Below are 922,746 nucleotides of genomic sequence, written 5' to 3' on the forward strand. Positions count from 1 at the left end.
CAAGCCATGCATATTGACCCGCATATACAATGGTTAAAGCAGATACATATAAACACGAGGAGGTAATGTCATTTCCGCAGATAGCTGTTGCAGATAATTGGGATAATTTTTTGTGTCCGCTCATTTTTTACAAATGGTATTATTCATTAGCATTTTAATAATAGCTATTAAATCTGTAGGCCATTAAAATGGTAATATAACAATTTAATTTACAACAATTTTTAATTGAATTAGCTGGGGTAAGGCTAATAGTACAATTGATTTATCCGGTAAATGTTTAAATTATTTAAGATTTCAGGCTTGCGTTTATTTATAATAAATAATGGCGAAAAAAACAACTCATGTTATTTACTGCTATATTAGCATCACTAAATTATGACAGCCATCAAGCCTAAACTAAGAACAGTTAACGTAACGAGATATGTTACACCGTTGCGTGAAGGCGGATCGTTACCGGCAATTGCTGAAGCTGACGATGATTTTTTATATGTATTAAAATTTCGAGGAGCAGGGCAGGGGCCCAAAGCTCTGATTGCGGAATTAATAGGAGGAGAAATAGCCCGCACATTGGGTTTTAAAATTCCAGAATTGGTTTTTGTCAATCTGGATGAAGCATTTGGCCGTACCGAACCAGATGAAGAAATTCAGGACCTGCTCAAATTCAGCGTTGGTTTAAACTTGGGTTTACATTATTTATCCGGAGCCATCACTTTTGATCCGACGGTTACACTTGTAGATGATTTACTCTCTTCTCAAATAGTTTGGTTAGATGCTTTGCTTACAAATGTAGACCGTACCGTTAGGAATACCAATATGCTAATCTGGCATAATGAACTGTGGTTGATAGACCATGGCGCGGCACTTTATTTTCATCATTCCATGGATAAATGGGAGGAGCAGGCAAAACGTCCTTTTATACAAATAAAAGATCATGTTTTATTATCGCATGCTTCGGAATTAGAGACGTTTGATGAGCATTTTAGAAAAATACTTAATCCACAAAGTATTTTAAATATAGTATCGCTTATACCTGATGATTGGCTTACAGAAACATCATTTGGTTCGGCTGATAAACAACGAAATATTTATGCGGATTTTTTAAATTCACGCATAGCAAACTCAAAAATTTTTGTAAAGGAGGCACAAAATGCAAGATCGTTACTTATTTGAGTATGCAGTTATACGTGTGGTGCCGAAGGTAGAACGCGAAGAATTTATGAATGTGGGGGTTATACTTTACTGTGCAAAGCATAAATATTTAAAAATGAAGTACAGTATTGATGGGAAACGATTAAGGGCTTTATCAAAAGAATTAGATATAGAAGAATTAGAGCGTAATTTATTATCCTTTAAAAGGATTTGTGAAGGAGATGCTAAAGGCGGACCTATAGCGAAATTGGATGCGCCATCACGTTTCAGATGGCTTACTGCCACACGTAGTACCGTAGTACAAACATCTAAGGTGCACCCCGGGCTTTGCGTTGATGGAGAAGATACGCTGGTCCGTTTATTTAATGAACAGGTTAAATAACTTATACTTTACACATTAAAATCGCAATTATGAAATTAAAATCCTTACTTATCCTGGTTGCAATCATAGTATCAACCGGTTGCAAAGGCCCCGGAGAAAGAAACCTTACTGAGATCCCCGTTTCGCCAATCTATGGAACATGGAAATTATCATCTGCTGTAACAATTACCAAAGGCGACAGCGTATCCACGTATCCAGTAAAAGGGCAGGAAATGATAAAGATCATAAACGGTACACATTTTTCTTTTTTCAGGCATGATGTTAAAGGAGGTGGTAGCGAGCCGATATATGATACAGGTGCAGGAACCTACCGGTTAACTGGTGATAATTATACCGAAAATTTACAGTACTGTAATTACCGCGAATGGGAGAACCATTCTTTTACTTTTAAGGTGACCTTTAAAGGTGATACTTTAATTCAAAAAGGAATAGAACGTATAGATAGCCTTAATATTAACCGTGAAATTGTAGAAACCTACGTTAAGATTAAATAGCCTTACTAAATAAAAAATTATGTCAAATCGCGATAAATTAAGATTGATTTTATCAAGTATATTTTGCTGGTTTATAGCGGTGCAATCCTTTGCCCAAAGCAATCCCAAATTTAAGGTGATCGCTTTTTATACTGCAAAAAATGACCAGGCTCACATCAGCTTTGTCCACGAGGCTAACAAATGGTTCCCTGAAATGGCCGCTAAGTATAATTTTAGTTACGATTCAACAAGTAACTGGAGCAATTTAAATGAGCAATTCTTAGCAAAATATAAGGTGGTGATATTTTTGGATACCCGTCCGGATGATCCTGCACAAAGAATGGCTTTTGAAAAATACATGAAAAACGGCGGTGGATGGATGGGTTTCCATTTTTCTGCTTTTGCGCTTACACCTTCAGACTATCCCCAAAATTGGGATTGGTACCATAACGAATTTCTGGGTTCGGGCCAATATGGCAGTAATACATGGCGACCAACATCAGCTATTTTAAGAGTGGAAGACAGGACGCATCCGGCTACTAAAAATTTACCGGAAACGTTTAAGGCCTCCCCTAATGAATGGTATCGTTGGGAAAAAGATCTTCGTAAGAATCCCGATATTAAAATTTTGGCCTCTATTGATTCAAGCAGTTTTCCTTTGGGCACAGGGCCAAAACAAAATGAGATTTGGCATAGCGGATACTACCCGGTTGTTTGGACAAACAAAAATTATAAAATGATCTATTTTAACATGGGGCATAATGATATCGATTATGAACATCATACTAATAAAGATCTTTCGCACACCTTAAATAATCCAATTGAGGATAAGCTTATAATTAATGCTTTGTTATGGCTTGGGGATGGAAAGAAACCTTAATTAAAATTGATAATTGCGATTTAACCGTATTTAATAGTCCCCCGTCATCCTTAAGCGGCTGTTTCTAACTAATTGATTGATATTGCTTTAATGCATTTGGAGATTGGTATTATAAAGTATTAGCAAAATCACAAATCATTAAATATCAATTATTTATAATTTTTTTATTACTTTTTTAAGGCAAACTTTAATAGATTTGGCATACCAAATATTATAATTTAACACCCCCGTTCCCGTTAATAACATTATGAAAAAAGGAATATTATTTACCTTCCTTGCTACGGTATCCGCAAGCGTGTTCAGTCAGAACACAGTTAAATCCAAATCACCATACTCGGCAGCTAATAAATCTGTAACAGTTTACGTAACAGAAAAAGGCTCAGATAAAAGATTGGCTAAAACCGAAACCCTCAAATTTACCGACGATCCGCAACCACCGGAAACACAGGTATCTGTATTTGTTGATCCATCAAAAAAATTCCAGACCATGTTAGGTATAGGCGGCGCTTTAACTGATGCCGTTGCCGAAACCTTTTATAAATTGCCAAAGAATAAGCAAAAGGAGCTACTAACCGCTTATTTCGATAAGGACAAAGGTATTGGTTATACCTTAGCGCGTACCAACATCCAAAGCTGCGATTTCTCAAGCGGCAGTTATAGCTACGTCTCAAATACTGATAAATCGCTAAGTACTTTTGATATCAGTCACGATAAAAAATACCGCATACCTTTTATTAAAGAAGCAATGGCCGCAGCAGGGGGTAAATTAACCATGTTCGTATCCCCATGGAGCCCGCCCGCATTTATGAAAGACAATAATGATGTATTACACGGTGGTAAGCTAAAAAGCGAATACGATCAGAGTTGGGCTAACTTTTATATAAAATTTATTAAAGCTTACGAAAAAGAGAACATACCCGTTTGGGGTTTGTCCGTCCAAAATGAACCTATGGCTACCCAAACGTGGGAATCATGTAAATATACCGCTGAGGAAGAACGGGATTTTGTAAAGAACTACCTTGGTCCAACATTGCAAAAAAGTGGTCTGGCGTCAAAGAAACTGATCGTTTGGGATCATAACCGCGATCTTTTGTATCAACGTGCGAGCACTATATTGGAAGACCCTGCTGCTGCAAAATATGTATGGGGTATCGGGTTCCACTGGTACGAAACCTGGACAGGCGCCGGTCAGAATTTCGAAAACGAACGGCTTACGCATAATGCATTCCCGAATAAAAACTTAATATTTACCGAAGGCTGCGTAGAAAAATTTGATTTTAACCGTTTACACGACTGGGCTTTAGGCGAGCGTTACGGTTTATCAATGATCAACGATTTTAATGCCGGTACCGTTGGATGGACGGATTGGAATATTCTCCTGGATGAAAAAGGTGGTCCTAACCACGTGGGTAATTACTGCTTTGCACCCGTACATGCCGACACCCGCACAGGCGAGTTGATATATACCAACTCTTATTATTATTTGGGGCATTTTTCTAAGTTTATACACCCCGGTGCAAAACGTATAGCTTGCTCTGCCAGCAGGGACAGACTTTTAAGTACTGCTTACATGAATCCGGATGGAAAGATAGCGGTAGTAGTGTTGAATCTTACTGATGATAAAATTGATTATAGTTTATGGATAAAGGGCAAAGCTGCTAAAACTACCAGTCAGCCACATTCTATTGCCACATTGGTTGTAAACTAAAAAATAAAAGACAATATATAAAAGGGAGCTCCGTGTTAACGGGGCTCTTTTGTTTTTTGGATTTATTGCAAGATATTAGCTACTCCTTAACCAATTACCAAACAATAAGCTTACAGCAATGAAACACGCCACTCGTTTTGTATGTGTAACAATGTTTTGCCTGCATGTGTTAACGTCTTTTGGTCAATCAAAGCGGCTTACTTATTGCAACCCGCTGAATTTAGATTACGGATATACTCCTTTTGAAGACTTTGCGGCTTGGGGCAAACACCGTGCTACAGCAGATCCAACCATGACCTTATTTAAAGGTAAGTACTATCTATTCTCTACCAACCAGTTTGGTTACTGGTGGAGTACAGATATGCTTAATTGGAAATTTGTATACCGTAAGTTTGTGAGGCCATATAATCAGGTAAAAGGCGATGAGCTCTGCGCTCCCGCCACGTTGGTTTTGGGCGATACACTGCTGGTAATAGGATCGACTTATAACAAGGATTTCACACTTTGGATGAGTACCGATCCTACAACCGATACCTGGAAAGCAGCTAAGGATTATTTCCAGGTGGGTGCGTGGGATCCTGGAATGTTTGCTGATGATGATGGCCGCTTATATATTTATCATGGCTCAAGTAATACCCTCCCACTTTACGGGCAGGAAATAGACAGGCACACCTTTGAGCCAATCGGTCCAAAAAAGGAATTAGTAAAACTTGACCCTGAAAAATATGGTTGGGAGCGTTTTGGCGAAAATAACGACAACGTTTTTTTGAAACCCTTTATAGAAGGTTCTTGGATGAATAAGCATGACGGAAAATATTATTTACAGTTTGGGGCACCAGGCACGGAAGGTAAAGGCTATGGCGATGGCGTTTTTATTGGAGATAAACCTTTAGGCCCCTTTATTTATCAAAAGCATAATCCATTTAGTTATAAACCGGGCGGCTTTGCTAAAGGCGCCGGACATGGTGCTACCTGGGCAGATAAATTTGGCAACTACTGGCATATATCAACCATGGTTATTGATGTGAAGAATAATTTTGAAAGGCGGATAGGTTTTTGGCCGGCAGGTTTTGATAAAGATGGCGTATTATATGCTAATACAGCTTATGGTGATTATCCGCATTATCTGGCAAATGGTAAAGAAGATCATCTGAAAAGTAATTTCACCGGATGGATGATCCTGAATTACAATAAACCCGTTCAGGTATCATCAACCCTGGGCGCATATGCTCCGAATTTTGCTGTTGATGAGGATATAAAAACTTACTGGAGCGCCAAAACCGCTAATAAAGGCGAGTGGCTGCAAACAGACCTGGGCGATATAAGTACAGTTTATGCTATTCAAATTAATTACGCCGATCAGGATGCTAAGTTTTTGGGTAAATCATTAGGGGTTTGTCATCAATATATTATTTATTCATCGCTCGATGGAAAAAAATGGAAAGTATTGGTAGATAAAAGGAATAACAAAAAGGATGTTCCGCATGATTATGTAGAGCTAAAAAGTCCTGCAAAAGCACGATACCTTAAATTAGAGAATATACATATGCCTACGGGTAAGTTCGCATTGTCTGGGTTCAGGGTATTTGGCAAGGGAACGGGTTCCCCGCCAGATACGGTCAAAAATCTTATTGTATTAAGAGGTGATAGTGAACGCCGCAATGCCTGGTTACGTTGGCGCCAAACTAATGGCGCGATAGGATATACTATTTATATGGGTATAGCCCCTGATAAATTGTACAATAACATTATGGTATATAATGCCAATGAATACTATTTTAATGGCATGGACCGGGATCTTCCTTATTATTTTCAGATAGAGGCCTTTAATGAAAATGGTATATCCAAGCGTACAGCAGTCATAAAAGTGGAATAGCAAAAGTTAAATAATAGGGTTTGGCGTAATAATTGTCAGTTTAAAAATCATAATTAATTAATAACCCGCTTGAAATTTTTAATTTAGCGCCTCAATAAATGGTATGAAGATTACATTTGATTTTGAAAAACCGCTTGAAGAGATAATGCAGCAGATAGAAAAAGTGCAGCAGGTTGAAGAAAAAAACAAGCTGGACATGTCTGCTACAATAGCCGAATTAGAGGCTAAACTTGAAACAGCAAAAAAGGAGATATATTCTAATTTAACAGGTTGGCAAAAGGTTCAGATATCCAGACATCCGGAACGCCCTTATACATTACAGTATATAGAATTAATGTGCGAGGATTTTATTGAATTGCACGGTGATAGAACTGTAGGCGACGATAAAGCTATTGTTGGCGGTTTTGGCACTATAAACGGACAAACCGCAATGTTCATCGGACACCAAAAAGGGCGAAATACAAAAGAACGGCAGTACCGTAATTTCGGTATGGCAAACCCTGAAGGATACCGTAAAGCTTTAAGGCTGATGAAAATGGCCGAGAAATTTAACAAGCCTGTTATTACCCTGATTGATACACCCGGGGCTTTTCCGGGTCTTGAAGCGGAAGAAAGAGGTCAGGGTGAAGCTATAGCACGAAATTTATTAGAGATGGCTGTGTTAAAAGTACCGGTTATCTGTGTGGTTATTGGAGAAGGCGCATCAGGCGGTGCGTTAGGTATTGGTATAGGGGATAGGGTATTAATGCTGGATAATTCCTGGTATTCTGTTATTTCGCCTGAAAATTGTTCAACTATATTATTTAAAACCTGGGAGCAAAAGGAGCGTGCAGCGGAAATGCTTAAGCTTACATCAACAGAGATGTATAAAAATAAGCTGATTGATGGAGTGATAAAAGAACCTTTGGGTGGCGCTCACCAGGATCCAATAGCTATGGCCGCTATTCTGAAGAAACAATTATTAAAAGATCTGAAAATTTTAGGTGAGCGTAATATTGACGAACTTGTTGCTGAACGTATCGAAAAGTTTTGTTCAATGGGAGTGGTATTAGCTGATACCGAATAATATTATTATATAATTCAATTATTGCAGGGCTGTCCGCGAATTTATTTCGTGAAACAGCCCTGTAAGTGTTTTATACTATTCCCTTGGTTGGGGAAGCCCACCGAATTTTGTACCATAATCCTGTAATTGAGCTTCCAGCTTTTTAGCCAGATCTGTTTGTTTGTAATTAGTTGTTAGAGATACCATACTGTTTAATATTGATAGTTCTATCTGTACATCACGTGTATTTACTGAGTGACTATCGTTCTGATAAAGTTGATAGTTGTATCGCAACTGATCAATAACATAGTCATCCACCAAATTAATTAGTTTGGTAGCCATTGCAATATCATTTACTGCATAAGCGCTCCGGGCCATATAATATTTTTTTATCGCAATATCAGATGACTGAACTCTATCAGGAATCTCCTGCTCATATTTTTTCAACGCTTTTTTTGCGAGGTCAACATATCCTTCGTTTATCAAATTGTCAGCAAGTGTTGTAAATAAACCGGTAACCAGCGGATAATATAAGGTGGAAGATGTGTTATCCAAATGCCGGGCATTTTTCATATTGCCATATTTAAACTTATTCATCATGTTGTTATACATGATCATGGTGTTGCTGTTGTCAAACTGCTGCGAAGTTGTATCCGGTTTAAATGGCATTAAACGGTAGGCAAAACCTTCGTTATACATATAGCGGTCTAATCCCAGCATATTGTCACTGCCAACGGTTACTGTAAAATAGATTGGCCGTTTCCAGTTATTATGAGCCAATATATCCATCATAGCTAAGTTATCTTTAGTTAGATACTTGCCCGGGAAGGTAAAATCCATTTGCGTTGTAATTCGGTCTTTCTGATTGGCTGCTACATAACCAGCTTTAATAACCTCTTCGGGATCGACTGTTAATTTTAAGTTTTTAGTCGGTAAATAGTTGTCGCTTTCCCCGTTCTGATAAGTTATTTTTGCCTGACTATCATCAGAGGTTATAAAATCAAAAAGTTCTTTCAGTTCTGTAGCTCCCTTTACCTTGGCATCATTAAAATATAAAACATCGCGAACGCCAGTTTTGAATTTATCGTTACTCATGGTGATTGGCAGCGGCTCCGATTCATTCATCTTTTGTTTCATTTGCCTGATGTACCAATCAGTACCTAATAAACTCAAATTCACTATTCTTACATCGGGTCTCACATTTTCAACTTCCTGCAAATACCAAAGCGGATAAGTGTCATTATCTGCATAAGTAAATAAAATAGCATTCGGTGCGCAGGAGTTAAGGTAATTGTAAGCTATATCATGCGGTGTTAACTGTGTTGAACGGTCATGGTCATCCCATTCCTGGCTGGCCATTAATACCGGAGCGGCAAGCAAACAAAATACTGTTGCTATTATTGCACCATTTTTGGCATTTATTTTTTTACTTAAAAATTCAGCTATGAATAATACCCCCAATCCTATCCATATAGCAAAGGCATAAAAAGAACCGGCATAAGCATAATCCCGTTCACGTGGCTGCAAAGGATCCTGGTTTAAGTAAAGCACAATGGCCAAACCTGTAAAGAAAAATAAAACAGTAACAACCCCTGCATCACGCTGGTTACGTTTAAAATGATATATAAGCCCAAATAGCCCTATTATCAGCGGTAAAAAGTACAGCCGATTATAGGCATCACTTTCTGTTACTGATTTGGGTAAATCTCTTTTAAAATTTAAACCGCTAAGCCAGCTGCCGTCAATCGTACTATTGGTTTGGCCGTCTACGTCATTAGCTCGCCCTGCAAAGTTCCAAAGGAAATATCGCGTATACATTTGATTTATCTGCCAACTCGCAAAAAAACCGAGGTTAGTACCCATTGTAGGCACTCCTTGTGGCCCTAAATCAGTCCAGTCGCGATAAAACTGAGGGTGCCCCGGTTTTTGGCTGAACATTCTGGGGAACAACGTATTATGGTCGTAAATAGTATTTAATTTTTTGCCTGCAACTTCGTACTTTTTTTCACCCCTTCGGTAAATAGTTGCACCCTCTTTTTGGTCTATAGGCTGCGCATCAAAAAAATTGCCATACAATAAAGGCGTATCACCATATTGATCGCGGTTAAGATAACTGTTTAAGGCAAATGCATCCTCCGGATCACTATTGTTTAAGTTAGTACCAGCTTTTGCACGTATAACAATCATCACAAATGAGCTATAACCAAATAGTATAAATGCAGTGCAAATTAAAATCCGGTTAAGGGCCACTCGTTTTTCACGTACCTTCAATACATATTCAAGCAATGCTAATACCGCAATTGCCCCAATAAAACCAACTATACCTGCACTAAAAGTTAACAATAACACAAATGCTATTGCTGAAACTATTAACAATAACATTGATGGTTTAACGGTATAATAAATACCCGCCGCCAAAGCAATAACAACCAATAAAAAGAATACTGTAGCTCCGCTGCCAAAGCCCATTCCTAATGTATTTACAAAAAACAGGTCAGAAAAAGCAGCGCCTTTAACGGTGAACTGAATAACGCCCCAAAGTATAAGGGCAACGGTTATTATTCCTAACATAAACGCCCATATGGTACCACCCGTGGTGACGTTTCTTGATCGCCTGAAATAAATTATCAGCGCAATGGCCGGAATAACCAATAAATTTAAAAGGTGTATACCAATGGAAAGGCCCATTACATAGGCAATAAATATGATCCACTTATCAGACCGGGTTTCATCAGCATGTGCTTCCCACTTCAAAATTGCCCAAAACACTATTGCGGTGCATAGTGATGATTGTGCATAAACCTCAGACTCTACAGCTGAAAACCAAAATGTATCTGAATAGGTGTAGGCGAGCGCACCCACTAAACCGGCGCCAATAATTAATATGATATTGGTAGTATTCAGATCTTCCTGAACTTTTACCAGCATTTTTTTTGCCAAAGCGGTTATTGTCCAAAACAGGAACATTATTGTAGCCCCGCTGGCCAATGCCGATGCTAAATTTGTAAAGTAGGCTACTTTATTATTATTGCCGAATGAGAGTAAAGAAAATACTTTACCTATCATAGTGAACAATGGAGCGCCTGGTTGGTGGGCAACTTCCAAACGAAATATACAAGCTATAAATTCACCGCAATCCCAAAAACTGGTTGACGGTTCGAGCGTTAAAACATAGGTTAAAGAAGCTATTGCAAAGGCAATCCAGCCAAAAATATTATTAATCTTTTTATAGTTCATGTAATTATATTGCTGTATAATCAGTTTTTTAAACAGCCGAAAATAACAAAAGTATTAAGATGTTTAACCTAAAACATTTAGGATTAACACTTTTTAACTATAGCTCATGGTGTATAATATCATTTAAAATACTTTTTTAAATTTTGCTTTTGAGTTGTGATTTTTCGTCTTATATTTGCATTCCTTTTTGGGGCGGATAACAAACTAAAGGAGATTGCCTGATAGTATAATGGTAGTACGACGGTTTTTGGTACCGTTTGTCTAGGTTCGAATCCTGGTCGGGCAACTTAAGAATTTCGGATTTCGGATTTTCAACTTTCGGATAAACCTGGTTGGGAATAAGAAATCCGAAGTTTTTTATACGTATTGATGATTACAATTTTCGGTTTTAAGGAGTCATTCCTGAAAAACAGATCTGAAATCAAAAGAGATGCCTTTACAGTTTAATACGGTTAAGTTATTTGCAGGATCAGGTTCTATTGAGCTGTCGAAAAATATTGCAGCATCGTATGGTGGTCAACTTGGGGATGTAGTGCTGTCTCGCTTTAGCGACGGTGAATTTCAGCCTCATTTTAATGAATCTATACGCGGTTGTGATGTTTTTTTAATTCAGTCGACCAATCAGCCTACAGATAATTTAATGGAATTATTAATGATGGTTGATGCTGCGCGGCGAGCTTCAGCACATTACATTATTGCGGTTATACCTTATTTTGGATTGGCCCGGCAGGACAGGAAAGATAAACCACGTGTTGCTATAGGTTCAAAATTGGTTGCCAACTTATTGGTAGCTGCCGGTATTCACCGTATAATGACCATGGATTTGCACGCGGCGCAAATACAGGCTTTTTTTGATGTACCGGTTGACCATTTGGATGCATCGGTAATATTTGTGCCTTATATAAAAAGCTTGGGGTTAGGCAACTTAACCATTGCCTCGCCGGATATGGGGGGCTCTTACCGGGCACGTGGGTTTGCCAAATTTTTTAATGCGGAAGTTGTTATTTGTGATAAACGCCGCAAACGTGCTAACGAGATTGAATCAATGACGCTCATCGGTGATGTGACCGATCAGGATATTGTATTGATAGATGATATATGCGATACCGCTGGTACACTTGCAAAAGCGGCGGGCTTGATAATGGAACGCGGAGCGCGTTCTGTGCGTGCGGTATGTACGCATGCGGTATTATCCGGCAAGGCATATGAAACTATAGAGAATTCTGTTTTGACTGAATTAATAGTTACCGATACGATACCATTAAAAAAAGAAAGCCCTAAAATTAGAGTGCTTACAACAGCAGATCTTTTTGCAAAGGCTATAGAAAATGTAAATGAGCACGGCTCAATAAGTCAGCTTTTTAAGGTTGACTAATAATAAAATGAATTAAGATAATTATGCCCTGTTGGCATGAGTATAATAAATATATAAATAAATGAAATCAATTGCTATTAGCGGTTCTCCAAGAGAGAACGTAGGGAAACGAGACGCTAAAGAACTGCGTTACCAAGGCTTAGTGCCTGCAGTGCTTTACGGTGGGTCAACCCAAACCCACTTTTCAGTGTCCGCAGCTGATTTGAGATCCGTAGTTTATACGCCGGATGTTCATTTCATCGATCTTGACATTGCGGGCGAAAAATCACAGGCGGTTATTAAGGACATTCAATTTCATCCTTTAACTGAACAGATCATCCACATCGACTTTTTATTACTTGATGAAAAGAAGCCCATTGTTATTGAGATCCCTGTTAAATTGACAGGAACTTCTCCGGGTGTAAAGGTGGGTGGTAAATTGGTGCAAAAATTACGCAAATTGCGTGTAAAAGCTTTACCAAAAGATCACCTGGATACCATTGACGTTAGCATAGAAGAATTAGAAGTAGGTAAATCTGTACGTGTTGGCGAAATTAAAATTGATAAGCTTACTATTACCAATGCTGCTGAAGATACCATTGTATCTGTAACCACTTCACGTGCTTTACGTCAGGCAGAGCAAGAAGCTGCTAAAAAATAAGCTGATATTATACTAAGTGTAATAGAGATAGCGGTGGGTTTTAAACCCATCGCTATTTTTGTATAATTGCGATCTTAAAAAGTTTTCCTTTTCAGGAATTAAGTAATATGAAGTATCTAATAGTAGGTTTAGGAAATATAGGCCCGGAGTATGCCGATACCAGGCACAATATCGGCTTTATGGTGCTTGATGAATTTGCCAGGCAGCAGGGAGCTAAGTTTTATAATATGCGGCTGGCCTACTATACCGAAGTGTCTTTTAAAAGCCGAACCCTTTATTTAATAAAACCGACAACCTATATGAATTTGAGTGGTAAAGCACTTAACCATTGGATGAAAGAGTTGAAAATACCGGTTGAGAATGTATTGGTTATTGTGGATGATTTGGCTTTACCATTAGGTACTTTAAGGTTAAAACCTAAAGGTAGTGCTGCCGGCCATAATGGACTTAAGCATATAGAAGCCACATTGGGTAATAGCAATTATGCGAGATTACGTTTTGGTATAAGTGATAACTTCCCTAAAGGAAGGCAGGTTGATTATGTGTTAAGTGGTTTTGATGATGATGAAAAACCTGAATTATCGGCATTGATAGACCGTTCTATTGAAATGATAAAAAGTTTTGCTACCATAGGTACTGAACTTACTATGACCAAGTATAACAAATAGATAATTAGCGATATGATAGTTTACGGCATTACTAATTGTAACACAGTTAAAAAAGCGCTTGACTGGCTAAAAGAAAATAACGTTCAGTATGAATTCCACGATTTTAAGAAATTAGGTATATCTTCTGAAAAGTTGGAAGAGTGGGACAAAAAAGCTGGCTACGAAAAGTTTTTAAATAAACAGGGGCTTACCTGGAAACAACTTGATGCGACTTTAAAAGAAAGTATAAAGACAAATAAAGATGCCTTACAGTTATTGCAACAAAAAACCAGCATGATCAAACGCCCTGTTATTGAGCATAACGGTAAATTATTATTTGGTTTTAATGAAGAAACATATAAAACAGAATTACTTTAATTCTGCAAAAAAGAAATAAAGTAATGTACAGTAGTAAAGATATTTAAAGCTTAATAATAAGTAACAATCGTTTTACTCACCCGGCAATTGTATAAATTATAGTATACTTGCTGTAAATAACTCAATTATAATAATATATGAAATTTAACCTGATTGCCGGCCTTACGCTGGCTGTTATGGCCGTTAGCAGTGTTAGTCAGGCACAGCAGCAGCCTGCTTCGAATTATAATTATCACGATGCATTTGCACCATTCTTTTACACTAAAAATGGAAATGAATATCGTGCCGCAGATGGCGAACCCGGGCCAAAATATTGGCAAAATCGTGCTGATTATCAATTATCTGCTCATTTAAATGATCAAACAGACGAAATAATAGGTAGCGAGGTGCTAACCTACACTAATAATAGTCCCCAAAAGCTAGATTTTTTATGGATGCAGTTGGATCAGAATCTTTTTAAAAGGGATTCGCGTGGTACCGCTATTACCCCTGTAACAGGTAGTCGTAATGGCGGCCATGGCGAGGTTTTTGACGCGGGATATAAAATAAAATCCATAAAAATAATGAGTGGTAAAAGCTCCGGCACGCCGCTTAAGTTTCTAATTACTGATACCCGTATGCAGGTATTTTTGCCAGAGGGTGTAGATGCTGAAGGCGGACAAGTGAAGCTGGGTATTGAGTATTCTTATATTGTACCCGAATACGGATCAGACCGTACCGGTATATTAAAAACCATAAATGGTAAAATATATACTATTGCGCAATGGTATCCGCGTATGTATGTTTATGACGATGTAATGGGTTGGAATGCTTTACCCTATACCGGCCCAAGTGAATTTTATTTGGAGTATGGTGATTTTGACCTAAGTATAACCGCACCTGCCAACCATATTGTTGTAGCTTCCGGAGAACTGCAAAATCCGAAGGATGTTTATACAACTGAGCAATTAAAACGGTGGGCTGAGGCTGAAAAAAGTGAAAAAACAGTAATGATACGTACTGCTGACGAAGTTACAGATGCATCTTCCCGTCCTTCAGGGAAAAAAGAGCTAACCTGGCACTTTAAAATAAAAAATGCACGTGATGTTTCGTGGGCTTCATCGGCAGCTTTTATAGTTGACGCTGCTAAGATGGATCTGCCAAGTGGTAAAAAGTCGATAGCTATATCTGCTTATCCTGTGGAAAGCAATGGTAACGACGCATGGGGGCGTTCAACTGAATATGTAAAGAAATCTATTGAATACAATTCCGCTAAATGGTTCGAATATCCTTATCCTGCCGCAACAGCCGTTGCCGGAAATGTTAATGGTATGGAATACCCGGGTATTGTTTTTTGTGGATACAGAGCCAAAAAGAGTCAGCTATGGGGAGTGAATGATCACGAATTTGGCCATACCTGGTTCCCAATGATAGTAGGTTCTAATGAGCGGTTATACGGATGGATGGATGAAGGCTTTAACACCTTTATTAATACTTTAAGTACTGCCGACTTCAATAATGGGGAATATGCGGGTAAAAAACAGGATATACACAAAATGGCTCCTGTATTTACTCGCGATGGCTTAGATCCTATATTAACTAACCCTGAAAACATGAAAGAAGCATATACAGGTATATTATTATACTACAAGCCTGGTATGGGATTAACCATGTTACGCGAGCAGATATTAGGACCAGAGCGTTTTGATTATGCCTTTAAAACTTATATCAATCGATGGGCATTTAAACACCCGACACCGGATGATTTTTTTAGAACTATGGAGAATGTATCAGGCGAAAGCTTGCAATGGTTCTGGAGAGGTTGGTTTGCCAACAACTGGAAACTTGATGTGGCCGTTAGTAATGTTAAATACGTAAATAACGATCCATCTAAAGGAGCATTGATCACTTTAGATAATTTGGGTCAAATGGCCATGCCGGTAGTTTTGGAGATCAAAACTAAAAGTGGCAAAGTCGATCGTTTGAAACTACCTGTTGAAATTTGGGAACGTAATACAAGCTTTGTTGTAAAATACCCGTCAACAGAGGAAATAGAATCGGTTACTTATGATCCTGATAAGGACTTCCCCGATATTAATTCTGACAACAATGTCTGGAAAAAGTAAACATAAAAAAACCCGGTTAATTCCGGGTTTTTTTATGTTTAATAATCCGCAACTTGTTCAAACCTTTGTGTATTTAAAAAGGTTAATAAATAAAGTAATTATTATAAGAGAAATGCATAAAACATATAGTTTCATTATTGTGGTTATGCTTATGGCATCGTATGTTAATGCACAGGATGTATTAAAGGGTACCGTTTACCAGGATAATACATCTGTTCGTTTGCCGAATGTTTTTATCAAAGACGTAAACAATAAGCAAATTACCATTACTGATAAGCGCGGCAATTTTAATATCCGTACTGCGCCGGGGCACATTCTGGTATTTAACTCACCGGGCTATGTAAATGATACGCTTTACGTAGTTGACATGATACCGAAAACGGTGATGCTTGCCTCTCAATTTATTGCATTAAGACAGGTGGATATTACCGCCTCCCGCAAGGAATTTAACCCACGTTTAGAATATCCCGAAGTGTACGAAAAGAGTAAAATATACGCTTTTTCACCATCAACATGGTTTAGTAAAGAGGGGAGGGACGCCCGCAGGCTTAAACGATATTTTAGGCGTGAAGCAGAGGAACGGCACATAGATTATGTATTTAATAAGGCTTACGTTAGTAGTATAGTGCCACTTAGAGGTAAAGAACTGGAAGATTTTATGTCGTTATACAGGCCCAGCTACTCTTTTTTGATCAGTAATGATAAGCAATCATTAGTGGCGTATATTAATGATAGTTATAAAAAATTCAAGGCTTTACCGCCCGATAAACGGAAGTTACAACCTCTGACTTCAGATAAAACTATTAACGATACTACTCTGCATAAATAATTGTAATTTATTGGTTTTTAGATTAAAAAACATTTCGTACCTTTGACGTCCCTGAAAGGAGGTATTTTTAATTTATGATCATTATTAACGTAAAAGACGGCGAATCATTAGACAGAGCATTAAAACGCTTTAAAAAGAAATTCGAAAAAACAGGTGTATTAAGAGAATTGCGCAGTCGTCAGGCTTTTGAAAAAAAATCTGTAACACGCAGGCACTTGGTAAAACACGCCATCTACAAACAAAATATGAACCAGGAAACTGTTTAATTTCTTTAATAAAGAATTTTCAGATTTTCTTGTCGCTATAAAAAAACTATTTGTACATTCATTAATTGGGTGCGCAAATAGTTTTTATGCTTACAGAGGGTTTTATAGCTTACATTAAATTTGAAAAACGGTATTCTCCGCACACCGTTTCTGCTTATCAGTCTGATCTCGAGCAATTCATTTTTTTTCTGAATTCCGCAAGCGCATCTGTGCATCCTATTTCCCACCCTTCTGAAATTACTCATCATGACATCCGTAACTGGATGGTTCATTTAATGGATAAGGATTTAACTCCCCGTTCTGTAAACCGTAAAATCGCTACGCTGAGAAAATATTTTAAGTTTTTATTACAGCAAAATATTATTCAGTTTAACCCTGCATCAAAAATAAATGCGCCAAAGGTTCCTAAGCATTTGCCTATAGTAGTAGAAGACGAAAAATTAATCAATATGCTGGACAACACCAGTATATTCGAAACAGACTTTAAAGGCCAGCGCGATAAATTGGTAATAGAGTTGTTATTTGGAACGGGCATGCGCCTTGCGGAAATAACCGGACTGAAGGAAAGTGATATCAATTTTTATGAAAACACCCTAAAGGTTTTAGGTAAACGCAACAAACAGAGGATTATACCACTAAACAAAGAACTGGTGATACTGCTAAAGAGGTATATAGTGTTAAAGAAAAGTGAAAATTTCGATAACAATTCCATAACATTAATCGTTACAAATAAAGGAACCGATACATACCCGAAGCTTATTTATTTAATAGTGCATAAATACCTTTCATATATATCAACACAAAGCAAAAAAAGCCCGCATGTGCTAAGGCATACATTTGCAACCAGCCTGTTAAATAAAGGTGCTGACTTAAATGCGATAAAAGAACTTTTGGGGCATGCCAACCTTAGTGCTACCCAAATTTATACGCACAACTCAGTTGAACGATTAAAGTCTATTTACAAACAAGCCCATCCAAAGGCATAAAAAGGAGGAAAAATGAAAATCACAGTGCAATCTATTCACTTTACTGCAGACAAAAAATTACTGGATTTTATTCAAAAGAAGGTTGACAAGCTGGAGACATTTTACGACCATATTATTAGTGGTGAAGTTTACCTCAAATTGGAAAATGTTGAGGACGAGGCAAATAAAATATCTGAGATAAAGCTTCTGCTGCCGGGTAATCAAATGTTTGCGAAAGAAAAGTGTAAAACTTTCGAAGAAGCGACTGATATTGTAGTGGAAAGTTTGCGCAAACAAATAGAAAAACATAAGCAAAAAAAATCAATAGCTGCTGAAGTAGCAAAAAAAGCGGCTATGGTTGCCACCGAAAACGATTTTTAATGATTAATGATGGGCAAATGCGAGCCCGAATCGGTAGGTTTATGACCTGCCGATTTTTTTTGGAAAAAAATTTTGTACAGGTTTAAATTTTTGTAGATTTGCAATCCCTTTCAGAGAGGTGCATAAATGTGTTCCTTTTATAAAATGGGTGGTTCTTTAAAATAAAAAAATAGCGCAATATTAATTTGCCGCCAAATTTCACATTAAGCTTTAATAGTTTAGATGAAACAGGTAACAATTTAAGCCTCCTTAGCTCAGCTGGTAGAGCGACTGACTTGTAATCAGTAGGTCATTGGTTCGATCCCGATAGGAGGCTCTGATAATTTCGAATTCCAGGCTGGATTTCGGTTATTTAATTTGAAATCTGATTTTCAGAGTTCGAAATTATCTTGGGGGGATACCAGAGCGGTCAAATGGGACGGACTGTAAATCCGTTGCTTCGGCTACGAAGGTTCGAATCCTTCTCCCCCCACTTAGGGTTACAAGTGCTGAATTCTAATTCTAAATTTATTTAGGATTTAGAATTCAGTTTTTTGGATTTTAAATTAAGCGGAAGTAGCTCAGTTGGTAGAGCGATAGCCTTCCAAGCTATAGGTCGCGAGTTCGAACCTCGTCTTCCGCTCAAGAGTATGTCGGATTTCGGATTTCGATATCGGACTTAACAGATCAGAGATATGGTGGATGCTGTATCGATGGTCAAAATCAGCCGACGTAGCTCAGGGGTAGAGCACTTCCTTGGTAAGGAAGAGGTCATGGGTTCAAATCCCATTGTTGGCTCAAGTAATAAAGTATACAATACAGTTTTTTAAATTATAAATTAACCTACAAACAAATATAAATCATGGCAAAAGAAAAATTTGACCGCAGTAAACCGCACTTAAACATCGGTACAATCGGTCACGTTGACCACGGTAAAACAACCCTTACCGCAGCTATCACTAAGGTATTAGCTGATAAAGGTTACTCAGAAGCTCGTTCATTTGATTCAATTGACTCAGCTCCTGAAGAAAAAGAGCGTGGTATTACTATTAATACAGCTCACGTAGAGTATTCAACACAAAACCGTCACTACGCACACGTTGACTGTCCTGGTCACGCGGATTATGTGAAAAACATGGTTACTGGTGCTGCTCAGATGGATGGTGCGATAATTGTTGTTGCTGCTACTGATGGTCCAATGCCTCAAACCCGCGAACACATCCTGTTAGCACGCCAGGTAGGTGTGCCTGCACTTGTTGTTTTCATGAACAAGGTTGACATGGTAGATGATCCGGAATTATTAGAATTAGTTGAAATGGAAGTTCGTGAATTATTATCATTCTACGAATTCCCTGGTGATGATATTCCTGTAATTCAAGGTTCAGCTCTTGGTGGTTTGAACAATGATCCAAAATGGGTTGAAAAAATTATGGAATTAATGGATGCGGTTGATAGCTACATTCCAATTCCTCCTCGTTTAACTGATCTTCCTTTCTTGATGCCTGTTGAGGACGTATTCTCGATCACTGGTCGTGGTACTGTTGCAACTGGTCGTATCGAGCGTGGTGTTATCAATTCAGGTGAGCCTGTTGACATCTTAGGTATGGGTGCAGAAAACTTAAAATCAACTGTTACCGGTGTGGAAATGTTCCGTAAGATCCTTGACAGAGGTGAAGCTGGTGATAACGTAGGTTTATTGTTACGTGGTATTGAGAAAACTGATATCCGTCGTGGTATGGTTATCTGCAAGCCAGGTTCAGTAACTCCTCACACCGATTTTAAAGCAGAGGTTTACGTATTATCAAAAGCAGAAGGTGGCCGTCACACTCCATTCTTCAACAAATACCGTCCGCAATTCTATTTCCGTACAACTGACGTAACCGGTGAGATATCATTGGACGAAGGTGTAGAAATGGTTATGCCTGGTGATAACGTTACCATCACTGTAAAACTGATCAACGCTATCGCAATGGAAAAAGGCTTACGTTTCGCTATCCGCGAGGGTGGTAGAACAGTAGGTGCCGGCCAGGTAACTGAAATTTTAAAATAATTTCTTATCCTTTTAAGGATAGCAAAACGGTTAATTTTTGTGTAAAGTACCGGGACTTTTGTCTCGGTACTTTATTCACAATAAAATAATACAAATTTCCTTATTAGGGGGATTTAGGATATACGGGCATAGTTCAATGGTAGAATAGAGGTCTCCAAAACCTTTGATCAGGGTTCGAATCCTTGTGCCCGTGCATAAGAATAACAAAATGGCTAGCGTAACTGAATATATAAAGGAATCATACATCGAGTTGACCCAGAAAGTAACCTGGCCAACTTGGCGCGAATTGCAAAACAGTGCTGTTTTAGTACTGATAGCAGCAATAATAATAGCTATGATCATATTTGGTATGGATCAGGTAATTGGCTATTTGCTTAATCAGTTTTATACTTCATTAGCCTAATTATACAAATAGATGAGTGATCAATTAAAATGGTATGTTGTTAGGGCTATAAGTGGTAAAGAGAAAAAGGTAAAACAATACATTGATGCAGAGGTTAACCGTTTGGGTATAAGTGCCCAGCTTCCGCAAGTATTGATCCCTACCGAAAAATATTACCAGATGCGTGACGGTAAAAAAATTGCGAAAGAACGTAATTATTTTCCGGGTTATGTATTAATTGAGGCCTCGCTTAATGGTGAGTTAGAGCACGTTATTAAAAATATTAATAGCGTTATCGGCTTTTTAGGCGATAAGGCAGGAAACGCTATTCCTCTTAGGCAGGCCGAAGTTAACCGTATTTTGGGTAAGGTTGATGAGATGAGTGCACAAAGCGAAACCATGAGCGTGCCATATTACGTTGGCGAAAATGTTAAAGTAATGGACGGTCCGTTCAATGGCTTTAGCGGTGTTATTGAAGAAGTTAACGAAGAAAAGAAAAAGTTAAAAGTTATGGTAAAGATATTCGGGCGCCGTACGCCGCTTGAATTGAATTACATGCAGGTAGAGAAAGAATAAATTCTGATAACCACGACGATATAGATGTAAAACATTTAAGCGTCAAATAAATCATAATTTATAATAATAAAAATATTAATGGGTTTGAATTAATACAGTAGTATCTCAAATCCGCAAACAATCTTAAATGTTACTTAGCTTCCACTTACTAACATTGAGTTATAATAAAGTAAATTAAAAATGGCAAAAGAAGTCGGTGCGTTAGTAAAACTACAAGTAAAAGGCGGCGCAGCAAATCCATCACCACCAATTGGCCCTGCATTGGGTGCAAAAGGTGTTAATATTATGGAGTTTTGCAAGCAGTTTAATGCACGTACCCAGGATAAACCTGGCAAAGTGTTACCTGTGGTTATTACTGTTTACGTTGACAAGTCTTTCGATTTTATCATTAAAACCCCTCCTGTTGCAATCCAGTTATTGGAAGTATCAGGTTTAAAAAGTGGTTCGGCCGAACCTAACCGTAAAAAAGTTGCCAGTGTAAACTGGGAGCAGGTTGAGAATATAGCCAAAGATAAAATGACTGATTTAAATGCGTTTACAGTTGAATCAGCCATGAAAATGGTGGCAGGTACTGCCCGCAGTATGGGGATAACCGTATCAGGTACGGCACCCTGGAATTAATTAAATTTATACAAATCAGTTTAAGACAGTGGCAAGATTAACAAAAAATCAAAAAGCGGCACTATCCAAAATTGAGGCGAACAAATCGTACTCATTACAGGATGCATCATCCCTGGTTAAAGAGCTTACCCTCACCAAGTTTGATTCATCTGTTGATATTGATGTGCGTTTAGGTGTTGACCCGCGTAAAGCCAATCAAATGGTGCGTGGTATAGCAACCTTACCTCATGGAACCGGTAAAACTGTACGTGTATTAGTGCTTTGTACTCCTGATAAGGAGCAAGAAGCCAAAGATGCAGGTGCGGATTTTGTTGGGTTGGATGATTATATTGCCAAGATTGAAGGCGGATGGACTGATGTTGATATTATCATCACTATGCCAAGTGTTATGGCTAAAGTAGGTAGGTTGGGTCGTATATTAGGCCCTCGTAACCTTATGCCTAACCCTAAATCAGGTACAGTAACCCAAGATGTGGGTAAAGCTGTAACTGAGGTAAAAGGTGGTAAGATCGATTTCAAGGTTGATAAAACCGGCATCATCCACGCATCAATAGGAAAAGCGTCTTTTTCTGCTGATAAAATTTATGAGAATGCTTTAGAAGTATTGCAAACTATCTCTAAATTAAAACCATCAGCAGCAAAGGGTACATATTTTAAGAGTATACATATCTCTTCAACAATGTCACCGGGTATTACAATTGAAACTAAATCAGTAGCGGGAATTTAATCATGAATAAAGAAGAAAAATACGACCTTGTTCTTGCCCTTACTGAACAGATGAAAGAATACGGTAATTTTTATATTACCGATACGTCTGATCTAACGGTTGCAAAGGTAAATACTATCCGTCGTCAGTGTTTCGAAAATGACATCACTATGCAGGTAGCAAAAAACAGCTTAATTAAAAAAGCTATGGAGGCTGCTGGAGGTGATTTTACTGAGATATATGATGTTTTAAAGGGTTCATCATCAATTCTTTTCTCTAAATCAGCAACTGCTCCGGCAAAGTTGATAAAGCAATTAAGGAAAAAAGGTGACAAACCAATTTTAAAAGCAGCTTATATCGATTCAGCAATTTTCATTGGCGATAACCAAATAGATGCCCTTACCAAATTAAAATCTAAGGAGCAGCTAATTGGAGAGATTATTGGCTTACTGCAATCACCGGCAAAGAACGTTGTTTCTGCATTACAATCAAGCGGAGGCAAATTAGCAGGTATTGTGAAAACATTACAAGAAAGAGGTTAACGGACACCTTAAAGTTCGATTTAAAAAAACAAAGCATTAAAGTAAAAAATAAAATAAAATGGCGGATTTAAAAGCGTTTGCTGAACAGTTGGTAAACTTAACAGTAAAAGAAGTAAACGAATTAGCTCAGATCTTAAAAGACGAGTATGGTATTGAGCCTGCTGCTGCTGCTGTTGCAGTTGCTGCTGCTCCTGCCGGTGGCGATGATGCCCCAGCTGCTGCTGCAGAACAAACAGCATTTGATGTTATCCTGAAAGAAGCAGGTGGTTCAAAATTAGCTGTAGTTAAATTAGTTAAAGATTTAACAGGTCTTGGCTTAAAAGAAGCTAAAGATTTAGTTGATGGTGCACCAAAAGAAGTTAAAGCTGGTGTAACTAAAGAAGAAGCGGAATCTCTGAAAAAGCAATTAGAAGAAGCCGGAGCAGTAGTTGAGGTTAAATAAGTTAACCCAACAACAATAGCATCAGACTCCGACCGTTTTTTGGTCGGGGTCTATTGCTGTTTATATACCCCTCAAGTTAAGTTAGGGTATCAGGAAAAATCCTTAACAGTACTATTACAGGTTTATTAATAAACTAAAAATTATAATACCTTGGCAAACAATAATAATCAAAGAGTAAACTTTGCAACCAGCAGAAAGGTACTTGATTACCCCGATTTTCTGGATGTACAGTTGCAATCTTTCCAGGAATTTTTTCAATTGGAAACCACCTCAGACAACCGCTATAAAGAAGGGTTGTTTAAAGTATTTGCCGAAAACTTTCCAATATCTGACTCAAGGAACATCTTCGTTTTAGAGTTTCTTGACTACTTTATTGATCCGCCACGTTACGATATACGCGAGTGTATTGAGCGCGGCCTCACTTACAGTGTGCCATTAAAAGCAAAACTTCGTCTGTCATGTAATGATGCAGAGCACGAAGATTTTGAAACAATTGTACAGGATGTTTATTTGGGAACTATCCCTTATATGACACCTAAAGGTACATTTGTAATTAATGGTGCCGAGCGTGTAATTGTATCACAATTACACCGTTCACCTGGTGTATTCTTTGGCCAAAGCCGCCACACCAACGGTACAAAATTATACTCAGCCCGTGTAATTCCTTTTAAAGGATCATGGATAGAGTTCGCTACTGACGTTAATAACGTGATGTATGCGTATATTGACCGTAAAAAGAAATTCCCGGTTACTACGCTGCTTCGTGCAATTGGTTATGATTCTGATAAGGATATATTAGAGTTATTTGAACTTGCTGACGAAGTTAAAGTAAGCAAATCAGGCTTAAAGAAATTTATTGGCCGTAAGCTTGCTGCAAGGGTACTTAAAAAATGGGTAGAAGATTTTGTTGACGAGGATACCGGTGAAGTGGTATCTATTGACCGTAACGAAATCATCCTTGAGCGCGAAACCGTTTTGGAAGATGACCATATCGATATGATCATTGATGCTGGTGTTAAAACCATCATTCTTAATAAGGAGGATGCTGCCACCAGCGGTGATTATACTATTATATATAATACTTTACAAAAAGATACCTCAAACTCAGAGAAAGAAGCGGTAGAGCACATTTATCGTCAGTTACGTAATGCTGAACCACCTGATGAAGAAACTGCACGTGGTATTATTGATCGTTTATTCTTCTCTGATAAAAGATACGATCTGGGAGATGTTGGTCGTTACCGCATCAACCGCAAGCTGAAGTTAAATACCTCTGAAGAAACAAAGGTATTAACCAAGCAGGATATTATAGCGATAGTTAAGTATCTGATCAAATTGATCAACTCTAAAGCTGAAGTTGATGATATTGATCACTTATCAAACCGTCGTGTGCGTACCGTGGGTGAGCAGTTATATGCTCAGTTCGGCGTAGGTTTAGCACGTATGGCCCGTACCATTCGTGAGCGTATGAACATTCGTGATAACGAGGTGTTCACACCAACCGACTTAATTAATGCACGTACCTTGTCATCAGTGATCAACTCGTTCTTCGGAACAAATCAGTTATCACAGTTCATGGATCAAACTAATCCACTGGCAGAGATTACGCACAAGCGTCGTCTGTCAGCTTTAGGGCCCGGTGGTTTATCACGTGAACGTGCCGGTTTCGAGGTTCGTGACGTACACTACACCCACTACGGCAGGTTGTGTACTATTGAAACTCCTGAGGGACCAAACATTGGTTTGATATCATCACTTTGCGTGCATGCCAAAATTAATAACCTGGGCTTTATCGAAACACCGTACAAACGTGTTGTTGATGGTAAAGTACAAATGGACGAGCCGGTTATCTACTTATCTGCTGAGGATGAGGATGGTAAAACTATCGGCCAGGCAAACGCTTATTATGATGATAAGGGTGTTTTTGCTACCCCACGTGTTAAAGCACGTTTTGAGGGTGACTTCCCGATCATTGAGCCTGAAAGACTTGATCTGATGGATATCGCTCCTAACCAAATTACTTCAATAGCGGCATCTTTAATTCCGTTTTTGGAGCATGATGATGCTAACCGTGCGTTGATGGGATCGAACATGCAGCGCCAGGCGGTGCCATTGTTACGTCCGGAAGCACCAATTGTAGGTACAGGTTTAGAGGGGCGTGTAGCAAAAGATTCACGTACACTTATTAACGCTGAAGGCGCTGGTGTTGTTGAATATGTTGACGCCAACGAAATTCGTATAAAATATGATCGCAATGAGCTTGACCGTTTATTGTCATTTGAAGGCGATTCAAAAAGTTATATTTTAACCAAATTCAAGAAAACTAACCAAAGCACTACCATTAACCTTAAGCCTATTGTTAAAAAAGGACAGAGGGTTGAAAAAGGACAGGTACTTTGCGAAGGTTACGCTACACAAAATGGTGAACTTGCTTTAGGACGTAACCTTAAAGTAGCATTCATGCCTTGGCAGGGATATAACTTTGAGGATGCGATTGTAATATCTGAGCGTGTTGTATCGCAGGATATATTTACATCACTGCACGTTGAAGAATTTGAACTTGAAGTACGTGACACCAAACGCGGCGAAGAAGAGTTAACACCGGATATTCCGAATGTTTCTGAAGAAGCTACAAAGGATCTGGATGAAGACGGTATTATTCGGGTAGGTGCGGAAGTTAAAGAAGGTGATATCCTTATCGGTAAGATCACTCCAAAAGGAGAATCTGATCCATCGCCGGAAGAGAAATTACTGCGTGCTATATTCGGTGACAAGGCAGGTGATGTTAAGGATGCATCACTAAAAACACCGCCTTCTATAAAAGGTGTGGTTATTGATACCAAATTATTTTCACGCGCTAAAAAAACTACCAAAGCCGAAGAAAAAGCACAGTTAGAAAAACTTGATGCTAAACATGACAAAGCTGTTAAGGATCTTAAAGCAAGCTTGATTGAAAAGTTATTCGAGATCGTAAATGGCAAAACATCTCAGGGTGTTTATAATGTTTACAAGGAGTTGTATATAGCTAAGGGTGTTAAATTTACTCAAAAGGTACTTACCGAACTTAACTACGAAAATATTAACCCAACCAAGTGGACAACTGATGATGATAAAAATGATCAGATAAAACTGTTGCTTCATAACTATAACATTAAAGTTAATGAGGAACTGGGTGCGTACCGTCGTGATAAGTTTGCTATAAGCGTTGGTGATGAGCTTCCATCTGGTATTGTACAGATGGCTAAGGTTTACATTGCTAAGAAACGTAAGCTTAAAGTTGGTGATAAAATGGCCGGTCGTCACGGTAATAAGGGTATTGTTGCACGTATTGTACGTGACGAGGATATGCCTTTCCTTGAAGACGGAACACCGGTTGATATAGTACTTAACCCATTGGGTGTACCATCACGTATGAACCTTGGTCAGATATATGAAACAGTATTAGGCTGGGCAGGTAAAGAACTGGGTATTAAATTCGCTACTCCTATTTTTGATGGTGCAAGCCACGATGAGGTAGAAGAGTGGGTTAAAAAGGCGAAATTACCTGAATCAGGTCGTACTTATTTGTACAATGGTTTAACCGGCGACAGATTTGACCAGCAAACTACAGTAGGTATCATATACATGCTTAAGTTAGGGCACATGGTTGATGATAAAATGCACGCCCGCTCTATAGGACCGTACTCATTAATTACACAGCAACCATTGGGTGGTAAAGCACAATTTGGTGGTCAGCGTTTTGGTGAGATGGAGGTTTGGGCACTGGAAGCATTTGGTGCATCAAACATATTGCAGGAGATACTTACCGTTAAATCGGATGATGTTATCGGCCGTGCTAAAACCTATGAGGCTATTGTTAAAGGTGAAAACCTTCCAACACCTTCTGTACCTGAATCATTCAATGTATTGGTTCATGAATTAAGAGGTTTAGGTTTAGATATCACCCTGGAATAAGTTGTAAAGTTAAAAATTGAAATGTTGAAGTTATTTGCTTTAACATTTCAATTTTAAAACCTTCCAACATTGCAACAACTTTAAAAACAAAGGAGACTATGTCTTACAAAAAGGATAATAAAATCAAAAGTAATTTCACCACAATTACTATCAGTTTAGCTTCTCCGGAATCTATATTGGAGCGCTCAAGCGGTGAAGTTTTGAAACCTGAAACCATCAACTACCGTACTTATAAGCCGGAACGTGATGGTTTATTTTGCGAACGCATTTTCGGTCCGGTAAAGGATTATGAATGCCATTGCGGTAAATACAAACGTATCCGTTATAAAGGAATAGTTTGCGACCGTTGCGGTGTTGAAGTAACCGAGAAGAAAGTGCGTCGTGAGCGTATGGGACACATTAATTTAGTAGTTCCTGTTGCTCACATCTGGTATTTCCGCTCGTTACCAAATAAAATTGGTTACCTGTTAGGTTTACCAACTAAAAGACTGGATCTTATCATTTATTATGAAAGATATGTAGTTATACAACCGGGCGTTAAAGAAGCTGACGGGATTTCTAAGATGGATTTCCTGACAGAAGAAGAATACCTGGATATTTTGGATACGCTTCCAAAAGAAAACCAATATCTGGACGATAAAGATCCGCAGAAATTTGTGGCTAAAATGGGTGCCGAAGCTTTAGAAGATCTTTTAAAGCGTTTGGATCTTGATGAATTGTCATACAACTTACGCCATCAGGCTGCTAACGAAACATCTCAGCAACGTAAAAACGAAGCTTTAAAACGCTTACAGGTTGTTGAGGCTTTCCGTGATGCCAGAAACAGAATTGAAAATAATCCGGAGTGGATGATCGTTAAGATCGTTCCGGTTATACCTCCTGAATTACGTCCGTTAGTACCATTAGAAGGTGGCCGTTTCGCCACATCCGATCTTAACGACTTATATCGTCGTGTAATTATCCGTAACAACCGTCTAAAACGTTTGATCGAGATAAAAGCACCGGAGGTTATTTTACGTAACGAAAAACGTATGCTGCAGGAAGCTGTGGATTCGTTATTCGATAACTCACGTAAAGTAAATGCTGTTAAAACAGAAGGTAACCGTGCATTAAAATCACTTTCAGATATTCTGAAAGGTAAGCAAGGCCGTTTCCGCCAGAACTTATTAGGTAAACGTGTTGATTATTCTGCACGTTCGGTAATTGTTGTTGGCCCTAACCTTAAACTGCATGAGTGCGGTTTACCAAAAGACATGGCTGCTGAACTGTTTAAACCGTTTATCATTCGTAAGATGATAGAGCGGGGTATTGTTAAAACAGTAAAATCAGCTAAAAAGATAGTTGACCGTAAAGACCCATTAGTTTGGGATATTCTGGAAAATGTATTAAAAGGTCACCCGGTATTATTAAACCGTGCACCTACGTTACACCGTTTAGGTATACAATCTTTCCAGCCTAAATTGGTAGAAGGTAAAGCTATACAATTACACCCGTTAACCTGTACCGCGTTCAACGCTGACTTTGACGGTGACCAGATGGCTGTGCACGTACCACTTGGTAATGCAGCGATTTTGGAAGCCCAGGTATTGATGCTTGCGTCACACAATATTCTTAATCCGGCTAACGGAACTCCTATTACCGTTCCTTCGCAGGATATGGTGCTTGGGTTATATTATATAACCAAAGGCCGTAAAACTGATGCAGAACGTGTAGTAAAAGGTGAAGGACTAACTTTCTATTCGGCAGAAGAAGTAATCATCGCTTATAACGAGAAAAAACTTGATCTGCATGCCTTTATTAAGGTTAAAGCATTAGTGAAAGAGAAGGATGGTAGCATAGTAAGTAAAATTATTGATACCACAGTTGGTCGTGTATTATTTAACCAGCACGTGCCGGTAGAGGTTGGATATATCAATGAATTATTGACCAAAAAATCACTCCGTGATATTATTGGCGAGATAGTTAAAATAACTGGTATGGCTCGCGCTGCCCAATTCCTTGATGATATTAAGGAATTAGGATTTAAAATGGCGTTCCAGGGTGGTTTATCATTTAACCTGAAGGATATCAATATTCCTGATGAAAAAGTTACACTGATAGAAACTGCTTCTAAACAGGTTGAAGAGGTAATGAATAACTATAACATGGGTTTCATTACCAACAACGAGCGTTATAACCAGATCATTGATATTTGGACCCGTATCAACAACCGCTTAACCGCGAATGTGATGGAGATTTTATCAACAGATAATCAGGGTTTCAACTCTGTATATATGATGCTTGATTCAGGTGCTCGTGGTTCTAAAGAGCAGATCCGTCAGCTTGCAGGTATGCGTGGTTTGATGGCTAAGCCTCAAAAATCGGGTTCAGGCGGAGAGATTATTGAAAACCCGATCCTTTCAAACTTTAAGGAAGGTCTGTCGGTATTAGAGTACTTTATATCTACCCACGGTGCACGTAAAGGTTTGGCCGATACCGCGCTAAAAACAGCGGATGCGGGTTATCTTACCCGTCGTTTACATGATGTGGCACAAGATATGATTGTAGGTGAAGTAGATTGCGGAACTTTAAGAGGTATATATACTACTGCACTTAAGGATAACGAGGATATAGTAGAGCCGTTATATGACCGTATTCTAGGTCGTACTACCCTCCACGATGTTCATGATCCTATCACCAATGAATTATTGGTTTCTGCAGGCGAGGATATTACTGAAGAGATTGCTGCAAATATCGAGAATTCGCCACTGGAAGGTATTGAAATACGTTCCGTATTAACTTGTGAAAGTAAACGTGGCGTATGTGCACTATGCTATGGCCGTAACCTTGCAAGCGGTAAACGCGTGCAAAAAGGAGAAGCTGTAGGTGTAATAGCCGCACAGTCAATTGGTGAGCCGGGTACGCAGTTAACATTACGTACATTCCACGTGGGTGGTACAGCTTCAAATATTGCTGCTGAATCGCAGATAAACGCTCGGTTCGATGGTATCATTGAGTATGAGAACGTACGTACGGTTGATTATAAAAACGAGGAAGGTGATGTACAGGTTGTGTTAGGCCGTTCCGGAGAATTCCGCATTGTTGAGCCTGGTACAAACAAAGTGATCGTTACTAATAATATTCCTTACGGTTCATATTTGTATATTAAAGATGGCAGCAAAGTAACAAAAGGTGATCGTATATGTTCATGGGATCCGTACAATGCTGTTATTATATCTGAATTTGCGGGAACAACTCAGTTTGAAGCTGTATTAGAAGGTATTACATTCCGTGAAGAATCTGACGAACAGACCGGACACCGCGAAAAGGTTATTATTGATACCAGGGATAAAACTAAAAACCCTGTTATACAAATAGTTGATTCAAAAGGAAACGTTATTAAAGGATACAATATTCCGGTAGGCGCACACATCGCAGTTGACGAAGGTGACAAGTTGCAAACCGGACAGGTTATAGCTAAAATACCTCGTTCAACAGGTAAAACGCGTGATATTACCGGTGGTTTACCGCGTGTAACAGAATTATTTGAAGCACGTAACCCATCTAACCCTGCTGTAGTAACAGAGATTGATGGTGTGGTAACCTTGGGTGGTATAAAACGTGGTAACCGCGAAATAACTATAGAATCAAGAGACGGTCAGGTTAAAAAATACCTTGTTCCTTTATCTAAACACATTCTTGTACAGGATAATGACTTTGTTAGAGCAGGTATGCCATTGTCTGATGGTTCTATCTCTCCGGCAGATATCCTTGCTATTAAAGGTCCTGCAGCTGTACAAGAGTATCTGGTAAATGGTATACAGGAAGTTTACCGTTTACAGGGTGTAAAAATAAATGATAAGCATTTTGAGGTGATTGTTCACCAAATGATGCAAAAGGTTGCTATTGAAGATGCAGGTGATACCCGTTTCTTGGAAAGAGAAGCAGTTAACAGTTGGGATTTCATGATGGAAAATGATGAGATGTTTGATAAAAAGGTAGTTACCGATCCGGGTGATTCTACTTCGTTAAAATCTGGTCAAATCATATCCTTAAGAAAACTACGGGACGAAAACTCTATTTTGAAACGTAAAGATTTGAAATTGGTTGAGGTAAGGGATGCTATAGCGGCAACTTCAAGCCCGATGTTGCAAGGTATTACCCGTGCATCGTTAGGAACCAAATCATTTATCTCTGCAGCATCATTCCAGGAAACTACCAAAGTATTGAATGAGGCTGCCATAGCAGGTAAAAAGGATAATATGCTTGGCCTTAAAGAAAACGTTATTGTTGGTCACCTTATTCCATCCGGAACAGGTTTACGTGAATATGAAAATATCCGCGTAGGTTCTCAGGAAGAGTTCGATCGTCTGATGGCGTCAAAATCTGAAGAAGTAGAAGCTTAATTAGATTTTTTTAAATACTTTTGCGGAGCCTTTTATGAAAATAAAAGGCTTCGCTATTTTTATAATTGCAGAAAATGGAAGAACAACAGGAGAATCAATTAAATATCGAGCTTTCTGAGGAAATAGCAGAAGGTACATACGCCAATCTGGCTATAATTACACACTCAAGTTCAGAATTTGTGCTTGATTTTATACGTGTTATGCCAGGAATTCCTAAGGCAAAAGTAAAATCAAGAATAATATTGACACCGGAACATGCCAAAAGATTATTATCAGCTTTGCAAGATAATATTGAAAAATTCGAAGCAGTAAACGGCCGTATAAAAATAGGTAATGAGACAAGTGGTTTTCCAATGAATTTTGGAGGAACAATGGGCCAAGCCTGATTTTACAAACATCTTTAATAGTAATTCGTTACAGGAAGAGTTATTACTGAAACGTATTAAAAATCTATAATGAGTAAAACCCTTGTTTTTGGCGCTTCGGGCCAGTTAGGTCAGTGTTTTAAAAAGATAGCGGAGGAAAAAAGTATTGATTCTTTGCTATTTCCATCAGAAGAAGAAGCTAACATATTAGATATAGGTCTGTTAGATAAACTTTTTATTAATAATAAGCCGGATTATTGTATAAATTGTGCTGCCTATACTGCAGTTGATAAAGCTGAAAGTGATGAGCAAGCTGCATATAAAGTAAACAAAACCGGAGTTGAAAACTTAAGTAAATTGTGTGATAAATATAACACAACACTTATTCATATATCTACTGATTTCGTTTTCAATGGCGACAAACCTTCGCCACTTAATGAAGAGGACGAAACGTCCCCAATTAGTGTTTACGGCCAAACCAAACTTGATGGCGAACAAATTATACCGGAGATCATAAAGCAATTTTTTATAATCAGAACAGGGTGGCTGTATTCTGAATATGGTAATAATTTCGTTAAAACCATGCTTAAACTTGGTGCAGAGCGGGATGTTTTAAAAATTATTGCCGATCAGATTGGTACGCCTACCTATGCTATGGATTTGGCTGATTGCATAATTAATATTATATCCTCCGGAGAATCGGCATATGGTATTTACCATTATAGTAATGAGGGGGTGGCGTCATGGTATGATTTTTCAAAGGCGATATTCGATATTTCGAAAACAGATGTGAAAGTATTACCAATACCTACAAGTGACTATGTTACGCCAGCAAAGCGCCCGGCATACTCCGTTATGGATAAATCCAAAGTGAAAAGAACATTTAGTATAGAAATTCCTTATTGGCGTGATAGCCTTAAGGTGTGTATTAGCAAATTGAAATAAGTATATGAAAGGAATAATATTAGCAGGTGGATCAGGTACAAGGCTTTATCCTATTACCAAGGCAATTAGCAAACAATTAATGCCTATTTATGATAAGCCAATGATCTATTATCCTTTATCGGTATTGATGCTTGCCGGTATACGCGAGGTGTTGATCATAACCACTCCTGAGGATAATCCGGGATTTGTACGTTTATTAGGTAATGGGGAGGATCTGGGTTGCAAATTTGAATATGCTATACAGGAAAAACCTAACGGGTTGGCTCAGGCTTTTGTTATAGGCGAAAAATTTATTGGAAATGATAAGGTAGCACTGATTTTAGGGGATAACATATTTTATGGATCTGGTTTTAGCCGACTTATACAAAGCTTTAATAATATTGATGGAGCGGCTATTTTTGCGTATCCGGTTGCCGATCCCGAACGTTACGGTGTGGTAGAGTTTGATGATAATTTTAAAGCTGTTTCCATAGAAGAAAAACCGTTGAAACCGAAATCAAACTATGCGGTGCCGGGTTTGTATTTTTACGACCATACAGTAGTGGAGATAGCTAAAAATATTGCTCCTTCTTCTCGTGGAGAATATGAAATTACCGATGTAAATAAGGTTTATCTGGAAAAGGGAACTTTAAATGTTGGCGTTATGGATAGGGGAACTGCCTGGTTAGATACCGGTACATTCGATTCCCTTAGCGATGCTTCAGAATTTGTTCGGGTGATTGAAAAGCGACAAACAAAAAAAATCGGTTGTATTGAAGAGGTTGCTTATTTAATGGGTTATATAAACGATGATCAACTAAAAGTGCTGGTTTCAAAGTATATAAAAAGTGGTTACGGGGCTTATTTAGAAGCGCTTCTTAATGAGTAGTATCTCTGCCAGCTAAAGCTAAAAGCTTATCGGTGAAATCTGTATCAGTAGGATTAAGCCATATGATGTCTTTATCTTTACGGAACCAGGTGAGCTGCCTTTTTGCAAAGCGACGCGTGTTTTGTTTAATAGTATCAATAGCTTTATTTAAGGTGCTTTGGTCATCTAAATAATCAAATATTTCACTATATCCTACAGTATGAAGAGCATTTAAGTGGCGATAAGGAAGCAGCGACTTCACTTCTTCTACCAAACCCTGTCTTACCATTTCATCAACACGATTGTTAATACGATCGTAGAGTAAAGCCCTTGACATATTAAGCCCCAATTTTTTTATTTTAAAAGGCCTCTGGTTGATTTGGGCAGTACGATAATACGATATTGGCTTACCCGAACTTTCATAAACCTCAATAGCTCTTATTACGCGCTGAGGGTTATTTATGTCAACTTCATTATAATATACCGGGTCAATTATTTTTAATTGCTCCTGCAGAGCGGAAAGGCCTTTTTCAGTTAACTTATTGTTTAGACGTTCGCGAATATTTTGTTCTGCTGGCGGAAGGTCATCAAAACCTTCGCAAACCGCTTTTATATATAGACCGGAACCACCTGCTAATATAACCTTATCATGAGTTTTAAAAAGTTCATTGAGTAAAAGCAGGCATCGTTTTTCAAAATCACCCACCGAAAAGGATTCTGTAACTGAATGTGAATTTATAAAATAATGTTGAGCCTCTGCCAGTTCATTTGGGGTAGGTTTAGCTGTCCCAATACACATTTCACGATAGAATTGTCTGGAATCAGCAGATACCACTACTGTATTGAAATGCTTTGCTAATTTAATGGCTGCTGCAGTTTTACCTGATGCAGTTGGCCCTGCTATTACTATCAGCGTATGTTGATCAGTTGAAGTGTTTAGCATATCATAGTTTATGATAACAGCAATATAGCCAATAAGTAATTGTAAGCCATGATAATGCTGTTAACTAACTAATAATCGTCGCCCGATTTATCATCATCTTCAAATTCGTCATCTCCGAAACCGAAATCGTCTTCATCCTCTTCGTCCTTTTTTTCTTCTTCAGGTTCATCAACTGCTTCAGATACTTCCGAGAATTCGTCCGCATCTTCGGGGTTGTAGCCCATTTCGTTTAAAAAGTCAAAATCTTCTTCTGAAGCTGCAGCTGCTACAGCCGGATTAAACACGTTTCCAAACTGTTTTGGTGGATCGCCAACGGATCTTACTACCGCAGGGTAAGTAGTGCCGGGAGTATCTTCAAGGATGATCTTCATTAACTCCACATGGAAATCAAAAGGTCTTTCGAAATTAAAGGTATAATAAAATTTTTGGTGCGGGTCATCAATAAAACTACTCAGTTTTATTTTTTCCATCAGTGATACTCCTCTGTCTATCCTTTTTTGATTAGGCAGATAAGTGATCTCCTCACCTTTCATCCATTGGTCGTTACTAATATAAAAGGATGAGGAATATTCAGGATTGTAACCTGTGGCCTGATGTATCGCCTGGTGAAGATCCAAAAATGTCTGATTAGATTTTATATCTATATCCCGTGAAACGTCGTCATAATCTTCAAAAGTAACCCGGAACCTGTATAATGCCATTTTTAGTAGATTTTGTCAAAAATAATAATGTTTTATTTAATTTGTGTCTGCAACAACTTTCAAGCCAATTTCTGTTCCTTTTATAATTGTATAGTGAATTGCTGCTTCTCTTGAGTTAGGTATTTCTCCTTCCAATATTGCTTCGCGTATTTTGTTCTTAATTATACCCACTTCGCGTCCTTCTCCTATGCCAAATAACTGCATAATGTCAGTGCCTGTTACCGGCGGCTGCCAGTTACGTATGTTATCCCGCTCCTCCACATCTTTAAGTTTTTGTTTTACCAGTTCAAAATTTTGCCGGTACTTTTTTACTTTGTATTCATTTTTTGTAGTAACGTCTGCTTTACATAACAACATTAAATCATCTATTTCATTCCCGGCCTCAAACAATAGCCGCCGTACAGCAGAATCGGTAACTATATTTTGCGATAATACAATTGGCCGCAAATGAAGCTGTACCAGCTTTTGCACCAGTTTCATCTTATCATTTAGCGGAAGCTTTAATTGGGCAAATATCTTAGGAACCATACGCGCTCCCTTATCTTCATGACCATGAAAGGTCCAGCCATGGCCAGGTTCAAAACGCTTTGTAGGCGGTTTAGCTATGTCATGTAAAATAGCGGCCCAGCGCACCCAAAGATCATTTGTATCGTCGCAAATATTATCCAACACCTGCAGTGTGTGATAAAAATTATCCTTATGTCCTTTTCCGTTGATGATATCAACCCCGTATAAAGCCGCCATCTGTGGAAATATGATATGCAGCAAGCTGGTGTCAAACAAATAATTAAATCCAATAGAAGGTTTAGATGAAAGTATGATCCTATTTAGCTCATCTGTAATACGCTCCTGAGATACAATTTTAATACGGCTTAAATTACTTTTAATTGCCAGGATAGCTTCATCATCTATCCGGAAGTTTAATTGCGTAGCAAAACGAATTGCCCTCATCATTCTTAAGGGATCATCGGAAAAAGTTTCAACCGGATTAAGCGGCGTTCGGATGAGTTTTTGCTCCATATCCTGCAAACCGTTAAAAGGATCTATTAATGCGCCAAAATTATCGGGATGCAAGGCTATAGCAAGTGCATTTATAGTGAAATCCCGGCGTTTTTGGTCGTCTTCAAGTGTGCCGTTTTCTACAATAGGTTTTCTTGAATCCGAACGATACGATTCCTTACGTGCGCCAACAAACTCTACTTCAATATCCTGATAACGGAGCATTGCAGTACCGAAATTTTTAAAAACTGCTACCTTGACATTTAGTTCTGCGCCTATAGTTTCGGCAAAAGCAATACCATTACCTAACACAACAATATCAATATCTTTTGAAGGCCTGCTCAAAAAAATATCACGTACATATCCACCAATTGCATAAACTTCAATATTTTGTTTAGCCGCAATTTTGGATATGATGTTGAATATAGGATGTTGCAGGTGTTGTTTCATAAATAACACTGATCAGCTTATCAGGAATTCGGCAAATTTAAAGATATTAAAATTTAACGGCGAATAAATTCAAAAGTGCCGTTTGGGTTAAGCCGCATTATAGTTGAGGGCTTTTTTGCTTCAGTACTATGCTGATCAATATCTACCACATAATCTACGCCATTTATAATTTCCTGGTCTATTTTAGAGAAGTACTGCGGCGAAGCGTGGCCGCTTATATTAGCAGATGTAGATACGAGCGGCTTGCGTAAACGTTGTATAAGCTGCTGGCAAAATGGATGGGAGCTTACCCTTATACCTACACTTCCGTCTGCAGCTATTAACGCGGGTGATATATTGCGCGCACCCGGCATTACCAAAGTAAGTGGATTTTCAGCGAATTCTATCAGATCGTAAGCAATATCCGGAACTTCGGTAATATAACTTTGCAGTTTATTATCGGTATCCAGCAAAATGATCATGCTCTTACTTTCTTCGCGCTGTTTTAACTGGTAAATCTTTTTTACAGCATCAGTATTTGTGGCGTCACAGCCAATACCCCAAATAGTATCAGTAGGGTATAGTATCATTCCGCCTGCCTGCACAATTTCAAGTGCTTTGTTTACTTCGTCTTTAAGTATCATTTAGCTGCAAACTTAACGCTTTTATTATTTTATATTCATCTAATAATTCCATACATTTTGGACTATCGTATAATTTGCAAGTGTTGCGCACACAGGGTTCACACGTTAATCCGCCGTACCGTATAATTGTTAGTCCTTTTTTATTGTAGGGAGCCGTATTGTTTTCATTACCTGCACCAAATAAAACTACAGTGGGCGTACCCAGGCTGTTGCTCAAATGTGCAGGTCCCGAATCAGTAGTTAAGACAGCCCTGCTTCCGGCAGTTAAGTTAACTAACTTGGCCAAGTCTGTTTTGCCGACATAATTTTCTATTCTATTATCGTAATTTAAGCCATTTATGATCTCATTAACATAAACAGCTTCCTTTTTTGAGCCTATCAAAATAAATGAAATTTCACTAAAAGCAGTCAACAAGCTATTCAGAATGCTTCGGGCTTTTAACACAGGCATCCGGCGAGAAGTTGCTTCGGAATTAAAGTTAACAACTACATGATCGGCCTTGGCTTGTAAGTTGATTAGATGCTGCAATCTTACCTCTTTGTTTGTGACCGGCTTGCCGGTGAATTGCTCCAACAGGTATAAGTATTCATCAACCCGGTGTATGCCCTGTGGTTTCTTATAAGAATGGGTAAGTAAAAAATTGCCGCCTTCTTTATTAAACCCGATACGTTGTTCTACTTTGGTAGCCCGAGCCATAACAGCCGACGACAAGGAATGCGGAAGGTTAAAAAAAACATTGTATCGTTCAGCACGAAGTGCCTTGCCAAAACGATAAACTCCGGTTAAGCCGCTGAATTCTTGTTTAGAGAAAGAATGGATTTTATTTATACCAGGGATAAATTTGCCAATACCGGTTAACTCTTTTTTTAGGATAACATCAATAATAGCATCGGGATAAGTCTGCTTTACGGCGTTGATGAAAGCGGTACTCATTACCACATCACCAAGCCAGTTCGGCAATCTTATCAATATCGTCATACTTAAGCTGATCAGTGAGCAAACAAAAGAGCAGATAATTACTAAAAACAGTAAATTATCTGCTCTTTAATAAGTAATCAATAGTTTATACCGATACGTTATTTTCGCGCAGGGCATCGTTTAACGATGTTTTTTTATCGGTTGATTCTTTACGTGTTCCAATAATCAACGCGCACGGAACCTGATATTCACCTGCCGGGAATTTCTTAGTGTAAGAGCCGGGTATTACTACCGAACGGGCAGGTACACGGCCTTTATACTCAAACGGCACACCACGTGTTACGTCAATAATTTTAGTTGATGCTGTTAAAACTACATTGGCGCCTAATACAACTTCTGATTCTACGTGTACGCCCTCAACAACAATAGCACGTGATCCAATAAAACAGTTGTCTTCGATAATTACAGGTGCAGCCTGTACTGGTTCCAAAACACCACCTATACCTACACCACCGCTTAAATGTACATTTTTACCAATTTGCGCACATGAGCCAACTGTCGCCCATGTATCAACCATTGTGCCTTCATCTACATAAGCGCCAATATTTACATAAGATGGCATCATGATAACACCCTTTGCTAAATGGGCGCCGTAACGTGCAATTGCATGTGGCACTACACGTACACCATTTTGCTTATAATCAGTTTTAAGTTTCATTTTATCGTGAAATACAAACGGCCCAACTTTAATTTCACTCATTTCTCTTATCGGGAAATATAAAATAACAGCTTTTTTTATCCAGTCATTAGTGTGCCAGCGGTTACCAATGGGCTCAGCTACACGTATCTCACCTTTATCAAGGCGGTCAATAACAGTTTCAATTGCGTTAGAGTATTCGTTGAAATTAATCAGATTCCTGTCTTCCCAGGCCTCTTCTATAAGTTTTTTCAGGTCTTGCATTAGTAAAATATAACTTTTTGGCAAATTAAAGGAATTTTAAGGAGATTTGTTTGAATTGTACCGATAGAATTATGCCTGAGAAAGAAAAACTGAGAATAGATAAATATTTGTGGGCCATACGCATATTTAAAACGCGCACACTGGCATCTGATGCTTGCAAAGCCGGGAGGGTTAAGTTAGATGGTAAAAATATTAAGCCATCGCACGAGGTGAGAATAAATGAAATATATCACATATCAAAAGGGATTGAACGCAAGGTGATAAGGGTTACAGGTTTGTTAGAGAGCCGTACCGATGCTAAAACTGCCATTAATTTTTATGAAGATAATACACCAGTCGAGCAAACGCAGGCATTTAAATCTATGTTTCATGCGCCTATATTAAAACGCGACAGGGGAGCAGGGCGCCCAACAAAACGTGACAGGCGCGAGATAGACGGATTAAAAGACGACTTTTTTGAATAAAGCGGCATTGCTGTTAAGTTGATAATTATAGTTTATTTTTGAACTTTTTAAGGCCTGTTTAGTTTCAATAGGTAATTAAAAGTTTGAAGCTGTTTAAATGAAAGAAAATTACCCTGTCACAGATAAAAAGATCGCGATAATTGGATTAGGATATGTTGGTTTGCCACTGGCTATTGAGTTTGCAAAAAAATATAAGGTTTTAGGTTTTGATACCAATACCATACGCATAACCGAACTTAGTAAAGGAGAGGACAAAACACAGGAAGCGAACATCAACGATTTGCACGAGGTATTACAACAAAGCAAGTATAACGGTCTTTCATTTTCATCAAATGTAAAAGATTTGTGTACGTGTAGTATCTTTATAGTTACCGTACCAACACCTATAGATCAGTTTAAAGCGCCCGACCTTGGGCCGCTGCTTAAAGCGTCGGAGATGCTGGGTTCAATTTTAAAGGTTGGCGATCTGGTTATATATGAATCTACCGTATATCCCGGTTGCACAGAGGAAGATTGTGTACCTGTATTGGAAAAATCATCGGGATTAAAATTTAACGTCGATTTCTTTGCGGGATATTCGCCCGAACGCATCAATCCCGGTGATAAGATCAATACACTTACTAAAATAAAAAAGGTAACCAGCGGCTCTACTCCGGCTATTGCTCAACAGGTTGATGATCTGTACACTTCAATAATTACAGCGGGTACGCATAAGGCCCCAAGTATAAAAGTTGCCGAAGCATCTAAAGCTATTGAGAATGCCCAGCGTGATGTTAATATATCATTTGTGAATGAACTGGCGCTGATATTTGACCGTATGGGAATTGATACTAACGATGTGCTGGATGCGGCCGGTACCAAATGGAATTTTTTAAAATATAAGCCCGGTTTGGTAGGGGGCCATTGTATAGGAGTAGATCCGTATTACCTGGCTCATAAAGCCGAAGCATTAGGTTATCACCCGCAGGTTATTTTATCGGGCAGGCGTGTTAACGATGTAATGGGAGAGTTTGTTGCAGGCAAGATCATTAAGTTATTGGTGGCAAAAGGGCATGATATCAATACAGCCAATGCGCTTATATTGGGAATAACATTTAAAGAAAATTGCTCTGATGTCCGTAATAGCAAAGTAGCGGATATTTATAATGAACTTAAGCAATTCGGTGTAAAAGTAGACCTCTATGATCCCTGGGCCGATGCTGAAAAAGTTAAAGAGCAGTATTTTATTGATATGATAAAAAACATAGACCAAAAGTACGATGCCATAGTTTTGGCAGTAGCTCATGCTGAATTTGCCTCATTAGACATAAAAAGTATTGTAAAAGGGGAAAGCTCTGTTATATATGATACTAAAGCATTTTTAGACCGTTCTATAGTAGATGGACGGTTATAGTTAAGGTACATGTTCTGCCGGTTAGTTGATTTTAAGTATAATTGCATACTCAAATAATATATACCGAGCTATAATAGCTTATGAAAAGAATTGCCCAAAAAGTATTTGACATAGAAATTGAATCGTTACAGCATGTTGCAGCAATGATTGACGAGCAATTTGATAGGGCTGTAACTGCTATTCTGCACGCTAAAGGTAAATTGCTGGTTTGCGGCATGGGTAAATCCGGGCATATAGGCCGGAAAATTTCCGCCACATTTACCAGTACAGGCACGCCAAGCTTTTTTATGCATCCTTCTGAAGCCTTTCATGGCGATCTGGGGATGATAAGTGCCGAGGATGTGGTTATCATTATATCCTATTCGGGCGAAACAGAAGAGGTATTAAAAGTTGTCCCTTTTTTAAAATGGAATAAGAATACGGTTATCGCCATAACCGGAAACCCTGACTCAACGCTTGCCAAAAACGCTACCTGCCATTTAAGTATCGCTATAAAACAGGAGGCTTGCCCTTTAGAGCTTGCACCAACCTCATCAACCACAGCTGCGCTGGTGATGGGTGATGCCCTTGCTGTTGCTTTAATGACAGAGCGGAACTTTAGTCCGGATGATTTTGCGCGTTTTCACCCTGGGGGTACTTTAGGTCGCAAATTATTGGTAAGGGTGAAAGATCTGATGCGTACTGATGCACTGCCATTTATTGAAGCCGATGCTTCTTTTACGCAACTAATTATTCGAATGTCTGAAGGTAAATTGGGTATGGTGATCGTAGGTAACAGTGATAAAGTTGTAGGTGTAATTACAGACGGCGACCTGCGCAGGGGGCTGGTAAAACATCCCGATATACAGCAATTACCTATAACTGCTATGATGAACAATGATCCGATTAAGGTTAACGAAGAGGAACTGGTTTATGACGCTGAATTATTAATGCTGGAACGGAAAATAACCACTTTATTGATAAAAAACACTGATGACTGTATAGTAGGAGTTTATCAGATATTCAATCAGGTTTAAAGCAGTTACAAGTAAATGAAAGCGATAATTGTTATACCCGCCCGTTTAAGATCGACCCGTTTACCAGATAAGGTGATACTGGATCTGGCCGGAAAGCCGGTTATTCAGTGGGTGTACGAAGCTTGTTTACGATCAAAACTGCATCAGGAAGTATGGATTGCTGCCGATAGCAAAAAGGTATTTGATATATGCCGTGAGTTCACTGCCAATGTAATAATGACCGACCCCGACCACCCGAGCGGTACAGACCGTATTGCTGAGGTAGCGGCCAATATTCCTTGTGACATGGTAATAAACGTACAAGGGGATGAGCCTTTTTTTGATGCTACCATAGTTGATAGGCTGATAAGCGCCCTGCAGACGGGTAGCGAAGTAATGGCAAGTGTTTGCGCCCCTATACAAACCATTGATGAACTGAATAATCCAAATTTGGTTAAGGTAGTAACCGATATTAACAATAATGCGGTTTACTTTTCACGGTTTGCTATTCCCTACGCACGCGATTGGGAGATAGAGGATGTTACTGCATACAAAAAACACATGGGCGTTTATGTGTACCGTGCCGATTTTTTGGCTGACTTTGTTAAACTGCCGGTATCTTTTTTAGAAGCTACTGAAAAACTGGAACAATTAAGAGCAATAGAGAACGGCTATAAAATAAAAATGATTGAAGTAGAAGATTTCGAAAAAGGGATAGATACGCCCGAAGATTTGGAAGCCGCAATAAAAAAATTAACAGATAATGGCACTATATAAAGATTTTATTGATAAACCCTTTTTTATCATCGGCCCCTGCGTAATGGAAAACCAGGAGCTTTTGTACACTGTAGCGGAAAAGGTAGCTGATATTAAAAGCCGGTATCCGGTGACGGTTGTATTCAAATCGTCATTTGATAAGGCTAACCGTACAAGCATAAAAGCGTATCGTGGTCCGGGTATTGAAAGGGGGATGGAAATGCTGAATAAAGTAAAAGAGCAGTTCGAGCTTGATGTTACAACGGATATTCACGAACCTTTCCAGGCTAAAATAGCTGCAGAAGTGGTTGATATATTACAGATCCCGGCATTTTTATGCCGCCAAACCGATCTGCTGGTTGCCGCCGCGCAAACCAATAAGATAGTGAACATTAAAAAGGCACAGTTCCTGTCTGGTCAGGATATGTTTTATCCTGCCCAAAAGGTAAAAGAAGCGGGGAATGACCAGGTTATTTTAACAGAGCGTGGCAATTCTTTCGGTTATAATAACCTGGTGGTAGATTTCAGGAACATTTTAGACATGAAAGAATTTGGATATCCCGTTTGTATGGATTGCACCCATTCCGTACAAAGACCTGGTGGAGCGGGCGGTAAAACTGGTGGTGATAGAAAATTTGTGCCCAATATGGCGCATGCTGCTAAAGCATTTGGTGCAAATGGTTATTTTATAGAAACACATCCTGACCCCGATCATGCTTTAAGCGACGGGCCGAATATGCTTTATCTTAGTGATCTGGAAGAATTAATAAAATCGCTTATTGCTTAATAGTCTGTTTTATTTTCGGATGTTTCCCACAATTTAAAGGCGGACTGTGCCTCGTTTCGCAATAATTGAACAAACGGCATTTTGCGTTTATTCATGGGCAGTTCCAACTCATCGTATATGAAATGATCATCGAATCCTATAGCGGCGGCATCCGCTTTGGTATTCGCGTAATATATCTTATCAATACGCGCCCAGTAAATTGCGCCCAGGCACATAGGGCATGGCTCGCAACTTGTATAAATTTCGCATCCTTCTAAATTATATGTCCCCAGTTCTTGGCATGCCAGCCTTATCGCCGAAATTTCTGCATGAGCCGTCGGGTCGTTTTGTGGTACCACTTTGTTGGCACTACGTGCCACTACCATACCCTCTTTAACTATTACGGCGCCGAAAGGGCCACCCATACCCTGCTCTACATTGTGCTGAGATAGCTCAATGGCCATGCGCATAAATTTTTCTTCTCCCTTGTTGTCCATATTAATTACAATAAAAAACCCCAACTTTTAGCTGAGGTTTTGTTTATAGCTGTTTTTGTTGATGAAGGCAGGTTATATCAACACCTCCGTTCTCTCAACAATTATTTCTTTTCTTTTGCGTAATCGTCGTTAAGCCTTTTTATAACATCTGCTGTAACGTCCAAATTAGGATCGCCATAAAGCATATTGGTATTGCCTTTTTGGAAGGTTAACACCATTTTATAGCCTTTTTCTTTTGCATAAGCCTTAGTAAACTCCACCAATTTATCGTATAATTTACTTTGTTCTGTAAACTGCTCGTTTTGTAATTGAGCGCCGGCGTTTTGCTGATATTGCTGAAACTCCTGACCTTTACGTTGCAAACGTTGTTCAGTGGTAGCACGCTGATCAGCACTTAAATTACCAGCATTTTTCTGATATTCTGCTACTTCGCGCTGAATAGCCTGCTGGCGTGAGTTTACGTCATTTTGAGCGCTTTTGCCTTTAGCCTCCAAACGTTTGTTCATATCTTTAATATACTCGTATTTGGCAATTATAGAATCCTGGTTAATAAATACGATCTCCGGTTTGGCCGATGAAGCTGCAACGGTAGCTACTGCTTTTTCGCCACCTTTATTTTGATTGCAGGCAGCAAGTCCTGCGGCAATTGACAATACTAATATTGATTTTGTAACAATTGAAATCTTCATTTTCATTCTTATTGGTCTAAAATATTTTTTTGACAAATATAAACTTTAGCTACAAGTTTCCTAACTCTTATATTGGATGTTTATTAACGTCATATTTATCCACATTGGTGTAAACATGCTTTAATTGTCCTTTAAAAATCGTATTTTTGAAGGTTACTGTTTTATTAAAATATGAGCGAAGAAAATCAGGATAAATCAAATTATTCAGCGGATAATATACAGGTTTTAGAAGGGTTAGAGGCCGTACGTAAAAGGCCTTCCATGTACATAGGAGATACAGGCGTAAAAGGCTTGCATCACTTGGTTTACGAGGTAGTTGACAACTCTATTGACGAGGCGCTTGCCGGTCACTGTGATACCATAAACGTAGTAATTCAAAAAGATAATTCTATAAAGGTATCTGATAATGGTCGTGGTATACCTACCGCTATTCATACTAAAGAAAAAAGATCGGCATTAGAGGTTGTAATGACCGTTTTACACGCCGGCGGTAAATTCGATAAAGATACCTACAAAGTATCAGGCGGTTTACACGGTGTGGGGGTAAGTTGCGTAAATGCTTTGTCAACACACCTTACTGCTTTAGTTTATCGTGAGGGTAAGATTTGGACACAAGAGTATGAACGTGGTAAGCCTTTGTTTGATGTAAAAACTATAGGTGAAACGGAAAATAGGGGTACAACCATTATTTTTAAACCAGATCCCGAAATATTTACCCTTACAACAGAATATAAGCACGAAACCCTTGCCGGTCGTTTACGCGAACTTGCATTCCTGAACAAGGGAATACGCCTTACATTAACTGATGAGCGCGAAGTAAATGAAGATGGCACTCATCCAACAGATGAATTTTTTTCAGAAGGTGGTTTGCGTGAATTTGTAAAATATTTGGATGGTACACGTTTACCTATTATTCCCGAACCAATATATGTTGATGGTAATAAACAGGGCATACCTGTTGAACTTGCTTTGCAGTATAACGATACGTATAGCGAGAATGTTCACTCGTATGTAAATAACATTAATACCATTGAGGGCGGTACGCACGTTGCAGGTTTTCGCCGTGGGCTAACCCGTACTTTAAAGGCATATGCAGACAAATCCGGTTTGCTGAAAAATGTAAAAGTAGAAATAGCCGGAGATGACTTCCGTGAAGGATTAACAGCAGTGATATCTGTTAAAGTTGCTGAGCCTCAGTTTGAGGGGCAAACCAAAACCAAGTTGGGTAACAATGAGGTTATGGGTGCTGTAGATATGGCTGTTGGTGAAATTTTAGGTAATTACCTGGAAGAGAATCCGCGCGAAGCGAAGATGATCGTTAATAAGGTGATACTTGCTGCTACCGCCCGTGCAGCTGCCCGCAAGGCACGTGAAATGGTACAGCGTAAAAGCGTAATGAGTGGTTCAGGTTTGCCCGGTAAATTATCGGATTGTGCAAACAGTGACCCGGCTTTATGTGAATTATTTCTTGTTGAGGGGGATTCGGCGGGAGGTACTGCCAAACAAGGCCGCGATCGTGAATTTCAGGCTATATTGCCGTTAAGGGGTAAGATACTTAACGTGGAAAAAGCTATGGAGCACAAGATATACGAGAACGAGGAAATAAAAAATATGTTCACGGGCCTTGGTGTTAGCATAGGTACGCCAGACGACGATAAAGCATTAAACTTAACTAAACTTCGTTATCATAAAATTGTGATAATGACGGATGCTGACGTTGACGGTTCGCACATCACTACGCTCATATTAACCTTCTTCTTCCGATATATGAAAGAATTGGTGGAGTATGGATATGTGTATATAGCGTCGCCACCTTTGTATCAGGTTAAAAAAGGAAAGGAAAGTGAGTATTGCTGGACAGATGCGCAGCGTGATATAGCAGTGCAACGCCTGAAAGGTGCCGGTAAAGAAGAAAGTGTAGGTATACAGCGTTACAAAGGTTTGGGAGAAATGAACGCCGAACAACTTTGGGATACTACTATGAATCCGGCTAACCGCACACTACGTAGGGTGAGTATTGAAAATGCCGCAGAGTGTGATCATACCTTCTCTATGTTAATGGGAGATGAAGTAGCTCCTCGCCGTGAATTTATAGAGAAGAATGCTAAGTATGCCCGTATAGATACATAAGTAATTTTGTTCAATTAGTAAAAGCCTTGCATTTTGCAGGGCTTTTTTTATAAAAAAAAATCCACATACACTTTTTAAATTATATACATAAATTTGTTATGTATATAATTATTTATATATTTATAGCCATGAACGCCAATCCATTATTAAAGGGAACTCTGCAGACCATTATTTTAAAGCTATTAGAAGATAATACAGAAATGTACGGTTACGAAATAACTCAAAAGGTTAAACAGGCATCTGCCGGGGAAATAATGCTAACTGAAGGCGCTTTATATCCTGCCCTGCATAAATTGGAGGCCGAAGGGTTTTTAGAAACATTTACGCAGGTGGTGGATAACCGCGTACGCAAATATTATCGTTTAACTGAGGAGGGCGGCAAAGAGGTTACCAGTAAATTGAAGGAAGCGCAAGGTTTTATAGAACAACTACAAACTATATTGAATTTAAAAACGGCAGCAAAATGAAACCGGACAAAAAACAACTTAAATTTTTACAGGACTATCTGCAAAGAAAATTAACTTATAGGGAAACATTTGAAGAGATCTATGATCATATTTTGTCTGCTATAGAACAATTGCCCCAGCAGATACAATTTGAAGTAGCTGTAAATAAAATACTACAAACTGATTTTGGAGGATACGATAACCTGGGTAAGGTAGAAATGGCAAGTAAAAAAGCGTTGGTTAAAGAGAGTTTTAAAAAATTCACTGTGCTTTTTACTGCTTACTTTAAATTTCCGTACGTGCTTTATACAGGTGGCTTTTTTGTACTGGTGTATTACTTAGCATCGCATGTGAAACTTGAGCCTATGCTTTTAGAAGGAATATTTGCTTTATCTATAGTTTTTCCGGGTATAGTAACATTAATAAGATTGTATTATACAGGCTACACATTTTTGTCTACAAAGAAGTCTGCCCGCGACAGGTTATTTAATAATCTTGGCGGTATCCCTGTACGAATATTTGTGCTGATTAACCTTTTTATATTTGGTACCCCATTGGGTTGGATAGCAACCGGAGCTATTGGTATATCAATTTTACTGACTTTAGCATTGGTTTATAATTTCGCCTTCTATAAACTTTATAAAGCGGAATTTAAAATGAGCATAACAACATAGCAACTGTTCAGGTAAGCAGTAAAACCTGTTTATCATAATCAATAACCGCTTTATATTTCATTAATATATCGCTTCCCAACACACCTAATACTTCGGGGTGCCCCATTTGTTCATAGGCTATATTAATTGTGGACAGGTCAAGAACGGCTACTTCAAGTTCGGGTATAAGCAGGTCGCCCAACCATATATTAGGTATAATAGCGGTAGATGATAACATTGTGTTGGTACCCAACCCGGTAGATAAACATTCACTTGCTTCTATTAAAGCATTCTCATTAGCCTGTAGCAATAAAGTATGGTCAAATGCGGTTCTTGAAGCGCCTGTATCTAATACCACTTTAAAATGTTGCTTAAAAATAACAATATCCAATAACGGATGATAACCATCATCATGAAGATCAATAATGTGCAGAGGTATTGATATGGTTGTTTTAGTCATTTAAGTAAATAGTTTTTTCCTGATTTTACTACAGATAAGAACGAACATTCAGGATAAATTAATATGGAGCTCGTGGTTTTTCAAATTTTTAGAACGGATATCCTATGGCAAGGTTAAATACCAGGTTTTCCCGACGCCATTCGCTGCTGCCAAAATCAATTTTGTTAATTACCCATCGTTGGCCTTCAGGTAAATAGGGTTTTCTTATCGGAAAAGCCAGATCTGTACGCAATACCAATACGCTGAGATCAAACCTTAAGCCTACTCCTGCATCTGCTGCGAGTTCTCCCAAAAACTTTTTAGTAAATTCTCCGCCCGGCTGGCTTGGATTAGAATTCAATAACCAGATGTTACCGGCATCAACAAACAATGCCCCTCTTACAATGCTAAATAGTTTTGGTCTGTACTCTAAGTTAGCCTCTATTTTTATATCACCTGATTCGTCCGGAAGAAAGCCGGTATCGCCGGTATTTTGCTCCGGAAGATAAGTGCCAGGCCCGATAGAACGTGCCCGGAAACCACGCAAGCTATTTGTGCCGCCAATAAAAAATTGCTGGCTATAGGGCAATACCGTTGAGTTGCCGTATGGGTAGCCAATGCCAACTAATAACCTGCTCGCTATTGAGCTGTTGGCGCCAGTTTTATGATAAAATCTTATCTCGTTCTCTAACTTTGCGAATTGATTGAACGGTGTGCCAAAAAGGCGGCGTACCTTTCCTGCAAGTGTGTCGGCACCTGTTGCTAAACCATATAAATTTGCTGATAGGCTAACTTTTCCGTTGTAGTAAAAAGTATTGGTTTTATAGGTTTCTGTGGTGTTGGTGTAAGTGTAACTATAGCTTGGCCCGAAAGTAAATTGCTTATCAATAACATGCCCAAGGGCGGGATTGTTAGAATTGCGGATACTGTCGCGGTATTCCTGACTAATATTAGTAGGACTTGTATAATTTATATTGGTTAAATTAAGCTCATTAGTTACATGCTCGTTTGATTTCCATTGATAACCGAATGAAGCGGTGAATGAATTTAAGGAATATAATTTTTGCCTGTTTACCAGGGTATAACTCAAACTCAGATTTGTACGCGGAATATATGCGTTATCAGCTTTGAGCTTAAACGGACTTAATATTATTCGTGGCCACGATAGAGTAGTTTGTATACCAGCCTGATAAACATTATAACCGCTGTTTTGTCCGGAGAATTGCACATCGGTGCTACCAAACAGAGTTACGGTTAATGCTTCGCCTCCTTTAAAGGCATTCCTGTTTTTCCAGCTCAGGTTTAACTGTGTACCCGTATAATTTGCGGAGGTAGTGCGTCCCAATATTTCTGCCTGTAACGATTTACGCTTATACTGAGTTAAAAAATAATATACATCTAACTTGTTGGAGTCAGCAGTTGATACATCCTCAAACCTGTTTTTAACATAACTGAAAGGCCCCAGATTGATAAACCTGTTCAATGAATTATTGTGAACGGTACGGCTATACACATCACCGGGATGCAGTAAAACTGTATTAGCAAAAAGGAAGGGGCTAACGGAGTGTTTGGGATCGATAATATTATACCATCTGTATGGGTAAACCTGATCTTTTTTAAGTGAAGTATCACGCAGTGAATAGGTGGGGTAAACAAATATTTTATTAATAGTATATATGTCGCCCGCTTTATCGCTGGTTGTACTCTTTACTCTTAATAACAAGTCTACATGATGATCCGCAATAGTGCTGTCAACTTTAATGATAAGATCCTCCGGAGCAAAATAGAAGAAACCCTCCTCCTTAAGATGGGAATCGATCCGGATACGTTCAGACTTAATTATGTCCAAATTATATTTATCACCAGACTTTAATAATGTTTCAGATGCTGTACCCGCAACAGCGGTATCCAAACTGCTTGTTCCGGAAGGAAAGCTCACATTTCTTATTTTGTATGATGGTCCGGGCAGTGCAGTAAATATTGCTTTTGCTGTCTTCTTTTTCCCTACTGTATCACCACTTACAGTTGCCTGAAAATAACTTTCGTTTTCCAGTCGGTTTTGCATTATTGAACTGTTTTTTTCCAAATCAACCTGGCTTATTAAAACTGGTGGTTCGCCGTACTTACTAAAGAAACGTTTTATAAAGTTGCTGCGACTTTTTGTTTTAAAATATAACCACAACTTAACCCTCAAACCTAAAATTGAAGAGTTTGGTTTTGGCCTGATCAGTGCCTGCATTTCTGAGCTTAATGCCTTGGCATCACCCTTTGAGATGCTTTTGTCTTCAATGTTAACTTTACTGCCGGTATATAACTTTTGGCCCTCGGGTAAAAATTTGGTAGTACTGCATGCGCTAAACAGCACAGTTACTAATATTAAATATATTAAACGTTTGCTCATGGGGTAGTGGTCTGGGTCTTTTCTCTGGTTTCCTTAGCTTGTTGCTGTTGCAATTCTGCCTGCTTATCTTTCTCTTTTTGTTCTTCCTTATACTTACGTCGCATCTCTTTCTCCTTAGCAGTGCGCTTACGGAATATTTCTTTGAATTTATTATAGTCAACCGTTAGCGAGAAAGCCAAACCGGTTTCTACAATTTGCCCTTGTATTACAACGTATTCGTCTTTACGATAGGCGCGAAGTTTGTAACGTCCGTCTTTACTCAGTTTATAATTTACAGATACGTTGCCCGCAATGTTTGTTGTTTTTTGCCCTTGTTGGGCGCCTTCTAAGTTAAAGTTGTTGCCAACGCTCACGGTAAGCCTATCATTCAGGAAACGCTTGGACAGGCCTACGTTAAGATCGGTACGATTAGTGGCAGTGCCCGATGAATAATCCTCGCCTGATGTAAGCCCAAAATCAACATCCACGCCCTCAATAAGATTACCTGCTAAACGGTTCAATTGGTCGGACAATAAACTGCTCACGCTGCTGCGTATTGCGCCTTGCAGCCCCGCGCTTCCGCCCTGGCTTTGCAAAGGATTATCACCAATAAAATGGCCTAACACCAATACACCCAATACTTGCTTGTTTAATTCATTCGGATCTTGCCTTACCTGCGCAAGCCTTGTTTTAACTGTGGTAAGCACCTCGCCCGATACATTATAATTATTATCTTCAGGTAAAACAATATCGAATGTAATAGCCGGCTTTAATAGTTCATTACGTAAGTTAAGCTCTACATTAAACGGAAGTTTCTGTTTGTATTGGGTTTGGTTTTGTGCATCAGGTAATTGGTCGCTCACTAAATCAATAGGAGGGACATTAGCAATGTAGATTGCAGTAAGGTCAATATTTGCGCTTGTAGGGTCTCCTGTCCATGTTATAGTACTGCCTTGCTTAAAGTTAAATTTACGGTTAACCGATGCATATGATAGGTTGTAAGAACCTTCGTTAACTGTATAAGTTCCTGTAAGGCTGGTTTTCCCACTCGGATCAATGCCACCGCTTAGGTGTGCCTCGCCTTTTAGCTGTACGATATCGCCGTTTCGCTCATCAACCACTATGGTAAAGTTGGCGTTTTTATCGATATTAACTACCGCGTTAACATCAAGGCCTGTAATATCTGATTTTTTAAGCGAATCCAATTGGCGCGCCATCAGTATCGAATCAGTTTTCGGTGCGCTCTGGTCTATAAATTCTACTACACCTTTTCTGTCCTCAATTCCGGGATCGGTAGTAGGTAATACTATCGTCAAATCCGTTTTGTCATTAACTGTAAGTGTAGCATCCACAACCGGTTTATCCATATCGCCACGTATCTTGATATTGCTGTTTAAATACAATTGGCCATAAAAAAGCTTATTGTCGGCTTTGGTAGAATTAACCACCCTGAAATTATTGGTACGGATATCCATACCGAACTTAAAGTCTGTATACGTTTTAGTGTATATGGATCCGGTAACAATGGCCTTGTTTCCTGTAGAATCAACCAGCGTAAAATCATTGAATCTGATGCCCTCATCATTAAATGTTATACTCTCTGAAGGCATGGTGAAATAAGAGTTAAGCATGGTTACATTAAATCCGGCCTTGTTAAAGTTAATGTTACCGCGTACTGCCGGTGCATCTGTGGTGCCGGTAACTTTTAACTGCCCTGTTATGTTACCGGTAGAATTATGTATGCTACCAAAGCTGAAAGCTTCTATGGTTTTCATATTCAGGTTGGTGATATTTAAGTTAAGGTCAAAGCGGCTCTCGGGGGTTGCGTAATAAATACCATTCAGATCTACCTGATTTCCGCGTCCGGTGATACTTACGTTTGCTGCATATGCATTCTTGGTTTGATTGTTTACCTTAACGGCAATATTACCTATCGTATCACCTTTAAAGCTGAAATCGTTAATATTTAAAGAAGCAGTAACCAATGGCGATGCCTGGAAATTACTAATAACCGCGTTGCCGTTAATTAAACCACCTGCCAAAAGGGTATCTTGTTGAGCTATTTTTGTAAGTGTTTCAATCCGGAAATTTTTGAAGTCAACAGTTATCGGAGAGTTAAACTCACCGGAGTTGCTGTTAACACTTAATACCTGATTGCTATTGGAAATGCTGAAGTTACGTGCAAGTATTCCTTTATTACCGAATTGTATAGTATTATCCGGATTTACTGACCACAGCGTATAATCAAGCAATAAACCGTTTTGTAGTAAACTAAACTGATACTGATCCGGCAGAGCGCTTAGTATACCTGCTAACCTGTAACGGTCTTTTTTTGCGGCGTCTCTGACCTGTAGATTAATACCTAATTTGTTGTTTTGTGCGCTGCCTGATAAACTGGTGTTTAGCAGATCTATATTTGAGGATACCTTTATTTCATCTACGGTCAAATTATAATTAAGTGCGTTATTGCCCGTATTTATGGCCAGTTTCATATTATTAACCACGTTGGTGCCGTAAACAATTTTTGGCATCGAACCATTTACAACAAGTTCGCCGCTGCTACTGTTAAAGCGTCCGTTTATCAATACCGGATCCAACTGTTTAAGATCAGGAGCAAATTGAGTAACCAGCGGTGTTTTTACAAAACGGGCATCAAATGTGAACTGTTGTGGCGAATATTTAACTGCAGGTTGTTTTTTTGTTGTGGTTGAGGCAGACAACTCAGTGTTATAATACTTATTAATAACATCCTGAAGTGCAGTACCTACTTCGGTTAATTTATATTTGCCGCTCATATGAGCATATAATACAGGTGTTTTTAATCGTAAAGAACTGCTATCTGCAGTTGCTGTTGATATTAAACTTATGGAATCCATACGTATGCGCTGATCCTTATTAACCACCAACAGGTCTGTAGCTAAAATATTGGCATTCAAATAATCCGGATCGGCGGTAGCAACATCTGCTATAACTTTGCCATGAAAGCGCATGGCGTCTTTGGTAAAATTTAACTTTTGCAGATCAACGCTATCTACCAATAAGGTAGCGTTCACTGACGGATATTTTTTGTTCATATTGGCCTTTGCATCAAGGCTAAAATGAATATTTGGATCTTTCATGCTGGCATTGGCAATATAACTTCCATTATTACCGCTTCCTTTAAGTATCAGGTTTTTATAGTTATAGCCTTTTATTTGAGCGCTGATCACATTGGCGTTAAATTTTAAATTAGCCTTTTTAGGATCGGTTCCTGTACCATTTACATCTGCAACAAGGGTAAGATTACCCACATTTTGCGGTTGTTTAGTTAAAGCGCCAACGTTTAAGTTGTTTGCTTTAATATTGGCAGAATAAGTTTCGCGTCCTTTCCCTTTGCCGCTTTTCATAGCTGCTACCAGATCAACCGCACCATAACTACTACGCAATTTCATCCTGGTGTTAAAGTTCTTCATGGTTCCTTTAAAGGTTCCTTTTAGATCCATATTCTCAGGTATACTTATATTTTCAGGTATGCTTCCTGCAGGTGCTAAACGTGCTATATCGCGGCGAATCGTTCTGAAATCATTTATGTTCAGATCAAAATAAGCCTTCTCAACATCGGGTAAGCCGCGCATGGTAGCCGATGCCTTAATGTAAGTGTTGCCAAAGCCGGATACTTCCAAATTGGGTATTTTTAAATCATCAACCCGGCCCGTTATCCGTCCGTTTATTTTTAATACGGAATTTGGCGAACTTTTAAAAGGCTCCATCTTACTCATTGTTGGCATCAGCAATAAAACGTCCTTTAAGCCTAATTTACTCCCGTTCAGATCCGCATTGATACCCAAACTACCCAAATCATTAGTAAGTGCTTCAATAGATGGGTAACTTACCTGCAGTTGTTTTTGAATTACCGATTGCGGAGTTTCCACCAGCAGATCGTTTAAATAAGCACTATTTGGTCCATAGAAAAATGCGGTATGGAATTTTTTGATCACCAAACCACTTTTTTCGCTAAATGTAAAGGAGTTTATTTTTCCGGATAAACTATCCGTATTATAAGCTATGTTTTCAGCTTCCGCATTCAGATTACGTATATCCATATGCGCAAAGTCAAGTCCACGAGGTATTGCTTTCTGTGCATTATTGTCAAATTTTACGTTGTCGTTTGTAAAGCTGATTTTCCCCAATTCGGCTGTCCAACCTTTGGTTTGAGTTGCAGACATCAGCGTGTCAATTTTTTTAACAGTTTTATCGGCCGCTTTTTTAACGGTTTCAGGCTTTGTAAATGCAAGAGCAGCTCTGGTATCATTCAATAAAATTGATTTAATACCTACATGCTGATTCTTTAGGTCCAGCTTTTCCATTTCCACCAAAAACTTGCCCAACTTAACGTTCGATGTCATTTCGCTGCTGCGATAATCCACCTTAACATCAGCCACATCAATAGTTCCAAGATCAAGGATCATATTTAATGGCGTGGTTGCGGTGTCAATAGTGGCAGCCTGATTTATTGAAGAGCCAGCAGGTGTTTGAATAATACGTGCATTTACTCCGCTTAATGTTATTTTAGGAATGGTGAACTTCATTTTATCCATATCAAAATCGGTGATACGGGTATCAAAATGACCCAGTAAAAACTTCACGTCGTTGCCCGTGGTTACGTCTTTATAGGCAACATTTATGCTATCCAGAATGATTTTTTCTACCGAGAATTTCATGGTAGATGTGGTGTCCTCAGGTTGAGGCTCTTTTTTTTGTTCACCGGCAAAGGCCTTTATTATATAATCAAAATTGAAAACACTATCAGCTCCACGGTTTACTTTAACAGTAACTCCCTGCAGGTTAATTTCATTAATTTCCACTTTATTGTTGATTAGCTTGAATAAGCTGATATCAACTTTCAATTTATCGCCAGCAATAAGAGTGTCTTTTTTCTGATCTTCAAAATACACGTCTTCTAAAACCAAAAGTTTAGGTAATCCTAAACTGATATGGCCTATCTCTACTTTGGTGTGTATCTTATTTTCTAAAAAACTTACTGCCTTATTTTTAGCAAAGTTTTGTATAGCGGGTATTTGTATTAAAATAACTACAAGCAACACTAAAAAAATGACACTTGCAATTATCCACAGTATAGTTTTAAGGGCTATTCGTCCAAATCGTTCCAATTTTATTAAGGTTAGGAGTGTTACATATATAATTACAAATTATGTGCTAAAATGTGGGGTGGCACTCAATTTTTCAACACATGTTAACCTCAAATTGTTTTTTGGTAGCTTTGTATTCTACACGATATTGTTGATACAGATTTAATATGCCTGATTTTTCGCACTTACACGTACATACCCAGTTCTCTTTACTTGATGGCGCTGCTGATATATCAAAACTATATAAAAAAGCAGCCGCCGACGGAATGAAGGCGCTGGCTATTACCGACCATGGTAATATGTTTGGCGTATTTAAGTTTGTGGCCGAGGCGGGTAAACATAACGTTAAACCTATAGTAGGCTGCGAATTTTATGTAGTGGACGATCGCCATAAAAAGCAATTTACAAAAGAGAAAAAAGATAAGCGTTACCATCAGTTGATGTTGGCAAAAAACGCCGAGGGCTATAAAAACCTGATTAAACTTTGCTCATTAGGATATATAGAAGGCCTTTACAGCAAATGGCCACGTATTGATAAGGAACTGATATTAAAATATCATAAAGGAATAATTGCTACTACCTGCTGTTTGGGGGCATCGGTACCGCAAGCGATATTACGAGATGGTGAAGCGGCTGCGGAAATAGAGTTTAAATGGTGGTTGGATCTGTTCGGGGAAGATTTTTATATAGAAATGCAACGCCATGATATTCCAGAGCAAAATACTGTTAACGCAGTATTAGCCAAGTTCGCAAAAAAATATAATGTTAAAGTAATATGCTCCAATGATTCACATTATGTGGATCAGCAAGACTCGAATGCGCATGATATTTTACTTTGCGTAAATACCGGCGACCTGCAAAGTACACCTATTGCAACCGATGAGGAAGGGGGTAAAGGTTACCGCTTTGGTTTTACTAACGACCAGTTTTATTTTAAAACTCAGGAGGAAATGGGTAAGCTGTTTCATGATATTCCTGAATCGTTAGATAATACTAATGAGATCATTGATAAGGTAGACGTACTAAAACTAAAGCGCGATATACTCCTGCCTAATTATGTTATTCCGCAGGAGTTTAAGATACACAGTGATATGACACCCGATGCAGATACCCTTAACCAATGGGAGTATCTTAAGCATCTGACTTTTTTAGGTGCAAAGGAAAGGTATAAGGATATTAGCCCCGAGGCCGAAGAGCGGATAAATTTTGAGCTTTTTACCATCCGTACCATGGGATTTGCGGGATACTTTCTCATAGTTGCCGACTTTATTAAAGCCGGCCGTAATATGGGGGTGTTCATAGGGCCGGGCCGTGGTTCGGCAGCAGGGTCGGTTGTGGCATATTGTACTGGTATCACTAATATCGATCCGCTGAAGTATAATTTGCTGTTTGAGCGTTTCCTTAATCCCGACAGAAAGTCGATGCCTGATATTGATACGGATTTTGACGACTCCGGTCGCCAAAAGGTTATCGATTATGTGGTAGATAAATATGGCAAGAACCAGGTAGCGCAGATAATTACCTATGGCTCTATGGCAGCACGTACGAGTATTCAGGACGTGGGCCGTGTATTGGATATGCCATTATCAGATGTGAACGCGCTAAAAAAACTGGTTCCTGATACTTTAGGAATAAACCTGAAAACAGCTATTGAGCAGGTAGGTGAGTTACAAGAGATCTATAAATCAAAAGACCTTAAAGGGGTAGTGCTTCGTGAGGCTGAAAAGCTGGAAGGTTCTGTACGTAATACCGGTGTGCATGCAGCAGGTATCATCATAGCGCCTTATGATCTTACAGATATTGTGCCTGTGGCAACAGCCAAAGATTCCGATCTGCTGGTTACTCAGTACGATGGTAGGGTTATTGAAGATGCCGGGGTAATTAAGATGGATTTTTTAGGACTAAAGACGCTTACCATTTTAAAGGATGCGCTCCGTCTTATTAAGCAAAATCATGGAGTAAGTATTGATATTGATTACATCCCGCTGGATGATACGCTAACTTATGAACTTTATCAGCGTGGCGATACTAACGGTACCTTCCAGTTTGAAAGTGATGGTATGCAAATGTACCTGCGCGATCTGAAGCCGGATAAATTCGAGGATCTGATAGCTATGAATGCCCTCTACCGACCGGGGCCGATAGAATATATACCCAACTTTATTAAACGTAAACATGGTCAGGAAGCTATAGTTTTCGATCTGGACGATATGGAGGAATACCTTGGTGAAACCTATGGTATTACCGTTTACCAGGAGCAGGTGATGCTGCTGTCGCAAAAATTGGCAGGATTTAGTAAGGGAGATGCCGATGTTTTGCGAAAAGCAATGGGTAAAAAGCAAATAGAGGTGCTTAATAAAATGGAGGCCCAGTTTATGGATGGGGCTATAGCCAAGGGCCACCCTAAAGATAAACTGACCAAAATATGGAACGACTGGAAAGCATTTGCTCAATACGCCTTTAATAAATCGCATTCTACCTGTTACGCCTTTGTAGCGTATCAAACGGCCTATTTAAAGGCCCATTATCCATCGGAGTATATGGCGGCGGTTTTGAACAACCAAAATAACATGGAGAAGATCACCTTCTTTATGGAGGAATGTCGCCGTATGGGGGTTGAAGTTTTAGGGCCGGATATTAATGAATCTGATATGGCTTTTGCCGTTAATAAAAAAGGGCAGGTGCGTTTTGGACTTACCGGAGTAAAAGGTGTAGGAGAAAAAGCTGTTGAAAGCATTATTGAAGAGCGTAATGCGAACGGGTCTTATCAATCTGTTTATGATTTTGCGCAACGCTCTAACACCCGTAGTGTAAACCGTAAGGCATATGAAAATTTAGTAATGGCCGGCGCTTTTGACGGATTCGGATTAAACCGTGCACAGTTTTTTGCTAAGACGGAAAATGGTGTGTTAAGTGGTGTAGAACGCTTAATAAAATACGGTAATGATTACCAAAATACACAAAACAGCTCGCAGGCATCTTTATTTGGCAGTTCGGTAGCTTCTTATATTCCAGAGCCGGCCATGCCGGAAGCCGATGAATGGGCATTAATAGAAAAACTAAAATACGAGAAAGAGGTAATAGGTATTTATTTAACCGGGCACCCACTGGATAATTACAAACTGGAATTGGAAAAATATTGTAATACCAGTATTACCGAATTAAAAAATATTCAGAAAGCACGATCAGGCGAGGGGGGCGAAGAGGTAATGAATAATTTGGCCAATTTGCGTAAACGTGGGGAGATATGTATTGGCGGCCTGGTAGCAAGTGTACAGCATAAGTTCACTAAAATGGGTAAACCCTTTGGCACTTTTGTTCTAGAGGACTATAACGAATCATACGAGTTTGCTTTTTTTGGTGAGGATTACGTAAAGTTTCGCAATATGCTGGTTGAGGGATACTTTTTGCATGTTAAAGGAAATATAGAAGAGAAATATCGTCAAAAGGATAATTGGGATATGCGGGTTACTGCTATATGCTTATTATCAGAAATGCGGGATAAGCTCACCAAATCATTAACCGTATGTTTGGACTTGAACGCTGTTAACAGCGGCTTAATGGACAATATACAGGAACTGATCAATATAAACAATGAGAAGTACCCGGTTAAGAATTGTACACTCCGTTTTATGATAAAAGACAGGGAAGATGCCATGCTTATAGAATTGCCTTCTAAAACATGCCGGGTAAATCCGAGTGATGATCTGATGGAGGAGATCGCGAGTCTTACCAATTCGCAGCCGGTATTACAGTAAGTATATTATTTATTCACATTAAAAAGCACCTTGCTGATTACAACTAATTATTAGCAATGTCAAATAGCAAGTTGTTGATAATATAATTGTCACATTGTCAGGCTGGCACTTGTGGCAAGCAATTTGATTAGTATATATTTGTACATCAAAAATTTTAAATTAATAAATCATGGCTTTAGAAATAACTGATGCAAACTTCGAAGAACTTGTTCTTAAATCAGACAAACCGGTACTTGTTGATTTTTGGGCAGAATGGTGCGGTCCATGTCGTATGGTTGGCCCCGTGGTAGAAGAAATTGCTAAAGAATACGACGGCAAAGCGGTTGTAGGAAAAGTAAACGTTGATAATAACCCCGGTATATCAATGAAGTACGGCATTCGTAACATTCCTGCCTTATTGTTTTTTAAAGGCGGCGAAATAGTTGACAAACAAATAGGCGCGGTTCCTAAGTCTGTTTTAGCAGATAAATTAGGAAAGCAATTAGCATAACTATTATGAAATAAAAAGGGAGCGATCAATGATCGCTCCCTTTTTTTGTGCTTGTTTTGTTGATTTTTTAGATCACATGCGACTGATGCTTCCGCTCCCTGACTTTGAAGTGGAAATGTTTTTTACTGAGCCTGTATAGTGCACGTCGCCTGAACCCATTACCGATGCATCAAGTTTTTCTGAAACGTTAACACGTGCATCTCCTGAGCCGGCTATACTTACAGCAGCAGTTACTGTAGTAAGGCTGTTAGCGGTATAGTCGCCTGAACCTACTACACGGATGCTTGAATTTTGCGCGCGGCCTGTTAGAGTAATATCACCAGATCCTGCTATACTACTTTCTAACTTGTTTACATCAAGTTTGCCTGTAATATCACCTGAACCCGCAAGTTTTAAAGATAATGAGGGAGCCCTTAGCCCATCTTTAAAGAAAATATCACCTGAACCTGCCAAACTAATATCTTTAACATCTTTAAGAGCTACATAGATCACCATTTTTCTGTTTTTACCCCAGTTAAAATGAGTATTATTTTTGGTGTATATTTTTAATACACCACCATCTACTTCAGTAATAATACGGTCAATAACATCTGATGGAGCCTCAACCTTAACCGATTCGCTTGATCCCTGGGTAATATAAACATCAAAAGATCCGGCTACACTAACCGCGTTAAATCCAGAAAGGTGCCTGTCCTGTGTGTCGTTTTGATTAAGTGCTGTACTTTTAACATTCCCTGCAAGGGCGAAAACGTATCCTGTAAGTGCTACCAGTACGGTAACCATTAAAATTTTTGTTAGTGATCTCATGGGTTTAATAGTTTTTGTTCAAATATCAGACGCTGTTTACCGGCTTAAAGTTGCACCCTAAACAAAATAAATTTTTCTTTTTTTATAATATCCGTTCGGGTGTTCCGCGTGTGTGTATAAGCAAAACGGAACAAGCGGAACACTCTGTATATTAATATTTTATAGAATTGCGGGGAATAATTCGTTTTACAAAGTAAAATTTAAAGTGCTGATTATCTAACTTTTAAGTTTTTAAAAAGGTGTTCCGTTTTGTTCCGCTAATTTTTAACTCAGTTGTAAAATTATTTAAGCAGTTGATTTAAGCCGGTATTAAAAGCTTAAAAGATGTTTCGGTTTCGGTTGTTTTAACTGCAATACGGCCGCCATGTGCTTTGGCTATTTCCGATGAAATATAAAGCCCTAAACCAAGTCCTTGTTGGCCGGGTTTAATTTCGCCACGCGAAAATGGTTGAAACAATTTTTTAAGAACATTTCCGGGTATTTTTTGGCCGTAATTAACTACCTTAAGTTCAAAGCCGTCACTATTAGTTACTGCCTTAACCTTAACCGGCTCGTCTTTTTTACCGTGTGTTAAGGCATTGCCAAGCAAATTTGAAAATAATTGGGCAATCCGTTTGCTGTCGCAATATACCGGATGGCTGATATCAAAATCGGCTTCGATGGTATTTTCTGGCCAAACCAATTCTAATTCAGCAATTACCTGCGAAAGTTTATCCTGTAAGGCGTTTTCGGTACTTCGCTCAAGATTGATGCCTTCTCCCAGGCGGCCGCGGGCAAAATCCAACACATTTTCTATCAGTTCATTCATCCGGAACGAAGCATCCTTAATAATGTTTGCCAGCCTTTTCATACGATCATCCAAGGGCATACGCAGCATTAATTGCGCTACATTATTAACTGCGCCAACGGGATTTCGAAGGTCGTGCCCGAGGATCGCTATGAATTGATCGCGAAGTTCAGCGGTTTGCTTTTCTTCTATCAACTCTGATTCCGAGATCTCTAATCTTTTACTTGCATCAAGATGAAAAGATAAAAGATCGGCGTAGAATTTGAACATGCCAATAATCTCACGGGAATTAACATGGGCCGGGTTGGGATCAATGGCGCAGAGCGTGCCAAAAAAACTTTTATCTTTTAAATAAATGGGAACAGAAATGTAGCTTTTGAAGCCGTATTGGGTGGGTGTATGGTGACATGCATATATTTCATCGGTGCTTACATCGTCTATTACAACAAGTTCACCCGATTGCCTTATCTCATTACAAATGGTTGTTTCCAGAATAAGTTCGCCCCCGGGCTTCAGGCCGAAGTTTATTTGATCGTGTACAGCGCAAGCCACCCACTTCTGATCTGTTACCCTGGCAATTGCAGCAAACCCCATACCTGTAGTTTTGCAAATTATCTCCAGCATGTCGGTAACAATAGGTATCTGACCAACTGCAGCTATATCAAACAAAATATTATTTGCCGTTCGTGTAATCATAAGTAAAAATATTCACTTTTAATTAAAGTTCAATATTTAAAAAAAGATTTGACCTTTCTCTGAATGATAACAGATAATATTTTTAACGGTTGTTATTTAAGCAATTTTAATCCATAAGTACACCAATATAATAATTAAAGGTGTCTACCTGTATGTTTTCTTTTGTTGCACCATCAATTTTTAGCGGGGCGAAACGCGTATGAGGTGTTATAAACTGATAATCGCCGCCGTTTACCTTTATCCTTACCGGCATGTTAAAGTTGGAAACATCAGCTATCCAGCGGTACATCAACTTTCCATTGATGGTCATAAATTCTAAGGTAGGTATGTTGCGATGTTTTAAATACTGATCAAATACCGGGGTCAGGTTTTTGCCGCTTTCTTTATTAATGTAATCAACTATCTGATCGTGTGTTACCGTTTGGTGATAAAAGGTTTTGTTTAGGCCACGTAATATGTTGCGCCATTTCTCATCATCATTTATAATGGTGCGAATCATGTTCAGCATATTGCCGCCTTTGTAATACATATCTCCCGAGCCTTCTTTATTTACGCCATATTCACCAATAATGGGCCCATCGTTTTGTATGGCCATCCGTGTGCCATGTACATATTCCTGCCCGGCTTGTTTACCCCAGATGCTTTCTATAAATAACGATTCGCTGTAATTAGTAAAGCTTTCGTGTATCCACATATCGGCAAGATCTTTAGAGGTAATATTATTGCCGAACCATTCGTGCCCGCTCTCGTGCACTATTATAAAATCCCATTTCAACCCCCAGCCCGTTCCCGACAGGTCGCGACCCAAGTAACCGTTTTCGTAGTGATTTCCATAGGCGGTACCACTTTGGTGCTCCATACCTAAATGCGGTGCTTCTATCAGTTTGTAACCATCCTCGTAAAATGGATAAGGGCCAAACCAATATTCAAAAGCCTTGATCATGGGTTTTACGTTAGCATCAAACTGCTTTTTTGCTTTGGCCACATTGTAGCTTAATGGCCAGTAATCAAGCGTAAGTTTACCTTTTTCGCCCATATAGCTATCGCTGATGTGTGCGTAATCACCAATATTAGCTTCAATATCATAGTTGTTGATAGGATTAGCCACAAACCAATCGAACCGGGTGTAGCCATCCTTTAATGGGGTAACTTTACGCAGCCTGCCGTTTGATACATCTTTTAATCCCTTGGGTACGCTTATACTGATGAAGGCACTGTCTACCTCGTCGGCTTGCTGATCTTTATTGGGCCACCATACGCTAGCTCCCATACCCTGGCAGGCAGTAGCCACCCAGGGCTTGCCTAAAGAGTCACTAGTGAATACGATGCCGCCATCCCAGGGGGCGTGTTTGGCTATAGTAGGGTTGCCTGAGTAATAAACGGTAAATTCATCTTTAGTACCTTTAGCTATACCTTTAGGAAAGTTTAAAAATACCGCGTTAAATTCACGTGTGTAAGGCAGCTCGCGGCCTTTGTAAATAACCTTTTCTACCTTCAAATTCGAAAACAGATCGAACTGTAGTTTATCAAAATTATTAACGGCAGTAAACTTGAAAAGCACGCTGCCACTGATAAATTTATTTGGGATATCGAACTTCACATCCAGGTGATAATAATTAATATCGTAGCAGGTACGAAAGGGCGAGGTTATAGAACCCCGCAACGTATCGGCGCGGGTGAAGGTTTCCTTTTTTGCGCCAAGCTGGGCATGGGATATCAAGGGAAACAATCCTAAAATAAAAAAACTTAAACTTTTTAACTTTAATTTCATATATAATTAAATGGTGATTTTATAATCTAAAACAGCTTCTCCTAATGTTGAGGGATGGGGTAAGGTGCCTACTTCAGCACATCTACATCAATATAACTATCGTTAAATACGGTTTGCGTAGCTTTTATATAATCACTTTCATCGGCCTTGTAAGGGTTCTCCACAAATTTTTGCGGGTTGCGTGCAAACAGCGGGAAAGCAGTACTTTGTACCTGTATCATAATACGGTGCCCCTTTTTAAAGGTGTGCAGCACATCCTGCAGACGGAAGTTTACATCGGTTTTTTGGTTAGCCACCATCGGGATAGCTTTTTCAAATCCCTCGCGGAAACGTGCAGGCATTATTTCGCTGCGTACCATTTGCCAGTAATTGCTTAGGATAATGTTTTTGTTAGGCATATACGGGTTGTTTGGTGTATTTGCCGGATAAACATCAATCAGCTTTACTATCCAGTCGGCATCTGTACCTGTTGTAGCCACCTTTAAGTGTGCCATAATTTCACCGCCCAGGGTAACATCATTATCCAGTACCTCGCTTTCGTAAACTAATACATCCGGTCTGCGGCCTGCAAAACGCTGATCCTCACTCATATAATTATGCGGAGTAAAACCTAAAGTAGTGGTGTTGTCCTCGGTATAAGGCACAGGTTTCATAGGATCGCTGATGTATGTTTCAGCACCTTTTTCATTAGGCTCGGTTTCGCTTAATTTGCCGTTATTGTTCAGGTACAGCTTTTGATGAGTAGCGGCAGCAGCAGGCCATTGATCAAATTTTTCCCATTCTTTTTTGCCGGTATCGTACATGTAAGCATCAGGTAATCCGGAATTCTTGTCACCGCTGCCTTTCAGGAAGTGGTTGAAAAATTTAGCCTCTATGTTTTTTTGATAAAAGGTTGCAATGCTGTCGCCAAAGTAAATATTGCTGTGCATGGTGTGCCCGGTTTCGCGCGACCAGCGGCCATGGCCAAACGGACCCATTACTATAGTATTGTAAGCATTCGGATCTTTTTTCTCAATGGTTTTGTAAATAGCCAGCGGACCGGTAAGGTCTTCTGCGTCGTACCATCCACCTACCAGCATAACAGCCGGGGTTACTTTATAATAATGTTTAGGTAAGGCACGCTTTTGCCAGAATTCATCGTAATTCGGGTGATTGATAGTTTCCTGCCAGAAAAAGTTGTCGTGATAATATTTGTCAGCATTTTTTAACGGGCCCATATCCAGCAGAAACTGGTAGCCGTCTTTTGTTCCTGGATTAATCATGCTGTTAACGTACCAGGCTTTGCTGGTAGTATCTGTTTTTTGCACGCCAAACACGGGGAAAGTGAAAAAATAACTTTCCAGAAAAGCGCCGTTATGATGGAAATCGTCAAAAAAGAAATCAGAGATGGGGGCCTGTGGAGACGATGCCTTTAAAGCCGGATGGTTTGATAATATACCCGCTGCGGAGTAAAACCCCGGATAGCTGATACCCCATTGGCCAACACGGCCGTTGTTGCCTGTTACGTTCTTTATCAACCAATCTATAGTGTCGTAAGTATCGGATGCTTCATCTACCTGGTTCTTGCCTTTTTTGTTGTCAATTTCTGGTGTCATGTTAGTCCAGGTGCCTTCGCTTTTGTAACGCCCGCGCACATCCTGGTAAACAAATATGTAACCTTCCTGCATCATATATTTTGAAGGTCCTAACAAGCGCGGATATTTTGTTTCGCCATAAGGGGCTATGCTGTAGCAGGTGCGCTGCATCATTATAGGGTATTTGTTTTTTGCCGAAGCATCTTTAGGAGTGTAAATAGATGTGAAAAGCTTTACACCATCGCGCATGGTGATGTAAACATCTTTTTTAGTAAAATGCTCGGTAACGTAATCACTTTGTGCATAGGTTACACCGGAAATTGTTAAAAACAATACAAATAAGGTAAGGAGTTTTTTCATTTTGTGCAGGTATTTAATAATGAGCCTAATTTAGTAAGTTAATTAATAATAAACTAACCGTGATAATAGTGTTACAAAGTATGCCTTCTAAATTGTCTCTGTGAGTGAAGGCTTTTTATATTTTCTGTCAATCCGTTCACATTTAATTAAATACTTATTTCCTGCCCTTTTAATAATCATTAACTTTGCCAGCTATAAAAAATACTACTATGCAATATGATGTTATCGTAATAGGTTCTGGTCCGGGTGGTTATGTGGCTGCTATACGTTGCGCCCAGTTAGGTTTAAAAACCGCCATAATTGAAAAATATAACACTTTGGGAGGTACCTGCCTTAACGTGGGATGTATCCCATCGAAGGCATTGCTGGATTCGTCCGAGCATTACCATAACGCTGCCCATGCCTTTGCCACGCATGGTATAAAATTAGATAACCTTGCCGTTGATTTCGGCCAGATGATAAAACGTAAACAGGAGGTAGTTGATGCTAATACAAGTGGTATCGCTTTTCTGATGAAGAAAAACAAGATAGATGTACACACCGGGGTAGGTTCATTTAAAGATAAAAACACCATTATTGTTAAACAGACAGATGGCGAAAAGGAAATAACCGCTAAGAGCGTGATCATCGCCACAGGCTCTAAACCCTCAAGCCTGCCTTTTCTAAAAATTGATAAGAAAAGAATTATCACTTCAACCGAGGCTTTAACTTTAAAGGAAATACCAAAACATCTTATATTGATAGGTGGCGGGGTTATTGGCCTGGAGTTAGGCTCGGTATATGCGCGTTTGGGTGCTAAGGTTTCGGTTATTGAATATATGGATTCTATTATCCCTACAATGGATAAAGGACTTGGCCGGGAGTTGCTAAAGGTGCTGAAAAAGTTGGGAATGGAATTTTACCTGGGTCATAAAGTTACTGGCGCAAGCGTAAAAGGTAAGGAGGTTACCGTAACCTTTGATACTCCTAAAGGAGAGAAACAGGAACTTAAAGGCGATTATTGCCTGGTAGCAGTTGGTCGTGTTGCTTATACTGATGAACTGGGCTTAGATAAAATAGGTATCACTGTTGAAGAACGCGGTAAAAAGATCACCGTCGATGAGCATCTGGAAACCAGTGTTAAGGGCGTTTATGCGATAGGCGATGTGATACGCGGTGCTATGCTTGCCCACAAAGCAGAGGATGAAGGGACTTTTGTAGCGGAGATACTCGCCGGACAAAAACCGCATATTAATTATAACCTGATACCCGGCGTGGTTTATACCTGGCCGGAGGTTGCATCTGTGGGTTATACCGAAGAACAGCTAAAAGAAAAGGGCGTTAAATATAAAACAGGCTCGTTCCCGTTCAAAGCGAGCGGACGCGCGCGCGCCAGCGGCGATCTTGATGGTTTTGTTAAGGTGTTGGCAGATGCTACAACCGATGAAATATTGGGCGTACACATGATTGGTCCGCGTGCGGCAGATATGATAGCCGAAGCGGTAATAGCAATGGAGTTCCGTGCGTCTGCAGAAGACGTGACCCGTGCGAGCCACGCTCACCCAACCTATACCGAAGCCATGCGCGAAGCGTGTTTGGCTGCCACGGAAAATCGGGCGATACATATTTAAGTTGCAGTAATTAATGGCGGTAGCAGTTTTGAAGTATTTCGGCTGCTACTGCTGCAGTAACTGCCACTAATTATTATATGGAAATACTCATCAACATAGCCACAGTATTCCTCACCATAGCGTTAATGGAACTGCTATCATGGGCTATGCACAAATATCTTTTTCACGGGCCGCTTTGGTTTATTCATAAAACACATCATCAGCAGCGTCACGGTTGGTTCGAGTTGAACGATCTGTTCAGTATAGGCTTTGCCGGTTTGGCTTTATGGTTGATGTGGGCAGGTCATATTAGTTTAGATTATCGCTTTTGGATAGGTACCGGCATCAGCATATACGGTATCGTCTATTTCATTTTTCACGATTGGTTTATTCATAACCGTTTTAAGGCATTCAAAAGCAATAACCGTTATCTTTCAGCTATCCGCAGGGCACATAAAATTCACCATAAATCTACAGAGAAGCATCCCTCAGAAGAGTTTGGGTTATTGGTGGTAGGGAAGAAGTGGTTTAAGGGGTAGAGTTATTATTTAGCGTTTATCAACCTTAACTGCGTTATCACTTCATTGCCCTTATAAAAGAGTTCTGCCCAAGGAGATTTTTCTACAGTAAATTCCGACTCCACCCCATCGAATGAATAGCGGCCTTTATTAGTTAATACATAAATTTTAATATGATTTACTTGAGGTATTTCCATATTAGCAGCGTTCATTTTAGGAAAATAATGTTGGGCTGAAGTAACAAATGTAATGGCTGCTTTATTTACATTTTCGTACGATTTACCGCCGATTACTCCACCCCCGCTACTATAGTACATTATTTTGAACAAATTGTTCTTTAGTTTCAATATTATTTTTAGCCCCTTTTTTGGTAATAGCCATGTAAATTAAAAGAGCAAGTATAATTACAGAAATGATAATGTAAATGGGTTTCATTAAAAAGTTGAATTGTTAGGGGTTTAAATTACTTCTTAACTCTGCCAGTTTTTCGTTTGCTTGGTTTTTTGCCTTTTCATCGCCATATTTAATGGTTAGCTCATAATATTTAATGGCATTTGGCTTATCGCCCTGCAAGCTGTAGCAGTAAGCAATATTATTCAACACGATATAATCTTGCGGATTTATTTTTTCTGCCTTTAAAAGCGGATCAAGTGCTTTATTGTAATTTTTTTCGGAGATATAACTTATCGCCAAATTAGAAAGACTTTCTACATTATCAGGATAATAATTTAAAACAGTTGCTGCAATTGCTTTTATATATTCCATATTTTGATCACCGGCATTAAATAATTGTACCACATAATTTTGAATGGTTGACAGCATAAATCCTTTCGGATCATCTAATGGTTTGTTATCTGTCCATGTCCATTTTAAGCCGGTGCTTTCTCCGTAATTTACAGTCTTTATAATCTCCTTTGTGAAATTGGCATAATCGCCAATACGTCCTAAAACATATACTTTTCCGAAACGCATATCTAATCTGTCAGGAAATTTTGCTATAGCTGTATCAATGTAATTAAAACCCTTTTGCAAATAAGTTTCGTTATGGCTACCAGATCCACCAAGGTATCCCACAATTTTACCGTCCTTATCTTTTATAGTAACAGATTTTCCTTCCGTCTCTGTTGTGGTCATGCTTAAAGCCTCTTTTAACCCTTCTTTAGCATAAAAGTTATAGAACGCCACGTAAAGTTCCGGGTCATCGGGTTTGGCTTTTTGCCATTTGTTTAAAATAGTTAAGGTTGCTTCTGTATCGTCCTTATTGATAAGCGTTTTGAATTCGCTTCTAAAATCCTGTGCAAAGGACCGGACCGATAAAAATAGTGTGATAAGTATAAGTAATTTAGGTTTCATCAGTTCCAAGGAAATTTTGTTTAATATATTAAAAACGTTTTAAAAATTCTTTTAGAACAAAAATTACGAAATTCGCCCCATTACATTTTATTTACCATGCTGCAAATCCAGGAAAATGTTTCGCTTAAGAATTTTAACACTTTTGGTATTGATGCTGATGCCCGCTATTTTGTAGAGATAAGCCATGCAGAGGAATTGACCGAGTTGTTTGCTGATCCGCAATGGCTACAAACGGAGCGGCTTGTTTTAGGCGGTGGCAGTAATATGCTGCTGGTAAATAATTTTGATGGTTTGGTTATCCGTATGAATATACGCGGTATTGAGCATCGTATTAATCACGATGAAGTGTTTGTGGAAGCAGGAGCAGGTGAAGTATGGAATGATTTGGTAAATTATTGTGTTAGCCATGGTTATGCAGGAATTGAGAACTTAAGCCTGATACCCGGCTCGGTGGGAGCCTCGCCCATACAGAATATTGGTGCATACGGGGTTGAACTGAAGGATGTATTTGAAAGTTGCGAAGCTTTTGAAATCGCTAGCGGCACTTTCCGCACTTTTGACCAAGCAGCATGCAAATTTGGTTACCGCGAAAGTGTTTTTAAAGCTGAGTTAGCAGGAAAATATATAATTGTAGCGGTAAAGTTCCGCTTATCGCTTACGCCAGATATTAATATAAAATACGGCGCAATAGAGCAGGAACTGGCTAACCGTAATATAAATAAACCCACTATTGCAGATATATCGCAGGTGGTATCACATATCAGGGTATCTAAATTGCCCGACCCATCTACCATTGGTAATGCAGGAAGCTTTTTTAAGAATCCGGTAATAACTATGGAACAATTTAAATCAGTACAGGAAAAACATCCGGATATTGTAAATTACCCTGCAGATGATGGATTGGTAAAACTTGCCGCAGGCTGGCTGATTGAACAATGCGACTGGAAGGGAAAAGTGGTTGGTCATACCGGCACCTGGAAAAATCAGGCCCTGGTACTGGTGAACCATGGGGGAGCCGATGGTGAAGAAGTGTACAGTCTTTCGTCGCAAATCATAGACAGTGTGTACACTAAATTTGGCGTTACCTTACAACGCGAAGTAAATATTATTGGTTTAAGTAATTAATTAATAGGATTTTTTAGCTCTAATAATTAATTATTGAAATTTGTTTACTCATTTGTAAATAAATCTAAATCCTTTTAAATCCTTTCTTTATTTAATTTAACTATTTGATAAATAAGCAATTAATTGGTCATTTAAAATTGATGATCATAATTGGATAATATATTCTTTGAGGTTTTATGCGAGGATGTTAGGTGTTTAGCCAAAGTTGGTATCATGTTTGCCTAGTTACTAGTATAAAACATTAACAGAATGACAAAGATTGAGTTTAACACCCTAGTACTACGTCAGGCAAGTTCATTACGGTCTTACGCCCTACACTTCACCCATGACGCAGATGATGCTAACGACCTTGTTCAGGATACAATGTTGAAAGCCATAACTTATTACAATAAGTTTAAAGAAGGTACCAATTTAAAAGGATGGTTGTATACCATTATGAAAAACACTTTCATTAACAACTATCGCCGTTTTGTTAAAATGAGCACTTTTGTTACTAAAAGTGACGAGATATCATCACCCAACCTGGTGTTCAGTTCAACTAAAAATCAGGGCGAGGCAAAATTCGTAATGGATGATATTAAAAGAGCTTTAGACAGATTACCTGAAGATTATTACGTGCCTTTTACGATGTATTTTGAAGGCCATAAATATCATGAGATAGCCGACCATTTAACCATCCCTATCGGAACTGTTAAAACCCGTATACACGTAGCGCGTAAATTGTTAAAGAAAAATTTGAAAGCTTACGATAACGGTGCTCAAAAAGCTATATACGCCGAAAACTAATATAATTAAACTCAACATATATATAAGAACCCGTTTAAAGCGGGTTTTTTTATGCGCCATTTTTTAGCTTAATATACCTATTGCCTTAAACTTCTCAAAAACGGTTTCGGTATGTGGTGCATCTGCCAATTCAGGCGTCAGGTCTTGTCCGGCCCAATGCTCATAGTGTTTTCCGTTGCGCCATAATCTGCTATCCGTTACGTCATATATCAATCCTTTATATGCAATCCAAATTTCAGGTTTGTCCTGTCCGTTTCGTAAAGCCAACTGTGAGCGGGTGTAAGTAGGTAAGGCGGTCATTCCGACAGTTTTTTTCTGTTTTTAAAATATTCAAAAAAAGCGATGTTCATTAATAACAATGTCATACTGTAAAAATGATCCTCGAACGGGATAGTTCCTATTCTGAGTCCTGTATTTTGATGATCGTTATATAACACTACAGGTATGGATGTTAAAAATCCGTTCACTAAATAAAAAGGTACCAATGAAACAACATACGCAATATAAAACTGATTCAGCCACTTTGATTTTGTAACTCCTACCAATACCAGCATAAAAAATAATAGTAATCCAAAGGTGACTACGGTATAAAGTCTGTTGTGAAATAGCAGTAACAAAACTCCTGAAAGGATTAAAATAAAGTAAGATATCAATTTACTCGCTTTATTGCTTAACCGCCATTTTATATAATAATTTAAACAGCAGTAAATAAATACACAGGCAAAGGGTACGGTTAAAAAAAACAAAATCTCCTCAACAGGTAAGTCGAATAATTTAAAACCGGTTATATATTGATCGTTAAAACTCCATACCCCCTGTTTGGTAAATAATACATCCCAAAATAAAAAAACAAATCCAGTTATGGCCATGCCGGGCCATAGGTATTTCCAGCTTTTACAAAACTGCACCCGCTTATCAAAAGATAAGATAACCGGAAAAATTACAGTTAATATATTAATAATGAGGTAAGTGTATTTCACTATAAGGCGGCTAAATGCTGATTTAGAATTTTATTTTCTGTAGGAGTACAGCGTTCAGAATCAATAAGAAATGTGATAATAGTTTTTACGAGTTCGTTATCCGCCGAACCATAATTTCTCTTATCTATCTGATGGATGATCTCCTCCCTGTCTGCCTTAAGGTTTTTATTATAACCTAAAAAATTAGGCACATTATGTTCTACAGAATAACGCATAAAGCGAATTTCTATATTGTGCGGAGCTTCTGTTATTGCCTTCTGAAAGGATTTTTCGGCATCGTTTAAATACTTTAGCTTATAATAAGGATTCCAGGTGTGTTTAGCTTTTAACGCTTCAAGCGTGCCGATGTATCCAATTATCAATGCTGATTTAATTTGCATGGAATTTAAGCTATTGTATAATGAATCTGTAGTTTTTTTACTGTCGATAGCATTCATTAACTTTTGCCTTAGAGTTGTTGGCTGCGGTTTTTGCTGAGGGTAGGCTACCATGCTTATACATAACAAACCAAAAGCAAAGGCAAAATTAAAAAGCGACCTTTTTTTTAATTTACAAACAATAAGGGATCGGTATAACTTAATATGTTGAGCGAAATTCATCATCAGATCATCTTCAATTTTTGGTGTAGTACCGCTTTAACGTAGAGGGTTAGCTTCTGCGTATCAGATACACGCACCCTTTTTTCCATAAGCACGTTTGCGGATATTTTGCTGATCTTCTTAAAAAGCTGCAGGTAATACACATAGGCTACATAAACTCCTAATTTGCTTCCGTAAGGCAAAAGTTTTATTCCTTCCAGGGCATCATCAAAATCTCTTTTAATATCCGCCTCAATAAAATTTTTGTCCTTTCTGGTAAAGTTTGTAAAATCCACTTCCGGAAAATAAGTACGCCCCCTGTCCTCGTAATCTGCCTTAATATCTCTCAAAAAATTGATCTTTTGAAACGCTGATCCTAAGCTACGTGCTTTAGGTATGAGCTGCTGATATAGCTCATTGTTGTTCTCGCAAAATACGCGCAGGCACATTAAACCTACTACTTCTGCCGAACCATATATGTACTCTTTATAACCATCAGTGTCATAGGTTGTTTGATCAAGATCCATCATCATGGAGGATAGGAAAGCGTCGATCAATTTATTTTCAATATGGTATTTATTAACCACTTGCTGAAAAGAGTGTAATACAGGATTAGTGCTTATTTTATTACTGATCGCTTTAAAGGTTTCTGTTTTGAAATCATCTATCAGTTGCCGCTGGTCATAACCATAAAAGGTATCCACTATTTCATCAGCATATCTTACAAATCCGTAAATGGCATAAACCGGGTATCTGAAACGCTTTTCGAAAGCCTTAATGCCGTTACTAAAGGAGGTACTGTATTTTTCAGTTATCAGCTTGCTGCATTCAAAGCAGGTTTCATCAAAAAGATCCATTTACCGTTTTCAATTTTACCAAAAGTACAAAATGAATATGGTATTGTTTTTTAGCTGCGTACAATGTTTACTTTTGGGCTCATGGATACTCAAAAGCATATTTTAGTAATAGGGGCTGGTTTTGCAGGATTAGCGGCTGCCTGTGTTTTGGGTAAACAAGGCTATAATGTTACCTTATTGGAAAAGAACGACCAGCCTGGTGGCCGCGCGCGCGTATGGGAAAAGGACGGTTTTAAATTTGACATGGGCCCAAGCTGGTACTGGATGCCCGATGTATTTGAAAATTTTTATGCATTATTCGGCAAAAAGCCGTCAGATTTTTATGATCTGAAACGCCTTGACCCGGGTTACCGGGTTTACTACAGTAAGCAGGATGTTTTAGATGTGCCTGCGGATTTGCAGCAACTGGAGCAATTATTTGAAAATATTGAACCGGGCAGTAGCTTAAACCTGCAAAAGTTTTTAGCCCAGGCAGCCTATAAATATAAAGTAGGTATGGGCGAATATGTTTTTCGCCCGTCGCATTCCATTACTGAATTTATTGATCTGAACCTGATACGGAAAAGTATGAGTATGCAATTACTTACCAGTATGAGTAGCCATGTGCGCAAATATTTTAAAGATCACCGGTTAGTAAAGCTGCTGGAATTCCCGGTGCTTTTTTTAGGGGCTACCCCTAAAGATACGCCTGCCATGTACAGCATGATGAATTACGCCGACCTTGCTTTAGGTACCTGGTATCCGATGGGGGGGATGAACGAGATAGTAAAAGCCATGACAAGCATTGCCGAAAATTACAGTGTTGATATTAAGTTAGAAACCGAAGTGACGAAAATAGAAGTGGCTAATGGAATAGTTAAGTTAATAAAAACGAACAACGGAGATTATACAGCTGATTTTGTAATAACGGGCGCCGATTATGAACATGCCGATCAACATCTGCTGGATAAACCGAACCGGAACTATAGTCGCAAATATTGGGATACACGTACCATGTCGCCGTCGAGTTTATTGTTCTATATCGGTACGAATAAAAAGATAGCCGGTATACAGCATCATAATTTATTTTTTGATGAAGATTTTGAACAACACGCCAGAGAGATATATAGTGAACCGCAATGGCCGTCAAAGCCGTTGTTTTATGTATGCTGTTCATCAAAAACAGATGATAGCTGCGCTCCTGAAGGATGCGAGAACCTGTTTTTTTTAATGCCCATAGCCCCCGGGTTAGAAGACAGTGAAATACTCCGCGAAAAGTATTTCAACTTAATGGTAGATCGGTTTGAGCAGGTGACAGGGGTGCAGATTAGAGATTCAATAATACTAAAGCGGAGCTACGCGCTTAACGATTTTAAAGCCGATTATCATTCCTTTAAGGGTAATGCCTATGGCCTGGCAAACACCCTGGCTCAAACAGCCTTTTTTAAACCAGCTATGCGGGCTAAACATATCAGCAATATGTTATATACCGGACAGCTAACAGTTCCGGGGCCGGGAGTGCCGCCTGCATTAATATCCGGGCAAATAGCTGCTAAGGAAGCCATGAAAATATTGGAAGGAAAGTAATGGGTTAAACCAGATACTCAAATAAAGTAGCATCCTTATTTACCTCTATTACCTCAAAACGATGGGCTTCCATTCGCTCAAGTAAAGAAGGATAATCTTCAGCGTTCTTTAATTCTATACCTACCAGCGCCGGGCCATTCTCTTTTGCGGTTTTTTTGATGAATTCGAAACGTGTGATATCATCCCCGGGGCCCAACACATTGTTTACGAAAAGCTTTAACGCACCCGGCCGCTGCGGAAAGCGAACAATAAAATAATGTTTCAAACCTTCGTAAAGCAGTGATTTTTCTTTGATCTCCGCCATGCGCTCAATATCATTGTTCCCCCCGCTTATAATGCATACCACCGTTTTGCCTTTTATTTGTTCTTTACAGGCATCAAGCGCGGTAACAGCTAATGCACCGGCGGGTTCAACTACAATGGCATCTTCGTTATAAAGTTTTAATATGGTAGTGCACACTTTACCTTCGGGAACAGTAAGCATATCATCCAGCACATCCCGACAAAGAAGAAAAGTTTTTTCGCCTACACGTTTTACAGCAGCGCCATCCACAAAGCGATCGATGTTTGCTAAAGTAACCGGTTCGCCTTTTTCAATCGCGGTAAGCATTGACGGGGCCCCCTCGGGCTCAACACCGATTAATAATATATCCGGGTTTTGTTGTTTTAAATAAGTACCTGCACCTGCAGCTAAGCCACCGCCACCTATTGGCATTATTACGGCGCCTACTTGTGGTAGGTCTTTTAATATTTCAACACCCACAGTTCCCTGTCCTTCAATAATTTGTTCATTATCAAACGGGGGGATAAATGTCATGCCGTGTGCCTCGGTATAAGCTAATGCTTCGCGCAGGCAATCATCAAAAGTATCTCCGGTTAAAATCAGTTCAACATTGCCGTTGCCAAACATTTCGGTTTGTTTAACTTTTTGCTTCGGGGTAATTTCGGGCATAAAAATAACGCCCTTAGTACCCAGTTTTTTACAGGAGAAAGCCACGCCCTGCGCATGATTACCGGCACTTGCACATACTACACCACGGCTTAACTGTTCGGGTGTAAGCCTGCATATCATATTATAGGCGCCTCTTAACTTGTAGGAACGTACAATTTGCAGATCCTCTCTTTTAAGATATATTTCACATTCATACTTTTCCGACAGGCGGGCATTATATTCTATCGGCGTATGTTTTACAACATCTTTTAACCTGGTATAGGCTGCTTCAAAATCTAAATGATCTTGTGTTACTGTATCCATTTATTAATTTTTTACCAGCCTGTAAGCCACTAAAGCTGTCAGGTCATCATCATTTATATCCAGCTTACTGTCAGCCAAGGTTAAAAAGCGCTTGTATATTTCATCCAGCTCGGTTTTTTCCAGTTTGTGTCCAAGGCGTTCTAAATGGAACTTAAGCGCATGCCTTCCACTACGCGCCGTTAGCACGATACTGGCACTCGGAAAACCCACATCCTCCGGCCGAATGATCTCATAATTTTCCCGATTTTTCAAAAATCCATCCTGATGTATACCCGAACTATGTGCAAATGCGTTGCTGCCTACAATAGCTTTGTTAGGCTGTACAGGCATGCGCATTTGTGTACTTATCATGCGGCTCATCTCATAAAAATTCCTGCTGTTTACTTGCGTATACAAATTAAGACTTTGGTGGGTTTTTAATATCATCACGACCTCCTCTATAGAAGTATTACCTGCACGTTCGCCTATGCCATTGATCGTGCCTTCAATTTGTCGTGCACCGTTTTGTAAACCCGCTATGGAGTTGGCTGTGGCTAATCCCAAATCGTTATGGCAATGTACTGATATGATAGCCTTATCAATATTTTTTACGTTCTCTTTCAGATATTTGATCTTGCTGCCATATTGATCCGGCAGGCAATAACCATTGGTGTCGGGGATGTTTACTACGGTAGCTCCGGCGGCTATTACCGCTTCTATCATCTTTGCCAGATATTCAATATCCGCACGGCCGGCATCTTCAGCGTAAAATTCTATGTCTTCTACCGATTTTTTAGCATAACTAACGGCACTCACCGCACGCTCTAATATTTCATCGCGCGTACTGTTGAATTTAAGTTTGATATGCGTATCTGAGGCGCCGATACCAGTATGTATTCGTGGTCTTTTAGCGTATTTGAGAGATTCAACCGCTACATCAATATCCATTTTATTGGCACGGGTAAGCGCGCAAACAATAGGGTCTTTTACAGCTTTTGATATTTCTACCACACTCATAAAATCACCGGGGCTGGATACCGGGAAACCAGCTTCAATAATATCAACACCCAGCGCTTCCAGTTCGCGGGCTATATCTATCTTCTCCGGAGTTGTCAGTTGGCAACCCGGTACCTGCTCGCCGTCGCGAAGCGTGGTGTCAAAAACATAAACGCGGTTGGGGTCATGTATCATAATTTCTTTCTTTTAATATCAATTATGGCTTATTGCCTGTTATTCCTTTATTGCTATAAATCTTAATCTTTTATAATCGGCATACCATTGGCCGTTCTCATTATAGTAGGGTTCCAGTAGGGCGGTAACTTCGGTAAGCATTTGCTGTTTTTCAGCTTTAGGTACGCCTATTAAATATAATGGGGCGAACATGGTTATCCATTTAGCTACTCCTTGGTCACCATCCTGCAAAGGTGTTTTACGGTCGAAATGCGCGGCATAGGTAACCCTGAAACCATGCGCTTCCAGTCGCGAAGTATACTCACTTAAAGAGGGGAAATACCAAACTTCAGTTTCGGCTTGTTTATCGTAACCATGCTGGCGTAATACCTGCCGGGTTGCTGCTATCAATTGTTTTACGTTTCCTTTACCGCCCATTTCAGCTACGAACCGACCACCGGGTTTAAGGGAATCATATACGCTTTTAATAACAGCATCAACATTTTTTATCCAATGCAGGGTGGCGTTTGAAAATACGGCATCAAACTTATCATCGAAATGAAAATTGGCACCGTCAGCCACAGAAAACTTTACATCGGGATAAGTTTTTTTGGCCTTAGCTATCATATCCGGCGATGCATCAATCCCTGTAACTATAGCTCCCTGTTCCTTTATCTGGTGAGTTAAATAGCCCGTACCGCAACCCAGATCCAGTATGCGCTCGCCTGATTTAGCGCCAAGTAATTCCAGCACATTTTCTCCGTATTGAAATACGAAGGAATGTTTATCGTCATATAATTCAGCGTTCCATTTCATTTTGACCTTGTATGATAAGTTAATCTAAGTATTCTAATATCTTTTGGCCCATTGCTTTGGTACCCAATGTTTTACTTTTATCAGTGTTGGCATCAGCAATATCTCCGGTACGATAGCCATCTTTTAATACTTTATCTATGGAGGCAGTAATTGCTTTGGCTTCATCCTGTAAACCGAAACTAATCTCCAGCATCAAAGCTACAGATAGGATAGACGCCAGGGGATTGGCCTTGTCCTGCCCGGCTATGTCATGAGCAGAACCATGTATCGGTTCAAAAAAGCCGGTGCCGTCACCAATTGACGCGGACGCCAGCATCCCCATAGAACCAGCTATCTGCGAAGCCTCATCGGTAAGGATGTCACCAAAAAGATTGGCGGTTAATACTACATCAAACTTTTTGGGGTTTTTAACCAACTGCATAGCAGCGTTATCAATAAACATGTGCTCAGTTTCCACTTCAGGATATCGTTTGGCCAATTCCTGTACTACCTCGCGCCATAAACGGGAAGCCTCCAGTACATTGGCCTTGTCTACTGAGCAGAGTTTTTTGCCCCGTACCATCGCTGCCTCAAATGCTTTTTTAGCGATACGTTCCACTTCGTAACGATGATAGATCATCAGGTCTGAAGCCGTATTACGGTCCTCACTACGTTTTTTTTCACCGAAGTAAACGTCACCTGTTAACTCACGGAAAAAAAGGATATCTGTTCCTTTTAGTATTTCCGGTTTCAGACTGGATGCATCCAATAATTCATCAAATAGCATGATAGGACGTAAATTGGCATATAAGCCCAGTTCCTTACGTATTTTTAACAGTCCCTGCTCAGGTCGTACTTTGGCAGACGGATCATTGTCATATTTGATATGCCCGATAGCACCAAACAAAATGGCGTCACTGAGCTTTGCTTTTTCTAAAGTTTCCTCAGGCAGCGGAGAGCCTGTTGCCTCAATTCCGGCATGGCCCATTAATGCCTCATCAAATGTGAAGCTATGGCCAAATTGCGTTCCTATCTTTTCCAGTACGGCCTTGCCCCAGGTTGTTACTTCCGGGCCAATACCGTCACCGGGTATTACTAATATGTGTTTTTTAATTCCCATTTAATTATTAATCATTAGTGCCGCGCACTTCGTTAAGTTTCATTATCATCAGTTGCGCATCACTTTTAATCCAGTTATCGTAATCTTCAATAGCTTTTAAGCGGTCGTTATCGTCAATGTATCCCTCTTCCACCATTTGTGTTGATTGCGCTACCGACGACCAAATGCCAATTTTTCGCGAAAAATTCGGTTGCCCACGCTTATATACCTCATTGGCTTCTAATACCTCTACATTGCTTAAACCGGCCAAAGTAAAGTATTTCGGAAGGTCTCCTGCAATGTGATTATTTATACCTGCATCAGCCCGCCACCTTAAAAAGGTAGCGTAAAACTTTTGCATGCTTGCAGGCGGTTGGGGTTTCCATTCTAATGCCTCATGATCGTAATCCAATACGGATAATATCCCACCCGGCTTTAGCATCGATTTTAATATTACAACTGCCTCCTGCGGATTGCTTAACCATTGCAGAACTCTCGCAGCTACAATCAGGTCGAATTTTTCATCCGGTTCAAATACAAACAGATCGGTATGTATCAAAGTCAGATTTTCAACTGAAGCATACGTTTGTTTGCCGCTCTCAATAAAGTAAGCCGTATTATCAATACCGGTTACATGCCCGGTTGGTCCAACCAGTTCAGCTATTCCTTTTGATATTGCACCGGTGCCACAACCTACATCCAAAACCTTCCAGCCCTTTTTAAGCAAAGGTGGTAATGTAGCATAATCAGCTTCCAGCGAGCGTTCGTCAAATAATTTGGCGGTGCCTTTGCCTTCGCGTTTTATGTGTTTGTTGATGGTTTTGGTGTTACTCATTTTTACCTTTTACCTTTCTTCAAACTCGGCTATCAGTTCTTTTTTACTTAAAATATAATCTATATCGTCATAGCCGTTGGTCATGCAAGCTTTTTTATAGGGATTAACCTCAAAGCCTTCCTGCTCGCCTGTTGCCACAATTTTAATAAACTGATCTACCAGATCTATCTCGATCACTGTGTGTGGATCTTTATCAACCGCATCGAATATCTTTTTCAGAAATCCATCACTAACCTGTACAGGCAGCAATCCGTTATTTAATGCGTTGCCTTTAAATATATCTGCGAAAAAGCTGCTAACTACAGCATCAAAGCCATAATCAGCCAGTGCCCATGCCGCATGCTCCCTACTGCTGCCACACCCGAAATTTTTGCCTGCTACCAGTATCTTGCCGCGGTAAATAGGCTCATTAAGTACAAACTCCGGTTTCGGGTTACCTTCGTTGTCATAGCGCCAGTCTCTGAACAGGTTATTGCCAAAGCCTTCGCGGGTAGTAGCCTTTAAAAATCTTGCGGGTATTATCTGGTCCGTATCAATATTCTCAATCGGCAGCGGCACCACGCTGGTTTGTATGTGTTTAAATATTTTAGTTGCCATTTTATTTTTGTTATTGATAATCAAGCTATCGCTAACTCAACAATATTTTCGTAATGTTCAACAGTAGGGAACGGGTCATAAAAGTGATGTAACAATTTCTTCCATTCCTGGTAGTCTTCTGATTTTCTGAAGCCTACTGTATGATCTGTAAGTTCTTGCCACTCCACCAACAAAATGAAGCGGCTTGTATTTTCTATACATCTTTTTAACTGATGTGAATAACAGCCTTCCATTTTTGATATAATGCCTTGTGCGATAGTAAATGTCTTTATAAAAGCATCTTCCTGGCCGGGTAGGACATTTAATACAGCTACTTCCAGTATCATTAGCTAACCAACTCTTCCTCTTTCAAAAATTCCCTTATATCCGTGATCTTTCCGGTTATTGCCGAAGCAGCGGCGGTTAACGGGCTTGCCAGAAAAGTACGACTGTTGGGCCCTTGCCTGCCTTCAAAATTCCTGTTAGATGTGGATACACAGTATTTACCTGCCGGGATTTTATCTTCGTTCATACCTAAACATGCGCTGCATCCGGGTTCGCGTAAGGGAAAACCTGCTGCTTCAAATACCTTATCCAGTCCTTCGCGTATGGCTTGTTGCTGCACCTGTTTGGAACCGGGCACTACCCAAACCGTAACATTATCAGCTTTATGTTTGCCTTTTACAAATTCGGCCACCTGGCGCAGGTCCTCGATACGGGAGTTGGTACAACTGCCAATAAATACATAATCTACCGGTTTGCCCAATAACTGCTCATCATCGTGCAGCCCCATGTAATTCAGTGCTTTTTTGTAAGAGCCCTGTTCCTTTTCTTCAAATGACAAAGTTTCGGGAACGTGCTGTGTAATACCGATACCCATCCCCGGGTTTGTTCCGTAAGTGATCATCGGTTCAATATCTTCGGCATTAAAACTTAATACTTTATCAAACTGTGCATCATCATCAGAGTAAAGTGTTTGCCAGTAGGCTACAGTTTTATCCCAATCTTCACCCTTTGGCGCAAATTCACGGCCCTTAACATAGTTAATGGTGGTTTCGTCCGGAGCGATCAAACCACAGCGAGCGCCCATTTCAATGCTCATGTTACATATGGTCATGCGGCCTTCCATGCTTAAAGAGCGGATGGTATCGCCGGCATATTCAACTGCATACCCAGTACCACCGGCAGCCGAGATCTGCGAAATAATATACAGGATGATATCTTTAGCGCCTACACCTTTTTGCAGGGTACCATTCACCTCTATCTTCATTCGTTTTGGGCGTTGCTGTAAAAGGCATTGTGTAGCCAATACCTGTTCTACCTGCGAAGTGCCTATGCCAAATGCAATGGCACCAAAGGCGCCATGTGTAGAGGTATGACTATCGCCGCAAACATAAGTGCCGCCAGGGCGGGTAATGCCCAATTCAGGGCCGATAACATGTACAATTCCCTGGAAGGGATGCCCTAATCCGTAAAGTTCTATACCAAACTCCGCGCAGTTTTTAGTGAGCATATCAACCTGGTAACGCGAAAGTTCTTCTTTTATGGGTAAGTGCTGATCCCATGTAGGGACGTTATGATCGGCGGTAGCCACCGTTTGTTTGGGTCTGAAAACCGGTAATCCTCTGGCGCGCAAACCGTCAAATGCCTGCGGGCTGGTTACTTCGTGAATAAAGTGTGTATCGATGTATAAAATATCGGGAAACCCCTCGTTGCTACTGACGACGTGCGCATCCCAAATCTTATCAAATAATGTTTGTCCCATTTTTTTTTAAGTATAAAGTCCAAAGTGGAAAGTTAAAAGTGTAAAGAAGAAACTCACGGCTAACAACTTTTACACTTTCAACCTTAAACTCACTACGCTTCTACAACCTGATTTTCAGGACGTAAACTACGAACAGTTTTACCTGCCTGCCACATTTCGCTTTCGCGCAGTTCTTTTAATTCTTCATTTAATTTTTCGCGGTAATCAGCTTTACTGTTTGAATCTATTGACTTTTGTGATTCCTTACCTGTTGCCACACTATTGTATAATTCTTCAAATACAGGTTTTGTAGCATCACGGAATTTTTTCCACCAATCCAACGCGCCGCGTTGTGCTGTAGTTGAACAGTTGGCATACATCCAGTCCATACCGTTCTCTGCAACCAGTGGCATTAAAGATTGTGTAAGCTCTTCAACGGTTTCGTTAAATGCTTCGGAAGGGGAGTGGCCATTGCTGCGTAATACATCATATTGTGCCGCAAAAACACCCTGTATGCAACCCATTAAAGTACCGCGTTCGCCAGTAAGGTCGCTGTAAACTTCTTTTTTGAAATCAGTTTCAAATAAATAGCCGCTACCTACTGCAATACCTAAAGCAATAACACGGTTCCATGCGTTGCCGGTTGCATCCTGGAAAATAGCGTAGCTTGAATTTAAACCACGGCCCTGTAAAAACATGCGGCGTAATGATGTACCCGAGCCTTTTGGTGCAACTAAGAATACGTCAACATCTGCCGGAGGGATAATGCCTGTTTGCTCATTAAACGTGATGCCAAAGCCATGAGAAAAATAAAGTGCCTTGCCAGGAGTTAAATGTTTTTTAACGGTTGGCCATAATTCAATTTGTGCCGCATCACTAAGCAGGTAACAAATAATAGTACCTTTTTCAAGTGCTTCTTCAATTTCAAAGAGAGTTTCGCCCGGTACAAAGCCATCGCTAACTGCTTTATCCCAGCTTTTTGAATTTTTTCGCTGCCCAACTATAACGTTGATGCCGTTATCTTTTTGATTTAGCGCCTGGCCTGGGCCCTGAACGCCGTAACCGATAACCGCTACGGTTTCATTAGCCAGTACTTCTTGTGCTTTTGATAGCGGGAACTCTTCGCGGGTTACTACGTTTTCTTCGCTGCCGCCGAAATTTAATTTTGCCATTTTTTATTGAAATTTGTATTATTTTAAGATATTGTTAATGTTGTTTTACAACGTTTATTTCATATTCAACCGCTTTACATGCTGAATACTTTTTGGCCCTTATTCAGATATTTGTTTTCCATCACATCCTCACCCGGTTCCAGCCTTTCAAATTCCCTTAGTTTGGAGTTAAAGCCTTCGCTATCTTTAATAATAGCAACGCGTGCGCTCCTTACAAATTCAATTAAACCATAAGGTTGCAGAATTTTTATTAAATTATCAGTTTCCTCACGGTGCCCTGTGGTTTCAAACACCGTATAGTCTTTACGTATTACCACTACACGTGCGCCGTTCTCGCGCAATAAGCGTTCTACACTTACCCGTTCAGCTATAACATCGGTGGATAACTTATATAAGGCCAGTTCCTGCCATATCACGTCCTCGTTGGTATGGAAGTATACTTTAAGCACTTCTATCTGCTTTTCAATCTGACGGGCAAGTTTGCGTACCACATCTTCGGATTCTGTGATCACAATATTGAACCTGTGAATGCTCTCAATTTCAGAAGGGGAGGTGTTCAGGCTATCAATATTAATTTTACGCCGGGTAAATATAATAGCGATACGGTTCAGCAAACCAATTTGGTTTTCGGTATAAACCGTTATGTTGTATTCCTGTTTATTATTATCCTGATCGCTCATGGCTGATGTTATTAAATTAATTTTTTTTATTTAAGCCTGATCTCACTTACACTGCAACCCTGCGGCACCATCGGGAATACATTATTCTCTTTGGTTACTATAACTTCCAGTAAGTAAGAGCCATTATGATCCAGCATTTCTTTTAAAGATCCAGCGAGGTCTGCTCTTTCGGAAATTGACTTTCCTTCTATCCCGTACCCCCTGGCTACCATTACAAAATCCGGACTTTGAATATCTACAAATGAATAGCGGCGCTCGTTAAAAAGCTCCTGCCATTGGCGTACCATTCCTAAAAAATGGTTGTTGAGAATAATGATCTTAACGTTAACACCACTTTGCATAATGGTACCTAATTCCTGTAGGGTCATTTGAAAACCGCCGTCGCCTATCACGGCAACAACAGTACGGTCCTGAGCGCCGAATTTGGCCCCGATGGCAGCCGGCAGTGCAAAGCCCATGGTACCCAAACCACCACTGGTAACGTTACTGCGGGTATTATTTAGTTTTGCGTAACGGCAAGCTACCATTTGATGCTGACCCACATCTGAAACTATTACTGTCTCGCCTTTGGTGATGTCGTTCAACTGCTTAATTACTTCGCCCATGGTCATTTCGCCGCTGGCCGGATTTAATTCATCATAAATTACAGCTTCAACTTCTTTCTGCGTGTATTCATTGAATTTATTAAGCCAATCATTATGTTTTTTTTGCTCAATAGCAGCGGTGAGCATTGGCAGGGTCTCTTTACAATCGCCCCATACCGGTACCGTTGTTTTTACATTTTTATCTATTTCGGCAGGGTCAATATCCAAATGGATAACCTTGGCCTGTTTAGCATATTTATCCAGGCGGCCGGTAACGCGGTCATCAAAACGCATGCCTATGGCAATTAACACATCGCATTCGTTAGTTAATACGTTAGGGCCATAGTTGCCATGCATACCCAGCATACCAACGTTTTGTTCGTGATCTGATGGAATGGCACCTGCACCTAATATGGTCCATGCGGCGGGTATGCCGCTTTTTTCAACAAAAGCTTTAAACTCCTGCTCGGCACTGCCCAATATTACACCCTGCCCCCAAATAATAAATGGCTTTTTAGCCTGGTTTATCAATTCGGCAGCCTGCTGAATATACTCTGTACGCACTATAGGCTTGGGCCTGTAACTACGGATATGGTTACAAGGAGTATAACCCTCGTACTTGAACTTTTGTATCTGTGCGTTTTTGGTGATATCAATTAACACAGGTCCGGGTCTGCCGCTTTTAGCGATATAGAATGCCTTGGCTATTACTTCAGGTATTTCGTTAGCATCAGTTACCTGGTAATTCCATTTAGTAACGGGGGTGGTAATGTTAATAACGTCAGTTTCCTGGAAAGCATCGGTACCTAATAAATGAGCAAATACCTGCCCGGTTATACAAACCAGTGGAGTGCTGTCGATCTGCGCATCGGCCAGTCCTGTTATCAGGTTAGTTGCGCCGGGGCCGCTGGTAGCAAACACCACACCAACCTTACCCGAAGTGCGTGCATATCCCTGCCCCGCATGGATGCCGCCTTGCTCATGCCTTACCAGTACATGATTAAGTTTGTCATTGTAATCATACAATGCATCATAAATAGGCATTATTGCTCCACCCGGGTAGCCAAAAACGGTGTCCACACCCTCAACGATCAAAGCTTCCAGTAAAGCTACCGATCCCGAAACTTCTTTGGTAAGTGGTTTTGCGTTTTCTGCAGCGGGTTCACTTATCTCCTGTGTGATTGCTTGTGTTTCCATATGCCGTCAATTTCCCTATGGGTTTAATTATTTATTTTCTTTACCAGCTGTATCCGTTTTGGAATCAGCATATACTTATAATTCATCTGTTACGCAACCTTCGGCAGCTGAGCTTACGGTTTTAGCATATTTATATAGTAATCCTTTATTGACTTTTAATGCCGGTTGTACCCATTGGGCTTTACGTGCTGCTATTTCCTCGTCAGACAGCGCCACTTTTATAGTGTTGGCCACGGCATCTATCTCAATTATGTCTTCATCTTTTACCATGGCTATAAATCCGCCGTCAAATGCCTCAGGAGTAATATGACCTACAACAAAGCCATGTGTGCCGCCGCTAAAGCGACCGTCGGTGATTAGCGCGACCGAACTACCCAGCCCCGCGCCAAATATGGCTGATGTTGGTTTCAGCATTTCGGGCATACCCGGTGCACCTTTAGGGCCTACATTGCGAATTACCACTACATCGCCTTTTTTAACGCGACCACTTTGGATACCTGCTATCAGTTCGAACTCTCCGTCAAACACACGGGCAGGACCGGTGAAACGCTCACCTTCTTTACCTGTTATTTTTGCGACACTGCCGCCCTCGGCAAGATTTCCGTAAAGTATCTGTAAGTGTCCGGTAGCTTTTATAGGATTTTCAGTAGGTCTGATAACCTTTTGGTTTTCAAATTCAAGTGAGGGTACATCAGCAAGATTTTCGGTAATGGTTTTGCCGGTAACAGTTAAACAATCGCCATGTAACCAGCCTTGTTCCAAACAATACTTCATAACCGCCGGAACACCGCCAACATTGTGAAGGTCTTCCATCATATATTTACCGCTGGGTTTCATATCGGCCAGCACCGGGATACGGTTACTTACTGCCTGAAAATCGTCCTGCGTTAATTTAACATCCACGCTTTTGGCCATTGCAATTAAGTGCAATACCGCGTTAGTTGAGCCACCTAACACCATAATCACCACAATGGCGTTCTCGAAGGCTTCGCGGGTCATGATATCTGATGGTTTAATATCTTTTTCTAAAAGTATCTTAATGGCCTTGCCAGCCGCCAAACATTCCGCTTTTTTATTTTCGCTTAATGCAGGGTTTGATGAGGAGTAAGGTAAACTCATGCCCAAAGCCTCTATAGCTGCTGCCATAGTATTAGCAGTGTAAATACCCCCGCAGGCTCCCGCGCTGGGGCAGGCATTTTTTATGATGCCCATAAAATCTACATCATCTATCTGTCCGGATATTTTTTTACCCAGAGCTTCAAAAGCTGATACGATGTTCAAATCTTCACCTTTCCAATGACCAGGCTTAATAGTTCCTCCGTATACCATAATAGACGGACGGTTCAGTCGTCCCATGGCCATTATAGAGCCGGGCATGTTTTTATCGCAACCCGGTAGGGTAATTAAACCATCATAATATTGAGCCCCGGTAACTGCCTCTATCGAGTCGGCAATTACATCGCGGCTTACTAAAGAATACCTCATCCCTTCGGTACCGTTACTCATGCCGTCGCTTACACCTATGGTATGGAATATTAAACCTACCATGTCTTCATTCCAGATGCCTTGTTTAACTAATTTAGCCAGATCATTAAGATGCATATTGCAGGTATTGCCATCGTATCCCATACTGGCTACACCTACTTGTGCCTTTTTCATATCATCATCAGTAAGACCAATTCCATATAACATCGCCTGCGCGGCGGGCTGGGTAGGATCCTGCGTTAAGGTTTTGCTGTACTTGTTTATTTCTACAGCTTTGGTAGTATCTGATGACGAGCTCATTTATTTATAATTTTCAGCTATTGATTCGGGTAAGACCCGTATTTATCCAAGTCTTATATTTGATATTTGTAAGTTAGATATAGCCTACGCGAATAACAATAGGATAAATAAAATTTATTAAAAAAATATATAATTCTTCAATTTATTAATTATAACATATAATATTCTTTATATATATATAATATTGATATTTTATTTCTATTGATTTATACCAAAGTTTAAAACGGTATTCGGTATAAATTTTATGCATGCATAATAATTAGCTGATTTTCTGCCTGAATTTGCGTTTCCTGCGAAAAAAATTGTTCAAAAATGATCAGTGAAAGTTTGTTATCGGAGTAAACATTATACATCTTTAGTTAATTAAAAAATAACATGAAAAATATTTTTACCTCACTTCTTTTGCTTGTTAGTACTACTTTTTGTTATTCCCAAAAAACTAAGCTTAAGCTTGATCTGAAAATGGACAGCGTTTACGTTTTAAATAACACGGTAGACATGACCATAGATCAGGAAATTAATGGAACTAACCAGATAGTTTCAACGAAGATATCTGCACAAACTATTCATAAAGTAGTAGCTATTAATGATACGCTATATACCCTTGAAGTAAAGTATACGGATATGAGAATGAATATGAAAATTGGAGACAAGGAGATTAAATACAGTTCAACTGATAAAGATGGTAATCCGTTTGCTATTGTTTTGGCAGCTATGCTCAATAAACCATTTACGATAATTATGAGCAACACCGGCAGAATAATTGACGTAAAGAACACCGATAATTTATTTTCTACTATGTTCGATCTACAGGCGCAGCTTACTGAAGCTCAGAAGGCGTCCATAAAAAGCCAGATGCAAAAATCTTTCGGGGAAAAAACTATTAAAGGTAATTTCCAGGAAGAATTTGTTGTGTTTCCGGAAAAGAAGATCTCATTGCACGATTCATGGCTGACGGCAATTGCTATGGAAACTTCGGGGGTATCTATAAATACACAAATAACTTATAGCTTGGAAGACATAACGCCTAATGAGTACGTTATAAATGGATCTGCAAAGATAGTATCAGGAAAAGATTCAGGATATAAAGTTTCTAATGGCTTGGAAATGCGTTTTATTAACATGGCTGGCACCATGACAGCAAAAGTTAAAATTGATAAACATACCGGATGGATAACCGAATCGACCATAACCAAACATCTGTCCGGCACCGCAGATATTAAAGACTCTCCGCAAATACCCGGCGGATTAAGCTATCCGATAACGATAGACGCCACACTAAAAGCAACGGATAAATAAAAAAATGCCCGGGTAATTTGCCCGGGCATTTTTTTATTTTATTGTTAAGTGGATCTATTTGTGTGTAATACCCTCGGCCAGTACTGTTACTTTATTGTTTAAAGCTTCAACTACACCACCGTGAATATAAAACACTTCATCCTTACCGCCACCTCTTACAGTAAGCTTGCCATCATTCAGAGTGGAGATGATAGGGGCGTGGTTATTTAACAGTTCTAAAAAACCCAAGGTACCCGGCAAGGTAACCGAGGTAACTTCGCCCTCAAATACTGTTTTATCAGGTGTTAGAATTTCTAATGTCATGTTTTAATTAGATATTAGATATTAGATATTAGATGTGAGACTTTATATAGAATGTCTTAATCCGTTTTACCTTATATCTGTTTCTTAATATATACCGAAAAAAATATGAGATTTGAATAGCAGGTATCAAATCTCATATCTAACATCTCAAATTTTAGTTATTAGCTTCAGCTAATAATTTTTTACCTTTTTCAATAGCATCCTCAATACTACCTACCAGGTTAAATGCTGCTTCCGGATATTCGTCAACTTCACCATCCATGATCATATTAAAGCCTTTTATGGTTTCTTTGATATCAACCAATACACCTTTTAAACCGGTGAATTGCTCAGCAACGTGGAATGGCTGTGAAAGGAAACGCTGTACACGGCGTGCACGGGACACTACCAGCTTATCTTCTTCAGACAATTCATCCATACCTAATATGGCAATAATATCCTGAAGTTCTTTATAGCGTTGCAGAGTTTCTTTAACGCGTTGCGCCGTATTATAATGTTCGTCACCTAAAATAGCCGGGCTAAGGATACGTGAGGTTGAATCCAAAGGATCCACCGCAGGATAGATACCTAACTCTGCAATTTTACGTGAAAGTACGGTTGTTGCATCCAAGTGGGCAAATGTAGTAGCCGGAGCGGGGTCAGTCAAGTCATCCGCAGGCACATAAACCGCCTGTACTGAGGTGATGGAACCGCGTTTTGTTGATGTGATACGTTCCTGCATAGTACCCATCTCTGTTGCCAGCGTTGGTTGATAACCTACTGCAGATGGCATACGGCCTAACAGCGCCGATACCTCTGAACCCGCCTGCGTAAAGCGGAAGATGTTATCAATAAAGAATAATATATCACGGCCTTTACCTTCTTCATCACCATCGCGGAAATATTCAGCAATAGTTAAACCGGAAAGCGCCACACGTGCACGTGCACCGGGAGGCTCGTTCATTTGTCCGAATACGAAGGTTGCTTTTGAATCTTTTAATGCTTCTGCATCTACTTTGGTCAAATCCCATCCACCTTCTTCCATGGAATGCATAAAAGCATCACCATATTTTATAATGCCTGATTCAAGCATCTCGCGCAACAGGTCATTACCTTCACGGGTACGCTCACCTACACCTGCAAATACCGATAAACCGGCGTAAGCTTTAGCTATATTATTGATCAGTTCCTGAATTAATACGGTTTTACCAACACCGGCACCACCAAACAAACCAATTTTACCGCCTTTTACATAAGGCTCTAAAAGATCGATAACTTTAATACCGGTAAACAGTACTTCAGTTTCGGTAGACAGATCCTCGAAACGGGGAGGCGTATTGTGAATGGGGTGGCCGTTAGTTTTATCCAAAGCTTCGATGCCGTCAATAGCATCACCCACTACGTTAAATACACGACCTTTAATGTTTTCGCCAACCGGCATTTTAATAGCAGCTTCGGTATCTAAAACTTTCATACCGCGCAGTAAACCATCGGTTGAGTCCATGGCGATAGCACGCACACGGTCTTCGCCTAAATGTTGTTGAACTTCTAAAATAATTTTTTGTCCGTTGTCTTTTGTGATCTCGAGCGCATCATAAATCTTAGGAAGATGTGCATCATCAGCGAAACTTACGTCAACTACCGGACCAATGATCCGTGATATTTTTCCAATGTTTGGCATATATAACCTGGTGTTTTAAAGAATTTACAATGAAACAGTTATTTTTTAATACAACGCACTATTTCAGAGGCGCAAAGTTAAGGTTTATTGCCAAATATTTAAATACTAATCGCAAGAAATTTTATGCCATTTTATACGTTACCAAAAAAACGACATTAAAAGGTCAGCACTATCTTCCCCATATGTGTGCTATTTTCCATTAACTGGTGTGCTTCAGCCGCTTGGGCTGCTGCAAATGTTTTATAAACAACTGGTTTTATTTTCCCCGAAGTTATATGGGGCCATATGTTTTCCTCTAATTTACGTGCTATAGCGGTTTTGAATACTGTACTTCGTGCGCGCAAAGTTGAGCCGGTGATAGTTAAACGCCTGCGCATTACCGCAGACATATCTACTTGCACCTGTTTACCCTTAATAGTATTGATCATAACCAATCTACCATCATCGGCAAGGCTCTGTATATTTAATGGTGTGTAATCACCGCCAACCATATCTAATATTACGTTAACTCCCCTTCCATTGGTTAACATGCTGATTAAATCTGCAAAATTCTGTTTATTGTAATTGATCGCTTTATCTGCCCCAAGGTTTTCACAAAACGCGCATTTATCATCGGTACCTGCGGTAACGTAAACCGTACAGCCGGATGCTTTTGCCATTTGTATAGCCGCTACGCCAATACCACTTGAACCGCCATGTACCAGCAAGCTCTCGCCCGGTTGGAGCTTCCCTCGGTCAAATACATTGCTCCATACGGTAAAGAAAGTTTCCGGCAAAGACGCCGCTTCCGCAAATGAAAGGTTTGGAGGTACAGGTAAACATTGCCCTTCGGGCACATTGCAAAATTCCGCATAAGCACCACCGTAAACCAGCGCGCAAACTTTATCGCCAATTTTCCACCGTTTAACTTTACTTCCCGCTGCGGTTACAATTCCTGCTAATTCAAGGCCGGGTATATCTATAGGCGCGCCTGGCGGCGGCGGATAGTTGCCTTTACGCTGAAATACATCCGGCCGGTTTATACCGGCTGCCTCTACTTTAACTAATACTTCCGTATCTGTATAATCCGGAACCGGCCGTTCTTCAAGTTGTAAAACTTTGGGATCACCGGGTTGGGTTATTACTATGGTATTCATCATTTAATTCTAACAGCTTTATAAATATTATGTTCTATATGTAATTTCTCCGCTCATTATGGCTCACGACGAATTTATTTGAGCAAAAAATAGAAGGGATTAATTTAAATGTTTATAAAATGGTTTATTTGTAATAAAAAACTTTTATGTCAATACAAACAGGCCAGCCAGCACCCCAATTTAAATTAGTATCGTCGGAACTGAAAGAGGTATCGCTTTCGGACTTTAAAGGAAGAAAAGTGGTGATCCATTTTTTCCCAATGGCTTTTACAGGTGTATGCACCACTCAACTGTGTACTATGCGCGATAATTTTGGTTATTATGAGGGTTTGAATGCCCAGATATTAGGTATTTCAGTTGACTCGCCATTTACGCTTGCTAAGTTCAAAGAAGAGAATAATTATCAGTTTCCATTATTATCAGATTTCAATAAGGAAGCGTCATCGGCTTACGGTGCTATATATGAGAAATTTGCATTCGGATTAAAGGGTGTATCAAAACGTGCAGCATTTGTTTTGGATGAGGATCAAACGGTGGTATATGCGGAGGTATTAGAAAACGCCGGCGACCTTCCTAATTTCGAAGCTATAGCTGAAAAAGTGAAGTAATTAAAAAAATATTGCAGAGATAAAAAAGAAATTCTATTTTTGCAGTCCGTTAAAAATGGTGGTTTCACTATTTAACGGAATTAATAGAATATAAAAGATGCATTTGTAGCTCAACTGGATAGAGCATCTCACTACGGATGAGAAGGTTTGGGGTTCGAATCCCTACAAGTGCACATAAATTTAAGCCTTTCCGTTTTTACAGAAAGGCTTTTAACTTTAATCACAAAGGGATGCTTAACTTAGTATTGTTTGGTCCCCCCGGCGCCGGGAAGGGAACGCAATCACAAAAACTTATTGAAAAATTCGGATTAATTCACTTATCTACAGGTGATTTACTGCGTGGTGAGATATTCGAAGGCACAGCACTTGGATTAGAAGCCAAAAAACTAATGGACGAGGGTACATTGGTTCCTGATAAGGTGGTTATTGGTATGATAAGCAATAAGCTTGATGCCAACAAAGATGCTAAAGGCTTTATTTTTGACGGTTTTCCGCGTACGGTTGCTCAGGCTGAGGCACTTGATGAATTGCTTATATCAAAAAGCTCCTCTATATCCGGTATGATAGCTCTTGAGGTTAATGACGCAGAGTTAGAGAACAGATTATTGTTAAGAGGCAAAAGCTCCGGCAGACCCGATGATGCAAATCCGGAGGTTATCCGTAAACGTATAAAAGAATATAATAATAAAACCGCCCCTGTTGCGGATTTCTACAAAAACCAAAATAAGTATACCAGCATTAATGGTATAGGTGAGGTGAATGAAATTTTTACGTCTATTTGCGACGTGATAGCGACGTGGCTAAAAAAAGCAAACTGATAACAAAAATTCAGAGTTAAGTCCGAAAGCTGGTTAAGTGTTATACTTACTATCTTTCGGACTTTCCGTCTAAATACATTCAGCTTAAATAAAGCAATATGTCCCAAGGTTCAAATTTTGTTGATTATGTAAAGATAAACTGCCGATCCGGACACGGGGGCGCTGGTTCATCGCATTTACATCGTGATAAATTCACGGCAAAAGGCGGCCCTGATGGCGGCGATGGCGGCAGGGGCGGGCACGTTATTGTAAAAGGTAATGCGCAATTATGGACCATGCTTCATCTTAAATTCAGGAAACATGTTATAGCCGGTAATGGCGATTCGGGCGGTAGTTCGTTAAGGACCGGAAAAACCGGGCGCGATGAAATATTAGAGGTGCCTTTAGGTACCATAGCCCGTAATGCAGAAACCGGTGAAATATTATTCGAGATCACTAAAGACGGGGAAACAAGAATATTGACTGAAGGTGGACGAGGAGGCCAGGGTAACTGGCATTTTAAAACGCCTACATTACAAACACCACGTTTTTCTCAGCCTGGTGAAGAGGGAAAAGAAGAGTGGAATGTGCTGGAGTTAAAAATATTAGCTGATGTTGGTTTGGTAGGTTTTCCTAATGCAGGTAAATCGACATTACTTTCAGTAGTTTCAGCGGCAAAGCCGGAAATAGCCGATTATGCATTTACTACATTGGTGCCAAACCTGGGTATTGTAGCCTATCGTGATAACCGTTCATTTGTAATGGCGGATATTCCGGGTATTATAGAAGGGGCCTCGCAAGGCAAGGGATTGGGAATACGATTTTTGCGCCATATTGAACGTAACTCTGTATTATTATTTATGATACCTGCTGATACCTCGCGTACCATCAAAGAAGAATATAGTATTTTGTTGCGGGAGTTGAATGAGTATAATGCCGAATTGATGCATAAACCAAGGGTGCTTGCCATCACTAAATCGGATATGCTGGATGAAGAACTACTACAGGAAATGAAAAAGGAAGTGCCGGCGAATGTTCCTTGTGTGTTTATATCATCAGTAGCCCAAAAAAATATAAACGAACTTAAGGATATGTTGTGGGCTGCTATTAACCAGCAGATCGGCTAACGTTTATCTTTCGCAAAAAATAATACGTAATTGTCGCTCAGTTCCTTTAACGAGAACCCTTTATATCCCGGAAAGCATTTAAGCATCACTTTGGCTCGTATACCTTCATAGTAAGACGGCATTAATATATAAATAGGGCCGCCCATATAATCTTTATGAACATACTCATCAAAATTAAACCGGATATCCTGATTAAAAGGTTTTAAGATAATAACGCGGTTATGCAGATTTTTGAATTCGGGGAAGTCTTTAGTAAATACAAAGACTGCATTGTTACTTTCTTTATCAAGTTGTTTAATGTAAGCTAAAGACGGTTCATCAATAATGCGGTTTATTTCCCTCGGATCTATCTTCTCGCTCTGTTTTTCGTCTTTTTTATGATTAATAAATAATAATCCCCCCGCTATAAGTATGGCCACGCCAGCTATCAGGAAGATCAGGTTATAAGGCTTTTTTGCTTTACGTAACATGATTTGTTATTTAATATTCAACAGCACTACTATTGTTATTCAATAACGCGCGGCCGTATTTTAACTGCAGGATTCCCTTGATAAACAAAGTATGGCTCGGTGCTTTTGGTGGCTACAGAACCACTGGTTAATACAGAATGTGATGCCATAATAACGGAGTGATTAATGATTGCGGCGCAGCCTATCCAAACCCCGTCTTCTAAAACAATATTTCCGGTTATCAGATCAAAGGTAGTTTTTTTATAATTATGACTCCCCGTTTGTAAAAAAGCCCCTTGCGAAATACAAACATTACTTCCGATGGTCACCATCACCAGGTTATCAATCCAAACGTTCTCACCTATCCATGTATTATTACTTATGGTTAACAGCCATGGGTATTTGATATTTACCCGGGGTTTAATAGTTACGTTAAAGCCAATCTTACCACCGAATAGTTTTAAAAGAGAAACTTTTAACCAATTGAATGGAAACAGACCGGTGTTAAATATCAGGTTATTTATATAATACCATAGCACACGTTTAAAGACACTTCCACCGGGATGATAGGGCTGATTATTGTATGCCGAAAGATCAGTTGGACGCATGCGGACTGTTTGATTTGCTGTTTACCCAAAAGTATAAAGCAACAGCTATGATTATGTATATAAACAGGTTAAAAATGGTGTGGTGATCTATAACCCGTTCACGATCTCTGTTCCAATATAAAGCGATAAGCATTAAACGAATGATATTAAGCAACTGGATAGTTAACAATCCTGTTATCAGGAATATGAGTTTTGATTTAAGTTTTTTTGGGTAAGCTATAACAAATGCCACGAAAAAGCTCATCACACCTAATCCTAAACAGGTATAAATTAGGCGTATTGCACCATGACCGGAAACAAGCAATTCGTATTTGTTCACAATAGCGGCAAATCCAATAAAATTTAATATGCCTGCAGATGTATTTAACAACAACCATCGCAACCAACTAATATAATTTAAATGCTGATCTAAAAAGGAATTGTAGTGATTGCCAACCGATGTAAGACCGAAGAAATAGACATTAAAATAATAGAATATTAAAAACAGACCAATAAAGGTTATAGCGAATTTTATCGCGATGTTTTGATTAAGATAACTTTTTACGTTGCTTAATAATTTCATCGATCTTTATATCAACAATTAGCCGAAACCAAAAACCTTGTAAAAAATGAAATATCATACCGGTTCTGCCATCCAGTATTCCTAACCTGAATACTACTCGGTAAATATAATACAATAGAGGCCGTATATATCTGGGCAGGCGCCACCACAATTGTTTAAGCCAGGCAGTACGCTCGTCCGGGCTGCCCCAAAAGCGGGGTTTAACGGTTTGTTCCCTTACCCCTAATATACGTTCCGTTTCTTCTATTGCGACTAAATCGCTATAACGGTTATGCTTATCAATCCAAAAGCGAATATTATTTTCTTTTAAATTTTCCTCAATCAGATGGCCATTCTTCCAGATAACAGTATTACCCCTTACCACAAATCGGTGATCCATATTTTCGTTCAGATCTGAAAAACCTTTGCCATATCTTATCATTTTAAGAAGATAGAATGGGTAATATCCGCCGTACTTTATCCACTTACCTTTAAAATAATTTTTCCGGTTAAAATAAATCCCGTCTACCTGCTGATGATCTTCGTTTTTGAATGCAGCTAATTGTTGATATAGTTCCGGCGTTACTATCTGATCAGCATCCAAACAAATTATCCAGGGAGTTTTGATATCGAAGTTATTTAAAGCGTAATCCCATTGCTTAGGATGGTTCTCAAATTTATTTTGCAGTATAGTAGCCCGGGCTTTTTCGGCTATGGCGATAGTATTATCGGAACTGTAGGAATCCAACAAAAACATTTGAGCATCAAGTCCGGCTATTGATGAAAGTAGTCGTGGCAGGTGAATCTCCTCATTATATGTTAAAACGATAAAGGAAAAATGCTGATTCAATTATTAATGATGCTCTAAATTAGGATTTTGTGCAACGATGATCTTTTTATAAAGGTCGATATATTTTTGGGCTAAATGGGTGCCTGTAAAATCTTGATATATTATTTGAGGTGCGTTCGTTCTGATGTCCTTTAATGCTGCAGCCGATTGTTTACCAATGTTATTTATGTGTTTGGCAACAGATTGCGGATTACTTTGGCATATCCAGCCAAATTTATTTTTTTTGATATATTTAGCCAATCCTACATTTTCGCTTATCAATACCGCAGTGCCTGTAGATAAACTTTCGATCACAACGTTTCCGAAATTTTCATCGTGGGAGGGGAGTACTAACAGATCTTGCTGTTGAAGGAGTTTAAATTTATCAGTATCTACAAAACCAGCCCAGGTAATATGCTCATTAACTCTAAGTATTTTAGCTTCATTTTGTAATTTATTTATATAATCCGGATTGCCATCGCCGGCAATGGTAAGGTGATAGGGGACATTAATGAGCCTTAATGCTTTAATCAATAAATCGAGTCCTTTTTTTTCTTCAATACGCGAAAGATAAAGTAGTTTTAAAATCGATGGATCGGACTCTGAATTTTCCTTAATGTTTACGTCTTCCAGTTTTACAAAATTGGGTATGGTATTTATACTTAGCGGCGAAACAAGTTTTTGTACAGCCTCGTACTCTCTGCCTGATGTGGTATGGATATGACATCTTTTTAAGAGTATTTTACCTAAAAACCGATGAATTAGCTTTTTGCTTTTAATGTTTCGATTAGTAAAAGAATAAGGGCTTAAAGTGCCGCGTGGCGATAATAAGACAGGTTTTTGTTTTAATAAAGCTATGAAACAGCTTAACAAAGAAACAAGGTTCCACCAGGCATGTATATGCACTACGTCGAAATCGTTAATGGTTTTCCATAAGAATTGTAATAAACCCGGCGAAAAATGAGTATGGTCTTTTGTTATGCGCTTAAAGTAATACACAATTACATTATCAATCTTCGTAGCTTTATTGGGGGTAACATTAAGCTCAGATGAACCATTGGCGGTGGTGGTATAAACCGTTACTGCAATCCCTGCTTTGGTTAATTCTTCTGATAAGATACTTACCGACATAGTGGGTCCTCCGTAAACTATTGCAGGCTTATAGGCAGCACTTATCTGTAATACTTTCACACCTTATTCAATATTTTATAGTACCTGAATAAATGGAAAATAATATACATGCTAATGTAACTCCAAAAAACAGAATTAATGATGAATTCAAAGCTCAGTCCGCGCCAGAATATTTGAAACAGTCCACTAAAAATAAGGGCACTTCCCAATATATACCCTCCGAATAACCTTTCGGCTCGAATAGATATCAATTGAGCTATAGCGCCGTATAAAAACAAACTGATAAATATACCAATTTGCCCGCCGGATAGGTAAGCATCAACTATAAATGCAGGCTTTGCAGATACCCGCGAATAACGACTTATTACACCTGCATCATATACGCGTTGCATTACTAACTTTTCGGTAATAGGTTTGTGGGGCCAAAATATTCGGGGAATAATTACTATAAGAGATTGTTTTAAAAGATCGGTGCCATAATAATCAATACGACTTGGGGTAGATTGGATAAATTTGGTAAACATATCTATTTCACTTAACCGGTATACTAAAAAATCCCAGTTTGTTTCCTGCTGATCATCATTTATGGTTGCATCAATGGCTATTTGCGCAGATTCATCAACGTCGACCTGACCAGACCATGCGTTTTGCCGGAAAGTATTAACATACGCGGGTAATATCCAAAAAGCAAATAACAGTAAAGGGATAAAGGTAATGGTTACTATTTTTTTATAATTTGGGTAAAGAAAAATACCCAAAACCATGATACTCACTATTATTGGCTCTTTAAAACCTGAGATTAAAAATTCATAAAAGTTGAATAGATAAAGCGCACTACAAATAAGTATGTTTACTGATTTTTTTTGAGGGATGGCAAACGCAAGCGCAAGTGTGCCCGCAATAAAACTTAACGAATTAAATTGCTCAGAAAACTGGGATAAGCCGGGTACCTTTGTAAAAATAACAGCAACAGGAAGGCTTATTATAGCCACTCTTAAAAGTAAACCTGCAATTACTCCCTTGTTTACAAAATAAGTTTTAGTTGCCGGATATTTCATGAATATTAATATACCGGTAACAAATGCGGCATGTCCCAAACTGTAATAGCGCTGGCATTGCGCTATAAGTATTAATACATCCTTATTTGAAAGATATTGAAAGCTTGACTTATGAAAATTCTCATATCCTAAAGTATTGAAAAGGTAAAAGATAGAAGTACAGCTCATGTAACCTGCGAAAATTATTTGCAATATAAATAGCGGTCGCATTAACTGTTCGCTGAAATTTCTATCATTGGGTATAGGCTTTACCCAACCATTTAAAGTGATGTAAAAGATAAAGAATGAACCCAACCACGCAATTAAATACGATAATAGAGGATCATACTTAAAGATCAGCGAAATTAACCATGGGAAATAGAGTAACAGGTATCTTTCGAGTCCTTTGTTAGGCGACATTATTTATATTGGGATATAAAATGTGAATTATTTGAAATAAGGCTGTCTTCTATTGCTTTAGCAATCCTAATGAAATTCCAGTCTTTGATTAATTGTCCTGAATTTTCTCCGTAAATACTCAAAATATTTTTTGATCGGGTTAGGCTCTGTAAATATTTAAGCAGATTATTTTCATCGCTACTTTTAAAAATGAATCCATTTAATTCGGGCTTCACTAAATCAATTGCACATCCTACTTTATCTGAAACTAATATGGCTTTATTGCATGCCATCGCTTCATTTACTGTTAAACCCCAGCTTTCCCCCGGGCCTTTAGATGGCAAACAAAAAAGATCGCATGCATGGTAAAGCGCCGGCATATTTTGCTGATTTTGGAAATTCAGGAAATGAATATTTCTATTTCCTTCAGCTTTGGCTTTTAATGAAGCTTCCAACGGCCCATTTCCTGCAAAAAGTAAATGACAATTGGGCTTATTTAATTTATGAAAGGCGTGAAGTAATAATGTAGGATCTTTTTTTTCAATAAACTTTCCGGCGAAAAGTATAAGTATATCGTTACCAGTAATATGGAGTTTAGACCTGATGTCTTGTGATTTTATTGTGTCGGTTTTATAAAATCTTTCGTTGTCTATTGCATGTGGTGCAAATATTAACTGCTCATCTTTTAGTCCATATTTTTTAAAATAAGCTTTATTATTAGTTCCGCAATAAAAAGCGTTATTGACATGTTTGTATATCCATTTTAGAAGAACTGATTTGAATATTGATTTAATGCCGGGTTTTTCATCCAGCAATGTGGAATCACCGCGGAAAAAGACGGGTAATTTGTTTTTGAAATATCGCAATACTTTTAAATGACTATAATAAGACCATCCGAAGACAAGAAGCACATCCGGACACCAATTATTAATGTCATTAATTAAATCAGGGTTTATTATACCCATAAAATTATGTGAGCCGGGTTTTCGGGAAGTGTTTTTTACCCATTTATATGGATACCCTTCTAAAACAGGAGTGTCCCATTCTACTTCTTTTTCAAAGCCAGGATCGTGTTTTTTTAAAGACGCACTCCCCCAGGTATAGAAAACTATGACCTCTATATTTTTACGGCCATGTAGTAGTTGAAATATCGGCGCATAATACTGAATAGGGTGGGTTGTAATAATGGCAAGTTTTTTCATAGTGGCTGATTAGATAATACCTGCTCAAATAATTCGCACTGAAGGCGTGACATGTTTTTTGCATCGTATTTACCTAATACTTCAGTATTGTAATTTGGTGTTGGTAAGTTCCCAAGTGCCGCATTTGCTAAGAAATCATATATATAGTCGGTAACATCTTCATTGCCGTCAAAATGATAAAGGTATTTTGCGCCATATTCGCGAAGTACAGTGTTGGCGACACTTTTAATGCCAAATACGGCAAGCAAAGGTTTGCCCGAAACCATATATGGGTAAATTTTTGAGGCGGTATATTTTGGATCGTCTGAACCTGTTATAAGCACGGCATCCGCCATTTGCAAGGTTGCCAAGGCATGGTAATAGGGCAATCTGTCGGTAATTTCAATTACATGATCTGTTATGCCAAAATCGTCTGCCAGAGGGGCTATAGTTTTAGAACCCTTTCCTGGCGGTGCATAACTTGTTCCAATAAAAAAAAGCTTTATAGAAGTGAAAACAGCAGGATTCTCTATTAACCCTTTTTTAAATGCTTTAAATACAGGAATTAATGCTTTATGCATATCACTACCACCACGGCCTATGTAAACAATGTTTTTGGAATCAGGGTGAAGTATATTTGTGAATTTATTGCTGTTTTCCGTAGATATTATACTATCAGATTCAATTGAACCAAAGGTTATTACAGCCGAAGGGATTGATGAAATAATGGGGTATCTTGTTTTTAGATCTTTGATATAATGTTCCGAAACACTAATTAAACCATCAGCACTTTTTATGGCGATAGGTTCCAGGTATTTATTTAAACGATAGGAGAACCAATATTTTGAGGGCTGCTGAGATTTGGGCTTACTGTTATAATAATCCGAATGCCAAGGGTCCTGCATATCAATTACGTACGGGATTTTGAACCTTTGCTTCCAATAAGACCCCAAAATGCAAACCGGAAACTGTGTGGTTGAAAAATAGATAAGATCAAACCGGTTACTTTTCAATAATTGGTTAACGTATCTAAAGTAAAACCATAACGAGCGTAAAGCTACACTACCCAATCCTATTTTGCTTGTCCATTTTTTGTTAAAAGCTTTTACTTTATGAATTTTTATATCAGCGGGTATACTTTTTAGTAACAGTTCATCCGTAGTTATATCAGTATACTCTGGTTTAATCATAACTACTTCTGATTCCCAGCCAAAATTCTTAAAATAAGGCAAACTTGTACGTATTCTGTGCATATCTGCAGCATTTATGGGAGGGAAATATGGCGAAATGATAAGTAATTTCTTCAATTGCGACTTCAATTTAAAATGATAATTTTTTCCACCACGTGTTTTGTTTTAATTTCTGTCGCGCTTCGGTCCAATCACACACTTCGTCTATGATGTCATAAAAACCTTGTTGAGCCTGTGGTAAATTATTTTGTTCAACCCTTTTAATTAAAGCAGGTAAATTGTCATAAAAATTTGCGGTGCGGTAGGGCGGATGTAACGACCACATTCCATCATCGGACCCTAAAAAATCTATCCGTTTTAAATTTTCCCTCCACATAAAATCACGAAACAGGTTTTCCGGCAAATCTGCATTTGGGTTCCCCTGAATTATAGCTTTTATCTGGTTACGTGTGGATGGTTTCTTTAGAGATAGTTTATGAGTTTTAAATTTAGCCTTATCTAACATAAAAATACGCGTACTCATTCCTACTAATTCGTAGGAATATCGGCCTATTTGTTTGACTATATTTTGGCCAAGCAATTTTTCATCTGCACGTGGAGGGCCCGGTAAGGGTGAGGTAACAAAATTATCAGGTTGTTCTAATAAACCGGCTGCTTCGCTTATCCATGTTTCGTTTTGGCCGCCAAGCAGCATATCTGAATCTAAATGAAAAACTAAGTTGTTTGATGCAGTAAACAAGCCAAAAAAATAAGCATAAAATGGGCCTCCCCGGAAATCTTTTTCAGGCATTTTATCTGTATCGAAAAAAAATCGGGCTACGTTTTTCTTTATTGTTTCTGAATAATCTACCGGGATGATCTTAACTTTATAATGAGGATGAATTTCGACTTTAAGAAAGTCAACAAGAAGCCCAACGTATTTATTCCATCCTTCAGCAAACCGCCCCTTTGCGGGTTTGGTCTCCACATTCAAAATTATCTCATCAACCTGTGTGCTTAATGCAGTTAACTGATGTTTTAAGATGTAGCGCGCATGCGGATAATCACCAGGAGATAAATTTATCTGTAAGGTTACCTTATTCTTCAAGTACTTTTTTTACCAAATTCAATAACTTTTTTGATTCTATTTCCCAATTATAAATTTGTGCTGCTTTAATTGCACGCTGCCTTGCAGCGATTATTTCAATGGGATTATTCAACCATTCAAAAAATAAATTGGTTTCCTTTAAATCAGGTTTTTGCGATAGTTGGAAACCGGGTTTTAAATTTTCAAATATTTCATTTTGCCCAACTGTTTTACTTGCTATAATTGGTAGCCCGGATTGTAAATATTGGAAAAACTTATTGGTAATTGTATAATTTCTACTGGGTGGGATAGTTAATTCCAAAGCTAAACCAATATCGAAAGAGGAAATTTTTTCAGCTAATTCATTTTCAAGTACCGTTTCATGAAAGTACATGTGATGCTTTTGAGATAATATGTTTTTTAAAGTATCTCTGAAAATAGAACTAACATTTCCTAACAAATGTAATTCAACTTTTTCTTTGGTGGAATTGATTAATTTAATAAAATTCTCAATCCCTCTTCCTTCTCCAACTGTTTGAGAAAACCAAAATAATTTTAACGGAGTCACAACCTCCTTCTCTTTATTAAAAAAATGATTATTGTTCGGGAAAACATTGTAAATAACTAAAGGAGGTTTGCATTTATAAACTTCTGCAAGCTTATTAGCTAAAGCATTAGAAGTTGTAGAACAATAGATACCCTTATGTAAACTGATAGATTCTATTTTTTTTAAAAGTTTTATAGGCCGATATTTTCTTGCTTGAGGTAAAAGATCTTCAGAATACCAATCTTCTATATCGAATGCGATTTTTCGGTCGTTATTTGAAAGCATCTCGCTACCTATTACGGTGGCTAATTCTTGATGCATAATGTATAAGTCGGCCGTGCTTATTGTTAATCTTTTTTTTAATCCATAAGCGTTATAGCCAAGGCAACTCTTAGTCTCAAATTTCAAATACTTTAGTATAAATACTGCTATTTTACGTATCAATCGTTGTTTAATGGATGCAAAATTAACATTACGCAGGTCGCTGTATAGTTGATAATTTATAGTAGTGCCATGTAATAGCTCAAGGTCTTCCTGATACAGATCGTTATTATAAATAGCTGTTAAAATAGAAACGTTATATCCGTTGTCCGCAAGTGCTGTAGCTTCTTTTAACACCCTGGGGTTACGACTTAAATGAGATTGTGAAACTATTAGAATGTTTTTACTCATTAATTTTGATCACAAGATTATTGTAATTTTGTGATAGATCAATTGTAGAATCTTAGCAGTTTTCCAACCGAATATTATTGCTATTTTGTTTATTAATGTACCGCCTACAATGTGATTATACCTGTACTGGGGTACAGTTTTTAATTCTTTTTTTACTATCTTATAAAGGTTATGTTCTCGACCATAACAAATATGGCAAAGATTAATTAATTGTGTAAAAACCGCTTTTTTAGCCGTATCATTATTAGTGCATTTTAAAATGTACTGTTTTTTAAGTAATGTTGATTTTACAGCACTCTCTATATCTTTTGTGTTAGTCTGAGAGGAAAGGTTATTACGACTTTTATATTTCCTATAATAATTAAGTCCTTTACTTTTTATTACCCCTTCCGAAGCTAATATCACTCTAGCAAAAAATTCACCGTCATCATCAAGTGTCAATTCCTCGTTCCATAATCCAGCAGACTGGATCAAACTCATTGGAGTTAACCATGCATTTGGCTGCACCATCGAGCCGTTTTCATCATACCCACCCCATAATTTTATCAAAAATTTAACAGGATCGGCATTAATTAAATAGGATTCTTCATATTGTGATGGTTTGCAGCTTAGGTGATCTTCTCCATCAAAAAAATGTACAGTGCTGCAAACAGCAATTTTACATGGGTTTTTTAATAATGTATTTACCTGCTCCTCGATCTTATCTAAACTCAATATGTCATCAGCGTCTAAAAACTGAACATATTCACCCTTAGCTTTGCTTAAACCAAAATTTCTTGCGGCACTTGCCCCTGTATTTTCCTGGTGAAATACATGCACTGTTTCACACTCAAAATATTTTGCTACTGTTAAAGTGTTATCTGTTGAGCCATCGTCAATAATGATTATCTCCTTGTTTCTCCAAGATTGGTCTATGGCTGATATAATTGCTTTTTGAATATACGCTGATGCATTATATGCCGGAATGATAATAGAGACCAGAGGTTGGCTATTTATTTTATTAATACTTTCCAACTTTTTGTATAATACGATTCTTTTGAGGTATCAACATAATGATGTAAAACTCCAATTTTATTTTTATTTAAATGAAAAGAAGGGTTCACAATGTATTCATCGGGATTTAATGCATTAGTGTGTTGATTGCCTATAAGCATAGCTGTTAAGGCTTGTTCAAGATAATAGGATGTTTTTTCTTTTTCTTCCAGGTTTTTTATCCAGAACTCCAGCCCATCCCAATTAACTTGGTCACTATTTAAACCAATTACACCAACATTTAGCATAGGTTTTACTTCTGCACCTGACAGTTCTTTCATTAAATTCCTTGAATACCCGTACGATTCTTCGCAGTCCACCATATGTATTGGCATGTAAGGATTTTGCAGCCATTTGATGATTGTTATAGGCTCACTCCAGAAAAGCATATCTGAATCTAAAACAAGTTTCCATTTATTGTCAGGAATAGTGTGTATATCCGTAAGTTTTTTAATGTGTGGATAAATGGCTCTTTTTTTTCGTAAATAAGGATATTTATCAATACTGATTGCTTTTTCAATATTACTTTGTATAATATCGTTAGAAATGATCTCGGCTCCAGGTAACTGTTTTTGTATTTGTCCTATTAGTTTATTATCAAAACTTCCATCATCCACTAAAATATATTTGAACGACATGGTTGTGACCTTGGTAAGCGACTGTATGCAGAATAAAGTTTGGTACAGATAGTTTTTACCTGTTAAAAAATAGATCGGTAATCCATCATTTTCAGAAATCACAGGAGGTAATTCTAATGACTTTTTTTTCATCAGGTTACGACCATTGATCATTTTTTGATAATTTAAAAATCCCCCAAAATGTTTATATTTTTTTAGCTGTGATTTTGGGTTACGATAAAAAAAATTGATCAAATCCTGATACACTGTATTACTGCTAAATGGATAGTGCTTCATACATACCACAGGCACCTTTCCACTTTATATAGTTTCCTTTATTTTTCCAGGCCTTGTAAGTAAACCACGCTTTTATTTTTCTGGGAAGTACACTTTGCGGTGGTATCTTCTTCCATGGATTAATACCGTGACTTTGCAGTAGTATAATCCATGATTTATTGGTATCATGATTTAAACGCGCAAGGTAAGGCACTTTCATACGTTCGGTAGGAATAATATGTTTTAGTTCCAGATTCGGAAAATAACCAACTTGCCAGCCCGATTTCAGTATATCAATAACTATATCATTATCCCCGCCGGAACTTAATGTAGTAGCATTGCGATCTGTAATAATATTATTCCCCCTTATTTCAATTCTGCTTATATAACGTTCTAATGCTACCGTGCGCAGAGCCATTCCAGCACCTATTGGAGATGAGTACGGAAAATGATTTTCCCATTTATTTATTATTTTTTCTTCTCCTAAATTTCTGATAGCTAAACTGCTTTCAAATTGAAAAAGCCAGACAGGGGCTGGTGATTCATATATTGGCAATGATTTACCACCAGCGGCACCTAAAAAAGGGTAACTATTAAATATTTCATAGACATTCACTAAGTAATTTTCTTCGAGAATATTGTCATCATCAACCATTATAATAATATCTCCCTTTGCAATTTTGAAGCCAGCCAAACGAGCGTAAGTAAGCCCTTGTTTATCTTCTTTTATTATGTAACGGTTAGGATGCCAACTTATGTCAATATCTGTGGTGAAATTAGTTGAAGAGTTGTTATCGACGATTATAAGCTCCCACATATGATGAGGAAACGTTTGGTCTTTAAGCGCGGCTATAGTTTGATGTATCCGATTAATGTTTGGATTATAGGTTGGTATTATTACGGTTATACGCATATACTATATTAGCAGGCTAAAATTTGGTTATAATATGAAACGGTGTTTTTGGCGAGCATTTCTTTTGTGAATCTTTCCTCAACAGTTTGTCTGGCTGCATTACCTATTTTTAATCTTAAACTTTCATTATTAACTAACTGTAGTATTTTTTTTGCCAGATCAACAGGATCTTCATTTCTAGCAAACAGACCATTTTGTCTATGAGTGATAATTTCTGACACACCACCAACATTGCATGCTATAACTGGTTTATTGTAACTCATCGCCTCAATAAAAATCAATCCGAAAGACTCATATCTTGAAGGTGCGACAAAGATATCACAATCATTGTAAGCCTGTCTTAGTTTGTCATTATCTACCTTACCACTAAAAAAAACTTTGTCCGCTATTTCATGAGAGTTATTTTCCCGGAAGTTGTTTTGATATTCTTTATTAGGATCATTGCCAATTAATTCAAATTGTACACCGGGATTTTGTTTTAAAACAACAGGGATGGCTTGCAATAATATATCTGTCCCTTTTCTATACTCTAAACGACCTACATACAGTATTTTGAGAGCAGAGGTGGGGTTGGGCGTATGGTTATTTAAACTTGACAAGTTAATGCCATGCGGTATGATTTTAAACGATTTTGAGCTTACCCTAGTAATCAGTTCTACCTCTTTTGCATGATTTTTTGCATGTGTTACTAAATACTTTGATCTTTTAATAAACGATATTTCCATTTTACCAATCATATCCATTAGTCTGGATTTGAACGGATAATGTTCATTCATCATTTGGCTAAATAACGTGCTCACTCTTACAACTATAGGAGCTTTTATTTTTATGAATGATGAAAAATAACATAACGAGAAATAACTTGAGGTTTCAATAATATCTATGCCAAAGGTTTTAATGATTTTATTAAGCACTTTAAGCGCTACTAACATGCATTTTAATTTAACTGCAAAATCGATAATTGCCCATTTTGATCTGATTAGCCTGCTTGTTAGTTTTGTAAGTGTAACCTTGTAGGTCCTTACAATGAGGTTTTCGTTAATGCTATACTCATCAAATTCCTCATTTTCATCTTCATACCGTGGCCTTATATGAATTACTATAACTTTGTGCCCGGCAGATATTAAACCCTCTGCCAAAAATAAACAGTGATTTGCAATACCACTATCAATTGTCTTACGATCCGGAAAGTATGGCGTTACTAATCCTACAGTCATTTAAGTTGGAAACTTTAAGCTCCAAAAGCACATCCTGAAAAATGTTTTTATACGAAAGGACAAACGGAGTGTATTTATATGTCTTAAATAATACCATAAATTACGCCAACCAAATGCCACATTTTTTTTCGTTCTTGCGAGATATAAACAGCAATAAATAGATTTTTGCAGACATTCATCGGGATTTTCAATTTTATTAATGCCATTATTAGTCGCTAATAATTTATAGTGGTAACTAAAAAAGGAATAGTCAAACATGAAGGAACTTAGACCGCTTTCTCCGAAATAAGTAATGTCAATATTGATGAATCTCTTTATAAACAGGTCGTTTAAAAATACTTTAAGCGTTAAATGATAGTCGGCGGCTATTTTAAATTTGAGATCATAATTACCAATTTTATCAAAAATTCGCTTATTATAAAAAACGCTTTGATGATGAATACCTCTTGATAATACTTTAGATAGAGTGTCATCTATATAATTGATCTGTGAATTTAATCCGGTTACTTTACCGTAAATCAGATCGACATTTGATTTGGATATTTCCAGATATACAGCATTTAAAACAGATGGATTATAAAATTTATCATCGCCACCCATAAAATAAAGCCATTCACCATTGGCAATAGCTATTCCTTTATTCATGGCATCATATATACCACTGTCAGGTGCAGAAATGAGTGTGGAGTTTATTAAAATATTTGCAGATTTGAAATCATCAATAATAGATAAAGTTTTATCTGTAGATGCCCCATCCATAAAAATCAGCTCATATTCATTAAATTTTTGTGAAGCTATACTATCCAAGGTTTTCTGTAGAGTATTCGCGCAATTATACGTTGGAACTATAATGGAAAAGAAAGGCATTAGTTTAAGTTTACATTTAAGGTTGAATCTGCCTGCTTTACCCAAGTATTAAATCCCAATGGATTCCAATGCGAATCACTTAAAGAAAAAAGATTGTGTGGACTTTTTTTGAATGTGTTATACAATGGAATGAATGGAAAATGTACCGTTTTTTCTATACGTTGTTGCAAATGGTTATAAGGCATCCTGTTTTCATCATATATTGATGCAGCGTTTGGCACTACCGACAAAAAGACATTCTTAAAACCGATTGACCGATAATAATTCTTAGCGGTGTTAAGGTGATCAGCAATACTATCTTTTTCTTTGTCGGATATGGGTCTGAATCCGGACTCTAAATTGCTGGTATCCACCGTAATATTAAAAAGCAGCCGCTTTCTGTCTGTACTCACCGTAACTTCTTTGGAAACTCTGCCCAGTAAATTGTAATTTAAAGATGCTTTTGCTTCCTTAAACGGTGTTGTAACTTTATTATCAAAAAGCAAAAGCTCCAGATTACGGTTGAGGTCTTTATTAAAAATAATATTGCCTAACCTGGTAAAAACAGATGGTCTGTCTTTTTGGCTTTTAGATGTAGTGAACTTGCTGTTAAAATTTAAACCGGCTTGTATTTCTTTTTTTTTCCAAATAGTTTCCCCCGTTTTTTTAAGGTCATAACCATTAAGGTTACGTTCAGCAAATTCCATTATCAGGTAATTCTGTTTAGTGCTATCTAATACTATTGGTCCGAAGGGAAATCTGCGGTCTAAAAACACCACATTGTCGAATGCCTTAAAGGCACCCGCGAGTGATTTATCAGCTAAAAAGCTGTCACCTATAATATAAAGTATCCGGTTAGTTACAGGCTTATGCTTGTTTTGCTTATATGTTGTAAAAGGTTGTAGTTTAATTTTGTATTGGGATAAAAAACTCACCCCGTAAAGATCACCATATTCCCACCTGTCCGATTTAATAAACAGAAACTCATAAATTGAGCTTTTATCACTTGATGTATTATTTAGATGGTCGAAATATTTTGCTTGTTTTATTCTGTTAATAAATGATTGATTCATGGCAGTTGTCAGCAAGGCTATGCTAAACATCAAAACCAATACACCAATTACCTTTCGTGTCAAAACTGGAAGTAAATGAATTGTGTTTCGTTAAATATGCCCAGGAAATAACATATTATACCTAATCCGCAGGTAATAATAATTTTTTTCCTTTTAGTGAATTCACTTGAGTTTCTCAAACGCCATTCGCCCATCATTAGCCCTATAATAATGATAATGCAATACCAAGCTTCTTTACTTGTCATTATAGAATTAGACGAGTAAGTAAATCGCAAAGTGGTAAATATTTTTTTAAAAATATACCAGCCATCCATAACGTTGTCTGCCCTGAAAAATATCCATGCTAGGCAAACCATATTGAAGGTAATTAGCCAATTGAAGTACGTAAGACCTTTTATTGTTAACCTGAATTTTTTCAGCAAATGGTATCCGACAATAAGGCATCCATGGATACCTCCCCAAGCAAGATATTTCCAGCTTGCTCCATGCCATAAGCCGCTTATTGCGAATACGATCAATAAATTTAAACAAGTAATGCTGAAGCTTACCCGGTTACCCCCAAGCGGGATATATAAATAATCACGAAACCAAGTAGAAAGTGATATATGCCATCTTTTCCAAAACTCAGCAATATTTTTAGACAGATAGGGCATATTGAAATTCTGCATCAAATGTATACCTAAAACCAATGCCGCCCCAATAGCCATATCGGAGTAACCACTAAAATCACAATAGATTTGGAAGGCGAAGAAATAGGTTGCCAATAACAGGTCAAATGCGGTATGGCTATGCGGATTAGCAAACACCGGGTCGACAAATAAACCCAGTCTATCGGCAATAACCACTTTTTTAAACAATCCAATTGCCATCAAGAACAATCCTGTTACGAGGTTCTTACTTATAAACTTATTTACGCGGTGCAATTGTGGCAGTATATGTTGTGGCCTTTCAATTGGGCCGGCTACCATCTGTGGGTAGAACATTACATATAGTGAGTATATCCCGAGATGTTTTTCACATTTTTGATTGCCACGATAAACCTCAATGGTATAACTCATGGCCTGAAAAGTATGGAAGGAAAGACCTAAAGGCAGAATAATGTTAAGTAAAGGAATTTGTGGTGCATGCACCGCCGATGCAAGGAAGTTTAGATTACCTACTAAAAAATTAAAATATTTATAAAAAGCCAGAACGCCTATATTAGTCACCAGACTTAAAATAAGGTAAAGTTTACGGGTTGCTCCCGTTGAATTTTGAATAAGTATACCAGCACAATAATCAACTATTATGGTGAAAAAGATGATGAGAATATAAGCCGGCTTAAAATACATATAGAAGTAACAACTCGCCGCTAATAGCCACACCCACCTGAATCTATGCGGTAATAGATAGTATGTTATGGTAACAATTAAAAAAAATACAAGAAAAAGGAGGGTATTAAACAGCAACTATGGGCGGTTAAATATTTTATGAAGTTTTCTTCTTATTTTATTCCAAAAAATAATCCTTTTCCATTCATATACCGTTCCATGAGCTTCCGGACTCCAAATTTTTTGGTGATCTTCCTCCCACTTAGCATTCATCTCCGGGTTGAAGGTTTTGGCATTGTCATGTTGGTTCGCAACAGAGAGAGGTTCTTTAATTAATTTTCGCCGATTACCTTTAACGAGTCGCAGCCATAATTCAAAATCCAATGCACAATATAGTTCCTCCCATATTGGTTGGTGTATTTTGGCACTCCAAAAGGTAGATGGTTGTATGATGCTTGGAATTTTAATAAAGTAATCAAGCACTGGTAAAAGTGTTTGTAGCGTCAGTTTTTTTGTTTCGCAATTATATCCGTAGGCATAACCGTATACAAAATCTTTTTTTGAACGCATAAATTCTTGGGCAACCTTAAAAAAAGTCCCCCTTATATAATAATCATCGCTATTAATCCATGCATAATAATCGCCCGAAGCCAAGCTGAAGCCCATATTTATGGCATTACCCTGTCCTCTGTCTTTTTCACTATGCCAATAACTTATCCATGGTGAATATTTTTCAAGGATTTCTTTGGAACCATCAGTACTATCGCCATCAATAATTATATATTCCAGATTCGGGTAGTTTTGTAACAGTACTGAGCGAATGGTTTGTTCTAAAAACTGTGCCTGGTTAAAAGAAGGCGTTACAATCGTAATTTTTGGCCAGTTAATTTTAGAATGATAGATATCAGGCGAGGTTTCTTCGGTCCATGGCCAGCCTATTTTATTATGATCATATGGAAGAAGTGGTAGTAAAGTAGAATTAACCGAAATAGTTTTTAGGGGGTATGATACCCCGAGGGCTATAAACTTATTTTTATAAGTACCTAATGAAGGTAGATACATTTTAAAAGGATAGTTTTTGTAAAGAGATTCTTTTTCTTTTTAATATTTTTAATGATTCTCTATCTCTGTTTTTAATCACATCGTCAGTAACAGTCTCTCCAATGAATCCTTCTGTATCATGTGGTATTATGATTGGGTTTTCGTCAGGAAATCTGGGAAAACTATCATGTATCATTGCATCGTCCTTTACTAAGGGATACATTATTTTAGATAAAAATTCCTGATCACAATCATATTTATTTACTAGTAGTAATTGATTAAACATTTTTTTTATGGTAAAAGTGTTTCCCTTTATTCCCCACATTCCACCCATTATATATGTGTTATGACATATATGATCTCTTATTATATGAAAGTTTTTATCAGATATTAACCATTCTTCGATCATTTTTTTCTCCCTCAATGTACAGACCGAGTCTATGTCACGTATTATAATTGCTTCTGCTTTTTTATCTTCAATTGATAGGAAACGCCACATTGAATATCTAAAATCAATTCCTCGCCCGTTCATAACAAATATTTCGCAATCATTGTTAAGTAATAATTGAATAATCTGGTCTTTCGTATCATTTGATACATAGATTCTTAACTTCCAGTCCGGAAGGTAATTCTTATAAGATTGAAGGACGTGATCTATGTTTAATAGATATCGATCATTATTGCCGTATAATGAGAAAGAAATGATTTTTGTTTTTTCACATGGATCCCTGACAATCTGATCAATGATCTTAAATCGATCTTTGCCGAATAGTATTTGTTTGAATAAATTGAATTTATTGATAAGTGTCTTAAAAGGAAATTTTAACCAAAAATAAAAATACCTTTTACCGTTTGAGTTCAAGTGAACATAGTCGATCAGGGGTTTTAGTTTATTATAATGGGAGTTGTAAGGACGTAAACAGTGTGCATCAATATATTTATTAAAAAATAAGCTGAATTTCGAGATATTCCAATTCTCTCTATCTATTCGCCTTCTTGCGTAGGGCTTCCAACCTCCTCTTTTTAAAAAAATAGTATTTTTGATCAGAGTGGACTGACATAATTGTTTAGTGAAAAAAAGTTCGTCTGTATCCCATTTTAAATTTAGTGCATATAAATTTTTTATAAATGTTTCTATTGAAACATAATCTATATTATCTAATCCAATTATTTGTTGAAAATATTTACCCTTGGCTGCGATATAACACATCGGATATCTTTGCGGGGTTTTGTAAGCATCCGATGAATAGATAATTATTTGATCATCATGATAGTTTGATATTTGTTTTTGAAAGTAGTTGTTGGATAAAGGAACCATATCGATGTCACCTATTATACAAACTTCATTCGGAAAAAAACAAGGTATAATAAAACGTATAATCTGTGCTATGAAGCCTGATGGAATATTAATAATTTCAGGAATATTGAGAATAGTTCCGTAAAGAGGATTTATATTTACATTTCCTATTACCGCAATTGTTGGTTCAATATTAAAGTTCCTCCAGGCTCTTGACGTTAGGGGCCAAAAATCATAATAGAAGGAATTATTATCTGTTGCAATTATTGAACGATCAATTTTCAAGTTCTTAGAAGTCAGATTTTGATAGGGCGTACATTCTTTTTATATCTATATTTCTATCAGAAGATCTGAGCCTGATATGATATAAAAGATTATTGTTAATGCAATCGACAGTTTGCGAGCCTATATGATATTCTATAAGGTTGTTCGTATAACTTAATCGAAGTGCATTATTATTTATCAATATTTTTTTATCATTCATGAAAACTCCAAAAGCAACATCATCAATAAGCGAATAATCTAAGTTATTTCTATTTGTTACTAAAAGTTCCACCAAGTCTTTGGATAAAAAAAAACCGGAACCGGATGCAAATGGAATTATTTTATTACACAACAGATAATTACCAATAATGCCACAGTAAAACTCTTTTTCAGATTTGTTATTTAGAAAAGCAACAATCTTCTCTAAAGATATATATGATCCAAGGTTAGTCCTGAAGATATATTTATAAGTGAAATTTTTATTTATAAAATCGAAAGCCTGTATTGTTTTTTCAAGGCAATGATAATATCCGTCTTTACATGGTAATATTAAATCTTTTCCATTAAAAATCGGTTTGTTTTTTTTAAAGACTTTTCTCCCGTTATCTGAATAAAAGATTATTAATACATCTGGATGTGCATTTAGTGCCCATGTTTGTTTAATGGCTTTTTCCAATTTTTTATATTTATTGGAGCTGGAACACATTACAAGGATAATTAACTTTACCTCCATCTAAATATATCTGTGATTAATTGTTTCACTTTAAATTGAATTGTAGGTTTTTTAACGATGTTAGAAGACGACTCTAAAATCAATTTCTCCCAATAGTTGAAATCTAAAAGATTCATCGATTTTTTTTTAATGCGGGCATCGTTGATTAGTTGTGAGATTTTATCCTTGTTATACAAATCTTCTATATTATTAAGTATTACAATAGGTAATTTTTCATAAAGTGAATTATATATCGCATAATTACCCGTTTTAATCGTAATCGCTACTCTGTCGCAATATAAAACTTCATATAACCTATGCGTATCTATGCCATTGCCAGCCGGACAAATAGTTGCTTCGTGATTTAATACTTGCTTAATAAATTCGGAATATTTTAGCAAAGGCTCATGCCAAGTAATAAATGTGTTTTTTTTGCACAAATCAGCTATCGGTAATCTGTGTGACTTATTTGTAATTACATTAAAATTTGCGTAAACAAGTTTATTAGGTTTAAAAGTTTGTTGTACTTTAATTACATCATTCAACAACTTGATTTTTTCTCTCGCATGAGGCCAAGCAACTCCATGGCCTGTTCTTTTATTTGTAAATGTGTTTTCTAACCCAATTGGAATTGAGGTTAATCTATCATTAAAAACTTCATTATTTTGACAATACCAATGTAAAATATTTTCTGGCATTTTAGATGATAACTGTATATCCACAGGGTCATCACTATTACCCGATATTAAGATTACATTATTTTTAATTTCGGCTATTTTTTTAAATTCAGACTTTAATAATTCAGTTTTACAAAAGATTATATCGCTACCATTATGTAAAGTGCCAAACTTATTTAATTGTATTAAGGACACTGGCTAATATTCTATGTAACTCATTGTGGTGTTCAATTATTCTTTCCCTATTTTCTCGTAGCCCAGCAAAAGTTCCCAGAACTGCGTGATAGTTAATTTTTTCTTTAAATGTTAAGGGCTTTTTCACAAAAAAACATTTAACCTTTTGCTTCAGAAAAGTTTTTGCTGTAATCCAATACCACCCATTTATTATTTTTTCTATCTGGCGTTCATCGTGATTTAAAATAGGATAATAACTGTTCAGCAACACATTAGTATAGCTTTGCCAGTAATGTAAGTTAAGTATATAGTTTATATTTTGCCTTTTAATTGGCACAAAATGTTTAAACAACAATTTGTCATCAGAAATGATCTTATAACCTAAAAGATAGATCATGAAACAGATCTCTACATCTTCGCCAGATATCAGCTTGTTACCTAATCTTCCCGTTGTAATTTGCCGCCAATTTTCTTTCCTTAAAGTAATAAATATACTTTTTCTATAAACCGATCCTGCTCCGTAAACCCAGTGCTCAGTTTTAGCCCATGTTTGAGGGCCGTTTACATAAGCTATTTTATGTGTTTCTACTTCGAACCAAGCAGGTTGTTCAGGCTCAAATATTCCGCATCCGCCAACTGCGCCAATTTGAGGGTCAGAGGTCATTATTTCATATGATTTTGAAATATAATCGTTATAAAGCCAGTTGTCGTCATCGCAAAAAAGCATATATTCATATTGAGCATTTTCAATTCCTTTTTCGCGCGCATAGCTTAATCCTGCAACAGGTTGCTTAATAACTCTAAATTTAACTTGCTTGCTGTATTTATTCCACTCCTGATCAGCAATTACCCCAGTATTATCAGTGGAAGCATTATCGATCACAATAATTTCCCACGGAATATGTGAGGGTACACGCTGCAAAGCCAGGTGTTTTATTGTTTGGGGTAAACGCTCGGCACTGTTGTAGCAACAAACAATTACAGATACACCTAACTGCATTACGGCTTTATAAAGGATAATAAGGTTCGTTTATCATTATTACTTAATCTGAAAGTATCTTTCAGTCTCTCATTACTTTTAATAATTTCTGCATCAACGGCAGGTTTTTCTGAAATGAGCCGTTTTATAAGGGATATAAATTCTTTAAGATCAGCACATAAATTAATGGGTTTGTCTTTAATGCTTTCTATATATTGACTGTCAGCATTATAAAATATTGCCTTGAGATTATTTTTTATAGCTTCTAAGGCTGAGTACCCCATAAAATCAGCTATTGTGAAATTTACAAAATAACCCGATTTTATATCTTCACTAAGGTCATCAATTAGAATAGCCTTTTTCGTGAATGAAATATTTGATGAAATGCCTAAATGTTGTGCAAGTGCTAAAGTTTCAAAATATAGACTTTCATTTCCTATGGGGCCGACAAACAATATATTTACTTGTGTGATTTGTTCTTGCTTTAATTGATGAAGGGCGTATAGCAAATCACCAAAGGAGTTTTTATCCTTATCTACCCGGGCGATTACATTAAGCTTAATCATTTATAAATAACTTGAATAAACGGAGGTTGCATTTTAATGCATGCCCGTAGTGAGCTATAAGTTCATTAATCTGATATCGGTTAATGCAAACTATGGTATCGCGTTCGTCATCGAAATAACTTGATGGAAAGTCATAAGTGCCATTCGTGCATTGGATAGCATTGGTAACATGCCAAAAAAAGCGATGTTTATGTTTTAATAATGCTTTTATCTGATAAAGATTATACAAACCCATTAGATGAACACTTTCATAAAAGTTATTGGTGAAAAATTTCAATAATAATACCCAGTATATAGAGCGCAACATTTTGAATGGGGCTCTTAAATGTTTAATGTTGTGTAATCTGGTTCGAACCACATTTACCTTTATTTCCTTATATATTTTATCATAATATTCCACCTTGTAATTATCCAGAATTAAAATTGTTGGCTCAATATTATTTTGACGTGCAAACACAACTAATTCATAAATTAACTTTTCTGCACCGCCTATAGTTAATAAATTACTAACTATCAATATTCGGGACTTAGGCATAAAACTTTTTAATACGATCGCAGATATATAATATGTCGCTGTTTTTCATGCCTGGATATAATGGCAAACTTAGAATGGTATTTGCTAACTTTTCAGCTATAGGAAACGCTCCTTTTTTATACCCTAAATGTTTGTAAGCGTTTTGTAAATGTGGCGGAATGGGGTAATGTATAGCAGTGTCAATACCGTTATTGTATAGGTGTTGTTGTAATTTGTCTCGTTGCTCAGTTCTGATCACGAATAAGTGATAAACATGGTCTGCCCTGGGTGCTATATCGGGCAAACGCATATCGCCAATGTTTTTTAATTGTTCGTGGTAAATATTGGCTAATGCCTTCCTTTCTATAGTCCAGGTTGCTATGTGATTTAATTTTACAGCAAGAAATGCCGCTTGTAATTCGTCGAGGCGGGAGTTTAAACCAATTACCTGATTATTGTATTTACTTTCGGAACCATAGTTGCGCAGCAGCCTGGCTTTTTCGGCAAGTATGGGATTATTTGTAGTTATAGCCCCTGCATCTCCTAATGCTCCAAGATTTTTTGTAGGATAGAAGCTTGTAGCGTTAATATCGCCAAAGCTACCTGTTAATTGGCCTTGATAAGTGCAACCATGCGCCTGGGCATTATCTTCAATTACATATAACTTATTTTTTTTTGCAATTTCCATTATGGCATCCATTTCACACGCCTGCCCATATAAATGTACGGGCATTATAGCTTTTGTTTTATTAGTAATTGAATTCCATAGTTTCTGCGGATCTAAATTGTATGTATTAATATCGGGTTCAACAGGTACAATTTTTGCCCCTGTATTTGATATGGCCAGCCACGAAGCTATAAAGGTGTTCGATGGTACAATCACTTCATCATCAGGACCAATATTTAATGTTTTTAAGGATATGGTTAAAGCGTCAAGGCCGTTTGCCACGCCAATACAATGTGCCACTTCATTATATTCAGCATATTTCTTTTCAAAGGCATCAAGTTCATTACCTAGGATATACCATTTTTTCTGATAAACCCTTTCGAAAGTCTCCATTATCTCCTTATTGATCAAATTATTTTGAGCATCAAAGGAAAAGAATGGGATAGTTAGTTTACTCAAATCAATTAAAGGATATAATTGTGGCTCCCCAGGAGTATCCTACACCAAACCCGGCCAGTAACCATTTTTCGTTTGATGCTGCTGGTTTTTCTGTTATAGCCTCATAAAGAGCTATAGGAATTGATGAAGATACTGTATTGCCAACATTAGCCATGTGGATATAAAAACTTTCAACCGGAATATCCATTTTTTTTCGTAGATGTTCCAGCATATACTTGTTTGCCTGATGTAGGATAAACTGACCGACATCTGCTTTTTTCAAATGGTTTTTAATAAGTGTGCTATCAATAAGCACCGGAACCTCTTGGGACGTAAAGGCAAATATTTCCGGCCCATCCATATGTAAATCTCCTGGCGATTGTTCGTTTCCGTAAGCATCTTTTTTGACATCCACGTTTTTTTCAGGATTTCGGAGTGCACCATTTTTAACTATCAGTTTGTCAGCTCCTTTTCCATCTGTACCCAACTCAAATTCTCCTATATAGGCAAAACCGTCGGTGCTAATCAATGTAGCGGAAGCAGCATCTCCAAAAATTGTACGGTTTCCCTTATCCTTAGCGTTTATGAATTTTGAATAGGTATCAGCAGTGAGTAATAATATGTTTTTAGCTATTCCTGCAACTATCAGCCCCTTAGCCAAACCAAGACCATAAACATATCCCGAGCATCCTAAATTAAAATCAAGAGCACCTGCTTTTACCGGGATATTCAACTTGTCTTGTATTATACAAGCTGCAGATGGTAAAAAATAATCAGGACTTTGGGTGCAGTATAAGATAAAATCGATATCCGTTGGTGCGGTATCATGCTCTTTAAATAATTTCTTTGCTGCTGCAATTGCCATATCCGACGCAAACTCATTTTCAGCAGCGATGTGTCTGGTATCAATACCTATTTTACCAGCAATTTTTTCAACCCCCCATTCTGGAAATAGTGCTGATAATTCTGAATTGTTCAATTCCTTTTGTGGCAGATAGTAGGAAACGGCTTTAATAAAGGCCTGCATTTATCTGATTATAAAGCCTCCGTCAATAACCAATGTGCTGCCTGTAACCCATTTACTCGCATCAGATAACAAATAAACGGCTCCATTTGCTACGTCTGCAGGTTCACCATAACCTAACGGATATTTCTTTTCGTCCTCCTTCATCTGCTCATCTGTAAAGGTGTCATCATCAATTAATGCAGTCCTTATCATACCCGGTGAAATATTATTAACCCGGATTTTTTGCGGTGCAAGTTCTATCGCTATTACTTTTTGGATGGCATTCATAGCCCCTTTTGAGGCACTGTACATAGAATTACCTATCGATCCTATGTAGTTACCGGCTATGGAAGATATAAATACCACCGAACCTTTTTTATTGAGCTTTTTAGCTCGCAGAAGTTTATTCACCAAAAAAGAAGGCGAAATAAAATTAGTTTGGAAGATGGCATCTAAATCAGTTTTATTTACAAATTTAAAAGGCAGTGCTTTTATTATCCCGGCAGAAAGTACCACACCATCTAAATTAGGAAGTTGCTCAACTATATCATTCAATTCCTGTTCAATCGTCAGGTCGGCTATATATTTTTTGCCGGGTATTTCCAACAGATCAAACACTTCGGACAGCCTTTGATCATTTCTACCGGTAATATAGGTTTCGGCTCCCATAGCTGATGCCGAAATAGCGATTTGTCGCCCTATGCCCGATGATGCACCTGTGACCAAAACTTTTTTGCCTTTTAATGAGAAAGGATTATTCATAATATATTAAATCTGGTATAACTAGAAGCTCAGTGGTACATTGCATTGTTGCCCATGACAAACCGACGCCAAAACCGCAGGTTATTATGCTGTTTACCCCGCTTCTTAATTTATGCGCCGTTTCTGTAACCATAGTAAGCGGAATACTAGCACTGCTGGTATTACCGAAGTTTTTTAATGAATAGGGAACTTTTTCTTCAGGTAATTTAAGCTTTTTTCTGATGCGTTCATTCATCATCATATTTGCCTGATGAAAATAAAAATGATCTACCGACTCTTTAGCTATATCAAACTTTTCCAATAACTTATTTACAGTATCCGGTGCTTTCGATATACCAAAAGAAAAAACATCCATACCATCAAGCCATAATTGAACATCGCTGCGGCAGATGCCTTGTTCAAGCTGATGTTCCTTTAAGGATTCATGTGTGATTTTGTTCCGATGACCACCTGCTGGTATTATAATTGATTTATATCCGCTGCCATCACTTGAAAGATGAAATTTCATTCCTTCGGCTCCATTACAATATTCCAATGCGGTTACTGTGCCGGCGTCGCCAAATAATGGGTAAGTGCTTTTGTCATTTTTTGAACAAGATATGGACGATACATCTCCAACGCAAAGAAGGGCTTTTTTTATCATTCCATTTTGCATGTAGCTGCCAAGTGTACTTAATCCGTAAACATATCCGGAACAACCCAATGAGATGTCAATTGTAAAACAATTTTGCGAAAGACCTAACCTGTCTTGTAATATGGGAGATGTAGCAGGTACAAGGTAGTCTGGTGATTGTGTAACTATTATTAGTCCTTCAATATCTGCCTTATCCCAATTTAATTCTTTAATCAGTTTTTCAGCCGCTGCGAAGCACAGGTCGGACATACAAGTTCCGGGTGTAATAATATGTCTTCTTTCTACTCCTGTAGTTTTAATTAACTTATCTATATCAAGAGTAGGAATGTCAACTAAATCTATATTTTCTTCTATAGTTGAGGGTACACATGCTGAAATGCCACGTATAATAACATTTTTTAAATCTAAAAATGCCATTTATACGGTCGATTTAGAAAATACTATATTGTAAATGTCTTGAATTGTTTGTGATTTTCTGATGTCGTCACCGGTTAGTCTTACTGAATAACTATCATCAACCATTGCTATTATAGAAAGTGCTGTCATAGAGCTCCATTCCTCATTTTCTTTAAATAAAGTTTCGGAGGTAAAGCCCGATGTATCAATATCATCATATTGATCTGCTAATTCGCTTATAAATTTTTCGATATCCATTGTGTGTTATATTATACTTTTTAAGAAATTGTATTTACGTAAGGCGTTCTCTTCATCTATTGTAAAATAATAATTGAGATCATCCTCGCCTATCACAGTTGAAAACATTTTGTGATAACGTAAAACCTTTTTATTTTTTTTTCTTACATCAAATACACATTTTTTGCCTTTCAATTCTTCTGCTGCAAAATCCGAAATAAAAAGATCTGATTTTATACTGAGAAATTCATCAGATCCGGGTTTTGCAAGCCAACTACCACTAGTGTATGTGTCATCATTAATATCATACAATCTAACTACTCCTGATGGTTGATGATTTTCATCCTCAAATAAAAAATAATACTCTTTCTGACTTTTTTCCCGGGTTTTGTACTCCCTTATCCATTCAACTTGTTTTTGCAAATCATCGTCTGTAGATGTGAGGTGCCGTGCCAGGTTCTTATTTGTTCGCAGATCCAATATAAAAGCGGCATCGGTTTCTTCAACCAGTCTAAAAAATAAGCCATACTTATAAACAGGGAATCGCATTATTGTGCTTTATACTCTTTAAATATGACGTAATCTCTTATATAATCACTTTCGTTATATAATTCCGAAGCCAGCACCAGACAAATAGCACCTGATGAAAAATTTGATATATCCCGCCATATCCCAGGTTTAATATGCAATCCTAAATAGGGACGATTTAACTGTACGGTTTTTTTATTGACACCGTCGTCAACAGTAATATCAAAACTGCCGCTGGCAGCTACAATAAACTGCTCCAAATTTCTATGTCCGTGGGCTGCTCTTGATTCACCACCGGGTATATCATATAAATAGTAAACCCGCTTTACAGCAAATGGTACATGGATGTTATTTTCAACGGGTGTAATATTACCTGCGCGATTGTGTATTCTGCTCAAATGAATAATATTACAATCAAAAACTGTACTTTTTGCGCTATCCATTTTTTATTCGGGTGAATTTTTCAAAATTCCGGATGTAGTCGTTTTCGTCATAATTCTGATCAGCCAATATCATCGCAAGTGAATTGGTAGAAAAGTTTTCCAATTCACGCCACATCATCTTCGGAATATATAAACCATAATACGACCGGTTTAAATGAAATCTTATTTCCTTATCTCCATCATGCAAAACCACATCAAAACTCCCGCTTAATGCAACAATAAACTCCTGTAGATTGCCATAAGCATGTCCACCGCGCCGTTCGCCCCCCGGTACGTCATATATCCAGTACGTGCGTTCAATGCTGAAAGGGATATGATTATTTTCCTCGATAAATGACAAGTTTCCCCTGTCATCTAAAAACTTGGGTAAATGTATAATTCGAGGCTCCATTAAGAATATTGAAAATCTACTTTATAATTCAGATACGGCCTTATAATACCAGGCGCAATGAAACTATTGCTTCCCGCACTCTCATTCAATACCTCGAATTTTATAAATTCCGTTATAGAAAATAATTCATATCGCTGATTTTCGCCAAAAATTATTTTAAAAGAATATTTCCCGGTGTTAAGTAAATTAGGAGGTAGTGTTCCTGTTACAGTATAGACCCCTTTTTTAGCATCATTGTTTGTGCTGATTAATACACCCTGATGAAATACTACCACATCGTCGCCATTTTTTAATTCAAAAGTGGCATCTAAATTTATATTAGGTTTATAATTATAAAAAACCAAGGTGAAATACGCCCCGGTTGATATAAAAATAGTTTCACCCGATATGGGAGTTACTTTAAAACTCTTAATGCGAATGTTATCATTACCCGGAGCTGTATCATATTTACCCTGGTGTTCAAAAACAGAAGGGAGATTATTATTTAATTGATAAAAGTTAACAGCATTCAGCTGATTACCCTGATATACTAATCGGCCATTATCTAAAACAAGCGCTCGCTTGCAAAGTGATTTTATTGCAGCCATGTTGTGGCTTACAAATAATACTGTACGACCTTCGTTTTTGGTTACATCGCCAATTTTACCTAAGCATTTTCGTTGAAATTCAGCATCGCCGACTGCTAAAACCTCATCAACAATTAATATCTCAGATTCCAGGTGGGCAGCTACCGCGAATGCAAGCCGTACATACATGCCACTACTATATCGTTTTACAGGAGTTTCAATATATCTTTCAACACCCGAAAAGTCAACTATCTCATCAAGTTTCCTTTTTATTTCGGCTTTACGCATACCCAGTATAGCCCCGTTCAAAAATATATTCTCACGACCGGTAAGTTCAGGATGGAAACCGGTGCCCACCTCCAATAAGCTTGCAACCCTTCCCCTTAAATTTATCACGCCGGTTGTAGGTGCGGTAATTCTGCTCAATATTTTTAAGAGGGTGCTTTTGCCGGCACCATTTTTACCTATTATTCCAACGGCTTCACCTTGCTCAATCTCAAAATTGATATCTTTTAAACTCCATACAACATTGCTTTCTCCCTTGCTGGTTCGATCGTTTGTTTCACCTATTTGTAAAAACGGATCTTCTTTACCGCGTACGCGTGCCCAATAACGTTCAAAATCTCTGGATATAGTGCCCGTGCCAAACGTGCCTAATTGATAAGCTTTAGAAAGATCGGTTGCTTTAACGGCTACTTTCATTTATTAATCAGCTGTTGCCAATAGCTTTTGTATATTTTGTACGTACATTTCTTCACTGAAATATTGAAGACATTTTTGCTGTAATTTTTTACGCTCAGCCGGGGTTATCGAATCAGTCAGTAATTCATCAATGCTGTTTTCCAATTCGTCAATATCATCGGGGTTAATGGCCTTACCTAATTCACCATCTTTAATGGCATCCATACTTCCATCGGCATTGCCGCATATTATACGTAAGCCGCGAGCCAATGCCTCAATAAACACAAGGCCAAATCCTTCTTTTTTACTGGGTAATACAAACAGGTCGGCCAGTAAAAAGTATTCGTTTAGTTCATCTTCAGGAATAAATCCAGTTAAAATAATCTGATTGTTTACCCCTACATCATTAACGAGGTTTGTAATACGAGTTTCTTCTTCTGCACTGTATTGTCCTGATAGGATATATTTAATTTCCGGAAATTTTTCTTTCAATCGACTAATAGCAATTATTACATTATCGTAACCTTTGAATAGCTCGTTAGAAGTTATGCGGGTTAAAGTGAAAATTACAGGCGTTGCTGGCTTTAACTTAAACTTTTTCAGAAGGTGATCAGGCTTAGTAAAATTGTCAGGTATATTAATAAACGGATCTAAAGAATTGTTTAAAACATAACATACTTTCGCATTTACTTTATGTCTGTCTATCATTTGCGTTTTTGTAAAACGGCTAACACAAGTTATTTTATCGCAATAATTTAATAGTAGCTTTTTATGAAACTGCAGGGGGTTCCAAACTTCTATGCCATGTGCCACGAGCCATATGTTACATTTAGGTTTTAGTAATTTTATTAGTAAACCCAGGCTGGCCAGGTTAATATGAGTTAAAATTACGGTGTCTTTTTTATGGATAGCTTTTATAGTTTCTATAAAAAACCTGAAGCGATTTTTACCAAACCCCGCAAAGTTTTTAGGGGCAATATATTGTTCCATCAAATTGCTTTCGTCATCGTATAACGAAATTGCTTTAAAATCGCGATCAGTGTTTTTAGCAGCGATGTTTAAGGCATGGGCAAGTGTGCGGGTCATTTTTTGTACACCACCGGTTGTACCGAAGCTTTGTAATAATAAAAGAACAATTTTGCCCTTAGCAACAGAGGCCGCTTTTTTAATTGCGATGTTTTTAGTTTTTATTTGTTCAGCTATTTCCACAGCTTCGCCTCGTAAGTCACATTGATATTATGTAACTAACTAATTATCAGTAGTATATATGATGATATAATAATTATATCAACCGGAATATGTTATAATCTGCCAACATAAGAGGCAGCTACATTAACAATTATTGAGCATCCCAAACTTTCTAATCGTAATATTAATTGTTTTTGTGAACGATAAGCTATCATTTCACCATTAATTCCTTTAAGCGGACCAGCCTTTATCCTGATTTTTTCTCCCGGTGCTAAATTTTCTTCAGTAACTTCCAGCTCTAATGAGCTTGACAACAGTAATTTAAGTTCTTCTATCTGGCTGTCAGGCATTGCTGTTATTTGCCCCGAAAAATAAATGAACCGGGCGATGCCTTTTGTCATTAGTACATCTGTCTGCTCATGATGTGGAATGTGTACAAATAAATAAGATTTTATTAGTGGTTCTTCAACCCACTTTTTACGGTCACTCCATTGCTTTAAACGACGTTGAAGCGGCAAGTAAGCTTCAATTCCTTTTTTTAATAAAGCGGTATGGGCTTTTTTTTCGGCACGTGGATGAGTGTAAACCGGATACCATTTACGGGTATCTGTATTTATTTTAACATTCATTTATAATCAAGCGCAATTACTTTTTGAACCATCTGTTAATATTCCACCATTTTTTCGCTTCATTATCTACATAATATCCTGATGCTTCATAACCACTATAATCAGAGTAATAATAATATTTTGAATTATAATCTCCCGTAAACTTGGTCGTATAATATCTGGAATGTAAAAGATCTTCCGAATAAGCGTTAAGAACTATTACCGTATTGTTTAACTGGTATTCCTGCGCTATACGCTGCGGAACAGTAGCAGCATATAACTTAGACTTTCCGGAACGTATAACAAATATATTAATATCACTTATCCTGATAAGTGGTATGGCGTCAGACACTAAGCCGATAGGTGCAGTATCAATCATGATCACGTCGTACCTTGTATTAAGTTCTTTTATTAATTCCTTCATACGGTCGTTATGCAAAAGCTCCGATGGGTTTGGCGGCACTGGGCCGGAAACTATGAAATCAAGGTTTTTTTGAGAAGAGTGTAATATGATATTGTCTATGGATGTTTGATGGGAAAGATAAGTGCTTAGGCCATTATCATTTGGTACATTAAAAGTTTTATGTAGCCTTGAGCGTCGCAGGTCAGCGGCTATTAAAATAACTTTTTTATCAATTAAAGATAAGGTACTGGATAAATTCACCGCTACAAATGATTTACCCTCGCCGGCTACCTCTGATGTAATGCATATTACTTTACTCTGTTTTTCAGATGCAATAAAATTAAGATTTGTACGTACCGAACGTACTGATTCCGCAAAAATGGATTTGGGTTTGCTTAGCGCTAAAACCTGGTTGTTGTCCTCGTCTATCGGTTCCGGGAATTTTCTTATTACACCAATTATAGGAATGTTAGTAATGCTTTCAATGGTTTCCTTATCATAGATGTAAGGATTTATCACCCGCAAAAAAATTATAATACCCAGGCCGGTAAGCAATCCGAAAATTATGGCAGAACGTTGTATATCATGCTCGTTAGGTGATATGGGCCAATAATTTGGTTGTGCAGTATCAATAATAGTTGCTCCGGGTAAAATACCCGAGCGGCTTATTTGTGCTTCAAGTTTTTTCTCGGATAAAAACGAATAAACCTTTTCATTTATTTCAAAATCACGCCTCAGGCTAATTAAATCACGTTCGGCAACTGGTAAAACAGATATCTGTTTATTAACTTCGGAAAGTTGAGCATCCAGATAACCCAAGTCTCTTTTTACATTGTTGTAGGATGCATTTAAGTTATTTAATGCATTGTTTTTTATTTGAAGTATAGACTGGTTGATGTCCTGAACGGGTTGTGAGCCGGGTGTATATGTTTTTAATAACTGGGTACGTTGTTGCAGTAAGTTATCTAAAGAAGTAATAAGTGTAGATAGTGAAGGGTCAATTTGCCCGTCGCCTGCGTTAAAATTTAAGTTTACATTATTTTTTTCTTTACTTATTTGCTGTTTAAGCTGGTCAATTGCAATAAGCTGCAAATTTAATATGGATTTTTTTGATTCCAGTTCTTTAGCCTGTGATAAAGCTGCATCTGCGGCCGAGCTAACTTCCATTAGCTTATTTTTCTGTTTAAAATCCTGGATGGATTTTTCCGATCCCTTAACCTCTGTAGACAGATACTTTAGCTGATCATCAATAAAATCAATCATTTGAGTTGCCGACTGGGTTTTACGGTTACGATCGTAAATTAAGTACTCCCTCATTATAGCATTCAACACATCCGCGGCAAATTTGGGGTTTGCGTCAGTAAGCTGTAAAGCAATAATATTTGAATTTCTTGCGGTTTCGGCAGTTTGTAAACCACCCCTCACGCGACCAATAAAATCTTCAGGACTGTTGAATTTAAATAAATAAACAGCGTCTTTATTCAAATCGCCCGGATTGTTTATATTGAAGGTAGTGGGGCCAATGTTAACGGGTTCATTAAACTGGTAATTTTTAGCTACTTCCTTACCGTTTAAGGTATAAGTAAGGTTAAATGTGCTTTTATTAACCGGCCTGAAAGTTATTATATCATGGTAAAAGTTAGTGCTGTCAAACTCAACCTTTTGTATATTAAGTGGCTTTTGCGGATAGATCTCACTCGTACGCACACGCCCTTCTATATAAAAGCTTATTTGATAGTCAAGGTCTTTTATTGCGGCCAAAATAACCGGCTGACTTTGTATTACCGAGGTTTCACTCTGTATCCGGGATGCACCCCTTTCAGAACCTGAGATAATATTTGACAGATCAGCAATTTCCGATCTTCGTTCCTCCAGTTTTAAGGTACCACCGGTAGCATATATTTTTGGTGTATACCATAAATAAACATTCGACCATATTAAAAAAACAGCAAGCGAACCAACTATCCAATACCATCGGCTGAATATTATTTTGCCGATTTTAAAATAGTCAATTTCCTGATTAGGCAGCCTCTTATGTGTTTTTTCAGTTTCTTCCATCTATAATCGGCTAAGCGTAAATATTAATACCGCTGTATTCAGAATTATTAATCCAGGCTGTATAAAAGTATTTATGTCGCGTAGTTTATCCGTCCGTACGGCTCTTTTGTTTTGGGCTATATATATAATATCACCATTTTGTAATATAGCATTTGGATCAGTAATGGAATTAATGTTGCTAAGGTCTATTTCGGTTACCTTTTTATTTGTTGCGGTGCCACGAATGATTTTTATATTCTTTTCATTAGCATTAGCCGTCAGGCCGCCTGCTTCCCCTATAATTTCGACCAAAGTAGTTCTATCTTTTAATAATGGAAAATTACCCTGCTGGTTTATTTCGCCTAAGATGGTCACTTTCAGATTAACTATTTTTAACTCAATTATAGGATTCTTAAGTAAATTTTTACGGTAAAGGTCTTCAATTTTTTTGGTCGCTTCTATACGTGTTAAACCGGCGATGGCTACGTGACCAATAACAGGCAATGCTACAGTTCCGTCGTCTTCGACCTGGAAATTCTGACCTTCGGAACCCGATCCGCCCCCGGTTCCTTTATCTGTAGGCACTTCATTAACTATGTAATTAATATCCTGCAGGTTTCTTATATGTAAAACATCCTGTGGTTTAATATGGTAACTCTCACCATCAGTAGGGGCTGATTCTACAGAAGGGTTAGGCATAGCAATATTGTTTTTTTGAAAAAGCAATTGGTTTTGCTTGTAAGAGCACGAACTATTCAACACCATTAAACTAACAATACAAAGAAAAAATATAGTTCGCATATATAAGCGGCTACCTGATGTTTTTATTAAATTATGTAGCGATTTCAAATTTACATATTTTGCCGTTAAATAATTGTATTTTCCCAAATGCATCCCGTAAAGATATCTCTAATTACTGTTTCCTACAATGCCGCAGCCACTATTGATAAATGTATCCACTCTGTTATTGATCAGGATTATAATAATATGGAATATATTATTATTGATGGAGCATCAACGGATAATACCCTTCAAATAGTGAAAAAATATCATGATCATATTAATTTGATCATATCTGAGCCTGACAAAGGTATTTATGATGCGATGAATAAAGGTATAAGTGTTGCAACCGGAGATGTTATTGGTATGCTTAACGCCGATGATTATTTTGCTACACCTACTGTTTTAAAAGAAATTGCGGGTGTATTTGCAGCTAACCATAATATTGATGCGTTATATGCAGATCTTGATTTCGTAAAGCCAAACGGAAAGGTAGTGCGTAAATGGAGATCGGGCAAGTATACTGAAGGTAAGTTTAATTATGGTTGGATGCCTCCTCACCCAACTTTTTATTGCCGTAAAAATTTATATGATAAATGGGGGAATTACAGGCTTGACATTGGAACCGCAGCAGATTATGAACTGATGCTCAGATTTATCCACGTTGGAAAAGTAACTGTTTTTTACTTAAATAAGGTGTTGATAAATATGCTGATTGGCGGAGTAAGTAACAAAAAAAGTATCGCTCTTGTTAAAGTATTGCACTTTGATATGATGGCCATGTATAAAAATGGATTAATTTTTCCTCCCATATCTTTGATTTTAAAGCGGTTAAGAAAAGTAAGGCAATTTTTTTAAATTAATGTTAATTAGGCAATAATATATATATTTGTTTTAAAATGTTGATATAACTGACCCCTGACAATTATATACAATATATGCCCGAGTATTTAAATACATATTATTTTATATACTATATTCTTATAGTAATGTTTTCAATCGCGATTACATTACTTATCATCCCGTCGATTTTACATGTTGCACGCACACGTCATTTATATGATGACGTGGGGCATTTCAGAAAACAACACGATCATGGTATTCCGCGTTTAGGTGGTGTGGCAATTTTTGTGAGTTTTACTATTACGCTTTTGCTTTTCAGTATGGTTGATAAATCCATGCCGCTAAGCTATTTATTAATAGGAAGTATACTTTTAGTGGCAATGGGAATAAAGGATGATCTTTCCGGTGTTAACTCAAGCACTAAATTTATAATACAGTTTTTTGTAGCTGCCATTTTAGTATTCCTGGGCGATATTCGTTTTACCAGTATGTATGGTGTTTTCGGTATAAATGATTTGCCATACATCCCCAGTGCTTTCTTGTCGATATTATTTATAATGCTTATTGTAAACGCGTTTAACCTGATTGATGGGATAGACGGGCTTGCGGGTACTACGTGTATTGTAGTGAATGGCGCATTTGCGGCGTTCTTTATTTATATACACCATTATGAATATGCCGCGATATCTCTTACTATATTGGGAGCCGTATGTGGCTTTTTACGTTATAACCTAACGCCTGCCAAAATATTTATGGGCGATGCCGGTTCATTGCTTATAGGCTTAATATCGGCAATTATGGCTGTTAAGTTTGTGGAGATAAACAAACAACTTTCTCCGGAGGTAAAACCCATCCTGAATACCGTGCCTGCATTAACATTCGCCATATTAATAGGACCTATATTTGATACTTTAAGGGTTTTTACGCTTCGTGTTTTTAGCGGAACTTCGCCATTTACTGCTGATAGAAATCATATTCATCATCGTATTTTAAGGCTTGGGTTCACCCACATGCAAACTACAGCCATACTTGCAGGAATTAATATCATATCAATAATAATAGCATTTTTATTAAGCGATCTTGGTAATTTTCAGCTTATTATGCTCATCCTATTAAACTCGCTTATATTTAATTGGGTAGTTACATTCAGCCTTCGCTCTAAAGAACGCGAAAAACTTGCCTTACGAAATTTGTTTTTATAACATCCCATTCGTAGGTCGGCGTATATCCTCTTTTATTACTGGCGAGCTTATTTTTACTAATTTTGCACTCTTAATATATATTAATGAGGGTTGCAATAAATGGATTTGGCCGTATCGGGCGAATCTTCTTAAGATCAATATTAGCTAAAAAAGGCATACAGGTGGTCGCGGTAAACGACCTTACCGATACGCACACACTTGCACATTTATTTAAATATGACTCCGTGCACCGTGGATTTAAAGGTGATGTAACACATGATGAGCATAACCTTTATATAAATAATGAAAGAATAAAGGTTACGAAACAAGCCGATCCCGCGTTGTTGCCCTGGGCAGAGCTGGATATTGATATAGTAGTCGAGTCAACAGGGAAATTTATTAACGCCGACGGGGCATCAAAACACCTAAATGCAGGTGCTAAGCAGGTAATCATATCTGCACCACCTGCCGAAAAAGCAATTCCAACGGTAGTCTTAGGAGTTAACGACCATTTGATCGATCTCCGGTCGCCAATATTATCTAATGCTTCATGCACTACCAATAACGTAGCAGCAATGATAAAAATACTCGACGAGAACTGGGGAATAAAAGATGGTTACATCACCACAGTACACTCCATGACAGGCGATCAAAACCTGCATGATGCACCGCATAAAGATCTGCGTCGTGCCAGAGCAGCTTCAGCTTCCATAATACCCACTACCACAGGGGCTGCAAAGGCCATTACCAATATTTTTACTCATTTGGAAGGCAAACTCGGCGGTGCGGGCATTCGTGTACCGGTACTGAACGGATCGTTAACCGATTTCACCTGCAGCCTTGTACGGCAACCAACAGTTAATGAAATCAATCTTGCTTTCAAGGTCGCTGCCGAGGGAGCGATGAAAAATATTTTGGAATACACGGAAGATCCTATTGTATCTACCGATATTTTAGATAATACCCACAGTTGTATTTTTGATGCACAACTTACCTCTATTGTAGGAGGATTGGTAAAGGTGGTTGGCTGGTATGATAACGAAGTGGGTTACTCCAGCAGACTGGCCGATCTGGTAGAAAAAATAAGCTTATTACCGGCATGATAAAATTTATTTCTACTGAAGATACATTATCTATACGGAACGAGGTTTTACGCGAAGGCAGGCTCACACTTGATGAATGCCGTTTCCCTACAGATGATGTCCCTGGAAGTTTTCATTTGGGTTATTATGTTGATGACGAGCTTGCCTGCATAGCCTCTTTTTTCCCCAAACAATATGAGGGTTACGAGGGTGAGGGCTATCAGTTGCGTGGCATGGCAACTATTGAAAGGTATCGCGCTAAAGGAATAGGTAATAAACTGGTTAATTTCGCGATAACCTATTTAAGAGAAAAAAAGGTTAATTATTTATGGTGCAATGCGCGCAAAAAGGCCATGCCATTTTATATGAGCTTAGGCTTTGAAGTGATATCGCCGGAGTTTGAACTGAATGGTGTTGGGCCGCACCATGCCATGTATGTTAAAATACAGTGAAATTTTAACTCAGGTAAACACGTTTTTAACTTTACGGTTGGCGATTAAAATAAATTTAACCAATTTGCCATCAATCATAAAAATATTCCATAATAAAGATGAAAACTATAGATCAGATAAGTTTTAACGGTAAAAAAGCACTTGTACGTGTAGATTTTAATGTACCGTTAGACGAAGATTATAATATTACAGATGATAACCGTATGACCGCGGCTTTGCCAACCATTAAAAAGATTTTGGCTGATGGTGGCGCGGTGATATTAATGTCGCACCTGGGCAGGCCTAAAGATGGCCCTACAGATAAATTTTCTCTAAAACACGTTGTTCCGCATTTGTCAGATCTGTTGGGCCAGCAGGTGGAGTTTGCCGATGACTGCATAGGCGAGCAAGCGGTAGAAAAAGCCAAAGCGCTGGAATGCGGAGAAGTGCTGTTATTAGAGAATCTTCGTTTTTACAAACAGGAGGAAAAAGGGGATAAAGATTTCGCGGAAAAGCTATCCAAATTAGGGGATATTTACGTGAACGATGCTTTTGGCACCGCGCACCGCGCACATGCTTCGACTGCGGTAATTGCTCAGTTTTTCCCGGATGCCAAATATTTCGGTTATCTGATGGCAGCAGAATTGGAAAATGCCGAAAAAATATTGAACAATGCTCCAAAACCTTTTACTGCTATAATGGGTGGTTCAAAGGTATCTGACAAGATAGAATTGATTGAAAAATTGCTGGATAAGGTAGATAACCTGATCATTGGCGGCGGTATGGCTTACACCTTTGCCAAGGCTGATGGTGGCAATATAGGCGATTCATTGGTAGAAGCTGATAAACTTGATCTGGCTATCAGCCTGAAACAAAAAGCGAAAGATAAGGGCGTTAAATTATTATTGCCGGTAGATAATGTTATTGCAGATGCATTCAGCAATGATGCTAATACCGGTGTCGCTAAAACCGGCCAGATAAAAGACGGTTGGATGGGCCTGGATATTGGTCCGGACACTGTTGAGCTTTTCAGTAAAGTAGTGGAAGAATCTAAAACTATTTTATGGAACGGCCCTATGGGTGTTTTTGAAATGGAGAAGTTTTTAGTTGGAACTAAAGCCATTGCAGAAGCAGTAGCTAAAGCAACCGAAAATGGTGCATTTTCGTTAATTGGCGGTGGTGATTCTGCAGCGGCGGTTGCCAAATTCGGCATGACAGACGAGGTTAGCTATGTATCAACAGGTGGCGGTGCCTTGCTGGAATACATGGAAGGTAAAGAATTACCCGGAGTTAAAGCTATAAACGAATAAGTTTAAACGTAACATATTTGTATCAGCCCCGAATTTTCGGGGCTTTTTTATTTTATTATGTATTTTTAATGCTTTAATACAATCCTCATGAAAAGATCTCTCCTTATTATTTTTTGTTTGGTGTTTTCCACTTTAGGCTCATTTGCCCAAAGGGGTGGCGGAGATGCTGCGTATGTAAAAGAGCACTATACCAAATATGAGTACCAGATACCTATGCGCGATGGTAAAAAGCTGTTTACTTCGGTTTATGTACCCAGGGATCAGTCTAAAAAGTATCCTATTATGATGGACCGCACCTGCTACAGCGTTGGCCCCTATGGCGCGGATAAATATAAAGGCAGTTTAGGCCCTTCACCCGAGTTTTTGCACGACGGTTACATTTTTGTTTATCAGGATGTGCGCGGCCGATGGATGAGCGAAGGGATTTATGAGGAAATGACCCCCGAACTGGAAGTACATAAAACTAATAAGGATGTGGATGAAGGCACAGATACTTATGACACCATCGACTGGCTCATTAAAAATATACCAAACAATAACGGCAAGGTAGGCGTATGGGGAATATCCTATCCGGGTTTTTATACTACCACCGCTTTGTTAAGTCGCCATCCTGCTTTGGTTGCGGCATCGCCGCAGGCACCTATTGCCGACCTTTGGCGTGATGACGGCTGGCATAATGGCGCCTTCTTTTTAGTGGCCAATTTTGGGTTTTATCCGGGCTTTACCAACCGCCAGGATGATAAGCCCACACAGCGACGGGGAGGCAGGTTTAATCCCGGTACCGATGATGGTTATGATTTCTTTATGAAGATGGGGCCGATGAAAAATACTAACGATAAGTACTATAAAGATACCATACGCTTGTGGAATGAAATGATGGATCACCCGGATTATGACCAGCATTGGAAAGACAGGAATGTATTATACCACCTGCACGATATTAAAACCGCGGTACTGGTTACCGGCGGGTGGTACGATGCAGAAGATTTATACGGCGCCATAAATACTTATAAAACTTTAAAAAAGGAAAATCCTAAAACACCAATATACTTTGCTATGGGCCCATGGGTGCATGGCGGCTGGGCACGTGGTAACGGCGACCATTTAGGAGATGTGGATTTTGGCGGCCCCACCGGCCCATGGTACCGTGAGAATATTGAATTTAATTTCTTTAGCCATTATTTAAAAGGTACACCGCTTAAGGATGATCTGGCTCCGGTAAATACTTTTGAAACCGGCACTAATGAGTGGAAAAAATATAACACCTGGCCTCCAAAAGATGCTGAGGAAAAAAATCTTTACCTGTTGCCCGGCGGCAAATTATCTTTCACCGCGCCAACCGGCGCAGCAGACAGCTATACCGAGTATGTATCTGATCCGGCTAACCCGGTGCCTTTTCTTGATCACAAGAGCATGGATATGGATCGTGAATACATGACCGCCGATCAACGCTTTTTGGACGATCGTAAGGATGTGATCAGCTTTACCAGTGATGTGCTGGATAAGGACGTGACCATAGCTGGAAATATATGGGCCAATCTAAAAGTATCAACTACAGGTACCGATGCTGATTTTATTGTGAAAGTACTGGATGTTTATCCGGATACTGCAAGCAATAACCAATACACCGGCAAAGACGTAAAAATGGCGGGGTATGAGCAGATGGTACGCAGCGAACCTATCCGCGGCAAATACCGTAATGCTTTTGATAAACCAGAACCATTTGTACCGGGCAAGATTACTCCCGTAAACTGGGAGTTGCAGGATATATTGCATACCTTTAAAAAGGGGCACCGTATCATGGTACAGGTGCAAAGTAGTATGTTCCCGCTTATTGACCGCAACCCGCAAACCTTTACCGACATTATGAAGTGCGACGAAAGCGCGTTCAAAAAAGCGACACAACGGATATATACATCAAAAACTCATCCGAGCTTTTTGAAAGTCAGGGTGATGTAATGATAGTTATTTATTCAATAAAAAAGTGTTCTGTTCCGCTTGTGCATATACAAAAAACGGAACAAGCGGAACACTCTGATTTTGAATGTTTTGCATCTTTTATGACTTTGTAAACCAAAATGCAATATTATGTAAATAATTGATAGTCAGTTGCAAGCATGTTTATGTCACTGTTCCGCTTATTCCATTCTGGAACAGCAGTTTCATCATAAAACGTAGTTTAAAAACAATACATTTTCCTGCAAAATCTTATAGTAGTAAGGAGTTGTCGTCGCCGTTGTTTTAACCGGCGGAATGAAATATTAGTTTCCCGGCTTCAGCCAAATAGATTGATATATTATATTTAAATTATAATTGTCAATATTTAATCAGTATCGCCCCTGTCACATTTCAATTACAATTCTGCTTTTTAATAACAATAAAATACTATTTTAATAACTAAAGTTATTTTCTGTTAAAAAAAATATAAATTTATAGTGCAGAAAGTTGAAATTTCATTTCAGGCATTACACTATTTAATTTTTTATATCGATTGAAAACGATTACCCGCAGAGACTTTTTAGGTAAAGGAGCCATGCTGGCAGGGGGGGCTTATCCGGCTATGTTAGCTTTGGGTATGCTGCGTGCAGCGCCTGCACATGCTTTTGATCTGGCCGGTAGTGGCAACGGAAAGCACGTAATTATTTTAGGCGGAGGCCTAACCGGTATGACCAGCGCTTATGAACTTGCCAAACTGGGCTATAAATGCACCATACTGGAAGCTCGCCAGCGCGCCGGTGGCAGGTGCTGGAGCATCCGCAATGGGGCAACCAATATAGAAGCCGGACAACCGGGCCAAACAGGTGAAACTACGCAGAAGGCAAGTTTTGATGCGGGCTTGTACTTTAACGCAGGCCCGTCGCGCATACCGCATAATCACGAACTTTCGCTGCATTACTGTAAAGAACTTGGCATACCCATACAGGTGTACAATAATGTTAACGAAGGGGCTTATTATTTTGCGGAGGGTAACGGGCCTTTATCCAATAAAAAGATACGTGTGCGGGAGATACATAATGATATTAGGGGGTATATGTCGGAGTTATTGGCTAAAAGTATTGATCACTCCGCTTTAGATACCGGCCTTACTAAAGAGGATACCGAAAAAGTAATTGAATACCTGATGGCCGAAGGTGGTCTTGATCCTGATAAGTTATATAAGGCTTCGGCGAGGCGAGGGTATACCGAATATCCGGGAGCAGGGGATAAGCCCGGTAAAATAGCTGACGCGTACAAACTGGCAGATATTATTAACTCCGGTTTGATGGATCCGGATTTTTATAATGTGGCCGAGTACACCTATGAATTACAGATGACCATGTTTCAGGCAGTTGGCGGCATGGATCAGATTGCTATTGCTCTGGAGAAAAAAGTTGCTCCAATGCTTAAAATGGGTGCAGAGGTAACACAGATAACCAATTTGCCCGAGGGGGTTAAGATAACCTATAAAGATGCCTCTGGTATGCATGAACTGCAAGGCGACTTGTGTATCTGCACGCTTCCGTTGCCTGTGCTGAGTAATATTAACCAGAATTTTTCGGGTGAGGTAAGCAGGGCTATTGATTATATCAGCTATATGCAAACCGGCAAAATAGGGATGCAATTTAAGAGGAGATTTTGGGAGGAGGACGAGCACCTGTACGGAGGTATCACCCATACCAATAATGATCTTACCCAGATATTTTATCCGTCGAACGATTATCTCAGCAAAAAGGGCACATTAATAGGCTACTATAATTTTAATGAAAAGGCAGCACGTATCGGCGATCTGAGTTTTGCGGATCGCGAGAAATTCGCACTGGAAAAGGGCAGACTTATACATCCGCAATACGACAAGGAGTTTGAAAGTGCTTTTTCTATAAGCTGGCACAAAACAAAATACAACTTGGGGGGATGGGCGGTATACACTAATGATACCCGGAAGAATCAATACCCGGTATTATTAAAACCTGAAAAACAAGTTTATTTTGCCGGTGAGCATTTAACGTATTTAAACGCATGGATGGCAGGGGCATTTGAGTCGGCACGTAGTGTAGTTACCGCTATACATGCACGCGTAACAGATCAGCGGGTAACCTATCCGGCAACAGGAGCAACAAACAAATAACTAAACTTTAAACGATATGGCAAACTCAATTAACCGCAGAAACTGGATCAGATCCAGCGCTTTAATGGCCGGTGGCGTGGCCTTCTTCTCAGGCAGTATCAGCAAATTGGCTGCTATGCCTATAGTACGCCGCATTAATAATGCAACAAGCAAACGTATAACCGACCAAACGGTAATTTTGGATGCCCCTACGCCATTAAAGGCACGATTACTTGCTAATGAAAATCCTTTTGGCCCATCGGCGGCGGCAAAAAAAGCAATTGCCGATGCAATGGATACCAGTTATCAGTACGCTTTTTCGGCTATATCGCAGCTATCCGGTAAAATTGCCGAGTATGAGGGTGAAGGGATAAGCAAAAGGAATATCTTAATGGATGCGGGTTCATCGCCCTTATTATTAGCTGCCGCTATGCACTTTAGCAAGGGCGGTAAAAATATTATTACCGGCGATCCCTCTTATGACGATCTGCCGTCGCATGCGCAGCATTTTGAAGGCAAATGGGTAAAGGTGCCACTGACAGCTGATTACAAGCTTGACCTTGATGCAATGGAAGCCAAGATAGATGATAACGCCGGATTGGTTTACATCTGTAATCCCAATAACCCAACTGCCACGGTGGTTGATACTGCTAAACTGAAGGCTTTTTGTGAACGAGTATCTAAAAAGGTACCTGTATTTGTCGATGAAGCGTATATTGATTACCTGCCCGATCCTCAGGCCACCACATTGATCAGTGCGGTAAAAGCCGGGCAAAATGTGATAGTGGCACGCACCTTTTCAAAATTATATGGTTTTGCCGGACTGCGTTGCGGTTATATAGTGGGCCAGCCTGAGTTAGTACGAGCCCTGTCTGCTTACACATCAGGTGCTTTTGCAATATCGGCTACTACCGCTGCCGCGGCGATAGCCAGCTATCAGGAAAAACCCTATATGGAGGATGCCGTAAAGAAAATGGTGGCATCAAAAGAATATTTATATAGTGTATTAAAGAAGGAGGGCTATACTTACATCCCATCCTCGGCCAACTTTGTAATGTTCCCGCTTAAAATGGACGGGGGAAAATTTGTTGGCGAGATGATGAAGCGTGGTGTTGGTGTGCGTAGCTGGAAGATGAATAACCAGGATTGGTGCCGTGTAAGCATTGGCCGCATGGACGAAATGGAAGCCTTTGCTGAAGCATTTAAACAAATATCATAAAACTAACTATTAACACCGAAAGATAATCTGATGCGTAATTTATTTTTTACCGCTTGTTTTTTATTTATTACCGGCCTTTGCAATGCCCAGCAAACAACTTTTAACCCGCGCCCGCTTACATTGGCAGAGTATAATAAAGCACTTACTTATAGTATTGCCAATCTGGATAATGACACTTATGTTAAGTTTGATAATGCCTATGTACTTGACCGGTACGAGAACCGCAAACCCTATTTTATTACAGGTAGCGATGGTCTTAAGAAACGTATAGACCTGTATAAACTGGTTGCTAAAGATGGCATGCAGGAAATTGGCCTGATGGTTTTTTACACCAACGAAACGGGTAAAAAATATCAGGCATTGGTGCCCGATTTTACTGCCCCAGCCCCTGTATGGGAAAAATACTTTCAGGATATTGATGATATTAATAAAGTGGAGAAGAATTTTATCCTGAAGTTATCGTATGTGCTTTCAAAAGAGTTAAGTTTTCAGCAATACAAGGTGCTCAACAGCGGTAAGGATATGAAAGAAGAGTCGGCTACCTATGGCAACGATATCTGTTTCCCGGGTGATGAAATGGTGACCATGGCAGGCGGTACAAAAAAGCAACTAAAAAATATTAAAGCAGGCGACCAGGTGATAACGGTTGATCCGGCTACCAACAAACCATCGGTTATAAAGGTTAAGGAGCTTACAGTACACGCTGCAAAAAATTACGCGCTTACTCAATTAGTATTAATTGCAGTGGATGAACAGGAAACTGCCGAAGGACTAAATGTTAAGCTAAATGCAAAGGTGCTTAAGGCCACGCCTAACCATCCGATGTTAACCCGGGAAGGAAACTTTAAGATAGGAGATATAGCTTTAGGTCAGCAGGTAATATGCCTGAACGATAAAACAGGTAAATACGAAACATACAGTGTGCTACAAAAACATGAATTTGCAGGCGGTATTCAGAACGTATATAATATTGTAGCTGATAGCGGCAGCACTTTGTTACTTAATGGGGTAATGGTAATGCAGAAATAGCAGTAGGTAAAGTCTAATGATATGAACAAATTAAAGCACTGTTATGATGAAGTAGCAGAAGAGTATATGGCTCGTTTTGGCGATGAACTGAACGGGAAACATCTGGACCGTATATTGCTTGCAGCTTTTGCCTCTGAAAATGGCGATAAAGGACGACTTATTGATCTTGGCTGCGGCCCCGGGCAAACAACGGCTTATCTGTATGAAAAAGGAGTTGTAGATATCATTGGTACAGACCTTTCGCCAATTATGGTAGCTAAAGCAACGCAATTACACACGCATCTTAAATTTGAAGTGGCCGATATGACTGCACTGCCCTATACCGATAGTGTATTTGGCAGTGCAATAGCTTTTTACTCTATTGTGCATTTTTACGAAGAGAAATTAAAAACTGCTTTTAAGGAAATATACCGGGTGTTAAAATCCGGGGCCGATCTGCTTTTGTCTTTTCACATTGGCGAAGAACCCATTCATTACGATAACTTTTTAGGTAAGGAGGTGGATATCGATTTTTATTTCTGGCAAACTGATAGTGTTGTTACAACAGCCAAAGAAGCTGGCTTTGCTATAGTAGATGTTATAGAAAGAAAACCCTATGAGGGTATAGAATATCCGTCTCAGCGGACTTATTTATGGCTAAGAAAAGGAAAGTAATGGTGCGTTTGGTAAATAATAGAATTTAACCAGCCTTTTGCTGATTGCCGGATTCTTGTCTTAATTCCTGTAATTGTAATTCGTATGCACGCATGCGGGCATGCAGAATATCTACTTCAGTACGCAGCATCTGTATCTCGGTAATGAGTTTGGCTGATTCAGGTTTGTTTATCTTCTTTTCTCCGGTACCTAAAATAAGCCATTCAGGAGAGTATTTTAGCTGAAAGCAAAGCTTACGGATAAGATAGTAACTGATGTCCTGTTTTTTATTAATAACCTTGCTGATAAATCCCTGGTCGACCCCAATAGCGTTAGCGAGTGCAAGCTGACCGCCATGCTCAGTAACTATAACCTTTATCCGCTTTACAACTGCATCGTCTGACATATATGCCTGCAATTATAAACATTTTTGTGATAGTTCAAAACGTTAGCGGAAATTCGTTGAAATTGCGGGTAGTTTGTTTAACTGATTATTTACAAGTTTTGCGTACATCCACATAAGTACTTGTCAAAGCGGATTTGAAAAATAAGGACGCATGGGCATCAAAATTTGCGGTATCATCCATAGTAGTATAAAAGCTACGGCTGCCTGTATTGCTTAGTCTTTGTTCAATTTCAGGATGCCGCTGCAAGTAATCTACCAGACTGGCAGCAACTATATCTCCCTGCGCTACTACTTTAATGTGCCGGGGCAGATGGGCTTTTATTTTTTCTATAAGGAGCGGGTAATGGGTACAAGCCAGTAATATGGTATCTATATCAGGTGACTGGGACATTAATTCATCAAGATAAAGTTGTACATAGTAGTCGGCGCCAGGTTTGTTGTATTCGCCGCTCTCAATAAGCGGAACCCACAGGGGGCAGGCTTGCTGGTAAACTTTAAGTTCCGGAAAAAAATGTGCTATCTCGATAGGATAGGAGTCGGATTGTACAGTTCCGGTTGTACCCAATACGCCAATCTTGTTCGATTGCGTATAGTTGCCAATTACTTCAGCTGTAGGACGTATTACACCCAATACTCTTTTATTGGCGTTTTGTACAGGCAGGTCTTGCTGTTGTATGGTACGTAATGCTTTAGCCGAGGCAGTATTGCAGGCGAGTATAACCAGCGGGCAGCCTTGCTCAAACATCCATTGCACACATTCCCATGTATATTGGTGTATGGTACTGAATGACCTGTTACCGTAAGGCGCACGGCCATTATCACCCAGATAGATATAATCATAACCAGGTAATTGTTCCATAATAGAACGAAAAACGGTAAGTCCGCCAATCCCTGAATCAAATACTCCTATTGGGTTTCCTGATGACATATTAACAAAAATAAAAAAGCGCCCTGTAATAAGGACGCTTTTTAAATAATTAAGATGATTTAAATTACTTTAAGCCTAACTTTGCTTTTACAGCTTCCAGCATATCATCACCCGGAGGCGATACGATCAAATCTGTTTGTGCTGAATTTAAAACATAGGTATAACCTTTTTCTTTAGCAACAGTAGCAATAGCTCCACGCGCTTTGTCAATTAAAGGTTTGGTTAATTCATTGCCTTTTGCTTCAACTTTTTGCTGGGCCTGAGTTTTGTAATCTTCAAAGCGTTTGCTCAGATCCTGTAGTTCATTCTCTTTAGAAGTACGTACAGCATCTGTCATGCTTGCTTTTTTATCCTGATACTCCTGGCTTTTTGTTTGCAATTCGTTGTTCATTGAAGTAAGTTCATCAATGAATGTTTTTTTGTAAGCATCAAGTTGTGTATTTAGCGTTTTAGCCTCAGGCATAAGGCTAACTAACTGATCGAAATTAATATACCCAATTTTGGTTTGCGCCTGGGCAAAGTTGCCTGCAAATAACATAACTGCTGCAAATAACGCAACTTTAAATAGTTTTTTCATTTTCCCTTTTCTGTGTTTAATAATAGTTGTCTTTATTTAATTTTTAATTTTTTAGTTGGCAAGTACCCCTGGTTTTAATCCTAAACGGGTTATTACCTCATTACTTTTATCATAGCGAGGGTTAGCATATAGCATTATCACCTCACTGTTCTTGTCAAATATCATATCCAGGTTTTCACTTTCGGCTACGGCCTGTACAGCTTTAGATACTTTATCCTGAATAGGTTTAATCAGTTCAGTACTCTTTTTCGCTAAATCGCCATCCGGCCCGAATCTTTGACGTTGCAGATCTTTTGCTGCCTTTTCCTTTTGAACTATCTCTGCTTCGCGGCGTTTACGCATGTCAGCTGTCATTAAAACCTGATCGGCCTGGTATGATTTATAAAGCCTGTCAACTTCCTGAAACTGCCCGTCAACCTCTTTTTGCCACTGATCCGACAGGGATGCCAGTTGTTTTTGCGATGACGCATACTCAGGCATATGTTTTAATATTAAATCAGAATCAACATAAGCAAAACGTTGTGCCCATGCGCCCGTGAACGCTGCAAACGTAAAAAAAATTATTAAAATTACCTTCTTCATAAATTTCTTTAAAAATTAATTAAATCCGCCGCTTAAACTTTGTGAAATTGTAAAATGGAAATGTCCTTTGTTTGCATCGGGCTGGCCCGGTATCGCATCAAAGCCGTAACCATAATCAAGTCCAAGCAAACCAAATATCGGTAAAAATATTCGTGCACCAACACCTACCGATCGTTTTACGTTAAACGGACTAAACTTATTTATATTATCCCAAACGTTACCACCTTCAGCAAAACCCAGTAAATATATAGTTGCCGACTGGCCTGTAATAACCGGGTGCCTCAACTCAAAAGTGTATTTGTTGTAGATAGCATTACCCTGGTTAGTGTTAGCATTAAGGTTGGAACCCTCCGGCACGATGGAGAAATTCTCATAACCCCTTAAGCCAATAATATCTGTACCCTGTAAAAACTGATAACTTTGCATACCGTCACCGCCCAACTTAAATCTTTCGAAGGGCGACGGGCCAACATTTTTACTATACTGACCCAAAAAGCCGAAGCGAGCCTGAGACATAAGCACTAACTTGCCTGTTATGCGAGTAAACCATTGCGCGTCAAATTTAATTTTATAGTACTCAACAAAATGGTAGCGCTCTTCGGGAGTGGCTATTTTATAATTGATGCTATTGAATAAAGAGTACGGTGGTGTACCCTGAAGTGTTAACTTAATGTTTGAACCCATTGTTGGATACAACGGAAAGTCGACAGAGTTACGGCTAAGTTCCTGTGTTAACTTAATATTGTATGATGTACCATTATTAAATAAGTAGCCTGGATAATTATCCAGATAATAATGGTCGAAGTTTAAGGAATAATTTAGCTGGAAGTAATTATCCGGCCAGTTCAATTTTTTACCCAAGGTTACTCCAATACCGTTGATGCGCAGGTTATTATAGTTAGGACTGCTTTTTGGGTAGTATTGCCCTGTGGAACTACCCTGTGTATAGGCGGATAACGCGAAATAAATAGGTTTTTTACCACCTAACCATGGCTCAGAGAAGGTGAAGGAGAAATTTTGATAAGTCCGTCCGCTTGATTGACCTCTTAAGCTTAGCTTTTGACCGTCGCCTTTGGGTAAAGGCCTGTAGGCTTTAAGGTTGAAAATATTACGTAGCGAGAAGTTGTTGAATGTTAAGCCTAACGTACCTACTAACTGTCCACCACCAAAACCACCTGAAAGTTCTATCTGATCCGAAGGTTTTTCAACTACATTGTATACCAGGTCAACCGTACCATCTGCCGGGTTTATATTAGTTGGCCTCGGGTCTATCTTCTGCTCGTCAAAATTACCTAACTGGCCTATTTCACGTGCACTTCGTATCAATAATTCCTTGTTGAATTTTTGTCCGGGTTTGGTACGTATCTCGCGGCGTACTACCTTGTCATTAGTAACATCGTTACCTTTAAGTACAACACGGTTTATAGTGTACTGCGGACCTTCGTATATTCTGATGTCAATATCAACGGTATCATTATAAATACGGGTTTGTACAGGGTTTGCATCAATAGTTAAATACCCATTGTTTAGATAAAGGGATAAAACATCGTCGTTGTTAGGTGTAGGCCCTGTTAAACGTTTATTTAGTTCCTCTTCGCTAAATACCTGGCCTTTTTCGATCTGTAGAATGCGTGTAAGCAGCTCCGATGGGTAACGTGCATTACCTGAGAATTTTATATTACCAAAGTAATATTTATGCCCCTCATACAGGTTGATCTTTACATCAACTGTATTAGCATCGTGTTTGGTAACTGTATCACTTATGATCTCAGCATCGCGATAGCCTTTGTTCTGCATTTTTTGTATCAGGGTTATCTTATCTTCCTCATACTTATCGCGTTTGAATTTTTTTGAACCGAAGATATTGTAGAATTTACGTTCACGTGTTTTTTTGAGATATTTACGCAGTTTGCTATCCGAGAAGTCCTTATTGCCTTCAAAAGTAACGCTGTTTATCATTACCTTTTTATGCTTGTTAACCGCTATATCGAGTATTACACTATTAGGATCGCCAGGGTCCTTGGTTTGTTTAATATCAACAGTAGTGTTTAGGTACCCTTTTTCCTGAAAATGTTTTTTGATAATAGCTGTTGTTGTGCTCAGTAAATTCTCGTTTACAATTTTACCGGTTTTATCGTTCAGCTTTTTAGAAACATCTTCTATTTCTCCTTTGCGTAATCCGGTAAGGTGCAGCCTTGAAAGACGGGGCCTTTCAACCACGTTTATATTGAGATAAACAGTATCCTGGCTTATTTTAGTAACGTTAAGTTGCACATCATCAAAAAGGCCCTGTTTATACAGGTCTTTTATAACATTAGCGCTTTGCTCACCCGGCAGGTTTATGGTATTGCCCACCTGTAGTTTTGATATCTGTAATAATATGTCATTGTCCAGATATTTAGCACCGGTTATGGTTACTCCACCAATAATATAATCTTTAGGATTAAGATAACTTAGGGTATCGGCAGGCGATTTTGTTAATCCAGTACGGGGCAAACCCGAAACCTGGGCTAATGCAGCGGTACTTATAACTGAGAATATAATAGCAAAAAAAACTTTATTCATTCGAATATTTTAGTGGGCTAAAAATAATTTATACAGTTGTTAATTTTTGTTAAAAGTGAAAATTTAGTTTACCTGCTCGCTTGTTTTACCAAATCTGCGTTCTCTTTTCTGATAATCAAGTATAGCTTCGTACAAGTCTTCTCGCCTAAAATCAGGCCACAGTTTAGCTGTAAAATACAATTCAGCATAGGCTATTTGCCAAAGCAGGTAATTACTGATGCGGTACTCACCACTTGTTCTGATCAACAGCTCGGGGTTAGGCATACCGCTGGTATATAAATTATCTTCAAACATTTTTTCGGTGATATCATCTGGCTGTATCTGGCCGTTTTGCACCTTAAAGGCCAGGTTTTTTGCCGCCTGTACCATCTCGTTACGTGAACTGTAGCTTAAAGCGAGTGTAAGTACCAACCCGGTATTATTGGCGGTTCTGCTGATAGCGTTGTCAAGTTCGCGATGGCATTTGCCAGGTAACATAGCCAGATCGCCGATAGCATTTAAACGCACGTTGTTTTGCATTAACTTATCAATCTCTTTATTTATAGTACTGATAAGCAGCTCCATTATCGCGGTAACTTCAAATTTAGGGCGGTTCCAGTTTTCTGCACTGAAAGTATAAAGCGTTAAATACTCAACACCAAGCTCACCTGCACCTTCCACCACATCGCGTACTGATAGTACTCCGTTATGATGGCCAAATACTCTTAATTTGCCTTTTCCTTTTGCCCAACGGCCGTTACCATCCATAATAACCGCAATGTGGCGTGGCAATTTTTGCAAATCAATCTGATCCTTATAACTCATTTTTATGGTGGTTTTAACAGCCAGCGCGTGGCCGTTAAATACTTTGCCGGTTATATTTTTTTTGTTTGGGCAAAGCTTTCAATTACTTATGCTGATTTTTTTTCAGGTGACAAAGGTAAAACTTACTTTGTATAATTTTAGTATGCAGCAAAAAGAAATAAAATACCGGTTTGCGGTATTAATAATGTGGCACTGCAGTTGTTAACTTGTTTATGGGAATTTTTATCAAAAAAAGCGCCTTAACTTTTGGCTAAGGCGCTGCAATATAAAAATTAACCTCAATATAGCTGTTTGGCTTTTAGCAGACTAATGTCTTGCTGAGCAATATCCGCTATGGCATATTGCTGCACATCGGTTATTTTCATTTCGTCGAGGGTGTTTACCAGGTTGCCGTAAACCGAGCTTTCGGCTGGTTTAATGATCATTATCATTGATTTACCTGTAGCTGCCATTACTTTTTTACGTGTTTCGGTAATTGCACGGCGTAAGCCAAATCTGCCAAAATCGGTAATCGTAGCTGCTATTAAAGGCTTGGTGGCCATCCCCAAATACCAAACTGCCTGATTGTTTTTGCCCAGACAAATGGTCATGGTGCGAGACTGTGGCACCGGCTCATTAATATCACCAACCGGCATAGCTACGTCCATTGCCTTTGGTTTGGTGAGTGTAGTTGTAAGCATAAAAAAAGTGATGAGCAAAAAGGCAAGGTCAACCATAGCGGTAAGATCAACCCGTAAATTTTGCTTTTTTGAACGCAGCTTTTTGCCGACTTTTTCGGGGGAGGTGTTTAATTCAGCCATAATATTTAGTTTTAGGTGAACATTTTATTATTTAACGAATAAAGTTAAATAATTGTTTACTAAAACAGAATATTATTTCATGCTTTATTATCAATACAAAATTATATTTTAATACATCGTATAGTCGAATTTATATTATCGCCCTTCAAAATAACATTTTTGCGTTACAAAGGTGTACGATAAGGTAAATCCGAAGAACATATAGGTGTCGTGGGGTTTAAGGTCGCCCCGTTGTGAGCCCGGTGAACCAATATTAACGCCATTGTTGCGCTCCCCTGAACGATCAGACAGTACATATGACATATAATTAGGTAGTTCTGCCTGCGTATGATAAATTCCGCTTACATCGTCAAGGTAATCTGTACGGCTATAACGATATCCCAAATCAGCAGCCACTGTCCATTTACCACCAAAATTATATTTAAAACCTGCTCCATAGGGAATAACCAGCGTGCTGTTGGAATAAGGTTTCGGCTGCCCCTCGGTTCTTAAGTTACGTAACGATATGATGGCGTTCCCATAAACTGTTCGGGGTGCAAAGGCAGTAATTCCAATACCTGCGTAAACATACGGAGTGTATTTATTACGCCCCGCATCCGGTATGAATTTTATAAAATTGAACTCCCCCAACAGACCCAATTCTTTTAACGGTGTATGAAAACTTAAATTTCTATCGCGTATTTGCTGACTGTTTGAGTTGCTATCGGCAGCGGATATTTTGCCATAGGTGTAATTTAACTTGGCAGAGATATAGCCGTTAAAGTTTCGCTTTAAAAATATCCCTGCGCTGCCACCACTCAGCTTTACAGGATTATTTGTATTCAGATCACCAATATAGCCACTACCACCCAACGCACCGCCAATTTCCCACGTTTGTGCCATTGTATCAACATAACTCAATAAAAATACGACAAGTGTAAAAATTTTTAGCATTCAAGATATATTAGTAGTTACGTGCATCAAGCCCCCATAACAACTTAGTACGCAGTGTTGACAGGTAGCTCTCATTATTTAAACGAATAAGATTAAGTGTAAAACCCGCTTTATATACCGTAAACGAAATAGACTTATCAATTACAGCTGTACGACTATCGCAAGTTACCAGGTAATTGGTACCACGACTTTCTACTTCAAAAGCCAGCGTACTGGTATCTGGCAACACTATGGGCCTTACATTTAAGTTGTGTGGAGATACGGGCGTTAAGGCGATGCTGTTTGACTGCGGAAAGATTATAGGTCCTCCACAGCTTAGCGAATAGGCTGTTGAACCCGTTGATGTTGATATAATTATGCCATCGCCCCAATAAGAGTTTAAGAATTCGCCATTTAAAGTAACATGGGTGGTTATCATGGCGGCGTCATCACGCTTGTGAATGGTGACATCATTTAGTGCAAAGTTATCGTCACCAAATATTTTTTGGTCTGAATCTATTACCAACAGTTCGCGGCAATCAAGCGTGTATTCTTTATTTACTACTGCGTGTATGGCAGCAGCTATGTCGTTTTTGTTTATACTGGCTAAAAAGCCCAGCCTGCCAAAATTTATACCTACTACAGGTACGCCGCTATCGCGGATGAGGGTTACCATATCCAGCAAGGTACCGTCGCCGCCAATAGTTAAAAATATATCTATCAGATCTTTTATGGGTTCGGTACAGTTAAGTACTTTAAAGGCAGAGGTATCAATGTTACCTTGTAAATAATCATTTAGCTGATAGTGTATATAAATGTCAACGTTGTGCTGCATCAAGCTGTCAAATACCTGCCGTATATACGGAAATACTGACGCATCATTAAACTGCCTGCCGTAAACTGCTATCCTCATGGTTTATCTGTAAGCTAATATCCAATTTATATGTAAGGTAAGTATTGATAAAATTAAATAACCGCCAAACTTTAACATCCAATTAATTTTTACGCTAAAAATAGAAAGTGTTTTTGCCTATTGCTTATTTTTAGTATTAAACAGTTAGTTTAAAAGCTCTTGCGGGGTTATTTCATTGCTGAGCAAATGGCCAAAAATATCCCATCGTTTTTCCGGTGTATTACCTCCGTTTTTTTCAACGTAACGTTTTACCAGATCCTGCCCGTAGTTATAGTTAATAACGTAGCTACGATATTTTTTTATAAAGCTGATGGACTTTTCAGCCGTTTCATTATTCATGAGGCAGTATTTTTTTAAATATGCTTTGGTTTTGCTTTCGCTCATGTTGCCATTAATAAGCGCTCGTGCGGCCTCGTTACGGGCATAGTTAAGTTTGCCCTTTATGGCAAGGGCTTTAAAATACAGATCGATGCCGGCAGTATCAAGTCCTGCCATTGGCAGTAATACGCTTTTGGTAAAATTTACCTTGTCCTTACCCGGAAAAGCCACCTCGATGCCATAATTGGCACTACCCTCGGCAATAAAAGATTGCGGACTGAATAGTGGATATAATGATACTTCTACCCAACCTTTGTCGTGATATAGATTTTTCTCCAGTAAAGTATTATAAACATGGTGGCCGGGATAACTCTCGTGACTGCCTACATCAATGGCGCGGTCAATAAATATTTTGTTATCTGTATTAATTTGTACCAGGCTTTGATATTTGCCCTTATACCAGTTATAGCCCGACCACGGTTTATCTGTAACTTCTTCCAGTTTAAAGCTTTCCGTAGATGGTAGCTTGTAATGTGCCAGTGTGCGTTTTCGTGCCTCGGCAATTGCGACTCGCATTACGGTGTCAATTTTATCTTTAGGGATCACAAATTGATCAGCCAGTTTCTGGAATCGAGCGTTAATATCGCCCTTACCCGGCAGCAGGCTATCCAACTGGTTTAACTGAGTATCAAAAAAATCTTCGGTGTACTCGGGCGCAGTCAGGCCAAACAACTCTCGGGCTTCTTCATCAAACGAGCGGTATTCGCCGGAGTATATTCTTATACGGCGGCCAAACGCGATTAACTGGTTGTACATCCAATTGGCACGAATACGGTTACTATCCACCTGTGCCGAACCGGCAACCAGTTTTATATCATTCATTAAACTGTTAACTGATGCCAGCAGGCTATCCTTTGGGAAATCCTTTAAAGGTTCTTGTTTGGGTTTTAGTGAATCGGGGCCATAGTAAGCATCCACAAAATCAGGATCGTATTGCCCAATGGTAAGCCCTAATCTCACATATTCCTCTGCCATTTGGTTGAGTTTTTTGGTCTCGGGTTTGTCAGCGTTTCTCTGACACGATAATATAAACAGAACAGTTGCAAGCAGTAAAAACAGCTTTTTCATAATAAAACAATATATATTGGTAGATGCTGCAAAGCTAACAAAACCTGCTTGCAGACGGGTAAGTGGGCTTGTTTTTAATAACCTTAGTAATAAAGCCCACTTACATTAATTATTATAATGCATAACTATAATTGATGCTGGATGTTTTATTATAGCTTCCAAACAGAACACAAACGTTATAGCAACAATATTTTTACAAACTATAAGTTTATAATATAAACACTGTTTTTTCATCATGAAAACACTGCCTGTAAGCCGATTTTGGACATTTGTGGTAAAATACTCGCGCTTATCATTTTTAATAAAATGGTTTAACCGTTAGGGTTGTGCGAGTAATATTTACAGTCATTATCTACATTTAATTAACTTAGATTTTTTTAAAATATGAAAGTAAAGTTCGTCAACTTTTTAGTTGCAGGTACTATATGTGCCGCAATAACTGCTTTTACAGCAGATTCGTTAAAAAACTCAAATTCCCCAACAGATCCGCCTGCGAAATTCATTGATCCGGCTAATATGGATCTGTCTATTAAACCGGGGGATGATTTTTTTGACTATGCTAACGGTAACTGGATAAAAGAAAATGCCATACCGGCAAAGGAAACCCGTTGGGGGAGCTTTAATATACTGAGGCAAAATAATACCGACAAATTGCTTAAACTGCTTGCTGAAGTAAGTAAAAATCCGGGGCAGCCCAAAGGCAGCCTGAAGCAACGTGTAGGCGACCTGTATGCCAGTGGTATGGACAGTCTCACAATTGAAAAGCTTGGGTACACACCTATAGTGCCTGATCTGAAACGCATTGATAATATTACCGACCTTAACGGGGTGATCAATGAATTGGTTTATGAACGTGTGAATGGTATAGGTGGGCCATTATTTGGTTTTGGAGTAGGGCAGGATTCAAAGCATGTAGATAAATATATTGTAGAATTAAGGCAAGGCGGCACCAGTTTACCTGACAGAGATTATTATTTAAAGGATGACGCACGTACAAAAAAGATACAAAGCGCCTTTAAAACATATATTACCAAACTATTTACCCTTACGGGCACCAGCGCAGATGTTGCCGATAAAAATGCGAACACTATTTTCGATATAGAAACTGCATTGGCAAAGTCGCAAATGAGCCGTGTAGCCATGCGCGATCCAAATGTTACCTATAATAAGTTCTCAGTAGCTGATTTTAGTAAAACCACTCCTCATTTGAATTGGTCAAAATTGTTACCAATGTTAAAGGTGAACGGACAGGATACTTTATTAGTAGCACAGCCTCAGTTTTTTAAAGATGTTGATGCTATGTTAACTTCTACCTCTGTCAGTGACTGGAAAACCTATTTAAAATGGAATATTTTAAGAGGCGCCGCATCAGAATTAAGCTCGCCTTTTGTTGATGCGAGCTTTGCTTACAGTAGTGTGCTTAGCGGTCAAAAGGTACAAACTCCACGTAACGAACGTATGAGCAGCCTGGTTGACAGGAGCCTGGGTGAGCTTTTAGGCCAGTTATATGTAGAAAAGTATTTTACACCTGCAGCAAAAAAATATATGGTTGGTTTGGTTAATAACTTAAAGGTAACCCTGGGCGATCGTATAAAAAGATTGGATTGGATGAGCGACGCTACAAAGGCACGTGCACTTAAAAAATTAAATGCCTTTACCGTAAAGATAGGTTATCCTGATAAATGGGAAACCTACAAAGGTGTGGTGATCAATCGTGATGATTACGAAGGTAACTTACAGCGTATAAGTAAATGGCGGTATAACTTTATGGTAAGCCGCTTAGGTAAGCCGGTTGATAAAACCCGCTGGGGAATGACACCGCCAACTGTTAACGCTTATTACAATCCTACCAATAACGAGATAGTTTTCCCTGCGGGTATACTACAGTTCCCTTTCTTTGATTTTGGTGCTGATGATGCCGTAAATTATGGAGGGATCGGTGCAGTTATCGGTCACGAAATGACCCACGGTTTTGACGATCAGGGCCGCCAATATGATGCGGACGGAACCCTGCGCGACTGGTGGACAAAAGAAGATGCCGATAAATTTAAAGTTCGTGCCGATAAAGTGGTTGCCCAGTATAATGCTTTTACTGTTTTAGATACTATACATGTTAATGGTAAGTTGACCCTTGGCGAAAACCTTGCAGATTTGGGTGGACTGAATGTTGCGTACGAAGCATTCAAAAAAACGAAAGAGGGTCAATCTAATACAAAGATAGATGGGTTTACGCCAGACCAGCGTTTCTTTTTATCATGGGCGCAGGTATGGCGCGGTTCACAAAGGCCCGAAGCTGCGGCACAGCGTATATTAACTGATCCGCACTCGCCCGAAAAATATCGTACCAACGCGCCGCTTACTAATATAGATGCATGGTATAATGCATTTAATATTAAACCCGGCGATGCCATGTACAAAAAACCTGAAGACAGGATAAAAGTGTGGTAATACGGTAGTAAAATTGATAATATTACAACAAGGCCCGCTAAAAGCGGGCCTTGTTGTTTGTAATTGATTGTTGCCTTTGTGTTTAAAAAACAACTACCAAACAAGTCAACTATCCCAACCATTTATTAAGTTTGCAGGCAAAGCAAAACGCCCTTGAATTTTTATATCACATATTTTATAATAGCAGCAGGCTTATTTGCTTTTGTGGGGATATTTACCCTTGCAGGAGTTTACGCCGAGCGTAAAATAAGCGCGTTTATCCAGAATCGGCTGGGGCCTACCGAAACCGGTAAATTTGGTACGTTGCAAACTTTTGCTGATATTTTAAAATTACTGCAAAAAGAGATCATTGTTCCGGCTGCGGCAGATAAAATACTGTTCCTGCTGGCCCCGGGTATCATATTTGTGGCGGTTTATCTGGGCTTTGCCGCGCTGCCGTGGGCTCCCGGCTTAATACCGTCAAATATTAATATTGGCCTGTATTATATCTTTGCCATTATCTCTATTGAAACTTTAGGCATATTAATGGCCGGCTGGGGTTCAAACAATAAATATTCCATATTAGGAGCTATGCGCTCCGCCGCGCAGATCATCTCTTATGAGATACCTGCCGGGTTCGCGCTAATAGCTGTTGTAATGATAGCACAAACACTTAATCTGCAGGATATAGCCTTGCAGCAGGGCATACTATCAACCGAAAAAATAAAGTTCCTGGGCCTGGCAGATGTGACATCAGCAGGAGGCATACTGGCATGGAATATATTTCAGGCACCGCATTTATTGATAGCTTTTGTTATTTACTTTATAGCTTCACTGGCGGAGAGTAATCGTGCACCCTTCGATATACCCGAAGCGGAATCCGAATTGGTGGCGGGTTTCCATACCGAATTTACCGGGCCACAGTTTGCCCTGGTTTTTTTGGCAGAGTACTCCATGATGTTTTTGGTGAGTATGGTAGGGGTAATATTATTTTTAGGTGCATGGAATACACCATTGCCAAATATAGGTTCGGTACATTTGGCTACCTGGACTACAGGGGCCGTTTGGGGCGTAATTTGGATATTGCTTAAAACCCTTGGGCTTGTTGCTGTACAAATGTGGATACGCTGGACACTACCGCGTCTCCGTGTTGACCAGTTAATGAATTTATGCTGGAAAGTGTTAACCCCGCTGGCTTTTGCCTGTATGCTCATATCCGGCGTATGGCGTTTGTGGGTGATGTAAGGCGGTAGTGAGAGTTAAAGGTTGAAAGTCAGGGTTGAAGTGTAATTGTAATATATTTTTGAAAAATTCTGAAAAATTCAGGTTCAGACAATAGTAAATGTTTAAAAACGCGATAAATGGTTTAACTACGGCATGGCGGGGGCTTACCCTCACCATAAAGCATCTTTTTACCTCAAATGCTAAGCGTGAGATAATACCAATTACCGACGACAACTATTTTAAACAACAACAAAACACTAATACCATACAGTATCCTAAACAGCAATTGCCCGTGCCCGAAGTAGGCCGGTACCAGCTGGATGTGGAGATTGATGATTGCATAGTTTGTGATCTGTGCGCTAAAATATGTCCTGTTAGTTGCATTGATATTGAGTCCATAAAATCTACAGAAGGCAGTATAGGTGAAACATCCGACGGGTCGAAGAAACTGCTATATGCCGCTAAGTTTGATATTGATATGGCCAAGTGCATGTACTGCGGGCTTTGCACCATTGTTTGCCCGACGGAGTGTATTGTAATGACCAACCAATATGACCGTACGGTGTTTGAACTGAAGGATCTGAACTACGAGTTTTCGGATATGAAGCCAGAGGATGCCGCTGAAAAACGACGCTTACTGGAGCAACAGCAAGCCGAAAAACAGGCCGCCAAATTAGCCGCGCTAAAGGCAAAGGAGGAGGGGAAATAGTATGGTGCAGGTAATGTTTTATGTGATGAGTTTTGTTACGCTCGGTTCCGCATTTATAGTCGCGGCGGGCAAAAACCTGGTGCGCAGTATATTCATGTTCTTTATTACCTTGTTTGGGCTTGCCGGTCTGTATGTACTGGCCCTTGCCGATTTTGTGGCCGTTACGCAGGTGGTTATTTATGTAGGTGGTATTTTGGTGTTGATCTTATTCGCGTTTATGCTATCGGGCAAGCAGGCACTGGCCGCGTTAGACCAGCAAAAAAGTAAATTCATCAGCCTGAAAAATTTTCCTGCCTTTATACTTGCCGGTTTATTTTTAGTGGTGATGCTTAATATAATACTTAAAGCCAATGCTCCCGGTTTACAATGGATACAGGATGCAAAGTCCGGCCATAATATTATCCCCGTTAATGAATCAATGGTGAACAACATCGGCATCAATTTAATGACGAGGTATCTGCTGCCTTTTGAAGTTATCTCGGTTTTACTGATGCTTGCGCTGGTAGGTGCGGCTCATCTGGCACGTAAGGAGGAAAAGGTATGATAACACTTACGCATTTTATGGTTGTGAGCGCGGGACTGTTTTGCATAGGGCTGTTCATCATCGTATCAAAAAAGAATGCCATTCAGGTTTTACTGGGTATTGAATTAATGCTGAACGCCGCTATACTTAATATGGTAGCCTTTAGCCGTTATGACAGGGTAAACAACGGCGGACAAATGTTCGCGCTGTTTGCGATAGTATTAGCTGCGGCAACTACGGCTGTGGCATTAGCCATTATATTAAATGTATACCGCCGCTATAAAACTATAAACCCCGATGAAATTAATCAGTTAAAAGATCAGTAATTGAATCAACCGTTATCACATACCGACGCTCAAACCGTAACGCTCGCTTTAATAGCAGTGTTGTTGCCTTTTGCTGCCTTTGTGATTAACTTTTTGGTATTGGGCAAAAGCAAAGCCACGGGATGGGTATCTACTTTGGCCATTTTAGCGAGTGCTGTACTGGGTATTACCGTTTTTTTTAAAGTGTGGGATAAGCAGGTTATGCATGTGCAGTATCTGTGGTTTACCATAGGTACTACCAAACTGTATGCGGGTGTATTGCTTAACAATCTTTCAGTGCTGCTGTTAGCACTGGTGTCCGTCATCGCGCTGCCGGTACATATTTATTCCACCGCCTATATGAACGATGATGAAGGCTACGGGCATTATTTCCGCTATCTCAGTTTCTTTTGCTTTAGTATGCTGGCTTTAGTGGTGGTTGATAATCTGATGCTTTTTTATGCATTCTGGGAGTTGGTGGGTTTTTCGTCATACCTGCTCATTGGTTTTTGGTTCACGCGCGACAGCGCCGTTATAGCCAACAAAAAAGCCTTCATTATGAACAGGATAGGGGATATAGGTTTGCTTACCGCCATTATTATCCTGTTTACACAATATCATACATTTGATATCGCCGCACTGTTCGGCAGCGACGGCCTTATTGTCCGCTCTGTTATTACTCATGGCGAATGGGTTGGCCCGGTTGGGCACATTCCTGCAGTTTGGCAATATGTTGCGTTTGGCGGGATATTTTTAGCGGTTGCGGCAAAATCGGCTCAGTTTCCGCTGCATACCTGGCTGCCAGATGCTATGGAAGGTCCAACATCCGTATCGGCACTTATACACGCGGCTACCATGGTTGCTGCCGGCGTATTTTTGTTAGGCAGGGCATATGCTTTATTTACCGAAACAGAACTTACCATATTGGCTTTTGTGGGGTGCTTTACCGCTTTTATGGCGGCAACTATAGCCCTCACCCAAAATGATCTGAAGCGTATTTTGGCTTATTCTACTATATCGCAATTAGGATTTATGGTGATGGCTATGGGCGTGGGTGCTTATGCTTCCTCACTATTTCATTTGGCAACACATGCTTTTTTTAAGTGCCTGTTGTTTTTAGTAGCCGGGATTGTTATCCACCAGGTAAAACATATTAAGGACGATAACAACCTCGACATTGACCCGCAAAATATATTGCACCTGGGCGGCTTGCGTAAAAAGCTGCCGCTTACTTTTATTGCAGCAATCATTGGCGGGCTGGCACTTATCGGCTTGCCCCTAACGTCGGGATATTTGTCAAAAGATGGTATCCTTATTCAATCTTTCGAATGGTCAGAGGGGCGCAATATATTTTTTAAACTGGTGCCCACTTTTGGATTACTTAATACCTGGCTCACGGCTTTTTATGTATCAAGGCTCATTATCAAGGTATTCTTTGGCGAATTCAGGCTGCAAAAAATGAATCCTCATATAAAAATACACATAGGTGATGGCAGTTGGCAGTATAAACTGCCGTTAATATTGCTGGCGGTTTGCTGTCTGTTCCCGCTGTTTTCGCTTAATCCGCTGTTATATGAGGATGCCTGGTTATTTCATGGCTTTTTTCAGATCAACTTCTTAGTGCGCAGCAATATGTATCACACCATTATCCCCGCTTTGGTAAACGTGCTGAGTATAGGGGTGATGTATGGCGCCTGGATGCTGTATGTAAAACGAAATACATGGTCGGTGCCGCAAACGGGTTTTTTGTTTCGTATGTCGTGCAACGAGTGGTATATCGATAAGTTTTATAACCGGGTGATTGTGAAATTTGTGCTTATATTAAGCGATACTTTATATTGGTTTGACATTAAAGTAGTTGACGGTTTGGTGAATCTGATCCAATCCATTGGTATTGCCTTTTCAAAAATGGCAGCCTGGTTTGACCACTATATCATCGACGGATTACTGAACTTATTGGCCGCTGTTGTGCAGGGTATAGGTGATTTTGCCCGGCGTTTTCAGCGTGGCAAGGTGCAATATTATCTTTACAGCATGTTGCTGGCGCTTATTGTTGTGTTTATTTTAAAAATATTGATCTGGACCTGATGAACATATTAACGCTGCTCATATTTGCTCCCATATTGTTTGGATTCATCATCCTGTTGCTGCCATCGTCATGGCGGGCAAGTTTTAAATATATTACGCTGATAGCCACATTGCTGCAGCTGGGTATAAGCATCTGGATATACCTCAACTTTAAAACCGGACCAACCAACGCGGGCATCAACTTTGTAGATGAGTTTCAATTCGTGCAAAAACTCCCTTGGATTCATCTGGATCTGGGAAGTGCGGGCAGTATGCAGATAGATTATTTTGTAGGGATAGATGGCATATCCGTTACCCTGCTGGTAATGACCTGTCTGGTTATGGTAATAGCAGCCGTTGCCTCGTGGGAAATAAAGGGTAACCTTAAAGGATTTTTCGCGCTGTTTTTGTTGCTGGATATGGCCGTTATTGGTGTGTTTTGCGCACTCGATTTCTTTTTATTTTATACCTTTTATGAACTGATGCTATTGCCGCTTTACTTCCTGATCGGGATGTGGGGAGGTGCACGCAGAGAGTATGCAGCTATAAAATTCTTTTTATATACGTTATTTGGCTCGGTGTTTATGTTGCTGGTAATGGTGGGACTTTACCTTTCGGTGAAAGACCCGGTTACGGGCAACCATACCTTTAACATGATCTATATGATGGATCAGGCCAACTACATACAAGGTTCCGTATTTTCGGTATTAAGTAACGCAACTTTGCTAGGGATGCCTGCGCGTACAGTTGGTTTTGTGGTACTGTTTATCGCTTTTGCTATAAAAGTACCGGTAGTGCCATTACACACCTGGCTGCCTGATGCCCACGTAGAGGCACCAACCCCGGTATCTATAATACTGGCAGGTGTGTTATTAAAAATAGGTGGATATGGTATTATCCGTATTTGCATGAGCTTGTTCCCGGATGTAGCCCATTCCGGCGCGTTTTGGCTTGGACTGCTCGGTGTTATCTCCATATTGTATGGTGCTTTCAATGCCCTTGCTCAGCGCGATCTTAAACGCATGATCGCCTATTCATCCGTATCGCATATGGGATTTGTTTTATTGGGACTTGCTTCGCAAACCGCAGAGGGCGTTAGCGGCGCGGTAATGCAAATGGTGAGCCACGGTTTTTTATCAACCATGTTGTTCTTTTTGGTGGGCGTGGTTTACAACCGGGTACACAACCGGGATATTTACAACTTCCGCGGCCTGGGTACACTGATGCCTAAATATACAGTGTATATAATGATAGCGTTTTTTGCATCACTCGGGTTGCCCGGGTTTTCTGCATTTATCGCAGAGGCTTTCTCACTGGCGGGGGCTTTTAAATCGCATTCTGTTAACGGGCTGCTGCCTTACTGGATGGCGGTTTGCGGCTCGGTAGGCATATTGCTTAGTGCGGCTTATTTGTTATGGACCTTACAGCGAATGTTTTTTGGCAAGATAGCTCTGAAAGGCGGCGATATATGGAAGAACGCTTTGACAGATCTTAACACCCGTGAAACGCTTACTCTCTTACCTTTAGCTTTAATGGCACTTGCGCTGGGGCTTATGCCATCCTTGGTTTTTGCCAAGATAAATGATTCCGTTTTAGCCTTAGTAGAGTTTTTGCAGATAAAATAAACACATTATTTAAAATAGTTTATGGAAACGTGCACGTTGCAGCATCATACAGGTAAACAAAAATAATGGTTATGAAAAGAATACTATTTATTGCTGCCCTGTTTATTTATGCAACAGCTACCCATGCCGACGACGGACAAAAAATCGCCTCTAAAGTTCAAAAAGTTACCGTGTTTTTAACCGGAGCGCAGATTACACGTACTGCTGCCGTTAATATCGGTTCCGGCACGTCAACGCTCATATTTGAGAATATATCGCCGGATATTGATGTACAAAGTATACAGGTAAAGGCTGCCGGTGAGTTTACTATACTGTCGGTTAAGCACGAAATGAATTACCTTAACGAACAGCTTAAACAAAAACAAGTGCAGGAGTTACAGGCACAGCAAAAAGTACTGCGTGATAAAATTGCCCTGCAAACCAGTATGCTCAATATTTATGAAGAGGAGGCAACCATGCTTACTAAAAACCAGATGATCGCGGGGCAAAGCGGCCTTGATTTGGTAAAGCTGAAACAAGCGCTCGATTTCCAGACAGAACGTCTTACTGAACTAAAAAAGAAACAACAGGCTGTAAATAATGAAATAGCCTATCTGAATACCGAACTGCAAAAATACGATAAACAAATAGCCGATATTACTAAAGGCAGTACTACCGCAACCAGCAATATATTAGTGACGGTATCTTCTAAAGCGGTGCTGCAATCTGTATTTACCTTAACATATGTGGTGGATAACGCCGGTTGGTACCCCACTTACGATATTAGGGCCAAAGATGTGAACAGCCCGGTAACTATATCTTACAAAGCTAATGTTAGCCAGCATAGCGGCGAGGAATGGAAAAACATTAAGCTCACCCTGTCAACCGGTAACCCTACGGTTAGCGGCAGCAAGCCGCAACTTACGCCCAACTTTTTGAGCCTGAATATGTATTACGCCCCACCTGCCGGTAATATAACCAAGGTTACAGGCAGGGTAGTTGACCAAAGCGATGGGAGTATGTTACCCGGCGTTACGGTTAAGGTGTTAGGTACATCTATTGGTACAGTTACTGATGCAGGCGGAAACTATTCTTTACAAGTTCCCGGTAACTCACCCACATTGGAGTACGCTTTTATAGGTTATGAAAGCACACAACGCCCCGTAACTTCTGCTGATATAGATGTAGCGCTTAAACCAAGTGCACAGCAGCTTAATGATGTAGTAGTTGTTGGGTATGAGACCAATTCTGCTTTAAGTGGTAAAGTAGCAGGGGTACAAATAAGGGGAAACAGCTCTTATTCTGTTGCCACCATTCCTGTCGCCGTAAATCAAACCGAAAACCAAACCAATGTTGAGTTTAATATAGATAACCCGTACACCATACCAAGCGACGGTAAGCAATATCTTGTAGAAATAAATGAGGTGAAAACCGACGCTACCTACCAGTATTATGTAGCCCCTAAATTGAGTAGCGATGTATTTTTAACTGCCCGGATCACGGATTGGAACAAGTATAACTTTTTATCAGGAGAGGCTAATTTGTTTTTCGAGGGAACGTTTATCGGTAAATCATTATTAGATACTCATGCTACAGCCGATACTTTAAACTTATCTTTGGGCACTGATAAGAATATTGTGGTTACCCGCACATTGCAAAAGGAAATGAACGGCAAACAATACTTTGGATCCAACAAAAAGGAAACACGCGATTGGCTGATCACCGTTAAGAACCGTAAAAATCAGCCTGTGAATTTATTGGTTGAGGATCAGGTTCCGGTTTCGCAAAGCTCGGATATTGATGTAGATGTGCAGGAAACCAGCGGAGCCGAGGTAAATAAACTTATCGGGGCCTTATCCTGGAACTTAGCCTTGCAACCGCAGGACGAAAAACAACTAAGGTTAAAATATCAGGTAAAGTACCCTAAAGATAAATCAGTTATCGTACAATAGTAAACTATGCAGTATCTGTTACCCAATATATCCAGCCAGTTAAATGATGTTTTAGGCAGTATCCCTTACTTTATGCCCGAAATTTATCTGACGATACTGTTTATATTGATACTGGTAATAGATCTGCTTTTTGGTAAAACCAGCGCCGGGCTTTGCCGTACCGTAGCTTGTGCCGGTATACTCGTTGTGATTTTTAAAGATCTGCAACAGTTTGAATTGATACTTAACGGCGGTCATTTTTTATTCAGCAATATGCTTGTACTGCATCGTAACAGCATAATCTTTAAGCTTATTGTGGATGTGCTCAGTTTTATACTGTTGCTCTATTTTGCATGGGATAATCGCCTTAAGGCGCATATAAAGGGGTTGTCTGATCTGTACACCATCGTTATTGGTTCTATACTGGGCTTACACCTTATGATAATGGGTGTTAACCTGCTTGCTGTTTACCTCGCTATCGAGATGGTATCTATAGCCTCGTATCTGCTGGTGGCTTATCGCTCAGTTAACGCCTTTAGTACAGAGGCGGGCCTAAAATATGTATTGTTCGGCGCGGCATCTTCGGCAGTAATGCTGTATGGTATATCGCTATTATATGGATTTACAGGCTCACTCAATTTGTTTGAGAATGCTGCTATTGCACAATTGGTTCGGGTTAACCCTTTAAGTGTTTCGTTTGCTTTGGCGCTGGTATTAACCGGGATAGGGTTTAAATTGTCATTTGTGCCGGTACATTTTTGGGTGCCCGATGTTTATGAAGGCGCCGCCACACCGGTAACCGCATATCTTTCTACCCTGCCAAAAATAGCTGGCTTTGCACTGCTGTTTAATTTTATAGCCCCCTTTGGTTTAAACACCGGCTGGCATGCTTTTGACTTCCGGGTGGTATTATCAGCTATAGCCATAATTACGATGATTGCCGGAAACTTTGCGGCAGTATGGCAAAACAATGTAAAGCGTATGCTGGCTTATTCAGGCATAGGGCACACAGGTTTTGCGCTTATGTCGCTGGTTACGTTTACCCAACAGGGCATGTCGGCATTAACCTATTATCTGCTGATGTATGGTTTGGCCAATATAGCTGCGCTTGCACTGGCTAATTATTTTGAAAATGCCGAGGGTATTACCGATATGCGCAAGTATAAAGGTTTGGGCTTTAAATATCCGCTGGCTTCTGTATGTTTTGTGTTAGTGCTTATCTCTTTAACGGGCATACCTGTAAGTGCAGGATTTACAGGAAAAGTATTCGTTTTTTCTGCTGTTTATAGTGTTTATCAGCAAACGCATGATGTTTGGCTAATGGCGCTTATGGCTACAGGAGCGTTAACAACCGTAGTGTCTTTATTTTATTATATTAAAATACCGTTAAATCTTTTCCTGCGCCGCTCGGAATTGCTATTGAGCGAAAACAAGCGTTCTGTTAAACTGGTAATATTATCTGTACTTATAGCAATTGGCCTTATAGTATTTGGTATTTTCCCTGATGCATTGTTAAAATTCATGTAAAACATTTTTTTTTACAATTTTGATTACAGTTTGTATAAAAAAGTATAAATTCAGCCAATTTATATGACCTGTTATTAAATTTAATGAAAAGATATATCCCCTTTTTTATCATTCTTGTAATATTACTACTTACCTTTCTGTTTCCTTCTGTTGATTTTGACAAAACTATAACCGGGCATTTTGACACCGGGGATACGGCGTGGATGCTAATGTCTACGGCATTAGTTCTCATCATGACACCCGGACTGGCATTTTTCTACGGTGGTATGGTGAATAAGAAAAATGTAATATCAACTATGCTGCAAAGCGTAGTTTGTATGGTTATTATTACAGTAATGTGGGGCATATTTGGATTTAGCCTTGCTTTCGGTGATAGTTTTCATGGCGTTATAGGTAATCCGGCAACTTTTTTTATGATGAAGGGCATGCTGGGTAATGCTACATGGAAAATGGCACCGACTATTCCGTTGTTACTATTTGCCATGTATCAGCTAAAGTTCGCTATTATAACACCTGCGCTAATTACAGGAGCCTTTGCAGAACGTATCCGCTTTAATTCTTATATTATATTCTTATGCCTGTTTTCTATATTTATATTTTCCCCGTTAGCACATTCCACCTGGCATCCTGATGGTGTATTAGCTAAATTAGGCGTGCTTGATTTTGCAGGAGGCACTGTTGTGCACATGTCTGCCGGGTGGGCGGCTTTGGCATCAGCTATTTATCTAAAAAAACGTAATGAGGCCAGCCATTCTCCGGCACGTATCACCTATGTTATTATAGGTACCGGATTGTTGTGGTTTGGCTGGTTCGGGTTTAATGCAGGTTCGGCCTTTGGTGCCAATCATTTAGCGGTAACGGCTTTAGCTACGAGTACTACAGCATCAGCGGCTGCAGGCATTACATGGATATTTTTTGACATGTTGCGCGGTCGTAAACCTTCAGCTATGGGTACCTGTATAGGCGCCGTTGTGGGATTGGTAGCTATAACCCCGGCAGCCGGCTTTGTAACGGTGCCACACTCCATGGCAATAGGTATCATATCGGCGGTTGTGAGTAATTTGGTGGTTGAGTGGCGTACACGCACTTCAATTGATGATACACTGGATGTTTTTCCATGTCATGGCGTAGGGGGCATGGTTGGTATGCTGTTAACCGGTGTATTTGCCAACCAAAACGTAAATCCTGCTAATACTACTGGGGATGGTTTATTCTTTGGGCATACGCATTTGTTCTTTATACAATTGCTGGCATTGGTAGCTACATCAATATTTTCTTTCTTTGGGTCATTACTGTTATTAAAAATTACCGATATGATATCACCTTTAAGGGTAAGCCGAGAGGATGAATTGGTTGGTTTAGATGTTACTCAGCACGGGGAAAAATTATAGAAGATAGTCTGATCGATAATTGTAATTACATAAAAAAAGGGACGTGCAATTGGTACGCCCCCTTTTTTATTATCTCGTTTCGGGTTGTTTCAGGCCTTTAATATATTTTATGGTTTCGGGTATCTGTTCCGCGTGGTTAGGACTTTCGTCCTCTATAAAATAATGTTTTATACCAATTACTTTAGCGGCCTCTAACACCTCGGGTACATTTATTTGGCCGGTCCCAAGGGCTACATCGTTAACAATTGGCGTCGCCCCGGTAAGGTCGTTGGCCACGCCTTTGCGTATATCCTTAAGGTGCATCAGTTTAAAACGATCTTTGTATTTATATAATAGTTTTGCCGGATCGGCACCTCCATGGAAGGCCCACAACATATCCAGCTCAAAAGAAACATTTTCAGGGTCCGTATTTTCGGCTATATAGTCAAACAAAGTGCCGTTGCCATATTTGCCGAACTCGTAACCATGGTTGTGGTAACAAAAAATTATGCCACTATCTTTTAATATTTTGCCTACCCGGTTAAAATCAGTAACGGCTTTTTTGGCATCGTCAATAGTAAAGGTATCACCGTGGGGAATCCAGGCTACCATAATATAATCGGAACCAAAGGTTTTAGCGAGATGTATAGCCGAGTCGGGGTTGGTAACTATTGCGTTGTAATCTATTCCGATAGAGGGCATGGTGATATGCCGTTCATCCAGCATTTTTTTAAACTCTTCGGGGCTAATATTTTTAGGGTTTGGCCCCTCCATTTCGGTTATACCCAAATTCTTTACGGTATCTAGCGTGGCAGATACGCTATTAGGAAAACTGGCACGATAGGTATATGCCTGCACACCTAAAGGTGCTTCAAAAAGTGGTTTTTGTTTCTCACTTGTGCAATCGGCCATTGCCAAAACGGCAAGTAAACATAAAGGGACTGTTAATTTTTTCATAGTTAAAATTGGTTAACGTAGTCAAAGTTAACACAATGTTTTAAATGTGAATATTAATGCATTATAATGACATTGTTAATTTAGAGATTTAATATTTAGTTATAACTTTGCGTGCTCATTACAAATCATGAGCGATCAGATTAAGCATGAATGCGGTGTGGCATTTATCCGCCTTTTAAAGCCACTTTCCTTTTATCAGAAAAAGTACGGCACCGCGCTGTACGGTTTAAACAAACTTTACCTTTTAATGGAGAAACAGCATAACCGCGGCCAGGATGGCGCAGGTGTTGCTACCATTAAACTGGATATTGAACCAGGCAAGCGTTACATTAGCAGGCACCGTTCAATGGCATCAAACGCTGTTGCTGATATATTTGAATATATCCAGAAAAAGTTTGCGGAAATACAAAAGGAAATGCCCGATAAAATGGCTGATGCCAAATGGCTTAAAGAGAACGTTAGCTTTACCGGCGAGGTTCTGCTGGGCCACCTGCGCTATGGCACACACGGCAAAAACAGTATTGAAAGCTGCCATCCGTTTTTAAGGCAAAATAACTGGATGACCCGTAACCTTGTTATTGCAGGTAACTTTAACATGACCAATGTTGACGAATTGCTGCAGCAACTTTATGATCTGGGTCAGCACCCTAAAGAGAAAGCCGATACCGTTACCGTGCTCGAGAAAATAGGGCATTTCATTGATACCGAAAATCAGGGTTTGTTTGATCAGTATAAACGCGAAGGGGTTAACGATAACATGGAGATCAGCAGAATGATAGCCAACGATATGGACCTTGGGAAGATACTGAGAAAAAGTGCAAAGAACTGGGATGGGGGTTACACCATTGCAGGAATATTAGGGCATGGTGATGCATTTGTAATGCGCGATCCGGTAGGAATACGGCCGGCGTATTATTATTATAATGATGAAATAGTGGTTGCCGCATCTGAACGCCCAGCTATCCAAACCGCCTTTAATATTCCTATGGCTGAGATCAGGGAAATTCAACCCGGTCATGCGCTTATAGTTAAAAAGAACGGGTCTATCAGCGAAGATATGTTTAGCGAGCCGTTAGAAAAAAAATCATGTTCTTTTGAGCGTATCTATTTTTCTCGTGGAAGTGATGCTGATATTTACCGCGAACGTAAACAATTGGGCCGCCTGCTTTGCCCGCAAATTTTGAATGCGGTTAATAATGATATAAAAAATACCGTATTCTCTTACATCCCCAATACTGCAGAGGTAGCTTTTTATGGCATGGTAGAGGGTGTACACAAGTATATTAAAAAATACCAGCGAGATAGGCTGCTTAACCGTGAGGATAAAATAAGTGAAGAGGAGCTGACCGAGGTGCTTTGTATGGCTCCGCGTGTAGAAAAGATAGCAATAAAGGATGTTAAACTCCGCACTTTTATTACACAGGATGCTGACCGCAGCGAGATGGTAGCTCACGTGTACGATACAACTTACGGCCTTATTAAAAACGGAACAGATACATTAGTGGTATTGGACGACTCTATTGTACGAGGTACTACTTTGAAGCAAAGTATATTAAAAATACTTGATCGCTTAGGGCCTAAGAAGGTTGTAGTAGTATCATCTGCTCCACAAATACGCTACCCGGATTGTTACGGTATAGACATGTCACGCATGGGTGAGTTTGTGGCCTTTGAAGCCGCTGTAAGTTTGCTGAAGGAAGCGGGTAAGGATAATGTTATCCTGGAGGTTTACCAAAAGTGTAAGGATAGCGCCGAGTTACCTAAAGAGGAGGTGGAGAACTACGTGAAAGCCATTTATGAATCATTTACTGATCAGGAAATATCCGACCGGATAGCTAAGATCATTACTCCAAAAAATATTAACTGTGAGGTACAGGTGATTTACCAAACGCTTGATAATTTACATAAAGCCTGCCCTAATCATACCGGCGATTGGTATTTTTCAGGTGATTTCCCGACTCCGGGCGGTAACAAGGTAGTTAACCGTGCCTTTGCCAATTGGATGGAAGGAAAGAACCAACGCGGTTATATGTAGGAATGAATCTTAATGATTTTCAGATAGATCATCTCTGATTTACGATATATTGCAAACGTTTCCGCTAAACACCAAACTGCCTTAAATGGTGGTCCAGGTGTTTGTAGAGTAATTTGTCCCATTCAACAATGGTTAATGCTCCAAAAAAGGATGTGGTTTTTTGGTGATACCTGCAGGCCCCGCAATAGCCAGACGTTTAGTAGCTGCTATCAGTTTTTCTTTTTCCAATTCAAAATCTTGTCCGTCCTCAATTTTGGCTTCTTTAAAGGTTGGCAGATTTTTTCCAATGGTGCATCATCCCTGGTTAGTTTCTTTTTAGCCATTTTGCCAAACAGTAAACCCATTAATCCGCCTTTGAGTTGTATTTCTTCGAAAGCTATTTTAACGGGCATCTGGCTATGAGCCAGCATTTGCGATACATTCATTTTTCCCCATAGTGCACGGCTGGCTGGAGTTAATCGGTTAATACGATCAATCAATTTTTTATTATCAGCTTCGTTGAAAATACTTTCCATCAGTTTATCAATTGATTAGTTAAAATTAGGAAAAAGGATTCTGAGTTAATAAAAAATGATTACAGATCAGCCGGAAGGTGCAGAGAAAATAAAATGAGTAACCAGCCTGTCTACCAGTATAAGTGACGCGATAATAAGCGCGATACCTGCAATTTCATTAAGGCGGTGTACAAACTTTACCGATATATGATCACGGAGTTTGTTGGCATAAAAAGCTTTGGTGGTATCCAGCCCGAATTGCACAATAAGTATAGTTAAAAACATAATGGCAATTTTAAGCGAACGATTGTGTACGCCAGCGTGATAAACCGTACTGGCAGCGCCGATAACTACCGTCCAATGGAAGAGCACTGTGGGGTTAAAAATGCACATTACAAAGCCCTTTAAGAAATACCCTGCATGGTTAATCTTTTTAGGTTCTATATTCTTATAATCAACATCGGCTTTTTTAAAGATGTAATAAACTCCAATTGTAAAAAGTATAATACTGCCAATTATACCTGCTATGGTTTTATCACTGTTGGTAACATCAAAGTATTGCGAACCAAATAGTATGGCTCCTACAAAAACCATATCGCTGGTTACTACACCAAGGGCAAGGGCTATACCTGCATGAAAGCCTTTTTCAATACTTGTTTTGATTAACGCGAAAAAAACGGGACCTGTTATAAACGTGAGCACTAATCCAAATCCTATTCCCGAAATAATGGCTTCTATCATTAAGTTAGGCTTATGTTTAATCCTGCTATGAGGGTAAAATCACGACTAATATGCGATTTTTATCTGTTAAACACACAAAAAGTGAAATTGTAATTTATAATTTAAAAAAATTATGGGCATAATTATAAAATTTAATTTAAGTTTAGTGCTTTAAACAAACCTGAGTAATAACCTATAAAACTAATGGAACAAAATAATTCAAAAAGTAATGGATCCGCATTATACACATTGGTAACCGTGTTTTTCTTTTGGGGCTTTTTAGCTGCCTCGAACGGAATTTTTATACCTTTTTGTAAAGCACATTTTAGCTTAACTCAATTTGAATCACAATTAATCGACTTCACTTTTTACGGTGGTTATTTTATTGGCTCATTGATACTTTATTTTGCTTCTGCAGCTTCTAAGGTTGATATACTTAACAAAATAGGTTATAAAAATGGTATTATACTCGGGTTAGTTATATCAGCAATAGGTGCGCTTATTATGGTACCCGCAATAGGTTCCGGGTCCTTCGCATTTATATTGGCTACCTTTTTCATAATAGCATTAGGTTTTTCTTTACAGCAAACGGCGGCTAATCCTTTCGTGGTTGCACTGGGCAGTCCGGAAACCGGATCACACCGCTTAAACTTTGCAGGTGGGGTTAATAACTTTGGTAGCATAATGGGGCCTGTTATTGTAAGTTTTGTGTTATTTGGTTCTGCATCGGCCGCTATACCTGCAGCTGATGTGAAAATATCCTCAGTAAATAACCTGTATTATATTTTAGCAGGCTTATTTTTAGCTGTAGCTATCTTTTTTTGGGTGTCAAAAATGCCTAAAGTTACCAGTGATGAAAAAATTGAAACCAGTAATAAAGCTAATACCCCGCTTTTCATCATCTTTATCGCATTTTTGATGATCCTGGCTTCAGGACCGCTTAGCACATCTACAGGTCTTGCCAAATCAATTTTTGTATATGCTGCATTACTCATTATCCTTTTGTCACTGGTAGGTTCTGTTTTTGCTTCGGCATCAACAAAAAACAAATCGGGCTGGGGTGCTATGCAATACCCACAGCTGGTTTATGGTATGCTTGCAATATTTACTTATGTAGGAACCGAGGTTACCATACAAAGTAATATGGGAGCTTTGCTGGAAACTAAAGATTTTGGCGGATACACTGCTTCGCAAATTGCACCGTTCATCTCTTTGTATTGGGGTAGCTTAATGATAGGCCGTTGGACAGGTGCTATCGGTGCGTTTAACCTCTCAAAATCGATGAAGTTGCTTTTAACCATTGTAGTCCCGTTTGTGGCTTTTGGTGTAGTATTACTGGTTAATGGTATAAATAGCGATGTAAGTAATCTTTATGTATACGCAGTATGTGTTGCGGTATTAGTTGTAGGGTTTATTATTGGTAATCAAAAGCCTGTACGTACGCTTGCTTTATTTGGCGTATTGGGTGTAATATTTATGGTGATAGGTTTAATGACTACCGGAATGGTAGCTATTTATGCATTCATTAGTGGTGGCTTATGCTGCTCTATTATGTGGCCGTCTATCTTCTCCCTGTCTGTTACCGGTTTGGGTAAATACACCAGCCAGGGTTCGGCATTTTTAATTATGATGATATTAGGTGGCTCTATTATTCCGCCGGTACAGGGTATCCTTGCAGATACCAGTGGTATTCACCTATCTTATATAGTGCCGGTTGTTGGCTTTGCTTACCTTGCATTTTTTGCCTGGAAAGCCGGTGCTGAATTAAAGAAACAAGGTATTGATATTGATAAAGTAGAAGCAGGCGGCGGTCACTAATTATCCCCCTGTCATTTTACTAAAAAAAGAGGTTAGTTAGCTTGGTTAACTAACCTCCTTTTATTTAAGCTCGCGATTAAAATATGGATAAGCCCTCTTTTGATACTATTTTTATGAATCTGGCCACCGATCTGGCTAAGCGGTCGCATTGTGTAAAAGCGCATGTAGGCGCGGTTTTAGCAAAGGATACCCGCATTATTTCGGTAGGGTATAACGGTCCCCCGGCGGGCACCCATAATTGTGATGAGGAATGGCCGGAATCCGGCTGTGCACGCGATTCTAAAGGCAGTTGCTCCCTTGCCTTGCACGCCGAAGAAAACGCTATACTATACGCTGTAAAAAATGGCGCCAATTTGCAGGGAGCTACGCTATACACTACACTTTCGCCATGTTTACCTTGTGCACGGCTTATTTTTTCGGCAGGTATTAAACAGGTTTATTTTGATAAATCGTATGCGGAGTATAAGGGCTTGCCCAGCGATGAGGGAGTTGATTTCCTTAACCGCTTTGGTGTGAATGCGGTTAAGGTAAATAGCTGATAATCGACTTGGCAATCACACGCAGCATCAGCTTTTCATAAAGGGTTCTATCTTACTCAGAGCAAACAATAATTGTTCTTTAGGCGTAAGATCAGTGTTGTCTAAAATAATAGCGTCCTCTGCTCGTACAAGCGGACTCTCTTCACGGGTTGTATCCTGATAATCGCGGTGAGCAAGGTTATCAAATACTTCTTCCAAAGTTATATCCGGATTTTTAGGTAAGAGTTCTTTATAGCGTCTTTCTGCACGTATCTTAGGGTCGGCGGTCATAAATAGTTTTACCTGTGCATCCGGGAAAACAACCGTACCAATATCACGCCCATCCATCACAATACTTTTTGATTTGCCTAAACGCTGTTGCTGTTTTACCATCTCTACGCGTACCTCACGTATCGCTGCAACCGTGCTTACTTTTTCGGAAACGGGCATCAGGCGTATTTCATCGGATACCTCTTCATCATTAAGTGTAATGTGTGTTTGATAATCGCGCGAGTGAAAATTAAGATGGATATTTTTAAGGGCTTGGGCAACTTGCTTATGATTTTGCATATCAATGTTGTTCCTTAAAAAGTATAAGGCTACTGCACGGTACATCGCGCCGCTGTCAACATAAATAAAGTGAAGTTCTTTTGCCAATGCTTTAGCCAGGGTGCTTTTTCCGCAGGAAGAATAGCCATCTATGGCTACTACGATATTGTTGCTCATCGGGAAACGAAGATACAAAAATGCAGTATTCTTATAACAGCTAATTTGATTTACTTTTGCTGCATGAATATTAATAAAGCCGACCTGCAAAAAGAGGTGTTATTTAAAACATCACGAAGTGGTGGTAAAGGAGGGCAAAATGTAAATAAGGTGTCAACTAAAGTAGAACTACTGTTTTTAGTAAAATCCTCAGATTTATTTACCGAAGAAGAGAAAGAACTGCTTAATGCTAAGTTGCAAAATCGTTTTAATAAGGACGGATTAGTGCAAGTGATATGTGATGAGGAGCGAAGCCAGTACCTTAATAAAGAGATAGCTTTGGAGCGCCTCATGATACTGCTTGATAATGCGCTTATTAAGCCCAAGGTGCGTAAGGTGAAAAAGGTGAGTAAAGCAGCTAAGCTGGCGCGTTTAAACAATAAAAAAATGCAGGCCACCAAAAAAGAAAGCCGTAAAAGAAATTTTGATACTAATTAAAACGGTAAAGCACAGTAGCAGAACCCCATTGGTGACGTTTGGCCATCCCTTTTACTTCCTTAGTATCAAATACAGCTGATAAGTCGAATATAAAACGACTGCCGGCATAACTTACCCCCACCTGCTGACTGAAAACAAGCGGATTTATCTCTCCGGTAACTTCCTGCGTATTAGGTTCAGGATGGCTTTTGAAAAGATTCCCCTGCACGGTAGCATCGTAAGCAACAAGGTTGATCAATGGTTTATAATAAAAAAACAATTCGCGGGGGTGTAAGGGAGCGATATTATCGTTTTTGATGGCTGTGCTTTGTGTGCTAACTGAACGGAAGAACTGGTTAAAATTACCCAGTCGTAACAAAGGCCCAATTCCGGCACCGGTAAAACCATTCCCTAAATTACCATAAGCGTTAACACTTATATCTGCCCACGCTTCACGACTTATTAATTTAGTATAATCAGCACTCAAATTTAATTCCACATCATTACGCACCTGGTATTGCCAGCCGTTAAGATTATAAAAGCCAAAAGTATCATGTATAAAGTTCTGTACAGGCTCACCACCTGCAGCCGGCCCTACTACGCCAATTTTAGCACCCAGCTTTAAACTGCTCTCATTATTGTATAACAGGTTCAATGAGGAGCCAATATACAGATACCCGGCAAATGGCCTGTCCAGGTAGTTTAAAGAGGGGATGTTGCCAGACTGCGCATTATATATTTTTTGGCCGGCTTCAAATCCGAGTACCTTGTTAAGTAAACTGGTGTTCCCATTCTTACCCACATCAAGCGCATGGCGGTAATAAATAAAAATTCCGTTAGTATAATATCTGTCTGATCCTTGTGCTAAAAACGAATCGTTATCAGCTTGTATGCCAAGTTCATCAGTATGTGATTGCGCCTGTACAGCACCTGCAATAAACAGGCATAACATCAATAATTTAATTTTCATCAGGATATTAAAAGGTTCGGCTAAAGTATAAAAAATCAGCCTTTAAATTCAATAACCTGTTTAAAATGCGTAACCAAAACTTATATATGGCCAGTAAGGAGCAAAGCCATGTGTATTAAAAATGGGGCTCACCCCGGCCCGAAAAGCGAAGCCACCATCTGCCGGCTGATACCGATACCCAAAATTTAGTGTGCCCAGGACACCGCTGTTATTTGACCGGTTATAATAATAATTGCCATTGGTATCGGTAGTATATTCGTAATTATCACCGAAAAAAGGTGTACTAACGTGGTTTTCGATATAATAGGTTGCTCCGATTCCCACCTCAAAATATTTACCATTTTTACCTAACAAATAATTAAGTACAACAGGAATAGTGAAAAGGTTATCGCCTGAATCAGCATAATAGCTGATGCCAACACGGCCCCCTAAACCATCCTGACGCTTATTAAAACGGGTGTCATAATTCAAGGAGTAAAGTGCGCCCGGCCCCAACAATTCAAAAAATACCGTCTGCGCTTTTTTGTTAACGTAAGGGTTTGGGATCGAATCAGATTGAGAAGGTGAGATCTTCTGCGCCTTTACATACGTTGCTGTAGTAAGGGCGAAAATAAGTGCAATAGGTAAAATCTTAATTGTCATAAAAATTAATTAGTAACTTATGAAGATAAACAGATTTACCTGAATACCCGATTTTATTAAATATTTATTTGCTATAGTTACGGCAACCGGAAGTATAATGCAACAAAAAAGCAGGAGTAAATTTCTCCTGCTTTGATTTATTATTTTTGTTGACGCTATTTAATTTGATTCCGGTTTAGGGGGTTCCTTTTCCCTAACAGTAAGGTCGAGTGGGTTGCTCACCTTTTCGTCAAGTAGCGCAAGATTCACCACAGCGCTCATATCAGTAACATAATGGAAATTCAGTTGCTTAATGTAATCTTCCTTAATCTCCAATATATCTTTCTGGTTGGATCTGCACAGAATAATCTCTTTTATATTGGCCCTTTTGGCAGCTAATATCTTTTCCTTAATTCCGCCAACAGGCAACACACGACCTCGCAGGGTTATTTCTCCTGTCATGGCTAAATGCGGTTTTACTTTGCGTTGTGTAAATGCCGAAACCAATGCCGTAAGCATAGTTACACCTGCAGAAGGCCCGTCTTTTGGAGTAGCGCCCGCCGGTACGTGCACATGCACATCCCACTGCTCAAATAATTTAGGATTAATGTTAAACGTGGAAGCGTGTGCCCTAAGATAAGCAAGTGCAATAGTTACCGACTCTTTCATCACATCACCCAAGCTACCTGTTAAGGTAAGTTTACCGTTGCCAGGGCTCAAGCTGGCCTCAATAAACAGGATGTCGCCGCCTACCTGTGTCCAGGCAAGGCCGGTTACTACGCCGGCGGTGTCGTTATTTTCGTAAAGATCTTTATCAAAAATAGGCGCACCTAAAATTTTCTCTACCTCTTTTTTATTCACCAAAACATTATAAGGCTCATCAAGCGCTATGTTCTTAGCTACACCGCGTATAACCGAACCTATTTTCTTTTCTAATGAGCGGACACCCGATTCGCGGGTATAGTCTTCTATTATTTTTTCAAGAACATCACTTTTAACTACCACATTTTTAGCGGTAAGTCCGTGAGCTTCGCGTTGTTTAGGTAAAAGATGCCTTTTGGCTATTTCAATTTTTTCTTCAATGGTATAGCCGTTTACTTCTATGATCTCCATACGATCAAGCAGAGCAGGCTGAATATTGTTAAGGGAGTTAGCTGTAGCAATAAACATCACGTTGGACAGATCGAAATCCATCTCGACATAATGGTCATAGAAACTATTATTTTGTTCGGGATCAAGAACCTCGAGTAAAGCGGATGACGGGTCACCCCTAAAGTCGTTACCTACCTTATCGATCTCATCAAGTATAAAAACAGGGTTGGCTGCTCCGGCCTTTTTCACAGACTGTATAATGCGCCCGGGCATGGCACCTATATACGTTTTACGATGTCCGCGAATTTCGGCCTCATCTCTTATACCTCCCAGTGCCATACGTACATATTTACGGCCCAAAGCTTTTGCTATTGATTTACCCAGTGATGTTTTACCAACACCCGGAGGGCCAACCAAACAAAGGATCGGGGCTTTCATATCGTGCTTTAGTTTAAGCACCGCCAGGTATTCAATTATGCGTTGTTTTACCTTGTCTAATCCAAAATGATCCTTGTCCAGAACTTTCTGAGCGCGTTTAAGGTCGAAGTTATCCTTAGTAAATTCATTCCATGGCAGATCAAGTAAGAGCTCTAAATAGTTTATCTGCACCGAATAATCTGCTGCCGCAGGATTAGTGCGGGCGAGTTTTTCCAGCTCCTTATTAAAATGGTTTTTTACTTCTTTAGACCATTTCTTTTTTTGCGAACGGGCACGCAGATTTTCTATCTCCAGATCAGGGGAGGTACCACCCAGTTCTTCCTGTATGGTTTTAAGCTGTTGATTTAAAAAATAATCACGCTGTTGTTTGTCAAGATCTACCCGCACCTTGGTTTGTATCTGGTTTTTAAGTTCCAGCATTTGCAGGTCGAGCGTAAGATGTCCCAAAACCATATTAATACGCTCGCGCAGGCTTGATGTTTCCAGCAACGCCTGTTTCGCAGCAGTATCAGCATTCATATTCGACGATATGAAATTAATAAGGAAGGATGTGCTTTCAATATTACGTATGGCAATGCCTGCTTCGCTCGGAATGTTAGGCGAAAGTTGAATAATATTCATGGCCATATCCTTAACGGATGATACCATCGCCTTGAATTCTTTATCCTCCTTGGATTTGGTTTCCTTAAAAGTTTCCAGTGTGGCCTTTATGTAAGGCTCTGTTTGTACTTCTTCTTTTAACAAAACACGCTTTTTACCCTGCAATATAACGGTAGTATTGCCGTCCGGCATTTGCAGCATTTTTATAATCAGTGCTACTGTACCTACTTTATACAACTGATTAAATGTAGGGTCTTCTATACTTACATCTTGTTGAGCCACTACGCCTATTAAACGACTGCCTTTGTTAGCATCGCGTATCAATTTAATCGACTTATCGCGCCCTACGGTTATAGGTATAACAACGCCAGGGAACAAAACAGTGTTACGAAGCGGCAGTATAGGTAATATATCGGGTAACTGCTCATTATTCATTTCCTCCTCATCCTCTGATGTCATCAGTGGGAAAAATTCGGAATCTTCATTTATAGCAGGTAAGGTATTTTTAAAATCAAACGGATCGTAACTCATTAATTACACAAATTTTATATAGGATATTAACGCCATATTGTCAGCAATGTAAAATAATTGCTTATTAATACAGTATAATTAATCATATTATTATATACAAATATATTGTTTCAAGACCTGTGCCAATAAAATATAATTTATATATTTCTATATTTTTCACTTACAAAAAACTGATTATTAAGTATTTATAATAAATAAAGATGTTTTTAACAAATAAGCGGATTTTATACTCGGGTGGAAAAAAAGTCAGGTGGGAATTAATAGCATTGTTGTTCTTGAAATTGGATGAATAAAATTATCGGCACATAATGATGGGTAAAACGCAAGTGGATATAAAAAAATGATTTGACATAATATTTTCTAATAATAAAAGTTAATGTAATACTATTTTGTTACACACGTTAAGTATTTAATGAGGCTGTCGGCAATTGTATCTATACTTGTTATTACTACACTCAACTCATCAGCGCAAAATGCTTATGTGAGGTTGGGCCAGCAGGCGTTTATGGACGGAAATTTTAAAACCGCGGTAACCCAGCTCGAAAAAGCATGCCTTGTTGATTCTACTAATGCCAACGCCTACTGGATGCTTGGATATTCTTACTATCATAGCGAAAACTACCGTAAATCAATTGCTGCTTATACCAAAGTTATTTACATAAACCCTGTTGATGCCTCCGCGTATTATTACAGGGCAAGGGCTAAAGAGTATTTAGGTAAGGATACTTTTTTGTCGCCTGACGAACGCGAAAAATATCTTTTAGGTGCCATATTTGATCTTACCAAGGCCATTGCTATTGATCCTTCCGAAAAGATAAAGAGCTTTCAAACACGTGGATTGGCTTATCGGGAATATGGTGTATTTAAATTAAAAGCTAATTACCATAATACCTATGATAAAACACGAGGCATTAATTCACTAAGGGCATCTATTGACGATCTGCAAAAGGTGTTGAATAATAATCCGGGCAGGGAGGATATTGCCTCACAAATTGAACTTTCAAAAGAAGCCCTTGCAACCGCAGTTGGCCATCACTAAAAAACTCCTTTTATTTTATAGTCGTTTTCGCCTATTACCTTTACATGCTGGTCTTTCTCTATAAGATAATAGGCACCGGGTATGTAGGTAAGTTTTTCGGAGGTACTGTATAAAATATTTTCGCTTTTATTATAGATATATATAGACGTTACCTTGTCGGCTATATCTTTATGGATGCTTATGCGTCTGGTTTTTAACTCCGGATATTTAGCTGTGTAAACCAGGCTATCACCCGCTTTTTGTATAGTATAACTGGCTTTCCATGCGGGTTTATTAATATCCGACTCTTTAAATAAATTCAGTTCCTGACCCCAATTAGCTATATGCACCTTTTTAGTTTCGGTATCACCATTATGTGAAACCGTTTTAATAACAGGTTGATTGAGCCGGGTAAGTCGTGCGGAGTCTGCCCTGAAATAATCCTTCAGATCAAAGTAGGCGAGGGTTGCCCCGGTTTCTTTAATTTCAGGCTTACAAGCATACCAGCCACATAAAACAAATATGCCGCAACCCAAAGCTATAATTTTAAAACAAGGTTTAAACCAATACATCACCAGTCATTTCTGCAGGGATGGGTATACCCATAATTTTAAGTATGGTAGGAGCTATGTCGCCCAGTTTACCATCTTTAACCTGCTTTACATCATTATCAATTATAATACAAGGAACCAGGTTGGTTGTATGAGCTGTATTTGGTGAGCCATCCTCATTTATCATGAAATCTGCATTGCCGTGATCAGCAATAATAATGAACGAATAGCCATGTTTCAAACCGGTTTCCACTACTGCTTTTGTACAGCTATCTGCTGTTTCGGCAGCCTTAACCACCGCACTAAAAACACCCGTATGACCAACCATATCTGTATTGGCAAAATTAAGGCAGACAAAATCAGGCCATTCAGCCTCCAACTGTGGAATAATAGCATCACGGATACCAGCAGCACTCATTTCAGGTTGCAGATCATAGGTAGCTACTTTCGGTGATGGTACCAGCAGTCGTCTTTCATCTTCAAATTCTTTCTCACGCCCTCCGGAGAAGAAAAACGTTACATGCGGATATTTTTCTGTTTCAGCAATTCGTATTTGCTTTTTGCCGGAGTATTCTAAAACCTCGCCCAATGTTTTTACCAGATCATCTTTTCTGAAAACGATCTCTACATTTTTAAAGGTTTCATCATATGAGGTCATGGTTACGTATTTAATATCCAGCGGGTGCATATCATATTCAGGGAATGGCTTTTGGGTAAGCGCTAATGATATTTCGCGGCCCCTGTCAGTACGGAAATTAAAGCAGATAACCACATCACCTTCTTTTATTACAGCAATGGGTTTACCATGGCTGTTTACCTTTACTATCGGCAATATAAATTCATCAGTAACGCCCGCCTCGTATGATTTATTGATAGATGCTATCACATCTTCGGTAGCTTCGCCGTCACCTTTAACCAGCAGATCATAAGCTTTTTTTACCCGCTCCCAACGGTTATCGCGATCCATAGCGTAGTAACGGCCAATTGCCGATGCCAGTTTAACAGGTGTTTCTTTAATATGCTCTTCCAGTTCAGTAATAAACCCCGCTCCAGAGTTAGGGTCGGTGTCGCGCCCGTCTAAAAAAGCGTGGATAAACACATTTTCTACCCCAACACTTGTAGAGGCATCGCATAAACCTTTTAAATGATTAATATGAGCGTGTACACCACCGTCAGATACCAATCCTATAAAATGCAGATCGCGTTTGTTTTGTTTTGCATAATCAAAGGCGTCCGCCAGAACTTGATTTTGAACAAATTCATTATCCCTTACCGCTTTATTTATACGGCCAAGTTCCTGGTAAACCACGCGGCCTGCACCTAAATTCATGTGTCCCACTTCAGAGTTTCCCATCTGGCCTGCTGGCAGGCCTACGGCCTCGCCCGAAGCTTCGAGTTTCGAATTTGGATACTGCTGCAGCATACCGTCAAAAAATGGAGTGTTTGCAGCTAAAATAGCGTTTGACGAATCGGTACGGCCGTATCCCCAGCCGTCAAGAATAATTAAAGCAACTTTTTTCATGTTTTCCACAATGCAAATATAAAAGCAACGTTTAAACATCATACTTTATAATACTTTATTTTTTAATGCAACTTTTTTTTAGTTTATTAGTCATATACTATGATGAAGCTAAAATATTTGCCGTTGTTGATGCTTTTATACCTTGTGCCATCTGTTAGTTTAGCAGGACCTATTGAAAAAATAGCCGAGCTGATAAAACAGGGTAATGCCCATGAACTGGCCAATTTTTTTGCGGCAAGCATTGATGTCACCATACTTGATGAAGCTAATGTTTATTCAAAAACTCAGGCTGAAATAATTCTCGAAAAGTTTTTTAAAGAAAATAAACCTTCCACAGTTAAACTGCTGCACCGTATAAATTCAAGTGCGGCCTACAATTTTGGAGTACTTATATTAACAACCGAAAAGGGTAAATACCGTGTTTCCTATACACTTAAGGAGATTGAAGGAGAAATGAAGATGATTGAACTGCGCATTGAAATTGAAAAAACCTAATTAATCATCAATTGTTCTTACTTTTGAGCACAAAAAACTAAGGTTTGGACAAGGAAATTACACACCAATTTATTCAGAATGCTTTAAAGGAAGATGTAGGCGACGGCGATCACACTTCTTTAGCTACCATTAAAGCAGGCACACAAGGCAAAGCTAAATTATTAGTAAAAGATACCGGCATACTTGCGGGCGTTGAACTGGCTAAACAAATATTAAATGTTGTAGATACAAACATTAAAATAGATGTGTTTATTACCGATGGCCAGGAAGTGAAGCCCGGTGATGTTGCTTTTATGATAGAGGGCGATGCTAGGAACATTTTAACTGCAGAGCGCCTGATACTTAATTGTATGCAACGCATGAGCGGTATAGCTACAAAAACCAATCAGATCGTAAAATTATTGAAGGGCACTAATACCCAGGTCTTAGATACACGCAAAACCACCCCCGGTATGCGTTATCTGGAAAAGTGGGCTGTAAAGATAGGCGGAGGTGTTAATCATCGGTTTGGCCTGTATGATATGATATTGATTAAAGATAATCATGTAGATTACAGCGGAGGCATACGACAGGCGATTGAAAATGCTAACCGTTACATAAATGATACAAACAAAAAGCTTGCAATTGAAATTGAGGTTAGAAACCTTGACGAATTAGAACAGGTATTGCAAACAGGCAAAGTGAATCGTATTTTGCTGGATAATTTTAATTTTAACGACCTGCGACAAGCGGTAAGTATAGTGGCAGGCAGATATATTACTGAAGCATCTGGTGGAATAACTATAGATAATATACGAGAATATGCTGATTGCGGGGTTGATTATATATCAGTAGGAGCGCTTACACATTCTGTAAAAAGCTTAGATCTCAGTTTAAAGGCTGTAAAATTATAATGAATATTCACCATACTGTAACATCAATTTAATATTATTGCAGGCAGATGATATCAATCTACTCGGTTTCAGCCCTCATTTTAGCTTATCTGTTTGGCTCCATTCCCACGGCTGTATGGATAGGGCAGGCATTTTATAATATTGATGTAAGGGAATATGGCAGCGGTAATGCCGGTGCCACCAACACATTCAGGGTGTTAGGCAAAAAGGCAGGTATACCGGTTATGTTGCTTGATATTTTAAAGGGGTGGACAGCAACCAACCTGGCTTATGTAATTGGCACCTCCACTACAGGAGCGTTTCACTCGGTAGCCTTTACAAATTATGAACTGGCATTAGGCATAGCTGCGGTAATGGGGCATTTATTCCCGGTTTTTGCTGGTTTCAGGGGGGGCAAAGGTATCGCTACACTTTTTGGAATGATATTGGCTATTAATTTACCGGCTTCTTTACTTTGTGTTTGTGTATTTATAGTTGTGTTGCTAATTAGCCGCTATGTATCATTAAGCTCAATTATGGCCGGGTTTACTTATCCTATCGGAGTAACATTCGTTTTTCCGGTGTATATTAAATCGGTCATTATTTACGGTATGTGTATATGTGTGCTTATTTTAGTAACTCATCAAAAAAATATAGAACGCTTATTAAAAGGTAAAGAGTCGAAAGTTAATTTATTTAAAAAGAAAACCGCCTGACTTACCATGAAAAAAGCATTTACACCATTTTTAGCAATTGTTATATCAATTGTAATTTACGCTTGTTCAACCGTGCCACTTACCGGCCGTTCACAATTAAGCTTAGTTAGCGACGATCAGATTAATCCCGCAGCTGCGCAAAGCTATCACGAACTTTTATCAGACCCTAAAACAACTGTTATCAATGGAACAACAGATGCCGAACGTGTAAAACGTATAGGTAATAAGTTAGCCGTTGCTATTGATAGTTACCTAAAAGCTAACGGATATAATTATGATTTTAAATGGGAATTTAATCTTATAAAAAGCCCCGAGGTTAATGCCTGGTGCATGCCCGGTGGTAAAGTAGCTGTTTATAGTGGCATATTGCCTATTACACAAACTGATGCAGGTTTAGCCACTGTAATGGGACACGAGATCGGTCATGCTATCGCTCATCATTCCGCAGAGGCGCTTTCTCAGCAATTGGCCCTGCAGGCAGGTGGCAGCGTGGTAAACGCAGCAACAGGCAGTCAATCGCAAACAACACAAGTATTAATCAATCAATTATATGGCGTAGGCGGGCAATTAGCTACTTTAAAATATTCGCGAGATAAAGAGAATGAAGCTGACCGTTTAGGCCTGACTTTTATGGCAATGGCAGGATACGACCCGCATCAAGCACTTGCCTTTTGGCAACGTATGGCAGCACAAAATGATGGTGGCAGTCCTCCTGAGTTTTTGAGCACCCACCCCTCGGATGCTACACGTATTGCTAATATTCAAAGACTGATACCTGAGGCCATGAAGTATTACAGGAAATAATAAACTACAATATATAGGTCCCGCTATAACAGCGGGATTTTTTGTTTATGAGCAAACGTAAATTTTTAACCGCCGAATGGCGCAATCTGGTAATGATAAATTACGAGGTAGATGCAGAAGTATTAAAACCTTACCTGCCAGCCGCAACAGAAATTGATCTATGGCAAGGCAAAGCCCTGGTAAGTATGGTTGGATTCTTGTTTAATAATACACGAGTTTTAGGTATTAAGTGGCCCTTACATGTAAATTTTGAAGAAGTAAATCTGCGCTTTTACGTTCGTCACTTTGATGGTAGCGTATGGAAGCGCGGCGCGGTTTTTATAAGCGAAATCGTATCTAAAAGTATAATTGCTGTTATTGCTAATACTTTATATAAAGAACATTATAGTGCTATGCCAACACGGCATTCTATCAGCAAACAGGGGGCACATCATACCAGTTTTTTATATGAATGGAAGTTTGGCGATAAATGGAATAAATTGGGGGCAACTATTCGTAACAGTCTTAAAAATATTGAAGAAGGTAGCCCGGAAGAATTTATTTTTGAGCATTACTGGGGGTATAATAGTTTAGGCGCTCATAAAACTAAGCAGTATCAGGTAGAACATATACGTTGGCAAGTGGCGGAAGTTACTGACTATGTTTTTGAGGCGGATGTGGCTGGACTGTACGGAAAAGATTTTGAGCCTTATCTTACCACGAAACCTTATTCGGTATTTTTCGCGAACGGATCACCTATAAGTGTTAGGATAGGGGATAATTTGCAACTTGCCCCAACACCTCTAAAATAGCTTTTGCTTTTAAAAGACATTCTTCATATTCCTTTGCAGCATCGGCATGGTAGGTAATTGCACTACCCACCTGAAATGATAAATACTTTCTATCAGTATTATAAAGTATGCTTCTAATTATTACGTTAAAATCAAAATCGCCATCTGGGCTAAAATAGCCAAGTGCACCGGAGTAAGCACCACGTTTGGTGCGTTCATATTGCTCCATCAATCGCATAGCGTTTATTTTGGGTGCACCTGTCATACTGCCCATAGGGAAGGTGTTTTTTATAGCATCAATACAGCTTATATCATTCCGCATTTCACACACTACGGTTGATACCATCTGATGTACCTGATTAAAACTATGAATGCCAAAAAGCTCCTCGGCTTTAACTGTTCCGGCTTTGGCGGAATGTGTAAGATCATTACGAACAAGATCAACTATCATTACATTTTCCTGTAATTCCTTAGGATGATTACGTAATTCGTTGATGATAAGTTGGTCGGTTTTTTGATTGCCATCTCTGCGCGCTGTGCCTTTTATGGGCTGAGAGATAAGTTTACCATCACGTTTAGCCAAAAAGCGCTCGGGTGAGGCACAGATAATGTAATTGCCTGCCCATTTAAAGAATGAGGAGAATGGAGTGGGGGATGATTCGTGCAAATGCAGGTATACCAATAACGGGTCCATTACCGCGTTTTCCGAAAAAAACTCCTGGCAAAAGTTGGTAACATAAATATCTCCGCGACTAATGTGTGTTTTAATTTTTTCGACAGTGTCTATATATTCTTCCTTACTAAAACGCTGTTTAAGGGAAATGGAGGGCGCACTTTTTTTTGTTGATGATAGTGGCGTGTTTTGTATGGTATCCGCAAGGTTATCAGGGCCTCCTGTAATTTCTACATTTTTACCTTTTATAGTGATAATTATTTCAGGCACAAAAAAGTAGAGATCAGGAAAGTTAAGTCTGTCGGCATTTATGGATGGTAGCTTTTCTGTTTCATACTTCAGGTCGTAACCAAAAAAACCAAACATAAATCCATGGTTTTCATAGCGAAATTTAGATAGTTGTTCAAATGCTGTTCCTGTATAAGCAGTAAGTTCTGTTTTGGCTCCTGCTGCTATAAGTACATCAAACTTGCCGTATTGGTCATTAAAGTTGTTACTATCCAGATAACAAAGCACATCATAATTATTAGCCCATTTCAAGGCTTTTTGTTTAAATGATGATATGTCGGTTACCTTAATTATCACTCAACAAAAATAGATTTCTAAAAGCAAAAGGCTCCGTTTTACAGGAGCCTTTTATAAGTTTAGCAGATGACTGGTATTTATATGCCAACCTCCTATATATTATTGCAATACCAAAGTTTGCTTCCTGTCGGGTCCTACCGATAAATATTTTACAGGTACACCAAGTTCAGCCTCTAAAAAATCAATGTAAGCTTTTAGTTTAGCAGGTATCTGGCTCAGTTCTGTAATACCGGTCAGGTCTTCGTTCCAGCCATCAATTTCCTTTAAAACAGGGTGGGCGTCTACTGAGCAAATGTCATAAGGCATATAATCTATCTGTTCGCCTAAATAATTATAATGTGTGCAGGCATAAATCTTATCAAAACCGCTTAGTACATCAGCTTTGGTCATTACCAATTGGGTAACACCGTTAAGCATAATAGCATACTTAAGGGCAGGCAGGTCTATCCAGCCGGTACGACGAGGTCTGCCTGTTGTTGCGCCGAATTCATGGCCCACCTTGCGTAATTCTTCGCCAGTCTCATCATTTAACTCCGAAGGGAAGGGGCCACTGCCTACACGTGTGCAGTAAGCTTTAAAAATGCCAATTACATCGCCTATCTGACTTGGTGCAATACCTAAGCCTGTACAAGCGCCAGCTGCAGTAGTGTTTGATGAAGTTACAAACGGATATGAACCAAAATCGATATCCAGCATAGCTCCTTGCGCGCCTTCTGCCAATACTTTTTTACCTTGTTTAATGTAATTATTCACCAGATGTTCTGAATCAACCAACGGGAATTGTTTGATGAGTTCAACGGCTTCAAAGAATGCCTCTTCACGTTCGCTGAAATCTGCTACCTCACCATAGAGCGATTGCAGCATAGAGGTATGTTTATCTACCAGTTTTTGATAGCGCTCCTTAAAATCGGGTAAGGTAATGTCGCCGATACGTAACCCATTTCGGCCGGTTTTATCCATATAAGTTGGGCCTATGCCTTTTAGAGTGGAACCGATTTTGCCATCGCCCATTTTTTTCTCAGAGGCCGCATCTAATAACTGGTGTGTAGGAAGAATTAGATGAGCCTTTTTGGCGATCATCAGGTTCTTTTTGGCTAACAGGTCGTGCCCGGCTATTTTAAGTTTATCTAACTCCTTTTTAAGGGTGATAGGGTCAATAACTACCCCGTTACCTATAAGGTTCATGGTGTTATCAAAAAATATACCCGACGGAATAGTGTTGAGTACAAACTTTTTGCCTTCAAATTCAAGCGTGTGCCCGGCATTTGGGCCGCCCTGAAAACGGGCTATCAAATCGTACCCTTTGCTTAAAACGTCAACAATTTTGCCTTTACCTTCATCGCCCCATTGGAGCCCTAATAATACGTCAACAGCCATTAATTAATATCTTTTCTTGTAATAAGTATATGCTTAAATATTGGTGGATTAAACTTTACGGTCACAAAAACCGTCGCGCAATTTGGTACAGTTGCCGTAAAGATTCAAAGAGTGGTGTTTAATATCAAATTTCAACAGATCGCCCATCATGGATTGAATTTGCTGAATACGGGGGTCGCAAAACTCGACCACCTTACCGCAATCAATACAAATGATATGATCGTGCTGTTTATAGCCATATGATTTTTCGAACTGGGCCATGTTTTTACCAAACTGATGTTTGGTAACCAAATCACATGATACCAATAATTCAAGGGTGTTATAAACCGTAGCGCGGCTTACCCGGTATTTTTTATTTTTCATGTGGATGTATAATGATTCCACATCAAAATGATCGCTTCTCGAATAGATCTCTTCAAGTATGGCAAATCGCTCAGGAGTTTTCCGGAGGCTTTTATTTTCAAGGTAGGCCTCGAAAATTTTTTTTACCAAAGCAATGGTTTCCTGTACAGGCATAATGTTAAATTAACCTTCCAAAGGTATTAATAAATTATAGAAAGTAGAACCGCGACTTAAGAATTGGCCGCAAGGTATTATTTGTATTTTAGGCCGCACTTTTTCAGTTTCCGCGCTTGTATTATGAAGCTTTTTCAATAGGTGAATCAAAACGGGTAACAGATGTGATGCCTTTTACCTGCATTATTTTTTTAATAAGGTTATCTAAGTGCTCGGTATCATTAACATATACCATTATCGATCCTTCAAAAATACCATTATCACTATCAACGGTTATGGAGCGAATGTTCACCTTAAAATCATTTGATATTACTGTTGTAAGCTTATTTATCAAGCCTACATCATCAATACCCCTTATTCTTAATCCGGTTAAAAATGCCAGTTCAAGTTGTTTCGTCCATTTAGCTTTTACAATGCGGTAGCCATAGTTAGCCATTAATTTGGCAGCATTAGGGCAGTTTGTTCGATGTATTTTTATACCATCGCTAACAGTTACAAATCCGAATACGTCATCTCCGGGTATAGGATTGCAGCAGTTGGAAAGTTTATAATCAATCTTTTGCAAATCCTCTCCAAACAGTAATACATCGCTATCTTTTGTTTTTATGCTACGAACCAGGCTTTGCAGTTGCTCATTTTCAATTTTATCCTGTGGCTTATTCTCCACTACTTTTTCGGATGTCTGATATTCTTTAAGGTCCTTCATATCAATAAGGCCCTTTGCAACATTGAAAAAGAGGTCTTGTGTCGAAGGCAACTTGAAGTAATAACTCAGCTTATGTATATTTTCGGAATTATAAGTGATCTTTAATGATTTTAACTTGCGTTCCAGAATTTCTTTTCCATCCTCGGCTATTTTGCGTTTTTCCTCTTTTAATGCCGATTTTATTTTGGCCTTCGCCTTGGCGGTCACCACAAAATTCAGCCAGTCTTCCTTTGGAGTCTGTTTACCTGAAGTTATAATTTCTACCTGGTCGCCGTTTTGTAACTTATAGCTTAATGGTACCAGTTTATGGTTAACTTTAGCGCCTATACAACTTGCGCCAACATCGGTATGTATCTCAAATGCAAAATCGAGCGCGGTGGCATCAAGTGGTAATTGTATAAGTGCGCCTTTTGGTGTAAAAATGAATATCTCATCGCTGAAAAGGTTCATCTTAAAATCGTCTACAAAATCAAGAGCGTTCATGTCGGAATTTTTGAGCATATCCCTCACTTTTTGCACCCATTGATCAAGCCCGCTGTCTGTAGTAGACTCTTTATATTTCCAGTGAGCTGCAAACCCCTTTTCAGCTATCTCGTTCATACGTTTGGTACGCAACTGCACTTCAACCCATTGCCCGCGAGGCCCCATTACCGTGGTATGTAATGATTCGTATCCATTAGCTTTTGGTGATGATATCCAATCGCGTAACCTGTCGGGGTTTGGCCTGTAAAGGTCGGTTACTATTGAGTAGGCTTTCCAGCAATCGGCTTTTTCGTTTTCAGGACTGCTATCCAATATCACCCTTATGGCAAACAAATCATACACCTCTTCAAAGGGGATCGATTTCTTTTTCATTTTGTTCCATATGGAATGTATGGATTTTGGGCGACCGAATATATCGGCATGTAAACCCTGCCCCTCTAATACTTTTCTTACCGGTTCAATAAAATCTTTTATGAATTTTTCCCGTTCGGTTTTTTTCTCATTCAGTTTACGCTTAATCAACTGGTAAGTTTCACGTTCCATGTATTTCATGGAAAGATCTTCCAATTCGGATTTAATAGCGTACAAACCCAAACGGTGAGCAAGCGGTGCATAAAGATATACGGTTTCGGAAGAAAGTTTAAGCTGCTTATCACGAGGCATAAATTCCATGGTACGCATATTGTGCAACCTATCGGCAAGCTTAATTAATATCACCCTGACATCATCCGCAAGGGTAAGCAGCATTTTTCGGAAATTTTCGGCCTGTAAGGAGCTATTGGTATCAAATACTCCGGCTATTTTCGTAAGACCGTCAATTATCTTAGCTACTTTTTTGCCAAACTCCAGTTCAATATCTTCCAGGGTAACATTGGTGTCCTCTACCACATCATGCAGTAATGCGCATACTATTGATGTTGTTCCCAAACCAATTTCTTCAGCAGCTATCTGCGCTACAGCTATAGGATGATAAATATAGGGTTCGCCGGATTTACGACGCATATCTTTATGACTTTCCAAAGCCATATCAAAAGCTTTACGTATCATGCGCTTATCACCCTTTTGCATGGTTGATTTACAGGCACGCAGTAAAGCGCGATATCTTTTTAAGATCTCGTTTTTTTCTGCTTCAAGGTCTATCACTAAATCTTTCATGTATCAGCTTTCGTACTATCAATATATCATTAACCTGCAACATTATTTATTATTGCAGGTTATTATAAAATAACCAAATAAAATGCGTTAATTTTGTATTTAAGTAAAAATATGAAAATAATTGTTTGTATACTGTTGTTTTGTTGTGCAGAGCTTGGGCTAAAAGCTCAGGATAAAACTCCCATTGCTCCAATGGTATTAGGCAAAAATGATACCACCAAAACGTACGTAACAGAAATTGGGGGTGAATTAGTGCCCTGGATCGTGATGCCCGAGGTACACATATATGATACACGTATTTTTGCAAGCGCCCAGGACAGGGCTAATTATTACCGGTTACGGTATAATGTATTAAAAGTTTTGCCCTATGCCCGTTTTGCAGGGCAGCGCTATAGGCAATTACAACGCGACCTGGCCTTGACAGGAGATAAACACGAACAAAAGAAATTAATAAAAGCCTGCGAAAAAGAAATAAAAGAACTTTTTAACTCCAAGATTAAAGACCTGACAATTAGTCAGGGGGAGGTGCTTATAAAACTTATTGACCGTGAAACTGGTAATACCAGCTTTGATATGCTTAAAGAGTTAAAAGGTGGGTTTAATGCATTTGTTATGCAATCGGTAGCCCGCGTTTTTGGTCATAATCTTAAAGAAACCTACGACCGCGATGAGCAGCGGGATATTGAAACTATCCTTAATAATGCGGGATATAATTCCACTTACAATTAATGGATCATAAAAATATCTATCAATTTAATGTTAAAAAGTTAGATGGTAGTGAAATTAATCTTTCAATTTATACTAATAAGGTTTTACTTATTGTAAATACGGCATCCGAATGCGGTTTTACCCCACAACTAAAGGATTTGGTAGCGCTAAAAAATGAGTTTAATGGGAAAGACTTTGAGATATTAGCGTTTCCGTCAAATGATTTCGGCGGGCAGGAGCCATTAGAAGGGCAGGAGATAGCTACTTTCTGCGAGAATTATGGCAATAATTTTCCGGTATTTGATAAGATAAGGGTTAGAGGTCCCTATGCCGATCCACTTTATAAATTCCTAACCAACAAAAAAGAAAATGGTAAATTGAATTCATCTCCCCGCTGGAATTTTCATAAATTTTTAATAAGCAGATCGGGCGAAGTTGTTGATTTCTTTTATCCCTTTACCAATCCAACATCATCTAAAATCAGAAAAAAGATTACCCGGCTGCTCGCTGCTGATGAATAATTATATTGTTTCTAAAATGCTTAAATTAGATATATTAGTTTTACCTGTACACCCCGACGATGCTGAACTGGGATGTGCCGGAGTTATACTTAAACATATTAAACTTGGCCATAAAGTTGGCATAGTTGATCTTACCCGAGGCGAATTAGGTACACGTGGTTCCGCTGAGATACGTGAGAAGGAAGCAGCGCATGCTGCTGAAATATTGGGGATAGCCGCCCGTGAGAATCTGGAATTGCCTGATGGCTTTTTCGAAAATACTAAACCATATCAATTAAAGGTTATTGAATCTATTCGTAAATACCAACCGGAAATTATTATAACAAATGCTTACCATGACCGTCATCCGGATCATGGTCGAGCAAGTGAGTTAGTGGAAACGAGCGCATTTTTATCAGGCTTGCGCAAGATCGAAACCAGCTATAACGGGGTTTTGCAAACTGAGTGGAGACCTAAACAAGTGCTTCATTTTATACAGGACCGATATATTGAACCCGATATTGTTGTTGACGTAACCGAATTTTGGGATACAAAAATAAAGAGTATATATGCCTACGGATCACAATTCTTTAACCCCGAATGGAAAGAAGATGAGCCACAAACCTATATTTCATCGCCTGAATTTATACAGGTAGTAGAGGCTCGCGCCCGTGAATATGGCAAAAGCATACAAGTTAAATATGCTGAAGGTTTTACATCACGTAAAATTTTAGGAGTTAATAATTTATTTGATCTGAAATAATTCTGAAAAAATAAAGGCCGCGTATTAAGCGGCCTTTATTATACTCCTACGTATTCAAAACGATTATTCTCGTTGCTGCGTTCACGTTTTAACCGATTCTCTTTAGCAAGTTTTAATAATATGCCCGATAGTTCTGATGTTTTAAAATCAGAATCGAATTTTTCCCTGCAATATTCCGCAATGGCGGAAATGGAATGCGGTGTTTTGAAATAATCACTATTAAGTAACTGGTTAAGTATCCTGGTTGCCCCTGGTTTTTTACGGCCGGGTACAAATGTGTGATTTTCCGCCCCGCCAGTTATTTTGTGGGCTCTTTTATTGAAAATTTCAGATTCTTCCGTATCCACCTTCTCATTTTCCATAATCTCGTCTAAAAGCCTGTCTATCACTCTCACTTGCACGGCTTCAGACTGGAAAGAATTAACAACTTCGGCTAGTTCAGTAAGTTGTTTTTTTAATTTTTCAATTTGTTTGTTCATTTCTAAAATAGTACCCCTTATGTAATAATTATGATTATAATTAATATATAAAGCACACAGAGTACACGCGCTTTATATAATATGTATTAGATAATAATATTGATAACCGTCAATGTGCGATTATAGTATATTATTAATAAAAAAAGCGCCTGTTCTATTTAAAACAGGCGCTTGTAGCAATATTATTACATAATTATCAGAGTATAGGTAATATTTTTTCAAGCACGTTCAATCCTTCATCAATATGTTGCTTTTCAATAATAAGTGCCGGCCTAAAACGTATACTACGTTCGCCGCATCCTAAATACATTACATTGTTTTCAAGTCCGTATTTAATAAATTTATCACGGATCTCCTTATTGGGAAGGTCAAAAGCTGTTATAAGCCCCTTACCCCGTATGTTGCTAACTATATCATTGCTCCGCGCAATTCTTTTTAATTCGTTTTGTAGATATTCACCCAATCTGCCAGCATTATCACAAAGGTGATCTTCCTCAATTATCTCTAATATTTTTGCAGAGCGAACCATATCAACCAGATTGCCACCCCAGGTGGAGTTAATACGTGATGATACATTGAAAACATTGGTTTCTATCTCATCCACTTTTTTACCAGCCAGTATACCGCATACCTGCATTTTTTTACCAAATGCAATAATATCCGGTAGAGCATTTTCACCAAAATGTTCATGACACCAAAACTTACCGCTCAAGCCTACACCTGTTTGTACCTCATCATATATCAGCATAGCTTCATTCTCATCAGCTAATTGCCGTAATTGTTCCATAAATTCAGCACGCACATGTTTATCACCCCCTTCAGAAAGTATGGGTTCAATTATTATAGCGCAAATGTCATCTGCATTTTCCTTAAAGGCCTGTTTAATTTGTTCGATAGACTTTGCCTCGCGGCTAAGCAGATCATTCATGTTGCCATCGTTAAGCGGATGTATGATCTCCGGTAGCGATACACGTGGCCAGTCAAATTTTGCAAACCATTTTGTTTTTGCAGGCAGGGTATTGGTAAGACTAAGCGTATACCCCGAGCGTCCGTGAAACGCTTTTTCGAAATGAATAACCTTAAAGCCCTTTTCAGAAGTGTGACCTTTAGCAAAGTTTTTCTGCACTTTCCAGTCCATTGCGGTTTTTAACGCGTTCTCCACAGCTAACGATCCCCCTGCAATAAAAAAGGCATGGGGCAGATAATCCGGAATACCTACGCGGTCGAAAGTTTCTACAAAACGGGCGTATTGTTCGGTATATATATCAGAATTGGATGGATTGGTTAATGCCGCAAGCATTAGGTTTTTTTTAAAGCCTTCATCATTCAGCATTTTCGGGTGATTATAACCCAATGGTACTGAAGCAAAACAAGTAAAAAAATCTAAAAGGGTACGATCGGCCCTGGAATCGTACATGTGTACGCCCTGGCTTTTCTCCATATCAAAGGTGAGGTCATAACCATCAGCTAAAACATGCTTGTTTAAAGTAGCTTTTACATTTTTGGGAGTAACATATGATTGAAACATAGGTGTATTGGGTTTCTACAAATTTAATAAAAACCCCTCAAAATCCCTAATTTAAAGGTTTTTGAACCAATTGGCAAAAAAGTAACTTTAAATTAACTAAACCTGCTTTTTGAACTGAAGTTAAGAATGGTATAAATAATTACCGATCAAAAATGCTGTTTTTTTAAAATATCCATCCATAAATATCCATATGATTTATATTATAAAAATTTATTCTTTGTTCCCATTAGTCCCCACAGTCCGCCTGTATGTATGGCCAGTATGCGGCTTCCATATTTAAAGCGGTTTTTGGCAGCTAAATCAAACAGGGCGTAAAGCATTTTCGCCGTATATACCGGTTCTATGAGTATACCTGTATCAGCCACAAAACTTTTTACAAAAGCAATAAGTTCCGGTGTGGTTTTGGCGTATCCCCCAAAATGATATTGGGTGTGTAAATGATAAGTTAGGGGTGTAGCGAGATATTGGTCTATTTCGTTTTTAATAAAGCCGCCATTTTTTAACACAGGAATACCGTTAAACTGTGTTTGTACTTTATTTTGACTAATGCCGTTGATGATGCCGGCGGCTGTTGTACCGGTGCCGCAGGCGCAAAAAATATGGTCATAAGTTTCCGGCAGTTCATCAATCAGTTCCGCGCATCCTTTTACCCCCTCAGCTGATGCGCCGCCTTCGTCAATAAAAAACGCATCACTATCGTTCGCAAAATATTTATGGAATATCGCATTTTTATCGCGGTAAGTTTCACGGTCAATAAATTGTAGTTGCATCCCGTGCAGCCGGCACAAAAACAAGCTGTCGTTATCAACTTCTTCTCCGCGTACAATACCAGTAGCTTTAAACCCAAATTTAGCTGCTGCCGCTGCAGTGGCCACCAAATGATTGGAGTATGCCCCACCAAATGTAACCAGGTGATTTTTACCTTCATCCTGGGCCTTTTTTAATACATATTTAAGTTTGCGCCATTTATTACCTGATATAACCGGGTGAATCATATCATCCCGTTTAATAAAAACCTGTAAACCTTTTTCATCAAATAGATGGTTTTTAATCTGATGAACAGGGCTGTTGACTTCAAACTTGATATCCATTATATACCAAAACCAATACCCGCATTAAAAGATTGGTATTGTGCTGCGCTATAAGATGTATAGAACCGGAAAAAACCAATATTTAACTGAAAACCCAGATCTGCCCGTACACCATTAATACTTTTCTCGTTTATAGAAATTGGATTAGTAAAAGTTTCATAAAAATCCTGACCGGCTGCGGTACTTGTTGTAATAGGATAATTACCGATTGCACCGACATTTGTTTTTGAGTTATTGTACCCTACAGCTAAAAATGGGGTAAAAACACCCAATGTTTTTGATACAATTGCCTGTGCCGTAAAGTTGTTAAAGTGTCCGTCTATATGCTGATTGCTGAAATCATTATTGGTGTTACCGGGCGCAGGTAACGCGCTATTATCTGGTTTTACATCCAAGGGTATATCTAAATTTACCCGTGTATAACCCACTGCTATTGACAAATCAAATGGGATTATACGCCCCGCAGCACCTGCAAAATCCTGTAAAATGTTGTGTTTTATGCCAAATCCGATCATAGAAACGGAACCTACATCATCACCCAGCTTTATTTTAGGAATAGTACGAAGGGTAAGATCGGTGTTATGTACAAGCCCGATAGTAAGTTGTATTTGTGGAGAAGGTATAATGGACGTTTTACCTTCAGGTAAAGTAAATTGATCTATTTTTTGATTGTTATCGTCATAAACATCCAGCACAGCCAGGTTGTTGCTGCCGCCACCAATGGTTGGAGTAGTAGTTGAACTGCCCTGTGCCAGGCGCAAATGATTGGAAAGACCGAGCTGCGTTACATCAAAACGTTTATCGGCCGATGGCACCAATGCACCTGTTGCGGTAATACGCAGATCGAACCGCAAAGTTTTTTTTGTTTTTGCCGTATTGGTCCAGCCGCTGTTCATGCCTACACCAAAGCCCTTAAAGAGTGGCTCTGCATAAGCGTTAACCAGTTTGGTGGCATCTGCCGGGCTCGATTTAATTAGCTCAGAATAGCCGTTTTGGGCACTGGCTTTAATAGCAAATGCTGATAGGGCAGTAACAGCTAAAATGGTAAAGGTTTTTTTCATTGGTTATAATTTAAAAAGAGGTAGTAAATATCGTAATAGTTTTAAATGTGTGCAGCTGCAATAATGATTTCAAAATCAATAATATGAAAAAACAACTACTTTTGCCTGATGATAGATGATACCGGAATAAACGAAAATGATGAACAGGATCTTTTTGAGCACCTGCGTGTAGTGGTTGATAAAGGCCAGTCGTTATTGCGGATAGATAAATTTTTGATGCATCGGGTGGAGAATGCATCGCGCAACCGTATACAAAATGCTATTGAGGCTGGTAATGTATTGCTTAATGATAAACCGGTAAAAGCCAGCTATAAAGTTAAACCATTTGATGTGATATCAGTAGTGTTACCACATCCGCCGCGGGATACAGAGGTTTACCCGGAAAATATACCTATTGATGTGTTTTATGAGGATAATGATGTATTGATAGTAAATAAAGCGGCCGGAATGGTGGTACACCCCGGTTATAATAACTATGCGGGCACCCTTGTTAATGCTCTGGTATATCATTTTCAGCAATTGCCAACGCTTCCGGGTAATGACGGACGCCCCGGCCTGGTACACCGCATTGATAAGGATACCTCCGGATTATTGCTCATCAGCAAGAACGAGCGTAGCATGAATTACCTGGCCAAGCAGTTTTATGATCATACCATTAATCGTAAATATCTGGCGTTGGTTTGGGGCGATATAGAGGAAGATGGCACCGTAACAGGTTATATTGGCCGGAGTTTGAATGACCGCAGGGTAATGTCGATCTACGATGATCCTGAAAGGGGTAAATGGGCTGTAACTCATTACAAAGTTTTAGAGCGTATGGGGTACGTTACACTGATAGAATGTAAATTAGAAACCGGACGTACCCACCAGATACGGGCACATATGAAGCATATTGGGCACCCTCTTTTTAGTGATACCATGTATGGCGGAGATAAAATTTTAAAAGGTACTGTATTTAGTAAATATCGGCAATTTGTTGATAATTGTTTTGAAATTATGCCCCGCCAGGCTCTGCATGCGCAATCATTAGGTTTTTTGCATCCGTCATTAAAAAAGGATATTTATTTTGAAGCACCTTTGCCTGCTGATTTTGAGGGAGTTTTAGAAAAATGGCGCAGGTACAGCAACTCCGGCCCTCAGCAGTCTGTCTGATAAATCAAAAGTTTAGCCGAATAAAAGCAATCAAAAACGGCGCGGTATCGTTATAGCAGTAATATTAATCAAAGCAAATTCGCAAATTTGCGCCTGTAAATCCGCATATATTAAATGACGCCAGTTTTTATCAATTTTAACGGAGAAATTTTACCTGCCGACAGCAAATTGCTTGATGTAGCTAATCGTGCATTTAAGTATGGAGATGGCTTATTTGAGAGTATGAGGCTTATGAAAGGGAAGTTGAAATTTGCCGAATTACATGCTGAGCGTTTACAAAAAGGTATGAGGGCGCTTAAAATTGATGGATACTCTCAAACTGATACATGGTTTTTAAAAGATAAAGTAGAAGAACTTGCACGGCGTAATAAGGTGAAGCATGGCCGTTTACGCTTAACCGTTTTTCGCGATGCGGAAGGTTTGTATACGCCCACCCAAAACAAAATGGGCTATTGTCTGGAGCTACAAGCTATTGATGAACCCAGGTATTTTTTAAATGAGCGCGGGTTGATAATGGATGTTTATACGGAGCTGCCTAAACCCATCAATTTTTTATCTAATATAAAAACGTGTAACGCCCTTATATATGTTTTAGCAGCTATCTACAAATCACAAAACCGCCTGGACGAGGTGTTTTTACTAAACCAGAACGGGTTTTTATGCGAGGCGGGTTCTGCTAATATATTTGTGTGGTATCAGAATCATTTATATACCCCCGCCCTTAATGAAGGTTGTGTAGAGGGGGTAATGCGTCAGGTAGTAATTAAGCTGGCGTTAGACAATAATATCCCTGTAACAGAGGCGCAAATAAACGCCGAAATATTGAATGAAGCCGATGAAGTATTTATTACCAATGCCAGCCGGGGCATACAATGGGTAATGGGTTATGGCGTAAAACGCTACTTCAACCGGGTAAGTAAGGGCCTTATGGATGAATTGAATAAATTGTAGATCAAAAGGAGTACTTACGCTTCCAAAACTTCGCTTTTTATAGTAGCCAGTATGCCATCCCATAAGTTAATACGTGCTTGCAGGGCGGCTTTAACAGCTTCTGCAGCTTCATGCCATTTAGTGTCATCATCACCACAAAGTTCTGCTGTCATTTCATAAGCCAGTTGAGAATGGTGATCACCATCTACTTCGATATGACGTTCCATGTAATAAACAAATATGTCGGCGCTATTCTGTTGTTGTGTATTTATTTTTTTAACCATCTCCACAAACATACCGGGTATCAGATCCTCACGACCGAATGTGAATACAGCCGCTTGTATATGGGGTTTGTTGGTAGCTATTACATCAAATGTATGTTTTACAAATTCACGGGCAGCCTGTGGCATTTCCGCACGGGCTAAAGCGCTGTATATGTCAGGTTGATGCTTTAACTGGTCAAATAAAGAATAAATAGCGCCGGTATCACAATTCGCCTGTTGCATGGCTTGCAGATATAATTCAAAATGACTGGTGCGAATGCCGTTCTGGTCGATATCACTTTCTTCACCGGTAACAATCTCATTTATTAAATAACGGGTATTGGCATTGCCTACTGGCATCCATGGCAGGGTGGTGCAGGTAAGATTTTGCTGCAATGCTTTTAATAACGACATGAAATCCCATACGGCAAATAAGTGATGCTGCATAAAAGTATGCAGATCGTTAATAGTATTTATGCTATGGTATAATTCATGCGCTATCAGTTGAGCGCGAAATGGGGTAATAGCTGTTTTAAGTTGATCTATCCGGGTACTCTTATCTTTCATTGTACAAAAACAAACGGCAAAAATAGCTTTTTGGATGTGTCGTCAGATAACTATTTCATGAAATATGAAATCCATATTACTCAGTTTTTAAGAAAGACTAACCATCTATAATCTGATTCCTCTTAAAAACTCTTCAATACCCATTCGTTTTTTACCTTCTAATTGCAAATCTGTAACGCTGATAAAGCCATCTTTTGTGGCAAACTTAAGATGAGTTTTATTATTGCTGATAAAACCGCCCGGCGATATACCCGGTTCACCGCTTTCAAAGTCCGCATTATATATCTTTAAGGTTTTATCATTTAAAATGGTATACGCAGCAGGAGATGGACTTAGGCCACGAATAAAATTATAAACTGTTTCAACCGGCTGGTTAAAGTTTATCTCACAGTGGGGTTTAAATATTTTGGGCGCGTGTTTCAATTCTGCACCCTCAGCTAATTGTGCCTGCGGATGTTCCTTATATTTGCCGCTTTCTATACTTTTAATGGTTTTCACCAACAGGCCTGCACCTTTGTGCATTAAACGGTCGTGCAATTCGCCGGCCGTTTCGCGGCCGGTTAAGGTTACTTTCTCGGTGAATAAAACATTGCCGGTATCAATATCGTGCTTTAAGAAAAAGGTGGTTACACCGCTTTCTTTTTCACCATTTATTAAAACCCAGTTAATAGGGGCAGCGCCACGGTACTGTGGTAGCAGCGAGGCGTGTAAATTAATGGTTCCGCGCTTGGGCATGTTCCAAACCACCTCGGGTAGCATCCGGAAAGCAACCACCACCTGCAGGTCTGCTTTAAGCGCTTCCAGTTGTTTTAAAAATTCAGGATCTTTTAGCTTTTCAGGTTGTAAAACTTTAATCTTATGTTCTACTGCGTATTGCTTTACAGCCGATTGACTGATCTTTTTTCCACGTCCGGCGGGTTTATCCGGAGCAGTAACTACGGCAACTACGTTACTGCCCGAGGCTATAAGGGCTTCAAGCGAAGCAACAGCAAATTGGGGTGTGCCCATGAAAATAATTCTCATTACGCTATATCAAAGTTTTTCGGTAGAAAAATAAAAAACACGATGAATTGTTTTGTTGTCTATTTATAAAGTAAATATTTACTACGGATTTTCTTGAATTCCGATAGTTCAGGTTCCCAACTCGCACGTATCTCTGTCTCTGTTTTACCATTGATAATTTGCTGCTGCAATGTTTTATTGCCGGCCAGCTTGGTAAAATAAGCGTTGAAAAAATGCGCCTTATCCGGGAAAGCCTTATAAAGCTCTAACAGCCATGCTAAATTAAGTTTTTGGCTGTCGCGAAAAATATTTGTATTGTAATTTTTAAGATCAATACCATAACAAAGCTGATCCTTCTGTGGCGGGTTCTCGCTCATCCCGGCAATACTTTCCGGTTTAAATGAATAGCTGTATTTATCTTTCAGTAAAGGATGACCTACTACCTGGAAAGGGAAAAGCGTACCCCTGCCCAAACTTAATGTGGTGCCCTCAAACAAGCATAAAGAAGGATACAGCAAAACGGATTGATTAGTATTTAAATTCGGTGACGGGTTTACCGGTAGCTTGTAGGGCATTGCATGTGTGTAGTTAGCTACTTTAATAATTTTTAACTTACATTTAATTCCATTTTTTAACCAGCCCTCGCCATTTATCATCCGGGCATATTCAGCAACCGTCATGCCGTGTACAATAGGTACTGGATGCATGCCCACAAAAGAGCGATATGCGGTATCCATCACCGGCCCGTCTACGTAAAAGCCGTTGGGGTTTGGCCTGTCCAATATCATTAGTTCAATGTTATTTTCAGCACAAGCTTCCATAACATAGTGTAATGTAGATATATAAGTATAAAATCTTGCTCCCACATCTTGCACGTCAAATACCATCAGATCAATGCCTTTCAAATCTTCAGGGGTTGGCTTATAATGCTTACCATACAACGATATAGCAGGTAAGCCTGTAACCGGATCGGTACTGTCGTTAACAGTGGAACCGTTGCTGGCATTGCCACGGAAACCATGCTCGGGGCCAAATATTTTCTTAACCTTTATACCTGCTTTCAGTAAGCTATCTACAACGAGCACAAGTTTAGGACCTATAACCGAAGTCTGATTGATAAGCATACCTACATTTCGGCCTTTTAAATAATCTATGTATAACTGAACCTGATCGGCTGCGGGTAATATAGGAAGGGTAATTTTTTTTATGGCAGTTTTATGTTCCCGCGGGGTTTGGGCCAGGTTGTCACACTCAAAAAACAGGCAGCAAATGAGGGCCAAAGGCAGGTATAGCTTTATTCTTTTCATAAATTAATGCTATTAAAGCAAATTTAAAAGCGGTATGTTTAACTCTAAAAACGCATATTTGCGAAGGTACAAAAATCATTCTGCTTTGAGTTTCGCCAGATTTATATCAAGTCGTATTACATTAAAGTCCAAGCGTACATTTTCAAAATTAATTGTACGGATAGCTATTATTGGCATAATGCTGGGGCTTGGTGTAATGATATTATCAATTGCAGTAATCAAAGGCTTTAAACAGGAGATACGCGAAAAGATACGCGGATTTGCAGGGGATATCCAAATAGTAAAATCCGATCTGAACAATTCTTATGAAAATTCCGCTTTTATTTACAATTCTTCTTTAGTTAAAAAATTAGAAACCAGTCATTTAATTACAAGTGTTGTTCCATATGCCACTAAACCGGGAATTATTAAAGCAAACGATGAGATTGAGGGGGTGGTTTTAAAGGGGGTAGATAAAAATTACAATTGGAATAATCTGAAAAGAACCTTGGTTTCGGGCAGTGTGATTGATTTTACTGATTCGGCAGCGGCTATTAAACAAATATTGATATCGCAACGTACCGCCAATCGGTTAAAGCTAAAGGTTGGCGATGATATGCTGATGTATTTTATTCAGGAACCTTTACGTAAGCGAAAATTTACTATAAAAGGAATATTCAGCGTAGGGGTGGATGAGGTAGACAAAACATTTGTAATAGGCGACCTTGATTTGATAAAACGCCTTAATGACTGGGATAAAGGTGAAATAGGTGGATATGAAGTGCGAGTTAAAAAGTTCGATCAGGTTAATGCCATAGCAGATCAAATTGATGTTAAATTACCTATATTGCTTAAATCCTATACACTTGCTGAAAATTACCCCGCAATTTTTGAATGGCTTGCCCTGCTGGATGTTAACGCGGTAGTTATGTTGGTATTAATGACGATTGTTGCCGTTATTAATATGATATCAGCCTTACTGATAATGATATTAGAACGTACTGCTATGATAGGCATATTAAAGGCCATGGGCGCCGGCAATTGGGCCATACAAAAAGTGTTTTTGTATAATGCTGCCTACCTTATAGGAGTAGGGCTATTGCTGGGAAATATTTTAGGGTTAGGATTAGGGTTTTTTCAGCAAAGCACACACTTTTTTAAACTGGATCAGGCATCCTATTATATGACTTTTGTGCCTATAAAACTTGTTTGGACAGATGTAGTTTTACTCAATATAGGTACGCTCATTATTTGTTTGCTTGTGCTTATTATACCGTCCATGCTGGTTACCCGTATTACTCCTGTCAAGGCAATCAGGTTTAAATAAATCTGTATTATAATTACCTTTGCTTTTTTGATGAGCTAAAGTTCAGCTTTAAATTTAGTCCACCTGATCCGAATCTTATTTGTTCGGAACCCAAGCCATCCAGCGGGTATTTAAAGAAAGGTTCTATAATAATTCGGTTACTCTTACCCAGCGGATAACCTACACCGAAAGCAAAATTCAAGGTCTTACCAAAGTAAAAACTGTTGAAGTTTTGGTGCGATGTTTCATCCTCCGTTTGTATAACGGCTCCTTTCGTGTTATTATAAACATAACTGTAAGTATATCTCTCATCTATAAAAGTACCCGAACTTAAACCTGCTGATATATAAGTATCATTTTTTTCGGGATTAAACTCATACTTGATATTTAAAGGTATATCTATCCCAACCAGGCTGGCATTGTAGTCTTTAAATACAGGTACAGTAACGGCGGCGGAAAATAAGCCCTGTGATTTTATAGCGGGTGCGGCGGAATACGCAAGGCTTGAATTACTTGGCGGAGCATTGTTATACCTGAAACTATTTTGAGCCAAAGCAACTCCGGTAGATAGTTTTAGATTTTTACTTAATCTTATGTCGGATGTAAAACCGGCACCGGTATTTATCTGATTATTGCTTCCTTCGGCGTAATTAAAATAAGTTGCAGCATATACGCTAAATACTACCTTTTTTTGATCTGTTTTTTGACTTTCAGCTTTTTTAATTGTTTTATCTTCATCTGAAAATAAAGATGCTACGGTTTCAGCCGATGGCTGTTTAATTATATTATTTGCGCTATCACCACTATAAGCAGTTGTAGTTGGTGAATTACTTTGCGTTTTGGGCTCCTGTGCTTTATCTTTAACAATTGCTGCATTATATTCTGGCAATAAATTAGTTACAGGTTTATTTTTAATTTGATTTGCGCCCATAACCGAACTGTCCAAAGTAGGATCTGCGCTTTTGCCTGTATTTGCAGCAACTGTTTGCAATTTGTTTATTTTGCTAATTTGTGGCTCTTGTGTAGAAGGGCTTACAAAAGATTTGTTTTGTAACAATAGTGCATTTTTATCAACAGTAACCGGAATGGCAAGAGCCATATTATCAGTTGCGTTATTATCCTTTTGCAAATGTGTGGTATCAGGTTTAACGGGTTGTTGTTTTATTACAGATTTATCAGCTATCTGTTTAACGGGTTTTTCATTATTACTCATCCACAAACCAATACCTAAAATTACCAAAAGAATGGCGGCAACGCTGCTCCAGCGAAGCCAGTTAAAGTTAGCCGGCGCTTGTTCTGCCGGAAATTTCTCGCGTAACTTTAACCATGCTTCATCAGCAGGCGGATGTTCGTAGTTATCAAACACCTCCTTGATACGATTAGTTAAATTTTTATCAAACTGATCATTCATGGCTTTGTGTTTCTGTAGTTAGTAACTGTCTTAATTTCTCTTTGGCCCTGCTTAAATAAACCCTTGATGAACTTGCCGGTAAGTTTAATATTTTACCTATCTCATCATGATTATAACCATCAATCTCATACATGTTAAATATAGTAAGCTGCATATGGGGCAGTTGCTTCATCAATTTTAAAATATCCTGAACGTTTAAATTGTCAATTACAGTGGCCCGGTTACCTACACCTATTGCATTGTCAAGATCGGTATTAGCCAAATGCTTCAGCTCTTTTCGCCTTCTGTCAATGGCCGTGTTAACCACAATGGTTCGCAGCCAGGCACGGAAAGGTTTGTCTGTATGATATGTATTTATCGCGTTAAACACTTTTATAAAGGCATCATTAACAACTTCAAGTGCATCATCAGTATTAATGCTGTAGCGGGCACTTATACCCATAGCATAGCCATAGAAGTGCTTGTAAAGCAATTCCTGGTGTTTTAAACTACCTGCTTTGCATTTACTGACAATTTCATCCTCAGTAACGCTTTGGCGTAAATGCATTAAAAATTGTTAAATCGCTTAAGTTGATACATACTCATTACGTTGCCATACAAGCAAACGTTACAAGGCTCATAAATTAATTAAAAATAAGAAAGTCCCCGAAAATACTCTATAGAAGTGTCAGGAATCTTTAGGTAGAATAAGAATAGTTTTAATTGACCTTTTTTAGATCATATTGCAAACTTAATGTATCCGAACTATTGGCAACCATCTGAAAAACACTGCTTCCGTCATAATAATATTGATAAGTGCCGCTTAAATGAGTTTTAGTGGGAGTACCTGTTGTTGGATAAGTGTCATCCTGGAAAGCTATGTATATATCGCTAATACCATAGTGCCCTTTACTTCCTGCATGAACTGTGGAAGTATCGCCCAATACCTTATAACCAACTCCGGTTTCTAAAACCAGTTGTATATTAGCTTTAACTGTATCAATCACTGTACTTCCCTGGCTCCTATGCAGAAGACGAAACTCTCCGTTAAATGTTCCTTCAGGTAAAGGTTTTAAACTACTGTTTGATGATTTTGTACAACCCATACCAAAAGCAATCAGGATGGGGAATAAATAAATTAGATTCTTTTTCATATAATAAATATTACACCTAACATTACGCAGCTAAACAGTTAATGCTACACCGAAATTATTTTTTTTTAGCTTCTTCCCAAAAAACGTCCATCTCAGCAAGATTCATATCATGGAGTTTCTTGCCGTTTTCGGCAGCCTTATCTTCCAGGTACTGGAAGCGTTTAATAAATTTTCGGTTGGTTTTTTCTAAGGCATCCTCTGGATTTATATTGATGAAACGGGCAAAATTAATCAGCGAAAATAACAGGTCACCAAATTCGTTTTCGGCTTTTTCATGATCAACTTTTTCCTCACCTATAACATTATACTCATCCTTAAATTCCTGCAGTTCTTCTTCTACCTTGGCCCAAACCTGTTCTTTATTTTCCCAATCGAAACCAACGCCTCTCGCTTTTTCCTGTATACGTGAAGCCTTGACCAAAGCAGGTAAAGATACAGGAACACCACCCAAAACTGAACGGTTTCCTTCTTTAAGTTTTATTTGCTCCCAATTACGTTTAACATCATTCTCATCGCTAACCTCGGTATCACTATAAATATGCGGATGCCTGTTTATCAACTTATCACAAATGCCGTTTAATACATCGGTAATGTTAAAATCTTCAGTCTCTGATGCTATGCGCGAATAAAAAACAAGGTGTAGCATTATATCGCCAAGTTCCTTTTTTATCTCCTGCATATCCCCGCCTAAAATAGCATCAGATAGCTCATAAGTTTCCTCGATGGTAAGATGCCTGAGGCTTTCCAGGGTTTGTTTCTTATCCCATGGGCAGTTAGTGCGCAGATCGTCCATAATGGTAAGTAAGCGTTCGAACGCGCCGGACGGAGTTGCAGCTGTTATGGGGGCAGTTATTGGCATATTTATAAGTATTTATACAAATGTGCAGATTTTAATTTGTAACCGATACCCTTGCTTTTCGTTACTGTGAGACTAAGCCAAGGGTTTAGTGGCTCTAAGCATCTCACGTTTACCGGGAGCACCGGGTACTTTTTCAACTTTCAGGCCTAAAGTTTTTATTATCCGCTTTAAATTACCTGTAATGGCATAAGTAACAAATACCCCACCGGGTTTCAAAAAAGCAAGGGTATGCGTAATCGCTTTTTCATCCCACATTTCAGGCTGGCGGGTTGATGCAAAAGCGTCAAAATAAATTACATCGTAACTTTCTGTTGTATCAAAATCAGCGAGTGGTACTGGTATAACCTCTAAATCGCAAAACGAGTTTAAAGCCACAGGTTTTGTTAGCGATAACGAATAAACAGATAAAAATTTATCCCAAACTGGCTTAGAAATGTATTGTTCGTAACCGGTGTTGCTTATCAAATTATTGTTTAATGGGTATGCCTCAATCCCCGTATAAAGCATTTTTATTTGTTTTTCCGTACAAATGTCTGTCGTCAATAAAAAGTTAAGTCCGGTGCCAAAACCAACTTCAAGTACTTTTATACTGGAGATGGAAGATAGCTGCATGTTTATAAAATGCATTAAACCAGAGTGCACGAAAACATGCTTGCTCTCTTGGAGCGCACCGTTTCGCGAATGGTAGTTTTCGCCTACTATTGAATTATAAATAGTGTTTGATCCATCTGCAGTGATAATAAGCTGCAAATGCTCCGTGTTTTTATTAATGCCCATAGTAAGGCATCAAAATTAAGAAATATAATAATGAGATGTTTGTAATTAAGCGGTCATGGCTAATAACCTGTTGAGGCGATTGCAATAATCCGGCAAAGAAATTTGTCCTTTATCATAATCAGCAACCAATTCATCTAACTGCTTAGAGATAAGCAGGCGCGATTCAGAATCCAGATTAGATTTCACAATATGCAGTTTATTGCTCAGATCTTTTGCTAAAAACAAAGGCTGTACATCAGCAGTTTGTTCTAATATTTTATTTAGTTTTTTACGTTGATTCTTATCAAATTTTAAAATAAGATAAACTATTACAGCGCCTATTACTATAAAGTAAATGCAATTGATAAGAGAGGATGTAAATAATTCGTTCATTGTTATTTGTAGTACTTTATTATTAAGTCTATTACGGAATTTTAAAACCCTAGGTTTCATGAAAATTAACTTTAACAAAATATTTTTATACAAATTTTGTTAAATAAGAGGTTAAGTATCATTAATTATATTTTTGCCTATGCTAAAAAAGTACTTCATAAAATACCCATTACTCCGTTTTGCATTATTTTTCCTGGTGTTATTAGGTGCTCTGCCCGCTTTTTCACAAACAAGCCACACCGCTAAAAAGAAGATACCTCCGCACAAATTTAAATTTTCAACTATCGTGATCGACCCCGGACATGGCGGTAAAGATCCGGGTGCGCATGGCCGGTATTCTAAAGAAAAAAATATCGCGCTTGCCATAGGTCTCAAACTCAGAAAGGCTATTAATGCCGAGATGAAAGATATTAAAGTTGTGATGACTCGTACCACCGATAAATTCATTGAATTGCATAAGCGTGCCGATATAGCTAACAATAGCAAGGCAAATCTTTTTATATCTATACATTGTAACTCAACACCTCAACGGCATGGAACCCGCCGGGGGGTACTACTATTGGTTTATGGTTATCACCGTAAAGAGGAGCAATTGGAAGCTTTGCGCGAAAATGCATCAATATATATTGAGCGTGATTATAAAAAGAAATATAATGGCTACGGGCAGGATGCTGCCGTTAATGCCATCGTGCTTGCGGCATTTACCCAACGTTACCGTAAGCAAAGTGTACAGTTTGCTAATTTATTGAATCATGAGTTTAAGGTAAATAACGGGCGGCACAGCGCAGGTGTAAAGGAGCAGGGAGTATTGGTGCTACAGCAAAGCGGAATGCCGGGTCTGCTTATTGAAACCGGTTTTGTTAATAATACAAGCGATGAGAAGTATCTGAATTCCCAAGCCGGACAAAACGAGATTGTTCGTTCTATTATGCGGGCGATAAAAAAATATAAGGCGAATTTCAGATCCTGATCGTTAACTTAGCGTAAGCTATTAACCATTCACCAATATTTATTTATTATGGAGGCAGTATCAACATCACGTCGTGATTTTTTACGCAAAAGTTCAATAGGGGCAGGTACACTTTTATTAGGTTCGGCTCTTTCGGGATGGGCATGCAATAAATCTTCAAAAAAACTTGGAATCGCATTGGTAGGTTTGGGCAATTACAGTAAAGGGCAGCTTGCACCGGCACTGCAGCATACTACCAATTGTTACTTAGCTGGCATAGTTACGGGTACACCTGCAAAAGCGGTAGAATGGTCGGCTAAGTATAATATCCCTCAAAAAAATATTTATAACTATCAAAATTTTGATGAGATAGCTGATAACCCGGCTATTGATATTATATACGTGGTATTACCTGTTTTTATGCATAAGGAATACACCATTAGAGCGGCCCGGGCAGGCAAGCACGTAATTTGTGAAAAACCCATGGCCCTTAATGCTCAGGAATGTGCTGAGATGATTTCCGCTTGTAAAAATGCTGATCGTTTACTGTCCATAGGTTACCGCCTTCATTTTGAACCCCACAATATGGAAGTGATGCGATTAGGGCAAAAAGAAGTATTAGGTAAAGTTACCGCTATTGATACTGGAAATGGTTTTGTGTATGGTGGCGATCCAAACGCCTGGCGCTTAAAAAAAGCATTGGCTGGCGGCGGCGGTTTAATGGATATGGGTATTTACGCCATACAGGGTGCACGATATACCTTAGGCCAGGAACCTGTTGCTGTTAAAGCTACACAGGAGAAAACCCGGCCGGAACTTTTTAAGGATGTTGATGAAACAGTTTTTTGGGAATTAAAATTTCCCGGAGGTGCAAAAGTTACCGGGAAATCGAGCTATAACAATAACTGGAGTTATTTACACGCGCAGGCAACTAACGGAAAATTCGCTTTGGAACCTGCTTATGGCTATGGTAGTTTGGATGGTACTATAAATGGCAAGCCCATGCAACTGCCTAATATTATACAACAGGCGGCACAAGTGGACGACTTTGCTAATTGTATAAACGCTAACAAACAAAGCAGAGTGCCAGGCGAAGAGGGCCTTAAGGATATGAAAGTTGTTGATGCCATTTACCGTAGCTTAGATAGCGGCAAGTGGGAAACTATATAGGTATTAATGTCCGAGGCGGAAAAATACACCTAAAAATAAACACCCGGAGCTGTAATTTACAGGGGAGTAATATTCAGATGTTAATTTATTGATACCGGTGCCGTAATTTGAACTGTCGTACCCCATAGCCGCGCCTATACTGCTTTTCTCCCCGTGGAAAGCAATATTTACAGCAGGTACTAACGCCATGGTGTAACCGGCTTTTACCGATTGATTTTCAATTTGCTTATCATCTACTGTAAGCGACCTTTGCGTAACAATCCCCGAACCATAATTATGAAATAGAAATGAAATTGCCGCTGTAGTAATATTAAGATATTAGTACGGATTCCCGGTTAATTGGACTTATAGCATAGGGGGAGTTCAGCAAATTAACACGATTTTATATTTGGAAGTAACATTTATAAATTATGCATCTATAAAAATTACATTATTTATAAAGATAAAGCCAATGCCTTAATTGTCATTAATCTATCACAAATAGATGTTTAAACAATTGTTTCATAAATCTGTAAATTGATTATATATCTTTGCTCAAATTTAAAATTAAAAAACATGAAAAAGCCCCTTATCATTTTAGCTGCAGCGTTGCTTATGCAAACGGCAGTATTTGCACAAAGTACCTGGAAAGCCGATAAAGCCCACTCACACGTAAAGTTTACAATTACCCACCTTGCAGTTTCTGATGTGGATGGTACTTTTACTGATTTTGATGCAAACATTGTAGCAGCAAAACCTGATTTTAGCGATGCGAAATTTAGCTTTACCGCTAATACTGCATCAGTAAATACAGAAAATGATATGCGCGACAAACATTTAAAATCAGCTGACTTTTTTGATGTGGATAAATTCCCGACAATGACATTTACCAGTACAGATATCAAACCGGCCGGCACAAACAAATATAAAGTAACCGGTAATTTAACTTTACATGGTGTAACTAAACCCGTAACACTTGATGTGCTTTACAGGGGCACTATTACTAATCCGATGACAAAGGGCCCTGATGCGGGTTTCAAAGTTACCGGTACTATAAAACGTTCTGATTTTGGTTTCGGCAGCAAATACGGTTCACCAATGTTAAGCGACGAAGTAGAGCTTAGCGCGGGTGGTGAATTCCTTAAAGCCAACTAAATAAATTAAGTATATAAAAAGAGCGCAGGATTAAATATCCCGCGCTCTTTGCGTTTATACTAGTTTAGCTGTTAATTAAATACGGTTAAATGTCATGGTTTTGCCTATAAATTTAAAATGCCAGTATCCTTTCACCTTGAGTTTGCCATCATCATTTATATATGCCGATGAGTTCCAATGACGGCCGTTTTTAGCGTCATATATCATACCGTCTTCCCATGAGTCGCTATCAGGGTCATAAACCAGTTTCTCCAAAACATTCATTCCTAAGATCTTTCTGTTACGAAGCGTAGGATCAGGGTTCTTTTTATCGCGCCATTCATCTAATTTTTTTGAATCATCGCCATCATTGAACCAAACAATTTTCGCTTTATATTCGTCATCAATACGATACACCTGCACTATAAGGTTTTTATCCTCATTTTCCCATTTACCACATATCTGATCACCCGCTCTTACCTCAGTAGATACTTTATTTGGATGGCCTGTAAATAAAAGCAAGCTTAAAACGCTTAATAAAAACTGGTTGCTCATAATAAACTCCTGAAATTAAATTGTATATAATCAATGAAACAATCATGGTGCCAGTTTGATGACATTGCCATTACATTTTGTAATTTATACAATTTTTGCTTGTAAAGGCGCTGTTTAATTTTATATCGTATAAAAATGAAAACGTTGTCGTAAATTTTTTAGGTCAATTACCCCTTATGTAGCCTGTTACAATAATGTTCTTTTTGTATTTCTTATATATTTGGCATTATAACCAAATTATATATCTAATTCCTCATGAGAAAACTACCCTTACTGTTTCCGGTATTGCTATTGTCGTTATCGGTGTCGGCCCAGCAAAAAAGCATTTATCATAAAGGTTGGATAGATTTTAACAAAAACGGAAAGATGGACGTTTTTGAGGATCCTTCACAAACTGTTGATAAACGTGTTGCTGACCTGCTTAGCCAAATGACTGTAGAAGAAAAAACTTGCCAGATGGCTACACTATATGGTTATAAGCGGGTATTGAAAGATGAGATGCCTGTACCGGGTTGGAAAAATGAGATTTGGAAAGATGGTATAGCCAATATTGATGAGGAACTGAATAACCTGGCATCGCATACCGACTACGCGGCTACGCAATATTCTTACCCGTTTAGCAAGCATGCTTCTGCCATAAACACTATTCAAAAGTGGTTTGTGGAAGAAACGCGTATGGGTATTCCTGTCGATTTTACGAATGAGGGTATACACGGCCTTAATCACGACCGTGCCACACCGTTACCCGCGCCTATAAATATCGGCAGTACCTGGGATAAGGAATTGGTGCGCGAGGCGGGACAAACTGTTGGGCGTGAAGCTAAGGCGCTGGGTTATACCAATGTTTACGCACCTATTTTAGATCCGGCACGCGATCAGCGTTGGGGACGTGTTGTAGAATGTTATGGCGAAAACCCTTTCCTGATAGCGGAATTGGGAAAACAAATGACCTTAGGTATACAGGAAGAGGGCGTGGCTTCAACCCTTAAACATTTCGCGGTATACAGCGTACCTAAAGGTGGCCGTGATGGGGGCGCCCGTACTGATCCGCATGTGGCGCCACGTGAAATGTACCAGATCTATTTATATCCATTTCGCCGGGTGATACAGGAAGCACACCCAATGGGTGTAATGAGTAGTTATAATGATTGGGACGGCGTGCCAATAACTGGTAGTTATTATTTTTTAACGGAGCTGCTTCGTCAAAAATTTGGTTTTACAGGCTATGTGGTATCAGATAGTGAAGCGGTGGAGTACATATACTCTAAACATCATGTAGCGGCTGATTATAAGGATGCAGTTCGCCAGGCGGTAGAGGCTGGTTTAAACGTGCGTACCAATTTCACCATGCCGCAAACCTTTATATTACCCTTACGCGAGGATATTAAGGAAAACCGCATATCCATGAAAGTGATAGATTCGCGGGTGGCTGATGTGTTGCGCGTTAAATTCAGACTGGGTTTGTTTGACGATCCTTATGTTAAGGATCCCAAAGCTGCAGATAAGATTGTTCACAGCGACGCTGCCTTAAAAATGAGTTTAAAAATGAACCGCGAATCGATGGTGTTATTAAAAAACGAAAATAACCTGTTGCCACTTGATAAAAATAAATTTAAAAACATACTGGTTACGGGCCCGTTAGCTGCCGATAAAAGTTATGCCACCAGCCGTTACGGCCCATCGCATAATCCGGTAACCACCGTGTTAGATGGCTTAAAAAATTACGTGGGTAATAACGCAACCGTAAGTTATGCTAAGGGTTGTAACATAGTAGATGCTACCTGGCCCGAAAGCGAAATTATTGAAACACCGCTAACTGATGCCGAACAGGCACAGATAGATTCGGCGGTTGCTAAGGCAAAATTAGCCGATGTGGTTATTGCCGTAGTTGGAGAGGATGTGGACCGTGTAGGTGAAAGCCTTTCGCGCACCGGGCTAAACTTACCTGGCCGTCAGCTAAAACTGATACAGGCTTTACAGGCAACAGGCAAGCCTGTAGTAATGGTAATGATAAACGGACAGCCACTTACGGTTAACTGGGAAAATAAATATGTACCTGCAATATTGGAAGCATGGTTTCCCGGCCCCGAGAGCGGACAGGTAATTGCCGAAACCTTATTTGGTGATAACAATCCGGGCGGCAAACTTTCTATCACCTTTCCGAAAACTACAGGACAATTGTTATATAATTTCCCATTCAAGCCCGCATCACAGTCAGATCAGGGTGGCCCGAATAGTTGGGGCAAAACACGTATTAAAGGTGCATTATATCCCTTCGGTTATGGCCTGAGTTATACTACTTTTGAGTACAGTAATCTGCAGGTGTCGCCGGAAAAGGAAAACTCTCAGGGTGATATTACAGTAACTGTTGATGTAACCAACACAGGTAAGCGTAATGGTGATGATGTTGTACAACTTTATCTTAAAGACGATGTTAGCAGCGTAACGACTTATGAATATGACCTGCGCGGATTTGAAAGGGTAAATTTAAATCCGGGAGAAAAGAAAACCGTTCACTTTACTCTTCATCCGGATGATCTGGCATTGCTGGATAAGAATATGAACTGGACAGTTGAACCCGGTACTTTTCAGGTATGGATAGGTTTATCATCACAGGATATTAAGCTTAAAAAAACCTTTACAGTAGAGTAGAAACGAAAATGCAAATTTGCAGGTAAATTAAATAGTGCGGATATTGTCACCATACACCAAATAGTTATGAGCGATACCGGCATTGTAACCCTTACACTAAGCACTGATGGCATAGCCAGCATTAGTTTTTTTCATCCAGCACAAAATTCTCTTCCGGCAGATCTGTTAAAACAGCTTACCGATAAGATAAACGAAGCCGGCAATGATGATAGAACCCGTGTTATAATTTTAAAAAGTGGCGGTGACCGCACATTTTGTGCCGGCGCCAGTTTTGACGAATTGATGCAGATAAAGGATAAGAAGGCCGGGGCGGAATTTTTTTCGGGCTTTGCCAATGTTATAAACGCCTGCCGCAAATCATCTAAAATAATAATTGCGCGCATACAAGGTAAGGCGGTTGGTGGTGGCGTGGGCCTGGCAGCAGCAGCAGATTACTGTTTGGCTACAGAATTTGCTGCCATTAAATTAAGTGAATTAGCAATTGGCATAGGCCCTTTTGTAATATCCCCGGCGGTGATACGTAAAATAGGACTATCTGCATTCTCGCAACTTACCATACGTGCAGTTGATTTTCAAACGGCGCAATGGGCCAAACAGAAAGGATTGTATAACGAAGTGTATGCAGATATTACCGCGATGGACGAAAGCCTGTACACACTTGCTCAAAAACTGGCATCTTACCATCCCCATGCATTAAGCGGGTTAAAACAAATTTTATGGGAAGGTACAGAGAACTGGGACGAACTGCTTGCTGAACGTGCCGCCATTAGTGGTGAACTGGTATTATCAGAATTTACACAACAAGCTTTAAACCGATTTTTAAAAAAATAAAAAGGAATTATCCTTCATATAATTTTAGCCTGTTGCGTAACATGGCTACCTGTTGCTGCAGGTTCTCCATTTTTTGCAAAAGGTTATCAATAACAGCAATACCCGGCTCGTTAACTTCAAGTTGAGTATGTAGCCGGGCGAGTTTTTCCAATTTTTGAATCTCCTCCAGTGGTATGCAATCAGTTTGATTTACAACGGTAACCTGTATAAGTCCGGCTTCCTGCAGATAATCTATAAAAGTGTATTCTACGTTATAATAAACGCAAAAATCGCTGACGGTTATTAAATTTTCGGTTTTCATTGGTTAAAGTTTTTATCAGGATTTAGCTAATTCTTCAAATAATTCGCGCTGTTTAGCAGTGAGGCTTGTTGGTAACTGCACGTTATAAGTAAGGTACAGATCGCCGAATTGCGTGTCCTTTTTATATAGGGGCATACCCTTCCCCTTTAGCTTTACTTTCGTGCCGTTTTGCGTACCTGCGGTAACCTTTAGTTTTACTTTACCGGTGAGCGTATCAGCTGTTATTTCGCCACCTAATACTGCTGTGTACAAATCAAGGTCTATATTATGGTAAAGGTCATTTCCGTTACGTTTAAACTGCGGATCGTCTGGTATGGCAAAGGTGATATACAAATCGCCCGCCGGCGCGCCGTTGGTACCTGGCCCACCATGCCCGGCTATTTTTATGGTTTGCCCATCCTGGATACCCGCCGGGATGGTTAACCTTATGTTTTTGCCATTTACTGTTAGAGTTTGCTTTTTTGATTCCAGCACATCGCGCAGATTAAGCTGCAATTGCGCGTTCATATCCTGCCCACGATAACGTGCAGATTGCCTGCCTGATCCTCCTGACTGGCCGCCAAACATAGATTGAAAAAATTCAGAGAAGTCTCCACCACCGCCTCCGCCAAAGTCAAACCCGCCAAAATCAGCTGAGCCTCCTGCATAGCTGCGTTGTTGCCTTTGCTGTTGCTGGCGTGCTTGCTCGTAAGCTTCGCCGTGCTCCCAGTTTTCCCCATATTTATCATATTTTTTGCGTTTTTCAGGATCGCTTAATACTTCGTTAGCCTCGTTAAGCTGCTGGAAAAGTTTGTTAGCCTCAGGGTTGTCAGGGTTAAGATCGGGGTGATGTTTACGGGCCAGCTTTCGGTAGGCATTTTTTATATCTTTCTCCGAAGCCGTTTTATCAACGCCTAAAATTTTATAGTAATCAATAAATGCCATGTTAATAAGATGTATGTTTAAATTAAACCTGTAAATTATCTCATAGTTTTAATTTGCAGTATAAAATTAATAAAATAGAAGTACCAGCTATTATACATTTCGTTTCTTAAGTTCAATAACAGTGATCTCGGGCCATATGCCCAACCTGCCTGAAAATGCCAGGAAACCAAAACCACGGTTTACATACAGGTGCCTGTTTTTTTCTTTGGCAAGGCCTGCCCAGTCCGGATAACGGTATTTTACAGGACTCCACTTAAAACCGGGTATTTCAATGCCAAACTGCATACCATGGGTATGTCCGGAAAGCGTTAAATGAATATCCGTATTTTTATTATATCGTACCTGTTCTTCCCAATGGCTTGGATCGTGTGATAGTAAAATCTTAAAGGCACTATTATCAACTCCCTGCAATGCTTTATCTAAATCGCCCACCTGTTTAAAGCCTTTTCCCCAATTTTGGATACCGATGAGTGCTATTTTTTGTCCATCTTTTTCAATGGTGACATTCTCATTAAGCAACAATCGATAACCTAACTCTGAGTGATGTTGTTTTAACTTTTCCAGGTTAGCGGCTTTTGCCTGTTCGCTGTCCCATTCAATATAATCGCCATAATCGTGGTTGCCTAATATAGAGAACTGCCCGTAGGGAGCCTTTAATTGCCCGAAACGATCAATATAAGGTTCGATTTCCCAGGCAGCATTGTTAACCAGATCGCCTGTAAATACAAATAAGTCCGATTTTTGAGCTTTTGCCAGATCAATACCCCTTTGCATCGCATCCACATTATCAAAACTACCGGAGTGAATGTCTGATAACTGTGTAATAGTAAACCCGTCAAAAGCATCAGGCAGTTCATCAAAATAAATAGTTTGCCTATGCACTTTGTAATCATATTTACCTCTCACCATAGCATATAAAAAACCGGTGAACGGAACTGCTGCTATTAATAAAGCTATTTCACTAATGAATTTTCTGCGTGCAGGGAAAAAGGGTTGGCCGGCTGGCGTGTCATTCCTCACATTATTACCAATGCCATAAACAAATCTCCCCAGGTCACCTAATGATAATATGATAATAAAAAATAGTTTGGTTATGAAAAAGGTAAGAAAAATACTCAGCATCCATTCATGAAAAGGGGTCATTCCCCTGGCAGTACTAAAACTGCCAAGCCCAAGAATAAAAACTAAAGTAAAGCCAACGGAAATTACACCATAGCCCCATAAAATGCCAAGGCGCAAGTTACGCGATTGCCAATCGGCAGTAAGGGTGCGTAAACCTCCTATTACATACCAATCCATTAAAAGCGTTATTGCCGCTATAATAAGAAATACCTTTAATAAACCACCTCTGTGCATATTTTTTACTGTAAGTCTGCAATATAAAAAAGGAAAGGTAATCGGGGTGTAAAAAGTATGGGTTAAATCATAATTCCTTATTTTAGGCGCATCAATTATAAATCAATGAAAAAAAATATTTCCACAATCGCTGTTATGTTACTGCTTTCGTCGGTTGCAATAGCACAGACAATCAAAACCGACACCGTTTTCTTTGAAGATTTTAATGAAAAAAACCTTGACCGTAGTAATTGGAATATTGAGGTTACCGGCCATACCGTAAATAATGAACAGCAGGCCTATGTGGACTCGGCAAGTACTTTATATACGACTGATGGACAGGACGAAGGGGCAAGTAACGGCATGTTGGTTATTAAAGCTTTGTACCATCCGGGTTATACCAGTAAGGAAGGAAAAACTTATGATTTTTTATCAGGCAGGATGAATACCCGTGATAAAATGATGTTTACTTATGGTAGTGCCTCTGCCAGAATGAAACTAACAGCCGGTGCAGGTTTATGGCCCGCCTTTTGGGCTCTGGGTAAAGGCAAATGGCCCGACTGCGGCGAAATTGATGTAATGGAAACCGTTGGCGATTCCTCGTGGACGAGCAATGCCTTACACGGACCGGGCTATTTTGGCAATACGCCGTTAGCCTACCGGGCATTTTTTCCAAAGGGGTTTGATGTTAGCCAGTGGCATATTTATAGCGTTGACTGGACAAAGGATAGTATTATATTTAAGGTGGATGATCGTGTGACCTATACCGTAACCCGGGCTATGGTAGAAAAATATGGCCGTTGGGCATTTGATAATCCTAAGTTTTTGATATTGAATTTTGCTTTAGGGGGTGGTTATCCTAATGGTGTTAACAAAGTCACCAAACCTTATTTCGGGCTTTCCCAATCGTCGGTTGATAAAATAAGGGCGGGGCAGGCAAAGGTTTATGTAGATTGGGTACTGGTAACTAAATAAAAAAATCCCCCTGATAGGCTCAGGGGGATTTTTTTATTATCTGGCGTGTTTTATAACCACTACTTTTTTATGGTAAACACGGTGATATACAGGGCGAGGTGCTACAACTACTCTGCGATAGTAGCTGCGATGAACAGGATGAGCTACTACTACGGTACGTGTGCGGTAATAACGATGATGTACAGGTTTGGTTACTACAATGGTTTTTTGATGAACAGGTACACCTATGTGTGCACTTACGCTAACCTGTGCTTTAGCACTTTCGAAGGCGAACACCGCTATTATTGCTATGGCGAATACTTTTAATGCTTTCATGATATTTAATTTTAATAGTTAATTATTAATTGATTTTTAATTATTTATTTCTGTAATAATGATCGTAGTGATCATGTCCTCTGTCATGACCGCGGTCATGATACCTGTTATGTCTGTGATGGCGTTCGTGATATTGAGTTGAACAGCTTGAAAGAATTACCGCGCCGAATAATACTAACGTCAACATTTTTATAGCTTGCTTATTCATAATCATCAGTTTTAATTGTTGCTTATTTTATAGGTTAAACTATGCCGGTTAGCCAAAGTTTAATTCGCAATACACCGTATCACATAATCGTTACAAAGGGTAAGTTTATACCACCAAGCCATTATCGAATAAATTTTAACTAATAGGATTATTTTCTGCCAATTCTACAACCAACCGGAATAAAAACCCGTATGTTATGACATGAAGGGCTATGTTAGTATTCCTAAGTCAATTTATTGCAAGCCATGTAAGCAATGCGGTTGTCGCCCCATTATTGCCTTGGCGGGAATAGAAGGCTATGTGGTTAAATGCCCGAAAAATAATACGCATTATACCACGGAAGCGGGTATAATTGATATTGAAGACTGGAACATACATAATACTAAACTTTACGAGGATGTGTATGAGTTGAAAATTAAGAATAACTTTAAATAGTAAGCTTTGCGGTTAAACATGCTTGTATAAACGTAGCATAAATCTCTCCTCCTAAAAATAAACTTCTATTTTTGCGGCAACAAAACGCCTTTATGGAAAGCTTATCAAAACGTAATTTCGATAGTATAATTTTTGACCTCGACGGTACCCTTTGGGACAGTACAGCTAACGTAACACTTGCATGGCAGGCAGCTATTGCAAAAGCCCCCTATATGGATGAAGAAATGACACGTGAGCGCGTGCGTTCCATCACCGGGATGACGTATGATAAAATATTTGAAACCCTTTTCCCTTATTTAACCCAGGAGCAGCGAAGCGAGGTTAAGCAGCTTTGCGCTAAAAGCGAATTGGAGATATTGCACACTAAAGGCGGCGAACTTTACCCCGGATTAGAAGACACTTTAAAATATCTGGGTAAAAAGTATAAGCTATATATAGTAAGCAACTGCCAAAGTGGTTATATCGAGGTGTTTTTAAATCTGCACAATATGCATCACCACTTTTTGGGGCACCAGTGTTTTGGCACTAAGGGAAACCCTAAGGCTGATAATATTAAAGATATTGTTAGCGACCATGGTCTGAAAAATCCTGTTTACGTAGGTGATACCATGGGCGATTATCAGGCTGCTGCAGAAGCAGGGGTGCCGTTCATATTCGCTGCTTATGGTTTTGGAAAGGTAGAAAGCGGGCAAATTGCTACTATAAATGATTTTGAAGAGCTTAAGCAATTATTATAGATAAAACCTTTTTGATAACAGTAAGTTTAGTTTTAAATACTAAACTGATATGAAGATCACTAAATATGTCCATTCATGCCTGTTGTTTGAGCAGGACGGGTATCAATTGCTTTTCGATCCCGGCAATTACACATTCGCTGATAATGCAGTGCACCCGGGATTATTTAATGAAGTTGACGCAATTATTGTCACTCACGTACATGCCGACCACCTGGATACAGGAAACCTGCAAAAAATAATTTCGAGGAGTGGCGCGGCTATTTATACCAATACACAAGTAGGAGACGAACTTGACAAGGAAGATATCCCCTATAACTTAATGGAAGAAGGTGAGTATGAATTAGGTCCGTTTAAACTAAAAGCATTTTCATTACAGCACGAGCCGTTGCTGAACAGCCCGTTACCACAAATGACCGGTTTTATTATTAATGATAAAGTATTGCATCCGGTAGATTCAATGGAGGATATGTTAACCGAACATAAAAATATAGAGTTGCTGTTGATGGTGACCATGGCGCCCTTTGCAAGTGAGGTTCAAATAGCAAACTTTGCCGAAAAGATACAACCGAAACAAATTTTCCCGGTGCATGATGGCTATGCCATGCCCGGATTTGTTAAAGCACGACAAAAAAATTACGCCAATTACTTTGCTAAAATGAATATCAGATTTAATGAATTATACGAGCCGGGGAGCTTCGTAATTATTTAACGGCCTTTAACTTCTTTATCAAAGTTCTCCATTACCAAAACCGCAGCGCCTATTAGTTCCGCATCAAAACCTAATGATGATATGAGAAGCTCTGTACCTGATGATAAACGGGGAATACAATATTTATGCAATGCCTGCTGTATAGGTGCCAGTAATATTTTACCAACCTTAGCGCCGCGGCCGCTCAAAACAATATTTGCAGGATTCATGATATGTATGAGTATAGCCAGTGCTTTACCTATCTTGTAACCCGCATCTGATAATAGTTCCAGCGCAAACTGATCGCCCTGGTTAGCTGCATCCATTAATGCATCGCCCATTAATTTGGCGTTGCCGTTATAGCTGGTTAAACTGGTCACTCTACCCTTTTTAATTCCTTCCTCGGCCTTTTCAGCAACAACCAGTAATGATGCCTCCGCTTCCAGGCACCCGCGTTTGCCGCAAGTACACAATTCACCATCGTCTGATAGCGGAATATGGCTTAGTTCACCTGCGAAACCATTATACCCCCTGAAAATTTTTCCATCAATTATCATCCCTAAACCAATGCCCCAACCCAAATTAATCACCATAACCTCTTGCTGCGATTTGGCTATGCCAAATTTTTGTTCTGCCAATGCAACAAGACTTGAGTCGTTATCAATATAAGTTGTAACACCGGTAGCCTTAGTTAAATAATTGCTCAGGCTCTGCCCTCCGGCATCAAGGTAGGTATAATTAATGCCTTCGATAGCGTTTATAAAGCCCGGCATACCAATCCCAATGCCTGTTATCTTATTTTTAGGAATGCCGCTGTTAGCAATGTAATTATTTAAGTGATCAACCAGGGTTGCCAATGCTTTGTCGTTATTATAAAGCTTTATATCAACGGTTTCCATATCGGCAACAGCGTTGTTCTGCAGATCTATCAATTGTATACGGGCTGATAGCTGATCCATAGCCACCGCGAGTATGTACATGGCTTTAGCATTTATGGCGTACATTAATGGCCGGCGGCCTCCGCTCGATGGTGCATAACCTTGCTCTACCACAAATCCTTCTTTTATCAATTCATTTACAGCTTTGGTTATTGAGGGGATACTTTTATTAAAATATAAGCTTAACCCGGCGCATGACATCGCTTTATTAAAATATAACCGCTTTACGATCATACTTTTTAACCAGCCGCTTTTAACACCACTATTTTTTATTTCCATTAAGAATACTTTATGCCTTTATATCAAAAACGGGCATTACAATTTTATAAAATTAAAAATAAAGCTGCAAAGTACAACAGTATCATTAGCTATGCTAAATAATACTGTTCCAAAAAGGAAGACAATAAAAACTTATTTTATTTCGGCAGGTTCCAATTTATGGCCTCTGAATTCAACTGGTGAGGTAGATGTGTGTTTTTTAAAAAAATTGCTGAAATAAGCAGCGTCCTCAAAACCCAGGTCATAGCATATCTCCTTTACCGATTTATCCGTATAATATAACAAACGTTTGGCCTCTAATACCAATCGCTCCTGAATAATTTGTAGAGGCGACTTATTGTTATAAAGTGAAAAAAGGTTAGCTATGGTTTTAGGCGATTTGTTTAATTCTCCCGCGTAAAACCCCACGCTATGCTGTGTGCGGTAATGATTCTCTACCAATATGTTAAACTTGCGGATAACCTGTAATTTGTCGTCAGGGAGTTTTTCTTTAGGCACGTTATGAACTCTTGCAAGGCGGGTAATTATGATAATAAGACGTTTTAACAACATGCGCAGCATATCAACCTGTATATTATCGGGCGTATTAAATTCGTCAATAAAAACATCCAGTAAAAGCAGGAGTTTCTTTTTCGTTGGTTTATCCAGGTTTACAAATATCTGGTCGCTCATGCCATAAAACAAAAACCCTACGCAGCTTACTTCCTCATCATGTTCTACGATACAATAAAACTCTCTGCTAAACTGCCAGGCTACAATATTTTCCGGATGCTCAAAGTAAAACGATTGGTTAACCATTAACGGCAATAAGGTGTCCGGCATAAGATCGTACGCTACCTCATCAATAGTAACTGTTTGTACAGGACCGGTATTCCATGCTATAGTGAGATACTTTTGTTGCCTGTCGCGGGTAAAGAACATACGGTCGAAATAGGGCTCGTTTTTTAGCAGGAGCACATCCCCACCTTTTGTATGATCAGTTACTTTAAATTTCATTTTTAAATGAGTAAGATTATAACAACAGTAAAGTTATTATAAAAGCCCAAGCGGAGTTTAATACTCCAGGTAAATTTACATTTCTGTGGGGGTAAAAATGTGAGCTGATAAGTTATCTGCTTGCAATAATGATTGAGGCTATTTAGCCTCTAAGGGCAGCGATATAAAAAATGATGCGCCCATATCCTTTCCAGGGCTTTCTGCCCAGATACTACCACTGTGCATGTCCACCAATATTTTCGCGATGGAAAGTCCAAGGCCGTTACTCGTTTCTTTTTTGGTAGGTGTGGCGCTTAAACGGGCAAATTTAGTAAACAGTCTTTTCATATCATCCTCAGTAAGTCCCTGGCCCTCATCTTTGAATTCAATTATCATGTTACCATCACGCTCAAAGGTCTTGATGTAAATTGCTGTATTTTCGTAAGCATACTTGATGGCATTGCTCAACAGGTTTTCAAATACCTCCTGCATACGGCCGCAATCCACATTAACGCATTTGTGGCATTCATGATTTAGTATGATCTGCTGGTTCTTTTCAGCTGCTATTATTAAAAGGTTATTAACTACTTTTTCAAGCAAAATGCCAATATCAGTTTGTTCAAATTGCAGTTTCATAAAACCATCTTCTATCTGCGACAGTTTTAGTAAGTCGTTAAGATTGGCTAATATCCGTTCACTTGCTATATTTATTTTACCGGCAATGGTTTTGGTATTGGGTTCTGCTGACCGTTGGCCAATCATTTTAGCGTATAAAGAGATAGCCGTTAGCGGGTTTTTAATATCATGTACCGCAATATTCGTAAGGTCTGTTTGCAGCCTTACAATATTACGTGTAGCTTGCCTCAGTTCCAGTTCGTCAATAATAATATCCGAGAGGTTCTCCAGCATTTTTATTTGCTTGTCGGTTACCACACGGGGTACGGTGTCAACTACACAAACGGTTCCTAAATGAAATCCTTCTGATGTTTTTAAAGGCGAACCCGCATAAAACCTTATCCCGCCCTTTGCGGCAACATAGGGGTTGTTTTTTAAGTCGGGCACTTCATGAGTGTCATTAAACACAAGTGTGTCTGGATTTAAAATAGCCAGTGAACACAGGCTGTCTTCGCGTTGTACTTCCCGTCCCTCCATGGCGCTTATATTCGCTTTAAAAAAAACACGGTCTTTATCTACAAATGTTACAAAAGCACTGGGGGTATCAAAAATATTAGCTGCCAGGGTAGCAATCTTATCAAAAGTTTTATCAGCGGGTGTATCCAGAATTTCATATCTGTATAATTTTCGCAGACGTTCTTCATCATCAAGCGGTATAATAGAAACCGGTTTGCAGTATGTTGGCATAGTATATTAATCAGGTAAGTTAAAACTACATATTAATTATTAATAAACCCCGCACTTTATAAATAATAAAATAATTTTTTACATAAAATAGAAGTTATTTTAATCTATACGTAATATTATAGCCATATTAGTATTATATGAACGCATGGTTTCAGTTAAAAATATTATCCCGTATATTTAAAAGTTTTTTGAACTAAAATGGACGATAATTACCAGGAATATCTAAAAAATCAAAATATATTTAAAACGCTTATTGAGCAATCCCCTTCACCTGTAGGCCTGTATCTGGGTCCAAAATTGGTTGTAAGCCTGGTTAATAAGGCCATACTAAAAGTATGGGACAAGGACGAATCAGTTTTAGGTAAAACATTCAGGGAGGCCTTGCCCGAATTGGAAGGGCAACCCTTTTTTAACATACTCGATAACGTTTATAGATCCGGAACACCTTACGATGCCTACGGGGAAAGGGTCGATCTTATGGTTCAGGGGCGTATGCAAACGTTTTACTTCAATTTTACCTATCAGCCTTTAAAAAATGATAATGGTGAGGTTTGGGGGGTATTAAATACAGCCGCCGATGTAACAGAACTCGTGCTTACCCGCCAAAAACTTAAGGAAAGTGAAGAGCGTATGCGCTTTGCGCTGGAATCTGCAGAACTGGGTACCTGGGATCTTGACCCGGTAAACGGAACAATTGTATGGGACGACAGGTGTAAGCAACTTTACGGTTTTTCAAAAGGGGATACCATTAGTTATGAGGATGTGTTAATGCATATTCACCCAAATGACAGGGAACGTATTGATAAAGCAGTTAATAAGGCGCTGATGCCTGAGAATGGCGGATTTTACTACAGCGAATTTCGTACAGTAGGCGCCGAAGATAAAATAGTAAGATGGTTGCGTTGCAAGGGTAAAGCATACTTTGATGAGAACGGAGAATGTATTCGGTTTGCAGGCACAGCCCTAAATATTACTAATGAGATTAAGGATAAAGATGAACAGGAACGATTGCTAAAATTAATAGATCATAGTTCGGATTTTGTAAGTCTTTCAGATATTGATGGCAACGTTACCTATGTAAATGCAGCCGGAAAAGAACTACTGGGCTTAGTTAACGATAATACACATCGCCCTAATGCTGACTATCTGATGCCCGATGAGCTACCCCGGCTTCAAAAAGAAATTAATAACCAACTTTTTAAAAACGGACGGTGGGAGGGTGATATCCTTTATCGTCATTTTAAAACAGGAGAAGCAATCCCGGTAAAAGGTACCAGTATGCTGTTGTATGATGCTGATAATAAGCCGCATGGCAGAGCGTCAATAGCACGAGATATGCGGCGCGAACTTGCCGATAAAAAGGCTTTGGTGGAAAGCGAGCAACTGCTGAAAAATATTACGAGTGCTGCACCTGCCGCATTATGGATGTCGGATGAAAACGGGATGATAACCTATGCAAATCAGACCTGGACAGATTGGACCGGGCAAAGTTTCGAGGATATTTTGGGTGTGGGCTGGTTGAAAAGTATAATACCCGAAGACAGGGAAAAGGCAGGCAATAAATTTTTGCATGACCTTAAGTTGCGTTTACCTTATGAGGTTGATTTCAGGATGCGGCGTAAAGATGGCGATATACGATGGTGCATAGCAACGGGCAACCCGCAATATAATAACGAAGGTGAGTTTATTGGATATATTGGCGCATGTACGGATGTTACTGAAAAAACTAAGATCGATATTGCACTACAATTGACCAATAACGAGCTTAGCGACCAGATAAGACAGTTTGAATTTGTTACCGACTTTATGCCGGTGCAATTATGGACGGCAAAAACCACAGGCGAACTTGATTATGTGAATAAGCGTACCATAGAGTTTTTTGATTTACCTGCAGAAGAAATTGTGGGGGAAAAGTGGATGTTAAACGTGCACCCGGATGATCAGGCTCCATGTATCGCTGCATGGACAGCCGCTCTGCAATCCGGCGAGCTTTACCAGTTTGAGTTTAGGTTACGCGATAAGGTTGGAGACTATAAATGGCACCTTGCACGTGCCCTGCCGTACATAAATGAAGGTGAAATAATAAAATGGTTTGGCACCAATACGGATATAGACGAACAAAAAAAGCTGGAACGTCAAAAAGATGACTTCCTGGGAATAGCCAGCCATGAATTAAAAACACCTGTTACCAGTATTAAGGCTTATGCGCAGGTATTAGGCGCTATGTTAAGTAAAGAGGGCGAAGATAAAAAGGCCGATATGGTTTTAAAAATGGATGCTCAGCTTAATCGTCTAACTAATTTAATTGGCGATCTGCTCGATGTAACCAAAATTAACTCCGGCAAAATACTATTTAATAAATCATGGTTCAATTTTAATGAGGCTGTAAAAGATACCATCTCTGATATTCAGCATACTACCAATAAGCATATTTTAGTGATGGATTTTAAAGAAACCGGCACTATTTACTCCGATAAGGAACGAATTGGGCAGGTAATAACTAACTTAGTTACAAATGCTATAAAATATTCACCACACTCTAACCGCATTATCATTAGTACCGAATTGGATAATGCCGATGTAGTGGTTTGCGTTCAGGATTTCGGGATAGGCATCCCGGACGATAAAAAAGAAAAGGTGTTTGAGCAGTTTTACCGTGTAAGTGGTACAAAGCAGCATACTTTTCCCGGTTTGGGGCTGGGACTGTACATATCGTCTGAAATAATAAGGCGCGAAGGCGGTAAAATGTGGGTAAACAGTATTGAAGGAAAAGGGTCTACTTTTTGCTTCTCGCTCCCGGTAAATGATGGCAATGTGCCAGATACGAAATAAATTATAAATTGAGTTAAACCAGTTTACAGTTTGGCTATCCAAACTGTATATATTATGAGACAAAAAAAGATAATGATAGCGGACGATGATCCGGGAATTGTGGACGCTGTGGAGATGCTGCTTGAATTTGAAGGGTACCAGGTAACCAGTACTGTTGATGGATCTACTGTTTTGGATATGAAGGAAGAATTGCCCGATCTGCTATTACTGGATATTTGGATGAGCGGTGAGGACGGCAGAGATATTTGCAAAAAATTGAAAAACGAAAAAACAACCATGAATATCCCCGTTATAATGATATCGGCCAGCCGCGACATCCAGGAATCTGCTATGGCTGCCGGAGCTGACGATTTTTTAGCAAAACCATTTGAGATGGATGAGCTATTACAAAAAATTGAAAAACTTACACTATAAACTTTAAGGCTGCCTGTCCTCGGCGTACGATTCGTTATAGTTTAATCCTGGTGTTAACCAGTATAAGAGCACTACTCTGGAATAGCGATAATTAAAAGGTGACAGTAAAAATATTATCCCCAATAAAATTCCCACATACAACCAGGGCGAATGCGAACCGGTTAATAAATAAGTGGCAACGGCAAGCGTTACCATTTCAGCAACGTTAAAAGCATAACTCACAAACATAGACACGTACCAATATCCGGGTTCGCGCTCATAGTGTAAACCACAATGCGAACAGTTTTCATGCATTTTTTGCCCGGTAAAACTATACGTACTGCTGGCAAAAATATCTCCTCTGCGGCAACGGGGGCATTTGGCTTGTATAGCTCCCTGCAAAGCAGATACATATTTAACGGGTTGGATCTTTTTACTTGTTGGCATAATAGTATTGTTTTGCAAATATACCCAAACTAATATTTAGGTAACACTGATAATTTTATAACTTGTTTAATTTACATTCCAACAATAAAATTATATGCAAAAGCCCGATAGTTTGATATTTGATATGGATGGCACCCTTTGGGACGCGGTTGATGTTTATGTGGAATCATGGAACATCATGTTCAAAAAATTAAATATACCCCGAACCGTGCGTAGGGAAGATGTTACATCGATGATAGGGAAAGATGGAAAAAAAGTGATCGCAACTATGATGCCCGATTTTAATGATCAACAGCGTACTCAAATTTATGCTGATGTTAATGAATGGCGCAGGGTGCTGATACCTCAAAAAGGTGGCAAGTTATATGAAGGTGTTATTGAGGGTTTAAGATCACTATCGCAAAAATACCCCTTGTTTATTTTAAGTAACTGCGCTACGGGCATTATTGAAAAATTTATTGACTGGGCAAAAATTAAGGAGCACATTACGGACGAACTTGCATATGGGGTAAATAATATGCCGAAACAGCATAATCTTAAATTGCTGATGGAGAAGCATGGCCTTAAAAATCCGGTATACATAGGCGATACAGCCGGTGATGCTGAGCAAAGCCGCCTGGCGGGTGTTCCTTTCGTGTTTGTGAGTTACGGCTTCGGCGATACTGATAACTATGATATTAAATTTGATGATTTTTCTTCGCTTACCAATTATTTTCTGAAGTTATAGTTGATAAAAGCGTAACTTTAATAACAAAGTTAAGTAACATGAAAAAGCGGATAATTACGATAGGGGTTTTAGTATTGGTTGCTGTTTTAATAGGTGTAATTTATTACCGGTATTATTTTGTTTTTGGCGAAGGTACCAAAGCCGGAACAATGAATTATTTTGTTAAAAAAGGATATCTTTTTAAGACTTACGAAGGCCGGCTTATACAAAGTGGGATAACTTCTCAAACGCAAGGGAATATTTCATCAAATGAATTTATGTTTTCAGTTACTGATAAGAACGTAGCAGACAAGCTTAACCACAATGCCGGAGCGATGCTTGAATTACATTACAAGGAATATTTACATACTTTACCATGGCGGGGTGTAAGTAAATTCGTTGTTGACAGTGTGATGTCTGCCAAGCCGGTTAATAATTCTGCAAGTCCATATTAAAACAACTCATCAGCTTTGCCGCTGTTGGGGGTAAGTATTTTGCTTAAGTTGTATTCCCGATTACTTTTATCGTCGCTACCTTTTATCAACCCTTTGCTAAAAAGATCGGTAAGTGTTTTTGCGGCATTCTCCTCGTGGGAATTTAAATCCGTTTCAGGCTCGTACACAGCTAATTTTAAAGCCACCTGGTGTGCGGTGGCATATTGTAATTGCGCAAGGGCATATACTACATTTTCCTGCACAGATGCATGCTTGTCATAAGTATGCGGAACATGTAGTGGCTTATATTCTTCAAGAAAAGATTCGTCCGGATTGTCCATAGTTAAACATCTTTAATATCGTCGCGTAAAGCCTTAACAGCATCGTGTGCTATTTTTAAACCACTTAAATGATCGTTAAGTAGCGCTACCACCTTTTCATCTTCCCATATAAGTTCCTTATCATCCAATGCTTTACGATAGTTCCCTTTAGCCACATCTTCACCGTATTCACAGTCTGATAAAATGGAGTGGTTATCTTTTTTGGTGAAAGTTGCCTTAACATCTATCCATGCATGATAAAATTTGCCTGATAAGGTAGTGCCGTCAGCAGGTGAACCACCTAATTGATGAACATAATCGTTAAGTTCATTTACGTAACCCCTGCTTTGGTCGGCATAACTCGCAAATATGGTTTTTAATCCCATATCATCAGTGCTATCAGCAGCTTTGTTATATCCTGCTATCCGGTCATTGTTTATCTTAATCAGATCGTTAAGGGCCGATATCTGGTGTTGTATATGTTGTAATGTTCCCATTGTTTAATTCGTTTTATATTGCTACAACAGGACCTTACAGTTAATTGTTTTTACAAAACAGAACAGAATTAAGATATTAGTTAAATAACTCCTGCTCTTCGGTATAATATGTTTTGCGCGAACCGGATTTTACCTTTATTACCACCCCTGTGGGGCTTTGCTCTTTTTTAGAGTTATGGATATTCATAAAATCTCTTACCTCGCCGCTGATAATATCGGGGTTTGATTTAATGATCTCATCACCGGCATTTTTTAATACAAAATGAATGGATTTAACCAGCGTTTTTATTTTGTATTCGGGAATTTTATTACTTATCGAAAAAGGCGAGATACCGGCATCCCATAGTATTTCATCAGCATAAGCATTTCCAATGCCGCGTATGATCTTTTGATCGAGCAAAACATTCTTTATTTCCTTTTTGGTTTTACCCAGTTTTTCAGTCAGGTAAGTTAAGCCAGCCTCATCTGCAAGTGCGTCCGGAGCATTTTTTTTGTCAGGATTAAGTGTAGGAGTTGCGATACCCTGAAAATCGGTCAATGTTAAGCCGGTATCATCAGTAAATAGCAGGTCTAAAATACTGTATTTGTTTTCGTTTTTACCCTCGTATAAAAAAAGTTTACCATGCAGCATCAAATGCAAGGACAAAATATCGCCTTTGGAAAACTTGAAAAACAGTTCCTTGCCGTCGCGGTATACTGAGGTGAGCTTTTGTCCCTTAATAGTATTTTGTAATTCGTTATGGCTTACATTTAATTTAGGAGCTTTATGTACCGTAACTTCCTTTATGGTTTTGCCGGATAATTTTTTATCCAGGTTATGGCTAAATACTTCGAGGTCAGGTAATTCTGGCATGATTTATAATTTCTTTTAAGTGCAGGTATTTATAAACGGTCTAAGTCTGAAACAACAATGTGCTAATATTTATACACTTTTCTTTAACAGTTGTTTGTTTGCAGCAATCAGTTGTATAATTTTTTTTTTAAAAAGCGAACCTATGAAAGTAAAAATTTTAAGCTCGATTGGGCTGATTATCAGCTTGTCTGTATTCACGTCTTTTTCAATATCCGAAAAGATATGATAGGGGAATGGAGAATAGACGATTCATCGATACCAAAAACCACGCAGAAAGTAATAGATAAGCTTGTTGCCGCTAACCCGGCAATTGCCGATCAGTTGGAAGATAATAAGGAAGCTATAATGGATCAGATAAAGGCTATACGCTTAAATTTAAAGGCCGACCATACGTATGAGTCGGTTACACAGCAAGGATCAACCGGTGGTAAATGGGAATTGCTGAATAACGAGCACACCATACAATTTACAAAAGCCGACGGCAGTATGCGTAAGGATAGTATATTGGAATCTGCCCCGTCGCGCTTAAAAATGATAAACGTTGATCTCAAGGATACCACATTATACGTACACCCCTGATCAATCATAATAAAAAAAACAAAAGCCATTCTGCACAAAACAGAATGGCTTTTTGCTTTTATATTAGTTAGTTTAATTACTGCTTCCTAATATAGATGAGAATTTATACTCATAAGTTTTTAGCTGGGCCGCAAGCTTATCACTAAGAGCCTGCTGATGTCCTTGTTTAGTGAATTCGGTTATACCGTTCAGTATTTGTAAGCCAATTTGAACATCACGCATATTCATATCACTTGAATTATTTTGCAACAGGTAGGCATTATAATCCAGTTGGTCAGTAATATACTTATCAATACGGTTAACTATTTTATTGCCCAGTGTAGCGTCATTTAAGCGGTACGCAATCTGTGCCATAAACATTTTACGCCCTGCAACATCTATATATGGATTCAGTTCAGGTAGCTCGTCATCACATTTATGTAACACTTTAAGCGCCAGATCCGGATGTCCTTCTCTTTCCAGGCTGCGTGCCAGATCTAAAAACGTGGTTAATAAAACCGGGTAGAACATATTAGTAGATTCATGGTCTAAATAGCGTGCATGTTTAAAGTTGCCGAATTTAAACTTATTCATGATGTTATTATACATCACCATGGTGTTGGTTTTACTTAACTGATCTTCCGCAGATAATGTGGAGTCTGGTTTAAACGGAATAAGGTGATAAGTAAAACCTTCTTTATATAAATAAGGCTGTAAGCCGATCAGGTTGCTGTTGCCTATAGTGGTAGTAAAGCAAATGGGCCTTTTCCAATGGTTATGTGCTAATATATCCAGTATAGCAAGGTTTTCCTTTGTTACATAATTGGAGGTGTATTTCCATTCCATACTTTTTGCCAGCCGGTCCTTTTGATCGGGTGTTATCACACCGTTCTTAATTACCTCTTCCGGATCAATGTCTATCTTAAAGTTTTTTGTTGGTAAATAATTTACACTTTCGCCAGCTTGATTTTGCCCTTTTGCGTTAGGGTCGTCAGATGTAATAAAATCAAAAACATCTTTAACACTTACGTAACCGGGTAGTTTAGCGTCGTTGTAATAAATAACATCACGCACACCCTCTTTATATTTATCAAAAGGCATTGTAATAGGTAAAGGAGCACTTTGGTTCATTGGCTTTTGCATCTGCCGTATATACCAGTCACCCGTAAACAGGCTAAGGTTAACAATTCGTACATCGGGGCGTATGCCCTCAACTTCCTGATCGTACCATAACGAATAAGTATCATTATCGCCATAAGTAAATAATATAGCGTTAGGCGGGCACGATATCAGGTAATTATAAGCCATATCATGTGCTGTCCATTTGGTAGAGCGGTCGTGGGCCTTCCACTCTTTACTTGCCATTAACACAGGTGCTATAAGTAAACAAACTCCTGTAGCTATAAATGCCGAAGTACGGATATTTATTTTCTTACTTAGCAGATCGGCAATAGCGATAACTGCTAAGCCAATCCATATAGCAAAGGCATAAAAGGATCCTACGTAGGAGTAGTCCCGCTCGCGTGGCTGTACAGATGGCTGATTAACATATAATACCACAGCAATACCGGTAAAAAACCATAATAAGCCTATAATAAGTGCGTCGCGTTTTTTACGGTTATACTGATATATTACCCCTATTAAACCTAATATAAAAGGTATGGCATATAAAGGAGTATAGGTAGTGCCATGTATAACGGAGTCAGGCAGATGCTTACCACCATCAAAAATTCCGCTGGTCCAGTTACCGTCAATGCCGGATGTGCTGGTTTGGCCGTCGGCGTCATTGTAACGGCCTATAAAATTCCAGAAAAAGTAGCGAACATACATTTGGTATATTTGCCAGCTTCCCATCCATCGTAAATTATCTAACATGTTTGGTGCCTGCCCTGCGGGTATTTGCAGCCATTGCCTGTAAAACTGAACGTCTTGCGGATCTGTACTGTACATACGAGGCAATAGTGTGGTATGGTCATAAACATAGTCAGGGCGTTTATCAGCTATTTCGTATTTGTCTTTTCCTTTACGATATATCGTGCTTCCTTCTTTCTGATCAATGATCTGAGCATCAAAATAAGGGCCTTTAAGTAATGGGTTTTCGCCATACTGTATACGGTTAAGGTAACCATACATAGTAAAGGCATTATCGGGGTGGGAGTTGTTAAGATCCGGATTGGCTGTAGCGCGGATAGGTATGTAGGCAAATGAGCCATAACCAAAATAAATAAAGGCTACGCATAATAATGCCAAATTAAGTACAGGCTTGTTTTTGCGAATACTATATATAATACCGAATACAATAGCCGATATCAGGATCAGCAGAAAAACAAAGGCGCCGCTGCCGAAACCCATGCCCAAAGTATTTACAAAGAACAGATCAAAATAAGCAGCAAATTTCACTGTATATCCGCGTATGCCATATTGTACCAAACCTAATATGCCAATACTTATAAAGAAAGCTATCAGTGTATTTTTAGTGGTAATATTTTTATACCTGCGAAAGTAATATACCAATGCAATAGCCGGTATGGTAAGCAGGTTAAGCAGGTGTATACCAATTGATAAGCCAATTATATAAGCAATAAATACTATCCATTTATCAGCATGTGGTTCATCAGCATGGGCTTCCCATTTTAATATAGCCCAAAAAACTACCGCAATACATAATGATGATAAAGCAAACACAATGGTTTCCACAGCCGAGAACCAAAAGGTATCGGTATAAGTAAAGGCTAATGCACCTACTAAACCTGCACCCATTATTAATATGGTTTGGGCGTTACCGAAATCTTTCTCGCGCCCGGCTATCAGTTTTTTTGCCATAGCAGTAATAGTCCAGAAAAGAAACATCACCGTTGCACCACTGGCAATAGCCGATCCCATATTAGTAAAGTAGGGCACTTTAGTATTATCACCCATAGATAATAAGGAGAACACCTTACCCAGCATGGCAAACATCGGATAGCCCGGCTGGTGCGATATCTGCAAACGGAACGCGCAGGATATAAACTCACCGCAATCCCAAAAACTAACAGAGGGTTCTAAAGTTAAAATATAGGTAGCAGAGGAGATTACGAAACAAACCCAGCCTAAAATGTTATTAATTTTTTTGTATTGCATGTATAATCTATTATTACTTTGGCGCGCCAAATATCACTATTTTTGCAAACCATTTAGTAAAAAAATGGTAGTGTTTAACAAATTTAACACAAATTAACTGTTTGGACAGTTAAGCAGCATTTTATTAACACTTGAGCTTTAATGTTACAATAAATAACACTTATTTTGTTGCGTATGCAAAAAAGTCGCGCCCGTTTATTGGGCAAAGTTATTCTGGTAGTTGGTATTATCGTATTTTTGGCACAAACAGGTTGGTCTCAATCTGTTTATTTACCTCAATCATATCAGTTCAATCAAAAACTAAACAGGACTGTTTATTCTAAAAATACTTCGCTCCACACTTCTTTAAGGCCATTTTTGCTGGATAGTACTTTAATGCCCCGTTATAGCGAGCTTATGAATTTAGGCGGTGATGAAAACAAACACCAAACCTGGGTTGGGCGTAAACTATGGGACGAACATTTGGTTGATATCAAAACCAAGGAATACACCATGTTTGCTGATTTCCTGACGGATAATTTAGCAGGCTATGATTTTAAAGATAAAGATAAACCTGCCACATTTAAACCGGTAGGCTTTGGCCTTAAAACAAAACTGGGCGTAAATACACGCGGGTTTCAATTTGGAGGAACCGTAGGTGACAAATTTTATTTTTATACCAGCGGTTACGAGAATCAGGCGGTTTTTCCATCCTACTATAACGATTATGTAAATCACATCGGGTTCGTTCCCGGCCAGGCATATGATCGCAGCTTTGGGAAACCACAGAAAGATTATTCGTACGTTACGGCTATATTGTCTTATGCCCCAATAAAACAACTTAATATCACCTTAGGGCAAGATAAAACTTTCATAGGTGATGGTTACCGCTCTTTGTTATTATCTGATTATGCAGCCAATTACCCACTATTACGTATCACTGCCAATTTAGGTAAAATACAATATATGGCCATGTGGACTTATCTTCAGGATATTATACAACCTAAGTTTGATACATTTGGCAGTAATAGGCGTAAATACGGTTTATTCCATTATCTCGACTGGAACGTAAATAACAGCCTTTCATTAGGGTTCTTTAACGCCTACATAGCACCCGAAACTGACGATCAGGGCAACCGCCGTGGTTTTGATGTTAATTTTATCAACCCGGTGTTGTTTGCAAGCGGTTTAGGGCCGTCTTCACAACCGGGAAATGCTTTAGCGGGCTTTACAGGTAAATATAAAATATTCGATAAAACGGCACTTTACGGGCAATTGCTTATAGATCATTTTAAACTGCAAAGCTTCTTTTCAGGCGATAATGCGCAAAATACCAACGGGTGGCAAATTGGTATACGCGGTGCTGATATATTTAATGTTAAGAACTTTAATTATTTATTTGAATATAATACGGTTAAACCATATACCTATTCCAGCGAGCAACCTATTAGCAGCTATACTTTTTACAGCGAGCCGTTAGGAGATCCGCTCGGTGCAAATTTTCGTGAAATAATAGGTATATTAAATTATTCGGCCGGAAGGTTTGACCTTCAGGGACAACTGAATTATGCGCGTTATGGTTTAAATACAGCCGCAAATATTGAGGGAAAAGATATTAATCAACCTTACCTTAGTACAGCAGGTAACAAAATTGGGCAAGGTATAAAAACGGATCTTTATTATGCCGAAGGCACCGTTGCTTATATCATTAATCCTAAATATAACCTTCGTTTTGAATTAAGCGGTCTTTACCGGCAGGAAAAGAATAATTTAGGTAATAAAAAATCTGCAATAATAACTTTTGGGCTACGAACCACTTTTCGCAGTTTATACCACGATTTTTAATTAATAGGCTCGTTTATTCAATTCTGTTTATCTTTGAAAATGCCCGGCATCAACCCGGCAAACTACTAATCTTTAATTATGGCTACAGAAGTTAAGTGCCCGAGCTGCGGACATGCCTTTCCTATTGAGGAGGTTATGGCCGAAGAATATAAGCAACAATTGAGAGTGCAAATGGCAGATTATAAACGCCAGAAGGAAGAGGAATTCCGTAAAAAGGAAGATGAGTTTGCCGGGCGTGAAAAACAGCAACGCGAGCAATTTGAGCAAAGGTTAGAAGGCGAAAAGAAGCAGCTGCAATTAACTCTTGAAGAAAATTTACGCAAAACCATATCGTCGGATTATGAAAATCAGTTGATTATGTTACAAACCTCAGCCCGCGATAATGAGGAGAAATTAAAGTTGGCAAGGCAAAAGGAACTGGAGTTTATGCAGCGCGAACAGCAGCTTAAGCAAAAGGAAGAAGAGATGGAACTTGCACTGCAACGCAAATTACATGAGCAGCGCAACGAACTTACCGAACAAATACGAAAACAGGAAATAGATAAACAAGCCATTAAAGAAACGGAACACCAGCTAAAGGTGAAGGAGATGGAAAAGCAGCTGGAGGATCAAAAAAAGCTGGTTGACGAAATGAAACGACGTGCCGAACAAGGTTCCATGCAGTTACAGGGTGAAGCTCAGGAGTTGATTTTGGAAGAACTGCTGCGTAACTATTTTCCGTTTGATGTAATAAGCGAAGTAGGTAAAGGAGTACGAGGTGCTGATTGTATACAAACCGTTCGTAATCAGTTCGGGCAGGAATGCGGGCGCATTATTTACGAAAGTAAACGTACCAAAGAATTTGGTTTGGACTGGATAGAAAAATTGAAAAAGGATATGCGTGCCATGGGGGTGGATGTTGCGGTAATTGTAACCCAATGCTACCCTAAAGGTATGGACTGCTTTGGCGAGCGGGATGGGGTGTGGATTTGCAGTTTTGATGAAGTTAAGGCAGTATCATATATTTTGCGCGATGGGGTGGTTAAACTTTCCAATATGACCAAAGCGCAGGATAACAAAGGTGATAAAATGCATCTGCTATATGATTACTTAACCGGTACGGAGTTTTCTGAACAATGGAAGGCTATCCGGGAAGGCTATATGAGCATGCGCCAGTCGATACAAAAAGAGCGCGATGCGATGGAACGACTTTGGAAAGCCCGTGAAAAACAACTTGAAAAGGTATTGTTGAATGCCGCGCACATAAAAGGTTCAATTGAAGGAATAGCCGGCAGCGATATGATACAGCTTAGCCTGGGCGAAGATGACGATGAACCGCTGCTTCTTGATTAGTGCTTGTTCAGGTATAAATTTAGATAATTACGTATTAATAACAGATAGTTGTATTTATACCAACCTTTATATGTAGCTTAGCCCTTATTACCCGCTCACAATTATACTTCCCGGTACTTTTTTCATCCCAATTTTAATGTATCATAATGATAAAAATATTACTGGTCGAAGATCATAATGTTGTGCGTAATGGTTTAAGATTGCTTTTAGACAAAGAAACTGATATAGAAGTTATTGAAGAGGTGAGCAATGGAGCTGATGCTCTACGATCCATCAGGGAGGGTAAAAAGCCGGATATTATTATTACTGCTGTTAATAACCCTCAAATGGATGGGTTGAATCTTATAGCAAAGGTTAAACACGCTCATCCGTTCATTAAAATCATAATCCTGTCTGCCGAAGATGACTATAAAGTTATTATCCACGCCTTTAAAGCGGGAGCAACCGGCTATATGCTTAAAACCATAAGTACTTTTGAGCTTATTTTTGGTGTAAGGCATATATTTAATAGTAACGAACGGTACTTATGCAACGATATCGCGCTTAAATTACTGGATAAGTTATTACATACTCCTGATGTTGATTTTGATGTACCGGTGGGTGATATCGAAATATCTTTACGGGAGGTGGAGATACTTTCGCTTATAGCAGATGGCTATACTAATCAGGAAATAGCTGAAAAACTTTTTACCAGTAAGCGTACAATTGAAGGTACAAGGCAGGGGTTGATCGAAAAAACTGGAACCCGCAATACCGCCGCCCTGGTTAGGTATGCAGTACTAAATAGTGTAATAAAGTAAGAATGATTAATTTATAATATTTACTTTTTCTTATAAGGTAAATTTTACGTGTTTATTCTATCTGATTACCGTATAAATACATATATCGTGTTTTTATTTTAAACGAATTTTGTATTTCAATATTTGTTGATATGAAAGCCATTCTTACACGGTCAGTAGCAAGATTTCTGGTTTTACAGGGATACAGGTATGGTAAATCTAATAACGTAAGTATTCAAAAAATGGTACTTCTGTTTGCATTACATTAACGCCGGTAAAAGCTAAGCCGCACAAATTACGTTTACATTACGGAGATACATATTATAATATGATGCATGAATTACTGCAATTTGTAGATGATAAGGGCATTCAAATATTAGTGGTTATAGATGGTGTTGATATGAAGAAATTTAAGGGAAGTATAAGTATAATATAGTTAAATGATGATACCGTATTAATGCGGATATTTTAGAGTACTAATACTATTAGTTGTATTTATTATAAACACAATTTTTGCAAAGCATAATACTATCTAAAAAAATTATATGCTAAGCAATACGGGAATTAATAAAGTAATACTTTTAGGAAAAATAACCAGCACGCCTTTTCGGAAAAGAAAAATAGGGAATGAGGATTATCTCTGCATAATACTATTAACTGAAGAAGTTATAAAAAGGAGTTCAGATAATATTGGACACAAGGAACATCACAAAATACGCATACCAGAAAAATTAATAGAGCAGGACGAAATATATTTGGAGAACGGCCAAACAGTTTATATCGAGGGTAAAACACAAACAACATCATATATTGATGAAATAAGGGTGAAAAGATACGATCTGGAAATTATAGCAAGCAAAATAGAAGTAATTGCAAACGTTGGTGCTAATGCAATACAATAGTTTTCATGAGCTAAAAAATATATAGCTGAAACATAAAAAAAGATGATCAAAGCCGGGACCACCCGGCTTGTTTTTTTGTGAAAATTAATAGCGTACCGTATATAATTAAGAATGGTACGCCCCTCAGATTGCTACCTTGCACGAAAATTCCTACTTTTATCGTTTTATCAGGATCAATTTCCTGGAAACCTTATGGCGGATATAATTACACTATCGCAACAGGCTGTACAATTACTGCAGCAGTTAATTTCCATACCATCTTTTAGTAAGGAGGAAGACCGCACAGCCGATCTCATTGAGCGGGTTTTGAAACAGCATGGTGTGGAAACACATCGCAAACTCAATAATATATGGGCATGGAATAAGTATTTTGACAATAACAAACCCACTATATTACTTAACTCCCACCATGATACGGTTAAACCTAACTCCGGTTATACCCGTGATCCTTACGATGCTAAAATTGAAGGTGATAAGTTATTTGGCCTGGGCAGTAATGATGCCGGCGGGTGTTTGGTGTCTTTAATATCCGTTTTCCTGTATTTTTACGAAAGGCCAAATTTGAATTATAATTTTTGCCTGGCCACCACGGCCGAAGAAGAAATTTCAGGTGTTAACGGACTGGAGCTGATCATACCCGAATTAGGCAAACTATCTTTCGGTATTGTAGGTGAGCCCACCCTTATGCAACTGGCCATAGCCGAACGCGGTTTAATGGTGCTTGATTGTGTTGCACACGGTAAAGCAGGACATGCAGCCCGTGAAGAAGGTGATAATGCCATTTACAAAGCAATAAAAGATATTGATTGGTTTCGCAGTTATAAATTTCTGAAAGAGTCTGAAATTTTTGGACCAATAAAAATGTCGGTTACCATTATAAATGCCGGTTCGCAGCATAATGTAGTGCCGGCCGATTGCACCTTTACTGTTGATGTGCGGGTAACGGATGCCTATCGTAATGAGGAGGTTTTAGAGATCATCCGGGAGCACGTAAGCTGCGATGTAAAACCGCGCTCTATTCGTTTAAAACCATCCTCTATTGATAAAAATCATCCTTTTGTACAGGCAGGTGTGGGTTTGGGAAGGATAACTTATGGTTCGCCAACTACTTCCGATCAGTCGCTGCTGGATATTCCGTCTATAAAAGTTGGTCCCGGCGATTCGGCGCGCTCTCATATGGCTGATGAATTTATTTATGTAAATGAGATTGCCGAAGGGATAGCATTGTATATAAATATGTTGGAAAAAATAGTTTAAATTTACCAGGTACAGTATGTTATATATCAAAAATCATCCTTTTCCGGAACTGCAAACTGAACGGCTTGTACTGCGCCAATTGCAGGATAATGACGCGTCCGAAATTTTAAGGTTAAGGACGGATGAGCAGGTGAATAAATATATTTACCGGCCAAAGGCTAAGGGTATTGATGACGCGCATAACTTTATACAACGCATTACTGAAAATACGAATAATAACATCAGTGCTTTTTGGGTGCTGACATCAAAGCACCGCCCCGGGTTTATCGGTACTATTCTATTCTGGAATATCGACAATGAAAAGGAAACCGCCGAAATAGGGTATGAACTTTTGCCCGAATATCAGGGTAAAGGTTTCATGCTGGAGGCTGCCCGGAGCGTGATCGCTTACGGCTTTAATAATATAAAATTCAAAGCTATAGAGGCGTGTACTCACGCGCAAAATGATGCTTCTATAAAATTATTGGGTAAACTCGGGTTTAAACACTTACCTGATAGCAAACCTGAAGAAAATGAAGCAGTTTTTATCTTGAATGCTGATATATAGCTAATACCCGGAGCTATATTGAACTCCGGGTATTAGAACACTATTCCGTACGGAGGCTTTTCACCGGATTTACCATTGCTGCCTTACCCGCCCTTATGCTTACAATTATCAGAGCAATAGCGATCATAATTAATCCTCCTATTAAAAACACCCACCAGCTTAGCGCCGTATGATAGGCGAAGTTTTCCAGCCACTTGTGCATTTGCCACCAAGCTATGGGTATAGCAATTACAAAAGCCAGTAATAGCAGTTTAGCAAAGTCGGCTGCTAAAAGTATAACTATCTGTTTTACTGATGCGCCCAGTACTTTGCGTACGCCAATCTCCTTTACACGTCTGTTGGTCATAAATATAACCAGTCCCAGCATACCCAGGCAACTAATGAGGATGGCTATACCTGCAGACCAGGTAAGCAACATAGATAATTGCTGGTCGGCCTTGTAAAAGTTTTCGACGGTTTTATCTAAAAACGTGTAATCAAAGTCAATGTCAGGGTAAACTGATTTCCATGACTTGGTCATTTTTTCTATAGCCTTATTCCAAGTTGCCGGGTCGGTTTGCAGCGCCACGTGCATTACGTATCCATGTTTAGGTGCCGAATAATAGATGAGAGGGGCCACTGTTGTACGTACAGAAGCCTGATTAAAATCGTGCATAATACCCACTATCGGAATTTGCCCGTTACCGAATTGCAAAAAGTGCCCTACTGCTTCCGCCGGATGATTGAACCCAATTTGTTTGGCCAGTGTTTCATTAATAAGTAACTCATTAGCCGTATCAGATGCGGTTATATTCCGCCCTGCAACCAAAGGGATATGGTATACACTCAGGTATGATGTATCCCCGTCGCGCGAGTTTACCTGTAATTTCATATCCTTGCCTTTTTCTTTATAATCTACCTCGGTAGACATCGATCCGTTGAAAGCCGGCGACTGGTTTCCCAAACTAACTGCCTGTATCTCAGGGATGGCTGCCAATTCCTGCTTCAGTACAAACTTTTTATCATTAGGGTTATTAAAATCAAATGGCACATAAAAATTAATAATGGCGCTTTTACGGAAGCCCATATTTTTAGCCTGTGCAAAATGCAACTGCTTATTAACCACCAATACGCCTATAACAAATACCTGGGCAATAATAAATTGCGAAACAATGAGCGATTTGCGCAGCCATGCACTGCCTACCGTTCCTGTAGTATTGTTTTTTAATACCGTAACAGGCCGGAAGGACGACATTATAAATGCGGGATATAATCCGGCTATAAGACTTACCAGAATAGTAAGCGCCAGTAAAAATAACCATAACGATGGCTCACTGAATAAGTAAGATGCATCCAGCCCGTCCGGAATAAATCCGCTGAAAACTTTTAGCAGTAATGGTACCAACGCAACCGAAAAAACAGCCGTTATCAGCGTAAGTAAAAAAGTCTCTGATAGGAATTGTGCTATTAATTGACCTTTGCCGCTACCAAGGGTTTTGCGTATACCTATTTCTTTACCGCGTTCTGAAGCATGGGCTGTAGATAAATTAATGAAGTTGATAGCGCCAAGCAGTAATAAAAATACAGCAAGTATGGTTAAGTTAAGAATCACCCCCGGGTTAACTGTACCACCAAAGTCGGGGTTAATGTGTATATCACCCAAGGCCTGTAATATATGTTTGGTTTTACTATCTGAGTTTTTAGCGAAGTTCTTAAAAATAGTTGCGATCTGGCTGTTTATGGTTGCAGCCCGCACATTCGGATTTAATTTAATAAGCACCTGATTAGAGGAGTTTGTGCTTCCCCACTGTTCAGTCTGGTAGTCCTTTTTTAATCTCGGCAGATAAATGGTGTTCAGCGATATAAAGCTTTTTTTCTCAAAATCGCTTTTGGCGTCAAGATCCGCTATAATACCGCTAACAGTGGTTCTTATGGTATCGTTAAAAGTAACCACCTTGCCTACCATCTGCTGTGGCGTAAGATCGGGAAAATAGGTTTTGCCCCGGCTTTCAGTTAATACTAAATTATAGGGATCTTTAAAGGCGTTTGACGGGTTGCCAGCCAACCATTGATGCGGGATGATCTTAAAATATCCCTCATCTGCAAAAACCACATCATCCTGTTTTTTAAAAAGTTTATCGGGCTTGCTGCTGCCTTCAGGAATATTGACCTTGAGGTTCCAGCTATTATAATCAAACAAAGGAGCCACAGCCTCAATTCCGCTGGAGTTTTGTTTCAGTGCTTCAGCAAGTGGTACCGGAACTCCCTGGTTTTTCCATCCGTCACCATCGGTAACCACCCGGTAAATACGATCACGACCCGGTTCAAACTTATCGAAGCTGCTATCGTATCGGATAATCATGAAAATGATAAGTGCTGCACTGATGCCGACAGAAAGTCCTAATACATTGATCAGTGTGGTAACCTTGTTCTGGCGTAAATACCTTATAGCGGTATAAAAGTAATTTTTGATCATGGCGGGATTTTTTGAGTGTTCAGTATTGCTGTGACAACTGATATGCCAATTGTTAAACTATTGAAAATGAAATAATTAATTTATATGTATGTACGAAATCGGACGGTTGATGTACGGAAATGTTATAGAGTGTTCGGATATTTGATCTTAAAACAGCGTTTACGGCGAAAGTTATAGCATTCCTATTGTATTTGCCCCGTCAAAGGCTGTCTAATCTAAATCATTTAATTTTATATTTGCAGCATGAGCAAGCTATGGCAAAAAACCACTAATGTTGATAAACTGGTAGAAAATTTTACCGTTGGCCGCGACCGCGAACTGGACAATCAGATGGCCGCTTTTGATGTATTGGGTTCGCTTGCGCATACCACTATGCTGCAATCTATCGGCTTAATGGAAAGCGATGATCTGGCACTTGTTCAAAAAGAACTAAAGTCTATTTATGCTGATATAATCAATGGCGATTTTGAAATACAGGAAGGGGTGGAGGATGTTCACTCACAGGTGGAGATGCTGCTTACCCAACGTATAGGGGATGCCGGAAAAAAAATACACAGCGGTCGTTCACGCAATGATCAGGTATTAGTTGACTTGAAATTATTTTTTCGCCATCAGCTTAAAGAAGTAGTAGAGTCTGTCCAAAAATTATTCACCCTGCTTTTGGAGTTGAGCGAGAAGCATAAAGAAGTATTATTACCCGGTTATACGCATTTGCAGGTAGCCATGCCCTCCTCATTTGGCTTATGGTTTGGAGCCTATGCCGAAAGTTTGGTTGATGACCTGGAAATGGTATTAGCCGCATGGAAGATCACGAATAAAAACCCTTTAGGCTCTGCGGCGGGTTATGGTTCATCATTCCCTCTAAACCGTACGCTGACCACACAGTTATTAGGTTTCGACAGCCTGAATTATAATGTGGTTTATGCGCAGATGGGGAGGGGGAAAACCGAGCGCATCATTGCGCAGGCTTTATCAACTATAGCGGCAACTATAGCTAAAATGGCTATGGATCAGTGCCTGTATCTGAGCCAAAACTTCGCTTTTGTAAGTTATCCCGAAAATCTTACCACGGGCAGCAGTATTATGCCGCACAAAAAAAACCCGGATGTTTGGGAAATTATGCGTGGCAAATGCAACCGCTTACAGGCTTTACCAAATGATGTAGCTATGATGACCACCAATTTGCCATCGGGCTACCATCGTGAATTGCAATTGTTAAAAGAATTGTTATTCCCGGCATTTACCGATATACAGGACTGCCTTAGCATGGCAGCCTTTATGCTGCAAAATGTTACTGTAAATACTAATATCCTGGATGACCCTAAATATTCTTATTTATTTAGTGTAGAAGAGGTAAACCGCGCGGTACTTAATGGCACACCCTTTAGAGATGCATACAAAAAAATAGGATTGGATATTGAGCAGGGCAATTTTAATCCCGACAAAAACATTAACCATACGCATGAAGGTAGCATTGGCAACCTGCTAAACGAGCAAATAAGTGCATCAATGAATAAAGTACTAATTAGTTTTGATTTTAATAAAGTAGAAGAAGCAATAGCTAAACTGGTTGGATAAATTATATGAACGGACAAAACAGAAGTGATATTTATCCCGGCCTTGAGGTTGATATTATCCTGAAAAAGGATCAGCGCAGCGGGAAACTAACGCGGGGAATTGTAAAAGACCTGCTTACCAGTTCGGCTTACCACTCGCGTGGAATAAAAGTACGCCTGGAGGATGGACAAGTGGGCCGTGTTGCTCAAATAGTTGAAGAGGACTAAATATTAAATTATCAGTAAAAAGATGCCGCCCCCTAAAAAGCCTGCAACGCACGCCTTATTTCGCCTGGATGCACACTACAGGCTATACATATCTTTACTAACAGGTGCGGTAGTGCTTTTTTTTACAAGGCATCTTAATTCTATACCGGAAGTCACTTTAATGACCTGGATAGGATTTGCCCTGAGTGCTATAATTTTGGACTGGATAAATATATTGGGTGCCCATCCGCAAGAAATAAGTAAGGTAGCCGGTCTGGAAGATTCAAGCCGCTTTTTTATATTCCTGTTTGTAATGGCGGCTTCGCTGGTAAGTTTAGTAGCTATATTATTGCTGCTAAAATCAACCAAAGGAGAACCTGAAAGTATTGTAAACGGTTATATATTATTGGCCATGGCCGCGGTAATTATATCCTGGTGGCTGGTACATACAGTGTTTACCATGCGCTATGCCCATATTTATTATACTACCGATAAGGGAAATAAAACACATAAAGGTGGTTTGGAATTTCCGGGGAATGAGAAAACTCCTGATTACATGGATTTTGTTTACTTCTCATTTGTAGTAGGAATGACCTTTCAGGTATCTGATGTAGAAATATCATCAAAGGATATCCGCAGGCTTACCTGGGCTCACGGTCTAATTTCCTTCGCATTTAATACCGCCATAGTAGCCCTCAGCATTAATGTAATATCGGGCCTGGTATCAAAATAAATTAATCCTCAATTTTAGAGTGTTTTTGCGTGTCATTCATGGTGATATAAATAACCAGTGATATCGCAATACAGATAGTAACATACCAGTAGAACCATTCGGCGTGCCCGTGCTCTTTAAATAAAAGCGCGAAATACTCTGCGGAACCACCAAATACCGAAACGGCTATGGCATACGGAAAACCAACCCCTAATGCACGTATATGAGCCGGAAAAAGCTCGGCCTTAACTACAGCGTTTATAGCCGTATAATTACTCACAATCAGCAAAGCAAGCATAATGAGGCCCATGGCCACATAAAAGCTGGTAGTATGGCTTAATACAGTCAATAATGGTACGGTGCAAAGTGTACCCAATATACCAAAAGTTTTAAGCATGGGTTTACGGCCTATCTTATCTGAAATGTATCCGTATAAGGGTTGTGCCAACATAAATATTACTAAAGTAAAAGTTGATATCAGCGTGGCTGTAGCTTTACTGAAACCACTTGTATTTACCAGAAACTTTTGCATGTAGGTAGTAAACGTATAAAAAGCCACTGTGCCGCCTAAAGTTAATCCTATCACTGTAAATACTGCTTTTGGATGTTGGGCCAGTGCCTTTAACGATCCACGCGCACGTTTTTCTTTAAGGTCTTCGTGTTTAAAGTTAGATGTTTCGTGGAGGTTGCGCCGCAGGTACATGGTGATGATGGCCAGTAAAGCTCCGATAAAGAAAGGAATTCGCCATCCCCATACATGCAATTGTTCAGGCGTAAGAAAAACGCGCTGTAACAATACCAATACACCAAGTGCTATAAGCTGACCCATTATAAGCGTTACATACTGAAAGCTGGAATAAAAACCACGTTTCTTTTTTGTAGCCATTTCACTAAGGTAGGTTGCGCTGGTACCATACTCACCGCCTACGCTGAGTCCCTGGATAATGCGGGCCAGCATAAGTAATATGGGTGCGGCAATACCAATATGGTTATAATCAGGGGTAATGGCTATAATTAACGATCCGGCGCTCATAAGTAATACCGACCAGGTAAGCGCGGCTTTACGCCCTTTTCTATCGGCAAACGTACCCATTAACCAGCCGCCAACGGGGCGCATTAAAAAGCCAATGGCAAATATACCTGCGGTATTCAGTAATTGTACGGTGGGATTTGCTGAAGGGAAAAATGCATCTGCAAAATATAGAGCAAACGCGGAGTAGACATACCAGTCGTACCACTCCACCAGATTGCCAAGAGAACCGCCCACAATTGAACGAATACGGCTGCCCGGCGTAATAGTTGAATTTAACTGGTTGACTTTTGTCATTGGCTATAACAGGTTTGTAAGGGCAAGATATAAAAATAAAAAAATTATATAGGGAGAGTTTGAGGCGATTGCTTACCAAGCAGGTGGGAAGGAATAAAAAATTAAATGATTTTTGACAGGACATAATATGTCATTTTTTGTTCTGTTCCGCTGGTGTGTATACAAAAAACGGAACAAGCGGAACACGCTGTTTTTCAGATACTTACTATTTTTTTTGTTTACTGATTTATAATCCATTTGCTTTATATGAAGTAAATAAGTATTTGATTATTAACTAACTAAAATATTTTAAAAAGTGTTCCGTTTTTTGGATAATGGAACAGCATACAGTGTACATCCTGAAAAATTCTAACATTAATATATGGTCATGTGATTTATTTGCATCAACTGCTGATCTTGAATCAAATTCCTATATTGTTGTATGTTTTTCACCGAAGACTTTTTGCATTATGTATGGAAGTTCCGCTTGTTTGATCGGACTGAATTGAAAACGGCCGATGGAGAGGAATTAGAGGTACAATCTGCAGGGTTACATAATACCCATGCCGGGCCCGATTTCCACAATGCGCGTATTCGTATTGGTGATACTACCTGGGCCGGTAACGTGGAATTGCATACATCTTCATCTGAATGGCAAAAACACGGGCATAATGTTGATAAAGCCTATGACAATGTGATATTACATGTAGTGTACAATGATGATGAGCCAGTGATATTAACGAATGGCAGGCCGTTGCCTACGCTGATATTAAAGGACCGTATCAACCCTGAACTTTTTACCCGGTATCATCAGCTTGTTTTTGGTAATCAAACTATAATTCCGTGCGAGGGCAGTATAGCTACAATTGATAAATTGACAATGCACAACTGGCTTACCCGCATATTGGTGGAGCGGCTGGAGAAACGGTCGGAATCGGTGATCGCTGCCTTGAATAAAAACCGCGGCGACTGGGAAGAAACCTTTTACCAGTTTTTAGCGGCTAATTTCGGCTTTAAAGTGAATGCGCTACCATTTGAGCTGATGGCAAAATCGCTTCCGCAAAATATACTGGCCAAACACAAAAATAACCCTTTGCAAATAGAGGCGCTCATTTTTGGGCAGGCCGGACTGTTATCGGTTGAAATAGAGGATGATTATCCGCGTGCGCTAAAACAAGAGTACGCCTTTTTAAGGAAGAAATATGGCTTAGAGCCTGTTGATGCTCATTTATGGAAGTTTATGCGGATGAGGCCTCAAAGCTTCCCAACCATAAGGCTGGCGCAGTTTGCCGGGTTGGTAGTGCAAAGCAATCATTTGTTCTCTAAAATATTGGAAGTGAAAGAGATTAAAAACCTTCGGGAAATGTTTAGTGCTATCCCGGTAAACAGCTATTGGGACGATCACTACAGATTCGATAAAACTTCGAAGCCATCAAGTAAAATAATGGGGCAGGCGTCAGTAAATACCTTATTATTAAATACTGAGGTGCTGTTTTTATTTAGCTACGGCAAGCACCTGCAAATACAGCATTATATTAGCCGCAGCTTAAAATTGCTGGAAAATATTCCGGCAGAAAAAAATAATATTACAATTGATTTTGCTAACTTAGGAGTGGAAACTGAAACCGCGTTTGAATCGCAGGCACTGCTGGAGTTAAAAAACAACTATTGCGATCATAAGAAATGCCTGCATTGCAGCGTTGGTATTAAAATATTAAAACCGTCCTGATATGTTACAACGGATCATCACCTTTTTTGAGCGCTACTCCTTCGGGGTATGTACTTACCTGGGCGAGCGCTTTAATATTTCAATCTCCAAGATCAGGCTTTTCTTTATTTACTCGTCGTTTTTGGCAGTAGGCTTTCCGCTGATATTTTACTTTTTTGCAGGCATAGTACTAGATATACGTAATTACATTAAGCGCGTGCATACCCGTGCTACCGACATGTAAAACATTTAAAAATTAAATAATCCTTTGTCCCTGTCAATAAATTGCGGGCGATGAATGCTTAAATTCAATTTTTTATTCAGTTTTTCTATCACATAGTCTGCTAGTTCCGGCGAGTAGCGCTCATCGTGCTGGTGCATAAAAAACCAAACAGATCTTAAGCCTAATTCTCTCCATTCAGCAATACGTTCTACCCATTCATCGCAGCGGATATAATCGGTAGGGTGCAGGCTGTTGCCTACAAAACGAATAAAGGCGTGCGGTGTGGGCAACATCATATGAACACAATCTCTTCTGCCGGATGCATCTGTTATTACTGCGCCAATGTTCAGCCTTTTAAACATATTAAATGCTGCTTCTCTGTACTCACTTTCAGCAAACCATGCCTTATGCCTTAATTCTACAAAAACCGGTACATCGGTAGGTAAGTGCTCTAAATAAGCGGTTAATTCCGGCAGGCTTTTAGGGTTGAAGTTATCGCTTAACTGCAAAAAAAGCGGTCCGAGTGTATCTTCAAAAGCCGCAATTCCCTCATAATAGCTGGTGGTAATATCCTCAGCGTTCTTTAAGCGCCGGATGTGGCTGATGCTTTGCGAAAACTTAGGGCAAAATTTAAATTCCGGATTTGCATCAGCCTTTTGCTTCCACTTGCTGATTGTTGACGGGCCATACACCTGGTAAAAGGTAGCATTTAACTCAATAGCATTAAAATGTTTTACGTACTCATCCAAAAAGTTGGCATCCTTAGTTTTTGGCGGATAAATTTTACCCACCCATTCTTTACGGCCCCATTTGGCACAACCTACATGTACCTTCAGTTCATCAGCGCTGTCAGCCTGTTTCAGGGTATCAATAGTGAATGAAGGCGTTGCAGGCAGGGTAAAATCTGTAACTGCTAATTCTTCGGGAGATATTCGACCAAATTCCATATTAGTGCGGGTTTTTAACAATAGAGGTAAATATGGCCAAATTTATTAAAAAATGATCGGGGGAATGATCATTTAAGTATTTCCCCGATCATTTTAGTTGCTATAAAAACATACCACCTGATGCCTCTATGCGTTGCGCGTTTATCCAACGCCCATCTTCGGAACATAAAAAGGCAATTACGCCACCTATATCGTCCGGCTGTCCGGGTCTGCCCAGGGCGGTAATTGATGAAATAAAATCGTGCATACCGGGGTGACTGTCGAATGCTCGTTTAGTAAAGTCAGTCTCTATGATTCCGGGCGCAACTAAGTTAGCCGCAATGCCGCGGCTACCCAGTTCTTTTGCCAGGTATTTAGTGAATACTTCAATAGCACCTTTCATAGATGCGTAAGCTGCATAACCGGGTGTTGCAAAACGCGTAAGCCCGGTTGACAAGTTAATAATACGGCCACCATCGGCAATTACATCCAACAACGTTTGGGTTAAAAAGTAAACGCCTTTAAAGTGTACATTAAAAAGATTATCAAAGTCTTCTTCGGTAGTTTGGGCAAACGGTGATGCGGCATCGATCCCTGCATTATTTACTAAAAAATCGAAGGTTGATCTTTCCCACTTCTCTTTAAGCAATTTTATAAGCTGTTGTTTGAAATTTGCAAAGGTGTTTACTTTTCCGGTATCCAGTTGTAAAGCTCCTGCTTTAAGTCCAAGGGCTTCTATCTCTTTCACCACAGCTTCGGCTTCCTCTTTTTTGCTGCGGTAGGTGATGATCACATCGTTACCCTTTGCCGCTAATTTTAACGCGGCGTTTTTTCCCAAACCGCGGCTGCCTCCGGTTATTAAGGCTATTTTATTTGTTGTTTCCATTTTGCTGTTTTTTAATAATGATACAAAGTTGCAGCAAAAAGGTGTCTTAAAATGGTGACTACTTCAGTTTAAATGGTGACAGTTTCAGTATTTTCAAGAATGGTAATATTATTAATGACTTAAAGCCGTCTCGTATAATTGTTCGCGATATTGTTTTGGCGTTACTCCTTCAAAACGTTTAAAGAATTTAGTGAAATTAGACGGGTCGAAAGTAAGCTTTAACGCGATCGCCTTTATCGGGATATTTTGTTGCAGCATATTTTTAGCGAGCACCATTATTTTATCCTCAAAAAACCAGCAGGGCGCTTTCCCTGTAGTGAGTTTAATGGTATTACTGAGGTGGGTAGGATGGATGTGCAAAATTTCGGCGAAATCCCGTATTTCCAGCATATCATCAACCCTGCCCTGTATTACATCATCGAGGTGCTTGTCCACTTCTTTTAAAAAGTCGGCGGTTATTTCATGTTGCCTGGCAAGTATCTTTTTGGGGATGGATGTTGGCATGTGTGTTAAAGTTGGAATTACACACAAATTAACAATTAATAATTGAGGATGATAAATACCATAGTGCAATATCCGGCTAAGCCCCGCTCCGTATCATTCCCCTAATTCGAAAGCGAGGCCGCTAAATAGCCGGATATTGTATGCACAGATAGATGTATTGTTATAAAATAATGTGTTGATCGATATTTACCTGGTAATACTAAGCATGTAGCAGGGCTGTACCTAATAAAAGCAGGCAAATCACGAAAAGCAAATACATAATTAAAATTTTCATAGTATGTGCGTTTTTGATAGTGCTAAATTCAGGAAATATGCCAACGGGGGCAACCGTGTTTTCACGGTATTTAAAGGGCGTTATAACTGTGATGAATTATTTATCAACCGGTTCTGCCTTTTTTAAAGGTTCACTATCTACGCTGATCAATTCTTTTTCTTCAGTTAAAGCCTCGGCAGGGGCGGCGGCATAATTAAGTTTACGGAAGCGCCATATTGCAAAGGCGGGTTCCTGCATACGGCCTATAAGCTTAAAAAATTTAGGAAAATTATGCACTTCATCTAAAAGTACACCGGTAACAATGCCATTATTATCCAGTATTTCACGTATGGTGTACTCCTTGTCTTTGGTTATCCATATCTCAAAGTCGCGCCTTATCTCTGTGCTTTTATCAGCATCAATTTTATCGTTTATACAAATTACTTTATCGCCCGGCCTCATAATAAATAATCAAAATTCAAAAGTAAAAATTCAACAGCAAATAATGCAGATAGTTTTAAAAGAGAAACTTGAAATGGTATATCAAACATTAATTACCGGTTGGCATGGCCACATAAAAAGTAGTGCCGTGGTTTTGTGTGCTCTCCAGCCATATGCGTCCGCCCTGCATCTCAGTAAATTCCTTACACAGTAAAAGCCCTAAACCTACCCCTTTCTCCCTTTCGGTACCGAAGGTGGATTCCGCTCTTAACGAGAACAGTTCGTTTCGTTTTTCATCTGTTATACCAATACCGTTATCGCTCACAATAAGCCAGCATTCACCATCCTTTTGCTCGGCCTTAAAGTAAATGCTGCCGCCGGGCCGGGTAAATTTAATAGCGTTATTCAGCAGGTTACGTATTACCAGTTGCAGCATGTCATTATCAGCTATTATTTTGGTATCCCAATCTAAATCGGCGGTTAGGGTGATGTTTTTTTTGAGCGCAATGGATCTGTCAAGCTCCAGGGTATTAAAAAGCGCATCCCTTAGGGTTACATAACCCAGCTTAACACTTACGCCGCCCATTTGCCCTTTAGACCACATTAATAACTTACCCAGCATATCAATAGTGCGGCGTGTTACTTTCAGCAGGTCGTCTTCCACTAATTTACGCTCTGCCGTATCCAGCTCATATTCGGTAACCAGTTCCAGGTAGTTTTGGATATTACTAAGCGGTGATCTCAGATCATGCGCTATTATGGACATTAGTTTATTACGTTCTGTATTTATGCGTTCCAGTTCCTGGTTCTGCTCTATTATTTGCTGGTTCTTTTTTTGTATAGCTTCTGCTTTTTCAGCAGATGAACGTTTCTCATAATCGTAATTACGTTTAAGGTAAGTAACGGTAAAGTAAATTACTATTACTACTACAACATAAGCCGAAGTAATATCCAAAAAACGGCCTTTTCTGTCTAAGTAAGTATCAGGGATAAGTTCGGGATGGTAATATTCTGTTAAGTGTAAACCAATCACCATCAAAAGATTAATACCTACCCATAGTTTTTTTTGTTTGCGTGGTACTACGCATATTAATAATAACGTGCTTAAACCCAATAGCATATCGGTAGGGCCAAAAGTGCCGGAGTTTAAAAAAAAGTTTACAGCAAACAGCAGGTTACCCACTATGGCAAATACCATAATGGCCATTTTCATTTTACCGTGATGGCGAGATACATAATATAGCAGTATAAAAACGCAAAAGGTAACTAAACTCGCAAATGCTACATAAGGTAAGCCGATAATCCAGTTAAAAGGAACATTATAAGCAAGAGCAAACAGGGCAACTATACAAAGTGAATGAAATATCCGGCCCTCAAGCGGAAACTCTGTAGTTGAACCTACCAGCCTTATCCAAAGCTTATTAATATTTGCTAAAAAGCTCAAAACAGATTTTTTTATTAGGGATCATCACAAGGTTACATATAATATTTAAAAGTGCTAAAACACGCTTTAAATAAACTTTTTATAAAATTTATATCATATATAATATAAAGAAAACTATAAATTTAAGTAAACCAGCGCTAAAAAAAACATAAGGTTTTTTACTTAAATTTTAAGCTGCTATCTGTCTATTTAACACCGGTTAAATTTGTTTAGGCTGGGTATTTCTCTTTTAATAAATTGCAGGAGCGCTCAATAAGTTTTTTTAGTATGTCATTGTCGATATCTTGCAGCTTTTTAATGTAAATGCAGCCCTTACCTGCTTTATATTTGCCAAATTTTGCCAGTAGATCGTTACTCTCAGTACCACCCATTATATATAAGGTTATGATATTGTTTTTGCGGGGCGAAAAACCAGCCAAGCAACTATAACCTTCATGTCCGCTGGCGTATTTGTAATTATATTTTCCAAATCCTATGATAGCCGTTCCCCACATGGTGGCAGGTTCGCCGGATGCTTCTTCCATTATATTTATCAGTTTATAACAATCGTTACATACATTTTCATCCGCAATAGTATCCAAAAAGGTTTGGGGCGTTTGCGTGGTAGGTTTGGTTTTTTGCTCGGCCATGGGGTGAGGGGTTTGGTTGATCAAATATAAAAAAATCATATTTAAAAAAAATCGCCGGGTATATGGTGTTTGGAGGATTGTACCGCTGTACTAAATTAATATCAGTTGTAATTATTTCACCAACTTTTGAGGTTTGAATTTTTATTTTTGAATTTATATGGAAATACGGAGGGCCAAACTAACTGATATACCTCAGATAATGAACATTATAAATGAGGTAGTGCCTATTATGATTGCAGCCGGTAATTTGCAATGGGATGACTATTACCCTAATGCGGAAGTTTTTAAGAACGATATATCTCTGGAGCAATTATGGGTAGCTGATATTGATGGCCGGATAGCAGGAGCTGCAGCAATTACGACAGAACAATCGCCGGAATATGCGGCCATCGGTTGGGATATTACACAAACCGCAATAGTTACACACAGGCTGGTGGTTAATCCTGAATACAGGGGGCAGGGTATAGCGGCCGCATTGTTGCAACAGGCCGAGCGGGTGGCTGTTCAAAGAAATATAAAGTTGCTGCGTATTGATACCAATACAAAAAATGAAGCCACCCAAAAGCTTTTTCCAAAAATGGGATACATTTATGCGGGGGAGATAGGTCTTGATTTTAGGCCGGGATTAAGGTTTTATTGTTATGAAAAAGAATTGACAAATGAAAATTGACATGGCCTGCCAATTTCTAAGTTGGCAGGACGAATAAGTTTTTCATATTAATTCATAAAAACACTATCTTCACTTTTCACCGGATCTCTATCACAATAATCATTTCTTAACATGAAAGAAAAAGACGAAGCATCGCGCAGGGGGTTTATCAAAAAACTGGCCACTGGGGCGGCTGCTGTAGCCGCTGGAAACAGTTTGTTAGCTGCTAATACATCAGTACAAAGCTTCCATTATCTTAAACAGCAGTATAACCAATTCGGCCCTAATGATCAGGTAAACATTGCTCTGATAGGAGGTGGGGGTATGGGTACGTCTGATACCAACACGGCATTGCAAATACCCGGTGTAAAACTGGTTGCCGTATGCGATTTGTATGATGGCCGTTTAAAAGATGCAAAAACCAAATGGGGTGCAGATATTTACACCACCAAAGTTTATAAAGAAATACTTAACCGTAAAGATATTGATGCAGTAATTGTGGCCACACCCGATCACTGGCACCAGCAAATTTCAGTTGATGCCATGCATGCCGGCAAGCATGTGTATTGTGAAAAGCCAATGGTACATTCCATAATGGAAGGCCCTGCGGTAATAAAAGCCCAGCAGGAAACCGGCAAAGTTTTTCAGGTAGGCAGCCAGGGCGTTTCCTCTTTGGGCAATGAAAAGGCCAGGGAGTTGCTTCAAAGCGGCGCTATTGGTGAATTAAACTATGCTGAGGGTTTTTGGGCACGCCGCGGAGCAGTAGAGGTTTGGCAATATCCGATCCCTGAAGATGCGTCAACCCAAACAGTAGATTGGGAAACCTATATCAGCAATACGAAAAAGCGCCCCTATGATTCTAAGCGATTTTTCCGCTGGAGAAACTACACCGACTACGGCACGGGCATGGCGGGCGATCTGTTTGTGCACCTCTTCAGTAGTTTACACTTCATTACCAACTCCATGGGGCCAAATAAAATATATGCATCAGGCGGCTTACGCTACTGGCATGATGGCCGCGAAGTACCTGACGTTTTACTGGGTACGTTCGACTATGGCAAAACCGCGATGCACCCGGCGTTTAACCTATCGTTGCGTTGTAATTTTGTGGATGGTACCAGCGGTACAACTTATCTTAAACTGGTAGGCAGCGAGGGCGCCATGGATATTACCTGGGACAGTGTAACCCTTAAACGTAATAAAATCGTGGCATCGGATGACCCCTTCTATATAGAAAAAATGAAGCAAGCCGGGCAAACAGACAGCGGTCGCAAACACATATTACCGCCTCAGGAGATCACTTACGAAGCTGAAAAAGGTTACAAAGGTGGCCCTTATGATCACATGAATAACTTTATTACCGCTATACGCAATAATGGCAAAGTTGCAGAGGATGCCATATTTGGCTACCGTGCAGCTGCACCGGCATTATTATGTAATGACAGCTATTTTAAAAATGCACCTATGTTTTGGGATCCTGAAAAGATGAAGATGGGGTAAACCTCATCCCAATCACATAACTAAAGCACTTTACGTATCCGGATAAATTTAAAAAGGCTGCACTATTTAAAGCGCAGCCTTTTTTAAATTTAACTAATTCAACTTACTGATTTAATCCGAAGGACTCCCAACCTTGTGGGGTTGTACGGGTACAGGTCATGGCCTGTGTGCCGTTCTCGCTTGATACATATTTACCGTTATTGCCTTGCAAGGTTATCTTGCCATCACTGGTAACTCCCCAGGTAAATTTTTCCCAGTCGCCCGGGCTGGTACGGTTGCAGGTAATGGGTTGTGTGCCATTCTCGCTTGATACGTATTTACCCATGCTGCGCAGATAAATTTTGCCATTGCCTGCATCAAGTACAGTAAAATGTTCCCAATCGCCATCAGTAGAGCGTGTACAGGTCATGGCCTGTGTGCCGTTCTCACCGCTTACATATTTACCGTTAAAGCCTTTAAGCGATATTACGGTTCCTATAGGCGGGTTGTTACTTGGTGGCGTGGTGCCGCCGCCTAAATTGTAATGGGTGTAGGTAGTAAAGCCTAAAAAGGTATTATCGGCTGGAGCTCCGAGCGGATCGTGAAGGTCTCTTAGCGCACCCATGTTTGAAGTTCCGTAATGGTGGTAAGCCACCTCGATACCGCCGTATACCGCGCTGTTGGTGGTGCAATAATCGCAGCTGATGTTCTGAAAAAATGAGCGGTACATAAAATCATAGCCGGCACTTATACGGTTTGACAAAGCGGTATATAATGAGTTATCGCCCTGCATAGCCGCAATTTCAGCAGCATAAGTAAAACCGGTTAAAGAATATTGATAATGCACACAATCAGTTCGGTCGCATTCCTCGGGCATTGTACCATCTGAGTGTATCATGTTGGGCATAGTGATGTTCAGCTCGTTTTCGCCATCATTAAATACATTGGCGCTGTTCAGAAAAACGCCAATAGCCATTTTTGCATATCCTGCAGATACGTTCCAGTTGTTGTTATAGTTATAACCGTCGCTGCCAAAGGTGTGGTTAATGTAATTGTTTTTTACATTGTTAAGATAGTTGCTAAAGGTATTGATATCCGCCTGCGACCAGTTAGCAGATACTCCATTTGGCTGATAATACCGGATGATCTCGGCAGCAGCCACAAAGCTCGGTGTGGTCCATGATGCCTCCAGATCTGGTTGATGAGGATTGTCGGACGCATCAATAGGAGCGTAGTTCTGGAAAGTGGATGCCCACCCATTCAGGATGAACTTACATTTATCCGACCATTGTGTATCGCCTGTTTTAGCAAAACGAAGGGCCAGCGCGTAAGCCAGTACAGCATCCTTCCTGATCTGTGATTTCGACGGGCTGGTATGACCGTTAGAACCCACATAAACAGTAGAATAAAATTGTGTTGGCATAGGGTTGTTATCAATAAAATCGATCACTTTTTGATAAGCCGCACTGCGTACAGGATCGCCGCTGTTTGCCTGGCTGCGTATCAGATCAAGATTAGCCGCAGTGTTTAACACACCCGGATGTACAAATGAGGTTACCGAGCGAGGCACAGTTGATGTTGCTGTTTCTGCATTTGTTGAAGCATCGTTAGTTACTAATGATTTTTTACATTGGGTAAAAAACAGGGCTGCAGTAAGTAACAGGATGCAACCCACCCAATAAGAAAGGTTAGTTTTCTTCATAATAAAATTTAATAGTTGGTTATAGATATAGTTAGTTCACATTTGGTGTTCTCCCGGATGAGGCGATATGCGCCAATCGGAAAAAATTGGTCATCAGCGCCTTTTGCGCCGAATTGTTAGATCAAAACTATTTAACTAAAAAGTAAGATTGTAGTGTTTTCGGCAATTTATTTACGATAACGTTTTCGCAATTGTTTGTTAAACAAGTACTTAAATTATAAAAAAGTACCCTCAGCTTACTTAAAAGATAAATAATGTTTTACTCTGGTAATTATGAGCAGTGTATTAATGACTCGAATTTTTGCTCATTGAAAATGCAATCTGCTGCTAAATATGTAAGGATTTGTATTATCATAAATCGTAAAAACAATTTGCTGTAAATAGTTATTTTTGCGGGCTATGAGTATTGCTAAAACATATTTGCCTAAAGAAGCCGAAGAGAAATGGTATAGTTACTGGTTGCAGCACAATTTCTTCAGGTCGGTACCTGACGAGCGCGAACCTTACACTATTGTTATACCGCCGCCAAATGTTACCGGGGTATTGCACATGGGGCATATGCTTAATAATACCATACAGGATGTGTTGATACGCCGGGCACGTATGCTGGGCAAAAATGCTTGCTGGGTACCAGGCACCGACCACGCCAGTATTGCTACCGAAGCCAAGGTTGTTGCTATGCTTAAAGAGCGCGGTATCAATAAAAAAGACCTGAGCCGCGAAGAATTTTTAAGTTATGCATGGGAGTGGAAAGAGAAATATGGCGGCATTATTTTAGAACAGTTAAAAAAATTAGGTGCATCGTGCGATTGGGAACGTACCAGGTTTACAATGGACGATGATATGAGCGAGGCCGTTACCGATGTTTTTATACGCTTGTATAAAAAAGGCTGGATATACCGCGGTGTGCGCATGGTTAACTGGGATCCGCAGGGGAAGACCGCTGTTAGTGATGAGGAAGTTATCCGTAAAGAAGTAAATCAAAAGTTGTATTACATACGCTATGCATTAAGTCAGGAAGATGGTCTATCCGAAAGCGGGGGAAAGGATCATCTCATTATTGCGACTACCCGGCCCGAAACTATTATGGCCGATGCGGCTATCTGTATCAATCCCAATGATGAACGTTACATACATCTACATGGCAAAAAAGTATTTATTCCTTTAATTAATCGTGAAATACCGGTAATACTGGATGATTATGTTACTATGGATTTTGGTACGGGTTGTTTGAAAGTTACTCCTGCACATGATTTAAACGACTATGAACTTGGCCAGCGCCATCATTTGCCTGTTATTGATATTTTAAATGATGATGGTACGCTTAATGAAAATGCCCAAATTTTAGTTGGTGAAGACCGTTTTGCCGCACGTAAAAAAATAGCGGTACTGCTTGAAGAGGCAGGCGCGCTGGAAAAAACTGAAGATTATACTTCGCAGGTGGGCTTTAGCGAGCGTACTAATGCCGCTATTGAACCTAAGTTGAGCATGCAATGGTTCTGCAAAATGCAGGAAATGGCCAAGCCTGCACTTGATTATGTACTTAATGGCGATGTTAAGCTAATACCTGATAAGTTTATTAATACTTACCGCCACTGGATGGAGAACGTGCGCGACTGGAACATTAGCCGCCAGTTATGGTGGGGGCAGCGTATACCGGCCTATTATTTGCCTAACGGCGAATATGTAATTGCCAAAACCATTGAAGAAGCTTTAGAGGAAGCGAAAGCTATTACTCAAAATCCGGATATTACAGCTAAAGATCTGAGGCAGGAAGACGACGTGGTTGATACCTGGTTCTCCTCATGGTTATGGCCTATCTCGGTTTTCGATGGTGTGAAAAATCCTGATAATGCCGAGATCAACTATTACTACCCCACTAATGATCTGGTAACTGCACCCGAAATATTGTTTTTTTGGGTGGCGCGTATGCTAATGGCAGGGCACGAATTGCGCGGACAAGCGCCTTTTAAAAACGTTTATCTTACCGGGATAGTGAGGGATAAACAAGGTCGTAAAATGTCTAAGTCGTTAGGTAATTCGCCCGATCCGCTTGAATTGATAGATAAATACGGAGCTGACGGGGTACGGGTAGGAATGCTGTTATGCTCACCGGCCGGTAACGACCTTATGTTTGATGAGAGTTATTGCGAACAAGGCCGTAATTTCTTTAACAAAGTATGGAACGCCTTTAAGCTGGTGAAAGGCTGGGAGGTAAACGATAAATTAAGTAATCCGAATGCGATAGCGATAGAATGGTTTGAGAGCCGTTTTAACCAGGCGTTAACAGAGATCGAGGAGAACTTTGCGCAATACCGTTTGTCGGAAGCTTTGATGGCTACCTACAAATTAGTATGGGATGATTTTTGCGCTTGGTACCTGGAAATGATTAAACCGGCTTATCAGCAGCCGATAGATAAAGAAACTTATAACCGTACTATTACCCTTTTTGAGAATATACTGAAGGTGTTACATCCGTTTATGCCTTTTATAACCGAAGAGCTTTGGCACGACGAATTGTTTGGAGAACGCACCGAAAGTGATTGCTGTATTGTGGCGCAATTGCCATTAAACGGGCAAGTAAATACCCAACTTATTAATGAGATAGGGGTAATTCAACAAATAATTGCAAATATTCGTAATGTTCGTAATAGTAAACAAATCTCTCCTAAAGAATCCTTACCCCTTGCGGTTAAAGCTACATCAGGTATTGATTATATAAAATATGAACCTATTATTAAACAATTAGGCAATATAGATTCATTTACACATACACAGGAACAGGTAGAAGGCGCTGTTAACTTTATTGGCGGTACAGATAATTTTTATATTACACTTAATATAGCGGTTGACAAAGAGGCAGAACAAAAGCGTTTAGAAAAGGAAAGGGACTATCTTACCGGCTTTTTAAAATCCGTTAATGCAAAGCTTAATAATGAACGTTTTATGGCAAATGCTAAACCGGAAATTATAGAGAATGAATTAAAAAAGCGAACAGATGCTGAGGTCAAGCTAAAAATTGTTGAAGATAACCTAAGCGGATTGGCCGATTAATTGCATTAGTATAAGGCTATTAAAAAACATATTGCGTATATTAATCCGCCATATTTATTTTTAATATATAATTAAATACAGCCTGAGTGTACTGAAGTGAATTTTTTTAATTTTTCGATTAATAAAATACTTATAAAAGACCTTTCGATTCTCGATCAGGCTCGCATACGCTTGCTTTATTATGGTTTCTCGCTGGTATTTGTGGCACTTGGAGCAATGTTCCTTAGTGTTTATTTCCAGGATTTGCCCATTATGTCGGCAACGGCAGGTGCGCTCATGATTTGCATTGCCTGCTTATTTAAATATTTAACCTATAAACCGCAATGGCGAACCATATCACATATCCTTTTGGGCATTGGTACCCTTGTAAATCTTGCCACGGTGTTTATTATAATGCAGGAGGTAAATATTATTACCATTCAGGTAATCATACTGGTTATTGTATTTAGTTTTTACATGCTCGGGCAAAGCTGGGGAATGTTTTATTCCCTGCTTAATTTACTGCCGGTTTTATTGTTTTTGGTTATGGTGTATGACCATAATTATTTTATTGATTTTAAACCTGAGAAAGCCGATCAGGGAACTATTATCATTGGTGTTTTTGCCAATTTTATGCTGATCATATTTATTCACAGCCATTTTTATACCGCATTTATACGCAATATAAAACAGCTGAAGGATACCAGCGAGGAACAGGCTGCATTGAATATAAAATTTGAAAAGGCTATAGAGAAAGCCGAGAAATCATCACAGGTACAGTCTGAATTTTTATCAACCATGTCGCATGAGATAAGAACACCATTGAATGCGGTGATAGGAATGAGCAATTTGCTGATGATGAGCAACCCCCGCCCAGATCAGGCCGAAAATCTGGATATATTAAAATTCTCTGCGAATAACCTGCTGGCCATTGTAAATGATGTGCTTGACTTTAATAAAATAGAATCGGGCAAGGTGGTTTTTGAAAAAATAAAGTTTAACCTGGTTGATCTTTTGCAGAATATTTGCGGAGGGCAAATTATTAAAGCTGAAGAAAAGGGGCTTATATTTAAGGTGGATGTTGACAGTGCTTTAAAAAGAAAAGTGATTTTCGGTGATCCAACCCGGTTAACCCAAATCATCTTTAACCTGGTAAGTAACGCTATTAAATTCACATCGCAGGGTAGTGTTTGGGTGAGGGCAACCTGCCTTGAGGATAGGCATAACACCATAACAGTGAGTTTTTCTGTTAAGGATACCGGAATAGGCATAAAAAAGGAAAATTTAGAAGGCATTTTTGAACCCTTCACTCAGGAGTCTATCACCACTACCCGTCAATATGGCGGAACAGGTTTGGGGCTGGCTATAGTAAAGCGCCTGCTGGAGTTGCAGGGCTTGCAAATGCACGTGCAAAGCAAGGTGAACGAAGGTTCAGAGTTTTCTTTTAATATAGAGTTCCCGGTATCAACGGAGGTCGCACCTGCCCCAGTTGCAAAACCCGAATTGCAGTCTGCTATTCCTGATGAGAATATGGGCGGTGGGCTGCGTGTACTTATAGCTGAAGATAACCCGGTTAACGTAATGTTGATGAAGAAGCTATTAAGTAAATGGAAAATTGTGCCAACAATTGCCGAAAATGGCGAACGTGCAGTGGAGATTATGCAGTACGGTAATTTTGATATTATTTTGATGGATCTGCAAATGCCGGTAATGAATGGTTTTGACGCCTCAATAGAAATCAGGAAAATGCCTGATCCTGCAAAGGCCAATATCCCTATTATTGCTTTAACCGCCTCCGCCCTGTTTGACATACGCGAGCAGGTACAAAACGCCGGGATGAATGATTATGTTGCCAAACCATTTAAACCTGATGAATTAATGGAAAAGATACAGAATTTGGTAGCCGCCGTTTAACTGCGTTTATCGGTATAACGGCAATTCTTTTATAAACTGATAGCTTTCCTGTTCAAAATTAATACGGCAATAATAGTGCTGCAGCCCGTTAGTTACCACTAATAAGTTTACTTTATGTACCATGTTGTAACGTGCGGCCTGGTCAAATGTGGATTGACTTATAGATACCGATGGCGCTTTACACTCCACCAATAATATTTTTTGTCCTGATGAGTTGTGAACTACAATATCCGACCGTTTGGCCATGCCGTGTAATTTAAGCCCGCCTTCCAGTTTAATAAGCGAGCGCGGATAATTTTTCTCTTGAATTAAATACTGCACAAAATGCTGCCTCACCCATTCTTCGGGGGTAAGGATGATGTTTTTTTTGCGCAGTTCATCAAAGATGCTCAGTTGCCCGTTATCATCAGTTAGTTTAAACGGATATGGCGGCAGGTTTAGCGGTTGTAGCAATTCCATTTTACATCAAAAGTAAAATTTAATATACAAAGCGGAAGCGAAAGAGCGGCCTATTTGATTTTAATACTCGCATTTAACTTTAACTTTTTACTTTTGGCTATTCCATGAATGCAACCGACATTATTAAAGATCTAAAGGGCCGCAAATTTAAACCTATTTATTTGCTGCATGGCGAAGAGCCGTATTTTATTGATCAGATAAGTAATTATATTGAGCATCATATATTAAGTGAAGCCGAAAAAAGCTTCAACCAAACCATTTTATATGGTAAGGATACTGATATTATGACGGCTATAAATGTCGCCAAGCGTTACCCCATGATGTCGGATTATCAGATTGTAATGGTAAAGGAAGCTCAGGATATGAAATGGGGCCGGGAGGATGATGACAAAAAAAATATTAACCCTGTTTTAAGTTACCTGGAGAATCCCTTATCAAGTACCATATTGGTTTTTTGCTATAAATACGGCAAGTTTGATAAGCGCAAAAAAACATATAAGGCGATAGACAAGAATGGGTTGGTATTCGAATCGGCAGCGATGTATGACAGCAAAATACCCGCATGGATAGAGAGCTTTATAACAGCCAAAAAATACCGTATTAACCAGCAGGCATGCGTTATGCTGGCAGAGTATTTAGGTAATAACCTGTCGAAAATAGCTAACGAACTGGATAAGTTAATGCTGAATATGGATCCCGGACAGGAAATAACCCTGAAAAACATACATGATAATATCGGGATAAGTAAGGAATATAATGTTTTTGAATTGCAGGCTGCATTAACTAAAAGGGATGTTTATAAAGCCAATCAAATTATTAATTACTTTGAAGCCAATCCTAAGGCAAATCCTATTGTGCTGGTATTGGGTAACCTGAATAATTTTTTCAGTAAAGTGCTGGCATATCATTATGTAAAAGACAGATCGCCACAAAACCTGGCACGTGAAATTGGAGTTAACCCTTACTTTGTAAAAGATTATGAACAAGCCGCACGGAATTATAACTGGGGTAAAACGGTACAGGTAATAAGCCTGTTACGGGAGTATGATCTGAAGAGCAAGGGAGTGGATTCCAACACCGATCACGGTGGACTTTTACGCGAGCTGATGTTTAAAATATTACACTGAAGGGAAATGCGAATTATATAGTACTTTCCACATTTTTGTTGATCTCTTTTATCACATTATCCAGTTCTGTAGCACTTTTTCGCAGCATTTTCAGCGGATGTTCAAAATGTTTATCGTTATGCAAACTGTCTTCAAGTGAATTAATTATACCCAATATATTGGCTAACGGCTTGCGTATAAGGTGGGAATTAATATACGCGATGCGGTTAAGACTTTGATTCTTTAAATTTATCTGCTCCTCATCGTGCTTTTGGCTGGTAATGTCCTGAAAGTATATGGCAACACTATCTGTCCCCGGATAGACTGTAAAGCACAACCATTTTTCCAGCGGCGATATATATTCGTCAAATTTTATGGTTTCCTTCTTTTTAAAAGAGTTATTTATTGCTTTAAATAAAGTAAGTTCCCGGTAATAGGAATGAGCCGACCATAGCTTTTTATTTAATATAGTTTCCCGTTTTAAATTAAGTATACGTTCTGCCTCTTTGTTCCAATATTTTACACGGTATTTACTGTCGAGTGTAAAAAAGCCATCAGTAATACTTTCCAATGTCTCATTTATCCTGTCCACCGCTTCCGTCAGTTTTATATCTTTAAGTTTCTGCTGGGTTATATCGTGTACAATTACCATTCGGCAAAGCCCACCCTGGTAGGTAATGGTATATGAAGTGATATTTACATGTATAATTTTACCATCTTTTTTAATATGAGTTAGCTCTTTTTTTATGGTTTGATTGTGGCGTATACGCTTTATAAGGTTCAGCATATCCTGTTGTTCATAAACAGGTCTTATATCGGCAAGAGTTATTTTATGTAAAAATTCATAACGAGTATAACCGTAATGCTTAACGGCAGCTTCGTTTACTTCTTTAAACTTAAGAGTATCTACCTCAACAATCCACATAGGATTGGGATTGTGATGAAAAAGCACATTAAAGCTAATGTCGGTATCACGTATCTGTAATTGCATAGATAGTAATTGTGTCAGAAAAGTAGCTTACGTAAGTATTGTTATAGCTGGTATTTCTAAAGTACAAATATTAACTAATATTTACATAAACAAAGTTTATTTAGGTTATATTTTCGCTAAATGACAATATTGGTAAAAAATATTTTTTAATTACATTTAAAGGCAACCTGTAAATAATTTTATCGTAATAAATAATAAACAAACCTTACATGCACTCATGAATACCTATTTAATTGTCGCTTTTGTATTATTAGGAATAACTTCTGTTTTAATATTCGGCGTACTTTTTTTCAGCATTCTTAAATACATCAAAAAAAAGTATTACCCCACCTGGAAATTCCCCGATTATGTCAGCGTAGGTTATGCTGAATATTTATATCATAAGTTCATAAAAAGAGATTTGAAATAATATCACTGATTGTAAATTTCTTATTTCCCCGGCTTTTTGCCATTTTTACAGCCATATAAAATTCACTTATAAATGAATCATTGGCTGGTAAAATCGGAACCCATAAAATATAGCTGGGAAAAATTCAATAAAGAAGGACGTACTTTTTGGGACGGTGTGCGTAATTACCAGGCACGCAATAATATGAAACTGATGAAAACCGGCGACCTTGTGTTGTATTACCACAGTAACGAGGGGAAGGCCGTAGTAGGCATTGCGCGCGTGGTTAAGGAGTTTTATCAGGACCCCACCACACCAGATCCTAACTGGGTGGTAGTTGATCTGGAGCCTGTTGAGGGCCTTAAACGCCCGGTTACGCTTGAGGAAATAAAAGCGGATGAACGTTTAAAGGACGTTGGACTGGTAAGGCAGGGCCGTTTATCGGTAATGCCGCTTAAGCCTGAGGAGTTTGACCGTATACTGGAACTTGCCGCTAATTAATCAGGATACCTAACAGCAACCTTAAAACTTTCCGTAAAAATTATTGATATCGAAATATACTGATAGCTCCTTGCCGTCGGCTGTAGTGATATTAATGATATCGTATGGTCGTTTATCTTTATACGTAAGCGCCTGGCTGCGTGTTTTATAACCCGGATAATGTTCCTTTAACCATGCATACTCTGCATCAATACCCGGTTTCTCGTGTGTTTCGGTTATAATTACAGCCGTCTCATAGGATTTGCCATCCTGCGGATGATTGGCACTAAAAACTTTTTTTGTGCTTGAACATGATGCTAAAACAAATACAGAGCAAAGTAGCAGCAGGTAAAATTTTTTCATATTGCGGTTAGGTTTATTAGTATAAATCTAACCATTTTTTATATATCAGGGAATTATTCCAGCGATAGCGAAATAAATATTTGCTGTATATATTAAAACAAAACTATTTTTTTTGAGCAGCAAAGAACAAAGCTTTAAGCTCAGTAGCGTCATCGGGTTTCATTTTGCCGCCCAGTATGAGGCGTAATTGCCTGCGTCGTAATGCACCATCGTATAATTCGGTTTCTTCGGCCGTCTCAGGTTCTATAGATGGTACGGGTATGGTACGGCCATTCTGATCTAAAGCCACAAAAGTGTAGTAGGCCTCATTACTTTTAGCACGCGTTCCGGAAGGGATATTTTCGGCATAAACATCAAGCCTAACCTCAACCGAAGTATTAAAAGCTCTCGATACTTTGGCCTCAATGGTAATTACATCGCCCAGTTTGATAGGGTGATGAAAGGAAACATTATCTACCGAGGCGGTTACCACAATACGGTTACAATGCTTTTGTGCCGATATAGCAGCTGCAATATCCATCCAGTGGAGCAAACGCCCGCCCATTAAATTATTAAGCGTGTTGGTATCATTCGGTAATACCAGTTCATTCATTATCGTGAACGATTCTTTGGGCGATTTTCCTTTCATGCTGCAAAGATAGTTTTTAAGCGTAAATTAACATCAGCCGGTGTGCTAAATACTGGTGTCGTTGCTTATTGTTTGGCGGTATTCAAAAAACTATATCCAACCAATTCTTCCCAACGGGCGCCCGGAGGGCGGTAGTATACCAATACCTGGTATTCATTTTCGGTTTCAAAATAATTGCCCTCTAAGGCTGTATCACTTGCTCTTTGGGTAGCATTATCCACCCAAACGTATTGATAGTCGTAAACACCCTGCTTTAAAAACAGGTGAGTGTAAAATCTGCCTGCAGCGTCGTATTGCATACGGCTGTTTTCATCCAGCTTATAATCATTAAACTGCCCAACAATGTATGGCGTGCCTTGTGTTTCGGGCTTGTTGGCGGCCAAAGTGAAGTAAACGTGTGCGTAATCCGCATCAACCCGAGGATCGTTGCCATCCTGGTTAATAATGAAGAATTTACCATCGTTATCATACAACAAAATGTAGTTGGGCAGGTTACGGTTTGGGTCGGTGAGCAGTACGACCGTATTGGCTGTATCACGGTAAATTTTGGAAATATGTTCCGAATTTAGCTTTAATGATCGCGTATCAAAGTGCCGGAATTCGTTACGACCAGAAAAATCATTTATGTTCACATCATTATAAACCAGTTGGTTACCACGGATGTAGGTGGGTTGGGTGTTCATGTATCCTGTTTCAGGCCGGGCATTCTGCATTACAAAAACACGGAGGTCATGATTGGGGTTTTGTACGTTAAGTCCGGTATAATCAATAGTAAGGTTAAGCTTTTGATTGGTGCGCCTAGCTGCTACGTTATTTGATGCCGTTACATTTGCGGCAACGTTTACTTTTTTGCTTACTACATATAAACGTCGGGTAAGTATCATTTTAGCCTCATCGCCATCTTCGTAAACCTTTAATATATAATTACCCGGTATTTTCGGAGCGATATTATCATTAGGTAGCTTAACTTCGTAATGAGTGTATTTTTGAAATGTGGCGGTAGAGTACCTGTAATCGAATATACGGTCGTTAGTGAAGCTTTGCAGGTATTCGGCAGGGGACAGGTTGGATGGGTTCCAGTTTGCATCGCAATGTTCAATAGTGTAATAAAAGTTGCGGCTTCCGCCGGTAAGGTCGTCAAAACCCAGCACAACCTGTTCAGTACTGTTTAGGGTAATTATCGGGAATGACGCAGGTTTATCAGTATTATAAAACACTACGCTTTTTATTTCGTGCCGGTAAACCGCATTAGTATAAGGCGTTTGCGAAAAAGCGTTAAAACAGATCAGAAATATTAAAGAAAGCAGATAAATGATTTTTTTCATTTACACAAGTATACCAAAAAAGTTGCTGACTATGCAATTTAATAGATCTGCTGCTTGCCGGTGCCTGATGTTGGTGCTAAACTAAGCTTCCAGTTCCATTATTTGCTCGGCCATGCTTTCCCACTTTTGCTGATGTTCGCCAAGTTTTAATTTTTTTAACTGGTAATTATCGTTTACCTCCTTTAAGCGTTCGGTTTGGTTATATAGCTTTTCATCGGCCAATTGCAGTTCCAGTTCCTTTATTTCTTTTTCCAACAGGGCTATTTCGTTCTCCGTTTTAGCCAGATCCTGATTCAATTTCTTTAATTGCTGAGCCTTGTTATCATTTGGTTGCTGTTTGACCGGGGTGCTTTCTTTCTTTTCTTCTTTTTTAGGCTGTGGCACAGGCGCGGTTTTGGCTTCCAGTTTGCGTTTGGCGTACCATTCATCATACTCGGCATAAGTGCCGGGGTAAACTTTTATCTTCTGATCCTCAATGAACCATATTTTGTTGGCTACGTTATCCAAGAAATACCTGTCGTGCGATACCACTATAAAAGTACCTTCATACTGTTGTAGTGCCTGGATCAGGATATTTACTGATTGCATATCCAGGTGGTTGGTTGGCTCATCCAATATCAGGAAGTTTGCATCCGCGGTAAGCGCCTTGGCTAAGGCCACACGAGATTTTTCTCCTCCTGATAGTACTTTTATTTTTTTAAACACATCATCGCCTGTAAACAGAAACGACCCTAAAATGGTACGCAGTTCGGTATCGGTATGTTTAGGCGCAAAAGCCTGTAACTCCTGTAATATCTGGTTTTCTAGATGTAAAGACTCCAGCTGATGCTGCGCAAAAAATGTAGTGCTTACGTTATGGCCTGTATTTACCTTGCCGGTATACTCCGTATCAGCGGAGGCAATGATGCGTAACAGGGTTGATTTACCCTTACCATTAGCCCCTATAAGTGCTATCTTATCACCTTTTTCAATTACGGCTTCGGCATTATCCAGTATATCAATAGCCGGGTATTTTTTGGTAATATCCTCTAAAGTTACCACATGCCTGCCAGATTGTTTAGAGAAACGGAACGCGAAATTAACCGATGGGTTATCATCGTCCACATCATCTACACGTTCCATTTTATCCAGCATCTTAATGCGCGACTGTGCCATTTTCGCTTTTGAGGCTTTGGCACGGAAACGTTCTATCAAACGCTCTTCCTGTTTTATTTTCGATTGCTGATTTTTAAATTCTCCACGTTGTATCTCTTCGCGCAAAGCCTTTTCCTCCAGATAGAAGGTGTAATTGCCCGCGTAAACGGTAAGCTTGCCCTTGCGTGATTCCACCGTACGGTTAATTACCTTATCCAGGAACCACCTGTCGTGCGATACGATGATTATAGCACCGGTAAATGCTTTCAGGTAATCTTCCAGCCATTGTATAGAGGGTAGATCCAGGTGGTTGGTAGGCTCATCCAGTAAAAGGATATCCGGAGCTTGTAAAAGTATTTTGGCCAGCATAACGCGCATGCGCCATCCACCGGAGAAGGTACTTAATTTACGTTGACAATCATCATCGCTAAACCCTAAACCTGCTAAAATTTCACGGGCCTTATATTCAATATTGTAACCATCCAGTAATTCAAACTCATGCTGTTTATCGCTTAACTTATGCAGCAGATCTTCGCTGTAATCGGTTTCCAGTTTTTTAAGCAGTGTTTCTATCTCGTCGTGCAATTGGTTCTGGCGCTCAAAAGCTTCCATAGCCACATGTACAATTGTTTTATCGGACGAGTAAGAGAGCAGATCCTGGTTAAGATAACCCATAGTAAGGTCCTTAGCCATGCTTATAGTTCCCGATGTTGGCGTGTAATCGCCTACAATGATCTTTAATAAGGTGGTTTTACCTGTACCATTGGCACCAATAAGGCCAATTTTTTCTCCGGGTTTTATATGCCAGTTGGCTTCATCATATAAGGCGCGTGCACCAATCTCAAACGTAAGGTTATTTATAGCGATCATTTGCGCGCAAAGGTACGGTTTTAACAGGAAAGGAGAAAGACCAAAGCTTAAAGGAGACGGAGTAAAGTAAAGGGTGGAATTAAAAAAATATTTGCTATCGTTTCACCCTCTTTGCCTGTTTAACTCTTAACCATTTTCATCCATCCGTGCGACATCAGCTTTTCGCCGGCAATACTTGGGTGTACGCCATCAAGTGTCCAGTAACTGCCGGGGGCGCTTTCAAGGGCTTTGTCAAAAATAGCCTGATAGGGTATAAATGGCAGATCGTATTCTTCGGCAATATCTCTGGCGGCCTTGCGGTACTTATCAAATGCCGGATACCATGCGTCAGTTACAGCTTTAACTCCTTTAACACCAAAGGGTTCACCGATGATGATCTTTACACCCGGTAACTCCTTTTTTGTACGGTCGAGCAGTTTTTTATAATCTGTAATATAAGTTTCAATAGTGCCTTTATAACCTCCGCCCAGGGTGTGCCAGTAATCATTAACGCCAATATGTATACTTAAAATGGTAGGCTTTAAGGCAATGGTATCGGTGTCCCAGCGGTCGGCGAGTTGAAACACTTTGTTGCCGCTTATACCTTTATTGTATATCTGTAAATTTTTCTCCGGGTTTTTCATTAAAAGTTCCCCGGCAGTTAATAACGGGTAGCCCGAGCCCAGCGCACTGGTGTTGTTGGGTTCGGTTTTATTTCTGTCGCGGCCCCAGTCGGTTATGGAATCTCCCTGAAAAAGAATAATATCATCTTTATTTAATTGTACCTTTTTTCCATCCTTAATGCTGTTGGTAGCTGCGTCAACAATATGCGGTATGCTGATAGCAGCCATGGTACCAATTGCAGCTTTCCTGATAAAATTACGGCGGGAATTTTGGAATATGTTTTTCATTTCTTTATAATATGCGGTTGGTGGTACTTGTGGGGTGCAACTAAATTACAATATTATTAACTATTTAAGAGCTAAAATTTAAAAACGACGTAAATTCGCGGCATGTATCAGTTATTAAAACCCCTGCTTTTTAAGTTCGATCCCGAAAAGGTACATTATTTTGTTACCCGGAATTTAAAGCGGTTTAACCGTTTACCGGGCGGGGCAGCCATAAGTAAAACTATATGGGATTTAAACGATGACAGACTGAAAAAAAATGTTTTTGGACTTGAATTTAAAAACCCTGTGGGCCTTGCAGCCGGTTTTGATAAAAATGCTGAACTCATAGCCGAAATGGGTGCTTTGGGTTTCGGATTTGTAGAAATTGGTACCGTAACGCCATTGCCGCAACCCGGCAACCCTAAACCGCGTATGTTTCGTTTGCCGGCAGATGAGGCTCTTATTAACCGAATGGGATTTAATAACTTAGGGGTTGATGTAGCGGCATCACGTATAGCAACTTACCGCAAGGGATTAAAACCCGGCGAAAAGGCATTGGTTATTGGCGGTAACATTGGTAAAAATAAAGTTACTCCAAATGAGGATGCTGTTAGCGATTATATAAAATGCTTTGACAGGTTGTTTGATGTGGTAGATTACTTTGTGGTGAACGTAAGCTCACCAAATACCCCCGGATTACGTGAGTTGCAGGGAAAGGAGCCGCTGATGCATATTTTAAACACCTTACAGCAGCGTAATTCAAAGAATAGTATAAGCAGGCCTGTTTTGTTAAAAATAGCGCCGGACCTTGCTAATGAGCAACTGAATGATATTGCCGATATTGTTAAGCAAACCGGTATAGCAGGAATAATTGCTACCAATACCACTATAAACCGTAATGGTTTAAACTCGCCATATAGGGAGGAGACTGGTGGTTTAAGCGGCAGGCCTTTAACCAATAGGTCTACTGAGGTTATTGCCTATCTGCACAAAATATCAGGCGGGGCGTTCCCGATCATCGGGGTGGGAGGCATACATTCGCCGGCAGACGCCATCGAAAAACTACAGGCGGGCGCATCATTAATACAATTATATACGGGCTTTATTTACGAGGGGCCGGGGTTGATAAGGAAAATAAATAAGGAAATACTGAATAGAAATTAAATGAGTAATACGGAAGAAACATTAAAGCAGGTTTGTAAAGACCTGAAGATAGAATTTGACAAAGATGATATGCAGGACTGGGGTATTGTTAATTCCGATCCGAAAAGGGTAGCGGAATTTATTAATTATTATAAAAATAATGAATTGGAAGACGGTGCTAAATTCCACGTTTTTGAATTGATAGTTGCCTCTTATAATGACGCAGTTTTAGCTCGCCTGGTTAAAGGAGAATTAAAAGAGGATTTTTTAGAAGTTGTTAGCAATTCGCATAATACCCCAGGGTTGAAAATTGTACGCGATTACTGGAAAGAAATATATGACAGAAAGACTTTCCCGGTAGGCAGACTGCTGTAATCTGTTTGTAAATACATTAACAAAAAAGGCATACCTGTTTTAGGTATGCCTTTAAATTTCTTTTAAAAAGACGACTTATTTGCCTGTAGCGATATCCAAAGCAGCATTATTTTTTGCTATCTGGCTATCTTTTTTCTCAGCAGAACGGCTACCTAATTCAATGTTGGTAGCTAATTTTAAAAACTGCACTTCTAAACGTGAAGTAGTTTTGTTTTTTCTATCTTTTCTTTTTAAACGAGTAACGCCCATGATCTTTTTTATTTAAATGTTTTTAACCTCGAGGTCGGGAGCGGATTCGAACCGCTGTAGGAGGTTTTGCAGACCTCTGCCTAGCCACTCGGCCACCCGACCATTTTTAAGGATTGCAAAAATAGTAATTATTTATTGGCAATCAATATTTATTTATAGCTTTTTGCAAGCGCATGTGAACAGCAAATAGCCGTAGCAATGGCCACATTTAAAGATTCCGCTCCGCCAATACGCGGTATAGTAACAGCTTTGGTAATAATTGCTTCCATATCAGGGCGTATACCATTTCCCTCGTTACCCATCAAAATAAAGCCTTCGTTGCCAAAATCAGTTTTATAAATATTCTCTCCCTCAAGTAAAGCACCAAAAACAGGCATTTTTAGTGGAGATATAAATTCTTTCAGATCGGTATAAGTAATATTTACCCGCGCTAACGAACCCATAGTAGCTTGCACAACTTTTGGGTTATAGGCATCAACCGTGTCGGTGGAGCATATAATATCAGTTATGCCAAACCAATCGGCGGTACGTATAATAGTGCCCATATTGCCGGGGTCCTGCACCCCATCTAAAACCAACGTAAATTTATTTTTAAGACTTATGTAATTTAGTAACGGCCATTGTGGTATCTTAATGGCGGCAACAGCATCGGCGGGATTTTTTAAACTGCTTATTTTTTGCAGTTCGTTTAATGAAATTTCCTGAAAGTTTATTTTTTGGGATAATTTAAGCAATTTTGCGGCAACATCAGGCGTATGATAAATGGTGTGTACCTGGTAGGCGGAATTAATAAACTCTTTTATAGATTTATAACCTTCCACCATAAATAAACTATGAACTATACGGAATTTTTTATGTTGTAATGACGTTAATAAACTGATCTGAGATTTTGAAAGCATATATTATACCGGGACGTTACCGTCTTGCAATATTAAGTATTCTTATGGTTATTATTGGTTCCGGCTGTAGTGTAACACGCGGAATAAAGGATAACCAGTCAATAGTACGCAAAATTACCATAAAAGGGATAGATGACCAATTTTCTGAAGCCGCGATAAATTACGTTGATAAAGAGCAGCAACCCAATAACTGGCTTAACCTGCAATTTTATTATTTATTCAGTAAAAAAGGTAAGCGTAACATTGGTGAGGCACCTGCCATATTAGATAGCGGACTTGTTGAGTTTTCGCGCCTGCAAATGCAAAAATATCTGCAAAGTAAGGGTTACCTTAAGGCTAAGGTGGAGGATTCTATCCGTATAAAAAAACAAAAGGCCGAACTGATATTTACCGCTACGGAAGGGCCGATGTTTCGAATAAGGAATTTTAAAGACAGTATTGCTGATAAAAAGGTGGAGGCCCTGTATAAAAAAACACGCCCCGATTTTACGCATATACATGTTGGTGGCCGTTTTGATACCGATAGTTTAGCTTATGACCGCGACGAATTTTACCAGGTAATGAAACGCAACGGTTATTATGATTTTTACAGGCAATATATAAATTACGAACCTGATTCAAGTTTTAATAACAGCATTGTTGATGTAGCCATGATTATTGATAATCCGGCGGGCAAATCCGCACACCCGGTTTACACCATCAATAACACATTGGTAACTATATCAAAAAGTAATGGGCGTACTACAGGTAAAGCCGATACACTTAAAGTAGATTCTCAATTCCGTTTTGTGGACTATAGCGGTCGTTTTAAGCCACATACGGTAACCGACTATATTTTTCTGAAGAAGGGCGATCTGTACGATGTTGATAAGCAAACATTAACAACTTCGCGCTTGTCGCAGTTAAATGTTTTCAGGAATGTTCCCAATCCTACATATGAAAAACTATCAGACAGTACCAACAGGCTAAATTCAAAAATAGATATAGTTCCGCTTAAGCAAATGTCAGACAGGGTGGAGGCGGAGTTTCTGTTTAACAGTAAAAGCTTTGGTTATAACCTGGGCAATACATTTACCAACAGGAATATTTTTAAACAAGCCGCTATACTCCAGTTAAAGCTCAATTGGAGTCTACTATTTGATAACGGTCGCGCTTCCGGGACTAAAGGCGTTCAAAATCAGGACTTTAAAGCAGGTGTTAGTTTAATATACCCGCGTATTGTATCTCCTTTTAATTTCCCGTTTTTAGGTAAGTTTGGTGTGCCACACACCACTTTTGCTACAAATTTTCAGCTTTATTATCAAAAAGATCTTGTGGAGCGGCGCAGTTTTATTAATTCTGTTACGTATGATTTTTTTGAGACCGGCAGAAAGCAACACTCAATAACTCCTTTAAATATTGAGTTTTCGAGCGGTACAATTGACCCTGATGCCCGGCGGGCCCTGCTTGACAGCGGCAGATACTCCTACGTGTATTTAATTGGGCGTACTACATTTACCGCCGGTAGCCAGTATACTTTTCAGTATAACACTATTGAACTGAATTCTTACAAAAACTTTGTTTACTTCCGCGGAACGGTGGATGTGGGTGGTAATACGCTTAATTTATTGAGTAAGGCCTTTAATACACCAAGAGATAGTTTGGGCCAGCGCACTATTTTTGGATATCCTTTTTCGCAATATGTTAAAACCGAGGTGGATTATCGGCTGTACCGGACATTAGGCGGCGAACGGCAATTTATATTCCGTTTAAACCCCGGAATAGGTGTGCCATATGGTAATAGCGATCAGCTGATATTCGAGAAGAACTTTTATGCAGGTGGTGCAAATGATATCAGGGCCTGGTTGCCTCGTACACTCGGGCCGGGGCAGTTTAACCGCGCAACAGCTTACGGGAATGATATGGAAACCCGCCGGCGATTAAAATATCTGGATCAGTTTGGTGAAATAAAAATAGTGGCTAATGCGGAATACCGGTATAAGCTGGCCGACAACTTTTTTGGCTCTAAACTGAAAGGTGCTTTTTTTGCAGATGCCGGTAACGTGTGGCGATTGAATAAGCAGGCAGAAAATCCGAACGGAGAGTTCAGGTTTAATAATCTATTACAATCAACTGCTATTGGTGTAGGGTTTGGTTTACGGTTCGATCTTAGCTTTTTTATCTTCAGGCTTGATGCAGCGTTTAAATTTAAAGACCCGCAATTCTACGGCTCAGACCAATGGGTGCTGGTTAACCACTTTGATGAATTGTTTAAGACCGGCGATTTTAAACGCGCTTATCTTAGAGCAAACAGTACAGGTGTTGATAAGGATGGCAATATACTGGGCGACAGCTATAATTTTATGCAGTTGAATTTTGGTATCGGTTTGCCTTTTTAAATGATATTACCTTCAGATACTTCATGTAAACACACCTCTTAACCCGTCAATAATGCTTTGGAAAAATGTTGGAATGCTTAAGCCGTTGTGGTAATTAAAATAAAGGAAAATACAGAAGATAATTAGCGCGATAATAATGAAGCGTTTAAATAAATAAGCCAGTAATACTAATGCAACCGGTATAATTACCAGCACCAGCCAGCTTATTTTCACCGGACTTAACTTACCATCGTGCCGGTAAATATAATAAAGTACGGAGTGTGTACCGCTATCATTTTGATGCCTTGCATACAGGAATGTTGACTTATCTAATTTATGCCGGTAAAAGGCGGTGCCTTTATCAAACGTTAGCTCTTCCGCAAAACCGTTCATGCTAAAGGTGAAAATTCCATTAACATTTTCCAGTATATTGTTAGCGGTATCTGTTGCAACAACCGCTATCTCATCTTTTGCAAAGGGGTTCTCTTTTATTACAAAATTATTTACAGATATGGTGTCTGCAAAAGCAAACATGGCCAGTAACAAAAAAGAGCAGGAAAGTAATATTTTTTTCATCAGTAATATAGACGACTATAATTAACGGATTAACCTGCAATAAAAGTAGGGTTTTTAAAATACTTATTTATTAAGTATGTAAATACTTAAATTAAGCAAGCTGGCAAAGCTTACCCATGCAAAGTAAGGTAATAACAACCAGGCGGCCAATTTACTGAACCGGCCAAACCAGGCTATATTCAAAATTATCAGTACTAAAAGTAAAATAATAATGCATAAGGCCGCAAATATTTGGTGCATACCGAAAAATACTATAGACCATGAAAAATTCAGTAACAGTTGTACAGTGTAAATAATTTTTGTAGTTAAAAAGGTGATGGTATTCTCGCGGCGCTGCCATACAATATAAGCCGCAATTGCAATAAGTATGTATATTACTGACCATACGGGAGCAAACAGCCATGAAGGTGGATTGAACGGGGGTTTTTTTAACGCATTGTACCATCCGTGAATTTCTGGACGGGTAAAAAAAGAAGCAGTAATACCTATGCTTAGTGTAATTAATAAACTAATTACAAAAGGCAGAAACTTAAACTTATTATGGTGTATATCGGTACTCATAACAGGAATTAACTTTTAATTGGCAAAATGTTTATAACCCCCTTATGTAACAATAAGTAATAAATCTAAGCAGAAATTATAATAATAACAAAAGCCGTAAAGTACTTCCGGCTTTTGTTATAAATTTAAACAAATTAATTACAAGTTGCCCCGTAATTCCTGTTCGCGTTCAATAGCTTCAAACAGCGCTTTAAAGTTACCGGCTCCGAATGATTTTGCACCTTTACGCTGAATGATCTCGAAGAATAGCGTTGGCCTGTCTTCAACCGGTTTAGTGAATATCTGCAACAAATAACCTTCATCATCACGATCTACCAATATGCCTAACTTTTTTAAAGGCTCAAGATCTTCATCAATATGGCCTACCCGTGCAGTAAGTTCATCGTAATAAGTTGTTGGTACCGTTAAAAATTCAATTCCCCGACTTTGCAGATCGGTTACGGTTTTTACTATATCACTGGTGGCCAGTGCCAGATGCTGTACACCTTCGCCTTCATAAAACTCAAGGTATTCTTCAATCTGCGATTTCTTTTTACCTTCGGCGGGTTCATTTATCGGGAATTTAACGTAACCGTTGCCGTTGCTCATTACTTTACTCATTAAAGCGGAGTATTCGGTAGATATCATTTTATCATCAAAGGTGAGAATGTTGCGGAAACCCATTATTTCCTCATAAAAATTTACCCACTGGTTCATCTTGTTCCAGTCAACATTGCCTACGCAATGGTCAACGTATAATAAACCGGTAACCGCCGGATTATAGGTGGTTTCCAGTTTTTTATATCCGGGTAAAAAAGCACCATGATAGTTTTTGCGCTCAATAAAAAGATGAACCGTTTCGCCGTATAGTTTTATGCCGCTGGTTCTAACTTCTCCATGCTCATCAGTAATAGTTTGTGGTTGCTGGTAAGGTTCCGCTCCGCGGGCGGTAGTTTGTTCAAATGCGTCGTAAGCATCATCTACCCATAGGGCCAGTACTTTTACGCCATCGCCATGTTTTTTAATATGTTCGGCAATAGGATGGTCCGAGTGCAGTGGAGTAGTTAATACCAACCGTATTTTACCCTGCTGTAATACGTACGATGCCCTGTCGCGCACGCCGGTTTCCGGGCCGGCATAAGCCAGATCCTGAAAGCCAAAGGCTGTTTTATAATAATGGGCTGCCTGCTTGGCATTACCTACATAAAATTCAACATAATCTGTACCGTTAAGCGGTAAAAAATCTGTTTTAGTGTCTTTCTTATCTATTGTTAATGTTTCCATTTTTTTCTTGTTTAAAGGTTAATTAAATAACCCAGCTTTTATGATAATTTTCGTCTTCAATATTTATAGCATCTTCGGTAAGCATCAGCGGCCTGAATGGGTCTATCATTACCGCCAGTTCATCGGTTGATTCCTTGCCGATAGATTTCTCTACCGAACCCGGATGCGGCCCGTGTGGAATACCGCCCGGGTGCAGCGTTATTTGTCCCTTTACCACGCTTTTGCGGCTCATAAAATCACCATCAACATAATAGAGTACCTCATCGCTGTCTACATTACTGTGATTGTACGGTGCTGGAATAGATAGTGGATGATAATCATACTTACGCGGTACAAACGAGCAGATCACAAAGTTATGCCCCTCAAATGTTTGATGTACCGGTGGCGGTTGGTGCAAACGGCCCGTTATGGGTTCAAAATCATGTATAGAGAAAGCCCAGGGATAATGAAATCCGTCCCAGCCAATAAAATCAAAAGGATGGGTGCCGTAGATATAAGGATAAATCAAGCCTTGTTTTTTGATGAGTACTTTAAAGTCGCCTTTTTCATCATGTGTTACAAGATTTGCAGGCCTTTTGATATCACGTTCGCAATAAGGCGAGTGCTCCATTAACTGCCCGTATTGGTTACGATAGCGTTTAGGCGTGCGGATAGGGCTAAAGCTTTCCACTATAAACAGGCGATTTGCTGTTGTGTCAAAGTCCATTTGGTAAATAGTGCCTCGTGGTATAACCAGGTAATCGCCATAGGTGAATTTTATTTGTCCGAAACCTGTTTTTAATGTGCCGGAACCTTCGTGAACAAATATTACTTCGTCTGCCTGGCTGTTTTTATAAAAGTAATCCGTCATGGAGTTGCGGGGCGCTGCCAGTGATATATGCAGATCGCTGTTTACCAGTACTGGTTTACGGCTCTCCAAGTAATCATCAGCAGGTTTTATGTTAAAGCCAATTAGGCTGGTATGCTTCAGGTGCTTTTCGCGGGCAATCTTTGGCTCAACAGAGTAAGGCTCTCCCAACTCTTTAACTATAGTAGGCGGATAGGCATGGTAAACCAATGAGTATAAACTGGAAAAACCTTCAGTTGATACCAGTTCTTCGGCATATAAGGTGCCATCCGGTTTACGAAATTGCGTATGCCGCTTAGGCGGAATGTTCCCTAATGTATGATAAATAGGCATGGTAAAATTGGTTTAAATACTGGAATGCTTTAAAGTTATGTATCAAAAACTGATAAACTTAAAGTAATTGATTATTAAACGATTGAAACAGCGGAATAGTTTTTAACGGAAAAGTAAGATAATAATATCCGGACTTGCAGCCGTTAAAAGTATGGCAGATTAATATTGCGCTAAAACAATTTTAGCAAGCACAGCATCCCTGAAAGAAGAAGCATTACTCATAGAAGTAAGGCCGAGGGAAAAATAAAACTGTTTTTGTATGCTCATAATTTGTAAACGAATATACGACAAATCAATTTAATATGCAAGCATAATATATTGACCGAGGGTTTGTATAAAATTGTTTAGTTTTGAGTCCCTTTTAAACCAAAAACAGCTTTATGAAACTAGTATCCTATAAAACCGAAGACCGGGAGCACTTAGGCATTTATGTAAACGGACACATTTATAACTTAAACTCGTGCGATAAACTTATTCCGGATAATATGAATGAGTTTTTATGGGGTGGCGATGAGTTAATGGAGCATGCCCGTAAAATAAATGACGGTATAAGTTCTGGTAAACTGACGGCTAAAGAGGAGTTGTTTTTTGAACTGATAGCACCTGTGCCGCATCCTTCATCATGCCGGGATGGATATGCTTTTCGCCAGCATGTTGCCGCTGCCCGCCGTAACCGTAAGGTGGATATGATACCCGAGTACGATCAGTATCCTATATTTTATTTTACTAACCATAATGCTATACAAGGTCCCGGTGAAATTGAATGTATGCCCGATCATTTCCAGAAGCTTGATTTTGAACTGGAGGTAGCTGTTGTACTTAACAAAAAAGGGCGTAATATTAAGGCTGCCGATGCGGATGCTTATATAGCCGGCTATATGATAATGAATGATATGAGTGCCCGCGGCTTGCAAATGGAAGAAATGAAACTTAACCTTGGCCCGGCTAAGGGTAAAGATTTTTCTACCGTTATTGGCCCATGGCTGGTAACACCCGATGAGTTGGAAAAATATAAAACTACAGCCAAGGAAGGTCATACAGGGAATGCTTACAACCTTGAAATGAAGTGTGTGGTAAATGGCAAACAGGTAAGTAAAGGCAATATGGCCGATATGGACTGGACATTTGCCGAAATAATTGAACGTTGTGCTTATGGTTGTGATGTTTTGCCGGGCGATGTAATAGGCTCCGGTACGGTAGGTACGGGCTGTTTTTTAGAACTGAATGGCACGGGACTGCTTAATGATCCAAATTATCAACCCCAATGGCTGCAGCCTAATGACCTCGTGGAGATGGAAATAACCGGGCTTGGAATGTTGGGTAACATCATAAAAAAATCAGAGAGCGATTTTTCAATTTTAGCATTGAAAAAATAATGCTATCAATAAATATAGAGAATATCTCCACCCAGGACCTGCAAAATTATTTGCACTATGCCATAGCGCCCCGCCCTATTTGCCTGGCATCAACTATTGATGGCAATGGTAGTGTTAACCTTAGCCCGTTTAGCTTTTTTAACTTATTTAGCACTAACCCCCCGATATGTGTGTTTTCGCCTGCACGCAGGGTGAGGGATAATACCACCAAGCATACGCTTGAAAACCTGCATCAGGTACCGGAATGTGTTATCAATATAGTGAATTATGATATGGTGCAGCAAGTATCCTTATCCAGTGTGGAGTATCCTGCGGGAATTAATGAGTTTATTAAATCAGGCTTAACGGAACTGCCCTCAGAAATTGTGCGCCCGCCGCGTGTGTCGGAATCACCCGTGCAATTAGAGTGTGTAGTGAATGATATTATTAATTTAGGAGAAACTCACGGTGCCGGTAACCTCGTAATAGCCGAAATTAAGGTGATTCACATTAACGAAACGGTTATGGGAGCCGACGGTAAAATAGATCAGGAAAAAATGGACCTGGTGGCGCGTTTGGGCGGCGACTGGTATTGCCGCGTTACTGCAGATAATTTATTTAAAGTAGCTAAACCTAACCGCAATATTGGTATTGGGGTTGATGCCATCCCCTACAGCATCCGTAATTCAAAAATACTTAGCGGGAATGATTTGGGTAAGTTAGGTAACGTTACGGCTTTGCCTGGTCAGGCGGATATAGATGCATACGTCCAAAATGATGACATAAAGGAACTGTTCGATGCTACGATAGGCGATAGCCAAACTCGCGAACTGCAACTGCATTTAAAAGCTAAGGAGTTACTTAACCATAATATGGTTGACGATGCCTGGAAAGTACTGTTAGCCGAATAAACTACTTTTATATCCCCAACACCTGTTTTAACTTGGCGTAACCTGTTTTACTTACCGGTATTTTAGCGCCCGATTTAAGGATAGCGATATGGCTGTCTTTTTCGTACGGATCCAACCGGGTTATTTGAGGTATGGCGATAATGTACGAACGGTGCACACGTATAAACTGGCGCGGATCCAGCGTCTTTTCAAAAAAGTTCATGGTCTTGTTTTTGAGAAAGGCACCTTCTGCGGTAATTACGCTTACATAATCATCATCAGCCTGTAAATACTCCACATCCTGAACGGCAATAATTTTAACTTTTGTGCCTGTTTTAACTACAATACGTTCGTTTTGCGCCGGTGATTGTGCTGCTGTTTCCAACAAAGTTTCGGTTTGTTTAGGAGCTGGCGTGGCAGCAGTTGCTTGTGCCAGATACTTTTCTATCGCCTTGTCAAAACGCTCTTTGCTAAAGGGTTTTAATAAATAATCAATAGCGTGGGCCTCAAAAGCTTTAATGGCATATTCATCAAAAGCGGTAGCAAAAATGACAGCTGGCGGATCCTCTACCAGTTCCAGCATTTCAAAACCGTTTATTTTTGGCATCTGAACATCCAAAAATATCAGGTCGGGTTGGTGTTGCTGAATAGCTTTAAGCCCCTCAAAGCCATCGCCGCATTCCTGTAAAACTTCTATTTGTTTAAAAGCCTGCAAGTATTCCAGTACAACCATACGGGCCAAAGGTTCATCATCAATAATTAACGCACGTATCATAACTGAGGTATTTTTATTATGGTTGTAAATATATTATCATTTGCATGAGTTTCCATCAAATCGTTACGGGCAAATATCAAATAAAGTCTGCGTTGCACCCCGCTTAAGCCAAACCCCGTGCCCTTGCGTGGCCTGGATGTTTTGGGATCATAAGGATTTTGGATCATAATAATGAGGTACTGGTCCTCAATTTCACCGCGTATGCTCACAGTTACCGCTTCAGTAGTATCATACAAGCCAAATTTAATGGCATTCTCTACCAAAGGTTGTAAAAGCATACTGGGCAGCAAGGCTTCGCCGCAATTGCCATCGCAACTTATTTCGGTTTGCAAGCGGTGTCCAAAACGTACCTTTTCAATTTCCAGATACAAGTTAAGGTGTTGTAACTCATCACTTAATGAAACAAGTAACTGATCATCCTTTTTTAAGGTACCGCGTAAAAAGTCGGATAACTGGTGTATCATTTTTCTTGCCTGGTCGGGTTTAAAACCGATAAGCGCGTTGATTGAATTAAGGCTGTTAAATAAAAAATGGGGTTGCAACTGCTGCCTTAGGTTATATAGTTCAGCATCGCGGGCCAGTTTTTCTGCTTCGGTTTTACGTTGTTCGGTTTTTTTATGATCGAGTTGTGAATAAAAAAGTGCACTTATCATGGCCATCCAGCCGATAGCCAGAAAGTCGGTAAAAAGGCGTATGGTTAATGATTGCTGTAAAAAGTTAAGGTAAACCTGCCCGAAATCAAACAAAGGCAATAACCACCTTGCAGCAGCGGTGCAACCACCTGCCAGCGCTGCGCACCATATTATTAAGTAAATATAGCTGCCCTTATCGGGCTGATAATAACGTAAGTTGTTATTAATAAGCCAGCATGCAACAGATAATAAAAGCGCGCTTAAAATGCTATCAGTTAGTGCGGTAACCCAAACAAAGCCAAAGCTGTTAATGATATAGGCCTGTAATGCAGCCCATACCACCCCGCAAATTGCAAAGGCTCCGAATAATTTTGATGGCGATAATTGTGATGAGGCCAAAATTGTTGGTTTTTATGGGTTTAGTTTTTAACGCCTAACAGCGCCGATTTATGATGCGCCCAGGCTATATACAAATCCGGGTCAGTTGCTTCATGGATATTGTAATAAAGTTCGGTGCCATCTTCGGGGGTGTTTATCGGGTTTAATTCGGCAACATCAATAAACTGCCACTTAACGGTTTGCTTTTGTACGTTAAAAAAGCTGTCCTGGTTGGCATGACCAATGTTGCTTGCTTTTTCAAACGCCTGTATTTCTGTTTCAGCCTTTATCAGTCGCAATTGTTCGTCAAACTGTGGGTTGTGGTCGCCATTGCCACTGATAACTCTGAAAACTAATTTTGCTACGTACCAATTCATAACTTAAATAACTTCGGTTTAATTAATAGCTGCGTATTTCTATTCCTGCAAATATGGATACACCCTTTATCATCAGTATTTTGTCGCTTTTTATTACCTGCGGATTTTTGATCCGTTTATCATCTACACCGGCAAACACAGCAGCCAGATCAGACACTACATGCCAGTTGGCAGGAACTATTATTTTGGTACCACCAAACACCTGTGTAATATCTATTACCACGCGGCCATTAATATCAGCCTGGGTAAAATCCAGTTCTGTACCACCAAAAATATTGGTAATATCCCCACCTCTGAAATTTTTAGAGAATATGCTTTTATTTACTCCCCCAAAAATTGCGGTTGCATCCAGATGGTCATCAGGTGAGTAAGGTGGCACCCCAGGATTAGGGTTAATTGGAGGTACATCATCATTTGGCTTTACGGTGTAATCCACTTCTGCAAAAGTAGCATTAGGTTTAGCTTGGTCGGTGTCGCCTAAATATTTATCGCCGTAATTACGCCTTAAGATGATCCATAAACCAAAGGCAATAATAAGTATAGGCCACATAATGCCACTGATATCAAAACCGGGGATCTCCCTGTCGAGCAGAAACCCTACTCCTAAAATTATAAGAATGAACCAGATGGGTTTGCGGAAATTATGTTTAGCGCCTACATACAGGCCCCATACTATAAGCCACATTGGCCAGCTAAACAGCCATGATGGAAAAAAGAAAAAATTGAACTGCTGTATAAGTAGTATACCACCTACTATAAGCAGTATTACCCCGGCCATTATTTTGCCTTTAGGTAATTTGCTTTGATGATCTATATTGTTGGACATGATTTGTTTTAATTTTATTGTTACCCCAAAACTAAGGTAACACCGCGTATATACAAATGTATAATTGGCAATATAAATAAAGTAGTCGGTAAGGGTGGGAATATTGTCGGTGAAATATCAGGGAAGTTTAAACCCCTTATATTTCCGGATTTTCCGCAGAGGGATTAATCACCTAATTGATGAAGGTCAATAAGACGAAATCTCTAAATACAAATTATACCTCCGGCTCCTGCTGACTAAGGCAATGGAAACTACCTAATCCCCAAATGATATCAGTAGAATCAATACCTACAACCTTTCTTTCCGGGAAGCAGCCTTGTAAAATTTCCAGCGCCTTATCGTCATTTTTACAGCGATAGGTGGGTACAACCACAGCCGCGTTACCAATGTAAAAATTAGCATAAGAGGCAGGCAGGCGCTGGCCGTCGTAAATAACAGGATCGGGCATAGGTAGTTCAATAATGTTCAATTGCTTGTCATTTAGCAAACGCATGGTTTTCAGCGTAGCCAAATTTTCCTGTAGTATGTGGTAGTTTTCGTCCTGCTTGTTCTCTTCTACTACGGTAACTACCGTATCGGTGTTTACAAAACGGGTAATATCATCGATGTGTCCGTCGGTATCATCTCCGATAATACCATCGCCGAGCCAAAGTACCTGTTCAACGCCGTAATATTTTTGCAGATATTCCTCTATTTGCTTCTGATTTAAATTCGGGTTGCGGTTTTTATTAAGCAAACAGGCGGTGGTAGTTAACACTGTTCCTGCTCCATTAAAGTCAACCGAGCCACCTTCCATTACAATGCCGGGGTGATACACCGGCAGATTAAAGTGCTTGCCAATTTTAGTAGGAATTACATCATCCAGATCATACGGCGGGTATTTGTCGCCCCAGGCGTTATAGCCCCAATCAACAATAGCTTTTTCTTTTGTATCGTAATTCACCAAAAAAGCCGGCCCGTGATCGCGGCACCAGGCATCATTAGTAGGGAACTCAAAAAATTCTACCTTGCTCAAATCAGCACCAACGGCTTGCAATTGTTGCTTGGCAAAAGTGGCCATTTGTTCATCCGCCACGTTTATCCTCACAATTTCGCCTTGGGTAAGCACCTTTATAAATTCGGCATACTTACTGTAGATCATATCCAGTTTGCCCGGCCATGATGCCTCCTTATGTGGCCAGCTTAACCAGGTTGCGGTATGGGGCGCCCATTCGGCAGGAAAGTGAAATTTTAAGTCAATAGTCGATGGTAGATAGTCCATAGCAAATTTTATAAAGAGTTTCTTAAAGCAGTACGCATTTTGCACAATATTTCATACTCATTGTACAACTGTTGGAAATCCGTTTCTTTTATAATGTTTCGTTTTTTTGCTATAAATAAGCAAGATACCACCTCAATAGCAGATCGTAAAGCGTAGCCTAAGAACAGTTTAAATGTTGCGTTTGTTTGTCCTGTACATCCCTCTGCAATATTTAAAACTACAGAATCCGCGGCTCTTTTTATTTGAGAAGTTAATACAAAAAGCTCATCTTTTGGGAAATTGATTTTAGCAAGATTATTTATGTCTTCTGTAAGATCTAAAGCTTTTCTCCATACCTGTAAATTTTCAAATTTAAATGGCATTTTTTAATATTATTTTACCAAAATCCTATCTTAAATTTTTATGGACTATCGACTATGGTCAATGGACTAAACTATTCATCCAAAAGCCGTTTTGTTATAGGCTGATAGCTATCTATACGGCGGTCGCGTAAAAATGGCCAGTGACTGCGGTAGTAATCGCTTTTATCCAAGTCAAGTTCAGTTACGTTTACTTCCTCATCATGGTGCGATGCCTGGTACATTACTGTACCGAATGGATTCGCCACAAATGAACCTCCCCAGAATTGAACTCCCGCCTCTTCACCGGCGCGGTTAACACTAACCACATGAACACCATTTGCCACAGCGTGTGAGCGCTGTATAGTTTGCCAGGCATTATACTGTTCGGTATTAGTTGCCTCATCCTGCGTTGTAGCCCAGCCTATAGCAGTTGGATAAAATAATATTTCGGCTCCCATTAAAGCAGTGATGCGTGCAGCTTCCGGATACCACTGATCCCAGCATATCAGCACTCCTATGGTAGCAAATTTGGTTTTGAACACCTTATATCCCATATCACCCGGGGTGAAGTAGAATTTTTCATAAAAACCCGGATCATCCGGTATGTGCATTTTGCGATATTTACCTAAATAGGAACCATCGGCATCTAAAACAGCGGTGGTGTTATGGTAAAGCCCCTGTGCACGTTTCTCAAATAATGATGCTATGATTACCACGCCCAACTCAGCCGCTACTTTTGATAAGGCGTCGGTCGACGGGCCGGGGATAGCCTCTGCCAGTTTAAAGTTGTCGTAATCTTCAGTATCGCAAAAATATAAGGAGGTAAAAAGCTCCTGCAAACAAACTATCTGCGCGCCTTTTTGCGCTGCTTCTCTAACTTTAACAATAGCTTTATCAAGGTTTTCCTGTTTATTTGCAGTGCAGGTCATTTGCACTAATCCTACTTTTACTTTACCCATAGCAGATGAAATTTTGTGCAAAATTACCGTTTTTTTATATATTATATAATTTACCCAGGGTTTTACATCGCATTATTGGCTCATTAAAATGTAATATGTTAAGGTGTGTTAAGTTATTACTATTCTCAAATCAACTAATTACTAATTTATTACCTTTGCAGCCAAATGAAAGATCTGGCCCAAACAGAGTTGGAAGAAACTGAAAAAGCGCTTAAACCTAAAACCTGGAAAGATACCGTATGGAGTATAACTAAGGTGGTGCTAAAGTTTGCGGTAACCTCTGTTTTACTGTATTTTGTTTTTCGTAAAGTTAACTTTCAGGATGTTAAATTCAGGCTGTTTCATGCCAATTACTGGTGGATGTTTGCAGCTTTACTTAGCTTTTTTGCCTCAATGGTTATCTCCTCCTGGCGTTTGCTCAGTTTTTTTAAATCTATCCACCTAAAGCTCGATCCGCGATTCAATTTTCGTTTATACCTGTTAGGCTTATTCTATAATTTTTTATTACCGGGTGGTATAGGGGGAGATGGATACAAAATATATTTGCTTAATAAAAACTATAAATTACCGGCTAAAAAAGTTTTCTGGGCCATAATGTTTGATAGGCTGAGCGGCCTGTGGGCTATTGGCCTGATAACTGTTGCACTAATATTTTTAATTCCGCAAATAGATATACATATTACCATACCACTGGGTATTTTTGTAGTGGCATCGGTCATATATTATTTTGTGGCGTATAAATTCTTCAGAGATTACACACGTTACTTTTTTGAGGCGCATCTTAAAGCTGTAGTTGTACAGAGTTTGCAATTATTGGCTATTGTATTTGTATTAGTAGGGCAAGATTTTGAAGGTAAATTTTCACCATACCTGTTATCTTTTCTAATATCTGCCTTAGCTACCATTATCCCGATAAGTATTGGTGGTGCAGGTGTACGTGAAACCGTTTTTACCTGGCTTACTAAATTTTTTCCGATGGAAAAAAGCCTTGCAGTTTTTTTACCCGGTTCATTTTATATTATCTCTCTTATTGTAGCCTTGTTTGGCATTTATTATGTGATACGCCCAAGCCGTTTACAAGAAGGTTTACCAAAAGGCGAAGTGGAAACAGAATGAATTAAAGATTAAGTCTTTACATCATTATACTATCGTGGCCGCATTTAACAACCAATAAACTTTACTAATTTTACGTTTTGTTATAAACCTGACAAAACTAAATGAGTCGATTTAATGATTTTAACAACCCGCAGGTTGCGGCGTTGCCACGCCATTTAAAGCAATTTATAGTTAATCAGCATTATGAGCATTATACGCCCATAGACCATGCTGTGTGGCGATATGTTATGCGCCAAAATTACAGTTACCTTAAAAATGTTGCTTACTATCCATATATACCAGGTTTGCAAAAGGCCGGGCTAACTATTGAAAAGATACCCGACCTGCAGGAAATGAACGATGCCCTGGCAAAAATTGGTTGGGGAGCTGTTACTGTGGATGGTTTTATACCTCCTGCTGCCTTTATGGAATACCAGGCTTACCGTGTACTGGTAATAGCTGCGGATATACGTCAGTTAAAGCACATTGAGTATACACCCGCTCCGGATATTATACATGAATCTGCCGGACATGCACCGATAATAGCCGATAAAGACTATCATGAATACCTAAGTTACTTTGGATCGATAGGAGCAAAGGCAATGTTCAGCGCGCAGGATTTTGAACTGTACGAAGCTATACGGGCCTTATCTATTTTAAAGGAAATGCCTGATGCTGATGAAGACGAGATAAAAAAGGCTGATGAACTGGTTGCCTACCGGCAGGATAACATGGGCGAACCATCCGAAATGGCCCTGTTGAGCCGCCTGCACTGGTGGACGGTGGAATACGGCCTCATAGGCACCTTAGACGATGCTAAGATATACGGCGCCGGGTTATTGTCATCAATAGGCGAAAGCACCAGTTGCATGCAGCCCGATGTTAAAAAACTCTTGTACACTATTGATTCGGTAAATTATACGTACGACATCACCAAAACACAACCCCAGCTTTTTGTAACACCAACATTCCAAAACCTGATTGATGTATTGGAGCAATTTGCTGATACTATGGCTTATCGCCGCGGAGGTTTATATGGGCTGCAAAAAGCTATAGCGAGTAAAAATACCTGTACTGCTGTTTACAGCTCAGGGTTGCAGGTTTCCGGCACGTTTGCTGATGTTATGGTTGATGACAAAGGAACCCCCGTATTTATAAAAACTGGTAGTCCAACTGCCCTTGCCGTGCGTAATAATGAAATAAAAGGACACGGTAAAAAATATCACAAGGATGGCTTTAGTTCGCCGGTTGGTAAATTAAAAGGATATGATACTCCGCTGGAGGCTTTTGGAGACGGGGAACTTAAAAAAGCCGGCATTGCTAAAGGTTGCGAAACCCTGCTTGAATTTGAAAGCGGGATAAAGGTATCCGGAAAAGTGAAGAACATACATATAGATGAAAGCCGTATTCAAATTATAAGCTTTGCCAACTGCACTGTTAAAAATAAAAAAGGCGATATATTGTTTGATCCTGCATGGGGTGTATATGATATGGCTGTAGGCGAAAGTATTATATCAGTTTATGGGGGTGCGGCTGATAGGGATGCCTATATGGAAACTGCTTATAAATCAAAAACAGTCACACATCATCCGCAATATGATTATAAAACACGGCAGTTGCATAAGCTTTATCAACAGGTGCGTAATTGCAGGCAAACTTTTAGTGGATATGCGTTTTTAGGAAATGCATGGAGATGTTTGCGTAAAGACCATAACGACGATTGGTTATGCGCGATGGAAATACTGGAAATATTGGAACATGAAAGCATCGAGCCTGAATTAACTAAGGAGATACGGTCTTTTCTGGAATACAAGGCTATCCACGAACCGGATTTAAAAAAATTGATTACTGACGGCCTTTATTTAATAAAGCACCCGGTAGATGAGAAGTTGGTGGTTTAATTACTAATATTAAATTTGCAGGTAACAATCATTATTTAACGGTAGCACGCTTAATGAATATTATTATAACAGGCGCCAGCAGCGGTGTGGGTTTCGAAGCGGTATTAGAACTGATACTATCTGGTAAGCATAAGGTAATTGCCCTGGCGCGCTCGCAAGATAAGCTGGAAAAGTTACTGGAGATAGCCAAAGGATTGAATCCTGATTGCGAAGTATATGCCATCGCTTTTGACATTATACATGATGATTACGCAGGTTTACAGCAATTCATCAACAGTAATTTTGATGACCGTGTGGATGTATTGATAAACAACGCAGGTGTTTTGATCAACAAACCCTTTACGGAGCTGTTAGAAACCGATTTTGTGGAGATGCTGCAAAGTAACTATATAGGGCATGTGCGTATTATACAAAGTCTGCTTGGCTTTATGGGCGAGGGTTCGCATATTCTTAACATCGGCAGTATGGGCGGTTTTCAGGGCAGTGCTAAATTTCCCGGGCTGGCAGCTTATTCAGCAAGTAAAGCGGCCCTGCATACGCTTACCGAGTGTTTAGCGCAGGAGCTTACCGAACAAGGTATAAAAGTGAATTGCCTGGCATTAGGTTCTGCGCAAACCGAGATGCTGGAGCGGGCCTTCCCCGGTTATGAATCGCCTGTGATGGCTTTTGAAATGGGTAAATATATTGCTGACTTTGCCATAAATGGACATCGCTTTTTTAACGGTAAAATTCTGCCGGTCGCGGTATCTACCCCTTAAAAGTTCAATTACACATCTTCAAATTCTTTATCGGTGATTGATTGTTTGCGTGTGCCTAACAATCCGAGGCTCATGATAACGCTGGTGCCCAGTATCACCACAAATAACAAACCCGACTCAATAGGCGGTATCTTAATTTCCGGCGGCAGGCTGTAGTATAACAATACACTTATCAATCCGCGAGGTATAATAACCAGTTCGGGCATTAGCGTGGCTGTTTTTAAAACCAGTTTAATGTATGCATATCTTACCAGGTAAATAATCAGCAGTATCAGCGCACCATTAGCAATGACCGACCATTTCTGCAATTCATAAAGCTGCATGCTGTAACCGAAAATTATGAAAAAGAAGGTGCGCATTAAAAAAGCACTCTCTGCGGATAACTGGAACAACTGCTTAATATCGTAAGCCAGCGTTGGATATATAAAATATTTTTTAAAAAGCGGAAAGTTGATCTGACTGGCGTTATTAAGGAACAGTCCTAAGGCCAAAACTATAATTAATGCCGATAAATGATAGCTCTGTCCTATGCAATAAACCAATATCAGTATAGAAATGATAAGGAATGATTTAATATGGTGAGTGATGCGGCCAATAAGGTATAATAAAAATAAACAGGAGCATATGGCCACCACTAAAATAATTACCAGTTCCATACCCAGATTAGCGAAAGACGATATGCCAATATGCTTGTTACTGATCATGAAATTGAACAGTACTACTGCAAGTATATCTGAAAAAGAGGACTCATAAATAATAAATTCTTTTTTCTCTTTACTGATACCCGAAGCAGATGGTATGGCAATGGCTGAACTTACCACACAAAACGGTATGGCATTTATAAAACATTTATAAATGCTTTGGCCGCTTAAATAATAAATTACCAGCGTTATTAAAACTGCGGTAACTAACATAATAAAAAAGGCCGAGAAAAAGGATTTTTTAATGATCTTGTTCTTTTTGGGAGAATATTTTAATTCCAAAGCGCCCTCAAAAACTATCAATATTAATCCCAATGTGCCTAATGCCGGCAATATGGCAGCGAAGTTAAATTTCAGCAGGTTAAAGTAATCTACTATTAGGCGGATACCTATACCTAAAAAAAGCAGTAAAATAACAGAAGGTATTTTCGTTTTACCCGCTATGAGGTCGAACAGGTAGGAGAAGATCACCAGCCCCGTCAAAATTATTAATGTAGTGTAAGTAGTCAAATTATGATTTGATTAGGGGTAACATAATCGGGCTTTTACTGCCATCAACGCAAAATATCAATAAATGTTCATCTATAAGTAATTTATATACAAAGGCGCCTACTTTTACAAAACCGTGAGACGCCATTGTGGTTACTTAATCATATTTGCAGATAAAACATAACATACATGGATCATTTATTCTCTCCGTTAAAAATAAAAAATATTGAATTTAAAAATCGCATAGTGGTGTCGCCCATGTGCGAATATTCCAGTACTGATGGTTTCGCCAACAATTGGCACCTGGTACATTTAGGCAGCCGCGCAGTTGGTGGCGCAGCGTTGATCATCACTGAGGCTACAGCGGTTTCACCCGAAGGACGTATCAGTCCGGCTGATTTAGGTATATGGAAGGATGAACATATTGACAAGCTAAAAGAGATCACTACTTTTATTGAAGAGCAAGGTGCAGTAGCGGGTGTACAACTGGCACATGCCGGCCGCAAAGCAAGCCACGCAGAACCCTGGAATGGCGGAAAGCAAATACCTACCACTGCTGAAAATGGCTGGCAAAGTGTAGCACCAAGCCCTGTTGCATTTACCGATGCTGAAGAGGCTCCGCTTGAAATGGATAAAGCCGCCATAGAAAAAGTAAAATCCGATTTTAAAGCAGCAACCATACGCGCAATAGCTGCAGGCTTTAAAGTTGTAGAACTACATGGCGCGCATGGTTATCTGATCAATGAGTTTTTATCGCCAATGAGTAACCACCGGACAGATGAGTACGGCGGGTCATTTGAGAACCGGATTCGTTTTCTGGTGGAAATTGTAGAAACCGTTAACGAAGTTTGGCCAAAGGATTATCCATTGTTCGTTCGTATATCCGCTTCAGAGTGGACTGAGGGGGGCTGGAGTATAGATGACTCTGTAAAACTGGCTAAAGTATTAAAAGATAAAGGCGTTGACCTAATAGATTGCTCGAGCGGTGGTAATGTTGCCGGAGCGCGTATCGAGGTTAAGCCGGGTTATCAGGTTCCGTTTGCCCAAGAAGTTAAAAAACAAACGGGCATGCTTACAGGTGCGGTAGGCCTTATTACAGAGCCATCGCAGGCAAATGAGATTGTACAAAACGGCCAGGCAGATATGGTTTTACTGGCGCGCGAGTTTCTGCGCGATCCTAATTTCCCGTTGCGTGCGGCGCACGCATTAGAGCATGACGTAAAATGGCCTGAACAGTATGAACGCGCTAAATGGTAATAGCTTTTTAGTACACACTTAATATTGAATATTTTATTTTAAACCAATATATCACTACATTAGTAATACTCACCAACAAAAAACAAAAACACATGAAACGTACAGCAAATGCACATTGGAACGGTACCCTTAAAGATGGTAAGGGCGAAATAACAACGCAAAGTACCACCCTTAATAAAACACAATACTCTTTTAAAACACGTTTTGAAGAAGGAGTAGGTACCAACCCCGAAGAATTGATAGCCGCCGCACATGCAGGTTGCTTTACTATGGCTGTAGGCGCCGCATTAACTCAGGCAGGTTTTACTCCAGGCGACCTCACAACCGATGCTATACTGGATCTGGATATGGCAGCGCTGGAAATAAAGGGTATACACCTGGACATGAAAGCCTCAACAATAGACGGTGTTGACGAAGCAAAATTTAAGGAAATTGCCGAAGGCGCAAAAGCCAATTGCATAGTTTCCAAAGCGTTAAGTGTACCTATTACCTTAAATGTGCAGTACGCTTAAAATATTGATAATGTTTATTTTAAATGGCGATGGCGAAAACCATCGCCATTTTTTGTTGTTCCAAAATAAACGTTCAAAATTATGACCAACCGTTCCCGAATTTCCGTTACGCTGATACTTGCCCTTGTTATTACCGGTTTCCTGATATTTATTTTCTTTTATGTAAAGCACGAATTTAATACTACCCGTACTGAGGTTAACGAAGACGTAATGGTATCACGCATTGTATCAATGGGAAAATTGGAACTGGTGAAGTACGCCATGAAGGATGTAATAGAAAAGAAGGAACTGCATACTATTTTACCGGATTCGCGGGTATTGTTTGTAGCCGTAGGGGAAGTAACCGCCTGTATAGATCTTACCAAGGTAAAAAAGGATGATATTACCCAAACAGCTGATAGCATTTGGGTAAATCTGCCCAAGCCCGAAATTTGTTACGTAAAGCTCGATCATCAAAAATCAAAGGTGTACGATGTTTCAGGCGTATGGTTTCCTGATAAAGCTAAATCAATGGTAGAGGATGTTTACCAGATAGCGGAGAAAAAAATGCTGACCACCGCGAATGAAATGAATCTCCTTGGCAAGGCACAGCAAAATGCGGGCCTGATATTCCGCCCTTTTTTAGAAAATGTTTCCGGCAAAAAGGTGGTGTTAAAGTTCAAATAAACCTTTATTGAATATAAGTTTTTGGATATATACTAATATATTTATGGCATAATATTTAAAATCCATAAATATGACCTCAAAGTTTATAAAAATTTTAACCTTAAGCGCCGCAGGAATATGGTGTTCTGTATGCGCGTTTGCCCAGCCCAGGCTACCGGAAGGTTACTTCTGGAAAAAGCTGCCTAACGGACTGGAAGTTGTTGTTATTGAGAACAGCAAAGTACCTCTTGCAACTATTGAGATAGCGGTAAAAAATGGCGCTTATACCGAAGGACCGGAGTTTAGTGGCCTTTCCCACCTTTTTGAGCACATGTTTTTTAAAGCTAACCGGGATTACCCAACTCAGGAGAAGTTTTTAAAACGTACACAGGAACTGGGTGCAATATGGAACGGAACAACGGATGTGGAAAGGGTGAATTATTTCTTCACGTTTGACCGTGACAGCCTTAAAGCAGGGTTAAATTTCATGAACTCCGCTATTCGTTTCCCGATATACCGCGAAGAGGATATGCAAAAGGAACGGCCTGTTGTTGATGGCGAATTCCAGCGTGCTGAAAGCGATCCTGGTTTTCAGTTATATTACGAAATGCAAAAGAGATTGTGGGGCGATCTGATCACCCGCAAAATGCCCATCGGGATTCACGAGGTAATTAATACCGCTACACCCGAAAAAATGATGGTCATCAAAAATAAATATTACTACCCTAATAATAGCTTATTAACTATTTGCGGAGATGTAAAGCACGAAGACGCTTTTAAAATGGCCGAGAACATCTTTGGCTCATGGCAAAGCAGCGGTTTTGATCCGCAGGTAAAATATCCTATACCTGCGTTTGAGCCACTTAAAAAGGATACGTCTTTTATAAAGGAAATGACGATAGCTCGTACTCCTTATATGCAAATATCATGGCAAGGCCCGGGTTATAATACAGATTCCGCCTCAACCATCGCAGCCGATGTATTTTCCACCATATTGGGTTTAAACTCATCGAAACTGCAGCAGGCATTGGTAGATAAGGGTCTGGCAAGTTATGCGAGTGTAAGTTACCGTACCAGCAGGTTTGTTGGCCCGGTTGATGTATTTGTAGTACCTAATCCCGCAAAAATTAAAGAGTGTTTTGATGAAACCATGCACCAGATAAGCATGTGGAAAGATGCAGATTACTACACTGACGAGCAGCTGGCTGATGCTAAGGCTATTCTTTTGCGTGATGATATACGCAGTAAAGAAAAACCATCCAGTTTGCCGAGCCAGATGAGTTATCAATGGTGCAGTACCTCGCTTGATTATTATACCGATCTGGACGATAATTACCAAAAGATTTCCCGCGGTGATATACAAAGATATCTGGATAAATATATTATCGGTAAGCCAAAAGTAGCGGGCATGGTTATCAGTCCTGAAATGAGTAAAAAATATAATGTGGCTTCATTTTTTACCGCTAAGTAATATTAAATTTTATGAAAATGAGAAAGTATACATACATACTGGGTATTGCTTTAGCAATAATAACTGCTAAGGCCGCCAATGCTCAGGACAAAGCTTATGAAACAACTGTAGACGGTGTGAAGGTGATAGTACAACCGAGCGGAAACGACATTGTAGAGATACAAACCGTAATAAAAGGCGGCGTACAAAACTATCCTGCTGACAAAGCAGGAATAGAATCGCTGGCTTTTAGCGCGCTTACCGAATGTGGCACGCTTAAGCATGATAAAAATGAGTTTAAGAACCAGTTAGATAAAGTGAGTGCAGCAGTATATGGTTATACTAATAAAAATTATGCTGTATTAAGGCTTAATTGTATAAAGGGCGACTTTGATAAAGTGTGGCCATTATACGTGGAGGCACTTACCATGCCTAAGTTTGATGCTAAGGAGTTTGCCCGTATTAAAGAAGATGCCATCAGCAATATAAAACAGGCCGACTCACAGCCGGATGCTGCTATTGATAAATATGCGGACAAAGTAGCTTTTGCAGGCAGAGATTATGCTAAAGATCCTGCAGGTACTGTAGAAACGGTGGAAAAATTAACGCCCGAGGAAACAAAGGCTTACTACCAATCTATATTAACCCGTTCACGCATGCTGATCGTGGTAGTGGCTGATCTTGACCGCAGTGAAATTGAGAGCAAAGTAAAAGCTATGCTTGACGGCATTAAACAAGGCACCCCGTTTACCCTTAAAAAATCATTCTTCAGGGTATATAAAAATTCATTCTCGTCAGAGAATCGCGATCTTGCCACAAATTATGTAGAAGGTGTAACCAGTGGCCCGTCGCCGGGCACGCCTGATTTTAATGCCTTTAATGTGGCTATGCGTATATTTGCCGACAGGCATTTCCTTGATATCCGTACCAATAATGGTTTATCTTATGCACCGCAGGCATGGTTCAGCGGAGGTTCTACTGCTTCGGCAAGGTTCTCGGTATCAACCACACAGCCCGATAAATACATTGCTGTTTTTGATAAACTAGTTGATAAAATCAAGCGTGAAGGTTTCCGTAAAGATGAAGTGGAAGATATGAAAGTTACCTATTTAACCGGCTTTTACTATAAAAACGAAACAAACAGCGCCCAGGCTTCGTCAATCGTATCAAACCAGGTGTTACATAACGACTGGAAACGCTCCCTTACTTTGGTTGATGATGTTAAAAAACTTACACCCGAGCAGGTGAGCGATGCCTTCCGTAAATATATAGGCAATATAGTTTGGGTATATCAGGGCGATACCAAAAAAGTTAACCCGTTATTATATACAAACGGTACGCTTAATAAAGGCGATAATCCTGTTAGTCACTAATAAATAGTTGATCAGTTCATGAGAGAAACTCGATCTCTCATGAACTGGTCTATTGTTCCGCTTTAGATAATACTGCTTTTCTTTTTTTCCGGTTTCGCCAAAGATCGCCCATGTGGCGTGTAGGCACGGTATCTCCCAGTAATTTACCCCAGGGCTTAAGGCCGTCAATACGATCAAATATGATCTTTAAAACCGCTATGAAAGGTATAGATAAAAACATACCCGGTAAGCCCCATAGCTGGTTTCCCAGCAAAACCACTACTATTGACATCATGGCGTTTATCTGCACTTTTGATGATACTATACGGGGTACTAATACATTATTATCAATAAACTGTATAACTATATAAGATAATATTACCCCCAATTGGGTGGAGTAACCATCTTTAGTAACCGTAGCCATTAATACCGGCAGGGCTATGGCTATAATGCCGCCTATGTAAGGCAAAAGGTTAAGCAGTGCACCTATGCAGCCTATTAAAATACCATATCTGACTCCTAACAACACAAGTGCAGTCGAGTTCATTAATGCTACTATAAGTGTTTCTATTAATAAGCCAACTATGTAGCTTTGTATAGCAATTTTAGTTTCGCTTAACACCTCGCTTACTTTTTTGGAATTTTCTTCAGCGAAAACCTCATACAGGAAATTAAGTATAAGGGTTTTATAAAAAAGCATTAAAAAAATATAAACGGGCAGTAAAAATACAATACCTAAGGTGCCAAGCACACTGCCAAGGGTTTTACCAAGCACAGACTGGCTGTTATTCAACGCGTCCTTTATCATTTGATCCTGCTTGGCTACCGCCAATCCGAAGGTTGAAGATATCCACTCTTTAATATCTGCAGTAACCGCTCCGAATTTTTCTTTTAGCATAGGCAGGGCATCACCAAACTGGATGATTTGGGTTGATAAGAAATAAAACACTATACCTACAACTATTAAAGCAACCAATAGGGATATCATAATAGAAAGCACCTTTGGTATTTTTAAACGCTGTAACCTGTTGCTTAACGGGTTTAATAATATGGCAAAAAACACTGCAAATGCCAATGGTATGAGCACATCCGCAAGTTGGGAGAGCGAATAAACAAACAATACCAGACCAAACAAAACCGCCGTACTTTGTATGTAAAATGGCTGATCTTTTATTTTTATTATTGACATATGCTTATATTTAAGACAAACAGAAAAGGAGTGAAGGCAATAATTGTTTTTGACGTATTATTATTCAGCTTAAGCAACAATAAACAATGTTTTTAACGAATAATTTGTGCAGTTTCTAATAAGTATTTTGCTGCAGCGAAATGTTTAATTTTGATCTCATTAACCCCTTCAAGGAGAAATAAGGGATTACAAAATTGTTATTGAACCACAAGATTGATAAGCCTTCCACATAGTCAGTTTTGTCAATATGCTTTTTCGGAAGTATTTCCATCTTTTCCCACTTGCCGGTATTAATATCCAGTACTGCATATAAGCCATTAATTGTGTTGCCGGATCTATTGTTCGCCACGATATATAATTTTTGTTTTTGGAAGTGGGAACCAGTTTCTAAAAGCTGTGCTGGGTAAATGTATCTTGAAGGTAAAACCTGTTGAAAATTTCTTTTGAGATTTTGATCATAACAATTAATGATATGTGCATCTTGGCCAACATACCAGCCTCCACTAATACTGCTTGATATATGATTTACTGTTGATAAGGTGACAAATAATTTGTCGTTATATTCGTCTGCATACAATATTTTTAATTTACCTGAATTTCCCATATCAGGATCGTCGATTTTTTTATTGATGGATATGTAATTTTTTTTGATCGCTTTCATGGTTTGTTTATCATAAACTTCTTTTACAAAGTCTTTTCCATTGTTTTGAAAATCAAATTTACCCACACCAAGTTCTGTATCATTATCCTGATTTTTATATATTACACTATAATAAACCACATTGCTGTTGAGCTTTGAAGGGATAAATAATATATTCTCATCCGGTCCGGCTAATTTATCAGGCTTAAATGCAACACTGACATTCAATTGTGCAGATGGCTCTTTTTTATTCGCCGGATATTTATACAGATCAATACTTGGGCCGTTAAACCAACTCAGGAACATATCACCTTTATTATTCCAAACTCCCATGTTGAAATTTCCGTTGGCAATAGCCGGTTTAAAGCTATTTACTGAATCAAGGTTTTCATCCAGATCTAATACCTCTAACCCCATAGTTTCAGTATGATCTTTAGCCATGGAGTTAAGGGTGATCAAGGCCAATGGTCCGGGTAAACCTACATGCAACTTACGTTTGATGCCGCTTTGCCTTATTAGTATTTTGAAAAAAGCTCCCTCACCCGTTGCCATTTTCGGGTAAAACATATATTCGTCTGAGGCACTGTAAATTATTTTTTCCGCTAATACTTTACCATTTTCAGGGTTAAGCATATATGCTTTATAAGTATTATTGCTTCCTCCCTTCATACCACTAAACTCAGTTGATGCTAAAGCTGCTATTTTCCCTTTAAAACGATCTGCGTCAATAATGTATCCTTTAAGAGTTGTTTTCCATTTAACCTGCATCTTATCATCAAGACCCAAAAGCTCGAAATTTTCATTATCGATATTAACTCGCAAAACATTAAGATGATCATTGAAAACAAAAGCACTACTGCCTTTAATATTTTTTACGAAATCTTCTATTAAAGGGGACTCTTGCTGTGCGGATGCCAGAAAGAAATTAGCAAACAGAATAAAGCTGATAAATAAGGTTTTTTTCATAAAATGAATTTCGGTAAAAAAAACAGATTAGTGCAAATAACTTTAATATGCCTGAGCGAATTAATTTTTATTAAAGTTCGTCACTAAAAAAGGCCTGCCGATTATGGCAAGCCCTTAAATATCGGGGAGATAAATATCTATAAAACGTTTTTCCAGCTAACCAGATCGCCTATAATGCGGTCTAACTGGTCGGCAGCAACACGCTCCTGTTTCATGGTATCGCGATGCCGTATGGTTACGGTGTTGTCCTCTAAAGTTTGATGGTCAACGGTGATACAGAAAGGAGTGCCAATAGCATCCTGGCGGCGATAGCGTTTGCCGATAGCATCCTTTTCCTCGTATTGCAGGTTAAAGTCGAGCTTTAGCTTATCCATTATTTCGCGGGCCTTTTCGGGCAGGCCATCTTTTTTAGTCAACGGAAATATGGCGGCTTTAACCGGGGCAAGACATGGGTGCAGGCGCAATACGGTACGGCTATCCTGCTTTTCTTCGGTGCTCAGGTCTTCCTCTTCATAAGCGTTAACCAGCGTAAGCAGGAACAGACGGTCTAAACCTATCGAGGTTTCAATTACGTAAGGGATGTAGTTTCCGAAAGGTTTGCCGGTTTCCGGATTAACCTCGGGATCGAAATACTGCATTTTTTTACGGGAGAATTTCTCGTGCTGGCTCAAGTCAAAATCGGTACGGCTATGTATGCCCTCTACCTCTTTAAAGCCGAAAGGGAAATCAAATTCAATGTCAAAAGCCGCATCAGCGTAGTGTGCCAGTTTGGTATGTTCGTGGTAACGGTACTTTTCTGCAGGGGTGCCTAAAGCTAAATGCCACTTAAGGCGTGTTTCCTTCCATTTATCAAACCATTCGCGCTGTGTGCCGGGGCGTACAAAATATTGCATTTCCATTTGCTCAAACTCGCGCATGCGGATTATGAACTGGCGAGCAATTACTTCGTTACGGAAAGCCTTGCCAATTTGCGCAATTCCGAAAGGGATTTTCATCCTGCCCGATTTTTGCACGTTAAGGTAGTTAACAAATATACCCTGTGCCGTTTCAGGGCGCAGGTAAACTACATCCGCATCATCGGCTACGGCGCCCATCTGGGTGCTGAACATCAGGTTAAACTGGCGCACATCCGTCCAGTTAGCGGTGCCGCTTATGGGGCATTTAATTTGGTGTTCTATAATCAACTCACGCAGGCGGGGCAGATCCTCGGCCTTTAAAGCGTTATCCATTTCAATTTGAAGTTCTTCAGCCTCGCTGGTTTTGCCTTCCTCATCGTATTTGGCTATTTTATCTTCCAGCAGTTGATCTGCGCGGTAGCGTTTCTTGCTGTCTTTATTGTCGATCATCGGATCACTGAACCCGTCAACGTGGCCGCTGGCTTTCCAGATAGTAGGGTGCATAAATATGGCAGAATCAATACCAACAATGTTATCATGCATTTGCACCATTGCTTTCCACCAATAGGTTTTAAGGTTATTCTTTAACTCCGAGCCGTTTTGCCCGTAGTCGTAAACGGCGCTTAATCCGTCATATATCTCGCTTGAAGGGAAAACAAAGCCATATTCTTTGGCATGTGATATTACGTTCTTAAAAAGTTCGTCGGTTGATTTGCTCATAATACGGCAAAGATAAGTTTTAGTCCGAAAGTGCGAAAGTGATTTTAGTTCACAGATAATAAGATAAAACAAACCTTTCGGATACCCTGTTTCCTACACTTGGTGCAGAATGATGAATTAAAAATGCAGCAATCATATTATCAGTTCAGTATTCGGCGTTCATAATTAGACATTCGTTATTGTACCATATTGTTTTCTTAAATCTCATGTCTCAAATCTCATATCTAACCTCTATTTTTACCGCATGAGTATCCGGGTAGAGGGACTAACAAAAATTTACGGGCAACAAAAAGCGGTTGATGAGATCAGTTTTTCCGCAGAACCGGGTGTACTTGGCTTTTTAGGGCCAAACGGCGCGGGTAAATCAACCACCATGAAAATGCTTACTTGTTTTATTCCGCAAACCGCGGGCACGGCTACTGTTTGTGGTTTTGATATCAGCAGGCAACCCCTGGAGGTAAAGCGCCATATTGGTTACCTGCCCGAAAGTAATCCTCTTTATACGGATATGTACGTAAAGGAAGCATTGGGTTTTGTGGCGGGCATTCACGGGTTGCAAAAGCCGCAAAAACGTATTGCTGAAGTTATAGAACAAACCGGCTTACAGCCCGAGCAGCATAAAAAAATAAATCAGCTGTCAAAAGGGTATCGCCAAAGGGTAGGACTGGCCCAGGCTATTTTACACGATCCGAAGGTGCTGATATTGGATGAGCCGACTTCCGGGCTCGATCCAAACCAATTGATAGGCATACGCCAATTGATACTTGATCTGGGTAAAACAAAAACCATTATACTATCAACCCATATCATGCAGGAGGTAGAAGCGGTGTGCGAAAGGGTGATCATTATCAATAAAGGTAAAATTGCTGCTAATGATACCCTGCAAAATATGCGTAGTAAAAATGGCGATAAAACCCTCGAAAGTATTTTTATAGCGTTAACCAATAATAATTGAACAAAACAGCATGAAGAAATTTATACTCCTTGCATTTTTATTTGCAAGCTTTATTGCAAAGGCACAGGTGGCCCCTCAAAAAGCTTTTAGTGTGGGTTTAGATCTCGGTTTCCCTTCTAATAGTATTTATAATGTGGCATTCGGGGGATACGGAAAGGCGGAAGTACCGATAGCCAATTCCTTAAGTTTAAGTGTTACTGCCGGCTATACCAGTGTTTATTTTAAAAGCTCGCTGATAGGTAGCTCAAGTTCGCAGGATCCTATCGGGATTGTACCTTTAAAGGCAGGAGCCAAGTATTTTTTTAGTCCGGGTTTTTATGCCGAAGGTGAATTAGGTACCGCTATAGAAACCAATTACGATAAGGATAAGTTATTCGCTTATTCTATAGGCCCGGGATTTATTATTCCCACGGGTAAGCATACCGGTGTTGATTTTGGTTTCAGGTACGAAAACTGGGGAAGCGGACGCATACGTCTTACGGCTTTTCGGGTGGCCTATCGTTTAGGCTGGTAAATTTTAATTATTAAATTATCATATTTAAAGCATAACGTGTTAACTATCCTAAAAAAAGAAATAACCTCATACCTCAGTTCATTGGTAGCCTATGTTACCATTTGTGTGTTTTTGTTGGTTTTAGGATTGTTTTTATGGGTTTTCCCGGATACCAGCATACTTAACTACGGCTATGCCGGGCTCGAGAGTTTGTTCAGCACGGCGCCGTATCTTTTTATGTTTCTGGTGCCTGCCATTACCATGCGCTCGCTTGCAGAAGAACGCCGCGAAGGAACTTTTGAACTACTGCTTACCCGGCCCCTTACCGACCTGCAAATAATTTTAGGTAAATACTTTGCCGGGGTGCTGGTGGTAGTGTTTGCCTTAGTGCCCACATTGGTATATTATTTTAGTGTTTATACATTAGGTACGCCCCAGGGTAATATTGATACCGGTGCAGTAATAGGTTCTTATATCGGGTTGTTTTTATTGGGCGCATCGTTTACGGCGATCGGCCTTTTTGCATCGTCCGTAAGTAAGAATCAGGTGATATCGTTTACTATCGCGGTTTTTTTGTGTTTCTTTTTTTATAGCGGGTTCGATTCGCTGAGCACTATACTATCTCTGCAGGATCTTGGCCTTTCAAGCCTGGGTATTACCGAGCATTATGATTCCGTAAGTCGTGGAGTGCTGGATACCCGCGATCTGGTGTATTTCATCATCCTGTCTACCCTTTTTATATGGCTGACGCTGTTTGTGCTGCATCGTCAGTTAAAAAAGAAATTCATTAACACGGTATTCCTGTCAACCCTGAGTTTGATGATCTCGTTAAGTGTGTTATCGAACTTTGCCTTCACCCGGTTCGATTTTACTAAGGAGAAACGCTTTACCATATCGCCCGTTAGCCGTAAGGTAATGGATAGTTTGCCCCAACCCGTAAACGTAACCGTTTATTTACAGGGCGATAATTTCCCAGGAGGAATGAAAAGGCTGCAAACATCGGTAAGGGATATGTTATCAGACCTGCAGGCATACAGTCATCATCAGCTTGATTTTGTTTTTCTGGATCCGCTTAAGGGTTTATCACAGGATGAGCAAAAGCAGGCCTTTGAAAATTTACAGGCTAAAGGTATAGAGGCGCAGAATTTAAGTGTAAAAACCGATGATGGTTTATCCCAAAAAATAATTTTCCCCTTTGCTTTGGTGGAGTACCGGGGTAAAAGCATCCCGGTAAAGCTGCTGCAAACGCAAAGCAGCGTAAACCTTTCGCCCGATGAAGTGCTGAACAATTCCATTCAAAACCTGGAATATGCCTTTACCTCGGCCATAAAAAAGATAACCAGCGGCGGCAGGCAGCAAATAGGTTTTACCGAGGGGCACGATGAGCTAAGTGATGTGCAGCTTTACGATGCCATACGTTCCCTGGCCGATGGTTACAGCGTTGGCCGTATTAACCTGAGCACCATTCCTTTTGATAGCCTGCAAAAGGTAAGTATGCTGGTTATTGCTAAACCTGAAAAACCTTTTACCGAGTTGGAGAAATTTAAGTTAGATCAGTTTATTATGCGCGGCGGGCGGGTACTTTGGGCCATTGATCAGGTTAGCGCAGAACTGGACAGTTTGCGCGGGCATGGCGGTGAGCAATTGGCCTTTAATAAACAACTGAACCTGGACGATCAGCTCTTTGGTTATGGCGTGCGTATCAATTACGACCTGATCGCTGATATCAACTGCTCTGAGATACCTGTGGCAACCGGTGATGTAGGCGGACAGCCGCAAATACAATTGCTGCACTGGCTGTTTTATCCGGTATTTATTCCTTTCTCTAAACATCCGGTGGTTAGAAACCTGGATGGTATTCGCAGCGAATTTGCCAGCACTATTGATGTGCTTGATATAAAAAATGTTAATAAAACGGTGCTGCTTACTACATCGCCGTATAATAAGAATTTAAGTTCGCCGCATATGCTTTCTTTACAGGCCTTGAATGAGGAGCCTGATCCTAAAGAATTCCAGAGCGCGCCAAAAATAACGGGAGTACTACTGGAAGGTAAATTCAAATCTGATTTTAGAAACCGCCCGGTACCCGAAGGATTAAACGGACAGGTAAAGGTTTTGCAGGAAAGTAAGCCCACTAAAATGATCGTACTGAGCGATGGCGACATTTTAAAGAACCAGGTTGATGCCGACGGATCTCCATTCCCGTTGGGTTACGACAGGTATACCCGCAAAAGCTATGGCAACAAAAACCTGTTGCTGAATATTGCTGACTACCTGGCAGACGATTCGGGCTTGATATCGCTGCGCAATAAGGAGATACAGATACGACTGCTCAACCGGGCACGCATCCGCAACGAGAAACTTTACTGGCAGTTGGTAAATAATGTTATCCCCATTGCAATAGTGTTAATATTTGCTATTTTTCAACATTATTTGCGCAGGCGAAAGTATGCTCATTAAATTTTATACTTTTGGTTGATAAACGTAAAAAAGCATCATGAGATTTATAGTTTCCACATCAACACTACTCAAGCAACTGCAGTCAGTAAGCGGCGCGCTTAGCAACAGTACCGTATTGCCTATACTGGAAAACTTTTTGTTCGAGATAAAAGACGGGAACTTAACTATTTCTGCTACCGATCTGCAAACCAGCATGACCACCTCATTGCAGGTAGAAGCAAAGGAGAACGGAAGAATTGCCATCCCGTCGCGCATATTGCTCGATACCTTAAAGTCGTTACCTGAACAGCCTGTGGCTTTTTCGGTTGATGACAAGACATTCGCTATTGAAATAAGTGCCGGCGATGGTAAATATAAACTAAGCGGCGAAAACGGCGAGGATTTTCCAAAGATACCGGTTGTTGAAAACGCGTCGTCGGTAAATTTGCCTGCATCTGTTTTAGGCGAGGCAATAAACAAAACCATATTTGCAGTGAGCAACGATGAGTTAAGGCCCGCCATGACGGGGGTTTACTGCCAGTTATCGAGCCAGTACCTTACCTTTGTAGCTACAGATGCGCATAAATTGGTGCGCTATCGTCGATTAGACGCCAAAGCAGAAAGCACCACCTCATTTATTTTACCAAAGAAAGCTTTAACGCTGCTTAAATCGGCTTTGCCTGCCGATGATGTTAATGTATCGGTAGAGTATAACAGTACCAGCGCGTTCTTCAAATTCAGCAACATTAACTTGGTTTGCCGTTTAATTGACGAGCGTTACCCTGATTATGAAGCTGTTATTCCTAAAGAAAATCCTAATAAATTAAGTATTGATAGGTTAGCATTTTTAGGTTCGCTTAGTCGTGTGGCTATTTATGCTAATAAAACTACCCATCAGGTCAGGCTGAAAATAAGCGGAAGCGAATTGAACATATCATCCGAAGATATTGACTTTGCCAACGAAGCGCATGAGCGTTTAAGCTGCCAGTACGAGGGTGAAGATCTGGAGATTGGCTTTAATGCCCGGTTCCTGATAGAGATGCTTAAAAACTTAACCTGTGAGGAAGTATCCCTGGAAATGTCGACACCTAACCGTGCCGGTTTGTTACTGCCACAAGGCGGCGATGAGAACGAGGATGTACTGATGCTGGTGATGCCGGTGATGCTGAACAGCTACGCGTAGTGATTTGTTGATCTGTTGATTTTAACAGTTGAAAATGATAGCACAAATCCGCAGTATAAATTTAGTGATAAAATAAAAAACTATAGTCCGGCATAAAAACCCGGACTTTTTTGTAGGGCCGAATAACAAATATTACACAAATTGAGTTATATAGCATCTGACCTCGTAATAGATATGAATAGTAAGCTATCCGTTTTAGTTGTATTAATACTAGCAATCGCCTTTACGTCGTGCAAAAAAAACGATGATATACCTACTACTACATTAACTACAAATCTTAATGTAATTAATGCCACTAACAATGTACTGAACTATTATATAAACGGTACTCGCATAAATACCAGTTCCAGTTTGTACCCGTTAGGGGCGTCGGGCTATATAGGCGTGCCCATAGGTGAACAAAATTACGCGTTCAAAATAAATGGTACGCCCAATGTGTTATTTGAGTTGCCTTTAGCTCTTGATACCAATAAGATTTATAGCTTATACGCGGGCAATACTGCTGATGATTCATTCTCTACTATTGATACCCTGATAGCTGACACCAATAAACTTGCTAAGGTGAGATTTGTAAATGCCTCACCTGATGCCGGCAATTTAGATGTATTAGTTGGCGATACGGTTAATTTTAAATCGCGCGCGTTTAAAAGCTCTTCAGTATTTTTACCTGTGGGTAGCGGATTGAAAAATATACGCGTGTATAAAACCGGGACTACAGTTCCGCAGATAGATACTACGCTGACCTTACTTTCGGGTAGGATATATACACTGTTTACAAAAGTGGCAATAAATGGTAACAGGAGTGTGGATATAGGCTTATTTGTTAACAGGTAACTTATTAAAAAATGATGAATAAAAATAAAAGCGGTGTAATGCTTTACCTCTGTATCATCATAGCCGGGGTATTATTTGTATCTTCATTTATATCCTGCGGTAAAGAGGGAACCAACATCGGCACAGCTAATGCTAAACTTAATATTGTTAATTTAAGTTTAGATGTGCAGCCCTTTAATTTATATACTCATTTTTTTAAGCAAAATTCCAATAACTATCGTTATCCCAATGCTTCGGGATATTTTTTGCTGAATATAGCTGACACACCTTTCCAGATACGCCCGGCTATAACAAATGGCGTTAACCAGCTGAATCTGTTAACATTGCAAACCCCGCTACAGCAACATGTTAATTATACATGGTTTGTAACTGGCCTGCGTGCTGATAGTTCGCTGGCAACCGTATTAACCGTTGATACGGGTAGTTTGCCGGCTATAGGCCGTGGTAAAATAAGATTTGTAAATGCCTCGCCGGGCTCCGTTGGGTTAAATATGACCGCTAATGATACGCTGGCCTTTTCAAAGGTAGCCTATAAACAGGTAACTGATTATATTGAAGTTACTGCCGGCAGTTACGATCTGAATTTTACTGCCACATCTGCGCCATCAACGGTACTTAAAACCTTAAAAAATGTGCCTGTGCTTGACGGGAAACTATACACTATTTATGCTTATGGTTTAACCAACCGTACTGATACGGCCGCCTTCGGGGCGAATATCATACTAAACACACTGCCCGATAAAAATTATTAACGGCAATAGCATTATCTTACTATTTTTGGCTAAAATTAAAACGCATTGGAATTACTACACAGCCTTATCGATTTTATTCTGCATATTGATAAACACCTTGCCCAAATTATAAGCGATTACAGGGGTTGGACCTACCTTATACTATTTGTTATCATATTTGCGGAAACCGGTTTTGTGGTGACGCCCTTTTTGCCAGGCGATTCCCTGTTGTTTGCAGCCGGTGCGCTTATAGCAGGCGGCCAAACCGGGCTTGATATTCACCTGCTGTGTATCATACTAATAATTGCAGCGTTTGCCGGTAATACCGTGAATTATTTGCTGGGCATTTACCTTGGCCCTAAAGTTTTTAAAGAAAAAAACAAGGTATTGAAGCTGAGCTACTACCTGCAAACCAAGGCTTTTTTTGACAAACACGGAGGCAAGGCAGTAATATTCAGCAGGTTTGTGCCTATCATACGTACTATAGCGCCGTTTGTAGCCGGGGTAGGGCGTATGCCAATTGCACGTTATAGTTTATATAATATTGTTGGTGGTGCGGCATGGATTATTTTATTCCTTTACGGCGGTTATTTGTTTGGTAATGTGCCTTTCTTTAAAAATAATTTCTCACTGGTGGCCATCATCATTATTTTGATATCATTGGTGCCGCCTGTTGTGGTTTATATCAAATCGAAAATGGCCAAAGGGAAACAACAGTCTACCCGCTAACCGGAAATATTACTCTTGCCTTTTTTCCGGTAATTGTACCGGGTGGAGTAAGCTAATGGTATATATAATTTTTATCGGCCCTGATAAAATTATGGTTGATTGGCGACAGCGTAAACTTTACCCACCCTGTACATGCTTTCCTCTGTTTGTAATTTTTTCTTTTCAGCAATACTTAAAGGCTTTTCTATCAGTTTATTCAGATCAGGCTGCCCGGCATCTACCCAGGCCGAAAACCAAAAACTGCCGATGCTTAAAACCGATTCGCGCATGCGCCTTTCCACCATGCCTTTTAATAACTTATGATAAGCCTTGCAGTACGCTATTGAATAAGTTTTCACCTGCTGGCTTCCACGCTTTTCCGTGGTGTATTTTTGCGCGTCGGTAAAACTTTTACTTAATTGTTTTTCTATCCGCAGAACGGAGTCGACACTGTTATAGGATGAGCGACAAATACGAAACGCCTCTGCCAGCGGGCTTTTGATATAGCGTGCCCTTCCGGCGTAATAATTATAACCGTTGCTGAATAACTCCGGCAGGCGGCTTTCCCAAAGCGCGTGTATGCCGGTTTGCCCGGTAAGCTGTCCGTCGTAATTTTGTGTGAGATGGAGCGGCACATGCGCATCGGCAATATAATGGCCCAGGTTGGCTGATATGGTTAAAATGGCGCTTGTATCATGCCTTTTAAAGGCATTAACAAGCCAGTAATAATTAGAGTTGATAGACCATGGAACCGTGCCATATTTATTCAGGGTATCTGATGAGTATTTGGCCGCGGCGTCCACCCATCGTTGTGGCATAACACTAAAGGGGTGTTTTCCGTAATGGTCGGCGTCAAAGTAATGGCGTGGTGCTTCGGTAGAGTCTACATACCTGCGTTTGTCTGCGCTAACGGCGTGCTCTGTTATAAACTCGATATTGCTTTTATAAAATGCAGCCATTCCTTTGGGTAGGGTAAAAACCGCTAGCCTGTTTATGCGGTAATGGGCAAAAAATCCCCACGAAGAGCAGAGGGTAATAATTACCGATCCAACAAAAAAAGCGATAAGGTTGCGTTTCATCTACCTGTAAATATGGCGAAAATGCATTTAATTTATCAACAGGTCTGTCTCTATCAGTTAAAATTTATTTAATTTGAGTTGGTTACTCACCGTAAAATTTATTTAAATGGATCGCAGAAAATTTATAGCATCTGGTTCGGTTTTGGCAGCCGGTATCAGCATTGTTCCTTCGGGTATTGTTTTTGGTAAAAATATGAATAAAGTGCGCCTGGGTTATATTGGCGTAGGGCTGCGCGGGCGCGATCATATACAGGAGGGTTTGCTGCGCGACGATGTAGAGATAGTAGCCATTTGCGACACGCAGGAGCAATCGTTAAGCGAGTGCCGCAAGCAATTTCAAAAGGCAGGTAAAAAATTACCGGCTGAATACACTGGTGGTACAGATGCTTATAAAAAGCTTCTTGATCGTAAAGATGTGGATGCGGTAATTATTGCTACACCCTGGCAGTTCCATAAGCCGCAGGCAGTTGATGCCATGCTTGCCGGTAAATATGTAGGCTGCGAGGTAATTGCGGGCTTGAGTTTGGATGATCATTGGGATATTGTTAAAACCCATGAGAAAACCAGGATGCCCTATATGACACTTGAGAACGTATGCTACCGCCGCGATGTAATGGCGGTATTAAATATGCAAAGGCAGGGCCTTTTCGGCGAAATGATCCATCTTGAGGGTGGTTACCAGCATAATTTACGTAATGTATTATTTAATGATGGTAAGCAATATTATGGTGGAGGTGTGAAATTCGGTCCGGAGGCTATAAGCGAGGCACAGTGGCGCACACAATTCAATATTGATGTTAACGCCGATATTTACCCCACCCACGGTGTAGGCCCGCTTATGCATTACGCCGACATTAATTACGGCAACAGGTTTACTAACCTGGTTTCATTCTCATCAAAAGCGCGTGGCTTAAGCGCCTATGTAGAGGAACAGGCACCGGGTAACCCTAACGCCAAAATAAATTATAAAAATGGCGACGTAATAACCACTATGATAAATTGTGCCAATGGCGAAACGGTGCTATTGTCGCATGATACCCACTTGCCCCGGCCGTACTCATTAGGTTTCAGGGTGCAGGGTACTAAGGGCTTATGGATGGATGTCAACCACTCTGTTTATATAGAAGGGCAATCTAAACGGAACGATGTGTGGGATAGCGCCACAGAGTGGCTGGCTAAGTACGATCACCCATTGTGGCAAAAATATGCATCGGTTGCAGAGGGGGCGGGGCACGGTGGTATGGACTGGTTTGTGTTTAATGCCTTTGTAGAATCGGTTAAACGTAAAACCCAAACACCAATTGACGTGTACGACTCTGTAACCATGAGCGCTATATTACCGCTTTCTCAAAAATCAATAACCGAGGGGAATATGCCTCAACAATTCCCTGATTTTACCAAAGGCAAATGGAAAGAACGCAAAAACACCTTTGCGCTTAACAGCGAATATTAATAGTTTAAGGGATATTCTACAAAAATTACTAACACTATTGCATATTAAAATTTATCACCCTATATTTGCAACCTTAAAAATAAGCAAAGAATAACAAGCTATACAATGGCAAATCATAAATCATCATTAAAAAGAATCAGGTCAAACGCTGCGAAGCGTCTGCGTAACAGGTATCAGGCTAAAACCACCAGAAACGCTATTAAGAAATTAAGAGCTTCTGCTACTAAGGCGGATGCAGCTCCTTTATTAACTAAAGTGATCTCTATGTTAGACCGTTTAGCTAAAAAGAACGTTATTCATAAAAACAAAGCTTCGAACAATAAGTCAAAGCTTACCAAGTTTGTTAACACTTTAAGCTAATAGCTTAACAAAAAATATAAAAGGGATTGTGCCAGCGGCATGATCCCTTTTTTTTGCAGTAATTTTTTAGCTTAGTACTGTGGAAAATTATGCAAGCAACATTAGTATAAAAGCCTGGGCGGAGGAAGATCGTCCGCGCGAAAAATTAATAGCGCAGGGCAGGCGCGCCCTGACAGATGCCGAACTGATGGCTATACTTATAGGCAGCGGCAGTCGTAACGAAACCGCCGTGGAACTAAGTAAGCGCATACTGCACCATTACAATAACGATCTTAATAAACTCGGCAAGGCTACTATAAGCGAGTTATGCAATTTTCGCGGGATCGGCGAAGCTAAGGCCATTGCTATTATTGCCGCGCTGGAGATAGGGCGCAGACGAGGTGAAACCGAAACTAAGGCACCCGATCAAATAAGCAGTAGCCGTGATGCTTATCAAATTATGCGTCGCCATTTGATGGATATTAACCACGAGGAATTCTGGATCATATTAATAAGCCAGTCGGCAAAGGTGCTGGCTAAAGAACTGGTAAGTAAAGGTGGCCTCAGTGGTACCGTAGCTGATCCTAAGATCATCTTCCACATGGCACTGCAACGGCAGGCCAGCAGTATTATTCTGGTACATAATCATCCATCGGGTAATTTAAAGCCCAGTCAGCAGGATCTTTCGCTCACCAAAAAAATAGCAGATGCAGGGCGATTGCTGGATATTAAAGTACTTGACCATTTGATACTTGCAGATACCGGTTACTTCAGTTTCGGCGATGAAGGGTTAATGTGAGGTGCATAGCCCGTCATCCTGGGACTTGTTTAAGGAACCTGTCATACAGGCTTTTAACCTTCCAAATGAGTTGCTGAAATAATTCAGCATGACAAAGTTTAGGGCATAAGGTTGTAACTGTTTTTTAAAACAACCCGTCAACCGGAATGTTATGATAGTAAATAAAACCACACACCATGATAACTCCACCCGAAGAACAAGATGATATGCTGCAACAGGACGACCAGCGTGGCCAAACAGACGAACAGATGAGCCAGCAGGATATCCACTCCAATGGCTTTGATGAAACTAATAACGATATAGGGGAAACTGATGAGACCCAGGAGGCAGAACGGGCTTATGATGCAGCCGAACCGGCATATACGCTTAATTTAGATGACGACGATAATACAACAGATGACGACGATTAAATGAGCGTTATTTTGTCCGTCCGTCCGGAAGTGCCATATTTTCGAACGGACGGGCATTTTTGGTTAGTGTTAACTCTTCAAATATATTGCGACAGCACCCCGGACATTATATTACGGCTTTGATTAGTAATAGTAACACTTTCTAATAATCAGCTTACCCTACCTCACCTTTCTCCTTTAACCCTTTCAGCTTTCCAAGCCAAATCCTATCTTTGCCGATTATCATTTCTGCATAATGAAGATATCTTACAATTGGCTCAAAGAATTTATTGATACCGATAAAACCCCCGAAGAACTATCCACTATATTAACCGGTACCGGCTTAGAAGTGGAAAGTCTGGAGAAGGTACAGGCTATACCCGGCGGGTTAGAGGGGCTTGTTATAGGTTACGTAACCGAATGTGTACAACATCCTAATGCCGACAGGCTTAAAGTAACCAAAGTAGATGTAGGCGGTGTGGAGCCTTTACAAATTGTTTGCGGCGCTAACAACGTAGCTGCAGGGCAAAAGGTAGTGGTAGCAACAGTAGGCACTACGGTGTACCCAACTGCAGGCGAACCTTTTAAAATAAACCGGTCGAAAATACGGGGCGAAGTATCTGAGGGGATGATATGCGCCGAGGATGAAATAGGTTTAGGAACAGATCACGCAGGTATAATGGAACTTGATGCCGATGCCGTTGTGGGTACCCCTGCAAAAAGTTATTTTAAACTGAATGATGATCATATGTACGAAATTGGGCTTACCCCAAATCGTGCTGATGCCATGTCGCATCTAGGTACAGCGAGGGATATTGCGGCTTATTTAAAATTAGAAGTTAAAAAACCTGATGTAAGCGCCTTTAAGGTGAATAACACCAGCAGCCCCATAAAAGTTATTGTAGAGAACGAGCAGGCAAGTCCACGGTATTCGGGCATAAGTATTTCGGGAATAAAGGTAGCAGACTCGCCACAGTGGTTAAAAGAGCGGTTGGCTGTTATAGGAGTACGCAGTATTAATAACGTGGTTGATGTTACAAATTATGTTTTGCATGAACTGGGGCAGCCACTGCACGCGTTTGATGCCGCTGCCATAACAGGTAACAAGGTTATCGTGAAAAATTGTGCCGAAGGTACGCTGTTCAAAACATTGGATGGTGTAGAGCGTAAATTAAGTGCCGATGACCTGATGATCTGTAATGCCGATGAACCTATGTGTATCGCAGGGGTTTTTGGTGGTATTAGTTCGGGTGTTAGCGCATCAACAACCACAATATTTTTAGAGAGCGCTTACTTCAACGCGGTTTCTGTACGTAAAACAGCTAAGCGGCATGGCTTAAAAACCGATGCTTCCTTCCGTTTCGAGCGCGGTACCGATCCGGATATGACAGTTTTTGCGCTTAAGCGCGCAGCATTGCTTATTCAACAGGTAGCTGGTGGCGAAGTATCTTCCGATATATTTGATCATTATCCCGCTCCAGTTGCGCCATTTGAGGTGGATGTTGCCTATAAAAATATCGACAGATTAATAGGCAAAGCCCTTGGTAACGATACCATAAAAGCTATAATTACTGCATTGGATATTGTCATTGTAAGCGAAACTGAAGAAGGGCTATACTTACAGGTACCTCCGTACAGGGTGGATGTAACGCGCGAAGTAGATGTGGTGGAAGAAGTATTGCGTATTTACGGATATAACAATATAGAAATACCGGTACAGATAAGGGCATCACTTAATACATCTGTGAGGCCTGAGAGGGATACTGTGCAGAACCTGATCTCGGATATATTGAGCGCGAATGGCTTTAACGAGATCATGTCTAACTCGCTTACCAAATTAAGTTACTCCAATGAACCTGATCATGCAGTTAAAATCGTAAATCCGCTAAGCAGCGATCTGGACGTAATGCGCCAGAGTATGTTGTACTCGGGCTTAGAGGCAATTGCTTATAACGTCAATAGAAAAAGTGCTGATCTTAAATTATATGAGTTCGGCAAGGTATACAGCCTGGTTAATGAGAAATATATCGAAGCACAACGTTTCTCGGTATTTGTTACAGGGGATGCTGATTCGGCACAATGGAACCAAAAGGCTGCGCCTGCAACTTTTTACCACCTTAAGGCAATTGTTGACGGTTTGCTTAAAAAACTTAACGTAACCGATTACATGGTAGAAGATACCACCGCTACAGACCTTGCCTACGGTTTGCAATACTTACGCGGAAATAAAGTGTTGGTTAACTTTGGGTCGGTTGCATCAGGAGCTCTGAAAAAGGCCGACGTGGACAAACAAGTGCTATATGCTGACTTTGATTTTGATGCGATATTAAAATTGGTTCGCAAAAATGTAATTGTTTATCAGGAGGTTTCCAAATTCCCTGCAGTAAGGCGCGACCTGAGTATGCTTATAGACCGCAGCGTTACCTTTGGGCAGTTAAAGCAAATAGCCCTTAAAACCGACAAGAAGTTATTGAAGGAAGTAGATGTGTTTGATGTATACATAGGAGATAAGTTGCCGGATGGAAAAAAATCGTATGCACTGAGTTTTATACTTCAGGATACAGAAAAAACTTTGACCGATAAGGCAATTGATGCTACTATGCAGAAATTAATTTATAATTTAGATAAAGAAGCAGGAGCAGAGATAAGGAAATAGTTTATAGGCGCGTGGTGTAGCATGAGCTATTAAAAGCCGGCAACAAACCATGCAATTAATCCAGCTCAATTAACGCATTATTAATAACAATAAATGGCCTCAGTAGCAGAGCAATTAAACAAAGTTGTAGAAAAAACAGAGCGCTTAATTGAGCTTTGCGCTGCATTGCAGGAAGAAAATGACCTGTTAAAGCTGGAAAATGAGGCTCTTAACGTAGCATTAAAAGCCAGTACCGGCAAAACAAAAGACCTGGAAGAGAAGCTTCGTGTATTGAAACTTGCGAAATCTTTTTCAGAAACAAATGAAAAAAGTGTTGATATTAAACAAAAAATTAACGACTTTGTGCAGGAAATAGATAAGTGTATTGTGTTGCTTAAAAAGTGATACAAAAAGTGAAAAGCTCAAATGGGAGAAATCTCAATAAAAATAAATATTGCTGACAGAGTTTACCCTTTAAAGGTAAACATGGAAGAAGAAGAGATAATACGAAGAGCAGCTAAGCTGATCAACGACCGTATAAAGGAGTATCAGGAAAACTATGCGGTTAGGGATAAACAGGATCTGCTTTCAATGTGTGTGCTGCATTATGCAACATCATCATTAAAAGCTGATAAAAAGGTCACGACGGAGGATACCGAAGTAGCCGAGAAGGTTTACCATTTAGATCACTTACTGAACGATTTTTTTTCGAAGTAATAAACGTTCTTTACATATAACAGAGCACATTAAGATTTAACCGCAGTTAAATTTTAAGTTTCACTATTAAAAACTTAACGCTTCAATATCTACGGATCAAAGAGGCATGCGTTGATCGTGAATTTGACGGTAACCCGTGATTCAACTAATCCGATAAGAAGTTTTTACAATACATGAAGCTTAAAAATTAGTTGCGGTTTTTTTATTATATACCTAAAAAATGGACATCATATTATACATTATTATCGGGTTGCTTGCAGGCATCCCCACCGGCATCGTTATAGGGCGTTTCCTGTTACGTAAGCTATTTAAAGATCAGGAAGTAGCCGCCCAAAACAAAGTAAAAAAGATACTTAAAGAGGCCGAGATCAATTCAGAGATCCTGAAAAAGAACAGATTGCTGGAAGCAAAAGAGAAATTTTTGCAAATGAAAGCCGAGCACGAGCAGGAGATCAATGCTAAAAACAACACTATCAATCAGCGTGAAAACGGGGTTAAACAAAAGGAACAATCGCTAAACCAGCGTTTGGAGAACATGAACCGTAAGGAGAGTGAACTGGATAATACCCGTAAAAACCTGGAACGCCAAACGGAGATCGTGTTAAAAAAACAACAGGATGTTGATCAGCTGAAAAATCAGCATGTACAACAGTTGGAGAATATTGCAGGCCTCTCTGCCGAGGAAGCAAAAAATCAGTTGGTAGAGAACCTGCGCGAGGAGGCACGCAGTAAGGCTATGGCGCAAATAAAAGATATTGTTGACGAAGCCAAGCTAACAGCCACCAAGGAGGCTAAAAAAATTGTTATACAAACCATACAGCGCACCGCTACCGAGAGCGCTATAGAGAATACAGTATCTATCTTTAATATTGAGAATGATGAGATAAAGGGCCGTATAATCGGTCGTGAAGGGCGTAACATACGTGCACTGGAAGCAGCAACTGGTATAGAAATTATCGTGGATGACACACCGGAAGCCATCATACTTTCGGGCTTTGATCCGGTTAGGCGAGAAATTGCCCGCTTGGCTATGCACCGCCTGGTTACCGATGGTCGTATACACCCTGCCCGTATAGAGGAGGTGGTTGCCAAAACCAAAAAGCAGATAGAAGAAGAAATTGTAGAGATAGGCGAGCGTACGGTTATTGATCTGGGCATTAACGGCCTGCACCCCGAGCTTATCCGTATGGTAGGCCGTATGCGTTACCGATCATCATACGGGCAAAATCTGTTGCAGCACTCGCGAGAGGTTGCAAACTTCTGTGCTACTATGGCGGCAGAGCTGGGCTTAAATGTGAAACTGGCCAAACGCGCAGGCTTACTGCACGATATTGGTAAAGTACCTGATGATAACCCGGAATTGCCTCACGCTATTTTAGGTATGCAGCTTGCTGAAAAGTATAAGGAGCATCCCGAAGTATGCAACGCTATTGGCGCCCATCATGATGAGGTAGAAATGACCTCGATGCTATCACCTATTATACAGGTTTGTGATGCCATATCAGGTGCAAGACCAGGTGCACGCCGCGAGGTAGTGGAAAGTTATATTAAACGCCTTAAAGAGCTGGAAGAGCTTGCTTTGTCTTACCCCGGAGTCGAAAAAACCTTTGCTATACAGGCAGGCCGTGAACTACGTGTAGTAGTGGAAAGTGAAAAGATAACTGATGCGCAATCAGAAGTGTTGGCGGCAGATATATCAAACCGTATACAAACAGAAATGACCTACCCGGGCCAGATAAAGGTTACCGTAATCCGGGAAACCCGCTCGGTGGCATTTGCTAAATAATAATGCTTTATACAGGCCCTCTCTTTTAAATGGGGAGGGCTTTTTTATTTTATGGCCAGATCAGGAAAAAAAGTATATAATCCCGTGTCCCCTAAAAAAGAGGATCTCCGTCCTGTTGATGTATATTTTAATCGTTTAAATGCAAGTCATCAGCAAAGTACTAACCTGCTGTTGCATTTCATAGGAGTGCCTTTAATGGTATTGGGTGCTTTAGCTATAGCCTGGGCAATACCTTTTCCGCATTTTAGCTTTATAGGTAAGTACAACGGCTATTTTAACTGGGCATCGTTCTTAATCGCTTTTTGGATTTATTACACTTTAAAGTTATCGCCCATGTTGTCGTACCTTATGCTGTTTTTAATGTTTGGCTTTAGTTATGGCGTAATGGAACTTTCTGCCATAGAACAAATAAGTGGTATTCCGCTAATTTGGATTGGTACTTTTATACTGGCTTTGGCAGCGTTGCTGCAATTCATCGGCGGTAAAACCGAAGGTAAGCCATCTTCTTTTAACGACGATAAACAACTGGTATTAATTACGCCTATTTGGGTGCTGCATTTCCTTACCAAAAAAATAGGGATACGGTATTGATTTGATTGTAAATATCTACAAATTTTTACCCAATTTTTCGAGGATGTCCTGCGGTACCTTTTCAAGATCAAGCACCAGGAATCCATCCAGACAATCTGCAAATTTAGGATCAATATTAAAGCTGATGATCTTGGCGTTAAGAGCAATATACTGACGTAACAGTACCGGCACTTTCATACTGCGTGTTTCTACTTCTGATATCAGGTTATCCAGTCCTTTAAAGGTGTCGCCGCCGGATAGCAGCACATCCGTATCTATTCGTGAAAAGTCAACCTTGAATTTTTTTCGTGGTTTTACATATTGAGCCATCTCATGATCGAAATGGTTGCGGTTAATGTAGTTTACAATAAGCGACTTTGAGAATTTAGAGAAAGAATTGCTGATACTAACCGGGCCAATTAAATAACGGTAGCGCGGGTTATCTATTAAAAACTTCAGGATACCTTTCCACAATAAAAAAAGAGGCAGGGGTTTTTGCTGATACTCTTTACGTATCCATGAACGACCTAACTCCAGGCTTTTCTTCAGCACCGGGGTAAATTGTTCTTTTAATTTAAACAACTCATTAATATAAAAACCACGCTTGCCTACGCTGTAAAATATCTCGTCGCCTAAACCTATGCGATAAGCTCCTACTATCATTTTTGCCTCAAAATCCCATATTAACAGGTGGTGATAATAAATATCGTATTCGTCCAGATCGGTAGCTTTATTGGTACCTTCGCCAACCTCGCGGAACGTAACTTCACGTAACCGGCCTATTTCGCGTATAACACAGGGTATTAACGCTGTTGGCGCAATAAATACCTCATAATTCTTTTCCGTCCATATCTTGTATTGCGCACGCAGTGGCTCCACTTCTGCAGCCAGCTTGTCCGGTGCAGTTTCAGGTGTAATGGCTTCGGGCAGTTTTTTTATTTTAAATATACTGCGTGGACTAAAAATCTTTTTTTCCTCGTCAAGGCCGGCACCTAAAGCGTAAGTTTTGGCTCTTAAATAGCTTAATACCTTGGCGCTGTTATTGTTTTCAGGGATATCTTCAACTTTAATAGGTTTGCCGATGCGTAGTTTTATGGTATGTCCCTGTTTGTTAAATAATTCCGATGGTAGCTTGGCTGTGCGTAAGGCGGGGTGTATCAGGCTTAATAAGTTAAACAATAAACCATTATTGCCATGGAAGTAGATAGGAACTACCGGCACCTTTGCTTTAGCTATTATTTTACCTACTACGGGGTGCCACATCCTGTCGGTTATCTCCTTTTTATCAATTTTAAAAGTAGATACCTCACCGGCAGGGAAAATGCCTATGGGTGTACCATTCGATAATAATTCCAGGGTGTTTTTAAGCCCGCTGATGCTGGAGGAGTGCTCTACATTCTCAAACGGGTTAACTGCTATAAAATACTCGCTAAGGTTAGGGATTTTCTTTAGCAGGAAATTAGCCATCAATTTAGAATCGGGCCGTGCCATGCAAAGTATCTTTAACAGTACCATTCCCTCGATACCACCATACGGATGATTGGCAATGGCAATAAAGCCGCCGTTAGCCGGTATATTTTTTAGCTCGCGCTCATCAAAATCTATATGAATGCCACAACCTTCTAAAATGGCGTCAACAAATTCAGGGCCTTGTTTTGGCTGCGCTTTGGCAAACAGATCGTTAACGTGGTTAATTTTCATTAACTCCATCAGCAGGGCTGCCAAACCGGGCATTTTTAGCTTATCTAATTTTGTAGCCCTGGCAAACTCTTCGGTAGTTATTATCTTCATTCTGCGTTAAAACGGAACAAATGTGTTTAAAATTATCTAACTTAACGTTATTAAACTTTGAAATGAAAGCACAGTTAAAAAATTACTTGTCGCTTACTAAAAGGGAATGGAACGGCATGGTGGTGCTTATCTTCCTTATACTCCTTATTTTAGGCGCTCCTTACATTTATCCATACTTTCACAAAGATAATACAATTAATATAAACCAATTTAATGCGGATTTAACCTTGCTCAAACAAAGCGGGTATGACACCGCGATGGCAGCTAAAAATGTACCTCATAGAGGTTTATTCAAATTCAATCCAAATGGTTTACCTGCGGTTAAATGGAAATTATTAGGCATGAGTGATAAGCAAATTGATGTTATAAAACATTACGAAGCAAAAGGCGGAAGGTTTTACAAACCCGAGGATGTCAAAAAGATATATGGGATAACCGAGGCAGACTATATACGATTGGAGCCTTATATAAACATACCTGCAACTTCAACAATGATTAATAAGGTAGTTGAACTTAATTCTGCTGATTCTGCCAGGTTAACCGATATACAGGGAATAGGGCCTGCTTTTGCCAGACAGATAATTTATTACCGCGAACGACTGGGCGGGTTTATTAATAAAGAGCAGTTAAAAGAAGTTTACGGACTTGACGAAATAAAGTATCGCGAAATAAAAGATCAGGTTAAGGTGGATGCATCGTTGATACACCGCATACCTATAAATACCATTACGTTTGATAAGTTGAGGCTGCTGCCATATTTGGATTATAAGCAAGTGAACGCTATTATTGAATATCGCGCACAGCACGGTAAGTATCATTCAATAGATGATTTAGCAGAGATAGCTATTATTGATGAAGGAATTTTACGTAAAATTGCGCCTTACTTAAGTTTTAAATGATACAAAAGCAAATTAAAGCGGCCATACGCGATATACCCGACTTTCCGAAACCCGGCATCATATTTAAGGATATTACACCCATTTTAAAAGATGCGGCATTGTGCGAAAATATTGTTAATGCTTTTATTGAAGAATTGGGCGATACACGTATTGATGCCGTAGCAGGTGTAGAGAGTCGCGGCTTTTTGTTCGGATTAACACTTGCCACCAAATTGGGCGTGCCTTTTATACCTGTGCGTAAGGCTGGCAAACTACCTCATACGGTAAAACAAAAAGTATATGAGCTTGAATACGGCACTGCAACTATTGAGTTACATACGGATGCGTTTAAACCCGGTGCGCATATACTTATACATGACGATCTGCTGGCTACCGGAGGCACTGTAATGGCAACAAGCGAACTGATAAAAGACATGGGAGGAGTGATTGCGGGCTTTAGCTTTGTTGTAGGACTGGGCTTTTTAAAAGGCCGTGAAAAGATAAGCCCCATTTGCGATAAGGTTATTATACTCGCCAATTATTGATTTTAACTTGTTTTACTAAGGTTATATTTTTAGCCTAATAAATGCTTAAAAACCCTCCTATTACTTTAATAGGAGGGTTTTTGATTTATAAAAAATGTATAATATGTTAAAACCGGCGTAGTGTGCCATAAAACTGTTTTAATTTCAGCAAATAATAATAGGTGCATACATAGCACCTATAGCTTAAAATGAGCTGGTATCATTTTAAAACCAATAATAACCCATTCGCTGAAAGATGAAAATTATTAAACATTGCATATTAACTGCCGTATTTTTTACATCATGCATTACATTATTATTAGCCCAAAGCCCGGTAAAGCAGGTGGGCAAAATAACTGCCGTTACGGTGAGTGATCAGCATATTGATATTACTACTCAAAATGCCTTTATAAAAATTATAGTTTACAGTCCATCGGTTATTAGGGTCAGGATGGACAAACAGCCGCTTGCAGCTGATTTTTCATATGCGGTAATCGCCAAACCTACCACTACAAAAGTTTCGGTTACTCAAAATAACCAGGAGATAACCCTGCTCACTGATTCATTAAAAGTTAATATTCAGAAAGATCCTTATCAGATAACTTTCAGCACTCTGGCGGGCGAGGTAATCAACCAGGATGAACCTGGTTTATCCACATCCTGGGTTAACGAAAGCGTTACCACCTATAAAAAAATGCAGGATAATGAGCACTTTATAGGTTTAGGAGAAAAAACCGGGCCGTTAGACAGGAAGGGAAATGCCTATACCAACTGGAACAGTGATGTGTATGGTTATTCTGTTGGTCAGGATCCTTTATATTCCACCATACCTTTTTACATAGGTGTACATCACGATGTTAACTACGGTATTTTTATGGATAACACTTATCAAAGTGATTTTAATTTTGGTGCAAGCAATAACCGTTTTTCTTCTTTCGGCGCTCATGGCGGCGAAATGAACTATTATTTCATCTATGATAAAAAAATAGAGGATATAATTTCATCATATACCATGTTAACCGGCAGGATGAAGATGCCGCCGCTATGGAGCCTTGGTTACCAGCAAAATCGTTATAGCTATTATCCCGAAACCGAAGTTTACCGTATAGCCCAAACCCTGCGCGAAAAGAAGATACCTGCCGATGGTATAACACTCGATATCCACTATATGGATAAATATAAAGTGTTTACCTGGGACAAGGACAGGTTCCCTGATCCAAAAGGTATGACTGCCAAATTAAAGGATATGGGCTTTAAGGTTACGCTTATTGTTGACCCGGGCATTAAAGAAGAAAAAGGTTATGAAGTTTATGATCGAGGTGTAAAAGAAAACATATTTATAAAATATCCTGACAGTACCAATTACACCGGACAGGTATGGCCGGGCTGGTGCAATTTTCCGGATTTTACTAATCCTAAAGGCCGTGCATGGTGGGGCCAAGAGTTGAAGAAATATGCTGCAGAAGGTATAAGCGGGATATGGAATGATATGAATGAATTTTCTACCTGGGGGCAAAAAGCGCCTGATAACATATTGTTCAATAACGATGGTAACACTGCTACACATTTGCAAATGCATAATGTATACGGGTTAGAAATGATACGATCAAGCTATGAAGGCTACCGTGCTGCATTGAATAACAAACGCCCGTTTGTGTTAACCCGCTCAGGCTATGCGGGTTTGCAACGATATTCGGCGATGTGGACGGGTGATAACCGGGCAGAAGACAGCCATATGCTTGCAGGTGTAAGGTTGTTAAACAGTCTTGGGTTAAGCGGAGTAGCATTTACCGGAATGGATATTGGCGGATTTACCGGCGGTGCATCGCCATCATTATACGCCCGATGGATGCAGATAGGTGCATTTAATCCGTATTTCCGCAACCACACAGGCATTAATACTAAAGCATCAGAACCGTGGGCCTACGGAGAGGAGGTGCTGGAGATCACCCGTAACTATATTAATCTTCGTTATCGTTTGTTGCCATACCTGTATTCTACCTTCTACGAGGCATCGCAAACCGGGCACCCGCTTATGCGATCACTGGCTATTGATTATACGCATGATGAAAACGTTTATAATGGCCTGTACGAAAATCAATATATGTTTGGCAGCGCATTTCTTGTATTTCCGTTTGATGGTAGCAGCGCATTCGGTAAGATATATTTCCCGGCAGGTAAATGGTATAATCTGTACAATGGAGAAGTGCAGAACGGCAGTGCTAAAAAAACTATTGATCTTACCAATGCGCAATTGCCTGTATATGTAAAGGAAAGCAGCATTATACCCATGCAATCGCAGATACAAAACACTACAGAAAAGCCTGTTGATACCTTATATCTGCACGTTTACAAAGGTGATGTAAATAACAAATTTGTTTATTACGAAGATGATGGCGAAAGCTATGCGTATGAGAATGGCGCTTTTTATAAAAGAACCATAAGCTACAATGCCGCAACAAAAACTATAACATTTGCTAAGGCGGATGGGGCATTAAAATCAAAATTCAGCAATATTAAACTGATGTTACATGGTTTTAATAACACCGAAATTAAGTTGAACGGCAAGCAAGTTAAAGTAAATGATGATTTTCAGGCATTGATGAAACCTATCTCAAGGTTTGATCCGCAGGGCTTTGCCAACCCGGTTGAGGGAGAAAAAATAAAAAGCATAGAATTAAATAACACAGCCGATCAATTCACTATTGCTTATTAGTAAATAAGTTAACGTTAAAAAAACTGCCCGCAGCATTTTTATGCTTGCGGGTTTTGTTGTTTAATAGGTTTTTTTATAAATGTGCAATGAAATTATTGTGGGATATTTAGTAATATTACGGTTAAAAGAATTGTCTTTTTTTAATTGTAAACCATATTTATTTAAAATTAACTATCTGATTCATCGGGGTAACTGATCGATGAAATAATATAGCAACTAAAGTTTTTTGTTGGGGCTACACGGTGTCCTCCTCTTATTACTTTAAGCGACAAAAAAGGATCTAAATCAGGGTGAGTTTAAGTTTAGTTATTAATTTTATAACCCTCTTATAATTATATGAAATTTGTTCTACTATTCATTTTCACAGCGTTTTTTGTTTTCCCGGGTTTTGCGGCAGAGAATACTGATAGTTTGCTTAATGAATTGAAAATGGAAATTGGCAGGAAAAATATATATGATAATGCCAAAATAGAACGGATAAAAAACTTAAAACAGCTTTATCACAACACCCCTGAAAATAATCATGATGTACAATATAATATCTGCCTGAAATTATATGATGAATATAAATCTTATCAGTACGATTCGGCTTACGTGTATGTGAATAAACTGAAGGATATAAGCAAGGCCATGAATGATAAGCCAAAGGCTTATTACAGTAAAATTAAACTCGGGTTTATTTTACTGTCGTCGGGTATGTTTAAGGAAACGTTTGATTGCATGGATAAAATAGATGTTTCCGCGCTTACAGATTCAATGAAAGTGGAATACTATTTTATTATGTATCGTTGCAATACCGATCTGGCAAAATATAATAGTGACCAGTATTTTGCGCCCGATTACACTAACGAGGGTAATAAATATATCGATTCGGCTATTCGACTAAGTAAGCCAGGCTCAGTAGATCAGATTTATTATACCGGGTTAAAACATATAAATGCTAATGATAATTATAATGGATCTTTCCAGTTAAAAAAACTTGTTTTTAATAACGCACCTATATCAATGCATATGCGTGCAATGATAAGTTGCTCTTTAGGGCAAATATATATCAACTCGGATAAGCGTAAAGAAGGGATAAATCTGCTTATAGAATCGGCCATAGCTGATATAAAATCATCAACAAAAGAAACCGTCGCACTTTTTACGCTGGCCGAGCAATTGTATAAAGATGGTAACATAAAAGATGCTTATACTTTTATACAATTGGCTAAGGCCGATGCTGATTTTTATGGCGCCAGGCAACGGAAAATTCAGATAGGTGCTATTTTGCCACTGGTAGCAGCCGAGGAACTTAACCACTCCGAAAGGGAAAAAAATAAGATAATGATGTATCTGGTTGCTATTACCGCCCTTGCCTCATTGGTGATCTTGTTTTTAATAATGATATACAAGCAACTGGATAAGCTGAAACATAAAGAAAGAATAATTGAAGAGAAGAATACCCAACTCAAGCATATTAACTATAAGCTGGTTGAAGATGGACATATAAAAGAGGAGTACATCGGGCAATTTTTCAAGATCATATCCGGATATATATTAAAGCTGGAAAAGTTAAAAATGTCAATTGATACCAAGCTTTCCATAAAAAAATATGATGATATAAAGCAGCTTGTAAATAACATCAATATCAAGGAAGAAAGGGAAGTTTTATATTACAGCTTCGACCACATCTTCCTTAAGATCTTTCCCAATTTTATCTCTGTATTCAACTCCCAGTTCGAAGAAAAGGATCAGATATGGCCGCAGGAACATGAAGTACTCAATACCGATCTGCGTATATTTGCCTTAATTAAAATGGGTATTAACGATAACGAAACCATTGCCAAAATATTGGAATATTCGGTCAATACCATTTACGTTTACCGCATGCGCATCAAAGCAAAATCCATAAATCCCGACCAGTTTGAGCAGCGTTTAATGGATATTAAAGTGGTGGATTCTGCCGAATAATAGACTGCACAGATATAGCCTTTTCTATACTTTCAAGACTAATTATGGTATTATTTTAACGTGATTAAAGCGTATCAATGTAAAAATAGTTTATATTTTTTACTTATTTATTTAAAATAACTATTTGAATTACAAGAGTTTAATATTTAAAATGTTTATATTTTTTTGTAAATTAAGTAAAACAGTAGGGATTAAAGCTCAAGACCCACATCTTTGTATAGATGAATAATAAATTTATAAGTGTAGTGCTTAATTTTGTTAACATCAAAAAGGCTTTAAAGTAGCCGATATAACCAATATACCGTTTTTAATTATTTTCTTTTTTGGTGTGCGTTGCGCACTTTGTATAAGTTCAAATAAAGCTTGCTGATTTTTGGTAAGTGTTGTTTTGTTGAGTACTAATGAGAAACCATGTTCTAAAATTATATAAAACCAATTTTTAATTAAACCACAAACTATGCAATTTAAACACTTACTCACATTATGTTTTTTTGCTTTATCCTGTCTCTTTATTGAGCCGGCATTAGCTCAAAACAAAGTAATAACAGGTAAAGTAACCGATAAGAAGGATGGTTCACCCCTTATTGGTGTATCTGTAGTTACCACGGTTGGCGGTTCAGATGGTACGGTTACCGATGTTGATGGTAATTATCGTTTATCGGTACCTGCTGCTGCTACCACCCTTACTTTCACCTACATCGGTTATGATCGCGTAACGGTGAATATTGATGGCAGAACAAGTATAAATGTATCCATGCAATCAACCAGCACAGCGTTAAATGAGGTTGTGGTTGTTGGTTACGGTAGTCAGCGAGTAAAAGATGCTACAGGTTCTGTTTCGTCATTAAATACGAAAGATTTTAATAAGGGCGTGATTTCTACACCTGAACAATTATTACAGGGACGCGTAGCTGGCGTACAGGTTACTCCGGCAAGTGGCGAGCCCGGTGCTGGCGCTTCAATTAACATACGTGGTACAAGCTCTATAAGGGCAGGTAATAACCCATTATATGTAATTGATGGTGTACCTTTAGATAATGGCGGTACTTCCGGTGGGTTTAACTCTGCAGCCGGATCATCTGCTGCCCGTAACCCACTTTCTTTCCTTAATCCGGCTGATATCGAAAATATCAGTATCTTAAAAGATGCCTCGTCCGAAGCCATTTATGGTTCACGTGGCGCTAATGGTGTTATCCTTATTACTACCAAGAAAGGCAGAAAGGGACAGGGAATTCAATTTGGTGCCAGCACCAGTATTGCCAATACAGCTAAAAGATATGATTTACTTAGCCGCGATCAGTTTTTAACTGCTGTTGCTGCCACAGGTGCTGATGCAGCCGCTGTTGATTTTGGCGCGAACACTGATTGGCAGGATGAAATTTTCAGAACCGGAGTTACTCAAAATTATAACCTTGGATTTGGCGGGGGCACTGATAAATCTAATTACCGGGCATCATTCAGTTACGATGATCAAAATGGTACGGTTAAAACAACCGGTTTAAAACGTTTAACCGGTAGGTTAAATGCTACACAAAGCTTATTTAACGACTTTATTAAATTAGATCTTAACTTTTTAGCCTCAAACGTTAAAAACAGATATGCGCTTATTACTGATAACGCGGGTTTTCAGGGTAGCTTAATTGGCGCGGCTTTACAGGCAAATCCAACCTATCCTGTTTATAATTCTGATGGTACTTATTTTTCTCCGGGTGGGTCATTCCGTAACCCGGTAGCATTATTAAACGGTATAGATGACAGGGATAACATTAACCGTTATTTAACTAATTTGACCGCTACAGTAAATTTCACCAAAAATTTATCATACAAAGCATCACTGGGATATGATTACTCGAAAGGGTTGAGAAAAACCTTTTTCGATCCGGCAGTACCTGGCTTTACTGATGCTACAGGTTACCGTAACTTTAATATCGACCCTTCAACCGGTAACGGCCGTGCGGTATATCAGAATTCAAAGTTAATGAATGTTACCGTTGAGCACACCTTAACGTATGATAAAAGGTGGAGCGATAACAGTCAATTAACTGTATTAGGTGGTTATTCTTACTATAATTATAAAAATTATGGTGTGAATGAAGTAGGTTTTGGCTTAACAAGCGCTGATAATTACGTTAAAGATATCAACTCTTTTAAAAATCATTTACCATACCCAACAGGTGATAGTACCAGAACTGAGTTACAATCGTATTTTGGACGTGTATTCTATTCTTATAAAGACCGTTATTTGGTTACAGCTACTTTACGTACTGATGGTTCATCAAAATTCGGTGCTAATAATAAATACGCTACTTTCCCGGCATTATCATTTAAATGGAAGATAATGAATGAAAGCTTTGGTCCGAAAAATACTTTTGACGATTTAAGCATTCGCCTAAATTATGGTAAAACAGGTAACCAGGAATTCCCTGCTTATTCGTCAATAGCAGTTCAGCAAACCATTTATAACAATACCACAAACGTAATTAATCCGGCCAGCCCTAACTTAAGATGGGAAACTACCGAGGCTTACGGTGCAGGTATCGACTTTGCCTTACTTAAAGGCCGTTTAAGTGGTAGTATTGACTACTTTGACAAATCAACAAAGGATCTGTTATTTTACCAGGATTATGCACAGCCTGCAGCTTTCTCACGTCGTTGGGTAAACCTGCCTGGTACGGTTAAAAACCGTGGTGTTGAATTAGGTTTAGATTACCAGGCAGTACAAGGAAACAAATTTACCTGGGAAGTTGCCTATAATATGACCCTCCTGAAAAACAAGATGACCAATTTTGGTAACGGTAACGTTATTACAGGTAACATCGACGGACAGGGCCTTTCAGGTGCTTACTCACAGGTTATTACCAATAACGAACCGTTGTTCTCCTTCAAAATAGGTACATTCTCAGGTTTTGATGCCAACGGCTTTAACAATAACCCGGGGGCTATAGACGTTGCAAAAATTTACGGCAGTGCCATACCAACCTTTACAGCTGGGTTAACAAACAACTTTAGCTACGGAAGCTTTAATGCCAGCATATTTATAAATGGTTCATCAGGCTTCTACATTTATAATAACACAGCAAATGCCTACTTCATTAAAGGTAACCTTGTGAGTGGCCGTAACGTTACACAAGAGGTAGCAAACAGCAACGAAAATCCATTAAACTCCGGCGAGGTATCAACCCGCTTCCTGGAGAAAGGTGATTTTATTCGCTTGTCAAACGTTACTTTAGGCTATACATTTACCATGCCTGCAACCAGTAAAATTAAAACCTTAAGATTGTCATTAACAGGGCAAAACTTAGCGCTAATAACCGGTTATAGTGGCCTTGATCCGGAGATCAACACAAATAAGGCAAGGAATGAAGTACCTTCAAGGGGTATCGATTATACATCATATCCAAGTGCACGTACATTCACTTTAGGTTTAAATGCAGGTTTTTAAAATAAATAATATGAAAAAATTAAATATAACATTAGCAGCTTGCAGTGTAATAGCTTTATCGCTTGCGAGTTGTACAAAATTAGACGAGAAATTATACGGCTCAAAAACGCCATACGTAGCCGGCAATGCTTCTACATCAGATCTTAACGGGGTGTATGCGCAGTTGAACGGTCAGGCTAGTCAGTCAAATACCTACGCATTACAGGAGCATTCAACTGATGAAATGATGGGCCCTACACGCGGTACCGACTGGGGTGATTTTGGTACCTGGCGTAAATTGCACACACATAGCTGGGATCCGTCGCACAATCAGGTAAATGATACCTGGGACGAATTAAATACAGGTGTTTACAGGGCTACCCAGGTGGTAAGTACTGCTACTGATAATTCGATAAAAGCCCAGGCAAGTTTCTTAAGGGCATACTTCATGTTCCAGATAGTGGATCTGTATGGTCAGGCACCTTTCCGTGATCCTGCTGCTTCGCCTGATGATATTCCGATTGTTTACAATCGCAGCGATGCTACCGACTTTATCATCAAGGATCTGGAATTTGCTGAAGCTAATTTAGCTGCACCATCCGGTGATATAGGTGTAGCCAGCAAAGCTGCAGCCGATGCGCTTTTGGCAAAGGTTTATTTGAACAAAGCGGTTTACAAAGCTGCTACAGTAGGCGGGCCTTTCACTTTTGATAAGGCTGATATGGACAAAGTGATCGAGTATGCTAATAAAGTTACCGCCATGGGCTTTACATTGGAGCCTGCAGGTAAATATTTTCAGGATTTTGCATGGGATAATACTGAGCAATCTCATGAAAACATATTCGGTATCTCAAATTCAGCAGCACGTACAGTATCAAACGCTAACACTCGCTGGAGAATGGGTTTGCATTATAATCAAACACCTGATGGCTGGAATGGCTTTACTACTCTTGCTGATTTTTATCACTCATTTGAGGATGGGGATGAGCGTAAGGGTGTTGATTATCCTGGTTTAACAGACAGGGTTGGTTTAAGAGCGGGTTTTGCTGTAGGTCAGCAATATGGCCCCGGTCATGTAGCTTTAAAACAAAGAGGTGGCCAGCCGTTAGTATTTACAGAAGATGTTAGCCTTAACTTTTCAACCGAGGCACAAGGTATAAGGGTGTTTAAATATTTCCCCCAACCATCTGCAAATAACACCGTTAATGATGATCACGCTACAAACGATTACGTAATACTACGTTATGCTGATGTTTTATTAGAGAAAGCCGAAGCTATTATGCGTGGTGGTACCGATCCGATGGGCCAAACTGCTTTACAGATAGTTAACGCCATACGTGCTCCGCGCGGTGCATCAGCGTTAGCAACTGTTGATGCAACCAGCATGCTTGCCGAACGTGGTCGTGAGTTATATTGGGAAGGTTGGAGAAGAAATGATCTGATCCGTTTCGAGAAATTTAATGACCCGGTTGATCAGCGTCCAAACGCGTCTGATAAAACACGCACATTGTATCCTATACCACAACGCGCTGTTGATACTAATCCTAATTTGAAACAAAATCCAGGGTATTAATATTTAGAAACCGGTTTTCAATTAGTTATATTTGATTTTGAAACGTAGCGAAGTAATTCGCTACGTTTGTTTTTTCCAAACCACCAGATGCCCAAAAGAATATTATTTGCTGTTTGCATTGTTGCACTTGCATGCCTTATATCTTGTAATAAAAAAAACTCCGGCTCGCTTTTTTCTCTTCAGGATAACAGCAAACTGGGAGTAAATTTTGTAAACCAGTTAAATGAGAAAAGTATAACTAACGTTTTTACGTTCCGCAATTATTATAATGGAGGCGGTGTAGCCATAGGCGATATAAATAACGATGGTTTAAATGATGTTTATCTTGTATCAAACGAAGGGGAAAATAAATTATACCTAAACAAAGGTAACTGGCAGTTTCAGGATGTTACTGCAAAGGCGGGAGTTAAGGGCACTAAATACTGGAGTACCGGTGCCACTATGGTAGATATCAACGGCGATGGCTGGCTGGATATCTATGTATGCCACAGTGGTAATATTATCGAAAAAAAAGGTAATGAACTTTTCATTAACCAACATGACGGTACCTTTAAGGAAGAAGCGGAGAAATACGGATTAACTGATAACGGACTTTCTACCCATGCCATATTTTTTGATATGGATAACGATGGCGACCTGGATTGTTTTGTGCTTAATAATTCTTTCAGGCCTATCGGCTCGTTCGATTTTAGTAAGAATTTGCGCGCCGTAGTTGACAAACTGGGTGGCGCACGTTTATATCGTAATGATGGCGGACACTTTACTAATGTAACCCTACAGGCTGGCATATTTTCCAGCGATATTGGTTTTGGACTGGGAGTTTCCGTAGCCGATGTTAACCAGGACGGATATCCGGATATTTATGTGTCAAACGATTTTTTTGAGCGGGATTATTTATATATCAATCAAAAGGACGGCACATTTAAGGAAGATATACAGGCAGAGACCGGGCACCTGAGCCTGGCCTCGATGGGGTCGGATATAGCGGATATCAATAATGATGGTAATATGGACATCTTTACCACAGAGATGCTGCCGGAGGATGATAAGCGATTGAAAAAAATGACGTCGTTTGAATCATTCGATGTGATCAAATTAAAACAGAACGACGGGTATTTCAACCAGTACATGCAAAATTGCCTGCAGCTCAATAATGGTGATGGCACTTTTTCAGAAATAGCATTTAAGGCAGGTGTAGCTGCTACCGACTGGAGCTGGGGGGCATTATTTTTTGATATGGATAACGACGGATGGAAAGATATTTTCGTATCCAATGGAATCTACAAAGACCTTACCGATCAGGATTATATTGAATTTTTGGGAAATAGGGAGAATATGGATAAGATCGCCGAAAAGAAAAAGTTTAACTATCGGGATTTTACGGATAAAATGACCTCTACGCCGTTGCCTAACTATGCTTATCTTAACAACCACGATCTCAGTTTTACCAACAAAGCGCAGGAGTTCGGGTTAGCGGAACCATCGTTCAGTAATGGTGCGGCGTATGGCGATCTGGATAATGACGGCGATAACGACCTGATAGTGAATAATGTGGATATGCCGTTGTTTATCTATAAAAACAATGCGGAAAAATTAAAGAATAACTTTATCGGAATAAAATTAAAGGGCGCACCCCTTAACCGTTTCGGCATAGGTACAACCATAAAATTGTTTTCAAAAGGTTCATCAATAGTATACTACAATCAACCTTCACGGGGATTTGAAAGTAGCGTATCTCCGAATTTACTTACCATAGGTTTAGGAAAAATAACCCTGCTGGATTCCATACAGGTTATTTGGCCCGGCGGTAAATATCAGATACTTAAAAATATTGCAGTAAACAAAACCTATATTTATAACATATTGAATGCCAGTCTGCTGTATGATTTCGCAAAAAAACCTGTTAGATCACTTTTTGTTGAAACCGAAAAAACGTTATTCGACTCGGTGCCTAAACATACCGAGAATCGTTTTGTAGACTTTGATAACGAAAAGCTGTCGTTGCAGATACTTTCTGCCGAAAACCCTTATCTGGCTAAGGGAGATATTAATAATGATGGATTGACTGACTTTTATTTCGGCGGTTCAAAAGATACTCCTGCTGCAATTTATATTCAGCAAAAGAACGGGAAGTTTAAACCGTATATCCCGGAAGACCTTAAAAAACAGGTTTATATAGAGAACGCCGGTGCTGCATTTGGCGATTTCGATGGCGATGGGGATCAGGATCTGATAATTGGAGTTGGTGGTAACGAGGATGAAGCGGGCACCGTTATTTATCACCCCCGTTTTTACGAAAATGATGGTAAAGGTAATTTGCATCGCAATGCCAAAAGAAACATTCCTGCCGCTGTAAACACTTCTGTTATCATGGCCTGCGATTATGACAAAGACGGACATTTGGATATATTTATAGGCGGCAGAAGCACACCGGGTATTTATGGAAGCTCGCCAAAATCATACGTACTACATAATGATGGCACGGGTAATTTTACCGATGTATCCGCACAGGTTTTTGGTGGTGATGTTAAATTAGGCATGGTTACCTCGGCGCAGTGGGCAGATATTGATAACAACGGTTACCCCGACCTGATTGTGGCAGGCAACTGGATGGGTATTAAAATATTCATGAACAACAAAGGTAAATTTACGCCGGATAACGCATTGGATAAATATAAAGGCTGGTGGAGCAGTTTAGCCGTGGCAGATATTAACGGCGATGGTAAACCCGATATAATAGCAGGAAACATCGGGCTTAACTCCAAGTTCCATGCATCGGCTGATGAACCCATGAAGCTGTACATTAAGGATTTGGATAACAACGGTACAGTAGAAAGCATATTATCTATGTATAATAATACCGACCATGTACCCTATGTTTTTCACATGAAACCTGATCTTGTGGCACAAATGCCTGTAATGGGAAAGAAATATCCTAAGTATGCCGACTACGCGGGCAAACCATTTAACCAGATATTCCCGGATGAGGATTTGAAAGGCGCTGAGGTGCATGAAATGAACTACCTGGCATCTGCTGTTTTTATAAATGATGGTAATAATAAGTTTACGGTTAAGCAACTACCGTTTAACGCGCAGTTATCAACAGTCAACACTACCCTTTGTGATGCTATTGATAGCAGCGGCATACCGGCGGTTATTTTGGGTGGGAATTTTTACGGCTTTAAACCCGAGGTTGGTCGTTTAGATGCGAGCTACGGACAAATTTATAAGTATTCTGATAAAGGATTTACCTATATTCCGCCATCTAAAAGTGGAATGAATTTAAGTGGTCAGATACGTTCTTCCCTCATCATAAAAAATGCCCTTGGCGAAAAATATTATATATTCGGTGTTAATGACGATAAGCTTAAAGCTTATAAACTACGTTAAGCTGCTATGCTGAAAACCAATTTATTCAGACCTGTTGTTTTTATCGCGTTAGCTACAATCGCGACTGTTACCTTTTTAAGTTCCTGCAAGCAAAAAAAAGCAGGCGAGGGAACATTTAAATTATTATCTCCGGAAAATAGTAATATCAATTTCGTTAATAAAAACGAAGCTACCGACTCCATAAACATATTGGATTACCTGTATTTTTATAATGGCGCAGGCGTTGCATCGGCAGATTTTAATAACGATGGGTTAGAGGATCTGTACTTTGTATCTAACCAGGGTGAAAATAAACTCTATCTGAATAAAGGGAACCTTAAATTCGAGGATATCACAAAAAAAGCAGGCGTAGCAGGCAATAGCAGCTGGAAAACAGGAATAACCATTGTGGATATTAATGGCGATGGTTATAAAGATATTTACGTGAGTGTTGTTGCAGATTATAAAGGCTTTAAAGGTAAAAATCAGTTATTCATAAATAATGGTAACCTCACTTTTACTGAATGCGCCGCAAAGTACGGATTGGATTTCGCTGGTTTTTCAACACAGGCCAGTTTCTTCGATTATGATAAGGACGGGGATCTGGATATGTTCCTGCTTACCTCATCAGTGCATAGTAGTGATACCTATGGCGATTCTACATTGCGTTTTAAATATAGCCATGATGCCGGGGATCACCTTTTCCGTAATGATAACGGTGTTTTTACTGATGTTACTCAAACATCAGGTATTTACGCAGCGCCTATCGGCTACGGTTTAGGCGTTAGCGTAGGCGATCTTAACAATGATGGCTGGGACGATATATACGTAAGTAATGATTTTTTTGAACAGGATTATTATTACATCAACCAACATGACGGAACTTTTAAAGAAGAGTTAAAAAGTGCGTTCGGGCATACCAGTCTTTTTTCTATGGGGAACACCTTAAGCGATGTAAACAAAGACGGACACCTGGATGTAATAAGCACCGATATGCTGCCCGAGGAAATCGCGGCCCTAAAATCAACCATTAATGATGAACCGCTTGATATTTACAATCAGGAGGTTAATGCGGGGTATTATTACCAATATTCAAAAAACTGTTTACAGCTAAATGTAGGTAATGGTAAAAAGTTTATAGATGCCGGGCTGTATGCCGGTATAGCAGCTACCGACTGGACATGGTCGCCTTTGGTGCAGGATTTTGATATGGATGGCCGAAAGGATATGTTCTTTTCCAACGGGATTAAAAAGCGACTTAATGATATGGATTACCTGAAATATCTGGGTGATCCGAATGTGATAAAAGACTTTAAAACAAGTCGTTTTTTTGACCGCGAAAAAATAAACCTGATGCCCGACGGAAAGGTGCATAATTACCTTTACCATGGCCGTGATAAACTAAAGTTTGATGATGTGTCCGATGCCAACGGCATGAACGAGGCTTCCATATCAGATGGCGCTATTGCTGTTGACCTGGATAACGATGGTGACCTTGATCTGGTTACAAATAATATGGACGAGCCGGCTTCCATCTATCAAAACTTGACGATGGAAAACGCGGGGGATAAGAAACCTGCATATCTGCAATACAGTGTAAAGTTCACCGGAGCCAATTTAGATGGCATCGGCACCAAACTTTATCTGCGTTCGCAAAAACAGGTAGATCATCAGGAGATACAAACCAGTACCGCTTTTGAGAGTAATCAGAGCAGCAGCTTACACTTTACATTTTTGCCCGGAGACAGGCCGGTTGAGTTATTGGTTGTCTGGCCGGATGATTCTTATGAAATTATTAAGAATTTCAACCTCAACAAAAAAAGCGTAATTACTTACAACAAAGCTCATGTTCAAATTGCAGCAGAAGTTTCCGGCTTAATAAGCAAGTTTATCAGTGGAAAACAACAATTTAGCAGTGTTTATGTGGATGCAAAGATACTGGCCGATCTGCATACTTATAATACCCCCGATTTTAACTATTATAATCTTTTGCCGCATACCTATTTGCCACATACCCCGGCAATAGCCGTTGCCGATGCCAATAAGGACGGTTTGGATGATATTTATGTGGGAGGTATAGCGGGTGACGAGAAGTATATTTTAGCGGGAAACAAAAGCGGAGGCTTTACCAAGATCCATGTAGAGGGTTTTGATCAGTTTAAAGATCACGGCGATACGCAAGCGGAGTGGGCAGATGTGAATAATGACGGATTGCCCGACCTCATCGTATTAAGTGCCAACCACCCGTTTATTCCACCGGGCAAACGTACACCGCCGCGTTTATATATCAACAAGGGGAATTTTAAATTCGAATACAAAGCGCTGCCTTTGGTAGACGAACTGGTATCTAAGATACTTATCTACGATTTTAACGGCGATGGTCTTAAAGATGTGTTTTTAGCCGGTAGTGTGTCTTTCCGTAATTATACTGCTCCGGCAACCTCGGTAATATTGCTTAATAAAGGCAGCGGAAATTTTAACATCGCGCCGAAAAACCAATTTAAGGCACTTACTGATATTCGCTTTATCACCAGTATTTCTGCTCCGGATATTGACCATAATGGTACACCTGATATATTGGTTACCGCCGAGTGGCAGCCCGTACAAATGTTTCTGAATAAGAATAATAAATTGGTTAAGTTTTCATCTGCGGTGTTGGATAGCGCAAAAGGTTGGTGGCAATCGGCTTTAATTGCTGATGTGGATAATGATGGCAAACCCGATCTGATCGCGGGTAACTGGGGCGAAAATAACAAGTACAATGTTACTCTCGACCAACCTGTTTATGCCTATAACGATGACCTGGATGCTGATAAAAAGAACGACCTGATTGTTTCCTATTTTTATAAGGGTAAATATTATCCCTTCCGCCCGAAGAATGATCTGGAACAGGAGTTGCCTTATATCAAAAAGAAATGGCTCACCTATAAAACAATGGCCGATAAAACTACTGAGGAAATATTTGAAGGCCAGCTTAATGAAAACGATAAGCTGACAGCTAACCAGTTCAATACTGTATTTATCAGTGATATATTGAATGCCAAAAAAAGCACGGCTTTGCCTTATTTATTTCAGCAGGCGCCTGTAATGTCTGTTTCAAAACTTGATGCGCCATCCGGCGATATATTGTTGAATGGTAACTTTTGGGGTGTGGTGCCTTACGAGGGTAAATACGATGCCATGGGGTTAGTAACCACCCGGTACGATGCTAAAACTAAAAGTTTTTCAAATCCGGAGTATTGGGTAAACCCGCTGTTGAATTTTGAGGAGATCAGTAATTTGCAAACCTGTAAAACCGCTAAGGGTCTGGTTTATGTTATGGCTACCTACGAAGGGAAATTGGTATTGGTAACTAAAAAATAGGGTAGTACACTTTGGTGATCCATTTGGTGGTATCCGGCTGAGTTAACCTGTTGGTTACCATTAATTCAAAAGGCATTGCGGGCGATACCAGCCCGTGATCCTTCAAATAGTTTTTCATCTGCACAAATGCATTATCAATGGTTTTTCTGCCACCTTTAACTTCTGTCTCCAATATATTACCGCCGGCAACCATTTTGTTGATCACCATGCCTGGTGCTGGTTTTATTGGTCCTGCAACCGGGATGGCTACCATGGTGTGGTACTCATTTTCATCGGTTTGATTTATATTTAGCATAGGCTGGTTGGTCTCCTTGCCGTTTTCATTCTTTATGTGGTTACGTAACTCATCAACCATGTTGTATATGGTTTTAGTAGTTGGGTAGGTGGTGGTAGTAACATGGGTAGCTATCATTACAGAATCTTTTACCTTTTGCAGCCTAACTTTAATGCCGTAAACATTGGTATCCGTTTGCATGAATTGTTTAAAACCGTCCATTATATCCGCTACATCATGCTGGATATCTTTTATCCGTACAAATTCCGCTATCCGTTCAAACGGATTAAGGCTGCTTTGTTTTCCGGCTTCCCAGGTTACGGTGGTCATGCCGTCGTCGGTAGCCAGATAAGTAATGCGGCTATCCAATTCAATTTTTTCACTTTTTATCAGTACAGCTATGTCGCTGTTGGTGTTTTGCTGAAGCGTATAATTTACCCCGTTAAAAGTATAGGAGTTAACGTCGCCATTTTTGTGTGCGCCGGGCCACCAGCGGGGCCACTCTTTTTTCTTTATTAAAAAATTAAATACATTTTGATCGGTAGCATAAATAGGGGTAGTGCTAACCATTCGAATGTTTTGCGGAACAATAAAGTAGATGCTTATAAAGGCGAGTAATAACAATATCAGTACAAAAATAGCGGGCCGCTTCATATAATTAAAAAAAGGTAAATGCCTGTAAAACAAAAAAAGGCCGATCGGTTTACGACCGCTAAATTAAGTATTTCAAAACGGTAAAATCAAACGTTGTTTTACGATGATATTAGCAGGAAAATTATCTATATTTAGCGTAAAACCAAACAAACCAATATAACATATTGCACGGTACCGCTATTTCGTTTTTACACTTACAGCACATTTACTGCTGGCCCGCTTAGCGTATTGGATACAAACTAATACAACAACAAAAACCGATAGTAACACCGTTCTAAACCAACTGATAGATACTAACATATGAAGAGAATACGATATACGGCGCTGTTTTTAATTTTTGCAGCCAATAACCTGATCGCTCAAAAAATAAGTCCGTGGATCATAAAGGCAGACCATATTGACCCCGCAAATTATTACGGGATAACCGTAGCCAATGGCATGATAGGTATCGTATCGTCTCCGGAACCTTTTAAGGTTAAAAATGTGGTGCTGGCCGGTGCGTATGATTTGTATGGCAGGGGCAGGGTAAGCAATTTCCTGAACAGTTTTAATCTGCTGAATATGTACCTGGAGATCGACGGACGACGTATTGGCGCCGGGGACATCAGCAATTTTAAGCAGGAGCTGGATATGCAGCACGCGGCATTTACCACCAGTTTTGATTACGGCGATAAAGCCACTATTAAATACACCTATTACTCGTTACGACAACTGCCCTTTACCGTTTTAAGTGATGTATCGGTAACCGCAAAAAAGGCTATTAATATTACTGCTGCCAGCGTTATGGAAGCGCCGGATGCCTTAAAGGATGTACAAAATTATTATAATGAGATAGACAGGCCTCATGTAACCATCAGATTGTTAACCAGTTCGGCCAAAAGTCCTACCGGGAAATTACAGCTTTGCGCGTCCACCTCGTTTTTGTTTAACGAACCGCACGGGCAGGAGCCCAGGGTGATCCATGAGATGTGGGATAACAATATGCACCTCATGAAATTCAGCCATGCCATTGCCGCAGGGCAAACCTATTCCTACGGCGTTGCGGGTTCATCCATTACTTCGGCACACCATGCCGACCCGTTGAACGAGGCGGAGCGCCTGACCATTTTCGCGTTGCTCGAGGGTAAGGACAGATTGATCCAGTTTCATAACAAGGCCTGGGATGAACTTTGGAAAAGCGATATACAAATTGGCGGCGATGAGCAGGCACAGCAGGATGTACACAGCATGCTGTATCATTTATACTCCTTTTCGAGGGCGGGTACCGCGTATTCCCCTTCGCCGATGGGGCTTTCGGGTTTAGGGTATAACGGTCACGTTTTTTGGGATACCGATATCTGGATGTTCCCGGCTATGCTGGTATTGCACCCCGAGATCGCCAGATCCATGATCGAGTATCGTTATGAAAGATTGGATGCAGCCCGTAAAAACGCGTTTTCGCACGGGTATAAGGGAGCGATGTTTCCGTGGGAGAGTGCGGACAGCGGGGTAGAAGAAACTCCGGTATGGGCACTGAGCGGGCCGTTTGAGCATCATATTAGTGCGGACGTTGCCCTTGCCGCCTGGAAATACTATTGCGTTACACAGGATAAAGACTGGCTGCGCGAAAAGGGGTGGCCTATTCTATCTGCCACTGCCGATTTCTGGGCAAGCCGGGTTGAGCGTAACGGCCCGGGGCATTTTGATATTAAAAACGTAGTAGCCGCCGATGAGTGGGCCGAAAACATTGATAATAATGCCTTTACCAACGCCGCCGCGAAAGCTAATTTGATGAACGCCACCGCCGCAGCAAATATATTAGGATTAAAACCTGATAGCGACTGGGCGGTTGTAGCGCAAAATATCCCTATTTTAAAAATGGCTAACGGGGTAACCAGCGAATTTGCCAGCTATAAGGGCGAGGGAATAAAGCAGGCTGATGTGAACCTGCTGGCCTATCCGCTTAATACCATCACCGACCCCGCGCAGATCAGGAAAGACCTGGAATATTATGAGACCCGTGTGCCGAATGAGGGCACCCCGGCCATGACACAGGCGGTATTTGCCCTGCTATACGCCCGCCTGGGCGATGGTAAAAAGGCCTATCATTTTTTCAAGGATGCCTACGAGCCCAACCTTAACCCGCCTTTCAGGGTGATTGCCGAAACCAAGGGCGGTACCAACCCTTACTTTGCTACGGGAGCGGGGGGGATTATACAAAGTATGCTGATGGGCTTTGGCGGACTGGATATTACGCCAAACGGAATAGTGCAGCTAAAAAGCGCGCTGCCCCCTAACTGGACATCGCTGAAGATTACCGGTGTGGGTGTAAATAAGGAAACCTATACCGTAAAGTGAGCGAACATATTGCGCGGCTATGCAAAAAGCAGGAGTGCAGCTTACACGGTTTCCCGAAAAATGAGATACGGTTAGGCCGGTAAAATTACAGCCTTATAATTGTTTTTGTTCGGGTGTTCCGCGTGTGTGTATACAAAAAACGGAACAAGCGGAACACGCTGATAATTAGATACTTAACATTTTATATTTTTTAGATTTTTCGTCCCTGAACTTTAAATAAACATGCTATATGCTTGATGTTTAATTAATTAAAATATTTTAAAAAGTGTTCCGCTTTTTGGGAAACGGAACAGGGGAAAGAAACTCAGGGCCACATTTCATAAGGATGTTTGCGGAAAGGGAAACCTACCTGTCATTTCGAACGATAGAGAGAAAACTTAAACGCAATTATTTATCGTATAAGATATTTCGCTACCGCTCAATATGACAAGTGGTTTTACTTGATTGATTTTAAAGTTCCCCTCGGGAGGGGGCACATTGGTTGGTGTAGTGGTAGGGTGGGATCGCTCGCTTTATTAACACACCCCCAACCCCTCTCAAGAGGGGAACGTGTTTTTATAACTCCTCTTTTTTAACATCAACTTAACACAGGTATTGCACAGGGTTTTTGTTTTAGCCGTAAATTGCGGCTTTATAAAAGCAGGGCATAGGCATAAGACTGCTTAGCTTCGTTTAACCCATTTTATTATTTCGAACCAGATCACGGAAGAAATTCCTGCTCCTGCACTTATCGCGAGCTGTATTAATGAAGGGGATTGAAATTCAAAAAAGTGAGCTATTGGTTTAACGTACAGCAATACGGCAGATAATAAGATGGTGAACCATATAACAAACCACAGCAGCTTATTTTTGTACCGGAGGGTGACTAACACGGAATAATAAAAAGACCGGTTTACCAGCGTTAAAAATATATTAGCCGCAAGCAGGCAGCTGAACACCATGGAACGGGTGAGTTGCTCGCCGAGGCCGGCGCCAACCGCATATTTGTAAATAAGCATGGTAGCGGCAGTAATTGCCAACCCCTGTATCACGCTTGTGGCCAACTCGTTCCAGTTAAAAAAGGTTGTGCTTAAAGGGCGTGGTGGCCTTAACATGGTGTTTTTTTCCATGGGTTCGTTTTCGTAAACGATGGAGCAGGTTGGCCCCATGATAAGCTCCAGGAAAATAATATGGACCGGCGAAAAAATATTCGGATAAACCCAGTTCAATGCTAAGGGAATAAATACGGTAAGTATAATGGGAATATGAATGGAGATGATATACTGGATCGCTTTTTTAAGGTTGGCATAAATACGCCTGCCCATGGCAATGGCATCAACCATTTTTGACAGATCATCCTCCAACAGGATGAGCGTGGCCGCCTCTTTAGCTATTTCGGTTCCTTTACGGCCCATGGCAATACCAATGTGCGCTGCTTTAAGCGCGGGGCCGTCATTAACGCCGTCGCCCGTCATGGCAACAATCTCGCCAACGCTTTTTAAAGCGTTGATGATCTTTAATTTCGCATCGGGGAACATGCGGCTAAAGATGTTTGTTTTCTCCACTTCCGCACGGAACCCGCTTTCCGGCTGCATTAGTAATTCATCACCGCCAATGCATTGGTCTGCGCCGCGAAAGTTGATCTCCCGGGCTATGGCTTGTGTGGTAAGTGCATTATCACCCGTCAGTATCTTTACTACTATGCCCGCCCGGTAAAAAGCTTTGAGCACGGAGGCGATATTCTTCTTCGGCGGATCATAGAAGGCAACCAGTCCGCTGAATACGAACTTCATTTCCTGCTGATTAACCGGGAAATGGTTGCCCTTAAAAAGCGTTTCGCCTACACCTAATACCCGGTAGCCCCCGGCCGAAAATTCTCGTATGGCCGCCTTAATGATCTCTTTTTCTTCTGCATTCAGATCAGATACAGCCAACAGCGCCTCCGGCGCACCTTTAGCGGCTACGATGCGGGTACCGTTATTATTTTCAAAAACGTGGGTCATCATCGGTGGTTTTCCGCTTAGGGGGTATTCATGTACCATGTGGTAATCTTCGCGTTCATCAACGGTAAAATTTTTCTGATAGCTTTCGTGTAAAGCCACCTCCATCGGATCGAAAGGAATCGGTTCACTGGCCCACATAGCGGTCCTTATCAACGCCCTGGCCGGATCATCAAGCGTGCCTCCGGCATCATAAAAACTTCCGGATAATGATACGTAAAGCTTTGTCAGGCTCATTCTGTTCTCGGTAAGTGTGCCAGTTTTATCGGTACAGATCACCGAAGCGGAACCCAATGTTTCTACAGTTTTTATCTGTTTTACCACCACGCCCATTTGCATTAACCGCCAGGCACCCAGCGCCATAAACGTAGTAAACGCGACGGGGATTTCCTCGGGCAGGATACTCATGGCCAGGGTGAGCGCTTTAGTAAGGCTGTCTAATAAATTGAGGGAATGCAGGTAATTGATCAACCAAACGATAACGAATACTATACCCCCGGCAATCACCATTTTTTTGACGAAATTATTGATTTGCAATTCCAACGGCGTTTTTTCGGTTCCGATGTTTTCCAGGCTTCTGCCTATCTGCCCTAAGCGGGTTTGGTCGCCAATGGCAGTAACCGTAGCAATAGCGAGCCCGCTTATTATCGTTGTACCCTGAAAGATCTGGTGATCGATTGAAGCAGGATCTTTGAAAACCGGAAGCGATTCACCGGTAAGCACGCTTTCGTTGACGGAGAAATCATTTGAGTGTACAATGGTGCCATCGGCCATTACTGAAGTGCCCTCTTCGATAATAAGGCTGTCGCCTACCACAAGATCTTCACTATTGATGGCTATGGCTGTCCCATTACGGATAACTTTGCATTTTGGCTGTGTAAAGTTTTTTAATTTACCAATAGTCTTTTTGCTGCGGGAGTTTTGGAAAAGAGAGATACCTGCTACAAAAATGATAGCTGTTGTTAAAAATAGCGCGTCGCCGTTTTTTCCGCTGAGCAAATAAACGCCAGCGGTTACCAGCAATAAAACAACCATCGGCTCACGGGCCAGGTCTATTAGCGCATCGCGTAAATTGCTGCTTTTTTTCGGTGATATACTATTAGATCCGTACTTTGCTCTTGCGGCGGTAACCTCTTGTTCGCTAAGGCCAGGGATATGGAAATTATTTTCCGCCATAGAGTTTGGATAAGGTGTTTTTATGTAAATAAAGCGGACCCGGTGTTTGCAGTTCTATAATGTGGTTCTGCAATGTTCTTAAACCATGGTGGCAATACCTAAACAGGAGTAATGCTAACCATCGCTGATTATAAAATTACAGCGTTGCATGCGTAACGGCAAAGGTCGTGATCATTTTTTTTAATGATCCGGATCATTAAGTGGAGGATAGCGGCCATTGATCTATACTTTCTCTCTTTTTAACATCAACTTAATACAGGTATTGCACAGGGTTTTTGTTTTAACTGTAAATTGCGGCTTTATAAAAGCAGGCACGGAGCCACGTGGAGGCCTGCATGCTGCAAATACCTGATTCAAAAATGGAAAGACGATCCGCACTGAAGAACATAGGGGGCCTGTTTTTGGTCCCTGCCTTTGCCGGGCAAACTTTACAGGCAGCTAAGAAGCCTGTTTTACGGGTAGGGCATTTAACGGATATCCACCTTAAGGATGAATTTAGCGCCCCGGCACGGTTTACCAGTTGTTTGCAGCACATGCAGCAGCAAAGCCCCCGTGTTGATTTTATACTGAACGGCGGCGATGTGGTGTTTGATATGAATAAGGAGAACCTGGGCACCATCAGCAAACAATGGCAGTTGTATAATTCGGTAATGCAGGCGCAGTGCAGCCTGCCGGTAAAATATTGCCTGGGCAACCACGATATTTGGTGGAACGAGAACGACCGGGGCGAGGCGTTATACGGCAAGGAGTTTGCCATGAATCAGCTGGGCTTGCAGTCGCCTTATTACAGTTTTATACAAAACGGCTGGAAGTTTATTTTGCTGGACAGCGTGCACCTGGATATTGACGGTACGTGGTACATCGGTAAACTGGGCGAGGCGCAGTTCAGCTGGCTGGAAAACGAACTGAACAATACGGACAAGGATATGCCCGTGCTGGTGTTGTCGCACATTCCCATACTTACGGCTGCCAACCTTATTGAGGATGATATTGTGAACAAATGGGTGATGCTGGGCGGCGATATGCATACCGATACCGCTAAGATCATCAGCCTGTTTTATAAGCACCCCAACGTAAAGCTGTGCCTTAGCGGCCATATCCACCTGCGCGAAAAACTCATCTACAACAACGTAGCCTACATTTGCAACGGCGCGGTAAGCGGCGCCTGGTGGGAAGGTAACCGCCGCGAAACGGCACCGGGCTACGGCATCATCGACCTGTATGCCGATGGCAGCTTTAGCGAGGTATATATGAATTATTGAGGAAGTCGGGAAGACGGGAAGTCCGAAAGACCGAAAGTCAGGGAAGTCCAGAAGATGGAAATGATTTTATCTCTCTAATCAGTATATTTTAATTGAACTTCCATCTTCTTCGTTTTTGAAGCGGAGCCGTTTGCTTACAAAAAAGTTTATATTTGCTTGGGGCGACTGTATGGGGCTAAATAAACCGGCACCAAACTACTGCAATACAGCATACCCATGAATTATTAATACGGGTGTATGCGGACCAACACTAAATGAGGACCCTTAAAATTTTAGTACTGATGTTGCTGGCGGGGTTTAAGTGCTTCGCGCAGCTCAACGCGCCTAATATTGGTTTTGAGGACGGTACTTTTGACCATTGGTTATGCTCCACAGGTAAAATTGATACGGCGGGTAATATTGTGGTATTCCCGGGTGTGCCTGTCCCTACCATGTATACCGTGCTTGGCCCGGGGGATGCCCGTTTAGTAGATTATTACGGAAATTTTCCGGTATTAACACCCAATGGCAGTAAGCACTCCATCCGGCTGGGGAATATTGCTCATGGCAATACAGTTCAGCGTATCTCCTACACGCTTGATGTCCCGGCGGCGGCTACAAACAGCATTATTTTTAATTACGCGGTGATTTTAGAAAACCCCGGTCATTTACCTTATCAGCAACCTAAGTTTACCTTCCGCGTTTTTGACGTTACGGATAATACCTACCTGGATTGTCCCGCGTTTGACTTTAACACCTCTAATGAGTTGCCGGGGTTTAAGGTTAAAGATGACTCCGTTTTTTATAAAGACTGGTCTACCGCCACGGTTGATCTTAAAAATTACCGGGGTAAAACCGTGCGGTTGGAGTTTACGGTGAACCACTGTCCGTTCGGGCAGCACTTTGGTTATGTTTACCTGGATGTTGACGAGAGTGTCGACTCCTCTATTAATGGCAACGCGTATTGCAACGGGCAAAATACGGTTACGCTTAGCGCTCCGGCTGGGTTTGCGTCATACACCTGGTATGGCGATGATATGGCGGTACCTATAGATACGGGCCAAAATTTGCATATTACACCCGCCCCGCCGGATGGCGCAAAATATGCGGTGCGTATAACACCTTACAACGGGCTGGGCTGTATTGATACGCTGTACACCATAGTAAATAAAATAGATAACGGGTTTAAGCTGAATGTAGCAGATACATTAAGGGCCTGCCCCGGCTCGGCTGTCGATCTCACCGCACCCGCTGTTACTGCCGGCAGCAGCGCCGGAATGAAGCTGAGTTATTATACCGATTCGCTGGCAGCACATTACCTCGCCTATCCCGACAAGGTGTACACCCCCGGCGCGTACTACATTAAGGGAACAAATGCGGAGGGTTGCACCAACATAGTAAAGGTACAGGTAGATATAGCGTTGCCTGTAATTACGGTTACCGATCCGCCGGAGGTTACCTACCCGGAAACGGTGGACCTGTCGAAAACTTTTACCCCGCAGCCCGGAATTACCTATCGCTATTACAAAAACGCCGAAGCCACATCGCCTGTGGAGGATTACACCGCCGTAGTTAGAGGCGGTACGTATTATATTGAAGGCACCACCGCTGCCGGATGCAGTGTTATTGCAGCTGTGAATGTTAAAGTGAACGTGCCGCCATTTACCATAAATGCCCCAAATGTTTTTACACCCAATAATGACGGTATAAATGACAACTTTATGGTAGGCTTAAAGGGATATTTAAGTTTTATAAGCCTGAAAATATACAACCGTTACGGCATGCTGGTGTACACTGCCAAAACATCTGCGGAATTTTGGGATGGACGGTTTAATGGGCGGCAATTGCCTGCGGGTACTTATTACTGGGTGTTTGAAGGGGTTGACGAATATTACGACAAAAAGGTAACCAGGGCTGCATCCATCACCTTATTAAGGTAGGCAACTATTAAATTATTAATGTAAATAGTTAAATTTATAGCATTAAAGGTTGAAAAGCTAAACATCATTATGAAGGTAACGGCGGTTGTTGTTGGCTATCTTATTTTTGTATTAAGCGCTGTGGCATTGTTCAGGTTTACCGGGCAAAAGCCGCATGCTCCGGCTTCGGTTGGTTTCCAGGTGGTCACAGCCGTGTACGGTATATTTTTCTCGGTGTTAAGCGGGTTTGTGTTGCAGCTTATTGCCCGGTCGGGCACCATAGGGCTAAATGTTGTGCTTGCTATGGTGATAGCGGTTTTCGCGGCGTTCTCCATGTTCAAATCCGATGGCAGCACTTGGACACAGTGGCAGGCCATTGTGTTATTTGCACCATCGTCGGTTTTAGGTGGATATGTTTATTTGAACCGGAAAAAGAAAAGTTGAGATACTTTAAATTATTTTTAACCTAATCGCTGCTCTAACTGGAACACATTGCCTTCCGGGTCCTCGCCATCGCAGAACAAAGAGTTTATTCCCTCAAAAGATTTAACCTCACGCATTTGCGCGCCATTACTTAGCAGGTTGTTTCTCACTTGTTCCAGCGCATCGGTTAAAAACACCAGTTTGGTATTGTTTTCGGTTCCGGTTTCATATGCGTTTCCGGCTTTGTGCAGGGCTATTTCCAGGCTCCCGGCGTTTAAAACCACCCATTCGCCCTTTATCTCTTCAGTCACGGCCAGTCCGAAATTAGCGGTGTAAAAGGAGGTGAGCTTATCTACATTGTGCACGAACAAAATAATTCTACTCAGGATTAATGTTGTTGAAGCTTGCATTTATTTAGTTGCTGAATGTTTAAAGGTAGTATTTAAGATGTGTTTACATATGAATGTAGCAAGTTTGATACTTGTTGCAGAATGCTGGAAATTTAATAGTTATTGTTTAATATAAACGCGGATCCTCATAGGTTTTAACTATTGAAGTATAGAATTAATCGATTGTGATTATTTGATGTAATGTCCTAAATTTAGATTTTACAATAATAAACCGAGAAAATGGAAAACGAATCGAATGATATCAGCAAATGCCCGTTTCACAACGGCGCCATGAAAAATAATGTTGGCGGCGGCGGTACCCGTAACCGCGACTGGTGGCCTAATCAGTTAAAGCTTAGCATACTTCGGCAGAACCATCCATCCTCAAACCCGATGGATAAGGACTTTAATTATGCCGAAGCTTTTAAAAGTCTTGATCTGGCAGCTGTAAAAGCAGACCTGCATGCTTTAATGACCGACTCGCAGGACTGGTGGCCTGCCGATTTTGGTCATTACGGTGGTTTATTTATCCGCATGGCCTGGCACAGCGCAGGTACTTACCGCGTAACCGATGGTCGTGGCGGCGGCGGCGCAGGTTTACAGCGTTTTGCCCCGTTAAATAGCTGGCCTGATAACGTAAGTTTGGATAAGGCGCGCAGGTTACTTTGGCCTGTCAAACAAAAATATGGCCGCAATATTTCATGGGCCGATCTGATGATCCTGACTGGAAACGTAGCGCTGGAGTCCATGGGTTTTAAAACCTTTGGCTTTGCGGGCGGACGTGAGGATGTATGGGAACCGGATGAATCAGTATACTGGGGTGCTGAAAGAACATGGTTAGGCGGTGATATCCGTTATGCGCATGGTTCCGATGGTGTTGTAGAAGGGCACGGCGTGCTGGTATCTGACGACGATGCCGATGGTGACGTTCACTCCCGTAATTTGGAGAAACCTCTTGCTGCCGTGCAGATGGGGCTGATATATGTGAACCCGGAAGGGCCCGATGGAAACCCCGACCCGATCATGGCCGCTAAGGATATCCGCGATACCTTTGGCCGTATGGCCATGAATGATGAAGAAACCGTTGCCCTGATAGCCGGTGGTCACAGTTTTGGTAAAACCCACGGTGCCGCTACTGCGGATCACGTAGGTAAGGAACCCGAAGCTGCCGGGATTGAACAGCAGGGTTTTGGCTGGAGTAACAGCTATGGCTCTGGTAAAGGCGGCGATACTATTACCAGCGGACTGGAAGTAACCTGGACAAAAACGCCTACCCAATGGAGCAATAACTTTTTTGAGAATCTGTTCGGTTTTGAATGGGAACTAACCAAAAGCCCTGGAGGCGCTCACCAATGGGTAGCCAAAAATGCCGAAGAATTTATTCCTGATGCGTTTGATGCTAATAAGAAACGCAGGCCAACCATGCTTACTACCGATCTTGCCTTAAGGTTTGATCCGGCGTACGAGAAAATATCAAGGAAGTTTTTAGAAGATCACGAAGCGTTTTCGGATGCGTTTGCACGTGCCTGGTATAAATTAACCCACCGCGATATGGGGCCGGTGGCCCGTTATCTTGGACCGGAAGTGCCGCAGGAAGAATTGCTTTGGCAGGATCCTATCCCGGCGGTTGATCATCCATTAGTTGATGATAATGATATTACAGGCTTAAAAGCGAAAGTACTGCAATCAGGTTTAAGTGTAGCTGAGTTGGTTTCTACTGCATGGGCATCGGCCTCTACCTTCCGCGGATCCGATAAACGTGGCGGCGCCAATGGTGCACGCGTTCGCCTGGCCCCGCAAAGATATTGGCGGGTGAATAATCCCGTACAACTACAAAAGACTTTAGGGGTATTGGAAGGCATCCAAACGGAATTTAACTCCGCCCGGGCAGACGGTAAAAAGATATCACTTGCAGATCTGATCGTACTGGCGGGTTGCGCGGCGGTTGAAAAAGCTGCTAATGACGCCCGCCATAGCATCACGGTACCTTTTACCCCCGGCCGTATGGATGCCTCACAGGAAAAAACCGATGTGGAATCATTTGGTTACCTGGAGCCCCTTGCAGATGGTTTCCGTAATTACCGCAAATCAAAAATGCAGGTATCTACCGAAGAATTGCTGATAGATAAGGCGCAATTACTTACACTTACCGCACCGGAATTAACTGTGCTGGTAGGGGGCATGCGGGCACTGGATACCAACTTTGACGGTTCCAAACACGGTGTTTTCACTTCGCGGCCCGGCTTGCTCACCAATGATTTTTTTGTGAATCTGCTGGATATGAATACAGCATGGAAGGCTTTAGGTGAGGACAGGGAAATTTATGAAGGCAGCGACCGTGCTACAGGACAGGTGAAATGGACCGGTACCCGTGCCGACCTGGTGTTTGGCTCAAATTCAGAATTAAGAGCCATAGCCGAGGTTTACGCGAGCGCGGATGGAGGTGATAAATTTGTGAAAGATTTTGTTGCCGCCTGGGATAAAGTAATGAATTTAGATAAGTTCGACTAAGCCCGTACAATAGCTATAAAATAAAAAGTCCCCTGAGCATTTCGCCGGGGGATTTTTTATTTATTGTTATATCGAGTAGCAGCAAAACTTACTCAACGCTCTATCCGCACAGTTTGCATGGCAGTGAGTTCTATGGTGATGTTTACCGAGCGCCCACCTTTTGGCCTTGTACGATGCGGTATGTTTTTAGGCACGGTGATCATTTGTCCCGGCTGTAATTCCAGTGTTTGCCCGTCGGTATCCAGCAATAAAGTGCCTTCTACCACCAGGAAGGTTTCGTCAGAGTTTGGGTGATAGTGCCAGTAAAAATCTTCCGTCATCACGCCCATCCTTACTACGTGATCGTTCACTTCGGATAAAGCAAAATTAGCATAATGTTCGGTTACATGTGCGGCACGTGTGCCGAGGTCAATAATGTCATTGGAAGAAAGGCTCATAGGAATAATATATGTTGGTGAACACTTACTGCTACTTGTTGTTTAAATATTAGAGTCGGCTTAATTGCCGTATCATAAATACCAAATAAGTATTAAACCACCAATAAAATGAAATTAAAAATTAGTGTAGTAATAATGATGCTTGCGTTAGGTTTTTTTTCCTGCAAGAGTAAAACCTCCGGATCTGCATAAACACAGGATGATACCACAGGAACAACAATTGCGGAAACATCAGCTGACACCGTTTCAACCGACACTGCCGCCATAATTAGGCCCGACATGATGGCAAAGCTGCAAGGCAAATGGAAAGAAACGGAATATCCCTTTCGCTGGGTAGAATTTAAAGATTCTACTGTTAAATTCACTGAAGAGGGTGTAGCAAAAAAGCCGGAATTCGAAAAATTCAAACTATCCGCAAAATGCCCTTTTGATGTGAACAATATAAAGGAGCTGAAGCCGGGAGATGTTTTTATTGTGATGGACAGAAACCAAACTTGTCAGAAAATAGACGTTAGTGATGATACGCTAACTTTTAGCGGTTTTAGTACGAATACGAATAAAGATTATGCTATAGTGTATAAAAAGGTAAGCCAATAAGCAGTTGCCGGATTTATCTGTTTTACTCCCCTGCGGTTTAAATTTTATGCTGAGATATGTTGATATTGCCAGAATATTAAATAGCTTCATCAATTGTTTATTTTTGAAGTAAAAAATTACTTGCTATGAAGCCGTTCCTGATACTATTATTTTGGCTAACCTTTACAGGCGTAATACCCTGTATAGCCCAAAAAAAGGACACCCTTAATGCCCAACAGGATTCAGTTTTGCATGCGCAGCTTAATGATCAGTTTAATCTGGTACAACGCCTCTCTGCAGAGCGCCTGGCCGATTCATTAAAAAAAGTAGAGTTAGAAAAACAGGTTGCCGGACTTACCAGTACCGACAGACTGCAGAAGGAAGCACTGATCAAAGAACTGGCTGCAATTAAGGATCGCGACTCCATACGCAGGGTACGCCAGCAGCAACAGGTAGATTCCCTGCGCCATTTTGTTAAGGGATATCCGGTGGTTCCTTTTCTTGATACCCTGTTTTACGTTTATACCCGGCAGGGGAGTTTCCTTCCGAAGGACAGGGCTGTTGCGGTAAGCAAAAGGATACATAATTTGGGCGGCACGTATGATTTTAAAGCAGATTCTGTAAAACTGGTCCCCGCTGATCAGTCAATCGATTTGTTTTATAAGGATGTTTTATTGCTTTCCGTTTCTGAACAGGATGCACTTTGGGCAGGCACCAGCCGCGATAGTCTTGCTGCAAAATATAAACGGCAAATTGTTAACGCTGTTACTGTTTATCAAAAGGAAACTAACTGGCAAACATTACTAAAACAGGGTTTACTGGCACTGCTGGTTATTGCGGTGGTTTGGCTGCTTATATACGGAATTAACCGTTTGTTTAAATTGATAGTTATACGTACTTCTACCGAGGAAGCCTGGTACAGCAGGGGTATACGTATCAAAAATTATGAATTACTGAACGCTGCAAGACAGGTACAGGTATTGCATGGTTTGTTTACCGTTATAAAATGGCTGGTGATAATACTGGTTATTTACCTGGCACTGCCGGTACTGTTCGGGATATTCCCTTTTACCCGGGATATTTCCAATCTGTTGCTTGGCTATATCATGAGCCCTTTAAAAAAGATCGCTTTAGCAGTTTGGCACTACATCCCTAACCTGATCACCATTCTTATAGTGGTGGTTATTTTCCGGTACGTACTCAAATTTATCCGTTTTATAAAAAACGAGATCAGCAGTAACCGGCTTACCATACCCGGCTTTTACGCGGATTGGGCGAATCCTACTTATCAGATAGTTAGGGTGCTGATACTGGCATTTATGCTGGTAGTGATCTTCCCTTACATGCCGGGGTCAAATTCCGGGATATTTAAAGGTGTATCGGTATTTATAGGGGTGTTGTTCACTTTTGGCTCGGCAGGTGCGCTGGGTAATGTGGTAGCGGGGCTGGTACTTACCTATATGCGTGCCTTTAAGATCGGTGACCGGGTAAAGATAGGTGAGGTTACAGGCGATATTATAGGAAAATCGTTACTGGTAACCCGCATACGCACCATTCAGAATGAGGTGATCTCGATCCCTAACTCCAACGTGATGAATAACCATACTTTAAATTACAGCAGCGAGGCGCCGCTGAACGGTTTAATAGTACACACAACGGTTACCATAGGCTACGATGTACCCTGGCGACAGGTACACCAATTGCTGATTGACGCGGCACTGGCAACAGATATGGTTGAAAAAACACCAGAACCTTATGTGCTGCAAACCAGTTTGGATGATTATTATGTAAGCTATCGTATTAACGCCTTTACCAAGGAACCGAACAGGCAGGCAAAGATCTATTCGTCGCTGCATGCCAATATTCAGGATAAATTCAATGAAGCAGGTGTAGAGATCATGTCGCCTCATTACAAGGCACTCAGAGATGGTAATCCCACCACTATACCATCAGATTACCTGCCTGAAGATTATACGGCACCCGGTTTTAATATTAAAAACAAGGAATAACATGGAGCAGCAGCTAAAGGAATTTCTTTTTAACCCCACCATAGGCAAAATAGTAACCCTGCTTGTAGGAACGGCCATTATATGGGTAATAATTAAATCGCTCCAAAAAAACCTGTTTTCAAGGATCAAAAGCAACGAGAATAGCTATAAGGCAAAAAAGCTGAGCAATTTTATCGGCTACCTGTTAACACTGGTATTAATTACGGTGATCTATAGCGATAAGCTTGGCGGCCTTACCATTGCTTTAGGGGTGGCGGGGGCCGGTATAGCCTTTGCCCTGCAAGAGGTTATTGCATCCTTTGCGGGCTGGCTGATGATCATGTTTGGTGGTTTTTACAAAACCGGAGACCGGGTACAGTTGGGCGGTATTAAAGGAGATGTGATGGATATAGGCGTTTTGCGTACCACCATAATGGAAACCGGCCAGTGGGTAGAGGGCGATCTGTATAACGGCCGCATAGTACTCATAGCTAATAGTTTTGTGTTTAAAGAGCCGGTATTTAATTATTCCGGCGATTTTCCCTTTTTGTGGGATGAGATAAAGGTACACGTACAGTATGGCAGCGATTATGACCAAGTAAGATCGATTTTACTGGCCGCAGGCAATTCCGTAGCTGGTGACCTTACAGAGCTGCTTCAGGCCAAATGGAACCAACTGCAAAACAAATATCGCCTGGAAGAGGCACAAACCGCCCCCATGGTATCGCTCGTTGCAAGTGATAGCTGTGTGGACTTTACGCTGCGTTATGTAGTGAACTATAAAAAACGCCGGTTTACCAAAACAGCATTATTTACACAAATACTAAAAGCAGTTGATAACAGCGACGGTAAGGTCCGTTTTGCATCAGCAACATTTGAATTGGTAAGCGCGCCTGAATTACAGGTAAATCTTAATAAATAGTTAATGCCCCGAAAGGCATTCGCGCTTACCCTGATCTTGCAGTTCCTTAATCATCAGCATTAACTTCCGATAGCTGATCCGGAACATTGAGTGGCGTTTTGTTACGTAGGGTGAGCAGGAAAAATACGATCATCCCGATGAGGAACCCACCTGCCGAAAACCACAGTAATCTGCCGGATGGCTTAATGATAAATATAGCCCCCACAAATTGAATTAGTATAACAGCACATAAAAAATTAACGATATGCAAGCGTTTAGCCTTGCTTACTACCAGCGCGCCGAACGGTGCACCTAACATTACTACCGGAATGCATACCAGCCAGTAGTTATATACCACCGGGGCCACATCGGCAATAATAAATTGATGTAATAAAAAACCGATAATGGCATTAGAGGCCATTAACACTACAGAGGTAGGAGTGGCCACCTTTTCGGATAAATTATATTTCATGGTGATGAAGGCAAAGGTACAGATGTCTATACCGCTGCCAAATATGGCGCTCAGTATACCACCTATAAAACCAATGGCTATCAGTTCGGCCTGCTGGTAATGGCTCAGGTCGGGGAGCTGCTCGCATATATTACGGCGGCGATAGTAGTTAACTACAAATAAAGCGATGCCAAAGCTCAGCCAAAAAGATACGAACAGCATTTTAGCGTATGCAGGCGGTGTAAAAGGGGCTATGAAATAAGTGCTGAATATAATACCTGCCGTGGCGCCAATAAAAGCCAGTGTGAGGTAGGTTTTTTCGATACGGATCTTACGGGCAATTATCCATAAGGTAGCAGCCGTCATTCCGATACTTTGGATGGCCAGGCTAAAGTTACGGGCATCGGCAGGGTGAATTTTAAAAATGAGTGTCATTACCGGGAAGGCAACGGCGCCGCCACCCTCTGCGCTTCCACCGGCAACAAATGAACCGAATATCATGGTAATGCTCATAAAAAAATAATGATAGAATAGTTTCCAGCTATTGGTGACTATCATGTATATGGTCCAGGTAATATATACCGCAATTACAGGCATTGCGAAAATTTTTAAGGTTCTTGATCTCATATTTTTTTGTGCAACTTTTAGAGGTGCAGTTTTTAGGTTGATAGTTTACTTGATTTATCAGATGATGGTATAATACCAGCAAAATACGCGTGAAATGTTAATCTGTTAATTTTTTTCTTTTATTATCTCTACTGCCCGAAATTGTTCTTCAGTGATATCTTCCAGCTTGCGTTTTTGGGTTTCAACTCCGTATAAAGTTATTGCGATGGCAGCTAATATAAGGGGTATAGCACCAACTAAGGCAGTTACAGCGATTGACGGGGGAGCAATAGCCAAAACAACTACTGCAATTACCAATACCCCACCGAATTTGCTGAACCCAGCTATAAGGCCGCTTCCGCGCGAACGTACCCTTGTTGGATAAACTTCGGCGGCATAGGCAGATAGCACAGATATTACGGAACTGATTCCCCAAATAGGGATGATGAGTAAAATATAGAGCAATACACGATGGTGTATGATGGAGTTACCTGCGAATAAAAAGCCAAGCATTGATGCCGCCGTAAGTAATGTTAACAGTATAATGGTACGTTTACTGCTCCAAAAGCCATACATCCAGGCAATAACGAAGTTTAGCGGGAAACCAATAAGCGCCGCGTTTCGTAATAACTCAAACGAGCCGGCTTCTGAAAGGCCCATGTGCTGCAGGTTGGAGGGAATCCATAATTCAAACCCAAACTGTACAAAACCGCCCCCCAGTGCCAATAGCGCCATGGTGGCGGTAATTCCAAGAAACGGTGGCCGGAAAAGATGCCGGAACTTGTCTTTAATCTTTGGATCTGTAATTGTAGATGAGATGGTTTCCTTTACGGCAACCGCGCCAAAACGTTTCATTACGTCCTGCGCTTCCTTTAACCGCCCCTGATTTAGCAGATACCGGGGGGATTCGGGTATCCATCGGTTCAACAGGATAAGTATAAACCCTGTAGGAAAACCGATAAGCCAAAGTATACGCCATGAATAATGCGGAACCAGCCACGAAGCCAGGGAACTACTGATGATGTACGCTCCGGCTATATCGCCGCCCAAAAGTACCATGAGCCAGCCACGGTGCCTGGCCGGTATGCTTTCGGCCATAAGCGTAAACATAATGGGCAGCATACCGCCAACACCCCATCCCATAATAAGGCACATAACACAGTTCATCCAAAATGAAGGCATCGATCCGCATGAACTCGTTGCGATGAACGTAATTCCCGCCATAAGTATAGAGGCCTTTCTGCCTATTTTATCTCCCATCCATCCCCATAAAAAGGAACCTAAAACTGTGCCTGTAATACCTGACAGCGGCAGCAACGCAACGGGGATGCTGGCATGAGGGTTAACAGGCGACCGCAAGCCGTATTCCCTTGCAACTCCCGGCACTACAAAGGAAAGAATGGTAGGTTTCATCACATCAAGTGTAATAGCTATGGCCATTACAATTAATAATCCAACATGAGTAAGGTTAAGTGGTACATCATCCAGCGCGCGCACTTTAAGATCGTACCCGGTATGTTCTTTTTGGGTAGATGAAGGCACGAGGCTGTAGAGGGTTATAAATAGCCCCACAACCACCAAAAGCATACCCAAATTCATGGTGGTACTCATTTTCATGCCTACGAGCCTGTAACCCATGTCAGCAGCATTTATATACATGGGTAATTGCAGGGCTACCCCAACGGCAACTGCGGTAAAACCTATCCAGAAAGCGCCCTTACTTCTGAATATCATATTGTTATTGTTAAATATATTGCTAATGAATTCCATTATTTGTTTTTAGTTTTTCCTATAATTTGATAAGTAGCGTTTATTTATGAATAAAACATCAGGTTATACCTGACCAAAAGTTATCTTATATACCGGTACACCCACGCCTTATACTAAGGTATATCCAAAGAATAAAGCTGAGCGCATTTTCGCTTGTTTGCCCCGTTAATTATAGGCATCAGGGTAAAGCCAAAATAGGTATAGTCGGAAAATAGTGGGTTACAGATAAAGCATCAGCAACCGGCCTGCGGCGGCTGTTCGGGGATGTCGTTGTTCCTGAAGATTTGGTCATCATCGGTATGCCTCATCTTCAAAGGCGTATAAGAGTAATGTAGAGTGAACTCGTATGAAGATACGTCCAGCTTAAAATAACTCAGCATGCTCAATTTATTAAATGGAACACGCTGTTTTGACTGCACAGGCGGATGTTCCATATTCTCCGCATGTATGATATTCCTGCCGGATAATTTGGTGGTTTTGTAATTGGGTACGCATAACAGGTAAATGGCGTTATGTGTCATTTTCATACCCACGTAATTGTATGCGGCATCCGCAAAACGCACCTCGCCGGATAGCATCTCATAACCAGCCCAATCACTTACCCCCGGCATACTAACCGGAAGTCGTACTTCTGTCAGATCGTTGGCCTTGTATAAACCTTTACTGGTTTGGTGATTAAAAAACCTGTCGGACTTGTAAACCAGGTACTGATGCACGGCGATATCGCCCACCATATTTAGCAGGAACGCTCCCAGCAGGAACAACGCGATCAGTTTTTTAGGTTTACGATAGGTGAGCACGCTATAAAGTTCAATTATTGAAGTGACATTTCAAAGCCTCATTAACAGATTATTTTCGGAACCCTGAAAAATACAATATATTTGGCTGTAAACCGGTCTCCGCAATAATTGTGTCTTTAACCGGTGACCTTTTGAGCATATAAACATAATTAGACATTAAAAATGGACAATAATACAAAGCCCGTAACTGACTACGTAAGTCTGATAGATAACAGCAATAACATAATTTTTAATATGACGCCGGAAGAAGCCTCGGCGGCAGTAATTTCAGGCGATGCTGCAAGGGTGCGTGCCATTGACGGGCAATTTGCCATAGTGGAAAAGGTAGGCCAGCAGGTTTTTTTGGCGCGTTCCATAGGCAGGCCCATGCGCTACTTTTTGGCTAAACAGGTAGCAGGCCCTTTGCTTATTGTTGCTGAACGTATTGATGAGATATATGAGTTTCTGAAAACCCGGGGACTGCATACACAGTTTCATCCCTCTTATACCCGTATGGTTCCAGCACATTTTGTAGTGCGGTTAGAGGTGATAGGCTGCCCGGATCCTAATCCGGTTTATACCCGTTTTTTTGAACCAAAAAGAAACGTATTAACGGATGATATTAACGAAATAGGAAAAATATATATATCGGCACTGGCGAATGAATGCCAGAAATGGCTGCGATCAATCCCGGAAGATGAACCGATAGGCGTTTTGTTTTCGGGCGGGATAGATAGCGGATCGGTTTTTCTGGTGCTTTACCACCTGATGCTTAAAATGGGCATGTCGCCGCAGCGCTTAAAGGCCTTTACCCTTTCGGTAAATAACGGTACCGATGCACAGCAGGCACACCAGTTTTTAGATAAACTGGGTTTGTCGATGTTTTTAGAAGTGATAGATGTGCCGGAATCTGATATCGACTATAAAAAAGCCATCAAGGTAATTGAAGATTATAAACCGCGCGATCTGGAATCGGCAACTATGGCGGTAGCCTTATTTAACCAGGTACGCAAACTTTATCCGGAGTGGAAATACCTGGCTGATGGCGACGGCGGTGATGAAAACCTGAAAGACTATCCGATAGAAGAGAACACCGAGCTCACTATTCGCAGCGTTTTAAATAACACCATGCTTTACCAGGAGGGCTGGGGCGTTGATAAAATTAAGCACTCGCTTACCTATTCCGGCGGGCAAAGCAGGGGGCATGTACGTTCCTATGCCCCGGCAAAAATGTTTGGGTTTAGGGGATTTAGTCCGTACGCGCTGCCAAACGTTATTGAGGTTGCCGAAGGTATTCCGTTTATCCAGTTAACCAACTGGAGCGAAGAAGCATTGTACGCGCTGAAAGGCGAGATTGTACAGCGCGGTGTAAAAGCGGTAACAGGATTTGATATGCCGGTGTTTGAAAAGCGTCGTTTTCAGATGGGGGCGATACCCGAAGATACTTTTAACCAGATGTTCCCGCTGGACGAAACCGAATACCGGGCATATTTTAATTCGCTTTATGCATGATAACAGGGAAATTGAACAATTACGGCCAGCCAGAAATGTGCTGGACCCCGATGTTCCCTATCATTTTATGCACGAACACGAACCGGACCGGGAAGGAAGAACACGAAGGGTAAATACTATTTTTTTAACGGGCAAGGAGTGTGCTTTTAAGTGCCTGATGTGCGACCTGTGGAAGAACACCTTACCCGGCACTACACCGCCCGGAAGTATTTTAAAACAGATCGATCACTCGTTGGAGCGCTTGCCTGATGCCGATGTGGTTAAGCTGTATAACAGTAGTAATTTTTTTGATCCGAAGGCTGTACCGCCATCAGACTACGCCGGGATAGTGGAAAGGCTGCGCGGCTATGAGCGGGTAATTGTAGAAAATCACCCTAAATTATCAGGAAAAGCCTGTGTGGAATTTAACAAGCAGCTTAGCGGAACGCTGGAAATAGCGATGGGCCTGGAAACCATACACCCTGATGTTTTACCGAAGCTAAATAAACAAATGACGGCCGAAGATTTCAGGAGTGCAGCCAAATTTTTAACAAGTAACGGCATTGATGTCCGTACATTTATACTGCTTAACCCACCCTATTTAAAAGGTAAAACCGAGAATGTTAACTGGGCGGTAAAAGCGGTGGAGTTCGCTTTTGAGAGCGGTGCGCAGTGTTGCTCTGTTATTGCCACCAGGGCAGGTAATGGTATTATGGATAAACTCCATTTACAGGGGCTATACACCACGCCCGGGCTGGATGATCTGGAAGAGGCTTTTGAACGGTCGCTGAACCTTAAGCGGGGGCGGGTATTTGTTGATACCTGGGAGATCGATTTCCTTTCTTCGTGTCCGCATTGCTTTGAGGCCCGCAAACAGCGGCTAAATGCCATGAATGCCAACCAAAAAAATTATCCCGAGGTTTCCTGTAGTTATTGCGACACCCATGCCTGAAACTAATCATCATTATGATATCCTGATAGCCGGTGCCGGTTTTGCCGGCTCGCTTACAGCGCTTATTTTGCATAACGCGGGTTATAAGGTGGTTTTGGTTGAAAGGGGGCAGCACCCCCGTTTCGCGATAGGGGAATCATCTACCCCGGTGGCAGATATGATACTGCGCGATCTGTCGGTAAAGCATAACCTGCCGTGGTTGCAGCATTTTTCGCGCTATGGCAGTTGGCAATTATCCCACCCGGAAATTGTGTGCGGTCTTAAACGGGGTTTTAGCTTTTTTAAACATTTTCCTTATAAGGAGTTCAGTACGGATGATAGCCATACCAATGAATTACTGGTGGCTGCCAGTACGGACAATGTCCGATCGGACACTAACTGGCTGCGTGCCGATTTTGATGCTTTTTTAGTGAACAAGGTAAAAGAGAGTGGTATTACTTATTCTGACCTGACGGAAATAACATCGGCCATAAAAACTAAGCAATGGGAGTTCAAAACCCAAAAAGAGAACGCAACCAACACCATTGAAGCGCGATTTTTTATTGACGCCACCGGAAGCGGTAATTTATTAAATAATTTATTAGGCGTAAGCTCATCAGCGAGTGATTTTCTTACCAATTCGTTCGCTGTGTTCTCTCACTTCAACAATGTTCCGGAATGGAGCGGGATATTAAAAAAAGAGGGAATTTCTACGGATGATTTTCCGTATGATCCTGATAATTCTGCCGTGCATCATGTGATGGATGATGGCTGGATGTGGGTACTTCGTTTTAATGATAAACGTACGAGTATAGGAATTGTACTTGATGGGCACAAAAACGAACAAGGGCAGTGTTCAGCGGAAGGGGTGTGGAACAGCACTATTGATAAATACCCCGCCTTAAGTCAAATGTTGGCTAATGCTACGCTTACGTCAATTCCCGGTAACATTATCCAGACACCAAGAATGCAAAGAAAAACTGAAGCCTGCTGCGGGCCGGGTTGGGCCGTGTTGCCCAATACCGCCGGATTTGTAGACCCCTTGTTTAGTCCGGGTATTGCGCACTCGCTTTGCGGAGTGGAGAAATTAACTGACCGGCTTTGTAAATTCAGGAACGATCCAAATTGGGCTGACATAAACCTGAAGGACTACGAATATTCCATTTTTGAAGAACTGAAGCTGATAGATATGCTAATTGCCGGATGCTATTTATGCATTCCGCACTTTAAGCTTTTTAACGCCTGGAGCATGCTTTACTTTGCAGCAACTATAGCTTACGAACAAGGGCGTTTAAAAGGTGAAGCACCTGAATACTTCCTTAATGCCGGAGATGTATACATTACTACAATAGTAAATAAATCTTATGCTGATCTGTTGGCTATATTAAATTCCGGCCAACCCACTACAATTGAAATTGACACTTTTACTAACCTGATACGCGAAAGAATTAAGTTGGTTAACATTGCCGGACTATTAGATCCGTCTGCTAAAAATATGTACCGGCATACAACTGCAGCGTTGTAGTTGTATGCCGGAATACTTTATCTTACTTACTTATCACCGGGTTCACCTTTAAGGCATTTTTAAAATCCTGTGTGGTTACTTTGCGGGTATTGTATTTCTGCTGATATTCCCGGTGCTGCCTGTCTGCAGGGTAATTAACCCCTTTGCCATACGGATAGTCGGGCATTTTATGAAACGGTAGCGGAGCAACTGTTTGCCCGTATGAGGTGTTCATGTCGCCGTCTTTAACCCAGCCTTCGCTGTATATCAAAAAGTCGCGTTTCCAGCCTGCGGGTAACTTAGGTAATTTCAGCGCATCAAAATCAATGGTTACCTCATCGCCACCATCGGCAATAATGTATTGGTCGTCTGCTTGTTGCAATAAGGGTAATACATCGCCATAACGGGTATAATAGCCCGTAAGGTCTCTCCATTTTTGCCCTGCGGATGTTTTGTAATAATCGAACCATTCGGGCCCGTAAGGGCCGCCTTTCCGGTACGATGCGGAGTAGCCGCGGTAAGCCAGCTTTGCTGACGTCATTGTCATAGTGCTTATTTTTACCGGCGACTTTGCGTTGCCGGTTGTGAAGAACGCATTATCCCAATAGATCTGCATATTGGTTCTTATCCGTACACGCCTGTCGTTTTTGGTAAGGAATTTTCCGGACAGATCAGCAATAACCATTTTATCCCTTCCCATCGGGAAGCCCAGATCCTGAATTACCGTTTGCCATTGCCCCTTTTTATTGATCACCTGTAATGAGGGGAAATTCACCTTATACTTATCGGTTTGGGTAAGCTCGGTGTTAATGCTGGCATCGGTAGGGAAGATCCATCCTCTTAAAAATAAATGCAGGCTATCAGTTGTGGCTTTGCTCCCCAGATCAAGAATTAGATCATGACTATCCGCCACTCCCTGAAACTTACCTAATGAGAAATTAGAAACATATTGAAAATCGTACCGGCTCAGCTTTGGTAACAGATCGTGCCCCCTGCCATCGGTAGCGGAAACCGGCAGATATTTTTCAGCAGCGGTATATAATTTCATGCCCGGATAAGGAGGCGGTACAAAACGTTCGTCGGTATAAGTATCTATCGAGTCGGGATGATCTACGGCTAACATAGATACCTTGTCAAAGAAGATGGCCTCCCAAAGTTCTTCGGTTATTTTTATGGTGTAGCGGCCGTTTTGCGGTAGTAGTTTTTCGCCCGGTATCAGCAGGTATTCCTTTGACGGGCCGGAAAATGCGTGTATGGTATCGGTGCCCTTTACGGCCAAAGGCATGCCCAACGCACTTCGCCACATCATATCTTTTATAAATTCAAACTTCTTACCGTTCCAGGTGAACAGGAACGGACATGAACCTTTTAGCTGGCCCTGTTCAAGCAAACGTTGATCGCGAGCCGGGTTTACAATAGTTTGAGGCACGCCGTTGGGCCAAATTACGCGTACTGCATCCAGCTTGTTTCTATCGCCTACGCCAAATTCGGTAACGGGGCCGGTTACCGTTTTAACCTGATACAGGTCGCCTGCTTTTAACTCTACCCTTGCACCAATACCCAGGCGGTTGTTTTTGCTGTTGCCATAGGCCAGTCCGGTAAGTTCAACCTTCATGAAATAATTTCCATTACCGCCATCATTCCTTATGAGTTGTACGCCCTTTGGCCCTGATAAAAAGATATCCTCGTCACCATCGGCATTAAAGTCTACTATTTTAATATGCCGGGCAGGCATTGTATTTTGCGGTAACTGATCGGTAACATCACTAAAGCCTTTTTTTCCGTCGTTATGAAACAGGCGAAGCCCACCACCTGCGGCATTGCTATTTACACCAGCAACCAGCAGGTCTTTATGCCCGTCGTTATCAAAGTCAAAAAAGGCCGCATCGTTTACGGTTATCCCTTTAAGCGATTTATTTAAGGCATCAAACTGATGATCAGCAACAAACCCGTGATCTGTATTTTGGAGCAGGGTAGCGTTGCCATCAGCGCTGCCTGCAATAAACAGATCGAGTAGTCCGTCGTTGTTATAATCATCGCACACCACTACTTTGCCCTTATATTTCGGGTTATTTAATCCTGCTTTTTCGGTAATATCCATAAAGCTGGCGTGCCTGTTATTGTTAAGTAATTGCAGGCTTCCGTCTTCTTTCAGGGCAATGATGTCCATATCGCCGTCAGCATCCCAATCGCCCATAGCCATATCAAGCGTGCCGCGAGGGTCGCCCTTAAGGCCCATAGCGGCTGCGTTTTCGGTAAACGTACCGTCGCCGTTATTCCTGAAGAACTTGTTGCCACCTTTAGCAGCTACGTACAAGTCAAGATCACCGTCCTGATCCAGGTCGGCAAATAACATTTTGCGGGTATCGGCCGTACTGCTCAGGCCAATATTACCATCTATTTTGTGCAGGGTGCCGTCAGCCTGGTTTTTATAAATTACTATGCCTTTTGTTGTGGCTATAAAAAGATCGAGGTAACCGTCATTATCATAATCTACAAACGCGGCATCCAGATCCTGCCCGTCAAAATCGCTGGTACTGATGTCCTTGCTTTGGGTAAACGTGCCGGATTTGGTAATAAAAAGATGCCTTTGCGAAGATGAATTCCCGTCAGAAGAAAAGCTGGTGTACACATAAAAATTTCCTTCAGCATCATAATCGGCAACGCTTAATACCGATCGTTCAGCATTTACCGGTTTTTGAAGTGCCAGGCCGGTAACGGGCGAAGCATCGGCAAATCTTATTGTTTTATAAAGACTATCGCCCGACATGCCATTGCCCTGCGTTGCAGTTACATTTGTTGTAAAATTAGAAAGCCCGGCCATTAACTCGGTAACGCTGATATCATCCTTACCGGTAGAGTAGGCCACTGTGGTTTTCATTATTTCATGAAATCGTTTTAAGTCGGTCATCGCCACCGCAGGTTTGCCGGCCTGTAATAAGGAAAGCGCTTTTTGGTAAGATACCTCCGCGATAGCTGAAAAATCGGGCGCTATTTTTTTAACGCTTTCCAGAAAATAGCGAGCCGAGTCGGTTTTGTTATTGGCAGCATAAATTTCTGCCAGTTCTAATTGCGGTACAATATTGGCCGGAGCCAAAGCAGTTACCTTTAAAAGGTATTGCTTTTTTAATTGCAAATTGCTACCAGAAATTGCAGCCAGTTTGTAGTAAGCCTGAATGTTTTTTGGATCGGCGGTGATTATTTTTTTTAGCTCGGCCAAAGCTTTTTCGATGTTGCCCGCCCTGTCATAAGCTTCCGCTAAAATAAGTTCCAGATCCGTGTTTCCCGGGCTGATCTTTAACCCCGCTTCTGCACGTTCCTGAGCCGCGGTATAATTCTTTTGCAGCAAATGCAGGCGGCATAAAATAATGTAATTGGAAACATTATCAGGGTCTATCTTTATCGCTTTAACAAAAGAAGCCTCGGCCTCATTAAGCTGATTTTTGCCGATGTACTCCAACCCCAGTTCACGGGGGCTTGCTTTTGAGTTGTCGTCAGTATCATCATTGTTTTTTTGCTTACATCCGCCAACTGAAAGCAAAATAACAGCCAACGAAATTAACAATAGATTTAAACAGGTTTTTGAGGGCAAAGCTCTTGCTTGCATAGTAGTTTGGCGGCTAATCAGTTTATAATAAACACGAAGTTAGTAATTATATGATAGCAATAAAAGCAATGTAACAAGCGGCAATTGTTGTGTTATCGCTAAAAAGACAGCATAATTTTTTTTATGGCGCCCGAGATTTTTATATTTACACTTTATACGCTATAAACCAATTTATTCCTTTTATTAAATGAGCAGAAGAAAAAGCTTATACCAGCTAATTACTACTATTGTATTTATTGGTTTGCTTGTGAGCAGCGCGCTGTTTTCCAGGCAGCACTCGTTTCAGCAAAGCGGGAATAATTCTTTACAGGAAGCATCGGCCTTGAAAAAGTACGGTTTTTACCTTACGCCCGACAATGCCGAAGCAAATATTACCTTCAGGCACACCCCACCCGAACTTGATAAAAAATTAAATAAGATAGCTCCGCAGATAGCATCAATGGGTGCGGCTGTTTCCGTAGTGGATTTTGATAACGACGGATGGAACGATCTGTATTTTACCAATAGTGGTACAGGTAGTAAAAACGCGCTTTACCGCAATTTGCATAACGGAAAATTTCAGGATGTTGCAGCAGAAGTTGGCCTGGCCGACCTTAATACTAAGGGTACAGGCAGTTCAATGGGTGCCATTTGGGGCGATTATGATAATGACGGCTTTACAGATATGTTGCTTTACAAATGGGGACAACCTGAATTGTTTCATAACATTAACGGTAAAAAATTTGAGCGTGTAACCGATAGCGGCTTGCCGGATTGGATAAACACGAATTCGGCCATCTGGTTCGATTTTAATAACGACGGATTACTTGATCTTTTTATAGGCGGATATTATAAACCGGAATTTAAGCTGAGCGAGCTGAACACCACTAAGATTATGCCCGAGAGTTTCCGTTATGCCAACAACGGCGGCCGTAACTATCTTTTGCTAAACACCGGAAACGGTAAGTTTAAGGATGTTACTGTTGAATACGGATTAACTTCTACCAAGTGGACACTTGCCGCAGGTGCCGCTGATTTTACAGGTGACGGTTACCCGGAATTGTATGTGGCCGACGATTATAATGTGGATGAATTTTACATTAACCAGGGCGGTAAAAAGTTTGTGGAAATGGGTAAACAGGCTGGTGTGGGCTTTACCCCTAAAAGCGGCATGAATACCTCTTTTGGCGATATCGGCAATGATGGTATGCTGGGTGTTTATACCACAAACATAACCGAAAAAGGAATTTTGATACAGGGCAATAATTACTGGCAGCCACAAAGCGACAAGATGGAGCAACCCAAATTTGTTAATTTAGGGCAGCTATCGGGTATTGAAAATGCAGGCTGGAGTTACGGCGCGCAGTTTGGTGATCTTAATAACGATGGGTACATGGATTTGTATGTGGCGAATGGTTTTATTTCAGGCAAAAAAAACACCTCCTATTGGTACGATTATTCAAAGGTTACGGGTGGCAACAGCAGCATTATAGGTGACGCTGATAACTGGCCGGATATGCAGGGAAAAAGCCAATCGGGATATGAGCAGAACAAGATATGGCTTAATAACAGCGACGGGTTATTTGAAGATGTATCTGATGAAACCTGCCCGCCGGCAACATATGACAGCCGTTCTGTAGTGGTAGCCGACCTGTGGAACAGGGGAGTGCTGGATGTGGTTGTGGCCAACCAGAATAATGTGCCGCTTATTTATAAAAACCATGTGGAGGGCGGTAACCACTGGGTAGATTTCGACCTGCACGGTACAGCAAGCAATGCAAGTGCCGTTGGCGCTAAAGTAGTGCTGGAATGGAATGGGAAAAAGCAGGTACAGATAGTGACTGGCGGGATAGGTTTTTCGTCGCAAAACCAACACAGGCTCCATTTTGGTATTGGTAAAAATACTAAAGTTGACCGTGTAACTATTTACTGGCCTTCGGGACGGGTTGACCATATTGAAAACCCAGGAATTGATAAACTACACCTGATTAACGAGAAAAAATAATACGCCTGATGCAAGAATCTAAAATACAATTACCGTTAAAAGCCGATACGCTATCTTTTTGGACCAAAGACTATTTTAAGTATGTACCACCTGCTTTTCTCACCCTGATACTGCTCATCGGTCAGTTAAGTTTTGGTATACTGGATACTTACCTGAATATAATTGCATCGGTATGTACAGCCATAATAGCCGAACTTATATTGGGCCGCCTGTTATTTGGGGTATGGAAAAATCCCGCCAGTGCTTATATCTCCGGCATTAGCGTAGGGATATTGATACGATCAAACATGGTGTGGCCCTATGTGGTTACCGCCCTGATCTCCATTATGTCGAAATATATACTGCGTTATAAGGGCCGCCATTTATGGAACCCGTCAAACTTCGGGGTATCGTGGATGTTGTTGATGGCTCCGCTGAGCGTGGCAGGCCTTAGTATACAATGGGGGAGTAATTTTTTGCCCTTAGCCGTAATATGGATATTGGGTTTAGTAATTGTTAACCGGGCAAAACGGCTGCATGTTACGCTTACGTATGTTATAAGCTTTGTTGTTTTAGCTTATGTACGAAGTCTTATTACAGGTGATACCTTCCTTTCGGAAGTGTCGCCGCTTACCGGGCCGATGTATCAGCTGTTTGTGTTTTTTATGATCACTGACCCGCCAACGGCCGTGTCTACTAAAAGAGGGCGGATACTGGTAGCCATATTAGTTGCAGTTGTTGAGTTTTTTTTACGGTTAGATAGCTTTATTTACGCGCCTTTTTATGCCTTGTGCCTGGTTGGGCCCTTATCAAAATTTATTGATATGAAGATGCAGGCAAAAAAGCAGGTGATAATAACACAGCCAAAAAACGCATAGAATTTATCGTATTACCTTTTCCTGTTAAAGATTGTGATACTTTGATTTTAATAAATTTACCACACATAAGTACCAACATCGCCGCTACCCAGACTGGTCGCGGCGTATTTACCTTTGTAGGTAATACTGAAGTTTTGGCGGCGCCCGTTCACGTTAACCACTATCATTACCATTTTACCGTCGGGCGTTTTAAATACCACGTTAGGTAACTTGTCCGATTTTGTGGATGCCACCCTCACCGAACCCGGTACTACAAACTTGGAAGCGTGTGCTATGGTATAATAGGCTATATTTTTGCTGAATTGATCGCCCTGTATGGTTATTGCCCCCTGGCAAATAGGGCAACCGCCATCGTTGGTGTGCGGGTCGTTATTTTGGTCGGCAGCCAGGTTCCATAGTAGCACATTTTTACTCCAGTTATTAGTAGCACCTATTATTAACCGCTCTACCGGCATACCTATGGTTGTTCCGTTGCGTTCAATTATCATCTGCTCGGTAAAATACAGGTTTTTAGCAGGGAACACCTCATGCACTTCGCTCATGGCATCAATAGTGCCGGCGTATAAATGGAAGCCACTGCCGTCAACATATTTGGCAGCTTCAGGGTCGGCCAGTATACTCATGGGGTACTCGGGCGTATCACAATTATGATCGAACAGTACAATTTTAGTTTTTATGCCCGCCGCTTTAAGAGCAGGCCCCAAGGCTGTTTTTATAAAAGTTGCCTGTTCGGGCGCGAACATTTGCATACTGGGGGTATTACGATCGTTAAGCGGTTCGTTTTGTATGGTGATGGCATCAATGGTAATTCCCTGCTGTTGCATGGCTTTAATATACTTTACAAAGTAATCCGCATAAACCTTGTAATATTCCGGCTTAAGCTGTCCGCCTTTAATGTTGTTGTTGGTTTTCATCCAGCAGGGGGCGGTCCAGGGCGAGGATAATATTTTAATATTTTTATTGATCGCCAATATCTCCTTTAAAACCGGTACCACATCATTCATATCCTGACTAAGGCTGAACTTTTTTAGTGACGGATCAGTTTCACCATCGGGCATATCATCGTAGGTAAATACGCTTTGGTTAAGATCAGACGCGCCGATGCTCAGCCTTAAATAACTCACGCCGATATTATTCCCGTCGCTTGCAAAAACATCTTTTAATAAAGCAGTACGAGCGGCGGGGCTCATGGCTTTTATGAGCATGGCGCTTCCGCCGGTAAGGGCAAAGCCAAAACCGTCTATAGTTTGAAAGGTTTTTGTATCATCAATACTGATCTGTTGACCGGTGGTTGTATTTTCTGCAAACGGGATGGTTTCCTTTTGTAGCTCAAACTCGCTTTTCCGGTTAACCGTACTTAACCATAAACTCGCGTTTTGAGCGGAAGCGGGCATGGTTAGCAAAATAGTGATTAGTGATAAAATGAAGTGTCGGAATATGGCTTTTGCGAAATACATCTGTAGTGTTTTTTTTAATTGATTAAGACAAGTATAGGTAATTACTTTTTTTATAAGGTGTACATAATTATCCAATTGGTATACACAAGGTATACTCCTATTAAATGTAATGCTATATAACATTTATATAATATAGTTCTATTTTGCTTTACCTGTAATTTATTTGTTCATAACTTCTTGATAAAATGTAATTAATATTTAACTTTGCATATCAAAGTACTTTTAAATATGACACAAGCAAATTTTTTATCCTTGAAGCCTGTATTTACTCCGGTTTTAGGCAAACGTATAATGGCAGGTGCTTTAATAGGTTTGGCGCTAACCGGCTTTTTTGTAATAGGTGCCGGCAAGGGAAATCCTGCCTGGGGAAATTATTGGCAAATAAAGCCACTGTTGTTAACGCCGAGTATAGGAGCTTTTGTGGGTATATGTTATGATATAACCGAATCTTTACGCAAATTAAATGGCTGGTTGGGCAAAGTGTTTTGGGTATTAAGCATATTGGGTTATGTAATTGGTATGTGGTTTGGCCTGATACTTGGCCTTGCCGGTACGATGTGGACCTAATTATTCGGAAATTTAAGTAATGAATGTTAATCTGAAATTAGACAACTGGCATGCAAAAGCCAAAGCCAACCGTTGGCTTCGTTATTTCACGGTGTTTAACCGTTTAGCTTTGGCAGCAGGTTTTCTGCCTGCAGGCATTGTCAAGATCATGGGGGAACGATTTGCCAGTGGTTTATCAGTTAATCATCCTATGGGGCACTATCTGGAGGCCCTTCACCTCACCGGTTATTATTATCCATTTATTGGAGTAGTGCAAATTTTAGCAGCTATTTTACTGCTTGTACCACGTACCGCTACACTTGGTGCAATAATTTATTTTCCGGTGATATTGAATATTTGTGTGCTCTCATTCGCGGTAAGGTTTGACGGATCGTTACTAACGTCGCCTTTAATGGTATTGGCAAACATGTATCTTTTATGTTGGGATTATGATAAGCTGAAATACATTTTTTTATATAAAAAAACGATTCCGCAAAGCCAACTACATGTTCAGCCTGTTTTAAATAATAAGTTCCCGGTTGCATTTTTTGCCGGAGTTGCCCTATGCATTGCTGTGTTAGTATTGGTGATTACTCATGTTTTCGATATCATGCCTCATAACAATTTAGCTGATTGCGAACTGCAATGCGGTAATAACAGATATCCGGATGCGTGCCATGTGTTTTGTAATGATATTCATAAGCGAGGGAAATCACTGGGCGAGAGCCTTAATGAATATCACAAGGCTATAAAAAGTACCACATTACACAAATAAGAGATTACCCCCCCCCGGTTCTTTTAAAGCGTACTCGTTTTGGCTACAAAAATCTACGATTAGGTTACAAACCGCAAAGCGCTTCTACAGACCTTTGATGTATTAATACTTAACGATAAAAATTATGACACATCAAAAGGATAATAAAGTATGGTTTATAACCGGTACATCCCGTGGTTTTGGACGGGTTTGGGCTGATGCAGCATTAAAACGAGGCGATAAGGTTGCTGCTACTGCACGTAATTTGGATAGCATTGCTGATCTTAAAGAAAAATATGGAGATAACGTGCTCACGTTAGAGTTGGACGTTACTAATCATAACCAGGCGAAGGCGGCTGTGGAGCAGGCACACGCGCACTTTGGCAGGCTTGACATTGTTTTTAACAATGCAGGTTACTCTTTAGTAGGTACTATTGAAGAGGCGGGTGCAGATGATGTGCGGGCGATGTATGAAACAAATATATTCGGTGCACTTGCGGTGATACAGGCTGCATTGCCATTGTTGCGGGAGCAAGGATATGGTCACATATTGGGTACATCAAGCAATCTTGGTCATGTAGTATTGCCTGTTATAGGCTATTATTGTTCCTCTAAATGGGCGTTTGAGGCAATACATGAAAGCCTTGCCGAAGAGGTTAAAGCATTTGGTATTAAGGTAACCATAATTGAACCGGGCGCCTATGCAACAGAATTTGGCAGTCAGGAATCTTTAAAATTTGCGCCGGGCCTTGATGTTTACACCGGCTTTAAAGAACAATTTTTTGAAGGGTTGAGAAATATGGAAAGGGGAGACCCTGCAGCAACGCCACAAGCGCTGTTTAAAGTAGTAGATGCGGAAAACCCGCCATTGCGCTTTAACTTGGGCAGTCATAACTTGCCATGGACGCGGGCAGCATATACAGAAAGGCTGGCATCATGGGAAGAATGGGATGCTGTATCCAGTTCGGCACAGGGAATATCAAAATAAATTCAAAATTGCTATAAGAAGCATCAATGATAACCGATATTTAAAATATATATCGGTTATCATCGTATTAATTGCTTAAACATGAAAAAGGAAGAAAATATCCCTTATAAATTTGAGTCGCTATCAGATGCTTACCGTGTTTTTGGCTTGCCTAAACCTAAACATCCGTTAATAAGCATGATCAATGGGGCTCATGATGAAATTGATATTAGCAGGTTTCCTCAAAACCATGTGTTAAGCTTTTATAAAATAGCGTATAAACCCAAATTAAGCGGAAAATTAAAGTACGGTCAAAGTTACTATGATTTTGATGAGGGCGGGTTATTATTCGCATCTCCGGGGCAGGTTATCGGTAGTAATAACAACGAGGCCAGTGTATGTTCTGAATATACCTTACTTATTCATCCGGATTTCTTTTTAGGTTACCCGTTGGCCAAAACTATTAAGCAATATGGTTTTTTCTCTTACTCCGCCAATGAGACCCTGCATCTTTCAGAAAAGGAAAAAGCAATTATCATTTCCATTTTTAAGATTATGGAGGAAGAACTAAACAGCAGGATAGATGATTTTAGCCAGGACGTTATTATTGCTCAAATTGAGTTGATGCTGAATTATGCCAACCGGTTTTATAAACGACAGTTTATTACCCGTAAAGCGGTAAATAATGATCTGCTACAAAAACTGGAAGAAGTTTTAAATGAATATTTCGATAAAGAAAAATCCTTAAACCGGGGAATTCCAACGGTGCAATACCTTGCCGAGAAGCTGAATATATCGCCAAGTTATTTAAGTGATATGCTTCGTTCGCTCACGGGGCAAAACGCTCAACAGCATATTCATCATAAATTAATAGAAAAAGCTAAGGAGAAATTATCGGTAACCGGTTTATCTGTAAGTGAAATTGCTTACGAACTTGGTTTTGAGCATCCACAATCTTTCAGCAAGTTATTTAAAACAAAAACTAATCAGTCGCCATTAGAGTTCAGGCGATCATTTAACTAATAAGAATATGCAGGATGTAAAGATGAGCTATTTGGCGTGCTGCTTTCGTAAAATCTTAACTATTCTATTATAAACGATCTCTGATACATTCCAGCTGTAACCACCGCTTGTGTTAGCAAACTGAATAACAACAGCGTCAATATCTTTATGATATCTGGCAATACTCGAGTATCCGGGCAATAATCCGGTATGTTCATAAGTATAAATTGATGAATAAATGGCTTGTTCGTTATCATTTAACAAAGAGCCATCGTTCAATGCCCTTAAAAATACACCAACATCCTGTGCGGTAGCTACCATTGAACCGGCAGGGCTTGTAAAATCATTTCGTTTTAAATCAGCGTTATAACCCACGCTGTACCCGCTCATAACATCATCAATATTCGCTTCGCTAAGTAAGCAGTAGGTGTTGTGCAGTTTAAGCAGTTTTAAAATTTCGTTCCTGATATACTCGTGATGACTATATCCCAATGTTTTATCAAGGATTTCTCCTATCAGCAAATAATTAGTGTTTGAATAACTATATTTTTTACCGGGTTCAAAATCGGCAGGCTTATCCAGCACCAATTCAAGGGTTTTTCTATTGTCTTTGGGTGGATTTTCCCAAAAATTGGGAGTGTCAGTAAAATTAGGAATTCCGCTTCTGTGGCTCACAAGCATTCTCAAGGTAATTTTATCGGCATTTTCAATTCTGCCGGCCAACTCCGGCAGGTAATCAGCGAGGGTTTTATCTAAAGACAAACGTTTATCGTTTACCAGTTTGGCAACTGCAACAGCTACGTATAACTTGCTTATGCTGGCAATTTTAAACAATGACCGTGGGTTTGCCGCAACTCTGTGCTCCCGGTTTTTCCAGCCGGCTGCATAAAATGCCGGTGGTTTGCCAGCTTCATCAACATACACAATCATCCCGTCCAGTCCGTATTTAATACCATCGTTTACTTGTTCCTGAACAGTATCAGGCAGAGGGGTTATCCACGCCCTTACCAAAACCCACGGCACAAAAAACAAAGAGCATACGCTTGCAGCAATAAAAACTATTCTGAGTATTCGTTTTGTTTGTTTTTTGGCCATGATGTGATACGGTTTTCAGGAAGGGTATTAATAAATGCTGACTAAAATTTAATTAAGAGATTGTTTAAAATCTCCGTCAAATACTCCTAATATAATAATTATTGCACAGTATGTGAGATTACTGCGCCTTTTACGGAGTGTATGTGCTGGATAAAAAAGAAAATAATACTGTTTTTAAGATAATAGGTATTATTCTTCGATCGCACAATACTGTTTTACTTTCATTTATAAAGGGTTATTTCCGTAATATCTTTTCCATTGCCTTTCCCTTTGCCAATTCATCAATCAGCTTATCCAAATAGCGAACTTTCTGCATCAGTTTATCTTCTATTTCTTCTACACGATAACCGCAAATAACCCCGGTTATTTTTGAAACATTAGCATTTAATTGTGGAGCCTGCGCAAAAAAATTTTCAAAATCAGTTTTGTCATCTATGTGCTTTTGTAAGGTCTGTTGGTTATATCCTGTCAGCCAAAATATAATTTCATCTACCTCGGCAATGGTGCGCCCTTTTTTCTCCGCTTTGTTAATATAATGCGGATAAACACTTGCAAAAGACATTTTGTATACTCTTGTATTGTCCATTTTTGTAGGCTTAATTATCAAAGTTAAATTTTTTCTAATTTAATTTTAGTTCAACAGCCCGGTTTTTTTGATCTGTCTTTTTAAATCCAGGGCCCTTTAGCTTTTTTGTGCAGACGTTGCTCATAACCTTTTACCATAGTGTAAAACCTGATGTAAAATATCAAAAAATACAAAAAATAAATCATATTGTAATAACTGTCAGGGCGTATATCCAATACTTTTGAAACTCATAAACCAATACTTTCAAAAACCTAAAATGAAAAATGATTTATCTCCGCAAGATATTGCGCAGTATCGCCAAAATGGCTTTTTAGTAATAGAGGATTTCCTATCTCCCGAAGAATTGATTTTTTGGCGTACCGCACTTGAAGAAGCTGTAGAAAAAAGGAATGGCAATAAAATGCCTGACCGCAAGGAGGTATATGGCAAAGGAGATGATGCCGATAAATCATATTACGATAATGTATTTGATCAGTTAATAAATCTTTGGCAGGACAATGAAAAAATAAAGCAAATCATGCTTGACGAACGGCTTGGAAAAATGGCCGCACAGTTAGCGGATGTTGACGGAATCCGGATATGGCATGATCAGGCCCTTATAAAAAAACCATGGGCTAATCCTACATCGTGGCATTTAGATACGCCTTATTGGTCTTTTAGCGATAAAAGGGCGTTATCCATCTGGGTGGCACTTGATGATGCAACCTATGAAAACGGCTGCCTTTTTTTTATACCCGGTTCCTATCATCAAACTACTTTTGAAAACCCGGGTATCGGCAAAAATATGGGGGCTATTTTTACCACCTATCCACAATTTAAAACGAGTAAAGCTGTAGCCGCGCCCATGAAGGCCGGTAGTTGTTCTTTTCATAATGGTCTTACAATTCATGGAGCACATGCCAACATGACTCCCGGATACAGGAGAGCGATGACTTGCGCGTACATGCCCGATGGTAACACTTATAACGGCATTCAAAATATTTTAAGTGACGAGGTTGCATCAAATATGCAAATTGGCGACCTGTTGAATAATGATGATATTAATCCTTTAATTTATAGTCAGCGAAAATAGTATTACTGTATAAATTATTTGCGAATTTCATTGACCCTTTAAATAAACCCTCATGTTTTCAAAATATAAGTACTCCATATTTATCAGCCTTTTTATCATACTTACGCCAATAATCACGTCGGCTTTGCCTGTTAATGATAAGCCCGGGCAAATAACTATCAGCAGTCCAAAAATTAATATGGTAGTTGAATACGGTAATAAGGTCAGCATTTCTTCCCTCACAGTTAACGGCCAAAAAGTTGTAAGTAATGATGATGGCATCTACACTTCCGTAATAATTGGAAAAACCACCTATTCCTCGCTGCACTTAAAGGGAAAGCCAATAATTTCAAACGCCTCCGGAATAGTAAAAGTTAACGGAATAAAATACGGTGATAAAGGATTGGTCATAACCGAAAACTGGGTATTTACCAAAACAAACGGAGGTATAAAATGGAACATAGAACGAACTTTCTCAAAAGCAGTAAAAGTGGATGAAGCCGCTATGCCGGTGATAAATTTTGATAATATTAACACCTGGGAGGGGGCCTATCAGGGATATGGTGGCCTGGCCTGGTTTTATTTATTTAACGAAAGATTGTGTACGTATGGTGTTCATACCAGAACTTCAAACTTTTGGAACAGCAAATCTGGTAACGGCTTAAGTATTACTGTTGATGCACCGGGCAAAGAGGTTGCCATGAAATACACCCGTACTAATACGGATAAGCTTGCATATACTATTGCTGTTTCTGAAAAGGAAATGCTGCCGCGAACAGATAGCGGAACAAACAGGCGCAGGTTTATAAGAAACTCTGCAAATGTTTGGGCGGCATTTAATGTGGCTGCGGGCAAAACTTCACAAAGTATAACCTTTAATTATTTTAATTATGAGGATAAATATGGACGGGGTGACCTTAAAGGGGTAAATGGCAAACAGGTAAATGCTGTATTGAGTACGATAGCCCGTATAGGGGTGATTGATTCTTTACATTATGGCGGCAATAGCTGGCATACGCCTTACGGGCCTATATGTCTGCATGAACAATATATTGGTCAACTTGGCTTGGGTATCAATGATCCGGCATATCTTAACGGATATAAAAGCTGTTTGGATTATTATCGCGACCATGCTATAAAACCCGATGGCCGGGTTTATTCGCGTTGGGCCTATACCAATGAGGATGCTATGCCCGGTAAATACAACAAAGAGGGTTTCTACGAGGCCCAGTGGGGTATTTTAATGGATTCGAACCCCGATTTTGTATCAAACGTTGCGGACCTCTATAATATGACCGGCGATAAAAACTGGGTGAAAACACACCAAAAAAGTTGCGAAAAAGCATTAAACTGGATACTTAAAAGAGACAGCAACGGAAACGGTTTGGTAGAAATGATGACCGACTCTTATACTCAAAAGAAAAGCAGCGACTGGATAGATATTATATGGGCATCTTACGAAAATGCTTTTGTAAATGCCAAATTGTACCATGCTTTGGTAAAATGGGCCGCAATTGAGCGCCAGCTTAAAAATAATACGGAAGCCGCTTATTACGAAAACTTTGCGGCCAAGTTAAAGGCAAGCTTTAATAAACCTGTAACAGAAGGTGGCTTTTGGGATGAGCAAAATAAATGCTACGTTCACTGGAGAGATAAAGACGGTTCTGTACACGGCCGCAATATGGTTACGCCGGTTAATTTTATGGCGATTGCCTATGGCATATGTGACAACTACGACCGGAAAAAAGTAATATTGGATACCATAGAGGCGCAAATGAAACAGGAAAAATTGTTCTTTTGGCCTTTAACCATGACTTCCTACGCGCCGGGCGAAGGGAGGGAATCACAGTATCCGTTCCCGGAGTATGAAAACGGCGACTTGTTCTTGTCATGGGGTTCTATCGGGGTACAAGCTTATGCGGACTATGATCCGGCTATTGCGCTTAAGTATGTAAAAAATGTACTGAAGCAGTATAGTAAAGATGGCCTGGCTTATCAGCGGTATGGCCGCCTGAAACAGGATGGTCGTGGTGATGACATCTTATCAGGCAATAGTTTATCCATAGTTGGATTATATAAATCAATATATGGCATAAACCCTTTATACAACCGTTTTTACCTGGAACCACACATTATACCGGAGCTTTCAGGTACCGAATTAAAATACTATTTCAGAGGTCAACGCCTTATAGTAGGACTTAATACGGGGGACTTTTCGGTATCAAATAATAACTTTAAGATCGTCAGCCATAAAAACTTCGGCTATTATGCCACTAAAAACCAGCTTAGTTATTTTGATGGTAACAATGAGGTGGCTTCGTTACAGATAACAACAAACCATCCCCTGGTGCTTACCATCAACAAATGGACGCAGGAAAAAATGGAATGGGAGGAAACTACAACATCGCCATCCGCTACACCGCTTAATTACCATGTGCAGCAATTAAAACCAAATACCCTGTATGCTTTTTCAGTGAACAATAAGGTTATTCAAAAATTAAAGAGTAATACCAAGGGAGAACTTACGCTGAATCATCAATTGTCCGGAACCTCGGCACATTTGAGTATTTATGATGCAGATTAAAATTCTCAGCCCCCTTTGGGGGCACGAACATCTTAAACTAAAGATGTTTCTTGATAAGATAAAAGCAGCTAATTACGACGGTATTGACACCTGGATACCCCAAGACAAAGCGGAGAAGCAAACATTGTTTGATTTTTTGCAGCAGAACGAAATGCATATTGTATCCCATCAGCACAGCGCGGAGGGCAGTACGTTCAAAAAGTTTAGACAATCGTTTATTGAGCAACTTCATATATGTGCGGAACCGGGCCCCTTACTAATAAACTCCCATACGGGCAGAGATTATTTCACACTACAGCAAAACCTTGCACTAATTGATGCTGCCCGGGATTTTTCTGAAAAAACAGGAATAATTGTAGCACACGAAACACACCGGGGGCGCTTCGGTTACGCCCCGCAAATGATAAGCCGGGCATTTAAAAAAAACAGGGATTTTTGTATAACGGCTGATTTTTCGCATTGGGTATGCGTAACGGAAAGCATGCTGGAGAATTTTCAGGATATACTTGCCGAAGCAATAACTCGTAGCAGGCACATACATGCCCGCATCGGGTTTGAAGAAGGGCCACAGGTTGCAGATCCGCGGGCACCTGAATACCAATACGCTTTGGAAAAATTTTTAGGCTGGTGGGACAGAATTATAACGGGTAACAGGGCATCTGGACATACGATAATGCCTGTTACTACAGAGTTTGGGCCATATCCTTACATGCCGGCAAATCCTTACACTAAGGTTCCTGTAGCAGACCAGTTCGAGATAAATTGTTTTATGAAAGATCTGTTACGGGCTCGTTACAATAATTCCCCGAAAGAGTAGATTTTCCCACTTTTAGTAATTTGCATTATCATTTTTGCGGTAAATTTTAGGCGATATTCCGTTCTTTTTTTTGAATAGCTTTGAAAAGTAAAAAACCGAATCAAAGCCGGTTTGATAAGCAATTTCGTTTATATTTAGAACAGTAGTTGCCAATAAGTTTTTAGCTCTTTCTAACCGAAGGTTGAGGTGATACTGGTTTGGCGATTCTCCGGTAATACGTTTAAAGGCTTTTCGGAATGATGAATATCCCATCGGCAATTCCATAGCTAATTTCTCCATATCCAAATTATCTTCAAATGATTCCTGTATAATAAATTTTGCTTTGGATATTAGTTTACCAACAGGGTCATCGTTATATTCATGGTGTTGTGATACATTATTGATTAACCCTAATATTTGCAATGTAACTCCGGCAATTTGTTGCGGATATCCAGTTAAAGATGTTTGAACAGCTTCAATCAGATTTCTAAAAAGAACCAGAATGTCTTTATTTAATCCCAGGTAAACAAACGGGTTTTTACGATCAAAAAAACCTTTATTCATTAATTGTTCTATATAAAAGCCGTTAAATCCAATCCAATATTCTTCCCATCCAACTTTTGGATCAGGTTTGTAACGGTGCAGAACCCCAGGGTATAGAAAAAAACAGGTTCCGGCTGTTACTTCAATGGGCTTTGTTATTGCAGAATCAAACATCCCTTTTCCTTTGGAAATGAAAATAATGTAATAATCATTCAGAATACGCCCCCGGTTCCAGGTTAACTGGTGGCTTGTAGGGTGCTCCTGGTTAGGATAATTGTCATTCGGCTCTATTTTTGAATAGCCTATTGTGGTAACATATATGCCCCATCGCTCTTCGACCGGAGTGACATTCAGGTATTTAAAATAATTTTTTAACATCAGGCTTGATTGGTATCCAACTTTACAGAGTTGTACCGTATCAAATTAATAAAAAATCATTATAAAAATAAATCATTATTAATACTTATGCCCGGGATAGTGGTATGTAAAACAATACGGGATATTGCGGGATATTTTACTTCAGAAAGCAAATAGCATTACTGCTTCAAATAGTGCATTTTACTTGACATCAAGCTGTTATGTTTTCGCCAAAAGCTGACTGTGCACTATGTAAAACTGTAAAGTTTAACAAACTTGTATGGTATTGATATTTAATATTTTACCCAGTTTTTTTATTTTTGATGCAATATGGCCCTTGCCAATAGCGCAATGGTGTGCCGGCCCCTGCTGATTCCACAGTTCAACAAACATGCGGGCGCCCACATCAAATTTATACCTGCTATTTGTATTACCTATCTGTAATATTTCACCGGCTACGCTTTCTCCTTCGGCCACAACAAATTTTAACGAACCATCCCCGGTTTCTACTAGAGAAAGCAGCGTAACCGGGCCATGACTTACGGACATTTCAACCGATAAACCCTTGCCCACCTTACCGTGATAAACCCGCAAGGGCTTTACCTTAATTTTACCTTGAGCAATGCGCGGGTGACAAGGCCCGTCGTGTCCCATCAATATTACATCTTCTTTATAATCCATCGCGTAATACTCGGTGAACGATCCGCCGGCACCAAAGCCATCCATGATCTTCATGGCCTGTGCGTTTTTTATCTCGTACTCCCCCGCCACCGGGATATTTTTTCCGGTTAAAATTGAATTACCTAAGATAACCGACGTTACGGTACATTCATTAGCGGCATTTCCTGTCCCTTTATGGTAGTAAGCAAGAGATCCGAGTTGGTACTTATCCACTAACTTATCAAGTGCCACGGCTGTTTGGGCAGCCCGTCGCAACTCATCCTGATGGCAATCATCCTGCACATCAAATTCGTTATGTATCTCAGCCAGTTTGGTTTCAATCTCGTCATTAGTTACTAACTCTCTCAGTCCGGTTAATTCATCAATCTCAATCACCTCCATATATCCGCCGAATATTGAACTCTGCAGTGTCAGATCTGTATAAATATCGAGCATGCCGCCGTAATAATTCCCCATAAGGCCCAAACGGTTATAGCACATTACCCGGGCTACATGTGCAGCATCAATCCATTCGTTAACCTCTGTCCACACATGCGTATCATCCGTTAACATTCCTGTTATCTGGTAGAACGGGATTTTACAACGGTTAAAAACGTTAGCGATTTCCGGTACGGTACATGAAGAACAATGGGCCAGCCATTCACCAGTCATGGCAGTTCTGTCAGTTAGTTTATTAAAACTATCATAGTCTATACTTGCAAGGGGCGAAAGATTCAATATAATAACAGGCACACCGGCTTTTCTTACGGCAGGAATAACGTTGGCAGATAAGGCATAGGTAGAAACATAGATAAAAATAAGATCGACATCTTCCCTTTTAAACACAGCGCCGGCTTCAAAAGACTTCTCCGCAACATCAACTATACCAGCATTTATTACCTCCACATCTAACGCTTCAATATTATTGCATACAACCTGGAGATAACCGTTAAGTCGCTCTTTAAGCCCTTTAAATTGAACCCAATAAGCCTGTAAGCCTATCCCGAATAAGCCCGCCTTAACCCGCTTTTTTTTATACATGTTAAAAATTTATCTGTTTTTTATCTCCTGAAATGTTTGTGAACCCTTATATGCCCATTCTAACAACTAATTATTTAATGTATATCGTTTTAATTCAAATGACATATTTTTAGCGGACTTAATTTGGTTATTAGCATTGCCCGGGAGAGGGTGAGTTTGTTTTTACTATTAACCAAAAGTATTTGAATAGTAATAGGATATAAATAGAGGATTTGATAAATGACCTGTAGATTTTGACTTTGGCTTAATGTGTTATATATCAATCATTTATTAATTTAAAATTATGTATATTAATGTTAGAATGTTAAGAAAGCAAAGTTATATTTTGATAATTCGATTATACTTTTTGATATGCAGGCTCACAATTAAAAAGGTTTTATTAGCTTTAATTTATAACGCAAAGTTTGAACTGTTAAACCAATTTTTTTATTTTTTATCAAATCCAACCCGCTGTATGATTGGCATGTAACTACTTATCTATGGTAAACTATTACAAGTATCTTCCGGTTAGTAAAGAGGACGAAAGCTGGGGCTTATCTGTATTAAACACAGGCTGCACCCATATAGAAGCAACTAATATTTACCCTTTTAAAAGTCACCCTGCACATCATAACTTTAATTGGAACAGTTGGAGAATATTACAGGAATACCAGATCATATATATCACTAATGGAAAGGGAGTGTTTGAATCGGAAAATTTTAAACAAACAGTTGTAAATGCCGGTACCGTAATTGTATTATTCCCCAACGAAAGGCATCGTTATAAGCCTGACAGCCAAACCGGATGGGATGAATATTGGGTAGGCGTACGTGGTAATGTAATTGACAATCTGCTGGATTCGGGATACCTGAAAAGAGAAAACCCCTGCCTTTACATCGGATTCAATGAAGATGTATTTAATATTTATAACTGCATTATTGAAAAAACGAAACTGGAAAGGCCGGGTTATCAACCACTCATATCAGGGGCGGTACTTCACCTTTTAGGCACCTGCCATGCTACTATTAAACAAAATGCCACCGAAAACAAAGAAGAGGAAATTATTATAAACAAAGCAAGGCTGCTGTTTCGGTCTAATATAAACAACCCCTATTCTCCTGAAAAAGCTGCTGAGGAACTAAATGTAGGATACTCCTGGTTCCGCAAATTATTTAAAAATTATACTGGTTTATCGCCCGGCCAATATTATTTACAACTTAAAATTGAAAAAGCCAAGGAGCTTTTATCTAACACGGATGCTCCTATAAAAGAGATCTCGTTTGATCTGAATTTTGATTCAAATTTTTACTTCTCTAAAATATTTAAGGAGAAAACCGGAATAAAACCTACTGATTACAGAAAAGGGAGTAAAAATATTTTATAGTATAAATCACCAATAATAGCCGATTTGTAAGGTAATGAAAGAGTTATAACTACTTCGGCGTTTAACATCTCTTATAGTGGTTTCGGCTTTCTGCTGCAGATCAAAATAAAAGCAGCAACCTCATTCTTTCGTTTTTAATCAGTTTGCCTGGCAAAACAAATTGAATTGAGGGTCCGCATTACCAACCACGGCCAAGGTTATAACCGCTTACTATATATCACCGCTTTTTGGAACTAGCCTAAATCAGGGCTGGTATTCAGCCACCTCAGATAAAACCTAAAAAAATATCAAAAAGTACAAATTAAAGGACAAAACATGTATTTAAATTTTTGTGGCATGCAATACATTTGAAGTAACAATTATATTACCGTTATCATAATAAACAGAGATTCTGATTTCTCAAATATTGGACATCTCTTTTAAAAAGTATTGTATGGTGAGAACTAAAAAGAGTGTGCTTACTAATAGCAGAATGAGCAGCGATTTCGCATTACGTATCAGCGTATATGCCGGATATGGCCTGTCATTTTCTGAACTACAGGTAAAGCATTCAAATAGTCCGTAAACAGCCCTCTAAGAGAGTAGGAGCGGGTACCTTAAGCTTAACCAAAATTTATAAAGTTTTCCAGAAAAAGTTGTGATAAACATGACCTGGGATTCCTATGACCTTTAATAAATAACCAACTAATAATTAATCAATCAATTTTATGAAAAGAAAACTTTTACTATTTAAATCGTGGAAGTACGGGGCCTTGTTAATACTTGGTCTGCTACTGTATTTCCCGCAGCAGTTACATGCCCAAAATATAATTACGGGTACTGTAAAGGACTCGGTAACCACCGAACCAATGATCGGTGTTTCAGTTTCTTTAAAGGGAACAACTATTGGTACACAAACAGATATTAATGGAAAGTTCCGCATAAATGCACCAAAAGACGGTGAACTTATTTTTCGTTATATCGGGTATAAAGAAACGCAAAGAACGGTTGGCGATAACACTGTTATTAATGTAAGCTTAGCATCAACATCACAAAGTTTAAACGAGGTAGTGGTGGTGAGTTACGGAACGCAAAGCAAGCGTGAAATAACGGGTGCTATAGGTCAGGTAAAGGCATCCGAAATAAAGGATATGCCGGTAGCTAACATCGGGCAAAAGTTGCAGGGTAAATTAGCCGGCGTGCAAATTAATCAAAACTCAGGTACGCCTGGCGCCGAAATGACCTTTCGTATCCGCGGCGCAGCATCAATTAATGCCGGCAATAATCCGCTGATCGTGATCGATGGATTCCCGTCCGAGAGTGGGCTGCAAACCCTAAGCCCTGATGAGATCGAGTCAATTTCAGTATTGAAAGATGCATCTGCCGCTGCATTATATGGTTCAAGGGCAGCAAACGGTGTTATTTTGGTTACCACTAAACAGGCCAAATTAGGTCAACGATCACTTGAGTTTAGTGCTTACACCGGCATACAGTCGGTTCCGGACCGAGGGAAGCTCGATTTGATGAATGCCGAAGAGTTTGCCCAATATAAAAAGGAGTATTATGAAGATGCCGCAAGGTATGAAGGTTATACCGGCGGTGTCCCCGAAGTGTATCAAAACCCAAGTCAGTATGCCGGCCAGTCAGGAACAAACTGGTTTGATGTTTTGCTGCGTAATGCCGTAAGCCAAAACTATAACCTGTCGTATAGTTCAGGTACGGAACACCTGAAATCGGTAGTGAATCTTAATTATAACAAGCAGGAGGGAGTGATGCTTAATTCTTATGATGAACGATTTACAGCCAGAACAAATAATATTTACACAGCATCTGACAGGTTAACGTTGGGTGCTAATCTTGAACTATCTTACGGAAACAATCAGGTGGTGCCGGGCTTAGATAACGGGCGTAATATTATCGAGAATGCCTATTTGATGGATCCCACCTTAAATTATAAAAATCCGGATGGTACATATCCCGTTTCATTTTCGCAACCGGGTATGTTCCCTAATCCCAATTATTATTTAGTGTTAACCCAAAGGATCAATAAAACCAAGGCGGCCAGAGTTATTGCAAATGGTTTTGCTGAGGTGAAACTACTTGAGGGATTAAAGTTCAAGACAAGTATAAATGTAAATACTGATAATACGATAAACCGTCAATTTACGCCTTCAACCGCGCAGGGTGGCTTGGGAAGCGCACCTCCGCAACAGCCCAGCGGAAGTTACGGAACAAGTTATTTTTTAACCTGGTTAAGTGAAAATACCCTGAACTACCAGGCAACATTGGGTGAAAAGCATAATATAGAAGCTCTGGCGGGGTATACATATCAAAAATATTCCTTCGAGAACAGTAGTATAAACGGCAGCCAATTTCCTGACGATAATATTGAGTGGATAAATGCGGCTACTACACGTATCGGAAATGTGGGTGCCAGTCAGTCATCCTTAATTTCCTATATCGGGCGGTTAAACTATAATTATGACAGAAAGTATCTGGTATCTTTTGCCTTTCGTCGCGATGGTTCTTCAAAATTCGGATCTAACAACAAATACGGGAACTTTCCATCGGTATCTTTAGGCTGGGTAGCATCTGATGAAAACTTTATTAAAAATATAAAGCCAATAAGTTTTCTTAAGATCAGAGCAAGCTATGGTAAAGTAGGTAATAATAATATTGGTGATTATACCTATCTCGCATCCGTAAATAGTAATAACTATGTTTTTGGAAACCAGGTAACACCCGGTAAGGCGCTTAACGGAATAGGTAATAACAATTTAACCTGGGAAACCACCAGCAGTTACGATATTGGTATGGACCTGGAGATGTTTAACAGCCGTATAGCATTTACCTATGACTACTACTGGAAAAAGACAGACGGTTTATTATATGGGATCGATATTCCCGTACAATCCGGGTTTTCGACTATCACATCAAATATTGGCCGGTTTGATTTCTGGGGGCATGAGTTTTCCGTAAGTTCCAAAAATTTAGTAGGAAGTTTAAAATGGAACACCAATTTTAATATTTCATTTGACCGGAATCTGGTTAAAGAATTAGGAACAAACAATGCCCCTATTGGAGGTTATAACGAATATTGGGATGATAACCGCACCGCTGTAGGGCATCCTATAGGTTTGTTTTATGGTTATATAAACGATGGCGTATATATGACCCAGGAGGAGTTTGACACCCAACCTCATGATGCTACCGCAATGGTAGGCACCGCACGGTTTAAAGACGTGAGCGGACCTAATGGTGTTCCTGATGGTGTTATTGATAGTTATGACCGCACCTTTATAGGAAATCCAAACCCTACGTTTACTTATGGTATCACTAATAGCTTTTCTTACAAGGATTTTGACTTGAGCGTAGTTATGGCGGGGTCGGTTGGTAATGATATTGCCGATGATGCATTTCAGTCCACAGAAAACCTGGATGGTGTATTTAATGTAAGAAAGGGTGTTGCCGGAAGGTGGAGATCCGTTGAAGACCCGGGTGATGGGGTATATCCAAGAACAAGAAGCGGCACCACTGCTGACTTCCGCAATTTTACAAGCCGTCAGGTTTTTAAAGCAAGCTATCTGGCAGTAAAAAATATAACCCTGGGTTATACCATACCTGTTAAAAACAATAAATATTTAAAAGGTGTAAGGGCTTATTTAAGTGCCCAAAATGCATTTATTTTCACCCAGTATCCCGGCTTAAACCCTGAGGCAGGACTGGCCGGATTAAACGGATTAAACCAGGGTCGCGATTTTACCGGGTATCCTATACCAAGAGTTATTTCGGTGGGTGTTAATGCAAGTTTTTAACTAAATAACAAAAGCAAGAAGATGAAAAAGTTATCATATATACTATTATTAACGATCGGGTTGGTTTCCTGCAAAAAGGAAGCTCTTAACCTTGTCCCGCAAACTTCATTAAGCTCTGCCTCATTCTTTAAAAATGCCGCGGAGTTCAACCAGGCTTTAGTTGGCGCATACACTAACTTAAGGGGAATCGCATTTATGGGTTTTTACATGGATGAGATGCGGTCCGACAATACGTTTTTCACTATTTATTCGGCAGACAGGGGTACTTCCACAAGTGCCGAAGCATTTGCTGAATTTATTGACAACAGTACAACCAGCCAGGAGCCCAATAGTCCGGGTAATCGTTACGGGAACGACTATTCAGGGATATCTAAAGTAAATACTGTATTATCCAGGCTGGAAAGTTCAAGTCTGGCACAGGCAGATAAAGATCAGATATCCGGCGAGGCCTATTTTCTAAGAGCTTTTTACTATTATGATCTGGTTCAACATTATGGAGGCGTTCCGTTACAGTTGGAAGAAGTAGCCGATGTAGATGGAGCATTTCTTCCGAGAAACTCTGTAGCTGAGGTTTATGACCAAATAATAACAGATCTTAATGCAGCTGTTCCTCTTCTGCCTGTTGCAAAAACATTTCCGCAAACAGGCCGTGCTACCCAGGGCGCAGCAAAAATGTTGCTTGCATATGCCTATATGTCTAAACCGGAAAAGGAATACGCCAAGGCCGAAGCTGCGTTGGTAGATATTACAAAAATGAATTACACCCTTCTGTCAGACTATGCCAGTGTGTTTGATCCGGCTAATAAAAACAATCAGGAATCCATTTTCGAGGTACAATATAAATCCGGTAATGATGGACAACAAAGTGATTTTATATGGAGGTTTATCCCAAAAACTACCAACACCGAAGCAATATTGGGCTTGCATGGCACCAATGCCCGTGGCAGCCTGTCAAGCGGCGGGTGGAATGTTCCAACCCAGGAAATGGTCGATTCTTACGAAACGGGCGACCTGCGATTGCCTGCATCAATTGGTGTGGCAGAAGGTACTGTTAATAACGAAGTTTTAACAACAACGGCTGTAAAAAGTCCGGTTGATTATACCCCGGCACCAGGCTTAAGTTACTATTACTTTATAAAAAAATACCTGCATCCGCCTTATCAGGTAGAATACAATACCGATGACAATTTTCCGGTTTTCCGCTACTCGGGTGCATTATTGCTCTTGGCAGAGTGCCTTATAGATGAAAATAAAAATGCAGAGGCTTTGCCTTACTTAAACCGGGTTAGGCAAAGAGCAGGTTTGCCTGCACTCTCACAAGCTACAAAGCTTAACGTAGCAAATGAGATGCGGCATGAGCTGGCTTTTGAAAATCATCGCTGGACAGACCTTATCCGCAACGGTATGGCGATAGATGTAATAACGGCTAAAGGGGAACGGCTAAAAGCTAAATACGGTTTTTTATTGCCGAATACCTTTTTGATAAATGAGAACAGGTTAATATATGCTATACCTTTCAGAGAAATACAGATAAACAGTAAACTTACTCAAAACCCGGGTTACTAAATCTTTTACATAAATTGATGGAGGTAATTCATCTGCTTTTAGCATAATTAAAGCGGCCTTGCGGGTATAAACCGGCAAGGCCGCTTCTTGAAAAGTAAATTGTATTATGGATATACCAATACCTTGCCTTAAATGAAAATTTGACATTTTTACTGAATTTTTTCAGCTTAAAACTGTAAGTATTTTCGTGAAAAATACTTGGCATTAGCCTTGTAATGAGTTGGCTAGTTTAATTAATTTATTGTTCAATTATTTTTTAAAGTAAAATTTAAAGGAGAAAAGGCCATAACTTTAGTTAAATTCAATAACGAAGCAAACAACTCATTAATGCCAGGCTTAAGCCGGCGTTTATACTACCAATAATTACAGTTCCATACGAAAAAAGCGGCGCATCCAAACGGAAACGCCGCATAATAAACCAACTTCAACCAATGTCAATAACCGGATTTTATGTTTTAATTGTAAATTAGCATTTAAATCATGCTTGATTTTATCATCATTAATTATTTTTAAACAGATACTTGTAATGGCTGGATATAATTGCGCGAGACTTTGTAGAAAGGGAGTCAAGCGGAACCGGTTTATCCTGAGGGCGTGATTGTTTTTGATTTATCTCTCCTAACAAGCTCCATTTGCGTGTCATTTCTGCAGGCTCCTTTGCCGGGAGATCATACCTTGTAAAATCGATCACTTTTTCTGTATTATTTGTCTTGTCTTTTAACAATGCCAAACGGAAGTCCTTATTCATAAACCAGTAAATCTCTTTATCCGCGTCGGAACCGCCAATACCGGATCCTTTTTCTACAAAGCGATAATTAAAGCTGTTGCTTTTATAATGAGCCCTCCAAAGCAGCCCAAATTCACCCTGTGTAATCATTTTAACATCAGGCCAGCGCGCCCGTATGGCTGTTAACCAGTTTTCTAATGAAGATACCTCCATAGGCAGGGAAAGCTCCCAGCAGTTGGTTACCCATGCGAAACCATTAAGTTGAAATCCTTTGTCAAAATGGATGGCAGTGGTATGCATCATTTCCTTTAATCCAGTCTCATTTCCGTAACGACCAAGTGTCTCTATCGGCCCTACACCCATTCTGCTATTAAATCCACCTTCAAAGCCTTTTCTTCTGGCGGCAAGAAAATCTACAGTCCAGCCATCCAGATTCACACAATCTATAAAATCTGTTTTATTTTGCGCGGGTTTACAAAAGTGCTCTTTAGACGTGTAATAGGGATATACTATAGAACCATCACCATCTTGATTATCGATACTGAATTGGCTCCATATATTACCCTGACATACGTGTATTCCTTCTTTTTCTGCAAGGTATTGCTGGTTTGCGGCTGACATGAAACCTGCTACTATACTTAAAGGCCGATATCCGTTGCCGACCATACTGCTTATTATCTTTAAAGCATCATGCAGGTCCTTATTAACCTGCTCAGTACTGTTATACGCGTTGGCAAAATATGCACCAGGTATAAAAGTAATATCATCACCGTATTTATAATGATATCCTACTACTAATTTTCTTATTTCCCGGTAGGCTACACTGGTATCCTGCAAAGCGAGCCAGCTAAACGACCATGTCATTTTTCCACCCGGAAAACCTTTTGCTACAGCGTTTCTGAAGGCGATTACCCTTGCCGGAGTATGTAGTGATCGTTCATCATTCCCAATGCTACGGTCTCTTGAAACCTCGATCTGATTTACTCTGATCACCGTATTAAAAGTCAGGAAGCGGTTTCCCATTAACCCGGATTCATTTTTTAATTTAGTATGCTGCCCGAGCGCACCTGAAAAAACGATTAAAAACAGCGGGAGTAATTGGAATGTTAGTCTGAATTTCATATTTAGTTTGTACGTGCGAATTATTTTTGCCATTTATTCATAACGTATTATATAACCGGGCTGGTTTATCCGGCCCGGTTATATAATAATTTACCATCCCGGATTCTGTTCTAACGTATACCCGTTATTGGCGTAAAATGCGATCTCTTTGGTAGGTAAAGGTTGCAGGTAATCTTTCGCCGGATCAAACAACCGGTTGGTTTCCGCAATCAAAAAGCCATTGGCATCTACCTTTGTTAAATAAGTCGGATCACTATAAGGCGCTCTGGTAGCCCAATCGGTTCCGGTTATTTTTATTCCTTTTATATCCTGAGGCAGCTCAGTTTCTGCTGTTTTCCAACGGCGGATATCATCATACCTGAATCCTTCCAATGCCAGTTCAACCGTACGTTCGCGACGTATCTCGTCTCTCATGTTCAGGTTATTAGCGCTTACGAAGGCGTTGGTTAGATGAGGCATATTAACCCTATCTCTTAGCTTATTGATGGACATATTCAGGTCGTTATCCGATATTGAACCTGATTTTTCATAAACGGCTTCGGCGTAATTAAGCAAAACTTCCGCGTACCGAATTAAATGTCTGTCGAAGTCGAATAAACTGGCGCTCCCCATGCGGCCCGAGTTATTAGCTATGGGGTCTTCTGACATGTATTTATAAAGGATATAACCGGTATTAAAATTACGCTGTGGTTTATCGGGCCAGTTGGCCACCTTGGTGATCGGGAAAAATACACGGTTAGTAAGGGTGCCGGGAATGATCATAGTCATGGTCATTCTCGGATCACGATCCTGGAATTCCGAAGTAAAGGTATCGTATCCTTTAAAAACAGTGCCGGGAGATGTTATCGGCAGGCCGTTTTTATCCAGGTACATATCAACCAATTTACGGGTTGGATTGTAGCCATCCTGATCATACATATAGGGCGCATCTTGTCCGTAAATGTTGCGGGCGTACCTTCGGTCCAGTATAGACTCTTTGGAGTCATCGCCGGCTTCAAGAAAAAGATACCGGTAACTTTGATCACCGCTGCCGGTATAAAGCCCGTAAACTCCGCTGTTAATTACCGCTAAGGAGGTAGCCGCGGCCTGGTCCAGATATTTATCAGCACCTGACTGGTTTCTGAATTTTTCCCAGGTACCTTCAAACAGTGCTACCCTTGAGGCCAGCGCCAGCGCTGCGCCTTTAGTTATGCGACCTATATCAGGTGCGGACAAATCAGCCTGAACAGGCAAGTCTGCTTTGGCCTCGTCCAGATCTTTTAAGATAAGATCTGCCGTTTCTGAACGGCTTGAACGCGGCGCAAATAATTCCTGATCATCAGTAGAAAGTACTTTGGTGATCAGCGGCACGCCACCATAAATTCTTAATAATCTCCAATAATACCATGCCCGGAAAAACTTCGCTTCCGCCATATATTTTTTGACTTCAGCATCAGTAGTGCCTTCGCCATGTTCCAGAATATTATTTGCCGCCCTGATGTAGCCATAGCTTGATGACCACTCGCTTGAGGTTTCGGACGGTTGTAAATTTCCGTTACTAACCGAATTCGGGTTATTGAACGCTATATCTGATTCGGTATCCTCTTCTCCGAAACCATTTAAACCATTATAAAGATTGTTGGCAGCTAATTTAAAATCGGCCGCGGTTTTCCAGAAGGTGGCATCGGTTATGCTGTCCTGTGAAACCAGATTCAGGTCCTTTTTGCAACTCGTCCACAATACTAAAACCAAACAAAGCATTGTAACTCCCTTTATTTTTAATATGTGGTGATAGGAATATCTTTTTTTCATGATGTTTCTCTTTTAAAATTTAACATTTAAACCCAGTGAGTACACTTTGTTAAAAGGATAGGTGCCTTCGTTACGATAACCATCCTCCGGGTCAAAATTTCCGCCAAGGGTTCCTTTTGATATCGTGAACAGGTCCTGACCGCTCAAGTATATCCTGGCAGATTTCATTTTAATAGCTTTGGCAATGTTTACAGGCAGGTTATACCCTAAAGTGATCACTTTAAAGCGTAGGTAAGCAACATTTTGCAAAGTAAGCGAAGATGCTCTGTAATCGTATCCGGCAACATCATCATAACCTAAACCGCCCGGCAGATATCTCGGGTATTGGGCATCCGGACGTTCCGGAGTCCAGGTTTTTCCGTAATAGTATGCTAATGTTGGCCAGTAGAAGGTATTGGGCCTGCTTATGTTTCCCTCGTAGATCACATCCCGTTTACCTACTCCCTGTAAAAATACTGACAAGTCGAACTGCTTATAACCAAGATTAATATTGGAGGAGAAGGTGTACCGTGGAGTAAGGTTGCCCAGGTATACCATATCACCCGACAGACCTTTCGTCTTATCTCCGAAAGCGGTTAACTTACCGTCACCATCTACATCTTTATACATTACATCGCCCAGGCTTATTCTTGACGGAACTCCCTGTAGCTGTTTATATGCATCCAACTGCTCCTGTGTTTTGATGATGCCATCATACACATAGCCAAAATACGAGTAGATAGGGTAGCCTTGTCTGGTTTTAACCAATCCTTCACCATAACTATCTGTATTTTTTAACTCTACCAGGTTGTTTTTACTATCACTTAACTGTAATGAAATGCTATACCTGAAATCGTTCACCTGATCTTTCCAGGTCACGGAGGTTTCAAATCCTTTGGTAACCAATTTACCCTGGTTTGTAGATGGTGGAGTGGCACCATAAGTTGCGGGCACCGCTATATTAACCAGCATATCATTATTGGTCTTGTTAAAATAGTCGAACGAGAAGTTAAGACGGGAACGCAGTACAGACACATCTATACCGATGTTTTTATTTTCAATAGTTTCCCAGGTCCTGTTGCTGGATGCCGGACTTGCGCTTGCGCCGGGTAAGCCCGCATTTGGCGATCCTAGAGGATAAGTGCCTCCAATGGATATCAGGGGTATGTAATCATAAAGTCCGAGATTGCCTATTTCCTGGTTACCCATTTTTCCGTAAGAAACTCTTAGTTTCAGTAAATCAAAGGTGTGCATCGATTTAATAAAATTCTCTTCGGATAAGTTGTAGGCAAATGCTGCAGAAGGGAATACCGCACTCCAGCGTTTCTCCGGAGCGAATTTTGAGCTGCCGTCAGCACGAGCGGTAAGATCAAGTATGTATTTGTTCTTGTACGAATAGCTTAGCCTGCCAAAATATGACCCTAAGGCCTGGTTATTTATCAGTCCTGAAAAATTGGCGTAGGCAGCTTTTGTACGATCGGCCAGGTTAAGCGTAAATATATCATTGCTGACAAAATTGTAACCGGTTATTGACTGGCCTTCATTTCTTGTTTGTTCTAATGAGGCACCACCTGTCAGGTTGATCTTGTGATCCTGCCCAAACCCTTTGTTATAATCAAAATAAACCTGATAAAGTTTATTCAGGAGCTTGTTGTTACTATAGTAGGCAGAGTTAGGATTGTTGCGGATGTCCTGAATGCCGCCGGCATAATTATAGCGGGTTATAGTCGGATTTGTGGCACTGTAATTATCGTAATCAAACCGGAAAGCGGTTTGCCCGGTTAATGTTAGCCCTGGCAATACATGATAGTCGATTTTAACATTGGTAGCAAAGCGTGAAAGGTTATCTTTACTTGTACCGCCTTGTTCCAGATATTGAGCCGGACCTTCGTAACCCTGGTATCCGTAAAATTCTCCCAGTGGATTATATACCGGCTGGTAGGGGAACTGACGCGTTACGTTAGTTAGTGCACTGCCCAGCAGTGTAGGATTCACATTTGCGAGGTTGTCGAAATTTGTACGGGTTTGGACACTGATTTTATCACTTAAATGAAAATCGTAATTCAACCTGATATTATACCTGTCGGATTTATTATCGCCGAATTTTACTATACCGTTATCGCGGTTATAGCCAACGGAAACCAGATAGTTGCTGTTGTTGCCACCGCCAGATACAGCAATGTTGTGAAGTTGTTGGGTGGAGTTTTTGTAAATAACCTTATTCCAATCGGTATAGCCATAAAACCCCGGATAATTAGTTACTCCATAATTCCATCCCTGATCCAGATCGGGAGCTGCATTCGCTTTTATTTTATCAAATACTTCCTGCGGAAAACCGTTTATTCCAACATTGCGTAACCCCTCGTCCATAAACTCGGCATACTGCAAAGTATTTTGCATTTGCCGGAGATAGGTAGGTGTTTTAACGCCAAAATTCCCGGTATACGTCACCTCCGGAGCACCGGTTTTACTGCCGCCGCGTTTGGTGGTCACCAATATTACCCCATCTGCTGCCCTGGCCCCATAAATGGCTGCTGCCGCATCTTTTAAAACGGTTACTTCCGCAATATCATTAGTATTGATGGTACTTAATATACCGATATTTCCCGGAACGCCATCTATTAACACCAATGGTGCATTTCCGTTGATGGAAGAGTACCCGCGTACCTGGAAACCATAAGTAGAACTACCAGGTTGTCCACTGGCCTTGGTAATTGTTAAGCCTGGTATAGCACCCTGTAAAGCTTCGATCGAATTATTTACAGGTCTGTTCTCAAATACATCAGATTTTACCGTTGAAATTGCTCCGGTTATAGCGCCCTTTGCCCTGGTGCCATAACCTACAACAACCACCTCATCCAGTTTGTTATCGGTTTTAACTAATTTTACTTCGATGTTCGCCCGACCGTTAACAGGCACTTTTTGGGTTTGATAACCGATATAGGAAAATGTAAGTACCGAACTGGCATCGGGTACCTCAATATGGAACACACCATTTAAATCGGTAACCGTACCCAAATTTGTTCCTTCCACACCAACGGATACGCCTATTAAGGTTTCACTGGTAATGGAATCTTTAACCACACCGGTAATATTCAACTTTTGAATAATCTTGTTGTTTTGTACAGGCATTTGCGGCCGGGGGGTAATAAGCACGGTATGGCTTTTTATGGTATATTCAAATGGCTGATCAGCAAAGCATTGATCCAGAACTTTTTTCAGATCCTGATCTTTTGCATTAACCGTTATAGGTTTTGCATTTTTAATGGTTGCATTGTTATACAAGAAATCATATTTGGTTTGTTTCCTTATTTGAGCGATCACCTCTGTTAACGAGGCATTATTTGCCTTTACCGTTACTGTTTGCGAATACACTTCGGCCTTTATCTGAAAAAAGGTAACAACAAGTAAAAAGATCGTAAGTCTCATTTTTAGAAAAAAATTAGAATATACACAGGAATCCCTCCTGAAAAGTAATTCAGTAAATTTTTTATACATTTGGTAGTTAGGTTTAAATTTAAATCTGTTAGTTAGCTTTAAGTAATTACCTGATGCAGCCCTTCGGCTGATTAAACCAGGGACGGCTCCAACGTCCTTGGTTTTTGGTAACAAGATGGTAAGTTTTGTTTTTTGCTATAGTCCTCCCTTTTTATATGAATACTTTATTTTTTGTATGGATTAGGTTAAAAAATGTCTGGTCATTATTGCGGCACTGCGCAAAATCAATTGGTTACTAAAATTTTTTTGTTGATGATGTTAAAATGAACTTTCCCTACCAGTTCAAGATTGGCAAATATTTCGGATAGGTTTGAGGAGCGTGAAAACGTACCCCCAAATTTTTCATTTTTATTAATATGGCTATAAACTACATCCACATTATACCATCTGCTCAGCATTTTCATTATGCTGGTTATATCCTCGTTATCAAATATAAAATAGCCGTTTTTCCATGAGATCACCTCATCAGTATTTACCTTGCTAATATGGATGTCCCCTTTCTTTAATGCGATATTTGCCTGTTGTCCGGGAGTTAATTTGCGGGTTTTGCCGGAAGTTAAATTCTCAACCAATACACTGCCCTGTACCAATGTAGTACTCATAGCATCATCATCTGCGTAAGCTTTTATATTAAAATGAGTGCCTAAAACTTGTATTTTCTGATTACCACTACTTACTACAAATGGCATATCCTTATTATGGGCTACTTCAAAATAAGCCTCCCCTGTTATTTCTACGTTACGTTTTGTGCCGGAAAATACTACCGGATAGGTAATGGAGGACGCCGCATTTAACCATACTTTTGTGCCATCCGAAAGGCTTAGCTGATATTGGCCGCCACGTGGTGTTGTCATGGTATTATAAGCCGGGGCGTTATCAGTATTTGGTGATGAATGACCTGATTTGGTGTAGGCTATACGCCCATCTGCCGTTTTGCTGATCTGCATGTTGTTTTGGTCCGCAAGTTTTCCATTTTTCGCATCAGTAAGCAGTATATGAGCGCCGTTAGCTAACGTTAATACTGCTTTATTACTTCCGGGGGCAACATCGTTTTTAACAACTTGTTGATCTTGCTTCTCCTGAGTTTTTTTTTCGCGGGAAAATAGAAACAAGCCGACAGACAGCAGAATTAATATAGATGCTGCAATAGAGACACGAGGCCAAACTGACCGGGGTTTAGAGGTTGGTGGTAATACCATTAAAGTTTGCCAAACTTCATCTTTCAGTTTTTCAAACTCTTCATCGTCAATTTTATGAGATGAAACCTGCCATTGTAAATACCAGTCTTCCAGTAATGAAAGTTCTTCCTCCGAAATGGTGCCGGTTTTATACTTACTCAATAAATCTTTAATGTCAATTTTTTGCATCAGTGTCTATATTGGCTATATATTAGTATAGACAGGCAAACCCAATGGGAGGGGGGTAATTTTTTTTAAAAATTAAAAATCAAAAAAAAGGAAATAAGCGGTCCGAGTTTTACCCGCAATATTTTGAGTGCATTTTTTACATGGCTTCTTACTGATTGTTCTTTTAAATCCAATCTAACGGCAATTTCTTTATAGGTAAGATTCTGCTTGCGGCTAAGTTCAAAAACCTCTCTCATCTTGGCGGGTAAATTATGTATCTCACTTTCTATAAGGAATGTTAACTGGCGTTCCCTCAGCAAATGATCCGTAACGCACGTTTTGTTGCTAATTGTATCCGCTAAAGATAACTTTGCCCTGTCTTCAACTCTTTTATGCGCGATGATATTAATAACCCTGTTGCGGGTAGAAGTGTATAAATAGTTCGACAAATTGGTTTTAGGATCCAACCACCCACGCTTACTCCATAAATGAGTAAATAGTTCTTGTACCAGGTCTTTTGCCTCGTCCTTATTCTTCAGGCGATTATATGCATGAATATATAACAACCCGAAATACCGATCGTAAATCAGCGCAAAAGCGCCTTCATCACCGGACTTCAGTAAATCCAGTAATTCCAGGTCACTTAAAGAATCGCATGCGGTTATACTATTCATTATTAAATGCAACAAGAATTCTGTTCACACGGAATCACTTCCATGGTAAACAGAATATCATTTATTATGTATATGATCCATATTCTTTTAAATATGATAATTTACGGGTTATCATATTTTATTTTCGGAATAGGGGAAAAGCATCAATGCTTATAAGTTTATAACGATTTGCAATTTTATATTTAATTGCCAAACAACCATCCCCATCTGTACCATGAAGTTTTCTTTATGCTGGAGCTTAAAGTATGTGATCAGCTTAATTTTACTGCAATTGATCCCCTTTCCGGGAAAGACAGAAGGTGTTCACCTTATAGTTGATGCTGGGACATACAACAATCGCTTTAAAAGCTTGTAAAAAAATAGTTATTTAAAAGGTTTATACTTTTGCTACAGTTCCTTTCTTAAATTCATCATGCTATTTTCAATTTCTTCTCCACAACGCGGACATATATCTGCGCGGTAGCGACCTTGGAATGAAGGGCATTTGACGTCTGCATATATTGTGAAATAGTAGTCAGTTTTTGAACGTGGTAACGCAAATAATACCATCGAAAATATTGACCGAAATGTTGGGGTATGGGGTTGATTTGCTAATTGTAGCCATATATTTTCTTAAATATTATTCCGGGCCACCTTTACCCCCGGTAAGCAACTTTACTAAGCTGTCTTTTAAATAATAAGCCCAGGCGCCCTCACAACCTTTATAGCAGGGCAGTTCGGGTACCAGCCCGATGTGTTCAAAGTTGATCCTTGTACCGGTGCCTTCCGGAACAAGATCAAAAATGATCTCCGTGTCTACCCATTCCTTTTTATTTTCCAGCCAATCTTTCCAGCAATCCGTCACCAGCCACCTTACTTTTTTGCCCGGTACCTGTTCGGTTACTCTTAACTCAATCCAGGTTTTACCAAAGGTCACCTTAAAAACATCATCCACAGTAGCAGCGCTGCCAACAAAAACAGACGACCACCAAGCCGGCACGTTATTGATTTGTTCGTATACTTCATTTGGCGAATTGCCAACCGTGAAGGTTGTTTGATAGTCCTGATTTTTCATCGTGCTTATAAATTATTAGTTTGGGTTAAAAATTCTGCACCAAACCAACTGAGGAAAGTATAGTACTCGTTCTGTAATTTCTCATTTGCTGGTGATTTCTGGTTATTCAGATGATTTTCTTCTCCATTATAACCTGTGTTTTATTTTATTAAATGATCATTCCGGCTGTCAGGTTAAAATTTGTTCCGGTAATGGCCGAGCCTTCATCGGAGGCCACGAATATCGCAGCACCGGTAAGTTCTGCAAGGGTAGTCAGTTTTCTTCGATGGGTCATGCCTTCCATCACAGCGTGGAAATCCTGGAAGCTAATGCCATGGGCTTTGCCATGGATTTCCCAAACCTCATCGATCAGGGGAGTTTCGGGCATGCCGGTAGTATTAAAGCATACCGAGCGTATACCCATTTGTCCGTATTCAACGGATATGGAGCGGCAGAGTCCTTCAATTGCTGACCATGCCGGAACCATGCCGCCTACAAAAGGCGGGCTGATACGGCTGGCATTTGGGGTATGCATCAGGATCACGCCCGAGCCTTGTTTGATCATCTCGCGAAGCGCCATACGTGAAGTGATGAAATGGGCTTTTGTGTAGATATTTATCGGCAGGGAAAAACTTTCCAGTGAAAGATCGGTAAGTGCGATACCCTGAATACCTTTTTGAGGAATACCGATCGTATTGAAAGAAATATCAATTTTTCCCTCTTTACCAATCAGGTCATGCATATGTTTTTCAACCGCCGCTTCTTCCAGTACGTCCAGAACGGCTGTTTCAACAAAACCACCGGCAGCCTTAATATCCTCGGCTATGGAAGCCAGTTTTTCCGGGGTGCGGCCTGCGATATAAACTTTTGCGCCTTGCCCGGCGTAGGCAATGGCAACTGCGCTACCCACTGCGCCGTCGCCATATATAACCGCGGTTTTATTTTCTAATCGTTTCATGAAGATCAAAAATACTGTCTAAAACATACCCTTGTGAGTTGTAATATGGACAATATGACGGGTTAATATAGACGGATTAACCTGATCAAATAAGACTAATTATTAATTTGACCGCCAATGTATCCAGTTCACCAAATACTCAGCTAAAAACATCCAGGTTCAGGTAACGGGGAAAAAATAAACCTATCTGTTCAATATTGATATAGGAAAGAGTTAACTTTCATTTTGATAAAAATGCCAAGGTATTTGGCAAATACCACAAAATAGTAGGCCCGATAAACGCAGACAATTCATGCGTTCCAAGCTAAAAAAAACATGGTCCTTTCGCAGCTTTTCTTTAACAGGCCTCTTTAGCCCAATTCCACCCACTGCCCAATACGGCTATTTATAGGGCTCTATGCGGAACTCGTAGCTGTTATTCTTGCTTACCGGGAGTTCATATTTCTTTAAGGGGCCGGGACCGCAACTTGCATTTCCGAGCCCCCTTTGCATGTAGTCCAGGCTCAAAATGGTTTCAGGCCGTCTGTCCGTGTTCAGCATAAACTGATGTTTAATGTTCCAAAGCTCCTGATCGTAAAAATGCAGGGCAGTAAAGTTCAGTTTACTGAAAGAAGATATTTTAATGCCGCTGTTACCGTCTTTAATAATCAGCCAGCGCACATCTTCGCGATTACCCATGCTCTGGCTGCGGGCATAATATTCTTCCATGCCTTTAACCGTATTTTTGTATATCCCAAAGTAGGCGGACGCTTGACGGTCCACATAGTTTTCCTGCGGCCCCCTGCCATACCATTCAACCTGCTCCATACCCGGAACAAGGGCCATCTGCAAACCTAAACGCGGAATATGATTTTCATCCTTTGTATTATCGATATTTACCTTTACATCTACCACCCCTGATGCATAAAACACATAATCTATATTAAAAGGGATCACACTTTTTTTCTGATCGCCTATGCTGGTAATCATACTGGTATTTACGGTGATGATGCCACCATCATCAGCCACTACAGGTTTCAGCGTCACCAGGCTGGTATGTACAGGCAAATCTTCGTGCGGATCGTTGTTAATGCTTCTGTACCAGTTTAATGAAAAGCCCTTTTTATTGTAGATCATCTCTTTTCCGTTTAACTTTAAGGAGGTTAGCATCCCGGTACCTGAATCAAACTGAGCAGTAATGTGCTCCCCGGTTATCTGGAACGAATTTGGCGTTTTTACAAGTTTTAGATCTCCACCATTTTCCGCAATACCGGTAAGTGGTATGCGCGGAGTAAGGGCAAACTGTTCGGACGCTACGGTAAGGCCTTTATTGCCCCATACCTTATCTTTTGCGAGGCTGAAATTGATGGTCAGAAAGTATTCTTTGCCGTCATCAAGGTGTGTATGGAAAGGGATTTTTAAATCTACTGTTTCGCCCGGTGCGGCAGTCAAAGGCGCTATAGTACCTTTCTCTACCTCTGCACCATCTTTCAATAAACTCCACGAAATACCGAACCCGTTAAGGTTTGTGAAATCGTAACTGTTTTTTATCCTGAATTCGCCGTATTTAGGATTTGCAGGCAGTATCTTGATGTACTGGTACACCTTTTTTACTTCCATCAGCTTTGGTGTTACTTTGCGGTCGGAGGTAACAATACCATTCAGACAAAAATCGCCGTCGTTAGGTTTATCGCCGAAATCGCCGCCGAAATAATAGTGATCCTGCGGTCCGCCATACTTTACAAGCCCCTGATCAACCCAATCCCATATACAGCCCCCGACAGTTCTTTTTGAATGGTTTTCGATGTAATCCCAGTACTCTGGCAGATTCCCTATAGCGTTACCCATTGAGTGTGCATATTCACATATAAAAAACGGTTTGGCAGAGTTCTCCTGATCGGTTTTTATCATACTTTCTACTGATGGGTACATGCGGGAATAAACGTCAGCTGCGCTGTTTTTTCCTTCGTAATGGATAGGCCGGGTTTTATCAGTTAGTTTGATAGCCTTATACACGGTATCGAAATTACGCCCTTGTCCGGATTCGTTACCCATGGACCAGAATATTACCGAAGGGTTATTTTTATGTTCTTCCACATTACGGAGATTCCTGTCAAGGTAAGCCGGCAGCCAGCTTGGTCTGCTGCTTATCGACTGGTTGCCGTGGCACTCGAGGTTGGCTTCGGCAACGGTATAAAGTCCAAAATAATCGAACATGGCGTACATTCTCGCATCGTTCGGGTAATGGCTGGTACGTATGGTATTGATATTATTCTGCTTCATCATCATCACATCCTGCAGCATGGACTCTATCGGAACAGCCTTGCCATAGATTGGATGCGTATCGTGCCTGTTAACACCTTTAAAAAATACGGCTTTGTTATTAATATATACCCTTTTGTTTTTAATCTCGATTTTGCGGAAACCAAATTTTGAGGTGATCACCTCTTCTACTATGCCGTTTTTATCTGTTAAGCTAAAGATAGCCGTGTATAAATCAGGATTTTCTGCCGACCATAATTGAGGCTGGTTTATAAGACCCGAAAGTTGCTGCTGCCTGTTGTGCTCACCGGTTAATGCTGCCAGCTTTTTATGAAGTTTCAGCACCTGATTTCCCTGCGGATCGAGTATAGTAACTTTCAGGTCACCTGCTTTGGATGTTTTTGCCCCCGCATTTTGAATATCGACGTTTAGTTTCAGGGTTGATTTTGAAAAATCGTCGTTATTAAAATCCGTTAAAACACAGTAATCCCTGATATGAGTTTCTGGTACGGCATAAATGGCTACATCGCGATGTATACCGCTCAGTCTGAACATATCCTGATCTTCCAGATAGCTTCCATCGCACCAGCGGTAAACTTCTACAGCTACAGTATTTTTGCCGGGTTTAACAAAGTTGGTAACATTAAATTCGGCAATATTATTTGAGCCCTCGCTGAAGCCGACCTTTTTCCCGTTCACCCAAACATACATAGCGCTGTAAACACCATCGAAACGAAGGTAAATGGCTTTTCCGTGCCAGTTTTGCGGAATGGTAAAATCCCTCCGGTATGAACCAACCGGGTTGACCTCGTGCTCGTTAGTGTAGCCTGCCTGTGGTTTTATAAAAGGAGGATCGTTTTTATAAGGATAAGTGTAATTAGTATATATGGGAGTGCCATAACCCTGCATTTCCCAATTTGAAGGAACCGGAATTTCTTTCCAGCCGGATACATCATACCCCGTTTTATAAAAATCAAGTGGGCGCTCATCAGGTTTTGCCACCCAGTGGAATTTCCACATACCGTTCAGGAGCTGATAAAGCGAAGATTTGTTGCGCTCCCATGGCTTTTTAAATGTAGCATCTTCTTTCGCCTCACTTACCGAGGCAAAAGGGATGTAGGGCACGTGGGCTTTCTCCTTATTTACGCCAAATATCCCTTCGTTTTCCCATTCCACATCGCCAACATGCTTTGGTGTTTTTATCTTGGCTGTGGATAGCACAATATGCCACCGCTGGCTTTTATCACTGGGGTCTGGCTTAAGTTGAAACAACTTGCCGCTACGGATACCCCAAACATAGCCACTTGCTTTTGACTGTATGGTATAGGTATCATCATTATTTTGAACTATTTTCCATTGTTGGTTGGTATTATCTTCGTCCTTATCCCACAAAATAGCAGCATTGCCGTCTCCGGTAGTTTTGTTGGCATTGTCGATACCCTTCAAGCTTACCGGGCTGTACATGGAGTAGTAGCCATTGCCAACGGAGGTTAATTCCCATATCTGATCTGAACTGTTTGCATCTTCTTTTAATAAAAACAAATTTGCCTCGTTATCGAATGAGCCGCGATTATCAACCGCCAAACCGTTTTCATTTATCAGTTTATAGTTTTGCCCCGTTTTAAATATCTGCGCGTTGGTAAAAAAAGAGGATAAGCATAAAAAGGCGAAAATTAAAGAAGAAAGAGGCCTGAAGGAAGATTGTTGACGATTCATAAATTGTAGAGATATTGCAAAAGCTCTGTGAAAATTCGTTTTTTTATTGGCAATGAGGTACTTAATACATTTTTCTGTTGAGGCGGGATGATTATCCCGCTGTAACCATTGTTTGGGACGCAATATAAGTTTTTGTGAACTAATTGCGTTTAGCCTATCCTGAAAACATTAGCCACAAATGCGCACCTTGCTTAAAGGTAGCTAAAAACCAAAGTCAGGTAATCAAAATCTTTTTCTGCCATAATTACAATTGGTGCATTTTCAATTGATTTGATAGGATTTTAAAACAAATCATTCGGTTTGGCATTTTAATAGCCGGAACTAAAGCCACTTTATGAAAAAGATCGCTATACTGGGCGGCGGCCCCAGTGCTTTATTTATGTTTAAACGCCTGCTTGAAAGCGGTCTGGATGAAATTTCTGTTGATATATACGAAAAGGGCAGTAAGCTGGGATGCGGAATGCCCTATAGCAAGGATGGGGCTGCCGATGAACATATTACCAATGTTTCGGGTAATGAAATTCCGGAATTGGTAAACGATGTAGCCGAATGGGTAAAGAGCGTATCAAAAGATACGCTGGATAAATATCATATTGATCCTAAGCGTTTTAACGACTATAAAGTACTACCGCGTTTACTGTTTGGCCAATACCTTTGCGAACAGTTTAGCCAATTGGTTAAACAGGCCAAAGCGCAAGGATTGGAAATAAATGTGCATTACCATACTGCGGTAATTGACATTATAGACCAGCCAGAGAAAGAACAGGTTAAGATTGTAACTGAAACGGGCGTGCAACACTATGATCGCGTAATTGTATGTACCGGGCACTTTTGGCCTAAAAAACAGGAAAGCCTTACAGCGGGGTGGTTTGATTCGCCTTACCCGCCGGAGAAGATCTCTCTAAGAGCTAATTTCCCGGTCGCTATCCGTGGTGCATCACTAACAGCCATTGATGCCGTAAGAACATTGGCACGGCATAATGGTGAATTTACGAAGGATAGCAGCGGTAAATTGAGCTACCGGTTAAATACAGATAGTCCGCATTTTCGTTTAGTGTTGCATAGTCGTAATGGCTTGTTGCCAGCTGTGCGCTTTCATTTAGAAGACTCTCACCTGGGGAAGGAAACCGTATTAAGCCCGGAAATCATCCGGCAGCAGCGCGCTGCTAATGATGGTTTTTTGCCGTTGGATTTTGTTTTTGAACAGAACTTTAAAAAAGGCGTTGCAGAACATGATCCGGCAACTTATCAACAGATCAAAGACCTGAGTATGGAAGGTTTTGTAGACCAGGTAATGGCTAACCGGGAGGAGCGTGATCCTTTTGAACTCTTAAAGGCGGAATATGCCGAAGCGGAGAGATCTATAGAAAAACGGCAGTCGGTATATTGGAAAGAACAACTTGCCATCCTGAGCTTCGCGATGAATTACCCGGCCAAATATTTTTCTGCAGAAGACAGGTTACGGTTAGAAAAAACATTAATGCCACTCATATCAGTGGTAATTGCTTTCGTGCCTCAAAGCTCGGCCAAAACCCTGATGGCGCTGCATGATGCCGGTATATTATCGCTTAAAGTAGTAGACCATGATGAGGAGCCGGAGCCTGATGAAAATGGCGGTGTGGATTATGCAGGAGTGCATTACCCTTTATTTGTAGATTCCATCGGACAGCCACATCTGGCGTTTGAAGATATTCCATTTCCGGGTTTACGCGAAGGCCATACCATAAGCCCCGCACGATTGCGTTTCCGCGACCCAAAAAATGGTCAGGAGTTGCTTGAACAGGGCAACAAACGTGTGCATCATCTGCAAAATAATTATTACCTCACCGTTCCGGGGCTGGCTATTAATGATCATTTTCAGGCGCTTGACAGCTATGAGGCATTAAATGACAGAATTTATATTATGGCGGTACCGTTCATAGGTGGTTATAATCCTGACTATTCCGGGTTAGATTTTTCCGAAGCGGCATCCAAATTAATACTGAACAGCCTGCTTGGCACGGGGATTGCAAATGGATAGTTACATCTAAAAAATAAACTTATGAAAACGATAGAAAAATCAATTGAAGTATTAAATGACCTGATCGAGATAAACAATGACCGCATAGCAGGTTTTGAAAAGGCTATTGCCGATATTAGAGATGAAAATGTTGATCTGAAAGAATTATTTCAGCAATACAGCGCGCAAAGTCGCCGTTTTAGCCAGGAATTAACGCAATTAGTTGCCAGCGAAGGTGGCGAAGCCGAAACCGGTAATAGTGCAGGTGGTACACTGCACCGCGCCTGGATAGATGTGAAATCCTTGTTCAGCAATAATGACCGGGCCAGCATCCTGAACGAAGCCGAACGCGGAGAGGATGCCATTAAAAAAGCGTATAAGCAAGCTTTAAGCGAAGGTGAGTTGAGCGTAGATGCTACTACACGGGTAAGTACACAGGCACAGGAGATCAACGCCGCACACGACCGTATTAAAGCGTTGCGTGATGCCGTAAAATAAATTATTTATTAAGAACGAGCCGCCTCAAAAGGGCGGCTTTCCTGTTTTATGGAAGAACATTTTTTATTCATGATATTACTGGGCTCCAAAGCCCCGTCGCGGAATGTTGAGCAGCACGACTTTTTTTTTGGTATTGCCCGCAACCTAAAAGAACTCGTTCCGGCAATGCGGGCCTTTTGGCCCGAAGCCGGTAAGAGCTTGCACATTGACGGCTGGCGGAAAATAACAGCAGTTGAAGGTTACCGGATTAATATTATATCAAATACAGGGGAATACGCCGGCAAACGAGTATTCTTTATCAACCTTGGCGGTTATTGTTCAGGCAGGCTCGAAGAACAGCATTACACAATGTTGACCGTACAGGATGACCGACTTTCAGCATTGTCAGCCTCCAAGCGAACCGAATTTTTCCGGACAGCTACTATCGCCAAAGTGAAGGGTGCAAACGCCCATATTGACGAAAAGTATGGTATTGATGTAGATGAAATTTATAGGGTAGACGAATTATTAAGTGAACAGGATAAGCAGGAGTGGCATATTTCCTTAAATCAGGAGCAGGGAATACAGCCTGATGAAATACATCTCGGTTATCTTCAATTACATCAACTATAAGGGCATTATACTTCAATCTTAATTAAATTCATTTATTAAGAAGGGTTGTAACCTAAATGTTTAAACTGCCGAATGGTTACGACAATATGGGAGATATAGCCATATTGCTAAAACCTGAGTACTTTTTTATTATAAAGGCTCTTGACGGTTTTCAGTATGATCAGTTTATCTTTCAGCAGGAGTTTCTTATAGCAATTGCCTAAGGTGGTTCGCCTTATTTCGTCCGGTTAAGCATTCACCTGGCGTGCCTTGTCAAAACAAGTTTGAGTTCCGATTGCCGGTTGTGAATCTTTAAAAACCATGCATATTGCAAAGCTGCTTAAATTACACCCGATGGGTAATGTTAATCCTTTATTAACTAACATTATTTCTTTTGCTTAATTATCTCTAAAAACGCGTCTCGATAAGTCTCTCCAATCGGTATGCTGACGTCCCCAATATACAAGGTATTTCCATCAATGATCCGGATTTTATCTATAGCGACAATATATGATTTATGTACCCTGTAAAATGGGGGGCTTGGTAATTGCTCTTCCATATCGCGCAGCGACTGATAAGTTATAATTCGCTGGGCTTGCGTAAAAATGGAAACATAGTTCCGTAGTCCTTCAATGAAAAGAATGTCTGTAAATGCAATCTTTAGGAATTTATTTTTGCTGTCTCCTTTCACAAATATGTATTCCGGATGCTTAACCAACGATACAGATAGCTGCTTTTCAATCAGAGTAGGCTCGCCTAATAGATGATAGGCTTTTTGAGCTGCTTTCAAAAAGCGGTCAAAAGCAATGGGTTTTAGCAGGTAATCAACGACGTCATGTTCAAAGCCGTCCAGCGCATATTCGCTATAGGCTGTTGTTAAGATCACCTTACAGTTACTGCCGCAAAGTTTTAAAAACTGGATACCCGTAAGCTCCGGCATTTGTATATCCATAAATACCAGATCAATATCCCCTTTTTGAATAATGCTGAGCGCCTCAACAGCACTGGTAGTGGTACCGGCCAGTTCCAGGTAAGGCACCTTATCCATATAGTCGGCAAGCATTTTAAGCGCGTACGCTTCATCATCAACAGCAAGGCAACGTATCATGTCCTAAATGTAAAAAAGTTCACTGTTTTATGCTACAATTGTTTTTAACGTGATGGTTAGTATCGTTTTATAGGTTTCGCCATTATCGGAAATGAGTAATTCGTGTTTTCCGGGATAAATAAGCTGCAGCCTGCGTTTGATGTTGACCAACCCTATTCCGCCGGATGCATCCTTTTGACCATGGGCAACTTTATTGCTAACCGTTAGTGTAAGGCACTGGGCTGTGAGTTGAATATGTATTTTTACGGGGCGTCGTGGTTCGTTTAATACCCCATGCTTAAAGGCATTTTCAATAAAGGGAATTAGAATAAGAGATGCTATTTTTTTGCCGGCAAAGTCGCCGCTTAATTTAAAATCGACAAAAAACTCATCCTCAAATCGCAGTTGGTATAGCTCTATATAGTTTTGCAGATAATCAATCTCCTTTTGCAAATCGAGCATACCGTTAGCGCTCTCGTTTAGCATATAACGCATTAGGTGCGAAAGCTTGATCAGGCCATTTGCCAACTGGTCTGATACCGGATAAGCCAGCGAATACATATAATTGAGCGTATTATATAAAAAATGCGGATTGATCTGCGTTTTTAAAAACAAAAGTTCGGCTTGTATTTTTTCCCGTTTTAGCTGCTCGGTCTCTTTATCTTTTTTAAAAGTATCAAGCAATGCCCATGCGAGAAAGCTAAATAGGATGGGCTGTAATGCCCGCCACCAATTATCGCTGATATAGTATAAAGCAGTTGTACCATTGTTATAATTACCATGCCCGAGCCAAGCAACATATAAAAATTCTTCAATGAAGGCTCTGCTGCCAACAAATAGTGCGTCAGCTATTATTAAGCCAACGACTAAAAAAGGAATTTTATCGGTTTTTAAGAAACGTGGATAGAGCACAAAAAAGCAAAACGTAAATTCAATGAAACTGGCTGTCAGGTTTGACCACACATACGGTATCGGGCCTCTTCGGGCAATAAGGCTATCGGCATAAATATAGAGCAGATACAACCCCCAGCACAACAGGTAATAAAAGGGCAACTTGCTTTTGGTCATGTTCAAATTTACTTATGTGGAATAAATTTATGGGTTTTATTATATCAAATAGGGTTTTGGCTATTCCAACACCTGTAAATGTAATTTTTGTTGCCAAATTCCCCGTTTAACGGTTTGGAATAATATTTCAGCCTGTTCATATCATAAAATAGCAATCTCTGGGGTAACGACATAGGTTTGTAGCATCATTATTCACAGCAATAGTATGAAAAACTCAACCGCACTTTTAATCATTTTATGTTTCCTTGCCTTTAAACCTGCGCAAGCACAAATCGTTATTTCTAAAACAGATAGTGTACACCGCCTGGTAGACACTGTTTTGCAATTTGCTAAAGACCGCTCGTTTTACCGCGGGCAGGTTAACTGGATAAGTGTAACAGACAGCGTACAAAAAAAAGCCAGTAATGCTACCAGCATTAAAGAAGCGATACCAGCAATTCAGCTACTTTTCCGGTTATTGGGAGATCATCATGGTTTTATAACGTATGGCAATACATCATACGGCTGGCACCATGGAGATGCCCCCCTGGACCGAAACCTGCATCAGGGACTGCTTAAAAAATACCGGGAAGGATATCATTTGACGCCAAAGGTGATAGAGAAAAAGTATGGTTACCTGTTACTACCGAATAATAATCCAACACATCCCGGCGATTTGGAGAAGATAGGGCAGCAGATCAGGGACTCATTGGCCTTGTTTAATGGCCATGGGTTCAAGGGAGTTATTATTGATCTGCGCTTAAACCCAGGGGGATCAATGTGGCCTATGATTGGCGGGTTAGCCGCCTTATTCGGACCGGGTAAATTGGGCGCTTTTGCCTTTCCGGAACCACAGCCTGACGAAGCCTGGGGGATCGAAAATAATAAAGTTTACGATGGTGCAGACACAACATACTCCGTTAAAAGCCGTGGTAAAGATTTATCCAGTATGAAAGTAGTGGTGCTTATAGGGCCGTACACCCGCAGTTCAGGCGAAGCCCTGGCCATATCCTTCAAAGGCCGGCCAAACACTTGGTTTATTGGTGAAAACTCCGGTGGTTATACAACCGCTAACGAATCTATTCAGTTTACCAATCAGATTGGCATCTTCATCGCAACGTCCGTAGAGGCCGATCGCAACGGAAGGATCTATCCGGACTACATAAAGCCTGATGCAGAGATCATTGGCGGCGATAATTTTGATGACCTGACAAAAGATAAAAAAATTATTGCCGCGCTTGAATGGCTTAAACATCAATAACTAATTAAAAATCACGTTATGAAAATCCAATTACTTCTATTTGCAGTTGCCGTGTTGTTTATATCCTTTAACACCAAAGCCCAAACTATTAATATAAAGGCCGTAAAAAAGTATTGGGCGCTTACTGCCCAACTTAAACAAAATAAACCGCTAACGGATAAACAATGGAATAACTTTATTAATATAGAGGGAAATAAAACTTATGCCCATTCCGAGTTTGATTCGGCCAGGCTGGCCCGGTACCGTAAAGCCATTGAAATTGTTTATATGCCTGCTAACGATTCTCTTTTAAAAGCCCGACTAAAGGCTAATGATTGGTATTGCATCTTAGCCAAGCGATATAAAGATGAAGAGCAGCAATTGAAGCAGTATCTGCTGGACACCATAGAAGGGCCGACCTATTTTAACCAGGCATACCGGTACGTCTATGAATATTTGCCAAAAAAAGACCAGCACCATGTCAAAAACTTAAAGCTGTATTACAACTGCCTTTCTAATGATGCGGTATCTTATTCCAATGGTTTGTTTTTTAGCTTACTATCGGTAATTGATAACGCCAAAACTAAACAGGGAACGCTCGAGGCACATGAATTACACCATCGGTTGAGAACAGAAAAAAATATTTACAAGCATCAGGATAAAAAAGACCTGGGCATTCTTTGGGCTGTAAGCAATATACCTAACGAGGGGATTGCTGATATGATCGATAAAACGTGGGAGAAAGTAGAAGATATAAAAGAATGGCTTATCGACCCTGCACCGGCTGCTATTAAAAGCCTGGATTCCTGCCTACAGGTGCTGGCTGGCGGTAATGACAGTTTGCAGACCGAGCGCTACTATCGTAACCTGCTCAAACGGACTACCGGCCATATGCCCGGCTTTTATATGGCGCAAATCATTGTAAAAAACGGATACAAACAGCAGATGGTAAATCAATCAGATAATCCGTTCGATTTTTTTTACCTGTACAATAAAGCTTCGGCTAAAGATCCCGGAAAGCCTTATTTATTCTCTAACGAAAGTATGGCTTATTTAAAACGTTTGGAGAAAAAATGTTATTCATCAGGACATTACTTATAATATCAAACAAAAAACGTGGACAACAGCAGGCACATTCTCCAAAGGCATTCCAGCTAATGGAATAGCGTTTATAAACATTCATTTTTGTGCCGGCAACTATTAAAATGGAAATTTTGTAGGGTATTATAATATTGATACCCAAATATTTAAATTGTGAAGTCAAATCTTATTAATCGCAGACACACATAAGTTGTAGCCCTACTTTGCTATTTAGTTGTAATGGGCGGATATAACCAATTTATTTTAGACAACGGGTATTTTATGAGTTTCTATATAATTAGCTTCTTATTAATTTAAAACTGACTTAACATTGGAATAAATAGCTTTGCGCCATAGTGATGGAAAGCTTAACGGATAAGGAATTGTTGACACAAATACGGCATGATGATCATGATGCCTTTGATATTTTATTTGACCGTTACTGGCAGCAGTTATTTAAATCGGCATGTGCCAGATTGGATGATAACGATACCGCGCAGGATATTGTGCAGGAAATATTTATAAAATTATGGCAACGCAGGGCTTCGTTAAATATTGACGGCCCACTCGAAAATTATTTACATAGTGCGGTTCGTTTAAGTGTTATAAGTCATTACCGGTCAAAAAAAGTAACGGTAGTGCAGTTAGATGATGCCTTGGAACGGATAAATTTACTCGAAGACTCAATAGGATCACTTACCGACTACCTGGAACTTGAAAAAACCTTACAACTAACGGTTGATGGCATGCCAGATATGTTAAAAAAGGTTTACCAGTTACGCAGCGAAAACCACTCGGTAAAAGCAATAGCAGTAGAGTTGGGCCTGGCGGACCAAACCGTAAAAAATTATATTACAGAAGTTTCCCGTCGTTTACGTATTACAATTGCCGAAAAATATCCCGAAAAGCATCTTACCTACATAGCATTGATAGTTGCTATGCTTCACAAATAATTAACACAAACATCATCTTAATTAAAAGTACCTGCGCGTGTTTTCAGCGACTAATTACTGAATACACTGCTAATGGATATTAATAAATTCAGGAAAATTTTAGAGCGTTACATAAAAGGGCACTCCAACGAAACAGAAACCGCCTTAATTGAAGCGTGGTACAAATCCTACTCCACCAAGGAAAGGGAACTTGATGATAATGAAGCGCAAACAATAAAGGCATCCATCCATAGTAGTGTTAAAAAAAGTATAACGCCTGCCCGTATAATTAAGCTGAATTTCTTCAGGATAGCCGCCTGTATTTTACTGGCTTCGGGTGTATCTTTTTGGGTGTGGAAGTCATCAAAACGTAATTCCAGGCAGGCAGATAATTATTATATTATAACCACCAATACCAAAGGTTTAAAAGAAGTTACCCTGCCCGATAGTTCCGTTATTTGGTTAAATGCGGCGAGCAGCTTAAAAGTTCCGGTTGCCTTTACAGGTCACCTGCGCGAGGTTTCATTGATTGAAGGAGAAGCTTTTTTCGATATAAAAAGAAATGTGGTGCACCCGTTCATCGTACACACCAAAGCGTTAAATGTACAGGTGTTAGGTACATCATTCAATATCAGGGCATATCATGATCTTAAAAAAATAGACGTATCCGTAATAACCGGTAAAGTGGGTATTACACAAAATGCAAACACCCTGGCCATGCTGCTACCCCTGCAACAGCTAACTTATAATGTTGCTGACCATAAATACGCCCAAAAATCAATAAGCCGGGATGCGGCACTGAGTTGGAAAGATGGTTACACCACCTTAAACCAGGCAGGCTTTAATGAACTGGCTGTAATAGTAAAAAATATATATGGCCTGCACATAAAAGCAGGTAACGCAAAGGTGGCTCAATACCGGTTTAGCCTGCGGTTAACACATAATTTACCTGCCGATAAAATTTTAACACTCATTAGTAAAATACATAATACGCATTTCAGAAAGGAGGGAGATGATATAGTTTTTTATTAAACAAGAAAACGGCCCTGATTAATCAGAGCCGCTATCTCTATTGCAAATTAACGGACGGCAATCCGCATTTGCGATGCTCAGTAATTTATTCACCACTACAAAGCACATACAAAAATATGAATTTCTATACACAGTTATGGAAGCAATTTATGCGGATAACGATTTTATCTTTTAGTTTATTATTAACTATAGGCCTGCTTACTGGCCATGCAACAAATGTTAATGCGCAGGATCTGCAAAAGCACATTACCATTAAATTTGGACATGAGGATCTGCGTTCAGCACTGAAACAGATCGAGAAAAAAAGCAATGTATATTTTGCTTATGATGAAACTTACCTGAATTTAAATAATGCAGCGGTTAAGCCGGCAGAATTTAATGACGAAACTATTGATATGGTATTGGGTGCCTTATTAAAAGGTACCGGCATGTATTATAAAGAGGAGGCAGGGAATATTGTATTATACAAGCCATTAACCGGGAAAGTTACCGGTAAGGTAACTGATGAAACAGGTGTGAGCCTGCCAGGGGCTACAATTAAACTGTTAGGTACAACTATAGGCGCTATTGCCGATGCAGATGGTAACTATACTTTAACTGCACCTGAAGGTACCTACACAGTTGAGGCATCATTTGTAGGTTTTAAAACGGTAGATATACCTGATGTTACCGTAACCGCCAATAAACCTGTAGTACTGAATATAAAAATAGTAGGCGGGAGTATGCTTAAACAGGTAGATGTTAGCTACGGTAAACAACGCAGCAGAGAAATAACAGGCGCTATAGCACAGGTAGATGCCCGTCCTTTACAGGAAATGCCGGTAATTCAGTTTGGGCAGCAACTACAGGGCAAGGTTGCGGGAGTAGATGTATCATTAAGCAGCGGGCAACCGGGCCGTGGTATTGCTTTCAGAATAAGAGGTGCGGCCTCATTAGCTACAGACTATCAGCCCTTGTTTGTGATTGACGGGTTGCCTATAACCGGTAGCATTAACAATATTAACCCTAATGAAATAGAATCGTTTACGGTACTTAAAGATGCATCGGCAACTTCGCTGTACGGATCAAGGGCTGCAAATGGCGTAATACTTATTACCACTAAGCATGCTAAAGCAGGCGATTCCAAGATAGAGTTCAGCAGTAATTTCGGATTACAAAAAATTCCGGGAAGCGCTGTGCCGAAAATGATGAACGGCGAACAGTGGGCTGAATATATGAATGAAAAATTTACCGATGCTAAATTATATGAGCCGCCATACAACGCCGTAGTGCCCGATGTTTATCAAAACCCGTCGCAATACGGAGAGGGTACAAACTGGTTTAAACTGTTAACCCGTACCGCTCCCATACAGAATTATAATTTGAGCGTACAATCTGCCCGCGAAAAATCATCTTCGTCGGTAATTTTAGGGTATCAGGCACAGGATGGTGTGCTCATCAACACGGGTACCAAACTTTTATCGTTACGTATAAATCAGGATTTAAGCATAGGTAAACGTAACCAGTTAAAGGTAGGATTTAACCTTGCCCCAAGTTACCGTATGGATCATAACAATCGCATTAATACCGATGGTGTAGGTGGTTTTTACGAGCGTATATTTGAGGCCAGCCCCATTAATGAGCCTTATAAGCCTGATGGCAGCTATGCGGTTGGAGCATATTCCACGGGGATGGTTGCTTATGTTAACCCGCTCGCTTTGTTTAAGGAAACTAAAGATGATTACATCACCACGCGGATATTGGGTAATGGTTACATTAATTATGAAATTGTACCGGGCTTAAGCTTAAAAACCAACGTTGGGGTTGATAAGGGTGCCGAAACCCGTAACCAGTTTTCACCATCAATTACTTTATCAACATCAGAAGCTGCTCCCGTAGCATCAAAAGGTATAAGCTCTTCGGTAGATAATTTTTCCTACACGGCGGAAAGTTACCTTAACTTCGAAAAAACGCTTTATACCAATCACCATATTGAGGCTTTAGCAGGATATTCGATACAAAAGTTCGAGTCGGTAAGCAACTCCATCAGCGGTACTGATTTTCCGAGTGATGATATTCCGTACCTAAGCGCCGCTTCAACCATATCGGCGGGTACAAGCGGAACTACCCAATACTCTTTATTATCAGCTATCGGTCGTCTTAATTATAATTACAAAGGTAAATACTTATTGCAGGGGGCTATCCGTCAGGATGGTTCATCAAGGTTCGGTACCGATCGCAAATACGGTTACTTCCCGTCGGTATCGGCCGGCTGGATCATCAGCGACGAGAATTTTATGGAACGTTTTAAACAGATAAGTTTGCTTAAAGTGCGCGGCAGTTATGGGGTAACAGGTAACAACTCATTTGGCAATTTTACCGCTATATCAACACTTTCCAAATATAATTATCTGCTTAACGGAACTCTTATACAGGGCCAAACTATTGGTAATTTGGGTAACACGGAATTGGCGTGGGAAAAAAACAAACAGTTTGATATAGGCCTTGAGTTAGGGTTGTTTAATAATCGCATCAGTCTTAATTATGATTATTATCATAAAATATCCGATGGGTTAATACAAGCCCGTCCTATACCACGGGCGTCAGGATTTGTAAATATTCAGTATAATATCGGGCAATTTGAATTCTGGGGGCATGAAATAACGGTTAATACCATCAATACTACAGGCAAATTAAAATGGAACACCAATTTTAATATTGCATTTGAACGTAACCTGATCAATAAATTAGTTGACCCGGGATATCTGCGCAGAAACAATACGGTTACTTCCGATTATTACCGTAATCAGGTTGGGCACCATTTAGGAGAATTTTATGGATTTATAAATCTGGGATTGTATAAAGATGCAGATGATCTTGCAAACTCAGCTAAATATAAAAGTACAGGTTTGTCTGACAACGGATCGTCGGATATCGGTACCTTAAAAATGAAGGATCTAAATAACGACGGAATAATTGATGACGTTAACGACCGTACATTCATAGGCGACCCAACCCCAAGCTTTACCTTCGGACTTACCAATACGTTTAACTACAAAAATTTTGACCTGAGCGTAACTATGGCCGGGCAGGTTGGCGGGCAGATACTGGCCGCTGCCAAGTGGGCCTATTTAACCAATCTTGATGGCTCAAGGGTACCTCTTGCTGCCGCATTAGACCATTGGCGTTCAGAAGAAAACCCCGGTTCAGGAGTTTATCCGCGTACTAAAACAGGTACCACAGCAATTGGACGTTCGGTAAATACCCAATGGATAGAGAACGGATCATATTTAACTGCTAAAAATATAGCTCTTGGGTACAATTTTAATTTAAATAATGCGCTGCTTTTAAAAACCATGAGGGTTTATTTTTCAGTACAGCAGGCATTTATAATAACAGGTTATACAGGAGGCGGTAATCCGGAGATAGGTATATCCGGTGCTGACGCTGTTAACGGCATTGGGGTTGATGAAAACGCGTATCCTATCCCACGTACTTTCTCTATTGGTCTTACTACAACATTTAAATAAGAATAACTTTCTAAGCAGAAAAATATGAAAAAGAAATATATATGGCTGTTTATATTAATATTAACGGCTACATCCTGTAAAAAAAGCTTTATTGATCTGGTTCCCGAAGATTCGTATGCACCCGAGACCTTTTATCAGACAGATGATCAACTGGAGCAGGCGGTGGCAGCTGCCTACGTGCCACTTAGGGATTTATTAGTAAATGATTACCACACATCAGAAATGCACTCTGATAATACCCATTATATACCTAACCCGGTTAACCGCGGTACGGCAACAGTTTACCGTGAGAATGTATCTGATTGGAACAACGACGCCAATAATGATTATGTAAATGCAGTATATTATCATTGCTATACGGGTATATCGCGTGCTAACATTGTAATTGGCCGTATACCTGACGCAAAAAAAGCTACCGATGCCGGAAAAGCAAGGGCAGATGGACAGGCAAAGTTTTTACGGGCATTAAATTATTACAAACTGGTACGTTTGTTTGGAGGAGTGCCTTTATACCTTACCGAAGTAGCAAAAGCCGAAGATGCTTTCAAAGACCGTTCAACAGTTGAGGAAGTTTATGCACAGATAATAGCTGATGCAAAAGATGCTATAAATGAACTGTTACCCCCGGCAAAATTTCCGCAAAGCGGAGAAGCTACCAAAGGTTCGGCTACTATGCTATTGGCTGATGTTTATGTAACGCTGAAAAAGTATCCGGAAGCGGAGGCGTTATTGAATACATTGCCTGCAATGGGTTATGCGTTAAATACTAATTATGCAGACGCGTTTTTGCCCGCTAATAAAAACGGTAAAGAATCTATTTTCGAGGTACAATATCAGGAGGGAACTGCTGCGGGCAGCCAGCCTAATACTTTTGTTTTTCAGTTTTTACCAAAAACAAAAACTACGGTACTTATTACCGGTAATGTGGCAAGTAATACCACAGGATCGGGATGGAATATACCATCTTTCGATTTATTGACTGCGTATGAACCTGGCGACAAACGTTTGGATGCCTCTATCGGTATTGCCGAGGGTGTTAATGATGCAAGTTTGGTGATGACGATATCAGCTATAAAAAGCCCGGTAAATTATACCCCTGCCGCCGGAAAATCGTACACACCGTTTATAAAGAAATACGTGCACGGACCTTACGCATCGGCAACAAACTCAGGCGAAGACTGGCCTATATACCGATATTCAGAAGCGCTGTTATTATTAGCGGAAGCCCAAAACGAACAGGGAAAATCGCCACTTACTGCGCTAAATGCGGTACGTAATCGTGCCGGTTTGCCAAATGTTACAGTAACTGGTCAATCCCAGCTGCGGGACATTATATTTCATGAGAGACGTGTAGAACTGGCTTTTGAAAATAAGCGCTTTAACGACCTGCAACGCTCACCTAATGGCTTATCTATTATGCAGGCCTATGCCGCAAAGGCAAAAACCATTTACACCAATTTAGAGGCAAATGCTTTTGATATTCAGGCTTATAAGTTCTTGTTTCCGATACCACTGCCCGAACGTAACTTAAACCCCGGTATGGAGCAAAATCCCGGCTATGCATTTTAATAAAATACAGGAGCGGGCGAATAAATAACGCCCGCTCTTATATAATCCTGTAACCATAAACCAGCAATGGATGCAGGAATATTACAAACAGCTAATTTATCATGATAAAAAAACAAACTTTAATAGCAAGCCTGATGCTGTTGTGCATGGGTTGCATAAACAATGCCTTTGGGCAACTGGATACTCTTCAGCGGATTGTTCCCGGTCGTACTAATAGTGCAGCACAATTAAAAAAACCTTATATAATATTAATATCGGCAGACGGGTTTCGGTGGGATTACGCACATAAATACCACGCTAAAAACTTGCTTGCTTTGGCAAAACAGGGAGTTGAAGCCGAATCTATGCTGCCCTCTTTTCCGGCATCAACACATGCCAATCATTTTACTTTAGTAAGCGGGTTATATCCGGCACACTCTGGCATAGTGGGAAATGATTTTTATGATGCTAATCGTAAGGAAAAGTTTAAGCCAAGTGATGGTACATGGTTCGGCGAAGAACCAATTTGGGTAACTGCTGAAAAACAACAGTTATTAACTGCCAGTTTTTACTGGATTGATACCCAAGCACCTGTAAAAGGGATCAGACCAACTTATTATTATAAGCCAAATAAAGGGAAAGAGATATTTGTAAAGGATAGGGTAAATGCAATAAGGAACTGGCTGAACATGCCCGAAGATAAGCGCCCGCATTTTATTGCCTGCTATTTCCCCAATGCTGACCATGCGGGGCACAAGTTTGGTCCGGAATCCGCGGAGGTTGAGGAGGCGGTTGCCTTTGTTGATGATGCTGTAGGACAAATGGTTGACGCAGTAAAAGAAACCGGATTACCAGTTAATTTCATTTTTGTATCAGACCACGGAATGACATTGATAGATCATGATCACCCTTTAGCCATTCCGGCGGTAATAGATAAAAATAAGTTTGTAGTAGTATCACAAGGTAATTATGTGTGTTTACATGCCAAGAATACTACAGATATAATGCCTTTATATGAAAAGTTAAAGGCGGAAAAGGCTGCGGGTTACCAAGTTGTACTTAAAAGGGATATGCCCGAAAACACGCATTTTAAGACCGCCGATGATAAGTATGACCGTATAGGCGATATTATGCTGATGGCAAAGTATCCGCAGATATTTACAGAGAAACCTCCGGTTGGGGCACACGGGTTTAGCCCTTATGAAGTAAAAGATAACCGTGCTACATTTTATGCATGGGGGCCTGCCTTTAAACAACACATGCAAATTGCCCCTTTTGAAAACATAGAAGTATATGATGTTATGACTCAGATTTTGGGATTAAAAGGATTGCCCAATGACGGAAAGGGAACACTTGCTAAAGAAATTTTAAAATAAAGAACACTTATCACTGAATAAATAATTTTAATAAAAAAAATGTATACAAATTCAACCAAAGGCATTTTAGCTATTGGCCTTTACGCCGGCCTTTGCCTTACAAATATTAAAACCGTACTTGCTGCTGAAGCTACGGCTGATAAAGATACTGTGCTTAATACTGCCGGACCGGCAGCTAAAGTTAAAGACGGAGATTTTACAATAGCTGTTTTACCCGACACCCAATATTACTTAGCACAGGCACAGCTTGGCGGTAATTTTGATATGTTTAAGGCGCAGATAGAATGGATACAGAAAAATCAGCAGAAAGAGAACATAGCATATGTGGCACATCTGGGAGATATTACCGAACATGGTGATAATCCGGTAACTGCACGGTCGGAATGGTACCTGGCTAAAACCGCCCTTTATGGATTGGAAAACCCGGTTAGTATTCCTTACGGACTTGCTGTAGGCAATCATGATCAATTCCCGTCTCAGTATCCGGTAAAAGGCACTACAAATAACTATAACAAATATTTTGGTGTAGAGCACTTTAAGAATCGTCCTTACTATGGTGGCCATTATGGTGATAATAACGATAGTCATTATGATCTTTTTACAGCAGGTGGGCGCGATTTTATGGTGCTTTTTTTAGAGTTTGATTCTCATAACGAAGATCAGGCCGGATTATATTCATGGGCAAACCAAATACTTAAAAAATATGCATCGCGTAAGGCTATAGTAGTTAGTCACTCTATTTTATTTTATAATCCGGTAAAAGGGTCAAATGCGGAACAAGCTCCTTTTAACGCTGAAGGCAAGGCTATTTTTGGCGCATTAAAAGATAACCCTAACTTGTTTATGATGCTAAGCGGGCACGTGGGCGACAATGGTGAAGGTTACCGCGCCGACACCGTTAATAACCATGTAATAAAAACTTTTTTATCCGATTATCAAAGCAGGCCAAATGGCGGCAACGGTTTAATGCGATTATATAAATTCTCTGTCAAAAATAATACGCTTACGGTAAAAACATTTTCCCCTTATACACGCCAGGAAGAAACAGATGGAGATAGCAAGTTTACGGTGCCGTTATTTGATTAATAAGTTTAAGCTGTATATTATGGTGATATTGACGACCTAAACCGACTATGCAATTGGCTGATATGGGATATGCAACAATAGGTTTAAAAAGCTTGTGAAAAATAGTTTTTTAAAAGTTTATACGTTTTGCTACAGTGCCTTTATTGAATTCATCATATCCATTTCAGTTTCTTCTCCACCTACCCGGGCATAGATATGTGTGGTAGCGACTTAAGAATGGCCTAAGGTTTTGTAGACCGTTTTTAAAGGCACCCTCGTTTGAAAGGGTAACGGTCGTCGCAAAAGTATGCCGGGCCATGTGGAGGGTGAGGTTTTTATGAGTATCGCAGCATTCGGCTATTTACTTGAGGTAATCGTTTACTTTCTGATTTTATCGAAATTTTGACCTCTGACTGCTCGAATGTTTTTGACTAAATCTATTCCAGTTCTACCCTCGTAGGTTGCCGAAAGCATATAATCTATAACGAACAGTTCAGGCTTAACAAGTTCGATATAAGGGCTGGTATTCGATCAGGGAATCCCGAGCCTGGCAAGCCCATGCAAAATGGGTTGCACTTAATGCTTCAACAGGAACTTTCGGGATAATTATTGATGTTTTACCTTTTTGGTATTACGTACAGTAACTCACTAAATAGCAAAGCCCGGCGCATGGCCAGGCTCTGATTCATTTTATAACGTAGGCACAAGTAGCCTTTGCCGTTTGCCCGCCCGACATACTCGCGCCAGTAAGGGAAAGTACAGTATCTATATACAATTGTCTCAACAGGTTTATATTAACTAGACTAATGACAAACGGAACGCTTACGGAAGCGGTTCTATTTTCTATCTAAAACCACATTTCATAAATGCCTCTCATTTAAAATAATATGCCCAGATTTTAGATTGTCAAAACCTCTCATCATCGATATTAAATTTATATATATCACTCTTCTTGACAATAAAATGCTTGAAGCAAGCTTCTCGAATGTTTTCTGACGCAATTTCAAAACTTTTTTCATTTGTAAAGGTTGGACCTACCATTTTCAATTCAATTCCATGATCTTGTTTGATTCCCAAATAAAAAGTTGAATTATAAAACCACTTTTGATTCTTATTTGGCAAAAGTTGTAGCAAGGTAGGCGTTTTTACAATGACCAAAATCCCTAATTTTTTAAAATCAGGGCTATAAATTATTGTGTCTATAATAATTTGAGTTTCAGACTTAGATAAAGAACCATTATTAAAAAACCCTTCTCTTACTTTTAGGAACTCAACAAATTTTTTAACTATCATCTCTTTATCGACATTATATTCAGCGTTATCTATTTTATTATTGCTAATATATAGTGCCGGAGTGTTAGAGTTTTTTTGAAAAGACATCCAACCATAAATATAACAAAAATAGAATATTCATAATGTTAGGAACAATATGAACATAAATATCCAAATTTTTATTTTCATCACTTTATTGTTTAATCCAATTTTTACCCTCCCAAATTTCAATCCCCCATCTGGCGCGAGTATGCAGCGCGGGATAAAAGTGTTTGGTACTTGTGCTCTTATCAAAGTTACAAAGTACAATTGCTCCTGATTGCTGAATTTATATTTTGTACTCATTATTGGTTTAAATATATAAACAAAGGCTTTATAGAAATTTGTCCACTAAGCATAAGGGGCACGAGTACGCCCCGCGCGCCAACGCTGCATACTCGCGCCAGTAGGGGAACTTAAGTAGCGCCACGTATCGCGCATCTGCTACGGCAATGCTTTTTTTCACTGAACTTGGCGCGGACAATTTCCTGGCCCTATATTTTTCGCCCTGCCCTTTGCGGGTTAGCCTTGAAATCTTCGTTGCGGGTATCAAAATACAAGGTGATTGCCCGTTTACAATCCTCCACCGATGGATAATCGCTATTGTGAATTACCGCTTCAGCCAATCGGATTGTTATATGCATCATTGATTGAGCTAGCCGCATCTATACCAGCACCAATAACACCTATGGTTCGAACAGTATTTGCTAAACTTTGCCCAGACAGTTTCCTGACACCTACTTACAATAGGCGAAAAACATTAGCCGTTATTAAAAAGTGTTATGATTAAAATTTTATTTCTCCGCCATTTTACCCAACCGTAATGCCAATTAGTTTCGTCCCCCCATTTAATTTGAACCCAATCTCCATGAAATTTCACAGCGTGATAAAATTCGTCCTTATCATAGAGAAGTATTTTGGCATTCTCTGAAAAGCTTGTTCTGATAGGATTACTTACAGGATTAAAATCTAATGAGAAACAACTTAATATATATTCCTGCCAGGTTTGCAATTGAAACACGGTATCTTCTATCTTAACATATTTAGCTTCTTTACTATTTTCATTTACGATAATTTTATAATATTTATCAGTTATTCCAATACAGTTAAATGCAAGTAAGTAAGTATCTGGATCTTTAGCTAAAGGCTGTACTTCTAATAAATTTTTATTTAAATCCCCTTCAAAAGCCAATGCCCTCCACACGTCTCCGGTCTTATTGTAAATCAATAAATGCTCCGATACTTTATCTCCGACAGTTGCAACAACGATTCCCTTACTGTAGGTCATGTCATAATCAGCTGCTTTTTCGTCCCTAAACTCGGCTTCCTTTTTATGATCAATAAACGCTTTTGGCATCGTTTTATTTGATGTATGTCCTGTGTTTTCGCAACCTAAGAGAAAGAAAAACAACAATAAATAAAATGATCTATATATTCTCATATATTTTTAACTAAAAAAGTGGATTAAATGGATTACTATTTGGTGTAGCTGGTGAAACACTAATTGTAGATAACTTTTGATTGCCAGGAATAAAACCTAAGTGGCCGTGATCATTATGCCCTCCCACTTTAGTTACACCGGAAATAGTGCCATTTGTACCCTGATAATTTTTGGTAAAGCCAAATAATTTTGCTGCACTATATACCGCAGTATTATTATCACCACTAAACTGTGAATCTGAAGTAGCTGTTTGACTTTGGAAGCTATTGCCATCATCGTTAATGTAACGAAAATCCGCATCTAATCCAGACCTTGTCCCATTATGTCCATGCCCGGCATGATGACCACCCCCGGCTTGCCATGGATCACTTCCATTAGATGACGATATATCTCCAAACGAAATACTAATTCCTTTAGAACTTATTTCATTAATTACACCAAATAATCCAGCTGCTGCTGCCGGTCTTAAAAAGTGATCCCCGGCTCCTGCCACTTCTGCTGGAGAAATTGATGTTCCACCAGCATCTACAACACCATATCTATTGAAACCCTTGCCACTTGCAGGAAACTGAACTAGTCCTGCATCATTTTTTTCTAAGGTAGCCACTTTATTATAGACCTTTATAGGTCCGGGAAGGCTCTGCACATAAAAGTTATCCGACTTATCATTAGTAACAACTTTTTGAATAGTATGATCTAGGTTAATATAATAGTCATCCAATGGTGCCATACCATCAGGATCAGTAAACCTAATTGGATTATCAAACCCATAATTATACTATGAGCGACTTCTCATTTTCTCCGCCAAGGGATCCACACTCGTCCACCTGGCAATAACCGGATCATAGAACCTTGCGCCGTAATCGTACTGGTTCAACTCCTCCTGAAGTTCTTTCTTATTGTAAAGATACTTATTTCCCGCGTTTTGCAAAGCATGTACGTTTAAACTAAACGGGTAATAATCATCTTCGCCCACTTTGCCGGTGGTCTGGTCAAACGTTACCCGGTTATTCCCCAGATGGTCGGTTAAAGTATATTCGTACTTGTACGTCCCGCCGGAGTTAGTGGCCCGGCCTTCCTCAGTTTGTACAAAGTCTATGCTGGTGCCATTGTATTGTATGCCGCTGATATATTCCGTAACGGTACCATTACTTAACTTGTGGAGTTTGCTCCCTGTAGCATCATAGGTATACGTTAAACTTTTGCCGGGTATGCTTGCAGGCAGGTTCAGCATATTGTAAGTGATGGCATTACCCAAGCCGTCGCTGGTAGCGTTCCCGTTCACATCATAGCCATAACTACGGAACCCGGCACCGGAATTGGTTACCGTTTGCAACTGGTTACCGGTATACGAATAAGCTAAGGATGCAGTATTTGGCGCGCTGCGGTTAAGATGGATAAAATTACCGTTCAGGTCATAGCTTATCCCGGTTTCACTAAAACCAAGGCTGCTGTTACGTCGGTAAGCCGGTTCAGCTTATCATACGCATAGGTAACATACTGGTTACCCGTATGTATGGAATTATACACCTTATAGCTTTGTTCGGCGATATTGCCGTTAAACTGCGGGGTTGCACCGTGCTGCGGGTTATTATAGTTTAACTGCTCGGCAAATAAGCTGGCCGGAAGTTATTGCTCCGGGATTATTAATGGTTTTCAGCCACCCTCTTTCATTATATGCATAACTGTATCCTGTAAAAAGCTGCTGCCGCTATTGGTGCTGTGCAGATGCTTGGCCTTAAGAAAGCTGGTAACGATACATACGACGAAAGGTTACCCCTAAACAACCGTTGAGCACCGTAATTGTTTAGACAGAAAACCCGGCTGTCAACAGGTACTTTACCGCATTCATATTTGCTACTATGGACGCTTTCTTCGCTAAAAATAAGCTGCAAGCCCTACTTAAATAGCAAAGCCCGGCACATGGTCAGGATTATATAAGTAGAATGCATGTATTTTCATACGCAACATGCGTTTGTCAAGAAAGGCACTATTTAAAATGCTGGTACCAATTCCCATTTGATTCTCTGTCAACTGTTTCTTGAGATTCAAAATCAATATTTTTCACTTTAGCTGGATAACCATGCTTACTGGGAATATTCTTAAGAATAGCATTAAGTTCTGCATCCGATTTTAATTTTTGTTTCATATCATCTGACATTACACAAATCCAAAAAACCAAATATTGAGGATCTATATCATATGCTCCATACCAATCAACCCAACTTTTTTCATCACAAACTTTCGATACAGTTACTTCTATATCTTCTTTAATTGCTAATATCTTTTGCTTTAGCGGATTTTTCTTAAAAAAACTGAACAAACTCATTTTTTAAACATTAAGGTGTTACGTATTGAGTTATTTGAACTAAATTTTTCATTAAAATTGGCTTCTCTACATTTAACCATATACTTGGAGCACGAGGGCCTGCCTGTGTAGTCCAAACTGATGCTTCGCCCGCAGCACCTTCGGCAAAACCTCTTGACAGGCTGTTCCAAATCGGATTGGAGATTGCCTAGGTAATAATGGCGATATGGCATTCATTCCACTGCCTTTAGTTGTCATTTCAAGCGTTATACCTTCGGTTTCTTTGGCAAAAGTAATTGCTGCATTAAGTGCCTCATCGCCCTTCCTCAGTTTGTACAAAGTCTATACTGCTACCATTGTATTGTATGCCGCTGATATATTCCGTAACGATACCATTGTTTAACTTACGGAGTTTGCTCCCGGTAACAAATATTTTTAATAAATCATATTAAACCGACCACAAATACGACAACGTAAATAAAAAAAGCCCCTCTAAATAATTAGAGAGGCGTTTCCAGTGATCCCGCTGGGACTCGAACACGTTTCTATAACTGATTGTTTTTCAACAACTTGTAGCCAAATTTAACTTTCAGGTAGCTACCTTGGTGCTCACCTTGCTGTAGTACAAAGTTAGTGATATATTTTTAACCAGAACTTTAAAATATTATTTTTTTGATATAATATTAGACCGTGTTTGTAAAGATTTTCCAAGCTTAACGAAATCCCTCCCCAATTTATATTGGCATCTTAGTCCGGTTCACAAGCAGAAATAAACGATATATTACACCTTGAACCACTAAGTTAAAATGTTTGCTATTTATACAGCATTTGAAGCCGATACTGAAAGTTGGAATCGTTAGCCGCAAATAGGCATATGGCGCAGAGAAGTATAGTTGAATAGCGTTCAAAGCTTTCAACTGTCTTTAATAGGTAGTGTAAACCAAAATGTGCTTCCAAAGCCCGGCTTACTTTCTGCCCATATCATACCGTGGTGACGGGTGACAATTTCATAACAAAGGTATAGCCCGATACCCAGGCCGGAAACGCTTGTATCGCTGTCATCCACGCGATAAAATCTAGAGAAAATATTAGGCAATTTTTCCTGGGAAATACCAAGGCCAAAGTCTTTCACACCAATTTTAACGTCATCCTGTTCAGTACTCACGAATATTTCAACTTTATTACTATCAGGTGAATATCGTATGGCGTTCGTCAGCAAATTAATTAGCAGTTGTTCTATTCGGTGCTCATCGCCTTTCAAGTTGCAAAACTTGACCGAAGTGTGTAAAGCCAATTGGTGTCCAGGATTCGCATTTGCAATCAGATCAATGGTATTCTTCACCACCTTGAGAATATCAAATTCCGCTTTATGAAGTTTCAGTTTACCAGCCTCGATTTTTGAAACGTCAAGAATGTCGTCAACCAATTCGGTTAGCCTTGTTACCTGATGTCGCATTTTTTGTACGAAATCCTTACTTTTTTTATCGCTTATTCGTTGTTCCAGAAGCTGTAAGTAACCATTAATACTGGTCAGTGGCGTCTTAAGTTCATGGCTGGCTAGGGCTATGAATTCGTCTTTTTTTGCGTTTATTTCCTTCAACTTCCGATAGAGCTCCTGCTCCCCGCTGATGTCACGAGCTATTTTAGATGCGCCTATGATATTTCCGTTTTTATCGATTATAGGTGAAACAGAAAGAGATATTGGCACCAAGCTCCCGTCTTTGCGCTGTCTTATAGTTTGAAAATGAGCTACTTTATTGCCTTTTCTGATCTCCCCTATAATGAAATCCTCTTCATCAATGCGCTCTTCGGGGATAATCAGGGAAATGTGACGGCCAATAGCTTCAGCCTCACTAAATCCGAACATACGGACGGCCGCTTTATTCCAACTGGTGATTATTCCGTTGAGCGTTTTACTCAGTATCGTATCATCTGAGGTGTCGACAATGGCTGCCAGCCTTGCCTGTTTTTCATCAGCCTGTTGCCTTGCGCTGATATCCCGTGCGATCTTCGAAGCACCAATAACCTTTCCTTTGCTATTAAGGACTGGCGATATCGTCAAAGAAATTGGCACCAATTGTCCGTTTTTACGTTGCCGCAAGGTTTCAAAATGGTCGACTTTTTTACCACTGGCGATCTGTCTAATGATAAACTTCTCCTCATTCAGACGATCGTCTGGGATAATAAGCGTGATATGTTGTCCTATAGCCTCCTTAGCGTCATAACCGAATAGCCTCTCCGCTGCCGGATTCCAACTGGTAATAATTCCATCAAGCGTCTTGCTTATAATAGCATCATCTGAAGACATAATAATTGCCGCCAGCATCGCTTGTTTCTCTTCCAGAATCCATAGGTCTTCACTCATAATGCAAGGTAACTATTTATACTTCTAATTGTTGTAGGAAGTTGTCCAATCATCATTATCCCGTTTAAAAAAGATAGCAATAAACCACAATACAAAGCTGATCAGTATTAATTCCTTCATGTCATATCCTCCAGGTTACTTATTCGAAACAGTTCGCGGGAAATCAATTTACAGTTCTCGCCTAATTCGTCAAGTGAACAACAAATACTTTTTATCTTTACCGGCAAATCATCTGCAGTTTCCATTAGATCTAAATGTAGCGGAATCAAGTCGTTCTTGTTACCTTTCAGCTTTTCGAACAAGCTAGTCGCGGCCTCACGGTCATCACCCAGAAAATATTGCGCATAATTAACAAAGCCCCGACCTGTCCGCAAACTTAACCATATATAAAAATGCGTTTCCATTGTCGTAACAAGCAAAGAGCCCCTGATATGCAGGAGCCCTTAAATAATGATCGATATTTAGGTTACCGGATCTCAATTTGACGGCGCACCATTTTTGCCTCCTCACGCTTGGCAATTTCTATGTTGAGTATACCATCGGTATAAAAAGCCTGAATGTCATCCGGATTGGCGCTTTCAGGCAATGTAAATGAACGAACCCATGAATGATAACTATACTCACGCTTGTTATAATTCTTTTGAGTATCGCTTGTTTCCATGTTCTGCTCAACGGAAATATTAAGCACATCACGGTCAAGGTTAAGTCTAAAATCTCCTTTTTTCAACCCTGGTGCGGCCAGTTCAACATGGTAATGATTTTCGGATTCGCTGATATTCGCCGCTGGCACCCTGCTTATAAGGCGATCATTGAAAAAAGTATCGTTAAAAATTGAATCAAATACATCATTAAAGCCTGGCAATAATGACTGGTTAAGATTGTTATTAAATTTAACTAAATTCATGATCTTTTATTTTATATAAATGAACAATAAATAATTAAACTATTGAGCAATTAACAAGGGCTGTGCCAGTGAATAAAAGCTGAAAAATTAACAGAACGGAAGTGATGTTTTTTCAGGATTGTGCCAATATTTCAGGCAACATCATTGATTGGCCTTACGCATACCTATATTTCTAAATTGATCATTTTAGCTTCAGCATACAGTTCCGATTCCTAGAATATTTTAAGGGCTTTAGATTTAAAGATGTTTATAAATAAGGCCGCCTCAGCGGCCTTATTTATAAACATCTTACTCCATTTCCGAGGCCGCGGCTTCATTTATATAATTTTCAGCCACCTGGGTCAAAAGACTGTCTGCATTCTTTTCTTCGGCCAGGGTTTCATCCAATAAGCTTTGCGCTTCGCTGAAACCTAAAGTCCCGGCCAGGGTACGCAATGTGCCATAGGAAGCAATCTCATAGTGTTCTACTTTTTGCGCCGCAGAAATAATAGCTACATCACGTACCTCAGTACCTTTATTGGTATCTGACAGTAATTCGGTTGCCTCTTTTAACAAGCCGTCCATAGCCAGACATTTTTTAGCGGCCGCTTTTTCGCCCACTGAAGCGAAAATGCTTTCCAAGCGGGTCACATGGTTCTTGGTTTCTTCCAGATGGTTGGTGATCGTTTGTTTAAGGTCTTCCGAGGTGGCGCCTTTAATCATTTTTGGCAAAGCTGAGGCCAAATGCTTCTCAGCCCAGTAAATGTCTTTTAACTCATCCACGAATAATTCTTTTAAAGCGCTTTCTGCTTCAGGTGTACGGCCAGCAGCTGCTGCGGGCGCTTTTTTGTTGTTTTTTGTAGGCATAATAGATAGATTTTAATTGTTATTAATAGCCGTTATTTGTTTGCAATTCTTATTCCATTTTAATCGCGCTGATATCGCCATTCCTTTCCATGTACACTTTTTCTATTTTGGTCATATCCTCGGTCAAGGCTGACTTGCGGATACCCTGCATGATATCCTCCCGGCAGACCAGCGCTCGTTTCATACGGTCATGATCAAATTGCCCGTCCCGGAACAAGGGGATTTTTTCTCCCTCCACCCAGCGCCCGAACCTTCCGTTATGCGCGATCAGCCAGCCGAATATTCTGTGCAGCAATACGATGGCGAAACAGCAGGCTATGACCGGTACAAAATCAGAGGCGCCTACCACGGCCCTGCTCATGATAGCGCCGAGCGAAATGCTAATGATATTATCCAGAGGTGTTCGGACTCCAAAGGAGCGCCGCCCGGAAACGCGGATGAGCACAAGCGCGATAAAGAATATGACGATTCCGCGGCTGCTCATTTGCAGCGCGTTAAGGTCCTTGCCCTCGCCAAAGACTGTATAAATTAAATTTTCCATAATAAACGGTTTGCGGCGGCGGCGTCCAGTCTTTCCAGTACCCGGAAACGCTTTCCCGCCTGGGTGTTATAATTTTCAAAAAAAGCCTCCAGCTGTGGCAGGATATTTTCCGGCAGATCGGCAAGTGTTGTTATGCCGGCAAAATGCTGCGAAACCAAAGAAATACCGATATAACGGTCGTTCCGTATTTTTTTACCATCGCGTTCGGTCTGTTCGGCGGTCAGCGCTCCGATCACTCGGCAGTCTGCCAGGCAACCGGGAAATGTCCCGTTCTCCGAAAGCACGATAATATCCAGTGGGTCGCCGTCTTCCCCTTCGGTACCTGGTATCATCCCGAAATCAAAAGGGAATACCAGTCCCTCCGGCAAGAGTTTGCTCAATTTCATGCGCCCGCTTTCGGGGTCATAGTCGAACTTCTGCCTGTAACCTTTCGGCGATTCGATCAGTACGGTGATTGTTTCCTGTTTTTTAGCGCTGCTCATCTTTCTTGTCTCTTTTTTGGTAATGCTCCGCTTTTTGCAGGTGATTGGCTTCGGCGGCATCGATGGAATGCGTTTGGGTCAGGTTTTTCTCTTCCTGCGCCAGCCGGGCCAGCCGAATGTAAAATGTATGCAACTGGTCAAGTTCCTCTTCGCTCAGGTCTTCTACATCGACCATTCGGTTGCTGGTGCCAGAATGCGAGGCGACCAGTTCATTCAGTTTCAAATGGACGGCTTTAGAATCCTTGTTTTGTGATTTCTGGATCAAAAAAACCATCAGAAAGGTCACGATGGTCGTACCCGTGTTAATGACCAGCTGCCATGTTTGGGAATATCCGCAGACCGGACCGGTTACGGTCCAAATGGCAATTGCCGTAACCGCTATAATAAAAGCGGCCGGGCTCCCTGTAGCAGCTGTTGCCCAATTGGAAATTTTTTCGAACAAATTCTTCTTCTTTTTCATGATTTCCAATTTATAACAATTGTTGCCTCACCTGTCAGCGTATACTCCAGGTGACCGCCGGCAGCAGCCTTGCCTTTAATGCTTTCATGATTACATTTCACTGTTAGCGCCGGGAGGTTGGCCTTACCCGTTTTAACGATCATCATTCGGCATTTCAGCCGCTTGTCACCGGACAGTTGAAAGCGGACCGGGCGATGCTTTTTTGCCGAAAATCCATATGTTGGGTAATCTGTGAAAATCATCAGTCCAGCTTCGGGAACCTGCATATAGTGCCGCGGTAGAATACCAAAGGCATTGCCCGCACCATATACTTCTTGCCCGACTTCACCTGACTGTTCCCAGCCATCGTGCAAGTCTTCCAGCGCAATCCAAAGGTTCTTGTCGACCTCGCCGATCTTTGGTTTTTCTTTCAGCATGGCTGCAGGCAGCATGGTCGGGTAATAATAGACCGCCCGTTCCACCAAGAACCGGATATATTCGGCGATCAAAAGCCTAAGCGAGGGCAGGATATCCTGTCCCTCCGCATGTTTCAAATAATCATGAAATGCGCAAAACACTTCCTGTTCCTCGTACACTGCCGTATACGGGGCATCGTTCAGTGGAAACAATGCGAAGAAAGACGGAAAGTTTTTGCCATAGCCATAATTGCAGTCCCAAAGCCGGACATTTTTTAAAATATTGGCTAGGCACAAATAACTCAGCTCTTTATAAACATCCTTTTTGGTGACTTTATATAAACGCAAAAACGCGCCGGCGGAAAAAGCGGTATTGTTCGCCTGATAAAATAGGTCGAAGCCCAGGCCACGCAGGCGTTGCGCCGAGCGTTCTGCTTCCGCCAGGTACTTTTTCTCCCGGGTCAGTTCCCAGGCCTGGAGCATCACGTGGGCGTATAATCCCGGCACATCCTTTTCACCGCCCTTTCCCGGCTGCGTCTCAGCTTTGACCACTTCCAGCGTGTCCACCTTATAAAATACGGGCCAGGTGTAGTCAAAATGTTTGGCTACTTTTATTGCGTAACCCAACGAATCCAGGAACAATTTTTCAGCAACTTTATCACCTTTTAACGCCAGGCGCGATAAATTCAATAGCGGATGATGCAAATACCAAGAGTCCATGACCAGCGGCTGTTTTTGCTCTTCTTCGCCCTCCATCGTATCAGCTACCTTGGGGTGCCAGCGCACAACGGTGCCCAGTTCTTCGTTATAAAAGGCCGGCAAGCCCTCTTTGATCTTTTTCATCACCTCCAGTTGAGCATCGCTCCATTCGACATAATCCAGTAAGGGGAGCAGCACAGCTAGCTGCACCATGATCTCCGGGGGCGTGGCGTAATCACTGACATAGGCATTAAAATAATGGTGTCCGTCCACCTGTGACCAGCAGCCGGGGCTGTCGATCAGGTCATGCAGTCCTTTTGCCAAGATATCCGGCCAGTGCTGGTAATGTGTTTCGGGCTTCGGCAGCACCAAATAAACCGTGGCCAGCATGTCCAGGTACTGCCGCACCATGGCGGGCTCGTCTGATGGCACTTCGTCCGAAAGGACTATATAAGCATCGCTCAGTACATATCCTTTACCTGCTTCCAAAGCCTTATTTTTTATGGTTGGCGGCAGCGCGAAGCCGATCTCGGGCCATTCCCCACCCACCGTATCACCCGCAGAAGTTTCGGTCTGCTGATTATAATCCGCCAGCGCTGTCAGGTTCTGCAAATAAAACACAGCGCCCGCCTTCGGCCGCGTCAGCTTAAAATATAGCTGCCCGGAACGGGTGCCGACTTGTTTGACCATTACCTCACCATCTGCCAGGACCTCACTATCCGGGGCACCAAGCGGGACGATGTCACGCGGCCAGTACGGGAATAATAAATCGGCGGAGGGCTTTAAAGTTGTCTTATAGTGTAAGATGGTCTGCTCATTTCCGGGCAGGTCAATTAAAATTTCATAAGCGCCGAACAGCGAACTGATCTGCAGGGTCAACTGTTTGTTTTTGGTCAATAGTTTTTTGATCACCAGGTGATCGTTCGGCGAATTGGCCAGGCGGAAGGCGATCCGGCTCTTCTCCGGCCAGGCAGCGACCAGCCATACCGAGTCTTCCAGGTTGACTATATCAAAAGCATAACCATTGGCCTCCATCGTATATAAGGGCTGCAACGCCGGGCTGTTCAGCACGGCGTTGGCGTTCAAAAGCCAGGGAGATATTGCATTCATTGTAAAATAACTTAAGGTCGCACAAAAATTAATTACTGAAAACGCAAAGTAAGACATTAACTACCTATTAATGAATATTGTTTTAATATTTCGTCATAAATTATTTAATTAATTAAAAACATAGTTTAGTACCTGTGGTTGTAAAGAAAAGTCCGAGCCTATATTTCCAGCTTTTAGCAGATCACAGAGTTATTAACCTATAAAAATAAACATTATGTTTCATCACGTAAAGGACCTACAATTCAATGCCAGGGTTTCCCGCCCTGACCCGCGTTTTGCCAATTTGCTATTGGAACAATTCGGCGGGGAAAACGGCGAACTTGCTGCTGCTATGCAGTATTTTACCCAGGCCTTCGGAGCCAAACAGCCGCACCCTGATAAATACGATATGCTGATGGATATTGCCACCGAGGAATTCAGCCACCTGGAGATCGTTGGTGCCACCATCCAGATGTTGTTAAAGGGTGTAAGCGGCGAATTAAAAGATGCGGCCGAGCAAAGCGAAATTATGGTGGCTATGAATGGCAAAGCCGAAAAGGAGAGCGTAATACATGCCGCGCTGTCGGCCAACCCGCAGTTCCCGATCATTACCGGCGGCGGGCCAACCCCGCGTAACAGCCAGGGTATTCCTTGGTGCGCCTCTTACGTCAACTCTAACGGCGATCTGACAGTTGACCTGCGCACTAACCTGGCATCCGAGTCACGGGCCAAGCTGGTCTATGAGCACCTGATGAAGTTTACCGACGACCCGTATATCCACGATACATTATCGTTCCTAATGACGCGAGAGATTACCCATTTCAAAATGTTTGAAGCGGCCTTGGACAGCATCCAGCCCAATTTCCCGCCGGGCGTATTGGCCGCCGATCCGCGGCACCTGCAACAGGTCTATAACCTATCGGACGGTACGGCCCGCGGCCCCTGGAACGAAGGCGAGATCAAAGGGATGGGTAAAGATTTTATCTATGTAGAAAATCCGTTGGCGCAGGTAAAGGAAACGGAAGGACAAACAAAACTGCTTGATGACCATAGCAAGGAATTAAAATTCACCCGAAAACAAAACAAGGAAATGAGCAAAATCAAAAGCGCAGAGGTAGACAATGCAGAGCCAAAAGGCGTAGCGCAGTGGAGCACTTATTAATGAGTAAGTAAATCATGGGCTATAGCAAGCAGCAAAGAATTGTAAAGTTTTAGGGACGCAGAGGAATGCCATTGCGAAGCCGAACTGGCGGAGATCAATAACGGCAGGAAACACGGACACACTGGGTGTAGTATATTTCCCGCAAATAGCCGTATGGGCAGAACTGCCGCCTCGTATTTCCCCATAGGCGATATTAACGAGGCGGCTTACTTTTTAACGGATGAGGCCCTCAGCCTGCGCCTAACAATGATCTGCAGGGCCTACCTTTCGTTTTCATGAGTTAATTCAAGTTTGTTAAGGCTTAGCAGCCGGTAGCCCAAAGCCCGCGAAAAGGGTAAAAATCACATGTGCCGGTACGAGTTGCAAATAATATTTATTGAAATTAAGCCCAGGCGGCAAAGCGTGCATTTTAAAGGTAGTTTTCCAGACCGCGACCGCCACCAGCCCGCTGATGCTGCCCAGCCATAAACAGGATATCCAGTCCGGTCTTAATTTTCCGCGCTGCCAAAGTTCGACGTAGACTAGCGCGAAAAGCAGACCTATACCATAATGGCCCAGTCAACCCAAAGCTTGGCTTTGTCTCTTATCCAGTTTCGGAAGGAATCGACCGGACATCTGGCCAAGCCGTTCCGGCTCACTGAAATTCTCGCCGTCGGCCAAAGAAACCAGGTAACTGAACAGGGTCATAAAACTCGTGACCGTAACACCCGAAATAATCACTTCCTTACTTTTCATCACCGTACCTCCCTAAATCCCTGGTGGCCGGGCCAGTCAGCACCCTGCCTTCAATATCATAACGCGCGCCATGGCAGGGACAATCCCAGCTTTTTTCCGCCCCGTTCCAATTAACGATACAGGCTGCGTGGGTACAGGTAGGGTTAAGGGCATGGATCGTACCGTCCTCATCACGGTAAGCCGCGACTTTCCGGCCGTCCACCTCCACTAATTTACCCTGACCGGGTTCAAGCCGTATTAATGAGTCAGTTTCATGAAAACCAAAACGGTCGGCCACAAAATGATAGGCAACGTCGCTGTTCTCTTTTACCAATTCGCTAAAACTATCGATCAGTTTCACCCGGCAGGGGTCAAACAGTCCCGCGTATTTGTTCGGCCGCTTCCTGACCAGGTCGCTAAGTAATCTTCCGGCTATGCTGCCCAGCATCATCCCGTTGCCGTTATAACCGGTCGCGCAATAGATGCCTTTCGGGGCCAGGGGCATTTTGCCTATATAGGGCAGGCCGTCTACCGGCACATAGTACTGACTAGACCAACGGTACTTCACCGAAGAAACGTTATAATATGTCCGTGTATATTTTTCCAGCTCAGCAAAAGCATTTTCCGGATCATCATGCCCCGTCTTGTGATCAAGCCCTCCAACCAGTAACAACTCCTGTCCGTCGATTACATGGCTTCGTACATAATGGTAAGGTTCCTGCGAATCATAGATCAACGCATCCGGGTATTGACCGCTTTTCAATTGGACCGCCAGCACGTAACTCCGGTAAGGAGCGCACTCAAAATTGAAAAGGTTGATATTGGGCGGCATGTGTGTTGCGTAGATGACGGCCTTTGCTTTGATAGACTGAACCGCATTTTCAGCGGTAAGCACGCCGTTTTTCAAAATAACTCCTGTGATCAGCGTATGTTCTTCAAGGGTACCCCCCGCAGCTAAATAGGCCTTTTGCAGACCCTGCAAATATTTCAGCGGCTGGAACTGCGCCTGTCCGGCCCAGGCGAGTGCCTTTTCATAAGGCACCGGAGTCGGCACTTCCGTAACATACTTGACAGGGACACCGACCTTTAAAGCACCTTCAAAAATTTCCGCTAAAAGCTTCACCTCGTCCTCGTTTTCGGCATACAGGTAACCAGTCTTTAATTCATAATCGCAATCAATTTTATAATTTTCGATGTTTGATTTGATAAGATCAAACCCTTCCCGAATGGCATCGGCAAACAATTTTGCACCCTCCGTACCAAACGCGCTCTCCGTTTCGTTATAAGTGGTATCCGCGAAAGTATTGATATGCGCACTGGTGCCGCCCGTTGTACCAAAACCAATTGTATGCGCCTCTGCTAGCAAAGTCTTTTTCCCGCTTTGCTGTAGCAGTAGTGCAGCCGTCAGGCCGGTAATTCCACCGCCGACTATAAGGCAGTCGAAAACCTCGTTTCCCACTCTGCCAGTTTGCACCGCTGTAAATAAATCTTTTTGCCAGGGTCCAACCAGTTCCCCGTCTCTTGGAATAATATTTGTTTTCATTTTGATTTCCCCAACAGTTTTTAGCCGTTCTTAGCTTGTTTAGTTTTTGTTCTTTTTTAAAACACGAATAATCCATAGTTGTTGGAAAAATATTAAAACGATAATAAATTAATTAATAATTACAAATTCACCTATTATGATATTATGAAAGCAGCCGTATTCCACAAACCAGGCGATATTCGCTATGATTCCGTTGAAGATCCGCGTCTTGAACGGGATACCGATGTTATTCTAAAAGTTACCTCGACCGCGATCTGTGGTTCAGACCTGCACATCCTGAGCGGCGGAGTACCGCAGCCTGAACCCATGGTAATGGGCCATGAATTTATGGGCATCGTCGAAGAAGTCGGTAAAGATGTTAAGAACCTGAAAAAAGGCGACCGGGTGGTCGTACCTTTTCCCATAGCGTGCGGCCATTGTTTTTTCTGCCAGCACGACGCCTCGCCCGCCTGCGAGAATTCGAACTATAAGCATTACGGGCCTAATGGCGATCTGGCCGGCCAGAAGGGGGCCGCCTTATTTGGCTATACCGACCTGTATGGCGGTTATTCCGGTGGTCAGGCCGAATATGTACGCGTACCTTATGCTGATATCAGTCCCCGCGTAGTACCCGACAACATGAGTGATGAACAGGTACTGTTCCTGACCGATATTTTCCCAACCGGCTGGTCAGCTATTGACTGGGCGAAACTCAAAGGCGGTGAGGTTGTCGCTATATTTGGTTCAGGCCCGGTAGGCCTCATGGCTCAGAAGGCTGCCTGGATCAATGGCGCCAGCCGAGTCATAGCTATCGACCCTCTGAACTATCGCCTTGAAAAAGCTAAAGCAGTCAATAAGGTGGATACGTTAAACCCGCATGAAGTTGACGTGGTAGAAGCTATACGCCAAATGACCGGCGGCCGGGGTGCCGATGTCTGCGTGGATGCCGTCGGTTTCGAACCCGAGCGTGACCTTATGGATAAAGCCAAGGCCTTGTTCAACTTCGAGATAGGCAGTATGAAAGTACTGGATATGGCCTTCAAAGCGGTAAGGAGAATGGGTACCGTTTCTATTATGGGCGTATACGGTTCCACTTATGATAACTTCCCGCTACACCGCGTTTTTGATAAGGGTATCACCCTGAAAATGGGCCAGGCACCTGTGCTGAATTATATCGATCACCTCATCGAACTGGTGAAAACCGAAAAGGTAGTGCTGAATGACATTATTACCCATACCTTACCACTGAGCCAAGTGACTCATGGTTACAAAATATTTGATAAAAAAGAAGAAGATTGTGTGAAAGTAGTACTTAAACCATGGGAATAAATGGTCAAGAGCCTCAAAAACAAAACAGGCAGCACGTCGTAGGAGGCCAAAATGAACACTGCGCCAGAAATTATCAACGCCAATGATGCAGGTTCCGGCAAATGCAGGATAAAGTCGCTTTGGTTAACGGCGGCGATAGCGATAGGAAGGGCTTTAAGTGTTCATTTTGCCCGTGAGGGCGCTGATAGTGTCAATCAGACGAAAATCCCTGGACAGAGAAAGTTGAAAAGCTCGTCGAAGTCTGGCCGATGAAATGATCCCATCCAGAACAGATTAAAACGCTATTTCAATATAATCGCGTGTATCATTTATCAAGCAGGATTACAGTTAAATTACTAACGATTATCTAAAACGTTCATCCCAATTTTGAAGCCGTATTCGTTTTTTTTATACTCTTCAAACATTTAGCATGAATTGTCCTTATAATAAAGTGCTATCAGTGAAAGACATTTACTGTGTGACCCAGATATATTTAGTATGGATAGAACTAATTACCCGGTAAACTTACTCCTGGTGGATGATCAGATAGCCAATTTAGAAGTGATCGCATCCGCACTGGATGGGCAGGGTATCAATGTGTATGTTTGCAGCGCGCCAAAACAAGCCTGGAAACAATGTGTCGATCATCAGATAACGATCGCTTTGATCGATGTGCATATGCCCGAAATAGACGGCTATGAGCTATTGGCGATGATTAAAGGACATCCTTTAACCAGCCATATCCTAGTCGTACTGATCACAGGGCGGTCTATGATGTCGAACGATATCATTAAAGGCCTCGATCTTGGTGCAGTAGACTATTTGTTTAAACCGTTAGACCTTTACATACTAAATGCAAAAGTTAAATCCCTTGTATCATTAATCCGTTATCAACTAGAGGTTGAAGAAAGCCGGGCTAATAAAGAAAATTTCCTGGCCAATATGAGCCACGAAATTCGCACTCCTTTGAATTCAATTATCGGGCTGATTTATATGTTAAGGAATACCAATCTCGATTCTGAACAAAGCGAACTACTGGGGTTAATGAATTATACCTCAACGACGTTATTGGGGATCGTGAATGATGTGCTGGAGAGCTCGAAAATCGATGCCGGAAAAATGAGGATATCGCTTGCCAAAACAAACACTCACAGCCTGATAAAAAACGTATGTGAGATGTTAGCGCCACTGGCTACGGAAAAGAGACTGGCTTTAAATTATAAAGTCGCTGATGATGTGCCTGTTGATTTGTTAGCAGATGGTTTAAGATTAAATCAGGTATTGCTTAATCTGATCAATAACGCAATTAAATTTACCGAGGCAGGGTCGGTTAACGTCAATGTCAAAAAGCTGGAAAGGCGGGGAGATCGTGTTCTTTTGTTATTCACCGTTGCCGATACAGGAATAGGCATCCCTGCCGCAGCCATCAAAAGTATTTTTGAGCGCTTTGAACAGGTAGAGGACCGGAGCTGGCAACAGTTTGGCGGAACAGGATTGGGGCTTTCTATTGTAAAAAAGATAATTGAATTAATGGCGGGGACCTTCGAAATTGATAGTAAAGTTGGACATGGTACCGAATTTAATTTCAAAATATGGTTTACGCTGGCTCAGGAGATGCCTGCAGGATTGCCGGTCAGTAAAGGCGACGCGCTTCCGGAATTTGAACAGATCCGTTTATTGCTAGTGGACGATAATATGATAAACCTCCGTTTTGTAAAAGCTATACTCGAAAAATGGAAAATTAAGGTGGATCTGGCAAAGAATGGTGAAGAAGCTTTTGAAAAGGTAAAAAATAATTGCTATGATGTTCTGCTGATGGACATTCACATGCCGGTTATGGGGGGGTACGAAACGACAAGAAAAATCAGGAGTGAATTGAAATCACCGAAAAGTTATGTTCCGGTCATTTGTTTTTCAGCCTCGATAACTGAGAATGAAAAGTTTATGGCATTAGAAGCGGGCGTCAACGATTTTATAGGAAAGCCCTTTGAGCCGGCGGATCTGCACGAAAAGATCAGTGCCTTGGTGGTGCACCGTAAGTCAGTTAACGAATCAAGTATAAATGTCGTTTGATGACACTATTTTTAAATAACACGCACTACTAAACTCGTTGTTTTCGGCGAGCTTGCAGACACCGCGCAGAATACTGCTCCATGCATTTCCAAACTTTCAACCGGCTGGCTCATATGGTCCTGATAAGCTCCAGGGGTGTTTATCAGTAGCTAATAAAATAACTGGAAGAGTTATTGAAGGAGGATTACCTTCGTGTTCGTTTCAACATGGGTAAATAAATTTATAAAAATAATATAAAGCAGGTTAAATATGAGATACCGGAAATTAGCAAATACAGTTTTAAGCCTTTCAGAGGTTACTTTTGGCGCCTGGGCGGCCGGTGGTTGGATGTGGGGCGGGACGGAACGCGGCGCCGCGGTGGAAGCGATGAGGGCCGCCTACGATCAGGGCGTTACCTCGATAGACACCGCACCCATCTACGGGCAAGGCGCCAGCGAAGAAATCGTAGGAGAAGCGATCAGGGGATTGCCGCGTGATCAGATCCAGATTCTCACCAAATATGGCATGCGCTGGGACCTTAAACAAGGAGAGTTCGGGTTCAGCAGCAAAGATAACGACGGAAAGACGATCGATATTTACAAATATGCAGGTAAGGAAAGCATCATCAAAGAGTGCGAAGACAGCCTGAAACGCCTGGGGACGGATTATATTGATCTTTACCAGATCCACTGGCCGGACACGACGACACCGATAGCAGAAACGATGGAGGCGGTATCCCGACTTATCGAACAGGGAAAAGTGAGGTTTGCTGGTGTTTGCAATTACGATGCAGCGCAAATGGCGGAGGCTGAAAAGTATATCAGCCTGGTATCAAATCAGGTCCCTTACAGTATGGTCAAACGGGATATTGAAAAAGAACTCGTTCCTTATTGCCTGGAGCACGGAAAGTCCATTTTAGCTTACAGCCCGTTGGAGCGTGGTCTATTGACCGGCAAAATGAAGCCTGGCCATCATTTCGAAGCTGGTGACCACCGCCAGGGCTTATCCTACTTTAAAGTGGAAAACCTGCAAAGGACGAATGCTTTCCTGGACCAGATCAAACCTATCGCCGATGAAAAACAACTGGCCGTCGGACAGCTGGTGATCCTGTGGACCTTGCAACAGCCGGGTATTACCATCACCCTGGTGGGTGCCAGGAACAAAGAACAGGCGATACAAAATGCAAAGGCGATAGACCAACAATTAAGCGAGGAAGAAGTAACTGCAATCACCGGTTACCTGGACCAACTGGAACTGATCGCTTAAAAAAAACAGTAAAACATAAGCTATGGAATATATAAGATTCGGTAATACAGGTATGATGGTTTCCAGGCTTTGCCTGGGAACCATGACCTATGGTATGCCCACCGAAAGATGGCCCTGGGCGCTTAACGAAGAGCAAAGCCGCCCATTATCCGGAAGGCCCTTGACCTGGGTATCAATTTTTTTGATACCGCGGACGTTTACACGGGCGGGGCCAGTGAAGAAGTGGTAGGCCGGGCGCTGAAGGATTTTGCCAAACGCGACGAAGTCGTACTGGCCACCAAAGTATTCAACCCCATGGGCCCCGGCCCGAATGATAAGGGCCTTTCGCGTAAGCATATCCTGAGCGCTATTGATGCGAGTCTTAGGCGCCTGGGTACCGACTACGTCGACCTTTACCAGATCCATCGCTGGGACTATGATACGCCGATCGAAGAAACCATGGAGGCGCTGCATGATGTGGTCAAGGCGGGCAAGGCCCGTTACATCGGCGCGTCTTCGATGTATAGCTGGCAGTTTGCCCAGGCACAATATACCGCTGACCTGAATGGCTGGACAAGATTTGTGTCCATGCAGCCGCATTATAACCTGCTCTACCGCGAGGAAGAGCGGGAGATGATTCCTTTTTGTGTAGATCAAAAGATCGCGGTAATACCCTGGTCGCCGTTGGCCCGGGGACTGCTGACCGGTAAAAGGACCAAAGAGCGCAACGAGACCGAGCGTGCAAAAACGGACGCTTTTGGTAAAAAATTATATGGAGAAGAAAAGGATTTCGACATTATCACTAGGCTCAGCGAAATAGCCGAACACAAAGGCCTGCCCGACGCGCAGGTAGCTTTAGCCTGGATGCTGAGCAAGTCGGCCATTACTGCCCCTATCATCGGCGCAAGCAAACCAGGCCACCTGGAAGATGCCGTAGCTGCCTTGTCTGTAGAATTGTCCGATGAAGAGATCCGGCAACTGGAAGAATTGTATAAGCCCCATCCGGTGCTCGGATTTGAATGAGCGGTTGCATGATGAAAAATAACCAAAACCCTCCGCTTATCCAGTTAAGCCTGGTCTCGCTGCTGATCGGCGGGCTGAGTATTGGCATGACCGAATTCCTGATGATGGGGGTGCTGCCGGATATTTCGCAGAGTCTCCACATAACGATTCCTGACGCTGGCCATCTGATATCGATCTACGCCCTTGGCGTGGTGATCGGCGCCCCGCTGATGGTTGGCCTGGCCGGTCACTATCCGCCCAGAAAAGTATTGATGGGCCTGATGCTGATGGTATTCATTTTCAACGGACTTTTTGCAGTAGCGCCCAATTATGCTTTGCTGCTTATCGCCCGTTTCTTCGCGGGCCTGCCACATGGCGCCTTTTTTGGCATGGGTGCGGTAGTTGCCAGCAGGCTGGCGGCGCCCGGAAGGGAAGCGCGTTCCGTAGCGGTGATGTTTGCCGGCTTGACTGTAGCCAATATCATCGGCGTTCCTTTAGGTACTTTCATTGGCCATAACTTAAGCTGGCGCTTGTCATTTGGCCTGATCGCGGTGTTTGCTTTGATCTCCGTTATTTGCATCCGGCTATGGATGCCCGCACTCCGACCGGCTAAAGCGTTGAGTTTTAGGAGCAGCCTGGCTATTTTCAAAAAAGCAAATCTCTGGCTGGTGATCGGTATCTCTGCCATTGGTACCGGCGGTTTCTTTTCCTGGATCAGTTATATCGCGCCGGTGATGACCCATGTGGCCGGCTTTAGCGGTAATATGGTTACCATCATTATGATCATCATCGGCCTGGGAATGGCTGCGGGTAACTTTGCCGGCGGCCGTCTGGCGGACCGGTTTTCTCCCTTGGTTACCACAGCCGTTCTGTTATCGGCAATGATTTTGGTATTGGCTGGTTTCGCGTTGATCAGCGCTTACCAGTTACCGGTGATCGTGATGACCTTTTTGACCGGAGCCATTGGCTTCGCGGTGATTGCCCCGATGCAGATCCTGATCATGCAGGTGGCTAAGGGTGCCGAAATGCTGGCCTCTTCGGTGTTGCAGGCCACTTCTAATTTTGGTAACGCCCTGGGCGCCTACTTGGGCGGACTGCCTATCGCCGCAGGGCTGAGCTATACTTCGCCGGAATATGTAGGCTGCGGCCTGGCGTTTTGCGGGCTGCTGTTTTGCGTCATACTGCTCAAGAGAAGAGGACCTGGATTGGAAAGTTCCGGCTAAACAATAGTGCCTCCGGCTTGTTGTAATTCCGTATAGAAGATCAGCCGCTATGTTAGGTAACGAAGAAGACAGGATCCGGGAGGTCCATAAATATTTATCGTTGGATTTAAGCCAGTCACCCGAGCTTCAGGACATTGTTGACCTGGCCGCCCGGTTGTGCGACAAACCCATCGCGTTGCTTACCTTCCTGGATGAACAGATCAACTGGCTAAAGATACGGTCAGGCGTAGCTGTTGAAGTAATGCCCCGAAGTACTTCCTTTTGTCAATACGCAGTACAACAAGATCAGGTACTCATTATTCCGGATGCCTCCAGGGATGCACGGTTCGACGACAATCCGCTTGTGCATGCCGATCCGAATATTCGTTTCTATGCAGGAGCACCACTTGTCTTGAACAATGGCCTCAAACTGGGCACGCTCTGCCTGTTTGATCTGAAGCCCAATGCGATCGATCCTTTACAGCAAAAGGCATTACAGACACTGGCGAGGCAAGCTGCTGCCCTCCTTGAACTGGAGCACAGTAAAGCAGAGCTGAACAAGAAAATAGAAGAGATCCAGGCAAAAAATGAAACGCTAGTAAAGATCGCTTATATGCAGTCCCATGATATCCGGCATCCGCTGACCTCGGTCATGGGGCTGATGGAACTGGTTAAAGAGAACTTGCAGGCCGTTGACGCCCAATGGCTGCGAATGATGGGCGAAGCGACCAATGCCCTCGACGACCGGATAAAGGCGATCGTGGCGGAATCTATTTCAGAAAAGGACCTGAAAGCAATGCGTTTCAATAAAATGATCGAAGAAATAGAAGATTGTGCCATACTGCTGCTGGACCAGGACGGCTATATTGAAAATTGGAATAAAGGCGCCCGGTTGCTGAAAGGTTATAACGCCGAAGAGATCATTGGTAAAAATTTCGAGGTGTTCTACACCGGGAAAGACAGGAAAGCAGGGCGGCCTGCCAAACTGATTGCCCTGGCCACCAAAAATGGCGTAGCCAAAGATGAAGGATGGCGTTTACGGAAGGACGGAACTAAATTCTGGGGGAGCATTGTAATTACCGCCATACACAACGAAAATAAGCAAGTGATCGGATTTACCAAAATGACCAGAAAACTCATGGCTACAGCAGAAGCACCAAACGTGGCTGAGGTTTGCCTCCAGTCTTGATGGCATAGCTCTAATGGCTTTTTTGTATACTATCAATCAGGGCTTTCATCTCCGCGATCTCTTTGACTTGAGCTTTAATAATACCGTCGGCCAATTTACGGACCCTGGGGTCTTTGATATGCGCGTTCTCACTGGTCATAATGGCGATGGAATGATGCGGGATCATCCCTTTCATATACTGGACATCACCGATGCCTACCTGACGGTGTACGCCAGCAAAGGCCAGAGCAAAGGCCACCATAGCGGAAAAGATAAACACAGTATTTTTCTTTTTATCCGGGTACATCATGGGCATCATTGCCAGCATCAACACGGCCATGGCCGAGATCATCATCAGGGTCATATAAAAGCGCGTCATGTTAACGTAAATATGACTGATGTCGTTCACATTGAGAAACATGATCGCATACATCAGCACGAAAGAGGTGCCCAGCGTGAGGCCCAGTTTACCGTAATTCCCTTTTTTCATCGTATATTCTCCTATATAAAATACAAGCTTTTGAAGAAATTGTTTACCACTATTGATCCAGCTACCTACACATATTGCTATAACGTACCATTGGAAAATATGTTAGGTGGCTAACGATCCGTAGCATGCCATTCAATTGAGAAAGCGGGAGCCGGATGCGGGCGGTTCTTCCAATGTGTCGCGGGCAGTCCCCAGAAACTCCGGATCTGGTAGCTGCCTGAAATCGCTATCGGGAATTTCAGCGAAGGGACAGTGGTGATGGTTAATGTGTATTCAACGTTTGAGCCGTTCCGGCTGTAGGCGCAGGAAAGGCCGCGCGGGCCGCAGCAGGCGAATAGTAAGAGCACGACCACGTTGATATAAATCTGCTTCACCCACTACAAACAATTTATGACCTACAAACAATTTATGACAGTAATTGTTAAACTGACTTTCCCTTTTGTTTATTTTTGTTTTATGGCCAACTCTGACGCAGCTGATGATCTTCCTTTTTTGCAAGCCGGCGGTGAAATGGCGGAATTGATCCGTGGGTTCAATTGGGCGGGAACCAGCCTCGGGCCACTTTCCTTATGGCCGCCAGCATTGAAGATCATCACCGCCCTGTTGCTCAGTAGTCGGTTCCCGATGCTGCTCTGCTGGGGCCCTGACTATATCCAGTTGTATAATGATGCGTTCAGACCCGTTAACGGGCGGGACAAACATCCGAAAGCGCTGGGAAGCAGCGCAAGAGAAACCTATGCGGAGATATGGGAAACGATCGGCCCGATGTTCGAAGCGGTCATGCGGGGAGAAAGTTTTGGGTTCCCGGATTTCAATGTCCGGCTGGAACGAAACGGCTACCCGGAGGATTGTTATTTCGATTTCTCCTACAGCCCTCTTACGGATGAACAGGGAATGATTCGCGGCATCCTGGTGATCTGTAAAGAAACGACCGAAAAAGTTAGGGCGATCGATGAGCAGTCCTCGCTGGCCGAAGAGATGACCGCGATGAATGAAGAACTGGCGGCTGCCAACGAAGAATATACCGCGATCAATGAGGAACTGATCGCCACGAACGAGGAGCTCCATCAACACCAGGAACAACTACGGGCATCGCTGGAATCGGTCGCGCGCAGTGAGCGCCTGTTCAAATCCATTGCCCTGAACATCCCGCGTTCGCTCATTATCGTGATCGGGCCCGACCACCGTTTCCTGACCATTGAGGGTGATCTGATGACCCGCATGGGTTATGACAGCAGGGATTACCAGGGCAAACATCCCCTCGAGGTCGGCCCGGCCGAACGGTACGAGGCATCCCGGCACTTATATGACCAGGTACTGGCCGGAGAAACCTTTTCGGTGGAACGGAAGGGAGCTACCGGCGAGGACTTTATAGTGCATTTTGTCCCGTTGAAAAATGAACGGGACGAGGTCTATGCCGGGCTGATCATCGCGCTGGACATCACGGCGATCAGGCAGGCTGAGGAAAAGAGCGCCCGGTTGGCAGCCATCGTCGAATCTTCGGCGGACGCCATTATCAGTAAAACCTTCGACAGTGTTATTACCAGCTGGAACCAGGGTGCCGAACGTATGTTTGGTTATACCGAAGCGGAGATGATCGGCGAAACGATCTATAAGCTCATTCCACCAGAACGGCATGACGAAGAACCCCGGATCCTGGCGCGGTTAAAAGATGGTCATCGGGTAGAACATTTTGATACACAGCGCCTTACAAAGGACGGGCGGCTGCTCGAGGTCTCGCTTAGCATCTCGCCGGTAAAAGACCCGCAGGGCAGGATCATTGGCTTATCCAAGATCGCGCGGGACATTACCGAACGTAAGTTGGATGAGCAGCGTAAGAATGATTTTATCGGTATGGTCAGCCACGAACTGAAAACGCCGTTGACCTCTCTTGGCGCCATTATTCAGGTCGCCGATGCTAAACTGCGCCAAAGCGAAGACACTTTCCTGGCTGGAGCCATGCAAAAGGCCATCATACAGATCAAACGGATGACCGGGATGATCAATGGTTTCTTAAATATCTCCCGCCTGGAATCCGGTAAAATACAGATCGATAAGGCCCACTTTGACCTGCAAGAACTGATCGAAGAAATGATAGCGGAAAGCGAGCTCACCATCAGTAGCCATACGATCCGCTTTCAGGGCTGCGGCGCGGTGAGGATCCTGGCTGACCGCGACAAGATGGCCTCGGTGCTGACGAACCTTATTAGTAACGCGGTCAAATATTCCCCCAAAGGTAAACTGATCGAGGTCAGTTGCGAAGTAAATGATCGATCTGTGCAGATCAGCGTGCGGGACCAGGGCATGGGTATCAAACCCAACGACCTGCCGCATGTCTTTGACCGTTATTACCGGGTCTCTACCACCCATACGCAGCATATCTCCGGTTTTGGCATTGGGCTTTACCTGAGCGCGGAGATCATCCGACATCACGGCGGGGACATCTGGGCAGAAAGCCAAAGCGGCGCGGGCTCCACCTTTTATTTTAGCCTGCCGCTCGTCGAATGATCAAGGCTAAGGCACCTTTTGATCTCAGCCAGCATAGCAGCGATATCGAAAGGCTTGCGCACAAAACCGTCGGCTTTACAGGATAGAGCGATCTGTTCAATGTCTGCCGAAGTGGAGATAATGATCACCGGTACGCCGGCCAGCCGGTGGATCAATTTGATCTCCTGGCAAAGCATTGTGCCTTCCCTGTCATTGACCCATTCGTCGAGTAGAATTAGTTCCGGCTCATAGCGGTGGAGTTCTTCCAACTGCTCTGACTTTGGGCAGCCCAGCGGTTCATAACCTTCTGACAATAACAGGTAGGAAATAATTTCCCGAATAGCCTGGTCGTCTTCAATAATCAGGATGTTTTTTCTTCTCATGCAAAAAGCTTAGTAAAAGGAGCTTACAAAGGTATAAAAAACTTCAGGCATACCTACGGACCAGCCTGACAAGTTCGCCCAGGTCGAAAGGTTTATTCAGGTACGCATCAGCCAGGCTCGTCTCAGCGAGCTCCGGCAGGCGGTTAGTGGCAGAAACGAGGACCACCGGAAAACAGCAGGTAGAAGGGTCATTTTTTAAGCTCAGGCAAAGGTCATAGCCGAAGCCATCGGCGAGCCGGTTATCCAGTAGGATGAGCGCAGGGCGTAGTTTGCGCACAAAAGCAGTGGAAACACTTTCCTGTGTGCTGATGACCCGGAAGCCTTCGCCTTCCAGGATATAGACCATCACGTCCAGGATATCTTTATCGTCTTCTAAAATCAATATTGTTTTTTCCATAATCTCACTGATAAGGTTTGATGCAGCTAAGTGAAAGGGACGGCTATTGATCAGGTATTTAGGAATCGAACTGCGTGATAAAGATAAATTAATTTTCAGCATTGTTGTGGCCATCACTTCAGGTTTTTCAAACGGAATATACCCGGGTTACCAGTTTGATGACCAAACAGGCAGGCCGTTTTTTAAAACACACTGGCCTTAGTAATTATAAGGATATTGTCATTACTATAAATTAATTTTTTTATACATTGTATTATCTTGTCCTTTGCTAATTTAAACCAGTTATCACCATGGCAAAAAAAACAGGTTCAGACGGGGATGTTATTCAGAAATACGATAAAAACGAGCAGCTTAACCTGGTAAGTTATCCTAAAGAAGGCCTCGAAAAGATCGTGAACTCATCGCTTGATATGATTTGCACCCTGGATGCCACAGGATTATTGCTCAGCGTTAACCCGGCTTCAAAAATTATTTTGGGCTACGAGCCGGAGGAACTGATAGGTAAACATATTTATACTTTTCTTTATGAGGAAGACAGGGCCGACACGCTGGCAATGGCTGCCAAAGTGTTAGAGGGAGATACGGTAACAAACTTTGAAAACCGGTATGTACGGAAGGACGGCTCGCTGGTCTATTTATTCTGGTCGGCACGGTTCGACCCTATTGAAAAAATCAGGTATGCGACGGCGCGTGACGCAACAGAAATTAAAAGTAAAGAAGCAGCATTAATTGAATCTGAAAAAAAGTATAAAAACTTATTTGAAAGCAGTCCTCTGCCCATAATTATCTGGGATTTTAACAGCCAACAGGTGATCGATTGCAACCAGCAAGCAACTCAAAAATACGGTTATACTAGAGAGGAGTTTCTCAACATATCCATATTGGATCTCAGTCCGAACGATGACCGTTCTTCATTAAAGCTTTTTGTTGAAGCTCAATCTTCGTATTTAGAACCCAATAAAAAAACTTGGCGTCACCAAAAGAAAGATGGCGAAATTATATATGTGGATATCAGTGGCCATTTAACCGATTTTGCAGGACGTGAAATCGTTATTGCTCTGTTTAACGATGTTACCGAGAGCCGGTATTTCCGTGAATTGGATACGCTGGAAAAAAATGTATTAGAAATGAATGCCGAGGGAAGTTACAATTTGAAAGTGATCATTCATACTTACCTGGTGGGTATTGAATCTCTTCATTACGGTATGTTATGTTCCATCCAGGAAAAAAGAGGAACAAGGCTTTATAATTTAGCATCGCCCAGTCTGTCCCGGGATTTCCTCGCCGAAATAGAAGGTGGCGAAGTTGGTGATCGTGCTGGCTCATGCGGCACAGCTGCATTTCTGAAAACAAAAGTTATTGTTACGGATATTCCCAATGACGTCCGGTGGAGCGGCTACCGGGAGATCGCCTCGCGTTACAACCTTAAAACTTGTTGGTCTCAGCCTATCATTGATACAAACGGCACAGTTCTGGCAACATTTGCCTGCTACTACCATGAAAATAAGGCACCCACGTTTTTGGAGGAAAACACAGTACAAAGAGCGGCGCATATTTTACGGGTAATATTAGAGAATCACTATAAATCACGGGAACTGTCCATCAGCAATGAAAGATTTGAGTATGTAACAGAAGCCACAGATGATGTTATTTGGGATTGGGACCTGGAGTCTGATGAAATTTACTATTCGGTGAACCTGGAAAAGCTATTCGGTTATAAAGGCGGGCATGTAGATGGATTGCAATTTTTTGTCAATCAAGTTCACCCGGAAGACCGGGAAAGAGTAGTGTTGTATGCCGACGATATAAGAACCGGCGATATGATCCATTGGACGGCCGAATACCGGTTCAGGAAATCCGATGGTGAATATGCTTTTGTCATCGACAAAGGTATCGTTATCCGTGATAAAAGCGGGTTGGGTACGCGAATGGTAGGAGCAATGCAGGATATTACCCAACAAAAGAAAGAGGAGTATCATTTAAAACTATTAGAGTCGGTGATCACTAATGCAAGTGACGCCGTGCTTATCACTGCAGCAACCCCCGGAAATCCTGCTGATGCGCCAGTGGTTTTCGTTAATCAATCTTTTACCCAAATGACAGGTTACAGCCAGGCGGAGATCATTGGAAAAGGGCCGGCCATTTTGCGAGGTCCCAAAACCGATCCGGCAGAGATTAATCGATTGAACGAAATGGTTAATAACTGGCAGTCCGGAGAAGTCACCCTATTAAATTATAAAAAAGATGGCGAAGAATTCTGGGTAAATATTGCTATTAATCCGGTTGCGGGACCAGGCGGTATTTTTACGCATTGGATAGGTATCCAACGGGATATTACTGATAAAAAAAATGAAGAATCGCAGACCGCGCTCATAGCTGAAATTAGCAGCCTTTTTAATGAATACGACCGACTGGATAACACACTGGTAAAAGTATTGGAAAAATTGGTTGACTTTGGAAATTTCACAACTGCGGAGGCGTGGTTGATCGGCACTGAAAAAAGAAAAATAACCCTGGCGGCAAAATATCCCAAGACGGACGAAATGCAAATTTTTTATGAGGAAAGTGCGGATGTCCATCAATTTAATAAAGGTCAGGGATTACCAGGAGCAGCATGGGAAAAAAGGGAGATTCAATATTGGGATGACATACAGGATAACGAAAGTTTCATCCGGCGGGATGCAGCCCAAAAAGCGGGCTTAAAAACTGCATATGGAATACCACTGCTTTATAATAATGAAGTCATCGGCGTCCTGGTCGTTGGACTGAATAAATCTGAAAAGAAGGCAAATAGATTTACGGCTTTTTTTGAATCTTTTAACACTCATTTTGGTGCAGAAATCAAGAGGAAACAGTTGGAGGAAGAATTAAATCAGCTGTTCAACTATGCGCCTGATATTATTTGTATCGGGGGGGCTGACGGGTTCTTTAAAAAAATTAATCCGGCAATGTCCCGGCTGCTGGGGTATTCTGAAGCGGAGTTGTTATGTACCCCATATCTTGAATTTGTTCTTGCGGAAGACCGGGAATTAAGCATGAGTGAATTAAAAAGCAGTAATCATCAATCTAATTTCTACGTAGAAAACCGCTATATTACCAAATCCGGAAAAATAAAATGGCTTTCGTGGACGGTCACTCCATCACCGGAAGAGGGATTGTTTTTCGCTGTTGCTAAAGACATTACTGATAAAAAGGAGCTTGAAGACCTGCTTCAAAAAGCGAGCCACCTGGCGAGAATCGGCAGTTGGGAGTACGACCTGGTCAAAGATATTATCTACTGGTCGGATATGACCAAAGTTATTTTTGAAGTTGATGCTGGCTTCGTGCCCGACTCTAAAACAGCTGTTGATTATTTCAAACTAGAAAAGGACCGGGATTTATTTATAAAGATGATCGGGCAAGCGGTTGATTGTGGCAGTCATTTTGATCTGGAGCTACCAATCACCACTGCGAAAGGATATGACAAATGGATCAGGGTCATTGGCGAACCGGAATTTGCTAATGAAAGATGTATAAGAGTATACGGCAGTTTTCAGGACATTACAGACAGAAAACAGGCGACCTCATCATTAGAAGCATCGGAAAAGCGCTACAGCGAGCTATTCCATCTCAGCCCGCTGCCTATGTGGGTGATAGACTACGACACGTTGCAGTTCCTGGACGTTAATATATCGGCGATCCAACATTACGGCTATACACATGCCGAGTTTTTATCCCGTAGTCTAAAAGATATCGTTGCGGCTGAAGAGGTCGAAAACCTGGAAAAGATAGTTTGGCGGGAAAATGTTACCGGACAGTCTAACTATGTTGGGCTATTTAACCACAGAAAGAAGAACGGCGAACTCATTCAGGTAGATATCGAAAGTAATGTAATAATTTACAATGGCAAGAAAGCAAAAATAGCCCTGGCAAATGATGTATCTGACCGTTTACGATATATACAGGCTATTGAGGAACAAAACAAAAAATTAATGGAAATATCCTGGATGCAGTCTCATATTATCCGTGCACCACTCGCGCGTATTATGGGGCTTATCCATTTGCTGAAGGACACGATAACTTCTGATTATGAGAAGGAAACGATTTTCAATTACATTTTAATCTCGGCTACCGAACTCGATGGTGTGATTTCTAATATCACGGACATGACGAAGGTTGTTGATCCATCGGGCAAGCCTATTTGATGTCATTCATCAATTGCAAAACGATAGCTATTTCGTTATTGATTTTTATCGCCATGCTGTCTGCCTGCTCTGCAGAAAAGCTGGATAACTGTTCGAGTTCGTTGGCCATTTTTGACAGCAGAAACAGGCCTGAGGAAACCGCTGTGCCATAAAGTTTGTGCCCGGCGGCATTCAACCCAGGTAGATCCTCTAAATCTATACATTTTTTTATTGCATCCGTTGACGCGTACAACTCCTTCTTTATTAAAATCATAGCCTCCTTGAGGATGCCTTCGTCGTTTCCCAGATAGCTTTTTAACTTATTAACATTAAAGTGAGCTGCTTCGGGATTTTCCATGATGTTTTCATAAGAATTATCCAGTTGGGTATTCAAGTCAAGCCATTTACTAAAGATGGCAATAATCGTTTCTTCAACTACGGGCTTGACTACAAAATCATCCATCCCCGCAGCCAGGCATTTTTCTTTTTCGCCTTTAACGTTACCTGCAGTTAAGGCAACTATGGGAATGTGAACATCAGTTGTAATATTCCTTATTGCTTTCGTCGCCTCGTAGCCATTCATCTCCGGCATTTGCACATCCATTAAAATTAAGGCTGGCCGATGTCGCTCACAATAATTTAAGGCCTCTAATCCGTTTTTCGCCTCTACAAGCTCCGCATTAGGTGCAAATTTTTTGATAATGGTACGGGCAAGCAGCATATTAACCATATTATCCTCTACTACCAAAACGGTAAAGCGGTCTATGGCTGTTTCATTGCCCTGGTCTACCGATAATTGCGGTTCTGCTTCTTTTCTATGCAATCGTGTAAACGCATGATAAATATCCTGCATTTTTACAGGTTTAACCAGCCGGTGGCTGACTTTCAGTTCTTCACAAGCTAGTATGATCTTACTGTCATCCGATGAACTATGCAACATAATAATGGGTTGTTCGGCAGCGGTTCCATAAAAACTTTCTCTGATCTTTTTAATGGTCTCCAACCCATCCATAAATGGCATATGATAATCCATAACGATCACATCGTATTTTTCTCCTTTAGATAACAATTGCAAGGCCTCAAATCCACTGCTGGCTTCGGCCGTGCGGATGTTTTTCAACAATAACATCTGATTGAGGATCATTCGATTGTTTTCATTATCATCTACAACCAGTACATTTTTGATCTGATCAATATTTTCCCAGTCAATAGCCTCGCCCTGCTCTGAACGTAAGGTAACATCAAAATAAAACGTACTTCCATGGTCAACGGCACTTGTTAGTTGCAGCCTGCTGCCCATCAACCCCAACAATTTGTTGGAAATGGTGAGACCCAGACCAGTCCCGCCATACTTTTTGGTCGTTGAACTGTCTTCCTGTGAAAAAGCTTCAAAAATTTTCTCTTGTTTTTCCGGCTTGATACCTATTCCGGTGTCTCTTACCGCAAAACGCATCGTTGTTTCTCCGTCCTTCGTTTTCAATGCGTCTATCTTTAGCTCGATCTCGCCTTTTTCGGTAAATTTGGAGGCATTACCTAATAAATTAACCAGAATCTGTTTAAGCCTCACTGAGTCCGCATAGATGAACCGAGGTAGATCCGGCGAAATATTCAGCAACATTTCCAGGCCTTTGGTTTGCACCTGGAAGGTGATAATATCTGTCGCCTGGCAGGCCATTTCATAGAGGTCGCATTTTTCGGCATCCAGTTCCAGCTTGCCTGCTTCTATTTTGGAAAAGTCCAGAATATCGTTAATAATGCTTAAGAGCGCATTGGCAGACTGGTTGACGATAGTTAAATATTGCTGTTGTGTTTCATTCAGTTTCGTCTTTAATACTAAATCGGTAAAGCCGATCACGCCATTCAACGGTGTACGGATTTCATGACTCATATTGGAAAGGAATTCAGATTTGGCAATGCTGGCCTGTTCTGCGCGTAGTTTTTCCGCTTTCAATTCCTCGCGCTGACGAATGATTGACGTGATATTTTGCGTAAAAATCATCATACCCCCGACACGCCCTTCAAAATCATACCATGGCCGCATTTCCCAGGTAACATACTGATCTTCCTTGTCACCCTTTAGCCGGTATCTGTCTTCTTCTTTTCTTTCAATAGCCCCGTCTAAAATCCGGAGGTGACGCGCTCGCCGTTCATCATCTATATTTTCAAACACTTCGTAGTGTGATCTGCCAATAATGTCACGGCCTTTTAAATGATAGTCCTCCAACCAGCGGTTACTGATTGCTATAAATCGCATCTCATTATCGAGCATGGCTACTGCGGCGGGCGCATGCTCTACAAATGCGCTTAACCGAGCCTTTTCCGTAACCAGCGCTTTTTCTATAATCCGTCTTTCAGTAATATCTGTTGCAATCCCCAGGTATCCGTTGATGTTATCTTCTATATCACGCATGGCCGTGACCACCAACGAAACGGTGCATCTAGAGCCGTCCTTCTTGACATAAGTCCACTCGCGCTGTTCCGACCCGTCTATTTCTGCTTTTTGGACAAAAACGCGGAAGCCTTCCACGGGGAAGCCATATTCTTCCTCGAGTTCGTGTCCGCGCCTGGTGACCTCATCCATAGAATGGATAATTGCCGGTGATTGTTTGCCTATCATTTCATTTGCGGCATAGCCCAGCAGCTTTTCGGCTCCGGAGTTAAATACATTGATCAAGCCATTAACATCGGTAGCAATTATGCTTACCTCAGAGGCCGCCTGCAGGACATCATTTAACAATTTACGTGAGCTTTCAACTTCCAACTCTGTCCGCTTCGCCTCGTCGATGTCCTGAAAGGTGCCAAATATTCTTTTGCAAGTCCCGTTTGCCATTTCGGCGTTGCCCAGTGCACGTACCCAAATTTCCCTGCCTTGCAGGTTGATGATTTGTAATTCCAAGTCCCAGGGTTTACCTTCGGACATGGCTAATGAAACTGCTTCAGTAATTTTCTTTCGGCTTTCGCCCTCCTTATAAAAATTTATAGCTGTTTCCAGTGCTGGTTCATAATCAGGTGCAACGCCGTGAATTTCTTTTGTTACTGATGTCCAGGAGATTTTTTGTGTGGATACTTCCAATTCCCAGCCGCCCACTCTTGCTACCCGGTTAGTTTGCTCCAGCGTCTCCTTGGTTTTTTTCAAGTCTTCTTCCAGAAAATATTTCTCAGTAATGTCTATCGCGTTTCCGATAATATAAGGGTTCCCATTCTGATCTTTCTCCAATACATTATTATACATCCAAATGCGATGGCTGCCATCCTTATGCAGGGTAACCATTTGTCCCTTTGCCGACCCTTCGTCTATAACCGTAGCTAAATAAGTATCTACATTTTGGTGGCGTTCTTTGGGGATGATATCAAAAAGACTCATGGCTATTATCTCATTCTTAGAATAGCCTAATATCGTTGCGCCGGCGCTGTTCACCGACAGGAAGTTTCCCTGGAGATCATGGGTACACATGAAACCCTGGGAATTTTCAAAAAAGGCGCGCGCCCTTTCCTCACTGAGCACCAATTGTAGCTCCTTTGATTTTTCTTCTGACACGTCCCTGGCTATCGCAAACAAATTCCCTGTTAAAGGCTCTGGTGTGGCTACCCATTGTAAAGTTTTATACTCGCCATTTTTTGTTTGGAAACGATGCGTGAAATTAATGGTACTATGGCCTGCAGCGAGCAATTGTAACTCGCGTTGTGTTTTTTCAATATCATCAGGATGTATCAAATCAAAAAAGGACGTGCCGAGTAATTTATCTACTTTCCAGCCCAATATTTTCACAAAAGCAGGATTAACTTTTTTGAAAAATCCATCTGTCCCGGCCACGCAGATCATATCATTGGATAGCTCAAATAAATTTTCGAATTTCTTTAATTCTGCTTTTTGACTTCGTTCCGAAATGAGGGTCATTGCCTCCCCGGCTAACAATTTCAAGGCTCGTTTTTGTTTAGCCGATAATACTTTTGGTTCATTATCGATCACACAGAGCGTCCCTAACGCATAGCCGCCGGAGGCAATGAGTGGCTGCCCGGCATAAAAGCGAATGTTGGGATTCTTGATTACTAAAGGATTTTCTTTGAACCGTTTATCCTTAGTGGCATCCTCCACCTCGAATAGTTGGGTGTCCATGATGGCGTATTGGCAAAAGGAGATATCCCGGGAGGTTTCGTCGGCCGTCAACCCTACCTTGGACTTGAACCATTGACGGTCGTGATCGATCAACGAAATTAACGCGATCGGCACATCACATATGATCGACGCCAATTCAGTAATCCGGTCAAACTCTTCTTCGCTTAAGGAATCAAGTATGGCGTAATTTTGAAGGGCATTTAGCCTTTCCTTTTCGTTGGCTGGAATCGGGAGCTTTTTCAAATTCGGAAATTAACGGTTGATTATACGAATGTAACGACAATCGGGTTCAGGAAAAAGATAAGTTTTATTTGATGAGCTTAAAATAACCTTTTCGATAGGCTGATCTTTATGGTCATGCCCTGACAAGTTCGTCGGAGTAATAATACAATTCTTATTGATAGTTTATTGTATTCATTTAGTTAAAAACTTTAATATTTAAATCTATTATTACATAATTCCTGATTCGCAGCAAACACATCGCCAGTGACTTAACAACTTATTTCTTTTCTTTGCGTACAATGATTTATGAGTTACCGTTTCCTATTTCTCTGCTTTTTTTCGTTCGCTGCGTTTGCGCAGCAGCCGACCGACATGTTGTCCAAGCTTATAAAAGCACCGGAAGATGAAAAAGTACATTTATATCAGATAATCAGCCAGGCTTATGCAATACTGCAGCCTGATTCTGCCGTGCATTTTGTCAACGAAGGTATGCGCCTGGCCGAACAACGGAATGACCGCCAAGGACAAGCGTCTTTACTGGTGACGCTAGGTGATATCAACGCGCTCCACCACCATACAGGATTGGCCCGCAGTTTTTATAATGAGGCGCTGGGCATGTACCGCCGGTTGCACGATGCTGCTGGGGTGGCTCATACCTATGACCAACTGGGCATTTTGGATGGTAACGCACAAAACTTTGGCCAGGCACTGAAATATTACCAGGACAGCAGGGACAGCATCGGGATGGTCGAAACCTACGAGGGTATGGGCAAGGATGCTGCATCAAAGGGCGAACTCGAATCAGCGCTGAGTTGGTACCTGCGCGCGCTGACCCAGTACGAACACCGTAAAAAAGAGCCGGAAGCTTATTTTATACTATTGGAAAATATAGCCAAATTGTACCAGGAAAGAGGTGACAATGCAACGGCTTTGCATTATCTGGAAGATGGGATTCGGAAAAGCCGGACGCAGCGTACACCACAAAACGAGGTGCATTTGCTGAATGACGAAGGTGAGATATTGATGGAGGAAGGTGAACAAGCCCAAGCGCTTGCCTTATACAAACAGGCGCTGTCCGAGGCCAAAAAGGGCGGACAGGCCGAGGAGCAGGCAGAAGCACTGATTGGTATCGCAGGAATTTTAAGGAAACAAGATGCCACAGCAAGTATCCGGGACCTTCAACAGGCATTAAAACTTGCTAAAACATTGAATGCCCCCAAATTGGAAGCCCGTATCTATGGAGCTCTGGCAGGTATTTACAGACAGCGAAAGAACTATGGTGAAGCCATGGATGCGCTGACCGAAAAACATCACCTTATCGACAGCCTGCTAAGCGTCGACACCGTTAAGGAAATTGCCGCACTTGACAGCAGTTATGTGCTGCTGCGTGCACGCGAGAAATCGGCAAATCTGGAACAGGTAAATGCCATTGAGAAAGCAGAAATACGTTTGGCCTTTATTATGGCAGGTGGAGGGGTTATTTTTTTACTCCTGGTATGGCTTTATCTAAGAAAGGTAAAGCGCCTGAATGCAAAACTGAAGCGCCTCAATTTTGAACTGACTAATTCCAACAGAGTAAAAGATACGTTGTTTTCAGTGATCGGCCATGATCTGAAAGGCCCTGCGGGCAGTGCAGCGCAACTCTTCGAATTGATGGAAACCGAGGATTTTACGCCTGAAGAGATGAAGGGCATGATCAGTGAGCTACGTAAGCAGACGACGGCCTCCCTTCAGTTATTGCAATCCTTATTTGAATGGGGTAAAGCACAATGCGGGGGATTAAAGTCAATCCAACGGATTTTGAGGTACATCCTGTTGTAGAGCGTTGTATTCATTTGCTCAGCCAACAGGCAGCGCAGAAGAATATCCGGCTATTATCTGATCTTCCAGAGGCGATAAAGCTGCATGCAGATGCCAATCATGTTGAATTCATCATCCGCAACTTACTATCCAATGCTATCAAATTCAGTTTTGAAGGTGGGGCAATCACTATCGGTGCGCGTAAGCTCTCTTCAGAAGAAGTATTATTGTCGGTTGAAGACCATGGTATCGGCATAAACGCAGAGCAGCAAGCGATTTTCCTGACCAGTAACCTAAAGGTTAATTTTGGCACGAAGAATGAGCAGGGAAGTGGACTTGGCTTGCTGCTAACCAGGGATTTTATCAAGGCTAATCATGGCAGGATCTGGTTAGAAAGCGAGGAAGGCAGAGGTACCACATTTTTTGTAGCGATGCCGGCAGTATAGAGAAAATCCACGCGCTTATTTAGACAACCCAATCTACCTCGTTTGTTAGCAAAAAAAACCGGTCACGATCCAGGCCGCCGCACTATTTAGTAACAAGTACTGGTGCGGCAAAGGCGGGTACTCAGCATAATGCCAAATCAATTTTAACCTCCCATGTTGAATTAGGGTTTGTATATCAAGATGTTGATTATAACAATATTTTGATATGTTATATAACTGATGGTTTTTTAAATAACTTCTAAATAAATCTACCTTTTAAGTTGCTGTTTAGGTGCTCACTAAACTGACTTTGCAATGACAGTTATCTAGAAGTAGAACGGTAAAAAATAATACGATTTTACGCTTTTTAGGTGAAGTAAGGCTTACATATTTAGATAAAATAGTAACAATGCAGATTACTTAAGTTACCAACTTTAGCTGTTCCGACTTTGTAGTTTTTAAATAGCAATTAATGAGGATCAATTAACGAGTATAATAAATGCTTAATAAATTTAACTATCTGATAATTAGATACTCGAAAGAAATTTATCGGTTAAGATAGTACAAGTTACACGAAGGTAACTATCAAATATTAAGCAAATAACACATCAAAACTAGCCTTTGACATTTAATACCAACACCTTATTTTAATTACTTATTTTTAATTAATCTAAATAAATTTATATTTGCCTCTTTAATCGCATATATGAAACTTAAATTTTTACGCTTATCATTTTTTTTACTCACCGTTTTAAGTATGAACGCATCTGCGCAGATATTGACGCAGGAAGATTCATTAGCCGCTGGTCTGATTTACAAACAGCAGGCAACGGTAATAGCCGGATATGGTGAAGCTAAATACAGCATAGATACCAAAAGAAAAAGTGCAGAAGCCAGTTTAAAAAGAGTCGTGCTGTTTTTGGGGCATAAATTCAATAATAAGATATCCCTGTTTACGGAACTGGAGGTGGAAGATGCTCTGGTAGCCAATGGCTCTAACTCTGGCATCGGTGAGATATCCATGGAGCAAGTTTTTTTGAAATTTAACCTTAACCCCAATACCTATTTAGTGGCAGGGTTGTTTTTGCCACGAATTGGTATTCTTAACGAAAATCACCTGCCCACAACATTTAACGGGGTAGACCGGCCTTTTTTAGAGGAGCAAATCATCCCTTCAACATGGCGCGAAGTCGGCGTCGGGCTATACGGACAATTTAAACAAATACAAGGGCTTAATTACAGTGTTTCATTAACTAACGGACTAAACTCAGAAGGATTCAGCAGCGCCAACGGAATTGGTGGCGGTACACAGTTAGGTCAGGCGCAAAACGGAACTAATCTGGGGTTTAATGCTGCCCTACTTTATTACGTTGGCGATTTCAGGCTTCAGGCATCAGGTTATATAGGCGGTTCTACTGCTAAAGAAAAACGTGTGGCCGACAGCCTGCAATTGAATTCAGGCGCATTTGGCAATCCGGTAAAACTGGGCGAAATTGATGCTCAATACAGTAATGCTGGTATTAGCGTTCGCGGTATCGCAACTATAGTTAATATTAAAAATGCCGATGCGATCAACCGTGCATTTGCTAATAACACCCCCGAAACGATGTATGGGGGTTATGCCGAACTTGGTTATGATCTCTTGTATCCGGCTAACAAAGGCACTAAATCTTTCATTCTATTCGGCCGCTATGAATACGTGAATTTGAATGCTCAGATCCCTTCTAACGGGTTGGAGAATAAAGCTAACGAGAAGAACTATATCGTTGGTGGTTTCACTTATAAGCCTATCAGAGGCGTGGCTATAAAGGCTGATTATGTGCGCCGTATTACGGGCGATTTCAATCAGGCGCTCATTGTAACACCATTTCCACAGCAGGTGCCTTATTTTAAAAACGACGGATTTGTGAACCTGGGCGTAGCCTATAATTTTTAAAATAATGATTAACAGAAGAAATTTTATAAAATCAGGATGTACAGCTTGTTTGTTGACCGCTGCCGGGGTATCGTTGCTGGAAGGCTGCACGGCTTCCCTGCCGTTAATTAAAGCGGATGTTGCAAAAAGCTCAGATTTAATGATCAGTCCGGATAGTTTTTTACCGGGCAAAGGCAATATGCTGGTGGTGCGCAGTAAACAGCTGGAGTGCGATATACTGCTCATTAAAAACGAAGATACTTACAAGGCCCTTTATTTGAAATGCACCCATGAGGGTGTAGGCTTAACGCCAACAGCGAACAAGATATTTTGCAGTGCACACGGAAGCGTGTTCGATCTTGATGGCAAGGTAGTAAAAGAGCCTGCACTTCGTCCGTTAAAGACTTTTAACACTCAATTCATCAATAATCAAATCATCATACATTTAACTTAATTCATATGAAAACAATTGCTACCAGGGCGCTGCTGATCGGGTTACCGCTGACCATGCTGACTTTATCATGCAAAAAGAATAACGATAATAATGCGAACGGCTTTGAATCTTTAAAAACTGATGTACTTGCGGATATATCTGCCAATGTTTGTACGAACTCTTATCAGGACCTGTATGCGAGAACGCAGGAATTATCCGATGCAGTAACGGCTTTAAATACCGCTACTAATGATGCCAATTTAGCTACTGCCCGTACCAAATGGAAAGCTATCCGTGTTACCTGGGAGCAAAGTGAGGGCTGGTTATTCGGCCCTGTTGAAGCTAACAGCATTGATCCGCGTATAGACACCTGGCCAGTTGATTTTAATGCCTTGGAAACGATATTGAAAAATAGCGATGCATTAACTGAAAGTTATGTTGATGGCTTGGATGAGTCGTTAAAAGGTTTTCACCCGATTGAATATTTATTGTGGGGACAAGCCGGTGCTAAAACCGCAGCTCAGTTTACAACCCGCGAAAAACAATATTTAGTGGCTTTAACCCAGAACTTGTTGAAACTGACCAAAGAAGTAAGAGATGTATGGACAACTGGCGGCTATCAGACACAACTGGCAAAAGCTGGCAGCGGTTCTACGGAGTTTACCAGCCAGCAGGCAGCTTACGTGCAGATCGTTACCGCTATGGCTGACATTTGCGGTGAAGTTGCCGACTCGAAACTAAAGGAACCTTTTGACGCACAGGACCCAAGCTTGGAAGAAAGCCCTTTTGCCAAGAATTCTATTATCGATTTTACCAACAACATTAATGGCATACTGGATATTTACCAGGGACGCTTCAATAGTAGTGACGGTAAAGGCCTGGAAGATCTGGTACGTGCCAACAACCTATCGTTAGACGCCGAGATCAAAAGCAAACACGCTGCGGCCATAGCAGCATTAGCAGCAATCGATGTGCCGTTTGGTCAGGCTATAACTACGCAGCAAAGTAAAATACAAAACGCTATGACCAAAATTAATGAACTGCATAGCGTGCTGGAAGACAAACTGAATGCTTACGTGCTGCAATACGTAAAATAAAAAATGAAGAAAACTACTATAGCTATTTTAGTAATTCTAACTGCGGTTATCGTTGTTCAGTTTTCTTGCCGAAAAACTGATAACATTCCTGCATCCGGAAACCCTGACAGCGAATGGTTGAGTGGAGGAAGTGAAACGGCGTTCGATCAGGGTAGCGGGTCATTCTCGCATGCTTTCAGTAGTTTGTCGGCTCACCTATTGCGCGTCCATGAGATTGGCGACGGACAATTCGGCGCTACTTTCGTATCCGCGCCTGCCCCTGTAAATCCTGGTTTGGGGCCGATATTTAACAATGTGTCTTGTAGTTCCTGCCACGTGTCCGATGGGCGCGGCAAAATACCGGGCATAGGTGAATCGGCGGCCAATATGCTTTTCCGGCTCAGCATTCCCGGAGTGGGTGAACATGGCAACCCGGTACCGGTACCGGGCTATGGCGATCAACTTCAAACCCGGTCTTTGCTTAACGTAACCCGTGAAGGTGATGTGAACATTACCTATACGGATAACACTTACTATTTTGCCGACGGGGAAGCTTACCAATTACGTACCCCTGCTTATGCCTTGACAGGGTTATATACAACCATGCCGGCGAATGTTTTGCTTTCACCGCGCGTGGCTGCGCCGGTATTTGGTCTTGGCCTGTTGGAGGCGGTAAGCGATGCCTCTATATTGGCCAGCGCAGACCCGGACGATAAAGACGGCGACGGGATAAGCGGTAAGCCAAATTATGTTTGGGACATATTAAACCAAAAAAGCGTATTGGGCCGTTTTGGTTGGAAAGCTAATCAGCCAACACTATTGCAACAAGTGGCCGCCGCTTATAATGGCGATATCGGAATTACCAATTTCTTGTTTCCCAAAGAAAGTAGCCAGGGTCAGACCCAATTCGACAGTGCACCAAATAGTAAATCGTATGAATTGGCTGACAGCTTGCTGTATAGTGTACAGTTCTATGTGCGCACTTTACAGGTACCCGTACGCCGGAATGTGACGGCACCAATGGTGGTGCAGGGCAAGGCGCTTTTCATAAAGGCTGGTTGTGACAAATGTCATAAACTGGACCTGCGCACCGATGTTGACGTCAGTTTCCCATCGGTTAGTAATCAATTGATCCATCCATTTACCGATCTGTTATTGCACGATATGGGGCCGGGCCTTGCAGATAACCGCCCGGATTTCCTGGCGAGCGGCAGTGAATGGCGTACGGCACCGCTTTGGGGTATCGGCCTTACACAAAAAGTGAATAATCATACAAACTTTTTACATGACGGCCGGGCACGCAACTTGATGGAGGCAATCATGTGGCATGGTGGCGAAGCGCTTTCGTCCAAGGTTAAAGTAAGCCATTTTACAAAAACAGAGAGAGAGGCCATTTTAGCTTATCTCAATTCCTTGTAGTTCCTAATAATAAGAAAGTGAGATTCCTTTAGTAAGAAACAGGTGTATTTCGCCTGAGCTATTTATTGATGACATGGTAAGGATATGGGTTCGCCGTGGTAGAGAACCTGTGAAATGCCCGGGTTTAGTTTAATTGATAAGGAGATTTACTGATTTGCATCTTCCGAAGACTATTTTTTGCTTTGACTGTTTTGGCTGAGTGTTCCAAAAGCATTCCCGTACTGTTAATTGCTTTTTAACCGGATCCAGGCTGATCAGCTGAAATGAAAGTTTGGTTTCATCATCAGCCGAGTATTTTCCTTTCATCGGAGAATCTACCCTAAAAACCGGCAAGGAGATGTCTCCGTTAGGTCCTTTATAAGTGTAAAACTCATTCCAGTTGCTATTGCCATGAAAGTAAGCTTTGATATTGGGGTGTAATTTGAGAAACCGCACCAATCCCCGCTGCTCTAAATCGGTCGCATGTTCACCTTTTTGTACTACGGACGCTTCCTTATAAACTTCAGCGGTCAGGTTCTCGAATTTGCTTCCTTTCCTAAATGTTCCAGGTCCGAGCGGGTCGCTGAAATGCTTGGCTTCACTTGTAGGCTGGTCATGGGTAAAGATGACAACAGGCATTGTCCGAGGCACCTTTTTTAAATTCCCGGTCATCCAGACACGCTCAGCGGAATCAGGCCAAAGGGTAATAAAAACAAAGTGTATTCCTCCGATATCGCGGCTGTAGTTAATCTTATCATTAGCATAATCATAGGTATCATTTGATAATGGTACGGCGGGATGCATCATTGCATTATAAATTTTAACCATAACCGTCGGATCTTTTTCCGGGACAAGTTTTCTTGTAAACCCTATAGCGTTCGAAATATCATGATTTCCCGGCACGAAAAGAAGCTGGGTTGCCATGCCTTTGCAGCCGTGTAGTTGCAGTCCATGTTCATAAACGCTGACAAACTGTTGCCAGGAGTCTCCGGCAGGTTGATAAGGCGGTTCCTGACGATTGGCAATATCGCCCGTTTGTATCAGGTAATCAACCGCTTTAATCAGTTCACCTGCCCCGACGCCATTATCCCGGGGAAGTCGCTCATTCACGATATTGTTCATAGCGAAGATCATGGCAGCGTTTACCCTGTAGGCCGGAACCGCGGTGTCGCCCCGGAATTTTTGCCTGGAAAGTCCGAAATGTGCATCAGAAGTGTATAGGATATGGATCGGTGCGTGTTGCTGGCCCACCGCATACGAAAAACTGAAAGCCATCCAGAGGCAAACAAATAAAAATCGTTTCATTTTAAGGATTTTCGACAAAGTACCGGAGCAATTCTGGAGACAATCTGCAAAAGACAACCGGAAAACCCTTGCAACATTAGGGTAATATTAAGCTTTCATTATCAAATCATTCAAGGTGTAAAAAATTCCAAATTCCTCCAGTTTTCGGGCGGTCTATTGTGAAAAAAAACTCGACATGAACAAACCTTTACCACCATTTTCCAGCAGCCTGTCAGAGACGCCCTGTCCTTTAATTAAAATATTACTGTCATTGCTGATCATCTGTTTTACAGCAACGGGGTATGCGCAAACAATTAAAGGTAAGGTGTTCGATGCAAAAACCGGCGAGCCATTGGTCGGCGCTACTGTAAGCCTAATTGCGGGGAACAAACCACTTTACACTACCGCCCGCTTAGACGGTTCCTTTTCATTTTACAAGCTGAAGCCTGAGCTGTACCAGCTAGCCGCTCAATTTGTGGGATATGATCCTGTGACCGGGAAAATCGTTGATCTGCGAGGGGGCGGCGACCAAACGGTCAACCTCTACTTAAACTCACAAGCAACCCAGATGAGTGAAGTTACCATAGCCGCGCAGGGAAACCACGAAAGCGACCGTGCGGTCCGCAGCCTCGAAAAAGCCGCTCCAAGCGTGCTCAATATTCTTTCAGCCAATACTATTCAGTTATTACCTGACGTTACCGTGGCCAACGCTTTACAACGCGTAAGCGGTGTCACGATCCAGCGCTCGTCGAGCGGCGAGGGTCGGTACGCCATTATTCGCGGTATGGCGCAACGATATAATAACACCCTCGTTAACGGTATCAAAATACCCAGTCCCGATGATGCTTACCGGTTTGTGCCCATGGACATTTTTCCTTCAGAAATGCTGGAGCGCCTGGAGGTGATCAAAGCACTAACACCAAACATGGAAGGCGATGCAATCGGGGGCACCATGAATCTGGTTATGAAAAGCGCACCTGACCATTTAGTGGTTAGTGCCAACCTATCTGGCGGTATGTCAAGCCTGTTTTCAGGAAACCGGCCTTTTCTAAGTTTCAAGGCATCTCCTAATAGGCAATCACCTGCTATGATACATGGAAACAGCTATTCTGCAACTTATGCAGATTTCAACAATAACGCACTTACCAGTAACAAGAATCTGAGCAGTCCGTTGAGCAGCACTGCCGGTCTGACCGTAGGGGACCGGTTTTTTAATAACAAATTAGGGGTGATCGTTTCAGCCAGCTACCAAAACATTTACCGCGGGTCTGATTCTAAACAGCTTACCCCTAACGCCCAGCCGTCCGCCATACCCTTGCCGAATTCCCCTCAGTTTTCTGATGCCTATGATCGCACTTATTCTACGCAGACGCAGCGTTTAGGGCTTCACAATAAGATAGATTATGTCATCAATGATAAGAACAAGCTGTCATTATATAACCTTTACATTCACCAGAACGAGTATACCGCCAGGGTTACGGCAGATACGCTCGGACTGGGTCTTAATTCCACCAATCTGAGTAAACAGATCACGCTCGAAAACCGGAGCCAGCTCATTCAGCAGAATATCTATAACAGTACGCTTCATGGTGATCACGTGCTGAATAATAAGCTACGGTTTAACTGGGACGGTGTTTATTCGATTGCTACGCGCCATATGCCCGACCGTACGGACTTTCAGTATGATGCTAATAAATCGCTCAATAACGCAGGGACGGTAACGGCCGAAGTTGATAATAATACCAAATTGACCCATCATTGGGAAAATAACCGTGACCGTGATTTGTCGGGTTATGGCAACTTAATTTATAACCCGACAATTGCCGGACAGACCGTAGAAATTGCCATCGGCGGATTGTACCGCAATAAAAACAGGGATGCTGATTATATCAGCTACAGTCTTACCGGTGGTAAATCGACTTTATATAACAATAATTTTGATCAGATACCTTTTACCTTTACTACGGCGTCCGATGGTATCGGCTCCAATAATCCTGACCTGAACAACAATTATTCTGTAACGGAAAAGGACAATGCCGAGTACGGGCAAATCAAGTTCAGATTATTTCAAAAACTTCAGGTACTTGGTGGCGTACGTATCGAAAACACCGCAATGACCTATGATACCAAATCACCGGCCACCGTTTCCCAACGCAGTGGAAATATCAGTTACACCGATGTTTTGCCAAGTATTCATTTAAAATATGAACTGGATGGAAAGCAAAACCTGCGCGCATCCTATTTCGCTTCCCTCAGCCGCCCCGGCTTCGGAGAGATCATACCGTATAATCGTCCAGGGGAGTATTATGATGAGATCGGAAATCCATACCTGAAGCACATTACGGCTGACAATCTGGATCTGCGTTATGAACTGTTCCCCGGAGGAGCAGACCAATTGCTGATCGGTACCTTCTTTAAGAAAATCCATAATCCGATCGAGTACTTCGTGGTACGCCAGGGAGGGCCGAGCAACCAGTTTATCAAGCCGCAGAATGATGAAAATGATGCCACCAATTACGGCGCAGAACTCGTAGCGACCAAGTTTTTTGGCACAATCGGGTTTTCAGTGAATTACACCTACACGCATTCGCGGATCACCACGCCAAAGTTAAATTACTACAATGACCCGACAGCAGGATTCCAGCAGGATTTTGTTAATCAGACCCGTCCCTTACAAGGTCAGGCTGACCATGTAGGCAACGCCTCCATTCTATACAAAAGCGCAAAGATAGGTTTGGACATGCAGTTGGCGTTCGTTTACACTGGCGAGCGCCTGGCGCAGGTATCGCCATATCTGAACCTGGATTTCTATCAGCATGCCTATGAACAACTGGATTTCTCTTTTGAAAAGAAGCTTACCAGTCATTTCTCATTCTATGGAAAAGTGAATAATATCACTAATGCGGCGGCGAAGGTCTATTTAAAATATCCACATAGTAATCTGGATGCCAAACAGCAGGAATTTTTAGGCAAGCAGGATATTGCTGCCCAGACACTGGTACAAAGTGATTTCTACAAAACCCTCTTTCTTGGCGGCATCCGCTATAAACTTTAAACATCTCAGACAATGAAAAAATATATAATCCCCGTAGTAATAGTGGTCCTATCCGCCAGTTTCTCGGGCTGTAAGAAATGGAACGGCGAGCACACTGACATTTATAATTATACTCCGCCTGCCGCAAACCCGATTAGTGACAAGGCTCCGCTTTCCTGTAGCGGAGGCAGCAGTGTTGTGCCAGTAAAGGGCACCATGCTTAGTGGTAAAACCTACAATGTGAACGATGGCTGTGATATTGTGATTAACCCGGCAGACACTTTGTTTATGCAGCCAGGAGTTACATTGAATATGGGCGCACGCAGCAGCTTGATTGTTCTTGGCACGCTGATCAGCAATGGCTCGAAAAATCAGCCTAACTGGATCACCGCTCCCGGGCTGGTGAAAAAAGACGCCCCAGGTGCGGTGACAACCGCACAGGATTCTGCATTTGCCGGTCATTGGAAAGGAATCATTGGTGGCCCTACCTGTAATTTGATGGTATTAAGATGGACACACGTGGAATACGCGGGCTATACCGAAGGCGATGCAACATCGAAACTGGCGAGCGCCGGCGCCGGCAATCAATATAGTATACTTTTCGCCAATTACAAAGGCAATTTTATTATGGAAGATTCCTGGCTGTATGGCGGCGTGGATGACCCTATCCGTATATCGGCGGGTAAGATTGCGATCTTTCGAAATACCTTTGAAAAAAACGGTGTCCACGGAGGCGATTGTCTGAACGCTAAAGGCGGAACCACGGGAACGATGGCTTATAATCTGTTTATAGGGACGGCGACAAACGGGCAAAAAGCTTCCAACAAAGGACAGGCTACGGGTGCCCCGCAAACAAATATTGTTATGTATAACAATACATTTATCAGCGGTGGCTACCGGCAGGTACAGAGCGGGCGCGGCGGTTGTATTAACTACGAGGAAGGCGCAGCCGGCATGTTTTATAATAATGTGGCAGTGAACTGTAAATATGGTTTTCGCGTTGTAGGAAGCCCGGTAGCTGATGTAGCACACTTGTCTTATGGCAATAATTTCCAGTATGCAGACTCTGTTTCCGTGGCCAACCAGTTCTATCCGACAGGGTACATCACCCAGCCACAACAGACAGATATTCCATCTATTATGACCTCTGCCAAATACCTGCCCTCAGGTTATAAACCGGGTGACATTTACGACGGTAGTGATGTTGTGCGTATTAATAACCCTATGTTCCTGAATTTTCCGCTACCCACATCGGGGCATGCGCTGTCTGATTATAATGCGGTCGGATCATTTAATTTTCACCTCCAGGCGAATTCACCGCTTATCGGAAAGGGGAATACAACTATTAAACCACTGATCGTTGTGCCGCTTGACAAGATCTACGGCCTTTCGGATGCAACCCCGCCCGGTGCTGATCTTGGTTGTTATCAACTTAATGGAACAGGTAACCAGCATTAAGCCGACTTATGAATTTGCAAAAAACGGGTAGCCCTTTCGGTTGCCCGTTTTATTTAAATCCAGTTTTTCTTCAGAATTAACTTGTATATAGCCATAGTGAAGCATCCCTTTCTCGTGCAAAATGTTTTCAGGCAGGTTTCAATCCTTTTGTCTGGATTGCCTGTTACCATGACCTTTCATAACTTGAAGCACACTTATGATGTATTCCTCGCAGCTACAGAGATGGCCGTTGCCGGAGGGAACAACAGCGAAGATATCCAAATTTTACAACTGGCTACACTTTTTCATGACACAGGCTATCTTTTTGAGTACACCGGTCATGAAGAGAAAAGTAAACTTATTGCCGCCAACTTCCTGCTCCGGGAAGATTGCCCGGAAGCGCTGATTGATGGTGTAGTAGATGCCATCGACGCCACTAAAGTGCCGCAGCAACCCCAAAATGATATCCAACGCATAATCTGCGATGCAGACCTGTTTCACCTCGCTCACCCAGATTATCCGAATTTTGCTAATTGTTTACGGAACGAATGGGCTGTGCATTTAAAAAAAGAATTTACCGATGACGAATGGCGTATAAACAATCTGAAATTCATGCAGCAACACCACTATTTTACGGAGTACGGCATACATACACTAAACACACTTAAATTACAGAACCTGCCAAATCTTTTTGTTCATCAAAATGATTGAAGGCCCGGTTTAAGATAAAAGTACCCCAGTAAATACAGGCAGATTACCCCCAAAAAGAAGCCGGCGATAACATCGGTAAACCAATGGGCGCCAAGATAAACCCGCGACAGCGGCACGATAAATACCATAAACAAAGAGATTGACCCGATACTAATGCGCAACGGGCGCTTTAATTTCTTAAGCCTGACCGTCACCAAGGCGATAAAACCAAAGAATACCGTATAGAATATAACATGGCCGCTCGGAAAACTTTGCTGATGTGTTTTCTCCAGGATCCGGACCATGGAAGGCAGGGGTCTGGGGCGGTTTACGGCCATTTTAACTCCTGTACTCACAATTCCCGATAGCGCAGTCAGCAAAACGAATAAGGCCTCCCGCCGGTATTTAAAAACGAAGAATAGCAATGCTACGGCGCCAACGATAATAGCCGAATTGGGCATATAGCCCACCCAACTAATGCAGTGCATTATTGCATCTACCGTCGGATTGCTATGCTCCTGTATTTCCTCTGAAAACTCCCGGTCAACCTTGGGTATTGGGTCAATACTAACAAAGATCGTCAACAATAAAAATCCCGCCGCGATAATCAACAGCAAAATCAACAGTGATTTTTTCTGAGTTTTAGTTGCCATTATCGGTAGGAAATGACGGTTGGTTGTCAGTACTGTTATCTTTATCCTTCTTAAAATCCAGCCCGCCGAATTTATAGGTAAATGTCAGGCCGAAAGACCGGAACGGCACCTGTCTGTAAGAGGTTCTGGTTGAATTATCAGCATAGATTGTGCTTTCTTGTTTGACATACTCATTAAAAGGATTGGTGGCGGTAAAGCCGATGCTGCCCTTTCTATTAAATATCATTTTTCGCAAGGCGAGGTTGTACAAGAAGAATGCAGGTCGTTTTCCTTGAATATTATTTTCGGGTGAATTGTAATTGCCAAAAAGTTCCGCACTAAAATCTGAATTGAATTCGTAGCTCGCATTTAAATTCATCCTGGCCCTGAAGCCATTGATATTAGGCCCACCGCTATATTTATTGACAATGGTCTGATTAGCGATGAACATGTTGGGGCGAACTGTTAATTTACTGCCAAAAGGTATCGAGCCGGAAATACTGATCCCTTCCCGTATCTCTTGGCCAATATTCAAGCGGGTATTGAGCGTTAGGTTTTTATAGGTCGAATCGCCGACAACATAGCTGGGATAAAATGTAGCAAATGATTTGATATCCTGTCCGTTGTGCCGGTAAAATATTGATATGTTAAGGTTGCCGCCTTTTTCATAGTTTTTGTTGAATCCCAGTTCAAAATTATTTCCAATCTCCGGTTTGAGGTTAGGATTTCCCATACTTGCATTTCGCGGGTCCGAAAGGTCAAGAAAGGGGTTTAAATCCTCATAGTCCGGCCTTTCAATCCGGTAGCTGTAGCTCAGTTTCAAACTGTTTTTATTTTTAAAATTGCGGGCAATGACCAAGGAAGGTGCAAAAGTATTGTATGGGGCAATGTTTATTTTGCCAACCTGCGAATAACTGGCGTTGGAAATTGTCCGCTCGTACCGCAAACCCGATTTCACATCCAGGTAGTTAAATAATTTATAGGTACCAGAAAGATAAGCAGCAACAATGTCTCTTTTATAATCTAAACTGTTTGATTGTGTAGGGCTTGGAATAAATTGCTGACTGCTGTTGTCCAAAGAGTTAACTAATGTATTGCCCGCTATGCTGTTAAAGGTTGTTTTTGCTCCTGATTCAATGATAAAATCATCATTTACCGGATAAGTGTAATCCAGTTTGACCTCGACTTCATTATCTACACCATGATTATTACTGTTGAGTCCGGAAAATGGGCGGTCTGAGTAGATAAGAGATTCCTGTTGGGTGAAAGCGGAGGTGCTCCTCCCCAGTCCGGCATTTGCCTCGATATTCAATTCCTCATCCGGTCTTTCAAATGTCTTTTTATAGGCCAGTGTCAAATCCACAGAACGCTCGTTAAAATGATTATTCCCATTGAGGAGAGAAGACAGGTCATCCGTCAGTGTACTCCCTTTGAAAGTCCTGGTTTGCTGATTGGTGGAATTGCTGTTGTCGCTGTTGAAAGCGTCATAGCCGACAGACGCGCTCACATTGTTTTTTTTATTGATGTCCCAATCTATGCTTAACCCCGTACGTATTCCATTCCTGTTAATTCGGCTGTCTCCATTCTGCAACAGATTATTGGTCGTATCTGCAAAAAAAGATGTTCTGTTGGTTCCGTTAAGGCCTTTGGTATTGAACTGATTATTCCCGCTCAAGAAGGTGCTGATGCCAAAATTTCCTTTCTTAGCACTCAAATTGATAGAACCGTTATTTCTTCTGGTTCCGGCCGATAGGTTAACATTACCGTTGAGCCCATAAATATTATTCTTTTTTAAAATGATATTGATAATCCCGGCAGTGCCTGCTGCGTCATATTTTGCACCCGGGCTACTGATCACTTCCACACTTTTAATCTGGCTCGCCGGAATAGATTGCAAGGCATCTGCAATGCTGCTGCCAAAAATAGTAGAGGGTTTGCCATTAATTAAAAAGCGCACCCCGGAACTCCCCAGGAGTTGTACATTGCCATCTATATCGACAGTCACCTGCGGAACTTTCTTCAATATGTCTGTGGCTACTCCCCCCTGCGATGTCAGGTCATTCTCAGCATTATATACAATTTTATCGATCTTATTCTGAATCACAGGTGCATTTCCGGTAATCGTTACCCCTTTCAGCGTTGTCTGACTGGGATAAAGTTTGATCACCCCTAAAACGGCGCTTCCCCCTTTCACGATTACTTGCTCAATAGCGGTACGCTGGTACCCCAGAAATTCAACCGTTACCTTATAGCTGCCATCGGGAACGTTGTCAACCTTAAAATCCCCTCTGATATCCGAACTGATACCATTGAACGGGCTTTTAGCGCCCGGTTTGTAAACACTTATGGTGGCGTAATCCACCGGTGTGCCATTGGTCGCATCAACTACTTTTCCTGATATGGTTCCCTTGCCGGCTTGCGCCATCACTTGTAGGGTTAGACCGCATAACGTGAACAGTAAACAGATTGCTTTAGTAAAAGATCGCTTCATGCGGCAAAGGTGCCACCCAATTTTGGATAAAAGTTGGAAGACGGCTATTCCAGACCAACATTTTAGTTGCAAACTATATTTTTACAGGATCGGCACAAACACACACCGATGAATAACCGCGCACTCATTTGGTGTTTTTCCAGATGCCCCAAACCGATACGGCAGTGCCCGGTCAAATAATAAAGATGAAGATAATGCGAATGGCGTGCCCATCTCCATATAAACGCCTTAATGCCGGTCTTGGCAAACAGTAGACATAACCATAGATGGTGCTAATGATAGGCGCATATCCACCAAAAACCTTAAACTTAAAAAGCCTGCATTTTCATACAGGCTTCCGAAACTTATAATTAATGATTGATCTTAATCGTTCTCTTTACCGGCTTTAATAAAAGTTCCCTTTTGGTCAAACACAACTTCCATGCCTTTGATTTCTGCTTCATAAGTGATTTTGCCGGCAGCATCGGTCACTTTCCCTGCTTCACTTACTTTTTTACCGGCGTAATGCGCTTTAATATAGGCATTGGCGGCAGTAGGGAGCGCCGAAACAGATATCGCTTCAACTTGTTCTACAAATGAGCCTGACGGGGTAAATACAACCGACATATCTTCGCCTGACTTACCGCCCCAGTTTGCTTCAAAGTTGCCGTTTTCCTTTTCCCAGGTTACTTTATAAGCCTTTGGATATTTGGTCTTGAATGCTGTGGTTACGGAAGCCGGAACCAGGCTGCTTTTCACTTTCTGCGCTTGGGCAGATGCGCCGAACAGCATCGCGGCTGCCAGCATTAACATAGCTGATATTTTTTTCATAATATTTAATTTTTAACAAGGGTAAGTACAGATTTTGATTTCTTTTGGGATAAAAGCTGTAAAAAAACTGAATTAATGGATCTTCCTGGCCAGGAAATGCTGAAGCTTAAAACTCAAAAATGCGGAGCCAATGCCGACCGCCGCACCTGCCAGCACATCGCTGGGATAGTGAACCCCGAGGTACATCCGGGAATAACCTACCGCTGACGCATAGGCAAACGAAGGCGCGATTACATACCATTTGGGAAATGCGAGGCTTAGTGATGTTGCCGTTGCAAACGCTGTCGAGGTATGGCCGGAAGGAAAGGAATAATCCGTCGGTGAGGATTTCCCATAAAAAAGTTCAGGATGGGCGACAAAGGGCCGTTGCCGATGGATCAGATTCTTCAGCAGGACAGATGACCCTTCGGCCAAAAGCACCGCACCACCGGTCTCAAAGGCCTTTATTTTCAATACCTGGTCATGTTTCGCCAGGCCAACGATGAGCATGCTGGCAGGAGTGGCCATTACAAAACCATAGTCACTGTTGGCGACCCCATGCCAGAACCCGTCAGCCGAAGCGGGAGGCCCGTTTATAGCCTGAAGCAGGCGGTTATCCAGATTCTGGGCATGGAGGTTAGTAACGAAAAGAATAAAAATTAAAATGGTTAACGTATTTTTGAGTTTTCGCATTCCCGAATGACGTGCTGAAATCTGAATTAATTTGGGAATTAAGGGCGAACCGATTACATTATATGGCAGATACCAATTTCTATAAATTAGGACGAAGCTTCCGGTATGCATTCCAGGGCTTTCATAGCGGGTTCCGCAGCCAACTGAATTTCCGCATTCAGTGCACAGCCGCAGTTGTGGTCATTATATTGGGTTTATTATGCGGGATCACTAAATACGACTGGCTCTGGATCTTGCTGAATATTGCCTTGGTGCTTTTCGGAGAATTGATAAACACCGCATTGGAAACGCTGGTTGACCTCGTCTCCCCGGATTACCATGTTCTGGCCGGCAAAGTTAAAGATATTGCGGCGGCGGCGGTTACGATATTGGCGGCCAATGCGTTGGTCAGTGCTATCATCATATTTTCCGGACCTTTTTTAAAGCTATGGGGCTAAATTTTTTTGTACAAAATTTATACAGATTCGATGCCGAGTTTTGAAACCGTTGTGAAAATACTGGTAATAGAAGATGAAGCCGGGCTGCGTGACAGTATCCGGGAGTACTTTACGGAGGGTGGGAACATTTGCGAAACCGCAAGTGATTATCCTGCTGCACAGCAAAAGATCAATGTCTACCGATATGATTGTATATTGTTGGATATCACGTTGCCGAAGGGCAACGGCCTGGATATTCTGGAGACACTGAAAGCTAACCATCATCCTGACGGTGTATTGATTATCTCGGCGAAAAATTCGCTTGATGACCGGCTTAAGGGCCTTGATCTTGGCGCGGACGACTATCTGACGAAACCCTTTCACCTTTCGGAACTGAAAGCCCGTGTTATGGCCATCGTGCGCAGGAAATCTTTTAATGGCAACCGGGAAATCATTTTTAACGAGATCACCATCGACCTGCTTGCCAAACAGGTATATGTACACCATGAGCCCGTTAAGCTCACCAAAAAGGAATATACCCTGTTACTTTACTTTATGGCAAATAAGGGAAAGGTGATTTCCAAGAACGCAATAGCTGAACATCTCTGGGGGGATGAGATCGATATCGCGGACAATTTTGACTTTATCTATTCGCATATCAAAAACCTGCGGAAGAAACTGATCGATACAGGAAGTGTCGACTATATTCAATCCACCTATGGCATGGGCTATAAATTCACAGACCATTGAAACTGCTAGACCGATATAACCGTGTGAACCTGCTGTCTACCATTTTGATGATCGTGGTCACCGGGTTTATCTATTATTTCACAATCAGCTATATCCTGACGGGGCAAGTGGACAAGGACCTGCTGGTAGAGGAAAACGAAATATTTGATTATGTCAAGCTGAACCACAGATTACCCCAGGTTTTCAAATCCGATGACCTTCACATCCAGTTTACACCAATCGGCACAAATGATACGGTTGATCGGAAATTCCTGAACACCCGGTTTTTTGACGCACGCGAGCGTGAAGAAGAAACTGGGCGCACACTTTTTACTTCGGTGACCGTGGGCGGCCGCCACTACAAGGTTGAGATCACCGAATCAACGGTAGAGACCGAGGATTTGATCCGGTTGATCTTTATCATCACACTCGGCGTAATTTTTTGCCTGCTGGTCGTCCTGTTGCTGATCAACCGGGTGCTCATGAGGAAGTTATGGGATCCTTTTAACCAGACCCTTACGCAAATCAAGCGTTTTAATCTGGCGGATCAGAATGGCATCCACCCGGTCGAAAGCAAAATTGATGAGTTTCATGACCTTAATACTGAAGTGACCGCGATGTCTCAAAGAGTTTTACATGATTATCAATCACTGAAGACCTTTACGGAAAACGCTTCCCATGAACTGATGACACCACTGGCCGTCATCATGTCCAAGCTGGATATCTTGATGCAGGTGCCGGACATGACCGACTACCAGGGGGGGCTGATGAGCGAGGTTTATGACACCGTAGGCCGTCTTAAAAAACTTAACCGTTCCATGTTGCTGCTTTCCCGGATTGAGAACAGGCTGATGCCAACGCAGGAAGAAATTGAAATCGCACTTTTTATTCGGAAGAAAACTGTGGAATTTCAGGAATTAACCGCAGAAAAAGGCCTCAAGTTAACAGAGGCGCTTGATCCTGTCAAAATTACCATCAACCGTGATCTGCTCAATATATTACTAAACAATCTGCTGGGAAATGCTATTTTGCATAACCGGCCAGAAGGTATGATTATCATTGACCTGAACCCAAACCGGCTGAGCATCAGTAATACAGGAGCTGATTCGCCGTTAAATGCCGATACTATTTTTCAGCGTTTTTACAAATCCCCGGCATCCGAAGGTACGGGGCTGGGTTTGACACTGGTCAGCCAGATTTGCGAAAATTACGGTTATGGGCTTAATTATATTTTTCAAGACGGGCTGCATACCTTTACGATAAGGTTTTCCGCCTGATCAGGCATCCAAATTTTATCCAGAATTCGTATTTAGTTTAGTGGCATGAAGCGATATTTTCTTTGTGCCTTATTGCTAGGGACGGCATTCGTCAGCCGTGCACAAACGCGTAGCCTGGATGATTTTATCCGGTCGGCCGTGTCCGGCAGCCCGCTTATTCGCGATCTGAACAACCAGATACTTGCAGCCCAATTAGACAGTATCCGCCTGAAGGCCGGTTTTAAGCCACAGGTTACCGGCAGCGCCATGGGCTTATATGCACCTGTGATCAACGGGTACGGCTATTCACCGGCCATTACCAACGGCCAGCAGTTAACCGGCTTAGTAACGGTAAACAAGCAGTTTATAGGCAGAAGTTATCTCAATGCCCAGTTGTTGAGCGTTCTCAACCAAAAAGATTCCATCCGGAATACCATCCGCCTGTCTGAACAGGACCTGCGTAAAACCGTTACCGCTCAATATATAACCGCTTACGGCAGCCAGGAACAGCAACGCTTTAACCAGGAAACCGTTGACCTGCTTTCCCGGGAAGAACAGGTGCTGCTTAAATTGACCCGAAGCAATGTCTATAAGCAAAGCGATTACCTGGCCTTTTTGGTTACGCTGAAGCAGGCACAACTTCAACTCAGCCAGGCGCGCCTCCAATATAAAGCGGATTACAGTACATTGAAATACTTGGCCGGCATTCGTGATACGATATTGGATTCACTGCGTAAACCGGATATTCTGCCTGCGTTGCTCACCGACCGTGCGCACAGTATATTCTTTAAGCAGTTTCAACTGGACAGTATCCGGATCAGCAATGCCCATCAACTGGTTGATTATAACTACAAGCCCAAGCTGCATGCTTTCGTAGATGGCGGGTATAACTCCGACCTGATGGCCGGCTATTACAAGAACTTCGGGGCCAGTGCCGGTTTCGGCCTTACTATCCCTATATACGACGGCGGTCAACGAAAGCTGGCGCACCGCAAAATCCAACTGGAAGAAGATACCCGGCAGCAATACAAGCTTTTTTTTGACCATCAGTATACGCAGCAGGTACAGCAGTTGCGCGAACAGATTAATGGTTATGATAGTTTATTAAACGAAATAAAAAGCCAGTTTAAATATTCGGAATCGCTCATTAAAGTAGATACCCAATTGATGCAGACAGGTGACCTGAAGATTGCCGACCTGATCCTGGCCATCAACGGCTATCTTTCTGTCAAGAATTTGCTAACGACCAACAGCATCGCTCAATTACAACTCATCAATCAACTTAATTATTGGAGTAAATGATCTTAACTATGCATAAACACCCCCGTATTTATCCTGCCCTGTTGCTCTGTGCCATGCTGGCCGTAAGTGCCTGCCATGGAGGCGGCAGTTCTCCTGCGGATGAAGAAAGCGCTGCGCCTGCCATCACGCCGGTTACTATCACTCATATAGAAACGGGCCCGCTGTCTGATACCATTACCTTAAATGCGACATCCACCTTTCTGCAAAAAAACTACGTTAAGGCCAATGCCATCGGTTATATTGAGCATGTAGGCATTAAACCAGGGCAATTTGTTAGCAAAGGTCAGTTGCTTTTTACGATCAAGACCAAAGAAGCGCGGAGCATCGGTAACACGATCAATGTGTTGGATACCACGTTTAAATTTTCCGGCATCAACCGTATCCGGGCTTCTTCCAACGGATATGTCGCCCAATTGAACCATCAGGTGGGAGACTACGTACAGGATGGCGAGCAACTGGCCGTTATCAGTGATCATAATAGTTTTGCCTTCTTATTGCAGGTGCCTTATGAGCTTCACCAGTTAATGGCCCACAACCAGACCCTGCAACTGACCCTGCCCGACGGTACCGGGCTAACAGGACATGTGGCCTCAGTAATGCCCAGCGTCGACACCTTATCGCAAACTCAGGGCCTGGTCATTATGGTAAACAGCAAGGAACCGTTGCCGGAAAACCTGATTGCCAAGGCGCGGATCATTAAATCTGCTAAAACCAATGCGATGATGCTGCCTAAATCTGCCGTGCTGGCGAACGAGACTCTCTCGGAATTTTGGGTGATGAAACTGATCAATGATAGCACTGCCGTAAAAACCATCGTGACCAAGGGCATCGAAACCGGTGACCGGGTAGAAATCACTTCACCTGCATTTCAACCGTCTGACCGTATTGTCGAAACCGGCAATTACGGCCTGGCCGATACCGCCAGGATAAAAATCAATCATCCATGAAAAAAACACAGGATTTTTTTGTACGTTATCAAAAGCCGGTCAGCCTCCTTTTGCTGATCCTGCTGCTGGGCGGCGGCTTCGCTTACTCGCGGCTGCAATCTTCCCTTTTTCCCGAAATCACCTTTCCCAAGATCAAGATTATTGCCGATGCGGGCCTGCAACCGGTAGACAACATGATGGTGACAATAACCAAACCTTTGGAAAACGCCGTTAAGCAAGTGCCTGATCTGGAATACGTACGGAGCACTACCAGTCGTGGCAGTTGTGAAATTTCCGCATTTATGAGCTGGAACGCGGATATCGACATCAGCCAGCAGCGCATCGAGGCCATCATTAACCAGATCAAGAACACCCTGCCGCCCGATGTTAATATAACGGTGCAGAAAATGAACCCTTCTATTCTGCCCGTAAGCGGCTATACGTTGGAAAGTCATAGCAAATCACCTATTGAGTTAAAGCAAATCGCTACCTATACCGTTAAACCCTTTCTTTCGCAGGTAGCGGGCGTATCTGACATCCGTGTTATCGGTGGTAAAAACAAGGAGTATTGGGTGGTCCTTAATATACAAAAAATGAGTGCTTTGGGCATTACCCCCGATATGGTGAGCAGCGCATTGACCCAAACTAATTTTATCAAGTCTGAAGGCTATCTTTCTGATTATAAGATGTTGTACCTGACGGTGATGAAAGCTACGGTAAGCGCCCGGGATGAGCTGGCGGAAATTGTTATTAGCAATGACCGGAAGCGGGTAGTGCAGTTAAAAGATATAGCCGATGTGCAGATCAATCCCGGCATCGAGTATACTAAGATAAACGCCAACGGGCACGAGGGCGTACTGGTCGCCGTCGTCAAACAGCCCAATGCCAACCTGGTGACCATGTCTGATGCAATGGACAAAAAGGTCATTGCATTAAAAAAGATTCTTCCGCCGGGTGTTACGATCAAACCCTATTATGTGCAGGCCGATTTTGTAAAAACAGCCATCAAAAGTGTAACCGATAGTTTATGGATCGGGTTATTACTTGCCATAGTGGTGGCCATCATTTTTTTGCGGTCGGTGAAAGCCAGCGCGACCATTCTCATCACGATACCGGTAACACTGGGATTGACACTGATCATCCTGTATGTACGTGATTATACGCTTAACATCATGACGCTCGGCGCTGTGGCAGCTTCCATCGGGCTTATTATTGACGATGCCATTGTTGTCGTTGAACAAATCCACCGCACGCACGAAGAACATCCCGACGAACCGACGACAGCCTTATTACATAAAGCTATCAGCTACCTGTTCCCGGCCATGGTCGGGTCGTCACTCAGCACGATCGTTATCTTTGTACCCTTTGTGCTCATGAGCGGCGTGGCGGGGGCATACTTTAAGGTGATGACCAGTACCATGATCATTACGCTGATATGTTCTTTCTTTGTCACCTGGATCGGCTTACCGGTGATTTACCTGCTGCTGACACGTAATAAAACAAAAAATGCTGCGCAGCAAGAGCAGGAACACCATATAAAGAAACAGCGCTGGGTTTCCTTCTTCATTCACAAACCTGTCATCAGTATCATTTTTACCTTATTGCTCATCGCCGTAGTCATATTTATCCCCGCCCGTTTAGAAAGCGGCTTTCTCCCCGATATGGACGAGGGGAGCATTGTGTTGGATTATACCTCGCCGCCGGGCACCTCATTGAACGAGACTGACCGCATGCTGCGCGAGATCGAAAAGATCATCATTAAGCATCCCGATGTGCAGGCCTATTCCCGCCGTACCGGCACACAAATGGGCTTCTTTATCACGGAACCGAATACGGGCGACTACCTTATACAATTAAAAAAGGACCATAAAGAAACCACCGAGGAGGTGACCAGTGATTTGCGCGGCCAGATCGAAGCGAGCCAGCCGGCCTTGCGTGTTGACTTTGGCCAGGTTATCGGGGATATGCTGGGGGACCTGATGACCTCAACCCAACCCATCGAAATCAAAGTATTCGGTGATAATCAGTTAACGCTGCAAAAGCTGTCAAAACAGATCGCAGAGGTAGTGACCAATGTGAAAGGAACAGCGGACGTTTTTGACGGTATAGTTGTTGCGGGGCCATCGGTAGAATTGAACCCGGATTACCGCAAGCTGGCGCAGTATAACCTGACCCCGAACGCCTTACAAACACAATTACAAAACTCGCTTGACGGCTCTTTGGCAGGGACAATTATTGAAAAGGAGCAACTATCGCCCATCCGTATGGTTTATCCCGGTAACCGTACACTTGACATCAACGGTTTAAGAAACCAACGTATTTTTCTGAACAATGGCCAGTTGCTGCCGCTTTCAGAAGTTGCTAAAATCACCATACACACCGGTGATGCGGAAATTCAGCGCGAAAACCTGCAGTCTATGGGTGTGGTAACCGCACGGCTTGACCAGGGCAGTCTGGGCAGCGTGATTCCACTTATCCAGAGAGGTATTGAGCAAAAGGTGAGCATGCCCGTTGGCTACCATGTAGAATATGGCGGAGCATACGCCGAACAGCAACAATCGTTCAAAGAACTGCTCATTATCCTTGTTACAGCCAGCCTGCTGGTATTTTGCGTTATCCTATTCCTCTTCCGTGAAATCAGTGTCGCGTTCATTATCCTCGCTATCGCGGTCCTTGGCATCAGCGGAAGTTTCCTGGCCCTTTTTCTTACCCATACACCGCTTAACGTAGGGAGTTATACCGGCCTTATCATGATCGTCGGTATCATTGGAGAAAACGCCATTTTTACATTTTGGCAATTCCGCGAGAGCGCGAAAGAAAGTTCTGTAGACGAGGCAATAGTTTACTCGATCTCCACCCGTTTACGCCCGAAGTTGATGACGGCGCTCGGCGCCATTATCGCCCTGATGCCGCTGGCATTGGGTATAGGTGCAGGTGCACAACTGCACCAGCCACTCGCGATAGCGGTGATTGGCGGATTTGTGATCGCTTTGCCATTGTTGCTGATAGTATTGCCAAGCATGCTGCGTATTGCCTACCGTCACAAAACTTTGACTGAATAAAAAAATTTGTCCAGAATTTATACAGAATGTTCATTCATATTGTTCTAAAAAAAGACCCCGATGAAAACCTTAAAAAAATTATCTATATTGTATGCCGTTCTATCCTTTTCGTTTAGTGCAGCGGCACAACAAAAGTCCGGGCTGCACATTAACCGCTCGTTTCCGATAGGCGGCGTTGGCGGATGGGACTATATTACCGTTGATGCTGAAGGCAACCGTTTATTTGTGTCCCATGCCACGCAGGTAAATATCCTCAGCACCTCAGGTGATTCCCTGGGTGTGATCAGTGCCACAAACGGTGTTCACGGTATTGCGCTGGTCAAAGCGATGGGTAAAGGTTATACCAGCAACGGCCGTGCAAACACCTGCACGGTATTCGACCTGAAAACCTACAAGACGCTGGCGACCATTCCTGTGGGCACTAATCCTGATGCGATTTTTTACGATAACTATTCCAAAAAAATATATGCTTTCAACGGACGCAGCCAGGATGCTTCGGTAATCGACCCTCAAACAGATAAAGTGGTAGCCACCATTGCCCTGGGTGGTAAGCCCGAAACAGGTGTTTCTGATGATAAGGGCCTCGTATTTGTAAATTCGGAAACCACTAATGAGGTTGTGGTGATCAATGCCAATACTTTTAAAATCGTCCACCGTTACAAACTGGAAGATGGCGAGGAGCCATCGGGATTAGCGATAGACAGAAATACTAACCGGTTATTTGTAGGCTGCGGCGGCAATCAAACACTCATCATTATGGATGCAGCTAACGGGAAGAACCTGGTAAAGTATAAAATAGGTGATTGTGACGGCGTTGGCTTTGACCCAATCTTGAAAATGATTTATACATCAAATGGCGAAGGTTCACTATCGGTGATCAAAGAGATATCTGCCAATAAATTTGAACAACTGGAAAATGTAACCACCGAGCCAAGCGCCCGGACAATAGGTGTAGACTTGGAAACACATAAGATTTATCTTCCGGCTGCACAAACGGTGGCAGTACCGGCAACAGCAGCCAATATGCATCCTAGGCCAAAACAGTTGCCTGGAACTTTCCATATTATTGAACTTGGATTCTAAGGAAATTTGTTGCAGTTTTTATAAATAAACGCCCCCTGTTTTCACGACAGTCGTTAATCCACATGAAAACAGGGGGCGTCCCACGGGCCCCGCACAGCGGGGCCGCCGGACAATATTAGCAATAAGGGGGAATTGCTCCCCCCTTATTGCAATTTAGTTATAAAATAACGCATCACTTCCCTGCGTGGCGAAATCCCGGCAGAGGTTAAAAGCAGTTTGTGCGCGTTGTTTGGCTGTGCCGTCCATAATAGACTTAAATTTCGCTTCGTCACTTTTGAAACTGCGTACATTTTGAAAATAGCCCGTAACGCTATTATAGGCACCAAATACCGTTCCGGCGGTGGTTTCCATTTGCTGGGTCTGACTGCCTAAAGCGTAAGCATAAACATTATCCACGATATTGGTATAGTGCGTAGACAGCAGCTCAGCTTTGCCTTTGGCTAAATTTTCCAAAACCTCTTTGTTGGGTGCCATGGCAATTTGTATCAGCTTTTTAACCTCGGCATCCGTAATACGCACTTTAGCCCACTGGTTAAATAAGCCCTCCAGTTCACCGCCTAAGGATTTGCTGATACCCATTAGCGTATGGGCTTGTTTCAGCCTTTCCGTTGCGGAGGCGGTATGACGTATTTTAATTGCCCCTGAATGGTTGTTCATGGCAGCGTTAAGCGTATTGTTGCAGACTATCCTGATAGGCGTAAAAGCTGCGGTAATACTCCCCAAACCATCGTGTGTAGTGGTTAAAAACAAATATTGCTCTATCCAGTCCTTAATACCAACCCGTATATAATCGGGTAGTTTGGCAGTGATAAAAATGCGCTCACCTTTGCCTAATGCCCCAGCGGTTTCATATAAAATACCATCGCCACCACCTACGATGGCATCAAAAAAGGAAAACGCATCCCGGTTTTGTACCACTTCATAATCGTTACCGACTACGCCTAAAACCTGCTCCGTATCTGCCCGGACGGTGGCAAAGAAATCCGGTACTTCAATTTCGGGGATGCCATCGGTATTGCCCCAAACGTGATTGTTGGTATCATAGGTAAACAAAGGGCGTTTTTCTACGATATAATCCAAACCGGCGTGTTGTATCGCTTCGCTACTGGTTGGATAGCGGTCTATAATCTGCCCTAACCCGTGCCAGGCTTTTTCTTTTACGCTCATAAAGCTGTCTTTGCCTGTTTTTTGATTGAAATTGATCTGATGTGCCATAATGTATAATTTAAGGTGTCCGTGTCTTTAATTGCATGATCTCTGTATTCAAAACCTTGACATTTTTGGTACTGCTCACCACTAATTCGGTTTTGGATTGCAGTTCCTGTATCGCATCATGTATGTTGCGATAAGAAGTTTTGACGGTGACTTTCACCAGTAAAAAGATTTTATCTTCCATTGTCTTAAAATTGGTAGGTGTTCATAAAATCGCTTAGTTCAAGCTGAAAACGTGCGGGGTTTTCTTTTGCCAATTGCTCGGCGTAACCTTCCCAAAAGATTTGGTTGGTCAGCTCTATAAATTGCTCGTACATAGGGATTGCTGTTTGGGGTGAAACCATAAAAGATGCTCCCGGCATAGGCCGGGAGCATACCTGTTTTAAGCATTGGGAAAAACGATATTCGCTTCGATCTCGGCCAGTTTATCATGGCAGGCGTCGAAAATAAATTGAGATACCATACGGATCAGGTTTGGCGTATTAGTCACAAACTGACGGCGTTTATCATCTTCGATAATCAACCTGCAGCCCTGATACGGGTTACTTTCCAGCTCATCATTTTCTTCTTCGAGCTTCACTTCAAAATCTTCTAAAGTCTTGATACGGGCAATCAAAGCCAGGCGCTGGATGCTCAGGCGGTGGAGGTCATTAACGGATTTTAAAGTCTGCTCTAAATTGAGCGCGAATTTTTTGGGTTCACTTACACCCGCTGCTTTGTCGGGGCCGGTTTTTTGTTCACCGGTCACTTCCCGGCTTGGGGTTTGTGATGCAGCGTCAGCGGGTTGGTTATCCACTGCAGCGGGGCTGCCGGTCTTAACTTCGGTAGTTTTGGTTGCCTCAACTTGCGGAGCTTGGGCAGGTGTTTGATCTTTAGTTTTTTCATCTTGTTTAGCTTCCTTTCCGGTCAGACTTGGGCGGTTTTCGATACGGTTAACGGTTTGGTCGTTTTTTGCTGCTGCACCTTGTACACTGTTTGCATTTTTTTCTGCTGTTTTCATTTTTAAATGATTTAAAGGGTTAAAAAATTTATTTTTTCTTTTCCTTTTTCCCCGGTGACTTTCCTTAAAAAGCTATTTTTCAAAAGAAAAAACGGTAAAAAAGAAAGTCAAAAAGGCGGTCGCAAAGCACGGGCGGGAGAACTATAAGTCCCGAAGAGTGACCGAAGCGCTGCGGAGGGCATTATGCGTTCGTACGAACGGGCTGACCGATCTTGACGCCGCTTTTGTCCGTTTTCGTTGGAAAATAGTGCCTGAAAAGCATCTGATCTTTCGGTAGTCAATTAAGGGCAGAAAGAAGGCAAGCGCAGCTTTTCCCGGCGACAGCGGGTAAACAAGTGCGGCCTGAGCAATGCGCTTAATTAGAATTGTAAACATCCTGCGCATGGCGTATGCTTTTGCAGCGCAGCGAAAATGCAATAGCGGACCTGATAGCAAAGGCTATTCAGGTCATCACTCGTCAGGATGGCCAAAATTCTTTAAGAGAAAATACCGTATGAAGTCCTGCCGGAGAAATAATCATCAGAACTAATAACATTTAGCGATTAATCATTTTTAGAATTTCTAAATTTTTTTTAGATTTGTGAAAATAATAAACAGGGATGGTCGTCATCAGTTATGGGACATTAAGGGACTTTTATGAGCAACATGCCGATGCCAGGGATGCGCTCAATAACTGGTACCGGCTGGTCACCCAGGCGGATTGGGCAAATTATCATGAGATCAAAGCCATGTTTAATACGGTTGATGCGGTAGGCAATGACCGGTTCGTCTTTGATATCCGGGGTAATCATTACCGGATCGTGGCTATGATCTTTTTTGATATCCGGACGGTTTACATCCGTTTTGTGGGCACGCACAAAGCTTATGATAAGATTGATTGCGCTACAATTTAAAAAGCGCACCATAAACTGCCTATGGAGAAAGGCGGCTTAATCAATATAACGGATCTTTTTATCAACGGGACTGATGAAAGCGATAAAAAACGAAGCCGATTACAAAGACGTAATGGCTAAAATAGACAGCCTGATGGCGAAGGGCAGCGGTAACGTTTCCCAGGAAGAGTTAAGCGAGATCAGGACCCTGGCACAAAGCGCGCAGGGTTATGAGCAATCGAAATATGTTATCGAGGCGCCTACGACTTTGGTCGGCATGATCGAGATGCGCATGTTTGAAATGAAACTGAAACAACGTGAACTGGCTCAAAAGCTCAAGGTAAGCGATGCGAAACTGTCACTCATTATGAACGGTAAGCAAAAACCGGGTATCGATTTTTTAAAAGCGGTACACAGCGAATTGCAAATTGACGCGAAATTTATTTTGGAGCACGTATAGCTCCATAGCTTGAGCCTTCACGGATACCTATAGGCGATAACCAAAACGGGCAGGGCACTTCCGCCCTGCCCGGGAAAAATAGCTATACGTGCAGCTTACTTTTCCGGGATTGCTTTTTTGCAGGCAGCTCCTCCTGCTGCTGCTCCTTCTGTTTTACACTTTTAGCCGTTTGCTGTGCCGGCTGTAATAATTCTTCCCGTTTGATCTTTTTCTGCTGGTGGTCATACAGATCGACCGTCTTGAACTGGGGATTGGCAGCGATAAAAAACTTTTTGTCGCCATCCGCGGAACCGACGGTTATCTGCTGCATATTACCCTTCTTCAGCGAATACAAGATATCTTCCTTCGTTTTCGGTTCTTCCAGTTCTTTAATTCCCTTGCCGGCGATCACCTTCTCCAGGTCGTAACCGTAGTTCTCATGAAAGTGTTTGATGCGTTTATTCCCGCTTTCCGTCAGATTTTTGTCGTCCAGCGTCAGCCAGGCCTGGTATTTCTCCCCCTCCAGGTTAAACAGTGTTTTGTGTACCGCCCGGCCTTCCATTAAATTAAAAGCTTCTTTGGCGGTAATGCCGCTGCCTTTGTTAATGTAAAAGGTCTGGTCTGCATTCTTTGCCGGATTCTCCGGGTGATTGATAGTCGCATCGTATTTATTAAAGAAATACATGTCCTGGTTATCACCTGCCTTGAAGTGCAGGGTATAGTCCACGGTTTTCTGGTTAAATTCATGCTGTGCCGAGAGGTTAAACTCCGGCGCGCGCGCTTCCAGCTGTTTGTCGAGTTCGGCATTCAGTTTTTCGCCAAAGCCGAGGTTCAGCAGGGTCTTTTTCAGGAATTCTGCATTTTGCGTATTCATTTTTTTAAAATTTATGGTTTTCAGATACCCTTGCGGGCGGTTAATTCTTACTGTTGTTTCTCAGCAGTACCGGTAGCTGATCGTCAAGCTTCACTTTGATCTTTCCGATCTTCTTGCTGAAGAGCGATTTTACGGCGTTGATGCCGCCGGCTGCGGCCTGTGCCCCGATGGAGTTGTCCATACTCATGACCTGCATGGCGGCCACGGCATTATCGGCGCTGCTGCCTGCCGCCCCTGCAAGCTCCGCCTCCGGTGCCGGGATGCCCGGCATGCCGTCGAGGCTGAACACGGTCAGGTCAGCAGGAATGATCTTTTTGCCGATGCGTATATTTCTGATGTTCAGCAACAATCGCTGGTTAGTTACCTGGCAGGCGCCATACAATAACTGTCCTTTAGGGAGCGATACGCCTTTAAGCATCACGGAGTCGGTCAGCTTCAGGCGTACGGTAGCGCCGTCCTTCACCTTTTGCTTCCCGTCAATTACTGCGGGTATAGCCCGGAAGGCTGTTTCCGCAGCCTGTTTTGCCCCTGCCCGGTTCCCGTTTGTTTCCGGATGCTGAATGGCTGCCAGTTTGGTGACCATGTCATTTAACTGTTCCATTTCCGGATCGTTGGTATTTTCCCGGTCAATGGCTTTCATCATTTTTTCCAGCCTTTTAACATCGGCACCAGGCTCCTGTACCGTGGTGGCGGCGCTGTGGTAGCCAGAAGCAGTCCGCTGATTCAGCTGCCGGTTGATCTGCGCCAGCTTTTCGCGAACCCGGGATTCGGTCTCCCCGGCGTCGGTCATCGGCATGTCCTGGCCGGCGGCGGTAGCGATCGCCGGGTCATTGGTGACCGCGGTGTTGTCAAAGCCCATCGACTGCAGGAAGGCGGGGCTTACGCCCGCTGCAGCACTTCCTGCTGAGTCGCGGCGCGCCTGCCGGTAGACATCCATTTTATCTTCAGGCTGGGTGCCTTTGAACCTGGCTTGCGGTAAGGTGGTGTTCAGCCCGGTTGCCGCCGTGGCCGTTCTCTCCCGGGAAAGATGTTTTCCGCCGCCCAGCGCCCAAAAGGCCATGGTCATAAAGGGCAGAATAAGAAGTGGAATGATGAGCCTGAATTTTCTTTCCTTCAAAAACTCAGGATTGTGTTGCGGCGCCTGGCCGCGTACCGGATCTTTTTTCATGATTTACTTTTTTTGAATTAATGAATCTGTTAACTGTGGTCTGATCTGATCGGGGGGCAATATCCCTGAAGGCATACCGATATGGGGGCTTAGGGAACTGTTGCCGAGAGCCGGTTTAACCGGGTAAAATGATCCTGACAGGCCGGCGATCAGCATGATGGATATCAAGGCAACGGCACCCCGGAGAATCCATTTCTGTTGCTGAAGCGTAAGCGCGTTGAATCGTTTATTCAGGTTCAGGGCAAGGCGACGCTGAAGGCTGAGGATCCTGCCTGCAATCAGGGCGGCCAGCCGGTCATTACCGCCCGCCGGTGCTTTTGGGGCCGTTTTTTTATTGCAGCTGTTCATGGCTGTTCCTGCTGTATGGTAGTATCCCGGTTGGCTAAGGTTTCCCATTGCTGAATCAGGAAGCCGTGCGGGTTGTTGTCCGAGCGTGAGACATTACGCAGGAAGCCCTGTGTGACCAGGCTCCTGTTGACTGTTGAGCTGGAACGGATAAGTTTCTCGGTAGCGTAGCATTTAAAGAAATACGGGTAACGGTCCATATCCAGCTGAATACTATCGACGCTGATATGCTGGCTGATATTCCCGGAGATCAGGTTATTATAATAGCCTTTTTCCTTCAGGTTGTTATACTGGTTCCTGGCGCTTTCATCCGCCAGGTAAAGCGCTTTGCCGATATTACCGTCTATTACTTTTTCATCCGGATCAAGGGTAAAGAAATAGTGATGGAACATCCGGATATGGTCGCGGGCCTCTACCGGGATATTATCCTTACGGTCTGCAGCCACCGCTTCCAGGGCCTTACCGTTGGCCAGGATATAGATATGACTTTGGGCCAGGTCTGCCGCCTGGTAACTTTTGTACAGGGCGAAGCAGGAAATGGCGGTACAGGCACCGATAAGCAGGTAGCTGAACAGCTTGATATGCCGGAAGGCGGTTTCGATATTTTTGAGATGTGTGAACATGGGTTCCTCCTTTTCTCCCCGCAGGGATTTTGATTTTTATTGATAAATTGTCGTTTATTTCGGGTCTATTTTACCCGCCTGCCGGCTGTTAACGGCTGGTTCCTGCTCGTTGAAATACGGCCTGGAAACCGCATTTTCCGACATCCCCTGGGCGGTATGGGAGCGCTGGTTGCCGAATGCATCCGCCGCCATTCCTGCGCCGCCTGAGCCTGTGGCCGCTACTGAGCTGCCGGCAGCGCCTACCATGCTGTTCACCTTTTGCAGCAAGCCATTGCCGCCACCGGCATTCACGATATAATTGGCGACATTGGGCACAGTGAAATAGCCGATAATACCGATCAGCAGGAAAATCAGGTAAGCCGTATCCGTCGCGCTGAAGAAGGTATCGCCTGACGTCTGTACTTGGGAGATGTCCAGTTTCAGCATATTCTCCTGCACCTTGCCGATGATCGCCCCGAAAATATTGGCGACGGGCAGCCACAGGAATACGTTGATATATTTGGCCAGCCAGACGGTCAGCGTGTGCTGGAAACCGTCGAAGACTGCCAGCCCGAACACAATCGGTCCTAAAATCGCCAGGATGATCAGGTAAAAGGTCCGGATGGTATTGATGCACAGCGCGGCAGCCTCATACAGCACCTGCAGGATTTCTGACATCCATTGTTTGACCGTATTTCTGAAATTATAGGAAGCCTTGGCCATGGCGAACTTCATATCATTGCCGATGCTCGAAAGCATGCCTTCACCATCTCCGGTTTTGTCGTCCGGGTGGGTATATTTATACCATTTGTCCCGGTCGCCGTCGCCGCTGTCACCGACGTACATCTGCCAGGTATCGGTTTTCTCGATCGCCTCTTCTTTGGCTTTCAGCAGGGCCGCTATCGCTGCATCTGAGTTTTGCACCATTCCGCCGGTAGCGTTCGCGGTGGGCTGGAGAATGCCGTTGATCACCGCGATGACCGTCGGGAACAGCAGGATCGCCAGGCCCAGGGCAAAGGGGCGCATCAGCGGATAAAAATCTACGGGCTCCGCGGCCGCAATCTGCCGCCATACGCGGCTGCCGATGTACCAAAGCGCGCCAAAGCCCGCTATTGCCCTGCCCGTGCCGATCAGCTGGCTGCACATCGGTAACATATCATTATACACCCCATTCAGGGTTCCCTGAAGCCCCTGGATATCACTCGCCAGGCCTTCCGCGCTGGCCAGGATGGGGGCCAGCAGTCCTGTGACCGTCAGTATAGCGGTCCATATCATTTTCGTTTTCATCATTTTGCTATTTTAGGGTTGGTCATGATTTACGCCGTAAAGCTGCTTCAATACGGCGGCATCCTGCCGGTCTTTGCTGCGCTGCAGGCTGAGGATGCTTCCCTGCCGGTTAAAGTACCGGAGGAACTGTAGCTTGTCGGTACTTTGTGCATACACGCGGTCGATTGCTGTCATGCGCTCGTGGTCGCTCATGCGCAATTTTCCCGCGGTAAGCACGCTGGTCAGTTCATTAAGATCGTCCAGGCTTTGCCGGACAAGGCGGGCATACACCTGGCTGATATAGGACAGTTCCTCCGGCCGGAAACTACCACTCTGGCTGAACCGGCGGAATGCACTTTTATATTCGGTCAGCAAACTGGCTTCCTGGGAAATTATCAGGGCCACCCGGCCATAATTCCTTACGGCGGGGTTGATCTGCAGCAGGCCGTTCAGGTAAACATCATGCAGGCTGAAGTTTCCCTTTGCCAGGGAAGCGATGGTACCGTAACCCTGCTGATAGATCTGGTAACCGGTTTTCATATCCGAAAGGATGCTTTTGAGCTGGGTCAGTTTTTCGATATTCAGCAAGAGCTGTTGCATTTCCTGTCCCTGTGCCCGGCATTTAACCGAACCGAATCCGAGGAATAGCCAAACCGCAATGCCTGAAAAAAATTGAATCTGCTTTTTCATAACTGTTTGTATTTACTGTAATCCGTGTAGTGCCTTGCCGGTATGCACGCTGTTCCGTTCCTGCTCCTGCTGGACTTTGTACAGGTAAACCTTGTCCGTAAATGCAGTAGCAAAGCTGTAGTTGTCCTCCATAGCTGTATGTATGCTGCTGATCGTTTTCAGCCGTTCTTCATCACTCCATGTTACCCGGCCATCCGTCATTATATCCTGCAGCAGGGTCATTTGCGTGTTGCAATCCCTGAGCAGGGCATTTTTTACCTGGCTGATATAGGTGCGCTCTCCCTGCTTAAGGCCATCGACCCGGTCTAATTGCGCCAGGCGGTCCAGGATATCCTGTTGCCATTGCACGATCTCGGCGACCTGCCGGTTACTCCTGATAGCGGGCCCGGCTGTTTTCAAGCTATGGTAATAGGCGTTATGCAAGCCGAATTCCTTGTATAAGGCGCCGGATATGCCGCTTAAACCCTGGCTGGCGATCGTATACCCTTGTTTGAGGTACGACGTATAGACCTGCAGGGCGGCGATCTGCTGCAGCAGGTATTTTTTCTGTGTCTTTTTCTGCGAAAACCATTCGGCGAAGGTTTGCGCCCGGCAGGTGCTCACCGGAAGGGCTGCGGCAATGAAAAAAAGGAAGGCCAGCAGCCAGGTCATTTGCAGGCTGCCGGTCTTACCGGCTGCCTGACCATGTCGGTTAGCGGATATCATATAGCTTTTTTATACTTTTTGTATCGTCCAGGTCTTTACTGCGCAGCAAGCTCAGCCGGATATTCTGGCTGTTAAACCGGCGGAGATCGTCGTAATTCCCATCCAGGCGATCGGCGGCCTTGTTGATCAATTCCAGCCGTTCCTCATCCGTCATCTGCGTTTTAAAACTGTTCACAGCCAGCAGCACCTGGTCCAGGTTCTGAACACTGGCATTGAGTATGCCCGTGTAAACCTTTTCCATCTGGCTGATCTCTTCCGGCCGGAAATGGCTGTCCTGCCGGAACAGTGCCCAGGCCTGCCGGTATTCGGCCACCAGAGCGGCCTGTTTGACGGTGATGTCTCTGATGCGCTGGTAATAAGCCACCACCGATTTGATCTGCCATAACTCCGCATAATAACCGCTGTACAATTCCCGCTGCTCATCTGACCAGCCGGAAATTTCTGTGAGCTTTAGCTTTGACAATTGGTTTTCCAGTACCTTCTGTGCATTTTGCAGCCAGATGGTCTTGTTCTGCAGGCGCTGCACTTTCAGATCGATCGCTTTGATCACCTTAGTTACGGTAAGTTTGATCACTTCCCCGACGACAAACTGCGCATTTGCCGTTTTTACCGATGACAGGCTCAGCCAAAAAACTATGACCAATGCCGCCAGCTGCTTAAAATTTTTCATAAAACCTCCCGTATCCCTGCCCGAAGCAGGAATTCTATTTTGTTTATAGTTTCGGATTATTTGATTTTCAGGTACTCGAAATCCTGAATAGTTAAGGTCTTTTTATCTGCGTTGAAATAAAGCCGTCTGCCCCATCGGGATTCAGATAGTAGCTGATAATCCGTGTCCCACGTTGCGTTCCATCTTCTGCTTTTGTATTGTTTCTGTTGTACGACACCATTTCGGATACGACGGAAGCCCACATGGTCGATAACCTTAAATACCTTAAGTTTTGCATCCAGACGCGAAATGATCAACGTGTCCTCATTTATCGCATATTTATTTCGGGATGAGTTCACATAAGTCCCTTCGATATCCGTTGCCGGATTGTTGCTGCACCCCATGAAGAGCAGGGCTAAAAGCGTGGTTAATCTGCTTACTGTTTTCATTGTTGGCTATTTGAAGTTACTGCCTGTGATTCTTCCCGGACGATGGCCGCTATACCCAGCCTGATGCTGCCGTATTTTTTGGTATAAGCCTGGACTTTTGCTTTTTCTGACGATTCCGTCGTGTAGGTCCAGTACTCCTCCCGGCTGACCTCTGTCCGGTAAACTTTGGACAGCTGGCCGTTCAGGCTGATAAATACCTCTTTATATTTCAGGTTTTCATCATTGTTCCGGTTCATGCTCATAATTAAAGCGGTTTCCTTGTCCGTGATCCCGAGCAGCTGCTGTATCTTGGGAAAGTCATTCTGATATTTCCGCTGATCGAGCAGGATCTTGCAATCGCTGTTGTTGATGATCGCCTGCTTTACGACCGGTGAACTGATGATATCCTCAATATCCTGTGTCACCACGAGGGCCTCCCCGAAATATTTACGGACCGTTTTAAACAGGTATTTGATATATTCCGCCATCCCTTCCCGCGCTATCGCTTTCCAGGCTTCCTCAATGAGGATCATTTTCCTGATCTCTTTGCCGAGCTTGCGCATTTTGGACACAAAAGTTTCCATAATGATGAGGGTGACCACGGGGAAGAGGATCGGGTGGTCCTTGATATTATCCAGTTCAAAGACGATGAACCGCCGCTGCAAAAGATCCAGGTTAGACGTGGCATTCAGCAGGTAAGCATATTCACCGCCCTTATAATAGGGTTTGAGTACAAAAAGCAGGTTATCAATATCAAAGCGCTCATCCTTTACTTTTGACTGTTTCATGGTTTCGTAGAAATCCCGGGCCAGAAAATCGTAAAAGCTGTCAAAGCAGGGAAATATCTCCGGCAGGGTTTCCAGTTTTTTATAGTAGTGGAACAGGGCGTCAGAGATCGCTATATATTCAGAACGCTGTACCCCCTCGTCTTCTTTTTTCCAAAGCGCCAGGATCATGGCTTTGATGCTTTCCTTTTTTTCGGTATCGAGGTAGTCGCCCGGCGGAATAAAAAAGGGATTGAAGCTGATCGGATTTTCCTCCGTATAGGTAAAATAATAGCCGCCGGCCAGTTCGCATAAGCCCTGGTAGCTATGTCCGACATCGACCAGCACCACATGCGCACCCTGCTCGAAATAGCTGCGCAGGAGATGGTTGGTAAAGAAGGATTTGCCGCTGCCTGACGGCCCTAAAATAAATTTATTCCGGTTAGTCGTGATGCCTTTGTTCATGGGCTCATCGCTGATGTCGACATGCACGGGCTTGCCGGATAAGCGGTCGCCGAGCCGGATACCGCAGGGACCGATACTCGAACGGTAGTTCGTTTCCAGGTTCAGAAAGCAGGTCGCCTGTTCCACGAACGTATCGAAGGTATCATTCATGGGAAAACCTGCTTCATTGCCCGGCAGTCCGGCCCACCAGATCTGCGCTGCGCCGTCCGTTTCCTGCCTGGGCCGCGCATCCATTTGCGCCAGGGAGGAGCTGACCCTGTTTTTCAGGTCTTTCAGCGCTTCAGGTTTGTCGGTCCATGCCAAAATATTAAAATGTGCTTTTACCGGCAGACGCTGCTGGCTGATCGCTTCGTTGAGAAATTCATGCGTGGCGTCGCGGCCGATGGCATTCTCGCGGGAGTAAGCGGAAAGGGATTGCAGCCTCAGTTTTTTCGCTTCCAGCTTTTTGATCGTCCGGGCGGCATCCTCTATGAAAATATACTGGTTGTAAAGATGGTTGCAGTTTAACAAGGTCCCCACGGGCGTCGCAAAGCCCGTACTGAACTTCGTTTTATCCGTGCTGTATTTATCATAGGTGATCCTCGGCCCGCATAACGCCGGCAGGTCTTCGGCATCGCTTAGGCTATAGAGCTGACAATGATCGTCCCCGATCCTGATGCCCTCCCGGAGATGGATGTCTTTCAGTACCGGCTGGTCGCCGGCACCCAGCAGAAAGCAATATTGCTCCAGGATGCCGGCGTTATTCCGGGTGCCTGTAAGTTCATCATCACCCAGGCGTGTCAGCGAGACCAGTCCGCTGTCTTCCAATACCCGGACGAACTGACCTGCGCTATCCTCAAAATCATGCCATAGCTCATCCGAAGTGGTTTGTGCAGGAACCATGCGTTTACGCATCAGGGTACTGACCGCGCTCGTATAGGGTTTAAACTGAGCCGGTCTTTTGGTCAGAAAGATGTGGCAGTGATGGTGCAGGTGCGCACGTTCGTGAAAATGCTTCTCACTGGCATGCGCTAAAAATCCTTTTATACCACCCTGTTGGTCGGTAAATGCCACTTCGTAGCGATCAGCGATGAACCAATCCTGTTTATGAAACACGCTATCCCCGGGGATCAGCTTTAAAGCTTTGATGAGCACTTCATGAAATGCATGATACTCATCATTGGACAGCGTAAATATTTCCGGGAGATTTACCTTATAGCCGATCGTCAGGTCGCCCTGCGCCGAGACCATGCAATTATGCTCTACCTTGTAGACAGGAAAAACCTGTTCTGCTTTACTGAATAATGCCATTGTTATTTTTTTAATTGGAGAAAGATCTTCCGGGTTTGAAATTTCAGGTAATGGGGCAGATAGCGTTTAGCCGTCTTTTTCATGAGTCCGTACTCACCATAGGTATGGCTGAGCCGGTAAACCTGGACAAAAAGCAGGCTGCCCGAAACGGCTACGACCATTATGCAGGCCAGTACCGGGACCCCGATGATGTACATCACGGCGAATCCCAGCAGCAGCATGACCAGGCCTGCGGCCAGATAGCCGATATACTGGGCCTTCAGCCCTTTGAATTCCACCGGCTTGTTAATTCCTTTGTTGATCCTGTAATGTGCCATGGCAGTTGTGTTAAACACCAAAGAATGATTTCAATACGGTGGCCACCACGACCAGGAAAATACAGCTGCCAAACCAGCTGGAAGCCACTTTGCCGGTATCATGCTCGCCGTCGTTCCATTTTTTGTAGACCTTAACAGCGCCCACCAGGCCGACAATGGCCCCGATGGCATACATTAGCTGTGTACCGGTGGAGAAGTAACTTTTGACCTGTGTGGTTGCCTCCTGTATGCCGGCATTACCGTCCTGTGCGTAGAGTGCTACGGTCATCAGGAGCATGGACAGCGTTACCGCCGCCCGTCGCAGGAAGTTTATGATACCTGCACCTGTTGTTGCTTTCTGTGCTTTCATGATTGTTGTTTTTTAAATGTGAACGGATCATTCCCAGACGCCCTGCAAATCAGCAGCAGAAACGGGGAAACTTAATTTATTTTGAGCGATGCGGAGTACACCGGCGAGGGTTTCCGGGAAATCGATCTCGTCGCGGAACCGCTTGTAAGAACCGATCAGGATTTTCAGCAGGCTGATAAATTCCTGCTTGTCCCCCTCATTTTCAAAGGCCGTGATCAAACTGTCCGCTTCGCTGACGAGTTCCCGGGATGGATCGGGAACGATCTCCGGGTGTCCGGCGGTCTTCTGTGCTGCGGAAGCGGGATCGTATTCATCGGGCGTCGCTTCCATGACCAGTATTTCATCATTCCCCGCCAGGGATACCCCTTTATCGGGCATCGCCTTACCCATGATATTCGGGACGGGCCGCGCCTCATTCAGGGGAAATGCGACTGTTTGCCCATTTCTTTTTAAAAATTTCAGCACTTCGGCCCGGTAATAGCGGAGGGCGATATAGAGGTAATACAGCAGAAGCGCAGTCATTACGGCAGCGAAATAGTGCTGCCAGGAAATTGAAGACAACATATAGCTTTAATTTATTCCTCGCCGCACCATGCGGCGATTCTGAAAGCAAAGGTTGGTATGCTGCCGGCAACTTTTTCACACCTGCTGTGACAGGTAGGTGTTTTTTTTGGGAAAATGCCGCTATTTGAACTGCATTCGCTGTTGTACGGGGATGTCTTTTTCAAAGCTTTCTTCGATCCGCCGGAGGAGCGCCAGCTTGAGCTTGTCGAGAAATACCGTTTTATCTTTTTTGCGGTTGGTGATATCGGTATACTTATGGTAATACGAACCAAGGTCGACCTGGAATGAGCGCTGGAAAAAATCAATGACCGGCCGGAGGGCGATATGGCCGTTGTTGAAAACGCCCAGTGCGACCAGCGCGTAGATCAGTTCCACCAGATCAGTTTTGTTAAATGTCCAGACCAGCTCGGGCTCGTTAACGGCTTCCGGAACCTGGGGAGACTCGGTGTCCAGCCGGATCAGTTCCCGGTTCAGGTAATCCTGGAACTTTTCATTCGCCATGATCTTGGAGAGTTTATAGTCGTGGGTGGTTGAATAAAGCTCATCTTCCTCAAAGTCTTCGAGTTCAATATGCACGTCAAAGTCCCCCCGCGTAAAAAAGGTATGATCCATTTCGGTAGATCCCGCCCGGTAATACTGATAAAAAGAGTGGTTATGGTCAAAAAAGCTTTTCAGCGCGGTCAGTTCCTGGTTAATATAATCCCGGAGCACATTTGCGCCGCCAAGCGGCTTATGCATCAGGAAATTATAGACATTGATAAAGTAGATATACTTGCTGTAAAAGCGCGGCTTGATCATTTTAAAGAATTCCATTTCTTCTTCCCGGCTTCCAAAGGCATAGGTGGAAATATAATTCTTGAGCTTGGTCATCGATTTTTTGCAAAGCCTGATCGATTCCTTGAGCTGTTCGGCCTGTGTGCCGCCGTGAACGATCACTTCATTCAGTTGATTTTCAAGGGCTGTATAGAGCCTTTCTGCAAAGTTTTTCATAGGTAGGTAGTTTAAGGTTTCGTTATTTTTACCCGCCGGTCCACATCGGCGAAAGCGTTAAGCACACGGTCCAGGTGCGCTCGCGTGTGGGTGGCCATGACATTCATCCTTATCCGCGCATTCTTCCGGGAAACTGCCGGGTACATGATCGGGTTGGTATATACTCCCGCTTCGAGCAATAATTTACCGGCTTCGAGGGTCTTGGGAATATGGCCGATCTTGACCGGAATCACTGCGGAAGCTGTCGTTCCCACGTCAAAACCCATGGCTGTCAGCCCGTCCTTCAGGTAAGTGATGTTTTCCCACAGGCGATCCTGCCAGACGGGTTCTTCGTCGATCAGCTCGATCGCTTTGACGATACCCAGGATGGCCGGCGTGGCGGTCGTAGAAAAGAGATGTTGCTTGGATTGATATTTCAGGTAGTTGACCAGCTCCGGCCTGGCGATCACGTAGCCGCCGATGTTGCCCAGGGCCTTACTGAATGTGCCGGTAATTATATCAACCTGATCGAACAGGCCGAACATTTCGATCACCCCGCGGCCGGTTTCGCCGACGACACCGATGCCGTGGGCATCGTCCACCACAAGGTAAGCCCCGTAGCGATGCGTCAGCTCCGCGATGCGATCCAAAAAGGCGATATCCCCATCCTGGCTATAGACACCATCAACAATGACAAACCGGGTACGGTAGGTTTCTCGGGAAGCGGCTAAAATCTGTTCCAGGTGATCCAGGTTGTTGTGCAGGAACTGCTTGGTATTCGTTTTCAGGCAACCCTCATATACGCTGGCGTGCACCGCCATATCGACGATGGCCAGGTCCTGCTGATGGAGCAGGCATTGTAAGGTCGCACTGTTGGCCGTATAGCCTGTGGTATACAGGATGGCATCAGTCTTCCCATAGAAACCTGCGATCTTTCCTTCCAGCAGCTCATGGTAAAAGAAATGACCACCTATGGCCGGCGATGCCCCGGAGCCGGTGCCATAGTCGCGGATACCATCCATGACAGCCTGCTTGATCAGGGGGTGCTGGCTGAAACCCAGGTAATCATTGGAAACGAGACAGACCGCCCGTATCGTCCCGCTTTTCTCCGGCAGGATCAGGTCCATTTCAGGACCGACGGGGCTCCGGGATTCGATCCGGTAATTGAGGTGTCCCTGCTCCTTTAAAAAGTTCAGGTACTGCTGAAACTCCGCTGCGGTGGCCAGGGCATCGCTTCCGGGGATATTTTCAAAATCCTTAAAACTGGCTTTGTTAAAATCGATATCCATAGGCTGAGGTTTAAAACCTAAACTTATTGCTCAAAAAACGTCAAAGTGGTGACATGCTGCCTATTATTTACAATTATTTAATAATTTTTTTATCTGATGACATGTCACCGGTTTTCCCGGCTCAGCTGCTGAACTTTGTACGCGACCGCGCTGAGCGGCACCATTTGGTACCGATCACTGCGAAGCTCAGTATACATGACCAGCATCGATTCACTTATCGCGTATTTATCCGGCATCACCGACCTCAGCCCGGCGTTTACCAGCAGGCTGCATGCTGTCCTAAAGCCTGAAATTTACCAGCCCCACCAGGTCTTTCAGGCGGCAGGACAGCGGGAAAACAGGCTTTGGTTTGTGCTACAGGGATTTGTTCGCGGTTATTACTTTGATCCTTCCGGCAAAGAACATACGCTGAGTTTCCACAGCGAAAATGAGCTCATTTTTTCCTATGAAGGGTTTTGGCAGGAAACCGCCGACCGCTACCTGGAGGCCCTGCAGCCCACCGGGGTATACTCGCTGAGCTACGAAGAGCTCGCGTCGCTGCTGCCACAATTCCGCGAAGCACAATTACTGAAAGAAGTGTTTGTACGCCATCAATACCAGCAGGAGCGTTTCCGGAAGCGGCTCCTTACCTGGTCAGCTGAAGAGCGGTACCGGCAAACCCGCAAACTGCAGCCGGAGCTGTTCCGCAAAGCCTCCGTGCGGCTTATTGCCACTTATCTGAACATGACCCGGGAAAACCTGAGCCGGCTGATGGCGAAGGATCTTTAAATTCCTGAAAATTACAAAAGCCGGTGATTCCTTTCCCCGGAAACGGTGATGCCGATCACCGCGGGCTTGTTCTGCCTGCCCTAATTTTACCGGTATAAACCATGAAAAAGAACCATACCGCCATCAATACCTGCGCGGCAGCCCTCATCCTGCTGTTCATCTATACGGCGTCCGCCAAACTGATCGATTTCAGATCGTTCCGGACAGCGTTATCGAGGCAGTTGCTGCCTGCAGGTTTTTCCCGCTGGCTGGCCTGGATCCTGCCGGGCGCGGAACTGCTGACCGCAGCCCTGCTGACATTTGAGCGCAGCCGTTCTACCGGCTTCGGTTTGGCCGCTGTGCTGATGTTCGCATTTACGGCATACGTCGGCCTGGCACTGACGGGAGCATACGGCCAGGTTCCCTGTTCCTGCGGCGGCGTTCTTCCCGCAATGGGCTGGGAGCTGCATTTTTGGTTTAATTGCTTCTTCCTGGCGCTGAGCTGTATCGGCCTGTGGTTACAGAGAAAGGAGGTGAACGCAATACAATAATGTTTACGCCGCTGCGCGGTCAAGGACACCAGGCAGCGGCACAGGGGAACTGAAAACCTGTCAAGAGAGTAAGTATCAAATTATCTATTTATTCATTTAAATTTTTCGTGTTTTTAATCAAAAAAGCACGCATACCATGAAAAAGTTAATCTTACCAGCATTGGCCATCGGCCTTGCTATTTCCACCAGTGCCTTCACCACTAACCGCGTTGCCGGCGCATTTTACCGTTATACCTCAAGTTCCACCGCCCAGTCTGATATTCAGAACATAAACAATTATGTTCGGGACGACAACGCCTGCGGCGGCGGTGAAGACGTGTGCGGCGTTACGTTAACTACGGATGAAGGCCTGGGGAACACCCCTGACCCTACTGAGTTCAGTGCTGAACAAAGCAACCTTTGGACTTCTCAGCAGAACGGTTCCGCTGCAGATGTGAATATCCACATGAAAAACTAAATGTAAAAGAGCCGGCAAAACCGGCTCTTTTTTACGGATTCTGTACTAAACCCCCGATATTCACCGCGTTTTGATCGATCTGCAGTAGATACCGGGGACTGTTGGGTTCCAGCGTCAGCAGGGTACCGCCCAGTTTCCGATAAATGACCTGCGCATAGTCAGGTTCCTTATTTAACCGCTTCAGGTCCATCAGCCTCACCCCCCGGAACAGCAGCTCTTTTCTTCTCTCTTGTAGTATAATTGATAGTAACTGCCCGTTATCGGTAGTTGTATACGGTATAAAAGTTCCTTTTTTCCAGCGTTGTTCCAATAAGGTATTGAGCGCCAGCAGCGCGTCGGCGTTTTTTCCGGCCCTGGCGGCACATTCCGCTTTGGTCAGCAGGATTTCGTCCGTTGCGATCCCGGTAAACAAAGCGCCGTTGGTCAGGCCGGTATAACTGCCTTTATAAGCCTGGGTACCATCCGCGTTAGCCTTAAAATATGCTGTTTTCCGCAGATCATTGCCGTTATAAGAACGGTAAAGGGCGGTGTCGATTTTGGCGCGGGACTGTGTCAGCGATGAGGGCGGCGAACTGCGGGCGTCATAGATCACCTCTGCGTTAAACTGCTGAAAAGGCGCAGTGGCCGAAACGGCAACCGTATTGTAATCGAGTAAAGTATGATAAAGGGTAAGACAGGAGTCGGCGCAGGCTCCCGCCTTCGGATAATCACGCATAGCCAGGTATACCCTCGACAGCATGCCGTAGGCAGCAGCCCTGCCCGGCAGGTACTTTGCAGCCGGCATATCAGGCAGCAAGGTCAAGGCCTGTTGCAGGTCCCCGGTGATAGACGCATACGTTTCCGCCATCGATGCACGGGGAGCTTTCGATTCGATATCGGCTGTCAGCCGGAGGGCAATGCCCAAATCGGTACCGGCGCTGGCCTGGTCATAAGCGGCGGCGAACAACTGCGCCAAGGCAAAGTGGTAGCTCGCCCGGGTAAACAGCGCTTCGCCTTTCACAGCATCTTTACGCGCCTGCCCATTGGCCGTTACCTTTGGCAGCGCGTCCAGCACAATGTTCGTATAGGCGATAGCCTGGTAAGGGGCGGTATAGTCTCCGCCGACGTCTGCCGATTTCGTCCAGCTGTAAATATCACGCTGGCGCTGGCTTAGCGAGAGATAGTCGGTATTCAACAGGTAAAAGTTATCGGCCATTACTTCCGGTGCGGAGGGATAGTCTGCATTGATAACGCTGTAGGCATTCATCAGGCCTTCCAGGTCATCGATCGTGGACGGCGTAGTGATCGACTGATCAGATTTAGCCTCCAGGTATTTTTTGCAGGAGGATAAAGGACAGATAATGCAGGCGACCATCGCGATCAGCAGGCAGTGCCGGATGTCGCTGTTCAGTTTTCTATTTTTCATGACGGTGAATTATAAAGTGGCTTTAATTCCGGCCGCATAAGTAACCGGAGGTTTAACATTATAGATGATGTCGGGGTCAAGGCCGCGCTTGTTCGCGCGCCAGAGCATGATGTTCATCTGATTGGTGTAAAAAGTAAATGTCAGGGAATGGAAGCCCAGGGGTTTGGACTTTGGTGCCCATTGATAGCTCAGTGACAGATCGGTCAGTTTAATGTTATCCGCCTTTTCCACGTTGACCTCGGCATAACGGTAAAAATTATCCCGTAAGGTGTTGTCCGGATAGACGAAGGAAGGCACATTGGTAAAAGCCTCATCACCCGGTTTCTGCCAGCGCTGGTCATACTCGCTGTAACCGATATTTTTGTTGATCAGATCACTGTAATTTACGACCGGCCTGCGGAAAAAGTAGTTGAAACGGTAAGTGATGTTCCAGGAGAGCGACCAGTTCTTCCAGTCCAGGTTATTGCGCAATGTACCGAATACCGGCGGAATTGCGGAACCGCTGATGGCCTGTTCGCTGACCGGATTTTGGGTGATGGCCTGGTAATCTTTGCTGACCTTCCCATTGACGTATCCCTGCGGGTCACCTGTCTGTGGGTCGAGGCCCGCCCAGCGGTAGCTGACAATGACGTAAGGATTGTAGCCTACCACGGGAAAGATGTAAAGGCCATCGCTGACCAGCCCCTGAGAAGCCGGCGGGTTTAAGTTTTTAGTCGTCTTATAAGAAACATAGTTAAAGAGCAATAGTGTCCGCCATTTCAGGGCACCGTCGAGATTGACGGAATTCAGTACCACGTCCACCCCGTGGGAGCGGATGCTGGCCGAATTCTCATTATAGGTGGAAAAACCCACGGTGGGATCCAGCAAGACACTGTTCATGAGGTCGGTTGAGTTCTTCTGATATACATCCACCGAGCCGCTGATCCGCCTGTTAAGCAACTCGAAGTCAATCCCTTCATTCCAGGAATGAACCTGTTCCCAGCGCAACTGGGGTACCGGCGGCGCTGCAACCCCCACAAAGGGGACATTGATCGGTGACTGGGAGGCGGTGTAGTACTGGATGCGGGTAATGGAGGTGGCATTCGGCAGCAGGTTACCACTCACGCCGTAAGACAGGCGGAGGTTCAGGGAGGGCAGCCAGCTGATATGGTAAAAGGGCTCGTCGTGGATCCGCCACAAACCGCCTGCCGACCATAAGGGCACCCACTTTTGATTGGTGGCCACACCGAAAAGGTTGGACGCGTCGCGCCGCGCGCTGGCCGAAAGCGTATAGCGGTTCTTATAGGTATAGGCCGCATTGGCAAATACCGACACGAAGCGGTTGAGGTATTGCTTATATAGCGTGCCGTCGGCCAGGTAGGTGATGCCCCCGATATTACCGTACGTTGGGTAAGTATGTGTATAGTCCACGTTGACGGAAGTAAGCGACTGCGGGTCATAGCCGTAGGTTCGGTATGAGGACGCGTCGCTGTTGCTTTCCCTGATCTCACCCCCAGCAATCGCATTTATGCGGCTGTCCGCCCAGCTGTGGTCAATGGTCAGCTGCGCACGTGCCGACTGGGTCCGCTGACTGGTGCGCGTGCCATTCAGGATGTCATTTTTAGGTACGATATAGGTAACGGTATTTCCATTGATCTGTGTAAAACGGTTGATGTAATTCCGGGTAAAAAAAGTGTTCAGGTCGTTCAATTCACGGTAATCCGACCAAGACTGCTCATATTGGTATTTGACATCGGCAGTAAGCCAGTTCGATACTTTATAGGTCGAACCGATGTTCGCCAGGAGGTCTGTCACCCCGGTTGTCCGGTCATTGCTGGCCAGCTCCTGAAGGGGGCGGTACTTCCAGTCCAGCAATTTTCCCGCGCCTGCGGTGTCCGTATAGAAGCTGCGGTAATAAATATCAACGGCGGCAGGGCTGCCGTCCGGATTGACCAGTCTTGCGTATGGAGAAATAGCGGTAGTGCCGTTCGTGATTTGTCCGTAGCCACCCGGGCTATTGGCCCGCTGGGAGGTTTTGGTCAGGATCAGGTCGGTTTGCAGCTGCCACTTTTTGGTCAGGTCGATCAGGTTGTTGGACCTGACCGTCAGGCGTTCCTGATCATTGCCTTTCAGGGTACTGCCGGTGCGGTCATAGCCGGTGGAGATCAGGTAACGTATGTTGTTTCCCGATCCCGACAGGTTGAGGTAATACTGCTGGTTTACCTGGGGGCGGTATAAATATTTCTCCATGTCACTGCGAACGTCCTGTGTTTTCAGCACGGAGAGTTGTTGGGCTGCCTGTGCGGCAGTGAGCTGGCCGGCAGCCTGTTTTTGCAGTATTTCGGCAACTTCCGGTATCGGCGGCCTCGTTCTTGCGTTAAATAAGGAATTATAAAAGCCTTTACCGTACAAATACTGCTGCAGATCCACCAGGCTGACCGATGATATCTGGTCTGCGGAGAACAGGTCGGGTTTGGGTGCGATGGTAACGTTGGCATTCAGGGAAACCTGCAGCGGCTGGTTGCGCCGGGCATGCCTGGTGGTGATGACGATCACGCCATTACCGGCGCGGGCGCCCCAGATAGAGCTTGCCGCCGCATCTTTTAGCAGTGTGATGCTCTCAATATCATTAGGGTTGATATTACTGATGTCGCCAGCATAAGGAAAGTTATCCAGCACGATAAGCGGTGCTGCATTGGCATAATTTAAGGTGTTAAGTCCCCTGACCTGTACGGTAGGCTGTGCCGGGAAATGGTTGTCGACAAGCAGGCTGCTTGTCAGGCCATTCAGCCTGCTGATCAGGTCCGGCGTGTTCCTGGAGCCGATCAGTTCCTTATCCAGGTGGTAGAAAGAGCCGGTCGCCCGTTCGCGGGGGATTTCCTGATAGCCGGTGCTGATCAGCACTTCATTCAACTGCTCGGTATAAGGCTGGAGCTCCACCAGCAGCGGCAGGCGGCTGTTCATGGATAGCGGGATGCGCAGGGTGGTATAGCCGACATGGCTGATAATAAGGGTATCCGCTGCCATTCGCATCATAATGGTAAAGCGGCCGGTACTGTCAGTCATGGAACTGGATTTACTTAAGGCAAAGCGAAGCCCGGCACCGGTTATCGGCTCATGCTGCGCCCCGCGTACTTCGCCGTAAACAGGGCGTATATTTTGCGCGGACAGGCGGGACATATCGAATAAGCCAGCCGTCAGCAAAAAAATTAAAAGGTATCTTTTCATTTGCGTTTGTTTAGGAGGGTGTATTAATCTTTTTTAAGCGGCAAGCGGATTTGTTCGCCATTCAGGATCTTGCTGATATTTGCTTCGTTAACCTGAAACTGGTCCGTAATCGCGCAGATGCGGCCGTCCGGCGCGATCCACACATAGTGGGGCAGCGTGGTATAGGCAAACAGGTTTCCGATCACCGTATCGAGGGCGACAACCGGCAGATGTTGAGGCCGTTTAATTCCGCTAAAGGTGTAGTCGATGCTGGCCTGATCGTCCCTGGTCTTTTTACAGTTGACAAGAATGATTGCCACCTTTTTCCCCAGCTTTGATGCGAGCGCGTCCAGATGGGGAAACTGCTTGAGGCAGCTGCCGCACCAGGTCGCCCAAAAATCCAGGATAACCAGCCTCCCCCGGAAGTCGGAAAGCCGCAGGGTTTTGGAGTGGTAATTAGTGACGTGCTGCACCGTTACGTCGGGCATGGTATCACCGATGGTCAGCGGTGAACGGCTTTCCCGGTTTTGTGATCTGGCCGAAAAATTAAGGCATAGCAATGCCAGGACGATGTAAATCGTTATTTTTTTCATGGAACGTTAATTTAGATGGATGAATAAAGTAGTGCGAAAATGGCAACCCGCAGGTCTAACTATTAACTGAAGCGGGTCGCCATTTTCAGGGGATCATTCGGGCGGGCAAATGACCAGCAGCCAGATCTTAGCCTTATTTCTCGCCATCATCTTTTTTGGTTAAGTGGTGGGACAATAATTCTGCTAATTCTGCCTGATGGTAGATGTTACTGATCAGGGAAGATAAGCCGGGAAGCTCCTTTTCCAGTTGCTGTGCATCAATGCCACGTGCAGTAAGTTCGCCAAGAAACCAGTCGTTCAATTCCTGTTGGAACTGTTCATACGGAACCTGGGCAAAACGGTCCATTATTTCGGTAAGGCTACCAAAACGCGGTGTTTCTGACTGTGGCTTTAATTCATCCATCATAATGACAATTCAGTTTCATTAAATGGAGTCAGCAGGAAGGGTAGTCTGAGGTATTATACTACAGGCGTGGGCTCCCAACTTATTGTTCACGGAGGCTTACCACAGCCTAGAGCACAAATAAGAAGGGAAACCCACACCTATAGCATGGGCATTCCAGCTTCTCATCTTGTGCTCAATTTGAAAGTGGTAATTTCCGTGAGCAAGACTCAAAGCGAATGCTTCAAAATTTTCGAAGTATCCGCAAAAATAATACTATGTGCTTTAAAGCACAGTTTTATTTAGCTTATTCTAATATCAAATATAAACATTTAAAAGATAAACGTCAATAGTGACGTACCAAAGGATATTATTTGATGCTTGCTTTATAACATAGATGGCAAGCCAGTACCGAAACCAGACATTCATTAATCATATCGTGAAAAGAATCGAAGAAATTCGACTTGAAAAAGGTATAGTACAGGAGGATATTGTTGAAAGAACAGGTTTTACGCAAAAGCAAGTTTGGTTAATGCTTACCGGAAAAAACAACTTTGCAATATCGCATTTAGAAGCTATTGCTAGTGCTTTAGAAGTTCATCCCAAAGAACTTTTAGATTTTAATTTTGAAATACCAAAGCACCCTCCTTTAAGGAAAGACAGACGGGCGAAGTAACAATTATTGCTCGGTTTTTGCGTAGTCGAATGCCCAGCCCACTATCTGTTCTATTGCGGTTAAGATTTCCCGCTGCCCAAGTTCAGTGCTCAGGTCAAGGTCACAAAACATCCCACCGTTAAACCGGGTGTGTAAAATGGTATAATAGATGCCGCCCACCAGTAGCGCGGCAATTGCCCGGAAATTTATTTTCGAATTACTAAAATGCTCGTCCGTGATAGCCAGCATCGACTGACCGGAACTTTCCCGGGCATTATGAATACTTTTCATCAGCGGACTGTTAGTAGAAATCTCCCATAAGATCAGCCGCTGCATTTCACGTTCGTTCAAGAAATATTTAAACTGATTTTTCAGTATCTCCGCTATTAAAGCCTGTGTGCTTTCCGGTTGCTCTTCCGCCACCATTTCCTGCAACTTCTTCGAAAAGGTTAGCCAATAATCATTTTCCACAACATAAGCCTCTATGAGATAATCGACGCTGCCAAAATATCGGTAGATCAGTTTTTTATTTACCCCGGCCTGCTTGGCGATTCGGTTTACGCCCAAGCCACTGTAGCCGTCTGCCTTCAGCACTTCCCCCACAGCTCTGATCAGCCGCTGTTTGGTCTGCTCTTTATTTTTGATATTTAGATCGAAGGCCATAACCGTTTTTACGTAATTAATGAAAACAAGTTAACTATTAAGAAACACAAAATTCACAATATTTTTAATATCCTGTTTGATCTGTTGATAGTTCTCCAAAATCATGTCCTGGTCGATCTCTCTTACCGGCGGGATAGCCTGATAGGCCATTTCTTCCTGTTGAATAGCAGCGTGGTCATTCTGGATCTCGTTATGAAAAACCTTCAGTGAAATACGTTCTGCCGGATCATCAGCTACCAGGCCTACAAATTCGCCAGAGGAAAGCGATGCAATGGTAGATGCCGGAATAGCGTGATCGAGCTGCGTAGACTTACTGACTGAGGTGTCGGTGCTGTTAATGGTCACACTTTCTTTTTGCTGGTTGATCCTGCCAAACCGCTCCGACAACTGTTTGGCGGTATCGCCCGTTACCTGCCCGCAGATCACGTTACCGACAATATTCATAATTACTTCTGCCTGGTCGCGGCCGTAGTCCTTTTTCAACTGACTGTAATCCTGTACGGCCAGTGTAACAGCCACCTTATTCGACCGGGCGGTGGCAATCAAATTGTCAATACCATTGAAATAAATGGTTGGAAATTCATCGAAGATCATACTGCACTTTTGCTGGTTTTTGCGGTTCACCAACTTGTTTATGCGGTTGATATATAGGGATAACACCGCACCATACACTTGTGATTTTTGCGGATTATTAGCCAGGCAAACAATTTTAGGTTCGTCCGGATTGTTGATGTCCAGGGAAAAGTCATTGCCGCTCAGCACATAGTAAAGATGCGGCGAGGATAGCCGTGCCAGGCTGATCTTGGCACTGGCAACCTGACCTTCGAGTTGCTCATAAGCTTCATTTTGCCAGGCCGAAACAAAGGGATTGATCAGCACCTCGATCTCGGGCTCCTGCAAGAGTACGCCAAACAATTCTTTGTAATCTACCTGGGCCAGTTCAATAACGTGCGGCAGGGTACAATATCTTCCATCCTCATATTTCTTTAAAAACCACATGATCGCGGTGATAAAATTGATGGGAGATTCCACGAAAAAATCACCTTGCTTTTTGATCCATTCCCGGTTCAGGCCCAGCATAATGGTACGGCTGGAATCAATGGCATCGGTAATATCCAGCATGGTATGCGGCTCAAGCGGGTTGGCGCGGTGCATTACCTGTTCCAGGTTAATGATGTATTGAACTGGCTCAACCCGGTAGTGATGGGCATATTTAAGCAAGTTATTGTAAACTATTTTGGTCAAATCATCATACTTAAAGTCGTAAACCAGCATGGTAAACCCTTTTTGAATATGCTGGCTGATGATATGGCGGATAATAAAGTAGGATTTCCCGGAACCGGGGCTGCCGCCAATTAGCGTTCCCCGAAACGGATTGATGATATTGATCCAACTGCTTCGGACTTTGCCCTTTAAGTTGTAGATGGCCGGCAGGTTGATGGAATATTCATTTTCGAGCAGCCTTTCTTCCTGTGGAAAGGATTCATTTTCCTTGTTGAAAATATCCTGGTTTAAAGCCAGCTTTAGCCGCCGGAACAATAAGCTTATTCCCGACAGTATTAAGATATAACCCACCGACGTTATTGTGATGTATAAAGCTGCCAATGCTAATCCCGAACTATTGAACGTCAATATTAAGCCGCTGACAAAATATAAAAATAGGCCGCTAAGGGTATAGGAAACAATAGTTCGGGTACGTATATGTTCATCTTTTTTACCCTTGCTGCCTGCTAATGACACCAGCAGTAAAATCAATACAGTAAGTTTGGCCAGCCAGGTGTTCTGGAAAAGCGCCAGCCTAGTCAAGGGCAGTAAGATATGGTTAACAATGGGCTTGGACAAACCCAATTGCCGGAAAGCCGGATAACAGCATAAATAAAAATGCAGGAGCAGGATGCCCAGACTTAACAGCCTGGTAAAATCGATGACCCTTCGCAATGCTTGTTCATTTTCACCTGTTTGCATCATAAATATTTTTAAAGTGAATGACCTTTACGTTTCTTTTTGCGTTTTCGCTGCTGCAGCCTGCCGAGCGCGGCCAGATCCTGCTGCTCTTCTTTAAACAATATATCAAATAGAGTTTGGCTCATTTCTGAACTACCGGTATGTTCCCGATTTCCATATTCCAGCCGCTCCGCACGTTTAGGCGATTTCTCCAAACTGCCTTTAACCGGTTCGTTTACAAAGCCCGCTGTCAATGCGTTGGCCGCATAATTTTTCCCCAGGTCACTTCCGTTAAAGACCGCTTTGTGCTGGTGATCCACAAAAGTTACCCCATAGATCCGGCCCTCCTCATTTTGCCTGAAAACGACATGTATATGTTTTTTCAAAAGTGCTTTTTGAAACTGTGATTTAGATACCCGGTCAGCCAGCACCTCATCGATGCTTTGACGTAAGCGATCTTTTAAAGGCCTGCGAACGACTTCATTCAGGCGAAACCGGTCCTGGAGCTTTTGTAGGGTCGGCTTTCCATAGATGCTGCTGGCTTTAACAGGTACGCCCAGCTTGTTGCCTTTTTCATCAAGCGCCCAGTACACCAGACCGTTTTTTTCAAACATCCTGGAATCCTTCGACCCGCGATCAGCTGTAATATTGTATTGATTCAACACCGCGTTGAGCTCCGGGACACTTGTAAATTTATAAGTGCCGATGACCTCGTTAACTATATTGGTCATCGACCTTTTGAGTTCAGCCTTGCCATAAACCAGTTTTTCCAGGGGCTTGATATTAAACTTTACTGCCTCAACCTGATCTTCTGCTTTTACCAGCTGATAGGTTTGCTCAATTTTCTTCCGGGCAGATTCCGATGCCCGGTTAGCCAGGTGGTGAAAGCTGATCCGCTTACCATCCGGTTCAATATTGGTGCTGACGATATGCAAATGCGCATGGCCGGCGTCATAGTGCTGATATACCAGGTACGGCTGTTTACCAAAGCCCAGTCCCTGCATGTAATCATCCGAAATCTGTTGAAGCGTGTCTTTATCCAAATTTTCACCAACCGCAAAATTCAGGGAAACATGTAAGGTGTTCACCTGTGTACGCGCGTTACGATTGATCAGGTCCGTCAGCCTTCGCATCTTATCCTGGAACGTTAAATCCGCCGGGTCCTTCAGGTAGCCTTGAGCCCATATTAATTCCGCCTTACCCGCCCGCACTTTGTGTTCATTATAATTTATCGCGCCGAGGATGCTTCTTCCCGTTTTAATTTTTGCGACCATAGTTCTGAAAAGTTTTGCATACGATCTTTAATTTGCCCGATGGCGGGATCAATCTTAGTTCCAATAACCGAAAGTAAATTTAGCCACAGCTTCTTCTCCGCATTGCCCTGTGCACTATTAATTTGACGTACCGCCTGGTTAAGGTTGGTGCCGATAGCGTTGAGTTCCCTGCGCAGTAAAGCCAGTTCTTCCAGCATCTCATCCATGGATTTATCGCGGTAGTTCACCACCACCGGCTTGCTTAATAACAAGCTTCTGGAATACTCGCTTAGTTTGTTGAACCGCGTCTTTTTAAACGCCGAATAAATGGACTGGTACTCGTCTGGCTTAAGCCTGGTGAGCAAAGTTTTGGATCTGTTTTCCTTCTGCTTTTCCATAATTCTTGTCCTCTAAAATCTGACTTCGGAAGATTTTATTCTTGGCCCCGAACTGACTCCGGAAGGGAGGGCAAGATTTCGTTTGTAATACAAACGTTTATCTTGCTGATTGCTGAAAAATGCAATCTCATCCTTTTGCAAAGCCCTCGATTCGGATTTGTTTAACATTCCTCTCTTAAAATGACTCACTGTAAAATGGGGACTGCCGGAACCTGCGTTTTACTTCCTGACGGTAGTTGTAGATCCATTCGGCAGCACATACTTTCCAGTTATAAATGGTGCCGCCCGTAGCTGTCTTCCACCCGCGATTATCATGTTCATCAAAGAATTTTTCAGCCAGTTGCGCTAAGCCTTTCTGGTCAAAATAGATCAGCAAGACATCACTGTCAGGCGGCATGGTCGTACCCAGACCATCATGAATGCTCATAGAATTATTACGGGTCCGACTGGTCTTTTTTTGTTGCCTGGGAACGGTGCGTTTTGCCTTGCGTTTCATACCATCTTCATCTGGTCGTTCAACTTATCCGAAGCCATCAGCTTCTCAATTTCTTCAGAATTGTAATAGGTAACACCACCCAATTTTTTGAAAGGAATCAGACCTTTGTCCCGGAGATATTGCAGCTTGCTTTCGGACAGCCGGAGCATTTTCTTGATTTCGAAAGCTTTGAGCCATTGATGGCCCGGCTGGCCGGATTGCTCTTTCAAAAGCTTCTTAATATCAACAATAAGCTGTTGCTTGAAGTCGATCAAATCCTGCACGGTAATCAGCTGATCACGGTGCATTTTTGGAGAGTCATGTTGGATTTCATTATAATTTGCCATAGCTTAAAATTTAGCAACAGCAAATGTGGGAAGGAGCAAAATATTTTTTTCACACCTCATGTGCGAGGTAGGTGTTTTTTATGTGGAGAATAATTGCACCGGTGTATTCAGAGGCAGTTATAGATAATAAATAGTTATCTGTTATTGGCTCTTCCCAAATTAAATTAATAAGAATGGTCAATGAAATTTTTCAAAAACATAGTTTAAAAAATACTGCTTCATTTTTTCGCATGAGGAAATGAAGCGAAAACTAACATTTCCAGTACTTTATTGAGATTGCATATGTTTGAATATCATTATGTTATGATATTTATTCCGATTTATTTTTAAAACCCTTGTCTTTTAGGCATTATTCAGCAAAATTCGCCAAAAACATTAACTTGCTAATTTACAGATACTCGACTTTCTATCTATAGGATAGATAAATATGGGTTCTTGACAGTACAAATACCTTTGAAGTTTATAGCTGATTTGAAGGGATTGGCAGATTTGCCAAAAAAATGAAATAATACGAAAAATCTTGAAAGGCCACTATTGAGGTTTTTCGAGTAATTTCGGGTGCTTGATCACACGCACCATAACATCCATAGTAATATGTTATCACAAATATACTAACCAAATAAAGCTTTTAATGGTAATATACTGGATCAATAATCTAATTACCATTTCAATATAAAAGATTTTAACAAACCTTTTGCTGTTTGAACACGCCGGTAACCCCCATACGGTATTTGACCATATCGACGCTAGCGGAGAAGTAGTCGGAAATATTTTCTACGGTTACAAGGTGTTTGAGCCCCCATTGCAATCCTGGCCTAGTTATCTGTAGACAGCCACCGAGATATTTGGCCTCCTGTTCATGGACAGGGTTAAAATAGTGCAGTCCGAACTGGGCGCACAATATAGCAGATTCTGGTGGAACGGTATGTTTACGGATGATATGGGCCAGTTCGTGCATCAGATTACTTTGCTGGCGGAAGCGGGAATGGCGGTCATTATGGATGATGATCTTTTCACCGTGAATGTTTGGAGTCCACATCGCTGAAAATTTATCGGGGTCGGTCATCCGGCTGTAGTCCGGATGATCGGTCTGATCGCCAAAGACTTCGTCGACGGTAAAAACGTCCACCTGGAGGTGTTCAGCTAGCTTAAAGGCGTCCAGTGGGTCGAATTTGGAAATACCAAGGTCTTTCCGGCAGGCTTCGGATATCCGTTCAGCCTCTGCCATAAAACCACGCGCCAGGACGGACTTACTAGGCATTGCGTTTGGATTTGGTAAAAGCCATATCAACCATGTGCACCATGGCATTAATAGTGTCGGTATCCAGTTCGCGGCTGGAGCGCAGTTGGAAGACAATCTTTTCCTTTTCGGAGATGTCCGCCGCCTCGATCTTTTCACCGGTAATAAAGGTTTCTGTGGATACGCCGAGCCAATTGCATAACCGGATAAAGGTTTCGACATCCGGCAGATTACCTTGTTCAACACGCGAGAGCGTAGCCGAGCTGATTCCTCCGATTTCCGTCGCAGTATCCCTTAACCCCTTTTTTCCGCGCCTGGATTTCAGCATACTAGCCAGCAGTTCTGAATTTAATGTGGATTCCATGTGGGTAAGTTGTTGAAAAGTTTTATAAGTAATACATTGTTACATTAATAATACAAGTATATATTTGACAAATGAAACAATGTTACGTTGATGATACAAATTTATAACACTCTGGACATATATACAAAATTTATTTAATCATGGAAAATCTGCAACAGTATTTCTTAAGGCCAGGAGACCAGTTGGTGGAGGCCATTTTTGCGACCGGGCTGACCAAACATTTTGCGGTCTACGTGGGACGCTTGTCGGATGGGCAGGAATGGATCGCAGAGAACCATCACCACACTGGTGGGGTGCGGCTGGTCACGGTGCGGGATTATGCTACCGCGGGACGCAGCCTGGTGCGCATCGACCGTTTCATGGGAACTGAACAGGAACGGCAGCAGGTTATCCTACGTGCATTGCGGTTGGCGGGGAAGTCCTATGACCTGGTGCAATATAACTGTGAACATTTCGCCACAGAGGTGACGACTGGACTGGCAGAAAGCAAACAGGTGCGGAATGTGGTCGGCGGTTTGCTGCTGATTAGTTTATGGCGCAGCGAATAATAAAAAAATATGGGATCAATCATCATTGCGCTGCTGAAGCAGGTGTTCTCCAAAGGCGTGAGCAAACTATGGGATAATAAGGATGTCGCCTGGCTATATATCCGGACGCTATTCTGGACCTACCGCACTAAGCAGATCCGCTTTTCACTAAGCTACCTTTTCCGGATCAAAATACCAGGGACAAACAGTTATCTACTGGTATTAAACCGCCGGATCGCCAACCAATTACAACCGGTCGGCGGGGTTTATAAGCGGTACGGCGACGATAAGCTATTTGAATCCTGGGGTTTTGTGCCCGATAGCCAAGCTAATGGGCTGGGCGTCGATCATACGAGTGACTGCGATCTGCGGTTCCGGGTGAAAGGGAAATACACGGTGGATGTCGTGAAATGGTTTGAAGAGGCCAAGGAACGGGAAGTGAGCGGAGAGCGGGAATTTTGCGAGGAGCTGCTAGAAACGGGTATCCTAGACCGGGAGGTGTTTAAAAGTATTCGCTATAAACATATCCGGCGTCATTCGCGGCACTTGAAATGGAGCGAATTCCACCAGTGTTACGAGGTGCTGATCTATGATGTCTATGAACTGCTGCCGTCTGATAAGCAAAGGGAAGCGCTCGTTGCACTGGCTGCGCAGCCCTTGGATCTGGCTAAAGGCTTTGCAATAGCGGAATGCGAGCAGATAGAACAATGCCGCTTTCACAGGGACGGTACGCAGTTGGCGAAGATAGGACAACACACCAAATTGATCATTAATCAAAGTTTTTAGTTATGGAAGATATATTTAAACATTATGAACTGCAGCGGGAGGAATTGCTGGCCCGCATCGCGCAGCATTTGCAGCTGGATGAGACCCGTAAGGGAAGGATGGAATCTGCTTACCGCGCGATCTCTGAATTACTGGATCAGGACCAGGGCTTTTTCAAGGATCTGGATATTGATGTATACCCGCAGGGCTCGGTACTGACAGGTACGACCGTACGCCCTTACAAAGGTTGCGAGTTTGACCTAGACATTGTCGTGCAGATCAATGCACTGTACAGCCGTTTTACGCCGGTGGAGATTTATAATGCGCTGTTGAAGAAACTGGAAGGTGACGACCGTTATAGTGACAAGCTGGAAAAAAAGAACCGCTGCGTACGCATCAATTATGCCAACGATTTCCATATGGATATCCTGCCGGGCTGCATCGTATTTTACCAGGACAAGAATGTGATCCGCATCCCCGACCGTTTGCTGCGCGACTGGGCGGTCAGCAACCCAAGGGGCTTCGGCGAGTGGTTCCTGGCCCGTGCGGCGACGATACGCCGGGAATCGGTCCTGCAAGGTTATTATAACCGGATGAAGGTGGAATTGCGCGCCCAGATCGAAGAGCTGCCGAGGGACGACTTTTACAGCAAATCGCCACTGCAGCGCGCGGTGCAGCTGGTAAAGCGGTACCGGGATATTTACTTTTCTGGGGCCAATTCAGAATATGCGACTTCCAGTATCGTACTAACGACGCTAATGGGTTTGAATTACCAGGGTGAGCCTTCGATTTACGAAACGATAGACAATGCGCTCAACCGGATCAAACTGTCCTATAACGTGGCGCAGCAAAACCGCATCCGGTTTACTGTTACCAATCCCGTGAATGCTCAGGAACATTTTACGGATAGCTGGACAACAGCACATTATGATCATTTCTACCGCTTTGTGGAAAAGTTCCACCGCGAATGGAATGCTCTGAAGGAAGGCTTTGACAAGAGCGGACAGCACTATATCGAACTGTTTGACGAGCGTGTTTATAAAGAGTCGCTGCAGGAGCAGATCAAGGTACTTTCCAAATTCTCTCAATCGCCGGTGACGCGGGCGAACGGCCTGATCATCGGCGGCAAAGCGTTTACAGATGAGGCCGGACGCATCCGTCAGGACCAGGGCTATAAAAACACGGCACATCACAATTATGGAGGATGAGGTGGTAATCGCCTGCCGGAAGAATTACCGGCTTTTCCTGTTTGTGCAGATGGAGCTGGCGCGGCAGCATTTTAGCTGGCTGAAGCTGTCGCTTAACGGGCGCATGATCAGCGGCTCCGGCGTACTGGAAGTTGGCGACCGGCGCTACCAGGTTGATCTGAATTATTCACCCTTTTTTCCGATTCGTTTTGACCGGATATTGATCAAAGGGATCTCCTATCATCCAAAGATTCATGTTTACGGAGATCTGAGCTTATGCCTTTATCACCCGGTACAGGATATGCCGCTATTCCGGACAATTCCTTTAGTGGAAATGATTCCTTGGATTAGTGAATGGTGTGTACATTATCAGGAATGGCAAAAATATGGTGTTTGGTTAGGAAAAGAAATTTCCCATTAGTACAGCATAATGATTTAAAATAATGAATAGCCGCAGGGATTTTGAGCTCATTAATTAAAATACAAGTTGCAATTGAGACGTCTCAGTTGATTTTTTATTCAGTTTTTGGGACATATATAACCATATACTATAATCAATGGCAGATCTTGATACTTGCAAAAAATCTGCAGCGTATTCCACAACTTGTTTAGTGTAATTATAACCCGTTGCGGGAATGTTAGCCATTTCCACAAACGAATAGATATGCCGGTCGACAGCCACAGTATCGAAATTTAACAGTTTAAGCGTATAATCTATCGTTTTGGGACCGAAGCCTTTTATTTCCAGTAACTTTTCACGGTTTTTCTTTTCTCCTAAAAAAACCTTGAAATCTATGCAAGAGTCTACCTCATACATAGCAGTAACCGTCAACAAATCGCGCATGCGTCGCAATTTTTCAGGATGTCTCCAGCGTATCAAGTTCTCCAGTCCGACCTGTGCAATCAATTGCTCAAAACTTTCTCTGGTGTAGTCATCTGGGTAATTGAATAGTAAGTGCTGAACTCTGGGCCTAACGATGTTCTGATAATTCAAACCAGCCTGCAGCACTATATCTGTAAAGAGTGCACCTATATGTTGATAACAGATTTGTCGGTCGATCTCAACTGTTTCAAAAGACTCCAATGTCTGTATGAAGTTCGCTAATTTTCTCGCTTCTAAAGCTATCATCATCATAGGTTATTCTGATTCAATTTTTCGCATGGCTTCGAGACGGTCAACACAATTTGGGCAAGCACCACATGGTATTTTGGATGAAGCCTGGCACGAAAATGTCGATCCGATCGCTGCACCTAATGAGACCCCAAGTTTAGCAACTTCGTATTTGGAATGATATCTAAAGGGCATATTGATCTTTACTGAACCATACTCCTTCAACATCGTTTCCATTTTATTAAAAAACTCATTGGAACAATCAATTTCCTTTGCATGGTTACTGTTAATAAATGCCGAATAGACATTAGTTAATCCCAAAGTTTGAGCAAACGTCGCCCCAATGGTCAGCAAAAGTACATTTCTGTAAGGAATATAAAGATCATCCGCTGTGATTTCGTCCTCCCATAAGTTAGCTTCCTTAATAAATCTTGAACGGGACCGAGCATAGACTGACTGAATATCAATGTATTCTATCTGTCCAACATACTTTTCGGGTAAGACCCTTTTTAACGTTTCAAATTCCGTTTCTGCACAATGCTGGCCGTAATTAATAAACAGTGGGATAAAACTGATGCCTTGTTGATCGAGCCAGTAAGCCATAGTTGTAGAATCCAAACCACCAGAAGCTAATAAAACACCGCCTTTACTATTCATATTTGATTAAAGAACTTTGGATAAAAACTTCTGCCATTATTTCGTCTAGGTCGTTCGATACTAATGTCGGCAATTCTGTTAACATGCAATTTGTTGCAATATTATAAGGATCGTAAACAATGGTAGGTATTCCTTTTGCAGCAGCCAATCCGATTTCTATCAGGGTTCCAGGATCATCGTATAAAAGTACCGCAATCAATAATTGGCATTCGTCGAGTAACTGCATATCTTTTTGAAACAATTGTTGTTTTCTGCTCTTATTGGCGTTCACCTCCATTTGCCCATGTTCGGCTACCGGGCGGCGTGGGCAGAAGTGATGATAAGTTAAGGCGTTACAGAGCCATTCGATGGGTTCGCGTTTAACAAAATCAAAATCGGGAGCGGCAATATATATTTGAACCTTTGCCCGTTGCTCCCAGGGTAACGTCACCCCCCCCATTGCTTCCAGTTCATTCAAATTCGATTGCAGTAAGCGGTCGGCTTGTGTTTTAAAATCATCCGGATAGGTCGTTTGAGCATATTCTCCTGCCATCCATGACGCCAAAACCAAGGCTTGATGGAAGGAAAGAATGTCTTTTTTGGCAATATAAGTAATATCGAATACATCACCGACGCCGATAGAGTGAGCGATAGTCCTTGTTTGGGCGCCAATGTGAGCATTTTGCGATTCCTTGAAAGAGGTTGCACGAGTACCGCCTCTATTCTCTTTCAACACCATGCGCGCGCAAAACGGGCGAAACAATTCAGCAAAAGCCTCATAACTATCTTTAAAAAAAGTTTGGAATATAGTGGAAGAGGTTGACACAAAGACGGTATCTAACGGCCGATCAATTGTTGAGAAAAATGCCAGATCATTTATGTTATTAGCTACATCAATATGCACTTTTCCCGATACCCGATTGATAAGTAACGTTTGGTCATAATTACCCGAAATAAAAAAATAATCATCAAAAGATTGTTTTAGCATCTGTAAAATCGCGGATTCATCGTAAGTGACAGTAATGGCATCCCGCAACAGGAATTCATAGCCCTGATCACCGATCTCCTTCGCTTCTTCCACTAAAAACACATAAGGCGCCCCATCAACATCTCCCAATTTAAAGATATCGGAACAGCATATACTGTTCAAAAAATCGGTAATTTGACCGTCCAAATAAGCAGGTGCAAAATAAGCAACCGAAAACGGTATATCCATAGCCCATAAAGCTCTCGCCGCGTGCATTATTCCACCTAACCGCATTTTAATCGGGTTATTTTTTGTTTTTAATGTGACGTCAACAACAATGTCACCCACTAAGCATATTCTTGCCTTTGTCATCAGATCGGAATAATATCCACCGAAACGTTTGGTGAGGGCTTTGCACGGGCGCTACTAACTACACCGCCATATGTGAATGCACTATCAAGGCACACTTTGATGTAATTAAAGCGCGTCGGAAGATATCCTATTTCCTCACCTAATGTTGTCTCTACTGCCAACCGATGCCCATTAAAGGTTACCGTCACAGCAGTTCCAACAGGTGGAACATCTCCATAGTTAATAAAATAAAAACATCGTGCGACTTCTTCTAAGCCAGCCGAAAAGGCTGTTCCACATTTGTCGACACCACTTGCTCCTCCATTTGCCTCATCGGAGTTTGTTGGTTTGCGTTTGGAATAGTCTGTAAATGATCCTGAACCTGTACTTCCCATAATCTATAATTATTGTGTAAGATATTAGTTTTGTCTTTGGCAAATCGCTGCGATATGCCTGGTAGTTAATAACCCCCGATTTCGCAAGCCAGAGTAAATTCTCGGTCTATTTGCAGCAGGCTTAAAAAAAAGTTCATGTTTAAAATAGGGATAAGCCCGAGCATCCAGCGAACAAATCAATTGACAACCCGAGACACGTAAAAGGGCGACCAAATGCTGGTCATCAAAATCCGCATGTTGAAGTTGTGCACTTACCAACAACTCTTCGGCATCAACAAGTTGGTCATCAACATGGACCGCTCGATTGGCCTTTTTAAGCTCAATGAATATTTTCAAATATTTTTTTAGTTCACCAATATATTTTGTTCCCCCAAAAACGATTTTGCCAGTTCCATTTAAAACCCATTCGTTAACAGGCTGAAACTGCCGATGATTTATAGTACCCGTGTCAAAAACAACAGCCAGGGTATTCGTATCTATAATAATACACATAGTTATACTTTTAACAGGTTAAGTTGTTCACTAATAAAAAAATCTCTGAACGAGGCAGGCTGAAATTCACTATATGTACCATCGGAATTAATATCAATTACATGTGTATGATTGCCACTGTTATCTCGTGTAAAGAAAACCACTTGCCCACTTCCGTATTGACGATCTTGTTTTGAGGCACGATGAAGCCTTAAGCGATACCTATCAATAATATAATCACTATGAGTTTCCAAAATAAATTTTTGATGGTCTGCCTGGTTGGATTTAAAAATAAATTCACCAACAGCAGCCTGCGCTCTTGGGTGCAAATGCGTTTCCGGTTGCTGGTAGATTAGCCATGTATAATCAGGGCGAGCAATGGCCTCAATAATAAGTGGCAGAATTTGTGAAACTCCGTATCCCACATTCAAAATATTTAACTTTATTTTATTAATTGAAACTTGTATCTCAAAAGCATCCTCGGATATGTTTTTTAAGTTTTTAATACTTATGCTTTCAAAAAGACCACTATCCGTCCCAAATCGATTTAAAATTTTTTTAACATCGGGACCTTCGATAATATCCCTCAATACAGATGCAGAGTGCTTTCCTTTCGGCGTAAAAATCAACGGCACCTGATTATATACCTTTTCCGGTTCAACAACAGATGGCGCAAACCAAGCTACGCGATTAAGCATATAAGGGATGGTGATTTCGTAACGCTTCGCAATTTCATGTGAAGAGCCTTTTGACTGCTCGAACATTACGACTGTTTGTAACTGCCTCAAAATAGACAAAGACGAACTTACATCCATAGTAAGCCTTTGGAAGGGACAATCTTTTAAACTATTATCAGTAATCCAATTTTTGAAGTCTTTATCATCATCTGACCATTTTTGACCGGAATCTATCAGCCGGTAACGATATTTTAAAAAAAATCCTTCAAGGGTGATCTGAAGATTAATAACCTCGTCACGATAGCTTATTTCTTTTGGTACAGGATAGCCATCTTTTTCTATTAATTTGATCTTGATAGCAGAGACCAAATCGGAATCGTCTTGTTTAGGGCCAATAAAACCGATTTCAAAATGTTCACGTTTGTCGCCGGAAGTAATAATTTCAGAAAAGCTCCCTAATACTGTTTCAGCCTCTCCGAAAATATTATACCTCCAAAACCCCTGGGAAGACATTATACCCAGTAATTTAAGTATAGATGATTTTCCAGTACTATTTTCACCAACGAAAAAGTTAACGTCCCTTAGCGGAACGAAGGTGGACTGAAAACCACGAAAATTATCGACGTAAAGTATCGGCATTTGTGACGTTTGCTATTATGAGTAGTGTTCAGGAATTTTAATTGATACTTAAAGATATAATAACAATTCTATTATTTTTTATTTTTTATTTATCTCTTGAGTTTATTGGTCAACTATTCTATATCCTAATAGGTTTTTTTTCTAATGTAATAAATTGATATTTAGAATGTAAGGGCAGATCCTGCTGCGTTACAGTTAAATCTTCAAATTGATAGCATCAACATTCCCTCCACTGCCAAACTGGTTTCAGTTATAACCTCATGTGGGGTTAAACATCTTTCTCTACTAGAGTATTTTCTACGTTGCAATGTTTTAGTCTTGCGAAATAAAGAATATATAAGCCGGCATAAATTTAATCAAAGAATTCTATGAAAACAGCCGTTTTATATCTTCGGGTAAGCACCGACGAGCAAGCCGCAAGGGAATATTCCTTGAGAAGTCAACACGAGGTTATAAATGCTTATTGTAATCTAAATAGTATTAGCATTTCAAAAGTATTCACGGAGGATTAGTCCTGCCGCCTTTACGCTGGGCCACGGATAATGGGGCAATGATCGCTTTGCCGGCCTGGGACTATCGAGACTCGGGCTCGACATACCACCTGTTCCCAACGTGGGACTTACCTTGGCAGAGTTTTGAACTTGTAATCTTTTTAGTTTTTTGCAAAATCGGATTCTTTTTTTCACCTGGAGTTGAGTTCGAACCTTCTCGCAACTTTTAAGCCAGGTTAAAATGAACTAGTAATGCTCAGTATCAGTACTAATGCAATATTACGAAACCCAAGCACAAATTAATAAATTAAAATTTTGTCGATACCTCATTATAAAAGAGGAGAAATCATCGATGGTTCCCACCCAAATTTCCAATTCGTCGTAATTTCTCAATAAACTGGTTTGAAAAAACGTCATTGTGGGGACAAAAAAACATTGCCGCTAAATAGTCAAACCTTCGGAGGCTAGATTCGAACCAGATTTTAACTGAGTGGATACTTTGATTTCTGAAACGGTTCGATACCCTAATTGACGAACAGTAAAACTATCAACAACGGATAACTGAACATTATCTACGATTAAATGCTTTTATGATTATATTATCAGCTTAGCTTTTACTGAAACATCTATGCCTCTAATCATCCATCATTTATATAATTAGATATCACATTAAACATCCCAGCATAATCAATAAGGTGTCACAAATTGTGACACCTTATTGCTCTGAAAATTTCTATTCGTAAGTCTTATAGCCAATTGTATTCCTGGGTTCATGCTTTTGCTGAACCAGTTGTTTCAAAGCCTGAAAAATGGCTTGTATATCTTCATGGTGCTGAACCAGCAGTTTTTCCTACTGTTCAAACCTTATTAAGAGGTCCTGATGCGTGGCCAGCATTACTCTGAATTTAACAAACACTTCGATGATCTTAATACTCATGGCAATCGCCTGAGGCCTTTTAATCACATTGGCCAGCATTAATATGCCATGCTCGCTTTATGTAAGGTAATTGATTATGTAAAATATCGGCATCCCGCACTAATATCTGCTTGGAAATAGCCTCTATTTTACATAATCACATTACATAATTTGATCGAAATGAATGTCAAAACGCCTTGCAGACATTGATGAAAAACGGAAGAAATGCGGCTCGTTTTAATTCAAATTTCGATACTCCAGTGGGGTTTTGCCGACACGTTTTTTAAATACGCGGGTAAAATGCTGCGGATATTTAAAGCCTAACTCGTAAGCTACCTGGTTTACGGTTTTTTCGACGTCCGATATTTTCTCTTTGGCCATATCGATCAGTTTGAACTGGATATATTCCTGCGCAGTTTTACCAGTTTCCTTTTTCACGAGGTCGCCAAAATAATTGGACGATAAGTTTAATGTATCCGCGCAGTAAGCTACAGAGGGTAAGCCGATGGTCTGCGGTTTATCGGTTGCAAAAAAGTCGTTCAGCAGGGTTTCAAACCGTTCGATAATCCCCGTGGTGATGTGTTCACGAGTCATGAATTGACGGTCGTAAAAGCGGGTACAATAATCCAGGAACAATTGGATATTAGCGACGATCAGCTTTTTACTGTGTTTATCGATACCAGCTTGTAACTCATAATCGATTTTATGCAGGCAATCCATTACGATACTTTTTTCTTTCTCTGAAAGATGCAACGCCTCATGGGATTGATAGCCAAAAAAACCGTACTCTTGAATATGCCTGCCTAATGGCGTCCCATGGATCAGATCAGGATCAAATGCTAAAACATAACCTTTGGGCTGGTAAGTTTCGCCGTTGCTGTTAACGCCTGCGACTTGTCCGGGCGCCATAAATACCAAAGTGCCTTCCTGGTAATCATAAGTGGCCCTTCCATACACCAGATCGCCGCACTTTACATCCTTTAAAAAAACAACATAAAAACCAAAATACATTTGCGAACCCTGTCTGGGGTCAGCTTTGGATAGGTCAACCACCGTGACCAGCGGATGCTTGGTTTCATTGTTATTGAAGGTATTGTACTCACTAATGGTATTGAACCGCCGCATGTTGTCCATAATCACTTGCATTTAGACATCAAATTTAGGGGTTAAATCCGTTATAACGGCTTATCTGCCAAAGCATCTGTAATAATGGTAGAAATTGCCGTAATCCGTATCCTAATTAGGCAGACAATAGGTACGACCTTTGTACTCAACGAAGGAAAAAGAAAATTATGCTAAGGATCAAATTAAATAATGGTGTGGAAATGCCCCTTTTAGGCTTCGGCGTTTTCCAGGTAACTGATCTGTCCGAATGTGAGCGCAGTGTCATCGATGCGATCTCCGCAGGCTACCGGTTAATTGATACCGCACAATCTTACCAGAATGAGCAGGCCGTGGGTAAGGCTATCAAACAAAGTGGCGTGGCGCGCGAAGAACTGTTTATTACAACCAAACTCTGGATACAAAGTAAGGGCTACGAAGGCGCAAAAAAAGCTTTTGAGCAGTCCTTAAAAAAACTCCAGCTGGATTACCTGGACCTGTACCTGATCCATCAGCCTTTTGGCGATGTCTACGGCGAGTGGCGGGCAATGGAAGAATTATACCATGAAGGTAAGATCAGGGCCATCGGCGTGAGTAACTTTCAACCCGACCGCCTGATGGATTTGATCATTCATAACGAAGTGGTGCCTGCTGTTAACCAAGTAGAAACGCACCCTTTCCATCAGCAGCATGAGGCGCAGGCCTTTATGCAGGAAAATAAGGTGCAGATCGAATCATGGGGGCCGTTCGCCGAAGGCAAAAATGGTTTGTTCAAGAATGAATTGTTAAAATCAATTGGTGAGAAATATAACAAGTCCATTGCCCAGGTGGTACTCCGCTGGCTCACGCAGCGCGGGGTGATCGCCATTCCGAAATCAGTTCGTAAAGAGCGTATGGCGGAAAACCTGAACAGCCTGGACTTTGAACTGACGGCTGATGAAATGGAAAAGATCAAAACGCTCGATACGCCGACCAGTAGCTTCTTCGATCACCGCGACCCTAAAATGGTGAAATGGTTGGGCGAAAGAAAACTGGAAAACTAAAAATAAATAGCTATGAAAAAAAGACAATTGGGAACCAGCGGCCTGGAAGTGTCCGCATTAGGGTTCGGCTGTATGGGGCTGAGCTTCGGCTATGGCCCCGCCACCGATAAAAACGAAGCCATTAAATTATTACATGCTGCGGTTGAACGTGGTGTGATGTTCTTTGATTCGGCTGAAGCCTACGGCCCGTTCGAGAACGAGGAATTATTAGGTGAAGCATTAGCTCCTTACCGCCAGCAGGTGGTCATTGCCACCAAATTTGGCTTTAAAGAAGGTAAACCAGGATTGGGCGCGGACAGTACACCAAAACGCATCCGCGAGGTGGCTGAAGCTTCTTTGAAGCGTTTGCGTACCGATGTGATCGATTTGTTTTACCAGCACCGCGTTGATCCAAATGTGCCGATGGAAGATGTTGCCGGAACCGTGAAAGACCTGATCGCCGAGGGTAAGGTTAAGCACTTTGGCCTGTCAGAAGCCGGAGTTACGGCTATTCGTCAGGCGCACTCGGTTCAGCCTGTAGCTGCCTTGCAAAGTGAGTATTCGTTGTGGTGGCGCGAACCGGAGCAGGATATTCTTCCCGTTTTAGAGGAATTGGGAATTGGTTTTGTGCCTTTCAGCCCGCTGGGCAAAGGCTTTTTGACAGGTGCTATCAATGAAAACACTCAGTTTGATCAAACAGATTTCAGGAACACCGTGCCCCGTTTTTCAGAAGAAAACCGTAAAGCTAATCAGGAATTGGTTGATCTGCTAAAGACCCTTGCCACAACAAAAAACGCTGCACCGGCACAAATCGCCCTCGCCTGGTTACTAGCCCAAAAGCCTTGGATCGTCCCAATTCCCGGAACAACGAAACTGCACCGCCTGGAAGAAAACTTAGGGGCAGCCGAAATCGAGCTGACTGGAGCAGATTTGCAACAGATCGGGCAAGCCTTGGTTGCTATCGAGATACAAGGCGACCGCTATTCAGAGCAGGCGCAAAAAATGGTCAATCGTTAATATGAACTAATCATAAAACCTAACATCATGAAAAAAGCAATCTTCATCCTGCTTTGCTGTATGGCCTGTATGCATTCAGGTTATGCACAAGCTAAACTTCCAAATTCGTCAGCAGTCACTAATTCAAAAGAAGACCAGGAAATCCTCGAACTATCGAAAAACAAATGGAACTGGATGGCCGATAAAAACACAGAGGCATTAAACGGCTTGTTTGCCGACAATTGTGTTTTCGTACACATGGGCGGAAGCTGGGGTAAAAGCCAGGAACTGAATACGATAAAAGGCGGCGGCATCTGGTATAAAAAAGCAGAGGTCTATGGCGCATCGGTAAATATCCTGGGTAATACGGCGATCTTGTTGAACGATCTTGACCTGTTGGCGGTAGTGGGCGGCAATGAAGTAACGCACGCATTCATGGTGACAGAAGTCTATGTTAAAGAGAATGGCGAATGGAAAATGGGTTCACTCACCTTTTCACAATTACTGCGTCCCGTAAAAATGAACACAACCCCGCAACAACACTGATATGAATCGTCGTGAACTTTTAAAATCAGGGGCCGCGTTGGCAAGGCAAGTTATTGCATTATGGTGCGGGCTTTAGAAAAGGCTTATAACAAAGTTGTTGATGAGAAACCATCGGAAATATCCCCATGGCTGAAAGATGCAGAACTGTTGACCTGGCTAAAAGGGCTGAAGTAGCAGTGCTTATTATGTAAAGAAAAGTCCTTGTCAAAGCCGCTTTCCTTATCGATTAGCTGTAATCGACAAGGACTTCTTTACATAATCGATTAGCTTACATAAACCGAGTTATGTATAGTTTTACATAACTCGCTAAATGCATAGGGCAGTGCCCCGCCTAAGTGCTGCCTGGATGGTATCACATTTTGTGATACCATGTCGTCCACTTCTTTTTCGGTTAACTGATACATAAAATGCTCAGGAAACCGGTCCGAGTTTCTTTTGACCTGCTGACGTAGCCGGATGGGAATAGTACCATACATTTCCGCCAGATCCCGATCCAGCATGACTTTAATACCCCGGATCAAATATATTTTTTCAGCGATCCGTTGATCATTCCGAATTTCAGGCTTCATAGCTTTTGATTGTTCAGTTTCTCTTTTAAGTTCATCATATCCATTTTCAGCTTCTTCTCCACTACGCGGGCATAGATCTGCGTGGTAGCGACTTTGGAATGGCCTAAGATTTTGCTGACGGTTTCTAAAGGCACCCCGTTTGAAAGGGTAACGGTCGTCGCAAAAGTATGCCGGGCCATATGGAAGGTGAGGTTTTTATGGATGCCGCAGCATTCGGCTATTTCCTTGAGGTAATTGTTCACCTTCTGATTGGACAGGAGCGGGAACACCGTCCCATTATACAGGGACCGTTCATTATGCCGGTACTTTTTGATGAGCTCTACGGCTTTCGGCAGCAAGGGAAGGTTAACGGGCTCAGCCGTCTTTTCCCTGGCCGTCCTGATCCATAATTCACCGTCTTCGGCTTTCACCACCTGGCCGGGTTTCAGGCTCATCAGGTCGCAGTAAGCCAGTCCGGTGTAACAGCTGAAAATAAAAAGGTCCTTGATCAGCGAAAGCCGTTCCAGGTCGAAGACCTTGCTCTCAATGGCGCGGAGCTCTGCCTCGGTAAGAAAGTCCCGGGCAACCTTTTTCATCCGGATGCGGAACGTCGCGAAAGGGTCGCGGTCTATCCACTGCATGTCCTGGGCCAGGTGCACCATTTTCTTTAACCTTTTCAGATGGACTTTGATGCCGTTATCCTTTAAGGGCTTATGATGGTCCTTCGGTTGCTGGCTCCTGAGAAAGGCGTCAAAGCCCTGGATGAAACCATGGTCAAGATCTTTGAGCAGCAGGTCATCCGCGCGGTAATGGGCAGCCACATACCTGGAAAGGTAACGCTGGGTACCGAAATAATGTCTCAGGGTTTCCCGGCTGAGGCTCTTGCCCGACGTTTCATTATGATAGGTGATCAGCCGGTTGAGCGTGTAGGTTTCATCCGTTTCCCCCAGGAACAGGCTCTTGACGGTTTTCGGGGTGATCAGTTTGCCTTTCAGCAGGAGTTCCTTATAGCAATTGCCTAAGGCCAGCCTTACTTCGTCCAGGTAAGCATTGACCCGGCGCGCCTCGTCACGGGTGCCCCGTGCCGCGCCTTTGCCGAAATCCCAGACCGAAAGGCTGATGTGCTGCTTGAGTGCGATAAACGCTTTTTCCTTGTTTACAGTAACCGCTGCATACAGCGGCGCTTTGCCATTCCTGGCTTTGTCGGATTTAATGGTAAAATAAACCCGGAACGTCTGTGAAGTTTTCATCATACATCAAATTAAGTTCAACTGCTTCATGTGCTCTGGATGAGTGTTGAGGACCCAGGGTTCGAATGCGGGCCGAATCATAACCCGCCTTTTTCAGCTAAAAAATTACAGATCAGCCACTTATTAAATTTTCGAACACCCGAAGTTAACCATCATCCGGAGGTGTTCAGTAAGGTGTTCAGAAAGCCGGCTTTAGAAAGGGTTGGAGAGGGGATAATTTATGAAAAAACCCCCTAAACAAGCAGTTTAGAGGGTTTTCGATGCGCCGTTGGGGGCGACTTTGTGATCCCGCTGGGACTCGAACCCAGGACCCCAACATTAAAAGTGTTATGCTCTACCAGCTGAGCTACGGAATCATACTTTATCCGTTTCTGTTAAAGTGGTGCAAATATAGGATTTATTGCTATTGCCTGCAAACCTATTTTTAATTAATTTTTACGGATAAAATAAGCGCTTCATTATCAGTAATTAGGGTTTATATATTCCTATAGTACCATCACCTGCTAATAAAATAAGTGAGCCCTTTTTAGCTTTCCGGCACACATTATAGGTAGTGCTGTCAATTTTATGCCAGGTTAAGCCGCCATCGGTAGTTAAGTTACTCCCCGGTGTGCCGGTAGATAGGAAAGTACCGCCGCCCAGATATTCCACACAAGACTGATACCCGGATGGTCCGGCTTGCGGTATATTGCCCTGCTGAGCCGCATGTTTTTGTGGAAGAATGTATACTACCGAATCGGTTTGTTTGTCTTTAGCGTAATTACCTCCCACAACAATAGTTTGTTTTTTGCCATACGCAACAGAAAATGCACCCCGACTTGGTTCGCCATTAGTAAGGGGTAGGGGAGTAGCTATCCAATTTAGCTTATTTACAGGGGACGACAGCATACGGCTAACGCTGCCACCCGTTACTATGGTAATTATACCGTTTACCCGCAGGCATGTCCCGCTTGCGGCAAATGCTGCTTCGTCTTTCAAAGCGACCGGCGCATCGGCAGCGGGGGCCCATGTTTCGCCGCCGTTTTTTGTTTCCAGTAATAAAAATTTATTATCGATGGGATCGCCCATAATAAAGCCATGTTTGGTGTCGGCAAAATCCATTGCATCTAAAAAATAGGCTTTATCTGTTTGTTGATATTTCAATTGCCAATTAAGGCCTCCATCGGCTGTTTTTAGGATCACGGCCGGGGTGCCCGAACTCATGATGATGGCTTCCTTGTCGGAAAATGCCTCAATGTCCCTGAAATCGCTTTTCTCAAAGCCTTTTACCTGCCGCCAGGTCCAGGTGAGTCCACCATCGTGTGTAATGCCTACGTTGCCGCCGGTACCGCTAACCCACGCTGTTTTATTATCAATAACCGAAAGCCCTCTTATGCTTACACGTTTCACCTCTTTTACAGGTGTTATGGTTTGGGCCTTTAGATGAAAGGATTTTAATAAAAATGAAACGAAAATTAATGAGGCTACTTTGAATGTACGGGAGTTAAATTTTAACATATGGTGAATATAATGGCGGTTTGTTATAGTTATCATAACTGCTGCAGATAACATTCCCGAAGTTACCTTTTGCCGCCGATTTTACAAATACCTTATTTTTTGATTTATTATAACAGCATTCGGTAAAACAATTATATTTGCATCCGCTTAAATGCCCGGATGGCGAAATTGGTAAACGTTGCGGTCTCAGAAGCCGTTGAGAATTGTCTCTTGAGAGTTCGAGTCTCTCTTCGGGCACATCTATTTAAGTTGAAAGTCTTAAGTTGATAAGCAATCCTGCTTAAAACCTTAAGACTTTCTATTTACTGAAAAGCCCGGGTGGCGAAATTGGTAGACGCACCATCTTGAGGGGGTGGCATTCGTAAGGATGTACGAGTTCGAATCTCGTTCCGGGCACTATACTTACTCAGCAACTTTAAACTGGTGCTGATAATACCACTCCACAATACAAACTCCGTCGCTCCAGCTTAATTCACCATCTGCCGCAAGCTGTGTAATTAATACCGACAAGTTGTGTAAAAAAGCACTTTTAATATCACCATCTAAGTTTTGTAAAACCCGAATGGCGCATTTAGTAATCTCCTGTGGATCTGTTTGTCCGGTACATTCATCAGCCAGTTTAAGATCAGCCAATATTTGGGGGATTCCGGCGCGTAGTATCTCTTTTAACTTATCATCTACCGTGCCCGGTATTACGGCTGCTAATACATCCGCCAAGGGCGAATCCATAAAGTTTTTTATGTTTTCGGTTATCACAACTCCCGCATGGACAGCTATTTTTAAATCCGCCGGGAAGCTATTGAAAAGTGAACGTATGGCCGACCATATTTTATTTAAGAATGATTTTAAGCTCATGGCTGTTTTTTAATTTTTAGTTGTTTTGATTTCATCTATTTCGTTTTGTAAAAGCGCTACCTGGCTTTCCAGTACTTTAAGCCGGATCTCGTTAACGCGTGTTTGGGCGTCCTGCTGCATTTTTACATCACGGATATCGTTTTTCAATTCGAAGTAGGTGGTCATTACTGATACTACTATACTGGCCGTGCTGATTATAGTAACTACTATATTTTTTATGGTGATGCCTTTTAGCTCACGGTGTTCAAAGGTGGTCATGATGGTTGCTGTTTTAAAAAAAGTGTTCGTTCCTGTTTGCGGCGTTTAGTGAGCGTGTCGCAGATCACTTTTTTTCCTGTTTGCGGATCGGTTATTTTGTTCCAAACTAAAAACTGATCGGCAGCACCTATGTAATCATGCGCATTGAGTTTGCGCATCAGGGTAGACTTTTGTAAGGCGCCGGTACCTTCGTTGTAAGCGAAGGATACCAGGGCGTCAAACTGATTCTGAGTCAACGGGACTTTAACTGAATTATTTACGGCAGTTACATACCAGCCCAGGGTATTTAACAGTAAAGCTTCGGCTTGATTCGGATGTGTTAACCGGTCGCCCGGCTTAACAGCTTTACCATCATGGTAGCGCGTAGATCCATAGCCGATGGTCCAAATCCCGGCAACATCACGGTAAGCTGTTAGCATAAGACCCTCAAACTGCTTAATTATGGCCAGCCCGTGTTCACTTATCTTCATCATTATGCGGCGGAGTTAATGGTTCATATTGTTTCACTGCAAACTGGGCAATTATGGCAATAGTGGTACCTGTTGCTATAAGTATAGTGCAAAGGTTTGCAGGTATAACCGCTATCTGGGCGAGCGAAGTACCCATACCGGCTAAACCCACACCAAATATTTGCGCCCGTTTAAAAAAAGAAGGGGTATCGCTTAAGAAGCGTTGTATCAATGTGAATTTTTTTTCCATTTTTTATTAATGTGCTAATGGTTTTACAGCACTGAGGCTATCGGCTACGTATTGTTTACGAAACTGTGTAGCAACAGCAGTTTGAATAGTCTGAAAATATACCTGGGCGTCGTCCAGCTTATCCATTGGGAGCTTGATTTTTTTTAGGTAAGGAATAACACCTTCTTGCGAGGTGCCCATTAAGGAACTTAGTTGATCGCCGGTTAGCCCGATCTGATAAACCCTTTTAGGATCAGGTTGATATTTTGAAGTATCCGGTTTTGCTTTTTCTTTTGTGGTTTGACCAAAAGTTACCGCTGCGCACGCCAATAAGGCGATCGTTAAAATTGCTTTTTTCATGATTGTTTTATTTGTGTGATTAGTGATTAATATCCCTCGAGGATAATATTACCGGTAGTTGATGCACCGGTTATAGTTATTGAAGTGTTAGAAAGAGAGGTTACTACTGTTGACGCCGGGCCATTACTGTTCATAATAGCAGGTATGTTAACAAAAGCGGTAGGGAAAGTGTAAGTTGCTGTACCGTTTAAACCTGAGCAATAAATAATTATTTTTTTATAACTGCTTCCCTGGAAAGGCTGACTAAATACAGCTGTACCGCTGCTTGAGCCACTCACCGTAGTTTGGGCTGCGCTGGATTTTATATTAGTGGCTGTAATACTACCAGACTGAACTGTATTACCTGTATTATCTATTGTGAACTTATCTGTAATAGTTCCACCTGCACTTGCAGCTGAAGATAAACCTGCTTTAAATAATATTTTAGAACCACTACCTGTAGCCTGCTCATAAGCAATAACTTGAGAAGCAATGTAACTGGAGCTTCCGCTTTGGTTAATAGTGGGCTGTATAGAGTAAGCAGATTGTGTATTATTGCTTCCGGATAAACCCGCATTAAAAGTTGCTAAATTTCCAGATAATCCAGTGCCATAGTTCCAGGTCATTAACCCATCAGTAGAGGTCGGTGATGCGTTAATGCCAAATACCCTTGACCCCCCCGTTAAGAAGCCTGCAGAGGTATTAACCCCCATTAGTATTGACCTAAAATTTCCAGTTCCCCCGCCTTCGGTGCCGATTTTTAAGATATTGCTTTCATACCTGATTGCAAAATTCTCATAGTTTGTAGTTTGGTCGGTTGTATTGTAAAGTTTGTAACCCCCTGTTGCCGTTGATGCTTGCACTAAACTACCATTTGCTGATACAGAAGCTACAACCGCACTGCTTGAATTTAAAAAGTTGAGAATATTACCAGTACTACTAGCATTTGTATTTTTTAATGTGAAAACAGGACTAGAGTCAGCAACATCTCTGTATAATACAGCTCCTGAATTGTTGAATGTTAAAAGACCATTTGCTGATGCTGTATAATTTCCTATTCCCGCACCCCTGAAAAAACCACCTGTCGTAACATATGCAACACGTGCACTATTACTATAAAACCCAACTATTTGCCCCGATGAAAGTATGCCCTGATTGATAGTTAACGCTTCAAGTCCATCAGCTACATTACGAGAAACAGATAATTGACTTGATACTGAAGTCGTTCCATCCGCAGCAATATTTATTCTTGATTGACCATTAGTACCTAATACTAAAGATTTAGCAGACAATGTACCTATAGCTAAGTCCCTACCTGAACCACCTGTATTAAATATATATGATGAAGTAGCTCTTGCCAATCCAAATAATGTTGAACCTGTATTTCCAGTTCCTGGCATTGAAAATGCTGTGTAATTACCAGATATGTCAGATACCATAAACCTAAAATCTGCAGAAACTCCGGCATTTACATTTCTCATTTCAAGCCCTGAAACACCATTAAAATCATCACTAATATTAGCTACTGGCGTTCCAATCGCTGGTGTTAATATTTTTCCACCAATGTCTAATTTAGCATAAGCAGTTGAAGTACCTATACCTATTTTACCATTAGTAGAAATATTGCTTGTAAAATAAGCAGAGCCAGTTACTTGTAATTTGTCAGTTCCATTATCTACAGTACTACCTAAAGATAAATTACCTGTTGTGTGGTCAAATTTAGCCCAAGGTGTATTTAAATTGCTTTGAAACTGAATTCCAACACCGTTATCAGCGTAAGTATTAGAGTTAATAATTGAAGAAATTGTAAGTCCATATGTATAGATATTCCTCCAACTGTTACTTGAATTTCCAAGATCAATTGTATTATTATTATTGGGTATTATATTATTTGATATGGTGCCTCCTGTTAGTTTTAGATATCTAGTGTCTGCCTTTGGGAAAAAATTAGCGACTGTTTGATAAAATGTCGTATCAGATAGTGTCGCCAAAGTAAATGTTCCTGATTTATCTGGTAAGGTAAAAATGCCATTTCCTGTAGTTGGCGAAATAGATTGTATAATTTGGCTATAAGGTCCAGCACTTAAATGGCCAAATAGTATACTTGAACGTCCATATGATGTGTAATCAGTGTTATTGTCTGCTACTACAAACCTTATGTTATTCCGCTCTGTTCTTGCTGTACCTGTTGGTCCGTAAACGTACCAATTACCACCAGATAAGGAGCTATGCCCTAAAGCATCGGTAAGTGAAATACCTGTATAATCAATTCCAGTAGTATAAGTTCCGTTAGTGTTACTAAAACCTAAAGAATTAAGTGTAGTTGTTTTACCTGATGCCGTGTAAATGCCATTGCCGTTTATTTTAAAATTAGCGGCTTGTGTAGTTGAATTTTGATTTTGAATTACGTCTCCCGCTATTTGTAGCTTATTACCGCCAATATATAATCCATCTGATTTAAAACTATAAACAGCATCATCCTCGTATGTACCACTTAACTGAACAAAACCCTGTTTATAAAAAACTAAGTCTCCATTAACCAAATTGGTATGAAAGACACCTTGAATATAACCATTTCCATAACGATAATCAAGTTTAGTATTGCCAGTTATATTTAATAAATTGCTAGAATTTAATGGTCCGCTAGCTAATAAATTACCATTTACTGTAAAATTACCTGATGTTGTTTTGTCACCTGAAAAACTTTCTGTTCCTGTTTTATGTAAAACATTTGCGTCATTAGCAGCCGTATATCCTAATGCTGTATTTACATCAGTACCTGTTAATGTAACAGCGCCCACACGAGTATTAAAAGAAGAAACACCCGCTCCGGAAGCTGCTATTGATGCATTTACATAATCTCTTGATGCTATTAGAGAAGTTGTATCAGTTAAACGTAATACATCAAAAGCATCAACAGGTGTTTCAGTTACCCTTAATTTTGTTTCAACATTAAATGCATCAAATCCATTACTTAATACCAAGTTAAAATCTCCATAACTTCCAGAACCTACTAAATACCCTGATGCTGAACTGTCGAAATTATAAAAATATAAAGGACCAACTCTCATATTAACCGGTGCATAATGGTCAACAGGACCATAAAAAGTAGAATAATTACTTGCGGTAATTCCTCCCTCTATATTAGCTGTTCCACTTATCTTAAAACTTGCATTTTGTACAGTATCAATTTGATTAGCTATTGTATTATTACTTACAATTCCACTTATTCCATTAATAGCCCTTGCTACAAATTCTGTGTTAGCACCGCTTTTTGTACTATCTCCAAGAGTTGCTGTCGGAAAAGTCGGCTTATATAAAAAATTAGCTACTCCTGTAGATTTGTTTATTGAAAACACTGTATCTTGTATAATACCTGCCCCAGTGTACCGCACAAGTTTCATATTTTTGCCTGCGCCCTCTCCCCAAGTCCAATCAGTAATATTATATGTATTATACACAATACTTCTTTCTCTGTCAGATAATAAAGACGCTATATAAACTCTTGCTGAACTTAAATAACCTTGGTCTAAAGTTCCACCAACATCAGACATCTGTAATGCTCTTGCTGATAGATTATAGGAGAATGTTTTAAACCCATCTACTGTTTGGCTAATAGCACCTTTTGTGTACAATATGCTATCACGTAGTCCGTTTATATTTTTCTGCACCCAATATCGTCTCGCGAAATTTGTCCAGTTACCGTTGCTATAGCTGTAATAGGAGGTGTCGCCGGCTGTTATCTTTTTGTACCAGGTGAAATTCGGACTTATTGCTGTCGGACTTACCGGTGGGATGTCCTGGCTGTGTGCTGCGGTAAAAATTGCCGAACACATCAATAAGACTAGTATTAATCTTTTCATAATAAAGTTAGATTTGAGTATTTTACAATAATTCGTCCGGACGGATATTCGGGCAGATCAAGACTGATCCCTGTTTGCATCGGCAGATCTCCGGATCGATTTATAATTCTTTTTATGCCAATATCCGGCCTGTCCTGTAAGTTGCCGTCTTCGTCCGTCAGTTGTACCAGGAACTCGCCGTTGCCATAATCTGTAAAGAAGTCATCCTGCCAGTTTTCTATAGTTATAGGGTTGTTGCCTCCGGCTTCAAAGTTTATAACTGAGGTTTGTGTGTAATTTATCAGCGGAATACCAGCACCCCACGCGCCTGATGTTTTTGGCCCGAACAGACTGAATGTGTTAACGTTTATATAAAAATCACCATCATTGCCGGTGCTTTGGTTTGATGGGTTGGAGGTGCCGCTTAATATCGATTTGCCATCTTGCCCGGCTGCTCCGGTATCACCTTTGTCACCTTTTGCACCTTGCGGACCTGTTTGCATCGAGAATACCTGAGCCCATGTGCCGTTACCCTTTAAATAGAAGATGCCTGTAAGAGTATCCACATAACTGTCACTATTTTTGCCTGTCTGGCTCCCCGGCAGCCCTGCTCCAAAAAGTAAGGCGCCATCGGCGGCGTTGGCTTCAGGAAGGGTATAAACCACTGCCCACTCACCGGCTATTTTTTGAGCGAATTGCCCTGTACTGGTCTTTAAGAATACATCGCCATTTTTGCCGGTATTATTTTGCGGTAACACCGAACCAAAAGCGATTGAAGCCCCTGAACTTAAATTAGTGCTAAGATATTGCAGTAACAGGCTGATGGTGAATTGGTAGTCAACCCCGTTATTAACCAAAACCGATATGTCATTAGCGCTGATGCCGGATAGTACCGGTAGTTCGTTTATCTTTTTATCTGTCGCCATTAGTTTAAAAATTCAGTGATTAATTGTGGGGTGTAATAATTATCGGCGGGGTAGTTGAAATCAGTTTTATCAATACCCCTTATACGTGGGCCAGATTGCCTGCTGCTTTTGTTTTTGCGGTTATAATGCCATGCCGGGAAATCCTCGTGATGATCTGCCAGAAATTTTTCAGTTTCGTTTGCGTAGGCATTGGCTGCACTACGATGTTGTTGTACCAACTTTACCACATCTTTTGACGATAAGGCATCTGCATTTTCGTAACGTTTTATAACAGGGCCGGTAGCGGTGTAGTGTACGGCATCCGCCTCAATAAAACGTGCAAAAGTGAAGTAAGCAAGTACCGGCTGCAGCCCTTCATATAATACCATATTGCCGTGTTCGTCCAGGTATTCACATCCGTTCAGCAGATCTTTAAAGGATTGCGGAGTTTCATCTTTTAGTGTACCGTCAGTTTCCAGATATTTTACCAGTTCGTAATAAAGTGCGTAACCTAAAAAAGGTTTAATATCCAGTTGCTGAGCTTTTTGTATAAATATGCTTATACGCTCCGGCTTTACGTTTGCTGCAATATCTTCGTATTGCTGTAATATTGCGGGTATAATTAAATTTAGCATGACGTGTCCTCCCAATCCCTTAAAGGGGAAGTTTTGTTAATATTTATTATTGTTGTTAAGTATTAGTTTGATTATCCCCTTCAGAGGCGATCAGGGGGTACACATGGCTTCGGCCTCGGCCTGTTTAAAGCCGTATGCATACATAAGCGTGGCTATTTTACTTTCGGTAGGTACGGATGATTGCAATAACTGATTGATAGCCGCTCCGGCTTTAACGCCTATTACATCGTCTGCTACATTTGCAGGTACCGGTATTATCTTCCAGTTATTTGTTGGGTTGATGTTGCTACAGTAATGGCTAAACAATTCTTCCAGCACTTCAGCAAGCTCCATCCTGTCTGGCGAGGTGTTGTCATTAAACTCCCTTATAGCTTCCTTTTTTTCGCTGCCGTTACTTAAACCTGATGCTTTTTCAGCATTGATCAGTTCTTTCGGTACCGAGAAACCTTTGATAATGCGGGCTTCAACAGATCTTTCCGTACTCTCAAAAAGTTTATCGTTGTTTTGAATGGCATAAGGCTGAAACTCCGGTTTGGCGCTCTCGTCCTCATATTCAATAACGATGATCTTTTGCGCGCTTTTTGCTCCCTGGAAAGTGCCCAGGTCTTTCTCCAGTTGCGATGGCGTGTTAATACCACTACCGATATCGGTGCTGTTGTCGGCTTCCTCGCGGCGAGATTGCATAAATAACATGGTTGATGGCAAAAAGCCTGTGGTAACCTCGCGGTTGTTAAATATTTTGATACCGGCTTCAGTCTCAAAATCCTCCCATACCGAATCTGCCTCTATCAACGGATAATCATCCACCTCCGGGTTAAAATAATACAACTGACCTTTATAGTTTTTCCAGCCTCCGGCCGTTATAACCTGTTCTTTTATGATTTGCTCATCGGGGTTATAGCTATCCAGAAAAGTGATCTTGTTGCGCATGATGTTTTTCCAGGTCTTACGACCCCAATCGCTGTATAAGGCAAACTTACCGGCTGTTTCAGGACTGTCTGTATCACCCATGCGTATATCCTCAAACTTAACGTAGTTTACCGATGATATTTTAAAGTTAGCGTTGTAGTTTACGTGTATCCCGAAACCACTGAAGAGGGCTTTATCGGTAGCTATGGCTTTTAACAATTTAGCCATGGTTAACCCCTTGCTGTTTATTACCTGTTTGCCTAAGGTTTGCTCCTCGAAACCGTTGCCGGCAATAAATTTGGCCCGCTTGTTCCAGCAATCTTTAGCGGTTGGCGATTGCGCTACCAGCTCCAGCATACGCTGCGGATAAGCGTTATCCATATCGTAATTTAATATGCCGAAGGTTTGGTTGGGCCTTACCAGTATGCGCCTTTCAATTTGCGGTAAGTAGGTTTTCATATTATTGTTTAGCTCTGGTTTTTAGATGCGATGAGGCCTGTTTGCTCATCTTTGTTGATTAGTTGCGTACCACTTATCCGTTTACGTTTGTGTTTAGGCTTTACGTCCGGCCCGTTTACGGTAGTTTCAAAAAGGGCAGCTATGTGGGGGTATTTTGCAGATACCATTCGGCTTCTTTATCAGTAACATTACCGTTGTTGTGCACTGCTGCCGAACCGGGCGCAAACTGATGATTGCCCGGCTTTAGTTTGTATTTTTTCATGTGGTGTTATTTAAGTGATGTATTTTTGAGGAGGGTAATGAATGTTATCACTCATCACTCACTACCCATCACTCAAATAAATGCTTATGCTACCAGCGCTTCAATAGCGGTAATGGTACTGGCATAAGTGGCTGTACCGCTTTCGGGTGCTATGGATACTGCACGCGGCGGATACGGTTCCTTTAGCTTATCGGGGTTGGTCAATTTTATTTTGTAACCACCATCAAGTGTTTCATCTGCGGCGTTGCGTTCCGCTTCGGTTACTATAAGTCCGTTTACCGCGCCGAATAATTCAATGGCCGAGTCGCTGTCTTTGTAGTTGTTTACCGCTATTGCGCATACTCTGCCATAGCCCATGGCCATCAGTTGTGTTTTAATATCAACAGAAAGTCCGGCTACATTAAAGTCTATTTCTTCGGTATACCGCGGGCCAACCTGTGTTTTGGCCAGCTTGCTCATACTGTTAAAGCTGTTGTTTGTTCCCTCAAATTTGTAAACCTTAGCACTGGCTACTGCGGTTAAACCGGTGATGATAAGCGGGTTTTCGGTGTCGTAAGTAAGGGTTACGTCATCCTGGTTAAAGATGTAAAGCACATCCTCAATTCCTGAAGTTACAGGTGAGCCCGTACTAAGGCTGAAACCTGCATTAATTTTGTTATAAATCGACATAAAAATTGGTTGATTAAGTTATTAATTGATTGGAAGAGCAGTTAACCGCCGATTAAGCAAGGAGCAATAACCACTCACTTAATCAGCACAATTAACCATTCGCTATGCTGATAAATAAAACAGCTCGTTAGCGAATTTGTAGTTTACGGCGGCTTTCATACGGGCCTTCATGCGTACTACGTTATCATTAGTGTAAGGCTTCATGTAAACGGTTGACAGTTCGGAGGCATCGCCAAGCAGATCAACCCCTAAGAACAGGTTTGATGAACGCGCGCCCAATATGGTATTAGCCTGCCAGTGATTCATCAGTTGCAGTGGTACACCCAGGTAATCCATTTTTTTAGGATCAGTAAAGGCGTTTAGTACGTTTACCGCTTTGTCTGCCTGTGCCTGTGCGTAAGCATAGCCTACGTGTAAAGGTATTTGCAGGTTAAAATCTTCCTGACTGCGGTCGGCGGGGTCAAGCTGTGCGTATATGCCTGTTAAAACGCCCAATACGTTGCTGGCGTTAATAAAGCTTACGGTAGCAGCAGATGCTGTGCCGCTGAAGGTTGCCGGCTTGCGGGTGTTTATTTCGTTATAGTTGCGTACCAGTTTAAGGGTGGTTGAGCCGGTAACCTGCACAAAGTACGATTGCCCTTGTATTGCAATACCCGAACCGCCGTTGGTGGTATCTTTACTGGTACCGGTTACCGCGGTAATAGTTACTACGTCACCATCGCGCAGGGCGGAGGTATCTGCTACGGTTACTACACCTAACGCGCTGATGGCCGATGCAGCCATTGATGTTGCCGGTTTGCCCAGGTCAACCTTGTACACGCCTGATGCTGCCGCTATGGTAGGCAACAAGCCTGCGAAATCGGCTGTGAAAGCGGCTTCTTTGGTAGCGCCTTTGCCCAGCCAGTACAAACGCTCGTTAGCTATTTGTATTTTGGTAAGGTAACGCTGTACCATAAAGTCCGACAGATCAACCACGCCTTCGTAATCCTGAAAAGCACCGGGTTTAAGCTGCTGGCTCTCCCATGATTGCACCAGTTTGTCCCATTGTTCCGCTGCCGTTACGGAACTCAAAAATACGGTCGGTACGGTTATAGCTTTTAAGCATATGCTTTATGGCGGGGGAACTATCACATATGGCCAGCGCATCGCGCAGGGCTCCCGATTTAAGATTGGGGATATCCTGTCCTACAACCGTTATAATAACGGCAGGCTCGTTACAGGCCAGGCAAAACAATACCTGCTCAATAGCGTAGGTTTTACCCGAGCTGGTACCACCCTGGTTTATAACCACGTGTGCATCGGTTTTAAAATTATGGTGAAAAAGGAGCGAGGTTCGCATTTATTTAAGTGCTTTATAATGAGGTATAAATAAACTGTAATAAACTTGTTACTAAAAAAGTTAATTGATTTTAACATATCAAAAGAGATTTTTTTTAAAATCTGATTAAAAAACTATATTTTTAGGTAACAAATTTATAATTAACTTTATTGATGAATTTTACTATAACATTAATTAAGAATTAAACCTATAATGATATGAAAAACAATTACATTTTAATGGTGATGGCCTTTTTAGTCGTCGGCTTTTCATCCTGTAAAAAGGATGATCCCTATGCTACGGGCCCAATTGTGGGCAAATGGTACATAAAACAACAAATTGTTACCCGGCAGCGTAATGGTACACAATATGATAATTACACTTTAACCGCTACTGATCTTAACAACGCCTATTACCAGTTTAATGAGGATAAATCCGGCTTGGTTGTATCAGGTAACAGCAGTGTTAATATTAACTGGAATATTTTGCGCAATCAGCTTACTGTTACATCACGTATCAGTTCAACATCATCGAGTTACACAGCTTACACTATAAAAACGCTAACCTCTTCAGAACTGGTAGTGGAATTACGTATTGATGAGCGCCGTGACGATGGTAACCTATATACAGATTTTTACGAAGAACATTATACACACTAACTATAACACCGGAGCGGCAGTGCACTGCCGCTCCGGTTACATTTCCACTTCACCTTCGCTGGCGGCCAGTGAAGGGCCCAGGTTAATGATCTCTACAGGCAAACTTTTGGGCACTTCTTCCGCAGGTGTGTTATTATCGGCGCGGTCGGTCCACCCCATACTTTTCAGCGCGAATATGGCCCCTGTTGCCGACTGGTAATGCAGTTTTTTTTCGTACTCAGCTTCAATGCGCAGGCGGGCACGTTTTACAACAGTTGCAAATTCACCGTTGCGCTCATAGGTTTCAAATTCCTGCCTGCTGTTAAACCCAAGCCAAAGAGCCAGGTTGCTCAGCAGGGCAGGCTCGGGTTCGCGGTCCCATACCTTTACAGGGGTTGGCGCATCATTACCTGCTTTTAACCCGGCAGGCTGCTCCAGGTGATATTCGCCTTTCAGGTAAGTAAAATATTCGTTTACACGGGCGGTGTATTCTTCCGCGTTGGTTAAAGACTGCATGACGAGTGATTATGATTAAAATGCCGATTGGCATAAAACATATTCAAAAGTACGTAATTAATTTTATAAATGCTAATATTTTTAGATATTTATTTACCAAAAAACAAAATGGAAAATATTTTCTTTTTAAATAGAAAATAATTACATTTGTATATGAGCAATGCAGTAAATAAAAATAACACCAAAAGCGGCACAGGTAAACAAGCCGCTGCCCGCGCTTATGATACCACCCCGCAGGTAAGCACAGTGCATGAGCTGATGGTGCCTTACGGCGGTTATTTTAAATCGCCTATTGCCAAGCTTGGCGCCATAAAGCAGGGGCTGCAACCCGGCTCCTTAACTGATCTGTTACAGGTTACCGGCGTTACCCAGGCTGATATTGCCCGCTGGCTTGATATTACCGAGCCCACCCTGCGCAAGCATATACAAAGTACTAAAGGGTTAAACCCCGGCCTTAGTGAGCACATTATACAGCTTTTTGAGCTTTTTGATAAGGGCCTTGATACTTTTGGCTCCCTTGAGGAGTTTAAAAGCTGGCTGCGCCATTACAACCCCGGTATTGATGCCATTCCTTTTGATATGCTTGATACCATTACGGGCATAGGTATTATAATGAGTGAGCTTATTCGTATTGATTACGGCGTTACCGCCTAAAGCACCGCCCTGTTTTGTACACTTACCGCATAGCGCAAACCAAATACGCTGCCGATCGTAATGCCTCCGGTATTGACGGGCGATGGAACTCGCGGGGGCGTTACGTTATTTATACAGGCGGCTCGCTTGCGCTGTCATGTCTCGAGAAATTAGTGCACACGGCAGGTACCTCCCTGTATGCAGGCGATTTTTCTGTCACCATATTTAACCTGCCTGCCGGACTTGCTGTAAAAGAGATAACGCAGGCCGATCTGCTGAAACATAACAGCCAATGGCAAAAGGTAATTAATTATCCGATAACACAGGCCCTGGGCGATGCCTGGTTGCAGGGCATGCAAACAGCAGTTTTAAAGGTACCATCGGCTATAATTGAGCTGGAACATAACTACCTGTTTAACCCCGCCCACCCCGATTTTGATCGCATAAAAATAGCCGCCATCAATAAATTTACTTTTGATGAACGTTTGCGTACGAAGAACTAATTGAAAGCGAGATATTAAGCGTTTGAGATTTCTCATTACTCTGCCCATTCCTAAGGAGCACTACTAAATAGCGAAGATTGTACAAAGCTTAAGATTTCTCACTACCGTTCGAAATGACATGATTTTTTGTCATCCTAAACTTGTTTCAGGATCTCACACGGCATGTTCATCACCCTGCACATGAGGTGCTGAAATAAATTCAGCATGACATTGGGGGTATTTTGTAAACATAATCCGCCTGTCATATTGCGGTGTTCAATTACCCCTCATTTTTTATTAAAATTTTTACTTTTGCCGCACTATGGCAATAAGCAATGCTACTTTAACCGATGTACCTGCACTGGCCGCGCTGGTGAACTCCGCTTACCGGGGCGAAAATTCCCGTCGCGGGTGGACAACCGAGGCTAACATGATAGACGGCCAGCGCATTGACGAGGCTACCCTTATTGACTACCTTACCGACGATCACACCTATATTTTAAAGTATACCGATACTGATGGTTACTTAACCGGTTGTGTTTACCTGCAAAAACAGGGCGATAAATTGTACCTGGGGATGCTGAGCGTATCGCCATTATTACAGGCAAAAGGTATTGGCAGGCAATTGCTGCAGGCTGGCGAACAACATGCCAAAAAGCTTAACTGTACATCGGTTTTTATGACCGTTATTGATTCCCGGCTGGAACTTATTAGTTGGTATGAGCGGCGCGGCTATCAGAAAACCGGGGAGATCATCCCCCTTATTATCCCTGAAAAATATGGAGTGCTTAAGCAGCCACTTAATATGCTGGTATTGCAAAAAAACGTTGCCGATTAACACTTTTTAACACTTCGGCAAGCAACCTTCCGGTAAAAAAGCACGTCACATAGCTACACACTACGGTTGTACTATGGAGCAGATAAACCCTCAATTAAAAAAATTTATTGTTGATTATTGCGATCGTTACAAAGTAACCCGGGTTGATCCCGACACCATTACACCACATACCAGTATTGATCTGGATCTGGATATATTTGATATCGAGATCGATCTCTTCCTGGCTGAATTTGCGCAGCATTTTAACATTGATGATTCTAAATTCAGCTGGTATAAATACGGCTATCCTACAGGCTCGGCAAGGGTGCGTATGTTAAAGCTGCTGTTCAACTACCAGCGGCCCTGGGTAAAGCGTGTAGCGGTGCGTTGCTATAAACCAAAGTTTCGCGTAAGTCATTTGCAGGATGCTTTAAATACCGGGAAGTTGATATAGCGGAAGGTCTTTTACAAGCGAGATAGCCAGCGTTCAGGATTTCTCACTATCGTTCGAAATGACATAAACTTTGTGTCATCCTGAACTTGTTTCAGGAACCCACGGGGTATGTTTATTTCCTGCACGTGAGGTGCTGAAATAAATTCAGCATGACTGGTTGGATATGTTAATACAGTTCGACTACTGCTCCTGGCCGCAGAGGCTCATTACTTTTGAGGTACCAAAAGTAACAAAAGTACTTTTCAGCAGAAAGGCTTCTTTGCCGCACAGGGCCTTTACACGGCAGGGCATACGGCACCACGGGCTGCAAAATCTTGCTCCACTACGTTCGCGCTGTGGCCATACGCTCCGGCAAGTATTGCTATGCCCTGCCTGCCCGCATAGTCATCATGTGCCGTCTGCCCTCCGTCCGAAGCTGTTCTGCTGAAGGGGAAAAGAAAAAAAGTTAAGTACTACTTACCAGGCCCGAATAAAAGCGCAGGGAAAGTCAGAGCGGGCGGGACAGGGAGTATGGCCCTCGCGGGTGGAAGCATTCGCTCTGACTAGCCTTTTCTTTTGGTTCGTTTTCTTTGTGGCAATGACAAAGAAAATTAACATCCACAGGCGTAATATCAAAACTCTATCCATTCCTAAGGAGCACTACTAAATAGCGAAGATGTACAAAGCTTAAGATTTCTCACTATCGTTCGAAATGACAGATACTACCACCTGTAATTCTGAACTTGTTTTCCCCTCCCTGTCATCCTGAACTTGTTTCAGGATCTCACAAGTAAAGCCCTGCATATGAGGTGCTGAAATAAATTCAGTATGACATAAAGGGTAGGTAACCATTGTGATTTACTGATTTTTACCCGGAATATTGTCGCAAAAAAGAATATAATACGCTGTTTTAAAAAAAAGTAATTAAAAAGTTAAACTATGGTTAACTTTTTTCTATATATTTCGTAATAATTACCAAACCTAAAAATTAAACTGATGACCCGAACCTGCAAAGCTCTTATACTTGGCGCGTGTATTGTGCTGGGCGTAACATTAATCTCTTTTTCAACCCGGCTAAGCTTTTATTATTCATGGCTAAATATTGTGATTTTCACTATAGGCGCATGTTTATTACTAACTTCTTTGATGTATGCAATAATTAAACTTGCACGCCGCCGGTACATCAGGTATTTGTAATTGAACCTGTCTGCTGTTAAACATAAGGCAGTTAAAGTTTATTAACTTTAACAATAATTTAACCATTTGTTAATTTATATAATAGCGTATTAACCTATTTAAATTTTTTTTATAAATATCACAAACCTTTTATAGCAGCTTGCGTATATATTAATAGTTAAAAAATGTTAAAAAAGTGCGGTAGATTTTGTGACGGGGAACATCAGCATAATTTTTTTTATATTTTTACAGCAATTATTCACCTATGCAAGTAAGAAGGTTTACCAATTTCTGTATTACCCTTATGTTGCTCCTGGCAGTTATGGCATCTTCATGCCAAAAAGACCAGGCGGTTAACACCGTCGACGAAAATAAAGCCGTTTTTACTGCTGATAGCGCACTTGCCTTAACCTCGCCCGAAAATTCCTTAGCCGTTAGCGGCACACTTACCCTGCAATTACACGATTCTACCTACACCTTTAACGCTGCAGAAGATTCCGTAGCCTTTGTAACCATGCGCGCCGGTAGCAGCGATTATTTTGGCATTACCGCTATTAACAAGGCACATACCATTAGTTTCGGACTAAGCTCAAAGGGCAACGCCAATGTAGATACCACCCGCAGTGTTGAGGGCAGTCAGTTGCTGTTGCGGCCCGATGAGATGCACATAAAGCAGTACACCCTAACACGTTACACCAAACCCGGTGATGCCGGCACCATTAACCTGAGCCGCTTCAGGCAGGATAGTGTACTGGCCAGCGGTACCTTTTTTACCTTTTTATCAACTGATGACAAGGCAAGCTCACCTTTTTACCGCGTACAGGGTACTTTCAATCTTAAATTAAAATAATCTTTTAAAAATATATTGCCCCGGCTGCAGCTTATACCCTTATATTTGTATAGCCAGTTATTGCCCGTCTGTTTGCGGTGTATAAATAGTTTAAGGAAGAAAAACATCAACTGTAGTTAGTATGTCTGACTTGCCTGCCATATTTTTTCAGCAATATTTTGAGGTTGGCCCGCCTATGGTGATTCTGCAGGCTAAAGCTCCGGAATTTAAAATATTGGCAGCTAACCCGGCTTTTTTAAAAATTACCGGTACTGCAATAACCCATATGGAAGGCAAAAGCCTTTGGGATGCCTTCCCGGCCAATCCGGAGGAAAGCGGCACCAGCAACCGCGATATCATTGAAGATAGCCTGCTGATGACCATAAAAACTAAAACCGCACAGGTTTTAAGAGGCGTGCGGCATGATATCCCCTTAACCGGTACTGATAAGTTTGATAAACGCTACTGGCAGTTTGCAAGTTCGCCGGTGATGGACGGGGCAGGGGAGGTAACCTCGCTTATTTATAACGTAAGCGATATTACCGAGGCCTTTTTTAATGCCAACCGGCAGGAGATAGAGCTTGCCCTTAATGAGCAGAATAACGACCAGTTGCAGCGGCAGTTTATGCGTGCGCCCATAGGCATGGTGTTTATTAACCGCGATGGGTACTCTATAGATTACATTAACCAGGCTATGCGCCGCCTGTGGAACCGTGGCCTTACCGAAAATTTAATTGGACAATCGGTATTTGAGGTAATACCCGAACTGGAGCAGCAGGGTTACCACGCTATTTTTGATGAGGTACTTGCCACCGGTAGGGCCTTTAAGGTACAGGAAACACCTCTGCAATATAAACGAACCGACAGGGTGAAAACCTTTTACCTTGATTTGAGTATTGAGCCCCTGTACGATACCTTTGATCACATTTATGGCGCGGTAGGCTTTGCGGTTGATGTAACTGATAAGGTACTGTCGCGCGGCAGGCTGCAGGCTATAATTGATGAGAAAAAACTGGTAGAGGACGAGCTGCGCCACAACGAGGAACGTTTGGTGCAGATATTGGAAACCATGGCCGAGGGGGTAGGTATTATTGATGCCAATGGTAAGTTAACCTATGCCAACCCTATGGCGCAAAAAATACTGGGCCTGCATGAAAGTGAGATACTCGGCAATAATTTTGGCGAACGCAAATGGAAGAATTTCAGAACCGACGGCTCGCCGCTGCCCGATGAGGAACACCCTATGGCGATAATGATGAAAACCGGCCAGCCCGTTTATGATCATGAGATTGCCGTACAGCCGCCGGATAGGGAACGTTTTTATATCTCTATTAATGCTGCGCCCATCCGCGATAATAAAAACAAAATAGTAGCCGGCATTGCCACCTTTATGGATGTAACCGCCCGCCGTAAAATTGTGGAGCAAAAAGATGAGTTTATAAGCGTGGCCAGCCACGAGCTTAAAACCCCGCTTACCTCGCTTAAATTAAGCATGCAGCTGCTGTCAAAGTTGTTTGATACCAACCCAACATCGCCCCAGGTAGCGGTGTTTATTGCTAAGGCCAATAATAACCTGAGCAGGCTTGTACACCTTACCGAGGATCTGATGAATATATCAAAAATAGATAACGGTAAACTCCCTCTAAAAAAAGCAAGGTTTAACCTGTTTAAACTGGCGCATGATTGCTGCGAATACCTGACCGGTGATGATGCGCATGCTGTTGTAATTGAGGGCGAACCCGGGCTGCAGGTGTATGCTGATGAACAGCGGATTGACCAGGTGATAGTTAACTTTGTGAACAACGCTGTTAAATACGCTCCTGAATCAAAAAAAATAATACTTAAGGTACAGCAGCTTGCTGATTGCGCCATGCTCTCCGTACAGGATTTTGGTATAGGTATCCCTGCAGAAAAAGTGCCTCATCTGTTTGAGCGCTATTACCGTGTTAATGAAACGGGCATCCAGTTTTCAGGATTGGGGCTGGGGCTTTACATATCCGCCGAAATTATTGAACGCCACGGCGGGCAGATAGGTGTAAACAGCGACCCCGGAAATGGCAGTACTTTTTGGTTTACGCTCCCCATAAGCTAAAGTTATTAGTAATTGACACTCTATTGTAAAAAACAGATTACCGAAAGGTTAAATCGTGCCCGGAGCTATAAAAAATGACCTATTTTTAGTACCTTTACACAAAAACAAAGGAGATTAATGAAAGTATTTATTGGAGGCCTTCCGTTAGAAGTAAGTGAGGCCGAACTAAATGCGGTTTTTGGTGATTTTGGGCCGGTTAAGTCGCTCAGGATAGTTAAAGATCGTGAAACAAAAGAGAGCAGGGGTTTTGGATTTGTTGAAATGGTGAACGAGGATGAGGCTAAAGAAGCTATTAGGTGCATGAACGGGCAAAGCTATTACGGCAAAAGAATTACTGTTAACGTAGCCGAAGACAAAGGTTTTAACGGTGGCGGTAACAGAGGTTTTGGTCGTAACTAAAATAACCCCATAAATAATTTTTCTTTTTAAAAGGCCGGGATATGTTCCGGCCTTTTTTTTATGCCTTATAAAATGGGCGAAGGTTTTTTTGAGTGACGATAAATCAGTTTTGGAAAAGAAAAATTTATACTACTATTTAATATCAAAATCAAATGCAGCGTTCCCATGCTGGGTAATAAAAAGTATAACCGTTAAGGCTAACAGGATTAAAACTAACAGAATACAAATTATTATATATTTTCTTTTCATTAAAAAAGATTTTTGTAAAGTTATTGGTTCATCACCTCAATCAAAATAATATTTTATAGTCCGATTGCTTTAATCGCACCTGTCATTTCGAACGATAGTGAGAAATCCTGAACGCTGGTGATCGGTAGTATAGGATATTTCGCTTTTTAATTAGTGCTCCTTAGGGGTGGGTAGAGTTGTATTGATATACCTGTGGATGTCACTTTCTTTTTCCGCAAAAGAAAGTAACCAAAGAAAACTCGCGGCTGTGCAATGGACTGTTAAAGTTAATGCTTAGGCAAAGCCTGTGCTTCCGCCCATTCCAAATGCCGCATTTTGTTGGTTATGTTAAGGTAGTGCTTGATTTTTAGTTTTTTTCCTTTCTCTACCCTTCAGCAGAACAGCTTCGGGTGGAGGTCTGACGGCACATATTGGCCATGCGGGCAGGCAGGGGCATAGCAATACTTGCCGAAGCATAAGGCCACAGCGCGTACGTAGTGGAGCAAGATTTTGCAGCCCGTGGTGCCGTAGGCCCTGCCGTGTAAAGGCCCTGTGCGGCAAAGAAGCCTATCTGCTGAAAAGTACTTTTGTTACTTTTGGTACCTCAAAAGTAATGGGCGTCTGCGGCCAGGAGCAGTATAGAACTGTAATAACACACCCCTGACCCCTCTCAAGAGGGGAATTACGAGTGCGAGTCATGCTGAATTTATTTCAGCATCCCACGTACAAGGCGGTAAACATACCCCGTGAGATCCTGAAACAAGTTCAAGATGACAGGAGGTATGTCATTTCGAACGGTAGTGAGAAATCCTGAACGCTATTACTCGCTCGTACAAGATATTTCGCTGTCGCTCAATATGACAAATGGATATATTTTTAATTAAAGCGTCATGCTGATGTATTTCAGCATCTCATGCGCAAGTCGATATCTCGTGGGATCCTGAAACAAGTTCAGGATGACAGGCGTTTTTGTCATTTCAAGCGGTAGTGAGAAATCCTGACCGCTGTTACTGCGCGTATAAAATATTACAAATTCAGGTAATTCATAAAAGAATCGAACCGGTCCTTAGCGTTGTTGTTATGGTCGGTGAAGTTGAAGGTAGCCTTAATATCGTACTCGTACCGTAAAAAGGTAGCTACAATATTACTGATATCCTGCTTGTTCACTTTTAGGGTAACTTCCATACGGGTGCTGTCCGGAAAGGTGCGCACGTAGGAACTGAGCACCTGTGCATTGTCAGACTCTACCACCTGTGCCATATGGGCAAGCGAATTGTTTTTATTGCTGATCTCGAGCACAATGATGCCCCCCGGTGCGGATACAGAGGTAAGTTTGGCGAAGTACTCGTTCATGGTGTTGATAGAGATAAGACCCTGGTAGTCGTGCTGGGCGTTAAGTACGGGTACTGCGCTAAGCTGCTGTTCATAAAACAAGCGTATCACATCGTAAATGTGCTGATCTTCCAGTACGTAAGGGTTAACTAATGATAGCGCCAGCGAACCTATGGGCGCGTTATAATCGGTTTCCTCTATCAGGTCGTCTTCGCTTACCAAACCTAAAAACTGCAATTCGTTAACAATGGGCAAATGGAGCAGCCTGAACTCGGCCATGCGCTCCATTACCTTCTGCACACTGTCAGACGTATGAACCGGTGGTACCGCGTTAGCTATCAACTCAAATGCCAGCATATCTATTTCTCCAATTTATCTAAAAACTGTTTTAAATACTTATTAAATTCTTCAGGTTGCTCCATCATGGGGGCGTGGCCGCATTTATCAATCCAGTGTAACTCCGAGTTAGGCATCAGCTCTTTAAACTCTACGGCAACCTCGGGCGGGGTAATTTTATCGTTACGGCCCCAAATTAAGGATACCGGCATGGTTATTTTGCGCAGTTCATCCTTCATGTTGTGCCTTATGGCCGATTTTGCCATAGCCAGTATACGTATTACCTTGGCACGATCATTAATGGTGGCAAAAACATCATCAACCAGTTCTTTTGTGGCCGTTGCCGGATCGTAAAACGTGTACTCCACTTTTTCTTTTACAAAATCATAACTCTCGCGCCGGGGGAACGATCCGCCGAAAGCATTCTCATACAAGCCCGAGCTCCCTGTTAATACCAGTGCTTTTACATAGCCCGGATGCGCCAGTACATATATTAGCCCTACATGCCCGCCAAGCGAATTGCCCAGCATGATTACATTACTTAATTTTTTATGCTTAATAAACTTATGTACATATTTGGACAGGCTGCGTACCCCGGTGGTTAATAAGGGCAGATCGTAAATGGGCAGTATGGGGATAATTACCCGGTAATTAGGGCTAAACTCCTCTATCACCTTCTCCCAGTTACTTAATGCGCCCATTAACCCGTGCAAAAGCAGCAATGTTGGGCCCTGTCCCTCATCTATGTAAGTAAAACCGTCGTCTTCTTTAAGCGCAAAATCCATATATAGTAGTGGTATGTGTGGTTTTTTGTAAATATAGCAGACCAATTTAAATGTTAGTCTGAAAAGTTGTAATTTTTAACGTTTTAAATGTATTAAAGCCAATAAAACTAACAATAATAAAAATTAAGAATTAACCCAAAAGCTGTTTCACCACTTCCGATACCGTTTTACCATCGGCCCTGCCAGCCAGTTCTTTATTGGCTACGCCCATTACACGGCCCATCTCTTTTACCGATGTTACCCCCAGGCGCTCAATAAGTTCCTGAATGTAGCCCTCTATTTCAAATTTGGTCATTTGCTGCGGCAGGTAAGGCTCTATTACATACATTTCGGCCATCTCTACCTCATAAAGGTCTTCGCGGTTTTGAGTTTTGTAGATCTCTGCCGACTCCTTACGTTGTTTAATGAGTTTTTGCAGCACTTTAATTTCGGCTTCGCTGGTGAGTTCCTCGCTTGCGCCCTTTTCGGTTTTAGCCAGTAACAAAGCCGATTTTATGGCCCTTAAGGCACGCAGCCTGTCGGGTTGTTTGCTGAGCATGGCTTGTTTAATATCCTGGTCTATTTGGGTAATTAACGACATTTTGTAGGTTGATTAATATATTGTTTGTGATGTTGTTGTATTCGGAATGTTTCATCTGCACATCTGCATATCCACTCATCCGCACTATTTTTTAAAAATGTTAGTTGCCGTAGCCTGCGCGGTAGGCATAACCGTAAGCTCGTTGATATTAACATGCGCCGGGCGCGATGCCGCAAACCAAACCGTTTCGGCAATGTCCTGCGCTACTAAAGGCTCAAACCCGTCGTACACCTTTTTGGCGCGTTCCTTATCGCCCTTAAAGCGCACTTCCGAAAACTCCGTTTCTACCGCTCCCGGATGCACCGCCGTAACACGTATGCCATGCTTAAGCATATCTATCCGCATAGCTTTGGTAAGCGCGTCAACCGCGTGTTTAGTAGCGCAATATACGTTTCCGTTGGGATAAACCTCTTTACCGGCAATTGAGCCAATATTAATAATATGGCCGGTGCCGTTATCAATCATCCAGTTGCTTACCACACGGGTTACATACAGCAGCCCCTTTACGTTGGTATCAATCATGGTGTCCCAATCCTCGTAGCTGCCGCTTTGTACCGGATCAAGCCCCTGGCTAAGCCCGGCATTGTTCACCAGCACGTCAATTTGTTTCCAGTCGGCGGGCAGGGTGTCAAGATTGCTCACTACCTGCTCACGGCTGCGCACATCAAATGATGATACCGCCACTTTAACATTATACTCCTCGTTCAACTTATCAGCAAGGCGTTCCAGCCTGTCCATACGCCGCCCCGTTAGTATTAAATTATAACCCTCGCGGGCAAAAGTATGAGCACATGCTTCGCCAATGCCGGCGGTTGCTCCCGTTATTAATGCAATTTTAGCCATAGTAGTATTAACCAATGGCAACGAAATTATGTTTTTCTATCGACTTTATTTGTCTTCCGGAGGTAAGGATATTTGGTAAACACCCCAAAAGTCATGCTGAATTTATTTCAGCATCCCATATGCAGGGCTATACTTGTGAGATCCTGAAACAAGTTCAGGATGACTGGTAGTAGTATCTGTCATTTCGAACGATAGTGAGAGATCTTAAGCTTTGTACAATATTCGCTATTTATTAGTAGTGCTCCTTAGGAATGGGCAAAGTTTTGTTGTTAAGCCTGTGGATGTTACTTTCTTTTTCCGCAAAAGAAAGTAACCAAAGAAAACTCGCGGCTGTGCAATGGGCTGTTAAAGTTAATGCTTAGGCAAAGCCTGTGCTTCCGCCCATTCCAAATGCCGCATTTATCGGTTATGTTAAGGTAGTGCTTGGTTTTTAGTTTTTTTCTTTTTTTGTCTCTCCCCTTCAGCAGAACAGCTTCGGATGGAGGACAGACGGCACATATTGGCCATGCGGGCAGGCAGGGCATAGCAATACTTGCCGGAGCGTATGGCCACAGCGCGAACGTAGTGGAGCAAGATTTTGCAGCCCGTGGTGCCGTATGTCATGCCGGGTAAAAGCCCTGTGCGGCAAAGAAGCCTATCTGCTGAAAAGTACTTTTGTTACTTTTGGTACCTCAAAAGTAATGGGCCTCTGCGGCCAGGAGCAGTAGTCGAACTGTATTAACACACCCCTGACCCCTCTCAAGAGGGGAATTACACGTGCGAGTCATGCTGAATTTATTTCAGCACCTCATGGGCAGGGCAGTATGCTGTGAGGAAAGGTTAATGATTATGCTTTTTATGGATATCCTTTACCAAACACAGCTTCTTGATCTCATCAAGCCGGATGGTAAAGGGGGCGTATTTAAGGCGGTTGCCTACCATTTCGGTAGTGTTGTCTGAATGGGCGATCACTTCCTCGGGGTTATCGCCCAAAAGCAGGCGTTTGTACATGCGGTAGTCGCCCCATTCAATATAATACACCTCGCCGGGCAGTATCTTTTTGTCGTGGATAATTTTTAACGCTACCCAGCAGCCGTTCTCCAGGTAGGGGTACATGCTGTGGCCCCAAACGGGCAGGGCGAAATCGCACTCCTCAATACCGGGGAAATTCATCCTGCCAACCGATACGGAATCATTAATATCGTTATACACCTCAACGCCGGTGGCGGTGGCGGTTATCTCATACATCGGGATGCCCTCTTCTTTACGGGTAAATACAGGTTTATCTGCAAACTTATCCGAAAATTTTCGTCCGCCCAAATATTCTCTGTATTTTTCTTTAAATATCTTTAATTTTTCAGGATCGATGTTTTGCCTGCTTTTAATGATCTCCGTAATACTACTGGCCGAATTAAAGCCCAGGGCCTCGGCCAATACCGAGTTATTGGCAAAGGCAATGCCGCGTAACTGATTATACAGGATGATAAACTCCAAGGTTTCGGGCCTTACGGTTTTTATTTTATTGGGTTTTTGGGCATCTTCCATTGTGGATAACTTTTTATTTTATTTCTGTATTTTAATAAAGAAATATCTGTATATTTGTATCATTGATTGGTGCTAAATTAATATAATTTATTCAATATCCAAATAAAATGCATACAGAACTTAAAGAAATAGCTTTAACCCCCATCCGCTACGGCTAATACGGACACCCGTCCGCTTTGTAATTCATCAAAAACAAAACTAACCTTTTATTATACAGCACAATGTACATAGCCTACAGCGCCTTGCGCACGCCCAAAAACGGCAAAGCCAAACCCATAAACAAACAACAGCAGGAGCGTTACCTTGCCTACCGGGCCACCTGCCAAAAGTACCGTACAGAAATTGACGCCATACAGCAATATATACCCGGCTGGATGCCGGAGTTTAAAACAAGTGAGGGGTAGCGCTAACTGCCCTGCCATCCTGAACTTCTTGCCATGCACATGGGATATGTTCATCACCATGCACATGGGATGCTGAAATAAATTCAGCATGACGTTAGGGAAATAACAGTGTTCAGGATTTCTCACTACCGTTCGAAATGACATAGACTGTTTGCCATCCTGAACTTGTTTCAGGATCTCACAAGGTGTTGCCATGAGCATGGGATGCCGAAATAAATTCAGCATGACAATAGGGAAATAACAGCGTTCAGGATTTCTCACTACCGTTCGAAATGACATAAACTGTCTTGTCATCCTGAACTTGTTTCAGGATCTCACGAGGTATGTTTATCACTTTGCACATGGGATGCTGAAATAAATTCAGCATGACGTTAGGGAAATAACAGCGTTCAGGATTTCTCCCTACCGTTCAAAATAACAGAAGATAATTCAAATTCACCATTACAACAAACTCACTATTCACTATTCACAAACTCACCATGAAACTATCACAAAAACTAAAAGACCAGCTTTGGTGGCTCATTATCTCGGTTGATTATGATTACAGCCGCATCAGCATTGCCGACCACGACCTTACCGACGATATGCTTACCCTTTGGCTGGAGGATAAGCACGACTTTAAAAACTCGCTCGATGAATGCCTGCAACTGGATGTGCCACACAAGTACCTCGCTAAGATCATCCGTGCCGAAAACCTGAACAGCTACGAGGGTACAAAGCTGCATCCTACCAAAAAATACGTGTATAAGGCCCGTGTACAAATAAACGAGGCCCTAACCTGGTACCGCGATGATGCCGCCGCCATTGAGCAGCAATGGGCACGCGAGGCAGTATTGCGCTCCATACTTACCCGTTTAATTGAAACAGAAACCGTTGGCGCTGCCGACCTGACCACCGCCCCCACCGAGCAATGGGCAGCCGATATCGACATCATCAGTAACGAAATTGAAGCCTGGAACGAGCAATGAGAGGGGGAAGACGGGAAGTCCGAAAGTCCGAAAGACGGGAAGTCGAAAGATATGATGTTATACTATTGACTGTATGCCAAATAGCATGTATAGCATAGGTAGATTTAATGTCTTATAGTACTCTCCGGCACCATAATCCGGCACTAATCCTCCGGCACATAACACTCACTCCGGCTATTATCTGACACTAAACACCGGCACCAATCTCCCGCACTAAACACTCACTCCGGCACTAAAATCCGGCACTAAAACCCAACCACATGAACAGTTATTTACTCACCGCACAATTACGCAGGGCGCGCAGGCGTTACCGGCTGTCGGCAGTCGCGCAGGCATTATACTACGAACTGGTAGCTATAGCCAACGACGACGCATGGCCGGATACGTTCAACTGCTCGAACGCGGAGTTGTTTAACGCCATTGGAGTTACCGAAAATACGCTGATACATGCCCGGTTGGAGCTGATACAATGCGGCCTCATCGGTTACAAAAGCAATAAAAGCAAACGCACCTTTAGCGAGTACCGGCTGTTGTTAAGCACCGCATCACCCTCAAAATTTGATGCCAAAGCTGATGCTTATCCTGCTGCTGATGTTGCTGCTGATACTGCTGACTATAATAAACTAAAACCTAAACCTAAACTAAAAAAAGAAGTAGTAGCAGTAGTGGTAAATACAGTTATTAGTTATGCTGATGCTTTACGGTTTTTTACAGCTACCCGTAACCACCATTTGCTTCGCGATAAATTTGGTTTGGATGATGACGGACTGGCCGCGTTTTTTAAAACATTTTACGACAGCAAGGTAGATTTTGGCGAGCTTGACGGTAAAACCCTTACCGATATAGGCAAAAACTTCTACTACTGGCTGCCTAAACATCTGGCGGCGCAGCCATCGGCACCAAACAAAAAAGGTTGCGTTAAAAAACAAAATAATTATCAACCCAAAACCGCACAACAACCCCTGCGTGGCGTGGCTGCGGCCATGCAGTTTGCCGAGGTGCAAATGCGCGAATAAGTAACCCCCGTTTTTTATGGATACCGATAATGTAAACACCAACCTGCCGGCTGCTGCTAACAATCCGGCGACACTTATTGCCCGTGAGCCGGGTATTGGCTGGGGCGATGTGCCCAAACGCCTTGTTTTTGAGGTAATAGTAATGAGCCTTGCCAAAGCCTTTGCCGACCTCAACATGCGCGACATCACCAAACACGACCGCGAATACATGGTTAACGAACTTACGGACAACATCATCCGCCGTTACCCCGGCATCCGCCTCAGCGAAATCCCCGATGCTATTGCCCTGGGCATAAGGGGTGAGTTCGGGGAGTATTACGGCCTCAGCGTGGTGAGTATTGAGCGGTTTATAAAGATGTACCTGCTGTCGGAGAGACGGTTACGCGCCGTAAAGGAACTGCCTGCGCCAACACCGCCGCCTGCTGCCAAGCCCGATGTGCGCACGCGTTTTATCACCGCTCGCGGTAACGCCCTCACCGCGCTGGAGCGTAAACGCGCAGGCCGAGATATTGGAGTGATGGCCACCACTGTGTACAATTTTTTGAACCAACTGCAGCTCATCAGCTTTACTGCCGATGAAAAGTACGACATGCTTACCGAGGCTACTCAACAGCTCATCAGCGAGTTACAGCTAAAACTAATGACTTCGCCGCCATACGAGCGCATTGCCCACAAACGCGACATAGCCGCCTACCGCGATGCCCTCAACGGCACCCCGCTGGATGGCCGGCTGCACCTGCTGGTGGTAAACGCCTCTAAAAAACTCGCCCTTGATGCCTGCCTCGCCGATATTTTAATGGATGAAGTTGATTTAGAGGAACTGATAAATAACAGGGAAGGGTTGTTTGAATAAAAATGCCCATCCTGCCATCCTGAACTTGTTTCCCACGCCCTGTCATTGTGAACTTGTTTTCCCCTCCCTGTCATCCTGAACTTGTTTCAGGATCTCACAGGGTATGTTTACCGCCTTGCACGTGAGGTGCTGAAATAAATTCAGCATGACTCGCACGTGTAATTCCCCTCTTGAGAGGGGTTAGGGGTGTGTTATTACAGTTCGACTACTGTTCCTGGCCGCAGAGGCCCATTACTTTTGAGGTACCAAAAGTAACAAAAGTACTTTTCAGCAGAAAGGCTTCTTTGCCGCACAGGGCCTTTACCCGGCAGGGCATACGGCACCACGGGCTGCAAAATCTTGCTCCACTTCGTTCGCGCTGTGGCCATGCTTCAGCAAGTATTGCTATGCCCTGCCTGCCCGCATGGCCAATATGTGCCGTCTGCCCTCCGTCCGAAGCTGTTCTGCTGAAGGGGAAGGAAAGAAAAAAAGGAAAAAAGTAAGTTAAGTACTATCTCAACATAACCGACAAAATGCGGCATTTGGAATGGGCGGAAGCACAGGCTTTGCCTAAGCATTAACTTTAACAGCCCATTGCACAGCCGCGAGTTTTCTTTGGTTACTTTCTTTTGCGGAAAAAGAAAGTAACATCCACAGGCTTCACAATAAACTCTGCCCATTCCTAAGGACTACTAATAAATAGCGAATATTGTACAAAGCTTAAGATTTCTCCCTACCGTTCGAAATGACAAAAACGCCCGTCATCCTGAACTTGTTTCAGGATCTCACGGGATATGTTTATCACCTTGCATATGAGGTGCTGACATAAATACCAGCATGACGTTAGCGTGGGTAAGCTTTTACTCAAACCGTAAGCTGAACATCAGTGTGCGCAGATACAACTTGCTGATGGGGGATGAATAGGGTTGATTTTCGGGCACAAGCATATTGCCGAAGGAGTTGCTCAGGGTAACCTCGGGCGATAGCTTAAAGTATTCAAAGTAAATATCGAACCCGAAACCAACCTCGTACGAGGCATAACTGCGCACGTTTTTTACCGTACGCTCGGTAAGGGCCAGGTTTTCCTCTTCTTTTTTTCGACCTATAGCGGCAGATAGCTTTACCCCGCCCAGCAGGTATGCCCGCAGGTTGCCCAACCTGTCGGATTTTAGCTTCATGGTAAACGGTACATCAACCGTAGTGGTTTGTACCTGCTTTTCGGTAGGTTCGTCGGTATTTTGATAGGTATAAGTAAGGGAGCGGTCGGCAAATACCAGCGCGGGCGTGGTGCGTACCTCCAGGTGGTCGGTAATGCGGTAGCGGGTTATAAAGCCCACGGCAAAACCGGGTAATGTTTTAGAGCTGATAGTGTTAAGCGAATCGGTTACGTAAACGTTATCCTCGGTATCAAAAAACGGATCGCGCCAATCGGGTTTCTTTACAATTTTAAAGGTACTGCCCACGTAGGAGAAGCTGAACCCAAAGCTGAGATCTTCCTGATCGGCCCCGCCACCCCATGCCGGTACTAACTGCTGTGCCCATGCAAAATTGCCGCAAGCCATTAATAGCATGATGATGATGTACCGGGTTTTTATCATTTAACGCCTGTATAGATGGAACAAATACCAAACGCCAGCGGACGGTTTTTGGTATGCTTAAAGCCTGCCTTATCCATAAGGGCCACAAAGTTTTTGCCATCCGGAAAGGCCTCTACCGATTCGGGCAGGTAGCTGTACGCCCTGGCATCTTTTGAAAAAAGCTTGCCAATACCGGGCGTAATGTAGTTAAAGTAGAATTTATATAACTGCTTTACCGGGAACACCTTAGGTTTCGAAAACTCCAGCACTACGGCCTTGCCACCCGGTTTAAGCACACGATGGATATCGGCCAGGCCGCTTTCCAGGTTCTCAAAATTGCGCACCCCATAGGCAACGGTAACGGCATCAAACTCATCCGCCCCGAAAGGCAGTTTCTCCGAGTCGCCAAGTTTTACCTCGAATTTATCGCTCAGGTTACGTTTGGTGATTTTTTGCTCCGCGATGTTCAACATCCCCTGCGAAATATCAACCCCGATTATTTTTTTTGGTTTCAGGATAGATAATGCCTCGAAAGCGAAGTCGCCGGTGCCGGTGGCCACATCCAGTATTAGCTGCGGTTTATCCTTTTTTAACTCGTTAATGGCTTTTTTACGCCAGATGATATCGATACCTAACGACATGAAGTGGTTCAGGAAATCGTACGTTTTAGAGATATTGTTGAACATATCGGCCACCTGCTCTTTTTTGGTGCCCTGCTGATGCTCATAAGGTGTTACTACTTTGCTCATGGATGGTGTTATGCCGCAAAGATAATGATTTTAACCGCACCCTAATCCCCCGGGATGGATAGAGCAACATAAACAACCCGTTATCCTGAACTTGTTTCAGGATCTCACAGGGTATGTTTATCACTATGCACATGAGTTGCTGAAATAAATTCAGCATGACCGTAAGCAGGGTAAAAAAAACATTTGTCATATTGAGCGACAGCGAAATATCTTATACAAGCGAGATAGCCAGCGTTTAAGATTTCTCACTACCGTTCGAAATGACATACCTTCTGTCATCCTGAACTTGTTTCAGGATCCCACGGGGTGATCTTGCACATGAGGTGCTGAAATAAATTCAGCATGACTGGTTGGATATGTTATTACAGTTCGACTACTGCTCCTGGCCGCAGAGGCCAATTACTTTTGAGGTACCAAAAGTAACAAAAGATCAATTCAGCAGAGAGGCTTCTTTGCCGCACGGGGCCTTTACCCGGCAGGGCATATGGCACCACGGGCTGCAAAATCTTGCTCCACTACGTTCGCGCTGTGGCCATATGCTTCAGCAAGTATTGCTATGCCCTGCCTGCCCGCGTGGCCATCATGTGCCGTCTGTCCTCCGTCCGAAGCTGTTCTGCTGAAGGGAAAAGGAAAAAAGAAAAAATCAAGCACAAGTACTACTTACCATAAACTGACAAAAAGCGCAGGGAAAGTCAGAGCGGGCGGGACAGGGAGTATGGCCCTCGCGGGTGGAAGCATTCGCTCTGACTAGCCTTTTCTTTTGGTTCGTTTTCTTTGTGGCAATGACAAAGAAAATGAACATCCACAGGCTCCACAATAAAACTCTGCCCATTCCTAAAGAGCACTAATTACAAGTGAGATAGCCATCGTTCAGGATTTCTCACTACCGTTAGAAATGACAAAACCGCCCTGTCATCCTAAACTTGTTTCAGGATCTCACACGGCATGTTCATCACCCTGCACATGAGGTGCTGAAATAAATTCAGTATGACCTTGGGGCGGACAGCGTTCAGGATTTCTCACTATCGTTCGAAATGACAAAACCGCCCTGTCATCCTGAACTTGTTTCAGGAACCCACGGGGTATGTTTATCACTATGCACATGAGGTGCTGAAATAAATTCAGCATGACCTTGGGGCGGACAGCGTTCAGGATTTCTCACTATCGTTCGAAATGACAGGCACAACCCGTCATCCTGAAATAAATTAAGCATGACTCGCACGCGTAATTCCCCTCTTGAGAGGGGCCAGGGGTGTGTTAATAGATTGATTGCTGGCTTTTTGCCTGCGCTGCATAATGGGCTACACCCGTATGTATATCTTGTTCTTATCCAATATTTTACCTACGCTCCAGCAGAGCAGCATAAAGCTGATGGCAAACAACAGCGAGCCTATCGGTCCCGGTACTATGGCCTGGTAAAAAACATCATTTATCCAACGGTAAAAGCTTTTGCCCCCTACGGTTACCATATAAAAAACAATTACCAGCAACTCCGACAGGATATAAATAGCCAGCGGATTTTTACCAACTGTGGTAAAAAACGACGTCCAGTTGGCGCCGTTCCATTTTTGTATCTCTACTACATACACCAGCGCGGCAATCAGTACCAGATCAATACCAACGGTGAGCATCACAAAAGAGCTTGTCCATAATTTTTTACCTATCGGGAAGGCCATGTTCCAGCAAAGCGCCACAAATATGAATACCGATCCCATCAACAGCAGTTTCGCTATCGATTCGTAGTTCTTCCCTTTTTCCTGTATGTATTTACCGGCAAAATAGCCGCATATTACGTTCACAATAGCAGGCAGGGTACTTAATATACCCTCGGGGTCAAAAGCCACACCCTCGCCGTGGTACAGGTGCGCATCGCCTAAAGCAAATTTATCCAGAAAAGTGCCAGCGTTGGTGAGCATGCCGTAAGGCGCATCGTGGTCGCCAAACAGGAGCAGCAGGGCCCAGTAACTAAATAACAATAATATGCTGATGATGATAATGGTTCGTTTAGATGAGATGAAGTAAATAATAAGTGAAGCAAACAGATAACACAGCCCTATGCGCTGTAAAACTCCCATTATACGGGTTTTTGCTATGGGCGATATACCCCAGCCCGCGCTGGTATGCACCACAAACGGGAACCAGTACATGAGGTAGCCCAATAAAAATATGATAGCGGCACGTTTAAATATGCGCCACACTACGGTGCCGGCAGCCAGTCCGTCGAATTTTTTCATCGAGAAACTCATGGCGTTACCTACGGCAAACAAAAAGGAGGGGAAAACAAGATCGGTAGGTGTAAACCCGAACCAGGCGGCATGTTCCAGCGGTGCAAATGCTGTGGCTCCGCTGCCCGGGGTGTTAACAATGATCATAAAGCAAATGGTCATCCCGCGAAATACATCAAGCGAAATGAATCTTTCCGATTTTGGGCTCATGCAATAATTGGCTTAATAAATTGATCAGGGGTAATAGTGTACAATATAGGGATTAAATAATTTAAATATCAAAGCCGGGCACAGTTTTTTTATAAACATCTTTTAGTTTTTAAAAAACTTTATAAAGTATTGCTAAAATGATTATTTAAAAATCTGACCTTACGAATACTTCATCTAACGGGTAATTATCCTATTTTTGAAACTGATGCTTACCATAACCAACCATACGCTTGAAAAACTTGAACTGCTTTTAAAAACAGCCGGGTACAAGGTGCGGTACGAGAAAGGTAATTTTAAAACCAACGCCTGCCTGCTGCAAAACAGCCGCGTGGTGGTGATCAACAAATTTGCCAACCTGGAGAGCCGTATTGCCGCCGTTGCCGGGCTGGCCCGTGAGCTGGATATTGATTATAAACTGCTTGATGAAAAACAGGCTGCATTTTTACACCAGATAAAACAAACCAAACTGCAGCTGTGACCATTACTTTTTTAGGAACCGGAACCTCGCAGGGCGTACCTGTAATTGCCTGCGAATGTGAAGTTTGCACCTCAACAGATGTGCATGACAAGCGCCTGCGCACCTCTGTTTTGATACAGAACGAAGATAAAACGGTAGTAATTGATTCGGGCCCCGATTTTAGGTACCAGATGCTGCGCGCCGGGGTGAAACACCTGGATGCCATTGTTTTTACGCATGAGCATAAAGACCACGTAGCCGGGATGGATGATATAAGGGCCTTTAATTTTAAACAGCAGGGGCCGGTTGATATTTATGCCGATACCCGTGTACAAAAGGCGCTGGTGCGCGAGTTCCCCTATATTTTTGATGATAAGGGTTACCCCGGCATACCGCAGATCAACCTGCATACCATTGCGCTGGAGCCTTTTGATATCGGGAGCCTGCGGTTTATCCCTATTGAGGTATTGCATTATAAGCTGCCGGTATTGGGTTTCCGCATTGGCGACTTTACTTATATTACGGATGCCAAAACGGTAACAGAAAAGGAAAAGCAAAAGATACGCGGATCGAAGATAGTGGTACTTAACGGCCTGCAGAAACAGAGCCACATTTCGCACTTTACTTTGGATGAGGCCATAGCCTTTGCGCAGGATATTGGCGCGCAAAAAACATACCTCACCCACATTAGTCACCGCCTGGGCAAACACGCTGATATATCGCCCGAACTGCCCGCCGGAATTGAACTGGCTTACGACGGGCTTACCCTCGATATATAAGATAGAGTTAAAAGATTTTCTTAATAACAAATAAATACGCTTTATTTGCATTATCTTAATAAGAATTTATCTTATTATTTTAATACTACATCTCTTAAAATGAAAACCATAGTTTATATAAGCACCGCGGTTACTTTACTTACCGATGATGTACTGCTGCACATTTTAACCGCCGCGCGCGATAATAACGCCAAACACCAGGTAACAGGCGTATTGCTTTATGCTGATGGTACATTTATACAGGCTTTAGAGGGCGAACCTGCCGATGTGGATGCCATATATGAGCTAATTGAGCAGGATAAAAAACACAGGAACATTATTAAGCTGATAGATGAGCCCCTCGCCGAAAGAAACTTTACCGACTGGAGGATGGGCTTTAGCTATATTAACAACAACGAAGCCGGAGAAATTATAGGTTACCTTAAACCCGATGATGCCCTGCCTTTAAGATCGGATGCTTATAACCCGGCGGTAAGCATCATCAAAACCTTTATCGAGAATAATAATATCCTGATAAGCGCGTAGGGGGTTAATAGAGCTCCACGTAGCTCACCCTGTCAATAGCGCCGCTAAAGGCATGCAGATGTCCCTTTTGGCGTATATCCACAATGCCCCGTATGGTCATGCTGCGGTTATTAAGTTTTACATAGTTGCCGTTATCGTACTCGAACAACCCTGTGCGTTTGCCTGCAAGCTGCAGGGGGCAGTCCTGCGAAAAGTTTACCCAAAGCGCGTGGCTGTTATTGTGCGAGGTAAACAAACTATCGTTAACCAAAGCCGAAAGGTGTTTGCCCTCGGTGTATTTACCGCTTACTTCCACATACTGCTTATCGTAAAACTTCAGGCTGTCAAGTAAATTGCTGAAACCCACTTTTTTGTAGGCAATGTTATCGTTACAATCACTGATGTACAATTTTTTACTGTTTTTACAGCCGTACAGCATTGCCGCAGCCATAAAAAAACCAAAAATTATACGTTTGCTGTTCATTACTTCAATCCCCGGGCATAAGGCCATTAAAACCAATCGGCCTCCGCGATTTAAATGTAGCAATTTACCCGCAGGCGCAACGTAACAATAGTATCATATAATACTCCGGTTGGTGTATCGCCATCGTAACAATTTACAATACCCTATTATTGGCGTAACCTTATTTGTATATTTTTGGAGCGATGAAACATCCCCTTAAAAAAATACTTAGCCTAAGCGTAATTGTTTTGCTGTGCTTAAATGCCTACAGCCAGCAATTGGTTGATACCACCCAGCAGGTGATAGCCGGGCGCAGCAACAGCGCCGCGCAACAGCAAAAGCCTTATGTCATCCTTATTTCGGCCGATGGTTTCCGGTACGATTACGCCAAAAAATACCATGCCGAAAATCTGCTGCGCCTCAGCAACGGTGGTGTAAGCGCGGCATCCATGGTGCCATCGTACCCGTCGGTTACGTTCCCCAACCATTATGCTATGGTTACGGGGCTTTATCCCTCGCACTCGGGTTTGGTGAACAATGGTTTTTACGACCGCGACCGTAAGGAGTTTTATAACATGGGTAACAAGGCCAAAGTTGCCGATGGCACCTGGTATGGCGGCACACCGCTATGGGTACTGGCCGAGCAGCAGCACATGGTATCGGCCAGTTTTTACTGGGTAGCATCAGAGGCTGCCATAAAAAACACCCGCCCAAGCTATTATTATATTTATAACGATAAGATAGACATCCATAACCGCATTGCGGCCGTGGTTAACTGGCTTAAACTACCGCCGGAGAAACGCCCGCATTTGATCACCTTTTACTTTCCGCAGGTTGACCATGCAGGGCATTTATACGGCCCGGACGCCCCCGAAACCGCGCATGAGGTGCATTATGTAGATTCGGCAGTGAATGAACTGTACAAAGCGGTTAAAACTACCGGGCTTGATGTGAACTTTGTTTTTGTGGCCGACCACGGCATGACCAAGGTTGATAAAGACCACCCCATAGGCATCCCCGCCGCTATTGATACCTCTAAATTCATTATCTCGGGCGATGGTATTTTAGTGGAACTGTACGCCAAAAACAAAAAATACATACAAAGTACTTACCGGGAACTGAAAAAGGAAGCAAAGGGTTATCAGGTTTATTTAAAGACCAATATGCCCGCCCATCTGCATTACGGCACTGCCGACGACTGGCACAACCGCTTAGGCGATATTATGCTCATCCCCGATTATCCTAAAGTGTTTAGCCTGTACAATAATAAGAGCATCCACCCCGGCTGGCACGGTTACGATCCTGCTATGGTGAAAGATATGCACGCCACATTTTTTGCCTGGGGCCCGGCTTTTAAAAAGAATATAAACATTCCGGCTTTCCCTAATGTTGATGTTTATAACATGATAAGCCGCCTGTTAGGCCTAAAAATAACCGGAAAGGTAGATGGAACTAACCACCTTGCCAACGAGATATTAAAAAATTAGAAACATGGTACACGCAAAAAAAGAGAACACCGCCTACCTGCTGGCCCGCCTGCCCATAGCGTTCAGCATGTTCGGGCACGGTTTGGTGCGCATGCCCAAACTGGCAACCTTTAGCGAACATGTGGTATCGCAGTTTGAAAAAACCATGCTGCCCGCTGCCTTAGTGGTACCCTACAGCTACGCGCTTTCGTTTTTTGAACTTGCCGTAGGTGTTTTACTGATACTTGGCCTGTTTACCCGTTTCGCCAATATTTTAGGTGTGGCGGTTATGGTGAGTTTAATATTTGGCTCGTGCCTGCTGGAGCAATGGCCCAATGTTTTTACGCAGATTGTATACGGAGCCTATTTCGCGTTATTATATTTGTATGCCGATTATGATAAATACTCGGTTGATTATTTAATATTCCGCAAAAAATAATATCCGTTAAATGAGGTTATGCCTGCTGTTACTCAGCTTTTTTATATGGCCATTTTTTAGTCGCGCGCAGGATACCCTACTGGTAAAAATGCAGGCCAACCGTTTAGCGGAGGCCACCTTTAAGGGCGATTATAACACCGTTATCGACCTTACCTATCCTAAGCTGATAGAGCTTTCGGGCGGTCGCGGCGCATTGCAAAAGCTGATCACCGAAAAGATGGCGGGTTTAAAAAAGCAGGGCATAGTTGAATTTAACGGCTCGGTAGGTTCGCCGGGTAAGTTTTTCAGGGCCGGCGATCAGCTGCATTGCCTTATTCCCGAGATGATCATCCTAAAATCGGTAACGGGCCATTATGTGGCGCACTCGTATCTTTTAGGAATTAGTAGCGATAACGGTAAAAGCTGGACCTTTTTAGATGTAGGCAACATGCCCGATAACGTTTTGCACCGCCTGCTCCCCAATTTCAACAAAGAACTCATCATCCCTGAATCTTCCAAACCGGAGTTTATACCGGATTAATACCCGTTCAGTTGGCACTCACCCCCAAAGTCATGCTGAATTTATTTCAGCACCTCACGTGCAGGGTTTTACTTGTGGGATCCTGAAACAAGTTCAGGATGACGGGGCGGTTTTGTCATTTCGAACGGTAGTGAGAAATCTTAGGCTTTGTACAATCTTCGCTATTTAGTAGTGCTCTTTAGGAATGGGCAGAGTTTTGTTATTACGCCTGTGGATGTTCATTTTCTTTGTCATTGCCACAAAGAAAACGAACCAAAAGAAAAGGCTAGTCAGAGCGAATGCTTCCACCCGCGAGGGCCATACTCCCTGTCCCGCCCGCTCTGACTTTCCCTGCGCTTTTTGTCAGTTTATGGTAAGTAGTACTTGTGCTTGATTTTTTCTTTTTTTCTTTTCCCCTTCAGCAGAACAGCTTCGGACGGAGGACAGACGGCACACGGTGGCGATGCGGGCTGCCAATGGCATAGCAATACTTGCTGAAGCATATGGCCACAGCGCGAACGAAGTAGAGCAAGATTTTGCAGCCCGTGGTGCCGTATGCCCTGCCGTGTAAAGGCCCTGTGCGGCAAAGAAGCCTATCTGCTGAAAAGTACTTTTGTTACTTTTGGTACCTCAAAAGTAATGGGCCTCTGCGGCCAGGAGCAGTAGTCGAACTGTAAAATACACCCCTGGCCCCTCTCAAGAGGGGAATTACACGTGCGAGTCATGCTGAATTTATTTCAGCATCACACATGCAAAAGCCCCTTTTCATTTTCCGCTATGGGGATTATTTCTTTTTAGCCGTTGCTACAATTACTATACCGCCAATTAATAATATACCACCCACGTATGGTGGCCATGCTACGGTGTGTTGCTTATCGGCAGATACCTGGATGGGACCGGCATCCACTACTTTTTCTTTTTTGGTATAGGTGAAACCCGTCCATATGAGCATGGCTGCGCCAATTACTATCAGTATTATTCCCAAAGTTCTGTTCATGGTAGTTTTAGTTTATAATATAAATTGTTTGATTTATAAGATAATGGTTTTTACCCCAAATTGTTTTAACGGGCAGCAAACCCGATAAACCTAAACCCGATAGCAGCGGATACCGGCCTGTGCCTAATACCTGCAGGCGTATAAGCGCATGGCGGAAAATAAAAGCACAAAAATACCACTCAATTTGCTTTACAAAACATATTTACCCGGTCAGTATTAACTATTATTAAAGCTTGAATTCATTTTCGATTTTTTTTGGCTGATCAGTTTTTATAGATTAGGTTTACGAGGATAAAACGGTTTTTTTTAAATATTCACCCCGATAAATAAAGTGCTGTAAAAAATGAATGATGAGTTGATATTGGAAACCATATCGGTTACCAAAAATTTTTTTGGCGATAAATCTTCCGGTGTTAATAACATTACCATTTTTATACCCAAGGGTAAAATTACCGCCATTGTTGGCGAAAGCGGCAGCGGTAAAACCACTCTGTTAAAGCTGCTTACGGGCACGCTACAGCCAGATTCGGGCGATGTGTTTTTTAAACAACAGCCCCTGCCGCCGCGCAGTACGGGCCTTACCGCGCAGCACGCCACCATAACTATGGTAACCCAGGATAACCACGATATGCAGATGGCGGCATCTGTTTGGGATAATGTTTGCAAAGGTTTGCCCACATCTGATGTTAACTACCAGTTGCAAAAGGCTACACAGGCCTTAAACCTGCTGGGTATTTACGACCTGCGCGAGCAGCCTTTTGGTAAGCTTAGCGGCGGCGAAAAGCAGCGCGTGGCCATTGCCAAGGCACTGATAAACCGTCCCGAGGTACTGATGCTTGACGAACCATTTAACCAGGTGGATGCTACCTACCGGGAGGGGCTGCAGCATGATATACGGCAAATTGTTAAGGAATGGGGCATTACGGTGGTGCTGGTATCGCATGATCCGGCGGAGCTGCTGTCAATGGCGGATGAGCTGATAGTGATAAAGGAGGGCGAGATAGTGGAGAATGCATCGCCCGAGGAGCTTTACCACTCGCCCAAGTTGCTGTACACCGCTAAAATGCTGGTGAGTTGTACCGAGCTAACACCCGCCGAGGCATTGGTATGTGGTATAAAAACCAAACGGGGCACGGTAGTGGTTTACGCCGAACACGTGCAAATTAAAAAAAGTATGGGCAAGGGCAAATGGCACGTAAAAAAGGTACTGTTTAAGGGCTTTTACGAAGAATTGGTGATTGAGCGCCGCGAGGTAGAATTACGGGTGATTAATTACAAGCTGCGCAAATACAAAAAGGGCAGTACCGTAAATATAAAAATTACCAAATATTACGAATTTGGTAAATGGCTGTAACAGCCGGCTTATTATATTTTAATTACACGGTTGTCTTTTCCGCGTTTGGCGGAATGGCCCGTATCAGGTTTAGGAATGTGTTTTACAATAGTTATCAGCGCGCTTGCCAATACACCTACAGCCAGCACCCCGAATTTTACAAAGGGTTTCATTACCTGTACTAAACTCTCGCCGTTTTGGCGGGTGGTTTCTGCCTTTCCGGTACCTATCTGTTTATTTTCGCGCTTTTCCATAATGCTTTGTTTGGTTTAATTCATAAGCAATAAGGGCGGCAAATTGTTTTTCAGGAGCAGCAATCGTCTGGTATCATCAGTTTATTTTTACGCTGATGAGGTTCGTGGTTATGCTTAGTGTGATGATATGAACTAAAATGCTTATAGCTGAATTTGTGTGAAAAATGCGAGAAAATCCTGCGTGCAGCAGTTGCTGTGGATGGATTTAGTTGCACTATCACCACAAAAAGAGTAACAAATATTATCGAATAAAAAGCAACGTTTTGCCAGGTATTGCCGACGCTGAAAATTTCGGCTGATAGCTGTGTAATATTGTGAAACATGTTTAATAGGTTTGGTAGATGTAAACTATTTCCGTTTTTTATACGGCTGCGAAACATTAAAGTTCAATATTAATACGTAAAACTTTTAAGAATGTTTTAAATATTCTCAAAAGTTTATCTTTTAATTAGAAATTAATGCAAAGAGCAGTAATGACGAGCTATACAGTCCGGGTTCAGGATCTCACAAGTATTGCATTGCATATGGGATGCTGAAATAACTAATGTATGACTTAAGGGAAAAAAAAGCGGCATACAAACCCGCCCTGTCATTCTGAACGATAGTGAAGAATCTTATACGTTCGAACAGCCAGCGTTCAGGATTTCTCACTATCGTTCGAAATGACAAAAACGCCCGTCATCCTGAACTTGTTTCAGGATCTCACAAGTATAGCCTTGCCCATGAGGTAAAGAAATACATTCAGCATGACTCGCACGTGTAATTCCCCTCTTGAGAGGGGCCGGGGGTGTGTTATTACAGTTCTATACTGCTCCTGGCCGCATAGGCCCATTACTTTTCTCTTGATAGAAAAGTAACAAAAGATCAATTCAGCAGAAAGGCTTCTTTGCCGCACAGGGCTTTTACCCGGCAGGGCATACGGCACCACGGGCTGCAAAATCTTGCTCCACTTCGTTCGCGCTGTGGCCTTATGCTTCGGCAAGTATTGCTATGCCCCTGCCTGCCCGCATCGCCACCGTGTGCCGTCTGCCCTCAGTCCGAAGCTGTTCTGCTGAAGGGGGGAATAAAAAAAGTTAAGTACTACTTACCAGGCCCGAATAAGAGCGCAGGGAAAGTCAGAGCGGGCGGGACAGGGAGTATGGCCCTCGCGGGTGGAAGCATTCGCTCTGACTAGCCTTTTCTTTTGGTTCGTTTTCTTTGTGGCAATGACAAAGAAAATGAACATCCACAGGCGTAACAATAAAACTCTGCCCATTCCTAAGGAGCACTACTAAATAGCGAAGATGTACAAAGCTTAAGATTTCTCACTATCGTTCGAAATGACATGATTTTTCGTCATCCTGAACTTGTTTCAGGACCCCACGAGGTATGTTTATCACTTTGCCCATGAGGTGCTGAAATAAATTCAGCATGAATGGTGGGGTGGCTTTTATCGTAAATCAACCACCTCCACACCCGGATGCGCGCTTTTATTATACGTAAAGGTAGCATCGGTAATTTTTACGTTAGGGGTAAAGCTGCGTAGTATATAGTTATAACGGCCGCCGTTCTTGTCAAATATTTGGGCGCTGTATAAGCGGTTGTGTGCTTTATCAACCATAAGGCGTACCTTAAAGTAGCTTCTGTTGGCATCCTCGGGGGTAAGGTCTATCACCTGATAAATTTTACCGCCTGCTTTTTGCTGCCCGGTGTACAGGTATTTAAAGCCATGCTCATACATGGTGAAAATCTGTGAAGGGTTAAACGCTTCGGCGCTGTTATCAGCATCGCTTAACTGCACCTCTCCGGCATCTTTAAGGTAGGTCCACTGGCTTTTACCATCACTGATGATCTCCTGGGCTACGGCTGTTTTTGATGCGGTGCCGCCTGCGTATAATACCACCCGGTATTTATTGGTTTTTGGGCGAACGATAAGCGTACCGCTCTGAGTTTGACTGATACCAGCCTGCTGATTATCTATTTTAAGCAAAAAATCTGTTTTTACAGATGAGTAGGCCTTATATTGGCGGCTAAGTTTATTTAAAATGGTTTTTGCCTGCGCATCTTTTTGTGCAAAGGCACTGGCCACGGTAGTAGCAGAAATAAGTATATAAAGCAGTATTTTTTTCATTCGTTTTGCGGGTTTGTTGGTCACCGTTAAATACATAACCATAACGGTTAGCAATAGTTTAGAGTGATTTTACATCCGTAGGTTTAATCGCGGGGTTTTTGCAGGTCTTCCAGGTGGCGCTCTAAGCTGTATTCATCCGGGAAAAGCACATCGCGCGCTTTGCTGCCCTCAAACGGTCCTACAATACCTGCCGCCTCCAGCTGATCGATGATACGCCCTGCACGGTTGTAACCCAGTTTCATTTTACGCTGAATAAGCGATGTTGACCCTTGCTGGTGCATCACAATAAGGCGCGCGGCATCCTCAAACATCGGGTCGCGGGGGCCATCATCAAAATCCTTTGAGCTGCTGGCCTCGCCTTCGCCCACATATTCAGGTAAAAGCATGGCGGTAGGATAAGCTTTTTGGCTGCCTATAAATTCCGAAACTTTTTCTACCTCAGGCGTATCTACAAAAGCGCATTGCAGGCGTATAAGATCGCTTCCGGTGGAGAGCAGCATATCACCCCGGCCGATCAACTGATCGGCACCGCCTGCATCCAGAATGGTACGTGAGTCGATTTTTGAAAGCACCCTGAATGCTAATCGCGACGGGAAGTTGGCCTTAATGGTACCCGTAATAATATTAACCGATGGCCTTTGTGTGGCAATAACCAAATGTATACCTACGGCACGCGCCAGTTGTGCAATACGGGCAATAGGCTGCTCCACTTCTTTACCGGCGGTCATCATCAGGTCGGCAAACTCATCAATCACCAGCACAATAAAGGGCAGGTAACGGTGCTTTTCGGGGTCGCTTATTTTGCGGTTAATAAATTTTTGGTTGTACTCCTTCAGGTTACGCACCTGTGCATCCTTCAGCAGATCGTACCGCTGATCCATTTCGATACACAGCGAGTTAAGCGTGTTGACCACCTTTTTGGTATCGGTGATAATGGCATCTTCCTCATCGGGTAGTTTGGCCAAAAAGTGCCTTTCAATTTTACGGAACAGGGTAAGCTCCACCTTTTTCGGGTCAACCAGTACAAACTTAAGTTCGGCAGGGTGTTTTTTATACAGCAGCGAAACCAATATGGCGTTGATACCTACTGATTTACCCTGCCCCGTAGCACCTGCTACCAGCAAGTGAGGCATCTTGGCCAGATCGGCAATAAACACCTCGTTTGATATGGTTTTACCCAGGGCAATAGGCAGATCCATTGTAGTGTTCTGATACTTTTCGGTAGCCAGAACCGACCGCATGGATACCATTTCGGGGTTCTGATTAGGTACCTCGATACCGATGGTTCCCTTACCTGGCATCGGCGCTATGATACGGATACCCAGGGCGGCCAAACTTAAGGCGATATCATCCTCCAGATTCTTGATCTTGGAGATACGCACCCCCGGCGCGGGTATAATTTCGTACAGGGTAACCGTTGGGCCAATGGTCGCTTTTATCTTATCAATCTCAATGTTGTAATGGTTAAGCGTTTCAACAATTTTGTTCTTGTTGGCTTCCAGTTCGTCGGAGTTAACCGATATTTTGTTGGAGCCGTAGTTCTCCAGCAAATCAAGCGGCGGATATTTATAGGAGGCGAGGTCCAGCTTATGGTCGTACGTGCCGAATTTATTCACCAGGTCTTTAGCCTTGTCATCGTCGCTTTTCTCAATATTCAGTTCCGGCAGGGGGCGGTTCGAGTCAATAGTAAGCGGCGGACCGCTCTCGGTTTCCGGTTCGGCTTCAGGGTCGGGCGTTAACACCAGCGGTTCATGAAAAACCGGGTTTTGTACCAGCGGCTGCTGCTTTATAGGCTCGGGCGGCACGGTTTTAACCGCGTTCTCTTTCAGCTGATTGTTACGCGGCCATTCAACCGGTTTAGAGGGTTCTTCGTCTATCAGTTCAACAGGCTCCGGCGCTACCTCATCAACTTCGGCCATGCCAGCCACTCGTTCCCTGCGCTGCGGTAATTTAAAATCGATATTATAGGCAATTATTAAAACGGTTAATGCGGCAAAGGCCAGTATACCGCCCGTGCCTGCCTCGCCAACCTGTATGGTTAAAAGTTTGTTGCTCCAATAGCCAAATTCGCCCTCTAAATAATGCGGATAATCAATAATAAACGCGTGGAAAAAACCTATGGCGACCGATATAAAAACAATACCAAAAAAGGTATAGGCCAGCATTTTACTTACCGAGTACAGCTTTACTTTGAATAGCAGGCGGAAACCGATGATAAAGAAAACAAAAACGAATAGGAACGAGGCGATACCAAACCACTCGAAAATGAACTGATTGGCCAGCAGTGCGCCGAATTTACCCAGCCAGTTATCTACCATAGGGTCTTTAACGCCGTTATCTAAAAGCTCCTTGGTGGTTTTAAACAGGTTGCCCCAGCCGCCGTTAGCTTTGGATACGTAGCTCTGATCCTGCTGCCAGGTAAACAGGTAGGAGGTAAAAGCGATGAGGAAAAAAAGCGAAAGTATCAGGAAAAACAGGCCCACAATTTTGATGAGGCGCCCGTCGCGCAGATCAAAAATCGGCCCTCTTTGGGGGCGTTCCTTAACAGGTTTTTCCTTCCCGCCTTTAACACCCGGCTTGCGCGGCTGTGTATCTTCCTTAAAACTATTTGTTCTGAACTGGTTTCCTCTGTTAGGCATCCTTGAATATTGCGCGTTTTAATGCAAATATAAAGTTATTAGATTAAACAGATATTTTTTAATTTTTTAGTAATATTGAATTAATGAATGTAGAGAAACTGGAAGAGTATATAGCGGCTGCCGACGTGGAAAACCTGAAGGCTTTATTAGCGGCTGAGCCTGAACTGGCTACCGCGAAAACCAGCCAAAATGTGTCGCCTTTAATGCTCTCCTGCTACTACCATAAACCCCAAATTACCGAGTTGCTGCTTAAATATGCCGATGATACCAATATGTTTGAGGCGGCCGCGGCAGGCAAGTTTGATACCGTAGCCCATTTACTATACACCCATCCCGATAGAATAGACGACCATGCAGAGGATGGCTTTACCGCTTTAGGCCTGGCCTGTTATTTCGGCCGGTTCGAGATCGCCCGTTTACTGGTGCTTAAAGGTGCCGATGTTAACCTGCCATCAAACAACGGCTTCAATGTTTATCCGCTGCACTCGGCAGTGGCCGGTAACCACACCGATATTGCCGAAATGCTGATAAGCAACGGTGCCAATGTTAATGTAAAGCAAACGGCGGGAGTTACGCCGCTGCACTCGGCCGCGCAAAACGGCAATACGGAATTATTGATAATGCTGCTGGAACATGGCGCGGAGGTAAACATACGAATGGAGGGCGGTAAACTGCCTGCCGACCTCGCCCGCGAAAAAGGTTTCGACGAAATTGCGGAGATACTGGTATAAGCTGCCTGCCAATTAAAGGATATAATTTTATCTTTATTTTAAAAATCACCCTAAAGTATGAGCATAAATATCATCCCTTACTGCAATTTTGAGGCGGTTTTTAAAGCATAAAGAAATGAAAAAAAATATTTGGGTCTGCGGACTTATCGGCGGCGTAATAGCTGCCTCGTGGGGCGTTTTAGGCGAAGGTGTGTTTAGCAATTTAAGCCTTAATACCAGTATGGCGCTTGGCTATGCAGCCATGGTACTGGCCTTCTCGCTCATTTTTGTAGCGGTAAAAAACTACCGGGATGATTACCACGGCGGCAGCATTAGCTTTGGCAGGGCGCTTACCATAGGGTTGCTGATAACCCTCATTGCATCTACCGTATATGTAATTATATGGATGATAGATTACAGCTACTTTATGCCCGGTTTTGCTGAAAAGTATCAGGCCCGGGCTATGGCCGAACTAAAGGCAAGCGGGGCAAGTGCCGCTGAGATAAAAAAGCAGGGCGATGAGATGGCCGCCATGATGGAAACATACAACGTGAGCCCTTTGTACAGGGTAATGTTCACCTACCTGGAGATTGTGCCGGTAGGGGTGGTAATGTCGTTGCTTGCGGCGCTTGTGCTTAAACGAAAAGATAGATCAACAGTAACCGTATAAATTATATAAACAGAACAACCCCAATATGAAAAAAGTAACAGGACTGGGCGGCGTGTTTTTTAAATGCGATGACCCTAAAGCGATGAACGAATGGTACGCCAGCAAACTGGGATTACCTACCAGCCAGTACGGAACCACTTTTGAGTGGCGGCATGGCGATGATCCGTCGAGAAAAGGATCAACCTCGTGGGCTACTTTCCCTAAGGACAGCAAATACTTCGACCCTTCGCCCAGCCCGTTCATGATCAACTACCGGGTGGCCGATCTGGCCGCGCTGGTAGAGGAACTCAAAAAGGATAACGTGGTGATTATTGATGAGATAGCGGAATATGATTACGGCAAATTCGTTCACGTGCTGGATCCGGAAGGCAACGTGGTAGAGCTTTGGGAACCGGTAGATGAAATTGACGAAGATAGTAAGGACGAATAAAAAATATTTTTTATTGAGGGGAGTAACAAAAGCATTTATATATTATCTTAATGCAGTACTTCTCTCAATCATAATTTATGAAAAAATATCTGCCCGGTTTGCTTTTGTTATTTGCTGCTGTAAACACGGCCGTTGCACAGGATTTTGACAAGCAAAAGCTGGATAGTTTGCTTGATGTACTGGCGGCCGGCAATAAATCTACAGGCAGTTTGGCCATATCAAAAAACGGGCAAATCATTTATCAGAAAGCCACCGGGTTTATTGATATAAGAGCACAAAAGCCTGCAAACGTACAAACCAAATACCGTATAGGCTCCATCAGTAAAATGTTTACCGGGGTAATGGTTTTTCAACTGATAGAAGAGGGAAAGCTATCCCTGCAAACCAAATTGAGTCAGTTTTATCCGCAGATACCTAATGCTGATAAAATTACGATAGGCAACATGCTTAACCACCATAGCGGGTTATTCAATATCACAACCGATCCGGAGTTTTTAACCTACATGGCCACTCCGCAAACCCATCAGCAAATGCTGGCTAAAATGGCTGCCCACCAGCCCGATTTTGAGCCTGGTACCCGTATGGCATACAGCAACACCAATTTTATACTGTTAGGTTATATCCTCGAGAAAATAACCGGCAAGGCATACCCCGATCTGGTTAAACAGCGGATTATTAATAAAATAGGTTTAAAAAACACTTATTACGGCGGTAAGATAAATACGGCTAATAACGAGGCGTTATCCTACAACTATAAAGGCAAATGGGACCTTATGCCCGAATCAGATATGAGCATACCCGGCGGGGCAGGGGCAATGGTGTCAACCCCGACCGATCTGGACAGGTTTATTGAAGCCCTTTTTGCAGGTAAACTAATTAGCGCTGCCAGTCTGGAGCAGATGAAAACCATTACCGATAATATAGGGATGGGGATGTTCAGCATTCCGTTTTATGAAAATAAAGGCTATGGGCACAATGGCACTATAGATGGCTTCCGCTCAACTTTGGTATATTTCCCGGATGATAAGTTAGCCGTGGCCTATATTAAAAACGGGGGTAATTACGAGCCTAATGATGTATTGATAGGCGCCTTAAGCGTATGCTTTAATAAACCTTATAACCTGCCGCAGTTTATACAAATTAACCCCGCCCAGTTAGATAAGTATATTGGAGTATACGCCAGCACACAAGTGCCTTTAAAAATTACCGTTACAAAAAATGGCGATGTATTAATGGCGCAGCCTGCAGGGCAGCCGGCATTTGTGCTGGAGCCAACCAAAACAAAACACAGGTTTGTGTTTAAAGCCGCAGGGGTTGTTATGGAGTTTAATCCGGATAACGAACAGTTTACCTTAAAACAGGGCGGCGGCGAGTTTTTATTTACTAAAGATAAATAGCACGCTGTTACTCAAATTGAAGTTCCAGCTTATCTTCGCCCGCGTCAACAATCCGGAAGATGGTTTTTTCCACAGTTTCGTGGCCGTCTTCTGTTGATTCTAAGCGGATGGTGTCATGTTCTTTATAAATATCTGTACGGGGTATCATTACGGCCCTCATGGTTTCAGGGTTGCCGTCTATTTTTATTGTTTTCATGATTATGTGTGTTAACTGATAATTCAACAATACAAAACACAATAAGTTTAGGCATATACCTTATATTATAATACCGATAAAAAACAGGAGTTTTGGGAGCAGGGATCCGGAGTTGGTTTTAATGTACTTTTTTGCGTTTCATTAAACCGCCGGTAGTATCATCCACACTTTGCTGTACAATAAAAGCGGCAGGGTCAATTTTAAGTATTTCCCTTTTTATCAGCGGAACTTCCAACCGGCTGGCAACAGTAAAAACAATGTCGCGGGTATCATTCACGTGGCCATCTTTACCATAGCCGCTTTTGCCTTGGTAAACGGTTACACCTCGCCCCAAATTCTCGGTTATGGCAACCCTTATTTTTTCGCCTTTAACCGATATTACGGTAATGCTGGTATATTGCTCCAAACCGTTTAAAATAAAATCTATCATTTTTGATGCAGCCAGGTAGGTGAGGATGGAGTACAGGCCCGATTCCACCCCCAGTAAAAAAACCGCGGCGGTAAATATGACCACATTCAGTATCAGTATAACATCGCTAACACGTACTATCTGCGTTTTTTTGCTCACCAGCAAAGCGGCTATCTCAGTGCCATCCAATACGGCGCCGCCGCGTATGGCCATCCCGATGCCCGATCCTATAAAAACACCGCCAAATACCGCGGTAAGCAGCTTGTCGTGCGTAACATCGGGGAATTGAACAAAGGCCAGGCATAACGACAGGCCGGCTATAGCCATAGAGCTTTTTACGGCGAACACCCCGCCTAATTTGCGGTAGCCCAGGTACAGGAACGGAACGTTGATAACAAATATAGATACCGATAACGGTGCCGAAGTAGTATTAGCCAGCAGCATGGATATGCCCGTAACCCCGCCATCAATAAAATGGCTCGATAGCAAAAAGCCTTTTAGCCCCATACCGGCTGCAAATACCCCCAGTATGATCAGCACTAAGTCGATAAGTAGGTTTTTTATTTTCATTGGCAGGTAGTGTAAGGGGTGTTTTACCGGCAATTAAGGTAGGAAAATGTTTTAAATAAAGCGGAAACAATGGCTAATTATAACGGCGCAGCTACCACCCGCTTTTTAAGCCCTCTTTTAATGCTGCCTGATACTTTTTAAGATCGAACGAATACAGGTACGGTGCTTTATGAGCGCCGCCTTTGCGGGTTTGTTCCAGTTTGTTAAGAATACCGAAGCCCAGTATGCGGCGCTGAAAGTTGCGCCTGTCTAGCTTTTTACCTAATATGGTTTCGTAAAGTTTTTGCAGTTCGGGCATGGTGAACTCTTTGGGCATAAGGTTATAACCAATGGGCTGATAGCTTAATTGCAGGCGCAGGGTATCCAGCGCGGTTCTGAATATCAATTCATGATCGAGCTGAAACTTTGGCAGGTCATCCAGATCGCGCCAGGTGCATATCTCCGAAAAAACATCAGGCGTGGGTATCACGTTAAAAAAATCAACCAAAGCATAGTAACCGATAGAGATGAAGCGTTGGGTGAAAAAATTATTACCTGCGGGCAGCACTTCGCTGTACATTTCGTTATGAATTTTAGAGCGGTCGGGGTCGCCAAATACGTGAAACTGCTTTAAAAAAACTTTGTCGAGTCCGGTACGCGTTGCTAAAATACGGTTAGCCGCCACCTCAATAGGCTCCTGTTTCATAACAAAGCCACCGGGCAGGTACCACGCCTCCTCATTGTTACTTTTCAACATCAGCACTTTCATCTGCCCCTCGTGAAAACCAAAAACCACACAATCAATTGATATGTGATCAAGGTACATCATGCCGGCTTCGGCTTCAAATTCTTCAAGTTGCTGTTTAGTTAACATTTATATATTCTATAAAAATACTTTGAATGTTTAATTTTAATATTTACAATTGTGTACCAATTACACCTTTAGGCTGATGTTTTAATATCCAATTATAACTATTTAGTTTAACAGTAATTTAATAAACACAAAATTAATATTGTTTATAGCCAATAGCTATATTATATAATACCCTCACATAAAATGAAAATATTTAAAAAAAATAAAGTGGTGGTTTTTGCTGCTGCAGCTTTAATGGCACTGCCTTTAAGCAAGGCGTTTGCACAAAAAGTAACGCCGGCCGATGCCAAAATGGATGCCTTTGTATCCGGGTTGATGAAAAAAATGACCGTCGACGAAAAGATAGGTCAGCTAAATCTGGTAACCGTTGGCCGTGCAACCACCGGCGCGGTGGTAAACTCTAATGTAGAGGCAGGTATTAAAAATGGTAACATAGGCGGCGTATTTGGTGTTTGGGGTACCGAGTATGTTCAAAAGATACAGGATCTGGCGGTAAAAAATTCGCGCCTGCATATACCTTTAATATTCGGGCTCGATGTTATACACGGGCATCGCACCATATTTCCTATCCCTTTAGGCATGTCGGCCACATGGGACATGGGTCTAATTCAGGAATCAGCGCAAATTGCGGCTAAGGAAGCTACCGCCGAAGGTTTGAACTGGGTGTTTTCGCCGATGGTTGATATCGCGCGCGATCCGCGTTGGGGTCGCATCTCCGAGGGTTCGGGTGAAGACCCATGGTATGGAGGGCAGGTTGCCGCGGCTATGGTAAAAGGTTATCAGGGCAGCAGCATGACCAACGCCGACGCGGTAATGGCCTGTGTAAAACACTTTGCCCTATATGGTGGCGCCGAAGCAGGCCGCGAGTACAATACGGTAGATATGAGCCGTATAAAAATGTATCAGGATTACCTGCCGCCTTACAAAGCGGCAGTAGATGCCGGCGCGGGCAGTTTCATGAGTTCGTTTAACACGGTTGATGGCATCCCGGCAACAGGCAACAAATGGTTACTGACCGATCTGCTGCGTAAGCAATGGGGCTTTAAAGGCTTTGTAGTATCAGACTATACGGCGGTTAATGAAATGAGTAACCACGGGCTGGGCGATCTGCAAACGGTATCGGCCCTGGCATTAAAAGCCGGTTTGGATATGGATATGGTAGGCGAGGGTTTTTTAAAAACACTTAAAAAATCGCTTAAAGAGGGAAAAGTTACCCAGGCCGAAATAGATATAGCTTGCCGCCGTGTACTGGAAGCTAAGTATAAACTGGGTTTGTTTAATAATCCGTACAAATCCATTGATCCGGAACGCGAGAAAACCGATGTGATGACACCTGCTAACTTACAGGCATCACGTAAAATAGCCGAACACTCCTTTGTGTTGTTAAAAAACGCAAACCAGGTATTGCCCCTGAAAAAATCGGGTACAAAAATAGCGGTAGTTGGTCCGTTAGCTGATGATAAACGCGATATGCTGGGCACATGGGTGGTAGCAGGCGAATGGGAAAAATCAGTAAGCGTGCTGGAAGGGATACACCATATAGTAGGTAACAATGGTACCGTTACTTATGCTAAGGGTTCAAATATTACCGAAGATACCATGTTCATGAACAGGCTGAACTATTTTGGCCAGCAAATGGTATCAATTGATAAGCGTTCATCTGATGATATGCTTAACGAAGCTGTTAAAAATGCAAAAGATGCCGATGTAGTAGTAGCTGTGGTAGGCGAGTCGCAAAGCATGTCGGGCGAGTCCTCAAGCCGTTCCGATATCAGCATACCCGAAAGTCAGGAACGAATGCTGAAAGCATTGGCAAAAACCGGTAAGCCTTTAGTTATCGTATTATTCAACGGAAGGCCGCTTACCCTAACCTGGGAGGATGAGCATGCCGACGCTATATTAGATGTATGGGCACCGGGCACAGAGGCGGGCAACGCCGTTGCCGAGGTGTTGTTTGGCAATTATAACCCGGCCGGTAAACTTACCGCCACCTTTCCGCGCAGCGTAGGGCAGATACCTATATATTATAATCACAAAAATACAGGCAGGCCATACAGCGGCGGGCCAACCAAATTCAAATCCAATTATCTGGATATTTCTAATGATCCGCTTTATCCGTTTGGTTACGGGCTTAGCTACACTACATTTAGCTATAGCGATGTTAAGCTGAACAAAACTAACTTAAAAGGTAACGAAACATTAACCGCAACCGTTACCGTTACCAATACAGGCAAGTACGAAGGCGAAGAAGTGGTACAGTTATATGTAAGCGATCCGGTTGCGAGTATAAGCCGATCAGTACAGGAGTTGAAAAACTTTAAAAAAATAAATTTAAAGCCCGGCGAAAAGCAGGATGTTACCTTTAATATAACTCCCGCAGATCTGAAATTTTATAACAGCCGTTTACAATATGATTGGGAACCCGGCGAATTTATAATCCGTGTAGGCACAAGTTCGGTAGATACACATATGGCAAAAGTTAACTGGTCAAAATAATTTAAGCAGTAGCGGTAAACGCTTAAATTATTTATATAAAATATACATAATAATATGCCTTGGTAAACTATCAGGGCATATTATTTTTATAAAAACTTTAATTGATAACACAGGGTAATTGCCGGGTACACTAAATTGATTTTTTGATGCATTGTACAATTAAGAAATGTTTTATTAACAATTAATTAACGTTATTGTCTTTTTGCGACCTGTTTTAGTTGCAAAAATGTTCCCTGTTTTTAAAAAAAAATCACACTTCAACTCAATTTTGCACCTCCATAAAATAAAAACCCATTTTTTTATACAAAAAAAGGGTATATAACAACTTTTTTACATTGTGATTTTTATATAAAAGATATCTTATTATTAACATGTATTTAATAAAGCATTAATAAATTATAAAAATATAGGTATAAAAAGGTTATTAAATAAATAATTCATAATTCTGTAATCTGTTCTTGTGTAACCTATACACTCTATTTATATTAGAGCATTACCAATTATAAACTTTTCTATTGAAGGAAAGTGAACAAATTTTAAAAGGAAAACTGATAGCGTTATAATGTTATCGGTATGTGCAGGCAGGAAGATTTTTTTAATTTAAAGTAGCTGTATGATAAAACTTTTACAATTTTCTCTTTTTACACACTACACATTTAATGCCAATTTTTCGGTATTGTTAACAAACATTTATTTGAGGAATGCTTTCTCACCGGCATCCGCTTATAAAACAATTTCTTTATAAACCATTAAACCAAGATCTTAAATCAAATATATTAATCAACTAAATCTCAATCTCATGTTTAAAAGTTTACTCCTTAAAGGAAGAACATTGTGCCTGCTGCTATGCTGCATGGTGTCTTCATTGGTAGTTACAGCCCAAACAAAGCACACCGGTAAGGTAATAGGCAGCGATGACAAGCTCCCTGTTGTTGGTGCTACTGTGCTTGTAAAAGGTACTACCACAGGTACACAAACAGACGTTAACGGACAGTTCAGCCTGAACGTAAGTCCCGGTGACGTTTTAGTGGTATCCTATCTGGGCTATACCTCCCAGGAAATTACCGTGGGTACAAGTAATGTTATTAACGTTACTTTACAGGCCGGTAATAACACCCTCGATGAAGTGGTGGTAACGGGCTATACCAGCCAGCGTAAAAAGGATATCTCCGGCGCGGTTGCAACGGTAGATGTAGCATCGGCAATTAAACTGCCTGCAAGTAGCTCTGACCAGTTACTACAGGGCCAGGCTTCGGGTGTTACTGTTGTTACACAAGGTTCGCCGGGTGCGGGTGCGCAAGTTCAAGTACGTGGTATTGCCAACTTTGGCAACTCCAGCCCGTTAATTGTAATTGATGGAGTACAGGGTGGTAATTTGTCAAACCTTAACCCTAACGACATTGAATCTATAAGTGTACTGAAGGATGCCGGCTCCGCGGCCATTTATGGTATAAGCGGTGGTAACGGTGTTGTTGTGGTTACAACAAAAAAAGGTAAGGCTGGTAAAACAACCTTTACTTATGATATGTACTATGGCACGCAAAGGCCTTTAGGCGGCAATCCGTTTAATACACTTAATGCCCGGGATTACGAAGCACTGGTTAAGCAGGTTGATCCGGGTAACGCTTTATTAATTAACGGCGAGTTTCAGGATTATGGTTTCCAATCAGCATCTGTTAAGGGTGTTGGCCCGGCTACTGACCCACGAGCAAATCCGGCTAATTATAAATTTGATGAATTTAACCCGGCTAATGATTATCTGATCCAAAAATTCGATAATGAAAATGGTACCGACTGGTTTCACGAGGTGTTTAAACCGGCTCCATTGCAATCACACACCATATCAGCAAGTGGCGCTAATGACAAAAATACCTATTACGCTTCTTTCGGATATCTTAATCAGCAAGGTACTTTAATTGAAACCTATTTTAAAAGGGTTCAGGCGCGTATAAACACTACGTTTAGCATTAACGATCATTTCCGTGTAGGTGAAAATGCTAATTTATTTTACACCCTTTCCCCTAACGGCCAGGGCAGTATCCCAAGCGGTAACCAAAATGAAGGTAACTCTATATCAGAGATCTATCGTATTGAACCACAAATACCTGTTTATGATATAGCCGGTAATTACGGCGGTACCTATGCAGGTCCTACTCAGTTAGGTAACGCGGTAAACCCGGTTGCTACCCAGGAAAGACAAAAATATAATATGCATAAAAACTGGACTATTGAAGGTACCGTTTTTGCAGAAGCAGATTTCCTGAAACATTTTACAGCACGTACAGCCTTTAGCGGTCACATAGAAAATCAGTATAATACTGATATTGGTTACAGACCTTATGATAGCGGTGAAGGCCATGGAGGTAACAACTCATTTACTGAATACTCACGATATCAAAATTATTATAACTGGAGTAACACAATAAATTACAATCAGATTTTTGGTAAGCATAATGTGAAATTCCTGGCTGGTTTTGAGCAGAAACAATATGGTAGCCGCGAGTTAGGTTCTACTGTGGTAAATCTTCCATCACTTGATCCGGCTTTCGTTACAATAAGCGGTGGTACTGCAACGTCTGCTCCTTACAGCACCAATTTTCAACCAACTGCATCTTTATCATACTTTGGCCGTTTAGATTATATTTATGATGATAGATATATTTTATCTGCCACAGTACGCCGTGATGGTTCATCCGTATTTGCAACAGGCAGAAACTATGGTACCTTCCCATCGGTATCTTTAGCCTGGCGTATATCTCAGGAAGAATTCCTGAAAGGTGTTAGCTGGCTTAATGATCTAAAACTACGTGGTAGTTATGGTACTTTGGGTTATCAGGGTAACGTAGGTGGTGCAAATGCATTTACATTATTTGGTTTAGATAAAGGATCATCTTTTTATGCGATTGATGGTTCATCAAACAATACCACTCAGGGCTTCTTTAACAGTTCAATAGGTAACGGTAAAACCCATTGGGAAACAGACAAAATATTGAATATAGGTTTTGATATAACTTTATTTAATAAATTAGATGTTACCGCTGAATACTACAAAAAAACCTCAGCAAATTTATTATACACACCAAGTTTACCTGCAACTGTAGGTGGTGCAAGCCCACCGGCTGTTAACGTAGGCGAAGTGCAAAACAAGGGTGTTGATATTTCAGTTAGCTATCGCGATAGAATCAGTAATGATCTGTCATTCAACCTTGGCTTAAACGTTACTACTTACAAAAACGAAATTACCAAAGCGCCATATAGCTTTACCCAGGTGGGTAGTCGTATAGGTGATATCATTAAACAAACAGTAGGGCACCCTATAGGTTCTTTCTACGGGTATGATGTTATTGGTTATTTTAAAGATGCGGCTGATGTTGCTGTCTCTCCAACCCAGGCTGACGCAGCTCCGGGTAGGTTTAAGTATAAAGACCTTGATGGCGATGGTGTTATTACCGATGCTGACCGTGATTATTTTGGTAAAGGCAGCCCTGACTTCACTTATGGCTTAAACGTAGGCCTTAACTTTAAAAAGTTTGATTTCAGTATGATATTCTACGGATCACAAGGTAACGATAACTTTAACTACGTTAAATACTGGACCAATTTCTACAGTTCATTAACCGGTAATAAAGGGAATGATCTGTTAAAGAATTCATGGTCACCAACTAATCTTAACCCTGCTACACCAATTGCCGAAGCATCAAGTAATTTTAGCACAAGCGGTGTAGTAAATTCCTATTATCTTGAAAATGGCTCGTTCCTTAAATGTAGATCAGCTCAGTTAGGCTATACATTTGGTGCTGACCAATTAAAGGCAATCGGAGTTAGCGGATTAAACGTATATATACAAGCAACCAATTTATTTACTATCACTAAGTACACTGGCTTAGATCCTGAATTGCAGGCGGTAACTGGTAACAGTACCGGTGTTGATTTTGGTAACTATCCAAGTAATGAGCGTAAATTTCTTGTAGGCGCACGTTTATCATTTTAATTAACGGACAGTAAAAAAAATAGTTATGAAAAAATTAAGTTATAAATTGATTATTCTGGGTTCCGTTGCTACCCTTGCCTTCTCAATGTCGTGCAAGAAGTTTCTGGAGAAAACACCCACAGGGAGTCTTAACACCGTGGTGTTGGCTAATAAGGCCGGGGTTGACGGCTTGCTAATAGGCGCTTATGCCCTTGTTGATGGTAACTACAATGGACAATTGGGTGATCCATGGACATCAGGTACTGATAACTGGATATACGGGAGTGTTGCCGCAGATGATGCCCATAAGGGATCTACCCCGGGTGACCAACCGGATGCCGCTGCGATAGAAGCAAGAACACCAACAGGCGTTAACGGTTACCTTGATCCGAAATGGCGTGCAATGTTCGCCGGTGTACAACGTGCCAATGATGTTCTTCGTGAAATACCGTTGGTTACAGATGGTTCATTAACTGAAGATAATATTGCACAAGCAACAGCCGAGGCTCGTTTTCTACGTGGATTTTTCCACTTCGAACTGGCTAAGATCTGGAGGAACGTTCCTTACGCTGATGAAACAATTACCTATGATAACGGTAACTACACCATAGGTAACCCAGGCCCTATATGGGACAAAATTGCTGAAGACTTTAAGGCAGCAGCAGCAGTATTACCTGCTACACAACCACAGGTTGGCCGTGCTAACAAATGGGCTGCATTAGCTTTTGAAGCAAAAGCATTATTGTTTGATCATAAATATACCGAAGCTAACGAAATCTTAAAAGATGTTATTGCTAACGGCGTAACCGCCGGCGGCGCTAAATACACTTTAGGCCATTATGCTGATAATTTTAATCCGTCAACCAAAAACGGTCCAGAGGGAGTTTTTGTAGTGCAAACTTCAATAAAGGATGGCGCGAACGGATTAAACGGTAATGCAGGTAACGTGTTAAACTTCCCTTCAGGAGGCCCTGCTACTTGCTGCGGATTTTTCCAGCCATCATTTAGCTTTGTAAATGCCTTTAAAACTGATGCGGTTACTGGTTTACCATTGGTAGATACTTATAATGATTCCGATCTTAAAAATGATCAGGGTGTTAGCGAGTCGGCTGCATTTACGCCGACTACAGCAACAGTAGATTCACGTTTAGACTGGTCAGTTGGTCGTAGGGGCATCCCTTACTTAGACTGGGGTAATCATCCGGGAAAAGCCTGGGCTCGTGACCAGGATGACGGCGGACCGTACAGCCCTATCAAAAATGTTTACTATCAGGCAGCACAAGCTACTACAAGTGATACTTACGGTGGCTGGGCAGCTAATCAGTCAACATCTAACAGCTATAACGCTATCCGTTTTGCTGATGTAATACTATGGGCTGCTGAATGTGAAGTTGAAGTTGGAAGCTTAGATCAGGCTCGTATTTATGTAAACATGATTCGTGCTCGTGCAGCTGATGCTACAGGATGGGTACATACCTATATTGATCCTAGCAAACCAACCGGTGGTTATACCAGTACTCCGGCTGCTAACTATAAAGTAGGTTTATATCCTGCCGGTTCATTTACTGATAAAGCTACTGCTCGTAAATATGTTCAATTTGAGCGCAGGTTAGAATTAGGTATGGAAGGTCATCGTTTCTTTGACTTACAACGTTGGGATGGTATAACCGGTGGCCCTATGGGTAACGGTTGGATGGCTGCTCAGATCAATTCATACTTAGATCATGAGAACCATGTACCTAACTTCCCTATATTGCTAATAAAAGGCGCTGTATTTACCGCCGGTAAAAACGAGTTGTTCCCTATACCACAGGCACAAATTGATATTACACAAGGAAATATCAAACAAAATCCTGGGTATTAATTATAACAAAGCTTAATTAAGAGGAGAAGATACCCATCTTCTCCTCTTTTTTTTATACTATATTCGTGTTTGTGTTGGTTATGAAGTCCCCCAGATATCTATTGCTTATTTTTTTACCGCTGTTTTTATTCTCCTGCAAAAGAGATACACTTTTCGAAAAAATTTCGTCGTCCCACTCTGGCATAAAATTCAATAATGAAATTGTGGAGAACGACTCCATTAATCCGCTCGATGTATTGAATATCTACAATGGTGGTGGTGTAGGTATCGGCGATTTTAATAACGACGGCTTACAAGATATTTACTTTACCGGTAACACGGTAAAAAACCGCCTTTATATAAACAAAGGCGATATGAAATTTGAAGACGTAACCGACAAAGCCGGTGTTGGCGGCCTTGGCGGTTGGGGCAGGGGCGTAGCCGTTGTAGATATTAACAACGATGGACTGCCCGATATTTATGTATGTAACACCCTTTTAAAGGATAGTGTAAAGCGGCTTAACCTACTTTATATAAACACCGGGGTTGATAAGGATGGAGTACCCCATTTTAAAGAAGAGGGGAAAGCGTATGGGTTAAATATAAATGTGTATTCAACCATGGCATCCTTCTTTGATTATGATAACGATGGCGACCTGGATATGTATCTTACAGTTAACCAGGTGGAATCAAATGATAATACCAGCTCTTTCAGGCCCATAATTAAGGACGGATCCGCCAAAAGTACAGGCAGGCTTTATCGTAATGATTATGATCCGGTTTTAAAGCACGGCGTTTATAAGGATGTTTCAAAACAGGCAGGAATACTGATTGAGGGTTATGGGCATGCTACAAGTATAGCCGACATCAACCGCGATGGCTGGAAGGATATTTATGTTACTAACGATTTTTTACCCGATAACATCCTGTACATAAATAACCACGACGGTACCTTTACCGATCGTACAAAGGAGTATTTTAAACACACGGCTACTAGCGCTATGGGGCAGGATATTCAGGATATTAATAATGATGGCCTTGCTGATGTTTTTGAGCTGGATATGGATCCGGAGGACAACTATCGGAAAAAGATGTTTATGCCCGCTACATCTGTTCAGCTCTATCAAAACTTTGATTATTACGGACATCAGTATCAGTATAACCACAACGCCTTACAACTTAACCGGGGTACACGCCTGGGACAAAACGATTCCATTGGCGCCCCTGTATTCAGTGAAGTTTCCTTTTTTAGCGGTGTGGCAGAAACCGACTGGAGCTGGACACCCCTGATCACCGATTTCGATAACGACGGTTTTCGGGATATCATCATTACAAATGGTTACCCCCGTGACGTTACCGATCATGATTTTATAAATTTCAGAAATGAATCATTCGCGGTAGCTACTAAAAAGCAGGTGCTTGATCAAATACCCGTTGTGAAAATTTCAAACTATGCCTATCGCAATAATGGTAAATTACAGTTTGAGGATGTGACAAAAAATTGGGGACTAAGTGTGCCATCTTTCTCTAATGGTGCAGCTTATGCCGACTTTGATAACGACGGCGCTATGGATGTAGTGATCAACAATATTGATGACGAGGCTATGGTGTATCGTAATACATCACGAGATAAGGATAAAAACAACAACCATTACCTGCATATTAAATTTAGGGGTGCCGCGCAAAATATAAACGGAATAGGCGCCTTTGCAGATATTTATTACAACCATGGTAAGCACCAGATGTATGAAAATACACCATATCGCGGGTATATCTCCACCATACAAAACATGGCTCATTTTGGCCTTGGCAGTGTTAATAAGGTTGATTCTGTAGTAATAGAATGGCAAAATGGTAAAAAGCAAACCATTAAAAATATTAAGGCCGATACGGTTTTAACCGTCAATATAGCTGATGCAAAAGTTAATTATAGTTTAAATAGATCCGCAATAAATACCCGGTCATTATTCACCGAAGTTACCCGCTCGGCAGGAATAGATTACATTCATCAGTCCGAAGATTTTATTGATTTTAACGTACAAAAATTACTGCCGCATAAATTGTCAGAATATACGCCGGCTATTGCCGTCGGCGATGTGGATGGTAATGGTTTTGATGATATGGTAGTGGGCGGCACAGCTAAATATCCGGCACAGCTATTTTTACAGCAGGCAAACGGCAAGTTCATACAAAAGCCTTTAACTGCTGAAACTGGCGATCAGCCGGTTAAATTTAAAGATGAAGGCCTGTTATTATTTGATGCCGATGGAGATGGCGACCTTGACCTGTACGTGGCCAGTGGCGGCTATGAGCAGGAGCCCGGATCAAAGGCCTATCAGGACAGGTTTTACGTTAACGATGGAAAAGGAGACTTTAAACTACAGCCAGATGCCCTGCCAGCCAACTTCACCAGCAAGTTATGTGTAAAGGCGGTTGATTATAACAAGGACGGCGCCCTTGATCTGTTTGTATCAGGCAGGGTGGAGCCCTGGAGCTATCCAAAACCCGTATCGAGCTTTATACTTCGTAATGATAGTAAAAACGGTAAAATTAAATTTACCGATGTAACGCCGCAGGCTGCGAAAGGGCTTGAAAATATAGGTTTGGTTTGCGATGCCACCTTCTCAGATTACAATAACGATGGCTGGCCGGATCTGATCCTGACAGGGGAGTGGATGCCGGTTACCGTATTAAAAAATGAGCATGGTACATTTAAGAATGTAACATCCAACACAGGTATTCAAAATAATTTGGGTATGTGGAACACCATCGCCGGCGGCGATTTTGACCACGACGGGGATATCGACTACATTGTAGGCAATACCGGGCTTAACACTTTTTATAAGGCGAGCGATAAATACCCGGTATACATAACCGCTAAGGATTTTGATAATAACGGAAGCTATGATGCTTTCCCTTCCTTATTTTTAAAGGATAGGGAGGGGCAAATGCAGGAGTTTCCGGCCTATACACGTGATGATATTGTTAAGCAGATGATAAGTATGCGGGTACATTTCCAAAATTATAAATCCTTCGCGGTGGCTACTATGGATTCGGTAATAACGCCCGAAATGCGCAAAGGGGCAATACGTTTAAAGGCCAATTATATGGCATCCGTATACATGCGTAATGATGGAAACGGAAAATTTACGATGATGCCTTTGCCGGCAGAAGCCCAGGTATCCCAGCTAAGTGGTATTGTGGTTGATGATTTTGACGGCGACGGTAACCTGGATGTTATACTTAACGGTAACGATTTCGGCACCGAGGTTAGCACCGGCCGTTACGATGCTTTTAACGGTTTAATGCTTAAAGGCGATGGTAAAGGCAATTTTAAACCGCTAAGTATAATGCAAAGCGGCATATACATCCCGGGTGATGGTAAGGGTTTGGTTAAACTAAGGGGAGCAAATGGCGGCTATATGCTGGCTGCTACGCAATATAAAGGCCCGGTAAAACTGTTTAAGCTTAAACGATCTGTAAATACAGTGAGCATAAAACCCGATGACATGTTTGCCACCATAAAATATAAAAACGGAAAAACAGAAAAACGTGAGTTTTATAATGGCGCGTCATTCTTGTCGCAGTCCGGAAGATTTTTTAATATTGATACTTCAATGGCTGCTGTAACCGTTACAAATAGTACGGGTCAAAGCCGGAATATACCTTTAAACTAATTTATATATTGCCGACAAATATGAGATACTTTAAGTTACTGCTTGTAGTAGTTATTGGTGTTGTGGTGGGTGGCTGTAGTCAAAATAAAAAAAGTACATTAATAAGTGATGCCGATGTACTGCACAACAATGTAGATGAACTGACACAGGTAATTATTTATGATGTTTTTACCCCCCCGGTAGCCAGCCGTATATATGGTTACGCCAATTTAGCCGCGTATGAGGCCATGCGTTACGCTGATCCTAAATACGCGTCAATTACCAATCAGTTACGCGGGTTCAAAAAAATGCCCGAACCTCAAAAAGGAAAAAAATATAATTACGCGCTCGCCGCAACTAAGGCCTTATTTACGGTAGCACATAAGGTCACCTTTTCTGTAGATACTTTAAAAAAATACGAAGACAAGGTATATGCGATGTATAAGGATAATCTGGACGATTCAACCTACGCGCGTTCAATGGCCTTTGGCGAAAAAATAGGCACCACCGTGTTGAACAGGGCTAATTTTGATAATTATATAAAAACAAGGGGCAAACCCCGCTTTTTAGGCAGTACCGACCCGGGAAAATGGCATCCAACTCCGCCCGATTATTTGGATGGGGTAGAATATTGCTGGGGTGATATGGAAACTTTTAAGGTAAACGCGATTGATTTTCCTTTGCCACCTCCTGCACCTTACAGCGATGATAAAAACAGCGAGTTTTACAAGCAAAGCCTTGATGTTTACCAGCGAAGCAAAAACATCACCAAAGAAGAGGTAGAGATAGCCAGATTTTGGGATGATAACCCCTTTGTTATACAGCATAGCGGGCACATGATGTTTGTAGATAAAAAAATAACACCCGGCGGCCACTGGATAGGTATAACCACTATAGCCTGTAAAAAAACACATGCAAATGCGGTTAAAACCGCACAGGCCTACGCCTTAACATCTATAGCTTTGTATGATGCTTTTATATGCGGATGGAAGGTAAAATATAAGTATGAATACATTAGGCCGGTAACCGTAATTAACGATAAGATAGACCACGACTGGCTGCCTATGCTGCAAACACCACCTTTTCCGGAATATCCCAGCGCGCACAGTGATATCAGTGGTGCATCGGCTGTAATTTTAACTCACCTGTTTGGCGACAACTTTGAATATCAGGATACCAGCGATTTACGCTATATTGGCATGCAACGGCATTTTAATTCGTTTTTAGAGGCTGCTAATGAAACTTCGCTAAGCAGGTACTACGGCGGCATACATTACTTAAACAGTGTGAACGTAGCTGCTGCACACGGCAGAAAAATTGGTGAATATATCTGGAACTCATTAAAATTGCAAAACTAACAACACCATAAACCAGCAGTTTATTATGAAAATGAATAGATACTTTTTATATACTTCCTGCATATTATTAGTAGTAGTATCATTATCCGTTATTACTTTGTTTAATGGCTGCCAAACCAAACCCCGCACAGTCGGTTATCAGCTAACAGGCGATACCATTACCGATGGTAAAAACCTGGTGCAGCTAAATTGTACAAAATGCCACGCCTTAGTATCGGTAAACGCCCTTACAAAAGATGTTTGGCTGGTACATACGTTGCCGGCAATGGCACATTACTTGTCCATCTCCACCTATGGTACCGATTTTTACAAAAACGAAGGCGATACCACCGGAATGTCGCTCACTAACTGGCAAATAATTGCAGCGTATTATAAAAAACTGGCGCCTGATACCCTGGCTACAATAAAACCAACGGATACACTTATCAACGACTGGGCTGGCTTTACGGTAAAAAAGGCCGCCAAGGTTAATGATATTTGCTTTACATCGCTTGTGGCAGCACAGCCCGGTACTAATAATATTTATACTGCCGATGCAGTTTCGGGTAATTTAACCGAATGGGATAACCAGCTAAAAGCCAAAAGGAATATTCAGCTGCCTTCACCTGCTGTTGATGCCAATTTTATAAAGGATTCTTCGGGAGTTAGCAGCGCTGTTATTTCTTGTATCGGCAGGCTCGACCCTATTGATTTCCCTAACGGAAGAATATTTAGCCTCGATCTGAAAAAGCAGAATGCTGAACCAAAATTACTTGATTCCGACCTGCCAAGACCGATGCAAACCATTGCTGCAGATTTTGACAAGGACGGAACAAATGAATATGTAATTTGCGGGGCAGGAGGTTTAAAGGGTGGCGTGTATCTGCTTAAAAAAGATGCTAAGGAAGATACTTACAAACAAACTACCATTGCCAACAGGGCAGGAGCCGTACAGGCTGTAACCGGCGATTTTAATAAAGACGGATGGCCCGATATAATGGTGTTATTTGGCAGTAGTAACGAGGGTTTAACATTATTCTTAAACAATCAGAAGGGAGGATTTACTTCAAAAGATCTGCTTAATTTTCCGCCGGTGTATGGCTCCACAAGTTTTCAGCTGGCTGATATCGACCATGACGGCGACCTTGATCTTATTTACACATGCGGGTACAACTTCCGCGATTCACGTATACTGAAACCATATCACGGTTTGTATATCTATAAAAACAACGGGGATTTTAAATTTGAAAAAGAGTGGTTTTACCCTATAAATGGATGTACAAAAGCCATTGCGGCCGATTTTGATAACGACGGGGATCTTGATATTGCCACCATCGCTTTTTTTGCGGATATGAAAAATAAGCCTGCCGAGGAGTTTATTTATTTTGAACAGGATAAAGCCATGCATTTTAAACCACATGCGGTACCTGTAAGCCAGTATGGCCGCTGGATGGCTATGGAAGTTACCGATCATAACCATGATGGCAAACCTGATATTATACTGGGTAACTACGCCAGCGGATTTTTATTTCAGCCGAATTTTACACCCGCCTGGGATGAGCATACGCCATTTATTGTTTTGGAGAATAATATGATGAAAAAATAATTCTTTCTCAGCTACTAAAATTAATGTTCAACAAGCACGGGGTATCTTTAAATGGCTTAATTATGAGTGTGGCGTCAGCCAGTATGCTGGCGCTGACCTTTGTAATAGGCTGTGGCGGCAACACGCAGGTAAATACTGCAAATAATGCATTGGCTGAAGGGAAGGAATTATCAGAAAAGTACTGCGTAAGCTGCCATCAATATCCCTCACCGGCATTATTAGACAAGCAAACCTGGGAAAATGGTGTGCTGCCCAATATGGCCAAACAATTGGGTATACAGCACGAAATGGGGCAGTATTACGCCGATAAACAATCAGTTATTAATGCTGCCGACTGGCAAAAAATAATCACTTTTTACAAAGCCAGCGCTCCCGAAAAGCTAAGCATCCCCGAACCGGATGCGGTTAAGGACATGGCATTATTTTCCGTTAAAACACCACCACATGTAAACCGTAAGGGTATGGTTGCCATGACCACCATGATCAAACTAAATCCCTTTGATAAACAAATTTACACGGCTGATGCAGACAACAATTTGTTTAAATGGGATAAAAACCTGAATCCGACGTTAATTAAGCAAATGCCTTCGCCGGTTACCGATGCTTTTTTTACACAAAATACCGGGGTATTTACCTGTATTGGCGTTTTACCCCCTAATGATTATTTGAAAGGGGATCTGCTGCAACTGAATTTGGATGGCAGATCAGTTAAAGCACAATCACTTACCGATAGTTTGCCGCGCCCCGTACAGATGGCCGCTGCTGATTTTAATAAAGATGGATTAACCGATTATATAGTTTGTGGCTTTGGCAATACCAAAGGCGGCCTTTATTTGGTGGAGCAACAGCCCGGCAATAAATTCATAAAGAAAATAATCAGAGCTTTACCCGGTGCCATACAAATAACTACCGGAGATTTTAACAACGATGGCTGGCCCGACCTGATGTGTTTATTTGCGCAGGCCGATGAGGGCATATGGATGTTTTTGAACGATCACAAGGGCGGATTCACCTCCCGTAACATCCTGCACTTTCCTCCGGTTTACGGCTCCAATAGTTTCCAATTGGTTGATATGAATAACGATGGTAAGAAGGACATCATTTATACCTGTGGCGATAATAACGATTACTCCACTATTCTGAAACCGTACCATGGCGTATATATTTTCACTAACACAGGCAACTGGCAATTTAAGCAAACCTACTTTTACCATATAAACGGGGCCTCCAAAGTAATGGCTGCAGATTTTGATAACGATGGTGATATGGACCTCGTTGCTATAGCTTTCTTCCCGGATTTTGTTGATCACCCAACCGAGGCGGTGAATTACTTTGACCAAACCTCTACGGGTAAATTTAAAGTACACCAGTTGCCTGTAAACAAACTGGGACGCTGGATAGCTATGGAAGTTGCCGATGTGGATGGGGATGGCGACCAGGATATCGTATTAGGTAATTTCTCGATTTATGGTGACAGGCTGAACAACCAAAAAAATTATAAGCCCGACTGGGATATGTATCAACCCATTATACTACTACAAAACAATGCTGAGAAGCAAAAAAAGTAAGCTTTTTTAAAATAGTATAACCATTTGTTAAATTAGTACAACCTAAACAAAGCTGTGGTGCTTAGTTTTACCGTTATAAATTTAACCAAATGAAATAGCCCGTGTTTGAGCTTACTGCCTTTATAGCTCAGGTTGAGTCATTATCTGAAAATTGAATTATCCTTTTATGAAAAAACTGATTTATGCTGCCGTATTAGGTTTTATTAGTAGTTCCCTTATACCCTCCGGGTTGCTGGCACAGCAAATTAAGCAAGTTAAGCTTGTTAATTTCGATCTGCAATCGTCGTCCCTGGTATCTGAATCGGGTGCAGAGCTTTCCTCTGTGAATTATCATTCGGGAATTTACTGGTTTCCGGTAAAGGTTCCCTCAACCGTACTAACCGGCCTGGTAGCTAATCATATTTATCCCTCCCCGTACCAGGGACTGAACAATATGCTGATACCAGATGCATCCGATCAGTTTAATAAAGAATATAACCTGGAGCAGTACAGCTATTTGCCAAATGAGCCAAACCCATGGAAAAAGCCTTATTGGTACCGTACCACATTTAAGGTACCCGCCGGAGATAAAGGCAAGCATTTTCAGCTCATATTTAAGGGCATAAATTACCGGGCGGCGGTATGGGTTAACGGTAAGCAAATTGCAGATTCCACCCAAATGGCGGGTATGTTTGCGGAACATAACCTTGATGTAAGCGCGGCTATAAACGCAGGCGGCGAAAATGCTTTGGTCGTAAAAATATATCCTTTAGATTATCCTGGTTATCCATCAAAAGAGCAATTGAAAGCATTAGGGCCCTTTTATCAAAATGGTGGTCCAACGGGCGATATCGGAAAAAATGTTACCATGTTATGTTCAGCGGGTTGGGATTGGATCCCTCCCGTGCGTGATCGTAACATGGGGATATGGCAACCTGTTTATTTGCGCACTACCGGCGCCGTAACTATAGGCAGACCAAAATTGATTACCGATCTGCCGAACCTGCCCGATACAAGCGTGGCTAAATTGTCGTTAAAACTTACCTTATCAAACCACGGCGCATCTGCCAATAAAGGTAAACTGATGGTAACTATTAAACCCGAAAATTTTACAGGTGCAGCGGTGCAATTTTCGCAAGCGGTGAGCATAGCGGGGAATGGTGCCAGTATGATCGACCTGGATGCGAATAAAATTGGGCAGCTAACTATAAAACAGCCGCATTTATGGTGGCCCAATAATTACGGTAAGCCAAACTTATACCGCATTCGCCTGCAATATGCTAACGGAACCATTATTGCAGATGATACCAGCTTTGTGTTTGGCATACGTACGGTAAGCTCAAAAACAGATATGGTGAACGGCTTTGCCCGTCGCAGCTTTTTTGTTAATGGTAAAAAAGTGCATTTAGTAGGCGGTGCCTGGGTGCCCGATATGATGGTTAACCGCGACTCCGTACGGTACGACTATGAGATGCACCTTTGCCGCAATGCCAATGTTAATTTGGTGCGGATATGGGGTGGGGGTGTTACCCCGCCTGACGATTTCTGGAACGCCGCTGACAGGTATGGGCAAATGGTATGGTCGGATTTTTGGATAACCGGCGATACACAGGGCGAATTTAAAGGCTCGCCCGATTGGCCGCTGGAAGGGAATGTATTTATAAACAACGTAGAGAGTACCATTTACCGCGTACGTAACCACCCAAGTTTACTGGTGTGGACAGGCGGTAACGAGGGGCATGCGCGCAAAGAATTGTATGACGCCATGCGTAACGATATTATAAATTTAGATGGCACACGTCCGTTTATACCAAGTTCATCGGGGTTTGCTAAATTGCCGGCAGGGTGGAAGGGCTCATGGCCGGATGATATGCCATCGGGTGTATACAGTGGCGGGCCTTATGAGTGGAAAGACCCTAAGGATTATTTTAAACTGGCTAACGCCGGGCGCGATTGGGTGTTTAAAGATGAAACCGGCCTGCCTTCGCAGCCGCCTTATACTACGTTGCCCAAAATAATACCCAACCTGGTATGGGATAAAAAATTGCCTTTCCCGCTTAACGATTCATGGGGATATCATGATGCTGCAACAGGTGCGGGCAAATATGATAATTACTATAAGGAAATGGTGAAACGTTACGGTCAGCCCAATACCATGGTTAACTTCTCCGATAAAATGCAGTTAATGAATGCTGTAGGCTACCGCGGCATTTTTGAGGCCGACGGACACAAACTCAACGAAACAGGCGGGGTGATGCTATGGAAACTGAACGCTGCTCTGCCAAGTGTGATATGGCAGATATATGATTGGTATCTGGAACCAAATGCAGGCTATTACGCCATGCAAAACGCTTGCGAACCCGTACATATCCAGTATAACTACGATAATTCAGGCATCGCCATTGTAAACCGTACACACCACGCTACGGGGAAGCTTACAGCAACTGCCGATGTGTTTGATATTAACAGTAAACTGATCAAATCAATAAAGGTAAATAATGTGGGTTTGGCGCAAGCCGGCACACAGGAAGTAATACAGCTGAAAGATGTGCTGAGCCGAACAGACGGGGTTAGTTTTGTTGTGTTGGATTTAAAGGATGCCGCAGGTAAAACTGTATCGCACAACGCGTACTGGCTATCGGCAACTGATGATTTTACCAGCCTGAACGGACTTAATAATACCTTACTAAACACCAAAGTATTAAAAACTGAAAAGGGCAAAAGCGAAAACAAATGGACTATGCAGTTTACAAATAATACCAATCGCATAGCGTTTTTTGTTCGCCCGCAATTAATGAAGAACGGGGAAGAGATAATGCCAAGTTATTGGACAGGTAATTACTTTACCCTTGCTCCTCATGAAAGTATAACCGTAAGCGTTACCGCGCCTGTTGCCAAACTGAGTAAGGTAAACCCGACGGTATTGTTAGAAGGTTGGAACATCAGGAAACAGGTAATAACACTACCTGCTATATAGTTAATAGTGTGATGTTAATGCAAGCCGGATATTTTATATATCCGGCTTTTTATTTTGGTTATGTGTATTATGATCAAAGATTAACGTAACCGGAGATAATGTACGAAAGTGTACGTAGGGGTGTTCGTTATCGTACACCCCCACAATAAAAAAAAGAGCTTCCGTGCTGCGGAAATAAGGATTTTGAGGATGGCACCGCCTTTGTCGTTTTAATTCTGCCCAATTAAATCTCTGAAATTAAACTTACCGTTATGATAAAAAATCTTTTCAAAACAGCATGGCGTAATATCTCACGCCAAAGATCATATACATTAATTAATATTATTGGTCTCGGTGCCGGCATATCGGTATGCCTGGTAATATTTGTTTTGATACAGTTTCATTCCGGTTTCGATAATTTCCACACCAAAAAGGACAGGATCTATCGTTTACTTACTGAATACCATCATGCTGACTCAAAAGATATTTTTTATGGTTATGGAATAGCGCGTGCGGTGCCGCGAGCTATTAAAAATGATATACCCGAGATAGAAGAGATAGTGCCTATATATCAGCAAAATGATGAGCAGATACAGGTTTTAAATGGGGATGGACAGATCGACAAAAAGTTTAAGGAAGCAAGGGGTGTGGTAGCAACTACGCCTGCTTTTTTCAAAGTGTTTGATTTTCCTTTGTTGGAAGGAGATAAGACCACCGCCCTGCGTGACCCTAATTCAGTGATATTGAGTAAGGAAACAGCCGAAAAATATTTTGGCGACTGGCATCAGGCGATGGGTAAAAGTATTAAATGGAACAACCACGATGTGCTGAAGGTAAACGGCATATTGGCAACTATTCCGAAAAATACTGATTTTCAGTTCAATGTTATTATTTCTATGGGAACCGGCCCCACGGCAGGTTTATTAAAATCTGACGATTATAATAGCACCGGTACCTATTTTGGTTGTTATGCTTTAACCAAGCCAAATGTAACCGAGGCACATTTAACAAATAGTCTTAGAGCATTTATAAAAAAACACCGCGCTCCAGAAAATCAGGATAGCGAGGTAGCACAGCCATTAAGTAAAGTTCATTTTGATACTATTGGCAATTATTCAGAAAGTTCCATATCACCGCAAATGATAAAAATGCTTTGGCTGATAGCTGTTTTTATTCTCATTATAGCGTGCGTTAATTTTGTTAATCTGGCGACGGCTCAGGCAGTTAACCGGGCAAAAGAGGTAGGCATACGTAAGGTGCTGGGTGGTAACAGGGGCCAACTGCAGGTTCAGTTTTTAACCGAAACATTTGTTATCGTATTATTATCATTAGTATTAGCCGGGGGTATCAGTATGCTGGCTATCCCTGCTGTGGGTAAAATAATGCAACTGCCTTTAACAGCCGGAATGCTTTTACAGATAAAAGTTGCTGTGTTTGTAGTGGTATTAGCTATTGTTGTTACCCTGCTGGCGGGCTTTTATCCGTCGCTGGTATTATCCGGGTTTAATCCAATAAATGCCCTTAAAAGTAAAACAGCACTTAAAGGTAATACTAAAGGTATTTCGTTACGGCACGCTTTGGTGGTTTTTCAGTTTATTATAGCGCAGGGATTAATTATCTGTACGCTTATAATAGTTAAGCAGATGAATTACTTTAATAATACCAGCATGGGTTTTGCCAAGGATGCCATCGTAAACGTACCTTTCCCGGCAGATAGTGTGGGCATCAGCAAATTGGATTACCTCAAAAAACGCATTACCGATATAAACGGAGTCCAGGAGTTAAGCCTCAGTTCAAACGTACCAGCGGGTGAAGATGCTAACTGGACGATGTTTACGTTTGAAAATGCTGTAAAGCCGGTTGATTTTTATTCTATCATTAAATTTGCGGATGCGGAATATTTGCCATCTTATAAATTACAGCTTGCGGCAGGCAGGAATTTAGCACCCTCGGATACCGTAAAAGAATTTTTGGTGAACGAGGCGGTAGTGCAAAAACTGGGAATACGCGATCCTAAAGATGTATTAAATAAACAGATAAAGCTGGGCAAGTTTGCAAAAGGAGTGATAGTGGGTGTGCTTAAGAACTATCATAACCGTTCGTTTAAAGAAGATTATGCCCCGCTGCTGCTTACTACATTTAAAAATCAGTATCAGATCACTAATATTAAATTATCGGCTTCAAACTTACCGGCATCTCTGAATGCCATAGAAAAATTGTGGAACGAGGTTTATCCTGACTATGCCTTTGAATATCAGTTTTTGGATGAACATATAGCCAACTTTTATAAACAGGAAAACCAGCTTTCAAAAATATATGAGTGTTTTGCTATAGTAGCTATTATGCTTAGTTGCCTGGGTTTGTATGGTTTAGCCTCTTTTATGGCCGTGCAAAGAATAAAAGAGGTAGGTATAAGAAAAGTTTTAGGCGCATCTGTTTCGGGGATTTTGTACCTGTTCTCTAAAGAGTTTATTGTTTTGATCGGTATCGGCTTTGTAATAGCTACCCCTATTGCCTGGTACCTCATGAGTAACTGGCTGCAGGATTACACATACCGTATTCAAATACATTGGGAGATATTCGCGGTAGCAGGCATTATTGCCATTGTTATTGCTTTGGCTACCATCAGCTTTCAGTTAATACGAGCCGCATTAACTAATCCGGTAAAAAGTTTAAGAAGTGAGTAATAAATTTATTTAGCTGATTAACAGATTGTTGTATTGCTATTATAGTTTTTTATAGTACTATGTATTGTATAGTACCATGCAATGTTTATATTTGTTTAAACAAAAGCAAAATGAAAAATAGCGTAGGTAAAAAAATACATTTAGCGGCATGTGCTTTATTAGTGTCGATAATGGCAACGTCCTGCCATTACAGAGGGCATTCAACCACCATAGTAACGGATGACGGTAACCACCGACAAAGAATTGAATACTCGGGTTATGTGGTGTTTGATAAAGAGAATAAACTAATAGATAGCATGTCGCCGGATGGATATCTTAAATTTGAACAGGACGGGCTGGAGATCGAAGCAGAAGCGGACTCAAAAGGAAATATCACCTATGAGTTTGACGATGGCGGTAAAACCAAAATTTTATCGGAAGAAGGGAAGCGATTTTTAGCAATAGCCGTTAACGAAACCGCCAAAGCCAAAGCAAAGCTGAATTCGGCTAAATAGTTTGTTCAAAAATATTAATGGATTGTAAAAAGTGAACGCCTTGGGATGCTAAGAATTTAAAGAGTTTTTTATTATTTCCAGTATCCGTTCATTTTTTACGATCCACATTCCTAATCGTTCTTCAGTAATTCCCTGTTTAAGTTTATAACTATTAACCGGGTTCGTTTCTTCAAAAATGGTTTCCATATATCTGAAATTAATATTTCCAATGGATGATAGTTCATGGGCAACTTCAACAATGTGCGTGGAAATTACAAAGAAGCAGGTTTTTACTTCTGCAAAGGCTGCTATTATAGCAAGTGAGGCATCATAGGCGTCTTTAACATTTGTACCTCTGAACAATTCATCAAAAATCACGAAAATACCTTTTGACTCATTTAATTTTTCAGCTACGTACTTTACCCTCAGCACTTCTTTATAAAAATGGCTGTGCCCCTGTTCTACATCGTCCGCTAAGTTAATAGTTGTAATTAATCCTTTAAATGCAGATGTCACCAGCCGTTTAGCAGGCACAGGAAAGCCTAATTGTGATAAATAGATGGCAATTCCGATAGATTTTAGCAGCGAGGATTTCCCCGCCATATTAGTACCGGTAACGAAACAAACGTTCCTGTCTGGGCTGAATTCAATGTCATTACTTTTAGCATCGGTAATAAATGGATGAAATAATCCTTCAATAATCAATTCCGACCGATGTTTTTCGCTAATTTCGGGAAAGGTGAAACCAAGGGCCTTACCGCTCGCACTAACCGACTGGTACACATCTAACTGGTAAGCTATATTTAACAAAACTTTTATCTTCTGAGAGGAGAGCTGCCTGAAAAACTGGTCCGCTTTGGCCATATCCTGAGCATTGCGATTACGCTTATCTATAAGTTGTTTTAGCCACGTTAATTCTTTAGGCTGGAAGGTGTTTAAAATGGTTTCACGGAATTCCTGTAATTTTTCAGGCAGATCGCCCTTTAATGCTTCAGCGTAATTTAGCAAGCTATCAAGTACTGACAGTGTACTTTCTACGCCGGTTTTAATTACATAATATTCATTATTGTTATTGAATGCATACAAGATGTTTTCTAAGAATCCGGTTATAAGCGAAAATGGCTTAGCATGATAACGTTTATTAAGATAAAATTCTACAAAGTCGTAATCGTTTCTGTTTAAACTGATTTTAATGCCGTTTGCCTCGATATATAAAAATACATCTACTCTGGCCTTTATATCAACAGGGTTAATAAGCGGGTTGTTGAATATTTCGTGCAAGGCTTCACTGCCACCAATTGTACTTGTATGGCTAAAAAGGCTATATATAGATCGGCCGGAATTGTTATTGCCAAATATTGCGAGATCATTTAGTGTTTGCCTGTCTATATCGAAATTCATAACAGTTTATGTAAGAGTTGCTTAAAGCTAAACCTCCTTTTATTATCTTTATTATAAGTAACAACACTATTCATGTAATTCATAGCAACATCCCTGCAAAGTAAGGTTGTTCGCATCAAGAAAAAGATATTGGTAATGAGGGTATTATTAAAATAATTTATAAATATCCTGTAATTGTAATTTACCAAGGCCTGCGCTTACCATGTCGGCCTTGGTAAGCACTTCAGGCGAGCCTATACCAACGGCCTTCATTCCTCCGTTTATAGCGGCTTCAATACCGGCTACGGCATCCTCAAACACAACGCAGTTTTTAGGGTCAACATGCAGCGCCTCGGCTCCTTTTAAAAACACTTCGGGATCGGGTTTGGGTTTACTTACACTATTGCCATCAATTACGGCATCAAATAGGGCCAATAATTCCAGTTTGCTTAATATAGTGGGTGTGTTTTTACTGGCAGAGCCTATAGCCGTTTTTATACCCGCATCACGGCAGCTTTGTACAAACTCGCGCGCACCCGGCAATATCTCGGCAGGGGTCATTTGGTTTATCATCTCTGTATACCAGTTGTTTTTTCGGGTAGCCAGTTCCAGTTTTTCTTCAGCGCTTTTATCAGTAATGTTTCCCCAGCCCAATATAAGGTCGAGCGAGTGCATCCGGCTCACCCCTTTTAATTGTTCGTTTTGGTGTTCGGTAAAATCAAACCCTAATTGATTTGCCAGGCGTTTCCAGGCTTTATAATGATAAACAGCGGTATCAACAATTACTCCGTCCAGATCGAAAAGGCAGGCTTTTAAATTACTCATGTTATAGTATAAGCGGTAAAGGTAGCAGTTAGCTATTTAATATGTCACCTAAAATGTTGCTGTTATTGTGGAATATTTAACTCTAAAGTCGTTATTTTTATGACGGAAATTTATAAACACGGAAGAACAAGCCAGTTAAATTATGAGAGCAATAAGCATTATTTCTATCCCGGTTACCGATCAGCAGGTAGCCAAAGAGTTTTATTTAAAAATGGGTTTCAAAATAATGGTGGAAGCACCGTTTCAGGGCGATAGCATGTGGATACAAATGACCCTGCCGGATGTGGAAACATCTATCACTCTGGTAAACTGGTTCCCTGAATTAAAAGCAGGCAGCATACGCGGCTTTGTAATTAATTGCGAAGACCTGGACGCGGATATTAAACAACTAACCGATAAGGGCATTGAAGTAGGCCCAGCCGATAAAACACCCTGGGGCCGTTTTGCTACAGTAAACGATCCGGATGGTAATGCCTGGAGCCTGCATGGCAAATAAATAAGAGCAAACTTATACTGATGCCTGTAAAATTTATTTTACGGGCATTTTCTTTTAATTAACTTGCCTTATCAATCTAATCCGCATGAAGATATTTAAGGCAGTTTTATCGGTAGTAGTAACACTGATACTTATTTGGGCGCTGCAAACAAAGTTTGGCGATCTGCCGCCCATAGGTAAATTTTTAAATCCGGCTACTGGGTTTTGGCAAAATGCAGAAAGTAAAGATACCGACCCATCAGAGGAGTTGAAACTTGATGGCCTGCAAGCCAAAGTGACCATTAAATACGATGATAATATGGTGCCGCATATTTTTGCGGAGAACGACCACGACCTGTATTACGCTCAGGGTTACGTAACGGCCCGTGCCCGCCTGTGGCAAATGGATATACAAACCCGAAGCGCATCGGGCAGGCTGTCGGAAGTTGTTGGCGATAAAGCTTTACAGGTTGACAGGTATCACCGCCGTATGGGCATGGTTTATGGCGCTGAAAACACGTTGCGCGGTATCATGAAAGATTCCGTGATGCGGGGTGTAATAAATGCTTATACCGATGGCGTTAACAGTTATATCCACAGTCTTGCACCTAAAGATTACCCGGTGGAGTTTAAGCTCCTGAATTATGCGCCGGAAGATTGGAAGCCCATCAACTGCGCGTTTTTATTAAAGCTGATGTCCGAAACATTGGCGGGTGGTTCTAATGAATTAGCCATGACCAACGTTTTGAACCGTTTTGGCGCAAAAGTGACCAACGATCTTTTTCCGGATCATTACTTTCATCAGGAGCCTATAATACCTGCAGGCACCCCCTGGAATTTTAAACCATTACCTGTGCCACAGCCACCGGCAGATTTTAAAGCTCAAATGATGGTCGGCATGAAGGTGAAAGAAAAGCAGGAAGGCATTGGCAGTAATAACTGGGCCATAAGTGGCAGTAAAACAGCTTCCGGTTATCCAATACTGGCTAATGATCCGCATCTCGATCTTACTTATCCATCCATCTGGTATCAGGTGCAAATGGCTGCGCCGGGAGTTAATGTTTATGGCGTGTCATTACCCGGTGCGCCGTGTGTAGTTATTGGCTACAATCAAAAAATAAGCTGGGGAGTGACAAATGTTGATGCTGACGTGCTCGACTGGTATCAGATAAAGTTTAAGGACAGTACAAAAAATGAATACTGGTATAATAACCAATGGAATAAGGTTACCCGACGGGTAGAAGAAATAAAAATACGGGGAGCAAAAACAGTTTACGATACCGTTTTATATACCCGTTATGGTCCGGTGGTGTATGATAATGCCCAAATGGCAAAAAAGGGCAGGAGCAATATTCCGGTAGGCAACGCTCTTAAATGGGTGGCACACCAAGAATCCGATGAGTTTAAGACATTCTACTTGTTAAACCGCGGAGAAAATTACAATGATTACCGCCAGGCATTAAAATATTTTACCGCTCCGGCACAGAATTTTGTGTTCGCTTCGGCGGATAATGATATAGCCATAACACCAAATGGTAAACTGCCGCTTAAATATAAAGATCAGGGGAAATTTATAATGGATGGCAGCGATACCGCTAACGATTGGCACGGCTGGATACCCTACGAGCAGAATCCAACAGTTAAAAATCCGCCGCGTGGGTTTGTCAGCTCGGCTAATCAATCATCTACTGATGGCAGCTACCCATATTACATTAACTGGCAATTTGCACCTTATGAGCGCGCAAAGCGTATTAACGATCGGTTGGCGGTAATGCAAAAAGCAACGGTAGATAGTATGCGTGTATTACAAACTGATACTTACAGTATACGCGCTCAGGATATCTTGCCCGCTATGCTAAGTTATATTGATGATTCTAAATTGGATGAAAACCAATCAACCGCGTTTAATATGCTTAAAAAATGGGATAAAAATTTTGCAGCTAACTCTACAGGGGCAACTGTTTTTGCATACTGGTGGAGCCGTTTTTACCAAATGACCTGGCGCGATAATTTTAACAGTAAGGATACGGTGCTGGCCTATCCGTCAACCGACAGAACGGAGGAGTTATTATTGAAAGATCCTAATTCCGTTTGGTTTGATAACAAGCGTACACCCGCGAAAGAAACCTGTGCCGATGTATTGAGTAAATCATTTAATGAAACTATAAATGAATTAGTGCGGGATCATGGAGGCCCCGGCGAAGCGTGGCAATGGGGACGGGTGAAGAAATTTGAGGTGAGCCACCTTGCTCATCTGGACGGGTTTGGTTCGGGTAATTTTGCATCCGGCGGTACAGGTTCCACTGTTAATGCGCTTACGGATGGGCACGGTCCATCATGGCGTATGGTGGTGCAATTAGGGCCCAATGTAAAAGGTTATGGCATAATACCCGGCGGGCAGTCGGGCAATCCGGGTAGCTTTTATTATGATAACATGTTACCCATATGGCAAAAAGGGCAATTAAATGAATTGCTTTTTTTACAGTCGCCCGGTCAGTCATCTACAAGAATCAGAACAACATTAACGCTTAATAAATAACGCTATGCTATTTCCCATAATTCTTTTATTAGCTTTTGTGAGCGGCTTTTTTTTACCATGGTGGGTACCCTGTTTAATGGCATTTATTGCAGCATTGTTCTTCGGCAAAACATCAGGCCAATCTTTTTGGGCGGGTTTTGCCGGTTTGGGGGTAGCCTGGCTTGCGCTGGCGTTGTTAAAAAGTTTTCCGAATGAGCATATACTGGCAACGCGGGTTGCTCACCTGTTTCATTTACCGCATTGGTTACTCTTACTTACTGTTACGGTAATAATAGGTGGTTTAGCAGGGGGGATGTCGGCGTTATCAGGCCTTTTGGTAAAACGGGTTTTTGATAAGGCATAAAATAAAGCCCGGAAATAATTCCCCGGGCTTTGTTTAAAAATTACAATACCTAAAAGCTATTCAGTCAGGTTGTTTAGTGTTGATTTTAATTGTGTAACAGCTGCAGATGTATTTGTTGCCCTGTCAAAAATATCGCTTGAAGCTACGTCCGACCCGTAAAAATTAGCATTCATGCTTTTGTTTATTGACAAGTTTGAACCATTGATACTGATACCTGCAAACAACCCCTTGCTGCGCGAGTAAGAGTAAATTTCAGCTTCCAGTTTATAGTCGGTACTTGCGGTAGAACTGCGACCCACCGGTCCTGCTGCTGCTGAAATATCTCCGCCGATGGTAAAGTCGCCGTTTTTTACTTTGGCAAGCACTCCCTTGTGCCTGAATACTAAAACCATATCTACAGATTGTACGCCTATCTGGAAACCAATGCTACCACCTGTCAGAGTGATAAATACCGGGTCGCTCCATTTGCCGTTATCCAGTTTAACCATGGCAACACCTGTTCCGCGTTTTCCGCCTATGCCAAAGCCTGCGTTAATAAGTTTAGGGATGATGATAATGCCCTGATATTCCTCTAATAATTGTTGAGGAATGCTCTCTTTCATTTTACCAAATTCTTTTAAAACGTTGGTAGCGTCATGTATCTTTTCGGTCCCTTTATCGGCAGTAGTTGCCGAAGCCAGTATGAAAAACGCACCGATAAGCAGCGGTAATCTTAATAATTTTAATGTTTTCATGATGGATGTGAGTTATGTTATTAAACGTTATAAACCCTGCAAATTATAACTGCTACCCGGAATATTTGTTTCATCTAATCCCCTGTTGCCATAATTATAACACTCTCATGTTAAACATAAAAATATCAAATCTATAAACCACTCACCATCAGCGAATACCGTTATTTTATCCGCCTAAAGTTTTTTGATTTGGATATTACGGAACCAAACATCAGCTCCATGATCCTGCAAAGCGATGTGCCCCTTTTTAAATGTGCCGAAGTCTGGCCATTCCTTAAACTTGCTGCCTGCTATCAGCTTTTTCCAGTTATCATCCCACATAGTGGTTGATAACACACGTTCGTCGTTTACTAATATATCCAGCTTGCCGTTATTAGCTATTATCTCTGTCTTGTTCCATTCGCCGGCGGGTTTAACCACATCTTTAGAGATAGATATCAGATCATAAAGATCGCCTGCGCGGTGTTTGATAAGTTTACCATCCTCGTTTTCCTTATTATCTGCAATTTGAGTTTCTGGGCCGGTATACCAAGGGTATTCATACTTAGCGGTATCCTCTTTTACATAAAACATAATGCCACTGTTACCTGCGCGTGATATTTTCCACTCCGCTTTAAAATCGAAGTTGCTGTATTCATCATCAGTTAAAATATCGCCCCCGTTTTTAGTTTGCCAGTCGGCTTTTTGTGAAGCATCTAAATGCAGTATGCCATCTTCGGCCTTCCATGCTGTGCCTGCCGAATCTTTACCGTAGGTGTGCCATCCTTTAGTGGTTTTTCCATCAAAGAGCGATACCCAGTCGTGGTTAACAGAGTCGGCGCCTGTTAAAACACTATCCTGATAATTAGCAGGTTGTTTATTTGAAGAGTTAGAGTTGCAGCCGCCTGCAATAACAGCTGCAATAATAATAAAGCTAAGTTTTCTCATTAATTGGTTGTTTATAGATTACCTTTTTTTATTTCGTTAACGGCATAAGTAGCGGCGCGTGCCGTAAGTGCCATATATAATATAGAAGGACTTTGGTTGCCCGTACTGGTCATGCAGGCACCGTCGGTTACAAACACATTCTTACAATGATGCAACTGGTTCCATTCGTTCAGTAATGATGTTTTCGGATCTTTACCCATACGCACACCACCCATTTCGTGAATATCCAGCCCCGGGGCTTGTTTATTGTTATGGGTTTGTATGTTTTTACATCCGGCTTTTTCGAGCATCTCTGAACTTTGGGTTAAAAAATCCTTTATCATGCGCTCATCGTTATCATCATATTCAACCGAGGTGACCAACAACGGAATACCCCACTGGTCCTTTTCGGTTTCGCTTAAACGAACATGATTACTTTCCTTGGGTACAGTTTCCCCCTGTAGGTACATAAATACGTGCCAGCGCCCCGGTTCTGATAAGTTATCTTTATAATCTGCACCTATTGCACCATCCTGCGGTTCGTTGGGGTGTTGATCGCGGTAGGCATTCATGAAGGTGGTGAAACCGCCAAAATAGTCGGTGTCACGCTTATGCAGGTTACGGTAATTCACCAGTATCAGGTCGGTTGGGTTACGGCCAAAGTAATATTTATCCAAATAACCGTCAATATCGGCATTAACTGAGGCACGGTAATTATGGAATGCAATGTATTTTCCCATTAAACCGTTATCATTGCCCAAACCATTAGGAAAACGGTTTGACTTGGAATTAAGTAGTATTAAGTTCGTATTTAATGCCGATGCATTCAGGAAAATTACTTTTGCAAAAAAATCAGTTACCTCTTTGGTGTTGGTATCTATTACTCTTACCCCGGTAGCTTTGCCCAGTTTTTCATCATAAATAACAGAATGCACAACCGAGAACGGCCGCACTGTTAAATTCCCGGTTTTTGCCGCCCAGGGCAGGGTAGAGCTAACTGAACTGAAATACCCGCCGAAAGGGCATCCCCTCATACACATATTACGGGCCTGGCATTTACCCCGGCCCTGCTGCAGATGTACCTCGCGAGGCTCGGTAAGGTGTGCCCAGCGGGCGTGTACCAAATGACGGTCGGTATAATTCTCTTTAAGCTTTTGTTTAATATCGGTTAATACACAGTTCATCTCAAACGGGGGTAAAAATTCACCGTCGGGCATAGCTTCCAGGCCGTCCTTACTACCGCAGATACCGATGAATTTTTCTACGTGTGAATACCACGGAGCAACATCTTTATAACCTATGGGCCAGCCTATGCCATAGCCAAAACGTTCGGGTGCGGTAAATTCAAAATCGCTCCAGCGCTGCGTGGCCCTGCCCCAGGTAAGCGATTTGCCGCCAACCTGATACCCGCGTATCCAGTCGAAAGGTTTTTCCTGTACATAAGGGTGGTCTGCATCCTTTACAAAAAAGTGATCGCAATCGTCACCAAAACCTGCTGCTTTGGTAATAAGCGGATTTTCTTTATAAAACTTCTCGCTCATACGGCCACGGTATTTAAAATCCCAGGGTGGGGTGGTGGCTGTAGGATAGTCTTTGTTATGTTCTACATTGCGGCCGCGTTCAAGCACCAGTGTTTTCAGCCCCTGTTCGCACAGTTCTTTTGCTGCCCAGCCGCCGCTTATACCCGAGCCGATAACTATGGCATCGTAAGTATTCGCGTCAGCACCGCCCGAATTGATGTTAGGTGTATTAATTGACATGAAAGTTTATAAATTGGTACGATAAAGATGCGATTTTTTATCCGGAAATGTGTGTATTTATCATACTAATATCGGGGCTGTTTCCTGTTTTTATGTAACAATTTGATGTTAAGTTTGCCATAGCCAGTGATAGCTCCGTGTTTAAGCCCGCTAATTGCCCTATGCAAAAGCCGGCGTTAAAATTATCGCCCGCACCTGTGGAAATTTTTGGCTCGGCTATAAACTCCGGTACATCTGTATAACAGCCTTTTTCATCCCATGCTAAGGATAATTTGGAGTTGTGAATGATGAGCGTATTGATCTTTAATCTGTTAAATAACTTATCACCAATTTCTTGGATGTTGTTGTCACGGCTGTCTCCAAATAGGTTGTTGTAGAGAATATTAGCCTCATTACGGTTAAGGCTGAGGGTTACTTTTCCGTAGTTGCCAAAATCTTCTATTAATTTTAATGCGGTTGTTATAGCCGCCGATTGCCGTTTAGAGCAGTCGGACAAGTCAAAGAAAAATTGCTTTGCAGGATGAACTGTGTGCCCCGTAAAAACATCTGTTAATAAACCTTGCCAAATATTATTGGAATAGTCCAGTTCACTCCAGTTAACCAGACACACCAGATCGGCGGAGCTGAATATCTCAGACAGTGTTTCAATCCCTATAGCATTTTTGATGGTTTCCCAATCGGCATGATTCAAGTCGGTCATTTGTGCCAGCATCAGCTTGCCGTCAGTAAATTCCATAGCATTAGTAAAGCCGGGATTGGTAAAGCTATATAGTTTACAATTTTTATGCATCTGCGCAAAAGCCGCGCTTATAGATGGTACCCCAAATGCCCCGACACAATTAATATTGCCGCCCATTTGTGCCATAGCGTTAGCCATTATAGGCATATTACCGCCCAGCTTTTGCATTAGTTCCTCGCTCTCCAGGCTAAAGCCCGATCCGCTTTTGTTGCTGATGTAATCGCCGAATTCTTTTATGGTATTAAAATATACGGTGGTGCCATCCGTAGTTTTGTGGTTAACTACCTTTACAATGGAGTCCACAAATCCGTCAAATCCTGCTACGATCTTTTTTTTGGCTAAAACAGGAGCCGCTTGTCGCAGGGTTTCTTTTATATATTTTAATTTACCTGGCATTAAATTCAGGCTAAATGTTCCAATTCTGAAGCGGCATCCTCGTCTAACAAAATACGTGCAGCAGGTAGATTTTGTAAAATAGAAGCCGGTACATCCGTAGAAATTTGCCCGTTTAACGCCTCATTAATGATGGATGCCTTTTTACTTCCTGAGGCTATAAGCACCGGGATTTTAGCTTCAGTTAAATGCTGGAGCCCCAGGGTTATACCCTGAGTCAATCTGGTTTCCTGCTTAAAATATTTTTGCCCTACGGTTACGGTTACCGGGTCAAGCTCCGACAGATGAGCATACAAATTAAATGGCGTGCCGGGTTCGTTTAAGCCCAGGTGCCCGTTCATTCCTATGCCTACTATCATCATATCCAATCCGCCCTTTTTAGCAATAAAATTATTAATTCGTTCACATTCAGCTTTCAGATCATCTGCCTTAGCATTAAACAAGGTGATCTGGCTGTCGTTGATATTTAATTTATTAAAGAAGTTGGTATAAAGGTAATGCTTACAGCTTCCCTCATTGGTTTCATCCATACCTACCCATTCGTCGAGCCCTATAAAGTGACATTTGTCCAACTTTATCTTACCCGCATTAGCATAGCTTATAACATGTTGCAGCATGCCGGTAGGCGATTCGCCAGATGGGAAACAAATAAGCGAATCGGGCTTGTTAACAAGCTGTTCAGCCACCAGATCGGCCGCCGCTCTTGACATTTTGTCGTAATTATTATAAATAGAAATTTTCATAATTATTTGGCGTTCAGCCACAGGTCTACAGGTTTATTAACTTTTGAAGAAAATGGCAGATTTATCTTTTTACCTTCCCCTGCTGATGCATAGGCGGCATAGATCATCTCCAGCACGGCGCGCCCGTCTTCACCGGTAACTAATGGCATTTTATCCTCACGTACGCATTCAATAAAATGCTTCAATTCATGCGGATAGCCTTGATTAAACACTTCCTCAAATATGGTGAAGGTCCAACCGGCAGTAGTATCGGCTTTTTCCATAGCATAACCGTAACCCTCGCGGCTGTAGGTAACAGCGGAATTTCCCATAAACAGATCGGCATAAATAACACCTCCTGTACCGTAAATTTCGCAACGATCATCCATGCCGCCATGTTTGGCCCAACTGTTTTCGGCTACGCAGGTAACACCGTTCTCCAGTTCTACCACCACAACCGCGTTATCCTCGCCCTTGGTGCGCCCTTTATGAAAAACGGTAGCCATAGTGGCGTAAACACTTTTAACTTTGGCGTGGCCCGTCATCCACCTAAACCAACCTAATGCATGGCAGCCCATATCCATTAACACCCCGCCGCCTGCCAGTTCAATATCATAAAACCAATCGGTATGCGGGCCCGAGTGCTTTTCTGATTGTTTAAGCATGTAAACCTCACCAACTGCGCCCTCTTTTACCAAGTGCCTTGCACGTTCGTATTTTGGCGCGAAACATAGCTCTTCTGCATACATTAGTTTTACGTTTTGCTGCTTGCAAACGGCTATCATTTCGTCAGCCTCTTCTAAGGTTACAGCAAGTGGTTTTTCAATAATAATGTGCTTACCTGCCCTGGCAGCTTTAATAGTCACTTCGGCATGTAAGTAATTCGGCAGGCAAATATCAACCACCTCACAATCGCTTGCGGCTAAAAGCTCGTCTACATCACTAAACCAGTTTGGTATGTTATATTTTTCAGCAAATGCCTTTGCTTTTTCCGGATTGCGGGCATAAACCGCCACCACTTCCGCCTCGGGTATAAAGCGGTGGTACGATTCCATGTGTACATCGGTAATAAATCCCGCTCCTAATATGGCTACTTTTGTTCTGGTCATTTTTATAAGTATTTCATTTTTTTAAGATAGTTTACCCACACCTCGTAACCGGCCTGCCTTAAATGCAAACCTTCAACTGTATATTTTTTATCCATACGGTGATTGGCATCCATAAACACGGGGCCAAGATCAATATAGGTGTAATTTAAGGCTGTTGCATTTTTCTGTAACAGATGGTTTACGAGTGGTATATGTTCTGCTTTGTCGTAATGCTGCGGAAAACCCTGTATAGCGGGATTAATGGGTAACACGCTTTGTACGTAAATTTTGGTTGCCGGGCTTTTTTGGTGTACCCGTTTAACTATTTTAAACATATTATCGGCAATAACAGAGTCAGGGATATCCTTGCCAATATCATTTATTCCTAACAGGATAAAAAGTTTATCGGGCTGCCGGTTGGTCACATCATCAAGCCGGCGCAAGGCGCCAAAAGTAATGTCGCCGCCAATACCTCGGTTAAGCACGGTGGTATCATTCAGTAGCTTTTGCCAATTGCCGCCTTCGGTAATGCTGTTACCAAAAAAAATAATGCCGCCGTGTGTCATGGGTTGCTTGCTGAAAAACTGTAGCCTGTCAACCGTGTGCTCCGGAATAAAGGGTATGGTATCATATAGATTTTGATGAGTTGGATGATCTTGCGCCACAGCAAAAAATGGTAGCAGCACAAAAAACATTAAGTACTTCATAAATTGGTTTATTGATGGAAGCTAAAAATACAATAAAATGTACGAATAGCTAAAACGGATGCAATATGATTTATTGATCCATAAAAAAGGCCTGCCGAAGCAAGCCTTTAAATTATTTAAAACGGATGTTATTTTTGTAACAGGTCTGCTTTTACAATGTCCAATATTTTTATGGATTCGGCAGTTGAAGGTGCCTCGGCATAAACGCGTAATACAGGCTCAGTCCCCGATGGACGTATCATCACCCAGCTATCATCCTCGAAAAAGAATTTAAATCCGTCCAGATCTTCAGTTTTCACCACTTTAAGGTTACCAAAGCCGGTATATTTACCTGATTTAGCGTTGCTGATGATCTGTTGTTTTAATTCTTCGGTTACGTGCAGGTCATAACGCTCTACGGCGAACTTGCCAACTACGTCATAAATTTCCTGTACCAGATCACTTAAGCTACGGCCCGTTTTGGCCATAAACTCCCATATCATTAAGCCAATCCAAATACCGTCACGTTCAGGTATGTGGCCGTTTACAGCTATACCGCCGGATTCTTCGCCACCTACCATAAACGGATTGCCGGAATTTACAATCAGATCGCAGATATATTTAAATCCTATTTTGGTTACAGTGTTATTAAGACCGTAGGCATCGCATAATTTCTGTATCTTACTGGTACATGAGAAGGTGGAGTACACCTCGCCCTTTTCGCCTTTTACCTTATACATGTAATGTATCAGCAGCAATAATATATGGTGAGAATCAACAAACGTGCCGTTAGCGTCATATAAACCAATACGGTCGGCATCACCATCGGTAACCAAACCCGATGCAATTTCGCCTTCTGATAGTTTTATCAGTTCTTCAAACTCCTGCAGGTTGCGTTGTATCGGTTCCGGTGCCTGTCCTTCAAAACCCGGGTTATGATCGCAGTGCAGAAAGGTAATATCAGGGAAAAGACGGCGCATTACATTTTGCCCTGCACCGTACATAGCATCATAAGCCCAGTTTAATCCGCTATCGCGTATGGCAGCAATATCGAAGCTTTTTTCGGCATGTTCAACATACATATCTTCCATGTTCACAAACTCTACCAAGCCATCGGTTACATAATCGGTAACCGATTTTAATTTAAGGTCTATAGTATCAGGAATTTTAGCTTCTACTTTTTCAATATCATCCGGGGTAGCCGGGCCGCCGTAATGGGCCTTTATTTTATAACCATTGTAAGCAGGTGGGTTATGGCTTGCGGTAATTATGATACCCGCCGACGCTTCTTTACGAACTGTTGCCAATGATATCATTGGTGTTGATACGAACAGATCTTCAGCACGAAATACTTTTATCCCTTCGGATGCAAGTACGCAGGTGGTGACATCTGCAAACATGGGGCCGGCAAATCGCGGATCGCTGCCAACAACTGCTGTAGGGTTATCAAAATTTTCTTTTAGCCATAGTGCTGTCGCATAAGCTACTCTTTTAACATTTTCAACGGTAAAGTCATCGGCAATAATGGCTCTCCAGCCGTCGGTTCCAAATTTTATTTTTATCATTTTAGATATAAGTGGTTTAAAATCCTATTTTTAGCGCCTCGAATATTGATACAAGAATATCAATCATTTATGGTAAACAGAAACAAATAATGAAAGTTTTAAAATTTGGCGGAACATCGGTCGGTAGTCCCGCCCGTATGCAAAAGCTGCTGGATATAATAAATCCTTCCGAAAGGCAGATCGTAGTGCTCTCGGCAGTATCCGGAACTACCAATAGTTTAGTAGAGATCAGTCAGGCATATATGGCTGATGATAAGGTAAAAGCGGCACAACTTATCTCCATATTAAAAGAAAAATATCAGGTTTTTATAGAAGAACTATTTAATAAGCCGGAGTTTTTAGCGCAAGCGCAGGGGATCATAGATCATCATTTTTGGTTGCTGAGCAATTTAGCTAATGATCTGTTTACTTCCATAGAAGAAAAAATAATTTTAGCGCAGGGTGAGTTGCTGTCAACTACGCTGTATCATATTTATTTGAAAGAAATAGATGTTCCGTCGGTTTTACTACCCGCTCTTGATTTTATGAAGACCGATGAGGATAGCGAACCAGTTGTGGAACATATTACTAATGAACTTACACCCTTGCTTGAAAAACACCCGGACAATAACCTGTTTATAACGCAGGGTTATATTTGCCGCAACGCTTTTGGCGAAATTGATAATCTGCGTCGTGGCGGTAGCGATTACACTGCCTCGTTGATAGGGGCGGGAATAAGAGCCGAAGAAGTGCAGATATGGACTGATATTGACGGCATGCACAATAACGATCCGCGGATTGTTAGTAATACCAAACCTATTGCCCAACTGTCATTTGATGAGGCTGCCGAACTGGCTTACTTTGGCGCTAAAATACTGCACCCGCAAAGTGTTTTTCCGGCACAGCGCTATAAAATACCGGTACGTTTGTTAAATACCATGGATCCGCAGGCCGCAGGTACATTGATAACCAACACCAGCGAAACCGACAAAATAAAATCTATAGCAGCAAAGGACGGTATTACTGCCATTAAGATACAAAGCAGCCGCATGTTATTGGCTCATGGTTTTTTAAGACGGGTTTTTGAAGTATTTGAACGCTATCGTACTTCAATTGATATGATCACTACATCAGAAGTAGCTGTATCATTAACTATTGACGACACTACCTATCTGGGGGAGATATCGGCGGAGCTTGCTGCGTTTGGTTCGGTTGAGGTGGATGTTAACCATACCATCGTTTGTGTTGTGGGTGATTTTGGTGCCGAAAAACACGGTTATGCCGCGCGCGTGCTGGAATCATTGAAGCATATCCCCATTCGCATGATATCATACGGTGGCAGCGACCATAATATGTCGTTACTATTAAAAACAGAAAATAAAGTAGAAGCATTAAGAAGCCTGCACAGCAGGTTGTTTTAATTAAACAAAAGCAATATGCAAAGTAGAAGGTGGCAAAGAGTTTGCTGACTTTTGAACTTTTAATTTTGACTTATTAATACAATGTTCAATAAAGATATAACAGAACGTTTTAAAGGAATAGAAACTCCTTTTTATTATTATGATACAGATGTGTTACGCAAAACGCTTGATGCCTGCCGGGATGCGTCTGTAAAGCATGGCTTTCATGTTCATTATGCCATGAAGGCCAATTTTAACCCAAAAGTAATTGACATGGTGCAGAGTTATGGCTTTGGTGCCGATTGTGTTAGCGGAAACGAGGTTAAAGCAGCTATTGAACATGGTTTTGATAAGGGTAAGGTTGTTTTTGCGGGGGTAGGCAAATCTGACAAGGAAATAAATATGGCGCTTGATGCGGATATATTTTGTTTCAATGTGGAATCTGTGCAGGAGTTGGAGATCATTAATGATCTGGCAGCTGCCAAAAATAAAACAGCCGGTATTGCTATACGCATTAATCCGAATGTTGATGCGCACACTCATCACTTTATTACTACCGGGCTCGATGAAAATAAATTTGGTATAAACACCTGGCAATTGAATGATGTTGCCGATATGCTGCGCAAATGCGCTAACCTGCATTTTTTAGGCATTCATTTTCACATCGGTTCCCAAATAACCGATATGGAGGTTTATAAAAGTCTTTGCATTCGTATTAATGAGATGCAGGACTGGTTCGAGAATCATGGCTTTCCGGTAAAAATATTAAATACCGGCGGCGGACTCGGGGTAGATTACCATCATCCGGATACCAACGGAATTGCCGATTTTGAAAGCTATTTTGAAGTGTTTAGTAAATTCCTGCATGTAAAACCCGGTCAGGAGGTGCATTTTGAATTGGGGCGTGCCTTAGTAGCACAGTCAGCTGCATTAATATCGAGAGTGTTGTATGTGAAAAACGGACTTAAACGGAATTTTTTGATACTGGACGCGGGCATGACTGAACTTATGCGGCCCATGCTTTACCAGGCATACCATGAAATAGAAAACCTGACCCGTAACGAAAGCACGGAGCAAACCATAAAATATGATGTGGTAGGGCCGATATGCGAGAGCACAGATTGTTTCAGAAAAGACGTTGATTTACCTCAATCATACCGTGGCGATTTGATAGCAGTACGTACTGCCGGTGCTTATGGCGAAGTAATGGCATCCGGTTATAACCTGCGCGACCACGCAATGTCGGTATACTCACAATAAAGCTAAATGTTATTTATGGGAATTTAATCACTAAAAAACTGCCCTGCTATTTTTATCCGTATATACTGTATACTTTCAGGATACTTGTAATTTATTGTCGGTAAAATATAGCTAAAAAGTATGATACGGTATTATGGTTTATATTGTATCTGGTGGTTTTAGCAAAGCCCTTTAGCATTTGCTTAGGGCTTTTTTGCAATATTCAACTTTTTTAAACTTCCCCTGATTATTTTTTCGTCTGATTTTGTAACATATTATTTACTCACAAACCGAGTTTATTTATGTTACGTATTTCGAGTAATATTATCTATATTTAATAATAATTATCGTTAATATTAATTAATTAAACATTTAGTGTTTAATTAAGGTGTTAAATAATAATCTATTCCTTATAATCACAACATAATGCACTATACTGAGCAAGACCGTATTAATACTGTCAATAAATACATTAAACTTGACGCCGGTATAGAAAACGACCTTGATGAAATAGTTGAGCTTATCTCTGAAATATGCGGAACCCCCGTTGCATTAATTACACTTCTTGACGATACTACACAATGGTTTAAAGCTGCTATAGGTACTGATGTTAAATGTACAGACAGAGAAGTGTCTTTTTGTAATGGCACCATTAAGCAAGACCAGGTATTGATCATCCCTGATCTTTTGCTTGATAAACAACATTGTAACAATCCTTTAGTTATTAACGAGCCCCATGTAAGGTTTTACGCAGGGGCACCCCTTATTACTAAAGAAGGGCATGCCATAGGCAGTTTGTGCGTGGTTGATATGCTGCCCCGAAATATTAACGAAAAACAAAAAAAATCACTTAAAACCTTAGCCCGGCAGGTGGTTAATCTGATGGAGTTGAACTGGAGCCTAACCACTCTTGATGAAAAGCATAAAAAAGAACAGGAACACGCTTTAACAATAAGTGAATCAGAACTGAAGCTTAAAGCTGTTTTTGATAGTACCGAAGATACTCACATATTAATTAATAAAGAATGTGAAATAATTGCTTTTAACCGCTCGGCAGAGGTGTTTATTTATAATAATTACCGCCAGCAGATCAGGGAAGGAGATAGCATTTTTGATTACACAGAACCGGCAATGTTAAGGCAGTTTAAAAAATATATTAATATTGCCTTTACCGGCAGAGCCATTAAACGCGAATGGCAGTTAATGGCAGGCACCGCGCTGGAATGCTGGAAGATAACCTCGTTTATACCGGTTAAAAACAATGATGGTGAAGTTATTGGCGTATCTTTGAACTCCGCAGACGTAACGCATCGTAAAAAGCAGGAAGAATATATTAAAATACAGAATGCAGCATTGCAGCGCATAGCTATTATACAATCGCATGAGTTGCGCAGGCCGGTTGCTTCTTTATTAGGAATAATGGATTTACTGCGGATGGAAAAAATTAACTTCAGTTATTTTGATATGATGGAAGTTACCGTTAACGAACTGGATAGAAAGATACGCGGCATTGTTAAAGATTCTGAAGATACTTTGCACAGAAATCATCTGTCAATAGTTGCTTAAAACACTCAGTTGTAACTTTTTTGAAATTTTGAATTTGCGTAATTGCCGATTATTATGCCTACCTTGCGGCCTTTAATAATTAAAATAATGCAAAAAGAAGGAACAGTAAAATTTTTCAATGAAACAAAAGGGTTTGGTTTTATTACACCTGATGGTGGTGGCCAGGACGTATTTGTTCATTCAACAGGCCTGATCGATGAGATCCGTGAAAATGATAAAGTTGAGTTTGAAGTAGAAAACGGAAGAAAAGGCTTAAACGCAGTAAACGTAAAAGTTGTTTAATATATAAATATTATTAACCATTAAGCGTACAAGGCATTCACCAGGCGGTGGATGCCTTTTTTTATCCGGATTAACCGTTGCCGCTTAGCCAGAAAATTGCCGAAGCAAATACTACCAACGCTATTAATAATGCAATCAGTGTATTCAATAAATAAAAGGTGTATATTCTTTGCTTGCTTTTTACCTCACTGTAGGGTATAAACTTATATTTAATAACTAAGAGTAATATGATAAAAATAAAAGTTATCAAATAAAACTCTTTTCTGAAATGTAACGATTGTAATTTATTCTCAATATTGTATATATCCATATAGCATAGCTGATCTCCGGGATGCCCCGGCACGTAAATGCTTTTTTAACATAATATAATGGTTATATGTTTAAGTTAATGATATTTCAAAATAGTTTAAACAGTGTGGTATATAATTTGTTACTCTAATACAAAATCATCTACTAAAAAGTAAAACATTATGAAAGATCAATCAAAAATTATAGCGGCACTTTTAGTGGGTGCTGCAGCGGGTGCTGCATTAGGTTTATTGTTAGCTCCGGAAAAAGGTGGCGAGTTAAGAGACGATATTGCTGATTATGTAAACGATCTGGTGTCGGCCGCTAAAACTAAGGCTCAGGAGACTGCCGAGAATATTAAAGAATACAGCAATAGCAAAGTTGATTCAGTTAAATCAAGATTTTCAGGAGCAGTTAGCGACGCTGATGACGCGTTAGGTGAAGCAAAAGCCAAAGCAAAAAATGCCTCTGCTGATTTAAACAGCGCGGTACAGAACGCTTAATTTATTATAAAATAAAAATCCCCCGGAATTTAAATATTCGGGGGATTTTTTTTGCCTGAATTTTTATTTAGCAGTCCAGGTATTATTGCTGGTATCTGCGTCCATAAAAATGCCTCCGTCAAGCGTTACGGATTTTATAGTTTTATTTGTTTTAATATTCACAGTAATTGCTTTTTGGTTGGTTTCCCATACGGCTGGAGTTTGGTGTAGTGTTAGGGTTGAACCATCTGCATAAGTTAAAATTACATCAAAAGGTACAGCAAACCCTCCTATATTTTGTACATTTATACCGTACCCAACCTTATTTTTAACCGGGCCTTGTACAGCAAGGTCAATATAATAATTGGTGAAGAACCAATTGTTAAAGAACCAGTTCAAATTTTTACCGGATACATTGCTCATTGAATTAAAGTAATCCCACGGAATTGGATGTTTACCATGCCATCTGTCCATGTATCCATGCAAGGCTTTTTTAAACAGATCATCTCCAAGCATATCTTTTAACGCAAGGTAGCTTAATGATGGCTTACCGTAAGCATTGTTGCCATAGCCGGCTCTTTGCTCGCTTGACGGGGTAATAATAGGCAGATCCTCCGCCGTAGCAGCGTCATGTATCCATCGGTTAACCCGGAATTGTTTGTAAAAATTAGCGGCGTTTTTCTCTCCTTTTTCAGCAATACCGATAAGGTATTCCAGGGTTGTTGCCCAACCTTCATCCATAAAGGCGTAACGACTTTCATTTATACCCATATAAAAGGGGAAGTAGGTGTGGGCTATTTCATGGTCCTGTACTAACTGGGCAAAGCCTAAATTACCAACATCGCTGTCATTAACCATCATCGGGTATTCCATATCTGCAAAACCCTGGAAAGCTGTCATTTTAGGGAAAGGGTAGGGTACACCCGGCCAGTTATTTGAGAACCACCCCAATGCGTTCCTGCTAAACTGTACCGAGCTGTGAAAATCTTTTGATTTATCTAAAAACGCTGCCTGCACACTTGCGCGTCTGTTGGTGTTTTTATCAACAATAACACTTGCTGCATCCCAAACGTAATGGTCACTTATGCCAACAGCCATATCACTGATGTCATTAGCCGTCCACACCCAGGTATTCATATCATTTTGGGCAGTTACACTTTTAGTTGCCAGGTCTTCGGTTGTAGCAATATGAATGGTGGAATCACTCGTCATTGAACGTTGCAAGCGTTTAGCATATTCCGGCTGTAAAACTTTTTCGGGATTCTGCAAGGTGCCTGTGGCCCAAACTATATAGTTTTTTGGTACGGTTACCTTTAGCGTGTAATCGTTAAAATCATTATAGAATTCCTGGGCATCAACAAAGGCTAATTGATCCCAGCCATTGTAATCGTCGTAAACAGATACCCGAGGGTAAAAATAAGCAAGGTAGTAAGTAGTAGAATCTATCATACCTTCCCGGCCACTTTGTTTTGATACCTCAAAATGCCATGTAATATCCATTTTAACAGAATCATGCGGCATTAATGGAGTAGATAACCTTACAGATTGGTTAGTGGACGAGTTTGTTTTATTGTTCCAGTTTATCTTTTTATCACCAACCATAAAATTATCTATCTGTACACCGTCAGTTAAATAATCTTCACCTGCAGTACCAGCACGTGCGGCACCCGGGCGGTGTATGTTTAATATCAATTTCATATTCAGCCTGTTGAGGGTATCGGGGCTGTTATTAATGTAGGTTATTTGCTCGGTGCCTTTTACCGTACGACCTGGTGGGGTTGCGGTAACGGAGATATTATACCGGCCGTAATTTTGCCAGTATTTTGGGCCGGGTTTTCCGTCTAAGGCTCGCGTGCCATTTTTATACGCCTGCTTAATATCACGTGGCATATACAAACTCTGTGCTTGTAGTTGCAGCAAAAACAGGCTGCATATTGCGGTTAATAGTATTGATTTTAACATCTTTAATTTTATGATTTAATAAATGTATTTGGGTAAAGCGTGCAAATTAAAAATTTAATAACTAAATAGGTTGCTATCAAAGTAAACGAATTGTTACAAAGAGTTTGGCGTGATAACTTGCCTTCCTGACATTATTTTTTTTTATTTGCTTATAGTTATTTTAGTAGGGGTATTAAATAACTCTATAAAGCCGGGCAATTTGTCCGGTTTTGTTGTTTGTAGCCAGTTATATATTAATCGGTCGTAATATATTCCTTTGCAATAAGGGCAAATAATTTATCATTCTCCTTTGCCTCGTCAAAATTTTCTATCAATAATTGCTTAACATCGGCCAGTTCTAACATTGATGCTATCATAATAAGCATCCGGAATGAAGTGATATTTACATGCTCAAGCAATTGTACATACAGCATCAGATCAAGGTCATTTAAAACGGGAATAGTTTGGTTTTCATCCAGGCAAAATTCGTCTTTAATTATTGATTTGATAGGATTACAATCGTCATTTACCGGCTTTTCATCAATTAAAGTGTAGATTTCCTCCATCCGCTCTATTTGCTTTTTTACGTCCTCACCAAATTCGTTTATAGCTAATTGTAATCCTTTAAAGGAAGCCAGAGATTTTAAATGCGCAATATTTTTATATAAAAAACATTTACCGTTATATATCCGGTGCAGATGATGTAAAAAGATATTTTTCAAAAAAACATTATCGGGCGGCGGAGGGGTCAAGGCTGTCATTTTTTCTACGTTGTTTAAATTGCTTTGGGGGAGCAAAAATTCTAAATCTATTTGAAATTATAAAAAAAGAATTGCTACGTAAATGTAAGTTTAATTATCCTGTTTATTCTATATTAATAACTTTACAACTTATTTATTTGATCATATGAAATATAAATTGGGTGATTTTGTACGCTTTGTTGACGAGAAAATGGAGGGATATGTAACCCGCATTATTGATGAACAAATGATTGGAGTTACTACTGAGGATGATTTTGAGATCCCGGTATTAGCAAGTAAAGTAACCTCTGTTCACGGGCAAAGTAAGGTAGTAGGCGACGAAGAACCTGAAGAGCTAACACACATACCTGCTGCGGAGTTTAAAGCTAATGGTGTACACGTGGCTGTTGTTAGCGATGCTAATATAGGTGCCCTGGTGCATTTATATATAATTAACCAAACATCTTACCAATTGCTTGCATCGGTAACGGCCGAGGAACAGAAGCATTATAAAGGGTTATTTGCCGGTTTGATAGAGGCAAACTCATTAGCAAAAATTCACTCCGCTAAACTATCCGATCTGCAATTATGGCCAAAATTTGAATTTCAAATATTATTTCACTCCAAGCACAATCATCCTTTAAAAAAGCCGCTTACAGTTCGTGAACAATTTAAAGCCAAAGATTTTGCAGGTGCTAAAACGCAGATTCCCTTTTTAAAACAACAGGGCTGGCTTATACAACTTGATGAACCGGAACTGATAATTGACGCCGAAAAACTAAAAGAAAGTTTTTTTAAACCAGCCGAAGAAAAACTGGAAGTAAAAAAGCCGGCTGCAGAAATAGACCTGCATATTGAAAAACTGCGCGATGATTACCAGTTTTTAACCAGTAGCGAAATCCTGAATATACAGCTATCTAACTTTAAAAATGAACTGGATGCTGCCATTGTTCACCAAATGCCTGACATTACCTTTATACATGGTACAGGCAACGGAATACTAAAACATGAATTACATAAGCGCTTAAGCAAACACCCTAAAGTGCAAACCTTTATGGATGCCCAAAAGGAGAAATTTGGTTATGGAGCAACAAAAGTAATATTGAAATAGCTGTACTAAATAAATATCCTACAGCATAAATGTTTAATTGACATATAAATTATCGGGCACGATCCGTATATTTAAAATGTATTAACCAATTAATCCATTTATGCTGAAATATATTTTAAGCGTTAGAATATTTGCTATCGCTATTTTAAGCCTCTGTTGTTCGGGCTTGGCAAACGCAGGTATCATATCATTTACTACCACTCCTAAAAGTGTATTGTTTAAACTGAATAAAGGCCTGATGCAGATAAATATATGCAGAGCTGATATTATCGAAGTGAAATACACCATATTAGATGCTTTTCAGGATAAGGAATCGCTCGTTGTAAGTAATAAATGGCCGCAATCAGTTCCATACTCCGCTATTGATGGTAAAACCGAGGTGATTATTACTACAGGCAAATTAAAGATCACCGTAAACAAGGCAACAAACGCTATAACATATGCTGATTTAAAAGGCAGGGTAATTACCGCGGAAGATAGTGCGAATAAAAGCATGACCCCGGCTACCATCGCAGGCATTGATACTTATAATTGTACTACACAATTTACCTCTCCTGCTGATGAAGCTTTATATGGTTTAGGTTGCCACCCGCTTGATTCTTTATCCATTAACTACAAGGGCCGCGATCAGGATCTGGCCATAAGATATCTTACAGGAGCTATCCCTGTTTTACTTTCGACCAAAGGTTATGGCTTAATGTGGGATAATTACTCGGCATCCAACTTTTATGGAGCCGTAGATGGTGACACCAAATTCAAATACGTATCCGAAAGCGGTAAGCAGGTAGACTACTATTTTTTTTACGGCCCCGATTTTGATCAGATCATAAATTTATATCGTACTGCTACCGGAACCGCGCCTATGTTTGGTAAATGGGCGTTCGGTTTATTTCAATCTCAGGACAGGTATTTGAGCGAGAAAGAGGTGCTATCCGTAAAGGATAATTACCGCGATAACCACATACCGGTTGATGTTATTGTTCAGGATTGGTATTACTGGGATCCTCTGCCTATCGGCTCGCATGTGATGCAGCCGCAACGCTACCCACATCCAAAACAAATGGTTGATGAACTGCATAAAGCCAATTTACACGCTATGATATCTATATGGCCGGTATTTGGCAAAGGCACACCAAACTATGATGCGTTAAAAAAAATAGGAGGATTGACCAGCATCACCTGGGATAATGTGGTTACACATACCTTTGATACTTATTACGATGCCCATAATCCGGCTGCCCGTGAATTATACTGGGATCAGGCGCGCGATAGTTTGATTAAACGAGATGGTTGGGATGCATGGTGGATAGATCAATGCGAACCGGATAACGGCTCCTTGCTTGATGAGCGTCGTAAAGCCGATTTTTATACAGGTAAGGGGATAGATTATTTTAACACTTACTCTTTAGAACATACCACAGGCGTTTACAAAGGCTGGCGCAGGGATATTCCCGGTAAAAGGGCATTCTTTTTAGTAAGACAGTCTTTTGCAGGCGAACAGCGGAATGCCTCGGTTTTATGGTCGTCAGATATAGAATGTACGTTCGCTGATTTTAAGAATCAGGTGCCGCAGGGGATAAATGCATGCGCGTCAGGTATCCCTTACTGGACATCCGACATCGGTGGTTACCATTATCACTGGACCGCTCCCGATTGGTCTAAACCTGAATTCAGGGAGTTATTTACCCGCTGGTTTCAATTCGGGGCCTTTAGCCCGATATTCCGCATACACGGTAAAGGTGAGCGCGCGTTGTTCTCTAACAACTGGGACGATAAAACCAAAGACATATTGCTGAATTTCGACAAACTGCGTTACCGTTTACTACCCTATATATATTCGCTTGCAGGCCGTGTAACTACCGAAAATTATACCATAATGCGCGCGCTTACATTCGATTTCAGGAACGACCCGAATGTTTACAATATTCCTGATCAGTATATGTTTGGCCCTGCATTTTTAGTAAATCCTGTTACAGAGCAATTATATACAGGTACTGACGCCGATAAAAAAGTAAAAACACGGGAAGTTTATTTGCCTGCTAAAACAAAGTGGTATAACTTCTGGACGGGAGAGGTAAAAAATGGTGGCCAAAAACTTGCGGTTGATGTACCAATGGATATCATGCCTTTGTATGTAAGGGCAGGATCTATTGTACCAATGGGGCCGATAATGGAATATGCTACAGAAATACCTGCTGACCTCATCGAATTACGTATATATCCCGGTGCCGATGGCGAATTCACTTACTACGAGGATGAGAATGATAACTATAACTATGAAAAAGGCATGCGGGCCACTTTTACCTTAAACTGGGATAACAGCAAAAAGCAATTGACCATATCAGATACACATGGCAGCTTCACGGGAATGTTAAAAAAATATACGTTTAATATTGTTATGGTTGATGGCATGCATGGTTCTGATACCGGAAATACTATAAAAGCAGACAAAACGGTAATTTATACAGGTAAAAAAATGACGGTGAAAATGTAGTGGGTGAAAGCGTTTTAGCTAAAGGAGATTATTAATATTAACTTTTTTACCCGGTTCATTAAAATGGGCCGGGTTTTTGTTTAACTTTTATTGCGTTTAATTTATAAAACTTATAATATGTGAAATTAATACTCTTAACAGTTAATTAAGTAAACCATTAAATAAATTAAAATGAAAAAGTTAAGTTTAATTTTGGCGATCGGAGTAGCATTTGCTATTGAATATGCCCAAGCAAAGAGTAATAATATTACGCCAATAAGCGCTTATGTGCAAGCAGGAAATGATACTATTCCAGCAAAGCCGGTTAAGAAAAAACCGACTAACCCAACAAATCCTACTTATCCAACAACGCCAACAAATCCAACTACACCAACAACGCCCACACCAGATACACCGGTGATGCCTACGGTGCCTACAACACCAACAACACCAACAACACCAAGTTATCCAACAACGCCAACAGTTCCGCCGGCACCAACAATGCCTACAACACCAACTACACCTACAACGCCGCCAAATCCGGCAGTGCCCGCAACTCCGGTGCCGCCTACATCACATCCGGTAACACCATCGCCTGTAGGTAAGCCTGCAGTACCGGCAACTGTGCCTGATAAATAAATATTAGTTGTAATATTATATAAATAACATAGCTCCGTGTTAAATATACACGGAGCTATTTTTTTAATAAGCCTTATTCCTGCTCCACAAAATTCTTTAAGCTGATACCCAATATATGATTCCAACCCTGTGAGAAACTCGAAGTCGCAAAATCCGGATGTTTCGGGAAACTATGTAACCCTGTGTGCGTAATTTTAACCAATGTTTTATCACCGTCAGGGAAAAGCTCAAAACTCACTTCCGATATGCCTTCATATCCATCATATGCCCACGTATAACTCAATTTCTTTTCATGTTCAACAGCGGTTATACGGCAGTTATGTTTGTATTTTTCACCTTCACGGCCTTGTCCAAAAAAACTGAATTCAAAGCCAACCTTAGCTTCAAAATTTTCCAGTTTAAAATACCATTGCTTCATTTTTTCGTTATCTGTAAGCGCTTCCCAAACTTTATCTACAGGAGCGTTTAAAACCCTTTCAACAATTAGTGGTTGTGTTTCCATTTTTAAATAGTTTATAGTTTTATTTATTCCTTATCCAAAAAATCTTCCAGCGCATCTAGTTTGCTATTCCAAAAACGTTTGTACTGCTCTGCCCAGTTAACTACCTGTTCTAACTTTTTCAGATTAGCCCGGCAATACCTGTCACGACCCTGTTGATTGATAACAACAAGGCCACATTCAGTTAGTATGCGTATGTGCTTGGAAACCGCAGGTCTGCTGATGTCAAAATTATCAGCCACTGCATTCAGATTCATTTGCTTACCCGACAGTAAATTTATTATTTCCCGTCGGGTAGGATCGGCAATTGCCTGGAATACATCGCGTCTTGTCATATATGTGAAACCTTTCGGTTACAAATATATAGGTAACCATACGGTTTCGCAAATGTATTTAAAAGAAATTCGGGGAAAAATTAAGGGAGGAGATAAGAGGTTCCCTCCCTTAAAGTTCACTTAAAAATTAGTCCTTAAAGTAACACCATAAGTTTTTGGGTTGCCTAAGTGGGCTGCTCCGAAATCATAAGCATAGTCTATATAATGTTTATTAGTTAGATTGCTTGCCCATATGTAGGCTTCATAACGCGAAGTACTTACCCCCAATTTGGCGTTAAAAATACTGTATGCATTTTGCTTGATCTGGTTGGCCAGGTCAAAATACTGATCGCCTAAATATTTCCACTCGCCGCGTGCAATAAGTTTAGTGTTTTCGCTGTTGGCAATGGCGTAATTGTATTGCAAGGCCAACAGAGAGGTAACATCTGGTGTATAAACCTGGTGGTTGCCCTTTAAGTTTAAAACAGCACCGTTCGAGGCAACTTGCAGATCGGTATAGCGGGCATGTGTATAACCCAAATTGTAAGCAACATCTAACCCTTTTAAAACAGTGGCGGCAAGTTCAAATTCTGCACCCTTGCTTTTTAACTTACCAGCGTTGCGCGTTACGGTGATGGCATCAGGCAAAATTAAGGTAGGTACCTGCGCATTGTTTATTGCTACGTAAAACAGTGCAAGATTAATACGTAGTTTATTGTTAAACAAGGTATTTTTTGATCCTAATTCGTAGTTGTTACTATATTCGGGCTTGTAGGAAAACAGAGGAGGCTGCGATGGATCTGATGATAATTGGCTTATGCCACCTGCTCTAAAGCCTCTGCTATAAGTTGCGTATAAATTGTTTGCTGATGACGCATGATAGGCTACACTAAATTTGGGACTTAAAGCATTAAAATTTGCAGTTGACGAGGTGTCGGGCTGGGTGGTAATAGCATCTTGTCCGTTGGGCTGAAACTCGCCTTTAATTTGTTCCTTCTTGTGTTCATGATCGTAACGTAAACCTGCTGTTATGTCCCATTGGGGGTTAATAGAATAAGTTAACTGGCCAAATGCCGCTACACCATAATTACGTTCAATATTTGTATTTATACTCGTAAAATCGGTTAGGGGAGAGCCTACCGCAGCAGCGTCATCACCAAAATAAGTACCAACCTTGCTTGGGCTGTAACGGTAAAATCCGTATAAACCGGTGGTCCATTTAATGGAAGAGGACGTAGACGCCGGCGATGAAAAACGGAACTCTTGCGTACCTACCTGTACTTTATTGTATTGATTGCCGTAGTTGTTCACTAAAGATACCGCGTCAATTGGTGAGAAATCACCATCAATAGGAGTGGTATAATAACGGTAATTATCCTGATATGAACTGCTGGAAGTGAAATTAAAGCCTTGGCCGGTATAATTAGCCGATAACGATGTATTAAGGATGTTGTCCACCATTTTGGTGGTTGCATTTTGGTTTACCACAAAAGGGGATGAGATGGCATCATCCGGACTGGGTGAAAGCGCGAACGGGCCATTGTTGCGGTTGGCGTAGTTTTTTACATTCAGGGTTAGTGAAAATTTTTGGCTGGCCAAGTACTTTAAATAATAATTTCCTAAAAAATAATGCTGCTTATCAAAGTTAGTGTTGTTAAAATCGTTATGATAGAAACCATCAAATCCTGAGTAAATTCCGGCTACGCCCAAAAATAATTTGTCTTTTATCAAAGGTGTGCTTATGCCAAAGCTATACCGCTGCTGACTATAATTACCTGTACTTACTTCAGCGAATCCGGATGTTATGTTTGAAGGTTGTTTGGTAATTACATTTATCACTCCACCCATTGCATTGCGCCCGTAAAGTGTTCCCTGTGGCCCGCGTAAAACTTCTATACGTTCAACGTCAAAAAGCTGGGGGATATAAGTATCCAGGCTGAACTGGTTAACACCGTCGACATACGTGGCAACAGCAGGATCGTACGATGTGGTAGCTACGCCTCTTATGCCTGTCACATTCCGGTTATCGCCCGGCCCGGCAGAATACAGATTTGGGACTATTGCTGTTATATCCTTAAGATTCCGCAAGTTATAGGCCTGTACTTGTTTAGCTGATAAGGTAGAAATACTAAAGGGTACTTTTTGTACATCTTCTTCCGTTTTCTGCGCGGTCACAACTACCTCATCCAACTGATTGTTGGCATCGTTTAACTTAATGCTGATATTTATGTCTTCCCCGGATATCGTCAACCTTTGATTAACAGATGCATACCCTACATTACTTACATGTAGTATATAATTCCCTGTGGGTATGTTGTTAAAATGGAAGCGCCCATCAGTACCTGTAACTGTGCTGTAATTGGTATTAAGCAAACTTACCGTAGATGAATTAACCGGGTTTGATTGTGAATTGATTATGGTGCCGGAAAGGGTAGACGTAACTTGAGAAAAAGCTTGTGAGCATACAGCCAGAAGAAACAGGAGCGGGAACAGTTTTTTCATTTATTGCAGATGGAAATTTAATTTTGATTAATCAGATAAAATAAAAGGTGAATATGATATTAATCATATTCACCGTAAGTATAAGATCAGTAGTTAATTATTTAAGAGAATATATCCAGCCAATTATCTTTTCAGCATCATCGGGTTTTAAATTAGGATGCGCAGGCATCGATACATCGCCCCAAACACCTGTACCGCCTTTTATTATTTTTTGAGTAAGGTGATCGGTTGAGGCTTTGTTATGAGGATATTTTTTTGATACATCTGTAAAAGCAGGCCCTATTGATTTTTCATCAACCTTGTGGCAAACTTTACAATCAAGCGATAGCATTAATGCTTCTCCTGCCGCATTTGCTTTTGCATTGGCCATTTCGGCACTGCTTAATTGCTGCCCTGCCATTATAGTAACAGGCTTGCCTTTAGTCTCTGCATTTTGATCGTCTTTTACGGTAACATTTACTATATAGCTACCGCCCTTTGTATAAGTATAATCTAATTTTGGCTCGGTAGTGAACTTAGTTGTACCGTCGCCTAAGCTCCAGGTATAAACTACTTTTCCTTTTTCCGGATCTTTTGCTTCAACAGCTAATGAAACTTTCAACGGAAGCGTGCCTGAAGTTTTATTGCTTGTTATGGTTCCTACTTCAGGTGCAAGATTACCACTGTTATAGTCTATACGGGCAAGTCCGGCATCCTTGTTTTTAGCGAACCACCCTGAACCGTATTCCAGAATATAAATTTTGCCATCCGGGCCGGTTTCCATATCAATTGGCGCGTTAAACTTGGTTCCGGCCATAAATGGTTCCATTTTATCCAGATCGCCATTTGGTTGTAATGTTAATACTTTTATCCATCCCCGGATCCAATCATAAAAGAAAACTTTTTTATCAAAGTAATCGGGCATGCGGGTTGCTTCCGGGTACATATCTGTATAATAAGCAGGCCCTGCCATAGCCGTTCTGCCGCCAGAACCTACCTGAGGGAATTCTTTAGATGGTCCGTAAGGATACCATATAAATGCCGGTTGCGCAGGTGGTAAGTTTTGGATACCTGTATTGTTTCGTGAATTATTTACCGGATGTTGCGGATCAAAAGCCGGGCCGGATACGCCAGTATCGTAATTGTAAGGGTGATAGGGTATATTGTTACCTATAAACAACGGCCATCCAAAAAAACCTGCTTTACGTGCCTGGTTAAATTCATCATAACCACGCGGGCCACGGGTATCCAGGCTATCGGCATTTGCATCCGGGCCAACTTCGCCCCAGTATAAAAAGCCGTTTTTCTTATCTACCGAAATGCGGTAAGGGTTTCTGTCGCCCATTACATAAATTTCCGGACGGGTTTTTGGTGTGCCGGGTTTAAACAGATTACCTTCCGGGATAGTATAAGTACCATCTGATTGTACGTTGATACGTAAAATTTTACCTCTCAGATCATTACTGTTTCCGGCAGATCTGCGGGAATCATATTGCTGATGACCCGGACGGTCATCTAAAGGCGCAAATGCATGGGTGTCATACTTGTTGTTTTTACCTTCATCAAAAGGAGTGGAGTTATCCCCGGTTGAAAGGAATAAAGTGTGATCGTTACCAAACGCTATGGAACCACCTGTATGACAGCATATTTCGCGTTGAGAATATAGTTGTAATATTACTTTCTCCGATTTATTGTCGATAGTATCGTTTACAAATGTAAATCGTGACAAGCGGTTTACGGATGTATCCGCAGGGCTATAATAAATATATACGTAGTGGTTGTCTTTAAAATCCGGATCGGCTTTAATACCTAAAACACCTTCTTCTGCATTAACACCTGGTGTATGCGTTTTCCAGTAGGCATTTAAAAAGCCTACCTGTTTTACACTTTTGGTGCTGTTCTTATAAAGCATTATTTCACCACGGCGTTGTGCTACCAATATATCCAGATTGGGTAATATGGTCATTTCTGTAGGTTCAAAAAAGGTGCCCTGTATTAATGATGTTTTTGTGAAGCGACTTTCGTCAGGAACACGTAATGTAGTACACTTACTGTAATCCAAACCATCATTATCCCCAATGGCATATTTTATACCGCCTAACAGGTGTTTTAAATAAGTGGGGTCAGAATAAGATTCGTCAGTATGTCCCATCTCGGTATAAAAAGATCTGCCGCCCTCAAAATCATGGTACCAGGCTATAGGATGATTATCGCCATTTGTACCTCCTTTATAGCTTTTTTCATCGAGTTTTATCAGCACGTGAATATCTTTACTGATATTTTTAAAGTTATACCATTCATCGGTTCTTTTCCATTCATCAGGCAGGTCTTTAGTTGAAGGGTGATCCTTATCAACAACATGCAAGGTGGCTTCCTGTATCTGTGGATGGCTGTCAAAATAGGCGCCTACCAAACGGCCATACCACGGCCAGTCGTACTCGGCATCTGAAGCAGCATGTACACCCACAAAATTACCCCCGGCTTCCATATACCTTTGCAGATCGGCCTGTTCATAATTACTTAATAAATTACCCGTAGTATTTAAAAATATTACCGCGGCGTATTTATTTAAATTTTCTTCGCTAATGCTTGTCGAGTCAGAACTGGTGTCTACATCAAAATTGTTTTCATTCCCCATCTTCATAATGGCATCTACTCCGGCGGGTATAGATTCATGGTGATATCCGGCGGTTTTGGTGAAAACTAAAACTCTTGGTTTGGATGATTTTTTAGTACAGCCAAGCACCAAAATACTAAACACAATAAGTAAGGTATATTTGTAGCGCATAAAAAAGGTTTTTTTGGATTTAATGGTCAACTATAACAACAGGGGCATTATTGTGTACACTTAACGCATTAAAGATAGTATGCATTTTATAAAATGAAGAATTTTATATGCAATATATATCCTTTTACGCAAAAAAGCCTTCAGATTTTAAACTGAAGGCTTTTTGTTGACAATGTAATCTTATAAAAATATGGGTTTGTCCAGTTTCATGGCAATACGGTAGGCGGCGTTCATTAAACCCACATGACTGTATGCCTGCGGAAAGTTACCCCATTGGCTGCCGGTATTTTCATCAACGTCCTCGCTGAATAATAACAGGTCGTTACAGTATTTCATCAGGTTCTCAAATTCACGGATGGCATCATCCAGGCGACCTACACAAGCCAGTGCTTCAACATACCAAAAAGCACATATCAAAAATGTTGTTTTAGGTTTGCCAAAATCATCAGCATATAAATACCTGTAAAATAAACCATTATCTGTTTTTAGCTCTTTCTCGAGTGCAATTAAATGGTCCTTTGCTTTTTGGGAATTTGGATCAAGGTAATTCATCATTATCAGCTGCAGCGTGCTGGCATCCAGATGTGGCACATGGGCAGCATTGGTGTAAACTTTACGCACCGGGTCATAGCAGCTTTCAATATGTGCCGCGGCACGGTCCTTTAAAGCATTGGCCCGGGCTTCCAGTTCCTTGTTATCAATGGTTATAGCCATTTTCGCGGCTGCGTTACAACCGGCCCACTGAAAAAGGTTACTGTAACAATGTATGTTGGCTATGTTCCGGAACTCCCATATTCCGGCGTCCTTTTCATCGAGCGTACGCTCTATTTTGTTAAGCAACGATTCTACCCAACGGTCGGAATCTTTTCTCTCCCTGAAAATAAATCGGTGATCAGTATAAAGAGGCAGCAGGGAAATTAATACTTGCCCGTAAATATCATTTTGGATATGCTCGTAAGCCTGATTGCCAATACGTACCGGTTTATTATCCAGGTAACCACTTAAATAATCAAGCTCTTTTTCTATGAGTTTCTTTTTACCCGTAATGCCATACAGGGGTTGATAACGAAACTCTTCTCCTTCTGAAAAAGATATGTTGGTTACGTAGTTAAAATACTGTTCCATCTCTTCGAAATGACCAATATGATTTAACGAAGTAAGCACGTAGTACGTATCACGTAACCAGCAATAGCGATAGTCCCAGTTACGTCCGCTTTGATCGTACTCCGGCAAGCTGGTTGTGCTTGCGGCAATAATAGCCCCGGTATCTTCATACTGGTGTATTTTTAAAACCAAGGCCGACCGGATCACATATTTCTGGTAAAATCCTGCAATAGCAGAGTGTTTTATCCACGTTTGCCAGTACCTTAATGTCGACCTTAAAAAACTTTCTGCGGTCGATTCTAACGCTGCCTCTAATGGATCTCCGTAGGATAGCAGCAGATATTTAGCTTCGGTAAGCTGAAAATATTGTTCGTCGACAATGTAACTAACAGGGATGCTGGTAGTGAGGCGAATGGTTTCTTCGCAACCGGCATAATCTATATGGTTGCTGCCCCGACGTAATTTTAATTTCTGCTTGCCGTAATCGCATACCGGCGCGCACTTTACCCGTATGCGTGGTTGTCCGCTTATCGGCTCAATCTTACGGATCAGCATTAACGGTCTGAAATATCTCTCGTACTGATAAAAACGGGGCGCAAAATCGGTGATTCGGTAACTGCCTCGTTCATCCGTTACTTCGGTACACAATACGTTACTGTTTTCAATATAGTATTGTTTAGAAGTATATTCACCTTCCGGGAGTATTGAAAATTCGCCGCCTCTTTCAGTATCTAATAAGCTGCCAAAAACAAATGTACTATCAAATTTTGGCCAGCACAACCATGCTACATTGGTGTTTTTATGTATGTGCGCTAAAAACGCACAGTTTCCTATAAGACCTGTAGCGTATGTATGTTTCTCCATGTTTATTTAAGTAGCGGTAAATTTTGTGTGTGTTCGCAAACTATTATATAATATCAAACACCACAAGTATTTGTTTGGATTTTTTTATGTGAAATGCATTTATCAGCAAAAAGCTAACTTAAAAACCATCATAATTTTACACTTATTTAAAAACAAATTTCGGCTATAATTGCTTATTTAATTAGCTTATTAAGCCGGGTTTGCCAATGGCATTACAGATTTACAGAAAATTTTAATAATGATGAGCGAGCAGTTATATAGGAAGAAAACAGGGCTAAATATAATTTTGTACCTTTGTTGCGCTTATATAACACAGGTGTTGTACTAACATTTATAGTTTAGCTCTCTTTTTTTGAATACGCTTTACCTGTAAGCAATAGCTGGCACATCCGGGTAACTCAGCATTATTAATACTACTTTTTATTAAAAATATTCATGCAAAAAAAATTATTCATTATTTCTAACCGATTACCATTAACAGTTGAACAAACTGAAAACGGAACTACTATAAGGCAATCATCCGGCGGACTGATATCTGCCATAACTGCTTATTTAGGTAGTGGCGGAGCAGATACTTTTAATGAAACTATTTGGGCCGGGGTTACCGATTGCAGCGAAAAAGTTTGGAATAGCGCTAATAATCTGCAGGAAAAAATGGACTATACCTATATGCCTGTGTTTATGAACAGTAAAACATATCAGTCATATTATAACGGATTTTCCAATTCATTACTATGGCCTCTTTTCCATTATTTCCCTTCTTTTGCTGAGTATAATTCTAATTATTTTGACGCATATATAAACGCAAATAAAATATTTGCAGAGTTATTAGCTAAACATATAAAAAAGGACGATGTGGTTTGGGTGCATGATTATCACCTGTTGCCGTTAGCCGGAATGCTCCGCAAAAAATTCCCTACTATAACCATTGGCTTCTTTTTACATATACCGTTCCCATCGTATGAGTTGTTCCGGGTTATTCCGAAGCAGTGGCAACGCGAAATATTATCAGGAATGTTAGGTGCAGATCTTATTGGTTTTCATACTCTCGACTACGCTTCTCACTTCCTTTCTTCAGTGGAAAAAGTTTATAAGGTTGAACGCGATGGTCAATATCTTTCATGGGAAAACAGACAGATTAAAGCCGATGCTTTTCCAATAAGTGTTGATTACCAACAGTTTAATGATGCCTATGATGAAGTAGATAATTCACAGGTGAAAAATGATTATCTGGAGTTAAAAGGTGATAAGCAGATGATATTTTCTGTAGACAGGCTTGATTATACTAAAGGGCTGCAAAGCAGGCTCAAGGGTTTCAAGAAGTTTTTAGTACAAAACCCTGAATATATTGGTAAGGTGGTTTTCGTTCTGGTAATAGTGCCATCCCGCGACTCTATAAAAAAATATGTGGAAAGGAAGCGGATGCTGGATGAGTATATAGGCAGCATGAACAGTACTATGGGCAACATTAACTGGCAACCCATAATCTACCATTATAACCACCTGTCATTTGAGGAGCTGGTTGCTTTATATACAGTTTGCGATCTTGCACTTATAACGCCGCTTCGTGATGGCATGAACCTGGTATCAAAAGAGTTTGTAGCCAGCCGTAAAGATAAAAAGGGTGTGCTTATACTCAGCGAGATGGCTGGCGCTGCCAGGGAACTCACCGAGGCGCTGCTAATTAACCCTAATGACACTACCGAAATTGCGGATATGATAAAAACCGGATTGGAGATGGGTGTGGAAGAACAGGAAGAAAGAATGATAGCTATGCAAAAGCGCGTTAGCCGATACGATGTAAACTCATGGGCGGCCGACTTTTTTGGCCAACTGAAACATGTAAAAGGCTTACAATTGCAGTTTGAGATAAAATTCCTCGATAGCTTTGCTAAAGCCCTGCTGTTGGAGAATTATTCAAAGGCGAACAAGCGTTTAATATTACTGGATTATGATGGTACCTTGGTGCCATTTTCCAAAAAACCATCATTAGCATCTCCCGGAAAGAAAATATTAGAAACATTAAAGGAGCTTTCTGAAAACCCGCTCAATGATGTGTATATCGTTAGTGGGCGTGATAGTAACACTCTGGAAACATGGTTAGGACATCTGCCCGTAGGCCTTATTGCTGAACATGGTGCTAAAATAAGACATAAAGGTGCTAACTGGGCCTCAGAAATTACCGACGAGATAAAAGACTGGATGCTGAAGATTGAAAAGATAATGGATAATTATGTATCTAAATGTCCGCATACTTTTATCGAGAAAAAAGAATTTGCTATGGCCTGGCATTACCGTAATGCCGACTTGGTGCAAGGTAGCATAAGGGCGAAAGAGCTTTATGAAGAACTTGCTGAGGTAACATCGCAATTGCCGCTTAATGTGCTTAATGGCAATAAGGTGATAGAGGTGCGTAATAAAGGTGTAAATAAGGGGAATGCTGTAGGCAAGGTTTTAAATACAGAAAGTTATGATTTTGTACTTTGTATCGGCGATGATAAAACAGACGAAGATATGTTTAAAAAGCTTGCAAATGTTAAAGAGGCCTTTACCATTAAGGTTGGTAACGAGGCCACCTTTGCAAAATACAATCTGCACTCATCATATCTTGTTCAATCCTTGTTAGAGACTATCTACTTGTATCCGCAGAAAAATATTAGTATAGATAGTTTAGAAACCCACGGGTAATAAACAACGTAAAAAAATAAGGTCTGTAATATTAATTATTACGGACCTTTTTAATTATGTAATAATTTTGGCGACTATAAAGGCTGCCGCTGCTGCTAACGCTCCTATTATAACTACTTTAACTGCACCAGTGAAAGGTTTTTGGCCGGTTACCTTGCTTTTGAAATAACCAAATACAAAAAGACATATCAGAGTTAATATACAAGAGTAATAAAGCGCTATTTGTGAGTTTTCAATAAAAAAATATGGCGATAAGGGTATAATACCTCCAGCTATATAAGAAACTCCAATAGTAATGGCACTTTGGGTCGCACGGTTAGCTACCGGTTCTTCTAAACCTAATTCAAAGCGCATCATAAAGTCCACCCATTTATCTTTATCGCGTGCCATTTCATCAGCTATTTGCTGTTGCAGCGCTTCTGATAGTCCAAAGTCGGCAAATACTTCTTTTACTTCGGCCTTTTCCTGGTCGGGTACGCGTTCTACCTCATCATATTCTCGTTTTAACTCAGCATTGTAATGGTCCACCTCGGTACGGCCCGCTAAAAAGCCTCCTAAACCCATTGCAATACTGCCGGCAACAATTTCGGCTATACCGGCGGTTACTACAAGCGTTGAGGAAGTTACTGCCCCACTCAAGCCTGCAGCCAGCGCAAATGGTACGGTTAACCCGTCAGACATCCCGATAACTATATCACGTATGGTGTCTGAACTTCTTAAGTGTTTTTCCTGGTGCATATGTGCTATAAATATACATACATAATAAACTATTTGTTGCCTGTTATGGTGTGATATGTTAATACAGAATTAAATTAATTTTAATTAAAGGAATGCTTGATCAGGTAATTGTTAAAAGGTGTTAAATCAACCAAATTTCATGCTAACTACAGAATCTGACTGTATTATTGACCTATAAAAAAGCTTACTTGTTTTTGACTTGAAGTCGCTCATTTATTTCAATAAAAAAAAGAATACGATGGACAGAAAAGAGTTTTTAAATGCGGTTGGATTAAGCGCCGCTACAATAACAGCATTAAGCTGTACGGGCTGCTCTAAAACTTCAATGGGGCCGGGCTCTGCAAATAATCCGCCAAAAGGTGTTGACTTTACACTGGATCTTTCTGAAAAAGCGAACGCCAACCTACTTGTAAACGGCGGCTTTGTGGTATCAAACAGTATTATAGTTGCACGTACTAATTCCGGTGAATACATTGCCGTGCAGCAATCCTGCACACATGCTAATTATCCGTTAACCTATGAGAGTAATAACCAACAGTTTTTTTGCAATAACCATGGTGCAACCTTTACGGAAAAAGGTATACAAACCGGAGGCCCCTATAGCCAACCTCTTAAGGTTTATAACACTACTCTTACCAATACTTCACTACGTGTTTATTCTTAATACCTAAAAAAATATGAAACAAATATTAACAATTTTAATTTTCACATTAACAATCTCTCATGTGAGCTGGCTCGGTAATTTTGAAGACGCAAAAAAGGAGGCGGTATCTACTCATAAGCATATACTTATCAATTTTTCAGGATCGGATTGGTGCGGGCCATGTATAATGCTAAGGAAGCAAATTTTAGAATCATCAACTTTTGAAAATTATGCTTCAGATAATTTAATACTGGTAAGAGCTGATTTCCCCCGGCAAAAAAAGAATAAGTTAAGCAAGGTTCAAGTAAAGTTAAATGAAGCTTTGGCTGATAAATATAATCCGGATGGCAAATTCCCTTTTACCTTATTGGTTGATGAGCATGGTGCTGTATTAAAAGAATGGGATGGGTATCCGAATGAGTCTCCGGAAAAATTTGTAGAACAAATAAACCAATACGCAGGTGCAGGCAAGTAACGATTTATTGCAAATGCCTGGGTTTTTTAAGCGGATAGTAAAATTAATGGGTAACCGTTTTGAAATTACTATTATAAGTAATGATGCAGAACAGGCGAATGAAAAAATTGATTTGGCAATAGCTGAAATAAGTCGTATTGAAAAATTGCTTACAACTTTTAATGATGATAGCCAAACTAATGAGATAAATGCCAATGCGGGTATTAGGGCTGTTAAAGTAGACAAAGAAGTTTTTGACTTGATAGACAGGGCACTGAAAATATCGGCGCTTACGCAAGGTGCTTTTGACATAACCTACGGTTCGATAGATAAAAGCTTATGGAACTTTGATGTACACATGAAGTCGCTTCCTGATGTGGAAACTGCCCGTAATTCAGTAAGATTGATAAACTATAAAAATGTGATCCTTGATGCGCAGCATACAACGGTTTATCTGAAAGAGAAGGGAATGCGAATTGGTTTTGGTGGCATAGGTAAAGGCTATGCTGCTGATAGAGCTAAGTCATTATTGCAAAAAATGGATGTACTTAGCGGCGTGGTTAACGCCGCCGGTGATCTTATAACCTGGGGAACTCAACCCAATGGGAAGCCCTGGACAGTTGCCATTGCCGACCCAGACCAACATCTTAAACCTTTTTCAACACTCAATATAAGTGATATGGCAATTGCCACATCAGGCGATTATGAAAAATATGCGATTATAAACGGTAAAAAGTATTCACATACCATTGATCCTAAAACCGGGCTACCGGTTAGTGGTATTAAAAGCGTAAGTATAATAAGCCCGAGCGCAGAATTCGCCGATGCTATGGCTACTCCCGTATTGGTTATGGGTGTCAGGGTTGGATTGGATCTGATTAATCAGTTACAACAGACTGCGTGTATTATAATTGATAGTAATAACAACGTTTACACTTCAAAAAATATAAATATCAAATAATAATATTATGAAGAAGGTTACTCTGTACTTCACCATTCTGAGTTTGTGGCTTTTGTATAGCCTGTCATCATGTAAAACGGTAAAATCTTACCAAAAAAACCGAATAAACGATACCGAAATGGAGCTTAACGCCAGGAAGACACAAAAATTCGAACAAAATTTTCAGCTATACAGAGAAGGTGCTTCCGGTGCAAATGGTGGTAAAAGTGGTGGTGGTTGTGGCTGTAATTAATCAATTAAACTATAGTTAACACCAAATCATGAGAAAAATATATTTATGTGTGGCAGCCATGTATCTGGGGATGGTGGCATCCTACGGACAAACCAAACCTGTTAAGGACTCGTCTAACTACAAATCAAAGGAACTTACTTTTGATGAGGTCAATTTCGTATCGGCTTATTATAATCAAAACGGAAATAATTCTGCGGTTACAGGTGGAATAGGTACAGAAAAGTTAAACGATTTTGCTAATACATTTGATGTACAACTTTCCAAGTACGGAAAAAACGTACGAAAGAATACCTTTTTATTTGAATTGGGTGTGGACCATTATACATCTGCATCTTCAGATAAAATAGATCCGTACAGTATCTCTTCAGCTTCAAGGCAGGACACACGTGTATATCCGTCGTTAAACTGGACCAATAGTGATGATAATTCAGGAAACGCTTTTGGTTTCACAGCATCCTATTCGCATGAGTTTGATTATCAGTCTTTCGGTGGTGGGTTCAATTTGACCAGGGTTTCAAAAAATAAAAACACCCAGTTTGATTTTAAATTGCAGGCTTTTTTAGATACCTGGAAAGTTATATTGCCTGTAGAACTCCGCCCGCCTGGCTACGGCTCCGGATCAAACCGCGATGATAATCGGCCGGTTGATTATAAGCCACGAAATTCTTTTAGTACTTCATTTTCGCTTTCGCAGGTGCTTACAACACGCATGCAGGTTCTTTTGGTTGTCGAGCCATCTTATCAACATGGGTTATTAGCAACCAAATATCAGCGCGATTATTTTACGGACGGATCAGAACGTGTGGAAAATTTGCCTGATAACCGATATAAATTGCCCATAGGATTAAGACTTAACTACTTCTTAGATGACCATTTTATTGTTAGAGCTTTTTACAGGTATTATATGGATAACTGGGGAATAAGGGCTCATACCGCTGAATTAGAGGTGCCGGTTAAACTTACATCCTTCGTATCTGTTAGTCCGTTTTACAGATACAGTACACAAAATGGTACGAGATATTTTAAACCTTACGGGCAGCACGATCCAACAGATATTTACTACACCAGTGATTATGATCTGTCGAAATTGCATAGTAATTTTATAGGTGCCAATATTCGCCTGTCTCCTCCGGGGGGTGTTTTTGGGTTGCCGCAACTAAATTCTTTTGAATTAAGATACGGGCATTATATCCGGTCAACAGGGTTAAATAGTAATATAGTTACTCTGGCGCTTAAATTTAAATAGGGATAGGGTAGGTAGATTAATAAATAATATTATCTAAATCCCCACGCTCTTTCTTCTTCTCTTATGCGAACATAAAGCATAAGGGCGTTTAACAGTGTAAATATTATCGCAGTATAATAAAGATCAAACACCATGGGGATTACAATTATCTCACAAATAACTATGAAATAATTAGGATGCTTAAATATCTTATAAGGGCCTTTTTTTATAAAATCGGCGTTAGGTACCCTTAATATTTTTGTGTTCCAGTATTTTCCCAGGGAGGCTATGGTCCACAATTTGAAAGAGATAAGTAAAATAAAAATGAACATTAATATATTATTGAAATTCCCACCGCGAAGCAAGTATTCAACTATTATGGATAGGATAAAAAGAGTGTGTAATAATATCATATACGGATAATGGGATTTTCCGTATTCTACAGCTCCATTGTCTAACGCCCATTTTTCATTCTTTTTGGCTACAACAAGCTCGGCTAACCGCAGAAATATCACGAAGCATATAAATAAGATAAAATACATTTTAGTTATTTTTCATATTAAGCAACACCATTTCGCTACTAAAACCCGGCCCCATCGCCAGCATTAACCCGTAACCATCCTCAAACCCTTCCGTCATAAATTTTTCTAATACATACAATACCGTTACGCTCGACATGTTTCCGTTATCATTCATCACTTCTCGGGTATTTTTCAGAAAATCTCCCTCTACCTTTAGTGTGTTGGTGTATGCATCTAATACCTTTTTACCACCGGGATGGAATATGAAATTTTTAATATCTTTCAAATCCAGGTTTTGTTTTTTCAGGAATGAATCAATATCTCCTTTGATGTTATCATTAATGAACGTAGGGATATCTTTAGAAAAGAGCACCTTAAAGCCCGTATCTTTAAAATCCCAACCCATTACATCTAACGAATCGTAATATAATTTACTGCTCGCGTTAACATATGTAATACCACTTTGCTGTTTATGATTATCACCCATCACAATACATGCAGCTATGCCATCTGAAAATAAACTGGACCCAATAAAATTACTTTTACTGTAGTCGCTTTTTATTAGTGTTAATGAACATAATTCAACGGCAACAAGCAATACTACAGCATCCGGGTTTGCCAATGCCAGTGTATTTGCTTTTGCCATGCCTGATACACCGCCACCACAACCTAAGCCCCATATTGGGGTACGATTAATATGCGGATTAAGTCTCAATTTATTAATGATCTGCGCATCCATACTTGGCGTTGCCAGGCCTGTTGTAGATACAAAAATAATGTCTGTGATATCAGCTTTGTTAATGCCTGCTTTAACTACGCAATCTTCAACTGCTGCAACCGAATATTCAAGCGCATTGCTTAAATAAGCGTCGTTACGTTCTTCAAAAGTATTAGGTTCTGCATAATAACTAATTGGCTTACAAAAATTACGGGTAATGATTTCGGTATTGTCAAAAGCATGTATAAGTCTGTCAACCTGCGGAAAGTTTTCAGCAAATAATGACCGAGCCTGTGCTTTTACGTCTGGTTGTTTTATTTTATAAGGCAGGTCGATTTTTGAGACTGCTGAAATATGCGGCATTATAATGTATTTGAGTGATTTATTGTAAAAGGTATAGACGATTAATTTGTTTTAATTGATGAGGTATTTATAGCTAATTGGTTTAATCATTAACCCCGCCATTTATCATGTCTGATATTATGCCCTTGCCTTCCTTTCGTTCTGCTAAAAATATGCCGACTAAATGCACTGCAATAAATGCTAAAATTAAATACATACAAAAGCCATGGACCTCTTTAACAGAATGCCTTATGGATTTAAATGGAGCTAACGCATCTTCAAAAGCTAAAAACAACCCGGTAAGTGCCATTACGGTTAATAAAATATAAAAAATGCTGTAAGTTATTTTTACACCTAATTCATGCCTTGCCGTTTCGCGATTCTTTTTCGTTACTTTAAATTGATGGTAGGCGCTTTTCATCTTGCGGATAAATTTTTGGTCGGCCACCTGAAAAGACTCAAGTATCAGCCGGAACAAAAGCAACGCGGCCAACGTATAACCAAAATAAGTATGTATGGCCCAAACGTTATCACTTAAAGTATGGGCAATTCCTCTTGCTTGCTGATCTGTAACTTCGGTGCCACTATTTGTTAGTTCGCTCGTTACAACCCCGGCAACAGATCGCTGATCAGTTATGGTGGAATTAATTAATACAGTAAGCAAAGAGCCTGTTATGACAATAGTATTGGCCCAATGCCAAAAGCGAAGCGAAGATGAATGTTTTTTGATTTGCTGTGGATGGTCAACATCCTTTCGGGGAGGAGTTATTACAGTCATAAAAAATATTGATGTGATTTATAAAAGTACTATTAAAAATTGTAGCAAAACTGTAGCACATTTTTGCAGTAACAATCATTAATAAATAGTAAATAAAATTAAATAATTCTTAAGTCCATCACTGTAATTTAATATAGCTGATAAGATAATCTATAATGAAGTTTTATCTTACTATTTTTACAGATAGGTAGCATAATAAAACACAATGGCCAACACATCACTTAATACCGCCCCTGCATTAAACGATGTATTTAACCTGGAGCTTTTTTTTGAACTCTCGCCTGATCTGTTGTGCATTGCAGGCTATGACGGTTATTTTAAAAGAATAAATCCAACGGTATCAAAAGTACTTGGTTATACTAATAAAGAATTATTTGCTAAACCCATAAGCGAATTTATATATCATGAAGATCGTGTGCTTACTGCCAAGTACCGTGATGTTCTGATCAGGAATAAGCCGTTGCTTAATTTTGAAAACAGGTACGTTACAAAAAGCGGCCAGATTGTATGGCTGTCGTGGACATCAATGCCGTTTGAGAGCGAAAAAGTAGTTTTTGCTATCGCCAAAAACATTACCCATAAGAAAATGCTGGAGGAAGATAGAGACGCCCTGCTTGCTAAATACACAAAAATCAATAATGACCTTAAACAGTTAACCTATACCACTTCACATGACCTGCGGGCGCCTGTAAATAACCTTCTTTCGGTTTTTAGCGTGATGGACGTATCTAAAATACAGGATAAAGAAACATTGTTGTTTATTGATATGCTTAAACATGCTACGGAAAATCTTAAGCAAACATTAAATAATTATATTGATGAATTGAGCGAAAAGGATATTTTGCGTATAAATACTGTGGAAATTGATCTAGAAAAATGCCTTGAATTTGTTATAGGATCGTTGCAATCATTAATACAAAACTCCAACACTATTATAAACTTCGATTTCTCTGAACAAAAAATTATTAAATTCAATAAGGCATATCTCGAAAGTATATTTCTTAACCTTATTACCAATTCTATCAAATATGCTAAACCCGGTTCATTTCCTATTATTTATATTTCTTCACGACGTATGAATGGTGTTGTTCAACTTATTGTAGAAGATGAAGGTATTGGCTTTGATATGGATAAAGTAAAGGGCCGTATATTCGGTTTAAATCAAAAATTCAGTAACAACTCCGACAGTAAGGGTATTGGCTTGTACCTGGTTTATAATTATGTAATAAGTTTAGGAGGCCATATTGAAATTGAAAGTAAGATAAACGAAGGCGCAAGGTTTATTATGTCATTTAAGGATTGAAATATTATTCCAATCCGCTTTTTATAGCAAATTTAACTAAGCCAACGGTACTCTTATTATGAGTTTTTTCCAATAAATGTTGTCGGTGGTTATCAACCGTTTTTTTACTGATAAAGAGTTTCTCAGCAATTTCTTCGCTTGTAAACTCTTTTACTATAAGGCTCAATATTTCCTTTTCTCGGATAGATAATTGGTTTAATTGCTCGTCTTGTACTTTTTGCTTATGATATTGATTGTAGATTATAGGTACAATATCTTGTGAGAAATAGGTGCCACCGCAGGTAATACGATGCATGGCTTGCAGTAATTCTGTTCGCCCGGCATTTTTAAGTATGTAACCGTCTGCTTCGGCCATAATAGCCTCTTTTACTGCAGGGGCATTATTATACATGCTTAAAATAAGTACCTGTATGTGCGGAAATTCACTTTTTACCATACGGCATAATTGTGTGCCGGTTAAAAGCGGCATGCTTATATCGGTTAAAAGAAACTGAAACTTTTGGGGTTCAGCCGCAATTAGTTCATACGCCGCCTGCCCATTATTTGCTTCGGCAATAATCTGGTATTGCTCATTGTGTGCAAGCAAACTTCGCAAGCCGTCAATTACCATTTGGTGATCATCGGCTATTATGATGTCGATTTTAGACGTTGTCATCAGGTATAATTATCTCAATTTGGGTTCCACTTAATCTCTCAGACCGGATGTTTAATATGCCATCTAGAAGATTTACGCGTGCGGTTATATTTTTCCATCCTATTCCATTGGAGTTTTTAATTTGATCAGTGTCAAACCCCACACCATTATCTTTGATAGCAATTATTAAATGGCTGTTTTTACTTATTGCCTCAATATTTATTTGTGTTGCTTTTGCATGTTTAACGATATTGCCAACTATTTCCTGCACTATACGATAGATAGATAATTGGGTTGATTTTTTAAACTGATGCTCATGTGTAGCATCGGCAACATCAAACAAAACCTTTATACCCACACCTGAATTTATTTTTTCAAACATATCTTCCAGTGCGGCAAATAAACCAAAGTTCAATTCTTCGGGTATCAGATTATGAGATATATGCCGAACTTCAGTTATAGTTTTGTCTATAAGTATAAGTGTGTTATCAATATGGTTATCCTTAGGATAGTCATGCATAAGATTAGACACATTCATTTTAACAACTGACATTAACTGACCAATGCTATCATGCAGGTCGCGTGCTATACGGATACGCTCGTTTTGTTCCCCATTAAGCAATGCTTTATTCAATTTCTGTTCTTCGGCAAACCTGTTTTTTACAATAGTGTTACGATATACTAAACCGAATATTAAGCAAAGTGCTATCAGAGTTATTATTGCGGCGTATATGATAAATCTTTTATCGCTTTCTGCCCGGTCACGTGCTACTGCCCGCAAATTCGACTGGAATTTAAGTTGCTGGTTTTCCTTTTCTTTTTTTTCAGTTTCGAATTGCAGTTGCAGATCGTACAATATCTCCGCTTTACTCGCACTAAATAAAGAATCTTTCAATTCCGCTCGTTGTTTCAAATAACTAAACGCCTGCTTAAAATCATGAGTTTTAACATCCAACTTATATAAATTCTCATAAGTATCTATCAATTTCTCAGGACTCCCACTTTTTTTGGCGTAATAAAGGGCAGAGTCCGCATAGAAGCGCGCTTTTTTAATATTCCCTAATTCCAGGTTTACATTAGCCAAATTGCCTAAAGTGCCGGCAAAAGCATAGGGGCTTGGTGCCTTTCTTAGTTGTTGTAATGCTAATAGCAGGTATTTATTAGCCCTGATAAAGTAACCCATTTTTTGATAGGTATTGCCTATATTATTATAATTTATGCCCAGCAAAAAAGGTTTGCCTTTGACGTTTTTTACATTTTTGAAATGCACATATAATGCTTTTCTGTATTCCTCATTATCATCGTAATTAATCGCCAAAACATTCATAGCCCGCCACTTTAACTCGGCTGTAGCTTTTGATGTTGATTGTAAAACATTGATGGCGACTTGAGCATATTTTTTTCCGCTCTCATAATTGCCAAAATCATGCAGGGTGTTAGAAATTACAACATAAGCATATCCCACCATAGCTGTATCTTTTACCTGCTCAAAATTTTTAACCGCTTGTAATAAATAACTAATTCCCTTTTCAAACTTATATTTTTTACCTAATTGTATACCCATATTAAAATTATTATACCCCATCCAAAGCTGGTTTTTTGAAATACGCAGATAGGACATGGAGGTATCGTACCATGGTAAGGCCTGATTTGCATCTAAAGATAACTTAGCCACAAATAGTAATCCTGCAGCACGGCCGGCATTATCAGTATTATTTTGTGCCTTTGCTTTTCGGAAAGCATAGTTAGCTAATGAGTCGATCAATGTCGGTTGCTTTAAATATTCGTTCGCTTTTTTTAAGATAGGGGTAAGCAATATACGATCTGATCCGGATTTGCCCCCATGTTGCGCACTGGCAAAAAAAGGTATAAAAATAGCCTGCAATAATATTGCCCGGTATAACCTGATCAGATTAGCAGATAACATATTGTAGATAAAGTTATTGCAGCCAATGTACAAATATTTAAACAGGCAATGCACCCCAAAAGGAACCAGCCATGATACAATTTGTCACGGCTGGGTTCTGATAAAAAATTATTGTTTTATGCGGATAATATCCTTTAAATTAGCTTTAAAGAACATATCTCCGTTTTTTGCAGCAACAAACTCCACAATTGAATTGAAGTTATTAAGATCGACGGATGGCGATTTTATGAGAAACGTGCCCAATAATGTTGACGTGTTGGTTGTAGTATTATATTTACGGATCATCCAGGTTTTGCTTATTTGTCCGCTTATATAAGTATGGTCTAACATGGCATACATGTTATTGCTATCATCGAAAGCATATTTCAGATACGAAATAACCCCGTTGGAGCTAAATAATTTTGGATCGTCGGCGCTAAATAAATTGCTGATGCCAAACCCTGCGTTAGTGATGGTTCCTGCATTCAGATCCCATTTAACAAATGAAGCGTTATTGGCTACGTTGCTGTTATCGCTTGTTTTAACAAGGTATGCATTGCCTCCATCAATAAAGGCGCCACCATCTTGTTGGCGTAAGCCGGAAAGGTCGTACTGTGAATTCACAATAGCACCTGACGCATCTATCTTAAATCCTGGCCTTATACATATTTCATTAGCAGAATTTATGAAAAAGTAATAGTAGCTTGACGACAAGCTGAAATTTTTATTCACCTCGGTTACTGTAGCGCCATCGGCAGATATTTTATAAACTGAATACGTACTTGGTGCAGCCTCATATTTAAGTACATATACATTTCCGGCTGCATCCGTTGCAACTTTTATAATCTTTTCTATTCGGCTATCGGTAGTTAATACTGATGGTGTACTATTTCCATCGGTAGATACTTTATACACTGTATTTTGCCCACTTGCTTGGTTAAGTGTGGTAAAATCAGAGTAATAGATAATATTGTTATTACGATCAAGGGTCATTGCTCCTATCTCTTTAGAGGCTGTTGCTATTTTGCTAAAATTGAGGCTGCCTGATGTAGCATTAATATAGTCCACACTTACCCCACCGGTACCGGTTGTGGTAGTAGCGGTAAATGTGGTGTTGAAACCCGCTGCTGCAACGGCGTTGGTGCCGCTTACGGTAATTATAACATTGCCAGTTACAACGTTGGCAGGCACTTCAACAGTTAGTTGGGTGGCTGTTGCAGTTTTTACTGTGGCCAGTACAACGGTGCCGCCTGTAGTAGTTGCAAAAAATACTTTATTCTCGCTTAACCGGGTATTAAATCCCGTTCCTGTTAATGTAATTAAATCGCCGGTTTTGCCGCTGGTAGGTGCCATAGCAGTAAAGGTAGGAACTATAGTTGCAGTAGGGGTAATGGTTATTGTGCCGCCCTGCGGGTCCTTATTATTTGCTGCAATGCCTTTCACAAATAAAGCCAATGTTCCCGATGGTAAATTAGTGGGTATGGTAAACTTAATTTCGGTATTGGTAACCGACGCAATTGTAACTTCAGTATCGCCGATAGTTACTTTAACATCAGTAGCTGTTGCGCCAAATCCGGTTCCGGTAATGGTAACTACATCGCCCGGTGTTGGGTTTTTGGGCGATACGTCGGTAATCTGGGCGGTTTCAGTAACCGAAGGTGTAATAACGCCACCGTCTTTTTTACAAGCTACAAGCGTGCCGACTAAAAAAAGAAACAGCAAGGTTAGTTGTTTAGATGTTTTTAATAAAGCTGATTTCATAATGTTTGATTTTATTCAAAAATCAGCCGATTAGCGGTACCTATCAATAAGGATGCATCCTCATATTTATAGGTATAAATACCTATAAAACAGTACTATCATGAATTATATATTGTTTCACCTAAGTAAAAACGGATTTTTTAAAGTGGAGTTACAGGTGACTGTACATTTCATAATAATTAAAAAGCCATATACGTATCGTATATGGCTTTAAATGCTTTTGGCGGAGAGTTAGGGATTCGAACCCCAGGACCTGTTACAGTCAACAGTTTTCAAGACTGCCGCAATCGACCACTCTGCCAACTCTCCGGGGACAAAAGTACAAATCCGGCCCGAATTGCCAAATATCATGTTAACTTTTTTTTAACTATTATTAAGTGGCTGTTAAGCAGTATATTAATATTATTTTTCTGGCGTTTTTGAGCTTTTGAAGGTATTGAAACGTGGTTTTACAATACGAATATTCCGCTTGGAAAGATCAACACTGGCATTTAATTCAAAACCTATTAGTAATATAAGCGAATTTAGGTATAGCCAAATCATCACCACAATAAGGGTTCCTATTGAGCCGTATACTTTATTATAGGACGCGAAATTGTTAGTATAGTAGGTAAAACCAATAGATGTTAATATAGCTAAAAATGTCGCCAATATTGAGCCGGGATTTATAAGTTTCCACTTTTGTTTGTGAGAGGGGCCGTAACGGTATAAAATAGCTACAGTTATAAAGAAAATAATAAGTATTATTAACCATCGTGATAACGCGATAAGGTAAAACCAAAAATGTGCTTCACTATCAAATTTTGATTGTACATACCCGATAACCCATTGCCCTGCTATCATAATAATAATGGCTATAAAAAGAGCAAAACTTATAACAATGGTAAGTATAAGCGCTATTAGTCTCCGTTTAAACCAAGTTCGTGTTTCCAGTATTAAAGATGATTTATTAAAGGATTGCATAAGGTTGTTTACACCATTGGTAGCAAAATACAATGCAGTTATAAAGCCTATTGACAATAACTTTCCGTTCTGTTTTTTAATAATATCAACTATTGTTGACTGGAATGCCAGATAGGCATTAGTGGGCATAATTAAAGCAAGCAAACGTAGTAACTCTTCCTGAAAGTTATCAATAGGAATATAAGCAATAAGCGTAAATAAAAATATAGTAGCAGGGAAAAGCGCGAGCATAAAGTTATAGGCCAACGAGGCTGCCCGGTTAGTGAGTGATGATTTCCTTATCTCTTCTAAAAAGAAAACAATTACTGTATAAAGCGGCAAAGGCCTAAAGCCCGGGATAAATACACACTTGGTCCAGTCTGTAAGGTATTGGTAAAATTTAAATCGAAGTAAAAAATGATGTAACCATTTCATTAACGCTAAAATTAGTTAAAAAAAGGTTTTACTTTATCCAAAAACTCCTGCGATGGCAGGCAGGGCCTATTGGTTTTCATATTGATAAATGCCAGCAAGGTTTCGCCAATATGTATAAGTTCCTGCTTTTGATTATATAATTCATACCTGAAATGGATCTTTACCGCAGGCATTTTTTCCATAATTACATTTATGGTAATCTCTTCATCATATAAGGCTGGTTTCAGGTATTTGCAATGCATCTCTAATACCGGCATCATTATGCCTGAAGCCTCCATTCCGCTGTAAGTAAGCCCTAAACTACGCAGCATTTCTACACGGCCAACTTCAAAAAACTCCGCGTAGTTGCCGTAATACATATAACCCATCTGGTCTGTTTCACCATAGCGTACCCTTATTTTAGTGCTGTGCTTAAACATTAGCGTTTAATATTCCTTTCATTAAGCGCCTGTTGAAATTTACGCGCATTAACCCTGTGATCGGCTTCGTTAGTGGCAAAATTATGATAGCCGGAGAAATCTTCTTTTGCGCACATATAGATATAGTCACTTTTTTTATAATTAAGTACTGCCTTAATAGCATTTACAGAGGGCATCATAATAGGGCCGGGGGGCAACCCTGTATGTAAATAAGTATTGTAAGGTGAGTTTACTATAAGATACTTGTTTAACACACGCTTTATGGTGAAATCGTTAACTGCGAAAATTACCGTAGGATCAGCTTGCAGCTTCATGCCTTTATTCAATCGGTTTAAATATAATCCTGCAATAGTGGGCATTTCGTCGTCGTGTAAAGCCTCAGCATCAACTATTGATGCCAATATTGACACCTGGGGCTGCGTCAGATTAAGTTCTTTTGCCTTTTCACGACGTTCTGGCGTCCAGAATTTTTCATAGTTAACATACATTTTTTTGAAAAACTTTTCCGGACTGGTATTCCAGTAAAACTGATAAGAATCCGGTAAAAATACCGTGTATATATTATCAGTAGTTAACCCGTATTGTTCAGCGAATCCTGTAGAATCAAGTAAACGGATAAAGTCTAACGAATCCGGTTCTAACTTTTTAGCCACAAAAGCTGCAAATTGCTCTTTCAGTCTGATATTATGGAATGATAAAGTTATGGCTTCCTGGTTTCCAGAGGCCAGCATATTTATTAGGCTGCGGTTGCTCATTCCGCTTTTAAGATGGTAACGCCCCGGCTTTACTCGGCTCATGTAGTTCATGTTTTCGGCGGCCCACCTAAAAGTTGTAGTGTCTTTAACTATTTTTTTATCTTTTATAGTTTGATATACCTGGTCAAAAGTATCACCGGTATGTATATACAGGTATTCTTCATTGTCGGTTACGTTAGGACCAAAATATCGGAGGTAATAAAACACACCCGTTGCCGCTAAGGATACAGCAATTATAACTATAAGCGCGATGATGAATTTTTTAAATACTCCTGAAGATGACTTTTTTTTATTGGTCATGATTGATATGGAAAGTTGGTAATTACCTGATATTTAGTTTTTGTAATGCTTTAAGGCCACCGGTTAAGTTAACAATATTCTGATAACCATTTGCGGTTAATATATTCTGCGCAGTTACGCTTCTGATACCTGCACTGCAAATAACGATTATCTCGCTGGTTTTGTTGTAGGCAATATGTTTAAAATTGGTCTCTAATTTAGACAGGGGTATGTTTATACCACCAATATTATAAGTATGATACTCAATTATTTCCCTTACATCCAGCAAGTTTAACTGTTCGCCATTTTGTAAACGCTGTTGTAAATTTTGAGCGCTAATTTGTAACAGGGGCATTTAAGCTTTTTCCTTGTGTAACGGTTAAGTTTATACGTGTACCTATGCTGGTTTTACTCAACGAATCAGTACGCATGGGTGATTGTCCAATTACAACCACATTTGTGGAATCGGTTATACTCCCCTGATAAATGATGGTTCCTATGGTAAGTCCTGATCCTCTTATCGCAAATTTTGCTGCATCAAGATCCAGATTTATCAGTTCAGGTATATCTACCTCGCTTGATCCCTCGCCATTTCCCAATACCAGGTCAAGCTTTGAGCCTTTTGGTAATTTGGTGCCGGGTTTAATGATCTGCCCGCCAAAACGTACTTCTAATATCCTGTCGCGTGCAATGTCTGATTGATAAGTAGTGTCACCTACCTTAAGGCCATAGTTTGATAATGTTGCTACAGCTTCGCGGTAAATATTTTGCTGGGTTATAAGATCGGGCAATGATACGTTTGGAGCCAGCTGCGTTACCATTGTTAAATAAATTGTACGATTTTCCTTAACATTAGTGCCCGCATCAGGGTCCTGTTCAACTACAGTTCCGGGCGCTTTATCCGGTACGTAAACTGAATCTATTTTATATTGAAAGCCCTGATCCTTTAATGTTGCTATGGCTCTGTCAATATTGGTGCCTTGTAATTGAGGAACTTGTATGCTCTGACCATGGCGTGTATAATAACTTAAGCTAAAAAATGCTATCAATACTACGCCTACTATAGAAACTAATACGGCTAAGATGGTGTATCTGAATTGTTTGGTTTTTAAATAAGCCCAGAGTTTATTCATATGTAGTATAAACGATATTATTGCTGTTTCAACTATCAAACATAGGTGAAAAATTTTGGATTCCGAATTTTGAATTTGGTATTTCGGAGTTTCTAAGATCAATTTAATTCAATACCATATAATAAATATAGCCTCATTTAAACAGTAATTATATTGTCCGTCATATTTAAATTTCTACTTCCGTTTTTTTAAATGCGATAAGCAAAAAAACTATATTTGGCTGCATGAAAATTAAAAACATAGCCTTGCTTGCCGGTGGATTCTCGGGTGAATACGAAGTGTCGGTTAATAGTGCTAAAAATATAGCCGCCAATCTTACCAGGGATAATTATAATGTATATACCATTCTGATAGAGAAAGATAGCTGGCATTATGAGACCACCGAAGGTAAAGTTGAAATAAATAAAAATGATTTTACCCTACCCTTACACGGAGAAGTTATAAAGTTCGATTTTGCTTTTATAACGGTGCACGGCACGCCGGGTGAGGATGGTAAACTACAAGGTTACCTTGATATATTAGGTATACCTTATAATACTTGTGATGCTACTACATCGGCTATTACCATGAACAAGGCTTACACAAAAGCGATTGTACAGGGTATACACGGATTGCATACGGCACGTTCCATACAATTACATCAGCACGATGTACATGATACGGCTACCATTGCTGCAAATCTTAAATTCCCGTTGTTTATTAAACCAAATAATGGCGGTAGTAGTGTAGGTATGAGTAAAGTGCAAAATGTTGCCGGCTTACAGGATGCAATAGACCGGGCCTTTAAAGAAGATACACAAATACTGATAGAGGAATTTATAAAGGGCCGGGAATACAGCGTGGGTTTAGCCCGTTTAAATGGTAAAGTGACTGTTTTGCCTGTCACTGAGATTATCAGCTCCAAAGAGTTTTTTGATTATGAAGCAAAATACACTCCAGGGGTAACAAATGAAGTAACACCTGCAGATCTGCCTTTTGAAAAAGTGGAAGAGATAGCTGAAATTGTTACGCAGGTATATTTGCGCCTTAATTGCCGCGGCATGGTTAGGGTTGATTTTATTTTACTGGACGATACAAAACAGTTTTATTTTATAGAGATAAATACCACACCCGGCCAATCGGCCAATAGCTTGGTACCGCAGCAAGTAAGAGCTGCCGGAATTAAACTAAGTGATTTTTATTCGGAATTAATAGAAGCGGCAATGTAATAATTCACCAGTCCAACTATATCTGGTAATGTTCAATAACATCATCCGGGATTTTTACACCTCTGCCTGTTGCCATATCAATCATAACGTAGTCAAAATAGCCATCGCAGCTAATTTTACCTGTTGCTTTATTGGTAAGCGTAAAGTTCACCCTGCACCCCTTATCGTTAATACTATCAATACCTGTTTTTACAATAAAATAATCACCCATGGTTAATGCACGTTTATAATCAACATGCGCGGTACGTACTACCCAGCCAAAACCACGTTCCATAAACTTTTCCATGGCCATGCCATAACATTTATCCATTTGTTCATAACGCGCCGCCAGTACATAATCAAAATATTTGCTGTTGTGTACATGCTGAAACATATCAATATCATCAGGTCGTACGCGTAGTTCAGTCTCAAATGTTGAGTAGGCCATAAGCAATGTATCAAAAACCAAATGTAAAAAATCAAATGCGATATTCAGGTTTTGGTTTGATATAGGTCTGTTATATAATTTTGGCTTTTTATTTTTAAATTAAATAGTTATCTTTGCGCCACAATTAATCAAATTATTTACGCTTTAATATTATTCAGGTAATGTATTTAAGTAAAGAAGCAAAGGCAGATATCTTTGCAAAACATGGTAAAGGCGCAACTGATACAGGTTCAGCCGAAGGTCAGGTAGCATTATTTACTACTCGTATTGCTCATTTAACCGAGCATTTAAAAAAGAACAGAAAAGATTTTTCAACTCAGCTATCGCTGCAAAAAATGGTTGGTAAACGTCGCGCATTGTTGGCTTACCTCTATAATAAAGATATTGAAAGATACCGTGCTATCATTAAAGCTTTACAGCTTAGGGATATCATTAAGTAACCTTTACGAGTTTTTTAAAAAAAGCCGTCCGCAAATGCAGGATGGCTTTTTTACTTTCAGAAACAATATACATACACATAAAAAACGGCGTACTCCCGAAGATGAAAAGTACGTCACAACACAAAAAAGATGAGTTACAACGCAATTAAAAAGGTTATTGATTTAGGTGACGGCCGCACCATTGAGATCGAGACCGGTAAACTGGCCAAACAGGCAGACGGTTCTGTAGTGATAAAAATGGGTGATACCATGTTATTGGCCACAGTAGTATCATCACCTGAAGCGAAAGAAGGAATAGATTTTTTACCCCTTTCTGTCGATTATCAGGAAAAGTACGCTGCCACCGGACGCATACCGGGTGGGTTTTTACGTCGTGAGGCACGATTATCAGACTATGAGGTTTTAATTTCCCGTTTAGTTGACCGTGCATTGCGTCCAATGTTCCCTGAAGATTATCATGCTGATACACAGGTGATGATCTCGCTAATTTCAGCCGATAAAGATATTATGCCTGATTGCCTTGCCGGTTTGGCGGCATCCGCGGCATTATCAGTTTCAGACATACCGTTTAACGGGCCGATATCTGAAGTACGGGTAGCTAAAATTGATGGACAGTTAGTTATCAACCCAACACTTAGCCAGTTAGAACGTGCTACGTTAGAGTTCATTGTTGCCGGTAGCGAGCATGATATTAACATGGTTGAGGGTGAGTCTAAAGAAATTCAGGAGGCTGAATTGGTTGAAGCGATAAAATTTGCCCATGCAGCTATTAAAGTGCAATGCCTTGCTCAAAAGGAATTAACTGTTGAGGTAGGGAAAACCGAAAAACGTGTTTACAGTCACGAGCACAGCAACGAAGAACTAAAAAAAGCAATTTATGCTGCTACTTATGATCAGGTTTACGCCATCGCTTCTTCTGCTTCAGCGAAAGATGAGCGCTCTGCTAAATTTAAGGAAGTTAGAGATGCTTATATTGAAACTTTAGGTGAAATAGATGACATCACTAAATCACTTGCTAAAAAATATTACCATGATGTAGAATATGATGCCATACGTAACCTTGTATTAGATGAAGGTAAACGTTTAGACGGCCGCACAACCACCCAGATACGCCCGATATGGAGCGAAGTGGGTTATTTGCCTGCAGCACACGGTTCGGCAGTATTTACACGAGGCGAAACACAATCATTAACATCAGTAACCTTAGGTGCTAAGGATGATGAGCAAATGATTGATGGTGCTTTCATCAACGGATACCAAAAATTCCTTTTACACTATAATTTCCCGGGTTTTTCTACAGGTGAGGTTCGTCCCAATCGTGGTGCCGGTCGTCGCGAAATTGGCCATGGTAACCTGGCTATGCGTTCGTTAAAACAGGTATTACCTGCAGATGATGAAAACCCTTATACTATACGTGTAGTATCTGATATCCTGGAATCTAACGGTTCTTCATCAATGGCTACGGTTTGTGCCGGTACATTGGCATTAATGGATGCGGGTGTTAAATTGAGGTCACCTGTTTCGGGTATCGCAATGGGCTTAATTACCAATGAAATGGGTACCAAATATGCTATCCTTTCAGATATTTTAGGTGATGAAGATCACTTAGGTGATATGGACTTTAAAGTAACCGGTACTGAAAATGGTATTGTAGCCTGCCAAATGGATCTGAAGATCAACGGTCTGTCATACGAAGTGTTAACAAAAGCGCTTGATCAGGCAAAAGAAGGCCGTTTACACATCCTTAACGAAATGAGCAAAACCATAGCTCAGCCACGTGAGGATTACAAACCACATGCACCGCGTATAGTTAGTATTAAGATAGATAAGGAATTTATTGGCGCGGTTATAGGGCCCGGCGGTAAAATTATTCAGGAAATGCAACGGGAAACAGGTGCAACAATTTCTATCGAAGAAAAAGATAATCAGGGTATCGTGCAGGTATTTGCTGATAATAAGGCAGCAATTGATGCCGCTTTATCACGCATACGTGCAATAGCTTCTAAACCTGAAGTTGGCGAGATATACGAAGGTAAAGTAAAATCAATAATGCCTTTTGGCGCATTTATAGAAATTATGCCGGGTAAAGATGGCTTGTTGCATATATCAGAAATTGACCATCGCAGAATTGAAACCATGGATGGAATATTCCAGATAGGTGATGAAGTGCGAGTAAAATTACTTGATGTGGATAAGCAAGGCAAATTAAAATTATCACGCAAAGCATTATTACCAAAGCCCGAAAGGACTGAAAATAAATAATTGCACAAACTAATTAATGATGCAAAACCCTCTTTATGAGGGTTTTGTTTTTTGTTTTAACTTTTTTGAAAAAAAAACAAAACAAAAGCACTTTAAGTTGTTTCTTTATTTTGAGAATAGTTGTATCCGAAAACTAAAAGCCGCTCCTTATTGTAAAAAATGACTTCTACTACTAATGATCCTTTAAGTTTTATTAATAACTCGCAAGGTATAAATGGCGGCGAGCAGGCCGACCTGATACAAAGGTTATTATATGAAATAATTAGGGTTAAAGAATTAATTGCCTATTATGATTCCATCCCCAATGGAGCCGGGCAGCTTGGCTCTTCCATCTTAAACGAGTTGGTGAGTGAGGCTTATAAATCTCTTGTTAATTACGATACGGAACTTATGCAGAAGTATTACGATTTGCTCCTTAACTGCGATTGATCTGATAGCATCAGGCTTATTGCTATCAAATTAACTCAATATCTTTTCTCGTAATTCCTGCGAAATTTCGTTAGTGACTTTTATAATATCATCAGCTATATGGCTGTTATTGGCGATAATCTTGGTGCATTGTTCACGAAAGGGTAGCAGATATTCTTTATAAGCAGGTACAACGTGGTTATGCCACTTGTAGTTAACATCTTCGTTAGAATATCCACGCTCGGCTAAGTCACGCTTTAAGCGTCGCTGAAGCGCTATGTTCTCATCTGCCTCAATAAATATAGTCATATCAAGATCGTTGGCGATCTTTTTAAAATGGAGGATAAACAGCCCTTCAACAATAATTATAGGAGCTGGCTTTATCTCCAATATTCTGGGTACAATATCGGGGTTGTTAAATGTATATTCTTTTTGGTAAACGGTTTCCCAGTTCATTAATTTGCTGATGTCGCGTTCAAACAAATCGGCATCTATTGTGGTAGGCAGATCAAAGTTATATAACTTGTTTTCTTCCTTGGTCATGTTGTGCGCAACAGGTATATAGTAATCATCCTGAGATACCAGACACACTTCATCAGGTGTAAAATGTTCTAAAAAGCATTTCAGAAAAAAGGTTTTGCCAGATCCGCTACCACCGGCTACACCAATAACATAAGGTTTATTCATTAGCAGTACCGTAACTAATATTTACACGAAAACGTTTATCAAGTGCGCCTAAGGCATCGGCTACATTTTTTGTCATTACAATAATCACGTCTTTTGTTTGTTCAGTATCAATAAAACTACCTACAACTTTTGCAAAGGCTGTACGGTTGGTCATTGGATTGGTAATCTTCATAACAGTTCCAACGGGTGCTGTACGGTGTAATATCAGCATTTTTTTAGGATCGAGCCCTGTATCGGTTATCCAGGTGGCTACACCATCTTCATTTTTTTCATAAAGGCCATATCTGTTGGGGGTAACAGCATGATCAATACTATCAGCACCATCTACATAGGTAGCGTCACGTTTGGCAATTATACTGTCAGTAGGGTGTACTACCTCAGGTGGCGCTTCTGTTACGCCAGAGCGTATACGCAACACCTGGCCGGGAGTAAGATTATTGCCGGCAAGTTTATTAATTCGTTTTATATCTTCAACAGTTGAGTTAAAACGTTTCGCAATGGAATAGAGGGTTTCACCGGCAGATACTTTATACTGTTGGGTAAGCATAGCATCATTGTTTACCACATCTGGGCTGCCTGTTGTAGTTGCAGCAGCTGGCACCGTTTTTTGAATACTTACCGGCTGTTGTGGAGCTGCAACTGTGGAATTTTTAGCGGCGGTGTCAAAAAATGGCCTCTCCGTAGGTACTTTAATAATGTGACCAATTTGAAGGCTAACATTATTATTGTATTTCATTATATCCTTAGGGCTAACATTATAACGCCGGCCTATAGAATAGTAATTGTCTTTGGGATCGAGTTTGTGAAGAATTATTTTTTTTCCGTTTGCGTTTTCAACACCAATGGAATCGACAAGTGTATTGGCATATGTAAAAACAGAAACAGAGATCAGTATAGAAGTTATCAGTAGAGTTTTTAGTTTCATCATTATGAATTATTGTACAGCAGCTTTCAGGTTTATAACCTTAACCTCGGATTTGTTTTTAATGTATACTAAATAGTTTTTATGTAATACAAACGCCTCGGGCTGTAACTTTTGTATATCTGTATTTAATAAATCATGATAAACTATATCATTACCTTTCATAACAAATAAATGTTGTTGCAGGGTTTCTTTATTAAACGCGTGCAAAGATACAATTCTATAGATATTATGGTTGAGGTAATGCATCATATTACCAACAGGTTCCACAGGTAAAAAACCTTTTATAAGGTTGCCGGGTGATGCCATTTTAGGGACAACAACACTGTTGTTTAACACTTTATCGGTATTCTCATCGTAACTTCTTAATAGTTTTCCTGTTCGTATATCCAGCAATAATAATTTTTTTGATTGTATATTAGTGCTATAAGCAACCGGCCCATTCATCGTTAAGTGATCAAAAGCTATGCTGTAATTGCTCCATAACTCTTCCTGAGTAACCATGTCAATTGCTATAATAGCTTTATGCTCCGGCCCGCTTTCATGTTTATAATAATGTAAAAGCATAACACCATTAAATACACATTCAATTCCGGCCAGCCAGCGTTCAGGTGTTTTATAATACTCAAAATTTATATCTCCGGTAGTAAGTTCAAGTGATGAAAAGCTTACTTGTTTTTCCTGTTCATTTCGTATTTCAATAGCCAAGGTATCTTTTAATTCATCAAATTCAAGATGCCAAATTGTACCCTCATAGGCTTTGTTTATAAAACTTCGTAGCATTGTCATAAAAGTGTTCAAATATGGCTAATTATATTTATAAGGCTTAACTTTATAAACAAATGCTGTTAAAGGTCTGTTAATTAAAAAAATATAAATATGGATGCAAAAAAGATAAGTTTAGAAGAAAAAAAAGTAAAACCTGTTGTTGATCATTTAAATGATTTGTTGGCCAATTACCATATTCACTATCAAAAGTTACGCGGTTGCCACTGGAATGTTAAAGGAAAAAGCTTTTTTACTTTACATGTTAAATTTGAGGAACTTTATACTGTTGCGCTTACTACTATTGATGAACTTGCAGAGCGTATATTAACATTGGGCAAACCACCTTACAGTACATTTGATGATTATATAAAAAAATCTTCTGTTAAAGAAATTGACACAATCGGACTTAAAGATACCACCATGGTTAAGGCTTTAATTGAAGATATGGCTACGCTGATTGAAATGGAACGCGAAATACTGGATATTACTGATAAGGCAGGCGACGATGGAACTAACGATATGATAAATCGCTTTATGCAGTTTAAGGAAAAGAACACATGGATGCTGCGTTCCTTTATTAACGAAGACTAAACAGTATTTAATTATTATAAAAAAACCGATGCTTTTTAAGCATCGGTTTTTTTATTTTATATAGGTGGTGTAATATGCTATAATTAAAAACGATACCCTAAAGTTAAATAACCATTATTTGTTATTTTATCAAGTTGGGCTCCCGGGCTAAGACTACCTATTTCATACGGGAAAATAGTTTTATTTCCGGTAGAATGGGTGTAGGCGGCATCCATGTAATAAGCTCCAAAACGAAGGCCTATACCGCCGCTTACAGTTTTTATATCACCACCATAATTTTTTTGAGGGTCGCCCTGTATGCCATATCCGCCACGTAGTAAAAACATGCTGTTTATTCTGGCCTCGGCACCTATATGTGCATTAATTGTTGATTGATATAAAGTTTTAATATTCATATTGTCATCGTCGGCGTAATAGCTGTCATTACTACTTAAATGAGCTGAAGAGTAATCTACATATTCAATATCCCCTGTAATAAACCCATACTTTTTAATAAATACTGCTGCACCGCCTGCAACTTTTAACGGTGTGCGTAAATTATAGTTTAAAGAGTAATTTTGTGGGCCGTACTCGTAGCTATTGCCGTTGCTTAAACGGGTATCTAAACTTTCGCTATAGGAATCATCAATATTATACCAGGTAGGCGAAGTAATTGTTGCGCCTAAACGTAAGGCTTCAACAGGTTTAAATATTACACCAAGCCTTGCGTTAAATCCACTTCCCTTAGTAACCTGATCCTGCGTAAATGCCGAATTGTAGTCCCTGTCTGTTGGTATGCTGTTTTCAAGTACCGATGCGGTGCCATCTTCATAAAAACGACTTAACGAATTATAACGGATATTAGTAAAGCTAACACCTAAACCAATATAAAACTTGTTGCTGTAGTTACCGCCAACAGCAAAATCTAAATTGGATAATCCCCCTGATCTGATGATTGAACTTTCCTGGTCAACACCTGGGTAAGCATTACTTTTGTATACCGGATTAGCCGGATCGTAAAGATCGATCAGATTATGATCGAGAGCTGCGCGTGCTAAAGTTCCCTGGCTTGTTCCAAATGAATTTGCCTGATCGGCATAATAATCATTAATTGAGCTAGTGTTATTCGTACCAAAATAATTAATGTTTTCGTAATAATTATTAGTGCGACTATAACCTCCACCATAATTTACACTTAGCCAGCCCTTGGTTCTGTCGGCCCCGCGTGGCTTATTTACCTGTTGATAAATTACAAAAGCGCCGTGATTTAAGTTGCCCGAACTCTTAGTATCAGATGACCCCTGCCCTAAAAAAGTAGAGTTAACCTTAGTGTTATTATATTCCGGTGTAATACTTAATTCAGAGCTTGTAAAAAAACCCAGGCCAGCAGGATTCCCGCTTACCGAACTTAAGTCACCGCCAACAGCCGTACCTGCGTTACCTACACCCTTTATGCGTGCGGTAGAGCCCGTTTCGCCTGTAGAGAAGCGTATTGCATCTTGTGAATATTGGGCAAAGCTGGTTTTGGTAATTGCTACTATAGCAATTACACTTAGTATATATTTTATTTTCATAAATGATAGGTTGTAAAATTATTAGGGTCTAACGGGTCTGCCGCCGCCGCCGCCACCGCTGCTCGATCCACCACCACTGCTTCTGCTACCGCCTGAATTACTAACAGGAGCTGGCGCAGAGCGTTCAACAGGAGTTGGGCGATAAACCTGTGGCTGTTCTGTACGTATAGGACGAGATGGCCGTGCGGTGCTGGTGCTGTTACCATTAGCAGTACGTACACTTGTAGCACCGTTTCTGGCTGGTCTGCCACCAGGATAATATCCAATTCCGTTTGAACGGGCGCTACCTACGTATCCAGTGCGGGCGTTGCCAAATGCATTTGCAGGGCTGCCAGTCCCTCTCGACGGACGTGGCGTGCCCGATGATGTATTATAAGCCGAATACACACCCCAGTAAGGAGAACTGCCATAACCCACACCCAGGTAGGAGTAAGGAGAGTAACCATACGGAGAATATCCGTAGCCGTATCCATAACCATAACCGTATCCAAATCCCATACCACCATAATAGCCATAAGGCGAATAACCGTAATAACCAAATGGGCTGTAACCTAAACCGATGTTTAAATTAAAACGGTTATAATATGAGTAAGGGGTGTAATCATAGAACGGGTCATAGTAGCTAAACGGAGAATAATAACTGAAACGATTAATGCGGGAAGCATAATCGTCATAATAGTAGTAATCATCATCATCGCTGTAACCATCGTTCACCTCATCATTATACACTGGTTTTGGTGCAACGTATTCTGGCTCAACGCCGGCAACAGCATTGGAGAAGTATACATCATCGTTGTCTGTTTTGTTGGATGCTACTTTGTTAACGGAGCAGGAACTCAGTGCAACGGCACCGATTAATATCATTCCTTTTAGTATATTACTTTTCATTTTCTGCAGAGTAAAAAGTTCGAGTTCAAATAAACGTATAAATTTATAAATTTGGCGGTTATTAATATTAATTATAAAGTCAAAATCTATTCCAAAATAAATATATGAGCAAAGGTGTTATTAGTAAAGACGAAGATTACTCGCAATGGTTTAACGACTTAATAATTAAATCTGACATGGCCGAGTATTCGCCCGTGCGCGGTTGCATGATTATTAAGCCGTACGGGTATTCTATATGGGAGAAAATACAGGCCACGCTCGATAAAATGTTCAAAGATACCGGGCACAGTAACGCATATTTTCCGTTGCTTATTCCTAAATCTTTCTTCTCAAAAGAGGCAAGTCACGTAGAAGGCTTTGCAAAAGAATGTGCCGTTGTAACACATTACCGTTTAAAAAACGATGGAGAGGGTAATATTATTGTGGATGAAGACGCTAAACTGGAAGAAGAATTAATTATACGCCCTACTTCTGAAACTATTATCTGGAATACTTATAGAGGCTGGATCCAATCCTACCGTGATCTGCCCATATTGGTTAATCAATGGGCCAATGTAATGCGTTGGGAAATGCGCACCCGGTTGTTTTTGCGTACCAGTGAATTTTTATGGCAGGAGGGACATACAGCTCATGCTACGGCTGATGAGGCTATTGCTGAAACCGAACAAATGCTGAACGTTTATGCCGATTTTGCCGAGAACTGGATGGCTTTGCCTGTAGTTAAAGGTCGTAAAACACCTAACGAGCGGTTTGCAGGTGCTTTAGATACCTATTGTATTGAGGCTTTAATGCAGGATGGTAAAGCGCTGCAGGCGGGTACATCACACTTTTTGGGACAGAATTTTGCCAAGGCTTTTGATGTGAAATTTACAACCAAAGATAATAAGCAGGACTATGTTTGGGCTACCTCATGGGGAGTATCAACCCGTTTAATAGGGGCATTAATTATGGCTCACTCCGATGATGCCGGATTAGTGTTGCCACCAAAATTAGCACCTATACAGGTAGTAATTGTACCTATTTATAAGCACGATGAAGAATTAGATAAAATAACCGAATTTGTTAATGCGCTTACCGGAGAATTAGGACAAAAGAATATTTCCTTTAAATTTGATAAACGTGATACCCATCGCCCGGGTGCAAAATTTGCCGAATATGAGCTTAAAGGTGTGCCTTTGCGTGTAGCCATTGGCAGCCGCGATATGCAGAACGGAACGGTAGAACTGGCCCGACGTGATACCAAAACAAAAGAAACAGTTAGCCAGGAAGGTCTTGCCGCACATATTGAAAAGTTGCTGGAAGAAATCCAAGAAAACATATATCAAAAGGCGGCCACTTTTCGTGCAGAAAATACTACAGAGGTAGATACCTACGATGAATTTAAACGTATGCTTGATGAGCAGCCGGGTTTTATAGCTGCCCATTGGGATGGTACCGCCGAAACCGAGCAAATAATAAAAGATGAAACTAAGGCAACAATACGTTGTATACCTTTGGATAATAAACAGGAAGAAGGTAAATGCATTCTGACGGGTAAACCATCAGCCCAAAGGGTGTTATTTGCAAGGGCATATTAAAAAAGAGCATAGCCATTGGCCGATAGTCCGTAGCTATGGATAATATATTTACTATGGTTCATTGGCTATCGACTATGGGCCGCGCTAAGCAAACTATGAAATTCGCAACAAAAGCTATACACGCAGGGCAGGAGCCCGATCCAACAACAGGCGCTATCATGACGCCAATATATCAAACCTCTACCTACTGGCAAAAATCGCCGGGAGATAATAAAGGGTATGAGTATTCACGGGGTACAAATCCAACACGTAAAGCATTAGAGGATTGCCTGGCTGCTTTGGAAAACGCTAAGTTTGGTCTTGCTTTTTCAAGCGGCATGGGAGCTACCGATGCTGTTATGAAACTACTTCAGCCTGGTGATGAGGTAATTACCGGCAATGATCTTTACGGCGGGTCGTACCGCATATTTACTAAGATATTTGCTAATTACGGTATCAAGTTTCATTTCCTTGACCTTTCTGACCAGAATATCATCAACTCCTATGTAAACGACAAAACCAAACTCATCTGGATTGAAACGCCAACCAACCCAACTATGCAGGTGGTGGATATTAAGGCTGTCGGTGAAATAAGTAAAGCCCATAATTTAACATTCGTGGTAGATAATACCTTTGCTTCTCCTTATTTACAGAATCCTATGGATATGGGTGCTGATATTGTGATGCATTCAGTTACCAAGTACATTGGCGGCCATAGCGATGTAGTGATGGGCGCACTGATGATGAACGATGAGGAGTTATACAAAAAACTTTGGTTTATTTATAACGCTTGCGGAGCTACCCCCGGCCCGATGGATAGCTTTTTAGTGTTAAGGGGTATTAAAACCCTGCATCTGCGTATGAAAGCCCACTGTGAGAACGGCAGGCAAATAGCGAAGTTCCTGAAAGATCACCCAAAGGTGGAAAAAATATATTGGCCCGGTTTTACAGATCATCCTAACCACGAAGTTGCCAAAAAACAAATGCGCGATTTTGGCGGAATGATATCTATAGTGCTGAAGGGTGCTGATTTGCAGGAGACCTTTCGTATAGCATCCTCATTTAAAGTATTTTCATTAGCAGAATCACTGGGAGGTGTGGAATCACTCATTAATCACCCGGTAAGCATGACTCATGGCTCTATCCCAAAAGCCGAGCGCGAAAAAGCGGGTGTGGTAGATAACCTGTTGCGTTTAAGCGTAGGGGTGGAGGATATCGAAGACTTGCTGGATGATCTGAAACAAGCCCTTTCTTAGTAGTATTAAGTAGTCCGTATTATTTCAGACAAGGTGATTCAATATTCGCCTTGTCTTGATACTAATTACCTGATATTTCATACTCAAACATGAACGACAATCTTAAAGCTTTTTTGGATAGTAAAGTTGGCCAATACAATCGTCCGGAATTTATTACAAATGATCCGGTAAGTATTCCGCACATGTTCAGCAAAAAGCAGGATATTGAGATCATGGGTTTTTGGGCAGCAACGCTCGCATGGGGGCAACGGGTAACCATTATTAATAAATGCAAAGAACTCATCGCCCTGATGGACGGCGCGCCTTATGATTTTATTATCAACCATGAAGAACCCGATCTCAAAAAACTGCTGCACTTTAAACACCGCACCTTTAACGATATAGATACGTTGTATTTTATCGCTTTTTTCAGGTATCATTATGAAAATCATGAAAGTTTGGAAGATGCGTTTGTGCCTGGCAGTGTCTTGGATGCTGAACAATCGGCCTCGCCTGCTGAAAATGCTTTAAATCATTTTCGTTCTTATTTCGTCTCCCTGCCCGATTTTCCGCACCGTACCAAAAAGCACGTTTCATCGCCTGCACAAAAATCTACCTGCAAAAGGCTGAATATGTTTTTACGCTGGATGGTACGGAAAGATGATAGTGGGGTTGATTTCGGTTTATGGGACAAATTAACCCCGGCCGATCTGATCTGCCCGTGTGACCTGCATGTAGATAGGGTGGCAAGGCGCCTGAGACTGATAACCCGTAAGCAAACCGATTGGCAAACAGCTGTAGAGCTTACCGAAAACCTTAAGCAGCTTGATCCGGCGGACCCGGTTAAATATGATTTTGCTTTATTTGGCCTTGGAATAGAGCAGCGTTGGGGGATTGAGGGTATATTGCCTGATTTTATAATTTAATATTACTCTCGCTTATAAATCAACCATCCATATAATTAATTATTGTTTATATTTAACTTAAACTACGGTGTTGAATGTATGGAAGAATACAAATTATCCAATTTTTTAGATGGCAAATCTGAACACACCCTCGCATTATTTAACCATTTTGTAAATAGTTTCAATAGCATAGGTGAAATTACGGTACACCCCGCAAAAACCATGATCGGCATAGCTAATCCGCATAAGCGTATCGCTTATATTACCAGGTTAGGAAAAGATTTTATCCATGTGGTGTTTCCATTCAAAAAACGATACGAAGATAACCTGTGTTTCCAGAAAATAGCACAAGTGCCCGGTGATGTACAATGTAACCATCATTTTCGAATGCTGACTACAGCCGATATAAATGAAGAGGTGCTGTCGTTTATGCTATTAGCATACCAGGAAGAACATTAGATATAATTACGCCTCCTCTTTAAAATATACCTTGTAATAATTCATGGCTTTATCATCGTCAAAACCTTTTTCTATCAGTTCCTTATTACCATGTATATAGATGTGGAAGTTTTTATCCAATTTTAAAACACTTTTATAAACCCGCGCTTGCTTTTTTACCGCATTAGCGGATATCTCGAAGCTGTCGGCTATTGGGGTATCAAACTCCTGCTCATACTGGTTTTTAAAGGTTTTAAAAGAAGCTATAGCATCCGGGTTACCGATCACCTCTCCGGTGAACTCATCCATATCAAAAGTGTCCTTTTCCTTAAAATATTTCATGGAGCGGTTCAGCAGGTCTATTTTGTCTGCCTTACTCATTTCAAACTCATCATCCAGTTTTTGGGTCACAAAATTTTTATAAACGCCCAGTGTGTTGTTGGTTTGGTTAAAGTTATCGTTGCGTATTTTCAATTGTAAAAATTCATCTTTCCAGTAAACGGCAGCATCATGTGCACCATTGGTTTTATCAACCACCACTACTTTATAACCGTTCTCTTTCTCAATATTAAAAATGAGCACACCTTTATCCAGTTTGTTGATGTTAATGGCATTTTCTTCATAGTCTAACCCAAAACCTCCTTGCTGCGGATAAACCTTAAGGTAAGTTTCCTTATTCTCAGATTTAAAGATACCGATAGCATCTAACTGATTGCCCTCTATCTGTACTTTTTTAAAATACGCGATATACAACTCACCCGATTTTATTTTAGGATGATTCGATACTTTGTACAGGTATTTGGCAATAAGTTCGGATGCCTCATGGAATTTACTTTTATCTTCAAATACTCTGCTCACAAAATGATGGATCTCATTCAGCTCCAGATCGCCGCTGCTATGCATCAGGTGATAAACCTCATTTGTTTTTTCGAACGGAGTTAAAAAATATTGCATTAATAGTTTAGGCATTAACTCGTCCTTTAATTCCAGCGGATAATCAGACAGCGCGTACATTTCGTTTTGCGTTGGGTTGCCCATATGATGTACCGAAATAGTATCGAGAGAAGCTTCGAAAAAAGTTACCATAATGATGCGAAGGTAGCTAATTGTGGTTTAGTGGTTAAAATATGTTTCCATAATTTATTGGTTTTAGCCTTACAGGAATATGACTTAGGAAGATTGGGACGAAATAGCGACTTTTGCCTATTCTGCAAGAAACTATGACCAATACTGAAGACACTATTGTAGCACTGGCTACACCATCCGGAACAGGTGCTATAGGCGTTATACGTCTCTCAGGCCCGGAAGCTATTACCATCGCCCAAAAGGTTTGGAAAGGAAAGGACCTTACCAAACAAGCCTCACACACGCTTCATTTGGGTCGTATAGCGGATGGCGATGTGTTGATAGATGAAGTGGTGGCTTCTTTATTTATCGCTCCGAAGTCATATACCCGTGAAAATGTGGTGGAAATATCCTGCCACGGTTCGGCGTATATTATCGAATCTATAATTAAACTTTTGATAAAAAAAGGAGCTAGGGCGGCCCAAGCGGGAGAGTTTACACTGCGGGCTTTTTTAAACGGACAGTTGGACCTGTCGCAGGCGGAGGCAGTTGCTGATCTTATAGCTTCAAATTCCAAAGCATCACAACAGGTAGCACTTCAGCAGCTAAGGGGTGGTTTTAGCAGTCAGCTAAAAACCCTGCGAGATCAATTAGTGCAGTTTGCATCTCTTATAGAGTTAGAACTTGATTTCGCCGAAGAAGATGTAGAGTTTGCCAACCGCGATCAATTAAAACAACTTATACTTACCATCACCAGAATAATAGGTAATCTTATTCAATCTTTTGAGTTAGGAAATGCCATAAAAAACGGTGTAAATACAGTAATAGCAGGCAGGCCAAATGCAGGCAAATCTACCCTGTTAAATGCCCTGCTTAACGAAGAACGGGCTATAGTAAGTCATATCCCCGGTACTACGCGCGATACTATTGAAGAAGTGCTGAACATCAATGGTATAAATTTCAGGTTGATAGACACCGCCGGGATACGCGAAGCGACTGATACCATTGAGCAGATTGGTGTGCAGCGTACTATGGAAAAGATAAGCCAATCGGCATTACTACTTTACTTATTTGATGCAGAACAGACAACGCAGGAAGAGTTAAACAACGATTTACAAAGACTGCAAAAGCCCGGTGTAAGTATACTTGTTATTGCTAATAAAGCAGACCTGTTGAGTGAACAACAATTAAATGCTTTGCCATCAGTAGATAATATGATTGTTATATCTGCAAAGGAAAATCAGCATATTGATGGGTTGAAAAACAAGATATACCATTCTGCAGTTAAAGATCAGCTAAGTGGTAACGAAACACTGATAACCAATATCCGCCATTTAGAAGCGCTCCAAAAAACCGAAGAAGCACTTACAAGAGTATTGAACGGAATGCAGGATGTTACCTCCGACTTTTTGGCGATGGACATTAAACAAGCCCTGCACTATTTGGGTGAAATAACCGGGGCGGTTACTACCGATGATCTGCTGGAAAATATATTCAGCAAGTTCTGTATCGGCAAATAATAAACATAAACAAATACTACTAACGGTGCCATTGTGTGTTCTGTTCGATTATCAGAACAGGCAAATTTGGAGCAATGCTTGATGTAGCTGTTATAAATTTCAATTATCTTGAAGAAACAGATGTTGATAGTAAGTTTAGGGTGTTGCTATTTAACTGTGGTAATAACAATATCAATTATCTGCAGCGTAACATTTATTTTTATTTTCGTACAAAAAAATATCTGATGGGATCAGTATCTGAATTCAAAGCATCCTTAACCAAGGAAAGGCCAATAAGCGAAATGTCTGTGCAGTTAAAAAGTCTTTGGTATGACGGTAAAGGCGATTGGCATCAGGCACATGCTCAGGTAGATCGGTTGAATGATCCTGAATCGGCATGGGTGCATGCCTACCTTCACCGGAAAGAAGGTGATATTTGGAACGCCGATTATTGGTATAGCAAGGCTCAGCGAATCCGACCGAACGTGTCCTTAGAAGATGAATGGGAGCAATTAGTTTTGTACTTTATTTAATTATGTAGTTATTATTAAATTGATGTTTCCTTTTTAATAAAAAAGCGGCGCTTCCAAAAAATGGAAACGCCGCATAATAAACCAACTTCAACCAATCTCAATAACCCGGGTTTTGTATTAATTGCGGATTAACATTGAGAATATCTTTACCAATAGGGAAAATCTCTGTATGGTTATCTGCATCAGGCTTTTTATCCCACCATGTGCCGGTGTTAAAAACTCCCCATCGTATAAGGTCAGTTCTGCGTCTGTTTTCCCCTATAAATTCTCGCCCCCATTCATCCAGCATTTCCTGATCGTTAAGCTGGCTTCCGTCAGGATTGTATAAGCTTGCTGATCCTTCAGGGTAATTGCGTTTTCTTACCTGATTTAATAATGCCGCCGCACCGGGTTTGTCACCTTTACGGTAAAGGCATTCGGCCAGGGTGTAGTAAATTTCCGATAACCTGATCTCTGCATAAGCTGATGTGATACGGTTAGGATCGGGGGTCGGATATATCGGGTATTTTACTAAAAATACCCCGGAGTTATGATCGGCATGGTTCATGTCCGATTCCTTGTCAGCAATGGTATTTCCTGGTTTGGTATCCAAAAACATTCCTACCTGATCGCGGATAAATAATGGGTAAGGTCCTTTATTACCTTTAACAGTATCTGTACGTGTTACACCATTAACCGTATGCGTATAGGGTAAATAACCATATAAAAACATCCCTTCCCGTTTACTATCGCCCAGATTGCGGTATTTTTTCAGTCGCAGATCATCCGGGTATTTCTGAAACTTAACAAAAGGCTTACCTAATTGAAAGTTGTATTCCACACTATCTACATCTCTTCCGGGCTGCAAAGCATACCGCGGATTTGACTGGCCAAAATCTGTAAATCCGCAATAAAGAGGCGCGGCGTCGTAGGTCATGCCCCAAAAGTACATTCCGGCATCATATTGCCAATGTGTACGGGCCAGGGTTCCCGGGAAGCCATATATTACCTCGGAATTTGGTGAAGTGTTAGTATAATCAAACGGAGCATCCCAACGGGTAGCAAGCGAATAGCTGCCATATTTACCATTGATGATATCCCTGCAGATAGTTTCACACTCGGCATATTTATCAGTACCAATATAAACTTTGGCGTTTAAATATAACCGCGCAAGCAAAGATGCTGCTCCGGCTTTTGTCCAGCGGCCTATGCTATTAGCTCCTAATTGTTCACGTGTAGGCAAACCCGGAATAGCTTCGGTAAGTTCCTTTTCAATAAAATCAAAGGTTTCCTGTGGAGTTGATTGCGGATTACCCTGAGTAGAGTTCTTTACATCGGTAATGATCTCAATATTGCGGTAAAAATCAAACGCCCGTAGATAGAACCACGCTCTGAGTGTATGCAATTCAGATTTAAAATCTGTAAGCTCTTCAGGAGTTACACTTAATTTTGAGGGATCCTGTATGCTTTCCATATCCTGAAGAGAATTTGTAGCCAATACTATACCCTGATAAAAATTTGTCCAGGCTCCGCTGGTGAAAGAATCATTTGTGGTCCAGGTGTGGTAATGCATACGTTGGTAATAACCACCATCCTGCCAATCTCCCTGGCGGTTATAAGTTCCCATTTCATCTGTACAGTCTTCGCCTGCAGCATATACATCATTACCCTGTATACTCCAGTAACCATGCTCAAACGGGCGTAAAAAATCCCTTATTACATCATCACGCCGTGTGATAAATCCTGAAGCATCCACCCGGTCATAAACATGTTCATCCAGTTTGGTACAGCTGCCGCCGGTAAGTGCTACCAACAACATACTGCTTATACATAATTTATTGTATTTCATATCTTAGAGTGTTAAAAAGTTGCCTGCAAGCCTAAAATCAGTTGCAGTGTTGACGGATAATAATTAAGAGAAGTGTTTACACCCGGTGTAAGCCCGTTTACTTGTATAAGATCCGGGTCACCGCCTGTATATTTTGTGAATGTATGCAGGTTTCTACCTGTAGCGTAAAAGCGTACCGATTTCAGATACTTATTATTTAAAGGTTGTGTATAACCTAATGATACATTATCTATTTTAACAAAAGAGCCTGATTCCAGGAAGTAGTCCGACGCAATGGATGTAGTAGAATTATTTGTAAGCTTGGAATATTTACTGCTGCTATCGTAAGCTGATTGCAGTACGTTAGCATCAGACTGGCTGGAAGGTGTGCCTATATAAAAAGCCGAAGTATTGAATATCTTATAGCCAAATGCTCCGCGTAAAAATATATTCAGATCAAAACGTTTGTAATGAAAGTTATTACCCATTGATACATTGTATTTTGGCAAACCATTTCCTACAAATTGTTTGTCATCATTTGAGGCCTGATTTGCAGGGACTATTGTGCCGTCCTTTTTATAAACCAGCAATGCGCCTGTATCGTCTACCCCGGCAGACCGAAGTGTATAAAATTCACCAATGCTATGACCTTCCTGAATGCGCTGAATGGATCCCGGAGAGCCGGGTGCTGGTAATCCGGCAACGTCTTGATATATTGCGCCTTTATAAATATCATTGGAGAATGATATGAATTTGTTGCGGTTGTATGAGAAAGTTACATTGGCATTGTACCTGAAATCTCCTTGCCTTATAATATCACCACTTAAAGCAACCTCAATTCCGTTGTTTTTCATGGTACCCACATTGGTAAATGTTTGTGATTGTGTATTAGGCGGCAAAGGAACATTATAATTCCCTAACAGATCTTTATTCGTGCGGATATAATAATCTATTGATCCGGATAATCTATCGTGAAATAAAGTGAAATCAATACCCGCGTTAAAATTAATTGCGCGTTCCCAGCTTAGATCGGGGTTAACATTTGATGAAGGTCCGTACACCTGATACTGAACTCCGTTAAACGGAAAGTATCCTGCACCGCCGTATAACAATAGCGACAGATAGTTGCCAAAATCCTGATTCCCGGTAATACCATAATCCGCCCTTAATTTAAGATCATCTACCCATGAAACATTGTCTTTAAAAAAGTTCTCTTCGGAGATGCGCCATGCACCTGATACTGCAGGGAAATCTCCCCACTTGTTATTAGCTCCGAATTTTGATGAACCCTCGTGCCGCAGGCTTGCAGTAAGAATATACCGACTGTCAAAATCGTAATTCAATCTGCCAAAAAATGCGATCAGTGTTGAACTGTTTTGTGTGGATCCAACCGCTGATTGTCCTTGTCCGGCGCCACCACCATTGTACAATCCCGAACCCAGATTGTTCCATAAATAGGCGTCAAACGGGAAATCGTAATTTTGGGCATAAAACTCTTTATAATTATATAAGGAGTAGGAGTAACCGCCTAACAGTTTGAAATGATTTCGTTTGATGTTAAGGTTATAATTGCCGGTCCATTCTAAATTTTTCTGGTCGTTTTCCTGTTGCTCCTGCGATGCAAAGTTAGTTTGCGTAGTTTTATTAGCGTGTTGTACAGATGATAAAGTAGAAGGGCTAAAGTTCATGTTACGTGCAGAACGACTTATTTCTGATATGATTACCGTAGAGCTGAGGTTATCCAGAATGTTTGCCTTTAATGACGCACTGATGTCCATTTCCTTGATGTCTGCATCTGATTTGATAAGATTGGCATTTTCGACCGGGTTATTTGAGAAGAAACCGGTATTAATGTAATTGTATCCGCCTTGATCGTTGTAAATAGGGTAGGTGGGATTTAATGTCAAAGCATTGTTAAAGTTACCTTGATCAGAATTACTTGTATACAGGTATCGGGGGGCAATGTTCAGTGTGCCTACAAATAAATTATTGTCAGTAGTATGGCTGATATTTATTCGGGCGCCATATTCTTTTTTGTGGGCACGCAGATCTATGCCATCTGCATTACGATAATCGGCTGACGCAAAATAATTTGTCTTGGCCGAACCACCGGATAATTGCAAAGTGTGTTTTTGGCTGAAGGCAGGAGAATTGGTTACCGCTTTTAACCAATCTGTTCTTGCGCCATAATCTTGTCCCTGATCGTTCTGTACACGGTTTTTAATAAAGCTCTCCGGTGAAAGATTTTGCAGGGCATTTGTAAGATAATCAAAGGCTGCATACCCGTCATAAAACATACGCGATTCGCTGGTGCCTTTTTTGGTGGTAATAATAATAACTCCGTTACTACCCCGTGTTCCGTATATGGCAGATGCTGCACCACCTTTTAAAACATCAATACTTTCAATATCATTCTGATTGATGTTATCAATATTGCCTCCGGGAACTCCGTTCACCACGTATAACGGTCCAAGCCCCGCGTTACGTGAAGATGCTCCGCGTAACTGTATGGAAGGTGAAGAGTTTGGATCACCACTTGCCGTATTAGTAATACTTAAACCGGCAACTTTACCTTGTAAAGACATTAATGGGTTATTAGCGGCAACTTGCAGGAGGTCTTTTGATGACACGTGCGTAATTGCGCTTGATACCTCACGCTTGTCCAGCGTGCCATATCCTACGCTTACTATTTCTACCTCCTTTAATGCGTTGTTAGATTGTTCAAGATTAACATCTAACACCGGGCTTTCGGTAAGCGTAACTTCTTTAGGTGCATAGCCTATAAATGAAAACGTCAGGCTTTTTGCAGTTGATGGTACACTAATGCTGTATTTACCATTTACATCAGTTGTAGTACCAACAGACATGCCTGTTACAACTATGCTTACACCTGGCATTGATGATCCGTTACCCGCATCGGTAACTTTACCGGTTATAGTTCTGTTTTGAGCCATTACGGTGTAACCAAACATCATGAAGAGTACCAAGGCACTCATTCGTAGTAATAAAAATTTATTCATAAAAATGGTTTAATTGGTTAATAAATAACTTGCCGGCAAATTTGCCGTAGTACACACTACGCGCATTAAGGCGGTGCTTTTCCACAGGTAGCCTTCCTCATTATTTAAATAGATTAAGATGTTGAACATCCTCCGGACGGTTCCCGGAGGTATTGGTTTATTTTGCAAATAAGCTTGGTTTAGCTAATTATACAAGGTAATTGAAGGGCTGTACAGGAAAATCTAAGTTGTGGAATTAGTAAATGTTTGTTTTACAGTTATTTAATAATGCCATGAAAGGTAAAAATCCAGCATATATGGCATTTAATCTGCTATTTGAATGCCCAAAATGCGCTGTTCAAAATCTTCGGCCGGGACAAGAGCTTTAGATTTTAAACGAAAACGATAAGTATAAACTGTGCTAACGGTAAATTCAAGTATTGAGGCAATCATCTCATTGTCGTTAATTCCCAAACGCATTAATGCAAATATGCGGAGTTGTGTGGTAAGCGTACCGGCTACTTTGGGTTTAAGTTGATCCTTTTCGGGCAACATGCTATTAATAGCTTCAACAAAATCAGGAAAGAGTTTTAGAAATATTCTATCGAATGTGTATAATAATTGTTGGCGTTCTTCATGGATGTCAATCTTTTCCAGCTGGCGCAGTGCTACATCAGTACTGCCTGATTTAACCTTACGCTGAACATTGTTCTTTAGTTTGTCAAGTTGCAAAATATGGCGTGAAAGTTCGCCAAAGAAAAAGCCGATATACTCCTCTTTTATTCGACCCTCTTCCCATAATTGTTTGTTTTTTTCGGCTAAAAGACGATTGTTTTCCCGAATTATCCGCTCCCCTGTCCGTACTTTTTTAAGTTGCACGAAAATAATAAAGCCAGTTAACCCTACAATTACCATAATCACTATAACTAAAGCAAGTGTGAACAATAATCGTTGCCTTTCGCGCTTTGCCATCAGGTCTCTTTTTGCAGCTACTATAGGTAGTGCGCGGGCAACCTGGTACCTTTGCATCCTGCTGCCAAATTTATTAGCTTGGTCCATTGCCTGTTGCAGAAAAAAATATGCATCATTAATTTTATTCTGCTGATATAGGGTGTTTCCCAGATCTAACATTGCCTGAGCTCTGTAGGTTGACGTCCTTATATCATTTATTGCAGCTATAGCTAACAACCTTACTTTTTCAGCACCATTCCGATAACGGCTCAGGCCTGTAACTACCATCGCTTTCTCATGTTCCGAAAGTTTACGATTCAACAACTCTTCATAATAATGGGCAGGATCATCTCCCGAAGCGGGATTTTGCTGGGCTTGTAATATTAGTTGTTCAAATGATCCGTTTGTAGTTAAGGCAATCGCAGAATCAAGATATTGAAACTTTTTTTCCATATCTTCAGGAGCATATATACGATCGGCATTGTATTTCGATAAATCAGACCATGCCCATGAATAAAGTATGTAATATGATTTTTTTAGTGACTTGTCTAATATCCGCTCGTTAATTCCCTGTAAGCAATCAAATGTCTCTTTAAACATACCGGCTGTAATAAGCGTGGTGCCTAATCTTAAACGATTTTCCGCGATTCTTCTTGGGTTATTCATTTGGATACTTAATTGTACCAAATGCCTCACATAATAAAATGTCGAGTCGAAGCGATAATCTTTAAATGCTTCGAATAGGCCCAATGTAGCTTTATAGCGTTCTTCCGGTCCTGTTGATTGACTGGCGTAAAGCTTTTGTCTGAGTTGTGAAATATGTTCCTCTTTTTGTTTGTCATATATATTTTTTCTACCAATTTCTGATCTGAGAACAGCAAGCAGGCTATCAGCAGGAGTAGGCGATGCATATATTGATAAAGGAAACAGACTGACGAATATGAATAATAAATACAATTTCATGATTCTTATTAGTAGATGTAATGCAAAGCTATCCAATTACTTTTTATTATATGCCTCACATTATTTGAAGCAGTGTGATTAATAAATTACTGTAAATTATAAACTTTTTAAAAAAATTATAAACTTTATAAAAGTATTGAAAAATATTTTACATTTGAATTTGTATGACCGTAGTAAAAAAACATGGTCTGTTAAAAACAGATATTATTAAACACCTTTATTTTAACAACAGACTATCGCTTTCACAGCTAAGTAAGTTAACTCACAGGAGTGTCCCCTTAGTTACCACCACGGTTAACGCGTTAATTAAAGAAGGTTATGTTGTAGAACATGAACTTGCCTCATCTACCGGAGGCAGGCGAGGTGCTACTTTTTTATTAAATAATTTAAAACAGCAATATATAGTTGCCGTAGCAGTTGACCAGTTAGTTACACAAATTGTTATTTATGACTTACTAAATGAGGTTAAAACTGCACCTGAAAAGGTGTCAATAACGTTATCGAACTCTATTCAGGTCATAAAAACATTTACTTCTTTTATTAAAGATTATATAAAACGGTCGGGTATTCCTTTTAATCAAATTCTTGGAGTAGGTATTGGGATGCCGGGTTTCGTGAATACAGAAAAGGGAATAAATTATTCGTTCTTTAAAAGCACAGGTGATGAACCACTTGCCAGCTATCTTACCAGGGAAATTGGAATGCCGGCATTTATTGATAATGATTCGAGCCTGATTGCTCTTGCTGAGTTAAAATTTGGTTCAGGTAAAAATCTGAAAGATGTACTGGTAGTAAATATTGGATGGGGCACAGGTTTGGGTATGATAGTTAACGGCAGTTTATTTAGAGGACATAGCGGATACGCTGGTGAATTTAGCCATATACCATTATCGCAAAGCAATAAACTATGCTCGTGCGGAAAACGGGGTTGTCTTGAGGTTGACACATCATTACTGGTTATGCTTGAACGTGCCCGCGCCGAAATGGATGCTGGTGCAAGTTCGAGCATGGAACAATATTATAAGCAGCACGGAGACCTTTCAGGAGAGCATTTTTTGCAGGCGGCCAGATCCGGTGACCCTTTAGCTGTATCAATTTTGTCTGATGCGGCCTTTTTAATTGGCAAAGGCATGTCTACATTAATTCACATCATGAATCCGAGCCATATAGTATTAAGCGGACGGGGTGCGGTTGCCGGTAAAATATTAATGGCACCTATACAACAGGCTATCAATGAATTCTGTATTCCATGGCTTGCTGAGCAAACTGAAATTCTTGTATCAGCCTTAGCTAAAGATTCTGAATTATTAGGAGCCGCAACGCTGGTAATAGAAAATTGCACTTTTAACTGATAACATTAAAAATATTCAAAAATAAACCACCATATATTTCTAAACCATTAAATTCTGACAAATGAAACAAACGTACTTAAGGTGTTTAGCCATGTTATTATTTAGCATAATAACAATGGCTGCATACGCACAACAAACAGTTACCGGTACGGTAACTGACAAATCCGGAGTGGCTATTCCCGGGGTAACTGTAGCCGAAAAGGGCACAAGTAATGGCGCTCCCACAGATGTAAACGGGAAATTCAGTATATCTGTTAAACCAGGTGCTGTTTTAACTTTTTCTTTTATCGGCTTTAAACCCAAAGAGGTAGAAGTTGGCTCACAAACAAATATAAATGTTGTTTTAGAGGCCAACGAAAATGCTCTTAACGAGGTAGTAGTAACCGCGTTGGGAATTAAACGCGAGAAAAAATCACTCGGCTATGCAGTGCAGGAGGTGAAAGGTGAAACACTTGCCAATACTAAAGAGCCAAACTTAGTAAATTCCCTTTCTGGTAAGGTTGCAGGTTTGCAAATTACGCGTTCAAGTAACGGGCCGGGAGCCTCATCGCGCATAACTTTAAGGGGTAATAATTCCTTAACCGGCGATAATCAACCTTTAATAGTGGTTGACGGTGTGCCGATGGATAACTTTATAGGTAATGAGATAAACGGTAACGGCCAAAGAAATAATGATTATTATAATCCAAGCAGAGATATGGGTAACGGTTTGGCCGATATAAATGCTGAAGACATTGAAAGTATCAGTGTGTTAAAAGGACCTTCAGCGGCAGCGCTGTATGGTTCGCGGGCTGGTAATGGTGCAATCTTGATTACCACTAAAACAGGTAAAGCGCAAAAAGGACTGGGTATAACGTTAACATCTTCTTTCGGGGTAGAGAACATTTTTGCCAGACCTAAAATGCAAACCGAATTCGGCCAGGGTGAAAGCGGCGGATACGTTAATAATTCCACCCTTACCTGGGGCGAAAGAAATGAAGGGCAAACACAAACCCGACTCGACGGATCAACCTTCCAACAAAACTTTAACGATAATATAAGTAACTATTTTCAAACCGGATTCAGTTCTAATCAGGGTATATCTTTACAACAGCAATATAAATCAACCTCGGTTTATACCTCTTACAACCGCCTTGACGATAAAAGCTATATTCCGGGTGCTAAACTTATCCGTAATAACTTAACAGCACGTACTGTAAGCAAATTTGGCACGGATGATAAATGGACTGTGGATACCAAAGTTCAATACATTAACTCTACTGCACGTAACCGCCCGCAGGCTGGTTATAATCCTAATAACTATTTTTATTATCTGCAAACGCTGCCTAATTCAATTGATGTAACTGATTACAGAAATCCGGTAGATGAGAACGGAAACATGCGCTGGTGGCATGATGGTTCGGAGTTGAATCCGTACTGGGCGGCTAAATATAACCTGAACCAGGATACACGTAACCGGTTTTTACTAAATGCATCGGTTAAATATCAATTTAATAGTTGGTTAAGCCTTGAAGGTCGTGGTGGTGCTGATATGTATAACACCAATACCGAAAGTATGCAATATGCCGGTGCGCCGGGTAATCCGGGCGGTTCATACGGGGTAAGACGCTCATCATTTACCGAAACAAATTATAGCGGTTTATTAACAGCTAAAAAAGATAACCTGCTGGGTAAATGGGGCGGTAACTTTACATTAGGTGGTAACCTCATGAATCAGCAACGTTCATTCCTGAGCACAACTGCCGGTACTTTAAATGTGCCAAATTTGTTCTCGGTTAATAATGCGGTAGGTAACCCAAGTCTTGACCAGGGTTTATTCAGACATAATATATATTCTGTATACGGTTCGGCCGGGATCAACTACGATCAATTCTTCTTCCTTGACGGAACCTTCCGTAACGATTGGAGCTCGGCCTTAAGTAAAGCCAACCGTTCTTATTTCTATCCTTCAGTAAGTACATCGTTCGTGTTCAGCGAACTGCTTAATAAGAGCGGCAGCCTGCCATCATGGATAACTTACGGAAAGATCCGCGGCTCATATGCATCTGTGGGTAATGATATGGAGCCTTATCAACTCTACAACACTTATAATATAAGCAAAGACCCTAATGGAAATACTACTGCTGGTAGAGGCGACGTTTTATATGATGAGAATGTACAAAGTGAGTTGATCAAATCATACGAAGCGGGTTTAGAGATGCGATTTTTTGATAGCCGTTTAGGATTTGACTTTGCCTTGTACAAATCAAATGCTACCCGCCAGCTGATAAACTTACCTATGGATCCGCTAAGTGGTTATACTTCACGTAAAATTAATGCTGGTGATATTCAAAATAAAGGGCTGGAGTTAATGGTTGATGGTAAAATTGTAAGGGGCAGTAACTTTAACTGGAATACCACAGTAAATTTCTCCATGAACCGTAACCTTGTTAAATCTATCTCTCCTGATGTTACCCAATATCCCTTGGGCGGTTTTGATAACATTGCTGTTGTGGCCGAGGCTGGCCAGCTTTATGGTACAATTTACGGAACTACCTTTAAAAGGGTTGATGATCCAGGCAGCCAATATAATGGCCAGTTGATACTAACTTCTGCCGGTTTACCGCAAACAGATGATTCGCAAAAAAGCAATTTAGGAAATCAACAGGCATCAAGTTTGTTAGGTATCACTAACTCATTCGGATATAAAGGGTTTAACTTCTCGTTCCTTGTTGACGGACGCTTCGGTGGTAAAATATTCTCTGCCACTTTACAAAAAATGGAAGCAGTTGGTACATCAAGTAAAACTGTTGTAAATGGCGACAGGGAAGATTTTGTTGTGGATGGCGTGGTACTTAATACTACTACAAACCAATATGAAAAAAACACTACAGCTGTTTCGCCGCAAAATTACTGGAGTGCAGTTGCAGGACATGGAAACCTGGGAATAACCGAAGCTAATATTTATGATGCTTCAAACATCAGAGTTAGAAATGTACAGTTAAGCTACGATCTGTCAAAGAATTTCCTGTCTGGTACTGGTATTCAGAGAGCTCGAGTTGGAGTATCTGTTAATAACCTTTGGTTAATAACAAGCCATATGAACGGTATGGATCCTGAATCTGTTTACGCAACCGGCAGTAATGCAACCGGTTTTGAAAGTGGTAGTGCCCCAACAACACGTACATTTTTACTTAACCTAACTATAGGTTTTTAATAAGAACTTTAAAAAGAAAATTCATTAGATATGAAATCGATATTAAAAAAATCATGTGTGGTGCTTACAGCAACAACTATAATGCTCGCATCATGCAAGAAGTTTGACGAAGTTAACAATAACCCGTTTGCAGCAAATGGCGATCAGGTTCAAACGGAATATTTTATAAATAATTCCATTATAGGCGCACAGCAGGATCCGGGCTTATCAGAGCGTATGTTTATACTGTATTGGGTTCCGGGTGGACATAGCTTACAGGATGAAGATGGTGAAACTTTTTCACAAGGCTCATTTGTTGATGATTGGGCATCTGAATATTACAGGCAATCATCACAATGGCAAAATAATGCTAATACCGCAATACAGATAGGTACAGACCAAATTGCGAAAGGTACCTCTAAGCCCTATACCAACAACCTTATACAGGTGGCGCGTATATGGAGAGCGTATTTAATGAGCGAGTTTGCCGATACTTTCGGCCCGATGCCAATTGATGCTTTCCAGGGAAAAAACCCAGAATTTAAAGATGTAAAAACAGTATATTACTATTTGTTTGATGAGTTAAAGGATGCAGCATCTCAACTGGATGTATCCGTTACTAATCCGGACCAGGTAAAAAAGGAAGATCCGGCTTACGGGTACGATTATACTAAATGGCGTAAGTATGCGAATTCATTGCGTATGCGTTTAGCGATGAGACTTTCTGAAGTTGACGCTGCCAAAGCACAGGCCGAATTTACCGATGCCGCTGCTAATCAGGATTACATTACCGACGCAGCCGATATGTTTGCTGTAAAAGAGTCTAAAGGATGGGATCCGTTAGCCAGTGTGTTCAGACGCGAATCATCATGGATGGGCTTACCTATATCGGCAACTTATAATAACCTTGCCGTAGGTTTGGGTGGTGTTAAATCTGCCGATCAGTTAGGCGCTGCTTTTCAATCGTCAATAAAACCGGCTAACTGGATGGGGCAAAGTTTCCCTGATCAGTTTGCTACCAAAACTAATGATCCTATGGCAGGCTATTGGTTTAACGGTTTGCCAAACACCATTGATCCTCGTGCTTATAAAATTTATAGTATTCCTGGTAATATTACCGATGAAAATTATCCTGGTATAAGCAATTCCTTTACCACTTTTACTGGTCCTTTAAAAGATGCGTCGGGCGCAACGGTTAAAACCATTGATGCTAAATACACCTGGAATGCTAAGGTGGATGGTAACTGGGGGGCAAAATCATCCAGAAATCAGCTTATTACAACAAACGGTTGCAAACCATTATTAAACCTTTTGTACAGAGGCGGTACAAATGAACGTGTTTTCTTTGGTCCTTGGGAAACTTACTTCCTTTTGGCAGAAGCGGCAGAGCGAGGATGGTCTACACCGGTATCAGCTAAAACCGCATATGAAACAGGAATAGCTAAAAGCTTTGAATATTTTGGTACTTCAGCTAATTTAAGCACTTATCTGGCATCTACAGATTATAACCGTGATGGTACATCAGTTAGTTGGGATAATACAACCGAACCAGCGGCTACGCATACCATGGAGTATGAAGATGGTATAAGTGGAGCATCTGGTACAGTTGCTGTTGCATATCCTAAAAATGACCTGTATAAATCAGGAACGGTTAGAAACGACCATCTTACCAAGATCATCACCCAGAAATACCTGGCTCAATTGCCTTGGTTGCCGTTAGAGGTATGGAACGATCACAGAAGACTGGGTCTGCCGTTCTTTGAAAATCCTGCTGTTGAAGATATCATGCCTGATTTGCCCGCATTAAACAGCGGTAATTACATGACAAGCAGTATCCAATTTCAGGTACAGCGTGTGAAATATCCGTCAAACTTAAGAAATAATAATACAGCAGGTTATAATGTAGCTGTATCAGCTTTAGGAGGCCCCGATGCAGTTTTAACACCATTATGGTGGGCTAAGCACTAATTATTTATAAAAGCAGTAACTTAATTAATTCTGCTTTTATTGATATTTAATATGAAAGGGAAAATCAGACTAATCTGATTTTCCCTTTTTTTATGCTTCATAATAACGTTAAGTTATTTATTGTTTTTGTTAAAGGCTTTAGCAAAACTGTCGCAAAATTTATTTCTATTAATAGCTGACTAACGTGCAGTAGTTAAAAAATAACAGTTGTCATATAAAATAATATACTTATTATAAAGTATGTTTTTAATTTATAATAATTATAAAATACGATATGTAAAGCTACAGGATTAAAACATGTTACTTTTGTAAGGGATGTATGTAAACCACTTTTGCTGTGGTTAACAGCATTTTCTCATCGAATTTTATGGTATTTGCATTTAATATGAATCCATGGATAATTTTTTAGCTGCCCGGTCTCAAATGGCCCTTTCATTGGGGTTTCACATCATATTTTCCTGTATAGGCATGGTGATGCCATTTTTTATGGCAGTATCTCATTTTATGTGGCTGCGCACAGGTAACGAGAATTACAAAAATGTGACTAAAGCGTGGAGCAAAGGGGTTGCTATCTTTTTTGCTACCGGTGCAGTATCCGGTACCGTATTATCATTTGAGTTGGGCCTGCTTTGGCCTGAATTTATGAAACATGCCGGCCCCATTTTTGGTATGCCATTTTCATTAGAAGGCACCGCTTTCTTCATTGAAGCTATTGCATTGGGTTTTTTCCTTTACGGTTGGGGCAGATTTAATAAGTGGTTTCATTGGTTTACCGGCGTAATAGTAGGCTTAAGCGGTATAATTTCCGGAATTTTAGTTGTAGCAGCTAACAGTTGGATGAACAGCCCAGCAGGGTTTGATTATGCCAACGGAAAATATACCAATATTGATCCTATTGCAGCCATGTTCAATAAGGCGTGGTTTTCACAGTCCTTACACATGACCATCGCTGCATTCGCTGCAACAGGCTTTGCAGTAGCGGGGATACACGCATTAATGATACTTCGTAAAACTAATATTGGATTTCATTCTATAGCTTTTAAAATAGCGGCTGTGTTTGCTATTATAGCCGCAGTTTTACAACCGTTAAGTGGCGATATTTCTGCCAAGTTTGTTGCTAAAACCCAACCGGCCAAATTAGCAGCTATGGAAGCTCATTTTAATACAGAAAGAAATGCCCCATTGATAATAGGAGGCATCCCTGATGAAAAGAATAAAAAAGTTGATTACGCGGTAAAGTTACCGGGTATGTTAAGCCTTATGATAAATGGCGACACAAATTCAGAAGTCAAAGGACTTGACGCTATAGTGGTAAATGATCAGCCGCCTGTTTCTGTTGTTCATTATGCTTTTCAAATTATGGTAGCACTTGGGATGCTGATGTTAGGAATAAGCTTGCTGTCCTTTATAGCCCTGTTGAGGAAAAGAGCATGGTTTAAGCAACGATGGTTTCTTAAATTGTTTGTTTTTGCAACCCCGTTAGGTTTCATTGCTGTTGAAGCCGGGTGGACAGTTACAGAAGTTGGCAGGCAACCCTGGATAATACAAGGAATAATGCGCACTGCCGATGCAGTTACACCTATGCCCGGCATTGTTTATTCCTTTTATTTATTTACCGCGGTATACGTTTCACTTGCTATTGCTGTAGTTTTTTTACTTAACCGTCAAATAAGGATGGTGCCTGAAATTTACGATATTAACACTAAATACTAACTTATATGATGTTGTATATTGTTATAGGGTTTTTATGGGTGTCTATGCTCATTTATGTATTAATGGGCGGCGCCGATTTTGGGGCCGGAATTTTGGAGCTTTTTACTTCTGAAAACAACAGGTCAAAAATAAGAACAACTACTTATAATGCTATGGGACCGATATGGGAAGCCAACCATATGTGGCTTATTATTGCCGTTGTAATACTTTTTGTTGGTTTTCCCGGAATTTATACAACAGTATCAGTATATATGCACATTCCATTAGTTATTATGCTGATGGGGATTATAGCCAGGGGAACTGCATTTACCTTTAGGCATTATGATGCAGTAAAGGACAATATGCAACAGCTTTATAACCGAATTTATGTTTATTCAAGTTTTATAACTCCATTATTTTTAGGAGTGATAGCAGGGAGTGCGGTTTCCAGGCAAATAGATACCGATGCTTCTACATTTGCCTCGGCATATATTTTGGGCTGGTTTAATTGGTTCTCGTTTTCGGTTGGATTTTTTACCGTAGCTATTTGTGGTTTTTTGGCAGCTGTATATCTTATAGGTGATGTAAAAGACTTGACAGATAAAAAGAGATACATTCGTAAAGCGAAGATGATGAATGGAGCTATGGCTTTTTGGATAATCATGATCTTTTGGTTTTCATACAAAGGAGACATTCCTCTTTTTAATTGGTTATTTGGAAACTTTATAAGCGTAGCCACTACAGTTACCGGCTTGTTATCTCTGATATTATTATGGATTGCCATCTATCGTAATAATATTAAAAGAATGCGTTTTTACGCAGGTTTCATGACCATGATGCTACTTATAGCGGTTACCTACAGTCATTACCCTAATATTATTTTACTTAAGAATGGAGCCCACCTTTCTTTATTCGGCACTAAAGGACCTGATAAAACTATAAATTCGTTAGGAATAGCACTATTGGCAGGCAGCTTGTTTATAGTTCCTTCACTTGTCTATTTAATTTACAGTACCCCGAAAAAAACAGACAGGGAAGTTCAATAGTATTGCACCCCATTATTTAACTTTTTAAGTTAAGTGAGAAATTAATTTTAAGCTGGCTATAATTCATAAGTTTCCCTATGCCATTTTTTGCCTTGTAAAAGGTGGTTTTAAGCGCGTATTATTAGAACGTTATTTAAAAACAAATTTAGTAGGTGGAAGTTTAATAGAGAATGAATAAAATTGACAGCCTATTACCCCGCTCCGTACAAATATTATTACTCTTATTTCTGGTATTCAGCGGATTATATTTTTCGGCAGGTTTTTTAGTGCCTATTGCACTTGCGGGTATAATGGCTATGCTTTTTCTCCCTTTTAGCAGGTGGATGGAAAAGAAAGGAGTTGGCAGAACGGTTGCTGCGGTGATATGTATACTTACCTTAGTATTAGCAATTGCCGTTTTTCTATTCCTGATCAGCTGGAGGATTTCTAATTTGCAGGCGAACTTTGATCAAATTGAACAGCAATTCAATAAGTATCTACTTCAGGTTCAGGAGTATATTAATAATAGTTTAGGTGTATCTAAAGAGCAGCAAGATCAGATGCTTAAAAAGAACGGATCATCTGGCGCCAGCAATGCGGCAAGTTATATGGCAGGTTTTGCCGCAGCTTTATTAAGTTCGCTTACTACGGGCATCCTGATGCTGATTTATATCTTTCTTTTTATTAGTTCCCGGAGTCATTTTAAGAAGTTTTTGCTAAAACTGGTAAAGCCCGAAAATAAAGCCAATACAATGGAAATTGTAGCTCAAACTACAGAAGTTGCGCAAAATTATGTTTCAGGCCTTGCTAAAATGATTTTTTGCCTCTGGATAATGTATAGCATAGGATTCTCTATTGTAGGAGTAAATAATGCCATATTTTTTGCCATTTTATGCGGCACGTTAGAGATCATTCCATTTGTTGGTAATATCACCGGAACCGCGCTAACTGTGTTAATGGCATTAGCACAAGGTGGTGGTGGAGGGATGGTGCTCAGTGTATTGGTTACCTATGGTTTAGTACAGTTTATACAAAGCTATATTCTACAGCCGCTTGTAGTGGGGAAAGACGTTAATGTAAATCCGCTTTTTACTATTATGGTACTTGTATTGGGGGAAGCTGTTTGGGGAATAGGCGGAATGGTTCTTTCTATACCACTTTTAGGTATGTGTAAGATTGTGTTTGACCATATAGAACCTTTGAAGCCTTATGGCTATTTAATTGGTAATGGTGACAAATCCAACGATGATAAGCCGATGACTGAGAAGATAAAGTCGTGGTTTAAACATTGATTACAGGTGCAATTTTGCTTAAAAGCCCCGATTGATTATAAAGGTTTTTTGGCTAATTATTCAATCAAAAACACCGTCATGCTTCTTGCGCCGTGGGCACCAACAACCAATGATTGCTCTATGTCGGCAGTTTTTGAAGGGCCTGCTATAAATGTTCCAAAACTATAACCTGCATGGTCTATTTTCTCGTATGCCTCATGCATATTATCTACAAGATCATTTACATTCAACACAACAACTAAGTTTTGAGAAATAAAGGGAAGTACTCTTTCACCTATAAGTTCTTCCGTTACCCATATTGCGCCATTTTCAGCAACACCAAAATGCCCTTTAATTACGGCCAGTTCAACGTTTTGCAGGGAATGAGGCAAAGCTGTATCACTTTGCAGACTTTTAAGATCCGCAAGGTCGGTCATGTTAAGTATGCGCTGATCGGTAATAGTCACTGAGCTTATGTAAGTAAATATGTCATCATTTTTGCTGGCGCATACAACTTTTCCACCAATGGTAGTTAGTGTTTTTATGAATTTATCAGTAATGCTATCATCGTCAACCTTGTTAAATTTTATTTCCGGTAAAGGGCTTAAAACTGGTTGGTTTGCACGTATTGCGGCAAGTATTTTATCTCTTTCCGTCATTATTCTTTCCGGTTTTTAGCATACCATTCTCCAAATGAAGCGTTTGGCGGCTGTGGCATATCGCGTTGTTTATACCAGGGGTTTAACTTATTATTTATAGCAAATGGGGCATATTTTAGTACCCATCTGCCAACTTTACCACCCGCATGGTAGGCAGAGGGTGATGAAAGTGTGAAACTCATCATTTTCATCGCGACTGTTTTAGATTTAGGAGTGTAGCCATTTTTTACGATTACCTGTCGCCATTTATATAACTGCTGGTGAATATCGATTTTAACAGGGCAAACATTTGAACATGATCCGCACAGGGTTGATGCAAAGGGAAGATCCGAATACTTTTCCATGTCCAGATTTGGAGTAAGTATGGAGCCTATAGGGCCTGCTATAGCGCTATGATAACTGTGACCGCCACTGCGGCGGTAAACCGGACAGGTATTCATACATGCCCCGCAACGGATGCATTTTAATGAATTACGAAAATCCTCGCGACCTAATTGTTTACTACGGCCATTGTCAACAATGATCAAATGAATTTTTTTACCGGAACGTGGTCTGCGGAAATGACTGGAATATGTGGTAATAGGCTGGCCTGTAGCGCTGCGGGTGAGCAACCGCAAAAACACACCCAAATGTTTTCTCTCGGGGATTATCTTTTCAATTCCCATGCTCGCGATATGAATATCGGCCAAATGGGCGCCCATATCTGCATTACCTTCGTTGGTACAAATCACGAATTCTCCGGTTTCGGCAACAGCAAAATTTACACCTGTTAAGGCAGCCCTGCGTGTCAGGAACGTATCGCGTAAATGCTGTCGCGCGGCTTCCGTTAATAACTGCGGATCGGCATTACCTTCAGGTGTGCCCAGGTGAACATGAAAAAGATCGCCTATTTCTTCTTTCTTTTTATGGATACAGGGCAGAACAATGTGGCTGGGCGGTTCTTTGGCTAACTGTACAATGCGCTCCCCCAGGTCAGAGTCGATAACCTCAAGCCCGTTGTTCTCCATGTATTCGTTCAAATGGCATTCTTCGGTCAGCATCGACTTGCTTTTAACCATTTTTGTGATGCCATTAGCTGTTAACAGGTCAACTACTATTTTATTATGTGCCGCAGCATCAGCCGCCCAATGAACAATAACCCCGTTCTTCTCGGCATTTTCCTCAAACTGCTGCAAATAGCCGGACAGGTTTGACAGCACATTCTCCTTTATTTTTGAAGCCGTATCGCGTAAGTATTCCCACTCCGGTAGTTGATGAGCGGCCTTATCTCTTTTTTGGCGCACCCACCAAAGTGTTTCGTCGTGCCAATCTACACGTTCTTCATCTTTGTTAAATTCAGTTGCTAATTCAGCATGATTTTTTGTGACATTCTGCATCTTTATCCGGCATTTAAAATTTCAGCTAAATGGAGTACTTTTACTTTACTGCCGCGGCGGTGTAATATCCCCTCCATATGCATCAGGCATGACATATCCACCCCGGTAATATATTCTGCTCCGTGTATTAAATGATCCGCTACCCGATCTTGCCCCATTTTTGCCGAAACCGCTTCTTCGGCAACGCAAAATGTGCCGCCAAAACCACAGCATTCATCAATGCGGTTTAACGGGACAATTTCTATCCCCTCAACCATATTTAGCAGTGTGCCCGGTTTAGAGAAAGGATCGGCCACCAGTTCGCTCATTTGTGAAAGGTGCAGACCACGTTGCCCGTGGCAGCTTTGGTGAACGCCAACCTTATGCGGAAACTTTGCCGGTAACGATTCTACTTTTAAAACATCCGTAAGGAACGAGCTTAACTCATAAACCTTATTACTGATAACTGATGCTTCCTGCGGATGCTTGCTGCTATGCAAATGTTCCTTAACGTGTAAAACACAACTGCCGGATGGTGCCACTACATAATCAAACTGTTCAAAGTTTTTAATGAATAGTTCGTTGCAGTCTCCGTTGAGGTGTTCGTATCCTGAATTTGCCATAGGCTGTCCGCAGCAAGTTTGATTTTTAGGATACTTTACATTTACACCAAGTTTTTCCAACAGTTGCAAAGTGGCAATTGCTGCCCCCGGATAAAACTGATCGACGTAACAAGGTATAAATAAGCCAATATTCATATGCTAATAGTTTGACTGGCGGAGTAATATTTTAGCTGTATAATATCATTAGGGATAGGTCTTCTATTCCATTCCTTGTGAATGGCTAATGCGGCTCCTACTGCAGTTGCCTGCGCCATTGATGCTGAAAAGACCTCAATAGAAGGGAACGCCATAGCCAGCAAATGCATATAAACACTGTTTTTGCTGAATCCGCCGTCAACAAATAAGCGTTTTACTTTTGTGCCCTTTAAAACCAATTGTGTGGAGTAGATTTGCTGGTTAACCAGATCCATTACCAACTGGTGGTAGGCATGTATGTCATTCCTGAATTCGCTTAGCTCTCTGTTATCAAATACATTATTAATCGAACTGTTTATTTCTGATTTTTCTCTGACTTTCAGATAACTGACAATTCCGGGGTCAAACTGCACATTACGATACTTAATGATATTAGTATTAAAATTGGCAGCTATGCGTTTTATTTGTTTTTCATGTTCGTAGCCCGAAAATAACCTCGAGGCCTTAACCGGTTTCCCCTGATATTGCAGATAACAAAGACAATCGTTATTTAATTGATCAACAGTTAACGGTAACTGGTTAAAAGGATTAAGGCTGATACACCATGTACCGGTTGAGATCAGGATAAAGGGCTCATGGAAATTGAAAAGATAGGGGATAAGCGCGGCAGAACTATCATGCAAACCAACCCCAACTTTGTAATTATTACCCGGAAATAAGGCAGGAATAGCCACATTTGCAGGTAAGATTGGCGCCAACTTCAGGGCGATGCCTTCGTGTTGGGTCCATTCATGATACCTGTTTTTTTCAAAATCCCAAAGCCCGGTGTGGCATCCTATACTGGTAAGATCAGAGCATGGCCTACCGGTGAATAGGTAGCTCATATACTGGGGTAAATGCAGCGCGTATTTTATCCGTTTAAACAGCTCTGGTTTTTCATGTTTTAACCGGTATAGCTGTAAACCGGAGTTTAAACTACCTAACGCAGGCGAAGCGGTTTGAAGCGTTAACTGATCTTTTCCGCCATATTGTGTATAGAATTTATTGCTGATATCTTCCGGATACTCCTTCAGGTAGTTATATAATGGCGTAAGGGGTTTACCATCATCACCTATATAAACAAAACTTGCCCCATAGGTGGAAAAATTTACCGCTTTCACTTTAAATTCGTTCATGCGGAATATTTCGCTTAATGAATCATATACTGATAACCTTAAGCTTTCAATATTTTCACAAGGAAAACCGTCCTCATCCGTTGTTTCAATAAATCTCGCCGATTTTTCGAAAACAATGTTGTAGTCTTCATCAAACAAGAATAATTTCTTGTTGGTTTTTCCCACATCAAACACCACTATTACGGGCTTACTCATATCTCTGTAATCAATAGGCTATAAACCGGTGGCAACCGTTTTTAATCCGCGTTCTTTTATTAATTGTTCTCTTACATTTATTTTTCTGAACAAACTTATAGGGTCAATTGAACCCCCCGACCGCTTACTCGCCTCAGCAACAAGCGGACGAACATCTGTACGATAGGCTTGCTGCAATATTTCCTGAGCAATGGCTACGTCATTATTTTGCTGGGCATTAACTAATGCTTGTTTATCAATTATTAAGGCCTGCGCATAAGCTATTTTTATAGCCTGTACAGATTGCAGCAGGTCTTCTATCGGGTCTTTAACATTATGCGAGGCATCTATCATCCAGCCTATATCAGTTGCGTGGGTCATTCCTCGCGCATCCATGCCCTCTACCAGTTCATTAAATATTAAAAATAGCTGATAGGGGCTGATACTGCCTACGGTAAGATCATCGTCTCCGTATTTTGAATCATTAAAATGAAAGCCCGCCAGTTTGCCTTCCATCAATAATAACGATACAATTTGCTCGATATTAGTATTGGGTAAATGATGACCCAGATCTACCAAAGTAGCAGCTTTACTGCCCAATTTACTTGATAATAGATACGATTGCCCCCAATCACCTATGGTGGTAGAGTAAAAGTTTGGCTCAAACGGTTTGTATTCTATCCATATTTTCCAATCGTCCGGAAGTTCGTTATAGATCTCCTCCAGGCTTTCTAATGTATTTTGGAAGGCTCCCCTAAAATTTAATTGCCCGGGGAAATTTGAACCATCAGCCAACCATACTGATAAGGCTTTGGAGTTGAGCTGAACTCCGTATTTGATCACCTCGATATTATGCTGAATGGCCTGCTTGCGTACTTCCTTATCTACATGATGCAATGAGCCAAATTTGTAGCTGTGTTTTTGATCGGGCTGATCCTGAAAGGTATTGGAATTTACCGCATCGAAATGCAGACCCAACTCCGACGCTAGACTTTTTATAGATGCCGCGTTATCAGGAATATCCCACGGGATATGTAAGGAGATGGAGTTGCTGGAACGGTTAAGGGCATTTATTACACCCACATCCGCTATCTTTTCTTCAAGACTACGTGGCTCTCCGCCACCGGAGAATCTGCCAAAGCGGGTGCCACCTGTGCCCAAAGCCCAGCTTGGTATGGCTACATTAAAAGCCATCAGTTTTTTTAAAACGTTATCTATATCTGCAATATCAGCTGCCAGGTGTTCAAAGTTCCGCTGATGTTTGCCGGCTAACTGATGATTGTATTCATCAATTATTTGTTTTTCTATCTGCATCTCAATTCTATTTTAGGTTGGATATTGATCCCGGTAATTGGTTAACCGGGATCAACAGTTCTATAGCTTATCGTACAAAGGCGGTTGCTACACCCCCGTCAACATTAAGCACATTCCCGGTAGATTTATTAAGCAAGCCCCCTGCAAATGCAAAGCAAGCATTAGCAATATCATCAGGTAATATTTGTTCGTTAAGTAATGTTCTTTTAGCGTAATAAGCCGGTAATTCATCAACGGTAATGCCGTATGCCTTGGCGCGCCCTTCGGCCCATCCGCCTGCCCATATATTACTGTCGCTTATTACCGCGTCAGGGTTTACTACATTTACTCTTATTTTATCGGCGCCTAATTCAACAGCATTTAACCTGCTAAGGTGTAACTGTGCAGCTTTAGCACTGCCATACCCGGCATTGTTAGGGCCGCTTACCAGCGCGTTTTTGCTTACTATGTTTATTACATCTCCGCCAATACCCTGCTTTTTCATAACAGCGGTTGCTGCCTGTGTCACAAAAAACTGTCCTTTTACTAATACGTCGTATAATAAGTCCCAGTCTTTGTCGGTGGTATCTGCAATGGTTTTAGATATGGATAAGCCCGCATTATTTACAACAATATCTACTCCGCCAAATTCAAGCGCGGCAGTATCCATTGCGCTTTGTATCTCCTGGTTGTTGGTTACATCCATTACTGCTAAGGCATAGGTATCTTTGCCATAAAGGCTATTAAATTCTTCGCCCGCTCCTGATAGTCTTTCCGAGTTCATGTCGCTTAAAACCACAACAGCGCCTTCGTCTACAAACTTTTTAGCTATGGCTTTGCCGATACCGCCAGCACTGCCCGTTACCAACGCAACACGACCTGATAGCGATTTTGGTTTAGGCATACGTTGTAACTTGGCCTCTTCCAGTAACCAATATTCAATATCAAAAGCTTCCTGTCGCGGTAAGGAAGTGTATTCTGATATGGCTTCGGCGCCTTTCATTACGTTGATGGCGTTGGTATAAAACTCAGCTGCAACACGTGCGGTTTGTTTGTTTTTAGCAAATGTGAACATGCCTACACCCGGATATAATATCACCACCGGATTGGCATCTCTTATAGCAGGGCTGTTAGCGTGTTTGCAATTGTTGTAATAATCAGCATACATTTTGCGATAAGCCTCAAATGCAGGAGTCAATCTTTCTTTCAGCCTTTTTACATCAGACAGGTCCTCATCAGGTGCAAGCTCCAACACAAGCGGGCTTATTTTGGTGCGTAAAAAGTGGTCGGGGCAGCTGGTACCCATAGGAGCAAGCCTTTCCAAATCGTTAGAGTTAATGAATTCTAAAACCCTTACATCATCGGTGAAATGCCCTATCATTTTGTTTTCTGATGAACAAAAGCCACGTAGTACAGGTGCAAGCGAAGCGGCTTGTTTTTTCCGTTCATCTGCTGCAAGGCTTTCCATTTTCTGGCCACCAAATACAGGCCCTTTTTTGCCATAATTTGCTTCCAGATAATCCGCGCATTTTTCAATTACCTCCAAAGTATTTATGTAGCTTTCGTAAGCGGTATCGCCCCAGGTAAATAAACCGTGAGAGCCTAACATAATGCCTCGTATACCGGGATTATTATCTAAACATTCCTTTAACTGCAAGCCCAGGTCAAAACCGGGGCGTTGCCAGTTAACCCAACCAATTGCACCGTTAAAAAGTTCCTGGGTTATTTTTTCTCCATCCTTTGCAGCAGCAATTGCTATGGCTGCGTCCGGATGAAGGTGGTCGATATGTTTAAATGGTAAAAAACCATGTAAAGGGGTGTCAATTGAAGGAGCCTTTGATGCCAGATCAAATATGCTGTGGTTAAAAAGTTCAACCATTTCGTCTTCATGCTCAATGCCGCGGTAAACATTTTTAAGGCTGCGCAGTCTGTCTACATACAAAGCAGCAAGTCCGCTTTTTTTAAGAGTACCAATGTCTCCGCCTGATCCTTTTATCCACATCACCTCTACGTCTTTACCTGTAAGCGGATCTTTATCAATTAATTTACATGACGTGTTGCCCCCGCCGTAGTTGGTAAGGCGCAGATCGGCACCTAACAGGTTCGAACGATAGATCAGCAATGCTACTTCATCGCCTGCTAACTCCGCTGCTTTAGCATCGTCCCATAAATAACTTACGTGTTTAAACTGTGTTGTAATAGACATTTGTATTATGTATAAATTTTAATTATTTATTTTATTGAATTACCATATCCAACTACCAATACCGAAATAATAATGGTTGCTATACCCGCTACTACTGTATAAATAGCCTTTTTGCTTACCCCTTTCCATTCATTAAGCACTAAGCCCCAAGCGTTAGCAATAAGTATGATAAAGGCCATGTGCAGTATCCAGGAGCTTGCACCATTTCCTAATTTACTTTCGCCCATTCCATAAAAAAAGAACTGCAAAAACCAGGTGATGCCTGCAAGTGCGGAAAAGAAATAGTTTTTTAACAGCGGTTTTTTTGCATCTGTATAATTGCTGAATGTTTTATTACGGGCATTTAATATCATGCACCAAATAAAATTAGTAGTAAGGCCTCCCCATAACAGCACTACGTAAGTAACATTGTTCCGAAATAAAAAGTTTCCCTGACCGGGGTGTGAAGCCTGCCATACTGCATTTGCGGTTTCGGCCATGGTTTTCCCGGCTTCTATCCCGAAATTAAAACAGGCGCTTAATACACCCGATACTATCGCTACAAAAATTCCTAACCCAAAACGGTACTCTGTGTTTTCGGCGCCAACAATATTTTTTTTTGTCAGCTCTTTTTCTTTCATGATACCGGCCTTTCCGCAAATTATAATGCCGATAACACTTATTACTATTCCCAATAGCACCATTTGGCCCCACGGATTGCTCAGCATCATGCTGAAGGTGTCTTTACCCTCTTGAGGAAAGAAGTTATAATATACAGACGGTATGATGGAGCCAAAAACAGCGCACAGCCCTAAAATAATAGTACTGCCTAACGCTACCCCTAAGTATCGTACACCTAAGCCGTAGGTAAGCCCGCCTATTCCCCATAATACGCCGAAGAAATAGGTTAATAACAAGATATGTCCGTTGGTTGCTTTTATGATCTCAGTAAAGTTTGGTATGGTAAGCCATGCAGCCAGCGGCGGAACGATCAGCCATGAAAAAATACCTCCAACTATCCAGAAACTCTCCCAGGCCCATCCTTTTACTTTTTTAAACGGGATGTAAAAACTTCCCGAAGCAAACCCACCAACAAAGTGGAATATAATGCCAAATATTGCCTGCATAATTTAGTATTGGTTTATAGATCGAATTACAAGTATATACCTAACACTTTATTTAACCATCCCCATCTGTTACCAACAGATACCAGTTAATAGCGCGGTAATTTCGCACTGGATAATTGGGATATATAAAAGTTTTTATTCAAAAACCGATTAATTATCAGGTGTATATGATTTATATAGGTAAGGATGGGTATGGTTATTTGCTAAGATAACTATATTATTGTTATCGTTATAAACCAGTATTTCTATTGTTTTATTGAATATCCGATTAAAAGGTAGGCTAAAACAATAATACATAAGTCACAATCAATGAAAATTACACTCAACAGTAAACTGCGGAAAATTACAGGCGGATTTATTTGCCTTTTTTTATTTAGTTCTTTTTATTGCTGTACCAATAATAATGCAAATGCAACAGCAGAAAAGGAAACTGAAACACCGAAAATTGTAAATATTGTCAACTTTATCCGTCTACTGGAGCCGCGTGATCCGGCAATTACCGAAGATGTTTTATACCAAACCGTTGTCAAGCAGGTAGATATCATGAAAAAATATAAGCTTGGCGGTACTTTTTTGTTGCAATACGATGCCTTAATGGATCCGCGATACCAAAAACTATTAAAATCCTTACCCCGCGATTCATTCGAAATAGGTGGCTGGTGGGAAATTCCGCAACCGCTGGTAGAAAAAGCCGGTCTTAAATGGCGTGGGCGGTACCCCTGGGACTGGCGGGCCAATATTGGTTTTTCTACAGGGTACACTCCTAAAGAGCGGGAGAAGCTTATAGATGTGTACATGGCTGATTTTAAAAATATATTCGGCTATTATCCTAAATCTGTTGGCTCATGGTTTATTGATAGTTACAGTTTAAACTATATGTATGAAAAATATCATATTGTAGCATCAAGTAATTGCAAAGATCAATATGGTACCGACGGTTACACCCTTTGGGGCGGTTACTGGAACCAGGCTTATTATCCAAGTAAGATCAATTCTTACATGCCGGCGCAGAATGCAGAAAACCAAATCCCGGTACCTATTTTCAGGATGCTGGGCAGCGATCCCATACGCCAGTATGATAATGGTTTGGGAACAACCCGCCAGGGCGTGGTTACGCTGGAGCCGGTTTATAAATTTGGCGGTGGCGATTCTACTTGGGTTAACTGGTTTTTAAAATCGTTTACAGAGGATAAAGCATTAGGATTTAATTATACACAAGCGGGGCAGGAGAACTCCTTTACCTGGGACGCTATGGCTAAAGGCTTTGAGTTACAAATGCCACTGATTGCCCGTTTAAGGGATGAACATAAGATAAAGGTGGAAACTATGGAACAATCCGGCCGATGGTTTAAGAGTAAATACAAAGTTACGCCGCCTACATCTTTTACGGTGAGTAAGGATATAGAGGGCAGCGATCTTAAAACAGCTTGGTTCAACAGTCGTTTTTACCGGGTTAATTTTATATGGGAAAACGGTAGTCTCCGCATACGCGATCTGCACTTGTTTAACGAGAATTTCCCTTCTGCTTATCATTCCAAAGTGGCTACATCAAACGAATGCGTGTTTTTTACACTCCCAGTTGTTGATGGATATATTTGGAGTAAAAGCAACGAAATAGCCGGATTAAGGTTAAAGGCTGTTATTGACGGTAAAGAAGTATTACTAAAGGGAGGCGAACCGGTTTATACCCATACCAGCCCAGGCTCCTTACATATATCATGGCCGTTAATCACTATAAAAGGTTCGGTTGAGATGGATCTGGATGAGAAAATGCTGAAGATAAAAATGGTGAGCAGTAAAAGGTATCCATGGTATTTTGATTTGACCACATCCTCGTCGGCTAAGTTGCCGTTTGATGAGATTAAAGCCAATGAGTTGGATTGCCGGTTTGAAGGAATGAATTATGTGGTTAAAGCAGATAAGGGATCCTTTTCAAAACCCGGAAATGGTGTGGTATTTAGGTTAAACCCCGAGGATAATTCAATAGTGTTTAATCTGTCGGACACCTCCACGAAATAATTTAAAAATTGCCTGGATCATTACTCTTATATGTAATATGGCTCCCATTTTTGTATGTTGCAAATCCCGTTTAATCAGGATACTACTCATAGGCTGAAAATGCTTTTATATATGTTATGATGTTATACTTATTAAAAATTAAGAATGCGGGCAAACTACTGGTTTTAACCGCCCTTTTCCTTACCTCGGTAATCTCATCGCCGGTTAATGCCCAAAGCGGGGCAATAGCCTTGCAGTGTGAGCATTTAGATGCACCGCTGGGTATTGATGCGGCACATCCCCGCTTAAACTGGCAAATGGGCGACCCTACGCAAGGTGCCAAACAAACCGCCTATCAGGTATTGGTAAGTACAGATTCTGTTCAGCTATCAAAAAATATAGCCGGGGTATGGGATTCAGGAAGAATAAGCTCTGCTAATAGCAATATTGTTTATAACGGTAAACCACTGCAGCCTTTTACCAAATACTACTGGAGTGTTAATATCTGGAACAAAGCGGGTGTAAAACTGAGTAAAAGTCGCATAGCCAGTTTTGAAACAGGTATGATGCAAATGACCAACTGGCGGGGCAACTGGATAAGCGACTATGGCAGTATTAATACTAAACCCGCGCCATATTTCCGTAAAGTGTTCAAGACATCAAAAAAAATAAAGTCGGCACGTGCTTATATCGTGGTTGCCGGGTTGTATGAATTATATATTAATGGTAATAAGGTGGGGGATCACCGGCTCGACCCGATGTACACCCGGTTCGACCGAAGAAACCTTTACGTTACCTATGACGTTACCAGCCAACTTCGCGAAGGTAAAAATGCCATCGGTGTGCTTTTGGGTAATGGCTGGTATAATATGCAATCGTTGGCGGTGTGGAATTTCGATAGAGCACCCTGGCGTAATCGCCCGGCGTTTTGTTTAGATATGCACATCACTTACGATGATGGCACATCTGAAATTGTGTCAACAGATGATAGCTGGAAAACACATAGCAGTCCCATCATTTCAAATAGTATTTATACCGGCGAACATTACGACAGTCGTTTAGATATGCCCGGCTGGAGCACTGTTGATTTTGATGATAAAAATTGGAAGGGTACCATGCTACGCTCAGCACCATCAAAAAATATAGTAAGCCAGGTAATGTACCCTATTAGAAATGTGGACGAACTGCCTGCAAAATCTATCAGGAAATTTGACGATACCACATATGTTTTTGATATCGGCCAAAATATTGCCGGGGTAACCAAAGTAAAGCTAAGAGGCGACAGCGGTACAGTAGTACGTATTAAACACGGCGAAAGGCTGTATCCTAACGGGCATGTAGATATGTCTAACATTGATGTTTACTACACACCCAAAGATAAAAGCGACCCTTTCCAAACCGATATTGTAATATTGAATGGTAAGGGTGAAGTAGAGTTTATGCCTAAGTTTAATTACAAGGGCTTTCAGTATGTAGAAATTACCAGCAGTAAACCTATCGAGCTTCATAAAGAAGATGTTACGGGATATTTTATGCATAGCGATGTGCCTGCTGTCGGCACCATCAGTTCATCAAACCCGCTGATAAACAGGCTGTGGTGGGCAACCAATAATTCCTACTTGTCTAACCTGATGGGTTATCCTACAGATTGTCCACAGCGCGAGAAAAACGGCTGGACCGGTGACGGCCACTTCGCGGTGGAAACGGGCTTATTTAATTTTGATGGTATAACCATCTATGAAAAATGGTTGGCCGATCATCGCGATGAGCAGCAGCCTAATGGCGTATTGCCGGATATTATTCCAACAGGAGGGTGGGGATATGGCAGTGCAAATGGTACCGACTGGACAAGCACCATAGCTATTATCCCATGGAATTTGTACTTGTTTTACGGCGATAGCAAACCCCTGTTCGATAATTACAAGAACATAAAATCGTATGTCGATTATGTTGACGGCATAAGTCCTTCGGGCCTTACGGTTTTTGGGCGTGGCGACTGGGTACCGGTTAAATCATCATCATCTCTGGAATACACCTCCTCCATTTATTTTTATGTTGATGCAGGTATTATGGCAAAGGCTGCTAAGCTGTTTAACAAAAAAGCCGACTATGAGCACTATACCGCATTAGCTGCAAAAATAAAAAAGGCGATAAACGATAAATACTTTAACAAGGCTACCGCCATGTACGACAAAGGTGTGCAAACTGAACTAAGCATGGCTTTGCAATGGGGTATAGTGCCCGAGGAATATAAGGCTAAAGTGGCGCAAAACCTGGCAGACCGCGTGGCTGCGGATGGCATGCACCTTGATGTGGGCGTTTTAGGCGCCAAGGCTATCTTGAATGCTTTAAGCAATAATGGTCAGGCCGAAACAGCTTATAAACTGGCTGCTCAGGATACCTATCCTTCATGGGGCTGGTGGATAGTTAACGGTGCTACCACCCTTTACGAGAACTGGAAAATTGACGCCGCCCGGGATATCTCTTTAAACCACATGATGTTTGGAGAAATAGGTGGCTGGTTCTTTAAAGGTTTGGGAGGAATATTGCCTGATGAAACCCATCCCGGCTTTAAAAATATCCTGCTTAAACCAAACTTTGTTACCGAACTGAATTATTTTACTGCAACACACAACGGGCCTTTTGGTAAAATAGTTTCTTCATGGAAAAGGTCGGGCAAAAAAGTTATTTATGATGTGGTTGTTCCGGCTAACTCTTCGGCTACCATTAGTTTTCCGAAACAGGTATCAAAAGTTACTTTAAATGGTATACAAATAAAAAATATAAGCAGGTGTAATATACCGGCAGGCAGTTATCATTTTAATATTGTTGAATAGGATATCAAAAATAATAGCTAATTATGGTAGTTAAATAATTAGGTTGTAAGTATAATGAGGAACTTTTTAAAAATATTAAAGATCGATGAGTACTCCATTACCCCTTATTATGCACAATTATATAATTCCATATTAAGAGGCATAGAAGAAAATGAAATTGATCAGAACGACGTACTGCCCTCTATAAATGATTTGAGTATTGCGTTGGATATTTCAAGAAATACTATTACCCGCGCCTATAACGATTTAAAAAAAATCGGGGTGATCTCCTCAATTCCCGGTAAGGGATATTTTATCTCCAATACCCGGGTAGATCAGCCTGTTAAAGTGTTATTGCTGTTTAACAAATTAAGCAGCCACAAAAAATTAATGTATGATGCCTTTGCCGGGTCACTTGATCAAAAAGCTTCTATAGATTTTTATATCTACAACAGTAATTTTAACTTTTTTAAAAAACTCCTGCTCGAAAAGTTAGATAAGTACGACAAATTTGTAATAGTACCCCATTTTATTGATAAAGCTGATAATGCCTTTGAGGTAATAAACGAAGTGCCAAAAAGCAAACTGATACTAATGGGTAAGCTGGTAAATGGGGTTACCGATAAATTTGGAGCTGTTTACGAAGATTTTGAAAGCGATATTTTTAACGCATTGGTTGGGTTAACCGAAAAAATTAAGCAGTACGATACCTGTAGTATTGTGTTTCCAAAACAAAGCTATTTTTCTACTGATATTTTGATCGGTTTTTTAAATTACTGCAAAACATATAATTGCGAATATGAGATCATCTCTGATCTTAAAAACGAGAAGGTACTTAAAAAAAGTTTGTATATCGTGCTTACTGAAGCAGATCTGGTTAGCCTGATAGATAAGGCAGTAAGTTCAGGCTGTAAGATAGGGGAAGATATAGGCGTGATCTCCTACAACGAAACCCCTTTAAAGCGGTTGATATTAAAAGGAATAACCACAATATCTACCGATTTTAAATTTATGGGAGAAAAAGCGGCAGAACTGGTGCTTAATAATTCTACCGAACATATAAAGGTGCCTTTCAATACCATCATACGGGAGTCGTTATAAGTTATCTGTAATTTACTATAAACATTCCCTTAGAATTGCCACACAACGGGTACAGATGGGGATAGTTTAACCACTTTATAAATTTATACTTGTTAGTATATATCCGCCTTGCCGCGGCTCTTATATAAACCTGAATATTTTTTTAATAATTTTTGAGTTGAGCTTATACCGTGAGGTTTTGGAGGTTACTTTAATAAAACACTAACCACTTCATTATATGTTTGTTACAACACGTAAAAAAGGATATGTTTATTTACTACTGATAATTATACTATCAGGTTTAAGCGCCTGTATTACAAAAAAGAAAGCCGCAGTTATTCCCGTTGCTCACATGACGCCGCTCGAAACAGGTTTCATGACTGCGCCCGATTCCATCCAAACAAGCGTTTACTGGTACTGGATATCTGATAACGTATCAAAAAGAGGCGTGATCCATGATCTGGAATCCATGAAAAAAGTGGGAATAAATCGTGCCTTTATTGGTAATATATGGCAGGATGATGTACCCGCTGGTAAGGTTAAAATATTCTCGGACGAGTGGTGGGATATATTACACGCCGCGTTAAAAAAAGCTACTGAATTAAATATAGAAATAGGCATATTTAACAGCCCGGGCTGGAGCCAGTCTGGCGGACCTTGGGTAAAGCCTGAGCAGGCTATGCGGTACCTCACCTCCTCGGAACTTAAAATTAAAGGGCCTTTCAAATTTCACGGTAAACTTGCCACCCCGGCAAAGAATTTTCAGGATGTAAAGGTGATAGCGTATCCCGTTGCGGATGACTATTTAAGTACCATAGATGTTCTTAAACCAAGTATAATTTCAACACCTGCTATAGAGGGGATTAATAAGCTTATCGATAATAATGATACTACAGGGATAATTTTTACCCAGCAGACCCATTACGCTATTGATATAAAATCAGCTAAAACATATACTGCGCGCAGTTTAGTTATTGTGCCCGCCCATAACACCATGACCCTTGAAGGGGATATACAGGTGAATAACAATGGCACCTATACTACCATAAAGCATTTTATAGTTGATAGGAGCAACAGTAACCTTAATGTGGGATTTGCTCCTTACGGTCCGGCTGCAATAGCAATCCCGGCTACCACATCAAAAAATTTCAGGGTGTTGTTTACAAAGGTATCCCAGGGTTGTGGTATTACAGAACTTAAACTATCGGGTACGCCCGTTGTAGAAGATTATATAGAAAAATCATTAGCTAAAATGTGGCAGACTCCCTTCCCATATTGGGATGCTTACCAGTGGCCTGCACAACCGGCGTTTGCAAATAATAACCTGGTTATCGACCCTTCAAAAGTTTTAGATATTTCCCAATATATGACTTCCGACGGAACCCTGACCTGGGATGTGCCACCGGGTAATTGGATGATAGAGCGCAGCGGGATGACACCTACTAACGTACAAAATGGTCCGGCATCTCCAATAGCAACAGGCTTAGAAGCGGATAAAATGAGCAAAAAACATATTACGGAACATTTCGATGCTTTTTTGGGCCAGATATTAAAACGCATACCTCCTGAAGATCGTAAAACGTGGAAGGTAACTGTTGAAGATAGTTATGAGACCGGCGGGCAGAACTGGACAGACGGACTTATTGAAAAATTTAAGCAGCATTACGGCTACGATCCAACTCCGTATATTCCGGTGCTGCAGGGCAAAGTGGTAGGAAGCGAGAATAAGTCTGATCGTTTCTTATGGGACCTGCGACGCTTTGTTGCCGACAATGTAGCATATGAGTATGTTGGAGGCTTGCGAGAGGTGAGTCATGAACACGGCTTAACCACATGGCTGGAGAATTATGGACATTGGGGATTTCCGGGTGAATTTCTGCAATACGGTAGTCAATCTGACGAAGTAGGGGGAGAGTTTTGGAGCGAAGGCAGTTTAGGTAATATCGAGAACCGGGCAGCTTCATCTGCGGCGCATATTTACGGTAAAACCAAGGTTTCGGCCGAGTCATTTACTTGTGCCGGGCTTCCTTATTACCGTTATCCGGCAATGATGAAACAACGCGCCGACCGTTTTTTTACCGAAGGCATTAATAATACTTTACTTCATGTATATGTAAGCCAGCCATATGAAGACAAAGCACCGGGCGTTAACGCTTATTTTGGCAATGATTTTAACCGGTTAAATACCTGGTTTTATGATATGGATATATTTCTGAAATACATCAAACGCTGCAATATGATGTTGCAGCAAGGTAAATACGTTGCAGATGTGGCTTATTTTATAAGTGAGGATGCCCCAAAAATGACGGGTGTACAATCTCCGGTATTGCCACAGGGATATTCATTTGATTATATAAACGGAGAGGTAATAAAAGCCAGGCTCACTGTAAAAGGTGGCAGGCTGGTATTGCCTGATGGTATGCAATACAGTATTTTGGTGTTGCCGCAATTAAAAACCATGCGTCCGGAACTTTTGCGAAAAATAAAAGAACTGGTTATGCAGGGTGCAGTAATATTAGGGCCTAAACCTGAGGTTTCTCCAAGTTTGCAGGGATACCCCGAAGCAGATGTGCAAGTGAGACAACTGGCCGATGAGCTTTGGGGGAATATAAATGGCACCACCATAAAAACCAATCATGTGGGTAAGGGTATGGTGATGAGTAACTTGCAATTGCAGGAAGCTTTGGATGCTATAAATGTTATACCTGACGCAAAAGTTACCAAAAGTGATTCCATTTTGTTTATTCACAGAGCGATAGCAGACGGTTCTGTCTATTTTATCTCCAATCAAAAGCCATCATCGGTGAAAATTTCACCGCAATTCCGGATAACAGGTAAGCAGCCTGAGTTATGGGATCCGCTTAACGGCAGCATGCGCGATCTTCCTGTTTATACACAAACGGAATTAACTACTACAGTTCCTGTAGAGCTGGCGCCATTAGAAAGTGCCTTTATCGTTTTCAGGAAAGATGCTGCCCGGGGGATACAATCAGGTAAGCAAAACTATCCTGCTCCATCCAAAGTAATTACAATTAACAGCCCCTGGGTTGTTAATTTTGACAGCAAAATGCGTGGGCCTGCTAAACCTGTAGTTTTTACAAAACTTACCGATTGGACAATCAATCCTAACGATAGTATACGTTATTATTCAGGCACTGCTGTATACCACAATAAGTTTAACATTGGTAAAGTTGCCAAAGGCCAAAGCGTAATACTTGACCTGGGCATGGCAAGGGCCATTGCTAAGGTAATTGTAAATGGGAAACCTGTTGGCGGCGTTTGGACAGCTCCCTACAAAGTTGATATAACTAACGCGGTAAAGGCAGGTGAAAATACATTGGAGGTGAAGGTGGTAAATACATGGGTTAACAGGCTTATCGGGGATAGTATCCTTCCGGAGGATCAACGAAAAACATGGACCATACATAACCCTTATAATCCACAAACCGGACTGGAGTCGTCAGGCTTAATTGGGCCCGTCAGTTTAGAACTAATAAACTATTGATCGCTGCTAATAAAAAAGCTACCGGAATATCATTGACATCCGGTAGCTTTTAGCATATAAATTATAGGCTTAAATTATTTCCAACCGCCGCCTAATGCGCGATAGAGTTCGGCAACAGCGCTTAGTTCGTCTCTTTTTATAGAAGCAAGTTCCAGTTCGCCCTGTAGTACATTGCTTTGTGCGGTTATTACCTCCAGGTAGTTAGCAATGCCATTCTTAAAAAGAAGATCAGCATTGTTGGTGGCCTTTTGTAAGGTGTTTACCCTGTTTATGGCTATTTCCTTTTGTTCCTTTAGCTTTTGGATCTTCACTAAAGCATCTGAAACTTCGCCAACAGCATTTAGAACAGATTGCCTGAAACGCAGTACCGTTTCCTCTCGCTCCACCTTTGCAACTTTATATTGGGTGCTCAATTGTTTATGTTGCAATAGTGGTTGTACAATTCCGCCTGCCACTACTCCGAATAATGATGCAGGTACATTAAACCAGTTGCTGGCCTTAAACGAGTTTACTCCGCCGCTTGCTGTAATATTTAACGATGGATACATATTAGCTCCCGCTATACCAACCCTGGCATTTGCAATGTTCAGTTGTAATTCTGAACTCCTCACATCCGGCCTGCGACTTACTATTGCTGATGGCAAGCCTGCAGGTAAATTCTCAGGTATTACAAGCTGATCAAGTATAGAGTTCCTTGTAATCGTATTTGGCAATTCACCTGTAAGTATTCGTAATGCATTTTCCTGTATACTTATGTTTTGTTCAAACTGCGGAACAAGCTGGGCTGCGGTCTGCCGTTGTGCTTCTGCTTGCTGCACAGCCAGCAATGTTACCTGCCCTGCGTCATACTGCAGACGTATAATGCGCAGCGTACTATCATTAAGCTTAACATTCCTTTCTGCAATGTTAAGTTGTTCGTCAAGCATTAAAAGATTATAGTACCCCTGTGATACACTGGCAACTATATTGGTTTGTATGGCCTTTTTCGCCTCAACTGTTTGCAAATAGGTAGCCAATGCGCTTTTGTTCTGATTACGAATCTTACCCCATATGTCAGCCTCCCAGGAAAGGGCCAGGTTGGCCGAATAATCTTCAATATGTTTTTTGCCAATATTATACTGGTTTAAACTCAAACCATTTAAGCTATTGTCTGACGGGTGGTTACTGCTTGCCGTAATGTTAAGGTTAACTTCCGGTACATAGTTCCAGTTTACCTGTTTAAATAATAGTTGCGAAGCCTCGATATTTTTAACTGCTATTTGCATATCATAATTTTTAGCTATCGCGGTATCTATTAATTGTTGTAAGGTGGCATCTGTAAAGAAATTTTTCCATTGGATGTCGGCTATACTGCTGGTGTCACCCAAGGTTGTTGCATCATTAAATGTTACGGGTAGTTCGGGTTTGGGTGTTTCCGTATTTCTGGTCACATTACAGGCGCTCAGGATAAGCAGTATAAATCCCAGGCTGTTTATATATTTTTTCATTTTTTCTAATTTATAAGTTGATACTTTTTAAGCCGATGACTACCAATGTTAGGATGTATATTCATCCTGCAATAAATTAATATGCTCACCGGTCTTATTATTTTCGTGATGTCCTTCCATCAAAACCGCTACCGGAACCCCGGTTACTTTTTCCTGCAAACTCTGGAATATCACAAACAGAACAGGTATGATAAATAAACCAAGTATTACCCCCGAAACCATTCCACCTGCAGCGCCTATACTTATAGAATGATTACCTTGAGCCGACGGACCCGTTGCAATACTCATTGGGAATAAACCAAATACAAACGCCAGGGACGTCATCACAATTGGGCGTAACCTTAACTTCGCAGCTTCTATAGCAGAAGCAACAAGTGATTGTCCTGCTTTTCGACGCTGTACTGCAAATTCTACAATAAGAATAGCGTTTTTAGCCAGCAAGCCTATTAACATGATGAGGGCAACCTGTACGTATATATTATTTTCGATCCCTGTAAAGCCTAATGCTATAAATACACCCAGTATCCCTGTAGGTATGGATAATATAACGGCTAATGGCAATATGTAACTTTCATATTGAGCGGATAGCAGAAAATATACGAAGATTAAACACATCAGGAATACAATGGTGGATTGGCCGCCTGAACTGATCTCTTCACGTGTTTGCCCGGTAAATTCATATGCAAAACCCGATGGAAGTTCGTCTTTAGCAACTTCTTTTATCGCTCGTATGGCATCACCAGAGCTATAGCCCGGCTTAGGTATAGCATTGATCTCAATGGAGTTGAACAGATTGTAGCGCGATGCCGTTTCGGAGCCGTATACTCGGTTTAATTTTACCAGCGTATTAATAGGCACCATATCTCCGGTTTTGTTTTTCACAAATACCCGATCAATAGATGCAGGGTTGGTTCTGTCGCCAATATCAGCCTGCATTATTACGCGGTAGTACTTGCCAAAGCGATTGAAATCTGATGCCTGTGCACTACCAAAGTAAGCCTGCATGGTTTGTAAGATATCTTTAACACTTACACCTAACTGGTTGGCTTTTTCATCGTCAACTTCTAATTGTAATTGCGGATAATCGGCCTTAAATGATGTGAAAGCATAAGCTATCTCCTTCTTCTGCATCAGTTTGCCAATAAAATTATTGGTCACACCACTAAATTTGTCCAGCTTGCCGCCTGTTTTATCTTGTACAATTAAATCTAATGCTTCCACATTACTAAAACCAGGTACTGTGGGGAAACTAAATACAAAAAAGGAGCCTCCTGTTACAGCGGCGAGTTTGCCTCTTAGATCATCCTGTATAGCGTTAATGTCCTTAACATCACCTCTTTCGTCATTTGGTTTTAACAATACAAAAAATATAGCCGACGATGGACTTGTAGAGTTGGTTAACAAGTTAAAACCACCAATGGCCGCAACAAATCTTACAGAGGGTAAACCGCGAGCTGCGTCCTCTGCCTGTTTCAAGATCTTTGATGTGCCATTTAACGACGTTCCGGAAGGTGTGGAAACAGAAACGGCTATAAAACCCTGATCTTCGGTAGGGATGAAACCTGATTTAGTATTGCCTATCAGAAAAACTGTTGCAACAATTACAATGGCTAATCCCGACAAACTAACCCATTTATGATTGATAAGGAATTTAAGACCGCCGATATAGCGGTTACTGATAGCGTTGAAACTGGTGTTAAAACCAGCGTAAAATTTTTCTTTAAAGCCCTTTTTACCTTCACCTTCTTTATGATTGCTCTTTAAAAACAATGCGGCAAGTGCCGGACTTAAAGTTAAGGCGTTAACAGCTGATATTAATATCGCTATGGCCATGGTAAAGGCAAACTGACGATAAAATATACCTGATGAACCGGTCATGAAGCCCACAGGTAAAAATACTGCAGCCATCACCAGCGTTATAGAAATTATGGCCCCCGTAATTTCATGCATGGCTTCGGTAGTAGCTGCCCTTGGCGCTAAGCCCTTATGTTCCATTTTGGCATGTACCGCTTCAACTACTACAATAGCATCATCCACAACGATACCGATTGCCAGCACCAATGCGAAAAGTGTAAGTAAGTTGATGGAAAAACCAAACAACTGCATAAAAAAGAACGTTCCTAAAATAGCTACCGGCACAGCTATGGCCGGTATCAACGTGGACCGGAAATCCTGAAGGAAAATAAATACTACAATAAAAACCAATATAAATGCTTCTATCAGCGTATGTTTCACTTGGGTTATTGATTCATCAAGTGCTGTTTTGGTACGATAGAAATTGTTGTATTTAATACCTGAAGGGAAATCTTTAGAAGCTTTTTCCATCAGTTTATCCACCGCTATCTGTATTTCATTAGCGTTTGAACCAGCCAATTGAATTATACCAATAGCCACACCATCGTGTCCGTTAAGGTGTGAGAAACTTGAATAGGAGTAGGTTCCTAATTCTACCCGTGCCACATCTTTTAAATGTAATACTGACCCGTCTGCATTAGCCCGAATAGCTATATTCTCATAATCTTCGGGCTTAGTAAGTTTGCCTTTATATTTAATTACGTATTCAAACGTCTCCTTACTTTGCTCTCCAAACTTACCCGGAGCAGCTTCCAGATTCTTATCCTGAATAGCTGCGCTTACTTCAGCTGGGGTAACATTGTGCGCAGCCATTTGACCGGGGTTTAACCATATCCGCATCGAATAGTCCTTCACCCCACCAAATATGGTAGCTGAGCCCACGCCAGGGATACGCTTTAACTCGGGGATAATGTTGATCTGCGCATAATTGGCAACAAAGGTCTGGTCATACTTTTTCGGATCCTCGGTATATATCCCGACGGCACCAATTAAGCTGTTTTGTTGTTTGGTGGTAGTAACGCCTTGTTGTACAACTTCGGCAGGTAGCTGGCTGGTAGCTTGTGTTACCCTGTTTTGTACGTTTACCGCAGCCTGATCGGGGTTGGTACCCTGCTTAAAGTATACAGTAATAGCTAAACTACCATCATTACTTGCGGTCGAACTCATATAACTCATGTTCTCTACACCGTTAATAGATTCCTCTAATGATGGTGCTACGGAACGCAATACAGTTTCCGCATTGGCGCCCTGATAAACAGCGGTTACCAATACCGACGGAGGGGCGATATCAGGAAACTGCTGTAAAGGCAACTTTGTAAGACTGATTATGCCCAGTATCACCAATAATATGGAGATTACTGTTGCTAATACAGGCCTTTTAATAAATATCTTAAACATTGTTGTGATTTTTTAAATGATTGGAATTAATTCTGAGCCACGTTATCCTTTGCTTTTTCCGGATGGATAACGGTACCTTCTTGTAAACGGTCAAAACCGCTCAATACAATTTGATCGCCTGTTTTTAAACCATCAGTAACCAGGTAGTTGCTGCCCACTTTACCTGCAATGGTAATAGGTTGTTTTTTTACTTTATTACTATCAGTTACAGCAAAAACAAATGTTTTGTCCTGCATTTCTACAGTTGCAGATTGCGGAACTATTAAAGCGTTTTTGTGTTGAAGTCCAATGCGGATTTTGCCTGTATTGCCTGATCGTAATAAGCCTTGAGTATTAGGAAAACTGGCTCTTAAAGTAATAGCCCCGGTGTTTTTATCAAACTGACCATCTATCATATCAATACGACCGCTTTTGGCATATTCGCTGTTATCAGCCAGAAGCAGATCAACAGGTGGCAGTTGATTTAATTTGTCTTTCAACGTTTCTCCAGGATATTGTTCTTTAAAACTTACAAAGTCCTTTTCGCCAAGTGAAAAGTACACATGTACATTATGCACGTCAGATAATTGAGTAAGTGACTCAACATCAGTAGGGGAAACCAAACTGCCTTGTTTTTTAAGTAACCGACCAATATAGCCGCTTACAGGTGCTTTGATTAATGTATACCCTAAATTTATTTTAGCGGTACTTACATTAGCTTTTGCTTGTTCAATGTTAGCTTTTGCTATTTCGTTGGTTGCTTTGGCTGTTTTAAGCTGATAGTCGGATATTACCTTGTTTTGCACAAGCGGGGTCAGCTTGTCTATCTCCAATTGGGAGTTTAACATAGCTGCCTGGGCGGCGTGCAAACTGGCAATTGCGTTATTTAGTTGAGCGCGGTAAGGTTGGTCGTTAATTTTAAATAAAGGTTCGCCAGCCGATACAAAAGCACCTTCGTCAATAAACACCTTGTCTAAAGCACCGCTTACCTGCGGGCGTATCTCCACGTTAACAGTACCTTCTATTGATGCGGGATATTCCTGGTAAGTGGTTTCGGTCCCCGATGTTACACTGGCAACAGGTAACGATGGTGGCGGCGGCGCCTGCGCCGTTTGCGGCTTGGGTGAGCAACTGAATAATGATATGGCAATAATTGCTGTTAGTATAATTTTCATGATAATAAATTTTGATTGTGAGCTAATAGGATTAAAAGTTGCCCGAAGGCTGTTAATATATATGGAGTCGGTTGTTGTTATAGTTTTATTAACGGTATTAAATTGTTTAACGTTGTTAAGTATATGGCGCATTTCAGAATGGTTTAGTGGCATATTATTCTTAATTATAGTAGTGGATATTTATAATTTAACAGCGTTAAATAATTTAACAATATTATAAATTTATTAAAAAAATTATGGTGTAATAGATCTTATTATCCCTGTGATCGCATCTTTTAACACCTGGCGGTTAATTTCATCAGATGAACCGCGGCTAAGTATATTAATAGAAACCAGACCATGTACAACAGACCAAAAGGTGTAGTATTTTGTACATATCACATCCGAATCCATATCATCTATGTTCATCAGTTCCCCAATTGCGGTACTAAACATATCCCAGGGAATTTCCGCTTCAGGTAAATCATTAACCAGTTCGCAACTGCAATTAGTAGTTACACCGAACATTCCCTGGTAAAGCTCCTTGTTTGCAAAAGCGAAGTTCCAATAAGCCAGCCACATAGCCTCTAACTGTTTTGCCGGTAAACGATGTTTGCTTTTAGCTTCCTGCAAATCTTTTGCTAAAAGTAAATAGCCCTTACGGGTAAGCTCCAGTAGTATAGCTTCTTTATTGGCAAAGTATTCATATATAATAGGTGCGGTATATTCAATAACATCAGCAATTTTCCGCATACTTAAAGCCTGCCACCCATCCTCTTTTACGATTTTAAGCGCAGCGTCCAGAATGTTGATCCTGGTTTCATCTTTTAAGCGTTGTATCCTATCCTTACTTGCCATTATTAATTACGGTATAAAATAATTTAACACCGTTAGGCAAATGTACGGTGATAAATAATAAATCATGTTCATCCTTTTGTCAGTTTTTCTTACCCATAAAAGGCGTTAATTATTTGTAACAAATGTGTTAAACACTAAAGAAAGGGTAAATTAATATAAACTTAACAATGATGTTGTGATTTATAAACATGCCAAGGCTTATTTTGCAAGTATTATGGATGCAGAAAATATGTCGGTGGTTGTAACATTAGATGGGTTTGAAAGCATATTTAAAGACAACTATACACCTTTGTATAGATATGTTAACTCCATAATAAAAGATAAGGAGCTGTCAAAAGATGTGCTTTCTGACCTTTTTCTTAATCTTTGGCAGCAAAAGAATAAGTTGCAGATAGCTAATATAAAGCCATATTTATTCAGATCGGCACGCAATGGTGCATTAAAAGCTCTTACTGCTCAAAATCAAATTTCGCAACTTCCGGACGATGCATTTAACATACCGTCAGATAGTTATAATCCTTTTGAACGATTTGTAGCAAAGCAATCAATAAAAATTGTAGACGAACTCATTAATAAATTACCCGCAAAGCGACGCGAAATGATAGAATTGCGTTTGTTGGGTCTGAAGAATTATGAGATTGCAAATGTGATGGACATTCCCGAAAAAAATGTGGAATATAATATGCGCGAAGCTATAGAACAATTAAGCCATGCTGTAAATCATAGTCAGCTTGATAAAGCCACTATTGCAAGCGGATTAATGTTGATTAACATAATCTTTACAATTTCACAATAGTTTCTTTTTGTGAAAAAGGTGGTAACCCAACTCTTCTACTTAGTTCTAATATATAAAAATCAAAATACATGATAAACAGAAGGGATTTTATAAAAAACCTGGGTCTTACAGGTGCCGCTTTAACTGCACCTTGTGCCGTAATAAATGCTTCGCCTGTTATTAGTGAAAAGCCGGGTGTCGCAAATATCACGTTAAAGGGGAGAATCCATCATAATGGCAGCGGTATAGCAGGAGTTGCCGTAACTGATGGGATGAACATCACACTTAGCGATAAAAGTGGTAATTACACACTGTTAAGTAACAAGGCTGCTGAATTTGTTTATATTTCAGTACCGGCCGGCTATGCATTTCCGCATCAAAAAGGAATAGCAGATTTTTATAAAAAGATAGATAGCAGCAAATCAACTTACAATGCCGATTTCCGGTTAGAAAAACTGGAAACCGATGACCGCAAACACAATTTTGTGGTATGGGCCGATCCGCAAATGATATCAAAAAAAGATGCCGAAGTACTGGTTACTCAGGCTGCGCCCGATCTTAAGCAACTGGTAAGTAATTATCCTGCAGGTTCATTATTCCATGCCATTGGCTGTGGCGATTTAGTTTGGGACCATTTTGAACTTATTGAAGATTATAAAAAAGCTGTTGATATTTCAGGCATACCGTTCTTTAATCTCATAGGTAATCATGATATGGATCTAGACGCCCGTACCGATGATTATTCGGCACGTACATTTAAAGATAATTACGGACCAACTTATTATTCTTTTAACCGGGGAAATGTCCACTACATATGCTTAGATGATGTTTTCTTTATAGGTACAGCTAAAAGATACATTGGTTATTTAACAGAAAATCAATTGCAATGGCTGGAGCAGGATCTGGCTAATGTTAAGCACGGGAGTACTTTGGTTGTATCTCTGCATATTCCAACCTTTACAGGTGTACAACGCCGCAATAAATTAAAGGAGGAGGAGATAGGCGGGGTTGTAGCTAATCGGGAACAGTTGTATAAGTTGCTTGCTCCATATAATGTTCATTTTATGTCAGGTCACACACATATGAATGAAAAATGGGAAAAGGATAATATGATAGAGCATGTTCATGGTACGGTATGCGGTGCCTGGTGGACAGGTCCAATTTGTACTGATGGTACACCAGAGGGTTATGCTGTTTATGAAGTGAACGGAGACCAGATTAGCTGGTATTATAAATCGACAGGGAAACCCAGAGAATATCAGTTAAAGGTTTATGAAAAAGGAAGGTTAAAAACCGCACCTGATGCCATTGTTGCAAATGTATGGAACTGGGATCCGAAATGGAAAGTAGAGTGGTATCAGGACGGTGTTTTGAAAGGTGCCATGGAACAACGCGTAGATTTTGATCCATGGGCAGTAGAATTATACGAAGGCCCCGCAATGCCTAAAAAGCATAAGTTTGTTGACCCTACTTTAACGGATCACTTATTTTTTGCAACACCTGATGCCAATGCCAAAAATATTAAGGTTGTAACTACCGACAGGTTTGGTAACACTTATAGTCAAGAATTAGCTGTTTAATACAAACAAAATTTTAAACAAAGGCCGGTATATCCGGCTTTTGTTTAAAATGGCACTTAACAAAAAGTTAATAAACAATTAACGATTTGTTTTGGTGGAAAGCAACCCTTTATACCTCTTTAAATAAAGTTAAAAGAGTGAACTGGGAACTACTGCTTAGATACATTAATAAAGAAGCCAGCAATTTTGAGGCTACTCAGGTTGAGGAATGGTTGCAACAACAGAAGGAAAATGCTTACCTGCTGGAATATCTGCAAAAGCGAAAAGATCAACTGCATCAGCCGCTGAAAGAGACTGATATTGATGAACAATGGCTGCACCTGCTCGACAGGATATTTGAAACATCGCCATTTGTAAAACCCATAAAACTATACCGTTACCTGGGCATTGCTGCAAGCTTCTTATTATTTGCAGTATTGGGCTGGATGTATGTGAAAAACAGTACATCAGGTACAAAGGCTGACTTGGTGACTTTACAGGCGCCCGTTGATACTCGCGGAAACACCTTGCTGCCCGATGGTACTCAAGTTTACATGACACCCGGCTCAAGCATTAAATACGGCGATAATTTCGGTGCCGATAAAAGAATTATTCACTTATCGGGGGAAGCATTTTTTGATGTAAAACACGATCCGAAAAAGCCATTCATCATTTATACAACTAATAACCTGCAGGTATCGGTTTTAGGCACCTCCTTTAATGTTTATTCCAGTAAAAACGGACTTCCTGCTGAAATCAAAGTGGCATCAGGCTTAGTGGGTATAACAGCCAGTCAGCACACTTATTTTTTAAAGGCGGGGCAAAAATTAACCTACCAGCCCAATAATAAAAAAACAGCTATTACAACAGTAACCTATAATGATGCTGCGGCTCTGCAGAATCAAGCACTGTTTTTTAAAGATGACAATGCCTATCAGATAGCCGAAAAATTACACCGGTGGTACAATATTGATGTAGAAGTACTACCCTCAGCAACAAAACATTCCCGTTTCAGCGGTGAAATGAAAGATGCCGGATTAGCTAACCTAATGGAAGGGCTTAAATATGCTACTGGCATTAACTATAAATTCAAAGATCAACACACTATACAATTATTCTAACAATTAAATATGAACCCGAAAATTTTACTTATCCCAAAAAGATCGTGCTTTTTCTTGTTGATGCTGTTGTTTTCAGTACAGCTTTTTGCGCAAAATAATAGTCCGGAGGGGCTGAGTTTTGATAAGAAACAACTAAGCATTTCTGCTATAGTTAACCGTTTAAAAAGCGGATACAATTACAAGGTCTCATTTGATGCTGATATAAATATGAGTAAAGTGGTGACATTGCCATCTCCAAACTTGAGCTTTGAAAAGCTCGCATTAGTATTAGAGCAGCAGGCAGGAGTAGGTTTAAAAAACATTAATGGCAACCTGGTAATTAAAAAGTTGGAGTTGGTAACAGTAAGTGGTGCCATTATATCAGGTGATGATAAGCAACCTTTGGCAAGCGTTACTATAAGAGGTCTTAACAAAAGCTTTTTAGGTTCATCAGACATAAACGGCAAGTTCTCTATACTTGTACAAAAAGGTACCGAAGTAACTTTTAATATGTTGGGTTTCGAGGTGTTACAAAGAGTATTTAATGTAAATACTGCGGGCATAACCATCACATTAAATCCTTCAAATACCGCCCTTAACGAAGTTGTGGTTACGGCATTAGGTATTAAACGCGAAGAAAAAGCATTAGGCTATGCAACTACCGTAGTTAAAGGGGAGCAACTTACTCAGGCATTATCAAATAACTGGACGGATGCCTTATCTGGCAAAGTAGCGGGTCTTAACCTCATACGCTCGAACGGTGGTCCTACAGGTTCTAACAGGATAGTATTGCGTGGAGAAAGCAACCTTACAGGTGAAAACCAGGCGCTCATTGTAGTAGATGGAGTGGTTACCAATAACGGAAGCGGCCGCACATTGGGCAGTGGAAGTAACGCTTATCTGGATAGTGAATCTCCGGTTGACTTTGGTAATAGTTTAAACGATATCAATCCTGAAGATATAGAAAGTATTACTGTATTAAAGGGGCCGGGTGCCGCAGCGTTGTATGGAGAGCGAGGCGCCAATGGTGCAATTGTTATTACTACCAAATCAGGTAAAACTAAGGATGGGAAAATTAGCATTACCATTAATTCAAATACTGCCTTAGAAAGTATTTCACGCTGGCCCGATTACCAGTATGAATACGGACAAGGCGTAGAAGGTGCTAACTATTATTCCTTCGGCGCTACGGCAGATGGGCCAAGTACGCGTAGCACCAGTTCTGCATGGGGGCCTAAATTCGATGGTCAATCTTACTTTCAATACGATCCTGTAACGCACACAGGTGGTACCGAACGTACACCATGGGTTGCATACCCTGATGCCCGCAAGAATTTTTTCCAGAACGGGGAAACTTATACAAACTCTGTTACGCTTAGTGGCGGTACCGACAAAACTTCTGCGAGGTTCTCAGCAACAAATGTTCAAAATTCCTGGATAATACCTAATACAGGATATGCACGTAATACAGTTGCTCTTGCGGTAGATCAAAAAGTCTCCAACAAACTCCATATATCAACCCGTATTAACTATACCAATAAAACCAGCGATAACTTACCGGCAACCGGCTATAATAATCAGTCTATAATGTACTGGAACATATTCTGGGAGCCTAATGCACCAAATGATTGGTTAAAAGATTATTGGCTGCCTGGACAAACTAATATTAAGCAAAGTTATCCGTTCAGCAGTTATCCTGATAACCCTTACCTGATAGCCAACGAAATGAATAACACCTTAAACCGAAACAGTTTAACGGGTAATATTCAGGCTACCTATAATTTCACAAAGGACCTGAGTTTGATGGTAAGAACATCAATGGACTTTGATTATGATCAGCGTAGTACCCAAAGACCCTATGATACTGAAAAGTTCAAAAAAGGTATGTACCGTACTCAAAGCGTTTTTTCTCAGGAAATAACAAACGACTTCTTACTACGGTATAACAAAGACATTGGCAAAGATTTCAACGTGAATTTAACCGCCGGTGGTAGTATGCTTAAAAACAATTACAATAAAGATGAACTGCGGGCCGACTCTTTATTATATCCCGGAATATTTACGCTGGCGAATAAAGCGGGTGTTTTAATAGCCCTGCCAACCAGAAGCAAATTTGATATAAATAGTTTTTATGGAGTATTAGCTGCAAGTTATAAAAGCTTCTTATTTCTGGATATTACAGGTCGTAACGACTGGAACAGTAATCTGGCCAGCCCAACGTCAACAGCCAATGTTTCTTTCTTTTATCCATCGGTAAATGGTAGCGCCATTCTTTCAGAGATGTTCAGGTTACCGAAAGCTATTTCTTATTTAAAACTACGCGGATCTATATCAGGTGTGGGTAGTGGTCGTACGGATCCTTACCTTACATCGTATACATACAATTCAGAAAGTACATTTCCCGGCGGGTTATCCAATCCAACCACATTAGCTAATATTAACCTGAAACCCCTTTATACTACCAGTTACGAAGTTGGTACAGAAGTGCGTTTCTTTGGTAACCGTTTAGGTTTTGATATAGCGTTATATAAAAGTAACACTAAGGATCAAATTCTTACAGCTATTGTTGACCGCTCATCCGGGGTAAACGCTGCGGTAATAAATGCCGGTGCGGTACAAAACAAGGGCATCGAAATATCTGCGAACGGATCACCTGTTAAAAGCAAGGATTTTAAGTGGAATATCACTACAACATTTTCATCTAACCGTAATAAAATATTATCGCTACCTGATAGCCTTACCAGTCTTACCTTACAAAAAGGACCCGGAAGCCGTGGCGCAATTATCGCCACAGTTGGGGGCAGTATGGGCGATCTGTATGGTTTAGGTTATGAGCGTTCGCCGGATGGGCAGATCATTTATGAGAACGGCTATCCTAAACTTACCACCGATATGAAATATATTGGTAACACCAGCCCTAAATGGAAGGCAAGTATTGGCAACCAGTTCAATTATAAAAACTTCGCGTTAAGTTTCCTTTTTGATGCACAGCACGGAGCTGTAGCCTATTCACTTACCGAAGCTGTATTGGTTGAACAGGGAAAAACTACTAATACATTGCCCGGGCGCTATAATGGCATAATAGGTAACGGCGTAATTCAGAATGCAGACGGTACCTACCGGCCGAATGATGTGGTAGCCCAGGATATAAGCAACTATTATAATTCACATTATGGTCGGGATAACGTAGAGGGAAGTACTTATTCAACAGATTTTGTGAAACTGAGAGAGGCCAGGATAGATTACTCGTTTAAACCTTCATTCGTCAAAAAATTAGGACTGACCCGTGCTACCATAGGTATTTATGGCAGAGACTTGCTAACCATTACCAAATGGCCGGTATTCGATCCTGAATTTGGCACCCTAAACGATAATTATATAACTCAGGGTTTTGAGTTAGGGCAGTTCCCCTCAACACGCACATTCGGGTTTAATTTAACAGTAGGTATTTAATTAAGAATAATGATTAAGATGATGAAAAAGTATTTATATCTGTTATACACAGTTTTTTTTATAGCGATTTTACCGCTTAGCTCATGCAAAAAGGACTTTGAGGAACTCGCGGTAAACCCAAATACGAGCGATAAGGCTTTGCCCGAAGCGCTTTTAGCCCCAGCTATAACTGCAATTGTAAAAGCCAATATGAGCCGTAGTCAGCGTATCACAAACGAATTGATGCAGGTTACGGTAAACATGGGCGATTCGGAGGGTAAGATATTTCGTTATGATATAAGAAACTCTGAAGCTGACTATTTATGGAACGCCTGGTATATTGAATTAACCAACTTTAACGATATATATCAGGGTGGAGTAGATAACGGTAACCAGACCTATCAGGGCATTGCACTTATTTGTCAGGCCTGGGTGTTTTCAATGCTTACCGATACGTATGGCGATGTGCCTTATTTTAACGCTAATAAAGCTAAGGATGGGTTATTCACCCCCGCGTTTGATAAACAGGAAGATATTTATAAAGACCTGTTTGCTAAACTGGAACAGGCTAATACTTTGTTAGCTGCAGGTGCAAATGTATCATCTGCAAGCGACCCTGTATACGGTGGCATTGCTGCAAAATGGCGTAAATTTGGTAATTCTTTATACCTGCGTTTGTTGTTAAGGGTGTCAGGTAAAGATGAAGCAAATTCATCTGCCAAAATAAAAGAGATTGTAGATACTAAGGCAACTACATATCCAATAATGGCAAGTAACGATGATTCAGCTATTCTGATGTGGACTGGTCAGTCACCTTATGTATCGCCGTTTGCTACACTGCGTGCTGCAGATTGGTATACACCAAAACTAACCAGTTTCTTTGTTAACAACCTGAATGAGTGGAGCGATCCGCGTATCGGTAAATGGGCCACACTATTTGAAGGTGATTATGCCGGTGTTCCGAGCGGATACGCTGTTGGCGAAATGCCTCAGGCTAAATCAACCTTGCCTACTTCGTTGCAAACCAGTGCTTTATTGGGTAATATACTTAACTATGCTGAAGTGCAATTTATATTAGCCGAAGCGGCTGCCAAGGGCTGGATTACCTCAAAACCTGCTCAAACCTATTACCAGGATGGTATAACCGCGGATATTACAATGTGGGGATATACCGTACCAACAAATTATTTTAATTACGATCTGGTAAAGTGGGACGATAGCTACAATTTGGATAAAAAAATGGAGATGATACACTTGCAAAAGTATTACTCCCTGTTTTTTACCGATCTGGAATCTTGGTTTGAATATCGCCGTACAGGGCACCCGGTATTGCCCAAAGGCGCAGGCCTAAAAAACAATGGTATAATGCCGGCACGATTAAATTACCCTGTGTATGTGCAATCTACCAATGGCGATAATTACCGGGCCGCAGTAGCATCACAAGGGCCGGATAATATTTCTACACAAGTTTGGTGGCAAAAACCATAATTATAAAGTATTAAAAATTAAAAGGTATGAAAAGGAAAATATTCTATATAGTTCTATGTTTTAGTGCGCTTTTTATGAGCGCTTGTCAAAAACATGATTTTGCTGCTGGCGAATTAAGCCCAATAATAGCCGTAAGCGATCTGCGTGATCTTTATAAAGGCAATGATGTAACCCTGACAACAGATAATATGCTTGGCGCCACAGAGATAGTTGGCATTGTAATTTCTAACCCGGATTCTGGAAATGTACCTAAGGATATGGTGATCTTACAAAATATCCGCAGACAGCTTACACGCGGTATAGCTATACCATTAGGTGCAGCAGCGGCTAACTATACTTCCGGCGATTCGCTGGTAGTTACCGTTAACGGAGCTATATTAAAAAAAGTAAATGGCACCTTACAATTAACCGGGATAACCGAAGCCAACATACAAAAAATATCATCTGGCAATTCGGTTACTGTTCAGTCGGTTTCAAGCTATTCTATTAAAAGTAACCCGGACGCTTATGAAAATACTTTGGTGCAAGTGAAAACAGCCACCGTATCTCCTGCTCCTGTTGATGGTGATACCTATGCAGGCGATAAATACCTGGTTAATGGTGCAGATAGTGTAATAATGCACACCGAGGAAACAGCCAATTACGCTACTGAACAATTACCGGCGAGCGCAACTGTTACCGGGATACTATTTGTTGGGCAGGATGAATCTGGTAATGCAAGCTTGCAAATTTGGCCGCGTTACAGTACCGATATTACGGACAAAACAGCCCCTATAGATCCTAATGGGCCTAAATTGGGCGTAGGGCCTATAATTATAACCGGATACGCCAACGATACAAAAGGCGCAGATGGTAACTATGAATATTTCCAGTTTATGGCTACTAAAACTATTGATTTTTCTAAAACTCCGGTAGCTGTGGTAACTTGTACTAACGCTGGTTCAGCAGCTCCTGATGCAGGTGATGCTCCATCAGGAGGATGGGCCGAAGGTGGTGGCAGAACCTATAAGTTTAATATTACTGAAGGAATTGTGCATAAAGGTGATATATTTTATGTGGGCGGAAGCAATAAGAGAATTGATGGTCCAAATAGTACCGATATAAGTTCCGCAAATTGGGTGCGCTCTATTCCTTATACCACAACCGATGGTGATGGTTTTGGAAGTAAAAGTTCCGGATTACTACCTAATAGTGGTAACGCTGGCGGTATTGCGGTATTTGATGGAATTAACGTTACGGAAACGTCTGTTCCGGTTGATGCAGTATTTTACGGAGGTACAAGTACAAAAACAATTTATAACGAAACAGACAATAAAGGTTATCGTATTCCGGATAATGATCATTATCACCCTATTGATCCGGCAACTTCCGCGGCGCAGCCTTTTGTATACCAGGGAACAAATACTTATGTAATTCCGCACAGTACCCCGGCAGATGCAGGAATCTTTGTTAAATTAGGTGGTAAATTTGATTCAGCAACCAAAAAATGGATAACTCCGCGTTCATATGTACACTATACATTATCCCTATCTTCGGAATTGTCTGAAATAGAGACCGGAGCAGACGTAACTGTAATACAATAATTAAATTAAGTATATCATGAAAAAGAGTTTCTTTATTTTTCTGTCGATGATCGCTTGTTTAACCGTTAGGGCGCAAATGCCCTCGGTTAAACCAACGGTTAATGGTAGTCCCGGTAATATACAGCCTTTTTTATTTTCGGTGAATACATTAACAAGCACCTCTCCATCCTGGAATTTATATTATTCCGGAAGTTACGGCGAAAGAACTGCTGCACCCTTTGGTATCGACGGAGTTGACCAACAGGTGGCATTTAAAGGCTATCTGGGAAACAGGTTTACGCTTTATGCTAATGCGTCAATAGGGATTGCACGCTCGGGCGGAGTAGCCAGTGCACAGCAGGCAGAATTATTAAGAGATTTTGTAGGTGGTAAAACAACTTTTGGTCCGCGTTTAGGGTTAGGTTTAGGGGTAAGTCACGACCTTTCAAACGTTGGTGCTGTTTTTAGTCGTATTACCGCGTCTTTTGACAGAGCATCGTGGCGTATTGGTGGCAACCTCCGTTTTGAGAAAGCCTTTTCAAGTAACCGAGATGATATTGATCTGATAACCAGTATTGGTTTTCATCATCGTATAGCAGGAAATTTCTTTGCTGGTGTAGAGGCAGTAGGTGAGGACCTGGAAGGTTTTTGGGAAGCTGATGAAGCTGAAGGCGGCGCAAAATTGTTAGTCGGACCATCTGTAAACATAACCCCCTCAAACTCCAGGTTTTCATTTTCTTTATGCGGAGGCCCGGTTTTTTATGCAACTCATAGCACGGCATATCCTTCTGAAGCTATACGCGATATCGGAACCATTGGTACACAAAACGGATTTACTCTGCGTGGTGCGGTATCGTTTAATCTTCATCAATAATGATAATTTAATGAATATTCATGTGAGGAGGTCAGCTTTTATAGCTGCATTTATTGTAATTATTAATTGGAGTAATGCAATTAGCCAAATACCCGGAAAAATAAAGGAGAGCGGCCAAATACTATTACCTAATGGTTGGAAACTTAGCCCGGCCGGGCGTTCGCTGCAACTGGGCGACCTGCCTTTAAATTTGCAGCTTAGTTCATCGGGAAAATACCTTGCAGTAACTAATAACGGGCAAAGCACGCAATCGTTACAACTTATTGATCCAAAGAACGAGAAAATACTTGATGAGAAGGAATTAGACGTTTCCTGGTATGGTTTAGCCTTTAGTCGTGATGAGAAAAGATTGTACGTTTCCGGAGGTAATCAAAATACCATATTAGATTTCGAAATAAAGAACGATAAACTAAAACGGCCCGATACCATAACTTTGGCAGCCCCCTGGCCAAAAGGAAAAGTGTGTCCAACTGGTATTACAGTTAACAAAGCAAACACTTTATTATACACAGTTACTAAAGAAGATAATAGTGTTTATATAATTGATCTTAACTCCCGCGAGATACTTAACAAAATACAATTAGCAGATATTGCTTACAGTTGTGTGCTTTCGCCTGATGAAAAGCTGTTGTATATATCTTTATGGGGTGGCAATGAGGTAGATATATTAGATACGCGGTCGCAAAGTATTATAGCGAATATAAAAACAGGTAGTCACCCAAACGAATTATTATTAAACCATAAGGGTAGCCTGTTATATGTTGCTAATGCTAATGATAATTCGGTATCAGTTATTAATACAGCTACTAATAAGGTGATAGAAACATTAGCCGCCTCATTATATCCTACTAACTTAACAGGCTCTACTACTAATGGGTTAGCGTTATCATCTGATGAAAAAACACTTTACATTGCTAATGCAGATAATAATTGTTTGGCGGTGTTTGATGTTTCAGTAATGGGGAACAGTAAAAGTATGGGTTTTATACCCGTGGGTTGGTATCCTACAAATGTGAAGGCGATAGGTGATAAAATTTTAGTTAGTAATGGCAAGGGGTTTACATCAATGGCTAATCCTGAAGGTCCGCAACCTATTTCCAAGAAGGATAATAGCGGTTATCAAACCGGGAGCTCAGCGAATAGCAGACTGCAATATATAGCCGGGCTTTTTAAGGGAACATTATCACTTATAGATGTACCAACTGCAGATCAGCTTAAATTTTATACCAGGCAGGTATATGCTAATACACCTTTTAATAACAAAAAAGTAGCATTAGCCGACGGCGAGAATGGTAATCCAATTCCGCGTAAAGCGGGTGAATTCTCACCTATAAAACATGTGTTTTATATTATAAAAGAAAATCGGACGTATGACCAGGTTTTAGGTGATATAGATAAAGGAAATGGCGACAAGTCACTTTGCATATTCGGTGAACATATTACGCCTAACCAACATGCTATAGCTAATAATTATGTTTTGCTCGATAATTTTTATGTTGATGCAGAGGTAAGTGCCGACGGGCATAATTGGAGTACAGCCGCTTATGCAACAGATGTTATAGAGAAAACGTGGCCAACCAGTTATGGTAAAAGGGGAGGTAGTACCAGTTACGAAGGGGGGAGGCATGCAACCTATCCACGCGATGGGTTTATATGGGATTACTGCAAACGTGCCGGTGTAAGCTACCGCAGTTATGGTGAGTTTGGCGAATATGATAATGCACATATTAAATCATTGGTAGGCCATATGAGTCCTCATTCTCCGGGGTTTAATCTGGACATACTTGATCAGGTAAGGGCGGATGCATGGGAGCATGATTTTGATTCGTTGTTGACCGTTAATGCCGTGCCGCAGTTAAGTACGATACGGATCTCAAATGACCACACCAGCGGGCAAAAAAAAGGTAAAATATCCCCTATGGCAGCTGTGGCTGATAATGATCTGGCCGTAGGCAGAATTATTGAACATCTGTCAAAAAGCCCTGTTTGGAAAGAATCAGTAGTGTTTATTTTAGAGGATGATGCCCAAAACGGCCCGGATCATATTGATGCACACCGATCGCCAGTATATGTAATTGGTCCTTATGTGAAACGTAATGCAGTAGTTCACAGTATGTATTCCACATCGGGTGTTTTACGTACCATTGAACTGATTTTGGGCTTGCCGCCTATGAGCCAGTATGATGCTGCAGCTATGCCTTTATACGAGTGTTTTACTAATAAAGCAGATTTGTCACCTTATCAATTAAAACCAGCTCAGGTAAATTTGAATGAACGGAATGTAGCTACAAACAGAAGCAGCAAAATATCCGAAAAGTTTGACTTAAGTAAAGAAGACGAAGCACCTGATCTGACCTTGAACGAGGTTATATGGAAATCAATAAAAGGAGAAAATGCAGTAATGCCTGCACCTAAACGCAGTGCATTTGTAATACTGGAAAAGAAAAAGAAAGATGATGATGACTAAAAACTGATCTTCTAATAATCGTTTACGTGTACTTAAATTTAGGCGGCGGATAAATTTTATCCGTCGTTTTTTTTAATAAGGGAATTTTTTCTAACACAAACGTCTCCCAAATTTTGGCTAATTCTCAGCCAAGTGTCATAAATACACTAACATTATAAAATAAATGTAAACTGAGTTGACAATATTGGTCAACTCAGTTTACATTTGCAGTGTTATTTGAAAAGGACATGAAAACGATAGACTTATCACAACCAGGCATAAATAATCTGTTCAGAAGAGCAGATGGCGATCGTCATAATATAAGCGCAACATCTAGCTACAATAAAGTATTTGGCTATAATAAGCAATCAAATACGCAGGAAGCTAATGCTCAGATTGTAAAAAAAGCCGTGAGATATGTTATTGATGCGGTTGGCGAAGGTATTAAACAAAATTTGTTGGGCTACGACATTAACATAGACTTTTTAACCTTAACGCTGCGCAGCTATTTGTATACAGGTGCAAAATCCGCAAAATATTTTGTAACGAAACACCTGCCTGCTGCATCCACTGCTAATAATAATTTATCTGAATAAAAATTTATACATCACAATTAATAAAATGAAAAAGATATTAAATAAAATATTTACTAAAGGCACTTTAATTTGGCTTTTAGTATTCACTTCTTTTACTGCTGTATATGCTCAAAGCACTACGGTAAAAGGCGTAGTAAAAGACGCTAAAACACATGAGGCGATGTCTTATGTTACGGTAGCATTTCTTAACAGTTCAATAGGTGTCAGTACCGATGCGCAGGGACGTTTCTCCTTAACCACAACTGGCAATTATAATCAAATTAATGCCTCCTTTATAGGTTATAAGTCGGTTACAAAAGATGTTGTTCCTGGTAAAGATCAAGTGATTAATATTGTCCTGACTGAAAACAGCCATACATTAAGTGAAGTTGTTATTAAATCGGGCAAAAAGAAAAAATATACCAATAAAAATAATCCTGCCGTTGAATTGATACGCCAGGTTATAGCACATAAAAGCCAAAATCAGCTCGAAAATTATAGCTACGTTGAATATAACCAGTATGAACGGATGATCTTCTCACTAAGCAATCTTTCGGATAATTTTAAAAACAAACGCATATTCAAAAACTACCAGTTTCTTTTTCGCGAGCAGGATTCAACCGCAATAGGTGGTAAAACACTGTTGCCTTTGTATATGGAAGAAAAACTTTCTGACAATTATTACCGTAAAGCTCCGTATGCTAAAAAGCAGGTTATTGAAGCGAACAAACAGGTTAAATACGACGCAAACTTCATCGATAATGAGGGATTAACAACTTACTTTAACCGCATGTACCAAGATATAAATATCTATGATAACAATGTATCGTTATTAAGTAACCAGTTATTAAGCCCTATTGCCGATCACTCGCCAGACTATTACAAGTTTTTTATAACAGACACACTTAAAGATCAGTCACCAAACCTTATTGAGTTAAGCTTTACACCACGTAACACTAACGGTTTACTGTTTGAAGGTAAAATATACATCACTATGGATGGCAATTATGCTGTTCAAAATGCAGACCTGACTGTAAACAAAAATATCAACCTTAATTTTGTAAGGCAAATGCATGCCGATCTGGCTTTTGAAAAGAATACAGACGGCAGATATCATTTAAGCCAAAGCGATCTAAAAATAGAATTTGCTATCAACAAAAAGAAGGGTGGTGGCGTATTTGGTGAACGTTTAGTTACCGTAAACAATTTTGCAGTAAACAAACCCCGTATGAGCGAAACATACGATGGTCCTCCTTTAGTATATGCTTCTAATTCACAAAGCAAAGATGATCGTTATTGGTTAAACAGCCGTCCCGACACATTGGATCAGGTTGCTGCAGATCTTTATAAAAACATTGATAGCCTGCAAACCATCCCATCGTTTAAACGCACTATGGATATAGCTACATTGGTGTTAGCCGGATACAAAAATTATGGTGCATTTGAAGTAGGCCCGGCAAATACATTTTACAGCTTTAACCCTGTAGAGGGTTTCCGTGGAAGGATAGGGGGGCGTACAACTCCTCAGCTAAGCAAACGGTATTATTTTGAAACCTATGGTGCCTACGGAACAAAGGACGAAAAATTCAAATATTTCATGAGTTCAACTTACTCGCTTAATAATAAATCCATTTATTCTTTTCCGCAAAACTATGTAAGAGCAAGTTTTCAGCACGATACAAAAATTCCTGGTCAGGAGTTGCAATTTGTGCAGGAGAGCAATTTCTTGTTGTCATTTAAACGTGGAGACAACGATGTATGGCTTTACAATGATATTTTCCGGTTAGATTATGTGCACGAATTTAGCAATCACTTTTCATACGCATTAGGGTTTAAAAAATGGAATCAAAGCCCGGCAGGTGCGTTGCAGTTTCAAAACCTGCTGCCAAACGGAACTTTAAATGATGTTAACCTCATCCATACTACCGAGCTATCCGCTCAGGTAAGATGGGCCCCTCACGAAAAGTTTTATCAGGGTAAATTGTACCGCACTCCAATACCTGACAAATATCCCATATTTACGCTAAATTACAGCCAGGGTGTTAAAGGTTTATTAGGTGGCGATTATAATTATCAAAACGTTACAGCTAATATTACCAAAAGGTTTTACCTGTCACAGTTAGGGTTTACTGATGTGTTTACCGAGGGTGGTTATATATTTGGTAAAGTACCCTTCCCGTTATTGGATATACACCACGCCAACCAAACTTATGCTTTTCAACTCCAATCCTATAACTTGATGAATTTTCAGGAGTTTGTGAGCGACCATTATGCAAGCATCACTATTGATCATAACTTTAACGGGTTCTTATTCAATCGCATACCCTTATTAAGGAAGCTTAAGTTACGTGAGATCATCGACTTTAAAAGTTTATGGGGTGGTGTAAGAACAGAGAATAACCCTGCTAACGATGCTTCTTTACTGCGTTTCCCAACTGATTTGGGAGGAGGTGCCGGTACTTACGCTTTAAGTGCAAAACCTTATATGGAAGGTAGTATTGGTGTAGGTAATATATTTAAACTAATACGTGTAGATTTGGTGAAACGTTTTACCTATCTGGACCACCCCGGTGCACCGGAGTGGGGCATCCGTACTTTAGTAAAATTTGATTTTTAATTGTAAATTCGTAAACCAGGTTGACCTTTGCCTGTTAGTTATATAGTATGGAAAGTAACAATTGCATAAGAAGTGAGGATTCAAAGCGTATTACCTGTAAACTGGTATACCTTTTAAAAAGATCCATTGATGAGTGGAGTATGAAAAAATTATGCCGCTTAAATAATCCGGACTTTAATAATGCCCATGTGCCTTTATTTATGAGCATCGGCACAACCGGGATCTCAAATAATGAGTTGGCATCTAAATTAAATATAACCAAGCAGGCGGCCAGCAAAATAGTTAAGGAGCTGGAAGCTAAGAATATGGTAAAAAGCGAAAAAAGCCCGGATGATGCAAGGGCAGTAATGCTTTACCTGACTCCGGAAGGCGAAAAGTTTTACTATCATTTAAAAGATCAGGTTGAGCATTTGGAAATGGAATATAAAAAGGTAGTAGGCACAAAAAACTACGAAACAGCAATAGATGTAATGCTGAAGCTTGTTAAGTTTCACGAAGACTATAATTGTGCAGGACAATAATAAGTGCGGCACTACGCTAAAAAAGGACCTTGTAATTTTACAAGGTCTTTTTTATTATACTTGTAATTTAATTGTGCATCAATATGGATTATAGCCTCATTTTATCCAATATAACCAAACACATTAATCTTTATAAAGAGGAAGAGGAGTATTTTATATCCTTATTGCACTATAAAAGGGTAAAGAAGAGACAGTACTTGTTAGAAGAAGGGGAGGTTAACACTAAGCTTACTTTTGTAACGCAGGGATGCCTGCGTAGTTATGCCGTTGATAAAAACGGCGGAGAACATGTATTGCAATTCGCGCCTCCAAACTGGTGGATAGTAGATATGCGCAGTTTTATTAAACAGGAACCCGCAAGGCTTAATATCGACGCTATTGAGGACAGCGAGGTGATTTATATCATGAAAACCGATATGGATGAATTACAGATACAGGTTCCTAAATTTGAACGCTTTGGTCGTATCCTTGCCCAAAATGCAATGGCCAGTTATCAGCACCGCCAAATTGATAACGTAACCCTTAGTGCAATTGAAAGATACACCAGTTTCTGTCATTTGTATCCGTCTTTAATACTTACCCTTCCGCAAAAGCAGGTTGCCTCTTATATTGGGGTCACGCCGGAATTTTTAAGCAAGATGCTTAATACGGTTGTAATTAAATGATCCGTGAAAAGCAATTTCCTAATGTAGATTAAGCGTTCGTCTTAATCTACATTAACTCTCCCTTGGCTGTGTTATCGTAATTTTGAATTATCAACAAGGAGATCAAAAAATGAAAAAAGCTATAGAAAAAATAATTCCAAGGCCTTTAAGGCCGGGTATGGTTGGCGACGGTTTTCGCGTGTATAATATGATACCCGGAGCCGGAATTTCACAACAACGTATCAGTCCGTTTTTAATGCTGGATTTTAATGCTGAATATGACTTTGGTCCTTCCGATCATTTAAGAGGGGTTGATGTTCATCCGCATAAAGGTTTTGAAACGGTTACTATTGCTTACAAAGGCAGCGTAGCGCATCATGATAGTACAGGCAATAGCGGAGTGATTAATCCTGGTGATGTTCAATGGATGACTGCCGGGGCCGGGATTTTGCATAAGGAATACCACGAACAGGAATTCTCTAAAAAAGGCGGACCGTTTGAAATGGTACAGCTTTGGGTAAATCTGCCTAAAAAAGATAAATCTACTCCTGCAAATTATCAGCCCATTACCGCTCAGCAAATGGGTAAGGTTACTTTACCGGACAAGGCAGGTATAGTAAACGTAATAGCAGGTGATTTTAATAATATTAAAGGCCCTGCGAAGACCTTTACCGCAATTAATCTATTTGATATAAAGTTGAACGAGAATGGCGAAACCAATTTTACAGTTCCTGCTCATCATAATACGGCTTTATTAGTTATAAATGGAAATGTACACATAAATGGTGAACAAGCTGATGAGCATAGCTTTGTTTTGTTTGGCAATACTGGTGAGGATATACACATAAAGGCATCAACTAATGCTGTAGTGTTATTGTTAAGCGGAGAGCCAATTAATGAGCCTATTGCAAGTTACGGCCCGTTTGTAATGAACACCCAGCAGGAAATTATGGAAGCCATACAGGAATTTCAGTCCGGTAAATATGGTGTATTAAATTAATAATAATCACATCATGAAGAAGAAGATCGCCCACATCCTATATGGGCGGGAGAAACAAATTACGAAGGAAGAAAGTGTGAGGCAGCCTCTGCCTCACATGGAATTCCGTTTTGCCAATCCCTTTATTGTGCTGCACCACATGCCCCCAAAGCAAATTGAGCCGGGGCAGAAATTAAGAATACACCCGCATCCGCATCGTGGGTTTGCGCCGGTTACTTTTATGTTACAAGGTGAAGGCTATCATAAAGACAGCGCTGGCCATAGCGAAACAATAAAGGCAGGTGATGTGCAATGGATGTTTGCCGGCAAGGGTATTTTACATAGCGAAGGCCCAACCGGAAATATACTAAGAGACGGTGGGACGCAGGAATTAATACAACTTTGGGTAAATGTGCCCGCAGCAAATAAAGGAGATGGACCAACTTACCAGTCTGTTACAAAAGAAGTACAACCTCGTGTTTTGGAGCAGGATGGGGTTGATATGCGTTTAGCAAGCGGAATATATGAGGATAAAAATGGCCCCTTGTTTACTTATACACCGGTCATTTCCATAATAGGTACAGTAAAAAAGGGCAAACAGGTGCAGTTTGCCGCTACTCCGGGTTATTGGACGTTGTTATATATAGCTAAAGGCCGGGCATGTATCAACCAGGAAAGTATTGAGCATTATAATCTTATTGTTTTTGAAAAGGATAACGAAGAGATTGTGTTAACAGCTGAAGAAGATATACAATTACTTTTCCTCTCTGCCGAGCCAATAAACGAGCCCGTTGCAGCTAAAGATAACTTTGTGATGAACACTGCTGCCGAAATTCAGCAGGCTATAGCTGATGCTGAAAGTGGTCTGTTTGGTAGCCTGGATTTTTAATGGTTTTATAAAAGCAGCACATCAATACGGTGGGCGTGTACCATGCTCAATTGCTCCGACCAGGCAAATACCGTAAACTGCCCGTCTTGCGATGCTACCAAGGCAATAGCATCATGCTGATCGTGCACAAACTGAGCTGCGGCTAAATGCCTTGTACCGCCATTTTGCGCCGGATGTATCTTAACTGCCTTTGCGCCTGCCAACGGTTCTGTAAGCATTATTTGCCCGACAGGACTGCTTTTTTCTGAACGGGTTGCCTTTACTCCAAATGCCAGCAAATTATATTGGTTAGTTATTATGGTAGCGCCGTCAACGGCGGTAAAGCCTCCAATAAGATCTATGGCTTCTAATAAGGCATCCTGCCATTCCAGCTTATTTCGTTCCTGATCGCTTTTTTGCAACAGATCAGCTATGGCTGTATAAGCCGGGGTAACGGGATACTTTATAGGATGCACTACTGATTCCTGCCACTTTACAGTATTTGGTGATACCATCAGCACTAAACCACCGCGTTTATGTATCCTCATAGATGCTGCCAGTTGTACCATTACGTTGAATGACTCTCCCATTAAAGAAGGTAGCCGCATATTGGTCAGCGAGTTGATCAATACCGGGCAGTCAGTAACACCCATGGTAACCTCGTCCAGCATTTTTATTTGGTCGCCTTGCAGTACGGCTATGTTTACAAATTTTCCAAAACCATCAACACGGCGATGTTTTATAACTAGCAAACCTGCTTCCACTACCTCCAAAACAAAGCAAATAGCCGGTATACTGTGGGTTGTGCCCCATATAAATATGTCATCACCTTCGGGCCATACGCCTAAATGAATTCCCGGTTGCTCCACAGCTGGTGCCAGTTTAATAAGATTTTGAGGTGTTAACCTTAGTTTTTCTCCAAATATTAGGGGGTTATCGGATTGTGCGGGTTGTAAAAGAGCGAGGGATATTGCGGGTGGTCTGCCTTCCTCACGGCGCAGGCTTGCCCAAAAAGCAACATCTATTACGGTTTCTATTATAGTGTTGCCCGGCGCCGACGCAAGATTGGCCCGTTGTATATTCCCTGCTGCCGATAGATGTTTTCTGAAATGCTCCTCTATAACGGGTGCCACAATTCGGGCCGGAAGATAGGTGGGTTCTGATAGCATCTTATTTATTATTTAGCAAACAATTATAGGTAATATAAGCACTTTTATCATTGCAAAATATTATTTATGACTTAATTAAGAATATTGACAATACATTTTCATACGTAATCTTAAGGTAGATTAAGTTTCTGCTTTAATGTAGATTAAGTGGTAATGGCAGGTTTATACCGATCTTTGAAGTGTTAAAAGTTAAGCAAAACACTAAATAAATATTACCAACATGGAAAATACAATAAATGGCATACATCATATAACCGCGATAGCCGGTAATGCCAAACGCAATTATGATTTTTACACCAAAGTATTAGGCTTACGCCTGGTGAAAAAAACGGTAAACTTTGACGATCCTGAAACCTATCACCTATACTATGGTGATAGACAAGGTACTCCGGGCAGCATACTTACGTTTTTCCCTTGGGAGAACATTCAAACCGGACGCAGAGGTGCACGGCAGGCTACAGAAATTGGTTATTCAGTACCTGAAAACAGCCTTGATTTTTGGTTAAACAGATTCGAAAAACATAATGTGATCTACAATAAAGTAGCCGAGAAATTTGGCGAATCTTATCTGACTTTTTTAGACCCGGATGGATTAAAACTGGAACTGATAGCATCATCAAAACCTGATAATCGTTTGCCTTGGGAAACCAACGAAGTAACAGCTGAGAATGCAACAAAAGGATTCTATAACATCACCATCACCACCAACAAACTGCAACCAACCGCTGATATTCTTACCGGTGTATTTGGTTACAGGTTATTAGAACAACATGTTAACCGGTATCGTTTCATTACCGATGCGGTTGAAAATGCAGCTATAGTTGATTTGGTAGAGGTACCCGGAGAAGTTGCCGGGCATGTAGCCGGAGGATCGGTGCACCACGTTGCTTTCAGGGTGAAAAATGAAGAAATATTAATGCATTATCGCGAAAAAATTGCCGCCTTAGGTTTACATATTACTGATAAAATAGACCGTAATTATTTTTATTCACTTTATTTTCGTGAACCGGGTGGTGTGTTGTTTGAATTAGCTACCGATAATCCCGGTTTTGATGTGGATGAACCTGTAGAAGAATTAGGAACACATTTAAAATTACCTGCACAATACGAACAGTATCGCGCAAGTTTAGAAAAAACCTTACCTCAATTAAACTGATATGTACACACATAATATTCAAATAACATCTGCGGGTGTATCACCTGCAGATGCTAAAGGTGCTATAATAATGTTGCATGGCAGGGGTGGCACTGCGGCAAATATCCTTACACTCGCTCGGGATATCAATATAAAAGATATGGCTTTATATGCTCCGCAGGCTACAAATCAAAGTTGGTATCCATATAGCTTTATGGCACCCGATAATAATAACCAGCCTGCGCTTAATTCGGCTTTGCAGGTGATTGATGCTGTTGTAAAGCAAATTAAAACCGACGGAATACCGGAGGACAAAATATATTTTATGGGTTTTTCACAAGGAGCATGTTTAACATTGGAATTTATAGCGCGTAATGCCAAACCTTACGGCGGCGCCGTAGCATTTACCGGTGGCCTTATAGGCGAGAAGTTAGACCTGATAAATTATAAGGGAGACTTTAACAATACTCCTGTTTTGATTACAACAGGCGATCCTGACCCTCATGTGCCTTTAAGCAGGGTAGAAGAAAGTGTTGCGATATTAAAAAAACTAAACGCCGATGTAAATTTAAAAGTTTATAAGGGCAGGCCGCATACCATCACTTTTGAGGAATTGGCACTGGCTGATCAATTTGTATTTTTATGAACAATAGCTTAACCATTAAACAGGTGCAAAAATGAAATACACGGATATAGAACTTATAAATAATACAGTTATCCATAATTTTGAATTATTTGTTGAGGGCTATCGGGCTTTTATTGATTATAAACAAAAAGATGATAAGCTATATTTAATACATACCGAGGTGCCTGCAGAATTACAAGGGAAGGGCGTAGCAGAGGCAATGGTAGAAAAAGCACTGATCTACCTTGAAGCAAATCATTATAAATTGGTGCCCTTATGCAGTTATGTGCAGGTGTATTTGCAACGCCATCCGGAATGGAACAGACTGCTCGCTTGATGTGCTTTTTTTCTTTCGGCATTTGTGTAAAATGTTTTACTTTGTAAAATGCCGGTGTTTATTGCGTCATTAAATTCAGGGAGTAACGGCAATTGCTATTATATTGGCAATGAGCGGGAAGCCATTTTGGTTGACGCCGGTATTTCCTGTCGCGAAACCGAGAAACGTATGGCCCGTCTCGGCTTATCCATAAAAAAGATAAAAGCTATCTTCATCTCACATGAGCATTCAGATCATATAAGGGGACTTGCTGTATTATCCAGAAAATATAGTCTGCCTGTATATGTTACCGAGGGCACTGCACGCTACTGCGGCGAAATACCTCCGGAGTTCTGTATCCAATTAAAGTCATATGCGCCTGTAAATATTGGCAGTTTACATATTACCGCTTTTCCTAAACATCACGATGCAATAGAGCCGCATAGTTTTATGATAAGTAGCGGTGAAATACGCATCGGTGTTTTTACAGATATAGGTGCGCCATGTGAACATCTTATCCGTCATTTCAATCAATGTCATGCTGCTTTTTTAGAAGCTAATTATGATGAGGAGATGCTGCGGAATGGCAGGTATCCGTTTTTCTTAAAAAGAAGAATAACCGGCGGCAAGGGGCATTTATCCAATGAACAGGCGTTGAAATTGTTTGTGGACCATCGTGCAGAATATCTTAGTCATCTGCTATTGGCCCATCTTTCAAAAGATAATAATGATCCTGAATTGGCCCTGCGCTTATTTGAACAACAGGCGGGTACAACATTGGTACGTGTTGCCTCACGCTATCAGGAAAGTGAAGTTTATTGTATCGATCCGGAAATTACCTCTGTAACCGACAAGCCTGTTATCAATCAAATTACCGGGCAGTTTCAATTTGTATTAAGCTGATACGGATGCTCGAAATTTTATATCAGGATGAATATCTGATAGCTGTTAATAAACCCCACGGTCTGCTGGTGCATCGCTCGCCTATAGCCGCTGATGCCGAAGTGTTTGCTTTACAATTGCTGCGCGATCAGATCGGAAAAAAGGTTAACCCCGTTCATCGTATAGACAGGAAAACAGCAGGAATATTACTGTTTGCCTTTGATAAGCAAATCGAAATTGCTATGCAAAAGCAGTTTATGGAAAACAAGGTGCGAAAAAAATATTTAGCTATTGTACGCGGTTATACACCCAATACCGAAGAGATTGATTACCCCCTGCGCAAAGAGAACGGTACGCTGCAGGATGCTTTTACTAGGTATAGCACACTAAAGCGGGCCGAACTTAATATACCATTGGGCCAACATCCAACCTCACGCTATTCATTGGTTGAAGCAGTGCCTGAAACAGGCCGTATGCATCAGCTGCGTAAACATTTCAGCCATATTTTTCACCCTATAATAGGCGACCGCACACACGGCTGCAATAAACAGAATAAGTTTTTTAAGGATAACTGGGATTTGGACACCATGTTGTTACATGCATCAGTATTAACTTTCAATCACCCCGTGCACGATAAACAAATAACTATTGAAGCAGCCTTGCAGCCTGAATTTAATAGAATAATGCGTTTAATGGAGTGGTAATATTAAATTAAACTATAGTATTTTTGCGCCAACCAGAAAAAGCGTTTATATATATTCTGATTTTTAAATGAAAAGAGTTGTTGTTACCGGTATGGGTGTTGTTTCCGCGACGGGAACAGATGTAAAAAGTTTTTGGAATAATATTGCAGAAGGCAAAAGTTCGGCCCGGCCTATCACACGTTTTAATCCTGAAAAATTTAAAACGCACTTTGCCGCCGAATTGAGCGGTTTTGACATGTCTCAATACCTGGATAGGAATGAGATAAAGCGCAGCGACCTTTACACCCAATATGCCTTAGTTGCAGCAGGACAAGCCATCAAAGATTCGGGTTTTGAACTGGAAAAAATGTCGCCTTTCGATATAGGGGTTATATTTGGCTCAGCACAAGGTGGTATGGAAACATTTGAACAGCAATATCGCGAATTCGCTGCCTCCGGTTTTGAACCCCATTTTAATCCTTTTTTTATACCGAAAACATTGGTAAACATGGCTTCCGGAGTCATATCCATTAAATATGGCTTTATGGGAGTTAACTTCTCTACCGCTTCGGCTTGTGCAAGTGCCAATACAGCCATAATGGATGCACTTAACTATATTCGTTTTGGAAAAGCGAAAATAATACTAACAGGCGGCTCTGATGCTCCTATAAGTGAAGCATCAATAGGAGGGTACAATTCTCTTAAAGCATTATCTACCCGTAATCACGAACCCGGAAAAGCATCCCGTCCTTTTGACGTGGAGCGCGATGGTTTTATGATGGGCGAGGGAGCAGGAGTTTTGGTTTTTGAGGAGTATGAACATGCAAAGCAACGAGGTGCTCATATTTACGCCGAAGTGGCCGGTGCAGCTATGACATCAGATGCGTATCACATTACGGCCACACACCCTGAAGGGACGGGTGCTATACAGGGCATGAAAATGGCTCTGCAAGACGCCGAATTAAATGCTTCTGACATAAGTTATATCAATGCCCATGCAACTTCAACACCCGTTGGTGATATAAGTGAAGCTAAAGCAATTAAGGCAGTTTTTAATGGCAATAACGATCTGCATATCAGTTCTACAAAATCTGTTACCGGGCATTTATTAGGTGCTGCAGGCGCAGCCGAGGCTATTGTAAGTATAAAAGCAATTACCGAGGGTGTTATACCGGCAACAATAAACACCTCGGTTATTGATCCGCAGATACCTGATGGATTGAACATAATTATAAAAGAATCTGTTAACCACAATGTGAACGCAGCATTAAGTAACACTTTTGGTTTTGGAGGCCATAACGGAATAGTTATATTTAAAAAAATATAAAGAGATAGGGTTTATGAGTAATAATGATATTATGAAAAAATTGCGTGTTGCCTTACAGCTTCGCGACGATGATATTATTGAAATATTAAAATTGGCCAATTTCCGTACTACTAAAACAGAGCTAAGCGCCATTTTCCGCAAAGACGACCACCCTAACTTTCAACCATGTAAAGACCAGTTACTGCGGAATTTTTTAAATGGATTGGTAATATACAAGCGCGGCCCTATGCCTAAAAAGGGCGAAAGTAATTAATGGCTATTGGGTTCATTTTGTATTAAGCGGTATTTTCCACTTTTTATCAGTTTTTGTTGCTGAAGGCTGAATGATTCACGCCCTCCAAAATCCTGCACCCAATAACGATTGTCTTCTGCTACGCCTACTTCTTTAAAACCGGGGTTCATCAGGTTTTTACAATGTCCCTCACTTTTAAACCATCCATCCATTACTTCTTGTATACTGTTTTGGCCGTAAGCAATATTTTCGCCGATCATAAAACTTTTATACCCTTTAAAAATATAGCCGGCAAGCACTATACGGTCTTCCATATTACGGCCATCTTTACTGGTATGATTAAAATAATGATTATCAGCCATGTCTCTGGCGTGCCCTTTGGCTGCAAGTTCTAAATAATTGTTCCAAACCAATGGTGGTACAGGTGGCATGTATGTGCTGCCACAATTGCAACCGCTTTTTCGGGTTTTATTAATGAGAGCTAAAAACTCTTGTTTAAAGTTGGTGTGGGTATCGGGTTGTATTGTATGTGCGCTTTTACTTATTAGTAAAATTAAAAGAGAAAATATTGTGGGCCAAAAATATTTCTTCATGTTGCCCTGTATGACCTCTTTTTGAAGCGGTGGTTTAAAATTAAATTTTACTTTTTATTCTGTTTAAAAAATAAAAAAAGTAATATGGCAACCGCTAAAGCGCTAAAAGCTATTATAATGATGCTATTTTTTTTGCGTCGTTCAGTTTGTAAGACTTTTTGTTGGATGCGTAAACTTTTTTTTTGTTTATAGAATCCTGTCGGTTTTTTATAGAGTCTTGTACGGCAAGTATTTTTAAGGCTTCGTCCTTTTTAATGCTGTCTTTTATAAAAATTGATCTTTTTAAGGCGATGTCCCCTTTTTTATAATCTTTCATCCTGTTATATAAAAAAGAATAATAACGCTGCACGTCTGATTCGAGCAATGGCATCTTGTTTTTGGTCGATAATCTCAGGGCTTCATTCAAATCGCGCATAGCGAGACTGTAATCCTTAATATCCATTTTTATAGCGGATAGCTTAATTAAAGACGAAATTATATTAGGTACATCATTTTGTAAACGTGATAAGTTGTTTGATTGAAGAATAAACCATTTTGCCTGAACGAATTTTTTTTGAGAATGATAGATGGTTGCCAGATTATAAAATGATGTTCTTAAACCCGTTGTATCATCATATTTACTATACATATGTAAAGCAAGCATTGTGTAATTTAATGCTTCGTTTTGGTAACGCAATTTTTGACGTTTGTCAGTAATGGTATCATATTTCATATATTCAGCAGCAATTGCCGAATAAACGGGGCCTTTTAATGAGTCATTGGTAGTAAGCTGCAGTTTCTGTTTCAAACTGTCGATATTATCAGCTGCAGAAACTGAGATAGCTGATGCTATCAGGAATATAGTAAGTAAAAGTAAATTTTTCATATGGATACAGCTCAGTATACTTGGCCATATTCAAATTACATGCCTAATTAAATTTAATATATTAATGGGGTAACTTTAATGCTAATAACCTTATCCGTAGTGCATCGCACAGCTATTTAAGCTTTTAAATAGTTTTTAACATTCCAGCAAATCCGAGGCTTAAACTAATATTCGTATTTAAAACTATACACCGGGTGCTGCTATTGTATAAATTTTGAATAATTGGATATGAAGCGTTTAAAAGAAGATGATCGGTGAGAAACAAAATTATATAACGTTATGCCAATCCCGGCACATAATATTCCGGCTAATACATCTAATACATAATGATGACTGGCATAAACTGCAGTGAACCATATACCCACCATTACAATAGCGAAAAAGATATTGATAATGCCCAACCGGTTTTTGATACCGTAGTATAACACTATTACGGGATAGGAGGAATGCAACGAAGGCATCGCTGCAAAAACATTAGATCCCTTTGCATATATCGACTTAAAAATACCAACGTTAAAGAATCTATCAAACCGGGCTAAACCGGCAGTACTGCCTTGGGTTAGCGGCTGAAAATTAAATCCATGCGATTGTATATACCATGGTGGGGCAGCAGGATACATATAATATACTATAAAACCCAGCATGTTTACTAATACAAACGTCAATGCAAAATGCAGGAACTGAGTTCTGTTTCTAAAAAATAAGTACGCAGCAAATGCCAGTGGTACCGGTATCCAGCATAAATAAAATATCCCTGCTATTACATCTACAAAACTGTTTGCTTTTAACAGCAGGTATTCATTAGGGGTTAATAATTTACCGTGATAGGATATGCCAAAAATATTTTTTTCCGCATGATATAATTCTCCTATAGCTACCTTATGATAGTAGTAATTAGGAAAGGCTTTCATATAATCAAATATGATCCAGTAGATTATAAAGATGGAAAAACCGAGAATGAATTTACGGGTTGGGGCAGAGGCGTAAAAAAGCACATTAAATATGCCCAGCAATACTAACTGATCGCTTTTAAACCCAACTAAAAAATAAGATAGAACTAAATAGGCTAATGATATTACAGATACAATAATTATGTTTTTTGTGTTGATCTGTACACCATTATTGTCAGCATCAGCCATTTTGCTTTTTAATGAAATCAGAATTAAATATTTTATCCCATAACGGTGAACTTACGCCATAACCCTTTGTAGGATCCTGGTAATGATGCAACATATGGTGCTGTTTTATTTTTTTCCAGAATTTACCTTTAAAATTAAAATGATGAATAGCGTAATGAGAAATGTCGTAAACCAAATATCCTAAGATAAATCCGGGAAAAAAGCCGAATACATAGCCCGCAGGTAGTAAAGCGTTAAACAAAAAATAGAAACCGGTAGCTAATGGAATACTCGCGGATGGAGGCATAACCAAGCGCTTGGCATCACTCGGATAATCATGATGAACACCATGAAAAATAAAATGTATACGCAATGCCCATTCTTGTTTAGGCATGTAATGAAAAACAAATCTGTGCAGTATATATTCCGTAAATGTCCACACAAAAAGCCCTCCTGCAAAAAGCCCTAAAAAAGTTAAGATACTTATGGGTTCTTTAAATAAAGCCATATAGCAGCAAACCAATATTACCGGAAGATATATAAATATGGGTACAGTATAATGTACTTTAGATAAACTCTCTAATAAGTTGCTCTTAAACATTCTCACAGATTCCTGTGAATTAGAAACATAATTCTTTTTCATAATGAATCAGGGTTTAAAACGTTCTGTAATTTCTTTTCCACTAACAGGGTCAGTTCCCCTCATCTCCACATAAACTACGTTTGGCAACCAAAAGGAGCCGCCCTCAATTTTAACAAATACTCTTTGAAGCATCATTTGCTTTTTCGCTACAATTGCGAAGATATGATATTTTCCGTCTGCTCCCTTCATCAAAGTAAGCGGAAATTTTTTGTATGACACAAACCTGATATCATACTTACCATCAGTTAACTTTTTTTGAGTAAGACCGTAAGCAAATTTACGTTGTATGTAATTTAATTCCTGTTTTTTTCCGCCTTCGGTATAACGTATCCAATAAACATGGACAGGGGTTTCCGAGTCAAGTTCGCCGGTGGCTTTGTCTGTATTTAGTTCATATATCAGGGTGTTTGTATTTGGCGGACGCTGTATATAAAACAGCCTTTTTGGATCAGGTGGCGGAACCGGAAAAACTAACGTATCTGTAAAAGTTTTTTCAGTAAAAACTGTCGCTTTAGGTTTGTGCCACTTTTCAGTTGTTACTGCTTTTGCCGGCCTAATGGTACAACATAAAACAAGCAGACACGAAAATATGAATAATTTAAATTTATGCATTTTCAGATAACGCCTTTTTGGCATCCATCAGCCTTTTAAAGGCTGTAATATTAGTTAATACCGCAAGCACCGAAATGGGTATAGTGAAAATTGACATTGTTTCAAATACATGAAATTTAATGCCAGGTACAAATAACTTATAATCGCCACCAATATATGATGAACTGATACCGCAGGCTATGGCAAAAACTCCGATGGTTACAACACGTTCGGGGCGTTGCATTAAACCACCCTTGCACTCTACGCCAAGCCCTTCAGCCCGTGCTCTTACATAACTTACCATCATGGAGCCAATAAGGGTTATAAAAGCCGCAATTGAACTTAAAAAATAATGATGCGCTACTAAATAATAGCAAATTCCTAAAAACATGATCAGTTCACTATAGCGATCAAGTACGGAATCATATAGTGCCCCAAAAACTGATTTCATGTTTCCGAGCCGTGCAACTTGTCCGTCAAGCATGTCAAATAATCCGGCAAACAAAATAAGCGCGCCTGCCCACCCTACATAAGTTAAATCTCCGCGATTACCCTTTTCTGCGCCAATAATAAAAACAGCCGCTACCCCAACGTTTAAAATAAACCCGATAGTGGTAACTGCATTTGGGGTTAATCCTATTTTTATCAGGATCTTAACAAATGGATCAATGATTTTATATATGCCCAACTGCAGGCTGATGCGTATTGATGTTGGCTGTTCCATTTAACAATAATAAATAATTTTAAACATATTAAAAATCAAACTTTATCCTTGTACGTATGCCCCATTTGGCAACATCCGGGTGGTCTAAATAATTAAATCTTCTCACTAAATCAACCCGTATAAATTTAAAAATATTTTCAATGCCCACGCTGCCTTCAATATATGGCTTGTTACCCAATGAGTAAGTGATGGGTGTGCCGGTGTCGTCTACCGGGAAACGATAGAGCGTAGGATGTATAGACGGGTTGTTCTCATCTCTCACACCCCCGTAAAGTAATTTAACCGATGCTGTTTCGCGCCACTTTAGTTTTTTTAGTAATGGGATCCTGTTAAAAAATAACCCGCCGAAATGATGGTCAATATTTACGCTCTCGAAGTGATCACTTACAAACTCAAGAAAGTTCATTAAGTTGTAAGAGTCTAACAGATAGGCGTATGTTTGGTTAGCGCGATGAATGGTTAGCAAAGGGTAGGGTACCTGCCCAAATATATTACCTGCTTCTACTGATACATCTGAGTATCCAAGACGCCTTAAATAGAATCGTTTGTCAGCTCTGAAATGCAGGTTCTGATAATTATAACTCCCGCCTAAAACATTCTTCAGCCCCGCCGTCAAATCAAGCGATAGTATTGGATACTTATTGATAATGGGAGTACGGTATAGTTTACCCTGGTAAAATTGCTCGTGTGGTGCATAACGTATCCCAAAAGATGCCTCGGTAGTGGTTAATGTACTTACAACATTTCCCAAGTTGGTTATAAAGGGTAATAAACTGCCGGCTGGCGTCTGCATCCATTTTTTTGCGCCGATGGTGTATGAAAAATGATTCTCAAATTCATGTACATAATCCAGCTTATAAATATCATTATAAAGATATTTATCGTTATTCCCTCTTTTAAATGATAGCAAAAAGTTGTCTTCCTGAACAAACTGTGCCTGTTGCCCCGGTATTTTGGTATCACGCTGAAAGCTCGCTCTTAAATAATTCTGTGGAAACCTGTATATACTTGAATTGTTAAAGGAGTAGGTGCTGCTAAAAAAATATTTCCATTTTTCGTCCTTAAATCCGTAAGCGCCATATGTTTCAAAATAAATACGTTTACTTAATTCAGGTGTTGTTCTGCCGCCCAGTCTTAGTCTGAAACCCTCTACAGGATTAAAGCTGTAAAATGTACTTGCCGGGCCAAGTTCAAACGGACCGAAACCTTTATATCCGGCAAATAAAAGTGTTACTATATCTGCTGTACGCCTAAACGAGGGCATATGCGTAAGGCTATCAATATTTTTATAAACTTTTGATTCCGCAAGCGTGAGTGTATCAAGCCTGTTTTCCCTCCAAAACTGTTCGCTTCGATGTTTTACTTCATCGGATGCTACTTCAGTATTGTTTGTATACGTAGTATCCGGACGAGGCTTATTTATAATGTAATTATCATATGTAATAGTACGAATGCCAAATAAGCCACTTTTTCCGTTTTGAGTTAACCCAAAATCAGCATATGTAGTACTTTTATTTAAGTGATACCTGCCATCAGGGTTTTGAGCGAACTCCTGATCAATATGTAGTGATTTTACAAAGTTTACATTAATATTCTTATTAACTGTTAAATTAACCGCTTCAACCGCATAATTACCATCAAGTGTTATATACATTCTTCCCTCAAAAAGTACATCGTTGGTGTTGCGGGGTGTAAAGCTTAATTCAACCAGTTTATTATTGCTGTCTGTTGCAATGGTGTCTGTAATAAAAAACTTGTATGCACTAGGTGCGGCATTTGATATAGGGCTCAAAAAATCACGTGTAAGCAACATGATGCTATTATCATAAATGTCTACCTTGGCATATAAATGTTTAAAATACTGCGTAATACCCTGATTATCTACCGCGGCGCCAAAGTTCACACTTTTCTCTCCTAATATAACTTCGCGCGTATTTTCTGGTTCTTTACGATAGTACACCTGCGATAATTTTTCATCAAGATAGATCGGAAGTAAAGATTTTCCGGGAAAAGACGTGCTGTCGCGGTTCTCGAATATGAATTTGTACTTACGAAAGAATTTTTTTTCAGATATTTTCTCTGATAAATTACTCAGGGAAAACTGCATTTTATCGTACTCTTTATATTCAACGTAATTGTAATTTTCCGGACGGTTTTTCTCACGGTGTGCTACAACCTGCCGTATCAATTCAACAGCCGGATTATCTTTATTAGTATATTTCTTTCTTTTGGCCGATGTTACATTAACCTCATTTAGTTGCGTTTCTGTAGGAACAAGTTTTACATTGATAACCTGTGTTTTTCCTGGCTCAACAGGTATTACTGCGTCTTTGTAACCAATATAGGTAACTTTTATCTGGCTGTAAGGTTTTACGGATTGTATAGTGTATTTACCGTCATTATTGCTGTTTGCGCCAATAGTACTCCCTGTAAATGCAACGGTAACAAACGGAAGTGTTTCCTTAGTTTTTGCATCAGTTACTATTCCAGTTACTACAGTATTTTGGGCAATAACTAAATTGCTTATAAAAAAAAGCAGTAAAAAGGATGATATTTTAACAATGGCCTTAAACTTCATCTAAACTTTTTATGATATATTATGCAAATACAAACTTCTTTTGCATGAAATAATTATAACTCACACCTAGGGAAATTGAAACTATTACTTTCGAGGCTATATAGCTTAGCCCGATGTAATGGGTAACAAAAAACACCCCTGCTGTTGTTAAAACAATATTGCCACCCCAAACCAAAAAATATTTTACAGCTTGCTTAGGGATGGTATTTTCTTTCCGCTTAAATACCCAATTACGTCCTAAACCAAAGTTTATTATGCCTCCGGTGAGGGTGCCTATAAGGCTTGCGGATAAATACCAAAGGTAAAAAAATTCCTTGCAGACTATTGTGGTCAAAAAGTCAAATATAGAGGCCACTATTGATGACGCCTGCGCTTTTACAAATGTTGCCATTGGCAATAAACCGATTATTTGTTAAAATTATTTGGCGATTGAAGATTTTTATTCGGCAATACCCAAAAAGTTAGATGGGTTTATGTAATCTACGTAAAAACACATCTCTTAATTTTATTGAAGAACTAATAACTGAAGGGGAAGGTTATTTGTTATTCTCTATTGTAGTACTATTTAAAATAAAAGCCGACTATTAGCAAAAACTAATAGCCAGCTTTGTATGTAAGTTGATTTTTATTCGCCAGCGAACATGTCTTCGTAGTAGTCAAGGCCGAGATGTGTGATCAGATCTTCGCCCATTAAATAACGTAAGGTGTTCTCCAGTTTAATTAACTGTTTAAATATGTCATTTTCTGCAGGTAAACCAGGTGCAGTTTGCGGTGATTTTAAATAGAATGATAACCACTCTTGTACTCCGCTCATATTTGCACGTTTAGCCATGTCGCAAAACAATGCAAGATCCAGCGCAATAGGTGCTGCTAATATCGAGTCGCGACAAAGGAAATTGATCTTGATCTGCATTTTATAACCTAACCAGCCAAATATGTCGATATTATCCCAACTCTCTTTATTATCACCGTGCGGAGGATAATAATTGATGCGTATTTTGTGATAGATATCTCCGTATAGTTCCGGGTTCTCTTCCGGACGTAAAATATCTTCCAACACGCCTAATTTTGAAACCTCCTTTGTTTTAAAGTTGTCCGGATCATCTAATACCAAACCGTCGCGGTTACCTAATATGTTTGTAGAGAACCATCCTCTAACACCTAATGAACGAGCAGCTAAGCCGGGCGCTAAAACTGTTTTCATTAAAGTTTGCCCGGTTTTAAAATCCTTACCCGCAATAGGGGTTTGTGTTTCTTTAGCCAGTTCAATTAATGCCGGAATATCTACAGTAAGGTTAGGAGCGCCGTTTGCAAACGGAATGCCTAATTTTAATGCGGCGTACGCATATATCATGCTTGGAGATATACGTTTGTCATCGTCTTTTAATGCTTGCTCAAATGCTGCAAGCGACTGGTGTATCTCTGAAGCTTCGTAATAAATTTCAGTAGAACCGCACCATACCAAAACTATCCGATCGCAATCGTTATCTTTTTTAAAGTTTTGGATATCATCCATTACAGCCTGTGCAAGCTCTAAACGTGTACCTTGTTTAACGTGGGTGCCTATTAAATTTTTTGCATAGTTTTTATCAAACGCAGCCTTCATGGGTACAATAGTTTCCAAGCCATCTTTTACTGAATTCAAAAGATCGGCTTCCAGCACTTTTGCGTTCATAGCTGCCTCGTATACGTTATCCTCATATACATCCCATCCGCCAAAAACAATATCGTTTAAGTTAGCTAATGGTACAAAATCTTTAATTTTAGGATGACGATTTTCTGTTCTTTTACCTAACCGGATGCTACCCATTTGTGTAAGTGATCCAACAGGCTGTGATATGCCCTTTTTTACGGCCTCAACGCCGGCAATTAATGTTGTAGCTACCGCACCCAAACCTGGTATCAAAATACCAAGCTTGCCTTCGGCAGGTTTAATGTTGACTTTCATTATTGTAATTTATTTTAATATTAATGAAACAGTTACACAGTGCTATCTAAGCTAGTTTAGTAATGTAGTAACGGTCTCTGTTGTTGTGTACAAATGTTGGGCTATTTAAGCCATTTATTTTCTTTATACCATTGTATAGTATCGGTTAAACCCGCTTTTAAATTATATTGCGGATAAAAACCTAATTCCGACTTTGCCCTCTCAATATCGCAATGCCAGTTAACAGCAATTAATTCGCTTATTTTCTCAAGATTTACAACAGCAGCTTTGCCCCGCAAAGAACTTATATTCCCTGCTATTGCAGCAACTATTTTTACAAAGTTTACAGGCAGATGAAACTTAATGGTTTTACTTTTTAATAAAAACTTTGTTATGTCAGCCATTTCATACCTGTCATAAAAATTACCGTCTGATATGTTATACGTACTTTTTTCAGGGGCAAATAGAGCTTTTACACTAACTACCGCTAAATCTTTAACAAATACAAAGCTAAGTTTTTGCTGAATATTGCCAATATATGGTTCAATACCTTTTGCAATCTGTTTTAAAAATATAAAAATATCGGTATCCCGCGGGCCGTAAACTGCCGTTGGTCTTAAAATAGTGTAATTCAGTTTTGTTAGTGATTTCAACTTTTCTTCAGCCAAAAGCTTGCTTTTTCCGTAAGCGGTAAAAGGCGCAGGCGCAGTATTATCAGTAATTAAACCGTTTATGCTTTTTAGTGCGCCTATAGTTGCAAGGCTGCTTATAAAAACAAATTTTTTCACTCCTGCTTCTTCAGCAGCTTTGGCCAAGTTAAAGGTATATGTAGCATTAATTAAATTATATTCACTCGCAGAGCGTGCTTTTGTGGCGCCGGCAGCATGAATAATATAATCGTATTTTTTCTCCTTAATTTCTCTTGTTAATGCCGCTATATCATTAAAAGCAGGATAGGTATATTGAATATCTAAATTTTTCAAATGCTCAATCCGGCTGCTTTTCCGTACAGCTGCATACACTTCCAGATTATTTTTTAGTGCTTCTTCAATAAGATGGTAACCTACAAATCCACTGGCACCGGTTATTAAAACCCGATCCTTCATATTTCCTTCTCGTATATCCTGTAAGTTTTATATTGGTCGCCTCCTATAGCTTCAATAGCCCGGTTTACCATGTCGTTATGTTCAAGCGTCCAGGATGCCTCGGCGTATTTTAGGCCTTTGCGTCGGTATTCTTTTATTATACTTCCGTATAAACAGGCTTCGATACCCATTTTACGGTAACCATCTATAACGCCCAGCAGCATTATTCTTATTCCGGTTATTTTCTTTTTATTAAGCAATAATTTAAAAATCCCGGTTGGTAATAATCTGCCTTTTTTTATAGTACGCAGTATCTGGTTAATATCAGGTATAGCCACTCCAAAACCAACAATTTTACCATCCTGTTCAGCAACAAGTGCAAAATCAGGATCAAGTATCATTTTCAGATCTTTGGCGGTATAATCAAACTCATCATTGGTCATCGGGAAAAAGCCCAGATTTTTATCCCATGCCTTATTATATACTTCACGTAAGGCATCCGCTTCCTGTTTAAAGTTTTTAAGGTTGATTTTGCGGATAGTAATGCCGCTGTTACGTGTTAACCTATCCTGTAATTTATCCAGTAATTGTAACGATTTGTCATTATAATTACCACCTTCCCAATACCATGCTAACAGGTCAACTTGTTTTTTTAATCCCGCATTTTCAAGCAGATCAACATAATATGCGGGGTTATAGGTCATCATTACCACAGGTGGCTTTTCAAACCCCTTTACTAATAAGCCGCAGGTTTCGTTTGTTGAAGGGTTAACAGGCCCGACAATTTTGGTGGCGCCTTTTTCTTTTACCCATTTTTCTGCTGTATCAAAAAGCAGGTTAGCTGTTTCCTGATCATTTATACAATCAAAAAAACCGAAAAAGCCGTCGCTAACGTTATTGAATTTGTTATGATTGGTATTGAAAATAGCGGCTATTCTACCTGTAATTTTTCCATCATCGTAAACTAAAAATGGTTGTAAGGAAGAATGCTTGTGAAAAGGATGTGTAGTTAACAGATCTTTTTGAGCTATAAATAATTCCGGTACATAATTAGGGTCATTCTTATACAGATCATGTGGAAAATCAATAAAAGCTGCAAGTTCTTTTTTTGATTTAACCGGAATAATTTCTTTCATTTTACAGACTTATAGTTCAATTGTAGCAACGCGAGTAAGAGGGGTAGCTTACGGGGTTTGAATTTTTTCTTTTTCTTTTATATTATCTACTCCAACCACCTTAAATGCAGCTATTAGTTTATCAACTGCCTCTTCAATTTGTGCAAATGTATGCGTGGCCATTAAAGAAAAGCGAAGTAATGATGAATCAGAAGGTACAGCCGGCGATACTACCGGGTTTACAAATACACCTGCATTTTGCAGATAATTGGTTACCTGGAATGTTTTGGCATTATCGCGTATATAAATAGGTAATATCGGACTCTCTGAAGCACCAAGGTCAAAACCTTCGTCAGTTAATAACTTAACGGCATAATTGGTGTTATCCCATAGTTTGGCAATTCGCTCAGGCTCAGCTTCAATAATATCAAGTGCGGCTAATACGCTGGCTACTGAACCAGGGGTCATGCTGGCGCTAAACATTAAAGATCGTGCCCTGTGTTTAATATAATCAATCGTATCATGGTCGCTGGCAATAAATCCGCCCAAAGAGGCAAGTGACTTACTGAAAGTGCTCATGATAAGGTCAACTTTGTCAGTTAAGTTAAAATGTGATGCAGTTCCGGAACCATTAACACCTATAACTCCCAGGCTATGCGCATCATCTACCATTATATTTGCACCGTATTTATCAGCAAGCGCTACAATTTGAGGTAACTTAACAATATCACCCTCCATGCTGAATATACCATCAACCACAACAACTTTTACCGCCTCTTCAGGTAGGATACTTAATTTACGCTCCAGATCATTCATATCATTATGAGCGTACTTAATCACTTTTGAAAACGATAACCGGCAACCATCAATTATTGAAGCGTGGTCGTATTCATCTAATATTAAATAATCATTGCGGCCTGTGATGCACGAAAGTACTCCCAGATTTACCTGAAACCCGGTACTGAATAATACGGCCGATTCCTTACCTACATATTTAGCCAGGCGGTTTTCCAGATCGATATGGATATCAAGTGTTCCGTTCAAAAATCTTGAACCTGCACAACCCGAACCATATTTATCAATAGCTTTTTTTGTGGCTTCTTTTATTTTAGGGTGATTCGTTAATCCTAAATAAGAATTCGAACCAAACATTAAAACACGCTGATTATTAATTATAACTTCAGTATCCTGGCCTGACTCTATTGGCCTGAAAAAAGGATACAGGCCCTGTGCCCTGATCATATTTGCATCCTGGAACTGAGCAATCTTCTCGTGTAATTTTTTAACCATTTATTAACACTGCTTAAATTTTTTGTAAAAATACCATGAATAAGCTTATAACTTGCATATGAAATGTAAATTTTTTCACACTGTTTTAATAAGTGTTCACATTTACTCTCAACAGGCAAATTAATTAAATTTTTATTTAATCAAGGTTACTAATTTTCAATTTGCAAAAAAAACATTAAAAATTGTAACATTATAATATCAATTATCTGCCTTGCGTAAAATTTCTGTTGTCAATTTTTTTATGTTTTATAATAACTTCATATTCGTGCTCCCCTTAATTGCTATTGAAAAATAAAGAAAACGATTTCTTTTTTGTTTTACTGTTGTCTAAAAATTTATGAAAAAAATATACTGGTTTTGTATATCTAATATATTGATTTTTTTTCCTTTTTTAATTTTTGCTCAAGCACCGTCTGATACCAGCACTGCCACAATAAGTTTAAGGCAGAGTATCGATTTCGCGTTAAGCAATCAGCCCATATTAAAACAAGCTAATATTGATGAGCAGATAAATGAAAGAGATATCCGCATAGGATTATCTGATTGGTTGCCCCAGGTAAACAGCACAAATCAATACCAGCATTATTTTCAAAGACCAGCAGTGGTAAGTACAGGCTCAGCGGGTGGTACTGGTCAGCAGTCATTGGCTATAGCGCACAATGTATCATCGTTAGGTGTACAGGCCAGTCAGGTTATTTATAATAGTGATGTATTACTGGCCTCAAAAGCGTCAAAATATTCCAGGCAGTTTTATAAAGAGAACACCGAGAGTACAAAAATTGAAGTGATAGCTGATGTAAGTAAAGCTTTTTTTGATGTGTTGTTATCTCAACGCCAGCTTGATATTATTAAGGAGGATATCGTAAGATTAAGGCGCAGCCTAAAAGATGCTTATTCACGGTATCAGGCAGGTGTGGTTGATAAAACTGATTATAAACAGGCTACAATAGCTTTAAATAACTCACTTGCAACTTTAAAACAAACCCAGGAAGCTATAAAAAGTAAGGAGGCTTATCTTAAACAGGTGATGGGGCTGAATCCGGCAAAACAAGTGGTATTGGTGTATGATTCCACCATGTTGCAGGCTAAGGCTGTAATTGATACTAACCAACTTTTAAATTATAACAACCGTATTGAGTATCGATTGCTTGAAACGCAAAAGAATCTGCAAAACCTGAATGTGAACTATTATAAATGGAACTTCCTGCCTTCTTTATCGGCAATAGGTGCATATAATCTTTCCTATTTCAGCGATAAGTTTTCCGGCTTATATCAAAATGCATATCCAACATCATATGCAGGCCTGTCATTAACCTTTCCTATTTTCCAGGGTACCAGGCGACTTCAGAATTTAAGCAAGGCACGGTTACAGATTGAACGTCTGGATCTGGATCTTATCAATACCAGAAATGCTATAAATACAGAATTTGTACAGGCGTTAGCCAGCTATAAAAGTAATTATACCAGTTGGCAGCTGATTGGCCAAAACGTTGATCTGGCAAAGGATGTTTACAAGGTGGTTGATCTGCAATATCGCGAGGGTATTAAAACCTATCTGGATGTTATTGTATCACAATCTGACCTGCGCACAGCTGAACTAAATTATTATAATGCATTATTTCAATTATTGTCAAGTAAAATTGATCTTGAAAAAGCTTTAGGAACTTTACAGGTAGAGTAATTATGGATATGAAAAACAAATATACCCTTTGTATTGCCGCTACGGCTACACTGATGTGGTCAGCATGCCACAATACACAAAAACAAGATCAGGCCCCGCCCGCTACGCCTGTAAATGTTATTACAGCTCAAAAATCTGATGCTGTTTATTATGATAATTACCAGGGCGCAGTAACTGCGTTAAATTCTGTTGAGTTACGGAGCCAGGTTGGAGGTTTTATAACCGGAATATTTTTTAAGGAGGGTGATGTGGTTACCAAGGGTACGCCATTATATGAGATTGACCGCCGCAAATATGTGGATGCTTACCAACAGGCCAAAGCTAACTTATCCAGTGCAAAAGCAAATTTGTCTAAAGCAGAAAAGGATGTTGCGCGTTACAATATGCTGCTTAAAAATGATGCCGTTGCCCGCCAAACTGTTGATCAGGCTACAGCAGCATTTGAAACTAATAAAAGCCAGGTGGAGGCTGCTCAGGCTGCTCTTTCATCAGCAGCAACAGATCTTTCCTATGCAACTATAAAGGCCCCCTTTACAGGCCGGATAGGTATATCACAAGTTAAATTGGGCTCGCAGATTACACCTGGTAGTACTTTACTGAATACCATATCAAGTGGCAATCCTATTGGGGTTGATATTGTGGTAAACGAACAGGATATAAACAGATTTTATAAAATACAGTCTAACAGTACAGATTCAACATTCAGACTCCAGCTTCCTGACGGAAGTATATATAGTAAAGGAGGTAAGTTGTTTGCTATCGACCGTGGTGTGAACGATCAAACCGGCACCATAAAAGTTAGGGTGGAATTCCCAAACAGCAACGATGTACTTAAAGATGGCATGAGCTGTGTTTTACAGGTTTTAAATGATGATTCAGGAAATCGCATTCAAATACCTTATAAAGCAGTTACTGAGCAAATGGGTGAATTTTTTGTATTTGTTGCAAAGGACACTATTGCCGAAGAGCGTAAAGTTGTTTTAGGACCTCGTATACAAAGTAATGTAATTATAACAAACGGGCTTGAAACCGGAGAGAAAGTAATTACCGAAGGCTTTCAGCGGTTACGTAATGGAGGTAAAATCACATTAGGTCCGCCACCTTCGGCGCAAGGTGCCGTCAAATAAAACACTGAAAGATTAACTGTAAGTGACAATACATATTCTTAAATACTAAGAAAGAAAACGAATGATCGCAGATACTTTTATACGCCGCCCTGTAACCGCCATTGTTATATCACTGGTTATTTTAATAGTAGGTGTTTTAGCGATAACTACGCTGCCTATTGGCCAATACCCGGAAATAACACCGCCTACGGTTCAGGTAACCGGCAATTACACAGGTGCTGATGCATTAACGGTAGAGCAAACTGTTGCAACGCCTGTAGAGGTGCAGGTAAACGGTACCCCCGGAATGACTTACCTGCAAAGTAACAGTACAAGTAACGGCCAGATGAGCATGACGGTAAACTTTGAAGTAGGTACCGATATTAACATAGCTGCTCTTGATGTTCAGAACAGGGTAGGTATTGCGCTGCCAACACTGCCACAGGAGGTACAGCGCCTGGGTATGATAGTGCGTAAACGTAACCCCAGTATATTAATGCTGGTGGCCATGTTTTCGCCAAAAGGCAGTCATGATGTAACCTTTGTTGATAATTATACCAACGTTTTTATAAAGGATGCTCTTTTACGCACAAAAGGTGTAGGAGACGTTTTTACCCGTGCGGATGATTTTAGTATGCGTATATGGCTTAAACCGGATAAGTTAGCCGCACTTAATATGACAGCGGCTGATGTTACAGCCGCATTGCAGGAACAAAACGCACAGGTTGCTGCAGGTACGGTAGGTTCCACCCCGCAAATGAAGGGGCAAACGTTTGAATATACAGTGCTGGTAAAAGGCAGGCTTACCGATCCTTCACAGTTTGAGGATATTGTAGTAAAAACTGTACCTGAAACAGGCGCCATTGTACATTTAAAAGACGTGGCCCGAGTTGAATTGGGTAAATTTAACTACGCGGGTAATTCATTTGTTGATGGGAAAAGAGCTTCATACCTTTTAATATATCAGGCACCGGGTAGTAACGCTATTGAAACTGCTGCAAATGTCACTGCTACAATGGAGCAGTTAAAAAAGACCTTTCCTGCTGATATCAATTACATAGTACCGTTTGAGTCGGTTACCGTGGTGAAAGTATCTCTTAAAGAGGTGATCGAAACACTGCTTATAGCCTTGGGGCTGGTTATTGTAGTGGTGTTTCTGTTTTTACAAAACTGGCGCACAACGCTAATTCCTGTATTAGCCATTCCGGTATCAATTGTAGGTACGTTCATATTTTTTATACCACTCCATTTTACAATAAATACACTTACGCTTTTCGGTTTTGTGTTGGCAATTGGTATTGTGGTTGATGATGCCATAGTGGTGGTTGAAGCGGTGCAGCATTATATGGATGAAAAAGGAATGTCTCCACGGGAAGCTACTGAACATGCCATGCGCGATATATCAGCACCGGTAATAGCCATTGCGTTGATATTAGCCGCTGTTTTTGTTCCGGTTGGTTTTGTACCGGGTATAGTAGGGCGTTTGTATCAGCAGTTTGCAATAACTATTGCTATATCAGTATTAATTTCCGCGTTTGTTGCACTATCACTTACCCCTGCGCTATGTACACTGTTGTTAAGGCCGCATAAGATAGACGATCATTCATCCGGTCTCAACCGTTTCTTTTATAAGTTTAATACATGGTTTGATAAGGTAACCGGCCGCTACCGTAATAGTGTCGACAGGGGAATTAAGCATTCCAAGTTTGTAGTGATTATATTAGTATGCATAGTTGTAGGAACGTTACTGTTATTTAAAGGTAAACCAACCGGTTTTATTCCTCTTGAAGATGAAGGTCGTGTATATGTAACTTACGATCTGCCCGAGGGTTCATCTACTGAAAGAACTGTTGCCGTTTTGCATGATATGATGAAAACGCTCGACAGCATACCTGCGGTAAATCATTATGCCGCTTTAGGTGGCTTAAACGCTGTTAACTTTGCAACCAAATCTAACAGCGCTACTATATTCGTACAATTAAAACCCTGGGATGAGCGTACCGATGACAAAGACAAATTACAGGGTGTAATAGCTACTATACAGAAAAAGCTTGCAAGATATAAGGAAGCCAATGTAGTAGTAATATCTCCTCCGGCTATCCCGGGTTTGGGTAACACAGGTGGTTTTTCGTTTGTATTGCAGGAAAAAGAAGCCGGCGGCGATATTAAAAACTTTGAAAAAGTGTTGCAAAATTTTACCGCCGAGGTTAATAAGCGGCCTGAAATAGCAAAAGCGTTCTCGTTTTTTACGGCGCATACACCCGCTTATCAGTTAACTATTGACCGGGAAAAGGCTAAAAAACTCGGTGTAAAAATATCAGACGTTAATAATGCGCTGCAAACTTATATGGGAAGCTCGTATGTGAATGATTTTACTATATATGGTCGTAATTTCAGGGTTGTTGAGCAGGCTGATACCAACTACAGAACGAGCATTCAAAATATTGGTCAGTATTTTGTGCGCAATTCATCAGGGAGCATGGTTCCGTTAAGCACACTAACATCATATAAGTTAATAGAAAATGCACCGCTTATATCGCATTATAACCTTTTCCGTTCTGCCGAAATAAACGGTAGTACAAATCCTGGTTATAGTAGTGGTGATGCCATAACCGCCTTAAGAGAGGTTGCCGCCAAAACATTACCGCAAGGTTACGGGTATGAATTTTCCGGCCTAAGCCGTGAAGAGCTTTTATCAGGCTCAAAAACCATATACATATTTGCTTTATCAGTTGCGTTTGTGTTTTTGTTTCTGGCAGCTTTATATGAAAGTTGGTCAGTACCGTTTTCAGTGTTATTAGCTGTGCCGTTGGGTGCGTTTGGAGCGATACTGTTTTTATCCTTCTGGCCAAAATTATCAAATAACGTTTATGCACAGATTGGTTTAATAACGCTGATAGGTTTGGCAGCTAAAAATGCCATATTAATTGTGGAATTTGCTAAGGAGCGTGTTGACAGGGGAATGGAATTAGAGAAAGCTACTTTAGAAGCCGTACGACTTAGGCTCAGGCCAATCATCATGACCTCGCTGGCATTTATATTAGGCGTAACGCCATTATTATTTGCGTCGGGTGCGGGTGCTGAAGCCAGGAAAACTATCGGCTGGACGGTATTTGGTGGAATGTTAACGGCAACGTCGTTAGCTATATTTATAGTTCCTGTGTTATTTTATATCATAACAAAGGCATCATATGGCAAAAAGAAACTTGCCGATTTGGAAGCGCATTACGTTCCTGACCCGGATCAGGATCCGGAGATATAACAAATTAAAAAGCCCCGATAGGGGCTTTTTTTATAAAAGGCCGTCTGAGATAATACTGCGGCATAGGATGCGTATAGTATTATGACTTGAAAAATGTTATTAAAGTAGTCCATTTTTACATAACGTTAATATAAATTGAACATAATCTTTACATGATTTATAATAATCAGTACAAAATTATTCAAACTGACCTTTTTTCTGTTTCGGTAAAAAAATTAACTGATTATCAGTAATTAATAAATTTTTTGTCGCTCCATCTTCAATAATAAATAGTCATTTAACAGACATATATGGGCATTTTAGTTAAAATGGCAGAGTATTTGTAATGTGGGGGATATTACAATTAATAAATTGTTTAAATAAAAACACAACGATGAAAACAACAACAAAATTAATAGCCACAGCTTTTACCGCTGTCGCTCTATTTTTCGGAACAAATGTTAAGGCGCAAAACGCCGGAGGCGATTCACAAAACAGAGTACGTTTAGGAATTGGGTTAGAAGCCGGAGTACCAACAGGTAATCTGCATGATTTTTCAAATTTTTCTTTAGGTGGTACCGCACGTTTACAATACGATATTAAAAGTAATGTATCGTTAATGCTTACCTCGGGTTACTACAATTTCTTCTCAAAAAATGCGAGTACATCTTTTGGTGGAGTAACCTATACAGCCGATCCTAAAGATCAGGGGATGGTTCCTGTAAAAGCAGGTGTTAAAATATTCTACGCACCAAGCTGGTATATAAGTGCCGAAGCAGGTGCTGGATTTGAGACCCAGTATGCAAAAGACACTAAACTTATCTTATCTCCGGGAATTGGTTATGCATCTGATTCAGGATGGGATGTAGGTGTACGTTACGAAAACTTCTCAGGTCAGGATAATAACTACGGCCTTGTAGGTTTACGTGTAGCTTACGCGTTCTTATAATCAAATAGAATATAATAACAAAAAACCCTTGCTGATTTCAGCAAGGGTTTTTTGTTTATAATATGGATTTAAAATAATAAATTATGATTTTTTAGCAGCTTCGGCTTTCTTTTTAACGGTTGTAGCAGCCTTAGCAGTTTTAGTAGCAGCCTCTTTTTTAACAGTTGCAGCGGTGGTCTTAGCTTTTTCAGTCACCGCTTTTGATTTTGCTGCTGCATTAGTTTTAACAGCAGTAGCAGCTTTTTTTGCAGTTGATGTTTCCGCTTTTGCTTTTGTAGTTATCGCCTTGGCTTTACCGGCTGCTTTTTCCTTAATTTCTTTAGCTTCCTTCTCAGCTTTAGCAGTAGTTGCTTTTGCTTTTTTCTCAGCAGTTTGTTTAGCTGTATCCGCTTTCTTAACAACAGTGTTTTTGGTTGCTGTTGCTTTTTTGGCAGTGGCTTTTTTAGTAGCGGTTACCGACTCTTTTATATCTTCAATTTTATCTTCCGCTTTATCTTTCAGGTCCTCAGCAGTATCTTTTGTGCCGTCCCAAAATTCTTCAATGGTTTCCTTGATCTTTTCAAAAAAACCTTTTTCTACAGGTTCTGATTTTCTTTTTGTCATGTTATTTCAGGTTTGTTTAGTTGTTGATTTTCAAGGTATTTAACCAACAATAATTGATATTGTTTTTTTACCAGTTGCAGCTATTCGCATTTATATACCTGGTTTAATTTAATAAGCTTATTTTTGCAGGCTATACTTGATTATGAAGATACCTAAGTTTGCTGATCTTATATTATTTGAGAATGATGATGTCATTGTTGTTAATAAGCCACCTTTCATTAGTTCGTTAGATGAACGGGAGGGAGGCGAGATCAATATTTTGCGAATGGCGAAAAATTATTGGCCCGATGCGCAAATATGTCATCGTTTAGATAAGGAAACTTCCGGCTCACTCATCATCGCTAAAACTCCAGAGGCATACCGCTCTGTATCTATGCAATTCGAACGTAGAAAAGTGAAAAAGGTGTACCATGCGGTTATTGACGGAACGCATGTATTTGATGAATTATTAATTGATCTTCCTATACTAAATGTAGGTAAAAGCAGCGTTACAATAAGCCGGCAGGAAGGCAAACGTGCCGAAACATGGTTCCAATCCTTAAAGTATTTTAAACATTATACTTTGGTTGAATGCAGACCCGTAACGGGGCGTATGCATCAGATCCGGATTCACCTGGCTACACAGCGTGCGTCTATAGCCGGAGATGAGATGTACAAGGGGCAACCGGTTTTCCTTTCAAAATTGAAACGTAAATATCACTTAGGGAAAGATCAGGAAGAACTGCCAATAATGAAGCGTTTTGCCTTACATGCATTTGAGGTGACATTCGCCCTTTTAAACGGCGAAATAATTACCATACAGGCTCCATATCCTAAGGATTTTGAAACACTGATAAAGCTTTTAGATAAGTTTGACAGCTAATAGCTAATTATTTATCAGCGTGTCTTCACGGGCTATAATATTGGCAATGCTGGTTTCTGTCAATATTTTTAGAGTAGCATCACGCACGTCAATAAAAACATCTCTGATACCACAAGTATTTTCATGTGGACATTCGTCACATCTGTGATAGAAATTTAAACTGGCACACGGCACCATGGCTATTGGCCCGTCAGTAATACGCATAATATTTACCAGAAAAATTTCTTTTGGGTCTTTATTTAGACTGTAGCCTCCACCTGCCCCCTTTTTACTGTATAAAAAGCCAGCATTGCGCAGATCAAGTAATATTTGCTCAAGGAATTTTTTTGGTATACGCTCCAGTTCTGCTATCCTGGAAATTTGCATGGGCGGTTTATCCATGTGTTTGCCCAGGAGTACCAGGGCTTTTATGGCGTATTTAGTTTTTTTAGAGAGCATTTATATTTATTATTCACAAAGTTACATAAACAAATCAATTAGTACTAATGTCACTTTGACACAAACCGGTATAAATAAGGTGCCTTATGCGCAGCCCCGCTATATTTCTTCGCGATACGCTCTAAAATTCCGAGAGCTAATATCTTCCGCTGAAATGCCGGACGAAGTAGTTTTTTGTCTAATATAGTTTCATATAAGTTTTGTAATTCACCCATTGTGAAGTTTTCTTCAAGCAGGTTAAAACCTATCAGTTTATCGTCCAGTTTTGCCCGCAATGTCTCCAATGCTTTATTAATAATTGATGTATGATCTTGTATTAGGGCTGGCATAGCATTCAGTTCATACCAATTGCAACTATCAAATAATTTATCTGGGGTGGGTGTAACCTTTGTAAAATCAACCAAAGCAAAGTAGCCGATGCTTATAAATCGCTGTAAAAGAAAATGATCTTTATCTGGTTTAGTGTCATTAGCTTCCATTATCGCCGCAAAAGGAGTGGGATCGTATCTGTTAATATCCCCGAAAACATAAAATTGCTCAAGAAATACATCGGTCAGCCCTGTTCTTTCCAATGCTACCCTCATAGCGGCTGTATCTAAATTTTCATTATTTTTTATAAATCCTCCGGGTAAGGCATAAAATTCAGTTCGGTTGTATTTCATTAACAATACCTTTAACTGTTTGTCGTGGAAGCCAAATATTACCACATCAATTGCCAGGTTAGGTATGTATCCTGCACCTGAAAACGTCGTCTCTACTTTTATTGTTTTTTTATCAGTCATTTTAACAGTCAGGCAATTAACAAAAAATTTGTTAATTCCAATATTACGAACTATTATTGTAACATAATGATACAATAAATCATCATTGTAAATTTTAAACCAATTACTCCTGAAGAAAAATGAAAAAACTAACCTTTTATTTATTAATACAAATGGCTTGTATAGCTGCATTTGCGCAAAATGGCCCGCAGATAAAAACGGTAAACGGTACTATTGAAGGGAGGGTAGAGGCATCGGGTATAAAAAGCTTTAAAGGAATACCTTTTGCGCAACCGCCGGTGGGTGAGCTGCGTTGGAAAGATCCGCAACCGGTTAAAAACTGGACCGGAGTGTTAAAGACAGACAAATTTGGCAATAATCCAATGCAAAAGAATGTTTTTGGTGATATGATGTTCAGGTCAGCGGGGATGAGTGAAGATTGTTTGTATCTGAACGTATGGACACCTGCTAAATCAGCCGGAGCAAAGGTGCCTGTGCTGGTGTATTTTTATGGTGGCGGTTTTGTGGCGGGTGACGGATCGGAGTCAAGGTATGATGGCGAAAGCATGGCCAAAAGAGGTATAGTAGCTATTACAGTAAATTACCGTTTGGGTGTTTTCGGTTTTATGGCGCATCCTGAACTGAGCGCGGAATCTCCGCATCATTCATCCGGTAACTACGGATTGTTAGATCAGAATGCCGCTTTGCGTTGGGTTCAGCAAAATATCGCAGCTTTTGGCGGCGACCCAAAAAGGGTTACTATAGCCGGGGAATCAGCGGGTTCTATTGCGGTATCCGCCCAAATGGTATCACCATTATCGAAAAATTTAATTGCAGGTGCAATAGGCGAGAGTGGTGCTATGATAAACCCTACACTTGCTCCGGTACCATTAAAAGTAGGAGAAGATAACGGTGTAAAGTTTGGTGATAAAATTGGAGCTAAAACCCTGGCTGAATTGAGGGCTATCCCCGCTAAAGAATTATTGGACGATGCCTCAAAACAAGGCACGCCGCCCATGTCAACAACCATAGATAATTATTTCCTGCCGGAAAAACCTGCAGATCTATTTGCGGAAGGCAAGCAAGCTCATGTGCCATTACTGGTAGGATGGAATTCTGCAGAGATACCTTATCAGGCTCTTATGTACGGTAATGCGCCAACGTCGGAAAATTATCTGAAACAATTAAAAATGTTTTACGGTGATAATGCAGAGGAGGTTTTAAAGTTATACCCGGGAAATTCTCAGGAAGAGATTATAAAATCAGCAACTGAATTAGCCAGCGACCGATTTATAGTTTACAGTACGTGGAAGTGGGCCGACTTGCATGCACAAACGAGTGGTGAGCCGGTTTATCGGTATATGTTCTCGAAACCACGGCCGCCAATGACCGCAAAAATGGGTAACGCTACAGCTGGCCTGGCAGGCGGGGTAACCAAAAATACAGACGCTGCTAAACCCGTTAATAAAGCTCCTGCACCAATGGTAGGTGCGGCACATGCATCGGAAATAGAATATGCTATGGGTAACTTAGCATCAAACGAAGTATACGACTGGAAACCTGAAGATTTCAAGGTGTCGGAAATAATGGAAAGCTATTTTGCCAATTTTATAAAAACAGGGAATCCTAATGGTAAGGGTTTGCCTAAATGGTCTGCAAATATCAAGGGTAGTCCGGTTAAGTTTATAAATATAAATGTAAATACTAAACTGGAAGCCGAAAGCGAACAACTTAGAAGCAGGTATCTGTTTTTAGATGGGCAGTACACCAAATAAAAATCAAACTGTTGATAAAAGCAAAAAGCCGTACCCAAAGGAACGGCTTTTTGCTTTTATTTAAATCCGTATTACTATAAATGTATTACCTCTCCGTATGCATCGGCGGCAGCTTCCATCACTGCTTCACTCATGGTAGGGTGCGGGTGTACCGACTTGATGATCTCATGACCGGTAGTTTCCAGTTTGCGTGCTGTAACCACTTCTGCTATCATTTCTGTAACATTATGGCCAAGCATGTGCGCTCCTAAAAACTCTCCGTACTTAGCATCAAATATTAGTTTTACAAAGCCCTCTTTGGCACCGGCGGCGCTGGCTTTGCCCGATGCGGAGAACGGAAACTTGCCTACTTTCAATTCGTAACCTGCTTCCTTTGCTGCTTTTTCAGTATAACCAACCGAGGCAACCTCAGGCATACAATAGGTACAGCCGGGGATATTATTATAATTTAACGGTTCCGGGTTTTGACCCGCTATTTTCTCTACACAAATTATTCCCTCGGCGGATGCCACATGCGCCAGAGCCTGGCCCTTCACTATATCGCCGATGGCATATACTCCTTCTACATTTGTCTGATAGTAATCATCAACCAGCACCTTGCCTTTATCGGTTTTAACGCCATTTTCTTCAAGACCAATGCCTTCAATATTTGTTGAAATGCCAATTGCAGATAAAACAACTTCAGCTTCCAAAACAATGTTTCCGTTAGCTGTTTTAACATTTACACGACAACCATCCCCATTAGTATCAACAGATTCAACAGTTGAACCTGTCATGATGTTTATTCCCTGCTTTTTTAATATGCGGAAAAGTCCTTTTGATATTTCCTCATCCTCAAGAGGTACAATATTATCAAGATATTCAACTACGGTTACTTTAGTGCCTATAGCATTATAAAAATACGCGAACTCGATACCTATAGCTCCCGAACCTACTACAACCATTGATTTTGGCTGTTTGGGCATAACCATAGCCTGGCGATAACCTATAATTTTTTTACCATCCTGTTTAAGGTTAGGTAACTCGCGGGAGCGGCCGCCTGTTGCCAGTATAATGCTCTTTGCGGTAAAGTCTTTTGTTGTACCATCTGCTATTTTAACTGTAACGGTGCCCTTGCTTTTTAAGCTGCCAGTACCTATAATAACATCTATCTTATTTTTTTTCATCAGGAACTGAACACCCTTGCTCATGCCATCAGCAACTCCACGGCTTCTTTTAATAACCGCTTCAAAATCAACTTCGCCGCCCTGGGTTTTTATACCATAATCAGCAGCATGATTTAAATATTCAAATACCTGCGCACTTTTTAATAATGCTTTGGTGGGTATACATCCCCAGTTAAGGCAAATTCCTCCGAGAGATTCTTTTTCAACTATAGCTGTTTTTAAGCCAAGTTGTGATGCACGAATAGCAGCCACGTAGCCGCCCGGGCCTGAACCTATAACAATTAAATCGTAGTCCATATACTTATATCTCGTTTTTAAAATTTATATGCAAAGCTAATTAAAAAGAGGAGAATTGAAGAACGCAGAATGTGGTTGTGTGCTAAGTTGTTTTGGTGTTTTTAAATAAAACATGTGCAAACGCATATTCAAAATCTCAATTATTAATGCAAATATTTCATTAAAAATTCATCAAAATTTCATTTTTAGCTGTTTTGCAGTAAAAATGTTGATAAATATATATTGTTTGTTAACACTAATTTAATATTGGAGCAAGCAGTAATATTTATATTTGTCGCAAATTTAAATCACATAACGGTTAAACTAAAAAAGCAAAACATGAGGAACTTTTTACTCATTCTTGTCTTATTCCTGGTAACAAGCTTAGGAGTACAGGCGCAAATTACAACATCTTCGGTAAGCGGAGTTGTTAAAGACAAACAAGGGGGAGTACCCGGCGCAACGGTAGTAGCCGTGCACACGCCAACTGGCACTAAATACTCAACTGTAACACAATCCGACGGTCGTTACAACATCGCTAACGTTAACGTTGGCGGCCCTTACGTAATCACCGTAAGCTTTATTGGTTACGGTACCGTAAAGCAAGAAGGTATTATGACAGTACTGGGCGAAAACAAAAAAGTTGATTTTACATTATTGGAGTCTTCAAATCAGCTTTCAGAAGTTGTGGTTAAAGGCAACAGAAGCGCCTTATTTAATAAGGATCGCTTAAACACCACCACCACACTTGATTCTTCCAGATTAGCGAGCACTCCGGTAGTGAACCGCAACATTACAGATTATTTACGTTTAACACCACAAGCACGTGTTGATTTTAACGGCGGTATATCAATTGCCGGCCAAAACAATCGTTACAACTCCATAAATATCAATGGTGCGCCTGCAAATGATGTTTTTGGTTTAGCTGCTTCAGGTACAAACGGAGGTCAGTCAAGTGTTACTCCTATCTCTGTTGATGCGATAGAGCAATTCCAGATTAATGTAACTCCTTTTGATATCAGGTACAATGGTTTTACCGGCGGTTCAATAAATGCGGTAACTAAATCAGGTACTAATACATTTCAAGGTGGCTTTTCATATTATTTCCGTAATCAGAATTTAGCAGGGAAAACTCCTACTGATAATCCTGATGTTGAACGTGTAAAATTGTCTGATTTTACCACTAAATATTACACATTAAATTTAGGCGGACCTATTGTTAAAGATAAGTTATTCTTATTCGTAACCGGTGAGATCCAAAAAAATCAGAATCCAAAACCGTTTAATTTTGCTGATTATACAGGTAACTCATCACAGGCAGACCTTCAAGGACTTTCTGATTATTTAAAAAGCGCTTATGGCTATGATGCAGGCGGTTACCTGAATAACGTAGCTACAATTGACAGGAAAGCTTTTACTGCAAAGTTAGACTGGAACATAAATGATAAAAATCATTTAACTATTTCAGATAATTACAACAATGCAAATAACATCAGTACAAGTGCAAGCTCTAAAAACGTTATCAACTTTTATAACGATGGTGTATTGTATCCTAACAAAACCAACCAGTTAACTGCTGAGTTAAAAACTACATTCAACAACAAGTATTCCAACAACTTTTTGTTTACCTATTCAAACGTTAGCGATAACCGTAACGGTTTAGGTAGTTCTTTCCCTTCAGTACAGATTTATGACGGTTCGTCACAAAATATATATTTCGGTACAGAAGCATATTCAAGTGCTAACCAGCTAAAACAAAGTATCTATAATATTATTAACGAAACTAAATATTACGCAGGTAAACACACCTTCTCTTTAATAGAGGATGGCGAGTACAATAAGTTCTACAACTTATTCATCCGTCAGGCTTATGGTTCTTATGTTTACAGCAGCCTGGCCGACTTCATGAATGATGCTGGTCCGAGAACTTACAATCACTCTTATTCTTTGGTTGATAATATAGCTGGTGACGGTTCAGCCGCTGCAGCTAAATTCAATACTTATCGTGTAGGTTTGGCCCTTCAGGATAAATACGAAGTAACTGATCGGTTTACCTTATCATTAGGTTTGCGTGCTGATTTAACCGGTTTCCCAACTAAAAGCTTTGTAGATGATTATTTCAATAATACAGCTGCATCGGTTATAAGTCAGTATTATGATCTTCAAGGTGCCCGTTCAGGTCAGCTTCCAAAATCATACATTTCATTATCTCCGCGTGTTGCGTTTAACTATGACGTCGATGGCGATAGAAACACCCAACTGCGTGGTGGTATCGGTGTATTTCAAGGACGTCTTCCAGCGGTATGGCCGGGAGGTATTTACTCAAACAGTGGTGTAATTATTGGTGGTGTTAACCCTGCTTCAACAGGAGGCCATGTTTTACTTAATGGTTCACCGCTTCCATTCCAGCCCGATGTTAACAACCAATACGTAGCTTCTGATTTTGGTCAAACTTTAAGTGTTCCATCTGGTGAGCTTGACTTAGTTGCTAAGAACTTTAAGCTTCCAAAGGTGATGAAGTTTAACCTGGCTCTTGATCAAAAATTACCTGGCGGTGTAACAGCTACTTTAGAAGGTGATTACACACGCAATATTAACCAGGTATCCTATTACAATGTAAACATTGTACCTCCAACTATCTATACAGCAGGCCCGGGTTCCCGTCCGGTTTATAATGCAACAGGTAGCCAACCGGTAAAAATTGATTTGGACCCTACAAAAGCTGGTATACAAAACCCATATAGCAGTAACGTTTATTTGTTAGCTAATGGTGGCCGTAAAGGATATGCCTACACCTTATCAGCATTATTAAACAAAAGGTTTGATAATGGGTTAAACTTAACCGCATCATATGCGTTCAACAGAGCAAAAGTTATTAATGATGTAACCAGCTCGCAAAACTCATCTCAATGGAGATATAATGAATCAGCGTATGGTAAAAATAACCTGCCTTTGTCATATTCAGATTTCGATTTCGGAAGTCGTATAACAGGTGTTATTTCTTATTCTCATAACTGGTTTAAATTTGGTGGTACTACCATTGGCTTAAACTATTACGGACAATCTGGTAACAGGTTCTCTTATGTTTACAAAAACAGTATCATCAATGATGACGGTACATCAAGCTCAAACGACTTGATCTACATTCCGAGAGCAGCAAGCGAGTTAACATTTATACCTCTTACTGTTAGCGGTACTACTTACACCCCGGCAGAACAGGCAGCAGCTTTTGATGCTTTCATCAATAACGATGCTTATTTAAGCAAACACCGTGGTGGTTTTGCACAAAGAAATGGTGGCCGTTTACCTTTCACCAATATAGTTGATCTTCACTTTGAGCAAAGATTCTTTATTAAAGCTGGCAGAACAAAACAAAACTTCGCCATTTCATTTGATGTTAACAATTTCACCAATATGCTTAACAAAAAATGGGGTAGGGTTTATTACCTGTCAAACGATAGCTATACTTTGTTAACCTCAGCAGGTTTGCAAAAAAATGGCAATTCATACACTCCAACTTATCAGTTTAATCCAACAGTTAAATCTGCTAAGGAGTCGGCTTATTCAATCGAGGATAACTCATTGTATAACTCATCTCGATGGATCGCACAGATCGGTCTGCGTTATTTCTTCCAATAATAAAAAAGGAATAGCATAAAAAAACCCGGTCAGATAATCTGACCGGGTTTTTTTATGTAAAACAATTAAAGAATTAGTTATAAATAAATTCGCCGTATTCAGAAATTACGGTTACTTGCTTCTTTTCTGATTTTTCTACTCTGCCTATTATTTTTGCGTTAACACCAAAGCTTTCCGAAATACTTATAAGTTCATCTGCAATTTCCTCAGGTACATACAATTCCATCCTATGTCCCATATTAAAAACTTTATACATTTCCTGCCACGCAGTACCCGATTCGTTGTGTATTAACTCAAACAATGGAGGGACAGGGAATAGGTTATCTTTAATAATATGTAAGCCCTCAATAAAATGCAATACCTTGGTTTGCGCTCCTCCACTGCAATGTACCATGCCATTAATCTGGCTGCGATAGCCATCGAGTATTTTTTTAATGATAGGCGCATACGTGCGTGTGGGCGACAGCACCAGTTTTCCTGCGGTAACAAATGAACCCCCGATATCAATATGATCTGTTAGGTTTTTACTGCCTGAGAAAATTAGATCCTGAGGGATGCCTTGATCATAACTTTCAGGATATTTATTAGCTACAGATTTATTAAATACGTCGTGCCTGGCCGATGTAAGTCCGTTTGAGCCCATGCCTCCGTTATATTCTTTTTCGTAAGTAGCCTGCCCGTATGAGGCAAGCCCCACAATTACGTCGCCGGGTTTTATTCTGTCGTTTGATATTACATCCTCGCGTTTCATACGGCAGGTAACCGTTGAGTCCACAATAATTGTACGTACCAGATCACCAACATCTGCAGTTTCACCACCTGTAGAATATATACCTATACCTGCTTCTCTCAGTTCTGCCAGAATTTCTTCTGTGCCATTAATTATGGCTGCTATTACTTCACCAGGTATAAGGTTTTTATTTCTGCCGATAGTTGATGACAGTAAAATATTATCAGTTGCACCTACACATAAAAGATCATCAAGGTTCATAATAATAGCATCCTGCGCAATGCCACGCCAAACGGAGATGTCGCCGGTTTCTTTCCAGTAAGTATAAGCCAGCGAAGATTTTGTGCCTGCCCCGTCAGCGTGCATAATATTACAGTACAAAGGGTCGTTATTTAGTATATCAGGCACAATTTTGCAGAATGCTTGCGGAAAAATTCCCTTATTTATGTTTTTTATTGCATTATGTACGTCATCTTTTGATGCAGATACACCTCTAAGATCATATCTTTGCGAAGAAATCATGTGCAAATATAATTAATAGTTCATAGCCGTTGATTTTTTTAGTGATGGATAACGATAGTTTTCATTACTTTGATTAATTTACTATGCCTTCGCCGCTGTGAACATATGTGTGAACTACACCCTTAAAATGAAAGAAACAATATACACCGTACGACTACTCCTAAAAAGCTCATTTGACAGAATCCGCAACGAAAATTTAAAGAAAAACGCATTACAGGCTATTCCCTTCTGGATCGCATCGATCATCACCGGCCTTTTTGCTGTATTGTATACCAAATTATTTAATGAAGCAGAGGGCTTTGCAAGTTATGTTTTTAACCACCACGGGTGGATGTTTTTTATCTTATCTCCCGCATGTTTTGTATTGGCATGGTGGATAATACATAAATTTGCCACTTATGCCCGCGGCAGCGGTATTCCGCAGGTTATGGCCGCTATTCAGATATCATCACATAAAACCAATCATATAGTTGATAAATTGTTGGGTCTGCGTATTATTATAGTTAAGGTGTTTTCCAGTTTAGTAATGGCCATTGGCGGTGCGGCAATAGGCCGTGAAGGCCCAACCATACAAATAGCCTCATCAGTATATAAAATTGTATACCAGCTATTGCCCAAGTGGTGGCCAAAGATAGCCAAGAGAAATATGATAGTTACCGGTGCTGCTGCGGGTTTAGCGGCAGCCTTCAATACTCCTTTAGGTGGAATAGTTTTCGCTATTGAGGAATTGACAAAAACACATTTCAGCTATTTTAAAACGGCTATATTTTCATCCGTAATTATAGCGGGTTTATCAGCACAGGCGTTTTTAGGCCCATATTTATATCTCGGATATCCTAAGGTTAATGATCTGTCGTCCTATATATTTTTAAGCGTAGCATTGGTTGCTTTGATATCCGGTTTGCTGGGCAGCGGCATGTCTAAAATAATATTAATTATATTTAAATGGAAGGCTAAGTTTAAATTCACCTATCACCATGTGTTTTATGTTGCAGGTTGCGCACTTATTATTGCCTTTTTAGCTTATTTTGTTAATCAGGAGATTTTGGGTTCCGGTAAAGATTTGATGCAAAAGGCGTTATTTACACCTGCTAAATATTCTTTATGGTATACCCCTCTGTTAAGGATAATAGGCCCGTTACTCTCATTTACTACCGGTGCTGCAGGTGGTATATTTGCACCAGCCTTAGGGGCAGGCGCAAGTGTAGGGTCGTTAATTGCAGGCTGGTTCCAGGTATCTGATACCAATGCTAATATGCTGATGCTGGCGGGGATGGTTGGCTTTTTAACCGGAGTAACCCGTTCACCTTTTACATCAGTAATATTGGTGCTCGAAATGACTGACCGCCATAACGTTATTTTCCATTTAATTTTAGCCGGAATGGTAGCAAGCCTTGGAGCGCTTATAATTGATAAACACTCACTATACGATCATTTAAAAGTTCAATATGTACGAGATCTGATTCTTGAAGAAGAAAAGATCAAACAAAAAGAAAATAATGAAGAGGAAATAACCACAGCAGAAACCGGTTTAAAAGAATGAAATGAAAAATTATAACACTTATATCCTTTTATTAGTTGTATTTAGTTTTGTGGTAGGAATGCCGTTGGCAAAAAACGGTGTTCCCGTAACCGATCTGGAAGTGTTTCCTGTATTGAATTTAATTAAATACCATCACACAAGTGGTGTAATGGTAAGCGTTTTATTAATCATTACTCACCTTTTAATAGTATCATTACTCTTTATAAAAAAAGGTTCAGGTTATAGGTACATGTTAATATTGCTGCCGGTAATATTTGCAGTTATATATTTGAACTACATTCTAAAAATTGGTCGGATGTCACCAATAATTATTAGCTCGCTTATACCCTTTGTTATAAGCTGGGTGTTTTGCATCAGGACATACAAACTGTCGCCCGCAATTAGTACGAAACTAAAGACCCGGTAAAAAAGGGAATAAAAAACCCCTTACTTGTTTTCCGGTAAGGGGTTTTTTGTTATCTGATAAATAACAGTTCTCTGAATTTTGGCAGCGGCCACAAAGCATCGTCAACCAGTTGTTCTAATTTATCAACGTGGTATCGTATCGGCATAAAATAGCTTTTTACGTGTTCATCATAATTAATAGCTCTTTCCCTCAAATCTTCAATAACATTAGCCTTTTTTCTTTGATCAATCATTTGCTCCACATTCAGTTTAATAAAACTAACGTGCTCAGCTATTTTATTAATAATATCCAGTTGGGTAGAGTAGGTGCTTTCCGCTAACCCAAGCTCTTTTAAACCTTTTACATTGGTTATTAATTGAGTTTGGTAAGTGATAGCAGCAGGGATAATGGTATTCATTACTAATTCTCCAATAACGCGTGCTTCTATCTGTAACTTTTTATAAAAGCTATCTAATAATATTTCGTGCCTTGCGTGCACTTCACGTTTACTGTAAACCGCTGTTTCTATAAATAATTCTTCCGCTTTTTCGCTTATCAAAGCATCCAGAGCTTTTGGCGTAGTTTTAATATTAGACAGACCTCTTCCTTCAGCTTCCTTTTCCCACTCTGCACTGTAACCATTACCCTCAAACCGTATACTTCTCGACTCCTTAATATACCTTTTAATAATTGTCATTAGGGCTACATCCTTTTTTTCACCCTTCTTTAAAAGCTTATCTACATCAATCTTGAATTTTTTAAGCTGATCTGCTACAATAAGGTTCAGGATGGTCATAGGGCTTGCCGAGTTTTCTGACGATCCCACCGCTCTGAATTCGAATTTATTACCTGTAAATGCAAAGGGCGAGGTGCGGTTTCTATCGGTATTGTCCTGCAAAATTTGTGGTATTTTAGGTATACCCTGCCAAAGCGAATTCTCCTCTTTTATTTTTTTGCTTAAACGGGATGTATCTATCTCGTCAAGTACTTCGGTTAGCTGACTTCCCAGAAATATAGAAATAATAGCCGGTGGTGCTTCATTAGCGCCAAGCCGGTGGTCATTGTTTACTGATGCTATTGAGGCCCTTAACAGATCGGCGTGTTCGTATACAGCTTTTATGGTATTCACAAAAAAAGTAAGGAACATTAAGTTATTTTTTGGCGTTTTTCCTGGTGAAAGTAAATTTTTCCCGGTATTGGTAATCATAGACCAATTATTATGTTTGCCGGAGCCGTTAATGCCAGCGTAAGGTTTTTCGTGCAGCAATACCTTAAAATTATGCCGACGGGCAACCCTGTCCATAATATCCATTAACAATTGATTATGATCAATCGCCAGGTTTATCTCTTCATACACAGGTGCGCATTCAAACTGTGAAGGGGCCACTTCGTTATGACGTGTTTTTAAAGGTATACCTAACTTTAATGCCTCAGTCTCCATATCCTGCATAAAGGCATAAACCCGCCCTGGTATCGCGCCAAAGTAATGATCTTCCAATTGCTGATTTTTGGCAGACATATGTCCAAATAATGTTCGGCCCGTTAAATACAGATCTGGCCTTGCATTAAACAATGCAATATCAACCAAAAAATATTCCTGTTCAATTCCTAATGAAGCATTAACTTTTTCAATGCTTTTATCAAAATAATGGCAAACATCAACAGCAGCTTTATCCAAAACGCTTAAAGCCTTTAATAAAGGTACCTTGTAATCAAGGGCTTCACCAGTATAGGAAACAAACACCGTAGGTATACAAAGCGTACGGCCTATAATAAAGGCAGGAGAAGATGGGTCCCACGCGGTATAACCACGAGCCTCAAAGGTGTTACGCAATCCGCCGCTTGGAAAACTTGAAGCATCAGGTTCCTGCTGTGCCAGGGCGTCTCCTGAAAATCTTTCTATAGCACTGCCATCCGCAGTTGGTTCAAAAAAGGCGTCATGTTTTTCAGCAGTACTTCCGGTTAATGGCTGAAACCAATGGGTGTAATGTGTAGCACCTTTCCCCATGGCCCACGAGCGCATGGCCGACGCAACCTGCTCCGCCAGATCGCGCGGAATAGTTTCGCCGTTATCAATGGAATTGATAATTCCGTTATAAGCTTCGCCCGAAAGATATTCTTTCATCTTAATCTTATCAAAAACATTTATGCTGAAGTAATCTGAAATCTTGTTCGACGGCGTATTAACCTCAGGTATATCGCGGTTTAATACGGTGCTTAAAGCCTGAAAGCGAATATTAGGCATGGCGTTAATAATTGGTTGATGTCAAAATTAAAAAATCATTTATAAATAGAATGGTATTTATCTTGAATAAAAAAAACTGAAATTTTATCTTTTTATTGATTGTTTTCAAAAATTAAAAGATTAATTATATTAATAGAATAAAAATTATCCGTTTATAAATAAAATTTATGTTTACAATCTATTTTAAATAGATTTCAATTACCAATTATTTATAATTTGATGAATTATTGTTAAGAATATAATAAATTTTTATTAAAAATATTATTAAAGTACTTGTATATATTAATTTATATTGATAATTTAGTAATAAATACGATAAAATTAATAGATTTTATATTCTATTTTTTATTAATATTAAAATATTAAAGTAGATTTTGTGAAAAAATGGTTAAACAGGTGTATTATAAACTCTAAATTTTAATATTTTATTAAAATTGATCGGTTTTTATAAATTTTAAACTGATCATGATGGAATAAGGTCAGTAATGCTATGAAATTATATTATAAACGAAATAAATATCCTATAAACAATAATTAATTAAACTAAATCCTTATCATGAAAAAAAAACTTTTACTATTATCTTTTTTCGCTGCATCTGCATTTGTTGTAAAGGCACAGGAAACCCCGGCCGATCCGCCATTGGAAATATCAGGTTCTGTTGATACTTACTATAAATACGATTTCTCAAAGCACAGTAATATCCCAACCAGTTTTGCTTCAGACCAAAATTCCATATCAATTGGCATGATTGATCTTGCTTTAAAGAAAAAAGTTGGTAAAGCCTCGTTTGTAGGTGAGCTGTCATTTGGCCCTCGCGGGCAATCGCAATCGTTGCCAAATGCCGACGGTAACTATGACGAAACAGTGAACAGCTATCACATCCAGAATTTATATGTCTCCTATGATGTTACCGATCAGTTTAACCTGACTGGTGGTTACATGGCTACATTTATGGGTTACGAAGTGATAAGCCCGGTAGGTAACTTTAATTATTCTACTTCTTATCTTTTCACAAACGGGCCTTTCCAGAACCCGGGTTTTAAGGCGACCTATACTTTTAGTGATAAAGCCAGCTTAATGGCCGGTATCTTTAATGATTCCTGGAATCTTTATCAGTCAGTAAGTAAGGTAAATACATTTGGTGCCCAATTGATGGTTGCTCCTGTTGAAGGTTGGACCGCTTACATCAATTTATTAACCGGTAAACTTTCAGGAACAGAGATCGATCTGACTACATCTTATCAAATTACTGATGCATTTAAACTGGGTCTAAATGCTGCAGATTTCTCCGCTGCTGATGTAGTAGGTACTGGTGGGTTTTCAGGCATAGCTTTATACCCTCAGGTAGCGGTATCTAAAGACGTTACTTTGGGTGTGCGTGGCGAATATTTTAAAACTAAAGATGGCTCTTACTTAACTTATGGTCCGCAACCGGGTAGTTCAGTTACCAGCTTTACATTTACTGCAAATATTAAAGGTGGTCCGCTAACTTTTATTCCTGAGATCAGGTTTGACAATAACAAATCTGAAAACGACGGATTTTTTAAATCAGGCGCTGTTCCTACAAAAAACGCTTCTCAATTTGTACTTGCCGCCGTATACGCGTTTTAATATTAAACAAATCATTTAAATTAGCCATCCGTAGCATACGGATGGCTATCTTTATTTTATGAGAAAAATCATTTTCAGTTTTACCTGTTTGCTGTTTGCAAATTATTGCCTTGCACAAAAAGAATTGATGCAAATGGATGAGAGTAATAAATACGTTTATTATAAAATAGTGGATAAACCCGGATTATCTATTGATACCTTATATCAAAGAGCGATATATGCGGCTGATAAACTTGGTTTACAGTATGAGAATGTTGAAAGCGATGCCGTTCATTCGGTTTTTGGAAAAGATAAGTTAATAGTTTACTCCGGTTCATCTATTATGCGTAAAGCAAGCGGCGAGATTGCCTATAAACTGGATATGGAAACTAAAGATAGCAAATACCGCTATAAAATATACGATTTCGTATTTACCCCTTATAAGCGCGACAGGTTTAATAATATGGTTGCTGAGCCAGGGATATTTATACCTATAGAAGAACTGGCGAGTAAATATGGCAAAAAGGATGCAGATGCTTACCTCGATCAACTTGGCCTTTTCTGCAAAACCACCGGCGACAAAATAAAAGTTTATATAGATAAGGCGCAGGTAATTAAAAAGCTGGAAACCACCAAAAAAGTAGATACTGATAAGTGGTAATCAATGTTACTGTCATTATTTGCCAAATATAATTCTTAATTAAAGCCATTAAACGGTATAATAATTGTATATTTATGGATAAACAAATATATATTTTGTAAAAATAAATATATTAGCAACATTTTATATTGCATAAGCGTTAAATAATAAAATTTAATTCTAAACGCTATGCTTAACACAAAATTTAATTTATACAAAGTCGAGTGGCTCGATCTTGTATTCGTCAATCGAAACAAAAATTACGGAGCTTATTACCTAAGACAGCATTATGCTTCCAATATGGTAAAAGCCATGGTAATAACTTTTATAACGGTTATTACTGCGGCAACTTTCTGGAGCCGTGTTTCCTCCGCTAACAACACAAGTATACCGCCGGATGATACAACGGTAGTTAATATTACACCTCAAATACCTCATCCACCTAAGCCGGTAAAGCCGGAGGTTGTTCCACCTAAAAGTGCTGCTCCTGCAAAACCAATTACTACAGAACGCTTTGTAACTTACCACGTCACCAATGAGCCGGTTACTGAAGAAGCTCCTGTAATAGCAGAGCTTACAGAGCAGGTAGGGACGGTTACACAAAAAGGCGACCCTGGAGCAGTAATAGATATCCCTGAGGAAGTAAATACTTCCGGTGGTGGCGGCATATCAACCCCGATAGAAGATGTGAGTGTGCATAACACCGGAACGTTAGAGATACAACCTGAACCATATGGCGGTATGGAAGCATTTGCCAAATTTTTAAGCAAGAATTTGCATTATCCTGCAATAGCTGAAGATAAAGGTGTACAAGGTAGGGTGGTACTAAGCTTTGTAATAGAAAAGGACGGGCATTTGTCAAATATAAAGGTAGACAAAGGTGCAGGCTATGGGTTTGATGAAGAAGCCCTGCGCGTATTAAAAATGGCAAAGGCCTGGAAACCGGGTATACAAAACGGACGGCCTGTTAGGGTAAGCTACGCCATACCTATTAATTTTCAGATGCCTCAATAAAACATAATATGTGAGAAAGCATAGGCGGGACGGATATATAACGGACAGAGAGATAAATCATTTATCCTCTGTCCGTTTTTTTTATGGGTTTATTTAGGGGCAATAAAACCTTTTTCCTTTCGGCTTTCCCCGCTTTTTCATAATTTTGGCCATCCTGTCAAATAAATAAAAATAAATTGGAGCACCACGAGTTAACCACCGTTGAAACCGCCAGAGATCTGGGCCTTTTACCCGAAGAATTTGAACGTATAAATGAGATATTAGGCCGCGTGCCCAACTTTACCGAATTGTCTATTTTCGCGGTAATGTGGAGCGAGCATTGTTCCTATAAAAACTCTATCACCTGGTTAAAAACCCTGCCTAAAGATGGTCCGCGTATGTTGGCCAAAGCAGGCGAGGAAAACGCCGGATTGGTTGATCTGGGCGGCGGTGTTGGTTGTGCCTTTAAAATAGAATCACATAATCACCCCTCAGCATTAGAGCCTTATCAGGGTGCTGCAACCGGGGTGGGTGGCATCAACCGCGATATTTTTACCATGGGCGCAAGACCCATCGCACAATTGAATTCCCTTCGCTTTGGCGATCTTAAACTTGATAAAACCAAATGGCTGGTAAAGGGAGTGGTAAAAGGTATTAGCCATTATGGTAATGCTTTTGGTATACCAACTGTTGGGGGCGAATTGTTTTTTGACGAATGCTATAACGTTAATCCTTTGGTTAATGCCATGTCGGCAGGTATAGTAAAGGCCGGCGAAACGGTTTCTGCAACATCTTACGGAGTAGGTAACCCGGTTTATATAGTAGGCTCCGCCACAGGTAAAGATGGTATACATGGCGCGGCTTTTGCATCAAAAGATATCACGGAAGATTCTGTAAACGATTTACCTGCCGTGCAGGTAGGTGATCCTTTTCAGGAAAAGCTGCTGCTGGAAGCTACGTTGGAGGTTATAAAAACCGGAGCGGTAATTGGCATGCAGGATATGGGTGCCGCGGGTATCATCTGTTCTAATTCTGAAATGTCTGCAAAAGGCGAACACGGTATGCGTATCGATCTGGATAAAGTACCAACCCGTCAGGCTCATATGAAACCTTACGAGATCTTGCTTTCCGAATCACAGGAGCGTATGCTTATTGTGGTACAAAAAGGGCGAGAAAAGGACGTAGAGGCTGTATTTGATAAATGGGATCTGAACTGCGCAATTATAGGCGAGGTTACTGATACACAACGCCTGGAGTATTTTATGGATGGTGTGAATGTAGCTGATGTGCCCGCCGATGATTTAGTACTTGGCGGAGGCGCACCAGTTTATGAACGTGAATATCGCGAGCCCGCTTATTTTAAGGAATATCAAAAATTTAATATAGATGATATTGCCGAGCCTGAAAATCTGGTTGAGGTAGCCGAGCATCTTATCGGTCATGTTAACATAGCATCTAAACGCTGGGTTACAGATCAATACGACTCCATGGTTGGGGTAGCTACCATGACCACCAACCGCCCTTGTGATGCCGCGGTTGTAGGTGTAAGGGATACCGATAAAGCTATTGTGTTAACGGTAGATTGTAACTCGCGGTATGTTTATGCCGATCCGCAAAAAGGTTGTGCCATAGCGGTTGCCGAGGCTGCCCGTAATATTACGTGTGCCGGTGGCGAGCCTGTTGCTATTACTAATTGCCTTAACTTCGGTAACCCATACAAACCTGAGGTTTACTGGCAGTTTGTAAGCGCTATAAAAGGGATGGGCGAGGCCTGCCGTAAGTTTGAAACCCCGGTAACAGGTGGTAACGTAAGTTTTTATAATCAATCTGCAGATGGTGGCTCTGTTTTTCCTACACCAACTATTGGTATGTTAGGAGTGATGGATGATGTATCTACACTAATGACCTCTGATTTTAAACAACCCGGTGACCTGATCTATTTAATAGGAGAGTCGGTAAATGATATCGCTTCATCACAATATCTGGCATCGTACCATAAAATATTAGCCGCACCCGCGCCGTATTTCGATCTTGACAAAGAATACGCCATGCACCAGGTGATAAAGGAACTGATAAAACATAAAGTAATACAATCTGCTCATGACGTTGCCGATGGTGGTTTATACATCACCTTAGTGGAATCAGCTTTACCAAATAGCCTGGGTTTTGACATAGAAACAGACAGTGCGGTACGTAAGGATGCATTCTTGTTCGGAGAGGCACAGGGCCGGGTAGTAGTGAGTGTTGCGCCCGATGACCAGGAACGTTTTATAGAAATGATGGCAACCAGCGAAGTTGAATTCAGCTTGTTAGGTACCGTTAACGGTATTGGTAATACTAATATCGACGAAGAGTTGTTTGGCAACATCACTGATATAAAAATGGTGCATGATAATGTGCTGAATATGATACTGGGCGACGAATAAATGCTTAGGCTGAACAAGATACATCACGTTGCTGTTATTAGTTCAGATTACGAGCGGTCCAAATATTTTTATACCGTTATATTAGGTTTAAAAATAATACGCGAAATATACCGTAAGGAAAGGCAATCATATAAGCTTGATCTGGAAGTGGGTGGCCAATATCAGATCGAGCTTTTTTCTTTTCCGGAACCTCCCAACCGGCCGTCGCGGCCTGAAGCAGCCGGATTAAGGCATCTCGCTTTTGAAGTAGATAATATTGATGACGCTGTGGCCCATATTAATAATTATGAGGTGATTACAGAACCCATCCGTATTGATGAAACCACCGGCAAGCGCTTTACTTTTTTTGCCGACCCGGATGGCCTGCCTCTTGAATTATACGAGAAATAAATTTCATAGCTTTTATTGGTTGATAGTTACTAAGGTGTGTAAAGCATTTTTGTATTGTTAATTAAGTTTGTAGATTTAAGTACTTAATAACCAAACATGAAAAAGTTACAATTATCCGGGAGTAGGCATTTTACCAGCACATTAAAAGCACTTGTTGTTTTGTGCTTCACATTTTTTTCAAGTATGACCGGGGCCTATGCCCAGGCAGAAATGAAGAAAGATCCTGATGTTATTGGCAGATGGGATATCACCATGGAAAAAGATGGTAAAAGCCAGCCATCGTGGTTAGAGGTGCAAAAATCGGGTACGCATACACTCATTGGCCGTTTTACCTATGCATTTGGTAGTGCCCGTCCAATAGCTGAAGTGAAACCTAATAGTGGTAAATTTACTTTTTCTATTCCTCCGCAATGGGAGCCGGGTAATCGTAACATGGATTTTGAGTTTGAGGTAAGCGGCGACAAGCTAACAGGCAGTATGGTTTATACCGATGGCAAAACCTATAGCTTCACCGGGGTAAGGGCACCGAAACTTATCCGTGAAAAGGAACCAGTTTGGGGCGCGCCTATAAAGCTGTTTAATGGCAAAGATACACAGGGCTGGCACACTGATGGTAAAAACCAGTGGGTTGTAGAAGATGGAATTTTAAGAAGTCTGCATTCTGGCGCTAATCTGATAACCGATAAAACTTTTAATGATTTTAAGCTGCACATTGAATTCAGGTATAAGCAAGGCAGCAATAGTGGAGTTTATTTGCGCGGCCGTTACGAGGTACAGGTAATAGACACCAAAAGCGGCGAACCGGAGCCTATTAATAATCAGTTTAGTTCCGTGTATGGTTTTTTGCCGCCTAATAAAATGATGGCCAAAGATCCCGGAGAATGGCAGTCTTACGACATTACATTAGTAGGCCGTTTAGTTACTATTGTAGCTAACGGAACCGAAGTGATTTGCAGACAGGAAATACCCGGCATAACCGGAGGAGCAATTAACAGTAATGAAGGAGAACCCGGTCCGCTATTGATACAAGGAGATCACGGACCTATTGATTACCGAAATATTATACTTACACCGGTTAAATAATTGTTTGGAAATTGTCAGTCTGAGCTTATTAGAAACTACATCATGAACTTGTTCATCAAATTCACATCGAGTCATGTCGAACCTTTCAGCGACAGACCCGTTGCACGAGTCTTCAACAAGCTCAGACTGACATCCAAAATACCAGGTGAACCAAATGTCATGGTGAGCCTGTCAAAGCGTAATCATCCGAAAAACTATGTTTAATCTGTTTTAACTTATTTCTCCACATTAACCCATTGTCCTTTTAATAAAGCATTAATATCATGGTTATACATAGCCTCGCAATATACGGCAGGTAAATAGTATCTACCTGCATAAGCTGCATTCAGCATTACGTAAAAAGTTGCTTCTTTACCCTCTGCTAAACTAAAATAGGTATTTACCCGGTCGTCTCGTATATCGCGATAATCAGATGGTGAAGATTTAAACGCTTCGTCATTATTCAGCATACGGGTATTTAATATCTCCCAACCCGATGGGAATATCTGCGTAAGCGCCATGTTGTCGTATCTGCCCCGTTTACCCGGATTCTTTATGGTTACCTGTGCCACAAAATCAGTTCCCTGCTTTAAAGTTGACGGATCTATGGGTTTACCGCCAAGCGTAAAGTAGCCAATACGCATTTGCAATATATCCGGGTCAACGTGCGATTGTATATCCTGCCCTGCTGATGGTTGCCCTTGCTGTATTAATCGTAAGTATAGTTGGTTATTGCCGGTATTTTTTACGGCAACTTTTCCGCCGTTAGCCGCCAGCGCCGATTGCCATAAATACGAACCTGAATTTACATTCCCTTTTGAACTATTAGCCTGATAACTAAACATCAGTTTATTAGCTGATTTATTTTCACCGCAGTATTTGGCAATAGCTATTAACGAATAGGCCGTAGTTTGGGTGCTATACCAACTATCCTGCGATAATCTTGCCGCTACGGTATGTAGTAATCCCGATGCCCTTTGCCGTTGCCCCAAAATAGTAAGGGTTTCCAGTATCATTGCCTCATCCCTCAAGTCGGAGCCATACGTGCCATACATTGAATTATAAGGTTTAATAGTGGTTGAAAGGCCTTTTATCATCCTTAAACCTACCTCGGGCTGCCCGGCAAGTTTGTAGGCTGCCGCCAGGCGCCAACGGGCTTCAACGCTCAGGTAACTGAACTCCCTCAGCCTGTTCATGGCACCCAATTCCGGTGAACCGGATAAAGCAAGCAGGTACAAACGGTAAGCCTGTATCAGGTCGGCTCCGTAAAAACTCCGGCTATCGGGTGCCCAGTTAAGCGCTTTTTGTTTTTGGTACCGTTTCCATCCTGCAATAAAGCCCGATGGCAGGGTGTATCCTTTAGCCTGCGCGGCCAGCATAAAGTGCCCGGCATAGTTGGTGCCCCATTCATCTGCTTCAGCATATCCCGGCCAGTAACTCATGCCGCCATCCGGTGTTCTAAAGCCGTTTAAACGATCAATCGTCAGTTTAATATTACGTTCCGATTCTGCTTTTTGTCTTTGCGACAGGTCAAGTACCTGGCCTAAATAAAGCTGCGGAAAGCCTGCTGAGGTGGTTTGCTCCACACATCCATGCGGATAGGTAATTAAATAATTCAACCTTTTTGATAAGTTTAAAGGAGGAATGCTGGCTATCTCAAGCGTTGCTTTGTTGGTGCCGTTAATACCAATTGCAGAATAAGCTGTGTTCCAGGTTTCGCCGGGTTTTAGTTCCTTTTCATAAATTTTGGTTACAGGCGGGTTAGGGTTACGCACGTTAAGTTCTACATCGTACGATGCTGTTTCGCTACCGCTTTTGGCTATTATTTTCACTTTTCCAACGCCCACAAAATCCTTCACATCCAGATCGAAGGTTACCAGTTGATCGCCGGGTTTAGTAAAGCTTACGGTTTTAGTGTTATTACCTTTCAGGTTACTGAATATATTGGATTGTACCTGTACACTTACATTTTTCACACTGTTCTCCATCGCGAAAACAGTTACCGGTAATTGTATTTTTTCCGATGGACCTAAAACGCGGGGCAGCGTTGCCAATATCATTAATGGTTTTTTAACGGTTACCGCCTTATCAGCATAACCATATGCAGCATCATGTCCGGCAATTACCATTGCTTTAACCGAGCCTACGTATTGCGGCAGGGTAAATCGTGTGGTTTGCTTTTCGCCGCTATTTAAATGGAAAGGCCCCATGAATTTAACCACCGGTTTAAAGCGGTTAATAGAAACATTTTTATTAACCCCGGCCGTACCGTCACCGCCGATGCTTAATATACGTTCCAATCCACCACCGAATGCGCCAATTACATAATCGAACAGGTCCCATGTTTTTACACCCAATGCTTCGCGGGCATAAAATGCCTCATGCGGATCAGGGGTTTTAAAGTTGGTGATGTCAAGCAGTCCTTCATCAACAATGGCAATAGTATATGTCATTTCTTTCCCCGACGCCTCTGATACAGTAATAGCTGAAGCGGTTTCCGGTCTGATCTTATCCGGCATGCTGATAACAGGTTTCAGAATCGTTTCCGGATTGTCTACCGCTAAGGGGATCGCGCCATACATGCGTATAGGCAGGTCATTAACGGTTTGTGCGTGGCGTTGTAACAGGGTAACATTCACAAAAATATTAGGTGCCATGGTTTCATCTACCTTAAAAGTGTAGCGGGTTTGCCCTTTTTTGGTGTCTATCCAGGCGGTTTTTAAAACTTTACTGCCATTCTCAAAACTTATGAGCGCACGGCCGTCTTCACCGGTAGGTATAGTAAGTGTAGCTTCTTCACCAACTTTATAATTTGTTTTGTCGGACGTAAAGGATAACATTGCTGCCTCGGTAGGGCTGCTTTCCTGTAACCTTTCCGACCAATTTGGCCAGTCGGCATAAATTATCTTTCCGGTGGAATGTCCGGTTTCCGGGTCCTTTATCCTTATTAAATATCTTCCCCAATCCGCTTTGTTAATATGCAGATTCCATTTGCCATGGCCGTTAACCAACATAACGTTTTCGGTTTTAACCAACTTGTTATACCTGTCCTGGGTAAAGTTGCTCAGTTCGTTACCTGTTTCATCCCACCACCAGCGCCATTGTATTTTGTAAAGCTCTAATTCTACATTTCTTGTACCTTGCAGCGCCCTGCCCTTGATATCTACATCGGCAATATCAATTTCATGATCTTTATCGGTAACCAGCATGCCGGACAGATCACTTCCCTGTGGTGTTTTTATACCCACGTAGCCGTTATAAACATTGTAGGGCATAGTTACCTGGTTCAAACTAAAATTACCACCTGCCTCAAAAACCTTTACTACAAAATTAGCCCTTAATCTGCCGGGAGCTTGCTTCTCTACATTAATATTGGTATTTATCGCAGCTACGCCATTTTCGTTAAGTCGTCCATCAAATACCGTTTGGGTTTGGGTATTAAATGCAAGGGTTGGGTCATCAAATACATAATTATCATACTCTTTAAAAGTTGTCTTTTGTGCCGATAAAAATGCATCAACCTTAGCCTTTAGATTTTGTGCCGCGCCGCCAAACAACCATTGTGCACTTAGCATACCATTAGCTCCGCTGCCTTTAGTAAGCTCTGTTGCGCCGCCAAAATCCAGTTTTAATTTTAAGCGGTTGGGCATAATGGTTTCCACTTTTATTTTCTTTTCGAAGGTTGCGCCGCCTACTTTTATTTTAGCCCCCCAGTTGCCGGTAGGAGAGGAGGTCTCAGTAGCTATATGGAAACTGTAAAAGCCGTCGATAGCACTTGTTTTGGTAATGCGCTTATACAACTGTCCCGTAGGGTTATACAATTCAAATTCTACAGGATGATCTGCAGGGAGGGTTTTTAATTTATCTTCGAGGATAAATGTCATATAAATAGAATCACCAGGCCGCCATACGCCACGCTCGCCATAAATAAAACCTTTAAGGCCATTTTGTACTTGCTCGCCGCCTACATTAAAACGCGACAACGGTAACGAACTGCCATGATCCAACTTTAAATATCCACGTTCGTTACCTTTTCTGGCGGTTAACAGATAAGGTTTACGTTTAATATCGAATTTGGCCATCCCGTCACCGTCCGAAGTGGTTTTATATATTACCTGTTGCTGGTAGTCCAATAACTCCAGTTCAACACCGCTCATGGGTTCGGCACTTAATATATTGGTTACTGCAACCAGCATACTATTATCATTACCACGTTTGGCAATAATCCCTATGTTCGATGCAATAATGTTACGGGTAGCCCAACGCTGTTTACTAAAATATGACTCGGTGCAAGGGTCGTTACGGTCACGCCAGTTAAATCCTTCAGGATAGTAGTTATCAAGCCGTTGCCAAAAATCATCGTCTTCGTCACTTACCATGCTGGTATTATCACCCGCGTACTCATTATCGTAATCATCATCTCCATTATTATCAACCGATTTCCCGGTACTGCAATTGTATAAGGAATATTCCTTTCGGAAACCTATAATTACCCGGTAAATAGCTCCAGGTTCGGCACGCATCAATTGGTCAACATCCAGCATAAAGCGATTCTTTTTGCGCAGATCAAGCTTTTTATCCTTATCAAGCCTGATGGTTTTTTGCAGAATGGGTTTACCCACATGCCTTAATTCGTATCCGCCGTCAAAACCGTTATTCTGGAAATACTGAGGTACGTTATTCTCATATATTTTAATAATGCTTACATCAACCGCATTAAGATTAACCGCTTCAAAAGGCATCATCAGTTTACCCGAATCGGGTAATATGACACCTTTACCCGGTATGGTTACAGCGGGCAAGCGGTTTTCGAAGAATACGCTGCCTGTATATTTCTTAGTGATCCTGGAGTCGAATATGTTTTTTACGCCCTCATTTACATATACCGAATAATTTCCCTGCAGTCGCTCAGGTGCGTAAACTTTAACCACGCTTCCGTCTATGGTGTACGCCGCGTCATTAATATCTTTAATACCGATAAGGCCGTTAAGTTCCTGACCAACCATTATCGGGTCGGAAAATTGTACTGATACATACTGATCCTGATCCTGAACAGCTATGATATCAAGCACCTTAAAATCACCAACCGCAGGTACCGTAAATTCTTCGCTGTTTTTTTTGTCAATGGCTAAACTATTGCCATCCCAACTTGCCATAAGTGGTGCCGAACTGTTGCCCCTAACAATATTATTGATAGTAAACTGATGTGTACGGTGACCTGTAGCATGCTGCCACGTTATTTTGATGGCAGACTGGTAATCAACGCTTAATATTTTTTCAATCGCGGCAGGATCTTCATCATCTGCGGTCTGGATGGTTCCGGTCATGGTCATTTTATCAGCCGATGTGTTGTTGGCTGAGCGTAAACCTGCAAAGGATATGGTGAAATCTGGTTTTACTGTTTGGAAAGCGAATTTGAAGTGCTCGTACCTACCCTCTACCTTAATAAGTTTGCTTAAGTTAAAATCCGCGTTATATTTTTTATCGGGGTCAAGTTGTTTATCAGGCCTGAATTCTATAGTGCGCTCACCAGCCCAATAAGCGGTACCTTTTATTGATGGTGAAAAATCAAATAAGCTTTTGTCTATCTCTTCGTTTTGAGCATGTGTAACCGGCACATCACCTGAAAGTTTAATGCGTATAAAGCTGGTTTTTGATATTACACCGGTAGTATAAGATTCTATATAACGGCTAAATCCGGGATCGGTAGCGTTCGTGCTATGACGTTTACGGGCAAAAAAGATAACTGCGGCAATTAATAAAAGCGAAACAGATATAATTAGCTGCCCTCTTCGAGTGCTGATAAGATTACTGAAGTAATTCATGGCAAGGTTTATTTTCTTGCCATGAATTTATAAAAACTTTACGGCATAACTGCTACCATGTTATTTTTCTGCCGCTTCATCTAAACACTTTTGAAGTACTTCGGCAAACTGCTTATCATTAGGCGGAGCAAAAATTGTATTATGTTCCCCGGGTATATCATGTACCCGCACACCTTTTAAGGCATAAGGTTTCCAACCAAGTAACTTAAAATCATCCATATAAAAGGTTTTCTTTTTAGCCCGGAACAACTCAATTTTAATGTCAACCGGTGTTAACAGATAGTTTTTTTGCGCTTTATCGCTCTTTTCATTTATTTCATTAGTATAAGCTGCAAAACCTTGTTTTTTCTTTACTTTACCCGGGAAAAGCTTTTTGAATATCCTGACAACGCGCCTTTTTAGTTCGCGGCTTTTATATTCTACTGTTCTTTTTGGATCTTCAACAAATAACACTGGTGTGTAAGCTATTTGTTTAGTAAGTGTCCATATGCTTTTGGCTACTTTTTTTACCGGAGAATCAAGTTTTTTTGTTTGGTCGGCATAAGTATCAAACATGGCAAGCATTTTAACATCTTTACCCATTGCAAGCATTTGTTTGGCCATTTCATAGGCAATTAATCCGCCAAGAGAATACCCTGCAACTGCATACGGCCCAACAGGATCATGATTGATAATTTCCTCAACATAATTGGCAGCTATATCTTCCATCACGTCCAATGGTTCATCAATCCCGTTTAACCCTTTAGCCTGTAACCCGTAAACGGGCTGATCTTCGTCCAGGTTCATGGCCAGCGCGTTAAAAAGCAATACGTTTAATCCTGCACCATGTACGATATAAAGCGGCATTTTAGTGCCTTTAGGTTTAATAGGTACCAAGGAATCCCAGGTTATAGCTTCCGCGTTTATTTCTAAACGGGCTGCCAGTTTTTCAACAGTTGCATGTTCAAAAAGCGTTGCAAGCGGTAGCCGTTTTCCCGTAACTTCCTCTAAACGCGCCATTATACGTACAGCTATTAAAGAGCGTCCTCCCAGCTCAAAAAAGTTATCATATACGCTTATCTTATCTAACGACATGATCTCTTCCCATATATCGGTTACCAGTTTTTCATTACTGGTACGTGGCGCCACATATTCATCGGTACGTATAATATGGCTGTAATCAGGTTTCGGCAAGGCTTTACGATCTATCTTACCGTTTGGTGTAGAAGGTATAATAGATAGTAGCACATAATCATCAGGTATCATGTATTCTGGTAGCACTGCCAATAACGCCGTCTGCCATTTGTCCTGCTGTTCCTTACTTACAATTCCGGTGCTTCCGGTATCAAGCACAAGGTAAGCCACCAGTCGTGGTACTCCCGGCGTGTCTTCACGGGCTATTACTACAGCCTTGCTTATTCCTTCCTGCTTTATTAAGTTATGTTCTATTTCACCTAATTCGATACGGTAACCACGTACTTTCACCTGATGATCCACACGTCCCAGATACACTATTTCACCGTCCTCCTTAAACTTACCTAAATCTCCAGTGCGATATAACGTGTCGCCGGGTATCTCAGAAAAAATATTAGGTATAAAGCGCTCGGCACTCAATTCAGGCCGGTTCAAATAACCGCGACCTACACCTTCGCCTCCAATATAAATTTCACCTATCTCGCCATTAGTTAAATTCTTCAGATTCTCATCTAATATATAAACCTGTGTATTATCCACGGGCCAGCCAATGGTAATATCCTCCGCATCCGTTACTTGTTTAATTATGGAATATATAGTGGTTTCTGTAGGGCCATACATATTCCATACCTGATTGCTTTTCGGTAAAAGTTTTTCGGCCAGATCCTTTGCCATCGCCTCCCCGCCGCAAAAAACCTTCAGCGGGTGTTTTTTTACCCAACCCATTTCCAGCATCATACGCCAGGTATATGGCGTTGCCTGAAAAATGGTTACATTATTATGCCTTAACATATCCAGCAGAGCACGCCCATCTTTTGCCATAATGGAGTCGATAAGTAATATTTCCGCGCCAACACTTAGCGGTAAATAAATATCAACACCTGCAATATCAAAACAGATGGTAGCAGTTGCCATCACTTTATCGGCTGATGTAATGCCCGGTGCCTTTTGCAGACTCAGCATTAAATTAACCATGCTGTGATGTGCAATTTGTACTCCCTTCGGTTTCCCTGTTGATCCTGAGGTATATAGTATATAGGCCAGGTCAGCCCCGGTTACCTGTACTTCCGGTTCATCAGTAGTGTAATTTTTGGTAAGGCTTAATGCGTCTTCAATTAAAATCTCAGTAGTATCAGAAGCAAAATGCCCTTTATACTTTGCAGAGGTGATGAGCACCTTTGCACCCGAATCTTCCAGCATAAACTCAATACGGTCTTTTGGATATTCAGGGTCAAGCGGGACGTAAGTAGCGCCGCTTTTTAAAATGGCTACAAGACAAATGATCATCTCGGGGCAGCGGTCAAGGGCCATGCCTATTACATCACCTTTTTGTATGCCTTTTTCAATTAAAAGTTTAGCAATACGCGTGGCGGTATCATTAAGCTCTTTATATGTTACTTTACGGTCAAAGAAACTTATGGCTATCTTATCCCGGAACTTGTTTGCGCTTTCAATAACAAGATCATGGAGAGGTTTATCCTTCGGATAATTTACGTTAGTATTGTTAAATGTTACTTCCATATTATATGCAGGGGTGGCCTATATTCTTTTGCTTATATTTTGGTAGGATTTCACTGGAGCATATTCCACCCCGTAAAATTATATATACGTATTAATTGGAATCCGGTTTATGAGGAGTGTGAATAAATTTTTTGTTTGCGCCTTTAAGTTTAAATAATAACGCAAACATGGTAAAAAACATTAAAGGCAATTTTAGTACGGCACCTAATAATTTACTGTTAAAAAACGAAGCGGGTATAGCTACCAGGATACCTATGTAACAGCAAATAGTAGCTGCCAGCCATAATTGCCACGAAGGTCCAACACCGGGCAATAATAAGGATATGAATAGCATAAATGGCATTAAACCAAGCATTAATATACGTGGTAAAATAGCAGTTTGATATATCTCGTTAAAATAATCAAAATTGCCATTTATAAATAGCTCTTTAAATCCGGTTGCTCCGTAGGTTTTTAACAAATTGAACTGTGCCGATAACCAGCGCCGCCTTTGTTTTTTAAACACCTCCGGATTACTTACCTTTTCGTCGTATATATATGCTTTGTCAGCATAGGCTACGCTCACCCTGTCGCGGGTAAGTATCAGTCCCATTTCTTTATCAAAACCGCCTACCGCGTCAATACGGTTCATCGTATGCTTAAACAACCGGTATTCCAGCGCCATACCCGACCCAATGATAGCTGCCGACAAATTGAACACCCGCTGCGCTTTGCGGAAAATATGATTATTCACTTCTTCGCTTATTGCATCTAATATAGCCACAGGTGTTTCAGTGTTTTTTGCTATACGATGGCCTTGTATTACCATATTGCCATCGTGCAGATAGTTATTTATATGATGCAGATAATCCGGGGCTGCTATGTTGTCAATATCAAAGACTACCGCTGCATCAAAATCTTCAAATGTATTCTCGATAGCTTTGTGTAATGCCTTTGATTTTGTGCTGCTTTCAAATACTACCTCAACTACCTGCAGAGGCATCTCCTTAAGGCTGGCTATGGTTTCGGGCTGCATGGAGTCGGCAATTACGCAAACGTGGTACTTGTCTTTAGGGTAATCAATGGTTAGGGCAGCTGCGGCTGAATTTAAAATGATCTCATCCTCTTTATAGGCACATATATAGATCACAAAACGGCTGTAAGCCGTTGCGGCCGGCGGTGTTTTCAGAGTGATCAACCTACCTGCAACTGAAAAAATAAATAAATACAGGCTATATATAGCCAGGTAAATAAATACCAGGTCAAATACAACTGAGAAAATAAATTTTATAAGATCCATTTATATCCTGTTTAACAATTTCTTAATACTTGTAATTTAGCTTATTCATCAATTTATAGATTAGGCAATATCATTGTTTTTTCTTGACAGGTTTACTACAACTTGTTTTAACTGACTGTATCCCAAGCTAAAAATATCAGTGATTGTGAACTTGAGGTGTTTTTGTAAAGCCCAGTATCCAAAAATTGCACCCGTAAAAAAGGTAAATATAGAAGTGATGGCTATACCATACAGGTTATGAAAAACGGCTATGCCGATGAAATCGCCCACCACATTAACACCCAGCATTAAAAACACCTTTATCATATTTAAATGTGGTTTGTTAATAATATCTAATGTTATGCCAAAAAACCTGTCAATAGGCATCAGCATTACGTAACACATAAATATCCGGAAGATATTAAGGGCTTCAGTATCGTGATATTTGGCCCCGAAAAGAAGATCTATTACCAGGCCTCCTAATATAAAAGCACCAATAGCCACAGGTAAAAGAGCAACGGTTAACATACCGGCATACTTTTTCATGATGGCGGCAACTTCAGCATCATTACCGCGGTTTACGGCTGCGCTAAGTTCCGGCATCCCGGTTGAAACACCTGCCCTCATTGGTATTTCAAAAATCTCCATTAAGCGTTGCGGTATATAATAAACAGCAACCATCTCAGTGGGAAACATTAACTTAATGATAAAAGTATCTGAACTTCTGAGCAGGTACGAACTGATAGATGTACCTACACTGAACTTACCAAAATTAGCAAGCTGTTTCATGCCTTCGCGGCTTTTATGTTTAATGGATCTGATCTTTGACCAACCGTTGAATATGGTGATCAAACTGGTTACTACATTGGTAAAAAAGTAACTATATATAGCTGTATTAAAACTTATTTCCTTTAAAAGGATAAGTGACAATATGCATACTAAAAAAACACCCTGATTAATTATCTGCAAAATAAGCAGTTTATCAAAGCGTTCTTCGGCCTGTAATATCCATAAAGCAATTGCAGACGGCAGCGTACTTATGTATATAATGCCAAACCATTTAATAGTGATAATAACATCGGAGTTGCTGCCGCTGTAAAAAATGTAGAGCAGCAGGTCAACGAGTAAAAACATAAAAGTTATTATAAACCCAACATACCAGGCCGAGCCTCCTATGTTCAATGCACGCCTTTTACCTACACCGGCATAAAATTTAATTAACGATGTTTGCACAAATCCTGTTCTGAAGGTATCGGCCAGGGTAAAGGTTAACAAAAAGAAAATATAATTACCAAACTCTGCCTTACTGAGATTGTGTGCCATTAACGATACTACAACCATACCTATTACGGGCATCGCAGCGTTTGTAGCAAGCGAAAGGGTATGTTTGTTTATCAGTTTTTTCAAAATGGAGTTTTAAAATTATAATTAGGCCTTTTGCCAGGTTTGTGTTTCAAAGTTATATTTCTTTATAACCCTTGCCGGGTTGCCCACAGCAACAGAATATGCCGGAATATCTTTTGTTACCACGCTTCCAGCACCTATTATTGCATGTTTGCCTATGGTTACACCGGCAGTTACCACACTGTTAGCGCCTATCCATACATTGTCATGAATGGTGATTTGTTTAGTATTAACTTTTTGTATTCGCGGTGGAGTGCTGATGTCTTCATAACCATGGTTTAACCCGGATAGTACAATATTTTGTGCAAGCATAACATAATCGCCTATAGTAACCGGCCCAATTATAATGTTACTTAAGCCCACTCCAACATTTCTTCCAATTAAAACATCGCCCACGCCGTTATTTATTGCCGCAAAATCCTCTACAATGCTGCGTTCTCCTAATGTAAAGTTTTTAAACGGAAATAAATCCATACGTGCATAAAAGCGCACTATTGATCCTCTGCCGCGTTTGTGTATAAAAGGGTTTACAAACCATTTCACCCATAAACGTGGGGTAGAGCGTCCCTGCTGTACAATAAGCCAGTGAACAAATTTTTTTAAACGGGGGTGCGACTTTATGGTGTTTGTTATTGACATGGGGTTTACCGTATGACTAATTTATTAACATTTTTCCGGCTTTCTCTTGCTCTTCTCTATCCAATCTAATTGTTACGTTTAATAAGGCCGTTGCAAGGTAAAATAAAATATTAGACGGATATTGTACCAATGCCTGTTGCGGGTAGTTGCCAACATTAAATACAAATATCACCAAAATCATGGCTAAACAATAAGTTTTTAGTTCCGGGTTTTTTATCAGGTAATAATGATTGATGCCCGTATACAATATTACAAACATTAACGTGCAAAATAATATTAATCCTATCCAGCCCATTTCAACTGCTACCCGTACATAACCGCTATCGGGCGGAAATTTCGCCAGGTATGAATTTGGCGCAAATCTGCGTCCCCATATTCCTACGGATCCCAATCCGCCTCCAATAGGGTGCGAGAGTATATACGGCTTTATTTTTTTTTGGTTTTCGGCACGTACATTAAAAGAAGCGTCCTCGGTTGGGTTAAATGCCGTTTGAAAGCGTTTAATGTAAGGGTTGGATGTTGGCATAATAATTACAACCCCTAATAAAAAACCGGCAACTAACACTCCGGCTATTATTTTTTTGTTGAATTTTACTATTGCCAGCATCATCATGGCGGCGGGTAAAAGTACATATGCGCCTCGTGTACCCGAATATAGCATCACCAATAAAAAAAACGGAATTGCGCAGCCAAGCAGTATCTTTTTAGTTCTGCTGATGTTCATCATCATCAGACAAATACACAATATAGCAGCAACCACCATGTTATATGAAAAGGTTACCGGATCCGGAAAAATGGCCACCTTACGCAAGTGCCCGTTAATGAACAAGAAGCTAAGCCGTAACGGATCTGAATAATACCATGTTTTTTCGAACGCCATTAAACCAAAATTTTCTTGCTGAAAACCGGAAATGGCAGCAATAAGCGCCAGTGCAAGCCAAAGCTTTATCAAAAATCTGATGTATTGTATGGTACGTACCTGATACAGGAATATGAAATACATCAGCATGATAAAACCCACCGTTCTTACTGTATAAACCCATGCCAATATCGAAGGTGATTCCGGGTTTGCGGCCTCTAAAAAATTGTATGCCAGCCAGGCCAGCACCAGGTAACTGATTGGATTTTTAAACCACTCCCAGTTACTTTCGAACTTTTGCTTAACAAAAAAGCCGAATATGAGTAAATAGGTTATACCGTCAAGTAATACACCTGTAGGCAGGTCAGGTGGTAGAAATTCTGATGCGTAGTTTAAAAGGAAAGCTACAATCATTAATATAGCTATGCCAAACTCAGGGTAAGCTATAATACCATATAATACAGGTAAGCCTATAATTAAAACCAGCAAACCTGCAACGCCAATAATACCGGCTTTAGCAGTAACCACGCTTATGAAAATTGCTGCAGGTATCAACAGCAGAATTAAATTCAGGGTTGCATATTTACCCGAAAGAACTTTTTTACGGAACCATTTAAAACTACTATTTACCTGGCTTTTAAACATGTAACTGATTCAGCTTAAAAAAATAGAATTTTTGCTGCCCAAACAAACACCCCAAAAAATGCAGCAACTATAGCAACTAACCGCGTTTTTTTTTCAAGCGGAGTTAAATTAGCATACGGGTCAATTTTACTTTTGTTAGGTTCAATCTTCATTTTAGCAGAAGTATTTTTTGGCAGGCAATAATCCTGTAATATTAGAATCGTATTACGGTCTGCCGTCTTTAAAATTGGCTTTATTTAATATCCAACCGGCAAATTTACCATTAAGGTCTTTCAGATAATCAATGTATTCCTTTTCTGATTTTTTTATGTCTTTATTGGCCTCAAAAACAGCAACTACCTTGTTAGTAAACAATAACCATTCTTTTGATTTATTGAGCGAATCAAGCGAAGGCGCTTCAATAATTATAATATCATATTTAACCTTTAATTCGTTAAACCTGCTGCGGATAAAGTTTTCATCGCTTACTTCCAGCAAGGTAACATCGCCGCCATGGTTACCCATTACGTTAGTTGAATTAGAGAATGATTCGTAATCGTCCGGATTGTTTTTAAAATAATCCTCAATATATATTTTAGGTTGGGCTGTGTTGCTGATGGTTGGATTGTTAAAATTACCATCAATCAATAATACTTTTTTATTGATCATGGAATAGGAGTAGGCCAAACTTATGGCTAAAATGGTTTTGCCTTCTGCGCCGTCTAAACTGGTGATACCTAAAACCTTCTCTCCATGTAATTCCTGATCGATCTCAAAACGTATGGAACGAATAAGTTCCTTGAACTTTTTCATCTTATCCCTATGTTCAACATCCCATAGTTTTTTAAGATCAAGTGTGCCGCTTATCACATTTAAATAACCCAGCAAAGGCAGGTTGGTTCTGCTTACCAGATCTGCAGGTTCTTTAACCGTATCATCAAAAAAGAATATGATGAACAGTATAATTACACAAAAACCAAAGCTTACAATGCCACTTAAAATTATAAGCAGCATTTTTTTGGATGGCTCTGCTGCTTCAGGAGCGGCATCTTCTACCTGGCGTAATTTTATAGAAATAGTGGATTGCAGGTTGGTTTCATTATACTTAGCCAATACATCCATATACTCTTTACTGGCTATTTCAATATCAAAATTGTACTTTTTTACAGTGGCATCAAACGGAACCAAACGATCAAACTTAGCGTTCAGGTTATTTAATGCCTGATCTATAGCTTGTACGCTGTATTTTGCAAGATCACGTGATACCTCCAAAGTCAATTTTTGTCTAACAAGGTCATCTTTAGCTACTAACGGATTGCTGATGTAATTATCTGATGTTTGATTTAACTGCAATGCAAGTTTGCTGGTCAGGGAATCTAACGATTTTTTATACCGCGGATCAAAGTTGCTTCTTACATACTTATCAGTTAGCAGGTGCAACTGATCTTGTGTTTGTACAACAGCTTGATTATATTTGTTGGTACTCGCTTCTATATATTTACGATCATTAGGGTCAAATTTATCATTTATTTTAGCCAGGGCGCCATTATACGATGCCACATCCTTTTGCGCCTGTAGTTTTTGATCTCTATAGGTCATTATCTGGTCGAATATCGATTTTGACTGTTCGTCCAGGTTAAGTACACCGTTCTTTATCTTGTAATTCTGCAGTTGCTGTGTTTTTTCGTTTAATGTATCGCGCTTAGCTTTTAACAATGCGGCCAGGAATTTTACTGCATCTGTTTCGTTTTGTTTTATGGTATGCGTATAATAATTAATAAACTCCTTGCATAACACATTTACTACAAATGCCGAAAGTTGCGGATTTTGTGATTCATAAGTAACAGTGATAAAATCACTCGATTCATCACGATAAATAGTGAGATCTTTTCTTAATTCCCTCTCATCATAATCCATTGATCTCAGCAGTTCATTTAAGCCATTTTCATCCTCATTATAATAGTCTAATGCCTCTAAATGGTTAAACTTATATGTAAATACATCTACGGCATGCTTTTTTGCAGCCTGATTCATGGTCTCAAATAGTTTGCTATGGGGTTTAAACGGAACCGGGCTGGTTAAATCATGTAAAATTAATTGGTAGGATACCTGATTAATAAGCTTTTTAAGCTTCATTATCTCTATCAGGTTGCTGAATTCATGATCTATCTGCTGGTCTTGTATTATTCCGGTAGGATCTTTATCCAGCAAATGGCGCGATTCATCAACAATACCTGTAGCAATTTGCGCACTCGATATATATTTATCCGCAAGGTTTTTCACCAAAAAAAACGATACGATAATCGTTACCAGCGGAATAATTATCAGTATGTTCTTATGCTTCCATAAAACCTTTATAAAGTTAGCGAACTCCATATCTATTTAATCTCTTCTAATTTAACACCTAAAATTTCTTCCAGGTTTGCTTTCGCCGTTAACATTGCCAGTTCTGCCTGTACTTTGTATGACCCTTGATTGTAAAGGCTGGTTAAAGCCTCATTATATATCTGAAAGGTGGTTTCGCCTTTCTCAAACGAATATTTTAACTGCTTAACCGCCGTTTCGCCGTCTAAAACGGCACTTGCACGTACACGTAATTCTGCCTGCGATTCTAAATACGCGAAATATAGTCTTTTTACCTGAGCTTCTATACTCAGCAGGTATTCCTGTTGCTGGTACTGTGCAACATTTAAACTTTCACGGGCGCTATGCACGGCCGATGGTTTAGAAAGCAACTGCCCGATATTGACAGAAATACTTAACTGATAACCGTTAAAAATAGTAGGTGTAATAAGATTGAGCGAGTTTTTGGGGCTATATATATAGGATGCTGTAAAGGCATCAAGCCATAATGCTTTTGATTGATTAAGGGCACTTTTAGCTATAGCTACCTGGCTCTGGCGAACTTTAACCTCGGGATAATTTTTTTTAGCTATGGCTATTAGTTTTTCGAGATAAGGATATGAAATATCTGAGATGAAGCTTTCCTGTGCACGTAATTCATTTCCTGAAAATAGTAGGAACAGGATAAGGCCAAATAATTTCAATTTTTTGTTCATTTTTTTTTAAACTTTTTCTTTTTGAAATAAAGCAGGTATAGTACCGATAATGATCTTCACATCCAACCAAAAGGAATATTTTTGCGCATAAAAATTATCCAGTTTTTTGCGCTCCCGTTCCGACATTTCTTCCTTTCCTCGCTTGCTTATCTGCCATAAGCCGGTTAACCCTGCCGGCCCTAAAAACCTCATAGACCATTCATTAGAGGTGAGCATTTCTGCTTCGTAAACAGGTAAAGGCCTGTTACCCACTACAGACATATCGCCTCTTAATATATTGAATAGCTGAGGTAATTCATCAAGGCTCGAATTTCGTAAAAACTGACCCAATTTTGTTATTCGAGGATCATTTTTTATTTTAACAAATGCAGCTTTTTTTCCGGTTGCCCCCTCGTCGGCATATTGATTATGCGACGATAATTGTTCAAGCAATTGGTCGGCATCTGTACGCATTGATCGGAATTTATAAAAATCAAAAACCTTGTAGCCTGTACCTACGCGTTTGCTTTTATAAAATATAGGCCCTTTTGAATCAAGCTTTATGGCGATAGCGATGATCAGGAATAAAGGGGATAAAAATAACATCATCATGCCTGATATAAATAGGTCAAGCATGCGTTTACCAAGAGGAACTTCATAAGTGATGTCAACCTCTTTAGAAAGTTCAAGCAGTTTTGGCTTGATGAGTTTGAATTTCACCAGGAAGTTAAGCCGCTCCCTGAGATCTGAGGTAGGAAAAGGGTAGGTATAAAAATCATGCAATTTCATCTGCATGGCTTTTTGCACTAAACGTTTGTCGGCCCGGGTCGATAGCATTATTACGATAAGGCCGTTCATTAAAAAATTTTCTTTTAATTTTTCAACAAGCAAAAAACATTTTTCTTCCTTATCAACTTCCACCAATATAATATCCGGAACAGAAAGGATAGACTGTTCGCCCAGATATTCTTCCAGATCTTTAAGCGTATCGTTAAAAACAATTCGGAAGTTTTCGCCCAGATCGTTAAAGATCAGATCCTTAAGTTCAAGGCCTGCATAAGCAACCCTGATATGGGCGCCTGAGTTTTCGTTCCAATCAGTTGCCGTCCGATTCATCATATATTTCCAGCGCTTTATTTATAGCTGATTTTAAGGTTGTAGGATTAAAAGGCTTATGTATATAGGCATCAACCTTAAAAGGCATGTTAGCCACCTGTTCGTCCAGGTCATAAGCTGCGGATAATAAAATAACAGGTGTGTTGCGGTAATACCCGCTTACCTTTACATTTTTAATAAATGATTGTCCGTCAAAATAGGGCATCTGCAGATCCGAAATTATTAATTGCGGCATGTTGCCGTCTTCAAGCCAGCCAAAAGCCTCAATGCCATTATTTTTAACCACTATATCGTACTCCTTTGAAAGAATAAAGTTAAGTAGCTTTAATATGCTTAAATCATCATCAACAATTAGTAACTTTTTCTTCATGCTGATTGTTATATTATATACTGCAATAAATATTATCTGTTAAAACGCTGAAAACTCTACCTGCGTAGTTCTATAATGTCAAAAGCCATTCCAAACATTAATAATGTGATTACTATGCTGAGGTAAGCGAGCGGTATTTTTATTAAAAGTAGAGTAAATTTTTAGAACCTGACTTTATTTTATGCATATTGAACTGCTATTGTTAATAAATATATAATTGTGGATTATTAATTATAGTGTTTTACGTAAAAATAGCTCATAAGTTATCATCCTTTTAAATTATATGCAAAAATACTTTATTGGAATTGATTTAGGCACCGGCAGCACTAAGGCCGTCGCGATTGACGTTACGGGTAAAATTCTCTACACCACCCAATATCATTACCCAACTAATAACCCCAACCCGGGCTATAGTGAGCAAGATCCGGAGTTGGTTTGGGAAGCCTTTATAAATGCTGTAAACGATGTTACAAATAAATTAAATTATCCGCCCACTGCTGTAAGTTTCAGCAGCGCTATGCACAGTATAGCCCCGGTAAATGAGGATGGTAAATCCCTGATGAATATGATGACCTGGGCTGATGGCAGGAGCGGTGATATTGCTGTTAATATTCTGAAGTCGGGGAAAGGGGAGGACATTTACCGCCATACCGGAACAGCTATTTACGCCATGTCGCCTTTATGCAAGATTATCTGGTTAAAACAAAACGAACCTGAGCTTTTCAATAAAGCCCGTAAATTTATTTCTATAAAAGAATATATATGGTATAAACTTTTTGGGGTATTTGAGGTGGATTACTCCATTGCTTCGGCTACAGGTTTGTTTGATATTTTAGAACTGACATGGTACAAAGCATCTCTCGAACTTGCAGGAATATCAGCTAACCAATTGTCAAATCCGGTTAATACTGATCATAAACGTAATTTAAACGCAACCAGCAATCAGTTGCCGGGCATTAGTATGAGTACCGCTTTTATCATAGGTGCCAGTGACGGTTGTTGCGCTAATTTAGGTGGCAACGCTATAGGCAACGCAGTAGCGGCGCTCACTATTGGCACAAGCGGGGCAGTAAGGGTAGGCAGTAACAGGCCGGTGTATAATTACCAAGCCATGACCTTTAACTATTTGCTTAATAAAAAAACATTTATTTGTGGCGGGGCGGTAAATAACGGTGGCGCTGCGGTCGACTGGCTGCTGAAAGACTTTTTGAAAAAAGAGCATGTTTCTACTGAAGATTACAAGCGATTATTTAAGATGGTAGACGCCGTATCTCCCGGAAGTAATGGTATGGTTTTTTTGCCATACCTGTATGGTGAAAGGGCTCCCATATGGGATACCAAAAGCTCTGGTGCTTTTATAAATATTAATGCTAAACATCAGCAGCAGCATTTTTTACGGGCAGCTTTAGAGGGTATCTGTTTTGCTCTGAATGACGTATTAAAAGCCGTGGAAGAATCATCAGAACAGGTAAAGGAAATTGTGATAAGCGGTGGATTTATATCATCGCCGGTTTGGGTACAGTTACTTGCCGATATTACGGGGAAGAAGTTAGTGTTGCTACAGTCGGAAGATTCATCAGCAATAGGGGCGATATTTTTAGCTATGGAGGCTTTAGGTGTTGATACTCAATTCATCCATTCTAAAGAAGCATCTAATCGTGATGTTATTACTCCCGATATGCATAATCATCTGTTATACAATAAGATATTTCCGGTTTATAAAAGATTATATGCCGATCTGAAATCGTCAATGCATCAGTTGAATACTATTAGCAACGAATGATAACATTGCAGTCTATCGTATCATAACCCCGGGCTTATTAATCATGGGCAATTTGATAAAATTATCATCTACTATACTTTCTGGCAGGAAGATGAATTTTTTGTCAAAAATGTCGCGGCCAATGTAGTAGCTCAACCAATATTCATTATTCAAACCAAAGGTTTGCTCGTCTATAGGCTCTATTAGTTTGTACGACTGCGGGCTGATAGCAGGAAAAGAATGTCTTAATACAGATGTTTTTACCAGTTCGCCATCTTTTTCGCCATATCCTTTTGAGGTGACCAGTACATTCTCAATAGGCTCATTTTTAAGGTTGATCAGGTAAACATACCATACTTTGCTCTCCACATTCTCGCTCTCTAATGCTACAGCTATGGCGATATCCTTTACTATGTTTTCGGGCAGGTCTTTGATCATTTTTAATGCTTTTAATTAAAACAGAGATTAGTTAATATTTTAACTGACCCTAATTATCCGCGTCTGCTATTTCTTCTTAGCAAATTTTCTGCCTGATTTTTTTGGGGCTTTTTCGGCCGCATCAGCCAAAGCTTTACATTCTTCAAAAGTTAAGGATGCCGGATCTTTATCTTTGGGTATCTTAACATTTTGTTTGCCAAATTCAATATAAGGGCCCCATCTGCCATTCAGCACCTTTACAGTAGGGTCTTCGTCAAAGGTTTTTATCAGTTTCTCGGCGTCTTTTTTGCGTTTGGCATTTATTAACTCTATGGCTTGTTCTTCAGTAACGTCAAGCGGATCTATTTCTTTAGGTAAAGATACAAAGGCTCCGTTATGGCTAATATACGGTCCGAAACGGCCAATAGCAACCTTCATTACTTTGCCCTCAAACTCACCAACCGCTTTAGGAAGTTTAAATAATTCCAGTGCTTCCTCTAAAGTTATAGTTTCTATACTCTGTCCTGTTCTCAGGCTGGCATATAATGGCTTTTCTTCATTTTCATTATCCGTATTACTTTCACCAACTTGTACAAACGGACCGTAACGGCCTATTCGTACCGATACTTTTTTGCCATTTTCGGGATGTACGCCCAATTCCCGTTCGCCTGTAGCTTTATCTGCAGTTTGTATAGTGCTTTCTACATCTTTATGAAAAGGAGCATAAAAGGTGCGGATCATCTCTGTCCAGTCCTTTAGCCCCTGGGCAATCTCATCAAATTCCTTTTCCACATTCGCGGTAAAATGGAAATCCACTATCCCGTTAAAATACTGTACCAGAAAATCGTTTACAACAGCGCCTATATCAGTAGGTGATAATTTACCCCGTTCCGCGCCAGTTGTTTCTGTTTTAGTTTCGCGGGTAATATTGCTGTTGCTTAAGGTTAACACTTCATACGCCCTTTGTTTTCCTTCTCGTTCTTCCTTAACCACATATCCGCGGTTTTGTATGGTGGAAATGGTAGGAGCATAGGTAGACGGGCGGCCAATACCCAATTCCTCTAATTTTTTTACTAAACTGGCTTCAGTGTACCTTGCAGGCGGGCGCGAAAACCTCTGAACGGCTGTCATCTCCTGCAAATCCAATAATTGCCCTTTACTTAATGGTGGCAAAATCGCATTGTCATTGTCAAGGCTGTTGTTGTCGTCCTCGTCATCATCATCTGCCGATTCCAGATAAACCTTTAAAAACCCGTCAAATTTCATCACCTCACCATTAGCGGTCAGTTCCTCTTTACGGGTAGATATGCTGATCTTAGCCACTGTTTTTTCAAACTGCGCCTCGCTCATTTGCGATGCTATGGCACGCTTCCATATCAGTTCATATAATCGCTTTTCCGAAGAATCACCCTCAATAGTGTGTTTGTCAAAATAGGTTGGCCTTATGGCTTCGTGTGCTTCCTGTGCGCCTGCGCTTTTGGTTTTATAGGTGCGCTTTTGGTAGTATTTATCTCCATAGGCAGTTACTATTTCCGCACGGGCCGCGTCTATAGCAGTATCCGACAGGTTAACCGAGTCGGTACGCATATAGGTAATATTACCGGCTTCATACAGCTTTTGTGCCACTGTCATGGTGCGTGATACAGAAAAACCCAGTTTGCGGCTGGCCTCCTGTTGTAAGGTTGACGTGGTGAAAGGTGCCGCTGGCGAACGTTTAGCTGGTTTTGTCTCTAACGACCGTATCTCAAAAATGGCTTTGATACAATCCTGCAGAAATTTTTCGGCATCTTCCTGTTTGCTGAAACGCTCTGCTAAGTCGGCCTTAAAGGAGTTTTTACCTTTATCAAATATGGCCGTTATTTTATAGGCGGCTTCTGACTGAAACTTATTGATCTCTCTTTCGCGGTCAACTATCAGACGTACCGCGACAGATTGTACACGCCCCGCAGATAATGACGGTTTTACTTTTTTCCATAACACCGGGGAAAGTTCGAAACCTACCAACCTGTCCAATACACGGCGGGCCTGTTGGGCATTTACCAGATTATAATCTATTTTCCGTGGATTTTCAATGGCGCGTAAAATAGCCGGTTTAGTGATCTCGTGGAACACAATGCGCCGGGTATTTACTTCTTTTAAACTTAATGTATCATAAAGGTGCCATGATATAGCTTCCCCCTCACGGTCCTCATCCGATGCGAGCCATACAAAGTCAGCTTCTTTGGCCAGTTTCTTTAACTCGCTAACCACCTGCTTTTTATCTGCCGGTACTTCGTATTTTTGAGAGAAATTATTGTTGATATCAATAGCATCTTCCGATTTGATAAGGTCGCGGATATGACCGTAGCTCGACTTTACGGTAAAATCTTTACCAAGGTATCCTTCTATCGTTTTGGCTTTCGCCGGTGACTCAACTATAAGTAAATTTTTGGCCATTAAGTGCTTGTTTTTTGCAAATAAAACATAAAATGCATCAGAAACGCAAATTATTTATGCGGTTTAAATATTTTGAAGCCTATAAAGCTGCAAGAATTTTTAGCGGGAAATGTTTTAACGTAAAGTATTAAATTACATTAACCGCAACAATTTGGATAAATAAATATCACTTAATGGCAGTCCCTGTTACGCAATATTTATTTAAGAATAACTCAAATTAAAAATCCGCCGCCCAGCAGATCGCTGCCTTCATAAAATACAGCTGACTGGCCCGGGGCTATACCCGATACCATGTGGTCAAAAGTTACCTTCATATGGTCGCCTATTTGTACTATCGAGCTTTCAGTGCCGGCATCCTTATACCTGATCTTAGTTACCGCACTAATTGGTTCGCTTATGCTTTCGTATTTTACAAGGTTAAGGTTACGCACCCATGCTTCTTTACGTTCCAATTCATCAGCCATGCCTAATGTTACCGTATTGGTTTCAGGTTGTATATGTGTAACAAACATGGGTTTACCCAAAGCAATGCCTAAACCTTTACGCTGCCCTATGGTATAGAACGGATATCCCTGATGTTTACCTACAACGGTGCCGTCTGTCAGTACAAAATTACCTGCACCAACACGTTCATCGAGGTCTTCCACTTTATGCCTCAGGAACGAGCGATAATCATTATCAGGCACAAAGCATATCTCGTAGCTTTCGCTTTTGCCTGCAAGTTCCAATTGCCCCATATCAACCGCCATCTGCCGTATTTCAGGTTTAGAGAAACTGCCTAACGGAAATTTGGTGCGGGCAAGGTTTTTCTGCGAAACGCCCCATAAAACGTAAGATTGATCTTTATTTTCGTCTTTTCCCTTAGATATTACATATCGTCCGTTATCCTGTAAACGGATGTTGGCATAGTGCCCGGTAGCAATAAATTCGCAGTCAAGTTTATCGGCGCGTTTTAACAAGGCTTCCCATTTAATATGGGTATTGCATAAAACACAGGGGTTAGGTGTACGCCCGGCAAGGTATTCGTCCACAAAGTTATCGATCACAAAATCGCCAAACTCGTTACGGATATCCAGTATATAATGCGGGAAACCATAACCCACAGCTAAAGCCCGGGCATCGTTAATGCTGTCCAGACTGCAGCAGCCTGTTTCTTTTGAGCTGCCGCCGGAAGAAGCGTAATCCCAGGTTTTCATGGTAAGCCCGATCACCTCATAGCCCTGCTCATGCAGCATAACTGCTGCTACTGAACTATCAACCCCACCGCTCATGGCCACTAATATTCTTCCGTGCTTACTCATATTGGCTGCAAAGATAAGGTTTTAGTGTTTATGGTTGTTGCGGCTTGGGTCAGCATAGGGTAAAATGGTAATTAATGAAAAATTTGCGTGCATGACAAGCCACAAGTTTTATACATTTACTTAACATATAAAAGTTGCAAAATCACTTTAACAAAGATATGTCTATCACCCCTAACAGCATAGCGCTAAACATTATATTAGAACAACCACCTGCCGACCTTGTATATTCACTTCAAAAAGGTGCCGGCGCGAAATATGAACCGGTGCAAGTACAGTCTTCCAAAGGCGGCAACCTTGAATTTGATTTGGTTGTTGAAATTAAAGGGAATCCTGGAACGCATGATCTGCCAGATTTTCGCGGGCCTTACGTGCAGGGGCCGGTCGGTGGCAGGTTTATTTATCTGGATATTGGCTCTTACGCAGGTGGCGGTGGTTGGAGCGGCCGCCTTAAAATACCTTTGACTGGAGTTACGTGGCAGCAAATAAATTTGGGGACCGAATTACATACCGCTGTGCCTGGCACAGGTAAAAACGGCTTGCCAAACTGTGCTACCGTTAAATCGTTTGTGGGGTGGAAGGCGAAATAATAGTTATTTTCTTATCTGTCCATTTCCCTTAATAATCCACTTGTAACTGGTAAGTTCTTCCAGCCCCATAGGTCCCCGGGCATGTAGCTTTTGGGTGCTGATACCTATCTCGGCACCTAAACCAAATTGCGCCCCATCAGTAAACGCGGTTGAGGTGTTTAAGTAAACGGCGGCCGCATCCACCCGGTTTAAAAAGGTTTCCATATTGATGGTATCCTCTGTGATAATAGCCTCACTGTGTTTGGAACTATATTTTGCGATATGATCCAGCGCCTCATCCAAACTATCAACCGTTTTTATCGCCATTTTCATGGCTAAAAATTCTGTGCCGAAATGCTCGGGCAAGGCTTCTTTTAAAAACTCACCGGAGAACAAGCCAGCTAATACCGCATGCGAATATTTATCCGCATAAATTGTCACCCCCTTTTCAATGAGGGGTTCAGCAATATGCAGCAGGTCACCCAGGCGTTTGCTGTTAATAATCAGACAGTCTAACGCATTACAAACGCTTACACGCCGTGTTTTGGCATTATCAATTATAGCAATAGCTTTTTGCAGATCGCCAGTTTCGTCGAAGTAAGTATGCACTATGCCGGCCCCCGTCTCAATTACGGGCACTTTACTGTTATCGCGCACAAAGTTGATAAGGCTCTGACTTCCGCGAGGTATCAGCACATCTATGTACCCAACAGCCTTAAGCAACGCTTCGGTAGCTTCACGTTCTGCAGGCAGCAATGTGGCCGCATGTGTGCTTACGCCATGTGCGGTTAGTACATTATGAATGATCTGGATAATAGCCTGATTTGAATATGCTGCATCGCTTCCTCCCTTTAATACACTGATATTGCCCGTTTTAAAGCATAGCGCGAACACATCAAAGGTTACATTGGGCCTGGCTTCGTATATGACGCCTACCACGCCCAGCGGTACCCGTACTTTAGAAATATGCAAACCGTTTGGCAATGTTTTTTCGGATAACACCGCACCCAACGGACTGGTTAATTCTGTCACATTTTTTATGTCATCGGCAATAGCGGCAATTCTTTCGGCGGTTAGTTTAAGCCTGTCGTATTTAGGGTCATTAATATCCATACGCTCCAGGTCTTTTTGGTTTTCATGAAGCAGGTATGGGGTCTGTGTTATGGCTTCTTTAGCCACGTCAAGTAATACCGCGTTTATCTCGGCAGGGCTGAGGTATAGACTCCTGGCTGCAGCCAGCGCATTTTCAAAATAGTTGGTATAGTCCATCATCCCTGTAAATATAAGTAATCATAATGCACCAGCGGTCGTTTGTTTTGTTTGCCCGTCCATTCTTTGGCCTTTTCCGCGCCATACTCTGCCATACCCAGGCCAATTATCTTGTTGCGGTCGTCAACAATTTTTATGATCTCTCCCTTTTTAAAATCGGCTAATATTTCTAAAATACCCACCGGCAGCAAACTGCTTGCCTTGCCCGAGGTGAGCGCCGTTTTTGCCCCGTCGTTCACCTGTACAATGCCGGTAGCAGCTGTCTCTGAATGGGCTATCCATTTCTTTTTACCCGATGCTTTTTTGGTGGGTACAAAACGGGTATGGGTTACGTTGTTGTTAAGCAGATCGGTTAATATATTATCTTTTGTGCCATTGGCGATGTGTACAGCTATACCTAACTGTGCTGTTTTTTGCGCTATGGTTGCCTTGGTAAGCATACCACCCCGCCCAAACTGTGACCGCCCTGTGCTTACAAATGCTGAAACGTCCAACCCTTCGTTAGTAACGTCTGTAATTACCGCAGAACCGGGCATCTTTGGGTCGCCGTTATAAATACCGTCAACATTGCTCAATACAATAAGGGCTTCGGCGTTCAGCATGGAGGCAATAAGCCCGGCCAGTTCATCATTATCGGTAAACATCAGCTCGGTTACCGATACCACGTCATTCTCGTTAACTACGGGAATTACACCGTGCTGTATAAGCAGTTCCAGGCAGTTACGCATGTTCAGGTAATGCAGCCTGTCCCGAAAATCTTCTTTTGTAACCAATACCTGCGAACACAGTATGTTGAATTGCTCAAAAAGGTGTGTGTAGGTATTAATAAGCTTTACCTGCCCGATAGAAGCTAATAACTGTCGTGTACCCACGGTGTCGTGCTTATCATTGACGGTGATGAGACTACGACCCGATGCTACCGCGCCCGATGATACAAGTATTACCTGTTTACCCTGCTTTTTAATGGCAGCTATCTGATCTACCAGATGCGCTATGCGTTCAGTATCGGGCAGGCCATTTGCCTTGGTAATAACATTGGAGCCGATCTTGATAATGATGCGCCGGTAATTGAAAGCCATTTTTTTAGAATTAAGATTTCAATATTAATGATTTCCTGCTAAACGCTGAACAGCACAGATCACATTAATCTACCGATTGCCTTAACATCAACGCGCCAACAGTTACATTGGTGCGGCTATCAATAATAATGGCGCCGCCGTTGGCCTTGTTCAGCTGGTAAGGGTCAAAGGCTAAAGGCTCGGCTGTTTTAATTACTATCCGCCCGATATCATTCAGCTGGAAATCCTCATCGTAATCTTTCTCCAGTGTGTTAATGTTCACCTTGTATAATATCTCTTGTATTTTGCAGCGCACTGTTTTGGTGTTGTGCTGTACCAGATAGGTGAGGGTAGTATCCAGCGGGCGGGTATCCATCCAGCACAGGTCGGCTTCTATCAGATTCGATAGTTGTGGGCGCCCCGCACTGTTTACAATAATATCACCCCGGCTAATATCAATGTTGTCCTGTAAATGCACGGTTACAGACATGCCTGCTAATACTTCCTGAGGATGCTTGTCGAAAATTTCTAATTTAGAGATAACAGAACTAAAACCGGATGGCAGCACCGTTACGCTATCTCCCACACGGAAGGCCCCGCTTGATACCCTTCCGGCATATCCACGGTAATCGTGCAGTTCATCGGTTTGCGGCCGTACTACCCATTGTACAGGTAAACGAGCATGTGCCGAAGTATCATCAATTTTAATACTCACATTTTCCAGGTGCGATAATAAGCTGTCGCCTAAATACCAGCCCATATTTATCGACGGATAAACAATGTTATCACCCTTTAATGCACTTACCGGAATAAAGGTAACGTTGTTGATATTCACCTTTGCGGCCAGTTTTTTATAATCAGCAACAATACGGTTAAACACATCTTCGCTGTAATCCACCATATCCATTTTATTAATGCATACCACTACCTGCGGAATTTGCAGCAGCGAAACCAAAAACGAATGGCGGGTGGTTTGCTCAACCACACCCTTACGGGCATCAATTAAAATAATGGCGAGCCCGGCATTGCTGGCGCCTGTAACCATGTTGCGGGTGTATTGTATATGGCCCGGAGCATCGGCTATAATGAATTTGCGTTTATCGGTCTCAAAGTATTTATAGGCCACATCAATGGTGATGCCCTGCTCGCGCTCGGCTTTAAGGCCGTCGGTTAAAATAGCCAGGTCAATACTGCCGTCGTCGTTTTTACGGTTTGATGCATGCAGGGCCTCCAGTTGGTCGGCCAGTATGGCTTCGCTGTCGTATAACAAACGACCGATCAATGTGCTTTTACCATCATCAACACTGCCTGCCGTTATAAATTTTAGTATATCCATTTCAATATGATGTCTAATTCCCTCTTGAGAGGGGTTAGGGATGTGTTTTTTCTCTTTCAATTTATTAAGTCGTTATCCTAAAAATATCCGCCTTTTTTGCGATCTTCCATAGCAGCCTCGCTCACTTTATCATCCATACGCGCACCACGTTCACTTATTTTCGAATTACTTATTTCCTCAATAATGTCATCTATCTCAAACGCGTATGACTCTACAGCAGCCGTACAGGTCATATCGCCTACAGTGCGGAAACGCACGTTGCGAGTCTCGATAATGTCCTCTGCGTCCATATTTAAAAATGGCGAAGCCGCCATCAGTTGTCCGTTTCGCGTTATGCACTCCCGCTGATGGGCAAAATAAATAGAGGGTAATTCTATCTTTTCGCGGCGGATGTAATTCCATACGTCTAACTCTGTCCAGTTACTTATCGGGAAAACGCGCACATTTTCGCCTTTGTGTATCTTTCCGTTATAAATATCCCAAAGTTCCGGACGTTGCCGTTTGGGATCCCATTGGCCAAATTCATCCCTTACAGAAAATATCCGTTCTTTAGCCCGTGCCTTTTCCTCATCTCTGCGGGCGCCGCCTATGCAGGCATCAAACTGGTTCGCGGCAATCGTATCAAGCAGGGTAACGGTTTGTAAGGCATTTCTGCTGGCGTTCTTTCCTGTCTGTTCTATTGCTTTTCCGGCGTCTATACTATCCTGCACATGGCCAATGATCAGTTTTTCGCCGATGCGTTCAATCATTTTATCGCGGTAAGCAATGGTTTCGGCAAAGTTGTGCCCGGTATCAATATGTACCAGCGGGAACGGGAACTTCCCCGGCCTGAAAGCTTTCTCGGCCAGTCTTACCAGCGTAATGGAATCTTTTCCTCCCGAAAATAATAACGCGGGCTTTTCAAATTGCCCCGCCACCTCACGCAGAATGTAGATCGCTTCTGCCTCTAATTCATCCAGATAATCTAAACGGTATTTGCTCATTCTTTTAAATCATTTAATTGTACCGCATGCAAACCACACTCTTTTTTCGATTGGTCTTCCCACCACCAGCGCCCGGCTCTGAAATCTTCGCCCGGTTGTACCGCTCTTGTGCAGGGTGCACAGCCTATGCTCGGGAAGCCTCTGTCGTGCAGTGTATTATAAGGTATATTGTATTGTTTAATGTATGCTTTAACTTCGTCAAGCGTCCAGTGATAAATAGGGTGGAACTTAATAAGCTGGTTGCCCTCGTCCCATTCCACATCACTCATAAACTGCCTGTTGGCCGACTGCTCTGCACGTATACCGGTTATCCAGCATTGGTTTCCGGCAAGCGCCCTTTTCAGGGGTTCAATTTTGCGTATGCCGCAACATTCCTTACGGTTCTCTACCGATTCATAAAAGCTGTTAGGGCCTTTGGCATTCACCATATTTTCCAATAAATGATGTTCGGGAAAATACGCATGTACAGGCTTACCATATATTTCCATGGTGCGGTTCCATACGTAATAAGTTTCGGGGAATAGCCGGCCTGTTTCCAGTGTAAATACTTTTATAGGGATATTATTCGCAAATATCATATGCGTAATTACCTGATCTTCCCAGCCAAAACTGGTCGAAAAAACTATTTCGCCCGCAAATTGCTCCGCCAGCAACTGTAAAGCTGCTATCGGATCCTTTCCTTCGGTTAATTTGCTGATATATGTAGTATCTGCCACTATATGATCTTTATTAAAAAATTAATAATGCTGCGCAGGCTGATCAGGATAACGATGAACGATACCGAGAACATGATGGCCTTTGCTGATATTTTGTTTGATATTTTTGCCGCTACCGGTGAGGCCAGCGCGCTGCCGATGATAAGCCCTGCCACAGCTTCCCAATGTGCGCCGTTAAGCATGGTGATAAAGGTGAGCGAGCTCATTAACGCTATAAAAAAGCGGGACAGCTTTACCGTGCCTAATGAAAAGCGTGGATGGCGCCCGCCTGCTATTAAGCTGGATAAAACGATGGAACCCCAGCCGCCACCTCCCACGGCATCTATAAAGCCGCCCCCCAAACCTAACAGACCTATTCTTTTTATCTTTTTTTGTGTATGTTGCTTACGGTTAAGGCGGATAGCTTTCAATAAAATTACTCCACCCAGTATAAGTGTATATAACGAAACTACAGGTTTGGTGTATTGGCTGTAATGCTCCAATGACGATAACAGGTAAGCACCGCTAACCGCGCCGATGATACCCGGAATAAGTAATAATTTAAATAGTTTCCAGTTCACGTTGCCCATGCGGTAATGCATCCATCCGGCTATGCCGTTGCTCATGATCTCGGACAGGTGAACGCCCATGCTCGCAGATGCAGGTGGTATACCCATAGACAGCGAGAATGTTGTAGATGTAACCCCGTACGACATGCCTATGGCGCCATCTATCATGGCAAAGACAAACCCTGCACCTAAAAAGTAGTAAAAAGCAGGGTTGATGGATCGCACATAAAACTGAAACTCCGGTTCTTTATACCATAGGGCCAGTATTGTGATAGAAAGAAAGGCTACAAATGTACCCCACACCAATAAGGTTAAATACTTTTTATCGGGTGGTTTGGGGCCATTTACTAATACAGCGCTAACCCGGTTAAGTTCCTTTACTTTATAAGCGAAATTACCGGAAAGGCCATTACGGATAGCATTCATTTGCTGCAGGGTAGTATCCAGTTCGGCAGGCAGGGCATCGTTTAAAACTTCTTTCAGTCTTTTAGCAATAGTAGGCGATTTACCATTGGTGGATATGGCAAGTTTAAGGTCGCCTTTTTGTACAATCGAACTCAGGTAAAAATCACAAAGCTCCGGCTTGTCGGCCACGTTGATGAGCAGCTTATGATCGTGGGCCGACTGTCGTATGTATTTATTCAGATTAGCATCGTTTGTAGCCGCTATAACCAGGTCGGCCCCGTCCAGATCGGTATCCGCGAAAGATTTTTGAACGATCCTGATATTCGGATACGTTACGGCCATTACATGTATGTCTGGTAAAAAAGCTTTTGAAATAACTTTAACTGTAGCTAACGGACTGTTTTGGAGCAGGGCGTTTAGCTTTTCGAGCCCAACGTTACCGCCGCCTACTACAACCGTTTGCAGGTTTTCCAGCTTTAAAAATACCGGGAATAATTTATTGCCCCGGCTATCTTCCGGCTGAGTTTCGGTTTTTAGCTTATTCCTGGGCAACAATGTCATAAAATTCCCTGATGGGTTGAAACAACGGATGTAACGAAACTACTTCGCCGAATACAATTAGAGCAGGAGAGGAGATGCCTTTTTCTTTAACTACCTCTACTATGGTATCTACCACGCCGATAGCTACTTTTTCATCGGCAGTACTGCCGCTTTGTATTACGGCAACAGGTAACCTGTTTTTGCCTTCGGCTTTAAAAATGTCGGTTATGGCGGCCAGTTTGTGTATGCCCATCAATACTACTACCGTAGCTTTGGTGCGTGCTGCCTGGTAAAGGTCTGCAGATACCTTGCCGTCTGATGTGGTTCCGGTAACTACCCAAAAACTTTCGCTTAAGCCCCGGTGTGTTACAGGTATGTTTTGTAAACCCGGTACGCCTATAGAACTTGAAATTCCCGGTATTACCTGAGCGGGTATGCTGTAATCGGCAGCATGGTCAAGCTCTTCATAACCGCGGCCAAATACAAACGGATCGCCACCTTTTAGCCTTACTACGTGCCCATAGTTAAGGGCGTAATCTATCATCAACTTATTAATATTCTCCTGTGAAAAAGAATGATCGCCGGAACGTTTACCTACATAAATCTTAGTAGCATGCTCTGGTGCAAAGCTTAACAGTTCCTCGTTTACCAATGCATCGTATAAAACCACATCGGCGGTTTGCAAAGCCTTTATTCCTTTTATAGTGATGAGTTCCGCATCACCCGGGCCCGCGCCAACTAAAGTAATGCGCGGTTCTTTTAAGTTATTTTTTGTTTGTGTTGCTATCATGATTGTAACACAGCCTCTCTTTTATCCTTAACTGTTTGTAAAAACTCCGAGGCCTGCTGCAAATAGGTTTTTGCAAATGCTTCGGAAGGTTCATTCTTATTTATTTGTAATACCAGATCGTTAAATGTGCCATCTATAACAAATTCTCCGGTTGCAATGTAATTGGCGTCAAACTCTCGTATAATGCCGGCCTGTGTGCTGCTGTTAACGCCTTTATCCAGTAATAGTGCTTTGGCTGCGCTAACGAAGGTGTTATAGGAATGATAAATGGCATCGGCCCATAAGCCCTTTACAAAGGCACCGTTTGCCCATCCCAGTTTCTCATCAGATTCATAGAGCAAGGTTGCCACCAGGTCTATAACCACCCCTGCACATTCGCCTACACCTATCGCGGTAGCGAAGGTTTCCTGGTGTCCCCAGTCTACAAACTCATCGTCGGTAAGGGTACTCAGGTCGGCGAGGGGTTTAAGCAATTGGTAAAAATGATCTTTGCCATGCCTGTCGTAATAATCATGGAAGGTTTCATCAGGGAGGGAATTATCTTTATAATGATCAAGCACAGCCCTTAAAACGTGTGTGGCCCTTTTTGCGGGAACTTTAATTACCCTGTCGGATGCGCGGCCAACGCCATTGCCAACCGTACCGCCGCCTAACAATACCTGTACTGAAGGTAATACCCTGCTGCCCGCTTTTAGTGAGCTGCCATGGAAACCGATATGTGCCAATCCGTGCTGTCCGCAGGAATTCATGCAACCGCTTATCTTTATTTTAATGTCGCGGTTGTAAATAAGATCTTCATATTCATTATAGATCACATCTTCCAGTACTTTGGACAGTGTCATGCTGTTAGATATCCCCAGATTGCAGGTATCCGTGCCGGGGCAGGTGGTTACATCGGCAACACTGTCGAAACCCGGTGCGGCAAGGTCTAAAACATGTAAACCTGTGTATAGGGCAGGTAATGCTTCTTTCCGAACGAATTTGAGCAATAAGCCCTGGTTTTGGGTGATGCGTATCTCATCCGCGACATAAGGTTCAATTGCCATAACCAACCGGCGTGCGGTGGCCGATGATATATCTCCCACCGGAACTTTAACGTATACCCCGTAAAACCCGGTTTGCTTTTGCTCAAACACGTTGGTAGCCAGCCATTGCTCGTAACGTAAGGGGTTATCAACTGCTGTTTCAGGATAATCCGTTTGCTGCTGTACTACAGGTTGCGGCACACGATCACGATTTACTGGCCATGTTTTTACTTTAAGAGCAATACGCTCCTCTGCAGCAAGGCGCAGTACTTCTTCTAAACCCATTTTTTGGATCAGGTATTTTAAGCGGGCCTTGTTACGGTTATTGCGCTCGCCGTGGCGGTCAAACACCCGGATGATCGCCTCTATATAAGGTATTAACTGATCCTCCGGTAAAAAGTCTTCCACCGCGCTGGCCAGTAGGGGTTGTGCTCCTAAACCGCCGCCTAATAGAACCTTAAAACCGCGTTCGCCATTTTCTTTTAGTTTGGGTATAAAACCCAGGTCGTGGATATAAGAAAAAGCTGTATCGGCATCGCTTGATGAAAAAGCGATCTTGAATTTGCGCCCCATCTCCTGGCATATCGGATTACGCAAAAAATATTCAAAAGTTGCCTGTGCGTATGGCGAAACATCAAAGGGCTCCAAAGGGTCTATTCCCGAAGAAGGGGAGGAGGTAACGTTTCTTACCGTATTTCCGCATGCTTCGCGCAGGGTAATATCGTCCTGCTCCAGTTCGGCCCATAATTGCGGTGTGCGGTCAAGGCTCACATAATGTATCTGTATATCCTGCCGGGTGGTTAAGTGCAGGTTGCTGCTGCCATACTCTTCCGCTATATCGGCTATTTTAAGCAGTTGCTTAAAGGTGACCTTGCCAAACGGTAATTTAATACGTACCATTTGCACGCCGGGCTGCCTTTGCCCGTAAACACCGCGTGCCAGCCGCAAACTCCTGAATTTCTCGTCGTGTATCTTGCCCTCGCGAAAAGCTCTTATTTTTCTTTCCAGATCAATAATATCCTGCTCTACTATGGGGTTCTCCAGCTCTGTTCTGAAGCTCTGCATATTGGTGTCGTATTAATAATGTTCTTAAAAAAAAGCCCCTTCTGTTGTTGACTGAAGAGGCTTGCATGTTTTATTAGCGCGTATTTCAGTCATAAGTTTCCTGCTTGCATACAGCAATAAATCAGGTTGTTACAATAATTTACACACATATTTTTCATGTCTACATTTTATTTACGCTTCAAATATATATATATACTATGGAATTAGTAGAATTTATTTGAAAAAGAATTACAACACCATAGAGAATCCTCTCCGCCCGGGATTAAATTATTTTTTCATGGAGTTATTTTTCATTGGTTTAACGTGTTGTCAAAACGTTCTGTCATATTGAGCGACAGCGAAATATCTTATAAAGCGAATAACCAGCGTTTACGATTTCTCACTGTAGTTCGAAATGACAAGCAGGTTTAACGCATTGTCATATTGAGCGACAGCGAAATATCTTATACAAGCGAATAACCAGCGTTTAGGATTTCTCACTATCGTTTGAAATGACAAGCAGGTTTAACGTTCTGTCATATTGAGCGACAGCGAAATATCTTAATAATGTTCAAGATTTCTCACTATCGTTCGAAATGACAAGTAGAATTCCCCGGCAGAGAGAAATTTATTGAAATCTCCCTTTTCGGGGAGACTTATAGAGGACTAAGCTGTAGTGTAACCTAATATCTTTAACACTTGCTTACTGTTTTGCTCTTCGCCAAATACCTCGAAGTTAAAGGTCTCATCGCGGTTGCGGCGTATGATCACATGCTTAGGCGATGGAAGCAGGCAATGGTGTATGCCACCATATCCGCTCAATACTTCCTGGTAGGCACCCGTGTTAAAAAAGCCCAGGTATTGTACCTTACGTGTTTTTGGCATAAATACGCTATTCATATGTGCTTCCTGGTTATAATAATCCTGTCCGTCGCAGGTAATACCGCCTAAGTTAACCCGCTCGTATTCACTATCCCAGTTATTTACCGGCAGCAGAATGTATTTTTGGTTCAGCGCCCATACATCCGGCAGATTAGTAATGAATGATCCGTCAAGCATTAGCCATTTTTCGCGGTCGTTTTGCTGTTTACGTCCCAGTACCTTATATAAGATACCCGAGGCTTCTGCAACAGTATATTTACCAAATTCAGTAATAATATCCGGTTCTTCGGTATCGTTCTCGGCACATATCTCTTTAATACGGCTTACTATCTCGTTGATCATGTATTCATAATCAAAATCGAATACCAGCGAATCTTTAAAAGGCATACCGCCGCCAATGTCTAAAGTATCCAGCGCGGGATTCACCTTTTTGAATTTGCAATAAAGCGTAACGTATTTTTCCAGCTCGTTCCAGTAATAAGGCGTATCAGATATCCCTGAGTTGATAAAGAAATGGAGGAGTTTTACCTGAAAATTAGGGTTCTTCTCTACTTTGCTATGGTAAAAATCTATCACATCCTCCATACGTACGCCCAAACGCGAAGTATAAAATTGCGAATTTGGCTGCTCTTCCGCCGCTATACGTATGCCGAGGTTGCACGGAGTGTCCATCTCTATCTCGTCATCGTACAGGTTAAATTCCTCTTTATTATCAAGCACGGGGATAATATTCTTAAACCCGTCATGCAGCATATCAATAATATATTGCTTGTACTGGAAGGTTTTAAACCCGTTACAGATAACAGTGATGTCTTTTTTCACAGCGCCTTTTTTCTCCAGCGCGTCTACCATAGGCATGTCAAAGGCCGACGATGTTTCCAGGTGGATATCATTTTTTAAAGCTTCTTCAACAATATGTTTAAAGTGCGAGCTTTTTGTGCAATAGCAGTATTTGTAACTGCCGCGGTAATTATTTTTAATGATGGCCTGCTGAAAAAGCAGCTTGGCCTGCTGTATTTTTTTACTGATAAGCGGCAGATAAGTAAAACGCAGGGGCGTGCCATACGTTTCTATCATTTCCATTAAATTAAGATCATGAAAATATAATTCATCCTCTATTATCTCGAAACCTTCCTGCGGAAAACCTACACTCAGATCAAGAAATTCCTGGTAACTCTGCATTTATTAAAATTTTGGCAAAAATGTAATTTTTAAACGGGAATATTAACAATTTGTTGGCACAAATTTATTGTTGTAATGTAATTTGTTTGATGGGAAGATAATAGGTATTGCCATTATTTTTATTCATCTTTCTTCAACTCCGGTAAATGCACCTCGGCCATCATGCAGCGGGCGCTGCCGCCACCGTTGGTTTCAATGGCATTAATATCCGCGTAAACTAACCTGCCGTATTGTTCTAACTGCATTCGCTGTTCCCCGGTTAACGACTCGTATGCGGTTTGCGACATCACGATCAGGGTTTCTCCATCTTTGTTTTTTACCTCCAGCATATTCCCTGCAAATTGATTCATTTGCTCAAAACTGATGTCGATGATTTGTTTTTCTGTTTCCTGCAAACAACGGATCACAGCATCTTTTTCTGATGTATCGTTTATCGCATCCAGACAAATTACCGAAAATCTGGAACCCATGCACATCATCACGTTGGTATGGTAAACGGGAATATCATTTTGGTCGTGCGCGTAAAAACAGACCGCTCTATATCCCGTTTGCGCGCAAAAGTCATTAAGTACTTCTTTATCCGTACGTGGGGAAAGGCAGGCGTAAGCTATTCTATGGTCCCTGTCCAGTACCATGCTGCCCGTTCCTTCTAAAAATTTACCTTCCGCCTCGTGGTGACTCAGATCTATTACATGTTCTATATAAAAATTATCCTGCAATTGGATGATGATATCTTCCCGGCGTTCCAGCCGACGGTTCTCAGCCAGCATAGGATATAGAAACACTTCGCCGTTATCATGGAAAGTTACCCAGTTGTTCGGAAAGATAGAATCCGGACTATGTGGCACCAGCGTATCATTAAACACGGTTACATCTACTCCATTTTGCCGCAGAGTATTTACAAACGCATCGAACTCGCGAAGTGCCCGCTGCTGTACCCTTTGCGGATCATCATCCATATTCTGGAACGCGTTGCTTTCCGCCGTTTGTTCGTTAAACCCGAAATCAACTGGTCTTATCATCAGTATATGCGAGGTGGCTTGCATAATGCAACATTACAGTTTTTAACCTGCAACGGCAATATGGAGGGCGTAGATTTCTGCTAAAATAAACCGTCATATTTGAGCTGATCTTATGCAGATCAATTGTTGGTTAATCGGCCTTATAATCTAAGATATCTCCGGGTTTGCAATTAAGTTCGCGGCATATAGCGTTGATCGTATCAAAACGTACTCCTTTTACTTTTCCCGTTTTGAGTAATGAAAGATTGGTCATGCTGATGCCCAGGCGCTCTGCCAGTTCTTTTAATGACATTTTATTTTTTGCCATTTCCACATCCAGATTCACGATGATAGCCATTATACAAACTCTCCGTTCTCTTTTTGTAGTTCAAAACCATATTTAAATACGTCGGCCATTATGTAAATAACAGCGCCTAATATAAGCCCTGTAAAACTTTGTTCCCAAACCATATTCATCATGTTCATATCTTTTACGCTTGTTTTTAAAATTATAGCGATACTAATGCCCAACAGAATATTTAATACCGTAAATGAGGCAAAGCATAGCGCCGTTATTTTAAGGCGACGTACATTATCATAGGTAAAAGGCATACTTTGTTTTATAGTTTCAAAAAATTTCCGCAACTGATAGATAATGCACATTACCAAAGTTTCAAAGGCGAAAAAGAAGAAATAAGCCGTAGTAATATTCCAAAAGGTATTTTGTAAATGCATACGTAAAATAGCCTGATCGGGCTGCAAGGTAATATTATCCGAATATGGGGTAAGTGATTCAAGTTTAATGGTTTCAGCTTCCAGCGGGTATTTAACCGGATGGCTGAACTCGGTAAAATCACTTGTGCAAACCTTCCACGTAAGCATGCTGAATGCAATTATGGCTAATATGATATTTACATACCAAATCACATTTAATAAAATTCTGATGGTTGTTAAAAGCCATGATGTCGTTTTCATATTTGTATCATTTTATTGATACAAATATATAAGCAATAATTATAAAACAAAAATTATTTTATGTTTTACATAAAATAATTTAATTAATAACCTTGGCTCTCATCAGTGGCATGCTCATGCAATGGAAACCACCCCGCGCTCTTGACAGTTCTGCCGATGGCATTAATATCAGGGTATCGGTAAGAGTTTGCGGCTCTAAATCGCCATTTTCGAATTTTTGCAGCAACTCGGTCACTTTAATAACAGTAAACCCCTTCTGGCGGAATGCCTCAACGGTTTTGTCATTCCTGTCATAACCTAAAACAACACCTTCTTTTACTGCAAGCAGGTTACACGAGTCTGTCCATTGTTCGCGGGCATCAAACGGAAACACGTTATTGCCCGAATAAATAAATTGTGTGGGCTCTTTGCTTTTCAGATCGTTTTGGCTGATATCATTAAGCAGATCCTCTAAAGAATCAAAAACTTTGGGTTTATGCCCCTTAGTGAATTGTACGATCTCTGGCTTATCCTTACTTTTTTTATCCGCAAAAAAAGCGATGGGTTCATCTTCGGGTTGCGCGGGCTCGGCAATAGCCAGTGAGCGCAACAAAACCCAAACGTTACGTTTTACCTGCGTAAACACGGTATCAATATGCATATAATCCCGCTTATGCGGAATTTTTACAATGGTAACCTTGTTAACCACATTATGCTCAAACAATAGTTTAATAGCCTCGTTAGCGCCGCTTACTGATGTGCGCTCGCTGCAGCCGATGATAAGGTGTTGCGGGCTTACCATCATCACATCGCCACCTTCTAAAGTAGTTTTTTCTTCATCCTCTTCTCCCGGGCGTAAAAAATGCTGAACGGTTTCTGGTATTTCGAGGATGTGTTCACGATACGGAGCAAACAACGGGTGATTAAAGAAAATATATTTTACCAGCATGGTTTCCCGTGCACGCGCCTTTTTCGCAGGCTTATTCAGCAGCATGTGGTTATTTATAGCAATGCCGATATCCCTCGAAAATATCATGTTAGGGATAGGGGCGAATATCATCTCATCATCATTCAGCGACCCGGATATAAATATCTTAGCCAGTTCAACCGGGTCGGTATCTATCAGTTGCAGTTGCAGGCGATAGGTACAGCTTTCAATGGCGCAAACCGAGGCGACCAGTTTTTTGCGGATATCAGGCTGTTCTAAAATGTCGCTGAGTAGGGTTTGTATCTCAATTACTTTTCCTGACGAATGAAAATCAGGATGATCGGGTTTAAAAAAACTGCGGTCGTTTGCCGGGTCGTTAAGCTCGTTAAGGCGACCTCTTATCTTTTCAGGATCCAGGAAATAAAGCAGTAGTTTTATATAATGGTCATATTCTTCACGACGCATCGTATCCAGATGTACGATATCCTCAAAAAGCCAGTCCTGCGCTTTTGAGGGAACTACTTTACCCAACCCACTATCCGGACTATGTATAAGCAGCACACGCAGGTCGCCAATTTCAGAAGTTACATCAAGTTTAAAATCGTCATTCTTAAGTATCATAAATAGGGGGTGTGATGAATAACAAAGCTATTATTTTTAAGTCATAAGTTAATCACCAATACTATTACAGATAATTATTATTGGCGGTTAAATACTGCCAGCATGTTTTCTAAAGCTTTTTCCGAATGCATGCGGCCGCCGTTTTCAAGCGAAATTAGTGCTGCAATTGCTGTTCTTTTACGCATACCTGTTTCATAAAAAGCTATAGCTTGTTGTAAAGTGTCCAGTTGATCGGATGTTAAACATTCGCTCAGTTCCAAAGCATCCAGCATGGCCGAGTTTGCGCCTTCTCCTGCAAAAGGCGGCATAAGATGCGCGGCATCGCCAAGCATGGTTAAATTAGGCAACGGTTCCCAGGTTTGGTTTACAGGAACACAATAAATAGGACGCGGTATAATCGGCATGGCGGCATTTTCAAATATTTCATACCATAACTGGCTCCATCCGTAATATTCTTTTTTAAACCAGTCTAACATCTGCGTGCGGTCGGTATAATTTAAGCCGCTGTTTACCGCCCAATATTCATCGGGTTTAAAACTGGCGTAAAAACCTATACCATCATCGCCCTTTTGGCCACCCAGCAGGCATTTATTATCTCCGAAGGCCATTATTTTGCCGCCTTTAAGCAACTTATAAATAAGCGGGGCTGTTTTCTCAGCATCAGGAATGTTGATCTCCAGCATAGTTATTCCCGAATAAATGGCTTTAATGTCTGTAATGTAAGGGCGAATTTTGGAGTTGGCTCCGTCTGCCCCGATAACAATATCCGCGTAAGCAACCGAACCGTTTTTAAATTTTAGCAGCCAGCCTTCATCCTGCGCATTCATCGAAATTAAACTACTGTCCCACACAACCGTTTCCGGAAGTAACGACTCTAATAATATTTTTCTTAAGGCAGCCCGGTCTATTTCCGGGTTAAAATATCCGCCCTTAGGGTCTGTATTAATTTCGGTGTCGTGGTCACTGAAAAATATTTCTGCACGTTCATTTACAACGATCTTTTTATCGGCTCCAACTTTAACATACTTTTTAAACTCATCTGTAAGGTTGGCCTTGTGCAAAGCAGCCATGCCGGATGCTTCGTGCATATCCAGTGGGGCGCCTGTCACACGGGCATCTTTATTCAGGTCTCGTTCATACACTTTTACATTTACACCTTTGAGCTGTAAAAGTCTTGCAAGGGTTAGTCCTCCCGGTCCGCCCCCTGCAATTGCTATCTGTTTGTTTTGAATAAGCATGTTAAAAAGCGGTAGTTTGTGTGTATCTTTTGCGGATAGCTTCTTCTGTTCTCGGGATAAAGTTTTCCCTCACATTAAATTCAGCTTTGGCTTGTACTTCCTCAATAAAGGGTCGCAGTTCCTTATTATAATCACGAAACGCCGCTTCAAAGTCTCCATTGTGTTTTTGTAAAGCATCCGCTAAGGCTGCCGCGCCGCTTATAGATAATGAAGCCCCCATCCCCGCAGCAGGCGAAGCACAATAACCCGCATCACCTACCAATGCTACGCGGCCCTTGGTCCACGACGGCATTTTTATCTGGCAAAATTTATCGAAATAAAAGTTTCCGCTATGTTTTATTTCCTCTAATAATTCTTCGGTCCGCCAACTTTGCCCTGCAAACTGTTGCAGAATTATGTTCTTCTGTTCTTCTGCATTACGATAATTGTTAGCGATCTCTTTTTCTGAATTAAAACAGAAAATTACATCTGTTTTGTTATTGTAAGCATTAAGCATAATGGCTTTATCGGGTACAGCAAACGCCTGCATGGTTTTTTGTTTGATCAGTAATTTATTTACAATGCTGATAGAAAAATAGGCACCTAAAAAATGCGAATACTCGCTTTCCTGTCCAAAGGATAATTTTCGTACTGCCGAATGTATGCCATCGCAGCCTATCACCAGGTCAAACGCGCGCTTCGGCCCCTTTTTAAAGGTGGTTAGTATATTGTCTTTTGTTTCGGTTAATGCGGTTATGCTGTTATCGAAAATAAACTCAACATTATTTTTTAGCTTATTAAACAGGATGTGTACAAATTTATCCCGCTCAATTTCAATATCATCATCCTGGTGTTCATCGTTCGCGCTTTTTAATGATATTGAACCTTCTGTTATATCCTGCGCATTTTTAAATTCTATCATTTCTACCTGGAGCCGGTGTGCTTGTAGCTGCTCATAAATCCCCATGCGTTTAACAATATCTACGGTTACGCCGCGAATGTCAATAGCCGCACCCGCTGTGCGGAGTTCCTTCGCTATTTCAACCACTGTTACACGGAATCCTAATTGGTTCATCCAATAAGCTGTTGAAAGCCCGGCCATGCTTGCGCCCGAGATAAGTATGTTTGTTGTTTTTGATAATTCCATTTTTTGTCTTTATTAGTTCGACAAAATTCAGGAATACGGCACGTTCAGGATTGTACAAATGCGACAAAATCGTCGCCTGTTACCATACGGGCTTTTTTGGCTTTGCGTGCAAAGGCTAACGGAGTAGTACCGCTGTAGCGTTTAAATTCACGGCTTAGGTGAGATTGATCCGTATAGCCCACTTCATGGGCCAAACCTGCAATGCTGCTATCCGGATTAAGCCATAGATGATTGCGTACCTGCTCAAAACGGATCAGGTTGGATACATCCTTAACGCTATAGCCTGATGATCGCTTAAATTTTCTTTCAAGCGTGCGCACTGTTGCATGTGCCGCTGCTGCTACTTCGCTTACCGGCAAAGTGCCTTTTGCCTTACTCATAGCATTTCCGGCTTTAAAGAGCATATTGTCCGTAGCTATGCGCGAATGTGCATTAAGGAAATATTGTTTTAACGTAGCAACTGCTTCCGCAATATTTCCGGCTTTTATGTTTTTATTCAGTATGGGCTGAAGTCCGGCAATAGGATGTTCAAATATGCGTACACCCCCTTTATCAGAAGGCAGCCCGAGCAGATCGAATACCGTCCATGGATAACACCTGACACCTATAACCTCCAAAACGTTTTGAGTATATAAAACAGCAGGCTTATTAAGTAGACCCATTAAAAATGGCGAGGGTAATTGCTGCAAACTTCCATTATATGAAATATGAAGCGAACTCCCGAAATAAAAGATGATTTCAGAATAGCCATCCGGTTGTATATCAAAGTCCGATTGCTTTTCACCACCATCTCTGCGGGTGTACCAAAAACAATTTATGGCACCCTGTAATTCTTCAGGAGATTCAAATTCTTGATGCAGCATGCCGAAAGATAAATATTTAGGTGTATAAAAAGACCGTTGCGTAAATAATTACGTTATAAAAAACAGTTTAAGAAAAATAAAGTACCTGTTCCGCTACCCAAAAAGCGGAACACTTTTTAAAATATTTTAATTAACTAATTATCAATTATATATATGGTTTATATAAAGTTAAGGGGCAATAACCGGTAAAAAAATAAAATTGTAACTATTTAATTAACAGGATGTTCCGCTTGTTCCATTTTTTGTATACACACCAGCGGAACAGAACACATAAAATGTTTTAGTAAAACTATATCCATTATATTAATTTTGCCCGATGGATTTTATTATTGAGGCCGTTGTTAAAGCCATAAAGCATTTATACGAGGCAGATGTTGCTGCTAAGGATATCAACCTGCAGGAAACGCGTAAGGAATTCGAAGGGCAGATCACGCTTGTTACTTTCCCGTTCACCCGCGTGTCGCGTAAATCGCCAGAGCAAACCGGTACCGATATCGGCGAATACCTGCTGGCAAATGTGCCGGATATCTCGGCTTTTAACGTGATCAAAGGTTTCCTTAATATATCTATCGCAGATAGCTTTTGGCTGAATAAACTACATGCCGAAATATTGTCAGATGATTTTGCCGCTGCAAAGTCAAATGGCAAAAAGGTAATGGTGGAATACTCTTCGCCTAATACCAATAAGCCTTTGCATTTGGGGCATATCCGTAACAACCTGTTAGGATATTCGGTAGCGCAGATATTAGGCGCAGCCGGATACGAAGTAATAAAAGCGAATTTAGTTAACGACAGGGGCATCCATATTTGTAAGAGTATGCTGGCCTGGCAAAAATTCGGCAATGGCGAAACTCCGGAAAGTTCCGGTTTAAAAGGCGATCACCTGGCCGGGAAATATTACGTGCTTTTTGATAAAGCGTATAAGCAACAGATCGAAGAACTAAAAGCTGCAGGACAAACCGAGGATGAAGCGAAAAAGAACGCGCCGCTGATAAAAGAGGCCCAGCAAATGCTGCAAAAATGGGAGGCCGGTGACGAAGATACCATCAGCCTTTGGAATACCATGAACGGCTGGGTTTATGATGGCTTCGCGGTTACTTACAAAACCCTGGGGGTTGATTTTGATAAATACTACTACGAGAGTAACACCTATTTATTAGGGAAGGATATAGTGGAAGAAGGATTGGCAAGCGGTGTATTCTTTAAAAAAGATGACGGTTCTGTTTGGATAGATCTTACCGAAGACGGCCTTGACCAGAAACTGGTGTTACGTGCCGATGGCACTTCTGTTTATATTACCCAGGATATTGGCACCGCTCAGCTAAAATACGACGATTATAAAATGGATGAATCCATTTATGTAGTAGGTAACGAGCAGGATTACCATTTTAAGGTATTGTTCCTGATACTGCAAAAGCTGGGTAAAAGCTGGGCCAAAGGACTATACCATTTATCTTACGGAATGGTTGACTTGCCCTCAGGTAAAATGAAATCTCGTGAGGGGACGGTAGTTGATGCTGATGATCTGATGGCAGATATGTTCAGCACCGCGAAAGAGCAAACGGAAGAGATGGGCAAAGTAGACGGTTTTACCGAAGAGGAGAAAGATAAATTATACCATACCATAGGTATGGGCGCACTAAAATATTTCCTGCTTAAGGTTGATCCTAAAAAACGCTTGTTATTTGACCCTAACGAGTCGGTTGATTTTCAGGGAAATACCGGGCCGTTTATACAATATACCCACGCGCGTATCAAATCGGTATTGGGCAAGGCTGATTATAAGCCATCTGCCAATAATAAAGTAACAACTTTAGATGGTGTAGAGCGCGATCTGCTGGTTATTCTTACTAAATATCCGCAAATGGTAACGGAAGCTGCGGCGGCACACAGCCCTGCACTGATAGCTAATTATGTATATGAACTGGCCAAGGCCTACAATAAGTTTTATCACGAAAAGTCAATTATGCAGGCTGAAGATGAAAGTTTAAAGCAATTCCGTCTGGAATTATCAGCAGCTTCGGCTAAGCTTATCAATAAAGCTATGGGTTTGTTAGGAATTGATGTGCCCGAGCGGATGTAAAACATCCGCTTTGCGGGCATTTGTTATACGCTTATCTTTTCCAATAACCTTTATGCCAGGTGTAACCATGCCTGGTGTGTTCCCAATGGCCTTTTACATAAACTCTGCCACGCGGGCGTGCATAATAGCCGTTAACATAAACATATCGGCCTCCGCGCCATCTCCATCCGCCGGGCACCCAAACTACTCTGGCACTTGGCGGAGCGGGTTGTACATAAACAGGTTCTACAGGTTGTTGCGCAACATAATAGTCGTGTGCGCATGATGACAGGGATAATAAGCCGGCTACGGCAAATACCGCTCCCAGTTTTGATAATGTTTTCATCTGTAAAAATGTATTGTTCTGCATTTATTGACAGATGAGCCCTAAAAAGGTTTAAAATTTACTCAGGCAAACTTATCCGCCACTACCAATTCTTTACTGCCCGGAGTATATTTATAAAAGCCTTTTCCGGCCTTTATCCCTAAATGGCCTGCAGTTACCATATTTACTAGTAGCGGGCATGGGGCATATTTGGGATTGCCGAAGCCTTTGTGCAATACATTCAGGATGGCAAGGCATACATCCAAACCTATAAAATCAGCTAATTGTAACGGCCCCATAGGATGTGCCATGCCCAACTTCATCACCGTATCTATCTCGTTAACTCCGGCCACACCTTCAAAAAGGCTGTATATGGCCTCATTTATCATGGGCATTAATATACGGTTGGCCACAAAGCCGGGGTAATCATTCACTTCAACAGGGGATTTACCCAGATCTGCCGACAATTGCATGATAGTTTTGGTAACTTCGTCAGTAGTGGCATAACCACGTATCACTTCTACCAGTTTCATTACCGGAACCGGGTTCATAAAGTGCATACCTATCACCTTATCCGGGCGGTTGGTTACCGCGGCAATTTCCGTAATAGATATAGAAGAGGTGTTGGATGCCAGGATAGTATCGGCTGGGCAAATACTGCTTAACTGTTTAAACAAGTCCAGTTTTATTTCGCGGTTTTCGGTAGCTGCTTCTACCACCAGGTCGGCATGTTGCGCGCCTTCCTGCAGGGCTGTATAAGTTTTAATATTAGCCAGGGTGGATGCTTTAGCTGCATCATCAATAGTACCTTTTTTTATTTGCCTGTCCAGGTTGTTGGTTATGGTTTGTAATGCCCTTTGCAGCGCATCTTCCTTAATATCTACTAATGATACCTGATACCCGTTTTGCGCGAAAGTATGGGCAATACCATTACCCATAGTTCCGGAACCTATTACTGTAATATTCTTCATGCTTATAAAGGTTATTTGGTTTTAACCCATTACGGGCAAACGCTGTAAAGTTAGCTGATATTTATTAACCGGGCGGCTTCGCCAACGGTTTGTTTATTTATGGTGGGTAGGGTAGGTATGCTGCCCAATATAGGAAACCGCGTGTATGAAGCAATATAATCCTCAGAAGCAGGCTCACTGTCACCGTTAAAAATAATCCCCTTAACGGGGATATCACGCTGTTTTAAAACATCCGCGGAAAGCAAGGTGTGGTTAATACTGCCCAAATAATTCTGCGATACCAGCACTACATCGGCATTCAATTTTTTTATCAGATCTATCATTAAAAAATGATCATTCAACGGAACCATTAGTCCGCCGGCGCCTTCTATTATTAGCGTGCTATTGGTTTGGGGCAATACAAATTTATCCTCCTCAATAATTATCCCATCCAATGCTGCAGATTTATGCGGCGAATAGGGTTGGGTTAGCCGGTAGGTTTCGGGGTGAAAATACGAGGTGGTATTAGCCACCAGCTCCCGTACCTTTAAGGAATCAGAATTATCCAGATCACCCGACTGGACCGGTTTCCAGTAGTCGGCCTTTAATTTTTCGACTATTATAGCTGATATCAGGGTTTTGCCAATCCCGGTTCCAATGCCGGTTATAAACAGTGGTTTAGTTTTCATTAATTATCTTATTTATAGTATCGCAAAGCATAGCTATTTCCTTTTCCGTATTAAAGGAATGCAGGCATATTCTTATCCTTTCCATGCCTTTTGGCACCGTAGGACTAAGTATCGGGCGAACATCCAACCCGCTTTGCTGTAATTTTTCAGCCATCTGTTTGGCCTCACTATTACTGTTTAAAATTAAACATTGTATGGCGCTATCACTTGCCGGCAGGTGGCAGGCTGCGCCGGTATTAAGCTGTTGCTTAAAAAACGCGATGTTTTTATGTAAAGTATCTATCCGTGCTTCGGCATCCTTTAAAAAAATATAAGCCATTTTGATGCTTGCCAACTGATGAAAAGATGCTGCCGTAGTATAAATGAATGAGCGTGCAAAGTTGATAAGATAATCCCTCAGTACAGTACTTCCTAAAACTATAGCACCGTGGGAGCCCAACGCTTTGCCGAATGTTACTACCCGTGCAAATACCCTGTGCTGCAAATCCAGGTGGTTAACTAAGCCCGCAGAATATAAACCCACCGCATGTGCCTCATCTACAATTAAATGCGCACCATATTTTTCTGTCAGATTAAGTATGCTTAAAATGTCCGGCGTATCGCCGTCCATAGAGTAAACGCTTTCTATCACTACATAACACACGCCCTTTGCCTGTTTCAGTTTGCCCTCCAAACTTGCCAGGTCGTTATGTTTAAAAGTGTATTTGTTAGCGAAACTTAAACGTGCGCCATCAATAATGGAGGCATGTATCAGTTCATCACATATAATGGTGTCACCTTTTTGCGGGAGGGAGGAGAACAGGCCAATATTAGCATCATAGCCCGAATTAAAAAACAAACCTGCCGGGCTCTGATGATAAGCGGCTATCTGTTGTTCCAGTTCTTCGGCATAGGTTAAATTGCCCGATAACAATCTTGACCCGGTGGAACCGTTAAAGCTTTGCGGATTCAGGGCTACTTCTTGCAGGATCTTGTTTTTCAACTCTTCGGAACGTGCAAAGCCAAGATAATCGTTAGAGGAAAAATCTATGAGGTGGTTTTGCGGTTTTAATGAACGGCGCGACCCGGCGGTTTCTCTTTCCGCCAGTTTGTTGTTCATATATTCCTCTGCTGATGCCAATATGGGTTCAAATTTCTGCTAAAATAAAAAAAGCGGCTCATGGCCGCTCTTTTTTTGATAATTAAAACAATTTACCTGGTTGGAGGAGCACCGCCACCGCCATTTTGCATTCTGGCGCGTCTTTCTTCCATTTCTTTTTGGTAAGCTTCTTGCTGCTCTGGAGTAAGTATCGCTTTGATCTTCTCGTTAGTAGCAGTCATGATCGGACGGAAAGCCGAACGGTCGCCGCCAGCATTGCGCAAGCTATCAATTTGCTTAGCCTGTGCATCATAAACCGCGGTAATTTTTGTTACCTGATCATCAGTAAGCTTCAACGAGGCCTGCATGCGCTTCACCCTGTCTGCTGTACTCATCCTACCGCCCTGCGCACGGCTTACTGCTGTAATTCCTACCAGGAAGCAGCAGATCAACATGATTTTTTTCATTTTTAATTTTTTGTTTAATTGATGTTTAGGATAAAGATACAGCGTAAAGGTTTAATAGCATCCGTGTAACTTAATTGTTGCTATTTAAATTAGCTATCGACCGCTGCATCTGCGCCATCATGCTGGTAAGGCTTTCCATGGTAGGCTCCGGAGCGGGCATTGGCAAATGGGTAGATATGTAGGCCTTGGCTTTCCATATTTCCAGAACATCCTCAGCATTAACATCATACGGGTCATATGCCGGATTGTCAGATACCAGCTTCAGCTTTTTGTTCTCTTTATATTTATTACCGGCACGTTTGTAAACCACTCCATCATTACGGGAGATAAATACATAAGTTTCGCCCGGTTTAACATCGCCCCAGTTCTCCTGATATTCACCTATTATAATAGTACCTGATTGCAGGGGCAGCATGGAGTCGCCTTTGATCTCGAAAGCACGGTAGGTGCCCTGCTTAAACATGGGGAGGTAAAACTTAGGCAGTTGCGCAACGTACTCAGGATCAGCGTAACCGTTGAGGTAGCCCGCGCTGGCTTTCATGGGTACCAGTTCGATGTTCTCATTATCGTCCTTATCAACCGAGATGCTGAGCACCCTGAGATTAGCCGGATCGCCTTTTGGCTTAGGCGCCCACTTCTCGTTTATGGTTTCGTTTATAAAATCATCAATTGATATCTCAAAAAATGATGCTATATTTTTTAGCAAATCGTATTTAGGTTCTGCGCGTTCCTCTTCATAAGCGCCTACTAAAGAGCGTTTTATGCCTATCTGATCGGCAAATTGCTGTTGTGTTAAACCCTTTTTTTTGCGAAGGAATTTAATATTTGATGAAATTTTTGACATAAAAATTTGGAATTGCTAAAATTATTAGTATTTTTATGCTCATAAAATTAGTAATTATTTTTAACCCGGCAAAATTTTTTATCAAATGAAGAGGTTTGTTTATATTATTACCGACAGGAACAGGAAGAATTTACACGTAGGTATGTGTACCGATCTGCTTAAAACCCTTAAGTTTTACAGCGATATGCCCACCTTGTTTTTTGACAGCGCGCAGCAACTTAACCGTTTGGTTTATTTTGAAGAGATCAACACCGAGGAGCAGGCTATGGAGCGTTTTAAAATGGTGAGCACTTACACCCGGCCCCAAAAAGAAAGAATGATACGCCCGGTTAACCCGGATTGGGTAGACCTTACCCCCGGACTAAACTACGAGAGCGGTGTAAGAGTAAGACCCTCCGCATTTAACGGAAGGCCTTCTATACAACCATTGCGCAGGGCGCTTACTTTTTAATAAATTTTAACGCGCCGGAGTTCATGCAAAATCTTTTGCCGCCTCTTTCGGGAGGGCCATCATCAAATACATGCCCCAGGTGCAGGCCCGTGCTTTTTTCGATCACCTCGTTGCGGGTCATCCCGAAGCTGGTGTCTTTTACAATTTCTATTTTGCCGGCATCTACCGCCTTTACGAAGCTTGGCCAGCCGGTGCCGCTATCAAACTTATCGGCCGAGCTGAATAATACATCGCCCGTGGCGGCGCTAACGTAAACTCCTTTTTGGTGATTATCCCAATAGGCGTTTTTGTAAGGCGTTTCGGTACCGCTTTCTACCATTATATGGTATTCGTTTGGCGTTAGTTCCTTTTTCCACTCCGCGGCGGGTTTGCTTTTTGGTCGCTTGGTGTCCTGCTTTTTGGTTTGCCCGTTAATATTCTGGCAACTGATGATGCCAAACAGGCTTATGATACATATAGCTAAAACTGACTTTTTCATATCGTTATTTACGTAATACCCTAATAACGTGGATTGTCATACTTTGGTCTTGATTTGCGGAGGTTTTGAAATGCCAAAGGTTCACCCTATTTAAAACCGGGTTAAAAACTTCGACTAGTAGGGGTTCTGCACTTTGGCCTGGCTCTGTTGTTAGTGTTATTCTGTTATTAATTTATCTGCTACAATTAAGACCTTATTGCGTTGATTTGTAAATCCTATCAAATAGCCTGACCGAAAGATATGGATTTTTGTAGCAGCGTTCTTTCCATTTATAACTTCCTTTTTATTAAGTAGTTCAGATTGATAAAAATCAGTTTCAGGAATTACAGGAATATCAAAAGTTTTGTTTTTCAAATGAACTTTGTAGAATCTATTTGTATTGTTTAAAATAAAATTGAATGGTGAATCTTTTATGTTAAACTTTGTAACTAATAGATAAGTTGTATCCCTATATTGGCTAACTACCAAGTAAACCCTAACATTGGTGTCTAACTTTTTATATAAGGTAAGATATGAATCGATATGTTCATCTAATTTAAGATTTACCGTTTCTGGGTAATCATAATAAACCTTTGAATTTTGGGCGTCAGCATTCTTTATTAAAAAAGAAACTAACAACAATAAGATAACAATTTTAAGGTTTGCCATATGTATTTAATGCTTCTTTAATATGTTCGGTAATAACAGCTTGAAATTAGAATTCAATTAGTCCCACCCTCACATAAGAATTCAGATATAGCAACATCTTTAAACTTGCTCCCTTTATAAATATCAATTACTTTAAACTGTAATTTATCACCATCTGGCGCGAGTATGCAGCGTGGGATAAAAGTGTTTGGTACCCGTGCCTTTATTAAAGTTACAAATTACAATTGCTCCTGATTGCTGAATTATATTTTGTACTCATTATTGGTTTAAATATATAAAAAGGCTTTATATAAATTTGTCCACTAAGCATGCGGGGCACGAGTACGCCCCGCACCAACGCTGCATACTCGCGCCAGTAGCGGGTTTTGCAACATACACTTTACTCGGGCATTTTCTCGCCTAATGCCTTGCCAATCCTTTTAATAATTTCATATTCCTCGATAGTGGTAGGCTTTACTTCGACTTTGCGAGACGTAACATAAGGCAAGCCATGATTTAGAGAAAACTGTGTACCGGCTTCTACTTTTGGGAAGCTTTGGATTTCGATCTTTGTCTGATCATTAGATATCGAGTCTAAAACGATATGGTACTTTGGAATGTACTTTAATTTTCCCCACCAATTGTAATATAGTTCAGATTCTCCTCCTGAATACCAAGCGAACCAGTTAATAAAGAAATGGTTTAGATTGTCGGATTGCGATATTTTCAGCAAGTCGCTTTCTGAGGAATTATATCCTTGAGTCATATCAAGTCCATGATACCGTTCATCAGAAAACATTCTAACAACCTCCTCTCTTACTTGAATGATTGGGTGCTTGTAAACATAAGACACTAATTTAATGTCTTTTAGCTGTTTTTTATAAACCAAATAACGTGTAGCGTAAATAACTACACAAACAATCAAAATCGCAGTTAAATATATCGTTACTCTTTTCACAAAAGCCTGTATAGGTAGTTCGTTACTTCTTTTTCTTTTCTTCTTCCTCATCTGGCGCGAGTATGCAGCGCGGCATAAAAGTGTTTGGTACCCGTGCCTTTATCAAAGTTACAAAGTACAATTGCTCCTGATTGCTCAATTTATATTTTGTACTCATTATAGGTTTAAATATATAAAAAGGCTTTATATAAATTTGTCCACTAAGCATGCGGGGCACGAGTACGCCCCGCACCTGACCAACGCTGCATACTCGCGCCAGAATGGGCAAGTATGTCGGTCAGCCTAAAGTCTCACGGTATACTTGCGAGAGAGAGGTGCCCAATCCCAGCCTTCCAAACTAATTTAGTAACTCCACAATCTGTATTAACATTAGTTTGCATTTTTTGCGAATAATAAATAATCTATAAATAAAATAAACCAACATTAATGCGATAAACCAATAAAAGTTTGGATTGGAAGTTTTAGCAATATAAATAATCCATAAGATAACGAATATATCGGGTAAATATCCAACGGTGTATTTTAGCTCTAATATGTACCTTTCTGCCTCTTTCAATATTGCTACTGAACCATAATGGCTGAGTAGCACTGCTTCTTGCCTAGGTAAATATCCATTACCACTTTCAAAGATAAACTCATGTGACTGGGCTTTTGTAACGTTATAATCCCAGCTTTCCAAAACTGCCACTATTGTTTCTGAAATTTCAGGAAAGGTATATTGTGAAAGGTCTATTTCCTTTTGAAGTTTAAAAATAATAGCAAATTGTCTCATAAAAATCACTCTCCCTACTGGTCGAAGTTCATAACTTTGCCCTATAATTTATTCAGCTTATAGCTTAACTTTATAAAAAAATAGACTTTTACTAAAATAATGATTCTTTACTGCAAGCAGTATACTTGCCTGGTTTTAGGACGAAGTTCTTTTATAGCTATATACCGTATAGTTGCAAAGGTATTTGGCTATTGATTTTGCAAGTAGCACTCCAACTAAAACGGGTATGAATAATTTAAACCCGCCAACAACGAGGCCGCAGGTAAGAAACAAGGCGGTCATTGGCGCGTGGAGGGCGGCGCTAAGCATGGCGGCCGCACCAATTAAGGCGAAATTTAGAATTATTAAATGGGTGTGAAAGTAAAAATTAAAAAATACAGCGATCAGGATGCCCAACATTGCACCTGAAACCAAACTGGGTGCAAACACACCCCCATCTCCTCCGGCCCCTAAGGTAAATGAGGCGATTAGTGGCTTTAATAATGCTAATATCAGCAATAAGCCTATCAGGCCGGCTGATATGTTTCTGCTGCTATTGACTAACTGCGGAATAGCATGATAACTATCCCCGTATAATTGTGGAAAAAAGAAAATGGATACGCCCACTATTAACGCTCCGGTATTTACCCGCAAAAAATTGTTTTTTATGGCCGCAAATCGGCTTTTAATAAAAATTACGGTTTTTGTGAAATATACGCCAAGCATTGCCGCTAATATGCTCAGCAGTAGCATGTAAGGGATAGCCTCTTTATTCCAGCCATTGATGGCGAAATTGAATAATGGTTGATTGCCAAATTGATACATACACGCCCATGAAGTTATAACGGCAATGCTGCAACTGAAAATTAGCGTCTTGGAAGCTTTACGGGAAATGGCTTCAATAGCAAACAGTAGTCCGGCTATGGGGCTGCCAAATAGGGCAGTTACTCCGGCTGCAACGCCTGCGCATACCAGTTCGGTTTTGTAAGAATTAGCTATTTCATTTTTTTTATAAGCACTTGCGCCTATGGCGGCTGTTGCTACAACTGTAGATACCTCTACACCTGTAGAACCGCCAAAAACAACCGTTAAAAAACCATTGATATAATGGGATGGGATTTTATAAAACGGGAGTTCATTCTTTCGTTTATCTAACGTTTGGAATATTTCCTTAATGCCTTTGTTCTGTTTACCCTTAAAGATATACTTACGTGTAAAATAAATACTGGTAATACCTACTGATGGCAGCACCACAAACAAAAGGCGCATATGCTTAACCTTTTCAAATAAGCCTTCCTGAAAATACGCAGTAAGTGTTTTTAAAGAAATGGCTAATAGGAATGACAGTATCCCGACGATAAGAGAGCCTATAAACAAATTAAAATAACCTTTCAGAATGATTTTTTTTCTCATGGATAAAGATGTGGAAAACGTACAAACTTAAATAAAACAAATACAATGGACTAATAGCTTTACATAAAATCACCGAACCCCATTACAAACCCGGACTGGGTTACCCACAAGCGGGGGGCACTTGCGGGAGCGGGGAGTTAAAAAGGCACAAGTAGCTTTTATGCGCAAAGCCGTACCGACATACTTGCGCCAGCCGGGGGGCGAAGTTGAAAAGCTTGCAAAAAACCTATCGGCAACGGAACCGTCGGCTTGAAAATATTGCCTGAACCCTTCTGCAATATAGTACAATGGGTTCTCCATGCTCTGAGGCCCTGGCTGAGTTTGCATATCATCCGGATCAATTTTTCTATCGGATCATCTTCAGCATAATTATACGGACTCCAACGTCTGCTTTCCTCTGCCAGTGGATCAACGCTCGTCCACCTCGCAATTACAGGGTCATAGAACCTAGCACCGTAATCGTACTACCTAAACAATAAACCTCATCACATTTTACCAACCCGGCGCAAATGTTAACCCAAATACCGGTTTTTTAATATCGGTACGGTTAAACGGAAACGCGTAATAAGGTTCCAGTACAAAGTAGCCGAAAAAGTTAACCCTTAATGATATGCCCGCGCTTAGCGACGGTACCCGGGTATAATTCGGTGTGGTTAGCTGGTTGCCGTTAGCGTCGGTCACCGGGTTGCCGTTGCCGTCTACCACAGGTTTATAGCCTAAAAATTCCGGGTCTTTCTGAAATTTTATCTGGTCGCCCTGGTTCCAGGCCAGCCCCGCGTCAAAAAACAGGTTCAGATCCGAGAACAGGAACTTTGATTTTATAACGGCCAGCTTTTCCGGCCCGGTAAATGGCAGGCGCACCTCAAAGTTAGCCACCGCAATGCGGTTACCCGAAAGTTGGTCTATAGTGAAGTTGTTGGTTGGTGATCGCTGCGCGTTATAAAATGTTTGCGATTCGTACCCGCGTATCAGGAAAGGATAGCCCACATACAGGGGATACAGACCGCTGGCATCGCCGCCGAAGCGCCCGTAGGCATACAGCCTTGCAGCGAAGGTAACAGGCGCGGTACGTACGTATTTACGCAGATCGATAGTTGGGGCGAAGAATTTATAGGTGCCAAAATCATACTCGGCTTCTAAACGGTAACGATAACCATTTAAAGGGGCCGCTATCCCAAAGTAAGAATCGTCGCCAACGAGGGCTGTATTTAAATGGTATATGGTAAAAGGTTTAAGGTCGTAACCCGTTTCATCACGAAACTGCTCGCGCGATACCTTGTGTTTCTTAAAATCAATAGGATTGCCAATATATATCAGCCCGTTATCTATCTGGTAAGGGTAATAGGTGCTGTACCTGTCAACCCGGTAGGAGTAATGTGCCGCTCCGGTACCAAACTCAGCACGCGTAGTGCGTGAAAAAGGGTAGGAGGCGATCAACTGCAGCGCGTCCTCAAAGGTGCGGATAATATCGGTATGCTCCTCATATACCGGTACCTTCTGATCGGAATAGTTAATGGATGTGGTATCAATACCATAAGTTCCGGATTGGTAGGGGATATGCGACAGTCCGATGCCAAAATTCCATCGCCCTTGCTGGTTAATGTAAAGCACCTGCCCGCCAAAGTCATACACTTCGCCGTTTACCGCAAGGCCCGCATATATTTGGTTGCGCCCTAAAATATCACTGAATACACCCTGTATACCGCTGGATAAACCCGTGCCGTATGTGCCTACAGAGGCGCCTACACCATTACTTGCCAGGTAATCCAGTTTAAATTTTGGCTTGTAGGGGATAGAGTGGATAGAATCAACCGGTAATTTTTTATAGGCCAGGTAATTGTTCAGGTTGGAATTGATAAGGTCCACACCAACCGCTTTTGGAGGAGGCAATAAGGCGGCATCGAAATTGGTGGAATCAGCGTTAACAGTAACCGGCTTAAAATCGGAAACCTTGGCGTTATAGATGGTATATTTTTGGGCGCGATAATACGAATAAACCACATCGTTATTATCCGACAGGCTCAGGGCCGGCGAATACTCGGTAATACCGCATATCCCTGTAAACAGATCGGTCATTTGCTCCACTTTCCCGGTGGCTAAGGTGTAACGGTACATATTACGGAACCCGTCGCGGTTAGACAGGAAGTACACCTGTGTACCGTCTGATGAGTATTGCGGATTCAGGTTATTCGCGCCGTTAAATACATCAATGTTTTTTATTTGCCCGGTGGCTATATCCAGTTCGGCCAAATTAAAGGTGATCTCCTGTGATAATGACTTATCGTATGTTGCCCTGTCACTGGAGAAGATGATCTTTTTACCATCCTTAGAGAAGCTTGGCTGATAGTCGGAATATTTATCGTTTGTAAGTTGTTGTACTTTTTTGGTGTCGAAATTATACATATACAGGTCGCCATAACCATTTGACAAACCCTGAAAAGCAATGTTTTTACCATCCGGCGACCACGTAAGGTTACTGAACTGTTCGGCCTTGCCCATTGATACATCATTCAGTATCTTGCCGTCCGGTACGCTTACCACAAGCATACGGTTGCGCCCTTTGTTAAATACACTAAAGGCGAAACGCTTACTATCCGGCGACCAGGCGCCCGCCGATTCTATAAAGTTAAATTCATCAATATGCGTATTGGAGACCTTGCTCGTGAGTTTGGTAATTATCCGCCCCGTTTGCGCGTCGGAGAGGTAGAGATCGATACTGAATAAGCTTTTGGAGGACAGAAAGGCAATGTATTTACCATCCGGACTTGCTGCCGGGGCAACGGTAAGGTCGCCCCCAATTTTACTGTCTATAACCTTTTTACCTACCGGTTTTTGTACTGTATCGGTAAGTAGTGGTTTATAGGTAGACTCTACCGAGTTTTTCCACAGCCGGGAAAGGGTTTTATCATCATAACCAAAAGTACGGCGTATACCATACTCCAGGCCAAAACGCGCCACATTTTTAAAGAAGGGCACTATAATGGTATCGCCATAGGTTGATCCTAAAAACGACCAGAAAGCCTCGCCATATCGGTAAGGGAAATACTTATTGCTTGTAGTAAGATCTTCAACGGTAGGGATATCATGATTCAGATAGGCGTCCCGCATCCACATAGCCGTGTACGCGTCTTTTTTACCTAAGGATAGATATTCCGCCATACCCTCTATCATCCACAACGGTAAGTTGCCTATGTTCTCAAAGTTAGAGGAATCTTTACCCAATAATAAATGGTACTGAAACGCATGCACCAACTCGTGCCCGATAACATGGCGCGTGGTTTGGTTGGTTTCCATTACGGGCATTACCACCCGGTTTTTGAGGCCCTCTGTTATACCACCGGTACCTACGCTGATATCGCCGTCAATAGCGGTTGTTTGCTGGAAATCCGGATGGTTGGCGTATAAAATAATAGGGTTGGGTTTACTAAACGTATCACGGAAAACCTGCTGGTGCAGCGTGTACCATAATTCACTCTCCTGGGCAAAACGTTTGATCATACTATCATTTTTAATGTAATAGTAGATCTCAAAATGAGGCGTTTTAAAAACCTTAAAGTCGAGTTTTTTATAGCGCACTTTGTTTTGACCGAAATATTGCGCCTTAGCCTGCTGATTACAAAGCATGGCTGTAACAATAAACAGGGCAATCAGCGGATATTTTAATAAAGCAGAGGGAGAGTAACGTTTATTCATAAAATAGGTTTTATAGAATAAGTGCTAATTTAGTTAAATGGCTGTTTAAAGCCAATGCTGTTATTTACTATTTATTTACCGGTAACTGTATCTTTATTTGCGGTACCAATCCGCTGGCGGGCACGTTCAGAGCACCTGTTGAATCAACCTGTATGCCTGTACTGTCATTTTCAGTAGTGTCGCGTTCAATAATTCGAGGCGATGGGCAATCATATTGCTTGGTGATTTTTACCCATGGCTTAGGGAAAGGCCCCCATGTATAACCTGTTTTAGGGTCGGCGTAAACTTTTTCCATAAAGCGGGCAAATATCGGCAGGGCGGTATGTGATCCCTCGCCACTTTCGGATGTAGTGAAATGCACACTGCGGTCATCATCACCTACCCAAACACCGGTTACCAGGTCCTTGGTGATACCCATATACCAGCCGTCCACATAGTCGGATGAGGTACCTGTTTTACCGCCTATCTGATTGTTTTTCTTCCACAGGCCGGGATATTCCCATAGTGCCTGCGAGGTTCCTCCCGGTTCTTCCATTCCCCCTCTGAACATGTAAAGCATCAGCCAAGCGGTTTCCTCGCTCAACACCTTTTCGGTTTTAAGCGTAAATTCCTGTAAAACATTTCCTTTTTGATCGGTGATCTTTGTTACCAGCAGCGGATCAACCTTTTCGCCTTTGTTTAAAAAAGTGCTGTATGCACGTACCATCTCATACACCGAAACATCGTTAGATCCCAATGATACCGACGGAACCGCTTTAAGCGGACTCTCGATACCTAATTTATGAGCGTACTGCACCACTTTATCCCAGCCTACGGCTTCGGTAAGTTGCGCGGTAATGGAATTTACAGATTTTCCCATAGCCCAGCGTAACGACATATCGCGGTAACTGAACCTGAAGTCGGCATTATTGGGCTGCCAAACTTCATCTTTGCCATTGTCTTTATATTTTATGGTTACAGGTTTGTCGGTAAACTTATCACACGGAGTGTAACCATTATCCAGCGCTGTTACGTAAGCGAATGGTTTAAAAGTAGAACCTGCCTGCCGTTTGGCCTGGTTTACGTGATCGTAATTAAAATATTTATGATCAATACCACCTACCCAAACTTTTATTTTACCGGTTGATGGCTCCATGGTCATCATTCCGGTGTTTAATATGCGGGTGTAGTATTTTATGGAGTCGGCACTGGAAAAGGTAGTATCCTTATCGCCATTCCAGGTAAATACCGTCATCTTTTTCTTTTTATTGAAATATTTGTTGATCTCGGTAGTATCGCCGTTATATTTCTTCTTCAATAATTTGTAGATAGGCAGACGTTGTTCTGCCTTAAGTAAAAAGTCCTTTATCTCGTTGCCTTTTGAGTCGCGCCAGGGGTTCCGGTCGCCCCAGATATTATTAAAGCGCTTTTGCAGCATCTTCATTTTTTCATCAACTGCCTCCTCAGCGTATTGCTGCATGCGGGAATCAATAGTAGTGTATATTTTCAATCCGTCTTCGTACAGATCATAGTCATTTTCTTCGCACCATTTATCCAGCCATTTTTCTACAGCACGTCTTATGTAAGAATCGCCGTGTCCACTGTTATCCACATAGCTCAGGTTAAGTCCAACAGGTTTTTTACTGCTGCTATCATACCCTGCCTTAGTGATATATCCATATTTTTGCATCTGACTTAAAACGATGTTGCGTCGTTCTACCGCCCGTTCCGGGTAATTAATAGGATTATAGGTTGATGTAGCTTTCAGCATACCAATAAGTGTGGCTGCTTCAGCAGGCGTTACTGCATCAGGAGTTTTGTCAAAATATTTTAGCGTGGCTGTTTTTATACCGAAGGAGTTATTTCCAAAAGGTACGGTATTCAAATACAGGGTAAGTATTTGATGCTTGTTATAAACATGTTCAATTTTAAAAGCGGTGAGCCACTCTTTACACTTGTAAACAACTGTACGCAATAACGGGACATGACTTATCAAGCCTTCTGATTTGCGCTTGCGTGTTTTAAATAAGTTTTTGGCAAGTTGTTGTGTAATGGTGCTTGCTCCGCGTTTATCGCCTTGCGCTGTGGAAATTACACTGGTAAAAAAAGAATAAAAATCTACCCCGTGATGGCTGTAAAAGCGTACATCTTCTGTTGCTACAAGGGCATTTATAATATTAGGTGAGATGCTTTTAAAATCGACAGGGGAGCGGTTCTCCCGGTAAAAACGACCGATGAGTTTGCCATCAGCTGTGTAAACCTCTGATGAAGTGGATAAATTCGGCGTTTTAATATCCTCCATATCCGGAGAATAACCGAACAACCAAAGAAAGTTTAATTCAATGGCGCAAAAAAAGATGATAACAAAATATATAAAGATGGTAAAATATCTTAAGTATTGGTTTCTTATCCTTCGGAACATTGGGTAAAGATGTAAAATTATGCGCCTAAATCATAACCGCTTTAACAAAATTTAACAACGTAAATTATTTAAGTAAATTTTATGTTAAGAGCTATTAAAGTAATTAATTCATGATCTAAAATAATAAAAAATAAACTTTCAATAATTTTTGAAAGTTTAATAAATAAATTATACATTTGCTTTATGGAATTAGCGGAGGCAAAACTAAAGTTTATTGAGGCATGGGGCAAACTTGGATCGGAGTGGGGGATTAACCGCACTATGGCGCAGGTACACGCTTTGCTGCTGATAACCCCCGACGCTTTAACTACTGAAGAGATAATGGAGGCACTCAGCATATCAAGAGGAAACGCTAATATGACCTTGCGCGATCTGATAGGGTGGGGATTAGTAGAAAAGCAACATCGTGCAGGCGAACGTAAGGAATATTTTTTTGCAGAGAAGGATACCTGGATGATAGCCCGCCAGGTAGCTCAGGAACGTAAAAAAAGGGAACTCGACCCGGTAGTGAAAATATTGAATGAGCTATCGGAAGTTAAGGGAGACGACAAAGACCCGGAATACAAAACGTTTAAAAAATCGGTTACCGAAATAAATAAGCTGGCTAAAAATGTGAACCGTACACTGGAAACCATGCTGAAAACCGAAGAAAATTGGTTTTGGGGATCTATTTTTAAAATATTTAAATAGCTATATTTTTTTAATTAAAACTTTCATAATTTACTGAAAATTCAATATATATAATATTAACTTAAATCAATAACATCATGAACTATTTTATTTTAACCTACGCCGTTTACCTTTTAGTTAGCATACTATTAACTATTTGGGTAGCCAGAGTTTTATTTAACAATGGCCGTATTTTTTTGGTAGATATTTTTAGCGGAAATACCCCGCTGGCCGACAGCGTGAACAAGCTGCTTGTTGTGGGCTTTTACCTGATCAATATTGGTTACATGAGTTTGGCGCTAAAGGAAACCGGAGGGATAGGGAGCATTCAAGCGGTAATTGAGGTGTTGAGTCATAAACTGGGTTTAATAATACTCATATTGGGAGGCATGCACTTTTTAAATCTCACCATATTCTTTAAGCTGAGAAATAGGACACAAAAGAGCAAGGCTGCTAATCACTAACTATAATTATATTAATCCAAATATGCCATGAAAACGCTGCACAACCATATTATTCTATACGATGCCGATTGCCCTATGTGCAAATTATATACTAATTCTCTTGTAAACAGGGGTATGCTCAATCAGGATGGAAGAGCCGCTTACCAAAATATACCGCATGCTGCCTGCCCCTTAGTGGATTGGCAACGCGCTGCAAATGAAATAGCTTTGGTAAACACGCAAACAGGAGAGGTGAGTTATGGAATAGAGAGTTTATTTAAAGTGATAGGGTATAATTATACATGGTTAAAACCCATGTTTAATTGCGTGCCTTTTTTATGGTTGGCGAAAAAATTATATGCTTTTGTTTCTTACAACAGAAGGGTAATTATTCCCGCTTCAAAGGCTGACGAGTACGCTGTTCAACCCACTTTTAGGTTAAGTTACCGTTTGGCATATCTGGTATTTACTTGGCTATTGGCAGGTGGAATACTCACTATGTATGCTAAATTATTAACAGGGTTAGTGCCTTTAGGTGATCACTTTCGGGAATATTATATATGCGGTGGGCAAATCCTTTTTCAGACGATAATTATTAACTGGTATGCTCCGCAAAAGCGATGGGAGTATCTCGGCAATATGATGACGATATCTTTTGGCGGTGCTTTGCTTTTATTACCTGCATTACTTATGGCTCAAATATTCCATTTTTCTGCTATTGCCGCAACATTTTGTTTCCTGGGTGTGGCGGGTTTAATGTTTCTGGAGCATATTCGTCGCACAAAAATATTACATTTAGGCTGGCTGTTAACACTTAGCTGGACAGTTTACCGCCTGCTGGTACTTTTACTGATCTATATCTTAAATTAACGGATATGAAATATAAAAAGATTGTATTGGCCGGCGGCAATGGCTATCTGGGAACGGTATTGGCTGCATATTACAAAGATCTGGCTGATGAGGTGATCATATTAAGCAGAAAGGCAAATCCTGCTACAGCGAATGTCAAAACCGTGGTATGGGATGGTCAAACGGAAGGGGAGTGGATTAGCGCTCTAAACGGCGCTGATATGCTTATCAACCTTTGCGGAAAAAATGTTAACTGCAGATACACACCGGAAAACCGGCAACAGATCATCAGTTCAAGAGTTGTGCCCACTGCTTTGTTGGGCGATGCAATAAACAAGATAAGTGATCCACCTGAATTGTGGATCAACGTTACCTCAGCTACCATTTACCGCCACGCGGAAGATCATGCGCAGGACGAAGCTACCGGGGAAACTGGTAACGGGTTTTCCATAGAAGTTTGCAAGAAATGGGAACAGGCATTTTTTGATGTCGATACACCTGCTACCCGTCAGGTTGCCTTACGGATGGGAATAGTTCTGGGTCGTAATGATGGGGTTTTTCCTCGGTTGCTTAATTTGGTTAAGTTGGGTATGGGCGGCATGCAGGGCGATGGCGAACAATATGTGGCCTGGATACATGAATTGGATGCAGCGCAGATTACCGAATACATTTACAGACATCGGGAGCTAAATGGTGTAATTAATTGTACGAGCCCAAATGCTGTGAAAAATAAGGAGCTGATGGGTATCATCCGCAAAGCTTACGGTGTACCTTTTGGCTTGCCCGCCCCGCAATGGTTATTGGAAATTGGCGCCCGCCTTATCGTTACAGAAACCGAACTGATTCTGAAAAGCAGATGGGTAGCTCCTAAACGGTTACTGGAGGCTGGTTATCAATTCAGGTTTCCGTTGACACAACATGCCATTCACGATATTTTAAGTACAAGAGTTTAATAACCTATCCTTTCAAATGATAATCTATGATCAAGTATAAAAAATGGCTGTTAATAATCGGTTTACCACTGCTATTCGCTTTTGTAATGCGTTTTGTATTTGGTGTAGACCGTATATCGGAATTGTATGTGGTAATGTCCATCAGTTTTTTGCTTTTGGTGCCCTTTGGTATAGGCGCCTTAACTATCTATGTATCGGATATTGAAAAGGTCAGGAAAATAAGTTACCGAGTATTTGTACCCTGGCTTCCTATCCTTGCTTTTTTTCTGCTTACTTTAACTTTTGCAATAGAAGGATGGGCGTGCTGGTTGATGATCATGCCTGTGTTTTTGGCATCTGCATCATTAGGAGGATTAACTGCCGGATATTTTAAACTCAAAAAGAAAAAAGGTGAAAGAACCTACATCTCCTTAGTGGTATTGCTCCCTTTTATCATGTCGCCAATAGAGCAATTGGTTGGCAGTATTCCGGGAAAATACGAGGCTTATACTTTTATTGATATTAAAGCCGATAAGGCGAAGATATGGCGAAACGTTACAAGGGTACGAGCCATAAAACAAGATGAAGATAAGGGCTGGCTAACCCGTACGCTGGGTTTTCCGCGGCCTGTGCGTGCCGAACTGAATTATAACGGTGTGGGCGCTTACCGTAAAGCCATTTTTGATAAGGGGTTGGTTTTTCATGAGCAGGTATTATATTATGATGATATGCGCCGTATGGTTTTTTCCATCAAAGCAAATCCCTATGAAATACCCTCAACTACTATGGATAAACATGTGGTAATAGGGGGCGATTATTTTGATGTACTTAACGGAACTTATGTATTGCAGAAACTAAATAACACCACCTTTCGCCTGCATTTGTACAGCCATTTCAAACTGACAACTACCTTTAATTTTTATGCATCGTGGTGGGCAGGGTGGATAATGAAAGATATTCAGAACAATATTTTACAAGTAATAAAAGAAAGGGCCGAAAGCAGTGGCGATAATTAAGTTGCAAACACATATAAACGCGCCATTAGAGGTGTGCTTTGATGCTTCAAGAAACATTGATCTGCATGTAAACTCTATGGAGCATAGCCGTGAAAAAGCGGTTGGTGGGGTTACTTCCGGACTGATAAATTTAAACGATTGGGTTACCTGGGAAGCAAACCATTTTGGATTAAAAATGAAGATGACAGTTAAAATAACTGAAATGAAATTTCCGGATTATTTTGTGGACGAAATGATAAAAGGCCCCTTTAAACTAATGCGGCATTCTCACTTTTTTAAAAGCGATGGTGATAGAACAATAATGAGCGATGAATTTATTTTTAAGTCTCCTTTTGGATTATTGGGTAAGCTTGTAGATGAATTATTTTTAAAGATGTATATGGAACGGTTACTTACAAAACGGAATATATTTCTTAAAACAATGGCAGAGAATAGTCTTTAAATATTAAATAAAAAACCGAGCTTCCTGATGGGTTTCTAAAATATGGATCTCATCGCCAATTTTAATAGTGCCGTTACCGCTGCTGATAAGATTTTGGCCAAAATATATCTTATTATTTTTTTGCCGGTAGGTGGCTAACGTTTTGGTTGGTTCTTTTCCTTTTTTGCGGGTTGCCTGATCAATGGTGATCATTACACACCGCGCGCAAAGTTTTACCCCATACAAATCAGTTCCTGTAATACGGATATGTTTCATACTGTCCTCCAAAAATGCTTCGCCTCCTGTGAATACCATATTGGGCCGAAACCTGTTCATTCGAACGGGGGCATCTAATTTGCTATTGAGGTCGTCCAACGAGGCTTGCCCGATGATCAGCATAGGGTAGGCATCAGCAAAAGAAGTGATATTTCCGGGTTCGGTATATTTTTGATCGGTAGGGCGTTCAGTTTCATCCGGCATATACACTAATGAACAAATTATGTTGAGTTTCTCCCGAAACCATTCATCAGCCTCATCACTTACCAATTGCGCCGTACATACATCATCCCAAATACTCACCTGTAGCTGCGTTTGTTTTACAGGTTTAAACGGAATTAAAATGGATGCCCCATTAGCCTTATATGTTACTTTTAATCCGTTTACTGTTAACTCTTGTGTAAACAGGGCCAACTGCGGATGTTCGCGCTGCGATAGAAAACGATTATTGGCATCAACCAGCATCCAGCGGCGGTCATGCTCCAATCCCCGATCGGTAACCTTAGCTTCAGTAAGGGCAATGCCGCCTAATGATTTTATGGGGTAAATATATAATCCGCTTATACGTAACATCAACAAGTATATAGGGAAGTATCAAATAAAAACACGGCATTTAATTCCGTGCTTTTATCAGTATCTATCTTATTAATCTAACCCACCATGACGGTTCGGTTTCCTCTGCTCAGGCCATTTCATAGGCTCACCCGTACGGCTGTCTGTAGGCAATACGCTCTTCTCTCGTGATGCTTTAGCAGGATCCTCGCAGGCCATGTAAACTAAAATAGCGGTCAGGATGGCATTGTTGCGCACATCATCAAAAACCACTTTGTCGTAAGTGTCACGGTTGGTATGCCATGTATAATTGCCATAAGCCCAGCTGGTTGAACTTAACGAAAACCCAGGTGCCCCTGCTGCAACAAATGAGGCGAAATCTGAACCGCCACCACCCGGGGTTCCCGGAAAATTAGTTTTGATCTGTTCGCGAATATTATCAGGAACCTGTGATAACCAGCGGCCCAGGTAGTCATGAGCATTTAAAAACCCTTGCCCCGAAATATTTACTACACGTCCGGTGCCGTTATCCTGGTTAAATAAAGCTTGCAGGTTGGCTACAATTTCCGGATGATCCTCCACAAAGGCGCGTGAACCGTTCAGTCCTTCTTCTTCACTACCCCAATGGCCCACTAAAATGGTACGCTTGGGGTTCGGGTAAACTTTTTTAAGTATTCGCATAGCCTCCATCATGGTAAGTGTACCTGTGCCATTATCCGTGGCGCCCGTTCCGCCATCCCAGGAATCGAAATGTGCGGACAGCATTACATATTCATCAGGTTTTTCGGTGCCCTTTATTTCGCCTATGATATTAAAAGTAGGAACCACTCCCAACTCTTTTGATTCGGTTTGCATAGTGATACGCGGTTTATCGCCCGATTCTGCCAAACGGAAAAGCATGCCATAATCCTCCAACGCAATATCAACAGTAGGCACCTTTTTAGTATAGGCCGCAAAAATTTTATCCACCCCAAAACCTGCCGACCAGTAATTAGTAAGTATGCCCGCGGCTCCTGCATTTTCAAGAGCGACAGGTAAGGTGCGGGTAGTGTAACCCGTATTGCTGATGCGTTTGCGCCACGCTTCGGTTTGGGCAGAACGGGCTTGCTTCATTTTATCGAATGATTCCGTGGTGGCGTATTCTTTCCAGTTATCATCCGGCCGGCCGGTAGGCTGATCCATTGATATCATTACGAATTTCCCCTTCACGGCAGGCAGCCATTTTTGAAAAGCTACAGAATCGGCCAGGTCGGGTAATACAATTACCTCAGCGGTGACCGGTTTTTTCATGGATGGGCTCCATGCCAGTTGCGTGCCCTCTAATGATTTTACACGGGGATACACCATATCAATATGCGAGATGCCGCGTTCCCAACCACGCCATTCGCCCCATTTTTCATAGCGGGCATCAATGCCCCAGTTTTTATATTTGGCTAATGCCCACTTACCTGCCTGCTCCATTTGTGGTGTACCCACCAGGCGGGGGCCAATACCATCAAACAACTCATGAGCCAGTGTTTCCAGATGTGAGTTATCGGTTTCTTCTTTTATAATATTCTCAATAACCGGATCTTTACTTTGCGCAAAGCTCCGGGTGTTATTCAAACAAAATGCGGCCAGCATAAGCAGACCAAACGTTTTTTTTATACCGAATGACGGGAATAGGGTTGGGTAGGTTTTCATAAAACGAATATAATAAATTGACATCTTTCCTGAGGTAACTGACCTCATTTTTATTATACAAACATTTTATGAAAACATACGGCAAGTATTATCCCCGGGGGCGCTTTAAATTATAAGCAACCAAAAAATTCAGATCTTCTTCTTCTATGTTTTTTGTTTGGAATTGTCTTTCATCCTTACTGAATGTTTGATTAAGCCGCGATTTAATGGTGTGAAACACCTGTAATAATATTTCCGGCATTATTTTCACTGCAATTGTTGGATAATAATTTTTTTGAATACTTGATCTTCCGGAATCACTGACCATGCTAAACTCCCAGCTATCATCCTGTTTAAAACCATGTTCTTTGGCGGCATTCATCAAATCGTACAAATACATACGGCTTTGTAGCTCTACTTGTTGGTTGTCCATGATTATTTTGATTTTTTAGCAGGCGACAGATCTGTAGATGCTGATGTTTTACCTGATTGATAAGAAGAAATTTGTTTGTTAACATTAAGGCTTGGGGCTTTCTTTTTGTCCTTAACCATTTTTTTGTCTTTACTCATGATGTTTGTTTTTTAAAAGGAATGTTAATTAACAGGTACAATACTTTAACCTTGGAATTGCCATAAGAAAATAACGACTGGCGGTTTTTTTGTATAAGACGGGTAATTGCTTAAAGGTACTGTTTCTTTATTGGATTAATACTAATGTTTCGGTTTTATATTATATCGAAATTATCCATTAGTAAAAAAATATAATGTAATGGTAAAAGTAGTTTATCCTGAATGTAAAATTTAGTTAATATACTTTATTTAAAGTGAAATGCTATATATTTTAGTTATATTGCCACCTAACCAAATATTTGGGAATGCAAAAAAAAGGAACAGTAAAATTTTTCAATGCCACAAAAGGCTTTGGATTTGTTTCACAAAGTGAAAACAGAAACGACGTTTTTGTACACTCAACTGGCCTTATTGACGAAATACGTCAAAACGATAATGTACTGTTCGATGTGGAAGAGGGCAAAAAAGGTCTTACCGCAGTAAACGTAAAAGTAATTTAATCATTATAAATTATTTAAAAGCACCTGCCCTAAAAAAGGGTAGGTGCTTTTTTATTATTGAATTTTAAACTTAATACATATAAAATATGGCAAAATCGCAAGCAACCTTCATGAAAAAACAGTTAGAGAAAAAACGTTTAAAAAAGAAAGAAGAAAAGTTACTGCGCAAACAAGAAAGAAGAGAGAACTCAACGGCAACAGGCGATAATTTACAAAGTATGATTGCTTATGTTAATGAATACGGAGAGATTGTTTCTGAAAAACCGGAAGAAAAACCTGTAAAAGACGCTGAAAAAGAAGCAAAAGAAACAGGTTCATAAATAATTATACCAATGTGCTCTCATTGGTAATTGCCCGGGTTTTGATATTCCATATCACCCCGGTATTTAAATCATATCGTATACCCCTTTTTTATTCTTATTGTACGTATGCCGTTCCCGGCCGATATAAAGCTGAAATAAACAAACGGTTAATAAATGATCTTAATTGCTCAAGTAACCCTTGCGGCTTTAAAGGTAGTTTGCTTAAATCAGTTTGATCCGCTGCTGGCGGTTCAGCAGGATGATCATACTGATGCATTTCTTCCAGTATACTTTCCCTTATAGAAGGTACACGATTTACAATGTCATCTAACTCAGTAAGATCGTTAAAAGTGGCCTGTCCATTCCTTTGTTTTTTTATAAGAATATCAAACCGGTCCTGCAAAAAAGTCCGCCTTTCAATTGGTTTATGATCTTTCATCATCTACAGTATTATAAATACGTTTTCCTCAAAACAGGTGCCATCATTTTAACTGATTGATTTATAGGTTTTTAAAATTGTTCATTGGCTTTTTATTGTGCATTAGTGATACAGGTAACTGTACGGTATCGGGCAATAAAAGGGGGGCATCAGCTATAGGTGTATCAATCAGGTATAAAGCTCAGGTTTTACCGTCCTGCGCGTCAGTAACAAAACTTAACATTTACATTACCGGCCAAAATCAGCGTATCAAATACAAAACGGTAAAAGCTGATGGCGGAAAATTAACTTAATTACCTGCCATCAGCTATGTAACTTTAAATGAGTGAATAGTCAGAAATGAGCAATCGATTACCTACTCCTGCTTAACGTTTTCTATAGGTTTAAGGATACGATTCCACCTTACTTTATTAAAGAAATTCCGGGTGCTGTCTATACTTAGCCAGGTTATCATGGCCTTGCCTACAATATGATCCTCCGGTACAAACCCCCAAAAGCGTGAATCTTCTGAGTTATGGCGATTGTCGCCCATCATCCAATAGTAATCCATTTTAAAGGTATAAGTAGCAGCTTTTTTACCGTTAACATAAATGCTGTTTCCATTACCACTAACCTCATTGTGCTCATAAGCTTCCATAGCATGGCGGTATAAAGTAAGTGTAGAATCATTAAGCGGAATAGTTAACCCTTTTTTGGGAACAAGCAGCGGGCCAAAATTATCCTCGTTCCATTTAAAACGATCGTTATGCGGAAAAACAGCTGAATCATAATATCCTTTGGGCTCAATAACCGGATTAACAGCTTTAATATTTGAATAGCCTTTAAATTCCACTAAGCTTACCGGCGGAATTATCATCTCATAGGTGTCGGGTGTGAGTTGTTGTCTTACCTCAATATGCAGGTTGTGCAGCATTTCAGGGTTCAGGTCCTGTCCGTCGGTTTGCACCACATAGGATGTTTGCGCTTCAGCAGAATTTTTAAACGGGCGACCATTAACATACACCCTTGAATCTTTTATAGTAACTATATCACCGGGTGTACCAATACAACGTTTAATATAATGCTCCCGCATGTCTACAGGTTGCGGAACCGATCCGGCCGGATAATTGAACACAACCGCGTCTCCACTTTTTACTTTACCTAAACCGGATAATCTGAAATATGGTAGTTGAATGCCGTCCCAATAGGTCTTTATTTTCATGCCGGTTACGGTTGATTCTAAAAACGGAATGGAAACAGGGGTCATGGGCATACGTGCACCGTATGATATTTTACTTACGAATAAATAATCGCCTGTTAACAAACTGCCTTCCATTGATGCGGAAGGAATGGCGTAAGCCGAAAAAAGCAATCCCCGAATAATAGTGGAAACTACTACGGCAAATAAAATAGCATCAACCCATTCACGTACTTTACTTTTTTTTGGCTTGTCAACTACAGGTTTCTTCCGGGATAAAAAGTTCCATTTCATAGCTTATTCGGTTTAAATTTAACTATCGCTGCTATTTTGGACGATAGCTTTCTTTAATTGTTACATCAACTTTTAACAATATTTTTTTAGTTTAGCCAACACATCACTACTATGCACAGACGCAACTTTATAAAATTATCAGCCACAACGCTGGCGGCCGCCACATTTAGCAAATTAACTTATGCAGCGGCAAATGCTTCACTTATTAATCTGCCCGATGAGGTATGGGCCCAAACCGATGGTGATTGGGTGAAGCTGAGCCGCAATGGTGGTTCGGTATTCACACACAACGCTGTAAGAGTTGAGGTTAAGGAAAATAAGGGTTCTCAGGGCGTATATGTAATGTCGCCGGAAGCTGCTTTACGGGGCATTCGCTTAAAGTGGAAATATAAGCCCGTAAAAAATGCCCTGATGTTAGGCGATCATTGGGAACGCTCCTATGGCGACCTTGCCTGGAAGAAGCAGCAACCTGATATTAAGAACCCATGGTATGTACTATTGCATGATGATAGTTCTACGGTATGTTTTGGGGTAAAAACAGGCTGCAATACTTTTTGCTGGTGGCAGATAAAACCAGATGCTATTGAACTTACTATGGATACACATTCGGGTGGGGTAGGTGTAAAATTGGGTCAGCGCACCCTGCATGCCGCGGATGTGGTTACCATGTTGAATAAACCGAATGAAAATGCCTTTGCAACCGATTCTCGTTTTTGCGCTTTAATGTGCGATAAGCCGCGCCTGCCTAAGCTACCGGTTTACGGAATAAACGATTGGTATTACGCCTACGGTAATAATTCATACGAATCCATAAAAAACGAGACCGCGGTAATGGCGGAACTGGTGAGCGATACTCATAACAAACCCTTTTCGGTAATTGATGATGGCTGGCAGCAACCGGATGATTTTTCGATAGCTAACGAAAAGTTTAAGGATATGCATAAAATGGCCGATGAGATAAAAGGATTGGGTATGCGACCCGGGTTGTGGACGCGTCCGCTTATAGCAAGGCTTGACGATAAAAAAAGCATGTTGGCACCAACCATCAGGGGAAGGGACGATGCAAAAGCTCCTATACTTGACCCGACGGTGCCCGAAACACTTGAAAGGGTGAAGCGCAATTTTAAACTATATAAGCAGTGGGGCTACCACATGGTGAAACACGATTACAGCACCTATGATATTTTCGGGCGGTGGGGCTTTCAAATGATGGATAGTTTTACGGTGCCGGGATGGAAATATAACGACGATACCAAAACCAATGTCGAGATCATTAATAACTTATATGCGGCCATCCGGGAGTCGGCGCAGGATATGTATGTTATTGGATGTAATACCGTTAGCCATTTATCTGCCGGATTATTTGAACTAAACCGTACCGGAGATGATACCAGCGGCAGGGAATGGCCCCGCACCAAAAAAATGGGTGTTAACACCTTAGGTTTCCGTTTGCCCCAGCACAATACTTTTTACGCTGTAGACGGTGATTGTGTGGGAATTACCAAATATGTACCCTGGGATAAAACCAAGCTTTGGCTGCAACTGCTTGCAGAAAGTGGCGCGCCTTTGTTTATATCGGCAGATAGTAAAGTTTTAGGTGCAGAACAAAAAGCAGCTGTTAAACTGGCTTTTGCACAGGCCGCGAAGAAACAGCCAACAGGCGAGCCGCTTGACTGGCTTACCAATCAATGGCCTGAAAAATGGAAATTAAATAACCGGGTGGTAACTTTTAACTGGGATTAAAAACATATTGGCATATTGGGGCAGTTTCTTATTCTTTAAAATTCTGCTTAAATTTATTCACCAATTATAATATTAAATTCCTAATGGTATGGCTTCCGTTACTTTATCTGAACAACAGATGAACGACTATAACCGTGATGGTTATTTGGTTGTTAAGAATTTTTGTAATGATGTTGAGATAGACAAGCTGTATAGCACCGCGGTTAATGATGACGCCATGCGCAAAAACGCACTTGACCTTAACGACCAAAGTGGAAAGAAAACCCGGTTGTCTTTATGGTTTACACCCGGCGATGATGTTTTTGGATATTTAACCCGAAGCCAAAGAATGATAAAGCCTGTTGGGCAATTATTAGGCGAAGGCTCTCCCGTATGCCATTTTCACTCCAAACTGATGCAAAAAGAACCAAAAGTAGGAGGTGCATGGGAGTGGCATCAGGATTATGGCTACTGGTATAAAAATCAATTTATGTTTCCAGATCAGTTAATGAGTGTGATGGTTGCCCTTACTCCGGCAAACAAGGCTAACGGATGCCTGCAGGTAATTAAGGGGTCGCATAAATTGGGCAGGGTAAATCATGGTTTTTCGGGCGAGCAGGTAGGTGCCGATATGGTAATGGTTAATAATGCATTAAAGACAATGGAATTAATTTATTGTGAATTAAATGCGGGAGACGCCTTATTCTTTCACAGTAATTTACTTCACCGTTCTGAAGCAAACCTGTCTGATCATCCCCGTTGGTCCGTTATATCGTGTTATTCTCTTCAATCCAACATCGCGTATAATGAAACTTCAACTTCATGGAAAACGGCCGTAAAAGTGGTACCTGATGAGGCTATATTGCAATGGGATGCGGGTTCGTTATCGAACAATGATTTTTTAGCTAAAGAAAATGATCCTGCATTAAAAGAAACAGGATGGGAAACTTCCTCTTAACAGAGGCCGGAATTATCTCCGTTTTTTTGAAGACTTGGCTACTTTATTATAAGTAAGTGCCAAACCTATCCAATAGTCAAAATCAACTTTATTTTGTATAGCCAGTTCATCAACAAATACATAACCCTTTGCTGTTCTGTCGCCTTGCTGCATTGGCCGGGTACCATTTTGCTCTATGGCATTATCAAATTCATCAGGGCCAATCCGGCATAATATTTCATGCTGATTTACGCATACGCACAATTTATTGTTTACCATAAAACAGATACCGCCAAACATACGCTTTTCGGTAACTTCTGCAATATCCATCAATGCTTCGCGTACTCTGTTTAAAAGCTCTTCGTTAACCGGCATACTTAATTATTTTTATCTTATTCCACGGTTATTTCATCAGCAAATATGTACGACGGATTGCCCTTGCTTTCGTGCCAGTCGGGCAACGGGCCGTATTGTTTGGCTATAACCTTAATGAAACGGGCACTGCTGTTAATATCGGCTGTAAATTCCTGTGTTTGTACGGTTAAATCGTCTACCTTAATTTTAGTGTCTACTCTGGCTGCCAGTTTATAGTTTTTACCATCATCAGATAACCAATACTCTACATATTTCGGAAAAACTATCCAGGCTCTGCTGTCCTGCACCGTGCCCAGGCTTATTTTTTTAACAGGCTTAACTTTTCCCATATCAATAATCGCTTCCAGGTCCTTCCCCTGGTAGCCCTGCCAGTTGCCCAGCCGCCAGTCGGCCTTACCGTGTATGCCGTTTATTAACGACTCATCTCCCTGCGCCGCATAATTGGGCAGATACTTGTTGGTTAAGGTAAGTTTAAGGTCATCACGGATCTTATTAAACGTCCCCGCATCAACAAAGCTGCTAACGCCATTATTCACAGCGATAGCCTTAACGGTTGTATTATCGCTTATGGTTATTGGTTTACTATAAAGTGTTGAGTTAGCGTTTGGTGTACTGCCATCAAGTGTATAATATATTTTGGCTAAGCTATCCGCACAGGCTATTTCAATATTTATAGGCTTTTTAAAAGTTTTTGATGGTGAAATAATATACGGATTAGGCACTATCAGGTCATCTGTTATAACAGAGGTTGGTTTCTCTAAACTTCTCACAAATAATTTATTGGCTAAACGGCCGCTGAATACTTCAAATGTAGCACCATTGGCAATGTCATCATAATTCAGATAAAGCTTATTGTAGGGCTTTTTATTCAGATTCATGCCCTGTAAGTAAATGTTTTGACGACTGATGGTAGCCCCAGGATTACTGATATTGATCTTTTTGCCATTTTCCAGGCTTATCAGAATAGTCTCGAACTGAGGGATACCCACCATATATTGCTGCTGCCCCGGCGAGATATTGTATAAACCCAGACAACTCATAACATACCATGCCGACATTTGTCCGCAATCCTCGTTACCCGAAAGTCCATCAGGTTTATTGCTGTATTCCTCACTTAAAATTTTGCTTACATAATACTGGGATTTATCAGGCGAGTCGGTGAAATTATATAAATAGGCAATATGATGGCTCGGTTCATTACCATGCGCGTACTGGCCTATCAATCCGGTTACATCAGCCTGCTCACGGCCGCTTAGTTTGGCACTGGTACTGAACAATTCATCGAGCATGATCTCGAATCCCAGTTTGCCGCCCATTTTTTTCTCCAGCGTTTGCACATCCTGCGGAACCAGGAATGAATATTGCCAGGCATTGCCCTCGGTATAATTATTATTGATCTCTGTTGGCTCAAACGGCGTGTACCAACCGCCATTATCGCGGGCTTGCATAAAGTTATTCTGATTATTAAAAACGTTTTTCCAGTACTGGGCACGTTTTATGTAAACTGCATAATCCTGCGGCTTGTTAAGCATTTTTGCCATTTGAGCAATGCACCAGTCATCATAAGCATATTCCAGTGTTTTTGATACTGATTCGTGCTCTACATCAGCATTTACTGCTCCGGTGTTGCGATAATTATCCAGCCCGAACTGGTTGCGGTTTACAGCGGCTTTCATGGCAGTAAAAGCCTCTTCCGCGTCAAAGCGACGAATGCCTTTTGCATAAGCGTCCACTATTACAGGTATTGAGTGATTACCTATCATACAATAGGTTTCGCTTGAAGCAAGCGGCCATATCGGCAACAGCCCGCCTTGTTCGTACATCGCTAAAAATGATTTGATGAAATCCAACGTACGTTTACGGTCGATAAGGTTAAGCAGCGGGTCTTCGGCGCGAAAGGTATCCCATAATGAAAATACGGTATAATAGTTAAAGCCCGATGCAGTGTGTATCTTTTGATCAAGCCCACGGTATTGCCCGTCGACATCGTTATAAACGTTAGGCGCCAGCATGCAATGGTAAAGTGCCGTATAAAATATGGTTTGTTTTATTTCTGAATAATCCGGTAATTTTAACTTACGCGGATTAGGGTTGCCGTAGCCATAATTGTTATAACCAGTTTGGGTTGATTGTAAGGGTACGGGTGGTGCTCCGCCTTCCACCTGTATCTTATTAAGTTCCGCGTTCCATACTTCTTTGGTCGCTTTTCTTACCTTTTTAAAATCAAAGTTTGGAACTTCTGTATCCAGGTTCTTTAATGCACCCTCGGTACTTACTGATGATATCCCCACTTTAGCCACCACATCGCCGGGGTTATCAAACTGGATATACATTTTTACATTTTTCCCCTGTACTTTGGACTGCCCTTGTTGCACCTGATCGTTTAAGGCGATGCCATAGGTTTTAAATGATTTGGAAAATTTAGCATAGAAATAAACTGATTGATCTGTAGCCCATGATCTTGATCTGCGGAAACCGCGAATTTCGTGGTCGTTCACAACTTCTATCCAGGAATCCAGCACCTCATCACGGTGCTGCAGATCAATTATGATATTGCATTTATCATTCTTAGGAAAATCATATTTATGAACGCCCACTCTTTGAGTGGCGGTCAGTTCAACCCCGATATCATATTTTTCCAGCTGAGTTTTGTAGTAACCCGGTTCGGCTTTTTCTTCTTTTTTCTTGAATGGTGATTTATAATCTTCCCGGTTTAACTTGGGTTCGCCTGTGGTAGGCATAAATAAAATGTCGCAATAATCTGCTATCCCTGTACCGCTTAAATGAGTATGTGAAAATCCGTAAACAACAGTATCGGTATAATGATAGCCTGATGAGCCGTCCCACCCCTCTAAGCGGGTATCGGGGCTTAACTGCACCATGCCAAACGGCGCAACAGCGCCGGGGTAGGTGTGTCCGTGGCCGCCGGTGCCTATAAACGGGTCAACAAATTTAGTAAGGTCTTTTTCTTTGAATTTTTGTGCCGAGGCATTTAAGGTGGTTAACAGCATAGCCGCCGCAAATACTCCGTGGAATATTGATCTCATTTACTAAGCAAATTATTTTTTTGAATAACGCAAAATACTAAGTTTAGTTATGGATACGAATAAAAGTTTGAAACTATAACAGTTTCGTCAGTCGTTTAAAGTAAAACTGTCAGCATCCTTTAAAAAGGGCAGGGCACGTCTTGCTTTTTTTATTTCGTCGTATATGATCGAAAAAGTGTATACATCTTCCTCGTCGCGTTTGTAATAAACCACGTTTCCGTTCGGATCAATACAGGTAGAGTCTCCCGAATGGTAGATCTCATTTCCATCATGGCCCACCCGGTTTACACCTATAACGTAGCTCTGATTCTCAACTGCCCGGGCAGGAATAAGCGTGCGCCAGTGTAAGGCGCGCTTTTCGGGCCAGTTAGCAACTATCATCAACAGGTCGTAATCTTCGTTAACATTACGAAGCCATACCGGGAACCGCAGATCGTAACAGATAGCGGCGCATATTTTCCAGCCTTTTAATTCTACTATAAGTTTGTCGGTACCGGCGGTATAGGTTTGGTGTTCTTTACCTAATGCAAAAAGATGGCGTTTGTCGTAGTGTTCGTAAGTGCCATCGGGTTTCATCCATATCAGCCGGTTATAATAGTGGTCGCTCTCTTTTATAATAAGGCTTCCTGTGACCACGCTATCAAAACCACTCGCGGTTTTGGCCATCCATTGCATGGTTTTTCCGCCCATATTTTCCGCCAGTTTCTCGGCGTTCATGGTAAAGCCCGTATTAAACATTTCAGGCAGGATGATCAGATTGGTTTTCTCACGTATGCCGGATAATCTTAAAGAAATATTTTGCAGATTTTTGTCAATATTCTCCCAAAACAAATATCCCTGGTATACCGTAATTTTTAAGTTATCCATAAATATATATTTTAGGTATGGTTGTACTTATACGCAAATGTTTTCTGTAAGGTTAAACTTTTATTAATTTATCAACGGCTCTATCCAGGGTTTCTTGCTTTTTAGCAAAACAAAACCTTAAAACATGTTTATCAGTACCCTTGCTATAGAAAGATGAAAGTGGAATAGAGGCAACTCCCGCTTCTTTGGTGAGCCGGATGGCAAATTCCGAATCGGTTTCCTGGCTGATATCATCATAGGTTACCGATTGAAAGTAGGAGCCTGAACAGGGTAATAACTTAAAACGAGTTTGTTCTATCCCTGCTCTGAAATCATCCCGTTTTTCCTCGAAAAATCCTGATAAGCTTAAATAGTTATTCTCGTCCTTTAAATATTCAGCGATAGCGTATTGCATAGGGGCGTTCACACAAAAAACCAAAAATTGATGGATCTTTCTGAATTCCTGCATGAGGTATGCAGGCGCCATGCAATAGCCTATCTTCCAGCCGGTGTTATGAAAGGTTTTGCCAAATGATGCTACAATAAAACTACGTTGCTGTAATTCAGGGTAACGGGCCATGCTGTGGTGTGTTTCGCCATCGTATATTAAGTGTTCGTAAACCTCGTCGCTTAATATTAATATATCCTGCTGTTTAACTAAGGAACTCAATTCATCAATATCTTCCTGGTGCAGTATGGTAGCAGTAGGGTTGTGCGGCGAGTTAAGGATGATCATTTTAGTTTTATTGTTGATCAGTCTTTTTACCATGTCCCACTCAATGCGATAATCAGGTGCTTCCAGTTCGAGCGATTTTACTACGCCGCCCATCAACCTTATGGCGGGGGCATAGCAGTCATAAGCCGGTTCAAATATGATCACCTCATCATTAGGATGTATCACTGCAGTTATAGCGGTAAAAATAGCCTGGGTGGCACCTGCTGTTATGGTAATTTCTGTTTCGGGATTATAAATGGTGCCATATAGCTTCTCGGTTTTTATAGCTATCTGTTCCCGCAGCGGCATTATGCCGGCCATAGGCGCATATTGGTTGTGCCCGTTTTTCATGGCGTTATTAACCAGTTCAATAAGTTTGGGCGAACATGGATAATCAGGAAAACCCTGTGATAAATTAATTGCACCCAATTCAGCTGCCAGTGCCGACATAGTGGTAAATATGTTAGTTCCGGTTTGGGGTAATTTGGAAACGACTGGTATCATAAAGGGGCTAAATTAACCAAAAATAGCTCAAAGGACGTTTATTGTGGAAAAATGGATAATTAATAAATTCTATTTTGCTTCAGGCAGTTTCCAAAATAGTTCGGGATTGTTGGTTTTATACCGCACTATTTTAAGACCGGTATCTTTGTTAACATTTTCTGACTCAAATGGTCCCTGCTTAAAATAATCGAGCGGGACAAGGCTCACATAGGTAATGGTTTTGTTGTTACCCTTAGTTTCATAATTGTATTCGCTTTTTAGCGGACTGTATAGGTAATAAAGGTTTTTAGCCATATAGTAATACAGGTAATTTTCTTTTACTATTTTTTGCTTATGGTTCCAGTTGGCATCGGGGTTTAATACCAAAGGCTTGTTGTTTATGATCCTGTCCCTCACTTCAGCAATACTTAACAGGGTGCCATTCTCATCAGTTACATAAGCATCGTTAGTAGGATCAACCCAAACCCATTTATTCATTTTAGGCAGATACACTACGTTAATAACATGGGAGTCATAATCTATGTTTAAACTATCCTTAGGGAAGCAGTAAACCTTACGTGCCTTAAAACCCAGCGCCTGGTAACAATCAACCATTGTAGTGGCCAGTTCTCCGCAGGATACACCTACATTTTTTTGCTTAGCTGTGGTCAATATTTCGTCGGCATTTATGAGTTTTATACCACTCTCGTGCTGTCCGTCATGCGCTACGGAATTATGCACCCAGTGCAAAATATTCAACACCTTCGATTGCTCATCGCCTTTCCCTGCTATTGAATCCAGATTAAATGCCTTTTTTAACGCCACCAGTTCGGGCGCGCTTGCCGGCTGGTAGGTAAAAGCGGGTAGTACACGGTTATCGTCAGCGTTATATTTTTCTCCCTTTTTAAGGATGTACATATAATCACCTACCGAGCGCATGCTTTCGCTTATTTTTTTAAACTCCGGCTCGTTTTTAATATTGGCAAAATCGCTGTCTTCCTGTAAATGGCTATAATTCATATAACCGTAATTTACAGCACTATCCAGGTATTCAAAAGCTTTTGCCTTGTCATTATTAAGTGAATACAAACAACTCAAATTATAATAGGCATTGGTGATATAACCTTTATACATTTTTTGGTCATTATCGTTCAGTTGCTTGTATCTGGCTACAAATTCATCAACCAGTTTTTTATCTGCCTGGGCATCACGTTTTAAATAAGCCTGATGCAGCAGGTCGCTTTGCTGATTGCCGAACTTTACAAACGGATCCTCTGTAGCTGTTTGCGCAAATAGAGAATTAACCGTAAAGAGGTATATAAGAAAAAAATATATTTTATTTTTCATTTTAGGAATGTTGCCTGTCAAATATAATATTACCTACTGTAATAATAAAGTAAATCAAACCCTTTAGTTTTCTGCTTTGGGTGCTATTAGCTACTTTAGTAAAATGAAAATTTATACGCGTTTAATTGCCGTTTGCCTGATAGCTTTATACGTTTCCTGCTCTTCGGCTAATAAAAGTAATACACCTGTTATTGGTTTTGTTGATGCTTTTGAAGACGCTACCATATCGCAGGCGCGTGTTGGATTTACTGACGCTTTAAAAGCACAGGGTTTTAGCGAGGATAAAAACAATATCAAAATAGAATACCGTAACGCCCAGGGCAGCATACCCACGCTTACGCAGATCGTAAACTACTTTGTATCTGAAAAAGTGGATGCCTTAGCTACCTGTACCACCCTTGCTACAGTAGCCGCTATACAAAAAACAAATACCATCCCCATTTTTGAGATGGTATCGCCCACTCCTGAACGTATGCAGGTTCTGGATGCCAGTGGTAAAGCCCCGGGAAATCTTTACGGTACAATGGAAGACTTGAACTACATTGATACTTCATTTGCAATCATCCCCAAACTTCTTCATCCCAAAGGTGATATTTTAACGGTTGGGATGATATACAACCAGGCGGAACCACAATCTGCAGATGCTTATGCACGTATTAAAGGCCTGGCTGATAAAATGCACATCAAACTGATCGCATTGCCTTTAAACAACTCTGCCGATGCGCAATTGGTTACACAGGCTTTGTTAGATAAAAATATCGATGCTTTCTTCGCTAACCCGGATAATACCGTTTTTGCCGCATTTGAAACTATACTGAAAAGTTGTAACGAACATAACGTACCAATATTTACCAGTGAAGCGGGTTTGGTACAACGCGGTGCAGTAGCCGCTTTTGGCGCTGATATTTACCAGTGGGGGTATCAGTCCGGTTTGCAGGCTGCACAATACCTTAAAACACATAAAACAAATGGCATAAAGCTGGAGATGGTGAAAATACGCAAGCGTGTTTATAACCCGGCCGCTGCCAAAAAATATAACATTATTGTTCCGCCGCAATTTGAAGCCGTAAAATAAATGGATTTTTACCTCACCGCCTTATTACAGGGACTTTGTTTCGCGGGGATAGCCTTTGGTATTTATATCTCCATGAAGATATTTAACATTCCGGATATTACTACGGATGGCAGTTATACTTTAGGCGGAGTAGTAACCGGCATAATGCTTACACATCATCAACCCGGATGGGTTATCCTGATAGCGGTAATATTTGCCGGCGGCATTGCGGGGGCACTTACAGGAATTATACATACCAAATTAAAAATTAACGCGCTGCTGGCAGGCATACTCGTCATGACGGCGCTTTACTCTGTTAATTTAACTATACTCGGACGTTCAAATCTGCCTTTGCTTAACTTTGGCACCATATTCAATACCGTTAATTTTATAACCAACGGCAATCAAAATTCGCTCTTAATATTAGGCGTATTTGTAACTATCCTTACTTTACTGATAGGCTATTTACTAAAAACAGATTTTGGTATAGCCATGCGTGCCACAGGTAATAGTGAACCCATGATACGCGCCCTTGGTGTGAATACCGATCGTATGAAGATCATCGGCCTGGCAATTGCCAACGCATTAACCGCCCTGAGTGGTTACCTGATAACACAATTGCAAGGTTTCGCGGATATCAGCATGGGTATAGGCATTGTAATAGTAGGCTTAGGATCGGTTATTATTGCCGAAACCATTATCAACTGGCTGCGCATAAGTTCGGTATGGTTAAGTTTGATCTTAGTAATGGCCGGCGCTGTCATCTTCCAGATGGTGCTGGCCTTTACCCTCAATATCGGTGTTGATGCAAATTTGCTTAAGCTGGTAACGGCTGTGTTTGTTTTACTTATAGTGGGCTTACCGTGTTTAACAGCTGCACGGTCATGATAGAACTGAACAACATCAGCAAAACTTTTAATAAGGGCAAACCCAACCAGGTTGTTGCTTTAGATGGAGTTACGCTTCATATTCAACAAGGAGAATTTGTAGTGATCGTAGGGTCTAACGGTTCCGGAAAGACCACTATGTTGAACATGCTTGCCGGTACAGTTTCCCCGGATTTTGGCAGTGTACTGATAGATGGCAAATATGTAACCAAACTTCCCGACTATAAACGCAGTAAATGGGTTGCCCGCATTTTTCAGAACCCGCTTACAGGTACAGCTGCCGAACTAAGCATACTGGATAATTTTCGGCTGGCCGCCCTGCGTACAAAAAACAAAGGGCTAACAGTTGGCAAAACGGAAAACTTTAAAAACCTGGTACGCGATAAAATTGCCACCCTGGGTATGGGTTTAGAGGATAAAACGGAGCAGCCTATCGGTACATTGTCCGGCGGGCAAAGGCAGGCGCTTACCCTGTTAATGAGCATTATGGATGATTGTAAAATATTATTGCTGGATGAACCAACTGCAGCACTCGACCCCCGATCAGCAGCATTGGTGATGCGTACTGCCAATGAACTGATCAAACAATATAACCTTACCGCGTTGTTGGTAACGCACAATTTAAAGGACGCCGGCAGCTACGGATCGCGCATAGTGCAGATGAGTGAAGGGCGAATATTAAAGGATATTGCTACTGAAGAGAAGTATAAATTAAAGCAAAATGACCTGTTTGAATGGTTCGGATAATTTATGGCAAAGTAATTGCATAGCTATAAGTACTATGAATAACAACAATTTTGAATATATATACGACGCTTACCAGTTAGTAAACGGCGCAAAAATAAAAGGTAAAAATCAGGACGAATTATTTGAACTGGGCGAATACGATGGTAACAAAAGAGGTTATACCCTGTATGCCTTTGAGAATGGCCTCCGATTTGACGATTTTAGTGTTATTATTTCTGAAAAGGAATTAATGAACAACTACATGATAGAAAAGGCTAAAGTTAGCCAGTCGGTAGCGGCGTAATCGTTTGCTTTTATCCTGCGATTCATAATTCAGTTAAGGGCACCAATGAGCTTAGGTGGATTTTTGCATAGTTGATTGTGTCTGCCATTGGCAGAAGATAGTGCTTTTGGTGCCTTCTTTATATTGAAAGAGCCAATAACTGATGCGCGCGTTATTGAAACATTATAATTTCTCCAATTTTTAAATCCATGAGGTAGCTCTTTTCACTTTCACTTTTATTTCGGAATGTCAGTGCAATCTGTTCAATTACCTCATTTGAGTATATAGCCTCTATAGAATCGAAATTTATTGATCGTTTACTTTCAATATTTATTAAAGACCTCCCAATTTCAAACCGACCTGATAATATTTCTCCGGTAATAATAATCATGTCTCTTGTAGTGAGCTCGAAAACTTTAATTATCCTTAAACTTATGGTCATTGGATTTTTAAGCCCTTTTTAAAACCTTCTTTTTTAACCATGCTCTTACCGGCTCGTCGTATAATTTAAGCGAGGCATAGGCCAATAGCATAAAAAATATAAAAAGCCCGATGGCTACCGGTACTACCTGTTCCGGTGCAGGCTTTTTGGTAGCTATCCACATGGTGTAAATATAAATGAACGGATAGTGCGTAATATAAATGGGGTAGGAGATTGCTCCGGAAAACTTACATAGCTTTGCCCATCGCCCGCTTATAGTTCCGCCTGCTCCCGCGGCAACAATTATCGGAAAGCCGATAATGATACAGGCAGCTTCATACAATCCATTATATTTAAACGTAGGTAAAAAGAAAAGCAGGATCAATATTAATGAACAAACTGTATAGGCCATAGGTATACGAATAAGTTTACCGGTACGGAATAGCAGTAGTCCGGCAAAGAAAGGGAACATCATACGTACGGGGGCTATCCAAAAATTGGCGAACCCCCAGCCGGTAGCCACATCGCCATGTTGCGCGGCCACAATAGTTAATACTATACCGCTAATAATTACCACTATCCATAAAACACTGCGACTCATTTTACGCCCCCAGAATGCGTAAATAATATTGGCTATATATTCCTGTAGTAAAGACCAGCAAGGTCCGTCAACAGGATGGGTTTCGCCCCAGCCGCGAATATCCATCGGGGATGGCAAAAGTGTAAACCCTATTAATGTTACGGCTATCAGCTTTAATAAACTAACCTGTGCTACTCCGGGGGTATAGGGGTCGAACCAAAAACTGATGGCTCCTATCAGTACACCTAATATCACCAGCGGATGCAGTCGCACTAATCTTATCTTAAAGTATTGCCAGGTGGTCATTTGTCCCCAGCGGTCATCATACGCATATCCCACAACAAAACCCGATAACAGGTAAAAAAAATCGACCGCCAGATAACCATGATGCATAGGATGGTTGGACATCACCGGGAAATAAGCCTCAAATAAATGGAAAATAACCACAAGTATAGCCGCGGTACCGCGCAGGCCGTCTAAAATGGGGAAATGGGGTTTCATGAATGGTTTATAATAAGGTTAAGAAGAATTAAAGATAGCTTATTACTTATTGCTGTGCAATAGGGCAGATGTGCGGATATGCAAATGTGGGATCACCCCGGCTGAATTTATTTTATGTGGTGTTGAACAAATAATTACGCAGATATATTTTTATTTTTTTTAGAAATATTTCTATTTTCGCGCTGAAAAAAATAATACAATGCTTCAAATAAACTCTATCTGTCAATCCTTTAAGCGGCCCATTGGGACGCTGCAGAAGAGTTATGCATCAGGGATACAACTCTTCTCATAGTAAGCGGAACAACACCGCAATAATTATTAAAATTTTATAAACAGACATCCACGGGAGTTATCCTTCGGATATAACTTTTGAATTATTTTATGGAAACATATTATACTATTGAGGAAAAGTATTTACAAGCAGTGGAAGAGCTGGCCTATGGTGAAACACCTAAAGCACTTAATATGCTTAATATAATAATTGCCGATGATGCTACGTATGCACGGGCGCATTATCAGTTAGGCAAAATATATTATTACGATATAAAGGATTATCAAACAGCAGGCTACCATTTTAATACCTGCATGCAGTTAGAGCCTTTGTTCCCTGATAATTACATACACTATCTGGGCTTATTGGTTTTTTTAAAAATGGAGAGTCTCGTAAATAAAGTGGCGGCTAAAGCGCTGGAAACGCCGGGCGTAAATACAGCTTCCATCCATGATATGCTTGGTTTGTATGCCGAGAAAAATAAGCAATGGCCAAAAGCCTTGCAGGCTTATAACCAGGCATATCTGGAGGTTACCGGTAAAACTCAGCGTGAAGAAATTGAGGAGAGCATTGCACGCGTAAAACAAAAAATGCAGCATGTAATAGCGTATCAGTATACACTTACCGGTTAACGATAAAAGGGATGCCTTTAATTTTAGGCATACCTTTTATTTTACAGATCTAAATAATTTATTTTTTGAATTCCGGCTTAAGCTCATCATTCATTGCTTTGCGGAATTTCATCACCTTAGGTACCGATACTCTTTGTATGTAAGGGCTGCTGCCGTGCAGGCGGTAATAATTCTGATGATATTTTTCAGCAGGGTAGAATACTTTAAAAGGTTCTACCTGGGTAACAATCTTATCGGAATAGTGTCCGCTTGCGTTTACCTTTTTTATCGTATTTTCTAAAATATTCTTTTCATTGGCATTACGGTAAAATGCTATTGATCGGTAGTCTGTACCTACATCAGGCCCCTGGCGGTTAAGTTCGGTAGGGTTATGCGCGAAAAAGAAAGCTTCGGCTAATGTGGCGTAGCTTATTACTTTAGGATTGTAATACACCTGGGTAACCTCGGCATGCCCTGTAGTGCGCGATCCCACTTCTTCGTACGTGGGGTTTTTAGTATGCCCGCCGGCATATCCAGCAACAACCTTATCCACACCTTTAAGTTCCTGTAAGGCTTCGCTCATACTCCAGAAACAACCTCCCCCAAATGTAGCCACAGCCTCATTGGCAGTTGGTTTAGGTACAGCTGCAAAACTATTGCTATTGCTGGTTTGCCCGTTGGCGCAGCCAAAAAGCAATAATACCGATGCTAAATATAATGTCAGTTTCTTCATGATCTTTTTATTATTCGTTTGTAAATAACTACGTATAAAAAGGCCTTACAGATGCACCCGGATGGTCATGCCGAGGTAAACTATTGAACTGTTTAAAGTTTAGGGAAATGGCTGTTTCCTTTTCCTAACTTATCCTTTATCTGGCGAAGTAATTTGTCAAGCCCGTTTATTTTAATTTCGTAGGCGCTGGAAAGCAGCATTCCCAGTTTACCCGCCGGAAAACCTTTTTTATACAACCATTCCAGGTAATGCACCGGCAGGTCGCATATTAATGTGCCCTTATATTTACCAAAGGGCATAGAGGTATTCACTACATCAATTAAAACACTTGGGTCTGCATATACATTTTCCACAAGGTAAAAGTAAGCAAAAAGCTATACTAATGCCCTGCCCAATTTAAATGCAATAGCAAAACCAGCTAAAGCCGCGCTAACGGCAAAAGCAGCTTTTATTTTTGCGGCGCCGTTATTTGCGGCAGGTATATACCTTACGCCGTGTTCATCAGCTACCGCAGCATGATGAACGTAACGCCCGTTTTCCGGAACGGCCAGCTTTTCAAAACGGTTTGCCAGAAAACTTAACGCTGTTTGTAATTCGCGCCCGCGCATAACAGGCCCGTGCCCTGTTGCAGCTATACGGGGTTGCAAAGCCGCAAGTTTACGCACTGATTTTGCCGCCGCAATCCAGTCGGTAGTGATATATTTAGGCGGGCCAGATAAATTCTTTTTATAACTGATAATATTAAAAAGCGATTCAGACTGGATAGTGGTAAAAGCATCACCGGCAATAAGCGTAGTATTCAGCGAAAAAAACAAGGAGATGTGGCCGGGCGTATGCCCGGGCGTGTGGATAACTTTCCATTCCGGCAATTCGGGAATGCCATCATAAAGGTCTATTTCGCGTAATTTGTCGCCAATATTTATTGGGCCGGTAGGGAAAAGAAATGAAGCTAGGCTCATTAATCCGCCACCAACAAGTATATCGGCAGGAGGATAGGCTGACCGGCCATCTAAATAAGGCATCTCCATTTTATGAACATACACCGGAACATCCCAATATTTCAATAGTTCGGGTAGTGATCCGGAATGATCGGAATGACCATGTGTAAGCACAATAGCCGAGGGTCTTGCTCCCGGCCCGAAGATCGATTCGGCCATACTGATTATTTTGCCGGCGTTACCCTTGGGGCCGCTATCAACCAATACCCAGCCTTGCGCAATGCCGCGCCTGTTAGCTATCATATATATATTTACAAATTTCAACCTCATTCCCCAAACGCCCTGCGCTACCTGGAAATATTTTATATTTTTCTTATCAGACATAATTCATTTTTGGTTAATAGCTTAACATTTTAGTAACATTAATAGTTTTTAAAACTGGTTGCATTTGTTTGCACAGGTAATTAAAAGTCATGATGGTGTATATTTACAACACCTCCCAAACACAAACCCTTACCCGTTGTTAAAAAACAAAACAATATTATGGAACAACAATTTGACGCGATACTTACCGGATCTGACAGTAAGGTAAATGGCATTGTTACGCCAAGGAATAACGGTACTTATGAGTTTAATTCGCTGGATGGTAGCTTACATTTAATTATAAGCAGGAATAGCGAAGGCGAATGGGAACGTATAGGGGGGTCAGAGCCCTACTTTTCGGGATGGATCGATGAACTGGCAGAACAGATACCCAACAATAGCAGATAATAAACAGATATGGAAAAAAGAACTATAGGAAGGTCAGACATAAGCACGTTACCCTTTGTATTAGGTGGTAACGTTTTTGGCTGGACCGCTGATGAAAAAACCTCATTTAACTTATTGGATGCTTTTGTAGATAAAGGATTTGATATGATTGATACGGCTGATGTTTATTCTTACTGGGCTCCCGGTCATAGTGGCGGCGAATCGGAAACAGTTATCGGTAACTGGTTAAAAACATCAGGTAAGCGAGATAAAATAATTCTGGCCACAAAAGTAGGCAAGCCAATGGGCGAGGGTAAAAAGGGATTGTCAAAAACGTATATCACTAAAGCGGTTGAGGCCTCCCTGAAACGACTGCAAACCGATTATATAGATCTGTATCAATCGCATGAGGATGATAAGGACACGCCTTTGGAAGAAACTATGGAGACTTTTACCTCACTGATAAAAGAGGGTAAAGTACGGGTAATAGGCGCCTCCAACTTTTCTCCGGAAAGATTAACCGCAGCTTTAAACGTTAGCAAGGAGAATGATTTTGCCCGTTACGAATGCCTGCAACCCGAATATAATTTGTACGACCGCCAGGATTATGAGCAAAAGTACGTAGCTTTATGCCGCGAGAATGATTTAGGTGTGATAACGTACTTCTCTTTAGCCAGCGGCTTTTTAACCGGTAAATACCGGTCTGAAGATGACCTTAACAAGAGTCAGCGGGGCGGTGGCATAAAAAAATATCTCGACGACAGGGGGCGTAAAATATTAGCAGCACTTGATAAGGTGTCTGGTGAGTATAATGCTACGCCTGCGCAGGTTGCATTGGCCTGGGTTATGGCCCGGCCCGGAATTACCGCTCCTATTGCAAGTGCCACCAGTATACAGCAACTAAACGATATTACTAAGGCTGCCGGGCTGAATTTAAACAGCCACGCTATTGATATGCTAACAGATGCCAGTAGTTATTAGCTTAGTAAAATAGGCAATAAAAAAACCACCCCTTGAGGTGGTTTTTTTATATAATAGAGTGGAAATTGCAATTAAAAGCGAGCGGGACGGATAACACCGGTTTGCCTTGCACTGTGGCTGTTGTTTTGAGCTACCTGGCCGCCGCCGTAACCATGGCCATGGTTAGATGGTTGGCTGTTTGCATTGCCATGTCCATCACCTCTGTTAGTTTGTGATGGTTGGCCGTTGCCATAGCCGCCAGTATTATGGTTGTTCCTGTTATCATCAGGTCTGTTATAACCACCGTTACTGTGCGATGGCTGGCCGCCATAATTACTTCTGTCTCTTACGCCGTGGCTTTGCTCATTGTTACCATAGCGGTTGCGGTTTTCGTTACCCCAGCCATTGTTGTTATAATTATGGTTGTTATGGTTGGCATAGTTATTATCTCGTCCCCAGTCGTAACGGGCGTTGCCACCATATCGTGAACGGTAAACCTCCGCGTGCAGGTAAGGGCGACGTGCGTGTACCTCATATCTGCGTGCGGTTCTCCAATCAAAATCGCGATAAGCCCCCGGCAGGTAAGCGGCTGATATCCACCGGCCACCATCAAAATAAAAATAAGCGCGACGCGGTATGCTGTAATAAGCATCTACTTCCGGCAGATAATAATAATCATCGCTGTCGTCAAATTCATCATTGTAAACTGGTACCGAAGTTTGTACCGGTACATAAACACGATGAGTAGGTATGTTTAAACCGATATGTATGGATATCTGTGCATTTGCAGTGTTATAAACCATGCCACCCATTAATATTGCTGATAATAAAGCTATCTTTTTCATTTGGTTAAAATTTATACAGTTAGGACAATAGCTGCGATAAATGGTTTAATCGGGCTAAAACAATAATACTTCAGGTGTGCGCCGGTGCGGAATAATATTATTGTTAAATTAACTCATGCAGAATATTATTGCAAGTTGATAGCGTTCAGCCGTATATATAAATGCCCGCCTTATGTAACAATTAAAACATGGTAAAACAGATTTCCCGCTTTACTGTATTATCAGTAATTTGGTTCCCGATTGATATCGTTTTTAACCATTTGAACCAACTCATAATCAGTTTATAATCGCTTAAAAAACACTAATAAGATGAAAAACAGATCAACCCCTCTATTTTCTGCTTTTATTGCAGCGGCAACGCTATTAACGTTCAGTTCCTGCAATCATGACAAGCCGGCAACTACACAAGAACCCGGTGTTACAAATGATACCGCTAAGGTTACCGCTGCGGGCTTAACTATCCCCGCAGGGTTTAACGCTACCATTATAGCCGATAATTTAGGAGGCACCCGGCATATTGCTGTAACTCCCGAAGGAAACATCTATGTTAAACTAAGTAATTTAAAAGATGGCAAAGGCATACTGTATCTGCAACAGGGCGACAGTACAGCCACTGTTAAAAGTTCATTTGGATCTTATGGCGGTACAGGTATGGCCGTTAAGAACGGTTATTTATATGCATCCTCAGATGAGGAGGTTTTTCGTTATAAACTGAACGGACAAAACGAGGTGATAAACCCCAACGCGCCCGAAAAAATTGTTACCGGCTTACTAAGCCGTAACGAGCACGAAGCAAAAGCTATCACCCTTGATAATGCAGGTAACCTGTATGTAAATATAGGTGCCTACTCTAACTCCTGCCAGGTAAAGGATAGGCAGAAAGGATCAATGGGGCAGCCCGGGTGTCCTATTTTAGATTCTGCCGGTGGTATATGGCAGTTTAAGGCCGATAAACTGAACCAAACCTACGGCGATGGTGTGCGTTATGCGACAGGTTTAAGAAACGTGGTTGGCCTGGACTGGAACACCCAGGATAATCAACTATTTGTTATGCAGCATGGCCGCGATCAGTTGCATTATCTGTTCCCTGATATGTACACCGAACAGGAATCTGCTGTTTTACCTGCGGAATGTATGTATGCGCTTAACAAAGGCGACAACGCGGGTTGGCCATATATCTATTACGATCAGCAAAAGCATAAAAAAATGATGATGCCGGAATATGGCGGCGACGGTAAAAAAGAGGGAGACAGCAAATACCTTGATCCGGTTGCGGCGTATCCCGGTCACCTTGCACCTAACGGCTTGCTGTTTTATACCGGCAGTCAATTTCCTGAAAGATACAAGAACGGCGCGTTCATTGCTTTCCACGGTTCATGGAACAGGGCACCCGAGCCACAGGCGGGTTACTTTGTAGTATTCCAGCCGTTTAAAAATGGCAAACCCGATGGCGACTGGGAAGTATTTGCAGATGGATTTTCAGGTTCGGCTGCTAACACCGCCAAAGGCAGCGCCGACCACCGCCCATGCGGACTGGCGCAAGGCCCGGATGGATCCATATACGTTACAGATGATGTAAAGGGAACTATTTATAAGATAAGCTATAAGAAGTAGGCCACTCAGGGGGAATAACTTTGGTCACGTCGAAATAAATATAATGCTGGCAACCTTTGGTGTCAATGGCATTATTGTATCTGGTCTTCACGTTACTCAAGTTTATCAGGGGAGCGGTGGAATGTCTGGGAAATTTTGACTTTGTTGATGCTGACTAAATTCACCATATGTAAAGCAAATGGGCACGTTAAAAATGAAATTAATATCTTTAGGAAGAATGCCAATCAGGGGGGGAAGTAGCTGGTTGTCGAAAGCTTGGGATTGGATGGGTGAGCATTTTTATACAGAGGTATCTGGACGATTAACGCAAGGTGGATAGGTGTAATGTCTGGACGATTTGCTGGATCAGAAATTGATTTAGGAAAGCACAACCTCGCCACATTGACAACAGGTACTGATAAAGGCGGAATTAATGCATATAAAGACGACGGTACTGAAATTTACGGTGGGCAATTAGTCGTCCCGGTGTTTGACGTCCCTGTAGGTATTGGAGCCACACATGATGTCAAAAGCGGTCAAATAGCGGGATTTTAGGAATTGGTGTTTTTGGTTATGAAAGGAATGGAAACTCAAATTTTATAGGTCTTGATATGACCAGTGGTGTGAACTTTTATTTTTTAGGAATTGAAGCCACCGCAAAAATTGGTTTTAAATGGTAAACATGAATAATATGAAAGAATTATCGTCTGACTTTCTATATTATAAATCTTTGATAGGTTTAATCGTAGGGCCAGTCCTTATAGCTGCATTTATTGGGTTTTTTTGGAAAAATAATTTTTCCGATGACGTTGTAAATATATCCTATGCCATACTGATTATTTTCACGGTAATTCAGTGGATTCGATTATCGCATTGCAGGAAAGTTTATTTAGATGGAAACAGCCTTATGTTAAAAGGTTATTTTTGGGAGAGCTCTCAATCTATCTCGGTTTCTGAAATTGAAAGTGTAAAATTTGTTTATAATTTTTCAGTAAAAAAAGAAAGAAAGTTAATCAAATTAACTTTGCCATTTAAAGATAAATCATCTTATATATATTTTTTTAGAAATTCTGATAAAACAACCTTAAATAAACTATTAGGTCAAATCGACAGACTTAAAGATAATCTAGAATAGTCAGCGAATTGCCTATTATAGATGAGTTAATTATATTGCCAATCAGGGAGGGTTTCCGTCTTTTGCAACATTGTTAAGTAACTATCCGTTACCATATGATACCCGTCCAGATAGGACAAGGATAGATCCTAGTAGACCGTTAAATGACATTACAGGCGATACTTTTGTTATTTTAATCAATGTGCTATAAGAGTAAGTATAGCGTTGGGAAAGTCAGGTGTTAATTTAAAAGGTGCAAAGCATATCACTAATCCTGGTCATAGTGCCTATAGCAATGGTAATATTGTAGGTACCACTAATTTAGCTTGGTTCTTGCGTAACAACTACTTAGGTAAGCCCGAAATTTATAATGGTACTAAAGATGATGTTCTTCAAAATGTACTAGGTCGCCAAGGTATTATTTATTTTCAAGGAATAGTAGAAGGAGGAGTAAGAAGTAATGCTAATGGGCATATGGAATTATGGGATAGAACTCATTACATGAGTAATTTTTCGCATGAGCAAATGTTCGGTAGAACAACAATTTGGTTTTGGCCTTTAAAACAAAAATGATATGAATCGCAATTTTTTAATGATTATTTTTCTTTGCTTGCTGTCTGGGAATGCCCTTTCTCAAATAACCGCAGGCTTTGTTAATTCAATGCAGGATAAAGGTTCCTCAACACCGCTTTATCCTCCTCAAGGAATATCGCAAGAACAATGATTCACATTAACTACAATACGACAAATGAAATTACACGTAATATATTTTATTCCACTTTTCTTATTGATGGGTTGTGCGATTAATAAAGATATCATTAAAAAAAGGGATTATGTATTTAAGAATGATGCTCAAAGAAAGTTAATATTGACTTTTCAAAATGACTCAGATTGCACTTTAAAAGACGTTTATACTGCTAATAATACACACAAAGAACTGGTGATACATTGTAAATATAAAACCCTTTCAAACCAGTCTGTTGTTTTATTAAATAATGATAGGGCTTATGTTGACACCTCAGGTGCTGGTTATTTCTATTTCCCTCCACTGAATAGAAATGATACTACATTGGCGGTTAAATCGAAGCAGACGTTTATTATTGGACCTAATTACCCATCCGATTACGGAAAACATGCTAAAGTTCCATTTGTGGATAGAGACACGCTAATAAACAATCGTGGCAAATTGCATTGGATTAAAAAGAACAAGAATAATAAGGTCGTTGGCTATTATGTATTTAAATAAATCGCTAATGAAAACCCTAACCTTACTTGTATTGCTTACTACGACTTTTACATCAGGAGCGCAAACGGCGAAACAAGACCCCAACCACGCCTTATAAATGAAAATACATCAAAAAATAACAACCCTAAAGTACTCTCCTCAGCCTGGCCACACAGCCGGGCTTTTTTGTGCTAAGTGGTTGCCGGGGATAGCTGTATATACGACTACCTGTATATCTGTTAAGGTGTTTGTTTATTATGCTGCAAGTTGTTTTTTTTGGGTACCTTGCTGGTAAATGTTTATAATTTCGTCTTAGCATATGATAAGCATATTGCTTGCATAGAGAATCATTATATTAGCAAAAGTTATTTTTTTAAATAATTAAGCTACAAGCTGAATACATTACAGGAAATAGGCGAACCTACTTGCGCGTACCTAACCCGCAAGTAAGTCTTTTTTTACCCTTTAGTTTGTTTAAGCCGTCGTTCAATAACTATTATTCCTTTTTCGCAAACAGGGGCAAGCGCTTTTATGTCATTATCTGTCGACTCTTTAATATAGCGCATTGCATTTGCAAAGTAAGTTTTAGCTTTCAACAATTCACCTTTGGTATTATTGGTTTTATTGAGCATTTCTACTGCGGAGTTATAATAAGTTATTATAAGTTGGTTAGGATTGTCTTTATTGAAGTTATAAACTCGCAACGCCGAACGAATTTCTCTATCGTTAGGTTTTAGTTTGTTCATTAAAGCAATAGAATCGGCGTAGTCAATAAAACCGCCGCGTTTGGTACTGTCTACATCATATTTATCAGCCACAAAACCATCTATGGTTAACGGATGTGTGGTAAATTGCCAGATGGGGTCGGCGGGTAAATGACTGTTTAAAAAGGTGGCAGGGTCTGCTAAAAAATATGCTTTTTGCAGTTTTTTAATAAATGTGTAATTGTCGCCTTTTATAGATAGGTTTCCGCAGGCCCAAAGCAGATCTATCATCTGCCATTTATTATCCAGGTACACTGCATGCCATATATGGTTGTTTTGTGTGAATTTACCTCCTGGCTCAAAACCGTAATATTTTACATAGCCTTCTATATCATATCCCGGAATTTTCAGGTAATTGCATGCCGCACCTAATAATTCGTTATAATCATAACAAAGTGCATTCCCAGACGCTAATGTTTCGGTAGTACTTAAAGGTTGTAAAGGGCCTGTTTTTAAAAACCTTTCCGTATCAAAATTGATGTGTTCAAATACCCAAAAGTAAACTAAGTTGAGTTTTTCTTTTACCGTGTTTCCCGGCTTGGTTATTTGAGGTAATAATTCCTCAAAATTCGAAGAACTTATGTTTATGGCCTTAACATAATTGAGTAGTTCGGTTTCGTTATTTGTTGTTTGTGAATGGGAGTATTTAAATAAACAAATGAAAAGAAAGGATAAAATGAAAGCTTTATTTGTCATTACTTATGATTGCAGGTTTAGCAAACAAATATAATAAAATACCAGTTGTAAGCCCAACCGTAATGTTGGTGTTACAACTTATTAAACCATCCTTTTCTCCAAAAAATAATAAGCTGTATTATGCCTATTGCCAGCATCAGTATCAGTGCGTAAATATAGCCGTGGTGCAAATACAGTTCCGGCATATTATCGCTTATTACATGGCCGTGGGTATCCTCGCGCGAAAAGTTCATGCCATAAATGCCCGCTATAAAGGTCAGCGGTATAAATATCACCGATATAATGGTCAGCACTTTCATTATCTCGTTCATGCGATTGCTCACCATGCTCAGGTACAGGTCAATTAAACTGGAGGTTACTTCTTTGTAGCTCTCTATCAGGTCCATAGCCTGTATGCAGTGGTCGTAAGCATCGCGGAGGTATACTTTTACCTCTTTTGTTATCAGCGCGTTTTCACTGCGTATCATATCGTTTATCTTATCGCGTTCGGGCCAGCAGGCACGGCGTATGGCAATAAGCATGCGTTTAAGTTGCTGTGCTTCAAACATGATTGTTTTATCCGGGCTTTTATAAAGCCTGTCCTCGGTTTGGTCTATCTGATCGCCCAGGTTACCCAGCAGCACAAAATAGTTATCTAATATGGTATCGGTAAGGGCATAAAATATATAGCCCGGCCCGGCCGTACGGATACTGCCCTTGCCGGCTTGTAACCTGGCTTCAACTACACCAAAATAATTGTAATGTCTTTCCTCAAAACTAATAATCAGGTTATCCTTCACTAAAGCGGAAAACTGGCAGTTTACCATTTCATCTTTTTTGTTGAAGTAGATGATACGGCTGGTGCCAAACACATAATCGTCGTATTCGTCAAATTTAGGGCGCTGATGGGTATTAACCACATCCTCAAGCACCAGATGATTAATGTTTAATAAGCTGCCTATACTCTCAATAAGCGCTGCATCGCCCAGGCCGTTTATCTTTATCCAGTGGGTATGCTCCGTGCATTTCTTTATCTGTTGGGTAATAGTTTTAAAATCACTACCCTCGCTTATTTGCAGATCAGTTTGGTTGAACGAAAAAACGGCAATCCTCGGTTTTACGGCATCATCAGGTATGGCTATTGTACCCGGGCTCTCACCAACTTTAATATTGCGCCATTTGTTTTTGTAACGTATACGTTTATTATAATTTGCCATTATAAATAATTAACTGCCTGTGGTCCCTGGTTAAACAGCAGATCAACAATGCTCAGGTTCTTTAAAAAGCCCGATCGTTCTTCAAAAACCTGAAAGTAAGGCTTTTGTTCAATATTTATAGGTTTTTTAGCGCTCATGGTACTGCGCAGGTCGGTTAATTGCGGATATTCCGCTTCATAGGCAGGGGTAAATTGAAGCGGCAGCTTTATTTTAAGCAGGCGCAGCAGCAGTTCAAGTAATTGCTGGTTGTAATCCAATAAATAGTTGAATTGTTTTTCATAGAAGGGGGCAAAATCGTCCTCATAATATTCAAAATAAGCCGAGCGCCGGTAACATGCCTGCAAACTCATCCAATGCAGACGCTGCCATGTAAAATCATAACTAATTTTAACATCTTTTATTTTAGTATGTGTTTTTGAACCTTTTACAACAGGAACTACCAGCGTTAATAGACCATCTGGCGAGTATATATTGGCCCGGTTGCGGTAGGTTTGTTTAGGGAAGTGTTCCTCCTTTTCAAACAGAAGGTTTGGCTTAAAATCGTTCAGTTTTGTAAAATATTCTACCGGCGGCAGATAAAACATCGGTAAAACAGCACCGTTCTCAATCATATTAATTTTTTATGTTTGTGGCAAAATTGGTTAAAATAATGTTAAAAAAGGCGGCGCTAAAGACAGGTATATTATTTTTGTACCTGATATCATTACTGCCCTTTTGGTTTTTATACCTTATTGCCGATGCGGTTTTTGTTATTTTATACTATATAGTGCGTTACAGGCGCGCAGTGGTGCAGCAAAATATCAGAAACTCTTTCCCGGAGAAAACCCCGGCCGAAAGAAGCAGAATTGAGAAACAGTATTACCGTTACCTTGCCGATCTGATGATGGAAACCATAAAAATGATCACCATTTCGGAAACATCATTACGTAAAAGAATGAAACCCACTAACCCTGAACTGGTAGATCATTATTTTAATCAGGGGCGCAGTATAATAGCCGCGGCTGGTCATTATTGTAACTGGGAGCTGGCGGCACTGGGTTTTAGTTTGTTGACAGCAGAAAAGCGAATTATTGTGTATAAACCGCTTACTAATAAAATATTTGAAGATTTTTTTAATAAGATACGCGCCCGGTTTGGGGCTACGCTGGTTGCTATGAAACAAACCCTGCGCACCATGATCACCTTAAAAAAGCAGTTAACCTTTAGTGTGCTGGTAAGCGATCAAACCCCGGTAAAACATGAGATAAATTATTTTACTGAATTTTTAAATCAGCCTACGGCGGTTTTTTTGGGAATAGAAAAGCTGGCTAAGTTAATTGATGCGGTGGTGATATTTTATAAGATAGACCGTGTTAAAAGGGGCTATTACACCTATACCCTGGTGCCTTTAGTGGAACATCCTAAACAAACGGCTGAACACGAAATTACTGAGGCACATGTAAGGTATTTAGAACAGATTATCAACGAAAAACCGCAATATTGGCTGTGGTCGCACCGCAGGTGGAAGTACACGCCGGAGGATATAAATAAATGATGCAAGCACCTAAAGCAGCCGTAGTAATATTGAACTGGAACGGCCTTAAATACCTGCGCGATTTTTTGCCATCAGTGCTTACGTCGGTATGGCCCAATCTGGAGATAGTGGTGGGCGACAATGGCTCAACAGACGGCTCCGTCGCTTTTTTGCAGAAAAATTATCCAACTATAAGGGTAATTGAGAATGGCGACAACTATGGCTTTACAGGTGGCTACAACAGGGTGCTTAAACAGGTACAGGCCGATTATTATATTCTGCTTAACTCCGATGTGGAGGTTTTCCCGGGATGGATAGCACCTGTTATTGAAATGATGGAAGCCGACACCGGTATTGCTGCGGCAGCGCCTAAAATTAAATGGTATAATAAAAAGGAATATTTTGAACACGCCGGAGCAGCAGGCGGCTTTATTGATAAGTTTGGTTACCCTTTTTGTCGCGGCCGTATATTTTATGAAATAGAAGAGGACAAGGGCCAGTATAACGAATCGGACGAAATTTTATGGGCGTCAGGCGCGGCCATGTTCATCAAAAAGAAATGCTGGGATGAAGCAGGCGGGTTCGACGATAGCTTTTTTGCCCATATGGAAGAAATAGACCTGTGCTGGCGACTGAAAAATTTGGGATACAAGATCATGTATTGCCCGCAATCAGAAGTGTACCATGTTGGCGGCGGCACACTTAATGCCGAAAATCCGTTTAAAACTTATCTTAATTTCCGTAATAATTTATTGCTGCTGAAAAATAATTTGCCTTTCTGGCGGGCGGTTTATGTTATAAGCGCACGGCTTTTCTTTATGGATGTGCTGGCTATTTTTCGCTTTTTGATGGAAGGCAAGCGCCGCGACGCATGGGCGGTAAGCCGCGCACATCAAAATTTTGTTAAAACACTGTTTGCCAAATCGAAATATAAACAGCCTGACATGGAAACTGAGGATGAGGAAGTGTCGGCCTCAAAAAGTTTAGCGGATGCTGTTAAAGCATCTGATTTTGCAATTCACCATCCAACCTATGCTATAAAAACGCCGGATGCAAAACATCAACTGTCACTAACAGGCACTTATAACCGCAGTATTGTATGGGACTTTTTTATCCGCAAAAAAACAAAGTTTACTGATCTGGATCCTCAGGATTTTCGCTGACATCCCTTACATCTACATCGCTGTCAGGCGGGAGGGTGTCTTCAACATTGGTTTCTATTTTTCCTTTGTTTTTATTGATGATCTCTTCCTGCTTATCGGTCAGTTTCAAGTGCAGGTCGCGTTGCGGAAAAGGTATCTCAATACCCTCTTTAGCGAAGGAGATATAGATATCAGAAAGTATCTGACTTTTTAATAACAGCCAGGTTGTTATATCAGCCGCCCAAAACAATAAACGGAAATCAACCGAGCTTTCATTCAAATTATGTACAAATACCAATGGTGCAGGGTCGCTCATAACGTCGTCACGGTTGCTTAACAATCCGGTAAGCACCGATTTTACTTTTTCAATATCCGACCCATAAGCTACCCCTATGATCAGTTCAATACGCCGGCTGTTATTGCTTAACGTCCAGTTAATAACATGATGCGATATCAGGTCGCCGTTAGGGATAATAACCTCAGCGCCATCATAAGTGGCAATTTTGCTGGCCCTTATCCCAATTTCCCTTATACTGCCGGAGTGGGTATCCACCTGAATGATATCGCCGATCTTTATAGGTTTTTCAAAAGCCAGTATTAAACCCGATACCAGGTTGTTTACAATGTTCTGCAAACCGAACCCGATGCCTATACCAAAGGCACTGATAATGATAGTGATCTTGTCCAACGGAAACCCGGATGCTGCTACGGCTAATAAAAAACCAACGGAGAATACGCCGAGTTTTATCAGCAGGGTAGAGGTGCGGTTCTTCTTTTTTAAAATATCCAGATCATTGCCTTGTTTGCCCGCAACATCATATAAATAACTGATGATACGTGCTGTAATGGAAGACAGCCATATCACACCGATAAATATGATGATACTTTGAAATGTGAATTGTGTACTGGTGCCGCCTAAGCTTCTTGTTTTGCTTAAAAAATTACCAATATAGTTAAAAACATAATCCTCAATGCTCAAATTTTGGGTAAGCATGATCAACCATAATATACCTGCCAGCAGGGTTAATATGCTTCTGAATTTTTTTTGCAGTAATTTAAAGTCAATAAAAGAACTGAGGTGGTTGCTGTTTTTGTTGGCTTCTAATTGTAAAAACAAGCTCTGCATTAAAATTTGCACCAGGTAGTACATTCCAAGCGCAAGCCAAAGGTTGTAAACAGCAGTAACGCCAATAATTTTTGCTAAGGTAACACGGCCAAATATGTTACATAAAAACGATGATGCCTGCAGCAATATAAACAGTTGTAATATCACTTTAGAATAAGGTAAATAATCATCCGGAGCCTTTTTTACCAGCTTGTAAAAGCGGACACTGAATATAGTAGTGGCAAGCGCGGTAACCAGTGTTATCACCCTGTCAGTAGTAGAAACTTCAACAAACAGATTGCTGAAACTGTAAATGCCTGTAAGCCAGAATAAAATATGCAGGTACTTGAAAAGCCCCGGAGGGCAGGTTTTTTTTACCAGGTAAAGTATAGCAAGAATTAAAATAGTGAAAAAAAGCTCTAAAACCACTACCGGGGGATGGTCGTAAAAATTGGGTACAATAGCGAAAATTACAATAATGGAACTTATTATCGGATAATTTGCTACATAATTAGCATGACTGAGAACTGCATCAGGTGACTCCTTTATACGGATTATCTTATGCCGGTTAACATATATCCAGCTAAAGAAAAGTGCAAGCAGTATTAAGCCTAAAATATGTATAAACGTATCGCGACTGATAAAAAAGTTGAACAATCTTTTATTCATGTTCACTGTACGGCTCAGGGCGGTTTTAAAGCTGGTTTCGGTGTCGTTGCCCAAATGCCATAAGCTGTTATCTTCGGCCGAGAGAGCTTGTATGCTAAACTCCCGTATCTTTATATCTATCTGATCTTTAAGATCTATAAGGGCTATATAAACAGCAGCTGTACGGTTTTGTAATAATCCTATTTTAAGTAAAAGTTTTTTATTAACCGTATCAAGCCGGTGGAATTTACTGTCGATAGCTATTTTTTGTATCAGAAATGTAGTACGTAAACTGCTGTCGGCCGGAACTATCCTTAAAGTGGAATCGTGTGCCATAGCCGCAAGTTCGCTCTGGTTTTGCAGTAATTTGTTATTTATATCAGACAGGCGGTTCTGCCATATATCCAGTTGGTCATCACTGCGGGTAAGTATATCCCGTATAGCGTATAAGTACCGTAACGTGCTCGAGCGGTCATTATCTATCAGTGTTTTTATTAAACCTACGCGCCGTTCAAATGATGGCAGGCGTGTGCTGATGTCGGCGGTATCAATTCCTCCTGAAATACTGGTTTTTATCTGATTAAAAGAGGAGGTATAATATTCTATTTTCTGTAACAGGTTATTAATGGAAGTATCAGATTTTTTATAATACCTCATTATCGAGTCGCGGCGCAAAATGGTCATGCGCAGCGAATCGCGTATAGATTGTTTTCTTTTGGCTGATTGTGCATACCCGCTTTCTGTTGTAAATAACGCCAGGGCTATCAATAAAAGGCAGGGTAACTTAAATAACTTATTCATCAGCAGGTAAGGGTAAAAACAATGAGGAAACACTTTTAACTAAAAAGCGTTTTAATTTTTATAATTTATTTAAGCAGCAGACTCTCAATAGCTAACCTGTACGAATGCATGCCAAAGCCTGCAATAACACCTTTACAATTTGCGGCAAGCATTGATGTATGCCTGAATTCCTCCCGCTTATAAACATTGGATATATGCACCTCTATAACCGGGGTGTTTACCGCTGCAATAGCATCGGCAATGGCTATTGAAGTATGCGTATAGGCACCTGCATTTAATACAATGCCATCATAACTAAAACCAACCTCATGTATTTTGTTGATAATTTCTCCTTCTACATTACTTTGGTAATAATTTATGGTGATGTTTGCGAAATGTTTTTGCAGCCCGGCTAAATAGCTTTCAAAATCCGAACTGCCGTAGATGGATTTTTCGCGAACGCCGAGCAGGTTTAAATTGGGCCCGTTTATAATTTGTATATTCATTTGCTCAAACTTAACTATAAAACATCAAATCTAAATGAATTGAACATGCACCCTGCAATAAAAAGTTTTAAAGCATACCTTAAACTGGAACGTTCTTTCGCCTCAAATTCCATTGAGGCTTACGGAAGAGATCTGGAGAAGCTTTTCCAGTTTGCTGCGTTGCAGGAAGATAAGCTTTCGCCTGAAAAGTTTACACTTGCGCATTTGCGCGGTTTTATCGCATGGATAAATGAGTTGGGTATGATACCGTCATCACAGGCCCGTATCCTGTCAGGTGTTAAGGCCTTTTATAAATACTTGCTGATGGAAGACCTCATAACTAATGATCCGTCAGAACTATTGGAGACACCTAAAATACAGCGCAAATTACCGGATACCCTAAGCATTAACGATATTGATAAAATGATAGGGGCGATTGACGTATCCACCCCCGAGGGTACGCGCAATAAAGCCATTATTGAGGTGCTTTACGGCTGTGGTTTGCGGGTATCGGAGCTAACAGAACTAAGGATATCAAACGTTTACCGGGAAATTGAATTTGTTAAAGTGACGGGCAAAGGGAGCAAAGAACGGTTGGTACCCATAGGCAGTGAAGCACTTAAAGCACTTAAGATTTGGTTGGAGCAGGTAAGGGTTCATATCCCCGTAAAAAGGGGGGAAGAGGACCTGGTTTTTTTAAACCGGCGTGGCACCAGGCTAAGCCGTGTGTATGTTTTTACATTGGTAAAGCAACTGGCCGAGCTTACCGGATTGAAGAAAAATGTAAGTCCGCATACCTTGCGCCATTCCTTTGCCACCCATTTGGTGGAGGGCGGGGCCGATCTGCGCGCAGTGCAGGAAATGCTGGGCCACGAAAGTATAACCACTACCGAAATTTATACCCATTTGGACAGGGAATATTTAAAAAGCACCATTATCGAATTCCATCCACGTAATTAATGTTATTTTTTTGCCTTTATCATCCGGTCGCGGCCACTCATATCTTTTCTTAACTCAATATGACTGAAGCCTTTTTGGCTTAACAGTTCAACGGTTTGTTCGCCAAAGCTTTCGTTGATCTCCAAAAACAGCATCCCCTGATCTGTTAACGTGCGCATGGCAACATCGGCAATGGCTCTGTAAAACAGCAGTGGGTCGCTGTCCGGAACAAACAGCGCGGTATGCGGTTCAAAATCATTTACGTTTTGGTGCATCAGCATTTTATCAAGCAATGTAACGTATGGCGGGTTACTTACTACAATATCAAACCGGGTCTGTTCAAATTCAGGTTGCGGGTCCAAAATATCTGCATGAATAAAATTTACCGCTGTTTCATTTATTATCGCGTTTTTTTTGGCGGTTTGCAGTGCTTGTTCAGAAATATCAAGGGCGCTTACTTGTGCAAAGGGCAAGTTCTTTTTTAAACTGATAGCAATGCAGCCACTGCCGGTACCTATGTCAATTATATTAGCATTAGCGGCCGGTTGGCTTTTCAAAATCCATTCTACCAGTTCTTCGGTTTCCGGGCGGGGTATCAAAACGGCGGGATTAACTAAAAAATCCAGACCGTAAAATTCCGTATGCCCTAAAATATATTGTACGGGTTTACCGGATTTTAATTCCTTTAAAATTAACTGTAGTTTTTCGGTATCGGTGAGTTCCTGCTCCGGGAAAGCCTTTATTTTTGCACGAGATAAACCCGTTACTTCATTGATAACCATCAGGGTAACAGCCTCGGTTTCGCGCTCATCATAAAGCGGAGTAAGCGATTGTTTAAAATCCCGGAACACATCCTTAATAGTTTTCATGCAACAAAGTAACATAAAAGCTACTTTTGCACAATGGCAGAACATGAAATATATATGCAGCGCTGTCTTGATCTGGCCGTTTCAGGCGCAGGCCATGTTAGCCCGAACCCTATGGTGGGCGCGGTGATTGTTCATGAAGGTAAAATAATAGGCGAGGGGTATCATCAAAAATATGGTGAAGCCCATGCTGAAGTGAACGCGGTTAATAAGGTGATAAACAGTTATACTAACCACCATGACCTGTTAAAGAACTCCACCATATATGTTTCCCTGGAGCCCTGTGCCCACTACGGTAAAACACCTCCTTGTGCTGATCTTATTATTAAGCATCAAATATCTAAAGTAGTTGTGGGTTGCCGGGATCCGTTTCCGCAGGTTGATGGAAAAGGGATTGAAAAATTGCAGGATGCCGGGATGGAAGTAATAGCAGGCGTATTGGAACAAGAGTGCAGGTGGTTTAACCGCCGTTTTTTTACCCGTGTACAAAAACAAAGACCATACATCATTTTAAAGTGGGCGCAATCTGCTGATGGATATTTTGCCCCGGCCGATGGCAGCCAGTATTGGTTAACCGGGCCAGAATCTAAAAATCTGGTACACCAATGGCGTGCAGAAGAAGATGCTATTTTAGTCGGTAAGAATACGGTATTGGCAGATAATCCGCAGATGAACGTAAGACATGCGGAGGGCAAATCGCCAAAGCGTGTGGTTATTGACAGGCGGTTGGAACTGAGCAGAGACTTAAATATTTACGATCAATCAATTGAAACTTTAATATTTAACGAAGTTAAAACCGATATGGAAGGAAATATCAAATTTATTGCCCTTGAGGATTTTGATCGATTTGTGCCGCAATACGTTCTTTTTCAATTGTATCTGCAGGATATACAATCGGTAATAATTGAAGGCGGTGCTTATACGCTAAACACGTTTATCGATGCCGGATTGTGGGATGAAGCACGTATTTTTACAGCCTCCGGGATTTTAAACAGCGGTTTAAAGGCTCCGGTTGTAAGTGGAGATAATGGTGGAAAGTTTAAAGTAGGGGCAGATAGCCTGCAACTATTTTATAATAAACAGTTAAGCTGATGTTATACGTTTTTTTAAGTGTTTGTTGCAGCGTTGTTGTATCGGTTTTATTAAAACTGGCACGACGGTATAGTATAGATGTTTTTCAGGCCATCACCTGGAACTATTCCATGGCTATTTTGCTTACATGGATATTTTTTAAACCGAGCATCCAAAATCTTGAGCGGGCACCATTTGCAGTATACCTGGGGTTAGGCATATTATTGCCTCTTATATTTTTGGTAATGGCAACATCTGTGCGGGTAGCCGGTATAGTGCGTACTGATGTTGCCCAAAGGCTGTCGCTGTTTATCCCCTTGCTGGCGTCATTCCTCTTATTTAACGAGCCGCTTAATACTATTAAAATAATCGGGATGGTTATTGGTTTTGCTGCTATTTTGTGTTCTATCCCCTGGCAAAAAAAAACTGCCAACCGCAAAGTGTTCAGTAACGCATGGATATATTTACTGGTTGTTTTTATTGGTTTAGGGATAATTGATATTTTGTTTAAACAGATCGCTCTTTTTAAGGACGTAGCATACACCACCTCGCTTTTTATAGTTTATATATTGGCATTTGCTATTGCCTTTACAGGCTTACTTTATCAGGTAATTACCAAAAAGGCGCGTATATTTTGGCCGCATATTATATTTGGCTGGATATTGGGCGTAGCTAATTTCGGCAATATTTTATTTTACCTTAAGGCACATAAAGCATTATCTCAAAGCCCGTCTGCTGTATTTTCCGCCATGAACATTGGAGTAATAGTTGTAGGCGCATTTGTGGGCTTATTTATATTTAATGAGCGGTTAAGTCTGTTAAATAAAATAGGTATCGGTCTGGCCATTGCAGCCATTATTGTAATTACTTACTCACAAACTTTAAATGCTGTTTGACGATACTTACCAAACCATAGCCCAGCCAACGGAGGCCATATTTCGCGACAGAGGGAGCAAGTTTCTCGCGTTTGCATATCCCGTAACTTCTGATAACGATATTAAGCCCATCGTAAATCAACTAAAAGCCGAACATCCTAAAGCGAACCATCATTGCTGGGCGATCAGACTGGGTACAGATCGTTCCGTTTTTCGCATTAACGATGACGGCGAACCATCCGGTACAGCCGGACGGCCTATATTGAATACGCTCTTATCTAAAGATATTACCAACGTGTTGGTTGTTGTGGTGCGTTATTTCGGCGGAACGCTTTTAGGTGTTCCCGGATTGATAAACGCATACAAAACTGCTACCGATATGGCCCTGCAGGAGGCAGAAGTGGTAGAAAAAACAGTGAATGATATTTATACCATTAAGTTTGAATACCCGCAAATGAATGATGTAATGCAGATAATAAAGCAGGATCAGTTACAGGTGCTGGAGCAGGTATCGGAATTGAATTGCAGCATAAAGTTCGCAGTTCGTAAAACACAGGTAGAACAGGTAATCAGCAAGTTGGAGAAGTTGCCTGGAATTAAGTTAAGCTATAATTACAGTGGATAATAGTTGGTTCCGGCAAAGTGCGGCAGGTGTTATTTCGCCGATTTTTCGTATCTTTATACTATGTTCCCAACTGTGAAAAGTACTCTAAAAAAAGACCATGAAATTGTTACCGCTTACAGCCCGTTCAGTGGTAAAAACATAAAAATTATTACCGCTGAAATAGATTTTAGAGGTAAAAAATTTGTTCCGGTAAGACAGGGTTAAAATAAAGAAACATTGTTTAAATCATCTGAAAGGGTGTTTTTGTATTTTTTATAATTATGCAGATAATTTAAACTTTTGTAATGCTTATCTGCTCTAAATAATACTCGTTATAATTACTTATTTTAGGCGCAAATGCAATCCTTTGATTTAGATAGAACCGATGTGCTCCGCATTAAAAACGCGCTGGAAGGCGATGATGCGGCCTTAGAGAAAGTACTTAGTGAGTACCATGCTTCGGAGATAGCCATTTTGTTTGAACAATTGCCGCAGGAGGCAAAGGAACGCATCATCAATATGTTGCCGGCCGGTATAGGCTCGGAGATATTGACAGAGATGACCGAGGAGGCCCATCCTGAGGAGATATTAATAAGCCTGGAGCCTGAAAAACGTTCAGAAATAATTGAGGAGCTGGATTATGACGTAGCTACCGATATTATTTCGCAACTCGAAGAACACGAGCAGAATGAGATATTAGAGGATATTGACCAGGAAAATGCCACCAGCATTCGTGCCCTGCTAAATTATGATGAGGAAACCGCCGGTGGTTTGATGAACTCCGAGATCATCAGCGTTAACATTAATCAGGATAAAAGGGGCGCGCTTGCCGAGATCATTCGCCAGTCGGAAGAGATGGAAGAGTTTTACACCATTTATGTAGTGAACGACATGAATGTGCTGCAAGGCATCCTATCCCTTAAAGATATTATAAAAGCGCGCTTTGATGTAAAAGTACGCGATCTGGTAAAATCTGATTACGTATATGTTAAAGCCGACCTCGATCAGGAAGAGGTGGCAAGGCTGATATCGCAATATAATCTGACGAGTATCCCGGTGGTGGATGATAACATGAAACTGCTTGGCCGCATTACGGTGGATGATATTATCGACGTAATGGAAGAAGAGAACACTGAGGATATATTGAAAATCTCGGGTGTGTCGGAAGATGAAGAATTGAGCGGTAACTGGAAAGACGCGGTAAAAAGCCGCTTACCCTGGCTTATCATCAATTTGGCAACCGCTTTCCTGGCGGCTTCTATTATACGTAACTTTGACGCAACGGTAAAAAGTCTGGCGGTAATTTCGGCTTATATGACCATTATTGCCGGGATGGGCGGTAATACCGCTACCCAGGCGCTCGCCGTTACTGTAAGACGTATATCCCTCAGCGATCTGAGCGACAGGCAAGCCTACAATACTGTTTTAAAGGAGTTTTTAGTGGGTATGATTAACGGTGCGGCCAACGGTATTATCGTTTTTACTGTAGCGTTTTTCTACGATGCTAACCCTACGCTGGGTTTGGTGTTGTTTTTAGCCATGACAGGTAACCTGATTGTTGCAGGAGTAACCGGTGCTTCTATCCCGCTGATTTTGAAAAGGGTAGGGATCGATCCCGCGGTTGCATCTTCCATAATTATTACAACTTTTACCGATTGTATAGGATTTTTTCTGCCATTATGGTTGGCAAGTAAGCTTTTATTATAATTTTGAACTTTCAAAAAACTGATACAGATGACCGAGATTAGATATAACTGGACACAGGAAGAAATTGCAGAGATCTACCACTCCCCATTATTAGACCTTGTTTACCGCGCGGCAACCATACACCGCGAAAATAAAGATTATTCAGAAGTACAGATAAGTTCGCTGATATCCATAAAGACAGGCGGCTGCCCTGAAGATTGCGCTTATTGCCCGCAGGCGGCACGTTATAACACAGGTGTTGACGTGCATGCTATTATGCCGAAAGAAGAGGTAATTGCTGTTGCCCAAAAAGCCAAGAACGGCGGTGCGAGCCGCCTTTGCATGGGTGCCGCGTGGCGCGAAGTACGCGATAACCGCGATTTTGACAAGGTAATAGATATGGTAAAAGCGGTAAATGAACTGGATATGGAAGTTTGCTGTACCCTGGGTATGCTTACCGAACACCAGGCGCAACGTTTGGCCGATGCAGGCTTGTATGCCTATAATCATAATTTGGATACCTCAGAAGATGATTACAAGCGCATTATTACCACCCGTACTTACGACGACCGCTTAAAAACACTGGAAAATGTACGTAAAGCTAAGATAACGGTATGCAGCGGCGGTATTATTGGTTTAGGTGAAACCGTAGCCGACCGCATATCCATGCTGAAAACGTTATCTAACCTGCCGCAGCATCCCGAATCGGTGCCTATTAATGCCCTGGTTCCTGTGAAAGGTACGCCGCTTGCCGAGCAGCCCCGTGTTTCTGTTTGGGACATGGTACGCATGATAGCCACCACCCGCATTATTATGCCGAAAACTGTAGTAAGGCTATCAGCCGGAAGAACAGAAATGAGTACTATTGAACAGGCATTTTGCTTTATGGCGGGAGCTAACTCCATATTCGCGGGCGAAAAGCTGCTAACCACACCAAATCCTTCTTTTGATGAGGACATGGCCATGTTTGAACTATTGGGTTTAACTCCACGTAAAGCCTTCAAAAACGGCAGGCCTAACGTATCAAAAGAGCTTAAGGAAATGAGCATAAATGAGGTAATATAAAATATTCTTAATGAAGCTGCTTTGGTGTTGGCGCTGTAAGATGGATGTTCCGATGCTTGATGATGATGAATTCAGAAAAGCGAAAGACCTGTACAGCGCTGATTTTAAAAAAATTAAAGAAGATAGATTTAAGCCGTTACTTAGATATTATTATGAATTAACGGGGTTTGCCGAAACAAATCCCGTTGCTATTTTACATCATAAGATAACTTTATATGGCCCGCCTTGCAAAAAATGCGGGAAGCCCTACCGCACACCAGTCGCTTCTTTTTGTGCAGCCTGTGGAAACATCAGGCCTGATGAAAATAGTTGAAGGAACCTCCTCAAACAAAACCCCGTAATATTTCTTTATACACAAAAAGAAATATTATGTCATTTGATCAATACCACGAACCTGCCGACGAACTATCCGACGAAACCAGAACCTTTGCCCGTATGATCGTATCATTAGGTGAAGAAGCCGAAGCTATTAACTGGTACGAACAACGTATATCAGTTGAAAAGAATAAAGAAGCTAAAGCCATTATGCAAAATGCCCAGCACGAGGAGTTTAAGCACTTTGGTATGGACCTGGAGTTTTTGCTTCGCCAGAAACCTAAATGGCGCGATACGCTGAAAGCCATCCTGTTTAAAGAGGGTGACATTGTAGAGCTTGGTGAAAAAGGTGAAGAAGCAACCGAATAATGATTAATTAAACGGTTAGCTCACTTTCTTCGGGTAAGGATATTTGTCTTCTGATAAACATGTATCCTAAAGCGACAATAGTAATGCCTGCTGAAACATACATGATTATTGGTATCATGCTAATAACATCCTGGTAAAACCACCCGGAAAATAAAGCGCCTAAACCTATACCTGCCTCTAAGGCTATATACATGGTAGCAACAGCTTTGCCTCGGTGACCGGGGAGGCTTAAGTCTATGGTCCAGGCGTTTACTGATGGCGAAAGAATGCCATTGGCCATGCCGTAAATTACCGCGCCTGCCATTAACCCGGTGATGGTATCAGCATAACCAACTATAAGTAAAGCGATGAATAGGATGATAAGACCTGCTTTAATTACCCTTATCCGCCCGTATTTATCAGAAACCTTGCCAGCGCTTATACGTATCAGCACTGATGCTACGGTAAACACCATGAAAAATAAACCTTTATTAGCTATGCCAAGGTGTGCGCTCCAATCGGGGATAAGGGTTAAAATTACCCCGTAAGCCGTGTATGATAAAAAAGTGATAATGGCAGCAGGCAGTACTTCCAGTGCGATAATATCCCTGCGCGATATTTTAAGTATAGCCCAACTAAAACGCTGTTTCTCTTTAAGGGTCTCTTTCATGTTCATCAATATAATGATGGACATAAGAGCAAAGGCTGATGAAGTGTAGAAAAGTACGTTAAGTGAATAAGCCAGGCGAATAGCGCTTCCTATGGCCGGCCCGACAGCGAGCCCTGTACTAAAGCAAAGTCCGTGTATTCCTAAGGCTTCTCCCCAGCGTTCGCGGGGGACTATATCGGCAACGTATGCAGAAGTAGCTGTGGGCTTAAACCCGGTAGAAAAGCCATGCAATAACCTTAAAAACAAAAATCCTGCTACCGTGCCTAAAACTGGGTAAAGAAACCCGCATATAAAACAAACTACAGAACCAACCACCATTACCGGCACACGTCCCATTGTATCGGTAAGTCTGCCGCTAAACGGGCGTGATATACCAGCTGTTAGCGTAAATAAAGCTATAATGAGGCCTTTGTATTCTCCGCCACCTAAACTACTTAAGTAACCGGGCAGCTCAGGTATCAGCATGTTAAAACTACAGGAGAATAGTAACGAACTGAGGCAAACCAAACCAAAATGAATATTTAGAATAGGGTTTGCGGGTTTTGTCATTTAAATTGCAGCTGTATGGGTTAGTGCCGCAAAGGTAAACTTTATGACGATTTTTTTAAGGTGGGATATAATTCCGCAGCGTTTTTTTGATGCACCTTATTACAGGTCATACTAACTATATTCCGTATTCTTTCGTCCAGTTCCTGCACGGCTTTTTCCATCATCATTAATTCTTCTCGTGCAGGTTTATAATTTTCATTTTTAATGATCTCCATCAACCCCATAATAGAAGCAACAGGACGGCGAAGTTCGTGAGATTGTACATAAGCTATTTTTTTCAACGATTCGTTTTGCGCTAATATTTGCTGTTCATATTGTTTTTGTTCGGTAATGTCTGTTGCATTATAGGAAACCCCAATAATATTTCTTTGCTGATCGTACTGAGGTTCAAAAATTACGTGCCACCATATCAGTTCCCCGCGGTAGTTCACTTCTCTTTCAAATTCGACGGTTTTGCCATTAAGCGCTTTTTTATAATCGGCTTTAAAGGTTTCCAAATGTTTATCTTTTAATATCTGGCAAATGTTTATCCCTATGCTCAGTGATACATAGTGCATCTTCTCAATAAAATCGGCCATGTTTTTATTGAACGCCAGTATTTCCATTTCACGGCCTAACAGTACGTGGCACGAACCCGAACTTTCAAAAAACGAACGTAGCTTCATTTCTGAACTTTTAGCCTCGAGGTATTGCTCTTTCATGATATTAAGGCTAAAATCAAATTCGGTTATCAGTACTATGCGTTTGGCCAGTACTTTTAAAAGATGTAACTGCGAATCTGATAATTGGCGGGGTTTAGTATCTAATATACACAAGCTGCCCAGGCTATGGCCGTCATGCGTGGTTAAAGGAACCCCAGCGTAAAATCTGACATGCGGGGCGTTAGTCACGGCAGGATTGTTTGCAAAGCGCTTATCCAGTAAGGCATCAGAAACAATCAGCTCTTTTGCGCTTTTTATAAGGAAAGCACAAAAAGAATCTTCCCAAATATGGCTTTCATCATCGTTATAATTAGCGCTTGTGAATTTGATGTATTTTGTATCGTGCCCCATTACAGTTATTAAAGCTGCCGGCGTATTACATATTTCAGCAACCAATTCAGCAATTTCCTGCAGTTCCTGCCGGGTGTCCATTTTCAGATTCAGGAATCTGTTAACGGCCATTAATTTATCTGTAGTACTATGAGGCATTAAATATGGACTAAAAGATACAATAATTGATTATGAGCATATTACAATAACCGTACCCAATTTGCACACCATGAAAACGCACTATGGTGATAAAAACGATATTTACTTAACTTTTAGTTATCAATCGCATATAGTTGCTGCGAAGGCAATATTGGGTAGATACTAACAGGTTTGCCTATTACATATGTATGTTATTACATACACGTATTTATACCTGATTTTAAAATAACGTATTTTTTAGTTTTACAATTGCTTTTTAATTAAGTAGCTTTAATTCATCAACCTGAAAAATCTACTTTTATGACCCTTTTTAACAGCTACGATAACCCCGATGCGGTATTAATTGAACTGCTCAAATATTTAAATAAGCCCGTACCTCCGCAAAAAGTGGTGGAAGAACTGGACATTCATCCGGATTATCCCAGTTTGCTTGCGCTTAATGATGTACTTAATAATTTTGGTGTACCTGCATCTGCTTATCGCATAACTACAGCAGAAGTAACAGATGTGCCCTGCCCGTTTATAGCACATACCCGCAAAAGCGGAGCGGAATTTATGTTGGTTAAGAAACTGGACAAGCAAAAGGTTGTCGTTTCGGATCAGCTGAACAGCAGTCGCACCTTAAGTATGGAGAAGTTTTCGGAAATATTTGATGGTATATTATTAGTACCAGATGAAGAAACCGCAAATACAGAAATTAAAACGCCTGCTTATGAGCTATCAGTTGAGGAAATGCGTTACCCGCTGGCTTTAGGCTTATTAGGTATGGTGTTTTTAATAGCTATGGTGTATTACTCCTCACTGGCCTATACGGGCGGGTGGATATTACCCCTCGCGGCCCTTTTTAAAACAGCCGGATTGGTAACCGCTGTATTGCTGCTGATACAAAGTATAGATAAGAATAATCCGTTGGTGCAAACCCTGTGTGGTGGCAGCGAAAAAGCAAACTGTAATGCCATACTTACTTCTAAAGCAGCCAAAGTGTTCAATTGGCTGAGTTGGAGTGAAGTAGGCTTTTTTTACTTTGCGGGTACCTGGCTGGCCCTTGTATTTGCGGGTAGTAATACCGCCATGCTGCAAACCCTGGCCATATTAAATATACTAAGCTTACCTTATACGGTATATTCTATTTATTACCAGGCACGTATAGCTAAACAATGGTGTGTTTTCTGCTGTGCAATACAAGCTTTACTTTGGCTTGAATTTATTCCGCTGGTGAGCTCTTTAAAACAGCCATTTAACTATTTATCAATGGAAGGCTGGGCCTCCTTACTCATATGCCTGTCCCTGCCTGTTGCCGTATGGTTATTATTAAAACCTGTACTGTTGAAGGCGCAGCAGGTTAAACAGCTTAAAAATCAGTTACGGCGCTTTAAGTATAATACCGAACTATTTAACACTTCACTTAAAGAGCAACCCAAATATGCGAATCCTGATATTGATTGGAGTATAGTATTAGGTAACGTGGAAGCCGGTAATATTATTACAATGGTGAGCAACCCTTATTGCCCGCCCTGTGCCAAAGCCCACAATGTACTTGATGAATGGCTGTCGCACAACCCGGATATGCAACTACGCATTGTATTTACTGCTAACAATAATGATGACGATATTAAAACAACCGTTAGCCGTCATCTGATGGCACTGAATGAACTGCCCGATAAAAGTAAAGTGAAACAGGCCCTGCACGACTGGTACGAACAAAAGCAGAAAAACTACGAAGCCTGGGCTAAAGTGCATCCCGTAAATTTAGACGAAACCAAATACGATAAACTGGAACGGCAAAAAGAATGGTGTACTATGGCCGAAGTAAAAGCCACGCCCACCCTGCTGGTTAACGGATACCGTTTACCGGAAGCATACCAGATAAAAGATATTAAATATATGCTGGAGTAGCAGCAATAAAGAAACTTTTGGCCAAAGTAAAGGAGCATGCACTTAAATACATGCCGCCAATATTGCCGGGGCGTGGTAACGGCAAAGTTAGTTTAATTAAATATTAATACGATGCAAAAATTTAACAAACTCAGCAGATCTGAGATGAAAAATGTAATGGGTGGATTGGTTGATCCGGGAGATAAATGTGATTCAGGTTGTGTTACCAGCAGTGATTGTACAGGAAAAAAATGTACAAGCTGCAAAAATGTTGCAAACGGTAAAACGGATAGTAATGGCAATCCGCTTTATGACAGACAATGTTCATAGTTATAGAATGATTAATTATTAAAATTGATCGTTTACAGATGATTCTGACTCTAAATATACTTGTCAGTCAGAATCATCTTAATATAATTTTTTAAGTAATGTAAGTGCTAAATTTATATGCGATCCCTTCTCTTGATTTCTTTTTTATTTTTGACTTGTACTTTTTGCTATGGGCAGCAAATAGCCGGCCGGTTTTTTGTACACGGTAATTTTTTTGGGAGCCATATAAAAACTATCACTTTTAATTATAATGACGCAGATTCCGGTCATGTGATTAAGCGATGCCCTGTGATTGATCAACACTTTACCTTTTCGGGGTCTGTGTCTGAACCTACTTTGGTTTATGTTACAGGGGATACAGCTACAAATGATGTAGACGATGTTAATTATAGTGAGTTTTTTATTGAGCCGGGAAATATTCAGATTACTTTACGGGAAGATCATTTTAAGGAAATGAAGGTTTCCGGATCTAAAACACAGGATGAGAAAAATAAATTAGAGCAAAGTAAACAAGAACTATATCATCTTCAGCGTCCATTGGATTCTTTGTTATCGGAGTATAATAAAATGCTTCGTAATATATCCTATGAAGATACCCTGAAATATAATGCTATAGCCGATAGGCGCGCAGGCTTAATAACCAAGATAAAAAAATATACGAGACAAGGTTTTGCAATAGACAGGCGGTTCATTGCATCACATCCCGCATCTTATTTAAGTCCGTATTTGTTATATCTTCAATTTCATTCGCAAAATTTAAAAATAGATTCCACTCGTTTATATTATGATAAAATCTCCCCTTTAATAAAACAAAGCTTATGGGGGCGAGAATTAGCAAGGCGCTTAGACATACTTGGCATTGGAGAACAATTTCCTGATATCAAGGGAGTAAGCACGGAAAATAAACAACTTAGCATCCCCGATCTTAAAAAAAGTGATTACACATTGGTAGTAATGTGGGCAAGTTGGTGTGTGCCGTGCCGGGAAAATGCTCCGCGTTTGATGAAATTGTTCAATAAATATCACTCTAAGGGGTTAAACATAATTGCTATAAGCGCTGATAGTTCAAAAAAGGATTGGTTGGCAGCAATAAAAGAGGATAAACTGCAGCCGTGGCAACACCTGCTTGCCGACTTACATGGAGGTATAGTACATAAGCTTGGACTTTACGGCATTCCAGCCGAAATTTTATTAAAGAACGGGGTTATAATAAATAAATATTCAGGAGCAGATAATAACAATACGGGTTTGAATTCTTTGGAGAGCAAACTGGATCAGATATTTGTTAATAATTAGTAACTAGATATATACTATATTTTTAAGAAATGTAATTTATCAACCAAAAATGAATTTTAATAAGCTCCTTTTAATCCCGCTTTTATTCCTTTTGTATTATACAAAGGCATATGCCGGTTATGTATTTGTTAAATATACTATTGAAAAAGACAGCACACTTCACTTAAAACATAGTGTAACCGATTATATGCTGGATATAGTGAGCGATAATTGGGACCATGTTGATGTAAACAGCACCAAAGGTTTAGCTATACAGAAACAAATAATTGAGAATGCACCCGGGAAGGAAACGGTGCTGATCAAATATACGTTTAACCGGAGCGGTACTTTTTTTATAACTGATATATTCGGGCATGAGATACTTTTAGATGAATCAATGGACGGTGATACCATTGATCTTAAATTAACTCGTACAAAACCGCTCGCAAAAAATTCAGCAGGAAGATCAGGTGATTATCTGAATGATTCCATAAGCTCCACCAAATTTTATGTGATAGATTATCCGGATAAATATAAATACATGGGTTTTTTTGATAGCCTGGCTTATATACATGGCGATTTGCATGCTGGCGGCGGGAATTATTCTTTTAAACAACTTGAGCATAACATTGCGCTGTATTTGTCATTGGTCAACAAAGTATATGCTGACAGGGTAAAGTTTTACCGGGATTTTATCCATAGATACAATATGCCTGCCGGGCTAAGGTATGATGCATTTAAAGAAATTCAATTCGCGTATTATAACGATCTGCTGGACCCATTGATGGAATGGGATGCTGATCTGTATAATGATTATCCACCTGCCATGCAGGACAGCTTAAAAAGTATAGGTAACGATCTTAATAACGATCACCTGTTTGCGGATATATCTTTTTATCGGTCTGTTTTGGTGTATTATTCTTATTTAAATATTGGGGGAAAGTTAACATCATTACGGGAACAGGCGGATGATGAGCACATAATTAACAGACTGAATTACGCTAACCAGGCATTAAAAGGTAAAACAAAGGGCTACTTTTTGGCTTGGTTAATGAACATAGCCAGCAATCAGAATTTAAAGGATACGTTTAATGCCCTTTATAAAAGTTATGATGGTAAAACTTCAGATGCCGGGGTAAACAAAACGGTTGAGTCGCTTAATGAAATAGTAAATGGTAATGATAATATACCGCCGCAACAAATGTTGAATATGGTTTTTGAAAATAGCGGCCATCAGCAGGTTAATTTTGACCAGGTGGTTAACAAAAATGTAATTTTAATTGATTGCTGGGCAACATGGTGCATACCCTGCCGCGAGCAAATGCCGGCCTTAAACGTTTTGGCCGAAGAATATGCGGATAGGGTTCAGTTTATTTCGCTCTCAGCGGATCAATCGGTGTCCAAATGGGATGCGTGGTTATTAAAAGACGTAAATGCCAATAAATACATTACACAATTACATGCCCCCGATGCAATTGAACATCGTTTTTTTAAATTATTACACATCAACGCTATACCCAGATATATTTTAGTTTCGCGGGAAGGTAAATTGCTAAACACCACCATGCCATTTCCATCAGAAACAGCAGCGTTTAAAAAAGAACTGGAAAAGTATTTGAAGAATTAATTTAAAGACCAATCGAATTGGTGTGGGTAAAAATTACAAGAAATTTAATTATGGTAAAATTTCCGTTAGCTGCGGTATTATGTTTCAATCTCATCTGCATTATTGCAAAACAAAGCTATTCGCAGGAGTTTGTACAAATAAATGGCAGTTGCTCTGCTCTTCAGGACGGAACAGAAATACTTTTGAGCCCTGTAGATCCGCATTATATGCCGGTTAAAGGAGTTATGTCTACGATTCTGCGAAACCACCGTTTTAACTTTAGGGCTAATGCCGGTGCAGGAGAAGGTTATCATATTTATGCGAATAAAAGGTTTACACCAATATATGTTGAGCCAGGGATACTAAATGTTGTTATTGCAGATTCCTTATTCCTTAAAGTTACCACTTCAGGCAATTCTACGCAAACTGAATATGAAAACTACTTGTTTAAGAAAGGCAATAATGCTGAAACCGGGGCGTATAATACGGCACGGTTAAACTATTTCCGTTATTTAAATTCTGAGAAGCAGAATCCGGATACGCGGAGACTTTTGAAAAGTAAAGTAGATTCGTTGACCTCTTTAAAGAAAATATCAGATAATAATTTAACGCTTACATACATACGCGAGCAGCCTGCATCTTACCTGAATACCATGCTGCTATACCAGCAAATTGATGATCTGCCCGAAGATACTGTAAGAAAAATAGTTAAAATGTTTCCTGCAAAAAATTTAAAAAACTCATGGGGACGCGAATTGCAATATTACATGGATAGTTTATTTGTAGGAGGTTCGGCGCCAGAATTTACCCAGGCAGACACAGCAGGGAGGGATGTCAATCTATCGGATTTTAAGGGTAAATATGTATTAATAGATTTTTGGGCGTCGTGGTGCTTGCCCTGTCGTGCAGATAACCCAAACGAGGTTAAAGCATATAAAAAATTTAAAGACAAAAACTTCACCATAATTGGTGTTTCGCTTGATTCTGATAAAACACGCTGGTTAAAGGCTATTAAGGAAGACGGATTACATTGGACACAGGTGTCGGATCTGAGGGAAACGTATAGTAATCAGGTTGCTAAGACTTATCATATTATGGCTGTCCCCGCTAATTTTCTTCTGGACCCACAAGGCCGCATCATTGCTAAGAACCTGCATGGAGATGAATTGGCGAAGATGCTTGATGGTATTTTTAAATAGGAATAGGAGATAAGAATTCCCCATCTGTATTATGACAACAAAATATCATTACTAATTAATAGTTAATAATATGCTATAGTGCGCATGATGTTATCAGTATCTTAAACTGATGCTTTTCTACACTGGTGTTATTTAAATGTACTTTTTACGATACAGGTACTTCTACGCTATTTTAAAATACCTGATATAGTTATTTGCACTGTTGCCTTTTAATTAACTAAATTTATAGTGTTTAATAACCACACCCCTTGGTTTAACAACCAATAGCTATAAAATAAAATCTATAAATAAGCAATAAAGAAACTTTTGGCCAAAGTAAAGGAGCATGCACTTTAAAACATGCCGCCAATATTGCCGGGGCGTGGTTACGGCAAAGTTAGTTTAATTAAATAATTAATACGATGTCAAAATTTATGAAACTCAGCAGAGCTGAGATGAAAAATGTAATGGGTGGATTAAGACCGGGTGACGGAGGAGTAACTTGTACATGGACTTGGGCTGGCGGATCAGAGTGTGCTTCAGGAACAACAGTTCAAAGTTGTTCAGATACTGTTGAGAATTGCCAAACCGGGGCAGACAATAATTGTGATAATAATGACTGTTGTACTGATGTAGACTGCCGTTAAACAAATGTGAGTTTGGCAAATAGTAGTGACTTATAAAATTGCTATAATTTTATGTAATTATTAGTAACTGTATAAGTGTTGCCGAACTCATATTTTATTAACTGTTAGGGATATAGCATATCGATTACTACAAAGTTTATTATGAAGAAATTTAAATTGATATTATTCTTGCTGATAACTTTTTTAAATAATATCACATTTGCACAAAAATCTGTGACAATTATTTTCAGATATAACCCCGATTCACTAAAAAAAGATTCATTTTATTTTCCTCTTAAAAGACCGTTTGATAATAGATCTTTTGGTCAGTATCATAATTATCCGGAAAAAATCGTTTCGGTTCGGCACCAAAATGATTTCTTTGAAACCATTTGCCATTACACCGTAAAAGACTCTTCGTGTGTGTTTTTAGGTGATGGATTTGGTTATAAAACATTTGTAATTCCGGACGACACTTTAATAGTAAATGTTAATAGTATCTCACATCCTGCAACTAAAATTAATGGGAGATATGCACGTCCATGGTTTCATAATATTAATATTGAGGGTAAGAATAAATTTACTTATATGCTTTTTGACTCGCTGGCCCATCAAGGTGGCGCACTGGGCTGGAGCGGCGATGTGAACTATAACAATACTACAGATTTATCCAGTTTTTGCAAGCTTGTGGACGAAAAGTATAAGGCAAGATTATTGTTTTTGGAAAAATACAATGATAATCATCACATAGCAAATGTATTTATAAACCTTGCTAGATCTGAAATTTATGCTGCTTTTATAAATAATCTTTTGAGGCCGCTCCTTAAAGGCATTGATTTAGAGATGTACCCTCCAAGTTATCGCGATGTTATACTAAAAGCTCGTTTTACAGATCCTTCTACATATTTCAAAACGAGTGTATATAGTTCAACTGCATATTCCCTTACCTCATCTATAGCACGTCAAAATTCCGGGGCGAAACCTTACGATAACGATGATTTGATTTCAATATACAATTTGATAAAACAAAGTTATCCTGATACGATTAAAAACCATTTGTTAACGACGCACCTTTCCAATTTTTTAGGTAATCCAAATCTGATTTACCCGGCTTTTGATTCCCTTTTAACTGACTTTAAAGTAAATTGTAAAAACAACTTATATGTTCATTTTCTTGATTCTTTATATAGCAAAAAAAAGGCTGCAGTTATCAAAAAATATACTTTAGATGATGCAATGTCATCTAAAATTATTGATATAAATGGTCAAACAGCAGAAATAAATAATCTTTTCAAATTAAAGCCGGTATTAATAATATGCTGGGCAAGTTGGTGTGTTCCCTGTATTAAAGAAATGCCATTCGAAAAAAAATTACAAAGAGAGTTTAAGGATAAAATTGATTTTATCTACCTCTCGTTTGACAAAAATAAAAGCGCTTGGGAAAATAAATCTAAAGCATTAAATATTGGATTAAGCAATTATTTATTGATACAACAATTTACATCCAATTTTGCTCATTTCTATCAATTATCCTCACTACCATATTATGTACTATATGATAAAAACGGCAATAAAATTGAAATTAAAGATTTGAGGCCATCGAATGATTCCTTTAAGGATTTATTAAAAAAATTATAATACGCTTTAAATTGCCTATGGTTACCTTGAAATTATAAATCAAACTCAATATTTCGTTTATCTTTTAAATATTCCGAACAAATGACATTCACCTATAAACATAGTGTATATTAAAAAAAAATCTGGGCGTGGTTAAGGAAAGATAATTTAATCTTAATGTCTCTATGACTAATACAATGTCAAAATACCAAATTCAGCTGAGATGAAAAATGTAATGGGTGGACTTTATAATCCTAATTGCGTTACAGATAATCCTACTGACGATTGGAGTTGCTGCAAAGGATCTTATGTAATGCACATTGGTTCAACAGACTGTCAAACAGCAAGTACAACATGTGGTACAGGAATGATCACAAATGATCCATCGCGGTGTGATGTAAACACTCTTTAAATAATTATAAATATATAACGAGATCGGTAATGTCGATCTCGTTATATAAAAGTTTTTTATGAAATACTATATACCATTTTTGCTTATCTGTTTACTATTTACATCCTGTAAGCACAGAGCACGTATAACTGTGAGTGGATATTTGGATAGTGCTGATGGTACGATAATACGTATTACAAATATAGCTAACAACATGGTATTCGATTCTGTTAAATTGAACAACAATCATTTTGTGCTAAAAACCAAACTGCCCAATTCCGGATTTTATTACCTGGATTTTGAAAGCCCGGTAATAAACAGGCAGGCATGGTCGCATTCATGCCTTTTGTATGCAGAAGATAATGCGAAGTACGTATTTTCCGCAAGCGGCCCGAATGATATTCTGTATAACCAATATAAAATCGCATCAAGCTCAACAGACCAGAAAAAAATTGATGAACTAAGGATGTTGGAGCAAGCATTAAAATATAAATTCAGGCAAAAGAAAAATAAGCTTAAAATTAACAGCCAAAATTTTTTAAACAAGAGTCAAATCAATCTTTATAAGATTTACTCTGATTCTTTAATAATTACCGACTCACTGATTATTGCTGAAGATATGCGTCTCAGGCGGTCATTTATAGCTGCAAACAAAGCAACATTTTATACACCTTATTTAATTAATCAGGCAGCTGATTTATTTGAAAATTATGATTTTTATAAAAACGTACTTGGCAATTTAAATGAGAAGATTAAAGAAAGTTCTTATACAAAAGAAGCTGAAGAACGCTTAAAAGCTGTTACCAAATTGTATAAAGGCGCAAAAGTGCCGGAAATAGCGGGACAAGATATTAAAAGGCAGGAATATCAAAACAGATTACAGTAAAAATCAGTATACACTGATCAACTTTTGGGCATCATACTGCGTGCCTTGCCGGCAGGAAAATGCAGACTTACGCCAACTTTACGATAAGTATAAAAACAAAGGTTTTAATATAGTATCAATATCTATTGATGAAAATAAGGATTATTGGAGGCAGGCATCCAGGCAAGATTCGATCCCATGGTTAAACATAGCGGAACTTACAGAACAGCAAGGTTCAAAAAATATTAAAAATTTTGCAGTTAAAATTATCCCAAGTAACTACCTGATAGACAGTAAGGGACGAATAATAGCCAAGGATGTTAGCTTTACGGATTTAAAAAAGCAAGTGTCTGAAAATATAGAGTGATGAACTTTATTATGATGTGAGGTCGCAATCAATTTTATTCCGCCATTAATTATAGATATTTATTCCTATTTTTAATGAACTATAAAAATACATATACCCTATAAATGCCTTTTCCTTTTTATAAACAACCCGATCAAATGGACTGCGGCCCCACCTGCCTGCGCATGGTGGCTAAGCATTACGGGCGCAATTTCAAAGTGCAAACCCTGCGCGAACTTTGCGAGATCAACCGCGAAGGGGTATCCCTGTTAGGTATCAGCGATGCTTCCGAAAAAATAGGTTTTCGCTCATTAGGTGCCAAATTAAGTTTAAGCGATCTTAAAGAAGCTGAACTGCCCTGCATTTTGCATTGGCGCCAAAACCATTTTGTGGTGCTTTATAAGATCAGCAATAGGAAATACTATATCGCCGATCCGGGTAAGGGGCTTGTTAAGCTGGATGAGCAGGACTTTGTACGTAGCTGGCTCGCTGATTCCGAAAATGCCGAAGGTATTGCCTTACTGTTAAGCCCAACACCCTATTTTTATGAACAGGAAGATGAAAAAGGCACGGATGTTAGCTGGGGCTTTTTGCTCCGTTACCTCATTACCTACCGTCAGTTAGTTTTACAATTGCTGTTTGGTTTGGGTATTGGTACACTGCTGCAACTGGTGGCACCGTTTCTTACACAGTCGGTGGTGGATATTGGTATTAACACACGTAACCTGAATTTTATATACATCGTTATTATAGCGCAGGCCGCGCTCATAATAGGGCGGGTAAGTGTGGATTTTATAAGATCGTGGATATTACTGCACATCAGTACCCGTATAAATATATCCATCCTTACGGATTTCCTTATCAAGCTGATGAAACTCCCCATGAGTTTCTTTGATACAAAAATGACGGGCGATATTATGCAGCGCATGAATGATCAGCGTCGTATCGAAAGTTTCTTAACAGGATCTACCCTAAGTACCTTGTTCTCTATGCTTAACCTGGTGGTATTCTCTGTAGTGCTGGCTTATTATAATGCTACCATATTTTTTGTGTATGTGGTAAGCAGTGTTTTATACCTCGGCTGGATATTCATATTCCTTAAACGCAGGCGCGAGCTTAATTATAAAAGTTTCGAGATATCATCCAAAAATCAGAGTAGTATTGTACAGTTAGTAACCGGTATGCAGGAAATAAAACTGAATAACTGTGAGCAGCAAAAAAGATGGGAGTGGGAGCACCTGCAGGCGCGGTTATTTAAGTTTCAGGTAAAGAATCTGGCACTTAGCCAGTACCAGCAGGGCGGTTCCACTTTTATTAACGAATCTACCAACTTGCTTATCACCTTTATTAGCGCCAAAGCAGTTATAGACGGGCAGCTTACTTTGGGTGGAATGATAGCCGTACAATATATTATAGGGCAGCTTAACGCCCCTATACAGCAATTTTTAGGTTTTATACAAGGCTTTCAGGATGCTAAGATAAGCTTAGAGCGTTTAAATGAGATACACCAAATGGACGATGAGGAGCCTGTTGATAAGGAATACAACCATACTTTGCCAAAAAACCTTAGCTTAAGTTTAAATAATTTAACCTTCCGCTACCCGGGTGCAGGCAATGAACCTGTGTTGCAAAATATTGATCTGCTGATACCTGAAGGTAAAACCACGGCTATTGTAGGCATGAGCGGCAGTGGTAAAACAACTATATTAAAATTGCTGCTACGATTTTACGAACCGGAAAAAGGAGATATTAAAATTGGTTCGCAATCGTTAAATAATATCAGCTTTAAAACATGGCGTGGGCATTGCGGGGTAGTTATGCAGGACGGGTTTATCTTTTCGGAATCTATAGAACGCAATATATCTGTAGGCGACGATTATCCTGACAAGGAAAAATTAAGACATGCTATTAAAGTAGCCAATATCCAGGATTTTATTGATAGTTTGCCACTGGGATTAAAAACCAAAATAGGCGCCGAAGGTAACGGGATAAGTCAGGGGCAGCGTCAGCGATTGCTGATAGCCCGGGCGGTTTATAAAGATCCGGAATATATCTTTTTTGACGAGGCTACCAATGCGTTGGATGCCAATAACGAAAGGGTGATCATGAACAATATGAAGGAGTTTTTTACCGGGCGTACAGTAGTAATTGTGGCACACCGTTTAAGTACGGTAAGTAATGCCGATAATATTATTGTGTTGGATAAAGGCCATATTATTGAGCAGGGAACCCACCAGCAGTTAACCGCCATAAAAGGCAATTACTATGAGTTAGTAAAAAATCAGTTAGAACTTGGAACCTGATTTAAGAAAATGAAAATTAATTAATTATGCCCAGTACTTATACAGAGATACATGCCGAAACCCGGCATACCGACGATGTGCAGGATATTATTACGTCTGTACCATCATGGATACTGCGTTGGGGTATCACCCTGTTTTTTTGTATTCTGATGTTATTGGTGGCTCTTTCTGCATTTATCAGATATCCGGATATTATTAAAACCCAGTTAAAAATTACATCGCCTAATGTGGCTAAACCTGTGGTGCCAAAAATAACCGGGAAGTTGGTTAAATTATTGGTAAAGAACGATCAGGAAGTTGTGGCGGATCAGCCATTGGCTTATATAGAAAGTACCGCCGATCATAGTAAGGTTTTAGCCTTACTAACTAACTTAAAAAAAGTACAAAAGCAATTGTCTCTTAATCAGCCGGTTAATAGCAATCTGTTTAATAATACAGCAAATACTCAGTTAGGCGAATTACAGGCGGCTTACCAGTCTTTCGCGCAGGCATATATCAGTTATAAGTCGACTGTAGAAGACGGTTTTTTGTTGAAAAAAAGAGCTTATCTGCAAAAAGATATTACCAGTTTAAATGAGCAGGCCGGTCAGCTTAAGGCGGAAAAATCTTTACAGCAGCAAGATCTGAAACTGGCCGAGGATGAGTACGCCATGCACCAAAAACTGGCTAAGGCCAAAGTGGAAACACCTGCCGAGCTGCGCCAGCAGGAAAGTAAATACCTTTCCAAAAAGTCGCCGTTGATACAAACCGATGCTTCGCTGATATCCGCTAACGCTAATTTATTAGCCAAACAAAAAGAGATACTGGAACTGGATAATCAGATATTGGAAGAAAAGGCGGGATTTGCACAGGCGCTAAACAGTTTAATAAGCCAGATGGAAGACTGGGAGAACAAATATATACTTAGCGCCTCGCAGGCAGGTAAAGTATCTTTCGCAGGTATTGTACAACAAAACCAGGTAGTGTCACCGGGGCAGGAGGTTTTCTATATCAATTCGGGTAATGATAAGTTTTTTGGCGAGATGACCATTCCGCAGGATAATTTGGGAAAGGTAAAGAAGGGGCAGGAGGTGCTGATCAAACTGAAAAGTTATCCGTTTGAGGAATACGGTATGTTACGTGGCCGCATCAGTTACATTGCAGATGTGCCTTATCGGGACAGTATATTTATTTCGAGGGTTGATTTCCGGTCGAACAGTCTTTCCGATCTTAAAAAGCCTGTTCATTTAAAACAGGGGATGGTGGCTAATGCCGAAATCGTAACGGAAGACGCTACCATACTGCAGCGTCTTACCCGGAATGTTACTAAAGCCATAAGCAGTAATTGATCATAACTGCTTTACAAAGGCAAAACCTGCTACACCATTGCTATAGGTGGGCATTATCAGGCTGTTTCTGACGGAGTTGTTTTTATGGAAAAGTTTGTTCCGGAACAACGGATATATTAGGTAAGCCGCCTTTGTGGATATAATGCCAAAACCTGCTCCCGCTATTACATCACTGAACCAATGGTCGCGGTTATAAACCCGTAGTATCGCCGTAGCGGTTGCAAATGAATAACCTGCCACACCATACCAAATGGATTTTTCACTGTATTCCTGTGCCATAAATTCTGCAGCGGCAAACGCATTGCCGGTGTGTCCGGACGGGAACGAGAACCTGTCAGAACCATCTGGACGTAACCGGTTGGTGGCATGTTTTAAAGAAAAAACGGTTAAACCCATTATCCCTTCGGACATGCCCAACAATATCGTTCTGTCGATAAAAGAATTTTTACCCTGTACTCCTGCAATGTTCAATCCGTAAACCATTACTACCGGCGCATACTGCAAATAATTTTCAATATGATTGTTGAAATTCGGGTGATCTTTTATCAAATCATTATAAACATTATAATCAACCTGTCTTATTCCTTTTACTTTAAAAGATAGTGCGCCATACGTTATAAAAGCCGCCGGTGGAATAAAAGAGTAAATGCTGGATTTGGAATGAGGAATGGCATCCGGAAATGCGAATATATTGGTTGAATACTGATTTACCGTATCTGATATTTGCGCATTGGCTGTAACGCTGATAATACTTAGTAAAATAAAAATGATCTTTTTCAAAGTACAGTGGGAAAGTAAATATAGTGTTGAAAACAACCGCTATTTACTAATAAATTCTGTAGAAAGTTTGAATTAACAAAATAATTGATGGGGCAGGATAGTGCGATATCATTCAAAAAAATTCTTTAATACACAAGTATCTAAATGGCTAATTACAAAAAAAAATAAATTAAAGCGTTGTTTTTCTGTTAGTTATTCGTAAATTCAAACAACCAAAATACCGACATTATGAAGTGCGTAAAACATATCCTTGCCCGTAAGGGGAGCACGGTTATCACTGTATCTGCTGATACTACCGTATTTACTGTTTTAAAACTTATGGCAGATAACAATATCGGATCTGTTGTGGTAACTAATAACGGCAAATATATGGGTTTGGTTACCGAAAGGGATTATGCACGTAAAGTGATATTAATGGGCAAACATTCAGGTGAGACCACCGTGAGCGAAATTATGAGCGACAATTGCCCTAAAATATCTCCCGATATCTCTGTTGATGAATGTATGCGTGTAATGAGTGAAAAGAATGTACGTTATTTACCAGTATTTAACAACAGCGACGATTTGTCTGGAATTATCTCTATCAATGACGTAGTTTATGAGACCATACACTCTCAAAAAGAAACTATAGAACAACTACATAGTTATATACAATCTACATGAAAAGCCATTTACACTTCAGTTTTTTCCTGATTTCTGTCCAAAAATTCTTCTATTATCTGTATGCTATACTCCTGATTCCATGTACCGTTACTGATGGCTTCTGCAGTACCTAAAAACTCGCCATGCGTACCCGGTAATATTACTAACTCACAATTTGGTATCATGCGATACATTTTTACCGCATGCTCCACACTCCCTACATCCTGAGTAGCATTTATTACCAATGCCGGAGCTTTAATTGACCGCATTTGCGCATCACTCCAATCCGTAAATCCTTTTAATAATTTAACATCTTTGTTAAACATGTTTATTAAGCCCTCTTCGCTGTTATTGGCTTTTAAATAGCCCTTTTGTAAAACCTCCGGCATATTATTTATGGTGACATGATCAAATCCTTCCCAAAATTGGGGTGGAGCGGCATCTCTTTTATAAAATGTTGAGGCCAAAATCATTTTATTGATGACATGGGGAAATCGTAAAGCAATTTCTATAAGCGTATGCCCGCCATTGCTGTATCCCAAAAAATCTGCGTTTGAAATTTTAAGGTCATTTAACAGTACCGCTATATCATCCGCATTCTGGCCGAACGACAGATCGGTCTGGCGGTCATTTGTATGCCCATGTGCTTGTAATTCCATAGCTATTATTTGCCGCGTTTTTGCCAATAGTGGAATAATACGGCCAAATGAAGTTTCTATAGTTGATCCGCCCCCATGGATCAACACCAGTGGTTTTCCTGTTCCGTAAACTTCATAATACATTTTTAATCCGTTTACTTCTGTGTATCCGTTTTTAAAATTGATGATATTTTCCATTCTATGTCGTATCAAATCCAGTTATAAATATAAAAAATATGCAGTCAGGATACTGCAAGTCATAAATAATTATAGCAGCAAACCTCCCGAAAAGCATTTTAATACCTGTACTAAACCATAGTGTACTACTATGTAAGTATAGTGTAATTACATAAAATACCTGTAGCCTAATATTGTCCTCATTAAATAAACCAATTAATAAATTATGAGGACAACTTTTTACACAAAACTAATGTGTGTGATCTTCCTTTGCATGAGCGCGGTTACAGCGTTTGCTCAGCAAAAGCAGGTTACCGGTGTAGTAACCGATCAGCAAGGGATAACCTTACCCGGTGTTACTATAGCAGTTAAAGGCACATCTGTACGGGCAGTAACAGATGTTAAGGGCAAATTTTCTATAGAGTTACCTTCCCCGCAGGGCACACTGGTATTTTCATTTATCGGTATGCAGCAGCGCGAGGTTACCGTAGGGCCGGCCCAAACCCATGTTGACGTGGTCTTACAGAACGCCATCCGCGATTTGAACGATGTGGTAGTGGTAGGTTATGGTACAACCAAAAAGAGTGATGTTACCGGCTCGGTGGGTTCCATTAAAGGGAGCGACCTTAACCGTACGCCATCAGGTAATGTTGACCAGTTACTGCAGGGTAAAATTCCGGGCGTAAGGGTTATCTCAACTTCGGGCCAGCCCGGGGCAGGGGCTACCATACGTGTAAGAGGGCTTGGTTCACGTGCGGATGCTAACGCGCTGGTGGTTATTGATGGTATTCCTTTGGGCGATGCCGGAAACATTAAACAAGTAAATCCGGATGATATTGAATCAATAGAGGTATTAAAAGACGCGTCTTCGGCAGCAATATATGGCTCCAGGGGTGCAAATGGTGTAATATTAATTACAACCAAACGCGGTAAAACCGGTCAGGCACGTATCTCCTTCAATTCTTTAACAACGGTATCTACGCTAGGCAATAAACTGGATGTTTTCCATGACCCGGTTAATGAGGCGGTAATTAGTAACGAAGCGCGGATCAATGGCGGCGTTGCACCACAGTTTGTAGGTCAGGAAATCGGCGGCACTTATTACCCGTCCGTGGCAGAATTGCGTGGTCTTGATCCCACAAAAGATCCATGGCCGTATAATACTGACTGGGCTAAACTGGTATACCGTAATCCTATATCACAGAGTTATACTTTATCTGCCGATGGCGGTACCGAAAAAACCAAGTATTCCGTTTCGGGCAATTATTATAACGAACAGGGACTTGCCATTAAAAACGGATATGAGAAATACAGCGGCCGTGTAAATCTGGAGCAAAAGCTAAAGGATAACGTTACACTGGGTGTTAACGTGATATCAACCTGGACAAAAAATTACGGGCAGGGGCTTTCAGTAGATCGCAGTATCATCTTCCCCGCTTTAAATCCGGATGGCAGCTACTTTCATATTGGCAGTAATGATTACGGCAACCCGCTTCAAATTGCCAATGAAGTATTAAATAAAAGCAAAACGCTTGATGTTTTATCTTCAGCCTATGTTAGCTGGGATATTATTAAACAGCTGAACTTTAAAACCCGTATCAGCAACGCTTACGGAAACTCTATAGGGGATAATTATCAGCCGCGTGATGCAACATCTTCCGGTTATCAGTTCCAGGGCTTAGGTACACTTAGTAACTATAACTCTAACCACCTTATAGTGGAGAATTTTTTAACCTATGATGATATCTTCGCTAAAGATCATCACCTGAATTTTGTTGCGGGTACAAGTTACGAAACCAGTACTGTGCGCACATCAAGCATACAGGGTCAGGGTTTTGTAAATGATATATTGAATGATGAGAATCTGGCGGGCGCAACCACGTATGTAGTTGCCAATAATTCAACAAAAACCGTTTTAGAATCATACTACGGTCGTTTTAACTATACCTATAAAAATCGTTACCTGTTAACATTTACAGGCAGGGTTGATGGTTCATCAAAATTTGGTGAGAATAACAAATATGCGTTTTTCCCTACCGGCGCTCTGGCGTGGAAGGTAACTGAAGAATCATTCATGAGGAATATCCCGCAGATATCTGAATTAAAAGTAAGAGCCAGTTATGGTATAGTTGGTAACCAGGGAATCTCTCCGTACCAATCACTATCCCTGTTAGGTAGTTATAAGTATTATACTGATGGTGGTTTCCAAACCGGTTACGGCCCGCCGTTCTTTAACGATGGATCGAACGTAAACGGCAAGGTGTTTAACGGCCTGGGTAATAAGAGCTTAAAATGGGAAACCACCCGTCAGCTTGATATTGGTTTAGATCTGGGCTTGTTTAATCAGCGCGTAACCTTAACTGCCGATTATTACTATAAACATACTACCGATCTGTTACGCCTAAATCAGATAGCACTATCATCAGGTTACAGCGTAATACAAATAAACGATGGTACAATTGATAATAAAGGTTTTGAACTGGGCTTTAACGCGCAGATTTTGAACGGTGGTGTTGATTGGAGTGTTGGCGGTAACTTTGGACTGAATCGTAATAAAGTACTTCAAATTGGTGGAGGTAATGATATAGAAGCTGCTCAGGGCGATATCGAAGCCATCAGGGCGCCACTTAATTATTATATAAACGGCCAGCCAGCACTTGTTTTTGTTGGTTACAAGTACGATGGTGTAATACAGGAAACGGGCGGTGTTTCATCGGTTGACGGTACCGTTCAAAAAGCAGGCGACCTGAAATATATAGCAGGTGGCCCGCTGCCTGTTGGCCAAAACGGTGAGTACATTATAGGTAACCCTAATCCAAAATTCACTTACAGCTTTAACACCGCTTTAAGATACAAAAGGTTTGACTTATCGGCGCAGTTTTATGGCGTGTACGGTAACGACGTATTCAACTTTTCCAAGTTTACCCCAAGTGCACAATTGCAACGCTGGACACCCGACAACCCGACCAACCTGTATCCGAGTGTAAACTCAACTCGTGTAAACTACTCTTCTGACTGGTACGTTGAGGATGGTTCATTCCTGCGCATACAAAATGTTAACCTGGGATACACCTTAAAATCAGGATTAATCAAAGGGATATCAAACCTTCGTATTTATTTTTCGGGAAACAACCTTTACACCTTTACCAAATTTAACCCAAGTTTTGATCCTGAGGTTCAGGAAAACGGTCAGTTTGGTGGTGGCTATCGTAAGCCAAGAGCTTATTCACTGGGCTTAAATGTTAGTTTCTAATTATTAATATCAACAAACATGAAAAAATTTAGATATATAGCGTTGGTTTTGGCCGCAACAGCCTTTACCTCCTGTAAAAAACAGCTGGAAGAAAAGCCATACGGGTTTCTTTCAACCGAGAACTTTTACCAAACCGAAGCGGATGCGAATTCGGCATTGATATATGCTTATTCCATCCTCCCGGATCTGGATTACTATTCACGTAATTTTATTACCCTAACAGAAGCACCTACCGAGGATATTGAGATAGCAGCAGGTAAAGCAGCTGACAACGTACTGCTTGATAAATTGGCGGTTACCTCGGTAAACGGTACGCTACGACCTGGCTTTCAGTTACCTTATGTGGGTATTAACCGCGCCAATCTGGTAATTACGTATGTGCCCGCTATCACTTCCATGAGCGATGCGGCAAAGAACGAAATATTGGGAGAAGCTTACACCCTGCGGGCATTGCATTATTTTAACCTGGTAAGGTTGTTTGGCGCAGTACCCATGCACCTGGAGCCTGTTGATGATCCGAGCAAAACTAATTTGCCAAAATCATCCATGAAGGATATTTATGATCAGATTATAGATGATCTGACTAAAGCCTCGGGTATGATGGATCAGGTGAGAAGACTTGGTCGTGTAAATCAGGTAGGGGCGTGGGGTTTATTGTCCAAAGTGTATCTGACATTAGCCTCAGCAAAAGCAACTGGTTCACCGGGTTACGATTTTGTAACCAATGCTGACGAAATGTATGCCAAAGCTAAGGAGTATTCAGGCATGGTAGTAAATAACCAAACCGTTTATGGCTTAGATCCTGACCTGGTTGCTATATATGATGTAAACAAGAAGTCAGGTCCGGAGCATTTATGGGATGCCTCTGCAGATCGTACAGGTACTAATGAAGGGCTATATTCAAAACTGCCAAAAATGTTTATGCCTAACCTGAATTTCAGGTTGCCAAATGGTGTATTTGTACCCGGGGGCTTTAACGAGTTTTTAACAGAGCCCGCACTTTACAATAGTTTTGATGATAATGATAAACGTAAAACTCAGCTTATTATATCAACTATATATGACGTAAACGGTGGTAATTCAGGAACCGGCCCGACTCAAAATTTGAGTATTACAGATTCTTACACCCGTCCGTTCAGTAATAAATTCAATGATTCGGGCTGGCAGGCAGGCGACCAAACCAGTTGTAATACACCTATTTTGCGTTACTCAGATGTATTATTAGTATATGCCGAAGCAAGCGGTCCTACAGCAGAGGGTTATAATGCTGTTAATGCTATCCGTAACCGTGCAGGCTTAGGAAATTTACCACCGGCTTTAACTGTGCAGCAGTTCCGCGACGCGGTATTGCAGGAAAGATCATGGGAGCTGTGCTTTGAAGGGCAGCGTTTGTTTGACTTGCGCAGAACACATAATATGGAAAATATATTGGTGAATAAATATGGTAAAACCATTACAGGTGATCCGTACTTTTTCCCAATCCCGCAATCAGAGGTTGACAGAAACCCCAATTTGAACAACTAATTAAATAAACCGACATGAAACGTATAAATTATATATTCATACTGGCTGTATTGTTTTTTACAGCATGTAAAAAAGATCCCTCAGAGGGGATACAAAGCCATGAGCGCGCCATTGAAGCGGTTACACTTGGCGAAGGGTATGTGCAGGTTGGTCCTGCTGTAGTTGACAGGCCCAACGCAACGGTTACCGTAAGGGTGCTGGTACAAAACGGAACCACCTTTAATAATGTGGTGGCCAATATACAACCCTCATATAAGGCAACAGTTAGCCCGGCATCAGGTACTGCTGTAGATTTTGCAGCCTCTGATAATAGGACTACCTATACTGTAACATCTGAAACAGGGGAAACCCGCGACTGGACAGTGATATTGCAACCATTTACGGAAGCATTATTAGGTACATTTACCATACAGGATTATACCCTGTACGGAGGTACTGGTCCTCAATATGGTGGTGGTGCGGTATTTAATCTGGCTACCAAATCCGTTTGGCCTGCAGACGGCCCCGGTGTAGAATATGATAATACACTCACCTTTACTTACACCGGAGTAACATCAGACGGTAATACACAAGGCGATATCGTTAATAATGCTGGCCCGGATGGCTTGTACGCAAACTTTGTATATAACAAAAACCCGGTTACCGATGTGAACGACAGATACAGGGTTATTCCAAAAGGTAATGGCAAGTGGCTTCACAACTACTCTGATAATACCGTTACGTTTACTTTTGCCGACGGTACTACAAAAAAATGTACGTTCGATGGTGCAGGAACGGTTGATCTGGGTAATGGTAAATCAAAAACCATTACGGATAACGCCTTTACATTTGCCCTGTCGGGAGCTGATGACTACGGGAATATTTATTCAGATTATGATAAAATAGTGAAACGTCCGTACAAATTGTGGGTGGATGTTAAAAAACAATAAAACATTATAATTCTATAGGGTGAGCAGGTGTGTTAACGTTAACACACCTGTTATAAAACTCTAAATATCCCCGGCCCTGATGGTTAATATATTAAATAATAAATCTTTAGCCGGACCCGATATGCCCGGTGTAATCAATCACAGTTCAGCATTTAAAAGCTGGCTGAAAAATTCGTCACCCATGAGAAAAACAATAGTTTCTTCCATATTTATACTGGCTTTGGCATTTGCATTTTTCGCTTGCCGAAAAACAAAAGAACCCGTTTTTTCCAATAATAACGGAAATGGTTCCACTAACGGAAATACCGAAACCCCCGTAATAACTAACACGCCGTTTAAAATGCTAAAATATTTGTATACCATATCCGGCTCAAAAACGGTAAGTGGTATTCATAACCGCGAACCAATTACTTCGCCTGCCGCGTGGACAGATCATGCCAAAAACGTTACCGGTAAATATGCCGGCCTGTGGAGCAGCGATTTTATGTTTCAGGCGGATAATATTAAAAACAGGCAGGTAATGATTGATGAGGCCGTTAATGAATTTAACAAAGGCGCCCTGGTCAACATTATGTGGCACTCCTGTAACCCGGCTTTGGGTGAACCCTGCGAGTTTGATGACAAAGGTGTAAAAAGCAAACTTACTGATGCGCAATGGACCGAATTGCTGACAGATGGTACGGAGATCAATTCTAAATGGAAACTTTTAGTAGATGAAGTGTGCGTGTATCTGCAGCAGCTTAAAGATAAAAATGTAGAAGTGTTGTGGCGCCCATATCATGAGATGAATCAGGGCGCGTTTTGGTGGGGCGGAAGACCCGGTGCTAACGGAACGCGTAAGTTATATCAGCAACTGCATGATTACATGACCAAAACCAAAGGACTTACCAACCTGATATGGGTTTGGGATGTGCAGGATTTTGGTAGCCTTGCGTCTGATGTAGATTCTTATAATCCCGGTGATGATTACTGGGATGTTGCCGCACTTGATGTTTATGATGGCAGCGGATACACCAAAACTAAGTATGACATCATGGTTAAAGCGGCGAACGGTAAACCAATAGCAATAGGTGAGTGCGATAAATTACCAACATCAGATATATTATACACACAGCCTAAATGGACATTCTTCATGAGCTGGTCGGAACTAACCTTCTCGGCAAATACCGATGCGCAGGTTAATACACTGTATAACTCAGCAAATGTAATAACGCTGGATAAGATGCCCGGATGGAAATAGAATAATAAAGTGTAATAAATTTTATCCAAAATGAAATTAATTTACAAAGCAGGTGTAGGTTTGTTGTTTTTATTGCAGCTGCGAATAGCAGCAGCGCAACAAAAGCAAAGCAGCATTACTTATAAACTGCTAAATAATAAGGTTGTTGAGTTTGAGAGATCGGAGTGGGATATTAATTTATCCGCTCCATTTTCAAACCCTTACGATCAGCAGCAAATAAGTTTAGATATGCTGCTCATCAGCCCGTCCGGCAAACCGCTGTATCTTCCCTGTTATTTTGAGGGAGGTAGTAGCGCCGCTTCTGTATGGAAGGCTCGCTTTACGCCGCAGGAGGCCGGAGAATATAGCTATCATTTTACCTTAAAAAGTAAAAACGGTGAGGCGGAGAGCGCCAGCGGTACATTTACCGCCGCGGCATCAACAAAGCAAGGCTTCTTACACAAAAACAACTTGTGGACGTTTAAATTTGATAATGGAGACCTTTTTCGGGGCATAGGCGAAAACGTAGGGTGGGAGTCGCGTTCATTCGAGAACCCTAAATGGACTTACAATTATCTGTTACCCACGCTCTCAAAAAACGGCGCGAATTTTTTCCGCACCTGGATGAGCTACTGGAATTTGCCGCTTGAGTGGCAAAAGGTACGTTCAACCAAAAGGTATAAAAACACCGATGAATATTTTAATCCTGGCGGAATTAAGCGGATGGATCAACTGGTAAATATGGCCGACTCGCTGCATTTGTATTTTATGCTCACTATGGACTGGCATGGCTTGCTTATTGAAAATGGTGGATGGAAAAGTAGCCCTTATAACGCGTTAAACGGCGGCCCTTGCAAAACACCGACTGACTTTTTTACAAACGGTGCGGCTCGGGATAGATATAAAAATAAGCTGCGTTATATAGTAGCACGCTGGGGGTATAGCCCAAATATTGCCGCTTTTGAATTTTTTAACGAGATTGATAATGCAGCATATACAGCAGCCGACAGTGTGCTGATACCTCAAGAAGCAATTACCGAATGGCATATTGAAATGAGCAGGTATTTAAAGGATATTGATCCGTACAAGCACTTAGTCACTACCAGTATATCTCATAGGGATATTATTGGTCTGAACTCCATTGCGTATATTGATTTTAATCAGAAACATATTTATAAGCATACTGAAAAAATACCCGGTATCTATCCGGATTATATACAAACTTTTGGTAAACCTTATGTGGTAGGTGAGTTTGGCTACCGGTGGGAAGATGATGATCCTAAATATGCGAAGGAGGCCGATTACGATTATAAGCGAGGATTGTGGTATGGCATGTTTAGTCCTACTCCTGTATTGCCTATGAGTTGGTGGTGGGAGTTGTTTGATGACCAAAATATGACACCTTATTTTAAGGGAGTACGTGCCATAAGCGATATGATGCTAAAGGCCGGCAACGGTAAATTTGAACAGTTGCAAATAACTGCGGGATATCTGCATAGCCAGGCTGTAAAATGCGGAGATTCATCATTTGCATACCTGTTAAATAACACTAAGCGGCAAATAAAAGCTGCTGTATCAATGGATTATAACGGTAGTAAGGATGCAGTAGTAAAAGTGTTTTATCCCTCGTCCGGTAAAACAAATGCGATAGCCAATTTTAAAATAAGCGATGGTCATATCATTATCCCCGACTTTGAATTAAATGCTGAACAGGAAGCAGTGTTAATAATTTCGTTAAAATAATGCCTTTATCTTAAGATAGTGCTGTCCAAAATAGTATAATGCTGTAAAGTAAAAATGTTGTTTCAATCTTCCTGAAATGACATTTTTACTAATACAGCACTGGTAAATGTTAAAATAGTATTAGTTTGTTGATGCCTAAATTGCTTAATTTGTTAAATCAATTATAAAAAGAGGCACATTGTATACACCCATACATGGCCTTTCCGGTTTTTAGGATCTAACTAATTAAGGCGAATATGAGATACCTGTATACTTTAATGGTTTTTGCGGGATTAGTGTTGTGCAGTACCAAAAGTAAAGCTCAGTACACTTACCAGCAAATTGATAACAGCACCGGGCTATCAAACAGTTGCATAAATTCCATCTATCAGGATTCCGATAACATAGTTTGGTTCGGCACCTGGGACGGACTAAATTATTACGATGGTAATAACATACATGTTTTTAATTATGAAAAGGCCGGTAGTAAAAGCGCAATTGCAAGTAATGTTATTTATCAGATAACCGGAGATAATAACCGTAATATATGGGTAGGAACCGTTCAGGGGCTATCGCGATTCAATAAAAACACCGGAGATTTTACCAATTATTTTTATAACAGTAAAAAGGTAGTAACCAATGGTTATACCGTATCTGTTGACAAGGATAATGATATATATGCCGCTCGCCGTAACAGTTCACAGCTTTATCATTATAACGCCCAAAAAGATACGTTCGAGACGGTAAATATTCAGGGTTTAAAAAACTTTATGCTGCTGCGTATACTGTTTGATGACAACGGTGTACTATGGTTACTAAAAGATGACGGGATTTTAGAGGCGTTCAAAAAAACTGCCGCGGGCTTTGAGGCATTAAAGCAATTTTCGTCGGTTGATAATGTTGACAATGTATTTTTTACTAATCATCAGATATTTTACGCTACTAAAACCGGAGAACTTAATCGGATAACAACCAACTTTCAAAAGCAAAAACTGTTACAACTGCCGCATGAAGTACGCTCCATGAGCTTTTTTAAACAGCACTATGTTTTCGCGTGGTCGTCAAAAGGGATAGGGGAGTACGACCAGCAATTCAAACCATCAAATACAATTGCCAGCCAGATACCTGTTCTGCAAAATGTAAGAACCACCTCGTTAATGAATGA

816 protein-coding genes, 12 tRNA genes and 3 pseudogenes (2 of these 831 cut by a window edge) are annotated in these 922,746 nt (G+C 40.9%); 406 read left to right on the forward strand and 425 right to left on the reverse strand.

Translation table 11 applies throughout. The features are described from left to right. On the reverse strand, positions 1-124 hold the 5' portion of the coding sequence (locus I5M19_RS02180) for an APC family permease (protein WP_200063582.1). 1,613 nt of this gene lie to the left of the window's left edge; the window shows 124 of its 1,737 coding nt (coding positions 1-124); its start codon is at positions 122-124; its stop codon lies off the left edge, out of view. 251 nt (positions 125-375) lie between these two features. Here I5M19_RS02180 and I5M19_RS02185 point away from each other — a divergent pair, with 251 nt between their 5' ends. The 7 genes from I5M19_RS02185 to I5M19_RS02215 all read left to right on the forward strand — a co-directional run bounded on the left by I5M19_RS02185 (position 376) and on the right by I5M19_RS02215 (position 7,534). Then, positions 376-1,170, forward strand: coding sequence for a HipA family kinase (locus I5M19_RS02185; protein WP_200063583.1), 795 nt, complete (start codon positions 376-378; stop codon positions 1,168-1,170). Beyond that, positions 1,148-1,531 (forward strand): DUF3037 domain-containing protein, encoded by a 384-nt coding sequence (locus I5M19_RS02190; RefSeq protein ID WP_200063585.1) that lies wholly within the window; start codon positions 1,148-1,150, stop codon positions 1,529-1,531. The genes I5M19_RS02185 and I5M19_RS02190 overlap by 23 nt, the downstream gene beginning before the upstream one ends. A 29-nt stretch (positions 1,532-1,560) precedes the next feature. Next, positions 1,561-2,025: a hypothetical protein gene (locus I5M19_RS02195; RefSeq protein WP_200063587.1), complete on the forward strand. Its 465-nt coding sequence runs from the start codon at positions 1,561-1,563 to the stop codon at positions 2,023-2,025. 19 nt (positions 2,026-2,044) lie between these two features. Continuing rightward, complete coding sequence (locus tag I5M19_RS02200) at positions 2,045-2,884, forward strand: ThuA domain-containing protein (protein WP_200063589.1); 840 nt, start codon at positions 2,045-2,047, stop codon at positions 2,882-2,884. A gap of 247 nt (positions 2,885-3,131) precedes the next feature. Beyond that, positions 3,132-4,592, forward strand: a complete 1,461-nt coding sequence (locus tag I5M19_RS02205) for a glycoside hydrolase family 30 protein (protein ID WP_200063591.1) — start codon at positions 3,132-3,134, stop codon at positions 4,590-4,592. A 118-nt stretch (positions 4,593-4,710) separates the two neighbouring features. Continuing rightward, positions 4,711-6,468, forward strand: a complete 1,758-nt coding sequence (locus I5M19_RS02210; RefSeq protein WP_235985746.1) for a family 43 glycosylhydrolase — start codon at positions 4,711-4,713, stop codon at positions 6,466-6,468. A gap of 103 nt (positions 6,469-6,571) precedes the next feature. Continuing rightward, a complete protein-coding gene (locus I5M19_RS02215) occupies positions 6,572-7,534 on the forward strand; it encodes an acetyl-CoA carboxylase carboxyltransferase subunit alpha (RefSeq protein WP_200063593.1) in 963 nt (320 codons plus the stop codon). A 75-nt stretch (positions 7,535-7,609) separates the two neighbouring features. Here I5M19_RS02215 and I5M19_RS02220 read toward each other — a convergent pair whose 3' ends face one another. Then, positions 7,610-10,750, reverse strand: coding sequence for a DUF2723 domain-containing protein (locus tag I5M19_RS02220; RefSeq protein ID WP_200063595.1), 3,141 nt, complete (start codon positions 10,748-10,750; stop codon positions 7,610-7,612). Between the two features lie 215 nt (positions 10,751-10,965). Here I5M19_RS02220 and I5M19_RS02225 point away from each other — a divergent pair. From I5M19_RS02225 to rfbA, 27 genes are all read left to right on the forward strand, one after another. Continuing rightward, positions 10,966-11,036, forward strand: a tRNA-Gln gene (locus tag I5M19_RS02225). A gap of 144 nt (positions 11,037-11,180) precedes the next feature. Continuing rightward, on the forward strand, positions 11,181-12,125 hold the full coding sequence (locus I5M19_RS02230; protein ID WP_200063597.1) for a ribose-phosphate pyrophosphokinase: 945 nt from the start codon (positions 11,181-11,183) through the stop codon (positions 12,123-12,125). Between the two features lie 61 nt (positions 12,126-12,186). Beyond that, positions 12,187-12,765 (forward strand): 50S ribosomal protein L25/general stress protein Ctc, encoded by a 579-nt coding sequence (locus I5M19_RS02235; protein WP_200063600.1) that lies wholly within the window; start codon positions 12,187-12,189, stop codon positions 12,763-12,765. Positions 12,766-12,872: 107 nt separating this feature from the next. Then, positions 12,873-13,433, forward strand: a complete 561-nt coding sequence (gene pth, locus I5M19_RS02240; protein ID WP_200063602.1) for an aminoacyl-tRNA hydrolase — start codon at positions 12,873-12,875, stop codon at positions 13,431-13,433. A gap of 12 nt (positions 13,434-13,445) precedes the next feature. Further along, positions 13,446-13,790, forward strand: a complete 345-nt coding sequence (locus I5M19_RS02245; RefSeq protein ID WP_200063604.1) for a Spx/MgsR family RNA polymerase-binding regulatory protein — start codon at positions 13,446-13,448, stop codon at positions 13,788-13,790. 137 nt (positions 13,791-13,927) lie between these two features. Continuing rightward, on the forward strand, positions 13,928-15,895 hold the full coding sequence (locus I5M19_RS02250) for a M1 family metallopeptidase (protein ID WP_200063606.1): 1,968 nt from the start codon (positions 13,928-13,930) through the stop codon (positions 15,893-15,895). A 112-nt stretch (positions 15,896-16,007) separates the two neighbouring features. Continuing rightward, the gene (locus tag I5M19_RS02255; protein WP_200063608.1) at positions 16,008-16,724 is read left to right on the forward strand and encodes a peptidase associated/transthyretin-like domain-containing protein; all 717 of its coding nucleotides are present in this window, start codon (positions 16,008-16,010) and stop codon (positions 16,722-16,724) included. Positions 16,725-16,798: 74 nt separating this feature from the next. Beyond that, positions 16,799-16,990 (forward strand): 30S ribosomal protein S21, encoded by a 192-nt coding sequence (gene rpsU / locus I5M19_RS02260; RefSeq protein WP_200063610.1) that lies wholly within the window; start codon positions 16,799-16,801, stop codon positions 16,988-16,990. Positions 16,991-17,055: 65 nt separating this feature from the next. Beyond that, positions 17,056-17,976, forward strand: a complete 921-nt coding sequence (locus I5M19_RS02265; RefSeq protein WP_317193207.1) for a tyrosine-type recombinase/integrase — start codon at positions 17,056-17,058, stop codon at positions 17,974-17,976. Positions 17,977-17,988: 12 nt separating this feature from the next. Continuing rightward, the gene (hpf, locus tag I5M19_RS02270; RefSeq protein ID WP_200063612.1) at positions 17,989-18,336 is read left to right on the forward strand and encodes a ribosome hibernation-promoting factor, HPF/YfiA family; all 348 of its coding nucleotides are present in this window, start codon (positions 17,989-17,991) and stop codon (positions 18,334-18,336) included. A gap of 243 nt (positions 18,337-18,579) precedes the next feature. Further along, a tRNA-Thr gene (locus I5M19_RS02275) sits at positions 18,580-18,652 on the forward strand. A gap of 75 nt (positions 18,653-18,727) precedes the next feature. Further along, positions 18,728-18,808: transfer RNA gene (locus tag I5M19_RS02280), tRNA-Tyr, on the forward strand. A gap of 77 nt (positions 18,809-18,885) precedes the next feature. Then, positions 18,886-18,958: transfer RNA gene (locus I5M19_RS02285), tRNA-Gly, on the forward strand. 83 nt (positions 18,959-19,041) lie between these two features. Beyond that, positions 19,042-19,113: transfer RNA gene (locus I5M19_RS02290), tRNA-Thr, on the forward strand. Between the two features lie 64 nt (positions 19,114-19,177). Then, a complete protein-coding gene (gene tuf, locus I5M19_RS02295; RefSeq protein WP_200063614.1) occupies positions 19,178-20,365 on the forward strand; it encodes an elongation factor Tu in 1,188 nt (395 codons plus the stop codon). A gap of 122 nt (positions 20,366-20,487) precedes the next feature. Continuing rightward, a tRNA-Trp gene (locus tag I5M19_RS02300) sits at positions 20,488-20,558 on the forward strand. A gap of 15 nt (positions 20,559-20,573) precedes the next feature. Beyond that, positions 20,574-20,768: a preprotein translocase subunit SecE gene (gene secE, locus I5M19_RS02305; protein WP_200063616.1), complete on the forward strand. Its 195-nt coding sequence runs from the start codon at positions 20,574-20,576 to the stop codon at positions 20,766-20,768. A 12-nt stretch (positions 20,769-20,780) separates the two neighbouring features. After that, the gene (nusG, locus tag I5M19_RS02310) at positions 20,781-21,323 is read left to right on the forward strand and encodes a transcription termination/antitermination protein NusG (RefSeq protein ID WP_200063619.1); all 543 of its coding nucleotides are present in this window, start codon (positions 20,781-20,783) and stop codon (positions 21,321-21,323) included. Positions 21,324-21,503: 180 nt separating this feature from the next. Further along, positions 21,504-21,944, forward strand: coding sequence for a 50S ribosomal protein L11 (rplK, locus tag I5M19_RS02315; protein WP_200063620.1), 441 nt, complete (start codon positions 21,504-21,506; stop codon positions 21,942-21,944). 28 nt (positions 21,945-21,972) lie between these two features. Then, positions 21,973-22,671, forward strand: coding sequence for a 50S ribosomal protein L1 (gene rplA, locus I5M19_RS02320; protein WP_200063623.1), 699 nt, complete (start codon positions 21,973-21,975; stop codon positions 22,669-22,671). Positions 22,672-22,673: 2 nt separating this feature from the next. Beyond that, the gene (rplJ, locus tag I5M19_RS02325) at positions 22,674-23,192 is read left to right on the forward strand and encodes a 50S ribosomal protein L10 (RefSeq protein WP_200063625.1); all 519 of its coding nucleotides are present in this window, start codon (positions 22,674-22,676) and stop codon (positions 23,190-23,192) included. Between the two features lie 58 nt (positions 23,193-23,250). Then, entirely contained in the window at positions 23,251-23,634 is a 384-nt protein-coding gene (gene rplL, locus I5M19_RS02330; RefSeq protein WP_200063627.1) for a 50S ribosomal protein L7/L12, read from the forward strand. A 150-nt stretch (positions 23,635-23,784) separates the two neighbouring features. Next, positions 23,785-27,588 carry a DNA-directed RNA polymerase subunit beta gene (gene rpoB / locus I5M19_RS02335; RefSeq protein WP_200063629.1) on the forward strand — a complete coding sequence of 1,268 codons (3,804 nt, stop codon included), beginning with the start codon at positions 23,785-23,787 and terminating at the stop codon, positions 27,586-27,588. 98 nt (positions 27,589-27,686) lie between these two features. Then, a complete protein-coding gene (gene rpoC / locus I5M19_RS02340; RefSeq protein WP_200063631.1) occupies positions 27,687-31,973 on the forward strand; it encodes a DNA-directed RNA polymerase subunit beta' in 4,287 nt (1,428 codons plus the stop codon). A 74-nt stretch (positions 31,974-32,047) separates the two neighbouring features. Beyond that, positions 32,048-32,359, forward strand: coding sequence for a DUF3467 domain-containing protein (locus I5M19_RS02345; RefSeq protein ID WP_200063633.1), 312 nt, complete (start codon positions 32,048-32,050; stop codon positions 32,357-32,359). 69 nt (positions 32,360-32,428) lie between these two features. Continuing rightward, a complete protein-coding gene (gene rfbD / locus I5M19_RS02350) occupies positions 32,429-33,283 on the forward strand; it encodes a dTDP-4-dehydrorhamnose reductase (protein ID WP_200063635.1) in 855 nt (284 codons plus the stop codon). Positions 33,284-33,287: 4 nt separating this feature from the next. Then, entirely contained in the window at positions 33,288-34,151 is an 864-nt protein-coding gene (rfbA, locus tag I5M19_RS02355) for a glucose-1-phosphate thymidylyltransferase RfbA (protein ID WP_200063637.1), read from the forward strand. On the opposite strand, the gene miaA is transcribed toward rfbA, so the two are convergent. The 6 genes from miaA to I5M19_RS02385 form a co-directional block, all read right to left on the reverse strand. Beyond that, positions 34,141-35,073, reverse strand: a complete 933-nt coding sequence (gene miaA, locus I5M19_RS02360) for a tRNA (adenosine(37)-N6)-dimethylallyltransferase MiaA (RefSeq protein ID WP_200063639.1) — start codon at positions 35,071-35,073, stop codon at positions 34,141-34,143. The two genes, rfbA and miaA, sit on opposite strands and share 11 nt — an antisense overlap. A 68-nt stretch (positions 35,074-35,141) precedes the next feature. Further along, positions 35,142-35,774, reverse strand: a complete 633-nt coding sequence (locus I5M19_RS02365) for an IS1096 element passenger TnpR family protein (RefSeq protein WP_200063641.1) — start codon at positions 35,772-35,774, stop codon at positions 35,142-35,144. Between the two features lie 36 nt (positions 35,775-35,810). Beyond that, complete coding sequence (locus I5M19_RS02370; RefSeq protein ID WP_200063643.1) at positions 35,811-37,223, reverse strand: CCA tRNA nucleotidyltransferase; 1,413 nt, start codon at positions 37,221-37,223, stop codon at positions 35,811-35,813. Between the two features lie 53 nt (positions 37,224-37,276). Further along, positions 37,277-37,843, reverse strand: coding sequence for an L-threonylcarbamoyladenylate synthase (locus I5M19_RS02375; protein ID WP_200066075.1), 567 nt, complete (start codon positions 37,841-37,843; stop codon positions 37,277-37,279). Further along, the gene (locus I5M19_RS02380; protein ID WP_200063645.1) at positions 37,836-38,825 is read right to left on the reverse strand and encodes a glycosyltransferase family 9 protein; all 990 of its coding nucleotides are present in this window, start codon (positions 38,823-38,825) and stop codon (positions 37,836-37,838) included. The genes I5M19_RS02375 and I5M19_RS02380 overlap by 8 nt, the downstream gene beginning before the upstream one ends. Before the next feature lie 85 nt (positions 38,826-38,910). Continuing rightward, positions 38,911-39,726, reverse strand: coding sequence for a 2,3,4,5-tetrahydropyridine-2,6-dicarboxylate N-succinyltransferase (locus tag I5M19_RS02385; RefSeq protein ID WP_200063647.1), 816 nt, complete (start codon positions 39,724-39,726; stop codon positions 38,911-38,913). Between the two features lie 71 nt (positions 39,727-39,797). Between I5M19_RS02385 and I5M19_RS02390 the strand changes: the two genes are divergently transcribed. The 5 genes from I5M19_RS02390 to kdsA all read left to right on the forward strand — a co-directional run bounded on the left by I5M19_RS02390 (position 39,798) and on the right by kdsA (position 44,121). Beyond that, entirely contained in the window at positions 39,798-40,190 is a 393-nt protein-coding gene (locus I5M19_RS02390) for an RNA-binding S4 domain-containing protein (RefSeq protein ID WP_200063649.1), read from the forward strand. Positions 40,191-40,287: 97 nt separating this feature from the next. Further along, entirely contained in the window at positions 40,288-41,583 is a 1,296-nt protein-coding gene (locus I5M19_RS02395) for a nucleotide sugar dehydrogenase (protein ID WP_200063652.1), read from the forward strand. An 80-nt stretch (positions 41,584-41,663) separates the two neighbouring features. After that, positions 41,664-42,599 carry a KpsF/GutQ family sugar-phosphate isomerase gene (locus I5M19_RS02400; RefSeq protein WP_200063653.1) on the forward strand — a complete coding sequence of 312 codons (936 nt, stop codon included), beginning with the start codon at positions 41,664-41,666 and terminating at the stop codon, positions 42,597-42,599. Between the two features lie 15 nt (positions 42,600-42,614). Beyond that, positions 42,615-43,355, forward strand: coding sequence for a 3-deoxy-manno-octulosonate cytidylyltransferase (gene kdsB / locus I5M19_RS02405; protein WP_200063655.1), 741 nt, complete (start codon positions 42,615-42,617; stop codon positions 43,353-43,355). Then, positions 43,342-44,121 (forward strand): 3-deoxy-8-phosphooctulonate synthase, encoded by a 780-nt coding sequence (kdsA, locus tag I5M19_RS02410; protein ID WP_200063657.1) that lies wholly within the window; start codon positions 43,342-43,344, stop codon positions 44,119-44,121. Before kdsB ends, kdsA begins: the two co-directional genes overlap by 14 nt. Here the strand turns inward: kdsA and I5M19_RS02415 are convergent. Both I5M19_RS02415 and I5M19_RS02420 read right to left on the reverse strand, forming a co-directional pair. Next, a complete protein-coding gene (locus I5M19_RS02415; protein WP_200063659.1) occupies positions 44,118-44,597 on the reverse strand; it encodes a nucleoside deaminase in 480 nt (159 codons plus the stop codon). The genes kdsA and I5M19_RS02415 overlap by 4 nt on opposite strands. Positions 44,598-44,698: 101 nt before the next feature. Beyond that, complete coding sequence (locus I5M19_RS02420) at positions 44,699-45,286, reverse strand: OmpH family outer membrane protein (RefSeq protein WP_235985747.1); 588 nt, start codon at positions 45,284-45,286, stop codon at positions 44,699-44,701. A gap of 171 nt (positions 45,287-45,457) precedes the next feature. On the opposite strand from I5M19_RS02420, the gene gyrB reads away from it, so the two are divergent. The 3 genes from gyrB (at position 45,458) to I5M19_RS02435 (ending at position 48,536) form a co-directional block, all read left to right on the forward strand. Next, positions 45,458-47,416: a DNA topoisomerase (ATP-hydrolyzing) subunit B gene (gene gyrB, locus I5M19_RS02425; RefSeq protein WP_200063663.1), complete on the forward strand. Its 1,959-nt coding sequence runs from the start codon at positions 45,458-45,460 to the stop codon at positions 47,414-47,416. A gap of 128 nt (positions 47,417-47,544) precedes the next feature. Further along, entirely contained in the window at positions 47,545-47,883 is a 339-nt protein-coding gene (locus tag I5M19_RS02430; RefSeq protein ID WP_200063665.1) for a PadR family transcriptional regulator, read from the forward strand. Then, positions 47,880-48,536, forward strand: coding sequence for a hypothetical protein (locus I5M19_RS02435; protein ID WP_200063667.1), 657 nt, complete (start codon positions 47,880-47,882; stop codon positions 48,534-48,536). The genes I5M19_RS02430 and I5M19_RS02435 overlap by 4 nt, the downstream gene beginning before the upstream one ends. Positions 48,537-48,543: 7 nt before the next feature. Here the strand turns inward: I5M19_RS02435 and I5M19_RS02440 are convergent, their stop codons facing one another. The 3 genes from I5M19_RS02440 to I5M19_RS02450 form a co-directional block, all read right to left on the reverse strand. Further along, a complete protein-coding gene (locus tag I5M19_RS02440; protein ID WP_200063669.1) occupies positions 48,544-48,975 on the reverse strand; it encodes an aspartyl protease family protein in 432 nt (143 codons plus the stop codon). A gap of 88 nt (positions 48,976-49,063) precedes the next feature. Next, the gene (tamL, locus tag I5M19_RS02445; protein WP_200063671.1) at positions 49,064-51,355 is read right to left on the reverse strand and encodes a translocation and assembly module lipoprotein TamL; all 2,292 of its coding nucleotides are present in this window, start codon (positions 51,353-51,355) and stop codon (positions 49,064-49,066) included. Further along, entirely contained in the window at positions 51,352-56,484 is a 5,133-nt protein-coding gene (locus I5M19_RS02450) for a translocation/assembly module TamB domain-containing protein (RefSeq protein WP_200063673.1), read from the reverse strand. Before I5M19_RS02450 ends, tamL (I5M19_RS02445) begins: the two co-directional genes overlap by 4 nt. A 146-nt stretch (positions 56,485-56,630) precedes the next feature. Between I5M19_RS02450 and dnaE the strand changes: the two genes are divergently transcribed. Then, positions 56,631-60,221, forward strand: coding sequence for a DNA polymerase III subunit alpha (gene dnaE, locus I5M19_RS02455; protein ID WP_200063676.1), 3,591 nt, complete (start codon positions 56,631-56,633; stop codon positions 60,219-60,221). A gap of 169 nt (positions 60,222-60,390) precedes the next feature. Beyond that, positions 60,391-60,711, forward strand: a complete 321-nt coding sequence (gene trxA, locus I5M19_RS02460; protein WP_200063678.1) for a thioredoxin — start codon at positions 60,391-60,393, stop codon at positions 60,709-60,711. 72 nt (positions 60,712-60,783) lie between these two features. Here the strand turns inward: trxA and I5M19_RS02465 are convergent, their stop codons facing one another. The 4 genes from I5M19_RS02465 to I5M19_RS02480 form a co-directional block, all read right to left on the reverse strand. Next, the gene (locus I5M19_RS02465) at positions 60,784-61,518 is read right to left on the reverse strand and encodes a head GIN domain-containing protein (RefSeq protein ID WP_200063680.1); all 735 of its coding nucleotides are present in this window, start codon (positions 61,516-61,518) and stop codon (positions 60,784-60,786) included. 298 nt (positions 61,519-61,816) lie between these two features. Then, positions 61,817-63,001, reverse strand: coding sequence for a GAF domain-containing sensor histidine kinase (locus I5M19_RS02470; RefSeq protein ID WP_200063682.1), 1,185 nt, complete (start codon positions 62,999-63,001; stop codon positions 61,817-61,819). Positions 63,002-63,107: 106 nt separating this feature from the next. Then, positions 63,108-64,772 (reverse strand): M1 family metallopeptidase, encoded by a 1,665-nt coding sequence (locus I5M19_RS02475; RefSeq protein ID WP_200063684.1) that lies wholly within the window; start codon positions 64,770-64,772, stop codon positions 63,108-63,110. Between the two features lie 68 nt (positions 64,773-64,840). Continuing rightward, entirely contained in the window at positions 64,841-66,706 is a 1,866-nt protein-coding gene (locus tag I5M19_RS02480) for a CocE/NonD family hydrolase (RefSeq protein ID WP_200063686.1), read from the reverse strand. Positions 66,707-66,915: 209 nt separating this feature from the next. On the opposite strand from I5M19_RS02480, the gene lpdA (I5M19_RS02485) reads away from it, so the two are divergent. After that, positions 66,916-68,316, forward strand: a complete 1,401-nt coding sequence (gene lpdA, locus I5M19_RS02485; RefSeq protein ID WP_200066076.1) for a dihydrolipoyl dehydrogenase — start codon at positions 66,916-66,918, stop codon at positions 68,314-68,316. A gap of 77 nt (positions 68,317-68,393) precedes the next feature. Next, positions 68,394-68,834 (forward strand): sterol desaturase family protein, encoded by a 441-nt coding sequence (locus tag I5M19_RS02490; protein WP_200063688.1) that lies wholly within the window; start codon positions 68,394-68,396, stop codon positions 68,832-68,834. Positions 68,835-68,839: 5 nt separating this feature from the next. On the opposite strand, the gene I5M19_RS02495 is transcribed toward I5M19_RS02490, so the two are convergent. Next, positions 68,840-69,160 carry a hypothetical protein gene (locus I5M19_RS02495; RefSeq protein WP_214653013.1) on the reverse strand — a complete coding sequence of 107 codons (321 nt, stop codon included), beginning with the start codon at positions 69,158-69,160 and terminating at the stop codon, positions 68,840-68,842. 103 nt (positions 69,161-69,263) lie between these two features. Continuing rightward, positions 69,264-70,166 (reverse strand): tetratricopeptide repeat protein, encoded by a 903-nt coding sequence (locus I5M19_RS02500; protein WP_200063692.1) that lies wholly within the window; start codon positions 70,164-70,166, stop codon positions 69,264-69,266. A 96-nt stretch (positions 70,167-70,262) separates the two neighbouring features. Here I5M19_RS02500 and murB point away from each other — a divergent pair, with 96 nt between their 5' ends. Next, entirely contained in the window at positions 70,263-71,291 is a 1,029-nt protein-coding gene (gene murB / locus I5M19_RS02505; protein WP_200063694.1) for a UDP-N-acetylmuramate dehydrogenase, read from the forward strand. A 249-nt stretch (positions 71,292-71,540) separates the two neighbouring features. Continuing rightward, positions 71,541-72,077 (forward strand): RNA polymerase sigma factor, encoded by a 537-nt coding sequence (locus tag I5M19_RS02510; protein WP_200063696.1) that lies wholly within the window; start codon positions 71,541-71,543, stop codon positions 72,075-72,077. A gap of 63 nt (positions 72,078-72,140) precedes the next feature. Here the strand turns inward: I5M19_RS02510 and I5M19_RS02515 are convergent, their stop codons facing one another. From I5M19_RS02515 to I5M19_RS02530, 4 genes are all read right to left on the reverse strand, one after another. Beyond that, entirely contained in the window at positions 72,141-72,377 is a 237-nt protein-coding gene (locus I5M19_RS02515; RefSeq protein ID WP_200063698.1) for a cytochrome b5 domain-containing protein, read from the reverse strand. Continuing rightward, positions 72,374-73,057: a lycopene cyclase domain-containing protein gene (locus I5M19_RS18770; protein ID WP_200063700.1), complete on the reverse strand. Its 684-nt coding sequence runs from the start codon at positions 73,055-73,057 to the stop codon at positions 72,374-72,376. The genes I5M19_RS02515 and I5M19_RS18770 overlap by 4 nt, the downstream gene beginning before the upstream one ends. Then, positions 73,057-73,494 carry a hypothetical protein gene (locus tag I5M19_RS02525; RefSeq protein WP_200063702.1) on the reverse strand — a complete coding sequence of 146 codons (438 nt, stop codon included), beginning with the start codon at positions 73,492-73,494 and terminating at the stop codon, positions 73,057-73,059. The genes I5M19_RS18770 and I5M19_RS02525 overlap by 1 nt, the downstream gene beginning before the upstream one ends. A 164-nt stretch (positions 73,495-73,658) precedes the next feature. Further along, positions 73,659-74,492, reverse strand: a complete 834-nt coding sequence (locus tag I5M19_RS02530; protein ID WP_200063704.1) for a phytoene/squalene synthase family protein — start codon at positions 74,490-74,492, stop codon at positions 73,659-73,661. A gap of 81 nt (positions 74,493-74,573) precedes the next feature. Between I5M19_RS02530 and I5M19_RS02535 the strand changes: the two genes are divergently transcribed. Beyond that, on the forward strand, positions 74,574-76,058 hold the full coding sequence (locus tag I5M19_RS02535) for a phytoene desaturase family protein (RefSeq protein WP_200063706.1): 1,485 nt from the start codon (positions 74,574-74,576) through the stop codon (positions 76,056-76,058). Between the two features lie 4 nt (positions 76,059-76,062). On the opposite strand, the gene ilvA is transcribed toward I5M19_RS02535, so the two are convergent. The 12 genes from ilvA to ilvD form a co-directional block, all read right to left on the reverse strand. Beyond that, a complete protein-coding gene (ilvA, locus tag I5M19_RS02540; protein WP_200063708.1) occupies positions 76,063-77,313 on the reverse strand; it encodes a threonine ammonia-lyase IlvA in 1,251 nt (416 codons plus the stop codon). Between the two features lie 3 nt (positions 77,314-77,316). Beyond that, positions 77,317-78,483 (reverse strand): 2-isopropylmalate synthase, encoded by a 1,167-nt coding sequence (locus I5M19_RS02545; RefSeq protein WP_200063710.1) that lies wholly within the window; start codon positions 78,481-78,483, stop codon positions 77,317-77,319. A 39-nt stretch (positions 78,484-78,522) separates the two neighbouring features. Then, positions 78,523-79,278, reverse strand: a complete 756-nt coding sequence (locus I5M19_RS02550; RefSeq protein WP_200063712.1) for a methyltransferase domain-containing protein — start codon at positions 79,276-79,278, stop codon at positions 78,523-78,525. Positions 79,279-79,297: 19 nt separating this feature from the next. Next, a complete protein-coding gene (gene leuB / locus I5M19_RS02555; RefSeq protein WP_200066077.1) occupies positions 79,298-80,371 on the reverse strand; it encodes a 3-isopropylmalate dehydrogenase in 1,074 nt (357 codons plus the stop codon). A gap of 13 nt (positions 80,372-80,384) precedes the next feature. Then, positions 80,385-81,191 carry a methyltransferase domain-containing protein gene (locus I5M19_RS02560; RefSeq protein ID WP_214653015.1) on the reverse strand — a complete coding sequence of 269 codons (807 nt, stop codon included), beginning with the start codon at positions 81,189-81,191 and terminating at the stop codon, positions 80,385-80,387. A gap of 9 nt (positions 81,192-81,200) precedes the next feature. Further along, entirely contained in the window at positions 81,201-81,788 is a 588-nt protein-coding gene (gene leuD / locus I5M19_RS02565) for a 3-isopropylmalate dehydratase small subunit (protein ID WP_200063714.1), read from the reverse strand. A 20-nt stretch (positions 81,789-81,808) separates the two neighbouring features. Next, a complete protein-coding gene (locus tag I5M19_RS02570) occupies positions 81,809-82,114 on the reverse strand; it encodes an antibiotic biosynthesis monooxygenase family protein (RefSeq protein WP_200063716.1) in 306 nt (101 codons plus the stop codon). Continuing rightward, on the reverse strand, positions 82,114-83,532 hold the full coding sequence (gene leuC / locus I5M19_RS02575) for a 3-isopropylmalate dehydratase large subunit (protein WP_200063718.1): 1,419 nt from the start codon (positions 83,530-83,532) through the stop codon (positions 82,114-82,116). The genes I5M19_RS02570 and leuC overlap by 1 nt, the downstream gene beginning before the upstream one ends. A gap of 92 nt (positions 83,533-83,624) precedes the next feature. After that, on the reverse strand, positions 83,625-84,683 hold the full coding sequence (gene ilvC / locus I5M19_RS02580; protein ID WP_200063720.1) for a ketol-acid reductoisomerase: 1,059 nt from the start codon (positions 84,681-84,683) through the stop codon (positions 83,625-83,627). 74 nt (positions 84,684-84,757) lie between these two features. Further along, positions 84,758-85,363 carry an acetolactate synthase small subunit gene (gene ilvN / locus I5M19_RS02585; RefSeq protein WP_200063722.1) on the reverse strand — a complete coding sequence of 202 codons (606 nt, stop codon included), beginning with the start codon at positions 85,361-85,363 and terminating at the stop codon, positions 84,758-84,760. 26 nt (positions 85,364-85,389) lie between these two features. Then, entirely contained in the window at positions 85,390-87,144 is a 1,755-nt protein-coding gene (ilvB, locus tag I5M19_RS02590; RefSeq protein ID WP_200063724.1) for a biosynthetic-type acetolactate synthase large subunit, read from the reverse strand. A gap of 75 nt (positions 87,145-87,219) precedes the next feature. Continuing rightward, a complete protein-coding gene (gene ilvD, locus I5M19_RS02595) occupies positions 87,220-88,929 on the reverse strand; it encodes a dihydroxy-acid dehydratase (RefSeq protein ID WP_200063726.1) in 1,710 nt (569 codons plus the stop codon). A 375-nt stretch (positions 88,930-89,304) separates the two neighbouring features. Here ilvD and I5M19_RS02600 point away from each other — a divergent pair, with 375 nt between their 5' ends. Beyond that, positions 89,305-90,228, forward strand: coding sequence for a DUF6263 family protein (locus tag I5M19_RS02600; RefSeq protein WP_200063728.1), 924 nt, complete (start codon positions 89,305-89,307; stop codon positions 90,226-90,228). Positions 90,229-90,282: 54 nt separating this feature from the next. Here I5M19_RS02600 and atpC read toward each other — a convergent pair whose 3' ends face one another. The 3 genes from atpC to I5M19_RS02615 form a co-directional block, all read right to left on the reverse strand. Next, on the reverse strand, positions 90,283-90,531 hold the full coding sequence (gene atpC / locus I5M19_RS02605) for an ATP synthase F1 subunit epsilon (protein ID WP_200063730.1): 249 nt from the start codon (positions 90,529-90,531) through the stop codon (positions 90,283-90,285). A 154-nt stretch (positions 90,532-90,685) separates the two neighbouring features. Continuing rightward, positions 90,686-92,191, reverse strand: coding sequence for a F0F1 ATP synthase subunit beta (atpD, locus tag I5M19_RS02610; protein WP_200063732.1), 1,506 nt, complete (start codon positions 92,189-92,191; stop codon positions 90,686-90,688). A gap of 155 nt (positions 92,192-92,346) precedes the next feature. Beyond that, on the reverse strand, positions 92,347-93,330 hold the full coding sequence (locus tag I5M19_RS02615) for an NAD(P)H-quinone oxidoreductase (protein WP_317193208.1): 984 nt from the start codon (positions 93,328-93,330) through the stop codon (positions 92,347-92,349). A gap of 143 nt (positions 93,331-93,473) precedes the next feature. Between I5M19_RS02615 and I5M19_RS02620 the strand changes: the two genes are divergently transcribed. The 4 genes from I5M19_RS02620 (at position 93,474) to obgE (ending at position 95,859) form a co-directional block, all read left to right on the forward strand. Continuing rightward, positions 93,474-93,935 carry a redoxin domain-containing protein gene (locus tag I5M19_RS02620; protein WP_200063734.1) on the forward strand — a complete coding sequence of 154 codons (462 nt, stop codon included), beginning with the start codon at positions 93,474-93,476 and terminating at the stop codon, positions 93,933-93,935. 99 nt (positions 93,936-94,034) lie between these two features. Next, a tRNA-Arg gene (locus I5M19_RS02625) sits at positions 94,035-94,108 on the forward strand. A 57-nt stretch (positions 94,109-94,165) separates the two neighbouring features. Next, a complete protein-coding gene (locus tag I5M19_RS02630) occupies positions 94,166-94,753 on the forward strand; it encodes an adenylate kinase (RefSeq protein WP_200063736.1) in 588 nt (195 codons plus the stop codon). 98 nt (positions 94,754-94,851) lie between these two features. Next, complete coding sequence (gene obgE, locus I5M19_RS02635) at positions 94,852-95,859, forward strand: GTPase ObgE (protein ID WP_200063737.1); 1,008 nt, start codon at positions 94,852-94,854, stop codon at positions 95,857-95,859. On the opposite strand, the gene I5M19_RS02640 is transcribed toward obgE, so the two are convergent. The 36 genes and pseudogenes from I5M19_RS02640 to I5M19_RS02820 form a co-directional block, all read right to left on the reverse strand. After that, on the reverse strand, positions 95,856-96,329 hold the full coding sequence (locus tag I5M19_RS02640; RefSeq protein ID WP_200063739.1) for an LPXTG cell wall anchor domain-containing protein: 474 nt from the start codon (positions 96,327-96,329) through the stop codon (positions 95,856-95,858). The genes obgE and I5M19_RS02640 overlap by 4 nt on opposite strands. A 35-nt stretch (positions 96,330-96,364) precedes the next feature. Continuing rightward, positions 96,365-96,916 carry a WcaF family extracellular polysaccharide biosynthesis acetyltransferase gene (locus I5M19_RS02645; protein ID WP_200063742.1) on the reverse strand — a complete coding sequence of 184 codons (552 nt, stop codon included), beginning with the start codon at positions 96,914-96,916 and terminating at the stop codon, positions 96,365-96,367. Next, a pseudogene (gene xrtY, locus I5M19_RS18850) lies at positions 96,903-98,307 on the reverse strand (exosortase Y). The gene I5M19_RS02645 and the pseudogene xrtY overlap by 14 nt, the downstream one beginning before the upstream one ends. Before the next feature lie 3 nt (positions 98,308-98,310). Further along, positions 98,311-99,477 (reverse strand): XrtY-associated glycosyltransferase XYAG1, encoded by a 1,167-nt coding sequence (locus I5M19_RS18775; protein WP_200063748.1) that lies wholly within the window; start codon positions 99,475-99,477, stop codon positions 98,311-98,313. Next, on the reverse strand, positions 99,474-100,874 hold the full coding sequence (locus I5M19_RS02665) for an exosortase Y-associated Wzy-like protein (protein ID WP_200063750.1): 1,401 nt from the start codon (positions 100,872-100,874) through the stop codon (positions 99,474-99,476). Before I5M19_RS02665 ends, I5M19_RS18775 begins: the two co-directional genes overlap by 4 nt. Further along, complete coding sequence (locus tag I5M19_RS02670; protein ID WP_200063752.1) at positions 100,874-102,055, reverse strand: glycosyltransferase family 4 protein; 1,182 nt, start codon at positions 102,053-102,055, stop codon at positions 100,874-100,876. Before I5M19_RS02670 ends, I5M19_RS02665 begins: the two co-directional genes overlap by 1 nt. Then, entirely contained in the window at positions 102,052-103,341 is a 1,290-nt protein-coding gene (locus tag I5M19_RS02675) for a glycosyltransferase (RefSeq protein WP_235985748.1), read from the reverse strand. The genes I5M19_RS02670 and I5M19_RS02675 overlap by 4 nt, the downstream gene beginning before the upstream one ends. 13 nt (positions 103,342-103,354) lie before the next feature. Beyond that, positions 103,355-104,311 (reverse strand): hypothetical protein, encoded by a 957-nt coding sequence (locus I5M19_RS02680; protein ID WP_200063754.1) that lies wholly within the window; start codon positions 104,309-104,311, stop codon positions 103,355-103,357. Beyond that, positions 104,301-105,509: a glycosyltransferase family protein gene (locus I5M19_RS02685; RefSeq protein ID WP_200063756.1), complete on the reverse strand. Its 1,209-nt coding sequence runs from the start codon at positions 105,507-105,509 to the stop codon at positions 104,301-104,303. The genes I5M19_RS02680 and I5M19_RS02685 overlap by 11 nt, the downstream gene beginning before the upstream one ends. A 9-nt stretch (positions 105,510-105,518) precedes the next feature. Beyond that, a complete protein-coding gene (locus I5M19_RS02690; protein ID WP_200063758.1) occupies positions 105,519-106,523 on the reverse strand; it encodes a glycosyltransferase family 2 protein in 1,005 nt (334 codons plus the stop codon). Next, positions 106,502-107,311 (reverse strand): hypothetical protein, encoded by an 810-nt coding sequence (locus I5M19_RS02695; RefSeq protein WP_200063760.1) that lies wholly within the window; start codon positions 107,309-107,311, stop codon positions 106,502-106,504. Before I5M19_RS02695 ends, I5M19_RS02690 begins: the two co-directional genes overlap by 22 nt. Before the next feature lie 124 nt (positions 107,312-107,435). Then, the gene (locus I5M19_RS02700; protein WP_200063762.1) at positions 107,436-108,347 is read right to left on the reverse strand and encodes a glycosyltransferase; all 912 of its coding nucleotides are present in this window, start codon (positions 108,345-108,347) and stop codon (positions 107,436-107,438) included. An 8-nt stretch (positions 108,348-108,355) separates the two neighbouring features. Beyond that, positions 108,356-109,564, reverse strand: coding sequence for a glycosyltransferase family 4 protein (locus I5M19_RS02705; protein WP_200063764.1), 1,209 nt, complete (start codon positions 109,562-109,564; stop codon positions 108,356-108,358). Next, positions 109,565-110,431, reverse strand: coding sequence for a glycosyltransferase family 2 protein (locus I5M19_RS02710; RefSeq protein WP_200063766.1), 867 nt, complete (start codon positions 110,429-110,431; stop codon positions 109,565-109,567). After that, the gene (locus I5M19_RS02715) at positions 110,431-111,546 is read right to left on the reverse strand and encodes a hypothetical protein (RefSeq protein ID WP_200063768.1); all 1,116 of its coding nucleotides are present in this window, start codon (positions 111,544-111,546) and stop codon (positions 110,431-110,433) included. Before I5M19_RS02715 ends, I5M19_RS02710 begins: the two co-directional genes overlap by 1 nt. Next, entirely contained in the window at positions 111,543-112,814 is a 1,272-nt protein-coding gene (locus tag I5M19_RS02720) for an MBOAT family O-acyltransferase (protein WP_235985750.1), read from the reverse strand. The genes I5M19_RS02715 and I5M19_RS02720 overlap by 4 nt, the downstream gene beginning before the upstream one ends. Positions 112,815-112,931: 117 nt before the next feature. Then, positions 112,932-113,855 carry a glycosyltransferase family 2 protein gene (locus tag I5M19_RS02725; RefSeq protein ID WP_200063772.1) on the reverse strand — a complete coding sequence of 308 codons (924 nt, stop codon included), beginning with the start codon at positions 113,853-113,855 and terminating at the stop codon, positions 112,932-112,934. Position 113,856: 1 nt separating this feature from the next. Further along, positions 113,857-115,416 (reverse strand): hypothetical protein, encoded by a 1,560-nt coding sequence (locus I5M19_RS02730; protein ID WP_200063773.1) that lies wholly within the window; start codon positions 115,414-115,416, stop codon positions 113,857-113,859. Positions 115,417-115,420: 4 nt separating this feature from the next. Further along, positions 115,421-116,128 carry a glycosyltransferase family protein gene (locus tag I5M19_RS02735; RefSeq protein WP_200063774.1) on the reverse strand — a complete coding sequence of 236 codons (708 nt, stop codon included), beginning with the start codon at positions 116,126-116,128 and terminating at the stop codon, positions 115,421-115,423. Further along, on the reverse strand, positions 116,119-116,979 hold the full coding sequence (locus tag I5M19_RS02740; protein WP_200063775.1) for a hypothetical protein: 861 nt from the start codon (positions 116,977-116,979) through the stop codon (positions 116,119-116,121). Before I5M19_RS02740 ends, I5M19_RS02735 begins: the two co-directional genes overlap by 10 nt. Then, complete coding sequence (locus I5M19_RS02745; RefSeq protein WP_200063776.1) at positions 116,957-117,958, reverse strand: glycosyltransferase; 1,002 nt, start codon at positions 117,956-117,958, stop codon at positions 116,957-116,959. Before I5M19_RS02745 ends, I5M19_RS02740 begins: the two co-directional genes overlap by 23 nt. Continuing rightward, complete coding sequence (locus I5M19_RS02750; protein ID WP_200063777.1) at positions 117,958-118,503, reverse strand: hypothetical protein; 546 nt, start codon at positions 118,501-118,503, stop codon at positions 117,958-117,960. Before I5M19_RS02750 ends, I5M19_RS02745 begins: the two co-directional genes overlap by 1 nt. After that, a complete protein-coding gene (locus tag I5M19_RS02755) occupies positions 118,496-119,038 on the reverse strand; it encodes a glycosyltransferase family protein (protein ID WP_200063779.1) in 543 nt (180 codons plus the stop codon). The genes I5M19_RS02750 and I5M19_RS02755 overlap by 8 nt, the downstream gene beginning before the upstream one ends. Next, on the reverse strand, positions 119,031-120,143 hold the full coding sequence (locus I5M19_RS02760; protein ID WP_235985751.1) for a DegT/DnrJ/EryC1/StrS family aminotransferase: 1,113 nt from the start codon (positions 120,141-120,143) through the stop codon (positions 119,031-119,033). Before I5M19_RS02760 ends, I5M19_RS02755 begins: the two co-directional genes overlap by 8 nt. A 1-nt stretch (position 120,144) precedes the next feature. Further along, entirely contained in the window at positions 120,145-121,149 is a 1,005-nt protein-coding gene (locus tag I5M19_RS02765; protein ID WP_200063781.1) for a ketoacyl-ACP synthase III, read from the reverse strand. Next, entirely contained in the window at positions 121,150-121,890 is a 741-nt protein-coding gene (locus I5M19_RS02770) for an SDR family NAD(P)-dependent oxidoreductase (protein WP_200063783.1), read from the reverse strand. Further along, on the reverse strand, positions 121,883-122,941 hold the full coding sequence (locus tag I5M19_RS02775; protein ID WP_200063785.1) for a 3-oxoacyl-ACP synthase III family protein: 1,059 nt from the start codon (positions 122,939-122,941) through the stop codon (positions 121,883-121,885). The genes I5M19_RS02770 and I5M19_RS02775 overlap by 8 nt, the downstream gene beginning before the upstream one ends. Further along, the gene (locus I5M19_RS02780) at positions 122,942-123,178 is read right to left on the reverse strand and encodes a hypothetical protein (RefSeq protein WP_200063788.1); all 237 of its coding nucleotides are present in this window, start codon (positions 123,176-123,178) and stop codon (positions 122,942-122,944) included. It abuts the gene before it with no gap. Positions 123,179-123,184: 6 nt separating this feature from the next. Then, on the reverse strand, positions 123,185-123,706 hold the full coding sequence (locus I5M19_RS02785) for a GNAT family N-acetyltransferase (protein WP_200063789.1): 522 nt from the start codon (positions 123,704-123,706) through the stop codon (positions 123,185-123,187). Further along, the gene (locus tag I5M19_RS02790) at positions 123,706-124,128 is read right to left on the reverse strand and encodes a sugar 3,4-ketoisomerase (protein ID WP_200063791.1); all 423 of its coding nucleotides are present in this window, start codon (positions 124,126-124,128) and stop codon (positions 123,706-123,708) included. Before I5M19_RS02790 ends, I5M19_RS02785 begins: the two co-directional genes overlap by 1 nt. Next, entirely contained in the window at positions 124,121-124,519 is a 399-nt protein-coding gene (locus I5M19_RS02795) for a sugar 3,4-ketoisomerase (RefSeq protein WP_200063793.1), read from the reverse strand. Before I5M19_RS02795 ends, I5M19_RS02790 begins: the two co-directional genes overlap by 8 nt. After that, positions 124,519-125,787: an ABC transporter ATP-binding protein gene (locus tag I5M19_RS02800; RefSeq protein ID WP_200063795.1), complete on the reverse strand. Its 1,269-nt coding sequence runs from the start codon at positions 125,785-125,787 to the stop codon at positions 124,519-124,521. The genes I5M19_RS02795 and I5M19_RS02800 overlap by 1 nt, the downstream gene beginning before the upstream one ends. Before the next feature lie 3 nt (positions 125,788-125,790). Next, positions 125,791-126,975 carry a glycosyltransferase family 4 protein gene (locus I5M19_RS18780; protein ID WP_200063798.1) on the reverse strand — a complete coding sequence of 395 codons (1,185 nt, stop codon included), beginning with the start codon at positions 126,973-126,975 and terminating at the stop codon, positions 125,791-125,793. A 92-nt stretch (positions 126,976-127,067) separates the two neighbouring features. After that, entirely contained in the window at positions 127,068-127,583 is a 516-nt protein-coding gene (locus I5M19_RS02810; protein ID WP_200063800.1) for a UpxY family transcription antiterminator, read from the reverse strand. Between the two features lie 16 nt (positions 127,584-127,599). Next, the gene (locus tag I5M19_RS02815; RefSeq protein ID WP_200063802.1) at positions 127,600-130,023 is read right to left on the reverse strand and encodes a GumC family protein; all 2,424 of its coding nucleotides are present in this window, start codon (positions 130,021-130,023) and stop codon (positions 127,600-127,602) included. Next, on the reverse strand, positions 130,024-130,803 hold the full coding sequence (locus tag I5M19_RS02820) for a polysaccharide biosynthesis/export family protein (RefSeq protein WP_200063804.1): 780 nt from the start codon (positions 130,801-130,803) through the stop codon (positions 130,024-130,026). It abuts the gene before it with no gap. Between the two features lie 87 nt (positions 130,804-130,890). Here I5M19_RS02820 and I5M19_RS02825 point away from each other — a divergent pair, with 87 nt between their 5' ends. The 10 genes from I5M19_RS02825 to I5M19_RS02870 all read left to right on the forward strand — a co-directional run bounded on the left by I5M19_RS02825 (position 130,891) and on the right by I5M19_RS02870 (position 142,615). Then, positions 130,891-131,640, forward strand: a complete 750-nt coding sequence (locus I5M19_RS02825; RefSeq protein WP_200063806.1) for a glycosyltransferase family 2 protein — start codon at positions 130,891-130,893, stop codon at positions 131,638-131,640. Positions 131,641-131,771: 131 nt separating this feature from the next. Next, positions 131,772-132,827 carry an MraY family glycosyltransferase gene (locus I5M19_RS02830; RefSeq protein WP_235985752.1) on the forward strand — a complete coding sequence of 352 codons (1,056 nt, stop codon included), beginning with the start codon at positions 131,772-131,774 and terminating at the stop codon, positions 132,825-132,827. Between the two features lie 83 nt (positions 132,828-132,910). Then, entirely contained in the window at positions 132,911-133,909 is a 999-nt protein-coding gene (gene gap, locus I5M19_RS02835) for a type I glyceraldehyde-3-phosphate dehydrogenase (protein WP_200063810.1), read from the forward strand. Continuing rightward, entirely contained in the window at positions 133,906-134,340 is a 435-nt protein-coding gene (locus I5M19_RS02840; RefSeq protein WP_200063812.1) for a GNAT family N-acetyltransferase, read from the forward strand. The genes gap and I5M19_RS02840 overlap by 4 nt, the downstream gene beginning before the upstream one ends. Positions 134,341-134,438: 98 nt before the next feature. Further along, positions 134,439-135,629, forward strand: a complete 1,191-nt coding sequence (locus I5M19_RS02845; protein ID WP_200063814.1) for a phosphoglycerate kinase — start codon at positions 134,439-134,441, stop codon at positions 135,627-135,629. A gap of 87 nt (positions 135,630-135,716) precedes the next feature. Continuing rightward, positions 135,717-137,588, forward strand: coding sequence for a CocE/NonD family hydrolase (locus I5M19_RS02850; RefSeq protein WP_200063817.1), 1,872 nt, complete (start codon positions 135,717-135,719; stop codon positions 137,586-137,588). Between the two features lie 532 nt (positions 137,589-138,120). After that, the gene (locus I5M19_RS02855) at positions 138,121-139,734 is read left to right on the forward strand and encodes a flavin monoamine oxidase family protein (RefSeq protein ID WP_200063819.1); all 1,614 of its coding nucleotides are present in this window, start codon (positions 138,121-138,123) and stop codon (positions 139,732-139,734) included. A 16-nt stretch (positions 139,735-139,750) separates the two neighbouring features. Beyond that, complete coding sequence (locus I5M19_RS02860; RefSeq protein WP_200063821.1) at positions 139,751-140,932, forward strand: pyridoxal phosphate-dependent aminotransferase; 1,182 nt, start codon at positions 139,751-139,753, stop codon at positions 140,930-140,932. A gap of 30 nt (positions 140,933-140,962) precedes the next feature. After that, positions 140,963-141,961: a Hint domain-containing protein gene (locus I5M19_RS02865; RefSeq protein ID WP_200063823.1), complete on the forward strand. Its 999-nt coding sequence runs from the start codon at positions 140,963-140,965 to the stop codon at positions 141,959-141,961. Between the two features lie 21 nt (positions 141,962-141,982). Beyond that, complete coding sequence (locus I5M19_RS02870; RefSeq protein ID WP_200063825.1) at positions 141,983-142,615, forward strand: class I SAM-dependent methyltransferase; 633 nt, start codon at positions 141,983-141,985, stop codon at positions 142,613-142,615. 25 nt (positions 142,616-142,640) lie between these two features. On the opposite strand, the gene I5M19_RS02875 is transcribed toward I5M19_RS02870, so the two are convergent. The 10 genes from I5M19_RS02875 to I5M19_RS02920 all read right to left on the reverse strand — a co-directional run bounded on the left by I5M19_RS02875 (position 142,641) and on the right by I5M19_RS02920 (position 152,434). After that, positions 142,641-143,000: a helix-turn-helix transcriptional regulator gene (locus I5M19_RS02875; protein ID WP_200063828.1), complete on the reverse strand. Its 360-nt coding sequence runs from the start codon at positions 142,998-143,000 to the stop codon at positions 142,641-142,643. A gap of 85 nt (positions 143,001-143,085) precedes the next feature. Continuing rightward, positions 143,086-143,928, reverse strand: coding sequence for a glutamate racemase (gene murI, locus I5M19_RS02880; protein ID WP_200063830.1), 843 nt, complete (start codon positions 143,926-143,928; stop codon positions 143,086-143,088). A 64-nt stretch (positions 143,929-143,992) separates the two neighbouring features. Continuing rightward, positions 143,993-144,505, reverse strand: coding sequence for an OmpH family outer membrane protein (locus I5M19_RS02885; protein ID WP_200063832.1), 513 nt, complete (start codon positions 144,503-144,505; stop codon positions 143,993-143,995). A 51-nt stretch (positions 144,506-144,556) separates the two neighbouring features. Then, positions 144,557-145,087, reverse strand: coding sequence for an OmpH family outer membrane protein (locus tag I5M19_RS02890; protein ID WP_200063834.1), 531 nt, complete (start codon positions 145,085-145,087; stop codon positions 144,557-144,559). Positions 145,088-145,102: 15 nt separating this feature from the next. Beyond that, a complete protein-coding gene (bamA, locus tag I5M19_RS02895) occupies positions 145,103-147,652 on the reverse strand; it encodes an outer membrane protein assembly factor BamA (RefSeq protein WP_200063836.1) in 2,550 nt (849 codons plus the stop codon). A gap of 63 nt (positions 147,653-147,715) precedes the next feature. Next, a complete protein-coding gene (locus I5M19_RS02900) occupies positions 147,716-148,456 on the reverse strand; it encodes an isoprenyl transferase (protein WP_200063838.1) in 741 nt (246 codons plus the stop codon). 278 nt (positions 148,457-148,734) lie between these two features. After that, a complete protein-coding gene (locus I5M19_RS02905) occupies positions 148,735-149,256 on the reverse strand; it encodes an ExbD/TolR family protein (protein ID WP_200063840.1) in 522 nt (173 codons plus the stop codon). Between the two features lie 135 nt (positions 149,257-149,391). Continuing rightward, positions 149,392-150,189 (reverse strand): type IX secretion system protein PorG, encoded by a 798-nt coding sequence (porG, locus tag I5M19_RS02910; protein ID WP_262895482.1) that lies wholly within the window; start codon positions 150,187-150,189, stop codon positions 149,392-149,394. Between the two features lie 10 nt (positions 150,190-150,199). After that, the gene (locus tag I5M19_RS02915; protein WP_200063844.1) at positions 150,200-151,081 is read right to left on the reverse strand and encodes an NAD kinase; all 882 of its coding nucleotides are present in this window, start codon (positions 151,079-151,081) and stop codon (positions 150,200-150,202) included. Positions 151,082-151,225: 144 nt separating this feature from the next. Then, a complete protein-coding gene (locus I5M19_RS02920; RefSeq protein WP_235985753.1) occupies positions 151,226-152,434 on the reverse strand; it encodes a hypothetical protein in 1,209 nt (402 codons plus the stop codon). A 477-nt stretch (positions 152,435-152,911) separates the two neighbouring features. On the opposite strand from I5M19_RS02920, the gene I5M19_RS02925 reads away from it, so the two are divergent. From I5M19_RS02925 to I5M19_RS02970, 10 genes are all read left to right on the forward strand, one after another. Next, on the forward strand, positions 152,912-154,975 hold the full coding sequence (locus I5M19_RS02925; protein WP_200063848.1) for a M13 family metallopeptidase: 2,064 nt from the start codon (positions 152,912-152,914) through the stop codon (positions 154,973-154,975). A 153-nt stretch (positions 154,976-155,128) separates the two neighbouring features. After that, positions 155,129-156,199: a complex I subunit 1/NuoH family protein gene (locus I5M19_RS02930; protein WP_200063850.1), complete on the forward strand. Its 1,071-nt coding sequence runs from the start codon at positions 155,129-155,131 to the stop codon at positions 156,197-156,199. 97 nt (positions 156,200-156,296) lie between these two features. Then, positions 156,297-156,887: a 4Fe-4S dicluster domain-containing protein gene (locus I5M19_RS02935; protein ID WP_200063851.1), complete on the forward strand. Its 591-nt coding sequence runs from the start codon at positions 156,297-156,299 to the stop codon at positions 156,885-156,887. Between the two features lies 1 nt (position 156,888). Continuing rightward, positions 156,889-157,431: an NADH-quinone oxidoreductase subunit J family protein gene (locus tag I5M19_RS02940; protein WP_200063853.1), complete on the forward strand. Its 543-nt coding sequence runs from the start codon at positions 156,889-156,891 to the stop codon at positions 157,429-157,431. Continuing rightward, a complete protein-coding gene (nuoK, locus tag I5M19_RS02945) occupies positions 157,428-157,736 on the forward strand; it encodes an NADH-quinone oxidoreductase subunit NuoK (protein ID WP_200063855.1) in 309 nt (102 codons plus the stop codon). The genes I5M19_RS02940 and nuoK overlap by 4 nt, the downstream gene beginning before the upstream one ends. Then, a complete protein-coding gene (locus tag I5M19_RS02950) occupies positions 157,737-159,803 on the forward strand; it encodes an NADH-quinone oxidoreductase subunit 5 family protein (protein ID WP_200063857.1) in 2,067 nt (688 codons plus the stop codon). Next, complete coding sequence (locus I5M19_RS02955) at positions 159,803-161,407, forward strand: complex I subunit 4 family protein (protein WP_200063859.1); 1,605 nt, start codon at positions 159,803-159,805, stop codon at positions 161,405-161,407. The genes I5M19_RS02950 and I5M19_RS02955 overlap by 1 nt, the downstream gene beginning before the upstream one ends. Positions 161,408-161,478: 71 nt before the next feature. Then, positions 161,479-163,338, forward strand: a complete 1,860-nt coding sequence (locus tag I5M19_RS02960; protein WP_200063861.1) for a DUF4139 domain-containing protein — start codon at positions 161,479-161,481, stop codon at positions 163,336-163,338. A 6-nt stretch (positions 163,339-163,344) separates the two neighbouring features. Beyond that, positions 163,345-164,844, forward strand: a complete 1,500-nt coding sequence (locus tag I5M19_RS02965) for an NADH-quinone oxidoreductase subunit N (protein WP_200063863.1) — start codon at positions 163,345-163,347, stop codon at positions 164,842-164,844. Between the two features lie 83 nt (positions 164,845-164,927). Continuing rightward, positions 164,928-166,235 carry an ammonium transporter gene (locus tag I5M19_RS02970; protein ID WP_200063865.1) on the forward strand — a complete coding sequence of 436 codons (1,308 nt, stop codon included), beginning with the start codon at positions 164,928-164,930 and terminating at the stop codon, positions 166,233-166,235. 69 nt (positions 166,236-166,304) lie between these two features. Here the strand turns inward: I5M19_RS02970 and I5M19_RS02975 are convergent, their stop codons facing one another. After that, positions 166,305-167,171 (reverse strand): sugar phosphate isomerase/epimerase family protein, encoded by an 867-nt coding sequence (locus I5M19_RS02975; RefSeq protein WP_200063867.1) that lies wholly within the window; start codon positions 167,169-167,171, stop codon positions 166,305-166,307. A gap of 127 nt (positions 167,172-167,298) precedes the next feature. Here I5M19_RS02975 and I5M19_RS02980 point away from each other — a divergent pair, with 127 nt between their 5' ends. After that, complete coding sequence (locus I5M19_RS02980; RefSeq protein ID WP_200063869.1) at positions 167,299-169,206, forward strand: amidophosphoribosyltransferase; 1,908 nt, start codon at positions 167,299-167,301, stop codon at positions 169,204-169,206. A 209-nt stretch (positions 169,207-169,415) separates the two neighbouring features. On the opposite strand, the gene I5M19_RS02985 is transcribed toward I5M19_RS02980, so the two are convergent. After that, complete coding sequence (locus I5M19_RS02985) at positions 169,416-169,721, reverse strand: hypothetical protein (RefSeq protein WP_200063871.1); 306 nt, start codon at positions 169,719-169,721, stop codon at positions 169,416-169,418. A gap of 66 nt (positions 169,722-169,787) precedes the next feature. After that, complete coding sequence (locus tag I5M19_RS02990) at positions 169,788-170,441, reverse strand: LysE family translocator (RefSeq protein ID WP_200063873.1); 654 nt, start codon at positions 170,439-170,441, stop codon at positions 169,788-169,790. 183 nt (positions 170,442-170,624) lie between these two features. On the opposite strand from I5M19_RS02990, the gene I5M19_RS02995 reads away from it, so the two are divergent. Beyond that, complete coding sequence (locus I5M19_RS02995; protein WP_200063875.1) at positions 170,625-172,238, forward strand: MFS transporter; 1,614 nt, start codon at positions 170,625-170,627, stop codon at positions 172,236-172,238. An 83-nt stretch (positions 172,239-172,321) separates the two neighbouring features. Beyond that, positions 172,322-172,777: a deoxycytidylate deaminase gene (locus tag I5M19_RS03000; RefSeq protein WP_200063877.1), complete on the forward strand. Its 456-nt coding sequence runs from the start codon at positions 172,322-172,324 to the stop codon at positions 172,775-172,777. Positions 172,778-172,804: 27 nt separating this feature from the next. Here the strand turns inward: I5M19_RS03000 and cmk are convergent, their stop codons facing one another. Then, a complete protein-coding gene (gene cmk, locus I5M19_RS03005) occupies positions 172,805-173,482 on the reverse strand; it encodes a (d)CMP kinase (RefSeq protein WP_200063879.1) in 678 nt (225 codons plus the stop codon). 63 nt (positions 173,483-173,545) lie between these two features. Between cmk and arfB the strand changes: the two genes are divergently transcribed. Beyond that, positions 173,546-173,959 (forward strand): alternative ribosome rescue aminoacyl-tRNA hydrolase ArfB, encoded by a 414-nt coding sequence (gene arfB / locus I5M19_RS03010; RefSeq protein WP_200063881.1) that lies wholly within the window; start codon positions 173,546-173,548, stop codon positions 173,957-173,959. Here the strand turns inward: arfB and I5M19_RS03015 are convergent. From I5M19_RS03015 to lon, 3 genes are all read right to left on the reverse strand, one after another. Further along, positions 173,952-174,908 carry a lipid A deacylase LpxR family protein gene (locus tag I5M19_RS03015; protein ID WP_200063883.1) on the reverse strand — a complete coding sequence of 319 codons (957 nt, stop codon included), beginning with the start codon at positions 174,906-174,908 and terminating at the stop codon, positions 173,952-173,954. The genes arfB and I5M19_RS03015 overlap by 8 nt on opposite strands. A gap of 60 nt (positions 174,909-174,968) precedes the next feature. Continuing rightward, complete coding sequence (locus I5M19_RS03020; protein WP_200063885.1) at positions 174,969-175,550, reverse strand: hypothetical protein; 582 nt, start codon at positions 175,548-175,550, stop codon at positions 174,969-174,971. Between the two features lie 159 nt (positions 175,551-175,709). Beyond that, a complete protein-coding gene (gene lon / locus I5M19_RS03025) occupies positions 175,710-178,190 on the reverse strand; it encodes an endopeptidase La (RefSeq protein WP_200063888.1) in 2,481 nt (826 codons plus the stop codon). A 412-nt stretch (positions 178,191-178,602) separates the two neighbouring features. On the opposite strand from lon, the gene I5M19_RS03030 reads away from it, so the two are divergent. After that, positions 178,603-179,229 carry a tetratricopeptide repeat protein gene (locus I5M19_RS03030; RefSeq protein WP_200063890.1) on the forward strand — a complete coding sequence of 209 codons (627 nt, stop codon included), beginning with the start codon at positions 178,603-178,605 and terminating at the stop codon, positions 179,227-179,229. On the opposite strand, the gene I5M19_RS03035 is transcribed toward I5M19_RS03030, so the two are convergent. After that, positions 179,226-179,780 (reverse strand): hypothetical protein, encoded by a 555-nt coding sequence (locus I5M19_RS03035; RefSeq protein WP_200063892.1) that lies wholly within the window; start codon positions 179,778-179,780, stop codon positions 179,226-179,228. The two genes, I5M19_RS03030 and I5M19_RS03035, sit on opposite strands and share 4 nt — an antisense overlap. Further along, positions 179,767-181,281: a 2,3-bisphosphoglycerate-independent phosphoglycerate mutase gene (gpmI, locus tag I5M19_RS03040; RefSeq protein ID WP_235985754.1), complete on the reverse strand. Its 1,515-nt coding sequence runs from the start codon at positions 181,279-181,281 to the stop codon at positions 179,767-179,769. The genes I5M19_RS03035 and gpmI overlap by 14 nt, the downstream gene beginning before the upstream one ends. A gap of 99 nt (positions 181,282-181,380) precedes the next feature. Here gpmI and I5M19_RS03045 point away from each other — a divergent pair, with 99 nt between their 5' ends. Genes I5M19_RS03045 through I5M19_RS03065 form a run of 5 tightly spaced genes read left to right on the forward strand, consistent with a single transcriptional unit; the run spans position 181,381 to position 184,959 of the window. Beyond that, positions 181,381-181,776, forward strand: coding sequence for a DUF4783 domain-containing protein (locus I5M19_RS03045; protein WP_200063894.1), 396 nt, complete (start codon positions 181,381-181,383; stop codon positions 181,774-181,776). Between the two features lie 44 nt (positions 181,777-181,820). Then, positions 181,821-182,669: a carboxylating nicotinate-nucleotide diphosphorylase gene (nadC, locus tag I5M19_RS03050; RefSeq protein WP_200063895.1), complete on the forward strand. Its 849-nt coding sequence runs from the start codon at positions 181,821-181,823 to the stop codon at positions 182,667-182,669. A 47-nt stretch (positions 182,670-182,716) separates the two neighbouring features. Then, complete coding sequence (gene plsY / locus I5M19_RS03055) at positions 182,717-183,364, forward strand: glycerol-3-phosphate 1-O-acyltransferase PlsY (RefSeq protein WP_200063897.1); 648 nt, start codon at positions 182,717-182,719, stop codon at positions 183,362-183,364. 6 nt (positions 183,365-183,370) lie between these two features. Then, positions 183,371-184,168 carry a M48 family metallopeptidase gene (locus I5M19_RS03060; protein ID WP_200063899.1) on the forward strand — a complete coding sequence of 266 codons (798 nt, stop codon included), beginning with the start codon at positions 183,371-183,373 and terminating at the stop codon, positions 184,166-184,168. A 47-nt stretch (positions 184,169-184,215) separates the two neighbouring features. Continuing rightward, a complete protein-coding gene (locus tag I5M19_RS03065; RefSeq protein ID WP_200063901.1) occupies positions 184,216-184,959 on the forward strand; it encodes a YqjF family protein in 744 nt (247 codons plus the stop codon). On the opposite strand, the gene I5M19_RS03070 is transcribed toward I5M19_RS03065, so the two are convergent. The 4 genes from I5M19_RS03070 to I5M19_RS03085 form a co-directional block, all read right to left on the reverse strand. Beyond that, positions 184,913-186,196 (reverse strand): anthranilate synthase component I family protein, encoded by a 1,284-nt coding sequence (locus tag I5M19_RS03070; protein ID WP_317193209.1) that lies wholly within the window; start codon positions 186,194-186,196, stop codon positions 184,913-184,915. The two genes, I5M19_RS03065 and I5M19_RS03070, sit on opposite strands and share 47 nt — an antisense overlap. A gap of 99 nt (positions 186,197-186,295) precedes the next feature. Continuing rightward, on the reverse strand, positions 186,296-187,573 hold the full coding sequence (locus I5M19_RS03075) for an adenylosuccinate synthase (protein ID WP_200063903.1): 1,278 nt from the start codon (positions 187,571-187,573) through the stop codon (positions 186,296-186,298). Positions 187,574-187,621: 48 nt separating this feature from the next. Beyond that, entirely contained in the window at positions 187,622-188,089 is a 468-nt protein-coding gene (locus tag I5M19_RS03080) for a Fur family transcriptional regulator (RefSeq protein ID WP_200063906.1), read from the reverse strand. Between the two features lie 121 nt (positions 188,090-188,210). Beyond that, complete coding sequence (locus tag I5M19_RS03085; protein WP_200063908.1) at positions 188,211-190,433, reverse strand: RelA/SpoT family protein; 2,223 nt, start codon at positions 190,431-190,433, stop codon at positions 188,211-188,213. 111 nt (positions 190,434-190,544) lie between these two features. Here I5M19_RS03085 and I5M19_RS03090 point away from each other — a divergent pair, with 111 nt between their 5' ends. Genes I5M19_RS03090 through bshB1 form a run of 3 tightly spaced genes read left to right on the forward strand, consistent with a single transcriptional unit; the run spans position 190,545 to position 192,404 of the window. Continuing rightward, positions 190,545-191,162 (forward strand): DUF4294 domain-containing protein, encoded by a 618-nt coding sequence (locus I5M19_RS03090; protein WP_200063910.1) that lies wholly within the window; start codon positions 190,545-190,547, stop codon positions 191,160-191,162. Continuing rightward, positions 191,162-191,662 (forward strand): glutathione peroxidase, encoded by a 501-nt coding sequence (locus I5M19_RS03095; protein ID WP_200063912.1) that lies wholly within the window; start codon positions 191,162-191,164, stop codon positions 191,660-191,662. The genes I5M19_RS03090 and I5M19_RS03095 overlap by 1 nt, the downstream gene beginning before the upstream one ends. A 16-nt stretch (positions 191,663-191,678) precedes the next feature. Then, a complete protein-coding gene (gene bshB1, locus I5M19_RS03100; RefSeq protein WP_200063914.1) occupies positions 191,679-192,404 on the forward strand; it encodes a bacillithiol biosynthesis deacetylase BshB1 in 726 nt (241 codons plus the stop codon). A gap of 38 nt (positions 192,405-192,442) precedes the next feature. Here bshB1 and I5M19_RS03105 read toward each other — a convergent pair whose 3' ends face one another. The 4 genes from I5M19_RS03105 to I5M19_RS03120 form a co-directional block, all read right to left on the reverse strand. Beyond that, positions 192,443-192,883 (reverse strand): hypothetical protein, encoded by a 441-nt coding sequence (locus tag I5M19_RS03105; protein ID WP_200063916.1) that lies wholly within the window; start codon positions 192,881-192,883, stop codon positions 192,443-192,445. A 196-nt stretch (positions 192,884-193,079) separates the two neighbouring features. Next, positions 193,080-194,411: an L-lysine 6-transaminase gene (gene lat, locus I5M19_RS03110; protein WP_200063918.1), complete on the reverse strand. Its 1,332-nt coding sequence runs from the start codon at positions 194,409-194,411 to the stop codon at positions 193,080-193,082. A gap of 200 nt (positions 194,412-194,611) precedes the next feature. Further along, complete coding sequence (locus tag I5M19_RS03115) at positions 194,612-195,502, reverse strand: 1-aminocyclopropane-1-carboxylate deaminase/D-cysteine desulfhydrase (protein ID WP_200063920.1); 891 nt, start codon at positions 195,500-195,502, stop codon at positions 194,612-194,614. Then, a complete protein-coding gene (locus tag I5M19_RS03120) occupies positions 195,502-196,563 on the reverse strand; it encodes a DUF6588 family protein (protein WP_200063922.1) in 1,062 nt (353 codons plus the stop codon). Before I5M19_RS03120 ends, I5M19_RS03115 begins: the two co-directional genes overlap by 1 nt. A 108-nt stretch (positions 196,564-196,671) precedes the next feature. Between I5M19_RS03120 and I5M19_RS03125 the strand changes: the two genes are divergently transcribed. After that, positions 196,672-197,715, forward strand: coding sequence for an RluA family pseudouridine synthase (locus tag I5M19_RS03125; protein ID WP_200063924.1), 1,044 nt, complete (start codon positions 196,672-196,674; stop codon positions 197,713-197,715). Between the two features lie 114 nt (positions 197,716-197,829). Beyond that, complete coding sequence (locus I5M19_RS03130) at positions 197,830-198,666, forward strand: aminotransferase class IV (RefSeq protein ID WP_200063926.1); 837 nt, start codon at positions 197,830-197,832, stop codon at positions 198,664-198,666. Positions 198,667-198,680: 14 nt separating this feature from the next. Here the strand turns inward: I5M19_RS03130 and I5M19_RS03135 are convergent, their stop codons facing one another. The 3 genes from I5M19_RS03135 to I5M19_RS03145 all read right to left on the reverse strand — a co-directional run bounded on the left by I5M19_RS03135 (position 198,681) and on the right by I5M19_RS03145 (position 201,784). After that, a complete protein-coding gene (locus I5M19_RS03135; RefSeq protein ID WP_200063928.1) occupies positions 198,681-199,475 on the reverse strand; it encodes a DUF3050 domain-containing protein in 795 nt (264 codons plus the stop codon). 105 nt (positions 199,476-199,580) lie between these two features. Then, positions 199,581-200,498 (reverse strand): methionyl-tRNA formyltransferase, encoded by a 918-nt coding sequence (fmt, locus tag I5M19_RS03140; protein WP_200063930.1) that lies wholly within the window; start codon positions 200,496-200,498, stop codon positions 199,581-199,583. A 59-nt stretch (positions 200,499-200,557) separates the two neighbouring features. Further along, entirely contained in the window at positions 200,558-201,784 is a 1,227-nt protein-coding gene (locus tag I5M19_RS03145) for an exo-beta-N-acetylmuramidase NamZ family protein (protein ID WP_200063932.1), read from the reverse strand. 85 nt (positions 201,785-201,869) lie between these two features. Between I5M19_RS03145 and I5M19_RS03150 the strand changes: the two genes are divergently transcribed. Next, positions 201,870-203,090 carry an ABC transporter permease gene (locus I5M19_RS03150; RefSeq protein ID WP_200063934.1) on the forward strand — a complete coding sequence of 407 codons (1,221 nt, stop codon included), beginning with the start codon at positions 201,870-201,872 and terminating at the stop codon, positions 203,088-203,090. A gap of 13 nt (positions 203,091-203,103) precedes the next feature. On the opposite strand, the gene I5M19_RS03155 is transcribed toward I5M19_RS03150, so the two are convergent. The 6 genes from I5M19_RS03155 to I5M19_RS03180 form a co-directional block, all read right to left on the reverse strand. Further along, positions 203,104-204,480, reverse strand: a complete 1,377-nt coding sequence (locus I5M19_RS03155; RefSeq protein ID WP_200063935.1) for an autotransporter outer membrane beta-barrel domain-containing protein — start codon at positions 204,478-204,480, stop codon at positions 203,104-203,106. After that, positions 204,473-205,027, reverse strand: coding sequence for an RNA polymerase sigma factor (locus I5M19_RS03160; protein ID WP_200063937.1), 555 nt, complete (start codon positions 205,025-205,027; stop codon positions 204,473-204,475). Before I5M19_RS03160 ends, I5M19_RS03155 begins: the two co-directional genes overlap by 8 nt. A 151-nt stretch (positions 205,028-205,178) precedes the next feature. Beyond that, positions 205,179-205,613, reverse strand: coding sequence for a hypothetical protein (locus I5M19_RS03165; protein WP_200063939.1), 435 nt, complete (start codon positions 205,611-205,613; stop codon positions 205,179-205,181). A gap of 55 nt (positions 205,614-205,668) precedes the next feature. Further along, positions 205,669-206,472: a nucleoside triphosphate pyrophosphohydrolase gene (mazG, locus tag I5M19_RS03170; protein WP_200063941.1), complete on the reverse strand. Its 804-nt coding sequence runs from the start codon at positions 206,470-206,472 to the stop codon at positions 205,669-205,671. Positions 206,473-206,544: 72 nt separating this feature from the next. Then, entirely contained in the window at positions 206,545-207,249 is a 705-nt protein-coding gene (gene mnmD / locus I5M19_RS03175; protein ID WP_200063943.1) for a tRNA (5-methylaminomethyl-2-thiouridine)(34)-methyltransferase MnmD, read from the reverse strand. A gap of 45 nt (positions 207,250-207,294) precedes the next feature. Beyond that, entirely contained in the window at positions 207,295-207,621 is a 327-nt protein-coding gene (locus I5M19_RS03180) for a hypothetical protein (RefSeq protein WP_200063945.1), read from the reverse strand. A gap of 139 nt (positions 207,622-207,760) precedes the next feature. Here I5M19_RS03180 and I5M19_RS03185 point away from each other — a divergent pair, with 139 nt between their 5' ends. Further along, positions 207,761-208,591, forward strand: a complete 831-nt coding sequence (locus tag I5M19_RS03185; RefSeq protein ID WP_200063947.1) for an N-acetylmuramoyl-L-alanine amidase family protein — start codon at positions 207,761-207,763, stop codon at positions 208,589-208,591. A gap of 48 nt (positions 208,592-208,639) precedes the next feature. Continuing rightward, positions 208,640-209,740, forward strand: coding sequence for a Gfo/Idh/MocA family protein (locus I5M19_RS03190; protein WP_200063950.1), 1,101 nt, complete (start codon positions 208,640-208,642; stop codon positions 209,738-209,740). Between the two features lie 3 nt (positions 209,741-209,743). On the opposite strand, the gene I5M19_RS03195 is transcribed toward I5M19_RS03190, so the two are convergent. Continuing rightward, positions 209,744-209,929: a hypothetical protein gene (locus tag I5M19_RS03195; RefSeq protein ID WP_200063952.1), complete on the reverse strand. Its 186-nt coding sequence runs from the start codon at positions 209,927-209,929 to the stop codon at positions 209,744-209,746. A gap of 366 nt (positions 209,930-210,295) precedes the next feature. On the opposite strand from I5M19_RS03195, the gene I5M19_RS03200 reads away from it, so the two are divergent. Next, the gene (locus I5M19_RS03200; protein WP_200063954.1) at positions 210,296-210,874 is read left to right on the forward strand and encodes a YceI family protein; all 579 of its coding nucleotides are present in this window, start codon (positions 210,296-210,298) and stop codon (positions 210,872-210,874) included. 75 nt (positions 210,875-210,949) lie between these two features. On the opposite strand, the gene I5M19_RS03205 is transcribed toward I5M19_RS03200, so the two are convergent. Continuing rightward, entirely contained in the window at positions 210,950-211,408 is a 459-nt protein-coding gene (locus I5M19_RS03205) for a DUF2147 domain-containing protein (RefSeq protein WP_200063956.1), read from the reverse strand. Between the two features lie 255 nt (positions 211,409-211,663). Between I5M19_RS03205 and I5M19_RS03210 the strand changes: the two genes are divergently transcribed. After that, positions 211,664-214,060 carry a glycoside hydrolase family 3 C-terminal domain-containing protein gene (locus I5M19_RS03210; protein WP_200063958.1) on the forward strand — a complete coding sequence of 799 codons (2,397 nt, stop codon included), beginning with the start codon at positions 211,664-211,666 and terminating at the stop codon, positions 214,058-214,060. A gap of 66 nt (positions 214,061-214,126) precedes the next feature. Then, positions 214,127-214,891 (forward strand): enoyl-CoA hydratase/isomerase family protein, encoded by a 765-nt coding sequence (locus I5M19_RS03215; protein WP_200063960.1) that lies wholly within the window; start codon positions 214,127-214,129, stop codon positions 214,889-214,891. A 7-nt stretch (positions 214,892-214,898) separates the two neighbouring features. Here the strand turns inward: I5M19_RS03215 and I5M19_RS03220 are convergent, their stop codons facing one another. From I5M19_RS03220 to I5M19_RS03230, 3 genes are all read right to left on the reverse strand, one after another. Continuing rightward, a complete protein-coding gene (locus I5M19_RS03220; protein ID WP_200063962.1) occupies positions 214,899-215,192 on the reverse strand; it encodes a chaperone modulator CbpM in 294 nt (97 codons plus the stop codon). 15 nt (positions 215,193-215,207) lie between these two features. Beyond that, positions 215,208-216,116: a DnaJ C-terminal domain-containing protein gene (locus I5M19_RS03225; protein WP_200063964.1), complete on the reverse strand. Its 909-nt coding sequence runs from the start codon at positions 216,114-216,116 to the stop codon at positions 215,208-215,210. A gap of 90 nt (positions 216,117-216,206) precedes the next feature. Then, positions 216,207-217,415: a metallophosphoesterase gene (locus tag I5M19_RS03230; RefSeq protein WP_235985755.1), complete on the reverse strand. Its 1,209-nt coding sequence runs from the start codon at positions 217,413-217,415 to the stop codon at positions 216,207-216,209. A 162-nt stretch (positions 217,416-217,577) separates the two neighbouring features. Here I5M19_RS03230 and I5M19_RS03235 point away from each other — a divergent pair, with 162 nt between their 5' ends. After that, positions 217,578-218,426, forward strand: a complete 849-nt coding sequence (locus I5M19_RS03235; RefSeq protein ID WP_200063968.1) for a glycoside hydrolase family 16 protein — start codon at positions 217,578-217,580, stop codon at positions 218,424-218,426. A gap of 36 nt (positions 218,427-218,462) precedes the next feature. Here I5M19_RS03235 and I5M19_RS03240 read toward each other — a convergent pair whose 3' ends face one another. After that, complete coding sequence (locus I5M19_RS03240; protein ID WP_200063970.1) at positions 218,463-218,741, reverse strand: hypothetical protein; 279 nt, start codon at positions 218,739-218,741, stop codon at positions 218,463-218,465. Between the two features lie 487 nt (positions 218,742-219,228). Between I5M19_RS03240 and I5M19_RS03245 the strand changes: the two genes are divergently transcribed. The 3 genes from I5M19_RS03245 to I5M19_RS03255 all read left to right on the forward strand — a co-directional run bounded on the left by I5M19_RS03245 (position 219,229) and on the right by I5M19_RS03255 (position 220,830). After that, a complete protein-coding gene (locus tag I5M19_RS03245) occupies positions 219,229-219,384 on the forward strand; it encodes a hypothetical protein (protein WP_200063972.1) in 156 nt (51 codons plus the stop codon). Positions 219,385-219,476: 92 nt separating this feature from the next. Next, positions 219,477-220,121, forward strand: coding sequence for an HAD family hydrolase (locus I5M19_RS03250; RefSeq protein ID WP_200063974.1), 645 nt, complete (start codon positions 219,477-219,479; stop codon positions 220,119-220,121). Positions 220,122-220,170: 49 nt separating this feature from the next. Further along, on the forward strand, positions 220,171-220,830 hold the full coding sequence (locus I5M19_RS03255) for an MBL fold metallo-hydrolase (protein ID WP_200063976.1): 660 nt from the start codon (positions 220,171-220,173) through the stop codon (positions 220,828-220,830). Here I5M19_RS03255 and I5M19_RS03260 read toward each other — a convergent pair. The 3 genes from I5M19_RS03260 to I5M19_RS03270 all read right to left on the reverse strand — a co-directional run bounded on the left by I5M19_RS03260 (position 220,827) and on the right by I5M19_RS03270 (position 224,363). After that, entirely contained in the window at positions 220,827-222,026 is a 1,200-nt protein-coding gene (locus tag I5M19_RS03260; RefSeq protein ID WP_200063978.1) for an ROK family protein, read from the reverse strand. The two genes, I5M19_RS03255 and I5M19_RS03260, sit on opposite strands and share 4 nt — an antisense overlap. Positions 222,027-222,158: 132 nt before the next feature. After that, positions 222,159-223,022 carry a helix-turn-helix domain-containing protein gene (locus I5M19_RS03265; RefSeq protein WP_200063980.1) on the reverse strand — a complete coding sequence of 288 codons (864 nt, stop codon included), beginning with the start codon at positions 223,020-223,022 and terminating at the stop codon, positions 222,159-222,161. Between the two features lie 138 nt (positions 223,023-223,160). Next, positions 223,161-224,363, reverse strand: coding sequence for a GAF domain-containing sensor histidine kinase (locus tag I5M19_RS03270; RefSeq protein ID WP_200063982.1), 1,203 nt, complete (start codon positions 224,361-224,363; stop codon positions 223,161-223,163). Between the two features lie 198 nt (positions 224,364-224,561). On the opposite strand from I5M19_RS03270, the gene I5M19_RS03275 reads away from it, so the two are divergent. Beyond that, positions 224,562-227,195, forward strand: a complete 2,634-nt coding sequence (locus I5M19_RS03275) for a PAS domain-containing sensor histidine kinase (RefSeq protein ID WP_200063984.1) — start codon at positions 224,562-224,564, stop codon at positions 227,193-227,195. Between the two features lie 54 nt (positions 227,196-227,249). Next, on the forward strand, positions 227,250-227,609 hold the full coding sequence (locus I5M19_RS03280; RefSeq protein ID WP_200063986.1) for a response regulator transcription factor: 360 nt from the start codon (positions 227,250-227,252) through the stop codon (positions 227,607-227,609). Positions 227,610-227,612: 3 nt separating this feature from the next. Here the strand turns inward: I5M19_RS03280 and I5M19_RS03285 are convergent, their stop codons facing one another. Further along, complete coding sequence (locus I5M19_RS03285; RefSeq protein ID WP_200063988.1) at positions 227,613-228,035, reverse strand: DUF983 domain-containing protein; 423 nt, start codon at positions 228,033-228,035, stop codon at positions 227,613-227,615. 94 nt (positions 228,036-228,129) lie between these two features. Between I5M19_RS03285 and I5M19_RS03290 the strand changes: the two genes are divergently transcribed. Then, positions 228,130-228,762, forward strand: coding sequence for an HAD family hydrolase (locus I5M19_RS03290; protein ID WP_200063990.1), 633 nt, complete (start codon positions 228,130-228,132; stop codon positions 228,760-228,762). Between the two features lie 38 nt (positions 228,763-228,800). Then, positions 228,801-229,196 (forward strand): hypothetical protein, encoded by a 396-nt coding sequence (locus I5M19_RS03295; protein WP_200063993.1) that lies wholly within the window; start codon positions 228,801-228,803, stop codon positions 229,194-229,196. Here the strand turns inward: I5M19_RS03295 and I5M19_RS03300 are convergent. The 3 genes from I5M19_RS03300 to I5M19_RS03310 form a co-directional block, all read right to left on the reverse strand. Then, positions 229,193-229,516, reverse strand: a complete 324-nt coding sequence (locus I5M19_RS03300) for a hypothetical protein (protein ID WP_200063995.1) — start codon at positions 229,514-229,516, stop codon at positions 229,193-229,195. The genes I5M19_RS03295 and I5M19_RS03300 overlap by 4 nt on opposite strands. Positions 229,517-229,518: 2 nt before the next feature. Further along, on the reverse strand, positions 229,519-229,992 hold the full coding sequence (locus I5M19_RS03305; protein ID WP_200063998.1) for a ferritin-like domain-containing protein: 474 nt from the start codon (positions 229,990-229,992) through the stop codon (positions 229,519-229,521). A gap of 76 nt (positions 229,993-230,068) precedes the next feature. Continuing rightward, a complete protein-coding gene (locus I5M19_RS03310) occupies positions 230,069-230,845 on the reverse strand; it encodes a DNA-formamidopyrimidine glycosylase family protein (RefSeq protein ID WP_200064000.1) in 777 nt (258 codons plus the stop codon). Positions 230,846-231,067: 222 nt separating this feature from the next. Between I5M19_RS03310 and I5M19_RS03315 the strand changes: the two genes are divergently transcribed. Beyond that, complete coding sequence (locus tag I5M19_RS03315; RefSeq protein WP_200064002.1) at positions 231,068-231,424, forward strand: hypothetical protein; 357 nt, start codon at positions 231,068-231,070, stop codon at positions 231,422-231,424. Between the two features lie 72 nt (positions 231,425-231,496). Here I5M19_RS03315 and I5M19_RS03320 read toward each other — a convergent pair whose 3' ends face one another. Beyond that, complete coding sequence (locus I5M19_RS03320; RefSeq protein WP_200064003.1) at positions 231,497-234,523, reverse strand: glycosyltransferase family 117 protein; 3,027 nt, start codon at positions 234,521-234,523, stop codon at positions 231,497-231,499. 174 nt (positions 234,524-234,697) lie between these two features. Here I5M19_RS03320 and I5M19_RS03325 point away from each other — a divergent pair, with 174 nt between their 5' ends. From I5M19_RS03325 to I5M19_RS03350, 6 genes are all read left to right on the forward strand, one after another. Continuing rightward, on the forward strand, positions 234,698-236,347 hold the full coding sequence (locus I5M19_RS03325; RefSeq protein ID WP_200064005.1) for a gliding motility protein RemB: 1,650 nt from the start codon (positions 234,698-234,700) through the stop codon (positions 236,345-236,347). A gap of 78 nt (positions 236,348-236,425) precedes the next feature. After that, a complete protein-coding gene (locus tag I5M19_RS03330) occupies positions 236,426-237,679 on the forward strand; it encodes a DUF2130 domain-containing protein (protein WP_235985756.1) in 1,254 nt (417 codons plus the stop codon). Positions 237,680-237,825: 146 nt separating this feature from the next. Next, positions 237,826-238,479 (forward strand): response regulator transcription factor, encoded by a 654-nt coding sequence (locus I5M19_RS03335; protein ID WP_200064007.1) that lies wholly within the window; start codon positions 237,826-237,828, stop codon positions 238,477-238,479. Between the two features lie 524 nt (positions 238,480-239,003). Beyond that, entirely contained in the window at positions 239,004-239,360 is a 357-nt protein-coding gene (locus I5M19_RS03340; protein WP_200064009.1) for a single-stranded DNA-binding protein, read from the forward strand. Positions 239,361-239,552: 192 nt separating this feature from the next. Continuing rightward, positions 239,553-240,617 (forward strand): M20 family metallo-hydrolase, encoded by a 1,065-nt coding sequence (locus tag I5M19_RS03345; RefSeq protein WP_200064011.1) that lies wholly within the window; start codon positions 239,553-239,555, stop codon positions 240,615-240,617. 16 nt (positions 240,618-240,633) lie between these two features. Further along, positions 240,634-241,164: a GNAT family N-acetyltransferase gene (locus I5M19_RS03350; RefSeq protein ID WP_200064013.1), complete on the forward strand. Its 531-nt coding sequence runs from the start codon at positions 240,634-240,636 to the stop codon at positions 241,162-241,164. 40 nt (positions 241,165-241,204) lie between these two features. On the opposite strand, the gene I5M19_RS03355 is transcribed toward I5M19_RS03350, so the two are convergent. Then, positions 241,205-243,619: an ABC transporter permease gene (locus I5M19_RS03355; RefSeq protein WP_200064015.1), complete on the reverse strand. Its 2,415-nt coding sequence runs from the start codon at positions 243,617-243,619 to the stop codon at positions 241,205-241,207. Positions 243,620-243,862: 243 nt separating this feature from the next. Here I5M19_RS03355 and argH point away from each other — a divergent pair, with 243 nt between their 5' ends. Genes argH through I5M19_RS03370 form a run of 3 tightly spaced genes read left to right on the forward strand, consistent with a single transcriptional unit; the run spans position 243,863 to position 246,115 of the window. After that, positions 243,863-245,197, forward strand: coding sequence for an argininosuccinate lyase (gene argH / locus I5M19_RS03360; protein WP_200064017.1), 1,335 nt, complete (start codon positions 243,863-243,865; stop codon positions 245,195-245,197). Between the two features lie 5 nt (positions 245,198-245,202). Next, complete coding sequence (locus tag I5M19_RS03365; protein ID WP_200064019.1) at positions 245,203-245,403, forward strand: YwbE family protein; 201 nt, start codon at positions 245,203-245,205, stop codon at positions 245,401-245,403. Positions 245,404-245,425: 22 nt separating this feature from the next. Beyond that, positions 245,426-246,115 (forward strand): DUF1345 domain-containing protein, encoded by a 690-nt coding sequence (locus tag I5M19_RS03370; RefSeq protein ID WP_200064021.1) that lies wholly within the window; start codon positions 245,426-245,428, stop codon positions 246,113-246,115. 1 nt (position 246,116) lies between these two features. Here I5M19_RS03370 and I5M19_RS03375 read toward each other — a convergent pair whose 3' ends face one another. After that, positions 246,117-247,421 (reverse strand): MFS transporter, encoded by a 1,305-nt coding sequence (locus tag I5M19_RS03375; protein ID WP_200064023.1) that lies wholly within the window; start codon positions 247,419-247,421, stop codon positions 246,117-246,119. A gap of 421 nt (positions 247,422-247,842) precedes the next feature. Here I5M19_RS03375 and I5M19_RS03380 point away from each other — a divergent pair, with 421 nt between their 5' ends. Together I5M19_RS03380 and I5M19_RS03385 are read left to right on the forward strand one after the other, a co-directional pair. After that, positions 247,843-249,129 (forward strand): DUF2851 family protein, encoded by a 1,287-nt coding sequence (locus tag I5M19_RS03380; protein WP_200064025.1) that lies wholly within the window; start codon positions 247,843-247,845, stop codon positions 249,127-249,129. A gap of 1 nt (position 249,130) precedes the next feature. Further along, positions 249,131-249,352 (forward strand): PspC domain-containing protein, encoded by a 222-nt coding sequence (locus I5M19_RS03385; protein WP_200064027.1) that lies wholly within the window; start codon positions 249,131-249,133, stop codon positions 249,350-249,352. A gap of 5 nt (positions 249,353-249,357) precedes the next feature. Here I5M19_RS03385 and I5M19_RS03390 read toward each other — a convergent pair whose 3' ends face one another. From I5M19_RS03390 to I5M19_RS03415, 6 genes are all read right to left on the reverse strand, one after another. Further along, positions 249,358-250,278 (reverse strand): DUF72 domain-containing protein, encoded by a 921-nt coding sequence (locus tag I5M19_RS03390; protein ID WP_200064029.1) that lies wholly within the window; start codon positions 250,276-250,278, stop codon positions 249,358-249,360. 100 nt (positions 250,279-250,378) lie between these two features. Further along, the gene (locus tag I5M19_RS03395) at positions 250,379-251,143 is read right to left on the reverse strand and encodes an SDR family oxidoreductase (protein ID WP_200064031.1); all 765 of its coding nucleotides are present in this window, start codon (positions 251,141-251,143) and stop codon (positions 250,379-250,381) included. A gap of 111 nt (positions 251,144-251,254) precedes the next feature. After that, positions 251,255-251,647: a helix-turn-helix domain-containing protein gene (locus tag I5M19_RS03400; protein ID WP_200064033.1), complete on the reverse strand. Its 393-nt coding sequence runs from the start codon at positions 251,645-251,647 to the stop codon at positions 251,255-251,257. Positions 251,648-252,017: 370 nt separating this feature from the next. Beyond that, on the reverse strand, positions 252,018-252,362 hold the full coding sequence (locus tag I5M19_RS03405; RefSeq protein ID WP_200064035.1) for a hypothetical protein: 345 nt from the start codon (positions 252,360-252,362) through the stop codon (positions 252,018-252,020). A gap of 88 nt (positions 252,363-252,450) precedes the next feature. Then, positions 252,451-253,785 carry a sensor histidine kinase gene (locus I5M19_RS03410; RefSeq protein WP_200064037.1) on the reverse strand — a complete coding sequence of 445 codons (1,335 nt, stop codon included), beginning with the start codon at positions 253,783-253,785 and terminating at the stop codon, positions 252,451-252,453. 209 nt (positions 253,786-253,994) lie between these two features. Beyond that, positions 253,995-254,414: a DUF1801 domain-containing protein gene (locus I5M19_RS03415; RefSeq protein ID WP_200064039.1), complete on the reverse strand. Its 420-nt coding sequence runs from the start codon at positions 254,412-254,414 to the stop codon at positions 253,995-253,997. Between the two features lie 157 nt (positions 254,415-254,571). Here I5M19_RS03415 and I5M19_RS03420 point away from each other — a divergent pair, with 157 nt between their 5' ends. After that, positions 254,572-255,084, forward strand: a complete 513-nt coding sequence (locus tag I5M19_RS03420) for a GNAT family N-acetyltransferase (protein ID WP_200064041.1) — start codon at positions 254,572-254,574, stop codon at positions 255,082-255,084. 111 nt (positions 255,085-255,195) lie between these two features. Further along, positions 255,196-256,563, forward strand: a complete 1,368-nt coding sequence (locus I5M19_RS03425; RefSeq protein ID WP_200064043.1) for a Gfo/Idh/MocA family protein — start codon at positions 255,196-255,198, stop codon at positions 256,561-256,563. 103 nt (positions 256,564-256,666) lie between these two features. Here the strand turns inward: I5M19_RS03425 and I5M19_RS03430 are convergent, their stop codons facing one another. Further along, positions 256,667-258,244, reverse strand: coding sequence for an alginate lyase family protein (locus tag I5M19_RS03430; RefSeq protein WP_200064045.1), 1,578 nt, complete (start codon positions 258,242-258,244; stop codon positions 256,667-256,669). A 399-nt stretch (positions 258,245-258,643) separates the two neighbouring features. On the opposite strand from I5M19_RS03430, the gene I5M19_RS03435 reads away from it, so the two are divergent. Then, on the forward strand, positions 258,644-261,298 hold the full coding sequence (locus I5M19_RS03435; RefSeq protein WP_200064048.1) for a valine--tRNA ligase: 2,655 nt from the start codon (positions 258,644-258,646) through the stop codon (positions 261,296-261,298). A gap of 96 nt (positions 261,299-261,394) precedes the next feature. Then, entirely contained in the window at positions 261,395-263,191 is a 1,797-nt protein-coding gene (locus I5M19_RS18580) for an ATP-binding protein (protein ID WP_200064050.1), read from the forward strand. A gap of 6 nt (positions 263,192-263,197) precedes the next feature. Here I5M19_RS18580 and I5M19_RS03445 read toward each other — a convergent pair whose 3' ends face one another. Beyond that, positions 263,198-263,650, reverse strand: a complete 453-nt coding sequence (locus I5M19_RS03445; protein WP_200064051.1) for a type I restriction enzyme HsdR N-terminal domain-containing protein — start codon at positions 263,648-263,650, stop codon at positions 263,198-263,200. Positions 263,651-263,754: 104 nt separating this feature from the next. On the opposite strand from I5M19_RS03445, the gene holA reads away from it, so the two are divergent. Next, complete coding sequence (holA, locus tag I5M19_RS03450; protein WP_200064053.1) at positions 263,755-264,777, forward strand: DNA polymerase III subunit delta; 1,023 nt, start codon at positions 263,755-263,757, stop codon at positions 264,775-264,777. Positions 264,778-264,790: 13 nt separating this feature from the next. Here holA and I5M19_RS03455 read toward each other — a convergent pair whose 3' ends face one another. Beyond that, a complete protein-coding gene (locus tag I5M19_RS03455) occupies positions 264,791-265,747 on the reverse strand; it encodes a PAS domain-containing protein (RefSeq protein ID WP_200064055.1) in 957 nt (318 codons plus the stop codon). A gap of 217 nt (positions 265,748-265,964) precedes the next feature. Between I5M19_RS03455 and I5M19_RS03460 the strand changes: the two genes are divergently transcribed. Both I5M19_RS03460 and I5M19_RS03465 read left to right on the forward strand, forming a co-directional pair. Further along, on the forward strand, positions 265,965-266,156 hold the full coding sequence (locus tag I5M19_RS03460; RefSeq protein ID WP_200064057.1) for a hypothetical protein: 192 nt from the start codon (positions 265,965-265,967) through the stop codon (positions 266,154-266,156). A gap of 72 nt (positions 266,157-266,228) precedes the next feature. After that, entirely contained in the window at positions 266,229-266,636 is a 408-nt protein-coding gene (locus I5M19_RS03465; protein WP_200064059.1) for an EVE domain-containing protein, read from the forward strand. 21 nt (positions 266,637-266,657) lie between these two features. Here the strand turns inward: I5M19_RS03465 and I5M19_RS03470 are convergent, their stop codons facing one another. From I5M19_RS03470 to I5M19_RS03490, 5 genes are all read right to left on the reverse strand, one after another. Further along, positions 266,658-266,978, reverse strand: coding sequence for a hypothetical protein (locus tag I5M19_RS03470; protein ID WP_200064061.1), 321 nt, complete (start codon positions 266,976-266,978; stop codon positions 266,658-266,660). Positions 266,979-267,081: 103 nt separating this feature from the next. Further along, positions 267,082-267,606, reverse strand: coding sequence for an acyl-CoA thioesterase (locus I5M19_RS03475; protein WP_200064064.1), 525 nt, complete (start codon positions 267,604-267,606; stop codon positions 267,082-267,084). A 65-nt stretch (positions 267,607-267,671) separates the two neighbouring features. Further along, positions 267,672-268,931, reverse strand: a complete 1,260-nt coding sequence (locus I5M19_RS03480; RefSeq protein ID WP_200064066.1) for a type IX secretion system plug protein — start codon at positions 268,929-268,931, stop codon at positions 267,672-267,674. A gap of 81 nt (positions 268,932-269,012) precedes the next feature. Continuing rightward, entirely contained in the window at positions 269,013-270,935 is a 1,923-nt protein-coding gene (locus I5M19_RS03485) for an ABC-F family ATP-binding cassette domain-containing protein (RefSeq protein WP_200064068.1), read from the reverse strand. 119 nt (positions 270,936-271,054) lie between these two features. After that, entirely contained in the window at positions 271,055-271,825 is a 771-nt protein-coding gene (locus I5M19_RS03490; protein ID WP_200064070.1) for an SGNH/GDSL hydrolase family protein, read from the reverse strand. A 102-nt stretch (positions 271,826-271,927) separates the two neighbouring features. Between I5M19_RS03490 and I5M19_RS03495 the strand changes: the two genes are divergently transcribed. Both I5M19_RS03495 and I5M19_RS03500 read left to right on the forward strand, forming a co-directional pair. Further along, on the forward strand, positions 271,928-272,968 hold the full coding sequence (locus tag I5M19_RS03495) for a quinone-dependent dihydroorotate dehydrogenase (RefSeq protein WP_200064072.1): 1,041 nt from the start codon (positions 271,928-271,930) through the stop codon (positions 272,966-272,968). After that, a complete protein-coding gene (locus I5M19_RS03500; protein WP_200064074.1) occupies positions 272,969-273,322 on the forward strand; it encodes a hypothetical protein in 354 nt (117 codons plus the stop codon). It abuts the gene before it with no gap. Positions 273,323-273,397: 75 nt separating this feature from the next. Here the strand turns inward: I5M19_RS03500 and I5M19_RS03505 are convergent, their stop codons facing one another. From I5M19_RS03505 to I5M19_RS03515, 3 genes are all read right to left on the reverse strand, one after another. Then, positions 273,398-273,571: a spore protein gene (locus I5M19_RS03505; protein ID WP_200064076.1), complete on the reverse strand. Its 174-nt coding sequence runs from the start codon at positions 273,569-273,571 to the stop codon at positions 273,398-273,400. A gap of 31 nt (positions 273,572-273,602) precedes the next feature. Continuing rightward, positions 273,603-273,673: transfer RNA gene (locus I5M19_RS03510), tRNA-Cys, on the reverse strand. Positions 273,674-273,720: 47 nt separating this feature from the next. Next, positions 273,721-274,470 carry a TrmH family RNA methyltransferase gene (locus tag I5M19_RS03515; RefSeq protein ID WP_200064078.1) on the reverse strand — a complete coding sequence of 250 codons (750 nt, stop codon included), beginning with the start codon at positions 274,468-274,470 and terminating at the stop codon, positions 273,721-273,723. Between I5M19_RS03515 and tamL (I5M19_RS03520) the strand changes: the two genes are divergently transcribed. Beyond that, positions 274,461-276,848 (forward strand): translocation and assembly module lipoprotein TamL, encoded by a 2,388-nt coding sequence (gene tamL / locus I5M19_RS03520; RefSeq protein ID WP_200064080.1) that lies wholly within the window; start codon positions 274,461-274,463, stop codon positions 276,846-276,848. The genes I5M19_RS03515 and tamL (I5M19_RS03520) overlap by 10 nt on opposite strands. A gap of 21 nt (positions 276,849-276,869) precedes the next feature. On the opposite strand, the gene I5M19_RS03525 is transcribed toward tamL (I5M19_RS03520), so the two are convergent. From I5M19_RS03525 to I5M19_RS03540, 4 genes are all read right to left on the reverse strand, one after another. Next, on the reverse strand, positions 276,870-277,403 hold the full coding sequence (locus tag I5M19_RS03525) for a hypothetical protein (RefSeq protein WP_200064082.1): 534 nt from the start codon (positions 277,401-277,403) through the stop codon (positions 276,870-276,872). A gap of 63 nt (positions 277,404-277,466) precedes the next feature. Continuing rightward, a complete protein-coding gene (locus I5M19_RS03530; protein ID WP_200064084.1) occupies positions 277,467-277,964 on the reverse strand; it encodes a TspO/MBR family protein in 498 nt (165 codons plus the stop codon). 138 nt (positions 277,965-278,102) lie between these two features. Next, positions 278,103-279,227, reverse strand: a complete 1,125-nt coding sequence (hppD, locus tag I5M19_RS03535) for a 4-hydroxyphenylpyruvate dioxygenase (protein WP_200064086.1) — start codon at positions 279,225-279,227, stop codon at positions 278,103-278,105. Positions 279,228-279,249: 22 nt separating this feature from the next. Further along, positions 279,250-280,407 carry a homogentisate 1,2-dioxygenase gene (locus I5M19_RS03540; protein ID WP_200064088.1) on the reverse strand — a complete coding sequence of 386 codons (1,158 nt, stop codon included), beginning with the start codon at positions 280,405-280,407 and terminating at the stop codon, positions 279,250-279,252. A 380-nt stretch (positions 280,408-280,787) separates the two neighbouring features. On the opposite strand from I5M19_RS03540, the gene I5M19_RS03545 reads away from it, so the two are divergent. Further along, complete coding sequence (locus I5M19_RS03545; RefSeq protein WP_200064090.1) at positions 280,788-281,783, forward strand: fumarylacetoacetate hydrolase family protein; 996 nt, start codon at positions 280,788-280,790, stop codon at positions 281,781-281,783. After that, entirely contained in the window at positions 281,783-282,673 is an 891-nt protein-coding gene (locus tag I5M19_RS03550; RefSeq protein WP_200064092.1) for a flavin reductase family protein, read from the forward strand. The genes I5M19_RS03545 and I5M19_RS03550 overlap by 1 nt, the downstream gene beginning before the upstream one ends. Positions 282,674-282,680: 7 nt before the next feature. Here the strand turns inward: I5M19_RS03550 and I5M19_RS03555 are convergent, their stop codons facing one another. From I5M19_RS03555 to I5M19_RS03585, 7 genes are all read right to left on the reverse strand, one after another. Then, entirely contained in the window at positions 282,681-283,427 is a 747-nt protein-coding gene (locus I5M19_RS03555; RefSeq protein WP_200064094.1) for a LytR/AlgR family response regulator transcription factor, read from the reverse strand. Continuing rightward, on the reverse strand, positions 283,424-284,458 hold the full coding sequence (locus I5M19_RS03560; protein ID WP_214653016.1) for a sensor histidine kinase: 1,035 nt from the start codon (positions 284,456-284,458) through the stop codon (positions 283,424-283,426). Before I5M19_RS03560 ends, I5M19_RS03555 begins: the two co-directional genes overlap by 4 nt. A 20-nt stretch (positions 284,459-284,478) precedes the next feature. Beyond that, positions 284,479-284,814 (reverse strand): DUF4288 domain-containing protein, encoded by a 336-nt coding sequence (locus I5M19_RS03565; protein WP_200064096.1) that lies wholly within the window; start codon positions 284,812-284,814, stop codon positions 284,479-284,481. Between the two features lie 22 nt (positions 284,815-284,836). Next, positions 284,837-285,640, reverse strand: a complete 804-nt coding sequence (locus tag I5M19_RS03570) for a LiaF transmembrane domain-containing protein (protein ID WP_200064098.1) — start codon at positions 285,638-285,640, stop codon at positions 284,837-284,839. A gap of 214 nt (positions 285,641-285,854) precedes the next feature. Beyond that, positions 285,855-286,901 (reverse strand): agmatine deiminase family protein, encoded by a 1,047-nt coding sequence (locus I5M19_RS03575; RefSeq protein WP_200064100.1) that lies wholly within the window; start codon positions 286,899-286,901, stop codon positions 285,855-285,857. Between the two features lie 8 nt (positions 286,902-286,909). Next, on the reverse strand, positions 286,910-287,263 hold the full coding sequence (locus I5M19_RS03580) for a four helix bundle protein (RefSeq protein WP_200064102.1): 354 nt from the start codon (positions 287,261-287,263) through the stop codon (positions 286,910-286,912). 71 nt (positions 287,264-287,334) lie between these two features. Further along, a complete protein-coding gene (locus tag I5M19_RS03585; RefSeq protein WP_200064104.1) occupies positions 287,335-288,201 on the reverse strand; it encodes a carbon-nitrogen hydrolase in 867 nt (288 codons plus the stop codon). A gap of 165 nt (positions 288,202-288,366) precedes the next feature. On the opposite strand from I5M19_RS03585, the gene I5M19_RS03590 reads away from it, so the two are divergent. From I5M19_RS03590 to I5M19_RS03600, 3 genes are all read left to right on the forward strand, one after another. Next, positions 288,367-289,317, forward strand: a complete 951-nt coding sequence (locus I5M19_RS03590; protein ID WP_200064106.1) for a lysylphosphatidylglycerol synthase transmembrane domain-containing protein — start codon at positions 288,367-288,369, stop codon at positions 289,315-289,317. A gap of 101 nt (positions 289,318-289,418) precedes the next feature. Next, complete coding sequence (locus tag I5M19_RS03595; RefSeq protein ID WP_200064109.1) at positions 289,419-291,197, forward strand: aromatic amino acid hydroxylase; 1,779 nt, start codon at positions 289,419-289,421, stop codon at positions 291,195-291,197. A 53-nt stretch (positions 291,198-291,250) separates the two neighbouring features. Next, on the forward strand, positions 291,251-291,955 hold the full coding sequence (locus I5M19_RS03600; protein WP_200064111.1) for an SDR family NAD(P)-dependent oxidoreductase: 705 nt from the start codon (positions 291,251-291,253) through the stop codon (positions 291,953-291,955). A gap of 8 nt (positions 291,956-291,963) precedes the next feature. On the opposite strand, the gene I5M19_RS03605 is transcribed toward I5M19_RS03600, so the two are convergent. After that, positions 291,964-293,166: a cation:proton antiporter domain-containing protein gene (locus I5M19_RS03605; protein WP_200064113.1), complete on the reverse strand. Its 1,203-nt coding sequence runs from the start codon at positions 293,164-293,166 to the stop codon at positions 291,964-291,966. Positions 293,167-293,334: 168 nt separating this feature from the next. On the opposite strand from I5M19_RS03605, the gene namA reads away from it, so the two are divergent. From namA to I5M19_RS03630, 5 genes are all read left to right on the forward strand, one after another. Next, positions 293,335-294,402 (forward strand): NADPH dehydrogenase NamA, encoded by a 1,068-nt coding sequence (namA, locus tag I5M19_RS03610; RefSeq protein ID WP_200064115.1) that lies wholly within the window; start codon positions 293,335-293,337, stop codon positions 294,400-294,402. Between the two features lie 92 nt (positions 294,403-294,494). Continuing rightward, positions 294,495-294,914: an OsmC family protein gene (locus tag I5M19_RS03615; RefSeq protein ID WP_200064117.1), complete on the forward strand. Its 420-nt coding sequence runs from the start codon at positions 294,495-294,497 to the stop codon at positions 294,912-294,914. An 81-nt stretch (positions 294,915-294,995) separates the two neighbouring features. Beyond that, on the forward strand, positions 294,996-295,580 hold the full coding sequence (locus tag I5M19_RS03620) for a DUF4230 domain-containing protein (protein WP_200064119.1): 585 nt from the start codon (positions 294,996-294,998) through the stop codon (positions 295,578-295,580). Positions 295,581-295,650: 70 nt separating this feature from the next. Beyond that, the gene (locus I5M19_RS03625; RefSeq protein WP_200064121.1) at positions 295,651-297,030 is read left to right on the forward strand and encodes a M16 family metallopeptidase; all 1,380 of its coding nucleotides are present in this window, start codon (positions 295,651-295,653) and stop codon (positions 297,028-297,030) included. 17 nt (positions 297,031-297,047) lie between these two features. Continuing rightward, on the forward strand, positions 297,048-298,382 hold the full coding sequence (locus I5M19_RS03630; protein WP_200064123.1) for a M16 family metallopeptidase: 1,335 nt from the start codon (positions 297,048-297,050) through the stop codon (positions 298,380-298,382). Between the two features lie 49 nt (positions 298,383-298,431). Here I5M19_RS03630 and I5M19_RS03635 read toward each other — a convergent pair whose 3' ends face one another. The 3 genes from I5M19_RS03635 to I5M19_RS03645 form a co-directional block, all read right to left on the reverse strand. Then, positions 298,432-299,550, reverse strand: coding sequence for an AI-2E family transporter (locus I5M19_RS03635; protein WP_214653017.1), 1,119 nt, complete (start codon positions 299,548-299,550; stop codon positions 298,432-298,434). Between the two features lie 115 nt (positions 299,551-299,665). Then, positions 299,666-301,156, reverse strand: coding sequence for a hypothetical protein (locus I5M19_RS03640; protein ID WP_200064125.1), 1,491 nt, complete (start codon positions 301,154-301,156; stop codon positions 299,666-299,668). A 137-nt stretch (positions 301,157-301,293) separates the two neighbouring features. Further along, entirely contained in the window at positions 301,294-302,772 is a 1,479-nt protein-coding gene (locus I5M19_RS03645) for a glycine--tRNA ligase (RefSeq protein ID WP_200064127.1), read from the reverse strand. 244 nt (positions 302,773-303,016) lie between these two features. Here I5M19_RS03645 and I5M19_RS03650 point away from each other — a divergent pair, with 244 nt between their 5' ends. The 7 genes from I5M19_RS03650 to I5M19_RS03680 all read left to right on the forward strand — a co-directional run bounded on the left by I5M19_RS03650 (position 303,017) and on the right by I5M19_RS03680 (position 310,136). Continuing rightward, a complete protein-coding gene (locus I5M19_RS03650) occupies positions 303,017-303,727 on the forward strand; it encodes an ATP-binding cassette domain-containing protein (protein WP_200064129.1) in 711 nt (236 codons plus the stop codon). Positions 303,728-303,737: 10 nt separating this feature from the next. Then, positions 303,738-304,241: a hypothetical protein gene (locus I5M19_RS03655; protein ID WP_200064131.1), complete on the forward strand. Its 504-nt coding sequence runs from the start codon at positions 303,738-303,740 to the stop codon at positions 304,239-304,241. 36 nt (positions 304,242-304,277) lie between these two features. Then, positions 304,278-306,680: a gliding motility-associated ABC transporter substrate-binding protein GldG gene (gene gldG, locus I5M19_RS03660; RefSeq protein WP_200064133.1), complete on the forward strand. Its 2,403-nt coding sequence runs from the start codon at positions 304,278-304,280 to the stop codon at positions 306,678-306,680. Between the two features lie 37 nt (positions 306,681-306,717). Beyond that, on the forward strand, positions 306,718-307,842 hold the full coding sequence (dnaN, locus tag I5M19_RS03665) for a DNA polymerase III subunit beta (protein WP_200064136.1): 1,125 nt from the start codon (positions 306,718-306,720) through the stop codon (positions 307,840-307,842). Between the two features lie 174 nt (positions 307,843-308,016). Then, entirely contained in the window at positions 308,017-308,676 is a 660-nt protein-coding gene (locus tag I5M19_RS03670) for a DUF4397 domain-containing protein (RefSeq protein ID WP_200064137.1), read from the forward strand. A gap of 11 nt (positions 308,677-308,687) precedes the next feature. After that, a complete protein-coding gene (locus I5M19_RS03675; RefSeq protein WP_200064139.1) occupies positions 308,688-309,428 on the forward strand; it encodes a DUF4397 domain-containing protein in 741 nt (246 codons plus the stop codon). Positions 309,429-309,473: 45 nt separating this feature from the next. Further along, positions 309,474-310,136: a DedA family protein gene (locus I5M19_RS03680; protein WP_200064141.1), complete on the forward strand. Its 663-nt coding sequence runs from the start codon at positions 309,474-309,476 to the stop codon at positions 310,134-310,136. Between the two features lie 89 nt (positions 310,137-310,225). Here I5M19_RS03680 and I5M19_RS03685 read toward each other — a convergent pair whose 3' ends face one another. Beyond that, the gene (locus I5M19_RS03685; RefSeq protein ID WP_200064143.1) at positions 310,226-311,194 is read right to left on the reverse strand and encodes a zinc dependent phospholipase C family protein; all 969 of its coding nucleotides are present in this window, start codon (positions 311,192-311,194) and stop codon (positions 310,226-310,228) included. A gap of 106 nt (positions 311,195-311,300) precedes the next feature. Here I5M19_RS03685 and I5M19_RS03690 point away from each other — a divergent pair, with 106 nt between their 5' ends. The 9 genes from I5M19_RS03690 to I5M19_RS03730 all read left to right on the forward strand — a co-directional run bounded on the left by I5M19_RS03690 (position 311,301) and on the right by I5M19_RS03730 (position 319,903). Next, positions 311,301-312,647 (forward strand): Gfo/Idh/MocA family protein, encoded by a 1,347-nt coding sequence (locus I5M19_RS03690; RefSeq protein ID WP_200064145.1) that lies wholly within the window; start codon positions 311,301-311,303, stop codon positions 312,645-312,647. A 105-nt stretch (positions 312,648-312,752) separates the two neighbouring features. After that, positions 312,753-313,007 carry a 30S ribosomal protein S20 gene (gene rpsT, locus I5M19_RS03695; protein ID WP_200064147.1) on the forward strand — a complete coding sequence of 85 codons (255 nt, stop codon included), beginning with the start codon at positions 312,753-312,755 and terminating at the stop codon, positions 313,005-313,007. A gap of 79 nt (positions 313,008-313,086) precedes the next feature. Then, positions 313,087-313,785 (forward strand): RadC family protein, encoded by a 699-nt coding sequence (gene radC / locus I5M19_RS03700; protein ID WP_200064149.1) that lies wholly within the window; start codon positions 313,087-313,089, stop codon positions 313,783-313,785. A gap of 176 nt (positions 313,786-313,961) precedes the next feature. Next, positions 313,962-314,195: a hypothetical protein gene (locus I5M19_RS03705; RefSeq protein WP_200064151.1), complete on the forward strand. Its 234-nt coding sequence runs from the start codon at positions 313,962-313,964 to the stop codon at positions 314,193-314,195. A gap of 235 nt (positions 314,196-314,430) precedes the next feature. Next, positions 314,431-316,830: a phenylalanine--tRNA ligase subunit beta gene (gene pheT / locus I5M19_RS03710; RefSeq protein ID WP_200064153.1), complete on the forward strand. Its 2,400-nt coding sequence runs from the start codon at positions 314,431-314,433 to the stop codon at positions 316,828-316,830. Between the two features lie 93 nt (positions 316,831-316,923). Further along, complete coding sequence (locus I5M19_RS03715; protein WP_200064155.1) at positions 316,924-317,214, forward strand: hypothetical protein; 291 nt, start codon at positions 316,924-316,926, stop codon at positions 317,212-317,214. Between the two features lie 21 nt (positions 317,215-317,235). Then, a complete protein-coding gene (locus I5M19_RS03720; protein ID WP_200064157.1) occupies positions 317,236-317,526 on the forward strand; it encodes a cell division protein ZapA in 291 nt (96 codons plus the stop codon). A 220-nt stretch (positions 317,527-317,746) separates the two neighbouring features. Next, complete coding sequence (gene rny, locus I5M19_RS03725; protein WP_200064160.1) at positions 317,747-319,312, forward strand: ribonuclease Y; 1,566 nt, start codon at positions 317,747-317,749, stop codon at positions 319,310-319,312. Positions 319,313-319,363: 51 nt separating this feature from the next. After that, a complete protein-coding gene (locus I5M19_RS03730) occupies positions 319,364-319,903 on the forward strand; it encodes an Mpo1 family 2-hydroxy fatty acid dioxygenase (protein ID WP_200064162.1) in 540 nt (179 codons plus the stop codon). Between the two features lie 15 nt (positions 319,904-319,918). Here the strand turns inward: I5M19_RS03730 and I5M19_RS03735 are convergent, their stop codons facing one another. Continuing rightward, positions 319,919-321,673 carry a lysophospholipid acyltransferase family protein gene (locus I5M19_RS03735; protein ID WP_200064164.1) on the reverse strand — a complete coding sequence of 585 codons (1,755 nt, stop codon included), beginning with the start codon at positions 321,671-321,673 and terminating at the stop codon, positions 319,919-319,921. 62 nt (positions 321,674-321,735) lie between these two features. Between I5M19_RS03735 and I5M19_RS03740 the strand changes: the two genes are divergently transcribed. The 8 genes from I5M19_RS03740 to I5M19_RS03775 all read left to right on the forward strand — a co-directional run bounded on the left by I5M19_RS03740 (position 321,736) and on the right by I5M19_RS03775 (position 339,470). Continuing rightward, entirely contained in the window at positions 321,736-322,572 is an 837-nt protein-coding gene (locus I5M19_RS03740; protein WP_200064166.1) for a helix-hairpin-helix domain-containing protein, read from the forward strand. After that, the gene (locus I5M19_RS03745; protein WP_200064168.1) at positions 322,569-323,096 is read left to right on the forward strand and encodes an adenine phosphoribosyltransferase; all 528 of its coding nucleotides are present in this window, start codon (positions 322,569-322,571) and stop codon (positions 323,094-323,096) included. Before I5M19_RS03740 ends, I5M19_RS03745 begins: the two co-directional genes overlap by 4 nt. Positions 323,097-323,331: 235 nt before the next feature. Continuing rightward, entirely contained in the window at positions 323,332-325,791 is a 2,460-nt protein-coding gene (locus I5M19_RS03750) for a glycoside hydrolase family 31 protein (protein WP_200064170.1), read from the forward strand. A gap of 336 nt (positions 325,792-326,127) precedes the next feature. Further along, a complete protein-coding gene (locus tag I5M19_RS03755) occupies positions 326,128-327,744 on the forward strand; it encodes a DUF6377 domain-containing protein (protein ID WP_200064172.1) in 1,617 nt (538 codons plus the stop codon). A 457-nt stretch (positions 327,745-328,201) separates the two neighbouring features. Beyond that, a complete protein-coding gene (locus I5M19_RS03760) occupies positions 328,202-331,186 on the forward strand; it encodes a SusC/RagA family TonB-linked outer membrane protein (RefSeq protein ID WP_200064174.1) in 2,985 nt (994 codons plus the stop codon). A gap of 10 nt (positions 331,187-331,196) precedes the next feature. After that, a complete protein-coding gene (locus I5M19_RS03765) occupies positions 331,197-332,738 on the forward strand; it encodes a RagB/SusD family nutrient uptake outer membrane protein (protein ID WP_200064176.1) in 1,542 nt (513 codons plus the stop codon). Between the two features lie 87 nt (positions 332,739-332,825). Continuing rightward, positions 332,826-336,128, forward strand: coding sequence for a VCBS repeat-containing protein (locus I5M19_RS03770; protein WP_200064177.1), 3,303 nt, complete (start codon positions 332,826-332,828; stop codon positions 336,126-336,128). A 6-nt stretch (positions 336,129-336,134) separates the two neighbouring features. Further along, the gene (locus tag I5M19_RS03775; RefSeq protein ID WP_200064179.1) at positions 336,135-339,470 is read left to right on the forward strand and encodes a VCBS repeat-containing protein; all 3,336 of its coding nucleotides are present in this window, start codon (positions 336,135-336,137) and stop codon (positions 339,468-339,470) included. Here I5M19_RS03775 and I5M19_RS03780 read toward each other — a convergent pair. After that, positions 339,460-340,398: a GyrI-like domain-containing protein gene (locus I5M19_RS03780; protein WP_200064181.1), complete on the reverse strand. Its 939-nt coding sequence runs from the start codon at positions 340,396-340,398 to the stop codon at positions 339,460-339,462. The two genes, I5M19_RS03775 and I5M19_RS03780, sit on opposite strands and share 11 nt — an antisense overlap. Before the next feature lie 300 nt (positions 340,399-340,698). On the opposite strand from I5M19_RS03780, the gene I5M19_RS03785 reads away from it, so the two are divergent. Continuing rightward, a complete protein-coding gene (locus I5M19_RS03785) occupies positions 340,699-342,735 on the forward strand; it encodes a glycoside hydrolase family 65 protein (protein WP_200064183.1) in 2,037 nt (678 codons plus the stop codon). Between the two features lie 662 nt (positions 342,736-343,397). Here the strand turns inward: I5M19_RS03785 and I5M19_RS03790 are convergent. Then, on the reverse strand, positions 343,398-345,890 hold the full coding sequence (locus I5M19_RS03790; protein ID WP_200064184.1) for a cation-translocating P-type ATPase: 2,493 nt from the start codon (positions 345,888-345,890) through the stop codon (positions 343,398-343,400). A gap of 359 nt (positions 345,891-346,249) precedes the next feature. Here I5M19_RS03790 and I5M19_RS03795 point away from each other — a divergent pair, with 359 nt between their 5' ends. From I5M19_RS03795 to I5M19_RS03805, 3 genes are all read left to right on the forward strand, one after another. Next, entirely contained in the window at positions 346,250-347,152 is a 903-nt protein-coding gene (locus I5M19_RS03795; protein WP_214653018.1) for a metallophosphoesterase family protein, read from the forward strand. Between the two features lie 254 nt (positions 347,153-347,406). Beyond that, positions 347,407-349,071 (forward strand): gliding motility-associated C-terminal domain-containing protein, encoded by a 1,665-nt coding sequence (locus I5M19_RS03800; RefSeq protein ID WP_200064186.1) that lies wholly within the window; start codon positions 347,407-347,409, stop codon positions 349,069-349,071. 69 nt (positions 349,072-349,140) lie between these two features. Continuing rightward, entirely contained in the window at positions 349,141-349,494 is a 354-nt protein-coding gene (locus I5M19_RS03805) for a hypothetical protein (protein ID WP_200064187.1), read from the forward strand. 17 nt (positions 349,495-349,511) lie between these two features. Here I5M19_RS03805 and I5M19_RS03810 read toward each other — a convergent pair whose 3' ends face one another. Next, complete coding sequence (locus I5M19_RS03810; protein ID WP_200064188.1) at positions 349,512-349,883, reverse strand: VOC family protein; 372 nt, start codon at positions 349,881-349,883, stop codon at positions 349,512-349,514. Between the two features lie 219 nt (positions 349,884-350,102). On the opposite strand from I5M19_RS03810, the gene katG reads away from it, so the two are divergent. Beyond that, a complete protein-coding gene (gene katG, locus I5M19_RS03815; RefSeq protein WP_200064189.1) occupies positions 350,103-352,373 on the forward strand; it encodes a catalase/peroxidase HPI in 2,271 nt (756 codons plus the stop codon). Positions 352,374-352,465: 92 nt separating this feature from the next. Here katG and I5M19_RS03820 read toward each other — a convergent pair whose 3' ends face one another. Together I5M19_RS03820 and I5M19_RS03825 are read right to left on the reverse strand one after the other, a co-directional pair. Further along, positions 352,466-352,810 (reverse strand): cupin domain-containing protein, encoded by a 345-nt coding sequence (locus I5M19_RS03820; protein WP_200064190.1) that lies wholly within the window; start codon positions 352,808-352,810, stop codon positions 352,466-352,468. Positions 352,811-352,902: 92 nt separating this feature from the next. Continuing rightward, a complete protein-coding gene (locus I5M19_RS03825) occupies positions 352,903-353,091 on the reverse strand; it encodes a hypothetical protein (RefSeq protein WP_200064192.1) in 189 nt (62 codons plus the stop codon). 1 nt (position 353,092) lies between these two features. On the opposite strand from I5M19_RS03825, the gene I5M19_RS03830 reads away from it, so the two are divergent. The 3 genes from I5M19_RS03830 to I5M19_RS03840 all read left to right on the forward strand — a co-directional run bounded on the left by I5M19_RS03830 (position 353,093) and on the right by I5M19_RS03840 (position 356,296). Beyond that, a complete protein-coding gene (locus tag I5M19_RS03830; protein ID WP_214653019.1) occupies positions 353,093-353,407 on the forward strand; it encodes a hypothetical protein in 315 nt (104 codons plus the stop codon). 125 nt (positions 353,408-353,532) lie between these two features. After that, on the forward strand, positions 353,533-355,395 hold the full coding sequence (locus tag I5M19_RS03835; protein WP_200064196.1) for a mechanosensitive ion channel family protein: 1,863 nt from the start codon (positions 353,533-353,535) through the stop codon (positions 355,393-355,395). A gap of 1 nt (position 355,396) precedes the next feature. Then, positions 355,397-356,296, forward strand: a complete 900-nt coding sequence (locus I5M19_RS03840; RefSeq protein WP_200064198.1) for a mechanosensitive ion channel family protein — start codon at positions 355,397-355,399, stop codon at positions 356,294-356,296. 46 nt (positions 356,297-356,342) lie between these two features. On the opposite strand, the gene I5M19_RS03845 is transcribed toward I5M19_RS03840, so the two are convergent. The 3 genes from I5M19_RS03845 to I5M19_RS03855 form a co-directional block, all read right to left on the reverse strand. Further along, complete coding sequence (locus I5M19_RS03845) at positions 356,343-357,353, reverse strand: sulfite exporter TauE/SafE family protein (protein WP_200064200.1); 1,011 nt, start codon at positions 357,351-357,353, stop codon at positions 356,343-356,345. 105 nt (positions 357,354-357,458) lie between these two features. Continuing rightward, positions 357,459-359,066 carry an MFS transporter gene (locus I5M19_RS03850; RefSeq protein WP_200064202.1) on the reverse strand — a complete coding sequence of 536 codons (1,608 nt, stop codon included), beginning with the start codon at positions 359,064-359,066 and terminating at the stop codon, positions 357,459-357,461. 269 nt (positions 359,067-359,335) lie between these two features. Then, the gene (locus I5M19_RS03855; protein ID WP_200064204.1) at positions 359,336-359,902 is read right to left on the reverse strand and encodes a hypothetical protein; all 567 of its coding nucleotides are present in this window, start codon (positions 359,900-359,902) and stop codon (positions 359,336-359,338) included. Positions 359,903-360,064: 162 nt separating this feature from the next. Between I5M19_RS03855 and I5M19_RS03860 the strand changes: the two genes are divergently transcribed. The 3 genes from I5M19_RS03860 to I5M19_RS03870 are packed head-to-tail and all read left to right on the forward strand — an operon-like array spanning position 360,065 to position 363,828. Further along, positions 360,065-361,393: an asparagine synthase-related protein gene (locus I5M19_RS03860; protein ID WP_200064206.1), complete on the forward strand. Its 1,329-nt coding sequence runs from the start codon at positions 360,065-360,067 to the stop codon at positions 361,391-361,393. Then, a complete protein-coding gene (locus I5M19_RS03865) occupies positions 361,386-362,324 on the forward strand; it encodes a hypothetical protein (RefSeq protein WP_200064208.1) in 939 nt (312 codons plus the stop codon). The genes I5M19_RS03860 and I5M19_RS03865 overlap by 8 nt, the downstream gene beginning before the upstream one ends. After that, positions 362,266-363,828, forward strand: a complete 1,563-nt coding sequence (locus I5M19_RS03870; protein ID WP_200064209.1) for an NAD(P)/FAD-dependent oxidoreductase — start codon at positions 362,266-362,268, stop codon at positions 363,826-363,828. The genes I5M19_RS03865 and I5M19_RS03870 overlap by 59 nt, the downstream gene beginning before the upstream one ends. A 22-nt stretch (positions 363,829-363,850) precedes the next feature. Here I5M19_RS03870 and I5M19_RS03875 read toward each other — a convergent pair whose 3' ends face one another. Further along, positions 363,851-367,414, reverse strand: coding sequence for a CRTAC1 family protein (locus I5M19_RS03875; RefSeq protein ID WP_200064211.1), 3,564 nt, complete (start codon positions 367,412-367,414; stop codon positions 363,851-363,853). Positions 367,415-367,601: 187 nt separating this feature from the next. Between I5M19_RS03875 and I5M19_RS03880 the strand changes: the two genes are divergently transcribed. Together I5M19_RS03880 and I5M19_RS03885 are read left to right on the forward strand one after the other, a co-directional pair. Then, on the forward strand, positions 367,602-369,398 hold the full coding sequence (locus tag I5M19_RS03880) for a CRTAC1 family protein (RefSeq protein ID WP_200064213.1): 1,797 nt from the start codon (positions 367,602-367,604) through the stop codon (positions 369,396-369,398). Between the two features lie 8 nt (positions 369,399-369,406). After that, on the forward strand, positions 369,407-370,255 hold the full coding sequence (locus tag I5M19_RS03885) for an RnfABCDGE type electron transport complex subunit D (RefSeq protein ID WP_200064215.1): 849 nt from the start codon (positions 369,407-369,409) through the stop codon (positions 370,253-370,255). A 56-nt stretch (positions 370,256-370,311) separates the two neighbouring features. Here the strand turns inward: I5M19_RS03885 and I5M19_RS03890 are convergent, their stop codons facing one another. Further along, the gene (locus tag I5M19_RS03890) at positions 370,312-371,649 is read right to left on the reverse strand and encodes a glycoside hydrolase family 30 protein (protein WP_235985757.1); all 1,338 of its coding nucleotides are present in this window, start codon (positions 371,647-371,649) and stop codon (positions 370,312-370,314) included. A gap of 291 nt (positions 371,650-371,940) precedes the next feature. On the opposite strand from I5M19_RS03890, the gene I5M19_RS03895 reads away from it, so the two are divergent. From I5M19_RS03895 to I5M19_RS03910, 4 genes are all read left to right on the forward strand, one after another. Next, positions 371,941-372,279 (forward strand): hypothetical protein, encoded by a 339-nt coding sequence (locus tag I5M19_RS03895; protein ID WP_200064219.1) that lies wholly within the window; start codon positions 371,941-371,943, stop codon positions 372,277-372,279. Positions 372,280-372,298: 19 nt separating this feature from the next. Next, entirely contained in the window at positions 372,299-373,033 is a 735-nt protein-coding gene (locus I5M19_RS03900) for a hypothetical protein (RefSeq protein WP_200064221.1), read from the forward strand. 124 nt (positions 373,034-373,157) lie between these two features. Then, positions 373,158-374,000 carry an SDR family NAD(P)-dependent oxidoreductase gene (locus I5M19_RS03905; RefSeq protein ID WP_200064223.1) on the forward strand — a complete coding sequence of 281 codons (843 nt, stop codon included), beginning with the start codon at positions 373,158-373,160 and terminating at the stop codon, positions 373,998-374,000. Between the two features lie 81 nt (positions 374,001-374,081). Continuing rightward, positions 374,082-375,002, forward strand: coding sequence for a helix-turn-helix domain-containing protein (locus tag I5M19_RS03910; protein WP_200064225.1), 921 nt, complete (start codon positions 374,082-374,084; stop codon positions 375,000-375,002). Between the two features lie 27 nt (positions 375,003-375,029). Here the strand turns inward: I5M19_RS03910 and I5M19_RS03915 are convergent, their stop codons facing one another. Together I5M19_RS03915 and I5M19_RS03920 are read right to left on the reverse strand one after the other, a co-directional pair. Continuing rightward, positions 375,030-376,076: a serine hydrolase domain-containing protein gene (locus I5M19_RS03915; RefSeq protein ID WP_200064227.1), complete on the reverse strand. Its 1,047-nt coding sequence runs from the start codon at positions 376,074-376,076 to the stop codon at positions 375,030-375,032. Positions 376,077-376,311: 235 nt separating this feature from the next. Further along, a complete protein-coding gene (locus I5M19_RS03920) occupies positions 376,312-376,662 on the reverse strand; it encodes a DUF2200 domain-containing protein (protein WP_200064229.1) in 351 nt (116 codons plus the stop codon). Positions 376,663-376,918: 256 nt separating this feature from the next. On the opposite strand from I5M19_RS03920, the gene I5M19_RS03925 reads away from it, so the two are divergent. From I5M19_RS03925 to I5M19_RS03935, 3 genes are read left to right on the forward strand one after another with little or no spacing between them, the layout of a single operon-like run. Next, the gene (locus I5M19_RS03925; protein WP_200064231.1) at positions 376,919-377,734 is read left to right on the forward strand and encodes a phytanoyl-CoA dioxygenase family protein; all 816 of its coding nucleotides are present in this window, start codon (positions 376,919-376,921) and stop codon (positions 377,732-377,734) included. 52 nt (positions 377,735-377,786) lie between these two features. Next, positions 377,787-380,297: an alpha-L-rhamnosidase-related protein gene (locus tag I5M19_RS03930; protein ID WP_200064233.1), complete on the forward strand. Its 2,511-nt coding sequence runs from the start codon at positions 377,787-377,789 to the stop codon at positions 380,295-380,297. Further along, a complete protein-coding gene (locus tag I5M19_RS03935) occupies positions 380,284-381,114 on the forward strand; it encodes an apurinic/apyrimidinic endonuclease family protein (RefSeq protein ID WP_200064235.1) in 831 nt (276 codons plus the stop codon). Before I5M19_RS03930 ends, I5M19_RS03935 begins: the two co-directional genes overlap by 14 nt. Before the next feature lie 12 nt (positions 381,115-381,126). Here I5M19_RS03935 and I5M19_RS03940 read toward each other — a convergent pair whose 3' ends face one another. Next, complete coding sequence (locus tag I5M19_RS03940) at positions 381,127-382,014, reverse strand: helix-turn-helix domain-containing protein (protein WP_200064237.1); 888 nt, start codon at positions 382,012-382,014, stop codon at positions 381,127-381,129. A gap of 246 nt (positions 382,015-382,260) precedes the next feature. Beyond that, positions 382,261-383,694 (reverse strand): arabinose isomerase, encoded by a 1,434-nt coding sequence (locus tag I5M19_RS03945; RefSeq protein ID WP_200064239.1) that lies wholly within the window; start codon positions 383,692-383,694, stop codon positions 382,261-382,263. Positions 383,695-384,173: 479 nt separating this feature from the next. On the opposite strand from I5M19_RS03945, the gene I5M19_RS03950 reads away from it, so the two are divergent. From I5M19_RS03950 to I5M19_RS03960, 4 genes are all read left to right on the forward strand, one after another. Next, positions 384,174-385,058 carry an AraC family transcriptional regulator gene (locus tag I5M19_RS03950; RefSeq protein ID WP_200064241.1) on the forward strand — a complete coding sequence of 295 codons (885 nt, stop codon included), beginning with the start codon at positions 384,174-384,176 and terminating at the stop codon, positions 385,056-385,058. A 433-nt stretch (positions 385,059-385,491) separates the two neighbouring features. Then, entirely contained in the window at positions 385,492-385,623 is a 132-nt protein-coding gene (locus I5M19_RS18690; RefSeq protein ID WP_262895484.1) for a hypothetical protein, read from the forward strand. Between the two features lie 142 nt (positions 385,624-385,765). Continuing rightward, on the forward strand, positions 385,766-388,852 hold the full coding sequence (locus I5M19_RS03955) for a SusC/RagA family TonB-linked outer membrane protein (RefSeq protein WP_200064243.1): 3,087 nt from the start codon (positions 385,766-385,768) through the stop codon (positions 388,850-388,852). A gap of 21 nt (positions 388,853-388,873) precedes the next feature. Then, the gene (locus tag I5M19_RS03960) at positions 388,874-390,418 is read left to right on the forward strand and encodes a RagB/SusD family nutrient uptake outer membrane protein (RefSeq protein WP_200064246.1); all 1,545 of its coding nucleotides are present in this window, start codon (positions 388,874-388,876) and stop codon (positions 390,416-390,418) included. Between the two features lie 499 nt (positions 390,419-390,917). Here I5M19_RS03960 and I5M19_RS03965 read toward each other — a convergent pair whose 3' ends face one another. From I5M19_RS03965 to I5M19_RS04000, 8 genes are all read right to left on the reverse strand, one after another. Further along, a complete protein-coding gene (locus tag I5M19_RS03965) occupies positions 390,918-392,267 on the reverse strand; it encodes a DUF3863 domain-containing protein (protein WP_214653020.1) in 1,350 nt (449 codons plus the stop codon). A gap of 90 nt (positions 392,268-392,357) precedes the next feature. After that, positions 392,358-394,058, reverse strand: coding sequence for a RagB/SusD family nutrient uptake outer membrane protein (locus tag I5M19_RS03970; RefSeq protein ID WP_200064250.1), 1,701 nt, complete (start codon positions 394,056-394,058; stop codon positions 392,358-392,360). Positions 394,059-394,070: 12 nt separating this feature from the next. Continuing rightward, positions 394,071-397,466, reverse strand: coding sequence for a TonB-dependent receptor (locus I5M19_RS03975; RefSeq protein ID WP_200064252.1), 3,396 nt, complete (start codon positions 397,464-397,466; stop codon positions 394,071-394,073). A gap of 293 nt (positions 397,467-397,759) precedes the next feature. Next, the gene (locus tag I5M19_RS03980; protein ID WP_200064254.1) at positions 397,760-398,902 is read right to left on the reverse strand and encodes a FecR family protein; all 1,143 of its coding nucleotides are present in this window, start codon (positions 398,900-398,902) and stop codon (positions 397,760-397,762) included. 65 nt (positions 398,903-398,967) lie between these two features. Beyond that, a complete protein-coding gene (locus tag I5M19_RS03985; protein ID WP_200064256.1) occupies positions 398,968-399,555 on the reverse strand; it encodes an RNA polymerase sigma-70 factor in 588 nt (195 codons plus the stop codon). Between the two features lie 619 nt (positions 399,556-400,174). Then, positions 400,175-400,609, reverse strand: a complete 435-nt coding sequence (locus tag I5M19_RS03990) for an SRPBCC family protein (RefSeq protein WP_200064258.1) — start codon at positions 400,607-400,609, stop codon at positions 400,175-400,177. A gap of 148 nt (positions 400,610-400,757) precedes the next feature. Next, complete coding sequence (locus tag I5M19_RS03995) at positions 400,758-401,546, reverse strand: SDR family NAD(P)-dependent oxidoreductase (protein ID WP_200064260.1); 789 nt, start codon at positions 401,544-401,546, stop codon at positions 400,758-400,760. Between the two features lie 381 nt (positions 401,547-401,927). Then, positions 401,928-405,503, reverse strand: a complete 3,576-nt coding sequence (locus tag I5M19_RS04000; protein ID WP_200064262.1) for a glycoside hydrolase family 2 TIM barrel-domain containing protein — start codon at positions 405,501-405,503, stop codon at positions 401,928-401,930. A 334-nt stretch (positions 405,504-405,837) separates the two neighbouring features. Between I5M19_RS04000 and I5M19_RS04005 the strand changes: the two genes are divergently transcribed. The 4 genes from I5M19_RS04005 to I5M19_RS04020 are packed head-to-tail and all read left to right on the forward strand — an operon-like array spanning position 405,838 to position 408,815. Beyond that, positions 405,838-407,523, forward strand: coding sequence for an FAD/NAD(P)-binding protein (locus I5M19_RS04005; RefSeq protein ID WP_200064264.1), 1,686 nt, complete (start codon positions 405,838-405,840; stop codon positions 407,521-407,523). Positions 407,524-407,544: 21 nt separating this feature from the next. Continuing rightward, entirely contained in the window at positions 407,545-408,000 is a 456-nt protein-coding gene (locus I5M19_RS04010; RefSeq protein WP_200064266.1) for a ferritin-like domain-containing protein, read from the forward strand. A gap of 48 nt (positions 408,001-408,048) precedes the next feature. After that, the gene (locus tag I5M19_RS04015) at positions 408,049-408,612 is read left to right on the forward strand and encodes a DUF1543 domain-containing protein (protein ID WP_200064268.1); all 564 of its coding nucleotides are present in this window, start codon (positions 408,049-408,051) and stop codon (positions 408,610-408,612) included. Between the two features lie 56 nt (positions 408,613-408,668). Further along, the gene (locus I5M19_RS04020; RefSeq protein WP_200064270.1) at positions 408,669-408,815 is read left to right on the forward strand and encodes a hypothetical protein; all 147 of its coding nucleotides are present in this window, start codon (positions 408,669-408,671) and stop codon (positions 408,813-408,815) included. A 161-nt stretch (positions 408,816-408,976) separates the two neighbouring features. On the opposite strand, the gene I5M19_RS04025 is transcribed toward I5M19_RS04020, so the two are convergent. Continuing rightward, the gene (locus I5M19_RS04025) at positions 408,977-409,699 is read right to left on the reverse strand and encodes a LytR/AlgR family response regulator transcription factor (protein ID WP_200064272.1); all 723 of its coding nucleotides are present in this window, start codon (positions 409,697-409,699) and stop codon (positions 408,977-408,979) included. A 27-nt stretch (positions 409,700-409,726) separates the two neighbouring features. Beyond that, complete coding sequence (locus I5M19_RS04030; RefSeq protein WP_200064274.1) at positions 409,727-410,746, reverse strand: sensor histidine kinase; 1,020 nt, start codon at positions 410,744-410,746, stop codon at positions 409,727-409,729. A 205-nt stretch (positions 410,747-410,951) separates the two neighbouring features. Here I5M19_RS04030 and I5M19_RS04035 point away from each other — a divergent pair, with 205 nt between their 5' ends. The 8 genes from I5M19_RS04035 to I5M19_RS04070 all read left to right on the forward strand — a co-directional run bounded on the left by I5M19_RS04035 (position 410,952) and on the right by I5M19_RS04070 (position 422,528). Continuing rightward, positions 410,952-411,986, forward strand: a complete 1,035-nt coding sequence (locus I5M19_RS04035; RefSeq protein ID WP_200064277.1) for a S41 family peptidase — start codon at positions 410,952-410,954, stop codon at positions 411,984-411,986. Positions 411,987-412,004: 18 nt separating this feature from the next. Then, complete coding sequence (locus I5M19_RS04040; RefSeq protein ID WP_200064279.1) at positions 412,005-413,066, forward strand: DUF5700 domain-containing putative Zn-dependent protease; 1,062 nt, start codon at positions 412,005-412,007, stop codon at positions 413,064-413,066. Positions 413,067-413,404: 338 nt separating this feature from the next. Then, the gene (locus I5M19_RS04045) at positions 413,405-413,998 is read left to right on the forward strand and encodes an RNA polymerase sigma factor (RefSeq protein WP_200064281.1); all 594 of its coding nucleotides are present in this window, start codon (positions 413,405-413,407) and stop codon (positions 413,996-413,998) included. Between the two features lie 72 nt (positions 413,999-414,070). Beyond that, positions 414,071-415,009, forward strand: coding sequence for a FecR family protein (locus tag I5M19_RS04050; RefSeq protein ID WP_200064283.1), 939 nt, complete (start codon positions 414,071-414,073; stop codon positions 415,007-415,009). A 116-nt stretch (positions 415,010-415,125) separates the two neighbouring features. Next, the gene (locus I5M19_RS04055; RefSeq protein ID WP_200064285.1) at positions 415,126-418,518 is read left to right on the forward strand and encodes a SusC/RagA family TonB-linked outer membrane protein; all 3,393 of its coding nucleotides are present in this window, start codon (positions 415,126-415,128) and stop codon (positions 418,516-418,518) included. 24 nt (positions 418,519-418,542) lie between these two features. Continuing rightward, positions 418,543-420,087: a RagB/SusD family nutrient uptake outer membrane protein gene (locus tag I5M19_RS04060; RefSeq protein ID WP_200064287.1), complete on the forward strand. Its 1,545-nt coding sequence runs from the start codon at positions 418,543-418,545 to the stop codon at positions 420,085-420,087. A gap of 101 nt (positions 420,088-420,188) precedes the next feature. Beyond that, complete coding sequence (locus I5M19_RS04065) at positions 420,189-421,442, forward strand: alkaline phosphatase family protein (RefSeq protein WP_200064289.1); 1,254 nt, start codon at positions 420,189-420,191, stop codon at positions 421,440-421,442. Positions 421,443-421,481: 39 nt separating this feature from the next. Continuing rightward, on the forward strand, positions 421,482-422,528 hold the full coding sequence (locus tag I5M19_RS04070) for a metallophosphoesterase (protein WP_200064291.1): 1,047 nt from the start codon (positions 421,482-421,484) through the stop codon (positions 422,526-422,528). Positions 422,529-423,413: 885 nt separating this feature from the next. On the opposite strand, the gene I5M19_RS04075 is transcribed toward I5M19_RS04070, so the two are convergent. From I5M19_RS04075 to I5M19_RS04100, 6 genes are all read right to left on the reverse strand, one after another. After that, the gene (locus tag I5M19_RS04075) at positions 423,414-423,887 is read right to left on the reverse strand and encodes a hypothetical protein (RefSeq protein ID WP_200064293.1); all 474 of its coding nucleotides are present in this window, start codon (positions 423,885-423,887) and stop codon (positions 423,414-423,416) included. Between the two features lie 425 nt (positions 423,888-424,312). Beyond that, positions 424,313-424,465 (reverse strand): hypothetical protein, encoded by a 153-nt coding sequence (locus tag I5M19_RS04080; RefSeq protein ID WP_200064295.1) that lies wholly within the window; start codon positions 424,463-424,465, stop codon positions 424,313-424,315. A gap of 113 nt (positions 424,466-424,578) precedes the next feature. Next, positions 424,579-425,259, reverse strand: a complete 681-nt coding sequence (locus tag I5M19_RS04085) for a hypothetical protein (protein ID WP_200064297.1) — start codon at positions 425,257-425,259, stop codon at positions 424,579-424,581. 10 nt (positions 425,260-425,269) lie between these two features. Then, entirely contained in the window at positions 425,270-425,989 is a 720-nt protein-coding gene (locus tag I5M19_RS04090) for a hypothetical protein (protein WP_200064299.1), read from the reverse strand. 48 nt (positions 425,990-426,037) lie between these two features. Then, the gene (locus I5M19_RS04095; RefSeq protein ID WP_200064301.1) at positions 426,038-426,595 is read right to left on the reverse strand and encodes an RHS repeat-associated core domain-containing protein; all 558 of its coding nucleotides are present in this window, start codon (positions 426,593-426,595) and stop codon (positions 426,038-426,040) included. 654 nt (positions 426,596-427,249) lie between these two features. Further along, the gene (locus I5M19_RS04100; RefSeq protein ID WP_200064303.1) at positions 427,250-427,588 is read right to left on the reverse strand and encodes a hypothetical protein; all 339 of its coding nucleotides are present in this window, start codon (positions 427,586-427,588) and stop codon (positions 427,250-427,252) included. Between the two features lie 205 nt (positions 427,589-427,793). Here I5M19_RS04100 and I5M19_RS04105 point away from each other — a divergent pair, with 205 nt between their 5' ends. Beyond that, the gene (locus I5M19_RS04105; RefSeq protein WP_200064305.1) at positions 427,794-427,970 is read left to right on the forward strand and encodes a hypothetical protein; all 177 of its coding nucleotides are present in this window, start codon (positions 427,794-427,796) and stop codon (positions 427,968-427,970) included. Between the two features lie 510 nt (positions 427,971-428,480). Here the strand turns inward: I5M19_RS04105 and I5M19_RS04110 are convergent. The 8 genes from I5M19_RS04110 to I5M19_RS04145 all read right to left on the reverse strand — a co-directional run bounded on the left by I5M19_RS04110 (position 428,481) and on the right by I5M19_RS04145 (position 435,369). Continuing rightward, positions 428,481-429,932: a sensor histidine kinase gene (locus I5M19_RS04110; protein WP_235985758.1), complete on the reverse strand. Its 1,452-nt coding sequence runs from the start codon at positions 429,930-429,932 to the stop codon at positions 428,481-428,483. Positions 429,933-430,048: 116 nt separating this feature from the next. Then, a complete protein-coding gene (locus I5M19_RS04115; RefSeq protein ID WP_200064307.1) occupies positions 430,049-430,336 on the reverse strand; it encodes a hypothetical protein in 288 nt (95 codons plus the stop codon). Between the two features lie 62 nt (positions 430,337-430,398). Further along, positions 430,399-430,836, reverse strand: coding sequence for an Hsp20/alpha crystallin family protein (locus tag I5M19_RS04120; protein ID WP_200064309.1), 438 nt, complete (start codon positions 430,834-430,836; stop codon positions 430,399-430,401). Between the two features lie 288 nt (positions 430,837-431,124). Next, positions 431,125-431,682 (reverse strand): YciE/YciF ferroxidase family protein, encoded by a 558-nt coding sequence (locus tag I5M19_RS04125; protein WP_200064311.1) that lies wholly within the window; start codon positions 431,680-431,682, stop codon positions 431,125-431,127. A gap of 49 nt (positions 431,683-431,731) precedes the next feature. After that, the gene (locus I5M19_RS04130) at positions 431,732-432,043 is read right to left on the reverse strand and encodes a YetF domain-containing protein (protein ID WP_200064313.1); all 312 of its coding nucleotides are present in this window, start codon (positions 432,041-432,043) and stop codon (positions 431,732-431,734) included. 167 nt (positions 432,044-432,210) lie between these two features. Further along, positions 432,211-432,765, reverse strand: coding sequence for an inorganic diphosphatase (locus I5M19_RS04135; RefSeq protein WP_200064316.1), 555 nt, complete (start codon positions 432,763-432,765; stop codon positions 432,211-432,213). Next, on the reverse strand, positions 432,692-433,165 hold the full coding sequence (locus tag I5M19_RS04140; RefSeq protein WP_200064318.1) for a low affinity iron permease family protein: 474 nt from the start codon (positions 433,163-433,165) through the stop codon (positions 432,692-432,694). Before I5M19_RS04140 ends, I5M19_RS04135 begins: the two co-directional genes overlap by 74 nt. Further along, a complete protein-coding gene (locus I5M19_RS04145; protein WP_200064320.1) occupies positions 433,162-435,369 on the reverse strand; it encodes a glycoside hydrolase family 88 protein in 2,208 nt (735 codons plus the stop codon). The genes I5M19_RS04140 and I5M19_RS04145 overlap by 4 nt, the downstream gene beginning before the upstream one ends. A gap of 214 nt (positions 435,370-435,583) precedes the next feature. Here I5M19_RS04145 and I5M19_RS04150 point away from each other — a divergent pair, with 214 nt between their 5' ends. After that, entirely contained in the window at positions 435,584-436,510 is a 927-nt protein-coding gene (locus I5M19_RS04150; RefSeq protein WP_200064322.1) for a manganese catalase family protein, read from the forward strand. 60 nt (positions 436,511-436,570) lie between these two features. Next, positions 436,571-436,789 (forward strand): annotated as a pseudogene (locus I5M19_RS04155) (DUF1810 family protein); the annotation flags it as partial. 279 nt (positions 436,790-437,068) lie between these two features. Here I5M19_RS04155 and I5M19_RS04160 read toward each other — a convergent pair. Both I5M19_RS04160 and I5M19_RS04165 read right to left on the reverse strand, forming a co-directional pair. Then, entirely contained in the window at positions 437,069-437,245 is a 177-nt protein-coding gene (locus I5M19_RS04160; RefSeq protein ID WP_200064323.1) for a hypothetical protein, read from the reverse strand. Next, positions 437,235-438,767: an FAD-dependent oxidoreductase gene (locus I5M19_RS04165; protein WP_200064325.1), complete on the reverse strand. Its 1,533-nt coding sequence runs from the start codon at positions 438,765-438,767 to the stop codon at positions 437,235-437,237. Before I5M19_RS04165 ends, I5M19_RS04160 begins: the two co-directional genes overlap by 11 nt. 144 nt (positions 438,768-438,911) lie before the next feature. Between I5M19_RS04165 and I5M19_RS04170 the strand changes: the two genes are divergently transcribed. The 7 genes from I5M19_RS04170 (at position 438,912) to I5M19_RS04195 (ending at position 446,744) form a co-directional block, all read left to right on the forward strand. After that, on the forward strand, positions 438,912-440,075 hold the full coding sequence (locus I5M19_RS04170) for a zinc-dependent alcohol dehydrogenase (protein ID WP_200064327.1): 1,164 nt from the start codon (positions 438,912-438,914) through the stop codon (positions 440,073-440,075). Positions 440,076-440,552: 477 nt separating this feature from the next. Beyond that, complete coding sequence (locus tag I5M19_RS04175) at positions 440,553-442,127, forward strand: response regulator (RefSeq protein ID WP_200064329.1); 1,575 nt, start codon at positions 440,553-440,555, stop codon at positions 442,125-442,127. Between the two features lie 249 nt (positions 442,128-442,376). Further along, entirely contained in the window at positions 442,377-443,372 is a 996-nt protein-coding gene (locus I5M19_RS04180) for an aldo/keto reductase (protein WP_200064331.1), read from the forward strand. A gap of 22 nt (positions 443,373-443,394) precedes the next feature. Continuing rightward, positions 443,395-443,601, forward strand: coding sequence for a hypothetical protein (locus tag I5M19_RS18785; RefSeq protein WP_317193210.1), 207 nt, complete (start codon positions 443,395-443,397; stop codon positions 443,599-443,601). Next, positions 443,544-444,374 carry an aldo/keto reductase gene (locus tag I5M19_RS04185; protein WP_317193226.1) on the forward strand — a complete coding sequence of 277 codons (831 nt, stop codon included), beginning with the start codon at positions 443,544-443,546 and terminating at the stop codon, positions 444,372-444,374. The genes I5M19_RS18785 and I5M19_RS04185 overlap by 58 nt, the downstream gene beginning before the upstream one ends. A gap of 8 nt (positions 444,375-444,382) precedes the next feature. Then, positions 444,383-445,576, forward strand: coding sequence for an MFS transporter (locus I5M19_RS04190; protein ID WP_235985759.1), 1,194 nt, complete (start codon positions 444,383-444,385; stop codon positions 445,574-445,576). 49 nt (positions 445,577-445,625) lie between these two features. Further along, positions 445,626-446,744: a GAF domain-containing protein gene (locus tag I5M19_RS04195; protein ID WP_200064333.1), complete on the forward strand. Its 1,119-nt coding sequence runs from the start codon at positions 445,626-445,628 to the stop codon at positions 446,742-446,744. A 10-nt stretch (positions 446,745-446,754) separates the two neighbouring features. Here the strand turns inward: I5M19_RS04195 and I5M19_RS04200 are convergent, their stop codons facing one another. Further along, the gene (locus I5M19_RS04200) at positions 446,755-447,213 is read right to left on the reverse strand and encodes a DUF305 domain-containing protein (RefSeq protein WP_200064335.1); all 459 of its coding nucleotides are present in this window, start codon (positions 447,211-447,213) and stop codon (positions 446,755-446,757) included. 390 nt (positions 447,214-447,603) lie between these two features. Here I5M19_RS04200 and I5M19_RS04205 point away from each other — a divergent pair, with 390 nt between their 5' ends. Then, a complete protein-coding gene (locus tag I5M19_RS04205; protein ID WP_200064337.1) occupies positions 447,604-449,721 on the forward strand; it encodes a PAS domain S-box protein in 2,118 nt (705 codons plus the stop codon). On the opposite strand, the gene I5M19_RS04210 is transcribed toward I5M19_RS04205, so the two are convergent. Both I5M19_RS04210 and I5M19_RS04215 read right to left on the reverse strand, forming a co-directional pair. Beyond that, positions 449,694-450,083, reverse strand: coding sequence for a response regulator (locus tag I5M19_RS04210; RefSeq protein ID WP_200064339.1), 390 nt, complete (start codon positions 450,081-450,083; stop codon positions 449,694-449,696). The genes I5M19_RS04205 and I5M19_RS04210 overlap by 28 nt on opposite strands. A gap of 43 nt (positions 450,084-450,126) precedes the next feature. After that, a complete protein-coding gene (locus tag I5M19_RS04215; RefSeq protein WP_200064341.1) occupies positions 450,127-450,480 on the reverse strand; it encodes a response regulator transcription factor in 354 nt (117 codons plus the stop codon). 46 nt (positions 450,481-450,526) lie between these two features. On the opposite strand from I5M19_RS04215, the gene I5M19_RS04220 reads away from it, so the two are divergent. Next, the gene (locus I5M19_RS04220; RefSeq protein WP_200064343.1) at positions 450,527-450,682 is read left to right on the forward strand and encodes a hypothetical protein; all 156 of its coding nucleotides are present in this window, start codon (positions 450,527-450,529) and stop codon (positions 450,680-450,682) included. An 88-nt stretch (positions 450,683-450,770) separates the two neighbouring features. Continuing rightward, positions 450,771-454,664, forward strand: coding sequence for a PAS domain S-box protein (locus I5M19_RS04225; RefSeq protein WP_200064344.1), 3,894 nt, complete (start codon positions 450,771-450,773; stop codon positions 454,662-454,664). Here I5M19_RS04225 and I5M19_RS04230 read toward each other — a convergent pair. Further along, a complete protein-coding gene (locus I5M19_RS04230) occupies positions 454,657-459,003 on the reverse strand; it encodes a PAS domain S-box protein (RefSeq protein ID WP_200064346.1) in 4,347 nt (1,448 codons plus the stop codon). The two genes, I5M19_RS04225 and I5M19_RS04230, sit on opposite strands and share 8 nt — an antisense overlap. Positions 459,004-459,288: 285 nt before the next feature. On the opposite strand from I5M19_RS04230, the gene I5M19_RS04235 reads away from it, so the two are divergent. From I5M19_RS04235 to I5M19_RS04260, 6 genes are all read left to right on the forward strand, one after another. Next, positions 459,289-460,803: a hypothetical protein gene (locus I5M19_RS04235; RefSeq protein WP_200064349.1), complete on the forward strand. Its 1,515-nt coding sequence runs from the start codon at positions 459,289-459,291 to the stop codon at positions 460,801-460,803. Further along, on the forward strand, positions 460,752-461,228 hold the full coding sequence (locus tag I5M19_RS04240) for a sensor histidine kinase (protein WP_200064351.1): 477 nt from the start codon (positions 460,752-460,754) through the stop codon (positions 461,226-461,228). The genes I5M19_RS04235 and I5M19_RS04240 overlap by 52 nt, the downstream gene beginning before the upstream one ends. Before the next feature lie 685 nt (positions 461,229-461,913). Beyond that, the gene (locus I5M19_RS04245) at positions 461,914-463,143 is read left to right on the forward strand and encodes a hypothetical protein (RefSeq protein WP_200064353.1); all 1,230 of its coding nucleotides are present in this window, start codon (positions 461,914-461,916) and stop codon (positions 463,141-463,143) included. Positions 463,144-463,147: 4 nt separating this feature from the next. Further along, positions 463,148-463,576 carry a QcrA and Rieske domain-containing protein gene (locus I5M19_RS04250; RefSeq protein WP_200064356.1) on the forward strand — a complete coding sequence of 143 codons (429 nt, stop codon included), beginning with the start codon at positions 463,148-463,150 and terminating at the stop codon, positions 463,574-463,576. A gap of 5 nt (positions 463,577-463,581) precedes the next feature. After that, the gene (locus I5M19_RS04255; protein ID WP_200064358.1) at positions 463,582-464,652 is read left to right on the forward strand and encodes an imelysin family protein; all 1,071 of its coding nucleotides are present in this window, start codon (positions 463,582-463,584) and stop codon (positions 464,650-464,652) included. Positions 464,653-464,655: 3 nt separating this feature from the next. Beyond that, a complete protein-coding gene (locus tag I5M19_RS04260) occupies positions 464,656-466,050 on the forward strand; it encodes a di-heme oxidoreductase family protein (protein WP_200064360.1) in 1,395 nt (464 codons plus the stop codon). Positions 466,051-466,179: 129 nt separating this feature from the next. Here I5M19_RS04260 and I5M19_RS04265 read toward each other — a convergent pair whose 3' ends face one another. Next, a complete protein-coding gene (locus I5M19_RS04265; RefSeq protein ID WP_200064362.1) occupies positions 466,180-467,352 on the reverse strand; it encodes a metallophosphoesterase family protein in 1,173 nt (390 codons plus the stop codon). A gap of 157 nt (positions 467,353-467,509) precedes the next feature. Between I5M19_RS04265 and I5M19_RS04270 the strand changes: the two genes are divergently transcribed. From I5M19_RS04270 to I5M19_RS04280, 3 genes are all read left to right on the forward strand, one after another. Further along, positions 467,510-470,368 (forward strand): TonB-dependent receptor, encoded by a 2,859-nt coding sequence (locus I5M19_RS04270; protein ID WP_200064364.1) that lies wholly within the window; start codon positions 467,510-467,512, stop codon positions 470,366-470,368. 12 nt (positions 470,369-470,380) lie between these two features. After that, positions 470,381-471,805 (forward strand): hypothetical protein, encoded by a 1,425-nt coding sequence (locus I5M19_RS04275; RefSeq protein WP_200064366.1) that lies wholly within the window; start codon positions 470,381-470,383, stop codon positions 471,803-471,805. 183 nt (positions 471,806-471,988) lie between these two features. Further along, positions 471,989-472,495, forward strand: a complete 507-nt coding sequence (locus tag I5M19_RS04280; RefSeq protein WP_214653021.1) for an HD domain-containing protein — start codon at positions 471,989-471,991, stop codon at positions 472,493-472,495. On the opposite strand, the gene I5M19_RS04285 is transcribed toward I5M19_RS04280, so the two are convergent. The 4 genes from I5M19_RS04285 to I5M19_RS04300 form a co-directional block, all read right to left on the reverse strand. Further along, positions 472,483-473,127, reverse strand: coding sequence for a phosphatase PAP2 family protein (locus I5M19_RS04285; RefSeq protein WP_200064371.1), 645 nt, complete (start codon positions 473,125-473,127; stop codon positions 472,483-472,485). The genes I5M19_RS04280 and I5M19_RS04285 overlap by 13 nt on opposite strands. After that, positions 473,117-475,597 carry a TonB-dependent receptor domain-containing protein gene (locus tag I5M19_RS04290; RefSeq protein ID WP_200064373.1) on the reverse strand — a complete coding sequence of 827 codons (2,481 nt, stop codon included), beginning with the start codon at positions 475,595-475,597 and terminating at the stop codon, positions 473,117-473,119. Before I5M19_RS04290 ends, I5M19_RS04285 begins: the two co-directional genes overlap by 11 nt. Before the next feature lie 363 nt (positions 475,598-475,960). Next, entirely contained in the window at positions 475,961-476,407 is a 447-nt protein-coding gene (locus I5M19_RS04295) for a PepSY-like domain-containing protein (RefSeq protein WP_200064381.1), read from the reverse strand. A 72-nt stretch (positions 476,408-476,479) separates the two neighbouring features. Beyond that, on the reverse strand, positions 476,480-477,079 hold the full coding sequence (locus tag I5M19_RS04300) for a phosphatase PAP2 family protein (RefSeq protein WP_200064383.1): 600 nt from the start codon (positions 477,077-477,079) through the stop codon (positions 476,480-476,482). Positions 477,080-477,141: 62 nt separating this feature from the next. On the opposite strand from I5M19_RS04300, the gene I5M19_RS04305 reads away from it, so the two are divergent. From I5M19_RS04305 to I5M19_RS04335, 7 genes are read left to right on the forward strand one after another with little or no spacing between them, the layout of a single operon-like run. Continuing rightward, a complete protein-coding gene (locus I5M19_RS04305; protein ID WP_200064385.1) occupies positions 477,142-477,516 on the forward strand; it encodes a diacylglycerol kinase family protein in 375 nt (124 codons plus the stop codon). A gap of 51 nt (positions 477,517-477,567) precedes the next feature. After that, positions 477,568-478,245, forward strand: coding sequence for a response regulator transcription factor (locus I5M19_RS04310; RefSeq protein ID WP_200066090.1), 678 nt, complete (start codon positions 477,568-477,570; stop codon positions 478,243-478,245). Next, complete coding sequence (locus I5M19_RS04315; protein WP_200064387.1) at positions 478,242-479,501, forward strand: sensor histidine kinase; 1,260 nt, start codon at positions 478,242-478,244, stop codon at positions 479,499-479,501. The genes I5M19_RS04310 and I5M19_RS04315 overlap by 4 nt, the downstream gene beginning before the upstream one ends. A gap of 45 nt (positions 479,502-479,546) precedes the next feature. Further along, the gene (locus I5M19_RS04320; RefSeq protein ID WP_200064389.1) at positions 479,547-480,782 is read left to right on the forward strand and encodes a TolC family protein; all 1,236 of its coding nucleotides are present in this window, start codon (positions 479,547-479,549) and stop codon (positions 480,780-480,782) included. Beyond that, a complete protein-coding gene (locus I5M19_RS04325) occupies positions 480,779-481,729 on the forward strand; it encodes an efflux RND transporter periplasmic adaptor subunit (RefSeq protein WP_200064392.1) in 951 nt (316 codons plus the stop codon). Before I5M19_RS04320 ends, I5M19_RS04325 begins: the two co-directional genes overlap by 4 nt. After that, positions 481,726-484,770, forward strand: coding sequence for an efflux RND transporter permease subunit (locus I5M19_RS04330; protein WP_200064395.1), 3,045 nt, complete (start codon positions 481,726-481,728; stop codon positions 484,768-484,770). The genes I5M19_RS04325 and I5M19_RS04330 overlap by 4 nt, the downstream gene beginning before the upstream one ends. Before the next feature lie 60 nt (positions 484,771-484,830). After that, positions 484,831-485,853 (forward strand): YncE family protein, encoded by a 1,023-nt coding sequence (locus I5M19_RS04335; protein ID WP_200064398.1) that lies wholly within the window; start codon positions 484,831-484,833, stop codon positions 485,851-485,853. 153 nt (positions 485,854-486,006) lie between these two features. Here I5M19_RS04335 and I5M19_RS04340 read toward each other — a convergent pair whose 3' ends face one another. The 4 genes from I5M19_RS04340 to I5M19_RS04350 all read right to left on the reverse strand — a co-directional run bounded on the left by I5M19_RS04340 (position 486,007) and on the right by I5M19_RS04350 (position 488,065). Continuing rightward, a complete protein-coding gene (locus I5M19_RS04340; RefSeq protein WP_200064401.1) occupies positions 486,007-487,068 on the reverse strand; it encodes a DUF932 domain-containing protein in 1,062 nt (353 codons plus the stop codon). A gap of 10 nt (positions 487,069-487,078) precedes the next feature. Continuing rightward, positions 487,079-487,249 carry a hypothetical protein gene (locus I5M19_RS04345; RefSeq protein ID WP_200064404.1) on the reverse strand — a complete coding sequence of 57 codons (171 nt, stop codon included), beginning with the start codon at positions 487,247-487,249 and terminating at the stop codon, positions 487,079-487,081. Positions 487,250-487,253: 4 nt separating this feature from the next. Continuing rightward, positions 487,254-487,382 (reverse strand): hypothetical protein, encoded by a 129-nt coding sequence (locus tag I5M19_RS18695; protein ID WP_262895485.1) that lies wholly within the window; start codon positions 487,380-487,382, stop codon positions 487,254-487,256. A gap of 65 nt (positions 487,383-487,447) precedes the next feature. Continuing rightward, on the reverse strand, positions 487,448-488,065 hold the full coding sequence (locus tag I5M19_RS04350) for a hypothetical protein (RefSeq protein ID WP_200064407.1): 618 nt from the start codon (positions 488,063-488,065) through the stop codon (positions 487,448-487,450). Between the two features lie 599 nt (positions 488,066-488,664). On the opposite strand from I5M19_RS04350, the gene I5M19_RS04355 reads away from it, so the two are divergent. Both I5M19_RS04355 and I5M19_RS04360 read left to right on the forward strand, forming a co-directional pair. After that, entirely contained in the window at positions 488,665-488,958 is a 294-nt protein-coding gene (locus tag I5M19_RS04355) for a type II toxin-antitoxin system HigB family toxin (RefSeq protein ID WP_200064410.1), read from the forward strand. A gap of 73 nt (positions 488,959-489,031) precedes the next feature. Further along, positions 489,032-489,397, forward strand: a complete 366-nt coding sequence (locus tag I5M19_RS04360) for a helix-turn-helix domain-containing protein (protein WP_200064413.1) — start codon at positions 489,032-489,034, stop codon at positions 489,395-489,397. Positions 489,398-489,479: 82 nt separating this feature from the next. Here I5M19_RS04360 and I5M19_RS04365 read toward each other — a convergent pair whose 3' ends face one another. From I5M19_RS04365 to I5M19_RS04435, 15 genes are all read right to left on the reverse strand, one after another. Beyond that, positions 489,480-490,250 (reverse strand): hypothetical protein, encoded by a 771-nt coding sequence (locus I5M19_RS04365; protein WP_200064415.1) that lies wholly within the window; start codon positions 490,248-490,250, stop codon positions 489,480-489,482. A gap of 40 nt (positions 490,251-490,290) precedes the next feature. Then, on the reverse strand, positions 490,291-491,418 hold the full coding sequence (gene traM, locus I5M19_RS04370; protein WP_200064420.1) for a conjugative transposon protein TraM: 1,128 nt from the start codon (positions 491,416-491,418) through the stop codon (positions 490,291-490,293). 3 nt (positions 491,419-491,421) lie between these two features. Then, on the reverse strand, positions 491,422-491,814 hold the full coding sequence (locus I5M19_RS04375; protein ID WP_200064423.1) for a hypothetical protein: 393 nt from the start codon (positions 491,812-491,814) through the stop codon (positions 491,422-491,424). Continuing rightward, positions 491,763-492,386, reverse strand: a complete 624-nt coding sequence (traK, locus tag I5M19_RS04380) for a conjugative transposon protein TraK (protein WP_200064426.1) — start codon at positions 492,384-492,386, stop codon at positions 491,763-491,765. Before traK ends, I5M19_RS04375 begins: the two co-directional genes overlap by 52 nt. A gap of 54 nt (positions 492,387-492,440) precedes the next feature. Beyond that, positions 492,441-493,652, reverse strand: coding sequence for a conjugative transposon protein TraJ (gene traJ / locus I5M19_RS04385; RefSeq protein ID WP_200066091.1), 1,212 nt, complete (start codon positions 493,650-493,652; stop codon positions 492,441-492,443). Between the two features lie 12 nt (positions 493,653-493,664). Continuing rightward, positions 493,665-494,321: a TerB family tellurite resistance protein gene (locus I5M19_RS04390; RefSeq protein ID WP_200064429.1), complete on the reverse strand. Its 657-nt coding sequence runs from the start codon at positions 494,319-494,321 to the stop codon at positions 493,665-493,667. A gap of 12 nt (positions 494,322-494,333) precedes the next feature. Further along, complete coding sequence (locus I5M19_RS04395) at positions 494,334-495,026, reverse strand: hypothetical protein (RefSeq protein WP_200064432.1); 693 nt, start codon at positions 495,024-495,026, stop codon at positions 494,334-494,336. Continuing rightward, positions 495,013-495,696, reverse strand: a complete 684-nt coding sequence (locus I5M19_RS04400; RefSeq protein ID WP_200064437.1) for a conjugal transfer protein TraI — start codon at positions 495,694-495,696, stop codon at positions 495,013-495,015. The genes I5M19_RS04395 and I5M19_RS04400 overlap by 14 nt, the downstream gene beginning before the upstream one ends. Positions 495,697-495,752: 56 nt before the next feature. Next, positions 495,753-496,079 carry a hypothetical protein gene (locus I5M19_RS04405; protein ID WP_200064440.1) on the reverse strand — a complete coding sequence of 109 codons (327 nt, stop codon included), beginning with the start codon at positions 496,077-496,079 and terminating at the stop codon, positions 495,753-495,755. Between the two features lie 41 nt (positions 496,080-496,120). Further along, on the reverse strand, positions 496,121-498,622 hold the full coding sequence (locus I5M19_RS04410) for a TraG family conjugative transposon ATPase (RefSeq protein WP_200064443.1): 2,502 nt from the start codon (positions 498,620-498,622) through the stop codon (positions 496,121-496,123). Positions 498,623-498,624: 2 nt separating this feature from the next. Further along, the gene (locus tag I5M19_RS04415; protein ID WP_200064446.1) at positions 498,625-498,939 is read right to left on the reverse strand and encodes a DUF4133 domain-containing protein; all 315 of its coding nucleotides are present in this window, start codon (positions 498,937-498,939) and stop codon (positions 498,625-498,627) included. 10 nt (positions 498,940-498,949) lie between these two features. After that, entirely contained in the window at positions 498,950-499,288 is a 339-nt protein-coding gene (locus tag I5M19_RS04420) for a DUF4134 domain-containing protein (RefSeq protein ID WP_200064449.1), read from the reverse strand. Between the two features lie 27 nt (positions 499,289-499,315). Beyond that, positions 499,316-499,852 carry a hypothetical protein gene (locus I5M19_RS04425; protein WP_200064452.1) on the reverse strand — a complete coding sequence of 179 codons (537 nt, stop codon included), beginning with the start codon at positions 499,850-499,852 and terminating at the stop codon, positions 499,316-499,318. A 120-nt stretch (positions 499,853-499,972) separates the two neighbouring features. Beyond that, a complete protein-coding gene (locus I5M19_RS04430) occupies positions 499,973-500,842 on the reverse strand; it encodes an RteC domain-containing protein (RefSeq protein WP_200064455.1) in 870 nt (289 codons plus the stop codon). 11 nt (positions 500,843-500,853) lie between these two features. Then, positions 500,854-502,110, reverse strand: a complete 1,257-nt coding sequence (locus I5M19_RS04435) for an aminotransferase class I/II-fold pyridoxal phosphate-dependent enzyme (RefSeq protein WP_200064458.1) — start codon at positions 502,108-502,110, stop codon at positions 500,854-500,856. A gap of 195 nt (positions 502,111-502,305) precedes the next feature. Between I5M19_RS04435 and I5M19_RS04440 the strand changes: the two genes are divergently transcribed. From I5M19_RS04440 to I5M19_RS04450, 3 genes are all read left to right on the forward strand, one after another. Further along, complete coding sequence (locus tag I5M19_RS04440) at positions 502,306-502,878, forward strand: Crp/Fnr family transcriptional regulator (protein WP_200064462.1); 573 nt, start codon at positions 502,306-502,308, stop codon at positions 502,876-502,878. Between the two features lie 101 nt (positions 502,879-502,979). After that, on the forward strand, positions 502,980-503,408 hold the full coding sequence (locus tag I5M19_RS04445) for a MauE/DoxX family redox-associated membrane protein (protein ID WP_200064465.1): 429 nt from the start codon (positions 502,980-502,982) through the stop codon (positions 503,406-503,408). A gap of 136 nt (positions 503,409-503,544) precedes the next feature. Next, entirely contained in the window at positions 503,545-503,865 is a 321-nt protein-coding gene (locus tag I5M19_RS04450) for a DUF6520 family protein (RefSeq protein WP_200064468.1), read from the forward strand. Positions 503,866-503,896: 31 nt separating this feature from the next. On the opposite strand, the gene I5M19_RS04455 is transcribed toward I5M19_RS04450, so the two are convergent. The 4 genes from I5M19_RS04455 to I5M19_RS04470 form a co-directional block, all read right to left on the reverse strand. Continuing rightward, positions 503,897-505,270: a RagB/SusD family nutrient uptake outer membrane protein gene (locus I5M19_RS04455; RefSeq protein WP_200064471.1), complete on the reverse strand. Its 1,374-nt coding sequence runs from the start codon at positions 505,268-505,270 to the stop codon at positions 503,897-503,899. A gap of 9 nt (positions 505,271-505,279) precedes the next feature. After that, positions 505,280-508,477, reverse strand: coding sequence for a SusC/RagA family TonB-linked outer membrane protein (locus I5M19_RS04460; RefSeq protein WP_200064475.1), 3,198 nt, complete (start codon positions 508,475-508,477; stop codon positions 505,280-505,282). 23 nt (positions 508,478-508,500) lie between these two features. Continuing rightward, entirely contained in the window at positions 508,501-509,049 is a 549-nt protein-coding gene (locus I5M19_RS04465) for a TlpA family protein disulfide reductase (RefSeq protein ID WP_200064478.1), read from the reverse strand. Positions 509,050-509,182: 133 nt separating this feature from the next. Further along, positions 509,183-509,455, reverse strand: a complete 273-nt coding sequence (locus tag I5M19_RS04470; protein WP_200064481.1) for a hypothetical protein — start codon at positions 509,453-509,455, stop codon at positions 509,183-509,185. 415 nt (positions 509,456-509,870) lie between these two features. On the opposite strand from I5M19_RS04470, the gene I5M19_RS04475 reads away from it, so the two are divergent. Next, positions 509,871-510,107, forward strand: a complete 237-nt coding sequence (locus tag I5M19_RS04475; RefSeq protein WP_317193211.1) for a helix-turn-helix domain-containing protein — start codon at positions 509,871-509,873, stop codon at positions 510,105-510,107. Between the two features lie 3 nt (positions 510,108-510,110). Here I5M19_RS04475 and I5M19_RS04480 read toward each other — a convergent pair whose 3' ends face one another. The 8 genes from I5M19_RS04480 to I5M19_RS04515 form a co-directional block, all read right to left on the reverse strand. Then, a complete protein-coding gene (locus tag I5M19_RS04480) occupies positions 510,111-510,749 on the reverse strand; it encodes a TetR/AcrR family transcriptional regulator (RefSeq protein WP_200064487.1) in 639 nt (212 codons plus the stop codon). 30 nt (positions 510,750-510,779) lie between these two features. Then, on the reverse strand, positions 510,780-512,714 hold the full coding sequence (gene mobC, locus I5M19_RS04485; protein WP_200066092.1) for a conjugal transfer protein MobC: 1,935 nt from the start codon (positions 512,712-512,714) through the stop codon (positions 510,780-510,782). 11 nt (positions 512,715-512,725) lie between these two features. Then, the gene (locus I5M19_RS04490) at positions 512,726-513,967 is read right to left on the reverse strand and encodes a relaxase/mobilization nuclease domain-containing protein (RefSeq protein WP_200064490.1); all 1,242 of its coding nucleotides are present in this window, start codon (positions 513,965-513,967) and stop codon (positions 512,726-512,728) included. Continuing rightward, positions 513,922-514,344 (reverse strand): plasmid mobilization protein, encoded by a 423-nt coding sequence (locus I5M19_RS04495; RefSeq protein ID WP_200064494.1) that lies wholly within the window; start codon positions 514,342-514,344, stop codon positions 513,922-513,924. The genes I5M19_RS04490 and I5M19_RS04495 overlap by 46 nt, the downstream gene beginning before the upstream one ends. 175 nt (positions 514,345-514,519) lie before the next feature. Next, positions 514,520-514,771 (reverse strand): hypothetical protein, encoded by a 252-nt coding sequence (locus I5M19_RS04500; RefSeq protein WP_200064497.1) that lies wholly within the window; start codon positions 514,769-514,771, stop codon positions 514,520-514,522. 65 nt (positions 514,772-514,836) lie between these two features. Further along, positions 514,837-515,166, reverse strand: coding sequence for a helix-turn-helix domain-containing protein (locus tag I5M19_RS04505; RefSeq protein ID WP_200064500.1), 330 nt, complete (start codon positions 515,164-515,166; stop codon positions 514,837-514,839). Positions 515,167-515,848: 682 nt separating this feature from the next. Next, a complete protein-coding gene (locus tag I5M19_RS04510; protein WP_200064503.1) occupies positions 515,849-516,427 on the reverse strand; it encodes an ImmA/IrrE family metallo-endopeptidase in 579 nt (192 codons plus the stop codon). Continuing rightward, positions 516,420-516,770, reverse strand: coding sequence for a helix-turn-helix domain-containing protein (locus I5M19_RS04515; RefSeq protein ID WP_200064505.1), 351 nt, complete (start codon positions 516,768-516,770; stop codon positions 516,420-516,422). Before I5M19_RS04515 ends, I5M19_RS04510 begins: the two co-directional genes overlap by 8 nt. Positions 516,771-516,910: 140 nt before the next feature. Here I5M19_RS04515 and I5M19_RS04520 point away from each other — a divergent pair, with 140 nt between their 5' ends. The 4 genes from I5M19_RS04520 to I5M19_RS04535 are packed head-to-tail and all read left to right on the forward strand — an operon-like array spanning position 516,911 to position 519,670. After that, positions 516,911-517,318, forward strand: coding sequence for a lecithin retinol acyltransferase family protein (locus I5M19_RS04520; protein ID WP_200064508.1), 408 nt, complete (start codon positions 516,911-516,913; stop codon positions 517,316-517,318). A 9-nt stretch (positions 517,319-517,327) separates the two neighbouring features. Beyond that, positions 517,328-518,083 (forward strand): SMODS-associated NUDIX domain-containing protein, encoded by a 756-nt coding sequence (locus I5M19_RS04525; RefSeq protein WP_200064511.1) that lies wholly within the window; start codon positions 517,328-517,330, stop codon positions 518,081-518,083. A gap of 2 nt (positions 518,084-518,085) precedes the next feature. Then, positions 518,086-519,270 carry a nucleotidyltransferase domain-containing protein gene (locus I5M19_RS04530; protein ID WP_200064514.1) on the forward strand — a complete coding sequence of 395 codons (1,185 nt, stop codon included), beginning with the start codon at positions 518,086-518,088 and terminating at the stop codon, positions 519,268-519,270. Beyond that, positions 519,260-519,670, forward strand: coding sequence for a hypothetical protein (locus I5M19_RS04535; RefSeq protein ID WP_200064518.1), 411 nt, complete (start codon positions 519,260-519,262; stop codon positions 519,668-519,670). The genes I5M19_RS04530 and I5M19_RS04535 overlap by 11 nt, the downstream gene beginning before the upstream one ends. A gap of 54 nt (positions 519,671-519,724) precedes the next feature. On the opposite strand, the gene I5M19_RS04540 is transcribed toward I5M19_RS04535, so the two are convergent. The 7 genes from I5M19_RS04540 to I5M19_RS04575 all read right to left on the reverse strand — a co-directional run bounded on the left by I5M19_RS04540 (position 519,725) and on the right by I5M19_RS04575 (position 527,049). After that, the gene (locus tag I5M19_RS04540) at positions 519,725-520,333 is read right to left on the reverse strand and encodes an HhH-GDP family DNA glycosylase (RefSeq protein WP_200064521.1); all 609 of its coding nucleotides are present in this window, start codon (positions 520,331-520,333) and stop codon (positions 519,725-519,727) included. A 54-nt stretch (positions 520,334-520,387) separates the two neighbouring features. After that, entirely contained in the window at positions 520,388-521,017 is a 630-nt protein-coding gene (locus I5M19_RS04545) for a 7-cyano-7-deazaguanine synthase (RefSeq protein WP_200064524.1), read from the reverse strand. Then, positions 521,010-522,335: a nucleoside 2-deoxyribosyltransferase gene (locus tag I5M19_RS04550; RefSeq protein ID WP_200064527.1), complete on the reverse strand. Its 1,326-nt coding sequence runs from the start codon at positions 522,333-522,335 to the stop codon at positions 521,010-521,012. Before I5M19_RS04550 ends, I5M19_RS04545 begins: the two co-directional genes overlap by 8 nt. Continuing rightward, complete coding sequence (locus I5M19_RS04555) at positions 522,335-522,709, reverse strand: hypothetical protein (protein ID WP_200064530.1); 375 nt, start codon at positions 522,707-522,709, stop codon at positions 522,335-522,337. Before I5M19_RS04555 ends, I5M19_RS04550 begins: the two co-directional genes overlap by 1 nt. A 24-nt stretch (positions 522,710-522,733) precedes the next feature. Next, positions 522,734-523,201: a hypothetical protein gene (locus tag I5M19_RS04560; RefSeq protein WP_200064533.1), complete on the reverse strand. Its 468-nt coding sequence runs from the start codon at positions 523,199-523,201 to the stop codon at positions 522,734-522,736. A 2-nt stretch (positions 523,202-523,203) separates the two neighbouring features. Continuing rightward, positions 523,204-524,496 (reverse strand): AAA family ATPase, encoded by a 1,293-nt coding sequence (locus tag I5M19_RS04565; protein ID WP_200064536.1) that lies wholly within the window; start codon positions 524,494-524,496, stop codon positions 523,204-523,206. A 1,644-nt stretch (positions 524,497-526,140) separates the two neighbouring features. Next, complete coding sequence (locus I5M19_RS04575) at positions 526,141-527,049, reverse strand: helix-turn-helix domain-containing protein (RefSeq protein WP_317193212.1); 909 nt, start codon at positions 527,047-527,049, stop codon at positions 526,141-526,143. A gap of 146 nt (positions 527,050-527,195) precedes the next feature. Here I5M19_RS04575 and I5M19_RS04580 point away from each other — a divergent pair, with 146 nt between their 5' ends. Genes I5M19_RS04580 through I5M19_RS04590 form a run of 3 tightly spaced genes read left to right on the forward strand, consistent with a single transcriptional unit; the run spans position 527,196 to position 529,568 of the window. Continuing rightward, positions 527,196-528,047, forward strand: coding sequence for an aldo/keto reductase (locus I5M19_RS04580; RefSeq protein WP_200064543.1), 852 nt, complete (start codon positions 527,196-527,198; stop codon positions 528,045-528,047). A 12-nt stretch (positions 528,048-528,059) separates the two neighbouring features. Beyond that, on the forward strand, positions 528,060-529,043 hold the full coding sequence (locus I5M19_RS04585; RefSeq protein ID WP_200064546.1) for an aldo/keto reductase: 984 nt from the start codon (positions 528,060-528,062) through the stop codon (positions 529,041-529,043). A 60-nt stretch (positions 529,044-529,103) separates the two neighbouring features. After that, positions 529,104-529,568, forward strand: a complete 465-nt coding sequence (locus I5M19_RS04590; RefSeq protein ID WP_235985760.1) for a nuclear transport factor 2 family protein — start codon at positions 529,104-529,106, stop codon at positions 529,566-529,568. 263 nt (positions 529,569-529,831) lie between these two features. Here the strand turns inward: I5M19_RS04590 and I5M19_RS04595 are convergent, their stop codons facing one another. Continuing rightward, complete coding sequence (locus tag I5M19_RS04595; RefSeq protein ID WP_200064551.1) at positions 529,832-530,137, reverse strand: ORF6N domain-containing protein; 306 nt, start codon at positions 530,135-530,137, stop codon at positions 529,832-529,834. Further along, positions 530,134-531,369: a site-specific integrase gene (locus I5M19_RS04600; RefSeq protein WP_235985761.1), complete on the reverse strand. Its 1,236-nt coding sequence runs from the start codon at positions 531,367-531,369 to the stop codon at positions 530,134-530,136. The genes I5M19_RS04595 and I5M19_RS04600 overlap by 4 nt, the downstream gene beginning before the upstream one ends. A 36-nt stretch (positions 531,370-531,405) precedes the next feature. Here I5M19_RS04600 and I5M19_RS04605 point away from each other — a divergent pair, with 36 nt between their 5' ends. Next, positions 531,406-531,603: a hypothetical protein gene (locus I5M19_RS04605; RefSeq protein ID WP_200064553.1), complete on the forward strand. Its 198-nt coding sequence runs from the start codon at positions 531,406-531,408 to the stop codon at positions 531,601-531,603. A gap of 46 nt (positions 531,604-531,649) precedes the next feature. On the opposite strand, the gene I5M19_RS04610 is transcribed toward I5M19_RS04605, so the two are convergent. Beyond that, positions 531,650-531,722, reverse strand: a tRNA-Lys gene (locus tag I5M19_RS04610). 112 nt (positions 531,723-531,834) lie between these two features. After that, a complete protein-coding gene (locus I5M19_RS04615) occupies positions 531,835-532,863 on the reverse strand; it encodes a WD40/YVTN/BNR-like repeat-containing protein (RefSeq protein ID WP_200064556.1) in 1,029 nt (342 codons plus the stop codon). Between the two features lie 153 nt (positions 532,864-533,016). Between I5M19_RS04615 and I5M19_RS04620 the strand changes: the two genes are divergently transcribed. Both I5M19_RS04620 and I5M19_RS04625 read left to right on the forward strand, forming a co-directional pair. Further along, positions 533,017-533,100 (forward strand) — tRNA-Leu (locus I5M19_RS04620). Positions 533,101-533,175: 75 nt separating this feature from the next. Then, positions 533,176-533,259, forward strand: a tRNA-Leu gene (locus I5M19_RS04625). 6 nt (positions 533,260-533,265) lie between these two features. Here the strand turns inward: I5M19_RS04625 and I5M19_RS04630 are convergent. From I5M19_RS04630 to I5M19_RS04690, 14 genes are all read right to left on the reverse strand, one after another. After that, positions 533,266-533,718: a hypothetical protein gene (locus I5M19_RS04630; RefSeq protein WP_200064559.1), complete on the reverse strand. Its 453-nt coding sequence runs from the start codon at positions 533,716-533,718 to the stop codon at positions 533,266-533,268. Positions 533,719-533,727: 9 nt separating this feature from the next. Further along, on the reverse strand, positions 533,728-533,976 hold the full coding sequence (locus tag I5M19_RS04635; protein WP_200064562.1) for a hypothetical protein: 249 nt from the start codon (positions 533,974-533,976) through the stop codon (positions 533,728-533,730). Next, positions 533,973-534,449 (reverse strand): lysozyme, encoded by a 477-nt coding sequence (locus I5M19_RS04640; RefSeq protein WP_200064565.1) that lies wholly within the window; start codon positions 534,447-534,449, stop codon positions 533,973-533,975. Before I5M19_RS04640 ends, I5M19_RS04635 begins: the two co-directional genes overlap by 4 nt. Next, on the reverse strand, positions 534,433-534,675 hold the full coding sequence (locus I5M19_RS04645) for a hypothetical protein (RefSeq protein WP_200064568.1): 243 nt from the start codon (positions 534,673-534,675) through the stop codon (positions 534,433-534,435). Before I5M19_RS04645 ends, I5M19_RS04640 begins: the two co-directional genes overlap by 17 nt. Before the next feature lie 6 nt (positions 534,676-534,681). Then, complete coding sequence (locus tag I5M19_RS04650) at positions 534,682-535,014, reverse strand: hypothetical protein (protein ID WP_200064571.1); 333 nt, start codon at positions 535,012-535,014, stop codon at positions 534,682-534,684. Between the two features lie 26 nt (positions 535,015-535,040). Further along, positions 535,041-538,856, reverse strand: coding sequence for a beta strand repeat-containing protein (locus I5M19_RS04655; RefSeq protein ID WP_200064574.1), 3,816 nt, complete (start codon positions 538,854-538,856; stop codon positions 535,041-535,043). Then, positions 538,853-539,761, reverse strand: coding sequence for a hypothetical protein (locus I5M19_RS04660; RefSeq protein ID WP_200064577.1), 909 nt, complete (start codon positions 539,759-539,761; stop codon positions 538,853-538,855). The genes I5M19_RS04655 and I5M19_RS04660 overlap by 4 nt, the downstream gene beginning before the upstream one ends. Next, positions 539,761-540,375 (reverse strand): DUF6712 family protein, encoded by a 615-nt coding sequence (locus tag I5M19_RS04665; protein WP_200064580.1) that lies wholly within the window; start codon positions 540,373-540,375, stop codon positions 539,761-539,763. Before I5M19_RS04665 ends, I5M19_RS04660 begins: the two co-directional genes overlap by 1 nt. Positions 540,376-540,465: 90 nt before the next feature. Next, positions 540,466-541,743: a hypothetical protein gene (locus I5M19_RS04670; RefSeq protein ID WP_200064583.1), complete on the reverse strand. Its 1,278-nt coding sequence runs from the start codon at positions 541,741-541,743 to the stop codon at positions 540,466-540,468. 8 nt (positions 541,744-541,751) lie between these two features. Beyond that, positions 541,752-541,910 carry a hypothetical protein gene (locus I5M19_RS04675; protein WP_200064586.1) on the reverse strand — a complete coding sequence of 53 codons (159 nt, stop codon included), beginning with the start codon at positions 541,908-541,910 and terminating at the stop codon, positions 541,752-541,754. Next, positions 541,883-542,005: a hypothetical protein gene (locus I5M19_RS18700; RefSeq protein ID WP_262895486.1), complete on the reverse strand. Its 123-nt coding sequence runs from the start codon at positions 542,003-542,005 to the stop codon at positions 541,883-541,885. Before I5M19_RS18700 ends, I5M19_RS04675 begins: the two co-directional genes overlap by 28 nt. 84 nt (positions 542,006-542,089) lie before the next feature. Then, entirely contained in the window at positions 542,090-542,674 is a 585-nt protein-coding gene (locus I5M19_RS04680) for a hypothetical protein (RefSeq protein ID WP_200064589.1), read from the reverse strand. Between the two features lie 102 nt (positions 542,675-542,776). After that, positions 542,777-543,745 (reverse strand): hypothetical protein, encoded by a 969-nt coding sequence (locus tag I5M19_RS04685; protein ID WP_200064592.1) that lies wholly within the window; start codon positions 543,743-543,745, stop codon positions 542,777-542,779. Continuing rightward, positions 543,678-544,013 (reverse strand): hypothetical protein, encoded by a 336-nt coding sequence (locus I5M19_RS04690; RefSeq protein WP_200064595.1) that lies wholly within the window; start codon positions 544,011-544,013, stop codon positions 543,678-543,680. Before I5M19_RS04690 ends, I5M19_RS04685 begins: the two co-directional genes overlap by 68 nt. A 197-nt stretch (positions 544,014-544,210) precedes the next feature. On the opposite strand from I5M19_RS04690, the gene I5M19_RS04695 reads away from it, so the two are divergent. Then, positions 544,211-544,651 (forward strand): hypothetical protein, encoded by a 441-nt coding sequence (locus I5M19_RS04695; protein ID WP_200064598.1) that lies wholly within the window; start codon positions 544,211-544,213, stop codon positions 544,649-544,651. A gap of 36 nt (positions 544,652-544,687) precedes the next feature. On the opposite strand, the gene I5M19_RS04700 is transcribed toward I5M19_RS04695, so the two are convergent. Next, positions 544,688-545,146, reverse strand: a complete 459-nt coding sequence (locus I5M19_RS04700; RefSeq protein ID WP_200064602.1) for a terminase small subunit — start codon at positions 545,144-545,146, stop codon at positions 544,688-544,690. Between the two features lie 153 nt (positions 545,147-545,299). Between I5M19_RS04700 and I5M19_RS04705 the strand changes: the two genes are divergently transcribed. The 4 genes from I5M19_RS04705 (at position 545,300) to I5M19_RS04720 (ending at position 547,532) form a co-directional block, all read left to right on the forward strand. Continuing rightward, positions 545,300-545,800 carry an antitoxin Xre/MbcA/ParS toxin-binding domain-containing protein gene (locus I5M19_RS04705; RefSeq protein ID WP_200064605.1) on the forward strand — a complete coding sequence of 167 codons (501 nt, stop codon included), beginning with the start codon at positions 545,300-545,302 and terminating at the stop codon, positions 545,798-545,800. A 14-nt stretch (positions 545,801-545,814) separates the two neighbouring features. Next, entirely contained in the window at positions 545,815-546,282 is a 468-nt protein-coding gene (locus I5M19_RS04710; RefSeq protein ID WP_200064608.1) for an RES family NAD+ phosphorylase, read from the forward strand. Between the two features lie 301 nt (positions 546,283-546,583). Beyond that, entirely contained in the window at positions 546,584-547,099 is a 516-nt protein-coding gene (locus I5M19_RS04715) for a GNAT family N-acetyltransferase (protein ID WP_200064611.1), read from the forward strand. A 73-nt stretch (positions 547,100-547,172) separates the two neighbouring features. Next, a complete protein-coding gene (locus I5M19_RS04720) occupies positions 547,173-547,532 on the forward strand; it encodes a DUF1493 family protein (RefSeq protein WP_200064615.1) in 360 nt (119 codons plus the stop codon). 666 nt (positions 547,533-548,198) lie between these two features. On the opposite strand, the gene I5M19_RS04725 is transcribed toward I5M19_RS04720, so the two are convergent. Continuing rightward, complete coding sequence (locus tag I5M19_RS04725) at positions 548,199-548,363, reverse strand: hypothetical protein (protein ID WP_200064618.1); 165 nt, start codon at positions 548,361-548,363, stop codon at positions 548,199-548,201. A 646-nt stretch (positions 548,364-549,009) separates the two neighbouring features. On the opposite strand from I5M19_RS04725, the gene I5M19_RS04730 reads away from it, so the two are divergent. The 3 genes from I5M19_RS04730 to I5M19_RS04740 all read left to right on the forward strand — a co-directional run bounded on the left by I5M19_RS04730 (position 549,010) and on the right by I5M19_RS04740 (position 552,007). After that, a complete protein-coding gene (locus I5M19_RS04730; RefSeq protein ID WP_200064620.1) occupies positions 549,010-549,537 on the forward strand; it encodes a hypothetical protein in 528 nt (175 codons plus the stop codon). A gap of 121 nt (positions 549,538-549,658) precedes the next feature. Next, positions 549,659-551,608 (forward strand): PAS domain-containing sensor histidine kinase, encoded by a 1,950-nt coding sequence (locus I5M19_RS04735; protein ID WP_200064623.1) that lies wholly within the window; start codon positions 549,659-549,661, stop codon positions 551,606-551,608. A 117-nt stretch (positions 551,609-551,725) separates the two neighbouring features. After that, entirely contained in the window at positions 551,726-552,007 is a 282-nt protein-coding gene (locus tag I5M19_RS04740; protein ID WP_200064626.1) for an RNA recognition motif domain-containing protein, read from the forward strand. A gap of 1,254 nt (positions 552,008-553,261) precedes the next feature. Here I5M19_RS04740 and I5M19_RS04745 read toward each other — a convergent pair. The 4 genes from I5M19_RS04745 to I5M19_RS04760 form a co-directional block, all read right to left on the reverse strand. Continuing rightward, a complete protein-coding gene (locus I5M19_RS04745) occupies positions 553,262-553,924 on the reverse strand; it encodes a CBS domain-containing protein (RefSeq protein ID WP_200064629.1) in 663 nt (220 codons plus the stop codon). Between the two features lie 2 nt (positions 553,925-553,926). After that, on the reverse strand, positions 553,927-554,688 hold the full coding sequence (locus I5M19_RS04750) for an alpha/beta fold hydrolase (RefSeq protein ID WP_200064632.1): 762 nt from the start codon (positions 554,686-554,688) through the stop codon (positions 553,927-553,929). Positions 554,689-554,818: 130 nt separating this feature from the next. After that, positions 554,819-555,268, reverse strand: coding sequence for a GatB/YqeY domain-containing protein (locus I5M19_RS04755; RefSeq protein WP_200064635.1), 450 nt, complete (start codon positions 555,266-555,268; stop codon positions 554,819-554,821). Between the two features lie 84 nt (positions 555,269-555,352). After that, positions 555,353-556,111 (reverse strand): SDR family oxidoreductase, encoded by a 759-nt coding sequence (locus tag I5M19_RS04760; protein ID WP_200064638.1) that lies wholly within the window; start codon positions 556,109-556,111, stop codon positions 555,353-555,355. A gap of 14 nt (positions 556,112-556,125) precedes the next feature. Between I5M19_RS04760 and I5M19_RS04765 the strand changes: the two genes are divergently transcribed. Continuing rightward, positions 556,126-556,281 carry a hypothetical protein gene (locus tag I5M19_RS04765; protein ID WP_200064641.1) on the forward strand — a complete coding sequence of 52 codons (156 nt, stop codon included), beginning with the start codon at positions 556,126-556,128 and terminating at the stop codon, positions 556,279-556,281. 277 nt (positions 556,282-556,558) lie between these two features. Continuing rightward, the gene (locus I5M19_RS04770; RefSeq protein WP_200064643.1) at positions 556,559-556,723 is read left to right on the forward strand and encodes a hypothetical protein; all 165 of its coding nucleotides are present in this window, start codon (positions 556,559-556,561) and stop codon (positions 556,721-556,723) included. A gap of 207 nt (positions 556,724-556,930) precedes the next feature. On the opposite strand, the gene I5M19_RS04775 is transcribed toward I5M19_RS04770, so the two are convergent. Continuing rightward, entirely contained in the window at positions 556,931-557,635 is a 705-nt protein-coding gene (locus I5M19_RS04775) for a S24 family peptidase (RefSeq protein ID WP_200064646.1), read from the reverse strand. 221 nt (positions 557,636-557,856) lie between these two features. On the opposite strand from I5M19_RS04775, the gene I5M19_RS04780 reads away from it, so the two are divergent. From I5M19_RS04780 to I5M19_RS04800, 5 genes are all read left to right on the forward strand, one after another. Next, on the forward strand, positions 557,857-558,039 hold the full coding sequence (locus tag I5M19_RS04780; protein ID WP_200064648.1) for a hypothetical protein: 183 nt from the start codon (positions 557,857-557,859) through the stop codon (positions 558,037-558,039). 479 nt (positions 558,040-558,518) lie between these two features. Further along, positions 558,519-559,007 (forward strand): hypothetical protein, encoded by a 489-nt coding sequence (locus I5M19_RS04785; RefSeq protein ID WP_200064651.1) that lies wholly within the window; start codon positions 558,519-558,521, stop codon positions 559,005-559,007. A gap of 260 nt (positions 559,008-559,267) precedes the next feature. Beyond that, entirely contained in the window at positions 559,268-560,023 is a 756-nt protein-coding gene (locus tag I5M19_RS04790) for a helix-turn-helix domain-containing protein (RefSeq protein WP_200064655.1), read from the forward strand. Positions 560,024-560,039: 16 nt separating this feature from the next. Continuing rightward, entirely contained in the window at positions 560,040-560,876 is an 837-nt protein-coding gene (locus I5M19_RS04795) for a hypothetical protein (protein WP_200064658.1), read from the forward strand. Between the two features lie 170 nt (positions 560,877-561,046). Beyond that, the gene (locus tag I5M19_RS04800; protein ID WP_200064660.1) at positions 561,047-561,358 is read left to right on the forward strand and encodes a hypothetical protein; all 312 of its coding nucleotides are present in this window, start codon (positions 561,047-561,049) and stop codon (positions 561,356-561,358) included. Positions 561,359-561,715: 357 nt separating this feature from the next. On the opposite strand, the gene porT is transcribed toward I5M19_RS04800, so the two are convergent. The 4 genes from porT to I5M19_RS04820 all read right to left on the reverse strand — a co-directional run bounded on the left by porT (position 561,716) and on the right by I5M19_RS04820 (position 565,616). Further along, positions 561,716-562,453, reverse strand: coding sequence for a type IX secretion/gliding motility protein PorT/SprT (gene porT / locus I5M19_RS04805; protein ID WP_200064665.1), 738 nt, complete (start codon positions 562,451-562,453; stop codon positions 561,716-561,718). Then, positions 562,450-563,181: a bifunctional demethylmenaquinone methyltransferase/2-methoxy-6-polyprenyl-1,4-benzoquinol methylase UbiE gene (ubiE, locus tag I5M19_RS04810; RefSeq protein WP_200064667.1), complete on the reverse strand. Its 732-nt coding sequence runs from the start codon at positions 563,179-563,181 to the stop codon at positions 562,450-562,452. Before ubiE ends, porT begins: the two co-directional genes overlap by 4 nt. Before the next feature lie 468 nt (positions 563,182-563,649). Next, positions 563,650-563,832: a hypothetical protein gene (locus I5M19_RS04815; protein WP_200064670.1), complete on the reverse strand. Its 183-nt coding sequence runs from the start codon at positions 563,830-563,832 to the stop codon at positions 563,650-563,652. Between the two features lie 650 nt (positions 563,833-564,482). Further along, positions 564,483-565,616: an acyltransferase family protein gene (locus I5M19_RS04820; RefSeq protein ID WP_200064672.1), complete on the reverse strand. Its 1,134-nt coding sequence runs from the start codon at positions 565,614-565,616 to the stop codon at positions 564,483-564,485. A 205-nt stretch (positions 565,617-565,821) separates the two neighbouring features. Here I5M19_RS04820 and I5M19_RS04825 point away from each other — a divergent pair, with 205 nt between their 5' ends. The 3 genes from I5M19_RS04825 to I5M19_RS04835 all read left to right on the forward strand — a co-directional run bounded on the left by I5M19_RS04825 (position 565,822) and on the right by I5M19_RS04835 (position 567,377). After that, the gene (locus I5M19_RS04825; RefSeq protein ID WP_200064675.1) at positions 565,822-566,094 is read left to right on the forward strand and encodes a hypothetical protein; all 273 of its coding nucleotides are present in this window, start codon (positions 565,822-565,824) and stop codon (positions 566,092-566,094) included. Further along, positions 566,091-566,852 (forward strand): MBL fold metallo-hydrolase, encoded by a 762-nt coding sequence (locus tag I5M19_RS04830; protein WP_200064678.1) that lies wholly within the window; start codon positions 566,091-566,093, stop codon positions 566,850-566,852. Before I5M19_RS04825 ends, I5M19_RS04830 begins: the two co-directional genes overlap by 4 nt. Positions 566,853-566,951: 99 nt before the next feature. After that, a complete protein-coding gene (locus I5M19_RS04835; RefSeq protein ID WP_200064681.1) occupies positions 566,952-567,377 on the forward strand; it encodes a BLUF domain-containing protein in 426 nt (141 codons plus the stop codon). Between the two features lie 4 nt (positions 567,378-567,381). On the opposite strand, the gene I5M19_RS04840 is transcribed toward I5M19_RS04835, so the two are convergent. After that, positions 567,382-567,867, reverse strand: a complete 486-nt coding sequence (locus tag I5M19_RS04840) for a hypothetical protein (RefSeq protein ID WP_200064684.1) — start codon at positions 567,865-567,867, stop codon at positions 567,382-567,384. A gap of 155 nt (positions 567,868-568,022) precedes the next feature. Here I5M19_RS04840 and I5M19_RS04845 point away from each other — a divergent pair, with 155 nt between their 5' ends. The 3 genes from I5M19_RS04845 to I5M19_RS04855 are packed head-to-tail and all read left to right on the forward strand — an operon-like array spanning position 568,023 to position 570,244. After that, a complete protein-coding gene (locus I5M19_RS04845) occupies positions 568,023-569,306 on the forward strand; it encodes an alkaline phosphatase family protein (protein WP_200064687.1) in 1,284 nt (427 codons plus the stop codon). A 4-nt stretch (positions 569,307-569,310) separates the two neighbouring features. Continuing rightward, the gene (locus tag I5M19_RS04850; protein WP_200064690.1) at positions 569,311-569,724 is read left to right on the forward strand and encodes a DoxX family protein; all 414 of its coding nucleotides are present in this window, start codon (positions 569,311-569,313) and stop codon (positions 569,722-569,724) included. A 10-nt stretch (positions 569,725-569,734) separates the two neighbouring features. Continuing rightward, entirely contained in the window at positions 569,735-570,244 is a 510-nt protein-coding gene (locus I5M19_RS04855) for a hypothetical protein (RefSeq protein WP_200064693.1), read from the forward strand. A gap of 763 nt (positions 570,245-571,007) precedes the next feature. On the opposite strand, the gene I5M19_RS04860 is transcribed toward I5M19_RS04855, so the two are convergent. Then, the gene (locus I5M19_RS04860) at positions 571,008-571,220 is read right to left on the reverse strand and encodes a hypothetical protein (RefSeq protein WP_200064696.1); all 213 of its coding nucleotides are present in this window, start codon (positions 571,218-571,220) and stop codon (positions 571,008-571,010) included. Between the two features lie 343 nt (positions 571,221-571,563). On the opposite strand from I5M19_RS04860, the gene I5M19_RS04865 reads away from it, so the two are divergent. After that, on the forward strand, positions 571,564-572,574 hold the full coding sequence (locus tag I5M19_RS04865; RefSeq protein WP_200064699.1) for an ATP-binding cassette domain-containing protein: 1,011 nt from the start codon (positions 571,564-571,566) through the stop codon (positions 572,572-572,574). 11 nt (positions 572,575-572,585) lie between these two features. On the opposite strand, the gene I5M19_RS04870 is transcribed toward I5M19_RS04865, so the two are convergent. From I5M19_RS04870 to I5M19_RS04885, 4 genes are all read right to left on the reverse strand, one after another. Further along, entirely contained in the window at positions 572,586-572,807 is a 222-nt protein-coding gene (locus I5M19_RS04870; protein ID WP_200064702.1) for a hypothetical protein, read from the reverse strand. 50 nt (positions 572,808-572,857) lie between these two features. After that, positions 572,858-573,130 (reverse strand): hypothetical protein, encoded by a 273-nt coding sequence (locus tag I5M19_RS04875; RefSeq protein ID WP_200064705.1) that lies wholly within the window; start codon positions 573,128-573,130, stop codon positions 572,858-572,860. 1,106 nt (positions 573,131-574,236) lie between these two features. Further along, the gene (locus I5M19_RS04880; RefSeq protein ID WP_200064708.1) at positions 574,237-574,917 is read right to left on the reverse strand and encodes a LolA family protein; all 681 of its coding nucleotides are present in this window, start codon (positions 574,915-574,917) and stop codon (positions 574,237-574,239) included. Positions 574,918-575,000: 83 nt separating this feature from the next. Then, a complete protein-coding gene (locus I5M19_RS04885; RefSeq protein ID WP_200064719.1) occupies positions 575,001-577,556 on the reverse strand; it encodes a DNA translocase FtsK in 2,556 nt (851 codons plus the stop codon). An 83-nt stretch (positions 577,557-577,639) separates the two neighbouring features. Between I5M19_RS04885 and I5M19_RS04890 the strand changes: the two genes are divergently transcribed. The 4 genes from I5M19_RS04890 to I5M19_RS04905 all read left to right on the forward strand — a co-directional run bounded on the left by I5M19_RS04890 (position 577,640) and on the right by I5M19_RS04905 (position 580,763). Further along, positions 577,640-578,287, forward strand: a complete 648-nt coding sequence (locus I5M19_RS04890; protein ID WP_200064721.1) for an ankyrin repeat domain-containing protein — start codon at positions 577,640-577,642, stop codon at positions 578,285-578,287. 115 nt (positions 578,288-578,402) lie between these two features. Continuing rightward, positions 578,403-578,936: a DUF4199 domain-containing protein gene (locus I5M19_RS04895; RefSeq protein WP_200064723.1), complete on the forward strand. Its 534-nt coding sequence runs from the start codon at positions 578,403-578,405 to the stop codon at positions 578,934-578,936. Between the two features lie 25 nt (positions 578,937-578,961). Beyond that, positions 578,962-579,366: a VOC family protein gene (locus I5M19_RS04900; protein WP_200064726.1), complete on the forward strand. Its 405-nt coding sequence runs from the start codon at positions 578,962-578,964 to the stop codon at positions 579,364-579,366. Positions 579,367-579,443: 77 nt separating this feature from the next. After that, positions 579,444-580,763 carry a serine hydrolase domain-containing protein gene (locus I5M19_RS04905; protein WP_200064729.1) on the forward strand — a complete coding sequence of 440 codons (1,320 nt, stop codon included), beginning with the start codon at positions 579,444-579,446 and terminating at the stop codon, positions 580,761-580,763. Between the two features lie 7 nt (positions 580,764-580,770). On the opposite strand, the gene I5M19_RS04910 is transcribed toward I5M19_RS04905, so the two are convergent. From I5M19_RS04910 to I5M19_RS04920, 3 genes are all read right to left on the reverse strand, one after another. Then, on the reverse strand, positions 580,771-580,959 hold the full coding sequence (locus I5M19_RS04910) for a hypothetical protein (RefSeq protein WP_200064732.1): 189 nt from the start codon (positions 580,957-580,959) through the stop codon (positions 580,771-580,773). 118 nt (positions 580,960-581,077) lie between these two features. After that, on the reverse strand, positions 581,078-581,938 hold the full coding sequence (locus tag I5M19_RS04915) for a YitT family protein (protein ID WP_200064735.1): 861 nt from the start codon (positions 581,936-581,938) through the stop codon (positions 581,078-581,080). A gap of 91 nt (positions 581,939-582,029) precedes the next feature. After that, positions 582,030-582,791, reverse strand: a complete 762-nt coding sequence (locus tag I5M19_RS04920) for an NUDIX hydrolase (protein WP_200064738.1) — start codon at positions 582,789-582,791, stop codon at positions 582,030-582,032. Positions 582,792-582,974: 183 nt separating this feature from the next. Here I5M19_RS04920 and bglX point away from each other — a divergent pair, with 183 nt between their 5' ends. The 10 genes from bglX (at position 582,975) to I5M19_RS04970 (ending at position 605,383) form a co-directional block, all read left to right on the forward strand. Then, positions 582,975-585,287, forward strand: a complete 2,313-nt coding sequence (gene bglX / locus I5M19_RS04925; protein WP_262895487.1) for a beta-glucosidase BglX — start codon at positions 582,975-582,977, stop codon at positions 585,285-585,287. A gap of 799 nt (positions 585,288-586,086) precedes the next feature. Beyond that, a complete protein-coding gene (locus I5M19_RS04930; protein ID WP_200064741.1) occupies positions 586,087-589,278 on the forward strand; it encodes a SusC/RagA family TonB-linked outer membrane protein in 3,192 nt (1,063 codons plus the stop codon). A gap of 25 nt (positions 589,279-589,303) precedes the next feature. Continuing rightward, entirely contained in the window at positions 589,304-591,121 is a 1,818-nt protein-coding gene (locus I5M19_RS04935; protein ID WP_200064744.1) for a RagB/SusD family nutrient uptake outer membrane protein, read from the forward strand. Positions 591,122-591,201: 80 nt separating this feature from the next. Next, positions 591,202-594,777, forward strand: coding sequence for a VCBS repeat-containing protein (locus tag I5M19_RS04940; protein ID WP_200064747.1), 3,576 nt, complete (start codon positions 591,202-591,204; stop codon positions 594,775-594,777). 20 nt (positions 594,778-594,797) lie between these two features. After that, positions 594,798-596,114, forward strand: coding sequence for a vanadium-dependent haloperoxidase (locus I5M19_RS04945; RefSeq protein WP_200064750.1), 1,317 nt, complete (start codon positions 594,798-594,800; stop codon positions 596,112-596,114). A gap of 31 nt (positions 596,115-596,145) precedes the next feature. After that, positions 596,146-597,699 carry an FG-GAP repeat domain-containing protein gene (locus I5M19_RS04950; RefSeq protein ID WP_200064753.1) on the forward strand — a complete coding sequence of 518 codons (1,554 nt, stop codon included), beginning with the start codon at positions 596,146-596,148 and terminating at the stop codon, positions 597,697-597,699. A gap of 62 nt (positions 597,700-597,761) precedes the next feature. Continuing rightward, on the forward strand, positions 597,762-599,267 hold the full coding sequence (locus tag I5M19_RS04955; protein WP_214653023.1) for an FG-GAP repeat domain-containing protein: 1,506 nt from the start codon (positions 597,762-597,764) through the stop codon (positions 599,265-599,267). Positions 599,268-599,433: 166 nt separating this feature from the next. Beyond that, positions 599,434-602,223, forward strand: a complete 2,790-nt coding sequence (locus I5M19_RS04960) for a glycoside hydrolase family 2 protein (protein ID WP_200064759.1) — start codon at positions 599,434-599,436, stop codon at positions 602,221-602,223. A gap of 251 nt (positions 602,224-602,474) precedes the next feature. Then, positions 602,475-604,889 (forward strand): ABC transporter permease, encoded by a 2,415-nt coding sequence (locus I5M19_RS04965; protein WP_200064761.1) that lies wholly within the window; start codon positions 602,475-602,477, stop codon positions 604,887-604,889. A gap of 110 nt (positions 604,890-604,999) precedes the next feature. Then, on the forward strand, positions 605,000-605,383 hold the full coding sequence (locus I5M19_RS04970; protein ID WP_200064763.1) for a hypothetical protein: 384 nt from the start codon (positions 605,000-605,002) through the stop codon (positions 605,381-605,383). Positions 605,384-605,431: 48 nt separating this feature from the next. On the opposite strand, the gene I5M19_RS04975 is transcribed toward I5M19_RS04970, so the two are convergent. Further along, on the reverse strand, positions 605,432-606,763 hold the full coding sequence (locus I5M19_RS04975; RefSeq protein ID WP_200064765.1) for a MutS-related protein: 1,332 nt from the start codon (positions 606,761-606,763) through the stop codon (positions 605,432-605,434). 147 nt (positions 606,764-606,910) lie between these two features. Next, the gene (pgmB, locus tag I5M19_RS04980; RefSeq protein WP_200064768.1) at positions 606,911-607,567 is read right to left on the reverse strand and encodes a beta-phosphoglucomutase; all 657 of its coding nucleotides are present in this window, start codon (positions 607,565-607,567) and stop codon (positions 606,911-606,913) included. A 142-nt stretch (positions 607,568-607,709) separates the two neighbouring features. Between pgmB and I5M19_RS04985 the strand changes: the two genes are divergently transcribed. From I5M19_RS04985 to I5M19_RS04995, 3 genes are all read left to right on the forward strand, one after another. Beyond that, a complete protein-coding gene (locus I5M19_RS04985; protein ID WP_200064771.1) occupies positions 607,710-608,063 on the forward strand; it encodes a VOC family protein in 354 nt (117 codons plus the stop codon). A gap of 85 nt (positions 608,064-608,148) precedes the next feature. Continuing rightward, positions 608,149-610,581, forward strand: a complete 2,433-nt coding sequence (locus I5M19_RS04990) for a penicillin acylase family protein (protein ID WP_200064774.1) — start codon at positions 608,149-608,151, stop codon at positions 610,579-610,581. A gap of 4 nt (positions 610,582-610,585) precedes the next feature. Next, positions 610,586-610,924: a hypothetical protein gene (locus I5M19_RS04995; protein WP_200064776.1), complete on the forward strand. Its 339-nt coding sequence runs from the start codon at positions 610,586-610,588 to the stop codon at positions 610,922-610,924. Positions 610,925-610,980: 56 nt separating this feature from the next. On the opposite strand, the gene I5M19_RS05000 is transcribed toward I5M19_RS04995, so the two are convergent. The 8 genes from I5M19_RS05000 to I5M19_RS05035 form a co-directional block, all read right to left on the reverse strand. Continuing rightward, a complete protein-coding gene (locus tag I5M19_RS05000; protein ID WP_200064779.1) occupies positions 610,981-611,658 on the reverse strand; it encodes a lipid-binding SYLF domain-containing protein in 678 nt (225 codons plus the stop codon). 174 nt (positions 611,659-611,832) lie between these two features. Then, positions 611,833-612,585, reverse strand: coding sequence for a 3-keto-disaccharide hydrolase (locus I5M19_RS05005; RefSeq protein WP_200064782.1), 753 nt, complete (start codon positions 612,583-612,585; stop codon positions 611,833-611,835). A gap of 11 nt (positions 612,586-612,596) precedes the next feature. After that, the gene (locus I5M19_RS05010; protein WP_200064785.1) at positions 612,597-614,324 is read right to left on the reverse strand and encodes a GMC oxidoreductase; all 1,728 of its coding nucleotides are present in this window, start codon (positions 614,322-614,324) and stop codon (positions 612,597-612,599) included. A 37-nt stretch (positions 614,325-614,361) separates the two neighbouring features. Further along, on the reverse strand, positions 614,362-615,459 hold the full coding sequence (locus I5M19_RS05015) for a PfkB family carbohydrate kinase (protein WP_200064788.1): 1,098 nt from the start codon (positions 615,457-615,459) through the stop codon (positions 614,362-614,364). Between the two features lie 5 nt (positions 615,460-615,464). Then, positions 615,465-616,199: a glucosamine-6-phosphate deaminase gene (locus I5M19_RS05020; RefSeq protein ID WP_200064791.1), complete on the reverse strand. Its 735-nt coding sequence runs from the start codon at positions 616,197-616,199 to the stop codon at positions 615,465-615,467. Positions 616,200-616,201: 2 nt separating this feature from the next. After that, positions 616,202-617,287, reverse strand: coding sequence for a Gfo/Idh/MocA family protein (locus tag I5M19_RS05025; RefSeq protein ID WP_200064794.1), 1,086 nt, complete (start codon positions 617,285-617,287; stop codon positions 616,202-616,204). A 2-nt stretch (positions 617,288-617,289) separates the two neighbouring features. After that, positions 617,290-617,973 carry a GDSL-type esterase/lipase family protein gene (locus I5M19_RS05030; RefSeq protein ID WP_200064797.1) on the reverse strand — a complete coding sequence of 228 codons (684 nt, stop codon included), beginning with the start codon at positions 617,971-617,973 and terminating at the stop codon, positions 617,290-617,292. A gap of 128 nt (positions 617,974-618,101) precedes the next feature. Further along, positions 618,102-619,517, reverse strand: coding sequence for a phosphohexomutase domain-containing protein (locus I5M19_RS05035; protein WP_200064800.1), 1,416 nt, complete (start codon positions 619,515-619,517; stop codon positions 618,102-618,104). A gap of 89 nt (positions 619,518-619,606) precedes the next feature. Between I5M19_RS05035 and I5M19_RS05040 the strand changes: the two genes are divergently transcribed. From I5M19_RS05040 to I5M19_RS05060, 5 genes are all read left to right on the forward strand, one after another. Continuing rightward, entirely contained in the window at positions 619,607-620,917 is a 1,311-nt protein-coding gene (locus tag I5M19_RS05040) for an aspartate kinase (protein ID WP_200064803.1), read from the forward strand. An 81-nt stretch (positions 620,918-620,998) separates the two neighbouring features. Further along, on the forward strand, positions 620,999-622,156 hold the full coding sequence (lysA, locus tag I5M19_RS05045; RefSeq protein ID WP_200064806.1) for a diaminopimelate decarboxylase: 1,158 nt from the start codon (positions 620,999-621,001) through the stop codon (positions 622,154-622,156). 405 nt (positions 622,157-622,561) lie between these two features. Next, a complete protein-coding gene (locus I5M19_RS05050; RefSeq protein WP_200064809.1) occupies positions 622,562-623,701 on the forward strand; it encodes a GAF domain-containing protein in 1,140 nt (379 codons plus the stop codon). An 87-nt stretch (positions 623,702-623,788) separates the two neighbouring features. After that, complete coding sequence (locus tag I5M19_RS05055; RefSeq protein WP_200064812.1) at positions 623,789-623,983, forward strand: cold-shock protein; 195 nt, start codon at positions 623,789-623,791, stop codon at positions 623,981-623,983. A 470-nt stretch (positions 623,984-624,453) separates the two neighbouring features. Continuing rightward, positions 624,454-624,774, forward strand: a complete 321-nt coding sequence (locus I5M19_RS05060) for a YtxH domain-containing protein (protein WP_200064815.1) — start codon at positions 624,454-624,456, stop codon at positions 624,772-624,774. 63 nt (positions 624,775-624,837) lie between these two features. On the opposite strand, the gene I5M19_RS05065 is transcribed toward I5M19_RS05060, so the two are convergent. Further along, positions 624,838-626,715: a M1 family metallopeptidase gene (locus I5M19_RS05065; protein WP_200064818.1), complete on the reverse strand. Its 1,878-nt coding sequence runs from the start codon at positions 626,713-626,715 to the stop codon at positions 624,838-624,840. Positions 626,716-626,948: 233 nt separating this feature from the next. Then, the gene (locus I5M19_RS05070) at positions 626,949-627,455 is read right to left on the reverse strand and encodes a DUF892 family protein (protein ID WP_200064821.1); all 507 of its coding nucleotides are present in this window, start codon (positions 627,453-627,455) and stop codon (positions 626,949-626,951) included. 145 nt (positions 627,456-627,600) lie between these two features. Here I5M19_RS05070 and I5M19_RS05075 point away from each other — a divergent pair, with 145 nt between their 5' ends. From I5M19_RS05075 to I5M19_RS05085, 3 genes are all read left to right on the forward strand, one after another. Continuing rightward, positions 627,601-628,545, forward strand: coding sequence for a Smr/MutS family protein (locus tag I5M19_RS05075; protein WP_200064823.1), 945 nt, complete (start codon positions 627,601-627,603; stop codon positions 628,543-628,545). A gap of 100 nt (positions 628,546-628,645) precedes the next feature. Further along, positions 628,646-631,039 carry a glycoside hydrolase family 31 protein gene (locus I5M19_RS05080; protein WP_200064825.1) on the forward strand — a complete coding sequence of 798 codons (2,394 nt, stop codon included), beginning with the start codon at positions 628,646-628,648 and terminating at the stop codon, positions 631,037-631,039. Between the two features lie 171 nt (positions 631,040-631,210). After that, positions 631,211-631,657, forward strand: coding sequence for a hypothetical protein (locus I5M19_RS05085; protein ID WP_200064827.1), 447 nt, complete (start codon positions 631,211-631,213; stop codon positions 631,655-631,657). Positions 631,658-631,730: 73 nt separating this feature from the next. Here the strand turns inward: I5M19_RS05085 and I5M19_RS05090 are convergent, their stop codons facing one another. The 5 genes from I5M19_RS05090 to I5M19_RS05110 all read right to left on the reverse strand — a co-directional run bounded on the left by I5M19_RS05090 (position 631,731) and on the right by I5M19_RS05110 (position 639,707). Next, the gene (locus I5M19_RS05090) at positions 631,731-632,159 is read right to left on the reverse strand and encodes an SRPBCC family protein (RefSeq protein ID WP_200064829.1); all 429 of its coding nucleotides are present in this window, start codon (positions 632,157-632,159) and stop codon (positions 631,731-631,733) included. 23 nt (positions 632,160-632,182) lie between these two features. Then, positions 632,183-632,491 carry an ArsR/SmtB family transcription factor gene (locus I5M19_RS05095; RefSeq protein ID WP_200064831.1) on the reverse strand — a complete coding sequence of 103 codons (309 nt, stop codon included), beginning with the start codon at positions 632,489-632,491 and terminating at the stop codon, positions 632,183-632,185. Between the two features lie 120 nt (positions 632,492-632,611). Continuing rightward, positions 632,612-634,972: a TonB-dependent receptor gene (locus tag I5M19_RS05100; protein WP_200064833.1), complete on the reverse strand. Its 2,361-nt coding sequence runs from the start codon at positions 634,970-634,972 to the stop codon at positions 632,612-632,614. A 97-nt stretch (positions 634,973-635,069) separates the two neighbouring features. After that, on the reverse strand, positions 635,070-637,739 hold the full coding sequence (locus I5M19_RS05105; RefSeq protein WP_200064836.1) for a ThuA domain-containing protein: 2,670 nt from the start codon (positions 637,737-637,739) through the stop codon (positions 635,070-635,072). Positions 637,740-637,919: 180 nt separating this feature from the next. Then, the gene (locus I5M19_RS05110; protein ID WP_200064839.1) at positions 637,920-639,707 is read right to left on the reverse strand and encodes a glycoside hydrolase family 15 protein; all 1,788 of its coding nucleotides are present in this window, start codon (positions 639,705-639,707) and stop codon (positions 637,920-637,922) included. 435 nt (positions 639,708-640,142) lie between these two features. Between I5M19_RS05110 and I5M19_RS05115 the strand changes: the two genes are divergently transcribed. Beyond that, positions 640,143-642,395, forward strand: coding sequence for a bifunctional alpha,alpha-trehalose-phosphate synthase (UDP-forming)/trehalose-phosphatase (locus I5M19_RS05115; RefSeq protein ID WP_200064842.1), 2,253 nt, complete (start codon positions 640,143-640,145; stop codon positions 642,393-642,395). 54 nt (positions 642,396-642,449) lie between these two features. Here I5M19_RS05115 and I5M19_RS05120 read toward each other — a convergent pair whose 3' ends face one another. Continuing rightward, positions 642,450-643,133: a VIT1/CCC1 transporter family protein gene (locus tag I5M19_RS05120; RefSeq protein WP_200064844.1), complete on the reverse strand. Its 684-nt coding sequence runs from the start codon at positions 643,131-643,133 to the stop codon at positions 642,450-642,452. A gap of 238 nt (positions 643,134-643,371) precedes the next feature. Between I5M19_RS05120 and I5M19_RS05125 the strand changes: the two genes are divergently transcribed. From I5M19_RS05125 to I5M19_RS05145, 5 genes are read left to right on the forward strand one after another with little or no spacing between them, the layout of a single operon-like run. After that, a complete protein-coding gene (locus I5M19_RS05125; RefSeq protein ID WP_200064858.1) occupies positions 643,372-643,797 on the forward strand; it encodes a QcrA and Rieske domain-containing protein in 426 nt (141 codons plus the stop codon). Positions 643,798-643,810: 13 nt separating this feature from the next. Further along, positions 643,811-644,251, forward strand: coding sequence for a thioredoxin family protein (locus tag I5M19_RS05130; protein WP_200064862.1), 441 nt, complete (start codon positions 643,811-643,813; stop codon positions 644,249-644,251). Between the two features lie 13 nt (positions 644,252-644,264). Further along, positions 644,265-645,191, forward strand: a complete 927-nt coding sequence (locus I5M19_RS05135) for an FAD:protein FMN transferase (protein WP_235985762.1) — start codon at positions 644,265-644,267, stop codon at positions 645,189-645,191. A gap of 7 nt (positions 645,192-645,198) precedes the next feature. Next, positions 645,199-645,423: a DUF4266 domain-containing protein gene (locus I5M19_RS05140; RefSeq protein ID WP_200064865.1), complete on the forward strand. Its 225-nt coding sequence runs from the start codon at positions 645,199-645,201 to the stop codon at positions 645,421-645,423. A 28-nt stretch (positions 645,424-645,451) separates the two neighbouring features. Further along, positions 645,452-646,669 carry a DUF3570 domain-containing protein gene (locus I5M19_RS05145; protein WP_200064869.1) on the forward strand — a complete coding sequence of 406 codons (1,218 nt, stop codon included), beginning with the start codon at positions 645,452-645,454 and terminating at the stop codon, positions 646,667-646,669. Between the two features lie 29 nt (positions 646,670-646,698). Here I5M19_RS05145 and I5M19_RS05150 read toward each other — a convergent pair whose 3' ends face one another. From I5M19_RS05150 to I5M19_RS05160, 3 genes are all read right to left on the reverse strand, one after another. Continuing rightward, positions 646,699-647,190 carry an isoprenylcysteine carboxyl methyltransferase family protein gene (locus I5M19_RS05150; protein ID WP_200064872.1) on the reverse strand — a complete coding sequence of 164 codons (492 nt, stop codon included), beginning with the start codon at positions 647,188-647,190 and terminating at the stop codon, positions 646,699-646,701. A gap of 1 nt (position 647,191) precedes the next feature. Next, positions 647,192-648,250, reverse strand: coding sequence for a type III polyketide synthase (locus I5M19_RS05155; RefSeq protein ID WP_200064875.1), 1,059 nt, complete (start codon positions 648,248-648,250; stop codon positions 647,192-647,194). A gap of 82 nt (positions 648,251-648,332) precedes the next feature. After that, positions 648,333-649,007 carry a cytochrome b/b6 domain-containing protein gene (locus I5M19_RS05160; protein WP_200064879.1) on the reverse strand — a complete coding sequence of 225 codons (675 nt, stop codon included), beginning with the start codon at positions 649,005-649,007 and terminating at the stop codon, positions 648,333-648,335. 205 nt (positions 649,008-649,212) lie between these two features. Between I5M19_RS05160 and I5M19_RS05165 the strand changes: the two genes are divergently transcribed. After that, positions 649,213-650,310 (forward strand): PAS domain-containing sensor histidine kinase, encoded by a 1,098-nt coding sequence (locus I5M19_RS05165; RefSeq protein WP_200064882.1) that lies wholly within the window; start codon positions 649,213-649,215, stop codon positions 650,308-650,310. 4 nt (positions 650,311-650,314) lie between these two features. Here the strand turns inward: I5M19_RS05165 and I5M19_RS05170 are convergent, their stop codons facing one another. The 9 genes from I5M19_RS05170 to I5M19_RS05210 all read right to left on the reverse strand — a co-directional run bounded on the left by I5M19_RS05170 (position 650,315) and on the right by I5M19_RS05210 (position 658,574). Then, a complete protein-coding gene (locus I5M19_RS05170) occupies positions 650,315-650,965 on the reverse strand; it encodes a response regulator transcription factor (protein WP_200064885.1) in 651 nt (216 codons plus the stop codon). After that, on the reverse strand, positions 650,952-652,871 hold the full coding sequence (locus I5M19_RS05175) for a tetratricopeptide repeat-containing sensor histidine kinase (RefSeq protein WP_200064888.1): 1,920 nt from the start codon (positions 652,869-652,871) through the stop codon (positions 650,952-650,954). The genes I5M19_RS05170 and I5M19_RS05175 overlap by 14 nt, the downstream gene beginning before the upstream one ends. A 108-nt stretch (positions 652,872-652,979) precedes the next feature. Beyond that, a complete protein-coding gene (locus I5M19_RS05180; protein WP_200064890.1) occupies positions 652,980-654,611 on the reverse strand; it encodes an IPT/TIG domain-containing protein in 1,632 nt (543 codons plus the stop codon). 221 nt (positions 654,612-654,832) lie between these two features. Next, a tRNA-Ser gene (locus I5M19_RS05185) sits at positions 654,833-654,920 on the reverse strand. Positions 654,921-655,013: 93 nt separating this feature from the next. Next, on the reverse strand, positions 655,014-655,988 hold the full coding sequence (locus I5M19_RS05190; protein ID WP_200064893.1) for a YihY/virulence factor BrkB family protein: 975 nt from the start codon (positions 655,986-655,988) through the stop codon (positions 655,014-655,016). Positions 655,989-655,999: 11 nt separating this feature from the next. Beyond that, positions 656,000-656,407: an acyl-CoA thioesterase gene (locus tag I5M19_RS05195; protein WP_200064896.1), complete on the reverse strand. Its 408-nt coding sequence runs from the start codon at positions 656,405-656,407 to the stop codon at positions 656,000-656,002. Continuing rightward, positions 656,407-657,462 carry an endolytic transglycosylase MltG gene (gene mltG / locus I5M19_RS05200; protein ID WP_200064899.1) on the reverse strand — a complete coding sequence of 352 codons (1,056 nt, stop codon included), beginning with the start codon at positions 657,460-657,462 and terminating at the stop codon, positions 656,407-656,409. Before mltG ends, I5M19_RS05195 begins: the two co-directional genes overlap by 1 nt. 22 nt (positions 657,463-657,484) lie before the next feature. Next, complete coding sequence (locus I5M19_RS05205) at positions 657,485-657,796, reverse strand: rhodanese-like domain-containing protein (RefSeq protein WP_200064902.1); 312 nt, start codon at positions 657,794-657,796, stop codon at positions 657,485-657,487. Beyond that, on the reverse strand, positions 657,777-658,574 hold the full coding sequence (locus I5M19_RS05210) for a PASTA domain-containing protein (RefSeq protein ID WP_200064905.1): 798 nt from the start codon (positions 658,572-658,574) through the stop codon (positions 657,777-657,779). The genes I5M19_RS05205 and I5M19_RS05210 overlap by 20 nt, the downstream gene beginning before the upstream one ends. A gap of 224 nt (positions 658,575-658,798) precedes the next feature. On the opposite strand from I5M19_RS05210, the gene I5M19_RS05215 reads away from it, so the two are divergent. Then, on the forward strand, positions 658,799-659,782 hold the full coding sequence (locus I5M19_RS05215) for a D-alanine--D-alanine ligase (protein ID WP_200064908.1): 984 nt from the start codon (positions 658,799-658,801) through the stop codon (positions 659,780-659,782). Between the two features lie 16 nt (positions 659,783-659,798). On the opposite strand, the gene I5M19_RS05220 is transcribed toward I5M19_RS05215, so the two are convergent. After that, a complete protein-coding gene (locus tag I5M19_RS05220; RefSeq protein WP_200064912.1) occupies positions 659,799-660,209 on the reverse strand; it encodes an acyl-CoA thioesterase in 411 nt (136 codons plus the stop codon). Between the two features lie 161 nt (positions 660,210-660,370). Here I5M19_RS05220 and rpsO point away from each other — a divergent pair, with 161 nt between their 5' ends. From rpsO to I5M19_RS05235, 3 genes are all read left to right on the forward strand, one after another. After that, positions 660,371-660,649 (forward strand): 30S ribosomal protein S15, encoded by a 279-nt coding sequence (gene rpsO, locus I5M19_RS05225; RefSeq protein WP_200064915.1) that lies wholly within the window; start codon positions 660,371-660,373, stop codon positions 660,647-660,649. Between the two features lie 129 nt (positions 660,650-660,778). Beyond that, positions 660,779-662,911 carry a polyribonucleotide nucleotidyltransferase gene (gene pnp / locus I5M19_RS05230; RefSeq protein WP_200064918.1) on the forward strand — a complete coding sequence of 711 codons (2,133 nt, stop codon included), beginning with the start codon at positions 660,779-660,781 and terminating at the stop codon, positions 662,909-662,911. Between the two features lie 159 nt (positions 662,912-663,070). Then, entirely contained in the window at positions 663,071-663,340 is a 270-nt protein-coding gene (locus I5M19_RS05235) for a hypothetical protein (protein WP_200064921.1), read from the forward strand. Positions 663,341-663,370: 30 nt separating this feature from the next. Here the strand turns inward: I5M19_RS05235 and I5M19_RS05240 are convergent, their stop codons facing one another. Genes I5M19_RS05240 through I5M19_RS05250 form a run of 3 tightly spaced genes read right to left on the reverse strand, consistent with a single transcriptional unit; the run spans position 663,371 to position 665,711 of the window. Continuing rightward, positions 663,371-664,006 (reverse strand): uridine kinase family protein, encoded by a 636-nt coding sequence (locus tag I5M19_RS05240; RefSeq protein ID WP_200064924.1) that lies wholly within the window; start codon positions 664,004-664,006, stop codon positions 663,371-663,373. After that, positions 663,999-664,934, reverse strand: a complete 936-nt coding sequence (locus tag I5M19_RS05245; protein WP_235985763.1) for a LysM peptidoglycan-binding domain-containing protein — start codon at positions 664,932-664,934, stop codon at positions 663,999-664,001. The genes I5M19_RS05240 and I5M19_RS05245 overlap by 8 nt, the downstream gene beginning before the upstream one ends. A 6-nt stretch (positions 664,935-664,940) precedes the next feature. Next, positions 664,941-665,711 (reverse strand): DUF4905 domain-containing protein, encoded by a 771-nt coding sequence (locus tag I5M19_RS05250; RefSeq protein WP_200064927.1) that lies wholly within the window; start codon positions 665,709-665,711, stop codon positions 664,941-664,943. 96 nt (positions 665,712-665,807) lie between these two features. Here I5M19_RS05250 and I5M19_RS05255 point away from each other — a divergent pair, with 96 nt between their 5' ends. After that, complete coding sequence (locus I5M19_RS05255) at positions 665,808-666,287, forward strand: Dps family protein (protein WP_200064930.1); 480 nt, start codon at positions 665,808-665,810, stop codon at positions 666,285-666,287. An 83-nt stretch (positions 666,288-666,370) separates the two neighbouring features. On the opposite strand, the gene I5M19_RS05260 is transcribed toward I5M19_RS05255, so the two are convergent. Both I5M19_RS05260 and I5M19_RS05265 read right to left on the reverse strand, forming a co-directional pair. Further along, the gene (locus tag I5M19_RS05260) at positions 666,371-667,840 is read right to left on the reverse strand and encodes an OmpP1/FadL family transporter (RefSeq protein ID WP_200064934.1); all 1,470 of its coding nucleotides are present in this window, start codon (positions 667,838-667,840) and stop codon (positions 666,371-666,373) included. A 21-nt stretch (positions 667,841-667,861) separates the two neighbouring features. Continuing rightward, a complete protein-coding gene (locus I5M19_RS05265) occupies positions 667,862-668,728 on the reverse strand; it encodes a hypothetical protein (protein WP_200064937.1) in 867 nt (288 codons plus the stop codon). Between the two features lie 104 nt (positions 668,729-668,832). Here I5M19_RS05265 and proS point away from each other — a divergent pair, with 104 nt between their 5' ends. The 4 genes from proS (at position 668,833) to I5M19_RS05285 (ending at position 672,883) form a co-directional block, all read left to right on the forward strand. Next, complete coding sequence (gene proS / locus I5M19_RS05270; protein WP_200064940.1) at positions 668,833-670,305, forward strand: proline--tRNA ligase; 1,473 nt, start codon at positions 668,833-668,835, stop codon at positions 670,303-670,305. A 95-nt stretch (positions 670,306-670,400) separates the two neighbouring features. Continuing rightward, positions 670,401-671,540, forward strand: coding sequence for a cystathionine gamma-synthase (locus I5M19_RS05275; protein WP_200066098.1), 1,140 nt, complete (start codon positions 670,401-670,403; stop codon positions 671,538-671,540). Positions 671,541-671,629: 89 nt separating this feature from the next. Then, positions 671,630-672,445 carry a TIGR02757 family protein gene (locus tag I5M19_RS05280; RefSeq protein ID WP_200064943.1) on the forward strand — a complete coding sequence of 272 codons (816 nt, stop codon included), beginning with the start codon at positions 671,630-671,632 and terminating at the stop codon, positions 672,443-672,445. 78 nt (positions 672,446-672,523) lie between these two features. Further along, entirely contained in the window at positions 672,524-672,883 is a 360-nt protein-coding gene (locus I5M19_RS05285; RefSeq protein ID WP_200064946.1) for a DUF5655 domain-containing protein, read from the forward strand. A gap of 6 nt (positions 672,884-672,889) precedes the next feature. Here I5M19_RS05285 and I5M19_RS05290 read toward each other — a convergent pair whose 3' ends face one another. Continuing rightward, a complete protein-coding gene (locus tag I5M19_RS05290) occupies positions 672,890-673,948 on the reverse strand; it encodes a nucleoid-associated protein (RefSeq protein WP_200064948.1) in 1,059 nt (352 codons plus the stop codon). Between the two features lie 134 nt (positions 673,949-674,082). Here I5M19_RS05290 and mnmE point away from each other — a divergent pair, with 134 nt between their 5' ends. Both mnmE and I5M19_RS05300 read left to right on the forward strand, forming a co-directional pair. Then, positions 674,083-675,447: a tRNA uridine-5-carboxymethylaminomethyl(34) synthesis GTPase MnmE gene (mnmE, locus tag I5M19_RS05295; protein ID WP_200064949.1), complete on the forward strand. Its 1,365-nt coding sequence runs from the start codon at positions 674,083-674,085 to the stop codon at positions 675,445-675,447. Positions 675,448-675,521: 74 nt separating this feature from the next. Next, complete coding sequence (locus I5M19_RS05300; protein WP_235985764.1) at positions 675,522-675,959, forward strand: hypothetical protein; 438 nt, start codon at positions 675,522-675,524, stop codon at positions 675,957-675,959. Between the two features lie 97 nt (positions 675,960-676,056). On the opposite strand, the gene I5M19_RS05305 is transcribed toward I5M19_RS05300, so the two are convergent. The 3 genes from I5M19_RS05305 to I5M19_RS05315 all read right to left on the reverse strand — a co-directional run bounded on the left by I5M19_RS05305 (position 676,057) and on the right by I5M19_RS05315 (position 682,679). Beyond that, a complete protein-coding gene (locus tag I5M19_RS05305) occupies positions 676,057-677,787 on the reverse strand; it encodes a RagB/SusD family nutrient uptake outer membrane protein (protein ID WP_200064951.1) in 1,731 nt (576 codons plus the stop codon). Positions 677,788-677,798: 11 nt separating this feature from the next. Continuing rightward, positions 677,799-680,786, reverse strand: a complete 2,988-nt coding sequence (locus I5M19_RS05310) for a SusC/RagA family TonB-linked outer membrane protein (protein ID WP_235985765.1) — start codon at positions 680,784-680,786, stop codon at positions 677,799-677,801. Between the two features lie 303 nt (positions 680,787-681,089). Beyond that, positions 681,090-682,679: a DUF6377 domain-containing protein gene (locus I5M19_RS05315; protein ID WP_200064953.1), complete on the reverse strand. Its 1,590-nt coding sequence runs from the start codon at positions 682,677-682,679 to the stop codon at positions 681,090-681,092. Positions 682,680-682,843: 164 nt separating this feature from the next. Between I5M19_RS05315 and I5M19_RS05320 the strand changes: the two genes are divergently transcribed. From I5M19_RS05320 to I5M19_RS05345, 6 genes are all read left to right on the forward strand, one after another. Further along, positions 682,844-684,031 carry an ROK family transcriptional regulator gene (locus I5M19_RS05320; protein ID WP_200064955.1) on the forward strand — a complete coding sequence of 396 codons (1,188 nt, stop codon included), beginning with the start codon at positions 682,844-682,846 and terminating at the stop codon, positions 684,029-684,031. Between the two features lie 115 nt (positions 684,032-684,146). After that, positions 684,147-687,227, forward strand: coding sequence for a SusC/RagA family TonB-linked outer membrane protein (locus I5M19_RS05325; protein ID WP_235985766.1), 3,081 nt, complete (start codon positions 684,147-684,149; stop codon positions 687,225-687,227). 30 nt (positions 687,228-687,257) lie between these two features. Then, the gene (locus I5M19_RS05330; protein WP_200064960.1) at positions 687,258-689,174 is read left to right on the forward strand and encodes a SusD/RagB family nutrient-binding outer membrane lipoprotein; all 1,917 of its coding nucleotides are present in this window, start codon (positions 687,258-687,260) and stop codon (positions 689,172-689,174) included. Between the two features lie 393 nt (positions 689,175-689,567). Then, positions 689,568-690,887, forward strand: a complete 1,320-nt coding sequence (locus I5M19_RS05335; protein WP_200064963.1) for a cytochrome ubiquinol oxidase subunit I — start codon at positions 689,568-689,570, stop codon at positions 690,885-690,887. A gap of 5 nt (positions 690,888-690,892) precedes the next feature. Then, positions 690,893-691,912, forward strand: a complete 1,020-nt coding sequence (locus I5M19_RS05340) for a cytochrome d ubiquinol oxidase subunit II (RefSeq protein ID WP_317193213.1) — start codon at positions 690,893-690,895, stop codon at positions 691,910-691,912. Positions 691,913-692,082: 170 nt separating this feature from the next. Beyond that, entirely contained in the window at positions 692,083-693,183 is a 1,101-nt protein-coding gene (locus tag I5M19_RS05345) for an AI-2E family transporter (RefSeq protein ID WP_200064968.1), read from the forward strand. Positions 693,184-693,239: 56 nt separating this feature from the next. Here the strand turns inward: I5M19_RS05345 and I5M19_RS05350 are convergent, their stop codons facing one another. From I5M19_RS05350 to rhaT, 7 genes are all read right to left on the reverse strand, one after another. Next, on the reverse strand, positions 693,240-693,821 hold the full coding sequence (locus tag I5M19_RS05350; RefSeq protein ID WP_200064971.1) for a LutC/YkgG family protein: 582 nt from the start codon (positions 693,819-693,821) through the stop codon (positions 693,240-693,242). Beyond that, positions 693,821-695,197, reverse strand: a complete 1,377-nt coding sequence (locus tag I5M19_RS05355) for a lactate utilization protein B (RefSeq protein ID WP_200064973.1) — start codon at positions 695,195-695,197, stop codon at positions 693,821-693,823. Before I5M19_RS05355 ends, I5M19_RS05350 begins: the two co-directional genes overlap by 1 nt. Before the next feature lie 2 nt (positions 695,198-695,199). Further along, positions 695,200-695,934: a (Fe-S)-binding protein gene (locus I5M19_RS05360; RefSeq protein WP_200064976.1), complete on the reverse strand. Its 735-nt coding sequence runs from the start codon at positions 695,932-695,934 to the stop codon at positions 695,200-695,202. Further along, on the reverse strand, positions 695,931-697,304 hold the full coding sequence (locus I5M19_RS05365; RefSeq protein ID WP_200064979.1) for an FGGY-family carbohydrate kinase: 1,374 nt from the start codon (positions 697,302-697,304) through the stop codon (positions 695,931-695,933). Before I5M19_RS05365 ends, I5M19_RS05360 begins: the two co-directional genes overlap by 4 nt. Positions 697,305-697,322: 18 nt before the next feature. Further along, the gene (locus I5M19_RS05370) at positions 697,323-698,597 is read right to left on the reverse strand and encodes a TIM barrel protein (RefSeq protein ID WP_200064982.1); all 1,275 of its coding nucleotides are present in this window, start codon (positions 698,595-698,597) and stop codon (positions 697,323-697,325) included. A 67-nt stretch (positions 698,598-698,664) separates the two neighbouring features. Further along, positions 698,665-700,782, reverse strand: a complete 2,118-nt coding sequence (locus tag I5M19_RS05375) for a bifunctional aldolase/short-chain dehydrogenase (RefSeq protein WP_200064985.1) — start codon at positions 700,780-700,782, stop codon at positions 698,665-698,667. 26 nt (positions 700,783-700,808) lie between these two features. Beyond that, on the reverse strand, positions 700,809-701,888 hold the full coding sequence (gene rhaT / locus I5M19_RS05380; protein ID WP_200064988.1) for an L-rhamnose/proton symporter RhaT: 1,080 nt from the start codon (positions 701,886-701,888) through the stop codon (positions 700,809-700,811). A gap of 309 nt (positions 701,889-702,197) precedes the next feature. On the opposite strand from rhaT, the gene I5M19_RS05385 reads away from it, so the two are divergent. The 4 genes from I5M19_RS05385 (at position 702,198) to I5M19_RS05400 (ending at position 711,287) form a co-directional block, all read left to right on the forward strand. Beyond that, positions 702,198-703,907 carry a hypothetical protein gene (locus tag I5M19_RS05385; RefSeq protein WP_200064991.1) on the forward strand — a complete coding sequence of 570 codons (1,710 nt, stop codon included), beginning with the start codon at positions 702,198-702,200 and terminating at the stop codon, positions 703,905-703,907. Positions 703,908-704,023: 116 nt separating this feature from the next. Beyond that, positions 704,024-706,723: an alpha-L-rhamnosidase gene (locus I5M19_RS05390; protein WP_200064995.1), complete on the forward strand. Its 2,700-nt coding sequence runs from the start codon at positions 704,024-704,026 to the stop codon at positions 706,721-706,723. Between the two features lie 54 nt (positions 706,724-706,777). Further along, entirely contained in the window at positions 706,778-707,803 is a 1,026-nt protein-coding gene (locus I5M19_RS05395; RefSeq protein WP_200064998.1) for a GntR family transcriptional regulator, read from the forward strand. 217 nt (positions 707,804-708,020) lie between these two features. Continuing rightward, positions 708,021-711,287 (forward strand): glycosyl hydrolase, encoded by a 3,267-nt coding sequence (locus I5M19_RS05400; protein ID WP_235985767.1) that lies wholly within the window; start codon positions 708,021-708,023, stop codon positions 711,285-711,287. Positions 711,288-711,361: 74 nt separating this feature from the next. Here I5M19_RS05400 and I5M19_RS05405 read toward each other — a convergent pair whose 3' ends face one another. The 4 genes from I5M19_RS05405 to I5M19_RS05420 all read right to left on the reverse strand — a co-directional run bounded on the left by I5M19_RS05405 (position 711,362) and on the right by I5M19_RS05420 (position 718,017). Further along, entirely contained in the window at positions 711,362-712,774 is a 1,413-nt protein-coding gene (locus I5M19_RS05405; RefSeq protein WP_200065001.1) for an efflux transporter outer membrane subunit, read from the reverse strand. Positions 712,775-712,822: 48 nt separating this feature from the next. Beyond that, positions 712,823-716,026: an efflux RND transporter permease subunit gene (locus tag I5M19_RS05410; protein ID WP_200065004.1), complete on the reverse strand. Its 3,204-nt coding sequence runs from the start codon at positions 716,024-716,026 to the stop codon at positions 712,823-712,825. 26 nt (positions 716,027-716,052) lie between these two features. Next, the gene (locus tag I5M19_RS05415; protein WP_200065007.1) at positions 716,053-717,180 is read right to left on the reverse strand and encodes an efflux RND transporter periplasmic adaptor subunit; all 1,128 of its coding nucleotides are present in this window, start codon (positions 717,178-717,180) and stop codon (positions 716,053-716,055) included. A 234-nt stretch (positions 717,181-717,414) separates the two neighbouring features. Beyond that, complete coding sequence (locus I5M19_RS05420) at positions 717,415-718,017, reverse strand: TetR/AcrR family transcriptional regulator (protein WP_200065010.1); 603 nt, start codon at positions 718,015-718,017, stop codon at positions 717,415-717,417. 214 nt (positions 718,018-718,231) lie between these two features. Between I5M19_RS05420 and I5M19_RS05425 the strand changes: the two genes are divergently transcribed. From I5M19_RS05425 to I5M19_RS05490, 14 genes are all read left to right on the forward strand, one after another. Beyond that, positions 718,232-718,813, forward strand: coding sequence for a sigma-70 family RNA polymerase sigma factor (locus I5M19_RS05425; RefSeq protein ID WP_200065013.1), 582 nt, complete (start codon positions 718,232-718,234; stop codon positions 718,811-718,813). 68 nt (positions 718,814-718,881) lie between these two features. Continuing rightward, complete coding sequence (locus I5M19_RS05430; RefSeq protein WP_214653024.1) at positions 718,882-720,372, forward strand: calcineurin-like phosphoesterase C-terminal domain-containing protein; 1,491 nt, start codon at positions 718,882-718,884, stop codon at positions 720,370-720,372. A gap of 86 nt (positions 720,373-720,458) precedes the next feature. After that, on the forward strand, positions 720,459-721,472 hold the full coding sequence (locus tag I5M19_RS05435; RefSeq protein ID WP_200065016.1) for a FecR family protein: 1,014 nt from the start codon (positions 720,459-720,461) through the stop codon (positions 721,470-721,472). 9 nt (positions 721,473-721,481) lie between these two features. After that, complete coding sequence (locus tag I5M19_RS05440; protein WP_235985768.1) at positions 721,482-724,904, forward strand: SusC/RagA family TonB-linked outer membrane protein; 3,423 nt, start codon at positions 721,482-721,484, stop codon at positions 724,902-724,904. A gap of 18 nt (positions 724,905-724,922) precedes the next feature. Next, positions 724,923-726,371: a SusD/RagB family nutrient-binding outer membrane lipoprotein gene (locus I5M19_RS05445; RefSeq protein ID WP_200065019.1), complete on the forward strand. Its 1,449-nt coding sequence runs from the start codon at positions 724,923-724,925 to the stop codon at positions 726,369-726,371. 26 nt (positions 726,372-726,397) lie between these two features. Further along, positions 726,398-727,954 carry a DUF5689 domain-containing protein gene (locus tag I5M19_RS05450; RefSeq protein WP_200065022.1) on the forward strand — a complete coding sequence of 519 codons (1,557 nt, stop codon included), beginning with the start codon at positions 726,398-726,400 and terminating at the stop codon, positions 727,952-727,954. Between the two features lie 16 nt (positions 727,955-727,970). Beyond that, the gene (locus I5M19_RS05455) at positions 727,971-728,807 is read left to right on the forward strand and encodes a hypothetical protein (RefSeq protein ID WP_200065025.1); all 837 of its coding nucleotides are present in this window, start codon (positions 727,971-727,973) and stop codon (positions 728,805-728,807) included. Between the two features lie 22 nt (positions 728,808-728,829). Next, positions 728,830-731,274 carry a bifunctional YncE family protein/alkaline phosphatase family protein gene (locus tag I5M19_RS05460; protein WP_317193214.1) on the forward strand — a complete coding sequence of 815 codons (2,445 nt, stop codon included), beginning with the start codon at positions 728,830-728,832 and terminating at the stop codon, positions 731,272-731,274. A 227-nt stretch (positions 731,275-731,501) separates the two neighbouring features. Continuing rightward, positions 731,502-731,849 carry a hypothetical protein gene (locus tag I5M19_RS05465; protein ID WP_200065031.1) on the forward strand — a complete coding sequence of 116 codons (348 nt, stop codon included), beginning with the start codon at positions 731,502-731,504 and terminating at the stop codon, positions 731,847-731,849. A gap of 25 nt (positions 731,850-731,874) precedes the next feature. Then, positions 731,875-734,445: a DUF5686 and carboxypeptidase-like regulatory domain-containing protein gene (locus tag I5M19_RS05470; protein ID WP_200065034.1), complete on the forward strand. Its 2,571-nt coding sequence runs from the start codon at positions 731,875-731,877 to the stop codon at positions 734,443-734,445. A gap of 47 nt (positions 734,446-734,492) precedes the next feature. Beyond that, positions 734,493-734,966 carry a MarR family winged helix-turn-helix transcriptional regulator gene (locus tag I5M19_RS05475; RefSeq protein ID WP_200065037.1) on the forward strand — a complete coding sequence of 158 codons (474 nt, stop codon included), beginning with the start codon at positions 734,493-734,495 and terminating at the stop codon, positions 734,964-734,966. 83 nt (positions 734,967-735,049) lie between these two features. Further along, a complete protein-coding gene (locus I5M19_RS05480; protein WP_200065040.1) occupies positions 735,050-735,631 on the forward strand; it encodes a Crp/Fnr family transcriptional regulator in 582 nt (193 codons plus the stop codon). A gap of 109 nt (positions 735,632-735,740) precedes the next feature. Beyond that, positions 735,741-736,610, forward strand: a complete 870-nt coding sequence (locus I5M19_RS05485; protein ID WP_200065043.1) for a pirin family protein — start codon at positions 735,741-735,743, stop codon at positions 736,608-736,610. A 13-nt stretch (positions 736,611-736,623) separates the two neighbouring features. Further along, complete coding sequence (locus I5M19_RS05490; protein ID WP_200065046.1) at positions 736,624-737,478, forward strand: pirin family protein; 855 nt, start codon at positions 736,624-736,626, stop codon at positions 737,476-737,478. Positions 737,479-737,483: 5 nt separating this feature from the next. Here I5M19_RS05490 and I5M19_RS05495 read toward each other — a convergent pair whose 3' ends face one another. After that, entirely contained in the window at positions 737,484-738,626 is a 1,143-nt protein-coding gene (locus I5M19_RS05495) for a putative sensor domain DACNV-containing protein (RefSeq protein WP_200065049.1), read from the reverse strand. A 220-nt stretch (positions 738,627-738,846) separates the two neighbouring features. On the opposite strand from I5M19_RS05495, the gene I5M19_RS05500 reads away from it, so the two are divergent. The 7 genes from I5M19_RS05500 (at position 738,847) to I5M19_RS05530 (ending at position 743,847) form a co-directional block, all read left to right on the forward strand. Next, positions 738,847-739,782: a ring-cleaving dioxygenase gene (locus tag I5M19_RS05500; RefSeq protein ID WP_200065052.1), complete on the forward strand. Its 936-nt coding sequence runs from the start codon at positions 738,847-738,849 to the stop codon at positions 739,780-739,782. A gap of 1 nt (position 739,783) precedes the next feature. Then, a complete protein-coding gene (locus I5M19_RS05505) occupies positions 739,784-740,407 on the forward strand; it encodes an alpha/beta hydrolase (protein WP_200065055.1) in 624 nt (207 codons plus the stop codon). 31 nt (positions 740,408-740,438) lie between these two features. Then, positions 740,439-740,723, forward strand: coding sequence for a GNAT family N-acetyltransferase (locus tag I5M19_RS05510; RefSeq protein WP_200065058.1), 285 nt, complete (start codon positions 740,439-740,441; stop codon positions 740,721-740,723). A gap of 48 nt (positions 740,724-740,771) precedes the next feature. Further along, positions 740,772-741,605 (forward strand): MBL fold metallo-hydrolase, encoded by an 834-nt coding sequence (locus I5M19_RS05515; protein WP_200065061.1) that lies wholly within the window; start codon positions 740,772-740,774, stop codon positions 741,603-741,605. A 5-nt stretch (positions 741,606-741,610) separates the two neighbouring features. Next, the gene (locus I5M19_RS05520) at positions 741,611-742,288 is read left to right on the forward strand and encodes a pseudouridine synthase (RefSeq protein WP_200065064.1); all 678 of its coding nucleotides are present in this window, start codon (positions 741,611-741,613) and stop codon (positions 742,286-742,288) included. A gap of 67 nt (positions 742,289-742,355) precedes the next feature. Then, the gene (gene fabF, locus I5M19_RS05525; RefSeq protein WP_200065067.1) at positions 742,356-743,594 is read left to right on the forward strand and encodes a beta-ketoacyl-ACP synthase II; all 1,239 of its coding nucleotides are present in this window, start codon (positions 742,356-742,358) and stop codon (positions 743,592-743,594) included. Positions 743,595-743,625: 31 nt separating this feature from the next. After that, entirely contained in the window at positions 743,626-743,847 is a 222-nt protein-coding gene (locus I5M19_RS05530) for a DUF1456 family protein (RefSeq protein ID WP_235985769.1), read from the forward strand. Here I5M19_RS05530 and I5M19_RS05535 read toward each other — a convergent pair. The 12 genes from I5M19_RS05535 to spt form a co-directional block, all read right to left on the reverse strand. Beyond that, positions 743,844-744,419, reverse strand: coding sequence for a CAP domain-containing protein (locus tag I5M19_RS05535; RefSeq protein WP_200065074.1), 576 nt, complete (start codon positions 744,417-744,419; stop codon positions 743,844-743,846). The genes I5M19_RS05530 and I5M19_RS05535 overlap by 4 nt on opposite strands. A 112-nt stretch (positions 744,420-744,531) precedes the next feature. Continuing rightward, positions 744,532-745,284: a hypothetical protein gene (locus I5M19_RS05540; RefSeq protein ID WP_200065077.1), complete on the reverse strand. Its 753-nt coding sequence runs from the start codon at positions 745,282-745,284 to the stop codon at positions 744,532-744,534. Between the two features lie 200 nt (positions 745,285-745,484). After that, the gene (locus I5M19_RS05545) at positions 745,485-746,423 is read right to left on the reverse strand and encodes a phosphatase PAP2 family protein (protein WP_200065080.1); all 939 of its coding nucleotides are present in this window, start codon (positions 746,421-746,423) and stop codon (positions 745,485-745,487) included. Next, a complete protein-coding gene (locus tag I5M19_RS05550; protein WP_200065083.1) occupies positions 746,416-747,045 on the reverse strand; it encodes a sterol desaturase family protein in 630 nt (209 codons plus the stop codon). Before I5M19_RS05550 ends, I5M19_RS05545 begins: the two co-directional genes overlap by 8 nt. A gap of 6 nt (positions 747,046-747,051) precedes the next feature. Beyond that, positions 747,052-747,657 (reverse strand): DUF4833 domain-containing protein, encoded by a 606-nt coding sequence (locus I5M19_RS05555; protein ID WP_200065086.1) that lies wholly within the window; start codon positions 747,655-747,657, stop codon positions 747,052-747,054. Next, complete coding sequence (locus I5M19_RS05560) at positions 747,650-748,360, reverse strand: CDP-alcohol phosphatidyltransferase family protein (protein WP_200065089.1); 711 nt, start codon at positions 748,358-748,360, stop codon at positions 747,650-747,652. The genes I5M19_RS05555 and I5M19_RS05560 overlap by 8 nt, the downstream gene beginning before the upstream one ends. Before the next feature lie 28 nt (positions 748,361-748,388). Further along, complete coding sequence (locus I5M19_RS05565; RefSeq protein ID WP_200065092.1) at positions 748,389-750,938, reverse strand: DUF5686 and carboxypeptidase-like regulatory domain-containing protein; 2,550 nt, start codon at positions 750,936-750,938, stop codon at positions 748,389-748,391. A gap of 19 nt (positions 750,939-750,957) precedes the next feature. Next, positions 750,958-751,329 carry a GtrA family protein gene (locus I5M19_RS05570; RefSeq protein WP_200065095.1) on the reverse strand — a complete coding sequence of 124 codons (372 nt, stop codon included), beginning with the start codon at positions 751,327-751,329 and terminating at the stop codon, positions 750,958-750,960. A gap of 234 nt (positions 751,330-751,563) precedes the next feature. Next, on the reverse strand, positions 751,564-752,886 hold the full coding sequence (locus tag I5M19_RS05575) for an inositol-3-phosphate synthase (protein ID WP_200065098.1): 1,323 nt from the start codon (positions 752,884-752,886) through the stop codon (positions 751,564-751,566). Between the two features lie 101 nt (positions 752,887-752,987). Then, positions 752,988-753,971, reverse strand: a complete 984-nt coding sequence (locus tag I5M19_RS05580; protein WP_200065101.1) for an NAD-dependent epimerase/dehydratase family protein — start codon at positions 753,969-753,971, stop codon at positions 752,988-752,990. Beyond that, on the reverse strand, positions 753,968-755,086 hold the full coding sequence (locus tag I5M19_RS05585) for a GNAT family N-acetyltransferase (RefSeq protein ID WP_200065105.1): 1,119 nt from the start codon (positions 755,084-755,086) through the stop codon (positions 753,968-753,970). Before I5M19_RS05585 ends, I5M19_RS05580 begins: the two co-directional genes overlap by 4 nt. Before the next feature lie 48 nt (positions 755,087-755,134). Further along, complete coding sequence (spt, locus tag I5M19_RS05590) at positions 755,135-756,355, reverse strand: serine palmitoyltransferase (protein WP_200065108.1); 1,221 nt, start codon at positions 756,353-756,355, stop codon at positions 755,135-755,137. Between the two features lie 337 nt (positions 756,356-756,692). On the opposite strand from spt, the gene I5M19_RS05595 reads away from it, so the two are divergent. The 4 genes from I5M19_RS05595 to I5M19_RS05610 all read left to right on the forward strand — a co-directional run bounded on the left by I5M19_RS05595 (position 756,693) and on the right by I5M19_RS05610 (position 763,332). Beyond that, positions 756,693-758,036, forward strand: coding sequence for a TolC family protein (locus tag I5M19_RS05595; RefSeq protein WP_200065110.1), 1,344 nt, complete (start codon positions 756,693-756,695; stop codon positions 758,034-758,036). A gap of 8 nt (positions 758,037-758,044) precedes the next feature. After that, complete coding sequence (locus I5M19_RS05600; RefSeq protein ID WP_200065112.1) at positions 758,045-759,163, forward strand: efflux RND transporter periplasmic adaptor subunit; 1,119 nt, start codon at positions 758,045-758,047, stop codon at positions 759,161-759,163. A gap of 61 nt (positions 759,164-759,224) precedes the next feature. Beyond that, on the forward strand, positions 759,225-762,404 hold the full coding sequence (locus I5M19_RS05605; protein ID WP_200065115.1) for an efflux RND transporter permease subunit: 3,180 nt from the start codon (positions 759,225-759,227) through the stop codon (positions 762,402-762,404). Between the two features lie 373 nt (positions 762,405-762,777). After that, positions 762,778-763,332 carry an outer membrane beta-barrel protein gene (locus I5M19_RS05610; protein WP_200065118.1) on the forward strand — a complete coding sequence of 185 codons (555 nt, stop codon included), beginning with the start codon at positions 762,778-762,780 and terminating at the stop codon, positions 763,330-763,332. 81 nt (positions 763,333-763,413) lie between these two features. On the opposite strand, the gene I5M19_RS05615 is transcribed toward I5M19_RS05610, so the two are convergent. Then, positions 763,414-763,935, reverse strand: coding sequence for a hypothetical protein (locus I5M19_RS05615; RefSeq protein WP_200065121.1), 522 nt, complete (start codon positions 763,933-763,935; stop codon positions 763,414-763,416). A gap of 142 nt (positions 763,936-764,077) precedes the next feature. On the opposite strand from I5M19_RS05615, the gene I5M19_RS05620 reads away from it, so the two are divergent. Next, positions 764,078-764,797: an RluA family pseudouridine synthase gene (locus I5M19_RS05620; protein ID WP_200065124.1), complete on the forward strand. Its 720-nt coding sequence runs from the start codon at positions 764,078-764,080 to the stop codon at positions 764,795-764,797. A gap of 3 nt (positions 764,798-764,800) precedes the next feature. Here I5M19_RS05620 and I5M19_RS05625 read toward each other — a convergent pair whose 3' ends face one another. Together I5M19_RS05625 and I5M19_RS05630 are read right to left on the reverse strand one after the other, a co-directional pair. After that, on the reverse strand, positions 764,801-765,235 hold the full coding sequence (locus I5M19_RS05625; protein WP_200065127.1) for an RrF2 family transcriptional regulator: 435 nt from the start codon (positions 765,233-765,235) through the stop codon (positions 764,801-764,803). A 50-nt stretch (positions 765,236-765,285) separates the two neighbouring features. Then, positions 765,286-766,017, reverse strand: coding sequence for an NUDIX hydrolase (locus I5M19_RS05630; RefSeq protein ID WP_200065130.1), 732 nt, complete (start codon positions 766,015-766,017; stop codon positions 765,286-765,288). Positions 766,018-766,136: 119 nt separating this feature from the next. On the opposite strand from I5M19_RS05630, the gene I5M19_RS05635 reads away from it, so the two are divergent. Continuing rightward, positions 766,137-767,771 carry a carboxylesterase/lipase family protein gene (locus I5M19_RS05635; RefSeq protein WP_200065134.1) on the forward strand — a complete coding sequence of 545 codons (1,635 nt, stop codon included), beginning with the start codon at positions 766,137-766,139 and terminating at the stop codon, positions 767,769-767,771. Positions 767,772-767,845: 74 nt separating this feature from the next. Here I5M19_RS05635 and lpdA (I5M19_RS05640) read toward each other — a convergent pair whose 3' ends face one another. After that, a complete protein-coding gene (gene lpdA / locus I5M19_RS05640) occupies positions 767,846-769,234 on the reverse strand; it encodes a dihydrolipoyl dehydrogenase (protein ID WP_200065137.1) in 1,389 nt (462 codons plus the stop codon). A gap of 318 nt (positions 769,235-769,552) precedes the next feature. Between lpdA (I5M19_RS05640) and I5M19_RS05645 the strand changes: the two genes are divergently transcribed. Further along, positions 769,553-772,852 carry a TonB-dependent receptor gene (locus I5M19_RS05645; protein ID WP_200065140.1) on the forward strand — a complete coding sequence of 1,100 codons (3,300 nt, stop codon included), beginning with the start codon at positions 769,553-769,555 and terminating at the stop codon, positions 772,850-772,852. 73 nt (positions 772,853-772,925) lie between these two features. Here I5M19_RS05645 and I5M19_RS05650 read toward each other — a convergent pair whose 3' ends face one another. After that, positions 772,926-774,104, reverse strand: coding sequence for an AIR synthase related protein (locus I5M19_RS05650; protein ID WP_200065143.1), 1,179 nt, complete (start codon positions 774,102-774,104; stop codon positions 772,926-772,928). A 127-nt stretch (positions 774,105-774,231) separates the two neighbouring features. Here I5M19_RS05650 and I5M19_RS05655 point away from each other — a divergent pair, with 127 nt between their 5' ends. Further along, positions 774,232-775,647, forward strand: a complete 1,416-nt coding sequence (locus tag I5M19_RS05655; protein ID WP_200065146.1) for a chloride channel protein — start codon at positions 774,232-774,234, stop codon at positions 775,645-775,647. 455 nt (positions 775,648-776,102) lie between these two features. Here I5M19_RS05655 and I5M19_RS05660 read toward each other — a convergent pair whose 3' ends face one another. After that, positions 776,103-778,277, reverse strand: a complete 2,175-nt coding sequence (locus I5M19_RS05660) for a glutamine synthetase III family protein (RefSeq protein WP_200065148.1) — start codon at positions 778,275-778,277, stop codon at positions 776,103-776,105. Between the two features lie 556 nt (positions 778,278-778,833). Between I5M19_RS05660 and I5M19_RS05665 the strand changes: the two genes are divergently transcribed. The 6 genes from I5M19_RS05665 (at position 778,834) to I5M19_RS05690 (ending at position 785,400) form a co-directional block, all read left to right on the forward strand. Further along, the gene (locus tag I5M19_RS05665; RefSeq protein ID WP_200065151.1) at positions 778,834-779,889 is read left to right on the forward strand and encodes a porin; all 1,056 of its coding nucleotides are present in this window, start codon (positions 778,834-778,836) and stop codon (positions 779,887-779,889) included. Positions 779,890-779,947: 58 nt separating this feature from the next. Continuing rightward, on the forward strand, positions 779,948-780,529 hold the full coding sequence (locus I5M19_RS05670) for a DUF4468 domain-containing protein (RefSeq protein ID WP_200065154.1): 582 nt from the start codon (positions 779,948-779,950) through the stop codon (positions 780,527-780,529). A 168-nt stretch (positions 780,530-780,697) separates the two neighbouring features. Next, complete coding sequence (locus I5M19_RS05675; RefSeq protein ID WP_200065157.1) at positions 780,698-781,522, forward strand: energy transducer TonB; 825 nt, start codon at positions 780,698-780,700, stop codon at positions 781,520-781,522. Between the two features lie 176 nt (positions 781,523-781,698). Beyond that, a complete protein-coding gene (gene purL / locus I5M19_RS05680; protein WP_200065160.1) occupies positions 781,699-783,927 on the forward strand; it encodes a phosphoribosylformylglycinamidine synthase subunit PurL in 2,229 nt (742 codons plus the stop codon). Beyond that, on the forward strand, positions 783,928-784,317 hold the full coding sequence (gloA2, locus tag I5M19_RS05685) for an SMU1112c/YaeR family gloxylase I-like metalloprotein (protein WP_200065163.1): 390 nt from the start codon (positions 783,928-783,930) through the stop codon (positions 784,315-784,317). Between the two features lie 96 nt (positions 784,318-784,413). Further along, positions 784,414-785,400 carry a 3-keto-disaccharide hydrolase gene (locus tag I5M19_RS05690; protein WP_235985770.1) on the forward strand — a complete coding sequence of 329 codons (987 nt, stop codon included), beginning with the start codon at positions 784,414-784,416 and terminating at the stop codon, positions 785,398-785,400. Positions 785,401-785,615: 215 nt separating this feature from the next. Here the strand turns inward: I5M19_RS05690 and I5M19_RS05695 are convergent, their stop codons facing one another. The 10 genes from I5M19_RS05695 to I5M19_RS05740 all read right to left on the reverse strand — a co-directional run bounded on the left by I5M19_RS05695 (position 785,616) and on the right by I5M19_RS05740 (position 803,206). Then, a complete protein-coding gene (locus I5M19_RS05695) occupies positions 785,616-791,204 on the reverse strand; it encodes an alpha-2-macroglobulin family protein (RefSeq protein ID WP_200065166.1) in 5,589 nt (1,862 codons plus the stop codon). A gap of 60 nt (positions 791,205-791,264) precedes the next feature. Next, the gene (locus I5M19_RS05700) at positions 791,265-793,898 is read right to left on the reverse strand and encodes a non-ribosomal peptide synthetase (RefSeq protein ID WP_200065169.1); all 2,634 of its coding nucleotides are present in this window, start codon (positions 793,896-793,898) and stop codon (positions 791,265-791,267) included. A 91-nt stretch (positions 793,899-793,989) separates the two neighbouring features. Beyond that, the gene (locus I5M19_RS05705) at positions 793,990-795,177 is read right to left on the reverse strand and encodes a glycosyltransferase (protein WP_200065172.1); all 1,188 of its coding nucleotides are present in this window, start codon (positions 795,175-795,177) and stop codon (positions 793,990-793,992) included. Positions 795,178-795,237: 60 nt separating this feature from the next. Beyond that, complete coding sequence (locus I5M19_RS05710) at positions 795,238-796,563, reverse strand: lipopolysaccharide biosynthesis protein (RefSeq protein ID WP_200065175.1); 1,326 nt, start codon at positions 796,561-796,563, stop codon at positions 795,238-795,240. A gap of 21 nt (positions 796,564-796,584) precedes the next feature. Then, positions 796,585-797,199, reverse strand: a complete 615-nt coding sequence (locus I5M19_RS18790) for an acyltransferase (RefSeq protein ID WP_200065178.1) — start codon at positions 797,197-797,199, stop codon at positions 796,585-796,587. A gap of 16 nt (positions 797,200-797,215) precedes the next feature. After that, positions 797,216-798,703 (reverse strand): O-antigen ligase family protein, encoded by a 1,488-nt coding sequence (locus I5M19_RS05720; protein WP_200065180.1) that lies wholly within the window; start codon positions 798,701-798,703, stop codon positions 797,216-797,218. Between the two features lie 204 nt (positions 798,704-798,907). Beyond that, positions 798,908-801,058 (reverse strand): exopolysaccharide transport family protein, encoded by a 2,151-nt coding sequence (locus I5M19_RS05725; protein WP_200065183.1) that lies wholly within the window; start codon positions 801,056-801,058, stop codon positions 798,908-798,910. A 2-nt stretch (positions 801,059-801,060) separates the two neighbouring features. Then, positions 801,061-801,741 carry a TolC family protein gene (locus I5M19_RS05730; protein ID WP_200065186.1) on the reverse strand — a complete coding sequence of 227 codons (681 nt, stop codon included), beginning with the start codon at positions 801,739-801,741 and terminating at the stop codon, positions 801,061-801,063. Positions 801,742-801,747: 6 nt separating this feature from the next. Then, complete coding sequence (locus I5M19_RS05735) at positions 801,748-802,839, reverse strand: sugar transferase (protein WP_200065189.1); 1,092 nt, start codon at positions 802,837-802,839, stop codon at positions 801,748-801,750. Then, the gene (locus I5M19_RS05740) at positions 802,817-803,206 is read right to left on the reverse strand and encodes a response regulator (protein WP_200065192.1); all 390 of its coding nucleotides are present in this window, start codon (positions 803,204-803,206) and stop codon (positions 802,817-802,819) included. The genes I5M19_RS05735 and I5M19_RS05740 overlap by 23 nt, the downstream gene beginning before the upstream one ends. 283 nt (positions 803,207-803,489) lie before the next feature. Between I5M19_RS05740 and I5M19_RS05745 the strand changes: the two genes are divergently transcribed. Further along, complete coding sequence (locus I5M19_RS05745; RefSeq protein ID WP_200065195.1) at positions 803,490-804,989, forward strand: gluconokinase; 1,500 nt, start codon at positions 803,490-803,492, stop codon at positions 804,987-804,989. A 12-nt stretch (positions 804,990-805,001) separates the two neighbouring features. Here I5M19_RS05745 and I5M19_RS05750 read toward each other — a convergent pair whose 3' ends face one another. The 3 genes from I5M19_RS05750 to mnmA form a co-directional block, all read right to left on the reverse strand. After that, positions 805,002-805,406, reverse strand: a complete 405-nt coding sequence (locus tag I5M19_RS05750; RefSeq protein ID WP_200065198.1) for a hypothetical protein — start codon at positions 805,404-805,406, stop codon at positions 805,002-805,004. A gap of 66 nt (positions 805,407-805,472) precedes the next feature. After that, entirely contained in the window at positions 805,473-807,821 is a 2,349-nt protein-coding gene (gene topA / locus I5M19_RS05755) for a type I DNA topoisomerase (protein WP_200065201.1), read from the reverse strand. A 212-nt stretch (positions 807,822-808,033) separates the two neighbouring features. Then, positions 808,034-809,122, reverse strand: a complete 1,089-nt coding sequence (gene mnmA, locus I5M19_RS05760) for a tRNA 2-thiouridine(34) synthase MnmA (protein ID WP_200065203.1) — start codon at positions 809,120-809,122, stop codon at positions 808,034-808,036. Positions 809,123-809,280: 158 nt separating this feature from the next. On the opposite strand from mnmA, the gene I5M19_RS05765 reads away from it, so the two are divergent. Beyond that, positions 809,281-809,709, forward strand: a complete 429-nt coding sequence (locus I5M19_RS05765) for a DUF5990 family protein (protein WP_200065205.1) — start codon at positions 809,281-809,283, stop codon at positions 809,707-809,709. A gap of 3 nt (positions 809,710-809,712) precedes the next feature. Here the strand turns inward: I5M19_RS05765 and I5M19_RS05770 are convergent, their stop codons facing one another. The 16 genes from I5M19_RS05770 to I5M19_RS05845 form a co-directional block, all read right to left on the reverse strand. Beyond that, on the reverse strand, positions 809,713-810,960 hold the full coding sequence (locus I5M19_RS05770; protein WP_317193215.1) for a glutamate-5-semialdehyde dehydrogenase: 1,248 nt from the start codon (positions 810,958-810,960) through the stop codon (positions 809,713-809,715). Then, complete coding sequence (gene proB / locus I5M19_RS05775) at positions 810,957-812,036, reverse strand: glutamate 5-kinase (protein ID WP_200065208.1); 1,080 nt, start codon at positions 812,034-812,036, stop codon at positions 810,957-810,959. The genes I5M19_RS05770 and proB overlap by 4 nt, the downstream gene beginning before the upstream one ends. Before the next feature lie 64 nt (positions 812,037-812,100). Beyond that, positions 812,101-813,351, reverse strand: coding sequence for a sulfate adenylyltransferase subunit 1 (locus I5M19_RS05780; protein ID WP_200066107.1), 1,251 nt, complete (start codon positions 813,349-813,351; stop codon positions 812,101-812,103). A gap of 77 nt (positions 813,352-813,428) precedes the next feature. After that, positions 813,429-814,334 carry a sulfate adenylyltransferase subunit CysD gene (gene cysD, locus I5M19_RS05785; protein WP_200065211.1) on the reverse strand — a complete coding sequence of 302 codons (906 nt, stop codon included), beginning with the start codon at positions 814,332-814,334 and terminating at the stop codon, positions 813,429-813,431. Beyond that, on the reverse strand, positions 814,331-815,050 hold the full coding sequence (locus I5M19_RS05790) for a phosphoadenylyl-sulfate reductase (RefSeq protein WP_394370705.1): 720 nt from the start codon (positions 815,048-815,050) through the stop codon (positions 814,331-814,333). The genes cysD and I5M19_RS05790 overlap by 4 nt, the downstream gene beginning before the upstream one ends. After that, positions 815,050-816,564: a TSUP family transporter gene (locus I5M19_RS05795; protein WP_200065214.1), complete on the reverse strand. Its 1,515-nt coding sequence runs from the start codon at positions 816,562-816,564 to the stop codon at positions 815,050-815,052. Before I5M19_RS05795 ends, I5M19_RS05790 begins: the two co-directional genes overlap by 1 nt. Then, positions 816,542-817,333: a uroporphyrinogen-III C-methyltransferase gene (gene cobA, locus I5M19_RS05800; RefSeq protein ID WP_200065219.1), complete on the reverse strand. Its 792-nt coding sequence runs from the start codon at positions 817,331-817,333 to the stop codon at positions 816,542-816,544. Before cobA ends, I5M19_RS05795 begins: the two co-directional genes overlap by 23 nt. Further along, positions 817,330-819,423 carry a HEPN domain-containing protein gene (locus I5M19_RS05805; protein WP_200065221.1) on the reverse strand — a complete coding sequence of 698 codons (2,094 nt, stop codon included), beginning with the start codon at positions 819,421-819,423 and terminating at the stop codon, positions 817,330-817,332. Before I5M19_RS05805 ends, cobA begins: the two co-directional genes overlap by 4 nt. 645 nt (positions 819,424-820,068) lie before the next feature. After that, a complete protein-coding gene (locus I5M19_RS05810; RefSeq protein WP_200065223.1) occupies positions 820,069-821,466 on the reverse strand; it encodes an arginine decarboxylase in 1,398 nt (465 codons plus the stop codon). A gap of 119 nt (positions 821,467-821,585) precedes the next feature. Beyond that, complete coding sequence (gene ctlX / locus I5M19_RS05815) at positions 821,586-822,488, reverse strand: citrulline utilization hydrolase CtlX (protein ID WP_235985771.1); 903 nt, start codon at positions 822,486-822,488, stop codon at positions 821,586-821,588. Between the two features lie 130 nt (positions 822,489-822,618). After that, complete coding sequence (locus I5M19_RS05820) at positions 822,619-822,825, reverse strand: helix-turn-helix domain-containing protein (protein ID WP_200065227.1); 207 nt, start codon at positions 822,823-822,825, stop codon at positions 822,619-822,621. Further along, complete coding sequence (locus I5M19_RS05825; RefSeq protein ID WP_200065229.1) at positions 822,825-823,442, reverse strand: DUF2975 domain-containing protein; 618 nt, start codon at positions 823,440-823,442, stop codon at positions 822,825-822,827. Before I5M19_RS05825 ends, I5M19_RS05820 begins: the two co-directional genes overlap by 1 nt. Positions 823,443-823,521: 79 nt before the next feature. Further along, positions 823,522-824,970: an arginine deiminase family protein gene (locus tag I5M19_RS05830; protein ID WP_200065231.1), complete on the reverse strand. Its 1,449-nt coding sequence runs from the start codon at positions 824,968-824,970 to the stop codon at positions 823,522-823,524. Between the two features lie 77 nt (positions 824,971-825,047). Next, complete coding sequence (locus I5M19_RS05835; protein WP_200065233.1) at positions 825,048-826,208, reverse strand: FAD-dependent oxidoreductase; 1,161 nt, start codon at positions 826,206-826,208, stop codon at positions 825,048-825,050. A gap of 1 nt (position 826,209) precedes the next feature. Beyond that, positions 826,210-827,334, reverse strand: coding sequence for an FAD-dependent monooxygenase (locus I5M19_RS05840; protein ID WP_200065234.1), 1,125 nt, complete (start codon positions 827,332-827,334; stop codon positions 826,210-826,212). A gap of 44 nt (positions 827,335-827,378) precedes the next feature. Next, complete coding sequence (locus tag I5M19_RS05845; RefSeq protein WP_200065236.1) at positions 827,379-828,197, reverse strand: helix-turn-helix domain-containing protein; 819 nt, start codon at positions 828,195-828,197, stop codon at positions 827,379-827,381. Between the two features lie 316 nt (positions 828,198-828,513). On the opposite strand from I5M19_RS05845, the gene argS reads away from it, so the two are divergent. After that, positions 828,514-830,280, forward strand: coding sequence for an arginine--tRNA ligase (argS, locus tag I5M19_RS05850; RefSeq protein ID WP_200065238.1), 1,767 nt, complete (start codon positions 828,514-828,516; stop codon positions 830,278-830,280). 31 nt (positions 830,281-830,311) lie between these two features. Here the strand turns inward: argS and I5M19_RS05855 are convergent, their stop codons facing one another. From I5M19_RS05855 to I5M19_RS05880, 6 genes are all read right to left on the reverse strand, one after another. Beyond that, a complete protein-coding gene (locus tag I5M19_RS05855) occupies positions 830,312-830,605 on the reverse strand; it encodes a YXWGXW repeat-containing protein (RefSeq protein WP_200065240.1) in 294 nt (97 codons plus the stop codon). A 62-nt stretch (positions 830,606-830,667) separates the two neighbouring features. Next, on the reverse strand, positions 830,668-831,555 hold the full coding sequence (locus I5M19_RS05860) for a 3-hydroxybutyryl-CoA dehydrogenase (RefSeq protein ID WP_200065242.1): 888 nt from the start codon (positions 831,553-831,555) through the stop codon (positions 830,668-830,670). A 50-nt stretch (positions 831,556-831,605) separates the two neighbouring features. Continuing rightward, on the reverse strand, positions 831,606-832,223 hold the full coding sequence (bioD, locus tag I5M19_RS05865) for a dethiobiotin synthase (RefSeq protein WP_200065244.1): 618 nt from the start codon (positions 832,221-832,223) through the stop codon (positions 831,606-831,608). Beyond that, entirely contained in the window at positions 832,213-833,322 is a 1,110-nt protein-coding gene (locus I5M19_RS05870) for an aminotransferase class I/II-fold pyridoxal phosphate-dependent enzyme (protein WP_235985772.1), read from the reverse strand. The genes bioD and I5M19_RS05870 overlap by 11 nt, the downstream gene beginning before the upstream one ends. Positions 833,323-833,414: 92 nt before the next feature. After that, entirely contained in the window at positions 833,415-833,768 is a 354-nt protein-coding gene (locus I5M19_RS05875; protein ID WP_200065248.1) for a Spy/CpxP family protein refolding chaperone, read from the reverse strand. A gap of 70 nt (positions 833,769-833,838) precedes the next feature. Then, positions 833,839-834,612: an XRE family transcriptional regulator gene (locus I5M19_RS05880; protein ID WP_200065250.1), complete on the reverse strand. Its 774-nt coding sequence runs from the start codon at positions 834,610-834,612 to the stop codon at positions 833,839-833,841. Between the two features lie 85 nt (positions 834,613-834,697). Here I5M19_RS05880 and I5M19_RS05885 point away from each other — a divergent pair, with 85 nt between their 5' ends. Next, the gene (locus tag I5M19_RS05885) at positions 834,698-835,063 is read left to right on the forward strand and encodes a GIY-YIG nuclease family protein (protein ID WP_200065252.1); all 366 of its coding nucleotides are present in this window, start codon (positions 834,698-834,700) and stop codon (positions 835,061-835,063) included. Here I5M19_RS05885 and msrB read toward each other — a convergent pair. The 9 genes from msrB to I5M19_RS05925 form a co-directional block, all read right to left on the reverse strand. Continuing rightward, positions 835,053-835,541 (reverse strand): peptide-methionine (R)-S-oxide reductase MsrB, encoded by a 489-nt coding sequence (gene msrB, locus I5M19_RS05890; RefSeq protein ID WP_200065254.1) that lies wholly within the window; start codon positions 835,539-835,541, stop codon positions 835,053-835,055. The genes I5M19_RS05885 and msrB overlap by 11 nt on opposite strands. 156 nt (positions 835,542-835,697) lie before the next feature. Further along, positions 835,698-836,189 carry a hypothetical protein gene (locus tag I5M19_RS05895; RefSeq protein WP_200065256.1) on the reverse strand — a complete coding sequence of 164 codons (492 nt, stop codon included), beginning with the start codon at positions 836,187-836,189 and terminating at the stop codon, positions 835,698-835,700. A 379-nt stretch (positions 836,190-836,568) separates the two neighbouring features. After that, entirely contained in the window at positions 836,569-837,177 is a 609-nt protein-coding gene (locus tag I5M19_RS05900) for a hypothetical protein (RefSeq protein WP_200065258.1), read from the reverse strand. After that, positions 837,149-837,283: a hypothetical protein gene (locus tag I5M19_RS18710; RefSeq protein ID WP_262895488.1), complete on the reverse strand. Its 135-nt coding sequence runs from the start codon at positions 837,281-837,283 to the stop codon at positions 837,149-837,151. The genes I5M19_RS05900 and I5M19_RS18710 overlap by 29 nt, the downstream gene beginning before the upstream one ends. Positions 837,284-837,463: 180 nt before the next feature. Then, positions 837,464-837,898 carry a hypothetical protein gene (locus tag I5M19_RS05905; RefSeq protein WP_200065260.1) on the reverse strand — a complete coding sequence of 145 codons (435 nt, stop codon included), beginning with the start codon at positions 837,896-837,898 and terminating at the stop codon, positions 837,464-837,466. 135 nt (positions 837,899-838,033) lie between these two features. Further along, positions 838,034-839,290, reverse strand: coding sequence for a chloride channel protein (locus I5M19_RS05910; protein ID WP_200065262.1), 1,257 nt, complete (start codon positions 839,288-839,290; stop codon positions 838,034-838,036). 69 nt (positions 839,291-839,359) lie between these two features. Next, positions 839,360-839,590 carry a hypothetical protein gene (locus tag I5M19_RS18590; RefSeq protein ID WP_235985773.1) on the reverse strand — a complete coding sequence of 77 codons (231 nt, stop codon included), beginning with the start codon at positions 839,588-839,590 and terminating at the stop codon, positions 839,360-839,362. Positions 839,591-839,782: 192 nt separating this feature from the next. Then, positions 839,783-842,983, reverse strand: a complete 3,201-nt coding sequence (locus I5M19_RS05920) for a DPP IV N-terminal domain-containing protein (protein ID WP_200065264.1) — start codon at positions 842,981-842,983, stop codon at positions 839,783-839,785. A gap of 67 nt (positions 842,984-843,050) precedes the next feature. Next, positions 843,051-845,384 (reverse strand): penicillin-binding protein 1A, encoded by a 2,334-nt coding sequence (locus I5M19_RS05925; protein WP_200065266.1) that lies wholly within the window; start codon positions 845,382-845,384, stop codon positions 843,051-843,053. 183 nt (positions 845,385-845,567) lie between these two features. Between I5M19_RS05925 and I5M19_RS05930 the strand changes: the two genes are divergently transcribed. The 6 genes from I5M19_RS05930 to I5M19_RS05955 all read left to right on the forward strand — a co-directional run bounded on the left by I5M19_RS05930 (position 845,568) and on the right by I5M19_RS05955 (position 849,735). Beyond that, the gene (locus I5M19_RS05930; RefSeq protein ID WP_200065268.1) at positions 845,568-846,074 is read left to right on the forward strand and encodes a GbsR/MarR family transcriptional regulator; all 507 of its coding nucleotides are present in this window, start codon (positions 845,568-845,570) and stop codon (positions 846,072-846,074) included. Between the two features lie 77 nt (positions 846,075-846,151). Then, a complete protein-coding gene (locus tag I5M19_RS05935; protein WP_200065270.1) occupies positions 846,152-846,517 on the forward strand; it encodes a hypothetical protein in 366 nt (121 codons plus the stop codon). 27 nt (positions 846,518-846,544) lie between these two features. Further along, positions 846,545-847,366 carry a thiol-disulfide oxidoreductase DCC family protein gene (locus I5M19_RS05940; protein ID WP_200065272.1) on the forward strand — a complete coding sequence of 274 codons (822 nt, stop codon included), beginning with the start codon at positions 846,545-846,547 and terminating at the stop codon, positions 847,364-847,366. A gap of 5 nt (positions 847,367-847,371) precedes the next feature. Further along, complete coding sequence (locus I5M19_RS05945) at positions 847,372-848,298, forward strand: TIGR01777 family oxidoreductase (RefSeq protein ID WP_200065274.1); 927 nt, start codon at positions 847,372-847,374, stop codon at positions 848,296-848,298. 26 nt (positions 848,299-848,324) lie between these two features. Beyond that, positions 848,325-849,293, forward strand: a complete 969-nt coding sequence (locus I5M19_RS05950) for a hypothetical protein (RefSeq protein ID WP_200065276.1) — start codon at positions 848,325-848,327, stop codon at positions 849,291-849,293. Position 849,294: 1 nt separating this feature from the next. After that, positions 849,295-849,735 (forward strand): SRPBCC family protein, encoded by a 441-nt coding sequence (locus I5M19_RS05955; protein WP_214653025.1) that lies wholly within the window; start codon positions 849,295-849,297, stop codon positions 849,733-849,735. A gap of 3 nt (positions 849,736-849,738) precedes the next feature. On the opposite strand, the gene I5M19_RS05960 is transcribed toward I5M19_RS05955, so the two are convergent. The 4 genes from I5M19_RS05960 to I5M19_RS18715 form a co-directional block, all read right to left on the reverse strand. Further along, the gene (locus tag I5M19_RS05960; RefSeq protein ID WP_200065280.1) at positions 849,739-850,563 is read right to left on the reverse strand and encodes an MOSC domain-containing protein; all 825 of its coding nucleotides are present in this window, start codon (positions 850,561-850,563) and stop codon (positions 849,739-849,741) included. Positions 850,564-850,635: 72 nt separating this feature from the next. After that, the gene (locus tag I5M19_RS05965; RefSeq protein WP_235985774.1) at positions 850,636-852,225 is read right to left on the reverse strand and encodes a M20/M25/M40 family metallo-hydrolase; all 1,590 of its coding nucleotides are present in this window, start codon (positions 852,223-852,225) and stop codon (positions 850,636-850,638) included. Positions 852,226-852,313: 88 nt separating this feature from the next. After that, positions 852,314-852,637: a hypothetical protein gene (locus I5M19_RS05970; RefSeq protein ID WP_200065282.1), complete on the reverse strand. Its 324-nt coding sequence runs from the start codon at positions 852,635-852,637 to the stop codon at positions 852,314-852,316. Positions 852,638-852,639: 2 nt separating this feature from the next. After that, positions 852,640-852,774 (reverse strand): hypothetical protein, encoded by a 135-nt coding sequence (locus I5M19_RS18715; protein ID WP_262895489.1) that lies wholly within the window; start codon positions 852,772-852,774, stop codon positions 852,640-852,642. 305 nt (positions 852,775-853,079) lie between these two features. On the opposite strand from I5M19_RS18715, the gene I5M19_RS05975 reads away from it, so the two are divergent. After that, positions 853,080-853,274 carry a cold-shock protein gene (locus tag I5M19_RS05975; protein ID WP_200065284.1) on the forward strand — a complete coding sequence of 65 codons (195 nt, stop codon included), beginning with the start codon at positions 853,080-853,082 and terminating at the stop codon, positions 853,272-853,274. Between the two features lie 86 nt (positions 853,275-853,360). Continuing rightward, on the forward strand, positions 853,361-853,594 hold the full coding sequence (locus I5M19_RS05980) for a hypothetical protein (RefSeq protein ID WP_200065286.1): 234 nt from the start codon (positions 853,361-853,363) through the stop codon (positions 853,592-853,594). A 97-nt stretch (positions 853,595-853,691) separates the two neighbouring features. Here I5M19_RS05980 and I5M19_RS05985 read toward each other — a convergent pair whose 3' ends face one another. Then, the gene (locus I5M19_RS05985) at positions 853,692-854,015 is read right to left on the reverse strand and encodes a hypothetical protein (RefSeq protein WP_200065288.1); all 324 of its coding nucleotides are present in this window, start codon (positions 854,013-854,015) and stop codon (positions 853,692-853,694) included. A 355-nt stretch (positions 854,016-854,370) separates the two neighbouring features. Continuing rightward, positions 854,371-855,486 carry a signal peptidase I gene (gene lepB / locus I5M19_RS05990; protein WP_200065290.1) on the reverse strand — a complete coding sequence of 372 codons (1,116 nt, stop codon included), beginning with the start codon at positions 855,484-855,486 and terminating at the stop codon, positions 854,371-854,373. 111 nt (positions 855,487-855,597) lie between these two features. Here lepB and I5M19_RS05995 point away from each other — a divergent pair, with 111 nt between their 5' ends. Together I5M19_RS05995 and I5M19_RS06000 are read left to right on the forward strand one after the other, a co-directional pair. After that, positions 855,598-857,229, forward strand: a complete 1,632-nt coding sequence (locus tag I5M19_RS05995) for an alpha-amylase family protein (protein WP_200065292.1) — start codon at positions 855,598-855,600, stop codon at positions 857,227-857,229. 88 nt (positions 857,230-857,317) lie between these two features. Further along, positions 857,318-858,166 (forward strand): phytanoyl-CoA dioxygenase family protein, encoded by an 849-nt coding sequence (locus I5M19_RS06000; RefSeq protein WP_200065294.1) that lies wholly within the window; start codon positions 857,318-857,320, stop codon positions 858,164-858,166. A 12-nt stretch (positions 858,167-858,178) separates the two neighbouring features. Here I5M19_RS06000 and I5M19_RS06005 read toward each other — a convergent pair whose 3' ends face one another. The 5 genes from I5M19_RS06005 to I5M19_RS06025 all read right to left on the reverse strand — a co-directional run bounded on the left by I5M19_RS06005 (position 858,179) and on the right by I5M19_RS06025 (position 864,958). Further along, positions 858,179-858,520: a TfoX/Sxy family protein gene (locus tag I5M19_RS06005; protein ID WP_200065296.1), complete on the reverse strand. Its 342-nt coding sequence runs from the start codon at positions 858,518-858,520 to the stop codon at positions 858,179-858,181. Between the two features lie 17 nt (positions 858,521-858,537). Next, positions 858,538-861,567, reverse strand: a complete 3,030-nt coding sequence (locus I5M19_RS06010; RefSeq protein ID WP_200065297.1) for a GH92 family glycosyl hydrolase — start codon at positions 861,565-861,567, stop codon at positions 858,538-858,540. A gap of 87 nt (positions 861,568-861,654) precedes the next feature. Further along, a complete protein-coding gene (locus tag I5M19_RS06015) occupies positions 861,655-862,434 on the reverse strand; it encodes an amidohydrolase (protein ID WP_200065299.1) in 780 nt (259 codons plus the stop codon). A 52-nt stretch (positions 862,435-862,486) separates the two neighbouring features. Next, positions 862,487-863,632 carry a methionine aminotransferase gene (locus I5M19_RS06020; protein ID WP_200065301.1) on the reverse strand — a complete coding sequence of 382 codons (1,146 nt, stop codon included), beginning with the start codon at positions 863,630-863,632 and terminating at the stop codon, positions 862,487-862,489. A 69-nt stretch (positions 863,633-863,701) separates the two neighbouring features. Beyond that, on the reverse strand, positions 863,702-864,958 hold the full coding sequence (locus I5M19_RS06025) for a transglutaminase-like domain-containing protein (protein ID WP_200065303.1): 1,257 nt from the start codon (positions 864,956-864,958) through the stop codon (positions 863,702-863,704). 103 nt (positions 864,959-865,061) lie between these two features. Between I5M19_RS06025 and I5M19_RS06030 the strand changes: the two genes are divergently transcribed. Genes I5M19_RS06030 through I5M19_RS06045 form a run of 4 tightly spaced genes read left to right on the forward strand, consistent with a single transcriptional unit; the run spans position 865,062 to position 867,929 of the window. Then, the gene (locus I5M19_RS06030) at positions 865,062-866,033 is read left to right on the forward strand and encodes an ABC transporter substrate-binding protein (protein WP_200065304.1); all 972 of its coding nucleotides are present in this window, start codon (positions 865,062-865,064) and stop codon (positions 866,031-866,033) included. Next, positions 866,034-866,900: an ABC transporter permease gene (locus I5M19_RS06035; protein ID WP_200065305.1), complete on the forward strand. Its 867-nt coding sequence runs from the start codon at positions 866,034-866,036 to the stop codon at positions 866,898-866,900. Continuing rightward, entirely contained in the window at positions 866,897-867,646 is a 750-nt protein-coding gene (locus I5M19_RS06040; RefSeq protein WP_200065306.1) for an ABC transporter ATP-binding protein, read from the forward strand. Before I5M19_RS06035 ends, I5M19_RS06040 begins: the two co-directional genes overlap by 4 nt. Next, entirely contained in the window at positions 867,621-867,929 is a 309-nt protein-coding gene (locus tag I5M19_RS06045) for a hypothetical protein (RefSeq protein ID WP_214653026.1), read from the forward strand. The genes I5M19_RS06040 and I5M19_RS06045 overlap by 26 nt, the downstream gene beginning before the upstream one ends. Before the next feature lie 428 nt (positions 867,930-868,357). On the opposite strand, the gene I5M19_RS06055 is transcribed toward I5M19_RS06045, so the two are convergent. After that, positions 868,358-869,410: an acyltransferase family protein gene (locus tag I5M19_RS06055; protein WP_200065309.1), complete on the reverse strand. Its 1,053-nt coding sequence runs from the start codon at positions 869,408-869,410 to the stop codon at positions 868,358-868,360. 381 nt (positions 869,411-869,791) lie between these two features. Between I5M19_RS06055 and I5M19_RS06060 the strand changes: the two genes are divergently transcribed. Further along, positions 869,792-870,313: a hypothetical protein gene (locus tag I5M19_RS06060; protein ID WP_200065310.1), complete on the forward strand. Its 522-nt coding sequence runs from the start codon at positions 869,792-869,794 to the stop codon at positions 870,311-870,313. Positions 870,314-870,371: 58 nt separating this feature from the next. On the opposite strand, the gene msrA is transcribed toward I5M19_RS06060, so the two are convergent. From msrA to I5M19_RS06075, 3 genes are all read right to left on the reverse strand, one after another. Continuing rightward, positions 870,372-871,025: a peptide-methionine (S)-S-oxide reductase MsrA gene (gene msrA, locus I5M19_RS06065; protein ID WP_200065311.1), complete on the reverse strand. Its 654-nt coding sequence runs from the start codon at positions 871,023-871,025 to the stop codon at positions 870,372-870,374. Positions 871,026-871,117: 92 nt separating this feature from the next. Beyond that, positions 871,118-871,378: a DUF3820 family protein gene (locus I5M19_RS06070; RefSeq protein WP_317193218.1), complete on the reverse strand. Its 261-nt coding sequence runs from the start codon at positions 871,376-871,378 to the stop codon at positions 871,118-871,120. 21 nt (positions 871,379-871,399) lie between these two features. Next, a complete protein-coding gene (locus I5M19_RS06075; protein WP_200065312.1) occupies positions 871,400-872,347 on the reverse strand; it encodes an MBL fold metallo-hydrolase in 948 nt (315 codons plus the stop codon). Between the two features lie 159 nt (positions 872,348-872,506). Between I5M19_RS06075 and I5M19_RS06080 the strand changes: the two genes are divergently transcribed. Together I5M19_RS06080 and I5M19_RS06085 are read left to right on the forward strand one after the other, a co-directional pair. Next, entirely contained in the window at positions 872,507-872,734 is a 228-nt protein-coding gene (locus I5M19_RS06080; RefSeq protein WP_200065313.1) for a hypothetical protein, read from the forward strand. Between the two features lie 9 nt (positions 872,735-872,743). Beyond that, positions 872,744-873,694, forward strand: a complete 951-nt coding sequence (locus I5M19_RS06085) for an aldo/keto reductase (protein WP_200065314.1) — start codon at positions 872,744-872,746, stop codon at positions 873,692-873,694. 71 nt (positions 873,695-873,765) lie between these two features. Here I5M19_RS06085 and I5M19_RS06090 read toward each other — a convergent pair whose 3' ends face one another. Continuing rightward, complete coding sequence (locus I5M19_RS06090) at positions 873,766-874,518, reverse strand: hypothetical protein (protein ID WP_200065315.1); 753 nt, start codon at positions 874,516-874,518, stop codon at positions 873,766-873,768. A gap of 309 nt (positions 874,519-874,827) precedes the next feature. Here I5M19_RS06090 and I5M19_RS06095 point away from each other — a divergent pair, with 309 nt between their 5' ends. The 6 genes and pseudogenes from I5M19_RS06095 to I5M19_RS06120 all read left to right on the forward strand — a co-directional run bounded on the left by I5M19_RS06095 (position 874,828) and on the right by I5M19_RS06120 (position 878,471). Next, positions 874,828-876,132 (forward strand): PQQ-dependent sugar dehydrogenase, encoded by a 1,305-nt coding sequence (locus I5M19_RS06095; RefSeq protein ID WP_200065316.1) that lies wholly within the window; start codon positions 874,828-874,830, stop codon positions 876,130-876,132. Between the two features lie 381 nt (positions 876,133-876,513). Beyond that, positions 876,514-876,666 (forward strand): hypothetical protein, encoded by a 153-nt coding sequence (locus tag I5M19_RS06100; RefSeq protein ID WP_200065317.1) that lies wholly within the window; start codon positions 876,514-876,516, stop codon positions 876,664-876,666. A gap of 127 nt (positions 876,667-876,793) precedes the next feature. Continuing rightward, on the forward strand, positions 876,794-877,246 hold the full coding sequence (locus I5M19_RS06105) for a hypothetical protein (RefSeq protein ID WP_214653027.1): 453 nt from the start codon (positions 876,794-876,796) through the stop codon (positions 877,244-877,246). 180 nt (positions 877,247-877,426) lie between these two features. Beyond that, positions 877,427-877,798: pseudogene (locus tag I5M19_RS06110) on the forward strand (T6SS effector amidase Tae4 family protein); the annotation flags it as partial. Position 877,799: 1 nt separating this feature from the next. Beyond that, positions 877,800-877,949, forward strand: coding sequence for a hypothetical protein (locus tag I5M19_RS06115; RefSeq protein ID WP_200065320.1), 150 nt, complete (start codon positions 877,800-877,802; stop codon positions 877,947-877,949). A gap of 24 nt (positions 877,950-877,973) precedes the next feature. Next, complete coding sequence (locus tag I5M19_RS06120; RefSeq protein ID WP_200065321.1) at positions 877,974-878,471, forward strand: hypothetical protein; 498 nt, start codon at positions 877,974-877,976, stop codon at positions 878,469-878,471. 437 nt (positions 878,472-878,908) lie between these two features. On the opposite strand, the gene I5M19_RS06125 is transcribed toward I5M19_RS06120, so the two are convergent. The 3 genes from I5M19_RS06125 to I5M19_RS06135 form a co-directional block, all read right to left on the reverse strand. Beyond that, on the reverse strand, positions 878,909-879,910 hold the full coding sequence (locus I5M19_RS06125; RefSeq protein ID WP_200065322.1) for a transglutaminase domain-containing protein: 1,002 nt from the start codon (positions 879,908-879,910) through the stop codon (positions 878,909-878,911). A gap of 71 nt (positions 879,911-879,981) precedes the next feature. Continuing rightward, complete coding sequence (corA, locus tag I5M19_RS06130) at positions 879,982-881,106, reverse strand: magnesium/cobalt transporter CorA (RefSeq protein ID WP_200065323.1); 1,125 nt, start codon at positions 881,104-881,106, stop codon at positions 879,982-879,984. After that, complete coding sequence (locus I5M19_RS06135) at positions 881,106-881,717, reverse strand: WbqC family protein (RefSeq protein WP_200065324.1); 612 nt, start codon at positions 881,715-881,717, stop codon at positions 881,106-881,108. Before I5M19_RS06135 ends, corA begins: the two co-directional genes overlap by 1 nt. Before the next feature lie 38 nt (positions 881,718-881,755). Here I5M19_RS06135 and I5M19_RS06140 point away from each other — a divergent pair, with 38 nt between their 5' ends. Beyond that, positions 881,756-882,640, forward strand: coding sequence for a lysophospholipid acyltransferase family protein (locus I5M19_RS06140; protein ID WP_200065325.1), 885 nt, complete (start codon positions 881,756-881,758; stop codon positions 882,638-882,640). After that, positions 882,640-883,782 carry a glycosyltransferase family 2 protein gene (locus I5M19_RS06145; protein WP_200066111.1) on the forward strand — a complete coding sequence of 381 codons (1,143 nt, stop codon included), beginning with the start codon at positions 882,640-882,642 and terminating at the stop codon, positions 883,780-883,782. The genes I5M19_RS06140 and I5M19_RS06145 overlap by 1 nt, the downstream gene beginning before the upstream one ends. On the opposite strand, the gene I5M19_RS06150 is transcribed toward I5M19_RS06145, so the two are convergent. Both I5M19_RS06150 and aroQ read right to left on the reverse strand, forming a co-directional pair. Then, positions 883,751-886,315: a mechanosensitive ion channel family protein gene (locus I5M19_RS06150; RefSeq protein WP_200065326.1), complete on the reverse strand. Its 2,565-nt coding sequence runs from the start codon at positions 886,313-886,315 to the stop codon at positions 883,751-883,753. The two genes, I5M19_RS06145 and I5M19_RS06150, sit on opposite strands and share 32 nt — an antisense overlap. Positions 886,316-886,380: 65 nt before the next feature. Then, complete coding sequence (gene aroQ / locus I5M19_RS06155; protein ID WP_200065327.1) at positions 886,381-886,800, reverse strand: type II 3-dehydroquinate dehydratase; 420 nt, start codon at positions 886,798-886,800, stop codon at positions 886,381-886,383. A 39-nt stretch (positions 886,801-886,839) separates the two neighbouring features. On the opposite strand from aroQ, the gene xerD reads away from it, so the two are divergent. After that, entirely contained in the window at positions 886,840-887,739 is a 900-nt protein-coding gene (xerD, locus tag I5M19_RS06160) for a site-specific tyrosine recombinase XerD (RefSeq protein ID WP_394370706.1), read from the forward strand. Positions 887,740-887,741: 2 nt separating this feature from the next. Here xerD and prmC read toward each other — a convergent pair whose 3' ends face one another. Then, complete coding sequence (gene prmC, locus I5M19_RS06165) at positions 887,742-888,587, reverse strand: peptide chain release factor N(5)-glutamine methyltransferase (protein WP_200065329.1); 846 nt, start codon at positions 888,585-888,587, stop codon at positions 887,742-887,744. A 33-nt stretch (positions 888,588-888,620) separates the two neighbouring features. Between prmC and ribD the strand changes: the two genes are divergently transcribed. From ribD to I5M19_RS06205, 8 genes are all read left to right on the forward strand, one after another. Continuing rightward, positions 888,621-889,676: a bifunctional diaminohydroxyphosphoribosylaminopyrimidine deaminase/5-amino-6-(5-phosphoribosylamino)uracil reductase RibD gene (gene ribD / locus I5M19_RS06170; RefSeq protein ID WP_200065330.1), complete on the forward strand. Its 1,056-nt coding sequence runs from the start codon at positions 888,621-888,623 to the stop codon at positions 889,674-889,676. Continuing rightward, positions 889,676-890,551 carry a DMT family transporter gene (locus I5M19_RS06175; protein ID WP_200065331.1) on the forward strand — a complete coding sequence of 292 codons (876 nt, stop codon included), beginning with the start codon at positions 889,676-889,678 and terminating at the stop codon, positions 890,549-890,551. Before ribD ends, I5M19_RS06175 begins: the two co-directional genes overlap by 1 nt. Beyond that, positions 890,541-891,155 (forward strand): IMPACT family protein, encoded by a 615-nt coding sequence (locus I5M19_RS06180; RefSeq protein WP_200065332.1) that lies wholly within the window; start codon positions 890,541-890,543, stop codon positions 891,153-891,155. Before I5M19_RS06175 ends, I5M19_RS06180 begins: the two co-directional genes overlap by 11 nt. Positions 891,156-891,215: 60 nt before the next feature. Next, entirely contained in the window at positions 891,216-891,359 is a 144-nt protein-coding gene (locus tag I5M19_RS06185) for a hypothetical protein (protein WP_200065333.1), read from the forward strand. A 132-nt stretch (positions 891,360-891,491) separates the two neighbouring features. Further along, positions 891,492-892,841: a magnesium transporter gene (gene mgtE / locus I5M19_RS06190; protein ID WP_200065334.1), complete on the forward strand. Its 1,350-nt coding sequence runs from the start codon at positions 891,492-891,494 to the stop codon at positions 892,839-892,841. A 27-nt stretch (positions 892,842-892,868) separates the two neighbouring features. Next, the gene (gene bioB / locus I5M19_RS06195) at positions 892,869-893,885 is read left to right on the forward strand and encodes a biotin synthase BioB (RefSeq protein WP_200065335.1); all 1,017 of its coding nucleotides are present in this window, start codon (positions 892,869-892,871) and stop codon (positions 893,883-893,885) included. Positions 893,886-893,895: 10 nt separating this feature from the next. Further along, positions 893,896-894,198 carry a hypothetical protein gene (locus I5M19_RS06200; protein ID WP_200065336.1) on the forward strand — a complete coding sequence of 101 codons (303 nt, stop codon included), beginning with the start codon at positions 893,896-893,898 and terminating at the stop codon, positions 894,196-894,198. 56 nt (positions 894,199-894,254) lie between these two features. Continuing rightward, the gene (locus I5M19_RS06205; RefSeq protein ID WP_200065337.1) at positions 894,255-894,569 is read left to right on the forward strand and encodes a ferritin family protein; all 315 of its coding nucleotides are present in this window, start codon (positions 894,255-894,257) and stop codon (positions 894,567-894,569) included. Positions 894,570-894,576: 7 nt separating this feature from the next. On the opposite strand, the gene I5M19_RS06210 is transcribed toward I5M19_RS06205, so the two are convergent. Further along, positions 894,577-895,767 carry an MFS transporter gene (locus I5M19_RS06210; protein ID WP_200065338.1) on the reverse strand — a complete coding sequence of 397 codons (1,191 nt, stop codon included), beginning with the start codon at positions 895,765-895,767 and terminating at the stop codon, positions 894,577-894,579. A 41-nt stretch (positions 895,768-895,808) separates the two neighbouring features. After that, the gene (locus tag I5M19_RS06215) at positions 895,809-896,930 is read right to left on the reverse strand and encodes a GAF domain-containing protein (RefSeq protein ID WP_200065339.1); all 1,122 of its coding nucleotides are present in this window, start codon (positions 896,928-896,930) and stop codon (positions 895,809-895,811) included. A 327-nt stretch (positions 896,931-897,257) separates the two neighbouring features. Between I5M19_RS06215 and I5M19_RS06220 the strand changes: the two genes are divergently transcribed. The 11 genes from I5M19_RS06220 to I5M19_RS06270 all read left to right on the forward strand — a co-directional run bounded on the left by I5M19_RS06220 (position 897,258) and on the right by I5M19_RS06270 (position 910,697). After that, positions 897,258-898,853, forward strand: coding sequence for a cysteine peptidase family C39 domain-containing protein (locus I5M19_RS06220; protein WP_200065340.1), 1,596 nt, complete (start codon positions 897,258-897,260; stop codon positions 898,851-898,853). Positions 898,854-898,964: 111 nt separating this feature from the next. Further along, positions 898,965-899,162, forward strand: coding sequence for a hypothetical protein (locus I5M19_RS06225; protein ID WP_200065341.1), 198 nt, complete (start codon positions 898,965-898,967; stop codon positions 899,160-899,162). Between the two features lie 117 nt (positions 899,163-899,279). Then, on the forward strand, positions 899,280-900,458 hold the full coding sequence (locus I5M19_RS06230; RefSeq protein WP_200065342.1) for a TlpA disulfide reductase family protein: 1,179 nt from the start codon (positions 899,280-899,282) through the stop codon (positions 900,456-900,458). Between the two features lie 49 nt (positions 900,459-900,507). Next, on the forward strand, positions 900,508-902,064 hold the full coding sequence (locus I5M19_RS06235; protein ID WP_200065343.1) for a TlpA family protein disulfide reductase: 1,557 nt from the start codon (positions 900,508-900,510) through the stop codon (positions 902,062-902,064). A gap of 50 nt (positions 902,065-902,114) precedes the next feature. Further along, positions 902,115-903,242 carry a TlpA disulfide reductase family protein gene (locus tag I5M19_RS06240; protein ID WP_200065344.1) on the forward strand — a complete coding sequence of 376 codons (1,128 nt, stop codon included), beginning with the start codon at positions 902,115-902,117 and terminating at the stop codon, positions 903,240-903,242. A gap of 413 nt (positions 903,243-903,655) precedes the next feature. Beyond that, complete coding sequence (locus I5M19_RS06245) at positions 903,656-903,868, forward strand: hypothetical protein (protein ID WP_200065345.1); 213 nt, start codon at positions 903,656-903,658, stop codon at positions 903,866-903,868. A gap of 141 nt (positions 903,869-904,009) precedes the next feature. Further along, entirely contained in the window at positions 904,010-905,485 is a 1,476-nt protein-coding gene (locus I5M19_RS06250) for a TlpA family protein disulfide reductase (RefSeq protein ID WP_200065346.1), read from the forward strand. Between the two features lie 716 nt (positions 905,486-906,201). Next, positions 906,202-906,741 carry a hypothetical protein gene (locus I5M19_RS06255; RefSeq protein ID WP_200065347.1) on the forward strand — a complete coding sequence of 180 codons (540 nt, stop codon included), beginning with the start codon at positions 906,202-906,204 and terminating at the stop codon, positions 906,739-906,741. A gap of 13 nt (positions 906,742-906,754) precedes the next feature. After that, positions 906,755-907,087 (forward strand): TlpA family protein disulfide reductase, encoded by a 333-nt coding sequence (locus I5M19_RS06260; protein WP_214653046.1) that lies wholly within the window; start codon positions 906,755-906,757, stop codon positions 907,085-907,087. Between the two features lie 104 nt (positions 907,088-907,191). After that, positions 907,192-909,369, forward strand: coding sequence for a peptidase domain-containing ABC transporter (locus I5M19_RS06265; RefSeq protein ID WP_200065348.1), 2,178 nt, complete (start codon positions 907,192-907,194; stop codon positions 909,367-909,369). A gap of 26 nt (positions 909,370-909,395) precedes the next feature. Next, the gene (locus I5M19_RS06270) at positions 909,396-910,697 is read left to right on the forward strand and encodes an HlyD family secretion protein (protein ID WP_200065349.1); all 1,302 of its coding nucleotides are present in this window, start codon (positions 909,396-909,398) and stop codon (positions 910,695-910,697) included. Here the strand turns inward: I5M19_RS06270 and I5M19_RS06275 are convergent, their stop codons facing one another. Beyond that, positions 910,698-911,477 (reverse strand): phosphatase PAP2 family protein, encoded by a 780-nt coding sequence (locus tag I5M19_RS06275; RefSeq protein WP_200065350.1) that lies wholly within the window; start codon positions 911,475-911,477, stop codon positions 910,698-910,700. Positions 911,478-911,705: 228 nt separating this feature from the next. Between I5M19_RS06275 and I5M19_RS06280 the strand changes: the two genes are divergently transcribed. Beyond that, positions 911,706-912,140 (forward strand): CBS domain-containing protein, encoded by a 435-nt coding sequence (locus I5M19_RS06280; RefSeq protein WP_200065351.1) that lies wholly within the window; start codon positions 911,706-911,708, stop codon positions 912,138-912,140. A gap of 8 nt (positions 912,141-912,148) precedes the next feature. On the opposite strand, the gene I5M19_RS06285 is transcribed toward I5M19_RS06280, so the two are convergent. Further along, on the reverse strand, positions 912,149-912,955 hold the full coding sequence (locus I5M19_RS06285; protein ID WP_214653028.1) for an alpha/beta fold hydrolase: 807 nt from the start codon (positions 912,953-912,955) through the stop codon (positions 912,149-912,151). Between the two features lie 205 nt (positions 912,956-913,160). Here I5M19_RS06285 and I5M19_RS06290 point away from each other — a divergent pair, with 205 nt between their 5' ends. The 6 genes from I5M19_RS06290 to I5M19_RS06315 form a co-directional block, all read left to right on the forward strand. Beyond that, positions 913,161-916,187 (forward strand): SusC/RagA family TonB-linked outer membrane protein, encoded by a 3,027-nt coding sequence (locus tag I5M19_RS06290; RefSeq protein ID WP_200065353.1) that lies wholly within the window; start codon positions 913,161-913,163, stop codon positions 916,185-916,187. 18 nt (positions 916,188-916,205) lie between these two features. After that, positions 916,206-917,711 carry a RagB/SusD family nutrient uptake outer membrane protein gene (locus I5M19_RS06295; RefSeq protein ID WP_200065354.1) on the forward strand — a complete coding sequence of 502 codons (1,506 nt, stop codon included), beginning with the start codon at positions 916,206-916,208 and terminating at the stop codon, positions 917,709-917,711. 14 nt (positions 917,712-917,725) lie between these two features. Further along, complete coding sequence (locus tag I5M19_RS06300) at positions 917,726-918,640, forward strand: hypothetical protein (RefSeq protein WP_200065355.1); 915 nt, start codon at positions 917,726-917,728, stop codon at positions 918,638-918,640. Between the two features lie 181 nt (positions 918,641-918,821). Further along, positions 918,822-919,880: a glycoside hydrolase family 26 protein gene (locus I5M19_RS06305; protein WP_200065356.1), complete on the forward strand. Its 1,059-nt coding sequence runs from the start codon at positions 918,822-918,824 to the stop codon at positions 919,878-919,880. A gap of 30 nt (positions 919,881-919,910) precedes the next feature. Further along, positions 919,911-921,602 (forward strand): DUF5060 domain-containing protein, encoded by a 1,692-nt coding sequence (locus I5M19_RS06310; RefSeq protein WP_200065357.1) that lies wholly within the window; start codon positions 919,911-919,913, stop codon positions 921,600-921,602. Positions 921,603-921,838: 236 nt separating this feature from the next. Beyond that, positions 921,839-922,746: the start of a hybrid sensor histidine kinase/response regulator transcription factor gene (locus I5M19_RS06315; RefSeq protein WP_200065358.1), read on the forward strand. It continues 3,214 nt past the right edge of the window; 908 of the gene's 4,122 nt are visible here — the first part of the coding sequence; its start codon is at positions 921,839-921,841; its stop codon lies off the right edge, out of view.

Source organism: Mucilaginibacter segetis (genome assembly GCF_016522075.1).
Classification (GTDB): Bacteria; Bacteroidota; Bacteroidia; order Sphingobacteriales; family Sphingobacteriaceae; genus Mucilaginibacter; species Mucilaginibacter segetis.

Coding starts and splice junctions, on each gene's coding strand:
- I5M19_RS02185 (WP_200063583.1), top strand. CDS start 376: ATGACAGCCATCAAGCCTAAACTAAGAACAGTTAACGTAACGAGATAT.
- I5M19_RS02190 (WP_200063585.1), top strand. CDS start 1,148: ATGCAAGATCGTTACTTATTTGAGTATGCAGTTATACGTGTGGTGCCG.
- I5M19_RS02195 (WP_200063587.1), top strand. CDS start 1,561: ATGAAATTAAAATCCTTACTTATCCTGGTTGCAATCATAGTATCAACC.
- I5M19_RS02200 (WP_200063589.1), top strand. CDS start 2,045: ATGTCAAATCGCGATAAATTAAGATTGATTTTATCAAGTATATTTTGC.
- I5M19_RS02205 (WP_200063591.1), top strand. CDS start 3,132: ATGAAAAAAGGAATATTATTTACCTTCCTTGCTACGGTATCCGCAAGC.
- I5M19_RS02210 (WP_235985746.1), top strand. CDS start 4,711: ATGAAACACGCCACTCGTTTTGTATGTGTAACAATGTTTTGCCTGCAT.
- I5M19_RS02215 (WP_200063593.1), top strand. CDS start 6,572: ATGAAGATTACATTTGATTTTGAAAAACCGCTTGAAGAGATAATGCAG.
- I5M19_RS02220 (WP_200063595.1), bottom strand. CDS start 10,750: ATGAACTATAAAAAGATTAATAATATTTTTGGCTGGATTGCCTTTGCA.
- I5M19_RS02230 (WP_200063597.1), top strand. CDS start 11,181: ATGCCTTTACAGTTTAATACGGTTAAGTTATTTGCAGGATCAGGTTCT.
- I5M19_RS02235 (WP_200063600.1), top strand. CDS start 12,187: ATGAAATCAATTGCTATTAGCGGTTCTCCAAGAGAGAACGTAGGGAAA.
- pth (WP_200063602.1), top strand. CDS start 12,873: ATGAAGTATCTAATAGTAGGTTTAGGAAATATAGGCCCGGAGTATGCC.
- I5M19_RS02245 (WP_200063604.1), top strand. CDS start 13,446: ATGATAGTTTACGGCATTACTAATTGTAACACAGTTAAAAAAGCGCTT.
- I5M19_RS02250 (WP_200063606.1), top strand. CDS start 13,928: ATGAAATTTAACCTGATTGCCGGCCTTACGCTGGCTGTTATGGCCGTT.
- I5M19_RS02255 (WP_200063608.1), top strand. CDS start 16,008: ATGCATAAAACATATAGTTTCATTATTGTGGTTATGCTTATGGCATCG.
- rpsU (WP_200063610.1), top strand. CDS start 16,799: ATGATCATTATTAACGTAAAAGACGGCGAATCATTAGACAGAGCATTA.
- hpf (WP_200063612.1), top strand. CDS start 17,989: ATGAAAATCACAGTGCAATCTATTCACTTTACTGCAGACAAAAAATTA.
- tuf (WP_200063614.1), top strand. CDS start 19,178: ATGGCAAAAGAAAAATTTGACCGCAGTAAACCGCACTTAAACATCGGT.
- secE (WP_200063616.1), top strand. CDS start 20,574: ATGGCTAGCGTAACTGAATATATAAAGGAATCATACATCGAGTTGACC.
- nusG (WP_200063619.1), top strand. CDS start 20,781: ATGAGTGATCAATTAAAATGGTATGTTGTTAGGGCTATAAGTGGTAAA.
- rplK (WP_200063620.1), top strand. CDS start 21,504: ATGGCAAAAGAAGTCGGTGCGTTAGTAAAACTACAAGTAAAAGGCGGC.
- rplJ (WP_200063625.1), top strand. CDS start 22,674: ATGAATAAAGAAGAAAAATACGACCTTGTTCTTGCCCTTACTGAACAG.
- rplL (WP_200063627.1), top strand. CDS start 23,251: ATGGCGGATTTAAAAGCGTTTGCTGAACAGTTGGTAAACTTAACAGTA.
- rpoC (WP_200063631.1), top strand. CDS start 27,687: ATGTCTTACAAAAAGGATAATAAAATCAAAAGTAATTTCACCACAATT.
- I5M19_RS02345 (WP_200063633.1), top strand. CDS start 32,048: ATGGAAGAACAACAGGAGAATCAATTAAATATCGAGCTTTCTGAGGAA.
- rfbD (WP_200063635.1), top strand. CDS start 32,429: ATGAGTAAAACCCTTGTTTTTGGCGCTTCGGGCCAGTTAGGTCAGTGT.
- rfbA (WP_200063637.1), top strand. CDS start 33,288: ATGAAAGGAATAATATTAGCAGGTGGATCAGGTACAAGGCTTTATCCT.
- miaA (WP_200063639.1), bottom strand. CDS start 35,073: ATGCTAAACACTTCAACTGATCAACATACGCTGATAGTAATAGCAGGG.
- I5M19_RS02365 (WP_200063641.1), bottom strand. CDS start 35,774: ATGGCATTATACAGGTTCCGGGTTACTTTTGAAGATTATGACGACGTT.
- I5M19_RS02370 (WP_200063643.1), bottom strand. CDS start 37,223: ATGAAACAACACCTGCAACATCCTATATTCAACATCATATCCAAAATT.
- I5M19_RS02380 (WP_200063645.1), bottom strand. CDS start 38,825: ATGACGATATTGATAAGATTGCCGAACTGGCTTGGTGATGTGGTAATG.
- I5M19_RS02385 (WP_200063647.1), bottom strand. CDS start 39,726: ATGCAAGACCTGAAAAAACTTATAGAAGAGGCCTGGGAAGACAGGAAT.
- I5M19_RS02390 (WP_200063649.1), top strand. CDS start 39,798: ATGCCTGAGAAAGAAAAACTGAGAATAGATAAATATTTGTGGGCCATA.
- I5M19_RS02395 (WP_200063652.1), top strand. CDS start 40,288: ATGAAAGAAAATTACCCTGTCACAGATAAAAAGATCGCGATAATTGGA.
- I5M19_RS02400 (WP_200063653.1), top strand. CDS start 41,664: ATGAAAAGAATTGCCCAAAAAGTATTTGACATAGAAATTGAATCGTTA.
- kdsB (WP_200063655.1), top strand. CDS start 42,615: ATGAAAGCGATAATTGTTATACCCGCCCGTTTAAGATCGACCCGTTTA.
- kdsA (WP_200063657.1), top strand. CDS start 43,342: ATGGCACTATATAAAGATTTTATTGATAAACCCTTTTTTATCATCGGC.
- I5M19_RS02415 (WP_200063659.1), bottom strand. CDS start 44,597: ATGGACAACAAGGGAGAAGAAAAATTTATGCGCATGGCCATTGAGCTA.
- I5M19_RS02420 (WP_235985747.1), bottom strand. CDS start 45,286: ATGAAGATTTCAATTGTTACAAAATCAATATTAGTATTGTCAATTGCC.
- gyrB (WP_200063663.1), top strand. CDS start 45,458: ATGAGCGAAGAAAATCAGGATAAATCAAATTATTCAGCGGATAATATA.
- I5M19_RS02430 (WP_200063665.1), top strand. CDS start 47,545: ATGAACGCCAATCCATTATTAAAGGGAACTCTGCAGACCATTATTTTA.
- I5M19_RS02435 (WP_200063667.1), top strand. CDS start 47,880: ATGAAACCGGACAAAAAACAACTTAAATTTTTACAGGACTATCTGCAA.
- I5M19_RS02440 (WP_200063669.1), bottom strand. CDS start 48,975: ATGACTAAAACAACCATATCAATACCTCTGCACATTATTGATCTTCAT.
- tamL (WP_200063671.1), bottom strand. CDS start 51,355: ATGAGCAAACGTTTAATATATTTAATATTAGTAACTGTGCTGTTTAGC.
- dnaE (WP_200063676.1), top strand. CDS start 56,631: ATGCCTGATTTTTCGCACTTACACGTACATACCCAGTTCTCTTTACTT.
- trxA (WP_200063678.1), top strand. CDS start 60,391: ATGGCTTTAGAAATAACTGATGCAAACTTCGAAGAACTTGTTCTTAAA.
- I5M19_RS02465 (WP_200063680.1), bottom strand. CDS start 61,518: ATGAGATCACTAACAAAAATTTTAATGGTTACCGTACTGGTAGCACTT.
- I5M19_RS02470 (WP_200063682.1), bottom strand. CDS start 63,001: ATGATTACACGAACGGCAAATAATATTTTGTTTGATATAGCTGCAGTT.
- I5M19_RS02475 (WP_200063684.1), bottom strand. CDS start 64,772: ATGAAATTAAAGTTAAAAAGTTTAAGTTTTTTTATTTTAGGATTGTTT.
- I5M19_RS02480 (WP_200063686.1), bottom strand. CDS start 66,706: ATGAAAAAACTCCTTACCTTATTTGTATTGTTTTTAACAATTTCCGGT.
- lpdA (WP_200066076.1), top strand. CDS start 66,916: ATGCAATATGATGTTATCGTAATAGGTTCTGGTCCGGGTGGTTATGTG.
- I5M19_RS02490 (WP_200063688.1), top strand. CDS start 68,394: ATGGAAATACTCATCAACATAGCCACAGTATTCCTCACCATAGCGTTA.
- I5M19_RS02500 (WP_200063692.1), bottom strand. CDS start 70,166: ATGAAACCTAAATTACTTATACTTATCACACTATTTTTATCGGTCCGG.
- murB (WP_200063694.1), top strand. CDS start 70,263: ATGCTGCAAATCCAGGAAAATGTTTCGCTTAAGAATTTTAACACTTTT.
- I5M19_RS02510 (WP_200063696.1), top strand. CDS start 71,541: ATGACAAAGATTGAGTTTAACACCCTAGTACTACGTCAGGCAAGTTCA.
- I5M19_RS02515 (WP_200063698.1), bottom strand. CDS start 72,377: ATGACCGCCTTACCTACTTACACCCGCTCACAGTTGGCTTTACGAAAC.
- I5M19_RS02525 (WP_200063702.1), bottom strand. CDS start 73,494: ATGAATGCTATCGACAGTAAAAAAACTACAGATTCATTATACAATAGC.
- I5M19_RS02530 (WP_200063704.1), bottom strand. CDS start 74,492: ATGGATCTTTTTGATGAAACCTGCTTTGAATGCAGCAAGCTGATAACT.
- I5M19_RS02535 (WP_200063706.1), top strand. CDS start 74,574: ATGGATACTCAAAAGCATATTTTAGTAATAGGGGCTGGTTTTGCAGGA.
- ilvA (WP_200063708.1), bottom strand. CDS start 77,313: ATGGATACAGTAACACAAGATCATTTAGATTTTGAAGCAGCCTATACC.
- I5M19_RS02545 (WP_200063710.1), bottom strand. CDS start 78,483: ATGATACATGACCCCAACCGCGTTTATGTTTTTGACACCACGCTTCGC.
- I5M19_RS02550 (WP_200063712.1), bottom strand. CDS start 79,278: ATGAAATGGAACGCTGAATTATATGACGATAAACATTCCTTCGTATTT.
- I5M19_RS02560 (WP_214653015.1), bottom strand. CDS start 81,191: ATGAGTAACACCAAAACCATCAACAAACACATAAAACGCGAAGGCAAA.
- leuD (WP_200063714.1), bottom strand. CDS start 81,788: ATGGCAACTAAAATATTTAAACACATACAAACCAGCGTGGTGCCGCTG.
- I5M19_RS02570 (WP_200063716.1), bottom strand. CDS start 82,114: ATGATACTGGAAGTAGCTGTATTAAATGTCCTACCCGGCCAGGAAGAT.
- leuC (WP_200063718.1), bottom strand. CDS start 83,532: ATGGGACAAACATTATTTGATAAGATTTGGGATGCGCACGTCGTCAGT.
- ilvC (WP_200063720.1), bottom strand. CDS start 84,683: ATGGCAAAATTAAATTTCGGCGGCAGCGAAGAAAACGTAGTAACCCGC.
- ilvN (WP_200063722.1), bottom strand. CDS start 85,363: ATGAGCGATCAGGATAATAATAAACAGGAATACAACATAACGGTTTAT.
- ilvB (WP_200063724.1), bottom strand. CDS start 87,144: ATGGAAACACAAGCAATCACACAGGAGATAAGTGAACCCGCTGCAGAA.
- ilvD (WP_200063726.1), bottom strand. CDS start 88,929: ATGAGCTCGTCATCAGATACTACCAAAGCTGTAGAAATAAACAAGTAC.
- I5M19_RS02600 (WP_200063728.1), top strand. CDS start 89,305: ATGAAAAATATTTTTACCTCACTTCTTTTGCTTGTTAGTACTACTTTT.
- atpC (WP_200063730.1), bottom strand. CDS start 90,531: ATGACATTAGAAATTCTAACACCTGATAAAACAGTATTTGAGGGCGAA.
- atpD (WP_200063732.1), bottom strand. CDS start 92,191: ATGCCAAACATTGGAAAAATATCACGGATCATTGGTCCGGTAGTTGAC.
- I5M19_RS02615 (WP_317193208.1), bottom strand. CDS start 93,330: ATGATGAATACCATAGTAATAACCCAACCCGGTGATCCCAAAGTTTTA.
- I5M19_RS02620 (WP_200063734.1), top strand. CDS start 93,474: ATGTCAATACAAACAGGCCAGCCAGCACCCCAATTTAAATTAGTATCG.
- I5M19_RS02630 (WP_200063736.1), top strand. CDS start 94,166: ATGCTTAACTTAGTATTGTTTGGTCCCCCCGGCGCCGGGAAGGGAACG.
- obgE (WP_200063737.1), top strand. CDS start 94,852: ATGTCCCAAGGTTCAAATTTTGTTGATTATGTAAAGATAAACTGCCGA.
- I5M19_RS02640 (WP_200063739.1), bottom strand. CDS start 96,329: ATGTTACGTAAAGCAAAAAAGCCTTATAACCTGATCTTCCTGATAGCT.
- I5M19_RS02645 (WP_200063742.1), bottom strand. CDS start 96,916: ATGCGTCCAACTGATCTTTCGGCATACAATAATCAGCCCTATCATCCC.
- I5M19_RS02665 (WP_200063750.1), bottom strand. CDS start 100,874: ATGTCGCCTAACAAAGGACTCGAAAGATACCTGTTACTCTATTTCCCA.
- I5M19_RS02670 (WP_200063752.1), bottom strand. CDS start 102,055: ATGAAAAAACTTGCCATTATTACAACCCACCCTATTCAGTATTATGCG.
- I5M19_RS02685 (WP_200063756.1), bottom strand. CDS start 105,509: ATGAGTAAAAACATTCTAATAGTTTCACAATCTCATTTAAGTCGTAAC.
- I5M19_RS02695 (WP_200063760.1), bottom strand. CDS start 107,311: ATGAAAAAAAAGTCATTAGAATTACCTCCTGTGATTTCTGAAAATGAT.
- I5M19_RS02700 (WP_200063762.1), bottom strand. CDS start 108,347: ATGCGTATAACCGTAATAATACCAACCTATAATCCAAACATTAATCGG.
- I5M19_RS02705 (WP_200063764.1), bottom strand. CDS start 109,564: ATGACTGTAGGATTAGTAACGCCATACTTTCCGGATCGTAAGACAATT.
- I5M19_RS02710 (WP_200063766.1), bottom strand. CDS start 110,431: ATGCCTTTCTTTTCCATTATAGTTCCAACGTATAATTGCGCGAATACT.
- I5M19_RS02720 (WP_235985750.1), bottom strand. CDS start 112,814: ATGTATTTTAAGCCGGCTTATATTCTCATCATCTTTTTCACCATAATA.
- I5M19_RS02725 (WP_200063772.1), bottom strand. CDS start 113,855: ATGTATCTACCTTCATTAGGTACTTATAAAAATAAGTTTATAGCCCTC.
- I5M19_RS02735 (WP_200063774.1), bottom strand. CDS start 116,128: ATGGAGGTAAAGTTAATTATCCTTGTAATGTGTTCCAGCTCCAATAAA.
- I5M19_RS02745 (WP_200063776.1), bottom strand. CDS start 117,958: ATGCAGTTAGGTGTATCTGTAATTGTTTGTTGCTACAACAGTGCCGAG.
- I5M19_RS02750 (WP_200063777.1), bottom strand. CDS start 118,503: ATGATTAAGCTTAATGTAATCGCCCGGGTAGATAAGGATAAAAACTCC.
- I5M19_RS02755 (WP_200063779.1), bottom strand. CDS start 119,038: ATGCCTAAGTCCCGAATATTGATAGTTAGTAATTTATTAACTATAGGC.
- I5M19_RS02765 (WP_200063781.1), bottom strand. CDS start 121,149: ATGCAGGCCTTTATTAAAGCCGTTTCCTACTATCTGCCACAAAAGGAA.
- I5M19_RS02770 (WP_200063783.1), bottom strand. CDS start 121,890: ATGAATAATCCTTTCTCATTAAAAGGCAAAAAAGTTTTGGTCACAGGT.
- I5M19_RS02775 (WP_200063785.1), bottom strand. CDS start 122,941: ATGGCATTTTTAGATTTAAAAAATGTTATTATACGTGGCATTTCAGCA.
- I5M19_RS02780 (WP_200063788.1), bottom strand. CDS start 123,178: ATGGATATCGAAAAATTTATAAGCGAATTAGCAGATCAATATGATGAT.
- I5M19_RS02785 (WP_200063789.1), bottom strand. CDS start 123,706: ATGCGATTCCCTGTTTATAAGTATGGCTTATTTTTTAGACTGGTTGAA.
- I5M19_RS02790 (WP_200063791.1), bottom strand. CDS start 124,128: ATGGATAGCGCAAAAAGTACAGTTTTTGATTGTAATATTATTCATTTG.
- I5M19_RS02795 (WP_200063793.1), bottom strand. CDS start 124,519: ATGGAGCCTCGAATTATACATTTACCCAAGTTTTTAGATGACAGGGGA.
- I5M19_RS02800 (WP_200063795.1), bottom strand. CDS start 125,787: ATGAAAGTAGCCGTTAAAGCAACCGATCTTTCTAAAGCTTATCAATTA.
- I5M19_RS02810 (WP_200063800.1), bottom strand. CDS start 127,583: ATGAATGTTAAAATAAATACAGATACCCGTAAATGGTATCCGGTTTAC.
- I5M19_RS02815 (WP_200063802.1), bottom strand. CDS start 130,023: ATGGAAGAAACTGAAAAAACACATAAGAGGCTGCCTAATCAGGAAATT.
- I5M19_RS02820 (WP_200063804.1), bottom strand. CDS start 130,803: ATGCGAACTATATTTTTTCTTTGTATTGTTAGTTTAATGGTGTTGAAT.
- I5M19_RS02825 (WP_200063806.1), top strand. CDS start 130,891: ATGCATCCCGTAAAGATATCTCTAATTACTGTTTCCTACAATGCCGCA.
- I5M19_RS02830 (WP_235985752.1), top strand. CDS start 131,772: ATGTTTTCAATCGCGATTACATTACTTATCATCCCGTCGATTTTACAT.
- gap (WP_200063810.1), top strand. CDS start 132,911: ATGAGGGTTGCAATAAATGGATTTGGCCGTATCGGGCGAATCTTCTTA.
- I5M19_RS02840 (WP_200063812.1), top strand. CDS start 133,906: ATGATAAAATTTATTTCTACTGAAGATACATTATCTATACGGAACGAG.
- I5M19_RS02845 (WP_200063814.1), top strand. CDS start 134,439: ATGAAAACTATAGATCAGATAAGTTTTAACGGTAAAAAAGCACTTGTA.
- I5M19_RS02850 (WP_200063817.1), top strand. CDS start 135,717: ATGAAAAGATCTCTCCTTATTATTTTTTGTTTGGTGTTTTCCACTTTA.
- I5M19_RS02860 (WP_200063821.1), top strand. CDS start 139,751: ATGGCAAACTCAATTAACCGCAGAAACTGGATCAGATCCAGCGCTTTA.
- I5M19_RS02865 (WP_200063823.1), top strand. CDS start 140,963: ATGCGTAATTTATTTTTTACCGCTTGTTTTTTATTTATTACCGGCCTT.
- I5M19_RS02870 (WP_200063825.1), top strand. CDS start 141,983: ATGAACAAATTAAAGCACTGTTATGATGAAGTAGCAGAAGAGTATATG.
- I5M19_RS02875 (WP_200063828.1), bottom strand. CDS start 143,000: ATGTCAGACGATGCAGTTGTAAAGCGGATAAAGGTTATAGTTACTGAG.
- murI (WP_200063830.1), bottom strand. CDS start 143,928: ATGTCATCAGGAAACCCAATAGGAGTATTTGATTCAGGGATTGGCGGA.
- I5M19_RS02885 (WP_200063832.1), bottom strand. CDS start 144,505: ATGAAAAAACTATTTAAAGTTGCGTTATTTGCAGCAGTTATGTTATTT.
- I5M19_RS02890 (WP_200063834.1), bottom strand. CDS start 145,087: ATGAAGAAGGTAATTTTAATAATTTTTTTTACGTTTGCAGCGTTCACG.
- bamA (WP_200063836.1), bottom strand. CDS start 147,652: ATGAATAAAGTTTTTTTTGCTATTATATTCTCAGTTATAAGTACCGCT.
- I5M19_RS02900 (WP_200063838.1), bottom strand. CDS start 148,456: ATGAGTTATAAGGATCAGATTGATTTGCAAAAATTGCCACGCCACATT.
- I5M19_RS02905 (WP_200063840.1), bottom strand. CDS start 149,256: ATGGCTGAATTAAACACCTCCCCCGAAAAAGTCGGCAAAAAGCTGCGT.
- porG (WP_262895482.1), bottom strand. CDS start 150,189: ATGCTAAAAATTTTTACACTTGTCGTATTTTTATTGAGTTATGTTGAT.
- I5M19_RS02915 (WP_200063844.1), bottom strand. CDS start 151,081: ATGAGGATAGCAGTTTACGGCAGGCAGTTTAATGATGCGTCAGTATTT.
- I5M19_RS02920 (WP_235985753.1), bottom strand. CDS start 152,434: ATGGCAGAGGAATATGTGAGATTAGGGCTTACCATTGGGCAATACGAT.
- I5M19_RS02925 (WP_200063848.1), top strand. CDS start 152,912: ATGAAAGTAAAGTTCGTCAACTTTTTAGTTGCAGGTACTATATGTGCC.
- I5M19_RS02935 (WP_200063851.1), top strand. CDS start 156,297: ATGTTTAAAAACGCGATAAATGGTTTAACTACGGCATGGCGGGGGCTT.
- I5M19_RS02940 (WP_200063853.1), top strand. CDS start 156,889: ATGGTGCAGGTAATGTTTTATGTGATGAGTTTTGTTACGCTCGGTTCC.
- nuoK (WP_200063855.1), top strand. CDS start 157,428: ATGATAACACTTACGCATTTTATGGTTGTGAGCGCGGGACTGTTTTGC.
- I5M19_RS02955 (WP_200063859.1), top strand. CDS start 159,803: ATGAACATATTAACGCTGCTCATATTTGCTCCCATATTGTTTGGATTC.
- I5M19_RS02960 (WP_200063861.1), top strand. CDS start 161,479: ATGAAAAGAATACTATTTATTGCTGCCCTGTTTATTTATGCAACAGCT.
- I5M19_RS02965 (WP_200063863.1), top strand. CDS start 163,345: ATGCAGTATCTGTTACCCAATATATCCAGCCAGTTAAATGATGTTTTA.
- I5M19_RS02970 (WP_200063865.1), top strand. CDS start 164,928: ATGAAAAGATATATCCCCTTTTTTATCATTCTTGTAATATTACTACTT.
- I5M19_RS02975 (WP_200063867.1), bottom strand. CDS start 167,171: ATGAAAAAATTAACAGTCCCTTTATGTTTACTTGCCGTTTTGGCAATG.
- I5M19_RS02980 (WP_200063869.1), top strand. CDS start 167,299: ATGAGCGATCAGATTAAGCATGAATGCGGTGTGGCATTTATCCGCCTT.
- I5M19_RS02985 (WP_200063871.1), bottom strand. CDS start 169,721: ATGGAAAGTATTTTCAACGAAGCTGATAATAAAAAATTGATTGATCGT.
- I5M19_RS02990 (WP_200063873.1), bottom strand. CDS start 170,441: ATGATAGAAGCCATTATTTCGGGAATAGGATTTGGATTAGTGCTCACG.
- I5M19_RS02995 (WP_200063875.1), top strand. CDS start 170,625: ATGGAACAAAATAATTCAAAAAGTAATGGATCCGCATTATACACATTG.
- I5M19_RS03000 (WP_200063877.1), top strand. CDS start 172,322: ATGGATAAGCCCTCTTTTGATACTATTTTTATGAATCTGGCCACCGAT.
- cmk (WP_200063879.1), bottom strand. CDS start 173,482: ATGAGCAACAATATCGTAGTAGCCATAGATGGCTATTCTTCCTGCGGA.
- arfB (WP_200063881.1), top strand. CDS start 173,546: ATGAATATTAATAAAGCCGACCTGCAAAAAGAGGTGTTATTTAAAACA.
- I5M19_RS03015 (WP_200063883.1), bottom strand. CDS start 174,908: ATGAAAATTAAATTATTGATGTTATGCCTGTTTATTGCAGGTGCTGTA.
- I5M19_RS03020 (WP_200063885.1), bottom strand. CDS start 175,550: ATGACAATTAAGATTTTACCTATTGCACTTATTTTCGCCCTTACTACA.
- lon (WP_200063888.1), bottom strand. CDS start 178,190: ATGAGTTACGATCCGTTTGATTTTAAAAATACCTTACCTGCTATAAAT.
- I5M19_RS03030 (WP_200063890.1), top strand. CDS start 178,603: ATGAGGCTGTCGGCAATTGTATCTATACTTGTTATTACTACACTCAAC.
- I5M19_RS03035 (WP_200063892.1), bottom strand. CDS start 179,780: ATGTATTGGTTTAAACCTTGTTTTAAAATTATAGCTTTGGGTTGCGGC.
- gpmI (WP_235985754.1), bottom strand. CDS start 181,281: ATGAAAAAAGTTGCTTTAATTATTCTTGACGGCTGGGGATACGGCCGT.
- I5M19_RS03045 (WP_200063894.1), top strand. CDS start 181,381: ATGATGAAGCTAAAATATTTGCCGTTGTTGATGCTTTTATACCTTGTG.
- plsY (WP_200063897.1), top strand. CDS start 182,717: ATGATATCAATCTACTCGGTTTCAGCCCTCATTTTAGCTTATCTGTTT.
- I5M19_RS03060 (WP_200063899.1), top strand. CDS start 183,371: ATGAAAAAAGCATTTACACCATTTTTAGCAATTGTTATATCAATTGTA.
- I5M19_RS03065 (WP_200063901.1), top strand. CDS start 184,216: ATGAGCAAACGTAAATTTTTAACCGCCGAATGGCGCAATCTGGTAATG.
- I5M19_RS03075 (WP_200063903.1), bottom strand. CDS start 187,573: ATGGCTGTTGACGTATTATTAGGGCTCCAATGGGGCGATGAAGGTAAA.
- I5M19_RS03080 (WP_200063906.1), bottom strand. CDS start 188,089: ATGCCTGTACAGGAAACCATTGCTTTGGTAAAAAAAATTTTCGAGGCC.
- I5M19_RS03085 (WP_200063908.1), bottom strand. CDS start 190,433: ATGAAAGATTTAGTGATAGACCTTGAAGCAGAAAAAAACGAGATCTTA.
- I5M19_RS03090 (WP_200063910.1), top strand. CDS start 190,545: ATGAAAATAATTGTTTGTATACTGTTGTTTTGTTGTGCAGAGCTTGGG.
- I5M19_RS03095 (WP_200063912.1), top strand. CDS start 191,162: ATGGATCATAAAAATATCTATCAATTTAATGTTAAAAAGTTAGATGGT.
- bshB1 (WP_200063914.1), top strand. CDS start 191,679: ATGCTTAAATTAGATATATTAGTTTTACCTGTACACCCCGACGATGCT.
- I5M19_RS03105 (WP_200063916.1), bottom strand. CDS start 192,883: ATGAACAAACAAATTGAAAAATTAAAAAAACAACTTACTGAACTAGCC.
- lat (WP_200063918.1), bottom strand. CDS start 194,411: ATGTTTCAATCATATGTTACTCCCAAAAATGTAAAAGCTACTTTAAAC.
- I5M19_RS03115 (WP_200063920.1), bottom strand. CDS start 195,502: ATGGATATCAAGTTTGAAGTCAACAGCCCTGTTCATCAGATTAAAAAC.
- I5M19_RS03120 (WP_200063922.1), bottom strand. CDS start 196,563: ATGAAAAAAACCTTTACCATTTTAGCTGTTACTGCCCTATCAGCATTT.
- I5M19_RS03125 (WP_200063924.1), top strand. CDS start 196,672: ATGATAGATGATACCGGAATAAACGAAAATGATGAACAGGATCTTTTT.
- I5M19_RS03130 (WP_200063926.1), top strand. CDS start 197,830: ATGACGCCAGTTTTTATCAATTTTAACGGAGAAATTTTACCTGCCGAC.
- I5M19_RS03135 (WP_200063928.1), bottom strand. CDS start 199,475: ATGAAAGATAAGAGTACCCGGATAGATCAACTTAAAACAGCTATTACC.
- fmt (WP_200063930.1), bottom strand. CDS start 200,498: ATGAGAATTATTTTCATGGGCACACCCCAATTTGCTGTTGCTTCGCTT.
- I5M19_RS03145 (WP_200063932.1), bottom strand. CDS start 201,784: ATGAAAAGAATAAAGCTATACCTGCCTTTGGCCCTCATTTGCTGCCTG.
- I5M19_RS03155 (WP_200063935.1), bottom strand. CDS start 204,480: ATGAATGATCAGTTTGATAAAAATTTAACTAATCGTATCAAGGAGGTG.
- I5M19_RS03160 (WP_200063937.1), bottom strand. CDS start 205,027: ATGCATTTACGCCAAAGCGTTACTGAGGATGAAATTGTCAGTAAATGC.
- I5M19_RS03165 (WP_200063939.1), bottom strand. CDS start 205,613: ATGAAAAAGAATCTAATTTATTTATTCCCCATCCTGATTGCTTTTGGT.
- mazG (WP_200063941.1), bottom strand. CDS start 206,472: ATGCCAATAACTGCCCCCATAACAGCTGCAACTCCGTCCGGCGCGTTC.
- mnmD (WP_200063943.1), bottom strand. CDS start 207,249: ATGGGCATTAATAAAAACACGGAGCATTTGCAGCTTATTATCACTGCA.
- I5M19_RS03180 (WP_200063945.1), bottom strand. CDS start 207,621: ATGAACGAATTATTTACATCCTCTCTTATCAATTGCATTTACTTTATA.
- I5M19_RS03185 (WP_200063947.1), top strand. CDS start 207,761: ATGCTAAAAAAGTACTTCATAAAATACCCATTACTCCGTTTTGCATTA.
- I5M19_RS03190 (WP_200063950.1), top strand. CDS start 208,640: ATGGAGGCAGTATCAACATCACGTCGTGATTTTTTACGCAAAAGTTCA.
- I5M19_RS03195 (WP_200063952.1), bottom strand. CDS start 209,929: ATGGCGTTAGTACCTGCTGTAAATATTGCTTTCCACGGGGAGAAAAGC.
- I5M19_RS03200 (WP_200063954.1), top strand. CDS start 210,296: ATGAAAAAGCCCCTTATCATTTTAGCTGCAGCGTTGCTTATGCAAACG.
- I5M19_RS03205 (WP_200063956.1), bottom strand. CDS start 211,408: ATGAGCAACCAGTTTTTATTAAGCGTTTTAAGCTTGCTTTTATTTACA.
- I5M19_RS03210 (WP_200063958.1), top strand. CDS start 211,664: ATGAGAAAACTACCCTTACTGTTTCCGGTATTGCTATTGTCGTTATCG.
- I5M19_RS03215 (WP_200063960.1), top strand. CDS start 214,127: ATGAGCGATACCGGCATTGTAACCCTTACACTAAGCACTGATGGCATA.
- I5M19_RS03220 (WP_200063962.1), bottom strand. CDS start 215,192: ATGAAAACCGAAAATTTAATAACCGTCAGCGATTTTTGCGTTTATTAT.
- I5M19_RS03225 (WP_200063964.1), bottom strand. CDS start 216,116: ATGGCATTTATTGATTACTATAAAATTTTAGGCGTTGATAAAACGGCT.
- I5M19_RS03230 (WP_235985755.1), bottom strand. CDS start 217,415: ATGGATTGGTATGTAATAGGAGGTTTACGCACCCTTACTGCCGATTGG.
- I5M19_RS03235 (WP_200063968.1), top strand. CDS start 217,578: ATGAAAAAAAATATTTCCACAATCGCTGTTATGTTACTGCTTTCGTCG.
- I5M19_RS03240 (WP_200063970.1), bottom strand. CDS start 218,741: ATGAAAGCATTAAAAGTATTCGCCATAGCAATAATAGCGGTGTTCGCC.
- I5M19_RS03250 (WP_200063974.1), top strand. CDS start 219,477: ATGGAAAGCTTATCAAAACGTAATTTCGATAGTATAATTTTTGACCTC.
- I5M19_RS03255 (WP_200063976.1), top strand. CDS start 220,171: ATGAAGATCACTAAATATGTCCATTCATGCCTGTTGTTTGAGCAGGAC.
- I5M19_RS03260 (WP_200063978.1), bottom strand. CDS start 222,026: ATGGAAATAAAAAATAGTGGTGTTAAAAGCGGCTGGTTAAAAAGTATG.
- I5M19_RS03265 (WP_200063980.1), bottom strand. CDS start 223,022: ATGAAATTTAAAGTAACTGATCATACAAAAGGTGGGGATGTGCTCCTG.
- I5M19_RS03270 (WP_200063982.1), bottom strand. CDS start 224,363: ATGCCAACATACTGCAAACCGGTTTCTATTATACCGCTTGATGATGAA.
- I5M19_RS03275 (WP_200063984.1), top strand. CDS start 224,562: ATGGACGATAATTACCAGGAATATCTAAAAAATCAAAATATATTTAAA.
- I5M19_RS03280 (WP_200063986.1), top strand. CDS start 227,250: ATGAGACAAAAAAAGATAATGATAGCGGACGATGATCCGGGAATTGTG.
- I5M19_RS03285 (WP_200063988.1), bottom strand. CDS start 228,035: ATGCCAACAAGTAAAAAGATCCAACCCGTTAAATATGTATCTGCTTTG.
- I5M19_RS03290 (WP_200063990.1), top strand. CDS start 228,130: ATGCAAAAGCCCGATAGTTTGATATTTGATATGGATGGCACCCTTTGG.
- I5M19_RS03295 (WP_200063993.1), top strand. CDS start 228,801: ATGAAAAAGCGGATAATTACGATAGGGGTTTTAGTATTGGTTGCTGTT.
- I5M19_RS03300 (WP_200063995.1), bottom strand. CDS start 229,516: ATGGACAATCCGGACGAATCTTTTCTTGAAGAATATAAGCCACTACAT.
- I5M19_RS03305 (WP_200063998.1), bottom strand. CDS start 229,992: ATGGGAACATTACAACATATACAACACCAGATATCGGCCCTTAACGAT.
- I5M19_RS03310 (WP_200064000.1), bottom strand. CDS start 230,845: ATGCCAGAATTACCTGACCTCGAAGTATTTAGCCATAACCTGGATAAA.
- I5M19_RS03315 (WP_200064002.1), top strand. CDS start 231,068: ATGATAGGGGAATGGAGAATAGACGATTCATCGATACCAAAAACCACG.
- I5M19_RS03320 (WP_200064003.1), bottom strand. CDS start 234,523: ATGCAATACAAAAAAATTAATAACATTTTAGGCTGGGTTTGTTTCGTA.
- I5M19_RS03325 (WP_200064005.1), top strand. CDS start 234,698: ATGCAAAAAAGTCGCGCCCGTTTATTGGGCAAAGTTATTCTGGTAGTT.
- I5M19_RS03330 (WP_235985756.1), top strand. CDS start 236,426: ATGGCTACAGAAGTTAAGTGCCCGAGCTGCGGACATGCCTTTCCTATT.
- I5M19_RS03335 (WP_200064007.1), top strand. CDS start 237,826: ATGATAAAAATATTACTGGTCGAAGATCATAATGTTGTGCGTAATGGT.
- I5M19_RS03340 (WP_200064009.1), top strand. CDS start 239,004: ATGCTAAGCAATACGGGAATTAATAAAGTAATACTTTTAGGAAAAATA.
- I5M19_RS03345 (WP_200064011.1), top strand. CDS start 239,553: ATGGCGGATATAATTACACTATCGCAACAGGCTGTACAATTACTGCAG.
- I5M19_RS03350 (WP_200064013.1), top strand. CDS start 240,634: ATGTTATATATCAAAAATCATCCTTTTCCGGAACTGCAAACTGAACGG.
- I5M19_RS03355 (WP_200064015.1), bottom strand. CDS start 243,619: ATGATCAAAAATTACTTTTATACCGCTATAAGGTATTTACGCCAGAAC.
- argH (WP_200064017.1), top strand. CDS start 243,863: ATGAGCAAGCTATGGCAAAAAACCACTAATGTTGATAAACTGGTAGAA.
- I5M19_RS03365 (WP_200064019.1), top strand. CDS start 245,203: ATGAACGGACAAAACAGAAGTGATATTTATCCCGGCCTTGAGGTTGAT.
- I5M19_RS03370 (WP_200064021.1), top strand. CDS start 245,426: ATGCCGCCCCCTAAAAAGCCTGCAACGCACGCCTTATTTCGCCTGGAT.
- I5M19_RS03375 (WP_200064023.1), bottom strand. CDS start 247,421: ATGACAAAAGTCAACCAGTTAAATTCAACTATTACGCCGGGCAGCCGT.
- I5M19_RS03380 (WP_200064025.1), top strand. CDS start 247,843: ATGTTTTTCACCGAAGACTTTTTGCATTATGTATGGAAGTTCCGCTTG.
- I5M19_RS03385 (WP_200064027.1), top strand. CDS start 249,131: ATGTTACAACGGATCATCACCTTTTTTGAGCGCTACTCCTTCGGGGTA.
- I5M19_RS03390 (WP_200064029.1), bottom strand. CDS start 250,278: ATGGAATTTGGTCGAATATCTCCCGAAGAATTAGCAGTTACAGATTTT.
- I5M19_RS03395 (WP_200064031.1), bottom strand. CDS start 251,143: ATGGAAACAACAAATAAAATAGCCTTAATAACCGGAGGCAGCCGCGGT.
- I5M19_RS03400 (WP_200064033.1), bottom strand. CDS start 251,647: ATGCCAACATCCATCCCCAAAAAGATACTTGCCAGGCAACATGAAATA.
- I5M19_RS03405 (WP_200064035.1), bottom strand. CDS start 252,362: ATGAGGCCGGGCGATAAAGTAATTTGTATAAACGATAAAATTGATGCT.
- I5M19_RS03415 (WP_200064039.1), bottom strand. CDS start 254,414: ATGGCCGAGCAAAAAACCAAACCTACCACGCAAACGCCCCAAACCTTT.
- I5M19_RS03420 (WP_200064041.1), top strand. CDS start 254,572: ATGGAAATACGGAGGGCCAAACTAACTGATATACCTCAGATAATGAAC.
- I5M19_RS03425 (WP_200064043.1), top strand. CDS start 255,196: ATGAAAGAAAAAGACGAAGCATCGCGCAGGGGGTTTATCAAAAAACTG.
- I5M19_RS03430 (WP_200064045.1), bottom strand. CDS start 258,244: ATGAAGAAAACTAACCTTTCTTATTGGGTGGGTTGCATCCTGTTACTT.
- I5M19_RS03435 (WP_200064048.1), top strand. CDS start 258,644: ATGAGTATTGCTAAAACATATTTGCCTAAAGAAGCCGAAGAGAAATGG.
- I5M19_RS03445 (WP_200064051.1), bottom strand. CDS start 263,650: ATGGAATTGCTACAACCGCTAAACCTGCCGCCATATCCGTTTAAACTA.
- holA (WP_200064053.1), top strand. CDS start 263,755: ATGAATGCAACCGACATTATTAAAGATCTAAAGGGCCGCAAATTTAAA.
- I5M19_RS03455 (WP_200064055.1), bottom strand. CDS start 265,747: ATGCAATTACAGATACGTGATACCGACATTAGCTTTAATGTGCTTTTT.
- I5M19_RS03460 (WP_200064057.1), top strand. CDS start 265,965: ATGAATACCTATTTAATTGTCGCTTTTGTATTATTAGGAATAACTTCT.
- I5M19_RS03465 (WP_200064059.1), top strand. CDS start 266,229: ATGAATCATTGGCTGGTAAAATCGGAACCCATAAAATATAGCTGGGAA.
- I5M19_RS03470 (WP_200064061.1), bottom strand. CDS start 266,978: ATGAAAAAATTTTACCTGCTGCTACTTTGCTCTGTATTTGTTTTAGCA.
- I5M19_RS03475 (WP_200064064.1), bottom strand. CDS start 267,606: ATGAAAGGAAAATCGCCCAAAGAATCGTTCACGATAATGAATGAACTG.
- I5M19_RS03480 (WP_200064066.1), bottom strand. CDS start 268,931: ATGAAAAAAATCATTTATCTGCTTTCTTTAATATTTCTGATCTGTTTT.
- I5M19_RS03485 (WP_200064068.1), bottom strand. CDS start 270,935: ATGATCGCTATAAATAACCTTACGTTTGAGATTGGTGCACGCGCCTTA.
- I5M19_RS03490 (WP_200064070.1), bottom strand. CDS start 271,825: ATGAAAAACATATTCCAAAATTCCCGCCGTAATTTTATCAGGAAAGCT.
- I5M19_RS03495 (WP_200064072.1), top strand. CDS start 271,928: ATGTATCAGTTATTAAAACCCCTGCTTTTTAAGTTCGATCCCGAAAAG.
- I5M19_RS03500 (WP_200064074.1), top strand. CDS start 272,969: ATGAGTAATACGGAAGAAACATTAAAGCAGGTTTGTAAAGACCTGAAG.
- I5M19_RS03505 (WP_200064076.1), bottom strand. CDS start 273,571: ATGGGCGTTACTCGTTTAAAAAGAAAAGATAGAAAAAACAAAACTACT.
- I5M19_RS03515 (WP_200064078.1), bottom strand. CDS start 274,470: ATGCTTTCAAAATCTCAGATCAGTTTATTAACGTCATTACAACATAAA.
- I5M19_RS03525 (WP_200064082.1), bottom strand. CDS start 277,403: ATGAAAAAAATATTACTTTCCTGCTCTTTTTTGTTACTGGCCATGTTT.
- I5M19_RS03530 (WP_200064084.1), bottom strand. CDS start 277,964: ATGAGTACCGATATACACCATAATAAGTTTAAGTTTCTGCCTTTTGTA.
- hppD (WP_200064086.1), bottom strand. CDS start 279,227: ATGGAAACATTAACAATAGATAAGAAAGACACTAAAACAGATTTTTTA.
- I5M19_RS03540 (WP_200064088.1), bottom strand. CDS start 280,407: ATGCCTATTTATCATACATTAGGGAACATTCCGCCTAAGCGGCATACG.
- I5M19_RS03545 (WP_200064090.1), top strand. CDS start 280,788: ATGAAACTAGTATCCTATAAAACCGAAGACCGGGAGCACTTAGGCATT.
- I5M19_RS03550 (WP_200064092.1), top strand. CDS start 281,783: ATGCTATCAATAAATATAGAGAATATCTCCACCCAGGACCTGCAAAAT.
- I5M19_RS03555 (WP_200064094.1), bottom strand. CDS start 283,427: ATGATACGTGCGTTAATTATTGATGATGAACCTTTGGCCCGTATGGTT.
- I5M19_RS03565 (WP_200064096.1), bottom strand. CDS start 284,814: ATGAATTGGTACGTAGCAAAATTAGTTTTCAGAGTTATCAGTGGCAAT.
- I5M19_RS03570 (WP_200064098.1), bottom strand. CDS start 285,640: ATGTCCAACAATATAGATCATCAAAGCAAATTACCTAAAGGCAAAATA.
- I5M19_RS03575 (WP_200064100.1), bottom strand. CDS start 286,901: ATGGACTATCTACCATCGACTATTGACTTAAAATTTCACTTTCCTGCC.
- I5M19_RS03580 (WP_200064102.1), bottom strand. CDS start 287,263: ATGCCATTTAAATTTGAAAATTTACAGGTATGGAGAAAAGCTTTAGAT.
- I5M19_RS03585 (WP_200064104.1), bottom strand. CDS start 288,201: ATGGGTAAAGTAAAAGTAGGATTAGTGCAAATGACCTGCACTGCAAAT.
- I5M19_RS03590 (WP_200064106.1), top strand. CDS start 288,367: ATGAAAGATCTGGCCCAAACAGAGTTGGAAGAAACTGAAAAAGCGCTT.
- I5M19_RS03595 (WP_200064109.1), top strand. CDS start 289,419: ATGAGTCGATTTAATGATTTTAACAACCCGCAGGTTGCGGCGTTGCCA.
- I5M19_RS03600 (WP_200064111.1), top strand. CDS start 291,251: ATGAATATTATTATAACAGGCGCCAGCAGCGGTGTGGGTTTCGAAGCG.
- namA (WP_200064115.1), top strand. CDS start 293,335: ATGGATCATTTATTCTCTCCGTTAAAAATAAAAAATATTGAATTTAAA.
- I5M19_RS03615 (WP_200064117.1), top strand. CDS start 294,495: ATGAAACGTACAGCAAATGCACATTGGAACGGTACCCTTAAAGATGGT.
- I5M19_RS03620 (WP_200064119.1), top strand. CDS start 294,996: ATGACCAACCGTTCCCGAATTTCCGTTACGCTGATACTTGCCCTTGTT.
- I5M19_RS03625 (WP_200064121.1), top strand. CDS start 295,651: ATGACCTCAAAGTTTATAAAAATTTTAACCTTAAGCGCCGCAGGAATA.
- I5M19_RS03630 (WP_200064123.1), top strand. CDS start 297,048: ATGAGAAAGTATACATACATACTGGGTATTGCTTTAGCAATAATAACT.
- I5M19_RS03635 (WP_214653017.1), bottom strand. CDS start 299,550: ATGTCAATAATAAAAATAAAAGATCAGCCATTTTACATACAAAGTACG.
- I5M19_RS03640 (WP_200064125.1), bottom strand. CDS start 301,156: ATGAAAAAAACCTTATTTATCAGCTTTATTCTGTTTGCTAATTTCTTT.
- I5M19_RS03645 (WP_200064127.1), bottom strand. CDS start 302,772: ATGAGCAAATCAACCGACGAACTTTTTAAGAACGTAATATCACATGCC.
- I5M19_RS03650 (WP_200064129.1), top strand. CDS start 303,017: ATGAGTATCCGGGTAGAGGGACTAACAAAAATTTACGGGCAACAAAAA.
- I5M19_RS03655 (WP_200064131.1), top strand. CDS start 303,738: ATGAAGAAATTTATACTCCTTGCATTTTTATTTGCAAGCTTTATTGCA.
- dnaN (WP_200064136.1), top strand. CDS start 306,718: ATGAGATTTATAGTTTCCACATCAACACTACTCAAGCAACTGCAGTCA.
- I5M19_RS03670 (WP_200064137.1), top strand. CDS start 308,017: ATGAATAGTAAGCTATCCGTTTTAGTTGTATTAATACTAGCAATCGCC.
- I5M19_RS03675 (WP_200064139.1), top strand. CDS start 308,688: ATGATGAATAAAAATAAAAGCGGTGTAATGCTTTACCTCTGTATCATC.
- I5M19_RS03685 (WP_200064143.1), bottom strand. CDS start 311,194: ATGAAACGCAACCTTATCGCTTTTTTTGTTGGATCGGTAATTATTACC.
- I5M19_RS03690 (WP_200064145.1), top strand. CDS start 311,301: ATGGATCGCAGAAAATTTATAGCATCTGGTTCGGTTTTGGCAGCCGGT.
- rpsT (WP_200064147.1), top strand. CDS start 312,753: ATGGCAAATCATAAATCATCATTAAAAAGAATCAGGTCAAACGCTGCG.
- I5M19_RS03705 (WP_200064151.1), top strand. CDS start 313,962: ATGATAACTCCACCCGAAGAACAAGATGATATGCTGCAACAGGACGAC.
- pheT (WP_200064153.1), top strand. CDS start 314,431: ATGAAGATATCTTACAATTGGCTCAAAGAATTTATTGATACCGATAAA.
- I5M19_RS03715 (WP_200064155.1), top strand. CDS start 316,924: ATGGCCTCAGTAGCAGAGCAATTAAACAAAGTTGTAGAAAAAACAGAG.
- I5M19_RS03720 (WP_200064157.1), top strand. CDS start 317,236: ATGGGAGAAATCTCAATAAAAATAAATATTGCTGACAGAGTTTACCCT.
- rny (WP_200064160.1), top strand. CDS start 317,747: ATGGACATCATATTATACATTATTATCGGGTTGCTTGCAGGCATCCCC.
- I5M19_RS03730 (WP_200064162.1), top strand. CDS start 319,364: ATGGCCAGATCAGGAAAAAAAGTATATAATCCCGTGTCCCCTAAAAAA.
- I5M19_RS03735 (WP_200064164.1), bottom strand. CDS start 321,673: ATGAAGATAATAACTACCGAAGAGTTTGCCAGGGCTACAAAATTAGAT.
- I5M19_RS03740 (WP_200064166.1), top strand. CDS start 321,736: ATGAAAGCACAGTTAAAAAATTACTTGTCGCTTACTAAAAGGGAATGG.
- I5M19_RS03745 (WP_200064168.1), top strand. CDS start 322,569: ATGATACAAAAGCAAATTAAAGCGGCCATACGCGATATACCCGACTTT.
- I5M19_RS03750 (WP_200064170.1), top strand. CDS start 323,332: ATGAAAATTATTAAACATTGCATATTAACTGCCGTATTTTTTACATCA.
- I5M19_RS03755 (WP_200064172.1), top strand. CDS start 326,128: ATGAAATTTGTTCTACTATTCATTTTCACAGCGTTTTTTGTTTTCCCG.
- I5M19_RS03760 (WP_200064174.1), top strand. CDS start 328,202: ATGCAATTTAAACACTTACTCACATTATGTTTTTTTGCTTTATCCTGT.
- I5M19_RS03765 (WP_200064176.1), top strand. CDS start 331,197: ATGAAAAAATTAAATATAACATTAGCAGCTTGCAGTGTAATAGCTTTA.
- I5M19_RS03770 (WP_200064177.1), top strand. CDS start 332,826: ATGCCCAAAAGAATATTATTTGCTGTTTGCATTGTTGCACTTGCATGC.
- I5M19_RS03775 (WP_200064179.1), top strand. CDS start 336,135: ATGCTGAAAACCAATTTATTCAGACCTGTTGTTTTTATCGCGTTAGCT.
- I5M19_RS03780 (WP_200064181.1), bottom strand. CDS start 340,398: ATGAAGCGGCCCGCTATTTTTGTACTGATATTGTTATTACTCGCCTTT.
- I5M19_RS03785 (WP_200064183.1), top strand. CDS start 340,699: ATGAAGAGAATACGATATACGGCGCTGTTTTTAATTTTTGCAGCCAAT.
- I5M19_RS03790 (WP_200064184.1), bottom strand. CDS start 345,890: ATGGCGGAAAATAATTTCCATATCCCTGGCCTTAGCGAACAAGAGGTT.
- I5M19_RS03795 (WP_214653018.1), top strand. CDS start 346,250: ATGGAAAGACGATCCGCACTGAAGAACATAGGGGGCCTGTTTTTGGTC.
- I5M19_RS03800 (WP_200064186.1), top strand. CDS start 347,407: ATGAGGACCCTTAAAATTTTAGTACTGATGTTGCTGGCGGGGTTTAAG.
- I5M19_RS03805 (WP_200064187.1), top strand. CDS start 349,141: ATGAAGGTAACGGCGGTTGTTGTTGGCTATCTTATTTTTGTATTAAGC.
- I5M19_RS03810 (WP_200064188.1), bottom strand. CDS start 349,883: ATGCAAGCTTCAACAACATTAATCCTGAGTAGAATTATTTTGTTCGTG.
- katG (WP_200064189.1), top strand. CDS start 350,103: ATGGAAAACGAATCGAATGATATCAGCAAATGCCCGTTTCACAACGGC.
- I5M19_RS03820 (WP_200064190.1), bottom strand. CDS start 352,810: ATGAGCCTTTCTTCCAATGACATTATTGACCTCGGCACACGTGCCGCA.
- I5M19_RS03825 (WP_200064192.1), bottom strand. CDS start 353,091: ATGTCGGGCCTAATTATGGCGGCAGTGTCGGTTGAAACGGTGTCAGCT.
- I5M19_RS03830 (WP_214653019.1), top strand. CDS start 353,093: ATGGCAAAGCTGCAAGGCAAATGGAAAGAAACGGAATATCCCTTTCGC.
- I5M19_RS03835 (WP_200064196.1), top strand. CDS start 353,533: ATGAAGCCGTTCCTGATACTATTATTTTGGCTAACCTTTACAGGCGTA.
- I5M19_RS03840 (WP_200064198.1), top strand. CDS start 355,397: ATGGAGCAGCAGCTAAAGGAATTTCTTTTTAACCCCACCATAGGCAAA.
- I5M19_RS03845 (WP_200064200.1), bottom strand. CDS start 357,353: ATGAGATCAAGAACCTTAAAAATTTTCGCAATGCCTGTAATTGCGGTA.
- I5M19_RS03850 (WP_200064202.1), bottom strand. CDS start 359,066: ATGATATTCAGAAGTAAGGGCGCTTTCTGGATAGGTTTTACCGCAGTT.
- I5M19_RS03860 (WP_200064206.1), top strand. CDS start 360,065: ATGGACAATAATACAAAGCCCGTAACTGACTACGTAAGTCTGATAGAT.
- I5M19_RS03865 (WP_200064208.1), top strand. CDS start 361,386: ATGCATGATAACAGGGAAATTGAACAATTACGGCCAGCCAGAAATGTG.
- I5M19_RS03870 (WP_200064209.1), top strand. CDS start 362,266: ATGCCAACCAAAAAAATTATCCCGAGGTTTCCTGTAGTTATTGCGACA.
- I5M19_RS03875 (WP_200064211.1), bottom strand. CDS start 367,414: ATGCAAGCAAGAGCTTTGCCCTCAAAAACCTGTTTAAATCTATTGTTA.
- I5M19_RS03880 (WP_200064213.1), top strand. CDS start 367,602: ATGAGCAGAAGAAAAAGCTTATACCAGCTAATTACTACTATTGTATTT.
- I5M19_RS03885 (WP_200064215.1), top strand. CDS start 369,407: ATGCAAGAATCTAAAATACAATTACCGTTAAAAGCCGATACGCTATCT.
- I5M19_RS03890 (WP_235985757.1), bottom strand. CDS start 371,649: ATGCCCGCTTCCGCTCAAAACGCGAGTTTATGGTTAAGTACGGTTAAC.
- I5M19_RS03895 (WP_200064219.1), top strand. CDS start 371,941: ATGACACAAGCAAATTTTTTATCCTTGAAGCCTGTATTTACTCCGGTT.
- I5M19_RS03900 (WP_200064221.1), top strand. CDS start 372,299: ATGAATGTTAATCTGAAATTAGACAACTGGCATGCAAAAGCCAAAGCC.
- I5M19_RS03905 (WP_200064223.1), top strand. CDS start 373,158: ATGACACATCAAAAGGATAATAAAGTATGGTTTATAACCGGTACATCC.
- I5M19_RS03910 (WP_200064225.1), top strand. CDS start 374,082: ATGAAAAAGGAAGAAAATATCCCTTATAAATTTGAGTCGCTATCAGAT.
- I5M19_RS03915 (WP_200064227.1), bottom strand. CDS start 376,076: ATGGCCAAAAAACAAACAAAACGAATACTCAGAATAGTTTTTATTGCT.
- I5M19_RS03920 (WP_200064229.1), bottom strand. CDS start 376,662: ATGGACAATACAAGAGTATACAAAATGTCTTTTGCAAGTGTTTATCCG.
- I5M19_RS03925 (WP_200064231.1), top strand. CDS start 376,919: ATGAAAAATGATTTATCTCCGCAAGATATTGCGCAGTATCGCCAAAAT.
- I5M19_RS03930 (WP_200064233.1), top strand. CDS start 377,787: ATGTTTTCAAAATATAAGTACTCCATATTTATCAGCCTTTTTATCATA.
- I5M19_RS03935 (WP_200064235.1), top strand. CDS start 380,284: ATGATGCAGATTAAAATTCTCAGCCCCCTTTGGGGGCACGAACATCTT.
- I5M19_RS03940 (WP_200064237.1), bottom strand. CDS start 382,014: ATGTTAAAAAATTATTTTAAATACCTGAATGTCACTCCGGTCGAAGAG.
- I5M19_RS03945 (WP_200064239.1), bottom strand. CDS start 383,694: ATGTATAAAAAAAAGCGGGTTAAGGCGGGCTTATTCGGGATAGGCTTA.
- I5M19_RS03950 (WP_200064241.1), top strand. CDS start 384,174: ATGGTAAACTATTACAAGTATCTTCCGGTTAGTAAAGAGGACGAAAGC.
- I5M19_RS18690 (WP_262895484.1), top strand. CDS start 385,492: ATGGTGAGAACTAAAAAGAGTGTGCTTACTAATAGCAGAATGAGCAGC.
- I5M19_RS03955 (WP_200064243.1), top strand. CDS start 385,766: ATGAAAAGAAAACTTTTACTATTTAAATCGTGGAAGTACGGGGCCTTG.
- I5M19_RS03960 (WP_200064246.1), top strand. CDS start 388,874: ATGAAAAAGTTATCATATATACTATTATTAACGATCGGGTTGGTTTCC.
- I5M19_RS03965 (WP_214653020.1), bottom strand. CDS start 392,267: ATGAAATTCAGACTAACATTCCAATTACTCCCGCTGTTTTTAATCGTT.
- I5M19_RS03970 (WP_200064250.1), bottom strand. CDS start 394,058: ATGAAAAAAAGATATTCCTATCACCACATATTAAAAATAAAGGGAGTT.
- I5M19_RS03975 (WP_200064252.1), bottom strand. CDS start 397,466: ATGAGACTTACGATCTTTTTACTTGTTGTTACCTTTTTTCAGATAAAG.
- I5M19_RS03980 (WP_200064254.1), bottom strand. CDS start 398,902: ATGCAAAAAATTGACATTAAAGATTTATTGAGTAAGTATAAAACCGGC.
- I5M19_RS03985 (WP_200064256.1), bottom strand. CDS start 399,555: ATGAATAGTATAACCGCATGCGATTCTTTAAGTGACCTGGAATTACTG.
- I5M19_RS03990 (WP_200064258.1), bottom strand. CDS start 400,609: ATGAAAAATCAGGACTATCAAACAACCTTCACGGTTGGCAATTCGCCA.
- I5M19_RS03995 (WP_200064260.1), bottom strand. CDS start 401,546: ATGAAACGATTAGAAAATAAAACCGCGGTTATATATGGCGACGGCGCA.
- I5M19_RS04000 (WP_200064262.1), bottom strand. CDS start 405,503: ATGAATCGTCAACAATCTTCCTTCAGGCCTCTTTCTTCTTTAATTTTC.
- I5M19_RS04005 (WP_200064264.1), top strand. CDS start 405,838: ATGAAAAAGATCGCTATACTGGGCGGCGGCCCCAGTGCTTTATTTATG.
- I5M19_RS04010 (WP_200064266.1), top strand. CDS start 407,545: ATGAAAACGATAGAAAAATCAATTGAAGTATTAAATGACCTGATCGAG.
- I5M19_RS04015 (WP_200064268.1), top strand. CDS start 408,049: ATGGAAGAACATTTTTTATTCATGATATTACTGGGCTCCAAAGCCCCG.
- I5M19_RS04020 (WP_200064270.1), top strand. CDS start 408,669: ATGTTTAAACTGCCGAATGGTTACGACAATATGGGAGATATAGCCATA.
- I5M19_RS04025 (WP_200064272.1), bottom strand. CDS start 409,699: ATGATACGTTGCCTTGCTGTTGATGATGAAGCGTACGCGCTTAAAATG.
- I5M19_RS04030 (WP_200064274.1), bottom strand. CDS start 410,746: ATGACCAAAAGCAAGTTGCCCTTTTATTACCTGTTGTGCTGGGGGTTG.
- I5M19_RS04035 (WP_200064277.1), top strand. CDS start 410,952: ATGAAAAACTCAACCGCACTTTTAATCATTTTATGTTTCCTTGCCTTT.
- I5M19_RS04040 (WP_200064279.1), top strand. CDS start 412,005: ATGAAAATCCAATTACTTCTATTTGCAGTTGCCGTGTTGTTTATATCC.
- I5M19_RS04045 (WP_200064281.1), top strand. CDS start 413,405: ATGGAAAGCTTAACGGATAAGGAATTGTTGACACAAATACGGCATGAT.
- I5M19_RS04050 (WP_200064283.1), top strand. CDS start 414,071: ATGGATATTAATAAATTCAGGAAAATTTTAGAGCGTTACATAAAAGGG.
- I5M19_RS04055 (WP_200064285.1), top strand. CDS start 415,126: ATGAATTTCTATACACAGTTATGGAAGCAATTTATGCGGATAACGATT.
- I5M19_RS04060 (WP_200064287.1), top strand. CDS start 418,543: ATGAAAAAGAAATATATATGGCTGTTTATATTAATATTAACGGCTACA.
- I5M19_RS04065 (WP_200064289.1), top strand. CDS start 420,189: ATGATAAAAAAACAAACTTTAATAGCAAGCCTGATGCTGTTGTGCATG.
- I5M19_RS04070 (WP_200064291.1), top strand. CDS start 421,482: ATGTATACAAATTCAACCAAAGGCATTTTAGCTATTGGCCTTTACGCC.
- I5M19_RS04075 (WP_200064293.1), bottom strand. CDS start 423,887: ATGTCTTTTCAAAAAAACTCTAACACTCCGGCACTATATATTAGCAAT.
- I5M19_RS04080 (WP_200064295.1), bottom strand. CDS start 424,465: ATGATGCATATAACAATCCGATTGGCTGAAGCGGTAATTCACAATAGC.
- I5M19_RS04085 (WP_200064297.1), bottom strand. CDS start 425,259: ATGAGAATATATAGATCATTTTATTTATTGTTGTTTTTCTTTCTCTTA.
- I5M19_RS04090 (WP_200064299.1), bottom strand. CDS start 425,989: ATGGCACCATTGGATGACTATTATATTAACCTAGATCATACTATTCAA.
- I5M19_RS04100 (WP_200064303.1), bottom strand. CDS start 427,588: ATGAGTTTGTTCAGTTTTTTTAAGAAAAATCCGCTAAAGCAAAAGATA.
- I5M19_RS04105 (WP_200064305.1), top strand. CDS start 427,794: ATGGCATTCATTCCACTGCCTTTAGTTGTCATTTCAAGCGTTATACCT.
- I5M19_RS04110 (WP_235985758.1), bottom strand. CDS start 429,932: ATGAGTGAAGACCTATGGATTCTGGAAGAGAAACAAGCGATGCTGGCG.
- I5M19_RS04115 (WP_200064307.1), bottom strand. CDS start 430,336: ATGGAAACGCATTTTTATATATGGTTAAGTTTGCGGACAGGTCGGGGC.
- I5M19_RS04120 (WP_200064309.1), bottom strand. CDS start 430,836: ATGAATTTAGTTAAATTTAATAACAATCTTAACCAGTCATTATTGCCA.
- I5M19_RS04125 (WP_200064311.1), bottom strand. CDS start 431,682: ATGCCTACAAAAAACAACAAAAAAGCGCCCGCAGCAGCTGCTGGCCGT.
- I5M19_RS04130 (WP_200064313.1), bottom strand. CDS start 432,043: ATGAGCAGGGCCGTGGTAGGCGCCTCTGATTTTGTACCGGTCATAGCC.
- I5M19_RS04135 (WP_200064316.1), bottom strand. CDS start 432,765: ATGCCGCCGAAGCCAATCACCTGCAAAAAGCGGAGCATTACCAAAAAA.
- I5M19_RS04140 (WP_200064318.1), bottom strand. CDS start 433,165: ATGAAAAAGAAGAAGAATTTGTTCGAAAAAATTTCCAATTGGGCAACA.
- I5M19_RS04145 (WP_200064320.1), bottom strand. CDS start 435,369: ATGAATGCAATATCTCCCTGGCTTTTGAACGCCAACGCCGTGCTGAAC.
- I5M19_RS04150 (WP_200064322.1), top strand. CDS start 435,584: ATGTTTCATCACGTAAAGGACCTACAATTCAATGCCAGGGTTTCCCGC.
- I5M19_RS04160 (WP_200064323.1), bottom strand. CDS start 437,245: ATGAAAAGTAAGGAAGTGATTATTTCGGGTGTTACGGTCACGAGTTTT.
- I5M19_RS04165 (WP_200064325.1), bottom strand. CDS start 438,767: ATGAAAACAAATATTATTCCAAGAGACGGGGAACTGGTTGGACCCTGG.
- I5M19_RS04170 (WP_200064327.1), top strand. CDS start 438,912: ATGAAAGCAGCCGTATTCCACAAACCAGGCGATATTCGCTATGATTCC.
- I5M19_RS04175 (WP_200064329.1), top strand. CDS start 440,553: ATGGATAGAACTAATTACCCGGTAAACTTACTCCTGGTGGATGATCAG.
- I5M19_RS04180 (WP_200064331.1), top strand. CDS start 442,377: ATGAGATACCGGAAATTAGCAAATACAGTTTTAAGCCTTTCAGAGGTT.
- I5M19_RS18785 (WP_317193210.1), top strand. CDS start 443,395: ATGGAATATATAAGATTCGGTAATACAGGTATGATGGTTTCCAGGCTT.
- I5M19_RS04190 (WP_235985759.1), top strand. CDS start 444,383: ATGATGAAAAATAACCAAAACCCTCCGCTTATCCAGTTAAGCCTGGTC.
- I5M19_RS04195 (WP_200064333.1), top strand. CDS start 445,626: ATGTTAGGTAACGAAGAAGACAGGATCCGGGAGGTCCATAAATATTTA.
- I5M19_RS04200 (WP_200064335.1), bottom strand. CDS start 447,213: ATGAAAAAAGGGAATTACGGTAAACTGGGCCTCACGCTGGGCACCTCT.
- I5M19_RS04205 (WP_200064337.1), top strand. CDS start 447,604: ATGACCTACAAACAATTTATGACAGTAATTGTTAAACTGACTTTCCCT.
- I5M19_RS04210 (WP_200064339.1), bottom strand. CDS start 450,083: ATGAGAAGAAAAAACATCCTGATTATTGAAGACGACCAGGCTATTCGG.
- I5M19_RS04215 (WP_200064341.1), bottom strand. CDS start 450,480: ATGGAAAAAACAATATTGATTTTAGAAGACGATAAAGATATCCTGGAC.
- I5M19_RS04225 (WP_200064344.1), top strand. CDS start 450,771: ATGGCAAAAAAAACAGGTTCAGACGGGGATGTTATTCAGAAATACGAT.
- I5M19_RS04235 (WP_200064349.1), top strand. CDS start 459,289: ATGAGTTACCGTTTCCTATTTCTCTGCTTTTTTTCGTTCGCTGCGTTT.
- I5M19_RS04240 (WP_200064351.1), top strand. CDS start 460,752: ATGCGGGGGATTAAAGTCAATCCAACGGATTTTGAGGTACATCCTGTT.
- I5M19_RS04245 (WP_200064353.1), top strand. CDS start 461,914: ATGAAACTTAAATTTTTACGCTTATCATTTTTTTTACTCACCGTTTTA.
- I5M19_RS04250 (WP_200064356.1), top strand. CDS start 463,148: ATGATTAACAGAAGAAATTTTATAAAATCAGGATGTACAGCTTGTTTG.
- I5M19_RS04255 (WP_200064358.1), top strand. CDS start 463,582: ATGAAAACAATTGCTACCAGGGCGCTGCTGATCGGGTTACCGCTGACC.
- I5M19_RS04260 (WP_200064360.1), top strand. CDS start 464,656: ATGAAGAAAACTACTATAGCTATTTTAGTAATTCTAACTGCGGTTATC.
- I5M19_RS04270 (WP_200064364.1), top strand. CDS start 467,510: ATGAACAAACCTTTACCACCATTTTCCAGCAGCCTGTCAGAGACGCCC.
- I5M19_RS04275 (WP_200064366.1), top strand. CDS start 470,381: ATGAAAAAATATATAATCCCCGTAGTAATAGTGGTCCTATCCGCCAGT.
- I5M19_RS04285 (WP_200064371.1), bottom strand. CDS start 473,127: ATGGCAACTAAAACTCAGAAAAAATCACTGTTGATTTTGCTGTTGATT.
- I5M19_RS04290 (WP_200064373.1), bottom strand. CDS start 475,597: ATGAAGCGATCTTTTACTAAAGCAATCTGTTTACTGTTCACGTTATGC.
- I5M19_RS04295 (WP_200064381.1), bottom strand. CDS start 476,407: ATGAAAAAAATATCAGCTATGTTAATGCTGGCAGCCGCGATGCTGTTC.
- I5M19_RS04300 (WP_200064383.1), bottom strand. CDS start 477,079: ATGCGAAAACTCAAAAATACGTTAACCATTTTAATTTTTATTCTTTTC.
- I5M19_RS04305 (WP_200064385.1), top strand. CDS start 477,142: ATGGCAGATACCAATTTCTATAAATTAGGACGAAGCTTCCGGTATGCA.
- I5M19_RS04320 (WP_200064389.1), top strand. CDS start 479,547: ATGAAGCGATATTTTCTTTGTGCCTTATTGCTAGGGACGGCATTCGTC.
- I5M19_RS04325 (WP_200064392.1), top strand. CDS start 480,779: ATGATCTTAACTATGCATAAACACCCCCGTATTTATCCTGCCCTGTTG.
- I5M19_RS04330 (WP_200064395.1), top strand. CDS start 481,726: ATGAAAAAAACACAGGATTTTTTTGTACGTTATCAAAAGCCGGTCAGC.
- I5M19_RS04335 (WP_200064398.1), top strand. CDS start 484,831: ATGAAAACCTTAAAAAAATTATCTATATTGTATGCCGTTCTATCCTTT.
- I5M19_RS04340 (WP_200064401.1), bottom strand. CDS start 487,068: ATGGCACATCAGATCAATTTCAATCAAAAAACAGGCAAAGACAGCTTT.
- I5M19_RS04345 (WP_200064404.1), bottom strand. CDS start 487,249: ATGGAAGATAAAATCTTTTTACTGGTGAAAGTCACCGTCAAAACTTCT.
- I5M19_RS18695 (WP_262895485.1), bottom strand. CDS start 487,382: ATGTACGAGCAATTTATAGAGCTGACCAACCAAATCTTTTGGGAAGGT.
- I5M19_RS04350 (WP_200064407.1), bottom strand. CDS start 488,065: ATGAAAACAGCAGAAAAAAATGCAAACAGTGTACAAGGTGCAGCAGCA.
- I5M19_RS04355 (WP_200064410.1), top strand. CDS start 488,665: ATGGTCGTCATCAGTTATGGGACATTAAGGGACTTTTATGAGCAACAT.
- I5M19_RS04360 (WP_200064413.1), top strand. CDS start 489,032: ATGAAAGCGATAAAAAACGAAGCCGATTACAAAGACGTAATGGCTAAA.
- I5M19_RS04365 (WP_200064415.1), bottom strand. CDS start 490,250: ATGAATACGCAAAATGCAGAATTCCTGAAAAAGACCCTGCTGAACCTC.
- traM (WP_200064420.1), bottom strand. CDS start 491,418: ATGAAAAAAGATCCGGTACGCGGCCAGGCGCCGCAACACAATCCTGAG.
- I5M19_RS04375 (WP_200064423.1), bottom strand. CDS start 491,814: ATGGGAAACCTTAGCCAACCGGGATACTACCATACAGCAGGAACAGCC.
- traK (WP_200064426.1), bottom strand. CDS start 492,386: ATGTTCACACATCTCAAAAATATCGAAACCGCCTTCCGGCATATCAAG.
- traJ (WP_200066091.1), bottom strand. CDS start 493,652: ATGAAAACGAAAATGATATGGACCGCTATACTGACGGTCACAGGACTG.
- I5M19_RS04390 (WP_200064429.1), bottom strand. CDS start 494,321: ATGAAAAAGCAGATTCAATTTTTTTCAGGCATTGCGGTTTGGCTATTC.
- I5M19_RS04395 (WP_200064432.1), bottom strand. CDS start 495,026: ATGATATCCGCTAACCGACATGGTCAGGCAGCCGGTAAGACCGGCAGC.
- I5M19_RS04400 (WP_200064437.1), bottom strand. CDS start 495,696: ATGAAAAATTTTAAGCAGCTGGCGGCATTGGTCATAGTTTTTTGGCTG.
- I5M19_RS04405 (WP_200064440.1), bottom strand. CDS start 496,079: ATGGGGTGCAGCAACAATCCGGCAACGGATATCGAAGGGACTTATGTG.
- I5M19_RS04410 (WP_200064443.1), bottom strand. CDS start 498,622: ATGGCATTATTCAGTAAAGCAGAACAGGTTTTTCCTGTCTACAAGGTA.
- I5M19_RS04415 (WP_200064446.1), bottom strand. CDS start 498,939: ATGGCACATTACAGGATCAACAAAGGAATTAACAAGCCGGTGGAATTC.
- I5M19_RS04420 (WP_200064449.1), bottom strand. CDS start 499,288: ATGAAAGCACAGAAAGCAACAACAGGTGCAGGTATCATAAACTTCCTG.
- I5M19_RS04425 (WP_200064452.1), bottom strand. CDS start 499,852: ATGTTGTCTTCAATTTCCTGGCAGCACTATTTCGCTGCCGTAATGACT.
- I5M19_RS04430 (WP_200064455.1), bottom strand. CDS start 500,842: ATGAAAAACTTTGCAGAAAGGCTCTATACAGCCCTTGAAAATCAACTG.
- I5M19_RS04435 (WP_200064458.1), bottom strand. CDS start 502,110: ATGGATATCGATTTTAACAAAGCCAGTTTTAAGGATTTTGAAAATATC.
- I5M19_RS04440 (WP_200064462.1), top strand. CDS start 502,306: ATGACCAGCATCGATTCACTTATCGCGTATTTATCCGGCATCACCGAC.
- I5M19_RS04445 (WP_200064465.1), top strand. CDS start 502,980: ATGAAAAAGAACCATACCGCCATCAATACCTGCGCGGCAGCCCTCATC.
- I5M19_RS04450 (WP_200064468.1), top strand. CDS start 503,545: ATGAAAAAGTTAATCTTACCAGCATTGGCCATCGGCCTTGCTATTTCC.
- I5M19_RS04455 (WP_200064471.1), bottom strand. CDS start 505,270: ATGAAAAATAGAAAACTGAACAGCGACATCCGGCACTGCCTGCTGATC.
- I5M19_RS04460 (WP_200064475.1), bottom strand. CDS start 508,477: ATGAAAAGATACCTTTTAATTTTTTTGCTGACGGCTGGCTTATTCGAT.
- I5M19_RS04465 (WP_200064478.1), bottom strand. CDS start 509,049: ATGAAAAAAATAACGATTTACATCGTCCTGGCATTGCTATGCCTTAAT.
- I5M19_RS04470 (WP_200064481.1), bottom strand. CDS start 509,455: ATGATGGATGAATTAAAGCCACAGTCAGAAACACCGCGTTTTGGTAGC.
- I5M19_RS04480 (WP_200064487.1), bottom strand. CDS start 510,749: ATGGCCTTCGATCTAAATATCAAAAATAAAGAGCAGACCAAACAGCGG.
- mobC (WP_200066092.1), bottom strand. CDS start 512,714: ATGCAAACAGGTGAAAATGAACAAGCATTGCGAAGGGTCATCGATTTT.
- I5M19_RS04490 (WP_200064490.1), bottom strand. CDS start 513,967: ATGGTCGCAAAAATTAAAACGGGAAGAAGCATCCTCGGCGCGATAAAT.
- I5M19_RS04495 (WP_200064494.1), bottom strand. CDS start 514,344: ATGGAAAAGCAGAAGGAAAACAGATCCAAAACTTTGCTCACCAGGCTT.
- I5M19_RS04500 (WP_200064497.1), bottom strand. CDS start 514,771: ATGAGCATTCATGATGGTCTGGGTACGACCATGCCGCCTGACAGTGAT.
- I5M19_RS04505 (WP_200064500.1), bottom strand. CDS start 515,166: ATGGCAAATTATAATGAAATCCAACATGACTCTCCAAAAATGCACCGT.
- I5M19_RS04510 (WP_200064503.1), bottom strand. CDS start 516,427: ATGCCTAGTAAGTCCGTCCTGGCGCGTGGTTTTATGGCAGAGGCTGAA.
- I5M19_RS04515 (WP_200064505.1), bottom strand. CDS start 516,770: ATGGAATCCACATTAAATTCAGAACTGCTGGCTAGTATGCTGAAATCC.
- I5M19_RS04520 (WP_200064508.1), top strand. CDS start 516,911: ATGGAAAATCTGCAACAGTATTTCTTAAGGCCAGGAGACCAGTTGGTG.
- I5M19_RS04525 (WP_200064511.1), top strand. CDS start 517,328: ATGGGATCAATCATCATTGCGCTGCTGAAGCAGGTGTTCTCCAAAGGC.
- I5M19_RS04530 (WP_200064514.1), top strand. CDS start 518,086: ATGGAAGATATATTTAAACATTATGAACTGCAGCGGGAGGAATTGCTG.
- I5M19_RS04535 (WP_200064518.1), top strand. CDS start 519,260: ATGGAGGATGAGGTGGTAATCGCCTGCCGGAAGAATTACCGGCTTTTC.
- I5M19_RS04545 (WP_200064524.1), bottom strand. CDS start 521,017: ATGAATAGTAAAGGCGGTGTTTTATTAGCTTCTGGTGGTTTGGATTCT.
- I5M19_RS04550 (WP_200064527.1), bottom strand. CDS start 522,335: ATGACAAAGGCAAGAATATGCTTAGTGGGTGACATTGTTGTTGACGTC.
- I5M19_RS04555 (WP_200064530.1), bottom strand. CDS start 522,709: ATGGGAAGTACAGGTTCAGGATCATTTACAGACTATTCCAAACGCAAA.
- I5M19_RS04560 (WP_200064533.1), bottom strand. CDS start 523,201: ATGTGTATTATTATAGATACGAATACCCTGGCTGTTGTTTTTGACACG.
- I5M19_RS04565 (WP_200064536.1), bottom strand. CDS start 524,496: ATGCCGATACTTTACGTCGATAATTTTCGTGGTTTTCAGTCCACCTTC.
- I5M19_RS04575 (WP_317193212.1), bottom strand. CDS start 527,049: ATGCAAGTGATTATGGACAACATGCGGCGGTTCAATACCATTAGTGAG.
- I5M19_RS04580 (WP_200064543.1), top strand. CDS start 527,196: ATGCTAAGGATCAAATTAAATAATGGTGTGGAAATGCCCCTTTTAGGC.
- I5M19_RS04585 (WP_200064546.1), top strand. CDS start 528,060: ATGAAAAAAAGACAATTGGGAACCAGCGGCCTGGAAGTGTCCGCATTA.
- I5M19_RS04590 (WP_235985760.1), top strand. CDS start 529,104: ATGGCCTGTATGCATTCAGGTTATGCACAAGCTAAACTTCCAAATTCG.
- I5M19_RS04595 (WP_200064551.1), bottom strand. CDS start 530,137: ATGAAGCCTGAAATTCGGAATGATCAACGGATCGCTGAAAAAATATAT.
- I5M19_RS04600 (WP_235985761.1), bottom strand. CDS start 531,369: ATGATGAAAACTTCACAGACGTTCCGGGTTTATTTTACCATTAAATCC.
- I5M19_RS04605 (WP_200064553.1), top strand. CDS start 531,406: ATGAGTGTTGAGGACCCAGGGTTCGAATGCGGGCCGAATCATAACCCG.
- I5M19_RS04615 (WP_200064556.1), bottom strand. CDS start 532,863: ATGTTAAAATTTAACTCCCGTACATTCAAAGTAGCCTCATTAATTTTC.
- I5M19_RS04630 (WP_200064559.1), bottom strand. CDS start 533,718: ATGAGCTTAAAATCATTCTTAAATAAAATATGGTCGGCCATACGTTCA.
- I5M19_RS04635 (WP_200064562.1), bottom strand. CDS start 533,976: ATGACCACCTTTGAACACCGTGAGCTAAAAGGCATCACCATAAAAAAT.
- I5M19_RS04640 (WP_200064565.1), bottom strand. CDS start 534,449: ATGATGAAGATAAGTGAACACGGGCTGGCCATAATTAAGCAGTTTGAG.
- I5M19_RS04645 (WP_200064568.1), bottom strand. CDS start 534,675: ATGGAAAAAAAATTCACATTGATACAACGCTTCTTAAGCGATACCCCT.
- I5M19_RS04650 (WP_200064571.1), bottom strand. CDS start 535,014: ATGAAAAAAGCAATTTTAACGATCGCCTTATTGGCGTGCGCAGCGGTA.
- I5M19_RS04655 (WP_200064574.1), bottom strand. CDS start 538,856: ATGAAAAGATTAATACTAGTCTTATTGATGTGTTCGGCAATTTTTACC.
- I5M19_RS04660 (WP_200064577.1), bottom strand. CDS start 539,761: ATGGCGACAGATAAAAAGATAAACGAACTACCGGTACTATCCGGCATC.
- I5M19_RS04665 (WP_200064580.1), bottom strand. CDS start 540,375: ATGCTAAATTTAATTATACCCGCAATATTACAGCAATACGAAGATATT.
- I5M19_RS04670 (WP_200064583.1), bottom strand. CDS start 541,743: ATGAAAACCTACTTACCGCAAATTGAAAGGCGCATACTGGTAAGGCCC.
- I5M19_RS04675 (WP_200064586.1), bottom strand. CDS start 541,910: ATGGTATCTGCAAAATACCCCCACATAGCTGCCCTTTTTGAAACTACC.
- I5M19_RS18700 (WP_262895486.1), bottom strand. CDS start 542,005: ATGAAAAAATACAAACTAAAGCCGGGCAATCATCAGTTTGCGCCCGGT.
- I5M19_RS04680 (WP_200064589.1), bottom strand. CDS start 542,674: ATGTCGATTTATAACAAAATTAATGCAGGTTTCAGCCTTAGTACGGGC.
- I5M19_RS04690 (WP_200064595.1), bottom strand. CDS start 544,013: ATGCGAACCTCGCTCCTTTTTCACCATAATTTTAAAACCGATGCACAC.
- I5M19_RS04695 (WP_200064598.1), top strand. CDS start 544,211: ATGAAAAACAATTACATTTTAATGGTGATGGCCTTTTTAGTCGTCGGC.
- I5M19_RS04700 (WP_200064602.1), bottom strand. CDS start 545,146: ATGCAGTCTTTAACCAACGCGGAAGAATACACCGCCCGTGTAAACGAA.
- I5M19_RS04705 (WP_200064605.1), top strand. CDS start 545,300: ATGAGCAATGCAGTAAATAAAAATAACACCAAAAGCGGCACAGGTAAA.
- I5M19_RS04715 (WP_200064611.1), top strand. CDS start 546,584: ATGGCAATAAGCAATGCTACTTTAACCGATGTACCTGCACTGGCCGCG.
- I5M19_RS04720 (WP_200064615.1), top strand. CDS start 547,173: ATGGAGCAGATAAACCCTCAATTAAAAAAATTTATTGTTGATTATTGC.
- I5M19_RS04725 (WP_200064618.1), bottom strand. CDS start 548,363: ATGGTTACCTACCCTTTATGTCATACTGAATTTATTTCAGCACCTCAT.
- I5M19_RS04730 (WP_200064620.1), top strand. CDS start 549,010: ATGGCATCTTCATGCCAAAAAGACCAGGCGGTTAACACCGTCGACGAA.
- I5M19_RS04735 (WP_200064623.1), top strand. CDS start 549,659: ATGTCTGACTTGCCTGCCATATTTTTTCAGCAATATTTTGAGGTTGGC.
- I5M19_RS04740 (WP_200064626.1), top strand. CDS start 551,726: ATGAAAGTATTTATTGGAGGCCTTCCGTTAGAAGTAAGTGAGGCCGAA.
- I5M19_RS04745 (WP_200064629.1), bottom strand. CDS start 553,924: ATGCTGGCATTTGAGTTGATAGCTAACGCGGTACCACCGGTTCATACG.
- I5M19_RS04750 (WP_200064632.1), bottom strand. CDS start 554,688: ATGGATTTTGCGCTTAAAGAAGACGACGGTTTTACTTACATAGATGAG.
- I5M19_RS04755 (WP_200064635.1), bottom strand. CDS start 555,268: ATGTCGTTAATTACCCAAATAGACCAGGATATTAAACAAGCCATGCTC.
- I5M19_RS04760 (WP_200064638.1), bottom strand. CDS start 556,111: ATGGCTAAAATTGCATTAATAACGGGAGCAACCGCCGGCATTGGCGAA.
- I5M19_RS04765 (WP_200064641.1), top strand. CDS start 556,126: ATGGCAACGAAATTATGTTTTTCTATCGACTTTATTTGTCTTCCGGAG.
- I5M19_RS04775 (WP_200064646.1), bottom strand. CDS start 557,635: ATGGAAGATGCCCAAAAACCCAATAAAATAAAAACCGTAAGGCCCGAA.
- I5M19_RS04780 (WP_200064648.1), top strand. CDS start 557,857: ATGTACATAGCCTACAGCGCCTTGCGCACGCCCAAAAACGGCAAAGCC.
- I5M19_RS04785 (WP_200064651.1), top strand. CDS start 558,519: ATGAAACTATCACAAAAACTAAAAGACCAGCTTTGGTGGCTCATTATC.
- I5M19_RS04790 (WP_200064655.1), top strand. CDS start 559,268: ATGAACAGTTATTTACTCACCGCACAATTACGCAGGGCGCGCAGGCGT.
- I5M19_RS04795 (WP_200064658.1), top strand. CDS start 560,040: ATGGATACCGATAATGTAAACACCAACCTGCCGGCTGCTGCTAACAAT.
- porT (WP_200064665.1), bottom strand. CDS start 562,453: ATGATAAAAACCCGGTACATCATCATCATGCTATTAATGGCTTGCGGC.
- ubiE (WP_200064667.1), bottom strand. CDS start 563,181: ATGAGCAAAGTAGTAACACCTTATGAGCATCAGCAGGGCACCAAAAAA.
- I5M19_RS04820 (WP_200064672.1), bottom strand. CDS start 565,616: ATGAGCCCAAAATCGGAAAGATTCATTTCGCTTGATGTATTTCGCGGG.
- I5M19_RS04825 (WP_200064675.1), top strand. CDS start 565,822: ATGCTTACCATAACCAACCATACGCTTGAAAAACTTGAACTGCTTTTA.
- I5M19_RS04835 (WP_200064681.1), top strand. CDS start 566,952: ATGAAAACCATAGTTTATATAAGCACCGCGGTTACTTTACTTACCGAT.
- I5M19_RS04840 (WP_200064684.1), bottom strand. CDS start 567,867: ATGGCCTTATGCCCGGGGATTGAAGTAATGAACAGCAAACGTATAATT.
- I5M19_RS04845 (WP_200064687.1), top strand. CDS start 568,023: ATGAAACATCCCCTTAAAAAAATACTTAGCCTAAGCGTAATTGTTTTG.
- I5M19_RS04850 (WP_200064690.1), top strand. CDS start 569,311: ATGGTACACGCAAAAAAAGAGAACACCGCCTACCTGCTGGCCCGCCTG.
- I5M19_RS04855 (WP_200064693.1), top strand. CDS start 569,735: ATGAGGTTATGCCTGCTGTTACTCAGCTTTTTTATATGGCCATTTTTT.
- I5M19_RS04860 (WP_200064696.1), bottom strand. CDS start 571,220: ATGAACAGAACTTTGGGAATAATACTGATAGTAATTGGCGCAGCCATG.
- I5M19_RS04865 (WP_200064699.1), top strand. CDS start 571,564: ATGAATGATGAGTTGATATTGGAAACCATATCGGTTACCAAAAATTTT.
- I5M19_RS04870 (WP_200064702.1), bottom strand. CDS start 572,807: ATGGAAAAGCGCGAAAATAAACAGATAGGTACCGGAAAGGCAGAAACC.
- I5M19_RS04875 (WP_200064705.1), bottom strand. CDS start 573,130: ATGTTTCACAATATTACACAGCTATCAGCCGAAATTTTCAGCGTCGGC.
- I5M19_RS04880 (WP_200064708.1), bottom strand. CDS start 574,917: ATGAAAAAAATACTGCTTTATATACTTATTTCTGCTACTACCGTGGCC.
- I5M19_RS04885 (WP_200064719.1), bottom strand. CDS start 577,556: ATGCCTAACAGAGGAAACCAGTTCAGAACAAATAGTTTTAAGGAAGAT.
- I5M19_RS04890 (WP_200064721.1), top strand. CDS start 577,640: ATGAATGTAGAGAAACTGGAAGAGTATATAGCGGCTGCCGACGTGGAA.
- I5M19_RS04895 (WP_200064723.1), top strand. CDS start 578,403: ATGAAAAAAAATATTTGGGTCTGCGGACTTATCGGCGGCGTAATAGCT.
- I5M19_RS04900 (WP_200064726.1), top strand. CDS start 578,962: ATGAAAAAAGTAACAGGACTGGGCGGCGTGTTTTTTAAATGCGATGAC.
- I5M19_RS04905 (WP_200064729.1), top strand. CDS start 579,444: ATGAAAAAATATCTGCCCGGTTTGCTTTTGTTATTTGCTGCTGTAAAC.
- I5M19_RS04910 (WP_200064732.1), bottom strand. CDS start 580,959: ATGAAAACAATAAAAATAGACGGCAACCCTGAAACCATGAGGGCCGTA.
- I5M19_RS04915 (WP_200064735.1), bottom strand. CDS start 581,938: ATGAAAATAAAAAACCTACTTATCGACTTAGTGCTGATCATACTGGGG.
- I5M19_RS04920 (WP_200064738.1), bottom strand. CDS start 582,791: ATGTTAACTAAACAGCAACTTGAAGAATTTGAAGCCGAAGCCGGCATG.
- bglX (WP_262895487.1), top strand. CDS start 582,975: ATGAAAATATTTAAAAAAAATAAAGTGGTGGTTTTTGCTGCTGCAGCT.
- I5M19_RS04930 (WP_200064741.1), top strand. CDS start 586,087: ATGTTTAAAAGTTTACTCCTTAAAGGAAGAACATTGTGCCTGCTGCTA.
- I5M19_RS04935 (WP_200064744.1), top strand. CDS start 589,304: ATGAAAAAATTAAGTTATAAATTGATTATTCTGGGTTCCGTTGCTACC.
- I5M19_RS04940 (WP_200064747.1), top strand. CDS start 591,202: ATGAAGTCCCCCAGATATCTATTGCTTATTTTTTTACCGCTGTTTTTA.
- I5M19_RS04945 (WP_200064750.1), top strand. CDS start 594,798: ATGAGATACTTTAAGTTACTGCTTGTAGTAGTTATTGGTGTTGTGGTG.
- I5M19_RS04950 (WP_200064753.1), top strand. CDS start 596,146: ATGAATAGATACTTTTTATATACTTCCTGCATATTATTAGTAGTAGTA.
- I5M19_RS04955 (WP_214653023.1), top strand. CDS start 597,762: ATGAGTGTGGCGTCAGCCAGTATGCTGGCGCTGACCTTTGTAATAGGC.
- I5M19_RS04960 (WP_200064759.1), top strand. CDS start 599,434: ATGAAAAAACTGATTTATGCTGCCGTATTAGGTTTTATTAGTAGTTCC.
- I5M19_RS04965 (WP_200064761.1), top strand. CDS start 602,475: ATGATAAAAAATCTTTTCAAAACAGCATGGCGTAATATCTCACGCCAA.
- I5M19_RS04970 (WP_200064763.1), top strand. CDS start 605,000: ATGAAAAATAGCGTAGGTAAAAAAATACATTTAGCGGCATGTGCTTTA.
- I5M19_RS04975 (WP_200064765.1), bottom strand. CDS start 606,763: ATGAATTTCGATATAGACAGGCAAACACTAAATGATCTCGCAATATTT.
- pgmB (WP_200064768.1), bottom strand. CDS start 607,567: ATGAGTAATTTAAAAGCCTGCCTTTTCGATCTGGACGGAGTAATTGTT.
- I5M19_RS04985 (WP_200064771.1), top strand. CDS start 607,710: ATGAGAGCAATAAGCATTATTTCTATCCCGGTTACCGATCAGCAGGTA.
- I5M19_RS04990 (WP_200064774.1), top strand. CDS start 608,149: ATGAAGATATTTAAGGCAGTTTTATCGGTAGTAGTAACACTGATACTT.
- I5M19_RS04995 (WP_200064776.1), top strand. CDS start 610,586: ATGCTATTTCCCATAATTCTTTTATTAGCTTTTGTGAGCGGCTTTTTT.
- I5M19_RS05000 (WP_200064779.1), bottom strand. CDS start 611,658: ATGAAAACATTAAAATTATTAAGATTACCGCTGCTTATCGGTGCGTTT.
- I5M19_RS05005 (WP_200064782.1), bottom strand. CDS start 612,585: ATGAGAAAACTTAGCTTTATTATTATTGCAGCTGTTATTGCAGGCGGC.
- I5M19_RS05010 (WP_200064785.1), bottom strand. CDS start 614,324: ATGTCAATTAATACACCTAACATCAATTCGGGCGGTGCTGACGCGAAT.
- I5M19_RS05015 (WP_200064788.1), bottom strand. CDS start 615,459: ATGCCAGGTAAATTAAAATATATAAAAGAAACCCTGCGACAAGCGGCT.
- I5M19_RS05020 (WP_200064791.1), bottom strand. CDS start 616,199: ATGAAAATTTCTATTTATAATAATTACGACAAAATGTCAAGAGCGGCG.
- I5M19_RS05025 (WP_200064794.1), bottom strand. CDS start 617,287: ATGACCAGAACAAAAGTAGCCATATTAGGAGCGGGATTTATTACCGAT.
- I5M19_RS05030 (WP_200064797.1), bottom strand. CDS start 617,973: ATGAAGTACTTAATGTTTTTTGTGCTGCTACCATTTTTTGCTGTGGCG.
- I5M19_RS05035 (WP_200064800.1), bottom strand. CDS start 619,517: ATGATAAAAATAAAATTTGGAACCGACGGCTGGAGAGCCATTATTGCC.
- I5M19_RS05040 (WP_200064803.1), top strand. CDS start 619,607: ATGAAAGTTTTAAAATTTGGCGGAACATCGGTCGGTAGTCCCGCCCGT.
- lysA (WP_200064806.1), top strand. CDS start 620,999: ATGTTCAATAAAGATATAACAGAACGTTTTAAAGGAATAGAAACTCCT.
- I5M19_RS05050 (WP_200064809.1), top strand. CDS start 622,562: ATGCACTATACTGAGCAAGACCGTATTAATACTGTCAATAAATACATT.
- I5M19_RS05055 (WP_200064812.1), top strand. CDS start 623,789: ATGCAAAAAGAAGGAACAGTAAAATTTTTCAATGAAACAAAAGGGTTT.
- I5M19_RS05060 (WP_200064815.1), top strand. CDS start 624,454: ATGAAAGATCAATCAAAAATTATAGCGGCACTTTTAGTGGGTGCTGCA.
- I5M19_RS05065 (WP_200064818.1), bottom strand. CDS start 626,715: ATGTTAAAATCAATACTATTAACCGCAATATGCAGCCTGTTTTTGCTG.
- I5M19_RS05070 (WP_200064821.1), bottom strand. CDS start 627,455: ATGACAGCCTTGACCCCTCCGCCGCCCGATAATGTTTTTTTGAAAAAT.
- I5M19_RS05075 (WP_200064823.1), top strand. CDS start 627,601: ATGAAATATAAATTGGGTGATTTTGTACGCTTTGTTGACGAGAAAATG.
- I5M19_RS05080 (WP_200064825.1), top strand. CDS start 628,646: ATGCTGAAATATATTTTAAGCGTTAGAATATTTGCTATCGCTATTTTA.
- I5M19_RS05085 (WP_200064827.1), top strand. CDS start 631,211: ATGAAAAAGTTAAGTTTAATTTTGGCGATCGGAGTAGCATTTGCTATT.
- I5M19_RS05090 (WP_200064829.1), bottom strand. CDS start 632,159: ATGGAAACACAACCACTAATTGTTGAAAGGGTTTTAAACGCTCCTGTA.
- I5M19_RS05095 (WP_200064831.1), bottom strand. CDS start 632,491: ATGACAAGACGCGATGTATTCCAGGCAATTGCCGATCCTACCCGACGG.
- I5M19_RS05100 (WP_200064833.1), bottom strand. CDS start 634,972: ATGAAAAAACTGTTCCCGCTCCTGTTTCTTCTGGCTGTATGCTCACAA.
- I5M19_RS05105 (WP_200064836.1), bottom strand. CDS start 637,739: ATGCGCTACAAATATACCTTACTTATTGTGTTTAGTATTTTGGTGCTT.
- I5M19_RS05110 (WP_200064839.1), bottom strand. CDS start 639,707: ATGGAGAAACATACATACGCTACAGGTCTTATAGGAAACTGTGCGTTT.
- I5M19_RS05115 (WP_200064842.1), top strand. CDS start 640,143: ATGCAAAAAAAATTATTCATTATTTCTAACCGATTACCATTAACAGTT.
- I5M19_RS05120 (WP_200064844.1), bottom strand. CDS start 643,133: ATGCACCAGGAAAAACACTTAAGAAGTTCAGACACCATACGTGATATA.
- I5M19_RS05125 (WP_200064858.1), top strand. CDS start 643,372: ATGGACAGAAAAGAGTTTTTAAATGCGGTTGGATTAAGCGCCGCTACA.
- I5M19_RS05130 (WP_200064862.1), top strand. CDS start 643,811: ATGAAACAAATATTAACAATTTTAATTTTCACATTAACAATCTCTCAT.
- I5M19_RS05135 (WP_235985762.1), top strand. CDS start 644,265: ATGCCTGGGTTTTTTAAGCGGATAGTAAAATTAATGGGTAACCGTTTT.
- I5M19_RS05140 (WP_200064865.1), top strand. CDS start 645,199: ATGAAGAAGGTTACTCTGTACTTCACCATTCTGAGTTTGTGGCTTTTG.
- I5M19_RS05145 (WP_200064869.1), top strand. CDS start 645,452: ATGAGAAAAATATATTTATGTGTGGCAGCCATGTATCTGGGGATGGTG.
- I5M19_RS05150 (WP_200064872.1), bottom strand. CDS start 647,190: ATGTATTTTATCTTATTTATATGCTTCGTGATATTTCTGCGGTTAGCC.
- I5M19_RS05155 (WP_200064875.1), bottom strand. CDS start 648,250: ATGCCGCATATTTCAGCAGTCTCAAAAATCGACCTGCCTTATAAAATA.
- I5M19_RS05160 (WP_200064879.1), bottom strand. CDS start 649,007: ATGACTGTAATAACTCCTCCCCGAAAGGATGTTGACCATCCACAGCAA.
- I5M19_RS05165 (WP_200064882.1), top strand. CDS start 649,213: ATGGCCAACACATCACTTAATACCGCCCCTGCATTAAACGATGTATTT.
- I5M19_RS05170 (WP_200064885.1), bottom strand. CDS start 650,965: ATGACAACGTCTAAAATCGACATCATAATAGCCGATGATCACCAAATG.
- I5M19_RS05175 (WP_200064888.1), bottom strand. CDS start 652,871: ATGTTATCTGCTAATCTGATCAGGTTATACCGGGCAATATTATTGCAG.
- I5M19_RS05180 (WP_200064890.1), bottom strand. CDS start 654,611: ATGAAATCAGCTTTATTAAAAACATCTAAACAACTAACCTTGCTGTTT.
- I5M19_RS05190 (WP_200064893.1), bottom strand. CDS start 655,988: ATGAAATGGTTACATCATTTTTTACTTCGATTTAAATTTTACCAATAC.
- I5M19_RS05195 (WP_200064896.1), bottom strand. CDS start 656,407: ATGTTTAAGCACAGCACTAAAATAAGGGTACGCTATGGTGAAACAGAC.
- mltG (WP_200064899.1), bottom strand. CDS start 657,462: ATGACCAATAAAAAAAAGTCATCTTCAGGAGTATTTAAAAAATTCATC.
- I5M19_RS05205 (WP_200064902.1), bottom strand. CDS start 657,796: ATGCCCCTGTTACAAATTAGCGCTCAAAATTTACAACAGCGTTTACAA.
- I5M19_RS05210 (WP_200064905.1), bottom strand. CDS start 658,574: ATGAATAAACTCTGGGCTTATTTAAAAACCAAACAATTCAGATACACC.
- I5M19_RS05215 (WP_200064908.1), top strand. CDS start 658,799: ATGAAAATTAAAAACATAGCCTTGCTTGCCGGTGGATTCTCGGGTGAA.
- I5M19_RS05220 (WP_200064912.1), bottom strand. CDS start 660,209: ATGGCCTACTCAACATTTGAGACTGAACTACGCGTACGACCTGATGAT.
- rpsO (WP_200064915.1), top strand. CDS start 660,371: ATGTATTTAAGTAAAGAAGCAAAGGCAGATATCTTTGCAAAACATGGT.
- pnp (WP_200064918.1), top strand. CDS start 660,779: ATGAGTTACAACGCAATTAAAAAGGTTATTGATTTAGGTGACGGCCGC.
- I5M19_RS05235 (WP_200064921.1), top strand. CDS start 663,071: ATGACTTCTACTACTAATGATCCTTTAAGTTTTATTAATAACTCGCAA.
- I5M19_RS05240 (WP_200064924.1), bottom strand. CDS start 664,006: ATGAATAAACCTTATGTTATTGGTGTAGCCGGTGGTAGCGGATCTGGC.
- I5M19_RS05245 (WP_235985763.1), bottom strand. CDS start 664,934: ATGATGAAACTAAAAACTCTACTGATAACTTCTATACTGATCTCTGTT.
- I5M19_RS05250 (WP_200064927.1), bottom strand. CDS start 665,711: ATGCTACGAAGTTTTATAAACAAAGCCTATGAGGGTACAATTTGGCAT.
- I5M19_RS05255 (WP_200064930.1), top strand. CDS start 665,808: ATGGATGCAAAAAAGATAAGTTTAGAAGAAAAAAAAGTAAAACCTGTT.
- I5M19_RS05260 (WP_200064934.1), bottom strand. CDS start 667,840: ATGAAAATAAAATATATACTAAGTGTAATTGCTATAGTAGCAATTACC.
- I5M19_RS05265 (WP_200064937.1), bottom strand. CDS start 668,728: ATGAAAAGTAATATACTAAAAGGAATGATATTAATCGGTGCCGTTGCA.
- proS (WP_200064940.1), top strand. CDS start 668,833: ATGAGCAAAGGTGTTATTAGTAAAGACGAAGATTACTCGCAATGGTTT.
- I5M19_RS05275 (WP_200066098.1), top strand. CDS start 670,401: ATGAAATTCGCAACAAAAGCTATACACGCAGGGCAGGAGCCCGATCCA.
- I5M19_RS05280 (WP_200064943.1), top strand. CDS start 671,630: ATGAACGACAATCTTAAAGCTTTTTTGGATAGTAAAGTTGGCCAATAC.
- I5M19_RS05285 (WP_200064946.1), top strand. CDS start 672,524: ATGGAAGAATACAAATTATCCAATTTTTTAGATGGCAAATCTGAACAC.
- I5M19_RS05290 (WP_200064948.1), bottom strand. CDS start 673,948: ATGGTAACTTTTTTCGAAGCTTCTCTCGATACTATTTCGGTACATCAT.
- mnmE (WP_200064949.1), top strand. CDS start 674,083: ATGACCAATACTGAAGACACTATTGTAGCACTGGCTACACCATCCGGA.
- I5M19_RS05300 (WP_235985764.1), top strand. CDS start 675,522: ATGCTTGATGTAGCTGTTATAAATTTCAATTATCTTGAAGAAACAGAT.
- I5M19_RS05305 (WP_200064951.1), bottom strand. CDS start 677,787: ATGAAATACAATAAATTATGTATAAGCAGTATGTTGTTGGTAGCACTT.
- I5M19_RS05310 (WP_235985765.1), bottom strand. CDS start 680,786: ATGAATAAATTTTTATTACTACGAATGAGTGCCTTGGTACTCTTCATG.
- I5M19_RS05315 (WP_200064953.1), bottom strand. CDS start 682,679: ATGAAATTGTATTTATTATTCATATTCGTCAGTCTGTTTCCTTTATCA.
- I5M19_RS05320 (WP_200064955.1), top strand. CDS start 682,844: ATGACCGTAGTAAAAAAACATGGTCTGTTAAAAACAGATATTATTAAA.
- I5M19_RS05325 (WP_235985766.1), top strand. CDS start 684,147: ATGGCTGCATACGCACAACAAACAGTTACCGGTACGGTAACTGACAAA.
- I5M19_RS05330 (WP_200064960.1), top strand. CDS start 687,258: ATGAAATCGATATTAAAAAAATCATGTGTGGTGCTTACAGCAACAACT.
- I5M19_RS05335 (WP_200064963.1), top strand. CDS start 689,568: ATGGATAATTTTTTAGCTGCCCGGTCTCAAATGGCCCTTTCATTGGGG.
- I5M19_RS05340 (WP_317193213.1), top strand. CDS start 690,893: ATGATGTTGTATATTGTTATAGGGTTTTTATGGGTGTCTATGCTCATT.
- I5M19_RS05345 (WP_200064968.1), top strand. CDS start 692,083: ATGAATAAAATTGACAGCCTATTACCCCGCTCCGTACAAATATTATTA.
- I5M19_RS05350 (WP_200064971.1), bottom strand. CDS start 693,821: ATGACGGAAAGAGATAAAATACTTGCCGCAATACGTGCAAACCAACCA.
- I5M19_RS05355 (WP_200064973.1), bottom strand. CDS start 695,197: ATGCAGAATGTCACAAAAAATCATGCTGAATTAGCAACTGAATTTAAC.
- I5M19_RS05360 (WP_200064976.1), bottom strand. CDS start 695,934: ATGAATATTGGCTTATTTATACCTTGTTACGTCGATCAGTTTTATCCG.
- I5M19_RS05365 (WP_200064979.1), bottom strand. CDS start 697,304: ATGAGTAAGCCCGTAATAGTGGTGTTTGATGTGGGAAAAACCAACAAG.
- I5M19_RS05370 (WP_200064982.1), bottom strand. CDS start 698,597: ATGCAGATAGAAAAACAAATAATTGATGAATACAATCATCAGTTAGCC.
- I5M19_RS05375 (WP_200064985.1), bottom strand. CDS start 700,782: ATGTCTATTACAACACAGTTTAAACACGTAAGTTATTTATGGGACGAT.
- rhaT (WP_200064988.1), bottom strand. CDS start 701,888: ATGCAGGCAATATTTGGCATTATATTCCACTTTGTTGGTGGGTTTGCT.
- I5M19_RS05385 (WP_200064991.1), top strand. CDS start 702,198: ATGAAAATTACACTCAACAGTAAACTGCGGAAAATTACAGGCGGATTT.
- I5M19_RS05390 (WP_200064995.1), top strand. CDS start 704,024: ATGATGTTATACTTATTAAAAATTAAGAATGCGGGCAAACTACTGGTT.
- I5M19_RS05395 (WP_200064998.1), top strand. CDS start 706,778: ATGAGGAACTTTTTAAAAATATTAAAGATCGATGAGTACTCCATTACC.
- I5M19_RS05400 (WP_235985767.1), top strand. CDS start 708,021: ATGTTTGTTACAACACGTAAAAAAGGATATGTTTATTTACTACTGATA.
- I5M19_RS05405 (WP_200065001.1), bottom strand. CDS start 712,774: ATGAAAAAATATATAAACAGCCTGGGATTTATACTGCTTATCCTGAGC.
- I5M19_RS05410 (WP_200065004.1), bottom strand. CDS start 716,026: ATGTTTAAGATATTTATTAAAAGGCCTGTATTAGCAACAGTAATCTCC.
- I5M19_RS05415 (WP_200065007.1), bottom strand. CDS start 717,180: ATGAAAATTATACTAACAGCAATTATTGCCATATCATTATTCAGTTGC.
- I5M19_RS05420 (WP_200065010.1), bottom strand. CDS start 718,017: ATGGCAAGTAAGGATAGGATACAACGCTTAAAAGATGAAACCAGGATC.
- I5M19_RS05425 (WP_200065013.1), top strand. CDS start 718,232: ATGGATGCAGAAAATATGTCGGTGGTTGTAACATTAGATGGGTTTGAA.
- I5M19_RS05430 (WP_214653024.1), top strand. CDS start 718,882: ATGATAAACAGAAGGGATTTTATAAAAAACCTGGGTCTTACAGGTGCC.
- I5M19_RS05440 (WP_235985768.1), top strand. CDS start 721,482: ATGAACCCGAAAATTTTACTTATCCCAAAAAGATCGTGCTTTTTCTTG.
- I5M19_RS05445 (WP_200065019.1), top strand. CDS start 724,923: ATGATGAAAAAGTATTTATATCTGTTATACACAGTTTTTTTTATAGCG.
- I5M19_RS05450 (WP_200065022.1), top strand. CDS start 726,398: ATGAAAAGGAAAATATTCTATATAGTTCTATGTTTTAGTGCGCTTTTT.
- I5M19_RS05455 (WP_200065025.1), top strand. CDS start 727,971: ATGAAAAAGAGTTTCTTTATTTTTCTGTCGATGATCGCTTGTTTAACC.
- I5M19_RS05465 (WP_200065031.1), top strand. CDS start 731,502: ATGAAAACGATAGACTTATCACAACCAGGCATAAATAATCTGTTCAGA.
- I5M19_RS05470 (WP_200065034.1), top strand. CDS start 731,875: ATGAAAAAGATATTAAATAAAATATTTACTAAAGGCACTTTAATTTGG.
- I5M19_RS05475 (WP_200065037.1), top strand. CDS start 734,493: ATGGAAAGTAACAATTGCATAAGAAGTGAGGATTCAAAGCGTATTACC.
- I5M19_RS05480 (WP_200065040.1), top strand. CDS start 735,050: ATGGATTATAGCCTCATTTTATCCAATATAACCAAACACATTAATCTT.
- I5M19_RS05485 (WP_200065043.1), top strand. CDS start 735,741: ATGAAAAAAGCTATAGAAAAAATAATTCCAAGGCCTTTAAGGCCGGGT.
- I5M19_RS05490 (WP_200065046.1), top strand. CDS start 736,624: ATGAAGAAGAAGATCGCCCACATCCTATATGGGCGGGAGAAACAAATT.
- I5M19_RS05495 (WP_200065049.1), bottom strand. CDS start 738,626: ATGCTATCAGAACCCACCTATCTTCCGGCCCGAATTGTGGCACCCGTT.
- I5M19_RS05500 (WP_200065052.1), top strand. CDS start 738,847: ATGGAAAATACAATAAATGGCATACATCATATAACCGCGATAGCCGGT.
- I5M19_RS05505 (WP_200065055.1), top strand. CDS start 739,784: ATGTACACACATAATATTCAAATAACATCTGCGGGTGTATCACCTGCA.
- I5M19_RS05510 (WP_200065058.1), top strand. CDS start 740,439: ATGAAATACACGGATATAGAACTTATAAATAATACAGTTATCCATAAT.
- I5M19_RS05515 (WP_200065061.1), top strand. CDS start 740,772: ATGCCGGTGTTTATTGCGTCATTAAATTCAGGGAGTAACGGCAATTGC.
- I5M19_RS05520 (WP_200065064.1), top strand. CDS start 741,611: ATGCTCGAAATTTTATATCAGGATGAATATCTGATAGCTGTTAATAAA.
- fabF (WP_200065067.1), top strand. CDS start 742,356: ATGAAAAGAGTTGTTGTTACCGGTATGGGTGTTGTTTCCGCGACGGGA.
- I5M19_RS05530 (WP_235985769.1), top strand. CDS start 743,626: ATGAAAAAATTGCGTGTTGCCTTACAGCTTCGCGACGATGATATTATT.
- I5M19_RS05535 (WP_200065074.1), bottom strand. CDS start 744,419: ATGAAGAAATATTTTTGGCCCACAATATTTTCTCTTTTAATTTTACTA.
- I5M19_RS05540 (WP_200065077.1), bottom strand. CDS start 745,284: ATGAAAAATTTACTTTTACTTACTATATTCCTGATAGCATCAGCTATC.
- I5M19_RS05545 (WP_200065080.1), bottom strand. CDS start 746,423: ATGGCTGATGCTGACAATAATGGTGTACAGATCAACACAAAAAACATA.
- I5M19_RS05550 (WP_200065083.1), bottom strand. CDS start 747,045: ATGAAAAAGAATTATGTTTCTAATTCACAGGAATCTGTGAGAATGTTT.
- I5M19_RS05555 (WP_200065086.1), bottom strand. CDS start 747,657: ATGCATAAATTTAAATTATTCATATTTTCGTGTCTGCTTGTTTTATGT.
- I5M19_RS05560 (WP_200065089.1), bottom strand. CDS start 748,360: ATGGAACAGCCAACATCAATACGCATCAGCCTGCAGTTGGGCATATAT.
- I5M19_RS05565 (WP_200065092.1), bottom strand. CDS start 750,938: ATGAAGTTTAAGGCCATTGTTAAAATATCATCCTTTTTACTGCTTTTT.
- I5M19_RS05570 (WP_200065095.1), bottom strand. CDS start 751,329: ATGGCAACATTTGTAAAAGCGCAGGCGTCATCAATAGTGGCCTCTATA.
- I5M19_RS05575 (WP_200065098.1), bottom strand. CDS start 752,886: ATGAAAGTCAACATTAAACCTGCCGAAGGCAAGCTTGGTATTTTGATA.
- I5M19_RS05580 (WP_200065101.1), bottom strand. CDS start 753,971: ATGAAGGATCGGGTTTTAATAACCGGTGCCAGTGGATTTGTAGGTTAC.
- I5M19_RS05585 (WP_200065105.1), bottom strand. CDS start 755,086: ATGAAAGAAATTATTCCGGTTAAATCAAAAAAAGAACTTGCAGCTTTT.
- spt (WP_200065108.1), bottom strand. CDS start 756,355: ATGGTTAAAAAATTACACGAGAAGATTGCTCAGTTCCAGGATGCAAAT.
- I5M19_RS05595 (WP_200065110.1), top strand. CDS start 756,693: ATGAAAAAAATATACTGGTTTTGTATATCTAATATATTGATTTTTTTT.
- I5M19_RS05600 (WP_200065112.1), top strand. CDS start 758,045: ATGAAAAACAAATATACCCTTTGTATTGCCGCTACGGCTACACTGATG.
- I5M19_RS05605 (WP_200065115.1), top strand. CDS start 759,225: ATGATCGCAGATACTTTTATACGCCGCCCTGTAACCGCCATTGTTATA.
- I5M19_RS05610 (WP_200065118.1), top strand. CDS start 762,778: ATGAAAACAACAACAAAATTAATAGCCACAGCTTTTACCGCTGTCGCT.
- I5M19_RS05615 (WP_200065121.1), bottom strand. CDS start 763,935: ATGACAAAAAGAAAATCAGAACCTGTAGAAAAAGGTTTTTTTGAAAAG.
- I5M19_RS05620 (WP_200065124.1), top strand. CDS start 764,078: ATGAAGATACCTAAGTTTGCTGATCTTATATTATTTGAGAATGATGAT.
- I5M19_RS05625 (WP_200065127.1), bottom strand. CDS start 765,235: ATGCTCTCTAAAAAAACTAAATACGCCATAAAAGCCCTGGTACTCCTG.
- I5M19_RS05630 (WP_200065130.1), bottom strand. CDS start 766,017: ATGACTGATAAAAAAACAATAAAAGTAGAGACGACGTTTTCAGGTGCA.
- I5M19_RS05635 (WP_200065134.1), top strand. CDS start 766,137: ATGAAAAAACTAACCTTTTATTTATTAATACAAATGGCTTGTATAGCT.
- lpdA (WP_200065137.1), bottom strand. CDS start 769,234: ATGGACTACGATTTAATTGTTATAGGTTCAGGCCCGGGCGGCTACGTG.
- I5M19_RS05645 (WP_200065140.1), top strand. CDS start 769,553: ATGAGGAACTTTTTACTCATTCTTGTCTTATTCCTGGTAACAAGCTTA.
- I5M19_RS05650 (WP_200065143.1), bottom strand. CDS start 774,104: ATGATTTCTTCGCAAAGATATGATCTTAGAGGTGTATCTGCATCAAAA.
- I5M19_RS05655 (WP_200065146.1), top strand. CDS start 774,232: ATGAAAGAAACAATATACACCGTACGACTACTCCTAAAAAGCTCATTT.
- I5M19_RS05660 (WP_200065148.1), bottom strand. CDS start 778,277: ATGCCTAATATTCGCTTTCAGGCTTTAAGCACCGTATTAAACCGCGAT.
- I5M19_RS05665 (WP_200065151.1), top strand. CDS start 778,834: ATGAAAAAAAAACTTTTACTATTATCTTTTTTCGCTGCATCTGCATTT.
- I5M19_RS05670 (WP_200065154.1), top strand. CDS start 779,948: ATGAGAAAAATCATTTTCAGTTTTACCTGTTTGCTGTTTGCAAATTAT.
- I5M19_RS05675 (WP_200065157.1), top strand. CDS start 780,698: ATGCTTAACACAAAATTTAATTTATACAAAGTCGAGTGGCTCGATCTT.
- gloA2 (WP_200065163.1), top strand. CDS start 783,928: ATGCTTAGGCTGAACAAGATACATCACGTTGCTGTTATTAGTTCAGAT.
- I5M19_RS05690 (WP_235985770.1), top strand. CDS start 784,414: ATGAAAAAGTTACAATTATCCGGGAGTAGGCATTTTACCAGCACATTA.
- I5M19_RS05695 (WP_200065166.1), bottom strand. CDS start 791,204: ATGAATTACTTCAGTAATCTTATCAGCACTCGAAGAGGGCAGCTAATT.
- I5M19_RS05700 (WP_200065169.1), bottom strand. CDS start 793,898: ATGGAAGTAACATTTAACAATACTAACGTAAATTATCCGAAGGATAAA.
- I5M19_RS05705 (WP_200065172.1), bottom strand. CDS start 795,177: ATGGATCTTATAAAATTTATTTTCTCAGTTGTATTTGACCTGGTATTT.
- I5M19_RS18790 (WP_200065178.1), bottom strand. CDS start 797,199: ATGTCAATAACAAACACCATAAAGTCGCACCCCCGTTTAAAAAAATTT.
- I5M19_RS05720 (WP_200065180.1), bottom strand. CDS start 798,703: ATGTTTAAAAGCCAGGTAAATAGTAGTTTTAAATGGTTCCGTAAAAAA.
- I5M19_RS05725 (WP_200065183.1), bottom strand. CDS start 801,058: ATGGAGTTCGCTAACTTTATAAAGGTTTTATGGAAGCATAAGAACATA.
- I5M19_RS05730 (WP_200065186.1), bottom strand. CDS start 801,741: ATGAACAAAAAATTGAAATTATTTGGCCTTATCCTGTTCCTACTATTT.
- I5M19_RS05735 (WP_200065189.1), bottom strand. CDS start 802,839: ATGATGAATCGGACGGCAACTGATTGGAACGAAAACTCAGGCGCCCAT.
- I5M19_RS05740 (WP_200065192.1), bottom strand. CDS start 803,206: ATGAAGAAAAAGTTACTAATTGTTGATGATGATTTAAGCATATTAAAG.
- I5M19_RS05745 (WP_200065195.1), top strand. CDS start 803,490: ATGCAAAAATACTTTATTGGAATTGATTTAGGCACCGGCAGCACTAAG.
- I5M19_RS05750 (WP_200065198.1), bottom strand. CDS start 805,406: ATGATCAAAGACCTGCCCGAAAACATAGTAAAGGATATCGCCATAGCT.
- topA (WP_200065201.1), bottom strand. CDS start 807,821: ATGGCCAAAAATTTACTTATAGTTGAGTCACCGGCGAAAGCCAAAACG.
- mnmA (WP_200065203.1), bottom strand. CDS start 809,122: ATGAGTAAGCACGGAAGAATATTAGTGGCCATGAGCGGTGGGGTTGAT.
- I5M19_RS05765 (WP_200065205.1), top strand. CDS start 809,281: ATGTCTATCACCCCTAACAGCATAGCGCTAAACATTATATTAGAACAA.
- I5M19_RS05770 (WP_317193215.1), bottom strand. CDS start 810,960: ATGATGGACTATACCAACTATTTTGAAAATGCGCTGGCTGCAGCCAGG.
- proB (WP_200065208.1), bottom strand. CDS start 812,036: ATGGCTTTCAATTACCGGCGCATCATTATCAAGATCGGCTCCAATGTT.
- I5M19_RS05780 (WP_200066107.1), bottom strand. CDS start 813,351: ATGGATATACTAAAATTTATAACGGCAGGCAGTGTTGATGATGGTAAA.
- cysD (WP_200065211.1), bottom strand. CDS start 814,334: ATGAGCAAATACCGTTTAGATTATCTGGATGAATTAGAGGCAGAAGCG.
- I5M19_RS05795 (WP_200065214.1), bottom strand. CDS start 816,564: ATGACATTGTTGCCCAGGAATAAGCTAAAAACCGAAACTCAGCCGGAA.
- cobA (WP_200065219.1), bottom strand. CDS start 817,333: ATGATAGCAACACAAACAAAAAATAACTTAAAAGAACCGCGCATTACT.
- I5M19_RS05805 (WP_200065221.1), bottom strand. CDS start 819,423: ATGCAGAGCTTCAGAACAGAGCTGGAGAACCCCATAGTAGAGCAGGAT.
- I5M19_RS05810 (WP_200065223.1), bottom strand. CDS start 821,466: ATGCAGAGTTACCAGGAATTTCTTGATCTGAGTGTAGGTTTTCCGCAG.
- ctlX (WP_235985771.1), bottom strand. CDS start 822,488: ATGATAAGACCAGTTGATTTCGGGTTTAACGAACAAACGGCGGAAAGC.
- I5M19_RS05820 (WP_200065227.1), bottom strand. CDS start 822,825: ATGGCTATCATCGTGAATCTGGATGTGGAAATGGCAAAAAATAAAATG.
- I5M19_RS05825 (WP_200065229.1), bottom strand. CDS start 823,442: ATGAAAACGACATCATGGCTTTTAACAACCATCAGAATTTTATTAAAT.
- I5M19_RS05830 (WP_200065231.1), bottom strand. CDS start 824,970: ATGATACTTAAGAATGACGATTTTAAACTTGATGTAACTTCTGAAATT.
- I5M19_RS05835 (WP_200065233.1), bottom strand. CDS start 826,208: ATGCTTATTCAAAACAAACAGATAGCAATTGCAGGGGGCGGACCGGGA.
- I5M19_RS05840 (WP_200065234.1), bottom strand. CDS start 827,334: ATGGAATTATCAAAAACAACAAACATACTTATCTCGGGCGCAAGCATG.
- I5M19_RS05845 (WP_200065236.1), bottom strand. CDS start 828,197: ATGCTGCATCAAGAATTTGAATCTCCTGAAGAATTACAGGGTGCCATA.
- argS (WP_200065238.1), top strand. CDS start 828,514: ATGGATTTTATTATTGAGGCCGTTGTTAAAGCCATAAAGCATTTATAC.
- I5M19_RS05855 (WP_200065240.1), bottom strand. CDS start 830,605: ATGAAAACATTATCAAAACTGGGAGCGGTATTTGCCGTAGCCGGCTTA.
- I5M19_RS05860 (WP_200065242.1), bottom strand. CDS start 831,555: ATGAAGAATATTACAGTAATAGGTTCCGGAACTATGGGTAATGGTATT.
- bioD (WP_200065244.1), bottom strand. CDS start 832,223: ATGAAAACTAAACCACTGTTTATAACCGGCATTGGAACCGGGATTGGC.
- I5M19_RS05870 (WP_235985772.1), bottom strand. CDS start 833,322: ATGAACAACAAACTGGCGGAAAGAGAAACCGCCGGGTCGCGCCGTTCA.
- I5M19_RS05875 (WP_200065248.1), bottom strand. CDS start 833,768: ATGAAAAAAATCATGTTGATCTGCTGCTTCCTGGTAGGAATTACAGCA.
- I5M19_RS05880 (WP_200065250.1), bottom strand. CDS start 834,612: ATGTCAAAAATTTCATCAAATATTAAATTCCTTCGCAAAAAAAAGGGT.
- I5M19_RS05885 (WP_200065252.1), top strand. CDS start 834,698: ATGAAGAGGTTTGTTTATATTATTACCGACAGGAACAGGAAGAATTTA.
- msrB (WP_200065254.1), bottom strand. CDS start 835,541: ATGAAAAAGTCAGTTTTAGCTATATGTATCATAAGCCTGTTTGGCATC.
- I5M19_RS05895 (WP_200065256.1), bottom strand. CDS start 836,189: ATGGCAAACCTTAAAATTGTTATCTTATTGTTGTTAGTTTCTTTTTTA.
- I5M19_RS05900 (WP_200065258.1), bottom strand. CDS start 837,177: ATGAGGAAGAAGAAAAGAAAAAGAAGTAACGAACTACCTATACAGGCT.
- I5M19_RS18710 (WP_262895488.1), bottom strand. CDS start 837,283: ATGAGTACAAAATATAAATTGAGCAATCAGGAGCAATTGTACTTTGTA.
- I5M19_RS05905 (WP_200065260.1), bottom strand. CDS start 837,898: ATGAGACAATTTGCTATTATTTTTAAACTTCAAAAGGAAATAGACCTT.
- I5M19_RS05910 (WP_200065262.1), bottom strand. CDS start 839,290: ATGAGAAAAAAAATCATTCTGAAAGGTTATTTTAATTTGTTTATAGGC.
- I5M19_RS18590 (WP_235985773.1), bottom strand. CDS start 839,590: ATGGAGAACCCATTGTACTATATTGCAGAAGGGTTCAGGCAATATTTT.
- I5M19_RS05920 (WP_200065264.1), bottom strand. CDS start 842,983: ATGAATAAACGTTACTCTCCCTCTGCTTTATTAAAATATCCGCTGATT.
- I5M19_RS05925 (WP_200065266.1), bottom strand. CDS start 845,384: ATGTTCCGAAGGATAAGAAACCAATACTTAAGATATTTTACCATCTTT.
- I5M19_RS05930 (WP_200065268.1), top strand. CDS start 845,568: ATGGAATTAGCGGAGGCAAAACTAAAGTTTATTGAGGCATGGGGCAAA.
- I5M19_RS05935 (WP_200065270.1), top strand. CDS start 846,152: ATGAACTATTTTATTTTAACCTACGCCGTTTACCTTTTAGTTAGCATA.
- I5M19_RS05940 (WP_200065272.1), top strand. CDS start 846,545: ATGAAAACGCTGCACAACCATATTATTCTATACGATGCCGATTGCCCT.
- I5M19_RS05945 (WP_200065274.1), top strand. CDS start 847,372: ATGAAATATAAAAAGATTGTATTGGCCGGCGGCAATGGCTATCTGGGA.
- I5M19_RS05950 (WP_200065276.1), top strand. CDS start 848,325: ATGATCAAGTATAAAAAATGGCTGTTAATAATCGGTTTACCACTGCTA.
- I5M19_RS05960 (WP_200065280.1), bottom strand. CDS start 850,563: ATGTTACGTATAAGCGGATTATATATTTACCCCATAAAATCATTAGGC.
- I5M19_RS05965 (WP_235985774.1), bottom strand. CDS start 852,225: ATGAAAACCTACCCAACCCTATTCCCGTCATTCGGTATAAAAAAAACG.
- I5M19_RS05970 (WP_200065282.1), bottom strand. CDS start 852,637: ATGGACAACCAACAAGTAGAGCTACAAAGCCGTATGTATTTGTACGAT.
- I5M19_RS18715 (WP_262895489.1), bottom strand. CDS start 852,774: ATGAGTAAAGACAAAAAAATGGTTAAGGACAAAAAGAAAGCCCCAAGC.
- I5M19_RS05975 (WP_200065284.1), top strand. CDS start 853,080: ATGCAAAAAAAAGGAACAGTAAAATTTTTCAATGCCACAAAAGGCTTT.
- I5M19_RS05980 (WP_200065286.1), top strand. CDS start 853,361: ATGGCAAAATCGCAAGCAACCTTCATGAAAAAACAGTTAGAGAAAAAA.
- I5M19_RS05985 (WP_200065288.1), bottom strand. CDS start 854,015: ATGAAAGATCATAAACCAATTGAAAGGCGGACTTTTTTGCAGGACCGG.
- lepB (WP_200065290.1), bottom strand. CDS start 855,486: ATGAAATGGAACTTTTTATCCCGGAAGAAACCTGTAGTTGACAAGCCA.
- I5M19_RS05995 (WP_200065292.1), top strand. CDS start 855,598: ATGCACAGACGCAACTTTATAAAATTATCAGCCACAACGCTGGCGGCC.
- I5M19_RS06000 (WP_200065294.1), top strand. CDS start 857,318: ATGGCTTCCGTTACTTTATCTGAACAACAGATGAACGACTATAACCGT.
- I5M19_RS06005 (WP_200065296.1), bottom strand. CDS start 858,520: ATGCCGGTTAACGAAGAGCTTTTAAACAGAGTACGCGAAGCATTGATG.
- I5M19_RS06010 (WP_200065297.1), bottom strand. CDS start 861,567: ATGAGATCAATATTCCACGGAGTATTTGCGGCGGCTATGCTGTTAACC.
- I5M19_RS06015 (WP_200065299.1), bottom strand. CDS start 862,434: ATGGATAACTTAAAAATTACGGTATACCAGGGATATTTGTTTTGGGAG.
- I5M19_RS06020 (WP_200065301.1), bottom strand. CDS start 863,632: ATGATACCAGTCGTTTCCAAATTACCCCAAACCGGAACTAACATATTT.
- I5M19_RS06025 (WP_200065303.1), bottom strand. CDS start 864,958: ATGAAAAATAAAATATATTTTTTTCTTATATACCTCTTTACGGTTAAT.
- I5M19_RS06030 (WP_200065304.1), top strand. CDS start 865,062: ATGAAAATTTATACGCGTTTAATTGCCGTTTGCCTGATAGCTTTATAC.
- I5M19_RS06035 (WP_200065305.1), top strand. CDS start 866,034: ATGGATTTTTACCTCACCGCCTTATTACAGGGACTTTGTTTCGCGGGG.
- I5M19_RS06040 (WP_200065306.1), top strand. CDS start 866,897: ATGATAGAACTGAACAACATCAGCAAAACTTTTAATAAGGGCAAACCC.
- I5M19_RS06045 (WP_214653026.1), top strand. CDS start 867,621: ATGACCTGTTTGAATGGTTCGGATAATTTATGGCAAAGTAATTGCATA.
- I5M19_RS06055 (WP_200065309.1), bottom strand. CDS start 869,410: ATGAAACCCCATTTCCCCATTTTAGACGGCCTGCGCGGTACCGCGGCT.
- I5M19_RS06060 (WP_200065310.1), top strand. CDS start 869,792: ATGGAAACATATTATACTATTGAGGAAAAGTATTTACAAGCAGTGGAA.
- msrA (WP_200065311.1), bottom strand. CDS start 871,025: ATGAAGAAACTGACATTATATTTAGCATCGGTATTATTGCTTTTTGGC.
- I5M19_RS06075 (WP_200065312.1), bottom strand. CDS start 872,347: ATGTCTGATAAGAAAAATATAAAATATTTCCAGGTAGCGCAGGGCGTT.
- I5M19_RS06080 (WP_200065313.1), top strand. CDS start 872,507: ATGGAACAACAATTTGACGCGATACTTACCGGATCTGACAGTAAGGTA.
- I5M19_RS06085 (WP_200065314.1), top strand. CDS start 872,744: ATGGAAAAAAGAACTATAGGAAGGTCAGACATAAGCACGTTACCCTTT.
- I5M19_RS06090 (WP_200065315.1), bottom strand. CDS start 874,518: ATGAAAAAGATAGCTTTATTATCAGCAATATTAATGGGTGGCATGGTT.
- I5M19_RS06095 (WP_200065316.1), top strand. CDS start 874,828: ATGAAAAACAGATCAACCCCTCTATTTTCTGCTTTTATTGCAGCGGCA.
- I5M19_RS06105 (WP_214653027.1), top strand. CDS start 876,794: ATGAATAATATGAAAGAATTATCGTCTGACTTTCTATATTATAAATCT.
- I5M19_RS06115 (WP_200065320.1), top strand. CDS start 877,800: ATGAATCGCAATTTTTTAATGATTATTTTTCTTTGCTTGCTGTCTGGG.
- I5M19_RS06120 (WP_200065321.1), top strand. CDS start 877,974: ATGAAATTACACGTAATATATTTTATTCCACTTTTCTTATTGATGGGT.
- I5M19_RS06125 (WP_200065322.1), bottom strand. CDS start 879,910: ATGACAAATAAAGCTTTCATTTTATCCTTTCTTTTCATTTGTTTATTT.
- corA (WP_200065323.1), bottom strand. CDS start 881,106: ATGGCAAATTATAATAAACGTATACGTTACAAAAACAAATGGCGCAAT.
- I5M19_RS06135 (WP_200065324.1), bottom strand. CDS start 881,717: ATGATTGAGAACGGTGCTGTTTTACCGATGTTTTATCTGCCGCCGGTA.
- I5M19_RS06140 (WP_200065325.1), top strand. CDS start 881,756: ATGTTAAAAAAGGCGGCGCTAAAGACAGGTATATTATTTTTGTACCTG.
- I5M19_RS06145 (WP_200066111.1), top strand. CDS start 882,640: ATGCAAGCACCTAAAGCAGCCGTAGTAATATTGAACTGGAACGGCCTT.
- I5M19_RS06150 (WP_200065326.1), bottom strand. CDS start 886,315: ATGAATAAGTTATTTAAGTTACCCTGCCTTTTATTGATAGCCCTGGCG.
- aroQ (WP_200065327.1), bottom strand. CDS start 886,800: ATGAATATACAAATTATAAACGGGCCCAATTTAAACCTGCTCGGCGTT.
- prmC (WP_200065329.1), bottom strand. CDS start 888,587: ATGAAAACTATTAAGGATGTGTTCCGGGATTTTAAACAATCGCTTACT.
- ribD (WP_200065330.1), top strand. CDS start 888,621: ATGGCAGAACATGAAATATATATGCAGCGCTGTCTTGATCTGGCCGTT.
- I5M19_RS06175 (WP_200065331.1), top strand. CDS start 889,676: ATGTTATACGTTTTTTTAAGTGTTTGTTGCAGCGTTGTTGTATCGGTT.
- I5M19_RS06180 (WP_200065332.1), top strand. CDS start 890,541: ATGCTGTTTGACGATACTTACCAAACCATAGCCCAGCCAACGGAGGCC.
- I5M19_RS06185 (WP_200065333.1), top strand. CDS start 891,216: ATGTTCCCAACTGTGAAAAGTACTCTAAAAAAAGACCATGAAATTGTT.
- mgtE (WP_200065334.1), top strand. CDS start 891,492: ATGCAATCCTTTGATTTAGATAGAACCGATGTGCTCCGCATTAAAAAC.
- bioB (WP_200065335.1), top strand. CDS start 892,869: ATGACCGAGATTAGATATAACTGGACACAGGAAGAAATTGCAGAGATC.
- I5M19_RS06200 (WP_200065336.1), top strand. CDS start 893,896: ATGAAGCTGCTTTGGTGTTGGCGCTGTAAGATGGATGTTCCGATGCTT.
- I5M19_RS06205 (WP_200065337.1), top strand. CDS start 894,255: ATGTCATTTGATCAATACCACGAACCTGCCGACGAACTATCCGACGAA.
- I5M19_RS06210 (WP_200065338.1), bottom strand. CDS start 895,767: ATGACAAAACCCGCAAACCCTATTCTAAATATTCATTTTGGTTTGGTT.
- I5M19_RS06215 (WP_200065339.1), bottom strand. CDS start 896,930: ATGGCCGTTAACAGATTCCTGAATCTGAAAATGGACACCCGGCAGGAA.
- I5M19_RS06220 (WP_200065340.1), top strand. CDS start 897,258: ATGACCCTTTTTAACAGCTACGATAACCCCGATGCGGTATTAATTGAA.
- I5M19_RS06225 (WP_200065341.1), top strand. CDS start 898,965: ATGCAAAAATTTAACAAACTCAGCAGATCTGAGATGAAAAATGTAATG.
- I5M19_RS06230 (WP_200065342.1), top strand. CDS start 899,280: ATGCGATCCCTTCTCTTGATTTCTTTTTTATTTTTGACTTGTACTTTT.
- I5M19_RS06235 (WP_200065343.1), top strand. CDS start 900,508: ATGAATTTTAATAAGCTCCTTTTAATCCCGCTTTTATTCCTTTTGTAT.
- I5M19_RS06240 (WP_200065344.1), top strand. CDS start 902,115: ATGGTAAAATTTCCGTTAGCTGCGGTATTATGTTTCAATCTCATCTGC.
- I5M19_RS06245 (WP_200065345.1), top strand. CDS start 903,656: ATGAAACTCAGCAGAGCTGAGATGAAAAATGTAATGGGTGGATTAAGA.
- I5M19_RS06250 (WP_200065346.1), top strand. CDS start 904,010: ATGAAGAAATTTAAATTGATATTATTCTTGCTGATAACTTTTTTAAAT.
- I5M19_RS06265 (WP_200065348.1), top strand. CDS start 907,192: ATGCCTTTTCCTTTTTATAAACAACCCGATCAAATGGACTGCGGCCCC.
- I5M19_RS06270 (WP_200065349.1), top strand. CDS start 909,396: ATGCCCAGTACTTATACAGAGATACATGCCGAAACCCGGCATACCGAC.
- I5M19_RS06280 (WP_200065351.1), top strand. CDS start 911,706: ATGAAGTGCGTAAAACATATCCTTGCCCGTAAGGGGAGCACGGTTATC.
- I5M19_RS06285 (WP_214653028.1), bottom strand. CDS start 912,955: ATGGAAAATATCATCAATTTTAAAAACGGATACACAGAAGTAAACGGA.
- I5M19_RS06290 (WP_200065353.1), top strand. CDS start 913,161: ATGAGGACAACTTTTTACACAAAACTAATGTGTGTGATCTTCCTTTGC.
- I5M19_RS06295 (WP_200065354.1), top strand. CDS start 916,206: ATGAAAAAATTTAGATATATAGCGTTGGTTTTGGCCGCAACAGCCTTT.
- I5M19_RS06300 (WP_200065355.1), top strand. CDS start 917,726: ATGAAACGTATAAATTATATATTCATACTGGCTGTATTGTTTTTTACA.
- I5M19_RS06305 (WP_200065356.1), top strand. CDS start 918,822: ATGAGAAAAACAATAGTTTCTTCCATATTTATACTGGCTTTGGCATTT.
- I5M19_RS06310 (WP_200065357.1), top strand. CDS start 919,911: ATGAAATTAATTTACAAAGCAGGTGTAGGTTTGTTGTTTTTATTGCAG.